Genomic DNA, 909,640 nt, shown 5'->3' on the forward strand with positions numbered 1-909,640 from the left:
AGCAGCTGGATTTCGTCGACCGGGTCGAGAGTCTGTTCTCCGTGCCCTGGCTCAAGAGTGTCGATGGCTATCTGAACAAGGATCCCTATCTGAAGCGGTTGCCGAAGGATGCCGCCGAAGGAGAGCGCCTGCTCGCTCAGGCGTTGCAGGATCCCTTCGTGCGTCACGTGCTGCTGTCAGCCGACGGGCGGGTGATGGGCGCGGCCATCGTGCTGCGCGACGGCGTGAGCGGAGAGGACGACCTGCGGGTGACGCGCGCGCTCGAGCGCCTGGTCGCGCCCCTGCGCGCGCATTACCGCAAGGCCTTCGCCATCGGCTATCCGCATGTGCGCACGGCCATCGCCCAGCAGATCCGCAAGGAGCAGGCCGAGCTGTTTCCGTGGGCGGTGGGAGCGCTGCTGCTGGCGCTGTTCCTGTTGTTGCGCCAGCTGGTCGACATCCTTGCGCCGGTGCTCACCGCGGCGATCAGCATCGTCTGGACCCTGGGCGTGATGGGGCTGAGCGGCATCCCGCTGAACGTGGTCACCTCCATCGTGCCGATCCTGCTGATCATCGTCGGTTCGACCGAGGACATCCACCTGTTGTCGGAGTTTCGTCACGCTCAGCGCGAAGGCCTGGATCGCGAAGCAGCACTCGAGCGCATGGCGGTGCGCATGGGACGCACGGTGCTGCTGACCTTCATTACAACCTATGCCGGGTTCTTTTCGGTGGCACTGAGTCGCATCGAGGTGCTGTGGCAGTTCGGCATCCTCGCCTCGACCGGCCTGCTGTTCAATTTCGTGGCCACCGTGGTACTGATCCCGGCGCTGCTTTCGCTGGCGGGCCACTGGCAGCTCGACGGGCGCTCGCGTTTCGTGCAGCGGCGTCCGGGGCGTCTGGCACGGCGATACTGGGGGCTGCTCCATCGCTCGCGCTGGGGCATTCTCGTGGTGCTGCTCGGGGTCTCGCTGATCGCGGCGCTCGGGGTACCCCGAATCGAGGTCGATCACAGCACCGTGGAGAGCCTGGCCCGCGACTCCGAGGTGCGGCGCCAGGTCGAGGCGGTCAACGAGCGCCTGGCCGGGCTCGAGAACTTTTCCATCGTGGTCGAATCGGGTATCGAGGACACCTTCCTCAAGGTGCGCTATCTCGAGCAGGTCGCCGCCATCCAGGCGTTCATCGACGAACAGGGGCTGGCCCGTTCCACCACCTCGTTCACCAATTACCTGTCGATGCTCAACATGGCCTTCCAGGAGCTGGAGCGACCGTCACTCCCCGGCTCGGACGACGTGGTCGACGAACTGATGATCTTTCTCGATCATCGCCATGTGCGGGCCTATGTGTCGGACGACTACAGTCGATTGCGCATCCTCGTTCGGCATCCGATCGATTCCACGGTGGCGTTGCAGGCCTTTGTCGATCGTGTGCAGGCCTATCTGGACGAGCATCTCGATGCCGGTCTCGAGGCGCATATCACCGGTTCCTCGGTGCTGACCCTGCGCGCCACCCAGTCGATGATCCGTGGCCAGCTGGAGTCGGTGGTGCTCCTGCTGCTGTTCTTCGTGCTCATCATTTCGGTGCTGTTCACCGATCTCCGCGTGGGTCTGATCGCCGCCTTGCCCAATGCCCTGCCGGTGCTGGTGCTGTTCGGTGTCATGGGGTACGCGGGTATCCCGCTGAACATCGGTACCACCATGGCCGCGGCCATCGCCATCGGGATTGCGGTGGACGATACCCTGCACTTCATGTTGCGTTACAACCGGGAGCTCCGGTCCTCGCGGCACCAGATCGCCGCCATGCAGGCGACCCTGGCCGGTGAGGGGCTGCCGGTGATCGCCACCTCGGTGGCACTGGTCGCCGGTTTCCTGGTCTTTACCTTCTCGGACTTCCAGCCCATCGTGTTGTTCGGTGCGCTCAGCGCCCTGGTCATTGCCACTGCCCTGCTGGCGGATTTCGTGATCACCCCCCTGGCCATCTCCTCGCTGCGCCTGGTCAACCTGTGGGACCTGCTGTCGGCCCAGTTGCGGCGTGAGATCATTCCGCAGAGTGTGCTGTTCCGCGGCATGCGCTCCTGGCAGATCCGCCGTTTCATCCTCACCAGCACGCTGGGAGAGTACGGGCCGGGCGAGGTGATCTTCGAGCCGGGGGACGAATCGGATGCCATGTTCCTGGTGATGCGCGGCACGGTGGAGGTGACGGTGCCTGGCAGAGGCGGTGAAAGGGCTGATCTGGTGGTCAGTCGTTTCGGCGTGGGGGAGCTGTTTGGTGATGTGGCGGTACTGGCCCGTGAACGCCGCAAGACGCGAGCGCGTGCGATCGAACCGACGACCTTGCTGCTGCTGGGGCGCGACAGCCTCTACAATGCCGTGCAATACCACCCCCTTTTGGCGAGTCGTCTGTTCTACAATCTGGCGGTCGACGTGAGCTGTCGCTGGATCCGTTTCATCGGCAGCATCCAGTCGCCGGCGGATCGCCTGCGGGGGCGCGGATCGGGCAAGGGAGCCGAGGACGGCCACTGCGGGCCGGATCGCTGAGGAGTCGTCACGATGCGAAGGAGAATCCGCGAGCGGGCCGCGCTCGCACTGATGGCCTTGTTGCCACTGGTCGCCACCCTGGCCCGGTCGGCACCGTCTCCCGTGTTCAGCGCCCCCTACAGCGGTGAGCGGGTGACCGAGTACGAGGTGGAGCTGGCGACCGGCCCCCATACCCGGCGCAGTTTTCGTATTCCCGCCGAGTGCCCGGCCGCCCATCAGGCCTTTCGCGCCGGGGCGCAACAATGGTGCAATCGTGTGGAGCGCCGGCTCTGGGCCAAGGTGATGCAGGATTGTTACTATGCCGCCTTTCTGGCTCGGGCCCGCCCCGGTGCGCAACACGATTTCGTGACCGGTTATGATTTCATGAACGCGCGCCTGGCCGACCTGCCGTTGCGTCGCGATTGCGGGCAGGACAACGGATGCGAACCGTTGCCACCGGGAGTGATCGACCTGGGACAGATCCTGGCCCGGGTGACCACGCGGGAGGAGGGCGAACACGCCACGCCCGAGGCCTGCCGGGTCGAACACGGGCGTTTTCGGGGCTGGGTGCGATTCGACCCGAAGAAAGGCATGGTCTGCTGGTCCGATCCGCGAGCCAATGGCTTGCATCATCGCCGTGGACCATGCCGACGTGAATGGAGACGGTTACCTGGATGCGGTTCTGCGATTGATCCCGCTCGGACGGGACTATCGCCGTACTCCGTTGATCCTGCCGTTGACGCGCAAGCAGTCGGAAGGCCCCTTCAGCCTGCCGGACCGGCTGGTGGTGCCGTGAGCACATTCGAGGCACCAGGGGTGTCGGGAGGTTTCCGAAACATGTGGGTTCTTGCCGTCAGTCTGTTGGCCTACCTGTTCGGCCTGGGGGTGCTGGTGCTCTTCGTGTTGTTCGTCGCTCCCTGGCCGGTACTGCCGTGGCACGTGGACTCCGGGGGAGCCGGGTTACCGTTGTGGCTGGCGGCCGGTGTCGACATCGGGCTGCTGGCGCTTTTCGGTCTGCAACATTCCGTGATGGCGAGACCCCGTTTCCGGCGGCTGGTGCCGCCAGCGCTCACGCGCGCCGTCTATGTATTGGCCTCGGGCGTGGCGCTGGGGCTGATGATCGCTTGCTGGCAGCCGTTGCCCGGCGAGCCCTGGCAGGTCGAACAGCCGTTCGCACGGGGCTTGCTGTTGGCGGCGTTCGTTGGTGGCTGGGCGCTGTCGGTCTATGCCACCTTCGTCATCGATCACTTCGAACTGTTCGGTCTGCGCCAGGCCTGGCAGCACCTGCGGGGGGTGACCGCGCCGGCGCCCGCCTTTCGCGAGGTGTCGCTTTACCGCTGGGTGCGTCATCCCATGCAGCTCGGCGTGTTGATCGGACTGTGGGCCACGCCGCAGATGTCGACCGGCCACCTGCTGCTGGCGCTGGGCATGACCGCCTATGTGCTGATCGGCCTGTGGTTCGAGGAGCGCGACCTGCTGGTCGAGCTGGGTCCGGCCTATGCCGAGTACCGCCAACGGGTGCCGCGGTTGATTCCCCTGCGTCTGCCGCGCTGACAAGCCCAGGCGCGCGCGCTAAAGTGCCCTGGCGCATCTGCAAGAGGTACCTGTGATGACTGACACGTCTTCCAAGCGCCCGGTCCGCCTGGCGATCCTGACCATTTCCGATACCCGTACCCCCGAGAACGACACCTCCGGTAACGCGCTCGAACGCATGGCCACCGAAGACGGTCACGAAGTGGTCGAGCGCCTGATCGTGCCCGACGACATCTACCGCATCCGCTACGAGGTCTCGCGCTGGATCATCGACCCGAAGGTCGAGGCGGTGATCACCACCGGCGGCACCGGGCTCACCGGTCGCGACGGCACCCCTGAGGCAGTGGCCCCGCTGCTCGACCGGACCATCGAGGGCTTCGGTGAGCTGTTCCGCTGGCTTTCCTACCAGAAGATCAAGACCTCGACCATTGCCTCGCGCGCCATCGGCGGGGTGGCCAATGGCACCTTCATCTTCTGTCTGCCGGGTTCGACCGGTGCCTGCAAGGACGCCTGGAACGGCATCCTGCGCGACCAGCTCGACCTCTCGCACCGGCCCTGCAACCTGGTCGAGCTGATGCCGAGGCTGACCGAGTCATGAGTGCCAGTGGCAGTGCCGCGGACTGTTTCTCTGCCGACGGCATGCTGAGTGCCGACGAGGCGCGACGCATCCTGATCGAGTCGGCGGTGCCGCTGACCGAGACCGAGCGGGTGCCGTTGGTCACCGCCCTCGGTCGCGTGCTGGCCGCGGATGTCACCTCACCGCTGGACGTGCCCGGGCACGACAACAGCGCGATGGACGGCTACGCCATCCACGCCGCCGACACCGCGACCGGCAGTGCCGAGCTGTCGGTGGCCCAGCGTATTCCCGCTGGCACGGTCGGCACATCGCTCGAACCCGGCACCGCGGCGCGCATCTTCACCGGTGCGCCCATGCCCGAGGGCGCCAACGCCGTGGTGATGCAGGAAGAGGTCGTGGTCGAAGGCGAGCGCATTCGCATCGGGCGCCGTATCGCCCCCGGCGAGAATGTACGCCCACGCGCCAACGACGTGGCCAGCGGCGACGTGGTGCTGCATGCCGGCGAGTGCCTGCGGCCGCAGGCGGTGGGGCTGCTCGCCTCGCTGGGCGTGGCCGAGGTCGAAGTGGTGCGTCGCCTGCGCGTGGCCCTGCTGAACACCGGTGACGAGATCGTCGAGCCGGGTACCCCGCTGGGGCCAGGACAGATCTACAACTCCAACCGCTACACGCTCACCGCCTGCCTGCAACAGGCCGGTTGTGAAGTGGTCGATCTGGGCCAGGTCGAGGACACCCTGGAGGCCACCCGCGCGGCGCTGCGCGAGGCAGCCGGACGGGCCGATCTGATCATCACCAGCGGTGGCGTCTCGGTGGGCGAGAAAGACCACATCCGCGCCGCGGTCGAGGCCGAGGGCGAGATATCCCTGTGGCGTGTGCGCACCAAGCCGGGCAAGCCGCTGGCCTTCGGGCGGGTGGGCGAGACCCCCTTCATCGGCCTGCCGGGCAACCCGGTCTCGGTGTTCGTCACCCTGTGCCTGTTCGGCCTGCCCTACATCCGCGCCGCACAAGGTCGTCGTGATCCCTTTCCGGCGCCCCTCCTCGCCTGTCTGCCGCACGCGGTCGAACGTCCGCTCAAGCGCCGCGAGTTCGTGCGCGTACGCCTCGAGCACCGCGCCGGGGCGTTGCCGCTGGCGCAGTGGTTCCCGCGCCAGGGCTCGGATGTGCTCACCAGCACCGTCTGGGCCGACGGCCTGCTCGAGATCACCGAAGACAGCGTGCTGCCCGAGGGCGCGCCGCTCAACTACTGGTCATTCGAACAGCTGTTGTCATGATCCACGTACTCTATTTCGCCAGGCTGCGCGATCGCCTCGGGGTGGCCGAGGAGCAGCTCGAGACCTTTCCTCCCACCCTGGGTGAACTGCGTGAGCAGCTCGCCGCGCGCGGCGGCGACTGGGGCGAGGCCTTCTCTGCTCATGTGCTGATGGCGGTCAACCAGGAGATGGCCGGACCCGAGACCCCGCTGGCCGATGGCGACGAGGTCGGTTTCTTCCCTCCGGTGACCGGCGGATGAAGACCCGCATCGCTGTCCAGACCGAGCCGTTCGACCTGGCCGAGGAGACCGCGCGGCTGAGCGCGGGGGATGCCACCATCGGTGCGGTGGCCAGCTTCGTGGGACTGGTGCGCGGCCACAACCGTGTGGGCGAGGACGCCGCCGACATCACCACGCTCATCCTCGAGCACTACCCCGGCATGACCGAGAAGGCCCTGTCCCGCATCGTCGATGCCGCCGCCGAACGCTGGCCGCTGCAGGCGGTGACCGTGATCCACCGCGTCGGCGAGCTGCGCCTGGGCGAGCCCATCGTGCTGGTGCTCACCGCCAGCGCCCACCGCCAGGCGGCCTTCGAGTCCTGTCAGTTCATCATGGACATCCTCAAGACCGAGGCCCCCTTCTGGAAGAAGGAACGCCTGCCCGATGGGCGCGAACGCTGGGTGGATGCCCGCGAGAGCGACAGCGAGGCCGCCGCGCGCTGGTTGCGTGACTGAGGGCAGCGTGTCCACAAAAAACCCCGCCACGTGGGCGGGGAGAGTTTGCCACTCCTGCCGGGGGTCTCTGGTCAGTTGTTCAGCGGCTTGAGCTTGAGCTCGCTGTCGGTAGCCTTCAGGAAGCCGTATTTCGCGTAGATGGCCTGTGCTTCCGGGGTGCCGAGGTAGGCGGGGTAACGCTCGGCGTTGTGCGGGTTGCGGCCGGTGGCCAGGGTCCCGATGGCATAGCCCACCTTGTGTTGCATGTTGTAGGGTGCGGGGATGGACACGCCCTCCACCGGCCGGCCCTGGGCCTGCGCATGTTTCACCTCGGTGGTCCACACGATGCCCACGTCGGCCTCGCCCTTTTCGATCCGGTAGGGCGTTTCACGGTGATGGGGCGAGGTGAACCAGGTCTTGCCGGGGACGGCCCAGCAGCTCTTGCATTTTGCGCCGCCGGTGACCTTGTCGTACAGGCCCAGGTCCTTGAGCATCTGTGCGCCGTAGAACTTGAAGATGCCCTCGGTCAGCGGGTTGGGGTGGGATTGCACCAGGTCGTCGCGGCCCAGGTCTTCCGGCCCCTTGATGCCCTTGGGGTTGCCCTTGGCGACCATCAGTTCCAGCTTGTTGTGGGTGTAGATCATGTAGTCGTGCATGAGCCCCTTCTTTGCCAGTTTTTTCAGGTGGCCCAGGTTCACGCTGGCGAACAGGTCGGGATTCTGTGCGGTCTTCTGGCCATCGATGATGCCCTGCTTGAGGATCTGGCCCTTGAGGATCTGGCCCTTGAGGATCTGGCCGGGCGGGATGGTCTCGACGTAGATGGTCTTGATGTCGGGATTCTTCTTCTGGAAGTCGCGGATCAGCTCTTCCATGACCATGAACTGGTTGCCGGCGAGGTACATGACCAGGTCGGCGGTATAGGAATCACCGATCTTCCCGTAGGCAATGTGCCCGTCGGCATGGAAGGTGCGGTAGTCATGGCCGAGGCCCGCAGCGTCCTTGCCCTTGGCCGCCATCACGGGGGTGCCCAGGAGCAGCGTCGTGGCCGCGAGCAGTGCGGGCAGCTTGCCCAGCAGTCTGGATGGTTTCATGGGGTCCTCCTTCGGTATCGTTGTTTGGCCTCTTCATCCTGGGTCGGGTAGCGTGGTTCGCCAATACGATCGAATACGGGATGACCCCTGGGGGAAACCCCAGGGTGAGTGGTAAGCTGTTGATCAGGCAGGAGAAGCGGAGGGCTCGCCGGCGTCGATCACGCCGGCGTCGATCACGCCGGCGTGCATGGCCAGCCGGGTGAGTTCGGCCGCGTTGCGCAGTTCGAGCTTGCGCATCAGGTTGGAACGGTGCAGCTCGACGGTCTTCACGCTGATGCCGAGTTCGCGGGCGATCTGCTTGTTGGACAGGCCGCGGGCGACTGCGGTGAGTACCTCGCGTTCCCGCGGGGTGAGGCCGGCCAGGCGGTGAGCGGCCAGCGCGCGGTGTTGCGCGCGCTGGCGGTTCTGTTCCTCGTAGGCCAACCACTGGGCGACCAGTTGCAGGATGCGCATCCCCAGCTCGTTGTCGCGGCCCAGCTTGTCTGAGGCCTCTGCGCCGGCGGCCAGTTCGAGCGCGCAGAGGGTCTTTCCTCCCTGCACCACCGGGCAGGCGAGGTAACGCATCGGCGTGTCTCCGTCACCCAGGGTGCATTCGAACGGTGCGCGTTCGGCGATCGCGCGGGCGGCGCCGTCGGGGTGCAAGGCGTCGGGCGGGGTGTCTGGCGGGGTGTCTGGCGGGGTGTCTGGCGGGGTGTCTGGCGGGGTGTCTGGCGGGGTGTCTGGCGGGGTGTCTGGCGGGGTGTCTGGCGGGGTGTCTGGCGGGCTGGCCGCGCAATACTCGGGGCGCCCGTCGCGCACCCGATGCAGCAGCAGGCGGTGGGTGGCGAAATAGGCGGCCAGCCGGTCGAGGATGGACTGCAGGCGCTGTTCGGGATCGAGGTCGTCGCGCACGATCAGCGCATGGATGCCCTGCAGACAGTCGCAGCCGTCGTGCAGGGCCTCTTCCTGGCGGATGCGCGCGGCGATGTCTTCCTGCAACTCGCGGTTGGCCACGAGCAGCGCTTCGGTGCGCGCCTCGACCAGGCGCTCGAGCTCGTCGCGATGGCGGGTGAGTGCCTGCTGCGAGCGTTTCAGTTCACGGTTGATGCGCAGTACGTAGAGGCTGCCGGCCAGGCCGAACAGCAGGGCGGCGAGCAGGCCGCTGAGCAGGGCCGCGTGGCTGCGCCACAGGGCGGACAGGGTGAGCGGTTGCGGGGTGTAGGGAGCGATCTGCAGGGTGCGCAGCACTTCGTGCACGCCGTTGTAGTCGAGCGGGATGGTCCACCCGGCGATGCCGGCGGCACGCGCCACCGGGCCGTTGGCGGGCATCTGCAGCAGGTGCAGGGCGACTTCCCCGGCCAGCGTCTCGTCGGTGCGCGGGAGCCGTGCCAGCGGCCATTCGGGATACAGCGGAGTGCTCAGGCGCAGGGGGAAGCCGGGTTCGTGACGGGGGAGCAGCACGCGCAGCGCGCGTCGCGCCAGCAGGAAGCCGCCGAAGGCCTCGGGGCTGACCGCGGCGAGGCGTCGTCCACGCAGCTCCGCGGCGGTGCGGATCTCGCTGTCGGCGCGCGTGAAGAGTACCGCCCCGAAGCGGGTCAGGGGGCGTTCGTCGTGCCGGTTGCGCAGGGTAAGGATGCGCGTGGCGCCGAAGCTCACCTCGAGCTGGACGTAGTGCGCCGGGTTGGTGAGTACGAAATCGAGCTGATCCTTGCGGATGCGGTTGCGAAACCCCTCGTGGGTGAGCGGTACGATGCGAAAGGTGTACCCGGGGATGCGTGCGCTCAGGTAGCTGGCCAGCGGCTGCCAGCGCGCCAGCGCCCGTTCCTCGCCGTCGAAGGCGAGCACGCCGATGTGCACGCTGCGTGGCGGCGCGCCGGTGGCGAGCCCCCAGCAAAGCAGGGTGATCAGCAGGCAGGGAAGGAATCGCATGTGGGGGAGATGCGGGGCGCCGCGGTTTATTCCCCGGTTTTCCCCGTCGGCTCGGCAGGTATTCCCGTGGGCAGCCCGTCGAGGCTGAGCTGGTTCTTCTCCGCCCAGTAGGTGCGGATGCCGTGTTCGCCCTTGCGCCAGGCCCAGTCGGCGAGCAGGTGGCGTTCGCCGCGATAGTCGAATAGGGGCACGCCGAAGCCGCAGGAGGTCTGCACCAGGTCGATATGCAGCTCGATGATCTGGCGCGCACCGGGGTCGGGCGGGAAATACGCGTCCAATTCGCGCCAGTCGGGATCGTTGCGGTGGGTCGCATCGGCCTCGCCGTACAGGCGCAGGATCAGCGGATCGCCGTCGAAGGCGCAGAACATCAGGGTCATGCGGGGGCTCTGGCGCAGGTGGGCGGCGGTCTCGTTGCCGCTGCCGGTGAGGTTGCGCCAGATCACCCGTCGGGGATCGAGCACGCGCAGGCTGTTGCCGCCCTTGGGAGAGAGGTTCACCCGTCCCTCGGGTGCCGCGGTGGCGACGAAGAACAAGTGCTGGCGTGTAATGAAGTCGGTCTGTTCCGGGGTGAGGGCGGGGTATCTCCTGGCCATCATGGGGATTCCTGTTTGCAGGCGGACAGGCAGGCGAGGCGGATCGCTTCCTTCAGGTGGTCGAGGTCCCGGCAGTCGTGCAGCGCGCGGGCGTTCAGGCATTGTCGGATCTCGCCTTCGCGCTCCACGAACACGGCGGGCAGCTTGACCCGCACCTGCGGGTATTCGCGCCGGAACTCGTCGCGATGCAGGAAGCGTGTCTCCACCGGCAGGGCCTCGACGAAGTCGCGCCAGGCCTCGCGCTCGCGCAGCACGCCGTGGGTGAGCATGCACAGGTCGCAGTGGTAGGTCTGCGGTGAGAACAGCTTGTGGCCGATGTCGGCCAGGGTATTGAACAGGCCCGAGTCGGCGTTGTAGACGAACAGCAGACGCGGCATGCGAAACTCCGGTGTGTCAGACTGGCGGCCAGGCGGATCGAGGAACCTCAGAACAGCTCGTAAAACGTGATCTCATCGCCGAAAGGTGTCATTTTTGCGTTGCCTGTCTTCGTAATCGCTGGCCATTACGTGCAATGGGCGCCTTCAACTGACACATTTTGGGCGGCGATCTCAGTGCTCCGGACTTGTCCAGAGGTTTCTTGAATTCCGTCCGCCAGCCCCGATGTTGGGACTGTTCCGCCAACCCTAGCAGATCAGGCAAGCCGTATTCGATGGAATTCAAGGACTACTACGAGATCATGGGCGTCTCGCGTGACGCCACGCAGGACGAGATCAAGCGCGCCTACCGCAAGCTGGCGCGCAAGTATCATCCCGACGTGAGCAAGGAGCCGGATGCCGAGCAGCGCTTCAAGGAGATCGGCGAGGCCTACGAGGTGCTCAAGGATCCCGAGAAGCGCGCCGCCTACGACCAGCTCGGTGCCAACTGGCAGGCCGGGCAGGACTTCCGTCCGCCGCCGGACTGGGACCAGGGCTTCGAGTTCCACGGTGGCGGCTTCACCGGTGCCGATGCCGAGCAGTTCAGCGACTTCTTCGAGAGCCTGTTCGGTCGCGCGCGCGGCGGCCGGCAATACACCTATTCGACGGCGGGCGGTGGCGGCTTCGACCTGCGCGGCGAGGACACCTACGCCAAGGTGCTGATCGATCTCGAAGACGCCTACCAGGGGGCGACCCGGACGCTCACCCTCAAGCACACCGAGCTGGGACCGGATGGCCGGCCGCAGCTGCGCGAGCGCACGCTCAACGTGCGCATTCCAAAAGGGGTGAAGGAAGGGCAGCACATCCGCCTGGCGCGTCAGGGCAGTCCCGGCATTGGCAAGGGCGAACCGGGGGATCTCTATCTCGAAGTGGCGTTCCGCCCGCATCCCTTTTATCGTGTGGAGGGCAAGGATGTCTACATCGAGCTGCCGGTGGCACCCTGGGAGGCAGCGCTGGGCGCCAAGGTCAAGGTGCCCACGCCGGCTGGTGCAGTGGACCTGAAGATCCCCGCCGGCTCCAAGGCCGGGCGCAAGCTGCGTCTGAAGGGCCGCGGGATTCCGGCGAAGCAACCGGGGGATTTCTACGTCGAACTACAGATTGCCCTGCCGCCGGCCGATGATGCGGAAGCGCGCACCGCCTACGAGCGGTTCAGGGATGCCTTTCCGGGCTTCGCCCCGCGGGCATATCTGGGAGTGTGACGGGCCATGAACACGCAAATGACGACGCTATTTGACGGGGAGCTGCTGGAAGAGGACGTGGAACTGAGCCTCGCCGAACTGAGCATGGCCTGCCACCTGCCGGCCGAGACGGTGCTGGAGATGGTCGAATATGGCCTGATCGAGCCGTTGGGGCGTGATCCGGCGGGTTGGCGTTTCAGCGGCCTGAGTGTGCAGCGGGTGCGTTGCGCCCAGCGTCTGCGTGCCGACCTGGGCGTCAATCTCGCCGGGGCGGCGCTGGCGCTCGACCTGCTCGAGGAGATCGAGCGCCTGCGCGGCCGGCTGCGTCGCCTGGGGGCCGAGTGAACGGGGCGACACCGGGCATCGACCCGCTGGTCTGGGAGGAACACGCCTGGCGCAATCGCCTGCAGTCGCTGTTCCTGCTCGCGGCGATGGGTGGTTTCATGGCCCTGCTGGGCTGGCTGCTGTGGGGCGAGAGCGGGGTCTGGATGATGCTGTTCACTACGGCGCTCGGTGTGGTCTTCAATCCCGGCATCTCGCCGCGCTGGGTGATGCGCCTGTACGGTGCTCGCCCCCTGCGGCGCGAGCAGGCGCCCGAGCTGTTCGATACCGTCGAGCAACTGGCACGGCGCGCCGGGCTCGAACGCCCCCCCGAACTGTACTGGGTGCCCAGCAGCATGCTTAACGCCTTTGCCGTGGGGACCCCGGCGCATTCCGCGGTCGCCGTCACCGACGGACTGTTGCGCAATCTCGACCTGCGCGAGTTGACAGGGGTGCTGGCGCACGAGATCAGCCACGTCCGCAACCGCGACCTCTGGGTGATGGGGCTGGCCGATCTGTTCAGCCGCGCCCACCAGCACTCTGTCGCTGTTTGGCCAGTTCCTGCTGCTGGCCAACCTGCCGCTGATCCTGCTCGGCGGTGCGGTCATCAGCTGGTCGGCCATCCTGCTGCTGGTGTTCGCGCCCACGCTCAGCGGCCTGGCGCAACTGGCGCTGTCTCGCACTCGCGAGTACGACGCCGATCTGAATGCCGCGCGGCTGACCGGCGATCCCGACGGTCTGGCCAGCGCGCTGGCCAAGATCGAGCGCGTCCAGGGCAGCTGGCTGGAGCGTATCTTCCTGCCCGGTCGCCGGGTGCCCGAACCCTCCCTGCTGCGTACCCACCCCGAGACCGCCGACCGCATCGCGCGGCTCATGGAACTCAAGCAACGCATGGGGTCGACCGTTTCTCTCGCCGACCTGCCTGGTGGCGTCCTGCACCTGCATGGTCTCGGCGGTCTGGTCCGCCGGCGCCCCGGCTGGCACCTGAGCGGCCTCTGGCACTGATTGTTTCTCACCACAGAGGGCACAGAGCGGGTGGGGCAGGCGTGGAAACGGCGTCGGTTCCACATGATTGGCTGGTCATGGCGCCCGCGCCACGGGCAACCGGGGAAAAGTCTTGATCCTTCGATTCGATAAATCGCTAAAAGCTATCGACCATTTAGTAATATTTGATTTCCATAATTGATAGCTAAACGTGGATAGCTAAACGTGATAATCCTCCTGTCGTCGATAGCAATCAACCCAAAGACAGGAGAAAGACCATGCAGAATCGTGAAGGACAAACCGTACCCAGCGTCGTCTTCCACACCCGCGAGAACGGGGAGTGGAAGGACATCCACAGTGACGAGATCTTCAAGGGCCGCACCGTGGTGCTGTTCGCCTTGCCAGGCGCGTTCACGCCCACCTGCTCCTCGGGCCACCTGCCACGTTACAACGAGCTGGCACCGGTGTTCCGGGAGAACGGGGTGGACGAGATCGTCTGCCTGTCGGTCAACGATGCCTTCGTCATGGAGGCCTGGAAGAAGGACCTGGAAGCCGAGAACGTCACCCTGATCCCCGACGGCAACGGCGAGTTCACCGCTGGCATGGGCATGCTGGTGGACAAGTCCGATCTCGGCTTCGGCAAGCGCAGTTGGCGTTACGCCATGCTGGTGCGTGACGGGGTGATCGAGAAGATGTTGATCGAGCCGGACGTGCCGGGCGACCCCTTCGAGATCTCGGATGCCGACACCATGCTGAACTACATCAACCCGAACGCACGCAAGCCGCGGCCGATCAGCCTGATGACCAAGCCCGGCTGCCCCTTCTGCGCCCGTGCCAAGGCGATGCTCAAGGAGCGCGGCATGCCCTACGAGGAGATCGTGCTCGGCCGCGACGCCACCATCCGCTCGGTGCGCGCCATCACCGGCCGCGAGACGGTGCCCCAGATGTTCGTCGATGGTCACTACATCGGGGGCTCCGAGGAACTCGAGGCCTGGCTGGCCGAACAGGCATCGCAGGCCGCCTGAAGCACCTTTCAGCCGTCCATTCGTGGATGCGCAATCCTGGAACCGAACGATCCCGTGCTTCCTCCCTGCTTGCGGGGAGGGCCAGGGAGGGCAAGGAGAACACCATGAACCGACATTTCGATCTCATCGCCATCGGCGGCGGCGGCAGCGGCGGGCTGGCCGTGGCCGAGCGCGCCGCCCAGCTCGGCCGCCGGGTGGCGGTCGTGGAGGCGGCCGAGATGGGGGGCACCTGCGTGAACGCCGGCTGCGTGCCCAAGAAGATCATGTGGTATGCCGCGCAGCTCGCGCACGCGGTGGACGATGCGCCCGGCTTCGGCATCCCCGCCTCGCGTGGGACCACCGACTGGCTCACCCTGGTGGGCGCGCGTGAGCGCTACGTGGCCGACATCCGCCGCTACTGGAACGGCTACGTGGGCGAGTCCGGCATCACCCGCATCGACGGCCGGGCGCGTTTCACGGATGCGCACACCCTGGCGGTGGATGGCGAGCGCTGCACCGCCGATCACATCGTCATCGCCACGGGAGGGCGTCCGCTGGTGCCGCCGGTGCCCGGCGCCGAGCTGGGGATCACCTCCGACGACTTCTTCGCCCTGCGCGAACAGCCGCGCCGGGTGGCGGTGATCGGCGGCGGCTACATCGGCGTGGAGCTGGCCGGCATGTTGCGCGCGCTCGGCTCGGAAGTGGCGCTGGTCGCGCTCGAGGACCGGGTGCTGGAACGTTTCGACCCGATGATCTCGGAGGTGCTCGGCGAGCAGATGCGCCGCCAGGGCATCGCCTTGCACCTGAGCTGGCCGGTGGCCGCGCTGGAGCGAGACGGCGGGGGTATCCGCCTGCGGTCTCGCGAAGGCGCGACGCTCGGCGGCTTCGATGCGGTGATCTGGGCGGCCGGTCGCCGCGCCAACACCGAGGGCCTGGACCTCGAGGCCGCCGGTATCCGCACCGCGCCCGACGGCAGCATCCCGGTCGATGCCTGGCAGCAGACCGGCGTGAAGGGGGTGTACGCCATCGGCGATGTCACCGGCCGGGTGCCGCTGACCCCGGCGGCCATCGCCGCCGGTCGGCGCCTCGCCGAGCGCCTGTTCGGCGGCCGGCCGCGGGCGCGGGTCGATTATGACAACGTGCCCAGCGTGGTGTTTGCGCACCCGCCGGTGGGTACGGTCGGGCTCACCGAGTCCGAGGCACGCGACCGCTTCGACCGGGTGACCGTCTATTCCACGCGCTTCACACCCATGCGGCATGCGCTCTCGGCACACCCGACCGAGACCGCGATGAAGCTGGTATGCGCCGGCGAGGACGAGCGCGTGGTGGGCATCCACCTGGTCGGCGAGAGCGTCGACGAGATGTTGCAGGGTTTCGCGGTGGCGCTGAAGATGGGGGCGACCAAGGCTGACCTGGACGCGACACTCCCCATCCACCCGGTGAGTGCCGAGGAGCTGGTGACCCTGAAGATACCGGACCCGGAACCCGAAGCCTGGCGCGAGGTCGGGTAGCGGGGTGGGCCGCCCTCCTTTGCGGCCCGTCCCACCGCGGGTTTTGCGCTACCCTTGATCGAGGCGGTGCCGCCCCCATTTCACGACGGCAGGCGCTTCTCGGCGCCGGACAACCGAGAACAAGGACAACCCCATGGCCAAGAGTGAATTTCATGCGGGAGGTGACAAACCCCGCATCGAGATCAACAAGTCCAGCAAGACACCCTTCTGGCAACACCCGCAGTTCAATCTGATCCTGTACCTGTTGTTCATTCTGCTGTCGTTCCATTTCTGGGGACAGGCGCAGGAGGCACGGCGGCTGGAGATACCCTACAGCGAGTTCCTGCAGCACGTGGAGAAGCACGAGGTGGCCGAGGCGGTGATCACCGACAAGGCCATCGTCGGCACCCTCACCGAGACCGATCCGCAGACCGGCGAGCCGAAGCGTTTCATTACCGTGCCCCTGCTCGCCAACCAGGAACTGGCCGACAAGCTGGCCGCCAATGGCGTGCGCTATACCGTACGCGTGGGCGACAACTGGCTGAGCCAGTTCTTCTTCAACTGGGTGTTGCCCTTCGGCATCCTGTTCCTGGTGTGGGGCTGGATCGCGCGCAACATGGGGCCGCTGAACAAGGGCTTCCTCAACATCGGCAACCGCATCCATGTACACCCCGAGGAGGGGCCCAAGGTCACCTTCGGCGACATTGCCGGTTACGAGGACGTCAAGCAGGAACTGCGCGAGACGGTGGATTTTCTCAAGGACCCGCAGCGCATCCGCGAGCTGGGTGGGCGTGCACCCAAGGGGGTGCTGCTGCTCGGCCCGCCGGGTACCGGCAAGACCCTGTTTGCGCGCGCGGTGGCCGGCGAGGCCGGAGTGCCCTTCTTCAATATCAGTGGCTCGGAATTTATCGAGATGTTTGTCGGCGTGGGGGCGGCACGGGTGCGCGAGTTGTTCGAGCAGGCGCGCGCCAAGGCACCGTGCATCATCTTCATCGACGAGATCGATGCCATCGGCCGTTCGCGCAGTGCCGGCATGCTCGGGGGCGGGCACGACGAGCGCGAACAGACGCTCAACCAGCTGCTCACCGAGATGGACGGTTTCGACAGCTCCACCGGCGTGGTGGTGATGGCGGCGACCAACCGGCCGGAGATCCTCGACCAGGCCTTGCTGCGCTCGGGCCGCTTCGACCGCCGCATCCCGGTGGACAAGCCGGATCTCGCCACCCGCGAGGGCATCCTGCGCCTGTACGCCGGCCGCATGAAGCTGGCCGCCGACGTGGACCTGCGCGTGGTGGCTGCGCGCACGCCGGGTTTCGTCGGTGCGGATCTCGAGAACATCTGCAACGAGGCGGCCATCTTCGCCCTGCGCGACAACCGTCACCAGGTGGAGATGCGCGACTTCGAGGCGGCCATCGACCGGGTGATCGCTGGTCCCGAGGCGCGGCAGCGCGCGATGAGTCCCGAGGAGAAACGCCGCGTGGCGGTGCATGAGTCCGGGCACGCCCTGGTCGCGGTGGCGATGCCTACCGGCGACCCGGTGCACCGGGTAACCATCATCCCGCGTGCCATCGGAGCCCTGGGCTTCACCCTGCAACTGCCGGTCGAGGAGAAACTGCTCTCCACCCCGCAGGAGATGAAGGACCAGATCGCCATCCTGCTCGGTGGGCGCGCGGCCGAGCAACTGGTGCTCGGCGAGATCTCCTCGGGCGCCTCGAATGACCTGGAGAAGGCCTCCGAGATCGCGCGCACCATGGTCGCGCGGCTGGGCATGAGCGAAAAACTCGGCCCGGTGGTGTGGGGGCGGCAGCAGCAGTTGCAGTACCTGAACAGTGCGCAGACGGTGGAGGAGCGCAACTTCAGCGAGGCCACCGCCGAGGCCATCGATGCCGAGGTGCGCGCTCTGGTCGAGGAAGGCGAACAGCGGGCCCGCGAGATTCTGCAGCGCTGCCGCGAGCGGCTCGATGCGCTGGCCGCCGAACTGGAAGAAAAGGAAAGCCTCGATGGCGAGGATGTAAAACGCATCATCGGCGATTGCGCGGGACGCTGAATCGGGCCAGCATGCGCCTTTTTTGTCGAGGGCCCGAACCATGCAATCCCCCAGCGATCCCTACTTGGCGCGCCTGCGCTGGCTGACCTGGACCGTCGTGCTGTTGTTTGTGCTGTGGCAGTTCCTGCCACTGGCGCAGCACTGGCTGATCGGCATGACTGCCGAGCCGCGTCCGGTCACCGCACGTGGCGACCTGGCCGCCGACGAGCAGGCGACCATCGCCATCTTCGAGCGCGCCAGCCCGTCGGTGGTGTTCATCACCACCCGCCAGCGCGTGGTCGACTTGTGGACGCGCAATGTGTTCAGCGTGCCGCGGGGTACTGGCTCGGGTTTCGTGTGGGACGACCTGGGCCATATCGTCACCAATCACCACGTGATCGCCGGCGCCTCCGAGGCCCTGGTGCGGCTCAACGACGGACGCAGCTATCGCGCGGTATTGGTCGGCAGTAGTCCGGCGCACGATCTGGCGGTGCTGCGTATCGACGTCAAGTTCGATCGTCCGCCCCCGGTGCCCATCGGTACCAGCCACGATCTGAAGGTGGGGCAGAAGGTATTCGCGATCGGCAACCCCTTCGGGCTGGACTACACCCTCACCAGTGGCCTGGTTTCGGCGCTGGATCGTTCGCTCACCGAGGAGAACGGCGCGCGCATCGAGCACCTGATCCAGACCGATGCGGCGATCAACCCCGGCAACTCGGGCGGACCCTTGCTCGACAGCGCGGGACGGCTGATCGGTATCAACACCGCCATCTACAGCCCCTCGGGAGCCTATGCGGGGATCGGCTTCGCGGTGCCGGTCGATACCGTCAACCGGGTGGTGCCGGAACTGATCGCACGCGGACGGTACATCCGCCCCAGCCTGGGTATTCGCAGCGACCAGCGTCTCAGCCGTCTGGTTACCGAGCAGCTCGAGGTGCCGGGTGTGCTGGTGCTCGAGGTCACTCCCGGATCGCCCGCCGAACAGGCCGGGTTGCGTGGAACCCACATCGGGCCGAACGGTGAGCTGGTTCCCGGCGACATCCTGATCGCTCTCGATGACCGGCCGCTCGATTCGATCGAGACCTTGCAGGCTCGCCTCGGTGACCATCGCCTGGGCGATCGGGTGCGTCTGCGACTCTGGCGCAACGGCGAGGTGCGCGAGGTGGAGGTGGTACTCGATCAGGACGGCAGCTGAGGTCGGCGTGACAAAGGCAAGGCCGGGTGGCATGAAAAACCCCGGTCCGCAGGTGCGGAACCGGGGTTGTCGCTCAGGCAGGGCGACCGGCAGTCACCCTTGTTGCCTCAGCGGGGCGAGACGCCCAGGGTCTTCACCGTCTCGATGTTGAGATAGCTGTCCACCGGCAGCCCCTTGGCCTTCTGGAAGGCGTTGACTGCGGCAATGGTCTGGCGACCGACGATGCCGTCGATCACGCCCTTGTAATAGCCCTCGCGTTGCAGGGCGCGCTGGATGCCCTTGATGCGCGAGACCGTCATGTTGGTCTTGCACAGGATGGAGCGCCATTCCATGTGGCCCTCTTGGTCGAGCTGGCGCTCGAACACGGTCTCGTACCTGGCCGGGATGGCAATGCGCTTGACCTGCGGTTCGGCGATCATCTTGCGGACCTTGATCTTCTTGGTGACCACAGGGATCTCGATCTTGCGGGTGGTGGCCGGCGACTTGAGCACGCGACGGGTCACCGTCTTGTACCTGGCCGGCATCTCCAGCAGGCAGATCTTGTTACCGGTGCGGGTGGCGCGCGGCTCACCGTGCATGTGGACTTCGTGCCACACGAATTCCGGATCGGCAACCTTCTTGCGGACCTTGATGGTCTTGTAACGCGGCGGCACGTCCTGCTTGACCACCTGCGGTTCCTCGGCCAGTTCGCGCACCCTTATGGTCTTGTACCTGGCCGGGATCTCGATCTTGCGCACGGAGGCGGGCTTCTTCAGCACCCGCTTGCGGATGACCTTGTAGGTGGCCGGGACCTCGACCAGACACATGATCTCGCCGGTGGCCTCGTTGATCTTCTGGATCGGGCCTTCGCCCTTTTTCCAGACGGTGTGCGCCGGCTTGTCGATGACCTTTTCCTCGGTCCACTCGTAGACAGCGGGGACCTGTTCGTACTTTACCGACGCCTCGCTCACCAGGACCTTCTTCTCGACGATGCGGTACTTGGGCTTAGTGGCGTGCAGCGTCTCGCCGCCATCGCTGACCAGTACCTGCTGTTCCTCGGTGATGTAGCGCGCCGGGCGATAGTGTTCGTGGAAGCACATGCCTGGTTTGGTGCCATCCAGGTCCACACCGTGCTTGCGTGCGGCTTCGAGCAACTCCTTGCTGGCCGGTGGCGCATTGCGGTCCAGGCTGGTGCGCCATTCACGGTTGGCCTCGCTGACCAGGATGGTCTCGGTGACTGTTTCGTAACGTGCGGGCACCGTCTCGATGCGGTAGGAAGCAGGCTTGACCACCACCTCCTCTGAGACCCATTCATACCTGGCAGGGATCACCTCGGTGCGCTCACTGGCCTCGCTGACCAGGATCTTGTGCGGGACCTTCTTGTAGGTCGGCGATACCCAGACGCGGGCATAGCACTCGCCTGCCTTCGGGTTGGGCGGCAGCAGGGGGGCTGCCGCAGTGGCCGGCATCGCCGGGGCGGGGGCCGGTTGCGACGTCGCGGCCTGCTGCTGCAGTGTGCTCAGGTCGGCACGCAGTGCATTGTTCTCCTTCTGCTTGGCTTCCAGCGCCTTCTGCAGGTCGCTCACCTGTGCGTTGTTGGTGGTGGCGCAACCGGACATGATGAGCGCGGTGACACCCACCAGGGGCGCATATCGCCAGATAGACTTCCTCTTGTGCATGATCTTTCTCCAGACGTGTTTCTCTTGTGCCGCGCATCCGTGTCGCTTTCGTTGCAGTTGGATGCCGGCTGCCTGTCCCTGGTTACATTGCAGAGTGATAGCGCGAGCGCCTCGCTCGTGGGCAGGGCGCCGGCAATATATCGGGGAAGCGCGTTCGTGGCAGGTCAGGCCCTGTCGGGAAGTGGAGACAACCCGGGCCACGCGGTTGCGTCGCAGCAGGAAGAGTAAAGAGAAAGGGAAGTGGCGCGCCCGACAGGATTCGAACCTGTGACCTTCGGCTCCGGAGGCCGACGCTCTATCCAGCTGAGCTACGGGCGCTGAGATGGCGCGTTGTCGGAAGCAGTCCGGCAAAGCGGGCGTATTCTAGCATCGGCCGGTGTTTTCTGCGCGGCGGATTTGCCACTTCTCGGGGGGCAGCGCTTTACAAGAGCGATTGTTCAGCCCTAGGATCAAGAGGGTATATAGAGAACAACAGCAAAACTCCCCGGAGAAGAGGGAGTTGCATGACCTGGAGGAGTCGCGATGGCGCGCAAGCTGACCTGGGCCACGGGCCTGCTGATCTTTTTCATGGGTATCGTGTTCACCGGCCTGTTCAACATGGGGCTGGCCTATACCAACGAACTGGAGTTCTGTACCTCCTGTCATTCCATGCAGACCAACCTGCGGGAATACAAGGAGACGGTGCACTACAAGAATGCTTCGGGCGTGCGGGCCGTCTGTTCCGACTGTCATGTGCCCAAGCCTTTTTTCCCCAAGATGATCGCCAAGATCACGGCGGCCAAGGATGTCTGGGGCGAGATCACCGGCAAGATCGACACGCCCGAAAAGTACGAGGCGTATCGATGGGAGATGGCCAACGTGGTGTGGGACAAGATGAAGGCGACCAACTCGCGGGAGTGCCGTTCCTGTCACGATTTTGGTGCCATGGCCTTCGACGAGCAGGACCGCAGTGCCCGCAAGCGCCATGCGCGCGCCGAGGAACGGGGTGAGACCTGTATCGATTGTCATACGGGTATCGCCCACGAGGAACCGGAGGAGCCGGAGGACGCCGAACAGGCAAGCGAGGGATGACATGGCGAGAGGCATGAGATTATGGACAGGTGTGGTAATGGCCTTCGTGCTGATCGGCCAGATTGCACTGGCCGGCGAGAAGGAAGCCGAACTGCGTGCCGCTGCCACCGTGGGCGATGTCGAGACCATGCGCGAGTTGCTGGATCAGGGGGCTGATGTCGATGCGCCCAACAAGTACGGCAAGACGGCGCTGATGATGGCGGTGGAAAACGGCAATATCGCGGCGGCCTCGTTGCTGGTCTCCCGGGGAGCCGATGTCAACCGGCGGACGGTTGCCGGTTGTACCGCGCTGACCTTTGCCGCCGAGAACGGTGAGAACGAGCTGTCTGCCCTGCTGCTGGAGAAGGGGACTGACATGTCGGCGCGGACTCGTGCCGGGTGGAATGCCCTGATGATCGCCAGCCGCTATGGTCTGGTGGACATGGTCGAACAATTGCTCTTCAAGGGGGCGAAGACCGAGGTCGCCGACAAGGAAGGACAGACGGCCTTGATGATGGCTGCCGCTGGCGGGTATGTGCCGGTCCTGCGCCTGCTGCTCGCGCACGGGGCCAACATCGAAGCGAGGGATCACCGCGGGCGCACCGCTCTGACGATCGCCGCTTCGCATGGCCAGGTTGGGGCGATGAAGGAACTGCTGGCACATGGCGCCGCGGTAGACGCCCCGGCCAGGGATGGGGCCACTCCGTTGATCTGGGCTGCCAGTCAGGGCAAGAAGGAGGCTGTGGCCTTGCTGTTGCAACAGGGCGCGGATGTGAACGCGCGCGATGCCGATGGCGTGACCGCCCTGATGGAGGCAGTCAATGTCCGTTCACCGGAGCTCGTGAAGCTGCTGCTCGAACAGGGGGCCGATCCCTTGTTGCGCAACCGCGATGGCAAGACGGCCCGCGAGATGGCCAAGGGTGAGCGTAACCGCCAGGTGCGTGCCGTTTTCGAGGTTTACATGAACTGACTGATCCGGTTTGTGTACAATGAAAAATCCCGCCGGTCTGGCGGGATTTTTCTTGGGCCGTGCCTGGCCCGAATATTTCACCGGCCGAACAACGCTATAGCTCTAAGAGGCCGAATAATCGAGAAAGAATGGCAAAAAGGGAGGCCAGTCGTCGGTTACAGTATGTCCCCCGCGTTGTTCTATCCCGATTCCGGCGGTTTCTCGCTCGTTGTGGCCTGGTTTTCATTCAAGCGATAGCGAAGGCTATCGCTTTCGTTCCAAACCGGCGCCACAACGGCTGCGAATTCCGCCGGCTCTCGGGATACCGGTGAAATATCCGGGCCAGGGCTCACTTGCTGCCCAGCGCGTGGATGATGGCCTCGTAGTCTTCCTTCTTGAGCTTCCTGAATTTCTTTTTCATTTTCTTCGGCATCTCGCGCTCACCCGAGGCGAACATCTCGAACTGGTGGCGCAGATATTCCATCCACTGGCCACCCAGGATGCCGGCATCGTCCTCGGGGTCGGTACCGAAGTCGGTATGGCACTTCTTGCACTTGCGTTTGAAGATCTTCTCGCCACGGGCGACCAGCCTGGGATCGGTCTCCTGCTCGCCTGCGTGGCTCTTGAAGGTCTGCCCGGAGTAGTACTCGGCGATGGCCTTGATGTTGTCCTCGCTCAGCTTCTTGGCAATTTCGACCATGTCGGTTTCGGTGCCATCCTCCTTCTTGAATTTCAGGCCCGGGCGTTCGCCGTCCCGATAGTCCTCCAGGGCGTCTTCGATGTACTTGGCCGAGTAACCCGCGATGTTGGGTACCTTCGGATCGCTGCTGTTGCCATCCTTGCCGTGGCATTCGCCGCACTTTTCGGCCAGGCTGTTGACGTCGGCGGTGCCGATCGCTGGCATGATGGCGAAGGCCAGTCCTGCGCCGAGCAGGGCGATAGCAAGGGTTCTTGTCTTCAACATGGTAGATATGCTCCTTCGGTCGTGAGTTTCCTGAAGGTGCCCGGCCGTGGGCACCGTGAACCTTGGCGATGGCCGCCGGGTATCATCGCGGGTGCATTCTAAATGTCGTTTACCGGTCCTTGTCCAGTGATCTGGGTTAACGGTTTCCCGGCGCCGGTCGAGCGACGTGCGGAAAATCGGGGTTGATCCAGCCGGGTCTGGCCAGTTTTTCCGCTGGTGGACGCAGGTGCGAGACATGTGAGAGGACTGCGTTCTCGTCATGCCGGCTGAAGGCGCGGATCTGCCGCGCCATCTTGCGATCGGCATTGCGTCGCTTGCCGGTGCGGATATGGTCGAACTGGCGCTTGAGGTAGTTGAAGTGTTGCCCCTGCAACCGGGGAATGTGGTCTTCGGCATCGCCTTCGCCGTGCTTGCCATGGCAATCCGCGCACTGTTCAGCATAGATGGCCTGTCCCTCGGGCAGCAGGTGTTCGGGGCCACGACCGTTGTGGGGTGTCATGGGTAACGAGGCCACATAGGCGGCCACGTCCGCGATCTCCTGCGCCCCACCGAGCACGCGGGGAGAGGTGAAGGCACGCATGATGGGGTTGGCACGGTTGCCGACGCGGATATCGGCCAATTGCTTGATGATGACGCTGGCGAGTTGGCCGGCAATCTGTGGATAGGTGCCGTCTTCGCGTCCCCAGCCTTCCGGGCCATGGCAACTCACACAATAGATATACAGGCGACGCCCGTTTTTCAGGTCGGGAGCGAGAGACAGTGCGGCTTCGAATTCCGTCAGATCCGCCGCTGTTGTGGCTCGACCAGTAAGCAGAATGAGCGTGCTGTATACCAATATGCCCGTTAGTCGAGGTGCAACTCGAAGCCTTTTCATACGGAATATCATGATTGTCTAAACTACAGTCTTGTATTTGAAAACCCAATGACCCGGTGCTATAAACCTGATGGTCTCACAGAGCCCACATAACTATAAGGGGTATCCGGGTGGTGAGATCGGGGACAGGGACCGTGCCACATGGCCCCATTCCCGTGTTGATCGATTTGTTTGCCACGACCTCATCAAAGGGGAGAGTCATGAACAGGAAAGCGATAGCGCTCGCGGTTCTCGGCGCCGTGTTTGTTGCTGGCTGTGCGCCGCAGCAGACGGCCAAGGCGCCGGATTCCGGCGCCACGGCGGGCACCGCCACCGCCGATGTCACCAAGCCAAAGAACGATTACAACATTACGGTGAACTATGAGCTGGGCATGCACTGCACCGGCTTCGACTTCACCTACTGCTGTGTACTGCCGCCATACAACTCGGTGCAGTCCCAGGTCATCAAGACCGCCGATGGCCCCCGGGCCTATCCTGAGCTGCTCGAGTCCGACGAGAAGGATCACTCTGTTCTTGTCGATGGCAAGAAGCGCTTCAAGCTGGCCTATGGCCACATTGACAACACCTATTCCGAAGGCTCCAAGCTGGCCTACTGGAATGTGCCGTACGATGTTGATGGCGATGGCAAGTGGGAGAAGAACGAGAACGTGGCCAACGCCTATTTCACCCACCTGTATGTCTACAAGGACCTGAAGGGCACCAACCCCAAGGGCACCAGCAAGGACAGTGAAAAGTTGTTCGTGGGCATCCAGATTCCCGTCCCGCAGGACAATGGCCCGGCTGGTGCCGCCGTCCCCAGCCCGATGAAGGGTGGCCACCTGCACTACACCGGCGAGAAGGGCACCATCGTGTTCACCAAGTCGCCGGTGCTGGACAATGTGCCCATCGTGCTGACCAATCCGGGCATCTGGGATGCGCTGGGCCTGCCGCTGACCCCGTTCACCGACACCGTGGCAGCCAAGAACCCGCTGACCCTGGTCGAGTCCGACGTCCAGCCCTACCAGATGGCCCAGGTCACCCTGGTGGATGCCGACACCGGCAAGCCGGTGCTCGATTCGCACTCGGGCAAGCCGGTGAGCTTCGTGGGTACCAGCCCGATCGATATCCCCAACTGCGCCAACTGTCACGCCAACAAGACGGCCAACGGTGACAAGTACACCCTGTACAAGCAGGAGAAGGCCTTCTGGAAGGGTCTGGGTGCGTCGGACTGGATCGCCAACCTGAAGGCGACCTCCATCTCCATCATGGAGATCCACGACGACAAGAACGGCACCGACTTCCTGAAGAACTACAGGCCGAACAGCCGTGATATCAGCAACCGTCTCGGCCGTGACCCGGTGCTGTGCCAGAAGTGTCACGCGGACAACGTGATCGGTGTGCTTCAGTCCAAGACCCACAAGGAGGATGGCAAGGAGGAGGTGATCCCGGCGCTGACCCAGGCCATCCACACGGTGCACCAGATCAAGGCGCCGCTGCCCGACTCGCAAGGCCGCACCGCTGCCTGCCAGGGTTGCCACCCGGCACACCGCCAGGACGGCAGCATGGAAGGCTATCCGATCACCCCGGACGGCAAGAACGCCTACGCGGATGCGGACAACCGCGATGCCGCCGGTGGCTGCTACGTGGGGCGCGATGTGCACTCCAACCCCGGCAAGGATCGTGATGGTGTGGGCACCAAGGAATACCTCAACGCCATCGGCCAGTGGTTGCAGGACAACGTCTCGCAGATCGGCAACGGTCAGGGCGGCAAGGGTCTGTGGTGCACCAACTGCCACAACCAGCTGAGCCGTGAGCTGTACCAGCGTGACAACCTGCAGAATGCCTTCCTGCAGACCGGCACTACGTTGCGCAACAAGTCGCTGGAGGAGATCGCGGCCGGCATCGGCGTCACCATGGATCAGCTCAAGGCCATGATGGACCCGAAGGTGGTGCTCAACGAGAAAGGCGAGGATACCCCGGGCAAGTCCGAGATCCTGCACACCTGGGCCAAGGATCGCCTGGTTCCGGACATCGCGGTGATCGCGCTGAAGGGTGATGGCCCGCTGGTGCACAAGGACGAGGACGGCGACATCAACGTGGTGCCTCTGTCGGCCAACCCGGCGGTGGATATCGCCTCGCTGAAGCTGCCGGAAGGGGCTACCGGTGCTGCCGCTGTGCCGTATGACGCCGCGACTCACGGCCGCGATTACTGGCTGTCGCCCGGTTCCCCGCACTGTGCGGACTGTCACGCCGCGCCCTTCGTCGAGGGTCAGGGCGGTGTTGCCTTCCCGATCAACCAGCCGGGCAAGTACAGCCTGATGCGTTACACCAAGGGGCATGCCGGCATCGCCTGTCAGGGTTGTCACGAGTCGATCCACGGTCTGTACCCGGTGACGCCTGAGGTGGACAAGACCACCTACGCACAGGCCGCCATGTACAACCCCGATGGTTCGCATGGTCCGCTCAAGTGCGCTTCCTGCCACGAAACCAACTCGGACGGTGTGCCGCTGATCGCCAAGCACCAGCCCGACGAGGAAGAAGTGGCCGACCGCCACGAGTGGAATGGCAAGCCTATCGAGCATGACTTCGAGGCTGCCGTGCAGTGGATGCACGCTTATGCCCCGGACCTTGGAGGCAAGATCCCGGAGGAGTGATCCTTTGGGCCCGGAAAGCCGGTCGACCCCCTGGGTCGGCCGGCCCTTCAGTCGACAGGGGGTTATGCCCCCTGTTTTTCGTGGGGCCGGCAGCGCGCAAAGCGCGACCTCAAGGCTCCGCACGCTGTTGGAGTACATCACAGCATGAACAGATTCCCTTTCTATCCAAATTCGCTGTTGCACCGCGTCTCCCTGGCGCTCGGTGCCCTCTTGTTGGCCGGTTCCCTGCACGCCAACGCTGGCAACCAGCAGTCGCTGGTGACGATAGGTCGCTTGCAGGTCACCGCGGCCGATCTGGAACAGGCCGTGGCCAGTTCGCCCTTTGCGACCCAGTTTGCCGCCATGGACGAAGATGACCAGGCCTCGTTGCGTGGCGACCTGCTCAAGCGCCTGGTCCTCTCGCGCCTGTTGCGCATCGAGGCCGAGGCCCAGGGGCTGGATCGATCTCCCGAGTTTCTCGAGGAGGTCGAGAACTTCCGCCTCGGCATGCTCTACCGGCACTATATGGACAAGCTGCGCGAGCGCCTGCGCGTGCCCGATGACGAACTGCTGCGCCTGCGCAAGGAGAGCAACGGCAATTCCGATGTGTTCACCGCCCTCAAGTCGGCCTATATTTCCGATCGCTATCGCCAGGTACGCCTGCTGACCTTGCAGAAGCTGCGTGACGAGCGCCACGTGGTGCTGCACGAAGACCGGATCAAGCCCGGCATCACGCCGGACACAGTGCTGATGGAAGGCGACGGCCTGCGCATCACCTATGGCGATGTGATCGAGGTGGCCGAATATCCGAAACTGCCCAATCCCGAGTACGTCAAGGAGCAACTCTACAAGCGTGGGGAGTTGCTACTGATTGCCGATGTTGCGCAAAAGGAAGGCGTCGATGTCAGCGAACGTGTCGAGGCCTTCCGCAACGAGCGCCTGCCGGCGTTGTTGATCGAGCACAAGGAAAAGGAATGGGTCCCCGACGAGGCCGCCATGCGGGCGTACTTCGAAGCTCATCCGGAGCTGGGGCACGTGGTCGAGCGGCGCCATGTCGGACAGCTGGTCACCTCGTCCTACGCCCAGGCCAAGGCCCTGCGTCGCCGCATCGAGCAGGGCGAGAGTCTGTTCAAGCTGGCCGGTGAATACAGCATCGATCCTTACGGTCGCTCGCACAATGGTGACATGGGCTGGGTGCGGCAGGGCAGTGGCATGCCGCAGATCGAGGCTGCGCTGGCCAGGCTGAAGGACGGTGAGGTGAGTCCCATCGTCAAGACACCCAAGGGATACCACCTGTTGACCATCGTCGAGCGCCGGCTGGGCCGCATGCGCCCCTTCGAAGGGGTCAGGGACAAGGTCCGCCAGGCCATGATCTCCGAGAAGATGAAGGCGTTCATCGGCGAGCTGGAGCAGAAGTACCAGATCGTCTGGCATGTGCTGAAGAAACCCGAGGGGGGAGAATCCTGATGAGCGACACGGTATCTGCCAACAGCCGCTTGCAGGTCGGCGTGGCCGTGCTGGTCGCTGCCGGCGCGGTTGCCTGGCTGGCCGGGCATTTCAGCGAGGCCTCGGTGGAACGCCAGGCCACTGCCCAACAAGCCCGGGCATCGGTACAGGAGGCCGCGGCCGACCCGCGCACCACCACCATCACTTTGCCGCAGCGCACCAACAATGCCTGGGAGATGCCGGTCTTTGAGCTCAAGGGGCTCGACGGCAAGAACCATCGGCTGGCCGACTGGAAGGGCAAGGTCATCATGCTCAACTTCTGGGCGAGCTGGTGTGCGCCCTGCCAGTACGAGATTCCCGATTTCGTGGAGTATCAGCGCCGCTACGGGGACAAGGGGCTGCAGGTGGTCGGGCTTGGTCTGGACGAAGAGCGCAAGCTGCGCAATGTGGCCCGTACTCTGGGGATCAACTATCCGGTGCTGGTCGCTGACCTGGCCAACCCCGACAATGCGGCCCTGCTGCCACAATGGGGTAACGGTGAACAGATCGTGCCCTATACCGTGGTCATCTCGCAGACCGGGCGCATGGTCTACATCCACCGGGGCCGCATGGGGGACGAGGAGTTCAATCTCTACGTCAGGCCCCTGCTGGAGGGCGAGCGCCAGGCCTCCTGAAGTCTGTCCTTTCCCTGCAGGCAAAAGAAAAGGCCCCGGTGATCCCGGGGCCTTGTTTCTGTGCGCGAAACGGCGACCCTATTGCCGCACGCTGTTGATCAGCAACTGGATCGGCTGGTCGCTGTCGTTGGGGGTTTCCACCTCCGGGGCCTGGAGGTCGCCGGCTTGCGGAATGGGGCGTCCGGACTTGGAGACCCGCGCACCGACCTTCACCCGGGGGAAGCTCGAAAGCCGCATCTGCGGCATCATCGCCATGCCGTCGTTGAGCCCAACCTTGACCGGCAGTTCCGAGACGCGCTTGCGGACTACCGCCAGTGGCATGGGCGGACCAGAGACGGCCTTGGCGTAGATGAACACGATGTCGTCGGGCGAGGCCTTGTCCATCAGTTCGGCATCCAGCGCCACCTCCACGGTGAGGCTGGGACCGCCGGTTGCCGGCGCCGGCGAAGTGCCGTTTTCGTTTGTACCGGCCGTCATGATCGGCGGCGGTGTCTTGGGTAGATCGGCCTTCAGGCCGCTGCGTTGTTCCACCGCACGGATCAGGTTGCCCAGCTCTTGCTGCAGCGCAGGTTCCTGGGCCAGCAGGGGCCAGGCGCGAGCCCAGAACTTCAGTGCGTCGGCGTCCTGGTGGCGCTGGCCGGCGGCATTGCCGCGCAGCCAGAGGGCGGTCGGGTTCTCCGGGTCGAGCTCCAGTACCTTGTCGAGCAGGGTCACGGCCCGCTCGGGCACTTTTCCATCGTTCTGCATCGACAGGGCGTCGGCCAGGGATATCAGTACCGTGGGATTGTTCGGCAACAAGTCGTTGAGCTTGCCGAAGGCACGGACCGCATCGTCATAGCGTTTGAGTTTCATGTAGGTGCGGCCAAGCAGGAACCAGCCCTTCGGATTGTTCGGCTCCTGCTGCATGCGTTTTTCCAGTTCGCCTACCAGCTCGGCAATACTGCCCGGCTTGTGCGCAGCATTTTTCGCGGTCGTGTTGGCGGCCATCTGCTGCGGCGGAGTGTCGATCAGGTCGGGCGACCCGGTCTTGAGGTAGACGCCAGCAACGATGGTTGGCACCAGCACGATCACCGCGATCACGGTGGCGATCGCCGAGCGATCGGCGGTGGCCTTGACGGTGCCTTTCTCGACGGCCTCGAGGTCCTGGGCCAGCGCGATCTCGAGATCGACCTTGGCCTGCTCGAACTCCTCGTCGGACAGCTCGCCGCGGGCGTGTTCCTTGCGCAGTTCCTCGAGGCGTTCGCGGGCAATGCGGATATCGTATTCGCGGGAGTCGTCGCTGGGTGGTGGCTGCCGGTTCCGGCGCAGCAGGGGCACGATGAGCAACAGCAGCACCACGGCCAGCAATGCGCCAGCGATCAAAAGAAAAGCGGTCATCAATCGGTACTCTTGTCGGATGGCTGTTCGAGCAGGTCGGCCGCCTGGGCGATCTGTTCGGCGCTGAGTTCGCGGCGCTCTTCCTGCTGCCGGGCGCGTCGGATGGCGCGCAGCATGAAGATCACCGCGAGCACGAAGATCACGAAGGGGCCGACCCACAGCACCAGGGTCTTTCCCTTGAAAGGCGGCTTGTAACGTACGAAATCGCCATAGCGTTCGACCATGAAGTCGATGATCTCCTGCTTGCTCTTGCCGTTCTTGAGCATGCGGAAGACCTTGTGGCGCATGTCCTGCGCCAGCTCGGCGTTGGAGTCGGCGATGTCCTGGTTCTGGCACACCAGGCAGCGCAGCTCGGTGGTCAGCTCCTTGTAGGTACGCTCCTGTGCAGGGCTGTCGAAGTCGTAGACCTCGATGTTGGTGGCCAGGGTGCTGAAAGACAGGCTGCCCAGCAGCAGGATCAGCGGCAGTCGTTTCATTGCTTGTCCTCGAACCAGCGCGCGAACTTCTCGCGCCAGGCGGTCTCGTTCAGCGCGCCCTTGTGCTTGGCGCGAATGATGCCGTCGGCGTCGATCAGGAAGGTCTCGGGTGCGCCATACACGCCCCAGTCGATGGCCGCCGTGCTGTCGGGGTCGAAGGCAACTGCCACGAAGGGGTTGCCGTTCTCGCGCAGCATGGCCTGCCCATCGGCGCGCTCGTCACGCCAGTCCACGCCGACGATGGGAATGCCGCGCGCCTTCAATTGCAGCAGGTAGGGATGCTCGCGCCAACACTCCGGGCACCAGGTGCCCCAGAAATTGAGCAGCCAGGGCTTGCCCTTGTAGGCCGAGGGGCGTACTTGCTGCTGGGGGTCGAACAGTTCGGGCAGGGAGAACTCGGGAGCGGCACGCCCGATGAACTCGGTGGGAATGTCGCGCGGATTGTATTCGCCCTCGCCCATCTGCTGCAGGACGTAGAAGAACAGCCCGGCCAGTACCACGAAGATGCCGAGGGGAAGGATCGCCTTGTTCATGCGCGGGCCTCCACAGCGTCGTTGACGGTGCTGCGACGTTGCGCAAGCACCCGGTAGCGGCGATCGGCCGCGGCCAGCAGACCACCCAGGGCCATGATCAGCGCTCCCAGCCACAGCCAGCGCACGAAGGGCTTGTGATAGACGCGCAGGCTCCAGGCCTGTTTGCCCAGGTCTTCGCCCAGGGCGACGTAGAGATCGCGGAACAGGCCGGCGTCGATGGCCGCCTCGGTCATCGGCATCTTTTGTACCAGGTAGGTGCGCTTCTGCGGGTGCAGCTCGGCGATGCGTTCACCCTTGCGATAGGCGGTAATGCTGCCTTCGTAGGCGGTGTAGTTGGGCCCTTCGACGCTGGTCACGCCATTGAACTCGAAGGTGTAGTCGCCGATCTGGTAGGTTTCGCCCGGCGCCAGGCGAATGTCCTTCTCGGTAGAGTAGGTGGTGGTCATGGCGATGCCGATGACGAATACGCCGATGCCCAGGTGGCCGAGGATCATGCTCCAGAAGTCCAGCGGCACGTGGCGCAGATTGGCGTATGGGGTCAGGCGTTCGCGCAGCGCGGCCAGAGTGGCGGCGAGCACCCAGATCCCCAGCGTCAGGCCGAGCACCGTCATGGGGTTGACGAAGGGCACGGCCAGCAGGCCCCAGGCCAGGCCGAGCACCAGTGCGGCGATGGCGGGGATGCGCAGTTTCTGCCACAGGCGGGCCGGTTCGTCACGCTTCCAGCGCGCCATGCTGCCGATGCCGATCAGCACGACCAGCGGCAGGGTGAGGATCATGAAGATGGTGTCGAAGTAGGGACGTCCCACCGAGATCTTGCCCAGTTGCAGGGCATCCGAGATCAGCGGGTACAGGGTGCCCAGCAGCACGGCCACGGCCGAGACCAGCAGGATCACGTTGTTGAGCAGCAGGAAGGTCTCGCGCGAGAGCATCTCGAAGCGCACGCTGCTCTTGATCTCGTTGGCGCGGACGGCATACAGCGCCAGCGAGGAGCCGACTACGGTGAACAGGAAGGCGAGAATGAAGATTCCGCGTTCCGGGTCGGAGGCGAAGGCATGCACCGAGGTGAGCACGCCGGAGCGCACCAGGAAGGTGCCCAGCAGGCTGAGCGAGAAGGAGAAGATCGCCAGCAGCACGGTCCAGGCCTTGAAGGCGCCGCGCTTTTCGGTGACCGCCAGCGAGTGCATCAGGGCGGTGCCGACCAGCCAGGGCATGAAGGAGGCGTTCTCTACCGGGTCCCAGAACCACCAGCCACCCCAGCCCAGTTCGTAGTAGGCCCACCAGCTGCCCAGGGTGATGCCCAGGGTGAGGAACAGCCAGGCCATGTTGGTCCAGGGACGCGACCAGCGGGCCCAGGCGGCATCCAGTCGGCCGCCGAGCATGGCGGCCACCGCGAAGGCGAAGGGGATGGCGAAGCCGACATAGCCCATGTAGAGCATGGGCGGGTGGAACACCAGTCCCGGGTCCTGCAGCAGTGGGTTGAGGTCACGACCTTCCGGGGCGGGAGGCATCAGACGGTCGAAGGGGTTGGAGGTGAGGATCATGAACAGCAGGAAGCCCACGCTCACCAGGCCGAGTACACCGAGCACGCGCGCGACCACCACCTCGGGCACGCTGCGACTGAAGAAGGTGACCGCGGTGGTCCAGATGCCTAGGATCAGCGCCCACAGCAGCAGAGAGCCTTCGTGCGCACCCCAGACCGCGGAGATCAGATAGGGCGTGGGCAGCCGGGTGTTGGAGTTCTGCGCCACGTACAGCACCGAGAAATCGTGTTGCAGGAAGCTCCAGGTGAGCAGGCCGAAGGCGATGGCGATCACCAGTGCCTGGATGCGTGCCGCCGGGCGTGCTAGGGCGATCCAGCTGCTGATGCCGCGCTGTGCGCCGATCAGGGGAAATACGCCCTGCACCACGGAGAGGGCCAGGGCCAGGGCCAGCATCAGTTGTCCGAGTTCGGGGATCATGTTCAGTTACCTGTGGCGGTGGTTTGCATGCGTGCCTTCTCGCCGGCCTTCATGGCGGCGGCGACCTCGGGCGGCATGTAGTTCTCGTCGTGCTTGGCCAGGACCTCGTCGGCCACGAACACGCCGTCGGCGTTCAGCTTGCCCTGGGCGATCACGCCCTGGCCCTCGGCGAACAGGTCGGGCAGGATGCCCTGGTAGGCCACGGGGATCTTCTTGTGGAAGTCGGTGACTACGAAGTGCACGGTGAGGTCGCCTTCGGCGCGCTGCACGCTGCCTTTCTCTACCATGCCGCCGAGGCGGAAGACGTGATCGGCGGGGGCCTTGCCCTCGGCCACCTCGGTGGGCGAGAAGAAATACGAGAGGTTGCCTTCGAGGGCGTTCAGGACCAGGGAGGTGGCCAGGGCGAGGATTGCCAGGCCGGCGGCCACCAGGATCAGGCGCTTGTGTCGGGCTTTCATCGTTTGTCGGTCTCCAGGCGGTTGAGGCGCGCGATCTGACGCCGGATGCGCGCGGTGCGCGAGCGCAACAGCAGGGGTTCGAGAATCATGCAGGCGGCGGTCACGCCGAAGGAACCCCACACGTAGAGGGCGTACTTGCCCATGTCCAGTTTTTCGAGAATGCTGCTCATGCCCGCTCTCCGATCAGTTCTCGCACCCAGGTGGCCCCGACCTCGCGCTCGAGGATGATGGCGCGTACCCGCACCATGGCGGCGGCGATGCTGTAGGCCCAGAAGCCCAGAGCCATGATGAGCATGGTCAGCAACATGGTCTCGTCCATGCTCGTCTGGCCATTCATCTTGATGGTGGCGCCCTGGTGCAGGGTGTTCCACCACTTCACCGAGAAATAGATGATGGGTACGTTGACCACCCCGACCAGCAACAGAATGGCGCCGGCGCGGTCGGCGCGGCGGCGGTCGTCGATGGCCCCGACCAGCGCCATGTAGCCGAGGTAGAGGAACAGCAGGATCAGTTCGGAGGTGATGCGCGCGTCCCACACCCACCAGGTGCCCCACATGGGTTTGCCCCAGAAGGAGCCGGTCCACAGCGAGACGAAGGCGAACATGGCTCCGGTGGGGGCCAGCGCCTGGGCCATCATGGCCGAGAGCCGGGTGTTGAAGACCAGGCCGATGGCGCTCCAGCCGGCCATCACGATATAGATGAACATCGACATCCAGGAGGCGGGGACATGGATGAAGATGATGCGGTAGCCGTCGCCCTGCTTGTAGTCGACCGGTGCAACAAAAAAGCTCATGTACAGGCCGATACCGATGAGCACGATCGCCAACACCCAGAAGATCGGGGCCAGGCGCCCGGCCAGCGGATAGAAGGTGGCGGGCGAAGAAAACTTGAACCAGTTGATAAGCCTGTTCTGCATGTGATTGCGGTGTGTTGGGGGTGGTTCGGGCGAGCCGTGAGGTTAACCGATGATCTAGACCCACGCAAAAGGCGCAAGTTCACCCTTGCCGTCGGTGTCTCGTGGATTTATGACGCAGGTCATATCGGCCTGCGAACGTGGTCATTCGCTGGCGACTCGCAGTGCGGCTGCGGTGGCCAGCGGGGTGCCGAGGAGGGCCACCAGCAGGATGGCCCCGAGCATCGACAGGTGCGCCCCGCCGCCCAGGCCCGAGGTGGTTGCCTCCACCGCGCCGGCGCCGAAGATCAGCACCGGAATGTAGAGTGGCAGCACCAGCAGAGCCACCAGCACGCCACCCGAACGCAGCCCCAGGGTGAGTGCCGCGCCGATGGCGCCCAGCAGGCTGAGGGGGGGCGTGCCCAGCAGCAGCGACCAGACCATGACGGTCAGTGCCTCGGCCGAGAGGTCGTATTGCAGGCCCAGCACCGGGGCCATGATCACCAGCGGCAGGCCGGTGATCAGCCAGTGCGCGATCACCTTGCCGATCACCAGCAGCGGCAGCGGTTGTGGGGCCAGCAGCATCTGTTCGAGGGTGCCGTCGCGGTGGTCGGCCAGGAACAGTTGCTCGAGTGCCAGCATGGAGGCGAGCAGGGCGCCTACCCAGACCACCCCGGGGGCAATCAGGCGCAGGGTGTCGAGTTCCGGGCCGATACCCAGCGGGAACAGGCTGACCACGATGAGGAAGAAGATCAGGGTGGTGAACACATCGGTGCGCCGACGCAGGGCGATGGTCACGTCGCGGCGCACGATCCAGAACAGCGCCTCAAGCATGGCTCACCTCCGGGGTCTCCGCGCCCAGAGTGACACAGCAGACGGTGCCCGAGGTCAGATCGACCTCCTGGTGGGTGGTAAGGATGACCATGCCGCCACGTGCCAGGTGATCGCGGATCACCGCCTGCAGGGTGTTCACCGCGGCCACGTCCAGGGCACTGAAGGGTTCGTCCAGGATCCACAGTGCCGCCCGGCTGCACCACAGGCGGGCCAGTGCCACGCGGCGCTTCTGACCCTGCGAGAGGTGCTTGATCGGCAGGTCCTCGTGACCGCTCAGACCAATGTCTTCGAGCAACCGCCAGGCGGCCTGTTCATCCATGGCATGGCCGCGCACCGCGCCGTCCATGCGCAGGTTCTCGATGGCGTTGAGGTCGCCCTTGAGCGCGTTGAGATGGCCGAGATAGAGCAGCTCGTCGTGGAAGGCGTCGCGCTGGCGCTGGATCGGCTCGCCATTCCACAACACCTCGCCCGATTCCGGCTGCAGCAGCCCCGCCAGGGTGCGCAGCAGGGTGGTCTTGCCACTGCCGTTGGGACCACGCAGGTACATCAGCTGGCCGCTCTCGAGCGAGAAGTCGAGGCAGCGGAACAGCTGCCGGTCTCCCCGGCTGCAGCAGAGCTTGCTGGTCTCCAGGCGGTGGGTTGGGTTCACGTCTCGGCTTCTGGTCGAGGGCTGCTGAGGACCGGCAGTCTACACCATCGGGCCGGGATGCGGGTTTACCCCTCATGCAATTTGGGAAGACTCGTGCAAAGATTGGCGAACGACCCGCTTTCGCGGGGACGAGAATACCGGCGTCGGAGCGGCGCCGCCGAGTCCTTGGAAAAGAGGGATTGCATGTCCAGGTTCCTGAAGCCGCGTGCCCGGCCGACCCAGTGCGCGGCCTGTCCCATCCGCCAGAACGCGCTGTTCCAGGTGGTACCCGTCAGCTATATAGATGATGCCCAGTCGCGGCGTACCGACCAGTATCACCTGCCGGCGCGGCGTCTGCTCTATGAGGAGGGGGCGCCGGCGACCATGGCCTACACCCTCTACGAAGGGTGGTTGATGTTGTACCGTTCGCATTCCGACGGGCGCCGCCAGGGGCTGCGCGTGGCCCTGCCTGGCGACTTCTTGGGTTACATGCCGCCCGGCGAGGGGTATATCCACCATTCCGCGCTGGCAATCACCAACGCGGTGGTCTGCGGTTTTGGCCAGGCTGGCCTGCACGAGATGATGGGCAAGCATCCCGATCTGGCCGCGCACATCACCCGTATCCAGGCGCGCTACATGGCCAGTTGCCAGAGCGCCATGCTGGGCCTGGGGCGCAAGACCGCCGAGCAGCGCATCGCCTTCCTGATTGCCGAGCTGTTCCACCGGCTGCGCAAGCGGCGCCTGCGGATGGATGGCATCGCTCGCGCCGAGCGACAGCGGCTGGAGATTCTCGATCTGGATGCCCTGGTCCGGTTGGGCGAGTTCGTCGAAACCGAGTAGTTCTCCCTGCCAGGGATAGGTAATTGTATCGCCAGCCGGTATAATCGCGGCCGAATTTCACCCTTTCGACCCACTTCATCACGGGAGATTGCCGTGTCCGCACAAAACGATTCTGGTTTCCTGCGCATGTTTCTCTTCGTTCTGGGCGCTCTGGTCGCCTTTACCATCCTCATCATGTTTGCCGCCGGCTCGGTGAGTGAAACGCTCGAGGAGAAACACGGCAGCGACAGCCGTAAGCAGGCCGCAATCGCCGAGCGCATCAAGCCGGTGGGCGAGGTGGCCGTGGCCAAGGCCGGTGCCGCGCCCGCCGCCCCGCGTTCCGGCAAGGACGTGGTTGGCGCCGTCTGCGGCGCCTGCCACGCCACCGGCGCGCTGAATGCGCCCAAGATCGGCAGCGCCGATCAGTGGCAGCCGCGCTTCGACGCCAACGGCGGTCTCGACGGTCTGGTCAAGAGCGCCATTGCCGGCAAGGGCGCCATGCCGCCGCGTGGGGGCGGCAATGTCAGCGACGAGGAACTGCGTAACGCCATTACCTACATGTTGAAGCAGGCCGGTATCGATGCCGGTGCTGGCGATGGCAAGGCCGCGGCGGCTGCGCCGGTCAGCCCGGCACAGGCCGCTGCCGACATGGTCGGCAGCGCCGTCGAGGCGGCGACCCAGGCTGCGGGCCCGGCAATGAATGCCGTCACCGAGGCGGTGGCGCCTGGCGCCAGTCAGCCTGCCGCCGCGCCGGCGGTCGAAGACGCCAGCGCGCTGGCCCAGGCCAAGGGTTGCCTGGGTTGTCACCAGGTGGCGGCCAAGGTGCTCGGCCCGGCCTACAAGGATGTTGCGGCCAAGTACCGCGGGGATGCGGGGGCGCTCGACCGCCTGGTGGCCAAGGTCAAGTCCGGTGGCGCCGGTGTCTGGGGGCAGATCCCCATGCCGCCCAACAACGTGAGCGACGAGGAGGCTACCCGCCTGGTGAAGTGGATCCTCAGCCTGCAGTGATCGTTCGGCGGTCCCGTACCGTACCGCCTGAGCCGATCCTCGACTGGCCAGGCCCCGCCCTCGTGGCGGGGCCTTTTTTGTATCGGCGAGCGGGTACCTGGGTTCGTGCTCACCGGCGGGGAAACACGGGGCCGTCGGACAGGCAACAAAAAACCCCGCCGGATGGCGGGGTCTCTGCCGTCGGCAAGGGCGCCGGTCTTACTTGGCGGCCGGGGCCTGCGGAGCGGCGGGGGCAGCAGCCGGGGCCGGAGCGGCAGCCGGTGCCACCGGGGCGCCATAGTAGTAGGGCGCATAGTAGGGCTGGTCGTAACCATAGCCCGAGAAGTTGCCGTCGGTCGAGCCGTTGCCCTTGAAGTCGCCAGCGGTCTTGCCACGGCCCTTGAAGGTCATGGAGAAGGTGGCCTCGCCTTCGGCGTTGCCGTTGCCGACGAAGTCGCCGTTGCCGTTGTAGGCACCGTTGGTGGAACCATTGTTGGAATCCCAGAAGGCAGCGGCCTGGGCGGAAGCGATGATGGCAGCGATAGCGATGATCTTTTTCATGACAGCTCTCCTTGTGAATTCGTTATTGCGAGGTTCGGGAATTCGGCGGTACTGCTGCCGGTGTTCACGCACAAGTATATTAGTAAATGCTTAAATGTCAATACGCTGATATTTGCATGGCGCAAACGGGGGGGGCGCGGCGGGGCGCCGATCCCACATGCAGGAGGGCTCGTCCCCGGGCCCAACATTCGCGGCGAGGACGCCGCTCCTGCCCGTAGGAGGCTCGTCCCCGGGCCGAACAGGGGGCTGCAGCACCTTTGGCTTGGCCTCTGCGCGGTTTTTGGCTATGGTTCGGACTTTCAGGCATTCGGACGACCACACCATGGCCCTGGCAGCCCACCACAGAAAGGAAAAGACCACGCGATGGCGTTGAGCGCTGTCGTGTCGCTGTTCCTTGTCTTTCTGTCTGCGTGGAGTCCCTCATGAATCCTGAGCAATTCGCCGCCCTGCAGGCGCAGGGCTACAACCGCATCCCGGTGGTGCGCGAGGTGCTGGCCGACCTCGACACCCCGCTCAGCGTTTATCTCAAGCTGGTCGACGGTCCCTACGGCTATCTCTTTGAATCGGTCCACGGCGGCGAGAAGTGGGGCCGCTATTCCATCATCGGCCTGCCGGCCCGCACCCGCCTGGAGGTGCGTGGCGGCCAGGTGCGCCTGATCGGCGAGGCCGGCGAGGAGGTGGTCGAGAGTGACGACCCGCTGGCCTTCGTGGAGGATTTCCGCGCCCGCTTCCGGGTGCCGGCGCTCGAGGGGCTGCCGCGCTTCCACGGCGGCCTGGTGGGCTATTTCGGCTATGACACCGTCGGCTACATCGAGCCGCGCCTGCGCAATCCCGACAAGCCCGACCCGTTGGGTACGCCCGACATCCTGCTGATGGTCTCGGACGAGGTGGTGGTGTTCGACAATCTGCGCGGGCGCATGTACATCGTGGTACACTCCGATGTGGAGGCCGGACAGACCCTGGCGGATGCCGAGGCGCGGATCGAGACGCTCTACCGGCGCATGCAGACCGGGGCCCCGCGCCCGGAATTGCCGCCGTCACGGAAAGTGCAGGAGTCGGACTTCGTCTCCGGCTTCACCGAGGCGGGCTTCAAGGCGGCGGTGGGGCGCATCAAGCAGTACATCCTCGACGGCGACTGCATGCAGGTGGTGCTCTCGCAGCGCCTGAGCATCCCCTTCTCGGCGCGCCCGCTGGATCTGTACCGCGCGCTGCGCGGGCTCAATCCCTCGCCCTACATGTACTTCCTCGATCTCGACGAATTCCAGATCGTCGGCTCCTCGCCGGAGATCCTGGTGCGCCTGGAAGACGGCGAGATCACGGTGCGGCCCATCGCCGGTACCCGCCGTCGCGGTCACACCGAGGAAGAAGATGGTGCGCTGGAGACCGAACTGCTGGCCGATCCCAAGGAGCTGGCCGAGCACCTGATGCTGATCGACCTGGGGCGCAACGACGTGGGCCGGGTGGCCAGGGTCGGCACGGTGCGGCTCACCGAGAAGATGGTGGTGGAGCGCTATTCGCACGTGATGCACATCGTCTCCAATGTCGTTGGTGAACTGCGTGAGGGGCTGTCCGCCATGGACGTGCTGCGCGCCACCTTCCCGGCCGGTACCGTTTCGGGGGCGCCCAAGATCCGCGCCATGGAGATCATCGACGAGCTCGAGCCGGTCAAGCGCGGCATCTATGCCGGCGCGGTGGGGTACCTAGCCTGGAACGGCAATATGGATACCGCGATTGCCATCCGCACTGCGGTGATCAAGGGGGGGCAGTTGCATATCCAGGCGGGTGCCGGGGTGGTTGCCGACTCGCGCCCGGAACTGGAGTGGAAGGAGACCATGAACAAGGGGCGGGCGGTGTTCCGCGCGGTGGCGTTGGCCGAGGCCGGCCTGGACAGGGCGATCGGTACGGATGGGGAGGGCTGAGCCGTGCTGCTGATGATCGACAATTACGATTCCTTCACCTTCAACATCGTGCAGTACCTGGGTGAGCTGGGCGCCGAGGTGAAGGTGGTGCGCAACGACGAGATCGACATCAATGGCATCGAGACCCTGGCCCCGGAACGGCTGGTGATCTCCCCCGGTCCCTGCACTCCGCACGAGGCCGGCATTTCGGTCGAGGCCATCCGCCACTTTGCCGGGCGCCTGCCCATCCTGGGGGCCTGCCTGGGACACCAGTCCATCGGCGAGGCCTTCGGCGCGCGCATCGTGCATGCGCGCGAGGTGATGCACGGAAAGACCTCGCCGGTATACCACGCCGATGTCGGGGTGTTCACCGGGCTCGACAACCCGTTCCGCGCCACCCGTTATCATTCGCTGGTGATCGAAAGGGAGTCGCTGCCGGACTGTCTCGAGGTGACCGCCTGGACCGAGCATGATGGCGAGGTGGACGAGATCATGGGCGTCCGTCACCGCGAACACGACATCCAGGGCGTGCAGTTCCACCCGGAATCCATCCTCACCGAGCAGGGGCACCAGCTGCTGAAGAATTTTCTGGATGGTAAATGGCCGCAAAGGGCGCAAAGGGCTTGAATGCGAGACGATTCAGCCGGTCGGGTTTCGATCTGACATGGCGGGCTGCAACCCAGCCGGTGGCATTTTCGCGTCCTTCGCGGTAAATCTGAATGCTTGGAGTACTGGATGATGAACATGTCTCAGGCAATCGCGCGGGTGGTCGATCGGGGGGATCTCTCGGCCGGGGAGATGACCGAGGTAATGCGCACCATCATGACCGGCGGCGCCACCGATGCGCAGATCGGTGGTTTCCTGATCGGTCTGCGCATGAAGGGTGAGACGGTGACCGAGATCGCGGCCGCGGCCTCGGTGATGCGCGAGCTGGCTGCCGGCGTGGATATCGGCGGGCTGCCGCACGCGGTGGATATCGTGGGCACCGGGGGCGATGCCTCCGGCACCTTCAACATCTCGACGGCCAGCATGTTCGTGGCCGCCGCCGCGGGCTGTCACGTGGCCAAGCACGGCAACCGCTCGGTCTCCAGCAAGTCGGGCAGCGCCGACGCGCTGGAGGCTGCGGGCATTCACCTGGGGCTGACCCCCGAACAGGTCGAGCAATGCGTGCGCGAGGTCGGCGTGGGCTTCATGTTCGCACCCGGTCACCACAGTGCCATGAAACACGCCATCGGCCCGCGCAAGGAGATGGGGGTGCGCACCATCTTCAACGTTCTTGGGCCACTCACCAATCCCGCGGGGGTGCCCAACCTGCTGCTCGGGGTGTTCAGTGAAACCCTGCTCGAGCCGCTGGCCGAAGTGTTGCGTGAGCTGGGTGCGCGCCATGTCATGGTGGTGCATGCGCGCGAGGGGCTGAACGAGATCGGCATCGGCGATCTCACCGACGTGGCCGAACTGCGCGATGGCGAGATCCGTCGTTACACCATCGATCCGGCCGAGCACGGCATCGAGCGCGCCGGGCTGGAGACGATCCGCGCCGAGGGCCCCGAGGAGAGCCTGGCTGCCATCCTCCGGGTATTTGCCGGCGAGCCGGGACCGGCGCGTGACATCGTCACCCTCAACGCCGGGGCGGCCATCTACGTGGCGGGCGTGGCCGACTCGCTGGCCGCGGGCCTGGTCCGGGCACGCGAGGCCATCGACAGCGGTGAAGCCGAGCGCCGCCTGCAGCGGCTGGCCGAGCTGAGCCAGCGCCCGGGGGCGGCATGAGCGGCACGCCGGACATCCTGAAGAAGATCGTCGCGCGCAAGCACGAAGAGATTGCCGAGCGCCGCGCCGCTGTGCCCGAAACCGAGCTGGCCGCGCGCGTCCGCGAGATCGACGCCCCGCGCGGCTTCGTCGCCGCCCTCGAGGCGCGCATCGCTGCGGGACAGGCCGGCGTGATCGCCGAGATCAAGAAGGCCTCGCCGTCCAAGGGGGTGCTGCGCGAGCACTTCGACCCGGCGACGATCGCCGCCAGCTATGCCCGGCACGGGGCTGCCTGCCTGTCGGTGCTCACCGACCGTGACTTCTTTCAGGGCAGCGAGGCCTACCTGCAACAGGCGCGTGCGGCCTGCGAGTTGCCGGTGCTGCGCAAGGATTTCATCGTCGACCCCTACCAGGTGATCGAGGCGCGGGCCATCGGGGCGGACTGCATTCTGCTGATCGCCGCTTGCCTGGATGATGCGCAGATGACCGAACTCAACGCCCGGGCCCAGGCGCTCGGTATGGACGTGCTGGTGGAGGTGCATGATGCCGGTGAGCTGGAGCGCGCGCTGGCGCTGCCGGGGGCGCTGCTGGGGATCAACAATCGCAACTTGCGCACCTTCGAGGTGAGTCTGGAGACCACCATTGAACTACTGCTGCCGGCCATTCCCGGCGGTCGCCTGGTGGTGACGGAGAGCGGCATCCTGGCGCCGCAGGACGTGCACTACATGCGCGAGAACGGGGTACACGCCTTCCTGGTTGGCGAGGCCTTCATGCGCGCCGACGACCCTGGCGTACGGCTCGCCGAGTTGTTTGCCTGAACCGTCGCTTCAGCGGGTGCCAAAGACCACGATAGTCTTGCCGCTGACGCTGATCAGGCCGCGCTCCTCCAGGTCCTTGAGTACCCGTCCGGCCATCTCGCGCGAGCAGCCGACGATGCGGCCGATCTCCTGGCGGGTGATGCGGATCTGCATGCCGTCGGGATGGGTCATGGCGTCGGGCTGCTTGCACAGGTCGAGCAGGGTGCCGGCGATGCGTCCGGTGACATCCAGAAAGGCGAGGTGACTCACTTTCTGGCTGGTGGCCACCAGGCGTTCGGTGAGCTGGCGACCAATGGCATACAGGATGTCCTTGGCATGCTCCTTCAGGTCGCTCTCGAACAGGTTTTCGAGCTTGGTGTAGGAGATCTCCGCCAGCTCGCAGGGTGCGCGGGTGCGCACCGTCACCGAGCGGGTGGGCTGCGGTACGAACAGGCCCATCTCGCCGATGAACTCGCCCTTGTTGAGGTAGGTGAGGATGATTTCGCGGCCGTCGTCGTCTTCCATCAGTACCGTCACCTGGCCGGAGACCAGGTAGAAGATGCTGTCGGCCGAGTCGCCCGGGTGAATGAAATCTGTTTTGGCCGGGTATTTTCTACGGTGACAGTGTGCCAGAAAGGGTTCCAGCCAAGCAGGATCCTGGGGGGGCGGTTTGGCGATGCTGCTGGTGGTGCTGGATTGCGTCATAAGTGTCATAGTAGTCGAGTTGCAAGCAGATTCTAGGCAATGCCCCTGAAGGCTGTCGAATAAAGTCCGGTAGAAATTTTCCCATTTTTTCCGTTTTGTGAGCCAGGTCTGATGAAAGCACGAGTAAAGTGGATCGAAGGCGCCCTGATGCTGGGCGAGTCGCCCAGTGGGCACGCGGTGGTGATGGATGGCCCCGAGGAGCACGGTGGACGCAACCTCGGGGTGCGGCCGATGGAGATGCTGTTGCTGGGCATGGGTGGATGCAGCGAATTCGACGTGGTGCACATCCTGAAGAAGTCCCGCCAGGACGTGCGCTTCTGCGAGGTGGAGCTTACCGCCGAGCGGGCAGAGACCGAGCCGAAGGTGTTCACCCGCATCCATGCGCATTTCCGGGTCGGCGGGCCAGGGCTGAGCGAAAAGGTGGTCGAGCGCGCGGTGAAACTGAGCGCTGAAAAGTATTGCTCGGCCTCCATCATGCTCGGCGCCATGGCCGAGATCACCCACAGCTTCGAACTGGTGGAAGTCGATTGATCGCCCGGGCTAGGCGAGACGGGTTTTTTGGGGTAATTTTCGCCGTCTTTTCCAGCGGCAGACCGGGGGTGGGCCAATGCGTGCCTCGCGCATGAAACTGCACGGGTTCAATAACCTGACCAAGACGCTCAGTTTCAATATCTACGATATCTGCTATGCCGCCACGCCGGCGCAGGTGAAGGAGTACATCGAGTACATCGACGAGGCCTACAACGCCGAGCGCTTGACCCACATCCTGCAGGACGTGGCCGAGATCATCGGCGCCAATATTCTCAACATCGCGCGCCAGGACTACGATCCCCAGGGGGCCAGCGTGACCATGCTGATCTCCGAGGAGCCGGTGGCGGCGCGCGAGCTGTCCAATACCGAGGCCCCGGGCCCTCTGCCGGAGGCCATCGTGGGGCATCTGGACAAGAGCCACCTCACGGTGCACACCTACCCCGAGAGCCATCCCGACAACGGGATCTCGACCTTCCGCGTGGACATCGACGTGTCCACCTGCGGACGCATCTCGCCGCTCAAGGCACTCAACTACCTGATCCACAGCTTCGATTCGGACATCGTCACCATGGACTATCGGGTGCGCGGCTTCACCCGGGACGTCAACGGCAAGAAGCACTACATCGACCACAAGATCAATTCGATCCAAAACTTCCTGGCGCGGGATACCCGCGAGCGCTACCAGATCATCGATGTCAACGTGTACCAGGAGAACCTGTTCCACACCAAGATGATGCTCAAGGACTTCGACCTGGACAGCTATCTGTTCGGTATCGATGCCGAGGATATCCCGCCACGCGAGCAACGCGAGATCACCGACAAGTTGCGCCGCGAGATGCTGGAGATCTTCTACGGCCGCAACATCGCCCGCGGCCGGTTGCGCTGAGCGGCTTCAGGCAAAGCGTGCCGGGTCCTGTGCACCGGGGCACTCGTGGGCAAAGGGGCGTGGTTCGGCCCCGTCGATGCGCAGCAGGGTCAGGCGACCGCCCCAGAGGCAGCCGGTGTCGATGGCCCAGACGTTGTGACGCGCCATATAGCCCAGGGTGGACCAGTGGCCGCAGACGATGCGCTCCCCGCGGCTGGCGCGCCCAGGGTGATCGAACCAGGGCAGGGCCTGCGGGTCCTGCGCCGAGCCTGGCGGCCCCTTCTCCTTGAGCAGCAGCCGGCCGTCGGGGGTCACGAAGCGCAGCCGCGTGAAGCAGTTGGTAATGAATCGCAGGCGGTCCATGCCGGCGAGTTCCTCCGACCAGCGATCCGGCTGATTGCCATACATGTGGGCAAAAAAGGCAGGATGGTCGTCGCTGCGCAGCACCGATTCCACCTCTTGCGCATGCGCCGTCGCTTCGGTCAGTGTCCATTGCGGTGGCAGCCCGGCGTGGAGCAGGGTGAAGTCCAGGGCCGGTTCGTGATGCAGCAGGGGGCAGTGGCGTAGCCAGTCGATCAGCTCGTCACGGTCGGGCGCAGCGAGGACCTCATCGAGATGGTCCTTGTCGCCCGGCAGGCCGTGCCCGGCGGCCAGCGCCAGCAGGTGCAGGTCGTGGTTGCCCAGTACTACCGTTGCGGCTTTGCCCAGTCCGTGCACGAAACGCAGCACCTCGAGCGACTGCGGCCCGCGGTTCACCAGGTCGCCCACGAACCACAACCGGTCGCGTGCGGGGTCGAAGCTTACGCCATCGAGGGCTGCGCGTAGCGCGTCGTAGCAACCCTGGACGTCACCGACGGCGTAGACCGCCATGGCTCAGTGCAGGGTGCGCGGGATGGCGAGGGTGAAGCGGGGGATGTGCGCGAGAAAGTCACGGCCGTCGCTGGTGACCATCTCGTATTCCCCTTCCATGGTGCCCACCGGTGTCTCGATCACCGCCCCACTGGTGTACTGGAAATACTCTCCGGGCTGGATGTGCGGCTGCTCGCCGACCACCCCTTCGCCGCGCACCTCCTGCACCTTGCCGTTCGAGTCGGTGATCACCCAGTGACGGCGCAGCAGCCGGGCGGCCTCCTGTCCCAGGTTGCTGATGGTGATGGTGTAGGCAAAGGCGTAACGGTTGGCCTCCGGGTCGGATTGCTCCGCGACATGGGTGACCTCGACCTTGATGTCGATTTCGGGGGTATTGGCGACGTTCATGCAGTCAGTTTGCCATAGTTGTAACGATTATCTAACGCTAAGCGCAGGCGCGGGTAAAAGCAAGCATAAAGATCCGCCGTCACAGGCCGATATGCGGGGCATGAAAGGGCGATTGATAGGCATGGTGCTGGTCTCTCTGCTGTCGGGCGGCGAAGTCCTGGCGCTCGATGCCGGTGCGCAACTGCTGGCCGCCGTGGGGCAGGGCCGGGTACAGGCGGTGCGCGACCTGCTCGCTGCCGGTGGTGACGCCAATGTCAAGAATCCCGCGGGTGTGCCGGCCCTGCTGCTGGCGGCGCGGGCGGGCAACGTGCGTAGCGCACGTGCGCTGCTGCTGGCCGTGGCCGATGTCAACGCGGTGGATGCCGCAGGCAACACCGCGCTGATGGATGCCAGCGCCTATGGTCATGCCGAGGTAGTGGCCCTGCTGTTGCGCGCGGGTGCCGATCCGAACCTCAAGAACGCCGCCGGCAAGACCGCCCTGGCACGCGCCACCCTCGCCGGCGAGGTGGCCATCGTCGAGCAACTCAAGGCCGCCGGGGCAGTCGACGAGTCGGCCGACGACGAGAAGAAGGACGGCAAGTCCTGACGCCGGCCGGCGTTCCCTCCTCCCGCTTCCTTTTCGGACCTTGTGCACACTCGCAGCGTGTCCGCCGTCCCCACGGCGCGTGACGTGGCTCGCCGTTTTGCACATTCCCCCCTGTCCTGACGGGTCAGGCGTGTGCTGGCGCACACTTTTGTGGCACCTCCTCTACCACACTGGGGTCACACCAAAGGCAAACGAGGTGATCCCAATGAAATTCCTGGACAACCCCATCGGTGGGCGCCCCGATCTGTTCGGCGTCGTGGTGATGGTGGTCTCCATCGCCTTTTTGCTGACCTTCGCGGCACAGGTCAGTGCCCGTGGCGACCAGGAGCGGCAGCGCCAGTACCAGCGGCTGGCCTCCTGCAGCTCCCTGATGCAGATCACCGATACCCGCGTCGATGGTCGCACCGCTCGCAAGGCCCGACCCTGTCGTGCCGCCGCTCCATCGCTCATGCTGGGTCTCTGGGTCGTGTCTTCCCGCTGAGTTTCCTCCTGCGTCGGCGCCAGGGATGGCCCCTTTTTCCGCGCGGTCTCTGCCTGCTTTCTGATACCCTTCCGTCCTTTCCAGAGTCGGAGGCGCTACAGTGGCAAAACTTGCTGTCGGGGTGGTTGGTGTCGGCTACCTGGGGCGTTTTCATGCCCTGATCCATGCGCGGCATCCCGAGGCCGAACTGGTCGGCGTGGTCGATACCGATGCGCAGACTGCCCGCAAGGTGGCCGAAGAGGCCGGTTGTGCAGTGTTCGAGGACGTCGGTGCCCTGCTCGAGCAGGTCGAGGCGGTGAGCATCGTGGTGCCCACCACGGCTCACCTCGAGGTGGCCCGCCCCTTTTTGCAGGCCGGGCGGCACGTGTTGCTGGAGAAGCCCATCGCCTCCACCGTCGAGGAGGGGGGAGAGATCGTGCGTCTGGCGCGCGAGGCCGGTGTGGTGTTGCAGATCGGGCATCTCGAGCGTTTCAACGCCGGGGTGATGGCGCTGGCCGAGCGTATCGAATCGCCACGCTTCATCGAGGCGCACCGCATGAGTCCCTTCGTGGCGCGGGCCACCGACGTGGACGTCATCTCCGACCTGATGATCCACGACATCGATATCGTGCTGTCGCTGATCGACAGCGAGATCGCGAACATCTCGGCAGCCGGCGCGGCGGTGCTCACCGACCACCTGGACATCGCCAATGCGCGGCTGGAATTCGCCAACGGCGCGGTGGCCAACGTGATCGCCAGCCGGGTCTCGCGCGAGCGCATGCGGCGCATCCGTGTGTTCGAACACCACCGCTACCAGTCGCTCGACTTCATCGAACAGGCCCTGGACATCGCCTACCCACAGCAGAAGGACGGCGCCGAATGGCCGGAAATCGTTACCGAGCGTGTCGCCATCGAGCCGGTCAAGCCGCTGGATGCCGAGATCGACGCCTTCGTACGCTGCATTCGTGACGGCGAGCCCCCGCTGGTGGGTGGCGAGGTTGGCCTGCGGGCGCTGGAGGCGGCCCTCCAGGTCAAGGAAAAGATCGAGGCCTCGTCGGCCCCCTGAAACCCCGTGGACACGAACGAGCACCCGGAACATTCACCACAAGGGGCACGAAGAACACCAAGGGATTAAGGTGGTGACCTTGCCAAGGACTCGGGGTGCTCGCCGTCAGTGCGAGTCCCGACGATGCATTTCAATCTTTGTGTCCTTCGTGTGCTTCGTGGTGAACCCTCCCCGTCATGGTCATGGCCTGTTCGATGGCGGCGACCAGGCTGCCGGGGTCGGCGCGTCCGCTGCCGGCCAGTTCCAGGGCGGTGCCGTGATCGACCGAGGTGCGCACGATGGGCAAGCCGAGGGTGATGTTGACCGCCTGCCCGAAGCCCTTGTGCTTGAGCACCGGCAGGCCCTGGTCGTGGTACATGGCGAGCACCGCGTCGGCGCCTTCGAGCAGGCGCGGGGTGAACAGGGTGTCGGCCGGCAGGGGGCCGGTCAGGTCCATGTCTGCGGCGCGCAGGCGCTCGAGTACCGGGGTGATGATCTCGATTTCCTCGTGGCCCAGGTGGCCATCCTCGCCGGCATGCGGGTTGAGGCCGCAGACCAGGATCCGTGGGGCCTCGATGCCGAAGCGCTTGCGCAGGTCGTCGTGCAACACGCGAAGGACCGTCTCCAGCCGCCCGGGGGTGATGGCATTGGCCACCGTGCGCAGTGGCAGGTGAGTGGTGGCCAGCGCCACGCGCAGGCCGGGGCAGGCAAGCATCATCACCGGGTGGCCGCCGGTGATTCCGGCGAGGAATTCCGTGTGTCCGGTGAAGGGGATGCCGGCCGCGTTGATCACGCCCTTGTGCACCGGGCCTGTCACCAGTCCGGCGAAACGGCCTTCGAGGCAGCTCCGGGTCGCCGTCTCCAGGGTCTCCAGGACATAGGCGGCATTCGCCGGGTCGAGCCGACCGGGCTGTGCTGCGTGACGCAGAGCGACCGGCAGCACGTGGAGGGCGCCGGGTGGGGCCGGCGGGGTGCCGTCCTCGAAGGGCAGCAGGGTCAATGGCAGGTCGAGGCGTTTGGCGCGTTCTTCCAGCAAGGCCGGGTCGGCGACCGCTACCAGCGGGCGGTCCCAGGTACGCTGCGCGATCTGCGCGACCAGGTCGGGCCCGATGCCGGCGGGTTCACCCGGTGTGATCGCCAGGGGGCGGGGATTCATGCGTCCGGGTCGTCGAGGTGGATCTCGACAAAGGCCTCGTCGCGCAGGCGGCGCAGGTACTGTTCGGTCGCTTCACGCGCCTTGCGTTCGCGAATCGCCTTCTTTGCTGCCAGCCGGCGCGCCTCCTCGGTCTCGTCGTGCTGGCGCTTGCCGAGCACCTGCACGATGTGCCAGCCGAAGCGGGTCTTGAAGGGCTCGCTCACCTGGCCCACCGGGGTGGTGGCCAGCTTTTCCTCGAATTCGGGCACCATGTTGCCCGGGCTGATCCAGCCCAGGTCACCGCCCTTGATGGCCGACCCCTGGTCCTGCGAGTGCGAGCGCGCCAGGGTGGCGAAGTCTTCACCGTTGCGCACCCGCGCGGCGAGTTGCTCGAGACGCTGGCGGGCGTCGGCGTCAGAGGTCACCTCGTCAGTGCGGATCAGGATGTGGCGCGCGTGGATCTGCGGGACGATGCGTCGCTCCTCCTGTTTGCCACCCCGGAACTCCGCCACCTTCAGCAGGTGAAAGCCCGCGCCGCTGCGAAAGGGGCCGATCACCTCTCCCGCATTGGCCTTGGAGACCACCTCGGCCATCGTCGGGGTCAGTTGTCCCAGGCGGACCCAGCCGAGGTCGCCGCCCTGGATGGCGTTGCGGGCATCGGAATACTCGCGCGCCACGCTGGCGAAGTCGGTGCCCTGCTCGAGCTTCTTGCGCGCCTCGGTGGCACGAGCACGCGCCCGGGCGATCTGCTCGGTCGAGGCGCCGTCGGGCGTGGCTACCAGGATGTGCATCAGGTGCACTTCGCGTTTCTCGTCGGGCGCGGCGGCCTCGCGCGCCAGGTATTGGTCGATCTCGGATTCCGAGACCTGGATGCGGCGGGTGACCTCGCGGTTGATCAGGCGCGAGATGATGAGCTGGTGACGGATCTTGTTGCGAAACTGCTCGAAGGACACGCCCTCGCTGGCCAGCGCCTCGCGCAGTTGCGCCACGCTGAGCTGGTTTCTCGCGGCGATACGCGCGATGGCCTCGTCCACCGTCTTGTCGTCGGTGGTGATCCCCAGGCGCTGCGCCTCGGCCAGTTGCAGCTTGTCGAGGATCAGTTTCTCCAGTGCGCTGTTGACAATCTGCTGCTCGCTGGGCAGTGAGCCGGGATTGCTGTGCCGCAATTCGCCGGCCAGCTCGCGAGTCTTTTCGCGCAACTCGCCGAGCGTCACCACGTCGTCGCCGGCCACGGCCACGATGCGGTCGAGCACCTGGGCGGCTTGCAGCACGCCGCTGGTCAGCAGGAGGATCAGGGAAATCGGCAGGAGGTGTCGGAGTCTAGTCATCGTCTCTGCGGTAGCCGTAGATGCCGTTCTTCAACAGGGCATCGATGTTGTCGCCCAGTTTACCCAGGCCGTTGAGTTCGAGTTGCAGCAGGAAGGACAGGTCCTGGGTGTTGCCGGTCCCCGTGACCTGCTGGCGCACCAGGGCACGCAGTCGCCAGCAGCACTTGCCATACTCGATGCCGGCGAGCGCGTCGAGGTTGCGGCCTTCGCTGAGCGAGTAGTTCCAGCGGGCGATCGCGCGGGTGCGTTCGCCGATGGGCCAGATCAGGCCGAGATCGGTATGCGTGGACAGGCCGTCGCGCAGCCGGTAGGCAAGGTTGATCACCCGGTCGTCGTCCTGCCGATAGCTGAACTGGGCCAGCGCCTGCTCGATCGTGTCGCTGTTGGGATTCCATTGCAGGCCACCCCGCGCACGCCAGCCGTCACCCAGCTGCACGGCCAGTTCGCCGATCACTGCGGAGTTGTCGTCCACCGCTGTCGGCACGCCGGGCAGTTGCACCTTGCGGTCGGCCAGGTAGAGGACCTGCCCGATGCTGGCACGAGCCAGCTCGCGACCGCTGTCGTTCCGGATGCGGCTGGTCAGTGCCAGACCCAGGCGGTTGGCGTCGCCCTGTCGGTCGGGGCCGGTGAAGCGGTTGTCCCGGAACAGTGCATCGAGGCCGAAGTCGTACTCCCTGGTGTCGAACAGGGGGATGTCGTTCTGCTTGCGGTACGGGACGTACAGGTAATAGAGCCGGGGTTCCAGGGTCTGGGTCGCGGCCTGCCCGAACCACTGGGTAGCGCGATCGAAATAGAGTGCGCCGTCCAGGCTCAGGATGGGGGTGAACCGGTCGGGACTGCTGCTGAGCCCTGGCGCCTGGTTGTGGAGGCGGTAGCGGGTATAGCGCAAGCCGGCGCTGGGCACCAGATGGTAGAAAGCGGTCTGCCGGGGCAGGCTGAGCGTCGGGTGCAGGTCCAGGCGGTCACCCTCGACGAAGCCACCGGACTTCCGAAAGCGGACATATTCGGCATCCAGGCCATAACGTAGCGGCACGTCGGTGGCACTGTCGGCGAAGGCCAGCTGCAGTTGTGGCAGGCGTGCATAGGGACGACTGGCCTTGGGCAACAAGGGGTCGATGGTCTGGAATTCCTGTACCCGCGCCAGCGCCTGCCAGCGGTCGCTGGCATAGCGCAGTTCAGCGGTGCGCTCCAGGTGGGTGGTGCTGGTCGATTCCAGATCGGCGCCGAAATCGGTCAGGTAGCGCTCGTCCGACACGTAGTTCAAACGCAGCGTGCTGCTGAGGTGTGGTGTGTAATGGCCGTCAGTGCTCAACGACAGGGCGCCTCGCCGTGAGTCTCCCGTCGGCCCCTGCCGGTCGTGCGGCAGGTAGTTCGCGGTGATGCGTCCTTCGTGCGCCCGGGTCAGGAAACGGAATTCCCCGCCCAGCAGCAGGCCGCGCTGGCCGAGCAGGCGCGGGGTCAGGGTCAGGTCGTAGTTGGGCGCGAGGTTGAAGTAGTAGGGCAGGCTCAGGTCCAGTCCCAGGCGATCGCTGTAACCCAGGCTGGGAATCAGCAAGCCGCTGCGCCGCCGGTCGTCGATGGGGAAGGTCAGCACCGGCACATAGGCCATCGGCACCCCCTTGAACGACAGCCGCGCGCCGTGCGCGGTGCCCAGTCCTTCCCTGGTGTCGATGTCGAGGCTCTCGGCAGTGAGCTGCCAGTCGTCGTTGCCGGGCGGGCAGGTGGTGTAGGTGATGCGCTGGTAACGTCCGGTGCCGGGGCCGGTCAGCTCGGCGCGTGCCGCGGTGCCGCGTGCCAGGATGCCGGGTAGCCGGTACTCGGCCTGCTCGGCGTGGCCCAGGCGGGTGTTCAGGTTGTAGTGAACCTGTTCTGCGGCCAGGCGCAGGTCGGGCCGGCTGAGCAGAACACCGCCGCTGGCGGTGAGTTCCCCGCTGTCGCGCTGGAAGGCGATACGCGCGGCACGCAGGCGGTCATGGCCATGCAGCAGATCGACGTTGCCGCTGAACAGGGCCTGATCGTCGATCACCGAGGCCTTGGCGCTGTCGGCGGTGACCTCGACGAGGGCGGTTTCGGCGACAGGTTGCGGGGCCGCCGCGAGACGGGTGCAGGACTGCCAGGGGATGCCGGCATCGAGCAGCGCGCGGGTCTCCAGGGACGGGGCGGTTGCTTCCCGTCGGGTTGGCTCCGAAGCCGCGGTGGCCTGTTCGGGTTTCCCGGAGGCAAGGGGGGGCGTTGCGCTCCCGGGCGCGGGCCGTGGCGGCGAGACTTCGAAACGCGACGGGGCTGCTGGCGTCTGTCCGCCGGTTGCCGCCGGCGGTGTATTCGACCGGCTGCTGTCCTGTTCCGCTGTTACAGGCCGGGGTGGCGCCGGGGCAGGTGGGGGGGCGGGGACGTCCTTCACTGCGGCCGGGGCCGACGCCTGTGGTGTCAGGCGATCACGCGGGGGCGCGGGCGGTGGCGGGGAGGATGGAACGCTGATGCGCCCGGCGTCGCCGGTGCAGTCCCAGCCGCCACCGACCGTGGCCTTGCAGTCCCAGCCATTCGCCCTGGCCGGCACCAGGACGGCCATGCCCAGGACGCACAACAGGGCGTGGCCCAGACGATGTCTTCGGAACAGGTGATGGCGGCCGGAACGGGGGTTGTATGACACGGTTAGCGTTCTACCAGGTGCTTGGGCCGGGAGGTATGCCCCCTGGCGCTTCAACGGCCGCTAAAATCTCATAGAATGGCGCTTTCTTCAATGTTGGAGGGAGCGGCATGCCAGGCAGAGAGGCGCAGATGCATCACTGGCTCGAGGGCCGATGCGGCCTGTTCGGTTTCAGCCTGGTGGCGGCATCCTCTGATGCCAGCTTCCGTCGCTATTTCCGTTTGCTGCTGCCGGACGGTGAAACGCGTATCGTCATGGATGCCCCGCCCGCGCATGAGGACTGCCGTCCTTTCGTCGAGGTGAACCAGCGGCTCGAGGCAGCGGGGGTGCATGTGCCGCGCATCCATGCGCAGGATCTCGAGCGCGGTTTCCTTCTGCTCGAAGACCTGGGCGACCGTTTCTACCTTGGCGAACTCGACGAGGCCTCGGCCGACCGGCTCTACGGCGAGGCCATTGACACCCTGCTGTGTATCCAGCGCGCCGATGCCTCGGGCCTGCCGGACTACGATCGTGCCCTGCTGGCCCGCGAGATGGCGCTGTTTCCCGACTGGTTGCTGGATGTGCACCTGGGCCTGGATCTGGCGCCGGCCGAGCGGCGGATGCTCGATACCGTGTTCGAGCACCTGATCGACAACGCCCTGGCTCAGCCCCGGGTGCTGGTGCACCGCGACTACCATTCGCGCAACCTGCTGGTCTGCGACGCGAACTCGCCTGGAGTGATCGATCACCAGGACGCGGTGCTCGGACCGGTCACCTACGACCTGGTCTCTCTGCTGCGAGACTGCTACATCGCCTGGCCGCATGAGCGGGTCGCCGGTTGGCTGGACGACTATGCCGCGGCGGCGGTGGCCGCCGGTGTGCTGGACGAGGCGCAGCGTGCGCGGCTGCCCGAGTGGTTCGATCTGATGGGCGTGCAACGGCACCTGAAGGCGGCGGGCATCTTCGCCCGCCTGTATCACCGTGATGGCAAGTCGGGTTACCTGGGTGATATCCCGCGTACCCTGGGGTACATTCTCGCGGTGGCCGAACGGCATCCGCCGGTGGCCCCGCTGGCCGGTTTTCTCGAGCGGCGGGTGATGCCCGCATTGCAGGCAGCATGAGTACCTGGTCGCCGCATCCGGTCCATCTGCTGACCTTCGACCTGGACGATACCCTCTGGCCTTGCATGCCGGTGATCCAGGCCGCCGAACGGGCAGTACACGACTGGTTCCGCGAGGCCGCGCCGGTGATCGCCGAGCGTTACGACATCGACAGCCTGCGTGAGCACCGCATCCGCGTGGCGCGCGAGAACCCGCACTGGGCGCACGATCTCACCGGCATTCGCCTGCACAGCTACCGGCAACTGGCGCGCCAGCATGGGCTGGACGAGGCCATCGCCGAACAGGCCAATGCCGTGTTCCGCCGCGAGCGCAACAAGGTCACGCCCTGGCCCGAGGTGGTCGAGGCACTGCGCACCCTGCGCGAGCACTTCGTGCTGGTGGCAGTGAGCAACGGCAATGCGCAGATCGAGCACACCCCACTGGCCGACTGCTTCCATCATGCCTTCATGGCCGAGGAGGTCGGTGCGGCCAAGCCGGATCCGGCGCTGTTCCATGCCGCCGCCAAGGTCAGTGGCATTCCCCTGTCGCAGGCGGCGCATGTCGGTGACGATCCGCACCGCGATGTCGAGGCGGCGCGGCGCGCGGGCATGCATGCCGTCTGGGTCAATCGCAACGGCACGGCCTGGCCCGACGACTTGTCACCGCCCGATCACACCGTGAGCGACTTGCGCGCGCTCGTGGCCGCCTTGCTGGACGATCGCTGAGGAGCATGCATGGACAGGGAACTCAAGCAGGCACTCAAGCTTTACGGGCCGGCCGCCGTGCTGGTGCTGATTGGCTTCATCGTCGCTTACCAGTTCATCAAGCCGGCGCCACCGGATCATGTGCGCATCGCCAGCGGCGGTCCGCAGGGAGCCTATTACCGCTACGCCCAGGCCTATGCCCGCGAGCTGGCGAAGGAAGGCATCACCCTCGAGGTAGTGCAGACCGCAGGCTCGGTGGAGAACATCCGCCTGCTGCGCCAGGGCAAGGTGGACATCGCTCTGGTGCAGGGAGGCATCCCCGACGACAGCCCGGGACCGGCGCTGTATTCGCTGGGCAGTCTGTACTACGAACCGCTCTGGTGGTTTGCGCGCCGCGACCTTGCACTCGACGACCTGCGCGCCCTGCGCGCCCTGCGCGGACTCCGTGTGGCCACCGGCGGCGAGGGCTCGGGTACCCGCGCCCTGGTGCTGCGTCTGCTCGCCGAGAACGGCATCGACGCGAACAATACCACCCTGATCGCCACGAGCAGCAGTGATGCTGCCGCGCGTCTGCGCCGTGGCGAGCTGGATGCCGCCTTCTTCGTCACCTCGCCGGCCAGCTCGCTGATCCAGGAATTGCTGCGTGCGCCCGAGGTGCAATTGCTCTCCTTCCGGCGCGCCGAGGCCTATGCGCGACGTCACCGTTTCCTCACCGGCGTGCCCGTGCCGGAAGGCGTGGCCGACCTGCGCGACAACCTGCCGCCGCACGACGTGCAACTGCTGGCCCCGGCGGCCAATCTGGTGGTCTCCGAGCATGTCCACCCGGCGATCAACGACCTGCTGTTGCAGGTCATCGGGCGGCTGCACCGCGCAGGCGACTGGTTCGCCGCCCACGGCGAATTTCCGCCTCCCGACCTGCTGGCCTGGCCGTTGGCTCCCGAGGCGCAGCGGTACTACGAGCACGGCCCACCCTTCCTGCAGCGCTATCTGCCGTTCTGGGCCGCCTCGCTGATCGACCGCCTGAAGGTCATGCTGCTGCCGCTGATCCTGATGTTGCTGCCGCTGTTCAAGGCCATCCCTCCGCTGGTGGACTGGCGCATGGCCTCGAAGATCTACCGCTGGTACGACGACCTGGCGCAGGTGGACGACGCCCTGGTCGATGCCACCCCGGAACTCCGCGAGGCCGCGCTGGCCGAGTTGAAGCGTATCGAGGGCGAGGTGCGGCAGATCGAGGTGCCGCTCTCCTACGCCCGGCGTCTCTACCACCTGCGCCAGCACATCGACCTGGTGCGGCGGCGGGCGTTGTCCGATCGTATCGCTTGACGAGATGCTGTGCGACGGAATGAACGTCCGGGCAGACGGCCTTGTCCGGTGACAGGGCGGCCGAATCGGTGGTGCTATGATCGGTCACGGGTTCCGGATAGGGGAGGGCAAGGCATGAGACTGCCGATTCCAAGGCCCTGCGAGGCGCTGTCGTTGCCATTGAAGTGGATGCCGGCCGGGATGCATGCCCGGGGGCTGGCGCTGGTGGTCAATCGTCTTTTCGCCGATGCACTGGATGCCGGGGAGCTGGACTTCCTCGAGGGTAAGGTGCTGCACGTCGAAGTGGAGGACGTCGGACTCCATTACCGACTGGTGATGCGTGGCGGACGTTTTGCCGCCGCGGCCGCCGAGGCGCCTGTCGACGTTGGTTTCCGCGGCGAGCTGCAGACCTTCCTGCAGCTGGCGGCCCGGCGCGAGGATGCCGATACGCTGTTCTTTCAGCGGCGCCTGCGCATCGAGGGTGATACCGCGACGGGCCTGCACCTGAAGAATTTTCCCGATGCCCGGGAGGGGGCATTGCTGCCCCCCGCGCTGCAATATTCGCTCGAGCGCATGACCGATCTGTACGGTCGCTATTGCGGTCGCGAGGACGTGGCAGCGGTCTGAGCCGACCAGTGCAGTCCGGGGCGGCCGTGCCAATAGCCGTCGCAGGGGCCGTGCGGGAGGTAGCGCAGCAGTTCGTCGAGTGCCTCATCGACCGGGCGTCCCTGGCGCAGTACTTCGGCATGAATCTCGACGATGCGCCCGGTGTGACGTGACTGGGGGCTGATGCGCAACAGCTCGACTCCCAGTTCTGCGACCTCGGCCAGTACGCCCAGCAGGGTGAAGGTCTGTGCCGATTGGGTCTGGATGCCGTTGAGGGTGAGAAAGCGCTGCTCTTCCTGGGTCGACAGCAGCATGCCGTCGGGGTAGTCCAGGCAGCGGAACTGGCAATCGTCCTTCGGCAGCCGGTGCGCGCGGGCGGTGAAACAGCGTGCCGAGAGGGCCAGGGGCAGGCGGCCGAAGGCGAAGATCTCGGTCTCCACCTTCGGTGGGCGCTTGGCCTGCATGCGGGCCAGTGCCGCCTGTGACAACTCCACCGGCATGACCCAGCGCCGCATCCCCAGCGAGACCAGCTTGTGCAGGGTGCGGTGGTTGTAGATGTTGATGAAGGGGCCCGCCACGAAGGGTGAACGGCCTGCAAGGCGTTGCACGGCGGCCATGTCGTTGGCCTCGACCAGGAACCGTCCGTTGTCACACAGGCGGCGCAGGGCCTTGAGCTCGGACTCGGCCTCGATCAGGGCCAGGCTGGAGAGCACCACTTCCTTGCCGGCCGCCGCCAGTTCCTCACCGATCGCCAGCCAGTCTTCGAGCTTCAGGCTGCGCCGCTTGGCGCACACCGTCTCTCGCCCAGGTAGACCGTCTCCACCGGGTGGGATGCGATGTCGCGGTAGAAGGCGAACAGTTCGTCACGCGACCAGTAGTAGAGGATGGGGCCCAGGGACAGGCGGAGTGGTGAGGCGTGCATGGCGGTGCTTCTCCCGGGTTCATTGCCAGGTGCGGGCATAGGCGCCCAGGGTGGTCTGTTGCCCCTCGCTCACCCGGCCCAGCACCTGCTGCCATTCCTGCAGTGGTCGGTAGTGTTCGGGATCGCGCAGGCAACTGTCGATGGCAGCGCGCCAGACCTGGGTCACCTGGCGTACGTAGGCCGGGCTGCGCTGGCGTCCCTCCAGCTTGATGGCGGCCACGCCGGCTTCGGTGAGTTCGGGCAGCAGGTCGAGGGTATTGAGGCTGGTCGGTTGTTCGATGGCGTAGCAGGTCTGTCCATCCACCTGGTAGCGGCCCTTGCACAGGGTGGGGTAGCCGGCATTCGCCCCCTTGGGCACGCTGTCGACCAGCACGCCACCTAGGCGTGTCTCGAGTCCTTTCGAGGTCTCCACCCATTGGACCGCCGCCGCCGGCGAACAAACGCCGTGTGTGTTGGGCGACTTTCCTGCCGCGTAGGAAGACAGCAGGCAGCGTCCTTCCACCATCACGCAAAGACTGCCGAAGCCGAAGACCTCGATCTGCACCGGGCTGTGCTCCACGACCTGGCGGACCTGGGCCATCGAGAGCACGCGCGGCAGTACCGCGCGTCGCACGCCGAACTGTTCGTGGTAGAAGCGCAGCGCCTCGTAGCTGGTGGCCGATCCCTGCACGGAGAGGTGCAGGTTCAGCCCGGGGTGTCGGGTACTGGCGTAGTCGAGGACACCGATGTCGGCCGCGATCAGGGCATCCACGCCGAGATCGGCGGCCCGGTCCACTGCCGACTGCCAGGTGGGCCAGCCCTCCGGGCGGGGATAGGTGTTGAGCGCCAGGAAGACACGGCGGCCACGCGCGTGCGCGTGGGCGATGCCCTGGGCCATGCTGTCATGGTCGAAGTTCAGACCCTCGAAGTTGCGAGCATTGGTGGCGTCCCGGAAGCCGATGTACACCGCATCGGCACCGGCGTCCACGGCCGCCTTGAGGGAGGTCAGGTTTCCGGCTGGGCAGACGAGTTCCATGAGATGACCGCCTCGGTGGTTGGGGGATGGGGCCAAGCGCTGCCCTGGCGGGTACCGCGCTGGATCAGGGGCTGGGCGATGCTATCGATCACCTGCCATTTGCGGGCGCACCAGGCCGGGGCCAGCAGGATGCCGGCCGGTGCGGTACCGCTCAGGCGGTGGTAGAGCACCTCGGGCGGAGTCGCCTCGATCAGGTCGGCGGCGGTCTCGACGTAGGTCTCCAATGGCCAGGGGCGGTATTCACCGCGTCGCCACTGGTTGGCCAGCAGGGTGCCCTTGACCACGTGCAAGGGGTGCAGCTTGAGACCATCGACGCCTTCGGAGACCACTCGTTCCAGGGTCTGCAGGGCGTGCTCCGGACCCTCGCCGGGCAGGCCCACGATGAGGTGGGTGCATACCTTCAGGCCCCGGCCGCGCGCCCGCCTTGCCGCGTCCCGGTACTCGGCGAAGCCGTGGCCCCGATTGACCCGTTCCAGGGTCTGGTCGAAGGCCGATTGCAGACCGAGTTCCAGCCATACCTCGTGTCCCTCCGCCTGGTAGCCCGCGAGCAGGTCGAGCACTTCGTCCGGCACGCAGTCCGGGCGGGTGCCGATCGACAGGCCGATCACGTCCGGTTCGCGCAGTGCCTGCCGGTACAGCTCGTCCAGCCGTTCCACCTCGGCATAGGTGTTGGTGTAGGCCTGGAAGTAGGCAATGAAGTGGCGGGCACCCGTACGCTTGCGGATCACCGCGCGGCCCTTGCGTATCTGTTCGCCGACCGATGGCTGGTTGCGGGCGTTGGGGCTGAAGGAGACGTTGTTGCAGAAGGTGCAGCCACCGCGTCCCTTGCTGCCGTCCCGGTTGGGGCAGGTGAAGCCGGCATTGATCGCAATCTTGTGCACCCGCTGCCCATGGCGCCGTTTCAGGTCCTGGCCAAAGGTATTCACGAGTTGGGGCAGCAGGTGGGTCATCGGGAGGCCTGAAGGATCGACGCATGCTGCGGAGATTATCGGATCGCCGCGGCAGCCCCCCCTTGATCTTGGTCAAGTTGCAACCGGCGATATTGGGGTGTAATCCGTCATGAACCACAACATGTTGTGGTGTCGTGATTGTCGAACTATAAGATCTTGTGTTGAGCCCACCCGCCGAAGGAGGAAGTTCCATGTCAGCCAATATTCAAGAGGTCGCCCGTCTCCCGGGGCGCGTACGCCGGCGTGACGGCACCGAGACGCCGTTCGACAGTCGGCGCATCCTGTCGGCGATCCGTCGGGCCGGCGAGGCCACCGGGGAATTCGGCGAGGAGGAGGCCGGACGGCTCACCGCCCAGGTCGTCAAGGTACTCGCCCACGGGCATTTCCCGGACGGCGTGCCGGACATCGAACGCATCCAGGACATCGTCGAGCAGACCCTGATCGCTGCCGACCACCTGGCCACGGCCCGTGCCTATATGCGCTACCGGGATCGCCACCAGCGCCTGCGTGCCGATCGTCGTACCCTGCTGGACGTGGCCGAGTCGGTGGACGAGTACCTCGATCGCACCGACTGGCGGGTGAACGCCAATGCCAACCAGGGATATTCGCTGGGTGGCCTGATCCTCAATACCTCCGGCAAGGTGATCGCCAACTACTGGCTGAATCACGTCTATGCGCCCGAGGCGGGCAAGGCGCATCGCGAGGGCGATATCCACATCCACGACCTCGACATGCTGGCGGGCTACTGTGCGGGCTGGTCCTTGCGCACCCTGCTGCAGGAGGGGTTGAACGGCGTGCCGGGCAAGCTGGAATCGGCGCCGCCGCGTCACATGTCCTCGGCCATCGGCCAGATCGTCAACTTTCTCGGCACCCTGCAGAACGAGTGGGCGGGTGCGCAGGCCTTCAGTTCCTTCGATACCTACATGGCGCCGTTCGTGCGCAAGGATCGCCTCGATTACGCGCAGGTCCGGCAATACCTGCAGGAGCTGATCTACAACCTCAATGTCCCGTCGCGCTGGGGAACCCAGACGCCGTTCACCAACCTGACCTTCGACTGGGTCTGTCCCGTGGACCTGCGTGAGCAGGTGCCGGTGATCGGCGGTGAGGAGATGCCCTTCTGCTACGGCGATCTGCAGGCGGAGATGGACATGATCAACCGCGCCTACATCGAGGTCATGAGCGCCGGTGATGCGAAAGGTCGGGTATTCACTTTCCCCATTCCCACTTACAACATCACGTCGGATTTTCCCTGGGACAGCGAGAACGCCAACCTGCTGTTCGAGATGACGGCCAAGTACGGCCTGCCCTACTTCCAGAACTTTCTCAATTCCGAGCTCAAGCCCAACATGATCCGCAGCATGTGCTGTCGCCTGCAGCTCGATCTGCGCGAGTTGCTCAAGCGGGAAAACGGCCTGTTCGGATCGGCGGAGCAGACCGGTTCACTGGGGGTGGTCACCATCAATTGCGCACGTCTCGGCTATCTGTACAAGGGAGACGAAACTGGTCTGCTGGCACGCCTGGACGAGCTGCTGCGTATCGCGCGTGACTCCCTGGAGGTCAAGCGCAAGGTTATCCAGCGCTACATGGAAGATGGCCTGTTTCCCTATACCAGGCGCTATCTCGGCACCCTGCGCAATCATTTTTCGACCATTGGGGTGAACGGCATCAACGAGATGGTGCGCAATTTCACCGGCGACCGGCACGACATCACCACGCCCGAAGGGGAGGCCATGGCGCTGCGCCTGCTCGATCACGTGCGTGCGCGCATGGACGAGTTCCAGGAGGAGACCGGCCACCTGTACAACCTGGAAGCCACGCCAGCCGAGGGTACGACCTATCGCTTCGCCCGGGAGGATCGCCGGCGTTTTCCGGACATCCTGCAGGCAGGTACCCCCGAGGCCCCTTACTACACCAACAGTTCACAGCTCCCGGTCGGTTTCACCGACGACCCCTTCGAGGCCCTGGAACGCCAGGAGGCCTTGCAGAGCCGCTACACGGGGGGCACGGTGCTGCACTTGTACCTGCCGGAGAAGGTCTCCAGCAGCGAGGCCTGCAAGCGCCTGGTGCGGCGTGCCCTGGGTAATTTCCGTCTGCCCTACATCACGATCACGCCGACCTTTTCGATCTGTCCCCGACACGGTTATCTGGCCGGCGAACACGAATTCTGTCCCAGGTGCGACCAGGAACTGGTCGCCCGCAAGCAAGCCGAGGAGGTAAACGCCCATGCATGAGGTGACCATCAAGCTCGATGATCGTGAACGGACCCGCTGTGAGATCTGGACCCGGGTGATGGGCTATCACCGGCCTGTCTCCTCCTGGAATCCCGGCAAGCGCTCGGAGCATGCCGAGCGGCGCTATTTCGTCGAACCGGGCGGAGCCCGCCCCCGGGCATGAAGGCCCTGCGGGTCGGCGGCCTCCCGCCGCTGACCACCATCGACTATCCCGGTGAGCTGGCGGCGGTGGTGTTCTGCCAGGGCTGTCCCTGGCGCTGTCGCTATTGTCACAACGGCCACCTGTTGCGCGGTCTCGTCCATCGACTGGCCGGAGGTGCTGTCCTTCCTGCGCAGGCGGCAGGGACTGCTGGATGCCGTGGTCTTCTCCGGGGGCGAGCCGACCCTTCAGGCGGGCCTGCCCGATGCCGTCGCGGCGGTACGCGACCTGGGGTTCAGGGTCGGGTTGCATACCGCCGGGTGTTACCCGGAGAGGCTGGCGGCCCTGTTGCCGTCACTCGACTGGGTCGGGCTGGACATCAAGGCCCTGGAGGGCGACTACCCGGTGGTGACCGGGGTGCCGGACAGCGGTGTGCGTGCCTTCGAGAGCCTGCGCTACCTGCTGGAGGCCGGCGTGCCCTGCGAGGTGCGGGTGACGGTCCATCCGCGCCTGCTGCCTTCCGACCGGCTGCAGACCTTGCTGGACCGCCTGCAGAGCCTGGGGGTCGCCTCCATCGTCCTGCAGCGCTGCCGGGTGACGGGGATGCTGGATCCCGCACTGGGACCGCCGGGCAGCTTCCCCGAGGCCATCGCAGACGGTGGCGTGGTGTGCTGGCGCGGAGGGGAATCGGCGGGGTGATCGGCGGCAGGCCCCCAGCCTGTCCCGCTTCGTCGACGGTTACAGTTCCCGCAACCCCTCCGAGGGCTCGATGCGCGCCGAGCGCAGGCCGGCCAATGCGGCAGCGAGCACCGCGGCGGTCACGGTCAGTCCCAGCGCCCAGGCGTAGTGTTCGGGCAGCAGCACGCAGACCTGCTGGCCGTCGGCGAGCTGGTCGGAGAGCATGTCGTTGATGGCCCAGGCGGCGCCGCGATAGATGACGATCGCCAGTCCCCAGCCGAATACCGCGGTGTAGAAGGCCTGCACCACGGGGAACCAGACGATGTCCCCGGTGCGGAAGCCGACCAGGCGTAGTACCGACAGCTCGCGGCGCTTGCGGTCCACGTTGGCCCACAGGCTGGCGCCGAGTGACAGCGAGAAGCCGACCAGGCCGATGATGGCGATGGCCCAGTAGATGGCGCTGAGGTTGCGGTCCATCTTCATCACCAGTTCGATGTCGGCGGCGCGGGTGCGCACGTCGATGCCCTGTTCGGCGAGCAGGGCCTTCAACGGCGCCACGTCGTAGATGGAGCGCGCGTACAGGCGGAAGCCCGGGTAGCTGCGTTGCTCGGGTGGGGGGACGCCCTTCCAGCCCAGGGCGGGCACGGCGTGGCCGTCGCGGAAGTCTTCCAGCGCCTCGAGCAGCACCAGGTCGACGAAGGCGCCGTCGCGCGCGAAGGCTGACTCGGGCGCCACGGCGACCACTTCCAGCGGCAGATGGACGCGCTCGCGCCGGCCCTGGTAGCGCCGTGCCAGGCTGCCGTCGATGATATCGCCGGCCTGTACCTTGAGTTTCTGCGCGGCGCTGTGCGAGAGCACGATCCGGCGCAGGCCTTCGGGGGTGACGCCCAGGCCATGCAGCAGCGGGTCATTGTGATCCGAGGGGATCATCTCGGCATCGAGGATGCGCCCGGCCTTGTCGGATCGCAGTTGCAGGGTGGCGGCGATCGAGCGGGTGCGCGGCACCAGGAACGCCACATCCGGACGCTTGCGCAGGGCATCCAGCCAGGCAATGTCATGGTGGCCGCTGCCCACCGGGCGGATCTCGCGGTTTGCCGGGTCCTCGATGAGCTGCTCGAGCATGCCGCCGATGATGCCGAACTTGAGCCCGAACAACACCAGCATGGGGCCGAGCACCGCCGCCAGGGCCAGCGCGAAGCAGCCGGACATCTGCCATTCGTGGAAGTAGTCGCGGCTCGCCAGACGAATGATCTTGAACAAACGCATGGGCCTACCCGTTGACGACCGTCTCGGTGGTGCGTCCATCCGGCGAGCGCTGGGTGTGGTGAGCGAGCCGGCGCAGGCCCAGACGCTTGATGTGCCGCCAGGCGTGGCTGGCGACGATCACCGTGATGTTGCGCTCCTCGGCCAGGCCGATGAACAGCGACATGATCTTCTCCGCGGCAAAGGGATCGATCGAGGCAGTGGGCTCGTCGGCGATCACGATGGACGGTTCGTGCGCCAGTGCCCGGCCGATGGCCACACGCTGGCGCTCGCCGGTGGACAGGGTTTCGGGCAGCTTGTCCAGGTGGCGGGCGATACCCAGCTCGCGCGCCAGCTCCTCGATCACCGTGCCTTCCTTCAGTCCCAGCACGCTGCGCGAGAGGTTCATGTTCTCGCGCACCGTGAGATAGGGCAGCAGGCCGCCGGTCTGCATCACGTAGCCGATGTGCTGCTTGCGCAGCTCGCCCAGGCGGTTGAGCTGGTGGCGCTTCCAGAAGGCCCCCACGTCGATGGGCTCGCCGGTGTTCTCCGGGCGGAAGCGGAAAGCGCCGATGCCGGTCGGCTGGGCGATGAAGGCCAGGATATCGAGCAGGGTCGACTTGCCACAGCCCGACTCACCGATCAGCGCGATCTTCTCTCCCTGGGCGATCTGCAGCGAGGGCACGTTCAGGCGGAAGGAGATCCCCTGGGACTCGCGGTCCAGCACCACGTCACGCAGGTGGTAGATGATGCCGCGGTCGCGGCTTGGGCTGGTGAGGAAACTGCTCAAGGTAAATCGGTCCGCTGCGGTTCGGGGGGGGCGCTATTGTACTGTGCGAACCGCCCTGGGGAACCGGAAATGGGGCCCGTTTCCGCTTCGCCCCGCGCATTGTTCGCGGCGAGGTCGCCGCTCCTGCCGGCAGGAGGCCCGTCCCCGGGCCGAATGTTTGCTTGACCTGCGGCATGGCGAGGCGGGCGGTGCTCGGCCATACTGGGGATGGAATTCCTGGAGCATCGGCATGGCCCGGACTCGTCAGACCCTCAAGCTGCGGCGTGTCGCCATCGACACCTTTCGCGAGAACGTGGCCTACATGCACCGCGAGTGCCCGGTTTATCGCGCCGAGGGCTTTCAGACCCTGGCCAAGATCGAGATCGGCGCCGGGCGCAAGCGGGTGCTGGCGGTGCTCAACGTGGTGGACGATGCCACCCTGGTGGCGCCCGACGAGCTGGGCCTGAGCGAGCAGGCCTTCGATCAGCTCGGACTCAAGGAGGGGCGCCCGGTGCGCGTGGCGCATGCCCGGCCGCCGGCCTCGCTGGCGGCGGTGCACCGCAAGATCGCCGGTGAGGAGCTGGGCTACGAGGAGTTGCGCGCGCTGGCGCGCGATATCGTGGACAACCGCTATTCCAAGATGGAGATGGCGGCCTTTCTGGTGGCCTGCGGCCAGAACGGCCTGAGCCGCGAGGAGGTACTGTCCCTGACCCGCGCCATGGCCGATACCGGCGACCGCCTGGACTGGGGCGAACCGCTGGTGGCCGACAAGCACTGCATCGGTGGCATACCGGGTAATCGCACCAGCATGCTGGTGGTGCCCATCGTGGCGGCGCACGGCATGCTCATCCCCAAGACCTCCAGTCGTGCCATCACCTCGCCGGCGGGCACAGCCGACACCATGGAGCTGCTGGCCGAGGTCGAACTCAGCCCGCGCCGGCTGCGCCAGATCGTGCGTCGTCAGCGCGGCTGCCTGGCCTGGGGCGGTACCGCGCGGCTGGCGCCGGTGGACGATATCCTGATCTCGGTCGAGCGCCCGCTCTCCATGGACTCCCCGGGACAGATGGTGGCGTCCATCCTGTCCAAGAAGGTTGCCGCCGGCTCCACCCACCTGTTGCTGGATATTCCCATGGGACCGACCGCCAAGGTGCGGCGCACGCAGGACGCGGTGGCCCTGCGCAAGCTGTTCGAGTTCGTGGGCGACCGCATGGGTTTGCACGTCGAGGTGGTGATCACCGACGGCAGCCAGCCGATCGGGCGCGGCATCGGTCCCTGGTTCGAGGCGCGCGACGTGATGCAGGTGCTGCGCAATGACTCCGAGGCGCCGCAGGACCTGCGCCAGAAGGCCTTGCGGCTGGCCGGGCGTATCCTCGAGTTCGATCCCGACATCCGTGGTGGCCAGGGTTATGCCATCGCACGCGACATCCTCGACTCGGGACGCGCCCTGGAGCGCATGCAGGCCATCATCCGGGCGCAAGGGGCGGTCGAGACCCCGCCGGCGCCCGGCCACCTCTGCCAGCGGGTGCGTGCCCCGCGCGCCGGTTACGTGACCGCCATCGACAACCTGCGCATGGCGCAGATCGCGCGACTTGCTGGTGCGCCCATGGACAAGGGGGCCGGCGTGGATCTGCACCGCAAGCTCGGCGAGCGGGTGAGCAAGGGCGAGGTGCTCTACAGCATCCATGCCAATTTCCCTTCCGACTTCCGCTTCGCGGTGGTGGCAGCCGAGGAGGACAGCGGTTTCACCATCGACCGTTCCCGGCCCGAGCCGCTGGAAAGTGGAGTGTTCTGAGATGTTGCTGGCCTTTCCCGAGTACCGCGAGCCGGCACGGCGGCTGGCCGCCGCGGCCGGGCTGGACTATGCCGAGGTGGAGCTGCACCGCTTTCCCGATGGCGAGACCCGGGTGCGCCTGCCGCCGGAGTTGCCCGATTCGCTAGTGTTGTGCCGCAGCCTCGACCACCCCGACGACAAGCTGGTGGCGCTGCTGCTGGCCGCCGAGGGTGCGCGCAATCTCGGTGCGCAACGGCTCACCCTGGTCGCCCCCTATTTGTGCTACATGCGCCAGGATCGCGCCTTCCATCCCGGCGAGGTGGTCAGCCAGCGGGTGATCGGCGGCCTGCTGGCCCGCTACTTCGATGGTCTGGTCACTGTCGATCCGCACCTGCACCGCGTGCATTCGCTGGCCGAGGCGGTGCCCCTGGCGCACCCGCGGGCGCTCAGCACGCGGGATCCCATCGCGGATTTCCTGCGTGAGCGGGCGCCGGATGCCCTGCTGGTGGGGCCGGATGCCGAGTCCGAACAATGGGTCTCGGCGGTGGGCCGGCGTGCTGGCCTGGACTGGCGCGTGGGCGAGAAGACCCGACGGGGCGACCGCGAGGTGAGCATTCGCCTGCACGGCGATTTCGCCGGGCGGCACGTGGTGCTGGTGGACGACGTGGCCAGTACCGGCCGCACCCTGGAGGTCGCCGCGCGCAAGGTGCTCGATGCCGGCGCGGCGGTGGTCTCGGCGATGGTCACCCATGCCTTGTTCGCGGACGACGCGGCCGAGCGCCTGCGCGCGGCAGGGGTGCACGAGATCTGGAGTACCGATAGCATTCCTCATCCGAGCAACGTCATCGCGCTGGCGTCCCTGCTGGCCGCCGCGCTGCAGGAATGAGGAGGAGAGCACCATGCCGTTGTTGAAGATCAATACCAACCGCACCGTCGAGGCGACCGATGCGGTATTGCAGGCGGCCTCGCGCGCGGTGGCCGAGATGCTGGGCAAGCCGGAACGTTACGTGATGGTGGAACTGCACGCCGATCTGCCCATGAGCTTTGCCGGCACTACCGAGCCACTGGCCTATCTCGAACTCAAGAGCATCGGCCTGCCGGAGGAGCGTACCGCCGAATTCTCCGCTGCCCTCTGCCGCCTGATCGACGAGCAACTGGGGATACCCGCCGAGCGGATCTACATCGAGTTCAGCGACGCCCCGCGCCACCTCTGGGGCTGGAATGGCGCGACCTTCTGACTCTCATGACGCGGGTCGCCCACACCCCTGATCATGGAAGATGCGTATGTGCCCCTTGATATTCACCACAGAGGACACAGAGCGCACAGAGCTCATGATGGCAAAAGGCAAGGCGCGGATCTTCCTGCAGGTGGATCATCGGTTCGTCGGTCGCGGGTTGCAGCCCCGCCGGGGCACAACCCCGTCGGGACAACCTCCAACTTCACCCCCTCCGTGATCTCTGTGTCCTCTGTGGTTAATCCGCCCAAATCAGGGCAGCATTTCCAGGGGCACGGGGAACACCGAGTCGCCGTCCACCGGGCCGCCGTCCAGGCTCACCCAGAGGTCGGTGTGGTCGTGCAGGGCGCGGTAATAGGCGATCTTGTCTTCCAGGCGTTGCAGGAAGGCGATCTGTTCGCGCGCCGGCCAGGACTCCCAGTCGGCCAGCGACAGGTTCATCACCTCGCCGGTGTAGGGGAGGTCCTCGATATACTCGCGCATGAAGCCCAGGTCGGCCAGGCTGTTGCCCTCGCCGGCGGTGGTGGCGGTGGTTTCGCCGAGTTGCTCGGGATCACGCGCGATGGTGGCGGCCAGGCTCTTGAGTTCGTTGAGGAAGTTGTCCGGCGACAGCAGGCCTTCCTCGGCGGTGGCCAGCACCTGGCGCAGGATGTCGTGCAGGTCGGAGAGCTGGTCACGGGTCAGCAGCACCTGCACGTCCAGGGTGCGCTTCTCGGGGTTTGCGATGTCGTGGTCGAGCAGCCAGGCGTTGAACACCCGGGGGATGCCGCCCCCCGCGGTCTTTTCCAGGTAGCGCATGCGCAGCGCGTAGCCCAGCTTGGCGATCTTGCCCTTCAGCTCGGCCAGTTGCGGGTTGTCGGGTGCGGCCGGTTCGGGCTCCACCACGGGTTTGGCCGGACGCTGTTGTCCGGTGGCCGCGACCTGCACCTGCAGGGTGATCTGGCCGGCGATGGTGTCGAGCACCCGGCTGAATTCTTCCACGTCGCCGGTCGGCACGCCGTAGTACAGGCTGCCCACGCCCGGGAAGCGGGACAGTTCGCGGTAGGCGCGCGCCGCCGCTGCGTGGTCGGCCAGGCTGGCGGGGGTGAGCAGGTGCATCACGAAGATGGCGATGCCCTTCTCGCGCGCCAGGCGGCGCAGCTGCTCGGCACTCTTGCCGGTGGTCGAGAGCGGGTCGTCGGGCCCGCGCGGGCGTGCGTCGGTGACCAGCACGATGTAGCGCGCGGCATGACCTTCCCAGTCCATCTCCTCAATGGCCTTGAGCACCCCGGCATAGGCGTCCTCGCGGAAGTCCTGACTGGAGATCTGCGCCGCCTTCAGGGTGTTGACCTGTTGCAGGAAGGTACCGGGATTGCGCCCCTGCTCCAGGGTGACATAGGTGCGGGCCAGGTACTCAAGTCCCGGTGCGGCCTTCGGGTTGTCGCGGAAGGCGATCAGGCCGAAGTTGACATTGCCCAGCAGGCCGGCGTCCTCCAGGGTGTCGTAGATCTTCATCACCGCCTCGCGGGTCCGGTCGATATAGGGGTCCATCGACAGGGTGGAGTCGATCACGAACACCAGGCCGGCGTTGTAACCAGGCACGCCAGCCGGCTGCTTCGCGTCCGTCTTCGGTCTTGCGGCGGGTTTCGGCTTCGCGTCCTGAAGGGGCACGCTGGCGACCTTGAGCATGCGCGCCTGCTCGTTGCCCAGGTAGATGTCGCGATGCTCGAGGATGGGCACCAGGTAGAAGTCCTTGCGGATGTCCAGCTTGCCGGGCGGCTGGATGGCCACCACCGGGGAGTCGGGCAGCGAGCGCCCCTCGAGTGCGGTGCGGTAGAGGGAACGGTAGCGTTCGGGGTCGCCGGCGACCTGCTCGAGTGCGCTGGCACTGCGGAACAGCAGGGCGCGGTTGTGATCCTTCGGTTCGCGGAAGGCCACGGTCAGGCCCTGGTTCCAGGCGATGGTGTCGCCGGTCTTCAGCCAGCCCTCTAGAGTGCCGTGGCGGTCGGTGCCGACCTGTACCCAGCCGTTCTTGCGTGCATAGACGTAATACGCGGTGAACGGCGTGGTGGGCCGGCCCTCGCCCGCTTCGGGGGCTTCGTGCAGCCGGCCGCCGGGCACCACCAGCACGCGCTGGTAGAGTGCCTGCTTGCCCGGCATCAGCAACGGGGTGTCGGCTGCCGAAAGTGCAGGGGCGACCAGCATCGTGGCCAGCCACAGCATCAGGAGAGATATCCGGGTCGCTTTCATCGGTTCACTTCCATTGCAACATCAGGCGTTGAGCCTGTTCGTCGCCGGCCGCAGCGGCCTGTTCGACGCGTGCGCGTAGTCGGGCCTGTGCCTGCCGGGCCTCGTCGACGCCGGCCGCGGCCGCGCGGCCATACCATTTGTGGGCCTGCAGGGGGTCGGCCTGCGCGAACAGCCCGCCCTCATGAAAGCTGGCCGGATCGGCGGCTCGCGCCAGCTTCATGGCCGCGGGGCCATGGCCCTCGCGTGCAGCAAAGAAATACAGCAACAGGGCATCGTCGGTGCGCCCGGACTGTTCGAAGTCCCGGGCCGCCTGCCAGGCGCGCTCCAGATCCGGACTCCCGGCGGTGCGCAGTTCGCGGATCAGGCGCCGCGCGGCCGCGCCGGGGCGGTCGTCTGCGAGCGGGGGGGTGGAGGGGGTGTCTGCTACGCCCGACGGTGTTGCCGTTTCGCTGGTCGCAGGCTCGCTCGCGTGTTCTGCGGTCTGTACCTTGCCGGTCTCGGGCGAGGCCGGGGCGGCCTGTTTTTCGAGCAGGCTGGGGCGCTCGATCGGGCGCGTCGATGACGGTGTTTCCTGCTCGTCCTTGCGGCCGGGCACCAGCATCACCGCGATCACGGTGATGACGATGACAGCAAGGATCAGCTTGCCGGCGTGGCTCTGGTGTTTCGGTTCACCCGTTTGTGTCGGGTCGATGTCCTGATCCTCTGCTTCCACCTGCTTGACTCGCTCTGCGATCCTCGGGAAAGTCGGGATTATCCTGCCGAGAAGGCGAATGTGCAAAGGAGGGATCATGCTCGTACAGGGAAGACGTTGGTTCGTCGTGCTGTTGTTGTGGGTGGGTCTGGCGAATGCCGACTATCTGGAAACCATTCCGCAATTCTGGCGCAACCTGTATCCGGATGGCGGCACCGGCCTGTATTGCGGCAAGCGTTTCGGTGCCTACGACCGCCACTACAACATCGAGCACGTGTTCCCCATGGGCTGGGTGGCGCGCCAGTTGCGTTGCGGCGATCGTGACCAGTGCCGGCGGCGCAGCGCATTGTTCAACCGTATCGAGTCGGATATGCACAACATGTACCCGGCGCGCAAGGACCTGAACCGCGAGCGCGGAAGCTACGCCTACGGCATCATCAAGGGAGAGCGCTGGGTCGAGCGCGGCTGCGATTTCGAGCTGGATCACCGCCGTCATCGCGCCGAGCCGCGCCCAAAGGTGCGCGGCGACATCGCGCGTGCCATGCTCTACATGGCCGACACTTACGACCTGGAGCTGTTCCGCCGCCAGCGCGAGTTGCTGGAGCGCTGGCATCGCGCCGATCCCCCGGATGCCGCGGAGCGCCGGCGCAACCGCATCATCCGTCGCGTGCAGGGGCGGGGGAATCCCTGGATCGAGAGGCAGAGACCTTAGATGAGACCGTACCCTCCCTGACAGGGTTGTGGGCCCTGCCAGGGGGGCGTGGGGAATCAGTCGGTTTCGATCTTGCCCATCAGGGCGAAGCTCTTGACGAAGGGGCCGGCCATGCGCGGGTCCTTGATCATGCTCTTGAAGTCGCCCTTGAGGAACTTCAGCTTGCCCATGGCGAAGGCGGTGCCCAGGCCGGTCATGCCGATGCCGTCCTTCGCCCATTTCTTCCAGTCCTTGGGCTTGGCGCGCATGTCCCAGTCGGGGTCGCTGCCGTCGTAACTGCCGGCCTCGACGCATTCGCCATTGACCACCTTGAAGATGCCGCGCGGCTGGTCCTCGCCCTTGAAGCCGCAGGCGATCACCGAATTGAAGCCGATCTCGGCCAGCTTGTCCTTCACTTCCGGTTCGGTGTTCCAGGCATCCTTGAGCGCCTTCATCCATTCGTCGGAAAAGAGTTCTGCCATTTTCTGTCCTCCTCGAGGTCGTGGATGCCATGGGGGCATCGGTACTGCCGATCCGGTGGTCACCGGGCGCCGCCCACTGGCGCCCGGCTATTCAAGCACAAACCGGCATGCGCTTCCCGTGACCTTCGTTGATGGGGGTTCCGGGGCTTTCGCGGTGTCCGGGGTTGCGGCCTGTATAATGCGACGTTTTGATTCCGCGGCCCGAGCATCATGCAACCCGACCGTACCGAAGAACTCCGAGAGCTGCTTGCCCGGCGCATCCTGATCCTGGACGGCGCCATGGGCACCATGATTCAGCGCCACGGGCTGGAGGAGGCCGACTACCGCGGCGAGCGCTTCGCCGACTGGCCTTCCGAGCTGAAGGGCAACAACGACCTGCTGGCGCTCACCCTGCCGCAGATCATCCGCGGCATCCACGAGCAGTACCTGCAGGCGGGTGCCGACATCATCGAGACCAACACCTTCAACGGCACCAGGGTGTCGATGTCCGACTACGGCATGGAAGATCTGGCCTGGGAGATCAATCACGCCGCCACTCGCCTGGCGCGCGAGGTGGCCGACCAGTACAGCACGCCCGAGAAGCCGCGTTTCGTCGCCGGGGTGTTGGGACCGACCAGTCGTACCCTGTCGATCTCGCCGGACGTGAACGATCCAGGCTACCGAGCCATCACCTTCGGCGAGCTGGAGGCCCAGTATCACGAGGCGACGGATGCCCTGGTGCGGGGCGGGGCCGACATCCTGCTGATCGAGACCATTTTCGACACCCTCAACGCCAAGGCGGCGATCTTCGCCGTCGAGCGCTACTTCGAGGAGAAGGGCATCCGCCTGCCGATCATGATCTCGGGCACCATCACCGACGCTTCCGGGCGCACCCTCTCCGGGCAGGTCACCGAGGCCTTCTACAACAGCCTGCGCCATGCCCGGCCGATCTCCATGGGCCTGAACTGTGCCCTGGGGCCGGACCTGCTGCGTCAGTACGTTGAGGAACTCTCGAGGGTGTCCGAGACGTATGTCTCGGCGCACCCCAATGCCGGTCTGCCCAACGAGTTCGGCGAGTACGACCTGGGCCCCGAGGCGATGGCCGCCGAGGTGGCCGAGTGGGCGGCATCGGGTTTTCTCAACATCGTCGGTGGCTGCTGTGGCTCCACGCCCGAGCACATCGCTGCCATCGCCGCGGCGGTGGCCGACAAGGCGCCGCGTGCCTTGCCCGCGATCGAGCCGGCCTGCCGCCTGTCGGGGCTGGAGCCGTTCAACATCACCGAGGACTCGCTCTTCGTGAACGTCGGCGAGCGCGCCAATGTGACCGGTTCCGCGAAGTTCAAGCGTCTGATCCTCAACGAGGAATACGAAGAGGCGCTGGACGTGTGCCGTGCCCAGGTCGAGGATGGCGCACAGATTGTCGACGTCAACATGGACGAGGGCATGCTCGATGGCAAGGCGGCGATGGTGCGCTTCCTCAACCTGATGGCCGCCGAGCCGGACATCGCGCGCGTGCCGGTGATGATCGACTCGTCCAAGTGGGAGATCCTCGAGGCCGGCCTGCAATGCGTGCAGGGCAAGCCCATCGTCAATTCCATCTCCATGAAGGAGGGCGAGGACAAGTTCCGCGAGCAGGCGCGGCTGTGCCGGCGCTATGGCGCGGCGGTGATCGTCATGGCCTTCGACGAGCAGGGTCAGGCCGACACCTTCGAGCGCAAGATCGAGATCTGCGAACGTGCCTACCGCATCCTGGTCGATGAGCTCGATTTTCCCGCCGAGGACATCATCTTCGACCCCAACATCTTTGCCGTGGCCACCGGCATCGAGGAACACAACAATTACGCGGTGGACTTCATCGAGGCCACGCGCTGGATCAAGCAGCACCTGCCGCATGCGCTGGTCTCCGGCGGCGTGTCCAACGTGTCCTTCTCCTTCCGCGGCAACAACCCGGTGCGCGAGGCCATCCACGCGGTGTTCCTGTATCACGCCATCCAGGCCGGCATGGACATGGGTATCGTCAATGCCGGCCAGCTCGCGGTCTACGACGAGCTGCCCGAGGAGCTGCGTAACGCGGTCGAGGATGTGATCCTCAACCGTGATCCCGAGGCCGGCGACCGCCTGGTCGACCTGGCCCCGAAGTACGCCGGCGACGGCAGCACCGCCGAGAAGAAGGACGACCTCGAATGGCGCGGCTGGGACGTGGTGGAGAAGCGGCTCGAATACGCGCTGGTCAAGGGCATCACCGAGTACATCGACGAGGACACAGAAGAAGCGCGGCAGAAGCTGGGGCGTCCCCTGGATGTCATCGAGGGGCCGCTGATGGCCGGCATGAACGTGGTCGGCGACCTGTTCGGGCAGGGCAAGATGTTCCTGCCACAGGTGGTCAAGAGCGCGCGGGTGATGAAGAAGGCGGTGGCCTATCTCGAACCCTTCCTCGAGGCCGAGAAGGCCGAGTGCGGTGCCGAGGCCGCAGGCAAGGTGCTGATGGCCACGGTCAAGGGCGATGTGCACGACATCGGCAAGAACATCGTCGGCGTGGTGCTCCAGTGCAACAGCTACGAGGTGATCGACCTGGGTGTGATGGTGCCGGCCGACAGGATACTGCAGACCGCGAAGGACGAGGGTGCCGACATCATCGGCCTGTCCGGCCTGATCACTCCCTCGCTGGACGAGATGGTGCACGTGGCGAAGGAGATGAAGCGCCAGGGCTTCACCATCCCGCTGATGATCGGCGGGGCCACCACCTCCAAGGCGCACACCGCGGTCAAGATCGAGCCCGAGTACGAGCACGGCGTGGTCTATGTGCCCGATGCCTCGCGCGCGGTGGGCGTGGCCTCGGCGTTGCTCTCGGACGACCAGAAGCCCGCTTTCCTCGCCGCGCTCAAGGAGGAGTATGAGCAGGTGCGCCAGGCGCGTGCCGGCAAGCAGAAGCGCCAGGACCTTGTGACCCTGGAGGAGGCACGGGCCAACCGCACGCCCATCGACTGGTCGCAGGCGCCCATCGTGCCGCCACGCCATCCCGGCATCACGGTGCTCGACGACATCGACCTGCACGAGATCGTGCCCTATATCGACTGGACCTTCTTCTTCCATGCCTGGCAGCTGCGCGGGCGTTTTCCGAAGATCCTCGACGACCCCGAGAAGGGTGAGGAGGCGCGCAAGCTGTATGCCGACGCCCAGGCCATGCTCGAGCGCATCCTCGACGAGGGCTGGCTGAAGGCATGCGCGGTGGTCGGCCTGTTCCCGGCCAATGCGGTGGGCGACGACATCGAGATCTATACCGACGAGACGCGCAGCCAGGTGCGCACGGTACTGCACAATCTGCGCAAGCAGGGCCGCCAGCCCGAGGGCAAGTACAACGAATCGCTGGCCGACTACATCGCGCCGAAGGAGACTGGTATCGCCGACTGGATCGGCGGTTTCGCCGCCACCGCCGGCATCGGCATCGATGACAAGCTGGCCGAGTTCGAGGCCGATCACGACGACTATCAGGCGATCATGCTCAAGGCGCTGGCCGACCGTCTGGCCGAGGCGCTCACCGAGTGGCTGCATCGCAAGGTGCGTATCGAGCTGTGGGGTTATGCCGCAGACGAGAATCTGGACAACGACGACCTGATCGCCGAGCGCTACCAGGGCATCCGTCCGGCCATGGGCTATCCCGCCTCGCCGGATCACACCGAGAAGGACCTGCTGTGGGAGCTGCTGGACGCCCAGGCCAACACCGGCATCTGGCTCACCGAGAGCAAGGCCATGGTCCCCACCGCCGCACTTTCCGGCCTGTACTTTGCGCACCCCGAGGCGCGCTACTTCGCAGTCGGCAAGATTGCCCGCGATCAGATCGAGGACTATGCCCGGCGCAAGGGCATGCCGGTGAAAGAAATCGAAAAATGGCCGGGGCAGAACCTGGCCTATGACAACTGAGGAGCGGGCGTTGGGCGTTTTCATGCATAACGAAGCGATGATCTACCTGCCTGGGCTGGCGAGCCTGCTGCCGTTGCTGTAGACAAGGATTCGACGAGCACACGCGATGCCGGCGCTGTTCGACGGGTGAAATATTCGGGCTAAGCTTGATACAGGCCCTTCCGGCAACGAGGTATCGAGGTGAATGATGGCAGGCAGTGAGCTTCGGCCGGTGGACCCGGCGCGCATCCAGGACAAGCTCGACCAGATGGTCGAGCTGGCACGGGGCGAGCTGGAACTGGCATTGATGGCGCTCGAGACCCAGGCGCCCGAGCAGGCGCAGGCAGTGATGGAGCGCGATGTCGGCCTGGGCCAACTCTATCGTATCGTCGAGCAGGCCTGCCTGGACGCGCTGGCGGGCGAAGGTCGTTCCGTCGAAGCGCGCGAGGTGGTCGGTTGCCTGCAGATAGCCGGCGAGCTGGTGCGTATCGGCGGGCATGCCCGGGACATTGCCGCCATCGTGCTGGCCATGGATTCGGCGGATTTCTCCGGCCCAATGGAAAAGCTCTCGCGCATGGGCGACCTGGTACTGGAGATGCTGGCCCAGGTCGGCGAGGCAGTGACCAATCGCGACCTGTCACTGGCACAGCGGGTGGCTGCCGAGGACCGCGAGGTAGATGAACTGGACGAGGAGACCGTGTCCAGCCTGCTGATGACACTGATGACCGCACCCGATCGCAGCATGCACTCTACCCATCTGTTGTGGATCGCCTATCACCTCGAGCGCATCGGCGACCGGGTCGGCAACATCGCCGATCGTGTCGACTTCATGGCAAATGTTTCGTGAGCCTGCCGCGCTGAAATGCGTCGCCTGCTGCTCCCGACCATCCTGGCGGTCCTGGCCTATGGCTTCTGGCTGAGTCCGGATTTTCGCGAGATCAGCGCCGGGGTGGCGATCTTCCTGTTCGGCATGCTGTCGCTGGAGGAAGGGTTCAAGGCCTTCACCGGCGGTGGCCTGGAGGGAGTGCTGCGGCGAACCACCGGGACGCTCTGGAAGTCCCTGGGTTTCGGCATCGTCACTACCGCACTCATGCAGTCCAGCTCGCTGGTCTCGGTGATCACCATTTCCTTTCTGAGTGCCGGACTGTTGGGGCTGCGTGAGGGCATCGGCATCATTTTCGGCGCCAACCTGGGGACCACCACCGGCGCCTGGCTGATCGCCGGCCTGGGGCTCAAGGTGAAGATCGCCGAGTATGCCATGCCTCTGCTGGTATTCGGTGTCATCCTGCTGTTGCAGCGCGGCCGGACACTGCGCGGCGCGGGCTATGTGCTGGCCGGCCTGGGCTTCCTGTTCCTCGGTATCCACTACATGAAGGAGGGGTTCGAGTCCTTTCGGGCGCTCATCGATCTCACTCGTTACGCCTTGCCGGGATGGCAGGGGCTGTTGAGCTACACCGCGCTTGGCCTGCTGGCCACCGTGATCCTGCAATCCAGTCACGCTACCCTGGTGCTCATCCTCACCGCCTTGTCCAGCGGCCAGATCACCTACGAGAATGCCCTGGCGCTGGCCATTGGTGCCAATCTCGGCACCACCATCACCGCCGTGCTGGGTGCGATCGGCGCCAATGCGGCCGGGCGTCGGCTGGCGGCCGCGCACGTGCTGTTCAATCTGGTCACCGGCCTGGTGACCATCCTGCTGATGCGTCCCATCCTGGTGGTGGTGGAGTGGCTGGCAGGCGGGCTGGGGCTGGCGGACGGTGAATACACTCTGCGGCTGGCCCTGTTCCACACCCTGTTCAACCTGCTCGGTATCGCCATCATGCTGCCGCAGACAGAACGCCTGCTGGCCTGGCTGAGCAGGCTGTTCCGCACCCGCCGGCCCCGCGTGGTGCGTGCGCGTTATCTCAACGCCGCGGTACTGGAGGTGCCCGACGCGGCCATGGCCTCGCTGCGCAAGGAGATGCGTCACCTGTTCGAGCAGGCCTTCGGCATCCTGGCGCACGGCCTCAACCTGCACCGCGAGACCCTCGTCTCGGATTTCGATCTCGATCGTCTGATCGAGGCACCGCCACGGCAGGGAGACTACGACATCGAGGCCCATTACGAGCGCAAGCTCAAGCAGCTCTACAGCGACATCATCGACTTTGCCAGCCGCCTGCGCGCGCAACTGCCGGAACGCCGCGAGGCCGATCTGCACGCTCTGCGCAATGCCGCCCGTGGCATCGTCGAGGCGGTCAAGGAGGTCAAGCACATGCGTGGCAACCTGGTGCGTTACACCGGGCACGAGAATGCGTACATCCGTGGTGAGTACAATCGCCTGCGGGCCATGCTGGCGCGCATATTGCGCCTGATCCATCGGTTGGTGGTCGAGCGCCGCCCCGATGTCGGTGAAGCGGCGCTGGAGCGGCTGGCTGCAGAGGTCCGGCAGGCCGAGACGGCCCTGGACGAGCGCCTGGACCAGTTGATCCGCCACCAGCGCATCACCTCCCGGATGGCCACCTCGCTGATGAACGATGCCGGTTATGCCTTCAATGCGGCCAGGGCGCTGATCCGTGCGGGTGAGGTGCTCTACCGCGCTGCCGCGGACGAACCGCCGCGTCAGCGTTCGGTCGAACAGGGACTGCGCGGCTGATCAGCCTTCGGCGCGGGCGTTGTCTCAGGTCGTCGGTTCCCAGCATGCCACCCGGTTGCGGCCTTCGGCCTTGGCCCGGTAGAGCGCCCGGTCGGCGCGGCTGAGCAGCTGGGTGAGGGTGAGCGGGCGGTCGTCCGGCAGGGCCACGCCGATGCTCACTGTGGGTTGGTAGGTCTCGCCGTCATCCAGCGACACCCGCAGTTGCTCCACGGCATGACGCAGGCGTTCGGCCAGTTCCAGCGCATCGCCCGCCTGGAGACAGTGCATCAGTACGGCGAACTCCTCGCCGCCCAGACGACCCAGCAGGTCGTCGCTGCGCAGCCCTTCGTGGATGCGACGGCTGACCTGGCGCAGCACCTCGTCTCCGGAGAGATGGCCGAAGCGGTCGTTGACCTGCTTGAAATGGTCCAGGTCGAGGATCAACAGGGCGCTGTGGGTAGGTGCCTCGGCCAGCTTGCGCTGGGCGCGCTCGAACAGGGCGCGGCGGGTGAGCATGCCGGTCAGCTCATCGGTGGAAACCATGTGTTCCAGCGCATCCTCTTCGCGCTTGCGCTCACTGATGTCCTGCAACACGGTGAGCACGTAGTCGCCATCGTCGGGCATCAGGGCGGCGGTCAGCAGTACCCAGCGTTCGCGTCCCTCGGCGGTCTTGATGCTGACCTCGTACTGGCGCGCCACGCCGTCGTTGTGCAGGCGTTCGATCAGCTCTGTTCGATCCTTCGGGTTACAGTAGAAGTCGACGGTGCTGGTGCCGATCAGGCGATCGGGCGTTGTGTCGAACAGTTCTGCCGCTGCTTCGTTCACCTGTTCCACGTAGCCGTCGCTGGCGCGGCTCATGACCATGGGTGCGGGCAGGGCCTCGATGATGCGCTCCAGGCGTGCGTGGCTTTCGGTCAGCTTGCGTGTACGGTCGCGTACCTGGCGTTCCAGCTCTCGGGTGAGTTCACGCAGCAATTCATTGGCGTGTCGTCTTTCCTGGTCGAGGGTGCTGATCACCAGTACCAGTGCACCGAGCAGGCCGATGCGCAACTGCAGGATGGTGATCGCCTGCTCCTTGTCGATCGAGGCCAGGGGCCCCGTGCCCGAGAGGGTGCCGGCCACCATGATGACGAAGGTCAGGGCCAGCAGGGTGTAGGCATCGCGCGGGTGCAGGCGCAGTGCCGCCCAGGCCAGCGGCAGGAGGGTGATGGGCAGGGCCTCGTTGGTGATGGATTGCTGCAGGTGACCGGCGGGTAACAGGTAGAGCCAGGCGGCCGAGGCGAACAGCAGAGCGGCGGTGATCACCAGTTCGACGGCTGACTTGGGTGGATGCCGCCAGGGCGGAGCCTGGAGCCATAGCAGCAGGGCGGGTGCCAGCAGCACTGAGCTGGTGGCATCACCGATAGCCCAGCTGATCCAGGTGGCGGAGAAGTGCTCTGGCCCAAGCCCTTCGAGGTTACGTATTCCGGTGGCGCCGAAGAAACCGCTGAGTGCCCCGTTGAGCAGGACGAACAGCAGGAAGAAGGCCGTCACGTTGCGTACCCGGTCGAACACCTTGGCGGGATCGGGCTCGATCCGACGGAAGATCTCCCAGGCCAGCAGGGGCGAGAGGGTATTGCCCAGGGTGACCCAGAGTGCTCCCGGGGTGCTCCACCCCAGCAGCAGGTCGTTGGCGGCCCAGGAGCCGAGTACGATGCCGGGTACCCAGCGCCAGCCGCCGAGCAGTACGGCGGTCACGGCCAGGGCGGTGGAAGGCCAGATGGGGGCAGGCTGGGCGAATGCCAGGGACACCAGCCAGGCCAGGCTGGTATAGGCCAGCGCTATCAGCAGATTGATGCCAAGGAAGGGCCAGGTCATAGCGATTGTGCCCGGCAGCATGATGCGGGCCCGCACGAGATCTCGCCAGCCGGTTCGGATTGTCGGGTGATCAACAGCACGTCCCTGGTCCTTGTCCTGTTCAGTTCGAGGGCGCGGAAGCGGGGACGGTGCCCGTTCCGCCGGTTTGTCCGCCTGCGCGGGCGGGGCATGCTCACGGTACGCAATATAGTCTGTCTGTAGTCTTTTGCCATGCGCAACGCAGCCGGGAGGACAGCGGCAGTTGCCGTTGAAACTTGAGATCGGGAACCTGTTCCCGCAACTCAACTCCTGGGCTTCCGTCCCGGTCGGCAGGGGGCGGCGTTCAGTGGGTCTTCGGGCCAGTGGTGCTTTGGGTAGCGGCCTCGCATCTCCTTGCGTACCTCGGTATAGGCATGGGTCCAGAAGTGCGCCAGGTCGCGGGTCACCTGCAGGGGGCGGCCGGCGGGCGAGAGCAGGTGCACGACCAGGGGAATGCGCCCTCCGGCGAGGCGCGGGGTTTCGCGCTCGCCGTAGAGTTCCTGCAGGGGCACGCGCAGCACGGGGTCGCCGTCCTCGGGGTAGTCGATGGGACGACGACTGCCAGCGGGGGTCTGGTAGTGCTCGGGCAGCAGGGTATCGAGCTGCCGGTTTCGCTCCCAGCCGAGCCACTGGCGCAGCGCCCCGGCCACGTCTACCCGGCGCAGCGCGCGCAGGCTGGTGATACCGTCCAGCCAGGGAACGAACCAGTCTTCGAGTCGAGCCAGCAGGGCGGGGTCGGTGCAGTCCGGCCACTCTTCCCCGAGGTACCGGCGCAGCAGGGCGATGCGTCCTTGCAGGTGGCGCAGTGCGGGGGCCTGGTCGAACAGGTCCAGTCCGCGTTTCCGCACCTGCTCGAGCAGCAGGGGGACGGGATCGTCTTCGGCCACGAGTGGTACCGCCTGCTCGCGCAGCGACAGCGGACCGAGACGCTGGCAGAGACGCGCGCTCACGGCCTGGCGCTGCGGGTCCCAGCGCAGTTCGCGGACTGTTTCCAGCCAGTCGGCGAAGTCCCGTGCCAGTTCGTCTGCCTGCAAGGCCGCGGCCAGCCAGATACGCGCCTCACGCCGCCCGGCATCGAGCCTGGCTACGGCCAGCAGACGCTCGCCGCGCAGGCTGTCGTGTTCGGGCAGCACGGCGCCGCACCCGTTGCGCAGGCGAAAGCGTGTGCCGCCGTCTTCGCGCGCCAGGGCGATGCGCTCGGGAAAGGCGCTGGCCAGCAAGGGGCCCGGGCCGTGCAGGGTGCCGGCCTCGCTGCCATCGAGCAGGCGCGCCAGTTGCCGGCTGGCCTGCGCGATGTGCGCCAGCGCACCGGGATTGCTGTCATCCGCGGCGCGGCGTTCGCGCCATGCGGCCAGTCGTTGCAGACGCGGAACCAGGTCGCAGGGCGGAGGTTCACCGTTGCGGCTCCGCAGCGGGTCGCGTTCGCTCAGCAGGGCGGCCAGGTCACAGGCGGTCTGGCGCGCGTCGGTGCTGGCGGCCAGCAGCATGCGGGCCAGGCGAGGATGCAGCGGCAGGCGCAGCATGGCCTGGCCCGTTGTGGTGATGCGGCCGCCATCGTCCAGTGCGCCGAGCTGTTGCAGCAGCTCGCGCGCCTGTGTCCAGTGCGCCAACGGCGGTGGGGTCACCCATTGCAGCGCGTCGGGTGAGTGCACCCCCCAGCCGGCCAGCTCCAGTACCAGCGGTGCCAGATCGGCTTCGAGGATCTCGGGCGGGGAGGCCTCTTCGAGCCGCGCCTGCCGCGTCTCGGTCCAGACGCGATAGCAGTCGCCCGAGGCCTGGCGTCCGGCGCGCCCGGCACGTTGCAGGGCCGAGGCCTGCGAGATGCGACGGGTCTCCAGCCGGCTCAGGCCGCTGTTGGGATCGAAGGCGGGCTTGCGTGTCAGTCCCGAGTCGATCACCACGCGAATGCCTTCGATGGTGAGGCTGGTCTCGGCGATGTCGGTGGCCAGTATCACCCGTCGGCCCTCTCCCTCCCCACGAATGATGGCGTCCTGCTCGGCGGGTGGCACCTCGCCGTGCAGGGCCTGCACGCGCACGCCCTGTGTATCCAGGTCGGCCAGCGCCTCGGTCAGGCGGCGGATCTCGCCCTTGCCCGGCAGGAACACCAGCAGGTCGCCGGGATGTCGGCTCAGCGCCTCGCGCACTACCCGTTCCAGTACCCGGGGCAGCTCGCGCGGATCGGGATCACGCGGCAGATGGTGCATCGCCACCGGATATGAACGGCTCTCGGTCTGCAACCACGCCGCGCCCAGCTGCCCGGCGAGCGTCTCGCCGTCGAGTGAGGCGGACATCAGCAGCAGGCGCAGGTCTTCGCGCAGCCCGTCGGCCACATCGCGACACAGTGCCAGCGAGAGGTCTGCTTGCAGGTTGCGCTCGTGAAACTCGTCGAAGATCACCAGGCCCACGCCGGACAGCTCGGGATCGGCCTGCAGGCGGCGCAGCAGCAGGCCCTCGGTGAGCACCTCGATACGGGTGTGCGGGCCGATGCGCCGGTCGAAACGCACCTGGTAGCCCACGGTCTCGCCGATCTTCTCACCGAGCAGTGTCGCCATGCGGTGCGCGGCCATGCGCGCTGCCGGGCGGCGCGGTTCGAGCATCAGGATGCGTTGCCCTGTCAGCCAGGGGGCATTCAGCAGCGCCAGCGGCACCAGGGTGGTCTTGCCTGAACCCGGGGGCGCGCCGAGCACCAGGTGGCCTTCGGCCAGGCGCTCGGCGATCTCGGGCAGGGCCGGGGTGATGGGCAGATCGGGCAGGGACATGTGTGGATGACTGGGAGGCGGTGACGACCTGGCAAGTCTCGCTCAGCGTCCGCCCGATTGCATGCGTCGCTGTTCCTCGAGCAGCGGCTGTACCTCGGCCAGCCCCCGGGTGGCGAGCAACTGGCCGGGCTCGGCGGCGAGCGCCTGTTCGAAGGCGCGGGCGGCGTCCTCAAAGCGGCCCTGGTAGAGCCAGACATAGCCCAGGTTGGCCAGGTAGAGGGGGTCGTTGTCGCCGGTATCGACCAGCTCGCGGTAGACGCGTTCGCTCAGCTCGAGGTCGTTGCGCGCGAGCAGCAGGCGATTGAGGGTGACCACCAGTTCGGGGTCATGGCGGCTGGTGCGCAGACCGGCGATGGCCTGTTGCAGGGCGTCCTCGACATTGCCACGGCGTTCGGCAACGGCGCTCAGGCCGGCGTGACAGAGGTGGCAGCGGACATCGTGCTCCAGACCGCGCGAGAAGGCGCGTTCGGCGGTCTCGAGGTCGCCGCGCGCCAGCGCGACCCAGCCGCGACCGACCCAGGGCAGGGTGTTCCAGGTCTGCATGATGCCGGTGGCGATGGAGATGTACTCGGCATCCTCGAAATACAGGGCCTCCTCGGTCTTGTCGAACCAGTCGGCAGCCCGGTCGAGTTCGCCTCGGTAGAAGGCCAGCCAGCCGCGTGCAGCGAACAGCATGGGTCGCTGGTGCTGGCCCATCCAGCGCTCGGCGCGATCCAGCAGCGGTGGCACCTTGTCGAAGCGGCCGCGTTTCATCATCACCCAGGCCTCGCCCAGCCAGGGGTGGAAACGCGAGGGCTGGTCTTTTTGCATGGCGCGGAACTCGCGCAGCGCCTCCTGGTAATGAGCGAGCTGGAACCAGGACCAGGCGTGCAGCACGCGGTCCTGCCAGGAGGCGCTCGCCTTGCCGGTCAGTTGCAGGGTGCGGACGTAGTCCTTGGCCCCATAGGCCTCGAGGACGGCGTTGCCGCCGCTCGGACGTTCGAGCGTGGTCTGGCAGGCTGCCACCCACAGGGCCAGCAGGAAGATGGGGAAGCGCAGGGGATGCCTCATGGTGTTCATTTGTCGTCCAGCTTCAGATAACGGCGCGCCGCCGGGTTCTCCGGATCGAGGATGAATACCGCGTGATACAACCGGGTCGCCTCGTCGGTCTGCCCCTGAAGGGCATGCACTGCGGCGAGCTCGGCGAGGAAGCGCACGTCCGCGGGGTAGACTGCCAGCATGCGTTCGGCGACCGTGCGCGCGGCTTCGTATTTTTTCTGTCCCTTCAGCGCGAGCAGCAGGCGCAGGTTGCCATAGTAGTTGTACAGGTCGGTGCGCAGCACCTGGGTCGCCACCTGTTCGGCGCGGCCATAGTCGTGCTGTGCCAGCAACGGCAGCAGCAGGCCGAGGCGCGCCTCCAGCGAGGCGGGAACGGCCTTGATCGCCTGGCGGTAGTGCTTGCGGGCATTGGCATGGTGGCCGGCCAGGTAGTGTAGCCAGCCCATGCGCAGGTTGACCGTGTAGGCCTCGGGATAGCGTTCGAGTACGGCGGCCAGCGCCTTCATGGCGTCGTCGTATTTCTGTACCCGTTCGTAGGCCAGTGAGCGATGGTAGGCGTCCGTGACCCAGGTGTCGTCCGATGCGGCCAGCGCCAATGCCGAGCAGAGCAGCAGGGTGGCGAGCAGTCCGTGTTTCATGATGGTGTCTCCCGGGGGGCTGTGATGTCGGTATCCGTGTCTCCATGTGTCGGCTGGAGAGGGCGCATCTGCAGTACCTGTCCGTTGGATTCGATGCGTTGCAGCAGGCCCTGCCCCTCGGCGAGCAGGATGTGGAAGGTCTCGCGCGCGCCCTGGCGGTCGCTGGTCTCGCCCTCGATCTCGCGGCGGCCGACGAAACGTGCCTGGTAATCGATGCGACCGAGGTCGGGGGCGAGCAGGCGTGCCAGGTTGAGCAGGTGCCGGGAGGCGCGATTCTCGTGCACTGCCATCGGCAGTACGTCCTTCCACCACAGGCCCGGCTGGTGGCTCAGGGGGAGTCGTGGCAGGTAACGGAACAGCGCCGCCAGCAGCGGGTCATGACCCTCGAGCCGGTAGAAATAGAACTGGCCGGTGTCACGGTGAAAGAACAATTGTGCCTTTCCGCTGTCGAGGCAGGTTTCGCCCGCCGCGTTCATGCGCACGTGCAGCTCGCGCGTCTCGCCGACCTGGTTCTCCAGGCGCCAGCGGCTGTCGAGGACCAGTGCGGTGGCGGTCAGCAGGTGGTCGTCGGGATGCAGTGGTGCGACGCGGTCGCCTTCGGCGGGTACGGCGGCGGGAACGAAACGCCCGCCCGATTTGCGATAGTCCTGTACCAGGAAGGGCAGGGTCGCCTCGCCCGGCATGGCGCCGGCCTGGACATGCAGGTGGATGTGCGGCTGTGGCGAGTAGCCGGAGTTGCCACACAGGCCGAGGCGGGTGCCGGGTTCCACCCAGTCGCCGGCCTTGACCTGGAGGCTGTCCTGGGCGAAGTGCGCGATGATCACGTGCCAGCCAGCACCGGTGTCGATGCTTACCCAGTTGCCCCAGTTGTCGCGCTCGTTGAGCTTGCCGGGGGCGTTGTCCGGCACGCCGTCGTGGACCATGGCCACCCGCCCGCGCACCGGCGAGAGCACCGGTTTGTGCCAGGCGTGGTAGTCGGTCAGCGCCAGGCCGTCGCCGCGGAAGCTGCTGTCGTTGCGCAGCATGAGGAAGTCCAGGGCGTGGGTCTGCAGGCCCTGGTGGGTCCAGCGCCCGTCGAAGCCCTGCCAGACCGACCACTCGCCGCTGAAGGGCAGTACCACGCGCTTCGGTTCCAGTGGAAAGCGATGGCGCCGGTTGAGGTGGTCGTCGAGGGTGTCTTCGGGCGTGGCGCCGATGCGATCGGCCACCATGGGGTAACCGACCAGGATCAGCACGTAGAGCAGGCTCAGGGTCACCAGGTTGAACGGCAGGGTGAAGGCCGGCAAGCCGTACAGTGCCCAGAACAGCTTGACCGCGCTCATCAAGAGGGCGGCGAGCATGACGCCGACCGCGGCGATCGCCAGGCTGCGCCGCGAGGGCACCAGGAAGACGCCACCGAGCGCCATGGCGATGAGGATGAAGTTGAAGTTGTTGGGGTCCAGGTAGGCGCTGTCGGGCGCGCCTTGCATCAGCGCCACCAGGCCGGTGCCCACCAGGTAGCCGAGCACCGCCAGCAGGAACAGGATGCGCGAGTACAGCAGCAGCACCAGGGCGAATATCAGGCCGGTGAGCGGATAGGGCAGGAACAGGATGGCACCCAGTGCACGCAGGAAGCCGTCGATGACGGTTGGCAGTGCCTGTGGGGTCCAGGCCGCGAGCAGCCCGGCATCCTCGCGCACCAGCAGGTTGCTGTAGCCCAGCGAGGCCAGGTAGACCACCATGCTGATGATCACGAAGGGCAGGCTGAGAATGGGCAGTTGCAGGAACTGGCGGAACAGGCTGTTGAGTATCAGGCTCAGGTTCAGACTCATTACGCCCGCGGTGGCGGCGAGCAGCAGACTCAGTGGCGTGATCTGGAACAGGCTGCCGATGCCCAGCCCGGTGAGCAGGGCGTTGTAGGTAAAGAAGCCCGTTTCGAGAAACGCCGCCCCCATGCCGATGAAACTCGCAAAGGCATGGGCGGCGGCGACCGAGACCAGCCCCGCCGTGCCCACCGAGGGTACCGTGAAGGTGGCTGCCAGCATCAGCGCGCCCGGCCAGGCGCGTTGCAGGAACAGGATCTCCGAGTAGCTGTCGGAGAGGCTGCGGACGAGCGACAGGAGACGGTCCGGCATCGTGCGGTGTTCAGTCGGCCAGGTGTGCGGGCAGGCGTTCGGGCGCGGTCATCATCGCCAGGTCTTCGCGCTCGCGGATGACATGGGGCTTGCCGTGCTCGTCGATGAGCACGATCGCCGGTCGGTACTCGATGAACTGCATCCACTGGGTGACGTTGTAGGCACCTACCGGTGACAGGGTCAGGCGGGTGCCGCGCGGCATGTGCGGCAGCATGGCCGCCTCGTCGATCACGTCGATGTTCATGCACAGCGGACCGTTGAGGATCGCCGGTTCGTTCATGCCCAGGAGTTCGCGGTCGGGCTCGATGGTGAAGTTGTACCAGGTCGAGGTGTAGAGCAGATTGACCCCGGCATCGAGCACGTAGGCGCGGCGGCCGTCGGGCAGGCGCTTGCTGGCGTTGACCGTGGTGATCAGGTAGCCGGCCTCGTCCACCATGGCGCGGCCGGTCTCGAGTACCAGCTCCGGCAGTTCGCCGGGACGCAGCGCGTTGTACAGGCCCTCGGCGATCTTCTCGGCAAAGGCCTCCACCGGCGGCACCGCCACCTCGGGGGGGGAAGTACACGCCCTTCAGGCGACTCTTCGAGGGCAAGCCGCCGCCGATGTCGTAGTAGCGCAGGCTGTAGCCGAAGGCCTCTTCGATCTCGTGACCGAAGCCGACCAGCTTTTCCATGGCGACCCGGTAGGCATCGGGCTCGAGCAGGAAGGTGCCGATATGGCAGTGCAGGCCGACGATGCGCATCCTCCCGCCGGCATGGATACGGCGCACCGCGTCCAGCGCCTGGCCGGATTCCAGGTTGAAGCCGAAGCGGCTCCACTGCGGCTGAATGCCCGAGTCCAGGTTGAGGCGGATGGCCACCTCCAGTTCGCGATCGAGCGCGTCGGCCAGTGCCTCGAAATCCTCGATCTCGTCGAAATGGTCGATGTGGATGCGCGCGCCCTCGGTGGCCGCCACCCGCAGCGCCTCGCGCGACTTGTTCGGGCCGTTGAAGATGATGTTCTCTCCCGGCACGCCCAGTCGCCGCGCCTTCTGGTATTCCATCTCCGAGATCACCTCGGCGAGGGAGCCCTCCTGGTGGAAGATGGCGCAGATGGCATCGAGGTAGTTGGTCTTGTACGACCAGCCGAAGGTGACCTTGGGGTAATGGCTGCCCAGCGCGGCGCGGATCTCGCGTGCCTTCTCGCGGATCGCCCGCTCGGAGAAGACGAACAGCGGCGAACCGAAGCGTTCGGTCAGTTCGGCCACGGGTACACCATCGATGGCCTCGCGCACCGGGCGCGCAAAGTAGGGCGAGGCCCCGAACTTGTTGAGCGCTCCCCCGGTGTTGAGCCGGGTGATGCTGGGTTTCACGTATTCGTTCTGGGTCATGTCTCTCCCCGGGTGATCATGTTCTGGAAGGTTTGCATGTCGCTGATCTGCTCCATGGTGTAGCGAACGTACAGTTTGCCGGTCGGGTAGTCGCTGGTGCGCTCGGTGTCGTATCCCAGCGCCAGTCGCACCAGGCGCGCCGGCAGGTTGACGCCGACCCCGGTGGCGAAGTGCACCCAGGCAGGAAAGCGCGGGTTGATCTCGATCAGCCAGATGCGGTCGTCGCGCACGATGCATTCCATCTCGAAGCCGCCGCGCCAGCGGAAGGCCTCGACGAAACGCCGCACCGCGGCCTCGAGCTGCGGATGGCGGATGGTTACCCCAGTCCAGATCTTGCCCAGCTCGGTCACGCTCAGCTTGCGCGCTGCCACCAGGCCGGCGTCGCCGCCCTCGCCGTCGCCCAGGCCGATGACGTTCAGTTCGTCACCATCGACGCGCTGCTGCACGATCACCGGGTAGCCCCATTCGGCAGCGATGCGTCCGAACAGGTTCATGGCGGCATCCAGGGTATGTGCCACGTAGGCCTTGTAGAGCGCGCCCTTGATCATCACCGGGAAGCCCAGCGCCTGGACCGCTTCGATCAGTTCCTGGTGGCTGCTGACCAGGCGTTGCGCCGGCGCCTCGATGCCTGCCTGTGCCGCGACCTCCTGCAGGTGGTCCTTGGCGCGCAGGCGGAACTGGTCTTCGGTAGGCAGCAGGGCGCGGATACCCGCCGCTTCCAGCTTCTCCGCGTTGCGCACGTAGAAGGGCAGTTCCGAATCCAGGGTCGGCACCACCACGTCCATGCCGAACTGCTGCTGCACGTACAGGATGCGTTGCATCAGCGCGTCGTCGCTGGCCGTGGGGAAGGGGACCATGAAGCTGCGCTCGAACAGCCAGTTGAGATACACGCCGGGTTCCAGCGCGTCGTAGGCCAGGCCGGCGATGCGGCACTCCAGACCCGGGTCTTCCTTCAGGCTGCGCGCCACCCCGGTGCCGGGGGCGGGATTGTCCGAGGCGTTGATGCCGGAGACGGCGATGGCGACCGTGCTCATGCGATCAGGCGCAGCAGGCGCAGTTGCTGCAGGAACTCGGTGACATCGCGCGAGGCCTGTTCGGCCGGGATGGCCCAGTTTTCGGTCAGCCCGGTGGCCAGTGCCTCGGCGTCCTGCCCCTGCTTGATGCCGTCGAGCAGGAAACGCGCGGTCTCATTGATCAGGAAGCTCTCCCCGGTATGCGGGTCGAACATGAAGCCCTCGTCATTGAGGGCCATGCGGGAAAGTGTGTCGCTCATGGTCGCTGTCTTGTCCTCGTCGTTCGTGCCGTCAGGGCAGGAGGCCCCGCCATCATTTCATTGTCCCAGCTCGTCGCATCCCCTGTCGTGGTGTACCGCACGCAATGGCGTGTTGCCCTGGACCACCTTGGCAAGCAGCTCCTGTTGCGGTAGCATTCGCCTCCCTTCAGGGCGCGTAGCTCAGCGGGAGAGCACTGCCTTCACACGGCAGGGGTCACAGGTTCAATTCCTGTCGCGCCCACCAGGTTCGATGAAAGGCCGCCGTACTGGCGGCCTTTTTCTTGTTTCCCAACCCTCCATGTGGTCCGGCCCACGGCACCTTGGCCGATTCTCCCGGTTGCCGGACAATGTTGCAATTGATCATTACTGTAATCAACGCGCCACCATGGCCGAGGTTGACAGGCCTTGTTGTCAGATTGGTGAAATGCTTTCATCGAAGGCCTGTGCGAAGATGCCGGCGAGCCGAGGGAAGGCATAGGGAGGAGTGATTGCGCCATGAGACGACAGACGAGGATGGGGTTGGCGTGGACGTTGTGGTGCCTTTGGGGCCTGGCACAGGCGGCGGTCTCCCTGCCGGGGGCGGTGGTCGATGGCGCCTGGCTGAAGGCCCATGTGGATGCGCCGGAACTGGTGATTCTGGACGTACAGGAACAGGCCCAGTACCGGCAGCATCATGTCCCGGGGGCGGTGAACATCCCCTTTACCCGCTGGCGCAGCGGGGCCGACGAGCAGCCGCCTCTGTCCCTGCCGCCGCTCAAGCGCCTGGCTTCCCTGCTGGGTTCGGAGGGGATAGACCGCGAGACGCCAGTGATCATCATGAACACGGGCGCCGGGCCGGGTGACGTGGCCGCGGTCGCCCGGGTGTACTGGTCGCTGGTCGTGCTTGGACACGAGCACATGGCGATCCTCGACGGCGGCCTGGTCGACTACGTCAACCGGCACCACGGCGCCTATGTGCGTGGCGCTCCCCCGAACCGCGAGCCTGCCATGTACCGGCCACGTCCCAACAAGCAGGTGCTGGTCACGCGCGACCAGCTGGCCCGGGGGGTGACCAATCCGCTGCTCGATGCGCGCTCCCTGCCCGAACACGTGGGGCTGGTGGCCGGCCCGGGGGATCGCCCCGGTACCCTCCCCGGTGCCCGGCACCTGCCGTTCGACTGGTTGGTGGACGACAAGGGGTTGCTGCGCGACAAGGCGGCACTCGACAAGCTGTTCGCCTATGCCGGCATACCACAAGGCGGCGCGGTGCACTTCTGTCATACCGGCAACCGGGCAGCACTCACCTGGTTTGCCGACTACGCATTGCTCGGCCACCGGGATGCGCGTCTCTACGACGGTTCGATGATGGAATGGTCGCGTGATCCGAGCCTGCCGCTCGAACGCAAGCTGGACCTGTAAGGGGATCTTCGACCCTGTCTGTTACGTGTGCTTCGGGAGTTGACAGCGCTGTCCGGTCTGGCAGAGGATGAAATCCATGTGGCATCGATTGCTCATCGGCTGGCTCGCGACATCGCTGCTGGGGCTCTCCCTGGCGGGGCCGGTCGTCGCTGCCTGGACGCAGTCTGTGCCGCACGAGGATGGATCGCTCCTCAGCGAGCGTCTGGCCGCCGAGATGCCGGTGATCGAAGATCACGACTGCACGCATCTCTGTCATGTCAGTGCCCATATCCTGGGGCTGGATAGCGCCCTGCCGCGCCTGTTCCGGCGCCTGCTGGCCGTCGACATGCATGTCGAACCCACCGCCTGGCTGGTACGCCGAGAAGACCAGCCGCCCACCCCACCCCCCTGCCACATCGCCTGATCGCTGCTGACACCGCGGCGGCACGGTGCCGTCGTTCCGTCTGTTTCCAGATTCAGGTGAATAATCATGTTTTGTCGATCGTTCGGAGCGTTCGTGCGCTCCCTGTCGCTGGCCGCCTGCGTGGCGCCGGCAATGGCCACGGGGACCGAGCTGCCCCTGCCCGACGGGCTGCGTGCGCTGGTACGCAGCGCGGTGGCCGACCATCCCGAGGTCCGGGCCGCGCAGGCGCGCGTGCGGGCCGCCGAGGCGCGCCGCGATGGTGCCGCGCGTCCGCTCTACAACCCCGAACTGCAACTTGATGCCCAGCGCACCTCGACCGGCAGCAACAGCCTCGAGGCGGGTCTGTCGCAGGCGCTGGACTGGCACGGCAAGCAGGCGGCGCGGACTGTCGGCAGCGAGCACGAGCTGGCGCTGGCGCGCGCCGGCCTGGTGACGGTGCGTGCGCGTCTCGCCGGCGAACTGCTCGCCGCCCTGCGCCGTTGCGAGGAGGAACGCGCACAGCGCGACCTGGTGCAGGCCCAGCACGACCTGCTGGCGCGTTTCACACGCCTGACCGAACGCCGTGCGCGGGCCGGTGGCGTGCCGCCAGCGGCGGTCCGGCTGGCGCGCCTGGCAGTGCGGCAGATGGCCCTCGAGCTCGCATCCAGCGAGGCGGCTGCCGGTGTGCAAGTGCTGGGGGCTGGCGGCTGTCCCGAGCCTGGCCTGTTCCCGGCGCTGCCGCCGGATCTGCCAAAGGCACTGGCCGAGGGGCTGGACGAGCGCCATCCCGAGTTGCAGGAGCTCGCAGTTGCGGTGACGGCAGCGCAGGCGCAGATACGCCAGGCCGACACCGAACGCCGGGCCGATCCTTCCCTGGGGCTGCGACTGGGCCGCGACGCGGGCGAGAACCTGGTGGGGCTGAGCTTCGCCCTGCCGCTGCAGGTCCGCAACGACTACCGCGAAACGGTGCGTGCCGCGCGAGCCGCGCATGCCGAGGCCCTGGCCGGGTTGGCCGCGGCCCGGCAGCGCCTGGAGGCGACACTCGACGGCAGTGTGCGCCGGCTGCATCGGCTGCACCGGGCCTGGGAGGAGTGGATGGCCGGCTCTGGAGCCTCGGGGTCTTTCGATCGGGATGGCGAGCTGGAACGCCTGTGGCGGGCCGGCGAACTGGATACCGGTGACTACCTGCAACAACTGCAACAGGCGCTCGACACTCGTGCCGCGGCGGAATCGCTGCGTGCCGCGCTGTGGACGGCCTGGCTGGACACCTGGGCCGCGAGCGGCCTGCTCTCGCGTTGGATCGAAGAGGAATGAATGAAATGAAAAAGACAGCCCGAAATTGGCTGGCCGTACTGCTCTGCCTGCCGGTGGGCATTATCTGGGCCGGCGAAGGACAGGATCACGATACGCACGATGACACGCAGGCCGTCGTTTCCAAGGCGGGGCGCGACCATCCCGGGGAGAAGGGGCATGGCGAAGACGCTCACGGGCATGGTGGCGACCACGAGGACAAACCGCTGATGCTGACGCCCGAACAGGTGCGCATGGGAGGCATTCGCGTGGAGGTCGTGCGTAACCGCCCGCTGGCGCGCGAACTGACCGCGCCGGGCGAGGTGCGCGCCAACGACTACCGCAGTGCCCGCGTGGCTGCGCGGGTCCAGGCACAGGTGGTCGAACGCCTGGCGCGCCTGGGCGACTGGGTGGAGGCCGGCACACCCATGGTGACGCTCTCCAGCGTGGCGGTGGCCGACGCCGAGGGCGAGCTGCTGGCTGCCGAGCGTGAGTGGGCCCGGGTGCGCCGCCTGGGACGCAAGGTCGTCTCCGACCGGCGCTATACCGAGGCGCGCCTGGCCCGCGACCGCCTCGAGGCGCGTTTGCTGGCGATGGGGCTGGGCAAGCAGGACATCGATCGCCTGCTCGAGAGCGGACGTTCCGATGGCCGCTTGGCGCTGCGCGCGCCGCTGGCCGGCCGGGTGCTGGCCGATGCCTTCGTGCTCGGCGAGGTGGTCCAGCCGGGCCAGGTGCTGTTCGAACTGACCGACGAGCGTGAACTGTGGATCGACGCGCGTCTGCCTGCCGTGCAGGCGGCGCGGGTGCGCTCGGGCGATGCCGCCACGGTGGTTGTCGATGGCCACCGCCTGGCCGCCGAGGTCATGGCGGTCGAGCACCGGCTCGACGAAGTGAGCCGTACCCTGGGCGTTCGCCTGCGCGTGCGCAACGAGGACGACCGCCTGCATCCAGGCCAGTTTGTGAACGTGCGCATCCGTACCGGCGAAAAGGTGGGGCAGGGCGTGCTGCTGCCCGAATCCGCGGTGCTGCGCAGCGCGGATGGCGACTGGCAGGTGTTCGTGGTCGAGGGGCCCGGGCGGTTCGAACCGCGCGAGGTCGAGGTGCTGCAGCGCCTGCCCGGGCGCATGGCGGTCGGCGGCCTGAAAGACGGCACCGAGGTGGTCGTCGAGGGCGCCTTCTTCGTCCAGTCCGAGCAGGCCAAGTCGGGCTTTGCCGTGCACAACCACTAGGAGGTCGCCATGCTCAATCGTCTGATCGACTGGTCGGTGGCCAACCGGCTACTGGTGCTGCTCGGCCTGCTGGGCGTGCTCGGCGCGGCTGCGGCGTTGATTCCGAAACTCAATCTCGACGCTTTCCCGGATGTCACCAACGTGCAGGTGCAGATCAACACCGAGGCGCAGGGACTGGCCGCCGAAGAGGTGGAGCAGCTCATCACCTATCCCATCGAAGCGGTGATGTACGCGCTGCCCGACGTGGAGGAGGTGCGTTCCATCTCCAAGACCGGTCTGTCGGTGATCACCGTGGTATTCAAGGAAGGCACCGACATCTATTTCGCCCGCCAGCTGGTGTTCGAGCGTCTGCAGGATGCGCGCGGCCAGATCCCCGAGGGCGTCGGCACTCCCGAGATGGGGCCGAACACGTCCGGTCTGGGGCAGGTATACCAGTACATCCTGCGCGCCGAGGATCCGGCACGTTACGACGTGATGACCCTGCGCAGCCTCAACGACTGGGTGGTGAAACAGGTGTTGCTGCCGGTACCGGGCATCACCGGCGTGCTGTCCTACGGCGGCGAGGTGCGCCAGTACCAGGTACAGGTCGATCCGCGCAAGCTGCTGGCCTACGACGTGAGCCTGGACGAAGTACGCCAGGCCATCGAGGACAACAACCGCAACGCTGGCGGCTGGTACCTGGATCGCGGCGCCGAGCAACTGGTGATTCGCGGCGTGGGCTGGGTGCGTCCCGGCGAGGATGGCTTGCGTGACATCGCCAGCGTGCCACTCAAGAGCCGTGACGGGGTGGTGGTGCGCGTCGGCGACATCGCTCGCGTGACCTTTGGCGGCGAGATCCGCCAGGGGGCGGTGACCATGACCCGGCGCAATGCCGACGGCGAGCCCGAGCAGCTCGGCGAGGTGGTCGCGGGCATCGTGCTCAAGCGCTTGGGTGCGAATACCAAGGCTACTATCGACGCCATCGAGGAACGCCTGCCGATCATTCGCCAGGCCCTGCCCGAAGGGGTGAGTATCGAGCCCTTCTACGACCAGGGTGTGCTGGTGGAGAAGGCGGTGGACACCGTGACCCGCGCGCTGGCCGAGGCCTTCGTGCTGATCGTGGCGGTATTGCTGCTGTTCCTGATGAATCTGCGCGCGACCGTGCTGGTGCTGATCTCGGTGCCCTTGTCGGTCGGGCTGGCGCTGACCGCCATGAGCTGGTGGGGCCTGTCGGCCAACCTGATGTCGCTGGGCGGCCTGGCGATCGCCATCGGCATGATGGTGGATGGCTCGGTGGTGATGATGGAGAACATCTTCAAGCACCTTTCGCATCCCGATCCAGCGCACGAGGAGCACGCGCGGCGCGAGCTGGCCCCGGGCGATCCCGATCCCTACGACGCGGTGCACGACGATCACGGCATCGGCCTGCGCATCCAGGAGGCGGCGCGCGAGGTCGGGCGCCCCGTGTTCTACGCGGTGATCATCATCGTGGTGGTGTTCGCGCCGCTGTTCGCCCTGGAAGGTGTCGAGGGCAAGCTGTTCCAGCCGATGGCCATCTCCATCGTGCTGGCCATGCTCACCTCCCTGGTGGTGGCGTTGGTGGTGATGCCGGCGCTGGCCAGCTTCGTGTTCCGGCGCGGTGTGCGGCACCGCGAGAGCCCGGTGTTCCGCCCGCTCGAATGGGTCTATCGCCACCTGCTGCGCGGCGCGCTCAGGGTGCGCGGGCTGGTGGTGGGTGGCGCATTGGCGCTGTTCGTCGGCGCGATGCTGTTGCTGCCGCGACTGGGCACCGAGTTCGTGCCCGAGCTGGAGGAGGGCACCATCAACATCCGCACCACGCTGGCGCCCTCGGCCAGCCTTGATACGGCCCTCTCGGTGGCCGCGAAGCTGGAACGCCAGCTCATGCAGTTTCCCGAGGTGGTCTATGTCTCCAGCCGTATCGGCCGGCCCGAGCTGGGCGGTGACCCCGAGCCGGTGTCCAACGTCGAGCTGTACGTCGGCCTGAAGCCGGTCGACGAATGGACCAGCGCGCGCAATCGCTTCGAACTGCAACAGCGCTTCCAGGAGGTGCTCTCGGTGCACCCCGGCCTGCTGTTCACCTTCTCGCAGCCGATCGCCACCCGGGTGGACGAGCTGCTCTCCGGGGTGAAGGCGGCGCTGGCGATCAAGCTGTTCGGTCCCGACCTGGAGGTCCTGGCCGAGAAAGGGCGCGAGATCGAGGCACTGGCGCGCCGGGTCGAGGGCACGCGCGACGTGGAGATGGAACAGATCGCCGGTGAGGCGCAGCTGGTGGTGCGGCCGAAGCGCGACCTGATGGCGCGCTACGGCATCTCGGTCGGGCAGATCATGGACTTGGTCGCCGACGGCATTGGCGGTACGGCGGCCGGGCAGGTGATCCAGGGCAACGAGCGCTACGACATCTACGTGCGCCTGGCCCCGGCCTTCCGTTCCGATGTGGCCTCGCTGCGCGAGCTGCTGCTGCAGTCGCCGACCGGTGCCTGGGTGCGCCTGGGCGAGGTGGCCGAGGTGGGTATCGAGTCGGGCCCGCCGCAGATCCGCCGCGACGACGTGCAGCGCCGGGTGGTCATCCAGTCCAACGTCGAGGGCCGCGACATGGGCGGTCTGGTGGCCGAGCTGCGCCGGCGCATCGCCGAGGAGATCGATCTGCCCCCGGGCTACTCGGTGGTGTTCGGTGGCCAGTTCGAGAACCAGCAGCGCGCGCAGACGCGGCTGATGATCGTGGTGCCGGTCTCGCTCGGGCTGATCTTCCTGCTGCTCTACTTCGCCTTTCACTCGATGGGGCAGGCGGCGCTGATCATGCTCAACGTGCCGCTGGCACTGATCGGCGGCATTGCCGCGCTGTACTGGACCGGGCAGTACCTGTCGGTGCCTGGCTCGATCGGTTTCATCGCCCTGTTCGGCGTGGCGGTGCTCAACGGGGTGGTGATGGTCAATGCCATCAACCAGAACCTGAAGGCCGGCATGGACATGCACGAGGCGGTGTACCGTGGCGCCCTGTCGCGGCTGCGGCCGGTGCTGATGACGGCCTTCATCGCGGCTTTGGGGCTGATCCCCATGCTGCTCTCGCACGGCGTGGGCTCGGAGGTGCAGCGCCCGCTGGCCACGGTGGTGGTCGGCGGCCTGGTCTCCAGTACCCTGCTCACGTTGTTCATCCTGCCGTCACTCTATCCGCTGTTCTCTCGGATAGTGGCGAAGGAGCGCGGTTCGCTCGCCTGAACCGCACGAGGATGCCCGGCCGGACCGGGCCTTTGGGCAATCGCGTGCCGCCTCCCCTGGCGCGCGGTTGCTTTTTTCGTTTTCGGAGCGGGAGAGGATGGTTCGTCACTAAGGGTTACAAAAGCCGATCCGGACGACTCAAGCGAGCAACAGCCCGGGTCTTCAATAGGGACAATGGCCGGCCATGGCATGTCGCCTGGAATGTGCCGCCAGCAAGGGGAACGAATGATGAAGGCAGGCAACGACAAAGATCCGGTGTGCGGCATGAGCGTATCGCCAGATACGAAGTGGCGGGGCGTTCACGGGGATCGCGAGTGGTTGTTCTGCAGCGAGGACTGTCGCGCGCGTTTTCTGATGGCGCCGGATCGATACGCCGCGGCCGCCTCGAAGCACGAGGCCCATTCCTGCGCGCACGGGGAAACCGAAGGCCATGGGCAGCACGGTGAACAACGGGAAGGCGTCCTGTACACCTGTCCGATGCATCCCGAGGTCCGGCAGCAGGGGCCCGGAAACTGCCCCAAGTGCGGCATGGCGCTGGAGCCGGCTGCCCCGGCGGCGCCGGCCCGGCGTACCGAATACGTGTGCCCCATGCATCCCGAGGTGGTGACTGATGCCCCGGGAAATTGTCCCAAGTGCGGCATGGACCTGGAGCCCCGGGATGTCGCTGTCCAGCCGGAGGACGACACGGAGCTTCGCGACATGACGAGGCGCTTCGTGTTCAGTAGCACCCTGGCTGTCCCGGTATTCCTGCTGGCCATGGTGGCGGACCTGGCTCCCGGGTGGCTGCCCTCCGCGCTTTCGATGCGCGAGGTGCAGTGGCTGGAGTTTGTACTGGCCACGCCCGTGGTGTTGTGGGGTGGTTGGCCCTTCTTCGTGAGGGGATGGCGGTCGGTCGTCTCCTGGAATCTCAACATGTTCACCCTGATCGGCCTGGGAGTGTCGGTCGCCTGGCTCTACAGCGTGGTGGCCCTGCTGTTCCCGGCCATGTTCCCGCTCACCATGCGTTCGCCGGAGGGTACCGTGCCGGTGTATTTCGAGGCGGCCGCGGTGATCACCGCCCTGGTGCTGCTGGGGCAGGTGCTGGAACTGCGGGCGCGTTCGCGGACCAACAGTGCCATCCGCATGCTGCTGGAACTGGCCCCCAATACCGCGAGACGGGTCTATCCTGACGGTCGGGAAGAAGACGTGGCGCTCGAGCAGGTTCAGGTTGGTGACCGCCTGCGTGTGCGTCCCGGTGAGAAGGTCCCCGTCGACGGAGAAGTCATCGAGGGCAACAGTGTCGTCGACGAATCCATGGTCACGGGCGAACCGGTTCCTGTGGCCAAGGAGCCTGGCGATGCGTTGATCGGGGCCACCATCAATGGCAATGGTTCGTTGCTCATGCAGGCCCGCAAGGTCGGGGCTGATACCCTGCTTTCGCAGATCGTGCGCATGGTGAGCGAGGCGCAACGGTCACGCGCGCCGATACAGAAACTGGCCGATCAGGTATCCGCCTGGTTCGTACCGGCCGTGGTACTGGTCGCGGTTGCCACCTTTCTGACCTGGTGGGGGCTTGGTCCCGAACCCCGACTGGCCCATGCCGTGGTGAATGCGGTGGCAGTGCTGATCATCGCCTGCCCCTGCGCACTGGGCCTGGCCACGCCCATGTCCATCATGGTGGGCACCGGCAAGGGGGCGTTGCTGGGTGTGCTGTTCAAGGATGCCGAGGGTCTGGAAGTGATGCGCCAGGTCGATACGCTGGTGGTGGACAAGACGGGGACGCTCACGGAGGGCCATCCGGAACTGGTCACGGTACATACCGTGGACGGCCACGAGGCCGATCGCCTCGTGAACCTCGCGGCCGGGCTCGAGATGGCCAGCGAGCATCCCCTGGCCGCGGCCATCGTGCGTGGCGCCCGGCAACGCGGCCTGACGCCGGTCGCGCCCGACGGTTTCCAGGCGCATACTGGCAAGGGCGTGACCGGGGAAGTCGATGGGGTGAAGGTCGCGCTGGGCAATGCGCGTCTGATGCAGGAGCTGGGCATCGACATCGCTCCCGTGGCAGCAGAGGCCGAGCGCCTGCGGGGCGAGGGGCAGACGGTGATGCTGCTGGCGGTCGATGGCCATATCGCCGCACTGCTCGGCGTGGCCGATCCCATCAAGTCCTCGACGCCGGAAGCAATAGCGGACCTGCATGCCGAGGGCGTGGAGATCGTCATGCTCACCGGTGACAGCCGGGCCACCGCCGAGGCCGTGGCGCGCCGCCTGGGGATCGACCGGATCGAGGCGGAGGTGTTGCCCGAGCACAAGGCCGAGGCGGTACGCCGCCTGCAGGCACAGGGACGCATCGTGGCAATGGCGGGCGACGGTATCAACGATGCCCCGGCACTGGCCCAGGCGCATGTGGGAATCGCCATGGGGGCCGGTACCGACATCGCCATGGAAAGTGCCGGGGTGACGCTGGTCAAGGGCGATCTGCGGGGCATCGTGCGCGCGCGTCGGCTCAGCCGGGCGGTGATGCGCAACATCCGCCAGAACCTGTTCTTCGCCTTCGTCTACAACGCGGCGGGAGTGCCCGTGGCCGCCGGTGTGCTGTACCCGGTGTTCGGTCTGCTGCTTTCACCCATCGTGGCGGCAACCGCCATGAGCTTCAGTTCGGTATCGGTGATCGCCAATGCCCTGCGGCTGAGGCGTCTGAAACTTTGAAAGAAGGGAGAGAACGATGTTTGAGCACATGTCGGCATGGGGTTGGGGTTGGCTCGGCCTGGGAGCGATTCACATGGTGTTGTTCTGGGGTGTGATCATCCTGCTGGTGGTGGTGCTGGTAAAGGTGCTGTCCGGCCTGGGAAACGACAGGGGGGGCGGTGGTGATGCGGAAGACGACCCCCTGAAGATACTCGAGCAGCGATTCGCCCGTGGCGAGATCGATGAGGAGGAGTTCGAGCGTCGGCGCCGCCGCCTGCGGGGTGGTTGATCGTCCGTGTCCCGGTTTACGGGTTGACCGGGGAGGAGCCAGGCGCGTGATCGGCGCGGGTTGCTCGGGCATCGCGGAGTTCACGGTCGGCTTGTGCGGTCGAGCCCGTATTTCTTGATCGTCCGGTCAAGGGCGGGGCGCGAGATGCCCAGGATTTCGCAGGCCTTGCCACGATGCCAGCGAACATGATGCAGGACCGAGGTCACATGTTCGCGCTCGACGGTTTCGAGGCTGACCAGGCGAACCTGGCCAGGGTCTTCCTCCTTGTCAGCGGGTGGGGCCTCGGCAAGCAGGATCAACTCGGGGGTAATGGTGTCGCCGCGTGCCAGTACGGCGGCACGGGTGAGGATGTTTTCCAGTTCGCGGATGTTGCCGGGCCAGTCGTAATCACGCAGCTTGCGCAGTGCCGGTTCGGCGATGTGGCGAATGCGCGTGTGCTGACGGGCGTTGATCCTTGCCAGCAGGTGCTCGATCAGCAGAGGCATGTCTTCCTTGCGTTCACGAAGCGGTGGCAGGTGGATATGTACCACGTTCAGGCGGTAGAAGAGGTCTTCGCGGAAGCTGCCCTCGCGGATCAATGCTTCGAGGTCACGGTTGGTGGCGGCGATGATGCGGGCGCCGGAGTGGAGGGTCTGCGTGCCGCCCACACGCTCGAAGGTGCCATCCTGCAATACACGCAGCAGCTTGGCCTGCAATGCCAGTGGCATTTCACCCAGTTCATCCAGGAACAGGGTACCGTCGGCAGCCAGCTCGAAGCGTCCCTCCTTGCGGGCCGTGGCACCGGTGAAGCTGCCCTTCTCATGGCCAAAAAGTTCGCTTTCGAGTACGCCCTCTGCCAGCGCAGAGCAGTTGACCGCGAGAAAGATCCCCGGGCGTCCGGAATGGTAGTGGATGGCCTTGGCAACGATTTCCTTGCCGGTTCCGCTTTCGCCGGTGATCAGTACCGGTGCCTGGCGCGAGGCCACCGCTCCGATGGTCTTGCAGACATCGAGAATGGCCGGGCTCTTGCCGACGATCTGGTCGATGTCGGCGTGCAGTTCTTCGCTCACGATGGCCACCTGCCGGCTCAGCCGATACTGGCGGAGCGCGTTCTCCAGGGTGGTATCGAGTTCGACCTTCTCGATGGGCTTGCGGATGAAATCGAAGGCGCCTCGACGCATGGCCTCGATGGCCAGATTGTTGTCGCTCACGCCGGTGATCATGATCACGGGGGGCAGATTCGCGCGCCGCCAGGTGTTCGAGCAGGCTCAGGCCGTGACCATCGGGCAGCTGTTGATCGAGCAGTATCAGGTCGGGATCCTGTTCGGCAATCGCCTCGTTCGCCTTCGCGAGGGTATCGGCGAGACGGGGACAGTGCCCGGCATCTTCCAGGTGCATCGAGAGAATTTCGCCGAACACGGGGTCGTCTTCGATGATCAGGATATCGGCCATGGCGGTTCTCCGGCGACGGCAATTGCTTGTGCGTGGTGTCCAGGCGGCAGGCAGCCGGGTTACAGTGGGGCCGCACCTGCTGGACGGATGACTATTAACCCGGCGCCCATCTATGCCATCCTCAGGACGTCAGACAGAAGTCAGAACGCGGCGCGCTCATCAGGCAATGGTGACTCCATTGGCAAGAAGCGCAACAATGTGCTGGCTTCTGTCTGACGTCCCGATCTTTTTGAAATTCAACCCGTTCGGCCACCACGAGCGTGCCCGTGGACGTCGTTGCCGCACCTCGACAGGGAATGACCCTGCCTTCGGCGCGGCGCCTCGCCACGGTCGCGCTCGTGGTGGCTGAGGGTGACATAGATGGGTGCCAGGTTAATACATGATGAAGATCCGATGGACGCCTGCCAAGGTTTCACTGCTCAGCCTGTTGCTGATGGGGGTCGTGGTGCTGGGGATCGGTATTCCTGGCCTGCAATTCACCATCGATTACCTGTATGCGCAGATGGAGCGCCACGCGGTCGAACACAATCGCGAGGTGGCCTCGCATGTTGAGTCGCTGCTTGCTCCTCGGGTGGCGGTGGAGGAGACCGAGCGTTTGCGCCTGTTGCAGAGGGTGATGGCGATCTATGGCGCTTTCGGTTATCGGCTGTTTCTGCTCGACGAACAGGGCCGTCTCCTGGCAGACAGCCATTCACCGATGGTCGGGCCACGACCGGTTGCCTCGACATGGCTGAGAACCCTGCGGGAGGGAGCGGCCCCCGGTGTCGCCCGCGCCGAGGACGAACAGGGGCACCCCTTGCTGATCTGGTTCGAGTCGCTGCGCTCCGAGCGTTATCCAGGCCAGCGTTTCCTGCTTGGCGTGGCCAGCGACCAGCAGCGATTTCTCCAGTTCATGCAGGAAGTGCACCGCAACCTCGATGTGCTCCTGGTTCTCACCTACCTCGCGATCGGTGGGGTCGGCCTGTTTGCGCTGCGCTTCATTGGCCGGGCCTACGAGCGCAGGCTCGAGGCGGAAGTGGACGAGCGCTCGCGGGCACTTCGCCAGGCGCATCGCGAGATGCTCGAGCAGACGAGGTTGGCCACCATAGGACAGACCGCTGCGGTGCTGGCGCACGAGATGCGTAATCCGCTCTCCTCTATCAAGCTCGCGCTCTCGGGAATGCAAGACCAGTCGCCGCTACCGGAACGTGCAAAGCGGCGTATCGACCTGGTGGTAGGCGAGGTGGACCGGCTCGATCAGTTGCTCACCCAGACGCTGGACTATGCACGGCCCTTGCAGTTTGGTGATCGACCGGTGGCGATTGACGATGTTATTGATCGCGTTATCGAACAGCAGCGCCCGCTACTGGAGCAGGCCGAACTTCGCCTGGTCCGCAAGCACTGCCCCGATTGCCGACTCGAGCGAGTCGATGAGAACAAGCTGTACCAGGCACTGCTCAACGGGGTGCGCAATGCACTGGAGGCGAGTCCCCGGGGGGGATGTATCGAAGTGTCACTCGAGATGGTGTCGGAGAACGAACTGTTGCTGCGGATTTGCAACGAGGGTGAAACGCTGGAGAGACAGGTAGTGGAACGTGCCTTCGAGCCCTTCTTCACCACCAAGCCCCGGGGGTCGGGCCTGGGGTTGGGGCTGGTGCGGCGGATCGTCGAGGAACACGGTGGCACCGTCTGCCTGGAGGCGAGACCGGGTGGTGGCGCCTGTCTGAAGATGGCTCTGCCACGCGAGGTACCCGCCAAGGAGAGTCGTGTCGATGATCCCGATGGAAGTCCAAAAAGCGGGAGCAGGCCGGGCAGCGATTGATCCCTCCCGAAACACGGAGACCCGGGCGAGTGTTCGAATCTGCTACGGGAAAAACGAACCGGTCACGCGCCATGAGGACACAAAAAGACACCGGCTCGAGGGCCGGTGAAAGGGGCCGAAGTCGGCAGGGGATGGGCCGTCTCGGCCCCGAATCTTCCCGGTGTGCCGGTCCGGGAAGGACGGAGGATCAGCTGTGGGAATGCGGTACGAAGTTTTTGATGGTGTCGTCTCCGTGGTCGTGCATGGGCATGTTCTGTGCGTACGGATGATTGTCGGGCTTCACCGGCAGGTCGTGCCCGTGGCGCACGAATTCCTTTACCGTGTCGTCTCCGTGATCGTGGTTCGGGCCCAGGCTGGTGCTGCGAGATCCCGGCGCGTGATCGGCCAGGGGGCTGCCGTAATACTCGTTGTTGTCGAGTACCTGGTCGAGGGCCATGGCGCCAGCAGAGGACAGGGTGAGCAGGGTGGCAATGACGAGTTTCTTCATGACGAGTCTCCGTGTGGGTTTCAGGTGTTTCAAGCTTCGGGAAGCGGAATGTCTCCGGCTTCACCCGGTATACAGCAGGACTCGTGCCATGTTGGATAAACCATTTCTCGTCAATGGGTTGCGTAGGATTTTCCGGGCGTCCCCCGTGCGGGGCGGGGAGCACGTTTCAACATCTCGTGCCGAAATTCCACGAAACGTGCAAACCGAATCTGTCGATATCAGGTGAGTGGGTAGAGCTGCGGCAGCAACCAGGAGAACACCGCCCACATGATCAGCGTCAGCGGGACGCCCACGCGCAGGAAGTCGCCGAAGCGGTAGCCGCCGGCGCTCATCACCAGCAGGTTGGTCTTGTAGGCGATGGGGGTGGCGTAGCTCATGTTGGCGCCGAACAGCACGCTGAGCACGAAGGGTTCCTCGGGCAGGCCGAGCTGGCGTGCGATGCCGATGGCGATGGGGGTGCCGATCAGGGCCGCGGCGTTGTTCGACACGATGTTGGTGAAGATCGCCATCAGCAGCATCAGGCCGGAGAGCAGGGCCGCCGGCGGGGTGCCACGCGTGCCCTCGACGAACAGGCCGGCCAGCCAGTCGGCCGCCCCGGTCGCCAGCAGGGCCTTGCCCAGTGCCAGGCTGGCGACCACGATGAGGATGACCTGGCTGCTCAGGGCATGGGCGGCGTCACGCCAATCGAGGCAACGGGTGGCGATCATCAGCAGCACGCCGGCCAGTGCGGTATAGACGATGGGCAACCAGCCGAGAGCCGCTGGCAGTACGATCCCGGCCATGATCGCCAGCGCCAGCGGGGCACGGTCACTGTGCGGCAGCTCGGTGGTGGCATCCAGCACCAGCACCTGGGCTTCGCGCTTGAGTCGCGCGATCTGTTCGCGGCTGCCCTGGACCAGCACGATGTCGCCGACTTTCAGGCGGATATCGCGGATGTCGCGGCGCAGCAGGCGCGGCTGCCAGCCGGGACGGTGCAGCGCCAGGGTGAACAGCTGGTAGCGTTCGACAAAGTGAGACTGGGTCAGTGTCGCGCCCTCCAGCGACGAGCCCTGGGTGACCACCACCTCGGCCAGCTGCTGGTCTCCGGCTGCCAGCGGGTGATCCTCGTCCACCGGGGTGTCGCCAGCCCACAACTGGCCATCGAGTACCGTCTCGTATTCCTTCAGTCGGTCGGGCGTGTCCGACAGCAGCAGGCGGTCGCCGGCCCGCAACACCGCGTCGGGCAACGGAAGCAATTGGGCGTGTTCGCCACGCAGGATGCGCAGCACCGGCAGCTCGTCGCCGGCCTTCTCGACAAGTTCTCGCAGCGGTCGTCCGTCCGCCCAGCTCCCTTCCGGCAACAGCAGTTGCGCAGTGAATACCCGGGGCGAGGTGTCGCCGAGCTGACTGTCGCGTGCCGGCAGCAGGCGTGGCGCGATCAACCACAGATAGAGCAGGCCGGCCCCGCCGGCGATGCTCACCGGCAGCAGGAAGTCGAACATGCCGAAACGTTCCAGACCCATCTCGGCGGCCACGCTCACCACCAGCAGGTTGGTCGAGGTGCCGATGGTGGTCGCCATGCCGCCGAGCAGGGTGGCGAAGCCCATCGGCATCAGTACGCGTGAGGCGGCATTGCCGGTGCGCAGCGAGACACTGACCAGGATGGGCAGCAACAGCACCACGATGGGCACATTGTTGACGAAGGCGCTGAACACCGCGCCCACCACCAGGGTGAGTGCCAGCGACAGCGCGGGCGCGGTCCCCCAGGCGCGCGCCAGAAGACGGCCGACCGGCTCCAGCGCACCTGTGCGCACCAGTCCCTGTCCGGCAATCATCAGGGCACAGACCGCGACCAGTGCCTCGTGCCCGAAGCCGAGCAGGAACTCGTGCGCCTCCAGGCGCACGCCCTCGTGCGTGTAGGGAAACAGCTCGAAGCCCAGCAGCAGGGCGACCAGCACGAACAGACTGGAGGTCTCGAGCGCCAGCCGCTCGCGGGTGAACAGGATCAGCGCGACCGCGGTGAGGGTCAGTGTGGCGATGGCGTGTGGTCCGGGCATGCTTTGCTCCATGCGATATGGCGGCATGGATGCTGGCATTATCCGCATGGTGATGCCAGTACCCCGGCCCCTTGCCATGTTGCAGGGCTTGCCGCAGGCTGGCGCGTCGATGCCTGTACCACGAGGTGCTCCAGGGGTGAACGACAAGCGGCAAACACGCAGCTGCCAGGTGCTGGCCGGAGATCGGGAGCGCGCGCTGGCGCTGTTGCGCGTGGCGCTGGCGGCGGGTGTGTCGCGGTCTTGCCTGTGGTTTGGCGAGGCCGCGCCGGACGGTGTGCGGCGGCTCGGCCGGCACGATTACCTCGATGCCCTGGGCTGCGAATGCGACCTTCTGGTGTACGACGCCCATGCCGGCCTGTATCCCGACGTGCTGGCGGCCCTGCTGGGTACCTTGCGAGGCGGTGGCGTGCTGGTCCTGCTTTCTCCGTCCTGGGCGCAGTGGGCGGCCTTCGACGACCCGGCGCTGGCCGGCCTGGCCCCCTGGCCGCTGGGGAGCACCGATGTCGGGCGGCGCTTCCTGCAGCGACTTCAGGACCAGTTCGCCGCCTCGCCGGTAGTGCGCATCCTCGATGTGGACGGGACCGAGTCTCTGGTTCTGCCACCAGCGGCGGCGCCAGTGCATTCCCCGGAATTGAACGAAGATCAGCACCGGGTGGTCGAGGCATTGCTCCGGGTGGTGACCGGCCATGCCCGGCGCCCGCTGCTGCTCACCGCCGACCGGGGGCGCGGCAAGAGCACTGCCCTCGGCGCCGGCCTGGCGCGGCTGCTGCGTGAACGGTCGTGCCGGGTGGCCGTGCTGGCACCGACACGACGCGCCGTGGAAGCGCTGTTCGCGCGTCTGCACCGTGATCTGCCGGATGCCGGCGGTGAGGTGCGCTACTGGCGGCCCGCCGACTTCCTGGCCGAAGCGCCGGATTGCGATCTGCTGGTGATCGACGAGGCCGCCGCCCTGGGCGTGCCGCTGTTGCAGACGCTGGCCGAGCGTTACAACCGGGTCGTCTTCAGCACCACGGTGCAGGGCTACGAGGGCAGCGGGCGCGGCTTCGTGCAGCGCTTCCTCGCCTGGCTGAACGAACGGTTTCGCGCTTGTCGGCATCTCGAGCTCTCCGCCCCGGTGCGCTGGGCGCCGGGCGATCCCCTGGAGGCGCTGGCGAACCGCCTGTTCCTGCTGGATGCCGAGGCGTTGCCGCCGGTGCAGGGTGTGCCACGCTACCGTTGGCTGGAACGCGATGCACTGGCACAGGAGGAGGCGCTGTTGCGCCAGGTATTTGGCCTGCTGGTCAGCGCCCACTATCGCACTCGGCCATCGGATCTTCGGCAGTTGCTCGATGCGCCGGGGGTGTCGGTGCTGGTGGCCGAATGTGCTGGACAGGTGATCGGCGTGTTGCTGGCGGCCGCCGAGGGCGGGCTGGATGCGGCGCTGGCCGAGGCGGTGTGCGCCGGTCGACGACGCCCCCGTGGCCATCCCCTGTTGCAGTCGCTGGCCACGCACGGCGGCTGGTGCCAGGCGCCGACCTTGCGCCTGTTGCGGATCATGCGTATCGCGGTGGACGAGCGCCATCGCCGCGCGGGTATCGGCAGCGGCCTGCTGGCACGGGCGCGTGAGCGCGCCGAGGCGGAGGGCTTCGACCTGCTTGGCTCCCGCTATGGCGTGTCGCCCGGTCTGTTGCGTTTCTGGCAGCAGAACGGCTACCGGGTGGTGCGCATCGGGCACCGCGTGGACCCCGCGAGTGCCGCCCACTCGGTGCAGATGCTCGCGTCGCTGAGTACGGCCGGCGAGGCACTGTGCGATGCGGCCTGTGCGCGCTTTCTGGACGATCTGCCCTGGCGCCTGCTCTCGGGGCTGGCCGGGCTGGACCCGGGCGTGGTGTCCGGGCTGTTTCGCCAGGCCGGCGGGGACTGGGCGGCGCCCGATGCACAGACACTTGCGGATGTGAGGCACTTCGCCCTTGGTCGGCGTGACTTCGAGGATGCCCTGCCGTCTCTGCGCCGAGGGCTCTGTGCCTGGCTCGCCAGGGAGGACGCAGGCGAGAACGGTGCGCTACTGGTGCGGTGCGTGCTCCAGGGCCGGCGGCCGACGCGTGAACAGGTCGCGATGTTGCGTCGCTTGTTCGCGGCGGGGACGCCGCTCCTGCAATCCCGGTAGGAGGCCTGTCCCCGGGCCGAACGGGGATTGACCCCGGACCGGCGCGTCCCTACATTGCGAAGGACAACAACCGACCATCATCGTGAGGAAGCATCCATGTCAGTAGAGGGGCTCAAGGCGGGCGACAAGGCGCCGGCGTTCGAATTGCCGGACGCCGACATGAACATGGTCCGTTCGGCCGATCTGGCCGGTCGGCCCTACGTGATCTACTTCTATCCGAAGGACGACACCCCGGGCTGCACCATGGAGGCGCAGGAATTCACCGAACTGATGGACGAGTTCCAGCGGCTGAACGCCGCCCTGCTGGGCGTGAGCCGTGACAACTGCATGAAGCACGCCGAGTTCCGCGACAAGTATGGCCTGGGCGTGACCTTGCTGGCCGATGTCGATGGCCAGCTCTGCGAGGCCTACGGCGTGTGGCAGGAAAGGGAAAGGAACGGTGAGAAACGCAAGGGCATCGTGCGTTCCACCTTTATCGTCGATAGCGAGGGCGTGATCCGTCACGCCGAGTACGGGGTCTCGCCCAAGGGACACGCCGAACAGGTTCTCGAGGTGCTGCGCAGCCTGTCCTGATCGGTGGTTGTTAACTAAGTCAACACCACAGAGGACACAGGGGATGTGAAGTTGGAGGTTGTCCCGGCGGGATCGTAACCCGCTGCCAACGGACCGAGGTCCATCAGCAGGAAGGTCCGCGCTCCGCCTTTTGCCACCGTCAAGCTCTGTGTGCTCTGTGTTCTCTGTGGTTGATCAAACCTGTGGTTGATCAAACCGCAGAGAGGGCGCCAGGTTCCCGTTTTCGCAGGGGCTCATCCTGCTCGCCGCGCCAGGTAGGCGATGGGGCCGGGGGAGTCGTGCACCTCGACGCTCAGGGTGGCCTGCGCCGCGAACCAGCCGGCCACCGCCTCGGCTTCTTCCCGCCCGCCGGCATGGCCACGATACACCAGCACCGAGAGCAGCCCGCCGGGGCGCAGCAGGGCGCTCGCCTGCACCAGCGCGGCCAAGGTGGTGTCCGGGCGGGTGACCAGGCCGTGATCACCGCCCGGCAGATAGCCCAGGTTGAAGGTCACCGCGGCGACCTGGCCGGTCAGGTCCTCGGGCAGGTGCTCGCGCATCTTTTCGTGCCCGGCCAGGTGCAGGGTCACGCGTTCGGCCAACCCGGCCTGCGCGAGGCGCTCCTGTGTGGCCTCGAGCGCCTGCGGCTGGATATCGAAGGCATGCACCCGGCCGCCGGGGGTGATCTGCCGGGCGAGGAAAAGGGTATCGTGGCCGTTGCCGGCGGTGGCGTCGATGGCAATATCGCCCGGCGCCAGCACGTCAGCGAGCCGCTGGTGGGCGAGTGCGGTCAACGGTTGGCGGCGCGGCTCAGGCATGGCGGGCGATGTCGGTCTCGGCAGGCAGCGGGCGGCCGTCGAGCAGCCAGTCGGCCATGCGTTCGGCATGCCAGGGAATGCTCAGGGCGCCGCGCGCGCCAAAGCCGTTGAACAGGTGCAGCCGCGGCTCGCGCGGGTGGGTGCCCAGGAAGGACTGGCGGTCGGCGGTGGCCGGGCGCACCCCGGCGGCCTCTTCGACCACCGTCACCCCGGCCGGATCTTCGAGCAGCCCGTGCAAGCCGAGGTGCAGTGTCTCGCGTTCTTCCTCGCTTACCGGGCCTTCGAGTCGCCGGTGGGCATGGGTGGCGCCGAAGCGGTAACCGCCATCGGCCAGCGGGATCAGCCAGTGTGCGCCGTTGATGATGTGCCGGCACAGGCGGTGCAGTCCGTCCAGGCGCTGGATCACGCCGCGGTCGGGTTGCAGCGGCAGCCAGTCGAACCAGGGATTGTCGCGCATCCGGTAGCCCTCGCAGCAGACCAGGTGGGCGGCGCGCTCGCCGTGCAGTTCCACTCCGTCGGGTGTGATGCGCAGTGTGCGCAGATCGACGGCGACCTGCCGCCAGGCGTCTTGTCTGTGCAGCCAGTCGCGCAGGGCATCGAGCAGGCGTGGCAGTTCCACGTAGCCGGTGTGCGATTGCAGAAAGCCACCGTGTGGTGCGCGGATGCCGGAGTCAGCTTCGCCGGATCCGAAGCGCGCGCCCAGCCAGTCGGCCACCGCCGGATTGTCGCGCTGGCGATCGAAAAAGCGGACCTGCTCGGGCGAGCGGAACAGGCGTTGCATGGGGATGGTGTGCACGAAAGCAGGCTGGCCCAGTTGGCGGGCGAGGGCGGCGTAGGTGCTGTGCATGGCGGCCAGCCAGTCGGCAGTGCGCGGGTGGGCATTGAAGCGCATGCCGGCCAGCGGGTTGATCAGACCGGCAGCGACCCGTGAGCTGGCGGTGCGGTGGCCGTCGTCGAGCACACGCACCTGCTGGCCACGACGGATCAGCGTCCAGGCCAGCAGGCTGCCGGCCAGTCCCTGCCCGATGATCAGGTAGTCAGGCATGATCTTCCACCACGGTGACGATGGCCTCGCGCGCGCGCGTGGCCAGGGTCTTGCTGTCGCTGTTGGCGGAGGCCAGCAGCGGCAGAAAATGCACCTCGATGGTGCTGCCGGGGCGCCCCAGCAGCCCCAGCAGGTTGGCGAGCAGGGTCTGGTCGCCGGTATAGGGGGCCACCGGATCGTGATGGCCATCGACCCGGTAACGCAGGGCCACCGAGGCCACCGGTGCGCCCGCCTCGATGGCGGCGGCGAACAGGCGCGAGAAGAAGGGACGTACCGAGCGGCCGTCGCTGGTGGTGCCCTCGGGAAACAAGGCGAGCATGCTGCCGTGCCGCAGGCGCTCGGCAATGGCCCCGCGGATCTGAGCCGACTGGCCACTGCCGCGACGGATGAACAGGGTGCCCATGCGCATCGCCAGCCAGCCGATCAATGGCCAGCGGCGCACCTCGGCCTTGGACAGGAATGCCGTGGGCAGCAGGTAACCGAGCACAGTGATGTCTAGCCAGGAGACGTGATTGGCCACCACCAGGGCCGGGGGGGCGGGCGGCTCGCCGTGGACCTCGATGCGCAGGTTCAGGATGCGCAGCAGCCGGTGGTGCCACCAGCGGACGATGCGCCAGTCGACCTGCCGGCGGCTCCCGCTGTTGCGCCGGGTGGCGACCGGCACCAGCAACACGCCTGCCAGCAGGTGCAGCATGATCAGGACGGTGCGCCAGGGGATCCGCAGCAGATGCATCAATCCTTTCCGTGCTGGCGGACGTACTCGTACATCACGATTGCCGCGGCCACGCTGGCATTCAGGCTCTCCATCTGTCCGAACAGCGGGATGCGCAAGGTCTGCATGCCCGGATAGTCGGTCGGCTCGAAGCTGAGGCCGAACTCCTCGTTGCCCACCACAAAGGCGCTTTTCTCCGCCAGCGTGATCTGGCGCAGGTCGTGTTCACCGTCGGCGGTCAGGGCATAGTAAGGTGTAATCCCGGTCGCACAGGTCTGTCCAGGCGCTGTCGAAAGTCTCGTGGAAGCGGGCTGGCACCTTGCGAAAGGCCCCCTTGGCGGGGGCGGTGTCGAACACCCCGATGTTCACCAGGTGCACCTCGGCGCCACCAAAGGCCTGCACGCTGCGGAAGATCTTGGGTACGTTGAAGCCGGCCTTGAGATGATCGAGCACGAAGGCGAAGGTGTGTGGACCGGGCTGTGCCAGCACGTTGCGCTGCCGGTCCTTGTGGTAGCGCTGTTCGATCTGCTTCTGTCGTGCCAGCCGGGCGGCGCGGCGTTGCGAGCGGGTGAGCGGGATTTCGGCGTCGTTGGTCATGGGGCGGAAACCGTGAGCGAGAGGCAGGAATTGTAACCCCTGCGTCCCTGCCTGGGACCTTCCCCGGTTGCCGACCGCGGGGGTGAACGAGACTTCCCTCCCCGGGAGACAGGGCGTCCGTCCCCGGGCTGATGGACTGTCTACGGGGCGGGGGAATCCGGAGGGTGCCGATACGCGAGGTGCGACGCGCCGCCCGTTTCGGCGTAAAATAATTCGCTTTCCCGCTTGATTTGGACCATCGCATGACACAGGGCGACCGCGAAGCCATCGAGGCCCTGCTGGCCGAGGTCGAGACCCCCGACCGCCTGCGCCGGCTGGGGCCTGCGCGCCTGCCCGAAGTGGCCGGTGCGGTGCGGCGCTACCTCATCGACACTGTCTCGCGCACCGGTGGCCATTTGGCCGCCGGGCTGGGCGTGGTCGAGCTGAGCGTGGCCCTGCACTACGTGTTCGACACCCCGCGTGATCGCCTGGTCTGGGACGTGGGGCACCAGGCTTATCCGCACAAGATCCTCACCGGGCGCTGGCGGCGCATGCACAGCCTGCGGCAGAAGGACGGCTTGTCGGGCTTTCTCAAGCGTGACGAATCCGGGTACGACGCCTTCGGCGCCGGGCATTCCAGTACCTCCGTCAGCGCGGCGCTGGGCATGGCGGTGGCGGCACGCGCCCAGGGTATCGAGCGTGAGCACATCGCGGTGATCGGCGACGGTGCCCTGTCGGCCGGCATGGCCTTCGAGGCGCTGAATCATGCCGGGTCCATCGACGCCGACCTGCTGGTGATCCTCAACGACAATGACATGTCCATCTCGCCGCCGGTGGGGGCGATCAGCAACTACCTGGCCCGGGTGCTCTCCAGCCGTTTCTACAATCGCATGCGCGAGGGCAGCAAGCAGGTGCTCGACAAGGTGCCCGGCATGAAGGACCTGGCGCACCGCTGGGAAGAACACATGAAGGGCATGTTCATGCCCGGCACCCTGTTCGAGGAACTGGGCTTCACCTATATCGGCCCCATCGACGGTCACGATCTGCCGCTGCTGGTCTCCACCCTGGAGAACATGCGCGAGATGCACGGCCCGCGCTTCCTGCATGTGGTCACCCAGAAGGGCCGTGGCTTCGCCCCCGCCGAGGGAGACCCCTGCGTCTACCACGGTGTCACTCCCTTCAATCCCGAGACGGGCAAGATGGAATCCAGGGCCGGGGGGCGCAGCTTCACCTCGGTGTTCTCCGACTGGATCTGCGACCTGGCCGCGCAGGACGAACGGGTGATGGCCATCACCCCGGCGATGTGCGAGGGCTCGGGGCTGGTGGCCTTTGCCAAGCGTTTCCCCGAGCGTTACCACGACGTGGGCATCGCCGAGCAGCACGCGGTGACCTTTGCCGCCGGCCTGGCCTGCGAGGGGATCAAGCCGGTGGTGGCCATCTATTCCACCTTCCTGCAGCGTGCCTACGACCAGCTGGTGCACGACGTGGCGCTGCAGAACCTGGATGTCACCTTCGCCGTGGACCGTGCCGGTGAGGTGGGCGCCGACGGCGCCACCCATGCAGGCATCTTCGATCTCAGCTTCGCGCGTTGCGTGCCCAACATGGCGGTGCTGGCTCCGGCCGATGAGGCGGAGTGTCGTGCCTTGTTGCAGACCGCCTGGGAACACCCCGGCCCGGCGCTGGTGCGCTATCCGCGCGGGGCGGGCATCGGCACCGAGCCGGCCGCCGATCTGACCACGCTCCGCTGGGGCAAGGGTGAGCTGCGCCGGCGCGGGCAGGGGATCGCCATCCTCAACTTCGGCACCCTGATCGACCGCGCCCTGGCGCTGGGTGAGGCGCTGGATGCCACCGTGGCCAACATGCGCTTCGTCAAGCCGTTGGACGAGGAACTGGTGCGTGAACTGGCTCAGGAGCACCGCTTCCTGGTCACTCTCGAAGAAAACGTCGTCGCCGGCGGTGTCGGTTCAGGTGTTGGCGAATACCTCGCTGCCGCCGGTATCGACATCCCCATTCTGCACTTCGGCCTGCCCGACCGCTGGATCGAGCAGGGCACGCAGGCCGAACAGCTCGCCGATGCCGGGCTCACCGTCGAGCAGATGCGTGAGGCGATTCGTCGCCACCTGCCTGCCGACATCAGCCTGATCGCTGGTTGAAACCATACGACGGATATCCTCATGCGACACATCAAGAAAGCGATTTCCCTGTCGGTCGCCGGCGGCCTCGGGCTGACGGTACTGGCCGGCCTGAGCGGTTGCGAGCAGCCGCAACCGCCGTCCCAGTCGACCGATGCGCTGCAGGATCAGAGCCGCAACTGGTTCCTGGTCATCGAACAGACCGGCAGCAATCCCGACACCTACCGGGTGGTCGAGCAGCATCCCACCACCGGCCCCACGCGGGTGGTGTTGCGTGACCTGAACGGTATCGAGCGCTTCCTCAGCCCGGATGAGCTGAAGGCCATCGCCGAGCAGGAGGCGATGCGCGTGGAGCAGGGCACCTCGCGACTGGCGCAGGACGGGGCGCAGCTGTCTTCCGGCGGCCTGTCGCTGGGCGAGGTCCTGCTGGCCACCGCCGCCGGTTCGCTGCTCGGCGGCATGCTCGCCAACAGCCTGATGCGGAACCGCAACTTCCAGCAGAACACCCAGCGCTATAACAGCACCCGGCCCAGCCGCCCCCCGACCAGCCTGCGCACCGGCACGGCGAGGCAGCCGCGCACCGGCTTCTTCGGCAGCCGCGGGAGCAGCGGGGCGCGTCCCGGCAGCTTCTCTTTCGGCGGCTGAGATGGTCCGTACCCGCAAGGTCGAGCCACTGCCGGTGACCGTGCTCGAGGACATCGGCATGCAGTGGCACACCGATGCCGACGGCAGCGCCTACCTCGTGCCCGAGCTGGTGGAGGTGAGCGAGGCCGAGGCCGAGGCCTATTACGAGGCCGCCAATGCGCTGTACGCGATGTTCGTCGCATGTCATCGACCACGGCCGTTACGCCGAGCTGGGTATCGACGCCGCGCTGGTGCCGCTGATCGAGGAGAGCTGGGAGCGCGACGATTGGCACCTGTATGGTCGCTTCGACCTCGCCGGGGGACTCGACGGCCGCCCGATCAAGCTGATCGAGTTCAATGCGGACACGCCCACCGCTCTGTACGAGACGGCCATCGTGCAATGGGCGCTGCTGCGTGCCAACGGCCTGGACGAGGCGCGGCAGTTCAACAACCTGCACGAGATGCTGCAGGAGAGCTTCCGTTGCTGCGTGGTGGGCGAGGGGGGCGACTTCGCGGCCGACTACCGGCAGGAGAAGTTCCTGTTCTCCAGCATCGAGGGCCTGCCCGAGGACGAACGCACCGTGCGCTACCTGCAACAGGTGGCTCACGAGGCCGGCTTGTTCACCGACTTCTGCTTCCTGCATGAGACGGGTTTTCTCGAAGGGCAGGGGGTGTTCAACCGCGATGCCCAGCGTGCCGACTTCTGGTTCAAGCTGTTTCCCTGGGAAGACATCCCCGCGCAGGAACCGGAACTGGTGCCCACCCTGCAGCACATCAGCCGGGTTGGTGCCACCCGGTTCGTCAACCCCGCCTACACCTTGCTGTTCCAGAGCAAGGGCATGCTCGCCATCCTGTACGAGCTGTTTCCCGATTCCCCCTGGCTGCTCGAGACTCGCTTCCAGCCGCTCGCCGGCAAGGCGCAGGTGGAAAAACGCCTGTTCGGCCGCGAGGGCGAGAACACCCGCATCCTCGATGCCGAGGAGCGCGTGATCGCCGAGACCGGCGGCGCCTACGGTCACCACCCCGCCATCTGGCAGGAGTACGTCGAACTGCCGCAGGATGCTGCCGGACGGCGCTACCAGGCGGGCGTCTTCCACGCCTGCGAGGCCTGCGGCCTGGGCTTCCGCCGTGGCGGCGAGATCCTCGACAATCTCAGCAAGTTCGTGGGGCATATGGTGGTTTGAGGCGGCGGAAGCATTGCCGCTTCCGTCACCCCCTGTGTGTCAGAAATTGTCGAGCAATCTCCGGGAGCGACGCGGGGAACCCTCCCGTGATTTCTGCATTTTCGAAAGGGTTTTTGGGTCCTTGAATCCGGCCAGTCCGGCCCCATCCTGACCGCGCCGTACCGTACCCACGTCTCGTGCGGCATTTATCTCGTTTCATCTGTTTTCGATCGGGAGCGATGCGTCCCCGCGTCGTTCCGGGGGCGGGGCTCCCTTGTCTCGAGAGGTTGAATGCACATGAGCAAGATAAAGATCGCCATCGTGGGGATGGGCAACTGCGCCAGTTCGCTCATCCAGGGTATTCACTATTACCAGGACAAGGACCCGGCCGAGGCCATCGGGCTGATGCATCCGGTGATCGGCGGCTATGGTCCCTCGGATATCGAGGTGGTGGCGGCCTGGGACATCGACGCTCGCAAGGTCGGCAAGGACGTGTCCGAGGCCATCTTCGAAAAGCCCAACTGCACCACCGTCTTCTGCCCCGACATCCCGGAGACGGGCGTGAAAGTGGAGATGGGGCGGGTGCTCGACGGCTTCTCAGAGCACATGCGTGACTACCCCGAGGAGCGCACCTTCGTGCTGGCCGATGCGCCCGAGCCTGACAAGGCGCAGGTGGTGCAGCGGCTGAAGGGGAGCGGCGCCGAGGTGCTGATGAACTACCTGCCGGTCGGCTCCGAGGAGGCAACCCGTTTCTATGCCGAGTGCGCACTGGATGCCGGGGTGGCCTTCGTCAACAACATCCCGGTGTTCATCGCCTCCGATCCCGAGTGGGCGGCGCGCTTCGAGCAGGCCGGCATCCCCATCATCGGTGACGACATCAAGGCTCAGGTGGGCGCGACCATCACCCACCGCACGTTGACCGACCTGTTCGCCAAGCGCGGGGTGAAGCTGGAGCGCACCTACCAGCTCAACACCGGTGGCAACACCGACTTCCTCAACATGCTCAACCGCGCGCGCCTGGCTTCCAAGAAGGAGTCCAAGACCGAGGTGGTACAGGCGGTCACCGCCGAGCGCCTGCCCGAGGAGGACATCCACGTCGGCCCCAGCGACTACGTGCCCTGGCAGAAGGACAACAAGCTGTGCTTCATCCGCATGGAGGGCAAGCTGTTCGGGGACGTGCCCATGAACCTGGAGCTGCGCCTCTCGGTGGAGGACTCGCCCAACTCGGCGGGTGTGGCCATCGACGCCATCCGCTGCGCCAAGCTGGCGCGGTCGCGCGGACTGGCCGGGGTGATCCACGCGCCTTCGAGCTACTTCTGCAAGCATCCGCCGCGTCAGGTCACCGATGACGAGGCGTATCGCCTGATGGAGGCCTTCATCAACGACACCCAGGGCAAGCTGCATGAAGTGCCTGATACTGGCCGCGGGGAAAGGGAGCCGGCTCAGGCGACGGGCTGAGTCCAAGCCCCTGCTCGCACTGGCCGGTGTGCCGCTGATCGAGCGGGCGATCCGTAGCGCGCGCGAGGCCGGCGCGGATCGTTTCGTGGTGGTCACCGGCCACCGGGCGCAGGCCGTGCAGGACTTCCTACGCGGTCTCTCCGCGCGCCTGTCGGTGCCCATCGAGGCGGTTCCCAATCCCGATTGGGAGCACAGCGAGAACGGCCGCTCGGTGCTTGCTGCGCGAACACGGCTCGATGACGGCGAACCCTTCCTGCTGCTGATGGCGGATCACCTGGTCGAGCCCGCGCTGATCGGTGATCTGCTGTCGGCCGGGGCGCCACCGGACGGCGTCACGCTGGCGGTGGACGGGGATCTCGCCAACCCGCTGGTCGATCCCGACGATGTCACCCGGGTGCGTCGTGACGGCGAGCGTATCGTCGCCATCGGCAAGGGGCTTGCGGCGTATGACGGCTTCGATACCGGGGTCTTCCTGTGTACCCCGGCGCTGTTCGACGCACTGGAGCGGGCAGGCGAGGACGGCGAGTCCAGCCTGTCGGCCGCGGTGCGCCGGCTGGCCGCCGAGGGGCGGGCCAGGGCGGTCGAGGTGCGCGGGCGCTTCTGGTGTGACGTGGACGACGAGGCGGCGCTGGCGCGTGCCGAGCAGGCACTGTTCGATCGCCTGCGTGGCAAGACCGCAGACGGCCCGGTGGCGCGCTGGCTCAATCGGCCGCTGTCGATCCGCCTGTCGCGCTGGCTGGTGCGCACTTCGGTGACACCCAACCAGGTGTCGTTGTTTTCCTTCGCGCTGTCGCTGCTGGCCGCGGGTTTGTTCTTTCTGCCCGGCTGGGCGGCTCTGGCCGCCGCCGGGGTGCTGGCGCTCGACGGCTGCGACGGCGAGATCGCCCGGCTCAAGTTCCGGCAGAGCGACTACGGCGGCTGGCTGGACGCGGTGCTCGACCGCTATGCCGACGCCTTCCTGCTGTTCGGGCTCACCTGGCATGCCTGGCGCGAGACCGCCTGGGACGGGGCGCTCGTGGTCGGCTTCCTGGCGATCATCGGTTCCTTCCTGCTCAGCTACACTGCCGACAAGTACGATGGCCGCATGCGTGCGCGCGGCGGGGCGCGTTTCCGCCTGGGGCGCGATGTGCGGGTGTTCGTGATCCTTGTCGGTGCGCTGCTGGACCAGGCGCTGGCGGTGCTGTGGTTGACCGCGCTGGTGATGAATGCCGAGACGCTGCGGCGGCTGCTGGTGTGCCGCGATGTCTGATCCGCTGGATTGTGCCAGGGAACGCATCCGCGCGGTGATCGCGGGTTCACCGGTACCGGAGGATCCGCGGCATGCCGAGAACACCGTGGAATGGCTGCTGCGCCTCGATCCCCGGGCTGATCAGGCCCTGCAACTGGCCGCGCTGGCGCACGATATCGAGCGCGCGCGTCCCGATCGCCTGCGGCGCGAGGACTTTGCCGACTACGACGCCTTCAAGCGCGCGCATGCCGCGCGGGGCGCGGAGATGGTGCGGCGGATATTGACCGACTGCGGAGTGGACGAGGCCCTGGTCGAGGAGACCTGCCGTCTGGTGGAATGCCACGAGTTCGGTGGCGATGCGCGCGCCGATCGGCTGCGCGAGGCCGACAGCCTGTCCTATTTCGAGGTCAACCTGCCGCTCTACTATGCGCGCGAAGGGCGGGACGAGACCCTGCGCCGCTGCCGCTGGGGCATCCGCCGCCTGTCGCCGCACGGGGTGGCATTGCTGCGCTGCCTGCGGATGCCGACGGCGGAACTGCAGGACCTGCTGTGGGCGGCACTGGTGGCCGAGGTGCCGGAATCGGCGAGGGAGACATGAAAAACCCCGGCGCGGGGCCGGGGTCGGGTGTCGGACCGATGGGGTGATCAGTCCGCCTTGGCCTGCTCCATCATGCGGTCGATGATGGGCGCCAGGATGATCTCCATGGCGTAGCCCATCTTGCCGCCGGGTACCACGATGGTGTTGCGGCGCGACATGAAGGAGTTGGGGATCATGTTGATCAGGTACGGGAAGTCGATGTCGAACTTCTTCGGGTCGGCGAAGCGGATGATCACGAAGCTCTCGTCCGGCGTCGGGATGTCGCGGGCGATGAACGGGTTGGAGGTGTCCACCGTGGCCACGCGCTGGAAGTTGATGTCGGTGCGCGAGAACTGCGGGGTAATGTAGTTGATGTAGTCGGGCATGCGCCGCAGGATGGTGTCGACAATGGCATCGGCGCTGTAGCCGCGCTCGGCATTGTCGCGATGGATCTTCTGGATCCACTCCAGGTTGACCACCGGCACCACGCCGATGCCCAGATCGACGAACTGCGACACGTCCACGTCGTCGGTTTTCACCAGGCCGTGCAGGCCCTCGTAGAACATCAGGTCGGTGCCCTCGGGGATGGGCTCCCAGGGGGTGAACTCGCCGGGCTTCTTGTCGGTGCCCAGGCGCGCGTTGTGTTCGGCGGCCTCTTCCTCGCTGTGCAGGTAGTAGCGGCGCTCGCCGGCGCCGGTCTCGCCATAGGTCTTGAAGACTTCGGCCAGCTTGTCGAACAGGTTGGCCGCGGGGCCGAAGTGGCTCAGGCCCTCTTCGGCCATTTTGACCTTCATCTCGGCGCGGTCGTAGCGATGGAAGCTGTCCCCCTCGATGACAGCGGCTTTGATGCCTTCGCGGGTGAAAATGTGCTCGAAGGCGCGCTTCACGGTGGTGGTGCCGGCGCCGGAAGAGCCGGTGACGGCGATGACAGGATGCTTCTTGGACATGGATGAACCCCCTCGGAGCCTGTTGGAATTTTCTTCGTCGGCGACGGGCGACCTACCCGGCCCGGCCGCGGATTTTGGGGCCGGACTATAGCACAGGCGGTAAGCGGGTGATCTGCGCGGGATCAGGCGGTGCTGGCAGGGCACCGGCTCACTGCAGTGCCAGTTCGGGGTTGAGCACGCCCTTGGGGTCGAACTGGCGGCGGATGCCGGCCATCAGGCGCAGGGCCTCGGGGGAGAGTTCGCGGTCGAGAAAGGCCTGCTTGACCCGGCCGATGCCGTGTTCGCCCGAGAGGGTGCCGCCGAGCTCGAGGACCAGGGTGAACACCGCGTCCAGGCAGGTCCCGGCCGCGGCCGCCTGTTGCGGGTCGTCGGGATCGAGCAGCAGGTTGACGTGGATGTTGCCGTTGCCCGCGTGGCCGAAGTTGACGATGGGGATGCCGTGTTCCCGCGACAGTGCCTCCAGGCCGGTGATCAGCGCCGGCAGGCGCGAGACAGGGACCACCACGTCCTCGTTGATCTTCTTGGGGGCGACGTTGCGCAGCGCCGGCGAGAGCGCCTTGCGCGTGCGCCACAGCTGTGCCACCGCTTCGGGCGTGTCGGCAAGCTCCACGCTCAGGCAGCCCTCGCCGGCCGCGCTGTGGCGCACGGTCTCGGCGGCGGCGTCGACCGCAGCCGCCGGACCGTCCACCTCGATCATCAGCAGGGCACCGGCCTCGGCCGGCAGGCCGAGGTCGGAATAGTCGCGCACCATGGCGATGGCCTGGCGGTCCATGAACTCCAGGGCGCAGGGGGTGACCGGCTGGGCCATCAGGCGCGAGACGGCGAGCGCGGCCGTATCGATGTCGCGGTAGATCGCCTGCAGGGTGCGTCGGGCTTCGGGCAGCGGTGTGAGCTTGAGCGTGGCCTCCGTGATGACCGCCAGGGTGCCCTCGGAGCCGATCAGTAGCCGCGTCAGGTCGTAGCCGACCACGCCCTTGGTGGTGCGGGTGCCGGTGCGCAGGGTCTCGCCGGCGCCGGTCACCGCCAGCAGGCCCAGGGTGTTCTCGCGCGGGGTGCCGTATTTCACCGCGCGTGGGCCGGCCGAGTTGTAGGCGAGGTTGCCGCCAATGGTGCAGACCGCGGCGCTGGTGGGGTCGGGCGGCCAGAAGAAGCCGTGCTCGCCTGCCGCCTGTTGCAGCGCCTGGTTGGTGACACCGGGCGAGACCACGGCCAGCCGGTCGTCGGCCTCGATGTGCAGGGTCCCGTCCATGCGCTCGAGCGACAGCACGATACCGCCCGCGGCCGGTACCGCGGCGCCGGTGGTGCCGGTGCCGCGGCCGCGCGCGGTCAGTGACAGCCCTTCGCGATTGCACAAGCGCAGCAGTTCGACGACCTGGTCGTGCTCGCGCGCGAAGCAGACCGCACCGGGCAGGGCCTGCAGGCGGCTGTTGTCATAGCCGTAGGTCCAGCGTTCGGCCGGTTCGGCAAGCAGGTCGTCGCCGAACAGTGCGCGCAGTTCGCGCAGCACCGGGCGGGACAGGGTCGGCGTGTCAGAGGTATTCAAACAGCTTGACCACCTTTTTCACGCCACTGACGAAGCGGACCTTTTCGGTGACCGCATCGGCCTCGTTCGGAGAGAGCAGGCCCATCAGATAGACGGTGCCGCTGGACGAGACCACCTTGACCCGCAACGGGTCGAAGCCCTCGATGCCCACGTCGAACAGGGCCAGCTTGACCCGGCTGGTGAGGTAGGCGTCGGCAGCCGCGTCGCTCCAGGTGTTCTCGGCGCCGATGCTCACCTCGTTGTACACCTTGCGTACGCGCGGGATGCGCGCGACCTTGTCGGCGAAGCGTGCGACGATCTCGGCGTTGGCGGCCTGGCCGGTGAGCAGTACCTGCAGGTTGTACACCGAGATGTCGATGTTGCTCAGCTGTTCGAGTTCCTCGTCCGAGTGCAGGATGCGCAGGGCCTTGATGTGGATCTCCTTGTCCTCGATGAAGGTGCCGATGGTGCGCCGGTCGTGTGCCGCCACCGCGCCGGTGGTCGCACTACCGACCACCATGGCGGTACAGCCACCGAGCAGGCTGGCGATCAGGACGAGGGACAACAAGGGAAGAACGGAATGTCGGACTGGCATGATGGTTCAGCTCCCTAGCAATTGGGCGTCGATCAGGTCGCACAGGCAGTGGAGTACCAGCAACTGGCTCTCCATGACACGTGCAGGGTTGTCTGCTGGGACAGCGATGCCGATGTCGTGTTCCCGGGGAGGCCCGGAAAGTGCGCCCGGGCGTCCGCCAGTCAGGGCAATCACCCACATCTGGCGTTCGGCGGCCGCTTCGTGGGCCAGCAGCAGGCTGGCGTCGATCCGCCCCGGCGCGAACAGCAGCAACACGTCGCCGGGCTGCCCCAGGGCGTTGATCTGGCGCGAAAAGACCTGCTCGAAACCGGGGTCGTCGGCGATGGCGGTGAGCACGGTGCTGCTGGTGCCCAGGGTGAGTGCTGGCAGGCCCAGGCGCTCGCGCTCGAAGCGGTGCACCATCAGCGCGGTGAAATACTCGGCCAGGGCGGCGCCGCCCTCGGTGCCGCAGCACAGGACCTTGCCGCCGTGTACCAGTGATTCCACCAGCCGTTGCGCGGCGTCGGCGATGGCGCCGGTCAGCGCGCTGGCCGCGGAGCTGGTGGCCTCGATGTGCGAGGCGAAGTGCGCGGTGATGCGGGATTCAAGGTCCATGGGGGTACCGGGTCGTTTGCGGTGGCAAGTTTCTCATGCCTGGGGCCGTTCAGGAACCTCTGGATAAGCCTGGGATGGCGAGGTCGCGCCCGGAGCACCTCCAATCAAGTCCACCCCCTGCCTTGTGGGGAAGGTCAGCCCGGTGTCTGGATGCCCCCTGCCAGCCTCCCTCATCAAGTGGGAGGGGAGAAAACACTCTTTGTTGAGGCGTTTCAACCTGCATCGAAGGCGTTGCGGATCCATTCTGGTTCCTGGCCGCCGTCCAGGCCGACCACATCGAAGCGGCAGGGGCCGTCCCAGGGGTGGCGGTGCAGCCAGTGCCGGGCGGCGGCGATCAGGCGCTGTTGCTTGCGCCGGTCCACGCTGGCGATCGCGCCACCGAAACCGGTATGCCGCCGCAGGCGGACCTCGATGAACACCAGGGTGTCGCCATCGCGCATGACCAGGTCGATCTCGCCCTGGCGGCAGCGATGGTTGCGCGCCACCAGGACCAGGCCGCGTGATCGCAGCCAGTCCTCGGCCTGGCGCTCGCTGCGTTGTCCGTCCTGTTGCGTCCTTGCCACGGGCGGGTCAGCGTGTCGGTGATGTCGATGCTGCTGTCGGTGCCGGCGCTGGCGGTCTCGCGCCTTGCGGCAGCGGCGCGGCCTGCGGCGCTGGCGAGTCGGGCAGGCTGGTTTCTGGCGAGGCCAGCAGGTCCATGCGGCGGGAATAGCCCAGCACCCGCGGCGGTTCGTCGAGTTCGATCCACAGCAACTGGCGTTCGATCTGGCGCTCGGGCGTCATGTACAGGTTGCCGGTCTGGCCGTCGAGCGACTCCCAGGGGGTATCACGCAGGCGTCGCAGATGGGGTTGCAGGCGCAAGGCGTCGATACCCAGTGCGTGGAGGCGCACCGCCGGGCCGAGCACGCCGGGGATCAGCGCGCCCAGGCGCTGGCGCTCGTCCTGGTTGACGATCAGGGGAATGTCCGGCAGCAGGATGCCGCGCATGTCGGCCAGTTGCCGGCGAGTGAGGTGGCCGCTCCAGGCACGTGAGGTCGCATACACCGGGAGGTCGGCGGCGCGGAAGAACGCCAGTTGCGGCTTGATACCCTGGGCCTGGCCGGGGGTGGCCACCAGGAACACTGCGTCGGTGTCGGCGCGTCGGCGCGGCTCGAAGGCGATCTGTTGTCCCAGCCAGCTTTCCAGCCGTCGGTGGCGGGCCTTGCTGCGATCCAGTTGCAGCAGGGCAGAGATGGTGGCGCTGTGGTCCGCCGAGGTCGGATCGTAACGTCCGATGTCCGCCTCGTACCCGGTTAAGGTCTGCCAGCGTTCGGTGAAGGCGCGTGCCAGGCGTTCACCATAGGCGTCGTTCGGGACCAGGACGACCGGGCGGCGGTGCCCGTCCTGCCAGATGCGCTCGGCGGCGAGTCGGGCCTCGTGTTCCGGGTCGAGCGAGAACATGAACAGTTTCTCGGGCGGCGCCACGTCGGAGTTCACCTTGTTGAGCGCGAGCACGGGGATGGCCAGCTCGCCGGCGCGCACCAGTTGCTCGACCGCCGGTTTCTGCAATGGCCCGATGACTGCCTGGGGCCCGGCGGCGACCGCCTGGGCATACAGTGGCCAGGCGTCGGCTGGATCGCTGGAGTCGTAGAAGCGCAACAGCGGGCGCTGCTCCTCGGGGAGTTCGTAGAGGCTGATCATCAGGCCGTCGCGGATGGCGCGTGCCGCTGCGGCGTAGCGTCCAGTCTCGGGCAGCAGCACGGCAATGTGATCGACCGGCTCGATCTGCCCGGCCAGGCGGGCCATGTAGCGTTCCAGTAGTTCCGGCAGGGCGGGGTGATCGGGGTGAGTGGTGCGCCAGGCGGCCACCATGGGGCCCAGTTTCTCCGGGGTGGTGCCGTATTGCTTGATCAACAGCGCCAGGTCCATCCAGCCGCCAGCCACCCCGGGCGGCACCGGGCGCAGTTCGCGCAGGGTGCGTTCGTTGAGTGCGGTCAGAGAGGCGAGGATCTCGGACTGCACCTCGAGCCGCGCCTCACGGTCTTCCAGTAGCTCGTCGAGTTGTTGCAGAGTATTGGCCGATTCCAGCAGGTTGCCGATCTGTCGATAGGCGTTGGCCAGGTCGCGCAGGTGGTGCTGTTGCAGGTCGATCGGCATGTCCGGGCCAATCCTGCCCAGCAGGATCTCCAGGGCCTGGTCGGCCTGGTGGCGGGCGAGCGCCAGTTCGGCGTGCAACAACTCGACCCCCTGTCGTTGGCGGGCACTGGGAGTGGCGTTCTCGATGTCATTCAGCCGGGTTTCGGCGCCTTCCAGGTCGCCGCCCTTGAGTGAGGCCTCGGCGGCGCGCAGGAGAAACTCCGTGCCCGCATTGCCGGGTGTGCGCCTGGCCAGGGTCTCGAACAGGCGGGCGGCACCGAGCCAGTCCTCCTGTGCCAGCAGTGCCTCGGCACGTACCAGGTCGGGGTCGGGGCCCTTTTCCTGTTTCACCGGAGGTGGCGTACAGGCGCTCAGCACCAGGCCCAGCAGCAGGAGGATCGATCCAAGGCGTAGACGACGGGTTTGCATCTCAGGTCCAGTACGGCGACGATGGGGCATGCCGAGTCCCTCGGCACGTGGCGACGCGTCCTCGCGTCGCTTCGGGCGGTACGGAAGGTCCGCTCCCTCTCGGGGGTGTGGGTTCCGCCGCAGGCGGAGTATCGAAGGTGACTCATGATGCTGTCAAACGACACCGGTTGTCTGTATGTCGTCGCCACCCCGATAGGTAATCTGGGGGACATCACCCGGCGCGCCGTGGAGGTGCTCTCGGCGGTGGACCTGGTCGCTGCCGAGGATACCCGGCACACGCGCCGGCTGTTGCAATACCTGAGCATCGACAGACCCTTGCTGTCGCTGCACGAGCACAACGAGCGCGAGCGCATGCACGCCTTGCTCGAGCGTCTGCGGGCGGGTGAGCAGGTGGCGCTGGTCTCGGATGCCGGCACGCCGCTGATCAGCGACCCGGGCTATCCGCTGGTGCGGGCCTGTCGCGCCGAGGGCATCCGCGTGGTACCGGTGTCCGGTGCCAGCGCCCTGATCGCCGCGCTCTCGGTGGCCGGACTGCCGACCGACCGTTTTCGTTTCGAGGGCTTTCTGCCGCGCCGCGCCACGGCCCGGCGCGAGCGCCTGCAGGCACTCGCCACGGCACCGGAGACCCTGGTGTTCTACGAGTCCGCGCACCGCATCGAGGAGAGCCTGGCCGACCTGTGCGCGGTGTTCGGCGAGGCACGCGAGGCAGTGTTGGCACGCGAGTTGAGCAAGCGCCACGAGACCCTGCTCGACGGCACCCTGGGGGAGCTGCTGGCGCGGGTGTGTGCCGATCCCGATCAGCGGCGTGGCGAGTTCGTGCTGGTGATCGCCGGCGCCCCGGCGGAGGCGGAAGGCGACGAGCAGGCCCTGCGCGCCTTGTTGGCGGTGTTGCTCGAGGAGTTGCCGCTCAAGCAGGCCAGTGCGATTGCCGCACGCCTGAGTGGCGAGAAGAAGAACCGCGTCTACCGGCTGGCACTGGCGATGCGCGGGGAGGAATGACCCGGCACGGGAGCATTGGTGATTCGGCCCGGGAACGGACCTCCTGCAGCACCATCATCTCAACACCACCCGCAGGAGCGGCGTCCCCGCCGCGAACCAGGCCGCCACGCCCCTACCGCGAACCTTCCAGTCAGAGGGCCTCCTGTTCGCGAATGGCTCGCGCCCGGGGCCCGGCGACGGTATAGTGATTTCGGGAGTCGGCCAGGCGATCGCTGCCGCATCGCGGTGGAGGAAAGTCCGGACTCCGTAGGGCAGAGAGCCAGGTAACGCCTGGGCGGCGCGAGCCGACGGAAAGTGCCACAGAAAACAGACCGCCTAAGCCCGATCGGGCCGGCAAGGGTGAAAAGGTGCGGTAAGAGCGCACCGCGCCCCTGGCAACAGGGGTGGCAGGGTAAACCCCTCTCGGAGCAAGACCAAATAGGGAAGCGTGCCTCTGGCAGCCTGTGGCCCGCAGGTGCTTCCGGGTAGGTCGCACGAGGCGTCCGGCGACGGGCGTCCCAGATGAATGATCGTCCTCGACAGAATCCGGCTTATCGGCCGGCTCCCCTCGAAAACCTCTCCGACCGCCCCCGGTGCCGACGGCGCCAGGGGCGGTTTTCTTTCATCTATGCGGGGCCGAGCACGTGGTGCGTCAGGGTGACACCACTCAGGGCTCAACCTGAGAATTCACTTTAACTTGATCCTTTAGCGGGCTGTTTTTCATGGGCTTTGGCGGGGTGGAGGTGTGTGCTGTAAGTGTCTGAGTTCCAACGCTTTTTTTGGCGTTTCAGCTTGACCGGTGGTGCTGGGGCTTCTAAGATTGGTGAAGAGTGGCGGAGAGTGGGGAGAAAGGGAGAGAAAGTCCCTGCCTGCCGTCGGTGATCACCAAGGGGGAGTCCGTTTCCGGTGTTTCTGGGTGTCAATACACTCAATCTGGATGCCAAGGGGCGCATGGCCATCCCGGCGCGTTATCGCAATGCGCTGGCCGAGTGTTGTGGTTCGCGTGTGGTCGTGACCATCAATCCCCGTGAGCACTGTCTGTGGCTCTACCCCGAGACCGAATGGCAGGAGATCGCGCGCAAGGTAGCGCGCCTGCCGACCCTCAACCGCCAGAACCTGATCCTGCAACGCCTGTTGCTGGGGCATGCCTCCGAACTCGAGATGGACGGCCAGGGCCGCATCCTGCTCTCGGCCGAGCTGCGCGAATACGCGCGCCTGGGCAAGAAAGTGTCGTTGATCGGTCAGGGTCAGAAGTTCGAGATTTGGGATGCCGAGAGCATGGCCGCCGAGCGTGAGGGCTGGTTGCAGGAGGCCGGTGAGCTCGATGGCGAGCTGTCCGGCGATCTGGCGGAGTTGAGATTGTGAACGACGGCCTGGGCGAACATCGCCCGGTGCTGCTCGAAGAGGCCGTGACAGCCCTCGCCATCAAGCCGGAGGGGGTCTACGTGGACGGTACCTTCGGGCGCGGCGGGCACAGTCGCGTCATCCTCGAGCGGCTGGGGCCTGCAGGGCAGCTGATCGGGTTCGACAAGGACGAGGCAGCATTGAACGCGGCACAGAGACAGTTTGCGAACGAACCCCGCTTGCGCATGGTGCATGGCAGTTTCGCGCGCCTGGCCGAGGTGGCGCGCGCGTGGGACCTGGTGCGCCGCATCGACGGTGTGTTGCTCGATCTGGGGGTCTCGTCGCCGCAGCTCGACGCGCCCGAGCGCGGTTTCAGTTTCCAGCACGATGGCCCCCTGGACATGCGGATGGATCGCAGCACGGGTGAATCGGCCGCCGACTGGCTGGCGTACGCCGAGGAGGAAGAGATCGCCCGGGTGATTCGTGAATACGGCGAGGAGCGTTTCGCCCGCCGCATTGCTCGGACCATCGTGCGCGAGCGTGTCAGGCAGCCCTTGCGCAGTACCGCCCAGCTCGCGGCCCTGGTTGCCTCGGCAGTGCCCCGGCGCGATCCGCACAAGCATCCGGCGACCCGTACCTTCCAGGCGATCCGCATCCATATAAATAGTGAGCTGGATGATCTGCGGCGCTGTCTGAGCGATGCGCTGGACGTGCTGGCGGTCGGTGCGCGCCTGGTGGTGATCAGCTTTCACTCGCTGGAGGATCGCATCGTCAAGCATTTCCTGCGCGACCAGGCGCGCGGGCCGCGCCTGCCCAAGGGGGTGCCGGTACAGCATGAACAGGTGCAGGGGCGTCTGCGCCTGATCGGCAAGGCGGTGCGTCCGGGCGAGGCCGAGGTGGCCGCCAACCCGCGCGCGCGCAGCGCGGTGATGCGCGTGGCGGAGGTGCTGGCATGACCCGGCGTGCGCTCGTCTGGTTGTTGCTCGGCATCTTCGCGGTGCTGGCCAGCGGCATCGGCGTGGTCTATGCCAAGGCACGTTCGCGGGCGCTGTTTGTCGAAGTGCAGCAGCAGCGTGCAGAGCTCGAGCGCGAAATCATGGAGTGGGGACGCTTGCAGCTGGAGCTGGCCAGTACCGGCAGTCTGGAGGATGTGGCGCGCGCGGCAAGGGGGCGTCTGCACATGCGGGCGCCGGACCCGAAACAGGTGGTCGTGGTGGAGTGATGGCAGCCAGACGCGAGAAACGGGCCAAGAGGGCAAGACAGGAGGCGAAGCTGCCGAGCTTCGCCTTGCGTCGTGTTGGCGTGCTGGCGATCTTCGGCCTGGTCGCCTGCGTGCTGGTGTGGCGTGCGGTTGATCAGCAGATTCTCGAGAAGGACTTCCTGCAGTCCGAGGGTGCCGACCGTTACCTCGACCGCCAGACCATTGCCGCCCACCGCGGCCTGATCACCGACCGCCGGGGCGCGGTGCTGGCGCTGAGCACCCCGGTCGATTCGGTGACCGCCAACCCTCGTGTGCTCACGCCCGACACGCCGCACCTGGATCAGCTCGCTCGCGCCCTGGACATGCCGCTGAAGCGCCTGCGCGGCATTCTGCGGCGCAATGCTCACCGGCGCTTCGTCTATCTGAAGAAGCGTCTGCCGCCGGGGCGTGCCGAGCACGTGCTCAAGGTGGCGCGTGCGCTGGACATCGACGGGGTGCACCTGGAGCGCCGCGACCGCCGCTACTACCCGACCGGCGAGGTGTTCGCGCACGTGCTCGGCTTTACCAGCGCCGAGGACCGGGGCCAGGAGGGGCTGGAGCGTGCCTGGGATCGCGAGCTGCGCGGCGAGCCGGGTGTGAAGCGGGTACTGCGCGACGGGCGCGGCCGGGTGGTCGATGACGTGGAGAGCATCCGTACCCCACGCGACGGGCGCAACCTGGCGCTCAGCCTGGATGCCCGTCTGCAATATATTGCCTACCGCGAGTTGAAGGCCGCGGTGCATCGGCATCGCGCCATCGGTGGCTCGGCCGTGGTGCTCGACGTGCGCACCGGCGAGGTGTTGGCGATGGTCAACCAGCCCGGCTACAACCCCAATGCCAATCGCAGCAACCGCAACGGGCGGCTGCGCAACCGCGCCATCACCGATGTCTTCGAGCCGGGCTCGACCATGAAGCCCTTCGCCGTGGCTGCCGCGCTGGAGCAGGGCGTGGTCGCCCCGGATTCCATCGTGGACACCACCCCCGGCTACTTCAAGGTCGGCACCCTGACGGTGCGCGATCACCATCCCCTGGGGCGCATCGACCTGACCACCCTGCTGGCGCGTTCCAGCAACGTGGGCGCGGCGCGGTTGGCGCTGTCGCTGGACAAGGCGGCCTGGTGGCACAAGCTGGACGCGCTGGGCCTGGGGCATGCGCCGGGTACCGGTTTCCCTGCCGAGGCGGGCGGCCACCTGCCCTATTTCCGCGAGTGGGTGCCGGTCGACCAGGCCACCCTGGCCTATGGCTACGGCATCTCGGTGTCCATCCTGCAACTGGCGCGTGCCTATGCGGCGCTGGCCAACGACGGCGTGGTGTTGCCGGTCACCCTGTTGCGTCGCGACGAGGTGCCGCGCGGGCAACGGGTGTTCAGCGAGCGCATTGCGGTGGACGTGCGCTACATGCTCGAGGCGGTGGTCTCCGACAAGGGGACGGCGTCGCGTGCGGCGATTCCCGGCTACCGCGTGGCAGGCAAGACCGGCACGGTGAAGAAGCTCTCGCGGCACGGAGGGTATTCGGAGAACCGCTATCGCGCGGTGTTCGTGGGCATGGCCCCGGTCACCCGGCCCCGGCTGGTGATGGCGGTGATGATCGATGAGCCGCGCGGCAAGGAGTACTACGGGGGAGCTGTCGCTGCTCCGGTGTTTGCCCGGGTGATGAGCGAGGCGCTGCGCCTGCTCAATGTGCCGCCGGACGACCTCGAGCGACCGCAACTGCGGCTGGCGCTGGCCGGAGGGAAGTCCTGATGGTGCAGCGCGCAGACGGCAAGGGGTTGTTGCTGGGGGACCTGTTGCAGGGGGTTGTGGACCCCGGTGAGTTCGGTCGCCTGTGTGTCACCGGCCTCTGCCTGGACAGCCGTGAGGCAGTCGCCGGTGACCTGTTCCTGGCCACCGCGGGCAGCGCCACGCACGGCATGGCGCACCTCGACGAAGCCTTGCGCAACGGTGTGGTGGCGGTGCTGGCGCAGCCTTCGGGCGAGTGGGATCGCTCGCGCCTGGCGCAGATGGCCGCCACCTGTCCGGTGCCCCTGTTCATGGTCTCCGACCTGGGGCACAAGGCCGGGGTGATCGCCGGTCGCCTGTTCGGGCAGCCGGGCCAGGCCCTGCGCGTGATCGGTGTCACCGGCACCAATGGCAAGACCAGCGTTACCCATTTCCTGGCGCAGGCGCTCGGTTCACGGGTCCCGGCCGGGGTGATCGGCACCCTGGGCAATGGCCCGGTGGACGATCTGCGTGCGGCCACGCACACCACGCCGGATGCGGTCGCCGTGCAAGCCGAGCTGGCGCGCCAGGCGCGCCTGGGCATCAAGGCAGTGGCCATGGAGGTGTCCTCGCACGCGCTCGACCAGGGGCGGGTCAACGGCGTCCCCTTTCACACCGCGGTGTTCACCAACCTGTCGCACGATCATCTGGACTACCACGGCAGCATGGCGGCCTATGCCGCGGCCAAGGCGCGCCTGTTCCGGCGACCGGGCCTGATGCAGGCGGTGGTCAACGTTGACGATCGCATGGGGCGCGAGCTGTTGCAGGAGCTCAGCGCCCGGGTGATGACGGTCGCCTGTTCGACCAGCGGCCGGGTGCCCAGCCTGGCCGATCGCGCGATCCATGCCACTGGGGTCGAGCCCCATGCCGGCGGGCTGACGGTGCGCTTCGAGTCGAGCTGGGGTGCCGGCGAGTTCAGCAGTCCGGTGTTCGGGCGTTTCAATGCCGAGAACCTGCTGCTCACCCTGGGCGTGTTGCTCTCCTGGGACATGCCGTTGAAACGCGCGCTCGAGGCCATGGAGCACCTGCGCCCGGTGCCCGGGCGCATGGACCTGCTGGGAGGGCAGGGGCTGCCGCGCGTGGTGGTGGACTATGCGCATACCCCGGACGCGCTGGAAAAGGCGCTGGCGGCGGTGCGTGAGCACGCCCGCGGCCAGGTGATCTGCGTGTTCGGCTGTGGTGGCGACCGCGATCGCGCCAAGCGTCCGCGCATGGGTGGGGTGGCCGAGCGCCTGGCCGACCGGGTGATCCTCACCGACGACAATCCGCGTGGCGAGGATGGTGACGCCATCGTGCGCCAGATCCTCGGGGGCATGCAGCGACCGCAGGCGGTACAGGTGGAACGCGACCGCGCCCGGGCCATCGAGCAGGCCATCGGCGAGGCCGCGCCCGAGGACCTGGTGCTGGTCGCTGGCAAGGGCCACGAGGCTTGGCAACTGGTCGGTGGTCAGCGCATCCCCTTTTCGGATCACGAGCAGGTGCGGCGGGCCCTGCAAGGGCGGGCGGCATGATCGCGATGCGACTGTCCGAGGCAGCGCGGATCCTCCAGGGGCAACACCGCGGGCGCGATGCCCGTTTTGCCTCGGTGAGCAGCGATACCCGTACCCTGTGCACCGGGGACCTGTTCGTGGCCCTGGTGGGGCCGAACTTCGATGCCCACGATTATCTGTCGATCGCCGAGCAGAAGGGAGCGGTGGCCGCGCTGGTGCAGCGCGAGGTCGAGACCCCCATGCCGGTGGTGCAGGTCACCGACACTCGCTTGGCGCTGGGCGAACTGGCACGGGCCTGGCGCCAGCGGGCCGCGGCGCGCATCGTCGCGGTGACCGGTTCCAACGGCAAGACCACGGTCAAGGAGATGCTGGCTGCCATCCTTGGTCAACGACACGCGGTGCTGGCCACGCGGGGCAATCTGAACAACGACATCGGCATGCCGCTGACCCTGCTGCGCCTGCAGGACGAGGCCTTCGGCGTGATCGAGATGGGCGCCAATCACCCGGGCGAGATCGGCTACCTAAGCCGCATCGCCCGGCCCGACGTGGCGGTGCTCAACAATGCGGGACGCGCGCACCTGGAGGGCTTCGGCTCGGTCGAGGGCGTGGCGCGCGCCAAGGCCGAGATCCTCGAGGGACTGGCGGCGGACGGGGTCTTCGTGTTCAACGCCGACGACGCACATGCTGATCTCTGGCGCGAGCGGGCGCGCGGTCGGCGGACCCTGTCCTTCGGCCTGGGTGAAGCCGCCGATGTGCGCAGTCCCGGCGAGGCGCGGATCACGCTGGATGACACCGGGTTCGAGAACCGTTTCGAGGTGGTGCATCCCGGAGGACACTTCGATCTGTGCCTGCGCCTGGCCGGCGAGCACAACCGGCTCAATGCCCTGGCCGCCAGCGCCGCGGCCCTGGCGTTGGGTGTCGACGAGACGGCGATCCGCGAGGGACTGGCCGGGTTGCGCCCGGTGCCCGGTCGTCTGTGTCCGCTGCGCGCCGAGTGTGGCGCCTGGCTGGTGGACGACAGCTACAACGCCAATCCCGACTCGGTGGCCGCGGCCCTGGCCGCGCTGTCGGTCATGCCCGGGCGGCGCACCCTGGTATTGGGCGATCTGGGCGAGCTGGGGCCAGCCCAGGAACGCCTGCATGCCGAGCTGGGTGAACTGGCCGGAAGTGCCGGCATCGAGCGCCTGTTCACCTGTGGCGAGCTGAGCCGCCATGCCGGCGAGGCCTTCGGCGGCGAATGGCGGCATTTCGACGATCAGTCGGTGTTGATCGAGATGCTCTCCAGCACCCTGGCGGCAGACGACAGCGTGCTGGTCAAGGGATCACGGGCCAGCGCCATGGATCGCGTCGTCCGTTCACTGGCAGCACAGGAGACCGAGGCATGCTGATCGAGTTGGCCAACTATCTCACGATGTTCGACAGCAGCTTCGGCGTCGTGCGCTACATCACGTTGCGCACCATTCTCGCCGTGCTCACCGCGCTGGCGATCTCCTTCCTGGTGGGGCCGGCCATGATCCGCCGCCTGTCGCAATACAAGATTGGCCAGACGGTGCGCGACGACGGACCGCAGAGCCACCTCTCCAAGGCGGGCACGCCCACCATGGGCGGGGCGCTGATCCTGGTGGCGGTCGCGGTGGCCACCCTGTTGTGGAGCGACCTGGGCAATCGCTACGTGTGGATCGTGCTCACCACTACCCTGGCCTTCGGTGCGGTCGGCCTGTGGGACGACTACCGCAAGCTGGTGCTGCGCGATGCGCGTGGCCTGCCGGCGCGCTGGAAATACCTGTGGCAGTCGCTGTTCGGCCTGGCGGCTGCCTGGGCGCTGTACACCACCGCCCAGGTGCCGGCCGAGACCCGGCTGTTCCTGCCGTTCTTCAAGGAGTTTGCCTGGGACATGGGGCCGACCTTCATTCTGCTGGCCTACCTGGTCATCGTGGGATCGTCGAATGCGGTCAACCTGACGGATGGCCTCGATGGCCTGGCGATTCTGCCGACCGTGCTGGTGGCCGGCGCGCTGGGCATCTTCGCCTACGTCTCGGGTCACGCAGGTATCGCCGAGTACCTGTTGATCCCGCACCTGCCGGGGGTGGGCGAACTGGCGATCTTCGCCGGCACCCTGGTCGGTGCCGGGCTGGGTTTCCTCTGGTTCAACGCCTATCCCGCACAGGTATTCATGGGCGACGTGGGGGCGCTGGCGCTGGGTGCGGCGCTCGGCGTGCTGGCGGTCGCCACGCGACAGGAAGTGACCCTGTTCATCATGGGCGGCGTGTTCGTGATGGAGACCGTTTCGGTGGTGTTGCAGGTGGCCTCGTTCAAGCTCACCGGCAAGCGCATCTTCCGCATGGCGCCGCTGCACCACCACTTCGAACTCAAGGGCTGGCCGGAGCCGCGCGTGATCGTGCGCTTCTGGATCATCACTGTCATCCTGGTGCTGGTCGGCCTGGCCAGCCTGAAGATTCGCTGAGGGGGGGCGCCGGTGACCGCAACCGCCAGACAAGCCGATCAGCGACCACAGCGTACCCTGGTGGTAGGCCTGGGCGCGACGGGCCTGTCGGTGGCGCGCTACCTGATGCGCCAGGGGATGCGTGTGGCCATCGCCGACAGCCGCAGCGAACCGCCCGGGCTGGCGGAGCTGCAACGCGAGTATGCCGACGTGGCGGTGTTTCTCGGCGCCTTCGACGATGCGGTGTTCTCCCAGGCCGACATGCTGGTGGTCAGCCCGGGCGTGCCCCTGTCCACCCCGCAGATCGCCGCCGCACAGGCGCGTGGGGTGCCGGTGGTGGGCGATATCGAACTGTTCGCGCGCACGGCCGGGGCGCCGGTGGTGGCGATCACCGGTTCCAATGGCAAGAGCACGGTGACCACCCTGGTCGGCGAGATGCTGCGTGCCGCCGGTCGGCGCGTGGGGGTTGGCGGCAACCTGGGTACCCCGGCGCTGGATCTGCTGGATCCGGCGTGCCAGGCCTATGTACTGGAGCTGTCGAGCTTCCAGCTCGAGACCACCCTTTCGCTGAAGCCCGCGGTCGGGGTGGTGCTCAATGTCTCGCCGGACCACATGGACCGTTATCCCGATATCGACGCCTATGCGGCGGCCAAGGCGCGCGTCCTGCAAGATGCCGAGCTGGCGATCCGCAATGCCGACGATCCCCGGGTGATGGCCATGCCCGGCGGGCGGGGCGCCTGGACCTTCACCCTGGGCGAGCCGGCCGACGAGCAGGCGTTCGGGGTACGTGAACGGGAAGGGCGCGACTGGCTGTACCGTGGCGACCGTGGCGACGAGCCCCTGCTGGCAGTCGACGAGGTGCTGATTCCCGGCAGTCACAATCGAGCGAACGCGCTCGCGGCACTCGCCGTGGGCACCGCCATGGGGCTGGACAACGGTGTGATGTGCGAGGTGCTTCGGCGTTTCCCCGGCTTGCCGCACCGCTGTGAATTCGTCGGCGAGGTCGCTGGCGTGCGTTGGTACAACGACAGCAAGGCGACCAACGTGGGCGCCGCGCTGGCCGCCCTGCGCGGGTTGCACCGGCCGGGTGGCGAGGCGCGTGCGGTGATCATTCTCGGTGGCGACTGCAAGGATGGCGACTTTGCGCCCCTGCGCGAGGCCCTGGACGAGTGCGCGCGCGGCGTGGTGCTGATCGGCCGCGACCGCGAAGCGATCCGCCCGGTGGTGCCGCCCGCCTGCCAGCTCGCCGATGCCGCCAACCTGGAGGAGGCCGTGGGTCTGGCGCTGGAGATGGCGCACCCCGGCGACCACGTGTTGCTGGCGCCGGCCTGTGCCAGTTTCGACCAGTTCCGCAACTATGCCGAGCGCGGCGACCGCTTTCGCGGGCTGGTGAGGAGGCTGGGCGCATGAGCACGCTGGCCATGGACAACCGCATGGCGAGGGTACGCGGCGCCATGTCGCGCGCCCGCTTGATGGTGGATGGCTGGCTGCTGCTCGCGGTTGGCGTGCTGCTGGGCATTGGCGTGGTGATGGTTGCCTCGGCCTCGTTGCACCTGGGCATGCGCAATGGTGATGCGTTGCACTATGTCACCCGCCATCTGTTCGCCCTGGGACTGGGGGCGGGCGGTGCGGTGCTGGTGTATTTCACACCGGTCACCTGGTGGGAGCGCGCCAGCACCTGGCTGTACTTCCTGGGCCTGGGACTGTTGCTGCTGGTGTTCGTGCCGGGGCTGGGACGCGAGGCCAACGGCGCCCTGCGCTGGGTGGGGGTGGGGCCGCTGAGCCTCCAGACCTCGGAATTCATGAAGCTGTTCATCGTGCTCTACATGGCGGGCTACGTGGTACGCCGCCAGCTCGAGGTGGCGCTGACCGTGTGGGGCTTCATCAAGCCGCTGATCCTGTTGCTTGCTGCCTGTGGCCTGATCATGCTGCAACCCGACTTCGGCACCACCGCGGTGCTGCTGGCCACGGCCTTCGGCATGCTGTTCCTGGCCGGTGCGCCGCTGTGGCAGTTTGGCCTGCTGATCCTGCTCGCCGCCGGTGCCCTGGGTGCCCTGGTCTGGGTCTCGCCCTATCGCCTGGCGCGGGTGACCTCCTTCCTCAATCCCTGGGAGCAGGCGCAGGATGCGGGTTACCAGCTCACCCAGGCGTTGATCGCCTTCGGACGCGGCGAATGGACCGGGGTCGGCCTGGGCAATGGCATCCAGAAGCAGTTCTACCTGCCGGAGGCGCACACCGATTTCGTGATGGCGGTGATCGGCGAGGAGTTCGGCCTGATGGGCACTCTGCTGGTGATCGCCCTGTTCAGCCTGTTCATCTGGCGTGCCTTCGCCATCGGCACCCGCGCCGAACGTCGTGGTGCGCGCTATGCCGCGCACGTGGCCTGGGGGCTGGGGCTGTGGATCGGCATGCAGGCCTTCATCAACATTGGCGTCAACATGGGCCTGCTGCCAACCAAGGGGCTGACCCTGCCGTTCGTCAGCTATGGCAGCAACAGCCTGATCGTGTGCTGCGTGGCGGTGGGCATGCTCGCGCGCATCCAACGCGAGAACCTCGAGGCCGGCCGCTCGGACAAGGGGGGCGAATGGCAACGCGCGTGATGATCATGGCCGGCGGCACCGGCGGCCACGTGTTCCCCGCGCTGGCGGTGGCGCGCGCGCTGCGCGAGCGCGGCTGCGAGGTCAGCTGGCTGGGCAGCCCCGACAGCTTCGAGTCGCGCCTGGTGCCGCAGCACGACTTCCCGCTGGACACCATCGCCGTGCACCGCCTGCGCGGCCAGGGGCTGGGCGGCCTGCTTTCCGCGCCTTTCCGCCTGCTGCGCGCCATGCGCCAGGCCGTCAGCGTGCTGCGCCAGCGGCGGCCGCAGGTGGTGCTGGGCATGGGCGGTTTCGTTGCAGGGCCCGGTGGCCTGGTCAGCCGCCTGCTGCGCATCCCCCTGGTGATCCACGAGCAGAACACCCTGCCGGGGCTGACCAACCGCTGGCTGGCACGCATCGCCACCCGGGTATTGCAGGCCTTTCCCGGCGCCTTCCCGGAGAGCGACCGAGTGCGTACCTGCGGCAACCCGGTACGCCCCGAGATCGCGGCCCTGCCGCCGCCCGAGGCACGCATGGCCACGGCGGCCGAGGGGCCGTTGCGCCTGCTGGTGATGGGCGGTTCGCTCGGTGCCCAGGCGCTCAACGAGACGGTGCCCCGGGCGTTGGCCCGGCTGGACGAGGCCCGGCGTCCGCAGGTCTGCCATCAGGCCGGTCGTGGCAAGCTCGAGGCCACGCAGGCGGCCTATCGCGAGGCCGGTGTCGAAGCCCGGGTGGTGGAGTTCATCGCCGACATGCCACGGGCGCTGGCCGAGGCTGATCTGGTGATCTGTCGTGCCGGGGCTCTGACCGTCTCGGAACTGGCCGCGGCCGGGCTGGCCTCGGTGCTGGTGCCCTATCCGCACGCGGTGGACGATCACCAGACGCGCAACGCCCGCTACCTGAGCGAGGCCGGAGCGGCGGTGCTGCTGCCACAGGCCGAATTGAAGCCCGAGCGTCTGGCCGCACTGCTCGGAGAACTGGACGACCGCGAGCGCCTGCTGGCGATGGCGCAACGCGCCCGCGAGCGGGCCATGCCGCAGGCCGTCGAATGCGTGGTCGAAAACTGCCTGGAGGTGGTGGCATGAGCAGACTGCCCGATACCCCGCGCTATGCCGCCGAGACCATGGGTCGCATGCGTCGGCTGCACTTCGTCGGCATCGGTGGCGCCGGCATGAACGGGATCGCCCAGGTGATGCTCAATCTGGGCTACGAGATCAGCGGTTCGGACATTCGCACCAATGCCGCCACCGAGCGACTCGCCGAGCAGGGTGCGCGGATCTTCATCGGCCATGCTGCCGAGCAGGTGGCTGGTGTCGATGCGGTGGTCATCTCCAGCGCAGTCACCGAGGACAATCCCGAGGTGGTCGCCGCGCGCGAGCACCGCATCCCGGTGGTGCCGCGCGCCGAGATGCTGGCCGAGATCATGCGCTTCCGCTATGGCATCGCAGTGGCCGGCACCCATGGCAAGACCACCACCACCAGCCTGATCGCCAGCCTGCTGATCGATGGCGGCATGGACCCGACCTACGTGATCGGCGGCCGCCTCAACGCCGCCGGCAGCCATGCGCATCTGGGCGAGGGAGAGTTTCTGGTCGCCGAGGCCGACGAGAGTGACGCCTCCTTCCTCTATCTCCAGCCCATGCTCGCGGTGGTCACCAATGTGGACGAGGATCACATGAGCACCTACGGCGGCGATTTCGACCGCCTGCGCGCCACTTTCCTCGAGTTTCTGCATCACCTGCCCTTCTATGGCGTGGCGGTGATCTGCATCGATGACGTCAATGCGCGCGAGCTGCTGCCCGATGTCACCCGGCGGGTGATCACCTATGGCTTCGATGCCGGGGCCGAGGTGCGCGGCTCCGAACTGCGCCAGCAGGGAGGCACCACGCGTTTCACCGCGCACCTGCCGAGCGGGGAGCGTTTCGCCGTGCAGCTGGCCATGCCCGGTCGGCACAACGCGCTCAATGCCCTGGCGGCCATCGCCGTGGGGCACGAGCTGGGACTGGCCCCCGAAAGCATGCAGCGCACCCTGGCGCAGTTCCAGGGCATCGGCCGGCGTTTCCAGTTGCGCGAATGCCGGCTGGCCGACGGCGGCGAGGTGCTGCTGGTGGACGACTACGGTCATCATCCGCGCGAGCTGGAGGCGACCCTGGCGGCGGTGCGTGCCGGCTGGCCCGAACGGCGCCTGGTGCTGGCCTTCCAGCCGCATCGCTACAGCCGCACGCGCGATGCCTTCGACGACTTCGCACGGGTGCTGAGCACGTCCGACGTGCTGATCCTGAGTGAGGTCTATGCCGCCGGAGAGGCGCCGATCGCTGGTGCTGACGGCCGTGCCCTGAGTCGCGCCATTCGCGCGCGCGGCCAGGTCGATCCGATCTTCATCGAAGACATCGCCGAGTTGCCGCAGGTGCTTGCTGGCGTGGTGCGTGAGGGTGACATCGTGCTCACCATGGGGGCGGGCAGCATCGGCCAGGTCGCTGTACAACTGGAAGAGGAACTGTGTCGATGAAAGGGTCTTCCAGGGAATTCGTGGCGCCGACCGCCCGGCCGCGGACTCTGCGCATGGGCTGTGGCGAGCCGCTCGCGCACTGTCGCCTGACCTGGCCGGTGCCGCAGCGGCCGGCCTCGCGCCGCAAAAAGGCCCGGACGGAGCGCAATCGATGATGGCGGCGCGACAGAACACACCCTGGCGCGGTGAACTGCGCTTCGACGAACCGCTGGCACGGCATACCAGCTGGCGGGTCGGCGGCGCGGCGCGGCGCTTCTACCGGCCGGCCGATGCCGAGGACCTGGCGGCCTTCCTGCGCGAACTGCCCGCCGACGAGCCCTTGCTGTGGCTGGGCCTGGGCAGCAACCTGCTGGTGCGCGACGGCGGTTTTGCCGGCACCGTGATCGCGCTCAAGGGGCGGCTCGATACGATAGACATCGACGGTGATGTACTGCACGCCGGGGCCGGTGCCAGTTGTGCGCGGGCGGCCCGGCAGGCTGCACGCGCGGGGCTGACCGGGGCGGCCTTCCTGGCCGGCATTCCCGGTACCCTGGGCGGCGCCCTGGCGATGAACGCCGGCGCCTTCGGTGGCGAGATCTGGCCGGTCGTGCGCGCGGTGCGCACCGTCGACCGCGCGGGCATTCTGCGCCGTCGCCTGCCCGCAGACTACCGGGTTGGCTATCGCGAGGTGACGGGACCGGCCGGCGAGTGGTTCGTCGGCGTCGAGCTGCAACTCCGGTCCGGCGACGTGGCAGCCGAGCAGGCAGCCATCCGTGGCCTGCTGGAACGGCGCGCGGCCACCCAGCCGACCGGTCTGCCCAGTGCCGGCTCGACCTTCCGCAACCCGCCGGGTGACCACGCGGCGCGCCTGATCGAGGCAGCAGGGCTCAAGGGGTATCGCATCGGCGGCGCCGAGGTCTCGCCGAAGCACGCCAACTTCCTGATCAATACCGGCGAGGCCACCGCAGCCGATATCGAGGCCCTGATCGCGCACGTGCGCGACGAGGTCGAACGCCGCTTCGGGGTACGCCTGCAGACCGAGGTTCACATCGTGGGAGAGCCGACATGAGTCTGTGCGCGGAAGATTTCGGCAAGGTGGCGGTGCTGATGGGTGGCTGGAGCGCCGAGCGCGAGGTCTCGCTGGTCAGCGGCGCGGCAGTGCTCGAAGGGCTGCGTGCGCGCGGCGTGGATGCGCACGGCATCGACATGGGGCGCGACGTGCTCGAGGTGCTGCGCGCCGGCGGTTTCGATCGCGTGTTCAATGTCGTCCACGGACGAGGCGGTGAGGACGGTGAACTTCAGGGGCTGCTGGAGGTTGCGGGCATTCCCTGTACCGGCACGGGCGTGCTGGGCTCGGCGCTGGCGATGGACAAGTACCGCTCCAAGCTGGTCTGGGCCGGCATGGGGCTGCCGACGCCCGGCTTCGTGCTCGTCGAGGACGAGGCCGACCTGGAGCATGCCGCGCGCCTGGGCTTTCCGCTGATGGTCAAGGCCGCGCTGGAAGGGTCGAGCATCGGCGTCTATCGCGTGGAGGATGCCGTGGCACTGCGTGAGGCCTGGGAGAAGGCGGCGGCCTGCGACAGCCACGTGATGGCCGAGGTCTGTATCGAAGGGGAGGAATTCACCTGCGCCATCCTCGATGGTGAGGCGCTGCCGATGATCCGCCTGGAGACCCCGCACAGTTTCTACGACTACGAGGCCAAGTACCGCGCCGACGACACCCGTTACCTGATCCCCTGCGGCCTGTCGGCCGAAGAGGAGGCTGCCGCCCAGGCCCTGTGCCAGCGCGCCTTCGCAGCGGTGGGGGCGGCGGGCTGGGGTCGAGTGGACCTGATGCGCGATGCCGGCGGGCGGCTCTGGCTGATCGAGGTGAACACGGTACCGGGCATGACCGATCACAGTCTGGTGCCCATGGCCGCGCGCGCGGCCGGTATCGATTTTCCCGAACTGGTCTGGCGCATCCTCGCGCAGACCCTGGAGGTGGAACATGGCGGCTAGAAGGCCTGGCAAACAGGCGGCCGCACCGCGCGGCCGGAGCGGCATCTCCCTGGGGCTGTTGTCGGCGTTGCTGCTCGTGGCGCTGGTGTTCGCCGGCTGGCAGGCCCTGACCCGGCCCGACCGCCTCCCGGTGCGGCGCATCGAGATCACCGGCGAGTTCACCCACCTGCGCACCGCGGACATCGAGCGGCGCGTCGCCCAGGTGCTCGATGGGGGTTTCCTGGACCTGGATATGCGCCAGGTGCGCGCGGCGGTGATGGCCCTGCCCTGGGTGGACCAGGTGAGTGTGCGCCGCGTCTGGCCCGACACCCTGCGCATGCATGTGGTCGAACAGGTGCCCCTGGCGCGCTGGAACGAGGACGCGCTGGTGAATCTGCGGGGCCAGGTGTTTCGCCCCGATCCCCTGCCGGCGCTCGATGGCCTGCCGCGCCTGCGAGGCGAGGACGGCATGGCACCGGAAGTTGTGGCCTTCTACCTGCGCTTGCACGCGGGGGGGCTGCCCGAAGGGCTGGAGATTGCGGAGCTGGCGCGCAACCAGCGCGGCGAGTGGCGGGTGGTGTTTGCCAACCGCCTGGAGCTGATGCTGGGGCGCGAGGACCTGGGGGCTCGCCTGGCCGCGTTCTCGCGCATCTATCCGCAACTGGCAGCGCACATGGGGCGCCGGCCACGCCGTATCGACATGCGTTATGAACACGGCTTTGCCGTGCAATGGCAGCCGGCGGACGAGGCGCAGGCCTCGCTGGCCGGCGGCGGGACGGGTGAGATCTGATGGTCAAGAAGACAGACAGGAACATTATCGTCGGCCTCGATATCGGTACCTCCAAGGTGGTGGCGATCGTTGGCGAGGTGAAGGACGACAACAGCATCGAGATCATCGGCCTGGGCTCGCACCCTTCACGGGGCCTGAAGAAGGGCGTAGTGGTGAACATCGAGTCCACGGTGCAGTCCATTCAGCGCGCGGTCGAGGAGGCCGAACTGATGGCCTCGGTGGAGATCGATGCGGTATACGCGGGCATCGCCGGGAGCCACGTGTCGAGCCTCAACTCGCACGGCATCGTGGCGATCAAGGACGGCGAGGTGACGCATGCCGATGTCGAGCGGGTGATCGACGCCGCGCGCGCGGTGCCCATCCCGGCCGACCAGAAGATCCTGCACATCCTTCCGCAGGAATTCATCATCGACAACCAGGAAGGCATCCACGACCCGGTCGGCATGTCGGGCGTGCGCCTGGAGGCGCGCGTACACATGGTCACCGGCTCGGTCAGCGCGGCGCAGAACATCATCAAGTGCGTGCGCCGCTGCGGCCTCGAGGTCGAGGACCTGATCCTCGAGCAGCTCGCCTCCAGCTACTCGGTGCTGGAGGAAGACGAAAAGGATCTGGGGGTCTGCCTGGTTGACATCGGTGGCGGGACCACCGACATCGCCGTGTTCACCGGGGGCGCCATTCGCCATACCGGGGTGATCCCCATCGCTGGCGACCAGGTCACCAACGACATCGCGGTGGCCCTGCGCACGCCCACCCAGCACGCCGAGGAGATCAAGCTCAAGTACGCCTGCGCGCTCACCCAGCTGGCCAGTCCGGACGAGACTATCGAGGTGCCCAGCATCGGTGACCGGCCACCGCGCAGGCTTTCGCGCCAGACCCTGGCCGAAGTGGTCGAGCCGCGCTACGAGGAGCTGCTCACCCTGATCCAGGCCGAGCTGCGGCGTTCGGGTTTCGAGGACCTGGTCGCCGGTGGCGTGGTGATGACCGGGGGCAGTTCCAAGATGGAAGGCGTGATCGACCTGGCCGAAGAGGTGTTCCACATGCCGGTGCGCCTGGGCATCCCCCAGTACGTCACCGGTCTGGACGATGTGATACGCAATCCCATCCACGCGACCGGGGTGGGGCTGCTGCTGTTCGGCCATCGCAATCGCGCGTCGCGGGTGCCCGAGATGGCGGTGGGCGGAGGTTTCAAATCGGTCTGGAACCGCATGAAGAGCTGGTTCCAGGGCAATTTCTGATGGCGACCCCGGGCGGGGCGCCAGGTGTTTCGATTCAGCGGGATGACGTTCGGAGGACGAGAGTATGTTTGAATTGATGGATGTGGACAGCCAGAGTGCAGTCATCAAGGTGATCGGGGTTGGTGGCGGCGGCGGTAACGCGGTCAACCACATGTTGCGATCCAATATCGAGGGCGTGGAATTCATCTGCGCCAACACCGATGCGCAGGCGCTCAACAGCACCGAGGTGCGTACGGCCTTGCAACTGGGTTCCAACGTGACTCGTGGCCTGGGCGCCGGGGCCAACCCGGAGCGTGGTTACGAGGCGGCCATGGAGGATCGGGACCGTATCGCCGAGGCGCTGGACGGCGCGGACATGGTGTTCATCACCGCCGGCATGGGCGGTGGTACGGGTACCGGGGCGGCGCCGGTCGTGGCCGAAGTGGCCAAGGAGCTGGGCATCCTTACCGTGGCGGTGGTCACCAAGCCCTTCGCTTTCGAGGGGCCCAAGCGCATGAAGATTGCCGAGGCCGGCATCAAGGCGCTCACCGAGCACGTCGATTCGCTGATCACCATCCCCAACGAGAAGCTGGTCTCGGTGCTGGGCAAGGGCGTCACCCTGGTGGATGCCTTCAAGGCAGCCAACGACGTGCTGCTCAATGCCGTGCAGGGCATCGCCGAGTTGATCACCAAGCCGGGCCTGATCAACGTGGACTTCGCTGACGTGCGCACCGTGATGTCCGAGATGGGGGTGGCCATGATGGGCACCGGGCGGGCCTCCGGCGAGGACCGGGCGCGCGAGGCGGCCGAGTTGGCGATTCGCAGCCCGTTGCTGGAGGACATCAACCTCTCCGGCGCGCGTGGCCTGCTGGTGAACATCACTGCCGGCATGGGCATGTCGCTGGGCGAGTTCGACGAGGTCGGCAGCACTATCCGTGAGTTCGCGCGTGACGACGCCACCGTGGTGGTCGGCACTGTGCTCGATCCCGACATGGTGGACGAGATCCGCGTCACCGTGGTGGCTACCGGCCTGGGTGCTGAAGAGGCCGTCGCGGAACCCGCGCCGCAGCCGGTCGATCTGCAACCGGTACGCGTGGCCAACGGCGAGCCGATGGTAGAGCCGGTCGCCAGCTCACCGGACGACTATGCGGGTCTGGACGTGCCCACGGCGGTGCGACGCCAGGCCGAAAGTCGCAAGGGGTATGTCGACGCCGCGACACGGCAGGACATGGAGTACCTCGACATTCCGGCGTTTCTGCGACGTCAGGCAGACTGAAAACGCGCGCAAGATCCCGGAATCAGGCGCAATCTTGCTTGAATGCCGGGAAAAAATTGCCCACAATGCGGGAATTTCCCATGTGGTACCGGGGTCCGGTGGCACGGATGCGTTTTGTTAACAGGGGGCACAACGGGTTCCCGTGGATCTCTCGAGGAGCAACGGCGCATGATCAGGCAGCGCACGCTGAAAAACGTCATCCGGGCGACCGGTGTGGGTCTGCACACGGGCGAGAAGGTCTACCTGACCCTGCGCCCGGCAGCCCCGGACACGGGCATCGTCTTCCAGCGCGTCGATCTGCCGCAGCCCGTCGAGATCCCGGCGCGCGCCGAATACGTCGGCGACACCCGGCTGTCCACTACCCTCGAGCGTGACGGCGTCCGCATCTCCACGGTGGAGCATCTGCTCTCGGCCTTTGCCGGCCTGGGAGTGGACAATGCCTACGTGGACGTCAGCGCTCCCGAGGTGCCCATCATGGATGGTAGTGCCGGGCCTTTCGTGTTCCTGATCCAGTCGGCCGGTGTCGAGGAGCAGAACGCCCCCAAGCGTTACATCCGCATCCTCGAGCCTGTGGAGGTGCGCGACGGCGACAAGCTGGCGCGTTTCGAGCCCTTCGAGGGTTTCAAGGTGCGTTTCGCCATCGATTTCGACCACCCTGCCATCGACGGGCGGGCCTGCGAGGCCGAGATGGACTTCTCGTCGACATCCTTCGTCAAGGAAGTCAGTCGTGCGCGGACCTTCGGTTTCCTGCGTGACATCGAGACCCTGCGCGAGAACGGATTGGCACTCGGCGGGAGCATGGAGAACGCCATCGTGGTGGACGATTTCCGTGTCCTCAACGAGGACGGTCTGCGTTACCAGGACGAGTTCGTCAAGCACAAGATCCTGGATGCCATCGGCGATCTCTATCTGCTGGGGCACAGCCTGATCGGCGCCTTCACCGGCTACAAGTCGGGACACGCGCTGAACAACCGGCTGCTCAAGGCCCTGATGGCCCGGGAGGGCGCCTGGGAGGAAGTGACCTTCGAAAACGAGGACACGGCTCCCATTTCCTACATGAAACCGATCCAGGTTTCCTGACTTCGGTCACTCTTTTTCGCTCAGGGTCTTGGCGAGCCGCCGCAGGGCGTGGCAGAGTTTCTCGTCCGATATGCTGCGGGCCGCTCGTTCCAGGTGTTCCGCAGCCTGCGGGGAGCGGTGCAGCCTAAACCGGCGCCGGCTGGTGCGTGAGGCACGGGCCGGGGTTGCGACCCGCGGGCGGACACGGATGCTGGCCAGTCCCGGGTGCCGGGCGCGCAGCCTGCTGAGCAGGCTGGGGGTATGGTAGCGCAGCCGGGCGCCCCAGACCGGCGAATCGACCTGCAAGTGCAGGATGCTACCGTTCAGCGTGGCGCTGGTACAATGCGTCGCCAGGTCGGAAGGCAGCGCGTCGCGTACCTGTGCCAGCAGCTCCCGATGCTGGCGGCTGCGTGCGATCAATCCGGCCAGCTGCGGCTGTTGTTGCAGGATGACGGCAATACGGCGCGGTTTCGCTCTCATGGCAGGGATGTCCCGGGCAAGTGGTGCCGCCTCAGGCGGCGATAAATATTCCTCGACAGAGGCCGAAAACCCTGCTGATAGGGAGCCTGTCAGAAATATGAACATTATCCTGCTTTCCAAGAAGAAGGGCAGCATCGACATCTGCGTGCCCAGCGCCGTGCGCTGGCTGGTGCCGGGTGTGGCGCTGTTCTCGGCCCTGCTCGTCTGGGCGGGTTACGAGCTGGGAAGCTGGCACACGGAGAAGACCCGCAGCGCCTCGGCCGTGGCCCAGCTGCGGCAACTGGTGGACCGCGAGCGCGAGCAGCTGGAAATCGCACGCTCGGAACAGCGCGCGCATCTCGACGCCCTGGCCCTGCGCGTGGCGCGTCTGCAGGCGCACCTGATGCGTCTCGATGCCCTGGGTGAACGCCTGGTGGGCCTGGGCAAGCTCGACGACAAGGAATTCGACTTCTCGGCCGAGCCCGCCCAGGGTGGCCTGGAAGGCGAGCAGGCGGCATCGCCGGATACCAACGACATCCTCGATACCATGCAGCGCATCGAGCGCCTGCTGGCCGACCGCGAGGACAAGCTGCGCATGCTCGAGGAGCAGCTGGCCAACCGCGAGCTGATCCGCGAGACCTCGCTGTCCGGTCGTCCCATCGACAACGGCTGGATCTCGTCCGTCTTCGGACGCCGCACCGACCCCATCACCGGCAAGAAGGCCTGGCATCACGGGCTGGATTTCGCCGGCAAGGAAGGTGAACCGGTGCGCGCGGTGGCCGCCGGCGTGGTGGTGCGGGCCAACCACGAAAAGGGCTATGGCAACGTGGTGGAGATTCGCCACCCGGACGGCTACACCACCATCTACGGCCACAACAAGAAGAACCTGGTCTCCAAGGGTGACGTGGTGGCCAAGGGTCAGGTCATCGCCCTGCTCGGCAACACGGGGCGTTCCACCGGGCCGCACGTGCATTTCGAGGTCCGTCGCCAGGGGCGGAAGGTTGATCCCAAACGTTACATCCGCGCCCCCTGAGTCCATTCCCTCCGTCTGCCTCTTGCGCCCGCCCGCGTGGCGGCGCACTCGCTTCCCTCGGGTTATCATTCGCCCTGCCCGGGCCGTGGATGGCCATCGACAAAGGCTGAATCATGTTCAACAAGGTATTGAAAAAGGTGTTTGGCAGCCGCAACGACCGGCTGATCAAGCGCATGCAGAAGAAGGTGGCGCAGATCAATGCGGCACTGCGTGGCAAGACCGGCGAGTTTCGTGAGCGGCTGGAGAAGGGTGAGACCCTGGACGACCTGCTGCCGGAGGCCTTCGCGGTAGTGCGAGAGGCCGGCCGGCGGGTATTGGGCATGCGCCATTTCGATGTGCAGCTCATTGGCGGCATGGTGCTGCACGAGGGCAAGATCGCCGAGATGCGCACTGGCGAGGGGAAGACCCTTGTCGCCACCCTGGCGGCCTATCTGAATGGTCTCTCGGGCAAGGGTGTTCACGTGGTCACGGTCAACGACTACCTGGCGCGCCGCGACGCCGAATGGATGGGCAGGCTGTATCACTTCCTGGGACTGAGTACCGGGGTGATCAACTCCTCGGGCGGGCAGGGGCCGGATTCCGCGTCCTACCTGTTCGACCCCGACTGGGACGAGCAGCAGGGCGGCTATCGGCACTTGCGCCCGGTGACCCGCCGCCAGGCCTACGATGCCGACATCACCTATGGCACCAACAACGAGTATGGCTTCGACTACCTGCGCGACAACATGGCCTTCTCCGCCGACCAGCGGGTGCAACGGCGCAACTACGCGATCGTCGACGAGGTGGACTCCATCCTCATCGACGAAGCCCGCACCCCGCTGATCATCTCCGGTCCGGCGGAGGACAGTTCGGAGCTGTATATCAAGATCAATGCCATCCCGCCGAAGCTCACCCGCCAGGACCCGATCACCAACGAGGAGGGCAAGCCCGACTACGGTCCCGGTGACTATGCGGTGGACGAGAAGGCGCGGCAGATCTTCCTCAGCGACCAGGGCCACGAGAAGGTCGAGCGAATGCTGGTGGAGATGGGCCTGCTCGACGAGCAAGAGAGCCTCTACGATCCGTCCAACATCATGCTCATGCACCACGTGATGGCGGCGTTGCGCGCGCATGCCCTGTTCCAGAAGAACGTGGACTACATCGTGCGCGACGGCCAGGTGATCATCGTCGACGAGTTCACCGGCCGCACCATGCCGGGGCGGCGCTGGTCCGAGGGTCTGCACCAGGCGGTGGAGGCCAAGGAGGGGGTGCCCATCCAGCAGGAGAACCAGACGCTCGCCTCGATCACCTTCCAGAACTTCTTCCGTCTGTACGACAAGCTGGCCGGCATGACGGGCACTGCGGACACCGAAGCCTACGAATTCCAGCAGATCTACGGGCTGGAGGTGGTGGTGATCCCGCCCAACAAGCCGACCCTGCGGGAGGACCAGACAGACCTGGTGTACCTCACCCAGAAGGAGAAGTTCGCGGCCATCGTCGAGGACATCCGCGACTGCGTGCAGCGTGGCCAGCCGGTACTGGTGGGTACCGCCTCGATCGAGGTCTCCGAGCTGGTCTCCAGGCTGCTCGAGAAGGAAGGCATCCCGCACCAGGTGCTCAATGCCAAGCAGCACGAGCGCGAAGCCCTGATCGTGGCCGAGGCGGGCCGTCCGGGCGCGGTCACCATTGCCACCAACATGGCCGGTCGCGGCACCGACATCGTGCTCGGCGGCAACCTGGAGGTGGAGATCGCTCAGCTCGGGCCGGATGCCACCGAAGAACAGATCGAGGCCCTGAAGAAGGACTGGGAAGAACGCCACCGCAAGGTGCTCGAGGCCGGCGGTCTGCGTGTGATCGGCACAGAGCGCCATGAGTCGCGTCGTATCGACAACCAGTTGCGCGGGCGTTCGGGCCGCCAGGGCGATCCGGGGTCCTCGCGCTTCTACCTGTCGCTCGAAGACAACCTGATGCGCATCTTCGCCTCCGAGCGTGTCTCGGCGCTGATGCAGAAGCTGGGCATGCAGGAAGGCGAGGCCATCGAGCACCCCTGGGTGAACCGCGCCATCGAGAACGCCCAGCGCAAGGTCGAAGGGCGCAACTTCGACATCCGCAAGAACCTGCTCGAGTACGACAACGTCGCCAACGACCAGCGCAAGGTCATCTACCAGCAGCGCGACGAGCTGATGAACACCGAGGACATCTCGGAGCTGATCGCCTCGCTGCGCGAGGAGGTGCTGAACGCCACCATCGACCAGTACATCCCGCCGCAGAGCATCGAGGAGCAGTGGGACATCCCGGGGCTGGAGGCGGCGCTGAAGGAGCACTTCGATCTCGATCTGCCCATTCAGCAATGGCTGGACGAGGACGGCGAGCTGCACGAGGAGACCCTGCGCCAGCGCATCCTCGATGCCATGGTCGCGTCCTGGAAGGAAAAGGAAGACCAGATCGGGTCGGAACAGATGCGCCGCCTCGAGAAGGAGGTGATGCTGTTCACCCTCGACTCGTACTGGAAGGAGCACCTGGCCGCCATGGACTACCTGCGCCAGGGCATCCACCTGCGCGGCTATGCGCAGAAGGACCCCAAGCAGGAGTACAAGCGCGAGGCCTTCGAGATGTTCCAGCGCATGCTGGCCTCGATCAAGCAGGAGGTGGTGGAGATCCTCAGCAAGCTGCAGATCCAGGAACCGCCGTCCATCCAGGAGCCGGCGGTCGATCCCAATGCCTTCGAGTTTCGCCACGAGGAATTCACCGGGCTGGACGAACCGGAAGCCGGGGTTCCGGCACCCGGGGCCGGCGAAGAAGCCCCCGCGCAGCAGCCCTTCGTGCGCGAGGGACGCAAGGTCGGCCGCAACGACCCCTGTCCCTGCGGCTCGGGCAAGAAATACAAGCATTGTCACGGTAAGCTGCAATAGGGCAGCGGCAGGACGCCGCTCCCAAAGGCAGGAGGTCGTCCCCGGGCCGAATATGTTCGCGGCGGGGACGCCGCTCCCACGGGTAGGAGGCCCGTCCCCGGGCCGAATGATGCACGGGTTCGCGGCGGGGACGCCGCTCCCACAAGAACAAATTGCCGATGATTACAGACAACCCCCTCCCTGTTTCCGGTTTTCGCCTGGCAGTGGCCGAAGCGGGCATCCGTTACCAGGGCCGGCCCGACCTGTGCCTGATGGAACTGCCCGAGGGCAGCGCCACTGCGGCGGTGTTCACGCGCAACCGCTTCTGCGCCGCGCCGGTGATCGTGGCGCGCGAGCACCTGGCCAAGGATGCGCCGCGCTACCTGCTGATCAATGCCGGCAACGCCAATGCCGGCACCGGGGACGAGGGGCTGCGCGCGGCGCGCGAGACCTGCCGCGCGGTGGCCGCCATGGCCGGTTGCGCCATGAGCCAGGTGCTGCCTTTCTCCACCGGGGTGATCGGTGAGGACCTGCCGCTCACTCCCTTCCAGCACGCCATGCCAGGGCTGGTACAGGACCTGCGCGAGGACGCCTGGGGCGAGGCCGCGCGCGCCATCATGACCACCGACACCCGTCCCAAGTGCTGGAGCACCGTGGTCGAGCTGAGTGCCGGGCCGGTGGTGATCACCGGCATTGCCAAGGGCTCGGGCATGATCCGCCCCGACATGGCCACCATGCTGGCCTACGTGGCGACCGATGCGCGCATCGCGCGTGACGACCTGCAGGCGATGCTGGAGACCGCGGTGCGTGGGTCTTTCAACAGCATCACCGTCGATGGCGATACCTCGACCAACGACGCCTGCGTGCTGGTGGCCACCGGCGCTTCCGGCGTGGCACCGGCGGGCGATGACCGGGTCCGCTTCGAGCAGGCGCTTGGTGCAGTCTGTTTTGCCCTGGCGCGCGAGATCGTGCGTGACGGCGAAGGCGCCACCCGGACGGTGGATATCGAAGTAAGCGGCGCCCGATCGGCCGAGGACGCGCGCGCGGTAGCCTATACCGTGGCCGAGTCGCCGCTGGTCAAGACCGCGTTGTTTGCCGGCGATCCCAACTGGGGGCGTATCCTCGCCGCAGTGGGACGTGCCGGGGTGGCACTGGACATCGCGGCGGTGCGCATCTGGCTGGGCGACGTGCTCATCGTGAGCAATGGTGGGCGCGATCCCGGCTACCGCGAAGAGGACGGTGCCCGGGTGATGGCCGAGAAGGAATACGCCATCCGCATCGACCTGGGCCGGGGTACGGCACAGGCGCGGGTGATGACCTGTGATCTGTCCTACGATTACGTCAAGATCAACGCCGAATACCGCTCCTGATGACCGAAACCGTGCACGTGGCTGCTGGTGCCCTGATCGACGATCGGGGACGAGTGCTGCTGACACGGCGGCACGACCACGCCCACCAGGGCGGGCTCTGGGAATTTCCTGGTGGCAAGTGCGAGGCGGGGGAGACGCCGCAGGCTGCGCTGGTGCGCGAGCTGCGTGAGGAGCTGGGTGTCGAAGTGACAGCCTGTCGGCTGCTGATCCGGGTCGCGCACGACTACGGCGATCGCCGGGTACTGCTGCACGTCTTCCGCGTCGAGGCCTGGGAGGGCAAGCCGCGCGGTCTGGAGGGCCAGCCACTGGAATGGGTGGAGCCAGCCGCGCTTGAGGGCTATCCCATGCCGGCGGCCGATCGGCCCGTGGTCACCGCCCTGCGCCTGCCCGATACTTGCCTGATCACCCGGCCCGAGGGCGACGCGCCCGAATCGGTGCTGGCCCATCTCGAACGTGGCCTGGCCGCGGGCGTCCGTCTGGTGCAGTTCCGGGTGTTCGGGGTCGGCGAGGAGGGGCGGTGGCGACTGTTCGATCAGGTGCGCGCGCGTTGTCGCGAGGCCGACGCCTTGCTGCTGTGCAATTCGGCCATGGGGATCGACGGTGTTGAGGCGGATGGTCTGCACCTGAGTGCGCGTGATCTGCACCGCTTGCACGAACGGCCCGCGGGGCTGCGGTGGTTGGCAGCCTCCTGTCATTCGCCCGACGACTTGCGCCGCGCCGAGGCGCTGGGCGCGGATTTCGCGCTGCTCTCGCCGGTGCTGCCCACGCCCAGCCACCCGGATGCTGCGCCGCTGGGCTGGACGGATTTCGCGCAGGCGGTCGAGACGGTGAATCTGCCGGTTTATGCGCTGGGTGGCATGCGTCCCGATCTGTGCGAGATCGCCTGGCATCATGGAGGTCAGGGCATCGCCGGCATCCGGGGGATCGTGCCGTGAAGCTCAACCGTTACCTGTTCTTCTACATCATCCTCGGCCTGGGCCTGGTGACGAGCTGGACCCTGGTCGGCAAGCGCGCACGCATCGCTCCGGACCTGGGGGTACGCATCATGAGCGTGGACGAGACCTGCCGTCCCCTCCTGGCGCCCTGCGGCGCCTATGCGCAGCATTTTGCGCTGGTGCTGGGCCCGGTGGGCGATGGGCACACCTTGCGCCTGATCGGTGAGCAGCTGCCTTCCGATGTGCGATTGTCTGTCCTGCAGTACGACGACAAGGCGCAACAGTTGGCGCCCCCCCCTGTTCAAGACACTGGGAGGCGGCACCTGGCGGCTCGAGCCCGCCCCCGAGGCCGTGCGCGTGCGCGTCAACCTGGTGTCTGGTGAGAACCAGTGGCTGGCCGAGTTTCCGCTCGCCTCGCGTGAACGGCGCTTCGGCGGGTCTCGCTGATCGAGGAGAAAACCACGAAGCGCACAAAGGACACGAAGGTTTCATTAAAGACAAAGCCTTTGTGTTCTTAGTGGTGAGTCTGTTCAGTTTTCGGGGGCGTAGGCCGGGTCGCCGGGGATGCGTTTCTCCTCGCTCAGCCACTCGCCTAGGTCGATCAATCGGCAGCGTTCGCTGCAGAAGGGGCGCCAGCGCGATGCCGGTGACCACAGCACCGGTTTCCTGCAGGTCGGGCAGGCGACGGTTTTCCTTGCGGGGGTCTTCATATGATGCAGATGTTGAGTTCGAAGGTGATGTTGCGCACGGTCTGCACCGGGTGCTCCCAGTCACTGCTGTCCATGAAGCGGATGCTGAACCGGTGCTTGCCGCCACTGATCTCGGCATACAGGCGGGCCTCCTCGGGCAGGCGCACGCGGATCATCTGCGTCGCGGCATTGCCGGGCAGGGTCTGCTGGTAGAAGCCGGCACTGGCCTGTTGCGGCTGGAAAGTGGTGCTGTGGCGGATCAACCCCAGTAGCAGGTCTACCGCTTCGTGTACTGGTGCCACCTCGTTGCGCCAGTCATCGAACTGGAGCAGGCGCTCGGCGTGCGGCAGCGCCAGCCAGTAGTGGAGTTGGGGCAGGTCGAAGTCGAAGCCACCGCCAGGGATGGCGCTGCGTTGCAGCACGCTGTTGAGAAAATCGCTGCTGCGAAGGGAGGCGCCCAGTTGTCCACGGACCGCTTGCAAGGCCTGCTGATTGTCGCGCAGGTTCTGCAGGATGTGTTGCAGGCGGTTGTGGTCCACATCGGGGAGGTCGGCCATGCGCGAGAGCGAACCATGGTAGCGCTCCATCTCCTTGATGAGTTCCGACTTGATGTCGGCGCGAGCCAGGATGACCGAGATGTCGAGCAGGGCGCGCAGGGCTGCGCGCGCATGCCAGGGCGTGCTGCACGGCATGTGGTAGTCGAACTGTTCGAACAGGTGCGCCAGCCGCAGCATGGTGCGGCATTTTTCATTGAGTGGCTGTTCGAAGATGATGTGCTCGGACACGCGCCCCCCAGGGCCAGACGATTCAGTAATCGCTGATATTCTCCGCCAGCGTGGCCTGCAGGTAAAGCGACGCCGGGTGTGTGGAAGGGTACGACAGCCTCAGTCGTGGGAAGATCCTGCCTCGAGATAACGGGCATGCAGGGTCTCGATGCCCTGTTGCAGGGTCCTGGTGTCACCGTCATTGACGAGGATGTCGTCGGCGATGCACCGGCGTTGCTCGCGTGTGGCCTGACTGGCGAGGATGGCTTCGGCCTGTTCGGCCGAACAGCCGTCGCGTGCCATCAGTCGCTGGCGTTGCAGTGTTTCGGGGCAGTCGATGAGAAGCACCCGGTCCTGGTCCCAGTCGAGATCGCTTTCTGCCAGCAGCGGAATCACCTGGACGAGATAAGGTCCATGTGCCGCCTCGGCGAGTTCCTGCATGCGCTGACGAATGGCCGGATGCAGGATGGCCTCGAGCGCGCGGCGCGCCTCCGCATCGGCGAAAATGCGCTGTCGCAGTGCCCGGCGGTCCAGGGTGCCGTCGGCTGTCAGGATGGCGGGGCCGAAGTGCTCGACGATCGCTGCCAGTGCGGGGCGTCCCGGCTCCACCAGTTCTCGGGCCACCTGGTCGGCGTCGATCACCGGTACGCCGAGGGAGGCGAAATGCTCGCTGGCCAGGCTCTTGCCGCTGGCGATACCGCCGGTCAGCGCCACCTTCAGCATGGGCTCAGTCCAGTCCGGTCAGGTGCAGGTAGCTCTGGTTGATCTGTTCGCCCCAGAACAGGGCCACCAGGCCACCGAGGATGAGGTAGGGGCCGAAGGGGATGGGCTTGCCCCGGTCGTGACGGCGCAGGGCGATCAGTGCCATCCCGATGAGTGCCCCGATCACCGAGGAGAGCAGGATGATCTGCGGCAACATCTGCCAGCCCAGCCAGACGCCGAACAGGGCCAGCAGCTTGAAGTCGCCATAGCCCATGCCTTCCTTTCCGGTGAGCAGGCGGAACAGCTGGAAGACGAACCACAGCGAGAGGTAGCCCGCGACCGCGCCGATCACCGCATCCTCCAGGGGCACGAATCGGCCAGGCAGGTTGATCAGCGGGCCCAGCCACAGCAGGGGCAGGGTGATCTGGTCGGGCAGCAGTTGTTCGTCGATGTCGATCATGGCAAGCACGATCAGCCCCCAGGCCAGCAAGGCGATGGCCAGGGTGTGCCAGTGCATGCCGAAATGCATCACGACCCCCATCGTGATCAGGGCAGTGAGACCTTCGATCACCGGGTAGCGGGCGCTGATGCGCACGCCACACTGGTTGCAACGCCCACGCAACAGCAGCCAGCCGAGGAGGGGGATGTTCTCCCAGGGGGAGATGGCATGGCCGCAGGCCGGGCAGTGCGAGCCGGGATGGATCAGGTAGTCCAGGCCAAACCAGCGCTGGGGGGAGCGCCGGCTCGGCGGGTTCACGCCCTTCGAGCTCGGCGCAGGCCACGGCGAATTCTGCGTGCATGCGTTTTGGCAGGCGCAGGATCACCACGTTGAGAAAGCTGCCGATGATCAGGCCGAACAGGCCGGAGAGGGCAAGCTGCCAGGTCGGAGACAGGAGCGACAGATCCATCGAACCAGACGGCCGGGATCAGAATACCGAGCCCATCTGGAAGATGGGCAGGTACATGGCGATGACGAGGCCGCCGATCAGGGTGCCCAGGATGGCCATGATCATCGGTTCGAGCAGGCTGCTTAGGGCATCGATGGCGTTGTCGACCTCTTCTTCGTAGAAGTCGGCCACCTTGGTGAGCATCTCGTCGAGTGCACCCGATTCCTCGCCAATGGCGACCATCTGGATGACCATGTGCGGAAACAGGCCCTGCTGCTTCATGGTCAGTTGCAGCGACTGGCCGGTGGCCACGTCGTCGCGCATGGCGAGTACCGCCTTTTCGTACACCCGGTTGCCGGTGGCCCCGGCCACCGAACCCAGGGCTTCGACCAGGGGCACGCCGGCGGCGAACATGGTGGCCGTGGTGCGGCAGAAACGCGCCAGCGCCGCCTTGTGCATGATGTTGCCCAGCACCGGGAGCTTGAGCAGCAGGGTGTCGAGTATTTCGCGCAACCTGGGAGAGCGTTTCCAGACGAAGGCCATCACGCTGAAGAACTCGATGATGCTCAGCAGGATGGCCCACCACCAGGCTGCCACGAAGTCGGACAGGGAGACCACCAGCTGGGTGAAGGCCGGCAGGTCGGCGCCGAAACCCACGAACAGTGATTTGAACTGCGGAATCACGAAGATCATGATGATCGCGGTGATCACGATGGCCATCACGACCACCGCCGTCGGATAGAACAGCGCCTTCTTGATCTTCCCCTTGAGCGATTCGGTCTTTTCCTTGTAGGTGGCGATCTTGTCGAGCAGGGTCTCGAGTACACCGGCCTGCTCGCCGGCGTGTACCAGGTTGCAGAACAGGTCATCGAAATACAGCGGATGCTTGCGCAGGGCGTCGGTGAGGGTCGAGCCGCCCTCGACGTCGTTCTTGATCGACAGCAGCAAGTCCTGCATGGCGGGATTGGAATGCCCACGCGCCACGATCTCGATGGCCTGCACCATGGGTACGCCCGAGGCCATCATGGTAGCGAGCTGGCGGGCGAACACCGCGATGTCCTTGGGGGCAATCTTCTGCTTGCGATGGGTGAAGAGGCCGGTAGCCTTCTTGCGCACCTTCAGCGGCGTGATGCCTTGCCGCCGCAGTTCGGCCTTCACCATGGTGATGCTGGAGGTACGGGTCTCGCCCTTGAGACGCTTTCCCTTGCGATCGGAGCCTTCCCAGACGAAGACCTGCGGTTTCTGCTTGACGGCTGCGGTTGCCTTGGCCATGTTCAATCCTTGGTGACGCGGTTCAGTTCTTCGAGGCTGATGATGCCAGCCTTGACCTTGCGCAGACCAGAGGCGCGCAGGTCTTCGATGCCCTCGGCGTTCGCCTGGTCGCGCAACTGTATGGCGTCGGCATTGTTCATGATCAGGCGTTCCATCTCCTCGCTGATGGGCATGACCTCGAACAGGCCGACCCGACCCTTGTAACCCATGGTGCACTTGTCGCAGCCCACGGCCTTGTAGACCTGCCAGTCACCTTCCAGGTCGGCCTCGGAGAAGCCCTCCTTGAGCAGGGCCTCTCGGGCAAGGTCGTCCGGCTCCTTGCAATGTTCGCACAAGCGGCGGGCCAGGCGCTGGGCCATGATGAGGTGTACCGACGAGGCAATGTTGAACGGGGGAATGCCCATGTTGGCCAGGCGGGTCAGCGTCTGGGGGGCGTCGTTGGTATGGAGGGTCGAGAGCACCAGGTGACCGGTCTGTGCCGCCTTGATGGCGATTTCGGCGGTTTCCAGGTCGCGGATCTCACCGACCATCACGATGTCAGGGTCCTGGCGCAGGAAGGCACGCAGCGCCTCGGCGAAGGTCAGACCGGTCTTGGGATTGACGTTGACCTGGTTGATGCCGGGTACCTGGATCTCCACCGGGTCCTCGGCGGTCGAGATGTTGACCTCGGGCTTGTTGAGCAGGTTCAGCGCGGTGTAGAGCGTGACCGTCTTGCCGCTGCCGGTAGGACCTGTGACCAGGATCATTCCGTAGGGCTTTTTGATGGCGTTGAGAAAGGCCTCTTTCTGGGCCTTCTCGAAGCCGAGTGCATCCACCCCGACCCGCGCGGCCGAGGAGTCCAGGATCCGCAGCACGACCTTTTCGCCATACAGTGTCGGACAGGTGTTGACCCGGAAGTCGATGGAACGGTTGCGCGAAAGCGCCAGCTTGATGCGGCCGTCCTGGGGAACGCGCCGCTCGGCGGTGTTCAGGCGTGCCATCACCTTCAGGCGGGCAACCAGCCGCGGGGCCAGGTTGACCGGCGGGTGTGCCACGTCGTGCAGGATGCCATCCTGGCGAAAACGCACCCGGAAGTCCTTCTCGTAAGGTCCGAAGTGGATATCCGAAGCATTGCCGTTGATGGCGTCGAGCAAGATCTTGTTCACATAACGCACTACCGGTGAACCGCCCCGGATATTCCGGAGACTGTTTTGTTTGAGTCAGGCCGCCTTGGCAGACTCTTTCTGTTGGCGATAATACGCCGCTTCCAACTCCGCCGGTGGCACGTTGCCAATAGGCTCCAGCAGCCGCCGGTGGTTGAACCAGTCCACCCACTCCAAAGTGGCATATTCGACCGCCTCCCTATGCTTCCAGGGGCCTCGCCGGTAGATAACCTCGGCCTTGTACAGACCGTTGATCGTCTCTGCCAGAGCGTTGTCATAGGAGTCCCCTCGGCTACCGACCGAGGCATCAATGCCGGCCCCGGCCAGGCGCTCCGTGTAGCGCACCGACAGGTACTGACAGCCTCGGTCACTGTGGTGCACCAGGCCCTCTGTGTCCTGGCGCGACCATAGCGCCTGCTCCAGCGCATCCAGCACCAGGTCGGTCTTCAGCGACCGGGAGACACGCCAGCCCACGATCCGTCGGGCATAGACGTCCACGACAAACGCCACATAGACAAACCCTGTCCAAGTCGCCACGTAGGTAATGTCCGCCACCCACAACTGATTCGGGCGGGTGGCAGTAAACTGCCGCTTCACCCGGTCCAGTGGTCGTTCCGCCGTCGTGTCGCCGATCGTTGTCCGGCAACGGCGGCCTCGCACCACACCCCGCAACCCCATGACACGCATCAGGCGTTCCACCGTGCAGCGGGCTACCTCGATGCCTTCCCGGTTGAGCTGCCGCCATACCTTCCTGGCACCGTACACCTGGAAGTTCTCTTCCCAGATCCGTCGAATCTCGTCTGACAGGGCGCGATCCCGCTGCAATCGCCGCGGCAGTCGCTGTGGATCGGCCTCACGGGCCTTGTGCTCATAGTAGGTGGACGGGGCGATCGGCAGCACCGCGCAGATCGGCTCGACCCCGTAACGATCCCTGTGATCGTCGATGTACGCGATCATCTCTTCAGTTTGCGGTCGAGCTCCGCCTGGGCAAAAAAAGCCGACGCCGTCTTCAGAATCTCGTTGGCCCGCCTCAGCTCCCGGTTCTCCCGTTCCAAGGCCTTGAGCCGCTCGCGCTCCGACGTCGTCAGACCCTCACGCAGTCCTTGATCACGCTCGGCCTGTCTCACCCATTTGCGCAGCGTCTCCGGCGTACAGCCGATCTTGGCCGCGATGGAGGTCATCGCCGCCCATTGGGAATCATGCTCGCCCTGATGATCAAACACCATGCGAACCGCCCGTTCCCGGACCTCAGGGGAATATCTCTTGCTCGTATCCATAGACTCTATCCTCTCAAGAAATGGAGTCTCCGGGAAACCCGGGGCGGTTCAGATAACCACAAAGGACACAAAGGACACAAAGGACACAAAGGACACAAAGGACACAAAGGACACAAAGGACACAAAGGACACAAAGGACACGAAGATTTTTCCGCAAGGAATGCCGAGACTGCAAAGCAAATACCCCCGGGTTATGGAAAGAGGATGGGGAGGAGCGCCCCCCGCGAACATTCGCCCCCATTCTCCTTCGCGCCCTTCGCGTCCTTTGCGGTTTCACGCAATAAAATCTTCGTGTCCTTTGTGTCCTTCGTGGTGAATCCCCCAAACAGAAAAGGCAGGGCCGAAGCCCTGCCTCTTTCAATGGCCGGTGGCGCGATCAGTCGACGATTTCGGCCTCGATCACCTCATCGTCATCGGTCGGCGTTTCCTCACGCCGGGTCTTGCCGAAGACGAGCTGGCCGTCACGCACGTCCACGGTGATCACGTCGCCGGGTGCGTATTCGCCGGCGAGGATCTTCTGCGCCAGCGGGTTCTCCAGTTCGTGCTGGATGGCCCGCTTGAGCGGCCGTGCGCCGTACACCGGATCGAAGCCGGCCTCGCCCAGCTTGTCCAGCGCGGCGACCGAGACCTCGAGCCCGAGGTCGCTGTCGGCCAGGCGGTGCCGCAGGTAGCCGATCTGGATCTCGGTGATCTTGCGGATCTGCTCGCGACCCAGCGGGTGGAACACCACCGTCTCGTCGATGCGGTTGATGAACTCCGGCCGGAAGTGCTGACCGACCACCTCCATCACCGCGGTCTTCATGGCCTCGTAGTCTTCCACCCGGGCCATCTCCTGGATGAGGTTGCTGCCCAGGTTGGAGGTCATGACGATGACGGTGTTGCGGAAGTCCACCGTGCGTCCCTGGCCATCGGTGAGCCGCCCGTCGTCGAGCACCTGCAGCAGCACGTTGAACACATCCGGGTGCGCCTTCTCCACCTCGTCCATGAGGATCACGCTGTAGGGCCGGCGTCGCACCGCCTCGGTGAGATAGCCGCCTTCCTCATAACCGACGTAGCCGGGCGGCGCACCGATCAACCGCGCCACCGAGTGCTTCTCCATGAACTCCGACATGTCGATGCGGATCATGGCCTCCTCGGTGTCGAACAGGAACTCGGCCAGTGCCTTGCACAGCTCGGTCTTGCCCACCCCGGTGGGACCAAGGAACAGGAAACTGCCATTCGGCCGGTCGGGATCGGACAGCCCGGCGCGCGAGCGACGGATGGCGTCGGACACCGCACGCACCGCCTCGTCCTGCCCGACCAGGCGCCGGCGCAGGGCATCTTCCATCTTCAGCAGCTTCTCGCGCTCGCCCTCGAGCATCTTGCTCACCGGGATGCCGGTCCACTTGGAGACCACCTCGGCAATCTCCTCGTCGGTGACCTTGTTGCGCAGCAGCTGCGTCTCGGCCTGCTCGACGGCCTGGGCCATCTCGAGCTGACGCTCCAGCTCGGGGATGCGGCCGTACTGCAGCTCGGACATGCGCGTCAGGTCGCCGGCGCGCCGCGCAGCCTCGAACTCCAGCCGTGCCTGCTCCAGCTCTTCCTTGATGTGGGTCGCGCCCTGCAGCGAGGCTTTCTCGGCCTTCCAGATCTCCTCGAGCTCGGAGAACTCGCGCTCGAGTTTCTCGATCTCCTCCTCGAGCAGCTGCAGGCGTTTCTTCGAGGCCTCGTCGGTCTCCTTCTTGAGCGCCTCGCGCTCGATCTTGAGCTGGACCAGGCGGCGATCCAGCTTGTCCAACTCCTCGGGCATGGAGTCGATCTCCATGCGGATCTGCGAGGCCGCCTCGTCGATCAGATCGATCGCCTTGTCCGGCAGCTGCCGGTCGGTGATGTAACGGTGCGAGAGTGTGGCCGCAGCGACGATCGCCGGATCGGTGATCTCTACCCCGTGGTGCACCTCGTAGCGCTCCTTGAGGCCACGCAGGATGGCGATGGTGTCCTCCACCGTCGGCTCCCGCACCAGCACCTTCTGGAAGCGGCGCTCGAGCGCGGCGTCCTTCTCGATGTACTGACGGTACTCGTCGAACGTGGTGGCGCCGATGCAGTGCAGCTCACCGCGTGCCAGCGCCGGCTTGAGCATGTTACCGGCATCCATGGCGCCCTCGGCCTTGCCGGCGCCGACCATGGTGTGGATCTCGTCGATGAACAGGATGATCGACCCCTCTGCCTTGGCGATGTCGTTGAGTACCGCCTTGAGGCGCTCTTCGAACTCGCCGCGGAACTTGGCGCCGGCAATCAGAGCCGACATGTCCAGCGACAGCAGGCGCTTGTGGCGCAGGCCCTCGGGCACCTCGCCATTGACGATGCGCTGCGCCAGGCCCTCGACGATGGCGGTCTTGCCCACGCCGGGCTCACCGATCAGCACCGGATTGTTCTTGGTGCGCCGTTGCAGCACCTGGATGGTGCGCCGGATCTCGTCGTCACGGCCGATCACCGGATCGAGCTTGCCCTGCTCGGCCCTCTCGGTGAGATCGATGGTGTACTTCTCCAGCGCCTGGCGCTGGTCCTCGGCATTGGGATCGTCCACCGCCTGTCCTCCGCGAATGTTGTCAATGGCCTGGCCGATGTTCTCCTTGCTGGCGCCGGTCTGACGCAGGATCTCGCCCAGACCGCCCTTGTCCTCGACAGCGGCGAGCACAAACAGCTCGGAACTGATGTACTGGTCGCCGCGCTGCTGGGCCAGCTTGTCGGTGATATTGAGCAGGCGGTTCAGGTCGTTCGAGACATGCACGTCACCCTCGGCGCCCTGCACCGACGGCAGGCGGTCGATGGCCTGCCCCACCGCCGCACGCAACTGGTTGACATTGACCCCTGCCTGGGTGAGCAGGGGCCGCACCGTACCCCCTTGCTGATCCAGCAGGGCCAGCATCAGGTGCACGGGTTCTATGGACTGGTGGTCCCGGCCGACCGCGATGCTCTGCGCATCGGCCAGGGCCATCTGGAACTTGCTGGTAAGCTTGTCCATCCGCATGGGCTTGTTCTCCAAAATCTTTTCGACTGGAGGACATATGGGGGATCCGCGCAGAAATGCAAGGCGAGAGCTGAATGATGCGCTGGTTCGTGGCGGGGACACCGCTCCTACCCGCAGCAGGCCGTCCCCGGGCCGAATGTTCGCGGCGAGGATGCCGCGCCTACCGGACGTAGACCTTGCGGCGGAACAGGTCGGTGCGGCGACTGACCACGCGGTCGATGAACAGCAGGCCATCGAGGTGATCGATCTCGTGCTGGGCGGCGCGGGCCTCGAAGCCTTCCATGTCGAATTCCAGCGGCTCACCATATGGGTCCTGCGCGACCAGGTGAATGTGGGTGGCACGGATGACGTTGCCGGTGTAGTCGGGCACCGAGAGGCAGCCCTCGCGTCCCGGCTCGTAGCCTTCCCAATGGGTGATCTCGGGGTTCACCAGAACCAGGTGGCCGTGGTTGGGCGCCGGCTTGCGTGTCTGCGAGCAGTCGAGGAGGACGATGCGCCGGAATACGCCCACCTGGGGCGCGGCGATGCCGACGGCCGCGGGTCCGGCACGCCGGGTGTCTTCGAGGTCGTCGATGAAGGCACGCAGGGCGTCGTCGAAAACAGTGACTGGTTCCGAGACCTGCTTGAGCCGCGGGTCCGGCAGCTTGAGGATGTCGAGTACCGCCACGCCGGTTACCCGATATAGGTCTCGACTGGCGTCACATTGACCGCAATACCCTCGGCGCGCAACGGGACCAGGCGACGCTCCACCGCCTCCACCGGCTCGTTGCTCACGCCGCTGATCTGCAGGATGTAGACCGGAGCCTCAGCGGTACCGGCCACGTCGGATTCCAGGTCGAGGATGTTGAACCCGCCCTCGGCCAGCGCACCGGTGACCTGGGCGACAATGCCCGCGCGGTCGGCACCGGAGACGGCCACCTGCAGGTTGGGGATCAGGTGTTCGTGCAGATGGGCCTCGATGGGATCGATATGCAGGCACAGGCCACGCTCGTGCACCACGGGATCGAGCAGCGCGCGCAGGGCACCCTCGTCGGCGGCACCCGAGACCATCATCATTACCGTGAAGTTGCCCCCCAGGCGCAGCATCGAGGTCTCGCCCAGGTTGCAACCAGCGTCGGCCAGCGTCCGGGTGAGGGCCGCGACGATACCGGGCGCGTCGCGCCCGACCAGGGTGATCATCCACCATCGGTCCTTCATGCCGTCTCCTCCAGCCAGATCAGGCTGGCCTGTCGCCCGGTGCGCCCGTCGCGCCGGTAGGAATAGAAATGCTGCGGCTCACTGTAGGTGCAACGCCCACCGCCGTAAACCTCGCCGATGCCCGCCACTTCCAGGCGCAGGCGTGCCAGCCGGTACAGGTCTGCCCGCCAGCGCTCGCCGTGCTGCACGAAGGCCTCTGCTGCCAGGGGATCGACCGCAAGGAAGGCTTCCCGCACCTCCTCACCCACCTCGAAGGCGAGTGGCCCGATGGCCGGCCCCAGCCAGGCGATCACCCTGCCGGGATCGTCGAAGCGCGCCAGGGTGGCCTCGAGCACCCCGCCGGCCAGGCCGCGCCAGCCGGCGTGCGCCGCGGCCACCGCCACACCCTCGCGATCGGCGAACAGCACCGGCAGACAGTCGGCGGTGAGCACCGCGCAGACCTGGCCGGGCGTATAGGCAAAGGCCGCGTCGGCCTCGCAACCGGCAAGATCACGACCCGCATCGGCCACCGAACAGCCGTGCACCTGGCTCAACCACAGGGGTTCGGCAGGCAGCGCCAGCGCCTCACGCAAGCGAGCGCGGTTGGCCACCACGTGCTCAGGATCATCACCCACGTGCAGGGCCAGGTTGAGCCCGGCCCAGTCACCCCAGCTGAACCCGCCCGCACGAGTGGTGGCAAAGGCACGCACCCGGCCCGGCACGGGCCAGTCGGGACGGATGGGCTCAGTCCTCGTCATCGTCGATCTCCCAACCCGCCTCGCCCAGCGCCGTGTAGAAGGCCGGATCCAGGTCCGGCGTCTCGTGTGCCTCCCGATGGCGGCGCAGGGCCTCGAGCAATTCGCCCATGTCCTGCGGAATGGGTGCCTCGAAGCGCAGTTCGCGCTCGTCGACGGGGTGGCGCAAGATCAGGCGGCGCGCATGCAGGGCCTGGCGACCGAAACTGCGCATCAGGGCCTTGAGCTCCTCGTCCGCACCCGACGGCAGTTGCAGACGCCCGCCATAGACCGGATCGCCGAATACCGGGTGCCGGATGTAGGCCATGTGCACCCGGATCTGGTGGGTGCGCCCGGTCTCCAGCCGGACCCGCAGCAGGGTGTGCTCGCGGAAGGCCTCGAGCGGTTCGTAATGGGTGACCGCCGGCTTGCCCAGCGGGTTTACCGCCATGCGCGTGCGCACCGTCGGGTGGCGGCCGATAGGCTGGTCGACAGTCCCCGGTGCGCGCAGGCGCCCGACCACCAAGGCCCGGTATTCGCGGTGTATCTCGCGCCGAGCCAGTGCCGCGACCAGCCGCTGGTAGGCCGGTTCGCTACGCGCCACCACCATCAGACCGGTGGTGTCCTTGTCCAGCCGGTGCACAATGCCGGCACGGGGCAACCTCGCCAGCGAAGGGTCGTGATACAGCAGGCCGTTCTGCAGGGTGCCATCGGGGTTGCCCGCGGCCGGGTGCACCACCAGGCCGGCTGGCTTGTCGATCACCAGCAGGTGCTCATCCTCGAAGAGGATGCGCAACGGCACCGGCTGCGGCACGCACTCGACCTGGGCCTCCTCGACCGCGCGCAGCACCAGCTGCTCGCCTTCGCTCACCTTGTGCCGCTGGGCGCGTACCTTCCCGTCGACGGTCACCCGGCCCTCGCGTATCCAGACCTGGAGGCGGCTGCGCGAATAGTCGGGAAACAGGGCGGCCAGCGCCTGGTCGAGGCGCCGACCGGCCAGGGCGGCATCGATCTCCGCGCTCAGCAGCCTTTCTTCGGCCTGTTCGTCGCTCATGGGGGGCTATCTGTTACTAAGACAACCCCAATCAAAGTCTCACTCAGAGCGGCCCGGATGTTCCGGATCAAGGCGCGGCTCGCAGGGAATGGCAGACCCTTGCCAAGAGCCGCAACGCAGAGCCGGGACATCCGGGCCGCTCCCTGCGGGCGGGCTTCCGGGCGTCCATCCACTGCGTTACGCCGACTTGACATAGAGTGACCATGCCTGCGTCGGCGTGCCTTGTGGCTGAACGCCAGAGGCCCGCTGAGCGTGGCTTTGATTGGGGTTGTCTTAGTATACTCGCCGACTGGAACCGTTGGGGGGATTATCACCGATGTCACGCCTGCTCTGGCCATTGTTGTTCGCACTGCTGCTCGGCGGCTGCTCCTTTCTGCAGGACAAGGACGAGACCAAGGGCTGGAGCCAGCAGAAGCTCTATACCGAGGCGCAGGCCGAGCTGGCCTCCGGCAACTACGAGCGCGCCATCGACCTGTACGAGAAACTCGAGGCCCGTTACCCTTTCGGCAAGTACGCCCACCAGGCCCAGCTCGACGTAGCCTACGCCTATTACAAGGCGGAAGAGCCCGAATCGGCGCTGGCCGCGGCCGACCGCTTCATCAAGTTCCATCCTGGCCACCCGGCGGTGGCCTATGCCTACTACCTGAAGGGGCTGGTCAACTTCAATCGCTCGCTGGGCATTCTCTCGCGCTTCCTGCCCACCGACCTCTCGCAACGCGATGCCGGCGCGGCGCTGGATTCGTACAAGGACTTCAAGGAGGTGGTCGAGCGCTTCCCCGACACCGATTATGCCGAGGATGCGCGCAAGCGCATGCTCTACCTGCGTAACAACCTGGCCCGCCAGGAGGTGCACGTGGCGCGTTACTACATCAAGCGCGGCGCCTTCGTGGCGGCGGCCGAGCGCGGCAACTACGTCATCGAGAACTACCAGCGCACCCCGGCGGTGAAGGACGCCCTGGAGGTGATGATCGAGGCCTACACGCGCCTCGGCCTGAACGACCTGGCGAACGACACCCGGCGAGTTCTGGCGCTCAACCTGAAGAGCGGCGCCATCATCCCCGACCCGCGCGAACTTGAGGAGAAGTCCTGGTCGCGCAAGCTTTGGGACTACTTCGGCCTGGACAAGAACTGACGTGCCGAGCCTACCCTGACAGGGCCGATGACCCTGTCAGGGCGTGGTGAGTTGGAAATGAGACGAGGTGCCCCGGGGGCGTCCCGCCCCCCCGGCTGCCCCTGGCTGGATTCAGATGGCCTCGCGTCCGCGCTCGCCAGTACGGATCCGAACCACCTCCTCGACCGGTAGTACGAAGATCTTGCCGTCGCCGATCTTGCCGGTACGCGCGGCCTGGGTAATGGCCTCGACACACTCGTCCACGCGGTCCTCGGCGATCACGATTTCGAGCTTGAGCTTGGGCAGAAAGTCCACCACGTACTCGGCCCCCCGGTACAGCTCGGTGTGACCCTTCTGGCGACCGAAGCCCTTGATCTCGGTCACGGTCATGCCGTTGACGCCGATGTTGGACAACGCCTCGCGCACGTCGTCCAGCTTGAAGGGCTTGATGATGGCCTCGATCTTCTTCATGTCTCCACCTCTTGTTGTGTTCTCCGGGACTCAGGATAGCCCTGCCCGCGCACCGCTTACAAGCAATGTTCGGCCCAGGGTCGAGCCTCCTGCGCGCAGGAGCGACGCCCCCGCCACGAACGGCTCGGCCCGGGAACGGACCTCCTACATGTGGGAGCGGCGTCCCCGCCGCGAACGGTTCGGCCCGGGGACGGCCTCCTGCATATAGGGGTGGCGTCCTCGCCGCGAACATTCAGGTCGGGAACGCGACCCCACGCCATTCAGCAGCCATTGACGATGGGATAACGCCAGTCGCGACCGAAGGCGCGCGCGGTGATCTTGATGCCGGGCGCGGCCTGGCGGCGCTTGTACTCGGCACGCAGGACCAGCCGCGTCATACGCTCCACCTCCGCGCGGTCGAAACCGGTGGCCGCCACGATCTCCTCGACCGACTCGTCACGCTCGACGAAGCGCTCGATGATCTCGTCGAGCACCTCGTAGGGCGGCAGGCTGTCGGTGTCCTGCTGATCGGGCCGCAGCTCGGCCGAGGGCGGGCGGGTGATGACCCGCTCGGGGATCACCTCGACCTCCCGGTTGCGCCAGCGCGCCAGCGCGAAGACCAGGGTCTTGGGCACGTCCTTGAGCGGCGCAAAGCCACCGTTCATGTCGCCGTAGAGGGTGGCATAACCCACCGACATCTCGCTCTTGTTGCCGGTAGTCAGCAGCATGCGCCCACTCTTGTTGCTGATCGCCATCAGCAGCAGCCCGCGAATGCGCGCCTGGATATTCTCCTCGGTGACGTCCATCGGTCGACCCGCGAAAGGCTCGGCCAGCATGTCGAGCAGGGCCTGGAAGGCCGGTTCGATGGGAATGCTCAGGTAATCCACACCGAGACGACGCGCCTGCTCGGCAGCATCGGCGTTACTGATCTCGGCGGTGTAGCGCGAGGGCATGGACACCACCTCGACGTTACGCGCTCCCAGTGCATCGACCGCCAGCGCCAGGGTGAGCGCCGAGTCGATGCCACCGGAAAGGCCCAGCACCACACCATGAAAGCCGTTCTTGCCCACGTAGTCACGCACACCGCAGACCAGGGCACGCCAGACCTCTTCGAGATCGTCCAGCCAGGGCGGCAGTGGACGCATCGCGGGGGCACCACCGGCGTCGATGTCGAACACCTCGACCGCCTCCTCGAACTGCACACAGCGCAACGCTACCCGCCCGTCGGCCGCACAAACGAAAGAGGCGCCATCGAACACCAGTTCATCCTGGCCGCCGACCTGGTTCACATACACCAGCGATACACCGTGGCGCGCAGCCAGCTTGCCGACCAGGCGTTCGCGCTCGCGCACCTTGCCGCGGTAATAGGGCGAGCCGTTGAGCGTGAGCACCACCTGCGCGCCCGCGGCCGCGGCTTCTCGCACCGGGGTATCCACCCAGATATCCTCGCAGACCACCAGTGCGAAGCGCAGGTCACCCTGTTCGAACAAGCCGGTGTCCTCTCCCGCAGCGAAGTAGCGTTTCTCGTCGAACACGCTGTAGTTGGGCAGTTCGCGCTTGCGGTATTCGCACAGCAGCTCGCCGTCGCGGATCGCTGCGGCCAGGTTGTAGCGGGCGCCGTCGCGCTCGCCGGGGTAACCCAGCACCAGGGTGATACCGCACACCTGCTCACGGATGCGCGCCAGGGCGGTCTCCACCCGTTGCAGGCATTCATGCCGCAACAACAGGTCCTCGGGCGGGTAGCCGACCAGCGTCAGTTCGGGGAACACCACCAGGTCTACCCCCTCGGCGGCCAGACGGTTGGCCAGCTCGATGACGCGCTCGGCATTGGCCTCGATGGCACCAACCATCAGGTTGAGCTGGGCAATGGCGAGCTTCATCGGTTCAGAACAGCAGTCCGGCCATGGTCTCGCCGATACGCGCCGGCGAACGTACGGTATGCACGCCGGCCGCCTCCAGCGCACGATACTTGCCCTCGGCGGTGCCCTGTCCACCGGCCACGATGGCCCCGGCATGGCCCATGCGCTTGCCCGGCGGCGCAGTCACTCCCGCGATGTAGGCCACCACCGGCTTGGAGACATGTTCTCGAATGTACTCGGCCGCGGCCTCCTCGGCAGTACCGCCGATCTCGCCGACCAGCACGATGCCCTCGGTCTGCGGGTCGTCCTCGAACAGGGCCAGGCAGTCGATGAAGCTCATGCCGTGGATGGGATCGCCACCGATACCGACGCAGGTGGACTGGCCGAGCCCCGCGCGCGTGGTCTGATGCACCGCCTCGTAGGTCAGGGTCCCGGAGCGCGAGACGATGCCCACCCGGCCGGGCTGGTGGATGTTGCCCGGCATGATGCCGATCTTGCACGCCCCTGGAGTGATCACGCCGGGGCAGTTGGGACCGATGAGCCGCACGCCGGGATGCGCGTCGAGCGCGGCGCGCACCCTGAGCATGTCCAGCACCGGGATACCCTCGGTGATGCAGACGATGACCTCGATGCCGGCGTCGGCGGCCTCGAGAATGGCATCTGCCGCGAAGGCGGCAGGCACATAGATCATGGTCGCGTTGGCCCCGGTCTCGGCCACTGCCTGGTGCACGGTGTCGAATACCGGGCGCTCGAGATGGGCCTGCCCGCCCTTGCCGGGGGTGACCCCACCGACCAGGTTGGTGCCATAGGCGATGGCCTGCTCGGAATGAAAAGTGCCCTGGCGGCCGGTGAAACCCTGGCAGATGACCCGGGTGTCCTTGTCGATGAGAATGCTCATGCCTTGCCCTCCGCGGCCGCCACGACCTTTTCCGCCGCCACGACCTTTTCCGCCGCCTCGGTCAGGTCCGAGGCGGTCTCCAGCGCCAACCCGCTCTGATCGAGCAGCGCCAGGCCCTGGTCGGCGTTGGTGCCTTCCAGGCGCACCACCACCGGCACCTCGATGCCGACTTCCTTGACCGCGCTGACAATGCCCTCGGCGATCAGGTCACAGCGCACGATGCCACCGAAGATGTTGACCAGCACCGCGCGCACCTTGTCGTCGGAGAGAATGATCTTGAACGCCTCGGCCACCCGCTCCGCGGTAGTGCCACCGCCCACGTCGAGAAAGTTGGCCGGCTCACCACCATGCAGCTTGACCAGATCCATCGTGGCCATCGCCAGCCCGGCTCCGTTGACCATGCAACCGATGCTGCCATCGAGCGCGATATAGTTGAGATCGTGCTCGGCGGCGCGCGCCTCACGCGGATCTTCCTGGGTGATGTCGCGCATGCCCTGCAAGTCCTTGTGCCGGTAGAGGGCGTTGTCGTCGATGTTGACCTTGGCATCCAGCGCCAGCAGGTCGCCATCACCGTTCACGATCAGCGGGTTGATCTCCACCAGCGAACAATCCTCGCGCACGAACAGTTCGGCCAGTCCCGCGAGGACCTTCTGAAACTGCTTGCGCTGCTCGGCATCCAGCCCCAGGGCGAAGCCCAGCCGCCGGGCCTGGTAGGGCTGAAGGCCGGCAGCCGGATCGATGCGCGAGGTGAGGATCTTCTCGGGCGTCTCGGCGGCGACCTCCTCGATGTTCATGCCGCCGGCCTCGGAGGCCACGACCATGACGCGCCGGCTGGCGCGATCGACCAGCAGACTGAGATAGAGTTCGCGCGCAATGTCGCTCGGCTCCTCGATCAGCACGTGGCTGACCGGCAGGCCGCCCGGCCCGGTCTGGCGGGTGACCAGGCGGCTGCCCAGCAGGCGTCGCGCCTCGGCCTCGACCTGGTCGAGTGAGTCGGCCAGCACCACCCCGCCGGCCTTGCCACGGCCGCCAGTGTGCGCCTGGGCCTTGACCACCCAACGTTCGCCACCCATCTCTTCGGCCGCCTCGCGCGCCGCCTCGGCCGACTGTACCGCCACGCCGTAGGGCACGGGAATGCGGTAACCGGCGAACAGGCGCTTGGCCTGGAATTCGTGGAGGTTCACTGTTCGATCCTGCGGTTGTGCATGAAAATGGTATTCTCGGCCAATATGGACGGACACGCAAAAACTATCCGGCCGATGCCAACCGAATCCCGGCATTGACACCAAAGGAACATGCTCGCCACCGACCCGGCAAATTCGCCGCACACCGAGCCCTCGCAGGCGCCCCCGCTGGTCCCCCACGACGCCGAACGCGCCGCCCTGCGCCTGTTCCTCGGTTATCGCATCACCCTCGCGGCCATCCTGCTAACCCTGTTCTTCGTGGTTGGCCGGGGTGGGCTGGGGTCGCATGCTCCCACGCTGTTCGCCCTGGTCGCTGCCCTCTATATGGTCGCCACCGTCGGCGCCCTGGTGTTCTCGCTACTGCACTTCGCACCGCCCGCCACCCAGGCACTGGCAGCCATGTTGACCGACATCGCCCTCTTCTCGTTGCTGGTGTTCGCCAGCGGCGGCGTTGCGTCGGGACTGGGGCTACCCGTGGCCGTCTCGCTCACGCTGGGGAGCACGCTGATCGAAGGTCGCCTCGCCCTGGCCGTGGCCGCACTGGCCGCACTCGCCATGCTGGGCGAAGAACTGTTCGCCACCTTCTACAACCCGTTCCGCCAGACCGCCTTCATGCAGACCGGCTTTCTCGGCCTGGCTTTCTTTTCCCTGGTACTGCTGGCCATCTCCTTTCGCGCGCGCGCAGCGCAGCGAGGAGCTGGTCGAACAACGCGAGACCGAACTGCTCAGCCTGGCCCAGCTCAGCGATTTCGTCATCCAGCAGATGCAATCGGGCGTGGTGGTGGTGGACAACGACGGCATCGTCCAGCTGATAAACGAATCCGCCTGGGCTCTGCTCGGCCTGCCCACCTACAGCCGGCACCACCCCCTGCGCTCTGTCTCCCCCGCCCTTGCCGACTGTTACGAAAGCTGGCGAGCGGTCCCCGGGGAGAACAGCCTGAACTTCCGGACCAGCATCAACGGCCGCGACCTGCGCTCACAGTTTGCCCGGCTCGGTCGCGGAGGAAGCGGCGGCACGCTCATCGTGCTGGAAGACGTGTCGCAACTCACCGAGCAGGCACAGAGGATGAAACTGGCCTCGCTGGGCCGCCTGACTGCCGGCCCGCCCACGAGATCCGCAACCCCCTGGGGGCGATCAGTCACGCGGCCCAGCTGCTGGAGGAATCGCCCGCGCTGCCCGATGCCGACCGGCGGCTGATCCAGATCATCCGCCAGAATTCCGGGCGGGTGAACGAAGTGATCGAGAACATTCTCAAGCTGTCGCGGCAGAAGCTGCCCAGGCCCAACCCCCTGGTGCTCAAGCCCTGGTTGCAGGAGACCGTCACTACCTTCCACAGCGTATTCGGGTTGCAACCCGAACAGATCTCGCTACAGGTAGACCCCGAGGGCATCACTGTCTATGCCGACGAGGGACAGCTGAAGCAGATCCTCGAAATCCTTTGCGAGAACGCCATCCGTCATTTTCCCCGCAACCCGGAAGACCTGCGGATTCTGATTCTGGGTGGCATCACCCATGAGTCGGGCGGCCCATACATAGAAGTACACGACAACGGCGGCGGCATCGACAGCGAAGCGGTCGAGAAACTGTTCGACCCCTTCTTCACGACCCACAACCAGGGGACCGGGCTGGGCCTGTATATCGCCCGCCAGCTCGGTGAAGCCAACAGAATCCGGCTGGAATATCGCCCTCTGGCAAGCGGGGCGTGTTTTCGGTTGATCTTTCTCGACCCCAGGCGACAAAACTCAGGCTGACAGGATGTTGAAGAATCCCACTCACGGCGCTTCTTCAAGGAATTGAACCGCCCCGGGTTTCCCGGAGACTCCATTTCTTGAGAGGATAGAGTCTATGGATACGAGCAAGAGATATTCCCCTGAGGTCCGGGAACGGGCGGTTCGCATGGTGTTTGATCATCAGGGCGAGCATGATTCCCAATGGGCGGCGATGACCTCCATCGCGGCCAAGATCGGCTGTACTGCGCAAATGGGTGAGACAGGCCGAGCGTGATCAAGGACTGCGTGAGGGTCTGACGACGTCGGAGCGCGAGCGGCTCAAGGCCTTGGAACGGGAGAACCGGGAGCTGAGGCGGGCCAACGAGATTCTGAAGACGGCGTCGGCTTTTTTTGCCCAGGCGGAGCTCGACCGCAAACTGAAGAGATGATCGCGTACATCGACGATCACAGGGATCGTTACGGGGTCGAGCCGATCTGCGCGGTGCTGCCGATCGCCCCGTCCACCTACTATGAGCACAAGGCCCGTGAGGCCGATCCACAGCGACTGCCGCGGCGATTGCAGCGGGATCGCGCCCTGTCAGACGAGATTCGACGGATCTGGGAAGAGAACTTCCAGGTGTACGGTGCCAGGAAGGTATGGCGGCAGCTCAACCGGGAAAGCATCGAGGTAGCCCGCTGCACGGTGGAACGCCTGATGCGTGTCATGGGGTTGCGGGGTGTGGTGCGAGGCCGCCGTTGCCGGACAACGATCGGCGACACGACGGCGGAACGACCACTGGACCGGGTGAAGCGGCAGTTTACTGCCACCCGCCCGAATCAGTTGTGGGTGGCGGACATTACCTACGTGGCGACTTGGACAGGGTTTGTCTATGTGGCGTTTGTCGTGGACGTCTATGCCCGACGGATCGTGGGCTGGCGTGTCTCCCGGTCGCTGAAGACCGACCTGGTGCTGGATGCGCTGGAGCAGGCGCTATGGTCGCGCCAGGACACAGAGGGCCTGGTGCACCACAGTGACCGAGGCTGTCAGTACCTGTCGGTGCGTTACACGGAGCGCCTGGCCGGGGCCGGCATTGATGCCTCGGTCGGTAGCCGAGGGGACTCCTATGACAACGCTCTGGCAGAGACGATCAACGGTCTGTACAAGGCCGAGGTTATCTACCGGCGAGGCCCCTGGAAGCATAGGGAGGCGGTCGAATATGCCACTTTGGAGTGGGTGGACTGGTTCAACCACCGGCGGCTGCTGGAGCCTATTGGCAACGTGCCACCGGCGGAGTTGGAAGCGGCGTATTATCGCCAACAGAAAGAGTCTGCCAAGGCGGCCTGACTCAAACAAAACAGTCTCCGGAATATCCGGGGCGGTTCATCCCCTTCAACCTTCGCGACCTTGGCGCCCTTTGCGGTAAATTCCTGCGCACGCTCTGGAAACGTCCTTGCCCCAGCAATCTTTGTGCTCTTCGTGCCCTTTGTGGTTTCCTCCCTGTGAATCCTGCTGACATGGGGTGTCCCGCGTGAGTGTCTTTCTGTTTCCTCTGTTGGCGCTGGCCGTCGCCGGGGTGCTGTTGTCGCGCCCGCTGCGTAGCGCCCGCGGCTGGCGTGCCACGGTCACGCCGCTGGCGTCGATCATCGGCAGCGGCTTTCTGGTGGTCGCCCCCGTGCTGGGGCGCTTGCTGGGGCGTTACGCGATCCTGGGCATGACCGGGATCACCCTGGTGGCGCTGACGGTTGGCGCGGTGATGCGCTTCAACATCCGTCACCTCGAACCGCTGCTTGAACGCGGTGCGCTCGATCCACTCGGTCTCTGGCTGGAACGTGCGGCCAATCTGGCGCTGTCACTGGCCTATGTGATCTCGGTGGCCTTCTACCTGCGGCTGCTCTCGGCCTTCGCCTTGCGCCCCCTGGTGCTGGAACAGGGGTTCTGGCTGGATGCGCTCACCACCCTGGTGCTGGTCTTCATCGGCGGGATCGGCTGGCGGCGTGGCCTGCATGCGCTGGAGAACCTCGAGGAATACTCGGTATCGATCAAGCTGGCGGTGATCGCGGCCCTGCTGGCCGGACTGGCGGTCCACGATCTGCACACCGGTTTCGACCTGTCGGCGGTGCATGCCGGGGTGTCCGATCCCTGGGAAATCGCGCGGGTGCTCGCCGGTCTGCTGCTGGTGGTGCAGGGCTTCGAGACCTCGCGCTATCTGGGGGCCGAGTATGATGCCGGGCTGCGTGTCCGCAGCATGCGCCGGGCACAATGGCTGTCCACCACCATCTACCTGGCCTTCCTCGCCTTGGTCACGCCCCTGCTGGGTGGAATAAATGGTGCACGGGTGGATGAGACGGCAGTGATCGACCTGGCCGCCGCAGCGGCCTGGATCTTGGGCCCCATGCTGATTCTGGCGGCGCTGATGAGCCAGTTCAGCGCGGCGGTGGCAGACACCGTCGGGGCCGGCGGGCTGGTTCAGGAGGAGTCCCGGGGCCGGATACATGACCGTCAGGCCTATCCCTTGATCGCCTTGCTGGCGATCATCCTGGTGTGGAGCGCCGATCTGTTCGAGATCGTCAGCCTGGCCTCGCGCGCCTTCGCCTTCTATTACCTGTTGCAGACCCTGCTCGCGCTGCGTCTCGCCTTTGGCTGGCGGCAGCGCCTGGGGTTCGGGCTGGTGGCCGCGTTACTGGCCTTCGTGGTGCTGTTCGGCAAGGCGGTGGGCTGACGAGCGGACCATGAGACGTCGGGTTTCGATAAACCACGAAGGACACAAAGGGCACGAAGGTTGTTGGGGCAAGGACGTTCCCAGGCTGTACGCGGGGAATACCGCAAAGGACGCGAAGGAGCATGGGGGGCGAATGTTCGCGGCGGGGATATCGCTCCTACCTATCCTCGATGCACCCTAACAGGGCCGGTGACCCCGTCAGGGTGGGGCCTGGAGGCGTTTCTGCCGTAGGAGGCCCTTCCTCGGGCCGAACAGAAACCGGCAGGCTCGAAGATTTTTGTGCCTTTTGTGTCCTTCGCGGTTATTCCCCTTGTCAGAGCTCCTTGCTCAGGGTGAAGGCGCCGCGGATGTCGCCCAACTTGAAGCCGCGCGCCTTGTCCCCGGGATAGAGGCGCTCGAGCGTGGCTTCCACCTTCGGCTTGATCTTGGCCGCGTGGCAGTTCAGGCAGGGCTTGCCGGTGGGGATGGCCTTCATGTAACGGAAGACTTTCTTGCCATCCTGCTCCACGACCTCGGCGTATTCCATACCCTTGACCGGTTCACCCTTGGCCTTGCGCTCCTCGAAGGTCTTGAGTACGGCCTGCTCCCAGGCGTCCGGTGCGTTGGCCGGGTTGCGGTATTTCAGACTGGTGCGGCCGACCTGCCAGCCCGTGGCCCTGGCTACCTCGGCGGTGATCTCGGGCACGCGCCTTTGACAGAAGGGAATGGTGCCGACCGGACCGGAGGCCTTCATCGACTTGACCACCTCGGCCTTGAGCTTGCCGCCGAGCATCTTGGCTGTATTGCGGGCCTCTCCGAGCAGGGCGTCGTTGCCTGCCAGCGCGAGGGTAGCGGCCGAGGCCAGTACCAGAGCGGCCAGCAGGGAGGTGTAAGGCTTGTTCATGGAAGCTCCTCGTATTGGTGTCGATACCGAGTTCGAGGGGTCGGATTATAGGGTAGGGGAGAGGCCGGCAAGGCGGGAAAGATATCAACCTGGATCAAGAATTTCAGGATAATTCCGGTGGATGCGGTAGCGGTTACGGCTGGTGAATGACGTTGTCGAGCAGGCCTTGTTCAACCAGCGCCTGCAAGTCGACACCGGTATCGGCAGTGGTTCGCATGCGCTGGATGTGTATGGGATGGTCGGAGTTGCGTACCTGTTGTTCCGCAAGGTCCAGCAGGCGGGCAGATTCAATGGGTTCGCCGGGGGCGGGGAGCACCAGCACCTGCGGCGCGAGCCGCCGGTCGCGGTTGGGAGCGATCACGACCGCCAGTTCCCTGGTGGTCAGCTCCACGATGGTGCCGGGGGCATACAGGCCGATGGTCTTGATGAAATGCGCCACCATGCGGGTGTCCCATTGCTTGCCGATGCCGCGCCACAGGATGTTGAAGGCCTCGGTCGGCGGGCGACCGGTGTCGTAGACGCGGTCGCTGGTGATGGCATCGTAGGTGTCGGCAATGGCCACGATCTTGGTATAGGGCGTGATCTGCCCCGCCTTCAGGCCACGAGGGTAGCCGGTGCCGTTCAATCGTTCATGGTGCGCATGAGCCACGTCCAGCGCGACCCGGGTCACCCCGTCGGTGGAGAGCAGAATGTTGCGGCCGTCCACGGGGTGTTGCTTCATGATCTCCATTTCCTCCACGGTGAGGCGCCCCGGCTTCTTCAGAACCTCATCGGGAGTCAGCACCTTGCCCACATCGTGCAGCAGGCCACACAGCCCCACCTCGTTCAGTTGCTCACGAGACATGCCCAGCGAGCGACCGAGGGCGATGGACAGCAGGGACACGCTGAGGGAGTGCTGAGACGTGTATTCGTCCTTGTGGCGGATGCGTGACAGGAGCAGGGCGGTGTCGGGACTCTGCATGACCTCCTCGACGCACTCGGCCACGGCTTCCTTGGCGGCCGGTGTGTCGATGGCCTTGCCGAGACGCACGTCGTCCATGATGTCGCCGATCACTCGCGAGGAATGGTGGTAGTGATCCAGCGCCCGGGGGAGCCGTTCAGCGAGTGGGGGAGGGGCTGTGCGGGAGGAAATACGGCGTCGCTTGTGCTTGTGCTTACGCGGTTGACGGTCGAGACGAACGACTTTCTGCTGGTCGATGATGACATGCTGGCAGTATCGGCGGACCGTCTCGACGTCTTCCAGTGTCTCGACCACGAACCCCTGGAACAAAAAGGGGGTCTCTTCCCAGGGACGGTCAAGTTCCGCTACATACATGCCAGGCACCAGATCCTGGGTGCTGATGCGCATGCGATGGCTGGTCTTGAATTGGAGGCGGGGCGATCGTGACATACCTGTCGTCGGGCGGCTTCCTGATAAGCCGCTTAACGGCAGGGGGGGTGGAGACTTTAGGTTGACACGGATTAGGCTCTCCCCGGGGTGACCGGGTTCAGCACGTGTGAGCTGTTGAGTGCAGAAGGGAGGCCTGGTCGGGGACGGGAAAGCTGTTTCGAGCAAGACAAAAAAACAGACCCCGGCTTCTTGCCGGGGTCTGGTTCTGGACCTTGCGTTCCATGCGGCTATTGTCCGGCGGGTGTGCCGCCATCGCTCGCTGGTGCGGACGGTGGGGTCGCCTTCGGGGCCGGTTGTGCAGCGTGGGACGGGGGCATCTGCCCTCGTGCCGGCGGCATGGGCCCCATGGGGCGCATGGGATAGCCATAGGGCGGCGGATAGGGCGGGCGATGGCCGCGGAACTTGCTCATGCGTTTGTCATGCAGGTATTCCAGGTATTCGCGGCGGCGTTTCTGCTTGGTCTTGTCTTTGCTCCAGGGCATGTCGAAACCGCTGCGGTCCCAGGGACGGTTGCCCGACCAGGGCAATTCGTCCCAGGCGTCTGATTCCCAGGGGTACTTGTTGCTCTTGTTCCAGGGTGCCCAGCGATCCCAGGGGTTGTCGCTGCCGCTTCCCCAGCTGAACCAGTCGTTGTTACGGCGTCCCCAGGGGCTGCGTCGGGAGTTCCAGTTCCAGCCTTGCCCGTTGGCCCAGGGGGCGCTGCGCCCGCCCCAAGGGGTGTTGCCTCCGCCCCAAGGGGTGTTCCCTCCGCCCCAAGGGGTGTTCCCTCCGCCCCAGGGGGTGTTCCCTCCGCCCCAGGGGGTGTTGCCTCTGCTCCAGGGGGCGTTGCCTCCGCTCCAGGGGGCGTTGCCTCCGCTCCAGGGGGCGTTGCCGGACCAGGGCATGTTGCCCCAGCCGGAGGCCAGGATGCCGGAACTGGCCAGGACTGCCGCGGTGCCGAGCGCGAGCAGGTGTTTTCGAATGTGCATGGTGCCGTGTCCTCTTTGGTTCGCGAGCTGTGTCACGAATCAATCATAGGGCATTTTTCGGCACGGCCACCGGGTATTTTCGCCGAAGGGTGATAGGGTCAGGCCGATGCTCAGGCAAGGGAACCATGCAGCTTGAGGGCATCCTTGCGGGGGGGCTTGCTGCGTGGGGCGGACAGTGTATCGGGTGGCCGCGAAGCGCCGTTGAGGCGCTTGAGCAGGCGTTGGCACTGGCGCAGACTCAGCTCGACCTGGTAGTTGCGTTGCAGGTGCTGCTGCAGTTGTTTGCCACGCCACTGATCGCCGTCGATGCCGAAGCTCGAGGGCGGCGATTGCAGGTCGCGCGCGACCGAGGCCATGGCGCTGTCGGAGAGTCGAGCCGGTCGCCCCGGGCTGGTATCATCCAGCAGGCCCTCGAGGCCGTGCTCGTTGAAACGCTTGCGCCAGCGTTCGATGGTGCGGGTGTGCTCGCCCAAGGCCTCGGCGATGTCGCTGATGCGCTGGCCTTGCAGGATCATCAACAGGCAGAAGGCGCGGTAGCAGGCCTTCTTCTCTCGGGAGTGGCCTATCTGCTTGCGCACCGCGTCGCGTAGCTGGGCGATCTGGATTTCCTTGTTGGGTTCCTGCATCTAACTTGTGTCCGGCTGAGGGGACGCGGCAAAGTATGCAGATCCGTATGGAGACGCTGGATAGTTATTCGCCGGATTATTGATCTCGGTCAGCTTGGTCCGGGTAAAGAGGAAACGACACCATGCTGGAATATGTATTTTTCGATCCGCGGCCGCGTGATCGTTTCGTGCGTTTCGTCGAAGAGGCGGGCTTGGCCCCCGGCCTGGAAGACGATGACGGCTTGCTCAAGGTGCTGCTGCCCGAGGACATCGACGATGACCTGGCTGAACGCATCGAGAATCATTACGACGAGATGATGGAGCTGGGTCGCGAGCTCTACGAGCAGGAAGGCGAGGACGACGAGGTGGGCTACCATACCGCCGGCATCACGGTGCAGTTGCGTGACGGCAGCAACGTGTACGCTCAGGTCGATCCGCGTCTGCTCGGGCGCATCATGGAGGTGTTCACCCCGGAGGAGTTCAACCTCGTGGTCAATGCCATCGCCGAGGCGGTGGAGAACCCTGACGCCCGTTCCCTGTGCCAGCGCATGCGTGACGGCGATTAGTCCAGGTATTTGACCCGTATCCCGAGGTTTCACCCTGTCAGGGTGGAGGCCGCACCGGGGCAGCCTTCGAAACGGGCCTCAACCGGCGCGGCCCCCTGGGTTCCCGTAACATTCTCCCGTCGGGACAGGACCTTACCGTTCCGGCGTTGTTCGACGGGTGACATATCCGGGCTGGTCCGCGGCCCAGTCGATCGCCAGCAGTGGCCCGCCGGGAGTGTCGAACTCGCACAGCGCGCGGCCAAGTAGTGGCGCCAGGTGTTGCGCCGTGACCAGCTCGACAGCCGGGCCGGCCTCCCAGGCGCCGTTTCCCCCCAGCAGCAGGCAATGCGTGGCGATGTGCCGTGCCAGGCCGGGGTCGTGTGCCACCAGCAGCAGGGCGCGCCGGGCGTCCACGAAGCGCTGCCGCAACAGGCTCATGACCGTGACCTGCTGGCCGATGTCGAGGTGGTTCAGCGGCTCGTCGAGCAGGGCCAGCGGTGGATCCTGAACCAGCAGGCGGGCGATCTCGGCGCGCCGCAGCTCGCCTCCCGACAGGGTCTCGGCCGCCTGCTCCGCCAGTGCGGCCAGGCCCAGTTCGTCCAGCGCGGCACGCGCCGTGGCGATCTCCTCCTGCGTGTCCCACCAGTGGCGCTTGCGCGCGTAGCCCCCGGCCAGCACCAGTTCGAGCACGCGGTTGTGCAGGCCGGGGTTGCCCTGTTGCAGCAGCAGGCCGAGGCGGCGGGCACGGGCGTGAGCATTCAATGTCTGCAAGGGAGCGCCCTGCAGGTGGATCTCGCCGCCGGATGGTGGCGCCAGACCTGCCAGCACGCGCAACAACGTGCTCTTGCCCGCCCCGTTGGGGCCGAGCACCACCCAGCACTGACCGGGCTCGATACGCAAGTGCAGGTCTTGTATCAGGGGGCGTTCCGGATGGCCGATGTGCAGACCGCGGGCCTCGAGCAGGACGTTCACGAGCGACCCTCCCGATTCAGCAGCCAGAGGAAGATTGGCACCCCCAGCAGGGCGGTGAGCACGCCGACCGGCAGTTGCGCCGGGGCGATCAGGGTGCGCGCCAGGGTGTCGGCCAGCACCAGCAGGCTGCCGCCCAGCAGTGCGGAGAGCGGCAGCAGCCAGCGGTGGTCGGTGGCACCGAGCAGGCGCACCAGGTGCGGCGTGACCAGGCCGACGAAGCCGATGGCGCCGGCGATGGCGACCGCGCCGGCAGTGAGCAGCGAGGAGAGCACGAACAGGCTGCTGCGCAGGCGGCGCGGGTCCACTCCCAGCGCGGCGGCCTGTGCCATGCCGAAGCCGGCAAGATTGAGCTGCGGCGCCAGCCACAGGGCGCCGGCGAGACCGCTGGCCAGCACGCCCAGCGCCAGGCCGGGGCGAGGAGCCCCGCCGAGGTCGCCCATCAGCCAGAACAGCATGCCCGGCAGTTGCAGCGGCGGGGCCAGGCTGAGCACCAGGCCGATCAGTGCCGACCAGCCGGCGGCCATGACGATACCGGTGAGCAGCAGGCGGCGGTTGTCCGGATCCTCGCCGCGTTGTGCCAGCAGGAACACCACCAGCATGCTCGCCAGTGCACCGCCGAAGGCCAGCGGCGGCAGCCAGAATGCGCCGACCCCGGCGAGCATGGCAGCGAGCACGGCCACCGCGGCACCGCCGGAGACGCCCAGCACGTAAGGGTCGCCCAGGGGGTTGCGCAACAGCACCTGCATCAGCACGCCGGCCACGGCCAGCATGCCGCCGATGCCGAAGGCGGTGAGTGCGCGCGGCAGGCGCAGCTGGTTGACGATGCGGTCGGCAATGCTGCCGTCGTCCTGGAACAGCAGGCGTGCCACCTCCGTGGCGGGAATGTCTACCGAACCTTCGAGCAGCGCGATGCCCAGCGCGCCCAGCGCGCCCAGCGAAACGCCGAGCGTCAGCAGGTGTTCAGGCCGTCGTCGCATGATCGCGCAGCGAGATGATCGGCCAGCCGGCCCCTTCGGCGTGCGCGTGCAGTGCCTTGTCGGGGTCCACGGCCACGGGGTGGTCGACCAGTTCGAGCAGCGGCAGGTCATTGTGCGAATCGCTGTAGAAGGTGGCGCCGGCCAGTGAATGACCGGTCTGTGCCAGCCAGTCGCGCAGGCGTGCGATCTTGCCCTCGCGGAAGCTGGGCATGCCCGTGACCCGGCCAGTGAAGCGGCCGTTGCGCCGTTCCGGCTCGGTGGCAATCAGGTGTTCGATACCGAACAGGGCGGCGATCGGCTCGGTCACGAAGCGGTTGGTGGCGGTGATGATGAGCAGGGTGTCGCCGGCGCGACGGTGTGACTCGACCAGCGCGCGTGCGGGTTGGCCAATCAGTGGGTGGATGCGACGCTCGATGAAGTCGGCGCGCCAGCGTTCCAGTTCGGCCGGGTCGTTCTCGGCCAGCGGGCGCAGCGAGAAGGTGAGAAAGGCCATGATGTCCAGCCGTCCGGCCTTGTAGTCCTCGTAGAAGCGCCGGTTGGCCGCCTCGTAGGATTCGCCGTCCACCGCACCCAGCTCTGCCAGGTGGCGGCCCCAGAGGTAGTCCGAGTCCCCGCTGAGCAGGGTGTTGTCGAGATCGAAGATGGCCAGTGGCATGGTGTTCGTCAGTGATTGGTGTTCGTCAGTGATTTTTGGATGCGGGGATCATACAGAAAAATCGTTATAAGCAATAGCTTATGTGTAATCCAGTCGGCCGGGGCTTGCTTGCGGTGGGGCTCCCCGCTGTGGAAGAATGAAGGTAATGCAATTTACTGGTGAGTGATGTGATCGATGCGGATGGTTTTCGGCCCAATGTCGGAATAATCCTCGTCAACGACGAGAACCGCCTGTTCTGGGGACGGCGTGTCGGGCAGAATGCCTGGCAGTTCCCGCAGGGCGGTATCAAGGCGGACGAGACGCCGCGCGAGGCCATGTTCCGCGAGCTCGAGGAGGAGGTCGGCCTTCGCCCGGAACAGGTCAAGGTGCTGGGCGAGACCTCGCGCTGGCTGCGCTACCGCCTGCCCAAACGTTTCATCCGCCGCAATGCCCCGGTGTTGTGCATCGGGCAGAAGCAGCGCTGGTTCCTGTTGCGAGTCAACTGCGAAGAGAGTGATTTCTGTCTTGACCGATTCGACAAGCCTGAGTTCGACGATTGGCGCTGGGTGGATTACTGGGTGCCTGTGAAGGAGGTCATCTACTTCAAGCGGCGGGTCTACGAGCGTGCGCTCGAGGAACTGGCGCCGCTGCTGTTCCCCGAGGGGCCGCCCGAGCGCCCGCCGCTGCCGCCGCGCCGGCCGCGTCGCCATCCCCGGCGCCGTTGATTGCACGGGGGTGAGGCTTGCTCGATACGCTGCATCGGATAGTTCACGCGGTCAACAAGGCGCCCAACCTGCAGGAGGCACTGGGTACCCTGGTCAACGCAGTGCGCGAGGCGATCGACTGCGACGTCTGCTCCATCTACCTGGTCGATGACGACGCCCGGTCCAACGTGCTGATGGCTACCGTGGGCCTGGAGGACTCGGCGGTGGGCAAGGTACGCCTGCCCTTCGGTCGCGGCCTGGTGGGACTGGTAGCCGAGCGCGCCGAGCCGGTCAACCTGGCAGATGCGCCGGCGCACCCGCGCTATGTGCGCATCGCACACACTGGCGAGACCCGCTACCGGGGGTTCCTTGGCGTGCCCATCATCCAGAACCGGCGGGTGCTGGTGGTGCGCCAGCGCGAGGAGCGTGAGTTCCAGGACGAGGAGGTGACCTTTCTGTTCACCCTGGCCGCGCAGCTCGCCGGGGCCATCACCCATGCGCGCGCCAGTGGTGAACTCGATGCTCTGACCCGTGAGCATCAGCCCCTGCACCGCTTTCTGGTCGGTCAGCCCGGCCACGCGGGAGTGGCGGTCGGTACCGCAGTGGTGAGCTTTCAGCTTTCGGATCTGGAGGCGGTGCCGGATCGGCCGGTCGACGACCCCGAGGCAGAGTGCGCGCGCTTCGAGCGCGCGGTGGCCCAGGTCGGGACCGATCTGCGGCACCTGCAGGAGCGCATGGCCGATCAACTGCCCGAGGAAGATCGGGCGCTGTTCGATGCCCTGCTGCTGATGCTGCGTTCCGAGACCCTGGTGCTGCAGACCGAGGAGACCATCCACCGGGGCCTGTGGGCACCCGCAGCGTTGCGCGACACCATCGCCGCCCACGCGCAGATCTTCGACGAGATGGACGATCCCTACTTGCGCGAGCGTGCCTCGGATGTGCGCGACCTGGGCCGGCGCATCCTCATGCACCTGCAGGACGATGACCCGCGCCTGGTGGAATATCCGCCGGACACCATACTGGTCGGGGAGGAGATCAGCGCCATGCAGCTTGCCGAGGTGCCCCCGGGGCAGCTCGCCGGCGTGGTCTCGGCCAGTGGCTCGGGCTCGTCGCACGCGGCCATTCTGGCGCGCGCCATGGGGATACCGGCGGTGATGGGTGTTTCCGAGATGCCGGTCAGCCGCATGCAGGGGCGGGCGCTGATCGTGGATGGTTATCGCGGCCGAGTGTACATCGAGCCGACACCCTCGGTGCGCACCGAGTACGAGCGCCTGATTGCCGAGGAGCAGGCGCTGGGCGCCGAAGTCGAGGCAATGCGTGGCCCGCCTTCGGAGACCACCGACGGCCATATCGTGCCGCTGCACCTGAACACCGGCCTGGTCAATCAGATGAACGGTGAGGAGCAGGCCGAAGCCGATGGCGTGGGTCTGTATCGCACCGAGTTTCCCTTCATGGTGCGCGACCGTTTCCCCGGCGAAGGCGAGCAGCTGCGCAACTATCGCCGGGTGCTCGAGGCCTTCGCGCCGCGCCCGGTGGTGCTGCGCACCCTGGACATCGGCGGCGACAAGGCGCTGCCCTATTTCCCGGTGGTCGAGCAGAACCCCTTCCTTGGATGGCGCGGGGTTCGCATCTCGTTGCAACATCCGGAGATCTTTCTCACCCAGATCCGCGCCATGCTGCTGGCCGACATCGGGCTGGGCAATCTGCAGATCATGTTGCCCATGATCAGCGGCGTGGGCGAAGTGGACGAATTGCAACAGCTCATTCAACGTGCCCATGACGAGTTGCTTGAGGAGGGACACGTGGTCGCCATGCCGCGCATCGGGGTGATGATCGAGGTGCCGTCCGCGGTCTACCAGGCCGGGGAGATCGCGCGCCGGGTGGATTTCCTGTCGGTGGGAACCAACGATCTCACCCAGTACCTGCTGGCGGTGGACCGCAACAACCCGCGCGTGGCCGACCTCTACGACGAGCTGCATCCGGCGGTGTTGCGCGCCCTGCGCGACATTACCGCGGCAGCGGCCGAGTTCAATCGGCCGGTCAGTGTGTGTGGCGAGCTGGCGGGCAATCCGCTGGCGACCATCCTGCTGATTGGGCTGGGGGTGAACAGCCTGAGCATGAGTGCCGGCAGCCTGCTGCGCGTCAAGTGGGTGGTGCGCAGCATCAGCCGCATCCGCGCGCGCCAGATCGCGCAGGTGGCCCTGCGGATGGAAGACGTGGGGCAGATACGGCGCTTCATGGAAGGCACCCTCGATGAGATGGGGCTGGGCGGGCTGATCCGGCCGGGCAAGTAGTCGCACCCGCCTGATCTGCCGGGACAATCCCGTCGGTGTCGCGTCATCTGGCCGTGCGCCAGATCAGTCTTCTGTTGGCAGGGGATGCAGTGTGTCGAGAGGCACGCTCAGGCCATTGTCCAGCACCAGGCGTGCGTGCGTGCGATTCAGTTCTCGGGGGGAGCGCACGCCGCAGCTGTGGGCGATGATGCCGACCTCGCGCACCATGTTGCGCACGTAATTCGCCACCCGCTCGGCCTTGTCGGCCGGGTTGAGACCGCGTTGCAGCTTTTCGTTGTGCGTGGTGATGCCGGTGGGGCAGGTATTGCGGTTGCACTGCAGGGCCTGGATGCAGCCGAGGGCGAACATGAAGCCGCGGGCGCTGACGATGAAGTCGGCGCCCACGCACAGCGCCCAGGCCAGGTCGGTGGGGTTGATCAACTTGCCCGAGGCGATCACCCGCACTCGTTCGCGCAGGCCGTACTCGTGCAGCTTGTCCACCAGCAGGGGCAGGGCCTCGGCCAGCGGCAGGCCCACCGCGTCGATCAGCGGCATGGGGGCGGCGCCGGTCCCGCCCTCGGCTCCGTCCACGGTGATGAAGTCCGGTGCGCTCTCGTTGCCGCGTTCGAGAATGGTGCGGAACAGCCCGTCGAGCATGTCGGGTGAGCCGATCACCGTCTTGATACCGACCGGCTTGCCGGTGACCGCGCGGACCCGGTCGATCATGTCGAGCATGTCGCCGAAGCTGTTGATGTCGGGGTGGGGGTTGGGGCTGATGGCGTCCTGTCCGGGCAGGATGCCGCGGATGCGTGCGATCTCCTCGGTGACCTTGCTGCCGGGCAGGATGCCGCCCTTGCCCGGTTTGGCGCCTTGGCTGAGCTTGATCTCGAACAGGCGGACCTGGGGGATGGCGGCGATCTGCTGGAGCTTGTCGTCGCTGAGATTTCCCTCCAGGTCGCGCACGCCGTTCTTGGCAGTGCCGATCTGGAACACAATGTCGCAGCCGCCTTCCAGGTGCCAGGGCGACAGGCCGCCTTCGCCGGTGTTCAGCCAGCAGCCGGCCTTGCGCGCACCGTGCGACAGGGCCTGCACCGCGGGCCTGGAAATGGCGCCGTAGCTCATGCCCGAGATATTGAACAGCGAGGCAGTGGTATAAGGTTGGGGGCAGCCCTCGCCGATGGTCAGGGGGCCGGGGGGCACGGCGTCTTCTCCCAGGGTGGGGAAGGCGCAGTTGACGAACAGTACCGTCCCGGTGCGCCGCAGGTCGCGGGTGGAGCCGAAGGCCACGGTGGTGTCGAGGTCCTTGGCCGCGCGATAGACCCAGGAGCGCTGGGCCCGGTTGAAGGGCATCTCCTCGCGGTCCATGGCAAAGAAATACTGGCGGAAGAATTCGCCCAGGTGTTCGAAGAAATAACGAAAACGCCCGATCACCGGGTAGTTGCGGCGGATCGCCTGGCGCGTCTGGGTGACATCGACGATGTAGGCTACGATGGCCCACAGCGCGAGCGCGCCGATGGCCACGATCACCAGGGCGGCGATGATCTCCAGGCTGGTGAGCAGAAAGCGTCCGAAGTCTTCCGACAATGCCGGCATGAGGTCACCTCGCTGGTCGAGCCCTTGTCGGGCCTCGCTGTTCCTGTTGGTGTGATCGGGTGAATCCCTGTTTACTTTAGTTCGTCGGGTGACGGTCTTTTCTGCGATCTTGCGAATTCTCGAGGGGACTGGCAGAACGCGCGCTTCATTGTCCCAGGTCAAGCACCCGCCTTGAACTTGGTCCCGTTCGCCGCCATACAACTTGTAGTGCCATTCAGAGGGGGCAGTCGATGAGTACGCAACGGATCGAGAAGGATCGTCTGAAGGACTATTTCGACCACTTCAGCATGATCATGCCCGCCGAGCTGATCGAGATCGAGGTCGCTGGCCTGGACCTGGGTGACCAGGTCGAGGCCGACTGGGTCCCGCTGTCCGGCATCAGCTACGACCCGAAGAACGACGTGGTGGTGGTCGACCTGAATGACGGGCAGGTGCAGCACAGCATCCGTGCACCGGTCGAGGTCGAGGTGGAAGAGGATGACGAGGGTATCCGCAGTATCGGAATCCGCTGTGGCGAAGGGCACCTGCACGTGCTGCGCCTGAAGGAGCCGAAGGCGCTTCCCGTGCGCGACTGAGTCAGCGCCGGCGTTTCGGTTTCGCGCGCCGTGGCTGGTGGTCGTGGCGTTCGGCGCGTGCGTGCCGAGTACGGAAGGGCTTGCCACCGGGCTTGCGCTGGCCTTCCGGCTGCCTGCCGGTGCCGGCAGGTTGCCAGCGCGGTACCAGATGGCGCTTGCCGTTGCCGATCAGGTCCGCGCGCCCCATGCGTTGCAGGGCCTCGCGCAGCAGCGGCCAGTTCTCCGGGTCGTGATAGCGCAGGAAGGCCTTGTGCAGGCGGCGCTGGCGGCGTCCGCGTGGCGAGAACACCACTTCGCCGTCGCGCCGCACGCGCTTGAGCGGGTTGCGTCCCGAGTGCCACATGGCGGTGGCCAGCGCCATCGGTGAGGGCAGAAAGGCCTGCACCTGGTCGGCGCGAAAGCCGTGGCGCTTGAGCCACAGCGCGAGGTTCAGCATGTCCTCGTCAGTGGTTCCGGGATGGGCGGCGATGAAGTAGGGGATCAGGTACTGTTCCTTGCCCGCCGCCTTCGAGTACTTGTCGAACATCGCCTTGAAGCGGTCGTAGGTGCCGATACCCGGTTTCATCATCTTCGACAGCGGTCCCGACTCGGTATGCTCGGGGGCGATCTTCAGGTAGCCGCCGACATGGTGGGTGACCAGCTCGCGCACGTACTCGGGGGTCTGTACGGCGATGTCGTAGCGCAGGCCCGAGGCGATCAGCACCTTCTTCACCCCGGGCAGGGCGCGTGCCTTGCGGTACAGCCGTACCAGCGGCATCTGGTCGGTGTGCAGATTCTTGCAGATGCCGGGATAGACACAGGAGAGGCGACGGCAGCGGGACTCGATGGCCGGATCCTTGCAGTGCAGGCGCCACATGTTGGCGGTCGGACCACCCAGGTCCGAGACGATGCCGGTGAAACCCGGGGTGCGATCGCGGATCTCTTCGATCTCACGCAGGATGGAGGCCTCGGATCGGTTCTGGATGATACGTCCCTCGTGCTCGGTGATCGAACAGAAGGTGCAGCCGCCGAAGCAGCCACGCATGATGTTCACCGAGAAGCGAATCATCTCGTAGGCCGGAATGCGCGCCTCGCCGTAGGCCGGGTGGGGCACGCGCTGGTAGGGCAGCTCGAACACCTGGTCCAGCTCGCGGGTGTTCAGGGGAATGGGCGGCGGGTTGACCCACAGCTCGCGGTCGCCGTGGCGTTGTACCAGGGCGCGCGCGTTGCCGGGGTTGGACTCCAGGTGCAGGATGCGCGAGGCATGGGCATAGAGTACCGGATCGTCGCGTACCTGCTCGTAGGACGGCAGGCGCACCACGCTGCGTGTCCGCTCCAGGCCGCGGGGGCGGCGCTGTCCGGGGCCGATCGCTCCCGCCGGATGCGGTAGTGGAACCGGTTGCGCATCGCCTTGTCGAGTGGCGCAGGACGGCTCCCTCCCCGCTGCCGTGGAGGGTCGGGGAGGTGCCTCGGCATAGGGGTCGGGCGGCGGATCCACCGGGCCGGGCTCGTCGATCTCGGAGGAGTCGATCACGGTCCAGCCCTCGGGCAGGGTGCGGCGCACGATGGCGGTGCCGCGCAGGTCGACGATGTGCTCGATGGGTTCGCCGGCGGCCAGGCGGTGGCTGAGCTCGACGATGGCGCGTTCGGCGTTGCCGTAGAGCAGGATGTCGGCCTTGCTGTCGAGCAGCACCGAGCGCCGCACCTTCTCTTGCCAGTAGTCGAAGTGCGCTATACGCCGCAGGCTGGCCTCGATGCCGCCGATCACGATGGGTACGTCGCGGAAGGCCTGGCGCAGGCGTTGCGAATAGACGATCACCGCGCGGTCGGGGCGCTTGCCGCCGACATTGCCGGGGGTGTAGGCGTCGTCGGAGCGCAGTCGCCGCTCCGCGGTGTAGCGGTTGACCATGGAGTCCATGTTGCCGGCGGTGACGCCAAAATACAGGGTCGGTCGGCCCAGGCGCTCGAAGTCACGGGTGTCATGCCAGTCGGGTTGGGCGATGATGCCGACCCGAAAGCCCTGCGCCTCGAGCACCCGCCCGATCACCGCCATGCCGAAGCTGGGATGGTCCACGTAGGCGTCGCCGGTCACCAGGATGATGTCGCAGGCATCCCAGCCGAGCAGCTCCATCTCCTCGCGCGACATGGGAAGGAAGGGCGCGGGACCGAACTTGTGCGCCCAGTAGCGGCGGTAACTGAACAGGTCTTTGGGGTTTTCCACGGTCGGGCTCCGGATTCTGGGCGCAGTCTAACCCGGAACGGCAGGGCATTCCGCCGTGATGGGCCGGGAAATCTGTTCAGCGTATCGCCTGCGACCCGCTGAGGGTCGCTTTACTCAGGGGTGTCTCAGTATGATGGCGGTCGTTGCCAGGACGAGGAGGAACGAAGATGCACGATTCTATGAAGACTATCGCGGCTGCCGGTGTCCTGCTGCTGGCGGCTGGCTGTACCCAGGAAACCCAGAACAAGCTGGGCCGGGCGCTCCAGAACTGGACCGGCACCAACGGCGTGCTCGAGATCTATGCCGGCGACAAGCTGGTGCGCCGCTTCATCGAGATCGACAAGCTGACCACTGCCACTGCCACCCAGGGCTCGGGCTCCCGGCCCTACCGCTTTGGCTACGGGGTGTTCGACGAGAACCTCAACATGCGCAGGGACCCGGGGGAGAAGAAGGTCTACTTCGAGATCAGTGATTACTCCACGCCCTATGTCTTCTTCGAGAACCCCTATTAGTGAGGCCGGGGGTCATTCCCATGGCCGCCGCACCACCACGGTACCGGCAAGCTTGTCGTGCCACCCCTGCTTGCGCTTGTCGAAGGCCACCCAGAGATAGCCGAGACAGAGTGGCAGGGTGGAGACGAGATAGGCAAAATAGCGGCCGATGGCCTTGCCGGGCCCGATGGATTCACCGGTCTCGGCATCGACGATACGGGCCTTGATGAGCATCTTGCCGGGGGTGGCCTGGCGCGCCACCCAGAACACGATGACCACGACGGCGGGAAGTACCCAGGACAGCAGGAAATCGGCTGGTCCCTGGACCGGTTCGGGACTCTCCCAGTAGCCGCTCCCGTAGATCGCGGTGAACAGGGGGAAGAGGACCAGGGCCATCAGAATCGTATCGATGAGGGTGGCTCCGACCCGCGCCCAGAAACCGACGTATTCATATTTGTCTGTCTGCATCAGGATCCTCCGTGAAACGCGCTGGGGGCGCAGCGAGTCCAACTCGAATATTTCACCGGTCGAACAACGCTCTAGCCCTAGGAGGCTGGATGATCGAGCAAAAATGGCAAAAAGGGAAGCCGGTTACCGTTTGTCTCCCGCGTTGTTCTATCCCGATTCCGGCGGTTTCTCGCTCGCTGTGGCTTGGTTTTCACCCAAGCGATAGCGCAGGCTATCGCTTTCGTTCCAAACCGGCGCCACAGCGGCCGCGAATTCCGCCGGCTCTCGGGATGCTGGTGAAACATCCGGGCTGGCGGCTGATTTTGTTGTGGGGCGGGACGAAGGGGGCGACCGATACTCGGTGGTGATGGGCCTTTGTGCATTTTCCCGATTACTGTATAGTACGCGCCTTTCCTGCTGTGCGTGCCGGCCGTTTGCCGGTTTCGTCCCCCAGGGGCAGCCTGCCCGGTGTCGATCCTGACGCCGCCTCGCGTCACGACCCCACCTCGGACCCGCAGCATTTTGAGCGTAGACCCCGATGGTCTCGCAAGGCTGTGAGTCATGAACGATACCCCCATGATCCGGTTCGCCGAACTGGATCTTCCCGAACCCCTGTTGCTTGCCGTCACCCAGGCAGGCTACGACACGCCGTCTCCCATCCAGGCCGAGTGCATTCCGCTGTTGCTGAGTGGTCGCGACGTGCTGGGCCAGGCGCAGACCGGCACCGGCAAGACCGCGGCCTTTGGCCTGCCGCTGCTGGCGCGCATCGACGCGCAGCGACGCGAGCCGCAGTTGCTGGTACTGGCGCCGACCCGTGAGCTGGCCTCGCAGGTCGCCGAGGCGCTGCGTGGTTATGCGCGGCACCTGCCGGGCCTGGAGGTGCTGCCCATCTACGGCGGGCAGGGTTATGGGGAGCAGTTGCGCGGCCTGCGCCGCGGCGCGCAGGTAGTGGTCGGCACTCCGGGGCGGGTGATGGACCACATGCGCAAGGGCTCGCTCAAGGTCGATGCCCTGTGTGCCCTGGTGCTCGACGAGGCCGACGAGATGTTGCGCATGGGCTTCATCGACGACGTGGAGTGGGTACTGGAGCACATCCCGCAGGAACGCCAGATCGCCCTGTTCTCCGCGACCATGCCGGATGCGATCCGGCGCGTGGCCGAGCGGCATCTGCGCGATCCGGAGCAGGTACGCATCCGTTCGAAGACCACCACCGCCGCCACCGTGCGCCAGCGTTGCTGGGTGGCCTCGGGCATGCACAAGCTCGATGCGCTCAGTCGCCTGCTGGAAGTCGAGCCCCGTGACGGGGTGATCGTGTTTGTGCGCACGCGCTCGGCCACCACCGAGCTGGCCGAGAAGCTGCGTGCGCGCGGTGTCGCTGCCGAGGCGCTGAACGGTGACATTCCGCAGGTGCAACGCGAAAAGACCGTGGCACGCCTGAAGGATGGACATATCGATGTGCTCGTTGCCACCGACGTGGCGGCGCGCGGGCTGGACGTGCCGCGCATCAGCCATGTGATCAACTACGACATTCCGCACGACACCGAGGCCTATGTGCATCGCATAGGACGTACCGGTCGCGCCGGGCGCACCGGCGAGGCCATCCTGTTCGTCGCCCCGCGCGAACGGCGCCTGCTCAAGGCCATCGAGCGCGCTACCGGGCAGCCCATCGAGGCCATGCGGATACCGGATGTGGCCGAGGTCAACCGGGTCCGCCAGCAGCGTTTCCAGCAACGGGTGCTCGATACCCTGCAGGATGCACAGGCGCTCGCGTCTTATCGCGAGGTGCTCGACGAGCTGGTGACGACACACAGAAAGGATCCCCTGGAGCTGGCCGCTGCACTCGCTGCCCTGTTGCACGAGGGCAAGCCGCTGTTGCTCGAGTCGCGAGCAGAGGCTACGCCGCGTGCTGGCAATGTCCCGGAGCGCCGCGCCGACAGGCCTCGCCGTGCGCGCAAGGAGGCCACACCATCGGCCGAGGCGCGCCCGCTCGCGGCACATCCCGAGATCGAGATGGAGCGTTTCCGTATCGAGGTGGGGCATGCGCATGGCGTCAAGCCGGGTAACATCGTTGGCGCCATCGCCAACGAGGCCGAGATCGAGAGCCGCTACATCGGGCATATCGCGATCTTCGACGATTTTTCCACCATCGACCTGCCGGCGGGTATGCCGCCCGAGACCTTCCGCGACCTGCAGAAGACCTGGGTCTGCCAGCGCCAGTTGCGGATCAGTCGCCTGCACGAAGGCTCGCAGGGCAAGGCGTCCCGCAGTGCGGACCGAAAGACCACCGCAAAACGACAGCCGCGACCGGCGCGCGCCGGTGCGCCCGGTAGTGGCAGGCGCGCGGCGCGGGCACGGCTGTCCCTGCGCTCCGAGTGACAGGCGGGTTCAGCGCTTGATGCGCCGCAGGGTGCGTTCGCTCCAGAACTTGTCCGGCCGCTTGCTGTTGTACTGCACCACCGACTGGGGGATGACTGCCCAGCTTTCCTGGCCGGTGCGCAGGTCTGCCCCGTACCAGGACTTCCAGAACAGGGCGCGTGGGTCGCCGAGCTGGCTGTCGGCGACCAGTCCCCAGTCGCGGTCGATGACCTTGATCAGCTTGCCGTCCTTGAAGTACAGGGTGCGGTAGTCGGCGAAGTTCTCGGTGTCGACATAGCTCACCCGGAAGTCGTACCACCAGTTCTCGCGTTTTGGTGTGCTTTTTAGGCCGTACACCCACTTGCCGACATGGCGACAGGCGCGCTTGGGCAGGCGGTCCACGTAGCGGTAGGGCTTGTCTTCGAGTTCGGCGATCACGCCCAGGCAGGTGCGCATGCGCTTCTTGCCGAGCAGTTCGTGGGTCTCGTCCTCGGGCTTGCGCAGGGTCACGTCGCCGAAGGTGAACACGCTGCCGCCCCAGGATTCCTCGTGATCCGGCTGGGCGAAACGACGGATCTTGCGCAGCGCCGGCAGCCAGACCATGTAGCTCTGCCGCTTGGCGGGATCACGGTACTCGGTGACCAGTATGCCGGTACCATTGAGCTTGCCCGAGCGGAAGATGGCCAGATCTCGTGACTTGATGGGGCTGTCGGCCGGGTAGCGGTTGTTCAGGTGGCGCTCCAGTGCGGTGCGACTGATCTTGCCGTCGCTGGTGCGGTTGATGAGTACCGTCGCCTTGCGCCCGCGCTGGCGGATGGAAAAGTTGTCGAAGGCATAGAAGTGGTTGGCGAAGTAGACCTGGCGGGCAATCTCGTCGGCGTCCGGGGGGCCTTGGGCAGCGGCAGGTCGCGTTCCACATCACCGGCGGCCGTGGCGGTGAGACAGGTCGACAGGATGGCAAGGGTCAGGCGGATGGGTGACATGGCATACCTCAGAAATCGAGCGGCAGGTTGGTGATGCTGGAGCGAGGCCGTTCGGGCTTCTTGAGGCGGTTCTTGCGCTTGCGCGCTGCGTAGATGTTGCTGCGGATGCCGCCCAGGTCGCCGGTCTTCAGGTATTCCTGCCAGATGGCGTATTTCTGACTCTCCGGCAGCCGGGAGTACAGGATGTAGGTGCCACGAAACTTCTGCTTCACGAAGTTGCCGAAGTCCGCGAGACTGGCCGCGCCGTCGCTCACCGCAAGGGCCTTGCCGGTCCAGGCCAGGTCGGCGGGGGGCTGGAAACTGCCATTCGCAAACTCGGCATAGTCGGCTTTGACGGCATCGATATAGGCCTGGCTGGCGGCATGCCCCAGGGGCACCAGACTGAACAACAGCAGTAGTCCGCCCATTTTTGGGTTCTGGATCATCCTCGTCGCACCTCGCTTGTGGTTACCGGCACGTCCCTGATGTGAGACTTCGGCCGGACATTGTTGTTTTTCTTCAGGTTCGAAGCGCGATTCTAGGGTAAGCGGGATCGAAGTGAATCGGGGTTTTCCCGGATAACCTTCAGTGGCGCCAGCGACGCGCGATCCACCAGTCGAGGCTGAGATAGCGTCCGCCGCCGATGAAGAACAGGGTGAGCAGCATGATGAAGTAGGTCGCGGCGAACTCGATGCCGTTGTTGAGGATCACGAATTGCCCCTTTTCGGTGAGCCATTCGAAGTTGCCATGCTGTTGCAGGATGGCGTTGGCCCGCTCGAGTCGTTGAATGGCCTCCGGGGTCTCGGCGATTGCCGCCCAGCCGTTTGGTCAGTGCACGGTCACCGCGGCAACCACCATGGTCACCATCAGGGGGAGGCTGATCCAGCGTGTGGCCAGCCCCAGTGCCAGCAGGATGGCGCCAGCCGTCTCGGTGAGCGCGGCCGCCCAGGCCGTCAGTTCGGGGAAGGGCAGCCCCAGGCCCCATTCCGGGTTGCCGAACCAGGCGATGGTGCTGTCCATGTCCGCCAGTTTCTTGGTGCCGGCCATCCAGAACACGGGGGCCAGGTAGATCCGTATCAGCAGGGGCGCGAGAAAGTCCAGGGTGCGAGTGGCATCGAGCAGGTCCTGCAGGCGGTTGAACAGGCGCAGCATGGTGCGGGCCCTCCTGTGGTCGGGAAGTGGATCAGCGACGCGTGCCGAGGAGGATGTTGCGCTCCCGCAATTCGGAGAGCAGGCGGGTGCCGGCCTGGATCACGGTCTGGGGCTGCGGGTGTTGCAATTCGTCGGCGATGCGTTTCAGACATTCCAGACCGGTCGTCTGCGGGTTCTCTTTCAGCAGGGCGAGCAGCCGCTGGGTGACCACGTTGATCTCGAGGAAATGCACTGCCTCCTCGCGGTCGCGGTAGACCACCAGGTGGGTGGCCTGCTCGCCGGGTTCGCGCGGCTGGAAGTCGGGCGAGATGCGATGCACCGGGAAGTGATAGCTGAGGTGCCAGGCGGTAGGCGCGACCAGCGGGCATCCGGAGAGCAGGTCGCCGTTGGGGTCGTGTTCGGGCAGCCTGCGGTCGGCGTCGCTCAGGGCCACCGCCAGCTCGGCATACTCGTAGTGGGCCAGTTCCGCCAGGAAGGGCGGGTCATCCGCGGCCTGGCGCTCATGTTGCAGGTAGTCGATGAATTCCAGGCCGATCTCGGTGAACAGCGGGGTACGGCAGCGGTGACGGATCATGAAGTCGCGCACCATCGCCTCCCAGGCTGCCTCGTCGAACAGGCTGCGCAGCACCGGGAAATTGCCCGAGAGGTGGCTGTCGAAGCCGTTGAAGAACAGTTCGCGATAGACCGCCATGCGCTCTTCGGGAATGCCGGATGGCGGCGGGGCGGCCGGGTCGCGGATGGTGCCCGCAAAGCGCTGCTGGATCTCCCGGAAGTCGGCCGGCTCAGGCGACGTGTTCATCGTGGGCCTCCGCATGCCGCCGTTGTGCCTCGAGGATCTGCGCGATCTCCAAACGCAGTACATCCAGTGGCGGGATGTTGAAATCGCGCTCCAGCAGGGTGGGAAAGACCCCGTAGCGTTCGTAGGCAGCATCCAGCATGGACCAGACCTCGGGGATCACGTCCTCGCCATGGGTGTCGATGCGCAGGTCCGGTGCGGCCTCGTAGTGACCGGCGATGTGTGCGTAGAGGATACGTTCGGCGGGGATGCGTGCCAGGTAGTCGTAGGGGTCGAAGCCGTGGTTCACGGCATTGACGAAGATGTTGTTGATGTCGAGGTGAAAGCCACAATCGGCCTCTTCGAGCACCGCGACGAGGAACTCGATCTCGCTCATCTCGCCCGGGGGCATGGCATAGGTGGAGACATTCTCCATGCCGATGCCGCCGGCCCAGGATATCCTGTACCTGGCGGATGCGCGCCGCGACATGGTGCACGGCCTTCTCGGTGAAGGGGATAGGCATCAGGTCGTAGAGTTGGCCCGAATCGCCGCACCAGGACAGGTGCTCGGTATAGACCAGTGCCTGGCTGCCGTCGAGAAAGCGGCGCAGGTCGTCGAGAAAGTCGGTATCCAGCGGGGCCGACCCGCCGATGTTCAGCGACAGACCGTGACAGACCAGGGGGTAATGTTCAAGCACCCGTTCGAAGTCACGCCGGCGGGCGCCGCCGACGCCGATCCAGTTCTCGGGCGCGACTTCGATGAAGGAGATGTCATCCGGGTGCTGTTCGAGGACCTCGGGGATGAGCTCCTGCTTCAGGCCCAGGCCGGCGCCGGTTACCGCATAGCTTGTTTCTGTTGCCTGTTTCGGCATTTGCGTCCCCCGGGTGGTGTTCATGCAAGGACACGGCATGGCAATGCGCTTGCATGAACACCGCAATCGGGCGGCACTGGGCCGCCCGGCGCGGGCAGAGCCGGCATTACTTCTTCTTCATGCCGCCGCACTTGCCGGCGCCACACTTGCCTTCCATGGGCTTCTTGTCGGTCATGTTGCTACCGTACTTGCCTTCCATGTGTGCGGCGGCGGTCTGCAGGTAGCCGCCGTTCAGTTCGGTCATGCCGAAGGGGTTGTCGGCGGCGCCAGCGGCACCGGCCAGCATCATGGAACCGGCAATAGCGGCACCGATGGCGGAAGCAACGGGTTTGGTGGTCTTTCTGGACATGTCTCTCTCCGAGTGGGTCAGATTGTAGATTCGCTTGTTTTCAAATGTTTTCCGGTCGCTGGCCGGGCCCTCGACCGGTTCTTGTGACTCCGAGGGGCGGGTTTCGTTCCTGGGGCTGCCAGATCGGCGATGTGGAAACGGACAGTCTCCGGCCTTGTGACCGTGGCGCTGGCACATTTATTTCAGGGATGCTGGCCCAGCAGGCGGCGCAGGCAGGCGAGATAGGCCTGTTCGTCGGGTGGCCGGTTGGTGCGCTGGGCCTCCCAGAGGATCTCACCGAGGCATTCCATCATGCGGTGTTCCGCCCGGTGGGTGTCGCCATCGAGTGACACGAGGCGCCGGTACAGCTCGCGGATGCCGGCGGGACGGTCACTGGCCAGCTGTTCGGCCAGGGTGATGTGCATGCCCATGTGCAGAAAGGGATTGGTTTGCCCGCCATGCACCGGGAAGTCGCGTTCGCAGGCCTGTGGATCGAGGACCTGGTCGTGGTATTCGGGATGCTGCGTGATGACCTGTGCCACCAGGCGTTCCAGTGGCTCGAGGGGCTGCCCGTCCAGGTGCTTGCGCCAGGCCGTCTGGTAGAAACGTCGCAGTTGTTCGCGGTTCTGTCCGTACATCAGTCGCTGGTCTTGTGGCGGTATTCGCAGAGGTCTTCGATCAGGCAGGCACCGCATCGCGGTTTGCGCGCGGTGCAGACGTAGCGGCCGTGCAGGATCAGCCAGTGATGGGCATCCTTGAGGAATTCCTTCGGGATCACGCGCAACAGTTTCTTTTCGACCGCCAGCGGGGCCTTTCCGGTGGCGATGCCGGTGCGGTTGGCGACCCGGAAGATGTGAGTGTCTACCGCCATGGTGGGTTCGCCGAAAGCGGTGTTGAGGACCACGTTGGCGGTCTTGCGTCCCACCCCGGGCAGTGCCTCGAGTGCTTTGCGGTCACGGGGTACCTCACCGCCATGATGCTCGATCAGCATCCGGCAGGTGCGGATGATGTTCTTCGCCTTGGTGTTGAACAGCCCGATGGTCTTGATGTAGTCCTTGAGACCGTCTTCGCCCAGCTCCAGGATGGCTTGTGGGGTATTGGCGACGGCAAACAGTTTCTCGGTGGCCTTGTTGACACTGCGGTCGGTGGCCTGTGCCGAGAGGATTACTGCGATCAGCAGTTCGAACGGCGAGTTGTAGCGCAATTCGGTGGTCGGATGCGGGTTGGCGGCGCGCAATCGTTCGAAGATAGCGCGCCTCTTGTCGCGGTTCATGGGCGCTGTGCCTCTCGGGTGAGTTGGGGCGGAAATTCCCTATAATGGAACACTTCCCGGCTCAAGCGCGGGTCGGATCACCATGGATAATACAGGGAGTTTCATGCTGAATCGCCTCGTTCGGCCGGAGATGGCCAGGTCGCCGGAGTTCCAGTCGGCCATCATGCGCATTCTGGGTTGGGTGCTGATGATGACCATACTGGGCATGGCGCGAGTCCAGGGAGTTTATCGGTTCGACTGGCAGCTCTTCGAATGGTTGTTTGCCCTGCACCTGGTGTGGTTCCTGGCGCTGTTGCTGCATGTGATCAAGGCGCCGGGTCTCAGGCCATGGCGGACCTATCTCGGGATCCTGGCGGATGCCAGTGGAACCAGTTTCTCCATCTACCTGAGCGGTGACCCGACTTCGCCTTTCTACCTGATCTATGTCTGGTCGTTTCTCTCGCAGGGAACGCGTTTCGGGGCCCGCAATCTGACCCTCGCCTCATTGGCGAGCATGTTGTGTTACACGACCGTGGTGTGGGTGCTCGATGGTTGGCGCAAGGCTCCCTTCGAGGCGGGTTTCAGTCTGCTCTTCCTGGCGATTTTGCCTGCCTACGAGTATTCCCTGATCAAGCAGTTGCACCGTGCCAAGCAGGCCGCCGAGGCGGCCAACCGGGCCCGTGGCAATTTTCTGGCGACCATGACCCACGAATTGCGTACCCCCCTTTCGGGCGTGATCGGCATGACCGGGCTGTTGCGCGACACGTCACTCGACCAGGAGCAGCGTACCTACGTGGAGTCCATTGCGGCCTCGGCGGCGACCTTACAACCCCTGATCGGCGATATCCTGGACCTGTCCAAGATCGACGCCGGGAAACTCGAGCTGCGCAGGGAATGGTTCGATATCCGCAGCGCCTTGCTGGAGGTGTGCCGCGTACTCGGTCCCCAGGCAGTGGAACGGCGCATCGACCTGGTCTGCCGGGTTCAACCCGGCGTCCCGGTTTCTGCCCTGGGGGATGATCTGCGTTTTCGCCAGGTGCTGTTCAACCTGATCGGCAACGCCATCAAGTTCACCGAGCGGGGGAAGGTGGTGGTCACGCTGGCCGTGGAGCAGGGCCGGGGGGGCGTGGCTGGCCACAACTCCGGGTCGGTGTTCGTGACACCGGCATCGGCATTCCCGAGGAAAAGGTGGCCAGGATCTTCGACAGTTTCTGGCAGGCCGATGACAGCACCACGCGCAAGCACGGGGGCACGGGTCTGGGCACCACCATTGCGCGCGACCTGGTGACCCTGATGGGTGGCACCATCGGGGTCGAGAGCGAGGTCGGACAGGGCAGCCTGTTCTGGGTCTTGCTGCCGATACTGGAGAATTCTTGCCTGGAGCCACCCGCGCCGCCTGCCGGCCTGGAGGGGAGACGGGTATTGTGCCTGGCAGCCAGTACCTCGCTGCAACTGGTGTTGAGAGAGGCGCTGGAAGAGGCGGGCATGCAGGTGGAGATGATCGATACGCCCGACACGGCCGACTGGACCGGTATCGGCGACCGGCCCCTCGACCTGCTGGTGATCAGCGATACCCCGCAAGGACTGGATCTCGCCGGAGTCGCGTCGCGTCTGCGGCAACGGCTGGGAGCGGCGGTGCCAGTGGTGTTCCTGCATTATCCGAACCGGGGGGTGCAGGTCACCGAAGGCTGGAACCTGGTACTCGACCGCCCTTGCGATCCGCGGGAACTCTGGGAGGCCTGCATGGAGGCCTTGAGCGGTGGTGACCGCGTGGAAGAGGGGCGGCGCAGGCAAGAAGAACCGAGAGCTGCGGCCCCGGGCGACAGTGGCATCCAGGTGCTGGTGGCCGAGGACGACCGTATCAATGCGCGGCTGATCCACAGCCTGTTACGCAAGGCCGGCCATCGGGTGACCCTGATGCGTGACGGGGAATCTGCGCTGCGTGTTGCCCGGGAGGGTCATTTCGACCTCGCCCTGGTCGATCTGCGCATGCCGGTGATGGACGGGATCGATTTCACCCGTGCCTGGCGGGCCCATGAGGCGGCGGAGGGAGGGGGGGCGGCACATGCCGATCATCGCCCTGACCGCCAATATGGCCGAGGAGGCGCGCGAGCAGTGCATGGCGGCCGGCATGGACGACTTTCTCACCAAGCCCATCGATCCGGAGACCCTGGATTCCCTGATTCAGCGTTTCGTGTGGCGTGAACCCGAATCCGATACCGCCTGACCGGTTCAGGAGCGACTGGGCACTATGGGCGGTGCCTGGCAATGCGACGGCTCGGCCCTGCGGGCCCGCACGTCCACGCCCTTGTCGATCACGTTCTTGAGTGCGATCAGCAGTCCCAGGCCGATGAAGGCGCCAGGTGGCAGGATGGCCAGCAGCAGGCCCTGGAAATCGTTCCCGGCCGAGAATTCCCAGGCGCGAGCCGCCTCGCCGAACAGCAGGTGGGCGCCGGAGAGCAGGGTGCCCTGACCGATCAGTTCGCGCAGTGCGCCCAGCAGGGTGAGCACGGCGGTAAAGCCCAGGCCCATGGCCAGGGCGTCTGTGATGGCGGCCGGCACCGGGTTGCGCGAGGCGAAGGCCTCGGCGCGACCGATGATGGTGCAGTTGGTGACGATCAGCGGCACGAAGATGCCGAGGATCTTGTACAGCTCGTGGGACCAGGCATTCATCACCAGTTCGGTGGCGGTCACGAACGAAGCGATCAGCAGCACGAACACCGGCAGACGGATCTCGGCGCGCACCCAGTGGCGGATGGTCGAGACGCTGAGATTCGACAGCAGCAGTACCGCGGTGGTGGCCAGTCCCAGGGTCAGTCCGTTGATCGTGGAATTGGTCACCGCCATCAGCGGGCAGAGCCCGAGCAGGGCGACCAGGGCCTGGTTGTTGTGCCACAGGCCGTCCAGGGTGATCTTGCGATAGTCCACCTCAGTCATGGTGCGGTTCCTCTATTGCCTCGGTCTCCAACAGCCGGTGGCCCTGGTCACGGTACCACAGCAGTGCCTGGCGGATGGCGCGCACCACCCCGCGCGGGGTGATGGTGGCGCCGGTGAACTGGTCGAAGGCGCCGCCGTCGCGTTTCACCTTCCAGCGGGATTCGGGGGGATCGCCCAGACGGCGCCCGGCGAACCCCAGTATCCAGTCGCTGCGCTCGACTTCGATCTTGTCGCCCAGCCCCGGGGTCTCCTTGTGGCTGAGCACGCGTACGCCCGCCAGGCTGCCGTCGGCACGTATCCCCAGGGTGAGCGCAATGTCCCCGCTGTAGCCCTGGGCGATCACCGGGCTGAGGATCATGGCGACAGGTTCTCCGTTGCGGCGCGCCAGGTAGACCTGGGTGTGTTCGGCGCCAAGGGCCTGGGGCGCGGAGATATCGAGGGCGTCGCGCAGCAGGTCGTTGTCGTATTCGTTTTCGGGCAGGATGGCGTTCAGCTGGGCCAACAGCATCTCGCGTTCATTCTGGCGAATGCGCTCTACGGTCGCCTGGTAGCTGAATCCGACCAGCAGGCTGCCGAGCACCGCGAACAGCCCCAGCACAGCGGAGGCGATCAGCGCAGAGCGAAAGGCCACGGGCAGTCTAGCGGCCATCGGCATCCTCCCGGGCGCCGAACACGCGCGGTTGGGTGTAGTGGTCGATGGTCGGTGCGGCCATGTTCATCAGCAGCACCGAGAAGGCCACCGCGTCGGGGTAGCCGCCCCAGGTGCGGATCACGTAGACCAGCAGGCCGATCAGCGCGCCGTAGATCAGTTGGCCCCTTGGCGTGGTGCTGGCCGTGACCGGGTCGGTGGCGATGAAAAAGGCCCCCAGCAGGGTGGCACCGCTGAACAGGTGGAAGATCGGGGAGGGGTGGATCTCGGGGTCGATGAGCCAGAAGATGCCGGCGGCTGCGAGCAGGCTGCCCAGCATGCTGGCCGGGGTGCGCCAGCCGATCACTCCGCGCCACAGGAGGAACAGGCCGCCAAGCAGGTACCAGGTGCCGACCCACTCCCAACCCTTGCCACCGAAATAGCCCCACAGGGGGGCGCGTTGGATCTCACTGATCATGTGATCGCGTGAGAGTTCGGTGCGCAGGTGGTCCAGTGGCGTGGCGCCGGTGACTGCGTCCCAGCCTTGCGGGTGTGGCGGAATGCCCGAGAAGATCGCTTGCCAGGCTGCGTTCAGGCTCACCGTATGGCCGCCGAGCACCGAGGGCTCCAGCCATCGGATCATGTCTGCGGGGAAGGAGACCAGCAAAAGAGCATAGCCGGCCATGGCGGGATTGAAGGGGTTGTGGCCCAGCCCGCCGAACAGTTGCTTGGCGATGACGATGGCGAAGGCGGTGCCGATCACGGTCTGCCACCAGGGCAGCAGGGGTGGCAGGGCCACGGCCAGCAGCCAGGCGGTGAGCAGCCCCGAGAGGTCGGCGATCACCGGGCGCGGGTCACGTCCGCGCAGGCGTATCACCAGCCATTCGCAGACCACCGCGGTGAGGCTGGCCAGGCCGAGGTTGACGATCACACCCCAGCCGAAGTACCACCACAAGGCGGCGATGCCCGGCACCAGCGCGAGCAGTACCTGCGCCATGACGCGCTGTACGTCGTTCTGGCCCTGCAGGTGGGGGGAACTGGCAACGGGGAATTCCATCAGTTGTCTCCCTGTGGGCCCGGGGCCTTGTCGTTCTGTTGCGCGGCCTTCCTGGCGGCAACCCGTTTCATGGCGGCCTCGATGGCGGCCTTTTTCGGGTCGTCGGAGGTGCCGGCCGATTTTTTCTCCAGAGCCTCTTTCTTCTTGCGCAGACGCGCCTTGCGTTCTGCCTCCAGGCGCTTGATCCGGGCCTCCCGGAAGTCGTGCCGACGACGCGCGTGTTCGGCCTTCTGGCGTTCGCGCTCGCTGGCCCAGATCTCGGTCTTGGCGAAGCGGTAATAGTGCACCAGTGGAATGCGCGCCGGGCAGACGTAGGCGCAACAGCCGCACTCGATACAGTCGAACAGGTGATGATCCTGGGCCTGGTCGAAGTCGCGGGCGCGCGCATACCAGTAGATCTGTTGCGGCAGCAGGTACGCAGGGCAGACCTTGACGCACTCGCCGCATCGGATGCAGGGCTTGGCTGGTGGCGGGTCGGGCGCCTCCTCGGCCGAGGCGGCGATGAAGCAGTTGCTGCCCTTGGCCACCGGGACTGCGTCGCTGTGCAGGGCGAAGCCCATCATCGGGCCGCCCATGATGAGCTTGTGGACCTGTGGGGTGTAGCCTCCGCACTGGGCGATCAGCTCGGATACCGGCGTGCCGATAAGGGCGCGCAGGTTGCCGGGGCGGCTCACGCCCTGGCCGGTGATGGTGACAATGCGCGAGATCAGGGGGCGCCCGCGCAGCACGGCGTCGGCCACGCTGGCGGCGGTGGCGACATTCTGGCACACCATGCCGACATCCAGTGGCAGGCCCTGCGAGGGGACTTCCACCCCGGTGAGCAGGTAGATGAGCTGTTTCTCGCCACCACTGGGGTACTTGGTGGGGACCACGCGGATCTCGATGCCGTCGTCATCCCCGCTCAGGGCCTCGCGCAGCGAGGCGATGGCCTCGGGCTTGTTGTCCTCGATGCCCACCAGGATGCGCGAGGCGCCGACGATATGGCGCAGGATGCGCGCACCTTCGAGCACCTCTTCGGCCTGTTCGCGCAGCAGGCGATCGTCGCAGGTGATGTAGGGTTCGCACTCGGCGGCGTTGATGATCAGGGTGTCCACTGCCCGGCCGGTGACGTTGGTCTTGACGCTGGTGGGGAAGACTGCGCCGCCCAGGCCCACTATACCTGCCCAGCGCAGGCGTTCGCGAAGCTCGGCCGGGTCGGTTTCTGCCCAGTTGGTGATCGGTTCCGGCAGTTCTGCCCAGTGCTCCTCGCCGTCGGGCTCGATCACGATGCAGGGCGCCGACAGGCCCGAGGGGTGGGCAATGGGCATTTCCGCGATCTCGACCACCCGGCCCGAGGTGGGGGCGTGCAGGTTGGCGCTGACATAGTCGCTGGCCCGTGCGATGAGCTGCCCCTTGAGCACCTGATCTCCGGCCTTGACCAGCGCTTCGGCGGACTTGCCGATGTGCTGCTGCAACGCCAGCTGCAGGCGTGAAGGCAGCGTGGCCTCGACGACGGGACGGTCGGCGGACAGGGCCTTGTGGTCCGGAATGTGCAGGCCTCCATGGAAGTCCCACACCGGTGGGGTGAGATCAACAGCCATTGGGTGCCTCCCTGATCCAGGGGTTGGACTCCGGGAAGGGCCAGCGCCAGGTCTCTGGGGTTTCCTTGATCGGCTCCATCACGATGCACTCCACCGGGCAGGGCGCGACACACAGTTCACAGCCGGTACATTCGGATTCGATCACGGTGTGCATCTGCTTGGCTGCGCCGATGATGGCATCCACGGGGCAGGCCTGGAAGCACAGGGTGCAGCCGATGCAGTCGCTCTCGATGATGCGCGCCAGCGCCTTGGACTTGGCGGCGGCCTCCTGGTCTTCCAGTGGCACCGGGTCACGGCCCAGCAGGTCGGCCAGTGCGATCATGGTCGCTTCGCCGCCAGGCGGGCAGCGGTTGATATCGGCCTCGCCAGCGGCGATGGCCTCGGCATAGGGACGGCAGCCGGCATAGCCACACTGGCCGCACTGGGTCTGCGGCAGCAGCGCATCGATCTGGTCCACGATGGGGTCGCCCTCGACATGGAAGCGCACTGAAGCATAGCCCAGCAGCAGGCCGAACAGCAGGGCCAGCAGAGTGAGGATGAGTACGGCCGGCAGGATGCCCATCAACCTGCCACCAGTCCGGCGAAGCCCATGAAGGCCATCGACATCAGGCCCGCGGAGATCAGGGCAATGGCATTGCCCTTGAAGGGCTCGGGTACATCGGCAACGGCTACCCGTTCGCGCACCGCGGCAAACAGTACCAGCACCAGTGAGAAGCCGACCGCGGCGCCAAAGCCGTACAGCGCCGACTCGACAAAACCGTGTTGCTCCTGCGTGTTGAGCAGGGCCACGCCCAGCACCGCACAGTTGGTGGTAATCAGTGGCAGGAAGATACCCAGTACCTGGTAGAGCACCGGGCTGGTCTTGTGCATCACCATCTCGGTGAATTGCACCACCACGGCGATCACCAGGATGAAGGCGATGGTGCGCAGGTACTCCAGCCCCAGGGGCTCAAGCAGGTAGGCGTTGACCAGGTAGCTGCTCACCGAGGACAGGGTGAGCACGAAGGTGGTGGCCAGGCCCATGCCCATGGCCGTCTCCAGCTTGCGCGAGACCCCCATGAAGGGACACAGGCCAAGAAACTTCACCAGGACGAAGTTGTTGACCAGTATGGTACTGACGAGGATGAGCGCGTAGTCGGCCATTTATGACGTTTCTCCCGGGCAGATGCACAAGCTTAAGCAAGGGCTAATAAACAAGCAAACCTGCTTGCCCTTCGTACGGGTGCGGGATTGAGCCAAGTCAAGAGTCCGGCGAGGAGGGCTTGCAAGGGGTCAGGCGATCTCTTCCAGCACGCTCTGGATGCGTGCGCGTTTTTCCTCGCTGTCGGCCGAACTCAGGGCCTTCTGCAGAATGGCGGTCGCTTCCTCGCGGTCGCCCAGCTCGACGTAGGCGCGCGCCATCTCCAGCACGATCTCCAGGCTCTGGTCCTCCTCCTCGTTGAGTTCCGAGAGTGTGGCGCTTTCGTCTATCAGGGAAGAGTCGGCTTCATTCAAGTCGAGCGTATCCACGTGTTCCCACAGGCCGATGAGTTCCTGCTGGGTGCTGTCGTCCTCGAGGTCCAGGCCGGCTGGCGTGGGCAGCAGTTCGCTGTCGAGTTCGTGCAGTTCCACCCGGGAAGGCGGGGGTGCGATGTCCAGTTCCTCGTTGGGTTGGACAGTATGCGGCTGCATGTTTTCGGAATCCTGGTCGCCCTGTACCCGGGGAGACGAAAAGGCGACCTCCTGGTCCGATACGTCCGACGCGTGTTCGTGATCGTCTTCGGGGGGGTGGTCCCGGACGTTTTCGTAGGGGCGCGGGCCGCGATTCAGCACTTCGGGATGGGCTGCCAGCGGAATATCCAGAGCGGCGGTCCCGGTTTCGCTTCGTTTGCGCCGCCAGACCAGCCATCCCAGCAACGCCAGGCCGAGCACGCCTGCCAGTCCCCAGTAGGCTGCCCGGTGGTCACCAGCAGCGGGGGCTGGGGGTATGGTATCCGGCGTTTCCGGTTCCGGCGAGTCGGCCACGGGAAGCCCGGTCGTGGACACCGGGGTGGTCGGCTTCTCGGGGGTCTGCGCATTGCCCGGAGTGTCGGTCAGGTTTGCCTTTTCGGCGGGGAGGGGGGCGGCAAGGGAGTATTGCCGGCCGCGACCGGATCCAGGAGATCGGTGTTGGTCTCTGTCCGCGGCGAGGCCGACATGCTGCCCGCCCTTCCCTGAACGGTCGCGGTGACCGGTGGTTGAACCGATGCCAGACGCTGGGCGTCGATGATCGACTGCAAGGTGGCGATCTGCTGGTCCTTGAACTTCAGCAGTTCCTGCATCTCGCGGACCTGGACCCTGAGCAGACGAAGTTCTTGCAGCAGGTTGGACTGGGTCACCTGCTCGCTGGAGGCGGTTTCTTCCTGCCGGAGAATCTCCTGTTGCAGAGGTTCTTCCTGTTGCGGATTTTCCCCCGGGCGGCTGGGAGGGAGCACCTCGAGTCGTCCCTTGTCATCATGGGGCACCATGGTGGCTTCGACGGCGGGTTCCACTACGGGCAGGTCACCCCTGGCGGTGTCGGCCGTCGTTTTCTCGGGAATTTCTGCCGAATGCGAAGGTGCGGAGGGTTGTGCGTCCGTGGGCAGTTGCTCTCCCGATTTCCATGCCTTCTCCTGGCGGGCAAAGGCCTTGAGCGCCTCTTCGCGGTTGATTCGCTTGACCTGCTCGGTGGTGGGGACGACCAGGACAGCGCCGGCCTTGAGTTTGTTGATGTTGCCGTCCTCGAAAGCGTCGGGATTCATGCGCTGGAGGGCGATCATCATCTGCTGGCTGGTGACCTCATCGGAGCGCAGGTAGTAGGCGATGGGCCAAAGGGTCTCGCCGGGCTTGACCTTGTAGGCGCGGATGGGCGGCGCAATCTTGCGGCCCGACGAATCTACCAGCGGGGCTTCCGTTGCCGATGCGGGCGAAGCCGTGACTTTCTTTGCCCGGCCTGGAGGAGCGGCATGGGGAGTGGCGAAATCGGACGGGTCGAGCAGCAGCGTAATACCCTTGATCAGCCTCACCTTGCCCTGTTTGACGCTGAGTGGAAATTCGAGGTAAGGCTGCTCGACCGGTTCCTTCGAGGTGACATGGATGAACCATTGCTTCCCTTTCTTTTCGGGGGTGAAGCGTAACTGCACTGGCAGTGATTCCCAGGCGATCTGCAGGCGCTTGAAATCATCCGTTGCGCCGAGCTCTACCTTGAGATCCTCTGCGGAAAGGGTCTCTGTTCCCAGCAGCTGGATCTCGGCATCCAGCGGCTGCATGAGATAGGAGTGAACCGTGACAGGACCGATAGAAAGAGCGCCAGCCGGAGCTGTTATGGACAAGTACAACGCCAAGCTCGCGGCGTTTCTGGTAGTCATCGAAGTGGTCGTCCGTCCCTGTAGCAACTGGGTATGTTCCCTATTATTGCGCACAATCCGGGGTGGGTGCGAATGCCCAATCGGTAAGCGGCTGATAAATATGTTAATACACGTGAGGCTATCGTGTCTCGCCAACCTGCACGATCAAGTTTTTTATGTTATTGCCGATTGTTTGTGTATGACATATTTCAGGCGAGCATCTTGCTGGAGAGTACAGTACCATTTAGGCAATGGCTGATTTTGATGTGAAGCCCTCGGTCATCGATCGGGTACGGGATCGCCCCCGTCGCCTGCAGCGTCTGGCCGTGCTGATCGTTATCCTGGGCATGGGGCTGGCGCTGCTGTACCCCTTGTTACGGGATCGGCACGGGGCCCCCATCGAGGTGCGGGATGTCCCGCGACTGCCGCCCGAAAATCTGGCGGTCATCCCCCTGGCAGCGTCGCCGACCGACGACCCTCGACGGGTTGCGCTGGGGCGCCGGCTGTTCTTCGACGCACGCCTCTCGCCCCTGGGCAGGTCCTGCGGCAACTGCCATGTTCCTGCCAGCTACGGGACCTTGAGGGCGGCTCGTTCCCCGGGGCTGGGGGACCAGCTCGACGAATTCAATGTGCCGACGGTCCTCAATGCGGCACTCAGTCCCTATCTGGGATGGAAAGGCAAGATTACCTCGCTGGCTGATCAACTCCACCGGGTGATCAACAACCCTCGCCACATGGGAAGCAACTGGGCCTGGGTGATCGAGACCTTGTCGGCTGACTCGGATTATCGTTCGCGGTTCTCCGCACTCTATGCCGACGGGATCACCCGCTCATCGATCACCGACGCCATCCTTGCGTTCGAGCGTTCCCTGGTGACTCCCGGAGCGCCTTTCGACCGCTACCTGCGCGGGGAGTTCGGGGCGTTGACTTCCGAGCAGATCGCGGGTTATGAACTCTTCAAGGACTATGGTTGTATTGCCTGTCACCAGGGACGCAACCTGGGTGGCAACCTGATCATCAGGTTCGGTATCTTGGAAGATCCGTTCAAGGATGGGTTCTTCGATGCTGCCACGCCGAAATCGAAACGCTTTCTCAAGTTGCGTGTGCCGTCATTGCGCAATGTCGCCAAGACCGGTCCCTACCTGCATGATGGTTCGGTGGAGACACTGGAGGAAGTCGTGCGCCTGATGGCGCGCTATCAGCTCGGCCGGGAAATGCCGGAAGAGGATGTCCGGCGTATCGTCGCTTTTCTGCACAGTCTCACCGCCCCCCTTCCGGAGAATTTTCGGTGAAGTTTCTGGCCAATACTCTGCAAGTGGTATTGGCGCTGTTACTGGCGGTGGTGCTTTCATACCTGTTTCTGCACAGCCAGATCGATCATGGGAAACTGGGGCGCCTGAATGCCAGTATCCAGACGGCGCAGCGCGACGAGTCGGTGTTGCGGCGCCTGGTCGAACAGGCCTACCGGGGCGGTGTGCTCAACTACGATGCGCTCAGCCTGTTGCCCGAACGCCTGCGTCGGCGCTATGACCTGCTTGCGGGCGAGTTGGCCCGAGCGGAGGCGCCGTCGTTACAGCAACAAGCCAAGGCATTGGCTGCGCATATTTCGGTGCAACAGGAGCAATTGCACAAGTTCAAGCGGGCATTGGTATTGTCGCGTATCGTCGACCTGTACCTGCCGGGCATTGGTGAAGCGCTTCGGGCCCGCTTGCGCACATTGCATGTTGACGCGAAACTCACCGAAGCACTGCGCGACGAGTTGGCCGAGATACAGATCCGCCTGGGGCGCCTTGAAGAACGCTTAGGCACCCATCCACAGGCACCGCGGCAACTGGTCGATCGCCTGGCCTCCCTGCCCCGACGGTTTGGCTCGCTGGACATCGAGACGCAGAAGCTGGTCAATGACTTTGCTCGCTATGCCTCGATGCGTGCACGGGCGGTCATCCGTGCCTCGATGCTCCTCAGGGAGCTGACGTCGGGTCATCGGTTGGATGCCCTGGATCGATTGTCGGGTGAATTCATCCGCCTGGTGGCATCACGTGAGCGCGAGGCCGGTCAATACCGGGTAGCGTTGTTCATCGTGGCGGGCATGTTGTTGTCCTACCTGGCCTGGGTGTTCTTCAATCTGCAGACAGTCTCCGAGCGTTTGAGCCGTTCGGTCAGGGATCTGGACTTTCACAAGTTCGTCACCGACGAACACGCGATCACCAGCATCACGGATGCTGCCGGGCGCATTACCTATGTGAACGACCATTTCTGTCAGCTTACCGGTTACGCGCGTGAGGAGCTGCTGGGCCAGACCCACCAGATCCTGAAGTCGGGACTGCACGACGAGACCTTCTATCGCGAGCTGTGGGAGACTATCGCCAGCGGTCAGGTATGGCGGGGCACCATTTGCAACCGTGCACGCGATGGCAGCCTGAAATGGTTCGAGACCACCATCGTGCCCCGACTGGACGAGCACGGTATGCCCTACGAGTATTTCGCCATTCGCACCGATGTCAGCGACAAGGTGAGTGCCGAGCGCCAGGTGGCCTGGCTGGCACGTATCCCCGAGGAAAGCCCGGAACCCGTGATGCGCCTGGATCGCGGTGGTCGCGTGTTGTATGCCAACGAGGCCGCGACGGAGCTGCTGAGAGAGCTCCAGGACCATTCGGGGCACTGGCTGCACGCCACCTGGCCGCAGGGCGTCCTGCTCGCCCTGGAGTCCGGATCCACCCAGGAGCTGGAGTTCCTGGTCGCGGAACACTACTACCATTTCTACCTGGTGCCGGTGATGTCCGAGGACTATGTGAACATCTATGCCCATGATGTCACCGAACGTCACAAGGCCGAGCTGCAGCTGTCTTTCCAGGCGCGGCATGACGCTCTCACGGGGCTTGCCAATCGTCGGGCCTTCGAGGCCATGCTGGATCAGGCCATCGACGATGCGCGCAGAGAAGGGCGGCACAGCATGTTGCTGTATCTGGATCTCGACCAGTTCAAGGTGGTCAACGATACCTGTGGCCATGTGGCAGGTGACGAGCTGTTGCGTCAGCTCGGCCGTGAGCTGGAGCACAGCATCCGCTCAAACGACGACATCGCCCGGCTCGGTGGTGACGAGTTCGCCGTGCTGTTGCGTAACTGTCCACGCGAGGTGGGGCTGGATATCGCTGAAAAGCTGCGCCGCCAGGTTACCGAGTTTCAGTTCCTGTGGGAGGACAAGTCCTTCCGACTGGGGGTGAGTATCGGTGTGGTCGAGATTCGCGCCGACTCGCAGGGGCGTGACGATGTGCTCGCCGCAGCCGACGTGGCCTGTTATGCCGCCAAGGACTCGGGACGCAATCGGGTGCACCTGTATCGCCTGGATGACGATCATGCTGCTGCGCGGCGTGATGAGATGCATTGGGCCGGGCGCATCCCGCAGGCGCTGGCCGACGACCGCTTCGTGCTGATGGTCCAGGCGGTGGTGCCGCTGCGACCCGAGGACGATGTACGGGGGCACTACGAGGTGCTGGTGCGCATGCTCAACGATGATGGCAGCATGATCCCGCCTGGCGCCTTTATCCCCGCCGCCGAGCGTTACGATCTGATGCCGGCAATCGACCACTGGGTCATCAACCGGGTATTCGCGTCGCTGCGCCGCCTGAAGGCGTGCGGCCAGGATCTCGTACGCTGGCGCTTCGCCATCAACCTGTGCGGCCCTTCGCTCAGCAACTCGCGGCTGCTCGACTTCATTGCCGAATCGGTGCAGTCGCTGGCCCTGCCTCCGGGACAGCTGAGTTTCGAGATCACCGAAACCGCAGCGGTGAGCAATCTCTCCGACGCGGTGGAGTTCATCCAGAAGCTCAAGGCGCTGGGTTGCGAGATCGCGCTCGACGACTTCGGTAGCGGCTTGTCCTCCTTCGCCTATCTGAAGAACCTGCCGGTAGATTTCCTCAAGATCGATGGCGCCTTCGTCAAGGATCTGCTCGACGATCCCATCGATGCGGCCATGGTCGAGGCGATCAACCAGATCGGGCACGTGATGCGCATCCGCACCATCGCCGAGTTCGTCGAGAACGACGGTATCCGCGAACGGTTGCGCGAGATCGGGGTGGACTTCGCCCAGGGCTACGGCATCGATCGCCCGCGCCCGCTCGACGAGTTGCTGGACCAGGCCTGCGGGCAGCCGGCCTGATGCCGGCTTACTTCACCCGCATGCCGGGTTGTGCGCCTGTGTCGGGCGAGAGCAGGAACAGCTCCGAACCGCCGGGGCCGGCGGCCAGCACCATGCCCTCGGAGACGCCGAAGCGCATCTTGCGCGGCGCGAGGTTGGCCACCATCACGGTGAGCCGTCCTTCCAGGTCCTCCGGCGCATAGGCCGACTTGATGCCGGCGAAGACGTTGCGCTGCTCGCCGCCCAGGTCGAGCGTGAGCCGCAGCAGCTTGTCGGCCCCCTCGACCTGCTCGGCCTTGACGATGCGTGCGATGCGCAGGTCCACCTTGGCGAAATCCTCGAAGGCGACCGTCGGCGCGATCGGCTCGATTCCTTTCGCCTTCGGGGAGGTGGCCGGTGCCTTTTGCGGCTCGGCCTTCAGGTCTTCCTTCGATGCCTCGATCATGGCTGTGATGCGTTCCTTCTCGACCCGGGTCATCAGCGGCTTGAACCTTTCGATGGTGTGATCGGTGAGCGGCTCGGCCTGGCTGTACCAGTCCATGGGCTCGATGTTCAGGAAGGCCTCGGCGTCGGCCGCCAGCTTCGGCAGGATGGGCTTGAGATAGCCCACCAGTACCCGGAACAGGTTGATGCCGGTGGAGCAGATCGCCTGCAGCTCCGCCTCGCGGCCTTCCTCCTTCGCGATCACCCAGGGCTTGTGCTCGTCGATGTACTGGTTGGCGCGGTCGGCCAGCGCCATGATCTCGCGCACCGCGCGGCCATACTCGCGCGTCTCGTAGTGCGTGGCGATGGACTCGCCGGCGGCGACGAACTCGTCGTAGAGGGCCAGTTCGCCGCATTCTGCGGACAGGCGACCGCCGAAGCGCTTGTGAATGAAGCCCGCGCAGCGGCTGGCGATGTTGACCACCTTGCCTACCAGGTCGCTGTTCACGCGCTGGGCGAAGTCCTCGAGGTTGAGGTCGATGTCGTCGACCCGTGCGCCCAGTTTGGCGGCGAAGTAGTAGCGCAGATACTCCGGGTTCAGATGCTCCAGGTAGGTGCGCGCCTTGATGAAGGTGCCGCGCGACTTGGACATCTTGGCTCCGTCCACCGTGAGGAAACCGTGCGCCCAGACCGCGCTGGGCTTGCGGAACCCGGCACCGTGCAGCAGCGCCGGCCAGAACAGGGCGTGGAAATAGACGATGTCCTTGCCGATGAAGTGATAGACCTCGGCATCGGAGTCGGTGTCCCAGAAGGCGTCGAAGTCGATGCCCTCGCGTTCGCACAGGTTGCGGAAGCTGGCCATGTAGCCGATGGGGGCGTCCAGCCAGACGTAGAAGTACTTGCCTGGCGCGTCCGGGATCTCGAAGCCGAAGTAGGGTGCATCGCGGGAGATGTCCCAGTCGTTCAGCCCCGCCTCGAACCACTCGTCCAGCTTGTTCGCCACCTCGGGCTGGACATGGCCGGCGCGGTGCCAGTTGCGCAGCACCTGCTCGAAGTCGGCCAGGCGGAAGAAGATGTGCTCGGACTCGCGGGTGACCGGGGTGGCGCCGGAGACGGCCGAACGCGGATTCTTCAACTCGGTGGGGGCATAGGTGGCGCCGCAGGCTTCGCAGGAGTCGCCGTACTGGTCGGTTGCGCCGCAGCGTGGGCAATCCCCCTTGATGAAGCGGTCGGGCAGGAACATGCCTGCCTCGGGGTCGTAGGCCTGCTCGATGGTGCGACGCACGATGTGTCCGGCGTCGCGGTTGCGTTCGTAGATCCGGGCCGCCAGCTCGCGGTTCTCGGGTGAGTGGGTCGAGTAATAGTTGTCGAAGCCGATGTGGAAGCCGGCAAAGTCCTCCGTGTGCTCCTTCCAGACCCGAGCGATCAGTTCCTCGGGCTTGATGCCCTCGGCGTGCGCGCGCAGCATGATGGGAGTGCCGTGGGCGTCGTCCGCGCACACGTAGTAGCACTCGTGGCCGCGCAGTTTCTGGAAGCGCGCCCAGATATCAGTCTGGATGTATTCGACCAGGTGTCCCAGGTGGATGGACCCATTGGCATAGGGGAGGGCACTGGTGATCAGGATCTTGCGGCGTTGCTCGGACATGAGGTTCGAACCCGGGTTGGCTGAAGGCGCGAATTATCCCACAAGTGCCGTGTCGGCGGGATGGCCCTGTGACCCGGGTTTGTCCTTCCCCGGCCCTCCCCGTGCGCGGGGTGGGGGCGGTCGCGCGGCGCGTCGTGTCTCGTGCTCGTTGGACGGCACCTCCGTGCCTCAGCGAGCGCAGCGCCTCCTGCCCTGCATGCGGGAGAGGTCGGGAGGGAGATAAACCCGAGCAATACGGTTGGGTTTGTCCGGGGGCAGATGGTAGAATTGCCAACCAGTACCCAATTCAACCGCATGGCATCGCGCGCAGCGCGGTCCGCAGGAGTATCACACATGGCTGAAGTCACCCAAGAATCCATCGAAGAGGCCCTCAAGGGCTATGTCGAACCTCACCTGGGTACCGACCTGGTCACGGCCAAGTCCATCAAGGACATCGTCATCGATGGCGACAAGGTCAAGGTCAAGGTGGTAATGGGCTTTCCGGTCAAAAGCGTGCAGGACGAGATCGCCGGCGCCGTGAAGCAGGCCTGCGAGTCGGTCGAGGGCGTGAGCCAGTGCGAGGTGGACCTGAGCTGGGAGATCGCAGCCCACTCGGTGCAGAAGGCACTCAAGCCTATCGACAACGTAAAGAACATCATCGCCGTGGCCTCTGGCAAGGGCGGCGTGGGCAAGTCCACCACCGCGGTCAACCTGGCACTGGCGCTGTCCGCCGAGGGCGCGCGCGTGGGTATCCTGGACGCCGACATCTACGGCCCCTCGCAGCCGCGCATGCTGGGCATTTCCGGCAAACCGGAATCGAAGGATGGCAAGACCCTCGAGCCCATGACCAGCTATCACCTGCAGGCCATGTCCATCGGCTTCCTCATCGACGAGGAGACACCGATGATCTGGCGTGGTCCCATGGTCACCCAGGCGCTTGAGCAGCTGCTCAACGACACCAACTGGGACAGCCTCGACTACCTGGTCATCGATCTGCCGCCGGGTACCGGCGACACCCAGCTCACCCTGGCGCAGAAGGTGCCGGTCTCGGGCGCGATCATCGTCACTACCCCGCAGGACATCGCCCTGCTGGACGCGCGCAAGGGCTTCAAGATGTTCGAGAAGGTGGAGGTGCCGATGCTGGGCATCGTCGAGAACATGTCCATCCATATCTGCTCCAATTGCGGTCACGAGGAGCACATCTTCGGCGAGGGCGGCGGCCAGCGCATGGCCGAGGAATACGGGGTGGAGTTCCTGGGTGCCCTGCCGCTGGAGAAGCGCATCCGCGAGCAGACCGACTCGGGCAAGCCCACCGTGGTCGCCGACCCCGAATCCCGCTCCTCGCAGATCTATCGCGAGATCGCACGCAGGGCCGCGGCCAGGCTCTCGCGTCAGGCCAAGAGCTACGCCGCCAAGTTCCCCAACATCGTCATCCAGAACAACTGAGCGGCTCGCCGTTCAGGTGTCTCGCAAGGGCCCGCCTCGGCGGCCCTTTGTTTTATGGGGAAACCACGAAGGGCACGAAGGACACGAAGTTTTTCGCTGTCGACCATCATGGGCAGGAGTGGTCCGCCATGGAGCAGGCGCTTTTCCGCTGAAACGGCCTGGACAGGCCCTCTCAAGCCCTTTGTGTTCTTCGTGGTTGTCGGAAAGTGAATACGGGGGTCAGAGCGACCCCCAGCTGTCCTTGCGGCGGCGCAGGCGCAGGTGGGGCAGGATCAGGCCGATGAGGATGCCGGCGATGGTGACGCCGCCGCCGATCATGAACCAGCGTTGCGCGCTGTTGTTTTCCAGTTCGCGCTTTTCCTGCTTGAGTTCTTCGTTGCTGCGAGTCAGTTCGGCGACCTGCTTGCGCAGCTCGTTGCGTTCGTTGGCAATGCGTACCGCGTTGGCGGAGGTGCGCTTGAGTGCGGCCAGTTCCAGTTCGATGCGCTTTTTTTCGGCCTGCAGCGACTCGTGCTCCCGGCTGAGGCGATTGTGCCGTTCGGTCAGGTCGGCCAGCTTGCGTTGCAGTTCGCTGGGTGCGGTCTTGAGGGCGGCGACTTCGGCCTCGAGTGTGGCGAGCTGTTCGCGAGCCACCGGGTGATCGAGCAACTGGCGGCTGAGCACGAAGCCTTCCTTGCCGTTGGGCAGGCGCACGCGCGAATAGCCGGTCGCCCGGTTGCGTGAAAGTACCTGCACGGGGGTGCCGGACTTGATCATGCTGATGATCTTGTGCCGCGGGCTCTCGCCGCTGCGCACGGTGATCTTGAATTCATCGGTGACCCAGGCGCGTTCGGCCAGTGCCTGGCTGGCCAGCAGTAACAGGGTGATGAACAGGTATCTTCTCACGGTCGTGATCCTCTACAGCTTGATCAGGCACCACCGGCATCCGGTGCGGTGTGGGGAAAGCATATTACGTGTTGAGCGCCGATGCGTACGCGAACTCGTTCACCCGTCGCATGGTCGTGATGGCTGGGGAACAGGGCGAGCAGGCGGGTGCCGGCCTCCGATTCCAGCGTGTACAGTATTTCGGTGCCCCGGAAGGCGCGTTCGACCACCTTGAGCTGGAGCGGGCTCTGATCGTCCGGTACCACGTCGTCGGGACGCAACAGGATGTCCACCTTGTCTCCGGCCTGGGCGCGACAGGAGCAACGGTTGGCCTCCAGTACGCCAAATTCGGTCTGAAAACGGGCAGGTGCCAGGATCTTTCCGTCGATGAACACGCCCTGACCGATGAAATCGGCGACGAAGCGGTCAGCCGGCTCATGGTACAGGTTGTAGGGGGTGTCCCATTGCAGAATGTGTCCCTGGTGCATGACGCCAACGTGGTCCGACATGGCGAAGGCCTCGTGCTGGTCGTGAGTCACCAGGATGGCCGTGGTGCCCTGGTCGCGAAGCAGGTCCCGGACTTCCAGGCCCAGACGCTCGCGCAGTTCGACATCGAGATTGGAAAAGGGTTCATCCATCAGCAGCAGTGTCGGTCGTGGCGCCAGTGCGCGTGCCAGGGCCACCCGCTGCTGTTGCCCGCCCGAGAGTTCGTGTGGATAGCGTTTGCCGAGGTCATGCAGTCCGACTGCGGACAGCAGCTTTCGTACCCGCTGGTGGCGCTCGGAAGGCGACAGTCCTTGCAGGCCGAAAGCGATGTTCTCGGCTACGGTGAGGTGCGGAAACAGGGCGTAGTCCTGAAACACCATGCCAATGTGGCGTTGTTCCGGTGGTACCAGGCGGTCGGGGGTGGAGACGACCTGGTGGTCGATCAGGATTTTTCCTGTGCGTACCGGTTCGAATCCGGCGATGGCGCGCAGGGCCGTGGTCTTGCCGCAGCCGCTGGCTCCCAGCAGGCTGACGATCTCGCCCCGGTTGACGTGAAAGGACAGGTGTTCGACGACCGGGCGCTCATCATAGGCGACCGCAATGTCATCGACCTTCAGCAGCGGCATGGTTCAACCGGCGAGCAGGAATTCGAGCAGCGCCTTCTGCGCATGCAGGCGGTTCTCCGCCTCGTCCCAGACCACGCTGTCGGGCGCGTCGAGCACCTCGGCCTCGACCTCCATGCCACGATAGGCCGGCAGGCAGTGCATGAACAAGGCGTCCGGTGTGGCGAGCGCCATCAATTCGCGGGTGACCTTGTAGGGCGCGAAGGCGGTCTGCCGGTGCTGCTTTTCCTCTTCCTGACCCATGCTTACCCAGGTATCGGTGACCACCAGGTCGGCGCCTTCGATTGCCGCAGTCGGGTCGCGCACGATCTGCGCACGCTCTCCGGCGGCGGCGAGGATGTCGGCGTCGGGCTCATAGCCCTCGGGGCAGGCGACACGCAGTTGGAAGTCGAACTGGCGCGCGGCATTGATATAGGAATGGCACATGTTGTTGCCATCACCCACCCAGGCCACGGTGCGTCCCCGGATATCGCCGCGATGCTCGAAGAAGGTCTGCATGTCGGCGAGCAGCTGGCAGGGGTGATACAGGTCGGTCAGGCCGTTGATCACTGGTACCTGTGAATGTTCGGCAAAGCGTTCGACGTTGTCGTGCGCAAAGGTGCGAATCATCACGCAATCGACCATGCGCGAGAGGACACGGGCAGTGTCCTCGATGGGTTCGCCGCGCCCGAGCTGGGTGTCGCGTGGCGACAGGAACATGGCCGAGCCGCCGAGCTGGCTCATGCCGGTCTCGAAGGAGACACGGGTGCGTGTGGACGATTTCTCGAAGATCATCGCCAGCACCTTGCCTTGCAGGGTGGCATGGGGTTCGCCCGCGCGTTGCAGGCGCTTGAGTTCGCTGGCACGCTGGATGATGCCTCGCAGTTCTTCGGGGCTCAGGTCCAGCAGGGTGAGGAAGTGTCGGATACGGCTCATGGCGGGCCTCGCGTTCAGAACTGGGCGAGAAAATCGCGGATCAGGCCGCTGAGCGTGGCGACCATCTGCTCGGCTTCCGCGTCACTGAGGATCAGCGGTGGCAGCAGGCGGACCACGGTCTCGGCGGTGACATTGATCAGCAGACCGGCCTCCAGCGCGCGTCCCACCAGCTCGCCGCAGGGGTGGTCCAGCTCGATGCCGATCATCAGGCCGCGGCCGCGGATCTCGCGCACGCCGCTCACATCCTCGAGCGCGGAGGCGAAGTCGTCGAGCAGCTTCTCGCCCAGCAGCGCGGCGTGTGCCGGCAGGTCGCCGGTACGCAGGGTGTCGCAGACCACCAGGCCGGCGCGGCAGGCCAGGGGGTTGCCGCCAAAGGTCGAGCCATGGTTGCCAGGGCCGAAGAGTTCGGCCGCCTCGCCACGCGCCAGGCAGGCGCCGATGGGCACGCCATTGCCCAGGGCCTTGGCCAGGGTCATGACATCGGGCACCACATCGGTGTGCTGGAAGGCGAAGAAGCGGCCGGTGCGGCCCATGCCGGTCTGGATCTCGTCGAGCATCATCAGCCACCCTTGCTCGTCGCACAGGGCGCGGATGCCCTCGAGGTAGCCTTCGGAGGGGATACGCACGCCACCCTCGCCCTGGATGGGCTCGACCAGCACCGCGACCACGTCGGGCTGGTTGTCGGCGACCGCGCGCAGGGCGTCGAGGTCGTCGTAGGGGACGCGTACGAAGCCCTGTACCAGGGGCTCGAAACCGGCCTGCACCTTGCGGTTGCCGGTGGCGCTCAGAGTGGCCAGGGTGCGGCCGTGAAAACTGTTCTCCATGACCACGATGGCGGGGTTCTGGATGCCCCGGCGGTGGTCATGCAATCGCGCCAGCTTGATGGCGGCCTCGTTGGCCTCGGCTCCCGAGTTGGCGAAGAAAACCCGGTCCATGCCCGAGAGCTGGCACAGTGCCTCGCCCAGTTTCTCCTGCTCGGCAATGCCATACAGGTTGGAGACGTGCAGCAGGCGGCCGGCCTGGTCGGACAGGGCGGCGGTGAGCGCGGGATGGGCATGGCCCAGGGCGCAGACAGCGATCCCGCCCAGCGCGTCGAGGTAGCGTCGGCCTTCGGTGTCGGTTAGCCAGGCCCCCTGCCCCTGGGCGAAGGTCACGGGCAGCCGCTGGTAGGTGTGCATCAGTACGTCGGTCATGACGGCGATCCGGTTTTCCATCGAAACAAAAAAGGCGGTCTCGGGTTGCGAGGACCACCTCCGTGAGCCGCTCCACCGGCGACAAGGGGCGGAAAATACCGCCATTTGCGCTGCCGATCAAGTACCTGTCCTGGTTCAATGCATTTGAGACACCGAGACGCCAGGAACCTCATGCCTGCAGGCGTGAAGATATGCGGCAGGGGGCTGTATTTCGCCTTGACGGCCAGCACGCCTTTATCCTGATCGCCTTTCCGGTAAGTCGGCCACTGCCGGATGCGAGGCCTCTTCTTCTTTGTCCTCGGAGGCTCACATCTTTCGGTATCGGATCGGGGGCAGTGAATGTCTGCATGCGAGAGAGGGGTATGTCCGCCGCAAAAAAGTAACAAATTGTCGCAGGGGGAACGAAAAAGGCCCGGCAGGATACCCCTGCCGGGCCTTGGTGTGGAATGGAGTCCGTCAGGTCATCCCATCGGCAGGAAGCCGCCGTGACCGAAACCCACCATGCTCATCAGCATGGGAATCGACAGCAGGGTGTTGGTACGCGAGGCGTACAGTGCTACCACCTTGGCCTTGGCAATCTCTTCGGGTGCGGCAGAAACCATGCCGAGGATCTTCTTCTGGTTGGGCCAGATGAACACCCAGACGTTGAACAGCATGATGGTGCCCAGCCAGGCGCCCACGCCGATACGCTCCATGCCGCCGGTAAGCATGAAGGCATTGACGATACCGTCCATGCCGCCACCGATCTGTGCCAGGCCGGACACACCGGTCAGCCAGGTGGCCACGGCTGCCCAGCGGAAGTACAGCAGGGCACGCGGGGCGACATACTTGTTGATGGCGGCCGGACCCGGCTCCTTGTCGGCCAGCGCGGCGGCCACGGCCGGCACCTGTACGAAGTTGAAGTAGTACAGCAGGCCGATCCAGGTGATACCGACGATGACGTGCAGCCAGATGGTCAGGCTCAGCCCGTTACCGGATGCACCCATGGCCAGGGTAATGCCAACAGCCAGAATGACGCCGACCAGTACGGTGGCCCAGGGATTCTTCAGTGGGTTCATGGATGCTCTCCTATGCGTTATCTCACGATGATTCTAGTGATTGTAGGTGATGATTGTGGATTATTTAGTCCAACTATTTTACTTGGTTACTGGGTGGGGATCAATCATCGCTCATGACAGCCGGTGGGTGCTTGCGCGACAATGCACCGATGAACCCTGCCGAGCTCAATATCTTCGCCAACCGTCTGGACGCCATCTGCGAGGAGATGGGCCTGGTGCTGCGCAATGCGGCCTTCTCGCCCAACATCCGCGACCGGCTCGATTTTTCCTGCGCCATCTTCGACGCCGATGGCGCGCTGTGTGCGCAGGCGGCACACATCCCGGTGCACCTGGGGAGCATGGCTTTCGCCATGCACGACGTGGTGGCTGGCATCGACTGGCGGCCGGGCGACCAAGTGGTGTTCAACGACCCCTACCTGGGAGGCACGCACCTGCCGGATGTGACCCTGGTGGCACCGGTGTTTGTCGACGGCGAGTTGGCCGCCTTCGTGGTCAATCGTGCGCATCATGCCGATATCGGCGCCGCACGCCCCGGCAGCATGCCGGTGTCGCGTTCGCTCGATGAGGAAGGGGTGGTGATCCCGCCGACCCACCTGGTACGCGAGGGACGCCTGGACCAGTCCCTGCTTGCGCGCATCACCGCGACCACGGGCAATACACGTGAGTCGATGGGCGATTTCTCGGCGCAACTCGCGGCGAATCGCGCCGGCTGTCGGGCCTTGTCGGTGCTGATCGCGCGTGAGGGGCTGGGACGTTTTCGCGCAGGACTGGCGGCCCTCGATGCCTATGCCGAGCGCCTGGCGCGGCATGCCATCGGCGCCATCCCCGATGGCGAGTACCGCTTTGAAGATCTGCTCGACGACGATGGCCAGGGGCAGTACGAGATCCCCATTCGCCTGCGGTTGCGCATCGACGGCGAGCGGGCCGCGCTGGACTTTACCGGCACTGCCGCGCAGGTGGAGGGCAACGTCAACTGCCCGCTGGCGGTCACCGCGGCGGCCGTACTCTACGTGTTCCGTTGTCTGATGCCGCCGCAGACCCCGGCCTGCGCCGGTGCCTTTCGGCCGATTGCGCTCACCGTGCCCGAGGGGTGCCTGCTCAACGCCCGGCGTCCCGCTGCGGTGGCCGCGGGCAATGTCGAGACCAGCACTCGCGTGGTGGACGTGGTGCTCGGCGCGCTGGCCCAGGCCCTGCCCGAGGCCATTCCCGCCGCCAGCCACGGCAGCATGAACAACATCGCCATGGGCGCGGGTGGCGAGCGCGCCTGGAGCTATTACGAGACGGTCGGTGGCGGCATGGGCGCGCATGCCACCGGCGACGGACTGGATGCGGTGCAGACGCACATGACCAACACGCTGAACACTCCGGTGGAGATCCTGGAGAACCATTACCCGCTGCGCGTGCGTCGTTATGCCGTCCGTCGCGGTAGCGGCGGTGTCGGGCGGCATCGCGGGGGGGGGATGGCCTGGTCCGTGCCTTCGAATTCCTGGCGCCGGCTCAGCTTACACTGCTCACCGAGCGGCGGCGGCATGCGCCCTGGGGGCTGGCCGGGGGCGCGCCGGGGCAGGTGGGGATCAATCGCCTGAACGACGAGGTGTTGCCGGGCAAGTGCGAGCGCGCGGTGCGCGCGGGCGATGTGCTGGTTGTCGAGACCCCGGGCGGCGGTGGCTGGGGTATGGCTGGGGAGGACGACTGAATGTGCGGTATCTGTGGTGAATGGCGGTTCGATGGTCCGGCACGCGTGGAGGCGATGTTGCCGACGCTGGCGCAGCGCGGGCCTGATGACGAGGGGCGCTGGTTGCACGAGGGCGTGGCGCTGGGGCACCGTCGCTTGTCGATCATCGACCTGTCCGAGCGATCGCACCAGCCGATGGTCGATGGCGAGTTGGCACTGGTGTTCAATGGCGCCATCTACAACTACCGCGAACTGCGCCGCGAGCTGCAGGCGCGCGGCCATCGCTTCGTCTCCGAGGGCGATACCGAGGTCATCCTCAAGGCCTACCGCGAATGGGGCGAGGACTGTCCGCAGCATCTGCACGGCATGTTCGCCTTCGCTATTCACGATGGTGCGCGCAACCGTCTGTTCTGCGCGCGCGACCGCTTCGGTATCAAGCCGTTCTACTACGCGCAAGGCGACGGCTGGTGGCGCTTCGCCTCGAATACCCAGGCACTGCTCGCCGCTGGCGGGGTCGATACCGCGCTCGACCCGGCGGCCCTGCACTTCCAGTACAGCCTGCACGGCGTGGTGCCGGCGCCGTATACCCTGCTGCGCGGCATTCGCAAGCTGGAACCTGCGCATGTGCTGATTGTCGAGGCCGATGGTGCGACCCGCCTGCGGCGTTACTGGGACCTGGATGTACGGCGCAGCGACACGGATCTCGCGCGCTCGGAAGATGAATGGGTCGAGTTGATTCACGACCGCCTGTTTGCTGCGGTGCGCCGGCGCAACGAGGTGGCCGATGTGCCGGTGGGTGTGTTGTTCTCCGGTGGGCTGGACTCCAGCCTGCTGGTGGCGCTGCTCGACGAGATCGGCATCGAGGGCTTTCACACCTTTTCGGTCGGTTTCGAGGACCAGCCGGAAGAGAAGGGCAGCGAGTTCGAGTATTCCGACCAGGTGGTCGAGCGTTTTCGGCCCATCCACCACAAGTTCCTGGTACCCAACGACGAAGTACTGAAACGTTTGCCCGAGGCGGTGGACGCCATGGCCGAACCCATGTTCGGGCAGGACGCGGTGGCCTTCTATCTGCTCTCCGAACAGGTCTCGAGACACATCAAGGTGGTGCAGTCGGGGCAGGGGGCAGACGAGGTCTTCGGCGGCTATTTCTGGTATCCGCGCATGGCCGCCGAGCACGCGGGTTCGCGCCTGGAGCGCTTCCGCAAGCACTATTTCGACCGCGATCACGACGAGATGCTGCGCATGCTCGAGGCGCGCTGGCACACTCGGGATGTCACCGGCGAGTATATCGCGCGCCGCCTCGACGACCCGCTCACCGACGACTTCATGGATGCGGTGTTCAAGTTGGACGTGACCACCCTGATCGTGGACGACCCGGTCAAGCGCGTGGACAACATGACCATGGCCTGGGGGCTGGAGGCGCGGGTGCCTTTCCTCGATCACGAACTGGTCGAGGTCGCCGCGCGCGTGCCCACTGAACTCAAGCTGCGCGATGGTGGCAAGTACCTGCTCAAGCGTATCGCGCGCGGGCGTGTGCCCGATGCGGTGATCGACCGGCCCAAGGGATACTTCCCCATGCCTGCGCTCAAGTACGTGCGCGGCGAGTTCCTGGGCTTCATGCGCGACATCCTCGATTCGCAGGCCTGTCGTCAGCGAGGCCTGTTCCGGCGCGACTATGTCGACCGCCTGCTCGATGCGCCCGAGATGCATCACACCCGCATCATGGGCAGCAAGCTGTGGCACCTGGCCCTGCTCGAGTTCTGGTTGCAGCGGCACAGGATCTGACGGCTGCCTTCCTCACCGGGGCGCCAATCGCATGGCCAGTTCGTGGTTTATCCCTGGCGCGCCCGCCCCTAGAATGTGTCTGTCAGTCATCCAGGGCCGCACCGGCGGTCCGCAACAGGCAAGAGGTGCCGCATTATGGACGTTCTGGAGAGGATCAAGCAGCAGGTCGAGTCCAACCCGATCATCATCTACATGAAGGGCACGCCGCAGTTTCCGCAGTGTGGTTTCTCTTCGCGGGCGGCGGCGGCCCTGCAGGACTGCGGGGAAAAGTTCGCTTATGTGAACGTACTGGCCGACCCCGAGATCTTCGAGAACCTGCCGCGTTTCGCCGACTGGCCGACCTTTCCGCAGGTGTATATCAACGGCGAGTTGGTCGGCGGCTGCGACATCACCCTGGAGCTGCATGCCAGCGGTGAGCTGCAGAAGATGGTCAAGGAGGCGGCGAAGCACTGGCCGAGTGCCGAGGAAGAGGGCGCCGGCTGAATCATCGGCCTTTCGCGCGACGTCAGTCCGGCGATTCGTCTGCCTCCAGCCAGGGGCGCGGGGTGTCCAGGGCGTGCCACTGGTTGACGATGTGGCAGAACAGTTCTGCCGTCTTCTCTGCGTCGTAGAGCGCGCCGTGCGCCTGGGCGGCGTCCCAGTCGATGCCGGCGGCCATCACCGCGCGCGCGAGCACGGTCTGACCGAAAGCCAGCCCGGCCAGGGTCACGGTGTCGAAGGTGCTGAAAGGGTGGAACGGGTTGCGCTTGTAGTTGCAACGTGCCACCGCGGCATTTAGGAAGCCCAGGTCGAAGAAGGCGTTGTGCCCCACCAGGATGGCGCGCTTGCAGCCGCTGGCCTTGACTGCTGCACGGATAGGCGCGAACAGGTCGCTGAGTGCCTGTTTCTCGGGTTTGGCGCCGCGTAGCGGGTTCCAGGGATCGATGCCGGTGAACTCCAGTGCCTTGGGGTCCAGGTTGGCGCCCTCGAAGGGGATCACGTGCTCGATGAAGGATTCGGCGGGATGTAGCCGACCCTCGTCGTCGATGCGCAGAGTTACCGCCGCGACTTCCAGCAGGGCGTCGCCAGCCGAGTCGAAGCCGCCGGTCTCGACGTCCACCACCACGGGCAGGTAACCGCGAAAGCGGCGGCTCATCAGGGGGTTGTAGGGTGTCTCGCTCACTGGCGGCAGGATAATGAAAGCCGCGTCGGCTGGCGAGGGGTAATTCCATTCAAGTTGACTCCATTGCGGCCGACAGGGGAGGGGAAGGCCGGGGGGCGACGGTTTCGGTAAAATCCGACTGACTTTGCCTTTGGCCTCCGCCTATAATTCGAAAACGGCGTCGGAATGTTCCGGCAGAAAAGAACTCGGCACAGGGAAGCTCAAAGCACCATGAACAGCCCCGTTCGCGCCAGCGGCACGCTGCGTACTCTCGCTCTCGTCGGTTTGCTCTTCCTCGGCGGTTGTGCGACCACCGATCCGGATTACGCCGATCCGCGCGATCCCCTGGAGGGGTTCAACCGGGCGATGTTCAGCCTCAACGATTTTCTCGACCGGGCGCTCATCAATCCCCTGGCCGAGGGCTATAACCTGATCGTGCCCTCGCCGGTGGACAAGGGCGTGACCAATTTCTTCAACAACCTGGAAGACATCACTTCGGCCATCAACAGCCTGTTGCAGTTCAAGGTCGGTCATGCCGCCACCGACCTCACCCGGGTGGTGGTCAATACCACGGTCGGGATCGGCGGGCTGTTCGACGTGGCCTCGCACCTCGACCTGCGACGCCATGAGGAAGACTTCGGTCAGACCCTGGGTACCTGGGGGGTGGCGTCCGGACCTTACCTGGTGCTGCCGATCCTGGGTCCGAGCACCGGGCGGGATGCCGTGGGCGTGGTGGTGGACTGGTTCACCGACCCGCTCACCTATGTGCAGGACGACACCGTGCGCTGGAGCCTGCGCGGGCTGAATCTGGTCGATACCCGTTCCGACCTGCTGAATGCCAGCCGGGTGGTCGATCAGGCCGCACTCGATCCCTACTCCTTCGTGCGTGATGCCTACCTGCAGCGCCGTCGCAGCGCGGTGTACGACGGCAATCCTCCGCCCGAGGAAGAAGAGGATTTCTGAGCGCTCGGGGCTCGCCTCGAACGGCCAGCAGCTCCATGGCGCTCTATCCCCCCATCCGCCCCTACGCGCGTCACGAACTGGCGGTCGGTGACGGGCGTCATGTCCTGTACGTCGAGGAGGTGGGCAACCCGGGAGGCATCCCGGCGGTGTTTCTCCATGGTGGGCCGGGTGGTGGCTGCGAGGCCTGGCATCGGCAGTTCTTCGATCCCGAGCGTTACCGGGTGATCCTGTTCGATCAGCGCGGTGCCGGGCGTTCGCGCCCGCACGCCGACCTCGTCGACAACACTACCTGGCATCTGGTCGAGGACATCGAGCGGCTGCGCCGGCATTTCGGTATCGAGCGTTGGCTGGTGTTCGGTGGTTCCTGGGGCTCGACCCTGGCGCTGGCCTATGCCGAGACTCACCCCGAGCGGGTTGCAGCGTTGGTGTTGCGGGGGATCTTTCTGTGCCGTCCGCAGGAGATCCACTGGTTCTACCAGGAAGGTGCCAGCCGTATCTTTCCCGATTATTGGGAAGACTTTGTCGACCCAGTGGCGCCAGAGAGGCGCCATGATCTGCTCACGGCTTATCATGAACTGCTCACCGGCGAGGATGAACTGCGGCGCATGGCTGCGGCGCGTGCCTGGTCGGTATGGGAAGGGCGCTGCGCGACGCTGCAGAGCAACCCCGAAGTGGTGGCGCATTTTCGGGATCCGCACGTGGCGCTCGCCATGGCGCGGATAGAGAGCCACTATTTCATGCACGACGCCTTTCTGCGCCCCAACCAGTTGCTCGAGGATGCGCATCGGCTGAAGGGGATTCCCGGAGTCATCGTGCATGGGCGTTACGACATGATCTGCCCGGTGGAGAATGCCTGGGAGCTGCACCGGGCCTGGCCGGACAGCGAGCTGTCCATTCAGCCGGCCAGTGGTCATTCGGCGGGTGAGCCGGAAATCGCAGCGGCCCTGGTGGGGGCCACGGACTTTTTTGCCGAGCGCCTGGGCGGAGACTGAGCCCCTCAGGCCGAAGAGGCCCGGCGTGCCCGTTGGAGCAGTTCGGAGAGCACTTTGCTGTTTTCTTCCGACAGGCCGATGAGCTTGCCGCCCAGCCAGTAGCTGCCGCTGGTGTTGGCCGGGGTGATCCAGTTGACCCGGAAGCCGGTCGACAGCAGGGGCTGGTCGGGGTGTTCGGCCTGGCGCAGGTCGATCTGCAGGACGCCGCCGGCTTCGCACTGGGTCGATGCGAGGATCATCATTCCGTGGCGCGAAAGGTTGACCAGGGTGCCCAGCAGGGTGCCGTTGAGGTTGTCATAGACGAACAGGTTGAAGGCCAGTGCGTCGACGCGGGGCTCGCGGCGGCGTTCTTCGTTCATGAATGGTTACCTGTGGCAATGGAGGCTTCGAGTTTTTGTTTGATGCTGGCCAGTAGCTGAGAGAAGATTCCCTCGGTTTTCACCCGTGCCGGTCGCAAGGCGCCGCTTTCCAGGTCGGCAGCTGCCTGTTCGAGCGTCATTCGTGCGCGTTTGAGGCCGTGTTGGTCAACGAACAATACATGTCGCGTGTGGGGGTTGGACCACAATAGCTTGACCATCAGGGGTTGGTCTGCCGGGTTCTTCTGCAGGAAGAACCAGCTGCCGACCGGGATCTGCAGCACTCGTGCAATGGCCTCTTCGTCCGCCGGAGGAGACGGTTCTGCTTCGACAGGCGCCTCCCCTTCCATGGCGATGGGGGGCGGCTCCGGTTCGCTGATGGCCGATTCGGCGATGGTGCTGTCCAGGTTCCTTACGAACAGTCCGATCTTGTCCTGGTAGTGTGGCAGGAGCCGGATGATCTGCCCTTGCAGGCGTTCACCTGCGGCACGGGCTCCTTCCAGGTCGCTTGTTCCCATGCTGTCGATGAGCTGGATCGCGGCATCCAGGGCATCGCGGCAGTCCGGGTGTTCGACATCCAGGTTGTTGCGCAGCAGCAGGCTGAGGTAGTCGGTAAAGATGGTATGGAAGAAGATGCGCACCGCGGTGGGCAGGCGATGTTCACGCAACAGGGTCTGGGTCGCGGATTCGGCAGTCTGACGTGCACGGGTGAGCATGGTCTGGCCCTTTTCCGCATCCAGCGTGCGTTTCTCGGCGACCTTCTTGGATTGTTCGAGCTGGATGGCCTTGCGGTCCAGCTCCTGGTTCAGGTGTGCGTAGTCGGGCTTGCCGTTGGAATCGAGGATCTTGCGCACACAGTATTGAAGCGTGGGGTCGACCCAGCGGATGCCCAGTTGCAGCATGCGGTCGAGCAGCAGGCGTGCGGGATGCTGGGCATCCTGAAGAAACCCGGGATCGTTGACGGCGATCTTCAGGTACGGGGTGTGCAGGTGACTGAGCAGGGTCTTGAGTTGGGGAGAGAGCTTGTCGTCGTCGAGGATCGCTTCGAACAGCATGCCGACGATGTCAATGGCATTCTGTTCGCGCTCGACCACCTTGCGCGATCCCCCCATGAGGGCATGGATCAGGGCGCGCTGCTTCTTCAGTGTTTGACGGACCTTGAGCAGCAGCTCCTTGTCGATGACGACCTTGTCGTCGCGCGTGACCAGCAGTTGCGATGCCGGGTTGGGGGCTTGTTGCGCCAGTTGGGGAGAATCCAGGGCCTCGTTGACCCGCTGCCGGCTCTCTTGTGGCGGTACCGGCGGATAATTGGCGGGTGGTTCGCTCAATTCCTTGTAGGCGCGGCGCCGGCGTTGCGCGGAGAGCAGGCGTGAGATCTCCGTCATGGTCTGTTCGGCGGTGGGCGCCGGAGGAGGGGGCTCGGATGCCGGGTCGTTGAATACCGAGTCAGCCCCCTCGGGATTGTCGTCGTGTTGCTGAACGGGATCACGTTTCTGCTGGACTATGGTGTATTTGACCGTCGGCAACACGCCGGCATCGGCGAGACGCTGGTTGATTTCGGAGACGGCGACATCGAGTTCGGCCATCACGTAGCGGTCGAACAGGGTAAACAGTACCAGCAGGGCCCGGCTGGGAATGTCCAGCGCCTCGATGGCGTGCTCATAGGCGTTGGCGACGCGCTTGGGATTGAGCGGCAGATCGTCCAGCGTGAACTTGCGGCCGCCGTGGATGGCTGACATGCGTTGCTTGAAGGCATGAAAGTTCTGCTGGTTCCGCAATGCGCAGTTGTTGGCGATGGTCTCCAGCGCCACCGAGCGTTCATAGGCTTCACGTTCCAGCAGGCTGAGGGTTTCTTCGCCCAGCGTGGGTTTGTGCTGGATGTTGGAGTCTTCCTCCTGGCGTATCAATTCATCCCGGAAACTGGCGAGAAGGGTATCTCCCCGCATGGCCAGCAGGTGTTGGGCATCGAAGAAAGAAGTTTGCAGGTCCACGCTCTCGGATTTTGCGGCAAAGTCCACCAAGGTCTCGCCGACATTGTCGAGCAGCAGGTTGAGGCCATCACACAAGCGCTGAATCGTCTGGTTACGCCAGGTGTCGAGCGTGGTCTGGGGGGTCGGATTCATTCACTTTCCATAGCGATGCCGTTTCGGATCCAATATAGCCGCGAGAGTCGCGGAATACCATCCGTAAAGTATTCAGTATATTTGGCAGAGCAGGGTGTCAAGTCAATGATGGGCAGTCTTGTCGATGAAAAGCCAGCACGCGATCTCGACTTCACGGACCCGGCACTGAACCGCCCCGGGTTTCCCGGAGACTCCATTTCTTGAGAGGATAGAGTCTATGGATACGAGCAAGAGATATTCCCCTGAGGTCCGGGAACGGGCGGTTCGCATGGTGTTTGATCATCAGGGCGAGCATGATTCCCAATGGGCGGCGATGACCTCCATCGCGGCCAAGATCGGCTGTACTGCGCAAATGGGTGAGACAGGCCGAGCGTGATCAAGGACTGCGTGAGGGTCTGACGACGTCGGAGCGCGAGCGGCTCAAGGCCTTGGAACGGGAGAACCGGGAGCTGAGGCGGGCCAACGAGATTCTGAAGACGGCGTCGGCTTTTTTTGCCCAGGCGGAGCTCGACCGCAAACTGAAGAGATGATCGCGTACATCGACGATCACAGGGATCGTTACGGGGTCGAGCCGATCTGCGCGGTGCTGCCGATCGCCCCGTCCACCTACTATGAGCACAAGGCCCGTGAGGCCGATCCACAGCGACTGCCGCGGCGATTGCAGCGGGATCGCGCCCTGTCAGACGAGATTCGACGGATCTGGGAAGAGAACTTCCAGGTGTACGGTGCCAGGAAGGTATGGCGGCAGCTCAACCGGGAAGGCATCGAGGTAGCCCGCTGCACGGTGGAACGCCTGATGCGTGTCATGGGGTTGCGGGGTGTGGTGTGAGGCCGCCGTTGCCGGACAACGATCGGCGACACGACGGCGGAACGACCACTGGACCGGGTGAAGCGGCAGTTTACTGCCACCCGCCCGAATCAGTTGTGGGTGGCGGACATTACCTACGTGGCGACTTGGACAGGGTTTGTCTATGTGGCGTTTGTCGTGGACGTCTATGCCCGACGGATCGTGGGCTGGCGTGTCTCCCGGTCGCTGAAGACCGACCTGGTGCTGGATGCGCTGGAGCAGGCGCTATGGTCGCGCCAGGACACAGAGGGCCTGGTGCACCACAGTGACCGAGGCTGTCAGTACCTGTCGGTGCGCTACACGGAGCGCCTGGCCGGGGCCGGCATTGATGCCTCGGTCGGTAGCCGAGGGGACTCCTATGACAACGCTCTGGCAGAGACGATCAACGGTCTGTACAAGGCCGAGGTTATCTACCGGCGAGGCCCCTGGAAGCATAGGGAGGCGGTCGAATATGCCACTTTGGAGTGGGTGGACTGGTTCAACCACCGGCGGCTGCTGGAGCCTATTGGCAACGTGCCACCGGCGGAGTTGGAAGCGGCGTATTATCGCCAACAGAAAGAGTCTGCCAAGGCGGCCTGACTCAAACAAAACAGTCTCCGGAATATCCGGGGCGGTTCAGCACTGGCGTTGCAGACCCCCTTGTGGTCAAGTTGCGGGTCCGCGCGGGTTCTGGAAGTTCTGAACAAGTGCTTTATTCCCCTCCTCCCATACGAGGGGGAGGCCGGGAGGGGGAGTACCGGCAAGTGTTTCTCCTCCCTCCCGAGTGCTCCCGCAAGCGGGGGATCTGGTCGAAAATCCCCTGGTTTGTCCGAAGGGTTGGATAGATAGATGATCGGATTACTGCAACGCGTTTCCGAGGCCCGGGTGCGAGTCGCCGGCGAGGTGGTCGGCGAGGTGGTCGGCGAGATCGGCCCGGGCCTGCTGGTGCTGGTCGGGGTGCAGCGCGACGATACCGAGGCGCGTGCCGAACGCCTGCTCGAGCGTTTGCTTGGCTACCGGGTGTTCGCCGACGATACCGGGCGCATGAACCGCTCCCTGCGCGAGGTCGGCGGTGCCCTCTTGCTGGTGCCGCAGTTCACCCTCGCCGCCGATACCCGCAAGGGCGCGCGTCCCAGCTTCTCCAGTGCCGCGCCACCGGATCTGGGACGGCGGCTGTTCGACCACCTGGTGGCACGCGCGCAAGCTGCCCACCCGCAGGTCGCTACCGGCGTGTTCGGTGCGGACATGCAGGTGGCGCTGGTCAACGAGGGGCCGGTGACCTTCTGGCTGGAGACTTGACGGTTTCTGTTAGAATGGCCTTTTCGTTCACACAGCCCGGAGAACTCGCCGGATGGCACGCACTGCCCGCGTAGAGCGCAACACCCTCGAGACCCGCATCACCGTCGGTCTGAACCTCGACGGCACCGGGCAGGCGCGCCTGGAGACCGGCGTGCCCTTTCTCGAGCACATGCTCGAGCAGATCGCCCGTCACGGGCTGATCGACCTGGAGATCGTCGCCGACGGCGACCTGCACATCGACGCCCACCACACCGTCGAGGACATCGGCATCACCCTGGGTCAGGCTTTCGCGCAGGCGCTCGGCGACAAGAAGGGCATTCGCCGCTACGGACATGCCTACGTGCCGCTGGACGAGGCGCTCTCGCGCGTGGTGCTCGACCTGTCCGGTCGCCCGGGGCTGGACTTCCACGTCGATTTCACCCGCGCGATGATCGGCAGTTTCGATGTCGATCTGTTCCACGAGTTCTTCCAGGGCTTCGTCAACCATGCCCTGGTGACCCTGCATATCGACAACCTGCGCGGGGTGAATGCGCACCACCAGGCCGAGACGGTGTTCAAGGCCTTTGGCCGCGCGTTGCGCATGGCCCTGGAGATCGACCCGCGCATGGGGGATGCAGTGCCGTCCACCAAGGGCAGCCTGTAATCCCGGAGCCCCGCATGAGCCAGAAGATCGCGGTCATCGACTACGGTATGGGCAATCTGCGCTCGGTGTCCAAGGCCATCGAGCACGTTGCCGACGATGCCGAGGTGCGGGTCACCAACGATGCGGACTGGATTGCGCGTGCCGACCGGGTGGTATTTCCGGGGCAGGGCGCGGCGCGTGACTGCATGGCCGCCATCGGCGGGCGCCACCTCAACGAGGCAGTGCTGGACGCCGCACAGCGCAAACCCTTTCTCGGTATCTGCATGGGCCTGCAGGTGTTGATGGAGTGGTCCGAAGAGAATGGCGGGACCGAGCTGCTGGGCCTGTTCATGGGACGGGTGAAGCGTTTCGACGGTCTGGCGCGCGACGATCGTGGCCTGCCGCTGAAGATCCCGCACATGGGCTGGAGTCCGGTGGAGCAGCGCCGTGAGCACCCCTTGTGGGCGGGTATTCCCGATCATGCGCGCTTCTACTTCGTGCACAGCTACCGCGTGGTACCCGAGGACCCGAGTCTGGTAGCGGCGACCACCGACTACGGGGTGCGCTTCACCTCGGCGATCGCGCGCGACAACCTGTTTGCCTGCCAGTTCCATCCCGAGAAGAGTGCGGAGATGGGGCTGCGCCTGCTCAAGAATTTCGTCGAGTGGAGGCCCTGATGCTGCTGATCCCCGCCATCGACCTGAAGGACGGAAAGTGCGTGCGCCTGCGCCAGGGACGCATGGAAGACGACACCGTGTTCTCCGACAATCCGGTGGCCATGGCCGATCGCTGGGTGGCCGCCGGCGGGCGCCGCTTGCACCTGGTCGATCTCAACGGCGCCTTCGCCGGCGAGCCGGTCAACGGCGAGGCCATCGCTGCGATCTGTCGTGCCCATCCCGACACGCCCATCCAGGTCGGCGGCGGCATCCGCGACGAGGCCACCATCGAGGCCTACCTGGAGATCGGTGTGGATTTCTGCATCATCGGCACCCAGGCGGTGAAGGGCCCCGATTTCGTGGGTCGCGCCTGTCGGGCCTTTCCGGGGCATGTCATCGTCGGGCTGGATGCAAGGGACGGCCAGGTGGCGATCAATGGCTGGGCCGAGCTGACCGAATACCGGGTGATCGACCTGGCGCGGCGTTTCGAGGATGCCGGCGTTTCGGCCATCGTCTATACCGATATCGGCCGCGACGGCATGATGCAGGGGGTCAACGTCGAGGCCACCACGGCCCTGGCCGAGGCCATCGGCATCCCGGTGGTCGCTTCCGGTGGCATCACCGACCTGGATGACATACGCGCCCTGTGCGCGGCGCCCACCGACAACATCCTGGGAGCCATCACCGGGCGAGCCATCTATGAGGGTACGCTGGACCTCGCCGAGGGGCAGCGTCTGGCCGACGAGCTGAGCGGGGTCTGAGATGGGACTGGCCAAGCGCATCATTCCCTGCCTTGACGTGGACGCCGGTCGCGTGGTCAAGGGCGTGCAGTTCGTGGACATTCGCGACGCCGGCGATCCGGTGGAAGTCGCCCGTCGCTACAACGAGGAAGGCGCCGACGAGATCACCTTCCTCGACATCACCGCCACCTCGGACAACCGGGAGACCCTGGTGCACGTGGTCGAGCAGGTGGCCTCGGAGGTGTTCATCCCGCTCACCGTGGGCGGTGGCATCCGCAAGCCCGAGGATGTGCTCACCATGCTGCACGCCGGCGCCGACAAGGTGGCGATCAACTCCGCGGCGGTTAAAAATCCCGAATTTGTGCGCGAGGTCACAGAACGTTTCGGCTCCCAGTGTGTCGTAGTGGCCATCGATGCCAAGCGGGCGGGCGATCACTGGGAGATCTTCACGCACGGCGGGCGCAAGCCCACGGGGATCGACGCGGTGGAATGGGCGCGCCGCATGGCCGACTACGGCGCCGGTGAGATCCTGCTCACCAGCATGGATCGTGACGGCACCCGGATCGGTTTCGACAACGAGCTGACCCGTGCGGTGGCCGAGGCGGTGCCCATCCCGGTGATCGCTTCCGGTGGGGTGGGCGAATTGCAGCACCTGGTCGATGGCATCGAGATGGGCGGCGCGGATGCGGTGCTGGCCGCTTCGATCTTCCATTTCGGCGAATTCAGCATCGGCGAGGCCAAGCGCTACATGGCCGAGCACGGTGTGGAGGTGCGTTTGTGAGCGATATTCTCTACGAACTGGCCGCGGTGCTCAAGGTACGCAAGCAGGCCGATCCCGACAGCTCCTATGTGGCGCGGCTGTACCACAAGGGGTTGGATGCCATTCTCAAGAAGATCGGCGAAGAGGCCACCGAGACGGTGATGGCGGCCAAGGACGGGGTGCCGGAGAAACTCGTCTACGAAGTGGCTGACTTGTGGTTCCATACCCTAGTACTGCTGGCGCAGCAGGGGCTGGGGCCGGACGCTGTGCTGGAGGAGCTGCAGCGTCGTTTCGGGCTGTCGGGGCTCGAAGAGAAGGCCGCGCGCGACGAGCAATGAAATTTCTGGGCAATCGAGGCGTCTGAAGGTTCAGACACCCCCAACACGAGGAGAAGGCATATGGGTCTGGGCGGAATCAGTATCTGGCAATTGTTGATCATCCTGGTGATCGTATTGCTGCTGTTCGGTACCAAGCGGCTGCGCAACCTGGGCAGCGATCTGGGCAACGCGGTCAAGGGCTTCAAGAAGGCGGTGAGTGACAGCGAGAGCAAGCCCGAGGAGCCGCAGAAGCTGGAAGCCGAGAAAAAGGTGATCGAAGGCGAGGCAGTCAAGGAAGAAGACAAGAACAAGTCGTAAGCGATCCCGACCATGTTCCAGGATGTTGGATTCTTCGAGCTGGTGCTGATCGGCGTGGTGGCGCTGCTGGTGGTCGGTCCCGAGCGTCTGCCGAAAGTGGCGCGCACTGCCGGTATGTGGGTGGGGCGTGCGCGCCGCCTGGTGCGCAGCGTCAAGGACGACATCGATCGCGAGATCCAGGCCGAGGAATACAAGCGCCTGCTCGAGGAACAGAACCTGGCCGGGTCGGTGCACGAGATCATAGAGGACACCCGCAAGGAACTCGACGGGATCGGCAAGGATGCCGACGTCGCACCCGATGCCGGTGTGGCGCAGAAGGACAAGGCCAAGGGATGAGCGATACCCTCCCCGAACAGCCCTTCATGGCGCACCTGCTGGAGCTGCGTGACCGCCTGATGCGCTCGCTGCTGGCGGTGCTGATCCTGTTGCTGGCGCTGTTCCCCTTCGGCAACGATATCTATACCTTCATCGCCGACCCGCTGATGCGGGTGTTGCCCGAAGGCACTTCCATGATCGCCACCAAGGTGGCCTCGCCCTTCCTCACGCCGTTCAAGCTGTCGCTGGTGGCGGCGGTGTTCCTGGGCATGCCTTACCTGCTCTACCAGCTCTGGTCCTTCATTGCACCGGGCCTCTATCAGCACGAGAAGCGCCTCGCCCTGCCGCTGCTGGCCTCGAGCATCGCGCTGTTCTATCTGGGGGCTGTGTTCGCCTATGTGGTGGTGTTTCCGCTGATATTCGCCTTTCTCACCAGCACCGCGCCCGAGGGCGTGCTGGTGATGACCGACATCAGCGAATATCTCGATTTCGTACTCACCCTGTTCTTTGCCTTCGGTCTGGCCTTCCAGGTGCCGGTGGCCACCATCCTGCTGGTACTCGCCGGCATGACGACTCCCGACCAGCTGGCGGGCAAACGCCCCTATGTAGTGGTCGGTGCCTTCGTCATCGGCATGCTGCTTACCCCGCCCGATGTCATCTCCCAGACCCTGCTGGCGGTGCCCATGTGGATGCTGTTCGAGCTGGGGGTGTTCCTCTCGCGCCTGGTAGTGCGTGGGCGTGAGGAGGAGAAGGAAGACAGCATAGAGACCGAGCCGGCCATGGCGGCTGCGGGGGGCGGAATGGCGGCATCCGTCGCGGATACGGCAGACGAGGAGGATGCCTATCGTCCGCTCACCGACGAGGAGATGGAGGCCGAGCTGGATGCCATGGAAGACGAGGATGACGAAGACGACGAGGAGCCGCAGGAGAATACCGACTCTTCCGAACCCGAGCCTTTCGTACCCGATGCGGTGGACGAAAAGCTCGAACGGATGATGCGCCTGCGCGAGGAAGAGCGCTACGCCGAGGCCCGCAGCCTGCTCTACGAGGTACTGGCCGAAGGCAACGAGTTGCAGGTCCGCGTCGCGCGCAACATCCTCGAACAGCTCGACAGCTGAGTGGCGACCGCTTGAGGGGTAAGGTCGGGAGGGGGCCGGCTGAACCCCCGCTGCCATCCGGAGGCTGTATCCTTGTCCGGTATCCTCGACGCGGAGCCTCCCATGCACATCCCCTTTCTCCTGCTGCTGATCCTGGCGCTGCCCGCCGCGGCATTGCAGAACCGGCTGGCCGGTCATCCTTCGCCCTATCTCGCCATGCACGGCCAGGACCCGGTCGCCTGGCAGGACTGGAATCCGAAGCTGCTCGAGCAGGCGCAGCAGGAGGGGAAGCTGCTGTTCATCTCCAGCGGCTACTTCTCGTGCTACTGGTGCCATGTGATGCAGAAGGAGAGCTACCGCAATCCCGAGATCGCCGCCTTTCTCAATGCGCACTTCATTCCGATCAAGGTGGATCGTGAACTGCATCCAGCGCTCGATGCCTATCTGATCGACTACACCGAACGCACCACCGGGCGTGCCGGCTTGGCCGCTGAACGTGTTTCTGACGCCCGAGGGCTACCCCCTGGTGGGTATGAGCTATCTGCCATCCAAACAGTTCGCGCAGGTGATCGCCCGCCTGGCCGGCGCCTGGCGGGACGATCCATCCCGTCTGCGTCAACTGGCGCGTCAGGCCCTGCTGGAACTGACCGCCGACCCGGTAGGCAAGCTGCCCCAGCCGGTGTCCCCGGCGACCTTGCGTACCCGCTTCCTGCACCAGGTGCTGGCCCTGGCCGATCCGCTGGAGGGTGGCTTCGGTGAGCAGAACAAGTTTCCCATGATGCCGCAGCTCGAGGCCACCCTGCGCCTGTTGCACGGCAGGAAGCACAGGCCGCTCGATGCCTGGTTGCAGCTTACCCTCGACCAGATGAAGGATCAGGGCCTGCGCGATCACCTCGCCGGCGGCTTCTACCGCTATACCGTCGATCCGTCCTGGCAGGTGCCGCATTTCGAGAAGATGCTCTATACCCAGGCGCTGCTGGCACGGGTCTACCTGCTGGCGGCCGAGCGCTTCGATCGACAGGACTACGCGGACATCGCTGCCGAGACCCTGGACTTTGTGCGCGAGCGCATGCGCGGCCCACAGGGCCTGTTCATCGCCAGCTTCTCGGCGACCGACGAGGCCGGCGAGGAGGGCGGCAGTTATCTCTGGCACGAGGACGAACTGAAACATCTGCTCAAGGGCAAGGACCTGGAATTGGCGCGACGTTACTGGGCGATGAGCGGTGCTCCTTCGATGGATGGGGGGTGGCTGCCGAGAAAGGGGGAAACGGTAGAGGCCTTGGCGAAGGACATGAAGCAGACACCCGCGAAGCTGAAACAGCGCCTGAAGCGAATCCGCCAGCGCCTGCTGGCTGCACGCGACCAGCGGGACCTGCCGGCCGACACCAAGGCGGTGGCGGGCTGGAACGGCCTGATGATCGGCAGTCTGGCGATGGCGGACAAACGACTGCAGCGCGAGGATCTGGTCGAGGCGGCCGTGGCGCTGGCGCATCGCCTGCGTGAACGCCTGTGGCGGCAGGGGGCGTTGTGGCGTGCCCGTGATGGCGACCGCCCCGTGGGCGCGGCCGGCCTGTCCGACTATGCCTATGTGGCCGAGGGGCTGGATCGGCTGCTTACCGTGCGGCCCGATTCGCAACTGGCGGCCTGGCGCGACGAGCTGCTCGAACAGGCCTGGCAACGCTTTCATGCGCCGCGTGGCTGGCGCCTGGCCGAGCATCCCGACCTGCCGGGCATGGGGGAATCACCGGTGATCCAGGATGGGGCCTTGCCGGCCGCCGCCGCGGTGGTGCTGCGGTTGAGTCTGCGGAGCGGCGACCAACGCGCCCGTCAGGCCGCCGAAGAGGCCCTGCCACGTATCCAGGAGGAACCCTTCTGGTACGCGAGCTGGGTGGAGGCCCTGGTGGTGGGGCACAGCGAGGGCGAGGCCTGTAGTGAACCGGCGAAATGCCAGTAGGCTGGAACAAGCCGGGCAGTGCCGTCAGCGGGAGCGAAATCCGATCCGTCTTCAGTAGATCCTGTGAGAAACCCGAGATAGCGGATTGCCCTCCCCCCCTGTAGATCGACGAAGAACCAAATGAATGGCCCAAACATCGCCCTCCTTGACATGCCTGCACGCGATGCTGAGAGGGGCTTTGGACAATACCACAATTTATTAAATTTCATTAAGCATTTCCTATTGAGCCATATTTAGGAGGGCCTCTAACTTTAAATCTAGTTAAATTTATTATAATAGGCATCTCTAAGTCATTATGAACCATATATCCTTCATCCTTTCTCTTTTTGAAAAAGTAATGATTCACAAGCCAAGTGGCACTCCAAAGCGCAGCCACCCATCGATTATAAGTATTATCCGGGTCCTTGGACATTTTTTCAGGGTGCTTCAGGCTGGCCAGTTTTTTATACGCCTCCTTGATTAGTTCTTTTTTGGTCTCTAGACTCGTCCCGTACTTTTGATATCGATCGGTCAGGTCTTGATAATTTTCATAGCCGGCAGCAGAAAAAATCGAGTTTAGAAATTCTTCTTCAACACTTGAAAAAGAAGTAAGTCTATTATGATGTTTCCAATATCCAAAAAAATCTCTAATACCGATACCAAAATAAAAATTACGTGGCGATTTCTTTTTAACTTCACTATTTAGAAACCTCATATTTTTGCCCATCATATTGGTTTCCGCCACCAAATACCAAAATGCCGGCTCTACCATTGCCACGGATTTATCAACTGCGATGCAGCCTTTAAAATTAAGCATATCAAAAATAGTATTTTCTCTACTCCTCCATCCGCAAGTGGTATATTCATTTTTAATATTATAATATGCATCTCTTACTCCAAAGTTTCCCTTCCATTCTCTTGCATTAGCAATACCTGGTGGCATATCTTCACGATTCATAGCTTTGGCATCTTTGCCATAAAGCCCAGGTATCATGGCTGCAGCAGCAATACCTGCCGCTTTTTTCATAATATCTCTTCTTGAAGGGTCTTGAGGCGGTTTTTCAGATTCTTTACAAGCAACTCTCAAAGCCTCGGCTTCGGTCAGATCAGAATCGTCCTGCTTGATGTCATTTGGCGTTTCAATGAAACGTTCATCCAAACGGACTTTCGCCGGATAAAGGCCCGTCTTTTTTCCCTTTCCAAAACCAAACATCTGCAGTCCACCAATAGTTTCCGACAGGCTGTTGAAATAGCCTGGATTTCTACGCCAATGCCCCCGCCGCTGCGGGCTTGCCGTGCTGAACAGCGCCTCTGGCTTGTATGCCGGGGCTTCGCGTCGGCAATCCAATCCGTGCTTCTTAAACCAAGTCCATTTTGCAGAAATCCGGGAGGGTTTCAACAGCCTGTCAATCAGCAAGAACCGCTTGCCCACCGGCGTGAATCAACAAACGGCGGGCTCCAGCCATTGCGGGCAGGTTGCAGGGTCCTTTTGGTCGGGGCGAGGCGGCGGTTTTTGGCCGCTGCCACCGGCGAATCTTGTCACCGCTGCTCATGCTCCACGGTTCCTCTGGTCAGGACAATGCGTCCCTTGCGGATGTTTTCCCTGAAGGTTTCCGGTGAAGAGATCGACCCGAAACGGCAGCTCGTTCTCTTCGAAGGCTTCCCGAAGCTCGGCCACCACATTTTTCTGCGCGGGGCCGGCAAAGACCACCAGATCCAGATCCGACCAGGGTGCGGTTTTCATGGGCCAGGCGAAAGATCGGTTTGGAGCTGTTGGGCGCCTCGGGAATACCCGGTTCCTTTATCAGGTGCTGTTATCCGGTACTATAATCAGCACCATATTGGCGAGCTGATAGAGGTGGTCAATGAGTATCAAATTTTCCGAAGACGTCGTGCCGATGACCGATTTGAAGGTCAATCCGGGTAAGGTGGTTCGGCATGCCGTTGAGACGCACCGGCCAGTACTCCTGACAAGCCGTGGGCGCGGGGTGGCTGTAGTACAATCGGTTGCAGATTATGAGGCCGCAGAGGAAGAGCGAGAGTTCATGCGGGCGGTGGTAGCCGGCCTTGCTGATCTCGATGCTGGGCGGGAGCTGTCCCTGGAAGAGGCAAAGCGCCGGCTCGGGCTGTCGGCTTCGGAGTGACGCCATTGGGTGAAGCCACTATCCGCCTTGCGGGGTCAGCGGTTGCCGATCTGGAGGAGATCCGGTTCTGGTATGCCGAACAAGGTGTTCCCGAGGTCGGTGAAAGGTTGATCGTCGAGATCTTCCAGCGGATCGAGGCGCTCGGAGCGCATCCTGAGTTGGGTCGAATCGTGCCTGAGTTCGACCAGCCTTTTCTGAGGGAGTTGATCCAGCCTCCTTTTCGTATCGTCTATCGGCACGATCCGGGCCAGGTTCGCATTGTGTGCATCTGGCGCAGTGAACGGTTGCTGCGATTGCCGGGGACGCCATGAATGTTTCCGGTATTTCGTCCTAGACGAAGAGATCGACCCGAAATGGCAGGTCGCTCTCTTCGAAGGCTTCCCGAAGCTCGGCTGACGCATTTTTCTGCGTGGGGTCGGCAAAGACCACCAGATCCAGATCCGACCAGGGCTTGGCGGTGCCCTTGGCGCGGGAGCCATAGGCCCAGACTTCGATGCCGGGAAGATGGCGCGCCAGCAGCGCATGAACCATGGCGTGATGCTTTTTGCTGAGCTGCAGGGCTTGGGGTGGCGTGGCATTCACTGCCATTTTCTCCCGCTGAGCCGTTCGTGCAGGGTGGTGGCATGAACTGGCACGAAAAAGCCCGCTGAATCACGGGCTTGGGAGTGAGGTCAAGGTGGTGGGCCCACCAGGATTCGAACCTGGGACCAAGAGATTATGAGTCTCCTGCTCTAACCGCTGAGCTATAGGCCCGGTTGTCGGTTGCGGGATGATAGCAGAAGCACGGGGCAGATCGTGGCCGAGGTGGCCCCGGTCGGGCCCCGGCCCGACGTCCCCGTCGGTTGCTCGATCCTCACTCGCCGTCGAGGTCGAGGAAGGAGCGCAGCTTTTCCGAGCGGGTCGGGTGACGCAGCTTGCGCAGGGCCTTGGCCTCGATCTGGCGGATGCGCTCCCGGGTCACGTCGAACTGCTTGCCGACCTCCTCGAGGGTATGGTCGGTGTTCATGTCGATGCCGAAGCGCATGCGCAGTACCTTCGCCTCGCGCGCGGTGAGCCCGGCGAGCATGTTCTGGGTGGCCTCGCGCAGGTTTTCCATGGTGGCGGCCTCGACCGGCGAGACGGCCTGCTGGTCCTCGATGAAGTCGCCCAGGTGTGAATCCTCGTCGTCGCCGATGGGCGTCTCCATGGAGATCGGCTCCTTGGCGATCTTGAGCACCTTGCGCACCTTGTCTTCGGGCATGTCCATGCGTTCGGCCAGCTCCTCGGGGGTAGGCTCCCGTCCCATCTCCTGGATCATCTGCCGCGAGATGCGATTGAGCTTGTTGATGGTCTCGATCATGTGCACCGGGATGCGGATGGTGCGCGCCTGGTCCGCAATGGAGCGGGTGATGGCCTGGCGGATCCACCAGGTGGCATAGGTCGAGAACTTGTAGCCGCGACGGTATTCGAACTTGTCCACCGCCTTCATCAGGCCGATATTGCCTTCCTGGATGAGGTCGAGGAACTGCAGTCCGCGGTTGGTGTACTTCTTGGCGATGGAGATCACCAGGCGCAGGTTGGCCTCCACCATCTCCTTCTTGGCGCGCCGTGCCTTGGCCTCGCCGATGGACATGCGGCGGTTGGTCTCCTTGATATCGGAGATGCTCAGCTGGCAGTGCTGCTCGATCTCGGCCAGCTTGCGCTGGGCGCGTTCGATCTCCTCGGCCAGGGGTTCGAGCTTGGCCGCCCAGGGCTCCTTGAGCTTGCGCTGCTCGGCCAGCCAGTCGAGGTTGGTTTCGTTCTTGGGGAAGCTGGTGATGAAGTGCTTGCGCGGCATGCCTGCCTCGTTCACGCACAGCCCCAGCACGGCACGTTCGTGCTCGCGGATCTGGTTGACGATGTCACGCAGCATGCCGGTCAGCTCGTTGAACAGCGGGGGCGCCAGGCGAAATTCCATGACGCATTCAGCGCACTTCTCTGCGCCCTTGCGTGCCTTGTCGCTGTTGCCTTCCTTGGCGAGCACGCGAGTCCAGGCCTTGTAGGCCTTTTCCAGTGCCTTGCGCTTGTCCTCGACCTCGTTGAGGTCGATGCCGGTGTCCTCGACGTCGTCGTCGCTCTTTTCCTGCGGCACGGGCGGCTCGTCGCCCACGTCGGGCAGCTTGAAGCCGGCCACCACGTCGGCCAGACGGGCCTCTTCGTTCTTCACGTCCTCGAAACGCTGGAGCAGATGGGCGACCGCCGACGGGAAGGTGTCAATGGCGTAGCCGACCTGGTTGAGGCCGTCCTCGATGCGCTTGGCGATGCGCAGCTCGCCCTCGCGGGTGAGCAGCTCGACGGTGCCCATCTCGCGCATGTACATGCGCACCGGGTCAGTGGTGCGGCCGAACTCGCTGTCCACCGAGGCGAGCGCGGCAGCAGCGGCCTCGGCGGCGTCGTCGTCGGTGGATACGGCGGCGTCGCTCAACGTTGCCTCGTCGGCCTCCGGCGGGGTCTCGTACACCGAGATGCCCATGTCATTGATGATGCGAACGATGTCCTCGATCTGCTCGGGGTCGACGATCGAATCGGGCAGGTGGTCGTTGACCTCGGCATAGGTCAGGTAGCCCTGTTCCTTGCCCTTGGCAATCAGGTCTCGAATGCTGCTCTGTTCCTGCTGTTCCTGGTTCATGGAAGTCCTCAGGAGGTTGATTCAACCTGTGTGTGACGGCTAATGCGCCGGACTATAGCACATACGCGTTATTTTCGCTATATCGATGGGCCCTGGTGGTGAGACTCAGGGGCGCCGGTAGAGTTCCCTAAGTCGTTGTTTTTCCTCTTCCGACATGGTGGAAAGGCTGGCCGATTTCAAGAGTGCCTCGCGTTGTTCCGCGCGTTGTTTTTCGATCAGCCGGCGCAGGATCCCGGCCAGTTGTTCGGCGGCGTCGTCCTGCACTGCCAGTTCGGCCACGGCGAGTTGCGCGAGGATGCCACGCAGACGCTCGTCGGCGGTGGCCTCGACCAGCGCGGCGCTGTGGGTGTCGGGGTGGGCGCGGATGCGCTCGAGCAGTTCGCGCAGGACCTCGATGCCGGGCGTCTGCAGGGTTTCCCAGCCCTCGGGCAACTCGGCCCGGGCCGCTTCGGGGTGCTGCAACAGCAGGGCGATGGCGCGACGCATGGGCGGCATGCCGCCCGGTTTGTGGCCACGCGTGGGGCGTGGGCGTGGCGGCGGTGGGGTGGCCTCGCTGACCGGCACGGCGACGTGCACGCCCACCCGTTCGGTCAGCGCCTGCTCCATCATGGCGCGGAAGGTGCCGGTCGGCAGTTTCGCCAGCAGCGGGCGCGCCAGCTCGGCCAGGCGCGCACGGCCGTCGATGCTGCCCATGTCGGTCTGCGTCTCGAGCCGTGCGAACAGGAACTCCGACAGCGGCTGGGCGCGTGCGACCTCGTCGAGGAAGGCCTGGCGGCCGATCTTGCGCACCAGGGTGTCCGGGTCCTCGCCCTCGGGCAGGAACAGGAAGCGTGCCTGGCGGCCGTCCTTCATCAGTGGCAGGGCGGTCTCCAGTGCTTTCCAGGCGGCGGCGCGCCCGGCGCGGTCGCCGTCGAAGCAGAACACCACCTCGTTGCAGGCGCGGTAGAGCTTGTTCAGGTGCTCGGCGGTGGTGGCGGTGCCCAGGGTGGCCACCGCGTTGCGGATTTCGTACTGCGCCAGCGCCACCACGTCCATGTAGCCCTCGACGACCAGGATGCGCTCGAGCTGGCGGTGTGCCTGGCGTGCCTGGTACAGGCCGTAGAGCTCGCGACCCTTGTGGAAGATCGGGGTTTCGGGCGAGTTGAGATACTTGGGCTTGCCATCGCCCAGCAGGCGGCCACCGAAGCCGATCACCCGTCCGCGCCCGTCGTGTATGGGGAAGATGATGCGCTCGCGCAGGCGGTCGTAGGTCCGGCCTTTCTCGTTGGTGGTGGTCAGCCCGGCCTCGGCCAGCTGGCGGCGGGACTGGTCGTTCTTGCCGAAGCGCGCCAGCACATTGTCCCAGCCTGGAGGTGCGAAGCCGATGTCGAAGGTCTCGATCACCTGTTCGCTGAGGCCGCGACCGGCCAGGTAGTCGCGGGCGCGCCTGGAGTCGGGATGGGCGTGCAGTTGCTCGCGGTAGAAGGCGTCGACCTGCTCGAGCAGTGCGTACAGCGGACGGTGATCCGGACCCTGCTCGAAGGTGATCTCGCGCGGGATCTCCAGGCCCTGCCTGGCGGCCAGTTCCTCGACCGCCTCGGGGAAGCTGAGGCGCTCGTATTCCATCAGGAAGCCAATGGCGGTGCCGTGCGCGCCGCAACCGAAGCAATGGTAGAACTGCTTGGCGGGGCTGACGGTGAAAGAGGGGGTCTTCTCGGTGTGGAAGGGGCAGCAGGCCTGGTACTCGCGCCCGGCCTTCTTCAGCGGCACGCGCTGGTTGATCAGCTCGACGATGTCGGTGCGGCTGAGGAGCTCGTCGATGAACTGCTGCGGGATCTTGCCGGCCATGGGCGAAGACTAGCAGCCAGAGGCCGAGGGTGGCGAGATGTCCTCAGCCCAGTTTCTGCTTGACCAGGGCACTCACCTGGCCCATGTCGGCGCGGCCCTGCACTTGTGGCTTGACCTTGCCCATGACCTTGCCCATGTCCTTCATCGAGCTGGCGCCGGTTTCGGCGATGGCCTGTTCGACGATGGCCGCGATCTCCTCTTCCGAGAGGGCGGCGGGCAGGTAGTCCTGGATGATCGCCACCTCGGCCTGCTCGGCGGCGGCCAGTTCGTCGCGGCCGGCATCGGTGTACTGGCGGATGGAATCGCGGCGCTGCTTGACCATCTTGTCCAGTACCGCCAGCACCTGCTCGTCGTCGAGCTCGATGCGCTCGTCCACCTCGCGCTGCTTGATCGCGGCGAGGATCAGACGGATGACGCCCAGACGCGCCTTGTCGCCCGCCTTCATGGCGGACTTCATGTCGTCCTGGATGCGGGCCTTCAGCGACATGGCGCGGGCGATCAGTACGGGCGCTCGAAGCGACGTGCCTCGCGCGCCAGCTTCTTCTGCCAGCGCTTGACGGCGGCAGCGGCCTTGCGCTTGCGCTCCCAGGTGGGCTTTTCGTAGTACTCGCGGCGACGTACTTCGGCCAGGATACCGGCCTTCTCGCAGGAGCGCTTGAAGCGGCGCAGGGCGACTTCGAAGGGTTCGTTCTCTTTTACACGGACGTGTGGCATGGCTTCCTCTGGGCTCCAGACCCGTTAGACTGAACACCTGACCGCCACCGCGCAGCATTGCGGGCGGGCGGAAAGGCGCAGGATTCTACTGCGCGACCACGAGAATTGCAAAAGGAAATCCGCATGCGGGTACTGGGTATCGAGACCTCCTGCGACGAGACCGGCGTGGCCCTCTACGACGGTGAACAGGGCCTGCTGGCGCACGCTGTCTACAGCCAGGTCGCGCTGCACGCCGACTACGGCGGCGTGGTGCCGGAGCTGGCCTCGCGCGATCATGTACGCAAGCTGGCCCCCATGGTGCGCCAGTTGCTCGAGCAGGCCGGCCTGTCCGGCAGTGACATCGACGGGGTGGCCTATACCGCCGGGCCGGGTCTGGCCGGCGCCCTGCTGGTGGGCGCGGCCTTCGGGCGCAGCCTGGCGACCGCCTGGGGCGTGCCGGCGATCGGCGTGCACCACATGGAAGGTCACCTGCTCGCCCCGCTTTTCGAGGCCGAACACCCGGATTTTCCTTTCGTCGCCCTGCTGGTCTCGGGGGGGCATACCCAGCTGGTGCGAGTCGAAGGCATCGGACGCTACCACCTGCTCGGCGAGTCCGTGGACGATGCCGCCGGGGAGGCCTTCGACAAGACCGCCAAACTGCTGGGGTTGGGCTATCCGGGTGGCCCCGCGCTGGCGGCCCTGGCCGAGCAGGGCGATCCCGATCGCTTTCGTTTTCCGCGGCCCATGACCGACCGGCCGGGGCTGGACTTCAGCTTCTCCGGGCTCAAGACCTTTGCGCTGACCACCTGGCAACAGGAAGGCGCCGGGCTCGATGCCGCCGCCCGCGAGTGCCTGCGCGCCGACATCGCGCGCGCCTTCGAGGACGCGGTGGTCGACACCCTGCTCATCAAGTGCCGGCGCGCGCTCGAGCTGGCCGAAGTAAACGACCTGGTGCTCGCCGGCGGTGTCAGCGCCAACCGGCGCCTGCGCGCGGCCATGGATGCCATGACGGCGGCGCGCGGTGCCCGCGCCTGGTATCCGCGTCCGGAGCTGTGCACCGACAACGGCGCCATGATCGCCTATGCCGGCTGGGAGCGCCTGCGCGCTGGCCAGCACGAAGGGCCGGGCTTCGACATCCGTCCGCGCTGGTCCATGACCGAACTCGACGCGGTGTGACACCTCGAGGCCGTGCGTGGTGAATATCCGTATTCAGCTGCCGATGCGGGCCTCTTCGCCCGAGAGCAGTTTGCGGATGTTGCTGCGGTGGCGCCAGAACAGCAGCAGGGTGATGAAGGTCTGCATGACGATCAGCTCCGGCGCAGGCCAGAACCACCAGACGATCACGGGAGCCAGTCCCTGCGAGATCAGTGCGGCCAGCGAGGAGATGCGCAGCACCTTGGCCACGAACAGCCAGGTTGCCGCGATGCTCAGGCCGATTGGCCAGTACAGGCCGAACTGCACGCCCAGCGCGGTGGCCACGCCCTTGCCGCCGCGAAAGCCGAAGAACACCGGGTAGAGGTGGCCGAGAAAGGCGGCCAGCCCGGTCAGTGCCAGCGCCAGGGGCGAGACCACCAGCCAGTGCACCACCAGCATCGGCAGCAGGCCCTTGAGCGAGTCGCCCAGCAAGGTGATGGCCGCGGCCTTCTTGCCGCCGATACGCAACACGTTGGTCGCTCCCGGGTTGCCCGAGCCCTGGCCACGCGGATCGGGCAGGCCCATCAGGCGGCAGACCAGGATGGCGCTGGAGACCGAACCCAGCAGGTAGGCGGCGAGGACGATCAGGTATTCGGGCATGCGGTGCTCCGGAACAGGGGGTCACGGGGCGGATTTTTACCACGAACGGGGACGAGGCGGCGACACAATGGTGGTAATCTTGCGGCCCCGAGCAGCGAGCGGAAGCATCCATGGATATCGTCTACCTGCGCGGCTTGCGCATCGACACCATCATCGGCATCTACGACTGGGAACGGCGTACCCGCCAGACCGTGATCCTCGGTCTGGAGATGGGCACCGATATCTCCCGCGCCGCGGCCAGCGAGCGCATCGAGGATACCCTCAACTACAAGGCGGTGGCCAAGCGCCTGATCCAGTTCGTGAGCGAGAGCGAGTTCCAGCTGGTCGAGACCCTGGCCGAGCGCTGTGCCGCCATCGTCATGCAGGAATTCGGTGTGCCCTGGCTGCGCCTGAGCCTGAACAAGAAGGGCGCGGTGCGCGGGGCCACCGACGTGGGTGTGATCATCGAGCGCGGGCACCGCGACTGATGCCGCGGGTCTGGGTCAGCATCGGCAGCAACATCGAGCGCGAGCGCCACGTGCGTGCCGCGGTCGAGGCCCTGCGCGCGCGCTTCGGCGACCTGACCCTTTCGCCGGTGTACGAGACCCCGGCCGAAGGCTTCGACGGTGATCCCTTCTACAACCTGGTGGCCGGCTTCGATACCGATCTCCCGCCCGAAGCACTGCATGCCGAGCTGCGCGCCATCGAGGACGCCAACGGCCGCCGTCGTGATGCCGGCAAGTTCTCTGCGCGCACCCTGGATATCGACGCGCTCACCTACGGCGATCAGCGCGACGCCACCGGCGGCAAGCCGCTGCCGCGCGACGAGATCACCCGCTATGCCTTCGTGCTCAAGCCCCTGGTCGACGTGGCCGGCGATGAGCGCCACCCGGTGCTGGGCCGTACCTATGCCGAGCTGTGGGCCGACTTCGAAGGTCCCGGGCGCGATGCCCTGCGGGTGGTGCCGCTGGGTTTGTGAGGGCAAGCTCCAGCCGCAGCGTATCCAGGGCGGGCAGCGCCGCCCGGCAGGAGGCCCGTCCCCGGGCCGAATCCTTCGCGGCGGGGACGCCGCTCCTGCGGGCTATTGCTGCACGCTGCGACCGCCGTCCACGGCGAGGATCTGTCCGGTGACGTAGTCGGTGCCGGCGATCATGAACAGCACCGCGCGTGCGATCTCTTCGGCCCCGGCCGGGCGGCCGAGGGGGATGCGTTCGAGGATGGTCAGGCGGTCGGCGTCGTCGAAGTAGTGCTCGGGCCAGAGCGCTGCGCCGGGGGCCACGCCGTTGACACGTACCTCGGGGGCCAGGTCGCGGGCCAGCGCCTTGACCATCATGGCGTTGGCCGCCTTGGCCATGGAGTACACCGGATGGTCGGCATTCGGTCGTTCGGCATGGATGTCCACCAGGTTGACGATACAGCCGTGGCGCTCACGCAGCGCCGGGGCCAGTGCCTGGGCCAGGAAGAAGGGTGCGCGGGCGTTGCTGGCGAAAAGGTCTTCCCACTGGGCCTGGGTGACGCTGCCGATGGGGGTGGGGTAGTAGCTGGAGGCGTTGTTGACCAGGATGTCGAGTCGGTCGCGGATCGAGAGCGCATGCTCGGCCAGTGGCGCAATGGCCTCCATGTCGGCGAGGTCGGCCTGTACCAGGTGTGCGGAGTCGGCGCGTTCCGCATTCAGGGTGTCGGCGAGCTGCCGGGCACGGTCTGCCGAGCGGCGGTAGTGCAAAATCACCTCGCAGCCCAGGCCGTGCAGCTGGCGCGCGATCTCGGCGCCGATGCGCGCTGCCGCGCCGGTGATCAGTGCCACCTTGCCGTCGAGTCGATACGGGTTGTCGAACATGGTCTCGTGCCTCCGCCCGATTCGGTGATAATGCGTCCCGTGAATCACGGCCATCCGGCGGAGCATACGTGGCAATTCCCGAACTGAACAGCGCCGAGCAGGCGCAGCTCGAACAGACCCGTGCCTGCATCGGCGAGGCGATCACCGGGGCGGGCGGGCGCATCCCCTTTGATCGCTACATGGAGCTGGCGCTGTATGCGCCGGGTGCGGGCTACTACGTCAATGGTGCGCGCAAGTTCGGCGCAGCGGGTGACTTCGTCACCGCTCCCGAGATCTCGCCACTGTTTTCCCGTGCCCTGGCCGCGCAAATCGCCGAGGTGCTGGCGATGACCGGTGGCGAGGTGCTGGAGTTCGGCGCCGGCTCGGGGGTGATGGCCGCCGAGATACTGGCCGCCCTGGCGGCGCGCGATGCCCTGCCCGAGCGTTACCTCATCATGGAGCTGAGCGCCGAGCTGCGCGCGCGCCAGGCCGAGACCTTGCGCGATCGCGTGCCCGGGCTGGTCGAGCGGGTGCACTGGCTGGAGCGTCTTACCGAGCCCGGCTGGTGCGGCGTGGTGGTCGCCAACGAACTGCTCGATGCCCTGCCGGTGAGCCGCTTCTGCCGCACTGCCGACGGCTGGGCCGAGCAGTTCGTGACGATCGAGGACGGGGCCTTGCGCCCGTTGTGGGATGCGCCCGAGACCCCTGGTCTGGTCGATGCCCTGGCGCGTATCGAGGCACGACTCGGGCCTTTTCCCGAGGGCTATGCCTCGGAGATCTGCCTGCGCCTGCCGGCCTGGATGCGCGCGGTGGCAGGCTTTCTCGCGCAGGGGGCGCTGTTGCTGATCGACTATGGCTACAGCGAGCGCGAGTACTACCACCCGGCACGCCGCGAGGGCACCCTGATCTGCCATTTCCGGCAGCGTGCCTTCGATGACCCTTTCGCCCTGCCGGGACTGGCTGACATCACCGCCAGCGTGGATTTCTCGGCGGTGGCCGAAGCGGGTGTCGAGGCCGGGATGGAACTGGTGGGTTACACCACCCAGGCGCAGTTCCTGCTGGGATGCGGGATCGAGCACGAACTGGCGGCGCTGGCCGCCGACCCTGCGCGCATCGGTGAGTTGCAGGGTGCCAAGCAGCTCATTCTGCCGACGGCCATGGGTGAGCGTTTCCGGGTGATCGGTCTTGCCGCCGGCGAACTGACGCCACTGTCGGGCTTCGCCATGGGAGATCTGCGTGCAATGCTCTAGTGCCAGCTTCGATCAGGCACCGCGTGCAGGTCCAGGATTGCCGCGATGAGCACCGTTTGTCATCAATCTGTGGGAAGGATAATCAGCGGCCTGGCACTGGCGGTGCTGTTGCTGGCGCTTGTCGGCTGCCAGGGCATGCCGCGCGAGGGCGGGCCAGCCGCGCGCGAGTTCCGTTGGCGGGACCTTGCCAAGAGCGACATCGATCTGGTCGCCGAGGTCACCCTGCGCCAGCATCGCACTTACCTGCGCGAACTGGCCGACAAGCTGTACCGGCGCAATCCGGCGCAGTTGCGGCGCGGGGTGGGGGATCGCGAAGAGGCCTTGCGTCAGATCCTGGGACGGCCGGGGCGAGGATTGCTTGCGCAATGGCACGAGCGCCGTGGTGCGCGCCTGGTCGAACTGGCATTGAGCACGGGTTTCGAGGGGGACAGGGTGGCTGCCTTCGTCTACGGGCTGCGCAGCATGGCAGTGGCCGCCTACGGGAGCGAAGACGAATTCTTTCTGAGCGACGAGTACGATCCGCAGAAGATCTATCATCTGGCGCGCAATCTCGAGATCGCCGCCTGGCGATTGCGTGCGGCGCGGGACGCCTCCGGGCGTGCATTGCTGCTGAGCGTCGGCATCGATGCCGGGGGCGAGGTCAACGCCAGCTACGAGCGCCTGTTCGGCAAGCTGATCGCGCTGCACGATCACTTTGCCCAGGTGGTGGCCGACAGCACCCACCGGCGCATCAAGAACGTCATCCAGGGTGTGGCATCTGCCGTCTTCTTTCCCTTGTGAGAGGGTCGCGGCGCGCCCAGCGGCGCATGCAGTTGAACCAGTTGGCGCGGGTGTGCTGTTGCAGGATCTCTTCGGCCAGCGGCGCCAGTGGGGTGGGGGTGATGCCCAGCTCGTGCAGTCCGTTGTGCTCGCAGACGCTGTCGGTCTGCAGGGACAGGAAGTTGTCCGGGGTGAAGGGCTTGCCAGGGGCGTATTGCAGGATCGCCGCCTGCAGGCGGCCGAGGGCGTCGGGCAGGCGGATGATCTCCTTGTGGCGGTGGGTGTGGTAGGCGATCAGGCGTATGATCTCTTCCAGGGTGTAGATGTCGGGACCGCACAGGGGGTAGCGTCGGCCGAAGGTGTGGCGGTCGGGCAGGGCACGTGCAAAGGCCTCGGCCACATCCAGCACATAGACGGGGACGAACCGTGCCTGGGCGCAGGCCAGTGGCAGGGGGCCGGGGATCTTCAGCAGGCGGGCGAAGCGGTTGAGGAAGTTGTCGTCGGGCCCGAAGATCACCGAAGGCTGGAAGCTGGTGACCGCGATGTCCGGCTTGCCCAGGGTGTGGGCGAGGTTCTCGCCTTCGCCCTTGGTGCGCAGGTATTCGCTGCCGCCGGCGGCCTGGTCGGCGTTCAGTGCGCTCATGTGCAGCAGACGGTGTACGCCGGCCTGTCGGCAGGCCTCGACCACGCGCTCGGTCAGCTCGACATGCACGGTGCGGAAGCTCTCGCTCCCCCTGTCGGGATTGAGAATGCCGATCAGGTTGATCACGGCGTCGCAGCCTTCGAGGGCCGGCACCAACTGCTCCAGCGCATAGTCGTTCACCTCGCGGACCTCGCCACCGAGGCGCAACTCGGGGTGGCGGAAGGCGTGGCGAGTGAGCACCCGGCATTGGTAGCCGGTGTTGTGCAGGCGGAAGGTGAGATGGCGTCCAACGAATCCGGAGCCGCCGAGCAGGGCAACCTTTGCGTACTTCATCCTTTCCAGACTCCGAGGCAGCTGATGGACTGAATGTAGCGGCTGGCGTCAGATCTGCTCAACAGATCGTGGTCAGGGCTCGCTGCGTTGCGTGCTGGACTTCGGCCGGTAGCGGCGAAGGATCAGGCTGTTGCCCCGTCGATCGTACAGTTCGATGCGGTCGCCATGGACGCGATAGGCATAGCGTACGGTGCGGCCCGATGTGTCGACGGGTCGCAGCCAGAGGTAGCGGGTATCGGCGTGCAGGTAGAGGTCCTGGTAGCGGTCGCGTGACAGGTACAGGCGGGCCAGGTTGTCCTTGACCAGCAGCAGGCCGCCGTTGTCGCTCTGCCAGGCGCCTTGCAGGCGCTCGAGAACCCCCCGGCCATCCGCCGCTGGCCAGGCGGGGGCGCCCCAGGGGGCGCCATAGGCCCTGCCATAGGGAGCTGCATAGGGAGGCGTTGCTGGCCAGGGATAGGCCGGCGGATAGACGGGCACCGGGTAGACCGGCACCTGGGGATAGGTCAGGGCTGGGGTGCCGACCGAGCCGGCCTGGCCCAGCAGGGCCAGGCCGGTCGCCATGCCACGCAGCATGTCGGCGAAGGTCAGGCCGCCTCCGCGTGCTGCCAGGGTCTGGGGCACAGCGGCCTGGAGGAGGATCGACAAACAGACTATCAGTAGTTTCGGATGTGACCGCATGCGATGCCTGCCGTGGGTTTTCCGCTCGACTTCAGGCGGGAACGGGGTGCGGGTTGTTCCCGACTTGTTCGGAACCACCATGAGGTTAAACTAGTCCCAGTGTCATTCCAACAAAGCCCCCTTCGCCTGCGGCTGCCGGCGGCCTGTCGCGAAAACAGACTAGGATGGAAGAATTTACAGTGAACACCATGACTACCGAACGCCGCAGTGGAACCCGCGAGACGGTCGAGAAGTTGCTCGAGGAACGCCAGCAGTTGCTGCTAAGGTGGCAGGCATGCAGCCACTGGCGGATGGCGAGGAGGATGATCGGGAGCAGCTGCTGCAGCGGTTCTGCGAGATCCTGGTCGATTACTCGGCGTTCGCCCATTTCGAGATTTACGAACGCATCATCAACGGCAAGGAGCGGCGCAGCCGCGTGGTTGAAGTGGCGCGTGAAGTGTATCCGCGCATCGCCGAGGCCAGCGAGGTGGCCGTGGAGTTCAACGACAAGTACGACGCCAGCGATCACACGCTGGACCTGCACGCCCTGGACAAGGATCTGAACAAGCTGGGGGAGGAGCTCGCCGTTCGTGCCGAAATGGAAGACCGCATCATTGCCGCCTTGCTGGGGCGCTGAGGAGTTCGGCGCACCCTGGATGCCTGTGCCACGGGAGCGGGTCGCGTGAAGGATCTGCTTGCCGGTTACCGGGCGGCAAGGTTCGAGCGGTTCTCTCGCGCCTTTCCCGGCCGGCATTTCATCGGCTGCGCCTCGAGCGATTCCCGCGCGGCATCGACAGTGCCCATATCGATGTGGCGCTGGATTCTGCCCTGGTGGATGCCGCCATGGCGATGGTGCACACCATCCTCAACGAGGACGTGCAGCGCTATTTCTGGCAACAGCCACCCAAGGCGCCAGACCAGGATGCGATCGAGGTCTTTCGGCGTTGCTATTCCGAAAATACCCGTCTGGTATTGCGAGAATGCCGGGCCCGCGCCCGGCCCGAAGAGATCCAGCTGTTCCAGCTGGCGGTGCTGCGCCTGCTGATCTCCCAGGTGGATGGTCAGCTGGTTCGCCTGCGTCAGGAGCTGGAAGATGCACGTGCCCAGCCGGCTCGGCAGCACAGTGGCCAGAGCCTGAAGCTGCACGACAAGGTCGTGATCCTGGCGCGCAACGAGCAGTCCATCCGTTACCGGACCCTGCACGATGTGCTGCGCGTGTTCATGCGTCTCGAAGATTCCAGCCTGCGCAAGATGCGCAAGACCGTGATGGGCATGTCCTGGCCGGTATCGCGCGACATGCTGGCCAATCCGCTCATCCAGCTGTGTGGCATGGGCGCCTCGGAAGACTTTTTCAACTACTACCCGCATATCCTGCGCGACGATGCTGCTGCCTCGGCGCTCAATCGCCTGCTGTTCGAGACCTTTTCCGAGTGGCTGCCCGACGACGAGGTGGGGTTGCCGGGCGAGTCGTCGGGAGACGAGGGAGGAGGCTGTCTGGGCTATTCCGATCTGCGGGGTCATGCCGAGATTCAGAAACGCTGTCTCCTGCTGATCGATCAGGGTGAACTGGCCCTGCTGGTGCCCCACGAGTTCGACAATGCTCGGGGTGTCGTGCAGCTGCTTGGTGGTGACGTCGAGCCCTGGCCGCAACCGGGGCCCTGGGAGGGGGTGCGGTTCAGCGGCGTGCAGAGAGCTCGCATGCGCGAGCTGATGTCCAGGGTGAAGCGTGCCGGACTGATGCCGCACATCCGGGCTTCCTTTTTGCTCAAGTCGGTGTATCCCAACCTGGGGGTGCGCGGTGGGGTGGACTGGGTCCATGACTACCTGGCACATGAAATCCGGGCGCGCGAGCTCGTTCGGCGCTTGCAGACCCTGCCCGGCATCTCCGATGCGCGCCCCATCGTGCGGCTCATCGACGAGCGTGTGAAGGCGGTCGAGCTGGCGGGGCGGCATGCCGAGCAGCGTATGCTGACGGGATTTTTCGGCGAACTGGTCGAATATCGCTACCACTTGAAGCTCGCCGCCTGGCTGTATGCCGGCCTGGACAGCCTGCGCCTGTTGTCGGATGTCGAGAAGATCTCCATGTCCGAGGCCAATAACCTGTTGCAGGATTTCCGGCGACGGGACGACAAGGGAGAGCGCAAGGTCATCGGCCACGTGGTGCTCAAGGCGGATGTGCGGGGTTCTACCGAGATCACGGCGCAGATGCGTGCACGCAACCTCAATCCGGCGACCTATTTCAGTCGCAATCTCTACGATCCCATCAACCGCGAGCTGCGGGCCTTCGGTGCCGAGAAGGTTTTCGTCGAAGGCGACGCGGTGATCCTCTCGTTGATGGAGTACGAAGGCCAGCCGCGTGACCACCTGGCGGTGGCCCGGGCCTGTGGCCTGGCGCAGCGGGTGTTGCAGGTGGTCGAGTCCAAGAATGCGGAGAGCCGCCAGCTGGGCCTGCCCGAGCTGGGGCTGGGCATCGGTATCGCCTATTCCAACGAGGCACCGACCTACCTCTACGACGAGGGCCACCGGATCATGATCTCGCCGGCGATCAACCGCGCCGATCGTCTTTCGTCCTGCCATTCGCGGATGCGCCGTCAACTGGAAGGCAAGCTGGATGCGGGCCAGCGCGTGGTGGTGGCCATCCCGTTGAGCGAGAACGAAGACGGAAAGCAGGATTCCGACGGGGTGCTTCGCTACAATGTCAACGGCATCGAGCTCGAAGCGGCGGCGTTTTACCAGCTGGGGGCTGAGTTGCGCTTGCGCCGCATTCGCCTGGCGCGCAAGGAAGGCAATATCACGGACTGTTTCCACGTTGGCCGTTATCTCGATCTGCAGGGCAACAGTCACTGGCTGGTGATCCGCGAGACGCCCTTGCCACTATGGATGGGTGACCGACTGGTCGAGGGTGATCGCTCGGGCCGCGTGTACTACGAGGTGGTCACCGACAATGGGGTGATCGAACGCGCCAAGCGCCAATTGCGTGGGGTCGCCCGCTCGAAGTGACACTGAGTGACCGGCCGGATATCGGGTGATGCCTCAATAAGTTCGTTGTGCCATGCCTCGATTCCGGCGAGCGACTGCAATATTGGGGCTGGGGCCCGCAACTGCGATAATGGCCGCCTTTCCTCGAACTGCCGAGTCCCTCGATGAGCAACGACACGTCACCCGAAGACCGACTCTCTCCTCGCCAGGCAGCAGCGCTGGCAGCCCTGCGCGAGCAGGCCGAGGCCGGCGATGCCGAGGCGCAGTACCGCCTGGGCATGTTGTACGGCAACGGCGAAGGTGTGTCCCTGGACCACGCCGAGGCCGAGCGGTGGTTCACCCGGGCGGCGCGCCAGGGCCACGAGGACGCACTGCTCACCCTGGCCTGGATGTATGCCTCTGGCGGCGGAGTGGAAATGGACGAGGCCCGCGCCCGCGAGCTCTACCTGCTGGCGGCTGACAAGGGGTCGGGCAAGGCGCAGTACGTGGTCGCCACCATGTACCGTTTCGGCCAGTACGGTGTCGAACGCGACATGGCGCGCGCTATCCATTACTACCAGTTGGCGGCGCAGCGTGGGCAGCCTGCGGCGCAGTTCGCCCTGGGCAAGCTGCTGATGGAAGGGCGGCATGTGGCGCGCGACGACGTGGTGGCCCTGCAGTGGCTCACCCTGGCGCAGGCGGGGGGCAACAAGCGTGCGGAGGAGTACATCCGTCACCTGGTGGCGCGCATGACCCCGGCCCAGTTGCAGCAGGCGCGAGCGGCCATGTTGGACACTGCGGCCGGCGGAAAAGCGGACTGAGCGAACGAACCGGTGGCCTCAGGCGCCGGGGTTTGCGGCCCAGGCGCTTGTCGTAGATCACGGTATAGCTCATCACCCGGCGAAGGTAGCGTCGGGTCTCTCCGAAGGGAATCAGTTCCACCCAGATGTCGGCCTCCAGCGGGTAGGGTGGCAGCCAGCGATCGACGCGGTGCGGACCGGCGTTGTAGGCGGCGGTGGCCAACACCGGGTTGTCGGCCAGTTTTTCCTTGAGTTCCTTCAGGTAGGCGCTGCCGAGCCGGATGTTGAAAGCCGGGTCGAGCAGGCGGCCACCGGGCAGGTGCCCGAGTCCCATTTCACGCCGGGCCAGGGTGCGCGCGGTGGCGGGCATCAGTTGCATCAGGCCCAGTGCGCCGGCCTGCGAGTGGGCGTCTGCCATGAAGGCGCTCTCCTGGCGGATGACCGCGTAGATCCAGGCCGTGTCCAGCGCGTTCTGTCGGGACTGGTCGATGACGATCTCCTGGTGTTCCAGCGGGAAACGCAGTTGCAGGTCGTCCCAGTAGCCGGTGCGTGCCAGGGTGAAGATAGCCTGGTCGTGCCAGTTCGCCGATTCGGCGATCAGGGCGGCTGCCTGCAATGCCTGCTGGTCCAGCCGGCGGGTGGCGTAGTGCCATTCGCGGCGTGCCGCCTCGTTGCGTGAGAGCGCATGCAGTTCCAGGGCGCGGCGTACTCCGGGCAGGTGCCGGACCTGGGCGATCGCGGCCAGGTCGGCAGGGGTCTGGCGGTCGAGCAGATGATAGGGCGCGCCGATGCGGTCGGCAGCGAGAAAACCGTAGTAGGAGCGCTTCTTCGCCAACCGTCGGTAGAAGGCACGGGCGGCCTCGTGGCGGCCGGCGCCTTCCAGGGCGCGCGCCATCCAGTATTGCCTGCGTTCGCTGTCGTGTTCGCTGGTCGGCCAGTTCGGCAGGTCCGCGAGCAGTTGTTGCCAGTCATGGCGCAGCAGTGCCGCGTTCAGCCGGGCGGTGTACAGGCGGGTGTCGCCCGCGGCCGGTGTTACCGACAGGATCCAGGCATAGGCCTGCTCGCTGTCGTCGTGGTCCAGGGCCAGGGCGATGCGCCGTGCGATGGCGTGTCGCTGCTCTCGGGTAAAGGGGTAACGGTTGCGCACCGCGCGCCACAGGCGCAGCGCCGCCAGGCCGTCGTTGCGTGCCTGGCGCGTGACGGCATGCAGCAGGATGGTCTCGCGCCAGAGGTGATCGGCGCGAAAGCCCGGGTCGTCGAGGATGGCCCTGGGGTGCCGGTGCACGCGGATCCAGCGCTCCACCCAGTCGCGCTCGCTGCTGTCAAGCTTCTTGCCCAGGTAGCGGGCCAGCCTGGTCTGGCCTGCCTTCATTGCCAGGGCAATCCTTTGCCAGGTCAGCTCGGGGGTGCGTCGGCCGGCACGCTCCCAGGCGGCGAACACTGGGTCGCAGGCCCTGGGGCGTGAACGGCCGTGCAGCCAGATCTTCTCCACTCTGGGCCAGGCTTCGCGTGCCCGGCCGGTCTCGATCAAGGCCTGGAGATGATGACTCTGGCGCTGGACGCTGCGCTGTGGCACGTAGTCTGCGAGGTAAAGCCGCCAGCGCCGCTTGCGCGCGAGCAGGTCCAGCCAGTTGCGGCGCAGCATGTCGGCCACCGGGGTGCCGGCGTGGTGTTGCAGGAACCGCTGGACCTCGCCGGGGCGTGCATGCGCCAGGTCGTGACGCAGGCGGGCCAGTTCCAGATAGGGGACGAGGGGATAGTTGCGGAGCTGGCGTAACAGCCACTGGTAACGCGCGGAATCGCCTTGCTCGATTGCCTGCTTCAGCCTGCAGGAAGAGCGCGCGCTGTGTCGTTGCCGTGTCGCCGGTCGCCTGGGCCAGCAGCAGCCCCAGGAGGATGGCGATCAGCCAGCTCCCCGGTACGCTGTGCGGGGGGTCTTTGGCGTCCCTGGTCACGGTTGTTCCTTGTTCTCGCGGGTCCCTGCCTTCGTGCCCCAGACTAGGCCAAGACGCGGGCCGCGGCAATCCCCGATCGTCCATGACCTGCGTCGCAGGATTGCGCGTGCTATTAACCCGGCACCCATCCATGTCACCCTCGGCCACCACGAGCGTGCCCGTGGACGTCGTTGCCGCACCTCGACAGGGAATGACCCTGCCTTCGGTGCGGCGCCTCGCCACGGCCGCGCTCGTGGTGGCCGAGGGTGACATGGATGGGTGCCGGGTTAATATGTTTCGCCACCTTCGACAGGAAACGAGGCAGGCCGACCGCAGGAGGGCGGGAGAAATGCTGGATATCGCCACATTGCGGGAGCTCGAACGCTTGCTGGCGCGGGTCGCCGAGCGTGAGCTGTTGCCGCGCTTCGAGCATGTGCGGGCGCGTACCAAGGCCGACGGCAGCCTGATCACCGACGCCGACCTGGGCATGCAGGCCCGGCTGTTCGACGAGCTGGCGGCACGCTGGCCGGAGATCGCGCTGCTCGGCGAGGAGATGAGCGACGATCGCCAGCTCTGCCTGATGGACGAGTGCCATCGCGGCCTCTGGGTGCTTGATCCGCTCGACGGGACCTCCAATTTCGCTTCCGGCATCCCCTTCTTCGGTGTCTCGCTGGCGCTGCTGAGCGACGGCGTGATCCAGGCCGGGGTGGTGCTCGATCCGCTGCGCGGCGAGTCTTTCAGTGCCTTGCGTGGCCAGGGGGCCTGGCTCAACGGCGAACCCCTGCGCCTGTCCGGTGAGGGGCCGGGGCTGGCACAGGCGATGGCCATGGTGGACTTCAAGCGCCTGCCCGCGCCGCTGATCGAACGCCTGGCGCGCGCTGCACCCTACCGTTCGCAACGCAGTTTCGGCTCGGTGGCGCTGGACTGGTGCTGGCTGGCCGCCGGTCGCGTGCAGGTCTACCTGCACGGCGGGCAGAAGCTCTGGGACTATGCCGCAGGCAGCCTGGTGCTGCACGAGGCAGGCGGGATCGGCGGCCTGTACGAGGACTTCGACGAACACCCCATGAGTCGCCTCAGCCTGCGTCCGCGCATCGCCATGGCGGCCACCACCGCCGAGCTGTTCGAGGCCTGGCGAGCCTGGCTGGGGAGCTGATCAGGCCGTCTCCAGGTCGCGGGCGAGCAGCACCAGCCAGTGCAGTACCGGCGGGCCTTCCTCGTCGTGCAGGTGGCTCAGGCAACCGATGTTGGCGGTGACGATCAGCTCCGGGTGTTCCACGGTCAGTGCCGCGCGCTTGCGTTCGCGCAGGCGCTGCGAGAGTGTCGGCTGGGTGAGCGCGTAGGTGCCGGCCGAGCCACAGCACAGGTGGCCCTCGGCCACCGGTACCAGCTGATAGCCCAGCGATTCGAGCAGGGTCTCGATCCGGCCGTTCAGGTGCAGGCCGTGTTGCAGGGTGCAGGGGGTGTGCACCGCGATGCGTTGCGGGCGTGGCCGCAGGGGCAGGCGCGAGAGGTCTTCCTGCGCGAGTACCTGCACCGGGTCGCGCAGCTTTTCCACCAGCTGCCGGGCGCGTTCGGCATACACCGGGTCTTCGGCCAGCAGTGCCGGGTAGTCGTGCAGGTGGGCGCCGCAGCCGCTGGCGGTCGCCAGCAGGGCCTCGACGCCGTCCTCGAGCAGCGGCAGCCAGGCGTCGATGTTGCGACGGGCCAGGGCGCGGGCCTGTTCCGGTGCGTCCAGGTGTTGCGGCAGGGCGCCGCAGCAGCCGGCCTGGGGAGCGGTCTCGACGGCGATGCCGAGGTGGCCGAGCAGGCTGCAGGGCCTGGTCGATGTCGGGCGAGAGTGCCGGTTGCACACAGCCCTCGAGGCGCAGCATGCGGCGTCCAGTGCTTGCCGGTGCAGCCGGCAGCGGGGCCGGGCGGGGCAGGATCTTGCGCCGCAGCGATGCCGGCAGCAGGGGGCGCAGCCTTCGTGCCAGCCCCAGCCCCAGCCCCAGCACGGGCGCGAAGCGGCGGGCGTGACCGAACAGCCAGCGCATCAGGCTTCGCTGTACGCGCTGGGCCAGTGGGCGGGGCAGTTGTTCCTCGAGTACCTCGCGGCCGATGTCGAGCAGGCGGTGATAGTTCACGCCCGAGGGACAGGTGGTCTCGCAGGAGCGGCACACCAGACAGCGGTCCAGGTGTTCGCGCATCACCGCTGTTGGCGGCTCGCCTTCGAGCAGTTGTTTGATCTGGTAGATGCGGCCGCGGGGGCCGTCCAGCTCGTCACCCAGCAACTGGTAGGTGGGACAGGTGGCGGTGCAGAAGCCGCAATGCACGCAGGCGCGCAGGATGCGGTCGGCCTCGCGGCCTTGCGGGGTGTCGCGGATGAGGTCGGTGAGCGCGGTCTGCATGCGGGATTGGCGCAAGGGACTTCGGAGCGCGCAGAATAGCAGGGGGGACAGGCGGACGCACGGTCCCGGGCCGCCGAATGGGGGTTCGACAACCCCGAAAATATCGCGGTCGGTGTCCCGATCGCAGGTGATATGTTGGCCCGGCCACCCAATGTTTGTACATTCAGAGCTTCAGGCAGGCGACAGAGCGAGGCGTGGCACACTGGCAAGGGTTGTTCCCTTGGCAAGCGCCGCAACAAAGAGCTGGCGTCTGCCTGAAGCTCCGAACCAGTATATCCTGAACGAGCGGCCCGCCTGAGCCCGCCCGCGCCGGTGTTATCGAAACTTCCCGCAGAATGACTGCGGCGGCGTTTCGATGTCTTGCCGCAGGTGGGCTCAGGCGGGCTGAATATGCAAACATTGGGTTGCCGGACCAACCAAGCATGTACCGATGGATCAGACGATGGCCCGGACTCTCGCCCGCGCGGCGCCTGGAATGGTATCCGCCCTTTCGTGCCATGTCGGTGCGGGTCCTGGAGCTGGCCGACGACTGGCGACGGGTGCGCATCCTGTTGCCCCTCAATGCCTTCAACCGCAACCCGGGTGGCGGCATGTTCGGCGGCGCCATCGCCGCGCTGGCCGATCCGATCGCGGCGCTGGCCTGCAACCGGGTGTTTCCCGGTCACCAGGTGTGGACGCGCGCGATGCACATCGATTTCCGGCACGAGGGGCGCACCGACCTGGAGCTGCGTTTCGTGTTCACCGATGCGCAGGTCGAGGCGATTGGCGCCGAACTGGCGGCGCGGGGGCGGGCGACACCAACCTTCGAATACGGGTTTCATGACCAACACGGGCGGTGTTGCGCGCACGTCGTCAACACCGTGGCGATAAGACCGGCCGGCTACCGGCCACGACACAGGAAAGAACAGAGATGAGCGAAGACGACAAGGGCGGGCTGGACATGGAGCTGGCCTCGGGCATAGCGGCCTTCGAAGCCAGGGATTTCACTACCGCGGTGCGCATGCTGGGGCCGCTGGCCGATGCCGGCAACCCCGAGGCCCAGTACCGCATGGCCATCATGATGCAGAACGGCCTGGGCGCGGTCAGGAACGAATTGCAGGCGTTCAGGTACATGAAGGCCGCCGCCGAGGCCGGCCTCGGTCTGGCGCAGCACGGCCTGGGTTTCATGTACATGCAGGGCGAGTGCGTGGATCAGGACCCGAAGAAGGCGATCGCATGGTTCGAGAAGGCCGCCGAGCAGGGTCTGCAGGGTGCCATGACCACGATCGGCATGATGTATCGCGAGGGCAACGGTGTGGCGCGCGACGAGGAGAAGGCGCGCGAGTGGTTCCGCAAGGCAGGCTTCGACGAGGTCTGATCGGGCGTTGGGTGTTGCCGGGCGGTTCCCGGAGTGAGTGGCAGCCCTATCCCCGGTTTGCCGTTTGCAGCGACAGCCGGCCACCTTTGTTGACCAGTTGTTGTTCGCCGCGCAGCAGCGCCTGCAGGGGCTCGCCGGCCACCGCGCGGCGCCAGCCCTCGAGCAGGGGGCAGTCCTCTTCGCCACGTACCAGTTTCTGCAGGTCCTTGTGGGTGGCGATGGCCTGGGGCGAGAGCTGGTGCTCGGCGGCGAGCAGGCGCAAGGCGGCGGTCAGGTAGTCGACCATGGCCTCCTGTTCGGGGGCCAGCGGGCTGGGCCGGCGCTTTTCGCTTGGCCAGGCCTCCCGCGGCAGTGTTGCGGCCTTCTGGAGCAGCGCCAGCAGGTGCTTTCCCTCCTTGCGCACCAGGCCGGCCTCGACACCACGTATCTTCGCCAGGGCCTCGATATTGCGTGGCAGGCGCCGGCAGATCTCTACCATCACGTCGTCCTTGAGCAGCCACTTGCGTGGCAGGTCGCGTGCGCGCGCCTCGGTCTCGCGCCACTCGGCCAGCGCGGCGAGTACCGCGAGCTGGCGGCCGCGCAGGTGCTGGCGGCCCTTGACCCGTTTCCAGGCCTCGCGCGGATCGGGCTCGTAGGTGGCCGGGGCGGTGAGGGTGGCGAAATCGGCGGCCAGCCATTGCAGGCGCTCGCGATCCGACAGGCTGCCACGGATCTCCAGGTAGAGCTGGCCCAGGTAGATCACATCGTCGAGGGCGTAGCGGATCTGCTCATCGTTCAAGGGGCGTGCCGACCAGTCGGTGCGCGACTGGTCCTTTGGCAGTTCGACGCCGAGCACCCGCTTGACCAGGTTGGCATAGCCGATCTGGTCGCCGTGCCCCAGCAGGGCGGCCGCCGGCTGGGTGTCGAACAGGGGCAGGGGAAAGCGGCCCCAGTCGTGCCAGAAGATCTCCAGGTCCTGCCGGGCGGCGTGGAAGACCTTGAGGATGCTGCCGTCGAACAGCAGGTCGAGGAAGGGTGCCAGCTCGTCACCCAGAGTCAGCGGATCGACGCAGGCGGCGGTCTCGCCGTTGCTTACCTGGATCAGGCACAGCCGTGGATAGTAGCTGCGCTCGCGGATGAACTCGGTGTCCACCGCCAGCCACTCACTGCCGGCGAGTTCTCTGCACAGGGCCTGCAGGGCGTCGGGATTGTCGATCAGGTGTTCTTGCATGGCGCGTCAAGGGTTGCGGGGCGCATAGCATAGCACCGCACGGCGTAGTAGATTGTCGGTATGAACGCCCTTTTGCGACATTTCCGCGCGCTGGTTCTCTTGCGTCTCGGTCCGCAGGACATGCCGGACTCCGCTGTCCTGATGGGCATGCTGCTGGCAGTCAACCTGCCGCTTCATACCCTGTTGACTCTGGAAGTGTTCCCCGAGGTCTGGCGTGCGCTGGTCGCCGAGTTGCTGGACCTGGGACTGGGAGCGGGTCTGTTGTTCGCCGCGCTGCAGGTGCGGGGCCACCCCGGGCGCTGGCGACAGACCTATATCGCCCTGCTGGGGATGGGAGCCCTGTTCGGCGTGGTGGCGCTCGTCTATCGATTGCTCGCTCTGGCGCTGGGCCTGGAGCCGCTGGCGGCCCTGCTCGATCTGCTCTTGCTCTTCTGGAGCCTGCTGGTCATGGGGCACATCCTGCGCCAGGCGCTGGAGATCCCGTTGCTGCTCGCGATCCTCATCGCGGTCGCCTATACAATGTTCCTGCTGGGCCTGCTGGCCCAGCTGTTGTTGCCCGAGGCGGCCGGGCAGCCGGTCTTCGAGTGAGTCGGGAGTAGGATCTTCATGCATATCCACATCCTGGGCATCTGCGGCACCTTCATGGGTGGCATTGCGTTGATCGCGCGCGAGCTGGGCCACACCGTGAGCGGTTCGGACGCCAATGTCTATCCGCCCATGAGCACCCAGCTCGAGCAGGCCGGTATCGGCCTGATGGAAGGCTGGGACCCGGCTCACCTGCAACCGGCGCCGGACGTGGTGGTGATCGGCAATGCGCTCTCGCGCGGCAACCCGGCGGTGGAATACGTGCTGGAACAGGGTCTGCCCTATACCTCGGGGCCGCAGTGGCTGGCCGAGCAGGTGTTGCGCGATCGCTGGGTGCTGGCGGTGGCCGGCACCCACGGCAAGACCACCACCAGCAGCATGCTGGCCTGGATACTGGAGCAGGCTGGTCTGGCGCCCGGCTTCCTCATCGGCGGGGTGCCGCGCAATTTTGGTGTCTCGGCGCGTGCGGGGGAGAGTCCCTTCTTCGTGGTCGAGGCCGACGAGTACGATACCGCCTTCTTCGACAAGCGTTCCAAGTTCGTGCATTACCGGCCGCGCACCCTGGTGATGAACAACCTGGAGTTCGATCATGCCGATATCTTCGACGACCTCGAGGCCATCCAGCGCCAGTTTCACCACCTGGTGCGCACCGTGCCCGGCAACGGGCTCATCCTCAGCCCGCTGAACGACGGCAACCTGCACGAGGTACTGGACATGGGGTGCTGGACCCCGGTCGAGCACTTCGACCCGGTGTTCGAGGCGACCTGGCATGCCCAGGCGGTCGCTGCGGATGGTTCCGTCTTCGACGTGGTGTGCGAGACCGAACGGGTCGGCCGGGTCGAGTGGTCGCTCGGCGGTCGGCACAACATCGCCAACGCACTGGCCGCACTGGCCGCGGCGCGTCATGCCGGGGTGCCGCCAGCGCAGGGTGTCCAGGCGCTGTGCCGTTTCGAGAACGTCAAGCGACGCATGGAGCTGCGCGGCGAGGTGGGCGGGGTGGCGGTGTACGACGATTTCGCCCATCACCCGACCGCCATCGCCACGACCCTGGATGGATTGCGTGCGCGTGTGGGCGAGCGGCGTATCCATGCGGTGCTCGAGCCGCGTTCCAACACCATGCGCCTGGGGGTGATGGCCGACCGCCTGGTCGACGCCCTGCGCGTCGCCGATCGGGTTTATCTCTACCAGCCACCCGGTCTGGCCTGGGATGCCGGTGCCACCCTCGGTGCGCTGGGGGCGGCACTGGTGGTGAGTGACAGTACCGAGGCCATTGTCGAGCGCCTGGCCGCCGAGGTTCGGCCTGGCGAGGTGATCCTGGTGATGAGCAACGGCGGCTTCGAAAACATCCACCAGCGCATCCTCGATGCCCTGGCGCAGCGGGGGGCGGCGGCATGAGCGATGCCATCGCGGTGGCCATCACCGGTGCTTCGGGGGCGGCCTATGCCTTGCGCCTGGTCGAACAATTGCTCGCCGCCGGGCGCGAGGTGCAGTTGATGCTGTCCCAGGCCGGACAGGTGGTGGTCAACATGGAGACCGACCTGCGCCTGCCGTCGGACACTGCCGGCCAGCAGCAGGCGCTGGTGAGCCATTTCGGCTGCGCGCCGGAACGCCTGCGGGTGTTCGGCCGCCAGCAATGGCTTGCGCCAGTGGCCTCGGGAACCAATCCGCCGGCGGCCATGGTGGTCTGCCCCTGTACCACCGGCACCCTGGCGTCGATCGCCAACGGGATCTGTGACGACCTCATCGACCGCGCCGCCGACGTGGCCCTCAAGGAGCGCCGGCCGTTGATCCTGGTGCTGCGCGAGACGCCCTATTCGGCCATTCACCTGCGCAACATGCTGCGCCTGACCGAAGCGGGAACGACCATCCTGCCGGCGAATCCCGGGTTCTATTTTCGGCCGCAGACGGTGCAGGAACTGGTGGATTTCGTGGTCGCCCGGGTGCTCGACCACCTGGGGGTGCCGCACGAACTGACTGCGCGCTGGGGCGAGGATAGATGAAAAGAATCCGCCTTTTGGGGAACCCGTCGCATTCCGGCTGGTCTCATGGGGTACAGGCGACTGCCTGAATGAACTTGACGGTTCATTGATAGACTCCCCTTGGTGATTTCGCCGGCGTTCCCTATCGGGACGCCGGCTTTTTATGCGCACGATAATGGTGCAATTTTGAGCGCGATGCACCACAACAGGGCGACCTGCTGCGCCCAACTATTGGGCGCATGACATCAAATAGTATCTAAGTCATTGAATTAACAATGCCCCAAAAGCGGGCATTAAAATTGCTTGTAGTGCGCGATCGAACAACACCATTGACCTACTATGGGGAGCCTGAAATGACGATACCCAAGCGCCTGAGAGCATCGATCCTGCCGGCCCTGCTGTTGCCGGCCTCGGCACTGGCCGGAGATACCATGAACGGGGCAGATACCGCCTGGATCATGGCTTCTACCGCCCTGGTGCTGTTCATGACCCTGCCGGGACTGGCCCTGTTCTACGGTGGCCTGGTGCGCAGCAAGAACGTGTTGTCGGTACTGATGCAGTGCTTCGCCATCGCCGGGCTGGCTTCCATTCTCTGGCTGGTGGCGGGCTACAGCCTGGCCTTCGGCGAGGGCAATGCCTGGATCGGCGACCTGAGCAAGGTGATGATGGCCGGCATCGGTCGCGAGACGCTCTCGGGCAGCATCCCCGAGTCGCTGTTCATGATGTTTCAGATGACCTTTGCCGTGATCACCCCGGCGCTGGTGATCGGTGGTTTCGCCGAGCGCATGAAGTTCTCGGCCATGCTGCTGTTCTCGGCCCTGTGGCTGATGGCAGTCTATGTGCCGGTCACCCACTGGGTGTGGGGTGGCGGCTGGCTCGGCGAGATGGGCCTGTACGATTTCGCCGGCGGTACCGTGGTGCACATCACCGCCGGGGTTGGCGCCCTGGTGGCCGCGCTGGTGCTGGGGCCGCGTCGCGGCTTCCCCGAGACCGCCATGCCGCCACACAACATGACCATGACCGTGGCCGGCGCCGGCATGCTCTGGGTGGGCTGGTTCGGCTTCAACGGCGGTTCGGCCCTGGCGGCTGACGGCAACGCGACCATGGCCATCCTGGTCACGCACCTCTCGGCGGCGGCCGGTGTCCTGGTCTGGTCCGCGATGGAATGGATCCGCTTCGGCAAGCCCAGCGTGCTGGGCGCGGTTACCGGTATGGTGGCCGGTCTGGGTACCATCACCCCGGCCTCGGGCTTCGTCGGCCCGGCGGGTGGCCTGCTGATCGGCATCATTGCCGGTTTCGTGTGCTTCAATGCCACCCTGTACGTCAAGCGCGTGCTCAAGATCGACGACTCGCTGGACGTGTTCCCGGTGCACGGCGTGGGCGGCATCATCGGCACCCTGATGGCCGGTATCTTCTCCGCCACCTCGCTGGGCGTGTTCAGTGGCTACGGCTTCGCCGAGGGCATCGACAGCATGGCCGGCCAGCTCAAGGTGCAGGCTATCGGCGTGATCGTCACCATCGTGTTCACCGCCGTGCTCACCTGGGTGATCCTGAAGGTGGTCGACGCCCTGCTGGGCCTGCGTGTCACTGCCGACGAAGAGCAGGAAGGCCTCGACCTGGTGCTCCACGAGGAGCGGGGTTACGACCTGCACTGATCAGCCTCGATCCGCTGGCTGATCAACCCGTCGCGCCTATGGGTGCGGCGGGTTTTTTTGTGCATGAAACATGTTCCGAAGGGCTTGATATAAGACAAATGTCTTAGAACTGGAATATGTCAACTCGTTGATTTTCAAGAAAATGTAAAAACAAGTTCGCTTTTTTTGGCATGCTTTGCTTGAATTGCCCCCATGCTTGGGCCGGCTGCGGGCTGGTCCGACCCGAAAATCACTCAGCAATGGGGGCGACCCATGACCACCAAACCCGATATCGATCCCCAGGAAACCCAGGAATGGCTCGAGGCCCTCGAGGCGGTGCTCGAGCACGAGGGTGCGGAACGCGCGCACTTCCTGATCGAACGCATGATCGACAAGGCGCGCCGCTCCGGTGTGAACCTGCCGTTCTCGGCCAACACGGCCTATGTGAACACCATTCCCCTCACCCGGCAGCCGCCCTATCCGGGCGATCAGGCGGAGGCGCGCATCCGCGCCTATATCCGCTGGAATGCCATGGCGATGGTGGTGCAGGCCAACCGCAAGGCCTCGGAGCTGGGTGGGCACATCGCCAGCTTCGCCTCGGCGGCGACCCTGTTCGATGTCGGCTTCAACCACTTCTTCCGGGCCAGGAACGAGCAGCAGGAAGGCGACCTGGTATTTTTCCAGGGCCACTCGGCGCCCGGCATCTATGCACGCGCCTTCCTCGAGGGGCGACTCAGCGAGGAGGAGCTGAACAACTTCCGCCAGGAGGTCGATGGCAACGGCCTGTCGTCCTACCCGCATCCCTGGCTGATGCCCAACTTCTGGCAGTTCCCCACCGTGTCCATGGGCCTGGGGCCGATCATGGCCATCTACCAGGCGCGCTTCATGCGCTACCTGCACGACCGCGAGATCGCCAATACCGACGGCCGCAAGGTCTGGGCCTTCATGGGTGACGGCGAGATGGACGAGCCCGAGTCGCTGGGCGCCATTTCGCTGGCCGCTCGCGAGCGGCTGGACAACCTGGTGTTCGTGGTCAACTGCAACCTGCAGCGTCTCGATGGCCCGGTGCGCGGCAACGGCAAGATCATCCAGGAACTCGAGGCGGTGTTCCGCGGCGCCGGCTGGAACGTCATCAAGGTGATCTGGGGCGCTTACTGGGACCCGCTGTTCGCGCGCGACAAGCACGGCCTGCTGGTCAAACGTATGGAAGAGGCGGTCGACGGCGACTACCAGGCCTACAAGGCCAAGGGCGGCGCCTATGTGCGCGAGCACTTCTTCGGCAAGTATCCCGAGCTGGCGGCGATGGTGGCCAACATGTCCGACGAGGACATCTGGCGGCTCAACCGCGGTGGCCACGATCCGCTCAAGATCTACGCTGCCTATGCCGCAGCCATGAAGCACAAGGGGCAGCCGACGGTGATCCTGGCCAAGACGGTCAAGGGTTACGGCATGGGTGAGGCCGGCGAGGGACAGAACATCACCCACTCGCAGAAGAAGATGGGCGAAGAGGCGCTGCGTCACTTCCGTGACCGCTTCAACATCCCCATCCCCGACGAACAGATCGCCTCGGCACCGTACTTCAAGCCGCCGGCGGACAGCCCGGAGATGCGGTACCTGCACGAGCGCCGCGCCGAGCTTGGTGGCTACCTTCCCAGTCGCCGTGCCCAGGGCAACAAGCTCGAGATCCCGCCGCTGGAGACCTTCAAGGCCCTGCTCGAGGGCAGTGGCGAGCGCGAGATGTCCACCACCATGGCCTTCGTGCGCTTCCTCACCACCCTGATCCGCGACAAGAACGTGGGCAAGTACGTGGTGCCCATCGTGCCCGACGAGGCGCGCACCTTCGGCATGGAGGGCATGTTCCGCCAGCTGGGCATCTATTCGAGTGTCGGCCAGCTCTACACCCCGGTGGATTCCGACCAGGTGATGTACTACCGTGAGGACAAGAAGGGGCAGATCCTGCAGGAGGGCATCAACGAGGCCGGCGCCATGTCGTCGTGGATCGCCGCCGCGACGGCCTACAGCAACCATGGCGTGACCATGATCCCCTTCTACATCTACTACTCGATGTTCGGCTTCCAGCGGGTGGGCGACCTGGCCTGGGCCGCCGGCGACATGCAGGCACGCGGTTTCCTGCTCGGCGGCACCGCGGGGCGCACCACGCTCGCCGGCGAGGGCCTGCAGCACCAGGACGGGCACAGTCATTTGCAGGCAGCGACCATCCCCAACTGCCGCAGCTACGACCCGACCTTCGCCTACGAGCTGGCGGTGATCCTGCGTCACGGCATGAAGGTGATGTACGAGGAGCAGCAGAACATCTTCTACTACATCACCGTGATGAACGAGAACTACCCGCAGCCGGCCATGCCCGAGGGCGTGGAAGAGGACATCATCCGCGGCATATACCGTTACCGGCAGGGGTCGCGCAAGAAGAAGCGGGTGCAGCTGATGGGGTCGGGCACCATCCTGCGCGAGGTGATCGCCGCGGCCAACCTCCTCGAGGAAGAGTGGAACGTGGCCGCCGACGTGTGGAGCGTGACCAGCTTCAACGAGCTGCGTCGCGACGGCATCGACGTGGAACGCTGGAACATGCTGCATCCCACGAAGAAGCCGCGCGTGCCCCATGTGCAGCGGATGCTGGGCGACGCCCGCGGGCCGGTGGTCGCCGCCACCGACTACCTACGTGCCTTCCCCGAGCAGATCCGGCCCTACCTGGGCGATCGTCACTACCTGACCCTGGGCACCGACGGCTTCGGCCGTTCGGATCTGCGCTCGCAGCTGCGCAAGCACTTCGAGGTCAATCGCTACTACGTCGTGGTCGGCGCGCTCAAGGCGCTGGCCGACATGGGCGAGATCGAGCCCAAGGTGGTGGCTCAGGCGATCAAGGCCTACAAGATCGACCCCGAAAAGCCCAACCCGGTGACGGTCTGAGGAGGGAGCGGAGATGAGCCAGACGATCGAAGTGCAACTCCCGGACATCGGTGACTTCAAGGATGTCGAGGTGATCGAGATCCTGGTCGCGCCGGGTGACGTCATCCAGCCCGAGCAGTCGCTGATCACCCTCGAGAGCGACAAGGCCACCATGGAGATCCCGGCTCCGCAGGGTGGGCGGGTGGCCGAGGTGAAGGTCGCCATCGGCGACAAGATCAACCAGGGCGACGTCATCCTGTTGCTCGAGGCCGGTGAGGAAGCGGCGGCCGCCGACGAGCCGGCGCTGGCCGAGACGCCTGCCGCCGAACCCGAAACGGCCGAAACGTCCGCGCCAGCCCCCGAGCCGACACCCGCCGCGCCTGCCGGCGAAGCACAGCGCCTGCCGGTCACGGTGCCTGACATCGGCGACTTCAAGGATGTCGAGGTGGTCGAGGTGTTGGTGAGCGATGGCGACACCGTCGAGAAGGAGGGTTCGCTGATCACCCTGGAGACCGACAAGGCCACTATGGAGATCCCCTCGCCCTACGCCGGCACGGTACGCGGTCTGAAGATCGCGGTCGGTGACCGGGTCAACCAGGGCGATTTCATCTGCGACATCGAGACGCAAGGCGAGGCGCCGGTAAGCAGTCCGGCGGCAGCCGCCCGGGCGCCGGGCGAACCGGCTCCGGCGGCACCGGCCGCCCCCGCCACGGCGGAGATCGCGCAGTCCAAGCGTCGCCCCGGCGAGAAGCCGGCGCGTAAGCGGCCGGTGATTGCACGTCCCTCGGATGCTCCCAAGGGGCGCGCGCATGCCAGCCCGGCGGTGCGCCGCTTTGCACGCGAACTGGGGGTCGATCTCTATCACGTGCCCGGTTCCGGCCCCAAGGGGCGCATCACCAGGGAAGACGTGCAAGCCTTCGTCAAGCGCACCCTGGCCGAGGGAGCGCCCGCGGTGGCTGCTTCCGGTCCGCTGCAACTGCCGCGCCCGCCGGAGATCGATTTCAGCCAGTTCGGCGAGATCGAAGAGGTCGAACTCGGCCGCATCAAGAAGATCAGCGGCAAGCACCTGCACAATGCCTGGCTGGGCATCCCGCATGTCACCCAGTTCGACGAGGCTGACATCACCGAGCTCGAGGCCTTCCGCAAGGGGCTCAAGGCGCAGGCCGAGAAGGAGGGTGTGAAGCTCACCTTCATGCCCTTCCTGATGAAGGCGCTGGCTGCAGCATTGAAGGAATACCCGCAGTTCAACGCCTCGCTGGCGCCGGATGCCGAGCACCTGATCCTGAAGAAATACCTGCACATCGGCATCGCCGTGGACACCCCCAATGGATTGATGGTGCCGGTGGTGCGCGACGTGGACAAGAAGGGCGTGTTCGAGCTGGCGCGCGACCTGATGGATGTGAGCACCCGCGCACGCGAGGGCAAGCTCTCGCCCGCCGACATGCAGGGCGGCTGCATCTCCATCTCCAGCCTGGGCGGTATCGGTGGTACCCAGTTCACACCCATCGTCAATGCCCCGGAGGTCGCCATCCTCGGGGTATCGCGTGCGGAAATGAAACCCAAGTGGAACGGGGCCGATTTCGAACCGCGCCTGATCATGCCGTTCAGCCTGTCCTATGATCACCGGGTGATCGACGGTGCCGAAGGGGTGCGCTTTACCACCTGTCTCGGGCAACTGCTGAGCGACATCCGGCGGCTGGTGCTGTGAGCCACCCTGTCAGGGTCCAGGGCCCTGACAGGGTACAGGGGGGCGCGGCGTCGCGGCATTGAAGATTTCGATTGCGTATTGGAGGTCGGCGGTATTGAATGCACTTGGGACGCGCTGAACTGTCCCTCCCCGCGAGCGGGCGAGGCGACCAAATCCAGTGTGTTCCTGGCACCGCGACCGGGAGAAACGAGAGACGATGAGCAAGAACATCCAGGCAGAAGTGGTGGTACTCGGTGGCGGTCCGGGCGGTTACAGCGCGGCCTTCCGTGCAGCCGACCTGGGACTGAAGACAGTGCTGGTGGAACGCTATCCGACGCTGGGTGGTGTCTGCCTCAATGTCGGCTGCATCCCTTCCAAGGCCCTGTTGCACACCGCCGAGGTGATCAACGAGGTGGCCGAGCTCGAGGTCATGGGGGTGCGCTACACCAAGCCCAAGATCGACCTCGACAAGATGCGTGCCGGCAAGGAGGCGGTGGTCGCGAAGCTTACCGGCGGGCTGGCCGCGCTGGCCAAGCAACGCAAGGTGCAGGTGGTCAACGGCTGGGGCGAGTTCGCCTCGCCGCGCGCCCTCTCGGTGAAGACCGATGACGGCATGGTGCAGATCGATTTCGATCACGCCATCATCGCTGCCGGCTCGCGCCCGGTGAAGATCCCCGGCTTTCCCAATGACGACCCGCGTCTGCTCGATTCCACCGGCGCCCTGGCGCTCGAGGACATACCCAAGCGTTTTCTCATCATTGGTGGCGGCATCATCGGTCTGGAGATGGCTACCGTCTATGCCACCCTGGGTTCGAAAGTCGACATCGTCGAGCTCCAGCCCGGCCTGATCCCGGGTTGCGATCCCGACCTGGTGCGTCCCTTGCAGAAACGCCTGTCGAAGCAGGTACAGAACATCTGGCTGAATACCCGGGTGGCCGACATTCAGGCGCTCAAGTCCGGGCTCAAGGTCACCTTCGAGGGTGACAAGGCGCCCGATCCCCAGACTTACGACAAGGTCCTGGTGGCAGTGGGGCGCACGCCCAACGGCAAACTGATCGGCGCCGACCGGGCCGGCGTCGAGGTGGACGAGCGCGGCTTTATCCCGGTGGACGCGCACATGCGCACCAATGTGCCGCACATCTACGCCATCGGTGACATCGTCGGTAATCCCATGCTGGCGCACAAGGCAGTGCACGAGGGCCATGTTGCCGCCGAGGTGATCGCCGGCCTGCCTGCGCTGTTCGACCCCATGGCCATCCCCTCGGTGGCCTACACCGATCCCGAGATCGCCTGGATGGGGCTCACCGAAACCGAGGCAAAGGAGAAGGGCATCGAGATCGAGAAGGGCGTATTTCCCTGGGCCGCCTCCGGCCGCGCGCTCGGCATCCACCGCGAGGAAGGCTTCACCAAGCTGATTTTCGACGCCCGCAGCAAGCGCCTGCTCGGTGCCGGCATCGTTGGCCGCAACGCCGGCGAACTGATCGGCGAGACCGTGCTGGCTCTGGAGATGGGTGCGGATGCCGAGGACATCGCGCTCACCATCCATCCGCATCCCACCCTCAATGAGTCCATCGGCATGGCCGCCGAGATGGCCGAAGGCACCATCACCGACCTGATGCCGCCGCGCAAGAAGCGTTGAGGGGGGCGGGAGCGGGGAATGAGCGTGGTGCCGCTGTATTACCGCGAGTACGGTGACGCCGGCCCCTCCCTGATCCTGCTGCACGGCCTTTTCGGCTCTTCGGCCAACTGGGGTTCGATCGCGCGCGAGCTGAGTGGGCAGTTCCGGGTGATCGTTCCCGATCTGCGCAATCATGGACGCTCGCCGCGTGCCGAACCGATGGACTACGCAGTGATGGCGGAGGACGTCCAGGCGCTGATCGACACCCTGGGACTGGACCGCCCCCTGGTGGTCGGGCACAGCATGGGCGGCAAGGCGGCGATGCGCCTGGCGCTGGAATCACCCGAGGTGGCGGCCGGTATCGGAGTGGTGGATATCGCCCCGGTGGACTATGGACACGATTTCTCGTCCGTGTTCGCCGGTTTCGAGGCGGTGGACCTGGCGCGGCTTTCCGACCGCGCCGAGGCCGACCGGCAGATGGCGGCCTTCGTGCCCGACGCAGCGGTGCGTGCCTTCCTGTTGCAGAACCTGGTCCACGAGCGCGATGGCTGGCATTGGCGGCTGAACCTGCCGCTGTTGCGAGCCTCGATCGGTACCGTCACTGCCTTCGAGGTGCCTCCGGGCGCGCACTATGAGCGGCCCGCGCATTTCATCTTCGGTACCCGCTCGGATTATGTCCAGAAGGCCTATTGGCCGACCATCCAGACCCTGTTCCCGGGGGCGGTCTTCTGCCCGGTCGAGGGGGCGGGGCATTGGGTCTATGCCGAGCGGCGTGATGCCTTTCTGCATTGTCTGAAGGATCTGCTGGATGCCGGAGACACTGCACCATGACGCGTTGGCCCGGGAGCTTGCCGGGCATGGCTGCACCTTTTCGCCTGCCTGGCTGCACGGTGCCCTGTTCGGTCTGATCGCCCTGCACGACGACGATCACGAGGCTGGCTGCAAGCGCCTGCGGACCCTGCTGGCGGCCGATGACCGCCTGGGTGTCTGGCTGTGTGAGCGCTATCGGGCGCTGTGGTCGGCGCTGGACGGGCCGGGACTGGACTTCGGCATGCCGCTGCCGGAAGGTGTGCCGGCCGAGCGCGCACAGACGGTGATCGACTGGACTCGCGGTTATCTGGAGGCCTTGCATTGCTCGGGCCTTGATGAAGCGACGCTGCCGGTCGCCGCCGGGCGGCATGCGCTCGACGAACTGCGACGGATCGCGACGGCCGAGCCGGCCTCGCTGTGCCGCGACGAGGACGGGCAGGAGGAGGCGGCGGAACACGCCTGGGTGACCGCGGTGCTGGTACGCGAGTTGCTGGTAGTGACGCGCGAATGACGAAAAATCCCCGCCCGGCGAGCCGGACGGGGATACAGTGTTGGTCGGAGTGAGAGGATTCGAACCTCCGGCCCCTGCCTCCCGAAGGCAGTGCTCTACCAGGCTGAGCTACACTCCGAAAGCGTTTTTCAGAAGGGGCGATCCACCGCGAAGTCGGCCAATGCCATCAGTGCGGTGAGGTAGCTGCTGTTCGGCAGATCGGCGATGGCCTGCCGGGCGCGCTCGGCCTCTTCTTTCGCGAGGCGGGCAGTGTACGCGATCGCGTCGGTCGATTCAATGGCCCGGCGTACTTCCTCGACACGGTCGGCGCCACCCTGTTCGATGACCTCACGCAGCATGGCGCGGGTGGGCTTGTCGGCCACCGCCATGGCGCGGATCAGCGGCAGGGTGGGCTTGCCCTCGGCCAGGTCGTCACCGATGTTCTTGCCGATGTCGGCCTGCGAGGAGCCGTAGTCCAGGGCGTCGTCGATCATCTGGAAGGCCATGCCCAGATGCAGGCCGTAGCTGGCCATGGCCTTTTCCTCGCGTTCACAGGCATCGGCGACCACCGCGCCCAGTCGCGCCCCGGCCTCGAACAGGGTGGCCGTCTTGCGCAGGACCACCTCACGGTAGCGCGTTTCGTCGGTGTCCGGGTCGTTGCAGTTGAGCAGCTGCAACACCTCGCCCTCGGCGATCTGGTTGGTGGCGGTGGAGAGGATCTCCATCACCCGCATGCTGTCGACCGCCACCATCATCTCGAAGGCGCGCGAGTAGAGGAAGTCGCCGACCAGCACGCTGGCGGCATTGCCCCAGACGGCATTGGCAGTATCGCGGTTGCGGCGCTTCTCCGAGCCGTCCACCACGTCGTCGTGCAGCAGGGTGGCTGTGTGAATGAACTCGACGATGGCCGCCAGCTCGACATGGTGGTTGCCGGTGTACCCCAGGGCGCGCGCCGAAAGCAGCACGATAATGGGGCGCAGCCGCTTGCCGCCGCTGCCGACGATGTAGTGGCCGATCTGGTTGATCAGCACCACGTCGGAACTCAGGCGGTCGAGTATCAGCTGGTTGGTGGCCTTGAGATCGTCCGCGATCAGTTCGCGGATGCTGTCGAGATCCATGAAGATGCCGTACCGGTTTGGGGAGCCGGCATCCTAGTTTTGCCGGCTTTGGTCTGTCAAGGCGAAGCCAGCGAGTGCTATTGACGCTGGGCGGCCGGCTCTATAAAATGTCGCGTCTTTCCGCAGCCGTGTGGCTGCTCCGCATCGAATTCAGACATTGGAGAGTGTGCAGCCATGTACGCCGTTATCCAGACCGGGGGCAAGCAGTATCGCGTGTCCGAGGGAACCACCCTGCGGGTGGAGAAGATCGCCGCCGACGAAGGCGCCAGCATCGAGATCGACAAGGTGCTGATGGTTGCCGACGGTGACGACATCAAGGTGGGTGCGCCCTATGTCGAGGGTGGCAAGGTAACCGCCACCGTGAAGGCGCACGGCAAGGGCAAGAAGGTGCGCATCATCAAGTTCAAGCGCCGCAAGCATCATCTGAAGCGGCAGGGCCATCGCCAGGCCTATACCGAGATCGAAGTGACCGGCATCAGCGCGGGCTAAAGGAGAACACACCATGGCACACAAGAAGGCAGGCGGCAGCTCTCGCAACGGCCGCGATTCGGAATCCAAACGCCTCGGCGTCAAGCGTTTCGGCGGCCAGCAGGTGCGTGCCGGCAACATCATCATCCGCCAGCGTGGCACCCGGGTGCACCCCGGCGTGAACGTGGGCTGCGGTCGCGACCACACCCTGTTCGCCAAGATCGACGGCGTGGTCAAGTTCGAGACCAAGGGTCCGAAGAACCGCAAGTATGTGAGCGTGGTGCCCGTCTGATCCGGTGCACATCGCTTGACGTATGGGGCCTCGTCGTTGGACGGGGCCTTTTCGTTTGTGGGGTACACTGGGGCCGCAATGAAATTCGTCGACGAGGCAACAATCCGGGTCGAGGCCGGTGATGGCGGCAACGGCTGCGTCAGCTTCCGCCGCGAGAAGTACATCCCCAAGGGAGGGCCCGACGGGGGTGACGGTGGCGACGGCGGCAGCGTCTGGCTGGTCGGCGACAGCGGACTGAACACCCTGGTCGATTTTCGCCACCAGCGCCGGCACCGCGCCGAGCGCGGTCAGAACGGCATGGGTCGGCAGATGACCGGGCGCAAGGGGCAGGATCTGCTCATCCCGGTGCCGGTGGGTACCCGGGTGATCGATGCCGACACCGAGGAACTGGTCGGCGAAGTGCTCGAGCACGGCCAGCGCCTGCTGGTGGCGCAGGGCGGCAGGCACGGCCTGGGCAACATCCATTTCAAGAGCAGCACCAACCGCGCGCCGCGCCAGGCCACGCCCGGTACCCCGGGCGAGCGGCGCAACCTGCGCCTGGAACTGATCGTGCTCGCCGACGTGGGCCTGCTGGGCCTGCCGAACGCCGGCAAGTCGAGCCTGATCGCGGCCATGTCGGCGGCGCGCCCGCGCATCGCCGACTATCCCTTCACCACCCTGTACCCTAACCTGGGCGTGGTCGGCGCGGGGTCCGACCGCAGCTTCGTGATCGCCGACATCCCGGGTGTGATCCAGGGGGCGGCCGAGGGGGCGGGGCTGGGCATCCAGTTTCTCAAGCACCTCTTGCGCACCCGCCTGCTGCTGCACCTGGTGGACATCGCACCCATGGACGGGGCCGACCCGGCGGCCCAGGTGCGCGAGATCGAGGCCGAGCTGGCGAAATACTCCCCCGAACTGGCGTCCCGCGAGCGCTGGCTGGTGCTCAGCAAGTGTGACCTGCTCGACGAGGCCGCGCTGGCCGAGGCGCGTGCGCGCCTGGTCGAGGCGCTGGACTGGCAGGGTCCGGTGTTCTCCGTCTCCTCGGTGGCGCGCAGCGGGCTGAAGGCGCTGGAAGACGCGATCGTGGCACACCTGCATGCACAGCGGGTGGCTGCCGCAACGACCGAAACGGAGGCGGATCCCGAACCCTACGATCCGACACGCACATGAAGACGCATGCCGACCTGATACGCGCGCGGCGCTGGGTGGTGAAGATCGGCAGCGCCCTGATCACCGCCGACGGGCGGGGGCTGGATCGCGAGCGCCTGCGTGCCTGGGTGGATCAGCTTGCCGACCTGCTCGGTGAAGGGCACGAGATGGTGCTGGTCTCCTCGGGCGCAGTGGCCGAGGGGATGTCGCGCATGGGCTGGCGCGAGCGTCCGCGCTCGCTGCATGCGCTCCAGGCGGCGGCCGCCATCGGCCAGATGGGGCTGGTACAGGCCTGGGAGAGCTGTTTCCAGCGCCGTGCCCGGCATACCGCCCAGGTGCTGCTCACTCACGACGACCTGTCCAGCCGCCAGCGTTATCTCAATGCCCGCAGCACCCTGCGCACCCTGCTCGACCTGGGCGTGGTGCCGGTGGTCAATGAGAACGACGTGGTGGCCAACGAGGAGCTGCGCTTCGGTGACAACGACTCGCTGGCCGCGTTGGTCGCCAATCTGGTCGAGGCCGATGTCATGGTGCTGCTCACCGACCAGCCGGGCCTGTTCGACGCCGATCCGCGGCACAATCCGCAGGCGAAGTTGATCCCGGTGGCCGAGGCACGCGACCCGGCACTCGACGCGGTCGCCGGCGAGTGCCGGGGCGCCCTGGGCAGTGGCGGCATGGCCACCAAGCTGCGTGCTGCGCGCCTGGCCGCGCGCTCGGGTACGGTCACGGTGATCGCCGGGGGCATCGAACCGGACGTGCTCACCCGCCTGGCGGCGGGCGAGGCGCTGGGCACCCTGCTGTTGCCGGCGCAGGAGCCCGATGCGGCGCGCAAGCGCTGGCTGGCCGGGCACCTGCGGGTCAAGGGGCGGCTGGTACTGGACGACGGTGCCGTGGAGGTGCTGCGGCGTGCCGGGCGCAGCCTGCTGGCGGTGGGTGTACGCGAGGTCGAGGGCGATTTCCGGCGGGGCGAGCTGGTCGCCTGCGTGGACGAGCGGGGACGTGAGGTGGCGCGTGGCCTGGTCAATTATTCCGCTGACGAGGCGCGACGCATCAAGGGTCAGCCTTCGTCGCGCATCGAGGCCATCCTCGGCTACGTGGACGAGGAGGAGCTGATCCACCGCGACAACCTGGTGCTGGTCTGAGGGCAATTCCCATCTTCCGGACAAAAAGAAGCCCCGCTGCGTTCCGTGCAGCAGGGCGATGTGTCGCCGGCTTGGTTGGCAAACTCAGTGATCCTTCAGTGGTCTTCCTGACCGGGTGTCTTCCCTGGGAGTCCCTTCAGGCGACAGGGTCATTCTGCCGCGATTCGCCGTGTCGCGCATGACGTCATTGACGACAAACGATGTAGGAATTTTCCTACAGGAGTGTCAGCCGGTAGTTGAGGAAGGCCCGGGTATTGCTGCCGTCCGGCCCCAGGTCACTGTGGACCAGGTCGAAATGCAGGTCTTCCGAAACGGAATAACCGGCCCAGAGGCCCCATTCGTCGCCCACCCCCTGGTCGAAATCCACGTGGCGCACGCCCAGGCTCAGGCGGTCGATTCCGTGATACTCGGCGCCTAGAGCGAAGGCGCGGATGCGTGGAGTGCCGTCGATGGTGTTCTGGTCGCAGGAGGTGAAGAAGGGGCCACCGCCGTAGCCATTGCTCACGCTGCCGTTGCCGCTGACCCGGTTGTAGTTGCTCGACAGGGTGAGGTTGCCGAGGGCGTAAGCCACGGAGAGGCCCCAGGCGCGGGCACTCTGGTTGGTCGCCTTGTCCTGCTGGCGGGTCCATTGCCACCCCAGATGCAGATCGTCGATCGGGTCGCCGCCGGCCTCGAGGTAGAGGATGTCGGTGCCGCCCCGCTGGCGGTAGTACCAGGCCTGGGCATCCCAGTGGGTCATGCTGTGACTCACCCCGAGCAGGGTCAGGCCTCGCTTGCCGTTGATGCGCGTGAACTTCTCCTGGCGGGCATCCACCCCGGCCCAGCGGCTCAGGTGCGCCAGGGTGAAGCCCCAGCCCTCGAAGGTGCTGTCATCGAGTACCGCCCCTTCGAAGGTATTGGGGATCATGCCGATGTCGTCGGTGTTGGCGAAGGGGGTGTCGATCTCCTGGCGACCGAGGCGCAGACGGGTGCTGCCGAGGTGTCCCTCCAGCCAGAGTTGCCCGAGTATGGCGTAGCCCTTGCCGTCGGGTCCGCCGGCCGAGTCCAGGAACAGGGGGTCGTCGTTCAGGTCACTCAGTGGCGTGGTGGCATATAGGGTCGCGCCGGCACGCAGGCCGTGCCAGGCCGGCGTGGCACCATCCAGGCGGGCGCCGACCGAAAGGGACTCCACGGTGCTGCCCGCGCCATCGTCGGTCGCGGTATAGCCCAGGCGCAGCTCGCTGGAGAGTGCCCCCGGGGACTCGGTGGCACAACCGCAGCCGAGCGGACCGGTGCCGATGAGCATCAAGGCCCATGACAGGGCCTTGCGGTGCGTCTTGTGCATTGATCAGAACTCTTCCCACTCTTCCTCGTTGTCCTCGGCGACTGCCACTGCCGGTCTGGCTGCCGGTTGCAGCGCGGGGGCGGGTCTGGAGGGCGGCATCGGTGTGGCCTTCGGTGCGGCCTTCGGTGCCGGGGCGGCCGGCTGTTCCTGCACCGGGGACTCCATGCCATTGAGGCTGAAGAAGCCGACCAGCCGCTCCAGTTCCCGTGCTTTCTCGTTGAGTTGAGCCGAGGCGGCCGAGGTCTGCTCGGCCAGTGCCGCGTTTTGCTGGGTCACCTCGTCCATCGAGGTGACGGCGCGGTTGACCTGCTCGATGCCGGCCGATTGCTCGGCAGAGGCCGCGGCGATCTCGGCGATGATATCGCCGACCTTCTTGACCGCGACGACGATCTCCTCGAGGGTGTTGCCGGATTCGTCCACCAACTCGCTGCCGACCTGTACCTTGGAGACCGAGTCCTGGATCAGCTCCTTGATCTCCTTGGCAGCCTCGGCGGAACGGGAGGCCAGGTTGCGCACCTCGGTGGCGACCACAGCGAAGCCTCGGCCTTGTTCGCCAGCGCGTGCAGCCTCCACCGAGGCATTGAGTGCCAGCAGGTTGGTCTGGAAGGCGATCTCGTCGATCACGCCGATGATCTCGGCGATCTTCGCGCTGGACTCGTTGATCTCGCGCATGGCGCCGACCGCGCGACTGACGACCTCGCCGCCGCGGGTGGCAAGCTGGCTGGCGTTGCCAGCGACCTGGTCGGCCTGGCGGGCGTTGTCGGCGTTGTTGCGTACCGTGGAGGTCAATTCTTCCATGCTGGAGGCGGTTTCCTCCAGGGCAGACGCCTGCTGCTCGGTGCGTGCCGAAAGGTTGGTGTTGCCGGCGGTGATTTCGGCCGAGGCGGTGGAGATGCTGTCGGCCGATTCGCGCAGCTGGCGCACGATGCCTTCGATATTGGCGATGGTCTTGTTGACGTCTTCCTTCACCTGGCCGAAAGTGCCGGCGTAGTCGCGGGTGATGGTCTCGGTCAGATCGCCTTCGGCCATGCGCCGCATCACCCGGGCGATGTCGCTGAAGCCGGTCTCGATCTCCTCGAGCAGCTCGTTCATGCCCACCGCCAGTTGTCGGAAGAAGCCCTCCTTGCCTTCCAGCGAGATGCGGCGGTCGAGTTCGCCGCGGCGCGCGGCGGCGACGATGCCGTCGATCTCGCGCTCCACCGCGACCTCCTCGGTACGGTTGGTCCATTCCACCGCGGTGCCCAGGCGCTGGCCGTTCTCGTCGAATACCGGGTTGGCAACGATTTTGAGGGTCAGCCCGGCGACTTCGATCTCGCGGCTGACCGTGCCTTTCGCATTGTCCAGCAATGCGCGCTGATGGCGGCGATCCTTGTGGAACAGGTCCATGTTGGTGCCGCGCAGGGTCGAGGCGTCGAAGTTGGGCAGCACCTCGCGCAGTGTCGGTTCAGCCTCCTTGAACAGGCGTTCAAGGGCCTCGTTCAGATAGATGATGTTGTAGTCGGCATCGGCCACCATCACCGCGCTGCCGACCTTGTCCAGGGCGGCACGGATGCGGGCGTTCTCCTCGGCCTCGCGGCGTTCCTGCTCCAGCCGCTCGGCTTCGAGGCGTGCCTGCTCGACCTCCTCGGTGCGGTCGGTCCATTGGGTGACCCGGCCCAGGTAGGTCTGCTGCTTGTCGTACACGGGGCTGGCGACAAAGCGGATGTGCCGATCGCCCAGGAGGGTGTCGATGCGGATGGTCTCCTGCAGTGGTCGGCTGAAGGCGGCGATGGCATTCTCGTCGTCGAAGTAATCGCGCAGGCGGCCGCCGATCAGCTTGTCCACCCGGAAACCGGGATGTGTACGGGAGATGGTCGGTGCCAGGGCCTCGAACAGGCGGCGCGCGGCGTTGTTCATGTAGATCAGGATGTTGTCCTCGTCGGAGACGGTGATGGCGACATCGGCGTTGTCCAGTGCCGAGCGCATGCGCCCGTTCTCGGTGAGTTGCTGCTTCATGCGCACCATCTGTTCGCGCAGCGCGTTGCGCATCTCCAGCAGGGCGCGGTACAGGCCACCGGCCTGTTCTTCCCCCGTGTAACGGGTATCGAGGTCACCGGCCGCGATCGAGGCGGCGATCCGCTCCAGCTCGCCTGGATCGTGCCCGATGGTGCGGAAGATGTTGCGGAACAGCCAGGCCATGAGTGCCACCACCAGCGCAAAGTTTATCGAACCGATGCTGGTGTAGAGCAACAGGTTGCCCGATAGCGACTTGTTCAGTTGTGACTGGATGGCGACCTGTTCCCTTGCCTTCTGCAGGAAGGGCTGAATCTCGCCCGAGAGCCTCTCGGCAGCGGCGTCGAACTCGCCCATCAGGGCGTTTCCGGCATCGGGGCCACCTTCCACATAGGCGGTGGCCATGCGTTTTCCCGCCGCGTAGTAGGACTCGAAGGCCGGCAGCATGCGCCCGTAGTCGTCACGGCCGGTCGGGTCGATCTGTTGCAGCTCGCTCAGCAGTTCGCGGAAGCGTCGTGCCTGGGCCTCGGCCTCGTCGAAACCGTCGTTGAGACCATCTTTCCCTCGGGTGGCGCTGATGTCGGTCAGCCATTGCTGCACCTGTACCACCGCCAGGTTGAGCTGGTGGGCCTTGTCCATGACCACCACATCGTGGTCGAGCAGGGTGTCCATCTGGCTGGTCAGTCGATGTTCAGAGGACAGGATCAGGGCGATGGTGGCACTGGCGGTGATCACCAGCATGAGCACGATGGCTACCAGTTGTTGTTTCAGGTTCAGGCGGGATAACCGGGTCATGCCATGGTTCCTCGAGTGCAGTGGAAGGGTGACATGCTTATCTGGCGACCCCGGCCGGCGTTTCTTTAGCTTTTTGAAGAGTCCGGGGGCTCTCCAGGGTCACGAACCAGCGAAGCGGCGTTCAGCATGGCCCGTGATCCGTTCTGCACATTGCAGGCAGGAAAGGGTGGATGCGAGAAGGAGGGAGTCCCTGGCCCGGGTAGCGCGCATCGCACGTGCCGATATGGCGTGGCATCGCCAATGCCCGGCACACGAGCGGGAACCGGACGAGGCGGGCGCCGTCCTGTTGGTGGGCTGCTGCCTGGAAGGCTACGATCGCAGGCAGTCGAGGCGAGATCGCCGCCATCTCGCGCCCTGCCGACAGCTCGATTGGCGTGAACCGGTGGCGGCAGGGGGCGGGCATGAAAAAACCGGCCGCAGCCGGTTTTCGTACGTCCTGGCAGGGCCAGTTCAGAGCGCCTTGATCTGGGCGTTGAGACGGCTCTTGTGGCGCGCGGCCTTGTTCTTGTGGATCAGGCCCTTGCAGGCCAGACGATCCAGGATCGGCACCGCCTGCTTGTAGGCCTCTTCCGCGGCGCTCTTGTCACCGGCAGCGATCGCCTTGATCACCTTCTTGAGCTCGGTGCGCATCATGCTGCGGCGGCTGGCGTTGTGCCGACGACGCTTCTCTGCCTGGCGGGCGCGCTTGCGTGCTTGAGGAGAATTGGCCACTTCAGTGCTCCTGAATTTGTTGGGCTTCGTAAAAAGACGGCGAATTATGTGGACCACCGCGCGACTTGTCAAGCACAGCTTCCCGCTGCTGTCGTCGCGGCGCGGCGCTTCCTATAATGCGCTACTTCCCAGACCCTGCTGGAGGCCGGGCCGCTGTCCTTGTTTCGTTCCCTGTCCACCGTTGGTGTGTTTACCCTGGCGTCGCGCATCCTGGGTTTCCTGCGCGACCTGGTGCTCGCGCACCTGTTCGGGGCCAATGCCCTGACCGACGCCTTTTTCGTCGCCTTCAAGATTCCCAATTTCCTGCGTCGCCTGTTCGCCGAAGGGGCCTTTGCCACGGCTTTCGTGCCGGTACTCACCGAGTATCGGGCGCGCGGTGACGCGCGCGAGCTGCGCGATTTCATCGACCACGTGGCCGGCAGCCTGGGATTGGTGCTGCTGGGGGTGTCTGCCGTCGGGGTGCTGGCCGCGCCCCTGGTGGTGGGGCTGTTTGCCTTTGGCTGGGTGATGGGCGAGCAGCACGAGAAGCTGGCCCTGGCCGCCGACATGCTGCGCCTCACCTTTCCCTACCTGTTCTTCATTTCCTTGACCGCCTTTGCCGGCGGCATCATGAACGCCTGGAACCGCTTCGCGGTGCCCGCCTTCACCCCGGTGCTGCTGAATCTCTCGCTGATCGGGTGCGCCCTGTGGCTCTCGCCGCTGATGGATCAGCCCGTGGTCGCCCTGGCCTGGGGGGGGCTGATCGCCGGTGTCACCCAGTTCGTGTTCCAGTTGCCCTTCCTCGCGCGGCTCGACCTGTTGCCGCGGCCGCGTCCGGGCTTCGATCATCCGGGGGTGCGGCGCATTCTCAGGCTGATGCTGCCGGCCTTGTTCGCCGTGTCGGTCACCCAGATCAACCTGTTGCTGGACACGGTGCTGGCCTCCACCCTGGTCACCGGCAGCATCTCCTGGCTGTATTACTCGGATCGCCTGATGGAGTTTCCCCTGGGCGTGCTCGGCGTGGCCCTGGGCACGGTGCTGCTGCCGCGCCTGTCACGCGAACGGGCCGAGCAGTCGCCGGCCGAGTTCGACCGCACGCTCGACTGGGGGCTGCGCATGGCGGTGCTGTTCGGGGTGCCCGCGGCGGTGGGACTGGCGGTGCTGGCCGGTCCCGTGATCAGCACCCTGTTCCAGTCGGAAGCCTTTTCTGGCGAGGACGTGTTGATGGCGCGGCGCAGCCTCATGGCCTACGCGGTGGGACTGCCGGCCTTCATCCTGATCAAGGTGCTGGCGCCGGCCTGGTATGCCCACCAGGACACGCGCAGCCCGGTGCGCATCGGCGTGATCGCCATGCTCGTGAACATGGTGTTCAACCTGATCCTGATATTTCCCCTGCAGCATGCCGGTCTGGCGCTGGCCACCAGCCTGTCGGCCTGGTTGAATGCCGCCCTGCTGGGGCGTGGCCTGCATCGCAAGGGCTGGTTCCGTCCCGCGGCGGGTTGGGGGCGGTTGCTGGGCCGGGTGAGCCTGGCCTGCCTGCTGATGGTCCTGGTGTTGCATTTCGGGGCTGGCGATCCGGCTGACTGGCTGGCCGCCACGCGCACGCAACGCGCGTTCGACCTGTTGCTGTGGGTGCCTGCGGGGGCGCTGGCCTATTTCGGCCTGCTGTTCGCCAGCGGCCTGCGTCCGGCGCACCTGCGCCGTAGTAACTAGGAGGGCGGGATGAGACGTTTCCTGTGGCTGGCGCTGGCGGTGGCGCTGATCGACCAGGGCAGTAAATACTGGATTCTCGGGCATTTTCGTGAATACGAGGTGCTCACCGTCTGGCCGGTGTTCAATCTGACCCTGGTCTACAATCGGGGGGCGGCTTTCAGTTTCCTGGCCGATGCGGGGGGCTGGCAGCACTACCTGTTCGTCGGGCTGGCGCTGATGATCTCCGTGCTGCTGGTGGTGTGGTTGTGGCGCCTGCCGCCGGAGCGGCGGCTCGAGGCCTGGGGATTGTCACTGGTGCTCGGTGGTGCGCTGGGCAACCTGGTCGATCGTCTGGTGCATGGCCGGGTGGTGGATTTTCTGCAGTGGCACTGGGAGGAACACTATTTTCCTTCGTTCAACCTGGCGGACAGTGCCATTACCCTGGGCGTGATCCTGTTGCTGATCGATGCCCTGCGCGGCCGGGCCGATGTCAGATGATTCCTACACGATTTGTCGCCATTTGCCGATGTGTGGAAAGCGGGCGCGGCCGATAACGCACTTGCCGCTGCAAGGATGAAGGCCGGCAAGGGATCGCCGGCGCAGGGAAGCCCTTGTCAGGGACGGATCGTGCAACCGGCGGTGCTGCCTGCCCCAGGGAAGGGAGCAGGCTTTTTTGTTGCCTGCCGTTTACCGATGCCGCCGGCAAGAGGCTTTCCGATATAATCCGACGCTTGTTTTCGAGAATCGGAACGGGTGTGCAACTCATTCGCGGGCAACACAATCTGCGCGATGTTCACCGGGGCTGCGTGGCGACCATCGGCAATTTCGATGGTGTGCACCGAGGTCACCAGGCGGTGTTCGAGGCCTTGCGTGCGCGCGCCGCTGAGTACGCGCTGCCTTCGCTGGTGATCACCTTCGAGCCGCATCCGCTGGAGTATTTCCGGCCCGAGGAGGCGCCGGCGCGCCTGATGCGCACTCGCGAGAAGCTTGAGCACATCCGCACTGCCGGCATCGATCGCGTGTTGCTGTTGCGCTTCGACCAGGACCTGGCGCTGTTGTCGGCCGAGGATTTCATCCAGGACTACCTGGTGGATGCGCTGGGCGTGCGGCACCTGTATGTTGGTGACGACTTCCGCTTCGGTCACCGGCGCGCCGGCGATTTCGCGTTGCTGGCAGCGGCGGGCGAGCACCATGGCTTTGCCGTGGAGAGCCTGGAGACGGTCAGCGACGGCGACGGCCGGATCAGCAGTACGCGTATCCGCGAGGCGCTGGCGGCCGGAGACCTGGCTACCGTGCGCTGTTGCCTGGGGCGGGACTACACGGTCAGTGGTCGGGTGGCGCACGGCCACAAGCGTGGGCGCACCATCGGTTTTCCGACGCTGAACGTGGGGCTGGCGAGGCAGCGCAGCCCAGTGCGCGGGGTGTTCGCGGTGCGCGTCGCGGGGCTCGGTGATGATCTGCTGCCCGGCGTGGCCAATGTCGGCAACCGGCCCACCTTGGAAGGCGATGACCGCTTCCTGCTTGAGGTGCACCTGTTCGATTTCGACCGCGAGGTCTATGGCGAGCGGGTCACCGTACATTTCATCGAACGTATCCGCGACGAGAAGAAATTCGACTCGTTCGACCAGCTGCGTGTGCAGATCGCTCAGGATGCGCAACGCGCACGCGAACTGCTGGCCGGCGACTCCTCCTCCTGCATCACCAACCGGGCATGACCGTGAGTGACTACAAAGACACCCTGAACCTCCCCAAGACCGCATTTCCCATGAAGGCCAACCTGGCCCAGCGCGAGCCCGAGCGGCTGGCCAAATGGGAGAGCGAGGGCCTGTATCAGCGCATTCGCCGTGCCTGCGAGGGGCGCCCGAAGTTCGTACTGCATGACGGACCGCCCTATGCCAACGGCGACATCCACATCGGGCACGCGGTGAACAAGCTGCTCAAGGACATGATCGTCAAGAGCCGCACGCTCGACGGTTACGATGCCCCCTATGTGCCGGGTTGGGACTGCCACGGCCTGCCGATCGAGCTGCAGGTCGAGAAGAAGGTCGGCAAGCCGGGGCGCAAGGTGAGCGCGGCCGAGTTCCGCCAGGCCTGCCGGGATTACGCCATGAAGCAGATCGAGCGCCAGCGCGTGGACTTCAAGCGCCTGGGAGTGCTGGGTGATTGGGAGAATCCTTACCTCACCATGAACTTTGTCCAGGAGGCCGACATCGTGCGCGCCCTGGGGCGTATCGCCGCGCGCGGTCACATCGTGCAGGGCGCCAAGCCGGTGCACTGGTGCATCGATTGCGGCTCGGCACTGGCCGAGGCCGAGGTCGAATACAAGGACAAGGAATCCTGGGCCATCGACGTGCGTTTCCCGGTGGTCGATGTCGAGGACCTGCTCTCGCGACTGCCCGAAGCCGCGCCCGGTCGTGGCCCGGTCTCGGTGGTGATCTGGACCACCACCCCCTGGACCCTGCCGGCCAACCAGGCGGTGGCGCTGAACGCCGACCTGGACTATGTGCTGCTGCAGGCCGGTGACGAGCGTCTGCTGATCGCCGAGGGCATGCGCGAGTCCGCACTGGCCCGCTGGGGGCGGGAGGAGGCCGAGGTGCTGGGCGTGGTGCGCGGCGCGGTGCTCGAGCACCTGAAGCTGCGTCACCCCTTCTATGATCGCGAGGTGCCGGTGGTCCTCGGCGAACACGTCACCCTGGATGCCGGTACCGGTGCGGTGCACACCGCGCCCGGGCATGGCGTGGAGGACTTCGTGGTCGGTCAGCGCTACGGCCTGCCGGTGGACAACCCGGTGGCCGGCAACGGCGTCTACGTGGAGGGGACCGAGCTGCTGGCCGGCGAGCACGTGTTCAAGGCCAATGAAAAGGTGATCGACATCCTGCGCGATCGCGGGATGCTGGTGCATGCCGGGAAGCTCATCCACAGCTATCCCTGCTGCTGGCGGCACAAGACGCCGATCATCTTCCGCGCCACCCCGCAGTGGTTCATCGGCATGGAGCAGGCCGGGTTGCGCAAGACCGCGCTGACACAGATCGAGCAGGTGGAATGGCTGCCCGACTGGGGCCGCGCGCGTATCCGTGGCATGGTCGAGAACCGGCCTGACTGGTGCATCTCGCGTCAGCGCACCTGGGGGGTGCCCATCGCCTTCTTCGTGCACCGCGAGACCGGCGAGCTGCATCCCGACACCGAGCGGCTCACCGAGGAGGTCGCCCGGCGCATCGAACGCGAGGGCATCCAGGCCTGGTTCGATCTGCAGGCGGGGGACCTGCTGGGCGAGGAGGCCGACCAGTACGAAAAGGTCACCGACACCCTGGACGTGTGGTTCGACTCCGGCGTGACCCATGCCTGCGTACTCGACCGGCGCACCGAGCTGGCACGTCCTGCCGACCTGTACCTGGAGGGCTCCGACCAGCATCGCGGCTGGTTCCAGTCGTCCCTGCTGACCTCGGTGGCGATGTTCGATGCCGCGCCTTATCGCGCCTGCCTGACCCATGGCTTCACGGTGGATGCCCAGGGGCGCAAGATGTCCAAGTCGCTGGGCAACGTCATCAGCCCGCAGGAGATTCTCAAGACCCTGGGCGCAGACATCATCCGCCTGTGGGTGGCGGCCACCGATTATCGCTCGGAGATGACCGTCTCCAAGGAGATCCTCAAGCGCACTGCCGATGCCTACCGGCGCATGCGCAATACCCTGCGCTTCCTGCTCGCCAATCTCAATGGTTTCGATCCCGCGGCAGACCAGGTGGAACCTGCGGATCTGCTGCCGCTGGACCAGTGGGCGGTCGACCGTGCCTGGCAGCTACAGGAAGAGATCCGCCAGGCCTATGCCGACTACAACTTCCACCTGGTCTACCAGAAGGTGCTCAACTTCTGCGTGGCCGAGATGGGCAGTTTCTATCTCGATATCATCAAGGACCGCCAGTACACCATGCCGGCCGACAGTCGGGGGCGGCGTTCCTGTCAGACCGCCATGTACCACATCGCCGAGGCCATGGTACGCTGGCTGGCGCCGATCATGAGCTTCACTGCCGACGAGGCCTGGGAATACCTGCCGGGCGAACGTGAAGCATCGGTGTTCATGGTCACCTGGCACGAGGGACTGCGCGAGATGACCGATGCCGAGGCGCAGCGTATCTTCTGGCAGCAGGTGATGGCGGTGCGTTCGGCAGTCTCCAAGCCGCTCGAGGCGATGCGCAAGGCCGGGGAGATCGGCTCTTCACTGGATGCCGAGGTGGATCTGTACTGCAATGACTCCTTGTACGGACAGCTCGAACGTCTGGGCGAGGAGTTGCGTTTCGTGCTCATCACCTCCGAGGCGAGGGTGCTGCCGTTGGATCAGCGTCCGCCGGAGGCGGTGGCGACCGACGTCGAGGGACTGTTCGTGCAGGCACGCGCCAGCGAACATGCCAAGTGCGTACGATGCTGGCACCATCGGCCTGATGTGGGCGCGGACCCGGATCACCCCGGCTTGTGCGGCCGCTGTGTAGCCAATGTCGCTGGTGACGGCGAGAAACGAGAGACCGCCTGACGCGATTCTGCGCGGGTCAAGGAGGAACGACAATGGGCCGGAAATCGTCCAACGTGGTCTGGCACAAGGCCGCTGTCAGCCGCGCCGATCGTGAGCGGCGCAACAATCACAAGTCGGTGGTGCTCTGGTTCACCGGCCTGTCGGCCTCGGGCAAGTCCACGCTGGCGCACGCGGTGGAAAAGGAACTGCACGAACTGGGCTGCAACACCTATGTGCTCGATGGCGACAACGTACGCCACGGGCTCTGTTCCGACCTGGGGTTCAGTCTGGAGGATCGTGCCGAAAACCTGCGCCGTATCGGCGAGGTGGCCAAGTTGATGACCGAGGCCGGCACCATCGTGCTCACCGCCTTCATCTCGCCGTTGCGTCGCGACCGTGAGCGGGTACGCAGCCTGTTCCCGCACCGGGACTTCATCGAGATCTTCTGTGATGCCAGCATCGAGGTCTGTGAATCACGCGACCCCAAGGGCCTGTACCGGCGCGCGCGTGCCGGCGAGATCCCCGATTTCACCGGCATTTCCTCTCCCTACGAACCACCTGTCAATCCCGAGCTGCGCTGCAATACCGGCGAGGACAGCGTGGAACACAACGTGGCGCGGGTGCTCGAGCTGTTGCGGGAGCGTGGCATCATTCCGCGTTGAGGCGCTGGCGGCACAGGGCGGGCAGGGCCTCGGCCAGGCGTGGCCCGGGACGTGCCAGCAGGGCGCTGCCGAGTCGGCCGGGGGCCGGAGGGATGTCGCGCAACACCAGGTGCGGAAGGTGCGCGCGCAGCAGCAGGGTCTCCGGGTCGGGCGTGAAGACCGCGCGCTCCACCTCGGCAAAGGTGTTGTGCAGTCCCAGGTGGCGCAAGACATCGTTCAGCCAGTGACGCCCTCCCAGGCTCAGGGGGGGGTGCGGCCAGATCTCGATATAGACCTTCCGGGGCGGCAGGGTGGCACAGGGCGTGTTCACTGCCGCCAGGAATCTCGTGGCCGCCGCCTCGGCCGTCTCGCGGGTGCCCAGCAGTCGTCCGAGGGCGCGGATGTCCCCGGCGATATCGTCCAGGCCTGCCGGTTCGCTGGCGTAGAGGCGGACGTCCAGGGAGCGTAGCCAGGCCAGGTCGGCCGGGTGGGTGCCCGAGGTCCAGATCACGATCAGATCGGGTCGCAATGCCAGCAGGCGTTCCCGATCGATGCCGCCATAGCTGTGCAATGGCGCCACCCGGCGAGGCAGCGGTCTGTCGGCCGGCACGGCTCCCACCAGCAGGTCGGCCCCGCCGGCGGCGATCACCAGCTCGGTCGTGTGCGGTGCCAGCGATACCACCCGCGGGCCGGCCATCGCCTGTGCCGCCAGCCAGCACGACAGCACCAGCCACACACCTCTCATGCCAGCAGGCTCCGGTAGCGTTCCCAGTCGAAGGCCGGTCCCGGGTCGGTCTTGCGACCGGGGGCGATGTCGGCATGCCCGGTGATGCGCTGCGGGACGATGGCCGGGTAGTGGGTGCGGATCTGTTGTGTGAGCGTTGCCAGCTGCTCGTACTGGGCGTCGGTGTAGGGCAGTTCGTCGGTCCCTTCCAGCTCGATGCCGATGGAGAAGTCGTTGCAGCGTTCGCGACCGGCAAAGCAGGACACGCCGGCCTGCCAGGCGCGCCGCTCCAGGGGCACGAACTGGCAGCTGCTGCCGTCGCGTCGGATCAGCAGGTGGGCCGAGACGCGCAGGGTGGCGATCTCCGCGAAATACGGATGGGCGTGCGGGTCGAGGCGGTTGAGGAACAGGTCCTCGATCCAGGGGCCGCCGAACTCCCCCGGCGGCAGGCTGATGTTGTGGATCACCAGCAGGTCCACGGTACTGCCGGGCGGACGCTCGTCGCAGTTGGGCGAGGGGAGGCGGCGCACCCCGGGCAGCCAGATGCCGTCGTTCATGGCGCCTCCTCGGGCGGCAGTTGCAGCGCCTCCTCGATTGCGCGCTCGATGGCCTCGACGCGCGCCTCGCAGTCCAGGGCGCGATGGTAGTTGCCATCCGAGAACAGGAACAGTGCCGGCAGGTGGAAGACCTCGAATTCGCGCACCAGGCCGCCTTCCTGTTCGGCATCGATCTCGTAGATTCGCCAGTCCGGGTGTCGGGCCTGGACCTCGCGCAGCACCAGTTTCAGGTGACGGCAGGCGGCACAGGCCGGGCTGGTGAAGAACACCAGGGTGGGGGCCGGATCCTCAGCGATCCGGTGGTGCAGGTCGAACTGGCTCATCTTCGGGAACATTCCGTGCATGATAGGAGTCGGACGACGCGTGTGTCACGGTCTCGACGCATGGGCGCCATCAGGAAGGGGAGCCCCCGGTGCATGTGAGGGAATTCACGTCGTTCGGCCGGCTGGTGGCCTCTTTCCCTCTTAACGTGAAGGAATTCACATTGGGATGAACGCCTTGGGACTACTGTTCAGGGCGGTGGGGAAGGTCATGGATGGGTTTCTCCATAGAGAAAGACACAAGGCTTGGAATCATGGCAAACGATAATGTGATCTCATTCGAGAAATCGGCAGATCAGGCCAGAAATCGGCTGGTCGGCGAACGCTGTCGCCGTGCAGTACGTTCCATGCAGGACTACCTGCAGAAGACGCTGCCGCGGCTGGTGCAGGACCTTTTCGACCGCCTGGACGACGAGCTGTATGCCATGGCCGACAAATCGGCCAGTGATCTGCTGCAGACGCGTTATTTCGATGCCATGCGCGAGCTGCGCAAACACCGGAGCGGTATCGAGCAGCGTTTCGTGCAGGGACGCCTGGCGGCCTTTGAACGTTTCTGGGATGCCGCACCGCCTCGCGCCGAAAAGACCGAGGAGTACGCCTCTTCCCTGACCGAGGATGAATTGTCGCTGGTCGAAGAAGATGTGCTGGAAGAGGAGCTGGCGATCGCCTCGTTGGTCTCCAAGGCGGAGAACCGCTATCACCGGACCCTGTTTGCACTGAACAAGCGTTTTGCGGCCATTCACCGGGTAGAGGAATTCGATGTCGCCAGCAATCCCGTGGGGCCGAAGGCGCTGGCCGAAGGTTTTTCCGAGGCCTTGTCCGGCTGGCAGAGCGAAACCGACGTTCGCCTGATCGTCTATAAACTGTTCGTATCGTTACGTCATGGCCTATGTCGGTGGCATCTATGACGAACTGAACGACATCCTGGTCGAGAACGATATCCTGCCACGCATCTCGCAGCGCGTACGCCGTAACCCGGTGGCTCCCTCGGTGCGGCATGCGAACTCCAAACAGAGGGGTGAGGCAGGCGATGCCGGTTTCGATCCCGAAATGCTGAATATGCTCGGCCAGATGTTGAGCGAGCGGCGGCGTGCCGAAGATCGCATTCCCTGGTATGCGCGTGCCGACAGCACGCCCCAGTTGCCACAGATACCGACCAGCGAGCTGCTGGGTGCGCTCGACGAGATACAGCGCTATACGCTGAACACGGTGCCGCCTGACCTGGCCAGCCTGCGCGAGCTGCAAGACGAGTTGATGCAGAGTCTCGGCCGCGAACTGGATGTCGGCTCACCCGAGCGGCCGATGAAGCGGCTGGGTGAAGGTGACCGCAGCATGCTCGATGTCATGGAGCTGCTGTTCGATTTCATACTGGGCGACGAGAACCTGCCTGAGCCCATGAAGGCCCTGCTGGGTCGTCTGCAGATCCCGTTGCTCAAGGTGGGATTGCGCGACCGTCGTTTCTTCAGTGATGCACGGCATCCAGCCCGGCGATTGCTCAACAACCTGGCACGTGCCGGTCTGGCCTGGACCGATGACGGGGACCGTTCGGTGACCAGCCCCTATGGTCGCATCGAATCGGCGGTGTTGCGCATTCTCAGTGACTTCGATGACGATATCGGCATCTTCGAGCAGGTCAACGAGGAATTCGAAGGCTGGCTCGAACGCGAGCAGAAGCACGCGCGGATCGCCGAGCAACGCCTGACCCAGGCCCGCGAAGGACAGGAGCAGCTGCATCAGGCGCGCGTGCGGGTTGCCCAGGAGATCCGGCGACTTCTCGATGATTGTGCGCCCCCCGAATGCCGTGTGCCCGAGGTGGTCGAACGCCTGCTCACCGAGGGCTGGCGTGATGTCATGTTGCTGGCGCTGTTGCGCGAGGGGGAGGACGGCGAGCAATGGCGACAGGCCGTGGAGTTGGCCGGGCGACTGGTCTGGAGCGTGCAGCCCAAGCACGAACCGACCGAACGCCAGCGTCTGCTCAAGGCCATTCCCGAGCTCTTGAGTGGCCTGCGTGAGGGACTGAACAATATTTCCTTCGATCCGCACAAGGCGGGACGCCTGTTCAAGGCGCTGCAGGCCTGCCACATCGCTGCTCTGAGGGGAAACTGGATCAGCGAAGAGGCCGGCAAGCCGGTCGCCCCCCCGGAAGATGCACGGAAGACCACCGCGAGCAACGAGCGGAGCGGGGATCTTGTCCAAACTGAACCGGCGCCGCAGGATGTGATGGCCGAGGAACCGCCGTCCCCGCCGCCCGACGAGTTCCTGCGGATGGCCCAGGCGTTGATGCCAGGCGTCTGGCTGGAATGGACCGATGAGTCGGGTCGCGAGTTGCGCGGCAAGCTGTCCTGGCGCAGCCAGCTCACCGGCAATTGCGTATTCGTCGATCGCCGTGGCATGAAGCTGGCGGAACTGGGGTGCGAGGAGCTGGCCGCGATGCTGCGTGAGGGCCGGGCGCGCAAGCTCGAGGACCTGAATACGCCGCTGATGGATCGTGCCCTCAATGCCATGCTCGAGGTGCTCAAGCGCACCGAACCGGTGCCACCCACCCACTGATCCCGCGCCTTCGTTACAATGTAAATGCCGACCAGGACCCTGGTCGGCATTTTTTCGTGGGAGATACGCATGAGCGAGAAGATCAGTGACAGTGGCCTGAAGTACGAAGATCTGGTCGAGGGTGAGGGCGCGGTGGCCGAACCGGGGCAGCGGGTCTCGGTGCATTACACCGGCTGGCTGGAAGACGGTACCAAGTTCGATTCCAGTGTCGATCGCAACGGGCCTTTCCGGTTCGCGCTGGGACGCGGCATGGTGATCCGTGGCTGGGACGAGGGCGTGGCCGGGATGAAGGTGGGCGGCAGGCGCCGGCTGGTGATTCCGCCGCACCTGGGCTATGGGCCGCAGGGGGCGGGCGGGGTGATCCCGCCGAATGCCACCCTGGTATTCGAAGTGGAACTGCTCGACATCCTCTGATGAAACCGGATGCCGCGGAGATTGCCCGCCAGGTGCGGCAGGCCTTGCGCGAGGACCTGGGCGAGGGCGACCTGACGGCGCAGCTCGTGCCCGCGACGGTGCAGGCGCAGGCCACGGTGATCGCACGAGAGCCGGCGGTGCTGTGCGGCCGCGACTGGCTGGACGAGGTGCTGCGCCAGGTCGATCCTGCCTGCCGTGCGGAATGGGCCGTTGCGGACGGCGAAGCGTTGACGCCCGATCGGCCCCTGTGTCGCCTGCAAGGGCCGGCGCGCAGCCTGCTCACCGCCGAACGTACCGCGCTCAACTTTCTGCAGACCCTGTCGGGCACAGCCACCTTGGCGGCGCGCTATGTGCAGGCCGTGGCCGGCACCGGCGCGCGTATCCTGGATACCCGAAAGACGGTTCCCGGATTACGTCTGGCCCAGAAATACGCAGTGCGTTGCGGTGGTGCCAGCAACCATCGCATCGGCCTGTTCGACGCCATTCTCATCAAGGAGAACCACATCGCGGCAGCCGGATCCATTGCGGGCGCGCTGGCCGCCGCGCAGCGCATTTGCGAGGACCTGGGGCGGCCGGTGGAGATCGAGATCGAGGTCGAGGACCTGGCGCAGCTCGAGGAGGCGCTGGCGCAGGGCGCGAAGCGGGTGCTGCTCGACAACTTTGACCTGCCTGCCCTGCGCGAGGCCGTGCGTCTGAATGCCGGGCGTGCCCGCCTGGAGGCCTCGGGCGGGGTCGACCTGGAGACTGTGCGCGCCATCGCCGAGACCGGGGTGGACGACATCTCGGTGGGTGCCCTGACCAAGGACGTGCACGCGGTCGATCTGTCGATGCGCTTTACCTGATTACTGTAAAGCAACGCTCAGAGCGCTCTCCGTGGGCGGGCCTCTGGGCGCCCATCCACGGTGTTGCGCTGGCTTGACATGGAATGGCCATGCCTGCTGCCTGTGCGCCTTGTGGGTGAACGCCCTGAGACCCGCTGAGTGTCGCTTTACTTAGGGTTGCCTCAGTATTCCCAGAACGCCGGCCCCGGCGGCAGCACCAGGCGCAGGCCGGCGAAGCCGGTCTCTGTGTCGGCGGGCACGCCGATGCGGAAGCTGGCGCGCCGCACCGCCGGCTGGCTGTGCAGCGAGGCGCCACGCTGCACGTTCCAACCCGCGTCCAGTCCCGGGGTGGCCAGTTCGGGGTCTTCTGGCGCCTGGTAGGCATCGTAGGCCTCGAAGGGGTTGGCGCACCATTCGCGGGCCCGCCCGGTGTCTTCCAGCAGGCCCAGCCGGGCCGCGGTCTCCCACTGGTACTCGTGTTGCAGCACCGCCCCCTCCAGTTCTTCGATCTGCGCCGAGGCCCAGGCGGCGAAGGCGCGCGCCTCGTGGACGTTGATGCCGGTGACCGGCTCATCCGGTGTCAGGTCGGCCGGTCCCTTGATGCCCACGCCGTACCAGAGTCCCTGGGCATCGCGTCGCCAGTGCCAGGGCGCGGTGCGTTCGTGCCGTGCCAGCCAGTCCTGTCCGGCGGCATCCCACCAGTCGGTGTTCTCGTAGCCGCCCGCTTTGATGAAGGCCAGGAATTCGGCATTGCTCACCGGCCGCTTCTGGATACGGAAGGCGTGCAGTTCGACCACCTGCACCGGCTGCTCGCAATCGGTGATCACGCCCTCGCGGGCGCCGATGCGGTAATGGCCCTGGTCGACGCGCTGGCTGTCCGCTGCCGGTCGGTGGGCCCGCAATGGCTGGGTGACTGCGTGGTCATCGTGCTCCCCGTGCAGGGTGCGCGCCTGGGTCACTGCCAGCAGGGCTTCGTAGATCAAGGCGTGGCGCTGTACCAGCCAGGCGGGCAGCCAGCCGCCTTCGAGCAGGGGGTGTTCCGGCAGGAAGCGAGGGTTGGCCAGCAGGGTCATGTGGTGATCGAAGATCTCCAGCGCCCAGTTGAGCAGGTGATCCTGGGGCGGCAGTTGTGCGAACAGGGCATCGTCGGGCACCACGTCGTGTGCAAAGAAATGGCGCACCCGGTCGCTCAGGTCGTGGTCGTCGAACAGGTGTCCGCGCAGCAGGTGGGTCTCCAGGTACACGGCGCGTCCCAGCAGCCAGCCGGCGGCCGGCAGCCGTGGGTGGAAGCGACGGTTCACATCGCGAGCGGGCAGGGTCTCGACGAGCTGGATGAGGCGTTCGTGTATCCCGGCGAGCGCGCCGAGGGTCTGGGCTGGAATCATGCGACAGCCTTCCGAGTGCGGGAGAGGCGCCGATCTTACTGAGACAACCCGAAGTAAAGCAACGCTCAGAGCGCTCTCCGTGGGCGGGCCTCAGGGCGTCCATCCACGGTGTTGCGCTGGCTTGACATGGAATGGCCATGCCTGCTGCCTGTGCGCCTTGTGGCTGAAAGCCCTGAGACCCGCTGAGTGCCGCTTTACTTCGGGTTGTCTCAGTAACCCAGCGCTAACCCAGCGCGGCGCGCCGGTGTGCGGGGTCAGCCGTACAGGCGGAACCGCGAGGAGGCCTCGCGCAGGCGTGCCGCCGACTCGTCCAGGCCCTCGCTGGCTGCCGAGACCTCCTCGGCCAGCCGGTAGGTGGCGTGCGAGGAATCGTTGATCTGCACCATGGTCTGGTTGATCTCTTCGGTAGCCACGCTCTGCTCCTCGGCAGCGGTGGCGATCTGGCTGCTCATGTCGTTGATGCGTTCGATGGCCTGGCTGATGGCGTCCAGCGCCTCGTTGGTGCGGTGTGCCTCGGCCACGCCGGCGCGGGCCTTTTCCTTGCTGGCCTGCATCACTTCGACCGCCTGACGGGTACCGTTCTGCAGGCGCTCGATCATGTTGTGGATCTCTTCGGTCGATTGCTGGGTGCGCGAGGCGAGGGTGCGTACCTCGTCGGCGACGACCGCGAAGCCGCGACCCTGTTCGCCGGCGCGTGCAGCCTCGATGGCAGCGTTCAGTGCCAGCAGGTTGGTCTGCTCGGCGATCGAGCGAATGACCTCCAGGACGGTGCCGATTTCCACGCTGCCGGCCTCCACCTCGCCTACCACGCCGGCGGCATGCTCCACCTCGTTGGCCAGTGATTCGATGGCCTGGGCGTTGTGCAGCACGATCTCACGTCCCCGGCCGACCAGCTCGTGAGCCTCGCTGGTCGCCTCGGCGGTCTGTGCCGAGCTGCGGGCGATTTCCTGCACCGTGGCGGCCATTTCGTTGATGGCGGTGGCCACCTGGCTGACCTGCAACTGTTGCTGATTCATCGCCTCGCGCGTCTGCTCGGTGATCGCCGCGATGCGTCCCGAGGCATCGGAAACGGCATCGCCCGCCTGTACCATCCCGGCTACGAGGCTGTTGACCGACTCGGCCATGTGGTTGATGGCGTCCTGTACCTCGACCATTTCGTCGCGGGTGGGGATGGCCACGCGGGCCGAGAGATCACCTGCTGCGACCTGGCTGGCGCCTTCGCGGATGTGGCGGATGGTCTGCATGATATTGAGGTAGAAACCGCCACCGAACCAGCCCATCAGCAACAGGGAGAAGGCGGCGATGACCGCGGCACCGAGGATCTCGCGTTCGGCTGCCACGGTCCGCTGTGCCAGATCCTGTACCAGGACCTGTGCTGCCTGATCGAAGGCGGCAAAGGCCTTCTCGATGGCGGCAGTGCCGGTATCGAAGACCTCGCCAGGCGCGGTCTGCACCTGCTCGGGGGTCAGCAGGCGCTCACGAACGAAACGGGCATAGTCCGCAAGCGCCTCGGTGGCGGACTGCATGGGCCGCGTGATCGACTGGTACAGCGCAGGATTCTTGGCGCGGGCATGTGTGAGCTTGCGCTCCAGGACGTCGAGGTGATGCTCCAGGGTGCTGACCTGGTTGCTCAAGCGGGTGTAGGTCTCGGGGGTGAATCCCCCCCGGGCCGCCACTCCGGTACCCAGGCCACGTACGCGCCCCGCGTATTCGGTGCTCAGCAACAGATCCTCGGCGATCCCCCGGGTGAGCAGGGCGAAACCCAGCGCCGGGTCGGTGCTCAGGCCCGACTCGTCGTTGACGTGGATCATCAGGGCATGCAGATCCATGATGATCGCGGTGTGACGTTCGAAGGACCGGGCCGGTGTTTCATTTGCCTGCTGTTCGAGCAGGGCGCGCCAGGCCTGGGCGATCTGTCGGGCGCGATCACCAGTTGCCAGTGTTGCGCCAGCCTGCGCATCCAGGGCCAGCCAGGTCTTCATCGCCGAATCGATGGCGAGTCGCTTGGCGTTCTGTCTTGCCCGGGAATCCTTGTCGCCGTGCAGGGCTCCCTGCGAGAGCCCCCGGTGCTGCGGAATCAGACCGAACACCTTGCGAGCCACCTGCAGGTATTGCAGTCCCTGCTGCTCGCGATGCATGCGATGCAGGGCTTCCTGGGCATGGGAGAAATCCAGCCACAACAGGTAACCGACCGGGATGAGAAACATGACCACAGTCAGAAGGATTTTGCCAGAGTAAGAAAGACGCCCGATAATGGCCTCGGCAGGGGCAAACAGACGTTTCATTGGGTTCCATCTCCAGACAGGTGATCGGGGCTGCCGGATATAGCGACCTGTTCCCGGCCTTCTTTAACCCTTCGAGGAACATTGTGTGAATATTGCGAAGAATTGCGTGGTAGCGGCCGATTTCCGGCTGTTCGACAAGGCTGGTGAACTGATCGATTCGTCCGACAGCAACGGCCCCCTGGTGTATCTGCACGGTGCGGAACAACTGCTGCCGGCGCTCGAGGCCGCGCTGGACGGCCATGCCATAGGCGACGAGCTGATGGTTGAACTGACCCCCGAGCAGGCCTTTGGTGAGCATGATCCGGGCCTGGTGGACAAGGCGCCACGTGCCAATTTCCCGGGCGTGGATCACATCGAGCCTGGCATGCGTTTCCAGACCCAGTTGCCGGATGGCACGCCCATGGTGGTCACTGTCACGGCAGTGGACGACGAATGGGTCACTGTCGACGGCAATCACGAACTGGCCGGCAAGGACCTGCGTTTCGAACTGAAGGTGGTCGCGGTGCGCGAGGCCACGGCAGAGGAGCTGGCGCACGGCCATGCCCACGGCGTGGACGGTAGCGAGGAGCACTGAAGAGGGCCCACCCCGGGCCGAATGTTTGCGGCGGGGGCGCCGCTCCTGCCCTGTAGGAGGCCCGTCCCCGGGTCGAAGGTTCGCGGCGGGAACGCCGTTCTTGCGGGCGGCCTCAGGCCTTGCCGAACCGTTCTTCCAGCCAGGCGACGATATCGCTGGATTCATACAGCCAGCGGGTCTTGCCGTCTTCCTCGATGCGCAGGCAGGGCACCTTGTGCTGGCCGCCCTGTTCGATCAGTTCTGCCTGGTATTGCGGGTCGTTCAGGGCGTCGCGCAACGCGATGTTCAGGCCGAGCCGGTGGATGGTGCGGCGTACCTTGACGCAGAAGGGGCAGAGCCGGAACTGGTAGAGCGCCAGGTTCGCGGTCTGTGCGTCGATGGCGGCCTGTTCTTCAGGTGTGCGTTGAGGTGGCTTCGGACGGGTGAGCCAGTCGCCGAACAGGATGAGCTGGCCGAGCACCCAGCGGATCGCGCGCAGGATCATGACTTTCCGCCTCCCAGACAGGGGGGCGAATCGGACAACTGTCCGCCTTTTGCAAACCATTCCTCGGGCGTCATGGTGTGCAGGGCCAGGGCGTGGATGGCGTCCATGATCTCTCCGGCAAGGACCTGGTTGACCGCGCGGTGACGCTGGATCAGCGACTGGCCGGCAAAGGCCTCGGCAACCAGGGTCACCTTGAAGTGCGATTGCGCATCTTCAGGCACATTGTGCATGTGGCTCTCGTCGAGCACCTCGAGGTGCAGTGGCGCGAAGGCATCTTTCAGGGCCTGTTCGATTCTCTCCTGCATGCGCATGGCGGCGGCTCCAGTCGGTATTCGGGAAGGCGATTCTGGAGCCGCCCGGCGCGCGCATCAACCCGGCGGGCCTGGGGAAACCGCTGGATCGCTCAGCGGTTCTGGTGCAGGGTGTGCCTGAGCTCGGCGATACGCATCGACCATTCGGCCGGCCCACGCTGGTGCACCGACTCGCCGTGGCTGTCCACCGCCACGGTGACCGGCATGTCCTGTACCTCGAACTCGTAGATGGCCTCCATCCCCAGATCTTCGAAGGCGACCACCCGGGCCTTCTTGACTGCCTGCGAGACCAGGTAGGCGGCGCCGCCGACTGCGATCAGGTAGGCGGCCTTGTGGCGGCGGATGGACTCGATCGTCTCGGGGCCGCGTTCGGCCTTGCCGATCATGCCCAGCAGGCCGGTCTGGCCAAGCATCAACTCGGTGAACTTGTCCATGCGCGTGGCCGTGGTGGGGCCGGCCGGTCCCACCACCTCGTCGCCGACCGGATCGACCGGGCCGACGTAGTAGATCAGTCGGTTGGTGAAGTCCACGCCCTCGGGCAGGCCCTGGCCCGATTCCAGCAGTTGCTGGATGCGTTTGTGCGCGGCGTCACGCCCGGTGAGCAGGCGGCCGGACAGCAGCAGGCGATCGCCGACTTGCCAGGAGGCGATCTCCTCGCGGGTCAGGGTGTCGAGGTTCACCCGCCGTGCCTCGGGTCCGGGCGCCCAGTGGATATCGGGCCAGTCGTCCAGCGAGGGCGGTTCGAAGGTGGCGGGTCCGGTGCCGTCCAGTTCGAACTCGAGGTGCCGGGTGGCCGCGCAGTTGGGGATCATGCCCACAGGTAGCGAGGCGGCATGGGTGGGGTAGCTGAGGATCTTGACGTCGAGCACCGTGGTGAGGCCGCCCAGCCCCTGGGCGCCGATGCCCAGCGTGTTGACCCGCTCGTGGATCTTCAGGCGCAGTTCTTCGATGGGATTGGACGGGCCGCGCTGTTGCAGCTCGTGGATGTCGATGGGCGAGAGCAGGGCCTCCTTGGCCATCAGCAGGGCCTTCTCGGGGGTGCCTCCGATGCCGATGCCGAGGACGCCCGGCGGGCACCAGCCCGCTCCCATGCCCGGCAGGGTGCGCACGACCCACTCGACCAGGTCGTCGCTGGGGTTGAGGGTGGTAAAACGGGCCTTGTTCTCCGAGCCGCCTCCCTTGGCGGCGATGGCGATCTCGAAGCGGTCGCCGGGTACCAGCTCGGTGTGGACGATAGCCGGGGTGTTGTCGCCGGTGTTGCGACGCTCTCCGATCGGTGGATCGACCATGGACGCACGCAGTGGGTTGATCGGATCGGTATAGGCGCGGTGCACGCCCTCGTCGATCATCTCCTGCAGGGAGCGGTTGCTGTCGAAGCGCACATTCATGCCGATCTTGAGGAAGACCACCACCACGCCGGTGTCCTGGCAGATCGGCCGGCGACCCTCGGCGCTCATGCGCGAGTTGGTGAGGATCTGTTCCAGTGCGTCCTTTGCCGCAGGCGACTGTTCGCGCTCCCAGGCCGCGGCCACCGCACGTACGAAGTCTCGCGGGTGGAAGTACGAGATGTATTGCAGGGCATCGTGGATGCTCTGGATGAGATCGTCTTCGCGGATCAGTGTCATATCATACCCCTAGCATCAGGCGGGCTGGATCTTCCAGGCACTGTTTGATGGTGACCAGTGTCTGTACGGCCTCGCGCCCGTCGATGATGCGGTGATCATACGACAGGGCGAGGTACATCATCGGACGGATCACGATTTCGCCATCGACCACCACCGGGCGCTCGGTAATGTTGTGCATGCCCAGGATGGCGCTCTGCGGCGGGTTGAGGATGGGGGTGGACAGCATGGAGCCATAGACCCCTCCGTTGGAAATGGTGAAGGTACCACCAGTGAGTTCCTCGTAGCTGAGGGTGCCGTCCTTTGCCTTTTGCGCGAACTGCTTGATGCGGTGCTCGATCTCCGCAAAGCCGAGTTGGTCGGCGTCGCGCAGGATGGGTACCACCAGGCCGCGTGGCGAGCCCACGGCGATGCCGATGTCAAAGTAGTCATGATAGACGATATCGGTGCCGTCCACCGAGGCGTTGACCACCGGGAATTTCTTGAGTGCCTCGACGACGGCCTTGACGAAGAAGGACATGAAACCCAGCTTGACGCCGTGTTCCTGCTCGAAGCGCTCGCGCAGGCGGCGGCGCAAGGCCATGACCTCGGACAGGTCCACCTCGTTGAAGGTAGTGAGGATGGCGGCGGTGTGCTGTGCCTCGACCAGGCGCTCGGCGATGCGCGCACGCAGGCGGCTCATGGGTACCCGCGTCTCGTTGCGTGCCGGTCCACTCTCTGCCGTCGGCGGGATCATCGCCTTGAGGTCTTCCTCGTCCTGCTGTTTCTGCAGCTCGTCGAGATAGCGCATCACGTCTGCCTTGAGGATGCGTCCGTCCTTGCCGGTGCCGCGGATCTTGCTCGGGTCCAGCGACAGCTCCTTGACCAGGCGACGTACTGCCGGGGTGAGCACGGGTTCGGCATCGTTGCTCGCAGGCGGTGTATCTGCCGCGGGGGACGAGGCCTTCGCGGCAGGGGTCGGGGTCTTCGCTGCGGGAGCATCGATCGGTTCGGGGGAGGGCGCCTCGGCCGGTGGGGCGGTCTTCGCGGTGGCGCTGCCCTGTTCGATGAGTCCCAGCAGGTCGTCGCTGGTGACCACTGCGCCGGTCTCGGCGCGGATCTCGGCGAGTACCCCGTCGACCGGCGAGGGAACCTCGAGCACGACCTTGTCGGTTTCCAGGTCGAGCAGGTTCTCGTCGCGCGCGACGGGATCACCCGGTTGCTTGTGCCAGGCCAGCACGGTGGCGTCGGTGACCGATTCGGGAAGGGTCGGGACCTTCAGTTCGATGGGCATGATTCAACCTCTGCGGTTCATGGACGGATCGGCATAGCCGGTGAGGGCGTCGTCGACCAGTTTTTCCTGTTCTTCCTGGTGCACCCGGAAATAGCCGGTGGCCGGTGCCGCGGCCGAGGGACGGCCGCAGTAGATCAGCGGCTTGCGCGGGTCCAGCGAGGCGTGGAAGCGGTGCTTTATCTGGTCCCAGTAGCCCTGGTTCTGGGGTTCTTCCTGGCACCAGACGTATTTCTCCACCGCCGGGTAGCTGTCGATGATCTGGCGGTAGGCATCCCAGGGGAAGGGATAGATCTGCTCGAGACGCACGATGGCCACGTCCTCGATGCCGCGGCTGCGGCGTGCCTGCAACAGGTCGTAATAGACCTTGCCGGTGCACAGGATGAGTTGCCGGACCTTTTCCTTGTCGAGCGGATCGACCTCGTCGATCACGGTCTCGAACTGGCCGGTGCTCAGCGATTCCAGCGGCGAGGTGGCCAGCGGGCTGCGCAGCAGGCTCTTGGGCGTGAACACGATCAAGGGGTGCCGGAAGGGGCGGATCATCTGCCGCATCAGCAGGTGAAAGATCTGCGCCGGGGTGGTGGGCACGCAGACCTGGATGTTGTGCTCGGCGCACAGCTGCAGGTAGCGCTCGGGACGCGCCGAGGAGTGTTCCGGTCCCTGGCCCTCGTAACCGTGTGGCAGGAACAGGGTGAGCCCGCAGTACAGGCCCCACTTGGCCCCGGCCGAGGTGATGAACTGGTCGATCACCACCTGGGCGCCGTTGGCGAAGTCGCCGAACTGGGCTTCCCAGATGGTCAGCCCATCGGGTTCGGCCGAAGCGTAGCCGTACTCGAAGGCCAGCACCGCTTCTTCGGACAGTACCGAATCGATGATCACGCAGTTGGGCTGGTTCGGGTGCAGGTGCTGCAGGGGCATGTAGCTCTCGCCGGTCTCCTGGTTGCGCCACATGGCATGGCGGTGGAAGAAGGTGCCGCGCCGGGCGTCCTGCCCCGAGAGGCGAACCGGGTAGCCGCGGTCGAGCAGGCAGGCATAGGCCATGATCTCGGCGAAGCCCCAGTCCATCAGCCGGGTGCCCTGCGCCATCTGCTGACGGTCCTCGAGGATGCGCGCCAGCCGTGGGTGCAGCGGGAAGTCCTGCGGCGGGGTGAAGATCTGTCCGGCCAGCGCCGCGACGCGGTCGGGATCGACCCGGGTGTCGACTGGAGTATCCCAGCTCACGCCGTGGAAGCGTTTCCAGTCCACGTGGATGCGTCCGTCCAGGTCGCACAGGGCGGTGCGGCCCACGCAGTTGCCCTTTTCGAACTCGTTGCGGATGTCTTCCGTTTCCTTCTGCACCACCTCGGGCGTGACCACACCCTCGGCGATCAGGCGCTCGGCATACAAGGCGCGCACCGGCGGGTGGTTGCGGATCTTGCGGTACATGACCGGCTGGGTCACCGCTGGCTCGTCGGCCTCGTTGTGGCCCTGGCGGCGGTAGCACACCAGGTCGATCACCACGTCCTTGTGGAAGCGCATGCGGTAGTCGAAGGCCAGGCGGGTGACGAAGATCACCGCTTCGGGGTCGTCGCCGTTCACGTGGAAGATGGGGGCCTGCACCATCTTGGCGATGTCGGTGCAGTAATGGGTGGAACGGCTGTCCAGCAGGTTGCTGGTGGTGAAGCCGATCTGGTTGTTGATCACGATATGCACCGTGCCGCCGACGCCGAAGCCACGCGCCTGCGACATGTTGAAGGTCTCCTGGTTGACGCCCTGGCCGGCGATGGCGGCGTCACCGTGGATCACTACCGGGATGATCTTGTCGCCGGTGACATCGTGGTAGCGTTGCTGGCGCGCCCGCACCGAGCCCATGATGACCGGGTTGATGATCTCCAGGTGCGAGGGATTGAAGCCCAGGGTGACATGGATGGGACCGTGCGGGGTCTCCAGGTCCACCGAAAAGCCCTTGTGATATTTCACGTCGCCCGAGGACAGGATGCCCCGGTCGGGGTGTTCGGGGCGTGCGCCCTCGAATTCCTGGAAGATCTCGCGCGGCGGCTTGGCCAGGATATTGGCCAGCACGTTGAGTCGCCCGCGATGCGCCATGCCGATGACCACTTCTTCGGCCTGGTCGCGTCCCGCGCGAACGATCAGTTCATCGAGCAGGGGAATCAGCGTCTCACCGCCCTCGAGTGAGAAGCGCTTCTGCCCCACGAAGCGGGCGTGCATGTATTTCTCGATGCCCTCGGCCGCGGTGATCATGTGCAGCAACCAGCGCCGGTCCTCGTCGCTCAGTTCGGGGCGCGCCCGGTAGCCTTCCAGGCGTTGCTGTATCCAGCGCTTCTCCTCGGTGCTGGTGATGTGCATGTACTCCGAGCCGACCTTGCCGGTGTAGACCGTCTGCACGATCTCGAGGATCTCGCGCAGTGGCAGGCGCTCGGGGGCGAACAGCGAGCCGGTGTTGAAGGTCTCGTCCATATCCGCCTCGGAGAAGCCGTAATAGGCGGGTTGCAGCTCGGGCAGGGGGATGATGTCGTGCAGCTTGAGGGGATCGAGATCGGCGTTCTGATGGCCGCGCACCCGGTAGGCGTTGATGAGGCGCAGCACCTTCACCTGACGCTCGGCCGCTGTCGCATTGAAGGCCGGTGCCTGGCGGTAGACCGGGCCGGTGGTCAGGTGCGTGAGATTGGTACGGATCTCGCGGTGCGAGACATCGGGCCGTTCGCGCCCCGGGCCGTCCACCGGTGGCAGCGACTCGAAATGCCGGCGCCAGTCCTCGGGAACACTGGCAGGGTCTTTCAGGAAGTCTTCGTAGAGTGCTTCGATGAAGGGGGCGTTGCCGCCGAAGAAACCCGAGGCTCGGGCCTGTTTTTCCAGGAAGTCCGACATTTTTGGACGATCGACCTTTTTTGTTGCTCGTGACGCCAGCCATACTCAATGGGCTGATATTACAAGGCAGACTAGCACCTGTGTAGCAGGTGTTCATGATCTGTTTCAACAATAGGACGATCGTCATATAATTGAGTCGTCCAGACGATGTGAATGCCGGGGCAGGCGCGTCGTGGCTGGGTGAGGCGGTGCGTGCCCGAGATTGCCCGATGTCGGCGACGACCGGCCGACCCTTTGCTAGTATCACTCGCAGAACCTTTACCGGCGGTGCGGCTCCACAGGGGGCCGGGACCCCGGGTCAATGGTCCATACAGATGAGTAGCAGCAGAAAGAAGGACAAGCCTGTTTCACGTCCCGACATCCATGCCATCGAGGCGGATGTCGCCTATTTCGACGCCCGTATCTCCTTCGCCTCGCGCGGAGACCGCACGGTGTACAAGCAGGCCCAGCGCAAGGCCTACGAGGCGCTGAGCAAGAGCCTTTCCGAGACACTGGAGCGGCTGCGCAAGTAGCGGGTTCAGGCCTTTCCAGCGGCGTTCCGCCGCCACTGTCCCAGATCGTTCCCTATCTTGAGCATCGCCGGCACCAGCAACAGCACCGCGAGCATCGCGGTCAGGGTGCCGAAGCTCAGGGCGATGGCCATGGGGACCAGGAAACGTGCCTGGAGTGCCGTCTCGAACAGCATCGGCGTGACCCCCAGGGTGGTGGTGAGGGTGGTCAGTACGATGGGCCGGAAGCGATCGAGTGCAGCCCGTTCGATGGCATCTTCTGCCGAGAGGGGACGCAGCCGGTTGTGGCGCAAGGTCAGCACCAGGGCGCCGTTCACCGCCAGGCCGCCGAGGGCAATCATGCCGTAGAGGCTCACCGAGCTGAGGTCGTATCCCAGCAGCACGTGTCCTGCCATGGCCCCGGCGATCGCGAAGGAGATGGTCAGCATCACGATCATGGCCTGGCCGTAACTGCGGAACAGGGCAGCGAACAGGGCAAACATCGCCAGGGCGGCCCAGCCCAGGTTGCGGAAGATATGGTCGAAGGTCCGCTGGCGGTCGCGGCGCGAGCTTGCCGCGGGGGTTTCCAGTCCCGGGTAACGGGCGCGTAGCGCGGGCAGGATCTGCTCCTGCACGCGGGCGCGGATCTGCCGGCCATTGGCATGCGCTTTGTCGATGCTGGCGCTCACCGTGAGGATGCGCCGGCCGTCCTCGCGCTGGATGGCTGCGGGTGCCCGTCCCCAGTGGATGTCGGCGACCTGCGACAGGGGCAGCAGGTGACCGTCCGGGGCGCGTACCGGGTAGTCCGCCAGGGTGGCCAGATCGGTCCGCTGAGCGGCGGGCAGGCGCGCCAGCACCCGCACCTCGTGGCCATTGCGCAGCAGGCGCCGCACCTCGGCGCCGTGGAAGGCGTCGCGCAAGGGGCGACCGATCGCTGCTTCGTCCAGTCCGGCGACGCGTGCCTCGGCTGTCGGTGTGAACGAGAGCTGGCGCTTGCCCTGTGCGGTGCCGTCGTTCACGTCCACCACGCCGTCGATATCACGCAGCGCGCGCGCCAGTTCGCGTGCCGCTTCGGTGAGTACCCGGCGGTCGCGGTGGCTCAGCGCCAGCTGCAGCGAGCGGTTGCCGCCAGGGCCGACCAGGTATTCGAAGAACAGCGATTTGACCTCCGGTACCTCGCCGAGCTGGCGGCGCCATTCGCGGGTGAGTGCCTCCTGGGTGAAGGGGCGTTGGTCATCGGGGACCAGGATCAGGCTCACCTCGCCATAGGTGGGGCGCCGCGAGCCGGTGCGGGTGAACCAGCTCTGAAGGTACTGGCGTCCGCCCAGGGCCTCGATGGCGCGCAAGCCGGCCTGTTCGACGCGCCGCACCATCGTCAGGGTCTGTTCCAGCGAGGCGTCCACCGGCTTGTCCAGTTCGGCATCCACGCGATTGCCCGGGATCTCCGGCCGCCAGGTCAGGTCGATGCGCCCGGAAGCGTACCAGGCGGCCATCAGTGCCAGGCCGCCGCAGAACAGGGTGAGGGTGAGATAGCGGTGCCTCAGTGTCAGACCCAGCAGGCGCCGGTAGGGGCCGTTGCGCAGGCGGTCGAGCAGGCCGGCACTGCGCTGGTGAAGCGCGCGCAGCCGGGCGATTGCGCCGCCGTGCGAAGGTGCCGGGGACTCGCGCCGGTGCAGGTGGGCCGGCAGCACCAGCAGGGCCTCGATCAATGACACCGCGAACACTACCGAGGCGACGATCGGCAGATCGCGCATGAACTGGCCGATGGCGCCCGGCACGGCCAGCAGCGGCAGGAAGGCGAGGATGTTGGTGCCCACTGCGAACAGCACCGGCACTGCCATCTCGCTGGCGCCCAGTGCCACGGCCTCGCGCAGGGGCAGGCCCTGCTGGCGCCGGGCGTGAATGTTCTCGCCGACGATGATGGCATCGTCCACCACGATGCCGACTGCCAGGATGAAGGCGAACAGCGAGATCATGTTCAGGCTCACGTCCAGATGCGGCAACACGGCCAGGCTGCCGATGAACACCACCGGGATGGAGACGGTCACCCAGAAGGCCAGGCGCAGGTCGAGAAAGATCCCCAGCGCCAGGATCACCAGCATCAGCCCCAGGGCACCGTTGCGCAGCAGGATGGCGCGGCGTTCGGCCAGCCGCTCGGAGCGGTCGTTCTGCACGCTGATGGCGACACTCTCGGGCAGGCGGGCCTGGAGTCCGGCCACCAGCTCGCGCACCTGCGCGGCCAGTTTCACGGGGTCGGCGCTGTCGACCTGGTAGACATCCAGGCGCAGGCCGGGGCGGCCCTTGAACTCGAAGACCTGGCGTGATTCGGCGAAGCCGTCCTCGATGCGTGCAATGTCGCGCAGGCGCAGCAGGCCGCCGTCCGGGCTCGTGCGCAGCGGAATGTCGGCAAATTCGCGTGCCTGTTCCCGGTAGCCCCGGCTGCGCAGCAGGACCTCGCCGCGCGCGCTCTCCAGGCGTCCGGCCGGCAGGTCGGCCGAGGCGGCACGCAGGCGTTCGGCGATCTCCGCGAGGGTGAGGTCATGGTCGCGCAGGGCCTGCCAGGGAATCTCGAAATGGATCTCCGGGGTCAGGCCGCCGCGTACCTGGACGTCGGCCACGCCCTCGAGGGCGAGCAGGCGCTGGCGGAGAGTCTCGCCCAGGCGGTGTCGCTCCCGGCGCGCCAGGTCGGCGGCCACACCGATGCTGATGACATAGAAGCCGTGTCGGCGCAGTGATACCCGGGGCGGCTCGGCCCCGGCGGGAAAGGTCCGGATGCGCGAGAGGGCCTCGCGGATGTCTTGCAGGGCCTGTGCCGGGTCGGCCTCCTCGCGCAGCTCGGCGGTGAGTTGTGCGCTGCCTTCGCCTGCGGTGGCCTGTACATGGATTACCGTGTCGATGTCCTGCAGGGCGCGTTCGATGGGCAGCACCAGCCCCTGCTCGACCGCCTCGGGGCCGGCCCCGGGATAGGCCATCTCGATGCGTACCCCGGGGATGGAGAAGTCCGGGGTGATCTCCTGGCGGATGTCGCGCAGGCCCAGGATGCCACCGAGCAGCAACACGGCCATCAGCAGGTTTGCCGCCACCGGGTTGTCGGCGAACCAGGCGATGAGGCGAATGGGGCGGGGATTGGTGCTCACGACGCGCGGATCTTCACCCGGGTGCCCGGCGCCAGGCCGGCCGGGTTGCCACGCAACAGCCGGTCACCAGCCGGGAGGGGGTCGATCAATACCTCGGCAGGACCAGTAAAGCGACGCCGTACCCGGCGTATTTGCAGGCGGTTGTCGGCATCGACCACCCAGACCCGATCGTCGTCCAGCAGATATTCGCGGGGCAGGGCGACGACCCCGTCGAGGCTGCCCAGCTCGATCTGCGCCTGCACCAGGCTGCCGAGCAACAGGGGCGGGCGGTCGCCGTACCGGCCCGTGCGGTCGAGCGGGTCGTCGATGCGTGCCACGATCAGGAGCTGACGGGTCTGTTCGTCGAGTTGCCGGTCGATGCGCTCGAGCCGCGCCGGGTAGTCGTGGCCGGCCTGCCGCAGGGTGATCCTGGTGATCCCCCTTTTCAACCAGGGCAGACGCTCCGGCGGCAGGTGCAGGCGGACCTGGAAGTGGTCGGCGGGCGCCAGCCGGGCGATGCGCTCGCCGCGATCGACCAGTTCACCGGCCGTCCGGTCGCGTGCCAGCACCAGAGCGTCGAACGTGAGGCGAGGCCGGCAGCGTTCCAGGTCGAGCTGTGCCCGCTCCAGCCCGGCACGGGCCAGCGCCACCTCGGCCTGGGCCTCGCGCAGCTGGGGTTCGCGCAGGGTGAGTGGCAGGGAACGTGCGTCGACACGCAGGTGGTCCTGCAACATGCGCAGTTCCTTCTTCGCCAGCTTGTGCTTTCCGCCTTCGATCACCAGTCGCGCCTGGGCCTTGGCCAGCCTGGCCTCGGCCTGGCGCACCGCGAGGCGGTAGTCGGCCGGGTCGATCTCGACCAGGGGCTCGCCCGCGGGGATCACGCCGCCGGGATACAGTTGCGGGTGTCGTCTCTCGATGTTGCCGTCGACCCGGACGCGCAGATCCAGGGCGTCTTCCGCCACCACCCGGCCCCAGGCCTGGATGCGCAGGAGATGGGATCCCGGCCGGGCATCGAGTACCGCAACGGCTGGCGGCGGTGTGTCAGCGGCCGCTACGTGCTGGCGTTGTTCGGGATGCAGAATCTGCCAGGTCGCAACACCGAAGACGGTGGCCACCAGGAGCACCGGCAGAGACCGACGTACGAGGCGGTTCATGGGGTGCCTGGCAAGGCCGGGGGCGGACTGGCCGCCTGCAGGGGCATGGAACGGGATTTCATGTGGCCGAGTATAAACCAAGGAAAAGCGCCCGAAAAACAATTGCCTGTTGGCGGTTGTTCAGGTGGGTCGGTGGAAACAGGGGTTTCGTTTCCCGAATTAAAGTTCGTTCTGCGCTGGCCGTAACAGGAGGCAGGCACACGGAACCAGATGTGACCCCATGGCATTGCAGACACTGAACATTTCGGCGCCGAGGCGTTGTTCCACTATCCAGGTGATCGACAGCCTGGCAGAAATCACGCGTTATCTCGACAAGGAACTGATCGAACACAGCCTGCTGGCCACGCTCAGCGAGTTCGAACGCGACCAGGAACTGCGCCTCTACAAGGTGCTGCGGCACGACCCCAACCTGGAACTCGCCCTGGTGGGAGACTATCGCGAGGGCGTCATCATCCATGGAAGCGATATCCGCTGCCATTCCATCGAGGAAGATCTGGCAGAGTTGATTGCGCGCAGCATCGAGATGGGGCAGATGGTGGTCGTGCCCGATGCCATCCACGGCAAGTCGGCCTATGTTCACCCGATCTACGATCAGGAAGGCGAACTGTATTCGCTGCTGGTGCAGATCTGTTCGCCCTTGCAGACAGGGGACGAATGTCTGATCGGTGGCCTGTTGCGGATCTATTCCAATTACCTGTCGCTGCTGGATCTCAGCCAGAAGGACAAGCTGACCTCACTGCTCAATCGTGACCGCCTGCATACCAACGTGATGCAGATTCTCAGTCGTCAGCGTATGAGTGATGGCTGTAAACACCAGCACAACCGGCGTTGTTACGACGATCAGAAGTTCTGGCTGGGAGTCATCGACATCGACCATTTCAAGCGGGTCAACGATGTCTACGGCCACCTGATCGGTGACGAGATCCTGATTGTCTTCGCTCGCCTGATGCACGAGGTGTTCCGCAACGACGATCTGCTGTTCCGCTACGGTGGCGAGGAGTTCGTGGTCATCATCCGCGCCGACGACAAGGAAAAGGCAAGGCGGGCCTTCGAGCGCTTTCGCACTCGTGTGGCCGAACACGAGTTCCCCATGGTGGGTGCCATGACCGCCTCGCTCGGCGTGGTGGAAATCGATGGTCAGGAGAGTCCTGCCGATGTGATCGACGCGGCTGATCGCGCCATGTACTGGGTGAAGGCGCACGGTCGCAACCGGCTGGCCTTCTACCAGGAGTTGGTGGAAGCGGGTGATATCGTGCCCAAGGCCATGCCGACGGCTGGCGAAATCAACCTGTTCTGAGCGGGCTCAGAAGAACAGCAGCTTGATGATGAAGGCCACCAGTGTGAGGTTGAGCATGCGTCGTATCCAGGCATCGCCGTGGGTCACGCTCGAATGTGCACCCAGCCAGCCCCCGATCGCGTTGCCCAGCGCTAGCCAGGCGCCCACCCACCACATCAGTTGCACCTGCGAGGCGAACACGACCAGCGCCACCACGGTATAGGCGGTGATGATGAACACCTTGTGCATGTTGGTCAGCACCAGGTTCAGTCCCATCACCCGGTGCAGGATGGGCATCAGGATGAAGCCCACGCCGAGCTGGATGAAACCTCCCCAGAAACCCGCGCCCACCATCAGCAGGTGACCGGCCAGCAGGCGGCGAGGCTGTTCGCCGGCGGCTTGCGCAGCGTGTTCGGCCGAGCGCTTGTCTCGCCACATCAGCAACATCACGCCGAGCATGATCAGGGCCACCACGCGATCGAACCATTCGCCCTCCAGGCGCACGCCCACCAGGGCGCCGAACAGGGCGCCCACCGAGGCGGCGGCCGAGAGCGTCAGGCTGAGGCGAAAGTCGGAGAAGCCGCGTTGCCGGAAGGTTGCCACCGCAGTGATGTTCTGCAGCAGGATGGCGATGCGGTTGGTGCCGTTGGCCACGGGGCCGGGCAGGCCCATGAACACCATCAGCGGCACGGTCAGCAGCGAACCACCGCCGGCCACGACGTTCAGCCAACCGCTCACCACCCCGGCCAGCGCCAGCAAGGCCAGTTCCCAGTCACTCATCTCCGGTCTCTCCGCTCGAAAACCCGGAGTCTCGCGCGTGTTGCGGCAGGGAAAAAGTGGAAAATTTCAATACAACGGGGAAGGGGGATTATGGCGCCCGGGGTTCGCTGCAGGAGACCGTCATCGGGCCAAACCGTTCGCGGCGGGGACGCCGCTCCCACATGGCCTGTAGGAGGCCCGTCCCCGGGCCGAATGTTCATGGCGAGAGGGAATTGGCGCCCCCGAGACGATTCGAACGTCCGACCCACCGCTTAGGAGGCGGTTGCTCTATCCGACTGAGCTACGGGGGCAGGGGCGGGCATATTAACATTCCCCGGCCGGTCCCGTATGCTCCGCCGTTTTCAAGAGAGACCCATGCTCGATACCGCCAGTCGTCTGTTTCCCGGTACCTTCCCCGCCTTGCGGCGCGACCGCCTGCACACCCTGCAGGTGAATCTGGGGTATCGCTGCAAGCAGCAGTGCCAGCATTGCCATGTCAATGCCGGGCCCAACCGTTCCGAGGCGATGAGCGAGGAGAACCTGGCGCGCGTGCAGCAGGTGCTGGCGGGCGGAGGCATCGAGACCCTGGACCTCACCGGCGGTGCGCCGGAGCTGCACCCGGGTTTTCGCGAGCTGGTGCGTTTCGCCCGCGGGCAGGGGGTGCGGGTGATCGACCGCTGCAACCTCACCATCCTGGGCGAGCCGGGACAGGAGGACCTGGCCGCGTTCCTCGCCGCCCACCAGGTGGAGGTGGTCGCCTCCCTGCCCTGCTATCTCGAGGAGAACGTCGACGCCCAGCGTGGGCGCGGCGTGTTCCGGCGCAGTATCGAGGGCCTGCGCCGGCTCAACGCGCTGGGTTACGGCGCGGGCGAGGGGTTGGTGCTCAGCCTGGTCTACAATCCCGTCGGCCCGGTGCTGCCGCCGCCGCAACAGGCGCTCGAGGCCGATTACCGCGAGCGTCTGGCCGCCTACGGGGTACGTTTCGACCACCTGCTCACCATCGCCAACATGCCTATCCAGCGCTTCGGCAGCCTGCTCGCCTCGAAGGGGCAGTTCGATGACTACCTGGCCCTGCTCAAGTCGGCGCACCGCGAGGAGAATCTGGCCGCGGTGATGTGCCGCTCGCTGGTGAGCGTGGACTGGCAGGGACGGCTGTACGATTGCGACTTCAACCAGATGCTCGGGCTGCCGCTGTGTGACGGTGGGCGTCCCCTGCACCTGGACAGCCTGAAGCCCGGACGCCTGGAGGGGCTGGCGATCGCGGTGGCCGATCATTGCTACGGTTGTACTGCCGGGCAGGGCAGCAGTTGCGGCGGGGCGCTGACGTGACCACCAGCATCGTGGTGCCGGTGCGCGACGAGGGCGCGGTGATCGAGCACCTGCTCGCGGCATTGCAGCCGGCGCGCGCCGCCGGGCACGAGCTGATCGTGGTCGATGGCGAGAGCGCCGACGATACCCGCGAACGCGCCGTGCCGCATTGCGACCGCCTGCTGGTCTCTCCGCCTGGCCGCGCGCGGCAGCTGAACGCCGGTGCCCGGGTGGCCGGAGGCGACTGGCTGTGGTTCCTGCATGCCGATAGTGGTTTCCCCGAAGGCGTGATGGCGGCGTTGTCGCGCCTGTCTGCCTGTGAGGGTGGCTGGGGCCGTTTCGATGTGCGCCTGGACGACCCGGCCCCCGTGTTCCGGGTGATCGAGACGGCGATGAACTGGCGTTCGCGACTCACCGGCATCGCCACCGGCGACCAGGGGATCTTCGTGCGTCGCGCCCTGTTCGAGCAGGTCGGTGGTTTCCCCGAGATCCCGCTGATGGAAGACCTCGCGCTGTCGGAACGGTTGCGCCGGCACGGCTGGCCCGCCTGCCTGCGTCCACCGCTGCATACGTCGGCCCGGCGCTGGCGCCGACACGGGGTGCTGCGTACCGTGCTGCTGATGTGGCGGTTGCGCCTGGCCTGGTTCCTGGGGGCCGACCCGGCGGTGTTGGCCCGCCGTTACGCATCATGCAGTTCCCCGACGCGCGCATCCTGATCTTCGCCCGGGCCCCGGTGCCGGGGCGAGTGAAGACGCGCCTGATCCCGGCGTTGGGAACCGAGGGGGCCTGCGCGCTGTATCGCGATTGTCTTCTGCACGTGGTCGAGATGGCCTGCGTGGCGGGCCTGGCACCGGTCGAGCTGTGGTGTGCCCCGGATGCCACTCACCCCGTGTTTGCGCAGCTGGCGTCACGCTGGCCGTTGACCTTGCGGGTCCAGCAGGGTGACGACCTGGGTGCGCGCATGCGGCACGCCGCGGCGGCGGCTCTGCACGGGGCACGAAAGGTCGTGTTGATCGGCAGCGACGTGCCGGCGCTGGGCAGTGTGCATCTGCAACGGGCGTTGTGCGATCTGGAGGCGTTCGAGGTGGTGATGAACCCGGCCGAGGATGGCGGCTATGTGTTGCTGGGGGTGCGTACCGATCACCCCGGACTGTTCGAGGACATGCCCTGGGGCGGCGAACAGGTTGCCGCGGAGACGCGCCGGCGCTGCCGCGCGGCGGGACTGCGGCTGCGCGAGGGTGAACGGCTATGGGATCTCGATCGGCCGAACGATCTGGCGCGGCTCGCCGCCGTGCCGGCGTTGGAAGCGTGGGTCGGGCGTGTTCAGCACTTGCCCAGCGAGTGCCCGCCGGCAACACTGCCGCCGGGCCGGGGCGAATAGGTATCGGGGCTGGCCGGGCGGCCGGTGAGGATGCCCAGTGCCTGACGGGCGTGACGTTCGCCGGCCAGCGCCAGCTTGCCGTTGTGGTCGTTCAGCTCGGCCACCTCGCGCGAGAGCGTGAGCAATTCGTGCCAGGTCTCCGCCAGTTCGTCCGGTGCGAAGTGTTGGCTGACGAAGCGTTCGGCGCCGCCCAGGCCACCGGGCAACCCGACCTGTTGCAGCATCTGTTCGCGGGCGCGCACGCTGTGCTCGAGTTGTGCCAGACAGTCGTTCTTCTGGCGCACGGCCTGCTCCAGCGAGGCCGCGTCACCACCACTCAGGGCCCGTTGCTCTTCGAGCAGGATGTCGCGCAGCACGCGCAGTTCCGCCAGCGAGGCCTCGAGAGTGGCGCGGAAGGGGGCCTTGAGCGTGTTGGCGTCGTGCACGGATCAGCCCTGCTCGCCCAGGCCGGCCTCGAAGCGGAGCAACTTGTCGGCGACCCGTGCCGGGTCGATCTCCAGGATGCCGGTGGCCAGCGCCCGCTGCACATCCTGCACACGCTGGCTGTCCACCACCGGCTGGCTGGCGATCTCCTGCTCGAGCTGCTGCAGGCGGTTGGCGCGGTCGGTCATCTGGAAGGTGTCGGCCACGGTGCGCGCCTGGCCGGTGACGCCGCTTTCCTTGCTGTCGTTGCGCGCGCCGCTGGACTGCATGGTCTCCGTGGTGCCCAGTGGGGGGCGGCCGTTGGAACCGTTGATCTCGATACTCATGTCAGCATTACCTGGTTTCTGCCTGTGTCGCGCAGTATATCGTCCAGGATTTGACGGACTTTAGCCAGCAGCGCTAAGTGGTGAATCTGCTTCCGAAAATGCCCTGGTTGGCAGAATCGGTGCGAACGGGTTCACAGTGCATGCCCCTTCAGTGGGCTACCTGCACGGTGCCGGCGGCGATCACCTCGCCGGTGATCTCGCGCCCCGAGGCCTGGTTGCGCACGCGGATGCGGTCGCCCAGGGCGCCGTTCTGCAGGGCCTTGCCTTGCACGCGTACCTGCAGGGGGCCGCGCTGCACCACGATCTGCACCGTGCCGCCACGGCGTACCAGACGGCGGCGCTCGAGCAGGCCGGGGTGCAGGATGCGACCAGCGGCGATCTGGCGGCGTGCGCGCTGGCCGATCAGGTCGCGGGTCTGGGTGTAGAAGGCCTGGTGCAGGCGCGCGGTGTCGCGCTGCTCGATGCGCAGATCGGCCGCGCTGACCTGCTGACCACGGGCCAGCGGCCGGGCCGCCACCACCACCGGTTGCAGGGTGGCGATATCGACCGTGACGTACAGTTTCCAGGGATGCTGGCCGGTGCAGCGCACGCCCACCACGTTGCGCCCCGGGCGCAAGCCGTTGGGCGAGTCATAGGTCTCGAGCGGGCGTTCGCAGCGACGTAGCCGCAGGCGTGGGTCCAGGCGCGCGATCTTCACCTCGATCTGCCCGGGCAGCTGGTCGGCGCGGGCCAGCACATGGGCGCGCGCGGCCTCGCGGATGCGCTGGTGCGATTCGGTGGTGTCATTGCCCGCTCCTGCTGTCGTTGCCAGTATCAGCAGGCACAGCAGCCAGGGCCAGGCATGCAAGGTGTCAATGAATTGACGCATCGTTTCGACCTTCTTTCCTTTCAGGAGCAGGTCAGCAATATCCATGCCCGGAATCGAGTGGTGGGCGCCTAAAGCTCCACCGCCTGCGGCCGTTATGCAGCGTATCCCATCTGAATCGAATCGAAGAGGTGACAAGGCATGGCGGGAATTCTCGACGGCGTCGATTTGCGCACCCAACTGGCCGGGCACAACCGTCTGGAGCTGTTGCTGTTTCGCCTCGGGGGCAAGCAGCGTTACGGCATCAACGTGTTCAAGGTGCAGGAGGTCATTCACTGCCCGCCGCTGACACGGGTGCCGCAGGCGCACCCGGTGGTCAAGGGCATCGCCAACATGCGTGGCAAGACCATCACCATCATGGACCTGTCGATGGCCATCGGTGGACCGCCGCTGGAAGACTACGAGAACAAGTTCACTGTCATCACCGAGTACAACCGGCGTGTGCAGGGCTTTCTGGTCGATTCGGTGGACCGTATCATCAACATGAACTGGCAGGATATCCTGCCGCCACCCCGTGGCGCGGCCGAGGGCACCTACATGACGGCGGTCACTCAGATGGACGGCGAGCTGGTCGAGATCATCGACGTGGAGAAGGTGCTCAAGGAGGTGATCGGTGGGCAGGAAGATGTGTCCGAAGGGGTGATCGAGGAACGGACAGACGAACAGCCGCACCATGTGCTGGTGGTCGACGATTCCAGTGTCGCGCGCAACCAGGTCACCCGGGTCCTCAAGCGGATGGGCGTGGATTTCACTGCCTGCAAGGACGGACAGGAGGCCTGGGAGCAATTGCAGTCCTGGCTGGATGATGAACGCAATGTCGAGGATTTCCTGTCGCTGGTAATCTCGGATGTGGAGATGCCGCGCATGGACGGCTATTCACTCACCAAGAAGATCCGTGAACATCCGGCGCTCGAGAAGCTGCATGTCATTCTGCACACCTCGCTCAGCGGCGTGTTCAACAAGACCATGGTCGCCAAGGTTGGCGCCAATGACTTCCTTCCCAAGTGGGAACCGGATACCCTGGCGATGATCGTGCAGGAACAACTGCGCCAGCACGATCAGGCACGTGCCGATGCGGCGTGATTCCGTGTCTGTAAGGAAGCGGAAACGGACCAAGAGATGAAAGGAGGCGTCAGCCTGTCGGAAGAGCAGTACCAGGCCATCGCCCGTTACCTGGAGCGGTGCGCGGGCATTCGCCTGGGAGCCGGCAAGGAATACCTGGTGGTGAGTCGCCTGCGCGGTGTGCTTCAGCGGCATGGCCTGGCTGGCTTCGATGCCCTCGTGCAGGCCCTGCAAGCGGGCGGTGACCGCGCGATACAGACCGCGGTGGTCGATGCGATGACTACCAATGAGACCTTCTGGTTCCGCGATGCCGCTCATTACCGCATCCTGGTCGAACAATTGTTGCCCGCCTGCATCGGCCGTACCGCGCGTATCTGGTCGGCGGCCGCTTCCACCGGCCAGGAACCCTACAGCATCACCTTCGCCATTCAGGAGGCGGTGCTCTCTGGCCGCCTGCCGCGCGGCTTCGACTACCAGATCCTGGGGACCGACATCTCACCCTCCGCGTTGGCCCAGGCCGAGGCCGCCCGCTACTGCGGGCTGGCAGGGGTGCGCGGACTGACCCTGGAACAGCGCCAGCGTTTCTTTGTGGACGACGGTGACTGCATCGAGGTCCAGGCCGCCTACCGGCGGCAGGTGCGTTTTCGTCCTTTCAACCTGCTCGATTCCTTCGATCAGCTCGGGCGTTTCGACGTCATCTTCTGCCGCAACGTGCTCATCTATTTTTCGCAGGAGCGCAAGCGCGACATCCTCGAGCGTTTCCATCGCACCTTGAATCCCGGCGGCGCCCTGTTCCTGGGTTCCACCGAGTCGATGAGTGAACACGCCGACCTGTTCGAGATGGAACGGCACGGCACAGGGCTGGTGTATCGCCGGTGCTGATTGCCGCCGGCGGCAAGGCCTTGCCCTTCTTGCCGCCGCAGTCCCGCCAGACCTCTCACAAGTAATTGAATCCACAGCGCTGTTCTGCCTGGCACAAAGTCTGCTTCGTGTTCCGTAGACAAGTTGTGTACAGGTGCGACATGAATCTCGACAAGGTCTTTGGCATTCACGAACAGGCATTGCAGTTGCGTGCGCGCCGAGCCGAGGTGCTGGCCGCCAACCTGGCGAATGCCGACACTCCCGGCTACAAGGCACGTGATTTCGATTTCCGCGAGATCCTGCGTGGCCAGTTGCCCCCGCAGGTACAGCTCGCGGCGACCCGGCCCGGGCATATCGTCCCACCGCGCGAGGCGCTGCCGCCTGCTGCACTGCAATACCGCGTACCCCAGCAGCCTTCGCTCGACGGCAACACCGTGGAGGTAGAGCGCGAGCAGGTCGAATACAGCGCCAACGCGGTGCAGTACCAGGCCAGCCTGCGCTTTCTCGACGAGACCATTCGCACGCTCAGGACCGCCATCAAGGGGGCTGCCCAATGAGTAGCTTCAAGATCTTCGATATTGCCGGCTCCGGCATGAATGCGCAGAACCTGCGCCTGAACATCGTCTCTTCCAACCTGGCCAACGTGGATGCGGTATCGAGCAGCGCGGGCGAGACCTACCGGGCGCGCGAGCCGGTGTTTCGCGCCATCCTCGATCGCTTCGACCCGCAGGCGCCGGCGCAGGGCGTGAGCATGGTCGGTGTGGTCGAGAGCCAGGCGCCGCTGGTGCGCGAATACGCGCCGAATCACCCGATGGCGGACGAGGACGGCTACATCTACCGGCCCAATGTGAACGCCGTCGAAGAGATGGCCAACATGATTTCCGCTTCACGCGCCTATCAGAACAACGTGGAGGTGCTCAACGCAGCCCGCCAGATGCTGATGGCGACCATCAATCTCGGACGTTGAGGCAGACCGACATGAGTGTGACCGCACTGGACAATACCCAGGACCCCTTCGCCGCGTTGGGACTGAGCCGCCGCGAGGAACAGCAGGGGACCAATGATCCCTCCGAGCTGGGCATGGGGACCTTCCTCAAGCTGATGGTGACCCAGATGAACAACCAGGACCCGTTCAAGCCCATGGAGAACGGCGACTTCCTCGCACAGATCGCGCAGTTCGGTGCGGTCTCCGGGCTGGATCGGCTCAATACCCAGATCAGCGACCTGTCCACTTCGCTCACCTCGGGCCAGGCCCTGCAGGCCGGTGGACTGGTGGGGCACGAGGTCCTGGTGCCGGTGGACAGCGGCTACCTGGCGCCTGGCGGCAGTATTCGCGGCCAGGTCGAGCTGCCGCAGTCCAGCCCCGAGGTGACGCTGCGCATCCACGACCAGGCCGGGCAACTGGTGCGCGAGCTGCCGCTGGGCGGCGCACCCGGTGGTCCGCTGCGCTTCGACTGGGATGGCACCGACGACGCCGGCGCCCATCTGCCGCCCGGCCGCTACCGGGTAAGTGTCACCGCGGTCCAGGGCGAGAGCAGCGTCGATCTGCAGACCCAGCTGTTCTCGCGGGTGGAATCGGTCAGCCTGTCCGCCCGCGAGGGCCTGACCCTGAATCTCGAAGGCCTGGGACCGGTGGCCTTCGCCAACATTCAACAGATCTTCTGACCGGAGGCAAGCCATGTCCTTTCGCATCGCACTCAGCGGCCTGAACGCCGCATCCACGGACCTCGAGGTCACCGGCAACAATATCGCCAACGCATCGACCATCGGCTTCAAGGAGTCGCGCGCCGAGTTCGCCGACATGTATGCCAGTGCCATCCAGGATACCTCCAAGAACGCGGCAGGGCAGGGCGTGCAGGTGGCGCGCATCGCCCAGCAGTTCGGCCAGGGCTCGGTGGACTTCACCTCCAACAATCTCGATCTGGCGATCAGTGGTCAGGGCTTCTTCGTGCTGCAGAATCCGGATGGCACCATCAGCTATACCCGGGCCGGGGCCTACAGCGTGGACCGCAACGGTTATGTCATCAATCACGCCAACGACCGGCTCCAGGTGTACCCGGCGGTCAACGGGGTGGGCGGCACGACCACCTTCAACACCGGGGTATTGCAGGATCTGCAACTGCCCACCACGCCCAGCGCGCCGCAACCCACCAGCGAGGTGACCGCTTCGCTGAACCTGAATTCTTCCGAGACGGTGCCGGCGGTAGCCTTCGACCCGGCCAACCCGGCCAGCTACAACAGCTCGACCTCGACCACCATCTACGACTCGCTGGGCAATCCGCACACCGCAACCTTCTATTTCCGCAAGACCGCCAACAATGCCTGGGACAGCTATGTGTACGTGGATGGCAACAGCATCCAGACCGGTACCACCACGCCCCCGGCGACCGCCGACGTGGCGCTGAGCTTCAGCGCCTCGGGCGCCCTGACCTCGCCGGCAGGCGGCATTGCCACCCTGAGTACCTTCACCCCGTCCGGTGGCGGGGCACCGCTCACCATCGACCTCAACCTCACGGGCACCACCCAGTACGGTGCGGCCTTCGGGGTCAACAACCTCATTCAGGATGGCTATACCTCGGGTCGCCTGGCCGGCGTGGACATCGACACCGAGGGTGTGATCTTCGCGCGTTATACCAACGGCCAGTCTTCGGCGCTGGGCAAGGTGGCGTTGGCCAAGTTCAACAACAACCAGGGATTACGCCAGGTCGGTGACACCGCCTGGGTGGAGTCCTACCAGTCGGGCGCGGCGCAGCTGGGCGAGGCCGGGACCTCGAGCTTCGGGCAGATCCAGTCAGGGGCACTGGAGGCATCGAACGTGGACGTGGCGGAACAGCTGGTCAACCTGATCACTGCGCAGCGCAACTTCCAGGCCAATGCCAAGGCCATTTCCACGGGTGACCAGATCACCCAGGCCATCATCAACCTGGCCCGCTGATCGGGAGGCTGAGCCATGGACCGTATGCTGTATATCGCCATGAGCGGCGCGCGCGAGACCTTGATCGCCCAGGGCAATGCGAGCAACAACCTGGCGAACGCCAATACCACCGGCTTTCTGGCGGACCTCAACCAGTTTCGCAGCATGCCGGTCTATGGGCCCGGGCATCCTACTCGCGTATACGCCCTGGACGAGCGGCCGCAGACCGATTTCACGCACGGCGTCATCACCCAGACCGGGCGGGCCCTGGACGTGGCGGTCAAGGACGGTGGCTGGATCGCGGTGCAGGCGCGCGACGGTTCCGAGGCCTATACCCGGCGTGGTGACCTGAAGGTCGATGCCTCGGGCCTGCTGGTCACCGGCAACGGCTTGCCGGTACTGGGCGATGGGGGTCCTATCGCGTTGCCGCCCTACGATGCCATCCAGATCGGCAGCGATGGCACCATCTCGATTCGCCCGCAGGGTGCGGCGGCCAGCGAGCTGGCGGTAATCGATCGCATCAAGCTGGTGGCACCGCAGTTCGATCGCATGGTCAAGGGTGAGGATGGTCTGATGCGCCTGAAGGATGGTGGCGAGGCCGAGGCGGCGGCCGAGCAGCGCCTGGTCTCGGGCGCGCTGGAGGCGAGCAACGTCAACATCGTCAACGAGATGGTGGAGATGATCGAGTTGCAGCGCCGCTTCGAGATGCAGATCAAGCTGATGAAGACCGCCGAGGAGACCGCCTCGGCCAGCGCTTCGGTCGTGCGCCCGGTCTGAACCTCGCAGCCTGTCGGACGTGACGCTGTCTGGCGGCAAATCCGTGGACAGCGCTCAACTGAACTTGTCGAACTCGTTCTTCTGCGCAGAGCATCGTTCAGGAACGCGGAGCAGGCGCCGGTTGCGGTTTGTGTCCGGCGCCGTTCGACGGGTGCAGCATCCGGGTTAGTCGGCCTCCTCGGCCAGGAAGGCGGCGACATAGCCGATGAGATGGCCCTCGGGCAGGTAGATCTCATACCACTGCCCGTCCCGGGACTCCCCGAGCCGATAGACGATATCGCCGGCGTTGCGCCGATCGATGATTTCGGCTTGCAGATCGGGCTGGATGCGGATGTTGACTCGGGTACGATGGATGCGCAGGCGCGGCAGGCGCTGTACGTATTCCTCGACCCGCTTGCGGGCCGGTTCCACTCCCTGCTGTGCCGCCAGCGCTTCCCAGAACACGGCCAGGCCGTCGTCGCGCTCCGTACCGTAGCCCTCGGCATACATGATGCCCAGGTTCATCTGTGCCCAGGCATGGCCCTGGCGCGCGGCCAGGGTGAACCAGCGGAACGATTGCTGCAGATCCCGCTCTTCCGGTGGACGGCTGGCATACAGCAGGGCCAGGTTGTATTGCGCCTTGGCTATCCCCTTGGCGGCGGCCTTCTCGTACCAGTAGCGGGCCTTTTCGGGATCGCGCTCGACCCCCTTGCCCTTGTGGTAGATGGCGCCGAGGTTGACCATGGCCTTGCCATACCCTTGTGCCGCAGCCTTTTCGTACCAGGCAATGGCCTTCTCGATATCGCGGGTCCTTTCCTGTCCCGCTTCGTAGAAAAGCCCGAGCACGTACTGGGCTTGTGGATCACCCTCGTGGGCCAGTCGCAGTGTCTCCTTCAGCACCAGCGAAAGGGATGAGGTTTTCGCGTCTGCGGCCTGTTCCGCCTGGAGGGGCAGGGGGGCCAGGGAAAGGATCAGCAGCCAGGCGGCAAGGGTGTTCTGCTTCATGGGTTCGGCGGGCCTGTCGTTTCTGAAGGTGCGGTCGTCGGCATTTCCTGCGCCTTGGGGATCTCCGGTCAGGTCGTTCCCTGACGAGCCGGGAGGCTCGGGTGTTATCCCCCTCCCGACCTTCCCCGCAAGTGGCGGAGGGAACCGACCGGAGGCTCCCTTGGCTCCGGCGAACTTATACCCTCGACGCCTCGTGCCTGCAAATGGCCGCCGTGCCACTCGGGCGGCAAGGTCTTGCCGCTCGATCAGGCCATGGCGCGGTCCCCGGTCGGCCAGGGGCCGTTCTGGCGGGGCTTGTGCGACATGGCAAGCCTCTTGCTTGCTTCTCGGGTGAAGAGCCAACCCGCCGGGGCGATGACGCACCGGCACGAAAGGAGAGAATGCCCATGTACCCCGCACTCTGGATCGCCAAGACCGGACTCGACGCCGAGCAGACCCGCATGTCGGTGATCTCCAACAACCTGGCCAACGTCAATACCACCGGCTTCAAGCGTGATCGCGCGGTGTTCGAGGACCTGATGTACCAGAACATTCGCCAATCCGGTGCCAGCAGTACCCAGGACACCAATCTGCCCTCGGGTCTCTATCTGGGCACTGGCGTGCGCACCGTGTCCACCCAGAAGCTGCACACCCAGGGCAACATCGTGCAGACCAACAACAGTTTCGACGTGGCGGTGCAAGGCAACGGCTTCTTCCAGATCAGCCATCCCGACGGCAGCATCGTCTACACGCGCGACGGCGCCTTCGGCCTGGATGCCAACGGGCAGCTGGTGACCCAGAACGGCTTCCCGCTGGAGCCGGCGATCACGGTGCCGGCCAACACCATCAAGGTGACCATCGGCTCGGACGGCACGGTCTCCGCGCTGGTGGCGGGCAACACCACGCCGACCACCATTGGCACTATCACCCTGGCGCAGTTCGTCAACCCGACCGGGCTGGAGGCCATCGGTGACAACCTCTATCGCGAGACTGCCGCCAGCGGTGCGGCGCAGGTCGATACCCCCGGGCAGAACGGGGCGGGCACCCTGATCCAGGGCGCGTTGGAGAATTCCAACGTCAACGTGGTCGAGGAGCTGGTGAACATGATCGAGACCCAGCGTGCCTACGAGATGAACTCCAAGGCCATCTCCACCACCGACGACATGCTGGTCTACGTGAGCCAGCAGCTCTGAGCCTGAGGTACGCGGGATGATGCCGATGCATACCATGCGACGCCTGGCCGGCCTGCTGGTGCTGGCCGTGTTCGCGCTGGCTGGCTGCCAGTCGCAGCCAAAGCGCGACCCGGCCTTCGCACCGGTGCCGCCCGAGGTACCGAAGCCGGCGGCGCAGGCCAATGGCGCCATCTACCAGGCCGGCTTCGAGCATCGCTGGTTCGAGAATGTGCGCGCGCGGCGAGTGGGTGACATCCTGCTGGTGACCCTGGTGGAGAACACCGAGGCCAAGCATACCAATGCCGGCAAGGTGAAGAAGTCCAATACCAGCTCGATCACCAATCCCACCCTGCTGGGCAAGCCCTTCAGCTTCGTGCTGCCAGGCGTGACCGGCGGCAAGGACGCGGACCTGGGCGCCAGTCTGTCATCGAGCAGTGATTTCTCGGGTAGCGGCGAGAACACCCAGAACAACCAGTTCAATGGCTCCATCTCGGTGATGGTCACCGAGGTGTTGCCCAACGGCTACCTGCGGGTGCGCGGCGAGAAGCGCATCGCCATGACCGGTGGTAACGAGTACATCCGCGTCTCCGGCATCGTGCGGCCCGAGGACATCGACGTGGACAACAGCATCGCCTCGACCAAGATCGCCGATGCCACCCTCACCTACGTGGGCGACGGCCAGACCGGCATGGCCTCGACCATGGGCTGGCTGGCGAAGTTCTTCATCTCGGCGGTGATGCCTTTCTAGAGGGGACATGACGATGCGCAAGGTGCTGATCTTCTTCCTGTCACTCGGCCTGCTGAGCAGTGCGGTTCGGGCCGAGCGCATCAAGGACCTGGCCAATGTGCAGAGCCTGCGCAGCATGCTCACCCAGCTCGGCATCGTGGTGCCGCCCGGCACCAAGATCAATCCCAAGAACGTGGCGGCGGTGACGGTACATGCCGAGCTGCCACCCTTCGTCAAGCCGGGGCAGCGCATCGACGTTACCGTCTCGTCGATCGGCGACGCCAAGAGCCTGCGTGGCGGCAGCCTGCTGATGACCCCGCTGAAGGGTATCGACGGCAAGGTGTACGCCATCGCCCAGGGCAACCTGGTGGTCGGCGGCCTGTCCGCCGAGGGCGCGGATGGTTCGCGGGTGACCATCAACATTCCCAGCTCGGGCCGGATTCCGGATGGGGCTACCGTGGAACGCACGGTAGCAACCGGTTTTGCCAGCAACCCGACCCTGACCCTGACCCTCAAGGAGGGTGACTTCACTACCGTCTCGCGCGTAGTCAAGGCGATCAACGACACCATCGGCCCCGGCACCGCGCGTGCCCTCGACATGGCCTCGGTGCAGGTCAATGCGCCGGCGGACATCGGCCAGCGTGTGACCTTCATGTCCATGATCGAGAACATCGAGGTCGAGCCCGCGCAGGCCGTGGCGCGGGTGATCGTCAATTCGCGTACCGGCACGGTGGTCATCAACCAGGCAGTGCGAGTGGCACCGGCCGCGGTGTCGCACGGCAGCATGACGGTCACGATCAGCGAGGCGCCACAGGCCTCGCAGCCCAATCCCCTGAGCGGTGGACAGACCGTGGTGGTGCCCAACAGCCAGGTGGATGTCACCGAGAACGGGCGGCACATGTTCAAGTTCGCGCCCGGGGTGACCCTCGACGAGGTAGTGCGCGCGGTCAACGAGGTGGGGGCCGGTCCCAGTGACCTGGTGGCCATTCTCGAGGCGCTCAAGCAGGCCGGTGCGCTGAAGGCGGACCTGGTGATCATCTGATGAGTATCGAACTGGCCCAGGTCTATACCGATTTCTCCGCGCTGGGCAGCCTGCGTGCCCGTGCGCGTGCCGACCGCGAGGGGGCGGTGGACGAGGTGGCGAGCCAGTTCGAATCGCTGTTCACGTAGATGATGTTGCGCAGCATGCGCGACGCCAGCTTCGGCGGCGGTCTGCTCGACAGCCAGCAGAGCCGCTTCTACCGCGACATGTACGACCAGCAGCTCGCCATCGAGCTGAGCAGCCAGCGTGGCCTGGGGCTGGCCGAGGTGATCAAGCGGCAGCTCCAGGGCATGCAGCCGGCCAGTGGCGCGGGACGGACGCCGACCGACTATCGCGCACAGACCATTGCCCCAGCGCCAGTCGATCCCGCAACACCCGCCGAGGCGCCACCGGTGCTTGATGGCACACCGGAGGGCTTCGTGCACACATTGTGGCCGGCGGCAGAGAAGGCCGCCCGGGAACTGGGCCTGCCGCCCGAGGCCCTGCTGGCCCAGGCCGCACTGGAGACCGGCTGGGACGCACACGTGATGACGCGCGCCGACGGCAGTTCCAGTCACAACCTGTTCGGTATCAAGGCCGACGAACGCTGGTCGGGGGAACGGGTGACGGTGACGACCCTGGAATATCGCGATGGCGTGGCAGTGCGGACCCGCGCCGATTTCCGCGCCTATACGGACTGGGAGGAGAGTTTCACGGACTATGTGCGCTTCGTCCGCGACAACCCCCGTTACCGGCAGGCGCTGGAAGTGGCCGATGACCCGCAACGTTATTTCGAGGCGCTGCAGAAGGCAGGCTATGCCACCGATCCGGCCTATGCCGAGAAGATCCAGCGCATCCTCGAACGCGGCACCTTGCATACCGCCGCCATGGACAAGGAGGGCGCAAGGGCCGGGTGACCGGCCGCGCATGAAGCATGGCAAACATCCTCAACACCGGTGTCAGTGCCCTCAACGCCTTCAAGCGCCAGCTGGCGACCACCGGGCACAATATTGCCAACGTCAACACCGAGGGCTACAGCCGCCAGCGAGTGGAACTGGCCACCCTGGCGCCGCAGGCGGGCAGCGACGGCTTCACCGGTTCCGGCGTCAATGTCACCGCCATCCGCCGCAGCTACGACGACTATCTGGCCGGCAGGGTGCGCGCCTACAACGCCTCGCAACAGGAGTACGCCATCTACCAGGAGCGTGCAGGGCAGGTGGACAACGTCATCGCGGATGCCGCCTCGGGGCTGGATTCGATGATGCAGGACTTCTTCGCCAGCATCGAAGACCTGTCCGCCGACCCGACCTCCATCCCCGCGCGCAACGTCATGCTCAACCGGTCCGAGGTGCTGGTCGACCGTTTCCATTCGCTCGACGGCTGGATGAACGACCTGCGGACCCAGGTCGATCGTGACCTGGAGAACTTCGCCAGCGAGATCAACGGTCTGGGTTCTGCCATCGCGTCGGTGAACCAGCGCATCCAGGCACTCAGTGCCGGCATCAAGAACCCGCCCAACGATCTGCTGGACGAGCGCGACCGGCTGATCGACAAGTTGTCGCAATACGTCAAGGTCGACACCGTGGCGCAGGACAATGGCGCCATGAACGTCTTCATCGGCAACGGCCAGGCGCTGGTGATCGGCGAGAACGCCAATCGCATGTCGGTGATCAACAATGCCGAGGCGGCCGACCGCAAGGAGCTGGCGATCGACATCCTCGGTGCGGGCAGTACGGTGGTCACCGGGCAGATCAGCGGCGGCAAGCTGGGCGGCCTGTTGCGCTTCCGCGACGAGGTGCTCGATCCCGCACAGAACACCCTGGGCCTGGTGGCCATCGGCTTGGCCGAACGCTTCAATGCCCTGCACCGTACCGGCATGGACCTGGACGGTGACCTGGGTGGGGACTACTTTGCCCTGGCCGCGCCCGAGGTGCTGGCCAATCCGGGTAACGTCGGCAGCATCAGTGTCGGTATCGACAGCGTGGCCGGCCTGCAACCGCACGAGTACCAGCTCGTCTACGACGGCGCGAACTGGAATCTGACCGACCTGACCACCGGCGGCAACGTGGCCCTGAGTGGCGCCGGCACCGCGGCCAGCCCCCTGGTGGCCGACGGCATGGCGATCGTGGTGGGGACGCCGCCGGCGGCCGGTGATCGCTACCGGCTGCGGCCGACGCGTGACGGCGCATCGGCCATCGACACCCTGGTGAAGAACACCCGCGACATTGCTGCCGCCGACCCGGTGCGTACCGCCCCGGTGGGGAGCAACACCGGTACTGGACAGATCGGTGCCGGCGCCCTGGTCACGCGAACCGGCAACACCCCGCTGGCCGCGCCGGTCACCCTCAGCTATGACAGCGCGCTCAAGCAGTTCAACCTGTCCAGCGGCGGCAGCATCCCCTACGACCCGGCGACCGACAGCGGAAACACCCTGACGGTGACGCTGGCCGGCCTGGGCGATTTCAGTTTCCGCATGACCGGCAACCCGGCCAATGGCGACCAGTTCGTGCTTGCCGACAACACCGGCGGGGTGGGCGACAACCGTAACGCGATGCGCCTGTCGGACCTGCAGAAGACTTCCCTGCTGTTCGGCAACAGCGCCACCCTCGGTGATGCCTACGGCTACCTGATGGCCGACGTGGGTACCCGCACCCGCCAGGCTGCCGACAACGCCGACGTCCAGGCACAACTGCTGGGTCAGGCGGAGTCCGCGCGCTCCGCTACCTCGGGTGTGAATCTCGACGAGGAGGCCGCCGAGCTGGTGCGTTTCCAGCAGGCCTACGCGGCCGCCGCACAGGTGGTCGCCACCCCCTACCTGTTCTCCCGCGGCGTGGATGTGATGTTGCGCAAGCAGGTCGAGATCAGCCAGACCGAGCTGCAACTGGCCAACGGCCGGCGCATCCTCCATCCTTCCGACGACCCGGCCGGTTCGGTGCAACTGCTCGACCTGAAGGAGACCAAGGCCCGGCTGGACCAGTTTCAGCGCAATGCCGATGCAGCGAACGCCCGCCTGTCCGCCGAGGAGGTCGCCCTCGAGGGCATCGGCAACCTGCTGCAACGGGTGCGCGAACTGACCGTGCAGGGCAACAACGACGCCCTGAGCGCGCAGGACCGCAAGGCCATCGCGCTGGAGATCCGTCAGCATGCCGAGGGCTTTCTGCAACTGGCCAACAGCCGCGACGCCAACGGCGAATACCTGTTTGCCGGTTATCGTACCGATACGCCGCCACTGAGCCACGACGGCGCCGGCAACTTCACTTACAACGGCGATGCCGGGCAACGCCGGGTCAAGGTGGGCGATACCCGCGAGATCGCCATGAACGACCCGGGCACCCTGTTCATGGACCTGCCGGCGGCCGGTGGCGGTACCACCGACATCGGTGCCGTGCTCTGGCGTATTGCCGACAACTTCGCCGCGGGCAACCGCGATGCCAACGGTCTGACCGACCTGGACAATGCCATGGGGCGCATCCTCGAGACCCGCGCCTCGGTGGGGGCGCGCATGAACGCCATCGAGGAACAGAAGACCGCCAATGCCTCGTTCAGCGTTGCGGTCGAGCAGGTGCGCTCCACGCTGGAAGACCTGGACTATGCCGAGGCGATCAGCCGCTTCAACCAGCAGCTCGCCGCCCTGCAGGCCTCGCAGCAGAGCTTTCTCAAGATCCAGGGGCTCAGCCTGTTCGACTACCTGCGCTGAGGAACCTCTGAAGTCGCGAGGCCCTTGCCGCACCGGATTCGATACACTGCCGGCCGCTGCCGTGCGTCAGGGGATTGGTGTCTATTTCGACCAGGATCTGCTGCTGCCCCTGGTCAACGAGGATCGCGACTACACCATGGGTGTGGGCATCGAGTTCTTCCAGGAGGACGAGGGCTTCTATCCCTTCGAATACCCCCTCAAGCTGGTGGCGCGCTTTCTCGGCATCCACGAGGCCGAGCGCCGGGTGCGCCGCAGTTACCTGCTCGGGTCGGTCAACTACACGCCGGACGACCTGTCGGCCAGCGCGCCACTGGTCGGCGAGCGGCCCTACGCCTCGGTACTCTATCTGGCCAACAAGCGGGTACTGGCCGATCGCCAAAAGGCCGTCGGCGTGGAGGTGCAGGTCGGTCTGCTCGGTACCTATCTGGCGCGCGAGATCCAGCGCAAGCTGCATCGGGCCTGGCGCGGGGCCACCGGCAGCGACCAGCCGGTGACGCCACGTGGCTGGAGCAATCAGGTCAGTGCCGGCGGCGAGCCCACCCTGCGCCTGCGCCTGGCGCGCTCCGACCTGCTGGCGGAAAACCCCGGGCACTGGGACCTGGCGAGCAGTGCGGACATCAGCCTGGGCTACCAGACCAACGCCAGCCTGGGCCTGGCTGCCCGGGGCGGGGTGATCGCCAGCCCTTTCTGGAGCCTGCCTTACGATCCCATCAATCGCGGCCACTTCGTGCCGGCCTTCGGGGGCGACGAAGCCTATTTCTGGGTGGCGGTACGCGGCCGGGTGGTGGGCTACGACGCCCTGTTGCAGGGGCAGTTTGGCGACAGTGTGTTGACCTACGATGCCAGCCGGATTCGGCGCCTGGTGCTGGATGCGGGGAGCGGCGTGACCGGGAGCTGGGGTGGCTGGCAGCTGACCGTCTCGGCCAATCTGAAGACCTCCGAGCTGGATACGGGGGCTGCCGATCGCACGCACTGGTGGGGTGGATTGTACCTGGTGACGCGGTTCTGATAAAAAAACTGGCGCCAGGTGGCGCCAGAATAATGACGAGGGGGGCTCGTCTGGCTGAGGAGGCAAACGATTCAGCTTGCGGACGCTCCGGGGCCTCTCAGCAGGGCGTCCACGGTGCGTCCGTGGCGAGCAGGCCGGCCGGGTCTGCGCTGGCCTGCCGACGCAGCTGCTCGATCGCGGCCAGGGCCTGTGCCGGATCACCGAGGCTGCCGTCTCCCGACGCCCCCTACCTGGAGAGCGAACTGTTCGCTTCCTCGGCGCCTTATGGCGCGGTCGAGGCCTTCTACGCCATTCGTTACCGTTTCCGTTCCTGGTACTGGCGTGACCGCTCCGGTGTGCTTGCCGCCGAGTATCACGAATTCGGGCGGCCCGACGATCTGGAGCACAAGCTGATCTATCTCGACGATCCCGAGAAACCCTTCATCGCGCGCAACCTGCTGCACGAGGGAGAGCTGGACCTGCCCCGGTTGCGCACCGGTGCCTATGCTGCGCGGGTGGCCGTCGGCGAGCGTCATGCCTTCGACCGGCTGGGCCTGCTGCAGGCGGTCAGAAGCCGTGCCCTGCGGCCGGGCGAGGTGTTCGAGGCCCGGGTCTCCAATGGCAGCCGCATGCTGAATTACCGGGTTAAGGTGGAAAAGGTCACGCGCGTGCACGTCGCTGGCAGCGAGCGGGAGGCCCTCAAACTGCGTTTCGATGGCATCGAGTACGACCGGCGCGGCAGGGCAAAGGCGACGCATCGTCCCGTCTACATCTGGGTGAGCACCGACGCTCGCCATATCCCCCTGCTGGCAGAGGCGCGTGCCGCGGTCGGCAGGTTCCGCGTGGAGCTGCAGCCGTCATCCCCGCGATCGGAGCTGGCGCTGCGTTCCGGTTGATTCAGTCGCCCTTGTCTGTCTCCCCGGCCTCTTCGGCCAGGCGCAGGTGCGAGATGTCCGGCAGGTCCGCCGGTGGCGGCGGGGCGGCGCAATCTTCCAGGCTGAAGCTGCCGGGTTCCGACATCGACAGGCCGGACAGGTCGAATGCCGGTTCGGGGGCCTCCGGGCGTTCGTCGAGGGTCACGCCGGGGGCGTCCAGGCGCATCCAGCTGATGTCGCCGATGGGGGCAGGCTCCACCGACGGGGCGCAATCGGCAAGCGAGCCGGTGCGCGGCGGCAGCAGCTCGAAATCGGGGGCCTGGCTTGCCGACGGCTCCGGTGATGCCGCTGCCGGCACGGCGACCGTCCGCGGCTGCGGCGGTAGCGAGCCATGCGGCACGATGTCCACCAGGGCCCCGGCCTGGCGGAAGGCGGCGCGATAGCGCCCGGCCCTGTCCGCATCCACCCCGGCCTTCACGCGCATCGGCTTGCCGCTGAACAGGCGGTCGAGAGTGGCCTCGTCCATGGCGAACAGCCGACCCAGCATGAGGCGGGCGGCCTGCGGCGAGGTGTCGGGGAGCAGTTCCCCGCGAAAATAGATGTCGAACCTGTCCATGCCGGCGGGTGCTTCAGCCTCGATGGTGATTGATTCTAGCCCGGCTATCGCGTTCGGGACGTGATGGGCGTAACGGGACGACGGACAGCCGGGGAGGCGAGCAGGGCGGCCAGCACCCGGCCGTCGTGCGGCCCCAACCGGTGACCGGGAGGCGTGGTGTAGGCACGGGCGCGGGTGCCGATCGCCGGCACCTGGCGCATGTCCTGGCTGAAAGGTGGCACCAGGCGGTCACCGGGCAGGCGCAGGGTGCGGCCGCGGATCAGCGCGATGTACTCGATGTCGGGGTGTGGTTGCTGGTTGAGCCAGTACAGCAGGGTGCCGGGGCGCGCCGGGACCAGGTCCTGAAGCACTCCCCGGCTGGCGCGCAGGGTGTGGTAGAGGGGGTCTCCCAGGCGGCGTCGTACTTCCCAGCGGCGGATCTGCTGCAGGGGCGGCGGCCAGTCGTCGTCCACGGCATCGAGTGCCTGCAGGGCACGCCAGGTGCCGAGGTGCGGGGCGGCGATGGTGATCAGGCGCTGCACGCCTGCCGGCCGGTGGCGGACCAGGGTCATGCGTGCGACCACTCCACCGGCGGAATGCCCGACCAGGGTGATCGCGTCGCGGGGATGGCGGTGGTGGATCTCCTGCAGGTAGGCCGCCAGCCAGTCGGCCTGCACCACGATGGGCGCGAGAGACGGCAGCAGCACCGTGTACAGCGGCCGGCCGGGTCCCTTGTCGAGCGGAAAGTAGACAGGACCTTGTGGCGAGGGATGCCAGGTGCCGCGCAACACGTGGCCGTGGTCTTGCAGGGCCGCGATCACCCCGCTGTCGACCCAGGAGCGGTCGCTGCCGAGATAGCCGTGCACCAGCACGGTGACGTCTGCGCGCACCGGCAAGTTGGCCAGTAAACCCAGGAACAGGAGCCAAACCGCTTTTTTCATGGGGCGATTCACCACTTTGTGCGCCAGGGGCGGTTGCCTTGTAACTGCCGGTTCCACGGCGGATTTTCAAGTCGTTTCATAGAATATTCTGATGCACGGGCGACAAGTCGTCAGGTGTCAGAACAATCTATTGGGAACGTGCGCCCACCCCTCTATTCTTGGTAGTGACGTTACGCGCTGGACGGCAGGGTCTCTGTCGCTTTTCCAGCGGACCCCGAGAGGAGGGCAAACCATGAGACGGCGATTGTATTTTCTGCTGCCGGACATCGAATCGGCGAGGACCATCGAGCGTGAACTGCTGCTTGCCAAGGTGGAGGACCAGCACTTGCACTTCCTTGCCCGCGAGGGCATCCAACTGGGCACCCTGCACGTGGCCAACCTGTTGCAGCGTTCCGATCTGTTGCACGGCATGGGCATCGGCATGGTCGCCGGCGGCGTGACCGGAGCGGTGGTGGGCTTCCTGGTCTCGGCCACCGAGACCGGTGCGGCTCTGGGGCTGGGCAGCGTGCTGATCCTGGCTACCCTGGGAGCGCTGGTGGGTACCTGGGCCTCGGGCATGATCGCTGTGGGCATCCCCAATACCCGGTTGCGGCGTTTCCAGAACGCATTGGAACAGGGGCGCATCCTGCTGATGGTGGACGTGCCGCCGAGGCGGGTGCGCGAGATCCGCAAGCTGATCCTGTCGCGGCATCCCGAGGCCCTGGCAGGCGGCCAGGATGTGCACATACCGGCCTTCCCCTGAGCATTCATTCCAGGTAGCGGGCCTGCCAGTCCAGATAGCGTTGCTGCACGGCCTGGCAGTAGTCCGCCTTGTCGGTGAAGTCACGCGGGTCGATCGCATCGAACAGGTGGTAGTTGGCCACCGGGTTGGTGGCGCGCATGATCTGCCAGAGCTTGAGCGGCAGGGACTCGCGGTCCCAGAAGAAATCCCGCTGCGCCTCGTAGTGGATGAAAACCGGCACGATGGGGATGCCGGTCTCCAGCGAGACGGCAAAGGCGCCATAGCGGAATTCGTGTACGCGCATGCCCTTCACCCCGCCCTCGGGATAGAGCGCCATGCTGCGCCCGCCGCGCAGGTGACGGGCGATGGCCTTGGCAGCGTGCCGGCGTGACTCCTGCGAGTCGCGTTCGACATAGAGGGTGCCGGCTGCGGCGCTGATGCGACCGACCAGGAACCAGTGACGCACCTCGTGCTTGGCCAGGCTGTCCACGTCGAACAGGGCCGGGATGCCGACATCCTCGAAGGCGGAAGGATGGTTGGCGATCAGCAGGAATACCGGCGGCAACGGATGCAGGTTGTGCTGGTGCAGCCGCAGCCGCACCCCCAGTGCCGCCACCCAGACCCGACTCCAGTAGCGGAACAGCGAGCGGTAGGCCGGTCGCGGAAAGGGGGTGAACGACAGCAGCCAGAGCAGCAGGGTCAGGGGCACGAGTTCGGCCCAGCCGGCGGCCATGCCCAGGGCGCGTGCCAGCGAGCGGAACATCTCAGGCCTGCAACAGGTGCAGGATCTGGCGCCGCGACCTGGCACCCAGCCCGGCGCGCTGGATCCGGCCATGCTCGATCAGCAGCAGGCTGGGAGTGGCACGCACGCCCAGTTCTCTGGCCAGTTCCCGGTCCTCGCCGAGATCGATCTTGATGATGGGATAGCCCTCCTCGCGCAGCTGGTCGATGATGGGCGTCATGCTGCGGCAGGGCGGGCAGGCGCCCGTGTAACAGTAGATCAGGACACGCTCGGGGTAGTTGCGTCAGTTCGGGGATGCGCCCGGACAGGCCATCCACCTGGCGACCGCGCATCGATTGGGTGGAAAGCCACATATAGGCCATGTAGGCCCCCCAGGCGAGCACCACCCCGCCCACGATGTAGATCTCGTCAAGTCCATACTCCTTCTACTCCTGTGGTGGATCTGCCGTCTTCGCGGCATGCATGGTCAATTACAGGTCAAGCCCGCGCGGAATGCCAGCGTGGTTTTCCCTGGCTTTCGTCATGATGGCCGTATCCGGCTTCAAGTTCGTCGCCCTGCCGTCGATAGGAAAGGGAGACGATGACAGGAGCGATGGTGTGGATCTGAGCGATTGGCAGATGCCGATGGCGGTGCTGGGCCTGTTGCTGGCCTTGCTGTTGAGTGCAGGGCTGGTCAACCGATACCACCAGTACCGGGCGGCCCAGCGCGCCCTGTTGCGCGCCCTGGTGCAGCAGGTGCAGGGGCTGGAGCAGGCCCTGGATGTCCTGGCGCAGGTGCCCATCGGGCGCGCGTTGCGCAGTGCCCTGCGTGCCCGGATTCACGGGCTCTACCAGCACATCCGTGCCATCCATCGGGACTATCCCGAGATCGACCACCTGCTGGAAGTCGCGGCGGCGAAAATACAGGCCGACGGCGGGGTGGCCGAGGGGCGGGTACCGACGATCGAAGGCGAGGCGCACTTCCGAAAGCTGCTGTCCGCCATCGATCGCCTGATCGGCGAGCTGCGCGGCGTGCCGGCGACCCCGCAACAGCGCCAGCAGTGGCGCGTGGAGCTGCTGGAGCGACGTGCCGAGGTGCTGACGCGTCATCACATCGTCCAGGCACATCGCCAGCAGAAGGAAGGGCGGCGGCAGGACGCCATCGCGTACTTGCAGCACCTGCTGGGCGAGCTGCAACGGCGGGGGCCCGATACCGAGTTCGTGCGTGCCCTCTACGAGGAGGCCGATACCCTTTACCAGCGCCTGTTGCAGGGCAAGTCACTGGAGAAGGACGACCCGGAAGGCGACGATCAGCGGGCGGACCAGTCGTCGGCGGCCTGACGCAGCGCGCTCTCGAATAGCCGGGCGGCCCTGTGGCTCACGGGATCGGCGACCGGCTCGGCGGAGGCTTGCCCTTCCCGGCGCTTCTCGACCGGGACCGGCATGCTGGCGCAGGGTGATGTTGGTGATTTCCGGCGCGTCAAACCTCACCAGAACCCCTCGGGTCGATCTTCCCCGGACGGCTGTGCTGCCGGCGGGGGAGGACTTGCTTGGAATTCCCTTTAAAGAATGGGTGGGGTGCTGCCGAAAACACCGGGCATGGAAACACCGAAAAGCGACACCCTGGAGGTCAACCTGCGCGGGCGGATCCTGCTCGGTGCCGCGCGTCACGGCGTGCGCGATCCGCGGCGGGTGGCCGTGCTGGCGCGCGCCATCGTTGCGGTGGTGGAGCATTGCCACCCCGAGGAGCGTCCCTCCTTGCGCCAGCTCGAGCCCCTGCTCACCGAACAGCTCGCCCTGCTCGAGGCGGCGCTGGTGAATGCACGGGCGCAGGAAGCCCCGGCGTTGGCCGTCGCGGCGCCAGTCGCGGCACAGACGGCCGGACCCGAGGACGAGGCCTCCGAGACGGCCGAAGAGCCCCCGCGAGGTTTGCGTCGCCGTACCCTCAAGGGCAAGGGGCACACCGTGGTCGCCAAGAGCATGGAAGAGAAGTTGCGCGAAGGCCGGCAGCCGGTGCAGGAGCTGCTGCGCAACGATTGCGTGCAGCTGGGCCTGATCGACCGCAAGCAGGTCGAGCGCCTGATCCGCGGCATGCTCGGCAAGCAGCCCGAGGTGGCCGAGCAGGACGTGGTCGAGGTGTTGCGCCAGATCCTCCAGGACCAGGTCAAGGGCATCATCCGACGCCTCAAGGGCGGCCCCTGGGCTACGCCGCAGGCCCAGGAAGAGATGCGCCAGGACATCCATCATGCGCGCTCGGTGCGCGTCATCCTCATGCTTGCCCGCCAGGTCATCAAGGAGCGCCGGGCCTGGGAGAAGAAACACGGCAAGGGGTTGTTCGGCGGCCTGTTCGGTGGACGCCGGGGACTGGGCGGATAGTGGTTGCGCGGTTGCGCGAAGGCGCGTCGATTACTCCGGCAAGGGCAGGTCGCCGGCGACCAGCGCCTCCTTGGCGGCGCGTTTCAGGCGTTTCACCCGGTGTTCGATGCGCAGGGCGCGCGAGCGGTCGCCCACGGGACGGCTGTAGACCAGCTCAAGCGGGCCGCGACCGCGCAGGCGGCGGGCTCCTCGGTTATGGCGGTGTTCGTCCAGGCGGCGCTGCACGTCGGTGGTGATGCCGGTGTAGAGGCTGCCGTCGGCACAGCGGATCAGGTACAGGTGCCACAGGGGGCCGGGGCTCATGGGTTCTCGTTCACGTCCAGATAGCCGCGCTGGATGGCGGCCTCCAGGGCCTTGGCGGCGGCGACCAGTTCATCATAGCGCAGCCGCCGCTGGTGCAGTGACTTGATCTGCTGGTCGTCCGGCAGCTTGCCGCCGGCCTGGTTGGCGATGTCCAGAAGGGCCTTGAGGTACTGGCCGCGCGCCTCGGCCACCATGCGCTGCATGGGCTCGAGATCACTGATGCTCAACGAAGGGATCATCGGGTTGAGCGTGTCCCGGTTGATGACCCGCATCTGTTGCTCGAAGGCGAGCAGCATGCGGCTGGTTTCAGTGGTCATGGCCGATGTCTCCGTCAATGGTTGGCTGCCCGGTTTATCGGCCGCCGACCAGAGGACTTGAGCGGGGTCAGGTGGTGAGCGCCCGGCGCATCTCCCCGGTGTCCAGCGGCAGGGGCAGCACCGCGTGGATGTCGAACAGGGCAGTCAGCTTGTCCACGTGCGGCCGGTCCTGGGGGCCGGCGAGCACGATCACCCGGGCATCGGGGGCGTACTTGCGCTGGCTGTGCAGGAACACGTCCAGGTTGCTGACATTGATGCCGGCATAGTTGTTGCCGTAGCCGTAGAAGAATTCCGCCACTACCCAGTCGGGCGCCTCTTTCTTGAGGTGGGCGATGGCCTTGCGTTGGCTGGTGAACTTCAGCTCGCGCAGTCCCAGCCTACGGTAGAGATCGGACAGGTCCGGATGGGCGGGGGATTCGATGATCGAATACAGCAGGGTCATCCTCGTCTCGTGGGCTGGTGCTTCACACGAGGAAATAGGATACCAGCAGCAGCGCGCCCAGGACGCCCAGCACGATGGCCGAGTTGCGCCAGTTTACATAGTTGAGAAAGGCCGGGTTGGTGTGTGGCACCACCACCGCGAGCACCGCGCCGATCAGGCAGCCACCGCCCCCCACCAGCAGGGCCTGTTGCACGAAGGCGCGCTTGAGCCGGAAGGAGCCGGTGATGCCGCCGCTGATGGTCTCGAACTTGTTGGCCAGGGCCGGTTCGGCCAGCAGACCGATGCCGGCGAGCAGGAACAGCAGGGCAAGGGTGGAAAACGGTTTCACGCGGAAAGGGTGTTTGTACGGGTACATGCCGTCTGTGTCGGCCGCTGGCATGGCGACTTGAGTCCGGGTCTTCGATGCCTTGTAGAAGACAAGAAAAAGCCGCGCCAGGCGCGGCAAGAGGTACGGCTTTATGGTTGTGTCTTGGGCCTATGCTTGCTCGGTCAGGTGTGTGGAGCCGGCGCTGAAGCGGTAGCGTTCCCCGATGCGTCGGGGCGACTCGGAGACGGCTTCGTTGCGTCGGCTCACCGTGTGCCGGGTGCCGCAGGCAGGGCACTCGTACCAGGTCTGGCGGGTGTGCAGTTCGATGATCTCGTCGGTCTGGTTCGTGGGCTGCTGACAGTGTGGGCAGTGCATGGTCGTCTCCGCATCAGGTGTGGCATGCAGGTTCAGGTCGGGTCGATCTCCCCTGCTGGCCTGGTCAGCCAGCCCAGGGGGTCTCGGGCATCCGGGCAGGGCTCGGGCAGGCGCAGTGCACGGCAGCAGGCGTTGGCGGTAAAGCGCAGGTGCTCTTCAAGCATTGGCGCGTTCAGGCCGAGCAGGCCGCGCGGCTGGCTGTCGTAGGCGTACTCGGTGGCGAGCTCCAGGGCCTCCCGGATGCAGGCAAGCAAGGTCTCCGGCAGGGGCTGTTCCTGATAGGGCCGGGCCTTGTCGCGCAACTGCTCGTACAGGGCGAGTTCGAACGCGAGGTGTGCGCTGGCGTCGCGGTACGCGTTGCCAAAGAGGGTGGTGATGCCCGACAAGCCGGCCTGCCGGGCCAGGGCCAGTCCCTGCAGCAGGGCCGGGGTCAGCAGTACACCGCCGAAGGCCACGCGTTTCACCAGGCGGGTGAGAGGGCGATCGTCCAGGTGGCGCCGGTTCTGCCAGTCGTCCATGCGGTGTATCACCGGCAAGGGCTCGAGCGCGCTCAGGGGAAGGTTCAATGCCCAGACCAGGCGCCGGCAGGCCAGGGTGCGGCGGGTCTCGGCGATGGTCTGCAACTGCCGGTAGCGCGCGTAGTCCGCATTCTGGAGCCGGGGCGGCGCGGGAGTGGTCTCGTCGAGGTACAACAGTGTGGCCAGGGCGTGCCCGAGCAGGGCGTGCTCGTCTTCACCCGGCGGGTTCGCGGCGCGCCAGTGTCGGGCGTCCTCGTTGAGAGGCACCGCGGCAGGGTGCCAGGTCTGCTGGCGGGCCTGCTCGAGGTGTGGCTGTATCCAGGGCTGCTTGCCGCGCAGCCAGATCGTCTCGTCCTGCGCCCCCGGATCGGCGATACCCTCGCCGTGACGAGAAGGGGGAAGGGGATAGAGCGTGCAGGCTGCCCGTTCTCCTCCAGGTGCCGACAGCCGGGAGGACAGGTGCCGGATGGCGGTCAGTGTGTCCCTGTTCAGCATGGGCGGTGCTCCCCGTGGCTTGCGGGCGGATGCTGCTTGCTCGGGTGGGTCTGGTGCCAGAGTGACCCCGATCCCCCTGGGTGGTGGTCGAGGACGGCGGAAGCCTGTCGCGCGGGAGTTCCCGGGGCCCCTCCGGTATGGATCGTCATGGAGTGCTTGTCTCCGTCGGCCGACGTGACTGCGAGCTCAATCCCACTTCAGTGCGCCGCCGGTCTGGTACTCGGTGACGCGGGTTTCGAAGAAGTTCTTCTCCTTGCGCAGGTTGGCCTGCTCGTCCAGCCAGGCGAGCGTGGGGTCGGCGCCGGGGTAGGGCTCCTCCAGGCCGAGGTTGCGCGCGCGCCGGTTGGCGATAAAGCGGTACTGGCTGATGTGGTCTTCCTTGCTGTAGCCCAGGATGGGGTCACGCAGGATGTAGCCGGCATAGGTGGCCTCGGCCGCCTCGCACTCTTCCCACATCTCCTTCAGCGCCTTCGGGTCGGGCTGGATGTCTTCCTCGAGCATGATCTGCTTGGCCACGCGGATGCCGAAGGAGGCATGCAGCACCTCGTCGCGCATGATGTATTGCAACTGCTCGGCGGTGCCCTTCATCAGGCCGCGGCGTTGCAGGGCAAAGATGGGCGAGAAGCCGTTGTAGAACCAGCAGCCCTCGAAGACGCCGGCGAAGAAGATATAGGCCATCAGGAAGTTGTGCAGCTCGTCCCGGTCGTTGAGATCGATGTCCGGACGCAGGATGGAGTTCAGGCGCCGGTTGGCGAGCTGGATCTTGCCGTTGATCTCGGGCACCACGCGGTAGCGGTTGTAGATCTCGCTCTGGTCCAGACCAATGGACTCGATGCAGTGCTGGTAGGTCCAGGTGTGCAGGGATTCCTCGTACACCTGGCGGGCCTGGTAGATCTGCAGCTCGGGAGCGGACATCTTCTCCATCACCGCCAGGCCGATGTTGCGCATGGCAAGGATGTCGGAGGTGGTCAGGTAGGCGAGCACGTTCTCGTACACGTGACGCTCCTCGAGCGTCAGCTTGTGGTGATAGTCGTGCACGTCCTGGTTCATGTTGATGTCCAGCGGCGTCCAGTGGTTGCGGTTGGCGTTGAGGAAGTATTCCCAGGCCCAGGGATACTTGAAGGGTGCCAGCTGGTTGATGTCGGTCAGGCCGTTGACCACCCGCTTGTCGTCCGGGTTGACCGGCTTGAGGTCGGCAGGGGCCGGCGCGTGCAGCGGCTGACCGTGGACCTCGGCCTCGATGCCGGACAGGGCGGTGCTCGCCGGTGCGGCAGGCGTGGGTTCGGCGGCGGACTGTGCCTCCAGCGGGTTGGCCTGCGGCGGCAGTTCACGCTCGGCGGCCGGCTGTTGCGTTTCGGTGCTCGGCTGGATCGGTGCCAGCGGGTCGTCCCAGTTCAACATGTGTTCGGTCTCCTTCGTGGGGCCCCCTCCCGGCCTCCCCCGCAAGCGGGGGAGGGGAAGCGGTCTCGGTTTCTGTTCCTCCCGGCCCCCCGCGAGCGGGGGAGGGGGGGAGGTCGTCTCGTCTTTCGCGGATTACTGGCAGGCCTCGCAGTCCGGGTCGAGGATGCTGCAGGCCTTGGGTGCGGCGCTGCCGGCTGTCAGCCCGGTGCTGCCGGCGGCGTTCAGGGTGCCGACCGGCCCCTTGTCGATGGTGGACTTCTCGACGTGGGTGGCGCCCATGGAACGCAGGTAGTAGGTGGTCTTGAGTCCGCGAAGCCAGGCCAGCTTGTAGAGGTTGTCGAGCTTCTTGCCCGAGGGTTCGCCCATGTAGAGGTTGAGGCTCTGCGACTGGTCGATCCACTTCTGGCGGCGGGCACCGGCCTCGACCAGCCAGCGCGGGTCGATCTCGAAGGCCGAGGCATACAGCTGCTTGAGGTCCTCGGGGATGCGGTCGATGGGCTGTACCGAACCGTCGTAGTACTTGAGGTCGTTGATCATCACCTCGTCCCACAGGCCGCGTTCCTTCAGGTCGCGCACCAGGTAGGGGTTGACCACCGTGAACTCGCCCGACAGGTTCGACTTGACGAACAGGTTCTGGTAGGTCGGCTCGATCGACTGGCTCACCCCGCAGATGTTGGAGATGGTGGCGGTGGGCGCGATCGCCATGGTGTTGGAGTTGCGCATGCCGACCGTCTTCACCCGCTCGCGCAGGCGGTCCCAGTCGAGGCGGGCGCTGGTGTCCGTCTGCAGGCACTGGCCGCGTTCCTCGGCCAGCAGGCGCAGCGAGTCGATGGGCAGGATGCCCTGGCTCCACAGCGAGCCCTCGAAGGTGGAGTAGCGGCCGCGCTCCTCGGCCAGGTCGGTGCTCGCCTGGATGGCGAAGTAGCTGACCGCCTCCATCGAGGTGTCGGCGAACTCCACCGCCTCCATGCTGGCATAGGGCAGGCGCAGCTTGTACAGCGCGTCCTGGAATCCCATGATGCCCAGCCCTACCGGGCGGTGGCGCAGATTGGAATTGCGTGCCTGCGGCACCGAGTAGTAGTTGTACTCGATGACGTTGTCGAGCATGCGCATGGCGGTGGAGATGGTCTTCTCCAGCTTGGCCATGTCCAGCCCCTCGCCCTCGATCACGTGCGCGGCGAGGTTCACCGAACCCAGGTTGCACACCGCGATCTCGCGCTCGTTGGTGTGCAGGGTGATCTCGGTGCACAGGTTGGACGAATGCACTACGCCCTGGTGCTGGTTGGTGTAGCGGATGTTGCACGGATCCTTGAAGGCGATCCACGGATGCCCGGTCTCGAACAGGGCGCCGAGCATCTTGCGCCACAGGTCGTTGGCGCGCACCTTGCGGCAGACCTTGAGCTCGCCGCGTTCAGCCTTTTCCTCGTAGCGCAGGTAGGCCTCTTCGAAGGCGCGGCCGGTCAGGTCGTGCAGGTCAGGCACCTCGTCGGGCGAGAACAGGGTCCAGTCGCCGTCCTCGGCCACCCGCTTCATGAAGAGGTCCGGGATCCAGTTGGCGGTGTTCATGTCGTGGGTGCGGCGGCGTTCGTCGCCGGTGTTCTTGCGCAGCTCGAGGAAGTCCTCGATGTCCACGTGCCAGGTCTCGAGATAGGCGCAGACCGCGCCCTTGCGCTTGCCGCCCTGGTTGACCGCGACCGCGGTGTCGTTGGCCACCTTGAGGAAGGGCACCACGCCCTGGCTCTTGCCGTTGGTGCCCTTGATGTGGGCGCCCATGCCGCGTACCTGGGTCCAGTCGTTGCCCAGGCCGCCGGCGAACTTGGACAGCAGGGCGTTGTCGCGGATGGCGCTGTAGATGCCGTCCAGACCGTCGGGCACGGTGGTGAGATAGCAGCTCGAGAGCTGCGGGCGCAGGGTGCCCGAGTTGAACAGGGTGGGCGTGCTGCTCATGAAGTCGAAGGAAGACAGCAGCTCGTAGAACTCGATGGCCCGTTCTTCACGGTCGATCTCGTTGATCGCCAGGCCCATGGCCACGCGCATGAAGAAGGCCTGCGGCAACTCGAAGCGGGTGTCGTCGTGGTGGATGAAGTAACGGTCATAGAGCGTCTGCAGGCCCAGGTAGGTGAACTGCAGGTCGCGCTCGGGCTTGAGCGCACGGCCCAGGCGCTCGAGGTCGTACTGGCACAGGCGCGAGTCCAGCAGTTCCAGCTCGGCGCCGCGCGCGATGTAGGCAGCGAAATACTCGCTGTAGACTTTGCTCATGTCGGCCTGGGTGGCGATGTCGGTGTCCAGGTCGAGGAAGCCCAGGGCCTCGCGGCGCAGGATATCCATCAGCAGGCGCGCGGCGGCCTGCGAATAGTTGGGTTCCTGGTCGATCAGCGTGCGTGCACTCATCACCAGGGCGCGCGAGACGTCTTCTTCCTTCACGCCATCGAACAGGTTGCGACAGGTGTCGTCGAGGATGGCGTCGGCGGAGACGCCCTCGAGGTCCTCGCAGGCTTCGCCCACCAGGGCGCGCAGCCGCGCCACGTCCAGCGGCCGGGTGCTGCCGTCGGCCAGGGTGACGTTGACGATGTGCTCCTCTTCCGGCTGGCCGGCGGCCGCCTCTTCGGCGCGCTTGCGGGCCTGCTCCTCGCGATACAGCACGTAGGCGCGCGCCACCTTGTGCTCGCCGGCGCGCATCAGGGCCAGCTCGACCTGGTCCTGGATGTCCTCGATGTGCACCGTACCGCCGTCCGGGTTGCGCCGGTGCAGGGCGTCCACCACCTGGCGAGTGAGACTGTCCACCGTCTCGCGGATGCGGCTGGAGGCCGCGGCACTGTTGCCCTCGACGGCGAGGAAGGCCTTGGTCAGGGCGATCGCGATCTTGCTGCCGTCGAAGGCGGTGACCTTGCCGTTGCGTCGGATCACGCGCAGGTCACTGGCGGTGGCGACCGGCGGCTCGGGCGGGGCGGCAGTGTCGGTGACGACGGGGCCGGTGGCAATGCCTTCGGCAATGGCGGAATCAATGGTCGCGTCTGTGCCCATGAGGCTCCTCCTGAAAATTAAGTCTCGGCTGCGTTCTGATCGTGGTGCGGGGCGGTCGCCTTGCGCGACGGGAAGAGAGGTACGGCTCACCCTGGGGGCACAATATATACGCTCATCAGGCGCTGTCAATAACAATATCTTGTGTATATAAGCTGTGGAAAACTGTGGGGCGACTGTGGATAACAAGGGGAGAAAAGGCAAAAAGGGCCGCCCTTTCAGCGACTTGGCACCACCTGGACCCAACGGATCAGAAAAACACCATATATTGGGGTTCCGGAGCTTTCGGGGCACAAGATCGGCGGCATCCATCCCTGTCATCCCCTTTTGCCCATCGCGCCTCGACAGATTGCCTGTCAACCGATCCCCCGGCCCGGCGTTGTCCTGAGTAACCCGGGTTGCAAGGCCCCTCCGGCCCAGTTCCCCCGCATGCAGGGGAGGTCAATCGACTGGAGTGTCCCTCCCCGCTTGCGGCGGAGGCCAGGAGGGGGAAAACGTTTTTTCGAACACCGAAATTTCAGGAGATCATCGAAATGAACAGCAAGGCATATGGATTGATGGGGCTGGTCCTGTGGGGCATGGCCGCAGGCAGCGCGCTGGCCGCCGACTTCGGCGACCGCGTGGAAGACCGCCTGGACCGTCGTGGCGACCGGATCGAACAACGGCTGGACCTGCGCGGGGACCGCATCGAACAGGCGCTGGATGTCCGAGGGGACCGCATCGACGCCCGTCTCGACCGCAAGGGCGAGCGCATCAACGACCGTCTCGACCGCAAGGCCGAGTGGCTGGAATCCCGGGGCAGGTACCGCGCCGCTGAATACCTGGACCGCAAGGGCGACCGCATCGAGGAGCGGCTGGATCGGCGCGGTGACCGCATCAACGCCCGGCTCGATCGCAAGGGCGAACGCATCAATGCCCGCCTGGATCGCCGTGGCGCGCGCATCGATCGTCGCCTGGACCGTGCCGGCCAGCGTTTCGATCGTCGTTGGGACCAGGCTCATCGTGGGGGGCACCACACTATGAAGACCGTTCGTCCCGGAGGTCGTCCCATGAATGCACGCATGGCACCTCGCCGCTGAACGGCTACCGGCTTTCTCTCCCCTGGCAACGGGCTTTCGACCGCGGCTTCGGCCGCGGTTTTTTCTGCCGAATGTTCGCGACGGGGAGGCCGCTCCTGCCAGGCCTTTTTCGCACACCCTGTCAGGGGGCAGGCAGGGGACTGTTTCCCAGTTACCGTGCCAACAGCAGATAAAGCAACACCAGATTCCCCACCGCCAGCAGCGCGCTCAGTCCCTTCCAGAACCCCAGCGGGTTGCGCTCGACCAAGGGGCGCTGGTGTTCCTCGCTGAAGGCCGGGTTGGGGTGGGAGAGGTCGTAGAGGAATTCCGACATGGTCTCGTAGCGCTTGTTCGGGTTGGGGTGCACGGCCTTGCGCAGGGCGCCGTCGACCCAGGGCTGGAGCTTGTCGTTGTACTGGCGCGCGGAGATGTAGTGCAGCTTGCTGGCGGGGCGGGGGCGTTCGCTGTGGCTGTAGGGCAGCTTGCCGGTGAGCAGTTCGTAGGCGATCACGCCCAGCGAGAAGATGTCGGAGCGGTTGGAGTAGTCGCCGTTGATGCATTCGGGCGCGGTGTAGTCCACGGTGCCTTCGACGTGGTCTTCGATGCGGCTGGCGATCTCGCGGGTGCCGGCGACGCGGGTGGAGCCGAAGTCGATGATCTTGAGCACGCCCTGAGCGTCGATGAGGATGTTCTCGGGCTTGAGGTCGAGGTGCACCATCTCTAGGCGGTGAAAGGCGCGCAGTCCCTCGACGATCTGGCTGAGGTATTCGCGCGCGGTGTTGATGTGGGTCTGCGGGTGGTCCTCGATCCACTGGCGCAGGGTCTGGCCTTCGATGTACTCGGAAATGTTGTACAGGAAGCGCCGCTTGGGGGTGTCGAGCAGGCGCGCCACATGCGGATTGTTGATGCGCCGTCCCACCCATTCCTCGTGCAGGAAGCCCTCGAGGTGGGTCGGGTCGTCCTGGAAGTTGACCGAGGGGGTCTTGAGGATGACCTTCTCGCCGGTCTCGGTGTCGCGCGCCAGATAGACCTCGCTGCGCGCCGAGGCGTGCAGGGCGCGCAGGATCTCGTAGTTGTCGATGCGGTTGCCCGGTGACAGGGGCGGCGGGAAGGGCAGTTCGCGGATCTGTTGCAGGATGTCGTCTTCGGTGTGGGTCGGCAACGTGAGCACCCGCAGCAGCTGGCAGGTGACGTTGTCTTGGGAGCCCGCGCGCAGGGCCTCTTCCATGATGCGCTGGGCGCACACCTGCAGGTTGTCGCCGTGTTCGCGCAGCAGTTCGCGCAGGCGGTTGTCGGTGACATAGCCGGTGACGCCATCGGTGGTGAACAGGAAGATGTCGCCCGGTTCCACGGCCAGCGAACGGTAGTCGATGTCGACATGGGCGTCGATGCCCATGGCGCGCGAGAGGAAGTCGCGATCCTTTGACACCCAGACCCGATGGTCGCGGGTGAGCTGTTCGAGTTCGCCATCGCGGAACAGGTACAGGCGCGAGTCGCCGACGTGCAGCACGTGCGCGGTGTGCGACTTGATGACCAGCCCGGTAAAGGTGGTGACCATGCCGCGCGCCGTGTCGTAGCGCCGCTGGCCCTGCGACCACAGCCAGCGGTTGAGCGCGCCGAGGACCTTGGTGGCCGAGGTCTTGACCGTCCAGGAGTCCGGGGTGCTGAAGTAGTCGTCGAGAAAGGCGCGCACGCAGGTCTGTGCGGCTTCCACCCCGCCCTCGGAGCTGCTCATGCCGTCGCAGATGGCCGCGGCGATCCCCTTGTTCTCCAGCGCCGCGCCCTCGGGCACCAGGGCATCGGCCGCGTCGGCGTTCTCTTCCTTGTTGCCCTTTTCGGTGACGGCGGCGTAGTCGATCTCGAGCTTGCGCGGCATGATGGTCCTGTTCTCAGTGCTCGCCCTTGGTGCGCAACAGGCCGGCCAGGCGGTTGCCCTGCTTCTGCGGGCCGCCGTTGGGGAAGATCTGGTGCAGGTAGCGGTTGCTGCCCCTGTCGCGGTCCCAGACCTTGCGGAAATGCCTGATCATGTCGCGCACCGTGCATTGGACGTGCTTCTGATTGTAGAAGTCACGCAGGAAGTAGATCACTTCCCAGTGTTCCTCGGTCAGTTCCAGGCCTTCCTTTTCGGCCAGGGCGCGGGCGAAGCCCTCGCTCCATTCGTCGGGGCGGACGATGTAGCCCTCGGAGTCGGTCTCGATGCGACGGCCATCGACCACCACGTGGTCGATCTGCATGCTGGGGTAGGCGATGCTGCCGCCACCGATGCCCGAGGGCGCGCCCTGGCGCCGCCCGGCCTGGGCGTCGGAGAGCAGGGTGAGGGTCAGCCGGGGCGCCAGGGGGCCGCGATACAGGCAGCGCCCGGCGTTGAGCAGTTCGATCTGTTCACCGGGCTCGCCGTTGATGTGGATCTCGCCGTTCTCGTCGGTCTGCACCGCGATCTCCATGAAGCCTCCCCCGCGGGTGAGGGTGAGCGGCAGGCGGCGAGCCGGACGGCCGGCGCTGTCGAGCAGTACGCGGATGGTCGTGGACATGGGCGACTCCTTACTTGACATCGATCATCTGGACGCTGCCGTCGGGCATGACCTCGGCCATGGCGCCTGCCGGTTCTTCCAGCACGAACAGGATCAGCGTCAGCACCGCGCCCGATACCATGCCGATGAACAGGAAGAACTGGTCGTAGTCGAGCAGCGAGTTGACGGTGAGGAACAGCACCGCGCCGACGTTGCCGAAGGCACCGGCCATGCCGGCGATCTGGCCGGTCATGCGGCGCTGGATCAGCGGCACCATGGCGTACACCGCGCCCGAGCCGGCCTTGGAGAAGATGCCACCGAGGATGGTGAAGGCGACCACCATCCACACCGGCCATTCCCGGTCCACCAGGCCCAGTACCAGGAAGCTGGCGGTAATGCCGGCAAAGGTGATGATCAGGGTGAGCTTGCGGCCGATGCGGTCGCTCAGCCAGCCGCCGCCGGGGCGTGCAAACAGGTTCAGGAAGGGATAGATGCCCGCCAGTACCGCCGCGGTGACCTTGGGCAGCCCGAACCAGTCCACGTAGAACATGGCCAGCATGGAGACCACGGCCAGCTCGGTACCGAAGGTGACGAGATAGGCCCAGTCCAGCACCGCCACCTGCTTGAACTTGTAGCGGTACAGTTCCGGAACCGGTTCCTTCAGCACGTGCCGGTTCATGTGCCAGACCTTCCAGCTCTGGGCGAGGAAGATCGCCGCCAGCACGCCGTAGATCAGGTCGGTGGCGGCCCAGTCGATGAGCCCCATCCTTGCCGGCGAAAGTTTCCAGGTGAGCAGTGCCAGCGCCAGATACAGGGGGATGTTCATCAGGATGTAGAGCGCCAGGTCGCCGGGGCTGGTGACTTCCATGGCGCCGCTCTTCTTGGGCTTGAAGTAGGTGGAGCCCTTGGGGGTGTTGCGTACCGAAAAGTAATAGAGGAAGCCGTAGGCGATGGCCACCAGGCTGGCGGTGGTGAAGGCCCAGCGCCAGCCGTCTTCACCGCCCACGCCGCTGGCAATGAATGGCAGGGTGAGCGCTGCGCCGGCCGAACCGAAATTGCCCCAGCCGGCATAGATGCCCTGTGCGATGCCCGTCTGGCGCGCGGGGAACCATTCGCCGATCATGCGGATGCCCACCACGAAGCCGGCGCCGATGAAGCCCGAGAGAAAACGCAGCAACGCCAGCTGCTGGTAGCTGTCCGCCCAGGCGAAGGTGATGCTGATGGCCCCGCCGAGGATCAGGATGGTGGCGAACAGGATGCGTGGCCCGTACGTGTCCACCAGCATGCCGACGATGATGCGCGCCGGAATGGTCATGGCCACGTTGAGGATCAGCAGTACCTTGGCCTGCTGGTCGGAGAGCTGCAGGGCCTCCTTGATGAAGGGCATCATCGGACCCAGGCCCAACCACACCACGAAGGTGAGGAAGAAGGCGAGCCAGGTCAGGTGCAGGATGCGGATCTTGCCATCCTTCAGGTCGAACAGGTTGAGCTTGAGTTCGGACATCGTGTGTGCTCCATGGCTACAGCGTGCTACTGGGGTAAAGCAGGACGCGTGCCAATGAGAAAATGGGCAGTGCCCGTGTGGGAATTCCCCGATGGGACCGTAATTCGGTATTTCCGAATACGGCGAAATGGTGCGTGATGCGGCGATTCCGCACCAGCATGGTGCGAAACCGCGGTGCGTTGGCCGGGTGTCCGGGGTGTTTGCGACCTTCCGAACAACGGCGCATTTCCCCTCCTTCCCGTACTGGGGCGGTTGCCTTTGCCACCGCCCGGCCTTCCGCGCAAGCGGGGCAGGGACTTGAGTCGGTGATTCCTTCTGTTTGATGAGACGGTGTCGGGTCAGGGCGAATCGGGTGCAAGACCGGTTCTGACGGTTGGCATGCCTCTTGCTCGCATACTTTGTAACAGCCGGCATGAGCGGCACGAGAACATTCTGCGAGGTAGGCATGAAGGAAAGACTGGTACTGGTAGGCAACGGCATGGCGGGTGTGCGCACCCTGGAAGAGCTGCTCAAGCTCGATCCGGAGTGCTACGAGATCACGGTGTTTGGCGCCGAGCCGTATCCCAACTACAACCGCATCATGCTCTCCCCGGTGCTGGCCGGTGAGAAGACCCTCTCCGACATCATTCTCAATGATCGCGACTGGTACGAGAGCAACGGCATCACCCTGCACACCGGCGACCCGGTGGTGCGCATCGACCGCGCCGCTCGCAAGGTCATCACCGAGAGCGGCCTCGAGGCCGAATACGACCGCCTGCTGCTGGCGACCGGTTCCAATCCCTTCATCATCCCGGTGCCGGGACACGACAAGGAGGGCGTGATCGGTTTTCGCGACGTTGCCGACGTGGACACCATGCTCGAGGCCAGCAAGCGCTACCAGAAGGCAGTGATCATCGGCGGCGGCCTGCTGGGCCTGGAGGCGGCCAACGGCCTGATGAAGAACGGCATGGATGTCACCGTGGTGCACCTGATGGACATCCTCATGGAGCGCCAGCTCGACCGGCCCGCCGCCGAGCTGCTCAAGCAGTCGCTCGAGGAGCGCGGCATGACGTTCCTGATGGAGACCCAGACCGCCGAGATCCTCGGTGAGGATCGCGTCAGCGGGCTGAAACTCGCCGACGGCTCCGAGATCGAGGCCGACCTGGTGGTGATGGCCGTCGGCATCCGCCCCAACATCGCGCTGGCGCAGGCCGCCGGCATCCACTGCGAGCGCGGCATCGTGGTGGACGACACCATGCAGACCTATGACCCGCGCATCTATGCCGTGGGCGAATGCGTGCAGCACCGGGGCCTGACCTACGGCCTGGTGGCGCCGTTGTTCGAGCAGGCCAAGGTGGCAGCCAACCATCTGGCGCAGCTCGGTTTCGCCCGCTACGAGGGCTCGGTGACTTCCACCAAGCTGAAGGTCACCGGCATCGACCTGTTCTCCGCCGGCGAGTTCAACGAGCAGGAAGGCGACGAGACCCTGGTGCTCCAGGACCCGGCCGCTGGCGTCTACAAGAAGCTGGTGGTGCGCGACAACCGCATCAAGGGCGCGGTGCTCTACGGCGACACCATGGACGGCACCTGGTACTTCCAGCTGCTGCGTGATGGCACCGACATCTCGGCCTTCCGTTCCACCATCCTGTTCGGCCAGCACGACCTGGGCGATGCCGGCCACGGCGACGAGACCCGGGTGGCGGAGCTGTCCGACGACGCCGAGATCTGCGGCTGCAACGGCGTGTGCAAGGGCGAGATCATCGACGCCATCATCACCAAGGGGCTGTTCACCCTGGACGACGTGAAGGCGCACACCAAGGCGGCCAGCTCCTGTGGTTCCTGTACCGGCCTGGTCGAGGCCATCCTCGCCAGCACCGTGGGCGAGGGTTACGATGCCACCCCGAGCGAGAAGCCACTGTGCGGTTGCACCGAGTACAGCCACGACGAGGTGATCACCGGCATCAAGGAGCACCAGCTCAAGACCATGGATGCGGTGCGCTCCTTCTTCGAATGGAAGAACCCCGACGGCTGCGCCGCCTGCCGTCCTGCGCTCAACTACTACCTGCTGGCCAACTGGCCAGGCGAATACCACGACGACCCGCAGTCGCGCTTCATCAACGAGCGTGCCCACGGCAACATCCAGAAGGACGGTACCTACTCGGTGGTGCCACGCATGTTCGGCGGCCTGTGCACGCCCGCCGAGCTGCGTGCCATCGCGGACGTGGCCGAGAAGTACCAGGTGCCCGAGATGAAGGTCACCGGCGGCCAGCGTATCGACCTGTTCGGTATCAAGAAGGAGGACCTGCCGGCGGTCTGGAAGGATCTCTCCGAGGCCGGCTTCGTCTCCGGCCACGCCTATGGCAAGGCGATGCGCACGGTCAAGACCTGTGCCGGCAAGAACTGGTGCCGCTTCGGTACCCAGGACTCCACCGGCCTGGGCGTCAAGCTCGAGGAACTCACCTGGGGATCGTGGATGCCGCACAAGTTCAAGCTGGCCGTCTCGGGCTGCCCACGCAACTGTGCCGAGGCCACCATCAAGGACTTCGGCGTGGTCTGTGTCGACTCCGGCTACGAGCTGCACGTCGGCGGCAACGGCGGCATCAAGGTGCGGGTGACCGACCTGCTCTGCAAGGTCGAGACCGAAGAGGAAGTGCTCGAATACTGCGGCGCCTTCGTCCAGAAGTACCGCGAAGAGGCGCACTACCTCGAACGCACCGCGCCCTGGGTCGAGCGCGTGGGCCTGGACTACATCAAGCAGGCGATCGTCGAGGACGAGGCCCAGCGCAAGGCCCTGTACGAACGCTTCAAGTACAGCCAGCAGTTCGCGCAGATCGACCCCTGGAAACAGCGCGCCGAAGGCGAGGAAGCGAACGAATTCCAGCCGATCAAGATCACGGCTGCATGATCTTGGGGCAACCACAGAGGGCACAGAGCACACAGAGACAACCAGATCGAAAGGGTGTCGGTTGGTGTTTGGGAGGTTGGGCATATTGCTCCGTATCCAAGCTGCAACTTTCAATTTCTCTGTGATCTCTGTGTTCTCTGTGGTGAAGAGATAAAGAACGAATCAACGAGGATCGAAATGAGTAAGTGGATCGAAATCGCCGCCCTGGAAGACATCCCGCGCCTGGGCGCCCGGGTGGTCAGGACCGACACCATGGACGTGGCGGTGTTCCGCACCCGCGACGATCGGGTGTTCGCGCTGAAGGATGCCTGTCCGCACAAGCAGGGCCCGCTGTCGCAGGGCATTGTCAGCGGCACCACCGTCACCTGCCCGTTGCACAACTGGAAGATCGACCTGGAAAAGGGCTGCGCCCTGGGCCCGGACGAAGGCTGCACCAACGTGTTCCAGACCAAGGTCGAGAACGGCAAGGTCTACCTGGCCTTGTAAGTATGCGTTTCACCATCTCACCACAGAGCGCACAGAGGCCACAGAGAGTTCAAGAGCAGGCGTGACCGTAGGCCCCAGCCAGGCGACGAGGTGAAGGGCCAGCCGCAGGCGTATGTCGTTTCGGTCAGGCGACGGCTTTCGTGAATTCATGCCCTCTGTGAACTCTGTGTCCTCTGTGGTGAACAAGGGAACTTAGCGAGGAACTCGATAAATGCTCTTCGGACGCGGAAAGAAGAACCCCATCACCCTGCCTGGCAAGGAAGTGGTCGAGTGGAAATACGCCGCCTGTGGCTACTGTTCCACCGGCTGTTCCATCGAGGTGGGTTTCGACGCCGAGGGCCGTGCGGTGGCCTCGCGGGGCGTGGCCGAGGCCGATGTCAATCGCGGCAAGTTGTGCCTGAAGGGCATCTTCGAGCACGAGCTGTTCGAGTCGGCCGGGCGCGGCACCCGGCCGCTGATGCGCGACCATTTTCGTGACGACTGGAAACCCACCGATTGGGATACCGCGCTCGACCGGCTGCACGACGAGATCCGCCGCATCCAGGCCAAATACGGGCGCGATTCCTTCGCGGTGATCTCCACCGGGCAGATGCTCACCGAGGAGTTCTACACCCTGGGCAAGCTCACCCGCGGGCTGATCGGCACCAACAACTACGACGGCAACACCACCCTGTGCATGAGCTCGGCGGTCTCCGGCTACAAGCGCAGCTTCGGTTCCGACGGCCCGCCAGGCTGCTACGAGGATTTCGAGCACACCGATTGCCTGATTGCCTGGGGTTCCAACCTGCCGGAGCAGCATCCCATCATCTACTGGCGGCTCAAGGAGGCACAGGAGAAGCGCAACTTTCCGCTGATCGTGGTCGACCCGCGGGTGACCATGCTGGCGCAGAACGCCAACATTCATCTGCCCATCCGCCCCGGTACCGACGTGGTGCTGCAGAACGCGCTGATGCACGTCATCTTCGCGGAGAACCTGCAGGACGACGACTACATCGCCGCCAACACCAACGGCATCGACGAACTGCGCGCCGAGGTCGCGAAATGGGATCCGCGTACCGCGGCCAAGGTCTGCGGCATCGACGAGGACACCATCCGCGTGGTGGCGCGTACCTTCGCCAAGGCCGGCGCGGCCATGCAGATCTGGACCATGGGCATCAACCAGTCCACTCACGGTTCCGATGGCGTGGTGGGTATCAACAACCTGGCGCTGATCACCGGCAACGTCGGCAAGCCGGGCGGGGCGCCGCTGTCGATCACCGGCCAGTGCAATGCCATGGGCACCCGTGAGTGGTCCTCCTGCTCGGGCCTGCCCAACTACCGCTATCTCGAAGTGCCCGAACACCGCGAGGAGATCGCGAAGTTCTGGAACATCGACGTGGATTTCCTGCCCACCGCACGCGGCATGTACCAGACCGACATCTACCAGGCCATGGAGGCCGGGCAGATCAAGGGGCTTTGGCTGATCGCTACCAATCCGCTCAGCTCGCTGCCCAACACCGCGCGCATCCGCCGCGCCATGGAACAGCTCGAGTTCTGCTGCGTGCAGGACTGTTATGTGGACTCCGAGTCCAACCAGTATGCCCACGTCTATTTGCCGGCGGGCACCTGGGCCGAGAAGGACGGGGTGATGACCAACACCGAACGGCGCATCAACCGCGTCAAGCCCGTCGCCACCCCGCCGGGCGAGGCCAAACCCGACCTGTGGATCTTCAATCGCGTGGCCGAGCGCTTCAACACCGACGGGCGGGTGAAGTTTCCCGAGAAGGCCGCCGACATCTTCCTCGAGATGGCCGAGCTGTCGCACGGGCGACTGGCCGACATCTCGGGCATGGATCACGAGCTGATCGAGCAGCACCGTGGCATCCAGTGGCCCTACACGCGTGAGCAGCGCGAACGCGGCGAGCCGCCGAAGAAGGGCGGGGTGCGCCTCTACACCGAGCCGGCCACCTTCCAGTATCCCGACGGGCGGGCAAAGCTGATCCCGCTGCCCTTCGTGGACAACAATGAGCACCCGGACGAGGAGTACCCCTTCTGGCTCAACACCGGGCGGCTCATCGAGCACTGGCACGGGCGCACCAAGACCGGCAAGATCGGCAACAACAACAAGTTCAGCCCGATCCCCTTCATCGAGATCAACCCCGATGCCGCCGCCGAGCTGGGCATCCGTCGCGGTGAATACGTGCGCCTGGTCTCGCGCCGGGGCGACGCCATCGTCATGGCCCAGCCCACCCACCGGGTGCCGCACAACATGGTGTTCCTGCCGTTCCATTTCCACGACTGTGCCAACCGCCTCACGCTTGGCCTGCTCGACCCCTATTCGCGCCAGCCGGCCTACAAGCAGCAGGCGGTGCGCATCGAGCGCATCGAGGACCAGCTGCACGCGGCGCGCCTGAGCAAGGAAATGCGGAAGTTTTGAATGTTAACCACAGAGGACACGGAGAACACAGAGCGTTATGAGTTCAAGAGTCATGAGAAATGCCTGCAACAGCACTCCACGGCAGACGGGTTGGTTTTGTTGGAAAGGAAACCCAATCCTTTTTGATGAAATAGACCCTCTGTGAACTCTGTGTCCTCTGTGGTGAATAAATCATGTATCAGCGAAGAGAATACGAACCCGAATACGCCTTGCTGCGTGACGAGGACTACAAGCCGGTCAACCGCTATGGCAAGCTCATCGTGCTGGCGCCCGAGGACGATCCGCTGCGCGAGGAGCCGCTGGTCATCAACGGCGAGGAGAGCCCGCCGCAGAATCCCAACCGCTACAAGCAGCACGGCTTCTACTTCAATGCCGACAACTGCATCGCCTGCCACGCCTGCGAGGCGGCCTGTTCCGAGAAGAACGACGTGCCGCCGCACCTGGCGTTTCGCTCGGTGGGCTTCGTCGAGGGTGGCACCTATCCCGACTACCGGCGGATCAACATCTCCATGGCCTGCAACCACTGCGACAACCCGGTGTGCCTCAAGGGCTGTCCGACGCGGGCCTACACCAAGTACGCCGAGTACGGTGCCGTCATCCAGGACCCGGACATCTGCTTTGGCTGCGGCTACTGCACCTGGATCTGTCCCTACAATGCGCCGCAGCTCGATCCGGTGAAGGGCCAGGTCAGCAAGTGCAACATGTGCATCGACCGCCTCGAGGTGGGGCTCAAGCCGGCCTGCGTGTCGGCCTGCCTGGGCAAGGCGCTGGACTTCGGCGTGATCGAGAACATCCCCGAGGGCCGGGTGCAGGCGGAGACCGAGATTCCCGGCTTCCCGCGCACCGACATCACTCATCCCAATATCCGCTTTCAGCAGATGAAGTCCATCCAGCGCGAGATGGTGCGCGTCGACGATACGCCCATCAAGTATCACCGCGCCGAGGACGAGAAGCGCTACCTGCCCGAGGTCGATCCCAAGAAGGGTCATGAGCGTCAGTGGAACGGGAAGAAGCTGCTGGGCTCGCACGAGAACGCGCACATCGCCTTTACCCTCAGCGTGCAGACGGTGATGGGCGCCTTCGCCCTGCTGGTCATTGGTGGCTGGCTCGGCGTGGACGCCGTCGAAGGCTATCGCGCCTCCGGCGCCTTCCTGCCCACCCTGTGGGGGATGGTGGCACTGATGGCCTTCGGCCTGTTCAAGCTCAACATGCATCTGGGCAAGCCGCACCGCTTCTATCGCGGCTTCAACAACCTGCGCCTGTCGCCGGTGAGCCGCGAGATCGCCGGGGTCTCGGCCTTCTTCGCCGGCCTGGCAGGCTACAGCCTGTTCAGCCTGTTCAGCCTGTTCAGCCTGTTCGATGGCGGCATCGCCACCCTGCTGGCCAATCTCGCGGCCGTGCTGGCGCTGGCCGGGCTGGGCTTCGGCGGCTACTACATGTACAAGCTCTACCGCATTCCGGCACGTCCCTTCTGGGACCACTGGCACACCGGCGCGGCCTTCGCCGGCACCGGTCTGACCCTGGGCAGCCTGCTGATCGGTGTGCTGGCGCTCGCCTTCGGTGTGCTGGATGCCGGCCTGGGCCGGCTGCTGGCCGGCATCGCCGCGGCCGGTCTGGTTCTGGAAGGTATCGGCCTGCTGGCTCACGCACAGGTCATGCGCGGCGCCCACAGCGAGGGGGCGGCCTCCTGGTACGAGCAGATGACCACCTACGGCTGGCCCTACTGGTTGCGCAACGCCCTGTTGATCGCCGCGCTGGGGCTCTCGCTGTGGCAGGCAGTCATCGGCGTCAATGGCTGGTTGCTGGCGCTCACCGCCGTGCTCGCACTGGCCTCGGCCATCATCGGTCGCGCCCTGTTCTACGTGCTGGTGATCCCCACCACCATGCCCGGCGCCTTCTTCTGGCGCAACAAGGGCTTCGTCGAGCACGCCCGAGAGGTGGGCCTGGCCGACATGCCCCAGCTCGGCGTGGCCTACGAGCGGCATCATCCCTTCCGCTTCGACGAGCTGATGCAGACGATCCGCGAGACCTCGCTGCGCGAGATGGTCGGCCATATGCGCTGGGTGCTGACCGGGAAGGCCTGATCCGTTCGCGGCGGGGACGCCGCTCCCACAGGTGGTGCAGGAGGCCCGTCCTTGGGCCGAATGTTCGCGATGGGGACGCTGTAGGAGGCCCGTCCTCGGGCCGAACCTTCGCGGATTTTCAGCGTGTCGAGAAGCGCACCTGAAGGCGTCTTGAATACCACGATGCGCATGCGCCGACCGCCCCCACGGCGTATGCTCGCCTCTCCTGCGAGGAGGGCGAAGTGAGACCACAGATCGAATACCAGGGTGAACCTTTCGATCCCCTGGCGTGGCGGGGGCCGCAACCGGTGCGCCCCCGGGTGCTGGCCGATGCGGGGCAGGACACGCTGCGCAAGCTGTCGCTGCTGCTGCTGCTGCTGCTGCTGCATGCCATGGCAGAGGGCTGGACCTATATGCCGCTCGATCCCCGTCTGCCATCGTCGCGTCGGGAACGCCTGCTGCGGGCCGCGGCCGCCGGCAGCCTGCTGCTGGAGGACGGTACGCGGCCGGTGTCGGCATCGCCGGTGTCGTCCGTGGCCGGTTTCCGGCTGCTGATCGCCACCAGCGGGACCCGCGGCGAGCCAAGGTTGGTCGAGCTGGACCGTCCGCGCCTGGAGGCGGCGGCCGAGGCCTCGAACCACCTGCTGGGCCTGCAGCAAGGCGACGGCTGGTTGCTGTGCCTGCCCTTGCATCATGTGGCGGCGGTGGCCGTGGTGGTGCGCTGTGGACTGGCCGGTGCGCGGGTGGTGGTGCAGGCGTGCTTCGACCCGTCGGCACTGCTTGCGCGTCTGGCGCGGGGCGACATCACGCACCTGTCACTGGTGCCTACCCAGTTGTACCGGCTGCTGCGAGAAGACCCCGCCTTCGTGCCGCCACCGGCCTTGCGCGTGGTGTTGCTCGGGGGCGCGCCCGCCGAGGCATCGCTGGTCCACGAGGCCCTGGCGCGCGGCTGGCCGGTCTGCCCCAGCTACGGTCTCACCGAGGCGGCCTCGCAGGTGGCCACCTGTCATCCGCCCCCCGCCGAATGGTCTCCCGGGCTGGCCGGGCGGCCCTTGTCGCACGTGCAGGTCGCCATCGCCGAGGACGGGCGCATTCGCCTGCGCGGACCGAGCATCGCGCAACGGGTAATCGCAGCGGAGGGGGTGCGCCAGCTGCTCGACGACGAGGGTTGGTACACCACCGGCGATCTGGGACACATCGATTCCGCGGGGCGCCTGTGGGTGCTGGGGCGCGCCGACGAGGTCATCATCAGCGGTGGCGAGAAGGTGCACCCGGCTACCGTGGAGCGTGTGTTGCAGTCCTGTCCTGGCGTGGACGAGGTTGCGGTGGTCGGCGTGCCCGACAGCGAGTGGGGGGAACGCCTGGTGGCCTGCTACCGGAGTGAGATCTCGCCCGCAGGCCTGATGGACTGGGCGCGCGAGCATCTTGCCGGTGCGCACCGACCGTCGGCCTGCCTGGCTATCGAACGCTTGCCTCGCAATGCCCTGGGCAAGCTGTTGCGCCACCGCCTGCGCGAGGACGTTCAGTCGCTCTCGCAATAGCGCGACAGGGCCTGTCGCAGTGCCTCGGGCAAGGGTGTGGGGCGGCCATTGCCGGCGTCCACGAGCACGTGCGCCGTGCCGACGGTGGCGCAGAGTACCTCTTCATGCAGAAAGCGATACCCCAGGGTAAAGCTGTGCTCGCCGATGTGGCGCACGGCCACCGTCACGTCGATCTGCGCATCGAGTTGCAGGGGGGCGTGGTAGTCGGCCTCGGCGTGGACCACCGGCAGGCGATAGCGTTCCTCGGCGAGCAGCTCCGCCAGCCCCCAGCCGATCTCGCGCAGCAGGGCCTCGAGGGCGTGATGGGCGTGTGTGAACAGGTGACCGTAGAACAGGATGCCGCCGGGGTCGAGCTGGTCGAAAGGGACGCGAAACCGGTGGAGGTGATGACTCATGGTGTGACTCCCAGGCCGGGTCGTGGATCGAGCCAGAGCCGACCGTCCTGCAGGCGAGGGGGTGGCGCAAGGTCCGTGGCCAGCCAGTCGGCGGTGGCCAGACCGTGAGCCAGATCGGGATCGGTCGGGCCGAGTGCCGCGGCCAGTTGGGCAGCCGCATGCAGGCCGATGCTGGATTCCAGGGTGGAGCTTATCACCACCCGCAAGCCCCGGGTCTGTGCCTGGCGCGCCAGTGCCAGGGTCTTTACGGGACCGCCGTGCGCCATCGGCTTGAGTACCAGACGCCGTACCGGGGCGGCGCTCAACAGCCGGGGCCCTTCGGGCAGACGCAGGGATTCGTCGAGGGCCAGTTCGATGCGGGTCCCGGCCTGCAGTTCCGCGAGCCGTTCGGGGTGGGGGTCACGCAACGGCTCTTCCAGTGACTCGATCGGCAGGCCCTCGATCGCATGCAGGAACTGTCGCGCCTCGTCCGCGGACCAGGCGCGGTTGGCATCCAGTCGTAACAGCACATCACCCGGCAGGGACGAGCAGAGGCGTTCGAGCAAGCGGGCTTCCTGTTGCCAGGGGACCAGCCCAAGCTTGCACTTGATCTGCCGGTAGCCCGCGTCGAGGACCTGCTGCAACGCAGCCTCCGAGAGTGCGCCGGCCACGCCATTGACCGGAACCTGGTCGCTCGCCTCCACATGCAGTCGTTTGCGCATGGGCAGTCGCTGTTGCCGGCATTGCAGGTCGAGCAGTGCGGTGTGCAGCGCGCAGGCCACGGCGGGTTGCGCGGTGAGCAGGCGGTCCGCCCATCGCGTCAGTGTCGCGGCATCGCTTTCGCGTGGCAGTGCGTCCAATGCCTGTCCGGCGGCAGCGGGATCCTCGGTGCCGGCGGCCGGCAGGGGAGCGCAATCGCCCCATCCGCAATCCTCGCCCTGCTCCAGTTCCAGCAGCCAGCCACGTCGTTCGCCCGGCATCGCATGCGCGGCTGGCCAGGGATTGCGCAGGGCCAGGCGATAGGGGTGCAGGCGAAGCCAGAGGCGAGAAGAAGGCGACATTTTTCTTATGCGCGAGACATCTTTTCAGGTTTGACAAATGTCAAGTGACGGGCAGGGCAAATACCACACACTGTTTCGTGCTGCTGCAACGGTCGCACGGTCCGGGCAGATCGTGCGGATTGAACCACAGAACGGTGAGCACGTGCCGTTGTTCTGGCGGTTCGGCATCACTTTAGAATTTTGAGGAGAGCAACCCATGAAAGTACGCAAGCAGACGCTTGCCGCCCTCGTAGCCCTTGCGGTGGGGGTCTTCGCCGGAGGCCAGGCCTGGTCTCAGGAGACGTTGAAAGACGTCATGAAGCGGCGTGGCCTGACCGAGAAGGACATCCTGGCGGCGGCCAAGACCTACACCCCTTCGGGTGGACGCGACGAGTACCTGGCCTTCAGTTCGGGTGGCCAGAGCGGACAGGTGATCGTGTATGGCATTCCGTCCATGCGCATTCTCAAGTACATCGGCGTGTTCACTCCCGAGCCGTGGCAGGGCTACGGTTTCGATGACGAGTCCAAGGCCGTACTGGCGCAAGGCCGGATCAATGGCAAGGACATCGTCTACGGGGATACTCACCATCCCGCCATCTCCGAGAGCAAAGTGAACCGCCCCGGATATTCCGGAGACTGTTTTGTTTGAGTCAGGCCGCCTTGGCAGACTCTTTCTGTTGGCGATAATACGCCGCTTCCAACTCCGCCGGTGGCACGTTGCCAATAGGCTCCAGCAGCCGCCGGTGGTTGAACCAGTCCACCCACTCCAAAGTGGCATATTCGACCGCCTCCCTATGCTTCCAGGGGCCTCGCCGGTAGATAACCTCGGCCTTGTACAGACCGTTGATCGTCTCTGCCAGAGCGTTGTCATAGGAGTCCCCTCGGCTACCGACCGAGGCATCAATGCCGGCCCCGGCCAGGCGCTCCGTGTAGCGCACCGACAGGTACTGACAGCCTCGGTCACTGTGGTGCACCAGGCCCTCTGTGTCCTGGCGCGACCATAGCGCCTGCTCCAGCGCATCCAGCACCAGGTCGGTCTTCAGCGACCGGGAGACACGCCAGCCCACGATCCGTCGGGCATAGACGTCCACGACAAACGCCACATAGACAAACCCTGTCCAAGTCGCCACGTAGGTAATGTCCGCCACCCACAACTGATTCGGGCGGGTGGCAGTAAACTGCCGCTTCACCCGGTCCAGTGGTCGTTCCGCCGTCGTGTCGCCGATCGTTGTCCGGCAACGGCGGCCTCACACCACACCCCGCAACCCCATGACACGCATCAGGCGTTCCACCGTGCAGCGGGCTACCTCGATGCCTTCCCGGTTGAGCTGCCGCCATACCTTCCTGGCACCGTACACCTGGAAGTTCTCTTCCCAGATCCGTCGAATCTCGTCTGACAGGGCGCGATCCCGCTGCAATCGCCGCGGCAGTCGCTGTGGATCGGCCTCACGGGCCTTGTGCTCATAGTAGGTGGACGGGGCGATCGGCAGCACCGCGCAGATCGGCTCGACCCCGTAACGATCCCTGTGATCGTCGATGTACGCGATCATCTCTTCAGTTTGCGGTCGAGCTCCGCCTGGGCAAAAAAAGCCGACGCCGTCTTCAGAATCTCGTTGGCCCGCCTCAGCTCCCGGTTCTCCCGTTCCAAGGCCTTGAGCCGCTCGCGCTCCGACGTCGTCAGACCCTCACGCAGTCCTTGATCACGCTCGGCCTGTCTCACCCATTTGCGCAGTACAGCCGATCTTGGCCGCGATGGAGGTCATCGCCGCCCATTGGGAATCATGCTCGCCCTGATGATCAAACACCATGCGAACCGCCCGTTCCCGGACCTCAGGGGAATATCTCTTGCTCGTATCCATAGACTCTATCCTCTCAAGAAATGGAGTCTCCGGGAAACCCGGGGCGGTTCAAACCTTCGATCCGGAACGGTTCGGCCCGGCAAGTGGAGATGGTTCGGTTTGAGGCAGCCTGAGATCTTTGTGTTCTTTGATTTCTTTGTGGTTTGCCCCCTCCCAGCCTCCCCCGCAAGCGGGGGAGGAGGTGAATGGGAAGCGAGCGCCTCGGCAAGGCGCTTGCCCCTGAGGCGCAGCAGGGCTGCTTCCAGCAACGCCCAGTTTTCGGCTTCGGCATTACCGCCATGCCGCGTTACCCGTTGCTTGAGCGCATCGACGATACGTGGGCCCAGGTTTCCGACGACGAGACTGGCCATGTGATCATCCAGGACGGGTGATTGCCGATGGCGCCGTCAGGCGGTGATGCAGTCGATCGCATCGAAGGCAAATTGCGAGGAAACGCCGGCAAGAGGAACAGATATAATTTTCTGCCCCATCCCCGCCAGGAGTGCCCCTTCATGAGTTGGCAAGCCGTGCCCGACCGGGTCTACCAGGACATCCTCTACGACCATCACGAAGAAGGCATTGCCCGCATCACCATCAACCGGCCGGAGGTGCGCAATGCCTTCCGGCCACGCACGGTGAGCGAGCTCATGGATGCCTTCGCCCATGCGCATCACGATCCGGACATCGGCGTCATCGTGCTCACCGGCGCCGGCGACAAGGCCTTCTGCTCGGGCGGCGATCAGAAGGTGCGTGGCGACGACGGTGGATACAAGGACGAGCAGGGGGTGCACCACCTCAATGTGCTCGACCTGCAGATGCAGATCCGCCGCCTGCCCAAGCCGGTGGTGGCGATGGTTGCCGGCTATGCCATCGGTGGTGGGCATGTACTGCACCTGGTGTGCGATCTCACCATCGCCGCCGACAACGCCCGCTTCGGGCAGACCGGCCCGCGGGTGGGGTCCTTCGACGCCGGCCTGGGTGCGGGCATCCTCGCGCGTACCGTGGGCCTGAAGAAGGCCAAGGAGATCTGGTTCCTCTGCCGCCAGTACGACGCACAGGAGGCCCTGGCCATGGGGCTGGTGAACGCCGTGGTGCCCCTGGAGCGGCTCGAGGAGGAGACCCTGGACTGGTGCCGGCAGATGCTCAGGCACTCGCCCACCGCCCTGCGCCTGTTGAAGGCCGGGTTCAATGCGGATACCGATGGCCTGGCGGGCGTCCAGGAACTGGCGGGCAATGCCACCGCGCTGTTCTACATGACGGCCGAGGGCCAGGAAGGGCGTGACGCCTTCCTCGAGAAGCGCCCGCCCGATTTCCGCAAGTTTCCGCGTCGCCCCTGAGATGTCGCCGCTCGCTGCCTGGCTGGCGGCCATTCGGCCCCGCACGCTCGGGCTCTCCGTCAGCCCGGTCCTGCTGGGAACGGCCCTGGCATTCGCCGAGACCGGGCGGGTGCATGCCGGGGTCTTTCTCGCCACCCTGCTGGCGGCCCTGCTGATCCAGATCGGCACCAATCTGCACAACGACGTGGCCGATTTCCTGCGCGGCACCGATACCCCGGAGCGCCTGGGGCCGGCGCGCGCGACCGCGCAGGGCTGGCTGAGTCCACAGGCGGTATCGCGCGCTGCGGTCCTGGCCTTCGCGCTGGCGCTGGTCGCTGGCCTGTTCCTGGCCTGGGTCGGCGGCTGGCCGATCGTGGTGCTGGGCCTCGTCTCCCTGGCCGCCGGGGCGGCCTATTCCGGCGGGCCGTGGCCCTTGTCTTCCCTGCCAGTGGGCGAGCTGTTCGTGTTCCTTTTCTTCGGGGTGCTGGCGGTGGCCGGCAGTCATTATCTGCAGACCGGGTACTGGAGCGCCGCGGCCCTGCTGGGTGGTGCTATCCTGGGACTGCCGGCCGCCGCGGTACTGCTGCTCAACAATTTTCGCGACCGCCATGGCGATGCGCGCGCTGGTCGTCGCACCCTGGCGATCCTGTTGCCGGCGCCCGGCAGCCATCGGGCGTATGCCGTGATGATGCTGGCGCCCTTCGCCCTGTTGCCCGGCCTGCTCGCCTGGCCGGCCTGGCTGCTGCCCATGCTGCTGTTGCCCTGGGCCTGGCGCCTGACACGCGACTTTTGGCATGCCCCCGATGGACGGGCATTGAACCCGGTGCTCGCACGCACGGCGCGTTTCCAGTTCTGGCTGGGGGTGAGTGTTGCGGTGAGTCTGTGGCCGGGCATTCCCGCATGATCGAGGCTTGTTTCGGGATTGCGCCTTCCCGTAGAGTTGACGCCTTGCACACACGAATATCGGCATGAACAAGACCGTAGAGACCACCTGCCCCTATTGCGGCGTCGGCTGTGGCGTGGAAGTCACGGTGCTCGGCGACACCGGGGTCCGCGTGCGTGGTCTGGCCGACCACCCGGCCAACCATGGCAAGCTCTGTTCCAAGGGAGCGGCGCTGGCCGAGACCGTCTCGCACGAGGGCAGGCTGCGTCATCCGCGGGTGGACGGGCGCGAGACCGGCTGGGACGAGGCGCTCGACACCCTGGCCGCACGCTTTCGCGCCATCATCGAGGAACACGGTCCGGATGCCGTGGCCTTCTATGTCTCGGGGCAGCTGCTCACCGAGGACTACTACGTTGCCAACAAGCTGATGAAGGGCTTCATCGGCTCGGCCAACATCGACACCAATTCGCGCCTGTGCATGTCCTCGGCGGTGGCCGGGCACAAGCGCGCCTTCGGTGCCGACACGGTGCCGGGCTGCTACGAAGACCTCGAGCTGGCCGACCTGGTGGTGTTCGCCGGTTCCAACGCGGCCTGGTGCCACCCGGTGCTGTATCAGCGCATCGTGCGCGCCCGGCGTGAGCGCGCCGATGGCGAGCATCCGCTGCGCGTGGTGGTGATCGACCCGCGGCGCACCGCCACCTGCGACATCGCCGATCTGCACCTGCCGCTGCGCCCGGGCACCGACGCGGTGCTGTTCAACGGGCTGTTCGCCTGGCTGCACGACCAGGGGTACGGCGATCCGCTGTTCGTGGGCGAACAGTGCGAGGGCTTCGAGGAGGCGCTGCGCATCGCCCGCTGGTATGCCCCCTCGCCGGTGGCGGTGGCCGAGCACTGCGGGCTGGCGGTCGAGCAGGTCGAGACCTTCTACCGCTGGTTCGCGCGCACGCCGCGCACCGTCACCCTGTTCTCGCAAGGCATCAACCAGTCGAGCAGCGGCACCGACAAGGTCAATGCCATCCTCAACTGCCACCTGTTCACCGGGCGCATCGGCCTGCCGGGCGCCGGGCCCTTCTCGCTCACCGGCCAGCCGAACGCGATGGGCGGACGCGAGGTGGGCGGGCTGGCCAACCAGCTCGCCGCGCACATGGACTTCGAGCGCGAGGAACACATCGATCTGGTCGAGCGCTTCTGGCAGGCGCCCGGCATGGCCCGCCGTCCCGGCCTGAAGGCGGTGGACATGTTCCGTGCGCTCGACGAGGGGCGCATTCGTGCGATCTGGATCATGGGCACCAATCCGGCGGTGACCTTGCCCGACAGCAACCGGGTGCGCCGCGCGCTGTCGCGCTGCCCGCTGGTGGTGGTCTCCGACTGCGTGGAGACCGACACCACCGACTTCGCGCACATCCTGCTGCCCGCGGCGACCTGGGGCGAGAAGGAAGGGACGGTGACCAATTCCGAGCGCCGCATCTCGCGCCAGCGCGCCTTTCTCGAACCGCCCGGCGAGGCGCGGCCCGACTGCTGGATCCTGTCACGCTTCGCGCAGCGCCTGGGCTTTGCCGGCTTCGACTACGCCGGGCCGCACGAGATCTTTCGCGAGCACGCACGCCTGTCGGCCTTCGAGAACGGCGGCGAGCGTGACTTCGACCTGTCCGGCCTGCAGGACATCGACCGCGCCGCCTACGACGCCCTCGCGCCCGTGCAGTGGCCGGTCCTCGCGCCGGGGCAGGGGACGGCACGCCTGCTCGGCCGGAGCGGTTTCTACACGCCCAACCGGCGGGCACGCTTCGTCGCGATCACCCCGCGTCCGCCCGCGCACCTGACCGATCCCGACTACCCGTTGGTGCTCAACACCGGGCGGGTGCGCGACCAGTGGCACACCATGACCCGCACCGGGCGTTCGCCGCGCCTGACCGGGCATGTCAGCGAGCCCTATGCCGAGCTGCATCCGCTGGATGCCCGTGAGCGCGGTATCGAGGACGGTTGCCTGGTGCAGCTGAGCAGCCGCTGGGGCGAGGTCATCGTGCGTGCCCGGGTGGCCGACAGCCAGCAGCGCGGCTGCGTCTTCGTGCCCATGCACTGGAACGACCGCTTCGCCAGCGCGGCGCGCGCCGATGCGCTGGTCAATCCGGCGCTCGATCCGGTCTCGGGCCAGCCCGAGTTCAAGCACACCCCGGTGCGCGTGGTGTGCTATGCCCCGGTGTGGTACGGCTTCGTGCTGACCCGGCGCGAGATCGTGCCCGAACAGGCCACCTACTGGAGCCGGGCGCGCCGCGAGGGGCTGTGGCACTACGAACTGGCCGGCGAGGAGGCCCCGCAGGACTGGGCCGCGTGTGCGCGGCGCATGCTGATCGATGACACGGGCGGGCAGGGCGCCTGGGCCGAGCTGTTCGACACCGCCGCCTCCACCTACCGTGCCGCGCTGTTCGACGGCGAGCGGCTCGAGGCCTGCATCTTCATCGGCCCCGATTTCCAGCTGCCCGAGCGCGACTGGCTGGTGCGCCTGTTCGCCGAGGAACGCCTCGACCCGCGCCAGCGCCAGCGGGTGCTCGCGGGCACCCCGGGGGCGAACCAGAAGGACGCCGGGCGTATCGTCTGTTCCTGTTTTTCGGTCGGCCGCAACACCCTGATCGAGGCCATCCGCGAGGGCGCCGCCTCCCCCGAGGCGCTGGGCGAGCGGCTGCAGGCCGGTACCAACTGCGGTTCCTGCGTGCCCGAGCTGCGCGCCCTGATCGCCGAGACGGTGCAGGGCAGTGGCTGATCCTCGGCTGCAGTTCGGCGATTTCCCGGTGCCGGTACTGGGCCTGGCGGCGCGCTCGGGCACCGGCAAGACCACCCTGCTCGAACGCCTGATCCCGGCCCTGCGCGCCGCCGGGGTGCGCGTGGCAGTGATCAAGCATTCGCATCACGACATCGAGCTCGACCGCCCCGGCAAGGACAGCCACCGCCTGCGCGAGGCCGGGGCCGACCAGATCATGCTCGCCTCGCCGTACCGCAGCTTCTGGGTCGGCGAGGGCGATGGAGAAACACTGCCGCCGCTGCACGAGCTGCTCGACCGCCTCGATGTCGGGCGCATCGAACTGGTATTGCTCGAAGGCTACCGCCACCTGGCGCATGCGCGCATCGAGGTGTATCGCGCCGCCTGCGGCAACCCGCCACTGGCCCCGGACGATCCCCATGTCATCGCCGTGGCCGCCGACACCGCACTCGACCTGCCGCTGCCCGTGCTGCCGTTGAACGACACCGAGGCGGTACGCGATTTCGTGCTGGGGCTGCTGGCCTGAAAGGCGAGTGGGCCGTTCCCTGATCTGCGGCAGGGCGCGCAGCCGGCCGTCCGCGTATCATTCGCCCCATGAAACAGACGACCCAGGACACGACGAACATCCGGCGGGTAGCGGTCTGGAGTGGCTGGCTGCGGCTGAGCCACCTGGTGGTGGGGAGCGCGGTGCTGGTGCTGATGGTCACCGGTTGGCTGATGCGCCACGCGCCCTCGGTCGAAGCCGTCGCGGTGGACTGGCATTACCTGGCCGCGGCGCTGCTGGTGCCCGGCATGGTATTGCGGATCTGGTTGCTGTTCGCCGGCCGGCCGGAAGAGCGCGGGTCGCAATGGATGCCGGGTGACGACGAGTGGCACGCGGTGGCGCAGACCCTGCGTTTCTACCTGAGCCTGGGACGTGCGCCACTGCCCCGCTGGTATGCGCACAATCCCCTGTGGAAGCCGTTGTACCTGCTGCTGTACCTGCTGCTCGGGGTGCTGCTGCTCACCGGTACCCTGTACGAGCAGCAGCCCCTGCTGGCGGGCATCTACCTGCCCGATGTGCATAGCGTGTTCGCCACTGCCGTGACCCTGCTGCTGGTCGCGCACGTGATCACCGCCCTGTGGCACGACTGGAAGGGCCAGGCAGACGATGTCTCGGCCATCATCAACGGTCATCGTCTGTTCGTCACCGAGCGGCCGGGACCGGACGGGGTCGGGCGGCACGAGACGGTGGTCCCGCTGGACCAGATCGGGCGTCCGCCACGCGACGACTGATCGCCTCGTGGTGCCGGGACTATAGGTGCCTACTATAATGGCCGGCGCAACCACCGGAGTCCGCCATGAGCAGCAACCCCTTTCCGATCGAGCGTACCTTCACCCCGCCGGCGACCTTTCGCGAGGTCAAGCCGCATACCTTCATCTACGAGCGGCCGAACACCCTGCCGGCGGACTGGTGCGAGGAGATGATCCGTCGCTTCGAGGCGCATCCCGAGCACCAGACCCCGGGCCGCATCGGCCAGACCCAGGGCCTGGATACCGGGGTCAAGCGCACCATGGACCTGGTGGTGAGCAACAAGCCCGAGTGGCGCGACGTGGACCAGCTGTTCTTCCGCTGCATGGCGGCGGCGATGAAGGAGTTTCGCGAGGCCTTTCCGTTCTTCAAGGGGCCCTTCAAGGACATGGGCTACCAGATCCAGCGTTACCTGCCGGGCGAGTACTACCACTGGCACATCGACGGCGGCAGTCACCAGTTCGCCGATCGCCAGCTGGTGGCCCTGTGGTACCTGAACGACGTGCCCGAGGGCGCGGGCGGGCGCACCCAATTCCTGTACCAGGATGTCAGCGTACGTCCCGAGCAGGGCAAGATGGCGCTGTTCCCGCCCTTCTGGACCCACGAGCACCGCTCCGAGGTACTGCGCGAGGGCGTCAAGTACATCGCCACCACCTGGGTGGTGTTCCGCTGATGAAGCGCCTGCTGGCCATCGTCGAACTGGGCGGCTATCCCAACCTGGTCCCGCTGTACCAGTCGCTGGGCTTCGCGGTGGACGTGGCCAACTCGCAGCGCAAGGCACGCGGCTACCTCAAGAAGACCGTGCCCGACCTGATCGCCGCCGAGTACAATGCCCAGTCCGACTTTCGCGACCGCAGCTCCAACCTCGAGACCCTGATGGCCATCCTGCAGAAGCTGCCGTCGGTGAAGCTGCTGGTATTCCACCTGCCCGAACACGCCGAACGCTTCGCCCGCTTCCGCGCCCTGCACCCGGTGGACGCGGCCATCGAGTTCCCGGTTACCGAAGAGAAAGTGCGCGCGGCGATCGGGCAGCTGATGGAAACGAACGCTGCCGGGGATTGAAGGGCGGTCTGTCCCCGCCGCGAACCCTTCGGCCCGGGGACGAGGGTAGGAGATCCTATGTCTGCATGCAACGATTTCTTGGCCGATATTCGGTTTCATTTCGCAAGATGGCAAAAGCGACCCTGGCGAGCTTTCTGCCGAGGATGACCAAGGCCTGGACCGGCGCCAGGCCGCGGTCGAGATACCGCTGGTAGAAATCTCGCCAGGCCGGCGTTCGACACGCGCGCATGGCAGCAAGGTAGAGCAGGCGTCGCAACTCGGCGTTGCCTTTCTTGGTGAGCTTTCGTCGCCCACGCATCTGACCGGAATCATGCACGCGCACATCCATACCCAGGAAGGCGATAAAGGCGTCGGAGGAGCGGAATGAGCCGCGCTGAAAGGCGGTGACCAGGGCGGCGGCGGTGAGGGGGCCAAATGCCCTCGATGGCCTGCACACGCAAGGCCCTGTCTTTCCAGGCAGCTTTCTCGAGCCATTTCTGGATCTGCTGATCGATCTTTCTTTCAAGTGTCTTGAAGTGATCGAAGAGCACCTGAGTCTGTGGCTTGAGGCCTGGCAGATCAGCCAGGCTTTGTCGCAGTTTGGTCTTGGCCTGGACGATGACGGCACGCCGGTTGAGCAATCCCAGCAAGGTGGTATAGGCCTTGGGAGGCGGGCTCCAAGGGCGCAGGCTGTCGCGCTCATTGACCAGGTAACGGCGCAGCAGGCGAGCATCGGAGGTGTCGTTCTTGGCCCGGATGCCCACGCTGTCCCGATAACGACTCAAGCGGAAGCCATCAATGAGATAGATCGTATGGCGGGCCTTGAAGGCGAGTTCGCACACCAGGAGGTGAAAGGTGCTGGTGGCCTCGAGGGCGATTTCGACCGGACCCGGTGGCAGCGAATCGAGCCAGGCGGCAATGGACTGACGGTCATTGGAAATCGACTGGACGGGGCCGTTGCTGTCATCACAGATATCCAGGCCCTGTTTGCTGACATCGATACCGATCAGCAGGGGTTGCACAGGCATTGCCATGATGTTTCCTCCCGACTAGTGTAGAGAGCAGGATTTGTCGGGGTTCACCCAAGGCGCTGGCTTGCGAAAATTGTCGGTCCGTATTGGCCGATAGATCCCTTATTGGCGCTGGGGTGAGGGCGGGACGATTTCTCCTACTGTCTGTACTCAAGGTCAAAGGTCAGATGCGGCGTTCGTCCCTCCGCCCCGACAGGTCCTTTCTGACCCATCGAGAGGAAACATACAAGCGGCGTCCCCGCCGCGAACATTTGGTCCGGAACGGTTCGGCCCGGGGACGGGCCTCCTACAGGTGGCAACGGCATCCCCGCCGCGAACATTCGATCCGGAACGGTTCGGCCCGAGGACGGGCCTCCTACAGGTGGTAACGGCATCCCCGCCGCGAACATTCGATCCGGAACGGTTCGGCCCGGGGACGGGCCTCCTACAGGTGGCAACGGCATCCCCGCCGCAAATCCTTCGGCCCGGGGACGAGGGTAGGAGCGGCGTCCCCGCCGCGAACATTCGATCCGGAACGGTTCGGCCCGAGGACGGGCCTCCTACAGGTGGCAACGGCGTCCCCGCCGCGAACATTCGGCCCGAGGACGGGCCTCCTACACGCTGGGCCCTCAGGCCAGTCGGTCGTCGGCCACGTAGTAGCGCGGGTCTTCCAGCAGGTTGACTTCCACCAGGTCGCCGGCCTTTTCCAGCAGGTCGCGGCACTCGGGGCTGAGGTGGCGCAGGTGCAGGGTCTTGCCGTGGCGCTGGTAGCGCTCGGCCAGGCTGTCGATGGCCTCGATGCCGGAGTGGTCGGCCACCCGCGAGTCGTAGAAGTCGACGATCACCTCGACCGGATCGTTCTTCGGGTCGAACAGGTCGTGGAAGTTCTGCACCGAGCCGAAGAACAGCGGGCCGTGCAGTTCGTAGATCTTGGCGCCGTTCTCGTCGATGTGGGTCTCGGCGCGCATCTGCTTGGCGTGCTCCCAGGCGAACACCAGCGCCGAGACGATCACCCCCACGATCACCGCCACCGCCAGGTCGGAGACCACCGTGATCACCGCCACCGCCAGGTCGGAGACCACCGTGATCACCGCCACCAGTATGGTGACGAAGATGTCCGCCTTCGGCACCCTGCCGATCATGCGGAAGGTGGCCCATTCGAAGGTACCCAGCACCACCACGAACATCACGCCCACCAGCGCGGCCACCGGGATCCGTTCGATCAGCCCCGAGGCGAACAGGATGAATATCAGCAGGAACAGCGCCGCGCTGATGCCCGAGAGCCGGCCGCGTCCGCCCGAATTGATGTTGATCAGCGACTGGCCGATCATGGCGCAGCCGCCCATGCCGCCCATGCCGCCCATGCCGCCCATGCCGCCCATGCCGCCCATGCCGCCCATGCCGCCGAGCAGGCCGTTGACCGTGTTGGCCACGCCCTGGCCGATGCATTCCCGGTTGCCGCGGCCGCGGGTCTCGGTCAGCTCGTCGATCAGGGTGAGGGTGAGCAGCGACTCGATCAGGCCCACGCCGGCGAGGATCAGGCTGTAGGGCAGGATGATCTGCAGCGTCTCCCAGGTGAGCGGCACGCTCGGGATGTGGAACTCGGGCAGGCCGCCGGCGATGCTGGCGTTGGGGTCGCCGCTCATCTCGCGCAGCACGTCCACCACCGAGCGGGTGTCCAGGTCGAGCCCGATGACCAGCAGGGTGACGGTCACGATGGCCGCCAGCGAGGCCGGCACCGCGCTGGTCAGGCGTGGCAGGAACTGGATGATCGCCATGGTCAGCGCGACCAGTCCCAGCATCAGCCACAGCGGCTCGCCCGACAGCCAGGCCGTCTCGCCGTCGGGGCCGGTGGTCTGGAACTGCTGCAACTGGGCGAGGAAGATCACGATCGCCAGCCCGTTCACGAAGCCCAGCATCACCGGGTAGGGCACCAGGCGGATGAACTTGCCCAGTCGCAGCACGCCGGCCGCCACCTGCAGGGCGCCGGTGAGCAACAGCGCGGCAAACAGGTATTCCACACCGTAGCTGGCCACCAGCGAGACCATCACCACCGCCATGGCGCCGGTGGCACCCGAGATCATCCCCGGGCGGCCGCCCAGCAGAGCGGTGATCAGTCCCATCAGGAAGGCACCGTAGAGCCCCACCAGCGGCTCGACGCCGGCAACGAAGGCGAAGGCCACGGCCTCGGGGACCAGAGCGAGGGCAACGGTGAGACCGGACAACACGTCGTTCTTGACGCACTGCCGGCCGGGACAGGTGAGCTGGAACATGTGGTGACTGCGGCCGGAAAACGAAGGGCGCGCAGTATACGGGAAACATCAGGGATGTCTAATGTGCCGCCGCCCCGGAAGATGCCGGGGCTATTCCACCGCCAGGATCTGCACCCGGAACACCACCTCGTGGCCGGCCAGGGGATGATTGAAGTCGACCACTACCTCGTCGCCGTCGATCTCGCGGATGATGCCCATGGTCTCGCCCACCTCGCCCAGGGCGAAGCTCATGATCTGCCCGACCTCGGGCGTCAGCTCGCCGAAGTCGGTCAGCGGCAGGCGTTGCACCAGCCCCGGCTCGGGGTCGCCGTAGGCCTGTTCCGGGGTCAGGGTGAGGGTCTGCTCGTCTCCGGCCTTCAGGCCGTAGAGTGCCATCTCCATGCCGGGCTGGAAGGTCTTGTCGCCCATCTGGAAGCGCAGCGGCTCCTCGCCGAAGGTGGAGATGGCCTCGGTACCGTCCGGCAGCGACAGCGAGAAGTGCAGGGTGACGGTGCTGCCGGGGAGGATCTCGCGCGAGCCGCTCACGATGGCGCCTGTGCGCGCGCGATCTCGCGCAGGGTTGGCACGTCCAGGCGCAGGCGGTCGGCATGTGCCAGCGCCCGCTGCAGACGCGCGTGTGCCGAGCGACCCATGCAACGGTGCTCGGGATCGCCGTTGAAGGCCTCGAGCATGCCGCCGATCAGGGCGTCGCGGTCGTAGCTGCGGCCGGTCAGTCCCTCCTGGATGTCGATCACTTCGTTGGCCACGGCGCGTGCCAGTGCTTCGTGGTCGCGCCACAGCTCGTCCACGGTACCGCCGACCCGCAGGCCGGCGATGTTGGTGGTCAGGATGTAGACGTTCTTGAGCACCAGCTCGAAGGCCATGGCCTGATCGTCCGGCACCTCGCGTGCCGGGATGTCGAGCGTGGCCAGGGCGTCGATCAGCAGCCGCGAGCGTGGTCCGAACACCGGCGAGGGAATCAGCACCTTCACGTCCTGTCCCTTCTTCTTTTCGAACCACACCGAGATCACGGTGGGACCCGGCAGGTCGGCATAGTCGGCCGGCAGCAGCTCGTTCTGCAACAGTGCCAGGCGGTCGCGCCAGGCCTCGGGGATGGCCTCGAGCACCGGGTGCAGGGCCGTCTCGCCCACCGCCACCAGCACCATCTCCGGTGCCGGCAGTTCGTCTGCCAGCCGGGACATGTCGGTATCGCGGGTGACCGGGTACACCGGATGGCCCAGGCGCAGCAGGCCGCGCGCAAACACGCTGCCCATCTCGCCGATGCCGATCACCACCACCGGGGCTTTGCTCATGGCTCGGATTCCTTTTGCCAGTACACCTCTTGCCCCCGTCACGCCGCGCCAGCACACGCGCGATCACGAACAGCAGGTCGGAGAGGCGGTTGAGATATTTCAGGGACGCGGAGTTTACCGATTCTGCGCGCGAAAGTCGCAGCAGGACGAACTCGCGCAGCGAAGGCAGTTCGCCATTGAGCTCGTCCAGCCAGTGCTCGAGCCGCTCCACCCACGGCGCCTGCGTCACCGTCTGCCCCGGCAGGGCCAGCTCGCCGCCCAGGTCGAACAGGCGGTGCTGGATCTGCGCCAGGCGGCTGTCCAGCGGATCGCCGGAGACCAGCAAGGCCCGCACCACACCCAGCTGGCTGTTGAGCTCGTCCAGCTCGCCGATGGCGTCGATGCGCGCACTGTCCTTGTGCACGCGCTGCCCGTCGGCCAGGCCGGTCGTGCCGTCGTCGCCGGTGCGGGTGTAGATGCGGGTCAGGCGGGGCATGTCACTTCGGTGAATAGCGCAGGCCGAGCAGCACCAGCCGTCCCTGTGCCGGGTAGCCGCCTGCCAGCTCGTACTGTTCGTCGAACAGGTTGGTCACGTTCAGTTCCGCCTGCCAGTCGCGATCGAGTCGGTAGCCAGCCGAGAGGTCGAAGGTGGTATAGGCGGCCAGGACCCGGCCGTTGAAGCGCGAGTCGCGGCGGTCGGTCTCGGCGGTCAGGTCTGCCCGGGTCCACCAGTTGCCGTTGTCGTAGCCGAGGCTGGCGTTCAGCTTGTTCTCGGCGCGACGTGCCAGGCTGCTCTTCTGGTCCAGGTTCTCGGCATCCTGCCAAGTGTAGTCCAGGGACAGGCTCAGCGGTCCGCTGGTCAGCCGGTAGCCGAGTTCGACGCCGCGGATACGCGCACGCTCCACCTGTTGAATGACGTAGGTCGTCGGATCGGACTCGATGAGGTCACGGATACGGGTATGGAACAGGTTGAGTTCCACGCGCTGCCCGTCGCCCAAGCCCTGGCGCAGGCCGATCTCGAAGGAACGCGACTTTTCCGGCTTGAAGTTGGGGTTGCCGCCAAGGCCCGGGTTCAGGTCGTTTGCACTGGGCGAGCGGAAAGCGGTGCCGGCATTGGCATGCACATGGGTCTGCGGGCCGAGCCGGTAGCCGGCGCCGAGGTTCCAGGTGAACTGCCGGCCATAGACACTGTGGTGGAGGCCGCGTACGCCGGCCTGCAGGTCCAGGTCGCCGGCCTGGTAGTCGTCTTGCAGGTAGACGGCCTTTTCCCGGCTGGTGCGGTCATAGGCCGTGCCGTAGGACAGCAGGCGTGCCTGTTCGCGGCTGAGCGTCACGCCCCCGACCAGGGTGTGTGCCTCGCTCGCCAGCCAAGTGTGTTGCCAGTCCAGGCCGAGCCGCTCGGTGTGTGCAAAGTCATGCTGACCGGGATAGGAGAGGTTGGTAAAGAAGTTGATCTGGTTCTCGTCCGAGTTGTCCACCGCGCGGCTGAGCAGCAGACGGCTGGACCAGTCGTCCCCATGCGCGGTATCGACCGTGAACCGGGTGATGGCATTGCGCACGTCCTGATCCAGCGGTGCATTGGTAAATCGATCCAGGTATTCCACGTTGCCCTGGCTCTGCCAGTGGCTGAACTCCAGCGCGAGATCCGGGCTGAGGGCGTAGCCCAGGCGCGCATCGAAGGTGTCGTGGCGATAACCGCGCGCCAGCCGGGACGAGGATCTTGGCGGGTAGCCGTTGGTCTGCTGGTGACTGATCGTCAGGCCGGCGCTGAACGGGCCCTTGCCGCCCGAGACGCCGGCGCTGGCATTGAAGATGCCCTGGTTGCCCGCCTGCAAGGCGCAGTGCAGGCGCGGGGCGTGGCTGGCGGCCTTGCGTGTGAAGATCTGGATTACCCCGCCGATGGCGCTGCTGCCATAGAGCGTGGAGGCCGGGCCACGTACCAGCTCGATGCGCTCGATGGTCTCGGGATCGATATGCTGGAAGGCCGTCGCCCCGGTGGTGGCCGACTGTGCGGGCACGCCGTCGATCAGCACCAGTACGTGGTCGCTGGCGGTGCCGCGCAGGAACAGCGAGGTCGACTGGCCGGGGCCGCCGTTGCGCCCGATCTGCACGCCGGGCAAACGGCGCAGCAGCTCGGAGACATCGCGCGCACCGGAGCGTTCGATCTGCTCGCGGGTGATCACCGACACGGCGCGCACGCTGGCATCGGCAGGTTCCTCGAGGCGGCTGGCGGTAACGACGGTGGTATCCAGCAGGGTCTGCGCTGTAGCGCTGGTGGTCAGGCTGGCGAGCGCCAGCGCGATCAGGGTCTTGTTCATCTCGGCTCTCCCGAATGCGCACCCGCATTCGTCTGGGGCCGGGAGAGCGGACAGGCAGGGACGACCGGGCGGCCAGGCCGCCGGCGACGATGCCCGTCGGCCGCCCTCCGCGACCGGGTTATGGGGGGACGATCTCGTGGCCGGTATCCGGACTGACACGTTGCCGGCACGAGGCCGGCGGATGCCGACGCCTTCCCGGGCCGAGGCCCAGTGGCTGTCAGTCGGCATCACGACGTGATCACCGTTGCGGGGGCAGTGCCGGAATGGTCGCGGGGACGCACCGGCTTCCCGTTTAACCCGTCAGAGACGAGCACCACGAGGGGCGGGGAGATTAGGAGGAGTGACGGATGGCGTCAAGGCAATATGGCAGGAGCGGCGCAATATGGTGGGAGCGGCGTCCCCGCCGCGAACCCTTCGGCCCGGGGACGAGGGTAGGAGATCCTATGTCTGCATGCAACGATTTCTTGGCCGATATTCGGTTTCATTTCGCAAGATGGCAAAAGCGACCCTGGCGAGCTTTCTGCCGAGGATGACCAGGGCCTGGACCAGGGCCTGGACCGGCGCCAGGCCGCGGTCGAGATACCGCTGGTAGAAATCTCGCCAGGCTGGCGTTCGACACGCGCGCATGGCAGCGAGGTAGAGCAGGCGTCGCAACTCGGCGTTGCCTTTCTTGGTGAGCTTTCGTCGCCCACGCATCTGACCGGAATCATGCACGCGCACATCCATGATAAAGGCGTCGGAGGAGCGGAATGAGCCGCGCTGAAAGGCGGTGACCAGGGCGGCGGCGGTGAGGGGGCCAATGCCCTCGATGGCCTGCACACGCAAGGCACCGTCTTTCCAGGCAGCTTTCTCGAGCCATTTCTGGATCTGCTGATCGATCTTTCTTTCAAGTGAACCGCCCCGGGTTTCCCGGAGACTCCATTTCTTGAGAGGATAGAGTCTATGGATACGAGCAAGAGATATTCCCCTGAGGTCCGGGAACGGGCGGTTCGCATGGTGTTTGATCATCAGGGCGAGCATGATTCCCAATGGGCGGCGATGACCTCCATCGCGGCCAAGATCGGCTGTACTGCGCAAATGGGTGAGACAGGCCGAGCGTGATCAAGGACTGCGCGAGGGTCTGACGACGTCGGAGCGCGAGCGGCTCAAGGCCTTGGAACGGGAGAACCGGGAGCTGAGGCGGGCCAACGAGATTCTGAAGACGGCGTCGGCTTTTTTTGCCCAGGCGGAGCTCGACCGCAAACTGAAGAGATGATCGCGTACATCGACGATCACAGGGATCGTTACGGGGTCGAACCGATCTGCGCGGTGCTGCCGATCGCCCCGTCCACCTACTATGAGCACAAGGCCCGTGAGGCCGATCCACAGCGACTGCCGCGGCGATTGCAGCGGGATCGCGCCCTGTCAGACGAGATTCGACGGATCTGGGAAGAGAACTTCCAGGTGTACGGTGCCAGGAAGGTATGGCGGCAGCTCAACCGGGAAGGCATCGAGGTAGCCCGCTGCACGGTGGAACGTCTGATGCGTGTCATGGGGTTGCGGGGTGTGGTGTGAGGCCGCCGTTGCCGGACAACGATCGGCGACACGACGGCGGAACGACCACTGGACCGGGTGAAGCGGCAGTTTACTGCCACCCGCCCGAATCAGTTGTGGGTGGCGGACATTACCTACGTGGCGACTTGGACAGGGTTTGTCTATGTGGCGTTTGTCGTGGACGTCTATGCCCGACGGATCGTGGGCTGGCGTGTCTCCCGGTCGCTGAAGACCGACCTGGTGCTGGATGCGCTGGAGCAGGCGCTATGGTCGCGCCAGGACACAGAGGGCCTGGTGCACCACAGTGACCGAGGCTGTCAGTACCTGTCGGTGCGCTACACGGAGCGCCTGGCCGGGGCCGGCATTGATGCCTCGGTCGGTAGCCGAGGGGACTCCTATGACAACGCTCTGGCAGAGACGATCAACGGTCTGTACAAGGCCGAGGTTATCTACCGGCGAGGCCCCTGGAAGCATAGGGAGGCGGTCGAATATGCCACTTTGGAGTGGGTGGACTGGTTCAACCACCGGCGGCTGCTGGAGCCTATTGGCAACGTGCCACCGGCGGAGTTGGAAGCGGCGTATTATCGCCAACAGAAAGAGTCTGCCAAGGCGGCCTGACTCAAACAAAACAGTCTCCGGAATATCCGGGGCGGTTCACAGTCACCCCGGGCCATGGCGGCGTTGTCCAGGGAGGCGGATGCGTTGCGGCATCTGGAGAACAGCGAAGTGTCCGACCAAGTGCCTCGTCTTATGGATTTCGTGCAGTCCGGCGGCCAGGCGGCTATCCACCAGTCCTATCGCAGAAGGCGCCCTCTCGACGAGAGCGCCATGCATCGGGAGGTTTTGGCGTTCCTGGGGCGGTTGGCCGACATCGACCGGAAAGAGAGAAGATTGGCCGATGTGATGCAGCAGCAGGCCGTTGTGGCGGGAATCCACTGGTGTGAAGCGAGGGGAATGGCGGGCACGGTGTTGCGTCGCCTGCGACACCTCTGCGAAGAGGACATCAGGGTGACAGGGCATCGCAGCCATGGTGATTTCGCACCCTGGAACTGCGCCTGGACGGACGCCGGACTGTTCGTGTTTGACTGGGAGGAGAGCCGGGAGTGGGAGCTGTTGCTGGCGGATGCCTTCTACTACGCCGTGGCGCCTTCCCTTCATATCCGGTCGCAAAAAGAACGCCTGGAAGTGTTGAGCGAGCGGGCTTTGGCCCTGCACGGTAAAGCGGCCGATCATGCCGGTATCGAGCCGGGAAACAACGAAATCCATTGGGCCTTGTGGCTGTTACGACAGCTCGGCTTGCAGCCCAAGCCCTTGTATGGCGACCTGCTGGGAGAGTTGGAAAGGTCATGGCAAAAGACCGGCGCCTGAAAGTATTGGTATCCGCCTATACCTGCAGCCCTTATAGGGGCTCGGAGTTTGCCGTGGGTTGGGGCTTCGTCCAGGCAATGGCGAAACGCCACGATCTGTGGGTCATCGTGGAAGAGGAGAAGTGCAGGGCGGATATCGAGCGTTATCTCAACGAGCATCCAAAGGCGCTTCCCAATGTCCGCTTCTTTTTCCTGCGTAAGCAGCGCAACCGCCGGCTCAGGCGGCTCTGGCCCCCGTCCTATTACTGGTACTATCGGCGGTGGCATAGTCAGGCTTTCGAGCTGGCGAAAAAACTGCACGAAGAGGTCTGTTTCGACCTGGCTCACCAGCTCACCATGGTGGGCTTTCGTGAGCCCGGGTATCTGTGGCGGATGGAGATTCCTTTCGTCTGGGGGCCTGTGGGAGGCATGGGGCGCTTTCCCTGGCGGTTTTTGCCGGAGGTGGGCCGTTACGGCGCGCTCTACTACCTGGGGTATAACCTCTACAATCTGGCGCAGATGCGTTTCATGCGCCGTCCCCGGCTGGCTGCCCGCCGGGCCGGCAACGAAGGCTTGCTGCCGGCGACCTCTGAAAACCGTGAGGGGGCTATGTGCCACTGGGGGGTAGCCGGCCAAGTGATGCCCGAAGTCGGTCTGCCGCGCAAGCCGGTGGAGGTCGTCAATGCGCGCGCGCCGGATGAGCCGCTGCGCATCATCTGGACGGGATTGCACATTCCGCGCAAGGCGCTGCCTCTGGGGCTGCGAGCCCTCGCCCGTCTGCCCCGGGCGATCCCCTGGGAGCTGCATGTGCTGGGCAAAGGGCCGAGGACAACGGCCTGGAAGAGGCTGGCGTCCCGCTTGGGCATACAGGATCGCTGCCGCTTTCATGGTTGGCGGGAGCGGGAAGCGGTGCTGTCGCTCATGGCCCAGGGGCATCTGCTGCTGATCACCAGCTTGCGGGATCTGACCTCCACCGTCACCGTGGAGGCGCTGGCGTTGGGATTGCCCATCGTCTGCCTTGACCACTGCGGTTTTGCCGAGGTGGTGAACGAGGATTGCGGTATCAAGGTTCCGGTTACGTCGCTAAGGGAGGTGGTCTCGGGAATTGCCCGGGCGCTGGAAACCTTGGCAGACGATGAGCCCTATCGCCGGCGGCTGGCCGAAGGGGCCCTGGTTCGGGCCCATGACTACGATTGGGACGCCAAGGCGCGGGTGCTGGAGGCGGTCTATCGGGCCAAGGCCGGGGTGGACCGGTGAAGATCCTCCTCACCCATAATTTCTATGGTTCTTCGGCGCCCTCGGGAGAGACCAGTGTGGTGGAGTCGGAGCAGAGGATGCTGGTATCCAGGGGCCACGAGGTGGCGACCTTTTTTCGCCACAGTGACGAAATTCGTGGCCAGGGTGCCTGGGGTGCGATCAAGGGCGCTCTGGCCACGCCCTGGAACCCTTTTTCTACCCGCGCGATGAGGCGTGCATTGGAGGAGAGTGGGTCTGATGTCGTTCACGTTCACAACACTTTTCCGTTGATATCGCCATCCATTTTCCCGGCAATCGGTTCGCGGGCGGCACGGGTGCTTACCCTGCACAACTATCGCCTCTTCTGTCCGGCCGCCATCCCCATGCGAGCAGGCCGGGTCTGTACCCGGTGCATCGATGAAGCGCGTGTTGGAGCGGCGTTGCGGCACGGCTGTTATCGCGACAGCCGGCTGGCCACGGCGCCCCTAGCGGCGAACGTAGCGCTGCATCGGCGGCTGGGTACCTGGCAAAAGCACGTGGATGCCTTCATCACACTTACGGAGTTCCAGCGCCAGGTCATGATCGACGCTGGCTTGCCGGCGGAAAAGGTGCATGTCAAACCCAATTTCTACCCCGGTGATCCCGAGGTAATCCCCTGGGAGTCTCGCCGGGAAACCGTGGTGTTTGTTGGCCGGCTGTCGGTCGAAAAGGGGGTGGAAACCCTTTTGCAGGCCTGGCGACAGTGGGGTACCGACGCACCCGAACTGCGTATTGTGGGCGACGGCCCGTTGGCTGGCGAGCTGCGGCGGCTGGGGCGGGGGCTGCCGGTTTGCTTTCTTGGACAGCTTCCGCCAGAGAAGGCGCAGGAGGAGATCGGTCGAGCCAGGTTGCTGGTGCTGCCTTCAGAATGCTTCGAAGGGTTTCCAATGGTAATAGGAGAGGCTTTCGCTCTGGGCACGCCGGCGGCGGTATCTCGGATTGGTCCCTTGCCGGAGATCGTGCGGATGGGGGAGGCGGGTGTGGTATTTGCTCCCGGCGATCCGGATGCGCTGCTGGAAGCGGTGTGCAACGCCTGGGCCTCGCTGGATCGGCTGCGGCGCGTGGGCGAAAGGGCTCGGGTCACCTTCGAGGAGAAATATACCGAATCGATCAACTACCGGCTGTTGATGGAGATCTACGAGACTGCCATGGAAGTGAACAAGAAGAGGGCAAAAGGATGAAACAGCGCCGGGAAGATATCTGTGGGTACCGGGTCGGCACATCCGGTGTGGAGGACACGGTGGCAGAGGTGGTGGACTGGATATGGAGCGGTGACAAACGAGCGGAGTGCCGCTGGCTTGCGTGCCTCAATCCCCACTCCTATGCCGAGTCGCTGAAGGACGAACGATTTGCCGCAGCCCTGCGCAGGGCCGACTGGCTGGTACCCGACGGGGCCGGCATCGTGCTGGCTTCGAGGATGCTGGGCGGGCGGATCCGCGAGCGAGTGACCGGTAGCGACATCTTCAAGGGGGTGCTGGATTCATTGAACGAGGTGGGTGGCTACAGGGTTTTCTTCCTTGGTTCCACCGAGCAGACTCTGGCGGAGATCCGTGCCCGCATGGCCCGCGACTATCCGCGGGTGGAGGTGGCGGGTACCTATTCACCCCCTTTCAAGCTCGAGTACACGGAGCAGGAGTTGGACGAGATGGTGGAGGCCATCAACCGTGCTGCCCCGGACGTGCTCTGGGTAGGCATGACCGCACCCAAGCAAGAGAAGTGGATATTCGGCCAGCAGGAGCGGTTGAACGTGCGTTTTGCCGCGGCCATCGGGGCGGTGTTCGATTTCTACACCGGTCGGGTGAAGCGTCCCCATCCCATGTTCCAGCGCATGGGCTTGGAGTGGCTGCCGCGCCTCGTACAGCAGCCGAGAAGGCTGTGGCGGCGGATGGGGGTTTCTGCGCCTGTTTTTCTAGCTCATGTCATGCGGCAGAAAGTTGTTCTCCAGAAACGAACGTCGTGAGGGATTTATTGGTAACGTGATTGCCGGTGTGAATGAGGTCGTAGCCTCCCAATTAGGTAGGAATTCGTTGTCGGCGGTTAGGGGGTTGGGTGTGGTGCTGATGGACGTTAAGTCCGTGCTCGACCGGGAGGCGCTTGCGGTCGCTGGGATGGATGTTTGGCGGCTTTGATGGTCCCCCTCCCGGCCTCCCCCGCAAGTGGAGAGGTGTGGACGGTGGATGTTCCCGCAGGCGGGGAAGGGAGGATCGTCGCTTTCCGCGAGCGGGGGGCTTGATCTGGGCAGGCTTCAGACCTACCGCAAGGCCCCGACCTTCTTCCCGGTGCTTTGCGGTGCGCTCGGGGTGGGTGAGCTGGGCGCGGTGTCGCCGGATGTTCTCCGGTCCAGCGTTTGGCGCCGGTCGGCCAGTTGACGGCGTTCGGGGCCAACCCAGGGGATCTGTTGTTGTCGCCGGTCCTGGAGTTGCCGGCGGTCATGCTTGTGGCGGCGGCAGATGGAACGCTTGAGGAAGCGCATCATCCGCCAGGAACGCATGATGAGTGCATAGTAGGTAGCGAACACGGCGAGAAACGCGGCGAGCATGACCGGTTCGGGTACGCGCTGCAGTTCGCCGGCGATGCCGATGGCGCTGAACACCACCGAGGCGCCCAGGATGATGAACACGGTCTCGCGGCGGTTGAAGCCGGCGTATTGCAGCACGTGGTGAAAGTGCTCGCGGTCGGCGGTGAACGGGGACCGGCCCTTGCGGATACGCCGCACCATCATGACGATGGTGTCGATCAGCGGGATGGCCACCAGCCACGGCGCGGTGGTGGGTGCCATGGCGCGGTGTTCCCCCTGGCTGAGCTTGATCATAAACCAGGTCAGCACAAAACCCAGCAGCAGGCTGCCGGCGTCGCCCAGGAACATCAGCGGTTTCTTGTCGAGCTTGAAGCGCCAGTTGAAGCCGAGAAAGGCCATCACGGCGCTGGCCAGCAGGAGTAGCACGCTGACGTCGGCCAGGTCGTGCGACAGCCAGGCCAGCAGGGCGTTGAGAACGACGGAGCCGGCCAGGCCGTCCACGCCGTCGACCATGTTCAGTGCGTTGATCACGCCGATCGTGGCAAAGACGGTGAAGGGGACGCATAGCCACGCCAGTTTCACGGGGTGGTCGATGCCCGGCAGCAGGTAGCCAAGGTCCGTCAACTCGACGCCGCCCCAGTAGATCATCAGCAGTGCGGCGATGGCCTGGGCGACAAAACGTGCTTGTGGGGGCAGTTCGTGCAGATCATCCACGAGGCCAACGGCAACCAGGATCAGCCCGCCGACGATCAGCGCGGCGTAATCGTACAAGGGGATGCCGAGCAGCAGGCCGGTCAGTACGAACCCGGCGTAGATGCCCAGTCCCCCGACCAGGGGAATGGCGCCCTGGTGTTGCTTGCGGCTATCGGGACGGTCGAGCAGATCGATGCGAAACGCGATCTTGCGCAACAAGAAGAGGATGAGAGCGGTAATCCCTGCCCCCAACAGCATTCCTGCCAACAATTCCCTGGTGTCCATTACTCAGTCCTTGTCTTCCTTGCCAGCTCCCTGTGCCGGCTGAGATTTCCTGGGGGAAGCGCAGAATCGGTCTTCTTCCGCACGCTGTTTGAGCGCGGGGGAGAGGGGTGCAAGGCCCCCTGTTCTGTGCTTCCCGGCTCCAAGGAGCCGTACCGTGGTCTCCGTTATCAGGAACGTCGATCAAGTGTGTCCCGGGCGCGTGTGGGAGAGGACGGGAGAGGGGAGGCAGGCAAGCCCTTGTCTCCTTCCTGGTCTCCCCTGCGGGCGGGGAAGGGACTTGATCGGAGTTTCCTCGGCGGGACCTGCTTCCTGCCATGTCGGTCATCTCCGACAACGACAAGAGAATTCTACTCCAAAGTGTGAAGTGCGTCGCAAGTATGGGGGGCGTATTCGGGAATTTCAGGCGCAAATAATGGTGGCCAGGCGCCGTGGCGCCGGAATCCATGCCGTTCAGCCATTGTTGTGCCGGGCTTTTCCGCGGCCGGCAGACATCGTCGTCCTGCCGGGAGGCTTCTGACAATCTTCTGACTTTTGGGAACCTCTGATTAACTCTGGCGCGAGCAGATTGTGGTGAAAAATCGTCGGGTTCGAGGCGCGAATCGCACGTAATAGCCCGCTATTGCGAAGATTTGCAACGTGGAACCGGGCGATTTGGCGCCGCAAGGTGCCGTGTCATGAGTTGATCAGAGGTTCCTTTGCAGTGGCCTGCCGATCCTGACCGCGCAGGCGGTCACGATTCGCCAGGTACCAGCGATAGGTATCGCGCAGGCCTTCTTCCAGGCCGATACGGGGATGCCAGCCCAGGGCATTGATTTTTGTCGTATCGACCAGCTTGCGCGGGGTGCCGTCGGGCTTGGTGGGATCGAAGGCCAGTTCGCCCTGGTAGCCGACCACCCGGGCGATGGTCTCGGCCAGCTCGCGGATGCTCAGGTCCTGGCCGACACCGACGTTGACATGCTCGGCATCGCTGTAGTGTTGCATCAGGAACAGCAGGGCCTCGGCCAGGTCGTCCACGTGCAGGAATTCGCGCAGTGGCTTGCCCGTGCCCCACAACGGCACTTCGGCTTCACCCCGTTCGCGCGCTTCGTGCATCTTGCGCATCATGGCCGGCACCACGTGTGACTTTTCCAGGTCGAAGTTGTCTTCGGGGCCGTACAGGTTGGTCGGCATGGCCGAGATGAAGTCGTCGCCGTGTTGCTTGCGGTAGGCCTGGCACAGCTTGATACCGGCGATCTTGGCCACCGCGTACCACTCGTTGGTGGGCTCCAGCGGGCCGGTGAGCAGGTATTCCTCTTTCAGGGGCTGCGGGGCCAGCTTGGGATAGATGCAGGTGCTGCCCAGGAACAGCAGCTTCTTTACGCCCGTGCGATGCGCGGCATGGATGATATTGGCCTCGATGGCCAGGTTGTCGTAGAGGAAGTCGGCCGGATAGCTGTCGTTGGCCAGAATGCCACCCACCCGCGCGGCGGCCAGAAAGGCATAATCCGGCCGCTCCTGCGCGAAAAAGTCCTCGACCTCGGCCTGGCGGCGCAGGTCCAGCTCGGCGCTGGTGCGGGTGAGTAGGTTGGCAAAGCCGGCGCGCTTCAGGGCACGCAGGATGGCCGAGCCCACCATGCCGCGATGCCCGGCGACATAGACCCTGGCGCCGGCGTCGTCCAGAAAGGCCATGTGCCGCTCCTTATTCGTAGTGCTTGAAGGCCTTGAAGCCCCGGGTTTCCACCAGGTGGTCGCGCTGTGCCAGAGCCAGGTCGTTCTCCATCATCTCCTGCACCATCTCTTCGAAGGTGATGCGCGGTTGCCAGCCCAGCTTCTCGCGTGCCTTGCTGGCGTCACCCAGCAGGGTCTCCACCTCGGTGGGGCGGAAGTAGCGCGGGTCCACCTCGACGATGCAGTTGCCGTTCTGGTCGTAGCCCTTTTCGTCCACGCCCTGGCCTTCCCAGCGGACCTCGATGTCCACGTGGCGCGCGGCGATCTCGACGAACTGGCGCACCGAATACTGCTTGCCGGTGGCAATGCAGAAGTCTTCGGGTTCGTCCTGTTGCAGCATCAGCCATTGCATCTCGACATAGTCGCGGGCGTGTCCCCAGTCGCGCTTCGCGTCCAGGTTGCCCAGGTAGAGCCGGTCCTGCAGACCCAGCTTGATGCGCGCCAGGGCGCGGGTGATCTTGCGGGTCACGAAGGTCTCGCCCCGGATGGGTGACTCGTGGTTGAACAGGATGCCATTGCAGGCATAGAGGCCGTAGGCCTCGCGGTAGTTCACCGTGATCCAGTAGGCATACAGCTTGGCCGCGGCATAGGGCGAGCGCGGATAGATAGGGAGTGGTCTCCTTCTGCGGGATCTCCTGTACCTTGCCGAACAGCTCGGAGGTCGATGCCTGGTAGAAGCGGGTCTTGTCTTCCAGGCCCAGGATGCGGATCGCCTCGAGCAGGCGCAGGGTGGCGATGGCGTCGGCATTGGCGGTGTATTCCGGTGACTCGAACGAGACCGCCACGTGACTCTGTGCGGCGAGGTTGTAGATCTCGTCGGGTTGGATGGCCTGGATCACGCGGATCAGGCTGGCCGAGTCGGTCATGTCGCCATAGTGCAGGACGAAGCGCTGGTCCTCGACGTGCGGGTCCTGGTAGATGTGATCGATGCGGTCGGTGTTGAACAGCGAGGAGCGGCGTTTCAGGCCGTGGACCTCGTATCCCTTGTCCAGCAGGAATTCGGCGAGATAGGCCCCGTCCTGGCCGGTGATGCCGGTGATGAAGGCGATTTTCTTGTGCGACATGTCACTACCTTGTCCATGTGTGAATGTTGGGGGGTGCCCTCCTGGTCTCCCCCGCAAGGGGTAAACGGTTCTCGCCCCTTCTCCCCGTTGGGGAGAGGGGAGTCGGTCGGAAGCTCCCTGGGCCCCACGCTCGGCACAGGTCTCCCTGAGCAGACGTGGCCGCGTATTTTAGCGATTTTGCCCGGGGATGCATTAAGGAACCTCTGATCAACTCATGACACGGCATCTTGCGGCGCCAAATCGCCTGTCTACGTTGCGAATCTTCGCAATAGCGGGCTATTACGCGCGATTCGCGCCTCGAACCCGACGATTTTTCACCACAATCTGCTCGCGCCAGAGTTCATCAGAGGTGCCTTGACGGATGTCGAGCGTCCGAATCGTGCGGGAGCATCTGACCCGCTCTGTTCCCTGCTGACCGGGGTCGATTCAATGTATTTTTCGCTTGCCGAGGAGAGCGATGTATTTTCCCTTGCTTGCAGGGGACGTTAAGGACAGTCTGATCAAGTCGAGGGGCCGTCATCCCGGCCAGGCACGCGCCGCGTGCGCGAGCCGGGATCCATTTGCTCAGCAATCGGTTGTGATTCATGGACCCCGGATAAATGGGGATGCCGACGTGATCAGAGGTGCCTCTTGATCAGAGGTTCCTTAATAAAGAGTGGAGATGCCAGTAATGTGTCACACTCCAGGGTGCTTTGCGGGTCGGCTTGCAAGTATTTTCCAGTGGGCAGGGGCTTCCCACGATGCGGTTTTCGAGTTGTCGCTGTGGAATGGCCTCGTATAGAATCGTTGCTGGAATCGGTGTAGCGGCCGGTCGCTTTTCAAGGAGATTAAGGGAATGAAGAATAAGATCGGTGTAGTGCTGGCACTGTGTTTGATGGGCGTGGCCATGCCCGGCATGGTGCTGGCCGATGAAGACAAGGGTGGTCAGGCGGCCGAGCAGGCCCAGTCGGCCGAGGCTATGCTGCAGGCCCTGCTGGATCAGGGCATGCCTGTCGAGAAGGCGCTGAAGAAGGTTCTCGAGAAATATCCCGAAGCGGCGCCCAACTTGATCGCCAAGGCCGTGCAGGCCGCACTGGCGCAGAAGGGTGAGGCAGACAAGACCATAGAGAAGATCGTCAAGGTCGCACAGGAAACGCTGGGCGAGGGGGGCGAGCAGGCGGCCATCGCACAGGGCCTGCTGTTGGCGGGTGTAGACCCCGAGCCCTATCTGGAAGCAACCGCCGCGGGCAAGAAAGACAAGGACAAGAAGAAAAAGAAGAAGAAAAAGGACGACGACAACGGCAATGACGACAACGGCAATGATGGCAACACGGATACCGGAACGGGCGGCGGACTGCCCGGCGGTGGTGGCGGCGGTGGTGGCGGCGGTGGTGTCAGTCCTTCCTGATTGATTGGCTGCTTGGGGACTCCCCAACTCTCTCCGCCAGTCGGGGGGAGTAAGGCCCCTCCCCGGTTGCCGAGGGTTCACCCCGCTTCCGGGGCACCGCCAGATCAATGCCTATCCCGCTTGCGGGCGCCGCCGGATCAACGCTTCCGGCGCTTGCGGGCACCGCCAGATCAACTCCTCCTTCGCTTGCGGGGGAGGCTGGGAGGGAGCCCCGGGCAAGCTGGCAGATGGATCATTCCACACAAGACCATCGAACCCTCAACCCTGTTTGTCGAGGCCTGCCTGCGGGCGGGTCTCTTCGCGTATGGGCGGTATGACTTCAACGCAGGCGACGGGCACTCCAGCAGACCGTGGACTCTATGTGGGGTTCCTGGCATTGCTGCTCTGGTTGCCGCTGCCGGTTGGCAGCAACCGGGTATGGGCCGTGGTGCTCATGTACACCCTGTTGTCGCTGCTGGCGGCATGGTGGCTGGGATTGTGGCTGAGACACCGGGTGGAGCCGGGTCCGGCACTGATGCAGGCGCGCTGGGTGTTGCTGGTCTTCGTGTTGTGGCTGGTCTGGCTGGCGTTGCAACGCTTGCCCTTGCCGCCCGGCGGGCTGTCCTGGTTGTCGCCCCGTGCCTGGCAGGCCTGGCGGGAGGTCGATCCGCAAGGCACGGCACCGGTGTCGCTTGAGCCCTGGGCCGGGGGGTGTTCTGGCTGAAGAGCCTGTCTTGTCTGCTGGTCTTCGTGCTCACGCTGGCGTTGGTCAACAGCCGTGCTCGGCTGCGGCGCCTGATGTGGGTGTTGGTGTTCAGCGGGGCATTTCAGGCGGTGTACGGCAGCCTGATGGTGATGTCCGGCCTGGAGTGGGGCTTCTTTTTTCACAAGGATACCGGCCAGGGAGTAGCGACCGGTACTTTCATCAATCGCAATCATCTGGCGGGTTATCTCGAACTCTGCCTGGCACTGGGCATCGGGCTGTTGCTGGCCGGGCTGGAAGAAGAACGGGTTCTCGGGTGGCGCCAGCGCCTGCGCCACTGGGTACGCACCCTGTTGGGCCCCAAGCTGCGTTTGCGGGTGTTGCTGGCGGCCATGGTGGTCGGGCTGGTGATGACGCATTCGCGCATGGGCAACAGTGCCTTCTTTACCAGCCTGCTCGTTACCGGCGGACTCTGGCTGGTGGCGACCGGGCGGCGTTCCTGGTCCGGTCCCCTGCTGTTGCTGGGCAGTCTGCTGCTGATCGACACCTTTATCGTAGGGCACTGGTTCGGTGTCGAGCGCGTGATGCAGCGGATCGAGCAGACCCGCATCGAAACCGAGCAGCGGCGTTATGTCGCCGAAGACACGCTCGCGCCCGTGCGTGATTTCTGGCGTACCGGCAGTGGGGCTGGCAGCTTCTACACGGTGTATCCCGCCTATCGGGATGGCATAGTCCAGGGCTTTTATGACCACGCGCACAACGATTACCTGGAGCTGGCCGTCGAGACCGGCCTGCCCGGCAGTGCCTTGCTGCTGTTCATTGCGCTGCCGTCCTGGTGGATGGGTATGCGGGCCATGTGGCGCCGCCGGCGTCGCCTGTACCGGGGGGCAGGTTTCGCGGTGATCATGGCGGGCATCGCCTTCGCTATGCACTCGAGTGTGGATTTCAATCTGCAGATCCCGTCGAATGCCATCTTGTTCGTGGTGCTGTTGGCGCTGGGCTGGGTGGCCGCATACCAGAGGCCGTCGGAGAATTGAGCACATTCCTCCCTCGCTCGCGAGGGGCTCGAGAGTGGTCGCTCCTCCCCCGCCTGCGGGGGAGGCTGGGAGGGGACGTCTGGGGTCTCTTCCACCCCCTCCTCGCAAACGGACGAGATGGATTAGTAGGTTGGGCGTAGCCGATGAAATACTCACCCGCCACTGGATGTGTTTGATGCAATTGCAAATGGCCAGTGGGAGCCAGTAGAATTCCGACCGAATTTAAGGATATGCCAACTGGATGGGGATGGATATGTCGCTGCAAGGGAAGAACAGGGGATGGGTGGCAATGGCAGCGGCGATGTTGCCGTTGCTGATGACGGGGCAGGCGCATGCGATCAAGGGCGGAGAGCCCGGCACCGTGATCCTGGATGGCGGGATGTTCTATCCGTCCATCGGAATTGCACTGACGCATGACGACAATATCTTTCGGACCGATACCAACAAGAAGTCGTCCACCTTGTTGGTACTCACTCCCGGGGCCCGGCTTGAGTACGATGCGGGTGAGGCTACCCAGGTAGCCTTCGAGCTCGACATGGAGCGGGGCGTCTATTTCGACAGCAGCGACGACAACTACCTGGATGTCGATCTGTTCAGCGAGGCGGCCTACCTGCCGACCGAACGTCTCACCTTCTATGGGCGCCTGGGCTACAAGCGTGGGCACGAGGCCCGTGGTACCGGTACCAGTGCCGGCACGCCCCTGGCGATTTCCGAGCCTGACCGTTTCCATGTCTGGTCCGGCGAGGGGCGGGTCAGCTATGACATTGGCGAGCAGAAGCTCGAGTTCGGCTACGTTCACGAAAAGCGCCTGACCGTTTCCATGTCTGGTCCGGCGAGGGGCGGGTCAGCTATGGCATTGGCGAGCAGAAGCTCGAGTTCGGCTACGTTCACGAAAAGCGCAAGTACGACAACAACCGCGCGACGACCATCCTGCAGGATCGCAAGTCCGACGCCTTGTCGGCCGGGCTGTCGATGAAGGTGGCGCCGAACACCGCCATGACCTTCGATCTGGATCTGCAAAAGATCAACTACGATGTGGCGGCCCTCGACAGCACCGAGCTCCGGGGACTGGTCGGGGTGCGTTGGGAGGCAACCTTCCAGACAGCGGGTTTCGCCAAGGCCGGTTGGCAGAAGAAGAACATGTCATCCGCCGGCTTGAGTGATGCCTCGGGCGCCTCGTGGGAGCTTGGCGTGGACTGGAAGCCGTTGAGTTACTCGAGTTTCCAGCTGTCCACCTCGCGGGACTTCGGCGAGTCCGACGGCGTGGGCTCCTACCAGGACACGCGCAGCCTGGGGCTGGCCTGGAACCACGACTGGACCGATGTGCTGGGTACGCGCTTGTCGCTGGACAAATCGCGCATCGAGTACGGTGGCAGTACCCGCCGCGACCGGAACCGTTCGTTCGGCATCGACGTGGAATATCGCGCGCCCCCCTGGCTGCTGTTCGGCGCCACGATTTCGCACAGCCGGCGTGACAGCAATCAGGCGGGACTCGATTACAAGGACAACCAGTTCGGCGTGCAGGTCGGCATCAACATGTAAGGGCGAACCCGGGGGTTCGAGGTGGAATACATGATCACGGGCTGCAAGAGGCTGCTGGAGGGGGGGCTGGTCGTGCTGCTGTCTTGCCTGCTGGGCAACATGGCGTTGGCGGCACAGGCGCTGGACAACTACCGCCTGGGGGCGGGCGACAAGATCCGAATCCAGGTCTATGGCGAGAAGGATCTCTCGGTCGAGACCCTGGTGGACGACAGTGGCACCATTTCCTATCCCTTTCTGGGCGAGATCCAGGTCAAGGGCAGCACCCTGCGCGAGGTGGAGCAGCGTATCACCGAGGGGTTGAGGGGGGACTATCTGGTCAATCCCGAGGTGACCGTTTCCATTGTCGAATACCGCCATTTCTACGTGAACGGCTGGGTCAAGAGTCCTGGTTCGTTCCCTTTCCAGCCGGGCATGACAGTACGCAAGGCCATCTCGCTGGCGGGTGGTTTTGCCGAGCGCGCCAACAAGCGGGCGCTGACGGTCGTGCACGGTGACGACGCCTTTGGCAAGCCGCAGCAGATCCACCTGGACGATCAATTGCACCCCGGAGACATCATCTCGGTAGGCCGCAGCTTCTTCTGAGAGAAGCGGAAATACGGATAAATCGGATCAAAGAGAGGGTCGGTGCAAGCCGGCTCGGCGCTTATGAACGCTCAAGACATCAGTAGGGAGCCGGTTCGCGAGGAGTTCGATGACGAGACCGTCGACCTGCGCGAATACTGGCGTATCATCCATTCTCACAAGTGGAGCATCATCGGTATCGCCCTGCTGTTCGTGCTGGTGGTATTCAAGCAGCGGCCTGTCTACCAGGCGACCGCTTCGCTGCTGATCGAGCCGGAATCGACCAGGATCGTACAGATCGAAGACGTGTATGCGGTCAGTGGTGACGATGCCTACTATCGTACCCAGGTCGAGATCCTCAAGTCGCGTGCCCTGGCCGCCAGGGTGATCGACAAGCTCTCGCTGGCCGACAATCCGGAATTCCTGCCGCAAAAGGACAGTGGATGGTCCTTCCGTCTGAACTGGCGTGAGTGGTTTGCGGCCTGGCTGCCGGCGGCAGACGAGGGGGCGCCCGATCCCGAGGCAGAGGCCCTGGCCGCGCGCGAGGCATTGATCGGTGACTTTCTCGATCGCCTCAAGGTCGCGCCGGTACGCAACACCCGTTTCGTGCGCATCAGCTTCGAGGCGCATGATCCCGCGCTGGCAGCACTCATAGCCAACACCCTGGCCGATACCTATATCGAGAGCGATCTCGACGCCCGCCTGGAGATGACCAAGAAGGCGACGGCCTGGCTGGCCTCGCGCCTGGAGGAGCTCAAGAAGAAGCTGCGCGTTTCCGAACAGGCATTGCAGGCCTACCGCGAAAAGGAAAAGCTGATCGATTCCGGTGGCGTGGGCACCCTCACCGCCGAGCAGTTGCAGGACCTGCGGCAGAATCTGGTGGTGGCCGAGCAGGAGCGCATTCGCGCGCAGGCCGCCGTCAGCCAGGTGCGTGCCGCCAAGGGGGATCCCGACAAGCTGTCCTCCATTCCGGCTGTGCTCAACGACCCGGTCGTCAGTTCGCTGAAGGGCGCCGAGGTGGATGCCGAGCGCCGTCTCAAGATCCTGGCCAAGCGCTACGGGGCCAAGCATCCCAAGATGGCCGCGGCCCGGGCCGACCTGCAGGAGGCGCGCGCCGCGGTGCGCAAGCGCGTCAGCAGCGTGATCGCCAGCCTCGTAAAGGAATACCAGGTGGCGCTCACCAACGAGCGGGCCATCCGCGCCTCGCTGGAGAATGCCAAGGACGAGATGCAGTCCATCCATCGCAAGAGCTACCAGCTCAACGTGCTCGAGCGCGAGGTGGATTCCAATCGACAGCTCTACGAGATGTTCCTCAGGCGCCTGAAGGAGACGAGCCAGGCCGGTGATCTGCAAAAGGCCAATGCCCGTATCGCCGACCCGGCGGCGGTGCCGGTTGTGCCTGTCAAGCCGAAGAAGCGGCAGATCGTGAGTATCGCCGGTGTGCTGGGGCTGTTGTTCGGTATCGGCCTGGCCTTTCTGCTGGAGCGGCTGGACAATACCTTCAAGCGGGCTTCAGACGTGGAAGAGCGTCTGGGGCTGCCGTTGCTGGGAGCGGTGCTGCACCTGAAGCTGGGCAAGGGCGAGACCCCGCTGGACTACGCCCGCAGCCACCCCCAGTCCCGGTTCGCCGAGTCCATCCGCACGGTAAGGACCTCGGTGTTGCTGTCCGGCCTGGACGAGCCCTACAAGGTGATCGTTATAACCTCCTCGGTGCCGGGCGATGGCAAGAGTACCCTGGCCATGAACCTTGCCGATTCCCTCGGCGAGATGCACAAGGTGCTGCTCATCGATGCCGACCTGCGGCGGCCGACGGTGGCGACCACCTGGGGCCTGGATCGCAAGGCCAAGGGGTTGTCGGAGTTCCTGTCGCAGTCGGCCAATGCCTCGGAATGCGTGCACCAGCTGGATGAGCGCAATGTCTACGTGATGCCTTCGGGGGTGGTGCCGCCCAATCCGCTGGAGCTGTTGTCCTCGCGGCGCTTCAAGGAGGCACTGGACACCCTGGGGCGGACCTTCGACCACATCATCATCGACAGTGCGCCGGCCCTGGCGGTCAGCGACGCCCTGGTGCTTTCGCGCAATGCCAGCGGGGTGATCTACGTGATCAAGGCTGACAGTACGCCGTATCCTGCCGCCCAGGAGGGCATCAAGCGACTGCGCCACTACAAGGCGCATTTGATCGGTGCCGTGTTCAACGACGTGTCGCAGAAGAAGAAAAAGGGCTACGGCTACTACGATGGCGACGGCGGCGGTTACTACGCTTCTTACGGCTACACCCAGGACTGACCGGAGGGGAACGGGTGATTGATCTGCACTGCCACCTGTTGCCCGGTATCGACGATGGCGCCAAAGACCTCGATGAGGCGCTGGCACTGGCACGGGTCGCGGTCGACGCTGGTATTTGCCATGCCGTGATGACCCCGCATGTGCATCCTGGTCGTTACGACAATCACCGCGACGGTATTGCCGCGGCCTGTGAGGATTTTCAGCAGGCCCTCGATGCCGCGGGTATCGCCCTGCGGGTTTCGCCTGGCGCGGAAGTCCGGGTGAGCGACCAGGTCGTGTTGCAGGCGCGCCAGGGTGTCTTGCCGACCATCGGTGAATGGGAAGGGCGTCCCGTGGTATTGCTCGAATTCCCTCACAGCCATATCCCGCCGGGCAGCGAGAAACTGACGGCCTTTCTGCTGCGCCAGGGATACCAGCCGATGATCGCCCACCCGGAGCGCAACAAGGACGTGATCCGTCGCTTCGAGAAGATTCATCCCTTTTTCGAGCAGGGCTGCCTGCTGCAGGTCACGGCGGCGGCGGTGACGGGTGGCTTCGGCTCCCAGGCCCTGAAGCGTGCCTGGCAGTTGCTCGAAAGGGGGTGGGTGACGGTGCTGGCCAGCGATGCCCACAACCTGCACGCCCGTCCGCCCGACATGCGCCCCGGATTCAAGGCCGTGTGTGAGCGTCTCGACGAGACCACGGCATGGAGCCTGGTGAGGGACAATCCGGCACGGATCTGCGGATTGGCCTGATGGCCGCGCGAGGCCCCGGACTGCGGATCGCGGCGAGCGGCCTGATGGTGGCCTTGCTTGTCGTCGCCGTCGGCGCCTTTCCTCGCGGGGTCGCCGATGTCTATGCCTATTTCGTGCAGGCCCACCTCGATACCTGGGCCGAGCGTCGGCATCTTCCGAAAGAGCAGGAATGGCAACGGGCACGTGAACTGGTGCGGGCGGCGCTGGGCTGGACGCCCGAAGATCCGCGGTTGTTGCAACAGGCCGGGGGCCTGTACGAATGGGGTGCGCTGATCGCCCCCAGGGCGGAGAGTCGTGGCGCGCAGGCCTTGCAGTATTACCGGGACTCGCTCGCGCGACGTCCGGCCTGGCCCTATGCCTGGGCGGACCTGGCGGTGGCCAAGGCGCGATTCGGGCAGATCGACGCGGAATTCCAGCAGGCCTTCGCCCGTGCATTGGAGACAGGTCCCTGGGAGCCCGAGGTGCAGCTCAATATCGCCCGGGCCGGTTTTCTTGCCTTCAAGCGCCTCAGCCGTGCCAATCGCGCTGCCCTGGCGCGTACCATCCAGCGCATGTCCTCGCGCCAACTCCCGGAACTGGTGCGGATCGCCGAGGAGAGCGACAGCCTGTGGATCGTGTGCACCCTGCGTGGCGATCAGCCAGTGGTGCAACGCGCCTGCACGTAGGAGGCCCGTCCCCGGGCCGAACATTCGCGGCAAGAATGTTCACCTGTAGGAGGCCCGTCCCCGGGCCGAACCCTACCGGGTCGAACATTCGCGGCGAGGACGCCGCTCCCACATGTAGGAGGCCCGTCCTCGGGCCGAACATTCGCGGCAAGAATGTTCACCTGTAGGAGGCCCGTCCTCGGGCCGAACCCTACCGGGCCGAATGTTCGCGGCGGGGACGCCGCTCCCACAGGTGATGTAGGAGGCCCGTCCCCGGGCCGAACAATTTGCTGAGGAGGACCAAGGATGGTTCCGGTGTATCACGGAAAAGATCTCCGCAAGGGTCGTGTTTCGATCCCCGGTCAGATTTATCACGTGACCACTGTCACGCGTGCACGTGAACCTGTCTTTCAGGACTTGAACTCGGCCAGGCGAGTAATACAGGTGCTGATGGAGATCCAGTCACACGAGCTTGCCGATACCCTGGCCTTTGTGGTGATGCCGGATCATGTACATTGGCTGCTTCAACTGGGAGAGCGGAGACCGTTGTCCTGCGTGATTGCCAGCATGAAATCCATTTCAGCCAGGCGAATCGGACGGGGAAAGATATGGCTGGCAGGTTTTCATGATCACGCATTGCGCAGGGACGAGGATCTGCGGCAGGTGGCAAGGTATATCGTGGCCAACCCGTTGCGGGCGGGGTTGGTGGATGATATCGGACATTACCCCCACTGGGATGCAATCTGGCTGTAGGCGGTCCGTCCCCGGGTCGAACATTCGCGGCAGATCATTCGCGGCGAGGACGCCGCTCCCACATGTAGGAGGCCCGTCCTCGGGCCGAACCGTTTGGCGGAGGAACTTTTGCTGGGCGATTCCGTCCCACAATGCTAGAATACGCGCCTATTTCTCTCTCTGCGGATTGTACCAAATGTCAGCAAAATCAATTACTTGGTTTTGCTGTCTGGTGGCCTTTTGCATACGTTCGGCCGTTGTCTGGCAGTCCGGAGCCGTCGGGAGACGATTCCCGTGGTGGCAGAAGATTTGGATTAACTGGAATTTGAACGCTTCATAAAGAGACCCGACATGACTGATCTCACCCTGTATCGCAACATCGCCCTGTATCGCAACATCGGCATCTTCGCCCACGTGGACGCGGGCAAGACGACCACCACCGAGCGTATCCTCAACCTCACCGGCAAGACCCACAAGATCGGCGAGGTGCACGATGGTGAGGCCACCACCGACTTCATGGACCAGGAGCGTGAGCGCGGCATCACCATCCAGTCCGCGGCGACCACCTGTTTCTGGAAGGATCACCGCCTGAACATCATCGACACCCCCGGACACGTGGACTTCACCATCGAGGTGTACCGCTCGCTGAAGGTGCTCGACGGCGGCATCGGCGTGTTCTGCGGCTCCGGCGGCGTGGAGCCCCAGTCCGAGACCAACTGGCGCTATGCCAACGAGTCGGAGGTGGCGCGCATCATCTTCGTCAACAAGCTGGACCGCATGGGCGCGGACTTCTACCGTGTGGTCAAGCAGGTGGAGGACGTGCTGGGCGCCAACCCGCTGGTCATGACCCTGCCGATCGGCATCGAGGACGAGTTCGTCGGTGTGGTCGATCTGCTCACCCGCAAGGCCTGGATCTGGGACGATTCGGGTGATCCGCACAAGTACCACATCGAAGACGTGCCCGCGGACATGACCGACAAGGTCGAGGAGTTCCGCGAGAAGCTGATCGAGACTGCCGTGGAGCAGGACGACGACCTGATGGAGGCCTACCTTGAAGGCGAGGAGCCTTCCATCGAGGACGTGAAGCGCTGCATCCGCAAGGGCACCATCAACCTGGACTTCTTCCCGACCTACTGCGGCTCGGCGTTCAAGAACAAGGGTATCCAGCTGGTGCTGGACGCGGTGGTTGACTATCTGCCGAACCCGACCGAGGTCAAGCCCCAGCCGGAGGTCGATCTGGAGGGCAACGAGACCGGCGAGTACGCCATCGTCGATCCCGACCGCCCGCTGCGCGCGCTGGCGTTCAAGATCATGGACGACCGCTTCGGCGCCCTGACCTTCACCCGCATCTACTCGGGTCGGCTGAAGAAGGGCGACACCGTGCTCAACACCTACACCGGCAAGACCGAGCGCATCGGCCGCATCGTCGAGATGCACGCCAACGAGCGCAAGGAGCTGGATTCCGCACAGGCCGGTGACATCATCGCCCTGGTGGGTCTCAAGAACACCCAGACCGGCCACACCCTGGCCGATCCCAACAATCCGGCCACCCTCGAGCCGATGGTGTTCCCCGATCCGGTGATCTCCATCGCCATCAAGCCCAAGGACAAGGGTTCGACCGAGAAGCTGGGCGTGGCGCTCAACAAGATGATGCAGGAAGACCCGTCCTTCCGCGTCGAGACCGACGAGGACTCGGGCGAGACCATCATCAAGGGCATGGGCGAGCTGCACCTCGACATCAAGGTGGACATCCTGCGCCGCACCCACGGCGTGGACGTGGAGATGGGCAAGCCGCAGGTGGCGTATCGCGAGACCATCACCAAGCGGGTCGAGGACAGCTACACCCACAAGAAGCAGACCGGTGGTTCGGGCCAGTTCGCCAAGATCGACTACGTCATCGAGCCGGGCGAGCCCAACAGCGGCTTCCAGTTCGAGTCCACTGTCACCGGCGGCAACGTGCCGCGCGAGTTCTGGCCGGCAGTCGAGAAGGGCTTCGCGGTCAGCATGCAGGAAGGTCCGTTGGCCGGCTTCCCGCTGCTGGACGTGAAAGTGACCCTGGTCGACGGTGGCTTCCACCCGGTGGACTCCTCGGCCATCGCCTACGAGATCGCCGCCAAGGGTGCCTACCGCCAGTCGGTGCCCAAGGCCGGGCCGCAACTGCTCGAGCCGATCATGAAGGTGGACGTGTTCACCCCAGAAGACCATGTCGGTGACGTGATCGGCGACCTCAACCGCCGCCGCGGCATGATCCAGGGTCAGGAGTCCGGTCCCACCGGTGTGCGCGTGAAGGCCGAGTGTCCGCTCTCGGAGATGTTCGGCTACATCGGCGACCTGCGGACCATGACCTCGGGTCGTGGCCAGTTCTCGATGGAGTTCTCGCACTATGCGCCGTGCCCGGCCAATGTGGCCGAGGAGGTCATCAAGGAGACCAAGGCGCGCAAGGAAGCTGGCTGATACGGCGAATCTTCTGTCGCGCAAGCAGGCCGGGCACCGTGAGGCGTCCGGCCTTTTTCTTTCCTGGCGTCCGTGTCGGACCCTGGCGCCTATCCCGGGCGATATCGCCCGCTGCGCAATGCCTGCGCGTTCTGTCGCCAGAGGGTGCGAGCCAGGCGTTGCAGGGGGATGTCCAGGCGCAGTCCCATGGCCTGCGCCGAGGAGAACAGGCGGTTGCGATCGACCACTGGCAGGTGGTCGCGGAAGGCGAAGATGATGCTGTTGCCGCCCTGCACGTGCAGGGCCAGGCGGAACTCGCCGAACACCGCGTCCAGCGCCTGGTGGGTCTCCCGAGCGTCACGGAATTCACTGCACCAGGCGTTGAGCAGCAGCAGGCCATGGCGGGCGAGGCGCTCCCGGGTGTGCTCGAGGAAGTCGAGCCGGGTCTGCACGGGGTTGACGCCTTCGGCCAGGTAGAGATCGGCAAAGATCAGGTCGAAACGCTCCTGCGTGCCGGCGACGAAATCGGCCGCATCGGCACAATGCAGGCGCAGCTGCGGGTCGCCGGGATCGACGCCGAACCATTCGATGGCCAGCTCGATCACGGCCTGGCGGCTCTCCACGGCAGCAAGGCGCAGGTCGGGGGCAGCGTGACGCAGGGCGCGCACCAGGCTGCCGCCGCCCAGGCCGAGGATCAGTGCCGAGCCGGGATCCGGGCGCAGCAACAGGCCGAGCATCATCGCCTGGGTATAGACATGCTCCAGTCGCCACGGTTGGGCCGTGTTGCAGCAGCTCTGCTCCACCACGTTGCCGAAGGTGAGAAAGCGGTGCTGCCCCAGTTCCCGGACCTCTACGGGGCCGCAGGCGTCTTCGCGGCGTGCGACGATCCGGCCGAGGGGATGTGGCTTGTCCGTGGTCTCAGCCACCCAGGCCAGCAACCACCCGTTGCAGCTTGTCCCGGGCCTCTTCGGCCACCGCGCGTACCTCGGCCGACTCGCTCAGTCCGAGCACGGCGACCGGGTCCATGAAGCTGACCACGGTCTTGTCGTCGCCGGCGTCACGGAGTACAAGGTTGCAGGGCAGCAGGGTGCCGGCATTGGGTTCGACCGAGAGCACCCGGTCGGCGAGTTTCGGGTTGCAGGCCCCCAGAATGCGATAGGGCGGGATGTCCTTGTCCATCTTGGCCTTGAAGATGGCCTGCACGTCCACTTCGCTGACGATGCCCAGGTGTTCGGACATCAGGGCCTCGCGGACCTTTTCGAGTGCTTGTTCGAAGGGCAGGTCGAGAGTGAGGTTGAATTCGTACATGGCGGGCTCTCCTGTGAGTGGACGGATGGTCCGGGGAAAGACAGCATTATAAATAAATATTTGATAGCATAAGCATATCTTTGATTATTATGATGTCGGCGGGCTGTCCGCCTTTCGAGGGCATCGGGAGCGCACCAGTGAAACAATCGATCAAATCCCTTTCTGCCGCCATCCTGCTCGGGCTTGCGAGCGGCGCCGGCCAGGTGCTTGCGCAGGGTTATCCGCAGGGCGGTTACTCCGCGCCTCCGCAGCCACCGGCCGTTCCCTACGGTTATGCCCAGCCGGGCTATGGTGACTACGGCTATGGCCAGTACCCGGGCTATGGCTACCAGGCCCCGCCGTCGGCCGGCGCCTATGCCTATCCGGGCGCCCAGGGGTATTACCCGCCGGCCTATGGATCCAGCATGCCTTACGGCGGCTTTCCGCGCGGCTTTGGCAAGAAGCGCTGGGACGACTGGGATCTGTTCGGGGGTGACAACCCGCTGCAGAATCCCCTGGACCACGAGGGCTACTGGGCACATCCGCGGTTCCAGCCCTGGCGCAGTGGGCCTTTCGCGCACGACAAGTGGCGCGATCACCCCATGAAACAGATGCCCTGGGGCAATTTCCCGGGCTGGGGCGACGGCTTCTTCGGTGGCTACGGCCCTGATCGCTGGAAGGGAGTGACGCCCTGGGGCAATGATGTGCCTTTCAAGTGGATCGACCCCTCCGATCCCGAAGAGTCCATAGCCAACATGTGGGAAGACGCCATCAATACCCCGTACAACATGGGGCGCATGCCGCCGGGCTGGACCGCGCCGCAGATCAGCGTGCCCAACCCCATCGACGTGGAAAACGAGTTCGAGCGCAACTTCCGCAACGCGCCGACCGAGTTCCGCAACATGTGGGGCGAGGAAGGCGCGGGCTTCGGTTCTGCCGGCAAGCCCAAGGCGAAAAAGGCAGAAAAGAAGCCACAACAGAACCCGCAGGAGAAGCCGGCCGCCGCAAAGCCGGCCCCGGCAGACCGGTAGGAGCGGCGTCCTCGTCGCGAACGTTTGGCCCGAGGAGGGGCCTCCTACGGTAGGAGCGGCGTCCTCGCCGCGAACGGTTCGGCCCGAGGACGGGCCTTCTACCTGCCGGCGCGACGTCCCGGACTCCCACCCTGACTGGCTCGCTGACCTTGTCTGGGGGGAGACGGGAGGTGGAAACCGCAAAGGACACCAAGGGCTTCAGGAAGCCTGAAACCGAACCCTCTCTGTTTGCAGGGCCTCGGATCAGCGCCCGTTTGCGGACACTGCCTGGGTCACTCTTCCCTCACTTGCGGGACGCCGGAGGAAGCGCAGGCGTGCTATTTCTCTGCGACCAGGTAGCAGATCCAGCCGGCATCCGCGTCCGCGGTCTCGGTGGGGTAGAATTCGCCGCTGGCTTCGCCGTCCTCGTCCCATCCCTGCCAGTACACCGTGGTGCGCGAGAAGCCCGCCTCGTCCAGCAGGTCGCGAATCTCGGGTAGGGTGTACAGCCGCCAGTCGTAGGTGAAGGCACGCTCCATCACCGAGCCATCGGGAAAGGCGAAGTGGATGTGGCAGACCAGGTTGTTGTCCACCGGGTTGAAGTGGTCCTGGTCCCAGATATAGGTGAATCCTTCGCCGCCATCGTCGATCTCGCGCTCCTCGTCGATTTCGCGGAAGGCGTCGTAACCGCCATAGGCATCGAGAAAGAAGATGCCGTCGTCCACCAGGTTGTTGTGCACGCTGCGGAAATAGCGCAGCAGATCACTCCGTTGCTTGAACAGCCAGTAGCTGAAGTTCATTGCCAGCACCACGTCGGTCGGCCGGGTCTGGGCGTCGAGGACATCGTCCTGGAGCAGGGCCACTCGCGAACGCTGACGCTCGGTGAGTGCGCCCAGGCGGTGGCGTCGACCCCAGTCGAGCACCTCGCCATCGAGGTCCACGCCGACCGCCGTGTGCCGTGCGCCGCGCCGCACCCATTCGCAGCACACATTGGCGGTGCCGCAGAAATCCTCGCGCAGGTGCAGGGGCTTGCGGCCCCGCAGCTCGCGGAAGGTGTCGATGACAAAATCCACCTCGGCCTCGGCGCACTGCACCGCCAGCTCGTACAGCCGGTGGCGGTCGGCCTGTGAGGCCATGTCGGCCTTTTGCTTCCTGTTGCGGGTCCTGCTCATGACATCCCCTTGCGAAAACCGTGGCCGAACTATACTTCAAGCCAGGCCGCAGCCAAATTCCGCGGATCACCCAAGAGAGGAGGGCACAGAGATGGCCGTCGCAGCGACCATCCAGAACTACCTGGATAGCCACGGTATCGAATACGAGATCATCGAGCACCCCCGAACCGACAACCCGAAACAGTCCGCCCAGGTTGCTCATGTCCCCCCGGAGCAGATGGCCCGCCCAGTGTTGCTCGGAGACGATATCAACTACCTGCTGGCGGTCATTCCTGCCAATCATCGCCTCGACCTGGACCGCCTCAACCAGGTCATGGCTCGCAGTCTGGAGCTGGTCGATGGCGAGGAACTCGAGTTCACCTTCAGTGACTGTGAAAAGGGCGCCATCCCCCCTGTCGGCGAGGCTTACGGCGTCGATACCGTGCTCGATGTCGCGCTCAGCCACCAGGAGGCCATCTACTTCGAGGCCGGCGACCACAAGCACCTGGTGCACGTGAGAGGCGACGACTTCCGCCGCCTGATGGAACACGTCCCCCGCGTGCAGGCCAGCCACCACCTCTGAGCCGGTTGCCAAAAACGCCTGTTTCCGCTAATGTTCCCGCCCTCGCGAGCTGGGGCCAAGGTTGCCCACGCGCGAGCAAATTTCGGAGAGGTGTCCGAGTGGCTGAAGGAGCACGCCTGGAAAGTGTGTATACGTTAATAGCGTATCGAGGGTTCGAATCCCTCCCTCTCCGCCAGTAATGCAAAAGGCCCCTGCATGGGGCCTTTTGCATTATCAGGGAGTGATGGGGTGAGAATCCTCGTCAGGGTTCGACAAGGCGCGTAGCGCCGCAGGACGCCGGAGCGAAGCGACGGCGCCCCGAAGGGGTGAGCGGCGTAGCCGCGAATCAATCCCTCCCTCTCCGCCAATACACGAAAACGCCGGTTCTCTAGAGACCGGTTTTTTTGTGCTCGGTGAACTGAACCGCCCCGTGTTTCCAGGAGACTCCATTTCTTGAGAGGATAGAGTTTATGGATACGAGCAAGAGATATTCCCCTGAGGTCCGGGAACGGGCGGTTCGCATGGTGTTTGATCATCAGGGCGAGCATGATTCCCAATGGGCGGCGATGACCTCCATCGCGGCCAAGATCGGCTGTACTGCGCAAATGGGTGAGACAGGCCGAGCGTGATCAAGGACTGCGTGAGGGTCTGACGACGTCGGAGCGCGAGCGGCTCAAGGCCTTGGAACGGGAGAACCGGGAGCTGAGGCGGGCCAACGAGATTCTGAAGACGGCGTCGGCTTTTTTTGCCCAGGCGGAGCTCGACCGCAAACTGAAGAGATGATCGCGTACATCGACGATCACAGGGATCGTTACGGGGTCGAGCCGATCTGCGCGGTGCTGCCGATCGCCCCGTCCACCTACTATGAGCACAAGGCCCGTGAGGCCGATCCACAGCGACTGCCGCGGCGATTGCAGCGGGATCGCGCCCTGTCAGACGAGATTCGACGGATCTGGGAAGAGAACTTCCAGGTGTACGGTGCCAGGAAGGTATGGCGGCAGCTCAACCGGGAAGGCATCGAGGTAGCCCGCTGCACGGTGGAACGCCTGATGCGTGTCATGGGGTTGCGGGGTGTGGTGTGAGGCCGCCGTTGCCGGACAACGATCGGCGACACGACGGCGGAACGACCACTGGACCGGGTGAAGCGGCAGTTTACTGCCACCCGCCCGAATCAGTTGTGGGTGTCGGTAGCGCACCTGGCCACCGATCTTCACAAAGTGCGGACCCCGGCCGATCGCACGCCACCGTTCGAGGGTGTGTGTCGATACGCCCCAGTACTCTGCCAGTTGTTGCTGGTTCATGTGGTTGAAAACCGTCTGCTCATATCTCATGGGTTGCGCTCCTGTGCTATGTCGTCTTCATGAAGGCTCACAGGGCGACTGGAAGCAACTCAATCAGCACAGCTGCATGGCTGCGGGGGTAGTGAACAGGGGTTCTCTTAAGAGGTGCTGTTATCAGGTGCTATAATCAGCACCTGATAGGTGTGCTAAATAGAGGTGAACAATGGGAGTCAAGTTTTCCGAAGACGTGGTACCGCTGACGGATCTGAAGATCAACCCGGGTAAGGTGGTTCGGCATGCCACCGAGGCGCACCGGCCGGTACTCCTGACCAGCCGTGGGCGTGGGGTGGCTGTAGTGCAGTCCGTCGCGGACTATGAAGCTTCTGAGGAGGAGCGGGATTTCATGCGAGCGGTGGTGGCCGGCCTTGCTGATCTCGATGCTGGGCGGGAGCTGTCCCTGGAAGAGGCAAAGAGCCGACTTGGGCTGTCAGCTTCGGAGTGATGCCATTGGGCGAAGTGACTATCCGCTTTGCGGAGTCGGCGGTTGCCGATCTGGAGAAGATCCGGCTTTGGTATGCGGAACAAGGCGTTCCCGATGCCGGGGAGAGGCTTGTCACTGAGATCTTCCAACGGATCGAGGCGCTCGAAAAGCATCCTGAGTTGGGTAGAATCGTGCCTGAGTTCGACCAGCCTTTTTTAAGGGAGTTGATCCAGCCACCTTTTCGTATCGTCTATCGGCACGATCCGGGCAAGGTTCGCATTGTGCGCGTCTGGCGCAGTGAGCGGTTGCTACGATTGCCGGAGGCACCATGATCCCCTGTCAAGTCTTGCGAAGATGAAGATGAATCGCAGCACCGGATACGGCTGACGGCTGTTGCGGCCTAGTATATTCAAGCCCTGGTTACCATTGGGTACTACTGCGTACCAGCAGTATCAATCAACTGGAGTGGAGTTGCCGATAGTCAGCGGTTCTTGATGTAAGTTGTTTCTCCACCGCCAATTACGCAAAAGGCCCCGGGTGGGGCCTTTTGCGTTGTCAGGGGGCTGAGAATCCTCATCAGGGCTTCGAACTCGATTGGACACAGCGCTGTTCATCCAGTCGGATCAGCTGGTCCATGTGTGGCGGCAGAGTGGCCAGCGCATGTTCGGTGAGGCGCTGATAGTGCTCGATGAAGCGCTGCATCGCTGTCTCGTCCATCAGGTGTTGTCCGTTGCCCTGCGCGCGTAGCCCGCGCTCGGCTTCCATGCGCCACTCGAACACGCAGTCGAAGGACGGGGCGGCGAGCATGGTCCAGTAATCGATGCGCTCCCACAGCGGCAGGTAGTCGGTGCGCAGGCAGTCGTTGACGTATTGTCGCCAGCGGCCGTCCGGGTCTTCTTCGGCTTCCAGGCGGTTGATCGGCGACATCAGTGCCGCCGGATCTTGTGGTTGCACGCCCAGGCACCAGCCCTCCAGGATCACGATATCCACCGGGGTCCTTGTGCGCGGCCATTCGTGCTCGGGCTGACGGTCGCCGGTGATCTTGTCGAAGCGCGGGATGGCGACGGTGCCGGAGGCGAGGGTGAGGGCATCCAGCGTGCGGTCGAGCAGCGCGGTGTCGTGGGTGCCGGGTACTCCCCGGGTGATGAACAGCGGGTGCACACGCTCGGCCAGTTCGCGGCGTTGTTCGCGGGTGAGGTAGAAGTCGTCGATCGACAGCGCCACGCAGCGCCGCCCATGCACCTGTGCGAGCCAGGCGGTAAGCAGCTCGGCCAGGGTGCTCTTGCCCGAGCCCTGGCAGCCGTGGATGCCCGCGACCAGCGGTCGCCCGAGGCGCTCGCGCAGGTGGTCTAGCGTCTTGGCCAGGGGCAGATAGTGCTGGTGGGCGGCGTCGGCGAAGGCGGCCGGCAGGCCGTGCTTGGCCATGAAGTTGCGCAGGATCTCTTCAGTTCGGTTCATGGTCACGGCGACAGTTGGCGCAGGTGCCCAGCAGCTCGACTACCGGGCGCCGGGTACGGAAGCCCGTGGCATCCACGGCCTCGCGCAATTGCCGTTCGATGCCCTGTTCGCACAGTTCGTTCACCCGTCCGCAATCGGTGCAGATAAGGAACTGGCTGGCGTGCGGGTGTTCGGGGTGATGGCAGCTCACGTAGGCGTGCAGGCTTTCGAGCTTGTGGATCAGCCCCTGTTCGAGCAGGAAGTCCAGGGCACGGTACACGGTGGGTGGCGCGGGGCGGCGCTTGCCGATCGGCATGCGATCGAGGATCTCGTAGGCGCTCAGGGGGCGCTCGGCCTCGCAGATCAGGCGCAGCACCGTGGCGCGCTGTGGGGTCAGGCGTACCCGCCGTGCCCGGCACAGGCGTTCGGCGCGGGCCAGCCACTGCTCGTTGTTCACGTCCATCGGCGTCTCCGGGAAAACAGGGTGGAGACCAGGTAGGCGAGGCCGGCGAGCAGCACGATGGCGGGCCCGGGCGGCAGGTTGGGGCCGTAGGACATGGCCAGCCACGCTACCACCAGGAAGATGCTCAGCAGGGTGGCGATGGCCATCATGCGGGCTACCGAGTGCACGTGCTGGCCGGCCACGGCGGCCGGCAGGGTGAGCAGGGCCAGCACCAGGATCAGCCCCACCACGTGGATCAGCAGCACCACGGTGAGCGCGATCAGCACCAGCAGCAGCAGCAGGTAGAGGAAGGTGACCGGTAGCCCGCGCAGGCGCGCGTATTCCTCGTCGAACACCACCGCCAGGATCTGCCGGTGCCAGACCAGTACCACCAGCAGCAGGATGGCATCGAGCGCGCCCATGAACCAGAGCTCGCGCTCGGGCACCAGCAGGATGTTGCCGAACAGGTAGCTCACCAGGTCGGCCTGGTAGCCGGGGATGCGCGAGATGAACAGGATGCCGATGGCCCAGAGCGCGCCGATGAGGATGTCTTCGCCGGTGTTCCAGTGCAGGCGAACCCAGCCGATCAGCAGCGCCGAGAGCACCGCGGCGACCAGTGCTCCGACCAGCGGGTCGGCCCCGAAATACAGTGCCACGCCCATGCCGCCCAACACCGAGTGGGCGATGCCGCCGGCGATGAAACCGATGCGCCGCACCACCACGTAGGGCCCCATCAGTCCGCAGCCGATGGCGGCCAGCACGCCGGCGATCAGGGCGTATTGCAGGAACTGGTAGTGCAGCAGGGCCTGAAAGAATTCGCTCATGTCGTGTGCTCGTGGGCCACCATGCGGACCTTGTCGCCGTAGAGTTCGCGCAACAGCCTGGCATCGATGGCGGTGGTGGGGTGGCAGACCAGGGTACGGTTGATGCAGGCGACCCGGGTGACATAACTGGAGACGAAGGCGATGTCGTGTGACACCACCAGGATGGTCATGCGTTCGTTGAGTCGCTTCAGCAGGTCGAAGATCTCGCCTTCGGCGCGTTGGTCCACGTTGGCGGTGGGCTCGTCCAGCAGCAGGATGCGTGGCCGTGACACCAGGGCGCGCGCCAGCAGTACGCGCTGCAACTGGCCGCCCGACAGGCCGCCGATCTGGCGGGGGGCCAGATCGCCGGCCTCGACCTCGTCGAGCGCTTGCGCCACCCGCGCCCGTTCGTCAGCGTTCAGGCGTGCGGGCAGCAGCGAGGCGAGTGGCCCACCGCGCTCGCGGCGACCCAGCAGCCCCAGTTCCACCACCTGGCGCACGCTCATGGGAAAGTTGCGCGAGAAGCCCGGGTGCTGCGCCACGTAGCCCAGCAGGTGCCGGGTGGCGCGCGGCGTGTCGCCGAGTACGTGGACCAGGCCGTGGTCGGGTTTGAGCAGGCCCAGGATCAGCTTGAGCAGGGTGCTCTTGCCGCCCGCGTTGGGACCGACGATGCCCAGGAATTCGCGTTCGCGCACTGCCAGGTCGATGTCCTCGAGCACCGGTTCGGCGTCATAGGTGAAGCCGACGCCTCGCAGTTCGATCACCGGGTTCACGATGCCGCCTCCGTCAAGGCCTCGACCAGGCGACGCAACTCGGTCTGCTGGTCGGCGGCCAGTGGGTCGATGGTCACCAGGCGGGCGCCGATGGCGCGGGCAATCTGCTCGGCCTGGCGATGGTCGAACTGTGGCTGGATCAGCACCACGCGGATACCTTTGCGGCGCGCGTGCTCGATCAGGCCGGTCAGCCAGCGCGCGCCGCCCTGCTTGCCCTCGTGCTCGATGGCCAGCTGGCTCAGCCCGTAACGGCGGGCGAAATAGCCCCAGCCCAGGCCGGGTGATAGACCAGGAAAGTGTCGGCATGACGCCGGTGCAGCCGTGCGCGGATCCAGTGGTCGAGCCTCTGCAGGCGTCGTTGCGTCGCCTCGAAGCCGCGCCGGTAGTCGTCGGCGTGTGTCGGGTCCAGCTCACTGAGCGCGCGGCGGATGTTGTCGGCGATGTGGATTGCCGCCAGCGGGTCGCTCCAGAGGTGTGGATCGGGCATTTGCTCATGCGCGCCATGCGCATGATGCTGCGACAGGACCTCGATGCCCTCGCGCACATCCACCACCCGCATGCGCGGGTTCACCTGGCGCAACCGCGTCATCCAGGCGTGCTCGAAGGGCAGGCCGGCGCGCAGGTACAGGTGGCTGTTGGCCAGCGCCAGCAGTTGTCTCGGCGCCGGGGCGAAGGTCACCGGGTTGTCGCCCGGCCGCAGCAGGCTGAGTACCTGGACATGCGCCCCGCCCACTTCGGCTGCCAGTGCGGCGATCGGTGGCACGCTGGCGTGTACTGTCCAGGCGGCCGACAGCGACAGCAGTGCGATCAACAGGCTCAGCAGGCGGGAGAGCAGGGCGGGCATGGGGTGCGAGACAGTGGGATTTGCAACTTTATAACATTTCGTGCCGGGGCGGGAAAGGCTGCGCGGAGGGTTTGTCGTTTGTGTCTCGGCGGGGTGACGTCTTCCTGCCCCGGGGGGCGGGCGGAAGCCCGACCTGCGGAACGCGGGAGATGTTCCCTGCCGGTCGGCCTTCAGGCCGACGCTCAGCGCCCGGCGAAGTGTGGTCCGTCCTTCTCCCAGGCGGCGACCTTGTCGAGCACCATCTGTTCGAGCGCCTGCTTGTAGTCGCGCACGCGCTGGGCCAGGGCGTGATCGGCGATGGCGAGCATCTGGGCGGCGAGGATGCCGGCGTTCCTGGCGCCGTTGATGGCCACCGTGGCCACCGGCACGCCGGGGGGCATCTGCACGATGGACAGCAGCGAGTCCTCGCCCGAGAGTGCCGAGGACTTTACCGGCACACCGATCACCGGCAGCGGGGTGATGGCGGCGGCCATGCCGGGCAGGTGGGCCGCGCCGCCGGCCCCGGCGATGATCACCTTCAGCCCGCGCTGCTCGGCGCTGGCGGCATAGTCGTACAGGCGCTTCGGCGTGCGGTGTGCCGAGACGATGGTCATCTCGTGGGGGACGCCCAGTTCGTCGAGCAGCTCGCCCGCTCCCTGCATGACCGGCAGGTCCGAGTCGCTGCCCATGATGATGCCGACGGCGATGTCCGTCATGGCGATTCCTCCGCGCCGATTTCGATGGTCTCGCGCACGCGCAGGGCCTTGGCCTTTGCGGCGGCGGTGTCGTGGTCGAGGATGGTGATGTGCCCCATCTTGCGGAAGGGGGTGGTCCTGGCCTTGCCGTAGAGATGCAGGCACACGCCGGGGATGGCCAGGGTCTCTTCCAGGCCGCGGATCACCGGCCGGCCGCTCTCGCCCGGCGCGCCCAGCAGGTTGAGCATGGCCGCCGGGCTGAGTGTCTCGGTGCTGCCCAGCGGCAGGCCGAGAATGGCGCGCAGGTGCTGCTCGAATTGATCGGTGATGTTCGCCTCGATGGTGTGGTGGCCGGAGTTGTGGGTGCGCGGCGCGATCTCGTTGACCAGTATCTCGCCCTTGCGGTCGACGAACATCTCGATGCCGAAGATGCCCACGCCGTCGAGCGCCTCGACGGTGCGCACCGCAATGGCTTCGGCCTCGGTGCGGATGTCGTCACCGATGTCGGCGGGCGCGAGCAGCAGGTCGAGCACGTTCTCGCCGGGGCGGAAGCACATTTCCACCGGGGGGTAGGTCGCCACCTCGCCGTGCGTGTTGCGCGCGACCAGCACGGCGATCTCCTTGTCGGCCTCCACGAAGCCTTCGATCAGCGAGGGGACCGGCAGGTGTTGCTCGAAATCCTCGGGGCCGCGCATGATCACCACGCCGCGCCCGTCGTAGCCGCCGGTGCGCGCCTTCTGCACCAGGGGGTAGCCGAAGGCGGCGAACTGATCGGCCGTGGGTGTGTCGGCGGCCTCGAAGGGCGAGGTGGGGATGCCGTTATCGCGCAGAAAGTGTTTCTGTACCAGCTTGTCCTGGATGGTCTTGAGCACGCCTGCCGAGGGATGCACCGGGTGCCCTTCGGCCTCCAGCTCGGCCAGGGTGTCCGCGTCGATGGCCTCCAGCTCGAAGGTGAGCACGTCGCAATCGGCGGCCAACTCGCGGATCCGGTCCGCGTCATGGTAGCCGCCGACGATCTGACGGGTGGCGATCTGCCCGGCTGGCGAGTCTTCCACCGGGTCGAGCACCACGGTGGTACAGCCGAGCCGCTTGGCCGCCTTGACCAGCATGCGTCCGAGCTGGCCGCCGCCGATCAGGCCGATGCGCGCGATGGGGTAGGGATAGGTCTTGCTCATGCCGCCAGAACGTCTGCCCTTTCAGGAAAAACCGTACATTCTACCCCTGGGGGCGGCCGCCTGCCAGTTCGCAGGCCAGGGCAATGGCCTGCCTGCGGTCGTCGAGGACCCGCGAGGGGGGCGATCTTGTCGAGTACGCGCAGGTCTCTCAGTGCTTGTTCCGCCTCGCCGCTGAGACCGCAGATCACGCAGGCGATACCGGCCTCCTCGGCGACGATCAGCAGTTCCTCGACCGCCAGTGCCGCGCTGGTATCCAGGCGGGTGGCGTCCGAGAAGTCGTAGATCACCGCGCCGTGCGCGATGTCGCTGTCCACCGTACTGGCGCGGCGCACCAGTTCGCGCGCCGAGGCGTAGGAGAAGCGCCCGCGCAGGCGCACCAGGGCGACCTTGCCCTGCGCCTCGCGCAGCGCCTCGCGTTCTGCCTCGCTCAGTTGATGATTCTCGGCGTCGTCGGGGGAGGCGAGGTGCGCGATGCCCTTGAGTTCTTCCTCCGCATTCCAGCGTGCGGTGATGAAGCCGGCCAGGATCAGGCCCACCGCCACCGCCGTGATGAGATCGACGAATACGGTCAGCAACAGGGTCACCAGCATCACGAAGGCCTTGTCGCGCGGTGCGCGTTTCAGGCGCTTCAGGTAGCCCCAGTCGATGATGTCCCAGCCGACCTTGAGCAGGATGGCGGCCAGGATGGCATGGGGTATGTGTTCGGCCAGCGGCCCCAGCCCCAGTACCAGGGCCAGCAGGACCAGCGCATGCAGCGCGCCGGAGATCGGGGTGCGCCCTCCGGCGCGTACGTTGATTACGGTACGCATGGTGGCGCCCGCGCCCGGCAGGCCACCGATCAGGCCGGCGGCCATGTTGCCGATGCCCTGGCCGATGAGCTCGCGGTCGGAATCATGCCGGTCGCGGGTGATCGAGTCGGCCACCAGCGAGGTCAGCAGGCTGTCGATCGAGCCGAGCAAGGCAAGAATGAAGGCCGGTTGCAGGATGCGTGGCAGCACCTCGAAGGACAGCGTCGGCAGTTGCAGTTCGGGCAGGCCGGTGGGCACCTCGCCGATGATGGGGGCATCGGTGAGCACGAAGGCAGCGAGCAGCGAGCCGGCAATCAGTGCGGCCAGAGGCGATGGCAGCAGGCGCGCCAGGCGTTCCGGCCAGAACACCACCATGCCCAGCCCGAACAGCCCCAGCAGCAGGGCGTCGATGTTGACTCCACCCTGAAGGTGCAGCCAGGTCTGCAAGGTGCCCACCGGTCCGCCGGCAGCGGTGGGGTGACCGATGAAGGGCAGGGTCTCGATGACAATGATGATGACCCCGATGCCGGTCATGAACCCTGAGACAACCGAGTACGGTGTGTAGGCGATATAGCGCCCGAGGCGCAACATGCCGAAGGCGATCTGCAACAGCCCGCCGAGAAACACGATGGCAAAGGCCTCGGGCAGGTTCTGCGCATGTTCGGCGACGATGGCGCCCATCACCACCGTCATGGGTCCGGTGGGGCCGGATACCTGCGGGTCGGTGCCACCGAACACGGCGGCAAAGAAGCCCACGGCGATGGCCCCGTACAGGCCGGCGATCGGACCGAGTCCCGAGGCCACGCCAAAGGCCATCGCCAGTGGCAGTGCCACCACTGCGGCGGTGATGCCACCGTAGATGTCGCCACGCAGATTGTTCAGATGGAAACGCATGGTTCGCTCCGTTCGCTCGAAATGAAAAAGGCTGCATTATAGCGCTCGCGGCGAGAGGCCAGTGCGTGCACCTGGGGCGGCAGCTCACAGCTGCCGAATGCGAGATAGTGAAAATATTGCTTGTAGGGCACGTCGGGGCCTGTTACTGTGCACCGCACATGATCTTCCTTCGTTACACCTCGCTTCCCGTTTCGTCTGTTTCCTCGCTGTTACATCCGATACGAATTCCGAGTGTTCGTCAGGATTCGTGGTTATCCCGCCTGAGTTTCAGGTTGGGTCTTTCAAATTCATTCCAGAGAGGAATCAGCAATGTCTGCAAAACAAACCGGTACCGTAAAGTGGTTCGACAGCGCCAAGGGCTATGGCTTCATCGAGCGCGAATCCGGCAAGGATCTGTTCGTCCACTTCCGTTCCATCGTCGGTGAAGGCCACCGTTCGCTGGAAGAAGGTCAGCGCGTCGAATTCGATGAGGTGGCCGGTGCCAAGGGTCCGCAGGCGGAGAACGTGATCGCCGTCTGAGCGACCCGTACGCCAGTGACCGAGAGGCGGCCAGCAGGCCGCCTTTTTCGTATCCGTCACCCGGGAGAATCCTGTGATCGCACTCTCCGTGCGCGGCCTGCCGCGCTCCATGACCGAAGAGGCGTTGAATGCCTTGTTTGCCGAATTCGGCATCGTCCGCTCGCTGAAGATGACCAGGGACCTGTTCACCGGTGACTGCCGGGGCTTTGCCATCATCGAAATGGAAGGCCACGAGGCACGCGCCGCCATCGCCGCACTCGACGGCAAGGAAATCAATGGCTCGCTGTTGCGGGTCGGTCCCGATCGTGGTCCGCGAGGTCGAGGCAAGGGTCGGGGGCGCCGGCGCTGAGGTAGAATTGCCGGCATTCCGTTCTTTGATATCGGGGCGAGGCGAGATGATAGACAAGCGTTACGAGGGTATCGACAAGGACCCCACCGGGGCCATGAATCCCACCGGCAACATCATCCGCGATGCCTGGGTGTTCGGGCTGATTCCCGAGACCGAGACCTGCGCGGGCTGGACTCTGCAGGGCATCGACGCGCTGTACGACAAGGTCACTCGCGAGTGGGACAAGTACGGCCACCTGGTCTCCAACCTGCTGCCCGAGCTGCGCGAGCGTCATCAGCGGATCTATGCCGAAGCGGTGGCGCGCGCCCGCGCCCTGGGCTGGAACCCGGAACTCGACGACGAGGGCTGAGGCCCATGGGCGGGTATGTGCCGGAGGTGTTCTTTCGTCCGTTGGAGACGGGACGCGAGACCTCCACCATCCCTGCTGCCCTGTTCAATCGCTGCCGCCTGCTGCTGGCGCGTTGCGACCATGCCCATGTATTCGTGCCCATTCGCAGCATGCAGTTTCTCGGCGTGATCGACGACGAGGAGAGCATCTTCGTCGACAGCCAGGCCTATCGTACCCAGGGCGAGGAGGGCGGGCGGCTGATCCTGCTGACCTGGCAGTTCCGCCCCGAGCTGCGTCCCGATGCGCTCGACCGCCCGGTGCCGATCGATTTCGTCTACTACCATCCGGGAGCATGCGACTTGCAGAAGCGCCTGATCGGCGAATTCGGCAAGGCGCTCGATCTGCTGGAACGCCGTTACGGCGGCGGTTGCGAGGCGCGCATCAAGAAGGTGTTGCCGTTTCGCGTCCCTTCCTGATACCGAACCGTTCGCGGCGAGGACGCCGCTCCTACCCTGTAGGAGGCCCGTCCTCGGGCCGAAGGGTTCGCGGCGAGGATGCCGCTCCTACCCTGTAGGAGGCCCGTCCTCGGGCCGAAGGGTTCGCGGCGAGGATGCCGCTCCTACCCTGTAGGAGGCCCGTCCTCGGGCCGAAGGGCTCGCGGCGGGGATGCCGCTCCTACCCTGTAGGGGGCCCGTCCTCGGGCCGAAGGGCTCGCGGCGGGGATGCCGCTCCTACCCTGTAGGAGGCCCGTCCTCGGGCCGAAGGGTTCGCGGCGGGGATGCCGCTCCTACCCTGTAGGAGGCCCGTCCTCGGGCCGAAGGGTTCGCGGCGGGGATGCCGCTCCTACCCTGTAGGAGGCCCGTCCTCGGGCCGAAGGGTTCGCGGCGAGGGTGCCGCTTGTATGTTTCCTCTCGATGGGTCAGAAAGGACCTGTCGGGGCGGAGGGACGAACGCCGCATCTGACCTTTGACCTTGAGTACAGACAGTAGGAGAAATCGTCCCGCCCTCACCCCAGCGCCAATAAGGGATCTATCGGCCAATACGGACCGACAATTTTCGCAAGCCAGCGCCTTGGGTGAACCCCGACAAATCCTGCTCTCTACACTAGTCGGGAGGAAACATCATGGCAATGCCTGTGCAACCCCTGCTGATCGGTATCGATGTCAGCAAACAGGGCCTGGATATCTGTGATGACAGCAACGGCCCCGTCCAGTCGATTTCCAATGACCGTCAGTCCATTGCCGCCTGGCTCGATTCGCTGCCACCGGGTCCGGTCGAAATCGCCCTCGAGGCCACCAGCACCTTTCACCTCCTGGTGTGCGAACTCGCCTTCAAGGCCCGCCATACGATCTATCTCATTGATGGTTTCCGCTTGAGTCGTTATCGGGACAGCGTGGGCATCCGGGCCAAGAACGACACCTCCGATGCTCGCCTGCTGCGCCGTTACCTGGTCAATGAGCGCGACAGCCTGCGCCCTTGGAGCCCGCCTCCCAAGGCCTATACCACCTTGCTGGGATTGCTCAACCGGCGTGCCGTCATCGTCCAGGCCAAGACCAAACTGCGACAAAGCCTGGCTGATCTGCCAGGCCTCAAGCCACAGATTCAGGCGCTCTTCGATCACTTCAAGACACTTGAAAGAAAGATCGATCAGCAGATCCAGAAATGGCTCGAGAAAGCTGCCTGGAAAGACAGGGCCTTGCGTGTGCAGGCCATCGAGGGCATTTGGCCCCCTCACCGCCGCCGCCCTGGTCACCGCCTTTCAGCGCGGCTCATTCCGCTCCTCCGACGCCTTTATCGCCTTCCTGGGTATGGATGTGCGCGTGCATGATTCCGGTCAGATGCGTGGGCGACGAAAGCTCACCAAGAAAGGCAACGCCGAGTTGCGACGCCTGCTCTACCTCGCTGCCATGCGCGCGTGTCGAACGCCGGCCTGGCGAGATTTCTACCAGCGGTATCTCGACCGCGGCCTGGCGCCGGTCCAGGCCTTGGTCATCCTCGGCAGAAAGCTCGCCAGGGTCGCTTTTGCCATCTTGCGAAATGAAACCGAATATCGGCCAAGAAATCGTTGCATGCAGACATAGGATCTCCTACCCATTGCAGGAGGCTCGTTCCCTTACGACGTGATCGGTATCTTCGGTGAGCACCGAACAGGCGGAGGAGCAGTCAGCTGGTCAGCGCCGCGAAGACGTTGGGCAGGCGTTCGGGCAGGCGCTCCACATTGTCCACGATGGAATAGTTGTTCTCGCCGAAGATGCGCGCGACATACTGGTCGGCCTTGGGATCGAGGGTGAGACAATAGGTGTAGATGCCTTGCATCGCCAGGTCTTCGACCGCCTTCTTGGTATCGTGCCGCAGGTATTGCGGGTCGCGTTCGTCGATGTCGGCCGGTTCGCCGTCGGTCACCAGCAGCACCAGGCGCTTGGTGGCGTTCTGTCGCGTGAGGTGCCAGCCGGCATGCCGAAGGGCCGCGCCCATGCGGGTGGAGGGACCGCCCTGCATGCCGGCGAGGTGTGACTTGGCCTCGTCGTCGTAGCGCTGCTCGAAGTCCTTGAAGCGGTAGTACTGTACGTCGTGGCGCCCGTCGGAGGCGAAGCCGTGCACGGCGAAGGCGTCGCCGATGGCGTCGATGGCCCAGGCCAGCAGACCAGCCGATTCGCGGGTGAGGTCGAGGATGGTCGGTGCCTCCTCGTAGCCGGGGTCGCCCTCCTTGAGGCCGCCGACCTTCTCGTTGGTCGATTCCGACAGGTCCAGCAGCAGCACGATGGCGAGGTCGCGGATGTGCCGGGTGATGCGGATGTTGATGCGCGGGTCGGGCATCACGCCACGGCGGATGTCGATCATCGCGCGCACCGCGGCGTTGAGGTCCAGTTCCTCACCTTCCTCGTAACCGCGCTTGCGCACGATGCCCTGGGGCTGCAGGGCGTCGATCAGGTGACGGATGCGCGAGGCGATGGGCTTGTGACGCTCGAGGATCTCGTCCATCAGCTCGGGGTTGCCACGCGGCTGGCGACGCTCGATCACGGTCGTCCAGTCGGGGCGGGCGAGCTGCACGTGGTAGTCCCATTCGTCGTAGTGGTGGGGCTCGGAGACCGGTTCCTTGCCCCACATGGCGTTGTAGCTGACCGTTGCCTCACCGGCGTCTTCGTAGGGGAAGAACTCGGTGGCGCAGATCCAGACCTCCTGGGCGTCGTCACCGGCCAGTTCGCAGTCCACCTCGTTGGCCATGTCGATGGCCGAGACGTACTTGCGTACCTGCTGCTGGGTGGCCGGCAGATAGTCGGCCCCCTGCGACTCGAACAGGTTCTCGCTGAATTCCCAGATATAGCAATTGTCGTCGCGGTAGGGAACCGGCCAGTCGGAGAGCACGCGCACGCTCGGGATGCGCGCGATCTCGGTCAGCCGGTTGTAGAAATCGATGCCGGCGAACCAGCTCAGGTTCTTCTGCCGGGGATCGGCCTCGAGTTTTGCACGAAAGTCGCGGGCGATCTCGTCGATGGCCGTTTCCGGGTCGCGGTAGTCCGGGTCCATGATGGCGCGGGTGGTGCGCATCATCAGGTCCATGACCTCGTGGATGTCCTCGCCGCGGTCTTCGGGAGCGGGCTCGTAGAAACGCAGCCACAGCTTGCGCAGGCCGGGAAACTCGGACCAGGCCAGGTACTCGATGCGCACATCCTCGAACAACTCGATACAGCGCATCTGTGCCTGCGAGAGCTGTTCGGCCGATATCGGCTCCGTGGTATAGACCATGTGCGCGGCGGCATGCGCCACCGCCGCCCGGTAGATCTCGATGCCGTCGATGCCGCGGTGCGGGTCGTAGGCGTCGGGGACGTGGATCTGGAAGTCCTCGATGAAGGGCTTGAGGCCCTGCCGGGTCTCGTAGTCGCCCGAGGTCGGCCGCATCAGGAAGGCGCGGCCCCAGAGCGCGCGCAGGTAGAAATTGAGCTTGCGCTGGTTGTCGATGAACAGGGTGCCGCGGCGTTCCTTCTGCAGCACCGAGCGCGAGGACTCGGTGGCCAGCGCAAAGTAGGCCATCTGGCCGTCGAGGTCGCGCTGGTGTGCCTGTGCGCCCCACATGGCCCAGCGACGCAGGCCGCCCAGGGTGAGCTTGGAGAGCAGCTCGTCGAGGTGCTCCATCATCGGCCGCAGGCCGCGCGGTGCCTTGCCGGCGAGCTGGTGCAGCAGTTTGAGATAGCCGCGCAGCACCTCGGTATCGCCCAGGCGCTGGGCGGCCAGGTGCAGGTTGGCCAGGATCAGCGCCAGCACGGTGCCCGAGGTGTGCGAGGCCAGCTTCATGATCGACTCGACCACGTCGGGGATCACGTCTTCCCCGACCTCCTTGGCCACCAGCGGCATCTCCTCCACGTAGGTCAGCACCAGGTCGGCGCCACGCCTCAGGGCACAGAGCGCACGCATGCCCTCGAGGTAGTTCTGCAGGCCGCGCGGGGACATCAGGCGAGCCGCCTCGTGGTAGGCGGCATCGATGGCCTCGCGGTGCTCGTGGCCTTCCTCGAGTTCCAGGCAACTGACGTATTCGGAGAAATCGACGCTCATGGTGTCTTAACCACGAAGGGCACAAGGGGCACGAAGGAAAACGGTGCGCAACACCTGCCGTCGTCTTCCCGCGCATGCCGGAATTTCCGTCAGCCGTTGCCGGCTGTCTGGAGCATCGGTGACCATCGCCTTTGTGATCTTCGTGTCCTTTGTGGTTGACCGGGAATCAGAAATAGGTATTGACCGCGGCACTCAGGGTGTCGCGCATGTCGGGGTCGTCGGTCAGTGGGGTGACCAGCGCCATCTGGCAGGCCGATTGCGGATCGATCCCCTTGGCCACCAGTTGCGCGGCATAGACCAGCAGGCGGGTGGACATACCCTCGTCCAGCCCGTGACCCTTCAGGTTGCGCGAACGTTGTGCGATCTGCACCAGCTTGTCGGCGATCTCGCGGTCCACGCCGCCCTCGTGCATCACGATCTCGGTCTCCACCTCGGCCTCCGGGTAGTCGAAGTCCAGGCCACCGAAACGCTGCTTGGTGGACTGCTTGAGGTCCTTCATCAGCGACTGGTAGCCGGGGTTGTAGGAGATGACGATCTGGAAATCGGGGTGCGCCTTGACCAGCTCACCCTTCTTCTCCAGCGGCAGCTCGCGCCGGTGGTCGGTGAGCGGGTGGATGACCACGGTGGTGTCCTGCCGGGCCTCGACGATTTCGTTCAGGTAGCAGATGGCGCCGATGCGCGCGGCCACGGTGATCAGCGGTCGGCCCAGTTTCCAGGCCATGTACTCGACGAAACGCGACTTGCCGCAGCCGGTCGGCCCCTTGAGCATTACCGGCATGCGTGCGGCATAGGCCGCCTCGTACATGGCGACCTCGTTGCCCACGGGGCGGTAATAGGGTTCTTCCTGGACGAGATACTGTTCGCGATCGATCTCGGACATGACGCTTCTCCACGGTTGGCGCGCACGGCGCTTGGGCTTGGGATTGGGAATGTTCGGGAAGAACATCGGCCAGGTGACGGCACCTGGCGGATGCCCCTCGGGGGTGGCCCCCGGTCATGCGACCGGGGGCCGGCAGCCTCGGCAGTGGGCCGTGTTCACGGCCCCGGTGGCTCAGCACTTGGCGCTGATGGGGCCGCGGAAGATCACCATCGCAGTGCCTTGCGACTGGGCATAGTTGTCGTAGCCGATCAGGCGCACGTGATGCGAGGGATGCGCCTTGTGGCATGCCTCGGCCTCGGCCAGGATGGCGTCCACGTCGGTTTCGCCGAACATCGGCAGCTTCCACATGTACCAGTAGTGGTCGAAGGCGTTCTCCGGCTCGGTGTGCTCGATGGCCGGGTTCCAGCCCTTGCTGACGATGTACTCGACCTGCTTGCGGATCTTTTCCACGCCGAGTTCGGGCAGGTAGGAGAAGGTCTCGAACTTGCGGCTCGACGGATCGCTGACGCTCGAGTTGTAGTCTTGGATTTCGCTCATTGTTGATACCTCGAAAATTTGGGATGCGTGGCCCGGGCCAGCCACGACCGGCCCGGGGTGGCGGGGCGCTTATTTGTGCGCCACGTCCAGTTTGTCCACGGTGTCGAACTCGAACTTGATTTCCTTCCAGGTCTCCATCGCGGTCTTGAGTTCGGGGCTGTGCTTGGCGGCCTGGATGAGGATGTCCTTGCCCTCTTTCTCCAGCTCGCGGCCCTCGTTGCGAGCCTCGACGCAGGCTTCCAGCGCCACCCGGTTGGCCGCGGCGCCGGCCGCGTTGCCCCAGGGGTGACCCAGGGTGCCGCCACCGAACTGGAGCACGGCATCGTCGCCGAAGATGGTGACCAGCGCCGGCATGTGCCAGACGTGGATACCGCCGGAGGCGACCGCAAAGACGCCGGGCATGGAGCCCCAGTCCTGGTCGAAGAAGATGCCGCGCGAACGGTCTTCCTTGATGTAGGACTCGCGCAGCAGGTCGATCCAGCCGAGGGTCGCCTCGCGGTCGCCCTCCAGCTTGCCGACCACGGTGCCGGTGTGCAGGTGGTCGCCGCCGGACAGGCGCAGGATCTTGGTCAGCACGCGGAAGTGGATGCCGTGGTGCGGGTTGCGGTCGAGCACGGCGTGCATGGCGCGGTGGATGCGCAGCAGCACGCCGTTGTCACGGCACCACTGCGCCAGGCCGGTGTTGGCGGTGAAGCCGCCGGTGATGTAGTCGTGCATGATGATCGGCGCGCCGATCTCCTTGGCGTACTCGGCACGCTTGAACATCTCGTCCGGGGTGGGCGCGGTGACGTTCAGGTAGTGACCCTTGCGCTCGCCGGTCTCGCGCTCGGCCTTCTCGATGGCCTCCATCACGAAGTCGAAACGCTGCCGCCAGCGCATGAAGGGCTGGGAGTTGACGTTCTCGTCGTCCTTGGTGAAGTCCAGGCCGCCGCGCAGGCATTCGTACACGGCGCGACCGTAGTTCTTGGCCGACAGGCCCAGCTTGGGCTTGATGGTGCAGCCCAACAGCGGACGGCCGTACTTGTTCATGATGTCGCGCTCGACCTGGATGCCGTGCGGCGGACCGTTGCAGGTCATGACGTATGCGATGGGGAAGCGCACGTCCTCCAGACGCAGGGCGCGGATGGCCTTGAAGCCGAACACGTTGCCCACCAGAGAGGTAAACACGTTGACCACCGAGCCTTCCTCGAACAGGTCGATGGGGTAGGCGATGAAGGCATAGAAGGCCTCCTCGTCGCCCGGTACGTCCTCGATGGCGTAGGCACGGCCCTTGTAGTGGTCGAGGTCGGTCAGCAGGTCGGTCCACACGGTGGTCCAGGTGCCGGTGGACGACTCGGCGGCCACGGCGGCCGCGGCTTCCTCGCGCGGCACGCCCGGCTGCGGAATGATCTTGAAGCACGCCAGCAGGTCGGTCTCCTTCGGCGTGTAGTCCGGCATCCAGTAGGTTTCGCGGTAGTCTTTTACGCCCGCATCGTATTTCTTCGCCATTGCTTGTCCTCTCCAGAGGGTCGGTGTTCGAGGGGCACCGGACGCCTGGCGTCCGACAGCCTGCACGGTTATCGGGTCCAATCCGAGTGAATCACTCAGGATTGAGAGTGGGTATGGGAGAGGTCATCTATAAAGTGAACTCAGACTTTCTGATTGTAGCCATAAGCTCACAATTATGTATTGAGGGTTCAGGATAAGGATTCTTCTTTCCCTGCCCTGCCTGCGGTGCTCCCCGCGAGGGAGGTCAGCGGGTCAGGCTGAGGAACAGGCGGGGCAGCTTCTCGGGCAGGCGTTCGACCCGGTCGATGACAGTATAGGCCTGGCCGAAGATGTCCTGGACATAGTCGTCGGCGCGCGGGTCGAGGTTGACGCAGAAGGTGAAGACGCCCTGCTGGTCCAGCTCGTGGACTGCGCGGCGGGCGTCCTCGATGAGCTGGCGCGGATCCTGTTCGTCGATGTCGTGCGGCTCGCCGTCGGTGAGAATCAGCAGCAGCTTCTTGTCGGCCTTACGCGGGGCCAGGTAGTGCGCGGCGTGCCGCATGGCCGCGCCCATGCGCGTGGAGAAGCCGGCCTGCATGGCGGCCAGGCGCGCCTTGACGGTGTCGTCCCAGTGTTCGCTGAAACCCTTGATGTGCTGGTAGCGCACCTCGTGGCGGGTGTCGGAATTGAAGCCGGCAATGGCGAACTCGTCGCCCAGGTGCTCGATGGCCCAGGCCAGCAGGGAGACCGCCTCCTGGCTGAGCTGGAGGATGCTGCGGTCGGCGCCCTCGGGCACGGTGTTGAGCGACTCGGACAGGTCCAGCAGCAGGGTCACGGCGATATCGCGGCCGTCGTGGCGGTGGCTCATGTTGATGCGTGGGTCCGGCTGCGCGCCACCCTTGAAGTCGATCAGCGAGCGGATGGCCACGTCCAGGTCCAGTTCGCTGCCGTCCTCCTGGTAGCGCACGCGCACGTACTGCTGGGGCTTGATGCGGTCGAGCAGTTGCCGGAGCTGCTTGGCCAGGCCGCGGTGGCGCGCCAGCAGTTCGTCGATGTAGGCCGGGTCGGCGGAAGGGTGCAGGGCTTCGTACAGGCTCACCCAGTCGGGGCGGTAGGTCTTGGCCTGGTAGTCCCATTCCGGGTAGTGCCGCGGCGGCAGGCGGTCGGTCTCCTCGGTGTCCTGGGGGCGGCGCTCCTCGTCGAACGGCTCTTCCTCGTCGCCTTCCTCGATGAAGATCCACAGGTGCCGGTTGTCGTCGCGGTAGTCCACCTCGGTGTCGGTGAAGTGTACCTTCGGTGACAGATCGGCCTGGCGCCGGGTGCGCGCGATGTAGGAGATGGCCAGCGCGGCCATGTCCTGGGTCGAGCTTTCACCCTCGGCCAGCAGTTCGCGGAAGCGTTCCAGGAACGTCAGCAGGTCGGGGTTGCGGTAGCCGTGATCCGGGTCGAGGGTGGCGCGCGAGAACATCGCCAGGCGTTGGCGGATGCAGGACTCGTTCTCGGGGTCGCAGGCGTCTTCGGCCGGTTTCGGGTGCAGGGCCAGCCACAGGCGGCGCAGGCCCGGGTATTCGCGCATCGCCAGTTGCTCGATACGGCAGTCCTCGAAGGTCTCGATGGCGACCCGCTGGAAGGGACTGTAGTTGTCGGCCACGATGGGGGTGCTCCAGCGCTTGTGTGCCGCGATGTGCGCGAGCAGGGCGCGGTAGCGGTCCAGGCCACTGATGCCCTCCCGTTCGTCGTACACGTCGGGCACGCGGATGCCGCGATCGTCGTAGTAGGGCATGGGCTTGCGCAGCTGGTCGAAGGCGCTGGAGTAGGGCACCAGCAGATCGTCGGTGTTCCATAGCGCCTGGAGATAGAGATGCAGCTCGCGCTCGTGGTCGATGAACAGGGTGCCGTGGCGCTCGCGGTGCAGCACGGCGCGACTGTCTGCCGATTGCAGACAGAAGTAGTCGCGCTGCCGCTCGGGGTGGTGCGGGTAGTGCTGCAGGCCGTATTCGATCCAGTTGCGCAATCCCTGGCAGGACAGCTCGTGGAGCAGTTGCGGCATGCGCTCGAGCAGGTCGTCGAGCGAGGGGCTGGGCAGGGTGGCGTTCTGGTTGCCGTGGATCGAGCCGCTGGTGCGGCGCATGAAGTCGAGCACCAGTTCGCAGTAGTTGCGCAGCAGGTCGGCGCTGCCGAGCCGCCGCGAGACCTCACCCAGGGTCTGCAGGAACATGGGGATGGAGCGGCCATTGGCGTTGCGCGACAGTTTCCAGGCGGTCTGCGCCACCGTCTCCAGCAACGATTCGTCACCCAGGCGGCATACCATGTCCGGCATCTCTTCCAGGTAGCTGAGCACCGGCTCGACACCACGGCCGGTCAGGCAGATCAGGGTGGCGCCGTCGAGGTAGGCGTTCACGCCTTCCGGCGACAGGTTCGCCAGAGCGTCCTCGATGCAGGCCTCGAAGACGTGGTCGATCTGCTCGAAGTTGCAGTTCAGCCGCTGGCGCCAGGCCTTGATTTCAGTTTCGTTCATGGTCGAATGAGGTAACCACGAAGGACACGAAGAACACGAAGGTTTGGTTGGCGGAGGGTCCACTTGGATTCGTGCCTGGCAATCGTTGTCTTTGTGTCCTTTGTGTTCTTTGTGATGAAAAAGGAAATCAGGCAAAGACGGCGTCGATGGCGTGGTGCAGGGTCGAACGGATGTCCTCGTCGTCGGTGATCGGGTCGACCAGCGCCATGCGGCAGGCACGCGGCGGGGCGATGCCGCGCGCGATCAGGCGGGCGGCATAGACCAGCAGACGGGTGGAGATGCCTTCGTCCAGGCCGTGTCCCTTGAGGTTGCGCGCGGTATGCGCGATCTGCACCAGCTTCTCGGTGATCTGGCCGTCGGTGCCGGTCTCGCGGGCCACGATCTCGGCCTCCAGGGCGGCCTCGGGGTAGTCGAAGGTCATGGCCGAGAAACGCTGCTTGGTGGACTGCTTGAGGTCCTTCATCAGCGACTGGTAGCCCGGGTTGTAGGAGATGACCAGCTGGAAGTCGGGGTGGGCCTCGACCAGTTCGCCCTTCTTGTCCAGTGGTAGGGTGCGGCGGTGGTCGGTGAGCGGGTGGATGACCACGGTGGTGTCCTGCCGGGCCTCGACGATCTCGTCCAGGTAGCAGATGGCGCCGATGCGCGCGGCCACGGTCAGCGGGCCGTCCAGCCAGCGGGTGCCGTCGGCATCCAGCAGGTAGCGGCCAACCAGGTCGGAGGCGGTCATGTCCTCGTTGCAGGCCACGGTGATCAGTGGCCGACCCAGTTTCCAGGCCATGTATTCGACGAAGCGCGACTTGCCGCAGCCGGTCGGCCCTTTGATCATCACCGGCAGGCGCTCGTCATAGGCGGCCTCGTAGAGCAGCACCTCGTCGGCCTGCGGCTGATAGAAAGGTTCCTGGCGGATCAGGTACTGGTCGGTATCGCTCATGGTTGGTATCCGTGTTCGGGTGATTGCCTTTTCTTCATGTCACCGCGGCGGCATGAAGAAAAAGCCCCCGCGAAGGGGGGCTTTTTCGCCGGTCGTGCAAGCCGTGCTTACTTGTGAGCGGCGCTCACGCCCAGCTTCTCGCGCCAGCCCGGGTACAGGGCGTCGGCATCGTGCGGGAAGGATTCGAAGGCACGGGCGAATTCCTTGTGCTCCTTGGCCCATTCGATGGGATCGGCGCCGGCCTTCCAGCACTCGTAGGCCTGGCGCAGGGAGATCGCGCCAGCCGCCGGGCTGTCGATGTGGCCGTAGGAGCCACCGCCAGCAGTGTTGATGACGTTGCCGTGGCCCAGGTTCTCGAAGAAACCGGGCAGACGCAGTGCGTTCATGCCGCCGGAGATGATCGGGGTGGTCGGCTTCATGCCGTACCACTCCTGGTGATACACCGGACCGTCCACGCTGTCGCGCTCGATCATGTAGGCGATGACGCGGTCGTCGGCGTCACCTTCCATCTTGCCGTAGCCCATGGTGCCGACGTGGATGCCCGAGGCCCCCTGCAGACGCGACATCTTGGCCAGCACGAAGGCGGTGTAGCCGCGCTTGGAGCTGGGCGAGGTCACGGCGCCGTGACCGGCACGGTGATAGTGCAGGTACTGGTTGGGGAACCAGCGGCGGGCGGTGGTGATCATGCCCGGACCACCGACGTAGCCGTCCACCAGGAAGGCGACGTGGTCGGCGAACTCGCCGAAGGTCTCGAGGATGTACTCGCCGCGGGCAATCATTTCCGAATGGTCGTCGGCAGTGATGTTGGCCGAGAACAGCTTGGCCTCGCCAGTCTCGTCCTGGGCGCGCTTCATGGCATCGGCGACCAGCGGGATGACCTTCTTCAGGGGAGCGAACACCTGGTTGCCCTGGGGCTCGTCGTTCTTGATGAAGTCACCGCCCAGCCAGAACTGGTAGGCCGCCTCGGCGAAGGGTTCGGGGCGCAGGCCCAGCTTGGGCTTGATGATGGTGCCGGCGATGTAGCCGCCGTCGACGATGGGGCGGCCGAGGATGCGCCACAGGTCGGAGATGTCCTTGGCCGGGCCGTCGAACAGTTCGATGGCGCGCTTGGGCATGTAGAAGTCGATCATCTTGGCGTACTCGATGTCGCCCATGCCCTGGTTGTTGCCGATGGTCAGGGTGAGGAAGGAGACCATCATCATGCGGCCGTCGGTGATGTTCCGGTCGAACAGTTCGATCGGATAGGCAATGCGCATGTCCTCGTTGGCTTCATCGATGTGGTACACCAGTGCGTCCACGCCCTTGGTGAATTCGTCGGTGGTGCAGACTTCGACGTTGGTGCCGGTGGAGGATTCGGCGGCGAAGTGCGCGGCAGCTTCCAGGTAGCCATGGCCGGCCTTGGGCTTCATCTTGTAGGCGCACAGAATGTGCCGCCCGCCGGCGATGAGATCCTCTTCCTTCAGGCTGAGGTCGGAATAGCGACTGGATTGATCGAGAGCCATGTAGATATCCTCGGCTGATAAATAATGTGAAGGTGCCAGCTGGCACCGGGAACACAGGGTTCGGTCAAGGCTGAGGCCAAGCCCTGCAACTTATAGGCATATGCCTTATAGGCGTACATTTTAAGGGACTACAAGATATAAGGAAATACTGATTTAATTATCGTAACGATAAGTCTATACTTATCCGCCCTCGGGCTCGGGAAAGCCCAGGAGGGTACTGTCCGATGGCGGCGGGCACTGGCGCGCGCAATGCTGCCGCAGGCTGTCGTGGATGCGGTGGATCACCGTGCGGCTGTAGGGATGGTGGACCGACAGGGTGCAGGCGACCGGTGCGTCCAGATCGTCGCGCTGGCGAATGCGGAAGTCGTGCCAGGTCATCAGCAGGGCGCGCAGGGGACGGTTCCAGCATTGCCAGTGATGCCGGCGCGCAGCACCATGTGGTGTCCCGGCAGGCCGGGCAGACCGAATTCCAGCGATCCCTCGCTGCGCAGTTGCAGCAGCCGCACGCGGTTGAAGCAGTTTGCCGGTATCAGGAAGGGTGTTGATTTCAAGATCAGGGCTTGCGGCATGGCGGTTCCCTCGTGCCGGATGATGCCCTGATACTGGATCAGGCCCGGGTGGTGTTGGCCCCACAACGGGTGGGGTAGGTCCAGGCATGAGGGCATTCGACATGCATCTCACATTGCGTCAGCTCACCTTGTTCGAGGCGGTCGCCCGCCACCTGAGTTTCACCCGCGCCGCCGAGGAGCTGCACCTGAGCCAGCCGGCGGTGTCCATGCAGGTGCGTCAACTCGAGGGTGCCGCGGGCCTGCCCCTGTTCGAGAAACTGGGCAAGCGCATTCACCTGACCGAGGCCGGGCGCGAGATGTACAACTATTGCCGTCACATCGGTGAGCAGTTGCGCGAACTCGACGAGGTGATGGCCGCGCTCAAGGGCGTGCGTCGCGGCCACCTGCGCCTGAGCGTGGCGACCACGGCCAATTCCTTTGCTACGCGCATCCTCGGCGCCTTCGCCCAGCGCTATCCCGAGAGCACCTATTCGCTGGACGTGACCAACCGCAAGACCCTGCTCGATCAACTGGCGGAGAACCAGACCGACATCGTCATCATGGGCAAGCCGCCCGAAGGGCTGGACCTGGAGGTGCAGGCCTTCATGGAGAACCCGCTGGTGGTGATCGCTCGGCCCGATCACCCCCTCGCTGCCGAGCCGGGTCCCATTCCCCTGCAGCGCATCCAGTCCGAGACCTTCGTGGTGCGCGAGTGCGAATCGGGCACGCGCATCGCCATGGAACGCTTTTTCCGCGAGCGAGGCATGCAGCTGCGCACCGGTATCGAAACCACCTCCAACTCGGCGATCAAGAACGCCGTGGAGGCCGGTCTTGGACTGGGACTGGTCTCCGTCCACACCCTGGAACTGGAACTCAAGGCTGGCGCCCTGGTGGTGCTGAATGTCGAGGATTTCCCCATCCTGCGCCACTGGCACGTGGTCTATCGCCAGGGCAAGCGTCTGCCGCCGATCGCCCAGGCTTTCCTCGACTACCTCCACGGCGACGAAGCCCGGCCCCTGCTGCAGGTGCCGACAGGTTAGGGGACGAAACCGCAAAGGACGCAAAGGTTGCTGGGGCGCGGATGTTTCCAGGTGAATCTTTGTATTCTTCATGGTCTTTGGGGTGAATTCTTCGCATCGGGCCTTTTTCTGGCATAATTCGCCGTTCAATGGTGACCCTGTTGGCCTCCCGCGACGCTAGGTTGTGAACCTGGTCAGGCCCGGAAGGGAGCAGCCACAGCAGCTGACGCGTGCGCCGGGAATCGCTGGCAGGGTCGCCGCCCTTTTCCCGCCCGCGCGCCCGATTCGGTTAAACTGCCAATCCGCTTTCCGCAGGTATCCGCGATATGTCCTATCAGGTACTGGCGCGTCGCTGGCGTCCCAAGACATTCTCCGAGCTGGTCGGTCAGGCACACGTGGTGCGTGCGCTGAGCAACGCGCTGGAGAACGACCGTCTGCACCATGCCTACCTGTTCACCGGCACCCGAGGTGTGGGCAAGACCACCATCGCGCGCATCCTTGCCAAGTCGCTCAACTGCGAACAGGGGGTGACCACGCAGCCCTGTGGCGAGTGCAGCATCTGCCGCGAGGTGGACGAAGGGCGTTTCGTCGACCTGATCGAGGTGGATGCCGCCTCCAAGACCGGGGTGGACGACACCCGCGAGCTGCTCGAGAACGTGCCTTATGCACCGGTGCGCGGGCGCTACAAGGTGTACCTCATCGACGAGGTGCACATGTTCTCCAGCCACAGTTTCAATGCCCTGCTCAAGACGCTCGAGGAGCCGCCGCCGCACGTCAAGTTCCTGCTGGCAACCACCGACCCGCAGAAGGTCCCGGTCACGGTGCTGTCGCGCTGTCTGCAATTCAGTCTCAACCGCCTGCCCATCGAGCAGATCCAGGGACAGTTCGAACACATCCTGGGCGAGGAGGGCATCGAACACGATACACGCGCGCTCTACCTGCTGGCGCGCGCCGCCGATGGCAGCATGCGCGACGGCCTGAGCCTGCTCGACCAGGCCATTGCCTTCGGTGGCGGCCGGGTGGATTACGAGGCGGTGCGCGACATGCTCGGTGTGAGCGCCTCGGACCTGTTGCCCGAGCTGCTCGAGCGCGTGCAGCAGGGCGATGCCGCCGGGATGCTGGAAGGGGTACGTGCCCTGGCCGAGAAGTCTCCGGACTTCGCTGCCCTGCTCAAGGACCTGCTGTTGCTGCTGCACCGCGTCGCCCTGTTGCAGGCCACCCCCGAGGCCTGGTCGGCGAGCTGGGGCGAGCGCGAGCGTTTCGAGGCCCTGGCCGCGGCACTCTCGCCCGAGGAGACCCAGCTCTACTACCAGATCGCCCTGGTCGGCCAGCGCGACCTGCCACTGGCGCCGGATGCGCAGTCGGGATTCGAGATGGTCCTGCTGCGCATGCTGGCATTTCGCCCGGACGATGGGCCCGAAGGCCAGCGCGCATCGGCGCCGACGCGCGCGGCCCCGGCCTCGGCCCCGTCGGCCCCACCTGCAGAAGCCAGTGCGCCACCCGCTGCCGAGGCGCGGGAGACGCCGGCCCCGGTGGCGGAGAGCGCGCCTGCAGGGGAAGGGAACAACCCCTTTGGCGACTGGCATGCCCTGTTGCCGCGCCTGGGCCTGAGCGGCATGGCCGCCCAGCTCGCGGCGCACTCGGCGGTACGCGACTGGGATGGCCACACCCTCACGTTGGCGGTCGATGCCAGTTGTGCCTCGCTGCTCGGTTCACTGGCTGAACAGCGCCTGCTCGAGGCTCTGCGCCAGTATGCCGGCGAGTTGCGCCTGCAGTGGCACACCGAGGAGGCAGCCGACACCCCGGCGCAGCGACAGCAGCAGGCACGCATGCAGCGCGAGCGTCAGGCGCGCGAAGACATTGCCGCCGACCCCCTGGTGCAGGCCCTGCAGGACGGTTTCGATGCCGAGCTGGTCGAGGACTCGATCCGCCCGGTCGAGCACTGACTTCATTCATTGACATCGAGAGAGAACGCATATGAAAGGTGGTCTTGGCAACCTGATGAAACAGGCGCAGAAGATGCAGGAAGAACTGCAGAAGGCGCAGGAGGAACTGGCGCGGGCCGAGGTCCAGGGTCAGTCTGGCGGCGGCCTGGTGAAGATCACCATCAATGCTCGCCACGAGGTGCGTCGGGTGGAGATCGACGAATCCCTGATGGGTGATGATCGCGAGATGCTCGAGGACCTGATCGCTGCCGCCATGAACGACGCGGTACATCGTCTCGAGGAGCACACCAAGGAGCGCATGGCCGGGGTCACCGCCGGCATCAACCTGCCGCCGGGCATGAAGCTGCCCTTCTGAGGCCGGCTGGGTGAGCGAGACACCCCTGCTGCAACAGCTCATCGAGGCCCTGCGTTGCCTGCCCGGGGTTGGCCCCAAGTCGGCGCAGCGCATGGCCTTTCATATCCTCGAGCGCGACCGCGAAGGGGGACGGCGGCTGGCGCGGCTGCTCGAGCAGGCGGTGGAGCAGATCGGCCATTGCGCCCGCTGCCGCACGTTGACCGAGCGCGAAGTCTGCCGCCTGTGCGCCAACCCGCAGCGCGATCCCGGCCTGCTGTGCGTGGTCGAGAACCCGAACGACGTGATGGCCATCGAGCAGGCGACCGGTTTCGGGGGGCTGTACTTCGTGCTCGGCGGGCGACTCTCGCCGCTCGACGGCATCGGCCCCGCCGAACTGGGGCTCGATGACCTGCGTGAACGCCTGCGCGCCGACCAGGTGCGCGAACTGATCCTCGCCACCACTACCACGGTCGAGGGCGAGGCCACGGCGCACTATATCGGCGAGCTGGCTGCGGGGCTGGACATCCAGGTCACGCGCATCGCCCACGGCGTGCCCCTGGGCGGCGAACTCGAATACGTGGACAGCGGCACCCTGGCACATGCCTTTGCCGGGCGCCGCCGATTGATGGAGAACGATCCATGAGTGACTGCATCTTCTGCAAGATTGCCGCCGGCGAGATCCCGGCGGAGAAGGTCTACGAGGACGACCAGGTAGTCGGTTTCCGTGATCTCAATCCCCAGGCGCCGGTGCACGTGCTGCTGATCCCGCGCCGTCACATCACTACCCTCAACGACCTGACCGAGGCCGACGAGGCGCTGGTCGGCCACCTGTTTCGTGTCGCAGCCAGGATCGCTGCCGACGAGGGCCTGGCCGAACGCGGCTACCGCACGGTGATGAACTGCAATGCCGAGGGCGGCCAGACCGTGTTCCACATCCACCTGCACCTGCTGGGTGGGCGACAGATGACCTGGCCGCCGGGTTGAGCGGCACCCCGGGGGCAACAACCCCACCCTTTGTGGTTTTGAGTCGCGCCGTTGCGGTCCCATATTAAAGGCTCGTCTGTCTTTTTACTTGAAACCCACACAGGAGGAGCCTGCATGAGTGACGAGACCCTGACCCTGACGGTCCCACACCACGACAAGCTGGGCATCATTCATTGCGGTGTGACCCACGAGGGCCTGGTGGTGGTCGCGGGTGACCAGAAGGAGGTCGCCGACGGAGAAGAGGTGGTCTTCGAGCGCACCGGCAAGGTCAAGCGCAACGGCGCGGAGTACACCTTCGCCAAGGTGGCTTGAGCCGCAGCCTGATCCACGGGGCCGGCTGGCCCCTTTTTTTTGCCTCTCGACTATAATTCCCTGCCAGCTCCTGGCCTGGTTGACGGACGAACCATGCGCATCGCTTCCCTGCAAACTGCCCTGTATCGCCCCTTGCCGACCGGTGCCAGACGACCGGTCGAGCAGGTCGCGCCTGCCGAAGCGGCGGGCAGGGCGGGTTCCGGGCAGGAGCGGGCCACGTCTCAGCTGCCGGTCACCCGGTTGCAGGCGGGGCTACGTGAGATGTCATTCCAGGAGAACCGGTCCACCGGGTTGGTGCATCGCGCCCTGTCTGCCTATGGTGCGGTGGCCGGGGCCGAGCAACGGCAGGCCATCAACGAGATGCTGGGTGTCAGCGTCTGGGCCTGAACCTGGAGGGGTTCGACCGGTTTATCCTGTGTTCCAGTCTCGCCGGGTGGCGGAAGGGATCTTTATCCCGGTTTCGTCGTGAGCGGGTCAGCGCTGCAAGCGGGCTACCTGTGTCGGGCCTGGTGGAGGCTATGATATAAGCAGGGAAGCAACAGAGGGCCGGTTGCCGCCGGCAAGACCGCAGGAGCCATCGATGTCCGAGTCCGTCGTCCCCCGAAACGAACAGTCTGCCCTGCAGGTGGATGCCGAGAGTCCGGCCTGTGTGCACGATCTGTCCGACCCCTCGCTGTATCTCAACCGCGAGCTGACCTGGCTGGCGTTCAACCGCCGCGTGCTGCACGAGGCCGAGGACGAGCGCAATCCGCTGCTCGAGCGGCTCAAGTTTCTGGCCATCGTCAGCTCCAATCTCGATGAGTTCTTCATGAAGCGTATCGGCGGGCTCAAGCAGCAGATCGGTGCCGGCGTGACCACGCGCACCGTCGATGGGCGTACCCCGCGCGAGCAGATCGCCGAGTGCTATGCCGTGGTGCGCGAGCAAGAGGCGGTGCAGCGCGAGGTACTGCACCAGTTGCTCGAGGCGCTGCGCGAGCATGATATCGCCATCCTTGGGTACGACGAGCTCAGGCCGGAGCAGGTGAGCTGGCTGCGCAGCTATTTCCACGACAACATCTTTCCGTTGATCACGCCCCAGGCCATCGACCCGGCACACCCGTTTCCCTTCATCTCCAACCTGTCGCTCAACCTGGTGGTACTGGTGCGCTTCCCGGGCGAGGAAGGCAAGACCTCGCTGGCGCGCATCAAGATCCCCATCGGCGAGGATGTGCCGCGTTTCATCCGCTTGCCGGATTCCACGCACTTCGTCGCCATCGAAGACATCGTGCAGCACAACCTGAGCATGCTGCTGCCGGAGATGGAGATCGTGCATTGCAACCAGTTCCGGGTGACGCGAAACGCCAACACCGAGCGCAACGAGGAACACGCTGACGATCTGCTGTCACTGATCGAGTCGGAACTGCGCGAGCGCCGCTTCGCGCCTATCGTGCGCCTGCAGATCCAGGACGACATGGATGACACCACGCGTGGCATGCTCGCTGCCGAACTCGGCCTGGACGAGAATGCAGACGTGTTCAGTGCCGGTGGCGACATGCTGGCGATGCGGCACCTGCTGCAGATCGCCGAGCTGGACGTGCCCGATCTGCACTATCCGCCCTTCCAGGGCGTGGACCATCCCGAGATCCGGGTGGCGAGCAACATCTTCCATGCCATTCGCAAGCGTGGCCCCTTCCTGTTGCACCATCCCTACGAGAACTTCCGCAGTTCGGTCGAGCGCTTCCTGAAGGAGGCGGCGTACGACCCCAAGGTGCGCGCCATCAAGATGACGCTGTATCGGACCTCCAGCGACACCAAGGTGGTGGACTACCTGATCCAGGCCGCGCGCAACGGCAAGCAGGTGGCGGTGGTGGTGGAACTCAAGGCGAGTTTCGACGAGGCGGCCAACATCCGCTGGGCGACGCGCATGGAAGAGGCCGGTATCCATGTCACCTACGGCGTGGTCGGTCTCAAGACCCACTCCAAGATCGTGCTGGTGGTGCGCAAGGACTACAACGGCCTGCGCCGCTACCTGCACATGGGCACCGGCAACTATCATGCGGGCACCGCGCGGGTGTATTCCGATCTCGGCCTGCTGACCAACGATCACGACATGGGTGTGGACGCCACCGAGCTGTTCAACTACCTGACCACCGGCTATACGCCCGAACGCTACTACCGGAAGCTGCTGCCGGCACCCAAGATGCTCAAGGCCGGTCTGCTCGAGCGTATCGCCCGCGAACGTGAGTTGCACAAGTCGGGTACCCCGGGCCTTATCCAGTTCAAGATGAATGCCTTGGAAGATGCCGACATCACGCGCGCCCTGTACGAGGCGGCGCGCGAGGGCGTGCACGTGGACCTGATCGTGCGCGATACCTGCCGTCTGCGACCCGGCGTGCCGGGACTGTCCGAGAACGTGCGGGTGATCTCGGTCGTCGGGCGTTTTCTCGAACACGCCCGCATCTACTACTTCCGCAACGGTGGCAAGGAAGAGTACTTCACCGGCTCGGCCGACTGCATGAAGCGTAATCTCGAGTCACGCGTCGAGGTGGTTGCTCCGGTCGAGGCGGAGAATCTGCGCCGCGAACTGCGCGAGATCCTCGATGTGCAGCTCAGCGATTACCGCAATGCCTGGGAGATGCAGCCCGACGGCAGCTATGTGCAACGCCAGCCGCGTACGCCCGAAGAGGAAAAGGGCTGTCAGGAGCGCCTGATCGAAATGGCCCAGGAGCGGGTGCGCCAGGCCAAGCGTTACCAGATGGGGCGGGCGCGGCGGCGCGTCATGGGACGAAATCTGCGTTAGCCCGGATGTTTCACCGGCATCCCGAGAGCCGGCGGAATTCGCAGCCGCTGTGGCGCCGGTTTGGAACGAAAGCGATAGCCTGCGCTATCGCTTGAGTGAAAACCAAGCCGCAGCGAGCGAGAAACCGCCGGAATCGGGATAGAACAACGCGGGAGAAAAAGTCTTAGCTTAGAGCGTTGTTCGGCCGGTGAAATATCCGGGCTAGGCGTCAGCCAGCAGCCGTTCCAGTAGCCGCTCGTAAGTGGCCGACAGGGTATCCAGGTCGGCCACGCTGACACATTCGTTCACCTTGTGGATGGTGGCATTGACCGGGCCGAGTTCCAGCACCTGCGCGCCGGTGGGGGCGATGAAGCGGCCGTCGGAGGTGCCGCCAGCGGTGGACAGCTCGGTGTCGATACCGGCGATCTCGCGGATCGCGGCTCGCGTCGCCTCGACCAGCTCGCCCTCGGCGGTGAGGAAGGGGTGCCCCGAGAGGGTCCATTCGATGGCGTAGTCCAGGCCGTGGGCATCGAGCACCGTCTCGACACGCTGGCGTAGTTGCGCATCGTCGGTCTCGGTGGAATAGCGGAAGTTGAACAGCACCTCCAGATCACCGGGGATCACGTTGGTGGCGCCGGTGCCGGCACGGATGTTGGAGATCTGGAAGGTGGTCGGCGGGAAGAAGGTGTTGCCCCGGTCCCACTCGGTGGCCGCCAGCTCGGCCAGCGCGGGCAGGGCCTGGTGCACCGGGTTGCGCGCCAGGTGCGGATAGGCGACGTGCCCCTGCACGCCGTGTACCACCAGTCGCGCGCCCAGTGAACCGCGCCGTCCGTTCTTGACCACGTCGCCTACCCGCTCTGTGGAAGAGGGTTCGCCCACCAGGCACCAGTCGATCCTTTCGCCACGCGCTTGCAGCGTCTCGACCACCTTCACGGTACCGTCCACCGCTGGGCCTTCCTCGTCACTGGTGATCAGGAAGGCGATGGAGCCGCGATGCCCCGGGTGTCGCGCGACGAAACGTTCGACCGCGGTGACCATGGCCGCCAGCGAGCCTTTCATGTCGGCCGCGCCGCGCCCGTAGAGCAGGCCGTCGCGCACCTCGGGCACGAAGGGATCGCTGTGCCACTCCTCGCGTGGGCCGGGCGGTACGACGTCGGTGTGTCCCGCGAAACAGAACAGCGGGCCTTGTGTGCCTCGGCGCGACCAGAGGTTGTCCACCTCGCCGAAGCGCAGCGGCTCGTTGACGAAACCGGCGGCCGCCAGCCGTTTCATCATCAGGTGTTGGCAACCTGCGTCCTCGGGCGTGACCGAGGGACGGGCGATCAGGTCGATGGCGAGGTCGAGGGTCTCGGACATGGTGGAATGATAACCGTACAGGGTGTGAAGGAGGTCGGGAATGTGCGATCACAGGCCCCCTCCCGGCCTCCCCCGCAAGCGGGGGAGGAGCAGGATGGACCGGTAGTGTGCGGCATGGCGACAGGCTCAGCCGAACAGGGCCTGGTACTGCTCGGGCTTGAAGCCGACGTGCACCCGGCCCTTGTCGTCGATGAGGACCGGTCGCTTGATGATGCTCGGGGTCTCGAGCATGAGGCGGATGGCGCTGGCCTGGTCGATGTGCTCGCGCACCTCCGGCGGGACCTTGCGCCACATCATGCCGCGGCGGTTGAGCAGGGTCTCCCAGCCGACCTGCTCGATCCAGCCTCGCAGCGTCGTCTCGTCGATGCCTTCCTTCTTGTAGTCGTGGAAGCGATAGTCGATGCCGTGCTCGGCCAGCCAGGCACGGGCCTTCTTCATGGTGTCGCAGTTGGGGATGCCGTAGAGCTCGATCATGAATGCCTGCCACAAAGAGCACAAAGAACACGAAGGAACAAGGCGACAGACGGCTGTGATGACCTGCATTTCCGCAGTAATCCGGGGTCGAGAAGGTCGCTCACAGTAAAATCCTTGTGTTCTTCGTGTCCCTTGTGGTTCTTCTTTGTCGAATCAAATATCCCGCAGCAGCTCGTTGATGCCGACCTTGGAGCGGGTCTTCTCGTCCACGCGCTTGACGATCACCGCGCAGTAGAGGCTGTACTTGCCGTCCTTCGAGGGCAGGTTGCCGGGGACGACCACGGAGCCCGCGGGGATGCGACCGTAGAGGATCTCGTCGCGCTCGCGATCGTAGATGCGGGTGGACTGGCCGATGTAGACGCCCATGGAGATTACCGCGCCTTCCTCGACGATCACGCCCTCGACGATCTCGGAGCGGGCACCGATGAAGCAGTTGTCTTCGATGATGGTGGGCGCGGCCTGCAAGGGCTCGAGCACGCCGCCGATGCCGACCCCGCCCGAGAGGTGCGCGTTCTTGCCGATCTGGGCGCAGGAGCCGACCGTGGCCCAGGTGTCCACCATGGTGCCGGAATCGACATAGGCGCCGATGTTCACGTAAGAGGGCATGAGCACCGTGCTCGGCGCGATGTAGGAGCCGCGACGCGCGGTGGCCGGCGGCACCACGCGTACGCCGGACTCGCGGAAGTCGCGCGAGTTGAAGTCGGCGTATTTCGAAGGCACCTTGTCCCAGTAGTTGGTGAAGCCGCCCTTGATGAACTCGTTGTCGTTGATGCGGAACGACAGCAGCACGGCCTTCTTGATCCACTCGTTGACCACCCAGTCCCCGTCGCGCTTTTCGGCGACGCGGATCTCGCCGCGGTCGAGCTGGTCGAGGGTCTCGTTGACCGCGTCGCGTACCCGGGTCTCGACGTTGCGCGGGGTGATCTCGGCGCGCTTTTCGAAGGCTTCTTCGATGATGTTCTGGATCTCGCTCATGAGAGGGCTCCTGTGTGGGGTTCTCTATAGGGATTCGATGTGGGCGCGGATGCGTTCCGCCGCCTCGATGCATTCTTCGGGGGTGGCCACCAGTGCCATGCGCACATGGCCGGCACCTGGGTTCTCGCCGTCCACCGCGCGCGACAGATAGCTGCCTGGCAGCACGGTGACGTGCTGGTGCTCGAACAACCCACGCGCGAAGGCCTCGTCGTCACCGCCAGGTACCCGCGCCCACAGGTAGAAGCCGGCCTCGGGGCGCTGCACGTCCAGCACAGGTTGCAGGATGGCGAGCACGGCGTCGAACTTTTCGCGGTACAGGGCCCGATTCTCGCGCACATGGGCCTCGTCACGCCAGGCGGCGATGCTGGCCTGCTGATGCTGCACCGGCATGGCGCAGCCGTGGTAGGTGCGATAACGCAGGAAGTGCTTCAGGATCTGCGCATCCCCGGCCACGAAGCCCGAGCGCAGTCCCGGCGCATTCGAACGTTTCGACAGGCTGTGGAACACCACGCAGCGACGGTAATCGTCGCGCCCCAGCGCAGCGGCGGCCTGCAACAGGCCGACCGGGGGGGCATCCTCGTCGAAGTAGAGTTCCGAATAGCACTCGTCGGCGGCGATCACGAAGTCGTGTGCGTCGGCCAGGGCCAGCAGTTCGGCCCAGTCGTCCTGGCGCATCACCGCGCCAGTGGGATTGCCCGGCGAGCAGACATAGACCAGTTGCACGCGCGCCCATTGTTCGGCACGCACCTGCGAGAAGTCCGGCAGGTAGCCGGTATCGGCAGTGCAGGGCAGAAACAGCGGTTCCGCCCCGGCGAGCAGGGCCGCGCCCTCGTAGATCTGGTAAAAGGGATTGGGTGAGACCACCAGGGGGGCGTGGCGGCGGTCGATCACCGCCTGGGCGAAGGCGAACAGGGCCTCACGGGTGCCGTTCACCGGCAGTACCTGGGTCTCGGGGTCGATGCCGCCCGCGGGCAGGGCGAAACGGGCAACCAGCCAGTCGGCGATGGCCTGGCGCAACGCCGGCAGGCCGCGGGTCAACGGGTAATTGCCCAGGGCGTCGAGGTGCGCGCGCAGGCTATCTACGACGAAGCCCGGTGTGGCATGCTTGGGCTCGCCGATCGAGAGCGCGATGTGCGGCTTGTCTGCCGGGGTCACGCCGGCGAACAGGGCGCGCAGCTTCTCGAAAGGGTAGGGTTGGAGTCGGTCGAGATCCGGGTTCATGGTCTGGGGCGAGGGATACAGAGGCGGCGATTATATATGAATGTCCATCTCTTCGGCCTGCTGCCGTTGCTGGCGCTGCTGTATGCGGCGACCTTCTGGGGGCTGATCTGGTACCCGGTGCGCTGGCTGGCCGAGGCCGGGGTAGCCGGTCTGTGGCAAACGCTCATCAGCTATGCCTGCGCCCTGCTGGTGATGACCCTGGCGCGTGGCTTTGCCTCGCGGGACGTGCCCTCCGGTGGCTGGTCCGTGGTCTGGCTGGTGTTCGCTGCCGGCTGGACCAATGTTGCCTTCCTGCTGGCGGTGATCGATGACCAGGTGGTGCGGGTGCTGATTCTGTTCTACCTGTCGCCACTATGGGCCGTGCTGCTCGCCCGTTGGCTGCTGGGCGAGCGTATCCGGACAGTGACCTGGTTCATGTTGCTGCTGGGGCTGGCGGGCGCCGTGGTCATGCTCTACCGGCCCGACATCTTCAGTGACCCGACCACTCGCGGTGACTGGCTGGCACTGAGCGCGGGCCTGGCGTTTGCGCTCACCAATGTCATGATCCGTCGTCTCGGGATGTTGTCCGACACCCTCAAGACCCAGTTGTCCTGGATTGGTGTGGTGCTGGTCTCACTGGTCTTGCTGGCGCTCACCGGCGAGCCACTGCCCGAGGCCGGCTGGCGTGGATGGGTTGGCGCGATGGCCCTGGGTGTGCCGGGATTCCTGCTCTCCACCTTCGCGGTGGTGTATGCAGTCAGCCGCATGCCAGTGCAGCGATCCTCGGTGATCATGCTGTTCGAGATCGTGGTTGGCGCGCTCAGCGCCTGGTGGCTGGCCGGCGAGACGCTGGGCTGGCAGGAGGGACTGGGCGGCCTCATGATCATCGGCGCCGGTCTGGTGGCCATTTCCCTGGACGAGAAGAAGGTGGTGGAACATGAGTGAGATCCGTCTGCATCATGTCAGCCTGCTGGTGCGTGACACCGATCGCGCGCTGGCGTTCTATCGCGACGTACTGGGGCTGGCAGTGGACCCGGCGCGCCCCGACCTGGGCTACCCTGGTGCCTGGCTGAGCGCGGGCCCCGGCCTGCAGGTGCATCTGCTGGAGTTGCCCAGCCCCGACCCGCTCGAGGGGCGTCCGCTGCACGGCGGGCGCGACCGCCATGTCGCCTTCTCGGTGACCGACCTCGAGGCGCTACGTGCACGGCTCGATGCGCGGGGCGTTCCCTATACCCGCAGCCGCAGCGGACGTGCGGCCCTGTTCTGCCGTGATCCCGATGGCAATGCCTGCGAGCTGGTCCAGGCCTGATGGCTTGAGGGAGCAGTATTCTCGCCGCGAACATTCGGCCTGGGGGGAGCTCCTGTCAAGCAGGAGCGGCGTCCCCGTCGCGAATCGGCGCCCCGTCAGCCCAGTGCCTCCAGCAGGGCCTGTTGCAGCCGGGCCTGTTGTTGTTCGTCGGTGATGGGGCGGTTTTTACGGTCGGTGAGGGTGAACCAGTCGAGCGCCCGGGCGCCCTCGGTGAGCACCCGGGCGCTGTGCAGGCGCAGGCCTTCCCCGGCGAGTACCGAGCCGATCAGCGAGAGCAGGCCGGGACGGTCCTGTGTGCGCAGGTGCAGGCGGGTGACGCCCCGGTCGGCATCCTGTTCGAAGCGGATCTCGGTGGGGTAGTCGAAGGCGCGCAGGCGGCGCGAGGGGGGGCGTAACGGCGGCGGGGGGACGGGCTCGCCCGCATTCAGTTGTGCCCGCAGTGCCTCGGCCACCTCGTTGCGGCGAGCAGGTTTCAGCGGCTGGCCGTCGATCTCCAGCACGAAGTAGCTGTTGACCGAGATGCCGTCGTCGGTGGTGTCGATGCGTGCGCCGAAGATATCCAGCCCCAGGCGGTCGAGCAGGGCGGCGGTGTCGGCAAACAGGCCGTCGCGGTCGGGGCCGAAGGTGAAGATCTCGGTACAGCCGCGCTCGGGGTCGTCGCGCACCGCGGCCTGGATGCCGTTCGGGTCGTGGTCGAGCAGCAGTCGGGTGTGCCAGGCGACGTTCTCCGGCGGGGTCTGCAGGAAATATTCGGTGCTCAGGCGCATCCAGCACAGGCGGATCGCCTCCTCGTCCAGCCCGCCGTCGAGCAATTGCTGGCGCGCCAGTGACTGTACGGCCTGGATGCGCGCGTTCTCGTCCTCGGCGTTGTCGAGCCCGGCGGCCAGTACCTCGCGGGTGCGCCGGTACAGGCGATCGAGCAGGGCGCCCTTCCAGCTGTTCCAGATCTGCGGGTTGGTGCCGCGCATGTCGGCCACGGTCAGCAGGTAGAGATAGGTGAGGCGCTCGATGCTGCCGACCTTGCCGGCGAAGCTGTGGATGACTGCCGGGTCGTCGATGTCCTGGCGCTGCGCGGTCCACGACATCAGCAGGTGCTGGCGCACCAGCCAGGCCACCAGTTCTGTGTCGTAGTGCGACAAACCGTGGTCACGGCAGAAGGCGCGGGCGTCGGCCACGCCCAGTTCGGAGTGATCGCCGTCACGGCCTTTGGCGATGTCGTGAAACAGGCCGGCCAGATACAGCAATTCCTGCTTGGGGACCTGCTGTACCAGCTCGTGGCACAGCGGGCATTCCTCGGCGTGCTCGGGCAGCGTGAAGCGGCGCAGGTTGCGCACCACCATCAGGATGTGCTCGTCCACGGTATAGACATGGAACAGGTCGAACTGCATCAGGCCGGTGATCTGTCGAAATGCCGGCAGGTAGCGGGCGAGGATGCCGTAGCGGTGCATGCGCCGCAGTTCGTGAGTGATGCCGCGCGGCTGGCGCAGGATCTCCATGAACAGGCTGCGCGCGCGGATGTCGGCGCGCAGGCGCTCGTCGATCAGGTGGCGATGGGCCCGGATGGCGCGGATGGTACTGGCACGCACGCCGTCGAGTTCGGGGTGCTGCTGGAGGATGAGGAACAGTTCCAGCATCGCCAGCGGGTTGCGCGCGAAGATCGCCGGGTTGCGCACCTCGAGCACGTTGCCACGTGCCTGAAAGCGGCGGTTGATGGGGACGGGTTCTCCCGGGTCGTCGTGCTGGAGAATGGCCTCCTGGAAGTGCTGCAGCAGCATTTCGTTGAGGCGTTGCAGTTCGATGGCGGTGCGGTAGTAGCGCTGCATGAAGCGCTCGATGGCCGGGTTGTCCTCGCCATAGCCGAACTGTCGGGCCAACGCACGCTGGTGCTCGAACAGCAGACGGTCCTCGCGCCGCCCGGTGAGGCGGTGCAGGGCGAAGCGGATCTCCCAGAGCAGCTTCTCGCCGGCCTTCAGCGCCTGGTACTCTTCCTCGGTGAGGAAACCGTGGTCCTTGAGTTGCGACAGCCGGGTGGCGCCGAAATGGCGCTTGGCCACCCAACCGATCATCTGGATGTCGCGCAACCCGCCCGGGTTGTTCTTGATGTTGGGCTCGAGGTCCTGGGTGGAATCGTTGGCCTGCGCATGCCGTGCCTGCTGCTCGGCCAGCTTGGCGCTGAAATAGGCCTCGCTGGGCCAGATGTGCGCGGGGCCGGTGAGCGCCTGCATCTCGCGGGTCAGACGTTCCTGCCCCGCGAGATGGCGCGATTCCATCAGGTTGGTGGCGATGGTGACATCCCCGCGCGCCTCGTCCACGCACTGCGCCAGGCTGCGTACACTGTGGCCGATCTCCAGGCCGATGTCCCAGAGGAACATCACCAGCGGCTCGATGTGCGCGGCCAGCGCCTCGGGTTCGCCGGCGGTCAGGATCAGCACGTCCACGTCGGAGGTCGGGTGCAGCTCGCCCCGCCCGTAGCCGCCGACTGCCACCAGCGCGGCCTCGGCATCGGGGGGCAGGTGGGCAGCCCAGGCGCGCGCCAGTACGGCGTCGGTGAACCCGGCGCGAGCATGCACCAGTTCGACCACGTTGCGGCCCTGTTCGAACAGGGTGCCCAGATGCTCTCCGGCGGCGCGGATGGCCGATTTCCAGGCCGCCACCGGGGCTGGCCGGTCGGCGGCGTGGCGGTCAAGTTCCTGGAGGATAGCGTCGAGTTCGGGGGAGATCACCGCTCTTCGCTGCGTAACGTGAGGACTTCGTATCCGTCGGCGGTGCACAGCACGGTGTGTTCCCACTGCGCCGAGAGCTTGCGGTCCTTGGTGACCACCGTCCAGCCGTCGGGCAGCACCTTCACGTGGCGCTTGCCGGCATTCACCATCGGTTCGATGGTGAAGGTCATGCCCTCGCGCAACGCCATGCCGGTGCCGGGCTTGCCGTAATGCAGCACCTGCGGGTCCTCGTGGAATTCGCGGCCGATGCCGTGGCCGCAGTATTCCTGCACCACGCTGAAGTGCTGGCCCTCGACGAAGGTCTGGATGGCGTGCCCGATGTCACCCAGGGTAGTGCCGGGACGTACCAGCTCGATGCCCTTCCACATCGCCTGGTAGGTCACTTCCACCAGGCGGCGGGCGAAGGGGCTGGGTTCACCGACGTAGAACATCTTGCTGGTGTCGCCGTGGTAGCCGTCCTTGATGACGGTGATGTCGATGTTGACGATGTCGCCCTTCTTCAGCTTCTTGTCGCCGGGAATACCATGACAGACCTGCTGGTTGACCGAGGTGCAGATGGACTTGGGAAAGCCCCGGTAGTTGAGCGGCGCGGGAATGGCGCCCTGCTCGTTGACGATGTAGTCGTGACAGATGCGGTCCAGCTCGCCGGTGGTAACCCCCGGGCGGACGTACTCGCCGATCATCTCCAGCACCTCGGCGGCCAGGCGACCGGCCACGCGCATCTTCGCGATTTCTTCGGGGGTCTTGATGGTGACGGGCATGGGGTCCTCGGGGAAGTCTGGGTCGGGAAGGCAGCAGTCGTGGGGTGCTTGCGAATTGAGGCGAACAGGTGGTTCATGGTATAAAACGCGCCGCTCTGCGGCAATGGGCCGCAGGGGGCAAAGACGGCAATGCCTGCGGGGTAATCCCGGGTGTCGCCGAAATACACACACGCACTGCAACCATCTCGGTCTGGGTGCCCGCAAGGGTGGGCCGGTGGGGTGCGTGGAGGCTCAACCCAATACAATCCGGAGATTTCCATGAACAACATCACCATGCGCCAGATGCTCGAGGCTGGCGTGCACTTTGGTCACCAGACCCGTTACTGGAATCCGCAGATGGCCCCGTACATCTTCGGCCAGCGCAACAAGATCCACATCATCAACCTCGAGAAGACGCTGCCGCTGTTCAACGAGGCCATGAACTTCATCGGCAAGCTCGCCTCCAATGGCGGCAGAATCCTCTTCGTGGGCACCAAGCGTGCCGCGCGCGAGGTCATTGCCGAAGAGGCAAAGCGCTGTGGCATGCCCTATGTGAACCACCGCTGGCTGGGCGGCATGCTCACCAACTTCAAGACCATCAAGCAGTCGATCAAGCGTCTCAAGGAGCTGGAGGCGATGGTCGAGGACGGCTCCATGGAGGCCCGGTTCAACAAGAAGGAGCGGCTCACCCTGAAGCGCGAGATGGACAAGCTTGAGCGCAGCCTGGGCGGCATCAAGGACATGCCGGGCCTGCCCGACGTTCTGTTCATCATCGACAATGGTCACGAGGACATCGCCGTGGCCGAGGCGAAGAAGCTGGATATTCCGGTGGTCGCCGTGGTGGACACCAACAACAGCCCCAAGGACATCGATTACGTCATCCCGGGCAACGACGACGCCATCCGCGCCATCCAGTTGTACGCGCAGGGCGCCTCTGCCGCCGTGCTGGAAGGCCGCGCTGCTGCTGCGCGCGCGGTGGCCGGCGATGCGGCCCCCAAGACCGGCGAGGCCGAGGCCGAGGCCGAGGGCTGATCCCCGCGGGATGACAAACCATCGCCCCGGGGTGCCTGACGCTCCGGGGCGTCGTGCTCAAGCGAGCTGAACGTTTTATTTCGAGGTAGAGACAATGGCTATTACCGCTGCATTGGTGAAGGAACTGCGTGAGCGCACCGGCGCCGGCATGATGGAATGCAAGAAGGCCCTGGTGGAGACCAATGGCGACATCGAGGCCGCGATCGAGAACATGCGCAAGTCCGGCCAGGCCAAGGCCGCGAAGAAGGCCGGCCGTACCGCTGCCGAGGGTGTGATCGTGATCAAGACCACCCCGGACAACAAGCAGGCGGCGATCGTCGAGGTCAACTGCGAAACCGACTTCGTTGCCAAGGACGACAACTTCAAGTCGTTCGCCGACGCGGTCGGCGAACGCGTGCTCAACAGCGATGCTGACGATGTGGAGGCGCTGATGGCGCTGCCGCTGCACGAGGGCGAGGACACCACCATCGAGGAAGCGCGCCAGGCCCTGGTCGCCAAGATCGGCGAGAACATGACCGTGCGCCGCTTTGCGCGTCTGAGCACCGACGGCGTGCTGGCCTGCTACTCCCACGGAGTGCGCATCGGCGTGGTGGTGGACATCGACGGTGATGCCGAGCTGGGTCGCGACATTGCCATGCACGTCGCCGCCTCCAACCCGGTGTGTGTGGACGAGGCCGACGTGCCCGCCGAGATGCTGGCCAAGGAGCGCGAGATCGTCGAGGCGCAGGCACGCGAGAGCGGCAAGCCCGACAACATCATCGGGAAGATGATCGAGGGTCGCATGCGCAAGTACCTGGGCGAGATCACCCTCAAGGGTCAGCCCTTCGTCAAGGACCCGGACACCACCGTCGGCAAGCTGCTTGAGAGCAAGGGTGCCAAGGTGAACCAGTTCGTGCGCTTCGAAGTCGGCGAGGGCATCGAGAAGAAGCAGGAAGACTTCCGCGAAGAGGTCATGGCTCAGGCCCAGGCCGCGCGCGGCGAGTAAGTCACCCAGGGGCCTGTGGGCCCCTGTTCCGGTATCATCATTCCCCAGCATCAGAGTCATCGGACCATGTCAGACCCGCATCCTCCCCGACGTATTCTGCTGAAGCTCAGCGGCGAGGCCCTGATGGGCGCGGGCGATTTCGGTATCGACCCGGAGGTGCTGGGCCGGGTGGCCGGCGAGATCGCCGGCGCGGTGCGCGAGGGGATGCAGATCGGGGTGGTGATCGGTGGCGGCAACATCTTCCGTGGTGCCGGTCTGGCCGGCGGCGGCTTCGATCGGGTGCGCGGCGACCAGATCGGCATGCTGGCCACGGTGATGAACGCCCTGGCCATGCAGGACCGCCTGCTGCGCGAGGGTATCGAGGCGCGCACCCTCTCGGCCTTCCGCATCGACACCGTCTGCGAACACTACAGCCGTGATCGCGCGGTGGCGCATCTCGAGGCCGGCCGCGTGGTGCTGCTCTCCGGCGGCACCGGCAACCCCTTCTTCACCACCGACTCGGCGGCCAGCCTGCGTGCCATCGAGATCGGTGCGGACCTGATGATCAAGGCAACCAAGGTCGACGGGGTCTATTCGGCCGATCCGGTCAAGCACCCCGACGCCACCTTCTACCCACGCCTGAGCTACGATCGCGTGCTCGCCGAGGGGCTGGGCGTGATGGATGCCACCGGCGTGGTCCTGTGCAAGGAGCAGGGCATGCCCCTGCGGGTGATGAACATCAATGAACCGGGCGCCCTCCAGCGCGTGATGCGGGGCGAGTCGGTCGGTACCCTGGTAACTGGAGACGACGCATGATCGACGACATCAAGAAGGACGCGGCAGCGCGCATGGCCAAGAGCGTCGAGGCGCTGGCCGAGAACCTGGCCAAGATCCGCACCGGCCGCGCCCATCCCAGCATGCTGGATCACATCACGGTCAACTACTATGGGGCCGAGACGCCGCTGCGCCAGGTGGCCAACGTGGGCGTCGAGGATGGTCGTACCCTGACCGTGCAGCCCTATGAGCAGAACATGGTGAGCGCAGTGGAGAAGGCTATCCTCGAGTCCAATCTCGGGGTGACGCCGAACACCGCTGGCACCATGATCCGTCTGCCCATCCCGCCGCTCACCGAGGAGCGCCGTCGCGACATGACGCGCATCGTGCGCCAGGAGGCCGAGCAGGCGAGGGTGGCGGTGCGCAACATTCGGCGCGACGCCAACAGCAGCCTCAAGGAACTGGTCAAGGAAAAACTCATCTCCGAGGATGACGAACGTCGTGGTCAGGAGATCATCCAGAAGCTGACCGACCAGCACGTCAAGGAGATCGACGAACTGATGGCCAAGAAAGAAGCCGATCTGATGTCTGTCTGAACAGACCACGAGGAACGTGTGGCAGGAAGCGAGAGCAAGGGAGACCTCCCTGACGGCGCCGGGTGCATCCCGCGCCATGTGGCGATCATCATGGACGGCAACGGGCGCTGGGCGCGCCAACGGGGGCAGCCTCGGCATGCCGGTCACCGCGCCGGTGTGGAATCGGTGCGCCGGGTCATCGAAGCCTGTGTGGAGCATGGCACTGAGATCCTGACCCTGTTCGCCTTCTCCAGCGAGAACTGGCGCCGCCCGCGCAGCGAGGTGGACATGCTCATGGAACTGTTCATGGTCGCGCTGGGGCGTGAGATCTGCAAGCTGGACAAGAACAACATCCGCCTGCGTGTGATCGGCGAGACCAGTGCCTTCCCCCAGAAGTTGCAGCGCCAGATCGCCGAGGCCGAGGCGCGCACCGCCGACAACGACGGCCTGCTGTTACAGATCGCAGCCAATTACGGCGGCCGCTGGGACATCACCCAGGCCGCGCGCCGCCTGGCCCAGCAGGTTGCCAGCGGCGAGCTGGACCCCGCGGACATCGACGAGGCCTGCTTTGCCCGCGCCACCGCCTTTGGGGATGTGCCCGATCCCGATCTGTTCATCCGCACCGGTGGCGAACAGCGCATCAGCAACTTCCTGCTCTGGCACTGCGCCTATTCCGAACTCTATTTCACCCCCGTGCTGTGGCCCGATTTCGACAAGGAAACCTTTGCCGAGGCGTTGAGTGAATACGCGCGGCGCGAGCGTCGTTTTGGCCAGGCCAGCGAGCAGCTCGACAAGGCGAACACCGGCTGATGTTGCTGCAACGCGTGCTCACTGCCCTGGTCCTGGTGCCGCTGGTCGTGGCCGGGGTGCTGCTCGCCTCGCGGCAGGGGCTGGCGCTGGTCTTCGGTGGCTTCGTGCTGCTCGGCGCGCGCGAGATGGCGCGGCTCGGTGGGTTGCGGGCCTGGCCGGTGCAGGCAGGCTATGTCGGTGTCGTGGGACTGTGCCTGCTGGCCTTGTATCTCTGGCCCGACCCGGTGCGTGACCGCTGGTTGCAGCTGGGGGCGATCTGCTTCTGGCTGCCCGCCTCCCTGGTGCTGTTCGCCTGGCGTCGCCCGCTGGAGGCGGTGGCCGGTGTGCGTCCCCTGATCCTGGTGCTTGGTGCCGCGCAGCTGGTGGTGGCCTGGTTGGCGGTGATGGCCCTGCATGGCTGGGGCGGGCAGGGGCCGGCCCTGCTGCTGTTCCTGTTGGTGCTCATCTGGGTGGCCGATTCCGGGGCCTACTTCGCCGGGCGGGCCTTCGGTCGCCACAAGCTCTCGCCGCAGGTCAGCCCAGGCAAGACCTGGGAAGGCGCGGCCGGTGGCCTGGCCGGTGCCGTGCTCTGTGGTCTGGCGTTCGACCGCCTGGGGCTGGCCCCGGTGCCGCTGCTTTCCCTGCTTGGTCTGTGCCTGCTCACCACGCTGGTCTCGATCGGTGGCGATCTCTGGGAGAGCCTGCTCAAGCGCCAGGTCGGGCTCAAGGATAGCGGCACCCTGCTGCCGGGGCACGGCGGCGTGCTCGACCGCATCGACAGCCTGATCGCCGCCGCGCCCCTGTTTGCACTGGGACTGCAATGGCTGGAGACTCCGGGATGAGCGGCATCGTCGTGCTCGGTTCCACGGGCTCCATCGGCCTGAGCACCCTGGACGTGCTGGCGCGCCATGCCGACCGTTACCGGGTCGTGGCGCTGGCTGCCAACAGCGACGTGGATCGCCTGTTCGCACAGTGCCTGCAATTTCGTCCCGCACTGGCCGCCATGGCCGACACGGATGCGGCAGCGCGCCTCGCCGAACGCCTGCGCGAGGCGGCGCCCGAGATCGAGGTGCTGGGCGGCGCGGAGGGTGTGATCCGTGCGGCCGAGCATCCCGATGCCGACCAGGTGATGGCGGCCATCGTCGGCGCCGCCGGCCTGCAACCGGCCCTGGCGGCGGTGCGCGCCGGCAAACGTATCCTGCTGGCCAACAAGGAGGCACTGGTGGTGGCCGGTGCCCTGTTCATGCAGGAGGTCCATGCGCACGGTGCAGAGATATTGCCCATCGACTCGGAGCACAACGCCATCTTCCAGTGCATGCCGCCGAACTTCCGCGAGGGGCTGGACCGGGCCGGGGTGCGGCGTATCCTGCTCACTGCCTCGGGTGGGCCCTTCCGCACCCGGCCGGCTGCCGAACTGGCGCAGGTCACGCCGGAAGAGGCCTGTGCCCACCCCAACTGGGACATGGGACGCAAGATCTCGGTGGACTCGGCCACCCTGATGAACAAGGGGCTGGAAGTCATCGAGGCGCGCTGGTTGTTCGAAGCCGAACCCGAGCGTATCGAAGTGGTCGTGCACCCGCAGAGCGTGATTCATTCGCTGGTCGAATACGTGGACGGTTCGGTGCTTGCCCAGCTCGGCAACCCCGACATGCGCACGCCCATCGCGCACGCCCTGGCCTGGCCGGAGCGGCAGGCATCGGGCGTGGCGCCGCTCGACCTGTTCGCGGTGGCACGCCTGGACTTCGAGCCGCCGGATCTCGAACGCTTTCCCTGCCTGCGCCTGGCCTTCGATGCGGTGCGCGCCGGCGGTGTCGCCCCCGCGGTGCTGAACGCCGCGAACGAGGTGGCGGTGGCGCACTTCCTGGATCATCACCTTGGCTTTACCGAGATACCGCGCCTGATCGAGGACACCCTGGCGCAGGTCACCGCGGGTGACATCGACTCGCTGGAGGGCCTGATGGCGGTGGACGCCGAGGCCCGGCGGGTCGCGGAACGCCTGGTCGCCGATCGGGTCTGAGGGGCATGGACGGATTCCTGCTCAAGCTGCTGGCCTTCATCGTCGCCATCGGCATCCTGGTGACGGTGCACGAGTTCGGCCACTTCTGGGTGGCGCGCCGTCTGGGCGTGAAGGTGCTGCGTTTCTCCATCGGTTTCGGACGCCCGCTCAAGACCTGGCGCGGACGGCGCGACGACACCGAATACGTGATCGCGGCCATCCCGTTGGGCGGCTATGTGCGCATGCTCGACGGCCGCGAGGACGAGGTGCCCCCGGACGAAGCGCACCGCGCCTTCGACCGCAAGCCCCTGTGGGTGCGTTCGGCGGTGGTGCTGGCCGGTCCGCTGTTCAATTTCCTGTTTGCCATCGTTGCCTTCTGGGCCATTCTGGTGCTCGGCGAGATCGGTGCGCGTCCGCTGATCGGCGACGTGCTGCCGGGGACGCCGGCGGCGCAGGCCGGCCTGGTCTCCGGCGAGGAGATCGTCGCGGTCGCCGGCGAGCGCACGCCGACCTGGGGGCAGGTATTGCAGGCGCTGGCCGGGTCGACCCTGTCCGACAAGCCGCTGCACCTGCGTGGGCGCCTGCCCTCGGGCGAGGAGCGCGAGCACCGGTTGCCGGCCGGTACGGTGGGCGATCCCGCTTCACAACCGGACTTGCTCCAGACCTTGGGCATCCGGCCCGACCGGCCGGTGGTGCCGCCGGTGTTCGGCGAGGTGTTGCCGGGCGAGGCGGCCGCGCAGGCCGGCATCCATCCGGGAGACCGTATCCTCGATGCCGACGGCCAGACGATCGACGACTGGGGCGACTGGGTGCGCTATGTGCAGGCGCGCCCGGGGCAGCCGATCCACCTGCGTATCGAGCGTGCGGGGCGTGAGCTGGCGTTGACAGTGATCCCGGCCCGCCGCCAGCAGGGTGATCGCGAGATCGGGCGTATCGGTGCGGTCAACCAGCCATTGGACGAGGCCGTGCTTTCGCGCTGGAGGGTAGAGTACCGGCTGGGGCCGCTGGAGGCCCTGCCCGAGGCCGCGGGAAGGACCCTGCAATACAGCGTGCTCACGCTCAAGGTGATCTGGCGGATACTGACCGGCGAGGCATCTATCCAGAACCTCAGCGGGCCGCTCAGCATCGCTGATGCGGCGGGCAAGACGGCCAGCCACGGCCTGGTGTCCTTCCTGCGCTTTCTGGCCATCGTCAGCATCAGCCTGGGGGTGATCAACCTGTTGCCGGTGCCGGTGCTCGACGGCGGGCACCTGCTGTATTTCCTGATCGAGGCGGTGCGTGGCGGGCCGCTGCCCGAGCGTTGGCTGGAGTACGGTCAGCGCATCGGCATAGCCATGTTGGTGGCGTTGATGTTCGTGGCCTTCTACGTGGATATCGTGCGCCTCTTCGGGTAGCGGCCTTTGATGGGCACGGCGCGATGCGCCTTTGCCCATCCTGCCCCATCGTTCGACCTGTCCAACATCTTGGGGAGGGCAAAGGCCCGAAGGGCCGTGCCCATCAGCAGCCTGCTCATCCTCCTCCCCGAGCTACAGGCCGTGGTTCCCTTCCTGCCATGACTTGTTCGGCGGTTCCTTTATAATGTGGCGCTCGTGCTGCGTCCGGGCGTGGCGAAACCTGATAACAGAACCCGTGATAAGGATGGAGACGATGAGGGGATCTTCCAGACGTGTCGCTTTTCTGGTCTGGCTGTTGAGTGCCCAGCTCGCCTGGGCGGCCGGTTTCCGCATCGCCGACATCCGGGTCGAGGGCCTGCAGCGGATCACCGCCGGAACGGTCTTCAACTACCTCCCGGTCAAGCCCGGCGACACCCTGGACGAGCGGCGCAGTGGCGAGGTGATCCGCGCCTTGTTCAAGACCGGTTTCTTCAAGGACGTGCGCCTGGAACGCGACGGTGACGTGCTGGTGGTGGTGGTCAGCGAGCGTCCCGCCATCGCCGAGATCAACTTCAGCGGCAACAAGTCCATCGAGACCGATGCGCTCAAGGAGGGCCTCAAGGACGCGGGACTGGCCGAAGGCCGGACCTTCAACCGCTCGGTGCTCGATGGCATCGAGCGCGAACTGGAACGCCAGTACTTCAACCAGGGCAAGTATGGCGTCAAGCTCAAGACCACGGTGACCCCGCTGGAGCGCAACCGCGTGGCCATCGACATCGATATCGTCGAGGGCGAGACCGCGCGTATCCGGGGCATCAACATCGTCGGCAACAAGGCGTTCGACGAAGAGGATCTGCTCGACCAGTTCAAGCTGAGCACCGGCGGCTGGTTTTCGCGCTTCACCAAGGACGACCAGTACTCGCGGCAGAAGCTCGCCGGCGATCTCGAGACCCTGCGTTCCTGGTATCTGGATCGCGGTTATGTGAACTTCCGGGTCAAGTCCACCCAGGTGACCATCACCCCGGACAAGAAGGACATCTACGTCACCATCAACATCCACGAAGGGGACGTGTACAAGCTGTCCGACATCCAGCTGGCAGGGGATTATGTCGGCAAGCCGGAGGACTATTTTCCCCTGATCCACCTGCGCCGTGGCGAGCCGTTCAATCGCAAGGTGGTGGTCGAGAGCAGCGAGCGCATCTCCGCCAAGCTGTCCGACGAGGGCTATGCCTTCGCCAACGTCAACGCCATTCCCGAGATCGACGAAGAAAAGAAGACCGTCGCCATCACCTATTTCGTCGATCCGGGCAAGCGCGTCTATGTCCGTCGCGTCAACATCAAGGGCAACACCCGTACCCGCGACGAAGTGGTGCGTCGCGAGTTCCGCCAGATGGAGGCGGCCTGGTTCTCGGGCGAGAAGCTCAAGCTCTCGCGCGAGCGTGCGCAGCGCACGGGCTACTTCGAGAAGGTCAACGTGGAAACCCCGGCGGTGCCGGGCAGTCCCGACCAGGTGGACGTGAACGTGGACGTGACCGAAAAGCCCTCCGGACAGTTGCTGGCCGGCCTGGGCTATTCGCAGTCCGACGGAGTGGTGTTCAATGCCAGCATCTCGCAGGAAAACTTCCTGGGGACGGGCAAGAAGGTTTCGCTCGCCTTGCAGACCAGTGCCGCCAACCGGCGTTACGAGGTCTCGTACACCAATCCCTACTACACGGTGGACGGTATCAGTCGCGGTTTCACCCTCAGCTATCGCTCGACCGACTTCGCCGACCTGTCCACCGCCGACTACAAGACCGACGATGCCATCGTGGGGGTGCACTTCGGCATCCCGCTCAACGAATTCAACCGTTTCACTTTCGGGGCGGCCCTGCACCACATCGATTTCCAGAGGGGGGCCGCGGCGCCGCTGGAGGTCATCAACTGGGAAAACACCGAAGGCAACGGGTATCTCGATTTCGAGCTCACGCTGGGCTGGAGCCACGACTCGAGGGACAATGCCCTGTTCCCCAGCGAGGGCGCCTTCCAGCGCCTGTCCGCCGAGATGACCGTGCCCGGCAGCGATCTCACCTATTACAAGGTTGGCTACAAGCATCGGCGCTACTGGCCCCTGTTCCGCGACCTGGTGTTCTCGCTCAACGGCGAGGTGGCCTACGGGGCGGCCTATGGTGATACCTCGCAACTGCCCATCTTCCAGAACTATTTTGCCGGTGGCCCGACCTCGGTGCGGGGCTACCAGGCCCTGTCGCTGGGGCCGCGAGACAGCACCGGCGACCCGATCGGCGGCAATGCCCGGGTGATCGCCAATGCCGAGCTGTATTTCCCGTCGCCCCTGTACAGTGACACCATGCGTTTCCTGACCTTCTTCGACGCCGGTTCGGTGTTCGACACTGAAGGGGGCAAGGGATTCGACACCGGGGAGTTCCGTTACTCCTTCGGCGTCGGCCTGGCCTGGCTGTCGCCGGTGGGCGCACTGACCATGAGCTTCGCCCAGCCCCTGAAGAAGGACAACCAGGACGAGCCGGAGGAGTTCCAGTTCACCTTCGGTACCACTTTCTGAGGTCTGCCCGTGCTGCATCGAAAATTCCTCGCTCTTCTTGTCGTGCTGGTCCTGTCGAGCCCGGCAGCCCTTGCCGAGGTCTCGGTGGCCTATGTGAATGCCACGCGCCTGCTGCAGGACGCTCCCCAGGTGGCGCAGATCAAGGAGCGCATTCGCACCGAGTTCAGCGCGCGGGATCAGCGGCTGGCGGCGATGCAGAAGCAGATCCGGCTGCTCGAGGAGCAGCTGGCAAGGGGCACGGGGCTCACCGCGGAACAGCAGCAGCGACTGCAGAACGACATCAGTGCGCGCAAGCTCAAGTTCAAGCATGCGCGCGACGAGTTGGAGCAGGACAAGCAGTTGCGCTTCAGCGAGGAAGAGGAACGTTTCTCGCGCATCATGCACGAGGTGATCGCCCAGGTGGCGCAGGATCGCAAGCTGGATCTGGTCATCCAGAGCGGGGTGATCTGGGTGTCGCCGCGCATCGACATCACGCAGACGGTACTCGAGCGTCTGCAGGCGATGATGGACGAGAAGAACTGAGGCATGCCGGAATATAGCCTGGCAGAGCTGGCGGAGATCACGGGCGCCGAGTTGCGCGGCGATCCCGAATGCCGCGTGTCGGCGGTGGGTTCGCTGGACGAGGCGCAACCGGGGCAGCTTGCCTTCCTGGCCTCGAAGCGCTTTCGGCCTTACTTGAAGCAGACCCGGACCTCGGTGGTGATCCTGGATGCCGATGCAGCCGACGAGTGTCCCACCCACGCGCTGGTGAGTGACAATCCCCAGCTCGCCTATGCCCTGGCCGCCACGGCCTTGACGGCGAAGGCGCCACCCGAACCCGGGGTTCATGTTACGGCGGTGGTCGATCCCTCGGCGCGGGTCGATGCCAGCGCGTACATCGGGCCGCACTGCGTGATCGGTGCCGGCAGTGTGATCGGCGAGGGCGTGGAAATCGGTCCCAACTGCGTGATCGGCAAGGATTGCGAAGTCGGCAAGGGATCGCGGCTGGTCGCCAGTGTTACCCTCTGCGACGGAACGCGCATGGGTCAGCGTTGCCTGATCCACCCCGGCGCCGTGCTGGGGGCCGACGGTTTCGGCCTGGCCCGTGACGGCGAGCGCTGGGTGAAGATCCCGCAGCTCGGCCGCGTGGTGCTGGGTGACGACGTGGAGGTGGGCGCCGGCACCACGATCGATCGCGGCGCACTGAAGGACACGGTGCTGCACGACGGCGTGAAGCTCGATAACCAGATCCAGATCGCGCACAATGTCGAGGTCGGTGCCCATACCGCCATGGCGGCACAGGTCGGCATCGCAGGTTCCACTCGCATCGGTGCCGGTTGCACCCTGGCTGGCCAGGCCGGTATCTCCGGTCACCTGGAGCTGGCCGATGGCGTGCATGTTTCGGGTCTCACCGCAGTCAGCCGCTCGTTGCGCAAGCCGGGGCTCTATACCAGCACCGTGCCGGCGGTACCGCACGAGCAATGGCGTCGCAATTTTGCCCGCCTGAAGCAGCTCGACGACCTGTTTCGTCGGGTCAAGGCCCTGGAGAAGGCCCTGGCGGAAAGACACGGGGACGGCGAGTCCTCCTGAACACGAATAATCCGCCGGCGGGGCAGTCCCCGGTCGGCCCAGAATCCCCGGGAGTCATCATGTCAGTCATGGATATTCAGAAGATCACCAGCCTGCTGCCGCATCGCTATCCTTTCCTGCTCGTCGACCGGGTGGTGGAGATCGACACCGGCAAGCGCATCGTGGCCATCAAGAACGTCACCTACAACGAGCCCTTCTTCCAGGGCCATTTCCCCGAGAAGCAGGTGATGCCGGGGGTGCTCATCATCGAGGCGCTGGCCCAGGCCACCGGCCTGCTGGCGATGGATGCCGAGGATGTCAGCGGCAAGGCGATCTATTACCTGGTGGGCGTGGACAAGGCGCGCTTCAAGCGCCCGGTGGTGCCCGGCGAGCAGTTGCGACTCGAGGTCGAGGTACTGAAGGTGCGGCGCGGGATCTGGAGCTTCTCGGGCAAGGCCACGGTGGAGGGCGCGGTGTGCGCCAGCGCCGAGATCATGTGTACTGCCAGGGACCTCTGAGATGATCGACGCGCGCGCCGTGGTGGACCCTGCGGCGGAGATTGACGAGGGGGTGCATATCGGCCCCTTCTCGATCATCGGTCCCGGCGTGTCCATCGGGGCGGGCACGCGTATCGGCCCGCACGTGGTGATCGGCGGCGAGACGCGTATCGGCCGCGACAACGAGATCTTCCAGTTCTCCTCCATCGGCGAGGACCCGCAGGACAAGAAGTACGCGGGCGAGGCCACGCGGCTGGAGATCGGTGACCGTAACCGCATCCGTGAGTTCGCCACCATCCACCGCGGCACGGTGCAGGACGGCGGGGTGACCCGCATCGGCGACGACAACCTGTTCATGGCCTATACCCACGTGGCCCATGACTGCCAGATCGGCAGCCACGTGATCATGGCCAATGCCGCCTCGCTGGGCGGGCATGTGCGCCTCGACGACTGGGCCATACTCGGTGGTTTCGCCATCGTGCACCAGTTCTGCCGTATCGGTGCGCACAGTTTCGCTGCCATGGGCAGCGTCATCTCCAAGGGCGTTCCGCCTTACGTGATGGTGGCGGGGCACCCGGCACGTGCGCGCGGGCTGAACCTCGAGGGCCTGCGCCGGCGCGACTTCGGCAGTGAGCAGATCGCGCGCATCAAGCAGGCCTACCGGCTGGTGTACAGCTCCGACCTGCTGGTCAAGGATGCCGTCTCGCGAATCGAGGCCGAGTGGGGTGAATACCCCGAGATCCAGCGCTTCGTTCAGTTCCTGCGGGCCTGCGAGCGCAGCTGCATCCGCTGATGCGCATCGCCATCGTCGCTGCCGAATCTTCCGGGGACCTGCTGGGCGCCGGCCTGATGCGCGCCCTGCGCGAGCGGCGCCCCGACATCGTCTTCGAGGGCGTGGGAGGGCCGCGCATGCAGGCAGAAGGCATGCGCCTGCTCGAGCCCATGGAGTCGCTCTCGGTGATGGGCCTGGCCGAGGTACTGCGGCATCTGCCGCGCCTGCTGCGCCTGCGCCGTGGCCTGGTCCGGCAATGGCAGGCCGAGCCGCCGGACCTGTTCATCGGCGTGGATGCGCCCGATTTCAACTTCGCGGTCGAACGTGCCTTGCGCGGCCAGGGCGTGCCCACGGTGCACTATGTCAGTCCCACCGTCTGGGCCTGGCGCGAGGGCCGGGTGAAGATCCTGCGCGAGGCCGTCGATCTGCTGCTGAGCATCTTTCCCTTCGAGGTGGACTTTCTCGCCGCGCACGGCGTGCAGGCCGTGTACGTGGGGCACACCCTGGCGCAGGCCATGCCGCTCGATCCCGACCGTGCAGCGGCGCGCGCGGCGCGCGGCCTGGCCGACGGTCAGCCGGTGCTGGCGGTGCTGCCGGGCAGCCGGCGCAGCGAGCTGGAACGCCTGGCCGAGCCCTTTCTCGAGACCGCGCGGCGCGTCCAGGCTGCACGCCCGGGGCTGCGCCTGCTCAGCCCGCTGGTCAGTGAGGCGCAGGGCGCGCTGTGGCAAGCGCTGATCGCGCGCCACGCCCCCGGCCTGCCGATCGAGACCAGTGTGGGCGACAGCCGCGAGGTGCTGGCCGCGGCCGATGTGGTGCTCACCGCCTCGGGCACCGCCACCTTCGAGGCCCTGCTGAGCAAGCGGCCCATGGTGGTCGGCTACCGTCTGCATCCGCTCACCTACGGGTTGGCGCGCGGCCTGCGGCTGGTGCGCCTGGAGCATGTCGCCATGGCCAACCTGCTGGCGGGCGAGGGGCTGGCGCCGGAGTTCATCCAGGGGGACTGTGTCCCCGAGCGCCTGGCACCGGCAGTGTTGCGCTTCTTCGAGCGACCCGACGAGGTGGCGCACATCCAGGCGCGCTATCGCGAGATCCACCGGTCTTTGCGTGTCGACACCGACCGGCTGGCCGCCGAGGCGGTGCTCGAGCTGCTCGACCGGAAGGGCGCGGCGAAGGACTCGGTGGTGTAGCGCCAGGCGCGCAGCCGCGGGTCGCGGTAGTCGGCAGGCAGCCCGGCTTTGAGCTTGAGGTGGGTGAGAAACGCACGGCGGTCCGGCAGCTGTTCCCACACCGAGGGCAGGAAAGTGCCACGATGGCCGCCCGGCGCCTCGAGGATCAAGCCGTCGATGCCGGGGCGGAGCTGGCGCAAGAGGTCTTCCTCGTCAGCGAAGGCAATGGGCTCGGGCTCGCCGAGCACCGAGATGTGCAGCGCCAGTCCCCTGGTCTCGTGTGCTTGCAGGGGCGGGAAGCGCGGATCGCGAAAGGCGGCGGCGAAGGCGTTTTCGGCCACGTCGGCAATCAGCGGCTGGATCGGCTCGAGATGCCCGATGCAACCGCGCAACTGGCCATGCCGGTTCAGGGTCACGAAACAGGCGCGTTCATGTTGCAGGTGCTCGGGAAACTCGGCCGGATCGACCCGCAGCGGTCGTCCGTGCGCCAGGCCCTCGCGGATGGTCGCGCGCACCACCTCGAGCATCAGCGCGCGTTCTTCGTGGCCGTATTCAGTGGAAGACATAGGCCCCATACCCTACCACGCGGTCGCGCGGACCCGCGGTATCCCCCGAATTGCGCAGATCCAGCGTCTCGGCATGCAGCCCGTGTTTGCGCGCGGCCAGCAGCAGTCCACGGATGGGGCGACTCCCACAGGCATCGTCGTGGCCGATGTGCAGGTCCAGCGCCTCGATGCGTGCCGTGGTGCGTTCGTCCAGGCTTCGTGCGGTGGCATAGTCGTGATAGTGGCTCAGGTCCGAGCTGATCACGATCAGGGTCTCGTCGCCGCCCCAGAGCGTATCCAGCAGGTTCGCCACGGTTTCGGGGTTGGCGTCACCCACGATGAAGGGCAGCAGCCGGAAGTCGCCCAGCACCCGCTGCAGGAAGGGCAGTTGCACCTCGAGCGCATGCTCGCCCTCGAATGCCTCGTCCAGGTAGCCTACGCCGGGTAGCCGGGTAGCCGGGTAGCCGGGTAGCCGGGTAGCCGGGTAGCCGGGTAGCCGGGTGGCAGCTTCGATCGCCTCGCTGTCCACCGGGATGTCGCCCAGCGGGGTGCGGAAGGCCTCGGCGGTAGAGGCGGCAATGCCCCGGAAGGCCACCCGGTGCGAGGGTGCCAGCACCACCACCCGCTCGATGCGACCGGCGAGCGGACGCAGCGCGGCATAGGCACTGGCCGCCACCGGACCCGAATACACATAGCCCGCGTGCGGTGCGATCACGGCCTTCGGCGGTGGTTCCACATGCACCCGGGCCCTGCCCAGCATCTCGTCCAGGGTGCGCACCAGCAGCTCGGGTTCGGCGGGGTAGAACATGCCGGCGACATTGGGCATCCGGATCTGTCGCAACTTGCAATTCTCCAAAACGTATCCATAAACAACATAGGACCACATCGCCAGGATTCAACGACCATGAGCGACTTCCCGATCGAAAGCGGTGCCTCGGTGGTGCCCACCCACTACTGGCATCGGCTGGACGATGGACGGGTGCAGTGCGATGTCTGCCCGCGCGAGTGCAAGCTCCACGAGGGTCAGCGTGGCCTGTGTTTCGTGCGTGGCTGCCTTGACGGGCAGGTGGTACTCACCACCTATGGTCGGTCCAGCGGTTTCGTGGTCGATCCCATCGAAAAGAAGCCGCTCAATCACTTCCTGCCGGGTACGCCAGTGTTCTCCTTCGGCACCGCCGGCTGCAACCTGGCCTGCAAGTTCTGCCAGAACTGGGACATGAGCAAGTCGCGCGAGATGGACACCCTGGCCGACGCCGCTTCACCCGAGGCCATCGCGCGGGTGGCCGAAGAGACCGGCTGCCGCAGCGTGGCCTTCACCTACAACGACCCGGTGATCTTTTTCGAATACGCCGTCGACGTGGCCCGGGCCTGCCGAGAGCGCGGCCTCAAGACCGTGGCGGTCACCGCCGGTTACGTCTCGCCCGGCGCGCGCGAAGACTTCTTTGCCCACATGGACGCGGCCAACGTGGACCTCAAGGGCTTTACCGAGCGCTTCTATCACAAGATCTGCGGCGGCCATCTGCAACCGGTGCTCGATACCCTCGTGTACCTGAAGCATCACACGGATGTCTGGTTCGAACTCACCACCCTGCTGATCCCCGGCGAGAACGACAGCCCCGAAGAGATCGATGAGATGACCCGCTGGGTGGTTGAACACCTGGGGCCTGATGTCCCCATGCACTTCACCGCCTTCCACCCCGACTACAAGATGCTCGAGCACCCGCCGACCCCGCCCGAGACCCTGCTGCGCGCCCGCGAGATCGCCCTGCGCAACGGTGTGCAATACGCCTACACCGGCAACGTGCACGACAAGGCGGGGCAGAGCACCTGGTGCCCGCACTGTGGCGGCCTGGTCATCGAACGCGACTGGTACCAGCTCGGCGACTGGCACCTCGACCCCGAAGGCCGCTGCGCCCACTGCGCCACCCCCATCGCTGGCGTCTTCGAGGCCCGCCCCGGTGACTGGGGGCCGCGGCGGCAGGTGGTGCGGATGAGCCGCTGATCCCTGCCGGCGCGGGAAAAGCCGACCGCAAAGAGCGCAAGGGACGTGAAAGAAAAGCTGACAATGTGCGCTTCTCCTGCCCCCTTGATATGCGGGAGGCTGGAACGAGGGTGGTGCGTTTTGCTGTCCAAGTTACAGGATGTGTCGTAAGTTACGGATAAAGCTGGGAATTGCATTCGGTTCGGCTCTGGGCTAGCCTCCGAAAAGTTCGGACCCGAGAACAGCGCCCGCATCCCGCGAGCAGACTGGATTCGCTGCTGTTGTGGCACCAATGCGGGCAGGTCAAGCCTGAGCGAGCGACAATCCGCCCGAGTCGGGAAGGAACGATGGCGACTGGAATATTCGGGACAAGGCGGCTGGGACAGAAGCTCGCGAGGGCGGCCGATCAGGCCAGGGCGGAGCCGTCATATGACGATTCGGCCTATCACGGTGGACCAGGATTCAGCCTATCACGATGGACCGAGATTCAGTCCAAGAAACTGTTAGCATTAATGACACATATGGCAAATGAGAGCGAAATGACAATTAGAAAAGATCTTCAAGAAGTTGAAGGTCTCATCAGTAGGCTCATATCTATTGGCAAGGAATTCAGTGCAATGGATGACCGATGGTCACACATGAAAAACAAAGAAGACTTTAGTCGCGTGTGGTCTATCGAGGATCAGCAGAAGAAGTACGCTATAGAAGAAGTGTGCGCAACTGGGAGAGATATGCCTCTTTTCATGTCAGATGCTCTCCAATCTATTAATTTTGATTTCACTACTTATCCAACCCTGACCTCAATAATAGAACGGTTTAAAGGAACCTGGATTGATTCTGATTTAAATAAAATAAAATCAGAAGGCGAGCAAGCCCATAAAGACCTTGGTTTAAATTTGTGGTCATTTCGGCAAATGCTAGGGATGTTTGATGACCAAATTAATCTTGCGTCAACTGTTAAACAGACGCTAGAGCTTTTGAAGAATAGTGATTTATATAAACTAGGGAATGGACTCCCCATGAGAGATAAAAGCCCAAGCAGTGTTAACATTAACAACGTTACGAATAGCAATATTGCTATAGATTCACACAAAACCACCCAACATATTGATAACTCAGGTGAAGTTTTCATAAAGATAATCGAAGCAATTGAGTCCTCGGACATTGATATTAAAAAGGAGTTAATAGAAGCAACAAGAGAAATGGAAGCAGCGTCAAGAGCAGAAAATATAGCCGATGCGTATAAGAATTTTATTGCACTTGCGGCTAATCATATGTCAATAATTGCACCTTTTTTGCCAGCATTAACGGCATTGCTGTAAATGCTAACAAAGGGGTCAACAAGGACGCTCCCGTCGTCGCGCCTGTTACCAGATCGTTAGCTGCATAAGGAGAGAAAATTGGACTTTAGCTCAGTTACTTTTTGGTCAGCAATCACTGGCGCGGTAATTGGCGGAGCGATCACTGGCTTTTTTGCGATTCTTGCAACAAACAGATCATACCAGCATCAGAAACGACATGCTGAAGAGAATGAAGAGAAATTGATAAATGGTTTGTTGCAAGCTATTCACGATGAAGTTGAGACTATATACGAACGGCATCAAGAAACCATGGGCTCAAAACTTGAGTCGCTAAAAGAAGGCGAAGCTCTTGCTTTCTATTATCCGCTTGTAAGTGATTTTTTTACCGTATACAACGGCAATAGCTTTCTAATCGGTCGTATACCAGATAATGACTTGAGGAAAAGTATTATTACTACATACACCCTAGCAAAAGGAATGGTCGATTCATTCAGGTTAAATAATGATCTCGTTGGTAAATTTGAATTTGCAGACAAAGTTTATCAAGAAACATAACAAGATATTCATAAACAACAGGCAGTATTACATTATGCGTCATTAGTTGAATATGCCAAGGTATTGAAAGAAGGGCATTTTAAGCTAAAAAATGAAATCGTGAATCTCTTGAGAGAGCTACGAAAAATGGGTGTGCTTAGTGAAAATCGCAGCTAACAAGTCACTCCACTGGACGGCAATTCCGCCGCGCTTCATTGCCGCCAGTGAGCTATGCCGTTAGCCATGGATCACCGAAACAATCTGGAGAATATGCTTGAGCATGAACCCCATAAACGAAGGATTTGAGAAATGGGTATCAGTTCTTAGCTCTGCAGGCATGGACGTCGCTCTAATCGGTAGCCTGCGAGGAAAAGATCTAGACGTGGTGGTCGTGGGACAGGGGGAGGGTGCTCAATGTGCAGTACAGAACCTGCATACCTTTATTAGTCTGGCTGCAGACTCAATTGGCTGCATTGAGCAGAGAACAATTATCACAAAACAGGATCATTGTGGATACGTGCCGACAAACGTACCCGTGCTCCACCTTCTTTTCTATCCTACCATCCGCCACCTTTCGTTTTGGGAACTTCCGTCGTTCACAGCAAATCTTTACGAAACAGGCAGATTTCTAGCGGGGGGACGTGAAAGATATGCGGATCTGGCGGAACGGTACCGGAAAAACCAGGAACAGATTAGAGCTTCATGTCCGGAGGTGCATCTTCGAGCATATGGGGCGACAGCCACCTCAGGTGCCGTATATCTTTCCGAGCTCCCGACGCTAATTCCCAAAAGGCTGATCACCCGGCTATTCTGGTACGCACTTCGATTCACTCTAGTCGAACTCCTGCGGGATCATCTGCACCTTCGGTGGTCGCCTGATTTCCTTGCTCAGGCGATTTCTGGAATCTACCCAAACCAGCGGGGGCTGATCCATATCCTCCGTTCGCCGGATGTTATCGATATGACCACACGCGACCGCCTTTCTGAGTGGCATTGTGATTTATTTTCTCTCACTGAGATTGGGCGGACATTGCTGCGAGACCAGCCTTTATTCCGAACAAGGGAATCCCTATGAAGGGACGAGAATTATTCATAAACTTGAGCAGTTTGGCCATTAGCGGTGCTGGACTAGTCGTGGGCATTCGCAATGACCTTTGGGGATTAGTCGGGAACGACCCGGTGAATGTAGGCTTCGGGGCGCTAGGGCTCGCTGTGCTGTTGTTGCTAGGGGGGGCGAGTTGCTCTCGAATCTCGCTTGAGTGGCACGGAACTGGCAATAAGCGAAGAGGTGAACAGACTGGGACGCTCTTTCCCATCAGTCACCTTGATAACACGTTTCAGAACATCAGATGAGGCCCTTGTCGAGTTAAGTCACCGCCTGTCAGGTGCTAAAGTGACTTTCAACACGAGAGTCTCTAGGGATGGTGTTCGATCAGGAGATAACGCACACAAGACATACCATCAGGCGCTGCATTCAGCGATCAAGAATGGAGCAATGATGGTAGATTTGGTAAGCCCGAATTTCGACTCTGAGGCCAAGAAGTTGCAAAACATCGCTGGCCAGCCCAGAAGTCAGGGGCAGTATTCCTATTATTCTCTTGATCCGCAGGTGTCGTGCTTTTTGAACTTTACGATTATTGAGTATGCGGCCAGGAACCCAGAACTATGGATAGGGTGGGCAACGTCACGTGTTCATGGAATCGAGCAGCCCGCGTTCCGTATTCTCGACAAAGATGTGATCAGCTACTTCCGTGCTTACCATGAGGCACTGCGGTTTAAATGATGCATCCATCTTGGTATTACGACTTCTTTGAAAAAATATTTGATCGCGGCTCCGCATATGAAGTCGAAGCCGATTTATTGCGGAAACAACTCGGAGGACTCAATGGAGTTGTGGTCGAGGTGGGCGCAGGAACTGGTAATCATGCAGCTGCGGTGCTTAAGCGTAGTGTGGAAGAGTTAGTTTTGATCAACTGTGACAGGGCAGCTGTCGAATTGCTCAAACACCGATTTTACGACGATAACCGAGTATCAGTACAGTGGGGTGATGGATTTCGTTGTGATAAAGGACCCTGGTGTACTCGAATCCTCGCGATGTATTCCCTCGTTCAACAAGCAAAGGATATAACAGAAGTTTCGAAGCGCATTAGATCTTTAGTAGGGCAGGTATATGGTGGGGGGGCTGTGGCATTTGAGGTCATCGATGCCGAAGTGAGCAAGGCTGAGTACCCTGATGGACTAGTGAACAGGATTTATGAGGGAAGTGATGGGTTTATGGATATATGCTCCTCCTACCGCGAAGGAAAGGTTCGAATCTCCTACTCTGGTGTACTGAACGGAAAAGTGTGCCAATACACAGTGCAACTTGTAGCTCCTGAACTGACATGGATGAAACAAATACTGGTGGAGAGTGGTGTAGATATCCGAAAAAGTCAGGTGCTTGATTCGAGTGACCGTAGGATATTGTTGGGTGGAACGGTCTATAGATAATTTGACTAACAATGCCATGCACACGGACGGAAATTCCGCTACGCTACATTCCCACCGGTGATGGCTACGTGTGCTTAATACGAAGAGGAAAGACTCATGAGTACGAAAAGGGGCTAGGGCAGCGGTTGCGAGACGCTGCCCTGGCCCCGTCACGAGGGGCGGGATCTCCCGGTCAATCCATCACCGGCCCCGCCACGTGGAACAGGTGCTCGTTGAGCACGAAGTGCACCCAGATGCTGGCGATGTAGCCCAGGGCGATGGCCCAGGTCCATTTCATGTGGGCGAAGAAGGTGTAGATGCCGCGGGCCTGGCCCATGACGGCCACGCCGGCGGCGGAGCCGATGGACAGCAGGGAACCGCCCACGCCAGCGGTGAGGGTGACCAGCAGCCACTGGCCGTGCGACATGTCCGGCCCCATGGCCAGTACGGCGAACATCACCGGGATGTTGTCCACGATGGCCGAGAGCACACCGACCAGGATGTTGGCGGTGGTTGCGCCCAGGTCGGTGTACATGAGTTCGGAGACCAGTCCCAGGTAGCCCAGGGTGCCCAGGCCGCCGACGCACAGGATGATGCCGTAGAAGAACATCAGGGTGTCCCACTCGGCGCGTTCCATGGCGTGGAAGATGTTGAAATGCGCGTCGCCGCGGTCGTGGGCGGTGGGTGCCTCGGGTTCGCCCTCGATGCCCAGACCCTGTTCGCCCGGGTGCTCGCGTTCCTCGATACGCGAGCCGCGGCGCTTGAGGTAGTAGCCGTAGAACTTCAGGAAGCCCAGGCCGGTCATCATGCCCAGCACCGGCGGCATGTGCAGGAAGTTGTGGGCCGAGACGGCCATGACGATGGTCAGCACGAACAGGCCGACCACCACCCAGGCGCCGTGCTTGAGCGGGGCTTCGCCTGCCTGCACCGGTTCGGGCTGTTCCTTGGAGACCACCACCGACATGATGGCCGCGGGCACCAGCCAGTTCACCACCGAGGGGATGAACAGGGCGAAGAACTCGTGGAAGGCGACCATGCCCTTCTGCCAGACCATCAGGGTGGTGATGTCACCGAAAGGCGAGAAGGCGCCACCGGCGTTGGCGGCGACCACGATGTTGATGCAGGCCACTACCACGAAGCGGTGATTGCTGCCGCCCACGGCCATGGCCACGGTGGCCATCAGCAGGGCAGTGGTCAGGTTGTCGGCCACCGGCGAGATGAAGAACGCCAGCAGGCCGGTCAGCCAGTAGATGGTACGCAGCGAGAATCCTCGCGAGATCAGCCAGATGCGCAGGGTGTCGAAGACTCCGCGCTCCTCCATGGTGTTGATGTAGGTCATCGCCGCCAGCAGGAACAGGAACAGCTCGGCGAATTCCAGCAGGTTGTGGCGCACCGCCTCCTCGGCGGTATGGGTGTCGCCCGCCTGGGAAAACACGATGGCCACCAGGGTCCAGATGATGCCGGCAGCGACGATCACCGGCTTGGACTTGCGCAGGTGCAGCGATTCCTCGCCGATCACCAGGGCGTAGGCCAGGATGAAGATGCCCACCGAGAGATACCCGGCCCAGTGGCTGGTGAAGTTCATGCCGTCGCCGCCGGCCGAGGCCAGGGCCAGACCGGGGAACAGGGTCGGGAGCAGTGCCCAGAACAGGTGCCGGCGGCGTCCTGGCCGGGGGGTGTCGTGGGTGGGGGTCTCCGTGGCGTATGGCTTCATGGTGTTTCCCTTGTTCATCTGGTTCATCTGGTGATTCTTCGGTTGGCCCATCGGGCGGGAACAGGATTCGCATCCTAGCAAAGGTGCGCCCCGGGGAAAGCCCTGCCATGGACCGGAATTGTCTTCCGTAACGGCATCGGGCGGTGTGACTTTAGGGTGGTTTGAATGAAGCAAGTTTTCTTTTGTCTCCGCACTCCGACCCTCTCCTCCAGAGGCAGTGCTCCACGCTGATATCCTGACGGGGCCGCTGACCCTGCCAGGGTGTACGGATCAGGGGCGGGCCTTCTACATCCTTCGGGGGAGGGGGCTTTCCTGTTTCGCGAGGCGGCGGGCGGTGTGGGCATGCTAGACTGCGCGCCTGATTTTCGGGTTTGCAACAGGCCATGAGACTCTGCGACCGCGACATCATTGCTGCGCTGGATGCCGGACGCATCCGGCTCGACCCCCGTCCCGACGTCAGCCGCATCAGCGGTGTGAGTGTGGACTTGCGCCTGGGCGACCGTTTCCGGGTGTTCAGCTCGCACCAGACGCCCTACATCGACCTCTCCGGTTCGCGCGAGGAAGTGAATGCCGCGGTCGAGAAGGTGATGAGCGACGAGATCGTGGTGGGCGAGGGCGAGCGTTTCGTGCTGCACCCGGGCGAGCTGGCGCTGGGCATCACCCTGGAGTCGATCACCTTGCCGGACGACCTGGTGGGCTGGCTGGACGGGCGCTCCAGCCTGGCGCGCCTGGGACTGATGGTGCACGTGACCGCGCACCGCATCGACCCGGGCTGGAGCGGCAACATCGTGCTGGAGTTCTTCAATTCGGGCAAGCTGCCGCTGGCATTGCGCCCCGGCATGGCGATCGGTGCCATGAGTTTCGAGACCCTGAGCGGTCCGGCCGAGCGGCCCTATACCAAGCGCAAGGACGCCAAGTATCGCGACCAGTCGGGGCCGGTCGCCAGCCGCATCAGTCAGGACTGAGCGGCCGGCCAGCGCACCGGTTCGGGTAGCCGGTCGCCGTCGAGCAGCACGCCGTGCGTCGGGTCCAGGCGCAGCCTTCCTTCCGCGAACCACTGGATCACCGTCGGGTAGATACGGTGTTCCTGTTCGAGCACGCGCGCGGCCAGGGTCTGCTCGTCGTCGCCGGGCAGTATGGGCACCTCGGCCTGCAGGATCACCGGCCCGCCGTCCAGTTCCTCGGTCACGAAGTGCACACTGGCGCCGTGTACGGTGCGCCCGGCCTCCAGCGCGCGGCGGTGGGTGTGCAGGCCCTGGAAGTCGGGCAGCAGCGAAGGGTGGATGTTGAGCAGGCGTCCGCTGTAGTGCTGCACGAAGGCCGGGGTGAGGATGCGCATGAAGCCGGCCAGTACCACCAGGTCGGGCTGGTAGGCGTCGATGTGCTCGATCAGCGCACGGTCGAAGGCCTCGCGGTCGGCAAAGCCGGTGTGATCCAGCACTTCGGCGGGGATGCCGGCGCGGCGTGCGCGCTCCAGCCCGTAGGCATCGGGGCGGTTGCTGATCACCGCGACCACCTCGCCTTCGATGGTACCGTCGGCGCAGGCGTCGATGATGGCCTGCAGGTTGCTGCCACTGCCCGAGATCAGCACCACCAGGCGCAGTCGCTCGTGTCCACTCATGCGTATTCCACGAAGGGGGTATCGGTTTCGGCGTTTTCGATGCGGCCGAGGGGGATCACCGTCTCGCCCTGTGCGCGCAGCTGCTCGCTGGCCGCCTCGGCCGCCGCCTCCGGCACGCAGACCACCATGCCGATGCCGCAGTTGAAGGTGCGCAGCATCTCGGGCGGGTCGATGCGGCCCTGTTCCTGCAACCAGGCGAACACCGGGGGCAGGGTCCAGGCGGAACGTTCGATGACGGCCTTCGAGTGGGCCGGCAGCACGCGCGGCAGGTTCTCGGTGAGCCCGCCGCCGGTGATGTGCGCCAGGGCGTGCACTTCCACCTGTCCGAGCAGTGCCAGCAGCGATTTTACATAGATGCGGGTCGGTGCCAGCAGGGCCTCGCCCAGGGTGCGGCCGTCGAAGGCCTGGTCCAGGTCGGCGCCGCTCACCTCGATCACCTTGCGGATCAGCGAATAGCCGTTGGAATGCGGACCGGAAGAGGCCAGGCCCAGCAGCACGTCGCCCACCTGCACCTTGTCGGCCTGCAGGATACGCGACTTCTCGACGATGCCCACGGCAAAGCCGGCCAGGTCATAGTCGCTGCCCTCGTACATGCCGGGCATCTCCGCGGTCTCGCCGCCGGTGAGCGCGCAGCCGGCCAGTTCGCAGCCGCGTGCAATGCCCTCGACCACCGCCGTGGCCACGTCCAGGTCCAGGCGGCCGGTGGCGTAGTAGTCGAGGAAGAACAGCGGTTCGGCGCCGGTGACAACGATGTCGTTGACGCACATTGCCACCAGGTCGATGCCGATGCTGTCGTGGCGTCCCAGCTGCATGGCCAGTTTCAGCTTGGTGCCCACCCCGTCGGTGCCCGAGACCAGCACAGGTTCGCTGAAGCCTTTCGGGATCTCGAACAGGGCGCCGAAACCGCCCAGGCCGGTGAGCACACCGGGACGGAAGGTGCGTTTGACGATGGGCTTGATGCGTTCGACGAGCGCATTGCCGGCGTCGATGTCCACTCCGGCCTGGGCATAACTCAGGCCGGTGGCGTCGTTGGAAGGTGTGTTGCTGTCGCTCAAGGCGGACTCCGCGGAGGGGGAAAGATTGGGCGGCGATTTTACCCTCTGCCCCGGCAGGCCGCACCTGGAAGAGCCCCCATTTTTCGCGCCATCGGCCATCCTGTTACACTTTCGCGCCATGAAATCGACAATTGGCAAGTGGCTGTTGCTGGCGGCGTGGATGGTGGTGTCGGCAGGCGCCTGGGCGCAAGAAGAGGCTGACCTGTACAGTGGCCAGGTCCTGGTGGCCGACGAGGGACCACAGGCGCGGGCCGAAGGTTTGCGCCAGATCCTGGGGCAGGTGCTCGAACGCCTGAGCGGTCGCGAGAGCGTGGGCCGCGGCGGGGCCGCCGAGGCGGTGCTCGCCCGGGCCTCTTCGCTGGTACAACAGTTTCGCTACCTGGCGCCGCCCCAGACGCAGGAAAACGGCGAGGCGCCCGCGGGACGCCTCCTGTGGGCCCGCTTCGACCCCGGTGCGCTGGAGCGTCTGCTGCGTGAGCAGGGGGTGCCGGTGTGGCACGGCCGGCGTCCCCGGGTGTTGCTCTGGCTGGCCGAGGAGCAGGGCGCGCAGCGCCAACTGCTCAACCCGGCCGAGGATCCGGCGCTGCACGAGGCCTTGCGCCGCGAGGCCTCGCGCTTCGGCACCCCGCTGCAATTCCCCCTGATGGATCTTCAGGATCAGTCCACCCTGACGTCCGCGGATCTGTGGGCCGATTATGCGGCGGCCATCCGCGAGGCCTCGGCGCGCTATCCGCACGACCTGGTCCTGACCGGTCGGCTGCGGACATCGCCCGACGGGCAGTGGGCCGCCGACTGGAGCCTGTGGGACGGTGGGGCCGTCGAGCATTTCGAGACCCGGGGCGAGGATCGTATCGGGGTGTTGCGCGCCGGTATCGACGCCTTGCAGGAGCGCCTGCTGGCGCGGCACCAGCCGCAGACGGAAGGGACCGGCGAGGAGGTGCTGGTGCGCATCGAGGACGTGGACAGCCTGACCGTCTATGGCGAACTGATGCGCTGGCTGGCCTCCGAGCCCGATTTGCAAGGCGTCCACCTGCGCGAGGCCGATGGCAGTTCCCTGGTGCTGGGGCTGCGTGCCGCCGCCCAGGAGGTCCTGCTGCGGCAGCTCGACGCGGCATCCGTGCTCGAGGCCCTGCCGGGCATCGAGGCCGAGCTGGAACAGCCCCGGCGTCCCGCCGTACCGGGCCTGGCGGTGGTACGTAGCTATCGGTTCACGGGAGGGCGCTGATGCTGCGCCCGGCGTCGCCCCTGCGTCACCTGCCCAACCTGATCAGCGCGCTGCGCATGGTGCTGGTGGTGCCCATCGTCTGGGCCCTGCTGGATCGACGCCTCGAACTGGCCATCGGCCTGTTCCTGGTGGCCGGGGTGTCGGACGCGGTGGACGGTTTTCTGGCCAAGCAGTTCGGCTGGGCCAGCCGTCTCGGAGGCATTCTCGATGCCCTGGCCGACAAGTTCCTGCTGGTTTCCACCTTTCTCTGCCTGTGGTGGCTGGGCGTATTCCCTGGCTGGCTGGTGCTGTGGGTACTGGCGCGCGATGTGCTCATCATCGGTGGCGGCATCGTCTACAACTCGTGGATCGAGCGCTTTGTCCCCGAACCCAGTCCGGTGAGCAAGCTCAATACCTTTCTGCAGATCGTGTTGGCTGCGCTGGGCGTGGTGCACCTGGGGATCACGCCGGTGGCGGACTGGTTGTTGCACGTGTTGATGGGCGCGGTGGCGTTGACCGTCTTCTTCAGCGGGGCGGGTTATGTGCGTGAATGGACCCGGCGCGCGGCGCTGCGGCGTCATGCCCGGGATGGAGCATCGCATGGAGAATAGGCGACTCTGGGGGGTGCTCTGGCTGGCCTTCGGCGGCTGGCTGCTGTACCTGCTCTCGCCCATCCTCACACCCTTCATCGTCAGTGCCCTGCTGGCCTACCTGGGCGATCCGCTGGTCGACCGCCTCGAGGCGCGTCGCGTACCGCGTAGCCTGGCGGTGACCCTGGTGTTCTGCGTGATCCTGGGTGGGCTGTTCCTGCTGCTGCTGATTCTGGTGCCACGCATCGAGTCACAGTTGGTGCACCTGGCGCAGAAGCTGCCGCAGTACGCGGCCTGGCTGAAGGCGCACCTCGAACCCTGGCTGGCGCGCTGGACTGGTGCCGAGGGGCCGGTGTTCGAGCCCGAGGTGTTGCGCAAGGCGATTGCGGCACACTGGCAGAGCGCCGGCGGCCTGCTGGCAGGTGTATGGCAGTCGGTCAGTGCCTCGGGACTGGTGTTGCTCGACTGGCTGGTCAACCTGCTGCTGGTGCAGGTACTCACCTTCTACCTGCTGCGTGACTGGGACGATCTGGTGACCGCCGTCCAGGCCTTGTTGCCGCGTGGGCGAGTGGCGCTGATCAGTCGCCTGGCGCGCGAATCCGACGAGGTGCTGGGCGCCTTTCTGCGGGGACAGGTGGCGGTGATGTTCGCGCTCGGTGTCATCTATACCACCGGGTTGTGGCTGGTGGGGCTGGATTTCGCCCTGCTCATCGGCATGTTTGCCGGCATGGTGAGTTTCGTGCCTTACCTGGGCCTGATCCTCGGTGTACTGGTGGCCGGCGTGGCGGCCATCCTCCAGTTCCAGGAGGTGGGCGAGCTGCCCTGGGTGGTGGCCGTGTTCGTGATCGGGCAGGTAATCGAAGGCACGGTGCTGACCCCGCGGCTGGTGGGTGAGCGCATCGGTCTGCACCCGGTGGCGGTGATCTTCGCGGTAATGGCCGGTGGCCAGCTCTATGGCTTCTTCGGCATCCTGCTCGCCCTGCCGGTGGCGGCGGTGGCCATGGTGCTGCTGCGCCACCTGCTCGAGACCTGGCGCGCCAGCGGCGTGTACCAGGGCAGCGAATCGTAGGCGGGCGTCCTGTGAGAGCGGCGTCCCCGCCGTGAACATTCGGCCCGAGGACGGGCCTCCTACCCGTGGGAGCGGCGTCCCTGCCGCGAATGTTCGGCCCGAGGACGGGCCTCCTGCAGGTGAACATCCTTGCCGCGAACTCAGACGGACAGCCGCTCGCGCACGAAGGGGATACTCAGGCGCCGTTGTTCGGCCAGGGATTCGCGGTCCAGGCGTTCGATCAGTGCCGCCAGTTCGCCGGTGTCGCGCGGGCAGCGGCTCAGCAGGTAGCGCGCGACCTCGGGCGGCAGCTCCAGGCCGTGCCGTGCCGCGAGCTGGCGCAGCAGGTGTTCACGTTGTGCATCGTCCAGCGGCTTGAGGTGGTAGTTCAGGCCCCAGCCCAGGCGGGTGCGCAGATCGGGCAGGATGAAGCCGGCGCGTGCTGCCGCGGCCCTGGCGGAGAACAGCAGGCGACAGCCACGGTCGCGCGCCCGGTTGTAGAGTGCGAACAGCGCCCGTTCCCAGTCCGCGAGGCCGGCGAGGCTGTCCACGTCGTCGATGGCGATCAGGTCGAAGCGCTCCAGTCCCTCGAGCATTTCGGGGGCGAGTTGCGCATGCTCGGCGGCCGGCAGGTAGACCGGCATCAGCCCGGCCTCGCGGGCGGCCGTGCACTGGCCCATCAGCAGGTGGCTGCGACCGCTGTGTGGTGGACCGCTCAGGTAGAGCTGTGCCTCGCCGCTGCCATCGCGCTGCGCGGCGAGCAGCGCCAGCACCTGGCCGTCGTCGCCGGCGATGTAGTCTTCGAGACGGGTGGGGCAACGCAGCTCCAGCCCCAATGGCAGCTGGCGGCTCATTGCGATGTCTGCGCCCGCCAGCGAATGAAGTAGCTGCCGGCCACGATGTAGCTCACCGCCAGGCCGAACTCCAGCCAGCCCCAGCCGCGGGCCGGCCAGTCTGTGCTCCAGCCGATGGTGCCCCGTGCAGCAGCGGGATCAGCGCGGCCAGGCTGCCCCAGATCATGGCCCGATTGCGCCCGTGCAGGATGCCGCGCAAGGGGATCAGCAGGGGGGCGACCAGTACCAGCAGGGTGAGCGAGATCTGGTTGCGCGGCAGCCCGCCCAGGCGGATCGCCCAGGCCATGCCGAAGACGATCAGCCCCAGGTAGCAGGCGAGCGAGAGGCCGCGGGCCACGCCGACCTGGTTCATGGGTCGCCGCCCAGGCGCCGTGCCAGTTCGGCCAGGCGCCGTCCCAGGGCCTGGCAGAGACTCGCCTCGGTTTCGCTCAGCGGCAGGTTGCTGTCGGGGCCGGCCAGGTGCGAGGGGCCGTAGGGCGTGCCGCCCTCGCGGGTGGTCATCAGCTCGGGCTCGGAGTACGGTAGGCCGACGAGCAGCATGCCGTGGTGCAGCAGCGGGAGCATCATGCTCAGCAGGGTGGTCTCCTGGCCGCCGTGCAGGCTGCCGGTGGAGGTGAACACCGCGCCTGGCTTGCCGGTCAGCGTGCCGTCCATCCACAGGGCGCTGGTGCTGTCGATGAAGTACTTCAGGGGCGCGGCCATGTTGCCGAAGCGGGTTGGACTCCCCAGTGCCAGAGCGGCGCATTCGCGCATGTCTGCCTCGGTGACATAGGGTGCGCCCTCGTCCGGCACCGGCGGCGCGACGGCCTCGTGCTCGGCGGAGACCGGCGGCACGGTGCGCTGGCGGGCTTCCAGCCCGCCGGCCTCGACGCCGCGCGCAACCTGGCGGGCCATCTCGGCGGTGGCACCGTAGCGGCTGTAGTAGAGGATGAGCACATGGGCCATCAGAGGATCTCCAGTATCTGTTCCGGCGGACGGCCCAGGGCCGCCTTGCCGTCATGGACCACGATGGGGCGCTCGATCAGCTTCGGGTATTTCACCATCAGCGCGATCAGTTCGTCGTCGGACAGGGAGGGATCATCCGCACCCGAGGCCTTGTACTCGGGCTCGCGCTTGCGCATCAGGTCGCGCGGGCGCAGGCCCAGCATGTCGAGAATCCGGCGCAACTCGTCCTCGCTGGGCGGGGTCTCCAGGTACTTGATGATCTCGGGCTCGATGCCGCGTTCCTGCAGCAGTTGCAGGGTCTGGCGGGATTTGCTGCAACGGGGATTGTGGTAGATGCGAATGCTCATCGGTGCCTCGTCTCCCGGGTGGTAAACAGGCGCTATGTTAGCACCCGCGAGGCAGGGCGCGGCAGTGAGGCCGCGCTCAGTCGAGCAACGAGACGTGGATGATCTCGGTGTCCGGGAACTGGGCCGCCCGACGCTCGTGACGTACCTGGTAATGCTTGTTGATGCCTTCGAGCGTTTCGATCGTGCCTTCCCCGGTGAAGTGCCCCAGTGGAGCGATCAGCTGGAAATGGCTGTGCGAGCGGTCGGCATTGAGCAGCGCCGGTTGTCTCGTGCTGCCCAGAGTGACGGGGGTCACGTGTCCGACCAGGCGCTCGACGCCGATGTACTGATATCGGTTGTCGTCCACCAGGCGTCGCCGCATCTGCGCCACGAAACCGCTGTGCTCCTGGCTTCCTGGCGGGTAGTCGAGTTCGAACAGCAGCCATTCGCCGGGTTCGGGAATGGGAACCCGGGCCGGCAGCAGGAAACTGGCCCCGCCGAAAGAGGCGTCGTTCTGGCGGCAGGGGATGCCGCCGGACGGCGGCTCCCCGGTGTATTCCAGTTGCTCGCGTCCCGACTGGAGTTCCGTCAGCCGTTGATGCACGGCCTCGAAGCCCTGGATGAAGTGGTAGTCGGCATTGCGGATCTGCCGCGGGTGCCGGCGTTCGCGTCGGCCGGCGATCAGGCCTCCCAGGTCGGCGGCGAGCCAGTGGCGCAGCCGGCAGGGGCGTGGCTCGTCCTCTTCGGCCGGCAGTTTCTGCAACATGGCGTTGAGCCCATGCAGATAGACCTTGCGGGCCTGGCCTTGGTTCGTTGGCCGCCGCGAGAACTCCAGCGGCGTGCTCTCGCCCGACAGGTCCACCGGGATGCGGTAGCGGTCCTTCGTCTCGCGGGACAGACGCAGGGCGTCCACGGCCCCGGGCAGCTCCCGCACCAGTTGCTGAATGCAGCGCACCGAGTGCCGGTGGGGGTCGGACAGCAGAAGCACCAGCGCGCTGAAGAAGGCGCCGTTTGCGGTTGCCGGGTCGCGAGTCAGGCAGAGCGGGCTTTCGCAAGTCACCTGGCCGAGGTCGTGGCGTTCCGCTACGTTGTAGAGTTGCACCATCTGGCGCCAGATGGTGGGGCGCAGCATCTGGTGTTCGATCATGTTGTGCTGGATGATACGCCCCAGCATCAGCAGGGCGGCATGCAGATCGGACGGGTTTGGCGGCTTGCCGTCGGACAGACGCATCTGCGCGGCGCGCATGTGCGCGCTGGCCAGTTCTCCTGCAGCAGGCCGGGAAAGGGTTCCAGCAGATCGCGCTGGTTGCGTGTGCGGGCCACTGGTTGGGTGCCCAGGGCGTCCAGCGCCTGCGTCTGCAGGGTGGCTACCGGCTCGTGATAGCAGCGGAGGAGTTCTTCGTAACGGCGGGCCGGCTGAGGGTCGCGCACCAGAAAGGCCAGCTGGCGTTGCAGCTGTTGGATGGTGTACTTAGGATTGGTGGGCGGAAGTTCCTCCAGCCATGAACGCAGTTCCCGGACGTTGACAATGGCGTCGGGGTGTCGGGCGATCAGCGGCTGTGGAATATCCAAGTACTCCTTGCCCTCAGGCGATAAGGCGGTCCGTAGCATATCCCTATGTCTCATATTGTTTTATTTGTGGGAAAGTATAGTGATTTCAAGGAATCCCGCAATTGTGCGGGCGCTTCCCGGGAACCAATGGAATAACCCGGGGGGCTGAGGAGTCATTCAGGTCGCGACGCCTGGGTTGCCAGCGGTAGTCGTGGTGAATTCGTGATGGGGGATCCCCGATGAAGAGATTGCGTAGGAGTTGGCCCCTGGGGGTGTTGCTGGTCTGGTGCCTGGCGGGGGTGGCGTGGGCCAGTCCGGATTTCGCCTTGCCGGATCTGCACGGCAAGGTACATCGCCTTTCCGATTACCGGGGGAAGTGGGTGCTGGTCAACTACTGGGCCACCTGGTGTCCGCCGTGCCGCGAGGAGCTGCCGGAGCTGGAATCGTTCTACGCGGGCTCCGATGGGGAGCGGGTAGTGCTGGGGGTCAACATCGAGGACATCGGCAAGGAGGAACTCGCCGTCTTCGTGGACGAGCAGTTCCTGTCCTATCCCATCCTGCTGGCGGGCGCGCGTCCCGAGCACGACCAGTTGCTCGGCCCCATTCGCGGCCTGCCCACCTCATACCTGATCTCGCCCCAGGGCAAGGTGGTGGCGCGCCAGGTGGGGCCAGTGTCCGCCAAGGACATCGAGGATTTCATCGAACATTACGAAGAACAGGCGAGCGCGGAGCGCGCGCCCAGGGGGTAGCACGGTGGGTCGGTTCGGTAAACGCGTGTTGGTCGGGTGGTTGTGGTATTGCCTGCTGGTTGGGACGGCGCTGGCCCAGCCGGGCCGCGATCCCGACCAGTATTTCTTCAACGAGACCTTCTGGGACCTGAAGGAGGAACTGGCCAATGCCCGCGAGCAGGGCAAGCAGGGCATTCTCATCATGTTCGAAATGGATGAATGCCCGTTTTGTCACCGTATGCGCCAGACGGTGCTCAATCAACCGGAGGTGCAGGAGTACTTTCGGCAGCATTTCATCAATATCGCGATAGATATCGAGGGGGACGTCGAGGTGGTCGATTTTCAGGAGCGTTCCACGACCATGAAAGACTTCGCCTTCCGCCAGTACCGAGTGCGCGCGACGCCGGTTTTCGCCTTCTTCGATCTCGATGGCAAGTACATTCGACGGGCACGCTACACCGGCGCCACGCGCGACAAGAAGGAGTTCCTGTTACTGGGGCGTTACGTGGTGGAACAGGCCTACCGGAAGGAATCGTTCGCACGCTACAAGCGACGGATGCGCAAGCGGGAGCATTGAGTATGCGCTGGTGGTGTCTGCTGGGTCCGTGCTTGCTGGGCGCGTTATCGCTGGCAGCCGTGGCCGCCGTGCGCGAGAGCGCGGCGCTGGAGGGAGTGCACCTGACGCTGGGGGGCGAGTTGCGGCTCATCCAGCCTTCATCGCTGGCGACGAATCAGGACCATAACGACAGCCGGGCTCACCTGCTTCTGGAGAAGCGGCTCTATGATGCCGGATATTCCACGGCCCGGGAAACGGCAGCGCAGGCGCGACTGGAAGCCGGGCAGTGGCGGGTGCGCGCGGCGCGCCAGGAACAGGCGCTGGCCATCATGCAGGCCTTCTACGATGTCCTGCTCGCCGATCTGGCCTTTGCGCGCGACAACGAGGCCATGTCCGTGGCCTATGTGCGCCTGGACCGGGGGCGTGATCGGCACGAGCTGGGGCAGCTCTCGGATCTCGACCTGCTGGCGCTGGAGAGCCGTTACGAGGAGACCCACCGTGCCCAGCTGCGCAGTGCCGCGCGGCAGCGTACCGCGCGTTCCCGCCTGGCGCTGGTCCTGGGACGTCCCGGCGAGCTGTCTTCGGAACTGGTGATGCCGGACATCGAAGTGAAGGCGCCATCCGGCGAAACGTTCGAGACTTTCTGGGACCAGGTGCGCGAGCGTCATCCCCGCCTGCGGGCGCTGGTTGCCGAGCTGCGTGCAGCACGCGCGGCGCTGGCGGCGGCGCGGGCCAGCCAGGGCCCGGTACTGAGTGCGCGGGTCGAGGCCGGCGCCTGGCATCGCCGCACCGGCTCCACCCACCCGCTGGCCGGGGGGGTGCACGTCGAATGGCCCTTGCTCGATGCCGGGCGGCGCGAGGCGGCCGTCGTTCGGGCCGAGGCAGCGTTGACCCGTGCGCAGGCGGCCTGGCAGGCAGGTTTGCAGGAGGTGCGGCAGCAGGCGCTGGAGGCTTGGCTGGCGCGCGAGACCCTGGCCGCAGAACTGAAGAGCCTGCAGGGCGAGGAAGACTATCGTGACCTGTATCTCGATCGCAGTCGCGCCCTGTACGAGCAGGAGATCAAGACCGACCTGGGGGATGCCATGGTGCGAATCTCGGAGGTGCGTCTGAAGACGGCGCAGGTCCGCTTCGACTGGGCCCTCAACGAGGCCCGTCTGCGGGCCATGACCGGAGAGCTGCTGGAGGATCTGCCATGAAACCGGGAAATGTCCGGCGTATGTGCTGGCTGTCGTTGGTATGGTTGTGGCTGGGCATCGTCCCCCTGTCGTGGGCGGGGGAACTGGTCGGCACCCTGGAATGGAATCGTGAGGTAACCCTGGGAGTACTCGAGCCTGGAGTGATCCAGACAGTTCGTGTCGTCCCCGGGCAGCGGGTACGCCGCGGCGAATTGCTGCTGGCACTGGACCGACGGGCGCAGAAGGCCGATCTGGCGGCGGCGCGGGGGCGTCTGCAACTGGCGCAGGCCAGGCTCGAGGAGGCTCAACGCGAATTCGAGCGTGCCGAGGACCTGTACGAGCGGACCGTGCTGTCCGAACACGAGCGCGTCGTGGCGCATATTGGCCTGCTCGAGGCGCCGTTCGATGGCCTGGTGGTGCGGGTCGATGCGCGGCCGGGTCAGGCGGTGAACGGAACATTGGCGGTGCCGGAGTTGCTCGTGTTGGCCGACGATCACCAGTTTCGGGTACGCCTGTGGGTGGACGCGGCGACGCTGGATGCGTTGAAAGCTGCGCAGGCGCTGCATGTCGAACTGGCCGGGCGGCGCCTGCCGGTGCGCGTCTTCTGGTAGAGACTATTCGTAACCGGCGGAGGCCACTTCCAGCCCGTGCGGAAGGTGGCGGGCGCGCAATACCTCGGTGAGGATCTCGCCGTCGGGCATCAGCGCCAGCAGGCGGAAGCCCGGTTGCTGCTGATCGACACTGAACTCGTCCACCGAGGGGGTGAATTGCACGCAGGTCGAGGGGGTGCCCAGGAGGCGTATGCCGTCGAGGCGCTTGTCGAAGAGCTGGTGCACATGTCCCCACAGCAGGCCCTTGACCTGGGGATGGGCGGTGACGCGCTTGAGCAGGGCGTCGGCGTTGTCCAGCCCCATGTCATCGATCCAGTGGCTGCCCACCGGGACGGGCTGGTGGTGCAGGCTGACGAGCACCGGGCCGTCATGTTCGCGCAGGGCACCATCCAGCAGCTCGAGCTGTGATTCCGCCAGGTGCCCGCCCACCTGGCCGGCGAGTACCGAGTCGAGCAGCACCAGCCGCCATCCCTTGTGATCGACCACCTGGGGACAGGAGACATGCCTGCCCCGTAGGTGCTTGCGCATGACATCGGGCAGGTCGTGATTGCCGGGCAGGCAATAGACCGGGCAGCCGAACTCGTCGAGCAGCTGGGCCAGGCGCTGGTAGCCCTCGGGACTGGCATCGTGTACCAGGTCGCCGGTAGCCAGCACCAGGTCGGGTCGCCAGCCGGTGTGACGGAAAGTGGTGATGGTATTGCGGAAGCTGTCCATGGTGTTGACGCCCAACAGCCTCGAGTTCGTGTCGGCGTACAGGTGGGTGTCGGTGATCTGCAGGACCTTCAGGCACTCGGGTGGCAACGAGACCTTGTGGAGGTCACGTTCACGAGCCCTGCGGAAGCTGGCAGGTATGGAGGGGTTGCCGTGGGACACGCGCGTCCTTCTCTGCTCCGGTTTCAGGTTATAGTAGCCCAGAGCTTTCGGGCCAATAAGCCGGCGTTGGCCGGAAGTGTGAGCAAGTTCCCGCCCGATGGGCAAACTTGCCCTTGAATTTCGCTTTTCCTTTGCGACGGGGATGCCCCAGTCATGTCAAGAGCCCCAGAGACATTGCTTGTACCGGATTGCTCGGGTGGCCGGAGGTCTGGATCCAGGGGGGATGCATGACGCTCAATGAGCTCCGTTACATCGTCGCCGTGGCTCGCGAACGTCACTTTGGACGAGCGGCCGAGGCTTGTCACGTCAGCCAGCCGACGCTCAGCGTGGCGGTGCGCAAACTCGAGGAAGAGTTGGGCGTGAGCCTGTTCGAGCGGCGCAAGGGTGACATCAGTATCACTCCCATCGGTGAGCAGATCGTCAGCCAGGCCCAGCGGGTGCTCGAGGAGGTCGCCGGCCTTCGCCAGATCGCCCTGCAGGGGCGCGACCAGCTCGCCGGCCGGCCCGCTGCGCCTGGGGGCCATCTACACCATCGGGCCCTACCTGCTCCCGCACCTGATCCCGCAGCTTGCCGAGACCGCTCCCCAGATGCCGCTGGTAGTCGAGGAGAATTACACAGCGGTGTTGTGCGAGAAGCTCAAGCAGGGCGACCTGGACATCATTGTCATCTCCCTATTGTCATCTCCCTGCCCCTTGACGAGCCGGGCATCCGTACCCTGCCGCTCTACGAGGAGCCCTTCACGCTGCTGATCCCCAGCTCGCATCCGTTCAACCAGCAGGAGGAGGTCAGCATCGAGCAGCTCAGCCGCGAGAACGTGCTGCTGCTGGGTTCCGGTCACTGTTTCCGTGACCAGGTGCTCGAGGTCTGCCCCGACTGCCTGGGCAAGAGCGCCGACGGGCGACCGCGACAGGCCCTGGAGAGCAGTTCGCTCGAGACCATCCGCTACATGGTGGCCAGTGGCCTGGGAGTGACGGTGCTGCCCTGTACTGCCACCGGTGCCGAGCGGTTCTCGGAGCGCCTGGTGCAGATCCGTCGCTTCGCCGGGACTCCGCCCAGCCGTACCGTGGCGTTGGCATGGCGCAAGAGTTTCCCCCGGCCCGAGGCGGTCAATGCGGTGCGCGAGGCCATTCTCTCGGCGCCGCTGAGCTGTACCCGGCCGGTCGATATGTCCCGTCTCCCCACGATGTCCTGACTTCGGCCTCGCTGATAGGCCAGGCCTATCGTTCGAATTGGGATAAACAATTTCCCTTGTGCCATTGGCGCCCCTATATTTGACTTCGCTAGCACCGGAATCCACCGGTTCAATTGAAGCAAATGGAGGAAACACCATGTCACTGAAAGGTTCCAAGACCGAAGAAAACCTGAAGGCGGCCTTTGCCGGCGAATCTCAGGCCAACCGTCGTTACCTGTACTTCGCCGCCAAGGCCGACGTCGAGGGTTACAACGACGTGGCCGCCGTGTTCCGTTCCACCGCCGAGGGTGAGACCGGCCACGCCCACGGTCACCTGGAGTACCTGGAAGAGGTCGGCGACCCGGCCACCGGCCTGCCCATCGGCGGCACCGCCGACAACCTGAAGGCGGCCATCGCTGGTGAGACCCACGAGTACACCGACATGTATCCGGGCATGGCCAAGACGGCTCGCGAAGAGGGCTTCGACGAGATCGCCGACTGGTTCGAGACCCTGGCCAAGGCCGAGCGTTCACACGCCAACCGTTTCCAGAAGGCACTCGACGCTCTGGATTCCTGAGCCCCGGCTCGGATGACAAAGGGGCCGCAAGGCCCCTTTTTTCCGTATTACTTGAGGAGACACGGCAATGGCGGCTAGCAGAGAAGGCAGTCTCGAGGCGCCAACCCGGCACCCGATCGACTGGCGCAACCCCGACTACTACGATGAGGACAAGCTGTTCACCGAGCTCGAGCGCGTCTATGACGTCTGTCACGGATGCCGCCGCTGCGTGAGCCTCTGCAATGCCTTCCCGACGCTCTTCGACCTGGTGGACGAATCCGACACCATGGAAGTCGACGGAGTAGCCAAGGACGACTACTGGAAGGTGGTCGATCAGTGCTACCTGTGCGACCTGTGTTTTCTGACCAAGTGCCCCTATGTCCCGCCGCACGAGTGGGACGTGGACTTTCCGCACCTGATGTTGCAGGCCAAGGCGGTCAAGTACCGCAAGCAGGGTGCCTCGCTGCGTGATCGCACTCTGACCAGCACCGATGCCCTGGGCAGCATTGCCGGTATCCCCGTCGTTGCCGGCGTGGTCAATACGCTCAACCGCAATGCCGGTTTCCGCAAGCTGCTGGAGAACACCTTCGGCGTGCACCGCGACGCCCGGCTACCCGAATTCCACAGCAAGCCGCTGCGTGCACGCATCCAGCCCGATACGGGCGAGGGCGCGGAGCCCACTGGTCCGACCACCGGCAAGGTGGTCCTGTTTGCTACCTGTTATGGCAACCGTAACGATCCGAAGACCGGCGAGGACCTGGTGGCGGTGTTGCGCCACAATGGCATCCGGGTCACGTTGGCCGAGAAGGAACGCTGCTGTGGCATGCCCAAGCTGGAGCTGGGCGACCTGGAGGCCGTCGCCGAAGCCAAGGAGGTCAATATCCCGGTGCTCGCCAGGCTGGTGGACGAAGGCTGGGATATCGTGGCGCCGGTGCCGTCCTGCGTGTTGATGTTCAAGCAGGAACTGCCGCTGATGTTCCCCGACGACCCCGAGGTGGCCAAGGTGCGCGATGCCATCTATGACCCCTTCGAATACCTGATGTTGCGCCACAAGCACGGCAAGCTGAACACCGATTTCAAGAACCCCCTGGGCAAGATCGCCTACCACGCGGCCTGCCACCAGCGGGTACAGCGCATCGGCCCCAAGACCCGCGAGCTGTTGTCGCTGGTTCCGGGCACCGAGATCCAGACCATCGAGCGTTGTTCCGGCCATGACGGTACCTACGCGGTGAAGAAGGAATTCCACGCCGCCTCGATGAAGATCGGCCGTCCCGTATACAACAAGGTGAAGCAGGCCCAGCCGGATCATTATTCGAGTGACTGCGCCATGGCCGGGCAGCAGATCGCCAATGGTCTGGGGGATGGCAGCGAGCCGGAGCACCCGATCAGCTTGTTGCGCCTGGCCTATGGCATCTGAATCAGAGCAGGAGAAGACGATGAAACACCAACTGACGCGGGACGATCTCTACAGCCTGGAACAGTACGCCGAGGTACGCCCCGACTTCCGTGCCCGGGTGATGGCCCACAAGCAGGACCGGCGGGTGCCCATTGGCCCCAATGCCACCCTGTACTTCGAAGACGCCCTGACCATGCAGTATCAGATCCAGGAGATGCTGCGTATCGAGCGTATCTTCGAGGCCGAGGGCATCCAGGAAGAACTCGATGCCTACAACCCGCTGATCCCCGACGGCAGCAACTGGAAGGCGACCTTCATGATGGAGTACCCCGACGAGAACGAGCGTCGGGAACAGCTCAAGCGTCTGCTGGGCATCGAGAAGCACGTCTGGATACAGATCGGCGACCTGCCGCGGGTCACCCCCATCGCCGATGAGGACCTGGAGCGCGAGGACGAGGAGAAGACCTCCTCGGTGCATTTCCTGCGCTTCGAACTCACGCCGGAAATGGTCGAGGCGGTAAAGAAGGGCGCGCCGGTGGCCATGGGTATCGACCACCCCAACTACACCTACACGGTCGAACAGATCCCCGAGAACGTGCGCAAATCGTTGGTCAACGATCTCGATTGACCCCGGGGACGGGCTTCCTGAAGGCCGTGTGGGAGCGGCGTCCCCGCCGCGAACATTCGGCCCGAGGACGGGCCTGTTGCACCACCTGTGGGAGCGGCGTCCCCGCCGCGAATGGTTCGGCCCGGGGACGGGCCTCCTACAGGTGAACATCCCCGCCGGGAACATTCGGCCCGAGGACGGGCCTGTTGCACCACCTGTGGGAGCGGCGTCCCCGCCGCGAATGGTTCGGCCCAAGGACGCGACAGGACACCGCAAAGGCCGCGAAGGCAAGTTTTTCCTGGCCGCTCAGAATCCCTCGGTCGAGGTGAACAGGCCCACGCGCAGGTCGTTGGCTTCGTAGATCTGGCGACCGTCCACTTCCATGCGGCCATCGGCGATGCCCAGCACCAGCTTGCGCGAGATCACCCGCTTCATGTCCAGATAGTAGGTGACCTTCTTCGCCGTCGGCAGCACCTGGCCGGTGAATTTCACCTCGCCCACGCCCAGTGCGCGACCGTGGCCGGGGTTGCCGATCCAGGCCAGGAAGAAACCCACGCACTGCCACATGGCGTCCAGGCCCAGGCAGCCGGGCATCACCGGGTCGCCGGGAAAGTGGCAATCGAAGAACCAGAGATCGGGCCGGATGTCGAGTTCGGCGATGATCTGGCCCTTGTCGTACTTGCCGCCCTCGTCCGAGATCAGGTTGATTCGGTCCATCATCAACATGGGGGGCACCGGCAACTGGGCATTGCCCGGGCCGAACATCTCGCCGTGGCCGCAGCGCAGCAGCGCCTCGCGATCGAAACTTTCTTGTCTGCTCATGATGTGTCCTGACAGAAAACAGCGCGCGAGTTTTACCCCTGACAGGGCCGTTGTCAAATGTGTCTCAAGACCTGGGTGGGCCTGCCGCTACTGTCCGCAGGTCCCATTGTTCACGAAATGCGTATGGAAGTCAGCCGAATCGGCGAGGACACCTCACGTACCGAATCGCATCGATCCGGAGACGCCGACCGCTGCGCGGAAGTGGAGCAGCTGCGTGCCCAGGTCGAGCAACTGACCGCCGCCGGCACCGAGCTGGTCAGTACCCAGACACGCATGCAGTCGCTGCTGCACAATGCCTCGGATGCCATCATCCTCTTCGAGGGGGATGGCACCATTGGCTTGTTCAACCGCGCCGCCGAGCACCTGTTCGACGTGGCCGAGATCGAGGTGCTCTACCAGAAAGGCGAGCAGCTGTTCGACCTGCCCGAAGAATTCGCCGGCAACGTACCGGCCTATCTCTCGTACCACGTGCGCAACACGCCCGACCAGTACGCGAATCCGCTGGTGGCATTGCGGTCCTCGGGTGAGCGCCGCCTGGTGGAAGTGTCGATTGCCGAGATCGCCAGCAATGACCTGGTGTTGTTCGACGACTTTGCCGAGGATGCCCTCGAAGAGAACGGGGCGAACAGTGGCTTCGATGCCTTTCTGTGCATCCTGCGTGACATCACCGAGCGCAAGGCCATCGACGCGGAACTGCAGGCCCACCGCGAGCACCTGGAAGAACTGGTCGAGGAGCAGGTGCGCGAGATCCGAGAGGCCAAGGAGCAGGCCGAGCGCGCCAACCGGGCCAAGTCGGAGTTTCTGGCGAACATGTCGCACGAGCTGCGTACACCCATGCATGCCATCCTCAGCTATGCCGATTTCGGCAAGAAGAAATACGACCGAGCGCCGCCCGAGAAGCTGTTGCAGTATTTCGAGCGGATCCATACTGCCGGCTCGCGCCTGCTGGAGATGATCAACGACCTGCTGGATCTGGCCAAGGCCGAGGCGGGCCGCCTGGAATATCATCTGCAGGAGACGCGGCTGGATGAGGTGATTCGTCCGGTACTGGAAGAGTACGAAGCCCTGGCGGCCAGCAAGGGATTGCGCCTGGTCTACGAGTCGGAAGCCGATCTGCCCCCCTGCCTCATGGATCCGGAACGCATCGGCCAGGTAGTGCGCAACTACCTGTCCAATGCCTTCAAGTTCTCGCCGCGGGGTGGGACGGTCACCTTGAGGGTGCGTCGCGCTACCCTGACGGCCGGAGAGGCAACGATCCCGGCGCTCGAGTTGGCGGTGTGTGACCAGGGGTGTGGAATCCCCGAAGGCGAGTTGGAACAGGTCTTCGACAAGTTCGTGCAGAGCAGCGGCAGCCCCAAGGACATGGGGGGGACCGGTCTGGGGCTGGCGATCTGTCGTGAAATTGCCGAGGCGCACGGCGCTCGGGTCTGGGCCGAGAACGCCCCTGGCGGTGGGGCGCGGTTCTACCTGTGCCTGCCGATAGAGTAATGATGCAAGGAACGCAGGAAGTCATCATGAGTCATACACCCCGCTTGTTGATCGTCGATGATGAGCCGCTCAATATCGAGATTCTGCTGGAATATCTCGAGGATGGCGGCTACGAACTGGATACCGCCGAGGACGGTCAGGAGGCCTGGGAAAAGCTGGAGGCCGCACCCGATTACTATGACGTGGTCATTCTCGATCGCATGATGCCGCGCATGAACGGCATGGAAGTGCTCTCGCGCATCAAGGCACACCCGGTGATGCAGAGTATTCCGGTGATCCTGCAGACCGCGCTGGCCGCGCACGACGAGATCCTCGAGGGTATCCAGGCCGGCGCCTGGTACTACCTCACCAAGCCCTTCGAGGAGGACCTGCTGCGCAGCGTGCTGGGTACCGCCATCGAGGACCGCATGCGTTACCGGCGCATGCAGGAAGAGTCGAGCATGGCCAGCCGCACCTTCGGGCTGTTGCACGAGGCACGCTTCCGGTTTCGTACCCTGGAGTCGGCGCGCGACCTCGCGACCATGCTCGCCAATGCCTGTCCGCAACCCGGCAAGGTGGTGATCGGCCTGTCCGAACTGCTGATCAACGCGGTCGAACACGGCAACCTGGGTATCACCTACGACGAGAAGAGCGTGCTGCGCGAGGAGCACCGTTGGGAAGAAGAAGTGACTTCCCGCCTGCAAGATCCGGTACTCGGGGCCAGGGAGGTCGAGGTCTGTTACCTGCGCGGTGACGAGGCCATCGAGATCACCATCACCGACGAAGGCGATGGATTCGACTGGCAGGCCTACCTCGATATGGACCCTGCCCGTGCCTTCGATACTCACGGACGCGGCATCGCCATGTCGCGCATGATCAGCTTCGAGCGCCTCGAGTATCGCGGGTGTGGCAACGAGGTGGTCGCCATCATCGAACTGGCCGAGGGCTGATCGACTTCTTGTTATGTTGTCGGGAGGGGGCGTTCGCGGCGAGGACGCCGCTCCTGCGGGTGATCTGGGGGGCGGACCGAATCTTCGCGGCGGGGACGCCGCTCCCACATGGCCTGTAGGAAGCCCGTCCCCGGGCCGAACCTGCGCGGCGGATGGTTCGCGGCGGGGAAGCCGCTCCTGCCTGTAGGAGGCCCGTCCTCGGGCCGAACCTCACCGGCCGAACCGTGCTGTCACTCCCCCTGATTGCGTTCACGCTCGATGCGTTCGCGGATGAAGTCCACGAAGCGTTCCAGCGGGATCATTTCGTTTTCTTCGGCAGTCCGCGCACGGTATTCCACCTCGCCGTTCTTCAGGCCGCGCTCGCCCACCACCACGCGGTGGGGGATGCCGATCAACTCGGCATCGGCGAACATCACACCCGGGCGGGCGTCGCGGTCGTCGAACAGCACGTCGATGCCCGCGGCCCGTAGCTCGGCGTAGAGCCGCTCGGCCGCTTCGCGCACGGTCTCGGACTTGTGCATCTGCATGGGGATCAGCGCCAGTTCGAAGGGTGCCAGCGCGGTCGGCCAGAGGATGCCGCGGTCGTCGTGGTGCTGCTCGATGGCCGCGCCGACCACGCGCGAGACGCCGATGCCGTAGCAGCCCATGGTCATCACCACCGACTTGCCGTTTTCGTCGAGCACGGTGGCGTTCATCTTCTCGCTGTAGGTGCGACCGAGCTGGAAGATGTGTCCGACCTCGATGCCCTTGACGATGCGCAGCGGGCCGCTGCCGTCGGGCGCGGGATCGCCCTCGACCACCTTGCGCAGGTCGGCCACCTCGGGCAACGGCAGGTCGCGCTCCCAGTTCACGCCGAACCAGTGCTTGCCGTCCTGGTTGGCGCCGCAGGTGAAGTCGCTGGCCACCGCTGCGGCGCGGTCCACGATCACCGGCATCGGCAGGTCGATCGGGCCCAGCGAGCCGGGGCTGGCGCCGACCGCGGCGCGGATCGCCTCTTCGTCGGCCATCACCAGCGGGTCGGCCACCAGCGGGTGCTTGATGGCCTTGATCTCGTTGAGCTCGTGATCGCCGCGCAGCACCAGTGCCACCAGTTCGGCATCGGCGTCCTCGGCGGCGCGCACGATCAGGGTCTTGAGGGTGCGCTCGATCGGCACGTCGAACTGCTCGACCAGTTCGTCGATGGTGCGCGCGTTCGGGGTGTCGACCAGGCGTTTTTCCTCGGTCGGTGCCTCCGGGGCCTCCCCGGGCGCCAGGGCCTCGGCCAGCTCGACGTTGGCCGCGTAGCCGCCGTCGGACAGGGCGATGTCGTCCTCCCCGGTCTCGGCCAGCACGTGGAACTCGTGCGAGGCACGGCCGCCGATGCTGCCGGTATCCGCCTCGACGGGACGGTACTCCAGGCCACAGCGCTCGAAGATGCGACAGTAGGTGGCGTGCATCACCTCGTAGGTCTCGGCCAGGGATTCGTCGTCCAGGTGGAAGGAATAGGCGTCCTTCATCAGGAACTCGCGGGCGCGCATCACGCCGAAGCGCGGGCGGCGTTCGTCGCGGAACTTGGTCTGGATCTGGTAGAAGTTGACCGGCAGCTGGCGGTAACTGCGCAGCTCGTTGCGTGCCAGGTCGGTGATGATCTCTTCGTGGGTGGGGCCGAAGCAGAACGGGCGGCCGTGCCGATCCTCGAAGCGCAGCAGTTCGCTGCCGTACTTGTACCAGCGACCGGACTCCTCCCACAGCTCGGCGGGCTGCACCGCGGGCATCAACACCTCGAGGGCGCCAGCGCGGTCCATTTCCTCGCGCACGATGGTCTCTACCTTACGCAGTACGCGCAGGCCCAGGGGCAGCCAGGTGTACAGGCCGGAGGCCAGCTTGCGGATCATGCCCGCGCGCAGCATCAGGCGGTGGCTGGGGATCTCGGCGTCGGCCGGGACTTCTTTCAGGGTCTGCAGGGGGAATCGGGATACGCGCATGTCGGCTCGATCGGGCAGTTGAAGACGGCGTGATTCTAACGGAATCGCCCCCGTGCGGCAGCGTCGGTCACTCAAGTCGCGGGGATTCTTGCCGCTGAGGGGAATGATGAGTGCGATCGCCCGAACCCTGCCGCCATTGTCCGTGGAGGCCGCTGCCATTCGCTGGTGGCTGGCGGCGGTCCTGGCGTGCCTGCTCACCTGGGCGGGTTCCCAGTCGCAGGTGCTGATGTTCAACGAGGCACTGTACCGCTGGGTGGAGCAGGAGTATGGCAGCGAGGCGCGCCTGCGGGTCGAGCGGCTGCAACGCCTGGTCGAGACCCATCTCAATGATGCCGAGATCGACAAGATCCGGGTGGTGAACCGGTTCTTCAACCAGGTACGGTACGATGAGGACGACGTGCTCTGGGATCAGAAGGACTACTGGGCCACGCCGTTCGAGGTGCTGGGCCTGAATGCGGCCGATTGCGAGGATTATGCGCTGTCGAAGTATTTCACCCTGGTGAGCATGGGGGTCCCGGAGGAACGCTTGCGCATCACCTATGTCAAGGCGGTGGAGATCGGGCGGGCCCACATGGTGCTGGCCTATTATCCGACACCGGATGCCGAACCCTTCATCCTGGACAACCTGATCGATCGCATCGAACCGGCCAGCAAGCGTACCGACCTGGTACCGGTCTACAGCTTCAACGGCGCCGACCTGTGGCTGGCGGTCAACCGGGTCGAGGGACGCAAGGTCGGTGGCTCCGACCGGATCAAGCGCTGGCAGGCGTTTCAGAAGAAGCTGCGCCAGCAGATGGGAGCACATTCATGAGTCTGTCCAAGCAGTTGGTCGTGTTGATCACCACCCTGGTGCTGCTGCTGTTTGCGGGCACCTTTCTGATCAGCGTGCACAACACCCGCGACTATCTCGAGAACCAGCTGGCCTCGCACGCCCAGGACGCAGCCACCTCGCTGGGCCTGAGCGCTACTGCCCACGTGGCCAGTGGCGACCAGGCGATGTTCACCTCGATGGTGAACGCCATGGCGCACCGGGGAGATTATCTGTCGATTCGCATCGAAGACCTGGATGGCAGGGTGCTGGTCGAACGTCGCGCCGATTTCCGGACGGAGGTGCCGCAGTGGTTCATGGACCTGTTTCCGTTGCACCCCCCCGAGGGCAGCGCGGTGATGATGTCGGGCTGGCACCAGGTGGGCAAGGTGCGTGTCGTCAGTCATCCTGGGCTGGCCTACCGCAAGTTGTGGAATACGGCCGTCGATACCCTGGTCTGGTTCTTCGTGGCGGCAGGTGGCCTCCTGCTGCTGGCGCTTGTCCTGTTGCGCTGGATGCTGCAACCGTTGAAGAAGGTGGAATGGCAGGCCGAGGCGATCTGCAACCGCGAGTTCCCGGTTGTCGAGGAGAGACCCTTCACCCTGGAGTTCCGACGCGTGGTCGAGGCCATGAACCGCCTGTCGACCAAGGTCCGGCAGATGCTGGACAACGCCGAGCGCCTGGCCGAGCGCCTGCGTGAGCAGGCCTATACCGATGCCCTGACCGGGCTGGCCAACCGGCGGCACTTCATGGCGGTGCTGGAGAGCCGTCTGGCCGACGAGCAGAGCGCGGGCGGCCTGTTGCTGGTGCAGATCCGCGATTTCAAGGCCTTCAACGATACCCGCGGTTACCAGTCAGGTGACCAGCTGCTGGTGGCGGTTGCCGATCTGTTGCGCCAGGAGACCGCCGGCCTCGAGGGAACGACCCTGGCGCATGTCGCCGGCGCCGATTTTGCCGTGTTGTGCGAAGGCCTGGACGAGGCGCGGCTGCGTGAACTGGCAGCGCGTATCGCGGCGGCACTCGGTGGCCTGTGTGCCGTGCAGGAAGGACTGCCGGACGATGTGGGGCAGGTGGGTGGAGTGATGTATCGCGACCAGGAGGTGGGTGAGTTGCTGGCACAGGCCGACCTTGCGCTGCGTCAGGCCCGCCAGGCCGGGGGCAATTCCTGGGTCGTGCTCGAATCGGCACGTTCCGCTTGTGTCACGCGTTCGGCCACGCAATGGCGAGAAGCGATCGAGCGTGCACTCGACAAGGGCTTCTTCCAGATGCAGGCGCAGGGGGTCTACGCCGCCGATGGGACGCTGCTGCACCGCGAACTGTTCCTGCGGCTGATCGATCTGGAAGACGAAGGTGCCATCGTTCCGGCTGGCGTCTTCGTGCCGGTGGCCGAGTCGCTGGGTCTGGCGGTGCGCATCGATCGTTGGGTAGTCACCGAGGTCTGCGAGCGCCTGTCAGGGGTGTTCGGCGAGGAGCGGCTGGCGATCAATCTGTCCTCCGGCAGCCTGGTGGAGGTGGAATGCCTCGACTGGGTAGAGCAGACCTTGCGTGCCCACCCCGAAGTGGCACGCCGGCTGGTGCTGGAATGGGCGGAATACACGGCCCAGGCGCACCCGCAACGGCTGCGCGAATGGATCGACCGGCTGGCGCCGCTCGGGGTCGAGTTCTCGCTGGATCATTTCGGCAAGGGCTTCAGCGCCTTTGCCGCCCTCCGCGAGCTGAAGGTGCACTATCTCAAGATCGATGCCGCGTTCACCCGCGATCTGGAGCAGGACCCGAAGGACACCTTCTTCCTGCACGCGGTCACCGACATCGCCCATGGCCTCGAGTTGCGGGTGATCGCCGAGGCGGTCGAGTCCGGGACCGTATGGGAGCGTCTGCGCGAGACCGGCATCGACGGTGGACGCGGGTATTTCCTGGGCGAACCCGAGGACGTGCGGGCCTGAAGGACCACAAATGCACCCTGACAGGGTCCACGTCCCTGTCAGGGTGTCGCATCAGGCGTCGATGCGCTTGTACTTGATGCGCTTCGGATTGACCGCGTCCTCGCCGAGGCGGCGCTTCTTGTCTTCCTCGTAGTCGGCGAAGTTACCCTCGAACCAGACCACTTTCGAGTCGCCCTCGAAGGCGAGGATGTGGGTGGCGATACGGTCGAGGAACCAGCGGTCGTGCGAGATCACCACCACGCAACCGGGGAAGGCGAGGATCGCCTCTTCCAGCGCGCGCAGGGTCTCCACGTCGAGATCGTTGGTCGGCTCGTCGAGCAGCAGCAGGTTGCCGCCCGACTTGAGCAGCTTGGCCAGGTGCACCCGGTTGCGCTCGCCGCCCGAGAGGTCCCCGACCTTCTTCTGCTGGTCCGAGCCGCGGAAGTTGAAGCGCGAGCAGTAGGCGCGCGACTGCACCTGGTAGTTGCCCACGGTGATGATGTCCTGGCCGTCGGAGATCTCCTCCCAGACGGTCTTGTTCGGGTCGAGCGCGTCGCGGCTCTGGTCCACCGCGGCGATCTTCACCGTGGGGCCGATGCGCAGCTCGCCGTCGTCGGGCTGTTCCGCGCCGGTCATGATGCGGAACAGGGTGGTCTTGCCCGCGCCGTTGGGGCCGATGATGCCGACGATGCCGCCCGGCGGCAGGTTGAAGCTGAGGTCCTCGTAGAGCACCTTGTCGCCGTAGGCCTTCTTCAGGTGCTTGGCCTCGATCACCAGATCGCCCAGGCGCGGCCCCGGCGGGATGTAGATCTCGTTGGTCTCGTTGCGCTTCTGGAATTCCTGGTTCTGCAGCTCGTCGAACTGCTTGAGACGTGCCTTGGACTTGGCGTGCCGCCCCTTGGGGTTGGAGCGTACCCATTCCAGTTCCTGCTTCATGGCCTTGATGCGTGCCTGCTCGGCCTTCTGTTCCTGCTCGAGGCGCTTTTCCTTCTGTTCCAGCCAGGAGGAATAGTTGCCTTCCCAGGGGATGCCGTGACCACGGTCGAGCTCGAGGATCCAGCCGGCCACGTTGTCGAGGAAATAACGGTCGTGGGTCACCGCCACCACGGTACCGGGATAGTCGTGCAGGAAGCGCTCCAGCCAGGCCACCGACTCGGCGTCGAGATGGTTGGTCGGCTCGTCGAGCAGCAGCATGTCGGGTTTGGACAGCAGCAGCCGGCACAGGGCCACGCGGCGGCGCTCGCCGCCCGACAGTTTGGTCACATCGGCATCCCAGGGGGGCAGGCGCAACGCCTCGGCGGCCACCTCGAGCTGGCGCTCCAGGTTGTGCCCGTCGGCGGCCTGGATGATGTTCTCCAGCTCGGCCTGGCGCTTGGCCAGGGCGTCGAAATCGGCGTCGGGCTCGGCGTAGGCGGCGTAGACCTTCTCCAACTCGTCCATCGCCTGCTTGACCTCGCCGAGGGCTTCCTCGACGTTGCCGCGCACGTCCTTTTCGGGGTCGAGTTGCGGCTCCTGTGGCAGGTAGCCGATCTTGATGCCGGGCTGTGGCCGGGCCTCGCCCTCGTAGTCGGTGTCCACGCCGGCCATGATGCGCAGCAGGGTGGACTTGCCCGCGCCGTTGAGGCCGAGCACGCCGATCTTGGCGCCGGGGAAGAAGGACAGGGAGATGTCGCGCAGGATCTGCCGCTTGGGCGGCACGATCTTGCTGACGCGGTTCATGGTGAAGATGTACTGGGCCATGGGTCTTCGAAAACTCGGGTTGAAAGCTTGAATCACCCTGTCAGGGTGTTGCCTGGTCAGGTTCCGGTGTGGAGCTGCGCCGCCTGCAGGGTGTTCTCCAGCAGGGTGGCCACGGTCATGGGTCCCACGCCGCCGGGCACCGGCGTGATCCAGCCGGCGACCTCCCTGGCCGCCTCGAAGTCCACGTCGCCGCACAGGGAGCCGTCGTCCAGACGGTTGATGCCCACATCGATGACGATGGCACCGGGTTTGATCCAGTCTCCCTGCACGAAGTTCGGCACGCCCACGGCGGCCACCACGATGTCGGCCTGGCGCACCTTGTCGGCCAGGTCGCGGGTGCGGCTGTGGCAGATGGTCGGGGTACAGCGCGCGGCCAGCAGTTCCAGCAGCATCGGTCGGCCGACGATGTTGGACTGGCCGAGGACGATGGCGTCCTTTCCTTCCAGCTCGACGCCGGTGTGCGCCAGCAGGGTCATCACGCCCTTGGGGGTACAGGGCCGCAGCACCGGCATGCGCAGCGCCAGCCGCCCGATGTTGTAGGGATGGAAGCCGTCCACGTCCTTGTCCGGGTGGATGCGCTCGGTGACGGCGTGTTCGTCGATCTGCACCGGCAGCGGCAGTTGTACCAGGATGCCGTCCACGTCGTCGCGCGCGTTCAGGCCGTCGATCAGCTCCAGCAGCACTTCCTGCGAAGTGTCGTTGGGGAGCTGGATCAGTTCGGACTTGAAGCCGGCCTTCTCGCAGGCCAGCTGCTTGTTGCGCACATAGACCTGGGATGCCGGGTTTTCGCCGACCAGTACCACCACCAGGCCGGGGGGACGCTGTCCCTCCGTGACGCGTTGTTCGACCTGCAGGCGCACCTGTTCACGCACGTCGGTAGCGATGGCCTTGCCATCGAGAATCTGGGCACTCATGGGACCTTGTCGTTCTGCCGGGTTGCTCGGATAGAGGCCGGAAATCATACCAGATGTGCTGTTGTTTCCGGCATGGAGACTTCGCGTCTAGAGAGGCCGCTGAAAAAGTACTCTCTTTCCCTGTCCCGCGTGTGGGGGAGCCCCGGAAGGGGAGTTCAGGCCTGTATTCGTCTCGTCCTGATCGTGTCCCCGCAAGCCAGGGAGAAACTCGGCCGGAGGCTCCCTAAAGTCCGGCAGAAAGGGGTCGTTAATCTCTGGGTAGCAGCGAGATATCCGTTCGGCGACTGGGAGTGCATGAGACCATGTTTGCTTTTGGCAGGACCCGGAAACGTCTGGAGCAGGAGCAGGCAAGGATGGCCGAATTGGAAAGCGAGAACCAGGCATTGCGCGCCCGGCTGGCGGAAGTGGAGGCGGCGCTGGCACAGGAACGCGAGGACGGGCAGCGTAAAGTCGCCTGGTGTGACTGCGTGGAACACCAGGCCGCTCTCACCCTGCGATCCGAGAGGGCCCTCGATGACATTCGCAATCAGGCGGGCCAGGGGGCGGCGCGCCTGCTGGATGAACAGAAGCAACTCAATGAGTCTTCGCGGCTGTTCAGCCAGAGCACGGTCTTCCTGGAGGCAGTCCGCAGCCAGGTCGAGGAGGTGGCGCGTTCTGCCGCCAGCGGGCAGGAGACGGTCAACAATCTCGACGAGGCGGTACAGGCGATCCACCAGTTCACCGACACCATCGCCGAGATCTCGGACCAGACCAACCTGCTGGCACTCAATGCCGCCATCGAGGCAGCACGGGCAGGAGAACAGGGCCGGGGGTTCGCGGTAGTGGCAGAGGAGGTACGCAGCCTGGCGGCCAAGACGGCGGACGCCACCGATCGCATCAAGGACCACGTGCAACGGGTGACCGGTTACGCCGACGAGACCAAGGCCGGCTTTGAAGGCATGGTCGATGCCAGCTCGCGCATGCTGGAGCAGACCGACCAGATCAACGACGTCATCGGCGAAGTCACCTATCTTTCGCAGGGCATGATCCAGACCATCAGCCGCAATGCGGCCGGCGCCTTCATCGAGGTGGTCAAGCTCGATCACATTCTCTACAAGTTGGCGATCTACAAGGTGCTCGCCGGCAAGAGCGACAAGTCGCCCGATGACTTCGCCAGCCACCATCATTGCCGGCTGGGCAAGTGGTATTTCGAGGGTGACGGTGCCCAGCTTGCCGGTTCGCCGGTCTATCAGCAGCTCGACGAGCCCCATGCCGTGGTGCATGAAGCCGGGGCGCGGGCGTTGCGCGCACGCCAGGCGGGCGATAACGAAGGGTGCCTGGCGGCACTGGAAGAGATGGAAGATGCCAGCGATCGCGTGATCACCCTGCTGGGAGAGCTGGAAGAAACCTATTACCAGCGGATGCTGGGTTCAGTGGATACCGGCGCCAGCAAGGTCGATCTGTTCTGAACCATCGCCGGATCTGCTGTTTCCTTCCACGCAGTCCGATGGTTTCGGGTGACCGGGAAAAGCGGGATGCCGGTTGACCCCCGTGCGGTCGGGACGTATGATCTTCCGCCTTCGCCGCGAGGCGCGTTCCTCGGGGTATAGCGCAGTCTGGTAGCGCGCCTGCTTTGGGAGCAGGATGTCGGGGGTTCGAATCCCTCTACCCCGACCAGGTTTGGCCCGACCAGATTGGGCAGCTGACCCCGGTGGTTTTCGTCCCAGGCGGGCAGAACATGCGCCCGTAGCTCAGTTGGATAGAGCAGCGGCCTTCTAAGCCGCGGGTCGCAGGTTCGAATCCTGCCGGGCGTGCCAGTACAATACAGCCAACCACGGCGTGGCCAGGTCGGTGGACAATCAGGTTTCGATGGTGGGTATAGCTCAGTTGGTAGAGCCCCGGATTGTGATTCCGGTCGTCGTGGGTTCGAGTCCCATTACCCACCCCATCTTCACGAGGGGCTGCGTTCGCAGCCCCTTTTTCGTTTAGAATTCCTGGCTTCCTGCCAGTTTTTGCCGAGGTGATCGAGCGATGTTTGACAAGTCCATGAAGATCGAGGGTTACGACGATGAGCTCTTTCGGGCCATCAGGGACGAGGAGCGCCGTCAGGAAGACCACATCGAGCTGATTGCCTCGGAGAACTATTGCAGCCCGCGGGTGATGGAGGCCCAGGGGTCGGTACTCACCAACAAGTATGCCGAGGGCTACCCGGCCAAGCGCTACTACGGCGGCTGCGAATACGTCGATCGCGCCGAGCAACTGGCCATCGACCGTGCCAAGGCCCTGTTCGGCGCCGACTACGCCAATGTGCAACCGCATTCGGGCTCGCAGGCCAATGCCGCGGTGTACATGGCGCTGTGCCAGCCGGGAGACACCGTGCTGGGCATGGCGCTGGCGCACGGTGGTCACCTGACCCACGGAGCCAGGCCCAACTTCTCGGGCAAGATCTACAACGCGGTGCAGTACGGCCTGGACCCCGAGACGGGCGAGATCGACTACGAGGAAGTCGAGCGTCTGGCCCGGGAACACAAGCCGAAGATGATCGTGGCCGGTTTCTCCGCCTATTCGCGCATCGTCGATTGGCAGCGATTCCGTGAGATCGCCGACAGCGTGGGTGCCTGGCTGATGGTGGACATGGCACACATCGCCGGCCTGGTCGCTGCCGGAGTCTATCCCAGCCCGGTGCAGATCGCCGATGTCACCACCACCACCACGCACAAGACGCTGCGTGGTCCGCGCGGTGGCCTGATCCTGGCGCGCGCCAACGAGGAGGTCGAGAAGAAGCTCAACTCCGCGGTCTTCCCGGGCATCCAGGGCGGTCCGCTGATGCACGTCATCGCTGCCAAGGCGGTGGCCTTCAAGGAGGCCATGGAGCCCGAGTACGTCGAGTACCAGAAGCAGGTGGTGCGCAATGCGCAGGTCATGGCGCAGGTGTTCATCGAGCGCGGCTACGACGTGGTCTCGGGCGGCACCGACGATCACCTGTTCCTGGTCAGCTTCATCGAAGCCGGGCTCACCGGCAAGGACGTGGATGCCTGGCTGGGCGCGGCCAACATCACGGTCAACAAGAATGCGGTGCCCAACGATCCGCAATCGCCCTTCGTCACCTCGGGCATCCGTGTCGGCACGCCGGCGGTGACCACCCGTGGTTTCGGCGAGGACGAGTGCCGCCAGCTCGCCAGCTGGATGTGCGACGTGATCGACGGGCGTGGCGATACCGCAGTGATCGAGCGGGTCAAGGGCCAGGTGCTCGATCTGTGCACCCGCTACCCGGTGTACCGGGGCTGAGCGGAGGCGGCCGGTGCGCTGTCCCTTCTGCGGCGCCCAGGACACCAAGGTGGTGGACTCGCGCCTGCACGGCGACGGTGACCAGGTGCGCCGTCGCCGCCAGTGCACGGTCTGCAAGGAACGCTTCACCACCTACGAAACCGCCGAGCTGAACCTGCCCCGGGTGGTCAAGAGCGACGGCCGTCGGGTCAACTTCGACGGGCGCAAGCTGCGCGCGGGCATGGACCGCGCGCTGGAGAAGCGCCCGGTGGCCACCGAGGCGGTGGACGCGGCGGTCAATCACATCACCCGCAAGCTGATGTCGCGTGGCGAGAGCGAGGTGCCCTCCAAGCTGATCGGCGAGCTGGTGATGGAGGAGCTCAAGGCACTCGACCAGGTGGCCTACGTGCGCTTCGCCTCGGTGTACCGCCAGTTCGAGGATGTGCAGGCCTTCAGCGAGGAGGTCGAGCGTCTGCGCCAGGAGCCGTCGCCCGAGGCGCGCCGCGCCCAGCTCGACCTGCTGGACAGGGAGAAATGAGCGCCGGTTTCGACCGCGCCGATCACGCCTTCATGGCCCGCGCCCTGCAATTGGCGCGCCGCGGCCGCTACACCACCTTCCCCAATCCGCGCGTCGGTTGCGTGCTGGTGCGCGACGGCGAGATCGTCGGCGAGGGCTGGCACCGGCGCGCCGGCGAGCCACATGCCGAGCGCGTCGCCCTGGCCGCCGCCGGCGAACGGGCGCATGGGGCGACCGCCTATGTCACCCTCGAGCCATGCAGTCACCACGGTCGCACGCCGCCCTGCGCCGACGGCCTGATCGAGGCCGGGGTGACGCGGGTGGTCGCGGCCATGGAAGACCCCAACCCGCAGGTCGCCGGGGAGGGGCTGGCGCGGCTGCGCGATGCCGGTATCCGCGTCGAGACCGGCCTGCTCGAGGCCGATGCCCGGGCGCTCAATCCGGGCTTCATCCGCCGCATGCATGGCGAGCGCCCCTGGACGCGGCTCAAGCTGGCGGCCAGCCTCGACGGGCGCACCGCGATGGCCAGCGGCGAGAGCCAGTGGATCACCGGCCCCGCAGCGCGTCATGATGTGCAGTTCCTGCGTGCGCGCAGTGTGGCGGTGCTCACCGGCATCGGTACCGTGCTGGCCGATGATCCCTCGCTGAACGTGCGCCTGGACGGCGAGGCGTTGGGCCTGCCGTCCGACCTGCCGGTGCGCCAGCCGTTGCGCGTGGTGCTCGACAGCAGTGCGCGCACCCCGCCGGAGGCGCGTCTGCTGCGCCTGCCCGGATCGGTATTGATCTGTGTCGCCGAGGACGCGGACCCGGTGCGGGTCGCGGCCCTGGAAGCCGCCGGTGCCGAGGTCTGCCGCCTGCCGACCGACGCATCGGGACACCCCGCCTGGCCGGCGGTGATGGACACGTTGCGCGCGCGAGAGATCGACGAGGTGTTGCTGGAATGTGGTGCCACCCTGGCCGGTTCGGCGTTGCTGGCCGGGGTGGTCGATGAGCTTGTTCTCTACCTGGCGCCGCAACTGCTGGGCGATGCCGCGCGTGGCCTGGTGCATCTGCCCGGGGTCGAGCGGCTGGAGCAGCGTATCGAACTGGCGATGAACGACGTGCGCCAGGTCGGTGAGGATCTGCGCCTGACCCTGGCGGTCAGGCGATCCGGAACTGGCTGACCAGGGCGTGCAGCCGCTGTGACAGCGCGGTCAGGGCGTCGCTGGCGCGGTTGATTTCCTGGCTGCCTTCGGCCACTTCGCCGCTGGTGTGGCGGATGCGTTCGACGTTCTCGGACACTGCGGCGGTACTGGCGTGTTGCTCTTCCACCGCCTCGGTGATGTTGCGGTTGAGCTGTTCGATGCGCGACACCGCTTCTGCGATGGCGCTGAAGGTCTCGCCAGTGGCGCTGCCCTGTTGCACGGTGTGTACAGCCTGTTCCCGGCTCTGCGCCATCACCTCGGCGGCGGCGCGCGCGCCGGCCTGCAGGCGTTCGATCATTTCCTGGATCTCGGCGGTGGACTGCTGGGTGCGAGCGGCCAGGGTGCGTACCTCGTCGGCCACCACGGCGAAGCCGCGGCCCTGTTCGCCGGCACGCGCGGCCTCGATGGCGGCGTTGAGGGCCAGCAGGTTGGTCTGTTCCGCGATACTGCCGATCACGTCCAGCACGCTGCCGATGGCCTCGCTGTCACTGCTCAGGCGGGCGATGGTGGACGCCGCGGTCTCGACCTGCGAGGCGAGCTGTTCGATGGCGGCGACCGTCTCCTGTACCTGCTGTTGCCCGGCATCGGCCTGCTGACTGGCGCGGCGTGCATTCTCCAGGGTGCAGGTCGTGGCCTCGCTCACGTGGTCCATGTTGTGGCTCATCTGCTCGACCGCGGTGCCGACCTGGGCGGTGTCGTCCTGCTGCGCCTGGATACGGCCGATGTTCTCGCTGCTGATCGCCTGCAGGCGTCCGGCGGCTCCGGCCAGGTGGTCCACGGCCTCGCGCACCTCGCCGATGGTCTGGCGGATCTTGCCGGTGAAGCGGTTGAAGGCATGGCCGGTGCGGGCGATCTCGTCGTGTCCGCTGACTTCCAGCTCGGCGCTGAGGTCGCCGTCGCCATCGGCGATGTCTTCCAGGCGCTCCGCCAGGCGTGCGATGGGCCGGGCGATCAGGCGCAGGCTGAACAGGTAGGCGATGATCGCCACCAGCAGGCTGATGCCACTCATGCTGAGCGTGCTCCACTGGGCGGAACCCGTGACCTGGTCGATGTCTGCCAGTTGCTGGTCGATCAGGGCGCTGGTCTCGGTCTCGATCTCGCGGGCGAGTGCCATCAGGTGGTTGGCCGTGGCGTGGTAGTTCGCCCGTGCCGACTGCAGCTCGGTATGCCGTTCGAGGACCTGGGTGAACAGCCTGGCATTGTCCTCGAGGACACTGGCGATGGCCTCGGCGAAGGTGAGACTGGCGAAATGTCCCTTGCCGACCTTGCGGTCGTGCAGCAATTCGGCCTCTGCGACCTGCTCGAGGTAGATCTCCAGGTCGCTGTAGGCAGTGGCGGCACGCTCGCGCAGCGTGGCGTCACCGGGCTTTTCGAGCAGCTTTTCGAGCAGGAACAGCCGGCTCAGCAGGGCCAGTCGGGCGTCCGTGGTGGCCGAGACGATGGCCCATTCGGGACGGTCACGGGCATCGGTCTCGTCCTCTTCCGAACGGTTGATGTTCCACTCGGCATTGACCAGGGCCTGGCTGGCGATCTCTTCGGCGGCGATCAGCAGATCGCTGGTGTGTTCGAAGGCGGCCTCCAGGCCCGCGTGTTCTTCGCGAAACGCCTTGTCGAGCGCCAGCAGACGTTCCCGCGCCTGTTCGAATTCCTGCATCGAGCCATGGAGTTCCTCGAGGCGTTCGGCCGGGACCAGTCCCGAGGCCGAGAGCTTGCGAAAGGCTTCGCCGGTCAGGTGATGGCCCTCTGCGAGACCCTGTCGTGTGGCCTCGGGGCCCAGTCGCAGGGCGCGGTCGACGGCGATCATCTGTGTCTGTACGCCGCGGATGCCCTCGTTGATGGCTTCCGTGGTCTGGGCGACGGGGCCGCGTACCAGTTCGAGTGCCGTGCTCAGTTTTTGCACGGCAAGGTAGCCGACGGCGCCGCTGGCCAGGGTGAGCAGGGTGAGGGCCAGGTAGCCGATGCCGATCTTGTGGGATACGGAAGAGTGAAGATTCATTTTCATTTGCGCAATCTGTCAAAGGGTCGCCCGGGAGGCCCGGCTGAGTCCTGTGAGCCTTGTTTCGGCGTCGGGGAGGAATCCTTTAGGGGCGCTTCGATCACGTTCCTTCCGCGCTTGCGGGGCGGGTTGGTAGGGAGATAAAGGATTGTTTTGACTCCCCCTCCCGGCCTTCTCCGCGACGCGGGACGGGGCTACCGCTTTCGTCGCAATCGTTCTATATTTGTTCTCCATTTTCCTGGTGCGAGGTCTGGCGCATGCCTGCTCCGTTGATCGACAAGCTGGTTGCCGAGGGCGTGGACCGCCGCCTGTTGTGGCGTGGGCGTGAGCTGCATTCGCCGGGAGGAGACCTGGTGCCGAGCGGTTGGCCGGTGCTCGACGACTGCCTCGGTGGTGGCTGGCCGCGTGGTGCGCTGGGCGAGTTGCTCAGCCGGCGTGGCCTGGGCCTGTCACTGGCTTTGCCCCTGCTGGCGCGGGAGAGCCGGGCAGGGCGATGGATCGGCTGGGTCGCGCCGCCGCAATCGCCCTTTGTGCCTGCCCTGATGCAGGGAGGCGTGGACCCGGCCCGCCTGCTGCTGGTAGAGGAGCGCGATGCAGCCGAGGGCCTGTGGGCGGCCGAGCAGATGTTGCGTTCGGGCGAGTGCGGCGTGGTGCTGATCTGGCCAGGGCGTCTGGCCTCGGGCCAGATCCGCCGCCTGCAACTGGCTGCCGGGGAAGGGAATGCCATCGGCCTGTTGTTCCGCTCGCTGCGCGATGCCGCCCAGCCGTCGCCGGCGGCGCTGCGCCTGCGCCTGCTGCCCGCCCCGCTGGGCGTGGAGGTCGAGGTGCTCAAGCGGCGCGGTGGCTGGGGCGGGCATCGTTGCCTGGTGCCCTTGCGGCAACGGTGAAACGACATGCTCTGGCTGGGACTGTACTTTCCCGAGCTGCCGTTGGAGGTGTTCCTGCACGGCACCACGGACCGGTCGCCGGCAGCGGTGCATGCCGTGCGCGAAGGACGCGAGACGGTGTTGCGTTGCAATGCCACCGCGCGGGCCGGGGGAGTGCATCCGGGCCTGCCGGTGCCGGCGGCACTGGCCCTGTTGCCACGGCTGCGCCTGTGGCCGCGCGATGCCGGGCGCGAACGTCGGGCGATGGAGACGCTGGCGCTGTGGGCCTGGCAGTTCAGCTCGCGCCTGTACCGGGAGCCGGCGCTGCTGTTGTTCGAGATCGGCGCCAGCCTGCGCCTGTTCGGTGGCATTGAGGCGCTGCTCGGGCGCATCGAGGCAGAACTGCCCGCACTCGGGCACGAGGTGCGCCGGGCCGTGGCGCATACCGCCACCGCGGCGGCCCTGCTGGCGCGTGAACGACCGGGGGCGCGGGTCGCCTCGCGCGAGGCCCTGCTGCCCTGGCTGGAAGACATTCCCATGGCGCGGCTGAGTGCCGACCCGCGGGTGCGTCAATTGGTCCGCGACATTGGCCTGCACAGCATCGGCGACGTGCTGCGCCTGCCGCGTCCCGAGCTGGCGCGGCGCGTTGGCCCCGGCTTGCCGGCCCTGCTTGACCGCCTGCTGGGCGATGCCCCGGACCCGCGTCCGGCGTGGCGGCCGCCGCCGCACTTCCTGGAATGGCTCGAACTGCCGGCCGAGCTGGACGACCGTGAGGCCCTGCGTTTCCCGGCTCGCCGCCTGCTGCTGACCCTGTGCGGCTGGTTGCGCGGGCAGGGGGCGGCTACCCAGCACCTGCGCTGGCGCCTGCGGCATCCCGACGACCTGCCCGAGACGGCCTTCGCGCAGACCCTGTTGCGGCCCGAGCGCGACGCCGAATACCTGTTGGCCCGTTTCGGCGAGCGCCTGCAGCGTCTGGAACTGCCGGCGCCGGTGCGTGCCCTGGGGCTCGAGGTGCGCGACTGCCTGCCATTTTCAGAGCGCACCGCCGCATTGCTGGATGCCCCTGCTGGAGGGGATGCCGCGGGTGAGTGGCTGGAGCGCCTGCACAGCCGTTTGGGACCGCGTCTGACGGGGCTCTGCCCGGTCGCCGATCACCGTCCCGAGCGCGCGCAGCGCTGCTGTGTGCCGGGCGAGACGGGGGCGCGGCCGTCCTGGCGCGGCGAACTGCCCCTGTGGCTGTTGCCGCAACCACGGCCGTTGAGGGTACGCGCAGGCCGTCCCTGGCATCGCGGCGCGCTCGAACTGCTCGGGCCGCCACGGCGTATCGAGACCGGGTGGTGGGACGGCGACGATGTGGCGCGTGACTACTACCTGGCCCGCAATCCCGCCAACGAGCGCTTCTGGATCTACCGCGACCGGCGGGGCGGGGGCTGGTTTCTGCAGGGGTTGTTCGACTAGTTCTCTTGCTTGCGTCGGTGACCCTGTCAGGGGGGGCTTGGGATGCCGCTTCTGCCGTAGGAGGCCCGTCCCCGGGCCGAACATTCGCGGCGAGGACGCCGCTCCTGCCATCCTCGGGTTGAAGGGGGGTGTAGGAGGCCCGTCCCCGGGCCGAACATTCGCGGCAGGGACGCCACTCCTGCCATCCTCGGGTTGAAGGGGTCGTGTAGGAGGCCCGTCCCCGGGCCGAACCATTTGCAGCGGGGACGCAGCTCCTGTCTGTAGGAGGCTCACCCCCGGGCCGCGGTCGGGCGTGGTCGCACCAAATGGCGGGCAGGGCTTGCTCCTCTGTCCAGGGAGGAGTAGGCTAAAAGATAGTAACTGATTACTATCTTTGAAGTGACGGAATGAGTCCAGGACGCAAGCACCTGCCCGCCGAGGAACGCCGCGCGGTGATCGTGCGCACCGTGCTCGACCTGGCCGGCGAGCGAAATCCGAGCAAGATCACCACCGCGGCCATCGCCGAGCGCATGGGCCTGACCCAGGGCGCGCTGTTCCGCCACTTTCCCAACAAGGACGCGGTGTGGCAGGCGGTGATGGACTGGGTGACCGACCGGCTGCTGGCGCGCATCGAGCGGGCAGCCGAGGGCGTGGATTCGCCGTTGGCGCAGCTCGAGGCGATCTTCCTCGCTCATGTCGCGTTCGTCATCGAGCATCCGGGGGTGCCGCGCATCCTGTTCGCCGAGTTGCAGCGGCCCGAGGATTCGCCTGTGCGCAATGCGGTGCAACGCCTGATGCAGCGTTATGCCGGGCGCCTGGTGATGCATATCGAGCAGGGGCAGGCCGTCGGCGAGATCGATCCGGCGGTTGAGCCTGGCACGGCAGCCATGGCGCTGATCGGCATGGTGCAAGGCCTGGTCATGCAATCGCTGCTGGCCGGTGACGTGACCCGCATGCGCGCGGCCGCGCCGCCCCTGTTTGCCCTGTATCGCCGTGGCCTGGAGGTGCACTCATGAACCTGCCGCGAGGTCGTATGCTGACGGTGGGGGCGGTACTGCTGCCCCTGCTGGTGCTGTTCGCCTGGACCGCGCTGCGCGCTGGTCCCCTGGCGCCGATCGCGGTGCGCGTGACCCCGGTGGTCGAGGCCGCGGTGCGCCCGGGCCTGTTCGGCATTGGCACGGTGGAGGCGCGCGACCGTTACCACATCGGTCCCACTCAGCCGGGCCGGCTGGCCAAGCTGGGGGTGGACGTGGGCGACCGCGTGCGCCGGAGGCAGGTGCTGGCGGTGATGGACGACGTGGACCTGGGGGCGCGTATCCAGGCTCAGCAGGCCGCCATCCAGCGCGCCCGCTCGGCCGTGCGCGAGGCCCAGGCGCGGCTCGAGTATGCCGAGCGTCAGCTGAAGCGCTATGAACGGCTGCGCAAGGTGGGTTCCACCAGCGAGGAACTGGTGGCCACCAAGCGCCTGGAGCGCCGCATCGCCGATGCCGCCCTGCAATCGACGCGCGATGAACTGAACCGCCTGCGCCACGAACTGGAGGCGCAGCGCCGCAACCTGACGCTGATCAGCCCGGTGGATGGCGTGGTGGTGGCGCGCAACGCCATCCCCGGCGACACCCTGGTGGCCGGGCAGGCGGTGGTCGAGCTGATCGATCCGCAACGTCTGTGGGTGAACGCCCGTTTCGATCAGGTCAGTGCCGAGGGGCTGGTCGCGGGACTCCAGGCTTCCATCGTGCTGCGCTCGCGGGCGAGTGTGCCGCTGACGGGGCAGGTGCTGCGGCTCGAGCCGCTGGCCGACGCGGTCACCGAGGAGATGCTGGCGAAGATCGGCTTCGACCGCGTTCCCGATCCGCTGCCGCCGCTGGGCGAGCTGGCCGAGGTCACGGTGCGTCTGGCGCCCTTGCCCGCGCGTCCGGTGGTGCCCAACGCGGCGCTGCGCCGGGTCGATGGCGAACTGGGCGTGTGGGTGGTCGACGGCGAGTCGCTGCGCTTCGCACCGGTGCGCATCGGCGCGCGCGATCTCGACGGTCGGGTGCAGGTGCTCGAAGGGTTGTCGCCGGGCGAGCAGGTGGTGATCCACAACGAGAAGCCGCTGCGCATGGGGGCGACGATCCGTCAGGTCGAACGCCTGCCGGGGGTGAAGTCGTGATCAGCCTGGCCGGACGCGACATCCTGCACGCCTGGGGCAAGTTCGTGTTCACCGGCTTTGGCCTGGGGTTGCTGATCGGCGTCACCCTGACCATGGCCGGGGTGTACCGTGGGATGGTGGCCGACGGCCGGGCGCTGATCGACAACAGCGGCGCCGACCTGTGGGTGGTGCAGCAAGGCACCCTCGGGCCCTATGCCGAGCCGTCCAGCCTGTACGATGATCTGTGGCGTGACATCGCCGGCATCGCGGGCGTGGCCGCGGCGGCCAATGTCACCTATCTGACCATGCAGGTGGTGCGCCCCGACAGCGATGTGCGGGTGATGGTGGTGGGTATCGCGCCGGGCATGCCGGCCGGCCCGGGTTGGCCGCGTTACCTGGTGGCTGGCCGCCAGATCACGCGCGGACACTACGAGGCGGTGGCCGACGTGAAGGCCGGGCTGCGCCTCGGTGAACGCATCCGCATCCGTCGCAAGCACTCACCGTCGTGGGCCTGACCCGGCGTATGGTGTCCTCCAGCGGCGATCCCATGGTCTTCATCCCGCTCAAGGATGCGCAGGAGGCGCAGTTCCTCAAGGACAACGACAGCATCCACAGTCAGCGCCGCCGCACCCTGGAGAACCCGGCCTTCAACCGCCCGGGTGTGCCGGGGGTGGCCGAGGCGGTGATCGCCTCGCAGACAACGAGCAACTTCGTCAATGCCGTGCTGGTGCGGGTGAAGCCGGGCTACGATGCGCGCGAGGTGGCCGAGTCGATCCGCCGCTGGCAGCGCCTGCAGGTCTACGATCGTGCGCAGATGGAGGGAATCCTGGTCGGCAAGCTGATCGCCACCTCGTCGAAGCAGATCGGCATGTTCCTGGTGATCCTGGCAGTGGTCAGCGCGGCCATCGTGGCCTTCATCATCTATACCCTGACCATGGACAAGATCCGCGAGATTGCGGTGCTCAAGCTGATCGGCACGCGCAACCGCACCATCGCCGGCATGATCCTGCAGCAGGCGCTGGCGCTGGGTGCCATCGGCTTCATGGTCGGGCGCATCAGTGCCACCTTTGCCGCACCGTATTTTCCCAAGTATGTGCTGCTGATCCCGCAGGACGCGGTGGCCGGGTTCTTCATCGTGATGGCGATCTGCACCCTGGCCAGCCTGGTGGCCATCCGCATGGCGATCAAGGTCGATCCGGCCGAGGCGATCGGAGGCTGAGATGAAAGAAGGTGGCATTCTCATCGAGGGCCTGCGCAAGCGCTACGGCCAGGGCGACACCGCGGTGGATGCGCTCAAGGAAGTGAACATGCGTGTCGAACCCGGCGAGGTGGTGGGCCTGATTGGACCTTCCGGCTCGGGCAAGAGCACCCTGCTCAAGTGCCTGGGCGCGGTCATCGACCCCACCGCCGGGCGCATGACCCTGGGCGACGAGGTGATCTACGACGACGGCTGGACGGTACGCGACCTGCGCGCCCTGCGCCGTGACAAGATCGGGTTCGTGTTCCAGGCCCCCTACCTGATTCCCTTTCTCGACGTCACCGACAACGTCGCGCTGCTGCCCATGCTCGCTGGCGTGCGGAACGCGCAGGCACGGGATCGGGCGCTGCAGTTGCTCGAGGCCCTCGATGTGCAGCACCGGGCGCGCGCCATGCCTGCCCAGCTCTCCGGCGGCGAACAACAGCGCGTGGCCATTGCCCGTGGTCTGGTCAACCGGCCCCCGGTGATCCTCGCCGACGAGCCCACCGCGCCGCTGGACTCGGTGCGCGCGCTGGCGGTGATCCGCATCCTCGACGACATGGCGCGTCAGTACCGCACCGCGGTGATCGTGGTCACCCATGACGAGAAGATCATCCCCACCTTCCGGCGCATCTACCATATCCGTGACGGGGTCACCCACGAGGAACAGGGTGAGGGGCGATTGCCGGAGTAGGGCGCGGAAGGGGCGCTCGCCGATGGCAGATCCGGTCTGGTCGAGAGATTGTCTGAAATTGCCGGCTGACGGCGGTTCATGACGAATTCGAAGGCTCGCGGCGAGGACGCCGCTCCTCCATGCAGGAGGCCCGTTCCCGGGCCGAATTTTCGCGGCGGGGACGCCGCTTGTATGTTTCCTCTCGATGGGTCAGAAAGGACCTGTCGGGGCGGAGGGACGAACGCCGCATCTGACCTTTGACCTTGAGTACAGACAGTAGGAGAAATCGTCCCGCCCTCACCCCAGCGCCAATAAGGGATCTATCGGCCAATACGGACCGACAATTTTCGCAAGCCAGCGCCTTGGGTGAACCCCGACAAATCCTGCTCTCTACACTAGTCGGGAGGAAACATCATGGCAATGCCTGTGCAACCCCTGCTGATCGGTATCGATGTCAGCAAACAGGGCCTGGATATCTGTGATGACAGCAACGGCCCCGTCCAGTCGATTTCCAATGACCGTCAGTCCATTGCCGCCTGGCTCGATTCGCTGCCACCGGGTCCGGTCGAAATCGCCCTCGAGGCCACCAGCACCTTTCACCTCCTGGTGTGCGAACTCGCCTTCAAGGCCCGCCATACGATTGAACCGCCCCGGGTTTCCCGGAGACTCCATTTCTTGAGAGGATAGAGTCTATGGATACGAGCAAGAGATATTCCCCTGAGGTCCGGGAACGGGCGGTTCGCATGGTGTTTGATCATCAGGGCGAGCATGATTCCCAATGGGCGGCGATGACCTCCATCGCGGCCAAGATCGGCTGTACTGCGCAAATGGGTGAGACAGGCCGAGCGTGATCAAGGACTGCGTGAGGGTCTGACGACGTCGGAGCGCGAGCGGCTCAAGGCCTTGGAACGGGAGAACCGGGAGCTGAGGCGGGCCAACGAGATTCTGAAGACGGCGTCGGCTTTTTTTGCCCAGGCGGAGCTCGACCGCAAACTGAAGAGATGATCGCGTACATCGACGATCACAGGGATCGTTACGGGGTCGAGCCGATCTGCGCGGTGCTGCCGATCGCCCCGTCCACCTACTATGAGCACAAGGCCCGTGAGGCCGATCCACAGCGACTGCCGCGGCGATTGCAGCGGGATCGCGCCCTGTCAGACGAGATTCGACGGATCTGGGAAGAGAACTTCCAGGTGTACGGTGCCAGGAAGGTATGGCGGCAGCTCAACCGGGAAGGCATCGAGGTAGCCCGCTGCACGGTGGAACGTCTGATGCGTGTCATGGGGTTGCGGGGTGTGGTGTGAGGCCGCCGTTGCCGGACAACGATCGGCGACACGACGGCGGAACGACCACTGGACCGGGTGAAGCGGCAGTTTACTGCCACCCGCCCGAATCAGTTGTGGGTGGCGGACATTACCTACGTGGCGACTTGGACAGGGTTTGTCTATGTGGCGTTTGTCGTGGACGTCTATGCCCGACGGATCGTGGGCTGGCGTGTCTCCCGGTCGCTGAAGACCGACCTGGTGCTGGATGCGCTGGAGCAGGCGCTATGGTCGCGCCAGGACACAGAGGGCCTGGTGCACCACAGTGACCGAGGCTGTCAGTACCTGTCGGTGCGCTACACGGAGCGCCTGGCCGGGGCCGGCATTGATGCCTCGGTCGGTAGCCGAGGGGACTCCTATGACAACGCTCTGGCAGAGACGATCAACGGTCTGTACAAGGCCGAGGTTATCTACCGGCGAGGCCCCTGGAAGCATAGGGAGGCGGTCGAATATGCCACTTTGGAGTGGGTGGACTGGTTCAACCACCGGCGGCTGCTGGAGCCTATTGGCAACGTGCCACCGGCGGAGTTGGAAGCGGCGTATTATCGCCAACAGAAAGAGTCTGCCAAGGCGGCCTGACTCAAACAAAACAGTCTCCGGAATATCCGGGGCGGTTCACGCCTGCTGCGCCGTTACCTGGTCAATGAGCACGACAGCCTGCGCCCTTGGAGCCCGCCTCCCAAGGCCTATACCACCTTGCTGGGATTGCTCAACCGGCGTGCCGTCATCGTCCAGGCCAAGACCAAACTGCGACAAAGCCTGGCTGATCTGCCAGGCCTCAAGCCACAGATTCAGGCGCTCTTTGGTCACTTCAAGACACTTGAAAGAAAGATCGATCAGCAGATCCAGAAATGGCTCGAGAAAGCTGCCTGGAAAGACGGTGCCTTGCGTGTGCAGGCCATCGAGGGCATTGGCCCCCTCACCGCCGCCGCCCTGGTCACCGCCTTTCAGCGCGGCTCATTCCGCTCCTCCGACGCCTTTATCATGGATGTGCGCGTGCATGATTCCGGTCAGATGCGTGGGCGACGAAAGCTCACCAAGAAAGGCAACGCCGAGTTGCGACGCCTGCTCTACCTCGCTGCCATGCGCGCGTGTCGAACGCCAGCCTGGCGAGATTTCTACCAGCGGTATCTCGACCGCGGCCTGGCGCCGGTCCAGGCCCTGGTCCAGGCCCTGGTCATCCTCGGCAGAAAGCTCGCCAGGGTCGCTTTTGCCATCTTGCGAAATGAAACCGAATATCGGCCAAGAAATCGTTGCATGCAGACATAGGATCTCCTACCCGTGGGAGGCCCGTCCCCGGGCCGAATGTTCGCGGCGCGGATGCCGCTCCAAAGGTTTTAGCGCTGTCGGTCCACAACGAAGCGGGCCAGTGCGCGCAGGGTGTCCGCGCGCTCGCCAAAGGGCGAAAGGCTGTCCAGTGCGTCCCCGAGCAGGCGGTCGGCCATCTCGCGTGCCTCCTCCAGGCCAACCAGGGCGGGGTAGGTGGGTTTGCCGTCGGCCGCGTCCTTGCCCCGGGTCTTGCCGATGTGCGCGGTTTCGCCTTCCACGTCGAGGATGTCGTCGCGGATCTGAAAGGCCAGCCCGATGCACTTGGCGTAGTGGTCGAGGGCGCGCAGGTGCGCCTCGTCCACCGGGTCGGCGCAGAAGGCGCCCAGGCGCACGCTGACCCGGATCAACGCGCCGGTCTTGTGGATGTGCATGTTCTCCAGCTCGGCCAGGCTCAGCTCACGGCCCACCGCCTCGATGTCCAGCGCCTGGCCGCCGACCATGCCGCGCGAGCTGGCGGCGCGGGCCAGTTCGGCAAGCATGCGCAGTCGGGTAGCCGCAGGCAGGGCGTCCAGCCGCGGATCTTCGGCGATGAGCTGGAAGGCCAGGGCCTGCAGGGCGTCGCCGACCAGGATGGCCGTGGCCTCGTCATAGGCCTTGTGGCAGGTGGGGCGACCACGGCGCAGCTCGTCGTCGTCCATCGCCGGCAGGTCGTCGTGCACCAGTGAGTAGGCATGGATCAGCTCGATGGCACAGGCGGGCACGTCGAGACGTTCGGCCGGTGCCCCCAGCAGTTCGCCGGCGGCATGGAGCAGGATGGGACGGAAGCGCTTGCCATCGCCCAGCACCACGTAGCGCATGGCTTCGTGCAGGCGCACGGGGGTGACGCGGGCGGCGGGCAGGCAGGCATCCAGCGCTCGGTCGGTGCGCCGGGCCACCTGTTCGATGAAGTCTGCCAGCGGGAGTTCAGTCACCGTCGAAGGGTTCCGTGGCGGCGTCAGGCGTGTTGCTGGTGAGGATCTTCACCTTCTGCTCGGCCTGCTCCAGCGCCTGCTGGCAGCGGCGGGTCAGGGCAATGCCCTGCTCGAACGAGGCCAGCGACTCTTCCAGCGAGAGTTCGCCCGATTCCATGCGCTCGACCAGGGCCTCGAGTTCGCCCAGAGCCTGTTCAAAGGAGATGTCGTCGTTGTCTGCCTTGCTCACGACCGTTGTCTCTTGAAGTTTTCGCCATTCTAACGGCCCGTCGCCGAAAACGGTAAACTCTCCGCCGGTTCGTCCCGAATCGAGGAGGCAGGATGGCGTCGATGCGCAAACTCGTTTTTCTGTTGGCCTGGTGCCCCTTGCTGGCGCCAGCGGCCACCGACGTGGCCGATCCCTACGCCCGCTTCCAGGCCCAGGACGACTACGACGAGAGCCTGGAAGTCCCCTGGGTGGAGATCGAGACCCACGTGCAGAAGGGCCCGGACGAACAGGCGCTGGTCGAGCTGGAGAACCAGCACCTGCCGCCGGGCATGCGCCTGTTTGCCGATCTCGAACACCTGGCGGTCGATCCGCGCGATCACGTCAGCCGTCTGTGGCTGGTGGTGCGCTCGGCTCGTGGCGCCGACAACGCGACCTTCGAGGGATATCGCTGCGCTACCAGTGAGTACAAGGTCTATGCCTATTACAATCCGCGCCGGTCGAAACCCTTGCGGGTGGTGAACCTGCCGCGCTGGCGGGCCATCCGTCCCGCGAGCTGGCGGGACGAACTGGTGCGCGAGACCTTGTGCTCGGACACCAATCCGCGCGATCCCGACAGCGTGCGGCTGCGTCCTCAGCCCGGGGCGGCCGATTATCAGTCCCCTTACGAATGAACCGACGTTTTCCTTCATGAGCCAGTACGACGCCTCTGCCATCGAGGTCCTCAGCGGCCTGGAGCCGGTGCGCAAGCGCCCCGGCATGTACACCAATACCGATCGCCCCAACCACCTGGCGCAGGAGGTCATCGACAACAGCGTGGACGAAGCGCTGGCGGGTTTCGCGAAGCGCATCGATGTCCACCTGTACCGTGACGGTTCGCTGGAGGTGATCGACGACGGGCGCGGCATGCCGGTGGACATCCACCCGGAGGAGGGGGTGCCCGGGGTCGAAGTGATCCTCACCCGCCTGCATGCCGGCGGCAAGTTCTCCAACAAGAGCTACCAGTTCTCCGGCGGCCTGCACGGCGTGGGGGTGTCGGTGGTCAACGCCCTGTCGAAGCGGGTGGACGTATGGGTCAAGCGTGATGGCAAGGAACACCACATCGCCTTCGAGAACGGCGAGAAGGTCTCCGACCTGCAGGTGGTCGGCAAGGTCGGCCGCAACAACACCGGTACGCGCATCCGCTTCTGGCCCGATCCGCAGTTCTTCGACAGCGCGAAGTTCAGCGTGCGCCAGTTGCGTCACGTGCTGCGTGCCAAGGCGGTGCTGTGTCCGGGGCTGCGCGTCCGCTTCTTCCAGGAAGGTGAGAGCGAGCCCGAGGAGTGGTACTACGAAGACGGTCTGCGCGACTACCTGCTCGATGCGCTGGGCGATGCGCCCCTGCTGCCCGAAGAGCCTTTCACCGGCAGCATGGCAGGCAACGAAGAGGCGGCGGAGTGGGCCGTGGTGTGGCTGCCCGAAGGCGGCGAGGCGGTGGCCGAGAGCTACGTCAACCTGATTCCGACCGCGCAGGGCGGCACCCATGTCAACGGCCTGCGCACCGGGCTCACCGAGGCGGTGCGCGAGTTCTGCGAGTTTCGCAACCTGTTGCCGCGCGGCGTCAAGCTGGCGCCGGACGATATCTGGGCCAACATCAGCTACATCCTGTCGGTCAAGCTGGCCGATCCGCAGTTCTCGGGGCAGACCAAGGAGCGTCTGTCCTCGCGCGAGTGCGCGGCCTTCGTCTCCGGCGTGGTCAAGGATGCCTTCGGCCTGTGGCTCAACCAGCACGTCGAGATCGGCGAGCGCATCGCCGAGCTGGCGATCAGTGCCGCGCAGGCCCGCCAGCGCGCCGGGCGCAAGGTGGTGCGCAAGAAGGTCACACAGGGCCCGGCCTTGCCGGGCAAGCTGGCCGACTGTCTGCTCGACGATCCCGAGCGCACCGAGCTGTTTCTGGTGGAGGGCGATTCCGCCGGCGGTTCGGCCAAGCAGGCACGCGATCGCAATTTCCAGGCCATCATGCCGCTGCGCGGCAAGATCCTGAACACCTGGGAGGTGGACCCGGCCGAGGTGCTGGCCTCGCAGGAGGTGCACGACATCTCGGTGGCCATCGGTGTCGATCCGGGCTCGGACGACCTGTCGCGCCTGCGCTTCGGCAAGATCTGCATCCTCGCCGACGCCGATTCCGACGGTGCGCACATTGCCACCCTGTTGTGCGCCCTGTTCGTACGCCATTTCCCGCGCCTGGTGCGCGAGGGCCATGTGTACGTGGCCATGCCGCCGCTGTACCGCATCGACGTGGGCAAGCAGGTCTTCTACGCCCTGGATGAGCACGAACGCCAGGGCATCCTCGACCGCATCGCCGCCGAGAAGCTGCGCGGCAAGGTCATCATCCAGCGCTTCAAGGGTCTGGGCGAGATGAACCCGGCGCAGTTGCGCGAGACCACCATCCATCCCGATACCCGCCGCCTGGTGCAGCTGGTGCTCGAGCCGGGCGACGACACCCACAGCCTGCTCGACATGCTGCTGGCCAAGCGACGCGCCGCCGATCGCAAGGCCTGGTTGCAGCAGAAGGGGGACCTGGCCGAGGTGTGACCGGGTTCACAGGGTCCGAGCGGCGCATCACGCGAGGCTAAACCTCGCGGCCTTTTGGTCGATACCGGTACGAGGCCCGCTTTGTGCGCGGTGCCCGAAAACGGTATGCGATGAGGATAAAGGGATGCGCTTGCTGCTGATGTATTGTCTGTCGGTGGTCGTGATGATCGCCGGTGCGCCAGTATGGAGTGGCGAACACCCGGCCCGGGTGATGGTGGTGCACAGCTACGGTTCACAACACGTTTGCGGCCGACCACAGGGTGAAGGGGTGGCAGCGAGGCTGGCCGCCAGGGGGTGGCTCGAGGGACACAATCTCGAGCTGCGCTCCTTCTACATGGATACCAAGAAGACCTATACCACGCCCGAGGCGATCCGCGAACGGGCGCGCCTGGCGCTGGAGGCGATCGAGGCGTTTCGTCCCCAGGTGGTGGTAGTGCTGGACGACAACGCCATTCGTGAGGTGATGTTGCCGTTGGTCGGCAGAGCGGACATCGCCGTGGTCTTCAGTGGCATGAACGGTCAGCCAGAAGACTATGACCGGAAAGTGCGTTTCATGGAGAGCCGTTCGCGCCCCGGTCACAATGTCACCGGCGTTTACGAGAAGTTGCACCTGCGCAAGTCCCTGCGGGTGATGGCCGCGGCGCTGGGTGATGTGCGCCCGGAGGATCGCGTCGTGGGGATTACCGACTATTCGCCCACGGGGCGGGTGAACCGCCCCGGATATTCCGGAGACTGTTTTGTTTGAGTCAGGCCGCCTTGGCAGACTCTTTCTGTTGGCGATAATACGCCGCTTCCAACTCCGCCGGTGGCACGTTGCCAATAGGCTCCAGCAGCCGCCGGTGGTTGAACCAGTCCACCCACTCCAAAGTGGCATATTCGACCGCCTCCCTATGCTTCCAGGGGCCTCGCCGGTAGATAACCTCGGCCTTGTACAGACCGTTGATCGTCTCTGCCAGAGCGTTGTCATAGGAGTCCCCTCGGCTACCGACCGAGGCATCAATGCCGGCCCCGGCCAGGCGCTCCGTGTAGCGCACCGACAGGTACTGACAGCCTCGGTCACTGTGGTGCACCAGGCCCTCTGTGTCCTGGCGCGACCATAGCGCCTGCTCCAGCGCATCCAGCACCAGGTCGGTCTTCAGCGACCGGGAGACACGCCAGCCCACGATCCGTCGGGCATAGACGTCCACGACAAACGCCACATAGACAAACCCTGTCCAAGTCGCCACGTAGGTAATGTCCGCCACCCACAACTGATTCGGGCGGGTGGCAGTAAACTGCCGCTTCACCCGGTCCAGTGGTCGTTCCGCCGTCGTGTCGCCGATCGTTGTCCGGCAACGGCGGCCTCGCACCACACCCCGCAACCCCATGACACGCATCAGGCGTTCCACCGTGCAGCGGGCTACCTCGATGCTTTCCCGGTTGAGCTGCCGCCATACCTTCCTGGCACCGTACACCTGGAAGTTCTCTTCCCAGATCCGTCGAATCTCGTCTGACAGGGCGCGATCCCGCTGCAATCGCCGCGGCAGTCGCTGTGGATCGGCCTCACGGGCCTTGTGCTCATAGTAGGTGGACGGGGCGATCGGCAGCACCGCGCAGATCGGCTCGACCCCGTAACGATCCCTGTGATCGTCGATGTACGCGATCATCTCTTCAGTTTGCGGTCGAGCTCCGCCTGGGCAAAAAAAGCCGACGCCGTCTTCAGAATCTCGTTGGCCCGCCTCAGCTCCCGGTTCTCCCGTTCCAAGGCCTTGAGCCGCTCGCGCTCCGACGTCGTCAGACCCTCGCGCAGTCCTTGATCACGCTCGGCCTGTCTCACCCATTTGCGCAGCGTCTCCGGCGTACAGCCGATCTTGGCCGCGATGGAGGTCATCGCCGCCCATTGGGAATCATGCTCGCCCTGATGATCAAACACCATGCGAACCGCCCGTTCCCGGACCTCAGGGGAATATCTCTTGCTCGTATCCATAGACTCTATCCTCTCAAGAAATGGAGTCTCCGGGAAACCCGGGACGGTTCATGACCGATTCCAGGGAAGCGTTGGTACGCCTTGCGGCCGACAACACCTTGAAGGTGACCCTGGAGCTGGATATCCGGCCTCAACTGCGCCGCTACCTGAAGCAGCACTGGGAACTGAGTCATTTCTACCAGCTGGTGGTGCTCGATCTCGCGGGTGAGTCGATTGCAAAGGCCGGACACGAGCAGGTCAGGCTTCGGGGTTGCGATGCTCAAGGCCTGCTTGCCAGTGCCGGAAGAGAGACGGAATGGCTGGGGAACCGATTGCTGGTCGTCCATCGCGTGCCCGTACTCGACGACATGCGCCCCCTGGGGTATCTCTGTGGGGCCTTCGCGCTGGATGGCGTGCGCCAGTCCGGCGAGCTGGACTCGCGTGTCGAGGGTATAACCTTTCTTGCGTGGCGTGATCACGTTGTGGCCCTGTCGAAAGATGCGGGGGACCTGGGGTGGGTCCCCCTGGTGGAAGGCCGGTTCGATTGGAACGATGGGCAACGGCATTACCTCGGCATGAGTCGGCTGCTGGGCGATACCGACATCCGGATCGGCCTGCTACTGGATCGCCGGCCCTACGATCTGCTGCTTGCCCGTTCTCTGGGGGTTACTGCTCTGGTCGTGCTGCTGGTGCTGGTGGCTACCGTGTCGGCATTACGCCTGTTTCGCCAGCGGTTGCTGGCGGAGCATTCGCTGCAGGAAGAACGCAAGAACGCATTGGCCACGCTGTCATCCATCATGGGGGGCGTGATCACTACCGATGCGCTGGGGGCAATCCGTTACGCAAATCCCGCGGCCGAGAAGCTGCTGGACACGAGTGCTCACCTTCTCGAGGGGGTTCACTGGCGCCGGTGTTTCTCCCTGTGGGACGAGGCCAGTGGAATGGAGTTGACGGATCTCCGGGAGATCTGTGAGGCAGATCATCGTGAAGGGTTTTCGAACATCACGCTGGTAACCGCAAGCCAGCACCGCATTCCGGTCCACATGTCGATTGCGCCGCGTTTTCTGGAAGGAGAGCCAGCCGGTTACGCGATCACGTTGCACGACATCCGGCATGAGCGAGCATTGCGTGATCAGCTGGCCTGGAAGGCGAGTCACGATGATCTCACGGGCCTGTTCAATCGCGCAGAATTCAGGTTGTTTATCGCCCGGCTTCTGAAATCGCTGGATAACGGGCACAGCCATCATTGCCTGCTGTACATCGATCTGGACGATTTCAAGGTGGTCAACGACAGTTGCGGGCACCGTGCCGGTGATGATCTGTTGCGGCGTATCGCGGCCCTTCTTTCGAGTCACCTGCGTCAATCCGACAAGGTGGCTCGTCTGGGAGGGGACGAGTTCGGCATACTGCTTCACGACTGCCCTCTCGAGCGGGGCCGCCAGCTGGCCCATGCGTTGGTCGAGGCCATCAGTGACATGCGTTTCGGATACGGTGGCCAGGTGTTCCACATCGGCGCCAGTATCGGGCTGGTGGGAATCGACAAGCCGGGTATCGACCTGGACGATCTGTTGGCGGCCGTGGACATGGCCTGTTACACCGCCAAGGAGAGGGGGCACAACCGGGTCGTGATCGGCGCGATAGGCGATGATCAGATGGCCCAGCGGGCGGAAGAGCTGCGTCAGGCGTCCGGCATTCGCAAGGCGTTGAAGGAAGGTCGGCTTCGGCTTTTCCGCCAGCCCATCGTCAGTGTGAGCGATGACAATGGCGTCACGCATTACGAGATACTGGTCCGCTTGCTGGACGAGGACGGGGAGCTTGTTGCGCCAGATCGTTTTATACCGGTCGCCGAGCGTCATGGCCTGATGGAAGAGATCGATCGCTGGGTTGTCTCCCATCGGCTGGAGACGCGTAGCGCGGAACTGCGGTCGAGCGCGGCGGAACGAGGTGCTGGCGGGGGATTTCTCTATTCCATCAATCTCTCCGGGGCCTCGCTCAACGACCCGGAGTTCCTGGACTTCGTCAAGGAACAGCTGAACCGCCACCAGGTGCCGCCCACGGCGATCGCCTTCGAGATTACCGAGACACTGGTCATCTCGCGGCTGGACAAGGCGGCGCATCTCATCCAGGCGCTGCGGGGCATGGGGTGCCGTTTCCTGCTGGATGATTTCGGCAGTGGGATGTCGTCTTTCGGTTATCTCAAGCGTCTGCCGGTCGATTATCTGAAGATCGACGGCCAGTTTGTGCGTGACATACTGGACGATCCCGTTGATCGTGCCATGGTGCGCGCGATCAACGATATCGGACATGTCATGAAGCTGACGACCATCGCCGAATATGTGGAAAATGATCAGATTCTTGCGGTGCTGAAGGATTTCGGCGTCGACATGGCGCAGGGCTACGGTATTGGTCGGCCACAGCCCCTGGCCGAGCATGTCGAGCCGCCACAGCTACAGCTGGTCAGGCACTGATTCGCAGATATTCTCGAAGGCGCGAATCCGGCTGGCGTGCATGCAGCCGGGTGATCAGCAGGTCGTCCAGTGGTGCCAGGATGAACATCGGTACCGCGAACCAGGTGGCCAGCTCGAGTATCGTCGGGTTGTCGAGGATATTGGCCAACAGTATCACCAGGAAAATGTTCGGATAGGCACCCGAAAAGTAGTCGTCCAGGCTGTAGAGCGAGCGCCAGCGGGTCAGCAGCAGGGCCAGCAGGCGCAGGGCGATGCCCGTGGCCAGGGCCAACAGGCCCAGCGTATCGGCCGAGGCCAGTGGAATGTTCTGGAATGCCAGGGCAACGAAGAGTGCCAGCGACAGGACTGCGCCAGCGGCATGGTTTTCTGCCGCATGAGCCGTCCAGATGGGGTACCGCCAACGCATGATCTGGGCGACGAACAGGGGGAGTATCAGGCAGATCAGCGACAAGCCGGCCAGGCTGAAGGCCTGGAGTGTGAAATCGGACAGCCCCTTGAACAGCAGCATCACCGTCAGGTTGACAGCACAGAGTACGGTCGTGAGCAGGATGTTCAGCACGGTGGGCAGGATGACACCGCCGGTACTGCGCGACAGGATCAGGGCGGTAACCGCTGTTGGCGCGCCGAGCAGGAGTGCCACGGCGAGTACCTGGTCGGGATCGGTGTCGCGGGGAAGCCAATGCGGGCCAATGGCCACCACCAGCCAGGGAATCAGCACGAACCGCAGGACGATACGACGCGGGTCCAGCAACGGATCCTGCGCATTGCGTTCCGGTGGTTCGAGGGAGGTCCGTGCCAGACTGATGGCCGTTGCCAGCAGCAGTGCCAGCAGCCAGCCCGGGGGTACCCGGTATTCGGGCCACAGGTAGTTGATGCCCAGGCCGAGCATGGCGGCAACCGAGAGCAGCACCGAGTGCTGCACCACGATCCATTCCCGCAAGCGATTGCCGCGCGGAGATTCGCGGCGGACATAGTCGTTTAGATGGGCGCCAGAGAGGATCTTGCCGTTGGGCAGGCGCAGGTCGTGGCCCTGGTGCTCTGGCAGGCGCAACACAAGGCGGGCCAGCAGCTCGATGACATATTTGTGGGCCACCACCAGTACGCGCTTTCCTTCACACAGTGCCGGATACAGCGTGTTCTTCAGGAAATCGAGCACCCGTTCGCGGAAGTCGGCGAAGGTTTCGCCGCCATGGATCTCGTCATCGGGTCGATACAGGGGGGCCTCGTAGCGGTGGATGCCGAAACGACGTTGCAAACGGGTTTTGTTCTGCAGGGTGAAGTCGCCAAAGTCCCGTTCCACTATGCGTTCGTCGAAGCACAGCTCGCGACACGCGTCGGGGCCGAGTCGGTCCAGGAGGATGCCGGCGGTCTGACGAGTGCGGGTCATGGGCGAGACATAGGCCTGGTCGAACGGCTGGCCGTCCCAGGAATCGGCCGCGCGTCGCGCCTGTGCCTGGCCGAGCCGGGAGAGAGGAACGTCTATGGCCCCGGCAAAACGGTTGACTTCGTTGGCAGTGGACTCTCCATGGCGTATAAGGAAAAGCTGTTTCCAGACATGCTTGTTTCTTCGTTCTTGTTGCATGGCTACTGGGTCGCTGGGCTGACAGGCGGGGCGCCTGATCAGGAATCTAGTTCCTTGCCGAATATAACCGAAATTCGCGAGAGTGAAGGGAATTTTTGTCGTGCCGTTTCAGACAGGCGATCGGGGAGCTTTTGACGCCGGTCAATCCAGGTTAATTAGAAGATGTTAATCTGCTGTTCAGATCTGCACTGCCGCGAGGAATCATGATGCGAATCCATCGCCTGCTGGGGGCATGGCTGTTGTTGCTGTCCGTTCAGGCCAGCGCGCTCCCGGACGGCCGTCAGCTCTATATCGACCACTGCGCCGCCTGCCATCAATTCGAGGGATCGGGCGGTATCGGCCTGCCCCTGACCGCCGAGAAGCTCGTCGACTACAGTGACGACTACCTGGTACAGACCATCCGCAACGGCCGGCCGGGACGCATCATGCCGGCCTTCCAGGAACTGAGCGAGGCGCAGGTGAGCGCCATCGTGCGCTTCCTGCGCAAGCGGACGAACACCACGGATCGTCATTATGATCCGGCCCCGCTCGCGGGGGATCCACAGCGCGGCAAGGTGCTCTACGAGAAGCATTGCGTGGCCTGCCATGCACCAGACGGCATGGGAGCGGGCAAGGGCACCGGGGTGAGTATCGCGCGCAAGCGTTCCTTCCTGGTGATGCCCGCGGCGATCGCCAATCCCGGTTTCCAGAAGGCGGCGACCGACCGCATGATCCGCCGCATCGTCACCGTGGGCCGCCCGCAATCGGGCATGCCGGCCTTCGGCAAGCAGTTGTCGCAGGAACAGATCACCGACATCGTCGCCTGGGTGCGCGAGCTGGGCCGCCAGATGCCGCCGCGCGAGGCCCTGGATTTCGACGAGGAGCCCTCGCATGTCTTCGAGTCCCCCTATGACTTCGAGACCACGGTGCACAACGTCAAGCAGGCGCTGGTCGGCAACAATTTCCGCATCTTCCCCGACCGCTTCCTCGAACAGGGCCTGACCGACGAGTTCAGCGTGAACCAGCGGCAGGTGGGCATCCGCTTCTGCAACTTCAACGAGCTCTACGGCATGCTCAACATCGAGCCGCGCCTGGGGGTGGTGCTGCCCTGCCGGGTCACCATCCTGGAACGCCCGGACGGCAAGGTGCTGCTGGTGATCCCCAACCTGCGCGTGATTGCGCGCTGGTTCAACAACGACCAGCTGATCCGCCTGTGGGATCACATGGAAGAGACCTTCGCCGAGATCATAGACGAGGTGACCCTGTGAAGCGCGTACTGGCATTGCTGTTGCTGCTGTCGGCAGGCACCGCCCTGGCCGATGGCATGCTCATGAGTCGGGTGGCCATGAAGGCCGACCTGGCGATCGAATACCTCAAGACCGCGATCGAGGAGCATGGCTATGCGCTGGCGCACATCCAGAAGTGCGACAGCGGGCTGGCCGGTTTCGGTTTCCATTCCGACACCTACCGGGTGCTGTTCTTCGGCAAGATCGACGAGGTTCGGCGCATCAGCGGCGAACATCCCGAGTTCACCCCCTACCTGCCGCTGAAGATCGCGGTCGAGGCGGAGCGTGACGAGACCCTGATGGTGGCGGTCGATCCGACCACGCTGGAGCGCTATTTCGCCGAGGATCCCGAGATGGTCATCCAGTTCCGTCGCTGGAAGAACGATGTCCTCTCCATCTTCGCCGACGTGCAAAAGGCGGCCGGCGGACCGGTGGCGGCCCTGGACGCCGGCGAACTGCAGGCGGCGCGATAGGGCGGCCCGGCGGGGTGGCGGCGGTGTAGAATCCCCGCTTTCGCAGTAGTTCCGGAAGCACCCCGTCAATGGACCAGGAAACCGAATACAACCCCGACGGCACCGAGCGCCTGCCGCTCGCGCGCTTCACCGAAAAGGCGTACCTGGACTATTCCATGTACGTCATCCTCGACCGTGCCTTGCCTTTCATCGGCGACGGCCTCAAGCCGGTGCAGCGGCGCATCGTCTATGCCATGTCCGAGCTGGGCCTGTCGGCCGCGGCCAAGTTCAAGAAGTCGGCGCGTACCGTGGGCGACGTGCTGGGCAAGTTCCACCCGCACGGCGATTCGGCCTGCTACGAGGCCATGGTGCTGATGGCGCAGGACTTCTCCTACCGCTACCCGCTGATCGACGGTCAGGGCAACTGGGGCTCGCCCGACGACCCCAAGTCCTTCGCCGCCATGCGTTACACCGAGGCACGGCTCACCCCTTACGCGCAGGTGCTGCTCGCCGAACTGGGGCAGGGCACGGTGGAATGGCAGCCCAACTTCGATGGCACCCTCGAGGAGCCGAAGGCCCTGCCGGCGCGCCTGCCGAATGTGCTGCTCAACGGTGGCACCGGCATTGCCGTGGGCATGGCGACCGACATCCCGCCGCACAACCTGCGCGAAGTGGCGGCGGCCTGCATCCGCCTGATCGAACAGCCGAAGGCCACGGTGGCCGAGCTGTGCGAGCACATCCCGGGACCGGATTTCCCCACCGAGGCCGAGATCATCTCCGCGCCGGACGACCTGTTGCGCCTCTACGAGACCGGGCAGGGCTCGGTCAGGGTGCGCGCGCGCTGGGAGGTCGAAGCCGGCTGCGTGGTGATCACGGCCTTGCCCTACCAGGTGTCGGGCGCGCGTATCCTCGAGCAGATCGCGCAGCAGATGCAGGCGAAGAAGCTGCCCTGGGTGGAAGACCTGCGTGACGAGTCCGACCACGAGAACCCGACCCGGCTGGTGATCGTGCCGCGCTCCAGCCGCGTCGACCTGGAACGCCTGATGCGTCACCTCTGCGCCACCACCGACCTGGAGCGCAGCTACCGGGTGAACATGAACATGATCGGGCTCTCGGGCCGGCCCGAGGTCAAGGACCTGCGCAGCCTGCTGCGTGAATGGCTGGAGTTCCGCTTCGAGACGGTGCGCCGGCGCCTGCAACACCGCCTGGACAAGGTCAACGACCGCCTGCACCTGCTCGAGGGCCTGCTGATCGCCTTCCTGAACCTGGACGAGGTGATCCGCATCATCCGCAGCGAGGACGAGCCCAAGCCGGTGTTGATGCGCCGTTTCGAGCTCACCGACGTGCAGGCCGAGTACATCCTCAACACCCGCCTGCGCCACCTGGCGCGGCTTGAGGAGATGAAGATCCGCGCCGAGCAGGAAGAGCTGGACCGCGAACGCGCCGAGCTGGAGAAGACCCTGGGATCGAAGGCGCGCATGAAGACCCTGGTCCGCAAGGAACTGGCGGCCGATGCCGAGCAGTACGGCGATGCGCGGCGTTCGCCCATCGTCACCCGGCCGCCGGCCGAGGCCATGGACGAGACCGAGCTGGCGCCCTCCGAACCGGTCACCGTGGTGCTCTCCGAAAAGGGCTGGGTGCGCGCCGCCAAGGGCCACGAGATCGACCCGGCCGGGCTCAACTACAAGGCCGGTGATGCCTACCTCGACTCGGCGCGGGTGCGTTCCAACCAGCCGGTGATCTTCCTCGACAGCACCGGGCGCAGCTATTCCCTGCTGGCGCACACCCTGCCGTCCGCGCGTGGCCAGGGCGAGCCGCTCACCGGGCGCTTCTCACCGCCGGCGGGTGCGGCCTTCTGCGCGGTGATCGGTGGCGAGCCCGAGCGCTGGTGGCTGCTGGCGTCCGATGCCGGCTACGGTTTCCGGGTGCAGGCCAAGGACCTGATCGCCAACAAGAAGGGGGGCAAGGCGGTGCTCAAGCTGCCCGAGGGCGCGCGGGTGCTCAAGCCCAGCCCGTTGCACGACCCGGACACCGACCGCCTGGTGGCGGTGACCAGCACGGGGCACATGCTGGTGATTCCGGTCGCCGAGCTCCCGGCAATGGCGCGTGGCAAGGGCAACAAGATCATCGGCATCCCGTCCAAGGCAGTGGCCGAGCGTTCCGAGTACCTGGTGGGGGTGCTGGTGGTGCCGGAAGGCGGCCGGGTACGCGTGCTCTCGGGCAAGCGCCATCTCACGCTCAAGGCTGCCGATCTCAACGCCTACGAAGGCGAGCGCGGACGGCGTGGCAACAAGCTGCCACGTGGTTTCCAGAAGGTCGACGGCCTGCTGCTCGAGACGTAGGAGGTTCGGCCCGAGGACGGGCCTCCTACGAACCTGTGGGAGCGGCGTCCCCGCCGCGAACCTTCGGCCGGTGAGGTTCGGCCCGGGGACGGACCACCTGCGAATCTGTGGGAGCGGCGTCCTCGCCGCGAACATTCGGCCGATAAGGTTCGGCCCGAGGACGGGCCACCTGCGAACCTGCATGATTTGCCTCTTGCTGAAGCAACGAGATCTCTGAATGGCCAGACAACCCAAGCGCCGGCGCAAGCCGGCCACCCGAAAAAAGTCCACACGTCGGCGCAAGGCCGCTGCCCACGCTCCCCGCCGGCGCGCTTGGTGGCGCTGGCTGCTCGGCGCCCTGGTGCTGGGCGTGCTGCTGTTCGGCGGTTACCTGCTCTACCTGTCGCAACAGGTCCGCGTGGCCTTCGAGGGCAAGCGCTGGGCGGTGCCGGCGCGGGTCTATGCGCGGCCGCTGGAACTCTACGAAGGTGCGCCGGTGTCGGTGGCGCAGTTGCGCTATGAACTGACGGTGCTGGGCTACCGCAAGGTACGCCGCCCGCGCAAGGGCGCGGAATGGAGCCAGGCGCGGGGGCGCTTCATCATTCACACCCGACCCTTCGTGTTCTGGGACGGTGAACAGCCGGCCCGCCGCCTGACGGTGCGCATCGCCTCCGGCCGGGTGATCGGCCTGAGCGATGCCGCCGGTCGGCCGCTGGACCTGGTGCGCCTGGAGCCCGCGGAGATCGGCAGCATCTACCCCGCGCACAAGGAAGACCGCGTGCTGGTGCGCCGTGAGGACCTGCCCGAACACCTGGTACAGGCCCTGCTGGCGGTGGAAGACCGGCGCTTCTTTGAACACCACGGGGTCGATCCGCGCGGCATCGCCCGGGCCTTGTGGGCCAACCTGCGCGCGGGGCGCACGGTGCAGGGCGGCAGCACGCTCACCCAGCAGCTGGTGAAGAACTTCTTCCTCACCCCCGAGCGCAGCCTGTGGCGCAAGCTCAACGAGGTGCTGATGGCGCTGATCGTCGAGGCGCGCTACAGCAAGGACGAGATCCTCGAGGCCTATGCCAACGAGATCTTCCTGGGACAGGACGGCGATCGTGCCATCCATGGCTTCGGCCTGGCGGCACGGTTCTATTTCAATCGCCCGCTCACCGAGTTGCAGCCACACGAGACCGCGCTGCTGGTGGGGCTGGTCAAAGGGGCGTCCTACTACAATCCGCGACGCCATCCCGAGCGCGCGCGCAAGCGCCGCAACCTGGTGCTCGAGCAGATGCACCGCTTGGGCTTCCTCGATGCGCGGCAACTGCGTGCCTACCAGGCGCGTCCGCTGGGAGTGAGCGCGCGCGGGCACGGTCCGCAGCATCGTTACCCCGCCTTCATCCAGCTGGTACGCCGGCAGCTGGCGCGAGACTATCGCGAGGAAGATTTGACCTCCGAGGGGCTGCACGTCTTCACCACGCTGGACCCCTGGGCGCAGAAGGTCGCGGCCGAAGCGGTGGCGAAGGGGCTGAGGCGCATCGAGAAGACGCGCCGCCTGCCCGCTGGCCGCCTGCAGGCGGCGATGGTGATGGTGACGCCCGACCAGGGCGAGGTACGTGTCCTGGTCGGCGGGCGCCGCGCCGGTTATGCGGGATTCAACCGGGCGCTGGATGCGCACCGGCCCATCGGTTCGCTGGTCAAGCCGGCGCTCTACCTGGCGGCGCTGTCCGAGCCGCAGCGCTATACCCTGGCGACCCTGGTGGACGACAGCCCGGTACGTATCGAGCTGCCCAATGGTGACCTGTGGTCACCCGACAACTTCGATCACCAGGCGCATGGCCGGGTACCGTTGCACCGGGCGCTGGCGCAGTCCTACAACCTGGCGGCAGTGCATGTCGGCATGGACATCGGCGTGCAACGGGTGATCGATACCCTGCACGCGCTGGGCGTGGAACGCGAGATCCCGCCTTATCCCTCGGTACTGCTGGGGGCCTTGCCGCTGGCACCGATCGAGGTCGCGCAGCTCTACCAGACGATTGCCGCCGGTGGCTTCCGCGCGCCGCTACGCGCCATCCGCGAGGTGCTCGACGCCGACGGGCAACCCCTGCAGCGCTACCCGCTGGCGGTGCGCCGCACGGTCGATCCGGTGGCCGCCTTCCTGGTGAGCGAGGCCCTGCAGGAAGTGGTGCGCGAGGGCACGGCGAAATCCCTGCAACGTTGGCTGGGCGAGGGCTTCGCGGTGGCCGGCAAGACCGGCACCACCGATGACCTGCGCGACAGTTGGTTTGCCGGCTTCGGTGCCGATCGCGTGGCCGTGGTCTGGGTGGGCCGGGACGACAACCGGCCGATCCGGCTGACCGGCTCGCGCGGTGCGCTGCCGCTGTTCGGCCGCGCGATGCGTGCGCTGCACCTGCAAGCGCTCGATCCGCTGCCGCCCACGGGCGTCGAGTATCACTGGATCGAGGACGACAGTGGCATGCTCTCAGCCGAAGGCTGCGAGGGCGCAATCCGCCTGCCCTTTGCCGCTGGCTCCCAGCCGCGCCTGCGCTCCGCCTGTGGCGAGCGCGGCGGGCCGGGGGTGCTGGACTTGGTTGCTGAAGCGTTGAACGCGCCGGGGGCTGCCGCTCAGAGCCGCCGCTTGGCGTGTTCGCGGTAGATGGCCTTGTGCACGTCGCCGAGGCTGAGCATGCCGACCAGGCGCTCGCCCTCGGCCACCGGGATGCGGCGGAAGCGACGGCCGACCATGCGCGCGGCGGCCTTCAGGATTTCCATGTCCGGCGACACGCTGATCACCCCCGGGGTCATCAGGTCGGCCACCTTCTTGGTGGTCATGTCGGCGTACTTGTTGAGCGCGGTTTCCAGGTCCATCGTGGCGGTGCCGCTCTCGGTCATCACCTCTTCGACGGTGGGGAACAGCGAGTCGAGCACGTCCTTCTCGGCGATGATGCCGACCAGCCGGTTGTCCTCCTCGACCACCGGGATGCCGCTGACGCGGAACAGGCACATGGTGGTGACGACCTCCGCGAGCGGGGTATCGGGGGCGACGGTCTTGAGCGAGGTGGACATGACGTCTTTGACCAGCATGGTACATCTCCTTTTGTGGCAAGAGCGCGGCCGGTTCCTTCTGCGGGGATGGCTCGGCGCATGGGGGTCGAACGCATTATATGGCAGGGTTTCGGGCGGATTGAAAGTGCAGGGTTCGAACAATGGCACGATGCTGCCGTGCCGCCTGTCGCGATTCGGCAATTCCATTACAATGCCCGCATCGTTCCGCACGCAAGGACTGGCCATGCCTCTCAAGCGTTTGTCGATCGCTGCGGTGTGCCTGTTGCTGGGCGCCTGTGGCTCGCCCTACCGCATGGATACCCGACCGGCTCCCGTGGAGTCGGTGAGCGGACAGCGGCCGGCCGATACCGCCACGGCCCTGGCCGGTGGTGGCACCGAGGTCCGCCCCTATCGCCCGCCGGCGCAGGTGGCACGGGTACGCCCGACGGCCTCGCCGGCGGTGCGCAAGCTGTTGCGCAAGGCGGCGGCACAGCGGCGTGCCGGCGACTATGCCGCCGCCCAGGCCAGCATCGAGCGCGCACTGCGCATCGAGTCGCGCAACCCGCGCCTGTGGAACCGCCTGGCGCATCTGTATGCCGACCAGGGCCAGTACGCCTGGGTCGAATCCTTTGCCGCCAAGTCCAATGCTCTGGCCGGCAGCGATCCCATCCTGCAGGCCGACAACTGGCAGTTGATCGCCACCACGCGCGAGGCACTGGGTGACCGGCGCGGGGCCGAACAGGCGCGCCGCAGGGCGCGCATCATTCAATAACCGAGGAGGGCCCCATGGCCGAGATCCAGTTATCCAACGAACTCTTTCAGGACATCATGCAGGCAGTGGACCGGCAGCACCCCGGGGCCGACAACGGCCTGGTGCTGCAATACCTGGCCGCCGTAACCGGCTATCTGCTGGGCAGCGAGCGCAACCTGCCGGCGGAAGAGAAGGAGACCTATTTCCAGCAGCTGTGCGAATTTGCCGACCGCGTGTACCGCGACGTGCAGGCCCAACAGCAGCAGCCTCCGCGCCCGCCCGCGGGCGATGCCTTTGGTTACTGGGAACCGCCACAGAAGTAACCCCGTCGTGGCCACGCCCTATGCCCCGGACAAGCTGATCGCCCAGGCGCGGTCCCTGGCCGCCGAGTATCGCCGCGCCATGGGCAAGCCGCTGCCCGGGGTGAGCAGCGAGATCGCCGAGCACGATGCCATCCGCCTGCTGGCGCTCGAGCCGCGACCGGAAGGCGAGGCCGGTGGCTGGGATGCGCGCGATCCGCGCAGTGGCGAACGCTTCCAGATCAAGTCGCGCCTGATCGCCGCCGACAGCCGGGGCGGCGAGCGCATCGGCCAGCTCAAGCTCAACCAGTCCTGGGACGCGGTGCTGCTGGTGCTCATGGACGAGGACTACCAGCCGCAGGAGATCTGGCGCGCCCGCCGTGACGACCTGCTCGAGTACATCGACAGTGGCAGCGCACGGGCGCGGCGCGGTGCCATGTCGGTGGCGCGTTTCCGCGTCCTCGGCGAGCTGGTGTGGGACGCGGTCGGTGGGCGTGCGGAAGACGGCGAAGACTGAGGTGTTGTCCGATATCGAGGAGGTGCTGGGGGCCGATGGCCTGCTCTCGCGTGCCATCGAGGGCTTTGCGCATCGCCCGCAACAACTGGCCATGGCCGAGGCGGTGGCCGAGGCGATCGAAGAAGGCGAGCACCTGATCGCCGAGGCCGGCACCGGCACCGGCAAGACCTACGCCTACCTGGTGCCGGCCCTGCTGTCGGGGCGCAAGGTGGTGATCTCCACCGGCACCCGCAACCTGCAGGACCAGCTCTTCCTGCGCGACCTGCCGCGGCTGCGCGAGGTGATGGCCAGCCCGGCGAAGGTGGCCCTGCTCAAGGGACGCGCCAACTACCTGTGCCTGCACCGCCTGGACCTGGCCCTGCAGGACGCGCGCGGCCACCCCAGGGACCAGTTGCGCTGGTTGCTCAAGGTGCGTGACTGGTCGCTGCGCACCGAGCGTGGCGACATCGGCGAGATCCGCGACGTGCCCGAGGACGCCCCCATCTGGCCGCTGGTCACCTCGACCACCGACAACTGCCTGGGACAAGACTGCCCGTCGTGGAGCCAATGTCACCTGGTCGAGGCGCGACGGCAGGCCCAGGAGGCCGACCTGGTGGTCATCAACCACCACCTGTTGTGCGCCGATTTCGCCATCCGCGACACCGGCTTCGGCGAGCTGCTGCCCGCGGCCGACGTGTTCGTCATCGACGAGGCGCACCAGCTGCCCGAGGTGGCGAGCAACTTCTTCGGCGAGACCCTGAGCACCCGTCAGGTCACCGAACTGGTGAGCGACACCCGCGCCGAGTACCACCGCGAGGCCGGCGACCTGCCGAAGATCCTCGACCAGCTCGATCGTCTGGACAAGGCGGCGAAGGACCTGCGCCTGGCCTTCGAGGGGCGGCCGGGACGGGGCGCCTGGGCCGAGATCGAGGACGACGCCAGGATCGGCACGGCCCTCGACACCCTGGCGCGCGAGCTGGAGACCCTGCATGGCCTGCTCGAGACCATCGAAGGGCGCGGCAAGGGGCTGGATGCCTGTCAAGCGCGCTGTGCCCTGCAATTGCAGACCCTGGCCGGCCTGCGCGAGCCCGAGGCGCCCGAGCAGGTGGTGCGCTGGTTCGAGGTGTTCGGTCACAGCCTGCGGCTCAACAGCACGCCCATCGACGTCGCCGAGGTCTTCAGCGGGCAGATGCGCCAGCGCCCGGCCACCTGGATCTTCACCTCGGCGACCCTGGCGGTGGGCGACAGCTTCACCCACTTCCAGCACCAGCTTGGCCTGTTCGCGGCGCGCACCGCGCGCTGGGACAGTCCTTTCGACTTTCAGCAACAGGCCCTGTGGTACGTGCCGCGCGGCCTGCCGCCGCCCAGTGATCGCGGCTATGTGCAGGCGGTGATGCGTGAGGCATTGCCCCTGATTCGCGCCGCGCGTGGTCGCGCCTTTCTGCTGTTCACCAGCTATCGCGCCCTCAACGAGGCGGCCGACTGGCTGGAAGAGCAGAAACTGGACTACCCGCTGCTGGTACAGGGCGACCAGCCCAAGGCCGAGCTGTTGCGCCGCTTCGTCGAACACGGTAACGCCGTGCTGCTGGGCACCGCCAGCTTCTGGGAAGGCGTGGACGTGCGCGGCGACGCCCTCTCGCTGGTCATCATCGACAAGCTGCCCTTCGCCTCGCCGGGCGATCCGGTGCTGCAGGCCCGGCTGGACGCCATCCGCGCGCGCGGCGGCAACCCCTTCATGCACTACCAGGTGCCGCAGGCCGCCATCGCCCTCAAACAGGGCGCCGGCCGCCTGATCCGCGACGCCAACGACCGCGGCGTGCTGGTGGTCTGCGACCCCCGGCTGCTGAAGAAATCCTACGGCCACACCTTCCTGGCGGCCATGCCCGACTTCGCGCGCACCCGCGACCCCGAGACCGCGCGCGCCTTCCTCGAAGCGCTGTAGCCTGGACCAGGCTCGATCACGATCTCCTCTCCCATGTCGGTGGGGGAGGCCGGGAGGGGGCTTCTCGAACAAGGAGTCATGCTCCCTCCTGACCTCTCCACAAGCGAGAGACGGTTTCCCGAAGGACGCAAAGCGCGGTGGGGTATTTGCATGCCAGGGCGTGGGGGCGATAGACTGGCCCGACTCCCGGGAATGGAGATCCTGCTCATGACGCGTGGGAACATCGCGAAATGGAAACGGCACGGACGCCTCGAACGCGTCCGGCAGCACCCTGCGCCCGCCCCGTATCTCCCCTCTATCGACATCCCCCTTGCCGATCTCCGGCCACAACAAGCAATCCCTCGGAAGCCGCTCCGCGCCATAGAGTCGGGAGCCTTGCCGATGCGCCGGCAGGCGCGGAGGCGCGCTTTTAGTCGATACCACAGACAGGCAGCACCTTCAGGCATCTGGCGACCTCCTTCGGCCAAGGAAACGCGATCTCCAGCCCGTTCCGCCAATCCCCGTGATGGACAGAATCTGTCTATCGCGATGGCAGCAGATGCCGTCTATCACCAGAAGCATGCGGTGGGCGTACCACCGATCGACCGGGGCACGGGGCCCCGGGAAACACGGCGGATCAGCTCGGATCAGGGCGTCTGTGGGCAGCGAATGGGAATGTGGTGTTGGCGTAACTTATGGAATCAACGGGATTTTTTTCTCCATTCGTCCAGATTCCAGCCGCACCGGGGAAAGGCGTATCTTCAGAAAGCGAACCCCATGCAACAGACAGGGAGAGAAGAAAACGGCGATCGATAGAAGGGAGAATGACCCGTGATAGACGGCATCCGTCTATCACGGTGTACCGAGATTCGGTCTAATACACTGTTATGTTTAAAAAGTAGATTGATCACATATCATGGCAAAAAAAGAAAATTATATCAGTGGCGGTTGAATTGGCGACTGATGATGTTGAATATTGTGACTTCGACTCAGATACTTCTCTTCTCGATTGGGATATCGTTCTTTTTAAGCCTGCAATAGATGAATTTATTGATTATTCAAGTCATTTCCAAGGGAAACCGAGCCTTTCAGATAGCAGTTCATTTCGCCTAAAAGAGAGAGTCGAGCATTGGCGCAGAGAAATCAAAGATGCTGTCGAATCAGGTAAGACGGTGATCGTCTTTCTGGCTGATCTTAATCTGGTCTATATTGACACTGATAGAAGGGAATATTCAGGCACAGGGAGGAACCAGAAAACCACGAGAATCGTCAGTGAGTATGACAACTATCAATGCATACCCGCGAATATCAGTCCAGTAAAGGCAAAAGGAAGCGCCATGAGAATTACACCCCGTGGATCTGAATTGATTGCTAGCTACTGGAAAGAATTCGAAAAACATTCAAAATACAAAGTGATTCTGTCTGGTGATAAAGTGCCAACATGCATAACAACAAAAAGCGGTGAAAAGTCTGTAGGGGCAATATATAAAAGCAAGAACTCTAGCGGTGCCCTAATTTTCCTTCCAGATATTGATTTCTATGATGATGCTTTTCTAGAAGGAAAGGATGATAGACAGGTTTGGACCGAGGAGGCAAGAGTTTTTGCCTCGAAGATGTTAAAGGCTGTAGTAGCAATCGATAAAACATTAGAGAAGGAAGGCGAATCGACACCAGAGCCAGAATGGGTAAAAGATGAACAATACGAACTAGACAAAGAATCAAAAGTAAAGGCGAGTCTACTGAAAACTGAAGAACGTCTCGAAAAATTACAATCTCAAAAAGGGAAACTTCTTGAAGAGCTGCGCGACCTTAGTAGATTGAGGAGCCTGCTCTATGAAAAGGGCAAACCACTAGAACACTCTATTATCGATGCTCTTTCGATCATTGGTTTTACTGCAGAACAGTACCACGATACCGAATCAGAATTTGATGTGGTCTTCGAATCAAAAGAAGGGCGTCTCATCGGAGAGGCTGAAGGCAAGGATAATAAGCCAATCAATATAGATAAGCTACGACAATTAGAAATGAATATCCATGAAGACTTAGAAAGGGATGAAGTTGATAAGCCTGCAAAAGCTGTTTTATTTGGTAACGCCTTCAGGCTAGAGCCCGTAGGTAGTAGGTCGGAGCCTTTCACTGCTAAATGCAAAAGTGCTGCCGTGAGGAGTTCAACTGCACTAGTATTTACCCCGGACCTCTTTAGAGTTGCTCGCTATTTGTCTAATAAAAAAGATGCAAGGTTTGCCGCGAGATGCAGAAAGGCAATATTGAAAACAACAGAATTAGTGGTTTTTCCGGAGGTGCCAGAGCAACCAGGAACCCATTCAGAAGATGTTGCTGAAAGTAAAACATAACAAGGTGCTCCACCTGACCGCTATTCCGCTGCGCTTCATAGCGGCAGGTGAGCTTGGTCGTTAGCCCCATGAAAAAGACAGAAATACATATTGAGCAAGGTGATGCGCTTGAACATTTAATGCCGTTTATTGAAGGTAAAGTATTTCATGTCTCTAGGGTGAGTAATTGGCAAAGTATTAAGGTTGCAGGAGAGATACTACCAAACAAAAATGGTGAGCTAGAAACATCATTTGGATCATCAAGTAATTATTATTTTAAAAATAAAGGCTGTGTATCTGTATTTGACTATAGAAATATCCATGAAGAAAAACCTCAAGAGCATATGCACAAATGTAGACCCACGAAACCACTAACTCCTGAAGAAGGAATAGTTATTTTCATACTAAAAGAGGAATGCTACGACAAATTAGCACTATGGGATGGATGGAAGCAAGGTGATATGAGGCAAATGGTTGTTCCTCATGTAGAAGCAGGCTTTCCAGGTACAATTGAGCTATCTCAAATTGAAGAAGCGTTATTCGTAACTATGGATGAAACTGAAAGCACTCAATTGGTGAAAGCATTACGGTCTTTACGAAATGTTCAGGGCTAACAATACGCTCGTTCGGACGCAAACTACGCTGCGCTTCGTTTGCGCCACGCAGCTTGGTCGTTATGTGTAAAAGGAGCAAAGAGAATGGGGTGGGACTATGACACTCAATGTAAAGAATGTGGCGCTAAAATAAGAGTTACTGAACGTCCTATGGGAGTTCCTGGAGGAAAAGAAAAAGAGCAGGCATATTGTCCAAAATGCAATGCGTTGGTTGCTGAGCATATGACAGATGGTTTTATTGATGCTCGTCTTATTCAAGATGAATCTGAGGAATAAAAGTAAAAAATGTACGCTGTCATATTCAAAGCAGAAATCAATGAGCTTGACGAATCTTATTCCGAAATGGCATCTCTAATGAGAGAGCTTGCAATCAATAAGTATGGTTGCACTGAGTTCACTTCAGTTACTGAAGAAAAGCAAGAAATAGCAATATCCTATTGGGAAAGTCAAGAGCAGATAAAGAAATGGAAACAAGATGCAGAGCACTTGGTAGCTCAAGAGTTTGGTGCATCTAAGTGGTACAAGTCTTATCAGGTACAAGTTGTAAAAATAGTCCGTGAATATAGTAAAAACACATAACAAAGCCGCTCAACTCGGACACACCTCCGCGACGTTCAATTTGTGCTTGAATAGCACAAATTGCCCGATGCTACGGTTTGCCGGTTAGCGGCAACGTTAGCTGCAAGGAGAAGCGAAGATGATCGTAGACTGGATAGTTTATGGCCTGATAATTTTGGGGCTGGCAACGATACTGAATAAAACAGCGTTCAAGAATACACCTTCCTCACGAGGCGTTGCTTGGGAACTGACGATATTATTTTTTCGTCAACGTTGTTGCCTTATCTGCTGCTAAATTACATAAGATACCAAGTAATTTCAGAAGATATAGGTATGACAATTACACCGAGAAATCCCCTTGATGTGGGCGGTGCATTTGTTTTTGCCTACTTGTTTCTCTCTTTTCTGAATAAAAAGGAAAAAGTGAAGCCAGAGCTATAGATTAAGGACATAAACATGAACAATGTAATCCGCATATTTTCAATGCTATTGGTTTTAATCGTATCGGCTCCAAATGCATTTGCGGAAATCAAACTTTCAAATGCTTTGGTTAAAGACATTGGCCGCGCTTATGGCTTCTACTTGGGTCAAAACTATTCATTGAGTGAAATTTCTAAGACATATCCCTCATTATCAGGGTTGGCGCTAATAGCACAGGAAGAATTTTCAGTGGCCTTCAAATCTTCGATTGATGGCATGGATGCTTTAATGGCTAAATATGGTAAAAGCGAATGGAATAAAATCAAAAAAAACTCGCCAAACAAATTGCAAATTCTATCAATATTGAACAAATATCAGAAACGCAAGCTCGTCAGTTTGTTGGATTAGTTCGAGAAAGGGCAAAAGGAAAAATTGAATCTCCTATCCTAGAAACATTACTGCTTTTCAAACCAGATTACGAAAAACGGCCAGAACGTGAGTTTCTTGATGGTTATAAATATAAATACACAACAAATGGTAAAGGTAAGGCCAAAGGGGTTGCTTTTTCCATTGAGATCCCAAAGACATGGGCTGCTAAAGAGGGTAATCGCCCTAATATCGTACAAAAATTCGTTAGTGAAAACGGAAGAGGATTCGAGTTACTGCTTGTCTTAATCGGAGAGATTCCGCTTCAGCTTGGGGAAATAATAACAGAAAAGGACGTCGCGGAGACACTCAACCCAGATGATATTAAAGATTTTCTCCCTGATGGTTCTAAATACATAAATAGTGGGAAGCTGACTCTAGAAAATCTTCCAGGTTTTTGGGTTCAATTCAAAATTAATATGTCGAGACTACGGTACTCCGTTGGAATGGAGGGGGTTATGTATGTGATTTTCTACAAAAACAAAATGATTCAAATACAAGGCCAAGTAATGACATCTGTAAACGGGAAGCCGATGGATCGAGGTGGGCTAAGAAAATACGAAAAGTTGTTTGATCTAATGGCAAATAGTTTTGTGATTGCTAACTTGTATAAATAGCAGCTAACAACCACATGCGCTCGGACATCAACAAGCGGTGCTCGTTCCTCGTTCTGCTTTTTGATTCCACTGATGTGAGGCTTTATGTCAATTAGGAATAAAATGTCACAAAACATAAATATTAAAAAGGGGTTGTGGCGCTTATGGATAGTAGCTACATTTATATGGCTTCTGTCTGTAGCTATATATCATGCTGCTTCAATTTCTTATTGGGCTGGTTATCACTTTCAATTTCTTATTGGGCTTGTAGAAACCAATAAGACATTTTTTCAAGCGATAGAGGAAAAAAAGAAGGCTAAAGCGCTGATTTTATCTTGTAAACTTGCGAAACGAGTCGCATGTGATTTTGATTTGAATAAAAGTAAAATGCGAAAATGTATGAGCACGGAGGAATTTAAAAAAGAATTTATTGACAATTTAGAATCTAGTAACATCATTAAAAGGGATAAAGTTAAAAGCATTAATGATGAAATTGATAATAGCGAAATAGCTGGCATTTGTGAGGATATGCTAAATATACATATACCTGAAATAAATACTCTTTTTTTAGTAACTATACTTATGGTGCCTTTGTCTGCATTAGTAATATATTTTATTGTTTTGTGGTTCCTTAGAGGGTTTATAAAAAATTAGAGATGCGTCATGAACGCGGGAGGCCCTTGTTGCTCCTGATTGGAGTCGGCGATTGTCCAGGGCATATGGCTATTGAGGCACGAATGCGAAATCAGGAAACGGAACTAGGCCAGAGTCTAAAGGCGATTGATCCGCCCGAGGTAGCTAAGTGCATCAAACCCCTACAAAGGGCGAGACAACTGAAGGCGGCAAGGGACTCGGATCACCTCATAGTACTCCGAGACGGTAGGGGCGATCACGTGGGGAAGGGGGTGACAGTCATGCGTATTCGGCAAAGGCAACCTGTCTGGGACATAGTAGGGCTCGATCAGCACAGGCCAACCTTCTTGGCGAAAATATCCATGGGATGCATTGCATCCCCTGCGCGGGTGAGCATGGCTGAGGAGCCCGGTGCGGGAAAACCGCACGCCGGGATTTGTGCAGGGGGCGTCGGGTAACCGGCATCCCTACTGCGACGAGTGCATGTGAGAAAATGTTCGAGATTATCGAATTAACACTTGAGCAATCAGGTGCATATAAAAGCATTAAGCCAATGCTATATGGAAATATTTTTCACGTGACCCCGCAGCATAATTTAGCCAGCATCCTTCATGACCGAGAAATACGCCCAAATGATAGTGGCAATCTAGAAGGTGCATTTGGAAAATTCAGGAAGTCGTACGCAAGAGTACGAAGCAGGGTGTCTCTATTTGATTTCCATAACCCACCCGGGTCAGAAATCGAAAAGAATATATACAAATGCCTTCCAACTAGCGATGCATCGGCCGATACTCCGCTAGCATTCTTGTTCCTGGCGGAGGTTTACTGGTTTAATGTTATACCTTATTCATCAGCCGAATTTGACGCAAATTCTGATCAACAGATTGTACCGCATGTCGAAGCAACTTGCCTTGGCGCAATCCCTTTGGAAGCAATAGATAGAATCATCAAGGCAACCTTCACTGAAGACCCTAATTCAATGGCAAATATATTGAATAGATCACGCAATAATGCACTCTAACAAAAAGTTAGACAACGCTCGTTCCTCGCTCGGACGCGCTAACGCGCGCTGGTTAACTTGGCGTTAAGAAAAAGAATACGGATGGACACCAGCTACGAACAATCTAGGGAATTCGTATTCTTTGTTGATGCCCTTAAGTACTCTTTCTCTGCAGCTGATAGGTACTATAAGAGCGTTCAAAGCTCCTTAACTGAACTGGAGAAATCAGGTATTTCTCAAATCCAAGAGAATCAGATCGTTCCGATAATTTCGGATGCGTGGAGCATGATTGATTCAGCACACCGAATACGGGAACTGATTCAACAGGCGCCGAAGCTCAAGAAAAACTCATCAGAAATACAGGTATTCATCAGGACCACAAAAGAAGTCGAAGATTTACGCCATTACGTACAACACCTCAGAAAAGGAATCTATTCACTTCCGGAGCAGTCTACGCCGATATGGGGCGTCCTTTCATGGGTGTCGAGCACCGAAGAGAAAACAAGCTTCACAATAATATCTGGCACTCCAAGAAAAGATGTCAGCGTTTATTCATGTGCATACGACACCCTGAACAATAAATTTGCACAGAAGTTAATTCTCAGCGTAAACAACCAAAGAGTTGATATGTTCAGTTTAAACCAACGAATACAGGCATTACTGAAGTTCGTAAAACAGTGGGCAGAAAAAAAGGGGTATGATTTTGGTAATCGGAAAATACCTGTATTCACGTTTCGCGTACAAACGCCGTCTGCTTAACAAGCGCATCCAGCGGACGCGAAAAACGCGCTGCTGATGCTAGTCGTCATCGTATCCCAGACCCCTGAAAAATCCATATTCTCCTCCCCTAGGCAACAGGGGTGAGGTAGAAGCCACCTCCGTTCCTCCCCCGCAAGCGAGGGAGGAACGGGTTCGGAGGTTCCTTTGCGCCCCTTGTGCTGATTCCCCCGAGCCCACAAGCCTGAAATCCCCGCCCGCCGTGTACAATCCGCGGCATGAAGATTCTCTCGCTGGATACCACCGAGCAGGCCTGTTCGGCAGCCTTGTTGCTGGATGACGAGCTTGTCGAGCGCTTCGAGATCGCGCCGCGTCAGCACTCGCGCCTGCTGCTGCCCATGGTCGAGTCCCTGCTGGCCGAGGCGGGCCTGGCGCTGGCCCAGCTCGATGCCCTGGCCTTTGCGCGCGGGCCGGGTTCGTTCACCGGGGTGCGCATTGCCACGGCGGTGGCGCAGGGTCTGGCGCTGGGCGGCGATCTGCCGGTGGCGCCGGTCTCCAGCCTGCTGGCGCTGGCGCAGGGGGCTGCGCGCGAGAGCGGCGCCGGGCAGGTGCTGGCATTGTTGGATGCGCGCATGCAGGAGGTCTATGTCCTGGCCTGCGTGCGGGGCGAACATGGCCTGATGGAACCGCTCGGTGCCGAGACGGTAGGCCCCCCTGCGGCCGTGAGCCTGCCCGGCGGCGGAGACTGGTTGCTGGCCGGCAGCGGGGTGGCGGCTTACGGCGAGGTGCTGGCGCACCTGGGCGGAACGCGGCTGCCTGAGTGGCAGGTGCATGCGGCGGATGTGGCGCGGCTGGCGGTCGCCCTGGTGCGCCGTGGCGAGACGGTGGCGGCCGAGGCGGCCTTGCCGGTGTATCTGCGTGACCAGGTGGCGCAGAAGATGACGCCGCTCAACTGAGCAGGCAGCGGCGCAGCGCCGTTTCCAGCGCCTCGGCCTCCAGCGCGGCCGGGTCGATCAATTGCAGGCGCGAGGCCGTCTGCTCATCGGTTTCCCTTTCACGCACCGCTGCCGCATCGGTGCCGGCGCGGTTGTATTCGAGCAGCCCCTCGGGGGTGTGCAATATCCCCTTGATGCGTTCGCAGGGCAGGGCGTTCAGCCAGTCGAGCAGCGCCGTGCGTTGGAAACGCCAGCCGGTTCCGGCGCCGCTTCGTCGGCGAGCAGGAAGGCATGGGCCTCGGGGAAGCTGGCCGTGCGCGGGCTGGCGTCCAGGTATAGCAGGCTCGGGTCGATGCGCCCCTGTTCGGTGACTGCCAGGCGTGCCGGCGGGGGTCTCAGGGTGGCGGCGAAATCGAGAAAGGCCTGTTCCTGCACCGGGTCACAGAGGTCGGCCTTGTTGGCGATCAGCACGTCGGCGAGGTGGATCTGGTCGCGGAACACCGGGTGTTCGAGATGGCGGGGCGAGTCCAGGTGCCGGGGGTCGATCAGACACAGAGTCGCCTCCAGGCGCAACACTTCGCGGTAGAGCGGCGAGCGCAGGCGCTCCAGGATCTGCGCTGGATGTCCCAGGCCGCTGGGTTCGATGAGGATGCGCTCGGGCCGGTGAGCGCGGATCAGGCGGTTGAGCCCGACCTCGAAGGCCGGTGCGGCGACGCAGCACAGGCAGCCGCCGGCGACCTCCTCGATGGCCACACCCGTCTCGTCGAGCAGGGTACCGTCGATGCCGATGTCGCCGAACTCGTTGACCAGTACCGCCCAGGTTTCGTTCTCGGGATGGTGCGCCAGCAGGTGCCGGACCAGGGTGGTCTTGCCGGTGCCGAGAAAACCGGTGATCAGATTGACCGCGATCATTCGCCGCCGGTGACGCCGGCCCGGGGGGCGTCCCTTGCCGCCTTGCCGTCGTCGCGGAAGTAGTAGTCGTAGTTGCGGTGCAGGTGGTTGGTGAACTCCCAGGCCTCGTTGTAGGACAGGCCGCTGTTCTCGGGGAAGATCACCTTCACGTACAGGCCGTTGGGATGCTGCTTGAGCAGGCGGCTCAGTACCCGATCCAGGTGCTTGCGGCTGATCGGCTGGAACTCGCCCTTGTCGCCCTCGTGCCAGGCGATGCGGTATTGGCCGCCTTCCTTCCAGTAGCGTACCTCGACCACGTGGCGGCCGGCCGGCGAGCGCGCCGGGCGCACCAGCTTGTCGTACTTGACCTTGAGGTTGTCATAGTCGCCGACCAGCACCAGGTACTTGCGCTCGAGCGCGTCGCGCGCCTCTGTCAGGCGGTTGATGGTCGCGATCTGGTCGGTGATGACCTTTTCACGGTCCACGGCCTTCTCGCGCAGGTGCAGGATCTCGAGCCGGGCCTGGCGCAGCTCGGCCTCGGTGCGGTGCAGGGCCATGGAGAGGCTGTCCTTTTCCTCGCCGGTGGCACGCGCCAGCTCGGCGGCGATGCGTTCGGCCTCCATGGTGGCGCGCAGTTGGCGCACCAGCTCCATGTTGCGCACCAGCAGCACCACCAGGGCGATCAGGAAGATCATGACCACGGTGGTCATGATGTCGGTGAACGAGGGCCAGAAGCTCTCGTTGACCTGGTCCTCCTGGCGGTTCAGCCGTAGATCAGTGAAGCCGTCGTTCATTCGTCGTCACGCAGGCGGAAGCCCAGGCGCAGCATGCGCAGGATGTCCGTCATGTGGTCTTCGAGATTGTCCACCTTGCCGCGATAGTGCTCCAGGGTCTCGACGATCTGCTGCTCGGTCTCCCGGAAGGCCTTCTGCGAGTTGGCCATCTCGGCGACCAGGGATTGCAGCGAGCGGATCAAACCGGTGAACTCGTAGAGCACGGTGTCGGTCTCGACCTGGAAGCGCGGCATCAGATAACTGGTGGTGACCTGTTCGATGGCGCTCACCAGGTTGGTCTGGGCGTCGTTCAGCCGCAGGTAGAAATAGCCGAAGAACACGTAGCAGACGATGGCGGTGATGGTGGTGGACAGCGCGGTGGACATGCCGTGGATCACCATGCCCATGCCCGAGGCCGACACGGCGTTCTCGAGCACGTCCGAGGCACCGATCAGGGCGATCGACAGCGACACGATGGTGCCGAACACCCCGGTGAGGATGAGGATGTTGTTGACGAACTTGGCCAGGCTGCTGCGCGTGCTCTCGGCGGCCACCAGGGTGGAGGCCAGCGCGTTCTGGTTGATCGGGGTGTGGGTCTCGTGCAGCTTGAGCAGGGTGCGGTAGCGTTGCGCGATCAGGCTGCGCTTCGGCACGCCGCGCAGCGCCTCGTCGGGACGCTTGTGCAGGTTGCGCACGAAGCGTGTCAGGGCGGCCTCTTCCCGGGCATAGCCCATCAGGCTGATGGCCATGCGCGACATGCCGACCAGGAACAGGACCATGATGGCGCCGTTGATCACCCAGCCGAGCTCGGTGAGCTGGTCCTTGAAGTAGATGGCGTTGACCAGGCCCCACTTCCAGTAGACCAGGGCGCCGGCCGCGACGATCAGCACGAACATGCGCAACAGGGTGTTGCGGCTGTAGTGGCGATGGAAGTTGATGTTGTCCAAGACCTTGTCCTCGTGCGCGGGCCGTTGGGGACCGGCGATTCTAGCAGCCTGCCGGACTTGACGCTGTCCGGCTGCAAATCCGCGGATAGCGATCAACTGAGCTTATCGAATTCGTCAAATAGGCCCGCTATTCTCCTCATTCGAATAAGCTCATCTGATCCGCTCCCGCGAATTTTCGCTTCGAACGGTCAAGTCCGACAGGCTGCTAGCATTGCCCCATTGATGTTTCCGGGAATAGTAATATATCGCGCAACGTCCTTTTGTTAACCTTCACAGCCCGTAGGAGCGGTGGTCTGTAGGAGCGACGTCCCCGCCGCGAACATTCGGCCCGAGGACGGGCCTCCTACAGGCCATGTGGGAGCGACGTCCTCGTCGCGAACGGTTCGGCCCGGGGACGGGCCTCCTACAGGCCACGTGGGAGCGGCGTCCCCGCCGCGAATATTCGGTATCTTGCCAGCAACGGATCCAGGAAACCCATGCCTCGCAATCTCCACGCCGCGGCCCATGAATGCCTGCTCACCGCGGACATCGACAGCAAGCTGGAACAGGCGCGTGCCCTGGATGCCGAGTGGCGTGCCGGGCGCTTGCACTGTGCGTCGGTGGTGTTGCCCGATGTGACCGAACCGGGGCGTCCGGCCCGGCCCGAGCTGGTGCCGCCCTCGCAGGTACCGCAGCGGCGCATCGGCACGCCGGAGGGCCACGCGGCCCTGATCCACGCGGTGGCGCACATCGAGTTCAATGCCATCAACCTGGCCTGCGACGCGGCCTGGCGCTTCCAGGGGCTGCCGGAGGCCTACTATGCCGACTGGTTGCGGGTGGCTGCCGAAGAGGCGCATCACTTCACCCTGCTGCGCGACCGCCTGCGCGCGCTGGGTTACGATTACGGCGACTTCGCCGCGCACGATGGCCTCTGGGAGCTGGCGCGCAAGACCGCCGACGATCCGCTGCGGCGCATGGCCCTGGTGCCGCGGGTGATGGAGGCACGCGGGCTGGACGTGACCCCCGGCATGATGAAACGCTTCGCGCACATCGGCGACACGGAGACCGTTGCGATACTCGAGGTCATCCTGCGCGACGAGGTCGGCCACGTGGAGGCGGGTACGCGCTGGTTCCGGCACCTGTGCCGCGAGCGCGGACTGGAACCCGAGAAACACTATTTCGAATTGCTCGAGGCCGCCTTCGGCGAGCGCATGCGTTGTCCCCTGCACAAGGCGGCGCGGCGTCAGGCGGGCTTCAGCGAGACTGAACTGCAACGTCTGGAGGCAATGTGCAAAGACTGATTCCCTGGCTGTTGTTGCTGGCCGTGACCTCGGCATCCGCCGAGCCGGCCGCCTTGCTGGTGTACAAGGTGTGGGAGCAGGGCAGCGATCCCTACATCAGCCGCGTCCTGGTCACCCCGACCCATGTGCGTCTGGACGAGGGGCAGGATACGGGCGACTACACCCTGCTGGATCGCGCTGCGGGCGTGGTCTACAACGTCTCGGCCGAAGACCACAGCGTGCTGGTGATGGCGCCTGGCGAGGCGTCCCCGCCGGCGCAGCCCGCGCTGATGCTCGATGCCACCGACGAGCCCGACACGCAGGCCCCGAAGGTGGCCGGGCGTACCCCGCACCGGGTGGAACTGCTGGCCAATGGCGAGCGTTGCACGACGCTCACCGTGCTGCCGGGCGCCATGGAGGCCGCGTTGGCGGGGTTGCGCGACTTGCGCCGGGTGCTGGCGCGGGTGCAGGCCCGTTCGCTGGCGGCCATGCCGCAGGACTTGCAGACTGCCTGCGAACTGGCCAGCACGGTGTATGCGCCGACCCGCTCGCTCGATCACGGCCTGCCGTTGAGTGAGCAGAGTCCCGGCCGAGTGCAGGTGCTGCTCGACTACATGCCGGATTTCGAGGTCGATGGCGGCCTGTTCGGCGTGCCCTCCGGCTACCAGCGGATCGAGATGTCCGAGCTGGTTCCGGGCTAGCCTCACGGCTCAGTCGGCGATCTTCTCGCCCATGCGCACCCGGCGGCCGACCAGGCCGTTCACCGGGTCCACCGCGTGCTGGGTGTTGAGCACGATCACGGTCGAGCCCATGTTGAAGCGGGCGATCTCCTCGCCTCGGGAAAAGTGCGGGGCGCCGTCGCCCTCGTAGGTCCAGCGCGCGATGCCGTCGTCGGGCGAGCGCACTTCGCCGTGCCAGACCGTCTCCATGCTGCCGACGAAGATGGCGCCGACCAGTACCAGCGCCATGGGGCCGCGGTCGGTGTCGAACAGCAGGATCACCCGCTCGTTGCGCGCGAACAGGCCGGGCACGAGCTCGGCCGTGGTCTCGCTGACGCTGAAGAGGTCGCCGGGCACGAACACCATCTCGCGCAGGGTGCCGTCCAGCGGCATGTGGATGCGGTGGTAGTCGCGCGGTGCCAGGTAGATGGTGGCGAAGGTGCCGGACTCGAACTGCGAGGCCATGAAGCCATCGCCGGCGAGCAGGGCGTAGAGGCTGTATTCGTGCCCCTTGGCCTGGATCAGGCGGTCGTGGCGGATGCGCCCGGCCTGGCTCACCTTGCCGTCCACCGGGCTGGCCATGCCTTCCTGGGTGAGCGGCCGCACGCCGGGCTTGAGCGCGCGGGTGAAGAAGGCGTTGAAGCTGGGGTAGGCGTAGGGGTCTTCGACCAGCGCCTCTTGCATGTCCACGTCGTAGCGGGTGACCACGTAGCGGATCAGCAGGTCCTTCAGCCAGCCGGTCTCGCTGCGTGCCAGGTGGTACATGCCGCGCGAGAGCAGGTGTTGCGGGAGCATGCGCAGCAGCGCGGTGTTGAGGCGGTCGCCCCAGCCTGGGGTGGTGTCGTCGGTGTTCATGTCGTCGAGGTGGTGATACAGCAGGCGCAGACTTTCGGCCATTCGCGCCGGCTTGTCCAGCGGCAGCCAGGCGTACAGCCGTCGGTCGGGGCCGAGCAGGGCGGCGGTGGCCTGCTCGCCCCGGCAGGAAGCGGCGGTGTCGGTGGGCAGGCGCAGCGCACCGGCAAGGATGGCGCGGCGACTGGGGGGCAGTACCTGTACCGCGGCCCAGTCGATGTGCCGCCACAGGCTGTCGGGCGTGTCCGGCCAGGCAGCGAGCAGCACCAGGCGCAGGGCCTCCTGGAGCTTCGGGGTGTCGGCCAGGCGGTTCCAGGTTTCGATGTGAGCGCGCAGCAGGTCCTCGCAGGCCGGGCCGGGGTCGCCGGCCAGCACCAGGGTCCAGTGCCCGGCGGTGGCGCGCTCGAGTGCCGGGCCGAGCTGGCCGGGAGAGAGCGCAAGCGGTTGCGCAGGCAGGCGCAGGCCGGTCGCTTCGAGCTGGTGGCGCTGCCACTGCTTGCCCAGCCAGTAGCCGAGCAGCAGCACCGCCGCTGCCAGCAGGATCAGCGACAGGCGTCCCGGCCTGGCGTTGCGGCGTCGTCGGCGCCCGCGGGGATGCTCACGGCGTTGAGCTGCGGCAGGCGGGCGTCTTCGGGGACGATGAATTCCAGGCCCATGGCCTCCAGGCCGGTGCGCAGGATGTGATGGTTCTCGCGGTGGCGTGCCCAGGCGTTCTCCAGCCCTTCTTTCTTGAGCATCAGCAGGGCCTCGTGCAGGGCGTACATGGCGTTGACCGGCGCGGTGTGGTGGTAGGCGCGTTTTGCACTGCCGCCCCAGTAGGCCATGATCAGGTTCATGTCGAGGAACCAGCTCTGCACCTTGTGGCCGCGGTTGGCGATGACGTGCTGGGCACGCTCGCTGAAGCTCACCGGCGAGATGCCGGGCACGCAGCTCAGGCACTTCTGGGTGCCGGAATAGACCGCGTCGATGCCCCAGTCGTCCACCCGCAGTTCGCAACCGCCCAGCGAGGTGACCGCATCGACGATGGTCAGGCAGTCGTGCCGGCGGGCCAGCTCGGCGAGCGTCTTGGCATCGGACAGCGCGCCAGTGGAGGTCTCGGCGTGCACGAAGGCGAGGATCCTGGCGTCCGGGTGGGCCTTGAGGGCGTCCTCGACCTTCTGCGGATCGACCGGCTTGCCCCAGTCGTCCATCACCATCACGGCCTCGCCGCCGCAGCGCTCGACGTTTTCCTTCATGCGTCCGCCGAACACGCCGTTCTGGCAGACGATGACCTTGTCGCCGGGCTCGACCAGGTTGACGAAGCAGGCCTCCATGCCGGCCGAGCCGGGTGCCGAGATGGGCATGGTGAGCTGGTTCTCGGTCTGGAAGGCGTATTGCAGCAGGGCCTTGATCTCGTCCATCAGGTCGACAAAGGCCGGGTCCAGGTGGCCGATGGTCGGGCGGCTCAGGGCTTCGAGGATACGCGGCGGTACGTCCGAGGGGCCGGGGCCCATGAGGGTGCGCAACGGCGGATGGAAAGCGGTCTGTGACATGCTGGAAACCTGACTGAAAATATCGTGAACCGGCTAGTATAGGGAGGGTCCGATCCAGGCGGCAACCGGGAAAACCGGGCAAAAGATACGGCAGCCTCAGTCGCCTGTTGGCATCTGCAGCAGCATCTCCACCTTGCGTCGGTTCCACAGGCCGCCACCGGGCGCGGGGCGGTGCATGTCGTTCCAGATGGCGGCGGTCTGTTCCGGCAGGATCTTGTTGGCCGTGTATTCCCGGGCCTCTTTGCGCAGGGCGTCCAGGTAAGGCCCCTCGCCAGCCAATGCCACCAGGCCCACCAGGTCGATGTCCTGGTCGTGTTGTTCGCGCAGGATCGCGAGCGCTTCTTCGGGCCGGTGGCGGTGCAGAAGTTCGGTGGCGACGGCCCCCAGTTCGCGGATGACCTGCCGCTGGGGCATGCGCAAGGCGATGGCCTTCAGGCGCTGGCGGACCAGTGGCACCACCTCACGGGTGACCGGGGTGCTCAGTTCGGGAAAGCGCTGATTGAAACGGTCGATGATCTCGGTGACCGCAGTGGCGGTTTCGAGCTTTTGCCAGGCTTCGTGTGCGGGCACCCAGTGTTCGCCGATCCGGATCAGGGGCTCTTCGGTCTGGGTCTCGCCGGTCGGTGCCGGGGAAGGGGTTTCGAGCGCCATTGACATCCAGTCCTCCTGTCATTGGGGACTGTGGCGGCAGCCGGTTGTGGGACTTTAGCCCAAGTTTGTCGCCATACTCGCAATGGCTCTCGGGTAGGGCCGGCGTCCTCGCCGCGAACGGTTCGGCCCGGGGACGGGCCTCCTACGGTGGGAGCGGCGTCCTCGTCGCGAACGGTTCGGCCCGGGGACGGGCCTCCTGCCCTCTGTACCCATTTCGGGGTTTCCCTGGGGTGGTGTCAGGGAAAGGTCAGCACGAAACTCGCGCCGCCCAGCGCCGAGTGGCCGATGCGGATGCTGGCGCCGTATTGCTGGAGGATCTCGCGTACCACGGCCAGGCCGATGCCCTCGCCGGGGTGACGCTCGTCGGCGCGTACCCCCCGGGCGAGCAGGGCCTCGCCCATGCCGGGCGGCAGGCCGGGGCCGTCGTCGGCGATCTCCAGGGTCAGGGAACTGCCCTCCAGGCGGCAGACCCGGACCTGCTCGCGGGCATGGCGGAAGGCGTTCTCCAGCAGGTTGCCGAACAGCTCCATCAGGTCGCCCTCGTCCATGCGCAGGCAGACCGAGTCGTCCAGGTCGATGCTCAGCCGGATGCCGCGATCGGCATGCAGCTTGGCCAGGCCCCGGCCCAGGCGTTCGATCAGCGGTCGCAGGGCGACCGGGGCGGACAGGGCGGTGCCCCCGGCCACGGCCGCGCGTTGCCGCTGGTAGCTGACGATCTCGTCGATGCGCTGGACCTGTTCTTCGACCAGCGCCGAGAGTTCGGGGCAGCGCTCCGGGTCGGTGGCGCCGCGCAGCACGGTCAGCGGGGTCTTCAGGCTGTGGGCCAGGTCGGCCAGGCTGTGGCGTACCCGTTCCTGGCGTGCCTGCGCCTGCGAGAGCAGGGCCTCGAGGTTGTCGGTCAACGGGCGCAGCTCCACCGGTACCCCGTCGGGCAAGCGCGAGGCCCGGCCCTGCTCGATCTGCTTGATGGCCCCGGCGAGCCGGTACAGGGGGCGCAGGCCCCAGCGCACGGCAGCGAGTTGCACGCCAAGCAGGATCAGGCTGAGCAGGGCCAGCCAGCCCCAGAGGGTGGCGCGGAAGTCGGCCTGCTGGCGTTCCAGGTCGGCGGTGTCGGCGGCGATGGTGAGGGTGTAGGGGATGGGGGTGCCCGCGAGGTCTTCCCAGGCCACGGTCTGTTCGAGCAGCAGCAGGTCGCCGTGGTGGCCGATTCGCCGTTCGCCCACTGCCGGCGGCTCGGACTCCGGCAGCTCGCGCCCGATCAGCGAGGCGGATTGCCAGCGGTAGCGGCCGTCCTCGCCCACGACGCGCGCATAGCGTCCCGAGTCGGGTCGGTTGAAGGCGGGGTCGGGCAGGGTCTGCGGCAGGCGGGGCCGCCCATGGTCGTCCTCGCGGGCGGTTGCCAGCAGGGTGTAGACATGGGCCTGGAGCTGTTCGACCAGCGCGGTCTCGCTGGCATGCCGAAAGGCCGAGTCCAGCGACCAGCCCGCCAGCCCGGCGAAGGCCGCGACCAGGGCGGTGCTGACCAGCAGCAGGCGGCGGGTGATCGAGGGTTGCATGGCCTAATCGATGTCGGTGCGGAAGCGATAGCCGCGCCCGCGCAGGGTCTCGATGGGCTTGCGCTGCCCTTCGGGGTCGAGCTTGCGGCGCAGGCGGCCGATGAACACCTCCAGCACGTTGCTGTCGCGGTCGAAATCCTGGTCGTAGAGGTGTTCGGTCAGCTCGGTCTTGGAGATCACCTTGCCGGCGTGCAGCATCAGGTATTCGAGCACCCGGTATTCGTGGCCGGTGAGTTCGACGGGCCGACCATCGACCGCCACGGTCTGCCGGGCGGTGTCGAGGCGGATGCCGCAGCCCTCGATCACCGGGCTGGCGTGTCCCGCCGCGCGGCGCAGCAGGGCCTTGACCCGGGCCACCAGTTCCTCGACGTGGAAGGGCTTGGTGAGATAGTCGTCGGCGCCGGCCTCCAGGCCCTCGACCTTGTCCTGCCAGCTGTCGCGCGCGGTGAGGATGAGGATGGGGAAGGTGCGCTCGAGTTCGCGCAGGCGACGGATCAGCTCGATGCCGGAGAGCTTCGGCAGGCCGAGGTCGATGATGGCCAGGTCCATGGGATATTCGCGTCCCAGGAACAGGCCCTCCTCGCCATCGGGCGCGGCGTCGACGGGAAAACCCCGCTGGCTCAGCTCGCGGGCGAGCTGTTCGCGCAGCGGGTCCTCGTCCTCGACCAGCAGGATGCGCATCTCAGTGCCGGTCGTCCCGGTGTCGGCGCCGCCGTTCCTCTCCGGCGCGGACCCGGTAGCGCTTGACCCGGCCGTCCGGCGTGAGGATGCGGATGCTGTAGGTCTCGCGGCCGTGCTTGTCGAACAGGGTCTCGGCCGAGATCACCCGTCCGTCGAAGCGTTCGCGCGCTTCGGATACCGCCTCGTCGAGCGAGGCGTGCTGCCACCAGCCGGCCTGGCCGGTAGTGGCCGCGAGCATCAGCAGGACACAGGCAATGGTGCGCATCGGGCGGTCTCCCGGTCAGTCGATGGGCCGGACATCCACTCGCACCCGGATGTGCTTTCCGGGATGGTGGTTCATGCGGGTGTGAAACACGCGGCCCTTGTAACGGTATTTTACACGGTAGGCGACGATCTCCTCGTGCTCTTCCACGCGGTCGGTGACCTCGCAGCGCCGGCGGTGTCGCGGGCGATAGTCGACGTGCCGGTCGCCGTGATTCAGGTCGCGCGCGATCGAAGCGCCCAGCAGGGAGCCGGCCACGGTCATTGCCGTCTTGCCGCTGCCTCGCCCGAACTGGTTGCCGACCACGCCGCCGACGATGGCGCCGACGATGGGCGGGGTGTAGGAGTCGTCGTGCCCGTAGTCCGATCGCTGATAGTAACGCTCCTTCCAGCAACGCTCCTCGGGGACCGAGACCCGTACCGTCTCGTAGATGGGGGTGACGCGGATCACCCGTGCGGTGTCCTCGAAGGGACCGCGGTGCCGGTATTCGTCGTGGTCGTCGTCCCAGTGCGGGCTGGCAGTGGCACAGCCGGTCAGGGCGATGCCCAGGGCAAGGGTGGTGATCTGGATCAGCTTGTTCATGGTGTTTCTCCCGCGTCGATGACGATCTTTCCGACTGTCGGGGAGAAGTCTGGCAGGGGGTTGCTGAACTGAAGCTGAACGCTCAATCGAACAGGTGGGCGTTGATCCAGAAGTGCACCGCGATGCTGGCGGCGTAGCCCAGGGCGATCACCGGGGTCCATTTCAGATGACCGAAGAAGGTGTAGACGCCACGCGCCTGCCCCATCAGGGCCACACCGGCAGCCGAGCCAATCGACAGCAGCGAGCCGCCCACGCCGGCGGTCAGGGTGACCAGCATCCACTGGCCCTCGGACATGTCGGGCAGCATGGTGAGGACCGCGAACATGACCGGAATGTTGTCGATGACCGAAGACAGCAGCCCCACGGTGATGTTGGCCTCGGTCGGACCCCAGCCGGTATACATCACCTGCGAGACCAGGGTCAGGTAGCCGATGAAGCCCAGGCCGCCCACGCACACCACCACGCCATAGAAGAACAGCAGGGTGTCCCATTCGGCGCGTGCCACGTGGCGGAACACGTCGAAGGCCACCGGGCTGCCGATCGCGCCATTCTGGTCGGGCCTGCCTTGACGTTCGCGCATCTTGATGTAGAAGCCGAAGAACTGCAGGTAGGACAGGCCGGTGAGCATGCCGACCACTGGCGGCAGCTGCAGCAGGCTGTGGAAGCTCACGGCGGTGACGATGGTGGCCAGGAACAGCCCGATGATGATGCCGCCGCCGAACTGCATGCGCACCGGTGCTTCGTCGGTGTCGGGTTTTTCGCGGCTGACCGTCAGCGACATGAGCAGGGCCGGTACGAACCAGTTGACCAGCGCTGGCACGAACAGGCTGAAGAAGGCCCAGAAATCGATGACGCCCTCGGGCGTGTGGATGTTCTTCTGCCAGACCATCAGGGTGGTGATGTCGCCGAATGGCGAGAAGGCCCCACCCGCGTTGGCCGCCACCACGATGTTGATGCAGGCGACCAGCACGAAGCGTGGGTTGTTGCCGCCCACGGCCAGCACCACCGCGCACATCAGCAGCGCGGTGGTGAGGTTGTCGGCCACCGGTGAGATGAAGAAGGCCAGCAGGTCGGTGATCCAGAACAGTTGCCGCAGGCTGAAGCCCTTCTTGATGAGCCAGGAACGCAGGGCGGCGAACACGTTACGCTCGTCCATGGCGTTGATGTAGGTCATGGCCACCAGCAGGAACAGCATCAGCTCGGCATACTCGAGCAGGTTGTGGCGGACCGCGGCCTCGACGATGTGGCTGTCGCCCGTGTCCCGGTAGGCCAGGGCGATCATCGCCCAGATCACGCCGGCGGCGAGGATCACCGGCTTGGACTTGCGCAGGTGGGTGAATTCCTCGGCCATCACCAGCAGGTAGGCAAGGACGAAGATGCCTAGCGCGGCCAGGCCGGTGGTGGTGGCTGTCAGGTCACGGGTCGCGGCCAGGGTCTCGGCTGCGAACGACAGCGCCGGGAGCAGGGTGGCGGCGAGCAGCAGGAGGCCGACGGTAATACGGGGTCTGTGGTACATCGAAACAGGTGAATCGCTAGATGATGCCATCGTCGTCGACCAGAACCTGGCCGTGGTCGCTGAGTTTGCTGCGCAGTTGTTTGCGTAACAGCAGTTTCTTCTGGGCCTCTGGCGGGAGGTCGGTCAGGCGGATGACGTTGCGTTCCGCAAGAAGCGTGATGAGATCTTCCAGGACCCGGGTGAGTTGTCGATCGCTCTCCGCCAGCAGGGCATGCGTCCTGGCGCCGTCCGGCGGAGCGCCCAGGAAATCCAGGATCTCGGGGTGATCGGCGGGGAGTTCTTCTTCTGCACCGGGCTGACAGGTGGCGTGCAGGGCGATGATCTCGCCGCGTTCGTTTCGTCGGACGTAGGGCATGTGACGGCCTGTCCCTGAGGCTGTGGTTGGGTCATCGCGGAACCTTGTGAAACCAAGTCCGGAACGAAAGATGGCGTTACACGACTTGTCCAAGGTTTCCTTTAAGGTAGTGCAGTGTAGAATGCGAAACAAGTCGCGACAGTGCTTCTCGCTGAGTGTGGGGGGCTGGCGTGTGGGGGGCTGGCGACAAGTTGGAGGGGCGGTGGAAAGGTGAGCGCGCTCTTCATGTCGCGATGGAATAGGAATAAACTGCGTCGGCAGTCCGTCCGGACGGGCCGCTCTTTGGGTGTATCCCCAACAACGGTGATTCAAGCTGGCATGAGACCGGCCGTTGTCTATGTGAGATACGCCTCCGGACGAAGTATCCCGGAAAGTCCAGAACAGGCGGAGCGGAGGAATTTCCGGTCCGGTAGGTCGGAATGGCCTTCGTCAGGGGCCACGTGTCAGGGGAAGAGACTACCGCGTGAGCAATTTTCAGCATGAAACCGGGAATGCGCGTCAAGCCGTAGATGACTGGGATGTCGCCGGTGTTGCGGAGACCTTCCACGATCCCTTGCTGGACGCGCTTGTCCTGCTGGCACGGCTGGAAGGGCGTCCGACCACGCCGGATGCGCTGACCGCCGGACTTCCGCTGGAGGGCGGCTATCTCACGCCCGAGCTGTTTCCGCGCGCGGCGCGTCGCGCCGGCTTGTCGGCGCGCCTTTTGCAGCGCGAGCTGGGCGAGATCTCTCCGCTGGTGCTGCCGGTGGTGGTGCTGTGTCGCGGACGCCATGCCTGCCTCCTCACGGCGATCGATGCTCAGGAAGGGAGAGCGACCATCCTCGACCCCGAGACGGGCACCGGTGCCATCGAACTGACGCTCGACGAGCTGGCCTCGCGCTACAGCGGGCATGTGTTCTACGTCAAGCCCGAGCACCGTTTCGACGAACGCGCGCCCGGTGCCACCGGCGAGCGCAGCGGTCACTGGTTCTGGAGCACCCTGGCGCAGTCGTGGCGCATCTATCGCGATGTGCTGGTGGCGTCCTTTCTCATCAATCTGTTTGCCCTGGCCAGCCCCCTGTTCATGAAGAACGTGTATGACCGGGTGGTGCCGAACAATGCGGTCGAAACCCTGTGGGTGCTGGCGGTCGGCATCTTTGTGGTGGTGGTCTTCGATATCGTGATGAAGATGCTGCGCAGCTATTTCATCGACCTGGCGGGCAAGAAGGCCGACTTGCTGCTGTCGGCGCGTATCTTCGAGCAGGTGCTGGGCATGCGCATGGAAGCCAAGCCGGCATCGGTGGGTGCCTTCGCCAGCAATCTGCGTGAGTTCGAGAGCATTCGCGACTTCATCACCTCCGCTTCGATCACCACCCTGGTGGATCTGCCCTTCGTGGCGCTGTTCCTGCTGGTGATCTGGCTGATCGGCGGGCCGGTGGTCTGGGTCGGGGTGGTGGTGATCGTGCTGGTGCTGCTGTATGGCCTGGTCATCCAGAAACCCTTGCGTGAGTCGGTAGAGAAGACCTATGCGGCCTCGGCGCAGAAGGGGGCCATGTTGCACGAGACACTGTCGGGGCTGGAGTCGATCAAGTTCCTCGGTGCCGAGAGTGCCCTGCAGCGCAAGTGGGAGCAGCTCACCGGCCACATCGCCGACTGGTCCATCCGTTCGCGCCTGCTTTCCACCTCGGCGGTCAGCGTCGCGGGCATGTTGCAGCAGCTGGCGCAGGTGGGTGTGATCGTGGTCGGTGTCTACCAGGTGAGCGACGGCGAGCTGAGCATGGGCGGCCTGATCGCCTGCGTGATGCTCACCGGGCGGGCCGTTGCGCCGATGGGCCAGGTGGCGAACCTGGCAGTGCGTTACTTTCATGCCAAGACGGCGCTGGGAACGCTGGAGAATGTCATGGCCCTGCCGGTGGACCGGCCGGAGGACAAGACCTTTCTCAGTCGGCCGCGGCTGGAGGGCGAGATCGAGTTCGATCACGTCAGCTTCCAGTATCCGGGCAACGAGGTGGCGGCACTCGACGATGTGACCTTCCGCATCCGCCCCGGCGAGCACGTGGCCCTGATCGGGCGTATCGGCTCGGGCAAGAGCACCATCGCCAAGCTGATCCTGGGGCTGTACTCGCCGACCTCGGGCGCGGTGCGCATCGACGGCATCGACGTGCGCCAGATCAATCCGGCCGACCTGCGGCGCAATATCGGCTACGTGGCGCAGGAGCCGGTGCTGTTCTTCGGGTCGGTGCGCGACAACATCACCATATGGCCGCGCCACACGCCACCGACGAGGAGATCCTCCACGCGGCAGAGTTGGCCGGCGTGACCGGCTTCGTCCGGCATCACCCCATGGGTTTCGACATGCCGGTAGGCGAGCGTGGCGAGAACCTCTCCGGGGGACAGCGCCAGTCGATCGCGGTGGCCCGGGCGCTGATCCATTCGCCGAGCCTGTTCGTCATGGACGAGCCGACCAATGCCATGGACAACACCGCCGAGGCGCAATTGAAGAAACAGCTGCGCAAGGTGATCGAGGGTAAGACCGCCATCATCGTTACCCACCGGTCTTCCATGCTCGATCTGGTCGATCGTCTGATCGTCCTGGACCGGGGGCGGATCATCGCCGACGGCGACAAGGATACGGTGGTGCAGATGCTCAAGGAAGGCCGACTGCGTACCGGGTGACATGATGGATGCCAAGCAGTCACAGCCAGACGGGAGTCGGGTGATGCCGGACAAGGTGCGGCCGGAAGACCTGGAGTTCATGTCCGATGCCTCGGCAGCGGTCCTGCTGCGGGCGCCACGCGGCGGCCGGCTCATATCCTGTGGGGGCCTTTCTGTTCATCGTGGCGGCCCTGTTGTGGGCCTCCTGGGCCGAACTCGACGAGGTGACCTCGGGTGTCGGACAGGTCATTCCGTCGAACCAGATCCAGGTGGTGCAGAACCTGGAGGGGGGCATCATCGCCGAGATCCTGGTGAAGAACGGCGATGTGGTGGAGAAGGGGCAGGTGCTCATCCGCATCGACGACACCCGTTTTCCTCGTCCCTGCGCGAGGCGCGGCAGCGTTACTACAGCTTGCTGTTGCACAAGGCGCGGCTCGAGGCCGAGGCCGAAGGGCGGGATATGCAGATTCCGCCGGAGATCACGCAGAAGGCGCCGGAGCTGGTGGACGACGAGCGCGCCCTGTTCAAGGCGCATCTCGAACAACTGGAGAACAACCGCAAGATCCTGCAGGCCCAGCGCAAGCAGCGTCGCCAGGAACTCGACGAGGCACGGGCCCGGCGGACCCATCTGCAACGCAGTCTGGATCTGCTCTCGCGCGAGCTGAAGATGACCGAGCCGCTGGTCGAGGCTGGTGCCATCTCCGAGGTGGACGTGTTGCGCCTGCGTCGCCAGGTCAGTGATCTGCAGGGGGAGCTGGATGCCGTCAAGCTGTCCATTCCGCGTCTGGAGTCGCTGCTCGACGAGGCCGAGAAGAAGCTCGAGGAGGTCGAACTGAGCTTCCGCGCCAAGGCGCGCGAACAACTGGCGGATGTGCTGTCCGAGCTGTCCCAGCTGCAGGAATCCGCCGTGGCGCTGCAGGATCGCGTGAAACGTACCGAGGTGCGTTCGCCGGTCCGTGGCACCATCAAGCAGGTCCTGGTGACCACCGTCGGCGGCGTGGTGCAGCCCGGTATGGACCTGGTGGAGATCGTGCCGCTCGACGATACCCTGCTGGTCGAGGCCAAGATTTCACCGCGCGACATCGGCTTCATCGGTCCGGGGCAGGAGGCCGTGGTCAAGATCACTGCCTACGATTTCGCCATCTATGGAGGGCTCAAGGGCCGGGTCGAACAGATCAGCGCCGATGCCATCCAGGACCAGGATGGCAAAAATTTCTACCTTGTACGTGTCCGTACCGAGAAGAACCATCTCGGCACGGACGAGCACCCTTTGCCCATCATTCCCGGCATGCAGGCCAAGGTCGATATCCTCACCGGCAAGAAGACGGTGTTGCAGTACCTGCTCAAGCCGGTACTGCGCGCCAAGCAGAAAGCCTTGCGGGAACGTTGAATCATGCTGGTGCTGTGTAGCCACGACACCGGGCAGATCGAGCGCTGGCGGTCCGGTCTGAGTGCCTATCGCGGGCGTTATCGGACCTGTGATTCCCTGGAGGCTCTGGCTTCAGATGCGAGTATCGGCCCGGACGATCTGGTGTTGCTCGACATGGAGATTGCCGGGGCATCGATCGAACGCATTCTCACTTTCATTGCCACCCACCCGCTGATTCGTATCTTTGCATTCTCGTCCCGCCATACGCCAGAAGAAGGCGAGGCTGTGATTGCCGCCGGCGCCCGCGGCTATGCGAACCGCTACATGCATCCGGATGTCCTGGCACAGGCCGTTCCCCTGGTCGAGCAGGGTGAGGTGTGGCTGGGTGCCGACCTGGTGCTGCACCTGATCCGCCGTAATTCGCCTGCAAGGGAAAGTGCGGAGTCCTTTTCTCGTGAAGAACGCCACGATGCGGTTCTCGGCAAGCTCACGCCGCGCGAACGCGAGATCGCCTGCCGCATCGTCCAGGGCAAGAGCAACAAGGTCATCGCCAGGGAGCTTGGCATCACCGAACGCACCATCAAGGCCCACCTCGGGGCCATCTACCGCAAGACGGGGACCAATGATCGATTGCAGCTGGCCTTGATGCTCCAGTCCTTGCTATGAGGGAGCTTGCCGGGTCGGGTGTCGCTGGTTGTCGCCCTTGATTCTGGGGCTTCAAGGAACCAGTTCACAGTTCTAGTACCTTGGTCCAATACTCTCGGGTTGCGAGTTCCGCTACATTGACCCGTTAGCCGAGAAGAAATATCTCTAAGAATCAAGAAATTACTGGCCTCGCCGATTGATCTTGTTCCGGGGTCAATGGAAAAGCCTGCAAAGCAAGGGAATCCATTATGGCAAATACCACCGTCATCACCGCTGAAGGCATCGGCTATGTCCGCATGGTCCAGGGGCTGGTCATTGCAAGGGCCGAGGACGGCACCGAGCGTGTCCTGAGCGTGGGTGACATCGTCTATCCCGGCGAGGTCATCGAGACCAGCGACCCGGGTGCGGTGTTGATCGAACTGCGTGACGGTACCGAACTGACCCTGGGCCTGGATTCCCGGTTGGTTCTGGATCCCGAAGTCTATGGTTTCGACACCGAGGCGGAGCGTTCCGAGCAGATCAGCAGTATCGAGGATGTGCAGCGCGCCATTGCCGCCGGCGCCGACCCGACCGAGGTCACCCAGACGACCGCCGCTGGCCCCGACACCGGCATCGGTGGGGCCGATACCGAGGACGACACGCAGCCCGCGGTCATCGTCCAACGTATTGGTGAAGAAGTCCGTCCCGACAGTGGATTCGAAACCGGAACCTTCGGCGACGAGCGGATCGAGTTTCCGGATGATCTGGGGGTTGAGGAGGTGCTGCCTGGTGAATCAGGTCCGGTGGTGACCATCCCGGACACCGACGGGACGGCGAATGCGACCGACAGCACGCTGCCGGAGAGCGCGGGCCCGACGGCGGGCGACTTCAGCGCCCCGGCGGGTCTGAGCAGCCTGGACGTGGGCGGCACGACGCTGACCCCGGCCGACCTGAACAACCTGGGCACCAGCCCGGTGACCATCACCACCACGGACGGCAGCCTGGTGCTGACCGGGTACAACCCGGCCACGGGCCAGGTGAGCTACACCTATGATCCGAACGTCCTGAGCCACACCAATGGTCAAGCGATCACCGACAGCATCACGATCACGGTGACCGCGGCGGACGGCCAGAGCACGAGCGACACCCTGGACATCGCGATCACCGACAGCGTGCCGACCGCGAACGCGGACAGCGCCAGCATCACCGAGGATGCCGCGCCGAACACGGTGAGCGGGAACGTCACCACCAATGACACCATCGGCGCGGACGGCGCGGACGGCGCGGACGGCGCGGACGGCGCGGCGAGCCCGGGCCCGGTGACCACGACCGGGACCTTCACGCTGGCCTACGGCAGCCTGGTGCTGAACGCCGACGGCAGCTACACCTACACGCTGGACAACGCCAACCCGGCGGTGAACGGTCTGAGCACGGGCCAGAGCCTGAGCGACAGCTACACCTACACCATCACCGACGCGGACGGCAGCACCGCGACCGCGATGCTGACGATCACCATCAACGGGGTGACCGACGGCGCGCCGGTGGTGACGATCGTTGAGGATGCCAACAACGACGGCATCATCTCCAGCAGCGAGCTTGTGGGGAATGTCAATGTCGAGATCGCGCTTCCGTCGGGAGCGGTTGCGGGCGATACGCTCACCATCACCAATCCGGACGGTACGACCACGGCGGTGGTCCTGACGGCGACGGACATTACGGCGGGCAAGTACCTCACCAGCTATGTTGCGCCAGCGAGCGGGCAGAGCATCACGGTGAGCGCGACACTGACCGATCAGGTTGGCAACGTCTCTGCGTCCAGCACCGACAGCGCAACCATGGATCTGAGCGCTTTGGCGATCCGCGTGGATATCAAAGATGACAGCGGCAATGACGACTACCTTGACAGCGGCGACGATCTGACACAGACCGCGCTTAGCGGACAGATCGAAGCGGGCGGCAGCATCACCTCACTGGTGGTCTCTGACGGTACCAACAGTATCAACATCGATCCGGCAAGCATCACCGTAGCAGCCGATGGAAGCTGGAGTACGACGGTCGATACCAGCAGTCTCAACGACGGTACGGTCACGCTCAATGCGACCGATGCGGTCGGCAACGCGGCGACTGCGGCGACCGATACGATTGAAAAAGATACGACCGCGTCAGCGACGATTACTGTAGATGCAGTGACGGCCGATAACATCATCAACGCCGCCGAGAGCGGACAGACCATTGCCGTCACCGGTACGGTGGGCGGGGATGCCAAGGCGGGCGATACGGCCACGCTGAACGTCAACGGCAACACCTACACCGGCCAGGTGACAGCCGATGCCAATGGCAACTTGGTGTACAGCATCAACGTCCCCGGTGCCGACCTGGCCGCCGATACCACCGTCTATGCCTCCGTGACCGCCATCGATGCGGCGGGCAATCCCGCCACGGCGACGACGACGCACACCCACAGTGTGTGCACCAATTATCACCAGCATAACCAATTCAGCCGTATCCGAAGAGGGCCTGGCCAATGGGCTGCCGGATGCCACAGGTACGCCAACAGATACGACCGATAGTGCCACGGCGACGGGAACGATTACGTTTGCGGATCCGGATAGTAACGCTTTTACCTTGAGCCTCTCTGGCCCGACCACGAACCTGACTTCTGGTGGTCAGTCGGTCTCCAGCTGGGTATGGGACTCAAACACCCAAACGCTGACTGGTAGTACGGCAGGTGGCACGGACGTGATGACGGTCAAGCTTGGTAATGTGGCCAATACTAGTGGTGGCTACAGTGTGGATTACACTGTGAATCTGTTGGCGCCACTGGATCATCCGTCTAATAATACTGAGGATGTTCTTGATCTACAGTTTGGCCTGAATGTGAGTGACGGCGCCAGTTCAGACACTGGTGCACTCACCATAAGCGTAGAGGACGATCGTCCAGTTAGTGGCGCTATCAGTAATTCACTCACTGTACCCTTGGCAGAGGCCAATGTCATGTTGATCCTGGATTTCTCAGGAAGCGTGCGTGGGCAGAATCTGGCTGATATGCAGGCGGCTGTCATTTCCATGTTGGATGCCTATAACAATGCCGGCTATGCTGTTGTTCAGCTTGTTACGTTTAGCGGGAATGCCAATATTCCGGCAGACGGGGGTTGGATCAGCGTGGCTGATGCCAAGGCCTACATCAATGGGCTTACCGATGCCGATATGGGAGGCTCCACCAACTATGATGCCGCCTTGGCGGCTGCGCAGAGTGCGTTTGCTGAAGCGGCGGGCAAGATTCCTGGCGCTAAGAATATTGCCTATTTCCTGTCTGACGGGAGCCCGACTTCGGGCAACGGTTCAATCGGTATCGATCCCGCCGAGCAAGCTGCTTGGGAGAATTTTCTCACAAATAATGCGATTGATAGTCATGCGGTGGGCTTCGGCGGCGCCTCCACTACAGAACTGGAACCGATAGCCTACAACGGAATTGATGGCACTGAGTGTCCGGCGCTTGACGCTACCACTGCAGGTGCGAACCTGACGCAGGTGCTTTTGGATACCGTGGCGCAAACGGTGCCAGGCAATCTGTTTGGCTCACTGGCGACGGGTGGGTTTGGAGCTGATGGTGCGGGTATTGTGACATCATTGACCGTGGGTGGTGTTACGTATGCCTACGATTCGAACAACGACACCATTACTGGAGGTAGTAGTACGCTCAATGGCCATCAGTTGACGGTGACTACATCTCAGGGTGGGATATTGTCTGTGAATATGCTAACAGGCGAATATACCTATCTCGCAGATCCCACCTTCACTATTTCCTACAATGAAATCGTCGCCTATGCATTGCAGGATGCGGACGGTGATGCAACCTCTGGCACTCTGACGCTCAACGTCGCCAGAGATGTCAAGCCGGTGCCGACATTGCTTGATAATACAGCTGATGTCTACGAGGCAGCCATGTCGACGGGAACCAACCCCGACAGCACAGCAGAAGTTGCAACGGGTAATATTCTTTCGGACGATACGATCCCGGCCGGGCTTTCGTTAAGCAATGTTTCTATTGCTGGTGGCGCGACTGTAATTAATGGCAATACCATTACAGTGACGACCGCTGAGGGTAATACGCTGGTTGTGGATAAAATAACTGGTGATTACACCTACACTCTGAATAATCCCGTCAAGCATTTGTTGTTTAGCGCTACGGGGAATCAGGTTACGCTTGCAAATGATACGTTTACCGGTGGAGTGCTCGATGGATGGACGGGCACTAATGTGAGCAATAAAAACGATTGGTTGCGTATTGATGGTAGAGGGGATGTTGCGACCAAGACGTTTGACTTTGGGCAGAGTTATGCTAATCAGACTGTCCATGTGACTTTTGATTTCAAGGCGAATGATAAATGGGACGCCAATACCAGTGATTCTTTCCGGATGGCGGTAAACGGGGTCGAGATATCGAATGTCCCGTACGGAAAAAATGCTACGGATACCTATTCGTTCGATGTTACTCTTGATGCATCGGGTAAGGCGTATTTTGAATTAACGGCGAGTACCAATAGTAATAAGGAGGATGCTTTTGTAGATAATTTCAAGATTACGGGGCCGCAGTTAGTGCCTACGCCTACCGATGTTCTTGTGGATAGTTTCACCTACACAGTCACTGATCTTGGCGGTACTGCCTATAATTCAAAGCTGAATGTGAGTATCCATGACGATGCGCCTATAGCAACGACTCAGAACCAGCAGATCAATGTGCCTCAGCAGGATACAAATCTCATGGTTATCCTGGATCTGTCCGGTAGTATGCAAGGAAGTCGGCTGGCTGCTGCCCGAACAGCCATCAGCAACTTGATTGATACCTATAATGGCTATGGTGATGTGGCGGTCAAGCTTGTGACCTTCTCGACGTTGGCACAGGAAAAGACAAGCTATTGGATGACGGCGAGTGAGGCCAAGGCTATTCTGGCTACTCTGAGTGCTTCAGGCTGGACAAACTATGATACCGCATTGGCCCAGGCAATCCAATCCTGGGACGACGGAAGTAGGATTACAACCCCACCATCCGGCGGCGTCATTCAGAATGTGGCTTACTTTATATCTGACGGTCAGCCTAATATGAATGATGGTGATACGACGGTATTGGCTAATAGCAATGCTGGCGGCACTTCGGGAGCAGACGCGGGGATTCAGGCTGCTGAGGAGTCAACATAGACTGCATTCTTGCAGGCCAATCAGATTCAGGCCCACGCGCTTGGAATTGGTGCGGGTCTGACGGCTTCCGATAAGCAGTATCTTGATCCGGTTGCCTATGATGGTAGAAATGGCATCAACACAGATGCTGTATTGGTGCCCAATGTCAGTGATCTTTCAGCGGTACTACAGGCCAGTGCCGTGCCGGTGGCCAGCGGTAACGTCCTGACTGGCGCTACGCCCGGCATGATTGGGGCAGATAATGGCTACGTGCAGTCTATTACTATGGACGGCGTTACGTTTACATGGGATCCGGCGGCCAACACGATCTCTACCAGTGGAACGGGTAGTGCAAGCTATATTTATGACCCCGCCACTCACACGCTGAGTGTTACTGCAACGTCGGGTGGTCTTCTGCAGATTGATTTGGATCAGGGGGCATATAGCTATCATCCGCCTTTGAATGGCAATGGAACAATCAATGAGTCATTCAGCTTTACCCTGATATACAATGACGGTGATACGGCAACCGGCTCAGTCGGATTGAACGTGACGTTTAATCAACACGGTCTGCCAAGTATTGATGGAACGACAGGCGCCGACACGCTTGTCGGGACAAACAATGGTGAGATTCTCACCGGATTTGCCGGAAGTGATACGATCAATGGCAATGGTGGTGATGACTGGCTATCGGGAGGGGACGGAGGCGATACCCTCCATGGAGGAGGGGGTAACGACAAGCTCGTAGGTGGCAATCAAGACGATTGGTTGCTCGGTGATGCAGGCGACGACCTTCTCATTGGTGGCCAGGGCAGCGATACCCTGACCGGTGGCACCGGCACGGATACCTTCTACTGGCAGGTCGGTGATGCCGATGGCGCCATCGATACGGTGACCGATTTCACCAAGGGATCGGGCGGCGACGTGCTCGACTTCTCGGACGTGCTGACCGGCGAGAGTGCCGCCGATGTAAATACCTTGGTGAACTACCTGACCGTCACTTATAACAACAATACCAATACCTCGACCATTACGGTCGATACCAATGGTGCCGGGACGGCGGGTGGCACACTCACCGTCCAGGTGCAGGGTGTGGATCTGACGGGTGGTACGAATTCGGCCGACCAGTCCACCATCCTGCAGACCCTGCTCGATGACGGCAACCTGGTGGTCGATCCCTGATCCGACGGGGTGCCCGGGCCGCAGGGCCCGGGTGCGTTCGTTGTCTTTGCGGCAGGATTGCGGGGTGTGGGTGCGGGCCGCTGGTCAGCGGTCGCGCCGGCGCCTGCGCCGCGGCCGGGGGTCGTAGCCCGCGATCCAGGGCATGATGCGCGAGAAGGGGAGGTTCTCGAGCCCCTGAAATTCGCATTCGGCCCGGGCCAGCAGGTCGAACACGTCGGGCACGGTCTCGGGATCTTCCGTCTCGGGTTCCAGCAGCGCGCGGATGCCGCGCATGCCCCCCACCTGGATACGGATCGCCTTGCCGTGCGGCAGCATGGCCTGGTCTTCATGCGTGCGCAGGGCAAACTGCGCCTGTTCCCGCAGGATGGCGAGCGCACGCCGGCACCGTTCCTGGCCTTCCTGCGACAGGCAGCGCACGCCTTCGCGCTCGGCGATGCAGAAGCGTTCTGCGCGCGAGCAGGCACAGCGATTGGTCAGTACGGCCTTCTCGAAGACGCAGGCACGTTCGTTGACCTCGCGGTAGGTCTCGCGGAAGGCGTCCTGATCCATCAGTCTGCCTGCTTGAAACGGTGGATCAGGCGACGCTCACGCTTGTTGGGGCGTCGTTCGCTGACCGGCATGGCCGCGCGTTCGGCACGGATCTGCTCGTTGAGCATCTGGCGCCGCTCGTGGCTCTCGGGCGTCTCGATGTAGAAGTCTTTCGCCTCGCTGGCCGGCCGCCGCTGGCGTGGCAGTTGCGCGATCTCGATGTCCCATTCGTAGGGCCCCTTGTGGATGCGCAGGCGCGAGCCGATGCGCACCTCCTTGCCCGGCTTGGTCCGCTGGCCGTTGAGGTGTACCTTGCCGCCCTGAACCGCCTCGGCGGCCAGTTGTCGGGTCTTGAAGAAGCGGGCGCACCAGAGCCACTTGTCCAGGCGCATGCGTTGCGGGGCCTCGGCGCTCATCAGGTGGGGGAATCCTCCGAGTGATCGATGTCGTGCACTGGTGTGACGTGTTCGCCGACGCCCAACAACGGGTCGAGCTCTCCGCGCGCATCCATGGCTGCCATGTCATCGAAGCCGCCGACGTGAAAATCGTCGATGAAGATCTGCGGCACGGTGCGCCGCTGGCTGCGCTGCATCATTTCCATCATGCGGTCGCGGTCGATATCGACACGGATCTCTTCCCAGGTGACGCCCTTGTTCTGCAGCAGTGACTTGGCGCGGACACAATAGGGGCACATGGCGGTGGTGTAGATTTCGATTTTTGGCATGGTAATTCTTTCCTCCTGAGGTGAGGCAATCCTAGCAACTCGGGTGTGCCCGGGCATTCGGCAAAACCCGTATTGACGCGGGGGAAATGCACCGCTTTCGCGGGATCTGGCGCTTGGAAGGTTCGGGCGGAGTCCCTATGATGCGGGACACAGCCTTGCCTGCCTCGTACCGAGATGTTGCACATGAAGGACTCCACGCCCAGGTCCATCCGCCTGGCCGACTACCGACCACCGCCGTACCTGATCGACCATGTCTCGCTGCGGTTCGACCTGCGCGAGACCGGGACCCGGGTGTTCTCTTTCATGCGCCTGCGGCGCAACCCGGCGTCTGAAGTCACCGAGTCGCTGTTGCTGCATGGCGAGGGACTGGACCTGCAATGGCTCGCCATCGACAGCATGCGCCTCGGCGAGAATGAATACCGGGTCGATAGCGAAGGTCTGCACCTGCCGGCCCCGCCAGAGCAGTTCGAGCTGTCCAGCGAGGTGATCATCGCGCCGGAGGCCAACACCGCGCTGGAGGGCCTGTACCGTTCCGGGGGCATGTTCTGCACCCAGTGCGAGGCCGAGGGTTTCCGGCGCATCACCTGGTTTCTCGACCGGCCCGACGTGATGACGGTCTTCGATGTGCGCATCGAGGCCGATCGCGAGCGCTACCCGGTGCTGCTTTCCAACGGCAACCCGGGGGCCACCGGTGAGCTGCCTGACGGTCGGCACTTTGCCGAGTGGCACGACCCGCATCCCAAGCCCTGTTACCTGTTCGCCCTGGTTGCGGGCGACCTGAAGCACATAGAGGAACGCTTTACCACCGCCTCGGGGCGCGAAGTACGGCTGCGCATCCATGTCGAGCCGCACAACATCGACAAGTGCGAACATGCCATGCGTTCGCTGGTTGCGGCCATGCGCTGGGACGAGGAGCACTACGGGCGCGAATACGACCTCGACGTGTTCAACATCGTCGCCGTGGATGATTTCAACATGGGCGCGATGGAGAACAAGGGTCTCAATGTCTTCAACAGCAAGTACGTGCTGGCGCGCCCCGATACCGCTACCGATGCCGACTTCCAGGGCATCGAGGGTGTGGTGGCGCATGAGTACTTCCACAACTGGACAGGCAACCGCATCACTTGCCGTGACTGGTTCCAGCTCTCGCTCAAGGAAGGCCTGACCGTCTATCGCGATCAGGAATTCTCCGCCGACATGGGCTCGCGCCCGGTCAAGCGCATCGAGGACGTGCGCCTGCTGCGCACCCACCAGTTTGCCGAGGACGCCGGACCGATGGCGCATCCGGTGCGGCCGCAGTCCTATATCGAGATCAACAACTTCTACACCCTGACCGTGTACGAGAAGGGCGCCGAGGTGGTGCGCATGCAGGCGCGCCTGCTGGGTCCGAAGCGGTTCCGCGAGGCCATGGATCGGTATTTCGAGCGCTTCGACGGCCAGGCGGTGACCACCGACGACTTCGTCGCCTGCATGGAGGCGGCCTCCGGGCGTGATCTTGGACAGTTCAGGCACTGGTACGACTATGCGGGCACCCCGGTGCTGCACATCCAGGACAGTTACGATGCGCGCAAGCGACGCTACACCCTGAAGATCCGCCAGGAAGTGCCCGACACCCCGGGACAGCACGACAAGCCGCCTTTCCATATCCCGTTTGCCATCGGCCTGCTGGACGGCGAAGGGCGCGACATCCCCTTGCGCTACGGGGAGATCGACAGCGACGGGGGCAGCCTGCTGCTCGAACTGCGTGAGCGCGAGGAGGTCTTTGTCTTCGACGACATCGAGGAACGGCCCGTCCCCTCCCTGCTGCGCGGGTTCAGTGCTCCGGTCAAGATCGACTATGACTGGAACGAGGAGCAGTTGCTGCACCTGATGGCGTATGACAGCGATGGTTTCAACCGCTGGGATGCCGGCCAGACCCTGCTGCGCCAGGTCATCCTGCGCATGGTCGCCCAGCGCCAGGAGGGCGCATCCATGAGCGTGCCCGAGGCGCTGATCGGCGCCCTGCGCACGGCCCTGTTCGATGAACAGGCCGAACAGGCATTGATCGCCGAGGTGCTGACCCTGCCGGCTATCGGTTATCTGGGTGACTTCATGGCGGTGGTGGATGTCGATGGCCTGCATGCCGCACGAGAGCACCTCAAACGCACTGTGGCCGCGGCCCTGCGCGAAGATCTGCTGATGCGCTACGAGCAATTGCGCGAAACCGGTGAGTACCGCATCGAAGCGGCGGCCATCGGTCGCCGGCGGCTCAAGAACACCCTGCTGAGCTGGCTGGCCAGCCTGGAGAACGACGATGCCGTGTTCCAGTTGCTGCTCGACCAGTACGGTGCGCAGCACAACATGACCGACGTGATGGCGGCGCTCTCGCTGATCGCCGACAGCGGCCGCCCCGAGCGCGAGGACATATTGGCCGACTTCGCCAGGCGGTGGGCGACCGAGCCACTGGTGATGGACAAGTGGTTCTCGGTGCAGGCCATGGCAGTGCGCCCCGATACCCTGGCGCAGGTACGCGCACTGATGGATCACCCGGCCTTCTCCCTGACCAATCCCAACCGGGTGCGCGCGCTGATCGGCGCCTTCGTCAATGGTAATCCGGTGGGCTTTCATGCTGCCGACGGCAATGGTTATGCCTTTCTTGCCGAGCAGGTGCTGGCGCTTGACCCGCTCAACCCGCAGATCGCGGCGCGGCTGGCGCGTGCCCTGGCGCGCTGGCGGCGTTACGACGAGCAGCGCCAGCAGCATGCGCAGGAGGCGCTGCGGCGCATGATCTCGGCCGGGGTGTCCAGGGATGTCTACGAGATCGCCAGCCGCAGCCTGGAAGAGGACGCTGAATGAAGGCCCTGTTGATCGTGGCCCATGGCAGCCGGCGGGTCTCGTCGAATGACGAGGTGCGCGATTTGGCGGCCCGCGTCGGTGAGTTGGCCGGCGGACGCTTCGATCGGGTGCAGGCCGCCTTTCTCGAACTGGCCGAGCCATCCATTCCCGACGGCATCCAGGCCTGCATCGATGCCGGTGCCGACGAGGTGGTGGTCATGCCCTATTTCCTGTCGGCCGGACGGCACGTGAGCGAGGACATCCCCGCCGAGGTGGCGCGCAAGCAGCAGGAGCACCCACGGGTCCGCATCCGTCTGGCCGATTATGTCGGGGCGCAGCCCGGCATTGCCGATCTGCTGCTGGCGGGTGCCCTGGCGGGGGATGGCGAGGCCAAAGGGTAAACCGGGAACCGTTCGCGGCGGGGACGCCGCTCCCACAGGTGGTGTAGGAGGCCCGTCCCCGGGCCGAATCGTGCGCTAGAAGCCCAGCCAGCGCGCGCCCTGGTAGAAGACGAAGCTCACCACCCAGGCCAGCAGCAGCGGCCAGCCGATGGCCAGCGCGGTGAAGCGCCAGCTCTTCGATTCCTGTTTCAACACCGCCACGGTGGACAGGCAGGGCGTGTAGATCAGTACGAACAGCATGAAGCTGTAGGCCTGCACCCAGTCGATGCGGCTGGAGACGATACCCGACAGCTCGCTCTCACCGACGCCGTAGATCACTGCCAGAGCGCCCAGCACCACTTCCTTGGCGACGAAGCCGAACAGCAGGGCGATGGTCATCAGGTGATCGATCCCCAGGGGTTGCATGAGGGGCTCGAACAGGGCGGCGAGCTGGCCGGCCAGGGTCTCGGGGCTGGCGATCGGCACGTCCTTGGGGAAGTGGGTGAGGATCCATACCAGCACGACCCCGAGCAGGATGAAGCCGCTGGCCTCGCGCAAGAAGTGGGTCACCTCGCGCCAGCCGCGCAGCCACATCTGGCGCAGGGTGGGGAAGCGGTAGGGCGGCAGTTCCAGCAGCACCGGCTCGGTGTGCGTCAGGCGCCTGCGATAGATCACGGCGGTGAGGAAGGCGGCGCCGAAGCTGAACAGGTACAGGCTGAACAGCACCAGTGGTGCGGCCCAGGGGTCGAAGATGGCGGTGGTGAAGAATACGAACACCTGCAGGCGTGCCGAGCACAGCGAGAAGGGGATGATCAGCATGGTCAGCAGGCGCAGCCCCCGCGAGCGCATCACCCGGGTGCCCATCAGCGCCGGCACATTGCAGCCGAAGCCCATCAATTGCATTACGAAGGCGCGCCCGTCCAACCCCAGGCGCGACATGAAGGCGTCCATCAGGAAGGCCGCACGCGACATGTAGCCGCTATCCTCGATGATCGCGATGAACAGGAAAAACAGCACGATGATGGGCAGGAAGGACAGGATGGTGCCGATGCCGTCGAACAGGCCATCGAGCACGAAGCTCTGTACCTGCGGCGGCCAGGCGGTGACTACCGGGGTGACGGCCTCGATCTTGATGCGCTCCAGCATCCAGGCCACGCCATCCTGTAACGGTGCGCCCAGGGTGTAGACTGCCTCGAACATGCCCAGCATGGCCAGAAAGAACAGTGGCAAGCCCAGCCAGGGGTGCAACAGCAGGCGGTCCAGGCGATCGGTGAGCCGGTCGGTGGCGCTCACCGGCACATCGACCGTGGCGGAAAAGACCGCGTCCAGGCGAGCTTGCAGGGCGTCGTCCTCGCCGAAAGCCTTTTCGATGTCGGCCGCGCGGGGTGGACGCGCTTCGTGCAGGGCCTGGGTGAGCGCCTGGCGCGCCTGCTCCATGCCCATGCCATGCTTGGCGCTGATCGCCACCACCGGCATGCCAAGCTCCTGCGCCAGGCGTTCCTGGTCGATGTGGATGCCCAGCTTGCGCGCCTCGTCGATCATGTTCAGCAGCAACATCATGGGCTGGCCCAGTGCCTGTAATTGCAGCACCAGGGCGAGCTGGCGGTCGAGTTGGGTGGCGTTGGCGATCACCACCAGCAGGTCTACCGGCTGTTCCTCGAGGAAGGTGCGGGCCACGCGCTCGTCCTCGGCGAAACCATGCAGGGTATAGATGCCGGGCAGGTCCACCACCTCGACCATCTCCGTGCCCAGCAGGATCCTTGCCGAGAGCAGGTCGACCGTGATGCCTGGCCAGTTGCCCACCTTGGCAGAGGCTCCGGTGAGCCGGTTGAAGAAGGTGGATTTGCCCGTGTTGGGCATGCCAAGGAGGGCGACGCGCTTCATTTGATGAAAATGGTGCGGGCCTGTTGCGGACGGATCAGCAGGTCGCTGGTCCCGAGACGGATCTGGATGGGGCCGCCGAAGCGCGAGCGGCGCACCACGGTCACTCGGCGTCCGGGGCGCAATCCCAGTGACTGGAGGCGGGTGCGCAGTTCGGGCTCGCCGGCCAGGCCGGTGATGATGGCGTGTTGACTTGGCAGCAGGTCGGCCAGGGTCGCCACCGAGGTATCGTGTGCTCGCATGTCCATCAGCAGATCGTCACGTGCTTATCTGGAGAATGATAATCATTGTCATTTGTGGATGCAAGGGATGAGGGGAGCGGATTCCTCGGCTGGGGAAGGGGCTTCCCGGCGCGCCGGATCCTTCCCATCCTGCCAGCGGGCGCTGGCGATGGTTCTGATCCAGGTCATGCCGGTGTCGGGGGGGCAGGCGCCAGGCCGTGCGGCCGGATGTTCAGGGCTGTTCCGGATACTCGTAGTGCTTGCTGTGGCGGCGCCCGGTAGGGCTCTGGTGGCGTAGCAGGGTGCGCTGGGTGATGATGCCCTCGACCTTCCAGTCCAGGCCCTCGAGCGGGATCTCGGGGTAGAGGTCGTTGAGCGCTACCAGGCGTTCGCCGTGCTCGTCGTTCAGGTACTGGCGGAACCAGCGGGTGTCCTCGACCAGGCACATGATGTACATGCCATGGCGGCAGGACCTGGCCGGTTCGATGATGACGATGCAGCCATCGGGGAATTCCGGCTCCATGCTGTCGCCCAGCACCTGCAGGGCGAAGGGCTCGAGTTCGGAACAGGCGCTGCCGTCGTGGAAATCACCAGTGCTCATCGGGCTGTTCTCGTGCGGATTTGCTATGCTCCCGGGCCTTCTCACGTCCGGGACGGGCGCTCTGACAGAAGGAAACATCCTAACATGGTGCACACTGGTGGGCCGCCGCCCCAAGTCCACAAGAATCGTCGGGATTGGTACAACCTGCGTTCCATGCTCCCCTTCCTGTGGGAGTTTCGCGGGCGGGCGCTGTTCGCGCTGGCCTGCCTGGTGCTCTCCAAGGCGGCGAATGTCGGGGTGCCGGTGGCGCTCAAGGCCATCATCGACTACTACGAGCAGGCTTCCAGGGACGAGCTGACCGTCGCCATGCCGCTGTTGCTGCTGCTGGCATACGGCCTGCTCAGGCTGAGCGCCAGCCTGTTCAACGAGCTGCGCGACGTGGTCTTTGCCAAGGTGCGCTACCGTGCCATGCGCCGGCTTTCCACCCGGGTGCTCGATCACCTGCTGAAGCTGTCGCTGCGCTATCACCTCGAGCGCAAGACCGGGGCGATCAGTCGCGACCTCGAACGCGGCACCCGTTCGGTGAGCCAGATCCTCAACTACATGGCCTTCTCCATCCTGCCCATCGTGGTGGAGTTCAGCCTGGTCGCCGCCATCATGCTGCACAACTACGACCCGGTGTTCGCCGGCACCATGTTCGGCTCGGTGGTGCTCTACATGGTGTTCACCTTCCTGGTGACCGAGTGGCGCATGGATTTCCGCCGCCACATGAACGAACTGGACTCGCGTGGCAATTCCATCGCCTTCGACAGCCTGATCAACTACGAGACGGTCAAGTACTTCGGCAACGAGCGGCTGCAGCTCCAGCGCTACGACGACACCCTCGAGCAGTGGGAGTACTGGGCGGTAAAGAGCCAGAATTCGATGTCGCTGCTCAACTTCGGGCAGGGTGCCATCATCGCCCTGAGCGTGACCCTGATGATGGTGCTGGCGGCGCGTTCGGTCTCGGCCGGGGAGATGCGCATCGGCGACCTGGTGATGGTCAATGCCTTCCTGTTGCAGCTGTTCATTCCGCTGGGTTTCCTCGGCATCGTCTATCGCCAGATCAAGTACGCCCTGGCGGACATGGACCTGGTGTTCAAGCTGCTCGAAACCGAACCCGAGATCCACGATGCCCCCGATGCCCGTCCCCTCGAGGTGAGCGAGGGGCGTATCACCTTCGAGCACGTGGACTTCAGCTACCAGCCCGAGCGCCAGATCCTGCACGACGTGAGCTTCGAGGTGCCGCCCGGACACAAGGTGGCGGTGGTCGGACACAGCGGTGCCGGCAAGTCCACCCTGTCGCGCTTGATCTTCCGTTTCTACGACGTGCAGTCCGGTTGCGTGTGCATCGACGGGCAGGACGTGCGCGAGGTCAGCCAGGAGAGCCTGCGCGCGGCCATCGGCCTCGTCCCGCAGGACACGGTGCTGTTCAACGACAGCATCTACTTCAACATCGTCTATGGTCGTCCCGAGGCCAGCCGCGAGGAGGTGATCGAGGCGGCGCGCATGGCCTGCATCCTGGACTTCATCGAACGCCTGCCCGATGGCTGGGATACGGTGGTGGGGGAGCGCGGTCTCAAGCTGTCCGGCGGCGAGAAGCAGCGTGTGGCCATCGCGCGTGCCATCCTCAAGCGGCCGCGCATCCTGATCTTCGACGAGGCGACCTCCTCGCTGGACAGCCATACCGAGAAGGCCATTCAGCAGACGCTCGAGGCGGTGGCCGCTGATCACACCACCCTGGTCATCGCCCACCGTCTGTCCACCGTGGTCGATGCCGACCAGATCCTGGTCATGGACCAGGGGCGTATCGTCGAGCGCGGCACCCATGCCGAGCTGCTGTGCGCCGGCGGCGCCTACAAGGCCATGTGGGAACTGCAACAGCAGGAGAGCGCCGAGCAGGTGGCCGAAAACGCGGCGGAAACCTGAAGACGCGCCGCGTTCGGCCCGGGGACAGGCCTCCTGCAGGTAGGAGCGACGTCCTCGTCGCGAATCTTCGGCCCGGGGACAATCGCCCACCTCACATGGCAGGAGTGACGTCCCCGCCGCGAATGCTGGAAAGAAAAGGCCCGCGCTGCCGGTTGGCAGGCGGGCCTTCTGCGCGGTCGGCGGTGTGGGTCAGTGCGCGCAAGGGGAGTTGCGGCACAGACGCTCGATCAGGCGCTCATTGTGGGTTACCTGGGATAGCCGACAGGGCAGGCACTCCCAGGTCATGTTGATGGCCGAGACGGCCGTGCCAGCGCCAATCAGGCTCCAGAACACCACGTCGACCCAGGCATGGGTCATGAGGCCTTCCGTGCCCAGCACCATTGTCGAGATGATTCCGAATACCGAGGCCGCTACTACGCCAAGAATAATAGGTAACATGGTCTTGTCCTCGTGCTGATAAAAAACGGTTATAACCCTCTTATATTCTTAGATTAGCAAATGCTAATAAAGTTTCAAGAAATTTAAGCCCCTGACTTAGCGGGGCATTGTCGTTTTACCCCGACGTTTCTCCAGGGCTGTTGCATGGAGGCGTTTGCCAAGTGACTCCGAAAAACACCGAAAAAGTTCCGGTGTGGTGTAAGATTCCGAAACGCAAACGCTTTTTGTGTCGGTCCTGCGCGAGTCAGCGATGACTCATACGCCGAGGTGGGGTATGGCCATGCCTTGTCCCGCCAGAAATCCGATACCTTGGTGAGCCTCTGCAGCCTGGGAAACGCGATGCTGAATGAACGAAACATCTTCCTGGTCGGTGGCGCGGTGCGCGACGAACTCCTGGGGCTGCCGGTGGGAGAGCGCGACTGGGTGGTGGTCGGCAGCAGCCCAGAGGCCATGCGCGCGGCGGGGTTTCGCCAGGCCGATCCCGAGTTTCCGGTGTTTCTGCATCCCGAGACCGGGGAGGAATATGCTCTGGCGCGGCGCGAGACCAAGGTCGGCGAGGGTTACCGGGGCTTCGTGGTGGATGCCGGCCCCGATGTCAGCCTCGAAGAGGACCTGGCGCGGCGTGATCTCACCATCAATGCCATGGCGCGCGATGCCGAGGGTCGCCTGATCGACCCCTTCGGTGGTGAAAAGGATCTGGCCCAGGGGCTGTTGCGGCATGTCACTCCGGCCTTCGTCGAGGACCCGGTGCGCCTGCTGCGCATTGCCCGTTTCGCAGCGCGCTTCGGTCCTTTCGGCTTGCGGGTGGCACATGATACTCACCGGCTGATGAAGCGCATGGTGGCCGACGGCATGATGCGCGAGCTGCGCCCGCAGCGAGTCTGGCAGGAGCTGTACAAGGCGCTGGGCTACGCACAGCCCTGGCGCTTCTTCGAGGTGCTCGCCGCCTGTGGCGGCCTGGCCGAGTTGCTGCCGGGGCTTGCCGCGCAGATGCGCCCTGGCCATGGCGGTACGGCCGCGGCACCGGCGATCGAGGCGCTGAAGCGGAGCGTTGCGCTGAGCGAGGCCCCGGACGAACGCCTGCTCGCCCTGTTGCTGGCCTCGGGGGAGACCCCGGATGTCGCAGCGCAGCGCCTGGGCATGCCGCCGCGCCTGCGGCAGCGCCTGCAACAGGCGCGGGAACTCTGGCCGCAGGTGCGCGAACTCGACCGGCTGCCGGGCCGAGCGGTGGCCGATCTGCTCGATCGCATGGGGGGCTGGCGACGGGACGGCCGTTTCGAGGCCCTGCTGCGGGTATTCCGTGCGCAGCCCGATGCACCGGCGAGACTGGACGATCTGGCGCGGGCGCGCGAACAGGCGCTGGCCGTCGATTCCCGGGCCTTGCAGGCTCGCGGGCTGGCGGGCCCTGCCCTGGGCGAGGCCCTGGCGCGCACGCGCCGCGAGGCCATTGAAAGCACATGGTAACCGGCCTTGTCTTGCGCCCGGCGAGCACGCAAACTGCTGGTCGGAGTGGAGCACACAGCACACCATGGGACTGAACAAAAACCAGGTGCTACCCGCACAGGCGCGATCCAGGGTGGCGGCCGACCCACCGACCGCCGACTCGGTGCGCCATCGCATCCTGCGCATTCTCTGGAGTGCGCGGCTGGTGATGCCGTTGAGCCTGCTGCTCGCGGGCATGGGCGCAACCCTGCTGATCGCGGTGCAGTTTCCCATGGGGCTGCTCGATCAGAGCCTGGCCACCCAGGTCCTGCTGGCCAGCGCCATTGCTACCCTGGTCGGACTGGTGCTGACGGCGCGGCGGCTGCGCACCCAGTTGCTCGAGCCGCTGGCGCGGCTGGAGGAGTCGGTGGCCAAGGTCTGCCAGGGCGAGCCGGGCGCCACCCTGTCGCGCGAGGATACCGGGGTGCTGCGCGACATGGTCGAGGACATCGACAGCATCAACGAGGAGCTGACCGACCTCTACGAGGACATGGACAGCCGGGTTGCGCGCCAGACCACCCGGTTGGCCCAGAAGACCGCCTCGCTCAAGATCCTCTACGACGTGGCGGCCAGCATCAACCAGGCCAACAACCTCGACGAGCTGCTGCTGCGCTTCCTGCGCGTGCTCAAGGAGATGGTCAATGGCATGGTGGCCACGGTGCGACTGGTGCAGGAAGACGGCAACATGCGCCTGGTCGGCGCCATCGGCCTGAACGATGCCGTGCTCACCGAGCAGGAGATGCTGCCGCTCGACCTGTGCCTGTGTGGCACCGCGCTCTCGCCCGGCGACATCCTGTGCGAGCATCCCGAGCGTCATTGCGCACGCCGGTTGGGGCACAACATGTTCGGTCCCGACGAGGTCGAGCGGGTGACGGTGCCGCTCGACTATCACGGCGACGTGCTGGGTTTCTACCACGTCTATGTGCGCAAGCCGGGCATTTCCGGGCGTGAGGACATCCTGGAGCTGCTCAAGACCGTGGGCAGCCACCTGGGCATGGCGGTTGCCAAGCAGCGTTCGGACCGCGAGGCGCGGCGTCTGTCCATCGTCGAGGAGCGCACTGCACTGGCGCACGAGTTGCACGACTCGCTGGCGCAGACCCTGGCCAGCCTGCGCTTCCAGGTACGCATGCTGCAGGATGTGTTGCGCAGTGGCGATATCGAGGCGGCCTGCAACGATCTGGCACGCATCAGCAACGGTCTGGACGAGGCGCACACCGAACTGCGCGAGCTGCTGCACAGTTTCCGCGCGCCGGTCGGTCAGCGCGGTCTCACCCAGTCGCTGCGCGCGCTGGTCGAACGTTTCCAGCAGGAGAGCGGTATCCAGGGCTTCTTCCAGGTGGCCTGCCGCGAGCCCGAGCTGAGCTCGGCCGAGGAGATGCAGATCCTGCGCATCGCCCAGGAGGCGTTGGCGAACATCCGCAAGCACGCAAAGGCGCATACTGTGCGGGTGCTGCTCAATTGTCAGTCCGACGGTGGCCTGGTGCTGTTGATCGAGGACGACGGTGTGGGTTTCGACAACGCCCGGCGGCACGGACGCCCGGGTGAGCACATTGGGCTGGCGATCATGGAGGAACGCGCGCAGCGCCTGGGCGGCACCCTGCGTATCGAGAGTGAGCCGGGCGAGGGGACCCGTCTCGAACTGTGTTACAAGCCGGCGACGCGCAAGGACGAGAAGCCCAGACGCTGGCTGGTCTGATGCCAGGAGACACGATGAAGGTACTGTTGATCGACGATCACGCCCTGTTTCGCATGGGGCTGCGTGAGCTGCTGGAGCGGCGCGGCATCCAGGTGGTGGCGGCCGAGGGCTGCTGCGAACAGGGTATCGTCCTGGTCGGCGAGCTGGAGCCGGACGTGGTGCTGCTGGACATGCGCATGCCCGAGATGAACGGCATCGAGATGCTGCGTGCGCTGCGCGAGGGCGGCCAGCGCATGCCGATCGTGATGCTCACCACCAGCCGCGACGAGCAGGACGTGGTGCAGTCTCTGCAGGCCGGGGCCAACGGCTACCTGCTCAAGGATATGGAACCCGATTCGCTGATCCGGGCGCTGGAAGACATCGTCGCGGGCCAGACCGTGGTCGCGCCCGAGCTGGCCGCGGTACTGGCGCGCGCGGTGCAGGGCGAGGCAGCACGCCCCGAGAGCGACATCGAGCGCCAATTCGCTGAGCTCACTCCGCGCGAGCACGAGATCCTCTGCCTGCTGGCCGAGGGCCAGAGCAACAAGGTCATCGCGCGCAATCTGGGGATATCGGACGGCACCGTCAAGCTGCACGTAAAGGCCATACTGCGCAAGCTCGAGGTGCACTCGAGGGTCGAGGCGGCTGTACTCGCTGTCGAGCACAGCCTGTGCAACCGCAATGGAAAGGACTGACCCTCTCCGGGGGGCGGTGTCGGAATGCATTCCACCCTGACAGGGCCGTTGACCCTGTCAGGGTGGAGCGGGCGGAGGATTCAGTCCTCGCTCAGGGAGGCAGACTCGATGACCACCGGCTCCACCGGCACATCGGAGTGACCGGCGCGGGTAGTCGTGGGCACGCCCTTGATCTTGTTGACCACATCCATGCCCTCGACCACGCGCCCGAACACGCAATAGCCCCAGCCGTCCTGGCCGGGATAGTCGAGGAACTTGTTGTCGGCCACGTTGATGAAGAATTGCGAGCTGGCCGAGTGCGGCTGCATGGTGCGCGCCATGGCGATGGTGCCGGTCTCGTTGCTCAGGCCATTGTTGGCCTCGTTCTCGATGGGGTCGCGCGTGGCCTTCTGCATCATGTCGGGCATGAAACCACCACCCTGGATCATGAAGTTGTCGATCACGCGGTGAAAGATGGTGCCGTCGTAGAAGCCGTCGCGCACGTATTGCTCGAAGTTCTCGCAGGTCTTGGGGGCGGCCTCGTGGTTCAGTTCGATGACGATGTCGCCCAGGCTGGTCTTCAAAGTAATCACGGAATCTTCCTCGCTGGAATGTCAGGGAGCCTCTCGGCCCGGTGCGCGCATTCTCGGGGATATGCTGGCGAAAATCCATTGCCAGGCAGGCGGAAATTGCCAGGGCACGCAAGGCGCGCCGGTATGTTTCCAGACCGTGCCCGGGGGCTGCGGTCCTGCATCACTGCAGGCGGAATACCACCGGCAGGCGGATCTCTCGGTTGGCCTCGTTCAGTGCGGGGGGCGGCGGGCGGAACGGGGAGGTGCGGCGGACCGTCTCCAGCGCTACCCGGTCGAGACGTGGCCGGCCCGAGGATTCGAGCACGCGTACCTGTTCGAAGCGACCGTCGCTGGCGATGTGAAAGCCCACCAGTACACGCCCTTCCTCCCGGCGCCGCCGCGACAGGCGCGGATAGTGCCGGTTTTGCGTGATCGCGGCTGCCAGCTCGGCGAGATAGTGCGTGCGCAGGGCGTCGGCTTCAGCCGCCTCCTTCGAGGCGCTCTCCCTTGGAATGGCATGTGTGGTGAGCGGGACGGGTGCTGCCGGCCGGTCCGGTTTCCCCGCGTGGGCAGGGGGAGGCGGGGCCGGTCTCGCCGGGGGCGCGGAGGCGCGGACAGGCCGAGACGGCGGCGGTGGTGTACGGGCCGGCCTTGCGGGCCTGCGAGGCGGCTTTGGCGGGGGGGTGGCCGGTCGTGGCGGCCTGGCGGGCCGGGGAACGGGGGCCGGGCGCGGGACTCGTTCGCTGAGCGGCGAGGGGGGTGATGGCGGTGGGGCGCTGCGCGCCGGTCGGGCGTCGGGCCGGGTGCTCACCGCGGCCGGCACCAGGCGAACATCCACCACGGCGCTCGCGCTGGAGGTCCGGAGCGGAACCCTGTCGTACCAGAGCAGGTAGAGCAGGGCGCCGTGCAGCAGCATCGAGACGACCAGGGTGAGCGCCAGCCGCTGGTCCAGGACACCTTTCACGCCAGCCAGCTTACCCGGCAGGCACCGGAGAGGTTGCGAAAAGCGGGGTCATCGCCTGCGACTCACTTGCGCCGGACCTTCTTGATGACCACCGGCTCCACCGGCACATCGGCACGGCCGTTGCGGCGAGTGGTCGGCACCCGGGCGATGGCGTCCACCACCTCCATGCCGTCGATTACCTTGCCGAACACCGCGTAGCCCCAGCCGTCGAAGCTCGGGTAGTCGAGGTTCGGATTGTCGCGGTGGTTGATGAAGAACTGTGAAGTGGCCGAGTGCGGGTCGCGGGTGCGTGCCATGGCGATGCTGCCACGCACGTTCTTGAGGCCATTCTTCGCCTCGTTCTCAACCGGTGAATGGGTGGGTTTCTTGACCAGGTCGGGCGTCAGGCCGCCACCCTGGATCATGAAGCCCGGGATCACCCGGTGGAAAATGGTGCCGTCGTAGAAGCCCTCGTCCACGTAGCGCAGGAAGTTGGCCACGGTTTTCGGCGCCTTTTCGGTATCCAGGCGCAGGGTGATGTCGCCCTTGCTGGTCTCCATGACCACGTCCACCGAGTCGGCGGCTTGCAGGGTGGCGACGAGAAAGAACGACAGGAGTGCGAGCAACGGTTTCTTCATGGTGATCTCGAGGTTTCCGGGTGACTTGGCATCGAGTGTAACGGTTGCGTGGGGAGGGAGGAAGGCGGGGCGCAGTTCGCGGTGGGGACGCCGCTCCCACAGGTGGTGCAGGAGGCCCGTCCCCGGGCCGAATGTTCGCGGCGAGGAGGCTGCTCCCACGGGCGGGTCCTTCCTTGGGCCGAATATTCGCTAGAATCCCTTCTTTTCGCCGTACGGTAGAACCCATGCTCAAGATCCACAACGACCTGACGCGCAGCAAGGAAGTCTTCGAACCGCTCGAGCCGGGCAAGGTGCGGATGTATGTCTGCGGCATGACGGTCTACGACTTGTGCCACCTGGGGCATGCGCGGGTGATGGTGGTGTTCGACGTGGTCTATCGCTACCTGAAGGCGCTGGGCTTCGATGTGACCTATGTGCGCAACATCACCGATATCGATGACAAGATCATCACGCGCGCCAACGAGCGTGGCGAGCCCTTCACCGAGCTGACCGAGCGTTTCATCGCGGCCATGCACGAGGACGCCGCGGCGCTGGGCGTGCTCCCGCCCGACCTGGAGCCGCGTGCCACCGAGCATCTGCCGGGTATCATCGCCATGATCGAGCGGCTGATCGAGCGCGGCCATGCCTACGTGGCGGATAATGGTGACGTGTATTACGACGTGCGCAGCTTTCCCGAGTACGGCAAGCTCTCGGGCAAGTCGATCGACGATCTGGAAGCGGGTGCGCGGGTCGAACCGGGCGAGGGCAAGCGCGACTCCCTGGACTTTGCCCTGTGGAAGGCGGCCAAGCCGGGCGAGCCGGCCTGGGATTCGCCCTGGGGAAGCGGACGGCCGGGCTGGCACATCGAGTGCTCGGCCATGTCCACCGAGGCGCTGGGCGATACCTTCGACATTCACGGTGGCGGTGCCGACCTGACCTTTCCGCACCATGAAAACGAGATCGCCCAGTCGGAAGGTGCCACCGGTCACCCTTTCGTGCGTTACTGGATGCACAACGGCTTCGTGCGCATCAACGACGAGAAGATGTCCAAATCGCTGGGCAACTTCTTCACCGTGCGCGAGATCCTGGAGCGCTATCGTCCCGAGGCAGTGCGCTATTTCGTCCTCACCAGCCAGTACCGCAGCCCGCTCAATTACGACGATACCCAGCTCGACCAGGCGGGCGCGGCGCTCACCCGTTTCTACACCTCCTTGCGCGGTCTGCCGGAGAGCGAGCCCGCCGGCGCCGAGGCCTTCGAGGCGCGTTTTCACGCCGCCATGCAGGACGACTTCAACACCCCCGAGGCCCTGGCGGTGATGTTCGACCTGGTGCGCGAGATCAACCGGTTGCGCCAGGACGATCCACAGGCGGCCGCCGGCCTGGCTGGGGCCCTGCGCCGCATGGGCGATGTGCTGGGCATCCTGCAGGAAGATCCCGAGACCTGGTTGCGTGGTGACAGCGCGGACAACGGCCTGGACGATGCCGAGATCGAGGCGTTGATCGCGCAGCGCGCCCAGGCCAAGGCGGAGAAGGACTGGGCCGAGGCCGACCGCATCCGCGACCAGTTGCAGCAGGCCGGCATCGTGCTCGAGGACGGCCCCGGCGGCACCACCTGGCGGAGGGCCTGAGATGAATGCGCCACGCAAGCGGGTCTTCCGCGTCTTCTGGCGGGACTACGTCACCGGGGAGGGGGTCTCATCCAGCGAGCCCGAGTCGCTTGCCGGCGAGCACATTGCGCCACTGGCCGAGCGCCTGCTGGTCGCGCCGGACAATTACATCGGCGTGATCGATACCAACGAGCTCATTCTCCAGGTCTGGTGCGCCGAGGCGGATGGGCCCGTACAGCTCGAGCTGCTCTACCCCGAGGACGGCGGCATGCTGCACCTGAGCCTGCCGCTGGCCGAGGCGCTGGCACTGCTTGAGCGCCTGCCGCAGGCGTTTGACGAGTCGCTGCTGCCTGGGGCGCAGTTCCGCATGAGCGGCTCCTGAGTATTCGGCCGGCCGGGAAGACGCTGGCCGACTTGGTCCCTGGATGACCACCCGGCCGCCCGCGAGCATCGGCGGGATGAATCCCGTTGAATCTGCGCCGTTGCCTTGTGACCCGGGGACGCTATGCTGCGAGAAGGTTTCATTCGGGGAGAAGGGCGATGGGCGATGTGCTGGGCGTACTGGTCGATAATCAACCACAACTGGAGTTCGATCGTGACCGGCCGGTGCCCCAGGAGCACCTCGAGCATCTTGCCCTGATGGATCGCAAGATGGACGGCGGCATCGTGCTCGAAGGTCAGGCCTTTGCCGAGCCGGACCTGGATGCGCGCACCCGCTTTGTCGCAGCCAACCTGGCCAATGCCCTGGCCCAGGGAAAGGACAATCTGGCTATGGCGCTGACCACCTGGCTGGGCGTGCGTCGCCCTGATCTCAAGCAGGTGAAGATCACCAGCGGCGAGCTGGGGTTCACCGTCGATCTCGATTACCAGTCCCCCTACCGGCGTTCCAAACCTGAACCCCAGGTGGTGCAGTTCCATCCGCGCCCGCCGACCCGGCACTGAGTCTTTCCGGTTTCTTTCTGGCCTTCTTCGCAGCGTGGCGAGGGGGCTGTCAGTGGTCTGCTGCCTGCGCGGCCAGGTGATGGAAACTGGCCAGACGGTCAGGGTGGATGCGGCCTGCCTCCAGCGCCTTGCGTACCGCGCAGCCGGGCTCGTGTCGGTGGGTGCAGTCGTTGAAACGGCATTGACCCTTGAGTGTACGCAGCTCGGGAAAGCCGTCTTCCAGTTCCTGGCGCGTCAGCCGACCGAGTCGGAAGCTGCGTACGCCGGGCGAGTCGATGATCTCGCCGCCGCACTCCAGCGCGTAGAGGGTGGCTGCCGAGGTGGTGTGACGGCCGAGCCCGGTCGCCTCGGAGAGGGCGCCTTCGAGCAGCTCGGGGTTTGGCAGCAGGGCATTGATCAGCGAGGACTTGCCCACTCCCGACTGGCCGACCAGGATGCTGGTGTGCCCGCGCAGTCGTTCGAACAGCGGCTCCAGGCCATGTGTCGTCTTGGCACTGACCTGGATAAGGGGGTAGCCCAGGTCCTCGTAATGGGCGAAGCGCTGGCGGAAGGCGGCGCGTTCGGTGTCATCGAGCAGGTCGGCCTTGTTCAGGCAGAGGGCGCCGCGCACGCCGATGCGCTCGGCGGCAATCAGGTACTGGTCGAGCAGAAAGCCGGTGGGTTCCGGCCTGGGGGCCAGCACCACCACCAGTTGGCTGATGTTGGCGGCGATGGGTTTGTCGTGCCCGGCATGATCCGGCCGCGAGAGCACGGTGTCGCGTTCGAGCAGGGCCACCACCACGCCGGCACCCCCGTCCACGGGCTGCCAGAGTACGCGGTCGCCGCACACGATCTCGCCCAGGTTCTGGCGGAACAGGCAGTGCACGGCTTCGTCTTCCGATCCGCGTACCAGCAGGCTGCGGCCATGGCGCACGATGACTCGCCCTTCGACCGGTGGGCTGGCGTCACCGTTGCCGAGCAGGGACTCGGCGCGGGCATCTGCCAGGCGTCGCCGCTGTTCCTGAATGCGCGCGATGCGCGCCCGCTGCTGTTTGCTGAGCCTGCGACGCGACATCGTCAGGCGTTATGCGATGTCATTTGTCAAAGTGATAGTGGGTGTCGTTCAGGTACTTGACCACCGCGGCGATGTCCTCGTCGAACAGGCGGGTGTCGATGTTGGCGTCGCAGCGCCTTACCTGGGCTTTGAGCTGCTGCAGGTTCTGCATGCGGTGGTCGGGACGGGCGTAGACGCGCTCGTCATGACAACCGGAGCATTTTTCCTTGATGAAGCGGGCCGCGTCGAAATCGGCCAGCGCCGGGCCGCCAGCGAGCAGGGCGGCGGCGAGAAGTGACAGGGACAAGGGGTTCATTTCGTTTGGCTCCTTTGCGTGGGAAATCGATTCATGATCTGGGGATCGCTTTCCGTAAGTGACGATTTCCTTTTCACATTGTACTCGCAGCAGGGTGTCGGCAAGCGGCAAATCCTTACCTGTTTGGCGGGACATGGGGTTTTCCCCTGGCTTGAACGCGCATGGAGCTCGGATATACTCCGGCCCATGGCCCGAACGCCCGATCGCCCTGATCGTCCATGCCGGAAGAATATTTGCACCTCACCCCAGATCAAGTCGAAACACTTCTCCAGCAACTGCACCTCTTCCATGTCGAATACGGCGCACTGGATACCCTGCTCGATACGCGGCGCGAGCAGTTGCTGCTCGATGGGTTTCGCCGCTTTCTCGAGACCTTTCTCGAACGGCCGGCGGAAGAGCAGGAGATCGTCGAGCGTCTGGCGCACGACTATTTCGACGAGGACATCCCCTTCGTCCTGTTGATGGGGGCGTTCAACCGGATCAAGAGCGAGCTGATCCAGCTGGTGACCTCCAACATGCAACGGCCGGTCGAACATTACCTGGAGACCGATCGCCTGTTCGAGCAAGCCAAGCGGGCCACCGCGCAGCAATACCTGGTCCTCGAGGCGCAACGGCCACAGCGCCTGCCACAATCACTGGTGCGCGAGAAGCTGCTGATCCGCATCTACCTCGACTGGTTGCAGCAGTTGCGCGAAGCCGTGGTGGGCGACTTGTCGGGATTTCCTCTGGAATCGCTGGCCGAGAGCCGCTTCACCGAGGCGCTGCGCTATCCCGAGAGCATGATGATCTGCCTGGATCTGAAGCTGTGCGACCAGATCAACGAGCAGCACCGGGTGATATTGCAGCAGGCCAGTATCCTGCATGCCATGCTCAGCGGCGGACGTTACGAACAGGCCTATGTCGCCTACCAGGATCTGCTGGCCAAGGTCTCCGAACTGCTGAACCTGCTCAGCATCCTCTATTTCGAGAGCGAGACCAACCGCATCGGGCGGTTCTTCGGGTTTCTGCAGGCCGCGCTTTACCTGCCGGGGCGCAAGTTCCTGTGTGTGCTCAATCTCAGTCATCTCTCGCGCATCAACAAGCTGTACGGTGCCGAAGCGGGGGGAAGAGCGCTGGCCCGCGTCGAGACGGTGCTGCGCGAGGAGTTCGAGAACAACTATTCCTGGTTGCTGTTCACGCGCGGTATCGCAGGTGACTTCTACATCGTGGGGCACGACATTGATGCCGCCGAGCTCGATGCCTTGTGCGCACGGGTAGAGCAGTGCCTGGAGGGTACCTGCGATGATCTGCCGTTTCCCATCGAGGTGGCCTACCACGGCATCGAACTGACCGAACTGAACGAACTCACCACCGAGGATCTCCATCTGGTCGTGGAATATCTCACGGAGCAAGCGGGTTTGGGTCGCCGCGAGATCGCAGTGGACAGGGAGGACAAGCGGCACCTGCTCGACTGGCTGGGGAAGCGCTACCGTCGCTCCATCGATCTTCGTACGCGCCTGGTGCCGGAGCACACCGACATCTTCATCCAGCCGCTGGTGACCCTGGACGACACGCGCTGCCTGCACGCCTTCGAGGTGCTGGGCCGCTTCCGCGAGGGCGGGGCGGGGGGCATATCAGCGTGGGCATGTTCATCGACGATATCATCTCCGCTGGTATGGCGATCGATTTCGATCGCCTGATCCTGTCGCACATCGTGGCTCAGGCCGGGCCCCTGCACGACATCACCCGGCGCTTGTTCATCAACGTCTGTGCCTGCTCGCTCGAGAGCAGGACCTACCTGGATGCGCTGATCGAGGCGGTGAAGGGGCCGTTGCGCGGCTTCGAGGTCGTTATCGAACTGACCGAGCAGACCCTGCTGGAGCGCCGCGAGTTGATCACCGAGCTGCATCGAGAGCACGGCCTGCACTTTGCCGTGGATGACTTCGGTACCGGCTACTCCACCCTGCAACTGGTGATCGAGCTGGCGCTGGAGGGCAGCATTCGCTACCTCAAGCTGGATGGTTCGCTCACGCGTAATATCAACACGCGGACCGCGGTCGAGCGCATCATGCACATCACCCGCCAGATGGCCCACGAACTGGGGCTGGAAACCGTGGTCGAGGTGATCGAGAGCGCCGCCCAGCTCGAAAAGCTCACCGATCTGGAGATGGATCTCGGCCAGGGTTTCCTGCTTGGTGTGCCTGACACCGTGGCGGTCTGGCGGGGCAAGGTGGCTTATCTGCAGACTCGTACCGACGTGCAGCGCACACCGGTGTTCGTGCTCTGAGCCCGTTGCGGCCGTTGTAGAATCCCTGCGTCTGTTTTTCCACTGAGGAGCCGGTATGCCAGCCGACGAGAACAACCTGATCTGGATCGACCTGGAGATGACCGGGCTGGATACCGACCGCGACCACATCATCGAGATTGCCACCGTGGTCACCGACGCCGAGCTGAACATCCTCGCCGAGGGGCCGGTGATCGCCATCTACCAGCCGAGCGCGGTGATGGACGCCATGGACGAGTGGAACACCCGTCAGCACGGTCAGTCGGGGCTTACCCGGCGGGTGCGCGAGAGCCGATACTCGGTGGCCGATGCCGAACGCGAGACCCTGGCCTTCCTGCGCGAGTGGGTGCCCAAGGGCAAGTCGCCCATGTGCGGCAATTCCATCTGCCAGGACCGGCGCTTCATGGCACGCCTGATGCCGGAACTGGAAGACTATTTTCACTACCGTAACCTGGATGTCTCGACCCTCAAGGAGCTGGCTCGGCGCTGGGCCCCGGCGGTGTACGAGGGCTTCAAGAAGGATTCGTCGCACCTGGCACTGGACGACATCAAGGATTCCATTGCCGAGTTGCGCCACTATCGCGAGCATTTCCTCAAGGTCTGAGCAGCGCTCGCAGCCGGGTCAGCGCCCAGGCCACATGCTCGCGTACCAGCTCGGAAGGGTGGTCGGTGCGTGCGCGCAGCGCGCTTTCCGCCGCTGCTTCACCGCTGTTGCCCAGTGCCACCGCGATATTGCGCAGCCAGCGTTCGTGGCCGATGCGGCGGATGGCCGAACCCTCGGTGCGTTTCAGGAAAGTTGCCTCGTCCCAGGCGAACAGTTCGACGAGGGTGGCGGTGTCCAGGCCGTGGCGCGGCAGGAAGTCGGCCTCGGTGGTGTCATTGGCAAAGCGGTTCCACGGGCAGCAGAGCTGGCAGTCGTCGCAGCCGTAGATACGGTTGCCCATCAGCGGGCGCAACGCCTCGGGAATCGGGCCGTGCAGCTCGATGGTGAGATAGGAGATGCAGCGCCGTGCATCGACCTGATAGGGCGCAACGATGGCGCGGGTAGGGCAGACGTCGATGCAGGCGGTGCACTCGCCGCAGTGGTCGCTCACCGGGCTGTCCACCGGCAGCGGCAGGTCGGTGTAGAGCTCGCCCAGGAAGAACCAGCTGCCGGCATCGCGCGAGAGGATGTTCGAATGCTTGCCGACCCAGCCCAGGCCGGCCTTCTGCGCGATGGCCTTCTCCATCACCGGCGCGCTGTCGGTGAATACCCGATAGCCGAAATCGCCGATCTCGTCGGCGATGCGTTGTGCCAGTTTCTTGAGACGGGCACGCAACACCTTGTGATAGTCGCGTCCCAGGGCATAGCGTGAAATGAAGGCGGCGGCCGGGTCGCGCAGTACGCTGCCCGGGTCAGGTTCGGGTGGGCGGTAGTCCAGGCGCACGCTGATGATGCGCAGGGTGCCGGGCACCAGTTCGGCCGGGCGGGTGCGCTTGCTGCCGTGACGGTGCATGTAGTCCATCGTGCCGTGGTAGCCTTTGGCCAGCCAGCTGTGCAGATGGTGCTCGGCCTCGGTGAGGTCGGTATCGCAGATGCCGACCGCGCCGAAGCCCAGTTCGTGGCCCCATTGCTTGATGCGCCGGGACAGTTGCGCGTAGTCGATATCGCCACCTTTGCTCATGGAACACACTTTACCCAAATGCAATATCGCGTGATGCCAAAGACCGAGACCCTGCCGGCGGCACTGTACACCGCTGATCAGGTGCGCGCGCTCGAGCGCCAGGCCATCGAGCGTTTCGGCATCCCCGGCGCCGAGCTGATGCAACGTGCCGGTGAAGCGGCCTTTGCCCTGGCGCGCGAACGCTGGCCGGAGGCGCGGTGCTGGTGCGTATTGTGCGGTACCGGTAACAACGGAGGCGACGGTTTCGTGATCGCGCGGCTGGCCGCCGAGGCCGGTCTGGAGGTGCGGGTGATCCAGCTCGGAGAGCGCGAGCGCATCGCCGGTGACGCCCGGCTGCATGCCGATCACTGGGCGGCGCTCGAGCGGCCCTGGATGGAGTTCGATGGGGCCCTGCCGCGCGACTGTGACCTCTTGATCGATGCCCTGCTCGGCACTGGCCTGGACCGCGAGCTGGGCGGGGCCTGGCGCGCGGCAGTGGAGGCGATCAATGCCCATTCGGCACCGGTGTTGGCGGTGGACATTCCCACTGGCCTGGATGCCGACCGTGGGGTGGTGCTGGGCGTGGCGGTACGTGCTGCCGCGACCATCAGTTTCATCGGTCTCAAGCGCGGCCTGTTCACCGGCGAGGCTCCCGACTGCTGCGGCGAGGTGTTCTTCGACGCCCTCGAGGTGCCGGCGGCCATCTACGCCAGCCAGATTCTCAGCGCGCGGCGCATCGACTGGACCCGCGAGGCGACCCGCCTGCGTCCTCGCCGGCGCACGGCGCACAAGGGTGATTTCGGGCATGTGCTGGTCGTCGGTGGTGATCATGGCTTCGGCGGCGCGGCGCACCTGGCGGGCGAGGCGGCAGCACGAGTCGGCGCCGGGCTGGTCAGCCTGGCCACGCGCAAGCGCCATGTCGCGGCCGTTCTCGCCGCCCGCCCCGAGTTGATGGCGCACGCCGTCAACGGTCGCAAGGGCCTGCGAAGCCTGTTGTCGCGGGCCTCCGTGCTGGTGCTGGGGCCGGGGCTGGGGCGCCGCGGCTGGGGCGATGAGCTGTATCACGTCGGTATCGACTGGCCAGGACCACAGGTGATCGACGCCGACGCGCTCAACCGCCTGGCCGAGAAACCGGTCGCCCCGCGCGACGATCGGGTGCTCACGCCGCATCCAGGCGAGGCCGCCAGGCTGCTGGGGGTGGAAGCCGCCGAGGTGCAGGCGGACCGCTTCGCGGCCGTCGAGGCGCTGCAACGGCGTTATGGCGGCACCGTGGTACTCAAGGGGGCAGGCACGCTGGTGCTTGGGCCGGGGCAGCGCCCGTTGGCGGTGTGCAGTGACGGCAATCCCGGGATGGCCAGCGGTGGCATGGGCGATGTGCTGGCGGGGGTGATCGGCGGCCTGATCGCGCAGGGGTGGATGCCGGAAGAGGCGGCCGAGCTCGGCGTCTGCCTGCATGCCGCAGCGGCTGACCGGGCCGTGGCCCGCGAGGGGGAGTGCGGCCTGCTCGCCAGCGATCTGATGCCACACCTGCGGCGCCTGGTGAACCCGGCATGATCGAACGCCTGTTGCATGGCGAGGAAGAGCAGATCGCCTTCGGCGCGCGTCTGGGGCGGGCGCTCGGGCCACGTGCGCTGGTCTTTCTCGAGGGGGACATGGGTGCTGGCAAGACCACCCTGGTGCGTGGCCTGCTGCGCGCGCGCGGCCATTCCGGCGCGGTGAAGAGTCCGACCTATACCCTGGTCGAGCCCTACGAGCTGCCGGGCGGCCCTTGTTACCACCTCGATCTCTACCGTCTGGGCGATCCCGAGGAATTGGAATACCTGGGCTTGCGCGAGATGCTGGCCGAGCCGGCCCTGGTGCTGGTCGAATGGCCGGATCGGGGCGCGGGTTGGCTGCCGGAGCCGGACCTGCGCCTCGTGCTTTCCTATGCCGAAGATGGCATGGCACGGCGGGTGCGTCTGGGGGCCGGTACGGAGCGGGGGCGTATGGTAATTTCAGAGCTTTCTGGGGGATAACTCGATTGTTTTCTGAGAAATACTCCTTATCTGGATGTTTTTTCTGGAATTTCCAAGAATCCTGTGCTAGCTTTGAAGCATCCTGAGAGATCGAGTGAAAAGGGAATCCATGCGATACACCGTGCGTATCGTCTGTCTGCTCCTGTTGTTGCCCCTCTCGGCCCTGGCTGCACAGGTCCAGGGCGTGCGCCTGTGGACCGCGCCGGACCATACTCGCCTGGTGTTCGACATCGACCAGCCGATCGAGCACAAGATCTTCTCGCTGAGTGATCCCGACCGCCTGGTCATCGACCTGCGCGACACCCGCGCGGGCGAGCGGCTCGCGCCCAGCAAGTTGTCCGATCGCCATGTGCGTGGTGTGCGGCATGCGCAGCGCAAGGACGGTACCCTGCGGGTGGTGCTGGATCTCAACCAGGCCATGCGGCCCAAGAGTTTCCTGCTCAAACCCAACGCGGGCTATGGCCATCGCCTGGTGATCGACCTGTATGGAAAGGACAGTGGTCGCCCACGGGTGGCCAAGAGCGCGCGGGACATCAAACAATGGCGTGACGTGGTGGTCGCGATCGACGCCGGGCATGGCGGGGAGGATCCGGGGGCGCTGGGCTCGGCTCACCGTACCCGGGAGAAGGATGTCACCCTGCAGATTGCCCGGCGTCTCAAGCGCGAGATTGACGCCCTGCCGGGCATGCGCGCGGTACTCACGCGCAGCGGCGACTACTACGTGGGCCTGCGCAAGCGCATGCAACTGGCGCGTCGGCACAAGGCCGACCTGTTCGTCTCCATCCATGCCGACGCCTTCCGCGACAAGCGGGTGCGCGGTTCCTCGATCTATGTGCTCTCCAATCGTGGGGCCTCCAGCGAGGCGGCGCGCTGGCTGGCCGCGCGCGAGAACGCGGCCGACCTGGTCGGCGGGGTGAGCCTGGATGACAAGGACGACATGCTCGCCTCGGTGCTGCTCGACCTGTCGCAATCGGCGGCGCAAGAGGCCAGCCTGGCCGCCGCGCAGAAGGTCTATCGCAATCTCGCCAAACTGGGCAAGGTGCATGCGCGCCGTATCCAGCGTGCCGGATTCGTGGTGCTCAAGGCGCCCGATATCCCCTCCATGCTGATCGAGACCGGCTTCATCTCCAACCCCACCGAGGAGCGCAACCTGCGAAGTCCGGCCTACCAGCGCAAGCTGGCAAAGGCCATTGCCCGTGGTGTGGAGCGCTATTTCCACTCGGCGCCGCCGCCAGGCACCCTCATTGCCAGGCTGGAGCGCGAGCGCCGGCCGCGTGAACACGTGATCGCGCGTGGCGAGACCCTGTCCATGATCGCCAGTCGCTACCAGGTGAGCCTGGGCAAGCTGCGCCACGTCAACCGCATCAAGAACGACCGGCGCATCCGGGTTGGCCAGGTCCTGCGTATCCCCGAGACCTGAGGCCGCCGTCTCCGCATTTCTTGCATCGGCGCGGAATAATTGTCCGCAGCCGTCGTCTCCCTTGTGCAGGTGATGTTACCGCCTGAACACCGTTACGAGGATTCGAGGAGAGAGACTGATGAGAGGAATGTTGTTAGCGCTGGCGCTGCTGGCATCCGGTCTGGTCATGGCCGGAGACATGCGCCGGATCGTGTTCCATGTGGACGAGAACGATCCCAAGAAGATGAATATCACGCTCAACAATGCCGCCAACCTGAACAAGTACTACCAGGACAAGGGCGAAGAGGCACAGATCGAGATCGTCACCTACGGCCCCGGTCTTATGATGCTGCACGCCAAGAAGTCGCCGGTGAAAGAGCGCATTGCCTCCTTTGCGCAGAACTTCGACAACGTCAGCTTCAAGGCCTGCGCCAACACCATGAAGAAGATGAAGAAAAAGTCCGGCAAGGACGTCCCCCTGCTGCCGCAGGCCGAGGTCGTGGCCTCCGGTGTCATGCACCTGGTCAAGCGGCAGGAAGAGGGCTGGTCGTACATCCGACCCTGAGCCGGCTCCCTTTCGCCATTGCAACCCGGCCGCCACTGCGTGTGGGGCCGGGTTTTGTTTTCATGGCAAAATAGGCTCATGCCGCCCCGTATCCGCCAGCTCCCCTCGCAACTGGTCAACCAGATCGCCGCCGGCGAGGTGGTCGAGCGGCCTGCGTCGGTGATCAAGGAGCTGGTGGAGAACAGTCTGGATGCCGGCGCGCAGCGTATCGAGGTCGATGTCCAGCAGGGCGGGCTCAAGCGCATGCGCGTGACCGATGACGGGCATGGTTTGCATCCGGACGACATGCCGTTGGCATTGGCGCGGCACGCCACCAGCAAGGTTGCCTCGCTCGAGGATCTCGAGCGCATCGCCAGCATGGGCTTTCGGGGCGAGGCGCTGCCCAGCATCGCCTCGGTCTCTCGCCTGAGCCTGGTCTCGCGCGAGCGCGGTGCCGAGCATGCCTGGCGGCTGGATGCCGAGGCCGAGGCCCCGATGCCCGCTGCGCACCCCGAGGGCACCACGGTCGATGTCCGCGACCTGTTCTGGAACACGCCGGCGCGGCGCAAGTTCCTGCGCACCGAGAAGACCGAGTTCGGCCACATCGAGCAGGTGGTGCGCCGGCTGGCGCTGGCGTGTCCGACGATCGCCTTCCGGTTGACGCACAATGGCCGTGAGGTGTTCGCCACGCACCCTGCCGAGGATCGCGCGGGCCAGGAGCGGCGCCTCGCCGGCCTGCTGGGTGCGGCCTTCCTGGAGAACGCCCTGTACTTCGAGCACGAGGCTGCCGGCCTGTGCCTGCATGGCTGGGTGGCGCGCCCCGTATTCTCGCGCGCCCAGGCCGACATGCAGCATTTCTATGTGAACGGCCGCATGGTGCGCGACAAACTGGTCACCCACGCGGTGCGCCAGGCCTTCCAGGACGTGCTCTATCACGGCCGGCACCCGGCCTACGTGCTGTTCCTCGAGCTCGATCCGGTGCTGGTAGATGTGAACGTGCATCCGACCAAGCACGAGGTGCGCTTCCGCGAGGGGCGTCTGGTGCACGACTTCCTGTTTCGCACCTTGCATCAGGTGCTGGCCGAGGAGCGACCGGGTGCAACAGCGGCATCGCCGTTGCCCGAGGCCGAGCCCGCCGGGGCGCCGGCGGCCGCTGCGCGGGAGGAGGCGGTATTGTCTCCGCCGCCGGCGCAGCCGGGTCTGAGGCTGGGGGTGGGCGAGCGTCGCGGCGGTTACAGTGCGGCACTGGCCTGGCAGGCGCCGCCGGCTCCGTCTGTGGAGACGGAGACCGGTGAGCCGCAGGCGGAGGGCGAGGAGCTGCCACCGCTGGGCTTTGCGCTGGCGCAGTTGCATGGGGTCTATATCCTGGCGCTGAACGCTGCCGGGCTGGTGCTGGTGGACATGCACGCGGCGCACGAGCGTATCACCTACGAGCGTTTCAAGGCCGCGCGCGAGGGCGAGGGTATCAAGTCGCAGCCGCTGCTGGTGCCGGTCTCGGTGTCGGTGAGTCGGCGCGAGGCCGAGCTGGCCGAGCAGCACGCGGAGACGTTCGCCAGCCTGGGCATGCGGGTCGATCGCATGGGCGAGGAGGTACTGGTGGTGCGTGCCCTGCCGGCTCTGCTGCGTGATGCCGATGCCGAGCGCCTGTTGCGCGACGTGCTCTCGGACCTGGCCGTGTACGGCGAGAGCGACAGGGTGCTGGCCTCGGTCAACGAGGTGCTGGCGACCATGGCCTGCCATGGCTCGGTGCGCGCCAATCGCCGGCTTACCCGCGAGGAGATGGATGCCCTGTTGCGCGATATCGAACGCACCGAGCGCTCGGGGCAGTGCAACCACGGGCGGCCGACCTGGACCCAGCTCTCCATGGCCGAGCTGGACCGGCTGTTCCTGCGCGGCCGATGAGCGAGACACAGCCACCGGCCATCCTGCTGATGGGGCCGACTGCCTCGGGGAAGACCGAGTTGGCCATGCAGTTGGCCGAGCGCCTGCCGGTGGCCCTGATCAGCGTCGATTCGGCGATGGTCTATCGCGGCATGGACATCGGCACCGCCAAGCCTTCGCCCGAGGAATTGGCGCGTTGTCCGCACCGTCTGATCGACATCTGCGATCCGGCCGATCCGTATTCGGCCGAGCGTTTTCGTGCCGATGCCCTGGCGGCCATGGCCGAGATCACCGAGGCCGGGCGCGTCCCGCTGCTGGTCGGCGGTACCATGCTGTATTTCCGCGCCTTGCAGTACGGGCTCTCGCCGCTGCCGGCCTCCGACCCGGCGGTGCGCGGGCGTCTGGAGTCGGAGCTCGCCGAGCGTGGGCTGGCGGCGCTGCACGCGCGTCTGCGCTCGGTTGATCCGATCATCGCCCGGCGCATCCACCCCAACGACACCCAGCGTACCCTGCGCGCCCTGGAGGTGTTCGAGATCACCGGCCGACCGCTCAGCACACTCCAGGCCGAACGGGCGGGCGAGGCCATGCCCTGGCGTGCGATCAAGCTGGCGCGTGCGCCGGCTGAGCGCCAGGTGCTGCATCAGCGCATCGAGCGGCGTTTCCGCGCCATGCTCGAGGCCGGTTTCGAGGATGAGGTGCGCGCCCTGGTGGCGCGTGGCGATCTGCATCCGGAACTTCCGTCCATGCGTTCAGTCGGATACCGGCAGATGTGGGCCTGGCTGCGCGGCGAGTACGACCGTGAGGAGATGATCTGCCGTGCCATCGCCGCGACCCGGCAACTGGCCAAGCGTCAGATGACCTGGCTGCGCAGCGAACGGGATCTGCACTGGCTGGACGAAACGGGCGATTCCCTCCTGGATCAGGCGGTGAACTGCATCGAAAACTCCCTGAACTGACAGGGATGTCGGTGCATTGAGCCTTCTCATGGTGGACTGGTCCGGCTGTGCTATATTGGTGCCATGGTCCCGCCCGCACCGCATCCGGGCTCGGCCTGACCAACGGGTCCGGGTCGTCTTTTTCGGTCGCCATCGGGGTTGTCGCGATCCGGTCGGTCCCGTCTTTTTGTCACAACCTTATCAAAGCCATTAAAAACTCAAATAGAAACAAGGAGTCATGACGATGTCCAAGGGGCAGAGCCTGCAGGATCCCTTCCTGAACACCCTGCGCAAGGAGCGCATTCCGGTATCCATCTTTCTCGTCAATGGCATCAAGCTTCAGGGCACCATCGAGTCATTCGACCAGTTCGTGGTGCTGCTGAAGAACAGCGTCAGTCAAATGGTCTACAAGCACGCCATCTCTACCGTGGTGCCGGCGCGTAACGTACGGCTCCAGCAGGCCCAGGCCGGCGATGACGAGGGTGATTCCGGCCGCCCGTGATGTCCATCCGCTGTCATTTCTCGACAGGCCTCGCGGCTGTGCCGCGAGGCCTGTTCGTTTGCCGCCCGGCCGCTGGTGATGTTTGAGCGCCCGCAGCGCGGCGAGCGTGCCATCCTGGTTCATGTTGCCTTTCACGGGGCACCCGATCCCGAGGCCCTGCGTGAGTTCTCGGAGTTGGCGATCTCCGCCGGGGCCGAGCCACAAGCCCTGGTGACCGCCCAGCGCCACGCCCCGGACCGACGCCTCTTCGTGGGGTCGGGAAAGGCCGAGGAGATCCGCGCGGAGGTATTGGCCCGCGAGGCGCAGTTGGTGATCTTCGACCATGAGCTCTCGCCCAGCCAGGAACGCAATCTCGAACGCTTCTTCGAATGCCGGGTGCTCGACCGCACCGGCCTGATCCTCGACATCTTCGCCCAGCGCGCACGTTCGCACGAAGGCAAGCTGCAAGTGGAGCTGGCGCAGCTGCGCCACCTGTCTACCCGTCTGATCCGTGGCTGGACACACCTCGAGCGCCAGAAGGGCGGCATCGGCCTGCGCGGCCCGGGCGAAACCCAGCTGGAGACCGACCGGCGGTTGCTTGGTCAGCGCATCGACCAGATCCGCCGCCGCCTGGCGCGAGTGGACAGCCAACGCGCCCAGGGTCGGCGTGCCCGCCAGCGCGCGGAGACGCCGACCGTTTCGCTGGTCGGCTATACCAACGCCGGCAAGTCCACCCTGTTCAACCGCCTGACTGACGCCCATGTCTACGCGCAGGACCAGCTTTTCGCCACCCTGGATCCGACCTTGCGCCGGCTGGTGCTGGACGGTTGTCCTCCGGTGGTGCTGGCCGACACCGTCGGTTTCGTCTCGCGCCTGCCCCACGACCTGGTGGCCGCCTTTCGCAGCACCCTGCAGGAGACTGCCGAGGCCGACCTCTTGCTCCACGTGATCGACGCGGCCAGCCCGCGGCGTGCCGAGAACATCGCCGAGGTCGAAGACGTTCTGGCGCAGATCGGCGCGCTGGAGGTGCCGCGCCTGAACATCTACAACAAGATCGACTGCATCGAGGACGCCGAACCACGCATCGACCGCGATGCTTCGGGCCGCGCCGTGGCGGTCTGGCTGTCGGCGGCCGACGGTCGGGGGTGCGACCTGCTGTTGCAGGTGCTGGCCGAGCGCTTTGCCGAACAGGCGGTGCGGCGGCGCATCTGTCTGCCACCCGAACAGGGGCGGCTGCGTGCCCTGCTGTTCGCGCGCGGCTGCGTGCCCTGCTGTTCGCGCGCGGCCGGGTGCTCGCCGAGGAAGCGACCGATGATGGCGGTTGCTGCCTGGAGGTGGAACTCGCGCCGCAGGAGTACGAGCGCCTGCGCAAGCACGAGACCTGGTTGGCCTCGCATTGGCCGGCATTGGGCGAAGACTGCCTTACCGCGTAGGCTGCGCGGGCAAATGAACGCGGACAGCACCGCCCGGTGTTGATAGACTTGCGTTCAGAGGTTCATCTCACTTGGAGTCATGCATGGCGTGGAACGAGCCGGGTAATGGCAATCGCGACCCTTGGAACAACAAGGGCGGCGAAGGTCCCCCCGATCTGGACGAAGTGGTTCGCAAGCTGCAGGACAAGGTCGGTAGTCTGTTTGGCGGGCGCGGCGGTGGCGGTGGTAGTGCCGGTGGCCGCCGCGGTTTCGGCATGCTGGGCATGGGCCTGGTCGCGGTGGCGCTGATCGCTGCCGCCATCAACAGCTTCTATATCATCCAGCCCGCCGAGCGCGGCGTGGTGTTGCGTTTCGGTGCCTACCACGAATTGGTCGGTCCGGGGCCGCATCTCAAGCTGCCGTTCGTCGACAGCTACCAGGCGGTGAATGTCGACCAGATCAACAAGTTCGTGCACCGAGCGCAGATGCTGACCAAGGACGAGAACATCGTCGATGTTACCGTCGAGGTGCAGTTCCGCGTCCAGGACCCGGCCGACTTCCTGTTCCAGGACGCCAATCCGCCGCTGACCCTGCGCAATGCCATGGAGTCCGCCCTGCGCGAGGTGATCGGCAAGAGCAATCTGGATGAGGTCATCACCGAGAACCGCAGCGGCACCGCCCTGTCGGTGCAGAAGGGCACCCAGGACCTGGTCGATCTGTACCGTGCCGGGCTCAAGGTGCTCAACATCAACATCCAGGATGCCAAGCCGCCAGAGGCAGTGCAGGACGCCTTCGCCGACGCCATCAAGGCGCGCGAGGATCGCGAACGGGTGCAGAACCAGGCGCAGGCCTATGCCAACGACGTGGTGCCGCGCGCACGCGGTGCGGCGGCGCGCCTGCTTGAGGACGCCAAGGCCTACAAGGCCAAGGTGGTGGCCGAGGCCGAGGGTGAGTCCAAGCGTTTCCTGGCGCTGCTCGCCGAGTACGAGAAGGCACCGGAGGTGACCCGTGACCGCCTGTACCTGGAGAGTATCCAGGACGTGCTCCAGGGCACCGGCAAGGTGCTGTTGGATGTCAAGGGTGGCAACAATCTGACCTACCTGCCGCTGGACCGGCTGTTCAAGCCGGGCGCGGGTAGTGTCGGCATCGACCGCGACGTGGTATTGCGTCCGCAACAGAGCAATCCGCAGGAGGTGGAACTGCCGGGCGTCACCCGCTTGCCCCGCCGGCCCGCCCGTTCGGTCTTCCCGCGCGAAAGAGGTAGCCGCTGATGAATTCCGCCAAGCCGATATTCCTGCTCGTCCTGCTGGTCGTGGTGGTGGGCCTGCTCAATGCCTCCTTCTTCATCGTCAAGGAGAACGAGGTGGCCCTGCGCCTGCAACTGGGCGAGATCGTCGATTCCAACTACGACCCCGGCCTGCACTTCAAGACACCGCTGGTGCAGAGTGTGAAGGTCTTCGACAGGCGCATCCAGACGCTCGACCTGGAGCCCGAGCGGTTCCTCACTGTCGAGAAGAAGTTTGTGGTGGTCGATTCCTACGCGAAGTGGCGTATTTCGGACGTGGCGCAGTACTTCCGCTCCACGCGCGGCAGTCCCACGCAGACCGCGCGTCTGCTCTCGGCGCGGATCAACGCCGCGCTGCGTGACGAATTCGGCAAACGCACCATCCGTGAGGTCGTCTCCGGCGAGCGTACCGAGATCATGCGCAAGCTGGCGCGCGAGGCCGATGTCGCGGCCGCCGACCTGGGGGTCGAGATCGTCGATGTGCGCGTCAAGCAGATCGACTTCGAGGAGGCGATCAGCGAGAACATCTACGAGCGCATGCGCACCGAGCGGCATCGTGTGGCCGCCGAGCTGCGAGCCGAGGGCGCCGAGGCGGCAGAGCGCATCCAGGCCAATGCCGACCGTCAGCGTACCGAGATCCTGGCCACGGCCTACCGCGATGCCGAACTGCTGCGCGGTGAAGGCGATGCCCTGGCCGCCCAGATCTATGCCCAGGCCTTCGATCGCGACCGTGAGTTCTACAACTTCTGGCGTAGCCTCAAGGCCTACCGCGAGGTCTTCCGCGACGGCCAGAGTCTGATGGTGCTCGATCCCGACTCGGAATTCTTCCGCTACTTCAAGTCGCAACAGCCCCTCAAACCCTGATGATGCCGGGGGCGTCATGCCCCCCAACCCTCGATCGTGAAGGCATCCGGTCGGAGAGGGGGCGCGGCCTTGTTGCTGGCGAGAGCTGCAATCTGTAATGCAGTATGGATAGGGCAGACGACTATTTGTCGGCGGACTTGATTGGTTCCGCCTGTACTTTATGTGGGCGATTTGCGAAAATCGCCCGGTTTTCGGTGTGTCGCCGAGAGCCTATCGACCGACCGGCCGGGGTTTCCCGGCTTTTTTGTGGGAATCGGCATGTGGCAGGATTTTCTCGCGGCGCTGGCACTGGTGTTCGTGATCGAGGGCATGCTGCCGTTTCTTTCGCCCGGCGGCTATCGTGACGCAGTGCGCCGGCTCGCCGAGCTGGGCGACCGGCAGCTGCGCGCTTTCGGGCTCGGCGCCATGGCGTTTGGCGTACTGCTGCTGTACCTGGTGAGATCATGAACGTGCAAGATCGTAGCTGGCTGTTGCCCGAAGGCATCGATGAGCTGCTGCCCGAGCAGGCTGCGGCGCTCGAGGTCCTGCGTCGCCGCCTGCTCGACACCTACCGGAGCTGGGGTTATCGCCTGGTGATCCCGCCGGTGATCGAATACCTCGATTCGCTGCTCACCGGTGCGGGCAAGGACCTGGAACTCCAGACCTTTCAGCTCACCGACCAGCTCAGTGGGCGCCAGCTCGGTATCCGTGCCGACATGACGCCGCAGGTGGCGCGCATCGACGCCCACCAGTTGCAGCAGCAGGGGCCCACCCGGCTGTGCTACATGGGCAGCGTACTGCGTACCCGGCCGGACGGCTTCTCCTCCTCGCGCAGCCCCTTGCAGATTGGTGCCGAGCTGTATGGGCACGCCGGCATCGAATCGGATGCCGAGGTGCTCTGCCTGATGATGGAGACGCTGCGCATCGCCGGGCTGCCCGAGATCTATCTCGACCTGGGACATGTCGGCATCTTTCGTGGTCTGGCGCGCCAGGCCGGGCTGGACGAGCAGCAGGAGGCCGCGCTGTTCGAGGCCCTGCAACGCAAGGCGCGGCCCGAGATCGGTGAACTGGTGGCCGGTTTCGATCTGCCGCCCGCGCAGGCCGCAATGTTCGAGGCCCTTGCTGACCTGAACGGCGATGCGGGGGTGCTGGCGCATGCGCGCGAAGCGCTGGCAGAGGCGCCGCAGGATGTGCTGGCGGCGATCGACTACCTGGAGGCGCTGGGCCTGCAGCTCGGGCACAGCTTGCCGGAGACCCCGGTACATTACGACCTGGCCGAGTTGCGTGCCTATCACTACCAGACCGGAGTGGTGTTCGCTGCCTTCGTTCCGGGGCAGGGCAACGAGGTGGCGCGCGGTGGTCGCTACGACCACATTGGCGAGAAGTTCGGGCGTGCGCGCCCGGCCACTGGTTTCAGCGCCGATCTCAAGACGCTGATGCTGCTGGGTGACGCCGGTGCGCCGATGGAGGAGCCGGCCGTGCTGGCACCGGCGGTCACCGATCCGGCGCTCGACGCACGCATCCGTGAACTGCGTGCGGCCGGTCGCGTGGTGATCCGTGAGCTCCCTGGGCAGGCGATATGTCCGGACGAGGCCGGCATCGGCGAACAGCTGCGACTGGAGGACGGAGACTGGGTGCTGCGTCCGTACGAATGATCGATCAAACCAACATTGGCAGGACAGACAAGTGGGCAAGAACGTAGTCGTCATTGGCACCCAGTGGGGTGATGAAGGCAAGGGCAAGGTCGTGGACCTGCTCACCGATCGCGCGGACGCCGTGGTGCGTTTCCAGGGGGGGCACAATGCCGGACATACCCTGGTGATCGATGGCAAGGAGACGGTGTTGCACCTGATCCCCTCGGGCATCCTGCGCGAGAACGTGCGCTGCCTGATCGGCAATGGCGTCGTGCTCTCGCCCTCGGCGCTCATCGAGGAACTCGAGCAGCTCGAGCGGAACGGTGTGGACGCACGTTCACGCATGGGCATCAGCGAGTCCTGCCCGGTGATCCTGCCGTATCACATTGCGCTCGACCAGGCGCGCGAGGCGGCGCGCGGCAAGAAGGCCATCGGCACCACGGGTCGCGGTATCGGCCCCTGCTACGAGGACAAGGTGTCGCGGCGGGGTATCCGTCTGGGCGAGATGCTCGATGCCGATCATTTCGCAGAGCGCCTGCGCGAGGTGATGGACTATCACAACTTTGCGCTCGAGCATTATTTCAAATTCGACACCGTGGGTTACCAGCAGGTGCTCGACGAAGCGCTGGCGCAGGCCGAGCAGATCCTGCCGTTGATCGAGGACGTGCCCGGCACCCTGCACCGGCTGCGCGCCGAGGGCAAGAACGTGATGTTCGAAGGCGCCCAGGGTGCGTTGCTCGACATCGACCACGGCACCTATCCCTATGTCACCTCCTCGACCACCACCGCGGGTGGCGCGGCCAGCGGCAGCGGCGTGGGTCCGCGGGATCTCGACTATGTGCTGGGCATCGTCAAGGCCTACACCACCCGCGTCGGTGCCGGTCCCTTCCCCACCGAGCTGTTCGACGGTGACGGCAACCATCTGGGCGAGAAGGGGCACGAGTTTGGCGCCACCACTGGCCGCAAGCGTCGTTGCGGCTGGCTCGATGCCGTGGCACTGCGCCGATCGCTCAAGATCAACAGCGTCACCGGTATGTGCATCACCAAGCTGGACGTGCTCGACGGCCTGGAACGCGTGAAGATCTGTGTCGCCTATCGGCTCGGCGGCAAGGAAGTCGATACTCCGCCGGTGGGTGCCGACCGCTTCGCGGAGTGCGAGCCGGTGTTGATTGAAATGCCGGGCTGGCAGGAATCGACCGTCGGCGCCACTTCGATGGACGAGCTGCCGGCGGCTGCGCGCGCCTACCTGAAGAAGATCGAGGAACTGTGCGAGACGCCGATCGACATCATTTCCACCGGCCCTGATCGTGCCCAGACCATGGTGCTGCGTCATCCTTTCGAATGAACGCATTCGCTGCGTGAAGCCAGTTAAGGTTCCCGCATCGTCAGCCGTTATACTTTCTGGAGTAACGGCCACCGGGCGGTCGTTGCCGGAGAGTAGAGGGTAATGCGAGAACCCGCCATTCCAGGATTTTTCCGCTTATGCCTGCTGGCGGTCACGGGTTGGCTGCTCGCCGGTGCGAGCCTTGCCGAGGTCGTCGAACTGGAAATGGCCGGAGGCCTCCCGGCCACGGCCGAGTTGCTGGAAGGCGATGCGGAAGGGGCGGACCCGGTGCTCATTCTGCACGGTTTTCTGCAGACGCGGGAGTTTGCGACGGTGCGACGCCTGGGCGAAGCACTGAACGAGGCGGGGTATATGGTGCTGTTGCCGACCCTGAGCCTGGGTGTGCCGCGTCGCAGCCAGAGCCTGCAGTGCGAGGCGCTGCACCTCCACGACCTGGATGGTGATGGGCGGGAAGTGGCTCGCTGGGTCGAATGGCTCTCCCGGCGAACGGGCCGGCGCGTGGCGGTGATTGGTCACAACGCCGGGGGGGCGTGCTGAGCCGTTACCTGGCCCGGTATCCTGATGCGCCAGTGGCACGTGTCATCATGCTCAGCATCGCACCCCAGGTAGGGGGCGTCTTGTCTTCTGAGCCCGAAGTTGCCGGGCAGCTAAGTGAATACCGGTTGGGCTATTGCGGCCGTTATCCCACGACGCCCGCAGCCTTCCATTCCTACAACGATTGGTCGCCCGAGAAGATGGTGCGCGCCATGGTAGAGGCGAAGGTTCCCGTGTGTGTGATCGTAGGGTCCGATGACAAGCGGCTCGAGGCAGGCTGGATTCGCAGGGTGCGCAAGAGCGGCGTGGACCTGCGTGTCATCGAAGGTGCCAATCACTTCTTCGACAGTGCTCACGAATTCGATCTGCAGGATATGGTGGAACAGGTCCTGTCGGGCGATAGCTGACGGGCAACGACCATGGCCGGCATCAGTTTTTCTTTCCGGCATTATGCGCTCTGGCTGGTATTGTTGCTGGGCGCAACCTACGTGCTTTTCGGCCTGGTTGCCTACCACCAGTACGAGACAGCCAAACAGACCATCGAGGATAGCGAGCAACAGGTTGCCGCCAGCGAGCTCGAGGCGGCGATTCATCGCACGATTGCGATCCTGCAAGAGGAGGCGGAGCGCTTCATCCAGTGGGACGAGCTCTACCAGCAGCTCTACAGCCCCACCTATTTTTCCTACTGGTACGCCCATCGCATTCGCAGTAATCCCGAGAAGCAGGCCTATTTCGAGGACTTGATGGTGTACGACGCCGAAGGGAACGCACTGGCGGTCTTCGAGGGCAACAGTTTGCCGCGTTCGATGGAGACCAGTGGAGCGCAGGATCGTTACCTGCCGGCCGGCAAGGATGTTAGGGTCATCCTGATGCGTCCCTTGCGACGCGCGGGTGCGACGAAGGTCGAGGGATACCTGGCATTGAGTGCCCGCCTGTTGCCCAATATCCGCAGGCGACACCTGTTCAACAGAATTGTTTCCCAGACCCTGTATTTTGTGTTGCAGGAACCGACGACACGGGTGGCTGACCTGGTGGCCGCCGCCCGCTTCGATCTGCGCCAGACGCTCACCATGCAGGCCATGGACGAGCTGGTGTTGCGCCTGATCCTGCTGTTGGGTGTGCTGGTGCTCTTGCCGACCATGATATTGATGTATTTCTTCATGCATGTGGTAGGGCGCAACGTGCAGCACGTACCCGAGGTGGTGGCTGCTCTGCGCAAGGGTGAGAGCCCGCACCTGTCGGTCTTGGAAGGGAGCGTGTTGAAGATTCGTGAGCTGGAGATGGCCGAGCAGTCCTTGCTCGACTATCACCGCGAACTGTCCCAGGTGAACGATGCGCTGGACGAGAAGAACCGCGAACTGTGGAATCTTGCCCATCTGGATGCACTCACCGGGGCACAGAATCGGCGAGCCTTCGAGCACTTCTGGAATACCTTGCAGTCGCTGGCCGAACGCGACCAGCGCTCCATGCGCCTGATGCTCTGCGATGTCAACCATTTCAAGGCCATCAACGACACCTATGGCCACGATGTCGGGGATGCGGTGTTGCAGGCGATCGTGCGTTGCCTGCAACGGGCACTGCGTCGAGGCGAGCAGCTGTTCCGCCTGGGGGGGGATGAATTCGTCTGCGTGTTGCTCGATTGCGACGATCGCCAGGCCATGGCGGTGGCTGCACGTTGCGCGCGGGAGGTGTCACGCTACCCCTTCCGCGAGGAGTTGGGGATCAAGGAACCGGTGCGCCTGAGTATCGGGATCTCGCCGGCGACCGATGACCCGACTACCCCGCTCAACGTGCTGTTGCGGCAGGCGGATGTGGCCATGTACCACTCCAAGCGCCCCAGCACGGGAGCGGTGACCATCTATCGTGAATCGTTGGATTCAGAGACCGGGCCGGTGTTTTCCAGCAGCGCCAACGAGGCGGTCTATCGGGCAATCGAGAAGGGCGAGGGGCTGTGCCTGTACTACCAGCCGGTGCGCAGCCTGGATGATGAACACATCAGCTATTACGAGGCGCTCTTGCGCATTCAGCATGGTGATGAAGTGCTGATGCCGGCCGACATCCTGCCGGTAGTGGAATCGCGCCGCCTGGAACGCGAGCTGGACCAGGCGGTGATGGACGAGCTCTTGCGAGCGCTGTACTCGGGGGTGATCCCCGCGGGCACGGGTGTTTCCATCAACCTGTCGGCCCCCTCTATCTCGGGCAGTGGCATCGTCTCCGCGTTGGAACCCTTCCGTCCCTTCCTGTCCGATATCCGCATCGTCATCGAGGTGACAGAGACCGCACTGATCACGAGCATGGAAGAGGCCAGCAGCAACCTGATGCATTTGCGTAACCAGGGATTTCTGGTGGCGCTCGACGACTTCGGCAGCGGCTATTCCTCGTTGCGCTATCTGACCACCATGCCGGTGGACATCGTCAAGTTCGACATCAGTCTGATTCGTGCACTCGGCCAGGAGGCGCAGTTCCGCCTGGTCAGCCACCTGGTGGATTTCATCAGTGATACCGGCCAGCGAACCGTGGCCGAAGGCGTGGAAGACGAGCAGGTGCTGCAACAGGTACGCGCGGCGGGGTTCGCCTGCATGCAGGGCTTTCTCGTGGGACGACCGCAGCCGCTTCGGCCGCGTGGGGTCAGCGAGAAATCAGCGTCAGCAGACGTTCCCCCCGACGCAACCTGACCTGCCAGATACGGGGAGTGCTTCGCAGCAGCTGGGTGAGCTGTTCGATGCTGGTGACCCGGTGGCCGTTGACCTCGTAGATCACGTCGCCCTCGCGCAGGCCTTCGCGCCAGGCTGCGGAGCCGGCAGCGACCGTACCTACCGCGATGGCCGGGTTGCGGCCGAATCTCGATTCGTCCACCACCTCGCCGAGCAGGGCGCCGACCAGCATCGGTGCGATGCGCTCGCCCGGAACGAAGCCCGCGTAGGGATCGGCGATGGTGGCATACAGTCTCAGCGGTTTGCCATCGCGCAGTACTCGCAGGCGGATGTGCTGACCGATGCGTGCCAGCCCCAGGCGGGCATGGAAGTCGCTGGCGTTGGCGATCTCGTGATCGTCGATGTGGGTGACCACGTCGCCCACCTGCAGGCCGGCCCGTTCCGCGGGGGAGCCCGGGCGCACCTCGGCGATCAGCGCGCCGCGCGGGCGCTCCAGGCCCAGGGCACGCGCCAGGTCGCCGCTCAGGTTCTGGATGCTGACGCCAAACACGCCGCGCTTGAGTCCGCCGTATTCCACGATCTGGCGCAGCACCTCGCGCGCCAGGTTGCCGGGGATGGCAAAGCCGATGCCGACGTTGCCGCCACCCGGCGCCAGGATGGCGGTGTTGATGCCTACCAGTTCGCCGCGCAGGTTCACCAGCGGGCCGCCGGAGTTGCCGGGGTTGATGGAGGCGTCGGTCTGGATGAAGTTTTCATAGCCCTCGATGCCCAGGCCGCTGCGTCCCAGTGCCGACACGATGCCCGAGGTCACCGTCTGGCTGAGGCCGAAGGGGCTGCCGATGGCGACCACGAAATCCCCCACCCGCAGCTTGTCCGAGTCGCCCCAGGACAGGGCGGTGAGATCCTCGGCCGGGATCTGTAAAACGGCGATGTCCATTTCGGGGTCCTTGCCCAGCAGGCGCGCGCGGAAGCTGCGCCCGTCCTTGAGGGTCACGCGGATCTCGTCGGCCTCCTCGATCACGTGGTGGTTGGTCAGTACCAGTCCCTTGCGCGCATCGACGATGACGCCCGATCCCAGGCTCTGGTTCTGCCGTTGCCGTTCCTGGGGGATGCCCTCGAAGAACCAGCGAAAGAAGGGGTCGTCCAGCAGGGGGTGACGGCGCAGCTTGCGCTGGCTGCTGGTGGAGATGTTGACTACCGCGCCGGTGACCCGCTCCAGCATGGGGGCCAGGCTGGGCAGGGGCTCCCCGTCCACCGCCACCGGCAGCGCGGCGGGTGCGGCGGCGATCAGGCCGAGCAGCAGGATGATTGTGAGCAGCAGGCGTTGCATGGCGTCTCCCCGGGTCAACAAAAGAAAACCCCGCCGTAGCGGGGTGATGATACGCGATGCGGGATCAGGCCGCGTCGGCCGCCTTGTTTTCGTCCTCGACGCGATCGGCCTGGCCCTCGATCAGCTTGCCCTCCTGGCCTGCGGTGCGGATCTCGATGCGCCGCGGCTTCATCGACTCGGGTACTTCACGCACCAGGTCGATATGCAGCAGGCCGTCCTTCACTTCGGCGCCGGTCACCTGCACATAGTCGGCGAGCTGGAATACCCGCTCGAAGGCCGGCTGGACGATGCCCTTGTGCAGGTACTTGCGTTCCTGCTGTGCATCCTTGCGGCGGCCGGCCACGCGCAGGCGGTTCTCCTTCACCTCGATGTCCAGTTCGTCCGGGGAATAGCCCGGCACTGCCATGCTGATCCGGTACCGATCCTCGCCGGTCAGCTCGATGTCATAGGGCGGCCACCCCTCGGTATCCGCACGGCGCGCTGCCTCCAGCGCGTCGGTCAGGCGGTCGAAGCCGATGGCTGCGCGAAACAGGGGAGAAAAATCGAATGCCGTCATGATCTTGTCCTCCTTTTTCCGAAGCCTCGTTTCGTCTCGCGGTGCAGATAGGGACGCTGGCCGGGATTTCAAGAGGGGGCGCCGGACAGGTAGTCCATGGCCTATACTGGCGGGCCATTCGAACGGCAGGAGAGGTTTGCAATGTTCACCGGCATCATTCAGGCCATCGGAGAAGTGCGTCGCCTGGAGCCGCGTGGTGGCGATCTGCGGCTGCACATCGCCACTGGCAAGCTGGACCTGGGCGATGTGGTCCTGGGCGACAGCATCGCGGTCAATGGCGTGTGCCTGACCGCCGTCGAGCTGCCGGGCGACGGCTTCGCCGCCGATGTGTCCAACGAGACCCTGTCGCTGACCTCGCTGGGCAGCCTGCGTCCCGGCAGCCGGGTGAACCTGGAGAAGGCGCTGACCCTGCAGACCCGTCTTGGCGGGCACCTAGTGTCGGGACACGTGGACGGGCTGGGCGAGATTCTGGAGCGTCACGATGACGCCCGCTCGGTGCGCTTCCGGGTGCGTGCGCCGGACGAGTTGGCGCGCTACATCGCGCACAAGGGCTCGATCACGGTGGATGGCACCAGCCTGACGGTGAATGCGGTGGATGGCGCGGTGTTCGAACTGAACATCGTGCCACATACCCTGCAGGAGACCATCATGGACGAGTACGCGCCGGGCCGGCGGGTGAACCTGGAGGTCGACCTGCTGGCCCGTTACCTGGAACGTCTGCTGCTGGGCGAGCGCGCGGCCGAGGCAGGCAGCAGCGGGGTGGACCTGGCGCTGCTGGCCCGCGCCGGGTTCAAGGTCTGAGTCAGCCGCGTCGTTCGGCAAAGCCCAGCATGCGCTGAATGGAGACCACCGCACGCTGGCGGACCGCCTCGTCGATGTGGATCTCGCTCCGGCCCTCGCGCAGGGCGGTCTCGAGGTTCTGCAGGGCGTTCATGGCCATCCAGGGGCAGTGCGCGCAGGACTCGCAGGTGGCGCCTTCGCCGGCGGTGGGCGCAGAGATGAGTTTCTTGCCGGGAGCGGCCTGCTGCATCTTCCAGAAGATGCCGTCGTCGGTGGCGACGATGAACTCCTCGTTGGGCAGTTCCTTCACCGCCTTGATCAGTGCGGTGGTCGAGCCGACCACGTCGGCCTGGCCGACCACCTCGTCGGGCGACTCGGGATGTACCAGTACCGCCGCCTCGGGGTGCAGGCGGCGCAGGCGCTCGAGTGCGAAGCCCTTGAATTCCTCGTGCACCACGCAACTGCCTTCCCACAGCAGGATGTCCGCCCCGGTCTGGCGCTGCACGTAGCGGCCCAGGTGCTTGTCCGGGGCCCAGAGGATCTTCTCGCCGCGCTCGTGCAGGTGACGCACGATGTCCAGCGCGATGCCCGAGGTCACGGTCCAGTCGGCGCGCGCCTTCACCTCGGCGCTGGTGTTGGCATACACCACCACGGTGCGGTCGGGGTGCTGGTCGCAGAAGGCGCTGAAGGCCTCGGCCGGGCAGCCCTCGTCGAGCGAGCAGGTCGCGCCCAGGTCGGGCATCAGCACGGTCTTCTCAGGATTGAGGATCTTGGCGGTCTCGCCCATGAAGCGCACGCCGCAGACCACCAGGGTGCGGGCATCCGAACGCGCACCGAAGCGGGCCATCTCCAGCGAGTCGGCCACGCAGCCGCCGGTCTCCTCGGCCAGCGATTGCAGCTCGCTGTCCACGTAGTAGTGGGCGACCAGCACGGCATCGCGCTCGCGCATGAGCTGCTTGATGCGCTCGCGGAGCGCCTCGCGCTCGGCGGGCGAGAGTGCCGACCACCGCGGGTGCGGCGGCACCTGGATATGCGGCGAGGTCGGGGTGTTGGCGTATTGCGGTTTCATGCGCTTCTCCCATGAGGGAATGTATGAAGAAATCTTAGTGGATGCGGCGCCCGATTATGCGAATTCCCGTACTTCTTCCAGGGACCACAACCAGGCGGCGCCACGCACCCCGCTGGCGTCGCCGTGGCGGGGGGCACGATGCGGGTGCGCAGGGTGTCCGAGAACAGGTAGGGCGGCAGCCGCCGGGGCAGCTCGTTGTAGAGTGAGCGGATCTGGCCCATGCCGCCGCCGAGCACGATCACCTCGGGGTCGAGCAGGTTGATGACCGAGGCCAGGGCGCGTGCCAGCCGGTCGTGGTAGCGGTCCAGGGTAGTGCGGGCGCGCGGATCGCCGGCCTCGGCCGCGGCCACGATGGCGCGGCTGTCCTGGCCGGTTCCATGGTCGCGCGCCATGCCGGGGCCGGAGAGGAAGGTCTCGATGCAGCCGTGCCGGCCACAGTAGCAGGGGGGGCCGGGGAGTTCATCGTGCACGGGCCAGGGCAGGGGATTGTGTCCCCATTCGCCGGCGATGGCGTTGGGGCCGGCGAGCAGGCGGCCGTCGATGACGATGCCGGCGCCAGTGCCGGTACCGATGATCACCCCGAACACGCTGCGTGCGCCGGCTGCCGCCCCGTCCGATGCTTCGGACAGGGCGAAGCAGTCGGCATCGTTGGCCAGGCGTACCGGCCGGCCGAGCCGGGCCTGCAGGTCGTCCAGCAGGGGTTGGCCGTTGAGGCAGGTGGAGTTGCTGTTGCGCAACAGGCCGGTCTCGGGTGAGCGCGCGCCCGGGGAGCCGATACCTACCGGCAGGCGACCGCCGGGGTCGAGATGATCGACCAGTCCGGCGATGGCGTCCAGGGTGGCCTGGTAGTCGTCCTGGGGCGTGGCGATGCGCAGCCGGGGGTCGAGCCGGCCGTCGGCATGCAGCAGCACCCCTTCGATCTTGGTGCCACCGAGGTCGATACCAATGCGTGCGCTCATTCCCCGCTGCTGGCGACCCGCGGCTCGGGTGCCGCCACCTCGGCCTCGAGGTCCACGGGTGTCCGGCCCGAGGGGTTGGTGAAGCTGTCGTTGAGATCCTGCACGTAGCGGTCGGTGTCTTCCAGCACCTCGGCGATGCGCCGCCGGTCGCGGCGTGCCCAGCCGCGTGGCTTCTTGCTGAAGATGCTGCGCCAGGGCACGGTATTGGCGAGGAAGGCACCCAGCAGGTTGCCGCGGATGCCGCGCTCGGTGACCAGGCGTCGCGCCATGGCGCGCAGCGAGCGTGCGGCCAGCTTGCGGACCCCGAAGTGCAGGCCCAGCCAGGCCAGCCAGGCGCCCAGGGTGCCCAGGAACAGGCGCAACGGGCTCTGGCTCAGCCAGTGCCAGCCGGTCTGCGGCAGGTCGCTGTTCAGGTAGCCGTAGAGGAACAGGCCGCAGGCCAGGGCCAGGACCACGGCATCGCCGATCAGGGTGCGGCGGCGCCAGGCGCGGATCAGCTCGAGCAGTGCGGGGACGGTCTTCTCCTCGATGTCGCGCGCGGTCTTCTCCAGGCTGCCGACAATGCGGTAGGCACGTTCCACTTCTACCTGCTGCATGCGTGCGTAGATTTCGGCCAGGTCGGCGTCACGCTTCTTTTCGAAGCGGTCGCGAAGAGCCGGGTCCTCGATGGGGTTGGCTGCGCTCTTGCTGAAGATGGTGAAGAAGCGTCCGGCGGTGAGCCCGCGTTCCCCCAGGGCGCGCTGCCAGGCGGCGACGACCTCTTCGGGGTTGTCCTCGCGCGCGGTGGTGTCGAGCTGGTTGAGGATATAGAGGAACTTGCCGGAATCGGGCCGGTGGATGGTCTTGTTCACGAGGTGGTCGAGGGTGTCGCGCATTGCGCCGGGTTCGGGGTGGCGGCCGTCGAAGAACACCAGCACCAGGTCGGACAGGTCGATGATGTGATCGGTGATGCGCAAGGTGGAGGTGCGCTGGGCATCGGCATCGAATCCGGGCGAGTCGATGATGATCTTGCCGCGCAGGTGCTCGCTGCCGCAGGTCTTGAGCTGCAGATAGGCGTCGATGCGCGAGCCCTCGCCGGCGGCGACCTTTTCGATCTCGGCGCTGATCTTGTAGAAGGGAAAGCGCGGGTCGGAGTCCAGTGCCACGCCGGGCAGGGTGTGCGATTCCTTCTGGTTGCTGTAGCAGATGACGGTGAAGCGGTCGTCTACCGCCTGGTTGCCGCTGCGTTGAAGCTTCTCGCCGAGGTAGTCGTTGATGAAGGTGGATTTGCCCGCCGAAAAGGTGCCCAGCACCGAGATCAGGGGCCACCAGGGGATCTGGGGGGCGTGTGATTCGTCGTCGCCGAGCAGGCCCATGCGCCGGGTTACCAGGTCCAGCTTGCGGAAGCTCTGGACCGCGTTGAGCAGGACCGGGTTTTCCTGTTCGAGGTGGGTCTCGAGCTGTTTCAGGCGGTGTTCGATGACGTTACTGCTGCTCATGTTGTTCCACCCATAGCTGCGTCGGCCAATGTGGCCGATAGTATCCCGGCCATGTGGTCCCTGAACAGGGGGCGGATACGGGAGGGGTGGCCGATTCCGGGTTTTCCTCCATCCGCTTCCTGACGATGGTCAATTGCAATGGCGCCCTCCCGTGGGAGATAATCGCGCGCATCATGTGGTTCCGATAAGGGCTGTTCCCGGCGCGGAAATTGCGCTCCAGATCCGGGGGTGGGGCCGGGTCCCCGCTGCCGCGCAACAAGGACCTTGTAACGACCATGCGAAGTATCCTGACAGCCGCTGTCATAGGCGTAATGAGTCTGGTCGGCCCGGTACTGGCCGATACAGTGGATTCCGTCGAGATCTTCGAGGTGAAGGCATCCACCGAGCAGCCGACCGTGGCCATCGGCGGCACGGTGGTGCCCTATCGTCGGGTGACCCTGGCCGCGCAGTTGCCGGGACGGGTCAAGTTCGTGGCTGGCGTGGAGGGCGACTTCTTCAAGGAAGGCACCCTGCTGGTGGCACTTGACGAGGACGAGCTGCTGGCCAAGCGTGCCGCGGCCTATGCCCAGTACACCGCCGCCGAGGCCGAGCTGCGCAACGCCGGGGTGCAGTACTCGCGCGAGCTGTGGTCGCCCAAGTCCAAGTCCGCGCCCGGCGGCATGGGGCTGCCCAACCTGTTCGACCAGATGTTCACCGGTGCGGCCGAGGACTTCTTCGGCGAGCGTGATCGCGATGCCGAGCGTCAGGCCGACTTGTATGCCTCGACCACGCGCATCGAGCAGGCACGCAGTGCCATGCTGCGGGCCGAGTCCGAGATTCGCGCCATCGACGCCAAGCTGCGCGACACCAAGAGCCTGGCGCCCTTCGACGGCGTGATCATGCACAAGTACGTCGAGGAGGGCGACACCGTGCAGCCGGGCCAGCCTCTGCTCGATTTCGCCGACATCAGCTGGCTGCAGATCGAGGTGGACCTGCCGGCGCGGCTGGCCCAGGGGCTGCAACCAATGATGATCCTTTCGCGTGCCGCCACTTTCGACGATCATCCCGGCCCCGTGGACATCCGCGTGGCCCAGATCTACCCCATGGCGGACGTGCAGCGGCATACCGTGAAGGTCAAGTTCGACATCCCGCAGGGAGTCTCCAAGCCAGGGATGTACGCCAAGGTAATGATCCCCGACACCTCGCAGGCCGCCAGCATGGCGCGGCTGCCGGCCATCCCCACCTCGGCCATCATCTACCGGGGCAACCTGCCTGTGGTCTATGTGCAGAACGCCGAGGGCCGGCCCGAACTGCGCATGATCCGCGAGGGCCGGCGCCTGCCCAATGGCATGACCACGGTGCTCTCGGGCATTGCCGAGGGGGACCGGGTGTACGTCAATCCCGGGCCTTCCATCCTCGAGCAGCCGAAGCCGGCCGAACCCGATGGTTCCGCGGATTGAAGCCGTCCGAATCGCGTAGTTTCCGCCCACGGGTAGTCAGCCAGCAGGATTGATGCAGACGCATGAGTGAGATCGACACCAAGCCGGACTGGGAAGCAGGGGTACAGGTCGAGGAACACAGCCTTGGCATCGCTGGCGCCATCACCCGCTTCTTCATCAACTCGCCGCTCTCGCCGCTGCTCTACATCGCCATGCTGGGTCTGGGCATCCTGGGCCTGATGATCACCCCGCGCCAGGAGGACCCGCAGATCTCGGTGCCCATGATCGACCTGTTCGTGCAGTATCCCGGTGCGGACGTCGACCAGGTGGTGGCGCTGGCGGTGCAGCCGCTCGAGCGGCTGATGTATGAAATTGACGGCGTCAAGCACGTCTATTCCGCCGCCGAGCGTGGGCGCGGCGTGGTCACCGTGCAGTTCGAGGTCGGCGAGGACATGGCGCCCTCGCTGGTCAAGGTCAACGACAAGCTGGCTTCGAACCGCGATCGCATCCCGCCCGGGGTGTTGCCGCCGCTGGTAAAGGCCAAGGGCATCGACGACGTGCCGGTGGTGACCATCACCCTGTGGTCGGAGAAGGACTACAACCAGGACGGCATGCCCGACGTGGATGACTCGCAGCTGCGCCGCCTGGCGCAGTCGGTGCTCCAGCACCTGAACGAGATCCACGAGACCGGCAACAGCTTCGTGGTCGGCGGGCGCGCCGAGCAGGTGATCGTCGAGGTCTATCCCGAGCGGCTCGCCGGCTTCGGCCTCAGCCTGGGGCAGGTGGCGCAGGCCATCCGGGCGGCCAACATGGAACAGCAGATGGGTAACGTGGAGGCTGGGGGATCGCGCCTGCTGGTGGTCTCCGGTGCCTTCCTGAAGACCGTCGACGATATCCGTGAACTGCAGGTGGGCGTGCACAGCGGCGTGCCCGTCTATGTGCACGACGTGGCCGATGTGCGCCAGGGCCCGGAAGACGCCCGCCAGCTGGTGGCCTTCTACTCGGGTGCGGCCAGCGGCGATCTGGACCGGGCGGTGGCGGTACCGGCAGTCACTATCGCGGTGGCCAAGAAGAAGGGTACCAACGGGGTGAAGGTGGCCAACGAGGTCATCGCCCGGGTCAATTCGCTCAAGGGCACGCTGATCCCCAACGACGTCAATGTCACCATCACCCGCAACTACGGCAAGACCGCCAACGACAAGGTCAACGCCCTGATCAAGAAGCTGTTCATCGCCACCGCCATCGTGTTCGCTCTGGTGTGGCTGGCGTTCAAGGCGCTCAATCCGGCGATCGTGGTGCTGATGGTGATTCCGGTGGTCCTGCTGTTCACCATCCTGTGCGCCTGGCTGCTAGGCTTCACCATCGACCGGGTGTCGTTGTTCGCCCTGATCTTCTCCATCGGCATCCTGGTGGACGACGCCATCGTGGTGGTCGAGAACATATACCGGCGCTGGCTGGAGGCCGGCACTACCGACATGGCCACGGCGGTGGATGCGGTACGCGAGGTGGGCAACCCGACCATCCTCGCCACCGGCACCGTGATCGGCGCCCTGCTGCCCATGGGCTTCGTGTCCGGCATGATGGGGCCCTACATGCTGCCGATCCCGGTGCTGGGCTCGGTGGCCATGGCCGTCTCGCTGTTCGCCGCCTTCGTGTTCACGCCCTGGCTGGCGATCCACGGCCGCCTGCGGCCGACCATGGACTACCTGGAGAAGGCCGAGAAGCGCGAGCACAAGGAGGCCGAGTGGCTCGACGGCCTGTTCCGCCGCATCCTGATTCCCATGATCCGCAGCCCGCGGCGCGCACGCCTGTTCAAGCTGGGGATGTGGGGGGCCTTCTTCCTGGCGTGCAGCCTGTTCTACTTCAAGTGGGTGGCGGTGAAGATGCTGCCGCTGGACAACAAACCCGAGTTCTCGGTGGTGCTCAACATGCCCGAGGGGACCGCGCTCGCGGTCACTGGCAACATGGCACACCGTATCGCCGACCGTCTGCGGCGCATGCCCGAGGTGGTGGATGCGCAGATCTACGTCGGCACCGCACGCCCCTTCGACTTCAACGGCATGGTGCGTCACTACTACCTGCGCAACCAGCCCTGGCAGGCGGAGATCCAGCTCGAACTGCTCGACAAGCACGAACGTGAGCGTTCCAGCCACGAGATCGCGGTGGATGCGCGCGAGCAGGTGCGCAAGCTGGTCGAAGGCAGCGGGGCCACCTTCGCGGTGGTGGAGATGCCGCCCGGGCCGCCGGTTTTGCAATCGGTGGTGGCCGAGGTCCACGGGCCGGACGGCGATACCCGCCGCGCGGTGGCCACCATGCTCACCGACGTCTTCCGCCAGACCGAGAACCTGGTCGATGTCGACAACTACATGCGCGAGCCCTACGACTATTGGCACTTCGAGATCGACTACGAGAAGGCCCAACGGCGCGGCATCACCGTCGAGACCATCAACCGGGAACTGGCGATGGCGCTGGGCGGCTACGTGCTGGGCGATGTCAAGCAGCGTGCGGGTCACGAGCCGATCAACATCGTCATCCAGATCCCGCTGGCCGAGCGTTCCAATGTTTCGCGCCTCGGCGACATCCTGGTGGCCTTGCCTGACGGCAAGGGGGTGTCGTTGCGCGAGCTGGGGCATTTCGTGCGCAAGGTCGAGTCGCATATTGCCTACCACAAGGACCTGCGGCCGGTGGAATACGTGGTGGCGGATGTCGGCGGCAAGCTGGCCGCGCCCATCTACGGTATGCTCGAGGTGCAGGACAAGCTCCAGGAGCTGGGTTGCGACACGCCCGACGGAGTGCGCCTGTGCGACCACATCTACTGGACCGGGCCGCCGCCGACCGACGAGCACTCGGCCTTCGAGTGGGCGGGCGAGTGGACCGTCACCTACGAAACCTTCCGCGACATGGGGCTGGCCTTCATCGCCGCGCTGGGCCTCATCTACATTCTGGTGGTGTGGGAGTTCGGCAACTTCCGTATCCCGGCGTTGATCATGGCACCCATCCCGCTCACCCTGCTGGGCATCATCCCGGCGCACATGCTGTTCTTCCAGATGGGCTGGGGCGGCGAGTTCACCGCTACTTCCATGGTCGGCTGGATCGCCCTGGCCGGCATCATCGTGCGCAACTCCATCCTGCTGGTGGACTTCTCGGTACACCGCCTGCACGCCGGGGTGGGTGTGGTCGAGGCGGTGATCAGCGCGTGCAAGACCCGGACCCGGCCCATCCTGATCACTGCGCTGGCGCTGGTGGGCGGTTCCTCGGTGATCTTCTTCGATCCCATCTTCCAGGGCATGGCCATATCGCTGGCCTCGGGTGTGCTGGTATCCACTATCCTGACCCTGATCGTGATCCCGCTGGGCTGCGTCAAGGCCGCCGATGCCTTGTGCGAGGTCGCCAACGTGGATTGTGCCGGCCAGGGGCTGCTCCCCGAACAGACCCACCCGCTGGAAGAGGAGCCGGCAGCCGGCCCCCCGCTGTGGATGCGCCTGTGGGGCGGGCTGATGACCGCCGTCTTTGCGATGGTCGGGGTGATCGCGTCGGTCTGGGGCTGGATCGCCGAACGTCGCGCGCGCAAGACGACCTCGGCGCCCGTGACCGGCAAGGGCGACGAGCGTGCCCCGGCGCCGGTCGATGCTCCGGTTGCCGAACGGCCCGAGACGACCTCTCCTGCAGCGGACACGAGCGCGGCGGAGGCGAAAAGCGGTAGTGAAAAGGCCGTGGAAGACGCCTCGCCTGCGCAGTTCTCCGCCGCGGACGAACCGGCAGAGGCGGTGAACGGGCTCTCGACCGGAGGGCCGGTCGATGCCCCTCCGGCGCCAGCCGAGCCTTCGCCGGCGGAGAAAACGGCAGACGCGCCGGACGCCGATGCCGAACAGGCAGAGGAGAAGGCCGCGGTGCGTCACACCGCCACTCGAAAGACGACCGCCAAGAAGGCGGCCGCCAAGAAGACGGTGGCGAAAAAAGCGGCCTCGAAGAAGGTTTCGGTCAAGAAGCAGGACGGCGACGCCTCGCCGGCTTCCCCACAGCCTGGCGAAAAGGAAGGCAAGACCGAGAATGCTCGCACGCGGCGCGGTATCCGCCTCAAGGCACCCGACAATCTCAGCGACGACGGCCTGGGTTGAGTGCCGGGCATGCACGGGGTGGCTTGAAATGCCCGCATCTCGCCCCGATCGAGTGGCTGTGGACCGCTTCGTTCGGGGCTCGTGAAAGGCATGGCAGACAAGGCAACAGCGGCGAATTCCAGGGGGTGGCTCTGCTGCCGGCCGGCATGCCTGGTGCTGGCGTGGGGGCTGGCGTTTTGCGCCGGCACCGTAACGGCTGCGGCTCCTGGGCGCTGGCTGGCGCCCGAAGTGCAGCGGACCATGTTCCGGCCGGTAAACGGAGCGGTCGCCCGGCGCCAACCGGCGTGGCCCCGGCGTGCGACCGATTCGACGCTTGGCGTCTGGTACCAGCCCGTGGCCCGTTTCCGCCCGGACAGCCCGACCGTGCCGGTCGCGACCGAACCCCGCTCGGAAACCGGGCCTGCGGAGGCTGACGCGCATGCGCAGTTCCGGCCGTTCGCACGCCCACACATCGGTGACTCGGGGAAGGCGTCAGCAGCGCAGCCAGCCTGGTCCCCCGCTTATCTCCCGTATCTGGTCTCATCCTATCCGGCAGGAGGTTGGGGGTGGCCGGTCGTGGCGCCCTTTCCGCCAATTCCCTTGCCCTTTTGGGGGGCACCTTATGGTACCGTAACCCCCTATGTGCCCCCGCCGCTGGCGCCCCACGCGCCGTGGCCCCATGTACCGCCCCTGGTCTCGCCCTACTGGCCTTACCGGTAGGCCGGGGCGGCAACGAGAGGTAGAGAATGAAAGTCGAATGCATCAGGAAGCTGTTTCTGCCCTGCCTGGTGAGTCTGGTCTCCATGCAGGTGACGCTGGCCGCCGAAACGACGCAGTGGCGGCCCGACGCAGCGCAACCGCCGGCACCGCCGCAAGCCCCTGTCGCCCCGCTGCCGCCACCGCCGCCCGTGCAGCCGCGGTTCCGGCCGGTGCCCGCCGCCGCCTGGCAGCCATCCCGGCCGATGACGCCTTATCCGGGACAGCCCTTCGTGAACATGGGCATCCCGCCCGCACCGCCACCGCCGGTGGTTCCGGCCTTTGCGCGCCAGTATGCGTGGCGGCCCGTGAGTCCCCCGCTGATCGCGCCGCGTCCGGCCCATGCCTGGATGCCGCCAGGTGCCGCCTGGGCGCGAGGCTATCGGCCCGCGCCCCCGCCGCCACCGCGTTATCGCCCCTTGCCGCCGCCGCGTCCGGCTTTCCCCATGACCGGCCCGGTACCGCGTGCGCCTTATGCTTACCCGCCGCTGGGCTATTATCCGCCTCCCTATCCGGGCGTTCCGTTCCGCGGGGCGCTGGGACAGCCGTATCCCATGTCCTTCTGGCCGGGACCCTATCCCCCGCCCGGGCCGGCTCTGACATTGACGCCCTGGGGGGTGATGCCGGCCGGCAACGGCTGGTCCGATCCGTATTTCACCCGCCGCTGGCCAGGCCCTGTCTATCGCAGGCTCGGGGTCGGCAGCCGGCGGTCCTCCTGGGGCGGTTTCCTGCCGGGTTGGATGCCGCTGGCCGGCACCCCCTGGGGTGGTGACTGTTTCTGGTGTGGTAGCTGAAACGATCGAGGAGTCGTCGGTGATCACCATGATTGGCAGTCTGAAGGGCGGGTCGGGCAAGAGCACGGTCACGTTCAACCTGGCCATTTGGCTGAAGCTGGCGGACAGCGAGGTGGCGGTGGTCGATGCCGATCCCCAAGCGACGCTTTCGGATGTGTTGATGGTGCGGGCAGAGGAGGACTATCACCCGACGGCTCCCCGGCTGAAGGCCGATGTCCTGAAGTCCCCCGAGGCGTTGGGAGAGTATGAACAGGTGTTGATCGATGTCGGCACCGCATCCATGGACAATCTCAAGCAGGCCATTGCAGTGGCCGACCGCATCCTGGTCCCGGTACCGCCCAGCCAGGCGGATATCTGGTCCACCCAGCGTTTTCTTCGTTTCGTGGCCGCCAATGCGGGCGATCGCGACATCGAGGTGCTGGGTTTCATCAATCGCGCCGATACCCACCATGCCATTCGCGAGTCCGACGAGGCGGCCGCGGCGCTGATCAGTCTGCCGGGGATTCGTTACCTGAAGCCGCGGCTGGCACAGCGCACCGTCTATCGGCGCTCGTTCAGCGAGGGGCTGGCGGTGTTCGAGCAGCAACCACGCGGCAAGGGGGCTGCGGAGTGGAACGCCCTGGCCGCAGCCCTGTATCCGGATTTGCTGGGCTGAGCCATGTGGCGCGGGTTTGGGCAATGGCTCAACTGGCTGGCCTGTCACCTGGTCGCGATCGGGTTTCTCGCCTTTCTGCTCGTGGCTGTGCTGTTTCGCGGGCCCTTGTTCGGGTTGTCCGAACAGGCGGTGACAGGAGACGCAAGTCCCCGGGAGTGCGTCGGCAACGTCGGTGGGGGCCGTGAACAAACCCTCCCTGGCCACCGAGGCGAATCCGCCGGGCAGGGACGTGGCCCCGTCAGGGGAAGGGTCGGAAGCGACGGGCGAGGCCGCCGCGGTTGCGACCCTTCGGTGAGGACGAGAACCGCCTGCCGGCAGATGCCTTGCTCAAGCGTGCGCGGAACGCCTTCTGGGACGGCCAGCCGCAGAAGGCCGAGGTGCTGTACCTGCGTTACCTGCAGATGCGGCCCGATGACGTCAACGGCTTTGGCGAGCTGGGCAACCTGTACCAGTCCATGGGACGCACCCGCGATGCGCTGGATGCCTATTACGAGGCGGGTGTGCGTCTGCGTGCCGAGGGAGATCGCAAGCAGCTGGCGCGGATCGTCGAATGGCTGGAGAAGGCGAGCGACCCGCGTGCACGCGAATTGAGCGCACAGTGAGGCCGTGTTTCCACACCGGACAGGAATGGCGCATTTCGGTGGGAGATCGCGCTTCACGTCTTCTGGTTGGAGCCTCTTTACTTTAATCCCTGATCAGGCCCAGTCTCCCCCGGAGACGAGGAGAGCCTTGCCTTTACCGGTGTTAGTGTGATTCACGATTGTCTGTGTTATTTTTTATTCTGATTTTCAGCCGGATAGCGACACATGAGTGAACAGGAGAGCGAAGCCCCCAAGGCGATCTCGCACGAAGATGAGTACGCGCGCCTCTCCGAGGTGTTCGAGTCCAGCGCGCGGCGCTGGGAGTTGATCATCTACCCCTCCCTGTTCGCCTTCATCGTTCTGGCGCTCTACGGTTTCTACCTGATCTACAACCTGCAACGTGATGTGCATTACCTGGCCATCAGTGTCGATCGCAACATGACCACCCTTGCGGGCAACATGCAGGTGGTCGCCAAGAACATGGGGCAGCTCACCACCAATGTGCGTGCCATGACGGTGAGCCTGGATTCCATCGATCACAAGGTGAGCACGCTCGAGCCCATGCTGGCCAACATCCATTCCATGGATCAGTCGATGCGCGACATGACACGCACCACCGGCGCACTGAATGCCGCCGCGCAGGGAATGAACCTTCACATGTATCGCATGAACCGCGATCTGGGACGGCCGATGCGGATCATGAATGCCTTCATGCCCTGGTGACAGGTCCTTGGTGCTGCCGGCCCCGAGGGTTCACTCGTTGCCGACGACGTCGATCTGCGGGGCGGGTTCCTGCAGGAAATATCCCTGGATGTAGTTGATGTTCATGCTCCAGAGCGTGGCCAGGGTATTGGCATCCTCGATGCCCGTGGCAGCTGTCTTCATGCCCGCCTGTTGAAGCCCGGCGTTGAGCTCGGCGAGGCGCTCCTGGCGCTTGACATCCGAGGGCAGGTCCCTGGTCAATTCCGGCGAGAGGCGGACGAGTTCCACGTGATAGTGCTGTAGCAGATCGTAGTTGGTGAAACCGTCCTTTATGCCATTGCAGCTGATCTGGCAGTTGATTTTCTTCAGGCCTTCGATCAGGCGCATCAGTCCGGGTGGGCGTTGCTGCAACAACTCCAGATCGAACTGGAAATACAGCCAGGCTCCCTTGGCCTTGAATTCGCGCAGGCAATCACACACCCAGAGCAGCATGGAATCGTCCAGTGCGCCGTCATGGGACAGGGTGATGTGGAAATTGATCTTGCGTCCGATGCTGCGGTGGCGGGAGAGCTCGCTGATGGCACGGCGGATAACCCAGCGATCGATCTCGCTCAGGCGCTCGCTGCGATTGGCGTGCTGATAGAACCAGGCGGGTTCGCGTTCGACGTCGTTTTCGTCGATCAGCCGCACGAAGACCGAGTAGTTTTCTCGTGTATCACCTTCCAGGCTCACGATGGGCTGGTAGAGCAGCCGGAATCCATCGTGTTCCAAAGCACCGTCGATCAGGCCGACGATCTCGGTGTCGACTTCGGGAACAACCGGTTCCTCCAGGTCGATATCGTTGAACACGCTGATCGGTTCGCTGGCCGGGTCCCGTTCCGTGCGAGCATAGCGTGCAGCGCGCCGGCAACGGCGGATGAGTTCCAGGGCGCTGAGGTTACTTGCCTGGCTCGAGGTGATGGCTCCAAGGCTGAACTCCGGCGGTTCCGCCAGCTCGCAGGCTTCCTGTATCGAACCCTGGTGCAGCGTGTCGAGGCAGCGTTCGGCCACCTCGTCGGGAGACTTCCTGGAGTGGGTGAGGACCAGGAATTCGTGATCGCCAAAGCGTGAGAGCAGGTCGTCGCTGAAATGGGACCGCAATATCTCGGCAGTCTTCTTCAGCAGCCGGTCCCCCTTGTCGATGCCTTCGCGATCGCACAGTTCGGCAAAGTTGTCGATGCTGATCTCCATCAGCATGGCGTTGTCGCGGAAACCGCCGGTTGTCTGGATGCGCTCCAGGGCGCCCACGAAGGCATGGCGGTTGAACAGCTGGGTATGCGGGTCACGGTCGATGAGCTGGCGGATGCGCGCTTGCAGTTCACCGTTGGTAGAGTCGGTGCGTATCAGCACCTGGAGGCAGGGTTCGTCGTTGACCTCCAGGGGATGCAGCTCGATATCGGCCTCGAACTCGCCGCCGTCCCTGTGGCGGCAGCGCAGCTTCTTGCGCACCTCCTTTTCCCCGGCTTGCCGGAGCAGCCGTTTGAAGGTGTTCCGGTCTTCGGGAGCTACCAGGTCCATCATGGTGATGCTTTCCATGTCTTCTGCCGACAGGCCGAAGAGTTCCCGGTAGACCGCGTTGCTCTGGATGTGCAGCCCCTGGTGGATGTAGGCGATAGCGTCCCGTGAGCTCTTGAGCAGTTTCTGGAAACGCAGTTCGGCATTGGCGAGCCGATGCCGCGTGTGTGCCAACTCCTGCCGCAGCAGCAGGGTGTGGTATTCGCGCTGGATGGCGAAGACAAGACGACCGATGGATATGGAGTGCAGCAGGTCCCGCACGCCGTTCTCGCGGGCATATTCTGCCCAGGCAGGCGGGTTCTCGCTCAGCAGGATGATGGACGCCGCGGGGTTTTCCTCGCGGATCATCTCGATGGCGATGTCAGGTGGCAAGGTTGCCGAGTCGGCGTTGATGGTCACCAGGTCCGCGGGTTCCGTCTCGAGCAGGCGCAGCAGGCCTTCGCGGGTCTCGGTGCTTTCCATGCGCACCGGTTGGCCGCTGTTGCGCAGGGCATTGGCACAGCGGCTGGCGTCCTCGGCCGAACTGCCGATCATCAGTAGCTCGAGTGGCGAATCGCCATTGTCCAGGCTTTGGAAAACCGAATCGGGGATGGCTACCATGAGCGTTGCTTGTTTCTGTCGTCGCGGCCGAGAATCATTGGGCGCCTGATGCCGCTACAACGAATTCCATAGACTGTCGAATTCATTATACGGTTTCGAGGATTGCCCTTCCGAGTCTTCCCCACTTGCGACCAACTCGAAGCCGAGACGTGCGAAGGCGCTGCTGAAATCGATCAGACGGGTCAGGCGGATGACCTGCCTGTCGCCGGGCAAATCCTCCAGAACGAACTGGCTTCCTGTCGGGTAGGAAGTGCTGTTGAACACCAGACTGGGCTCTTCGTTCCCACGCGGCGGATGATGGAAATCCAGGATGAAGCAGGGGATCTTTTCCAGCGCCTTTCTGCTGCTCTTGCCAGAGTTTAACGGGCGTGCATGGGTGGCCCGAACATGGGTGGAAATCACTTCCATGCCGAGTTCCAGTCGTTCCTGGCTGATGCTGTGCATCCAGCGAATGACCGCCAGGCTGTAGTCCAGGGGGTTGTCCTTGCTGCCCACGCCCAGCAACTGGCCGACCTTGACCTTGGGCGGATGGTCCTTGGCGAGCCACTGTATGCAGTACCCGCCAGCACTCTCGTTGAGCGTGGTCACCTCCATTCCCTTGGGATCGAGCGGATCGATCATGCGGCTTTCCTGCCACTCGGCGGGTGTTCCGGGCTTGTCGGCCAGGGGGTTGCCGTTGAGCAGAAAGGAGCTGTTTTCGTTGACCAGAGAAGTTCCCGATTGCAGGTCGAGACTGGTTGGGGCCAGAGAGAGCTGACTATCGTCGATGGCGCCCAGTGGATCGATCTGGTGTGCACTGGTCAGGGCCGGAATGTTGATGTTTGGACTGCTGTTGAAGGTTGAAGGCAGTTCCTCGCTGGGACTGGGAGGCAGGGGGCTGGGCGAGAGGGCAGCATGAATCGAACGGAAGCCGGTCAGCACGTGGAGCGAGAAATGCAGCCGGGTGCGCACGAACTGGCGTTCTGCCGGGGCGTGCCAGCTACGGATCAGTTGTCGCAGCAGGGCTCGCGAGATGAGTGGTTTTCCAGGACGTATGTCACCCGATCCGTCGAGCGGGGCCTCCTCGTATTCCGCGTGCAGTCGCTGGATCAGGGGGCGTACGTCGAGTATGGCGACATGGCGACTGGCGATGGGCATGCGCAGGGCGTTGTGTATCGGCCCCTCGTCGGACGTCAGGCTCACGTTCAAGGCGCCGTTGGCTGGTATGTCGTCGTCCATTCCCAGGAAATGCGTCTGGCCAGACCATTCGAGCGTCTTCTGGAAGGTGATTTCCAGGTGAGACTGGCGCAGCCGCGAAGGCACCGTGGCGGCAAACAGCAGCAAGGCCTTGTAGCGTTCCTCTATGGTGGAGACCTCCTCGATATCCTCCATCTTCATTTTCACCGGGATGCGATGGATATGGTTCTGGCGGGAGAAGGCATATACCGCGTTGACCTGCTTCCACAGCTGTGCGGGTGGCCGGGTGTAGGCCAGGCAGGCCTGGAGATAGACCCGGCCCAGATAGTGCAGGGTGCGGTGCAGGGCGATCACCAGCAGTTTGCGATCGAAGCGTTCGGTTGCCCCCGAGAGCATCCGCTCCACGATGATCTTGTACGATGTGGCCAGTTCGTTGTTCAGTTCGCGCGCCAGCACCACCGTCTTCCAGGCCTTCTTCGACAAAGGAAAGCCCACGTCGATGTAGTGTCGCCGCAGGTTGTGGCAGACATAGTCCACCGTCGGGCGGAACAACTCCACCACTTTGGCACGTACCAGGTCCGGGATCTCGTAGCGGTTGAAATCCAGGAGCGTGGTATAGACCTGGCGCGAGGTCTCGCCGATGTTGGCCAGGGGCAGGGAAGCAATCCATTCGGCCGTGTCCCTGGGCTCGAGCAGCATGCTGTTCTCGGGGGCAGGCGACTGTTCCGGCACGACCAGCCCCAGGGTGCTGGCGGTGCCAGTCCGTTCGTCGGTCCTTGTCAGTGTTTCGTTGTCCATCGTGTTTCGCTTCCTCCGCTCGGCGGGGCCGCCTGTCGATCTCTCCAGGCGTGGCGTCCCTTCCCTGGGCTCAGGCCAGCCCTGCCGAGCGGGCACAACGACGCCGCTCCCGGTTCAGGGCACTGTTTCCAAGTCTAGCAGCCTACGGGGCCTCCATGGGGCGTTTGCTGGGCTCCCCGGGCACCTCGCGCACCAACCGGGGCAGCAGGTAACCCGGAAGCTGCGCGCACAATTGCCGATGCAGCGCACCGGCTTCGTCGCTGGAAACGGCGAAATGTGCGCTGCCGGCGACCGGATCGAGCAGGTGCAGGTAATAGGGCAGGACTCCGTGGTCGAACAGGGCCTCACTGAGTTCGGCCAGGGTGGCCGCCTCGTCGTTGACCCCACGCAACAGGACCGACTGATTGAGCAGGGTCACCCCGGCCTCGCGCAGTGCACGCAGGCCGGGACGCAATGCGGGAGCAAGTTCGCGCGGATGATTGGCGTGCAGCACCAGGCTGACTCCAAGACGACTGGCGGCCAGGCGCGAGACCAGGCGCCCGGTGAGCCGTTCCGGCAGCACCAGGGGCAGGCGGCTGTGGATGCGCAGGCGTCGCAGCTGTGGCAGTTCTTCGAGCCCGTCGAGCAAGACCTGCAGGCGTCCATCGGACAGGCTCAGCGGGTCGCCGCCGCTGAGGATGACCTCGCGGATCTCCGGCATCTTCCGCAGGCGTGCCAGCACGGCCGCCGGGTCACGGAGCGCGCTGTCTTCTGCATAGGGGTAGTGGCGGCGGAAGCAGTAGCGACAGTGGATGGCGCAGGCGCCGGTGACCACCAGCAGGGCACGGCCATGGTACTTGTGGATGAGGCCGTCGCCCAGCGCGGCGGCACTGTCGCCTACCGGGTCCGTGACAAAGCCGGGTGCCGGGTGCCGTTCCTCGTCGAGCGGCAGCACCTGGCGCAGCAGTGGATCGCCCGGATCGCCACGTCGGATCAGTCCCAGGTAGTGCCGGGTGACGCGCAGCGGAAAGGTGGCAGCGGCCCGCTGTGCGCCGGCCAGCAGGGAGTCGGGTAGTTCGAGCAGGCGCAGCAGCTCGGCCGGGTCGGAAACGGCGCGTGCCAGCTCACGCTGCCAGTCCTCGGGCTGGGACGGGGCGGGGGCAGAGGTTATCATTACCGGCTTATCGTGCCTTTGTGTCGAGGATGTCATGGCTAGCTACAATACCAATGAATTCCGCAGTGGTCTCAAGCTGATGCTCGATGGCGACCCTTGCGTCATCATCGAAAACGAATTCGTCAAGCCCGGCAAGGGCCAGGCCTTCAACCGCGTCAAGCTGCGCAACCTGAAGACCGGTCGGGTGCTCGAGAAGACCTTCAAGTCGGGTGAGTCGGTCGAGGCCGCCGATGTCATGGAGCGCGACCTGGCCTATCTCTACACCGACGGCGAGTTCTGGTACTTCATGGACAACGAGACCTACGAGCAGTACCAGGCCGATGCCAACGCCATGGGCGAGGCGGTCAAGTGGATCAAGGAGCAGGACGTGTGCAACGTCACCCTGTGGAACGGCCAGCCGATCGTCGTCGAGGCGCCGAACTTTGTGGTGCTCGAGATCACCGAGACCGATCCCGGACTCAAGGGCGACACCTCGGGTGGCGGCGGCAAGCCGGCCACGCTGGAGACCGGTGCCGTGGTGCGGGTGCCGCTGTTCGTGCAGACCGGCGAGAAGATCAAGGTCGATACCCGCTCTGGCGAATACGTCAGCCGCGCCAAGGACGACTGATCCGCTTCATGGACCGGCGCCGTCACGTGGACGACTGGCGTCCCGGCGCCTCGCTCGAGACGCTGCGCGCCCGCGCCCGCCTGCTGGCGCGCATCCGTGCCTTCTTCGCCGCCCGCGGGGTGCTCGAGGTCGAGACCCCGCTGGCGGGCATCTCCTTCGGTACCGATCCGGCCATCGAGCCCCTGCGCAGCCGCTTCACCGGCCCCGGGCATGCCCGGGGGCTGGATCTCTACCTGCAATCCTCGCCCGAGTTCTTCATGAAACGTCTGCTGGCCGCCGGCAGTGGACCGATCTGGCAACTGGGCAAGGCCTTTCGCAACGGCGAGGCCGGGCCTCGGCACAACCCCGAGTTCACCCTGCTGGAATGGTACCGGCCGGGATTCGATGACACCGCCCTGATGGACGAGGTGGCGGCGCTGGTGCGCGTGGCGCTGGACCAGGACCTGCCGGCGGAACACTGGTCCTATGCCGCGCTGTCCCGTACCCATCTCGGTATCGACCCACTGGAGGCCGATACGGAAAACCTGCGCAACTGCGCCCTGGCGCACGATGTGCTCGGTGCCGAGGGGCTGGTGCTGGACCGTGACGGGTGGCTCGACCTGCTGATGAGCACCTTGATCGAGCCCTTGCTGGGGCGTGACGGTCTGACTTTCGTCACCGATTATCCGGCCAGCCAGGCCTCGCTGGCGCGCCTTGCACCCGACGGCCGTACGGCGGCGCGCTTCGAGCTGTACTGGCAGGGTATGGAACTGGCGAACGGCTTTCACGAGCTGAACGACGCGGCTGAACAGGCGCAACGCTTCGAACAGGAGAACTGCCGGCGGCGCAGCACGGGCCAGGACCCCATGCCGGTGGACGATGCCCTGCTGGCGGCGCTGGAGCACGGCCTGCCGGACTGCGCCGGCGTGGCGCTGGGCATCGACCGGCTGCTGATGTGCCAGCTCGGCCTGGACGACATCGACCAGGTGCTGGCCTTCTCCCTGGCGCGGCTCTGAGGCACAGGATATCGATGGGCATACTCCTGACGGCCTGCCCATCCTGTGCAGGGCTCGACCCGGGGCGAAGGTTCGTGGCGGGGACGCCGCTCCCACGGGTAGGAGGCCTGTCCCCGGGCCGAACATTCGCGGCGGGGACGCCGCTCCCACAGGTGCTGTAGGAAGCCCGTCCTCGGGCCGAATGTGCCCTGTGGTGCATTACCCCTGTCAACCCTGGTGCCGCGTCGGATGGGCACAGTGCGGTGTGCCCATCCTCCATTCTTCAGCGGATCTCCTCGCGCCGGAGTGACACCTCGTCGGCCACCCAGGCGGCGGCGTGGTCGGCGTGCCATTCGTCGAGGACATGGCGGTAGGCGATGCGTCCGTCGGGCAGGCGGTGTTCGTGGACTGCCGGGCGGTGGGTATGGCCGTGGATCAGCCGGGTGGCATGGTGGCGATGCAGGTAGTTGAGCACCGTGTCCGCGTTGGCGTCCATGATGTCCGCCGGGGTCATGGCCGTGACCTCGCCGCTGCGCCGCCGGTATTCGGCGGCGCGGGCACGTCGCCAGGCCAGCGAACGGCGCATGGCCAGCCACTGGAACAGCGGGTTGCGCAGGCGGCGCCGTGCCTTCTGGTAGGCGACATCGTCGGTGCACAGCAGGTCGCCGTGCATCAACAGGGTGGGTTCGCCCGCCACTTCGGTGAGAAAGGGGTCGGGCAGCAGGGTGGCGCCGATGGCCTGCATCAGCCGCCGGCCCATCAGGAAGTCACGGTTGCCGCGCTGCATCAGCAGCTGCACCCCGCGTGCGCTGGTCGCGGCCAGTGCCTCGCGCACCCGGCAGGCCAGCGGGGCGTCGTCGTCGTCGCCGATCCAGGCATCGAACAGGTCGCCCAGGATGTACAGGCGGTCCCCGGGCCGGGGGCGCTCGTGCAGGAAACGCTCGAACAGCGCCAGGGTTTCGGGTCGCTCCTCGGCCAGGTGCAGGTCGGAGATGAAGATCTGTTCGGCCATGCCCGACATTGTACGGGGAATCGGGTGGACGGTTATGCTTGGCGACATGGAGAGGAGGTCGCCACAAGGCCCGGGGATCGTCACCGCGATACTGCTGGCCGCGGTCTGGCTGAGCGTGGCGCTGGCCGGCGTGCCGGTCTCGCTGGTAATCGGCGTGGCCGATATCGTCCACCCGGCGTTCGAGGCCCGCGATCTGCGCCTGAGCCTCGAGGACGCCGTCGAGACGCGTTCGCTCGCCCTGCACATTGGCCACCTGCACCTGGCCGGACAGGCGGACGAGCTGCGCGACCTGCAACTGCGCTGTCCCCGGGTAGAGCGACCCTGGCCGCACTTGCGTTGCGAGAAGGCGACGCTCGTGATCGGGGACAGCCCCTGGGGGCCGCAGCGCCTGTCGTTGACCATCGACTGGCAGGGTGATGGTCGGGGGGGCTGCGGTTCTCGGGCCTGCGGTTCGGTGGTGACCGGCTGGGAGGCCGCCTGGCGCTGGTGGAGGGTCGCTGGTCGTTGCGGGTGCGCCTGCGCCGGCTCGACCCGGCCCGCCTGCCGCCGCTGGTGGCCGCCCTCGGCAACCTGGGGCTGGAAGGCCTGGGGGGGCGCATTCGCGGTCGGCTACACCTCGAGGGTGGGGCAGGGGGTGTGGACCGGCTGGGCTTCGAAGGGCGTTTCGAGGACCTGGCCTGGAGCGATGCACCCGGCGAGCAGGCGGCCGAGGGAGTGCGCGGCGAGGTCAGCCTGGCCTTGCGTCGCGCCGAGCCGAGCTGGCGCGGGCGCCTGGCGCTAACACTGGACGGCGGCGAACTCTACAGTGATTCCTTGTTCTTCGATCTGAACAAACGACCTCTGGTGCTGGATGCCCGGGGGGGCTGGCGGCCAGGCCGATTGACGCTGGACACACTGCAGCTGGACGATGGCCAGGCGCTACGCCTGAGCGGCGCGGCGACGCTGGCGCTGGCGCCTTTCGGTTTGCTGCGGGCCGACCTGGCCGCCGAGAGCGCTGACCTGGCCGCCCTGCATGCGCGTTGGGGGCAGCCCTGGGTGCTGGATACCCCCTTCGAGGGAGTCACCGCGGCCGGGAGTGGCCAGGCACACCTGCACTGGCATCAGGGACGGGCGAGGGCGCTGGATCTCACCCTGAGCGGTTTGCGCATCGACGGCGAGACACCGTTCGCCATCGACCGCCTCGATGGCGAGTTGCACTGGCGCGCCGAGGGCGTGGCGCCGGACAGTCACTTGCGGCTGGGTGGCTTCCGCCTGGGGCGCCTGGCCTTTGGTGCCACCGAGGTGGCGTTCAACACCAGCGGTCGGATGGCCTACCTGCGTCGTCCGCTGGTGATCCCCTTCCACGAGGGCAAGCTGCGCATCCCCGAGGCTACCTGGGTGCAGACCGATGAAGGCGCCGAGGGCGGCTTCTCGCTGCGCCTGCATGAAGTCTCGCTGGCCTCACTCACCGAGGCCCTGGCGTGGCCGCGCATGGAAGGCCGGGTGAACGCCGAGATCCCCCGAGCGCGCTACCGGGCCGGCACCCTGAAGGTGGGTGGCGACGTCGTCATCCAGGCTTTCGACGGGCGCATCGTGATCGGCGACCTGGCGCTGGCCGAGATCGGCAGCGCCGCACCGGTGCTCACTGGACGGTTGCGCCTTCACCGCCTCGACCTGCTGCCACTCACCCGCACCTTTTCCTTCGGCGACATCCAGGGGCGGCTCGACGGCGAGATCGAAGACCTGCGCCTGGTGGCCAGGCAGCCGGACCGCTTCGAGGCGCGGTTCTTCACCTCGCCCGACGATGACCGGCCGCACCGTATCAGCCAGCGTGCGGTGGAGAACCTGACCGAGCTGGGCAACGGGGTCTCGGGTGTGCCCTCCACGGGCTTCCTGAGCCTGTTCAAGACCTTCGGCTACGATCGCATCGAGCTGCGCATCCGCCAGCGAGGCGACCATGCCTGGATCGATGGCATCCCGGCCGGCAAGGGAGGGTATTATCTGGTGAAGGGCGCGGGCATCCCGCGCATCGACGTCATCGGCCGCAATCGCGAGGTGGCCTGGAATGACCTGGTGGCACGACTGCGTTCGATTCGTGTCGAAGGCATGCAGATGCGATGAGAGAAGGAAAGAAGGAGAGGAGATGAACAAGCGAGCGATCCTGACCTGGCCGGTGCTGGCCCTGCTGCTGGCCTCTTGCGTCACCATCAATATCTATTTCCCCGCTGCTGCGGCCGAAGAGGCGGCGCGCACCATCGTGCGCGACGTGTTGGGCAAGGGCGACAAGCAAGAGACAGCGCCCGCCGAAAAGCCGCAGTCGCAGCTGGCGCCGGACTGGCCGGCGCGCCTGGCGCTGGGTCTGCTCGACGCTCTGGTGCCACCGGCGGAGGCCGCGGCGCAACCTGACATCGACATCTCCAGCCCGGCGATCAGCCGCCTGCGCCAGGGCATGGCGCAACGCCAGCGGCAACTGGCGCCCTTCTACCAGGCCGGGGCCATCGGCTTCGACCGCAACGGCCTGGTGGCCATTCGCGATCTCAAGGCGGTATCGCTGCGCGAGCGCACCCGCTTGAAGAAGCTGGTGGCCGCCGAGAACCGCGCCCGCAATGCCCTGTACCGCGAGATCGCGCGCGCCAACGGCCACCCCGAGTGGGAACCGCAGATCCGCGCGATCTTTGCCCGGGTGTGGGCCGAGGAAGCGAGGCCCGGCTGGTGGTTCCAGGACGGCCAGGGCAACTGGCGCCAGCGCTGACGGCGGCATGGGAATACACCCTGACAGGGTTGTGGACCCTGTCAGGGTGTCCGAAGGAAACGCCCGGGAGGAGCGGCGTCCCCGCCGCGAAGATTCGATCCGGAACGGTTCGGCCCGGGGACGGGCCTCCTACATGCACCGCGAATGTTCAGCCCGGGGGCGGTAGGAGCGGCGTCCTCGCCGCGAATTCGGCCCGGGGATAGTTCGGCCCGGGGACCGGCCTCCGACACACAGGGGCGGCTTGCTTGTCTGTCGGAAGGAACTCCGGCTTACAGCGCCGTGCCCGGTTCCACCGGTGTGGTGGCGCCCTGTTCGGAATGTTCCGGGGCGCGGAACCACGACAGCTTTTCGTGCAGCTGCACCACCTCGCCGACGATGATCAGCGTGGGGGGCTTGGGTTGCTCGCGTTCGGCCAACACTGGCAGCTCTGCCAGCGTGCTGGTGAACACCCGCTGCTGGTGGGTGGTGCCTTGCTGTACCAGTGCCGCCGGGGTGTCGCCCGGCAGGCCGTGGGCCTGGAGTTCGCGGCTGATTACCGGCAGGCCCTTGAGCCCCATGTAGAACACCACCGTTTGCGCCGGCTGAGCCAGTTGCGCCCAGTTGAGGTTCATGGTGTTGTCTTTCAGATGCCCGGTGACGAAGGTCACCGACTGGGCATAGTCGCGGTGGGTGAGCGGGATGCCCGCATAGCTGGCGCAGCCCGAGGCGGCGGTGATGCCGGGTACCACCTGGAAGGGCACTCCCTGCTCGGCCAGGGTGTCGATCTCCTCGCCGCCGCGGCCGAAGATGAAGGGGTCGCCGCCCTTCAGACGCAGCACGCGGTGTCCCTGTTTCGCCAGGTAGGCCAGCAGCTGGTTGATCTCTTCCTGGCGCATGGCGTGGTTGTCGCGCTCCTTGCCCACGTAGATGCGCCGGGCGTCGTGCCGGGTCATGTTCAGCACCGCCTTGGCTACCAGGCGGTCGTAGACCACCACGTCGGCCTGCTGCATCAGGCGCAGGGCGCGGAAGGTGAGCAGGTCGGGATCGCCCGGCCCCCCGCCAACCAGATAGACTTCGCCCATGCCGTTCTCGGGCTGGCGTTCGTCCAGTTCACGTTCCATCAGCACCTCGGCCTCTGCCATGTGCCCGGAGAAGACGCGCTCGGCCACGCCACCCTGGAGGATGCGGTCCCAGAAGCGACGGCGTTCGTCGGGATCGGCGATCGTCTGCTTGACCCGGTCGCGGAAGCGGGCGGCCAGCTCTGCCAGGCGGCCGTAGCCGGCGGGGATCAGCGATTCGAGCCGGGCGCGGATCAGCCGTGCCAGCACCGGCGAGGCCCCGCCCGTGGATACCGCCGCGACTACCGGCGAACGGTCTATGATCGAAGGCATGATGAAGTTGCCGTCGGTCGGGTTGTCCACCACGTTGACGGGGATGCGGCGTGCACGTGCGGCCCGGGCGATCTGGCGATTGAGTGCCAGGTCATTTGTCGCGGCGATCACCAGCACGGCCTCGTCCAGGTCGGACTCCTGGTAGGGTCGGGCCTGGTGCTCGATTTCGCCGTTCTCGGCCATGCGGCTGAGTGCCGGGCACAGCTCGGGGGCCACCACCTGCACGCGGGCGCCGGCGCGTCGCAGCAGGGCGACCTTGCGGGTGGCGATCTCGCCACCACCAATGACGGTGCAAGGTTGTTGATTTACATCGAAAAATATGGGCAGATGTTGCATGGCGGCGGGCGCACCTGGATTGACGGATTTGAGCAATGTAGCCGAAACCCGGGGTGAAACAAAACCGCAGCAGGTGCGGTCATTTGATTATATGAGGACATAATAATATACTATTACGATATCGGCTTTTTCGCCAGAAACACATTCGAGAGGTTCAGTCATGCTTGTCAAAGAAATCGACGCGACGGAATTGGCGTCACGCCTGCAGGCCGGAGACGACGTCGTCCTGCTGGATATCCGCAGCGATGCAGAAGTGGCGCAGGGCGTTATTCCGGGATCTGAACACCTGGCCATGCACCTGATCCCGCTGAAGCTGCAGGATCTGCCGCGCGACCGTGATATCGTGCTCTACTGCCGTAGCGGGGCGAGGTCCTACCATGCCTGCAATTTCCTGCTGCAGCAGGGGGTGGATAATGTCCTCAACCTGCGTGGCGGCATCATCGGCTGGGCGCGCCAGGGCTACGAGATCGCAGCCCCGCGCCAGGCTCAGGCCGGCGGGTTTTGAGTTGGTTTCTTGCAATTTCAAGACGGTTGGAATATAAGAATCCACCGAATTTAACCCCCCCCTGTACAACACATTGAGCATCCTGGAGGTTGCAACATGGCGAATTTCGACGAAGAACTGGACGCATCCGGCCTGAACTGCCCGCTCCCCATCCTGCGCGCCAAGAAGGCGCTGGCGGGCATGGAATCCGGCAAGGTGTTGCGCATCATTGCAACCGATCCGGGTTCGGTGAAGGACTTCGAGGCCTTTGCCAAGCAGACCGGTAACGAACTGCTGGAATCCGGTGAAGAGGGCGGCAAGTTCGTCTTCCTGATCAAGAAGGCCTGATCCCGGTCCTTTCCTCTCACCCCCTGAAAAGAGGGCAAAACGATGGAAGAAAAGAAGCTTGCCATCATTGCAACAAAAGGGACGCTGGACTGGGCCTATCCGCCTTTCATCCTGGCTTCCACCGCAGCCGCGCTGGGTTACGAGACCGAGATCTTCTTCACCTTCTATGGCCTGCAACTGCTGAAGAAGGACCTGGACCTCAAGGTCTCGCCGCTGGGCAACCCCGGCATGCCCATGCCCATGGGCATGGACAAGTGGTTCCCCACCATCCTGACCGCACTGCCGGGCATGGAGGCGGTGATGACCGCCATGATGAAGAAGAAGATGGCCGACAAGGGCGTGGCCAGCCTGGAAGAGCTGCGCGAGCTCTGCCAGGAGGCCGAGGTGCGCCTGATCGCCTGCCAGATGACGGTCGACCTGTTCGATATGGACACCAAAGACTTCATCGATGGCATCGAGTATGCCGGGGCCGCGCGCTTCTTCGAGTTCGCCGGCGAATCGGACATCTGCCTGTACATCTGAGTCACCCTCTTCGTACAGACGGAAAACAGAACACCGCCCACGAGGCGGTGTTTTTTTATGGAGTCTCCGGTCGAGTGCCTCCCCCGCCTGCTGCTTGCAGGGGAGGTCTGGAGAGGGAATCAGAAGCGCTTGCTCAGGCCCGCGCCGAACAGGTGCACCGTGGTCTTGTAGTTGCCGTTGTAGGCCAGGGTGCCGTTCGGATCAGTAGTGGGTAGCGTCGTGGAGCGCAGCGAGCGATCCTTGAACTTCACGTACATGTAACCCGCTTCGATGGCCAGGCCATCGCCGAGCTGGCGCCCGATGCCAATGCTGAACAGGTTGCGGTCGGCGTCTGCGGTACGGGCGCTGAAATAGGCATCGGGCATGGCGCCCTTGTCGAAGCTGTACCCGAAGCGTAGCTCGGTATCGGAGGTCAGCTGGTAGGTGGCTCCCAGCCGGTAAGCGTTGACGTCTTTCCAGTGATTTTCGCTGACGATGGGATTGATGGGGACGCCCGGATGGTTATGAGAGATGCGCAGGATATCGAAGCTGCTCCAGCCGGTACGGGTAACGTCAGCCTCTACAGCCAACTCGGGGTTTACCTGGTAGCGTACGCCAATTTGAGCACGCCAAGGGATGTCCAGGGTGGTTCGGGTGCCACCAAAAGTCAGTCCGCCGGCGGTGGTACTGCCACTGATGTCGGCTTCGGCATGAGAACGGAAGCTGGCACCGAAGCTCCAGGGGCCGTTCAAATGGCTTGCACTGATGTTCCAGCCCCATCCGTCACCGTCGCCCTTGTTCTGCAACGAGGCGGTATCGAAAGCGATCTTGCGTGCCCAGTAGTAGTCGATACCGACAGCGACGGCGGTGGAGGAGCCAACCTTGAACGCCATGCTGGGAGAGATGTCGACGACCTCGACCTGACTCTTGGTGGGTGAGTTGGTGCCAAGGGGGAAATGTTCCCACCGGGTACTGGGTACTCAGGCCCAGCGGCACGCTGGTGTTGAATGCCAGGGTGATCCCGTCACTGATCTGGTGGGTGAGGGACAGGTTGGGAATGAAGACGTTGTCCCGGCCCTGGAAGCTGGCGGTGGTCGGTGTGTTGGGAGGCGCGGTGGTGACTTCGGACTCGGCATGGACCACCATCAGACCACCGCTGAGCGTGGTACCGGAATGGAATGCCGCCAGCGAGGGGTTGTAGGGTACTGCGCCGAGCATCCTGGGATTGGCGACCACCGCGTTGGCGGTCCCCAGGCCGCCGATCGAGATCTCCGGGATATTGAAGCCCGATGCCTGGGCGCCAGTGGTGCCCAGCAGCCCGAGGATGGCGCCCGCCAGGACGCCGCGCCGCAGTTTGCATGCCATGAGTTGGTTCCTCTCCGATAGTTGTGTGGATGTTGTTGCTTGTTGTGGGCAAACGGGTTGCCATAGTGCCAAGGCTAATCGAGAAACCGCTCGAATAACAGTCCCTGTCCCGGTACAGCGATCCGGCGGTTGGCGAGCGTGCGCAGGCGACGACAACAACATTATGTGGTTATAATATAAGGGATACTTATCTGCCCAATTATAAAAACCGGGGGGCTAGGCAGCATGGCCGATCGCCGATTGCAGGTATTCCACACCGTGGCGCGCCTGTTGAGTTTCACCAAGGCAGCCGAGACGTTGCACATGACCCAGCCGGCGGTAACCTTCCAGGTGCGCCAGCTGGAAGAGTATTTCAATACGCGCCTGTTCGACCGCACACACAACCGCATCAGTCTGACCGAGGCCGGTGAGGTGGTGTATCGCTTTGCCGATCGCATCTTCGAGCTGTACGCCGAGATGGAAAATGCCGTGCGCGAGATGACTGGCGAGATCAGCGGCTCGCTGACCATCGGCGCCAGTACCACCATCGCGGAGTACATGTTGCCGGCCCTGCTGGGTGATTTCCGCAACCAGTACCCTGATGTGACCATCCACCTCAAGGTGTCGAACACCGAGGGTATCGTGTCGATGGTGGAGAACAACACCATCGACCTGGGGGTGGTCGAGGCCCCGGTAGGCAACAAGAACCTGGTTGTGGACAAGTGCCGGGACGACTGTCTGGTCGCCATCGTGCCGCCCAATCACGAGCTCGCCTCGCGCAAGAAGGTGAGCATGGAAGAGCTGCTCAAGTATCCCTTTATCTGTCGCGAGGAGGGTTCAGGCACGCGCGAGGTCATCACCAACTACACCTGCAAGACCGACGAATGCCGCCAGGCCATGCAGGTCGCCATGGAGTTGGGCAGTCCCGAGGCGGTCAAGGGGGCCGTGGAAGCCGGCATGGGCATCTCGGTGGTCTCCAATGCCACTATCCAGAAGGAACTGCGGCTGGGCACCCTGGTGGCCATCCGGCTCGATCCGCCGCTGGAGCGGCCCTTCTCCTTTGTGCATCAGAAACAGAAGTTTCGCGTACGCGTGATGGAGGAGCTCCTTGAATTCGCCCGGCCCTATTGCCACGCCCACCAGGACGACGAAGTCTGAGACGGGATTGCGCATGCTCTCTCCGCAGACCCCGTCCCCACAGCAGCAGGAGCTGCTGAGACTGTTTCGGCGCCTCGATGACCGTGCCCGGGACAGCCTGCTGGATTTCGCTCGTTACCTGGCGGCGCGGGAGGCCCCTGAGGCCGTGCAGGACGTGCCTCCGGCAGAGCCGCTGGGCCTGCCGCGTCCCGAAGAAGAAACGGTGGTGGCGGCCATGCGACGCTTGTCGCGCAACTACCCCATGCTGAACAAGGACGAGCTGCTGCACCAGACTGCGGCCTTGATGAACACCCATGTCATGCAGGGGCGACCTGCAGTCGAGGTGATCGACGAGCTGGAGGCGCTGTTCCAGGCAGCGTGGCGCCGTTATGCTGGACTCGACGACTGACAGGGAGGGGGCATGCAGCTGATCGCCGACTGGTTCCGCCGGACGTTCTCCGATCCCCAGATCGTGTTTCTGGTGGTGGTGTTGCTGGTAGGTTTCGCGGTGGTGCTCACCATGGGGGACATGCTGGCGCCGGTACTCGCCAGCGCGGTGATCGCCTACCTGCTCGAGGGGCTGGTGGTGTTGCTGGAGGATCGTGGCATGCCGCGCCTGCTGGCCGTGGTGCTGGTGTTCATTGCCTTCATGGTGTTTCTCTCGGCCGTGTTGTTCGGCCTGTTGCCGGTGGTGTCGCGCCAGGTGACCCAGCTGGTGCAGCAATTGCCCAACATGATCAGCGAGGGCCAGCGGGTGCTGATGACCCTGCCCGAGCGTTATCCGGAGATCGTCACTGTCGACCAGGTGGAGCGGATCCTCGACACCCTGCGCGGCGAGATCGCTGTGTTCGGCCAGAAGGTGCTGTCGTTGTCGGTTGCCTCGGTGGTTGGATTGCTGACCATCGTCGTCTACCTGGTGCTGATGCCGATGCTGGTGTTCTTCTTTCTCAAGGACAAGGAGCTGATCATCGGCTGGTTCAGCCGCTTCCTGCCGGGCGAGCGCAGCCTGGCCACCCGGGTGTGGATCGAGGTGGACAGGCAGATTGCCAACTACGTGCGCGGCAAGTTCTGGGAGATCGTCATCGTCTGGGCCGCCAGCTTCGTCACCTTCTCGCTGTTCGGCCTGCAGTACGCCATGCTGCTGGCGGTACTGGTGGGTCTGTCGGTGGTGGTCCCCTACGTCGGGGCCACGGTGGTGACGGTACCGGTGTTGCTGGTGGCCTGGTTCCAGTGGGGCGGGGGGCCGGATTTCATCGGTGTGACCGTGGCCTACCTGGTCATCCAGGCCATCGACGGCAACCTGCTGGTGCCCCTGCTGTTCGGTGAGGTGGTCAATCTGCACCCGGTGGCGATCATCGTCTCCATCCTGGTGTTCGGCGGCTTGTGGGGGTTCTGGGGGGTGTTCTTCGCCATCCCGCTGGCGACCCTGGTGAATGCGATACTTCGCGCCTGGCCTGATCATCATCCTCGCAGTATTTGATCCCATACACGAAAAAGCCCCCGCGCGGGGGCTTGTCGCAGGGCGATACCCGGGACTCAGCCCTTCTTGGTGCTGAGCCCAAAGGGCAGATAGAGCGGGCACCAGCCGATCGCCCCGGTGAACAGCGGGATGATGCCGACAGCGCCCCACCAGTTCTGGTTCACGTAGCCCCAGGCGAGCAGCGCTACACCCACGACCAGGCGGAGAGTGCGGTCGATTCCACCAATGTTCTGTTTCATGACGATCTCCTTTGTGTTTCTGGTTGATGTGGTTTCAGTCTAGCCAATCGCCGAGAGGCCGTCGGTGACTTAGTCACATTGAGCCAGTGCCTGTTTCAGCGCCTGTCGGTGCAGCTGGACGTGACCGCGCCGCAGCTCCAGCATGCCCCGGTGGGCCAGATCCTTGAGTACGCGGCTGACTACTTCGCGCGAGGTGCCCAGGTCGTCGGCGATGGTCTGGTGGGTGATCGCCAGGTCGTCACGGCCACTTTCCTCGCCTCGCTGCAACAGGTAGCGCAGCAGTCGCTGGTCCAGGCGGCGGAAGGTCACCTCCTCGAGCAGCATCAGCACACCGGACAGCCGGGTGGCGAGCAGGCGCCAGATGAAGCGTCGCCAGGCCGGGAAGCGCAGCATGAAGTCCTCGACATGGACGGCGGGGATCAGGATGACCTGCAGATCCCGTTCGCAACTGGCGATGGCGGGAAAGCGTTCGCCGCCGAGGATGCAGGAGGCGGTGAGAATGCAGCATTCGCCGGCTTCGATGCGGTAGAGGGTGATCTCGCGTCCCGATTCGGCCAGTTCGTAGACCCGGGCGCGCCCCTCGAGGACCAGTGCCAGGTGGGTGCATTCCTGTCCCAGGTCGCAGATCGCGGCGCCAGCGGGTAGCCTGGCGTCCAGGCCAGCCTGGTCGATGGCCGCCACCAGTTCCGGATCATCCAGCATGGGGTAGCGTTGCCGTATCAGCAGGCTGCGTGCGTTGCCGCTAGGCTTGGCCATGAAATCAGATCACGACCTGGGTGAAATCATATTCCATGGTCTCCATCGCCTGCTGGATGAAATCACCCTGCAACAGGTCGGCGCCCGAGGACCAGTGCAGGTCGATGGCCCGTGGGTCGTCGATATTCGAGACCACGACCCGCGCGTTTGCGCGGTGGGCCTCGTTGATCACGGTGGTGATGGTTTCCTTGTCGGCCTTGAGCAGGCGTGGCGCTATGCGGATGAAGTTGCCGCGGACATAGCGCAGCACCTTGAAGGCCGCGGATTTCTCGGCAAAGTGTGACAGACAGACACGGATATCCATTGCGTGCAGCTGGCCGATGGCCTGCTTGGCAGCCTTCAGATCGTGTGACAGGGCGGAGAGCCGGAATTGCAGCACCAGGCCGGTCCCCACCATTCGACGATCGCGCAGCTCTTCGGACACCCACTCCGGGTAGTCGGGGTTGTGCAGGGAGATCGCCGACTGGGGAATGAACAGGCGGGTCTTGTGGCCGTCGTTCCGGCGTTGCTTGAGGATATCCAGGGCCCTGCCGAGCAACCAGGTATCGACCTGGTCGGCGAGACCGGCACGTTCGATTTCCTTGCGCAGGTCCTGCAGCGGCAGCAACTCGCCCGTGGCCGTCGGCAGACGTGGCTGTATCTCCCAGGCTTCGGTCCCCGGGTCGACCAGGTCGAGCATCGGCTGATAGAACAGCCTGATCTCGTCGTTTGCCAGACGATCGCGCAGGATCTGCGTGATATCTTGGCTTGCCGCCACGGCCGCTTCACTGGCGGCAGCAAGCTGCTTTTCCAGCGACTCATCGTGGGTCACCGTCTTTCCCGGGCCGTCAGCGAGTGCGTGCTGCAGTGCCAGCCTGGCACGGCTGATCATTTCCGGGGCTTCGTTTCCGAGCTTTTGTGCCAGGGCCATGCCGATGGCAATGGTCAGGGTCCGCTGTTCGTCGCAGAGGGTGAAGGTGTGTCGAGTGACCGTCTCGTGGAGACGTGAACACAGGTCGTGGATGGGGTTGGTATTCGAGCGTCGGACCAGGATACCGAGCGTCTCGTCATCCAGGCGAGCCAGGGCGTCGTTGGCGCCCAGCTCCTTGGCCACCACCTCTTCGAGCTCGGTGATCAGGTCGGCTATCCCTTCCAGTCCTTCCAGCTTGTGCATCTGGTCGGGTCGCAGCAGCAGAACGGCGTGCGCCTGGGTGCGCATGGGATCGGTGCTCAGTTGGGCAGCGATCCGGTCCAGAAACTGGGTCTGGGTGAGTGTGCAACGGCCGTACTGAGGGCCCTGGCCGGTTTCGAAGAGCATCTGCGAGCGGCGGATGCGGTTCTCGACTACCGCGATCAGCTGCCGGGGGCGAATGGGCTTGGTGATGAAGTCGTCACCTCCGACGCTCAAGGCGTCTACCTGCTTGTCGGTATCCTGTTCGCCCGAGAGGAAGACGATGGGGAGGTTCACGAACTCGTTGTATTCCCTGATCACCGAGGTGAGTTCGATACCGCTGACCCGTGGCATGTAGATATCCATCAGGATGAGGTTGGGCCGAAATTCGCGCAACTGGTCGAGTATCTGCATTGGATCGGTCACCGTCCGGACCTCCATGCCGGCCTTGGACAGTACCGAAGCCGCAAACTTGGCCTGTGCCAGATCGTCGTCGACCACCACCACGCGATAAGGCGCGCGAAGCGTCTGGGTCCCCAGCAATACGGCGATGCGTTCCCGGATATCCTGCATGTCAAAGGGGGGGGGGAGAAGAAGGCGCTGCCGCCCGCACGGGTCGCACGTATCCGGGTTTCGAGGTCGCCGTTTTCCGCTACGTAGATCAGGGGAACGCGGCGGCCGGTGTTCTTGTGGATGAGGGCAACCTCTTCGATCAGGGGTTCCATCTTCGGGATCGATGCCACGTCCGCCAGCACTGCACTCGCCTGACGGCGATGCAGCAGATGGATGGCCGCGGCCGGGTCGTCGAGTCGCTGTATGGAGAAGCCGCTTTCGCCCAGTTGGCTGACGACAGCATCAAAGGCTTGTGGCAGGGTGCCCAGGACACAGATGTTGGGCGAGGGAGGTTCGGGTTGGGACGAGGTCGGCGGCTCGGTACCGTGGAGTTGCTGGTCCAGAGGCGGCAGCGGTACATCCAGCGCGGCGAGCAGCCCGTCGAAGTGCTCTCGTTGTTCGGGTGTCATCGGCAGTTCCATGCCGACGAAAGAGCTCAGATAGACCTCGGCAGAGAAGGCTGCCTCGGCCAGCTCGCTCGCCCCGACCTGTTCGGCCTGCTCCGCCAGCCGGCTCAGCTGCTCATGGAGCTCACTGGTGGTTTCGGGTTTCCAGTGTTCGCGCTGGGAGGCCCACAGTGAGCGGATGTTGTGGACCTGGTCGGTCAGGCTGGCGAGGGCATTCGAATCAGCTTCCCTGGCATCGGACCTTGGCGGCGAATCGGGCGATCTATCCGGCATCTGGGGCATCTCGATCCATCACGATCCACCCATATTACCTTAACCGGGATTCTCTTCGCAGGTACAGTTAGGATAAGAGGGCCCTGGATGGGCAGGGAGACAGGTGAATACGGTGCAGAATGATTTGGAAGATGCCCGCAAGCCAGACTCCCGGCAGGGAGCGGTGACGGGCTGGTCGGCGGATCGTGAGGCCCTGCTGGGGGCTTTGCGCTGGGCGGCCTGGGTGGCGCCGTTGCTGGCACTTGCCGGGGTTGGCCTGTATCTGCTCGGCATGGCAGACCAGGCCCCCTTGCAGCTGATGGGGGTCAGTGCGGCGTTGCTGATGCTGCTGGGATGGGTTTCGCGACGGGTGCTGGTGTCCCGACATCGGCTCCTGTTGTGGGAGGCGGCCCTGTTTTCCCTGCTGGCGCTGCAGCTTGCTGCGTGGTTGCTGATGCCCATCGGTATCGCGAGCACGCATCCGGCCTTGCAGTTGCTCGGCCTGGGGGCCGTATTGCTGGTGTTTCTTCCCCTGTTGCACTGGTTGCCGGGTTTCTGGCTGCTGCTGGTGTTGCTGTTGACGGTGGCAGTCTGGTTCGACGGTGGTCTCCGGTCGTGGCTGGCCGTGGCGGTGGTTGCCGCCGCCATCATGGGACTGGGCGGGCATCTGCTGAGGCGCGAGCTGGGGCGGGCACGCTCCCGTGACAACGAGGCACGAAAACGTGGCGAGGACCTGGAGGAACGGCTGCTCGACGCCGACGGGCGTGTCCGCCAGGCCAACGAAGAGGTTGCGCGTTGTCGCCAGGAGCTGGCCGAGGTGCGCAGTCTGGCCGAGAGTGCCAGTCGCGCGAAGACCGAGTTTCTGGCCACCATCAGCCACGAGATCCGTACCCCGCTGAACGGTATTCTGCCGATCCTCGATCTTCTTCAGAGTACGGAACTGAACGACGAGCAACGGCGCTATGTGCGCACGGCGTTGAATTCGTCCCGGCACCTGCTGCGCATCATCAATGACATCCTGGATTACGCCAAGGCCGATTCCGGCAAGCTGGAACTCGAGAGTATCGAACTGAACCTGGAAGAGCTGGTGCGTGGCGTGCTCGACCTGATGGCCACCAGCGCAGAGCGCAAGGGCCTGCGTCTGGCTCTGCGAATAGACAAGGACGTACCCCGTTCGGTGCGGGGCGACCCCATTCGTCTGCGTCAGATCCTGGCCAACCTGGTGAGTAACGCGGTCAAGTTCACCGAGAAGGGCAGTATCACCGTGCGCATCGAGCTGCAGCGTGCCGGCCGGCGCGAGGTCGAGCTGCGCTTCAGCGTCACCGATACGGGAATCGGCCTGTCTCGCGAGGCGGCAGGGCGTCTGTTCGAATCGTTCACCCAGGCCGACGCCTCGACAACGCGCAAGCACGGGGGTACCGGGCTGGGGCTGGCCATCTGCCGTCGCCTGGTAGAGCTGATGGGGGGACGTATCGGTGTGCGTTCGCGTCCGGGCCAGGGATCCACCTTCTGGTTCACCGTTTCCCTGCGGCGATCCATTCATGAGGTCCCCACCTTGCGCAAGGATCTGGACGGCATACGCCTGCTGGCCGTGTTGCCGGATGCCGGGGTGCGCCGGGAGATTACGCAGGCCCTGGGTCAATGGGGGGTCAAGGTCGAGGAGGCCGCTCCTGGTGCAGTACTGGCTCGCTTGCGCGATGCGGCGCGTCTTGGCCCGAGCTGGGCCTTCGAGGGAGTACTCATCGATGGCCGGGGCATCGAGTCGCAGTTGCCGGCCCTGCTGCACGGCATCCGGGACGAGGCGGGCCTGGCGGACCTGCCCGTGATCGTGGTCATCCGTGCCAGCGAGGTGGCGCGACGCCTGCGTGAGTCGTTCGGTGTGCAGGTGATTCAGGGGGGACTGCAGACTTCCGTACTGAAGCGCTTGCTACATCGGGTATTCGATGTCGTCGGCAGTGCCAGTTACGAGGCCCAGCACGACGATCTCCTGGGCTACCGCGATCTCAACATCGAGCAGGAGACTGCCCTCGCCGATACCCCGGATTCCGCCGAGGGCAGCGGTGGCACTTCCGGTCTGCGGGTGCTGCTGGTCGAGGACAACCCGGTCAATTCCGGTGTGGTCAAGCGGGTGCTGGACCGCCTGGGGGCGGCCTGTGAGGTGGTCGAGAACGGGCGCCTGGCGCTCGACCGGCTGAAACAGGGAGGGGTCGACCTGGTGCTGATGGACTGCCAGATGCCGGTAATGGATGGCTACGAAGCTACCCGGGCCTGGCGCGAGCATGAACGGAAGGCCGGTGGACATCTGCCGATCATCGCCATGACCGCCAATGCCATGCACGGCGACCGTGAGAAGTGCCTGGCTGCCGGCATGGACGATTACCTGGCCAAGCCGGTCTCCCGGAAAGAGCTGGATGCCATGCTGGGCCGCTGGGGAAGGAAAGGCGAGCGACAGCGCCCCGCAACATCTGCGGCGACGGGTGCGGCAGAGACAGTGCCGACAGACCGCCGGCAGGCACTTCTCGACCGTTCGGTGCTCGAGGAGTTGCAGGAGGTAATGGGCGACGATCTGGATGACCTGGTGCAGACCTGGAAGGACAGTTCGGCCGAATTGATGCAGCAGCTGCGTCAGGCGGCCGAGGCCGGGGATGTCGAGGCCATGATCGTACCGGCACACTCGCTCAAGTCGAGTAGCGCCAATGTCGGAGCCATGCACTTCTCGGCGCTGGCCAGGACAGTGGAGCATGCTGCGCGCCAGGGCAAGACCGAGATCGCCCTGGCGGCCTGGCGCAAGATGCCCGCGATCTACGATGCCACGCGCAAGGTGCTCTCGGGGGCTCTCCGAACAAGTCCGGGGCGATGAGATTGCCGACCGGAATGCGTCGGCTCACGGTGTGCCAATCGCACCTGACCGCCCACTATCGCAAAGGCAGGTAACGCGTCGATGGTGTGTTCCGGCGGCAGGGTCGCGTTTCATGACCAGTTTGGATGGAGACCTCCCCGGGGAATTTCCTGTCATGCCCCTCCTCAGCTTGCGGAGGAGGGGAGAAAGTGCTTTTTCAGGGGTTCCCTAGAGAATCTGCGAGGCGTAATCCGCCAGCCGTGAGCGCTCACCGCGTGTCAGGGTGATGTGCCCGCTGTGCGGCCAGCTCTTGAACCGGTCCACCACGTAGGTCAGCCCCGAGGTGGTCTCGGAGAGATAGGGGGTGTCGATCTGCGTCAGGTTGCCCAGGCAGATGATCTTGGTGCCGGGACCGGCGCGGGTGATCAGGGTCTTCATCTGGTTGGGGGTGAGGTTCTGCGCCTCGTCCAGGATGATGTACTTGTTCAGGAAGGTGCGTCCGCGCATGAAGTTGAGCGAATGGATGCGAATCTTTGAGCGCAACAGTTCGTCAGTGGCGGCACGTCCCCAGTCGCCACCGCTGGTCTGGGTGAGTACCTCGAGGTTGTCGGTGAGCGCGCCCATCCAGGGCGTCATCTTCTCTTCCTCGGTGCCGGGCAGGAAACCGATGTCCTCGCCCACGGGCACCGTTACCCAGGTCATCACGATCTCACGGTAGCGGTTGGTGTCCATTACCTGCGACAGACCTGCAGCCAACGCCAGCAGGGTCTTGCCGGTGCCGGCGGTCCCCAGCAGGGTGACGAAGTCGATTTCGGGGTCCATCAGCAGGTTGAGCGCGAAGTTCTGCTCACGGTTGAGCGCGTTGATGCCCCACACCGAATGCTTGCTGGTGCGGAAGTCCTGTATCCACTCGATGATGGCGTCGTCGCCTTCCTTGCGGCGCACGATGGCCTCGAAAGGCTGGTCGCCCTCCTGGTAGACCAGCTGGTTGATGTACCACTCGCGGGTGTCCGGTCCGGAGACGCGGTAGAAGGTGCGGCCTTCTTCCTGCCAGGACTCCATGTCGCGCGAGTGGCGGTCCCAGAAGTCCGCAGGCAGTTTGGTCTGACCCGAGAACAACAGGTCGAGATCGTCCAGTGCCTGGTCGTTGTGGTAGTCCTCGGCGACAAGCCCCACCACCGCGGCCTTGATGCGCAGGTTGATGTCCTTGGAGACCAGTACCACCTGGCGGTCGGTGGCCATGGCCTTGAGCGCCAGCGCGGTGCCCAGGATGTTGTTGTCGGGCACGTTGCCGGGCAGTGACTCGGGCAGGGCGGCTGGTTGCAGGTGGGTCTGGAAGAACAGGTGACCCAACTCGGCCTGCTGATCCACGCTTTCGATCAGGCGCGCGCCGCTCAGTGGCAGGCCGGCGCTGATCTGTTCGGGGCGGGCATGGGCCATCAAGTCAGCCAGGAAGCGGCTTGCCTGGCGCACGTTACGTGCGACTTCCGAGGTGCCCTTCTTGGCGTGGTCGAGTTCCTCGAGCACCACCATGGGCAGGAAGATGTCGTGCTCGGCGAAGCGGAACAGGGCGGTGGGGTCGTGCATCAACACGTTGGTGTCGAGCACGAAGAGCTTCTTGGCGGTGCGTGACTTGAGGCCCACGGATCAACCCTGGTTCAGGGCCTTGACCGCTTCGAGCACTTCCTCCACGTGGCCCTTGACCTTCACCCCGCGCCACTCGCGGCGCAGGATGCCCTCGGCGTCGATCAGGAAGGTGCTGCGCTCGATTCCGCGCACCTGCCGGCCGTACATGTTCTTCAGCTTGATCACGCCGAAGGCCTCGCACAGCACCTCATCGGGGTCGGCGACCAGGTCGAAGGGAAAGCCGAACTTTGCCTTGAAGTTTTCCTGCGCCTTCACAGGCTGTCGCGCGAGGCGCCGAGGATGCGGCAGGACTGGCGGCGGAACTTGTTGATGTATTCGGCGAAGTCCTGGCCTTCCTGGGTGCAGCCGGGGGTGTTGGCCTTGGGGTAGAAGTACAGCACCAGCGGTTGACCGCGGTAGTCGGACAGGCGCGCCTGACGGCCGCCGGTGAGCAGGAGTTCTACATCGGGTACGGGCTTGTCGACGGTGACAGGCATGGTGTTGTCCTCTTATCCCTTGACTGGCTCGAGTACGGCATCGAGATTGAGTTGGTCGCAGAAGTCCATGAATTCCTCGCGCAGGCTGGCGATGTGCATGGTCGCCGGGATGCCCACGGTCATGCGCACTGCGAACATGGGCGTGCCGGTGTGCGCCGCGGCATAGCTGCTGGTGGTCATGTCCTCGATGTTGATGCCGCGCTGCGAGAAGAAGGCGGCCAGGTTGTGCACGATGCCGGGCTGATCCAGCGCGACCACGTCCACGCCGTAGGGCAGCAGATCTACCTTGCGGGCATCCGGCTCGGCGCGGTCGGCAATGATGGTCAGTCCCAGCTCGCGTTGCAGTTCGGGAATCTGGCTTTCGAGCCGTGCCAGCTTGTCCCAGGGGGCCTCCACCGACATCAGGATGGCGAAGTCGCCACTGAGTACGGCCATGCGGGTGTCGAGGATGTTGCAGTCCGCCTCGAGGATGGCGCGCGTCAGGCGATCGACGATGCCGGGACGGTCCTTGCCGAGGGCGGAGAGGACGAGATGGCTGTTCCTGCTGGGCATGGGGTGTTCCGTGCAAAGAATCGAACGGCCACCAGTGTACCGCATTCGACTGTGCGCTCAATGACCGGAGCCAGTGATCGGCTGGGCATGCGGACAGGGCCGTGGTGGCGCGGCCATGCCGCCGCGCAACGGGCTACGGCGTCTCGTCGATCTCGACGTTGCGCAGGGCCTCGGCGGCGTCTTCGGGGCTGACGGTGCTCACGAACAGACCCGATCCCAGCTCGAAGCCGGTGGGGATGCTGGTGCGCGGGCAGATCTCGAGGTGCCAGTGGTAGCTGTCGCCACAGTTCTCGTAGTCTTCGCCGTGGGGCACCGAGTGCAGGAAGAAGTTGAACTGCACGCCGCCGACGACCTTGTCGAGTCGTGCCATGGTGCGCCGCAGCACGCGTGCGAAGTCGGCGAGATCTTCTTCGCTGGCCTGGAGGAAGTCGGCCTCGTGCGCCAGTGGCAGGATATGGATCTCCCATTCAAAGCGGCTGGCAAACGGCTTGATGGCGACGAAGCGTTCGCCACGCTCGATGACGTACTGGCCGACGTTGATCTTGCGCCGGACCTGGCCGGTCTCGCGCTCGTAGATGGTGGCCTCGAAGGTGAGTGCCTCGTCGATCAGCGAGCAGAAGATGCACTGGCCGAACTTGCGGTGGTGTTCGCGGCTGTGGGTGACCTCGTTCTGCACGTTCTCGGGCACCACCGGCATGGCGATGATCTGGCTGTGGGTGTGCGGGATGCTGGCGCCGGCGGCGGGACCGAAGTTCTTGAACACCAGCACGTACTTCAGGCGCCGGTCCGAGGCGTACAGCTCGGCCATGCGCCGCTGGAACAGGGCGAACAGGGCGCTCAGGTGGTCTTCGCTCATCTCGTGGAGGATGATGCCGTGGTCGGGGTGGTCGATGATCACCTCGTGGCGACCGTAGCCGTCGATCACCTGCTGCAGGCCGAAGGCGATGTTGTTGGACGGGCTGTCGTCGCCCAGCACCGGGTAGAGATTGGGTACGATGCGCATCTTCCAGTCGCCCTGCTCGGGCCAGCGGGTGATCTCCGGCGGGGTGCGGTCCTCGTTGCCGCGGCAGAAGGGGCAGGTGTCCACGTGGGTCCGGGTGTCGCGCTCGATGCGTTCCTCGGCCTTCTTGGGACGCATGCCGCGCGCGGTGGCTACCAGCACGGACTCGGTGGGGACGATGGGATTGATGCGGATCTCGCGTACGCCCTTGTTGCTCTCGTCACTCATGTCTAGGTCCTCCGGCGGGAGGTTATTTCTAGCACGCGCCACGGTGCGGGTAGATTGGGGTTTCGTATGGGGGCATTAGCCCCCATGTTTGTCGAGGGCAGGTCCGTTTGTTGCGGATCAATCCCGCCGGTCCCCGAATCTGCTATTACATGAAGGGGGGCTGTGGCATCGTCCCGAAAACCACAAACAGAAGGGAGCCATTTCATGAGCATCTGGGTATTGGTAGCCGACGCCAGCCGCGTGCGCCTGTTCAAGGCCCTCAAGCGCAACGGGCCGTTGGAGGAGTTGCGCGACTGGACACACCCCGAGTCCCGCCTGCACGAGAGCGATCTGGTCACCGATGGTGGCGGCAGCAACAGTGGGCCAGGTGGACGACACGGGGTTGCCGCCGATCCCGTGCACAAGCCGGCCGAGGCCGAACGTTTCGCCCACGAACTGGTGCAGGACCTGGAGAAGGCGCGGAGCGAGGGGGCTTTCTCGCGTATCTACCTGGTGGCCTCGCCCAAGGTCCTGGGCCTGTTGCGCAAGCAGGCTTCCACAGAGCTGTTCGATCGGGTCAGTGGGGAGATCGCCAAGGATCTCACGACCCATTCGGCAGAGGAGATTCGCAAGCAGCTGCCGCCTCATCTGTGAGTTACTTCGAGGTCGTGGCAGCCGCTTACCAGCGCCTGGAGGGGATGGTTGCCGCCTGGATGGCGCGGGAAGGACCGCCACCGGACGCGGCGTTGGCGGCGCTGCTGGCACCGTCGGCCCTTGCGCGCCGAGTACGTGCAACCGTGCCGGCAGGCCGGCTCTGGCGATCGCTCGTGCTGTCGTGGGTCGATCCCCGATGTGAACAGGAACTGGCCTGGGGCTGCGCGCTCACCCCCTTCGGCGAGGCGGTGCTCGCCTTCGACGCGGGAGCGCTGTGGCACCTGTCGTTCACCGGGCCGGGACGGGCGGCGGAGGTGCTGTTGCGTCGCCATCTGCCAGCGGCGCGTTTTCTCTCGCAACCCGACCCGGTCGCGGCCGCGCGCTGGGCCGGGCGTGCTTTCGATACGACCGACGCCGTGCCCCTGCACTTGCGGTTGAGCGGGACCGCCTTCCAGTTCCGGGTCTGGCAGGCGCTGGCCCGCATCCCGGCGGGCGGGCTGTGCGACTACGGAACCCTGGCGCACCTGGCCGGCGCCCCGGGCGCCGCACGCGCGGCGGGCACGGCCATGGCGCGCAATCCCGTGGCCTGGCTGATCCCCTGCCACCGGGTGATCCGGGGTGATGGTCGGCTCGGTCATTACCAGTCGGGTGCGGCGCGCAAGGGCCTGATGCTGGCCTGGGAGGCCGGGGTGCTGGCGCTGCCGGGCTGGTCGGCGGAGGCCATGCTGCGCAACGGGGTGGGGTGAGGTCGATCCGGCGGGCAGGCAGGCCTCAGCCATCCGTGTCGGCCGGAGGCATGGCGCGCAGGCGCCCGGCGCTCAAGGTCAGCACCTGGTCGGGTGTCGGCAGGTCGAGCCGGCGGTGACTGACCAGCAGCACGGTACGCCCCGCGAGCAGCGGCCGCAGGGCGGCGATCACCTCGCGCTCGGTGGCGCGGTCCAGCCCCTCGGTGGGTTCGTCGAGCAGCAGCAGGGGCGCATCGCGCAACAGGGCGCGGGCGATGGCGATGCGCCGCGCCTGGCCGCCTGAAAGGCGCACGCCAGTCTCGCCGATCCAGGTGTCGTAGCCCTCGGGCAGACCACGCACGAAATCGAGGATGCGCGCCTGTTCGCAGGCGGCGTCGAGTTGCTGCTCGTCAGCCTCTGGCCGGCCCAGCAGCAGGTTGTCGCGCAGGGTGCCGGCGATCAGCTCGGTGTGCTGGGCGACCAGGGCGATGCGCGCACGCCAGTCCTCGCTGCGGTGTTCGCGCAGGTCGATACCCGCGTGGCAGATGCGCCCGGTGCTCGGGTCGCGGAAGCGCAGCAGCAGATGGATCAGCGAACTCTTGCCGGCTCCGCTCTCGCCGCGTACCAGGGTAAGGCTCCCGGGCGGCAGGACCAGGTCGATCCCGTCCAGGGCGGGCGGCTGATCGGGGCCGTAGCGCAGGCACACTCCCTCGAAGCGGATCTCGCCGGGGGGCGGCAGCGGGCGTGGCCGCGCGGGTTCGCGGATCGGCGGTTCGCGCTCGGCCAGGGCGTCGGCGAGCAGACGCGGGGCCTCCAGCCGGTCCTGGGTCTCGCGCAGCGCAGCGCCCGGTCGGCCTGCGCGATGGTCTCGGCCTGGCGCGCATCGGCGCCGAACACCAGCAGCTCGCCCAGGCCTTCGATGCCGTCGAGGACCCGGGCGCGCAATCGCCCGGTCCGGGTCACCAGCGCCGGGCCCTGGCGATGGCTGTGCCGTGCCACCCACAATGGCAGCAGCAGGCCGCCGGTGAGCAGCAGAGCCAGCAGCACCAGGGCCAGCAGGCCGCTGGTGTGCGCGGCGAACCCGGTGAACAGGACGATGGCGACCGCGGCGATCAGCATCGGCATGGCGATGCGCAGCCACACCGCATCGAGGCGGTCGATATCCTTCTGCAGACGGTTGAGCAGCTCGCCGCTGCGCTGGTCCTCGAGTGCCGCTGGGGCCAGGGGTTCGAGGCGCTGATAGAGCCAGGTGCGCAGGCGGGCAATCAGACGGAAGGTGGCCTCGTGGGTGACCAGACGCTCGCCATAGCGCCCAGCGGTGCGCAGCATGGCCAGGCCGCGGATGATGGCCGCCGGGGTGAAGTAATTGACGCTGGCACCGGCCAGCCCGGCCGCCGCCATGGCGCTGAGGAACCAGCCGGAGAGTGCCAGCAGGCCGACATTGGCCAGCACCTCGAGGATCTGGCCGGCGGCGGCGACCGCTTCCATGCGCGCGTGGTTCTGGGCACCGAAGCGGCGCAGCGGCAGGTAGAACTCGGGGGCCAGCAGCAGCACGAACAGGCCGTGGAAGAAGGCCATCTCACCGTCGAGCAGACGGAAGCCGACCAGCACGGCGATCAGGGCGATGCTGATCGCGGCCAGGAATTCCAGCACCGCCGAACTCAGGAAGGCCAGGCGCAGCACCTGCATGGTGTGGCGGCGGAAGGCCTCGGCAGTCTGCGCGATGCGCCGGGCCTCGCGCCGGCTGGCGTTGAATGCCTTGAGCAGGGGCAGGTGGCGCAGCACGTCGAGAAAGTGCCCGCCCATGCGTGCCAGGCGAGACGGTCGTCGGACCAGGCGAGCAGGGCGCGCAGCAGCGCGAGGGGGAGCAGGGCGGCCAGCAGCGGGGCCAGGACCCCCAGCCCTGCCCCGGCGATCTGCACCGCGCGCGCCGCGCGTTCGGCGATGACCGGCTCGGTGCGCAGTTGCAGGAAGGTGGCGCCGTGCAGTACGAACATGCTCAGGGCCACCACCCCGGCGAGCAGGGCGAAGGGGTTGAGCAGGCCGAAGAAGCTGCCCTCGTACCAGGGGCGCATGATGTCGTCGTAGTGGAAGGGCACGCCCTGCAGCAGGTTGCCGAAGGCGATGCCGAACACCAGCGGGGGCACCGCGCTGCCCCCCATCAGTGCCCAGTCCCAGCTGCTGCGCCACTGGCTGGCGTCGAGCTTGGAGCGGTAGTCGAAGCCGACCGGGCGCAGGAACAGGGCGAACAGCACCAGCAGCATGGCGAAGTAGAAGCCCGAGAAGGCCGCGGCATAGACCGCCGGCCAGGCCGCGAACAGGGCGCCGCCGGCGGTGATGAACCAGACCTGGTTGCCGTCCCAGTGCGGTCCCACGGTGTTGATGATCACCCGACGCTCGGCGTCGGTCTTGCCGAGGAAGGGCAGCAGGGCGCCGACGCCCATGTCCATGCCGTCCATCACGGCGAAGCCGACCAGCAGCACGCCGATCAGCAGCCACCAGACGAATTTCAGGGTTTCGTAGTCGAGCAGCATGATCGGTCTCCTCAGTCTTTCACGGGGGCGGCGGGGGCGTTGGCCAGGTCGGGCGTGCCGCCACGTTCGAAGTGATAACGGCCGGTATGCAGCGAGCTGGGTCCCAGCCTCGCGAACTTGAACATCAGGTAGAACTCGATGATCGCCAGTACCGTGTAGAAGGCGATGAAGCCGCCCAGGCTGATCATCAGGTCCTCCTTGGTGAGGCTGGAGGTGGCCAGGAAGGTGGGCAGGATCTCGCCGATGGCCCAGGGCTGGCGGCCGTACTCGGCGACGAACCAGCCGGTCTCGATGGCGATCCAGGGCAGGGGAATACCGTACAGGAAGGCGCGCAGCAGCCAGCGTTGGCGTTCCAGACGACGCCGAGCCATCAGCACGAAGCCGGTGACGAACAGGAACAGCATGGCGAAGCCGCTGAACACCATCATGCGGAAGGTCCAGAACAGCAGGGTCACGTCGGGGATGGTGCCGCGCGCGGCTTTCGCGATCTCTTCGTCGGTGGCGTCCACGACGTTCGGCGTGAACTGCTTGAGCAGCAGGGCATAGCCGAGATCCTTCTTGTACATGTCGAACAGGGCGCGGTCTTCCTCGTCGGCGGTACCGTTGCGGATCGCGGTCATGGCGCGGTAGGCGATGATGCCGGCGCGGATGCGGTGCTCCGCCAGCCGGATGAGATCGCGGATGCCGGGCACCTCCTCGTCGAGCGAGCGGGTGGCGATGATGCCCATCAGCCAGGGGATCTTGACCGCGTGCTCGGTCTCCATGGTCTCGTCATTGGGCCAGCCGAACAGGGTGAAGGCAGCGGGAGGTTCCTCGGTGTGCCACTCGGCCTCGATGGCGGCCAGCTTCACCTTCTGTACGTCGCCGACCTCGTAGCCCGACTCGTCGCCGAGCACGGTCACCGAGAGAATGGAGGCCAGGCCGAAGCCCAGGGCGACTGCCATGGAACGGCGTGCGAAGCCCAGGTCACGCCGCTTGAGCAGGTAGTAGGCGGAGATGCCCGCCACGAACATGGAGGCCGCGACATAGCCGGCCGAGACGGTATGGATGAACTTGACCTGCGCCACCGGGTTGAAGAACACCTCGGCGAAGCTGGTCATCTCCATGCGCATGGTGTCGATGTTGAACTCGGCGCCAACCGGGTTCTGCATCCAGCCGTTGGCGATCAGGATCCACAGGGCCGACAGGTTGGTGCCCAGTGCGGTGAGGAAGGTCACCACCAGATGCTGGCGCTTGCTCAGGCGGTCCCAGCCCAGGAAGAACATGCCCACGAAGGTGGATTCGAGGAAGAAGGCCATCAGGCCCTCGATCGCCAGCGGCGCGCCGAACACGTCGCCCACGTAGTGCGAGTAGTAGGCCCAGTTGGTGCCGAACTCGAACTCCATGGTCAGGCCGGTGGTCACGCCGAGGGCGAAGTTGATGCCGAACAGCTTGCCCCAGAAGCGCGTCATGTCCTTGTAGATTGGCTTGCCGGTCATCACGTAGACCGACTCCATGATCACCAGGATCCAGGTCAAGCCCAGGGTGAGCGGGACGAAGATGAAGTGGTACAGGGCGGTGATGGCGAACTGCCAGCGTGAGAGTTCGACGAAATCCGGGTCCATCATGGTCGATATCCTCGGGTACGGATGGATGGGATGGAGAACGGGTGTCGGTTCAGCGATGTCGCGCAATACTTTATGTCGCTTTGCCGATTATGGCATTGACCTGGCCTAATGCCCGCAGGCCGATGTCTGGATGAGTATTAGGGGAAAACCCTTAATGCTTGGGATTTTCAGGGTTGTTTGCCGGGATGTCACCGTGCCGGGCGGCGTTGGGGTCTCTTTTGCCGCGTCAAAATCTGTCGCCTGCGGCTTACTCCTCCCTGGAGGAATCTCGTTCATAGTGGGTGCTGAGGCAACGACAATATGGGAGCCTCGCGCCGATGAGCATCCTGTCGTCTGATGTCCTGCTGCCGGCCTTGGCGGTACCGGCCGGCCCTTCTATGTCACCTACCTGAAGGCGCGCGGGCCCCACAAGTCGGACTTTCGTCTCACCTTCGTTACCCTGCCCCTGCTGGTGCTGGCGGCCGCTACGGAGCCGGATGGTGATCTGCTTCGCTATCTTGGTAGCTGGCCCGGGGTGCTGCTGCCGGTCGCGCTGGCGTTGCCATTGCTCGCCACGGCCCGCCTGGGCATCCGCTGGGGCGGCGACGCCTGAGCCAAAGAAGGCTGCCGGAGGGTGGCGGATGTGCGAATATGGCGCCCGGTTTCGAGCGTGACCTTCCCTCATGGCCCTGCTGTCTTTGCGTGACATCCACCTGTCCTTTGCCCATCCTCCGCTGCTCGATGGTGTCTCGCTGTCGATCGAGGATGGCGAGCGCATCTGCCTGATCGGCCGCAACGGCGAGGGCAAATCGACCTTGCTGCGCATCATCGCCGGCGAGCTGGCACCCGACGAGGGCGAGCGCGTCCTGCGCCGGGGAGCGCGAGTGGCGCGGCTCGAGCAGGCCGTGCCCGAAGACCTGGCGGGCACGGTGTTCGAGGTGGTGGCCGATGGCCTGGGTGAGATCGCCGCCCTGGTCAAGGACTACCATGCGGCGGGTGCGGCCCTGGGCGAGACGGCCGATGAGCGCGCGCTGGCGCGCCTGGCGCAGGCCCAGCAGGCACTGGAGCAGGCCGGGGGCTGGCAGGTGCAGCAGCGGGTCGAGACGATCCTCTCGCGCATGGGCCTGGATGGCGAGGTGGATTTCGCCTCCCTTTCTGGCGGCATGAAGCGGCGCGTGTTGCTGGCGCGTGCGCTGGCGGGTGATCCCGATCTGCTGCTGCTCGACGAGCCGACCAACCACCTCGACATCGAGGCCATCGCCTGGCTGGAGGAATTCCTGCTTGGCTGGCGTGGCGCCCTGGTCTTCATCACCCATGACCGGGGTTTCCTGCGGCGCCTGGCTACACGCATCGTGGAACTGGACCGGGGCGGCCTGCGCGACTTTCCCGGCGACTACGACACCTACCTGCGGCGTCGCGAGGCACTGGACCGTGCCGAGGCAAGGGAACGCGCGCGCCAGGAACGCCTGCTGGCGCAGGAGGAAGCCTGGATTCGTCAGGGCATCAAGGCGCGCCGTACCCGCAACGAGGGCCGGGTGCGGCGCCTGCAGGCCTTGCGCGAGGAGGCGAGGGCGCGGCGTGCGCGCCAGGGCACGGCGCGGATCGCGCTCAACAGCGCCGAGCGTTCCGGACGCCTGGTGTGCGAGCTGGAAGACGTGGACTATGCCTGGGATGGTCGGCCAGTGATCCGCGGCTTCAGCACGACCATCCTGCGCGGCGACCGGGTGGGCATCATCGGTCCCAACGGTTGCGGCAAGAGCACCCTGCTCAACCTGATGTTGGGTCGCCTGCAACCCGACTGCGGGCAGATACGCCTGGGTACCCGCCTGGAGGTCGCCTATTTCGACCAGTTGCGTGAGCAGCTCGACCTGGACCGTACGGTCCAGGACAACGTCGCCGGTGGCAGCGACAAGGTGGTGGTCAACGGGCGCGAGCAGCACGTGATCTCCTACCTCGCCGATTTCCTGTTCCCGCCAGCGCGGGCGCGCCAGCCGGTGCGCGCCCTCTCGGGTGGCGAGCGCAATCGCCTGTTGCTGGCGCGCCTGTTCACCCGTCCCTTCAATCTGCTGGTGATGGACGAGCCGACCAACGATCTCGACCTGGAGACCCTGGAGCTGCTCGAGGAACGTCTGCTGGACTTCGACGGCACCCTGCTGCTGGTGAGCCACGACCGGGACTTTCTCGACAACGTGGTGACCAGCACCCTGGTGTTCGAGGGCGAGGGGCGGATCGGCGAATACGTGGGGGGCTACAGCGACTGGCAGCAGCAGCGACCCGCGCCGTCGTCAACGGAGGGAGAAAAGGAGCGGGCTGCGCCTGCCCGGGAGGCGAAACGTGAGCGTGCCGAGCGTCCGCGCAAGCGCAGCTACAAGGAGCAGCGCGAACTCGATGCCCTGCCGGAGCGCATCGAGCAGCTCGAGGCCGAGCTGGCCGAGGTGCAGCAACAGCTGTCCGACCCGGCGGTTTACGAGCAGCAGGGTGCCGACGGACTCGCCGGGCTGGGTGAGCGCCTGAAGGCGCTGGAAGAGGCCCTCGAGGCGGCCTATGCCCGCTGGGAAGAACTCGAATAAGGGCGCTCTCCGGAATTTGGAGTCAGAGCAAGAATTCAAATGCCTGCTCTGACCCCAGGACACGAATCAGGAAGTTCCTCCCCCGCTGGCAAGGGGATGGGAGGGGTAGGAAGGACGTACTTTTCCCGGGATCCCCCAGGTGGTAATAGCGCACACCGAGGTTGTCGGGGCCGTCACGGGTTTGCGCGGGAGCGCCTGCTAGAGTCTGGAGAGACCCGGCCGGGCCGGGGTTCAAGTCATCACTACGACATGGAGAATCGATCACATGCGACGCAAGCTGTTCTGGCTCGCCTTTACCCTGTTTCTCGCTTCCTGCGGCACCCCGCCCAAGGCACCGGCGCCCAAACCGGCTCCTCCGCCTCCTCCGCCGCGAAAGCCGCCGGTGGACACGGTGCTCGAGCAGCTGGAGCGCGACCTGCCGCCCGAGCGTGACTTGGTGCGTGAGCCCTATCGTTACGATCGCGCAATCAGCATGGGACGGGTACCGGGCATCAAGCTCTATACCTATACGCCGGGGCGGCAGGAAAAGGTGGTCGGTTTCGCCCTGGTGAACAAGGGTTCGCCGTGGGTCAACCCGCGTGGCCTCGAGGGCACGGGGGCACGTCGGGAATTCCTCTTCCAGTATCCCGACCGGGCGCGCGAGGAGATCTTCCTGTCGGTGCTGGACGACGTGCGCATCAGCAAGCGTTACAGCCACGACAACATGTTCCGTGAGCTGCATTTCTTCCCGCGCCGCCAGTTGCCTTCGTTGGTGCGCGAGGGCGATCGCCTGCGCGTGCATCTGCCGACCGGCGAATCGGTGGTGTTCGATGCGGCGACTGCGGAGATCGTCGATGGCGTGCTCGAGGAACAGCCCATCGATTTCAACCGCAACCGCCACGCGCGCCACAACCCGCGCATCCGCTACCGTGGCGAGGGCCTGGTCATCACGGTGGCGCAGCGAGGGGAAGCGCCCCGCCGGGCCCGGGTGTGGGGCCGCAAGAAACTGGCGGAGATCCGTTATCCCTCGCGCTATCGCAAGCGCTGCCGCCTGTCGCCTGCTCTATTGTGGGACCAGCGGCCCAAGCCGGGAGACACCGATCCACGTCTGACCTGGAAGCTCAAGTCGGACGATGCCCTCTTCGACCTGGTGGAGAAGCGTTGCGGCTGGGACCTCTCGGCATTGCGCGAGGGAAGCTGACCGGGGGATGGCCGGTGGCGCAGGCTCCGGCCATTTGACCCCTGCCGATGCTTGGGTGAATATCCTCGTGACGACGGGCGTGCCCGCGGTGGGGCGCGCCTCGGTACCACGATCATCCAGGAATCGGCCATCCATGGCATCCGAACTGCCCGAGCCAAAGGCCAGTGCCGACGAGAGCGTGCTCCAGGCCCAGTACCTGCGGGCTCTCAGCTCCTTCGAAGGCATCATGCTGGCGCAGATCGAGATGAAGACCCAGCTGAGCAACCGGCTCAACTGGACCATCCGTGCCGGGCTCATCCTGCTTGGCGGCATCGCCACTTCCATCCTGGTGCTGCTGCTCACCCTGTCCTCGCAGATCAACCGCATGTCCGACATGGTGGTAGCCATGAACTCGCATTTCGAGTCGGTCACCACGCGCATGGACAACATCACCCAGGTCATGGGTTCCATGGAGAAACAGGTGGCCCTGATGGGGCAGGTCGGTGAGGCGACGGCGAAGATGGACGAGGAGATGGCCGCGATGCAGGGCTACATGCAGCACATGCGAGGAGACGTGGCCGGGGTGCAGCGCGAATTGTCGGCGGTCAAGGACGAGATGGCCGGCATCGCCGCCACCATCCACAGCATGAACGGCGAGGTGGGTGTCATGGGGCGCGAGATGCACCGCCTGTCCAAGCCGGCGCGGACGTTCAACCGCATGTTCCCTTTCCCCTGAGCAGGTCGTCGCCCCATGGACATGCCACCGCCGGAACTCGATCCCCGCCGTCCCATCGTCGAGGTGATGGCCCGCATCGGACGCGAGACCCAGATCACCCTCGACGAGCGCGAGCATCACTTCCGCATCACCGACACGGTGATCGTGGTGATTTCCATCCTGTTGATCGTGCTCGCGGTATTCAACCTCTACTACGTTCGGGTGCTGTACAAGGATCTGGACCGCATTGTCGGCAACATGGAGTCCATGGTGACCCGACTGGATCAGGTGGATCGCGACATGGGTCTGGTAGCCGGGCACGTGGCGGCCTTCCAGGCGCACATGCAGCAGATGACGCCGATCACCGGGCACGTGGTGCAGGTGACAGACCGTTTGCCGGGCATGCGCGAGGACATGTCACTGATGGCCGAGAGCATGCGCCTGATCAACCAGGACATGGCCCAGCTGCGACAGGCTGTCGGCACCATCACGCCCAACATGATGCAGATGACCGGCAACATCGCGCGCATGCGCCAGGACGTGCGCCGTATCGCCGATCCTATGGGCACCTTCAACCCGATATTGCCCTGACTTCAGAAAACGCCTGCTGCGGCCGATAGACGGGGCAGAGCCCTGGAGGTCGCCCATGCCTGTTGTCGTCCGTTTTCTTCCGCTGTTGTTCGCCCTGGGCTGGCTGATGCCCTCGAGCCGGCCGGTACAGGCTGCCGGTGCCGCCTGCGTGATGGCCAAGTTCCAGGGGCAGACCCTCGACTACGAGCTGGCGATCACCCGTGGCCATGTCTCCGAGGCCCAGGATCAGGCCATCGAACGCCTGCGCAAGAAGGGTTATGCCGACTACTACAAGCACCTGGACATCATCCGCCCCCAGAACCTCACCAATCTCGAACATGCCTACGTGATCGTGATCCGCAGCGATTTCAAGGATCGCCGGGGCAAGAAACGTTCGGTGGTCGGTTGCGGCTTCAGCGCTCGCTCCTGGGACGACGCCCTCTGGGATGCCCTGCGCGATGCCCAGTCCTACTTCTGGGGCTGGAAGCCCGATCGGGACGGCTATCGGGTGATCCGCAAGCTGCGTTACTGAGGTGCGGTACCCGATCCGAAAAAACCCTGAAAACTCCGGGACAGCTTTCGGTTCAGTGAGTTGCGTCGCATTTGCGGCACCGCAGAGCTATCGGGGTTTGCTTATTAGAGATCACGAATATTATGATGTTCGCTTTGGGCGTTTGTTGCGCCCCCGGTAAAACCGTTCCGAGATTCCTTCAACCAGGGCCTACCCGAATGCTGGATCCGACAGAATACAAAGAGAGTGAGACTGGTCGCATCGAGGTCAAGAACACCACCTGCTACATGTGTGCCTGCCGTTGCGGCATCCGCGTCACCTTGCGTGACGGCGAAGTGCGCCATATCGAGGGCAACCCCGAGCATCCGCTCAACAAGGGGGTGATCTGCGCCAAGGGCGCCTCGGGCATCATGAAGCAGTACTCGCCGGCGCGCCTGACCCGGCCGTTGCTGCGGCGCAAGGGCGCCGAGCGGGGCGAGGCGGATTTCGAGCCCATCTCCTGGGACCGCGCCTTCGAGATCATGGAAGAGCGCCTGTCCCACCTGCGCGAGACCGACCCGAGCAAGTTTGCCATTTTTACCGGTCGTGACCAGATGCAGGCGTTGACCGGCCTGTTCGCCAAGCAGTTCGGTACGCCCAACTACGCGGCGCACGGTGGTTTCTGCTCGGTCAACATGGCCGCGGGCATGATCTATACCATCGGCGGCTCCTTCTGGGAGTTCGGCGGTCCGGACCTCGACCGCGCCAAGCTGTTCGTGATGATCGGTACCGCCGAGGACCATCACTCCAACCCGCTGAAGATCGCCATCTCCAAGTTCAAGCGGCGCGGCGGGCGCTTCATCTCCATCAACCCGGTGCGCACCGGCTACTCGGCGATCGCCGACGAGTGGGTGCCCATTCGCCCGGGGGCCGACGGCGCCCTGTTCCTGGCCATCATCCACGAGTTGATCGCCCAGGGCCTGTACGATCGCGAGTTCCTCATCAACTACACCAATGCCGCCGAGCTGATCAACCTGGACGAGGCCTCGGACGACTACGGCATGTTCATCCGCAGTGACCGCCCGGTGGAAGACGGGTGTTTCGATCCCCAGAACAAGCTGTGGTGGGACCGCATCACCAACCGCCCGGTGGACGTGCGCAGCGAGGGCGCCGACCCCTTCCTGCTCGGCGAGTACGAGATCGACGGCAAGCCGGTGAAGACCGCTTTCCAGCTGCTCAAGGAGCGGGTGGACGAGTACAGCCCCGAATGGGCCGAGGGCATCACCGGCATCCCGGCCGACACCATCCGCCGCCTGGCGCACGAGATGGGCGTGACCGCGCGTGACCAGAAGATCGAGCTGCCCATCCAGTGGACCGATGTCTGGGGCAAGGAACACCAGAGCGTGAAGGGCGGTCCGGTCGCCTTCCACGCCATGCGCGGCCTGGCAGCGCACTCCAACGGCTTCCAGACCATCCGCGCCATGAGCGTGCTGATGACCATGCTCAATACCATCGACACCCCGGGAGGTTTCCGCCACAAGGCGCCCTTCCCGCGGCCCATCCCGCCGTGCCCCAAGCCGCCGAAGAGCCGCGAGGACGTACAGCCCAACACCCCGCTCAACGGCATGCCGCTGGGTTGGCCGGCCGACCCCAACGACCTCTTCGTGGACGAGGACGGCGAGCCGCTGCGCATCGACAAGGCCTTCTCCTGGGAGTGCCCCCTGTCGGTGCACGGCCTGATGCACAACGTCATCACCAATGCCTGGCGCGGTGATCCCTACAAGATCGACACCCTGCTGCTGTTCATGGCCAACATGGCCTGGAATTCGTCGATGAACACTGCGAATGTGCGCGAGATGCTCACCGACAAGGACGAGAACGGCGAGTACAAGATCCCCTTCCTGATCGTGTGCGACGCCTTCCATTCCGAGACGGTGGCCTTCGCCGACCTGGTGCTGCCGGACACCACCTACCTGGAGCGGCACGACGCCATGTCCATGCTCGACCGGCCGATCTCCGAGTTCGACGGGCCGGTCGATTCGGTGCGTATCCCGGTGGTGCCGCCGAAGGGCGAGTGCAAGCCCTTCCAGGACGTGCTGGTGGAGCTGGGTTCGCGGCTCAAGCTGCCGGCGTTCGTCAACGAGGACGGCAGCCGCAAGTTCCGCGACTACCCGGACTTCATCGTCAACTTCGAGACCTCGCCCGGTTCCGGCATCGGCTTCCTTGCCGGCTGGCGCGGCAAGGGCGGCGAGAAGTTCCTCAAGGGTGAGCCCAACCCGCGTCAGTGGGAGATGTACGCCAAGAACAACTGCGTCTTCCACTACGAGCTGCCCAAGTCGTACCAGTACATGCGCAACTGGAACAAGGGTTACCTGGAGTGGGCACGGGCGCATGGCATGACCCGCTATGCCGAGCCGATCAACGTCCACATCTACTCCGAGGTGTTGCAGAAGTTCCGCCTGGCGGCACAGGGCAGGCGCCCGGGCAGGCAGCCGCCGGAGCGGCTGCGGCAGCGCATCATCACCTTCATGGACCCGCTGCCTTTCTATCATGAGACCCTGGAGGCCAGCCTGGTCGATACCCAGGAGTTCCCGCTCAATGCGGTGACTCAGCGCCCGATGGCCATGTATCACTCCTGGGACAGCCAGAATGCCTGGCTGCGGCAGATCCATACCCACAACTATCTGTATGTCAGCCCGAAGCTGGGTGAGGCCCAGGGCTTCGAGGACGGTGACTGGGTGTGGGTCGAGTCGCCCCACGGCAAGGTGCGCTGCATGGTGCGCTTCTCCGAGTCGGTCGAGCCGGGCACGGTCTGGACCTGGAATGCCATCGGCAAGGCCGCTGGTGCCTGGGGGCTCTCGCCGAAGGCCAACGAATCGCAGAAAGGCTTCCTGCTCAACCACGTGATCAGCGAGGAACTGCCGCCCTGCGAGTCCGGCGAGCATATCTCCAACTCCGACCCGATTACCGGCCAGGCCGCCTGGTACGACGTGCGGGTGAAGGTCTACAAGGCCTCCGAGTCCGAGCCCAAGCGTACCTTCCCGCAGTTCAAGCCGCAGCGCCGAGTGCCGGGCATGGATCCCAAGCGCGGCCGCTGGCAGGCCTATTTCGCGGGCATGTTCCGTAAGAAGACCGGCATCAACTGAGCCTGGCGGGAGAGAGAAAGACATGACACAACTGGCTTTGGTCATCGACCTGAACGTTTGCGTGGGCTGCCACGCCTGCGTGACCTCGTGCAAGGAGTGGAATACCTCCGGCTGGGCGGGGCCCATGGTGGATCAGCGTCCCTATGACGCCGACTCCACCGGCACCTTTTTCAACCGGGTACAGACCTTCGAGGTGGGGGAGTATCCGAACACCGAGACGGTGCACTTCCCCAAGAGCTGCCTGCACTGCGAAGAACCGCCCTGCGTGCCCGTCTGTCCCACCGGCGCTTCGTACAAGCGCAAGGACAACGGCGTGGTGCTGGTCGACTATGACAAGTGCATCGGCTGCAAGTATTGCTCCTGGGCCTGCCCCTACGGCGTGCGCGAACTCGACGAGATGCAGAAGGTGATGAAGAAATGCACCCTGTGCATCGATCGCATCACCGACGAGAGCAAACCCGAGTCCGAGCGCAAGCCGGCCTGCGTGCTCGCCTGCCCGACCAGCGCGCGCCTGTTCGGCGACGTGCACGACCCCGACTCCGAGGCCTCGGTGGCGATCCGCGAGCGCGGCGGTTACCAGCTGATGCCCGAGTGGGGCACCCAACCGGCCAACCACTATCTGCCGCGGCGCAAGACCCGCATCCAGATCTTCGAAGACGAACTGGAGCGTGTGGACAACCCGCTGGACAAGGAGCACCCGCTGCCGGCGGCATCGGGCGAGACGCTCGACGACGTGACCTTCTGATTGCTTCTGATTGGGTTGTTCACCACAGAGGACACAGAGAGCACAGAGTCTTCCTGGAACCAAGGTAAATGCCATTGGCGCAAGGGAAGGCATCCGGGTGATGCAAATGCAAACATTTCATTCTCCGTGTCCTCTGTGATCTCTGTGGTGAAATAAAGAAACCAACCGAGGAACAGCAAAAATGCATCCCGCTTTTTCCGTGATCTTTCTGACCACCCTGATCGGTGCGGCCCAGGGCATGTTCATGGCTCTGGTCACTGGTCAGGTGTATTCCATGGCCAATCTGCTCGAGCCGCAGGATTCAGTCACCTTCTATGCGGCGGGCAGCCTGATCGCCCTGCTGCTGCTTGGTGGCGGCCTGGTGGCCGCGGTGTTCCACCTGGGCAAGCCGAGCTATTTCATCACCCGCGCCTGGCGTGGTGTCACCCAGTGGCGCACCTCCTGGCTGTCGCGCGAGCTGATCGCCCTGCCGGCCTTCATGTTCCTGGTGTTCCTCTACGGGGTGGTGCATTACATGGGCTGGACCGACACCCTGTTCACCATCAAGGGCGTGATCCCGGTCGATCTCAGCCTGATCATCGGTACCCTGGGCGTGCTGATGGCGATCACGCTGTTCATCTCCACCGCCATGATCTATGCCAGCCTGCGCTTCCTGCAGGAATGGCACTCGCCGCTGACGGTGGTGAACTTCATCCTCTTCGGCATGGCCTCGGGCTTTACCCTCACCGCAGCCTTCTCGGCCTGGACTGGGGTGGATCTGGTGGGCTTCTACGGCACCTGGGCGGTGCTGTTCACCATCATGGCCTTTGTCACCCGCTTCTGGTCGATGCTGCGCAACCAGCGCATCAAGCACAAGAGCGACATGCGCTCGGCACTGGGCATCCGTCACACGAAGATCACCCAGCGCTCGATGGGCTTCATGGGCGGTTCCTTCAACACCAAGGAATACTTCCACGGCAAGAGCGGTGCCTTCGTAGAGGCGGTGCGCCTGTTCTTCCTGGTGATGGTATTCGCGGTGCCGGTGGCGCTGCTCGCGGCCAGCAATGCGCTTGAGTCCAGGTGTCTTCCGGCGCTGGCCTTCCTTGCCCAGTACATCGGTCTGCTGGCCGAGCGCTGGTATTTCTTCGCCGAGGCCAAGCACCCGCAGAACCTGTACTACCAAACAGTGGGGTGAGCAGGCCAGTGCTGGGGGGATTCAGGTCCCCTTGCTGCCATTGATGACGTGCAGGCTCGGGTCGCGGGGGTGATGCTCGATGCGATTCCCGCCGGCCTGCTTGGCGCGATACATGGCGGCATCGGCCTGGCGCAGCAGTGTCTCCATGTCATTGGTCGCGCCCCTATCCAGGCAACGCCGATGCTGACTCTCGGGGCGAAGGTCTTGCCGCACAATTCCAGTGGCTGCTGGATGGCCTCCAGGACGCGCTGGGCGATGGCATCGGCGTGCATCTCCCCCGGTGTCCCCAGGTAGAGCACCACGAATTCGTCGCCACCGATGCGGGCGGCTTCGAAGCGCTCCAGCGTCAGCAGCTCGGTATGCCGAGATACGGTGGTGATTCGTTTGGCAACGATACGTAACAGGCGGTCTCCAGCCTCGTGTCCGAGGGTGTCGTTGACTTCCTTGAAGTTGTCGATGTCGATCAGGACCAGGGACAGTTCAAGCCCGTTGTTTTGCGCCTGTTGCAACAGGCGGTCAGCATATTCGTCGAACCGCCGGCGATTCGAAAGCTTGGTAAGCGGGTCCTGGTAGGCGAAACGCAACAGGCGGGAATTGATTTCCTTGACGTTGCGCAGCAGGCGACGGTTTTCGGCATTGCGTACCAGGTTGTCCCGAAGCACCAAGGCATAACGTAAGCCACTGGCCAGGATCAGGCCGGCATAGATGATGGCCACCACGGTGAAGGCCAGGTTGTTGCCCGGTGCCAGGAAGACGCCCCATGACACCAGGGACACGAAGATTGGCAGCGCAAAGGCCAGAAAGGTTGGTGGATGGACAGCATTGCTCGGTAGCGAGGCCGGGGGCAGGCACACCAGCGTGGTGATCATCATCAGTTGCACGGCCACCGGCATGTTCGGGTCGTGGAAGAGCATCAGCGAACCCCAGCAGGAACCACCGGCAAGGGCCCCAAGGGCATAGCGCCTTGCCGAGTGCAGGGGATGTTCATCGAAATGCTGCAGTTCGTGCCAGGCAAGAAACAGGCGAGCAAAGTTGATGACACTGAATCCCAGTATCCACAGGGTTATCTGCTCGAACGCGACGTGTTCCAGCAGGATTGCATACGTCAACAGAGCGACGAGATGCGACGCCACCAGGGTGCGTGGTGCGCCCTGCAGGAGTTCTGCCGTGACTGCCGTTTGCGTGGCGATGGGTCTGAGAACAGGAGCCCTCCTGGACACTTTTTCCTCCTGAAATCCTTTTTTATGGGGCCCTGCAGATACCCTCTCTCCCGACAATCGGATGGGAATTACACTATTGAACCGCCCCGGGTTTCCCGGAGACTCCATTTCTTGAGAGGATAGAGTCTATGGATACGAGCAAGAGATATTCCCCTGAGGTCCGGGAACGGGCGGTTCGCATGGTGTTTGATCATCAGGGCGAGCATGATTCCCAATGGGCGGCGATGACCTCCATCGCGGCCAAGATCGGCTGTACTGCGCAAATGGGTGAGACAGGCCGAGCGTGATCAAGGACTGCGTGAGGGTCTGACGACGTCGGAGCGCGAGCGGCTCAAGGCCTTGGAACGGGAGAACCGGGAGCTGAGGCGGGCCAACGAGATTCTGAAGACGGCGTCGGCTTTTTTTGCCCAGGCGGAGCTCGACCGCAAACTGAAGAGATGATCGCGTACATCGACGATCACAGGGATCGTTACGGGGTCGAGCCGATCTGCGCGGTGCTGCCGATCGCCCCGTCCACCTACTATGAGCACAAGGCCCGTGAGGCCGATCCACAGCGACTGCCGCGGCGATTGCAGCGGGATCGCGCCCTGTCAGACGAGATTCGACGGATCTGGGAAGAGAACTTCCAGGTGTACGGTGCCAGGAAGGTATGGCGGCAGCTCAACCGGGAAGGCATCGAGGTAGCCCGCTGCACGGTGGAACGTCTGATGCGTGTCATGGGGTTGCGGGGTGTGGTGTGAGGCCGCCGTTGCCGGACAACGATCGGCGACACGACGGCGGAACGACCACTGGACCGGGTGAAGCGGCAGTTTACTGCCACCCGCCCGAATCAGTTGTGGGTGGCGGACATTACCTACGTGGCGACTTGGACAGGGTTTGTCTATGTGGCGTTTGTCGTGGACGTCTATGCCCGACGGATCGTGGGCTGGCGTGTCTCCCGGTCGCTGAAGACCGACCTGGTGCTGGATGCGCTGGAGCAGGCGCTATGGTCGCGCCAGGACACAGAGGGCCTGGTGCACCACAGTGACCGAGGCTGTCAGTACCTGTCGGTGCGCTACACGGAGCGCCTGGCCGGGGCCGGCATTGATGCCTCGGTCGGTAGCCGAGGGGACTCCTATGACAACGCTCTGGCAGAGACGATCAACGGTCTGTACAAGGCCGAGGTTATCTACCGGCGAGGCCCCTGGAAGCATAGGGAGGCGGTCGAATATGCCACTTTGGAGTGGGTGGACTGGTTCAACCACCGGCGGCTGCTGGAGCCTATTGGCAACGTGCCACCGGCGGAGTTGGAAGCGGCGTATTATCGCCAACAGAAAGAGTCTGCCAAGGCGGCCTGACTCAAACAAAACAGTCTCCGGAATATCCGGGGCGGTTCACTATCTCTCTATCTGATTGATCCGGGTAGAATTGGTGGCTATCTGTCGTGTATGGGATACACCTTCGTTTTTGAGCCTAGCACAGCCCGTCAAAACGCCAGCCCTCGGAAGGAAAATCATGCGAACACCAGAACTGCTTTCCCCAGCTGGCACCCTGCGCAACCTGCGTTATGCCTTTGCCTATGGGGCGGACGCCGTCTATGCCGGCATGCCGCGCTACAGCCTGCGGGTACGCAACAACGATTTTGACGAGACCAATTTGCGGATCGGCATCGAGGAAGCACACCGGTTGGGCCGGCAGTTCTTCGTTGCCGCCAACGTGATGCCGCACGGGGCCAAGTTGCAGACCTTTCTCGACGACATGGCACCGGTGGTCGCGATGGGGCCGGATGCGTTGATCATGGCCGATCCGGGGCTGATCCTGCTGGTGCGCGAGCGCTGGCCTGAGACGCCCATCCACCTGTCGGTGCAGGCCAACACCGTCAATGCCGCAGGGGTTCGTTTCTGGCAACAGGCCGGGGTGAGCCGGGTGATTCTCTCTCGTGAGTTGTCGCTCGACGAGATCGCCGCCATCCGCGAGGCCTGTCCTGACGTGGAGCTGGAGGTCTTCGTGCACGGTGCCCTGTGCATCGCCTACTCGGGGCGCTGCCTGCTCTCGGGCTATTTCAACCACCGCGACGCCAACCAGGGCACCTGCACCAACGCCTGCCGCTGGGACTACCGTATCGGCCGCGAGGCCTTCGAGGCGAGCCAGGACACGGCCATCCCCTCGGTGCCGCTGTCCGAGGTGAAACGCCATCCGGCGGCCGACGCCGTCTACTACCTGGAAGAAGGCCGTAGGCCCGGTGAGCTGATGCCCATCTTCGAGGACGAACACGGCACCTACATCATGAACTCGCGCGACCTGCGCGCCGTCGAGCACGTGCAGCGGCTGGTCGAGATCGGCATCGACTGCCTGAAGATCGAGGGCCGCACCAAGTCGCACTACTACACCGCGCGCACCACCCAGGTCTATCGCCGCGCCATCGATGACGCCGTGGCCGGGCGGCCCTTCGATCCGGCCTTGCTCGCCGAGCTGGAGCACCTGGCCAACCGCGGCTACACCGACGGTTTCTTCCAGCGTCATGAGACCCACGAACTGCAGGAATACCGCGAAGGTGCCTCGCGTGCGCGCAAGTCGCAGTTCGTCGCCGAGATCGCCGGTTTCGACGCGGACACCGGCCTGGCCGAACTGGCGGTGAAGAACAAGTTCCGGACCGGTGATGAAATGGAACTGGTCACCCCCGCGGGCAATCACCGCTTCCGGCTCGAGGCGCTCTACGACCAGCGGGGCGACCGGCTCGAGGAAGCGCCGGGCGGCGGCTGGACGGTGCGCGCGCCCCTGCCGGTCGCTGCCGACGAGACAGCCTTTCTCACCCGCCTGTTCCCGGCGGAAGGGGCGGGTTGACCACGAAGGGCACAAAGATCGTCTGGGCAGGAGGCCCTTCCCCGGGCCGAACCGTTCGCGGCGGGGACGCCGCTCCTGCCTGTAGGAGGTCCGTCGCCGGGCTGAACCGTTTGCGGCGGGGACGCCGCCCCCACGGGCAGGAGGCCCGCCTCGTTGAAAACCGTCGTGTTCTTCGCGCCCTTTGTGGTTTTCCCCTAACCCAGCGCCTCGAAGGCCTTTTTCAGGCGCTCCGAGGCGTCGGGTGAGCGCAGCACACCGAGCAAGGGCTCGCGCATGCCCGGCAGGCGCAGCAGGTCGCCGACACAATGCGCGAACACGCCGGTGGGCACGGCTTCGTCGGCCAGCCTCTCCAGCCAGGCCCGGGCGGTGTCCGGGTCGTCCAGGGCTTCCCAGGCACGGCCGCCGATGGCTGCCAGCACCTCGGGGTCGGAGGATTGCGGACGCGCCAGGACCTCGCGGATGGCCGTCCGCAGCGGTTCTCGTGCGCCACGCGAGAGGCCGCGCAGCAGGGCAGCGAACAGGACAGGCGAGGTGAAGGGGGCGTCCAGGGCAAGACGCAGGCGCGCGTGCAGGGCCTGGTCGAGCCCGGGGCCGGGCACATGGTGCTCCAGGCACTGGCAGAGGGCGATCAGTGGCTCGGGCGGCAGGTGCGGAATGGCGCGGGCAAGCAGCCCGTCGTCGTCCTTATGCTGACGTGCCGCGATGTCCGCCAGCCCCTGAAAGCCGACAAAGCTCCATTGATCCCAGCCCAGTCGCCCCGCCAGGTAGTCGTGGGCATGGGCATGGTATTGCGAGGGGGGCAGGCCCAGAGCCTGGTGAACCTGGGCATGCAGGTTGGCCATCTTGTCCTCGCGCGGGGCGAAGGCCAGGGGGTTTTCGCGCAGTGCTTCGCCCAGTGTCTGCGGGTCGGGACCTTCGCTGGCGATCTCGGCGAAACGCCCCAGCAGGTAATCCCGGGTGGCCTGCACCAGCAGGCCCTGTTCGTCCAGGTCGAAACACAGGAACCAGATCAGGGGTTCCCGGTCGTCGCCAGGCGTCAGTACCAGGGCCAGCCAGGCCTTCTGCTGCATGGGGGTGGGCCAGGGACGATCGGCATGCTCGAAGGCCAGGAAGTCTTCGCGCGTGACCGGTGCCACCCGGCGTCCCAGGTCGTAGAAGCGCAGGGTGGCGCCGGTATTCTCGAGAAATTCCGTGAGTGTCATTTCAGCCAGTCCACCAGGTGGTTCTCCAGGGCGTCGGCCTCGTCCTCGCAAACGGTGCGGTCGCATACTCGCTGCCCGGCGGATACCACCGAGTCGGGGTCACCACTCACCAGCGGGTGCCAGCTGGGCAGCGGTTTGCCCTCGGCCAGCAGCCGGTAGGCGCAGGACCGGGGCAGCCAGCCGGGGGAGCGCAAGGTGTCGAGCGTGATGGTGATGCAGTCGGAGGCCCGGGTCGAGCGGTTCGCATAGTCGGTGCAGCGCCCGGTCGCGGTATCCAGCAGGCGACAGTGGACATTGGTGAAGTGGATCTCTCCGGTATCTGCGTCCTCCAGCCGGTAGAGGCAGCAGCGGGCGCAGCCGTCGCACAGGGCCTCCCACTCCTCGCGGGTCATTTCCGCCAGCGTCTTGTGGCGCCAGAAATTGGGGTCGGGTCGCGTCATGGCGGGGCATTGTACGCGGTCGGGAGGGGGGGTGCTGGTTGTATTAGCGATTATTTATACACAGGCCCCGTCCGGGCTTCCAACAAAGAAATATTTGCATATCCTGTTGTATCCAGTTTCTCATGAAGTTCATATAAGTTATTGTATATACGTGATAAAACGCCATTGTTCAAAAAATTGCCAATCTGACAGGGGGTATGAAGCCATGCGGCCCATGCTGCGACTTCAGCAGCTTTTTCACAGAGTTATCCACAGCGGATGTGGAAAAGGGGAGGCCTGAACGAGGCTCGGGGGAAGTGGCGAGGAGCTACTGTGCAAGTGTGCCGGATCGGGCACAATGACCGCATGCGTGTTGCTGTCCCCTCCTCGGAACAACGCCTGATCGAACGTTTTGCCGATGCCCTGTGGATGGAGCGCGGGCTGTCGGACAACACCCTGGCCGGCTATCGAACGGACCTGCAGGATCTGGCCGCCTGGCTGGCCGGGGAGGGGAGTGACCTGCTGCGCGCGTCGCGCGCGGAACTGCAGGCCTACCTGGCCTCGCTGGTACAGCGGGGGCTGAAGGTGCGGACCAGCGCGCGGCGTCTGTCCGGCCTGCGCCAGTTCTATCGCTGGGCTGCCCGCGAAGGCTTGACTGCCGAGGACCCCACGGCGCTGATCGAGATGCCACGGCAGGGGCACCCCCTCCCGCATTCGCTCACGGAATCCCAGGTCGAGGCCTTGCTCCAGGCCCCTGATCTCGACAGCCCCGAGGGGGTGCGCGACCGCTGCATGCTGGAATTGCTGTATGCCACGGGTCTGCGGGTGAGCGAGCTGGTCGGGTTGCGCGCCGAGCAGATCGGCCTGGCCCAGGGGGTGGTGCGGGTGGTGGGCAAGGGCAACAAGGAGCGCCTGGTGCCCATGGGCGACGAGGCCGCGGACTGGGTGCGCCGTTTCGCTGCCGGTGCTCGCCGCGAGCTCCTGGGCGAGCGGGCCTGCGAGGCCTTTTTCCCGACCCGCAGGGGGGCGGGGATGACACGCCAGGCCTTCTGGTATCGCATCAAGCAACATGCCCGACAGGCTGGCATCACCACGCCCCTGTCACCCCATACCCTGCGTCACGCCTTTGCCACCCACCTGTTGAACCATGGGGCCGATCTGCGTGTCGTACAGTTGTTGCTCGGACACAGTTCGCTCTCGACGACCCAGATCTACACCCATGTCGCGCGCGAGCGGCTGCAGCGTCTGTATGAGCAGCATCATCCCAGGGCCTGACGACAGGGCAGGCGGTCCCGACACGAGGGTGAATGGACCGGCGCGGCATCTGTTGGTAGCCTTGAATCGTTTTGGCGCACCCAATTTCTTCCCGAGAGATCCGACACATGAACAGATTGTTTTCGATGCTGGTGTGGTCCCTGCTGACCACCAGTCTGCTGGTCGGCCATGCCCAGGCCGCGACCGATGGTGCCGAGAAGGTGCGCGCCTCGCTGGCCGTGCTGATCCCGCACCTGAAGGTAGACTCGGTTACCCCCAGCCCCATCCCTGGCCTGTACGAGGTGACCTTCGGCAACCATATCGTCTATGTCACCGAAGACGGCAAGTACCTGGTGCAAGGGCGCATCACCAACCTGGAGACGCGTGAACCGATCACGGAGCTGCGGGAGCGGGCGCTCAAGAAGGCGCTGCTCGATCGTCTCGACGAGAAGGACATGATCGTCTACGGCGACGAGGACCTGCCGTACACGGTCACGGTCTTCACCGATATCGATTGCCCCTACTGCCGCAAGCTGCACAGCCAGGTGGACCAGTACAACAAGGAAGGGATCCGTATCCGCTACCTTGCCTACCCGCGTGCCGGTCCCGGCAGCTCTTCCGAGAAGAAGGCCGAGGCCGTGTGGTGTGCAGAGGATCGCAAGCAGGCGATGACCCTGGCCAAGTCGGGCGGCAAGGTGCCGTATCGCAAGTGCGACAACCCGGTGCGCGAGCAGTATCGCCTGGGCCAGGACCTGGGTATCACGGGCACGCCGGCGCTGGTCCTGGACGATGGCGAGATCATCCCGGGTTATGTGCCGCCGAAGCAGCTGCGGGCGGCCCTGGACTAGCGCAAGGCGGCCATGGGCGGAAACAACTGAAATCCCGAGATGGCGGTACACCCCCTGGAATGCGCGCACCTCACGCACGTGGGGCTCGTGCGGCAGCACAACGAGGACTATCTGGCCTGCTTCCCCGACCAGGGCATCCTGGTGCTGGGTGACGGCATGGGCGGCCACCGGGCAGGGGAGATCGCCTCGCGCATCGCCATGGAGGCAGCGGCCGAGGCCCTGCTGCCGGCGCAGGAGGAAGATGCCGCCGACGATCTCGAGAGCCTGTTGCGCATCGGCCGTGCCGCCGAGGTGGCCAATCGCGCGGTGTTCGCGGCGGTGGATCGCGACCCTGGCCTGCGCGGTATGGGTACTACCCTGGTGGCCGCCATGTTCCGTGAGCGGCACGTCTATTTCTCGCACGTCGGTGATTCGCGCCTGTACCGGCTGCGTGACGGCTACCTGCGTTGCCTGACCCGCGATCATTCCCTGGTGCAGGAGGTGCTGGACAACGGCCTGTTCGCGAACCGTGCCGAGGTCCATGCCGCCGGTATTCGCGACAACATCCTGACCCGCTGCATCGGGCTGGACCCCGACATGGAGGTGGACGTGGGGGATGCCGAACTGCAACAGGGTGATATCTACCTGGCATGCAGTGACGGGCTGTGTGGCCGGGTCAGCGACGAGACCCTGCGTCACGTGATGCTGTCTCACCCCGACCTGGAGGGTATGGCGCGTGAGTTGATGGACGTGGCGCTGGCTGCCGGCGGGCAGGACAACATCAGCATCATCCTGGCGCGGCCGCAGCTCTGAATCGTGGCGGGGTGTGATTCCGGCCGGGGGTCAGCGTTCCAGTAATGGCAACTTGTTCGGCGTGCCGTTCCACTCGTCGGCGTCGGGTGGTGGGTCCTTCTTCTGGCTGATCACCGGCCACTCGGCAGCCAGCTCGGCGTTCAGCGCCAGGAACTGTTCCTGGTCCGGTGGCAGATCGTCATCGGAGACGATGGCCTCGGCCGGGCATTCGGGTTCGCACAGGGCGCAGTCGATGCACTCGTCGGGGTCGATCACCAGGAAGTTTGGCCCTTCGCGAAAGCAGTCCACCGGACAGACTTCGACACAGTCGGTGTATTTGCACTTGATGCAGTTTTCGAGGACGACAAAGGTCATGGCGTTCTCCTTGCTTGTTACCGACTATAGCTCAATATGGTGTCCTTCGAGGGCATGTCGAGAGCAGGGTTGTGCACCAGCATCAATAGTCGGTGGGCCAGGCAACGCCCGGTGACTGGGAAAGCCTATTCCAATGCGTTCGATGCTTCGGTCGTCTCCGGATGACCGGTGTGCCGCATGTGCATCGCCAGGGCGTTGTCCATGGTGGCGGCGTGCTGCTCGAACCAGGCCGGCAACTGCTCGACCAGTTGTCGGGCGGGAGCCAATTCTCCGCCACGCGCGCGGCGCAAGGTCTCTTCCATGGCTTCCAGTACCCGCTGGTGCTCACCGCGGTGGATCATGATCGGCGGAAAGCCGCACTCTTCCATCCAGCGGTTCTCGCGTTCGAAATGCTCGTGGGTATGGGCGACCAGTTCCTGCAGTGCGCTGGCCAGTTCTTCATCGGGTGCGCGCAGTGCACGGTCAACCCGCTCGACGAATTCTCGATGCACCGCGTCCATGGTGGCGATGCCTTTCTCGAGCTTTGAATCCCATTCATAGACCATCGCGGCGTTCTCCATTGGTTCAGGCATTCCCGCGCAAGCGCTCCCGGAGACCCAATGCCAGCAGTCTCACGGCGAACCAGAGAAAACCGGGAAGCTGCCGCAGCAGCCCCCCTTGATGTCGCTTGCCGCTACAGGGCAGGGAGATGCACATCGTTCAGGTGTTCTACAGACTCCTTATCTTGTCCAATTGTGTCGCCAGTTGTTCGAGTGCGCCTTGAGATTTGTCAAGCCGGTCGCGCTCCTTCTGCACCACCGCAGCGGGCGCCTTGTCCACGAAGTTGGGATTCTCCAGCTTCTTGCGCACCCGCGCGATGTCGGCCTCGAGCTTGCCGATCTCCTTTTCGAGGCGTGTGATCTCGGCCTCCTTGTCGATCAGGCCGGCCAGCGGGATCAGGATCTTCATCTCGCCGACCAGGGCGATGGCCGACTCGGGTTCCCTGCTGTCTTTCTCCAGCACCTCGATGGACTCCGGCCGGGCCAGGGCGTCGAGGTACAGGCGGTGGCGGGCGAGGCGCTCGCGATCTCGTTCGCTGGCATTGGCCAGCAGGATGGGCACCGGTTTGCCCGGGGCGATGTTCATCTCGCCCTTGATGCGGCGCACGCCCAGGATGAACTGCATGACCCAGTCCATTTCGGCCTCGGCGTCACTGTCCTGCCAGCCGGCGTCGACCTGTGGCCAGGACTGGCGCATGATGGTCTCTCCCTCGGCGCCGGCCAGCGAACGCACGCGTTGCCAGATCTCCTCGGTGATGAAGGGCATCACCGGGTGGGTCAGGCGCAGCAGGGTCTCGAGTACCTGCACCAGGGTCTGGCGGGTGCCGCGACGCTGGGCCTCGGTGGTGTCGGGTGCGTTGAGCACCGCCTTGGACAGTTCCAGGTACCAGTCGCAGTACTGGTTCCAGATGAAGTCGTGCAGGGCATTGGCCATCTGGTCGAAGCGGTAGCCCTCGATGGCGGTGGTGACCTCCGTGATCACCTGCTGCAGACGGGCGCGGATCCAGCGATCGGCCGCCGAGTATTCGACCGGCTCACCACCCAGCCCGCAGTCCTGGCCCTCGGTGTTCATCAGCACGTAGCGCGCCGCGTTCCACAGCTTGTTGCAGAAGTTGCGATAGCCTTCGATGCGCCCCAGGTCGAACTTGATGTCGCGCCCGGTGGCGGCCAGCGCGGCGAAGGTGAAGCGCAGGGCGTCGGTGCCGAAGCTGGGGATACCCTCGGGAAACTCCTTGCGTGTCTGCTGCTCGATCTTTTTCGCCAGTTGCGGCTGCATCATGCCGCGGGTGCGCTTGGCGATCAGGTCCTCGAGCGAGATACCGTCGATCAGGTCGATGGGATCGAGCACGTTGCCCTTGGACTTGGACATCTTCTGACCCTGCGAGTCGCGCACCAGGCCGTGCACATAGACCTCGCGGAAGGGCACGTCATCCATGAACTTGAGCCCCATCATGATCATGCGCGCGACCCAGAAGAAGATGATGTCGAAGCCCGTGAGCAGCACACTGGTGGGGTAGAAGGTGCGCAGGCGCTCGGTGTCCTCGGGCCAGCCGAGGGTGGAGAAGGGCCACAGCGCCGAGCTGAACCAGGTGTCGAGCACGTCCTCGTCCTGGGTCAGCGGGTAGTCAGGGGCCAGCTCGTGCTTCTCGCGCACCTCGGCCTCGGAGCGGCCGACATAGACATTGCCCTCGGCGTCGTACCAGGCCGGTATGCGGTGGCCCCACCAGATCTGGCGGCTGATGCACCAGTCCTGGATGTTGCGCATCCACTCGAAGTAGGTGTTCTTCCAGTTGTCGGGCACGAAGCGGATGCGGCCCGACTCCACCGCCTCGATGGCCGGTTTCGCCAGCGGGCCGACCTTGACGTACCACTGGTCGGTGAGGAAGGGCTCGATGACCACACCGGAGCGGTCGCCGCGCGGCACCATCAGCTTGTGATCGACAACCTTCTCGAGGAGCCCGGCGGCCTCCAGGTCGGCGACGATGGCCTTGCGCGCCTCATAGCGGTCCAGGCCGATGTACTTCGCCGGGATCAGTTCACTCTCTTCGGGCAGGTTCTCGCGGATCGCCGCGTCCACGGTGAAGATGTTGATCAGGCCGCCATGGATCTGTTCGGCAATGGCCTTCTCGTCACGGTGGCGCAGCCAGACCTCGTAGTCGTTGAAGTCGTGCGCCGGGGTGATCTTCACGCAGCCGGTGCCGAACTCGGGGTCGGCATGCTCGTCGGCGACGACCGGGATCTTGCGGCCGGTCAGCGGCAGTTCCACCAGTTCGCCGATCAGGTGCTTGTAGCGCTCGTCCTCGGGGTTCACCGCCACCGCGCAGTCGCCCAGCATGGTCTCGGGGCGGGTAGTGGAAACCACCAGGTAGCCGGTACCGTTGGACAGCGGGTAGCGCATGTGCCACATGTGGCCGGCCTCTTCCTCGGAGATCACCTCCAGGTCGGAGACCGCAGTGTGCAGCTTCGGGTCCCAGTTGACCAGGCGTTTGCCGCGATAGATCAGGCCCTCCTCGTAGAGGCGCACGAAGACTTCCTTCACGGCTTCGGACAGACCCTCGTCCATGGTGAAGCGCTCGTGTGCCCAGTCCAGCGAGGAGCCCAGGCGGCGCAGCTGGCGGGTGATGGTGCCGCCGGACTCTTCCTTCCATTCCCAGATGCGCTCGATGAACTTGTCACGGCCCAGGTCGTGGCGGCTGAGACCCTCGGCCTCGAGCTGGCGTTCGACCACCATCTGGGTGGCGATGCCGGCGTGGTCGGTGCCGGGTTGCCAGAGGGTTTTGTCGCCTTTCATGCGGTGATAGCGGATCAGGGTGTCCATCACCGTGTTGTTGAAGCCGTGCCCCATGTGCAGGCTGCCGGTGACGTTCGGCGGCGGGATCATGATGCAGTAGGGCGCGCCCGGCGCATTCATGTCAGGGGCGAACCAGCCCTTGCTCTCCCAGGTTTGGTACCAGCGTTGTTCGATGACGTGCGGGTTGTAGGTATTGTCCATTGGCGTGGATTCCGGCCGATGTGCGAAAAGCCGCGATTATAGGGGATGGCTGGTGTCGACGAAGCGGAATTGTCCCCCTCCCGGCATCCCTCGCAGGCGGGGGAGGGGCGAGGAGGAGCGCATCGCCGGTTCAGAGTCGGGGTGGATTGGCGGAGTTGCTAGAATGCGGGCTTCTCGTACTCGTTGTCTTTGTGCATACCATGAAACGACTGTCCATTCTTCTGCTGGGGTTGCTGGTCCTGCCTGCGCATGCCCATGTCGCCGGCGGCCTGGCCGGGGGCTTCACGGCCGGCCTGTTGCACCCGGTGCTGGGCCTGGATCACGTGGTGGCCATGGTCGCGGTCGGCCTGTGGGGTGCCTTCCTGGGGCAGCCGGCGATCTGGCTGTTGCCGGTGGTGTTTCCGTTGGTGATGACCGTCGGTGGGGCGCTGGGTATTCTGGGCGTACCCTGGCCAGCGGTGGAGACCGGTATCGCCGTGTCGGCCATCGTGCTGGGCCTGATGGTGGCCTTCGCGGTGCGTCCGCCGCTGTGGCTGGCGGCACTCATCGTGGGTTTCTTTGCGGTCTTCCACGGTTATGCGCACGGTGCCGAGCTGCCGTCTTCCGCCGGACCCCTGGCCTTCAGTCTGGGTTTTGTGGTCTCCACCGGACTGCTGCACCTCTCAGGGGTAGCGTTGGGTTTGCTCACCCGCTGGCAGGGGGGGCGGCGCCTGGTGCAGGCCGGAGGCGGGGTGATCGCGCTGATCGGCGTGGCCTACCTGGTGGGCTTGCTGTGAGCGTTCGCTGGCTCTGGCTGGCGCTGGTGCTGCCCGGCGCTGCCCTGGCGCACAGTCCGATCAAGGGCCTGGGTGATTTCTACAACGGCATCCTGCACCCGCTGTTCGTGCCCGCACAGCTGCTGCTGGTGGTCGCCCTGGGACTGGTGACAGGCCAGCAGGGGGTGCAGCGGCACCTGCCGGCCGTGGCCGGGTACGCGCTGGGCGTGGTGGCCGGCCTGACGCTGATCGGCCAGTACCCGCAGGTAGTGACACCGGAGCAGCTTGAGGTGGCGATTCTGGGCACGGCGGTGGCACTGGCCCTGCTGGTGGTGCTGGCGCGTTCGTTGCCACGGGTTCTGCTGACGGTGCTGGCGGCGCTTGCCGGCCTGTTGCTGGGACTCGATTCCCTGCAATCGGACCCGGCCGGCAGCGCGCGTACCGCGGCGTTGTTCGGCAGCGGCATCGCCCTGTACCTGCTGATGCTCTATCCCATGGCCTTGGCCGAGCGCTTCCAGGGGCATGCCTGGACGCGTATCGGCACCCGGGTGCTGGGGTCCTGGATAACGGCCAGCGCCCTGCTGGTGCTGGCCCTGGCCCTTTCGCCGCTCAGACCAGCAGCGCCCGGATCGATTCCCACTCCAGGCGATCCCAGAACCAGTACAGCGCCACCCCGCTGATCAGCAGCGACAGGGGCATTACCACCAGTGCCCGGTACCAGGGACGGCGGCCGAACCACAGGCCGGTGAGCAGCCAGGCGCCGAGGATGATGCTGATCTGTCCCAGTTCGACCCCGATGTTGAAACTGACCAGCGCGGTGGCGAAGGCCTCCCTGGGCATGCCGAACTCGCTGAGCATGCCGGCAAATCCGATGCCGTGAAGGAGACCGAAGCCGAACACCAGGGCCAGGCGGCTGCGCGCCAGGCGGCGGTGCCACAGATTCTCGGCCCCCACGTACACGATGGACAGGGCGATCAGCGGCTGCACGATGGCCGCGGGCAGGGTGAGCCAGCCGTAGATGGCCAGGCCCAGGGTGAGGGTGTGCGCCAGGGTGAACATGGTCACCTGCCAGAGCAGCGGACGGATGCGTGCACTGAACAGGTAGAGCCCGAGGATGAACAGGATGTGGTCCATGCCGCGCGGCAGGATGTGGTTGTAGCCGGCGATGACGTATTCGCGGACGATGTCGGTCCAGCCGCGGCGGTTGGCTACCTCGGTGATGGAGAAAGCCTGGCTCACGCTGTCGTCACGGATCCACTGCCAGTCCGACCAGTGGTATTCCTGAGTCTGGCGGTTGACCTGGCGCACCCGCACCGCGTTGTCACCGAAGGCCGCGGGATAGTACCAGGTCAGGGTGTGGGCCGATTTCGGCACCTCGCCCTCGAGCAGGATGACACTGATGCGCGGGATCTTGGTGTACCCGCGCTCGGGAATGGTGACCTGGCGGATGCGCGGCATGCTGCGCTTGCCATCGAAACGGATGGCGACCCTCTCCAGAAGACGGGGGCGGAAGGGCTCGAAGGCGCGCATCAACTCCTCGGGCGGCAGCTTGCGCAGGGCGTCGTACTCGGCGGCGTTGGGCGCGTCCTGAGTGTTCTTGTAGCGGGCATTGATGCCGGTGAGCAGGGCCTCGATGCTGGCGCGCAGTTCCACCTCGTAGTGTCCGTCGGCAAACACGCTGATCTCGACCAGCGCAGGCTTCACGACGTCGGCCCCGGACGACAGCGGCAACAGCAGGGTACAGAGCAGCAACAGCAGGCGTGGCAACAGCGTGTTCTCTCTATTGCGGGAATAAAACCGGGTCGGACGCGTCTGCCCAGCATTCCAGGTAGCAGGGCCTGCGTCCGGTGTGCCGGGCGGTTCGCAACAGACCGTCGGCGAGCTTGGTACACTGCTTCCCAGTATGCCCATGGTCGGGCTGTTCAACAATACGACGAGAGAAAGCAAAAATTATGTCCAGCAAAATAGATCGCCGTGATTTCATGAAACTGATGGGAGTGGGCGCCGCCGTGGGCGCGGTCCCCTGGGCCGCCAGCCGCGCGTTGTCCGGGCCGAAACCTCCCGAGGGTTTCTACGATGTGCCGATGAAGGGCACGGTGCGCCTGCTGCACATCACCGATGTGCACGGTCAGTTGCAGCCGGTCTATTTTCGCGAGCCCAATGTCAACCTGGGCGTGGGTGAGGCCTTCGGCCGGCCGCCGCACCTGGTCGGCAAGAAACTGCTCGCTGCCATGGGTATGAAACCGAACACCCCCGAGGCCTATGCCTATACCTACCTGAACTTCACCGAGGCCGCCCACAAGTACGGACGCACCGGTGGCTTCCCGCAGATCAAGACCCTGCTCGACAGGCTGCGCGAGCAGGCCGGCGGGCGCGACAAGACGCTGACCCTGGACTCGGGCGACCTGTGGCAGGGTTCGGCCACCGCCCTGTGGACTCGTGGCGTGGACATGGTCGAGGCCTCCAACATCCTGGGCCTGGACGTGATGGTCGGCCACTGGGAGTTCACCTACAAGGAAAACGAGGTGCTCAACAACGTGGCCCTGTTCAAGGGGGACTTCATCGGCCAGAACGTGCGCGTCAAGCCCGATGCCCTGATGAGCGACGAGTACATGGCCCTGGTCGAACAATACGACGGTCGTGGCCTGTACGACGAGGACAAGGGTTATGCCTTCCAGCCCTATGTCATCAAGGAGATCAACGGTGCACGCATCTGCATCGTCGGTCAGGCGTTCCCGCGCACCGGCAACGCCAACCCGCAGGAGTTCTTCCCCGATTGGTCCTTCGGCCTGCGCGAGGACGATATGATCGAGATGGTGCAGGAGATCCGCAAGGAGGAGAAGCCCGATGCCATCATCCTGCTGTCGCACAACGGCATGGACGTGGACATCAAGATGGCGCAGCGGGTGCCCGGCCTGAACGCGGTGCTCGGCGGCCACACCCACGACGGTATGCCAAAGCCCATCAAGGTGAAGAATGTCGAGGGACATGAGTGCTGGGTGACCAACGCCGGCTCCAACGGCAAGTTCGTGGGTGTGCTCGACCTGGACGTGCGTGACGGCAAGCTGCGCGGCATGCACTACAAGCAGCTGCCGGTGATCACCGACTGGCTGCCGGCCGACAAGGAGATGGCTGCCTACCTCAAGCAGATGCGCAGCAAGGTCTATGACAAGCACATCGTCGAGTCGCGTCGCAGCGACCTGTTCTACAACGAGGATCGCCTGGGCAAGACCTTCGAGGAGATCCTGTCCGAGAAGCTGGCGATCGCCGATCGTACCCTGTACCGGCGTGGCAACTTCATGGGCACCTGGGACCAGGTGCTGTGCAACGCCCTGCGCTGGGAGTTCGATGCCGACATCGCGCTGTCGCCTGGTGTGCGCTGGGGAACCACCACCCTCGAGGGTGACTGGATCACCATGGAAGACCTGATGACCCAGTGCGCCATGACCTACGGCGAGACCTATGTCACCGAGATGACCGGCCAGCAGATCCACGACATGCTCGAAGGGGTGGCCGACAACCTCTTCGATCCCGATCCCTACCTGCAATCGGGCGGCGACATGGTGCGCGTGGGCGGCATGGACTACACCATCGAACCGGCCAAGAAGCTTGGCGAGCGCATCACCCACATGGTTCTCGACGACGGCAGTCCGCTGGACCCGGAGAAGACCTACAAGGTCGCCGGCTGGGCCACGGTCAACCGGGTGCCCGAAGGCCGCCTGATGTGGGACGTGGTACGCGACTACATCCTCGAGAACCGGGATGAGGACAAGGTGCTGCGCCTCAAGAAGATCAATGTTCCCACCCTGGTGGGCGTCAGCGAGAACCCGGGCTTTGCCGACTACGCCGGCAAGGCGAGCTGATCCGGTACCTCCCTGTCCGGTCCTGTGCCGGGCAGGGAGGTCGGGTTCATCGAAGCCTCTCGTCCAGTAGTTCGATCCAGTGCCTTACCGGCACCGATGTGCCACTCTGCAGGTGCAGCTGGCACCCCACGTTGGCGGTGGCGATCACGTCCGGCCCCTGCGATTGCAGGTGCCGCAGCTTGTTCCCCAGTAGCTGCTGCGAGAGCCCGGGCTGGAGGAGCGAATAGGTCCCTGCCGATCCGCAGCAGAGGTGGGCATCGGGCACCGCCGTCAGGGTGAAACCGGCATCCCGCAGGATACCCTCGACCACCCCGTTCAGTTTCTGGCCGTGTTGCAGGGTGCAGGGCGCATGGAAGGCCACGCGCGGCGACGTGTCGAAGGTGAGTGGGGACAGGTCTTCCGCGCTCAGCACTTCCGCGAGGTCGCGGGCCATTGTCGCCACCCGGGTTGCCTTTTCCGCGTACTCGGCGTCGTCCTGCATCAGATGGCCATCATAGTCCTTGACCTGCACCGCGCAGCCGCTGGCGTTGACCAGGATTGCATCGACGCCCTGCTCGATGTACGGCCACCAGGCGTCGATGTTGCGCCGCACGAAATGGCGTGCTTCCTCCGGTGCGGACAGGTGCTGGCTGACCGCGCCGCAGCAGCCTTGCCCGCGCGCGCTGACCAGGCTGATCCCCAGGCGGTCCAGCAGGCGCCTGGCGGCCGCATTGGTGTTCGGCGTAGCCACCGACTGGGCGCAGCCGTCGAGCAGCAGCATGCGGCGCGCGTGTCGCTGTGGCGGGACCGCGCCGGTCTTCTGCGGCCGGGGGATCTTGCGGCGCAGCCGGGCGGGCAGCACGGGCGAGAGCCACTGGCCCAGGCGCAGCGGTATCCTGAAACGCGCGGGATAGGGCAGCAGCTTCCGCAGCAGGTAGCGTTGCACACCTCGCGACAAGGAGCGTCCCACCTGGGCCTCGACGATCTCGCGGCCGATGTCCAGCAGCCGGCTGTAGTGGACCCCGGAAGGACAGGTGGTCTCGCAGGCGCGGCAGGTCAGGCAGCGGTCCAGGTGTTGCTGGGTCAGCCGGGTGGCTGGTGTGCCTTCCAGGACCTGCTTGATCAGGTAGATGCGGCCCCGCGGCCCGTCCAGCTCGTCGCCGAGGAGCTGGTATGTGGGGCAGGTGGCGGTGCAAAAGCCGCAATGCACGCAGGCGCGCAGGATCCGGTCGGCCTCCTTGCCGGCACGGGTCTCCAGCAGTGACGGGAGGAGCGAGGTCTGCATCAGAATTCTCCGTAGAGTCGGCCGGGGTTCAGAATGCCCGCCGGGTCGAAGGCACGTTTCAGGTTTCGGTGCAGCGCCATCAGCGGAACGGGCAGCGGGTGGAACGCCTCGCCCTCCGGCGCCTCGCCGCGGAAGCGCGTGGCATGGCCGCCCGCCTCGGCGGCGGCGCGCTGGATGGTCTCTCCGGCCGCCTCCGAGATCAGCCAGCGCTGGGCGCCGCCCCATTCAATCAGTTGCTTGCCCGGCAGGTCCGCCTGGAAGGGCGTGGTCGATGGGACAGAGAGTCGCCACAGGGGACGTTTCCCGGTGAAGAAGGCGTGCCGGTGTTCCCGCAGTCTTTCCCAGTAGCTCGCGCCGTCGGCCAGGATCTCGCCGCCGATGCGCTTGCGCGCTCCCTCCACGGCGCCGTTGGTGCCGGAGAGACGCAGGTGCAGCTGGATGCCGTCATGGCTGGAGGCGGACAGTGGCACCGGCGTGCCGGCCAGCCGGTTCATCTTTTCGATCGCTTCGGTCGCATCGCATTCCTGCACCAGGGTGAGTTCCGTTTCCGGTTTCGGCAGCACCTTGAGGCTCACCTCCAGGAGGATGCCGAGCGTGCCGAAGGCGCCGGCCATCAGGCGCGAGACGTCGTAGCCCGCCACGTTCTTCATCACTTCGCCACCGAAGCGCAGGATCTCGCCGCGACCGTTGATGATCCGGCAACCGAGCACGACGTCCCGCACGGCTCCGGCATAGGGCCGGCGGGGGCCCGACAGGGCACAGGCGATGGTGCCGCCCAGGGTGGCGCCGGGACCGAAGTGCGGTGGTTCGAAGGGGAGCATCTGGCCTTGCGCCTCCAGCGCCTGCTCGATCTCTGCCAGGGGCGTGCCGGCGCGGGCGGTGAGCACCAGCTCCCGAGGTTCGTAATTGACGATACCCCGGTGTCCGCCCAGTTCCAGGACCCGGCCCTGCACCCGGTGACCGAGAAAGGATTTGCTCCCCGAGCCGCGCAGTGCCAGCGGCTCGCCCTTCGCGCAGGCCTCGCGGACCTGCGCCTGCAGTGCTTCTGCCAGGTCGTTCATGCGTTGCTCTGGGTGCGATGCTCGCTGACGGTGCGGTATTCGGCGCAGCGGCGTGGTTGCGGGATGGCCTTGCCGGGGTTGAGCAGCGTCTGGGGATCGAAGGCGGTCTTCACCGCGTGAAACTGTTCCAGCTCGGCAGCGCCGAACTGTACGCACATCTGGCGGATCTTCTCGTGCCCGACCCCGTGTTCGCCGGTGATGGTGCCGCCGACGCGTACGCTCAGTTCCAGGATCTCCGCACCAAAATCCTCGGCCCGCTGCAGCTCGCCCGGCACGTTGCTGTCGAACAGGATCAGGGGGTGCAGGTTGCCGTCTCCGGCATGGAAGATATTGGCTACCGGCAGCCCGTATTCCTGCGACAGGCGCGCGATGCCTCTCAGTACCTCTCCCAGCCGCCTGCGCGGCACAGTGCCGTCCATGCAGTAGTAGTCGGGCGAGATCCGGCCGACGGCGGGAAAGGCGGCCTTGCGCCCCTGCCAGAACCGCAGGCGTTCCTGCTCGTCGCGGGCGGTGCGCACTTCGGTGGCGCCCGCTTCGCGCAGCAGTGCGTTGACCCGCATGACGTGCTCCGAGACCTCCTCGTTGGTGCCGTCGATCTCGCACAGCAGGATGGCCGCGGCATCGCGCGGGTAACCGGCATGCACGAAGTCCTCTGCGGCGGCGATGGCCGGGCCGTCCATCATCTCCAGCCCCGCCGGGATGATGCCCGCGGCGATGATGGCGCCGACCGCGTCGGCCGCCTTCTCTACATCGTCGAAGGCAGCGAACACCACCTGGGCGCGTGCCGGCCGGGGCAGCAGCCGGACCAGCGCCTCCACCACGATGCCGAGCATGCCTTCGGAACCAGTGATCAGGGAGAGCAGGTCGTAACCCGGGCTGTCCAGGGCGGCGGAACCGATGGTGAGCAGTTCGCCCTCTGCTGTAACCACCTTGAGTTCCAGCAGGTTGTTCACGGTGAGGCCGTATTTCAGGCAGTGCACCCCGCCGGAGTTCTCGGCCACGTTGCCGCCTATGGTGCAGGCGATCTGCGAGGAGGGGTCGGGCGCGTAGTAGAGGCCATGGGGCGCGGCCGCCTCGGAGATCGCCAGATTGCGCACTCCCGGTTGGACCCGTGCGGTACGCGCCAGCGGGTCGATGTCCAGGATACGGTTCAGGCGACTGAGGCCCAGCAGCACCCCGTCGGCCAGGGGCAGCGCCCCGCCGGAGAGGCCCGTGGCGGCACCGCGCGCCACCACGGGTACGCCGTGTCTCCTGCAGATCTGCACGACCTGTTGCACCTGCTGCACATCTGCCGGCAGCACCGCCAGGAGCGGCAGCTGGCGATAGGCCGGGAGGGCGTCACACTCGTAGGGCCGCAGCGCCTCTTCTTCGTGGATCACCGTGCCCGGTGGCAGCGCGCGTTCCAGCTCGGCGACCAGCGCCGCCTTGCCGGTTGCCAGCCGATCAACCATAGATCTGCCTCGGTAGCCACAGCACCACCTCGGGGAAGACGATGCAGATCACCAGGCCGATGGCCTGCAGTGCCAGGAAGGGCAGGGAGGAGCGGTAGATCTGCCCCATGGTCACTTCCGGCGGGGCCACGCTCTTGAGATAGAACAGGGCATAGCCGAAGGGCGGGCTGATGAAGGACATCTGCATGTTCACCATGTAGACCACCCCGAACCACAGCGCCATCTCGTCCGGGGCCACGCCGGGCAGGCCGAACACCCCGTCGAAGCGCATGGTGCTCAGCAGCGGGATGAAGATGGGCACCGCCAGCAGCAGGATGCCCACCCAGTCCAGGAACATGCCCAGGATCACCAGGATCACCATCATCAGGGTGAGGATGCCGTAGGGCCCCAGGCCGGTGCCCACGATGGCGTCGTTGACGAATTGCTGGCCGCCGTTGACCACGTAGAAGCCCACGAACAGGGTGGCGCCGAAGATGATCCACAGCACCATGCCGGTCACCCGCAGGGTGGAGATGGCCGCCTCGCGGATGTTCTTGAGGGTGAGGCGGCGGTGCATGGCAGCCACCACCAGGGCCCCGAAGGTACCCACGCCGGCTGCCTCCACCGGGGTGGCGATGCCGGCGAAGATGATGCCGAGCACCAGCGACACCAGCGCCAGGGGCGCGCCCATCTTGCTCAGCAGGCGTACCTTCTCGCGGAAGTCCACCCGGTCTTCCGGCGGCAGGGACGGGCCCAGTTCCGGTTTCATGGTGGTGGTCACGGAAACGTACAGGATGTACATCGCGGACAGGATCAGGCCCGGCACCACCGCGCCGATGAACAGCTCGCCCACCGACTGCTGGGCGATGACCGCGAACAGGATGGCCAGGATGGAGGGCGGGATCAGGATGCCCAGCGTGCCTCCTGCCAGGATGGAACCGCAGGCGATGGTGGGGTGATAGTGGCGCCGTATCATGGCCGGCAGGGCGATCATGCCCATGGTCACTTCGGTGGCCCCGATCACGCCGCACATGGCCGCCAGCAGGGTGGAGGCGATGATGGTGGAGATCGCCAGGCCGCCCTTCAGTCCGCCCAGGATCTTGTACACCATGTCATACAGTTCCTCGATGATGCCAGCCCGTTCCAGGATCGAGGCCATGAGGATGAACATGGGTATGGCCGACAGCTGGTAGTTGGTCATCAGCGGGAAGATGCGCGATGGCAGGATGTTGAGCATCTGCGCGTCACCAAACAGGAACAGGAAGACGCAGGCCAGGCCGCCGGTGACGAAGGCCAGGGGAAGACCGGCCATCAGCAGTACCAGCAGCGAGCCGAACATCAGGATGGTGAGCCAGAAGATGTCGATTTCCCAGCCCATGGCTTAACTCCCGGGACGCACTTCGGCGTCCAGTTCTATGGCTTCTGGATTTTTCAACACGGCGATGTCTTTCAGCAGTTGGGCCAGACCCTGCAGGAGCAACAGCATCCCACCCAGAGGCAGGGCGAACTTGATGGGCCAGTACTGCACCGCCCACTCGGTGAAGGACACCTCGTTCACCTGGTAGGAGTCCATGAAGAAGGTCCAGCCGGTCCAGATCAGGGTCAGGGTGAAGATGAAGAAGAACACCGAGGTGAGGATGTCCACCAGCGCCTTGCCGCGCTTCGACAGGCGCGTGTAGAACACGTCCACGCGCACGTGGGAACCTTCACGCAGCACATAGCCGCCGGCCAGCAGGTACTGCATGCCGAACATCAGGAACATGGCTTCGTGCGCCCAGTTGGTGGGGGAGTTGAAGACGTAGCGGGCGATCACCTCGTAGTAGTAGACGAACACCGCCAGCACCGACCACCAGGCCACCAGTTCACCAGCGAAGCCGTTGATCCTCGACACCACCCGGTTGAACAGGAAGGGCTCCCGCGCAGGGTCGTGTTCGCCGCATTCCACCTCGGGGCATTGGAAGGCCGCTGGGGGTGGTGCTGGTTCGCGGGCCCGGGCCTCGCGCACCAGGCGCGGGAGCAACAGGGCGTCGATGGTCAGGAGCAGCAGCACCAGGCCTCCCAGGGTGCTGGATATCGTTTCGATGTGCGCGCCCTTTTCGTTGGCGACCGTCTCCGCCCGGTGTGCCTCCGCCATGGCCGCCTGGGCCTTCGCCATCTTCTGCTCGGCATTTCTGCGGCCCTTGGCGATGGCCCTCTCGGCGCGGCGGATCTTGCCTTCGGCCAGGCGCACCTGGTTGTGGGCATCGGAGATCTCGTTGCGGGCCTGGCGCACCTCCACGTTGGTTACCAGTATGCCCAGGAACAGCAGCATGAAGACCACCGCCCAGCGGCTTTTCAGGTAGAGGCGGTGGACGCCCATGAAGCCGCCCACCAGCAGCAGGAAGTAGGCTACTCCCAGCGAAACCGGGGCGGTCTCGCCGGCGTGCTTTGCGCGTGCGTGATAGAGCCACCAGGCGACCAGGGGAAAACCACCAGGCCTCCCCAGTACAGCCAGTGCGGCAGTACGAAATTCAACTCGGGCATGACTCCCCCCGGGTTCAGTTGGTAGTCAGTTGGTAGGAGGAGGCGGCCCGGGCATCCCCGGGCCGCCCCGCGGTCAGACCTTCAGGCTGTAGCCCTTGATCATGTCGGGCGTGACATAGCCCAGGGAGCCCGACATCATGTAGTCGAGCTGGATCTTGAAGGCCTTGGCGGCATAGGGATCCTTGTTGGCCCACTTGAACCACAGGGGGATCGCCAGTTCCGTGAACGCCTCCACGTCATCCGGGCTGAGGCGCGTGATCTCGGTGCCGGCCTCCTTGAACTTCTTCCAGGCCTCCTGGTCGGCGGCCTGGATCATGGCGTGGTGGTGAATGGAGTAGGACTGCACCTCCGACTCCACGAACCGCTTCATCTTGTCGGACAGCTTGTTCCAGGACTTCTGCCCCACGGTCAGGTCCATCAGGTCCACCGGCTGGTAGATGGACATGAAGCCGGGCGGTCCCATGGAGATGTACTTGGTCACCTGGTGGAAGCCCAGAGCGTAGTTGATCGCCGGGCCCACGTAGTCGGCCACGTCGATGGTGCCCTTCTCCAGCGCCGGGAAGATCTCGGAACCGGGCAGCAGGGTGGTCTTGGCGCCGGCCGCCTGGAAGAGTTCCGCCACCATGCCACCGGGCAGGCGCATCTTGCGCCCGCGGAAGTCGTCGATGGAACGGATCGGCACCTTGGAGTGGATGATGTTGGGGCCGTGCTGGATGGGGCCGACATAGTGCAGGCCCAGCTTGCTGAAGGCCTCGCGCGCCAGTTCCAGGCCGCCCAGGCCGTAGTAGAACACGTCCCACTCGTGGGGGTTGCGCAGCCCGAGCGGATAGGAGCTGAAGAACACCGCCGACGGCATGCGTCCCGCCCAGTAGAGGGTGAAGGGGTTCATGGCGTCCAGCACGCCGTTCTTGACCGCGTCGAACAGCTGGAATTCGCCCACCACGTCCTTGGCTCCGAAGGGCTTGAAGGCCAGCTCGCCGCCGGTCTTCTCGATGATGCTGTCGCACCATTCCTTGAAGACCTGCAGGCCGATGCCGCCCGGCTAGGAAGTCTGGACCTTCCAGGTGGTGGTCTGTGCCGCTTCTGCGTTGCGGATGAAGGGAGCGCCGGTGATCACGGCCGCGCCAGCCGCGGCAGTTCCCTGCAGCGTCTTCTTGAGGAAGCCACGGCGGTCCTGGTCGGTGGCCGCGTCATCCCCCTGGTTTGCCTTCGTCTTGTCGTCTTTCATCGAGGCTGTCCTCCTTTGGGTTGGATTGACCGAGCGGCGCCAGCCGTTCGGTCGGCTGGGAATCGTTATTGTTGGCGGTGTCTCTTCCGGGTGCCCATGCCGTTCACGCCGAGATCTTTCGGGGGGCGGCCAGGCGTTGCAGGGCAGTGGCCAGCGCCTGGTCGTCCCCCACGTTGCCGGGGAAGATCACCACCGGCATGTCCGGATAGCGTGGATGTTCCCTGGGGCAACGCACGACAGAGCAGCCAGGCAGGATCTGGCCGAGCACCCGGGCGGTTCGCAACGCCAGGCCAGTACTTAGCACGTCATTGGAGGTGATGCCACCCTTGCTGATGAGAAAGCCGAGCGATGCTGGCAGACCCTGCACCACCGCCATCAGGAAACGGGAAACCTTTTCCCCGAAGGCGAGCCGCTGCTGCTGGTCGGGGAAGGTCTTCTCCACGCGACTGGTGAAGATCACGGCATGCCGATCCTCGGCATGTGCCTTGGCTGCCTGTTTCGTGACCTCGTCCAGCAGGGACCCCCATTGCTCGCCGATGCGTTCCACGTCCACCTCGATGGGGACCACCGAGGGGAGCGCCAGGAGTTGCTCCAGCTGGGCCGTGGTCTTCTTCACATGGGAGCCTACGATGACCGCGCCGGCACGCCCGTCGCGGACGTAACGGGACATCTCCTCCGGAGGCACGGGCTGGGGCGGCAGCTTGGCCAGTGCGGTGAGCAGGCTGGCGGCGCTGCGGAACAGGAAGCGCTTGCCCCGGCTGGCGGCCAGCTTGAGCTGGTCGGCGAAGTGGTTCAGGTCGCTTTGTGTCTCGGCGTCGACCACGCAGCAGGCATTTCCCTGAAGCGTCATCAAGCGGGCCAGGCTGTCGCCGCGCACGTCCGTGAGCAGGAAGCGCTCCACCTGTTCGGCCTTGATCTCTCCACCGGTCTTCTCCTCGACGTAGTCGGGCAGGTAGGCGGTACTGAAGCCGAACACCGAGTCGCGGGCGAACTCGGTCTGGTGCACCGGGACCTCCTGACCGTCCACGACAAGGTAGTGAGTGCTGTCGCGGGTGATGCGCCCGCCCTCGAAGAAGGCCGGGATAAGGAAGTGGGCATCGAAGGGGCCCAGCTCCTCGGCGATCACGTCGGTCTCCACGGGGTAGTGGCCGCGCAGGGTGGAGTCGGAACGGCTCACCAGGATGGGGTTGATCTCGCATCCTTCCCGCGCCAGTGTGTCCAGGGCCTGTTTCAGGTTGCGACAGACCTCCCGGGTCACCGCTGCCGCCTGTTCCGAACCCATGCTGCGGGTGTTGGTCAGCACGAAGAACAGCGGCGCGGTGTCGCGAAGTCCTTCGAGCAGCGTGGGGACGTCCCAGCGGGTCAGCAGCAGGCAGGAATGGACCGTCTGCGAGCCGGTGGGGTCATCGTCCAGAGCAATGATCTTGGTTTCTGCCATGGCTCAGGCCAGCGCCTCCACCCGTTGGCACATCGCATCGGCGGTCAGCCCGTTGAACGCCATGATCTCGGCCGGCGAGGCGGTGGTCTCGCCGCGCTGCCAGGCGAGCACGTCGCGCGCTGGCGCGCGAGTGCGCAGCAACACCGGCTCCAGGCTGCCGCTGGGGCCGCCGCTGACGCCGAGCAGGACATCGCCGTCGAACAGGGCGTTGAAACGGTCGTCGTCCATGAAGTTGTCGTCCGGCTCGCTGACTGTGTTCCAGGAGACATCGCCGGGGCGGTACAGGCGGCGCGGGTTGACCACCGACACGATACGCACCCGGTAGCCGGCCGCCTCCAGCCGCTCGCAAGCCTCGAACACCGGCAGCAGCACCATGTCGCCGGTGACTGCAAACACCACCGTGCCTTTGTCGCCGGCGGTGCTCTCGTGGAGTACGGCCGCGCCTTCCTCCACGGCGCGCGTCGCCCCGGCTTGATCGAGATAGACCGGCAGTGGGCTCTTGGAGGCCATGATGATCATTGCCTTGTTGAAGCTGTTGGTGGCGTACTCGTAGGCTGCCTGGATGGCGTTGGCGTCACAGGGGAACAGCGGGTAGACGTTACCATTGCGCATCATGGCGGAGAAGTAGTTCTCGATCTCCGGACGCTGGTGGGTCCAGCCGTTGCGTCCCTGCTCCAGCGCCCCCGCAGTGAACATGCATACGATGGACGGGGTCTTGCGCCGCAGTTCCGCCATGGCCTGGGAGACCGTCTGCACGATGGGCCAGCCGTTGATGGCGAAACTCTCGTAGGAGAGCCACAGGGCACGCGAGCCGAACAGGGCCAGGCCGGCGGCGAGGCCCGCACAGGCGTCTTCGTTGAGGGGCTCGTAGACCTGCCCGCCAGGGTCCTGGTTGTACAGCGGGTCCGGAGTGGGGTGGCGGATCTTGAGGGCGTCGTTGATGTTCTTCATGGCCGAGGCCTCGTTGCCGTCGGCGTTGGTCACCACGAAGCGGCGATCCGCCTGGCCCACGGCGGCCACCAGGGCTCCCATGGCGGTGGACGGCACCTGCTTGTCGCCCACCGCAAAATCCTGGCGCGGCAGCGCCGGCAGGGGAGGCAGTTCCAGGGGGGTCTCGGTCACCACCGTCTCCACCGCGGGACCACCCCCGGCGCGGCGGAAATTGTCGCGCACGATCTGCCAGGCGGACGGGGGCAGGGCGCGCCGTTTCAGTCCCTCGGCGATGTGCGGCTTGTCCAGGGTGTCCGCGGGATACAGGTTGTGGGCCTTGGCGCCGACGGTGTGCACGCCCGCGCCCTTGAGCTGCTTGACGATGAACGCCGTCAGGGTGCCTCCGAGGGCAGAACGGGCGGCCCGGTCCATGCCCTGGAGCACCGCGCGGGTGAAGGCCAGCCGTTGCTCCAGGGAGAAGCGGGTGCTGTCCACGTAGGGCCCTTCCTGGCCGCTATCGTCGAAGTCCATGGCGTCCACCAGGACGACCTCCTGGAAACCGTGGCCCCGCCAGTAGGCGATCATCTCCTCGTTGCTCAGGTGCGAGACCATGGCATGGTGTTCCTGGCTGTAGCCATTCCACACCAGAACCGGAAGGAAGTTGGTCGCCTGCGGGTAGGCGGTATGGAAGTGCATCATCGAGTTGAGCACATAGGGCTCGCCCATGCCCCCGTCGCCGATGGTGACCGGGAACAGGGTGCCGGGGTGGAGCAGCGCGCCGGCCATGGCGAAATGCTGCCCCTGCCCCAGCGGGCCCGCGGGGGCCAGCAGGCCGGGGATGGCACCGGACAGATGGCCGAGCAGTCCCTCGCGTTCGCGGAAACGGGCACACAGATCCTGTACCGTGCGGATGCCCATGGTCTCCAGCGAGGTGTCGAGGAACATGGCGCTGTAGAAGCCGGGGGCATGATGCCCCACCTCGGTGATGATGTTGGTATGCCCGAGCATCACCAGTGCCGCATAGGCGTCGGCGCTGCTGGCGAATCCCCCGGGGTGGCCCGATCCCTTGGCACCGGTCATGTGCAGGGTCAGATAGCGCAAGGCATCCGCGCCCAGCAGAGTCTGGTAGACCGCGTCCTGCGCCTCGGGATCGGCGATGGCTGTCTGCCCTTCTCCGATCACCGGAGAGGCAGCAAGCTGGGCCATGCCCGACGGGTATTCGCTAAAGTACTGGATGCCATTGCAGAAAGACGGGATGTCGGCGGTTGGGTGATCGGCCCTTTCGGTGGTTATGAAGCGCCCTCGAGATTCCGTATAGTGAAAAATAAACTGTATTGCAAAAAAAGCATAGGTCGTCCATAAAGTTCCGTAAAGCAGAATCGTTTTTGTATGGTGAAAAATGAAGACGAGCCAACCCATCCAGGTCATTCAACGCATGGCGCGACTCCTGGACGCCCTGGGCAATTGCGAAGGAGACGCCAGCCTCAAGTACCTGTGTGCCGACACCGGCCTTCACCCTTCCACGGCCCACCGGATACTGGCCTCGCTGGCGGTGGAAGGTTTCGTGGAACGCAGCGAGTCCGGTGAGTACCGGTTGGGGCGGAAGCTGGCGGAGTTGGGCAGCCGTGTCGCCTCCGGCCTGGATCTGCGCGAGGCGGCCCGGGACATCATGGAGAGGTTGCGGGATCGTTTCGGGGAGTCGGTCAATCTCACGGTGCGCGAGGGGGACCAGGTGGTTTACGTGGAACGGGCCATCCCCAATCGCATGATGCGGGTGGAACAAGTGATCGGCAGTCGCGCGCCCCTGCATGTGACCGCGGTGGGCAAGCTGATGCTGGCACGAGACGACGAGGCGGCGGTGGATGCCTACATCCGCAACACCGGTCTGCCGGGCCTGACCCCCAATACCTTCACCGATCCTCGGCGCCTCAAGGAGGAGCTGCGGCGCATCGCGGAACAGGGCTATGCCCTCGACAACGAGGAAGCGGAACTGGGAGTGGGTTGCATTGGTGCCCTGATCTATGACGCGCGCGGCGAGGTAGTGGCCGGGCTCTCGGTGTCCGCACCCATGGAACGGCGCCGCGAGGAGTGGATACCGGTGCTGTGCGCTGCGGCGCGCGAGCTGTCCGGCCGCTTGGGGTATCGGCCACGGGAATGAAACCGGCAAGGCGGGCGCATTTCGGCGGCAAGCCGTGTTATAGTGCCCCGGACGGAGCCACTCGGTCTGCCTCGTCCTGGCCATCCGGCCGATTTTTCAACTGCTATTGCGCGCTCCCCGACCGTAGCCTGGCCCTGCGCCATGCGGGAACGGCAACGGAAAAACCCCCATGACCTTCGAACAGCTCGGCCTCTCGGCCGACATCCTGCGCGCCGTCGCCGAACAGGGCTACAGCGCTCCCACTCCCATCCAGGCCCAGGCCATTCCCGTCGTCCTCGAGGGACGAGACATTCTTGCCGGGGCGCAGACGGGCACCGGCAAGACGGCCGGGTTCACCCTGCCATTGCTGCATCGTCTGGCGGAGACAACGCGCAAGGGCAGTCGCACGGTGCGCGCCCTCATCCTCACCCCAACCCGTGAGCTGGCCGCCCAGGTAGGCGAGAGCGTGGCCACCTATGGCCGGCATCTCGACCTGCGCTCGGCGGTGATCTTCGGTGGGGTCAAGATCAACCCGCAGATCCAGCAGCTCCGGCGTGGCGTGGATATCCTGATCGCCACCCCCGGGCGGCTGCTGGATCACGTCTCGCAGGGCACCCTGGACCTTTCGCGGGTCGAGATCCTGGTACTCGACGAGGCCGACCGCATGCTCGACATGGGCTTCATCCACGACATCCGCAAGGTGCTGGCGCAGCTGCCGGAGCGTCGGCAGAACCTGCTGTTCTCGGCGACCTTCTCGGGCGAGATCCGCGCCCTGGCCGAACGCCTGCTGGATGCGCCGGTGTCGATCGAAGTGGCGCGCCGCAACACGGCCGCCGAGAGTGTGGCGCAGCGGGTCTACCGCGTGGACCGCGGACGCAAGGCCGAACTGCTGGCCTGGCTGATCGGCTCGCGCGACTGGCGACAGGTGCTGGTGTTCACGCGCACCAAGCACGGTGCCAACCGCCTGGCGCAGTATCTCGACAAGGCTGGCCCGAGCGCCACGGCGATCCATGGCAACAAGAGCCAGGGCGCACGCACCCGGGCGCTGGCCGGTTTCAAGAAGGGCGACATCCGCGTGCTCGTGGCCACCGACATCGCGGCGCGCGGGCTGGATATCGACCAGTTGCCGCACGTGGTCAACTTCGAGCTGCCCAATGTCGCCGAGGACTATGTGCATCGCATCGGGCGAACCGGTCGTGCCGGGCGCGAGGGCGAGGCGGTGTCCCTGGTCTGCGTGGACGAGGACCGTCTGTTGCGTGACATCGAGAAAGTGATCGGTCGCCGTCTGCCGGCCGAGGTACTGGAAGGCTACGAGCCGGACCCCTCGATTCGTCCCGAGCCCATTCAGAACGGAAGAGGACAGCGTGCCGGGGGACGGCGCAGCGAGGGCGCGCGCCGCGGTGGGCGACCGGGCGGCAAGCGGTCCGGTTCCGGTGCGCGACGCGCAAGGCGATGTCGATGGCAATACCCCCTTCACCGACAACAGCAACCGCGATCCGGTGATGCTGGCGTCGGGTGACATCAAGGTGCGACGCAAGGGCGGAAAGCCGGGTGGTCAGGGCGGACGGCGTTCGCGCCGTGGCGGGGTAGTCGGTTAACCGGTGAGGGGGGCGGTCTGTATCCTGTTGCCGCGCTCGTGACGCGCAAACCACAGGGCCGCGCCCAGTGCCACCAGCAGCATCGGCACCACGCCCAGGTTGACCAGCTGCCAGCCGAACAGGTGTTGCAGTGCACCGGCCGACAGGGAACTGAGCGTGACCGTGGTGAACACCGCGAAATCGTTGCTCGCCTGTACCCGGGCCTTCTCGCTCGGTCGGTAGCAGCGCGTCAGCAGGGTAGTGGCGCCGATGAACAGGAAGTTCCAGCTCAGCCCCAGCAGCATCAGGGCGGCCCAGAAATGGTCGACGCTGGTGCCGTTCAGGTTGACGGTCACGCAGGCCAGGTCGGCCAGGGCGCCGAGCACCAGGATGCGAGGGATGCCCCAGCGGTCGATCAGGCTTCCTGTGAAGAACGAAGGGGCGAACATCGCCAGCACATGCCACTGGATCACGAAGGCCGTGTCCGGCAGGCCGTGATGGTGGTGTGACATGGCCAGCGGCGTGGCGGTCATCACCAGCGACATGACGCCATAGCCCAGGGTAGCGCAGATCAGGGCCACCCGGTAGGCGGGCTGGCGCGCGATCTCGCGCAGGGGACGCACGGGTTCCGTGTCGTCCGGCCGGTCCTCGGCCTGCGGTGGCAGGCGCAGCAGCGAGAGTGCGGCTGCGGCGGCCAGGTAGAGCAGCATGACGGCAAGGAAACCGCCGGCGAAAGGGGCATTGCCGATCCATTCATGGCCGAGGTTGGCCAGGTTGGGGCCGATGAAGGCCGCCAGCACCCCGCCAGCGAGAATCCAGGAGATGGCGCGTCCCTTCTGTTCCCGTGGGCTGCTGTCCGCGGCCGCGAAACGGTAGTAGTTGCCGAAGGCGTTGTGGGTGCCGATCAGCGCCGCAGCTCCCACGAACCCCCAGAAAGCCCCCTGCACGATGGACCAGGCCGCCAGCGTGGCCCCGGTGGCGCCGATGAAGCTGGCCAGCACGAAGCCCGCCTTGCGTCCGATACGGTGCATCAGCCAGGCCGCGGGCACGCTGGCCAGCATGGTGGATACGAAGGCGGCGGCAAGCGGTGCGGTGGCCAGCGCGGGATCGTTTGCCAGGTTACGCCCGACCAGTGCCGCTGAAGTGACCATCAGCGAGGTGCTGCTCATCATCATGGCCTGTGCAAAGGCGAGCAGCGGAATATTGCGGCGGAAAGGGTTCATGGGTTCTCCTGGACCTGCTAGCTCGAATATTTTACCGGCCGAACAACGCTCGAAGCCCAAGAGGCTGAATGATTGAGCAAAAATGGAAAAAAGGACGCCAATCGTCGATTACAGCTTGTACCCCGCGTTGTTCTATCCCGATTCCGGCGGTTTCTCGCTCGCTGTGGCTTGGTTTTCACTCAAGCGATAGTGACTGCTATCCCTTTCGCTCCAAACCGGCGCCACAGCGGCTGCGAATTCCGCCGGCTCTCGGGATGCCGGTGAAACATCCGGGCTGGGGCAGACCGGCAGAGGACGGGGATCTTTTCCCCTCGCTTTCATGAAATTTCACAGGAAGGCGAGGATTTCGCTCTCGATGTCCGCCTTGTCGATGACCGTTGGCTGGGCGATGGGGCGCTCGAACAGCGCGGCGATCATCGGCGGGATGGGCAGGCCGGTCTTCTCAGAGATTGCCTTCAGGGCGTCGATGTCGTGCGCGCCAGTCTTCCCGGTGAGGGCCTGGGCGATGGTCGGCGAGAACTTGGTCCATTCCGCGGTGGAATAGACGATGTCGGGCAATGCCTGGTCGCGGGCGTTGCGGTGCGCCTTCAGGCAGGTGGCGGTATGCGGGTCTATCAGATAGCCGCGCTTCTCGAAGGTCTCGCGGATGGCCGATGCCACATCTTCGTCGTTGGCATGGTCGGCGGCGAAGATGGCTTGCAGGTGCGCGGTCTCTTCCTCGCTCAACTGGTAGAAACCGTCTTCGTCCAACGCCTGCATCAGCTCGCGTGTGCGTTGCGCCCCGAACAGGTCGAACAGTACACGTTCGACATTGGACGACTTGAGGATGTCCATCGCCGGCGAGCTGGTGGTGATCACGTCACGGCCGCGCAGGTCGTAACACCCGGTCTTGATCCAGTCGGTGAGCACGTTGTTGGCGTTCGAGGAGATCAGGATCTTCTCCACCGGCAGGCCCATCTTCATGGCGTAGTAGCCGCCCAGGGCATTGCCGAAGTTGCCGCTGGGTACGTTCAGGTAGACCTTGTCACCGATGGCGATGCGCCCCTGGCGCACCAGTTCCAGGTAGCTGTGGATATGGTAGATCTGCTGGAAGACGATGCGGCCGAAGTTGACCGAGTTGGCCGCCGACAGACGGGTGTCGCGCTCGCCCAGGGCTTGCTGGAAGCGCGTCGAGGAGAGCAATGACTTGAGGGCCGTCTGCGCGTCGTCGAAGTCGCCATGGATGCCGATGACCTTCAGGTTGGCGGCATCCTCGGTGACCATCTGCAGGCGTTGCACGTCGGAGGTGCCGCCGTCGGGATAGAGGCAGGCGACCTTGACGTTGGCCTGGTCCTTGAAGGTCTCGAGCGTGGCCGGACCGGTGTCGCCGCTGGTGGCGGCCAGGATCAGGTAGTGCTCGTCACGCGCCTGCGCCAGCCGCGAGAGCACCACGCCGAAGGGTTGCAGGGCCATGTCCTTGAAGGCACGGGTGGGACCGTGATACAGCTCGGCGACGAACAGCTCGTCGTCCACCCTCACCACCGGCACCGGTTGCGCCGGATCGTCGAAGTCGTCGTAACGGGCCAGCGCCTCGTCGATCACCGCCGGCTCGATGTCGATGGCATAGGCGTCGAGCACGGCGCGAGCCAGGGTCTTGTAGTCGCTGTTCCGGTGGGCCTCGAGAAAGGGCAGGCCCAGCGCAGGCAGGCGTTCGGGCACGTAGAGCCCGCCGAAAGAGGCCATGGGCTCCAGCATGGCCTGCGAAAAGCTCACGGATGCGGGTCGGTGGCCGTCGTTGCCTCGGGTTTCGATGAACTGCATGGGTGGTCCCCGTGGGTGCGAATGGCGCGGATTATACCGCCGGACCGGGGCTTTGCATTGTTTCACGCGACGATGGACAATGCGGCCGGGGGGTGACCAGGCCGGAACTTCCATCGTCCTTGCGAGGGGTGAGCACGTCGATGTCAGCGCAGTCTGAAACCCAGGATCCCCGCTCCCGGTCGATCGATCGCAAGCAGGCGGTCGCGGCCCTGGTGTTTCTGCTCACCGCCCTCGGCCTGGTACCGATCGTGCCCAGCGTGGAGATTGCCTGGGTGAGCGCCATCCTGCTGTTCACCATCTACCTGTTCGCCTTCGAGGTGGTGAGCGTGGACGTGGCCGCGGTGCTGGTGATGGTGCTGCTGGGGCTGACCTCGCTGGCCGCGCCCTTCATGGGGTTGAGCGAAGGGCTGGTGGACAACAAGCACCTGTTCGACGGTTTCGCCTCGAACGCGGTGATCTCCATCATCGCGGTGATGATCATCGGCGCGGGCCTGGACAAGACCGGGGTGATGACCAAGGTGGCCGCCTTGATCCTGCGTATCGGCGGCAAGACCGAGGCGCGCATCATTCCCATCATCTCGGGCACCGTGGCCTTCATCTCCTCGTTCATGCAGAACGTGGGGGCGGCGGCGCTGTTCCTGCCGGTGGTTTCGCGCATCTCGGCGCGTTCCGGCCTGCCCATGTCGCGCCTGCTGATGCCCATGGGCTTCTGTGCCATTCTCGGCGGCACCGTGAGTATGGTCGGCTCCAGCCCGCTGATCCTGCTCAACGACCTGATCCTCACCTCCAACCAGGCTCTGCCACCGGATCGGCAGATGCAGGCCTGGGGCCTGTTCTCGGTGACGCCGGTCGGCGTGGCCCTGGTGCTGACGGGCATCGTGTACTTCGTGATTGCCGGACGCTACGTGCTGCCGGTGACCGAGAGCGAGTCGAGCGCCACCGGCTCGGATACCCTGGGCTATTTTCATGATGTCTATGGCGTGGACTACAGCCTCTCCGAGGTGGTTGTGCCTGACGACAGCCCGCTGGTGGGCAAGCAGCTCGACGACATCGAGACCGACTACCGGGTGCGCGTCATTGCCCACAAGCGTCCGGGCGGCGAGGTGAACTTCGGTCCCGGCACCCTGGCGCGCGATACCGAGATCATTGCCGGGATGGTACTGGGCATCGTCGCCGACCCCAGGGACCTGGACCACTTCGTCGACAAATACGGTCTGGAGCAGCGCGACCGCCTGCGTACCTTCGCCGAGGCCCTGTCGCCGCGCAAGTCGGGTATCGCCGAGGTGGTCATCCCGCCGGGCTCGAACCTGATCGGCAAGAGTGCGCGTGATGTCTGGATGCGCAAGACCTACGGCCTGGCCATGGTCGGCCTGCACCGCAACGGCAAGACCCTGCGTGAGGGGGATGATATCCGCAACATGCCCTTCCAGGCCGGCGACACCCTGGTGGTACACACACCCTGGAACGTGCTCGAGCGCATCGAGAAGGACCGCAATTTCCTGGTGGTGACCACCGAGTATCCGCGCGAGGAGAAGCTGCGCCCGCACAAGGTGCGCTGGGCGGCGCTGTTCTTCTTCGTGGCGCTGAGCATGGTCCTGTTCACCGATATCCGCCTGTCGGTGGCGCTGCTCACCGGGGCGGTGGGCATGGTGCTCTCGGGGGTGCTCAAGATCGACGAGGCCTACCAGGCGGTGAGCTGGAAGACTATGTTCCTGCTCGCCTCGCTGATTCCACTGGGCCTGGCGGTGGAGACCTCGGGCACCGCGCGCTGGATCGCCCAGGAGGTCGTCGGCCTGGTCGGCGATGCCGGGCCCTGGGTGATCCAGACGGCCATCGCCGCGCTGGCCACCTTTTTCACCCTGGTGATGTCCAACGTCGGCGCCACCGTGCTGCTGGTGCCGTTGGCGGTCAATATCGCCATCCAGGTGGATGCCGACCCGGCGGTCTACGCGCTCACCGTGGCGATCGCCACCTCCAATTCCTTCCTGATTCCCACTCACCAGGTCAATGCTCTCATCATGGGGCCGGCCGGCTACCGCGTACCCGACTTCATGCGTGCCGGCGGCATCATGACGGTGCTGTTTCTGGTAGTGATGATGGTGATGATGAACCTGATGTTCTGAAACCGGCGCGGCCGATCGACCGCAAGACACCCTGCAAGGGGTCCGGAAAGAAACGCCCGGCAGGAGCGGAGTCCCAAGCTCCCACCCTGACAGGGTCGCCGACCCTGTCAGGTGAACAGGCCGGGCTTCAGCCCGACAATACGGCTTAGCGCGCGAGCAGCGTTGGCACGTCCTGGATCCCCAGGCCCCGCTCGGCGAGGTGGTCGCGCAGGAAGCGCTCGCTCAGGGTCAGCACCTGGCGCAGTTCCTCTTCCTCGATTCCCAGGATCAGGTTGGCGACCACCTCGGGTGGCAGACCTTCCCGGTGGACCAGGGTGAGCGCACGCCGCCACAGCGAGGGCAGGGCACCCAGCAGTTCGTAACAGGCGTCGACGGCCTCGGCCTGGGCGGCTTCTTCCGGGCCGGGGATCTCGGTGTCGGCGATCAGGTCCTCGACATACAGGTCCTCGTCGGGCTGGTAGAACTCGCCGATCTCCTCCCCGACCATGTCCTCGGCCTGCTCCATGGCGTCTTCGGGGACTTCGTCTTCCAGCGAGACCAGTTGTTCATCCGCGTGCAGGCGCCGCGTCTCTTCCTCGAGGATTTCGGTGGTCACGCGGATCGCCACCCGGTACAGGCCCTCCTCGTCGTGCGGCACCTCGTCCCAGCGACGCTGGATGCGCACGTACATCTCGTCGCGCACGTCGGCCAGCGTGGGATAGTCGTCGGCCAGCAGGCCGTTGGCGCGCAAGTAGGTCAGCTCGTGGCGTAGCCAGGATTCGAGGCGTGGCAGCAGGCTGGCCAGCGAGACCTCGACCTGTTGCTGCGCCTCGGGCGTCAGCGCGTCCAGCCGGCTCTTGAGTTCGCGCAGGCGGCGCCGGCGGGCCTTGCGCTTCCAGTCGTGCTGGTGGCTGATGTGGGCGCGATGGCGTTCAGCCTGCCGCGCCAGCTCCTCCAGCGTGTTGTGCAGCGCCTTGTCCAGCAGAGGATCGCTGGACTGGGCGACCAGCACCTTGCGCGGCGGCAACTGGATGCGCGCGGTCACGCGGTGATCCAGCTTGCGTTTTTCCAGCGTCAGGCGCACGTGTGGCAAGGCATGCTCGAAGGCCTCCAGCGCGGGTTTCAGGTGGCGCTCGGCCAGGGTCTCCACCGTGTGACGGACAGTCTCGTGGTTGTCCTTCGGCAGGTTGCGCCAGGTGATGTCGATTTTCATGGCTGAATGCCTCCGTCGTGTTGTTGTCGTTGTGGGCGCATCAGTAGGCTGTGCCGAAATGCGGGTCCACGTCGTGCCGCAGGCGGGGCAGGCCGGCGAGCAGGTGAATGGTGAATACCGGTCCGTAGGGGAACAGCTCGTAGAGGTGTTTCTTTCCTCCCTTGTCGGCAAAGGCCTTGAGCAGCACGCGATACACCCGGTAGGCGCTGGTGGCCTCGGTGGCGCTGAGCTGGCCATACTGGCAGGTTTCGGTCTTCTTGCCTTCCATCTCCGATTCGCACTGCGGGTCTTTCAGGCAGTCGATGTAGCGCCAGTAGGCACGCATGTCGGTGTAGCGTGGCGCGTGGGTCTCACAACAGTAAGTGTAGAAGTCGAGCAGAAAGTCAATGACTTCCCAGTGTGCCTCGGTCAACTCGATGCCGACTTCCTCGGCATTCTTGCGGATGCGATCGCGCAGTTCCTCGCGCGGGGTGTCGCGCACGATCTGTGCTGGCGGGAAGTCCGCCGGGGGCAGTACCACCGGAGCGAGTCGTGCCAGGATGCCCTCGAGTCTTTCGTCACCGGTGTTCATGTCGGGTCCTCCATGCGTTTCGGTTTTCTTGTTCCGTCCTTCACAGTGAGGGCAGTCGGCAGCTTTTCAATGCAGGGTGAGGCCATCCGCATGGTATTGTCGTTTTCTCGCGGCGTGTCCTTGAAAGGCCGCTGGGCCGACGCCAATGAGAACGGTTCGTCCTTGCTGCTTGCACGATCTACCTTTGCCAGATGACGCATGAACTGCTGTTTCACCTGATGTTGCTGCTGCTCGGCAGCGCCGGCCTGGTGGTCCTGTGCCATCGCCTGGTGCTGGCCGGGCTGGCGTTCGGCCCCTGGGGTCTGGGCCAGCTGGGCGATGCCGGAGCGATCCGCGTGCTGGCCGAGGTCGGTGTGGTGCTGCTGATGTTCACCATCGGCCTGGAGTTCTCCCTGCCGCGTCTGCTCGCCGCGCGGCGCCTGGTGCTGGGGCTGGGTGGAAGCCAGGTGGCCCTCACCACCGCGGTGTTCGCCGGCGGCTTCATTCTTGCTGGGGTGTCGCCGGCCTTTGCGGTGATCCTGGGCGGCGCCTTCGCCATGTCCTCGACCGCCATCGCGCTCAAGCAGCTCGGTGAGCAGGGGGAGCTGCGCACCGTGCACGGTCAGGCCGCCACGGCGGTGCTGCTGTTCCAGGACATCGCCGCGGTGCCCTTTCTGGTACTGCTGCCGCTGCTGGGGAATGATGGCGGCTCCTTCGGCAGCCCGCTGGGCATCACCCTGGTCAAGGCCCTGCTGGTATTCGTTACGCTGGCGGTGCTGGGGCGCAAGCTGTTGCCGCGCATTCTGCACTGGGTGGCCGATACCCACTCGCTCGAGCTGTTCATGCTGACGGTGCTGTCGCTGGCACTGGCGGCGGCGGACCTGTCCATGGTCGCCGGCCTGTCGGCCACCCTGGGTGCCTTCATGGCCGGCATGCTGCTGGGCGAGACGCATTTCCGGCATCAGGTGGAGGCCGATATCCGACCCTTCCGCGATCTCATGCTGGGGGTGTTCTTCATCAGTATCGGCATGCAGCTCGATCCGGGCATCCTGCTGCGCCAGCCCCTGTGGGTGCTGGCGGTGGTGACCGGGTTGGTACTGCTCAAGGGGCTGTTGATCTGGGTGCTGGTCCGGCTGTTCGGGCATGCGTCTGACGATGCGCTGCGGGTCGCGGCAGTGCTGGCACATGGTGGCGAGTTCGGCCTGTTGCTGGTTTCTCAGGTGATGCTGCTGGCGTTGGTGGACAGCGTGCTGCTGCAACCGGTGCTGGCGGGACTGATCCTCAGTATGCTGCTCGCGCCCTTGCTGATCCGTTTCAACGGCCGTCTGGTCAGGCGTCGCGGCAGCGCCTATCTCCCGGGCGAGCCGGAAAATCTGCCGGAGAGGGTGGGCGAACTGCACGATCACGCGGTGATCTGCGGCTACGGCGCGCTGGGGCAGGGTGTGGCCGCGGTGCTCGAGGAGCGCAACGTGCCGGTACTGGCGATCGACCGCGATGCCCGCCTTGTGCGCGAATGCCGCGCCAACGGGCATGCAGTGCTGTTCGGGGATGCCGGCAACGCGGTCCTGCTCGAGCTGGCGAGACTGCCGCAGGCGCGGGCCTTGGCGATCACCTTCCATGATCCGCCGGCGGCGCGGCGCATCATCGCCCAGGCACGGCGCCTGCGGCCCGGGCTGCCGATACTGGTGCATACCGAGCACGGCTGGACGGGCGACGAGGAGCGCCTGCCGCCGAATGTGACCATCTTCGATTCGGTGCTCGAGAGCAGCCTGATGTATGCCCGCGCCTTGCTGCTGCTGGCGGGTGTGGACGATCAGAGCAGCGAGCGCGCGGTGGCCGAGGTGCGCGCCAGCGACTATTCCGTGTTGCGCCAGGCCGAGCCGGAAGACGATCATGCGCTATGAACCACCGCCCGACGAAGGACTGGCGATTCACTATCGCGACGAGCACCTGCTGATCGTGGACAAGCCGGCCGGGCTGCTCAGCGTGCCCGGGCGTGGCGAGGACAAGCAGGACTGTCTCTGGAAGCGCGTGCAGCGACACTTTCCCCAGGCCCTGGTGGTGCGCCGGCTGGACATGGCGACCTCGGGGCTGGTGCTGTTTGCGCTGGATCGCGAGGCACAGGGCCGCATGGGGCAGCTGTTCGGAGAGCGTCGGGTGCACAAACGTTACGTGGCGGTGGTGGCGGGCTGCGTGATACAGGATGATGGCAAGATCGACTTGCCGCTGACCACCGACTGGCCCAACCGTCCGCGCCAGAAGGTGGATGCCCGGCTGGGCCGGCCGGCGTTCACGCACTGGCGCGTGCTGGCGCGCGATGCCGAGCATCGGTTCACCCGGGTCGAGTTGCTGCCGCTCACCGGTCGCAGCCACCAGTTGCGCGTACACATGCTGGCGCTGGGTCACCCCATTCTGGGCGACGAGCTGTATGGCGATGCCCCGGTGCGACAGGCCGCCGCCCGGCTGCTGCTGCACGCGCAGGCGCTGGCCTTCGAGCACCCTGCCAGTGGGGAGAGGGTAGAGGTCGAGAGCCCGGTGCCTTTTTGATGGTTCGCGACGAGGACGTCGCTCCTACGGGCAGGAGGCCCGTCCCCGCGCCGAACCGTCCCGGGCTGCAGGGTTCGCGGCGGGGACACCGCTCCCACAGGTGATGTAGGAGACCTGTCCCCGGGCCGAATCGTTCGCGGCGGGGACGCCGCTCTAGCGTGTAGGAGGCCCGTCCCCGGGCCGAACAGGGGACGGCTTGGCGCCTGCGCGTCGGTGCCGGATAATGCCAGCTTCTGCATCAAGGTTCGCCCGGGGGGCACAGTGAAGTTCGACGTCGAGACATTCCGCCGCTGGGATCGCAAGAAGGTCACCCTTCTGGGCATGTCGGGGGTGGGCAAGACGCACATCTCGAGCATGCTGCGTGCGCACGACTGGTTCCACTATTCGGGCGACTACCGCATCGGCACCCGCTACCTGGACGAGCCGATCCTGGACATGATCAAGGCGCGTGCGATGGAGGTTCCCTTCCTGCGCGAACTGCTGCGCCGCGACTGGATCTACATCCGCAACAACATCAAGGTCTCGGATCTGGGGCCGGTGCTCTCTTTTGTCGGCAAGCTGGGTGATCCCGAGCGGGGTGGACTGGAGCTGGAAACGTTCCGCCGCCACCAGGCGCTGTACCGCGAGGCGGAGATCGCGGCCATGCGCGACGTGCCCGACTTCATCCGCAAGGCACAGGAGATCTACGGGTACCGGCATTTCGTCAACGATGTCGGCGGTTCGCTGTGCGAGCTGGACGAGCCGGGTATCATCGAGTTGCTCGAGGCACACACCCTGATCCTCTACATCAAGGTGACCGACGCCGAGGAGGAGCAGAAGTTGATCCGGCGTGCGCAGAGCGATCCCAAGCCACTGTACTATCGTCCCGATTTCCTGGACGAACAACTGGCTATCTACCTGCGCGAGCATGGCCTGAACTACGCGGCCGAGATGGACCCAGACGATTTCACCCGCTGGGTGTTTCCGCGCCTGTTCCACTCGCGCATTCCACGCTACGAGGCCATCGCGAAACGTGGTTACACCGTCACCTCGCAGGAGGTGTCGGGGGTACGCGACGAGCAGGACTTCCTGGCCCTGATCGAACAGGCCATCGCGCGCGAAGCGGAGTGAGACCATGCCGATAGTCGCTCACAACGATCTGCCGTCCTTCGAGCGCCTGCGCAAGGAGGGGGTGACCGTACTCTCACCCGAGCGGGCGAGGAACCAGGACATCCGCGAGCTGCACATCGGTCTGCTCAACATGATGCCGGATGCGGCGCTGGTGGCGACCGAGCGGCAGTTCTTTCGCCTGGTGGGCGAAAGCAACCCCATCGCCCAGTTCTACGTGCACCCCTTCACGCTGTCGGAACTGCCTCGCAGCGAGAAGGCGCAGGCCTATATCGATACCTGGTACGAGCCTTTCGACAAGATTCGCGAGGAGGGACTGGACGCACTGATCATCACCGGCGCCAACGTGGTCGGCCCCGAACTGTCTACCCAACCGTTCTGGGAGCCGCTGATCCGGGTCATCGACTGGGCCTGGGAGAACGTCACTACCACCCTGTGTTCCTGCCTGGCGACCCACGCGGTGCTGGAGTTCCGCTACGGTCAGAAGCGGCGTCTGCAACCGCGCAAGATCTGGGGGGTGTTCCCGCACCGGGTGATGGACAAGGCGCACCCCCTGGTGGCCGATGTGAACACCCGCTTCGACGTACCGCATTCGCGCTGGAACGCGGTGGAGCGCGACCAGTTCGATGCCGCCGGCCTGCGCGTGCTGGTCGAGAGCGAACAGGTGGGTGTGCATCTGGCGACCAGCGCCGATGGTCTGCGCTTCGTATTCTTCCAGGGGCACCCGGAGTACGACACCATCTCGCTGCTCAAGGAGCTGAAGCGTGAGGTCCTGCGTTACGCAGCAGGCGAGATCGACGCCTTCCCGCCATTCCCCGAGAACTACCTGGGCGAGCGCGAGCAGGCGCTGGTGCGCGAGTACCGCTGGCGCCTGGACCAGGCACTGAAGGCCGGCGGGCCGTTGCCGGAGTTTCCCGAGTCTCTGCTGATGCCGCGCCTGGACAATACCTGGCACGATACTGCCGAGGCGGTGGTGGGGAACTGGATGGGCCTGATGTACCAGGTGACCCACCGGAGCAGGCGGATCCCGTTCATGGAAGGGGTCGATCCCGACAACCCGCTGGGGTTGTGAGCCGGGTGGCGCTCAGTGCGCCTTCTTGACCTCCTCGAGGGGGTCGGTTTCGTCGTCGCTGGGCTGGACCCGGTGGGCCTTCGGGCTCCACAGATCGTGACAGCGGTCGGCCTCCACGCCTTGCAGGGTGGCCAGCGTCCACACCGCTGCGATGCCCCACATGAGCAGGCCCAGGCCCACGGTGTACCAGCTGATCCCGGGTTCGTTGGTCGGGCCGCCCATCAGGCCGTAGATCACGCTGATGACACCGAACAGCCAGAATACGGTGATGGGGGCGGCACAGTTGGTGCCACAACCGTAGCGGCAGGCGCCGACGGGCGGGATCAGGGTGGCAGTGATAAGGCCTTTCATCTCTCCGGGTTCCTTGACCATGGTTGTCGGAGTCGATGAAAGCACAGCCCCCCGCGGACGGCAACGGGGGAAAACCCTTTGTCGCACGGCACGTTTACGCGGGTCAGGCGCGCAGGGCCTCCGGCACGTGGGGGGCGAGCCGCTTCACCATGGCCTGATGAACCTTGAGGTTGCCGGCGATCACGTTACCGCTCTCCAGGTGACGGTTACCGCCACGGATATCGCTGACCGCGCCGCCGGCCTCGCGCACCAGCAACACGCCGGCGGCGAAATCCCACACCGACAGTCCCAGTTCCCAGAAACCGTCGAGGCGGCCAGCCGCCACGTAGGCGAAGTCGAGTGCCGCCGAGCCGGGGCGGCGGATGCCGGCGGTGTCTTCCACCATGGCGCCGAGCATGGCGAGGTAGTCGGCCAGGTAGCGCTGGTCCCGGAAGGGGATGCCGGTGCCGATCAGTGCCCCCTTGAGTGAGCGCTGGTCGCTGACGCGCAGGCGCCGGTCGTTGAGCTGGGCGCCCTGGCCGCGGCTGGCGGTAAACATCTCGTCGCGCAGCGGATCGTACACCGCCGCGCTGATCAGCTCGCCACGGTGTTGCAGTGCGACGGAGATGGAGAACTGCGGAAAGCCGTGCAGGTAGTTCGTGGTGCCATCCAGCGGGTCGATGATCCACTGGTAGTCGTTGCCCGCGTGTTCCCCGCTCTCCTCGGCGAGGATGGCGTGGTTGGGATAGGCGCGGCGGATCACCTCGATGATCGCGGCCTCGGTGGCGCGATCGACCTCCGACACATAGTCGTTGGCCTGCTTTTCGCTGATAGTCAGTGTGTCGATGCGGTTGTAGTACCGCATCAGAATGCTGCCGGCCTTGCGGGCGGCGCGTACGGCGATGTTGGTCGTGGGATTCATGGCGCGCGAGGATACGGCAAAAGCGGCCGTCGGGCCAGCATCGTCGGTCGGGGTCGGGATCGAGGGCCGGGTTCAGTAGGCGTTCTTGCTGAACAGGGTAAAGGCAGTCTGGGCGATGATCGCCAGGTCCAGGCTGAGCGACCAGCTGTTGATGTACTCGATGTCGTATTCCACCCGCTTGGCCATCAGTTCCAGGTTCCGGGTCTCACCGCGGAACCCCTTGACCTGGCCAGCCCGGTGATGCCGGGCTTGATGCGGTGGCGTGCCAGGTAGGCGGTGATCCGGCCGGCGTATTCCTGGTTGTGCTGTACCGCGTGGGGCCGTGGACCCACCAGCGACATGTTGCCGGCCAGTACATTGAACAGTTGCGGCAGCTCGTCGATGCTGGTGCGGCGGTCGATGCTGGTGCGGCGGATGAAGCGCCCGACCCGGGTCACCCGCGGGTCGTCGCGCGTGGCCTGCTGGACCTCGGCATCCACCTCCGGTGGCTGGATATGCATGCTGCGGAACTTGCAGATGCGGAACACCTTGCCGTCCCAGCCGGTGCGTGGCTGGCGATAGAACACCGGGCCGGGGGAGTCGATCTTGATGGCGATGGCGGTGAGCAGCATGACCGGACTGATCAGTCCCAGGATGAGGGTGGCCAGCACATAGTCTTCCAGGGCCTTGAGCAGCCGATTCAGGCCGGTCAGCGGTGTCTCCGACAGGGTGAGGAGCGGCAGGCCGTTGAGCTCACCGATGCCGTGGTTGATCAGCGGCAGGGAAAAGATGTCGGGCACCCAGTGCACGCTGGCGTTGCGGTCGAGCAGCTGGAAGTACAGCGGTTCGATGGCCGGCGAGGCGTTCAATGGCACCGCGATGTAGACGATGCGGATGCCATGCCGGTCGATCAGCTCGGCGGTGTCCTCGATGCTGCCCAGGATCCGCGGCTCGCTGTTGGAGACGGTATCGCACGGTCCGGTGTCCAGCGACACGGCGCCGACGATGGACTGGCGGATCCAGGGGTCGTCGTGGATACGGCGATAGATCTGTCGGGCCAGCTCGTCGTCGCCCACGATCAGCGCGCGCGTGGTGTGTTCCGGCCGCTTGGACCAGTCGAGCACGAGATGGAAGGTCACGTGGATCAGTCCCTGGGCGGCCAGCCCGGCGACGTAGATGATACCCAGGGAGATTCTCGAGTAGGTCTCTGTCTCCCTGGTGAGGAAGCCCAGCAGCAGCAGAAAGAGGAAAGTCGACGACCAGGCCTTGCCCAGCGAGAGGATGTGCCGGGTGAAGCTGGTGTGGGAATAGTAGACACCGAAGTGGTCGTAGAAGAAGGCCATGGTGCCCAGCAACAGCAGCAGGAGCACGACATAGGGCTCTGGGAAATGGCCGTTGTGGATCGAGGTGACGGTGGCGTAGTAGATGGCCGTGATCGCCATGCCATCGGCGATTGCCAGAGCCAGGTGGTTCAGCTTGCTCGATGCCCGGTGAGTCTGCGGAATGCTCAGCATGGCGGGTCGGTGGGGCCGGGGCGATGGTTGTTGGCAGAGAGGGCGTACCCAGACACTCCCGTTCCCTGGGGGCTGGCGGGCCGCCGCGGCGGGCCCTGGGGGCCAAATGACATCGGATCACCGTGCGTCGAAGGCTTCGTGGAATTCATTGTAGTACATTGACGCTGTTTCTCCGGCGGCCTGTTGCCTCGTGCTCAATGGAAATGGGGACTATAGTCAGTGGCGGAATACAGGACAGAATCGAGGCGATGGAGCGAATGATGAAAAGTGCGGGCGGGTCGTTTGTGTCTGGACTCTTTGGGATCGTATTGCCGTTGTGGTTGGGGGTCGGGTTGTTGGTACAGGCCGATGAGGAGCCAGTCTATACGATTCAGCCTGGCGACGTTCTGGCGATCTCGGTGTGGAAGGAGCCCGACCTGCAACAGGACAACGTGGTGGTTCGTCCAGACGGTGGGTTTTCCTTTCCCCTGGTCGGTGATGTCAGGGCCAGAAGCAGGACGGTCTCGCAGTTGAGCGACGTGATCTCGCAACGACTGCGGAAATATATCCCCGACCCGGTGGTGACGGTGAGCATTCGCAAGATGATGGGCAACCGCATCTACGTCCTCGGCCGGGTACATCATCCGGGGGAGTTCGTGGCCAACCGTCCCTTGTCGGTCGTGCAGGCACTGGCGATGGCGGGTGGGTTGACGCCCTATGCCGATACCAAGGCGATAAGGGTGTTGCGCGGCGCCGGCTCCCATCAGCAGTCGTTGCCTTTCAACTACAGCGAAGTGGAGCAGGGGCAGCACCTGGAGCAGAACATCGTGCTGCAACCCGGTGACGTGGTGCTGGTTCCCTGATGCGGGTGTCGCATGTGGCAGGAAGTCCGGTCGTTGCTCGAGCCGGTCCTTTCCTGTTGAAGGGAGTCGTGGTTGCCCTGGCACTTTGTTCTACGCGCTTGCCGGCGGCTCAGTGGCTCTCGCAGGCACATTTTCAGGTGAACAGCTTCGTCGAGGACAACGTGCGTCTGCAGGCGAACGGCGGCAAGGGCTCTGCCGGTGTGGAACTGGGCAGCCATCTCGCGCTGAACTTGCGTGATGAGATCAGCCGCTGGGAAATCGGGGTTGGCACGCAGCGCCGGCACTATGTCGCGGCTTCCGGGCTCGACACCACGAATATCGATCTGGCGGCCGGGATCACCCGCGACCTGGAGCGTGGCCATCTTGTCCTGGATGCGGCCTACCGGCGGGATTCCACGCTCAGTAGCGAAGAGGGGACCTCGGGTCTGGTCCAACAGCGGGTGCGTCGGGAGCGGCGCTCGCTGGAGGGGAGCTGGACGCATCAGGCGGACGAGCGCCTCTCCCTGACCTTTTCCTCGGCGTATGAATCGGTGGCCTATGACAAGGCGGCCTTGTTCGGGCTATCGGACTATCGGTACGGGCGCCTGGCTACAGAGGTTCGCTACGGCATGGACGAACGCAGCAGCCTGTTCGCCGAGTTGTCATATTCGATCTATGAGGGCAGCCAGCGAGACTACCGCGCACGCATGCCGGCCATCTTCATCGGTGGCACGCGGAGGTCCTATGGTGATTGGGATCTCAGTGTACGGGCCGGGGTGCGAAAGGACCACCATGAGACGGCAACCGGGTCGGAAAGTGGTAACAGCTTGATCTATGGCCTGTCGCTCAAGCATGCGGGGCCCACGGACAAGCTGGAACTGGCGCTGGAGCGCGACGCGCGCCCGGCCGGCATTGGCGAGATGCTGGGTACGGAGCATCTGGCGTTGCGCTGGAGGCGGCATTTGACGCCACGCTGGCGATTACATGTCGATGCCGATCTCTATCGCAATCGGCGGCTGTTGGGCCTGGGCACGGCACGCGAGCGACACTTTCTGCGTCTCATGCCGCGCCTGAGCTACCAGGTGGGTCCTGAATGGCGGCTGGTCGGTGGCTACCGGTTCCGCTATCAACGCTACGAGGATGCCGCCGACAGCGCGCGGGCCGGCATGCTGTTTTTCAACATCATCCATGACCAGCTTCCCCTGCCCTGATCGGCTCAAGCCATGCCGCCGCGGCGCCCGGTGCTGAACAGGGCAAAGCCCAGGATCGCGGTGGCGAACAGCCAGAGGCTGTTGGACAGCGAAGCGTTGTTCACTGCTGGATTCATGGGGCTTTTGTTCGTCACCTGCGGTACGGGTGTGGGCGTGAGTGACGGGTGGTGGGCCTCGGATTCGGCTGGTTTCGCATCGAAAACATAGTTGCCGCGGCTGCTGCCATACGACGTTGTCTTCATCGGAGTGTCGAGTGCCACCGGCACGGCGTCGAGTGAAGCGTATAGCGTTCCGGCGCTGGCCGTACCCGACAGCAGCAACAGTCCGATCACGCACCTGGCGCATGCGGTCTTGAGGCCTTTCCTGTCCATCGTTGTTCCCCAGTTCAGATTGGTGTCGGTCAGTGAGGGGAAACGCTCATCCGCCGGTCCCGGCGTGATGGCGTTGTCGAGACACCCATCCTGAGTCGTCTCTCCCGTTGTCTGATCCGTGAGGGGGAGTATTGGGTAGTACGGTCATGAAAACAGGTAGTCCGGCACCCCATTTTGTGTAGGCCGTCAGGTGGGGGAGGTGGGGTTTCACTGGACGCCCGGATGTCCAATGGTAGGTGTTCCCTCCATGGACTGCGGGGGGGCTGGGTCTCTATATTGGCTATACGAGGAAGTGAGCGGGAAACACATCGACTTTCAGGACCGGCGGGTAGCTGCCCGTATCGCCGGTGGTCCTGCTGCAAAGGGCAGTCTCCACTCAGCTGCTAGACTCCTGGGAAGACCGAATATCCGGGCTCGTATAACCCGAGTGCTCGACAAGGGGCATGGCCAGGGGGGCATGCGCCCGGTCGAGTGATGCGCCGCGTCGGGATGAGCAGATTGGACAATAGAATGATTTATAGAAAACGGATGCTGGAATTCAGTGATTATGTGACGATCCTGCGGCGTAGAAAGGGCGTCTTTCTCATTCCAGCCTTGTTGGTCCTGGGCATCTGTGTGGCGGTTGCACTGGGGATCCCGGCGGTCTACGAGTCGCGGGCAACCATTCTCGTGGAACAGCAGGAGGTGCCTGCGGACCTGGTACGTTCCGCGGTCGGCTCTTATGCGGGGGAACGGATACAGATCCTCAGCAAGCGGGTGATGAGTTCCACCAACCTGCGGCGCATCGTCGAACGCTACGGGCTCTACCCGGCAGCGGACGGCGAGCCCAGCATGGCTTCCCGTATCGAGCGTATACGGGAGAATACGGCACTGGAATTGATCAGTGCGGACGTGGTCGATCCCCGCAGCGGTCGTCCCAGCAAGGCGACCATCGCATTTCAGCTTGGCTTTGCCTATCCCGATCCCGTCGTGGCCCAGCAGGTGACGGCGGAGCTGGTGTCGTTGTTTCTGGATGAAAACGTCCGGCAGCGTACCCGCTCGGCCACCGAGGCTTCCCGTTTCCTCGCGCAGGAGGCCGAGGGTCTGAAGGAAGAAGTCTCTCGGCTGGAGAGGCGCCTGGCGACTTTCAAGGAGCGACACATCGGCAGCCTTCCCGACATGCAGCAACTCAACCTCCAATCGATCGAGCGTGTCGAACGGGACATTGAAAAGACCGATGCGGCGATGCGCTCCCTGCAGGACCGCATCGCCTATCTGCGTTCGCAGATGGCGCGCATGCCGAGTCACCTGCCGGGAGGTATGGACCTGGCGGGAGGAGCCAGCGAGAGGCTGGGCGTGCTGGAGGCCGAGTATACGCAACTCTCGGCCCGCTATTCCGCGAGCCACCCCGACATGGTACGCCTGTCCCGCGAGCTTGCCGCTTTGCGGCAAGAGGTTGGAGAGGGTGGAGACCTGGGGCAGCTTCAGCGCCAGGTGGTGGAGACGGCAGCCGAGCTGGCCCGCCTGGAACAGCGTTATTCTGCTGAGCACCCGGACGTGAAGAAACAGCGACGTGCGCTCGAGGCCGCGCGTCAACAGTTGGTGCAGGTGCAGGCGCCGGCCTGGAGGAGCATCCCCGTCGTTGCGGGTTCAGATAACCCGGCCCATGTCCAGTTGCAAGTACAGTTGCAGGCGGCCGAACTCGATCTGCGCTCGCGCAAGCAGCAACGCGAGCGCCTGCTCGAGCAGTTCGATGAGGTGGAACGGCGCCTTGCGACCGCACCTCAGGTGGAGCGGGAATACCGCGAACTCGATCGCGATTACGAACAGGCCCTGGAGAAATACCGGGAGGTGAAGGCCAAGCAGCTCGAGGCAGACCTGGCCGCCTCGCTGGAGAAGCAGAACAAGGGTGAGCGTTTCTCTCTGCTCGAGCCTCCGCTGGTCCCCGAACGATCTGTCCGGCCCAATCGGCTGGCATTGCTGTTCCTTGGTGTGGTGCTGTCGCTGGGGGCAGGCCTGGGCAGCGTGGCGATTGCCGAGGGGGCCAATCATACGGTCGGTTCTGCCCGGGAGCTGGAAACATTGACCGGCATGCCACTGCTGGTCGTGGTGCCGCACATCGCCACCGCGCAAGAATTGCAGCGGCAGATGAAGTTGCGCCGTGGCCTGGCGATTTTGCTGTTGTTGTTTGGGGTGATCGCTGTCGTCGCGTTTCACCGTTTCGTGATGCCGATCGACGCATTCTGGTATGCGGTCGAACATCGGCTGGAACTGGGTCGGTAGCTAGAGCGATGGAGCGAATACAGGAAGCACTGGAGAAGGCTCGGCGGATGCGGGAGCAGAACCTGCCACCGACCGGGACGGTCGCCCTGAAGACGACAGGGCGGCAGCCGGTACGGATACCGTCCGGTTCGGCGTCTGCTCCTGTCGACTATACGCAGACGCACGTGGTGCCGGTGGAAAAGGAGGTACTGGAGCGCAATCGTCTGGTCTCGGCGACCCCGGATCATCCCCTGGCGGATGTCTTCCGGGTGTTGCGTACCAAGCTGTTGCACAAGATGGAGAACGATGGCCTGCGGTCGCTGGCGATCACCAGTGCGACCCCGGGGGCGGGCAAGTCGGTGGTGGCGGCCAACCTGGCCATCTCCCTGGCCTCGGAAGAATCGCACACCGTGCTGCTGGTGGACATGGACCTGCGCCAGCCGAGCGTGCATACCTGTTTCGACCTGTCGCCGCAGAACGGACTGTCGGACTTTCTTCAGGGACGGGCAGACTTGCAGGACCTGTTCATCAATCCCGGTATCGAGCGCCTGGTGATCCTGCCTGCGGGACGACCTGTCGCGCAGTCGTCCGAGCTGCTTTCCACGCGCCGCATGGCGCAATTGATGGAAGACATTACCCATCGGTATGCCGATCGCATCGTGATCTTCGACATGCCACCGCTGCTGGGCCTGGATGACGTTCTGGTACTGTCGCCGGAGATCCATGCCAGCGTCCTGATCGTCCCCGAGAATGGCAACACGCAGGAGGAGGTACGCCAGGCCATGGAGTTGTTGCCAGAGCGGGGCTTCATGGGCGTGGTGTTCAACAAGGCGTCGGATGGTGTTCGCAGTTACTGATCAGAGGCGCGAGAGGCTGGCGGGCTGGGTCTGCCTGGGACGGATGCCATGCTAGCGATACTGCCCAAGATCATCGTGTTCTCCGGCTCGCTGCTTCTGTTGGCCGGTGTGATCAGGCCGTTGCTGGTGGTGCAGGGTTACCTGGTCGTTCGCCCCATGGTCCAGCCGTTCGCCTGGCTGCAGTACAAGTTGTTCGGGCTGCCGGTTGCCTTGCCGTTGAGCGTTATCGTCATCGCGTTGGGGATGTTGCTTCCCCTGGCTCGCCCGCACTGGGTCCTGATCCCGGACCGCGGTGGCTTTTTGTTGCTGTTCCTTTTCATTGCCATGATCTCTGCCGGGCTATCGGCAGACTTCAAGCTGTCGGTTGCTGCACTGGTGAAACTGGCGACGGTCTGGTTCCTGTATGTCATCGCCTTCAACAGTGTGCAAGATGAAACGGATGCCAGGGGGATTCTCGATGCGGTGATCCTTTCCTCGGTGATCCCGGTTGCTTTCGGGTTCTATCAGGAGGTCACGGGCAACTACGACATGATCTACGACGCCGAGGTGGACCGGGTGAGCAGCGTTTTCGCCACCGGTAACGACTACGGCATCTTTCTTTCGCTGGTCACTGGCGCGTTGGCCATACGGCTGCTGGTGACGGACTCGCGCGCGTACCGGATACTGTTGCTGCTTCTCCTCGTCGTCGTTCTGGTATCCCAGGTATTGGCCCTGAACCGCGGGACCTGGGTCGCGCTGACACTGGGCCTGGCCGTGGCATCGTTGAGGTATCGGCGACATCTGAACCTGAAGTGGCTGTTACTGGGGGTCTTGGTGTTCCTGGCGGCCTTCTCCGGACGGATCATGGAACGTTTTGCGGAACTGAACCATCCGTCGGAGGTCCATTATGCCGCCACCAATACGCTGGAGGGTCGGTTCGCATATTGGCGTGCACTGGTGCCGGTGGTTCTCGAACGCCCTGTGATCGGGCATGGCATAGGCACCAATACGCTGATCAGCGAGGAGCGCCTGGGCAGGCAGCACAAGCTGCACAACGATTATCTTCTGGTGTTTCTCGAGACCGGTGCACTGGGCCTGATCGCCTACGTGGCGTTTCTCTGGCATCTGCTGGTCGCCTTTCTGTCCGGTGGCATGCCTTCCAGGTTATGGCCCTGGGGGTTTTCCATGTTGATGCTCACGGTGTACTTCGTGGTGATGTTGGGGTTTCAGAACATCGTTCAGAGCATCCTCAATTTCCTACTCTTCCTGGTCCTGGTGGCGACCGCCTCCAAGCTGGCCCTGCTGGCGCCGGCAGAGCAGGAGATGCAGCACGACAGCCTCGGCCACCCGGTTCCACATAACGAAACACATGGAGAATAAGTGATGACAGATAACAAGAGCGGGGGCGGCAGGTGTCGTTCTCTGAATGGAGGGTTGTACGCAGCATTACTGGTGTGCGCCGGGGCAACGTGTGCGGCCTCCTGGCAATCGCTTCCCTTGACGACAGTCGAACAGGAGGAACGTGGTATCGCCGGTGGCGAGGGATTCCAGCAGGTGATGGCCATCGCTTATGCGCCTTCAGCGCCGGAGATTGTCTATCTCGCCTCCGATACGACCAGGGTCTGGAGGTCCAAGGACGGTGGCAGTCACTGGCGTTCCGTGTCCAACGGCCTGGATTCCAACGGGGTCTGTTCCTTGCTGGTGCATCCCGAGAATCCCAAGGTGGTGTTCGCCGCGGCCTGTCTCGGACCAGAAGCGGCGCGGGCCCGCAAGAGCCCGAAACGTCGGGAGGGGATCTTTCTTTCCACGGATGGTGGCAGGAACTGGTCGCTGATGCGGTCGACGGAGTTCCACAAGCAGCGTTCCATGGGTTCGCTGTTTGCCATCGCCCCCCGTTCCTTGAAGGACAAGAGTTTCACCGTGTACGCCGGCAGCTACAGCGAGGGCCTGCTGGTGAGCCGTGACGGGGGAAGGCAGTGGCGGCAGACGGGTTTCAACCCGGGTCCGATCCGGGACCTGGAAGTCTCGCCGGCCGATCCTGACGCCTTGCTGCTGGCGACGGCCAAGGGGCTTTACAGCTACCAGGACGGCAAGGCGACCCCACTGGGGAAAGACCTGCCAGGGATACCAACCAACCTGGCAGTCACGCCCGCATCACCCGACCGTATCGTGGCAGCGGTCGACGGCCGCGTGATGGTCTCCGATGATGGTGGAAGCCATTTTCGGTTGGCTTCCTCGGGGCTGCCCCCGGTAGAAAGATCCCATGTCGCCGATGTCTACGCCAGTCCGCTCGATGCGGACCGGCTCTATGCCACCACCTGGAAGAACAGCGACAAGGGGCCCTTCTTTTCGCGTGACGGCGGACGCCACTGGTCGCCTTCGGCCTCGATCCGTACCTTTGGACTGACGGCTGGCAAGGGGTTCTGGTTTCCGAGCCCGATCGCGCCTCATCCTTCACAGGCGGACATGGCACTGACCGCGTCGAACGGTAAAACCGTGGTCCTGCGCACCGCCGATGGGGGGAGCAGCTGGGTCTACAGTGGCAGCGGATATACCGGTGGTCGGGTCATGGACATGGCGGTGGTCTCCGACAAGGAGTGGTATATCGGACTCACGGATCACGGCCTCTGGCAGACGGTTGATGGTGGCAAGTCGTTTGAGCAGCGCAAGGTTCCCGGCGTGCACCCCACGTCCATCGGCGGTGTTTCCGTGTCCGGGCAGCAGCTCGTGGTGTCGGTCGGTGGCTGGGACACGAAACACCTGGCCATATCCAATGATGGCGGTGCCCGTTGGCGCCATGCGCGTACCGTAAAGGGTTCACTGAACCTGATCCGGCATCATCCGGACGATCCCAGGGTCATCTATGCGGGCGGCTTCCGAAGCAACGATGGGAGCAGGAACTGGGCGCGACTGGATCATGCGGTTCGTGCCGTGTTCTCTGGAAATGGCGATCTTGTCTATGGGTTCGACAGGGCGGAGCGCCGGGTGCTTGCCTCGTTCGACAGGGGAGACAACTGGAGCGCCATTGCGCGTTGTGCCGATCTGAGCGGCCGGGTCAACGGCATGGCGGCTGATCCGCAGCGTGTCGGTGTGCTTTACCTGGCCAGCAACCAGGGCGTGTTCAAAGTGGAGAATGGCCTCTGCCGCAAACTGGGAATGGGCAAGGGCTTCAAAAAGGACAGCCACGGGAGTTACGCGGTCAGGTCCATTGCGGTCGACCCTGCCGATCCCTTGACTGTCTATGCCGGGCGTTGGGCGCCGGGGCGGGGGGCATCGGCTGGCCTGTACCGTTCCACCGATGGGGGTATCAACTGGCAGCCGTTCAATTCCGGTATCAGCGGCTTGTTCGATGTCTGGTCGATTCATCCCGATCGGCGTGGGAGCCGGCTGTTCATCGGGTCGACCTTCGGCCTGCAGTCGCTTGCCCTGTGAGCGACTGACGATATGGCTGAGGCAGCGTGTTGAGAGGAGTCGTCTTCGTGGTGGGGGCATCGAGGTCAGGCACGACCTTGATGAGCCGGATCCTTGGTTGGCACCCCCTGCTGCTGGCCACCAACGAGCTGCATTATTTCGGCGACCTGTGCGACCCGTTCGACCTGGAGCAGCCCTTGCCTGAGGAGCAGGCAGTGGCGGTGGCGGCGACGCTCTATGCGCGGTTCCGGCGCGGATTGTGGCAGGACATGCCCGATGAGCGGGACTATGGTGATGCCCGCGCCCTGGTTGCGGGGCTCTGCTCTGCGCTCGACGGCAGGGTGTTGTTCGAGGCCTTCTTGCGGCAACTCGCGTTGGACCAGGTCGCCAACATCATCGTCGAGCAGACGCCCCGCAATATCTACTATGCGCAACGGCTGCTGGAGGCCTATCCCGAGGCGCGCATCGTGCACATGGTACGAGATCCGCGTGCGGTGCTGGCCTCACAGAAAAAGCGCTGGACCCGTCGCTGGCGTCTCAAGGCCCGCAACATCCCCTGGCGCGAAGCTCTGCGCGAATGGGTGGCGTATCACCCTGTCACCATGTGCCTGTTGTGGCAGAAGGCATATGTCGAGGGGACGGCGCTTGCAGGGCATCCCAGATATCTGCGGTTACGCTTCGAGGACCTCCTGGAGCGCCCGGCAGCGGCTGTGGAGGCCCTATGTGCGTTTCTCGGTGTCGGTTTCCACGCAACCATGCTGGAGGTGGAACAGGTGGATTCTTCCCTGCGCGCAGCGGATGAAGGTGCCTGTGGTGTGCAGGCACGAGCGGCCGGCGAGTGGAAATCGGTTCTCGACGCCGGTGAGGTGTTTCTGGTCGAAAAGATGTTGGGCAGGCCGATGGCCGAGCTGGGTTACCGGCCGGAAGGACAGTCGGCGTACTCGGCCTTGTTCTCCCTGGCATGGCATGGTTTGCGTTTTCCCTTTCACGTGGTGGCGACCCTGCTGATTGATCCGCGGCGTTTCCTCATCCAGTTGAAGGGCGTGCTGCGACGTGCTTTCTGATATCGTGCATTTCCGATATCCGGGAAAGAAACTACGACAGCCGATACCTTGGCCTGGTGCATGACAGACGCCCCATGGTTCACATGTCGGGTCGCGAGTCGGTTGTGCCGGCCCGCTTTACAAGCGCAGGAACAGGATGAAACTGCTCTATATCGCGGGTGACAATCGGTCGGGTTCCACCCTTCTGGACATGCTGATCGCCGGTCATTCGCGGGTGGTGACACTTGGCGAGGCGCACCAGCTGAGGGCCTATGTACGCAGGGATACGCGCTATTATCGGCAGACGCCGGGTGATCCGGCGCACGAGATGCGGTGTTACTGCGGCAGCACGCTCGATGCCTGCGAATTCTGGCGGGAGGTGCAGGCGGCACTGGATGTACCCCTGGACTCGCTGGAGCTCAAGCTGCTCATCAACCAAACCGAGTTGCGGGGAATGAAGCACCTGTGGCGGAGGCTGTTGTGGTTGAGCCTGAATGCCATACCGTCCCTGTACGAGTACGGCCCCCTGTTTCGCGCCACCGGGGGCGAACAGGTCGGTCGCGACAGTGTCAGGCTGTACGAGGCAGTTGCCAGGGCCAGCGGTGCGGAATACGTGCTCGACTCGTCCAAGGTCCCTCATCGCCTGTACGCCATTGCGCAGCGTATTCCCGAAGATACCCGCCTGATCCTGCTCTGTCGCGACTTCAAGGGCACGGTTTACTCCAAGGTGAAACGTGGCATCCCCATGCTCAAGGCGGCCCTTCAGTGGAAATGGACGGTGCGCCAGATGGAGCGTTTCAGCCGGAAGCTGCCCGCTGAACAGGTGCTGCGCGTGCGCTACGAGGACATCTGCCGGGATACGGTCTCCGAGATGCAGCGTATTTGCCGCTTTCTCGATCTGCCATACGAAGAGCGCATGGTCTCGGGTGAGCGCAGCGATCTGCATCACCTGGGAGGCAGTCCGTCGAAGTACAGGGGATTTCGGGATATCCGGCTGGACACTGGTCATGAGGCCGCGTTTTCCCCCTGGCACAGGAAGGTACTGTATGCCCTGGTCAGGAGAGAGGCGGCGCAGTGGGGATATGGTGCATGACGCCGTGGTCCATGGCCTCGGCATGATGGGGGGAGCATGTTTCCCCGGCGATTCTTGATGCCACGGTGGGTCAGAACATCAGCAAAAGGCGTGGCCCTGGCCTACAGGCGGGTGATCTCGCGTGATCGCGCCCTGCCGGATTTCATTATCGTGGGCGCTCAGAAGGCCGGCACATCGAGCCTGTTCCACTATTTGCGTCAGCATCCCCAGCTGGTTCCGCCCTTTACGAAAGAAGTACATTTCTTCGATGGGGGACTGCATCCGGATATCGACAATTTCGAGAAGCGGCCGGCCTGGTACCGCGCCCATTTCCCGCCGAAAAGCACGCTGGGCGAGGGCCGCCGGACATTCGAGGCATCGCCTCTTTACCTGTTCAACCCGCTCGTTCCGGAGCGCATCCACGACCTTGTTCCCACAGTGAAGCTCATTGCCCTGCTCAGGAACCCGACAGAGCGGGCCATCTCCCATTATTTTCACGAACGACGGGCAGGGCACGAGACATTGCCTGTGATGGAGGCTCTCCAGGCAGAAGAGCAGCGGCTGGCATCCGTGATGGCCAGCGGGGACTACAAGAGCGATGCCTTCATGAAGTTCTCATACAAGAAGCGGGGCCTCTACAGGGAGCAGCTGGAGCGTTTCACCGCTTATTTTTCCTGGTCGCAGCTCCTGGTCCTTAGCAGTGAAGAATTCTTCCGCGATCCGGGACAGACGCTTCGCCGGGTGTTCGAGTTCGTGGGGGTTGATCCGGAGTGCAGGGTGGGTGACCTGAAACCTCGTAACGTGGGGCGCGACAAGGCCAAGGTGGGTCCCGAGGTATACCGGTATCTGGACGACTATTTCGAGCCACACAATCAGGCGCTTTACCGCCTCATCGGGAAAGGTTTCGACTGGTAAGGCACTGGCTGCACCAGGAGACAGAACTGGGGACGGCCCCGAATCCACAACCTTGTCCGAGCGACACAGGGGGTCAATTCTTGGTGTCGCTTCACCTCCCGTAAGCAGGTGCCGATTCTGCCTGTAGGAGGCCCGTCCCTGGCCGAATTCGTGATGGGAGCACTGGTTCTGTCTGCAGGAGGTCCGTTGTCGGGCCAGCTGACCTCCTTCGCAAGTGGGAAAGGAACCTGCTCAGAGCTTCCTTTGCAACGGCATGCAGGCAATCCTCACGGATAATGCGTTTCTTCTGGGGTGTTCACCCCATATCTGCGTCTTTATGGTCAGCAAAATGGGGTCCCTGCCTGATGGGACGGGAGACGGGATCCGTCTAGGCTGTCTCTGAGCTTGGCAGGTCCGGATGATCCACCCTGTCAGGGCTAGTACCCCGCGTCTGCGTTGTTCTATCTCGATTCCGGCGGCTTCTCGCTCGCTGTGGCCTGGTTTTACTCGAACGGATAGCGATTGCTGTCCCTTTCGGCCATGGCGCGTGGATGATGCCCGAATCGATGCGAAGACCGTGTGGGTACGATGTGTTCGGGGATGCCCAGCAACCAGTCGCGCCAATGACAGGCGCCCAGGCAAGGAAACCATGGATCCAAGGGAGTTTCTCACACTCAGCATCCGGTCGGCGATGGCGGCCGGTCGCACCAGTGCCATACCCGCTTCCCTGCTGTACCCGCACAATACCAGGGCCGCGACCCTGGCGGCGGGTCTTTCTGACCCGGCCATGCAGCTCCTGTTCGTTCACCACACTCCGAATGCGCTGGCCGACAGCTTCAAGTATGTCCCGCGCAGAGACCGGTTGACGATCATTGCCGCACAGATCCGGCAGTTCACGGGACTGGTCGGGGCGGACGGTATCACACCGGTGGCGACCACCGTGTGGGGCTATGGCCCGAAGGATGCCTGTGTGAGCTGGCCGGGGATGACCATCGAGCGTCATGTCGCGGATGCTCCGCTCAAGGTTGTCTGGAAGAATCACCTCTACAGCGCGGTCCGCGAAGCCCCCTTGCCGCATCTGCTGCCGGTCGCAGCCAGTCTGCACCGGGTCTACTCGTTTCCGGGTTATGAGCAGTACAGCACGGAGACCGATGGTGTGCCCCTGGTGCCTCACGTGCATGGCGGGCGCAACGACTGGTCATCAGATGGCAATTCCGGGTGCTTCTTTTCTCCCAACAACGAGATCAGGGGCCCGCGGTGGGCTACCAAGATCCATGCCTACGGCGGACCGGACTGGAACGACAAGGCCGGCATGATGTGGTACCACGATCATGCACCGGGGATTACCCGGTTGAACGTCTACGCCGGGCTGGCCGGGCTCTTCGTGCTCAGGGACGACCTGGACACGGGACGTCCCGACAACCCCCTGGGTCTGCCGGGTGGACCCTATGAGCTGGGTTTTGCCATCCAGGACCGCATGTTCCGGAATGACGGGGAGCTGTTCTTTCCTTCCTGTCCCGGTGATGCTGTCCATGCCGATTTCATCGACGGGGAGGCATCTGCCCTGCCGCCGGACATCTTCCCTGCTGGCGGGCCGAGCACACCGACGGTGTTCTTTGGCGATCATATGGTGGTCAATGGCGTCATCTGGCCAAAGTACAGCGTCGAACCCCGCCAGTACCGGGTGCGTCTGCTCAATGGCTCTGACAGCCGGTTCATGCGCCTTCGCTTGAAGATGGTGCCAGCAGGAGAGACCGACCCGGCCGTCGGCGCGATATTGCCGTATTACGTCATCGGTTCGGATCAGAGTTTGAATGCTCGCGCTGCGCTGGTCGAAGAGGCTGATTTCCTGCCGGGCGAGCGGCTGGATCTCGTGGTCGACTTCAAGATGGTGCCGGTGGGTTACCGGGTGATCATCGAGAACCTCTTCGGTGATGCCCCCTGCCGTGGCGACCTGCCGGCCGAGGACGATCTGTTTCCCAACCGGCGCACCGACCGCATCATGGCCTTCGATGCGGAATTGCCGTTCGACACCACGATCACGGATGCGGTCGTCGTGGAGGGGTACGAGCTCGGTGGCGGGCCGGATGTGACGGCCACGCCGCCTGTCAGGGTTCGGCGCCTGGCGTTGTTCATGGGACTCGACGAACACGCTCGGCCGCAACCGCTGCTCGGTACGGCCGAGCCGGTGACCGATGTTGCCGGAGAGGTGGTCAACGGGGCCTTGCCGTGGCATGCGCCGATCACCGAGAACCCGGATGTCGGTGATACCGAGGTATGGGAGATCTACAACACCACGGGGCATGCCCACCCGGTGCATGTTCACCTGGTGCACTTCGAGGTGATGGAGCGCGAAGGATTTGCAGCCGACGTGTTTCCGCAGCCGGTGCTGCAACACAATGGCTCACAGGGACTCGGGTTCCGCCTGGAGAATATCGTTACTGACGGTGCGGTCAGTGGGCCCGGCGTGACCGAACAGTCACGGCGCGACATGGTCATGGCCCTGCCGGGCCAGGTGACGCGTATCAAGTTGACCTTCGGCAAGCCCGGCCGTTATGTCTGGCAGTGTTATATCCGTTCACATGAAGACAGCGAGATGGTGCGGCCCTTTCATGTGGGGCCGGTTTCCACCGGCGAGGGTGATTGATCGCGAAAGCGACCTTACCTGGAGTGGCCTTCTCACCGACTCAATCCTCGGCGCGTAGACCGAGGAAGCGAACGGACTTGCGGAGCGAAGCGATCGAGGCCCGGGTGTCGATACCGACCCGGGTCCGGCAGTAGTGCCACATCAGGACATTCTGGAAGACCCTGCCACCGGCGGCGCCCAGGGCAACACCGTCGATACCCATTGCCTGGACCAGCGCCAGACTCACCGCGATGCCGGTCACGCTGGAGATCACCCCCGTCTTGAACAACAGGTTCTGATGGTCGGTCATCGCCAGCAACACGCCGGGGAACCCCATGGCGCTGGAAAAGAGGTGGCCGCCAACCAGGCTCAGCAGGACGAACCAGCCATCGGCATAGCTTTCGCCGAAAACGAACCCGAGGATACTGCGGGCGGCCAGGCCGATCACGATCGCACCGATCAGGGTGGGGATGACAGAGAGGGTGGCGGCGACCTGCAGCACCTCCTGGATCTGTCTTTTCTTTTTCAAGGCGGAGAGTTCGGCGATCGACGAGGGGATGACGCCGGCGAGAATGAGCTGCGGCATCTGGATGAGCTTGCCGAGTCGGCTGGCGACCCCATAGATCGCGATGTCGGCATGCGCCACGAAGATGCCGGCGATCCAGACGTGTGCCTCGCTGGCGCCGACGCTGGTCAGCGCCAGGGCCGCCAGCGGCAGGCCGATGCGCAGGGGTTCCGAGATCCTTACCCCGGGTGTTCCGGGTGTGCCGCCGCCCTGTCGGCGCAGTATCGCGAATGACAGCAGGATGGTGCAGACCAGGGCGCCGGAGACCAGCAGCAATACCTCGCGCACCTCGACGGGGACCGATTGCAGGTACAGCAAAAGCAGCACGAGCGTAATCAGCAGGGCCGTGGTTGCGCCGTCGAAGAAGGCCGTCAGGCCCACCTGGTGAAAGCCACGCAGCAAAAAGGCGACGAAGGTCTGTACGGCGCGCAGGCCGAACCAGAGCGCGGTAAGGCCGGCGAGTTCGCCGATCAGCGGCGAGTGAAACACTTGCTCGCCCAGCCAGGGACCGATCCACAGCGTATAGCCCACCCCAAAGGCCAGACCGAAGCTTCCGAGCAAAAGGACGCTGCCGCGGATCAGGGGAGCGAGGGTGTCTTCGGTGGCCTTGCGCGCTGCGATCAGGCGCATCGCCGCCTGGTTCATCCCGCCCAGGACGATCAGTTCACCGACCAGTACGATACTGAAGATCAGGTAGAAGGCGCCCACTTCCGGCTCGGTGAGCAGGCGGGTGATCAGCGCGTTCCAGACAAGGGTTGCCAGTACGAAAGTGACCTTTCCCGTCAATGCCCAGATGCCGCCGCGGCGCAGGCGTCGGTCGGCGCAGCCCCGTCGCTACGGGGGCGCAACCATCATTCACGGCTGTCGTTTTCCCGCTGCCGCATAGACCTGGCTGGTGGCTTCCGCTACCCGCCCCCAGTCGTAGTGGTTCTTCAACAAGGCGGTGTGATCGACATGCGTTTCGTGCGCAAGGCAGGTGTCAAGGGCATCGGTCAGCACCCGAACGTCGCCCACGGGAAAATAGCATTCTCCTTCCAGCGGTACCTCGAGATTGGCCGGGATGTCGCTGACCAGTACCGGCGGGCCATAGCTCATTGCCTCGAGCAGGGCGATGGGCAGCCCCTCATGGTAGGACGGCATCACGAACAGTCGTGCGTGCGAGTACACCTGCGCGAGGTCCTCGCCCTTGATGAAGCCGGTGAGTATCACGCCCGCATCCCGTGCTGACTGTTTCAGGTGGTGGCTGTAGCGGGTTTCGTGATCGGCATCGCCCACCAGTACCAGGCGGCAATCGGAGGGGGGTAGTCGTTGCCAGGCGGTGACCAGGTCATGAAAGCCCTTCTCCTCGACAAAGCGGCCAACGGCGATCACGTAACGCCCGGGCCTCAGTCCCAGCGCCTCGATCCGGTCGGTTTCGGTACGCCGTACCGGCAAGTTTACGCCGTTGGGAATGAGGTGGGTGTCCGTTCTCCCATGATGCTCTGCCACCCGTTCGGCGATGTGGCGAGAGATGACGATCAGTGCGTCGGCATGGCGTGCCGCTGCCCGCTCGCCGAGACGCAGCATGGCGCGGGCCAGGCGCCCCCATTTCTGCCGTTCGTAGTCCGGGCCGTGATGGGTGACCACGGTACGCATGCCCAGCAGGCGGGCGAGGGGGGTGAGCAGGGCCGGGCCGATGGCATGGATGTGCACGATATCGGCGCCCTGCCGGCGAGCATGCAGGATGGCCAGCGTGGTATGCACGATGGCCTCCAGCGACTTGCGCCGAGGGGTGTAGAGGTGTTGCAGTCGGACGCCACGGTACTGATCGCGCCGGTCTTTCGGTGCGATATAGGGTGATCGGGTCATCAGCGTGATGTCGTGACCCAGGGCAGCCAGGCGAGGGTAGAGCTGTTCGCAATGGGTCTCCACGCCTCCTTGCACGTTCGGGATACCCCGGGTCCCGACGACCACGATCTTCATGCGCGCATCAGGAAGGCTCGCGATCGACTTCGAGTGTCACCGGAACGCCGAGTGGCGCGCGCAGATCGCCCTGGCGCGGATCCTGGCCGACATCGTATTGCGGTATGCCATCGATGCCGATGGGGCGGCCCAGCAGGCTCTTGAGCTTGTTCCTGAGTACCCAGCCGGCGGGGTACCGCAGATATTTCTTCATGACCGGCGCGGCGGTGCCGACCATCCAGCAGTTCTTGGGGCAGGTCCGTACCTTTTCGCGCACGTGCCGGGCCTGTTCGCTGAACCAGGGCTCCTCGAAGCGGGAGACCTCGTGGATATTGCCCATGCTCTCCTTCCAGTATTGTTCCTCCAGGCCGTTGCAGGGGTACACATCCCCGTAGGGCTCGATGAAGAAGTTGGCCGTGCCGGCCTCGCAGGGCAGCATGCGTCGCCCACCGCGGATGTAGTTGATCAGGCCGAGGTTGAAAAAGGCACGAAACCAGCTCTTGGGGCTGTTCTCCTTCATCAACCGCTCGATCAGCTCGTCCTTGTTGGTGATCTCGTTGTCATCCTTGTGGAAGTAATAGGAGTTGTGGAAGGCTGCGGTAGCGAATTCCATCTTCACTCGCTTGGACAGCTCGTAGAGCTGCAACATGTCGGCGGAGTTACGGTTCGACACGGTGATGCCGAAGCCGATGTCCTTGATCCCCATGTTCTGCAGGGTGAGCAGGCTCTTGAGGCCACGGTCGAACCCGCCGGGGCGTCCACGCAGTTCGTCGTTCTTCTGGGAAAGCCCCTCGATGCTCACACGGATGCCGATGTTCGGGAAGCGCTCGGCCATCTCCGCGATACGCTCGACATGCCAGCCAGAGGTGGAGATGACGACGCGCGGTGCCTTGGAGAAGGCGACCTCGACGATCTCCGGCAGATCGCGCCGCAGGAAGGGTTCGCCGCCGGTGACGTTCACGAACTTGAGTTTCGGCAGGATCTCCAGGTCGCGTGCCGTGATTTCGCGCTGGCGGTCGCTCGGGTTCTCCCAGATGTCGCACATCTTGCAGCGCATCTGGCAACGGTAGGTGGTGATGATCGACACATCGGTCGGCATCAGTGAGGGGTCGTGGTGTTCCATGTTGGGTGCCTGCGCGTTGAAGCGCTTCTAGGGGTGGGTGTCGCCTGGTGCAAAATCGGTCTCGGACAGTCGGATGCCGCCGTCGGCATCCAGGCGTTGCTCGCGGATGCGTCGTTCGACGATCTGCTCGACCAGCTTGCGACAGGTCATGAAGGCGAACAGCGGGTCGCTGTATTCCGCCTCGAAATGGTCGTAAAGAATCTGATACGGAACGGTGCAGGAGATATTGCGGCCATCCATCACGGCCTCGAATTCGATCGCCTCCCTGTCCGGGTTTTCCGTTTCCGTCGGTGGAAAATGAATCTCTGTCATCGGGCCTCCCATTGCCATTCATGTCCCTTGCTTTCTGTGTTCCGGCGTCAGTGAGGCATACAGCATCCGGAGCTGTTCATAGTGCCTCTCCGCCGTGAAGTCGGTGCGGATCTTTTCCGCCCCGGCTCGCCCCATTGCCAGCCGCTGTTCCCGTGAGGCCCACAGGTGGCGCATGCGCTCGGCCAGGGCCTCGGTGTCACCAGGGGGAAAGTGGAGGCCATCCTCGCCATGTTCGATGAGTTCCGGTATGCCGCCCGAGTCCGCACCGATGACCGGAGTACCGACCGACAGTGATTCCAGTACCGACATCGGGCAGTTCTCGTACCATTCCGAAGGCAATACCGAAAAACTCGCCGCGGACAACAATTCGGTCAGTTCATTGCCTGTCTTATAGCCGCAGAATGTGATATTCGCCAATCGGCGTCGTTCGGTCTCCGCTTTGAGATACTGTTCCATCGGCCCGGTTCCCACGATCTTGATAGGAATCTCCGGCGCCCTTTCACAGGCGTCGAGAAGGGTCTTCAGGCCCTTTTCGGCAGAGAGGCGGCCAATGTAGACGCCGTAACCGGCGTCCTTGCCGGCAAAGGCAAAGCGCTGGGTGTCCACAAAATTGGGAATATAGGTGATCTGCGATTCCGGGAAGCCATATTCGATCATCTTGTTCCGATAGAAACGGCTGACCGCAATATAGCGGTCCACCTGCCGGTAGTAACCGAGTGCATGGTGAAGATACATCTCCACCGTGTTGACCAGGCTGCCGGCGCGCGACCCCTTGGTGCAGCGATAACGCACACAATTATAGAAACGCTGGTCCTTGCAGGCTTCGCATACCCGTCCCTGGGTGTACATCAGATAATTCGGACACAGGGGTTTCAGATCGTGCAGTGTCAGCACCAGCGGGACGCCGGCGTGGCGCAGCGGCCCGAACACCGAAGGTGAAATCTGGTGCTGAAAGATATGGAAATGAGCGATGTCGATCGCCTGTTCCCGCAGCAGTCGCGCCATGCGCCGGCGTGCTTCCAGCGAATAGATGATCCGTCCGGCCGCGCGCAGCTTTTGAATGGGGTCAGGCCGGTCGTAGTCGATGTGACTCACGAAATACCGGGAATAGTCACTGGGCAGGTTGCGCGGATCCTGCATGGAAAAGGGAACTACCCGGTGTCCATGTGATTGCAGCAACGCCATTTCATCGAAATAGACGGCCTCGCTGCCTCCCTTGCGCCAGAAGAACTTGTTGACGAATAGCAGATTCACGATGCACAGCCTTTCCCGGGAAAAGCCTCCCGCCCGAAGATGAACGAAGCGACACAACATATCCTCGGCTGACGAAATCCTGCTGGCGTCGTGAGGGTGTTTCCCCTGTGAATCGAGGTCTGCGGCATGTGGGGCAGACTAGGCGTATTCGGTGACTTTTACAACGAGGCAGCGTGGCAGGTGTGGAAAGACGACAAAAATGCCGGAGAATCGCCTTCGTTCTCGGCGGCGTATTGATCCACACAGGATGAAGCGCATGGGCTAACATACCCTGAGATATGAAAGGACTCCTGAACAAGCTGTGAAACACGATCTTGCTGCCTCATGCAGGTATGGAAATCCACCGCGAGTGGGGAGGCAACGGCTCGCTACCCGAGGGGCCTCGGGCAGGGGGCTGGACGCATGAGTGGCGTTGTGGGTGGTGCAAGGAGGGAACAGCGCATGCCGAGCGTGCAAGCCGGTGGTGGTTGTTCCCGCAATCCTGGCGCGGAGAGGGGCAGCACGCACCATGTATTGAAGCATTCTACGGGCTGACCGAGCGGCCTTTTTCGATCCTGCCCGATCCGGCCTTTCTGCACCTGGGCAGGCGCCATGCACTGGCCTATAGCATGCTCGAGTATGGCATTGCCCACGGCGCCGGGTTCACGGTGATCACCGGAGGCGTCGGTTGCGGCAAGACCATCCTGATCCAGCACCTGCTGGACAACCTGGGCGAGGGGATCACCGTCGGCCTGATCTCCAACACCTGCAAGGAGATCGGTGACCTGCTCAAGTGGGTGCTGCTCTCCTTCGGTCAGCCCTACGACGTGGACGACAAGGTGGCCTTGTTCGATCGCCTGCAACGTTTCCTCATCGACCAGTACGGTCGGGGGCAGCGCACGGTGCTGATCATCGACGAGGCACAGAACCTGGATGGCGGAACACTCGAAGAGCTGCGCATGCTCTCCAATATCAATTCCGGCAAGGATCAGCTGCTGAACCTGGTACTGGTGGGTCAGCCCCAGCTGAAGGCCCTGTTGCGCCAGCCCGAGCTCGAGCAGTTCGTGCAGCGGGTCTCCTCCGATTTTCACGTCACGCCGCTGGAACGAGACGAGGTTGCCGAGTACATCCGGTATCGCCTGAAGGTGGCGGGGCGCGAGGAGCCCTTGTTCGAGGAAAATGCCGAGTTCGCCATCTTCAAGGCTTCGGGTGGGGTGCCGCGGCGGATCAACATCCTCTGCGACACCGCGCTGGTCTACGGCTTTTCCAGGGAGTCGGAACGTATTTCCACGCGCATCGTGTTGGAGATGTTGCGGGACAAGGCGAAATATGGGGTATTCGACCCGGTTGGTGAGGGATCCTCGTTGCTCACCAGCGAATCTCCCGACCCTGATGACAGGGCAGTGCCTTGCCCTGTCGATCCGGGACAAACCCCGCAGTTGCGCCGGAAGTAGGGGCTGCGGCGATCCGGCTGTTAGAATCGCCGGTATGCTGGAACAGATTCGCATCGTGCTGGTCGAGACCTCGCACCCGGGCAACATCGGGGCGGTGGCGCGTGCCATGAAGAACATGGGACTGTCGCGGCTGGTGCTGGTGCGCCCCAAGGTCTTTCCCTCGCCCGAGGCCGACGCGCGTGCCTCCGGGGCCCAGGACCTGCTGGCCGCGGCCCGCGTGGTGGATGACCTGGAGGCCGCGGTGGCCGACTGCCCGGTGGTGATCGGCGCCAGTGCGCGCAAGCGTTCCACCCTGTGGACCGCCATGGACCCGCGCGAGATGGCGGCACTGGCCCTCGAGCAGACCGCGCACGGCACGGTGGCGCTGGTATTCGGGCGCGAGCGCACTGGCCTGACCTCTGCCGAGCTCGATCGTTGCAGCCACCTGGTACACATCCCGGCCAATCCCGATTATTCCTCGCTCAACATCGCCATGGCGGTGCAGGTGCTCGGCTACGAGCTGCGCATGGCGGTACTCACGGAGCAGCCGGTGTCCGTGACTGTCGCCGAGTCCGACCCACCGGCCACCGCAGCGCAGATGGAGGGCCTGTTTGCCCACCTCGAGCAGGCCCTGCACGACATCGGCTTTCTGCAAACGGGGCGCGAGGGACGCATCATGCAGCGCCTGCGGCGGCTGTTTCATCGCGCACGGCCCGATCAGCGCGAGGTCAATATCCTGCGTGGCATCCTCAGTGCGGCACAGGGTGCCAAGTCCATGCGTGCCCCGGAGGCCGATTCTTCCGATCGTCCCGGGGTTGCCAGCGGCGGTGGCGAGCCGCATGCTTCCCGGTAGTCGATCCTGGAATCTTCATCGATGTTCGAGAACCTGAAAGAAGACCTGAGCGTCGTGTTCGACCGCGATCCCGCGGCGCGCAACACCTTCGAGATCCTCACTACCTACCCGGGGGTGCATGCCCTGTTGTTCCATCGCCTGGCGCATGCGCTCTGGAACCTGGGCGCCAAGTGGCTGGCGCGCCTGGTTTCTTACCTGGCACGCTGGCTCACCGGCATCGAGATCCACCCGGCGGCGCGCATCGGCCGGCGCTTCTTCATCGATCACGGCATGGGCGTGGTGATCGGCGAGACCGCGGTGATCGGCGACGACTGTACCCTGTATCACGGTGTCACCCTGGGGGGGACGAGCTGGGAGAAGGGCAAGCGTCACCCGACACTGGGCAATGGCGTGGTGGTGGGCGCCGGGGCCAAGGTGCTGGGGCCGATCGAGATCGGTGACGGCGCGCGCATCGGCTCCAACGCAGTGGTGGTCAAGGCCGTACCGGCAGGTGCCACCGTGGTTGGGGTGCCAGGCAGGCTGATCGAGCGCAAGCCCGAGGACATCGACACCAGCCATCGCCAGAAGCTGGCCAGCAAGATGGGCTTCGACGCCTATGGGGCTACCCGTGATGCCCCCGACCCGGTGGCACACGCGGTCAACTGCATGCTCGATCATCTGCACGTGATGGAGACGCGCATGAAGCAGATGTGTGAGGCCCTGCGCGCCGCCGGATTCGAGCCGCCCGAAGGGGCCCAGGACATCCCCGATCTGCCCGCCTGCGAGATCATCTCCACCGCCGAGGAACTACGCCGCATGCACCTTGACGAGGACGGGGTGGAACAGGCCCCGGAAGAGGGGGATTCACGGCCCTGAAAACCCGGCAGTCCGTGTGCCTGGAATACTTGACTAATTTAGTCGGCAATGTATAGTTCAGCGCAGTTGAGTTCTGGAGTGCCGGGCTGTGAGACTGACCACAAAAGGCCGTTATGCGGTGACTGCCATGCTGGATCTGGCGCTGCACCACGGCGAGGGGCCCATCACGCTGGCCGACATCGCCCAGCGCCAGGGTATCTCGCTTTCCTACCTGGAGCAGCTGTTTTCGCGCCTGCGCAAGCGTCAGCTCGTGAGCAGCGTGCGCGGGCCGGGCGGCGGCTACACGCTGGGGCGCGGTGCGGCCGAGATCTCGGTGGCTGAGGTCATTACCGCAGTCGACGAGAACGTCGATACCACCCGCTGTGGTGGCGCGCACAACTGCCAGGACAATCAGAAGTGCCTCACCCATGAGTTGTGGCACGACCTGAGCGACCGTATTCACGACTATCTCAGTCAGATCAGCCTGGACGACCTGATGCGGCGGCGCGGCGTGCAGGAAGTAGCGCGTCGCCAGGAAGACGTGGCGCCTGCGGTGTCGCCGGAAACCATCAAGACGGGCAGTGCGCGAGCCCAGTAGCAGCTAGAGGTCATTACAAGATGAAACTGCCGATCTATTTCGATTATTCCGCCACCACGCCTTGCGATCCGCGGGTGGCCGAAAAAATGTGCGGCTGCCTGACGCTCGACGGCGTGTTCGGCAACCCGGCCTCGCGCTCACACGCCTTTGGCTGGGCGGCCGAGAAGCTGGTCGAAGAGGCCCGCGAACAGGTGGCCGAGCTGGTGAACGCCAATCCCAAGGAGATCGTCTGGACCTCCGGTGCCACCGAGTCGGACAACCTGGCGATCAAGGGTGCGGCGCATTTCTACCAGAAGAAGGGCAAACATATCGTCACCGTCAAGACCGAGCACAAGGCGGTGCTGGATCCCTGCCGCCAGCTCGAGCGCGAGGGTTTCGAGGTCACCTATCTGGATGTTCAGGAGAACGGCCTGCTCGACCTCGGTGCGTTCCGCGAGGCCATTCGTGAAGATACCATCCTGGCCTCGGTGATGCACGTGAACAACGAGATCGGCGTGATCCAGGACATCGAGGCGATCGGCAATATCTGTCGCGAGCACAAGGTGATCTTCCATGTCGATGCCGCGCAGAGTGCCGGCAAGGTGCCCATCGATCTGGCCAAGCTGCCAGTCGACCTGATGAGCTTCTCGGCGCACAAGATCTACGGTCCCAAGGGGGTCGGTGCGCTGTACGTCCGCCGCAAGCCGCGAGTGCGCATCGAGGCGCAGATGCACGGTGGCGGCCATGAGCGTGGCATGCGCTCGGGTACCCTGGCCATCCACCAGATCGTGGGCATGGGCGAAGCCTTCCGCATCGCGAAAGAGGAGATGGCCGAGGAGAATGCCCGCCTGCTGCGTCTGCGCAACAAGCTCTACGAGGGCTTCAAGGACATGGAAGAGGTCTATGTCAACGGGGACCTCGAGCGCCGTGTGGCCGGCAATCTGAACATCAGCTTCAATTTTGTCGAGGGCGAGAGCCTGATGATGGCGCTCAAGGACATCGCCGTGTCCTCGGGCAGTGCCTGCACCTCGGCCAGCCTGGAGCCCAGCTACGTGCTGCGTGCCCTGGGGCGCAGCGACGAGCTGGCGCACAGCTCGCTGCGTTTCAGTCTCGGCCGTTTCACCACCGAGGAAGAGGTCGACTACGTGATCGAGCAGGTGCGCCGCCAGGTCGAACGCCTGCGCGAGCTCAGTCCTCTTTGGGACATGTACAAGGAAGGCATCGATCTGGACTCGGTGCAGTGGGCCGCGCACTGAGCCTGTCGCCGAAAGGCCGGTGACATCTCCGGGATTGGGGTATCATCCCCGGTCTGGAAAATCGCAGGCGCGGACCTGCCAGCGTGGTCACAGACGTTCTTCGGGCACCGGGGTGCCGGACTTGTAACGGGCCTGTCATTTCGCTGACGAAAGAATTGGCCTCGCCGTCAGGGCGGGGCGGTCCACGATCCGATGGGTGACTTGGTCGGATCGCGGAGTTCGGGAATGACAAGGCACGGCTAATTGAGAAAAGTTCGATGAAGAATATCTATGTAGGCAACCTGGCATACAGCGTCTCCGACGACGAGCTCCGCGAGGCATTCGCGGCCTATGGCGAGGTGGCGCGCGCCAAGGTGATCATGGACCGCGACACCGGTCGCTCCAAGGGCTTCGGTTTTGTGGAGATGCCCAACGACAGCGAGGCCCAGGCCGCGATCGACGGTCTGAACGAGCAGCCGATCAACGGCCGCAACGTGCGGGTCAACGAGGCACGTCCGCGCAACTGATCCGTCGCACATGCCGGGCCCTGTGTCCGGCATGTCGAAACGATTCGAGACACAGCCTGGATTCGGGAGGCAGCATTCATGGCGTACAGTGACAAGGTCATCGATCATTACGAGAATCCGCGCAACGTGGGCACTCTGGACAAGGATGCGCCAAACGTTGGGATCGGCATGGTGGGTGCGCCAGCGTGTGGTGACGTGATGCGTCTGCAGATCCAGGTGAACGAGGATGGCGTGATCGAGGACGCCAAGTTCAAGACCTACGGCTGTGGTTCGGCGATCGCCTCGAGCTCGCTGCTCACCGAGTGGGTAAAGGGCAAGACACTGGAAGAGGCGCGCCAGATCAAGAACACCGACATTGCCGAGGAGCTGGCGCTGCCGCCGGTGAAGGTGCATTGCTCGGTGCTGGCCGAGGATGCCATCAAGGCGGCGATCGAGGACTTGCAGAAGAAGCAGGGCAACTGAGTTTTTTCACGGAGGTTCGGACATGGCGATCACTCTGAGCGATGCGGCGGCCGAACGGGTCCGGCGCTTTCTCGACAACCGGGGCTCCGGGATCGGGGTGCGCCTGGGCGTCAAGACCTCCGGCTGTTCCGGTATGGCTTATGTAATGGAGTTCGTCGACGAGCTCCACGAGGACGACGTGGTCTTCGAGGACAAGGGCGTCAAGGTCATCATCGACCAGAAGAGCCTGGTCTACCTGGACGGCACCGAGCTCGACTACGCCAAGGAAGGACTCAACGAGGGCTTCGTGTTCAACAACCCCAATGTCAAGGATCAGTGCGGTTGCGGAGAGAGTTTCACCGTCTGAACGATGGCCCGGCCCGTCCTCCGCACGCCCGCTTCCGCGGGCGTTGTCGGTGGAGAGAGGACCCATGATCAACCTGTCCAGCAACCATTTTGAACTGTTCGGCCTGCCGGTAGCTTTTGTGCTCGACAGCCAGGCGCTGGCTGAGCGTTACCGGGAGTTGCAACGGGCAGTGCATCCCGACCGTTTCGCCAGTGCTTCCGACCAGGAGCAGCGCCTGGCGCTGCAACAGGCGACCCGGGTCAACGAGGCCTACGAGACCCTGCGCGATCCGTTGCGTCGAGCGCAGTACCTGTTGCAGTTGCACGGTATCGACAGCGACGGCGAGACGGCCACCACGCGCGATGCCGGCTTCCTGATGCGGCAGATGGAATTGCGCGAGGCATTGGCCGCGGTGCGCGACGCGCAGGATCCCGAGACGGAACTCGACGCGCTGATGCGCGAGATCCGGCAGATGATCGACAAGGAAGTGGCCCTGCTGACGGTACAGTTCGAAGAGGCCACGCCCGACGCGCTGAACGAGGCGCGCGAGACCGTATCGCGCATGCAGTTTCTGAACAAGTTGTACAACGAGGCCGAGGCGCTCGAGGCCGAAATGGAAGAATCCTACTGATGGCATTTCTGCAAATCGCCGAACCCGGCCAGTCGGCCGCCCCGCACGAACACAGGCTGGCGGCGGGTATCGACCTGGGCACTACCAACTCGCTGGTCGCCGCGGTGCGCAGCGGCGTGGCCGAGACCCTGCCCGACGAGCAGGGACGTCACCTGTTGCCCTCGGTGGTGCGCTACACCCCGCAAGGGGTGGTCGTCGGCGAGGTGGCGCGTGCCGCGGCGACCGAGGATCCGCACAACACCATTGCCTCGGTAAAGCGCCTGATCGGTCGCGGTGTAGAGGACGTCAAGACCCTGGCCGACCGCTTGCCCTACGAGTTCGTCGACACTGACAGCGCGGTGCCGCGCATCCGCACCGTGGCGGGCGACGTGAGCCCCGTCGAGGTCTCGGCTGAGATCCTCAATGTGCTGGCAAAGCGCGCCGAGGCCACCCTGGGCGGCCCGTTGACCGGGGTGGTGATCACGGTTCCGGCCTATTTCGACGACGCCCAGCGCCAGGCCACCAAGGATGCGGCGAAGCTGGCCGGATTGCATGTCTTCCGGCTGCTCAACGAGCCGACCGCCGCGGCCGTGGCCTACGGCCTGGACCGTGGCGCCGAAGGGGTGCACGCCATCTACGACCTGGGCGGTGGCACCTTCGATATCTCCATCCTGCGGCTCAACAAGGGGGTGTTCGAGGTGCTGGCCACCGGCGGCGACTCTGCCCTGGGCGGCGACGACTTCGACCGCGCCATCGCCGAGTGGGTGCTCGAACAGGCCGGCATCGGGCGCGAGGCTTCACCTGGCCTGCTGCGCGAATTGATGGACAAGGCGCGCGCGGCCAAGGAGGCGCTGTCCGAACAGGAGTCGGCCGAAATCGAGGTGACTCTGCCCGACGGTGGCCGCTGGGCAGGCCAGCTCGACCGCGACACCTTCAACCAGTTGGTCGATCCGCTGATCCGCAAGACCATCACCGCCTGCCGCCGCGCCTTGCGCGACGCCGGGGTGCGTCCCGAGGACATCGAAGACGTCGTCATGGTTGGCGGCTCTACCCGCGCGTTGCGCGTGCGGGAGAAGGTGGGTGAGTTCTTCGGTGCCGAGCCGCTGGTGGACATCGACCCCGACAAGGTGGTGGCCATTGGCGCGGCCCTGCAGGCTGACGTGCTGGCGGGCAACAAGCCCGAGGACGAGATGCTGCTGCTGGATGTGATCCCGCTGTCGCTGGGTATCGAGACCATGGGCGGCCTGGTGGAGAAGATCATCCCGCGCAACACCACCATCCCGGTGGCGCGCGCCCAGGAATTCACCACCTTCAAGGATGGCCAGACCGCGATGGCCATCCATGTGGTGCAGGGCGAGCGTGAGCTGGTTGCCGACAACCGTTCCCTGGCGCGCTTCGAGTTGCGCGGCATTCCGCCCATGGTGGCCGGCGCGGCGCGTATCCGCGTTACCTTCTCGGTAGATGCCGACGGTCTGCTGCACGTCGAGGCGGAGGAACTCAGCCAGGGCGTGAAGGCCAGTGTCGAGGTCAAGCCCTCCTATGGTCTGACCGACGAGGAGATCGCCGGCATGCTCAAGGAGTCCATCGAACACGCCGGCGAGGACATGGTTGCCCGCGCGCTGACCGAGCAACGGGTCGAGGCCGCGCGCGTGATCGAGGCCCTGCAGGCCGCGCTGGCTGCCGACGGCGATGAACTGCTCGACGACGAGGAGCGCCAAAGGATAGAGCAGGCCCTGGCGTCGCTGCAGGGTACCGTGGAGACGGCCGCAGAGGCCGATGCGATCAAACGGGCCATTGAGGAGCTGGAGAAGGTCTGCGAGTTCTACGTCGAGAGACGGATGAACAGCAATATCCGCAAGGCCATGGCCGGCCACAAGGTCGACGAATTCGAATGAGCCGCGAGGCGGCCGACAGGAAAGCCACCATGCCGAAGATCATTTTTCTACCGCACGAGGAAATCTGCCCAGAGGGTGCAGTCATCGAGGCTGAGCCGGGCACCACCATCTGTGAGGCGGCGCTGGCCAACGACATCGATATCGAGCACGCCTGCGAGATGTCCTGTGCCTGCACCACCTGCCACGTCATCGTGCGCGAGGGTTACGATTCGCTCAACGAACCGAGCGAGGAGGAGGAAGACCTGCTGGACAAGGCCTGGGGGCTGGAGCCCGAATCGCGCCTGTCCTGCCAGGCGGTGGTGGACGACGAGGATCTGGTCGTCGAGATTCCCAAGTACACCATCAACTACGCCAAGGAAAACTGAGGAGCATAGCGCCATGGGCCTGAAGTGGACCGATACCTTGGACATTGTCATTGAGCTGGACGAGGCGCACCCCGATGTGGATCCCATGAAGGTCAACTTCGTCGACCTGATGCAGTGGGTGCTCGAGCTGCCCGACTTCGAGGACACCGAGGAGCGCTGCGGCGAGAAGATCCTGGAGGCCATCCAGATGGCCTGGATCGAAGAGCGGGAAGACTGAATCTGCCCCCTTGGTCTCCCTGAACACCCAACTCCCCCTCGAGGGGGTTCCGGGCGACGACGACATCGCGCGCTGGACGGACGGACTGGCCGAACGCCGTTCGCGAGACGAGGTCGCCCGCCTGCGCGAGGCCGTCGAGGCGGCACGCTGGGTGCACGTCGGCCAGCAATTCGTCGATGGCACCGACATGTTGCTCGGCCTGCTGCACACCGCGGATATCCTCGATCGGCTCAAGCTCGATACGGACACCCTGATCGCCGGCCTCCTCTCCGAGTGGCCGGGCGAGCCCGGTTACGACCCGGCGCAGGTGCGCGAGCGTTTCGGTGAGCCGGTGCAGCGCATGGTCGAGCAGGTTGGTCGCATCCGCGAACTGTCCGCTACCAGTGCCCATCACGATCCCGACAATGTCGAGAAGCTGCGTCGCCTGCTGCTCGATCTGGCCGGCGACGTGCGCTCCCTGCTGGTGTTGCTGGCCAAGCGCCTGCGCCTGATGCGCGGGCTCAAGCGACTCGATCCCGAGCTGCAACGCCTGATCGCCCTGGAGACTCGGCGGGTGCACGCGCCGCTGGCCAATCGTCTGGGCGTGTGGCAGATCAAGTGGGAGCTCGAGGATCTCTGCCTGCGTTACCTGGAACCTGCCGAATACAAGGACCTGGCGGCGCGGCTGGAGGGCAAGCGCAGCGAGCGCGAGGTCTTCATCCGTGACGTGGTCGAGCGCATCGAGCGCCTGTGCCGCGAGCAGGGCATCGATGCCGAGGTGATGGGCCGGCCCAAGCACATCTACAGCATCTGGAACAAGATGCGCCAGAAGCACCTCAATTTCGAGCAGGTGATGGACGTGCGCGCGGTGCGTGTGCTGGTCGAGACAGTGTCCCAGTGCTACGAGGTGCTGGGTATGGTGCATGGCGAATGGCGGCCCATTCCTGGTGAGTTCGACGACTACATCGCTCACCCCAAGCCCAACGGTTATCAGTCCTTGCATACTGCGGTGGTGGGCGACGACGGTCGCCCGCTGGAAGTGCAGGTGCGTACCCGGCAGATGCACGAGCTGGCCGAGCGTGGTGTGGCTGCGCACTGGCGCTACAAGGAGAACGATCGTGCGGATGCCGAGCTGGAGCGGCGTATCGCCTGGATGCGCGCCTGGCTGGAGCAGCAGGACGGCAATGCGGCCGCCGGCCTGCCGACGGACGAGGAATACGAGGCACGGCGCATCTATGTGCTCACCCCCAACGGCAAGGTCATCGAGCTGCCGCGCGGTGCCACCCCGGTGGACTTCGCCTATGCCATCCATACCGATGTTGGTCACCGCTGCCGCGGCGCCAAGGTCAATGGTCGCATGGTGCCGCTCAACCGACCGCTGGAGAGCGGTGACCGGGTGGAGATCCTCACCGCGCGCGAGGGCGGGCCGAGCCGCGACTGGCTGGACCCGCGCGGCGGGCACGTGGTCACCACACGGGCGCGGTCGCGCATCCGCCAGTGGTTCAAGCAGCAGGACCACGAGCAGCACCTGAGCATGGGCCGGCAGGCGCTGGAGCGCGAGTTCCAGCGTCTGGGGCTGCCCCGCCCCGACCTGGAGAAGCTGGCGCGGACGAGTTGCTGGCCGCAGTGGGGCGGGGAAATTTGTCGGCCATCCAGGCGGCCAACAGCCAGGTCGCGGAACGGCCGAAGGATGCCGACGCGGCGGCCGAGGAGGCGATCATCGAGCGGGTGCGCGCGCGCCGGCCCTCTGCGGGAACGGCCACGGGCACCGTGGTGGTACAGGGCGTGGGCGATCTCATGACCCATATGGCGGGCTGTTGCAAGCCGGTGCCTCCGGATCCGATCGTCGGCTACGTCACGCGCGGGCGCGGTATCAGCATCCACCGCCAGGACTGCCGGGTGGTACAGAAGATGGACGAGGAGAATCGCCGGCGGTTGCTGCCTGCGGTCTGGTCCGAGGGACAGCAGGGCTCGCAATTCGTCGCCGATATCCATCTCTATGCCGGCGACCGCAAGGGGCTTTTGCGTGACATCACCTCGGTGTTCGCCAATGCCGACATCCGGGTGCTGGGGGTCAACAGCCAGTCCGACCGCCGCGAGGAGACGGCCAGCATGCGCATCACCGTAGAGGTAGACGACATGGCCCAGCTCGCCCGGGTGATGGGTCAGTTGGCGCAGATCCCCGATGTGATCGAGGTGCGCCGCCAGATCTGATCCGTCGACGGGTCTGAGGCCGTGTCCGTCGCGAGGCTCCGGTCTCCATGGGGTTCGTTTCGTCCGGATGGTGGGGTTCTGTGAGCTGCTGCCGGATTCCTGACCTGAATTGGCGGATTCTGCTTGAAACAGCTACAATAACCGGCCGATTTCACAAGAAAAACAATATCGGCAAGCGATCGGGGAAGCAGCGCCTGCCAGCGGTGTTTCCTGCGTGAGCGGATGGGGTGGGGGAACTCCCGAGATTATCTCGAAAACGCATCAATACTTAATCCTCAACGCAATATCCTCAACGCAATCTTTTGAATTATCAGGAAGTCCAAATGGCAATCGAACGCACCCTGTCGATCATCAAACCCGACGCCGTGGCCAAGAACGTGATCGGGGACATCTACAACCGCTTCGAGCGCGCGGGCCTGCGCATCGTTGCCGCAAAGATGATGCACCTTACCGAGGAGCAGGCCGGTGCCTTCTATGCGGTGCACAAGGAGCGTCCCTTCTTCAAGGATCTGGTGGCCTTCATGACCTCCGGGCCAGTGATGGTCCAGGTGCTCGAAGGCGAGAACGCCATCGCGAAGAACCGCGAGCTGATGGGGGCGACCAACCCGCAGGAAGCGGCTCCCGGCACCATCCGTGCCGATCATGCCCAGACGGTGGACGAGAATGCGGTGCATGGCTCGGATGCGCCGGAGACCGCCGCGGTCGAGATCGACTTCTTCTTCCCCGAAGGGGTGTGCGAGCGCACGCGCTGAACCGTCATGGGTGAGGCCGAACGCACCAATCTTCTGGATCTTGACCGCCCGGGCATGGAGGCCCTGATTGTGGACATGGGTTTCAAACCCTTCCACGGCCGCAACCTGTTGAAATGGATACACAAGCACGGGGTTACCGATTTCGCGCAGATGACCGACCTGCCCAAGGTGTTGCGCGAGCGGCTAGCCGCAGAGACCCGGATCGGCCTGCCCGAGATCGTCTTCGAGCAACCCTCGCTGGACGGCACCACCAAGTGGGTGCTGGAGTTGGATGACGGCCAGCGTATCGAGACGGTCTACATCCCGGACGGTGACCGCAGCACCATCTGCGTGTCCTCGCAGGTGGGCTGTGCGCTCGACTGCTCCTTCTGTTCCACCGCCCGCCAGGGCTTCAACCGCAACCTCACCACCGCCGAGATCATCGGCCAGGTGTGGGCGGCAACTCGCGAGTTGGGACGGCCACCGAGCAACGTGGTGTTGATGGGCATGGGCGAGCCGCTGGCCAATTTCGACAACGTGGTGCGGGCCATGCAGCTCATGACCGAGGATCTGGCCTACATGATCGCCAGGACACGGGTGACGCTGAGCACCTCCGGTATCGTGCCGGCATTGCGCCGGCTGCGCGAGGCGAGCAACGTCAGCCTGGCGGTCTCGCTGCACGCGCCCGACAATGCACTGCGTGACGAGCTGGTGCCAATCAACCGCAAGTATCCCCTGGAAGAACTGATCCCTGCCTGTCGTGACTACATCGCCGGCGAGAAGCGGCGCAAGATCACCTGGGAATATGTCATGCTCGACGGGGTCAACGACAGCATTGCCCACGCAAAGGCGTTGATCCGCCTGTTGCAGGGCATTCCGTCCAAGGTCAACCTGATCCCGTTCAATCCCTTTCCCGGTACCGATTACCGCACTTCGCCGCTGGAGCGTATCGATGCCTTCCGCCAGCGCTTGATCCGTGCCGGCATCATCACCATCACCCGCAAGACCCGGGGCGACGACATCGACGCTGCCTGCGGGCAACTGGTAGGAAGGGTGCGTGACCGCAGTCGCCGGCAGTTGCGCGAGGGTGGTACTGTGGCGGGAGGGCGCGCATGAGGCGGGTTGCGGCGATTCGCGGTGCGGCGGCGCTGACCCTGCTGTTCCTGTTGGCGGGATGCCAGACCCAGGGGATGCGTCCCGATGGTGGTTCCGGCGGAGACAACACGGGTGACCTGGGGACCCCGCTCATGCGTCCGAGCCCGGCTGATGTCTACGTGGAGCTGGGCGGCGCCTACTTGGCCGAAGGCAAGATCAGCGAGGCCCTCAAGAATGCTCGCAAGGCGGTGCTGGCCGACCCCAGGCATGCCGGCGCCTACACCCTGCTGGGGGTGGTGCATCAGCGTCTGGGCCAGATGGAACCGGCAGGCAAGGCCTTCAAAAAGGCCGTGACACTGGCACCCCACGATCCCTTTGCACTGAACGCCCTGGGTTCGTGGCTATGCGCACAGAAACGCTACGACGAGGCCGATCCCTATTTTCGACGGGCGCTGAAGAATCCGCTCTACCCTACGCCCTGGGTTGCCTCGTACAACGCCGGATCCTGTGCCGAGAAAAGGGGTGACGTGGTGCAGGCCGAGAAGGACTATCGTGCTTCCCTGAGCGCCAATCCGCGTTTTGCGCCAGCGTTGTTGCGCATGGCGTTCATCACCTTCGAACAGGAACGATTCCTGTCCTCGCGCGCCTACCTGCAACGCTATGCTGCAGTGGCACCCCACACTGCCGATTCGCTGTGGCTCGGCGTGCGTACCGAGAAACGGCTCGGAGACAAGGAGCAGATGGCCAGCTATGCCATGAAGTTGCGGGCGCGTTTCCCCGATTCCGAGCAGGCCCGCTTCCTGGAGACGTTACAATGAACGCTGTTATGGCAAAGCAAGAGAACAAGGGGGAGATCCAGCTGGCGGTTCCAGGGCTGGGCGAGCGTCTCAGATCGGCCCGCATGGCCTGCAATCTCGACATGGCCAAGTTGGCGGCACGTATCCACCTCACCTCCGACCTGGTCGACGCCCTTGAGCGCGACGACTACTCGGAAATGCCGGCGCGCGTCTTCGTGCGCGGCTACGTTCGCAACTACGCCCGGGCGGTGAACCTGCCGGCCGAATCGGTGCTGGCTCAGTTCGATCGCCAGTGGCCGGAGGAGGATTACCAGGTCCGCCTCGACGAGAGCCCGAGACTGGCGGCTGATCCGCATCCCCGTCGGCGCTGGCCCGGGCTGGTCACCTGGCTGGTGGTGCTGGCGGTCGTGGGATTGACGCTGATGTGGTGGCAGGGCTACCTGGACCGTTACCTCACCCAGTGGCAGGAAGGGACCGCGACGACGCAGGTGACAGCGCCCTCCGAACAGCCGTCGGGCGCTATCGCGGGCGACCCGGCCGGATCAGCGGATTCCCTGCCACTGAATGGTGCGCCGGCGTCCGACGATACCCGTTCCCTGGCGTTGCCGCTGCCGCCAGTGAAGGTCTCGGCGACCGAGCCGGCACCTCCACCGGCGCTCGCCGCCACCCCGGTGGCAAAGGAAGCGGTCCCGGAGCCGACGGGCGCGCCGCCGCAGGTGGTGGTGCGTTTTCTCGATGACAGCTGGGTGGACATCCGTGACAGCCGCCGCGAGTACAAGCTCATCGGCATCATGAAGCGCGGCACCGAACGCCGTTTCGGTGGCACGCCACCCTATACCGTGGTGCTGGGCAACGCCCGCGCCGTGGAGCTGCGAGTGAACGGCGAGCCCTACGACCTGGCGCGACATACCCAGCGCAACGTGGCGCGTTTTACCTTCGAACCCTGAGCTATATTAACCCGGCACCAATCTATGTCACCCTCAGCCACCACGAGCGTGCCCGTGGACGTCGTTGCCGCACCTCGACAGGGAATGACCCTGCCTTCGGCGCGGCGCCTCGCCACGGCCGCGCTCGTGGTGGCTGAGGGTGACATAGATTGGTGCCGGGTTAATATGAACCATCCTGCAGTCGCCCGCGTCCGCCGCGGGCAGGACCCATCGACGACATGGCGAAGAACATCCAGGCAATCCGGGGCATGCACGATGTGCTGCCCAGCCAGACGCCACACTGGCAGTATCTCGAAGCGTGTGTGCGTGACGTCCTGGGCCGTTACGGCTACCAGGAGATCCGCATGCCCATCGTGGAATCCACCGAGCTGTTCAAGCGTTCCATCGGCGAGGTCACCGACATCGTCGAGAAGGAGATGTACACCTTCGAGGATCGCAACGGCGACAGCCTGACCCTGCGCCCGGAGGGCACGGCCGGTTGCGTGCGCGCCGCGCTGGAACACGGCCTGCTGCACAACCAGACCCAACGGCTCTGGTATCAGGGGCCCATGTTCCGCCACGAGCGTCCGCAGAAGGGGCGTTATCGGCAGTTCCACCAGATCGGTGTGGAGGCCTTCGGCATGGCCGGCCCCGACATCGACGCCGAGCTGATCCTGATCACCGCGCGCCTGTGGAAGGAGCTGGGTATCGACGGCCTGGAGCTGCAACTCAACTCGCTGGGTACCGCCGAGGAGCGGGCTGCCTATCGCCAGGAGCTGGTAGCCTATTTCGAGCGCCACCACGACGCGCTCGACGAGGACAGCCGCCGGCGCCTGCACAGCAACCCCCTGCGTATCCTCGACACCAAGAACCCCGACATGGCGGAGCTGGTTGCCGGGGCGCCGGTGTTGGCCGATCATCTCGGTGAGGACTCGCGGCAGCATTTCGGGCAGCTGCAGGCGCTGCTGACGGCGGCTGGCGTGAACTTCGTGCTCAACCCCCGCCTGGTGCGCGGCCTGGATTACTATTCGCTGACCGTTTTCGAATGGGTGACCGACCGGCTCGGTGCCCAGGGCACGGTCTGCGCCGGCGGGCGTTACGACGGCCTGGTCGCTCAGCTCGGGGGGCGTTCCACGCCCGCAGTCGGTTTCGCCATGGGCGTGGAACGCCTGATCGCGCTGCTCGAGGAGGACGGGCGCCTGCCCGAGGCGGCGCGCGCCGATGTCTACCTGGTGCAGATGGGCGAGGCGGCACGGCGCGAGGCACTGGTACTCGCCGAGCGCTTGCGCGACGCCCTGCCACAGCTGCGCCTGCTGGCGCATTGCGGCGAGGGCGGCTTCAAGGCACAGTTCAAGCGGGCCGACCGCAGCGGCGCGCGCATCGCCCTGGTGCTTGGCGAGGGCGAACTGGCGCGCGGCGAGATCGGTATCAAGCACCTGCGCGACGAGCTGCCGCAGGAGGCGGTGGCCGTGGATCGCCTGGCCGGGCGCCTGGCCGAGATTTTCGACAAGTCATGACATCGAGGAGCGGCACATGAGTGCGTATCTGGACGAAGAAGAACAGGTCGAGGCTCTCAAGAACTGGTGGAAGGAGAACGGCCGCTCGGTCATCGCCGGGGCGGTGCTGGGTCTGGCGGCCATCTTCGGCTGGCAGGGCTGGCAGGGCTGGCAACGCGGGCAGGCCGAGGCGGCCTCGATGCTCTACGAGCAGATGCTCGGTCGTTTGCGGGCTGGTGACGTGGACGCGGCGCAGAGCGCCGGCAAGCGGCTGCTCGGTGAGTTCACCGATTCGATCTATGCCAGTTTCGCTGCGATGAAACTCGCCCGGACCGCCTACGAGAAAGGCGAGAGTGATACCGCGGTGGAGAATCTGCAATGGGTCGCCGCGCACGCCCCCGATTCGGTGATCGGCGATCTGGCCCGGGTTCGGCTGGTGCGACTGCTGGTCGATGCCGGCAAGCAGGAGCGCGCGGAGCGCGTGCTCTCCGAGATACAGAAGGACTTCATGCCGGCGGTCGTGGCCGAGCTGCGCGGTGACATTGCCCGGGCGAAGGGCGATACCGCCGCGGCGCGCGAGGCCTACGAGGCGGCCATGCGGGCCGGCGCTACCAACGAACTGGTACGCATGAAGCACCAGGCACTGGGCAAGGGAGGTGAGGCGTCGTGACCGTGACCCACGTGATGCGTCGGGCCTTGCTGCTGGGGGTCTGGGTGTTCCTGGGGGGCTGTTCCTCGATCGGCGACTGGCTCGCGCCTGCCGAGATCGATCCGCCCGCGTCGTTGCAGGATATCACCGAGAAGGTGCAGCTCAAGGCGCGCTGGCAGACCGACATCGGCAGCGGTGCCGGCGATCTTCGCCTGCACCTGGTGCCGCATTATGCGAACGGGCGCCTCTATGTGGCCGATGCCGACGGGCGGGTGATGGCGCTGGATGCCGATACCGGGCGCACGCTCTGGTCGGTAGACCTGGAGGCGCCCTTGTCTGGTGGGCCCGGTGCTGCCGAGGGGCTGGTGGTGGTCGGCACCCTGGATGCGGAGGTCATTGCCCTGTCGGCTGCCGACGGCAGCCTGAAATGGCGGACGGGCGTCAGCAGCGAGGTGCTGTCCACGCCAGTCGTGGCCCTGGACCGGGTGGTAGTGCGCACCATCGACGGCAAGGTGCAGGGGCTGGATGCGGCCACCGGCGAGGAACGCTGGCGCTACGAGCGCGAGATCCCGGTGCTGACCTTGCGCGGTACGGCTGACCCGGTGGTCAGTGGCGACCACGTGCTCTGTGGTATGGCCGGCGGCAAGCTGGTGAACCTGGATATCCGCACCGGCGATGTGCGCTGGGAGGCGACCGTCACCGTGCCGCGCGGCCGTTCCGAGCTTGAACGCCTGGCGGACATCGACGGTAACCCGCTGGTGATCGACGGCCTGATCTATGTGGCGACCTACCAGGGCGAGGTGGCGGCTATCGAGGAGTCCTCGGGCAGCGTACTCTGGCGGCGCAAGTTCTCTTCGTACAGTGGTATGGCGGCCGACCGTTACAACGTCTATGCCAGTGACGCCAGTGGCTTCGTCTGGGCGCTGGACGCCGACAACGGCGCGGCGCGTTGGCGCCAGGAGGCGCTGAAGAACCGCCAGCTGTCCGACGTGGCCGTGCTGGGTGATGTGGTCATCGTCGGCGACTTCGAGGGCTACGTACACCTGCTGTCCACCGAAGACGGCGCCCTGGTGGGACGTGGCCGCGTCGGCAGTGACCCCATCACGCGCGGCGTACTGGTGGCCGACGGCAGGCTCTTCGTGATGGGCGACGGTGGCGAGCTGGCCGCCCTGCAACTGGTGCCGGTGCCCTGAGCCATGTTGCCCGTCATCGCCCTGGTGGGGCGGCCCAATGTCGGCAAGTCTACCCTGTTCAATCGGCTCACCCGTAGCCGGGACGCGCTGGTGGCCGACCAGCCTGGGCTGACCCGCGACCGCCAGTATGGCGTCGGCAAGCTGGGGGATCGCCCCTACCTGGTGGTCGACACCGGCGGCATCAGCGGTGACCGCGACGGTATCGACGGGCTCATGGAGCAACAGGTGCAGGCGGCCATCGGCGAGGCCGATCACCTGATCTTCCTGGTCGATGCGCGTGACGGTCTCACCGCGGGTGATGAAATCATCGTCGAGCGCCTGCGCCGCATCGGCAAGCCGGTGACGCTCGCCGTGAACAAGATCGATGGCCTGGACCAGGATACGGTGGCCAGCGAGTTTCACGCCCTGGGGCTGGGTGACCCGCACCCTGTCGCCGCGGCGCACGGTCGTGGCGTGCGTTCGCTGATCAATGGCGTCTTGCGCACCCTGCCGGAAGTTGCGGAACACGCGGCGGACGACGAACTCCTGCCAGGGCAGCGAGCCGGCGTGCAGATCGCCGTGGTGGGCCGGCCGAACGTCGGCAAGTCCACGCTGATCAACCGCCTGCTCGGCGAGGAGCGGGTCGTCGCCTTCGACCGGCCGGGTACCACGCGCGACTCCATCTTCATCCCCTTCGAGCATGACGGCCGACCCTACACCCTGATCGACACCGCCGGTGTGCGGCGCCGTGCACGCATCGACGAGGCTATCGAGAAGTTCAGCGTCATCAAGACGCTCCAGGCTATCGAGCAGGCCAACGTGGTGCTGCTGGTGCTCGATGCCCACCAGGGCATCGCCGAACAGGACGCCACGCTCGCCGGCCACGTGCTCGATTCCGGACGCGCCCTGGTGGTGGTGATCAACAAGTGGGACGGTCTCGACCCGGATCAGCGCGAACGCATCAAGGCCGAGATGCAGCGTCGGCTGCCGTTTCTCGGCTTTGCCGACTGGCGCTTCGTCTCGGCATTGCACGGCAGCGGTGTGGGTCACCTGATCGAGGCGGTCGATGCCGCTTATCGCGCGGCCACCCGCGACCTCCCGACCCCGGAGCTGACCCGGGTTCTGGAAGCGGCTGTGAGCGAACACCAGCCACCGCTGGTGCGCGGTCGGCGCATCAAGCTGCGCTACGCCCACCAGGGCGGCAAGAACCCGCCCGTCATCGTGGTGCATGGCAACCAGGTGGACAAGGTGCCGGCGGCCTACCGGCGCTACCTGGTCAACCGCTTTCGCGAGGCCTTCGACCTGCATGGCACGCCCTTGCGCATCGAGTTCAAGGCCGGCAAGAACCCCTACGAGGGCAAGCGCAACAAGCTCACTGCGCGCCAGGTGAGCAAGCGCCGGCGGTTGATGAAGCACGTCAAGCGCCGCTGAGCGGGGGCCGCCCGGTTCCTCCGCGGATCGGGAGTCGGCCCGAGAGTGGTGCCGTCGGCGGGGCGAGGTGGGTACAGGACTTCACCTCGACGGAAGCCCAGCGGGCCGAACCTCACTCCGCTTCCGTTCGTCCCGTGACGCGTGCTCGCAGGCGCCCGCGGGCGAGGCGGATCTCCAGCTCCTCGCCTTTGGCAACCTGGTTCGCATCGGTGACCAGGCGACCGTCGGCTGCACGCAGCACGATACTGTAACCGCGTTCCAGGGTGGCCAACGGGCTGATGACCGCCTGCAACTGGCGCGCCAGGGCGGCCAGGCGCTGGCTGCGAGCGTCGAGGTGATGTCGCATGCCGGCATGCAGGCGGCGTTGCAGAGGGACCAGGCGTTCGCGCAGCCGGGACAGGGCGCGTTTCGGGTTCAGGGCGCGCAGGCGGCCGGCGCGTTGTTGCAGGCGTTCGTGCTGCCGTTGCAGATGGCGTTGCATGGTGCCTTGCAGGCGCCATTGCAGTTCGTCCAGGCGTTGCTGCTGTTGTTGCAGGCGTGTTCCGGGGTGATTGCGTGACAGGCGTTCCTGGAGGAGACGCAGCCGCTTTTGCGTCTCGCGCAGGTTGCGGTGCATCGCCTGTTTCAGGCGTTGCGCCAGGCGTTGGCATTGTGCGCGCAGGACCTGGCCGTCGGGCGTCACCAGTTCGGCCGCCGCCGAGGGCGTGGGCGCGCGCCGGTCGGCCACGAAGTCGGTGATGGTGAAATCGGTTTCGTGACCCACGGCGGAGACGATGGGAATCCCGGCTGCCGCGATGTCCCGTGCCAGCCCCTCGTCGTTGAAAGCGGCCAGGTCTTCCTCGGCGCCGCCACCGCGCGCCAGGATCAGTACATCCACCTCGGCGCGGGTCAGCGCAATGGCCCCAGTGCCTGGCGCAGTTCCGTCACTGCATCGGCACCTTGTACCGCGCTGGGGTAGAGGATTACCTCGGCTACCGGGTAACGCCGCTTCAGCACGTACAGGATATCGCGCAGCGCCGCCCCCGAGGGCGAAGTGATCACGCCGATGCGCTGCGCCCAGGCGGGCAGGGGGCGCTTGCGCGCGGTATCGAACAGGCCTTCGGCCCGGAGTCTTGCCTTCAGTGCCTCGAAAGCCGCGCGCAGGGAGCCGGCTCCGGCGGGTTCCATGTGCTCGATGACGAGCTGGCAGTCACCGCGCGGCTCGTACAGGGTGACGCGGGCGCGCGCCAGTACCTGTTCTCCGTCGCGTGGCACGAAACGCAACAGGTTGCGCCGGTTGCGGAACAGGGCGCAACGGATCTGTGCCCGGCCGTCCTTGAGGCTGAAATACAGGTGTCCCGAGCGCGGGGTGCTGAGGTTGGAGATCTCGCCCTGTACCCAGATCAGTGGAAAGCTGCCCTCGAGTACATGTCGCAGCTCGCTGTTGAGACGGCCGATGGTATAGATGTCGCGTTGGGAAGGATCGGGACCTGGCATGGCCCGATTATCGCAGAAGATGGGGGCCGGACCACTAGCCCGGATATCGCACCAAGTCGAGGATGGGCGGTCCAGCAAGTCATTGTGTGCAAGGGTTTATTTGAAGTTCAGAGCCGCTTTTACGCAGAGACACTTCGTTTCCGCCCATCCTCTGCGCCGGGCCTTGCGGCTTTTCGCTCGCGCTCGCTGGCTCTTCACGAAAGCCGTAGCGATGGCTACGCCTTTCGCTCCAGAGCGGCGCGAGCGCGGCTGCAAAGTCCGCAAGCATCCGGCGCCTTGGTGCAATATCCGGGCTATCGGATCCGGCCCCGGCCTGTGTCACTCAGTACAGATAGGAGGGATTGCCGGCGTTGGCATTGTCCCGGGCCTGCTGGACCGCCAGCCGTCCCTGTTCCTCGGCCTTGTTCGCCAGCTTGATGGCGGTGGCATAGTCGCCCTTGGCTGCGGCCTTCTCGGCGGCCTTGATGATCTTGGCGGTATCGCGCCATTCGTTCTTCAGCGCGGCGGCCGCCTCTTTCGTTTCGGCCGTCTGGCAACCGGTGAGGGCGATGGCAGGCAGCAGGGCCATGGCGAGCATCAGGGAACGCGTCTTCATGATCTTGGGGTTCTCCTCGAGTCGGGGTTATTGTCGCTTTGGTGGACGTCCGGGCTCCGGCCCGTGACTCAGACAAGACGCAGGGGCAGCCGAAATATTCCCTGCGCCGATGCTTTCTGTGCATTCCATGAAGGGAGCCCGGATTGCCCTGCGGGGCGGTGGTGGAGGCTGCTCCTCGCGGACTGTGATAGGGGGGTCATCCTTCTTCGATACCGCCAAACACCCGGGTCAATGCGGGAATGAACTGCGACAGTTCGCCGGCCATCAAGGCGAAATCCGCGTCGAAGCGGGCTACGGCGTCGTCGGCGGCAATGTCGGCAGCCTCGTCCATGACGAGATCGGTGAAGCGCAGGCGCCGGATGGTCAAGTCGTCGCCGATCACGCAACGCACCCGTTCCGCCCATTCCATGGCCAGGCGGGTGACCTGCATGCCGGCATCGAGATGCGTACGCACCTCTTCGCCCGCAAGGTCCAGCCGGCGCACGCGGATCACTGCTCCGTTTTCTACCGGTTCGCGCAGTTCGCACTCGTCGCCCGGTGTGAACTGTTCGGGCAGCCCACCTTCCAGCCAGCGGGTCATCGACAGGGCAGGGGAGTGGTTGACCGTCAGCGGGCGTACCTTCAGTGAACCAAGACTTTCACGCAACAGGTTCAGAAAGGCCTCGGCACGCTTCGGCGTGGCGGTGTCGATGACGATCCAGCTGGCCGCGGGGTCGATGTAACCAAAGGTGAGTTGCGAACGGGTGAAGGCGCGCGGGAGCAGATCGATCACGATCTCGTCACGCAGCTTGGTGCGCTCCTTGCGTCCCACCGGGCGTGCCTCGGCAGTTTCGATCTGTTCCACCTTCTCGTCGAGCGCCTCGCGGACCACGGCCGCCGGCAGGATGCGCTCCTCGCGCCGAAGACACAGCATCAGCCGCCCGTTGGCCGCATGCACCAGCTGCTCGCCATGTTTCCCGAGGGGGGCTGTCCAGCCCTCGCGATAGGTGTCCAGCCCACCGCAGGGCTGGAAGCCTTGTGCCTGTAGCTGTTCGTGCAGGCGGACAGGGTCGGATTCGAATTCACCGCCGAGGCGGTAGAGCGAAAGGTTGCGGAACCACATGCGTTGCACCTGCCGAGGGAAAGGGCGGCGATTATGCCATGCCTGGCGGGGCAGACAATGTCCGGGCGGCGAGTTCGAAGGCCTGTCACGCAACGGTGTGTGCGGGGTCTCGAAAGCCTCTCTGCCCTTCGGCCGGTATTCTGTGAAATGTCGCTGGTAGACGATTTGAGGCTGGAAACGGCTACAATGCGCGCCCTTTGACCGAGGAGTTGCAAGTGCTGCCCGGACAACGCTGGATGAGCGAGGCCGAGCCCGACCTGGGGCTGGGGATGGTAATCGAGGCGGACGCCCGCCGGGTGCGGGTGTTGTTCCCGGCCACGGGCGAGGAGCGGGTCTATGCGCGTGAAAGCGCGCCGCTGGCGCGGGTGCGCCTGTCCGAGGGCGAGACCCTGGTGACCGGCGAGGGCAACCGGCTGGGCATTGTGGCGGTGAGTGAGCGTGGGGGCTTGCTGGTGTACCGCTGCGAGGACGATGCCGGGCAGGTTCTGGAGGTTCCGGAACAGCAGATCGATGCGCGCATGCGCCTGAACCGGCCTCAGGACCGCCTGTTGTCCGGGCGTCTGGATGCGGATACCTGGTTCGACCTGCGCCGGCGCACCTGGGAACGGATGGAGGCGGCCTGGCGCTCGCCGGTGTTCGGACTGGTCGGTCCCCGGGTGGTGCCGATTCCACACCAGTTGTACATCGCGCACGAGGTCGCCGGCCGTCCCGCACCGCGCGTGTTGCTGGCCGACGAGGTCGGACTGGGCAAGACCATCGAGGCCGGCTTGATCTTGCATCGCCTGCTGCTGGGCGGGCGCGCGCAGCGGGTGCTGGTGGTGGTGCCCGAGGCCCTGTTGCATCAGTGGCTGGTGGAGATGCTGCGGCGCTTCAACCTGCGTTTCGCCTTGTTCGATGGTGAGCGCTTTGCTGCCGGCGACAGCGCCAATCCCTTTCTCGACGAGCAGCGGGTGCTGTGCAGCCTGGAGTTCCTGGTGAGCGCGCCCGAGGTGGCGCGTGCCGCCCTGGCCGGCGAATGGGACCTGCTGGTGGTGGACGAGGCCCATCACCTGCACTGGTCGCCCGAGGAGAGCAGTCTGGAGTACGAACTGGTCGAGGCGCTGGCTGGTCACACGCCGGGCGTGCTGCTGCTCACCGCTACGCCCGAGCAGTTGGGCCGCGCCGGGCATTTCGCGCGCCTGCTCGATGGCGAGGCGCTGGATGCGGCGGACCGGGCGCTGCTGGCCGAGACGTTGGGTGAGGTCGATGACCTGGCGCCCGAGGTGCTGGTGCGCCGTCTGCTCGACCGGCACGGCACCGGCCGGGTGTTGTTCCGCAATACCCGGCAGGCGATCCGCGGTTTTCCGGGACGGCAGCCCCGGGGCTATCCTTTGCCGCTGCCGGCGGACTACCGCAAGGTGGCGCACGAGCCGGCGCCCGAGGTGCATTTCCCGCGCAAGTGGCCGCGCATCGACCCGCGCGTCGATTGGCTGGTGGCGCTGTTACGCGAACTCAGGCCCGAAAAGGTGCTGGTGATCTGCGCGCAGGCCGCCACCGTGGTGCGGCTGCGCGACTGGCTGTTCGAGACCGAGGGCCTGCACGTGGCGGTGTTTCACGAGGGCATGGAGATCGTCGAGCGTGACCGCGCAGCGGCGTGGTTCGCCGACCCGGAGGAGGGATGCCAGGCGCTGATCTGCTCGGAGATCGGCTCGGAAGGACGCAACTTCCAGTTCGCGCATCACCTGGTGTTGTTCGACCTGCCACTGGAGGCCGAGCTGCTGGAGCAGCGTATCGGCCGGCTGGACCGCATCGGTCAGGCCGAGACCATCCGTATTCACGTGCCTTACATGGAAGGTTCGGCGGGCGAGGTGCTGTACCGCTGGTATCACCTGGGGCTGGGAGCGCTCGAGGCGACCTGTCCGGCCGCTGGCGCGGTGCAGGAGGCGCTGGCGGCGCCCTTGCGCGAGGCATTGTGCGAGCCGTCGAGGACCGATGCCCTGGTGCGTGAGGCGCAGGTCCTGGTCGAGCGCCTCAGCCGCGAACTCGAGGCCGGGCGTGACCGCCTGCTGGAGCTGCATTCGCATCGTCCCGAGGTCTCGGCGGCGTTGGTCGAGGCCGTGCGCGCACAGGACGGTGATCCGGATCTGCCAGCCTGGTTGCACGACTTCTGGGATGCCTGGGGCGTCGAGCATACCCCGGGGCGCGGCCTGTCCGAGGTGGTGCGACCGGGCGCCCACATGCGCCAGGAGCACTTTCCCGGGTTGCCGTCATCGGGGATGACGGTCACCTATGCGCGTGACGATGCGCTGGCGCACGAGGATCGTGCCTTTCTCACCTGGGAACACCCCATGGTGCGCGGGGCCATGGAAATGCTGACCACCAGCGAGCTGGGCAGCGCGGCGCTCCTTTTGTGCCGGCACCCGGATTACCGCACCGGTACGGTATTTCTCGAGCTGCTGTACGTGATCGAGTGCCTGGCACCGCGAGACCTGGAAGCCGACCGTTACCTGCCGCTTGGGCCGCTGCGTTTGTTGCTCGATGCGCAGGGCGAAGACCGCGCTGCCGAGTTGCCGCCGGAGCAGCTGAGGGGACAGGACCTGGCGCAGAACCGCAAACTGGTGGAAACGGTTCTGCGCTCCCAGGGTAAGCGCCTGCGTGCTCTGTTTCAGCTTGGAGAGGAACTGGCCGGCCTGCGATCACGCGAACGGGTGGGCGAGGCGCTCTCGCGCATGCGCCGCGAGCTGGACGCCGAGTTGGAACGCCTGTCTGCGCTGGCGGAGGTCAATGCCAATGTGCGGGAGGACGAACTCGAACAACTGCGCGCGCGGCGCGAGCGCCTGGCGGTCCACCTGGGCGACGCCCGGCTGCGCCTGGACGCCGCCCGTCTGGTGGTGATGGGCTGAAGCGTCTCAGCGGCACTCCTCGAAGATCTGCGCGTTGCAGGTCTTGCAGATCTCGTGATCGAAGTGGTGGTGGTACAGGGTGTGGAAGGCCTGTCCCTTGTTGTCGAAGAAGTGATCGTTGCCGATGCAACGGACGAAGTGCGCGCGCGCGGCGGCCTCGTACACATTGGGCTTGAGCCCCACGAAATACAGTCCGCCTCCCAGCTTGCGCAGTTTCTCGTTCTCGGCGATCAGGGCCTCGAAGCCTGCGAGGTCGATGAAGTTGATGCCGGTGCCCACGATCAGGATGTGATAGATCCGTTCGTTTTCAACAATAGTCGAGAGCCGGTTGACCACGTGGTTGACCGAGCCGAAATAGATCGACATGTCGATACGGATGATCTTGAGCTGCGGGCACTGTTTGACCGGCTTCTCGTCCAGCGGCACCAGCTTGCGATGGGGGGTGCCCGGTTCACCATCCAGCGACAGGGTGGGAATGGCCGGTGTGGAGGTCTTGGCCAGGAAGAACACCAGCGACAGCAGCACGCCCATGTAGATGGCGAACTCCAGTTCCAGGAACAGGGTGGCGAAGAATGTGGTCAGCAGCACCGCCGCTTCGGACCCGCTGAAGGTCAGCGCCTCGCGGATGTGATGAAAGTCGATCAGGTTGTAGGCCACCAGCAGGATGACCCCGCCCATGGCCGCAATCGGCAGGTAGGCGGTCAGCGGTGCGATCAACAGCACGATGCCCATCAGGATGACCGCCGCGAACAATGCCGACATGGGTGTGCGCGCCCCGGCGGCGTAGTTGATGCCCGAACGAGTGAACGAACCGGAACCGGCGTAGGCGGAGAAGAAACTGCCGAACATGTTGGACAGGCCCTGGCCGATGAATTCCTGGTTGGAGTCGATGCGCTGGCCCGAGCGGGTGGCCACCGCGCGGCTGATCGAGACTGCTTCGATCAGGCCCAGCAGGGCCACGGCGAAGGCCTGGGGTGCGAGCTGGCGCATGGTGTCGAAACTGAAGTCGGGCGAGGACAGCGGCGGCAGATGGGCCGGGATCTCGCCGACCAGCGGAATGTTGGGATCGAACTGGCTCAGGTACATTGCCAGGAGGCTGCCGATGACCATGCCGATCAGCAGGTTGGGTAGTTTGGGCAGGTATTTCTTGGCCAGCAGCGCCGAAACCAGGGTCACCAGGGCAATGGCCAGCAGGCTGAAGTTCAGGTGACCGATATTGCTGAAGATGTCTCCCCAGGTGTGCAGAAAGGATTCACCCTTGGGCACGTGGATGCCGGTGATGTGCTTGACCTGACTGGTGGCGATCAGGATGGCCGCGCCGGCGGTGAAGCCGATGACTACGGTGTGCGAGACGAAGTTGACCAGCGATCCCAGGCGCGCCACCCCGAAGGCAAACTGGTAGACCCCGGCCAGGAAGGTGAGTGTCAGTGCCAGGTTGATGAACTCGGGCGAGCCCGGTTCGGCATGCTGGCTCAGGGTGGAGAACACCACGATGGAGATGGCCGTGGTGGGGCCGGAGATCAAGTGATACGACGATCCGAACAGGGCCGCGATGATCGGCGTCACCATGGCGGTGTACAGGCCGTATTCCGGGGGCAGGCCGGCGATGGTGGCGAAGGCCACGCCCTGCGGCAGCACGATCACCGCGCCGGTCAGTCCCGCGAAGAAATCCGCTCGCAGCGTATCCTTGTTGACAAGGCGCATCCAGCGCAGGAAGGGGAAGAACAGGGCGAGCTTGCTGGTCATCGCGGGTCTGGCCTCCGATTGGGGGGATGTGGTTCGGGTTTGGAGAAGTGTCGTTTTTCCGGCAACGGGAAGCCTCAATCTGGCGCCTGGACGCAGATCACGGACGAATCGGGGAGTCGATGCCGGATCAATAAGACCCACTAATATTAGGGCATTCTTATCTATCCGACAAGGGGGGAAGATTCATCCTGGAACCGCAGCCATCGCGTCGATATTCAGTCGGGGGCGGGCCTTTGGGGGTTGATCGCCTCTCGCCCAGGCGCGCATGTGGAAGACGGTGCGATTGACGGTTGACAAGCTCGTCCATGCCGCTAGAATTCACGCCTCCAAAGCGAAGCGCCCGTAGCTCAGCTGGATAGAGTACCTGGCTACGAACCAGGCGGTCGCACGTTCGAATCGTGCCGGGCGCGCCATATTCCGAGGCCTCTGCAAACGCAGGGGCCTTTTTTGTTGTGCTGTGGGCAGATGTACGATTCGCACGCGCGACGCAACCAAAATGGTTGCGTTCGACAAGCGGCGAAGCCGCGCAGCCCACGCCGGAGGCGAGACATCGTGCCGGGCGCGCCATATTGCCTTCAGAATCGGCCGGTTAGTGTTGCAGGGGTTTCCGGCTTTTTCTTTCATCCGACATTAATCCGACAATTTTTCGCGACAGCACCGTCAGCACCGGGGTGTTCGCGGTCGATCAGTCGGCTCAATGTCCCCATTGGAAAACGCGGCTCGGCGTCACCCGGCCATGAGGTGTGTCGTTGCGGGTGTCCTCAGCATTCGATGATGCTCACGGCCAGTCCTCCCCGGGAGGTCTCCTTGAACTTGGTGGACATCTCTTCCCCGGTCTGTTTCATGGCGGCGATGCAGTGGTCGAGGGGCATGAAGTGTTGCCCGTCGCCGTGCAGGGCGAGGGTGGCAGCGACGTGAGCCTTGATGCCCCCGAAGCCGTTGCGCTCGATGCAGGGGACCTGGACGAGTCCCTTGACGGGGTCGCAGGTCATGCCGAGGTGATGTTCGAGGGCCATTTCGGCGGCGTGCTCGATCTGCGCGGGGGTGCCGCCGCGCACCGCGCAGAGTCCGGCCGCAGCCATTGCCGACGCGGAGCCGACCTCTCCCTGGCAGCCGACTTCGGCACCGGAGATGGAACTCCGGTGTTTGATGAGGCCGCCGATGGCGGCGGCGGTGAGCAGAAACTCGCGGGCCTGTTCGGGGCGGCTGTCTTCGTGGCGCATGTAGGCGTACAGGATGGCGGGAATGACGCCAGCGGCACCGTTGGTGGGGGCGGTGACGACCATCTGGCCGGCGGCGTTCTCTTCGTTGACGGCCATGGCGTAGGCGCAGAGGCGGATGTTCAGCGTGTCGGCGCATTCGGGTGTGTTCTCCACCTGCCGTAGCAGGCTGGCGGCCCGCCGGGGAATGTTCAGGCCGCCTGGCAGCACGCCCTCGGCCTCGAGGCCATTCATGACGCAGCGCCGCATGTATTGCCAGATACGGTCGAGCCCGGCGTCGAGCGTGGCGGGGGCATGGCGGGTGAGTTCGTTGGCGCGTTTCATCTCGGCGATGCCGAGGCCCGAGGCCGTGGCCATTTCAAGCATGCGGCGCGCGGAATCGAAGGGGTAGGGTACGTCGGGCCGCGGCGCAGACTCGGGACTGTGATTTTCTCCGTCCTCGGCCAACTCGTCGGCGCGGGCAATGAAGCCGCCGCCGATGGAGAAGTAGGTTTCGGTGACGATCGGGTTGCCGCTTTCGTCGAGCAGTTCGAGGATCAGGGCGTTGGGGTGTTGCGGCAGCGGGGGGCCATCGTCGAAGACGATGTCTTGCGAGTAGTCGAAGGTGACGCGCCGGCCGTCGTCGAGAGTGACAGCGGGTTGGCCGACGGTGCGTGCGACGATGGCGTCGAGCCCTTCGCGGGCCACGTCTTCGGGCAAGTGACCGTGCAGGCCAAGCAGGACGGCGCGGTCAGTGGCGTGGCCGCGTCCAGTGGCCGAGAGCGAGCCCTTCAGGGTGCAGCGTATGCGTGTGGCGTGGGGGATGCCTCCGGTTCGCTGGGCATTGGTCAGGGTCGTACGAAAGCGGTATGCGGCATGCATCGGCCCCATGGTATGGGAACTTGATGGCCCGATACCGATTTTGAACAGATCGAGGGTGCTGATGAACATAGCGCCTCCTGGGGGCTGCCGTCGGGGCTTGTACGTTGGACCGGCCGTGCCGATGCCCGGTTGCGCGAGCCGTGGCTCTCGTGCGGGGCGTGCCGCCGATCTCGTCGTCGGCGAGGTCATGGTATCTGCTCGGCTTGCCTGGCGTGGACATGCTGCCAGCTTGTCTCGTCATCGCGGCGTGGCCTGCGATAGTAGCAGCACCGTTCTCTGGTTGGGTATGCCGGTGCGTTGTCTGTGCGATATGTCTCCGATCCTGCGTTCTGTACGCCTTGCGCTGCATCCCCTCCGCTCGTTCGGTCAGCGTTTTTCCTGGACGGACGCGCCGTGCGATGTGGAGAGCACCGATTGGAGCGCCTGGCGTCGTGGGGTATGGGCACCAATGCGCTGGCCACTGCGCTGCGGTGGCCCGCTGTTTCAACGGCACGCCGATGTACTGGATGAACCTTCAGGCGGTTTATGAGTTGAATGCGGCACGGCACAAGCAGAACGAGATTGTGCGCGAGGTGCTGCCGTTGCAGAGGGCTTCTTGCAGTCCGGAAGATCGGATCGCTGTTCTTTCAGCAGAAAGGGAACGAATCGTCACCCTTTGTCGCGCCTCGCGGGCGATCTCAAGTGTCTACCAGCGTCCCTGTACGCTGCTCCCTATCGACCTCGGTTCAGTCGTGAACGCGCGATCCAGTGACCGCGCTAAAAGACTCAAAACAGGTTCACTCACTTGCAAGGCAGAAGCTGGAGACTGGTCCAGCGCTGCCTTGAAGTGACCAACGTGTCAGAACAGCGTGGCGAACGGTTGCACTCGCACCTTGTCGCCTGGCTTGACATCGGCCTGCTCTTCGTCGAGCAGGATGAAGCAGTTGCCGCGGCTCATCGAGGTGAGGATGCCGGAGCCCTGCTGGCCCACGCTCTCCACGACAAAGGAGCCGTCGTCCTGCTGCGAGAGTATGCCACGCAGAAACTCGAAACGTCCCGGCCGCTTGCGCAGCGCTGAGGTGCAGACGGCATCGAGTATGAAGGGCTTCCAGCGCGTTCCGCTGGCCAGCTGTTGCAGCGCCGGCAACACGAACTGGTAGAAGGTGACCATGACCGCCACGGGGTTGCCCGGCAGCCCGAAGAAGAGGGCATTACCCAGCTTCCCATAGGCGAGGGGGCGTCCGGGCTTCATGGCGATCTTCCAGAAGCGCATCTCGCCCAGCTCTTCCAGTATGGGCTTGGTGTAGTCGGCCTCGCCTACCGAGACGCCGCCCGAGGTGATCACCACGTCGGCCAGCTGCCCGGCGGTCTGAAACGCCTCGCGCAGCGCTTCCGGTTCATCGCGTACCACCCCCAGGTCGAGAATGTCGGCGTCGAGACGGCGGAGCATGCCGTGCAGGCTGTATCGGTTGCTGTCGTACACCTCGCCTTCGCCCAGCGTTTCGCCAATGCCCCGCAGCTCGTCGCCGGTGGAGAAGAAGGCCACTCTCACGCGTCGGCACACAAAGACTTCGCCGATGCCGATGGAGGCGAGAATGCCGAGATCGGCCGGGGTGAGGCGTTTGCCCGCATGCAGCACGGCGCTGCCTGCGGCGATGTCCTCGCCCGCGCTGCGCACGTTCTGGCCACGGCGGTGCCCGCTGCCAATACGTATCCGGCCGTCTTCGAGCGCCATGACATGCTCCTGCATCACCACGGTGTCGGTGCCCGCCGGCATGGGGGCGCCGGTCATGATGTGCACGCACTGGCCGGGGCCACAGGTGCCATTGAAACGGCCGCCCGCCGGCAGGGTGACGATCACTTCCAGGTCGACATAGGCATCTTCCGGCAGCTGACTGCCGTCGAGGGCGTAGCCGTCCATGGCGGAGTTGTCATGGCCCGGCACATTGATGGGCGAGATCACGTCGCGGGCGAGCACCCGGCCCAGGGCAGAGCGCAGGGCCACCCGCTCTTCACCCTGCAGAGCGGGCAGCGATGAGAGAATCTTCTCCCTGGCCTGATGGACGGTGAGAACCTGGGGCTCCCGGTCGTCAGCGCAGCTGGGAGCAGTGCGGATGATATGGCTCTGCATGTTCTGAGCTCCTGTGTTGGTCAATGAACCAGAAGATGAACTGAGCGATCTTCTCTGGTTGATTGATGTCGAGCTGGGGCAGAGAGGTCTCCAGCGGAGTGTCGGCCGCCACGGCGATGATGTGGCGGTCGTGGGGGTGGAGAAGCGGCTTGCCCAGGGCGCGGCGGTGCAGCTCGATTTTGGGAAAAGCCGCCCGTTTATAGCCCTCCACCAGCACCAGGTCAAGCTGGGCCGGGTCCAGGCAGTGAAGAACTTCCTCCAGTGCGGGTTCTCCTGCTTCTTCCCGCATCTCTCTGATCATGGCGATGCGTTTGCGCGAGGCGACCAGCACCTGGTCGGCACCTGCCGAGCGGAGTTGGTAGCTGTCCTTGCCCGGCTGATCGACCTCGAAACTGTGGTGGGCATGCTTGATGACGGCTATGGTCAGGCCCTTGTTTTTCAGGATGGGCAACAGCTTCTGCAGCAGATGGGTCTTGCCGGTGCCGCTGTAGGCGCTGAAGCCCAGCAGGGGAACGGGGTATTGGATCATCGGTCCTGCCCACCTCCTTCCAGTTCGTTGCGCTCGTCCAGCGTATTGATGTTGACGAAGGCCTCCGGCCGATCGGAGAAGTTCACCACCGCCATGCGGTGCTGTGCGTACCAGTGGTCGATCTTTCTCTTGCCGCTGCCGAGGTAGGACGCCAGGTCACCCGACAGCGCTGTGGTGATCAGGGCATGCACCGGTTGCAGACGGTCACCGTCGTGGGCCACGGCGATCTCGGCGTCCGCATCGGCCATGGCGCGCCAGAGTCGCGCACCAAGATCCGCAGGCGGGCGCGGGACGTCGCAGGGAACCACCAGCAGCAGCGGGGTGGGGGCCTTTTTCATGGCGGCCAGGATGCCGGCCAGCGGTCCCTGAAAGCCCTCCAGCTCGTCGGAAAGCACAGGATGGCCGAAGCGGGCATACGCCGGCTGATTGCGGTTCGCATTGATGAGAAGGTGGGAGACCTGAGGCTCGATCGCTTCGATCACATGGGCGACGAGAGGCCGGCCCTTGAGTTCCACCAGGCCCTTGTCCTTGCCGCCCATGCGGCGTCCCATGCCGCCGGCCAGTATCACAGCAGTCATCTGAGGCTGTTGCTTATGCATAGTCCCGCCGCATCGATACCACATTGGCCGGCTGTGCAGCCGGGTTCATATTCAGTTCCACCGCCTCGACCTTGCCTGCCTGCAGATGCAGCCGCTGTTCCGTCAGTCCCTCGAAATGGAGTGGATCGTGGCTGGCGATCACCAGGGTCATTCCGTCGTTCCGTAGTCGCTGCAGCAATTCCAAGGTGCGTTGGCGGGATTCGTAGTCGAGGTTCGCCGTGGGTTCGTCAAGCAGCATCACCTGCGGCGAGCGCAGCCAGGCGCGGGCCAGCGCCACCCGCTGTCGTTCACCTCCCGAGAGAGTGCGGGCCGCTGTTTTACGGAACGACTCCATACCGATCAGCTGGAGCGCCTTTTCGGTCAGCTGTTCGGCATCCCGTTGCGGCACCCGGGAGCCCAGGGCGAAACGGAGGTTGTACTCAACGGTGCCGTCGAACATGTAGGGGTGCTGATGGAGATACATCACCCGCTGTTGCAGCGTCCGCCGCATCTTGCGCCAGGGTTGCCACGGCTGCTCCGTCAGGCGCAGCCTGCCCCGTTCCGGTTTCTCGAGGTTCGCAAGAATGCGCAGCAGCGTGGTCTTGCCGGCGCCGTTTTCTCCGGTGAGCAGGGTGCAGGAGCCCTTCGGCAGGCTGAACTCCACCTCATTCAGTATGAGGCGGCGCCCGTGGCTTTTGCACAACTGACTCACCTGAAGGTGATATTCGGGTTTCATGACGTTTGCACCCCTTTTCCTTGCACGTAATGGAGGAGTCCGTTCAGCGTGAACGCAAGCAGCAGCAGAATGGCGCCCAGTGCGATGCCTTGGGCAAACTCCCCTTTGCTGGTTTCCAGCGCGATGGCAGTGGGGATGTTGCGGGTGTAGTTGAGAATGTTTCCACCCAGCATCATCGAGGCGCCCACCTCGGCGATGATCCGTCCATAGGCGGCCAGCAGCGCGGCGAGCAGGCCGAAGCGGGTCTCCCTGATCACCACGAAAAAGGCGCGCAGGGGAGAGGCGCCCAGAGTGCGCGCGGTCTCCCATGCGCGTTTGTCGGCCGACTGCAGGGCGGCATGGCCCATCGCCACCAGGATCGGAAAGGCCAGTGCGATCTGCCCCAGCACCATGGCCGACTGGGTGAACAGCAGGCGCCAGTCACCCAGCGGCCCTCTGTTGGAGAGCAGCAGATAGAGCGTCAATCCCACCACCACGGCCGGCACCGACAGCAGCGTGCTGAAGAGTGACACCAGCACCCGCCGCCCTGGAAAACGCAGATAGGCCAGAACAAAGGCGATAAGCATTGCCGGCGGCGTGGCGATGAACATGGCGGTGCCAGAAACCTTGAAGGAGATGGCGATGATCTGCCATAGCGCCTCGTCGCCGCTGATCAGCAGCTCCAGGGCCTTTTCAGTGGCTTCAAGCAGCGCGCTCATGTTACGGCTTCAGCAGAGCGACTTCGTCGGCCTTGGCGTCGGGCTTGAAAAGCTGCTGGCCGTGGAGGGTGAAGGTGGCGATGCGGGTCTGCCCTTCCTTGCCGGTCATCCAGCGGATCAGCGCCATGGCCCCCTCGTGGTTGACGTGCGGGTGAACCTTGGGATTGACCGCAATGATGCCGTAAGGGTTGAACAGCAGCGGGTCGCCCTCGAAGGCGATGCGCAGCGGCAGTTTCTCCTGGTAGGCGAGCCAGGTGCCGCGGTCGGTGAGGGTATAGGTGCCCAGCTCTCCGGCAATTTGCAGCACCTTGCCCATGCCCTGGCCGGCTTCACGGTACCATTTTCCTTCAGGCTTCACCCCGGCCTTCTTCCACAGACCCAGTTCCTTTTTGTGGGTGCCCGAATCGTCTCCGCGGGAGATGAAGAGCGCCTCATGCCGAGCGATCTTGCGAAAAGCGTCTTCGGCATCGCGGGAGTCGCGAACGCCGGCAGGATCGTCGGCCGGCCCAACCAGAACGAAATCATTGTACATGACGCTGAAACGCCGCTCGCCGTATCCTTCCTTGACGAATTTGTCTTCGGCCTTGCGTGCGTGCACCAGTACCACGTCCACATCGCCGTCGCGGCCCATGCGCAGTGCCTTGCCGGTGCCCACAGCAATCACATGCACCTTGTATCCGCTGCTCTTTTCGAAGTGTGGCAGCAGTGCCTGCAACAGCCCCGAGTTGTCGGTACTGGTGGTGGTTGCCAACCGGATCACCTGCTGCGGCTCACCGGCCTGCGCAACAGAAAACTGAAGCGCTGAAAGTGTGATCAGCAAAAGGGGAAAGATGCGCATGAAAATGTTCCGATCGTTCATGTGAACCGTCCCGGGTTTCCCGGAGACTCCATTTCTTGAGAGGATAGAGTCTATGGATACGAGCAAGAGATATTCCCCTGAGGTCCGGGAACGGGCGGTTCGCATGGTGTTTGATCATCAGGGCGAGCATGATTCCCAATGGGCGGCGATGACCTCCATCGCGGCCAAGATCGGCTGTACGCCGGAGACGCTGCGCAAATGGGTGAGACAGGCCGAGCGTGATCAAGGACTGCGTGAGGGTCTGACGACGTCGGAGCGCGAGCGGCTCAAGGCCTTGGAACGGGAGAACCGGGAGCTGAGGCGGGCCAACGAGATTCTGAAGACGGCGTCGGCTTTTTTTGCCCAGGCGGAGCTCGACCGCAAACTGAAGAGATGATCGCGTACATCGACGATCACAGGGATCGTTACGGGGTCGAGCCGATCTGCGCGGTGCTGCCGATCGCCCCGTCCACCTACTATGAGCACAAGGCCCGTGAGGCCGATCCACAGCGACTGCCGCGGCGATTGCAGCGGGATCGCGCCCTGTCAGACGAGATTCGACGGATCTGGGAAGAGAACTTCCAGGTGTACGGTGCCAGGAAGGTATGGCGGCAGCTCAACCGGGAAAGCATCGAGGTAGCCCGCTGCACGGTGGAACGCCTGATGCGTGTCATGGGGTTGCGGGGTGTGGTGCGAGGCCGCCGTTGCCGGACAACGATCGGCGACACGACGGCGGAACGACCACTGGACCGGGTGAAGCGGCAGTTTACTGCCACCCGCCCGAATCAGTTGTGGGTGGCGGACATTACCTACGTGGCGACTTGGACAGGGTTTGTCTATGTGGCGTTTGTCGTGGACGTCTATGCCCGACGGATCGTGGGCTGGCGTGTCTCCCGGTCGCTGAAGACCGACCTGGTGCTGGATGCGCTGGAGCAGGCGCTATGGTCGCGCCAGGACACAGAGGGCCTGGTGCACCACAGTGACCGAGGCTGTCAGTACCTGTCGGTGCGCTACACGGAGCGCCTGGCCGGGGCCGGCATTGATGCCTCGGTCGGTAGCCGAGGGGACTCCTATGACAACGCTCTGGCAGAGACGATCAACGGTCTGTACAAGGCCGAGGTTATCTACCGGCGAGGCCCCTGGAAGCATAGGGAGGCGGTCGAATATGCCACTTTGGAGTGGGTGGACTGGTTCAACCACCGGCGGCTGCTGGAGCCTATTGGCAACGTGCCACCGGCGGAGTTGGAAGCGGCGTATTATCGCCAACAGAAAGAGTCTGCCAAGGCGGCCTGACTCAAACAAAACAGTCTCCGGAATATCCGGGGCGGTTCACCATTCACCCCGAGCCGTTCACTGTGGTGGCGCGCGCCGATGCCGGCATCAAGAACTTCGACGACCTGAAGGGCAAGCGTGTCAACGTGGGTAACCCGGGTTCCGGTCAGCGCGGCACGATGGAAGTTGTGATGAAGGCCAAGGGCTGGACCATGAAGGACTTCAAGCTGGCTTCCGAGCTGAAGTCTTCCGAGCAGTCCAAGGCGCTGTGCGACAACAAGATCGACGCCATGGTGTTCACCGTCGGTCACCCCTCCGGCTCGATCAAGGAGGCCACCACTTCCTGTGATGCAGTGCTGGTGAACGTCACCGGTCCGGCGATCGACAAGCTGGTTGCCGACCACGACTACTACCGCAAGGCCACCATTCCGGGTGGCATGTATCGCGGCAACCCCAACGACGTACAGACCTTCGGCGTGGGCGCCACCCTGGTGACCTCGGCCAAGGCGCCTGACGAAGTCATCTACAACCTGGTGAAGGCGGTGTTCGAGAACTTCGACACCTTCCGTAAGCTGCATCCTGCCTTCAACAACCTGAAGAAGGAAGAGGTGATCAAGGATGGCCTGTCCGCTCCGCTGCACCCGGGTGCGGTCAAGTACTACAAGGAAGTCGGTCTGATGTGACCGCCTGACGACAAGAAAGACCTCGCACACGAGGCTGTTCTCAACGAGGGGGGACCGTCCATGGCCCAGGACGACAAGCAAGCTGTGCCCGATCTTCAGACCGCCGAGGCGATCATTGCCGAGGCCGATACCGGGGCCCGGGCGCCCAAGGGAAAACTGCCCAAGGCACTGCTGTTCGGCATACCGCTGGTCTGGTCACTGTTCCAGCTGTGGTATTCGTCGCCACTGCCGTTTACCTTCAATTTCTTCATTCTGAACGACACCGAGGCCCGCGCCATCCACCTGGCGTTTTCCATCCTCCTGGCGTTCATTGCCTATCCCACCTTCCGCTCCTCCCCGCGTGACTATATTCCCGTGCAGGACTGGATCGTGGGCCTGGTCGGCGCCTTCTGTGCCGCCTACCTGTACATCTTCTACGCGGAGCTGGCCGACCGTCCCGGCAACCCGACCAACGTCGACCTGGTGGTGGCGGTGACCGGTATGGCGATACTGCTCGAAGCCACGCGCCGTGCCCTGGGGCCACCGCTGATGGTGGTCGCCGGCGTGTTCATGCTCTATGCCTTTGCCGGTCCCTGGATGCCGGACGTGATCGCGCACAAGGGGGCCAGCCTGACCAAGGGCATGGGGCACTACTGGCTGTCCACCGAGGGCGTGTTCGGCATCGCGCTGGGCGTCTCGACCAGCATGGTGTTCATGTTCGTGCTGTTCGGCTCGCTGCTCGAGCGTGCCGGTGCAGGCAACTATTTCATTCGCGTCGCCTTCGCCGCCATGGGGCACATGCGCGGCGGGCCGGCCAAGGCGGCGGTGGTGTCTTCGGCGCTGACCGGCATGGTGTCGGGCTCGTCGATCGCCAACGTGGTCACTACCGGCACCTTCACTATTCCCTTGATGCGCCGCGTGGGCTTCAGCGCCGAGAAGGCAGGTGCGGTCGAGGTGGCCTCGTCCACCAACGGTCAGCTCACGCCACCCATCATGGGCGCGGCGGCCTTCCTGATGGTGGAATATGTAGGCATTTCCTACATTGAGGTCATCAAGCACGCCTTCCTGCCGGCGCTGATCTCCTACATCGCCCTGGTCTACATCGTGCACCTCGAGGCCTGCAAGCTGAACCTCAAGGGTCTGCCGCGTCGCAAGCCCAGCAATCTGCTGCGTGCACTGACCAGCTTCCTGTTCACGGTCCTGGTGCTCATGGTGCTCACCGCCGTGGTCTACTACGGTCTGGGCTGGATCAAGACCGTGGCTGGCGAGGCCACGCTCTGGGTGGCTTCGGCGCTGCTGGTGGCCGCCTACATCAGCCTGGTCAAGCTGGCCTGTACCGTGCCCGAACTGGACACCAGCCACGAGATCACCGAACTGCCCGATCTGAAGGAGACGGCCACCGCCGGCTACTACTTCCTGCTGCCGGTGGTGGTACTGATCTGGTCGCTCACCGTGGAGCGGCTGTCGCCCGGTCTGTCGGCCTTCTGGGCCACGGTGTTCATGATGTTTGTGCTGCTCACCCAGCGCCCGATCAAGGCCTTCTTCCGTGGCCAGACCGGGCAGGGCCATACCCTGCGTGACGGCTTCGATGATCTGCTGCACGGCCTGTCGGAAGGCGCGCGCAACATGATCGGTATCGGCGTGGCGACTGCGGCGGCCGGCATCGTGGTGGGCACGGTGACACTCACTGGCATCGGCCTGGTGATGACCGAGTTCGTGGAGTTCATCTCCGGTGGCAACCTGCCGCTGATCCTGCTGTTCACCGCAATGATCAGTCTGATCCTGGGCATGGGTCTGCCGACCACCGCCAACTACATCGTGGTCTCTACCCTGATGGCCCCGGTGATCGTCACCCTGGGTGCGGAGCAGGGATTGATCGTGCCGCTGGTGGCGGTGCACCTTTTCGTGTTCTATTTCGGCATCCTCGCCGACGATACCCCGCCGGTAGGACTGGCGGCCTTTGCCGCGGCGGCCATTTCGCAGGGTGATCCCATCCGCACCGGCATCCAGGGTTTCGCCTACGACATCCGCACCGCCATCCTGCCGTTCATGTTCATCTTCAATACCGAGTTGCTGATGATCGGCGTGGAAGACCCGATACACGTGGTGGTGGTGATCCTGGGAGCGGTGATCGGCATGCTGACGTTTGCGGCGGCCACCCAAGGATGGTTCTTCACCCGCAACCGTCTGTGGGAGACCCTGGCGCTGTTGCTGATCACCTTCACCCTGTTCCGCCCGGGTTTCTGGTGGGACCAGATCTATCCGCCATTCGACGAGCATCCGGGCAGCGAGGTCGTGCAGCTGGCCGCCGCGCAACCGCCCGGCAGCCGCCTGCGCCTGACGGTAGCGGGTGAGAAGGACAGCGGCAAGGCCTTCCGCAAGACGGTGATCCTGCCACTGGGCGAGGGGCAGGACGGTAAGGCGCGCCTGCTGGCGGCCGGTATCGAGCTGCGCGAGGAAAATGGCAAGGCGCTGATCGACAACGTGGTCTTCGGCAGCCCCGCTGAAAAGACCGGGTTGGACTTCGACCAGGAGATCGTCAAGGTGCAGATGCCGACGGGCCGACCAGCCAAGCAATGGGTGTTCGTGCCCGCCCTGCTGCTGGGACTGATCGTCTTCCTGCAGAAAGCACGCGCGCGCCGGCAGGGACCGGCGACGGCCACCGTTTGAGGGAGTATCGCGCCATGTTCAAGAAGATTCTCTATCCTGTCGACCTGGCCCATGTCGAGTTCGCTGCCGGTTTTGCCTCCGAGGTCGAGCGCGTCGCCGAAACTTTCGGTGCCGAGATCGAGGTCATGACCGTGATGCCCGGCTTCGGCATGGCGATCGTGGCCAGCTATTTTCCCCCGGATGCCGAGCAGAGGGCGCGGCGCGAGGTCGAGCGCCAACTCGGTGAGTTTGCCAGTAGTGCCTTTTCCCGTCCGGTAAAGATCCGGGTGGAGCAGGGCACGCACTGGAAGCGCATCCTGAGCGTGGCCAAGGAGGACGCGGTGGACCTGGTGATCATGCCGCACTGCGACAAGGGCTGGGCCGAGAGTGTGCTGGTCGGTTCCTGTGCACAGAAGGTAGCCGAACGCGCGCCCTGCTCGGTACTGCTGCTGCGGCCTGGCGAGCAGGGTCCCTGCCTGGCCTGAATTGCTCCCTCCCAGCCACTCGCTGGCGGGGGAGGGTGCGTGGGTGGCCATGTACACGCCGCGTTTCCACCGCCCCAATGCCGAAGGGAACTGGGACATCAAGGTCGCTGTTGGCTCGCGCCGGGTTCCTCTGAACGCGTTACCACAGCCGCTCGCAGATCAGGTCGAAGTTTCCTGAGCATGCATCGTCTGATTCGGACGAGGGCACGATGCTCCCGGCTTACTGGCGCGACGTTCATCAGACCATCTCGAAGCAGTCCATGAAACGGGGAGCCGCCCCTGGAGGGATGGCCAGATGCATTCGCCCTCAGACAGAAAACCAGTCGGGAGCGGCACCTTCACGGAACCGTTGCCTGAACCAATCCAATGCCTTGCCCTGGTTGCGGCATAGAAGGTCTCGCAGAGCGTCAGCACCTTGTCCACGGGAACGAGATCTTCCACCGCAATGCGCAATTCCGCCTCCCAGCCGGTGGCGATGCGCCGGACGTTGCGCACCAGGCCGTCCGCCATCCTGAGCAGATCCCGCCCTTCGCGCAGCAGTGCCGCGCTGGCGCACGCGATGCCCTCGCCGGTTGAACAGGGCCACGTCCAGGCTGTCCTCGAGCTTCTGAATGGCGTAGGTTACCGACGAGGGGACGCGGTGGAGTTCCTCGGCCGCGCCGGCAAAGCTGCCACGGCGGGCGATGGCAGCCAGAACCAGCAGGGCATCCAGGTTGATTTCGGGCCTCATGTTCGATTTTTTCGAAAAAACAGCACGTGTTTTTTCACTATATCTCGAGGCCTTCCCTTTTTACCATGCGCTTCGTTGTTCGAATGAGTGAATCAAGCGGGAATGGCGTCGCCTCAGGCAGCCTGGCACCTCCTCGGATCAACAGGGCCTGCCCCTCTTCTCCACCAGATCGAGATCTGGCCGTCCGATGGAGCACGCATCCACCCGATTCACTCAAGCCACCCACATCCGGAGACTGAGAAAATGACCGACCTGTTCTCACCCATCACCATCGGACCGCATACTCTGCCGAACCGCATCTTCATGGCTCCCCTGACCCGCAACCGGGCTACCGATACCATTCCCACCCCGCTCATGGTGACCTATTACACCCAGCGGGCCGAGGCTGGCCTGATCATCAGCGAGGGATCCCAGATCTCGCCCCAGGGCGTCGGCTATCCGGTCACGCCCGGCATCCACACCGATGAACAGGTGGCAGGGTGGAAGACCGTCATTGATGCCGTGCACGAACGTGGCGGCCACATATTCTGCCAGCTCTGGCATTGTGGCCGGATATCGCATCCGGATTTTCATGGCGGCGAGTTGCCGGTCGCGCCCTCGGCCGTCCGCCCGGAGGGCCAGGCTGTCACCTACGAGGGGATGAAGGACTTCGTCACCCCACGCGCACTCGAAATCGACGAGATCCCCGGCATCGTTGCCGACTATGCCCATGCGGCCGATTGCGCCCGCCGCGCCGGTTTTGACGGCGTGGAGATCCATGCCGCCAATGGCTACCTCATCGACCAGTTCCTGCGCGATGGCACCAACCAGCGCACCGATGACTATGGCGGCGCCATCGAGAACCGGGCCCGCTTCCTGCTGGAAGTCACCGAAGCCGTGTGCGATACGCTGGGCGCCGACCGGGTGGGCGTGCGGCTGTCGCCGCTGCAGCCGTTCAACGACATGCGCGACAGCAATCCTCAGGCCACCTTCACGTACGCCGTGCAGGCATTGAACCGTTTCGGACTGGCTTATCTGCACGTGACGGAGATGGGCGGCGAGGCACCGGGAACCGCCGGACCGGCTTTCGACCTGCGGGAGCTTCGTCGCCTGTGGAACGGGGTCTACATCACCAATGCGGGATACGACAAGGAAAAGGCCAACCGGGCCATCGGCGAGGGCGAGGCCGATGCGGTGGCCTTTGGCGTGTCCTTTATCGCCAATCCCGACCTGGTCACCCGCTTCCGCCAAGACGCGCCGCTCAACACGCCGGATCCTGACACCTTCTATGGTGGCGATGCCCACGGCTACACTGACTACCCGACGCTGGAGCAGACTTGAGCGAGGAAGTCGTATCCACCGCAGGGCGTCCGCCTGTCGTACGGCGTTACCTGACGGTCGTCACCGCACTGCTGTCCTTTCCTGATATCGAGGCCGACTTTGGCGTCGATCGCGCGATGCTGTCACACAGCCTGAGCGTCTATCTGGCGGCCTTTGCGGTCTCGACACTGTTCTGGGGGCCGCTGGCCGACCGCCTGGGACGTCGCCGGGTCATCCTGGCCAGCCTGTCGACCTATACTCTCGCCTCGATCGGCTGCGCCATGGCCTCCCAGATGGAGTCATTCCTGTGGCTTCGCACCGTGCAGGGACTGGCAGCCAGCGGTGGCTTCATCGCCGGGCGCGCCATGATTCGCGATGCCCATGAGACGCAGGCGGCACACCGCGCCATGTCGCAGGTCACCCTGATGTTTGCCATGGCGCCGGCCATCGCGCCGGTACTGGGCGGCTGGTTGCACGACCAGTTCGGCTGGCGTAGCGTGTTCTGGTTCCTGACGGGCTTCGGTATCCTGCTCACAGGGCTGGTCGCGTTCATCGAAGAGACCCTCGCGCCGGCGCAGCGCCAGTCCATTCAGCCAGCCGCGGTGGTGCGGATCTATGCGCACACCCTTCGGCACCGGCGGTTTCTCGGGCTGGTTCTGAGCCTGGCCCTTGCCTTTGCCGGATTGTTCCTTTACATCGCTGGCGCGCCCACGGTCATCTACGATTTCCTCGGCCTGGGAAGCGACAACTTCGGTGTGCAGTTCATTCCTATGGTGGGCGGCATGATGTTGGGCGCCTTTCTCTCGAGCCGCCTGGCGCACCGCTGGCCAGTGCAACGCACTGTCCTGGGCGGCCTTGGAGTGGTGACCCTGGCGGTGCTGCTCAATCTCTTGCTGGCGTTGTTTTTCGAGACCGGTATCCTCACCGTCATCGGGCCACTGGTCGTCTATGCATTCGGTCTGGCCGTCGCCATGCCCGCGATCACCATCCTGGCCTTGGACTGCTTCCCCCGCCACCGGGGGACGGCGGCATCGATGCAGGGCTTCCTGCAGATGCTGATCAACGCCGGCGTCGCCGGTGTTGCCGTTCCGCTGTTGCACGCGCAGTGGTTGCACTTCGCGCTCGGACAGCTCGCGTTTCTGCTGCTGGCCCTGCTGTTCTGGTCGTCCATCCGGCAAGGCAAGCCGCCGGGAGGGGCGCTCGATTGAAGATTCCGCGCCAGTTGCATGACCACCACTTACCATACGCCCCGTAAAGGAACCTCCGAACAAGTTCCTCCTCCATTTCATGGGGGAAGAGAATGTGGACTTTTTCGGGGACTCCTGAACCATTATTCAAGCATCTTCAGAATCGTGTCTGCCATGCCCAAGAAAATCGCTTTCCTCTTGCTCCTCCTGTCGCTACTGGCGGGTTGTCAAAACGACACCCCCACCTCCGAGGCAAAAAGGCCGACGCCATGGGTCAAGACGGTCACGCTGCAGGCCGGGGGCGAAACCACGCTGGCACTTTCGGGCATCCTGCGGGCACGCCATGAAACACCGGTGGCCTTTCAGGTGGGAGGACGCATACTCGCCCGTTACGTCGACGCCGGTCAGCGCGTGACGGCTGGGCAGAAGCTGTTCGATCTCGATCCACGCGATCTGGATGCGGCGGTACAGGCGGCCGAGGCGCAGCTGGCAGCGGCCGAAGCCGCGCTCGCCACGGCGCGAAGTGAACTCGAACGTCAGCGCAAACTGGTCGCCAAAAAGTTCGTCAGCCGGCAGACCCTGGATCAGTTTGAACTCAAGGAACGCGAGGCCGCCAGCCAGGTAAAGGCCGCGCGGGCCAAACTGGCCCAGGCTCGCAACGCACGCAGTTATGCCGAACTGCATGCCAAACACGCCGGTGTGCTGATCGAAGTCAGCGGCGAGCCTGGCCAGGTGGTCGGTGTCGGACAGACCGTGGCCGTGCTGGCACGTGAAGGTGAGCGCGAAGTCGAGGTCTCTCTCACCGACGGCACCCATGCGCCGCGCACCGGCCGCGTGCGCCTCCCCGACGGTCGGCGCATCCCGGTCAAATTACGCGAGCTCGCCGGCGCCGCCGATCCGCAAAGCCGGACCTGGCGGGCACGCTACCGTCTGGAAGGCACTGCCGCTGATCTGCCGCTGGGCGCCGTGGTCCAGGTGCGATTGCAAAGACCGGCGATCGGCGAGAAAACCTGGCGCGTGCCCCTCGGGGCATTGGATGAACGCGCCGATGGCCCCCGTATCTGGCAGGTGATCGATGGCCATGCGCAGCCCGTACCGATCGAAGTGGTATCACTCGACAGCGAGACCGCCCGCATCCGCGTGGACCTGCCGCCGACCACCCACATCATTGCCCTGGGCACCCATCTGCTGACCCCGGGCATGGCGGTACGGGAGCGCAAGTGATGAGTTTCCCGAACCTCTCTGCGCTTGCGGTGCGCGAGCGCTCGGTGACGCTGTTCTTCGTTCTGCTGTCGGTATTTGCCGGGCTCTATGCGTTTCTGTCGCTCGGAGGGGCAGAAGACCCCGCTTTTACGGTGCGGGTCATGGTGGTCTCGGCGATCTGGCCTGGTGCCACACCCGAGGAACTCCAGCAACAGGTGGCCGACCGCCTGGAGAAGCGGATCCAGGAAGTGGAATACCTCTATCGCATCGAGACAACCATCCGCCCCGGTCGTGCCGATCTGCAGGTCGAATTCGAGGACTACACGCCCAGCGAAAAGATTCCCGACCTTTTTTACGAAGTGCGCAAACGCATGCGTGACGAGGCGGCTCGTCTGCCCAGGGGCGTGATCGGCCCGGTCGTCAACGACGATTTTTCCGATGTCTATTTCTCGCTCATGGCGCTGAGCGCGCCTGGCCTGCCGATGCGTGAACTGACGCGCGAGGCGGAATCCCTGCGCGACCGCCTGCAACGGATCGATGGGGTACACAAGGCGCTGCTACTGGGCGAGCGCAGCGAACGCTTGTTCGTCGAATTCGACATGGCGAAGCTCACCAACCTCGGCATCGCACCGCAGGCCATCTTCGATGCGATCGATGCCAACAACCAACTGGTACCGGCCGGATTCATGGACCTCGCAGGGCCTCGGGTCTACCTGCGCATCGACGCCGACCTGTCGGATCCCGAGCGCCTGGCCTCGGTACCCATTCGGGTCGGAGATCGCCTGCTGCGTCTCTCCGACCTGGCAACCATCCGCCGGGGCTACGAAGACCCGCCCAGTTATCTGGTGCGCTCGCGCGGACAGGATGCCGTGTTGCTGGGCGTGGTCATGAACAAGGGGGAAAACGGACTCGAGTTCGGTCAGCGCCTGGCGGACTTCGTCGCCCGCGAGCAAAGCCGCCTGCCGCTGGGCATGACGCTTTCGGTATTGACCAACCAGACCGATGCCATCAAGCAGGCGGTCAACCTGTTTCAGATCAAGTTCCTGGTGGCGGTCGCCGTGGTGATGGGTGTGAGCATCCTCGCTATCGGCCTGCGGGCCGGCCTGGTGGTCGGGATTGCCGTCCCCATCACCCTGGGGTTGACCTTCCTGTTGATGAAGATGACCGGCGTCAACCTGGACCGTATCACCCTGGGGGCACTGATCATCGCCCTGGGCCTGCTGGTGGATGACGCCATTATCGCCATCGAAATGATGCTGGTGAAAATGGAGGACGGCTGGGACAAGGTTCGCGCCGCCAGTCATGCCTGGAACGTCACCGCCGCGCCCATGCTGTTCGGCACCCTGGTGACCGCAGCGGGCTTCGTACCCATCGGCTTTGCCCAGTCGGGCGTGGGCGAATACGCCGGCAACATCTTCTGGGTGCTGGCCTATGCGCTGATCGTCTCCTGGCTGGTGGCGGTCGTGTTCACCCCGTACCTGGGTGTGAGGCTGCTGCCCGACTTCAAGGGACATGCCGAATCGGAAGATTCACTGTATCAGCGGCCGATCTACCGCCGGCTTCGCGCCCTGATCACCGCCTGTGTGCGCTACCGCAAGAGCATCGTGCTGCTGACCGTCGGCCTGCTGGTGCTGGCGATCGTCGGCATGGCCACCAAGGTCCAGAAACAGTTCTTTCCCAGTTCCGACCGACCAGAGGTCCTGATCGGGGTCTATCTGCCGCAGGGCAGCGCCATCGAGCAGACCGACGCCACCGCCAGACGCATCGAGAAGATCCTGGCCGAAATGCCCGAGGTCAGAAGCCTGTCGACCTATGTCGGCGCGGGTGCGCCGCGCTTCTTCATCTCGGCCAACCCCGAGCTGCCGGATCCGGCGTTTGCCAAGATCGTCGCCATCGGCAAGGATGCACTGACACGCGATCGCATCATGACGGCCATGCAGAAACACGTCGACGCCGGCGAGTTTCCCGAGGCCAGGGTCCGCCTCACCCGTCTGTTCTACGGCCCACCGGTGGTATGGCCGGTGAGCTTCCGCGTGATTGGCCCGGACCCGGAAAAGCTGCGTGAGATCGCACACCAGGTACGTGCCGTCATGGCGGCCAATCCGCATACCGTGGATCCGCACCTGGAATGGGATGAACGCGCCCCGGTCCTGCACCTGACCATGGACAACGAACGCCTGCGTCTGCTGGGATTGACGCCCAGGGATGTCGCCCGACAATTGCAGTTTCAGCTCAACGGCATGTCCGTCACCCGGGTGCGTCAGGATATCCGTACCGTGGAGGTCATCGCCCGCGGCCAGCGAACGGACAGGCGCATGCCGCAGGACCTGGAGATCAAGACGGAGGAGGGGCGCAAGATACCGCTCACGCATCTGGGCCTGTTGGAAGTGCGCTACGAGGAACCGGTGATCAAACGCTACAACAGAGAACGCTTCCTTGCCGTCCACGCCGATGTTCAGGGAGCCCAGCCCCCCGATGTCACCATGGCGATCTGGAAGCAGCTGACCGAGCTGCGCCAACGACTGCCCGAGGACTATCGCATCGATATCGGTGGCTCGGTGGAACAGTCCGGCAAGGCGGATGCCTCCATCCAGAAGTTGCAGCCGCTGATGGTGGCGCTGATGCTGATCTTCATCATGCTGCAGATGCGCACCTTCTCCGGCACCTTCATGGTGGTGGCCACCGCACCGCTTGGCCTGATCGGGGCGGTCGCGGCGCTGCTGCTGTTCAACCAGCCATTCGGCTTTGTCGCCCTGCTCGGGTTGATCGGCCTGGCCGGCATCCTCATGCGAAATACCATGATCCTCACCCAGCAGGTTCAGGATAATCTGGAAGAGGGCATGGATGCCTGGTCAGCGGTGATCGAGGCGGCCGTGCGACGTGCCCGCCCCGTCCTGCTGACCGCCCTGGCGGCCGTGTTGGCGTTCATCCCGCTGACCCACGACAGTTTCTGGGGGCCGCTGGCCTATGTGCTGATCGGCGGCGTGCTCGCAGGCACCGTCATCACGCTGCTGTTCGTGCCGGCCCTGTATGCCCTGTGGTTCCGCTTGGGCAAGAACGACACAACGGCCATCGGGTAACACCGGCCGGTTTCATCAACCACTGTCACGTACCAACATGCTGCAAATCATCAACATCGTTTTCCCCATCTTCGCGATCGTGCTGATCGGCTATCTGTATGCCCGGCGGCATGGGCCCGACATGGCGTCGGCGAACCGTCTCAACGTGGAAATATTCACGCCGGCACTGATTTTTCACGTGCTCACGCAGGAGGGGTTCGATCTCTCCGCCTACGGTGATCTGGCGCTTGCCGCGGCGGTCGTGGTGCTGGGCTCCGGCGTGATCGCCTGGCCAATAGGCAGGCTTCTCGGTTACCCCTACAAGGCCTTCGTGCCCCCCATGATGTTCAACAACTCCGGGAACATGGGGCTTCCCCTGGCGCTTTTTGCCTTTGGAGAACAGGCACTTCCTGCCGCGATGATCCTGTTTCTGGTGGAGAATACCCTGCACTTCAGTGTCGGTGGGGCCATGCTGACGGGCCATATCAACCCGTTGAGATTGTTGCTCAACCCCATGCTCGCTTCGACCCTCGTCGGCATTGCCGTGGCACTGAGCGGTATCCATATCCCGGTTCCGCTGGGAGAAACCATCAAACTTCTCGGGCAGGTCGCCATCCCTCTGATGCTGTTTGCCCTGGGGGTGCGCCTGACCAGCGTCGATTTCACCAACTGGCGTATCGGCGTCGTTGGCGCGGTGGTTGCCCCCTTCAGCGGCTTGATCTGTGCCATTCTCGCCCTGAAACTCATATCGCTGGATACGGCCCAGGCCGCGCAACTGCTGGTTTTCTCGATACTCCCGCCCGCCGTTCTGAACTACATGCTTGCCGAACGCTATAACCTGTATCCACACCAGATGGCGGCCATCGTCTTGATCGGCAATCTGGCCAGCCTGGTGACGATCCCCGCCGCGCTGTACTGGGTGCTGTGACGCGGCAACAATGAAAAGCCGTACCCAGCCCATCATCGTCTACTGCACCATCATCGCCTTTGCGATTCTGTATGAACATCAACCCCTGCTGCCACTGCTCGGGGATCACTGGGGACGCCCCATCAGTGATATTGCGCTACTGACTACCGTGACGCTGTTTCCCTTGGCCATGGCGCCACTGCTGTATGGCTATATCCTCGAGCGTTTTTCCTCTCACAAGATGCTGGTCATCGGCTTCTCCATCCTGTTCATCAGTCAGGCCATACTCTCGACCGCACCCGACTACGCGCTGTTCCTTTCCCTGCGGGCCATCGAGGGACTGATGCTGCCTGCGATCTTTACATCGTTGATGACTTACACATCGTCCCTTGGCGACAAGGCTCTTGCTCGCCGCAATCTGAGTATCTATATCGCCTCGACCATCGCGGGGGGCTTCATGGGACGCACGGTGACAGGCCTGGTCACCGAACTGAGTGATTGGCAAAGCGCATTCTGGATGTGGTCCGGCCTGGCGCTGATCGCGGTCATCAGCCTGTTCGGACTCGATTCGGATCCGCGCAACCAGCTGCAACGGATTCAGCTGCACGAAATTCTCGCCTTGTTGAAACGCCCCGTCATCCGCATGGGACTGTTCACTGCGTTTCTGCTGTTCTTTGTCTTTGCCGCCATGCTCAATTTCCTGCCCTTCCGCATGCGGGAGCTCCATCCCGATATCGGTACAGGTGCTATCGCCATGGTCTATACCGGCTATCTGATTGGCATAGTGATCTCGCTGGGATCTCCCCGGCTGATCAGACGGCATGGTGGCGAATCCAGGGTGCTGATGGGGGGCGCCTTTATCTACCTGCTGGGGACCCTGTCATTCCTGATTCCCCGCCTGCAAGCGCTTTATGTGGCCATGTTCATTTTTGCCGCAGGCATGTTCGCCCTGCACAGCGTGTTGTCCGGTTACATGAATCACCTTTCCGAGAGAAAGGGGCTGATCAGCGGCTTGTACATCAGTGCCTACTACACCGGCGGGGCACTCGGGTCCTTTCTCCCCGGCCTCTTCTACCATTCGACGGGATGGTCGGGATTCGTGGTGTTGCTTATGGCTATGGTGCTGTTGCTCTTGGGGATGGTCTGGCGCATGTCGGTGGCCGAGGAACAGGTTCAGCCTGCCTGAACGAGCAAGGGCTGTCCTGTCGCTGGATGGCACTGATCGCCATGGATGCCCCTGTCGTGGAGCATCGGCAGGTCCACCGAGAACAGTTGGTTCATCAGGCGAGGGCAGGGGGCGTCAATTGGAATTATTCGCCGATGGGTCCTTCGCCACGTCCTGCTGCAGCACGCTGCCACGAACCGGAGCCGAGAAAAAGGTGCGCAGAAGCAGTCGCGCACTGAGTGGCTCACGGCGGTTCCAGGGGAGCAGGGATACGATACGTGCCATGGTGCAATAACCGACGGTGAGCTGCGCCCAGGTGCCGATGATGGGTACCCAGTACAGCCATTGCATGGGTAAGGGGTAGGCAACAAGCAGGAGCAGCAGGTAACCGACGCGGACTTGTACCGGAAATGCCGTTACGGAGCCTTCACGCAGGGCAAAGTGAACGATCTGTATGCCGGTGAGGGCCATTGCGCCGGGATAACCGCCGTCCCACCCGGCCATGCCCAGACACAACAGGATGACGGTGGCCAGCCAATACCACCAACTCATTTCGCGCCAGTCGATCATCAACATGATTTGCTTGTAAATAGAATGGATATTCGTGGCATTTTCGTCTGCCCGTGAAGAGCGGGTCAAGCCATGGCTGGACCGGCGTCTCCCCGTTTTTCACGCCCCGGACCAGGATTCAGGTCACCCGGGTCGATGGCAAGCATCATCCTCATCGCCGCCTTGTACAGGCAGCGCGGGGAAGTCGTGCCAGGCAGAGCCTGAAGAGCCAGCCCGATACGGCCTCATGGCCTGCCTGCTGCTCCAGGCCTGCCGCAGCACAGGGAATGACCGGAATCGATGCGGTGTATTGCCCAAAGCCTGTTGACCGCCTCGGGAGGGCTTGCGCCATGGCCAAGGCCCGACGACTGGAGAGAGAACACCAAGCCCCTTGCAGCCATCTCCGCCCCTCGCGACCGATTTCCCCTGCCGGCAGTGCCATTCGAGGGGAGGGCGGGTGGGGCTCCAATGAAAAAGGCCCGCTCGAGGAGCGGGCCTTCCAGGTTTATGGTGCCTGGGAGAGGACTTGAACCTCCACGGGGTCACCCCCACTAGCACCTGAAGCTAGCGTGTCTACCAATTTCACCACCCAGGCATGACATGAGTAGCTGAGGGCGCGTAATCTACAGCGACAGACGGGCCTTGTCAACGTACAATGACGCCACGATTCTAGAAAGGCAACGAATGAGTGAGTAGAAGAAACAAGCCGCGCCGACAGCGCGCCAAGGACCCGAATTTCGCGCGTGAGGCGCAGAAATACGAAAATCCCATCCCCAGCCGTGAGTTCATCATGGCGACCATCGACGAGCTGGGTTGCCCCCTCTCGTTCGATGAACTGGCCGAGGCGCTCGGTCTGCTGGAGGAAGAGCAGCTCGAGGCCCTTTCCCGTCGTTTGCGCGCCATGATCCGCGATGGCCAGCTGATCCGGAACCGCCGCGGTGGCTATTGTCAGGTGAACCATGCCGACATGATCCCCGGGCGGGTGATCGGACACCCCGACGGCTTTGGCTTTCTCAAGCCCGACGATGGTGGCGACGACCTGTTCCTGGTGCCGCGGGAGATGCGCAAGGTCTGGCACGGCGACCGTGTGGTCGCCCAGGTCTCGGGTACCGACCGGCGCGGGCGCAAGGAAGGGGTTGTCATCGAGGTGCTCGAGCGCGCCTTCTCCAGGCTGGTCGGCCGCTTGCATGTAGAGAAGGGGGTGGCCTTCGTGCTGCCGGACAACAAGCGCATCCCGCAGCAGATCCTGGTGCCGCCCGATCAGCTTGGCGATGCAGCGGACGGGCAGGTGGTCGTCGTGGCCATCGACGAGCATCCCACCGAGTGGCGCCAACCCATCGGCCACATCGTCGAGGTGCTGGGCGACCACATGGCGCCGGGCATGGAGACCGATGTCGCCATCCGTTCCCACGACATCCCGGTCGAGTGGCCGGCCGATGTACTCGAGCAGATCGCCGATCTCGGCGAGGAGGTGCCCGAAGCGGCCAAGCAGGGCCGGGTGGACCTGCGCAAGACGCCGCTGGTGACCATCGACGGCGAGGACGCGCGCGACTTCGACGACGCGGTGTACTGTCAGCCCACGCCCAAGGGCTGGCGCCTGCTGGTGGCCATTGCCGATGTTTCGGCCTATGTGCAGCCCGACAGCCCGCTCGACCGCGAGGCCTACAACCGAGCCACTTCGGTGTACTTCCCCGACCGGGTGGTGTCCATGTTGCCCGAGGTGCTGTCCAACGGTCTGTGCTCGATCAACCCGCATGTCGACCGCCTGTGCATGGTGGCCGAGATGTACTTCGACGCCAAGGGCAAGATGTACCGTTCGCGCTTCTTCGAGGGCGTGATGAATTCGCATGCGCGGCTCACCTATGACCAGGTGCGCGACATGCTTGAACACGGCGATCCCGAATTGTGTGAACGCTTCGCGCATGTGTTGCCGCATCTGCGTGACCTGCATGCCCTCTACAAGGTGCTGCATGCGGCGCGCGAGCAGCGTGGCGCCATCGATTTCGACTCGGTCGAGACCAAGTTCCGTTTCGGCGACAACGGCAAGGTGGCCGAGGTGATCCCGCTGGAGCGTCACGATGCCCATCGCATGATCGAGGAGTACATGCTGGCGGCCAACGTGGCGGCGGCGCGGCACCTGTTGCGCAAGAGGATGCCGGCGATGTTCCGCAACCACGAGCCGCCCAGCGAGGAGAAGCTCGAGGACCTGCAACAGTTCCTGGCGGAGCTTGGCCTGCGTCTTGGCGGCATGCCTCATCCCTCCGCCAAGGATCATGCCGAGCTGCTCGAGCAGGCGAAGGACCGGCCCGACTACCACCTGATCCAGACTGTGCTGCTGCGCTCGATGATGCAGGCGGTCTACGCCGCCGAGAACAAGGGCCACTTCGGCTTGGCGCTCGAGGCCTACACGCACTTCACCTCGCCGATCCGGCGCTATCCCGACCTCATGGTGCACCGGGCCATCCGCCACTTGCTCACGGGCAGCAAGCCGGCCGAGTTCAGCTACAGCCACGCGCATTTGCAGACCATGGCCGAGCACTGTTCCGCCAACGAGCGCCGTGCCGACGAGGCCTCGCGCGACTCGGCCGATGCGCTCAAATGCGAGTTCATGCTCGACAAGGTCGGGCAGGTGTTCGAGGAGCTGATCGTCAGCGTCAACAGCTTCGGGCTGTTCGTCGAGCTGGCCGACATCTATGTCACCGGCCTGGTGCACATCACCGCGCTGGACCGCGACTACTTCCACTTCGATCCCATCGGCCACCGCCTGACCGGCGAGCGCAGCGGCAAGGTCTATCGCCTGGGCGATCGGATTCGCGTGCAAGTGGCTGCGGTAAACATGGACGAGCGCAAGATCGACTTCGTGCTCGCCGATGGTCGCGGGCGGGAGGATGAGGGAGCGCGGCGAGGCGGTCGCCGTCGCGGTCGGGATCGCGACCGGGAAAAGCGCAGGGCCGAGCCGGCACGTGATACGTCGTCCTCGCGCAAGGAAGCGGCCACGCCCGCCAAGGAAGACCCGTCCGCCAGCAAAGAGCGTGCTGTCGCGGGCGATGTCTGGCGTCCGGCGGTGCCGGGCTGGGGCCGCCCGGGGGGGGGCAATGGAGAGGCCAGCGGCAATGGGGCCGGCCAGACCAGGAAGGGTGGAAAGAAGGCGAGCAGGAAGGCGTCGGCCAGAAAGACAGCCAAGAAGGCTGCCCACAAGAAGACGGCCAAGAAGGTCGGCAAGAAGGCCGCAAAGAAGGCGGCCGGCCAGCGTCACCCGGCACGCCGACGGAGCAAGTCACGCTCGTGAGTCGGGATGCGGGACACTGGGTGGGTGGACTGCACGCGGTACGTGCTGCGCTGGGCCACGGTGGTCGGGTGCATGAGTTGCGCGTGGATGTGCGTCGGCGCGATCGTCGCCTGCAGACGTTGGTAGAGCGAGCTCGCGAGCAGGGCGTGCCCGTGCGGCGGGTCGAGCGGCGCGAGCTCGATGCCCTGGCCGGGGGTGCCAATCACCAGGGTGCGGTGGCGCGGGTCGAGGCCCCGTCGGCGCGTCCCGAATCCGAGCTGGATGCGCTGCTCGCCGGGCTTGAGGTGCCGCCCCTGTTGCTGATTCTCGACGGTGTCACCGACCCGCACAACCTGGGTGCCTGTCTGCGCACCGCCGATGCGGCCGGCGTGCAAGCGGTGATCGCGCCGGCCGATCGGTCGGCCGGTCTCACCCCGGTTGCCTGCAAGGTCGCCAGTGGTGCGGCCGAGACAGTGCCCTTCTTCCAGGTGACCAACCTGGCGCGCACCCTGCGCCGCCTGCAGGACGAGCACCGCATCTTCCTGGTCGGCACGGCCGGCGAGGCCGAGGCCGGCCTGTTCGAGGCCGATCTCACCGGCCCGCTCGGCCTTGTCATGGGCGCCGAGGGTGGCGGCCTGCGCCGACTTACCCGCGAGGCCTGTGACCAGCTGGTGCGCCTGCCCATGCTCGGTCAGGTCGAGAGCCTCAATGTCTCGGTCGCCACCGGCATCTGCCTGTATGAGGCGCTGCGCCAGCGGCGCGCCTGAACGGCCAGCATCGAACTTCCGTTGCATGCGTCGGATCTTTCTCTCCGGCACAGGCCAGGGCGCGCCAGCGGGGCGATCTCCGCCCCTCGAAACGGACGCATTATCGCGCGGCCTGAGGCCGCCGGCTTGCATTGCGCTCCGGCCTTCTCTAGAATCGCGCGCTTCGACCCGGTCGTGCCGGGTTCTCCTTGCCTCACCGCCAGTAGCGGGAGGCTGTCAAACCGTGAGGAGCCACAATGCGTCATTACGAAATCGTGTTCCTGGTCCACCCGGACCAGAGCGAGCAGGTCCCTGCCATGGTGGACCGCTACAAGTCCATCATCGAGGGCGACAACGGCAAGATCCACCGTCTCGAGGACTGGGGTCGCCGTCAGCTGGCCTATCCCATCAACAAGCTGCACAAGGCGCACTACGTGCTGATGAACATCGAGTGCAGCAAGGACGCGCTGGCCGAGCTGGAGAGCGCCTTCCGTTTCAACGATGCCGTGCTGCGTCATCTGACCATCCGCCGCGAAGAGGCCGTCACCGAGCCCTCGCCGCTGGCACGCGAGGATGACAAGAACGAAGCACCCGAAGCTGCCGCTTCCTGATCCAGAGGAGTCGTTGAAATGTCGCGTTTCTATCGTCGTCGCAAGTACTGCCGATTCACTGCCGAAGGCATCAAGGAGATCGATTACAAGGATCTCAACCTGCTCAAGCAGAACATCAGCGAGACCGGCAAGATCGTGCCGAGCCGCATCACCGGGACCAGTGCCAGGTACCAGCGCCAGCTGGCCACCGCGGTCAAGCGTGCGCGCTTCCTGGCGTTGCTGCCGTACACCGACAGCCACTGAACGGAACGGCTGCCGGGGCGGGCGCCGTGAACGGCGTCCGCCCCTGAACGGGGGAACTGTATGAAAGGGCTGCTCGTCGCGGCGATGCGGGGCAGGACCCAGGCCAGCATGGCCGTGGTGGTCACGGCGCTGCTGGCATTGTTGCTCAGTCCCTTGTCGATCCTGAGCAACGGCCTGGTGGTGTTGGCCACCCTGCGGAACGGGCCGCGCGAGGGGGTGCTGGTGGCCGGGATTTCGGTCCTGGCCATGGCCCTGCTGGGCGGTCTGCTGTTCGCCCAGCCGCTGGTGCTCGGCGCGCTGGGGCTGATGCTCTGGCTGCCGGCCTGGGGGCTGGCACTGGTACTGGGGCGCAGCGGTTCTTTGATGCGCGCGCTCGAGGCCGCAGTGCTCGCCGGCATGGCGTTGGTGCTGATGCAGTACCTGTTGCTGAATGACCCGGCGGCCTTCTGGGGCGGCCTGTTGCAGGACTACATGGCCGTCAACTGGGACAGCGAGGTGGTTCCTGAAGACCGGCAGCGGGCGCTGCTGGAAGCCATGGCCGGCTGGATGCCGGGCGGCATCGGCGGGGTGTGGGCGCTGTCGGCGGCTCTGGCGCTGATGTGGGGGCGCTGGGGCCAGGCCCTGCTGGCCGGACACGAGGGCGCCTTCGGCCGCGAGTTCCGCGCGCTGCGGGCCGCGCGGCCCTGGCTGTGGGGTGTGCTGGTTCTTCTGCTGGCGGGGCTGGCGGGAGACCAGCCCAACCTGGCCGGGCAGTTGCAGGTGGTTATCCTGACGCTGTTCCTGTTGCAGGGGTTGGCCGCTGCCCACGGGGTGGTCGCACTGGCAGGCGGCAAACGGGGCTGGTTGTTCGGGTTGTACTTTTTGTTGATCGTCGGTCTGCCGCACAGCCTCACGGCAGTTGCCATCGCTGGATACGCCGACGGTTGGTTGGATTTCAGGGCCAGGGTGCGTGGTGATACCGGCGGCTCGTCGGGCCCCGGCAAGGGGCAGTAGCACCGCTCGCACCCGGGCGAAACGAGAAGGGGTTTGAAACGATGGAAGTCATTCTGCTGGAAAAAGTCGAGAATCTGGGTACCTTGGGCGACAAGGTGACCGTCAAGTCGGGTTATGCCCGCAACTTTCTGATTCCCAAGGGCAAGGCCGTGTTCGCCAGCCCCGAGAACATCAAGATGTTCGAGGAGCGCCGCGCCGAGCTCGAGAAACAGGAGGCCGAGAAGCTGGCCGCCGCCGAGGCACGCAAGGCGCAGATCCAGGCGCTGGAAAATGGCGTGACCATCGCGCACAAGGCCGGCGAGGAAGGCAAGCTGTTCGGCTCGGTGGGTACCGGCGACATCGTTGCGGCCTGCCAGGACGCGGGTATCGAGATCGCCCGCTCGGAGGTGCGCATGCCCGAGGGCACCTTCCGTGTCACCGGCGAATACACCGTGGTGCTGCATCTGCATACCGACGTGGACGCGGAGCTGAAGGTCAACGTGGTCGCCGAGGAGTGATCTGAAGCGACGCGTGCGACGCATCCTGACGCCCCGGCCGCGCAAGCTGCCGGGGTGTTTGCGTTTCGGGATCCCGTTCTTTTTGTGATTCCAATGTGATTCAATAGGCCCATGTCCATGGATTCCGACCAGTTTCCCCCGCCGCTCGAAGTGACGCCGCAGGCCAGCCTGCCGGCCGAGGCCGCCATGGAAGCCCTGCGCCTGCCACCGCATTCCATCCAGGCCGAACAGGCGGTGCTCGGCGGCGTGATGCTCGATGACGAGGCCTGGGAGCGGGTTGCCGACCAGATTACCGCCGAGGACTTCTACCGCCGCGAACACCAGGCGATCTTCCGCGCGATGACGGCGCTGGGCGAGGCCGATCAGCCGCTGGACGTGGTTACCCTGGCCGAAGAGCTGGAGCGGCGCGGGGAACTGGCCGATGTGGGTGGTCTGCCGTACCTGGGCATGCTGGCCAACGATACGCCGACGGCCTCCAATGTCGGTGCCTATGCGCGCCTGGTGCGCGAGCAGTCGGTGATGCGCCAGTTGATCCGTGCCGGCAACCGCATCGCCGAGAGCTGCTATCGCCCGGAGGGGCGCAAGGTCGATCAGTTGCTCGACGAGGCCGAGAACCTGGTGTTCCAGATCGCCGAGCAGCAGGCCAAGGGGCGCTCGGGATTCCGGCCCATTACCGAGCTGCTCACCGACACGGTCAATCGTATCGAGGAGCTGTACTCCAGCGGCACGGCGATGACCGGGGTGCCCACCGGTTTCGATGATTTCGATGCCAAGACCTCGGGCCTCCAGAAATCCGATCTCATCATCGTTGCCGGCCGGCCCTCGATGGGCAAGACCACCTTCGCCATGAACATCGCCGAGAACGTGGCGATCAGCGCCGGTCTGCCGGTGGCCATCTTTTCCATGGAAATGCCCGGCGAGGCCTTGACCATGCGCATGATCTCCTCGTTGGGTCGGATCAACCAGCAGGCGGTGCGCACCGGGAAGCTCGAGGATGACGACTGGCCGCGTGTGACCTCGGCGGTCAGCCTGTTGCAGCAGGCCAAGCTGTTCATCGACGACACCCCGGCACTCAGCCCCACCGAGGTGCGTGCACGTTGCCGCCGGTTGATGAAGGAGTACGGGCAGCTCGGCCTGGTGGTGATCGACTACCTGCAATTGATGCAGGCGCCCGACGCCGGGGAGAACCGTACCAACGAGATCTCCGCCATCTCGCGCGGGCTCAAGACCCTGGCCAAGGAACTGAACGTGCCGGTGATCGCACTCTCGCAGCTCAACCGTTCGCTCGAGCAGCGGCCCAACAAGCGCCCGGTAATGTCCGACCTGCGCGAGTCCGGTGCCATCGAGCAGGATGCGGACCTGATCGTCTTCATCTATCGCGACGAGGTGTACAACGAGGACTCGCCAGACAAGGGCAAGGCCGAGATCATCATCGGCAAGCAGCGTAACGGCCCCATCGGCACCGTTACTCTCACCCTCCAGGGGCAGTACACACGCTTCGACAACTATGCCTACGACGCCTATGCCGACCTCGATCACTGAGGTGGCCGGCGGCGCCTGTGCGCGCATCGACCTGGCTGCCCTGCGACACAACCTGGGGGTGGTGCGCGATCGTGCCCCGGGGCGGCGGGTGATGGCAGTGATCAAGTCACAGGCCTATGGACACGGCATGCTGCCGGTGGCGCAAGCGCTGCGGGAGCAGGTGGACGCCTTCGCACTGGCGCGCATCGACGAGGCGGTCGCATTGCGCGAGGCCGGTATCGACGCCCCGCTGGTGGTGCTCGAGGGGCCGCTGACGGCGGACGATCTCGGGCTGGCGCGGCGGCACGATCTGGCGCTGGTGATCCACGATCTGCACCAGCTCGCCTTGCTGCAGGCTGATATGAGCGGCGGCGCGCTCGACTGCTGGATCAAGTTCGACACCGGCATGCACCGCCTGGGTTTCGACCCGGCGCAGGCCGACTGGCTGCTCGAGCAACTCCGCGCCCCGCCGTGGCTGCGTCTGGCGGGGCTGATGACCCACCTGGCGAATGCCGACGACCTCTCCGATACCACCACCGAAACCCAGCTGGCGCGCATGCGCACGGTGCTGCCCGGGTGCGGCCTGGCGCGCTCGCTCGCCAACTCGGCAGGCATCCTCGCCTGGCCCGACAGCCATGCCGACTGGGTGCGCCCCGGTCTGATGCTCTATGGCGCCTCGCCGCTGACCGGCCGCGATGCGGACGCGCTCGATCTGCGCCCGGTGATGACCCTGAGCGCGCCGTTGCTGGCGGTACGCCGCGTGCCGCGTGGCGAGCCGGTCGGCTATGGCGGTACCTGGCGTGCGCCCGAGGACCTGTCGCTGGGTGTGGTCGGTATCGGTTACGGCGACGGCTATCCCCGGCACATCGGGCAGGCAGCGCAGGCCCTGTTGCGTGGGCGACGGCTGCCCGTGGTCGGCCGGGTGTCCATGGACATGCTGATGGTCGATCTGCGCGGCCTGCCCGAGGCGCGGGTGGGCGACCGGGTGACGCTCTGGGGCGAGGGCCTGCCGGTCGACGAAGTGGCGCGCTGGGCGGATACCATTCCCTACACCCTGTTCTGCGGTGTCACTGCCCGGGTGGCGCGCGACTACGGAGGCTGACATGGCGAGGGCACCCAAGGTCCGTTACCTGTGCAGCGAGTGCGGCGCCAGCCATCCCAAGTGGGTGGGGCAGTGCGCCGATTGCGGGGCCTGGAACACCCTCCAGGAAGAGACCGCGCCGGCAGCCGCGCCAGGTGGGCGCTTTGCCGGCTACGCCGGTGATGCGCGTGCCCAGTCGGTGCGTCGCCTGTCCGAGGTCACGCCGCAGCAGACACAACGCATCGCCACCGGCCTGGGCGAGCTGGACCGGGTGCTCGGCGGCGGGCTGGTGCCCGGCTCGGTGACCCTGATCGGCGGCGACCCGGGTATCGGCAAGTCCACCCTGCTGATCCAGGCGATGGCGCTGCTCGCCGAGCAGATGCCGGTGCTGTACGTCAGTGGCGAGGAATCGGCCGAGCAGATCAGTCTGCGCGCGCAACGCCTTGGTCTGCCCGGCGAGAAGGTACAGCTGCTCACCGAGACCCAGGTCGAGCGCATCATCGACCTGGCCGGGCGCCACGGACCGCGTGCGCTGGTGCTCGATTCCATTCAGACTTTCCATACCGAGGAATTGCAGTCGGCGCCTGGCTCGGTGGCTCAGGTGCGCGAGTCGGCGGCGCGCCTGGTGCGTTTTGCCAAGCAGACCGGCACCAGCCTGTTCCTGGTGGGGCACGTCACCAAGGAAGGGGCGCTGGCCGGACCGCGGGTGCTCGAGCACATGGTCGATACAGTGCTGTATTTCGAGGGCGAGAGCGGCAGTCCCTTCCGCCTGGTACGGGCCATCAAGAACCGTTTCGGCGCGGTCAACGAACTGGGTGTGTTCGCCATGACCGACAAGGGCCTGCGCGAGGTGAGCAATCCTTCGGCGATTTTCCTCTCACGCCACGAGGAACAGGTGCCGGGCAGTGCCATCCTGGTCACCCGCGAGGGCACGCGGCCGCTGCTGGTCGAGGTGCAGGCACTGGTGGATCAGAGCCCGCTGGGCAACCCGCGCCGGGTGGCGCTGGGCCTGGAGCAGAACCGCCTGTCCATGTTGCTGGCAGTGCTGCACCGGCACGGCGGGATCGGCATGTATGACCAGGACGTGTTCCTGAACGTGGTCGGCGGGGTGCGAGTGACCGAGCCGGCGGCGGACCTAGCGGTGCTGCTGGCGGTGCTCTCGAGCTTCCGCGACCAGCCGTTGCGCGGCGACCTGGTGACCTTCGGCGAGGTGGGGCTGGCCGGCGAGATCCGGCCCGTGCCCTCGGGACAGGAACGCCTGCGCGAGGCCGCCAAGCACGGCTTTCGGCGCGCCATCGTGCCCGCGGCCAACGCCCCGCGAAAGTCCATCGAAGGGCTGGAAGTGGTCCCGGTCCGTCGCCTCTCCGAGGCCATCGAGGCCTGTTGAGGTCGTGCCTTGTGGTTTTCCCGTGTTCGGTACGGTTCAGTTCGCCGAGAGCTCTTCGAGCTCGCGGGCGAGCAGTTCAGGGTCCCCCGCGTTGAGCTCCACCAGTCGGCGCAGCTGGCAGGCCTCTTCGATGTCGATGCCGGTGACGCGCAGGGCGATGTGCCGGGCCTCGGTGCGGCAGACTTCCACCTGCATGCGGATCAGGTAGTCTGGATCGTCGCACAGCGCGATGTCGGCCACGCCCTGGCTGCCGACCGCTGGTAGCGGTGTCTGTTCGGTGCGCATCAAGGCGCCACGCAGCGAAATGTCCAGCAGTTCACCCGGCCATGAGCGGCCGTCCGCGGCCAACAGCAGTGGTCGCCTGAGAATGATCCGCCGGAAGCGTCGCCTGTTCTCTCCAGTCACCTGGTTTGCCTCGCGTCCTGTGCCTTCCCGGGATAGCGGCCGGCGGGATCAGAAGTTGAGGTCTTCCTCGTCATTGGCCGCATCGAGTGCACGCCGCTCTGCCGGGCGGATGCGCGCGGTCTTTACCCGGTTGTCCTGGGTTTGCAGGATATCGATGGGATAGCCGTTGATCATTACCGAGGTGCCGGGTTCGGGCAGGCTCTGCAGGTGTTCGACGATCAGGCCGTTGAGGGTGTTCGGCCCGTCGGTCGGCAGGTCCCAGTGCAGGGTGCGCACCAGTTCACGCAGGCTGGCCGAGCCGTCTACCAGGAAGCTGCCGTCCTCCTGTGGCGTCACGTCCGCCAGGCTGTCGGCCGGGTCGGTGGTGAATTCGCCGACGATTTCCTCGAGCAGGTCGGCCATGGTCACCAGTCCCAGGATGTCGCCGTATTCGTCCACCACCAGGCCGGCGCGCCGCCGGCTGCGCTGGAAGTTGAGCAGCTGGTCATACAGCGAGGTGCCCTTGGGAACGAAGTAGGGCTCGCGGATCAGCGCGCGCAGCTCCTCGTGGGTCAGACCGTCGCGGTCGAGCGCGGCCTGCAGGATCTTGCGGGAATGCAGAAAGCCCAGCACGTGGTCGATGCTGCCCTCGTACACCAGTACCCGGGTGTAGGGCAGTTGCTGCAGCTGGTCGAGGATGACCGAGATGGGATCATGGATGTCGATGCCGTCGATCTCGGTGCGCGGCACCATGATGTCCTCGACGCGCACGTTCTCCAGGTCGAGCAGCGCCAGCAGCATCTGCTGGTGCTGTTGCGGGATCATGCTGGCGGCCTCGTTGACCACGGTGCGCAGTTCCTCGCGGCTGAGTACATCGGGCCCGCGGTGCTTCGGGTCGACCCCGAACAGGCGCAGCACCGAGTTGGCCAGCAGGTTGACGACCCATACCAGCGGGAACAGCAGACGCTGGGCGGGGGTGTAGACCCAGGCGGCGGGGAAGGCCAGGCGCTCGGGGTGCAGCGCGGCAAGTGTCTTGGGCGCGACCTCGGCAAAGATCAGTACCACCAGGGTGAGCAGCCCGGCGGCGATGGGGATGGCGCCCTCGCCACCGAGGCGCAAGGCGATCAGGGTGGCCAGCGAGGAGGCGAGGATGTTGACGAAGTTGTTGCCCAGCAGGATCAGGCCGATCAGCCGGTCGGGCTGTTCCAGCAGGCGCTGGGCTCGTCTTGCGCCCGGGTGACCGCCGCGCGCCAGGTGCTTCAACCGGTAGCGATTGAGCGTCATCAGCGCGGTTTCCGAGCCAGAAAAGAAGGCCGACAGGATCAGCAACAGGATCAGCGCGCCGAACAGGGCGCCTAGCGGTATGTCGTCCAAGGTGGAACCCCGGGTCAGGAAGATGCGCCAATTTCTAGGGTCTGGGCCGGGTGCTGTCAAGCGGGAAGCCGGGGTAACGGAAACCTGCAGGATGACGTTTTTTTGACATCCGTCGAGACAGGTGTTTAACTCGCGGAAATAGCAGCATTGCATCATGGTTTTGGTCTACTAAGACAACCATTAATCAAGGCCGCGCTCAGCGGGCTTCTGGGCGTTCAACCACAAGGCACGCCGACGCAGGCATAGTCACTCTATGTGTAAGTCGGCGTAACGCAGTGGGTGGGCACCCAGAAGCCCGCCCGCAGGGAGCCACCCGGATGTCCCGGCTCTGCGTTGCGGCTCTTGGCAAGGGCCCGCCATTCCCTGCGAGCCGCGCCTTGATCCGGAACAGCCGGGTGGCTCTGAGTGAGGCTTTGATTATGGTTGTCTTAGTTCAACCGCAGGAGACGTGGATGGCGCAGACAGCGACGGATAACACCCTCAAGGCGGCAGCCGCCCTTCTGGTGATGTCGGAGGGAGAATCCAGGAACTATCTGAAACACATCCTGGAGTTCGTCGATTGCAAGGTCGAGTTTCCGGACTCCCCCGAGGCGATGGTGCAGATGATCGACCGCTATGCCGAGCACTCGGTGTCGGTGTTCATGGGTACCGGTCTCCCCGCCGAGGAACGCGGTGCCTGGCTGCGGGCCATCGAGCAGGGCAAGGTCCGGCCGGCCCTGGTGCAGGTGCGCGAGAAGGAGGGGGCGGGCGAGGAGATGCTGGTCAGTGGTGACGTGATCGCCGTGTTGTCCTTGCCGGCGCACCTCGATGCCGTGATCTCCATTTTGCACCGTGCCCAGGTGTTTTCCGACAACCAGCGCCAGGGCGAGGGCGCGCGGCGGCCGGTGGAGCTGTTCCGCAGCCTTTCCGGCAACTCGCGGGCCACGCGCGAAATCAACAGGATGATCGAGCAGGTGGCAGACCGTGATGCCACGGTGCTGATCCTGGGCGAGTCGGGTACCGGCAAGGAAGTGGTGGCGCGCAAGCTGCACTACCACTCCAAGCGTCGTGGCAAGCCCTTCGTGCCGGTCAACTGTGGCGCCATCCCCGGCGACCTGCTTGAGAGCGAGTTGTTCGGCCACGAAAAGGGGGCCTTCACCGGGGCCATCAGTTCCCGTCAGGGACGTTTCGAGCTGGCCGAGGGCGGCACCCTGTTCCTCGACGAGATCGGCGACATGAGCATGCACATGCAGGTCAAGCTGCTGCGTGTGCTGCAGGAGCGCACCTTCGAACGGGTCGGCAGCAACAAGACCATACGCTGCAATGTGCGCATCATTGCCGCCACCCACCGTGACCTGGAGCAGGCCATCAAGGACGGTAATTTCCGCGAGGATCTCTATTACCGCTTGAACGTCTTTCCCATCGAGGTGCCGCCGCTGCGCGAGCGGGTGGAAGACATCCCGGTGCTGGTGGCCGATCTGATCGCCCGCATCGAGCACGAAAAGCGCGGTTCGGTGCGCCTGACTCCGGCGGCGGTCACCGCGCTTACCTATTACAGCTGGCCCGGCAATGTGCGTGAGCTGGCCAACCTGATGGAGCGTCTGGCCATTCTCTATCCCTACGGTGTGGTGGACGTGGGCGATCTGCCCGAGAAGTTTCGCGCCGGCATGCCTGCCCCGGCAGCATCGTCGACCGGCGAGGAGTTGCCTGAGGTCACGGTTGCGGGTACCCAGCCGGGCACGGTGACCACGGTGCCGCGCCTGCCGCCCAAAGGCATCGATCTCAAGGCCTACCTGGCCGACGTGGAACAGAGCCTGATCCGCCAGGCGCTGGAAGAAGCCGACGGCGTGGTGGCTCATGCCGCCAAGAAATTGCAGATGCGTCGCACCACACTGGTGGAAAAGCTGCGCAAGTACGGTCTCCAGCGTGCCAACGAGATGGCGTGAAGGGTGGACGGAAACTTGACGCACGCCTTTAATTCCACCGGCAACTGATTGATCTGAAAGCGATACCTGATTTAGGCACGACTCTTGCCTGATGCTGTTCGAAGTCATACGAACAGGAGGCCGGAGTCCCCATGAGCGTCACTTGTGCAACTCCCGCGCCCGACCGGGCGGCATCGCTCACCCAGGCGTTTGCGGATTTCAATGCCCTGTCTGAAAACTTACCCGGGCCTATGCCCGTCTCGAAGGCCAGGTGGCTGAACTGACGGCCGAGCTGGCCCGTTCGCGAGCCGCGCGCGAGGCCGAGCAACAGCAGCGTCTCCAGGCCGACGACCGGCTCTCGGTACTGCTCGAAGTGTTGCCCGCGGCTGTGATTCTGGTGGACGGGCGTGGGCGTATCGATCGCTTCAATCCCGCCGCCGAGGCCCTGTTCGAGGGATTGGGCTGGGGCAGACGCTGGCAGGAGGTGCGCGAGGACAACCTGCTCAGCCAGTGGGGTGAGAGCGATTGGCTGTTGCGCAACCGGCGCCGGCTCAGCGTCTCTTCGCGAGCGCTCAATGATGGTGGCGAGATCCTGTTGCTGGTCGATGTCACCGCGCAGCGCGAGCTCGAGGAGCGGGCGGCTCGGCAGGACCGGCTGGCTGACATGGGCGAGATGGCAGCGCAACTGGCGCACCAGATCCGCACCCCGCTGGCCACCGCCTTGCTCTACGGCGGGCAACTCGGCCGTGACGATCTGGATCCGGCACAGCGCCGGCAGTTCGCCGCCACTCTGGTCGAGGGCCTGAAACACACCGAGCGCCTGGTCTCGGACATGCTCGCCTTCAGTCGGGGAGGGCACTTCCAGCCCAATTCGGTATCACTGCGCGAGGTGGTGGTCGAGGCCGTGGACAGCCTGGGGCCGCGCCTGGCCGACGAGGAGATCACCCTGAAACTGCATCTCGACAATGCCAGCGAGTGCCAGGTGCTGGGCAATCGCGATGCCTTGCGCGGGGTGCTCTGCAACCTGCTCGACAATGCCCTGTACCACGCCGGCGAGCGCGGGCATCTCCAGGTCTCGCTCGAAGTGTCGGAAGGCGACCGGGTGCGCCTGCGCGTCGAGGACGACGGCCCGGGCATCCCCCCGGACATTCGCGAGCGTATCTTCGACCCCTTCTTCACCACCCGCGAGCGCGGCACCGGCCTGGGCCTGGCAGTGGCGCAGGCCGTGGTGCTGGCGCACGGTGGTGACATTGGCCTGTGCGATTCGGCGCTGGGCGGCGCCTGCTTCCGGATCGAGCTGCCGCGCCTGGACGCAGCAGAAACGGGAGAGACGGCATGAACGGCATGAACGGCAAGTGCATCCTGGTGGTAGAAGACGACAGCGCCCTGGCGCAGGCACTGAAGGATACCCTGTCGCTGTCGGGCTACGAGGTGGCGACAGCCACCGATGGCGAGCAGGCTCTGGCCCTGCTGGAGCGCCAGCCGGCCGACATGGTGCTGACCGACGTGCAGATGCGCCCCATGGACGGTCAGACCCTGTTGCGTCACCTGCGCAACCGGCATGCCGGCCTGCCGGTACTGGTGATGACCGCCTACGGCACGGTGGAACAGGCGGTCGAGGCCATGAAACTGGGTGCCGTGGACTATCTGGCCAAACCCTTCGAGGTAGGCGACCTGCTGGAGAAGGTTGCACGTTTCCTGCCGCGACAAGAGATCACGCCCGGTGAGATGATCGCCGAGGACCTGCGTACCCGCGGGCTGGCCGAACTGGCGCGCCGCGTGGCGGCTTCGGATGCCACGGTAATGATCGGTGGCGAGTCCGGCACTGGCAAGGAGGTGCTGGCGCGCTTCATCCATGCCCATTCGGCGCGCGCCGACGGCCCCTTCGTGGCCATCAACTGTGCGGCCATTCCCGAGAACATGCTCGAGGCAGTGCTTTTCGGTTACGAGAAGGGTGCCTTCACCGGCGCGGTGCGCGCCTCGGCCGGCAAGTTCGAACAGGCCCAGGGTGGCACCCTGCTGCTCGACGAGATCTCGGAGATGAGCCTGCCCCTGCAGGCCAAATTGCTGCGCGTGTTGCAGGAGCGCGAGGTGGAGCGCATCGGCGGACGTGAGCTGATCCAGCTCGACGTGCGTGTGTTGGCCACCAGCAACCGGCATTTGCGCGAGGAAGTGGCCGCCGGCCGTTTCCGCGAGGACCTGTTCTACCGGCTCAATGTGTTCCCCATCACCTTGCCGCCGTTGCGCGAGCGTCCGCGGGATATCCTGCCGCTGGCGCGTTTTCTGCTCGCGCGCCAGCGCCAGCCCGGTCAGGCCCTGCCGGAACTGCTGCCCGAGGCCGAGGCCCGCCTGTTGGCGCACAACTGGCCAGGCAATGTGCGCGAGCTGGACAACCTGATGCAACGTGCCCTGATCCTCTGCGACGGCGAATGCATCCGTGCCGCCGACATTCTGTTCGAGGCCGAAGGGAACGCCCCCCCGTGCCTCCGCCCGCGGTGGCAACGGAATCCGAGGCGCCCAAGCGCCTCAACGACGACCTGCGTTCGGTCGAGGAGCAGTTGATCCTCGATGCTCTGCGCACGGGCGGCAGCCGCAAGGCCGCTGCCGACATCCTGGGCATCAGTCCGCGCACCCTGCGCTACAAGCTGCAGAAGTTGCGTGAGGCCGGCGTGGCCATCCCCTGAGACTGGCCCGCTTCTTGCCCTGTTGTTGAACAGATCCGCTTGATGACGAAAAACCGGCGAACAACGGAGTCGAAGACATGAGCACACCGGAGATTTCCCAGGTACTGGCACAGATGCGGCTGATGGCCGCGCAGGCAGGCAGTCCTGCCGCCAAGGCCACGCCGGCAGCCGAGGACGTCAGCTTCCAGGCGTTGTTGGGCAAGTCCATCGACAAGGTCAATGACATGCAGCAGCAGGCCGAGGCCCTCAAGACCGGTTTCGAGACCGGCGAGCCCGGCGTCGACCTGGCGCAGGTGATGATCGCCAGCCAGAAGGCCGGACTGGCCTTTGCCGCCATGACCGAGGTGCGCAACAAGCTGGTCGAGGCCTACAAGGACGTCATGAACATGCCGCTGTGAGGCGGCCCATTCGACGACAGAGGTAGCAGCACATGGCAGACGCCACCGAGAGCACCGCCCTGAGCACCGGCAATGCCCTGCCTGATCCGGCGGCTACGCTCAAGGACAATCCCATCTTCCGCTAGCTGGCGGTGATGATCGGGATTGCCGCCAGCGTGGCCCTGGGGGTGGCCGTGGTACTCTGGTCGTAGACGCCCACCCTGGCGCCGTTGTACGGTAATCTGGCCGAGAAGGATGCCACCGAGGTACTCGAGGTGTTGCAGAAGAACGGGGTCGAGTACCGTGTGGACGAGACCACCGGCAGCATCCTGGTGCCGGCCGGCAAGGTCAAGGAGCTGCGCATGCAGCTCGCCGCTGCCGGCCTGCCCAACAGCACCGGCATGGGCTTCGAACTGTTGCAGAAGGACATGGGCTTTGGTGCCAGCCGGGTGATCGAGCGCGCACGCTATCTGCAGGCCATGCAGGGTGAGCTGGCGCGCACCATCGCCACCATCGGTGCGATACAGAGCGCGCGGGTGCATCTGGCCATCCCCAAGCAGTCGGTGTTCGTGCGCGACCGCAAGAAGCCCAGCGCAGCGGTCACGGTCAAGCTGCTCGCCGGGCGCACGCTCGATCCGGGACAGGTGCGCGCCATCGTACACCTGGTGGCCTCCAGCGTGCCTGAGCTCGAGCCGGCACGGGTCACGGTGGTCGATCATCGTGGCAAGTTGCTCAGTGGCGACCAGGCCGATGACGACATCGAGCGTTCGAGCAGCCATTTCGAGTACACCCGCAAGGTCGAAGAGCATTTGCGCCGGCGCATCGAGGATCTGCTCGTGCCCATCGTGGGCAAGGACCAGGTGCGCGCCCAGGTCACCGCGGACATCGACTTCACGGTCACCGAGCAGACCCAGGAACGCTACAACCCCGATCAGCCGGCACTGCGCAGCGAACAGATCAACGAGCAGCAGCGCAGCAGTGGCGCGCCGCAGGGCATCCCCGGCGCGTTGAGCAACCAGCCGCCGGCGGCCGGCACGGCCCCCGAGACGGCGCAGGGGCAGGGGGCCGGCGGGACATCCTCACTGGTCGATACCACCCGCCAGGCCACGCGCAACTATGAACTCGACCGCATAGTCAGCCATACGCGTCAGGCCCCGGCAGTGCTGCGTCGCCTGTCGGTGGCGGTCGTGGTGGACGACGTGGTGACCACCGGGCCGGATGGCAAGGTGACTCGTCGCGAGCGCACGCCCGAGGAGATCGAGCGCATCACCCAGCTGGTGCGCGAGGCCATCGGTTTCGATGCGCGCCGGGGCGACAGCGTGAAGGTCATCAATAGTCCCTTCCTGGCCCCCGAACCGGTCGAAGACCTGCCAGAACCGCCGCTCTGGGAACAGGCATGGTTCCTGGATCTGGTCAAGCAGGTGGGAGGGCTGCTGCTGGTGCTGTTGCTGGTGTTCGGCGTGCTGCGCCCGACCCTCAAGCGCCTGACCAGCCCGCCCGAGAGCACCGAGCTGGCGCTGGCCGGTGCCGGTGCCGAGGGAGTCGCAGCGGGACCCGAGGGCGCAGTGGTGAGCGGCCCGCTGGGGCCGGACGGGCAGCCGCTGGAAGGCCACGGAGAAGGTGGCCTGGCCTTGGGCAAGAGCGGCGAGCCGATCAAGCTGCCCGGCGGTGGCGAGTACGAAAACATCATGGAGGCTGCGCGCAAGCTGGTGGACGAAGATCCCAAGCGCGTGGCGCAACTGGTCAAGATCTGGATAGCCGAAGATGCCAGCTGATACCGCGCAGAAAGAGACCGACCAGCAGGTCGTGGCCCGCCTTTCCGGGCTGGAGCGTTCGGCCCTGCTGATGCTGGGGCTGGGCGAGAACCATGCCGCCGAGGTGCTCAAGTACATGGAGCCCAAGGAGGTACAGGAGATCGGCCTGGCGATGCCCCCCCCTGAGCAACATCACCAACTCGCAGATGGAGCTGGTGATGCACGAGTTCGTCGAGGCCATCGGCGAGCAGACCTCGCTGGGCATGGGCTCGGACGAGTACATCCGCAACATGCTCACCAAGGCGCTGGGTTCGGACAAGGCCAGCGGGGTGATCGACCGTATCCTGCTTGGACGCAACAGCAAGGGCCTGGAGCAGCTCAAGTGGATGGATCCCAGGGCCATCGCCGAGTTGATCCGCTACGAGCATCCGCAGATCATCGCCATCGTGATGTCCTTTCTCGATCCGGACCAGGCCGCCGGCGTACTCGCCGAGTTCCACGATCCACGCGTGCGCAACGACGTGATCATGCGTATCGCCACCCTCGAGGGCATACAGCCCAATGCCTTGCAGGAGCTCGACAAGATCCTCGAACGCCAGCTCGAGGGCAACACCAACATCAAGTCCTCGGCACTGGGCGGCGTGAAGAAGGCGGCAGACATTCTCAACTTCGTCGATGGCTCTATCGAAGCCGAGATCATCGAGGGTATCCAGAAGGCCGACGAGGAGCTGGCGCAGGAGATCCAGGACAACATGTTCGTGTTCGAGAACCTCATCGATCTCGACGACCGCGGCATGCAGACCCTGTTGCGCGAAGTTTCTTCCGATCAACTGCTGCTGGCCTTGCGTGGTGCGCCCGATGCGCTCAAGGAGAAGATCTTCAAGAACATGTCGTCCCGCGCTGCCGAGATGCTCAAGGACGATCTCGAGGCCGCGCCGCCGGTCAAGGTGTCGGATGTCGAGGCCGCGCAGAAGGAGATCCTGTCGATCGCCCGCAAGCTGGCCGAGGCTGGCGACATCATGCTCGGGGGCGGTGGCGGTGACGACTTCATCTGAGTGCCATGACTGATCCCCGTCACAAGCGCAGCCGAGTGATACGCGCCGCAGAAGGCCACGCGCAGCAATGGCAGCCGCCGGATATGGGTGGGCGTTCGGTGCAGGAAGCGAACGAGCCTGCGCCGTTGCTCACCGCGGCCGAGCTCGAGGAGCTGGCGGCACGCGCTCAGCAGGAGGGCTATGAACAGGGGCGCTCGGAAGGCTTCGAGTTCGGTCATCGTGAGGGGCTGGAGGCCGGCCGGCGCGAGATCCAGGAAAAGCTGGCGGTGTTCGATCGCCTCTTGCAGACACTCGAGACGCCCTTCGAGGAACTGGACGACCAGGTCGAGCAGGAAGTGGTGACCCTGGTGATCGCCATGGTGCGTCAGCTGATCCGCCGCGAGATCCGCACCGACCCTTCGCACATCGTGGGTGTGGTGCGCGAGGCGCTGAACATCCTGCCGGTGAACACCCGGCGCATCCGCGTGCTGCTGCATCCCGACGACGCGGCGGTGGTGCGCGAGGCCTATACCCTGGGCGAGTCGGACCAGAAGTGGCAGATCATCGAGGACCCGGTGATCCAGCGCGGCGGCTGCCGAGTGGTCACCGAGCACTCGCAGATCGATGCCACCCTCGAGTCGCGTATCAATGCCCTGATTGCCCCACTGCTGGGTATCGATCGGGAACGCAAGCATGCCGCCGAATCCGCAGCGCAGTGAGATCTGGGCGCGGCGCGTGGCGCGCCTGGCCGAGGTGATGCCCGAGACCCGCGGCCTGGTGGTCGAGGGCAAGCTCACGCGCATGGTCGGCCTTACCCTGGAGGCCATCGGTTGCCGTGCGGCCATCGGCGAGATCTGCGAGATCATCAACAATGGCGGCGAGACCATCGAGGCCGAGGTGGTGGGTTTCGCTGGTGAAAGCCTGTACCTCATGCCCACCGGTGACTTGCATGGTCTGCAGGCCGATGCCCGGGTGGTGCCCACCGGGCGGGTGTCCGAGGTGGCGGTGGGCGAGGCACTGCTTGGTCGGGTGATCGACGGCAGCGGTCTTCCACTGGACGGCCAGGGTCCGCTGGCGGTCCGCGAACGCTGGCCGCTCACCGGTGAGTCCATCAACCCGCTCAGCCGTGCGCCCATCCGTGAGCCCCTGGACGTGGGCATCCGCGCCATCAATGCCCTGCTCAGTGTCGGTCGTGGGCAGCGGCTGGGGCTGTTCGCCGGCTCCGGCGTGGGCAAGTCGGTGCTGCTGGGCATGATGACCCGCTACACCAATGCCGACGTGGTGGTGGTGGGGCTGATCGGCGAGCGGGGGCGTGAGGTCAAGGAATTCATCGACAACATCCTCGGCAGCGAGGGCATGGCGCGCTCGGTGGTGGTGGCGGTACCCGCTGATCAGCCGCCACTGCGGCGCATGCACGGTGCCATGCTGGCGACCTCGGTGGCCGAGTATTTCCGCAGCCGCGGCAAGCAGGTGTTGCTGCTGATGGACTCGCTGACCCGTTTCGCCCAGGCACAGCGCGAGATCGGACTGGCGATCAACGAGCCGCCGGCCACCAAGGGCTATCCACCCTCGGTGTTCGCCAAGTTGCCACAACTGGTGGAGCGTGCGGGCAACGGCGAGCGTGACAGTGGTTCGATCACCGCCTTCTACACGGTACTGGCCGAGGGGGATGACCAGAACGATCCCATCGCGGATGCGGCGCGTGCCATCCTCGATGGCCACATCGTGCTGTCGTGGCGTATCGCCGAGACCGGGCAGTATCCAGCGATCGACATCGAGGCATCGGTCAGTCGTGCCATGAACGACATTGTTACACGCGAGCACCGGTTGGCCGCGCGCGCCTTCAAGCAGCTCTACAGCCTGTACCAGCAGAACCGTGACTTGATCAGCGTCGGCGCCTACGAGCCGGGCTCGAATGCGCAGATCGACCAGGCCATCCAGGCCATGCCGGCCTTGCAGGCCTTCCTGGCTCAGGACATGGACACTCGAGTGGATCTGCGACAGAGCCTGGACGAGCTGATGGCCCTGTTCCCGCAGGAGGCCTCCGATGTCTCGTGATTCGAAGCGTTTCGAGACCATCCGTCGCCTGGCCGAGAAAAAGGAGCACGATGCGGCTGCCTTGCTGGCGCGGGTCCGCCGGGAGCGGGATCAGGCCCGTCATCGCTTGCAGGAACTCGAGGCCTTTCGCCGCGAGTACCTGGAAGGACACGGACGGGTTTCTGCCAGTGGCTCGCCGGCGCGGTTACGCGAGTTCCAGGCCTTCATCGACAAGCTGGAACAGGCGATCGACACCCAGCGCCGACTGGTGGAGGAGAGTGAGGCGAGGCATCAGCAGGCCCGGCAAGCCTGGCAGGAACGTCATACGCGAACGCGGGCTATCGGTAACGCGGTTGAACAGAAGCGTAACGACGAACGTGCTCGTGAGGCCCGCCAGGAGCAGCGGCAACTGGATGACCGGGTGCTGCGCCGCGAGTGAGCCGCCGCTGGTCGTCACTTTTTGTATTTCTTGTATGATGTGATTGCGGGACGCGCCGAAGTGGCTTCCTGCTTCTGCACGTGGGGACATGGCGGTGTTTCAGGGGCCCCCGAAACGAAGCCATTGTGTTTTGCTCGAAATGATACTGCCGGAGAATCCACTGAGATGGCTGATGACAGAGAAAAAGATCGGCTGACCTTCTGGCAGGTGTTTTCCAGCGTGCTGGCCTCCTTCGCCGGGGTGCAGAGCGATGAAAGACGGCGCCGTGACTTCAGGCACGGTCGGCCTCGCGATTTCATTATCGTGGGAGTAGTGCTCACCGGGCTTTTCATACTCGCCATATGGGGCGTGGTGAGCCTGGTGATGAAGCTGGCGGTGCCGGACAGCTAACGCGAATATTTCACCCGTCGAACAGCGCTGGCATCGTACCCCCCTGTTCTGCTTGGAGAATCGTTCAAGAGGGCGGGGCAGACGCCGGTTGCGGTTTTTTATCCGGCGCCGTTCTATTCCTGTCGGCGGTTTCTCGCTTGTTGTGGCTTGATTTTCGCTCAAGCGATACCCGGGCTATCGTTTTCTCTACTGATTGGCGTCACAACGGCTGCGAACTTTACCGGCTCTCGGGATGCTGATGAAACATCCGGGCCAGGGAACCGCTTCCGATCTCACATGAAAAAGGCCTTCCCGATTTGCGGGAAGGCCTTGTGTGACCGCATCGGGTATGCGATCAGGCAATGACGTAGGTGGAGCGCTTGGGCGATTTGATCTTGCCCTGGCGCTTCAGGTAGGCCAGCGTCTGGTTCAGATTGTTGGCGACCACGCCATGCTTGGCCAGTTCGGCCTTGAGATCAGTCGTGGAATGCTCTTTCCTATCGGACAGGATCTCAAGCACGGTGTTGCTGACACGGCCCCGCCCACCACTTTTTCCACCCGTGGAGCGGACACGCCCGCCGAGTTCTCGGATCCTGGCGTCGATAGCTGCCAGTTCCTTGCGATGACGTGCCAGCAGAGCCTTACGTTCGGCCTTGGCCTTTTCCAGCTCGGCGCGCATGGCTTCGCGTTGACGCTCCTGTTCCTCGGCTTCCTTCGCCTTGGCCAGTTCATAGAGTTCCTGGGCGGTCATTTCGTCCACGGATTTCTTCTTCGCCATTTCATACCTCGTTGAAATTTTCAGTAGTTAAGTCGCCAACTGAATATTCTTGTTGTTGCCAACCTGTCGGCAGGAGCAAGTATAACAACAATGAAGATGATTTGTGAATGGATATGCCGTTGCGAGCATGACGAAGGGGTGGCGGGGACGTGACGGTAATGTAAGTCGGGGCGGTGTAGCAACAGCCGGAAACTGCCACTTGCTGTGTGGGAATAAGTCGCACACGGCATTTAGCAGATGTCGTGGTGCTGGAGAAGATACTCCTTTACCTCGTCGCGACGCCCCTGAAAGCGAATACGGTCGGCCTTCTTTTCGAGCTGGTAGTTGTACATGGCATCGTAATAGTCGTTGAGCAAGGCCGCGATCCAGGTGCGATGTTGTGAGGTGTCACCTGTCCTTTCGTGTCGATCCAGGGCCGAATTCAACAGTTTTGTGATGCGCTGGTGATTGGCGCCGCCGAGCCGGCGCCGTATGCGGTCCAGGCTGTCACGCAGATAATCCGCCCATTGTTGGAATCCGTCGTAGGCTCCCGAAAATTCGATATATTCCGCGAGCGCATCGTGTACGTATTCCTGGAGGGTAATGTCGATGCGTTCCTCGAGATCGGCCTCCAGCACCACCACCGGAGCACGGGCGAAGTGTTCGAAGAATGTGATCGGAATGTGCCGGGCTCCGATGTTGCGACTTTCGTCTTCGGCTGCAAACCAGGGGTTGCCACGGTGCACCAGCTTGAGCAGTGCGATGGAGAGTGCATTCTCGAAGGTGATCTGCGGCGGCTGCGGTGTGGCATGGCGGCCGAAGGCCGATCCGCGGTGCCAGGCCAGGCCCTCGAGGTCGATGTGCGGTCTGAGGGTCTGGATGAAACGGGTCTTGCCCACGCCGGTGCGCCCGCCGATCACCACTGGGCGCATGATGCGGGCGTTCTCGGCGAGTTGGTCGATGAGGAAGCGGCGCAGGGCCTTGTAGCCGCCCTTCACGCGCGGCAGGGTGGTGCCGGTCTCGGCCAGCCATTGCTGAGCGGTCTTCGAGCGCAGGCCGCCGCGAAAGCAATACAGCACCCCGTCCGGGTGGCGTTGTGCAAAGGCGCGCCAGGCGGCTATACGTTCGGCCTTCCTGTCGCCGGAAACCAGCTCCAGGCCCAGCTCGATGGCCGCGTCCTGGCCCAGGTCCTTGTAGGTCTTGCCGATCTCGTGGCGTTCGGCGTCGTCGATCAGCGGTGCGTTGACCGCGTGCGGAAAGGCACCGTCGGCAAACTCGACCGGCGCGCGCACGTCCAGCAGGGGGACGTCCTCGAGGAGCAGGCTCAGCAGGTCGTCGGTTTCGGGCAGGTCGGGGTCGAGCTGGAGTCGGGACATCGTTCGGATATCGTTTGGATCATGGGGTAGGTCGTACAGGGCGCGAGTGTATCATTGGGCGTCGTTTGGCTGGTGTGGAGGGCCCTGGTGGTGGATCGACGGTTTTCGGGCATCGCAAGGCTGTATGGCGAGGCCGGCGCCGGGGCCATTGCCCGCGCGCGCCTGTGCGTGGTCGGCGTGGGCGGTGTCGGCTCCTGGGCGGTGGAGGCGCTGGCGCGCAGCGGGGTGGGGCGTATCACCCTGATCGACATGGATCACGTGGCCGAGTCCAACATAAATCGCCAGTTGCCGGCGCTGGAATCCACCCTGGGACGGGCCAAGATCGTGGTGCTGGCCGAGCGCGTGGCGCAGATCAACCCGGCCTGTGAGATCACCCTGGTCGACGATTTTGTCTCGCCCGACAATCTGGAGGTCCTGCTCGAGCAAGAGCACGACTGGGTGCTCGATTGCATCGACAATGCCCGCGTCAAGGCCGCAATGATTGCCTGGTGCCGTGCGCGTGGCCGGCGCATCGTCACCGTGGGGGCGGCGGGTGGGCAGATCGATCCGACGCGCGTGCGCGTCTCCGACTTGCGGCGCACCGAGCAGGACGCCCTGCTGGCGCGCACCCGCCGTATCCTGCGTCAGCAGGCCGGTTTTCCTACCAACCCGCGCCGCAGTTTCGGCGTGCCTGCGGTGTGGTCCGACGAGCCGGTGCGCACGTTCGAAAACTGTGCGAACGATGGCTCGCTCAACTGTTCCGGTTTTGGTGCCTGCATGCCGGTCACTGCGGCCTTTGGTCTGGCGGCTGCGGCACTCGTGTTGCGCGACCTGGCGGGGGGGGCATGACCTTCGATTATCCGGACAGCTATGTGCCCCTGTGTCAGCGGCTGGGGCTGGATCGCGGCATTCCCTATACGCCGAAATGGTCGGCCGAGGCCGATTTTCTCGAGCTGGCGGTCGATGTGCTGAACGACGAGGCCCCCGAGGTGATCGTCGAGTGCAGCAGTGGCCTGAGCGCCCTGGTGCTGGCCCGTGCCTGTCGGCTGGCCGGGCAGGGGCGTGTGTACAGCCTGGAGAACGGGGTGGAATTCGCCCAGGCCACGCGCGAAGCGCTGGCGGCCTACGATCTGCTCGATGTCGCCGAGGTCTTGCATGCCCCCTTGCGCGAGACGCGGATCGGTGACGAATGCTGGCAGTGGTATGACCTGTCCCGTCTGCCCGGGGTGGTTGCGCAGATGCTGGTGATCGACGGGCCGCCGGGCTTTCTGCAACCGCTCTCGCGCTATCCGGCGTTGCCGATGCTGGGGGAGCGACTGGCGCCGGGGTGCCGGATATTGCTGGACGATGCCGATCGGCCCGACGAGCGCGCACTGGTGGCGCGCTGGCAGCGGGAATGTCCGGGGGTGTCGGTCGCCTGGCCGGAGACCTCGCGGGGCTGTGCCTCGTTGCGCTGGCCGGGTTGAATCTCAGGAACTGTTGTGGAGGATGCGCAGCTCGGCGAGTGCGGCATCCAGGTCGCCTTCGGCGCCGATGACCGACCAGAAGTGCAGGAAGTCTTCTTCCAGGTATTCCAGGCGCGCCTCCACCACGTGCGGCTTGTCACGCAGGAACAGGGCGATGTTGTGCTCGACCGTCTCCAGGTAGTCGCGCGCCAGGGTCAGGCTGCTCACCTGTGGATCGGCGCCGATCAGGATACCCTCGCGGTAGGCCTTCATGATGCCGAAGTCGTGTCGCCGGGCAAAGCTCTGGGCCGTGGTTTCAGGATCGCGCCGCAGATGCACGTAGAGGGCCTGTTTGCCGTAGGTGGCATCCAGCCGGCCCAGCAGCCAGCTCAGACGGTTGTCGGCCTCGATGTGGTTTTCCGGGTAGGTCAGACGCGCGGGTCCCACCAGGTGGGCTCGGCTCTCGTGTCCAGCGGTGTAGTTGTGCATGTGCTCGCAGGCGCGGATCCAGGTGGTCGAGCCGCAGCGCCCGCTGTTGAGGACGAAGATGTTCATGGGTGCATGATCGACGCATGCGCCAGGATTTGGCAAGGCCGTCAGCGCCCCCCGGTCCAGTCCCTCCTCCGGCTGCAACTGAGGTTGGTCAGCTTGTCGATAGTCGATAGACGGTTGGCCGCCGGAAGTCGCTCCCCCGCTAGCGGGGAGGCCGGGCGGGGCGCACTGGTTCAGGGGCACCTCAGGGGATCCGGTAGTCGTCCTGGGTCATCAGGTCGATACCGCATTGCAGCTGGCTGATCCAGGAGATGAATTCGGGGATTGCCTTACCGATGAAGGCTCGGCCGTGCTGGGGCACGATCATGCGGATATCGAGTTGCGACACCATGTTGGCCCAGAGTCGGCAGACCTTGTTGCTGTTCATGTAACGACGGTGGAAACCCTCCATGTAGGGGAGTATCTCCTTGATCCGCTTGGCAGGCTTGTCCAGCTCCTCTGTCGGACAGAGGTTGGCACCCATGTCGCCCGAGAACAGGATGCGTGACCTGGGATCATAGAACTGGAAGTTGCCCTCGGCGTGAAGGAAATGCGCTGGCAGTGCCTTGAGCTGGATACTGCCGAGTTGCAGGTTGGTCCCCTGATCGGGAATGACGATCAGCCGTCCCTTGAGCTTGCCTGGCCGCGTGAAATGCGGGATGAATCGTTCCCACAGTTCGGGGACCACCATCTTGGCATTGGTGCCGACCAGCCACTTGTTCAACGAGGCCACGATGTCCGGATCCTGGTGCGAGGCCACCACGTAATCGAGGTTCTTCACGTTCAAGTACTTGGCGATGCCCAGGTACAGGTCGGTATAGGTGAGTTCGCCGCCTGGGTCGATCAATGCCGCGTGATCCGAATCGAAGATCATGAACTGATTGGCCTGAACAGCCTCGTTCGCAACGAGATCGCGGAAGGCAACACAGATATGTTCGCCGTCGTTGTAGAGTTCGATTGCCATGCGAAGCTCCGGTATTGCTCGTACGGGCAATCCCTTGCAGTGAAACGGAGGGCCGAAGGGTACGACCGAATGTTTGTCGGCGACTTGATCTGGGTCAGCGGGGGGGGGCGGAGAGTGGCGCCGTGGTCTGCTGGTGCCGACGATGCCTGCACCGGTGTGGCCGGGACGAGGTTGGCGTCGTAGGACCGCCCGGTACGACCTTGCGGTATGCTGACCGCCCGTTTCTATCGTGTTATTGCTGGAGGCCCCATGGCGGTCATTGAACTGAACGAAGAGAATTTCGAATCGACCATCACCGAGAACGATTTCGTGATCGTCGATTTCTGGGCGCCGTGGTGTGGTCCCTGCCGTTCCTTCGCTCCCACTTACGAGAAGGTCTCGGAAGAGTTTCCGGACGTCGTATTCGCCAAGGTCAATACCGAGGATGAACAGGCCATCGCGGCCCACTTCCAGATCCGTTCCATCCCCACGCTGATGATCTTCCGCGAGAAGGTCATCATCTACAGCGAGGTCGGCGCGCTGCCCGAATCTTCCTTCCGCGAGCTGGTGACCAAGGCCGGGGAGCTGGACATGGCCGAGGTGCATCGCCAGATCGCCGAGCAGCAGCAACAGCAGGGGCAGAGCGAGGGCTGAGCCCTTCTTCTGTGCTCGTCGATGCATGCGAGAGGCCGGTCACCGACCGGCCTCTTTGTGTTTGGCTATACTGGAGCGACCTGTTTCGCAATATCCCGATGCCCATGCAGCGACCCTGGCACCATTTTCTGCAACGTCTGCTCGACCGGCAGCCCAACATCGGCCGGTTGGTGGAACTGTGTGAAGAAAACTACCGCCAGTTGCATCGCCTGCTGCCGGTCTTGCGGCAGATGCAGGGCTGTCATGTGGCACGTTGCCCGGGATATGCCGATCTGCACCTCGAGATCCTCGAACACAGCCGCTACACCAGCCTGATCCGCCTGACCTACTGGTTCGAGGCCGAAAAGGGGCATCTGCCCGAACCTGATGTCCTGTTGCGCGTCTATCACGATGCCTGTCAGCTCGAGGTCATCGAACTGCGCCAGTCGATCCTGCCGACCACCCGGCTCTACGAGGCCCCGGGCCTGCTCAACAAGTGGCAGGCCAACTGGTTCGTCGCCAAGTGGCTGGGATTCTGCGTATTGCTGGGCTATCGCTTCCCCGCGGTGGAGGCCGCCGCATCCCGTTTTTCGCCGTCTGTTTGCGAACCCCTGACTGATCCTTCCTGAGGGCCTTCGCGCGTCGAGCTTGAAAAATCTGTCTTGTCCCGCATTTTCGTATCGCTACCCCTAATCGGGATAGGGAATAAAGCTTGACTAAAACACTCGGGTACTGCTAGTATTAACCAAGTAAATTACTGGGGAATTCAGATCCCCAGGGTCAGTCAGAGGGAGGTTTGCCCAAAATGAGACTTTCAACCAAAGGCCGTTATGCGGTCACCGCCATGCTCGATCTGGCGCTCAACGGGACCGAGGGTCCGGTGACGCTGGCCGATATTTCCGAGAATCAGGGTATTTCGCTCTCCTATCTCGAACAGCTGTTTGCCGCACTGCGTGGCAAGGGACTGGTACGCGGCGTGCGAGGCCCCGGTGGTGGCTATTATCTGGGGCGGCCGGCTGACGAGATCTCGATCGCCGACGTGATCTGCGCGGTGGACGAGTGGGTGGAGTTCACCCGCTGCAATCCCCGTCCGAGCAGTGCCGATACCCAGCGTGGGATGACGCACAGCCTGTGGGACGACCTGAGTCAGCAGATCTACGATTTCCTGACCGGGATCACTCTGGCTGATCCGGTCAAGCGGGGCCTGGAACGCGAGGCAGACCGCAAGCAGAGCAAGTCGGCTGACGACCTGCTCGATCTCAATCACCGCGCGGCCTGAGTGCGCGCAACAGTGCCCGACATGGCTTCACTGCATCGAGGGGCGAAGAGGTAATCGACCATGGCATATAGCGACAAGGTGATCGACCACTATGAGAACCCGCGCAACGTGGGCAGTCTGGACAAGGATGCGCCGAACGTGGGGACCGGCATGGTGGGTGCGCCAGCGTGCGGTGACGTGATGCGTCTGCAGATCCAGGTGAACGAGGATGGGGTGATCGAGGACGCCAGGTTCAAGACCTATGGCTGTGGCTCGGCGATCGCTTCGAGCTCGCTGCTCACCGAGTGGGTGAAGGGCAAGACGCTGGAAGAGGCGCGCCAGATCAAGAACACCGATATTGTCAAGGAGCTGGCGCTGCCGCCGGTGAAGGTGCATTGCTCGGTGCTGGCCGAGGACGCCATCAAGGCGGCCATCGAGGACCTGCAGAAGAAGCGGCAGGGCGAGGCCGAGAGCGCCGCCTGAGCCCCGATGTGGCATCCGGGAGCGCGATAATCGTGCCGGGAAGAAGGTGCGGGCTGGTTTTCAGTCTTCCCCGATGTCGGGCTCGAGGGGCAGCGTTACCTCGACCCGGGTGCCTTCCTCGTCGTTCGAGATGATGCGGATGCTGCCGCCGTGCGCTTGCACGATGCGATGCACGATGGGCAGCCCCAACCCGGTACCCGAGACCCTGGTGGTGTAGAAGGGCTCGAACAGGTGCGCCATCTGCTCTTCGCGGATGGTCGGTCCGCCGTTTTCCACGATCAATACCACCGCGTGGCCGTCCGTGGCGAGTTCGCCGCGCAGGTGTACGCCGCGTTCATCTTCGCCATTGGCTTCCAGCGCATTCTGCAACAGGTTCAACAGTACCTGGGTGATCCGGTCGCGGTCTGTCGGCACCGGCGGCAGGGCCTCGAGCGAGGCCCGGTCGATGTGCAGCCGGGGCGTGTCGAAGGGTGCCTGGGTGGCCAGACCGTCCACGACCTCCTCCAGGCGCAGAGGTTGGCGTTGCAGGGTCAGTGGCTTGGCATAGAGCAGGATGTTCTCCAGCAGGCGGCCCAGGCGCCGTGACTCGTTCAAGGCCAGGCATGCGCGCCGGCGGCCGCCCGCGTTCAGCTCACCCAGCCCGGCCAGGTGTTCCAGCGCCATGCCGATAGTGGCCAGTGGCGTGCGGATCTCGTGCACGATACCCGAGGTGAACTGGCCAATCGCGGCCAGGCGGGCGTTTTCGGTGAGTACCAGGGTACGTGCGAAGGTCGCACCGAACAGTGCCGAGAGGTTGTTCAGCAGGCTCAGGTGCTCGGAGGTATAGGTGTTGGGGTGCCGTGAGGCCATTACCAGCACCCCTACGCGCGGCTCGTTGCCCAGGATGGGCATGAATACCGCCTCGTGACGCCCGTGGGCGCGCAGCACTTCGAGAAAACGGTAGTGCCGGTCCATGCGCGCGGTGTCACCCACATTGGCGATGTGCAAAGGGGTGCCACTGTGCAGGCATTCCTGCAAGAGGGTGCCCTGAAGCGTGAAGTCCAGGATGCCCAGGGTGTCACGACGGCCGTCGCTGTAGGCCTGTTGCAGCTGCATGCGGCCGTCGGGCGCCAGTACCAGCAGGCCGACCCAGTCCAGCGGTACGAGGTGCGGCAGGGTCTCGGACAGGATTCGCAGGGCATCGTCCAGCTCGTCGGCGCGTTGCAGCCGGGTGAGCAGCTGGAGCAGGGAGTCCAGACGTTCGGTGAGCTGATTGAACGCGGTCACCAGCCAGCCGATCTCGTTGTTGCCCGGCACTGGCACGCGGTAGGCGAAGTCGCCGGTGGCCACGGTGTGAAAACCGCGAACCGCGACGCGCAGTGGCCGCAGTACCCGCAGGTAGAACCAGGTGAGGATGCCGATCACCAGGGCGATACCGGTGATCAGCATCAGCTTGCCGAACAGCAGAGCGCGTTCGGCACGGCGCTCGAGATCCTGTTCCAGTGCCTCCAGAAAGCGCCCGGCCTGCTCGGTCAGGTCCTGGTGCTGTGCCAGTATCCATTCGGCCGCCCATTCCAGGCGCGGTTCCTTGGGGTCGCCCAGCTTGGTCTCGAGTTCCTGATCGAAGGCCTGCCAGCGCTGGTGGAGGGCGCGGGCCAGCCCCGCGGTGCGCGGTGGCAGTTCGAAGTGGGTGATCGCCTGTTGCGAGGCATGCAGTGTCGGGGTGATGCGTCCGCTGGCAAAGGCCTCCAGGATCTGTCCGACACGCTCGCGCACGTGCAGCAGGTCCTGGTAGTAGAGTCGCACGTCGCGAAAATAGGTGGGGTAGTCGCGCGGCGCGTTCTCCTGGTAGTTCATCGCCTGCATACCCATGTGCTGTTGCAGGATCTGGATCTCGCCACCCAGACGCAGCAGCAGATCGTCGCGCCGCTGCTGATCGACGATGTGCATGGCATAGAGGATGGCGATGGCGAACAGAGCGCTGAGCAGCGCCAGCGTCAGGGTGATCTGGGTTCTGAGTGAGTGCATGCCGCTTCCGGAAATCCGCCAGTCCCCACTATAGCCGGTCGGCGGCCGCGGATGTTTCCGCAATGCGCGGCTCTGCTCTACGCAGTCGCTCAGTGGTGCAGCAGGTCCTCGATTTCGGCGATCTCGCGTTTTGCCTCGTCGAGCACGGCGATGGAGTGGCGCGGGGTCAGGCGACCCAGTGCCAGGCGACGGAACGCCGGAATCTGGTCGATGCGTGGCAGGCGGCTGCCGGTTCCCTGGCCGACAGCGGCATGCAGTTGCGCCAGCAGCACCACGTCCAGGTAGTCGGGTATTGCGGTGCCCAGCCGCTGCCAGTCTTCGGCGTGACGCGCCACTCGAGCCAGCTCATGGTCGAAATGCCAGTGTTCGAGGGTGAGCTGCCCGACCTCGCCCTTGAGGTCGTCGATCAGGTGGTCGAGTAGGCCCGGTGCCTTCTGCAGCGCCGGCAGGTTGCGCGCTGCGTGCAACAGGGGGATGGCGCCGATGTCGTGGACCAGGCCCGCGAGCAGGGCACGTTCCGGGTCGAGCCCGGGGGTGAGCCGGGCCAGTATGGTGCTGATGGCGGCGACGCGGCAACTGTGTCGCCAGAGTGCCTGGATGCGGCTCTTGAGATTGACGGGTGAGTCGGTGCGAAACAGGTCCTTGATGATGCAGCTGAACACCAGGTTGCGCACCTGCTGGCGGCCGAGTCGTGCCACGGCCTGTTGCAGCGAGCCGATGCGTCCGCGTCCCGCACAGGCGGCGCTGTTGACCACCCGCATCACCCGAGCGTTCAAGGCAGGGTCGAGCTGGATGAGGCGCGCGATATCCGCGTTGACGGTGTTCGGATCGTCCAGCGCCTTGCCGATGCGTACCGCCAGTTCGGGCATGGCCGGCAGTTCGAAGCGGCCCTGCTTGAGCTCATCGCGGCATTCGAGATAGAGATCGGCTTCGGCGTCGTCCTCGGTCAGTTCGATCCCCGTTTCCGTCCGGCTCGAAGCACCACGGGACAATTCCAGGTAGCGCGTCGGCACCCGCAGCAGGCGACAGGGGATCAGCGCCTTCCAGCCGGTATCGTCCAGCGGCAGAGGGAAAGCAGCGGCGGGCTGATCGGCGTCCAGGTAGAAGGGGGGCTGCCCGGGGCGAGCGAGTTGCAGCCGACCTTTGTCCAGGAACAGGCAGTGTTCGGGTTCGGGCCGGGGCTGCCAGGGACCGGCCGGCAGTTCGATCACCTCGCTGTGAGCAGCAATGGTGCGCAGCATTGTCTCGTGCTGCTCGGCATAGGGATAGAGGCGCCTGAGCCGTCCAGGGCTGGGATGATGCCCGTCGTTTTCGGCGATTTTCTTCGAAGCGCGTAGAATCACGGTCTGGTCCAAGGGCCATGACGTTCATGCCCCTGTGGCGACCGTTTTCCGACAATCTTGAGGCACGATGTGACGACACTGGAGATCCCTCTCGACGAACTGCACAGTCTGCGCGACTGGGTGCGCTGGAGCGCCAGCACCTTCGAGGCCCACGGCCTGTTCTTCGGTCACGGCACCGACAATGCCCTCGACGAGGCCCTGGAGCTGGTGCTCGCGACCCTGCACCTGGATCATTCCCTGCCGGAATCCTTCCTGGATGCCCGGGTCACCCGTGCCGAGGCCGCCGAGCTGGCACGCCGCCTGCGCCGCCGGGTGGAGGACCGGGTGCCGCTGGCGCACATCACCGGTCGCGCCTTCTTCGCCGGGCTGGTCTTCGAGGTGAACGAACACGTGCTGGTGCCACGTTCGCCCATTGCCGAGTTGATCGAGGCCCGGTTCGAGCCCTGGCTCGATGCCGAGCACGTACGCAGCGTACTGGATCTTTGCACCGGCTCGGGCTGCATCGGTATCGCCTGCGCGCATGCCTTTCCCGAGGCGCTGGTGGACCTGGCCGACATCTCGCCCGAGGCCCTGGAAGTGGCGCAGCGCAACACCGAGCGACATGGCGTGGCAGACCGGGTGCGCGTCGTGCAGTCCGATGTCTATGCGGGGCTGGACGGCAAGCGCTACGACCTGATCGTGAGCAATCCGCCCTATGTGAGCGAGGCCGAGATGGCGACCCTGCCGCCCGAATACCACCGCGAGCCGCGCCTGGGCCTGGCCGCCGGCGAGGACGGCATGAAGGTGGTCGCGCGCATCCTGGCCGAGGCCCCGGAGCATCTGAACGAGGGTGGTATACTGGTATGCGAAGTCGGCGCGAGCGCCGATCTCCTGATGGCACGTTATCCCGACGTGCCTTTCCTGTGGCTGGATTTCGAACGCGGCGGCGATGGCGTGTTCCTGCTCACCGCCGGACAACTGGCCGAGTTTCACGATGTGTTTGTGGAGGGCTGAATCATGAGTCTGCGTCGCGCACGTACCGCCGAGGAATATGCCGATTGGGTGAAGAACGCCCTGTTCGAGTTCGAGGATCTCAAGAACTGCCTGATGTACGATGCCGAGGACGAACTGGCGCGCTTCCCGGCCTACATCGAGCCGCTGGAAGAAGGCATCCGGCAGGTTTATGACGCCATGTGCAACGGTAGCTACCGCTTCGGTCGCGAGGACCTGCTGTTCATGGACGTGTTGCGCCGGTTCGAACATGAGATCCCTTTCCACACCCTGCTCAAGCAGATCAACGAGACCCACCGCAAGGGGCTCGAGGTGGACGAGGAAGACCTGTAACTTGATCTGGGTCAGCCCGGGGTCCGCCTACACGCCATAAACTCTGTCGCATGAAATCGCATTTCTCCTTCGATCAGGACCTGATCGATCGCTACGATCGCCCGGGTCCCCGTTACACCTCCTATCCCACGGCGGTGCAGTTCCGCGACGACTTCACCGAGTCGGACTACCGCGTCGCTGCAGGCCGTTCGCGCGCCCTGTCGCTGTACTTCCATATCCCCTTCTGCGACACCATCTGCTTCTATTGCGCCTGCAACAAGATCGCTACCAAGGACCGCGCCAAGAGCGAGCCCTATCTGCGCGCCCTGGATCGCGAGATGGCCCTGCAGGCGGCGATCTTCGAGCAGGGCCAGCCGGTGGAGCAGCTGCACTGGGGCGGCGGCACCCCGACCTTCCTGAACAACGAGCAGATGCGCTGGCTGATGGCGCGCACCCGCGAGCACTTCCGCCTGCTCGACGATGACAGCGGGGAGTACTCCATCGAGATCGACCCCCGCGAGGTGCGCGAGGATACCCTGGAGGTGTTGCGCGAGATCGGTTTCAACCGCATGAGCCTGGGTCTGCAGGATCTCGACCCCGAGGTGCAGCGCGCGGTCAACCGTGTCCAGAGCGCGGAACAGACCTTCGGTTCCATGCGCCGCGCGCGCGAACTGGGCTTCCGTTCGGTGAGCATCGACCTGATCTACGGTCTCCCGCGGCAGACGCTGGAATCCTTTTCGCACACTCTGGACGCGGTGATTGCCGAGCGGCCCGATCGCCTCTCCATCTTCAACTATGCGCACATGCCCGAGCGCTTCAAGCCGCAGCGGCGCATCGACGCGGCCGAGCTGCCGCCCCCGCAGGTCAAGCTGGATATCCTGCAGATGGCGGGCGAGAAGCTGCAGGATGCCGGTTACGTGTATATCGGCATGGATCACTTCGCGCTGCCCGACGACGAGCTGGCGCTGGCACAGGAGCGCGGCGAGCTGTATCGCAACTTCCAGGGCTATTCCACGCACGCGCACTGCGACCTGCTGGCCTTCGGGGTGAGCGCCATCGGCAGCGTGGGTGACACCTATGCGCAGAACGTCAAGGACCTGGACAGCTACTACGCCGCCATCGAGCGCGGCGAGCTGCCCATCGAGCGCGGCCTGCGCCTGAACCGCGACGACCGTATCCGCCGCGACCTCATCGGCGAGCTGATCTGCCAGTTCCGGCTCGACTTCGCGGACTTCGGTCGGCGTTGGGAGATCGCGGTGCGCGACTACTTCGCCACCGAGCTGGAACGTCTCGTGCCCATGCAGGCCGACGGTCTGCTCGTCATGGGCGAGACCGGCATCCGCGTCACCGACGCCGGGCGCCTGCTGATCCGCAACATCTGCATGGTGTTCGACGCCTACCTCGGACAGACTCCGGCGCGCTTCTCGCGGGTGATCTGAGCGCTATACTCGGTCCTCTTGAGCAAGGAGGATGCGATGAGCCACCCGACCATTCCCCAGGCCTTCCGCGCGGCCGTCGAGCGCCATGCCGAACAGCCCCTGGTGCTGACGCCGCAGGGGAGCCATTCTTTCGCCGCCATCGCGCAGGCCGCCCAACGCATCGCCGCCGCCCTGCAACGCTCGGGTTTGCGCCCCGGTGACCGGGTGGCGCTGTATGCCATCAACGGGCCCGAGTTCGTCGAGAGCTACCTGGGCATCGTGCTTGCCGGTGGGGTGGTGGTGCCACTGAATCTCCTGATTGGTGACGAGGAAATCTGCTATATCCTCGAGGACGCGGGGGTGGGCGCGCTGGTCTATCACCAGGCGCTGGCCGAGCGGGTCGATGCCTTCGTCGATCGGGCCGCCACCCTGCGCTGTGCCTGCTGCATTGGCGAGCAGCCGGTGCGCGAGGGCCATTACCGCCTGGCCGACTGGCTGGCAGTGGCCGACGAGCCGGAGCCTGTGGCCTGTGATCCAGCCGAGGACCTGGCCGCCATCCTCTACACCTCGGGCACCACGGGCCAGCCCAAGGGCGCCATGCTCACCCATCGCAACCTGGTCGCCAACACCGCCAGCGTGGTGCGGGCGCTGGGATTGCGGCCCGGCGAGGACCGGCAGCTGGTGGTGCTGCCCATGTTCCATGCCTTTGCCGCCACCGTGGGCATGCTCACTCCGGCCCTGCATGGCCTGGCCCTGGTGCCGGTGCCTCGCTTCGACCCGGCGCTGGTCGGCGAGCACATCGCCGCCTGCGGCGCCACGGTGTTCCTGGGTGTGCCCTCGATGTACAACCTGGTGCTGCGCCTGCCCGACGAGCAGGCGGCGCGATGGGCCTCGATCCGCCTTGGCGTGGCCGGTGGCGCGGCCATGCCGGTGGAACTGCTCGAGCGCTTCGAGACGCGCTTCGGTTTTCCCGTTGTCGAGGGTGACGGTCCCACCGAGTGCGGGCCGGTGACCTGCGTCAATCCGCCGGCTGGCCCACGCAAGCCCGGCTCGGTTGGGCCGCCGGTGCCGGGGGTGGAGATGGCCATTCTCGATGGCGAGGGCCACCTCTTGCCGGACGGCGAGATCGGTGAGATCTGTGTGTGTGGTCCGAACGTGATGAAGGGTTACTGGAACCGACCCGAGGACACCGCCGAGAGCTTCTTCGGCGACTGGTTCCGTACCGGCGATCTGGGTTACCGCGACGCCGATGGCTATTTCTTCATGGTGGACCGGATCAAGGACCTGATCATCGTCAACGGTATGAATGTCTATCCGCGCATGGTCGAGGAGGTGCTCTACCGACACCCGGGTATCCTCGAGGCGGCGGTGGTCGGCGAGCCGCACCTCAGCCACGGCGAGATCGTGGTCGCCCACGTGGTGCCGCACGAGGGCGGGGCGCTGGATGCCGCCGCCGTGCGCGCCTGGTGCCGCGAACACCTCGGTGCTCACCAGGTTCCGCGCAAGGTGGTGATCCGCGACAGCCTGCCGAAGAACGCCACCGGCAAGATCCTCAAGCGCGAACTGCGGCGCGCTGGCGAGATCGAGCGCGGGGTCATCGCGGACTGAGGTCAGTCGCTGTCGTTCCTGGCGCCACGCAGCCGCCGCACCAGGCGAGGCAGAAATCCCGCGGCGGCGAGCAGGGCGAGGGCCAGCAGCAGCTTTTGCACCCAGCCCTCGCTGCCGGCGGCGGCCTCGCTGCCCGCGTATCCCAGCCAGGTGTAGGCGATGGCGCCCGGGAACATGCACAGGGCGCTGGCGAGGACGTACTGACCCAGCGGAATACGGGTGAGCCCCAGGGCATAGTTGAGCAGGTTGAAGGGAAACAACGGCACCAGCCGGGTGAAGGCAACAAAACGCCAGCCCTCGGCCTCCACGCCCTCGATCAGCCGCCGCAGGCGCGGACCGCTGCGCCGGCGTACCCAGTCGCCGGCCAGGTGGCGGGCCAGCAGAAAGGCCAGGGTGGCGCCCAGGGTGGCACCGGTCAGGTTGTACAGCGTGCCCCAGACCGGCCCGAACAGGATGCCGCCGGCGAGCGTCAGGGCGATGCCGGGCAGAAACAGCACCGTGCCCAGGGCATAGAGCAGGATGAACAGCAGGGGCGCGAAGGTGCCGAGCCGTTCCAGGGCGCCGGCCAGGGCCGCCGGGGTGAGCGCGTCGCGTCCGCTCCAGGCGGCGATCACGGCAGCGGCCAGCAGCAGGGCGATCAGCCCGCGGCGCACCTCAGGACGCATCGGGCTTGTCCCAGCGGCGGCGGTTGATGACATAGTCGTCCACCTTGCCGCGGAAGGGCAGGCTCAGCATGCCGGGCAGGCGATCGACATCCTGCGGGTTGCGCCAGCCGCGAATGCCCAGGGCCATGTCCCGGTGTCCGGCACGCGGCTGCTCGCGGTAGGTGCCGAACAGGCGGTCCCACCATGACAGGGCGAAGCCGAAGTTGCTGTTCGCCTCGTCGTCCTCCACCGAGTGATGCACCCGGTGCATGTCCGGAGTGACCAGCACCCGGCGCAACAGGCGGTCCACGCCAGCCGGCAGGCGGATGTTGCCGTGGTTGAACATGGAGCTGGCGTTGAGCAGCACCTCGAAGATCAGCACCGCCACCACCGGTGGCCCCAGCACCAGGATGGTGGCGAACTTGATGAGCATCGACAGCACGATCTCCAGCGGGTGAAAGCGTGCGCCAGTGGTCACGTCGTAGTCCAGGTCGGCATGGTGAACCCGGTGCAGCCGCCACAACGCCGGCACGGCGTGCACCAGGACGTGTTGCAGGTAGATCGCGAGGTCCATGGCGATCACCGAGAGCGCCACCTCGGGCCAGCCGCCGAGGGGGTAGATGTTGAACAGCCCCCAGCCACCAGCCTGGGCCGCTGCGGCCACGCCCACCGCGGCGGCCACGCCCACCGCGGCGGCCGGGAACAGCAGGCGCAGCAGCAGGCTGTTGAGTATCACGATGCCGATGTTGCTGGCCCAGCGCAGGCCGCGACCAATACTGAGCATACGCCGCGGCGCCAGTCCTTCCCAGAGAGCGATCAGGGCGAACGTACCGAAGAAGAAACCCAGGCGCAGGGGGATCTCGTGGGACAGCAGCCACTGGTTCCAGTCCATCTCGTGTCCTCGATATTTGCCGGTGCGGTTGCCGACGGTTAGTATTCAATTGTTCACTTGAATAATTGATTGGATGCCAGGACATGTCAAGCGGATCGTTCAAGAAGGACCTCTTTACCCAGTTTGCGCAGGTGGCGCGCGCTGGGCCACGCCAACCGGCTCGAGCTGCTGGAGTTTCTCGCCCAGGGTGAGCGCAGCGTGGAGTCGCTGGCGCGGGCGGCGGGGTTGTCGGTGGCCAATGCCTCGCAGCACCTGCAACAACTGCGACAAGCCGGGCTGGTGGTCAGCCGCAAGGTGGGGCAGCGGGTCTGGTATCGACTCAGTGGCGACGATGTGATGCGTCTGTTCGGCGCGCTGCGCGAGGTGGCGGAGCGGCATCGTGCCGAGGTGCAGCGCCTGGTCGACGATTACCTGGGGGTCAAGGACAGGCTCGAGCCGGTGCCGGCCGACGAGCTCCTGGCACGCGCCCGCGAGGGGCTGGTCACCGTGCTGGACGTGCGCCCACCCGAGGAATACGCCGCCGGGCACCTGCCCGGCGCGATCAACATCCCGCTCGAGGAGCTGGCTTCGCGCCTGCACGAGCTGGCCGGTTCCGAAGAGATCGTGGCCTATTGCCGGGGACCCCATTGCGTACTCGCCTTCGAGGCGGTGGCGCGTCTGCGCGAGGCCGGTCTTGTCGCGCACCGGCTCGAAGGCGGGCTCCCCGAGTGGCGTCTGGCCGGCCTGCCGGTGGAGGGCGGGAACGGATGAACGACGCCCTGTTCGTCTATGGCACCCTGGTGGATCCGGCGACCTGGCGGCGGATCAGCGGTCGCCATGACTACGGCGAGCCGGCCTGGCTCGACGGCTGGCAGGCGCGCCCGGTGTCCGGACGCCCCTGGCCGGGACTGGTCGAGACCCCGGGGGGACGTGTTGCCGGCCTGTTGTACCGGGGCATCACCCCGGCGATGTGGCGTCGTCTGGATGCCTACGAGGGCGCACCCTACCAGCGCGTGCGGGTGTGGGTGCGTCTTTCCGACGGGCAGTGCCGAGCGGCCTGGGCCTATCGCTGGCGCCCGCGCTATGGCAGCGCCCTGGCGCACGGCGCCTGGCAGCTGTCTGCTGCGAAGCGAGGCCGGAGACGCCGTACAATGCGCCTTTTTCTCCACACTCGAGAGTCCGATCGATGAAGGAACAAGTCCAGCATTACTACGGCAAGGTGTTGCAGGGCAACGCAGACCTCAAGACCGATGCCTGTTGTACCAGCGGCGAGCTGCCGCTGCACCTGCGCGAGGCGCTGTCGCGGGTGCACCCCGAGGTCACGGCACGTTACTACGGCTGCGGCCTGGTCGTCCCGGCGCAGCTCGAGGGTCTGGCGGTGCTGGATCTGGGCTCGGGCTCCGGGCAGGACTGCTACGTGTTGTCGCAACTGGTGGGTGAGCACGGCTCGGTGGTCGGCGTGGACATGACGCCCGAACAGCTGGCCGTGGCCCGCGAGCATCTGGACTGGCACCGCGAGCGTTTCGGTTATGCCGAATCGAACGTGCGTTTCGTCGAGGGCGACATCGAGCACCTGGATGCCCTGGGGTTGGCACCCGGCAGCTTCGATCTGATCGTTTCCAACTGTGTGATCAACCTGGTCGAGGACAAGGGCGCGGTATTGCGTGCTACCTGGGATCTGCTGAAAGGGGGCGGCGAGCTGTACTTTTCCGATGTCTATGCCGATCGCCGGGTGCCGGGCGCGCTGCGTTCGGACCCGGTGCTGCACGGCGAGTGCCTGGCTGGCGCCCTGTACTGGAATGATTTCCTGCGCCTGGCGCGTGAGGCGGGCTTTGCCGATCCGCGCCTGGTCGAAGACCGCCCGCTGGCGGTGAACGACCCGCAGATCCGCGCGCGTCTGGGCAACCTGCGCTTCTGGTCGGCCACCTGGCGGCTGTTCAAGCTGCCGGCGTTGGAGAGCGCTTGCGAGGACTATGGGCAGGCGGTGCGCTATCGCGGCGGCATCTCTGGTCAGGAAGAAACCTTTGTACTCGACAAGCACCACCGGATCGAACGGGGACGCCTGTTTCCGGTCTGTGGCAACACCTGGCGCATGCTGCACGAGACCCGTTTCGCGCCGTATTTCGACTTCTTCGGTGACTGGGAAACCCATTACGGGCTGTTCACCGGCTGTGGCGACCACCTGCCCTTCGATACTGAAGCGACCGACGATGTCGGTGGTGGGGGGTGTTGCTAGGGGTTTGATGGGCAAAGGCGCATCGCGCCGTGCCCATCATTTCCCGTTTCACTCCATGTCGAAGAACCACTTGATGATGTTCTTGGCGATAAAGCCGAGCATGCCGAAAGCGAGCACGAAGAACAGTACGAAGGTGCCGAAGCGGCCGGCATTGGACTTCTTTGCCAGGTTCCAGATGATGAACAGCATGTAGAGGATGAGGGCGCCGACGCCCCAGGTCATGCCGATTTCGGTGAGTTGTTCTTCGCTGATCTGCATGTCGTTCTTTCAGGTGCGTTGTGCCACGTTGTCGCCGTCCACCTCGACGATGTCCCGGTAGAGGTGCCAGGAGGCGTGGCCTATCAGGGGGTAGAGAATGATGAAGCCGGCCATGGCGGTGGCCATGGAAACCGCCGTGGCCAGACCGATGAACCCGGCCCAGAAGGTCATGAGCGCGGGATTTTCGCCGACTGCGCGAATGCTGGCCAGTACCGCGGTGCGGGTGGTCACGTCATGATCGAGCAGCAAGGGCACGGCGATTACCGTCATGGCGAAGATCAGTGCCGCGAGCAGCCCGCCGGCCAGGGTCCACAGGATGAAATTTTCAGTCTCCTGGGTGAGCACGTAGCGGACAAAATCGTTCAGGTCGTGTATCTCGACGTTCACGAAAAGCTGAAAGAGCAGGGCGTGATCCCCACCCAGAGCGCGCCGATCAGCACCAGCAGCAGGTTGAAGCGCCACAGGCAACGCGAGGCGGTACGCCAGGCACAGAGGGCGTCGTGGAGTGTCCCTGCGTGGCCGGCTTCGAGGCGACGACTGATGCCGTAGAGGCCGGTCGCCAGGATGGGGCCGACCAGCACGAAGGTAGTGGCGACACCCGGCAGCAGGAAGATGTCGGTCAGGGCGATGCGCAGGGTGAGCAGGCTCAGCGCGAACACTACCAGGCCATGCAGGTAGCTGGGCCAGCCGGTACGCACCATCTCGTGCCAGTCCCGGTAGATCCATCGGCCGAGGTGCTCGAAGGCGACCTGGCGTATGTGGAATGTCGTTTCATGCAGCGGACCTTCGCGGTCGGTTGTGCTCATTCTCTCTCTCCGATGGGGCAGGATGCCGCCTCGACGGGCGGCTTGTGGTTGTCTCACCAGTCTAACAAACCCCTGTGAGCAGCGAGGTTTTGGTCACGTCGAACGAAGGTGGGGCAGGGGGTGAGGGGGCGGACGATGGCGATCTGTCGTCAGCCTATCTTGCCGCGGATTGGCTGCGGAAAGTGCCTCAGACGCTGTGTAAGCCCCTCTGAGCCGTTTTCTGCCGGCTCCGCGGCTCGGGATATGGTAGAATCCGGCTCCTCAGATTTCCGCCCTGCGAGAAGATTAACCCGGTCCCTATCCATGCCATCCTCAGGACGTCAGACAGAAGTCGGAACGCGGCGCGCTCATCAGGCAATGGTGATTCCATTGGCAAGAAGCGCAACAACCTGTTGGCTTCTGTCTGACGTCCCGATCTTCAGACATTCAACCGGTTCGGCCACCACGAGCGTGCCCATGGACGTCGTTGCCGCACCTCGACAGGGAGTGACCCTGCCTTCGGCGCGGCGCCTTGCCACGGACACGCTCGTGGTGGCTGAGGGTGACACGGATAGGGGCCGGGTTAATCACCACAAGGCCCGTGTGGCGGGTCGCAGGCAGGGTGACCACAGGATAGCGTCATGACCGAATTCGCCAAGGAAATCCTCCCCGTCAGTCTCGAAGACGAGATGCAGCAGTCCTACCTGGACTATGCCATGTCGGTCATCGTCGGCCGCGCCCTGCCGGACGTGCGCGACGGTCTCAAGCCGGTACACCGGCGCGTGCTCTACGCCATGGGCGAGCTGAACAACGACTGGAACAAGCCCTACAAGAAGTCGGCGCGCGTGGTCGGCGACGTGATTGGTAAATACCACCCGCACGGCGACACCGCGGTCTACGACACCATCGTGCGTATGGCCCAGCCCTTCTCGCTGCGCTATCCGCTGATCGACGGCCAGGGCAACTTCGGCTCGGTAGATGGCGATGCCCCGGCGGCGATGCGTTACACCGAGGTGCGCATGAGCCGCATCGCTCACGAACTGCTGGCCGACATCGACAAGGAGACGGTCGATTTTGCCCCCAATTACGATGAGTCCGAGCATGAGCCGGTGGTGCTGCCGGCGCGTTTCCCCAACCTGCTGGTCAACGGTTCCTCGGGCATCGCGGTGGGCATGGCGACCAACATCCCCCCGCACAATCTGCGCGAGGTGATCGACGGCTGCGTGGCCCTGATCGACGATCCGCAGACCCCGCTCGAGGCGCTCATCGAGCGCATCCCGGCCCCGGACTTCCCCACCGCCGGCATCATCAACGGCGTGGCCGGCATCCGCGAGGCCTACCGTACCGGGCGCGGCAAGTGCTACATCCGTGCGCGTGCCGAGATCGAGGAGATGGACAGCGGCCGCCAGCGCATCGTGGTCACCGAGCTGCCGTACCAGGTCAACAAGGCCCGCCTGCTGGAGAAGATCGCCGAGCTGGTCAAGGAAAAGAAGCTCGAGGGTATCTCCGAGCTGCGCGACGAGTCCGACAAGGACGGCATGCGCATGGTGATCGAACTGCGCCGCGGTGAGGTGGCCGAGGTGGTGCTGAACAACCTCTACAAGCAGACGCAGATGCAGAGCGTGTTCGGCATCAACATGGTGGCCCTGGTGGACGGGCAGCCGCGCACCCTGAATCTCAAGCAGCTGCTCGAGTACTTCATTCGTCACCGCCGCGACGTGGTGACCCGGCGCACCCTGTTCGATCTGCGCAAGGCGCGCGAACGTGCGCATATCCTCGAGGGTCTGGCGGTGGCGCTGGCCAACATCGACGAGGTGATCGCACTGATCAAGGCGGCACCCAGCCCGGCCGAGGCCAAGCGTCAGCTGGTGGCACGTGCCTGGCAGTCGGGTGCGGTGGAGGCCATGCTGGCGCGCGCCGGTGCCCATGCCTCGCGTCCCGAGGACCTGCCGCCCGAATTCGGGCTCACCGAGGAGGGCTACCGCCTGACCGAGACCCAGGCCCAGGCCATCCTCGATCTGCGTCTGCAGAAGCTCACCGGGCTCGAGCAGGACAGGATCATCAACGAGTTCGAAGAGATCCTCGAGCGCATCGCCGAGCTGCTGGAGATCCTCTCCAACCCCGATCGCCTGATGGCGGTGATCCGCGAGGAGTTGCTGGAGATCCGCGAACAGTTCGGCGACGAGCGACGTTCCGAGATCATCCACACCCGGCTGGACCTCACCCTCGAGGACCTGATCACAGAGGAAGACGTGGTGGTCACGCTCTCGCACCAGGGCTACGCCAAGGCGCAGCCGCTGGACGTCTATCGCGCGCAACGGCGGGGCGGCAAGGGCAAGGCGGCGACCACCACCAAGGACGAGGACTTCGTCGAGAAGCTGTTCGTGGCCAACACCCACGACACCATCCTGTGCTTCTCCAGTCTCGGCAAGTGCTACTGGCTCAAGGTCTACGAGTTGCCTCAGGCCGGGCGCAATGCGCGCGGGCGGCCGATGGTCAACCTGCTCCCGCTCGAAGAAGGCGAGCGCATCAACGCCATCCTGCCGATCCGCGAATACGAAGACGACAAGTTCATCTTCATGGCCACCGCCCTGGGTACGGTCAAGAAGACGCCGTTGCAGGATTTCTCGCGTCCGCGCTCGTCCGGCATCATCGCCGTGGACCTGCGCGAGGGTGACCAGCTGATCGACGTGGAGCTTACCGATGGCGAGCAGACGGTGATGCTGCTCACTTCCGCCGGCAAGGCGCTGCGTTTCTCCGAGTCCACGGTGCGTCCCATGGGCCGCACGGCCTGCGGCGTGCGGGGGATCAAGCTGGGCGAGGGACAGCGCGTGATTTCGCTGATCGTCGGCGACGAGGGCGACGTGCTCAACGCCTCCGAGAACGGCTACGGCAAACGCACCCCGGTCGAGCAGTTCCCGGTGAAGGGGCGTGCCGGCATGGGCGTGATTGCCATCAAGACCAGCGAACGCAATGGCGAACAGGTCGGCGCGGTGCGTGTGTTCGATGGTGACGAGATCATGCTCATCACCGACGGCGGCACCCTGGTGCGCACCCGGGTGGACGATGTCTCGCGCATGAGCCGCGACACCCAGGGCGTCAAGCTCATCACCCTGAGCAAGGGCGAGAAGCTCATCGGCATCGCGCGCATCGAGGCGCTGGACGAGGATTCCGACGAGAACGACGGTGAATGAACGAACCGCAAAAGGCGCAGAGTACGCAAGGGATGAGAACCGTCGTTGCTTGTGCGTAGCAGCGGAAATGTCCCGGGTGCCGGGAGCGGCGGTCTGATCGAGAAGCATTCTTCATGCCTTGGCGCCCTTCGCGTCCTTGGTGGTTATTGAACTTGGTTGTTTTGGCAGGAAGTGAACATGGCACGAGTTTTCAATTTCAGTGCGGGTCCGGCGGCTTTGCCCGAGGCGGTATTGCGGCAAGCGCAGGAGGAACTGCTGGATTGGCACGGCAACGGCATGTCGGTGATGGAGATGAGCCACCGCGGCAAGGACTTCATGTCCATCGCGGAGCAGGCCGAGGCCGACCTGCGCGAGCTGCTGCAGATCCCTGACAACTACAAGGTGCTTTTCCTGCAGGGAGGGGCCTCCTTGCAGTTTGCCATGATCCCGCTGAACCTGATGGGACGAGGCGCGCGTGCCGACTACTACCTGACCGGCGCCTGGTCGAAGAAGGCGATCGCCGAGGCGAAGCGCTTTGGCGAGGTGAACATCGTTGCCGATACCAGTGACAGCAAGTTCACCACCCTGCCGGCCGAGGGCAGCGTCGAGTTCAGTGCCGATGCGGCCTATGTGCACTACACGCCCAACGAGACCATCCAGGGCGTGGAGTTCCCCTATGTGCCGGATACCGGCGACACCCCGCTGGTGGCGGACATGTCCTCCACCATCCTGTCGCGCCCCATCGATGTCTCGAAGTTCGGCCTGATCTATGCCGGTGCGCAGAAGAACATTGGCCCGGCAGGCCTCACCCTGGTGATCGTGCGCGAGGACCTGATCGGTCAGGCGGGCGAGCAGGTGCCGGTGATGCTGAACTATGCCACCCATGCCGAGAACGGCTCCATGTACAACACCCCGCCGACCTACGGCTGGTACCTGGCCGGGCTGGTGTTCCAGTGGCTCAAGGCGCAGGGCGGGCTGGCGAAGATGGCCGAGATCAACCAGCGCAAGGCAGCGTTGCTCTATGACACCATCGACAACAGCGACTTCTACGCAAACCCGGTGGAGAAGGCGTATCGTTCGTGGATGAACGTGCCCTTCACCCTGGCTGATCCCGCGCTGGATGCCACCTTCCTCGAAGAGGCTGCCGCGGCCGGGCTCAAGACCCTCAAGGGCCACCGTTCCATCGGCGGCATGCGCGCCAGCATCTACAACGCCATGCCCGAGGAAGGTGTGCGTGCGCTGGTGGACTTCATGACCGACTTCGAACGCCGGCACGGGTGAGGGGTCACCACAAAGGGCACGAAGGTGATTGGCATGGACGATGGGAACGGCCTTCGGGGCTTTGCCCATCCTGCCCATCTGTTGTGCCAGGCCCATGAGGAACGGACACAAGGTATGGCTTTGTGATCTTTGTGTCCCTTGTGGTTTATAGGGATTCATTACCGGGGACACAAAAAACAACTTTGCGACCCTGGCGACCTCGGCGGTTTGTCTGGAAAAAAATAGGGAAAAGGCAATGTTCAAGATTCTCACGCTCAACAATATCTCGGTGAAGGGGCTGGATCGCCTGCCGCGTGATCAATATGAGGTCGCCTCGGAGATCACGCATCCCGACGCCATCCTGGTGCGTTCGGCGAAGATGCACGACATGGAGATCCCCGGTACGGTGAAGGCCATTGGCCGCGCCGGAGCCGGGGTGAACAATATCCCGGTTGAGCGCATGACCAAGGCGGGTGTGCCGGTGTTCAACGCCCCGGGGGCGAACGCCAACGCGGTGAAGGAGCTGGTGATCGCGGGCATGCTGATGGCCGCGCGCAATATCGGTCCGGCCTGGCGCTTCGCGGTGGGCCTGGAGGGTTCGGACGCCGAGATCAGCAAGGCGGTGGAAGCCGGAAAGAAGAACTTCGTCGGCTTCGAGCTGCCGGGGCGCACCCTGGGCGTGGTCGGTCTGGGTGCGATCGGGGTCAGGGTGGCCAATGCCGCACGTGCCCTGGGCATGAAGGTGATCGGCTATGACCCGACCATCACCGTGAAGGCCGCCTGGCAGCTGGATGCCGGGGTGGAGCAGGCGCTGTCGGTGGACGATCTGGTGACGCGTTCCGATTTCATCACCTTCCACGTGCCGCTCAATGACGCCACGGCCAACATGATCAATGCCGAGCGCCTGAGGCTGATGAAGCCCGGCGTGGTGCTCCTCAACTTTGCACGCAACGGTATCATTGACGACGAGGCGGCGGTCCGGGCGCTCGATGACGGGCGGCTGTATGCCTATGTGTGCGACTTCCCCAGCAACCTGCTCAAGGACCACCCGCGGGTGATCACCCTGCCGCACCTTGGGGCCTCGACCCGAGAGGCCGAGGAGAACTGTGCGGTCATGGTGGTTGACGAGGCGCGCGACTGGCTGGAGAACGGCAATGTGCGCAACTCGGTGAATTTCCCCGAGATCGAGCTGCCGCGTGGCGAGGGCTACCGCATCGCGGTGGTCAACAGCAATGTGCCCAACATGCTGGGCCAGGTCTCGACCCTGCTGGCCGATGCCGGGCTGAACATCCTGGATATGCTCAACAAGTCGCGCGGTGATATCGCGGTGACGCTGATCGATGTGAATCAGCCGCCAGCAGCCGAGACTGCCGAGGCCATCGCCAGCATCGAAGGTGTGCTCTCGGTACGTTGCCTGGGGTGCTGAGGGTCGCCAGGTTGTCCCGAACAGGTCACGGAACCATGCAATGAGCGAAAGCGAAGCCCAACAGCTTGCCCGCATCCGCAAGCGTATCGACGCGCTCGACGAGAAGATCCACGCCCTGCTCAACCAGCGTGCCGAGGCGGCGATGGAGGTCGCGCGGATCAAGCTGGAAGCCGATCCCAATGCCGTGTTCTATCGCCCGGAGCGCGAGGCCGAGGTGTTGCGCAAGGTCAAGGCGCGCAACCAGGGGCCAATGCCCGACGAGGAGGTCGCGCGCCTGTTCCGCGAGATCATGTCCGCCTGCCTGGCCCTGGAGCGCCCGCTCGAGGTTGCCTACCTGGGGCCGGAAGGCACCTTCACCCAGGCGGCTGCGCAGAAGCACTTCGGGCATTCGGTGCGCACCCTGCCGCTGGGTAGCATCTCCGACGTGTTCCAGGAGGTCGAGAGCGAGAAGGCCGACTATGGCGTGGTGCCGGTGGAAAACTCCAGCGAAGGGGTCATCAATCACACGCTCGACATGTTCCTGGCCTCACCCTTGCAGATCTGCGGCGAGGTGTCGCTGCGCATCCATCACAATCTGCTGGGCAAGGCACAGCCACTGGAGTCCATTCGCACGGTGTTCTCGCATCAGCAGTCGCTGGCCCAGTGCCGCAACTGGCTGGACCGGCACTTGCCCTTTGTCGAGCGGATAGCGGTCGGCAGCAATGCCGAGGCCGCACGGCTGGCGGCCGAGACCGAGGGGGCGGCAGCGATCGCCGGTCGGGCCGCGGCCGAGCTGTACGACCTGGACGTGCTGGCGGCCAACATCGAGGACGAGCCGGACAATACCACGCGCTTCCTGGTGATCGGCCGGCATGGCACCAGCCCCTCGGGTGACGACAAGACCAGCATCATGGTCAGCACGCGCAACGAGTCGGGTGCCCTCTATCACCTGCTGCGACCGCTGGCCGAGAACGGCATCAGCATGACCCGTATCGAATCGCGGCCTTCCCGGCGCGGCAACTGGGACTACGTGTTCTTCATCGACCTGCTGGGGCACCGCGAGGACCCTGGCGTTGGCAAGGCGCTGGCCGAATTGCGCTCCCTGGCCGCCTTGTACAAGGAGTTGGGTTCCTATCCTCGCGCCGTGCTGTGATCTGCCGGAGGGCTTCATGAACGACAACCGTTTCGTTTCGCGCGCCGCGCCCGGTATCGCCCACCTGCAACCCTATGTGCCGGGCAAGCCGGTCTCCGAACTGGAGCGCGAGCTGGGCATCAGCGACTCGATCAAGCTGGCCTCCAACGAGAATCCGCTGGGTCCCAGTCCGCGGGTGCGCGAAGTGCTGGCCGGCGAGTTCGATAAACTGGCACGCTATCCCGACGGCGGTGCCTGGGCCTTGCGCGAGACCCTGGCGAAGCGGCATGGCGTCGCACCCGAATGCATCACCATCGGCAACGGTTCCAATGATGTGCTGGACATGATCGCCCGGGTGTTCCTGTGGCCGGGACGCGAAAGCCTGTTCTCCGAACACGCCTTCGCGGTCTATCCGCTCTCGAGCATGGCGGTGGGTGCGGAGTTGCGGGTGGTGCCGGCGCGGGATTACGGGCACGACCTCGGGGCGATGGTCGAGCGGATCACCCCGGCGACCGGCGTGGTGTGGATCGCCAATCCCAACAACCCGACCGGCACCTGGCTGGATCGCGACACCCTGCGTGCCTTCCTGGAGCAGGTGCCCGCTGAGGTGATCGTGGTGGTGGACGAGGCCTACTTCGAGTACGTCGCTCCGCTCGAGCCCGATTATCCCGAAGCCAGCCAGTGGCTGGAGGCCTTCCCCAACCTGGTGGTCACCCGTACCTTCTCCAAGGCCTACGGACTCGCGGCGCTGCGCATCGGCTATGGTCTGTCGCATCCCGACATGGCCGACCTGCTCAACCGGGTACGCCAGCCCTTCAATGCCAACAGTCTGGCGCAGGCTGCGGCGCTCGCGGCGCTGGACGACCCGGCCCACGTGCAGCGCGGGGTGGACCTCAATCGCCAGGGCATGGCGCAGCTCGAAGCAGGCTTTCGCACGCTGGGCCTGCGCTGGATCCCCTCGGTGGGCAATTTCATCACCGTGTTGCTCGACCGGCCCGCCAGCGAGGTGGATCTGGCCCTGCTGCGCCTGGGGGTGATTACCCGGCCGGTGGAGAACTACGGACTCAAGGGCGGGCTGCGCATCAGCGTCGGCCTGCCCGAAGAGAACGCGCGTTGCCTCGAGGCGCTGGAGCAGGTGCTGTGAGCGAGGCATCCATCGAGACGCTGGCGGTGATCGGCGTCGGCCTGATCGGCGGCTCCCTGGCGCGCGCCCTGCGCGCGGCCGGGCAGGTCGGGCGCATCATCGGCTGCGGGCGCGGCAAGGCCAACCTGGAACGCGCGGTCGAGCTGGGCGTGATCGACGCCTGGACTCACGACCCGGCCGAAGCGGTGCGCAAGGCCGACATGGTGTTCGTGGCGGTGCCGCTGGGGGCCATGCGCCCTGTGTTCGAGGCGATCTGCGGGCACCTGAAGCCGGGGGCGGTGGTCACCGACGGCGGCAGTGCCAAGGCCAGCGTGGTGGCCGACTTCGCCGCCACCTGCTCCGATCACCTGGCGCAGTTCGTGCCGGGACATCCCATCGCCGGCACGGAACAGGCTGGCGTCGAGGCGTCTTTCGCCGAACTCTACCGTGGCCGCCGGGTCATCCTCACTCCGACTGCCGACACCGATCCCCTGGCACTGGCGCGGGTACGCGCCATGTGGGTCGCCTGCGGCGCCGAGGTGGTCGAGATGGACATCGCGCGGCATGACGAGGTGCTGGCAGCCACCTCCCATCTGCCGCACATGCTGGCCTTCGGGCTGGTCGATGCCCTGGCACGCATGGATGAGCACGACGACATATTCCGTTTTGCCGCCGGTGGTTTCCGCGACTTCACCCGCATTGCCTCCAGCAACCCGGTGATGTGGCGGGACATCTGTATCGCCAACCGCGAGGCATTGTCCCGCGTCATGGGGAATTTCGTGCGCGAGATGGAGGCGCTGGCCGCCTCGATCGAGGCGGGTGACGGTGACCGCCTGCTCGAGATCTTCGAACGTGCCAAGACTGCCCGCGATGCCTATGTCGACGGCCTTGGCGGCTGATCCGACAACTCTCTGATCCAACTCGTCGGTGACAAGGGTCGACGCCTCCCGGCGTCGGCACCGTCCCACCGTTCCCTCCAGCAAAACCCTACCATTCGGTGCGCACCCTACCTGCGAAATGGGGTCTCGCACTACCTGTGTTCGTGACGCCATTCACAAATACTGGCCATCAGCGAAATGGGCAGAGCTCCGCGCATTTTGCATTGGTATTGCGAATGCTGTTTCTCGCAATCCATATCGAGACCGCCCAGGAAGCCAGGCGGTGAAATGGAACAGTTGAGTATCGCGCAAGCGATCGAACTTATGGGTGCAACATCATGGATCTAAAACGAATGAGTACGGGAATGCGCTGGATGCTGGCAACGACACTGATAGTGTCGGCCGGTGTGTCTCCGGCTGCACGCTTCCACATCAATGTGGTGGATGGCGATGGGAATCCGGTCACCGGTTTCCGTTACCTCGTGCAGGAGGACACCACCTACACGGTGGATCCGAATAATCCTCCGCCAATTGGCCAGCAGCTGGCGTTGAACTTCCACAAGAGCTATCACCCACCGGCGAGGGTCCAGTGGGGCCCAAAGGCCGGATCGGCGCTCGGTGGGAACGAAGATACGAACAGCACCTCGGTGACGCAGGTTCGTCCCGGGTGAACCGCCCCGGATATTCCGGAGACTGTTTTGTTTGAGTCAGGCCGCCTTGGCAGACTCTTTCTGTTGGCGATAATACGCCGCTTCCAACTCCGCCGGTGGCACGTTGCCAATAGGCTCCAGCAGCCGCCGGTGGTTGAACCAGTCCACCCACTCCAAAGTGGCATATTCGACCGCCTCCCTATGCTTCCAGGGGCCTCGCCGGTAGATAACCTCGGCCTTGTACAGACCGTTGATCGTCTCTGCCAGAGCGTTGTCATAGGAGTCCCCTCGGCTACCGACCGAGGCATCAATGCCGGCCCCGGCCAGGCGCTCCGTGTAGCGCACCGACAGGTACTGACAGCCTCGGTCACTGTGGTGCACCAGGCCCTCTGTGTCCTGGCGCGACCATAGCGCCTGCTCCAGCGCATCCAGCACCAGGTCGGTCTTCAGCGACCGGGAGACACGCCAGCCCACGATCCGTCGGGCATAGACGTCCACGACAAACGCCACATAGACAAACCCTGTCCAAGTCGCCACGTAGGTAATGTCCGCCACCCACAACTGATTCGGGCGGGTGGCAGTAAACTGCCGCTTCACCCGGTCCAGTGGTCGTTCCGCCGTCGTGTCGCCGATCGTTGTCCGGCAACGGCGGCCTCGCACCACACCCCGCAACCCCATGACACGCATCAGGCGTTCCACCGTGCAGCGGGCTACCTCGATGCTTTCCCGGTTGAGCTGCCGCCATACCTTCCTGGCACCGTACACCTGGAAGTTCTCTTCCCAGATCCGTCGAATCTCGTCTGACAGGGCGCGATCCCGCTGCAATCGCCGCGGCAGTCGCTGTGGATCGGCCTCACGGGCCTTGTGCTCATAGTAGGTGGACGGGGCGATCGGCAGCACCGCGCAGATCGGCTCGACCCCGTAACGATCCCTGTGATCGTCGATGTACGCGATCATCTCTTCAGTTTGCGGTCGAGCTCCGCCTGGGCAAAAAAAGCCGACGCCGTCTTCAGAATCTCGTTGGCCCGCCTCAGCTCCCGGTTCTCCCGTTCCAAGGCCTTGAGCCGCTCGCGCTCCGACGTCGTCAGACCCTCGCGCAGTCCTTGATCACGCTCGGCCTGTCTCACCCATTTGCGCAGCGTCTCCGGCGTACAGCCGATTTTGGCCGCGATGGAGGTCATCGCCGCCCATTGGGAATCATGCTCGCCCTGATGATCAAACACCATGCGAACCGCCCGTTCCCGGACCTCAGGGGAATATCTCTTGCTCGTATCCATAGACTCTATCCTCTCAAGAAATGGAGTCTCCGGGAAACCCGGGGCGGTTCACGTTAGGAGGATTGCTGTTGACCAATACCGAGTCCCAGGTGCGCCAATTGGCAATCGACCGCACACCTCGCACTACGAGCGTGACCGTCGGTGGTTCGCATCGCTTGCGCGAGGATCTCCAGGTCAACGGTGACATCACGGCAACAAGGACAGGCAGCACCCCAGCATCGGGTGGCGTGGCGGCAACGCCAGCAACCGACGTCGAATGGCTCTACAGTCTGCAATTCATCGGCAACGACCTGTTCAGGGATGGTGACAGCCTGATCCTGGGGGTGCGCTACAGCAACACGACACCGGCCAATATCTTTTCTTTCAACATCGATGCGCGGCAGCCCCTGTCGTTCGGGTGGCGGGTCAATCCCCGGGTGCTCGTGGAATATCGCTCGCCCAAGGATCCGACGACTTCGAGGAGGACCCTGGTCAAGCCATCGATTCGCGCGGAATACAAGTACTCGCGAGATCTCGAGATCGACCTGGAAGGCGGCATCGACTGGACGCGAGAGAACAGCCCCACGACCGGCAACACGAGCAATCTCGGTTACTTCGTGTCGATGGGCTATCGCTGGGACTTCTAGCCAGGATATTTCACACCCTGACAGGGTCGTGGACCCTGTCAGGGTGGTCCTCGCCTGTCAACGCCCGGGGCGGCAGGGCAGCAACCGATGCGCCGGCCGATGCTGCCGAGTCGGGCTTCGAAGCGATCACCATGCCGCCGGTCTTCCAGCGGGACTGCATCGAGATTGAGAATGGGCGGTTTCATTGGACACCCCCGCAGTGGTGGTCGATGTAACGGGCGAAGGCCTCGGCACAACGGCGAAACACCGGGCCGGGACAGGCGGGCAGGGGGCGGCTGTCTATCTCGCGCACCGGCACCAGCTCGGCGCCGGTGCCTGTCAGGAAGCACTCTTCTGCGGTATGGAGGTCGTAGGGGACCAGCGGTTGCTCCTGTACCGGAATGGCCTGTTCGCGCGCCAGGCGCAGGATCAGGGCGCGGGTGATGCCGGGCAGGGCGCCCTCGCTCACCGGCGGGGTCTGCAATACGCCATCGCGCACGACGAACAGGTTGTCGGCGGTGCCCTCGGCCACGCGGCCTTCGCGATTGAGCATCACCGCCTCGTCGGCGCCGGCGCGATTGGCCTCGATGCGCGCCAGGATGTTGTTCAGGTAGTTCAGGCTCTTGATGCGCGGATCCAGCCCATCGGGCGGCAGGCGCCGGGTGGCGGCGGTGATCAGGGACACCCCGCTGGCGCGGTCGGCGTGATTGACCATCTGCAGGGGGGCGGCGATCACGATCAAGCGCGGCTGGCGGCAGCTGCGCGGGTCGATGCCCATCGGCCCCTCGCCACGGGTGATGATCAGGCGCAGATAGCCCGTGTCTCCGTCGAAGGCGGCGATCACCGCGGCGATGGCGTCGGCCAATTCGGCGTCATGCCAGTGGCAGGGCAGTGCGATGGCTCGCGCCGAGTGGCGCAGGCGCGCGATGTGTTCGGCCAGCAGGAAGGGGTGCCCGTGATAGAAGCGGATGCCCTCGAACACTCCGTCCCCGTACAGCAGCCCGTGGTCGCTCACCGGAATGCGGGCTTCCGACAATGGCAGGACCTTGCCGTCCAGCCAACAGGTGCCTTCCATGCTGTCTTCTCCTGTATTGGTCAATGAAGTTGACTTGTTGCATTGTGCGGATGCTCTGCCTATCGTGTCAACATGGTTGACCTTGAAGATGATCACATCCGGCAGCTCAACGCAGCGCTCGAGGCGCTGCACTTCGGCTTCCGCGCACTCACCGCACACCCGGACGAGCGCCTGCGGCAGCTGGGCTATTCGCGGGTGCATCACCGCATCCTGTATTTCATCGGCCGCAACCCGGGGTGCAGTGTGAGCGAGCTGCTGGGCATCATGTGCGTCAGCAAGCAGTACCTGAACCGGCCGCTGCGGCAGCTCGTCGAAGACGGTCTGGTGGAGCGGCGCGATGATCCCGCCGATCGGCGTATTCGACGCCTGCGACTCACCGCCCGGGGGGGCGCCTGGAGGAGCAGCTCACCGGCGAGCAGCGCGAGCAGCTGGCCGAGGTGTTCGCCAAGGCCGGACCGCGTGCCGAAGCGGGCTGGCGCAAGGTGATGGCGCTGCTGGCTCAGGATATGACCGAACAGGGGATACGCACAGGCCGGTGACAACCTAAGCTTTAACTCCGCAGGAGGAAACCGCTGATGAACCGTTCCGCAACCTTGCAAAGCATCGATCCCGCTACGGGACAACAACTCACCACCTGGCCCGTGCTGGACGACACGGCACTCGATCGCTCGCTGGCGCTGGCCTCGCGGGCTGCCGACCACTGGAGTGGGCTGGCGGTCGAGCAGCGCTGTGCCGCGCTCTCTCGCCTGGCCGATGTCCTGGAATCGCAGCGTGAGCCTCTGGCGCGGCTGATCACGCAGGAGATGGGCAAGCTGCATGCCGAGGCACTGGCCGAGATCGACAAGTGTGCCTGGGTCTGCCGTTACTACGCGGAACAGGCGCCGCAGATGCTGGCTGACCAGACCGTTGCCACCGAAGCACGGCGCAGTCTGGTTGCCTTCCAGCCGCTGGGTGCGGTGCTCGCGGTGATGCCCTGGAACTTCCCCTTCTGGCAGGTGTTCCGCGCTGCTGCCCCCCATCCTGGCCGCGGGTAACGTGCTGTTGCTCAAGCACGCGTCGAACGTCATCGGCTGTGGCGAGGCGATCGCTCGCCTGATTGCCGAGGCCGGATTCCCGAGGGCGTCTTCGTGCACCTGCCGGTCGAGGCAAGGCGCGTGGCCCGCGTGATCGCCGATCGCCGGGTGGCCGCGGTGACCCTGACCGGCAGCGAGGCAGCGAGGCAGCGGGTCGCGCGGTTGCCGCCGCTGCGGGTCAAGCGCTCAAGAAATGCGTGCTGGAACTCGGCGGTTCCGATCCCTTCGTGGTGCTCGAGGATGCCGACCTGGAGCAGGCGGCCGCCACCGCCGTGACCTCGCGCTTCATGAACTGCGGACAGAGCTGCATTGCCGCCAAGCGTTTCATCGTGCTCGATGCAGTGGCCGATGCCTTCACCGAGGCCTTCGTCGAAAAGACACGCAATCTGCAACCGGGGCCACCGAGTGATTCCGGCAGCACCCTGGCACCCATGGCGCGCGCCGATCTGCGCGACGAGCTGGCCGGCCAGGTACAGGATGCAGTGAGCAAGGGGGCGCGCCGTCTGCTCGCGGGCGGGCCGGCGGAAGGCGAGGGCTGGTATTACCTCCCAGAGGTGCTGACCGATGTCACCCCGGACATGCGCGCCTGGCACGAAGAACTCTTCGGTCCGGTGGCGGTGATCTATCGCGTGTCCGACGAGGCCGAGGCACTGCGCCTGGCCAATGCCACTACCTTTGGCCTGGGCGGCAGCGTGTGGACGGAAGACCGGGGACGGGGCGAGCAGCTGGCGCGCGGACTGACCTGTGGCTGCGCCTTCGTCAACTCACTGGTGCGCAGCGACCCGCGGCTGCCCTTCGGCGGGGTAGGCGATTCCGGGTACGGGCGCGAGCTGTCGCTGGTCGGTATCCGGGAGTTCGTCAACCAAAAGACCTTGTGGATCGACTGAGGGGCAGAACAGCAGATCAAGTGGTGATGCCCTTGAGATGCGGGTCGGTCACGGCTTTCCTCTGGGGGTGAACCGCCCCGGGTTTCCCGGAGACTCCATTTCTTGAGAGGATAGAGTCTATGGATACGAGCAAGAGATATTCCCCTGAGGTCCGGGAACGGGCGGTTCGCATGGTGTTTGATCATCAGGGCGAGCATGATTCCCAATGGGCGGCGATGACCTCCATCGCGGCCAAGATCGGCTGTACTGCGCAAATGGGTGAGACAGGCCGAGCGTGATCAAGGACTGCGTGAGGGTCTGACGACGTCGGAGCGCGAGCGGCTCAAGGCCTTGGAACGGGAGAACCGGGAGCTGAGGCGGGCCAACGAGATTCTGAAGACGGCGTCGGCTTTTTTTGCCCAGGCGGAGCTCGACCGCAAACTGAAGAGATGATCGCGTACATCGACGATCACAGGGATCGTTACGGGGTCGAGCCGATCTGCGCGGTGCTGCCGATCGCCCCGTCCACCTACTATGAGCACAAGGCCCGTGAGGCCGATCCACAGCGACTGCCGCGGCGATTGCAGCGGGATCGCGCCCTGTCAGACGAGATTCGACGGATCTGGGAAGAGAACTTCCAGGTGTACGGTGCCAGGAAGGTATGGCGGCAGCTCAACCGGGAAGGCATCGAGGTAGCCCGCTGCACGGTGGAACGTCTGATGCGTGTCATGGGGTTGCGGGGTGTGGTGTGAGGCCGCCGTTGCCGGACAACGATCGGCGACACGACGGCGGAACGACCACTGGACCGGGTGAAGCGGCAGTTTACTGCCACCCGCCCGAATCAGTTGTGGGTGGCGGACATTACCTACGTGGCGACTTGGACAGGGTTTGTCTATGTGGCGTTTGTCGTGGACGTCTATGCCCGACGGATCGTGGGCTGGCGTGTCTCCCGGTCGCTGAAGACCGACCTGGTGCTGGATGCGCTGGAGCAGGCGCTATGGTCGCGCCAGGACACAGAGGGCCTGGTGCACCACAGTGACCGAGGCTGTCAGTACCTGTCGGTGCGCTACACGGAGCGCCTGGCCGGGGCCGGCATTGATGCCTCGGTCGGTAGCCGAGGGGACTCCTATGACAACGCTCTGGCAGAGACGATCAACGGTCTGTACAAGGCCGAGGTTATCTACCGGCGAGGCCCCTGGAAGCATAGGGAGGCGGTCGAATATGCCACTTTGGAGTGGGTGGACTGGTTCAACCACCGGCGGCTGCTGGAGCCTATTGGCAACGTGCCACCGGCGGAGTTGGAAGCGGCGTATTATCGCCAACAGAAAGAGTCTGCCAAGGCGGCCTGACTCAAACAAAACAGTCTCCGGAATATCCGGGGCGGTTCAGTCCGTGTCGAGCCGGAAGGCGAGCGCGCTCGTTTTCAGCTGATCGCCTTCTTCTACCGTCAACTCCTCAACCCACCCTGACGCGGGAGCGGCGAGGTAACGCCACTCTCCCTCCACATAACCAGTGACGGAAGTGACGGGTTTTTCCCGTGTACAGCCGGACAACAGCGAAAAACCCGTAATCATCACTACGAAAAATCGTTTCATTGGGAAGGCTCCTTGCAGGAAAGGGCCCGATTGAGCATCTGGCCATGAAGTTCCGGCAGTGCAGGAATGTCCATCCGTGCCTGGGGATGCTGGCCAAGGGAGATCTGCCACGGGACGCAAAACACGACAGGCGCCACGATCAGACGGGCGGCAAGGCCCGGATCTGTCACAACAATCTCGCCTTGCTGGCGGGCTCGCTCGATCAGGCGTGTAAGAGCAACCAGCAGCCGGTCAATAACCCGTGACCGGTATTCCTGCAGCAGGGTTGGAAACTGATTGCCTTCACCAATCAGTATCTTGGCGATTTTGGGCATGGGCGAATACTGGGCAAGGTTGGCGGCGAGGCGCATCAGGCGGGGAAGCATATCCAGGAGCCCCGGTGCCGTGTCCAGGGCGCGCTCGATTGCTTCAATGCGAGGCTGGGCGACGGCTTCAATGATGGCGTGAAGCATGTCCTCCTTGGGGAAAAAGTACAGATAGACCGTGCCCCTGGAGACGCCGGCCCGTCAGGCAATATCATCCATGCGCAAGGTATCCAGTGCCGCTTCAAGCAGCCGTGCGCGGCGAGCGGCCTTGGCCTGGGGCGAGCGCGCTCTCTTGCTCATGTTCGGTTCTCCTGTACTCCATATACTAACTGACCGGTCAGTTATTTGGAGTTATAGGCACTATAAACCCTCTTTTCCCCAGGAGGTACCCTTCTCATCGAGGTGGGCAAGGATCTTCCTGATCACCACTGGGTCCGCGATGCGGGATTGTCCTACTTTCGCGGACACCTGAAACATTGGGCGGGAGATGACCACGACGGGTAAGACGAGAGGGCCGTATCCAGCAGAGTTCTGACGACAGAGGGTGGAGTTGGTTCGAGCAGGGCGCATACCCAGGGTACCGGGACTGGGGTTTCAGCGTAGCGTCGAGGAGATGCCGGTAGGAGTGAGGCAACGAAAAAGGCCAACCCGGTCGGGTTGGCCTTGTGGTATTGGTGGAGGCGGCGGGAGTATTCGGCCCTTCGGGCCTCACCCCTCCGGGGCCGCCGTCGCTGCGCGCCGGCGTTGTCTCGCCCGCGGTCGCGGGCTCGGCTCGAACCCGGAACGCGGCTTCTCGTCCGCGCCGCCCCGAAACGCCAAAGGGCCACCCGTTGGGTGACCCTTTGTCATTTGGTGGAGGCGGCGGGAGTCGAACCCGCGTCCGCGGACCCTCCGCCCTCGGTTCTACATGCTTAGTCGGTCTATTGTATTTGACCGCTGGCCGCCCGACCGACAGGGCAGTTCAGCGACGAGTCCGGTAAGGTTTTAGCGATTTGGCCCCGGACGAGCCTCCTCGCGATCCCGTGAGAATCGACGCCTCGAACCTGGACGCACGGGCACGGCTCCAGTGAGACGGCACCCTACCGGGTATTAGGCGGCGAGTGCGTAGTTGTCGTCGTTGGCAACTATTGGATTTGCAGCGGATTTACGAGGTAACTGCACCTCGGCATGCACCTTGGGTTTTGCAATCCACGTCGAATGCCGTGTCGCCCCCAAATTTGGAATTTTCATTCTAGCACGTAGTTGAGACTGCCGGATGGGGCCGGAGTTCCCGACCTCAGGCGTGCTTGAAGCGGCGGGCCTTTTCGCGCGCCCAGTCGCGTTCCTTGATGTCCGCGCGCTTGTCGTGGAGTTTCTTGCCCTTGCCCAGGCCGATCTCGAGTTTGGCGCGGTCCTTCTTCCAGTAGAGGCGCAAGGGGACCAGGGTGAAGCCCTTGCGTTCGACCTGGCCGATGAGCTTGTTGAGCTCGTAGCGGTGCAGCAGCAGCTTGCGCGCCCGGGTGGGTTCGGGGCGAACGTGGGTGGAGGCGGAGGCCAGCGGGGTGATGTGGGCGCCGACCAGCCAGGCCTCGCCGTGCTGGATCATGACATAGGTGTCGTTGAGGTTGACGCGCTTGTCGCGCAGGCTCTTGACCTCCCAGCCCTGGAGCGCCAGGCCCGCCTCCCAGGTCTCGCCGATCTCGAAGTCGTGGCGGGCCTTCTTGTTGACGGCGATCAGTGAGCCGGTGTCTTTCTTCTGCTTTTTGGATTTCTTCGCCATCGGCCCATTTTATCATGACGCCGGTTGTCCGGCCGCGGCGGCTGGCGGACAATAGGCGACTTTCCGATCTGGCGGCGAGACAGGATGACAGAGAGGGTCATTCACAATCAGTGGTCTTCCCGGCTGGCCTTCATGCTGGCGGCGACCGGTTCGGCGGTCGGCCTGGGCAACATCTGGAAGTTCCCGTACATCACCGGCGAGTACGGAGGTGGCGCCTTCGTGCTGGTGTACCTGGTGTGTATCGCGCTGATCGGCATCCCGGTGATGATGGCCGAGATCCTGCTCGGGCGGCGTGCGCGTGCCAATCCGATCGATGCCTTTCGTTCGCAGGCCGAGGCCGAGGGCCGGTCGCGTGCCTGGGGCGGCGTCGGCCTGATGGGCGTGTTCGCCGGTTTCGTGATCCTCTCGTTCTACAGCGTGGTTGCCGGTTGGGCGCTGGCCTATGTGTTCGAGGCGCTGAGCGGCGCCTTCGACGGCCTGGACGGAGAAACGTCCGGCGCCCTGTTCGGGGCGCTGACCGGCTCGCCGCAACGCCTGCTGTTCTGGCACACGGTGTTCATGCTGCTGACGGTGGCGGTGGTGGCGCGCGGTGTGCGGTCGGGCCTGGAGCGCCTGGTCACGCTGTTGATGCCCTTGCTGTTGGTGTTGCTGGCGCTGTTGGTGGGTTATGCGATGGCGGCCGGTGAGTTTGCACGCGGTTTTCATTACCTGTTCGATGTCGATTTCTCCCGTGTCTTCCTGCAATGCGGTGATGACGGTGCCTGTACCTTCACTGCCGAGCCGCTGCTGGCGGCCATGGGGCATGCCTTCTTCACCCTGAGTCTGGGAATGGGCGCGATCATGGTGTACGGCTCCTACATGCCGCGCGAGGCGTCGATCGCCGGTTCCACGGTGATGATCGCCATTGCCGACACCCTGGTGGCACTGATGGCGGGGCTGGCGATCTTTCCGCTGGTGTTCGCCAACGGACTCGAGCCAGGGGCCGGGCCGGGCCTGGTGTTCGTGAGCCTGCCGATCGCCTTTGGTGCCATGCCCGGGGGGCAACTGGTGGGCGTGCTGTTCTTTCTGTTGCTGGTCTTCGCGGCCTGGTCCTCGTCGATCTCGGTGATGGAACCGGGCGTGGCCTGGCTGAGCGAGAACGGCCACCTCTCGCGGGGCCGTGCCAGCCTCATCCTTGGTGGTCTTGCCTGGCTGCTGGGGATCGGTGCGGCGCTGTCGTTCAACCTGTGGTCGGGCGAGGACTACCAGCTCTTCGGCAAGACACTGTTCGATCTCGAAGACTTCCTGGCCTCCAATGTGCTGTTGCCGCTGGGTGGCCTGTTCATCACCCTGTTTGTCGGTTGGGTAGTACGTCGGCGGGGCAGCGAGGACGAGCTGGCGATGCACAGCCCGCGCCTGTTCGGCCTGTGGTATTTCGTGATCCGCTACGTGGCGCCGGCTGGTATCGTGCTGGTGTTTCTCAACGCAATTGGAGTGGTCTGATGCCGGTAGTCGAGAAGTCCGCGCTGGTGCCGTTCTCCGATCGGCAGATGTTTGATCTGGTCAAGGACGTGGCGCGTTATCCCGAGTTCCTGCCCTGGTGCAACGGTGCCGAGCTGCTGTCGGACGACGGTCACCAGGTCTGCGGGCGCATCGAGGTGGCGCGCATGGGCGTCCGCCAGTCGTTCGCTACCTGCAACGAGTACGAGGCCCCGCACTGGATGAAGATCGAACTGGTCGAGGGGCCGTTCAAGTCGCTGCACGGCCGCTGGGACTTCCAGGCGCTGCGCGAGGATGCCTGCAAGGTGATGCTGCGGCTGGAGTTCGAGTTTTCCGGGCAGTTGATCAATGCCGCTTTCGGCAAGGTGTTCCACCAGATCGCCAATACCCTGGTCGAATCCTTCTGCAAGCGTGCCAAGGAGGTTTACGGTGGATGATGATCCGATCGCGGTCGAGGTTGCCTATGCGCGGCCCGACGAGCAGCGCATCATCGAACTGCAGGTGCCGCCGGGTACCACGGTGGCTGAAGCCATCGAACGCTCGGGCATCATCGAATACTTTCCCGAGATCGACCTTTCGAAGAACAAGGTCGGTATCTTCGGCAAGCTCTCAAAGTTGGACAAGGTGTTGCAGGCAGGCGACCGGGTAGAGATCTACCGGCCGCTGATCGCCGATCCCAAGGAGGCGCGCAAGAAACGCGCGGCGCAGGGCAAGACGATGAAGAAGGGGGCAGGGGCGGCCGCCAGGAAGAAACAGGGCACGGGGAACTGAACCCCGGCAGACCGTCCCGAAGGGCGGAATGATTCAGCCGTCGTCATCCAGGCCCACGGCTTCGGCCATGCGGCCCAGCAGGGTCTTCTTTTCAGGCTCCCAGTCCGGCACCTTGACGACGCGCGGCTTCTCGGCCGGCATCTGTTCGTCGGGTGCCTGCGGGCGGTAGTCGCCGACGATGCGCGCCAGCCGGTCGTTCTCGAAGAAGACGGCGAGGTGCTTGATCTCCTTGGGTGTGCTGCCCACGCCAATGGTGTAGGGGTAATCCCAGCGGTTGTCGTGGAACACGTCGCGCAGCGTGGGACTGCCGAGGATGAACCGGACCTGCTCGCGCGACATGCCGGGTTTCAGGCGATTCACCTGCTCCTGGGTGACGACATTGCCCTGCTGGATGGTGGGGCGGTAGATGAAGGACGCGCGGTCCAGGGCGCGTGGGATGATGTCGGTGATTCCCACCAGTTTTTCCGCACCTTCTCCGACGGTACTGCAACCGACCAGGGCGAGGTTTGCGGGCAGAATAATGAAAATGAGAAGCTTGCGCATACGCGAGTGGTTATCATTTGTTGCGGGACTGTCCATGCCGAGATCATAGCGAATCCGGCCCCGGATTACATGCCCGCCGGAACGGGAGTCAGGTCTTGGAAGATGCGGATATCAAGCGTGCGGGGCTGAAGGTCACCCTGCCGAGGGTCAAGATCCTCAAGATCCTCGAGGCCAGCGAGGCCCGCCACATGACAGCCGAAGATGTCTATCGTGCGCTGCTCGAACGAGAAGAGGAGATCGGGCTGGCCACGGTGTACCGCGTGCTGACCCAGTTCGTTGATGCCGGTCTGGTCGAGCGTCATCACTTCGAGGGCGGGCAGGCCATCTTCGAGCTGAACCGGGGGGCGCATCATGATCACATCGTCTGCCAGCAATGCGGGCGGGTCGAGGAGTTCGTGGACGAGACCATCGAGCGGCACCAGCATGCGATCGCCGAGAAACACGGCTTCGAGATCGAGGATCACTCGCTCATCATCTACGGGCGCTGCGTCAAGCTCGATTGTCCCAATCGCCGCGATTGATCAACGTGGGCTGACCCGTACCAGGAACTGTCCCAGTTTGCGTCCTCCCGGGGCCTCGGCGACCACGGGATAGAGTTCGCCCTGGCCGCCCACCGAGTATTTCACCTGCAAGGGGTCGCTCAGGGGGATGCGGAAGTTGCGGTCGTCGCCGCGGTTGCGCACGCCTTTCGGTACCCAACCCTTGAAGTTCAGCTTGGGCGACACGGTATTGTTGCCGTCGCTGAAGCTGGCCAGCAGTCTCAGGGTGTCGTCCGGGGTCAGTTCCAGCACCTCGCCATCGAGCAGCAGGCGTCTGTGGCCGTTGACCTCGACCACGAACACCCGTGTCCGCCCCGGGATGTAACGGTCAGGATGCCGACCCAGTTCGAGGTGGATCCTGGCGATCACCTTGCTCTCCTTGCGGAACACGATGTCGGTGCTCTGGTCGATGGTGAAGGTATTGCCCAGGTCGTTCAGGTCACCCTTGCCCTCGACATCGCAGGAGATGCCGCGCGGGCTGTTGGCAGCGATCTTGTTGACGGTGATGGCGTCGCCACGCTTGAGCATCAGGGGCTCGCCGGGGCGCACGATCATTGGCGTGCCGTTGACATCGATTTCCACGAACTCGATGCGCGGTGACGGCACCAGTACCTTGGGGGTCATGGGTACGATTTCCAGCTCGCGCATGAACTCGTTGATCACCAGGTTGTGGTGCAGCACCTTCAACTTCAGCGACGGCAGGTTCTTGGAGGCCTCGACGCCGAAGGCCGGCAGGCAATGCTGGCGCAGGGCGTACCAGGTCGCCGTCTTGCGCATTGCCGGGTAGGGCGTTTTCGGGTCGTCAGTGTGAGTATTGAAAAAGTGCAGGTGATACTCGGTCTGCGGGATCTTGCGGTTGACCCGTTCGAGCACGCGGCGCGCCATCTCGCCCAGCTTTAGGTGGCGGCCATCGGTGCATTCGTATTCCTCGGTGTCGGCGATCAGTGACTGGCCATAACGCTTGGGATTGTGCAGCGCGTCTTCCCAGGTCGGGCGATGAAAACCCCAGCCGTCGTGCAGGTGCAGGAACAGGTCGGCCTCGCCCATCAGTTCCTTGAGCTTGGCCACCACCTTCAGCATGAACCGTCCCGGGTTTCCCGGAGACTCCATTTCTTGAGAGGATAGAGTCTATGGATACGAGCAAGAGATATCCCCCTGAGGTCCGGGAACGGGCGGTTCGCATGGTGTTTGATCATCAGGGCGAGCATGATTCCCAATGGGCGGCGATGACCTCCATCGCGGCCAAGATCGGCTGTACGCCGGAGACGCTGCGCAAATGGGTGAGACAGGCCGAGCGTGATCAAGGACTGCGCGAGGGTCTGACGACGTCGGAGCGCGAGCGGCTCAAGGCCTTGGAACGGGAGAACCGGGAGCTGAGGCGGGCCAACGAGATTCTGAAGACGGCGTCGGCTTTTTTTGCCCAGGCGGAGCTCGACCGCAAACTGAAGAGATGATCGCGTACATCGACGATCACAGGGATCGTTACGGGGTCGAGCCGATCTGCGCGGTGCTGCCGATCGCCCCGTCCACCTACTATGAGCACAAGGCCCGTGAGGCCGATCCACAGCGACTGCCGCGGCGATTGCAGCGGGATCGCGCCCTGTCAGACGAGATTCGACGGATCTGGGAAGAGAACTTCCAGGTGTACGGTGCCAGGAAGGTATGGCGGCAGCTCAACCGGGAAAGCATCGAGGTAGCCCGCTGCACGGTGGAACGCCTGATGCGTGTCATGGGGTTGCGGGGTGTGGTGCGAGGCCGCCGTTGCCGGACAACGATCGGCGACACGACGGCGGAACGACCACTGGACCGGGTGAAGCGGCAGTTTACTGCCACCCGCCCGAATCAGTTGTGGGTGGCGGACATTACCTACGTGGCGACTTGGACAGGGTTTGTCTATGTGGCGTTTGTCGTGGACGTCTATGCCCGACGGATCGTGGGCTGGCGTGTCTCCCGGTCGCTGAAGACCGACCTGGTGCTGGATGCGCTGGAGCAGGCGCTATGGTCGCGCCAGGACACAGAGGGCCTGGTGCACCACAGTGACCGAGGCTGTCAGTACCTGTCGGTGCGCTACACGGAGCGCCTGGCCGGGGCCGGCATTGATGCCTCGGTCGGTAGCCGAGGGGACTCCTATGACAACGCTCTGGCAGAGACGATCAACGGTCTGTACAAGGCCGAGGTTATCTACCGGCGAGGCCCCTGGAAGCATAGGGAGGCGGTCGAATATGCCACTTTGGAGTGGGTGGACTGGTTCAACCACCGGCGGCTGCTGGAGCCTATTGGCAACGTGCCACCGGCGGAGTTGGAAGCGGCGTATTATCGCCAACAGAAAGAGTCTGCCAAGGCGGCCTGACTCAAACAAAACAGTCTCCGGAATATCCGGGGCGGTTCAACAGGGTCTTGCCGGGCTTGTCACCCTTGATACGGTAGATGTTCAGCTCGTAGTCCGAGCCCTGGAAGAACACGCTGTGGGTGGATTGTGCCCACACCCAGACAGGGAAAAGCAACAGGGTCAGGCCGACTGGCAGGGTCAAGCATTTCATAGGGGATTCCAGGTTTCCCGTTCGATCCACAGGTGTTGCCCGCAGCCGCTGATGATCAGCGTCTTGTGTCCGGTGTCGCTCAGTTCACGATTGCGGTAGTGCTGGATGAAGCCCACCCGAAAGCGGTTGGGACCCAACCGCTGGATCTGCAGATCGTCGATGCTGATGTGCTGCTGGGGGCGGCGCGTGAAGACCCTCCGCTTGAAAGCCTTGAAGGCTGCCAGGTCGCGCCCCTTGCTGTCGCGGAAGTTTTCGGCATAGCGCGCCACGTAATCGTCGAGGTCGCGCTGGTTCCAGACGGTCAGCCAGTCCAGTACAAAGCGTTCGACCCGCGTTTCCGGGATCAATGCCGGTGGCAGCGGGGAATATTCTTCCGACAGCAGGCGCAGGCGGTCGTCGGACTTCTGGAAGAACAGGCGCTTGCGGCCGCGGCTGTTGATGGTGCTGGCGCAATAGGTCTGCACGAAATCGAACACGACCTGTTCGTGATTCTCGCGCAGGGCGACCACCTGTTCGGCCTCGATGATGCGTTGCCGCTGGTGACGGAAGATACGCTGCTTGCGCGCCAGCCAGGTGCGTTTGCTCAATCTCCCCACGCCGCGGAAGGCCGGGTCGAGCATGTTCTCGAGCTGGTCGAAGCGTCCCTTTTCCCAGGCGTCGAGAAATTGGTCGAGCACGCCGAGCAGGCGCTGGCGTTCCTTTTCGTAGGTGGCAGTGTCCACGAAGTCGAGCTTGTCGGTGATCACCACCGGGGTGTCGGGATGGATGGCATCGCGCAGGGTGCGGATGTCGTCGTTGGCGAAGGCCACGCAGCCCAGGGTAGCCTGCTTGTCCTTGTCCTTGTCCTTGTCCTTGTCCTTGTCCTTGTCCTTGTCCTTGTCCTTGTCCTTGTCCTTGTCCTTGTCCTTGTCCTTGTCCTTGTCCTTGTCCTTGTCCTTGTCCTTGTCGTTGTCGTTGTCGTCGCGTCCGTGCAGCCAGATGCCGCTGCCGTTGCGTCCCTTCAGACGGTCGATGGGGTTGGGATAGTCCAGCGGGAAGGCCCCGGAGCCATAGCGTGCGTCCAGTGCCTCGTCGGGCAGGTAGCGCAACACGTGATAGATGCCTTCCGGTGTCTTGCGATCACCCACCCGGTACTTGCGCCCGTCGTTCTCGCCGAGCATGAGGCCGTCGAACCGGAGCCGGGTCTGTGGTGGGTCGCCCAGTTCGAGCAACCAGGCGCGCTTGCTGGCCTTCTCCACCAGCAGCACGGTGCCCTGGTCCACGTTCCGGGTGAATACGTGCGCCGGGTAGGGGCCAGTGGCCGCCTGGACCGGGACGGTCAGTATCAGCGCGATCAGCGCCAGGGGGAGAAGACGATTCATTGCATCGTGTTCGTTGACAAGGGAGTGATATCGAGTGGTCCGCGCGGGGCGAATGCTACTGGATCGGCCAGGACAAGAACAGTCCGTGTGGTGGGCATCAGTCGGTCGGCGGCAACATCTCGCGGGCGTGTGCCAAGGTCTGCGCGGTGATCTCGACACCACCGAGCATGCGCGCGATCTCCTCGATACGGTGCTCGTGGTCGAGTGGCCTGATGGTCGTCTCGGTGGCCTCCTGCGAGGTGTGCTTGACCACCTGCAGGTGATGGTGGGCCTGGGCGGCGACTTGTGGCAGGTGGGTCACGCAGAGGACCTGCCGGCGGCGCCCCAGCTCGTGCAACAGGCGACCGACGATCTCGGCCACAGCGCCGCCGATGCCGACGTCCACCTCGTCGAAGATCAGGGTGGGGATGTCGCCGCAGTCGGCGGTAGCCACCTGGATGGCCAGCGAGATGCGTGACAACTCGCCGCCGGAGGCGGCATCGGCCAGTGGTGCGACCGGTTGGCCGGGGTTGGCCGCCACCTGGAACAGGATCCGGTCGATGCCGTGGCGCGTGGGCTCGTCGTGGGGTTCGCACAGGACCTCGAAACGCCCACCCTGCATGTTCAGGGTCTGCATCGACTCGGTGACGACAGCGGACAGGCGTGCTGCGGCCTCGCGTCGGGCGGCGCTCAGTGCCTCGGCGGCCTGCCGGTAGGCAGCCTCGAGTTCGGCAACACGGGTGGCGAGCCGAGCCAGGCGTTCGTCGGCGGCATCCAGGGTGTCGCGCTCCTCGCTGAAGCGCGCCAGCAGCTCGGGCAGTTCGGCAACCTCCACCCGGTGCTTGCGTGCCAGTTCGTGCAACTGGCCGAGCTGCTCGTCCAGGGCCTGCAGACGCGCCGGGTCGTTCTCCATGGCGTCGTGGTAGTGGCGCAGCGATTGCGCGGCCTCGTTGATCTGGATGAGCGCCGAGTCCAGCAGCTCGGCGACTGGCCGCAGTTCCTCGTCGAGCGCAAGCAGGGCCTTGAGCTGGCGCTGCATGGCCCCGAGCCGGCCGGCGAGATCGTCCTCACCGTCGGCCAGCCCGACGGCGATCTCGCCGGTTTCGCGTTGCAGGCGTTCGGCATGGGCCAGGCGGTGGTGCTCGGCTTCCAGTTCGGCGAGCCGTCCGGCGGCCTCGACCAGGGGCTCGAGCTCGGCGATCTGAAAGAGCAGGTAGTCGAGCCGGTTGTGACGGTCTTCCGCCGCCTGGCGCAGGCGCTCGTATTCCTCGCGCGCGGCCTGCAGGGCGGTGAAATGTTCGGCCACTTCACGGGCGGCCAGCTCCAGCCCGCCGTAACGGTCGAGCAGTTCGCGCTGCGCGGCCGGTCGCAACAGGGACTGGTGGGCATGCTGTCCGTGGATGTCGAGCAGGCGCTCGCCGAGTTCGCGCAGCAATGCCTGCGGCACCGGGCGGCCGTTGATGTAGGCGCGCGAGCGGCCTTCGCGCACCAGGACGCGCCGCAGCTGGCAGGCGCCATCCTCGTCCAGGTCGTGATCGCGCAGCCAGTCGGCCGCTGCCGGGCAGTCGGCCAGGTCGAATTCGCTGCTGACCTCGGCGCGCTCGCAACCGGCGCGGATCAGGGCCGGCGATGCCTTGTCGCCCAGGGTGAGGCCGAGGGCGTCGATCAGGATCGACTTGCCGGCGCCCGTCTCGCCGGTCAGCGCGGTCATGCCGGCGGCGAAGTCGAGCGCCAGCTCACGCACGATCACCAGGTCGCGGATGGCCAGGTGCACCAGCATCAGCTGTGTTTCCCTCCCCAGTGCAGCTTGGTACGCAGGATCTGGAAGTGATCGTGACCGGCCGGGTGGATCAGGCGCAAGGGGGGCGAGTGGCGGCGCAGCACCACGTCTTCACCGGGTCCGACCTCGAGGGTGACCTGGCCGTCGCAGGTGACGCGCACGTGGTCGGGCAGCGTCTTGCCACAGACCCGCAGGCGCACCACGTTACGGCCGTGCACCACGATCGGTCGGTTGCTCAGGGTATGCGGGCAGATCGGTACCAGGGCAATGGCATCCAGCGCCGGGCTGAGCAGGGGGCCTCCGCCCGAGAGGGCGTAGGCGGTCGATCCGGTGGGTGTGGAGACGATGATGCCATCCGAGCGCTGGGTGTCGATGAAGCTGTCGTCCACCCAGGTCTCGAATTCGATCATGCGCGCGGTGTTCCACTTGTGCAGCACCACGTCGTTGAGCGCCAGCTCGGGCGGCTGTTCGCCCACCTGGCAGCTCAGCAGGAAGCGTTCTTCCTCTTCGTAACGGCCATCCAGCACGTTCCCCAGGGTGTCGCGCATGGCATCGGGCGAGATATCCACCAGGAAGCCCAATCGTCCCAGGTTCACTCCCAGCAGCGGAATCTGGCTGTCGCCCAGGCGGCGCGCGCTGCTCAGGAAAGTGCCGTCGCCACCGACGATAATCGCCAGGTCGCAGCGGTGACCCATCTCCTCGGTGGCGAAATGGCGCGAAAGGCCCAGCGCCCGCGCGGTATGGCGGTCGGGAAACACCTCCAGCCCTCGCTCGCCGAGAAACGTGATGGCCTGACGCAGGGTGTTCACCAGGTCCTCGCTGGTGTCGTCGGGCTTGGCGATCAGCGCGATGCGGTGAAACTCCGGGGTGTTGTTCAAGGTGTGATCCGTCGGTCGAAAAGGGCTGCCAAAAAACTAGCATGTTGCCCCCGGCCATGAAAGAACCCGGTTCGCAGTGCGCTTGACTCCCCGGAAAACGCCTCCACATAATCGGTTGCCCGTTGTCCGGGCGCATGTGCCGCGTTCGACGACAGTCGGCCGGTGTCGGTAGGTTCCGTGCAGTGACCCGGAGTCGGATGGTGTCGAGAGCCCCAGCAGAGCAGATCAGCGAGCGCGCGCAGCACTTTCTCAAGGTGCTGATCGAACGCTATATCCGTGACGGCCAGCCGGTCGGCTCGCGTACCTTGGCGCGTGATTCGGGTCTGGACCTGAGTCCTGCCACCATCCGCAACGTGATGGCCGATCTCGAGGAGCTGGGTCTGGTGGCCTCGCCACACACCTCGGCCGGGCGGGTGCCAACAGCCGCCGGCTACCGCCTGTTCGTCGATTCGCTGTTGTCGATCAAACCGCTGAATCGCAAGACGGTGGACCAGTTGCAGCAGCAGCTCCCCAGCGCCAACACACCAGGCGAGATCGTCGAGTCGGCCTCACGCCTGCTCTCCAGCATGACCCGCCTGGCCGGGGTGGTGATGGTGCCCAAGCGCAACCAGGAGCGGGTGCGGCAGATCGAGTTCGTACCGCTCTCGGGCACCCGGGTGCTGGCGGTGCTGGTGACCTCGGCGGGTGAGATCCTCAACCGTATCATCGAGACCGGGCGCCGCTTCGAACGCAGCGAGCTCGAACAGCTATCGAACTACATCACCGAACACTACGCCGGGCACGATCTGGAGAGCGTGCGCCGCCTGGTGCTCGACGACATGCAGGCCACTCGTGAGCGTATGGACGACTTGATGGCCGAGGCCCTGCGCATGGCCCAGGTGACGTTCTCGACAGATGCCGAGGACGAGGCGGACGTGGTGGTCTCCGGCCAGACCAACCTGATGGACTTCGACGAGCTGGCGCGCATGGACCGCTTGCGTGAGTTGTTCGAGGTCTTCGCCGAGAAACAGCAGATGCTGCACCTGCTCGATCGCTGCCTGGAGGTCGACGGGGTGCAGATCTACATCGGCGAGGAGTCCGGCTACGAGACCCTGCGCGACTGCAGTATCATTACCTCGCCCTACAAGGTCGACGACGAGGTGGTCGGGGTGCTCGGCGTGATCGGCCCGACCCGGCTGCCCTACGACAAGGTCATCCCCATCGTCGATGTCACCGCGCAGTTGCTGGGTGCGGCGCTGAAGTTTCGGTCTTGATTTCCCCGGATACGGCCCCATATCGCAGGCAGCGTCTATGCAGCCTGAATGGGTGAGGCTGCTTTTAGTTTTGAATCAAAGTCTTAGCAAGAGGTTCTTGATGAACGACATCAACAAGGAGGCGGCTGCCGAGCCGCAAGAAGAAGCTGTCGACTCCTTCGAGGAGGAGCTGCAGGAGATCGAAGCCGAGGCCGCCGAAATCGAGCAGGATGCCGACGAGCTCAACCGGCTGCTTGCCGAGGCGCGCGCCAGGGCCGACGAGACCTACGACAAGCTGATGCGTGCCCATGCCGAGATAGAGAACCTCAAGCGCCGGCACGCACAGGAGGTCGAAAAGGCGCACAAGTTTGCGCTGGAGAAGTTCGTCTCCGAGTTGCTGGGGGTGCGTGACAGCCTCGAGCTGGGCTTTGCGGCCGCGCAGGACGAGAGCACGGATGTGGCCAAGCTGCGCGAAGGCACCGAGCTGACGCTGAAGATGCTGGCCGACGTGATGGGCAAGTTCGGTGTCGAACAGCTCGACCCGGTGGGGCAGGCTTTCGATCCGGAGTACCACCAGGCCATGGCCACGGTGCCGCGCGCCGATGTCGAGCCGAACACCGTGGTGGACGTGATTCAGAAGGGATACACCCTGAACGGGCGCCTGGTGCGTCCGGCGCTGGTCGCGGTCTCCAAAGCCGCCGAAGGCGACGGCGGGGCTTGAAAGCGGGCAGGCCAGCCCCACATGAGCAACAGTTTTGAAGATTAGCCAAAAGACGGAGAACCCCAATGGGCAAGATCATCGGTATTGACCTCGGAACCACCAACTCCTGTGTCGCCGTGATGGAGGGCGACACCCCCAAGGTCATCGAGAACAGCGAAGGCGCACGCACCACACCTTCGGTCGTGGCCTTCACCAAGGATGGCGAGATCCTGGTTGGCCAGTCGGCCAAGCGTCAGGCCGTGACCAACCCGGAGAACACCCTGTTTGCCATCAAGCGCCTGATCGGTCGTCGCTTCGAGGACGACGTGGTCAAGCGTGACCAGGACATCGTGCCTTACAAGATCGTCAAGGCCGACAATGGCGACGCCTGGGTGGAGGTCAACGGCAAGAAGATGGCTCCACAGGAGATCTCGGCCAAGGTCCTGCAGAAGATGAAGAAGACCGCCGAGGACTACCTGGGCGAGCCGGTGACCGAGGCGGTCATCACGGTGCCGGCCTACTTCAACGACTCGCAGCGTCAGGCTACCAAGGACGCCGGGCGCATCGCCGGCCTGGAGGTCAAGCGCATCATCAACGAGCCGACCGCCGCAGCCCTGGCCTACGGCATGGACAAGTCGCCCGGCGACAAGAAGCTGGCCGTCTACGACCTGGGCGGTGGTACCTTCGACGTGTCCATCATCGAGGTGGCCGAGATCGACGGCGAGCGCCAGTTCGAGGTGCTGTCCACCAACGGGGACACCTTCCTCGGTGGTGAAGACTTCGACATGCGCATCATCGACTACCTGATCGACGAGTTCAAAAAGGAGCAGGGCGTCGATCTGCGCCAGGACCCGCTGGCCCTGCAGCGCCTGAAGGAAGCCGCCGAAAAGGCCAAGATCGAGCTGTCCTCGAGCCAGCAGACCGACATCAACCTGCCGTACATCACGGCCGATGCGAGCGGTCCCAAGCACATGAACATCAAGCTCACCCGCGCCAAGCTGGAGGCGCTGGTGGACGACCTGGTGCAGCGCACCCTCGAGCCGTGCAAGACCGCACTGGCCGATGCCGGCCTGTCCGCCTCGGATATCGACGATGTCATCCTGGTCGGCGGTCAGACCCGCATGCCCAAGGTGCAGGAAGTGGTCGAGCAGTTCTTCGGCAAGGCGCCGCGCAAGGACGTCAACCCCGACGAGGCGGTGGCCATTGGTGCTGCCATACAGGGTGGCGTGCTCGCCGGTGACGTGAAGGACGTGCTGTTGCTCGACGTGACCCCGCTGAGCCTGGGTATCGAGACCATGGGTGGGGTGATGACCAAGCTGATCGAAAAGAACACGACCATCCCGACCCGGGCCTCGCAGATCTTCTCGACGGCCGAGGACAACCAGACTGCGGTCACCGTGCACGTGCTGCAGGGTGAGCGGGAGCAGGCTGCGGCCAACAAGTCGCTGGGTCGCTTCGACCTGACCGACATCCCGCCGGCGCCGCGCGGGGTGCCGCAGATCGAGGTCAGCTTCGACATCGATGCCAACGGCATTCTGCACGTTTCTGCCAAGGACAAGGCGACTGGCAAGGAACAGTCGATCAAGATCACGGCCTCCTCCGGCCTGTCCGAGGAAGAGATCGAGCGGATGGTCAAGGATGCCGAGATGCATGCCGAGGAAGACAAGAAGTTCCAGGAGCTGGTCACCGCGCGCAACAGCGCTGACGCCCTGATTCACGCCACCCGCAAGTCCATGGACGAGCTGGGCGACAAGCTCGAGGCCGACGAGAAGGAAAAGATCGAGAAGGCTATTGCCGAGCTCGAAGAGGCCATGAAGGGTGACGACAAGGACGCCATCGAGGCCAAGACCAAGGCACTTGCCGAGGCCTCGAACAAGATGGCCGAGCGCCTCTACCAGCAGCAGGGCGGTGACGCCGGGGCTGCCGCGGGAGCAGCCGGTGCAGCCGCAGGAGCCGCGGGTGCCGGTGCGGCCTCGGGAGAGGCCGACGACGATGTCGTCGATGCCGAGTTCGAAGAGGTGGACGACAAGAAGTAAGGCGATGTCGCTCGTTTGAATATCGCCACCCGGAACGTGCGGTTCGCGAGGACCGCGCGTTCTGGCGTTTTCGGGCATGCGGTATGATGCGCCGCCCGGTGGACGCGGGCCGGGTCACGAGACAGAGTGAGAATCCATGTCGAAGCGTTGCTATTACGAGGTCCTGGGCATCCAGCGCAATGCCAGCGAGGCCGAGATCAAGAAGGCCTATCGCCGGCTGGCCATGAAGTATCACCCCGATCGCAACAGCGGCGAGGGCGCGGCCGAGGCGGAGCTCAAGTTCAAGGAGGTCAAGGAGGCCTACGAGGTCCTCTCCGACTCGCAGAAGCGGGCGGCCTATGACCAGTTCGGCCATGCCGGCGTGGACGGTGCGGCCGCCGCCGGGGCAGGGGGCTTCGGTGGCGGCGGGGCCAGCTTCAGCGACATCTTTGGCGACGTGTTCGGCGACATCTTCGGTGGCGGCCGAGGTGGACGCCAGCAGGTCTATCGTGGCGCCGATCTCCGCTACAACCTGGAGCTGAGCCTCGAGGATGCAGTGGCCGGCACCACGGTCAAGATCAAGGTGCCCACCTGGACCCAGTGCGAGACCTGTGGCGGCAGCGGTGCGCGCAAGGGCAGTGCGCCCAAGACCTGCGGCACCTGTCACGGCGCGGGGCAAGTGCGTCTGCAGCAGGGCTTCTTCTCGGTACAGCAGACTTGCCCGGCCTGCCACGGTCGCGGGGAGGTCATCGAAGACCCCTGTCCCACCTGTCATGGCCAGGGCCGGGTGCAGAAGACCAAGACCCTCTCGGTCAAGGTGCCGCCGGGCGTGGATACCGGCGACCGCATCCGCCTGGCGGGCGAGGGCGAGGCCGGCGAGAATGGCGGACCGCCCGGTGACCTGTACGTACAGGTGCACGTGCGCGAGCATCCCATCTTTACCCGGGACGACGCCAACCTGTACTGCGAGATGCCCATCCCCTTCACCCGTGCGGCGCTCGGCGGCGAGGTCGAGGTGCCCACCCTCGATGGCAAGGTCAAGCTCAAGATTCCCGAGGGCACTCAGACCGGGCGCATGTTCCGCTTGCGTGGCAAGGGGGTGAAGCCGGTGCGTGGCGGCCCGCAGGGCGATCTCATCGTCCGTGTCGTGGTCGAGACCCCGGTCAAGCTCACCGCCGAGCAGCGCCGGCTGATCGAGGAACTCGACCAGTCGCTCACCGGTGGTGGCAGCAAGCACAGTCCCAACGCCCACGGCTGGCTGGACAAGGTGAAAGGATTCCTGAAGGACGTGGGACTGTAGGTTCTGTCAACCACAAAGCACACAAAGGCCACGAAGGGGGCGGGGGCGTTTCGCGACCGTGCGAGGGGATGAAACCGCCAAGGGCGCAAAGGACGCGAAGGGTTTGAAGGGAAATTTTCTGGTTTGGTTACACTTTGACTGCTTTGTGAACGCTCTGACGAAGTGGCCAAAGAGCGTTCCTTGCGATGCTTTGCGTGCTTGGCCACCTTGGCGGTTTATCCAAGCGAGGGCGTGCCGAGACGTAATCTCTGAAATCCTTTGTGCGCTTTGTGTTCTTTGTGGTTCATCTGTGGCTTCTCCAATCCATCTAAAACCATCCCGGCAGGGTACAATCGGGGCGGGTTCATTCAGAGCAATTCGATAGAGAACAGATCATGATGCGAGTCGCAGTCGTCGGCGCCGCCGGGCGCATGGGCCGGAACCTCATCCAGGCCGTCCACCAGCACCCCGAACTGGAACTCACCGCTGCCACCGAGCGGCCTGATTCGGAGATGATCGGCCTGGACGCCGGTGAACTGGCGGGGGTGGGGCGTCTGAACGTGTCGATCTCGCACAGTCTCACCAAGGTGGTGGACCAGTTCGACGTGGTCATCGACTTCACCAGCCCCGATGCCACCATGATCCACCTCGACATCTGCCGCGAGCACGGCCGCAAGATGGTCATCGGCACCACCGGCCTGAGCGATGCACAGAAGGCGCGCATCGACCAGGCGGCCAAGGACATCGCCATCGTCTTTGCGCCCAACATGAGCATTGGCGTCAATCTCTGCTTCAAGCTGCTGGAACTGGCCGCGCGGGTGATGGGCGATGACGCCGACATCGAGATCATCGAGGCTCATCACCGCCACAAGGTCGATGCTCCTTCCGGCACCGCCCTGCGCATGGGTGAGGTCGTGGCCGAGACGCTGGGGCGCGACCTCAAGGAAGTCGCGGTCTATGGCCGCGAAGGCCACACCGGCCCGCGTGACCGGCGCACCATCGGCTTCGAGACCATCCGTGCCGGCGACGTGGTCGGCGAGCACAACGTCTGGTTCGCTACCGAAGGCGAGCGCGTGGAGATCGTGCACAAGGCCTCCAGCCGCATGACTTTTGCCAACGGGGCGGCGCGTGCCTGCGCCTGGCTGGCCGGGCAGGACAAGGGGCGCTTCGACATGCAGGACGTGCTCGGGCTGCGCTGAACGGCGCACTGAAGATGCCTTGCGGCTGAGGCAGGAGTGTTTCACCCACAAGGGTCACGCAGTGCATAAGGGCCCCGGGGCGGCGGTCAGAGCTGCCCGCCCAGTTCCATCAGTATCCGACCTTCAGGATGATGGCTCGCCGGGCCATCGGGACCGTAGTACCAGGCTATCGCGGCGCGGACCAGGTGACGCTGGCGACGGGGGATGGTGGCCGGGCCGTCGTCCGCGGCGAGCTGGCGGGCGGTATCGAGCAGGGTCTCGCGGGCGACCTGGGCGCAGGGCGAGCCGCCGGGTGGATAGGCGGCTTCCACATAGGTACGCAGGGCCTCGGCCAGCTGCACGGCTTGTTCCGGCGAGCAGTCGAGGGTGACGACCCTTCCCGCCATCAACTCTTGCCGTAGACCGGGATGGCCGCGCCGGTGACGCAGCGCGCGGCGTCGGAAGCGAGAAACAGCACCACATCGGCCAGTGCCTCGGGCGGCACCCACTGGCTGTGATCTGCGTCGGGCATGGCCTCGCGGTTCTGCGGGGTGTCGATGGTGCCGGGCAGGATGCAGTTGACGGTGATGTCGTCAAACTTCGTCTCGGCGGCGATGGATTTGGTGAGCGTCTTGACCGCGGCCTTGGAGGCGCAATACGGCCCCATGCGCCCCTTGGCTTGCAGGGCGGCGCGCGCCGATACGTTGATGATCCGTCCCCAGCCGTTCTCCAGCATGCTGGGCAGCGCGGCGCGGCAGGTGTAGAACACCGAGCGCGCGTTGAGGTTCATCATGAAGTCCCAGTCGCGGTCTTCGGTATCCTGGATCAGCGGTCCCATGGTGAAGCCGCCGGCGATGTTGGCGAGGATGTCGATGCGGCCGAAGCGGTCGATCACCGCCTGCAGGGTGGCGCTCACCGATTCGGGCTTGAGCAGGTCGACCGCGAAGGCCTGCGTCTCGGCGCCGGCAGGCAGTTGCTCGTCGATCACCGCCTGGATCACCGGTTCGCTCAGGTCGAGCAGAGCGACGCGCGCGCCGCGTTCGGCAAAGGCGCGTGCCACCGCGCGTCCCAGGTTGCCGGCGGCGCCGGTGACGACCGCTACCTTGTTGTCGAATTCGCTGGACATGGGGTTCCTCTCTGGCACGTTGTCTGCTTGTGGTTCTTCGATTCCATCAGCATAGCAGGACAGGAGATGACGACAGTGCCGCAATTGCCGGGTATGAAACAGGGTTTCGAGCGGCTGTTCGAGGCCCCCCCGGCAGCGACGCCGGAGGGAGAGGCGTTCGGTGCAGAGCTGAAACGCTTGTTCGCCGATGACAAGCTGGAGATCGAGGAGCTGCCGCCCGAATTGCAGGCGCTGCTGCGCCAGTGGCTGGCCGGTGGGGCCGAGCTGCCGCTGCCGCTCGCCGGAGGCGGCCAGGTATTGCCGTCGGGGGTGGCGGGGGAGGGGCAGTCATCTGCCGCGTCGTTCGCCACGATCGGCAATCTGCTCTCGCAGCGGTCGGCCGGTGGTTCGGGTGATGCCCTGTCGGCAGCGATGGCTGCCGCGCTCGAATCGGTCGATTCCGAGGTCTCCGGATTCGATGATCTCCTGGCCCTGGCCGACAACGCCCGTCAGGCCCTGGTGGACGCGAGCGCGGCCGGCGAGGCGCTGGCCAGCGCCGCCGGCGCGCGCCCTGCCGGCCCGCGAATTGCTGGCGATGCCCCTGCCGCAGCCGGTGGGCAGTCCGCCCTGGGGAGGGGCCCTGGGCGAGCGCCTGCAATGGATGGTCAAGGGTGATGTGCAGCAGGTGGAACTGAAGATCTCACCGCCCAACCTGGGGCCGCTGGAGGTGCGTCTGACCATCAACAACGACAAGGCCAGCGTGAGCTTCGTGTCGCATCACGCCCTGGTGCGCGACGCCGGCAGGCGATGCCCTGGATGAAGGCGTGATCGGCGAGCAGCAGGCTGGCGCCCTTGTCGGGAAGGGACTACTGGATCTGTTCGCCTGAGTCCGGCGACCCGGTTCAATCCACGACCGCCTCGCTGCTATGATGTGCGCGTTACCTGAGGAGGGGGATACGCGTGCGCAGCCTGATCAAACTCATTGTCGCCGTCCTGTTGATGGTGCTTGGAGCAGCCTTCGCCATCGTCAACGAGCAGCCGGTGGAGCTGGATCTCTACTTCGTGGCTGTGAACATGCCCTTGTCGATGATCCTGTTGCTGGCCATAGGGGGCGGTATCCTGCTTGGTTCGCTGGCGAGTTTCCTCTATTTCGTGAAGATCCGGAAAGAGAACGCGAACTTGCGGCGCCAGGCGCGCCTGGCCGAGCAGGAGGTGAAGAACCTCCGCAGCCTGCCGATCAACGATCACTGACACTGTCATGCAGGAACTCCTCTGGTTGCTGCTGCCTGTCGCCGCCGCCTCCGGCTGGTGGGCGGCCACGCGCAGCCTGCGCAAGAAGCTCGCAGCCGGCCAGCGGCGTCACGATCCCGCCTATTTTCGGGGGTTGAACCATCTGCTCAACGAGGAGCCGGACAAGGCCATCGATGTCTTCATCGAGATGCTCGAGGTGGACAGTGATACCGTGGAGACTCACCTGGCGCTGGGCAACCTGTTCCGTCGGCGCGGCGAGGTCGATCGTGCCATTCGCATCCATCAGAACCTGATCGCGCGTCCGGCGCTCACCACCGAACAGCGAGGCCAGGCGCTGCTGGAGCTGGGCCAGGACTACCTGCGCGCGGGGCTCTACGACCGTGCCGAGAACCTGTTCAACGAGCTGCGCCAGCACAAGCTGCACCTGCCACATGCCCTGCGCCACCTCCTCACCATCTATCAGCAGGAAAAGGACTGGGAAGCCTGCCTGCGGATCGCCGACGAGCTTGAACGTCATGCCGACGCCGATCTATCGGTCGAGCGTTCGCAATACTATTGCGAACTGGCCGGCGAGGCCGAACGCCGGGGACAGCGCAAGCGGGCCGTGGTGCTGTTGCGCAAGGCCCTGGCAGCCGACCGGGGCTGCGTGCGCGCCAGCCACCAACTGGCCCGCATGGAGCGCGAGTCGGGCAGTGCCGCCGATGCCGTCAAGCTGTATCTCGCCACTGTGGAGCGGGATCCGGACTACCTGCCCGAGGTGATAGAGGAGATCGTGCAGACCAATCGCGCACTGGGGCGCCACGATCGTCTGCGCCAGTTCCTCGAGGATATGGCGGCGCGCCACCCCAACCGGGGCGCGGAACTGCACCTGGTGGACCTGATCCGCGAGACCGAGGGTGAGCAGGCAGCACTCGACTACCTGAACGATTACATCGCGCGTACGCCGTCGCTGCTGGGTCTGATGCGCCTGCTGGAGCTGCGCTGCGATCGCGCCGGTGGACACAACGACACCCTGCTCGGCCAGGTTCGCGACCAGCTGCGGCGGCTGATGCGCGAGCGCGCCGTCTACCAGTGTGGCCGGTGCGGTTTCGAGGCCAAGCAGCTGCACTGGCAGTGTCCGAGTTGTCATGCCTGGGCGACTATCCGGCGCCGTCCGCTGCACGATGCGGACGGCTGATTTCCTGCAATACGAGAATCTGTCATGAGCGAAGTTTTCTCCCCCCGCGTGATCGTGGCCCTGGACTACCCCGCCGAGGCGCCTGCCCTGGCGCTGATCGACCAGCTGGACCCCGGCATATGCCGGCTGAAGATCGGCAAGGAGATGTTCACCCGCCTGGGACCGGATTTCGTGCGTCGGGTGATCGATCGCGGCTTCGAGGTATTCCTGGACCTCAAGTACCACGACATCCCCAACACCGTGGCCGCGGCCTGCGAGGCGGCCGCCGACCTGGGCGTGTGGATGCTCAACCTGCATGCTTCGGGCGGGCGACGCATGATGGAGACGGCCATGGCGCGCCTGGCACAGCGCCACGAACGCCCCCTGCTGGTCGCGGTGACCATCCTCACCAGCCTGGGAGCCGATGAGCTGGCCGAGATCGGCTTTGTCGGCAGTCCCGAGGAAAATGTGCAGCGGCTGGCCGGCCTGGCCGCGGATTGCGGGCTCGACGGCGTGGTCTGCTCGCCACGCGAGGCGGCCACCCTGCGTGCGCAGCAGGGCGATGATTTTCTGCTGGTGACCCCGGGGGTGCGTCCGGCGACCGCTTCGCTGGACGACCAGACCCGGGTGATGACCCCCGGCGATGCCATCCGCGCCGGCTCCAGTCACCTGGTGGTGGGCAGGCCCATCACGGCGGCAGCCGATCCGCTGGCTGCGCTCTCGGCCATCGCCGAAGAGGTCGCGGCTGCCGTTTGAGCCAAAAAACCCCGATTTTCTTACCCCGATATAAAAAGAACCTTGGGGCAGAGCGCGCGCCGGTCTGGTAGCTTTAGGTTCCACTAATGTGTTGATGTAGAATCTGCGCGCCAGAGTCTTGTGTAATCAATATCTTATGGCGACATCCTCACGTTCTGTATCAGGTCATCTCACTCGAAATCGCAATGCTGGAGGAGCGTCCGCATGATCAATCCCGTTGGCTCTGACGAGCTCAAGCCCCTGTTCGTATACGACGACAAGGAACATGAAGCGCTGATGCACGAGGCCGAATCGTTGCCGTCACTGGTCATCAGCTCGCAGGCTGCCGGCAATGCCGTGATGCTGGGCGGTGGCTATTTCAGCCCGCTCAAGGGTTACATGAACGTGGCCGACGCCATGGGTGCTGCCGACAAGATGACGCTCACCGACGGCTCCTTCTTCCCGGTGCCGGTGATGTGCCTGGTCGAGAGCACCGAGGCCATCGGTGACGCCAAGCGCATCGCGCTGCGTGACCCCAACGTCGAAGGCAACCCGGTGCTGGCGGTGATGGACATCGAGAACATCGAGGAAGTCACCGACGAGCAGATGGCCTTCATGACCGAGAAGGTCTATCGCACCACCGACATGGAGCACCCCGGCGTCAAGGCTTTCAACAGTCAGGGTCGCATCGCCCTGTCCGGCCCCATCAAGGTGCTGAACTTCAGCTACTTCATTACCGACTTCCCGGACACCTTCCGCACTGCGGTGGAGATCCGCAACGAGATCAAAGAGCGCGGCTGGAACAAGGTGGTCGCCTTCCAGACCCGCAACCCCATGCACCTGGCGCACGAGGAGTTGTGCCACATGGCCATGGAACGGACCGGGGCCGACGGCCTGGTGATCCACATGCTGCTGGGCAAGCTCAAGCCGGGCGACATCCCCGCGCCGGTGCGTGACGCCGCCATCCGCAAGATGGTCGAGCTGTACTTCCCGCCGAACAGCGTGATGGTCACCGGCTACGGCTTCGATATGCTCTATGCCGGTCCGCGCGAGGCCGTGCTGCACGCCTATTTCCGCCAGAACATGGGTGCGACGCACTTCATCATCGGCCGTGATCACGCCGGCGTGGGTGACTACTACGGTGCCTTCGACGCCCAGACTATCTTCGACGAGGAAGTGCCGCCGGGCGCACTGCAGATCGAGATCTTCAAGGCCGACCACACCGCCTGGTCGAAGAAGCTCAACAAAGTGGTGATGATGCGCGAGGCGCCGGACCACACCAAGGAAGACTTCATCCTGCTCTCCGGCACCAAGGTGCGCGAGATGCTGGGTCAGGGCATCGCCCCGCCGCCCGAGTTCTCTCGCCCCGAGGTGGCGCAGATCCTCATCGACTACTATCAGAGCCTGAACAAGTAACCGGTCTGACAGCAGTCGCCTGAAGGACCCGCTCCGGTGCGCCGGGGCGGGTCTTTTCGTAGGGGCCCGGCTGTGCCATGGTTGGCGCATGGACGAGGAATACCGTTACCAGCCACTCGAAGAAGAGCGCCTCTGTCAGGGCTTCCTGAAGATCCACCGTCACCGCCTGCGGCATGCCAGCTTCCGTGGCGGCTGGTGCCCGGAGATCGTGCGCGAACGCATCGAGGACCTCGCGGCGGTCTCGGTGCTGCTCTACGATCCCGCCGAGGACGCGGTGGTGCTGGTCGAACAATTCCGCGTGGGCTTGATGGGGCAGGTCGAGCCACCCTGGACCCTGGAGACGGTCTCGGGCTTCTGCGACAAGACGCCCGAGGCGGTGGCGCGGCGCGAGGTGGCCGAGGAGACCGGCTGTGTCCTGCGCGCGCTGTACCCGATCGGTGCCTTCTTTGTCAGCCCCGGCATCTCGGTCGAGCGCATACACCTGTTTTTGGGCGAGGTGGACAGTGGCCAGGCCGGCGGCATTCACGGCCTGCCGGAAGAAGGCGAGGAGATCCGCGTGGTAGTGATGCCGCGCGCGCAGGCACTGGCCGAGTGCTTCGGGCGCATCAACTCCACCAGCGCGCTGATTGCCCTGCAATGGCTGGCGCTGGCGCGGCGTGACGGCCGCCTCGCGTGACCCTCAGTCCAGGGCGATGACTCGTGCCCGGATCGTCACCTCGTCGTGTGCACGGGTGTGCGCGGACAGGCCGATGCCCTGCTCGCGTTCGCTCCCCTGCGTCTCGATGCTGCCGATCGACAGCCATTCGCCGAGGCGGCCACTGGCCACCGTTTCGGCGTCTTGCAGGGCGAAGCGTCCTCCGCTGGCCTCCCGCTGATCCTGCTGGTATACCTCGAGTGTGACCCTGTCGCCATGCACCCGCGGCAGCACCAGGATGCCGGTGTGCAGGTCCTTGTAACGCACGCTCAGGCGTTCTTCGGTCTGGTTGCCGTAGCGGTGCTGTTCGACCGTGTAGATCGGCACCGAGCGGCCGATGCGGATCAACGCGGGGCGCCCGTCCAGGGTGCGCACCCGTTGCAGGCGCTCGCCGTCCTGCCGAGTATGGCCTTCCATGAAGCGGAGGCGTGCCCGGCCATCGTGGGTATGCAGATCGGCCTCGGTCTTGCGCTGTCCCCGTTCACGACCGACTTCGACCTCGATCAGCAGGCGACGCAGCGGCTGGTCCAGTTCGCCGATCAGCCAGCGGATCTCGTCCAGGCGCTCGGCCGGGGCGCGTACGATCAGGCGATCACCCCAGGCCGAGACGCCGCCGTCCTTGCCCAGTACTTCCCGAAGCTGGGGTACCAGGTCGGCGGCCGGGCGGTGGCGGACGGTGAACAGCGCCGTCTCGGTGGCAGCGAAGACGAGCTGGGAGCCGAGCAGCAGGCAGGTGATCAGCAGGCGGATGCGTGACATCATGGTTTCAGTCTAGCCCGGATATTTCATCCGTCGAGCAGCGCCGGCATCGTGCACCCCCGTTATTCCTCATCTCAGGCGTGAGGGGTCAACCGTCTTCCAGCACCCGCACCATACGCCGGTGGGGAATGCCGGCGTCCTCGAATACCTCGCCCTCGGGCTGGAAGCCGAAACGGCGATAGAATGGCTCTGCCGTGCACTGGGCGTTGAGAAAGACGGTGCGCAGTCCCGCTCGCCTGGCCTCTGCCAGCAGGGTGTGCAGCAGCGCCGAGCCCACGCCCCGGCCACGCCAGTCGCGGTGCACGGCCATGCGGCCGATGTGCCCGTTGGCCAGCAGGCGGCCGGTGCCGATGGCCTGTCTGTCGGGCGAGAGGGCCAGCAGGTGAAGGGCTTTGGCATCCTCGGCATCTTCTTCGAGTTCAGCCGGCACCCCCTGTTCATGGACGAAGACCGCAAAGCGGATGGCCAGCAGGGTCTCGCGCTCGCTGGCCCAGTCGGCAATACGGATCTCAGTCATCGGCCACCAGCCAGCCACGCGCCAGCAGGGTCTCGACCACCGGGGCGGCATCCGCTGGCAGGCTGCCCTGGCCGAAACGGCGCTGGCGGCACAGTGTTTCGAGGGTCTGTGCGTGCGTGCTATCGAACACCAGGCATTCGCCCTGGCTGCAGAGCGCCAGGCGGCCCGCTTCCAGCTCGACCAGGGTGAAACGCGCCCAGGGGTGGCGACGCAACGCTGAACCGTCGAAGGCGGGCGGGGTGTCGGGGGGCTCGATCTCGAAGCCGGGCTTGGGTTCGGTCAGCCAGGCGGCGAGCCAGCGCCGGAAATCGGGGATATCGTCGGGCACGATGCCGCCGATGAGACGGCGCGCGGTGGCCAGGTCACGGGGCTGGAGTCGCGTGGGCAGGTCGGTATCGCTGCCGACGTGGTCGCCGAGCTGTGGGCGTGCCGTCTGCGCGAGATGTTCCAGCCAGGCGGCGGCCAGTTCCAGGTCGGTGGGGCCGCGCATGCCCACCGACCAGGTCATGCATTCGCCCTCGGCAATGCCCCAGTGGGCCACATGGGGCGGCAGGTAGAGTACGTCGCCCGGTTCCAGCAGCCACTCCTCGTTTACCGGGAAATCACGCAGCACGCGTAGCTGGCAGTCGGGCAGCAGGTCGTCATCGGTAAAGACGTGGTCGCTCAGGCGCCACCGCCGCCGCCCTTGCGCCTGTACCAGGAAGACGTCATAGCTGTCGGTATGCGGACCGACCCCGCCGCCATCGACTGCATAGCTGATCATGATGTCGTCGAGTCGCCAGTCGGGGATGAAGTCGAAGGCGTCCAGCAGGTCCGCGACCTCGGGCAGGTACTTGTCCACGTCCTGCACCAGAAGGGTCCAGTCGCGGTCGGGCAAAGTGGCGAAGTCGCTCTCGTCGAAGGGGCCGTGCCGCAATGTCCATTCGCCATTGGTATGCATGATCAGCCGGCTCTCGATGTCCTCCTCGCAGGCCAGGCCGGCGAGCTCCTCGGGCGAGAGTGCGAGTCGGTCCGGGGCGATGGCCTGGCGCAGCAGCAGAGGACGCTTGCCCCAGTATCGGTCGAGAAATTCGGACCTGTCGATGTCGAGGAATGCCAGTGTCATGTCGTATTGTGGTTCGCCACTTCTCGGTTTTTTGCCATTGCGGGCGACCTCGATATTCAAGTATCGGGTATGGCAAGAACGTATTGTAACTGTTGTCATGAACAGACACCGGAGCGGTGCTTCGTCTTACGTTGAATTACTTGCGAAGGCTTGAACTTTGGGTGATCTACCGGTCTAATGCACGCAGAAACGGCTCGCCCGTGTCGGGCTCGCGTCACACTTTGTCCTCGACCACACCAGCAGGGGCCCCGTTCATTCAGAAGGAATCATTATGGGGAGGAAAACCATGTTCCAGAAGATCGAAAACAAGATTGTTGCCCGTATCGCACCGCTCGGCCTGGCGATAGGTCTGGCCTTGGGTGGCGTGGGCGTCGCCGGTGCCGCATCGCATGGTGGCGGTAGCGTTGCCGGCCCTTACCTGACCGATGCAGAGGGCAAGACGGTATTCACCGGTTTCAGCAAGTGCTGGAAGACTGTCGGCGGTGTGGCCACCCCGGTTACCGAGTGTCCCAACACCCCGAAGGGTGTCGAAGTCAACGCCTTCGGCTGCCCGCTGGACACCGATCGTGATGGCGTGGCCGATTACATGGACAAGTGCCCCAACAGTCGTCCGAATGCGCGGGTCAATGCCGATGGTTGTGAAATCGTCGAGAACATCACCATCCAGACCACCATCGACCATTTCGATTTCGACAGTGCCGAACTGAAACCCGCCATGATGTCTGCCCTGGACGATGTCGCGGCCAAGCTCAATGCCTCGCCGGGCAATCAACAGGTGCTGGTGATCGCTCACACCGATTCCACCGGTCCGGAAGGCTACAACCAGCGTCTGTCCGAGCGCCGTGCGCAGGCTGCCGCCGACTACCTGGCCGGCAAGGGCATCACCAACCTGAGCATCAAGGGTATGGGTGAGAGCCAGCCGGTGGCCGACAACGGTACCCGTGAAGGCCGTGCCGCCAACCGTCGCGTGGAGATCGTGGTCAAGTAATCGGTACCGCATCAACCACAAAAAAAGCCGCGGCTGTTGCCGCGGCTTTTTTGTTGGCACCCCCTTCAGGGAAGCCCTGAAAAGTGTGTTCTCCCTTCCCCTGCGTGTGGGGCAGGCGCTTGATCGGAGCCCCTTGGAATCGGCGGGTTCTCAGATCTGTCGAGCCTGCTCGGCCGCGTTGCCGATATAGCTCAGGGGAGTGAGTTCACGCAGGGCGGCCTTGACCTCCTCTGGCAGTTCCAGCCCGTCGACGAAGGCCTGCATGCCGGCCTGGTCCACGCGCTGGCCCCGGGTCAGTTCCTTGAGCTTTTCGTAGGGCTTCTCGATGCCGTAACGGCGCATCACGGTCTGGATGGGCTCGGCCAGTACCTCCCAGTTGCTCAGCAGATCGTCGGCCAGACGCTGTTCGTCGGCCTCGAGCTTGCCGATGCCGCGGCGCAGCGACTGCAGGGCGATCAGGGTATAGGCGAAACCCACGCCCATGTTGCGCAGCACGGTCGAGTCGGTGAGGTCGCGCTGCCAGCGCGAGACCGGCAGCTTCATCGCCAGGTGATCGAACAGGGCATTGGCCAGTCCCAGATTGCCCTCGCCGTTCTCGAAATCGATGGGGTTGACCTTGTGCGGCATGGTCGAGGAGCCGACTTCGCCCGCCACCGTCTTCTGCTTGAAGTAGCCCAGCGAGATATAGCTCCAGACATCGCGCGCAAAGTCGATGAGGATGGTATTGGCGCGCGCGATGGCGTCGAAAAGCTCGGCCATGTAGTCGTGCGGTTCGATCTGGATGGTGTAGGGGTTCCACTCCAGCCCCAGCGACTCGACGAATTCGCGAGCGAAGGCCTGCCAGTTGATCTCCGGATAGGCCGCGAGATGGGCGTTGTAGTTGCCCACGGCGCCGTTGATCTTGCCCAGCAGGGGAACCCTGGCGATCTGTTCGCGCTGGCGGCGCAGGCGCGCCACCACGTTGGCCATCTCCTTGCCCAGTGTGGTGGGCGAAGCGGGCTGGCCGTGGGTGCGCGAGAGCATGGGCAGCTCGGCGTGCGCGTGCGCCAGGGCGCGGATGTCCTCGATCACGCGATCGAGCTCGGGCAACAGGACCTGTTCGCGGCCGGCGCGCAGCATGAGCGCATGCGACAGGTTGTTGATGTCTTCCGAGGTGCAGGCGAAGTGGATGAACTCGCTGACCGCCTCGAGTTCGGCGTTGCCGGCGATGCGCTCCTTGAGGAAATACTCCACTGCCTTCACGTCGTGGTTGGTGGTGCGCTCGATCTCCTTGATGCGAAGGGCGTCGGCTTCACCGAAGTCGGCGACGATGCCATCGAGCAGGGCATTGGCGGCATCCGAGAAGGGCGGCACCTCGCCAATGCCGGGATGACGCGACAGGGCCTGCAACCAGCGGACCTCGACGGTCACGCGGTGATGGATGAGGCCGTATTCGCTGAAGATCGGCCGCAGGGCCTCGGTCTTGCCGCCGTAGCGGCCGTCGATGGGGGAAACCGCGGTGAGGGTGCTCAGTTGCATGCCTGTTGCTCCGTGTCTGCGACCGGATACCGCATCCGGCGTCTGCGAAGCGCGGCATTATACAACCGATGAAAGCGCCGGGCGGCATGCGCCCGGCTTTGGAGAAGATTACTGCTGTTGCGGCATGGCCGGCATCTGCGGCGGGGTGACGGGCTGCTGCTCCATCATGCCGCCGACCTTGTCCTTGGTGGCTTCCACGACTTCGCTGGCCTTCTGCTTGACCTGGTCGTAGGTCTGCACGGCTTTCTCCTTGACCTCGGCCACGACCTCGCTGGTCTTTTCGGTTGCGTCCGAAACAGTCTCGCGGGTGGTTTCCCAAGCCTTGCTGCCGACGGCTGCGGCCTTGTCGGCCATGTCCGCTGAAGGCTCGGTAGTCGTCGAGGTTGTTGTGGCCGGAGCCTGTTGTTTGGCGGCACCGGAACCGGCGCGGTCATCGGCATCCTGGTCGCTGCACGCGCCGAGAGCGAGCGTGGCGATGGCAAGGGCGATCATGGTCTTCTTCATTGCGTTGTTTCTCCCTGTAGTAACGATCCCCTCCGTTTGGGGAACGGCGATACTGCGCCGGATCGGGCTTTTTGTCACCCTGTTCCTTGCAGCAGGGAGCGCGCCGTATCCGCCAGGCGACGCCGTCCCAGCAGGACTTGCCAGCGTTTGCCGCCACACTGACGCCAGAGCACGACAGCGCGCAGCCCGGCGAGCAGGCAGGCCCGGATGTCGTCGGCGATCGTCGGGTTCTGCAGGTACAGGGGTTCTCCCTTGACCAGGATGGGCGGCGGCACCGGGCTGATATGGCGCTGGTAGAGGCGGGCGAGCTGGGCGTGAAGGGGAAAGTCCGGCAGGTCGAAATGTACCTGTTTTTCTTCCAGCTGTTCCAGGTCGTGGCCGAGCTCGGCGAGCCGTTCCCGGTCACGGCTCAGCTTGTCGCCATGGTGCAGCAGGCCGATCACGTAGCGCGCGATCTCCAGATCACGCGAGGCCGGCGATTCGAGCTGTTCGAGCAGGGTCAGCAGGCCCAGGCGCACACCGGCAAGGTTGCCGAACACCGCTTCGGTGCTCTCGGGCTCGAAGGCAAACAGCGAGCCGATGCTGGCCGCCATGGCCTGCTCGTCGGCGCGACCGTGACGCGCCAGGTCGCGCACCAGGCGGGCGGCCTGGAAGACCCCGGCCAGGGCAAGGGTGCGCTCGTTGTCGTCGTGGCGGCTCATCGGATGATGCCTCCGCCCAGGCAGGTGTCGTCCAGGTAGAACACCACCGACTGCCCGGGGGTGATGGCGCGCTGGGGCTCGGCAAAGCGCACCTGCGCCAGCTCACCGTCGAGGGTGACCTCGCAGGTCTGCAGGGGCTGGCGATGACGACAGCGCGCACGACAGGTGAATTGCGCGGCCGGTGGCTGTCCCGCCACCCAATGGAGCTGCTCGGCGGTGAGATCCCGCTGCAGCAGGGCAGGGTGGTCGTGACCTTGCACCACGCGCAGCACGTTACGCTCGAGATCCTTGGCGGCCACGAACCAGGGCCGGTTGTCGCCATCGGCGCGTCCACCGATGCCCAGGCCCTGGCGTTGCCCGATGGTGTAGTACATCAGGCCCTGATGGCGGCCGATCACCTCGCCCTCGAGCGTCTCGATGTCGCCGGGCTGCGCGGGCAGGTATTGCGCCAGGAAGTCACGGAAGCGGCGCTCGCCGATGAAGCAGATGCCGGTGCTGTCCTTCTTGCGGAAGTTGGCAAAACCGGCCTGCTCGGCGATCTGCCGCACTGCAGGCTTGGGCAGATCGTGCAACGGGAACAGGGCGTGCTGGAGGGCATGCTGCCCCAGCATGTAAAGGAAATAGGTCTGGTCCTTGTTTTCGTCGGTGGCGCGTACCAGTTCGCAGCGGCCACCGGGCAGGCGGCGGATGCCCGCGTAATGACCAGTGGCGATGTAATCGGCACCCAGGTCGAGGGCATGCTCGAGAAAGGCCTTGAACTTGATCTCGCGGTTGCACAGCACGTCGGGATTGGGTGTGCGCCCGGCACGGTATTCGGAGAGAAAGTGCGCGAATACCCGGTCCCAGTACTCGGCCGAGAAGTTGACCGTCAGCAGCTCGATGCCCAGGCGTTCGGCGACCTGTTGTGCGTCGGCAAGGTCTTCGGCGGCCGAGCAGTATTCCTCTGTGTCGTCCTCTTCCCAGTTCTTCATGAACAGGCCGGTGACCCGGTAGCCGGACTCGAGCAGACGCAGGGCGGCCACCGAGGAATCGACCCCACCGGAGAGACCGACGATCACGTGTGCACCTGCCTCAGTCGTCATCGCTGCTCTCCAGGTCGTGCAGCAAGTCCAGCGGATGGGCGATTCCCCGCTCGGCGTCGCGCACGCATTGCATCACCAGGGGGCTGCGCAGAGGCAGGCGGCCAGAGGCCAGTTCGTCTGCCTCCGCCCAGCGCAGGTCCAGGATGGCCGGGTCGCGGACCTGGCCGACGATCTCGCCGTCGGTCTCGCCGAGAAAACAGAAGCGCAGATAGGTGTCGCCATCCGCGCTGGTCTGCCAGCGGTAGATGCCGAGCAGGGCAGTGGGGCGAAAGGCCAGGCGGGTCTCCTCGCGAACCTCGCGAATCACCGCATCGTGCAGGGACTCGCCGGGCTCCAGGTGTCCGGCCGGCTGGTTGTATACCGGCGCGCCGTCGGGTGCCTCCTCGACCAGCAGGTGACGACCAGCCGAGTCGCGGATGACGGCGGCGACAGTGACGCGGGGGCTCCATCTCATGAGCACATTCTACTCGTCGGCAGGAAGCAGAAACAGAAACCCCGGCACGAGGCCGGGGTTTGCAGGCAGGACGGGGAGAATTACTCGTCGCTGCCGAAGATACCGAGGATCTGCAACAGGCTGATGAAGATGTTGAAGATGGTCAGGTACAGGCCGTAGGTGGCCATGATGTAGTTGGTCTCGCCGCCACGCACGATGCGCGCGGTGTCGAACAGGATGAAGCCGCTCATCACCAGGATCACGCCGGCGGAGACGGCCAGGGCCAATGCCGGCAACTCCAGGAAGATGTTGGCGACCATGGCCACCACCAGCACCATCATGCCGGCGAACAGGAAACCGCCGAGGAAGCTGAAGTCGCGCTTGCTGGTCAGGGCGTAACCCGACAGGCCGAGGAAGATCACCCCGGTGCCACCAAAGGCGGTGGCGATGATCTGCGGGCCGTTCGGCAGCGCCAGGTACATCGACAGGATCGGCCCCAGGCCGAAGCCCAGCAGGCCGGTAATGAGGAAGATCACGCCGATGCCGGCAGCCGAGTTGGCGGTGCGCGGCAGTACGAAGATGCCCAGCACCATCGAGGCGATCACCGAGACCATGTAGGCGATCGGCGGCACGTTCAGGCTGATCGACACCCCCGCCATCAGGGCGCTGAAAAACAGCGTTGCCGACAGCAGCAGATAGGTGTTCTTGAGAACCTTGTTGATCGAGCCCGCCTGTGTGGCGGTGCTGGAAACAACGGTTTGATAGCGATTCATGGTGTCATTGCCCTCCCGAGGCATCAGGAAACCGAAATCCTGGCAAGTATGAGATCCCGCGCTGGGGTCTAAGTTCGCTCCAGCATACCGAAAAAGGCGCCATGGTCAATGCGACAGGGTGTGCCAAAGACGGTTATTTTACGGGGGATTTCCGGTATATTGCCGGCCTCTGTCGTCGGCGCCTGGGTCGGTTTGACGCCGGGAAGACTCCGAGTCAAGCTCCTCCCCGTATGTGGGGGGAATGCAAAACTTTTTCAGGGGTGAACCGCCCCGGGTTTCCCGGAGACTCCATTTCTTGAGAGGATAGAGTCTATGGATACGAGCAAGAGATATTCCCCTGAGGTCCGGGAACGGGCGGTTCGCATGGTGTTTGATCATCAGGGCGAGCATGATTCCCAATGGGCGGCGATGACCTCCATCGCGGCCAAGATCGGCTGTACGCCGGAGACGCTGCGCAAATGGGTGAGACAGGCCGAGCGTGATCAAGGACTGCGCGAGGGTCTGACGACGTCGGAGCGCGAGCGGCTCAAGGCCTTGGAACGGGAGAACCGGGAGCTGAGGCGGGCCAACGAGATTCTGAAGACGGCGTCGGCTTTTTTTGCCCAGGCGGAGCTCGACCGCAAACTGAAGAGATGATCGCGTACATCGACGATCACAGGGATCGTTACGGGGTCGAGCCGATCTGCGCGGTGCTGCCGATCGCCCCGTCCACCTACTATGAGCACAAGGCCCGTGAGGCCGATCCACAGCGACTGCCGCGGCGATTGCAGCGGGATCGCGCCCTGTCAGACGAGATTCGACGGATCTGGGAAGAGAACTTCCAGGTGTACGGTGCCAGGAAGGTATGGCGGCAGCTCAACCGGGAAAGCATCGAGGTAGCCCGCTGCACGGTGGAACGCCTGATGCGTGTCATGGGGTTGCGGGGTGTGGTGTGAGGCCGCCGTTGCCGGACAACGATCGGCGACACGACGGCGGAACGACCACTGGACCGGGTGAAGCGGCAGTTTACTGCCACCCGCCCGAATCAGTTGTGGGTGGCGGACATTACCTACGTGGCGACTTGGACAGGGTTTGTCTATGTGGCGTTTGTCGTGGACGTCTATGCCCGACGGATCGTGGGCTGGCGTGTCTCCCGGTCGCTGAAGACCGACCTGGTGCTGGATGCGCTGGAGCAGGCGCTATGGTCGCGCCAGGACACAGAGGGCCTGGTGCACCACAGTGACCGAGGCTGTCAGTACCTGTCGGTGCGCTACACGGAGCGCCTGGCCGGGGCCGGCATTGATGCCTCGGTCGGTAGCCGAGGGGACTCCTATGACAACGCTCTGGCAGAGACGATCAACGGTCTGTACAAGGCCGAGGTTATCTACCGGCGAGGCCCCTGGAAGCATAGGGAGGCGGTCGAATATGCCACTTTGGAGTGGGTGGACTGGTTCAACCACCGGCGGCTGCTGGAGCCTATTGGCAACGTGCCACCGGCGGAGTTGGAAGCGGCGTATTATCGCCAACAGAAAGAGTCTGCCAAGGCGGCCTGACTCAAACAAAACAGTCTCCGGAATATCCGGGGCGGTTCAGGGGTTTTCCAGAACCGGGCGCGATGGACAGGCAATCCGGAGAGGTGGCAGAGCGGTTGAATGCAACGGTCTTGAAAACCGTCGAGGGTTGACGCCCTCCGTGGGTTCGAATCCCACCCTCTCCGCCAACACACGAAGGCCCCCGGCAGGGGGCTTTGTCGTGTCAGGAGAGGATCGGAGAGATTTTCTCGTCTCAAACCTGAGCGTTCGAGTAGCCGGAGACAAACACGGTTTCTTTTCCTGTCACGGGATCGAAGCGGTGGCGTTGGATATGACCGATGTCGGCGCCGTAGAGGTGAATGCTGATCGATACCTGGTCGGGCAGGGCATTGGCCACGCGGTGAATGTCGCCGAGGATGGGGGAGATCCAGTTGATGTCGCCGGGATGAAGGGTTTCGGTGTCTTCCAGGAGCAGCAGACCCGTAGCCGGATCACGGGAGAAGCGTTCACTGGTCTCGGCGCCGCACAACACTCCCACCATGCCCCAGACGGTGTGGTCGTGGATCGGGGTACGCTGTCCCGGACCCCAGATGAAGCTGACCACTGAAAAGCGTTTCTCCGGATCGCAGTACAGGAGGTACTGGCAATAGCCATCAGGGCTCGGTCGGGCGAAGGCATCGAGCAGCCAGTCGTCATGGGCGATCAGCGTGCGCAGCAAGGGGGCGCCCCCGACAAGCAGGGCAGCCTCGTCGTTGCCCGCGGATGTCACCAGGTGGCTGAAGTCTTGCAGGAAACGACGGAGGCGCATCGTGTTCATTGGTCAATCTCTCGGGTAGGGCGGCAGGTATTCCGGCATGTCCCCGGTCTCGAGCACCTTGCATGAAGCGTCTGCGACGGCGGCACCATGCCTTCATGACACGAAGGCGGCCGGTGCCGATCGGGTGGGTAAGCGTGTCTGGCGGACGCCGCTAGCAGCGTCCCCCTGGAAATCGGCATCGACAAGGGAATCCCTGATGATCAATCCCCTCTCCCGCTTGCGGGGGAGGGGATTGGCGCACTTCTACCTCTTGGTTCGCCCGACCGGGATTCCTGGTTTGCCCATTTCAAATAACTTAAGGGATTCGATGTGCAAAAATGCGCGGCGCTGCTCGGGTATGTCGGGGTCCAACCGGATGGTCGTACTGGGCGGCACCACGCCATTTTCTTATCACACCATAAAGAAATTACCGGGAAGAACGTCTATCGCGGGCTAAACTTTGGCGCGATAGTGTGTCCAATACACGACACCATACGACACAACGGCAGCTGCCCCTGTTTTCCGAGGTGCCCCAATGACTCCCTGTCATGCCCGCTATGACAAGAAGGGTGATGCGTAGGTTCCCTGACAGGGGACTGGTGCCCCTGCTGTTGCTGACAGTGCTCGCCGGGCTGCTGGTGCTTTGGGTTATTCAGAACCGGTACCAGGATTTCGTCACCTATCAGGCAAACCTGGCAAAGAATCACGTCACCTCGGTTGCGCAGGAGGTCCAACTCTATCTGAAGGACCGTCGGCACGTCGCCAGGCTCTTCATCCAGGAGCAGGGTGAGTTGCTGAGCCGGCTGGTGGTGCACCCCGATGATCGCGCCTTGCGCAAGCGGCTGGCGAAACGCGTCCGCGACTATTTCCCGACCATGCACAGTTTCAATCTGGGAGATCCGTGGGGCGACGTGTTGCTGGGCGACGAAGCGCAAGACGTGGGCGAGGCCTGCCGAGCTGATATTTCGTACTACGCCCAGCATCGCCAGCCGGGCGAGGTCTATATCCACGATGACTCATTGGGTCCGCACATCGACATCCTGGGCAGTGCGCTGCCGGGTGAGAACGGGCAGGCACATGTCTTTTTCGTGAGCATCGATGCCGAGGGCATCGAAACCCTTCTGGCGCGCACTGTGGCCCCGGATCACGAGTTGCTCTTGCTGCGTTCTGACCGGCCAGGCCGGGTGGAACTGACCTCCGGCCATGGGCACTGGCAGCGAGGTGATGTGCTGGACGATACGGCGCGCGGACGCATCCTGCATGCCATCGATATCCCGGGGACCGGCTGGAAGCTGGCAGACATGGTCTCCCCCGGGCTGTTCTCTTCGCATCGCGAGGCTCTGTGCCGTGATGCGGCGGCCGTGTTTGCCTTCTTCCTGGTGATGGCCATCCTGTTGATGGCCCGGGTATACCGGGAAGAGGGCAGAAGGCTTGTCGCGGAGCAGGCCCTGGCTCGCCTCAATCGTGATCTCGATCGCCAGGTCAGGGCAAGGACCCGCGAACTGGAGGCCAGTCGGCGCCAGTTGATCTATCAGGCGACGCACGATGCCCTGACCGGCCTGATCAACCGGCGCGAGTTCGAGCAGCGACTGCACGCGGTGATCGAAAGGGCGAAACGGGGTGAGAGCCGGGGGTGCCTGCTCTACCTCGACCTCAACCAGTTCAAGGTGGTGAATGATACGGCGGGCCACACAGCGGGTGACGAGCTGTTGCGTCAGGTCGCGCGTCTCATGCAAGGCGTGGTTGGCGAGGAACACACGCTGGCCCGGCTGGGCGGGGACGAGTTCGGGGTAATCCTGGAAAACGTGGACCGCGAGGAGGTCCTTGGCCTGACCCGTTCCTTGCGCGCCGCCATTCGTGGGTACCATTTCCAGTGGGAAGCGCGTCTGTACCAGATCGGCATCAGCATCGGTGGTGTGCTGCTGGACGAGAAATCCGGTGATACGGTCCAGGTGATGAGCCGTGCCGATGCCGCCTGTTATGAAAGCAAGGAATGCGGCGCGGGCGAGGCCTATATCGCCGACGTCAGCTCGCCCGAGCTGGATGCGCGCCAGCGCATCATGTGGCGGCACAGCGATATCGTGAATGCCGGGCGGGAAGGCCGCCTGCTGCTGTTCTTGCAGCCCATCGTGGCCCTTTCCGGCCCGTCGGTGGAGTGGTACGAATGCCTGTTACGCTTGCGCGACCGGGACGGACAATTGATTCCGCCCGGCGAGTTCATTCATGCCGCCGAGCGCTACGGTGGCATGACCGACCTGGACCTCTGGGTGTTCGATCAGGCCATCGAGCTGTTGTCCAGCAATGCCGATCTTCATCTCAATATCAATTTTTCCGGGCAGACTCTCGGCGACACCCGGATACAGGGGCGCGTGCTCGATCGACTCAAGGCCTTCGGCCAGATCGGCGGGAGGCTCTGTATCGAGATCACCGAGACGGCCATGGTGCACAATCTCAGCCGAGCTCAGGAATTCATGCAGCAACTGCATCTCAAGGGAGTGCGACTGGCGCTCGATGATTTTGGCAGCGGCATCTCTTCGTTCAGTTATCTGAAGGTGCTCCCCGTGGACTATGTCAAACTGGACGGCTCGCTGGTGATCGATATCGCCGAGGATGGTGGTGCCTATACCATCGTCGATTCCATCGACGCCATGGTGCGGACGCTGGGCAAGCAGACCATTGCGGAGTACGTCGAGAATGCTGCGGTGGAAAGGGCGCTGCGAGAAATCGGCGTGGAGTTGGCACAGGGCTTCTACTACGCGCGGCCATTGCCGGCCGACGGAGTATTGGCCAAACGGGCCAGAATGGGCAACGGGCTCGAAGTGTAGCGATTCGGGCTGCGGCCTGGCGGCTTGTGATTGCCGCGGGTTGTCGTCATGCTGGCCGCTGCGGTTGTTTCAAGGACAGAATCTCCCATGACTGGTACAGACCTGTTCGAGCCGATCCTGTGCAGGCCTTGGCGCGCCATACTGGCATCGCTGCTCGGGATCGTGCTGCTTGGTGCCGGTATTCCCCGGCTGACTTTCAGCAACGATTACCGCATGTTCTTCGGAGAGGACAACGTCCATCTCCGTGCCTTCGAGCAACTCCAGAACACCTACACCAAGGACGACACGGTGCTGTTCGTGGTCGCCCCACGCGACGGCCGGGTGTTCAGCCGGCGGGTGCTCGACGACCTGGTCTGGCTGACCGAGCAGGCCTGGCAGACGCCCTATTCGATCCGAGTCGATTCGATCACCAACTTCCAGCACACCGAGGCAGAAGGCGACGACCTGCGCGTGGCCGACCTGGTCGAAGCCCCGGCAGGGATGGTCGATGCCGAGCTGGCGCGAGTACGTCAGATCGCGCTGACCGAGCCCCTGCTGCGCAACCGCCTGATCTCGCCGGATGCGCGCGTGACCGGCGTCAACGTCACCATCCAGCTGCCGGGCGAGGCGGTGGACGAGCCGGTGGAGGTAATGCGCTTTGCACGGGAGCTAAAGGCGCGCCTGCTGGCGCGCGATCCCGATCTCGAGGTCTATCTCACGGGCGTCCTGCCGCTGAATGCCGCCTTTGCCGAGGCCTCGCAGCACGATATGAAGACCCTGTATCCGGCCATGTTCGCTGTCATTATGGTTGTGCTGGCACTGATGCTGCGTTCCCTGGTATCGATGCTGGCGGTCATGGGAGTGATCGCGTTGACGGTGATCGGCACCCTGGGTGCGGCCGGCTGGCTGGATTTCAAGCTCAGCCCGCCGACGGTCAGTGTGCCCATCATGGTCATGACCCTGGCGGTGGCCGATTGTGTGCACATCCTGGTGAATTTCCTGCACGAGCGGCACGAGGGGGTGGAGCGACGTGAGGCGATGCGCCAGTCGCTGCGCATCAACCTCGCTCCCGTGTTCCTCACCACCCTGACCACGGCCATCGGCTATCTCAGTCTCAACTTCAGCAAGGTGCCACCGTTTCGTGACCTCGGCAACATGGCGGCCATGGGCGTCGGCATCGCTCTGGTGCTGGCGCTGGTGTTCCTGCCCGCGGTGATGCAGCTGCTGCCGGTACGGGCGGCGCGCCAGGATGCAGCCTCCAGCCGGCTCATGGAGCGCCTGGCAGATTTTGTGATCGCCCGCCGACAGGCCCTGTTCTGGGGCATGAGCCTGGTCGTGGTGGTGCTGGTGGCACAGGTGCCGCGCAATGAGCTCAACGACGAGTTCGTCAAGTATTTCGACGAGAGCATCCCGTTCCGCCAGGCCGCCGAGTTTGCCACCGAGCACCTCACCGGGATCTATCGCATCCAGTACTCGGTGCCCGCGCGCGACGAGGGTGGGGTGGCCGATCCCGACTACCTGCGTCATCTCGAGGCCTTTGCCCAGTGGTATCGGCAACAGCCCGAGGTACTGCACGTCAACGTGCTGACCGACACCATGAAACGGCTCAACAAGAGCATGCACGGCGATGACCCGGCCCGGTACCGACTGCCCGATCGCCGCGACCTGGCCGCGCAATACCTGTTGCTCTACGAGTTCTCGCTGCCCTTCGGCCTGGATCTCAACAACCAGATCAACGTCAGGAAGTCTGCCAGCCGCATGACCGTGACCCTGCGCAATGTCTCGTCCAACGAACTACTGGCGCTGGAGCGGCGTGCTGCCGAGTGGATGCGGGACAACCTGCCTGCGCACATGCAGGCAGTGGGTTCCAGCCCGGCGGTGATGTTCTCGCACATCGGGGCGACCAATATCCGCTTCATGCTCGAGGGCACGGTCGTGGCCCTGGTGCTGATCTCGCTGATCCTGGTCGGCGCCTTCCGATCGTTGCGCCTGGGTCTGCTCAGCCTGGTGCCGAACATGGTGCCCATGGGCATGGCTTTCGGGGTCTGGGGGCTGTTCGTCGGTCAGGTGGGTCTGGCGATGTCGGTGGTCAGCGGCATGACCCTGGGCATCGTGGTGGACGACACCGTACACTTCATGAGCAAATACCTGCGGGCGCGCCGCGAGCAGGGCCTGGACGGTCCGGCCGCGGTGCGTTATGCGTTCTCGACCGTAGGCAAGGCCCTGTGGGTGACCACCCTGGGGCTGGCGCTGGGGTTCATGGTGCTGGCCTTCTCGGGATTCGAACTGAACTCCGGCATGGGTATCCTCACTACCCTGACCATCGTCCTGGCCCTGGTTGCCGATTTCCTTTACCTGCCCGTGCTGTTGCTCAAGTTTGGAGACTCACCCGATGCCACGCCTCATACTGTTGATCCTGCTTGAACTGTTCGGCCTCGTCGCCATGGTGCGGGCGGAGACGCCCGCGGAGAAGGGCCTGGCCATCGCCCGCGAGGCCGACCGGCGCGACACCGGTTTCCACGACTACAGCGCACGCCTGAGCATGTTGTTGCGCAACCGGCATGGTGAGGAGAGCCGGCGCGAGATGCACAGCAAGGTGCTTGAGGTGGAGAACGATGGCGACAAGACCCTGATCGTGTTCGACTCGCCCCGCGACGTGAAGGGCACGGCACTGCTCAGCTTCACTCACAAGGACCGCCCGGACGACCAGTGACTCTACCTGCCGGCACTCAAGCGGGTCAAGCGGATCGCCTCGCGCAACAAGTCCGGCCCCTTCATGGGCAGCGAGTTCGCCTACGAGGACATCGGCTCGCAGGAGGTCGAGAAATACACCTACCGTTACCTGCGTGACGAGACCCTCGACGATCTGCCGATGTTTGTCATCGAACGCTACCCGGTGGACCGCTATTCCGGTTACAGGCGCCAGGTCGCCTGGATCGACCAGCAGGAATACCGACCCTTCCGCGTGGACTACTACGACCGCAAGGACCAGTTGCTCAAGACCCTGACCTACAAGGGCTACCAGCAGTACCTGGGGCAGTACTGGCGGCCGCGAGAGATGATCATGCAGAACCACCAGACCGGCAAGAGCACCCTGCTGAGCTGGACCGAGTACCGCTTCCGGGGCGGGCTGGAGGAGCGCGATTTCACCCGCAATGCGCTCAAGCGCGCACGCTGACCGATGGTCCGCTGGTGGCCTTGTGTCTGCCTGCTGGGCCTGCTCGGATCGGCGTCCGCGGTCGAGAGCGATTTCAAGGGCCAGGTCGATACCGAGCTGCGACTGTTCTCCCATGCCGGGACGTCGCGACAGCACAGTCTGTATCCTTCGCTGGCCCTGCAGGGGGAGTGGTACCGCGCCTGGGGTGACGACAGCCTGACCTTCACGCCTTTCTACCGTTGGGATGCCCGTGACGGCGAACGCACCCATTTCGACATCCGCGAACTGAGCTATGTCCATGTCGGCGAAGGCTGGGAACTGGAGGCCGGCATTGGCAAGGTATTCTGGGGCGTGACCGAGGTGGCGCACCTGGTGGACATTGTCAACCAGACCGATCTGGTCGAAAATATCGACGGCGAGCAGAAACTGGGTCAGCCCCTGCTGCGTCTCTCGTTCGAGAACGACTGGGGCACTGTCGACCTGTTCGCCATGACCGGCTTTCGCGAGCACACCTATCCCGGGGCTGGCGGCCGTCTGGGGGCGGGACTGCGAGTGGCCACCGAGCGAGCACGCTTCGTCGATGGGCGTGATACCTGGAGCCCGGATTTCGCGGTGCGTTGGTCGCACTATGTCGGCGACTGGGACATCGGCCTGTCACATTTCCATGGCACCGCGCGCGAGCCCCGGCTGCAACCCGGCCTCGACGGTTTCGGCCGGCCCGTACTGATTCCCCTCTATGGCCGTATCGACCAGACCGGACTGGACTTGCAGGCCACCAGGGGCGATTGGTTGTGGAAACTCGAACTGATCCGCCGCAGCGGCCAGGGTGGGCGCTTCATTGCCGCCGATTTCGGTTTCGAGTACACCCGGGTGGGAGTGGCGGATACCGCTGCCGACCTCGGTTGGCTGGTCGAGGTGCTGTACGATGATCGCGGCGACGCCGCGTCCACGCCCTTCAATCACGACCTGTTCCTGGGGCTGCGCTGGACCGCGAACGACGAGCCGGGTAGCGAGCTGCTGGCCGGCGTGGTGCGTGACTGGCACACGGGCGGTGGTCTGCTCAGCGTGGAGGCCAGCCGACGCCTGGGAAATGCCTCGAAGCTCGCCGTGCAGGCCCGGGCCTGGTTCGCCACAGGCAGCGATCCACTGCTGTTCCCGTTGCGGGACGAAGACTACCTGGAGGTTCGCCTGTCCCGTTATTTCTAGTCCGAATATTTTACCGGCCAAGCAATGTTGGAAGTCCAGGATGCTGAATGGTCGCGCAAAGATGGCCAAAAGGGGCGCCAGCCGTCGGTTGCCGTTTGTACCCCGCGTTGCGCTATCCCGATTCCGGCGGTTTCTCGCTCGCTGTGGCCTGGTTTTCACTCAAAAATGATGGCGCAGCTCGACTTTCGCTCCAAACCGGCGCCACTACGGCTGCGAATTCTGCCGGTTTTCGGGATGCCGATGAAACATCCGGGCTGGCAGAGCGATGGCTCCCGGAGTGTTGCCAGCAAGCGACATGCGAAGCCCTTGCAGGGCTCTGCGCCTGTCGGGGGGGCTTCGGTGACGTGCTACCATCCCTTGTAATAACAGAAATAAAAGGCGACTCCAGTCGCCCTGGTTGGTAAATCATGATCCGTCTGCTGCTGGTCGATGACCACGCGCTGTTCCGTTCCGGTATCCGGAGCGTGCTCGACAGCGCGCATGACATAAAAGTGGTTCACGAGGCCTCGAGCGGCGAGGAGGCCGTCGCTTTCGTGCGTTGCTCGCCGCCGGATATCGTGCTGATGGACGTCAACATGCCGGGCATCGGCGGTATCGAGGCGACGCGCAAGATCGTCCACGTGGCGCCCGAGGCCCGAGTGATCGCGGTCACGGCGCTCAGCGGTGACCCCTTTCCCAACCAGCTGCTGGATGCCGGGGCCATGGGCTATCTCTCCAAGGGCTGTGATGCCGAGGAACTGTTCAAGGCGATCCGCACGGTTGCGCAGGGCCGCCACTACCTCTCCAACGAGGTGGCTCAAAAGCTGGCCTTGGGCAAGATGGCCAATCCGGTCGAGGAGTCGCCGCTGGGGCTGCTGTCGCCACGCGAGATGCAGGTCATGCTGATGGTGGTCAAGGGGCAGGGCAACCAGGAGATCTCCGATGCCCTGTTCCTCAGCCCCAAGACCGTCTCCACCTACAAGCGCCGCCTGTACGAGAAGCTCAACGTGAGCAACGACGTGGAACTCACGCACCTGGCCATCCGTCACAAGATCATTGATCCGACCACCTGAAATGCCCGATGTTCGATCCCGACTGCCGACGTTGTCCCCGGCTGGCGACCTTCCTGGATGAGGTCAAGACACAGTACCCGGCCTACCATGCGCGCCCCGTGCCGCCCTTTGGCGACCCGGCAGCGCGTCTTCTGGTGGTGGGGTTGGCGCCCGGCATGCATGGCGCCAATGCCACCGGGCGGCCCTTTACCGGGGACCATGCCGGTATCCTGCTTTACCTCACCCTGCATCGGCACGGTTTTGCCAGCCGGCCCGAGTCGCTCGCGGCCGACGACGGTCTGGAGTTGATCGACTGCCGCATCACCAATGCGGTCAAGTGCCTGCCGCCCCAGAACAAGCCGGTGGGCGCCGAGATCAACGCCTGCCGTGACTTTCTGACCGTCGAACTCGAGGGGCTGCCGGAGGGCGGCGTGGTGCTGGCACTGGGCTCGATCGCCCACAAGTCGGTAGTCGCCGCGTTCGGCCTGCGACAGAAGGACTGCGTGTTTGCGCACGGGGCGGAACACGCGCTGCCCGACGGTCGGGTGTTGCTCGATTCCTACCATTGCAGCCGCTACAACACCCAGACCCGGCGCCTGACCGAGGCGATGTTCGACGCGGTGTTCGCTCGCGCCCGCGCCCTGCTCGATGGCTGACGACACCTTCGACCACAAGGCCTTCCTCGCCACCCTGACTCACCGTCCCGGGGTGTATCGCATGATCGGTGCCGAGGGCGAGGTGCTGTACGCGGGCAAGGCACGCGACCTGGCGAAACGGGTCGCCAGCTACTTCACCCGCGCCGCCAATCGGCGCATCGAGATGATGGTCTCGCAGATCCGCGACATCCAGATCACGGTGACGCATACCGAGGCTGAAGCGCTGATCCTGGAAAACCACCTCATCAAGGAACACCGGCCGCGCTACAACGTCCTGTTGCGCGATGACAAGAGCTACCCTTATATCCATCTGTCGGACGATGAGTTTCCACGACTGGCCTTTCACCGGGGTGCGCGCACCGGGGGAGGGCGCTACTTTGGACCCTATCCCAGCGCCGGGGCGGTGCGCGAGACGCTGAAGCTGCTGCAGAAGCTGTTTCCCGTGCGCCAGTGCGAGAACAGCCAGTTCGCCAACCGTTCGCGCCCCTGCCTGCAATACCAGATCGAACGTTGCACCGCACCCTGTGTCGGCTTCGTGAGCCCCGAGCGTTATGCGCGCGACGTGCAGGACACGGTACTGTTCCTGGAAGGCAAGGCCTCGGACGTGATCGATCGCTGGGTGGCACGCATGGAGGCGGCGGCCGAGGCCCTGGAATTCGAGGAGGCGGCCAAACTGCGCGACCAGATCGCCGCCCTGCGTACCGTGCAGGAACGCCAGTACGTCGCCGGTGAGCGCGGCGACCTCGACATCGTCGCCGCCGCGAGCCGGGGTGGGGTGGCCTGCATCCAGTTGTTCCTGGTCCGCCAGGGACGCAACCTGGGCAACAAGACCCTGTATCCACGTAACAGCGAGGGTGCCGACGAGGCGGAACTGGTCTCGGCCTTCATCGCCCAGTATTACCTGGAGCGGGCCGTGCCCGCTGAGATCCTGGTGAGCAGCCTGCCGCCCGATCGCGAGCTGCTGGAGCAGGCTCTGAGCGAGCAAGCGGGGCGCCGGGTGCGCATCATCGCCCGGCCACGCGGCGAGCGGGCGCGCTGGTTGCAGATGGCGCGCACCAATGCGGAAATGGCCGTGCAGGCGCGGCTGGCCAGTCGCGGCGCGGCCGAGCAGCGTCTGGAGGCTCTGCAACAGGCGCTGGACCTGGAGAGTCCGCCGCGCCGCATGGAGTGCTTCGACATCAGCCACACCCGGGGCGACCAGACCGTGGCATCGTGCGTGGTGTTCCAGGACGGCGCGCCGTCTTCCAGCGACTACCGGCGTTTCAATATCCGAGGCATCACCCCGGGTGATGACTACGCGGCCCTGCGCCAGGCTCTGCAACGGCGCTATGCGCGCATCCAGGGCGGCGAGGGGCAGATGCCCGACCTGTTGCTGATCGATGGCGGCAAGGGTCAGCTGGCGGCGGTCGCCGAGGCATTGAGCGAGATGGGCATCAACGACCTGCTGATCCTGGGGGTGGCCAAGGGGCCGGATCGCAAGCCCGGCATGGAGACCCTGTTCTTGTTGGGCGAACAGCGGCCTCTTATACTGCCGGCCAACTCCCCGGCACTGCACCTGGTGCAGCAGATCCGCGACGAGGCGCACCGCTTCGCCATCACCGGCCACCGCCAGCGCCGGGCAAAGGCGAAGAGCCGCTCGCCGCTGGAGGACATACCGGGCATCGGCGCCAAGCGCCGCCAGCGCCTGCTAAAGCATTTTGGTGGCCTGCAAGGACTGGCGCGCGCCGGAGTCGAGGACATCGCGCGCGTCGAGGGCATCAGCAAGAAGCTGGCGAACGCCATCTACATCAGCTTTCACGGGGAAGAATGAACAGCCTCCACAACCTGCCCAACCTGTTGACGCTAGGGCGCATCGCGTTGATTCCGGTGTTCGTGCTGGTGTACTACCTGCCGGTTTCCTGGGCGAGTCCAACCGCCACCTGGATTTTCGTTGCCGCCGCACTTACCGACTGGCTGGACGGTTACCTGGCGCGACGCATGCGCTTGACCTCGCCGCTGGGTGCCTTTCTCGATCCGGTGGCCGACAAGCTGATGGTCGCCACCGCGCTGGTGGTGGTGCTGCAGGCCGACCCGCGTCTGTGGCTGGCGCTGCCGGTGATGGTCATCATCGGCCGTGAGATCACCATCTCGGCACTGCGCGAATGGATGGCCGAGATCGGCGAACGCGCCCAGGTTGCGGTCTCCGAGCTGGGCAAATTCAAGACTGCCGCGCAGATGCTGGCCATCACCCTGCTGATCTACCGTGACGACCTGTGGGGCCTGCCGATCTACGTGATCGGCGAAGTATTGCTGTACATCGCGGTGGTGCTCACCCTGTGGTCCATGGTCATTTACCTGCGCGCTGCCTGGCCGCACCTGGGCGGTGGCGGTGGAACGGGAAAAAGCGCTGATCCGGGGTTGACAGCCCCCGGGGAATCCATAGAATAGCGGCTCGTTCGGCGGGAATAGCTCAGTTGGTAGAGCACAACCTTGCCAAGGTTGGGGTCGCGAGTTCGAGTCTCGTTTCCCGCTCCAGTTTCCCTCGGAACCCCGCACGTCGTTGCGGGGTTTCTGGTCTCGGCCCCCTGAAAAACGGGTCGGGACGCGATCAAAGATGGCCGAGTGGCAGAGTGGCTATGCAGCGGATTGCAAATCCGTGTACCTCGGTTCGACTCCGGGCTCGGCCTCCATCTTTTCCTTTTTCCCGGTGCACTCCCAAAGCACGACCTTTCCGTCTGTTCCGCGGACGTCAAGCGTTTTGGCGTCTGTGTCCTTGTTGATCCAGAGGTCTATCGCCAGATTGCCAGAAATCGGTAAGATTTCAGCGATATTTCTGCCGAGCACCTGAAATCATAGAGCAGCCGGCTGTGCCCTCGGGGTGGTGAATGCAGGCGCGGGAGTGCCGCACTTCGCATGCCGGATTGCCAGGGAGGGTTCCGATTCATGACAGAAAACCCCCATGCAGACCTGCTGCAACGCGAGCGCCTCCTGACCTCCCTGCTCGAGTCGTTGAAGCAGGCCCGATTGGCCGGCCTGGTCGCCCCCGCGGGCAGCGGCAAGACAGTCGCGGCGCGGCAGCTCTCTGCCCGCTGGACGCAGACCGTGCTCTGGCTCGACATCTCGGCTGGCCACAACGACCCGGTCGTCTTGTTCTCCAGCCTGTTCAAGCGCTTTACTGCGCAGATCCCGGGATTTCGCGATGCGACGCTCGAACGCATGTTGCGAGCCGGGGAGATGACGCCTGCCGACCTGTCGGTCCCGATGGCGCACCTGTTGCGCGCCATGGAGAGGACCTTTCCCAACCAGATGCTCGTCGTCCTTGATGATCTGCATCTCCTGACCACCACTCCCGCCTGCGAACTGCTGGCCGACCTGATCCGTCGTGCGCCGGCAGGCTGGCACTGGCTGTTCTGCCACCGCCCGGCACTCTCTGGTCCGCTGGGCGGATTGTTGACGCCAGGTCGCTCGGTAGTCCTGGGCGAGGCCGACCTGCGTTTCAGTCACGAAGAGGTGGACCGACTGTACCGGGACTGTTTCGGTATCGCACTGTCGGCCGACCAGGTGCAACGCCTCCTCGATGACACCGGCGGGCATGCCTTGATGGTGGGCCTGTGCCGTCTCGGAACGCGTGGCATCCAGTCATTGATCGAGTACCTGGAGTTCACCCTGCCATCGACACACTGGCATCACCTGCTGTGCTGGAGCCTGTTGCCCGCCGAGGGGGCCGTCGATCTCGACCACCTGCTCGGGGCGGGTGCTTCCAGGCTCTTGCAAGAACTCGTCGGCAAGGTGCCGGGTTTTCACGTCGGCCGGGGTGAGGGGGCTTCAGTATGCACGATGTCGTGCGCGAGGCCTTGTCGCAACACGCTGAAAGAATAATCGACGACAAGGAGCGGCTGGATCTCCTGGTACGCTGCGCCCAGCAGATGCTCAACCAGGGCAATCCCCTGGGAGCGGCACGCGTCTACCGCCGACTTGGTGACCATGAGAGCCTCGAACGCCTGATGCGGCGATACGGCATGCGCCTGCTGGGGCAGGGATTGCTTGCCAGTTGTCGGGACATTCTCGCGGACATTCCCGGCGATGTCCTTCAGCGGTCCCCGGGGCTGCTTCTGCTCACCGGCAGCATTGCCTCGCTGGAGGGACGGGATGCCGCGCGCGAACTGCTGAACAAGGCGGTGAAGCGGGCACGCGAGGAGGCCGATCCAGCACTGGAATTGATGATCATCACCCGGCTCCTGGAATACGAGGGTGGTATCTCCGGCAGGTATGAACACATGGACGACCTCGTCGAGCGCGGCGAGAACCTCATCGATACTGTGCTCGACGACCTGACACCGACCGCAAAAGCGTGGGTACACACCATTTTCGGTGCCACCTGCCAGCTCCAGAGAAACGATTACCAGGCCGCGGTACAGCACTTTGCCGAGGCCGAATCACTGGCCGCCGCCAATGACCTGATCAGTCTGCAGGCATTGATTACCTATCTGCATTTCCAGCGCCACATGGCGCAGACGCGTTACCCTGCCGCGCAAATGGACCTGGAGAGGCTGTTTCAGCTGAACACCACGGGCCGTCTCAGTGGGTTGTACGGAACACTGTTCCCGCTGGCCTTCGTCAACTGGCTCAACTTCAACGGCCTGCACGAAGAAGTGGTGGAAGTCGTCCGGAAACTGGGGCTGGATTTCAGGAAGGCCGGAAGCGCGAGCCTGCTGGTGCGGACCTTTCTCGCGCGCTGGCATGCCGAGTCCCTGATTGCCCTGCAACGAGCCCGCGAGGCGTGCGACTGGCTGGAGCATGTGCTCGGTGGATTCGTCAACCGCAGCACCCCCTTCCTCGAAAGCCAGTTGTATCACACGCTGGCGCTTGCACAGGCCCTGGAGGGCGATTCGGCCTCCGCCCGGGAGATGGCTGAAAGATCGACCCGCCTTCGCCGTCCTTTCCGCGAGCTGCACCAACGCACCTATCACCAGCTTGCCCAGGGTGTCACCTGGCTGATCCTGGGCGAGGAGGAACAGGCCGTCGAGTGGTTGAGCCAGGCGCGCGATACGGCGCGCGAAACGGAACGTGTCCATGCCGATTGAACCGCCCCGGGTTTCCCGGAGACTCCATTTCTTGAGAGGATAGAGTCTATGGATACGAGCAAGAGATATTCCCCTGAGGTCCGGGAACGGGCGGTTCGCATGGTGTTTGATCATCAGGGCGAGCATGATTCCCAATGGGCGGCGATGACCTCCATCGCGGCCAAGATCGGCTGTACGCCGGAGACGCTGCGCAAATGGGTGAGACAGGCCGAGCGTGATCAAGGACTGCGTGAGGGTCTGACGACGTCGGAGCGCGAGCGGCTCAAGGCCTTGGAACGGGAGAACCGGGAGCTGAGGCGGGCCAACGAGATTCTGAAGACGGCGTCGGCTTTTTTTGCCCAGGCGGAGCTCGACCGCAAACTGAAGAGATGATCGCGTACATCGACGATCACAGGGATCGTTACGGGGTCGAGCCGATCTGCGCGGTGCTGCCGATCGCCCCGTCCACCTACTATGAGCACAAGGCCCGTGAGGCCGATCCACAGCGACTGCCGCGGCGATTGCAGCGGGATCGCGCCCTGTCAGACGAGATTCGACGGATCTGGGAAGAGAACTTCCAGGTGTACGGTGCCAGGAAGGTATGGCGGCAGCTCAACCGGGAAGGCATCGAGGTAGCCCGCTGCACGGTGGAACGCCTGATGCGTGTCATGGGGTTGCGGGGTGTGGTGTGAGGCCGCCGTTGCCGGACAACGATCGGCGACACGACGGCGGAACGACCACTGGACCGGGTGAAGCGGCAGTTTACTGCCACCCGCCCGAATCAGTTGTGGGTGGCGGACATTACCTACGTGGCGACTTGGACAGGGTTTGTCTATGTGGCGTTTGTCGTGGACGTCTATGCCCGACGGATCGTGGGCTGGCGTGTCTCCCGGTCGCTGAAGACCGACCTGGTGCTGGATGCGCTGGAGCAGGCGCTATGGTCGCGCCAGGACACAGAGGGCCTGGTGCACCACAGTGACCGAGGCTGTCAGTACCTGTCGGTGCGCTACACGGAGCGCCTGGCCGGGGCCGGCATTGATGCCTCGGTCGGTAGCCGAGGGGACTCCTATGACAACGCTCTGGCAGAGACGATCAACGGTCTGTACAAGGCCGAGGTTATCTACCGGCGAGGCCCCTGGAAGCATAGGGAGGCGGTCGAATATGCCACTTTGGAGTGGGTGGACTGGTTCAACCACCGGCGGCTGCTGGAGCCTATTGGCAACGTGCCACCGGCGGAGTTGGAAGCGGCGTATTATCGCCAACAGAAAGAGTCTGCCAAGGCGGCCTGACTCAAACAAAACAGTCTCCGGAATATCCGGGGCGGTTCAGTAGCTACGATCTTGCATGGTTCGGAGGTGGCCAGGCGTACCATTGGCATTCGCAACGCCTCGACTGCCTGACCTCACGGATTCGGCACGGCCGGGTCCGTGTCGTGGAACAGGGAGACAGGGACATTCCTGAGGCGGGCAGCGAGATCGTCATTGGGTATCGGCATGGCCGATTGTATGCCAGCGAGTACCTGGTGCTGTGCAGCAAGGTCGTTGGCGGGACGGGACTGGACGTCCCGTCGATGCAGCGTGACGACTCCGGGCAGGCAGCCAGTCTGGCAGATGTTGTCATCCATAGTGGAGAAGAGGAGACGGTCCTGGTGGTGGCGGTACCACCACAGGCGAAGCTGGCTCCGGATCAGTTGCTAACAGGAGCATCACCGATCGATCCGCAGAAAAGGCAGTCTGCGGCAGAATCCGTGTCGAAGGCGTGGAAAAGCCCCGAACTGGCAATCGTGGCCGGGACTGCGTTGGTGACATGCGTTCTCCTCATAGTGATCGCCTGGGTTTGGTTTCCGGGGGAAGCCGTCCAGGAGGTGGTGACAGATGAGCCTCCCGGCCATTTCCGGGGACTTTACCCAGAGGAGCAGGGCAAAGATCGGCCCATCCCCCGCAAAGTAGCCCGCATACCCTGACTGCGCCGAAGCGATTGGGGGGCAGTGGCACTCCCCGGGTAGGCGATGGATAAACTGACCAGTACAATGCCCGGGCATTTCTTCCATCCGCCCGGATGGCGAAACTGGTAGACGCAGCAGACTTAAAATCTGCCGGCCATTACGGCCGTGCCGGTTCGATTCCGGCTCCGGGCACCATCCAACATCCAGCCAGTTGCGGCGTGTCCGTAACTTGCTGTTTTTTCATTATTTCTTCTTTCCCTTGTCTGCGAAAATCCGCTGGTATCCGCTCATATCTGACACAAGTTGTCCCAGCATTGTCACGAAGAGTGTCGCTTGACACCGTGGAACGATAACGCGGCGCCGCAGATGATGAATGAACCGCCCCGGATATTCCGGAGACTGTTTTGTTTGAGTCAGGCCGCCTTGGCAGACTCTTTCTGTTGGCGATAATACGCCGCTTCCAACTCCGCCGGTGGCACGTTGCCAATAGGCTCCAGCAGCCGCCGGTGGTTGAACCAGTCCACCCACTCCAAAGTGGCATATTCGACCGCCTCCCTATGCTTCCAGGGGCCTCGCCGGTAGATAACCTCGGCCTTGTACAGACCGTTGATCGTCTCTGCCAGAGCGTTGTCATAGGAGTCCCCTCGGCTACCGACCGAGGCATCAATGCCGGCCCCGGCCAGGCGCTCCGTGTAGCGCACCGACAGGTACTGACAGCCTCGGTCACTGTGGTGCACCAGGCCCTCTGTGTCCTGGCGCGACCATAGCGCCTGCTCCAGCGCATCCAGCACCAGGTCGGTCTTCAGCGACCGGGAGACACGCCAGCCCACGATCCGTCGGGCATAGACGTCCACGACAAACGCCACATAGACAAACCCTGTCCAAGTCGCCACGTAGGTAATGTCCGCCACCCACAACTGATTCGGGCGGGTGGCAGTAAACTGCCGCTTCACCCGGTCCAGTGGTCGTTCCGCCGTCGTGTCGCCGATCGTTGTCCGGCAACGGCGGCCTCACACCACACCCCGCAACCCCATGACACGCATCAGACGTTCCACCGTGCAGCGGGCTACCTCGATGCCTTCCCGGTTGAGCTGCCGCCATACCTTCCTGGCACCGTACACCTGGAAGTTCTCTTCCCAGATCCGTCGAATCTCGTCTGACAGGGCGCGATCCCGCTGCAATCGCCGCGGCAGTCGCTGTGGATCGGCCTCACGGGCCTTGTGCTCATAGTAGGTGGACGGGGCGATCGGCAGCACCGCGCAGATCGGCTCGACCCCGTAACGATCCCTGTGATCGTCGATGTACGCGATCATCTCTTCAGTTTGCGGTCGAGCTCCGCCTGGGCAAAAAAAGCCGACGCCGTCTTCAGAATCTCGTTGGCCCGCCTCAGCTCCCGGTTCTCCCGTTCCAAGGCCTTGAGCCGCTCGCGCTCCGACGTCGTCAGACCCTCACGCAGTCCTTGATCACGCTCGGCCTGATGATCAAACACCATGCGAACCGCCCGTTCCCGGACCTCAGGGGAATATCTCTTGCTCGTATCCATAGACTCTATCCTCTCAAGAAATGGAGTCTCCGGGGAACCCGGGGCGGTTCATACCCAAGGGATTCAAGGGTTTTGAGCGCCCACCACATTGGCTCACCTTCGAGGAGATTGAGCGTATGGTAGGTGTGTTTGCACGGCTCGGTGTCAAGAAAATACGCCTTACCGGTGGTGAACCCCTGCTACGGCGCAATCTTCCTGAGCTTGCCGCCCGCATAAGCAGCCTGGACGGAATCGAAGATCTCTCCATCAGCACCAATGCAACACAACTGGCGAAGCACGCCCTTGCGTTGAGACAGGCAGGTGTCCAAAGGCTTAATGTCAGCGTGGACTCGTTACGCAGGGAAAGGTTTCTGTCAATTACCGGCAAGGATTCCCTGCCGGACGTACTGGCCGGACTCGAGGCGGCCAGGCAGGCCGGATTCCAGCCTATCAAGATCAACATGGTAGTCATGAAGGGAGTCAATCATGACGAAGTGGATGATATGGTTCAGTTTTGCATTACACACGGATTTGTGCTGCGCCTGATAGAAGTCATGCCCATGGGCGATACAGGCCGGAATGCGGAATACGTGGATTTGCAGGTGATTAAACACCGTTTGATCGAGGACTTCGGGCTGGTTGAAGGTGCCGTGCCAGGTGCGAGGCCGGCACGCTACCTCCGGACACCGGATGGCAGCTTTTCAATAGGTTTCATCACGCCTCTTTCTTGGCCAGGAAGATAAGTACGAGTTCAGGGAATTGTTGCGCTCGAATATAAGTGACGAAGAACTGACCGATGCGGTACGGGAGGCGATTTCCATGAAGCCCGAACGCCATGAATTTCGGGAGATGCCGGAAAAGGTAGTGCGCTTCATGAACATGACGGGCGGATAACAACTGACTGGCCTGAATAGCACAGTCAGGCCAAGTCATCGATCAGCACCGATATGAAACCGGTTTTCCACGCAACAAACGGGGCATTGATACTTCGTTGCAATCGGCGCCGCACGTAGAAAGCGCGTCTGCAAACAGAAGCAAAAGATCATCATGATTATCCCTTCTCCTGCAGTACCATCGGCCAGCCACTATTTGAACCAACGTGAATGTCGATCTTCCGACACTCAATGACGAACCGGTTTCAACGCCAGAGCCAATGGGCAAGCAACATACAGCCTAAAATCTATCGATAAATCACATGAGCAAGAAAGCAGAAACCAAAGCGAATTCGAATATCCACAATCTATGGCCCACGCCCATTCTGCGCAAGAAATTCCCTCAGCATCGTCAAGTCAACCCGCAACTGGCCAAGCTTTTCTACGAACATCGCAGAACAAACGACAAGGTTAACGGTCCCGTCTATTCGAGTACCGACGACCTGCTGTTGCGCTACAATGAGCCCGCACTCAATCAATTATTCAAGTTCATCTCGGACAGTGTGTTCGAGATAGCAAGCGCCGTGAACGCCACATTCTGGGAGTATAGCCGCTCCAAAAAGATGCACATGAATGTCGTGGGTGCCTGGTTTCAGATACAGAATGGCTATGGCTTTCACGAAACACACAATCACGGCAACTGTTCGTGGTCCGGGGTATACTATGTTCAGGTGGACGACCAGGAAACACGAGAAAGTCATGAAGCGCTTGGCCCCATGAATGGGGTCACCCGATTTTATGGCCACCATGTAGATGTTATTGGGGATGGATATATGGATTCAGAAAACCTCTATCTTCAGTCAACCAGCTTTGATTCGAAACCGGAGGAGGGAGTGCTGGTCGTATTCTCCTCCCACTTGAAACACATGGCGCTACCTTACGAAGGAAAGAAGGATCGCATCATTGTTTCATTTAATGCCCAGGTCCATGGTGACAAAGGAGACGAGCTGTTCAGTTATAACTTCTTTTGAAGCAGGAGACCTTTCGCCTGGCCGAACTGTTCACAGCGTTTTCACAGGCCCTTGCGAGCAGGCTACGACGTGTTCAGGGCCCCACCCCGGTAATATGGTGCAGGTCGACGTATCGCACATCGGATTGTGGTGAGTGCAGTGCGCCACGTCAACGACATGCCCCTGGTTGCAGTAGGGGTTAGGGCATCGCTGCAGGATCCGCCTCCTTCTGGCTTCGAAGCTGCAGGCTCCTGCCGCGTATTTCAGGGCCTGCACCTCTGAAATTCGTGACGTCATGGCCCCACACATCGATTGCACCAGGGTACAGGCTTGTCAGCCGGTCGCTCCCTGAGGTATCTTCTTCTGACAACAAAAAAGACGCCTGCTCATTCGGATAACCACCATAGTGGGATTACTAATCAGTGGAATCATTCGAGCACAAGCTTCAGAGATTCGACCCCGGAATTGTCTGGCTTGATAATAACAATCGGGTCATGGCTCTAAATGGTATCGCACGCCAGGTATTGGGTGTTGACGTGGGTCAAGCTATCGGGCGGGAAATTGTACAGCTTCACCCGGAAAAGAGTCGAAAAAAGGTGGAATGGGTGCTGTCATCTTCGGGTTGCCCGGCAGAATCCCCTCCACCAATGACCATGATGATCAACATTCCCGACCGGGTTCTTCTGATCAAGGTCTCGAAGATGTGTGGCGACGATGGCCCCGTCGGGACCAGCATGGTGTTTTTCGACCTGACGGACATTAACCACTTCCCCACGCAAGGAGGCTGGAGAAGAAGGCAAGCCGCGGTTGTTGTTCAAACTTCCCGTGTACAAGAAAAACAGAGTCGTACTGGTCAACCTCAATGACGTGGTTCATTTCAGAGCCGAAGGTCATTACACGAACGTATATACCGAAAACGAACAATTCTTGTGCAACCTTTCGTTGTCTGATCTTGAAACCCGTCTGGACTCCATGCAGTACGTTCGTGTACACAGAATCCACATGATCAATATCCGCTTCGCTTGTGCGTTTGAAAAAGTAGATGAACAGTGTGCCATCATCATAAAGACGAAAGACGAGGCACGCATTCCGGTGAGCCGATCAAACGTACAAAAACTCAAGTCGATGCTCGGGCTTTCTTGAGAACAACAGTTGCCATAGCCACATTACATCGCGACGGGGTTAGCATAAATTGTCTTGCAACTTCCGCCACCCAGCGTTTCAGGCAATTGCCATTGTTTCTTTATATGCGATGCGGTAATTGTCAGTTGTACTCGATCATTGAATTAGCTGTACTCGATCATTGAACAAGATACGGTCCGTGCGGCAGGCTGACAGTGCTCGTCACGGGATCCCGCCGCAAGCACCTGATGCCAAAGGTGCGGCCTGGCGCATGTTCAAGGTGCGTGCCACCTTGGAAAATTCTGTAATGATCCCCCTGGTTTTTGCACACCCTACGCAGCAGTCTGCGCAGGCACCTAGTAGCCGAATACCAGATGCGGCCGCTCGGTGTTGTCGTGGCGTATCCAATGCCCAATCACTTCTCGTGCAAGGCTGATCGACTCAAAGGGGTGATGCCATACACATTCTTCTTTCATGGTGCGGATAAATCCTTCGATCATGCCGTTCTGCTCCGGGCTATATGGCGTAATGAGCGCCTGGGTCAATCCATGGCCCCTGACCATGGCCGTATAGCGATGGGAGGTGAAGACCAGGCCATTGTCACTGCGTACTCGTCGAGCAGGCGCTGCCACTTTTTATCGCTTTGAGCTCCAATTCATTCTCGCCCAGGGGCGCATGCGCTTCCGCCAGCTTGCGCTCGTACTGTTCCCTGAAGGCCTCGCGGGCGGGTTCGGAAGTTGTTCTCCATGCCCTGAATGCCTTCTTCCACCCAGCGCTCTACATCACCGGGAGTAAGGTCATGTTGCCGAGAAACCTCTGCGACCGTTGTCTTGCCCTTGAGAATATCCAGGGAGGGGCGTTGCTCAAAGTGCCGCGAATATCGCTGAAATGCCAATGGTCATGGGCATGGAGGCTTGAAACATGCCATAATGCCAACGATGAATGGCTTGTTTGACGAAGAACGCCAGGCCCTGGAATGGCTCGGACAGCGACTTCGCCTGGCGCGCAAGCGGCGGGGTGACCGCCAGTCCGATGCAGCGGCCCGTTGCCGGATCAGCCGTGAGACTTACCGCAAGATGGAGCGCGGGGAGCCGGGCGTGGCCATTGGCATCTGGGTGCGGGCCATCGCAATGTATGGCGAACTCGAGGCCCTGTTGGCTTTGTTTCCGGCCTCGCCATTTGACGAGATCACCTCATGACAGCCCGCCTGTTGCATGTCTGGTTGCGCGACGAGGCCGGCGCGGTGCATCCGCTTGGCCAGATCGCCGTCACGGAACCGCGACCGCCCGGTGGCGCGCGTTCGGGGGCCTTCCGGTATGCCGTGGATTACCTGGCCGATCCGGTCATTGGTCCTGTCGATCCCCTGCACCTGCCGCTGCGATCCGGGGAGTTCCGGGCCGGGGATCCGCACACTGGCCTGCATGCCGTGTTCATCGACAGCCTGCCCGATGCCTGGGGTCGGGCGGTCATGGTGCGCCGTTACCGCCTGGCGCGTGCCGAGCAAGGCGATATCGATCTGCTCGCGCGGCTGGGTGGACATGGCATGGGGGCGCTGGCCTATACCCGAACGCCCGAACCGCCGGAGCTGGACGGCGATGAAGTGCCGCCGCTGATGTGTCTCGACCAGCTGCTGGACGCGGCCGATCGTTATCAGGCGCAGCCGGAGCGAATCGACGAGGCCATCCGTCTGCTGTTTGCCGCGGGCAGTTCACCGGGCGGGGCGCGTCCGAAGGCCCTGGTACGGGACGCCGGACGGCCATTGCTGGCGAAGTTTCCTTCACGCCGGGACGCATTGGATATCGTGGGTCTCGAAGCCGCCAGCCTCGCGGTGGCGCGAGAAGCCGGCATCCCGGTTCCGGCATTCCGCGTGGTCGGTATCGGGGATCGCAAGGTGCTCCTGCTCGAGCGTTTCGATGTGACGCCCGCCGGGGGGCGTCGGCACATGCTGTCGCTGAAAAGCCTGTTGGATGCGCGTGGGTACTACCAGGCCGGTTATCGTGACGTGATCCAGGTGGTCGCGCGTGTCTCATCGGCGCCAAAGGAGGATCTCGAGCAACTGTTTCGGCAGATCGTACTGAACGCCTGTCTGGCCAATACCGATGATCACCTGAAGAACTTTGCCATGCAGTGGCGTGATGGGGGATGGCGATTGACGCCGGCCTTCGACATCCTGCCGGACGTGAACGACAACCGGGAACATGTATTGCATTTTGGCAGTGCGGGGCATCGGCCGACACCGGATGCGCTGCGTGACCTCGGGCGTTTGTGCGGACTGGGGCCAAGACGCGTCAGCGAGGTCATGGCACTGATCGAGGACAAGGTGCGGTCGTATTCACTCTGCTGCGAAGCGTATGGCGTACCGGAAGCGGATGCGGCCTTCGTGCTGGCCCGCATGCCACTGATGCGTGATGTGTAATAGACGCTTCATTTCTTCGGCGCTGGCGCGATCGGCAGCCGTGGGTCGGCCTCTTGTTCTGGCTGGTTGCGCATGTGATTGGCGGTCTGCATGAAGGCCTGCTCCAGGCGCGAGCGCAGGACCTCGTCGATGTCCATGTCGGCCAGCGCCTTGCGCATGCACAGCATCCACTGGTCCCGCTCCTTCACCCCGATGGGGAAGGGCAGGTGGCGCCGGCGCAACATGGGGTGGCCGAATTTCTGCACGTACAGGTCGGGACCGCCCAGCCAGCCGCTCAAGAACAGGAACAGCTTCTCGCGCGAGACACGCAGGCTCTTGGCATGCAGGGCACGGACCTCGCGCGCCTCCGGCAGACTGTCCATGTAGTCGTAGAAACGATCGACCAGTTCGCGTACACCTTGCTCGCCACCGAGCAACTCATAGGGAACAGGGGGCTGTGTCATCTCGAAGTTTCCTCATGCGTTCAACTTGCCACGCGGTCGGCGCCCATTGCCAGAATTCTTCCAGGGCAAGGTCGGAGTCGGGCATCGGCTGCCCCAGCCAGCGCCAGGCCGCGAGCAGGGAAGTCAGTGGCCGCTGTTCGTCGACCGGCTGGGCGGCCTCGCGCTTGCTGAGCTTGCGGCCATTCCGGTCCCGTACCAGCGGTACGTGCAGATAGACTGGTGTGGCCATTTCCAGCAGCCGTTGCAGACAGATCTGGCGCGGTGTGGACGCCAGCAGGTCGGCACCGCGCACCACGTGGGTGATCCCGGCCAGGGCATCGTCCACCACCACGGCCAGCTGATAGGCGAAGTACCCGTCGGCGCGACGGATCACGAAATCGCCGATGTCGCTTGCCAGGCGCTGCGTCTGCGTGCCGAACACCCGGTCGGTAAAGCCGAACGGTTCATCTTCGGTGCGCAGGCGGGCGGCTCGCCCCGGGGCATCGTCGAGTCCCAGGTCCCGGCAGGTGCCGGCATAGATCGGGCCCTCGATACCCTCCCGCCGGGCCTGCTCGCGTACTGTCTTGCGACTGCAACGGCAGAAGTACACCTTTCCCTGTGCCTGCAGTTGGTCCAGCGCCTGGGCATAGGCCTCGCTGGTCCGGCTCTGGTAACGCAACTCACCGTCCCAGTGCATGCCGAAGGCCTCGAGGCTGCGCAGGATATCGTCTTCCAGGCCGGGGCGGCAGCGAGTCTGGTCGAGATCGTCGATGCGCACCCACCATTCGCCGTGGTGGGCCAAGGCATCGACCCGGCTGGCCAGGGCCGTGACGAGAGAACCGAAGTGCAGTCGCCCGGTGGGCGAGGGGGCGAAGCGTCCGCGATAAGGTGGCACGGCCGGGCGATCCGCCATGGCGATTCAGCTGAAATGCTTTTCCTGCTGTTCCTGGGCCGTCTTGCAGTCGATGCACAGGTCGGCGGTGGGACGGGCCTCGAGCCGCCGGAGGCCGATCTCCACGCCGCATTCCTTGCAATAGCCGTACTCGTGTTCGTCGAGCTGGCGCAGGGCCTGGTTGATCTTGTTGATGAGCTTGCGCTCGCGGTCACGGGTGCGCAGCTCCAGGCCGATGTCGGATTCCTGGGTGGCGCGGTCGTTGGGGTCGGCGTGCTGGGTCGCATCGGTCTTCATGTGGTCGACCGTGCGATCCACCTCCTCCATCAGCATGTGGCGCCAGTGCTCCAGCATGGCGCGAAAATGTGCCTCCTGCCCGGCGCTCATGTAGGGCTCGTCCGCGGTGGGACAATAGGGCTCGAAGCCTTCGTAATGGGCCAGGTCGGCGGAATTTCCCGGCATCTTTTGACCACCTCGCGTGTAAAGCTTCACGTTACCATGAAGCCGGAACCGCGGCCAAGGCCGCGCCGCAAGATAGCCGAGTCCGCCGGATGCTTGTTATGCTGCGCGGCCTTTCGTTGTGGAGCAGTCGATCGTGTGTGAGATTGAAGCCCTGATCTTCGACGTGGACGGCACCTTGGCCGATACCGAGCGCGACGGCCACCGCGTGGCCTTCAACCGTGCCTTCGCCGATGCCGGTCTCGACTGGGAGTGGGATGTGGCGCTCTATGGCAAGCTGCTGGCAGTGACCGGCGGCAAGGAGCGCATCAAGTACTACCTGCGCGAGTTCAATACCGTCTTCGAGCCCCCCGCGGACCTGGACGGCTTTGTCGCCGACCTTCACGCGGCCAAGACCGAACACTACAAGGCGTTGATGGCCGAGGGCCGGGTGCCCTTGCGCCCGGGCGTGGAGCGCCTGCTGCGCGAGGCGCGGGAGGCCGGCATTTCGCTGGCGATTGCCACCACCACCACCATGGACAACGTCACCTCCCTGCTGGAGAACACCTTGGGCGCCGAGTCGGTGGGCTGGTTCGCCGAGATCGGTGCCGGTGACATCGTGCCAGCCAAGAAGCCCGCACCGGACATCTATGTCTGGGTGCTCGAGCGCCTGGGGCTGGCTCCGGAGCGTGTGATTGCCTTCGAGGACTCCGGGCACGGTGTGACCTCGGCCGCCGATGCCGGCATCGCGCGCATCGTGGTCACCACCAACGACTACACCCTCGGCCAGGACTTCTCGCGCGCCAGCCTGGTGCTCGACCAGCTCGGCGAGCCGGGCACGCCGCCGCGCCGGGCTGATGGCGAGCCCCTGCCTGGGCCGGTGAACCTGGCCCTGCTGGAGACCCTCTGAGCATGTCCTGGCCCGCGCCCGCAGCACGCATGCAGGGCATCGCCCCGTTTCGGGTGATGGCCATCCTGGCCCGGGCGCAGGCACTGGAGGCGGCCGGGCGCGATATCGTGCACATGGAGGTCGGCGAGCCCGACTTCCCGGCTCCCGAGGCGGTCAATGCCGCGGCGCAGGCGGCGCTGGCACGTGGTCAGACCCATTACACCCCGGCACTCGGCCTGCCGGCGCTGCGCGAGGCCATCGCCGGCTGGTATGGCCAGCGTTTCGGCCTCTCCATCGACCCGGCGCGGGTGATTGTCACCCCCGGCGCCTCGGGCGCGCTGCAGCTGGTTCTGGGCGCGCTGGTCGACCCGGGGGACCGCATCGGCATCCAGGACCCCGGCTATCCGTGCAACCGCCACATGATCACGCTTTACGGCGGCGAGGCGATGGCGGTCGATCCGGATCGGGCGGCGGAAATGCCGGGGTTGTCCGGCATGATGCTGGCCAGCCCCGCCAACCCGACCGGTGAGCTGATTTCCGCTTCGCGATTGGCTGTCCTCTACCGCGCACTGCGCGCGCAGCGGCGCTTCCTGATCGTGGACGAGATCTACCAGGGCCTGCAATACGAAACGCCACCGCAGACCGCGCTGGTGCTGGGTGAAGAGGGGCTGTTCGTGATCAACAGCTTCTCCAAGTTCTTCGGCATGACCGGTTACCGCGTTGGCTGGGCGGTGGTGCCCGAGGCCTGGGTGGAACCCATCGAGCGGCTGGCGCAGAATCTGTTCCTGGCACCGCCCACCCTGGCCCAGCACGCGGCGCTGGCGGCCTTCGATCCCCCGGTGCTCGACGAGCTGGAGCGTCGCCGGCAGGTGTTCCAGGCACGGCGCGACCGCCTGTTCGCCGGCCTGCGCGAGCTGGGCTTCGCCTTGCCCCCGCAGCCGCCCGGCGGGGCCTTCTACCTGTATGCCGGCCTGCCCGAACACCTTGACGAAGACGGCGAGACCTTTGCGCAACGCCTGCTCGAGGAGGCCGGTGTGGCGATCACCCCGGGCAGCGATTTCGGTGCCAACGACACCGCGCGCCACGTGCGCTTCGCCTACACCACCGAGGTGCCGCGCATCGAGCAGGGCCTGGAGCGCCTGGCCCGGTTGCTTTCGCGCGGGAGCTGACGGCTCACGGCCCGTGCCGGCAGGTCTCGTCGGCCTGTTCCAGCTCGATGGTGGTGTGGCCGATGCCGCAGTCGCGGCAGGTCTCGCGGATGGCCTCCTTGATCTCGTGCTGACTCTCGGCGCTGATGGGGATGTCCAGCACCAGATGGGCGGTCAGCACGTGGTGCTCGCCGTCCAGCGACCACAGGTGCAGGTGATGCACGTCCACCACGTGCGGCAGGGCCAGCAGCTTCTCGCGCACCGTTTCTACCAGCGCGTCGTCCGGCACCCCCTGCAGGAACAGGCGCAGGGTCTCGCGCAGGTTGCGCACCACGTTGAACAGAATGAACAGGGTGAAGGCGATCGACAACAGCGGGTCGAGGATGGGCCAGTCGGCAAACTGCAGCACGATGCCCACGATCAGCACCGCCACCCAGCCGAGCACGTCCTCGAGCAGGTGCCAGTTGAGCACCCGCTCGTTGAGGCTTCTGCCGCCGTGCAGGCTCCAGGCCGCCGCGCCGTTCACCACGATGCCCAATACCGCCAGCCAGGTCATGCCCACCGCGTGCGGCATGGGCGGGTCGGCCAGCCGGGAGATCGCTTCGGACAGCACCCACAGGCTGCCGATGATCAGTACCAGGGCGTTGATCAGCGCACCGAGTAGCGACAATCGCTGGTAGCCGTAGGTGTAGCGGCCACTCGCCGGGCGACGCGCCAGCAGCCAAGCCAGGCCGATCGCCAGCGAATCGCCCAGGTCGTGCACCGCGTCGGCGAGGATGGCGGTGCTGTTGGTGAGCAGCCCGCCGACGACCTCGATGACCGTGAACACCAGGTTCAGGACGAAGGCGAGGCCGATGCGTCGGTCCGCCGTGTGGTGATCGTGGTGATGGTGATGATGCGGGCTCATGCGGAGGTTCAACGCGCAGTGGGACGCTTCATGGCCGTCCGGGGTGGTTCCACGCGTACTGCCAGCGAACCGCTGCCCACGCCCTGGGCGCGGCCGTTGGCGTCGGGCACCTGTTGCAGGCGATGCAGCAGGGCAGTGGCCGAGAGGCGACCATCGAGCAACGCGCGGTAGCCCGCCACGATGGCCGCCACCTGGTCGCCGGGCTCGTCCACCAGCTCGATGCGATAGTGGCGGATGCCGGCTGCCAGCAGATCGGCGAGATGGCCGGCGGCCGACTGGGCCTGGGCATTGAACAGGGTGTTGCGACAACCGACGTCGGCGAGCAGCAGGTGGTCCTGGCCTTTCGGGTCGCGCAGGTGCACCCGGTGGCGCTCGCAGGGGCGGCCACAGTCACGGTAGCCGTTGCCCGTGGACAGGAAGCGGGCAAAGGCACAGTGCTCGGTATGGAAGATGGGCAGGTGCTGGTGTGCCACCACCTCGATACAGGCGCGCCGGGCCTCCGGCAGACCGGTGGCCAGGGCGGCGATCTGCCGGGCATTCAGATCGTGGGTCGGGGCCAGGCGCGCCAGGCCGAGGTCCAGCAGCTGGTGGGCACTCAACCGGTTGGCGGCATTCAGCGAGAAGTCGCCGTACAGCGTGGGAATGCGCACCGCCTCGTCGAAGGCGGCACCTGCACCGCCCAGGGCGTGCAGGCGCTGCAACAGGCCAGCCGAGCGTACCAGCAGGGCATCGGGTTGCAGGTGCAACAGGTAACGGACCAGACGTTGTTCGCCGGGCTTGAAGATGCGCGGGGCGGCGACCACCAGACGACGACCGGCGGCGCGGATGCGCTGGCAGGCGTCCTTGAGTCCATGCACCTCGAGGAAATCGACCTGGATCTCGTCGATGTCGTCCAGCGCCAGCGCGGCCTCGACCTGCTCGGCGGTGCGGCACAGCAGCGACAGGGCGGGCTGGGTGGGTGGTGACGGAGGGGCAACCTCGGGCAGCAGCACCGGCAGCACTGGCGCCGAGGCCAGCTCGCGGTCGCGCTGGTGCCGGGTCATCTGTCCGAGCAGGGTCTCGACCGCCGCGCGCCGGGTCTGCTTGATCTCGCCCAGGGGCAGGAACAGGCCGTCGGGCAGGTCCAGTTGCCAGTGCGCGATGCGGAAGGGAGTGTCCCCCAGCTCACCGATGGCGCGCTTCAGAGCCGCTTCGTCCAGCGGGCGGCGATCGGCGGTCTGCAGGGGCGTGCGGCTGGCGGCCTCGGCCTGGCGGCCGTCGGGTGTTGCAAGGCGGATGCGCAGCGGTTCGCCGGCTGCGCCGCTCAGCTCGATGCGCAGAGGCAGGCGCACGGCCTCGGCCGGACGCAGCACCGGGCCGCCGTCGCTGGCCGCGTCGCGGGTGCGCCAGACATGGTCGCCGGGCGCGATGTCCGTGGCACGAAATCCGGGGCCGAAGCGCAGCACCACCTCGCCGCGGTCGATCTCCTCACGGATACGTTCCCCGCGGCGCTCGATCCGGCGCACGTGACCGCCCGGCTCGTGTCGCTGCGGACGACCGCCGTCGAACACCACCCCGTCGCCGGGCTTGACCGGGTTGTGCAGGCGCAGGCGCACCCCGTCGTACAGTACTGCCTCGACCCGGCCCAGGTGCAGGCCGCGGTGGCGCGGGTTGCGGCCGATCACCAGTTCCTGGTGACGCGAACCGAGCAGGAAGCCCGGGGTGAGCCCGTCGTGCCGTTCGTCCTGGCCGCGCGAGAAGATCTGCGCCAGGCCGCGCCGGGTGTCGCGGTCGATCATCAGTTCTTCTTCGTCGGTCGACTGGCCGGCCGCCAGCCGGTCGAGGGCCTGGCGGTAGGCGCGCACCGTGCGCATGACATATTCGGGGCCCTTGAGTCGTCCCTCGATCTTGAGGCTGCACACCCCGGCGCGCAGCAGGCGCGGCAGCAGGGGCAGGGCCATCAGATCCTGCGGCGAGAGCAGGTAGTCGAGCCCGCCCTGTTCGCGCAGTCCGCCGTCCACCAGCAGGCCATAGGGCAGACGGCAGGGCTGGGCGCACTGGCCGCGGTTGGCCGAGCGCCCGCCCCAGGCCTCGCTGGAGAAGCACTGGCCGCTGTAGCTGACGCACAAGGCGCCGTGCACGAAGACCTCGAGTTCCACCTCGGTCTCGGCGGCGATGGCGGCGATCTCCTCGATGGACAGCTCGCGCCCCAGCACCACCCGCGAGAGGCCGAGTGACTGCGCAAAGGCCACGCCCTCGGCATCGGTGATCGACATCTGGGTGCTGGCGTGCAGGGGCAGTGCGGGCGCGACGGCGCGCGCCAGCCGCGCCAGGCCGATCAGCGCGTCCACCCCGCAACGGGCGGCATGGCGGTGCAGTTTCTCCATCACCGCCTCGAGTGCGTCCGCGGCGATGCCGGTGGCGCGCCGGCGGGCATTGAAGCCGCGCTCCAGGCCGAAGTACACCGCATCGGCGCCGGCATGCACCGCCGCCTCGAGCTGTGACAGGCCGCCGGCAGGGGCCAGCAGTTCGGGGGAGTGCTCAGTCGTCATCGCCGCGTCCAGGCCACAGCCGTTGCGCCACCTCGCCATCGGCGACCAGGCTATGACAACTGTCGATGAAATCCTCGGGCGGCTGGTGCTGGTGACCGTCCAGCGACTCGCCGCGCCAGGCATAGACGGTCTGGATGGCGGTGGTGGCCAGCGGGCCCAGCAGCTCCACCAGGTGGGTACAACCATGGACCCCGCCGAGGGCCAGGCGTACCCGCGCAGTCCAGCCGGGCGCGATGCGCTGCCCGATCAGTTTCTCGAAGCGCTCGGCCGGGAAGTGCGGGCAGGCGGGGTAGGGGGCCTGCTCGATGCTCGCGCGGAGATCGATCACGGTCAACTCGTCGTCCACGGTCAGGCGCATCCACATCTCGTGCAACGGCTCGCCGGGTGGGATCTCGCCCCGGCCGAAGGTCTGCAGGGGTTCGTCGCGGGTGTCGCGCAGGTGGGCGTCGATGTCCCACAGGCCGTCGGCACGGCGGTAACCCCGGCACACGATCTGCCGTGTGTGCGGGGGCTCGCGGTTGGCGGGCGGCGGCAGCGGCATGCTCAGTGCCCTGTTGGCCGGGTGGTGAACTGACCCAGCGCGATCTTGGCGAACAGCAGCAGCCAGGGTGCGCCGTGCAGGCACAGGTCGAAGATGTCGATAGGCCGCCGCAGGGTGCCCTCGCCGAGCATGCGCAGCTTCTCCCAGACGTGTGGCTCGGGCACGAAGGGCGCCAGCCCCAGGGTGAGGGCGACGATCAGGACGATGTAAAAGGGAATACGGGCGAGCAAGTCACGCATGGCTGGGACTCCCGAAAACGGAAATTGTAACAACTCGCAGCGAACGGCACGGCAGCCGCGACGCCTATCCTCTTTAATCACCGGGTAATTAGAAGGCCCTGCAGGCCCCCGACGAAAGCACGCCGCTGCCGGCCTGCTTCGATGGCAGCCATGCCGGCCATGGCTGTACCGCAGTATCACCTGGTGCCGAAATGAGGAAATGCTTTGTGCCTCCACCGGGTCTTGTTGGCGGAGGCGGACGATCTGGCGGCACCCGGCATCCTTCGCGTCATTGATGTCGCAACAGAAGGGGAACCGCCATGAAACACATCCGATCGAGTCTTCTGGCCCTGGTCGCGGTATCGCTGGTGACCGCGGCCTGTGCCGGTCCCTACGGGAGCACCGGGCGATCGTCGCAAGCGTCGGGCGCGCCTTTCGGTACCGTCGAGGATCTGCATTATGCCCAGGTGCTCTGGCAACACTTGCGCCAGCGGCGCCTGGTCGGCGAGAACGCGATTCACGGCACGCCCTACACCGGCACCCATCCGCATGGCGCCATACTGGACACCTTGGGTGTCGTCATTCGCGTGGGTCACGATACGGGGCCGGTGATCGTCAAGCGCAACTACGGGGGCAAGGGTGTGAGCAAGGCGACTGTCGCCAACACGCCCGAACGTTACCTGAAGGCGGTCACCGTGATGTTCAAACGCCCGGGCTACGATCCAGCCAATCGCGACTGGTTCTGGGTCAAGTACGCACCGGATGGCAGCGTATTGAAGAACCCCAAGGGGATGGCCCTGGCGGGACGGGTCGCCAAGGGTTCGGCCAAGGGTTGCATCGCCTGTCACCGCACCGCTCCCGGCAGTGACCTGGTATTCAACCACGACCGCTACGCGCGTTGATCCTGGACTCGCCCCGCCTAGGCGGGGCGAGGACCATATCGCGTCACGGGTCGGAGGCGATTTCCGGTAAAATGGCGATCTTCGTTTGCCACTGAAGTCGCATCATGACCATCAAGACCCGTTTCGCCCCGAGCCCCACAGGCTACCTGCACGTGGGCGGTGCCCGCACGGCGCTGTTCTCCTGGCTGTACGCGCGCCGTCACGGCGGCCGTTTCGTGCTGCGCATCGAGGACACCGATCGCGAGCGTTCCACCGAGGAATCGGTCAATGCCATCCTCGAGGGCATGACCTGGCTGGGGCTGGAATACGACGAGGGCCCCTTCTACCAGACGCATCGTTTCGATCGCTACGACGAGGTAATCGAACAGCTGCTGGAGCGTGGCCTGGCCTACCGTTGCAATTGCTCGAAGGAACGGCTGGACGCGCTGCGCGAACAGCAGCTGGCGGCGAAGCAGAAGCCGCGTTACGACGGCCACTGCCGTGATTGCACGGTGAGCGCCGACGAGCCGCACGTGATCCGCTTCCGTAACCCGGTCGATGGCGAGGTGGTGTTCGACGATCTCATCCGCGGTCCCATCCGCGTGGCCAACACGGAGCTCGACGACCTGATCATCCGCCGTTCCGACGGCTCACCCACCTACAACCTGACGGTGGTGGTGGACGATCATGACATGGGCATCAGCCACGTGATCCGCGGCGACGACCACATCAACAACACCCCGCGCCAGATCAACCTGTACCGCGCCCTGGGCTGGGACGTGCCGCGTTTCGCGCACGTCCCCATGATCCTCGGCGAGGACGGCAGTCGCCTGTCCAAGCGCCACGGTGCGGTGAGCGTGATGCAATACAAGGAACAGGGCTACCTGCCCGAGGCGTTGCTCAACTACCTGGTGCGCCTGGGCTGGTCGCATGGCGACCAGGAGATCTTCTCGCTCGATGAGATGATCGAACTGTTCGATCTGGAGGCGGTCAACCGCGCGCCGTCGACCTTCAACACCGCCAAGCTCGACTGGCTCAACCAGCAGTACCTCATGCACAGCGACCCGGCACGCGTGACTCACCTGCTCTCGCCGCACCTGGGCGACCTGGGCATCGACCCGGCCGAGGGGCCGGATCTGGTCGAGGTCGTCAAGGCGCAGCGCGAGCGCGCCACCACCCTGGTCGAGCTGGCACGCATCTCGGCCTTCTACTACCGCGATTTCGACAGCTACGACGAGAAGGCGGCAAAGAAGGCCTTCAAGGGCGAGGCCGACCAGGCGCTGGCCGCGGTGCGCGAGCGCCTGGCCGCGTTGGCCGACTGGGAACGCGAGCCCATTCACCAGGCGGTGAGCGATACCGTGGAGGCGCTGGGCGTGGGGTTCGGCAAGGTGGCCATGCCGTTGCGCGTGGCGGTCACCGGCGGCTCGCCTTCGCCCGATCTCGACCTGACCCTCTGGCTGGTGGGGCGCGAGGCCACCCTGCGCCGCATCGACCGCGCCATCGAACACATCCGCTCCAACCGCTGAGATCTGCCCATGAGCGCCGAGAACACGCCGAAGAACTTCATCCGCCAGATCATCGACGCCGACCTGGCCGCGGGCAAGCACCAGCGGATCGTCACCCGCTTTCCGCCCGAGCCCAACGGCTATCTGCACATCGGGCACGCCAAGTCCATCGTGCTCAACTTCGGCATCGCCGAGGACTATGCCGGTCGCTGCAACCTGCGCTTCGACGATACCAACCCGGCGAAGGAAGAGGCGCACTTTGTCGAGGCCATCCAGGAAGACGTGCGCTGGTTGGGCTACCAATGGTCTGAACTGCACTTCGCCTCGGAATACTTCGAGCAGCTCTACGGCTTTGCGGTGGAACTCATCGAGAAGGGCCTGGCCTATGTCTGCGATCTCTCGCCCGAGGAAGTGCGCGCCTACCGCGGCACCCTGACCGAGCCGGGCCGCGAGAGTCCCTGGCGCAACCGCAGCGTGGAGGAAAACCTCGACCTGTTCCGGCGCATGCGCGAAGGCGAGTTCCCCGACGGCAGCCGTACCCTGCGCGCCAGGATCGATATGGCCTCGCCCAACATGAACCTGCGCGATCCGGCCCTCTACCGTATCCGTCATGGTCTGATCCACCATCAGACAGGCGACGCCTGGTGCATCTACCCGATGTACGACTTCACCCATCCGATCTCCGATGCCATCGAGGGCGTGACCCACTCGCTGTGCACCCTGGAGTTCGAGGATCACCGTCCGCTCTACGACTGGGTGCTGGACAACATCAGCATCGGCTGCCATCCGCAGCAGATCGAGTTTGCGCGCCTCAATCTCGAGTACACGGTGATGAGCAAGCGCAAGCTCACCCAGCTGGTGGACGAGGGCCATGTCTCGGGCTGGGACGACCCACGCATGCCGACCATCGCCGGCCTGCGCCGGCGCGGCTATACCCCCGAGGCGATCCGCGACTTCTGCAACCGCATCGGCGTCACCCGTGCCGACAGCACGGTGGAGATGGGGATGCTGGAGTCGGCCATCCGCAGCGATCTGGATGCACGCGCACCGCGCCGCATGGCGGTGCTGCAGCCGCTGAAGCTGGTGATCGTCAACTGGCCAGAGGATCACGAAGAGATCCTGCGCGGCCCGAATCACCCCAAGAACGAGGACATGGGCACGCGTGAACTGGTGATGACCCGCGAGGGGTGGATCGACCGCGACGACTTCCGCGAGGAGGCCAACAAGAAATACAAGCGCCTGGTGCTCGGCGGCGAGGTGCGGCTGCGCAACGGCTACGTGGTCCGCGCCGACGAGGTGGTGCGCGACGAACAGGACGAAATCGTCGAGGTGCGCTGCACCTACGACCCCGAGACCCTGGGCCGCAATCCCGAGGGTCGCAAGGTGCGCGGTGTCATCCACTGGGTGCCGGTGCCGCACGCGGTGCATGCCCAGGTGCGGCTGTACGACCGGCTGTTCCGGGTGCCGCAGCCGGGACGCGACGGCAATTTCCTGGCCGACCTCAACCCTGATTCGCTGTGCGTGATCGATGGCGCCGTGCTCGAGCCGTCGCTGGGCGAAGCGGCGGTCGGCGAGCGCTTCCAGTTCGAGCGCGAGGGCTATTTCTGCCGCGACACCGAAGACGCCCCTGATGGCCGGCCGGTGTTCAACCAGATCGTGTCGCTGCGCGACTCCTGGGGAGGTTGAGATGACAAGGGACGTGGTCGCGGTGGTCGGCCTGGGCTACGTGGGCCTTCCATTGGCGGTGGCCTTCGGCAGGCAACGCCGGACCATCGGTTTCGACCTGGACAAGACCAAGCTGGCGCACTACCGCCAGGGGAACGACCCCAGCGGCGAGGTGACATCGGATGACCTGGCCGCGGCCAGCCAACTGGAATACACCAGCGATCCGGCGCGCCTGGCCGAGGCGCAACTGATCGTGGTGGCGGTGCCGACGCCCATCGACGACGCCCACCGGCCCGATCTCGGCCCATTGAAAGGCGCCTGCCGCACCGTGGGCGCGCACCTGCAGCCCGGCAGTGTGGTGATCTTCGAATCCACGGTGTTTCCCGGTTGCACCGAGGACGTCTGCGTACCCCTGCTCGAACAGCACTCGGGCCTGCCCTGGCTGGGCCGCGAAGGGGCGACGGGCGAGGGCTTTCATGTCGGCTACTCGCCCGAGCGCATCAACCCCGGCGACAAGGTCCACCGGCTCGAGACCATCGTCAAGGTGGTCTCCGGCGATACACCGGAAACGCTCGAACGGGTGGCAGCCTTGTACGAGAGCGTGGTGGACGCCGGAGTGCACCGCGCGGCCAGCATCAAGGTGGCCGAGGCGGCGAAAGTGATCGAGAACACCCAGCGCGACCTCAATATCGCGCTGATGAACGAACTGGCGCTGATCTTCCACAAGCTGGGCATCGATACCCTGGACGTGCTGGAGGCGGCGGGCACCAAGTGGAACTTCCTGCCGTTCCGCCCGGGCCTGGTCGGCGGGCACTGCATCGGGGTCGATCCCTACTACCTGACCTACAAGGCCGAGGCGGCGGGCCACCACCCGCAGGTGATCCTGGCCGGCCGGCAGATCAACGACGGCATGGGCAAGTACATCGCCGAGCAGACGGTCAAGCGCATGATCCAGGCCGGACGCGGCGTGTCGGGCGCCCGGGTGATCGTGCTGGGCCTGACCTTCAAGGAAGACTGTCCGGACCTGCGCAACTCGCGGGTCGAGGACATCCTGACCGAACTGGCCTCGTACTGCTGCGAGGTGCGGGTGCACGACCCGGTGGCCGACCCGGCCGAGGCGCAGGCCGAGTACGGCGTGGCGCTGTGCGACTGGGACGATCTGCCCAAGGCCGACGCGGTGATCCTGGCGGTGGCGCACCAGGCCTATCGCGCGCTGGGCCCGGAAGACCTGGGACGCATCATGGCGTCCGGCGCGGTGCTGATGGACGTGAAGTCCGTGCTCGACCGGGAGCGCTTCGCGCAGGCCGGGATCGATCTCTGGCGGTTGTGAACATCAGTCACCTGCGCGTGGCCTGGTCCGTCCGTGGCGGGTCACGAAATCTTGCGCAGCGGCAGCACCTCTCGTTCGATCTCGGCCAGCTTGTCTCGTGTTGCACGCCATTCGCAGGCTGCTTGCCGATTCACCCGGTACGTCGGTGTGGTGCCGACGACCGGATCAGACGCAGTGCCGTGTCCGCCGTGATGCCACGGCATTCCTTCACCACGTTGTTGACCCGTGGCGCGGGGCCCCGCAAGAGGGCATCGACCCGCGTAGAGTGCCCGGGTCTGTCTGCACCGGAGAAGTCCGGGTCATGAAGCGCAGGGCGATATCCGTCAAACAGCAGGCGTCAAACTAGTCGTCGCAGCTTATCGTGGACCCGTCGGGCAGCCTGTCGGCGCTTCGCAGACGGCCACTGCCGTAGAGAATCAGGGCGCGGTTCATGCCGGGATCGACCGGCGAGCAGAAGCGCAGGCTCAGGTTGCTGCCGACAGCATCGCCGCTGGCGCGGAAGCGTACCCTGGGCCGTCCCTTGCTGCCCTGGACCACCACGCCCGCGATTGCCTGCTGCACGGCGAGCACCGCTTCATCGCGATCGCGCTTTCCGTCACCGTCGCTGTCCGCGAAGAGCAGAATGCCGTCCTGCCAGTGACGGTAGTCGCGGTGACATTGCTGGCCATCGGTACTGGGGCAGAGTACTGTCGGCAGGCGACGCTGGACGGCCGTGCTGCGCGCCAGGCGCAGCAGGCGCGCGTAGTCCCGTTGTGCGCTGGCCAGCCGGTTGTCTGCTTGAAGGTGACGCCAGGCCGGGACTCCCGCAGCAAGCAGGATGATCCCCACGCCAAGGGTGATGAACAGCTCGATGACGCTGAACCCGCGCACGCGGGCAGCAAGGTGGCAGACATCCATGTCGGACCCTCCTTGTCATTGCTTGCAGGCGGCCTTCCCTGGCCGCCTGAAATCGCGTTGTTCGCGGCAGGGACGCAGTTCCTGCCCTTTCCCGTAAATACCCTGACAGGGTCGGTGACCCCTGCCAGGGTGAGGCTTGATCAGCCCTTGGCGACGGCCTCGATGCGATCCAGCGCGGCGTCCAGGTTCTCCATGCTGGTGGCGATGGAGATGCGCATGTGCCCGCCCAGGCCGAAGGCCGTACCAGGCACCACGGCCACACCGGCCTGCTCGATCAGGTGCTCGGCCAGCTCGAGGTCGTTCTTCACGCCGTCGATGCGCTCGATCAGGCCGCTCACCGAAGGGAAGACGTAGAAGGTGCCGTCGGTGGCCAGGCAGTCGATGCCGGGGATGGCGTTGAGGCGCTCGACCACGTGATCGTGCCGTGCCTTGAAGTGCACCAGCATCTCGGCGATGCAGTCCTGCGGCCCGTTCAGCACCGCCTCGGCGGCGGCCTGCGAGATCGAGGACGGGTTGGAGGTGCTCTGCGACTGGATCTTTTTCATGGCCTTGATGATCTCGGCCGGGCCGCCGGCATAGCCGATGCGCCAGCCGGTCATGGAATAGGCCTTGGAGACGCCATTGAGCACCAGGGTGCGATCGGCCAGATCGGGGCAGGCGTCGAGGATGTTCACGAAGCTGCCTTTCTTCCAGACGATGTGCTCGTACATGTCGTCGGTGGCGATAAGGATGCGCGGATGCTCGCGCAACACCTCGCCCAGTGCTTCCAGTTCCTCGCGGCTGTAGGCCATGCCGGTGGGGTTGGACGGGCTGTTGATGACCACCAGCCGGGTCTGCTCGGTGATGGCACCACGCAGTTGCGCCGGCGTCATCTTGAAACGCTGTTCGGCACCGGCATGCACCAGCACCGGCTCGGCCTCGGCGAGCAGCACCATGTCAGGGTAGGACACCCAGTAGGGCGCGGGGATGATCACCTCGTCGCCGCGGTCGAGCACCGCCTGCGCCAGGTTGTAGAAACTCTGCTTGCCGCCGCAGGAGACCAGGATCTGCTCCGGGGTGTATTCCAGTCCGTTGTCGCGCCGGAACTTGTCGATGATGGCCTGCTTGAGCGACGGGGTGCCGTCCACCGCCGTGTACTTGGTCTGGCCTTTGCGGATAGCGGCGATGGCCGCCTCCTTGATGTGTTCGGGCGTATCGAAATCAGGCTCGCCGGCACCCAGGCCGATCACGTCGCGGCCCTCGGCACGCATGGCAGCGGCGCGGGCAGTGATGGCGAGGGTGGGGGAGGGCTTGACGGACTGGACGCGGGCAGAAAGTTTGATGCTCATTCTGGGGTTTTCCGGCGTGTCGGGAACGATTTCTGTTCGTTGCTATCATAACGGACGATCTCTCCCGCGGGCACCCTGAAGATGACAAAAAGATTCGAACTGGTCAGTCGCTTCGAGCCGGCCGGCGACCAGCCGGAGGCGATCCGGCGCCTGGTCGAGGGACTGAACGATGGCGAGGCCGGCATGACCCTGCTCGGGGTGACCGGGTCGGGCAAGACCTTCACTGTCGCCAAGGTGATCGAGCAGGTGCAGCGACCGACCCTGATCCTGGCGCCGAACAAGACGCTCGCCGCCCAGCTCTACGGTGAATTCCGCGAATTCTTCCCGCACAACGCGGTGGAGTACTTCGTTTCGTACTACGACTACTACCAGCCCGAGGCCTATGTGCCCTCGACCGACACCTTCATCGAGAAGGACGCCTCGCTCAACGAGCACGTGCAGCAGATGCGGCTGTCGGCCACCAAGGCCCTGCTCGAGCGGCCGGACAGCATCATCGTGGCCACGGTGTCCTCGATCTACGGCCTGGGCGATCCCCGCCAGTACCTGAGTATGGTACTGCACCTGTCGCGCGGCGAGCAGATGGACCAACGCCGCATCCTGCGTCGTCTGGCCGACATGCAGTACACGCGCAACGACATGGAGCTGGCGCGCGGTACCTACCGGGTGCGCGGCGAGATCATCGATGTCTTCCCCGCCGAATCGGAAGACGAGGCAGTACGCATCGAGCTGTTCGACGACGAGATCGAGGCCCTGTCGCTGTTCGATCCGCTCACCGGCGAGGTGCGCCAG

General features: G+C 64.9%; 818 protein-coding genes, 15 tRNA genes, 4 other RNA genes, 47 pseudogenes, 1 riboswitch and 16 other annotated features (2 of these 901 only partly in view). Of the genes and pseudogenes, 517 read left to right on the forward strand and 367 right to left on the reverse strand.

Translation table 11 applies throughout. The annotated features are described in order from the left end of the window. The 6 genes in view from EBS_RS13370 to moaE are tightly spaced (at most 55 nt apart) and all read left to right on the forward strand, a layout consistent with a single transcriptional unit that may run on beyond the window. Positions 1 to 2,513, forward strand: partial view of an MMPL family transporter gene (locus EBS_RS13370; protein WP_171816160.1) — the 3' portion only. Its footprint begins 274 nt before the window's first position; 2,513 of the gene's 2,787 nt are visible here — the last part of the coding sequence; its start codon lies beyond the left edge, outside the window; its stop codon occupies positions 2,511 to 2,513. A gap of 12 nt (positions 2,514 to 2,525) precedes the next feature. After that, positions 2,526 to 4,046 (forward strand): methyltransferase family protein, encoded by a 1,521-nt coding sequence (locus EBS_RS13805; RefSeq protein ID WP_148307602.1) that lies wholly within the window; start codon positions 2,526 to 2,528, stop codon positions 4,044 to 4,046. 55 nt (positions 4,047 to 4,101) lie between these two features. Continuing rightward, positions 4,102 to 4,623 carry a molybdenum cofactor biosynthesis protein B gene (gene moaB, locus EBS_RS01635; RefSeq protein ID WP_043107010.1) on the forward strand — a complete coding sequence of 174 codons (522 nt, stop codon included), beginning with the start codon at positions 4,102 to 4,104 and terminating at the stop codon, positions 4,621 to 4,623. Next, the gene (locus EBS_RS01640) at positions 4,620 to 5,870 is read left to right on the forward strand and encodes a molybdopterin molybdotransferase MoeA (protein WP_070104702.1); all 1,251 of its coding nucleotides are present in this window, start codon (positions 4,620 to 4,622) and stop codon (positions 5,868 to 5,870) included. The genes moaB and EBS_RS01640 overlap by 4 nt, the downstream gene beginning before the upstream one ends. Further along, positions 5,867 to 6,109 carry a molybdopterin converting factor subunit 1 gene (gene moaD / locus EBS_RS01645; RefSeq protein ID WP_043107011.1) on the forward strand — a complete coding sequence of 81 codons (243 nt, stop codon included), beginning with the start codon at positions 5,867 to 5,869 and terminating at the stop codon, positions 6,107 to 6,109. The genes EBS_RS01640 and moaD overlap by 4 nt, the downstream gene beginning before the upstream one ends. Then, positions 6,106 to 6,582 carry a molybdopterin synthase catalytic subunit MoaE gene (gene moaE / locus EBS_RS01650; RefSeq protein WP_043107013.1) on the forward strand — a complete coding sequence of 159 codons (477 nt, stop codon included), beginning with the start codon at positions 6,106 to 6,108 and terminating at the stop codon, positions 6,580 to 6,582. The genes moaD and moaE overlap by 4 nt, the downstream gene beginning before the upstream one ends. A gap of 71 nt (positions 6,583 to 6,653) precedes the next feature. Here the strand turns inward: moaE and EBS_RS01655 are convergent, their stop codons facing one another. From EBS_RS01655 to EBS_RS01670, 4 genes are all read right to left on the reverse strand, one after another. Further along, on the reverse strand, positions 6,654 to 7,652 hold the full coding sequence (locus EBS_RS01655) for a molybdate ABC transporter substrate-binding protein (protein WP_052199187.1): 999 nt from the start codon (positions 7,650 to 7,652) through the stop codon (positions 6,654 to 6,656). Between the two features lie 123 nt (positions 7,653 to 7,775). Continuing rightward, positions 7,776 to 9,560 carry a PhnD/SsuA/transferrin family substrate-binding protein gene (locus EBS_RS01660; protein WP_043107014.1) on the reverse strand — a complete coding sequence of 595 codons (1,785 nt, stop codon included), beginning with the start codon at positions 9,558 to 9,560 and terminating at the stop codon, positions 7,776 to 7,778. A gap of 26 nt (positions 9,561 to 9,586) precedes the next feature. Then, entirely contained in the window at positions 9,587 to 10,153 is a 567-nt protein-coding gene (locus tag EBS_RS01665) for a pyridoxamine 5'-phosphate oxidase family protein (protein WP_043109045.1), read from the reverse strand. Beyond that, entirely contained in the window at positions 10,153 to 10,530 is a 378-nt protein-coding gene (locus tag EBS_RS01670; protein ID WP_043107016.1) for a hypothetical protein, read from the reverse strand. Before EBS_RS01670 ends, EBS_RS01665 begins: the two co-directional genes overlap by 1 nt. A 272-nt stretch (positions 10,531 to 10,802) precedes the next feature. Here EBS_RS01670 and EBS_RS01675 point away from each other — a divergent pair, with 272 nt between their 5' ends. The 7 genes and pseudogenes from EBS_RS01675 (at position 10,803) to EBS_RS01705 (ending at position 18,764) form a co-directional block, all read left to right on the forward strand. Next, positions 10,803 to 11,765: a DnaJ C-terminal domain-containing protein gene (locus EBS_RS01675; protein WP_043107017.1), complete on the forward strand. Its 963-nt coding sequence runs from the start codon at positions 10,803 to 10,805 to the stop codon at positions 11,763 to 11,765. 6 nt (positions 11,766 to 11,771) lie between these two features. Beyond that, a complete protein-coding gene (locus EBS_RS01680; RefSeq protein WP_043107018.1) occupies positions 11,772 to 12,089 on the forward strand; it encodes a chaperone modulator CbpM in 318 nt (105 codons plus the stop codon). A gap of 206 nt (positions 12,090 to 12,295) precedes the next feature. Beyond that, positions 12,296 to 13,070: pseudogene (locus EBS_RS14815) on the forward strand (zinc metalloprotease HtpX). 257 nt (positions 13,071 to 13,327) lie between these two features. Further along, entirely contained in the window at positions 13,328 to 14,074 is a 747-nt protein-coding gene (locus EBS_RS01690) for a glutathione peroxidase (protein ID WP_043107019.1), read from the forward strand. A 104-nt stretch (positions 14,075 to 14,178) separates the two neighbouring features. After that, positions 14,179 to 15,564, forward strand: a complete 1,386-nt coding sequence (gene gorA / locus EBS_RS01695) for a glutathione-disulfide reductase (RefSeq protein ID WP_043107020.1) — start codon at positions 14,179 to 14,181, stop codon at positions 15,562 to 15,564. A gap of 133 nt (positions 15,565 to 15,697) precedes the next feature. Then, positions 15,698 to 17,590, forward strand: coding sequence for an ATP-dependent zinc metalloprotease FtsH (ftsH, locus tag EBS_RS01700; protein ID WP_070104703.1), 1,893 nt, complete (start codon positions 15,698 to 15,700; stop codon positions 17,588 to 17,590). Positions 17,591 to 17,630: 40 nt separating this feature from the next. Then, complete coding sequence (locus EBS_RS01705; protein WP_043107022.1) at positions 17,631 to 18,764, forward strand: S1C family serine protease; 1,134 nt, start codon at positions 17,631 to 17,633, stop codon at positions 18,762 to 18,764. 107 nt (positions 18,765 to 18,871) lie between these two features. On the opposite strand, the gene EBS_RS01710 is transcribed toward EBS_RS01705, so the two are convergent. Both EBS_RS01710 and EBS_RS01715 read right to left on the reverse strand, forming a co-directional pair. Beyond that, positions 18,872 to 20,422, reverse strand: coding sequence for a peptidoglycan-binding domain-containing protein (locus EBS_RS01710; protein WP_081999758.1), 1,551 nt, complete (start codon positions 20,420 to 20,422; stop codon positions 18,872 to 18,874). Between the two features lie 241 nt (positions 20,423 to 20,663). After that, positions 20,664 to 20,740: transfer RNA gene (locus EBS_RS01715), tRNA-Arg, on the reverse strand. A gap of 204 nt (positions 20,741 to 20,944) precedes the next feature. On the opposite strand from EBS_RS01715, the gene EBS_RS01720 reads away from it, so the two are divergent. After that, positions 20,945 to 21,493: a NapC/NirT family cytochrome c gene (locus tag EBS_RS01720; RefSeq protein ID WP_043107023.1), complete on the forward strand. Its 549-nt coding sequence runs from the start codon at positions 20,945 to 20,947 to the stop codon at positions 21,491 to 21,493. A 13-nt stretch (positions 21,494 to 21,506) separates the two neighbouring features. Next, positions 21,507 to 22,442: an ankyrin repeat domain-containing protein gene (locus tag EBS_RS01725; RefSeq protein WP_052199188.1), complete on the forward strand. Its 936-nt coding sequence runs from the start codon at positions 21,507 to 21,509 to the stop codon at positions 22,440 to 22,442. 328 nt (positions 22,443 to 22,770) lie between these two features. Here the strand turns inward: EBS_RS01725 and EBS_RS01730 are convergent, their stop codons facing one another. Beyond that, positions 22,771 to 23,385 carry a c-type cytochrome gene (locus EBS_RS01730; RefSeq protein ID WP_043107025.1) on the reverse strand — a complete coding sequence of 205 codons (615 nt, stop codon included), beginning with the start codon at positions 23,383 to 23,385 and terminating at the stop codon, positions 22,771 to 22,773. A 136-nt stretch (positions 23,386 to 23,521) separates the two neighbouring features. After that, the gene (locus EBS_RS01735) at positions 23,522 to 24,271 is read right to left on the reverse strand and encodes a c-type cytochrome (protein WP_081999760.1); all 750 of its coding nucleotides are present in this window, start codon (positions 24,269 to 24,271) and stop codon (positions 23,522 to 23,524) included. Between the two features lie 188 nt (positions 24,272 to 24,459). Between EBS_RS01735 and EBS_RS01740 the strand changes: the two genes are divergently transcribed. From EBS_RS01740 to EBS_RS01750, 3 genes are all read left to right on the forward strand, one after another. Continuing rightward, positions 24,460 to 26,892 carry a cytochrome c3 family protein gene (locus EBS_RS01740; protein WP_043107026.1) on the forward strand — a complete coding sequence of 811 codons (2,433 nt, stop codon included), beginning with the start codon at positions 24,460 to 24,462 and terminating at the stop codon, positions 26,890 to 26,892. 144 nt (positions 26,893 to 27,036) lie between these two features. After that, entirely contained in the window at positions 27,037 to 28,338 is a 1,302-nt protein-coding gene (locus EBS_RS01745) for a peptidylprolyl isomerase (RefSeq protein ID WP_043107027.1), read from the forward strand. Beyond that, positions 28,338 to 28,991, forward strand: a complete 654-nt coding sequence (locus EBS_RS01750) for a TlpA disulfide reductase family protein (protein ID WP_052199190.1) — start codon at positions 28,338 to 28,340, stop codon at positions 28,989 to 28,991. The genes EBS_RS01745 and EBS_RS01750 overlap by 1 nt, the downstream gene beginning before the upstream one ends. Before the next feature lie 78 nt (positions 28,992 to 29,069). On the opposite strand, the gene ccmI is transcribed toward EBS_RS01750, so the two are convergent. The 9 genes from ccmI to ccmA all read right to left on the reverse strand — a co-directional run bounded on the left by ccmI (position 29,070) and on the right by ccmA (position 36,168). Continuing rightward, positions 29,070 to 30,368 carry a c-type cytochrome biogenesis protein CcmI gene (gene ccmI / locus EBS_RS12635; RefSeq protein ID WP_081999761.1) on the reverse strand — a complete coding sequence of 433 codons (1,299 nt, stop codon included), beginning with the start codon at positions 30,366 to 30,368 and terminating at the stop codon, positions 29,070 to 29,072. Then, positions 30,368 to 30,844 carry a cytochrome c-type biogenesis protein gene (locus EBS_RS01760; protein WP_043107028.1) on the reverse strand — a complete coding sequence of 159 codons (477 nt, stop codon included), beginning with the start codon at positions 30,842 to 30,844 and terminating at the stop codon, positions 30,368 to 30,370. Before EBS_RS01760 ends, ccmI begins: the two co-directional genes overlap by 1 nt. Beyond that, the gene (locus tag EBS_RS01765) at positions 30,841 to 31,377 is read right to left on the reverse strand and encodes a DsbE family thiol:disulfide interchange protein (RefSeq protein ID WP_043107029.1); all 537 of its coding nucleotides are present in this window, start codon (positions 31,375 to 31,377) and stop codon (positions 30,841 to 30,843) included. The genes EBS_RS01760 and EBS_RS01765 overlap by 4 nt, the downstream gene beginning before the upstream one ends. Then, positions 31,374 to 33,335 (reverse strand): heme lyase CcmF/NrfE family subunit, encoded by a 1,962-nt coding sequence (locus tag EBS_RS01770; protein WP_043107030.1) that lies wholly within the window; start codon positions 33,333 to 33,335, stop codon positions 31,374 to 31,376. The genes EBS_RS01765 and EBS_RS01770 overlap by 4 nt, the downstream gene beginning before the upstream one ends. Positions 33,336 to 33,337: 2 nt before the next feature. Beyond that, positions 33,338 to 33,793 carry a cytochrome c maturation protein CcmE gene (gene ccmE / locus EBS_RS01775; RefSeq protein ID WP_043107031.1) on the reverse strand — a complete coding sequence of 152 codons (456 nt, stop codon included), beginning with the start codon at positions 33,791 to 33,793 and terminating at the stop codon, positions 33,338 to 33,340. Continuing rightward, complete coding sequence (gene ccmD / locus EBS_RS13250) at positions 33,790 to 33,963, reverse strand: heme exporter protein CcmD (RefSeq protein WP_148307603.1); 174 nt, start codon at positions 33,961 to 33,963, stop codon at positions 33,790 to 33,792. Before ccmD ends, ccmE begins: the two co-directional genes overlap by 4 nt. Further along, positions 33,960 to 34,709, reverse strand: a complete 750-nt coding sequence (locus EBS_RS01780; protein WP_043107033.1) for a heme ABC transporter permease — start codon at positions 34,707 to 34,709, stop codon at positions 33,960 to 33,962. Before EBS_RS01780 ends, ccmD begins: the two co-directional genes overlap by 4 nt. A 141-nt stretch (positions 34,710 to 34,850) precedes the next feature. Continuing rightward, positions 34,851 to 35,519, reverse strand: coding sequence for a heme exporter protein CcmB (gene ccmB, locus EBS_RS01785; RefSeq protein WP_043107034.1), 669 nt, complete (start codon positions 35,517 to 35,519; stop codon positions 34,851 to 34,853). Beyond that, entirely contained in the window at positions 35,512 to 36,168 is a 657-nt protein-coding gene (gene ccmA / locus EBS_RS01790) for a cytochrome c biogenesis heme-transporting ATPase CcmA (protein WP_231892828.1), read from the reverse strand. The genes ccmB and ccmA overlap by 8 nt, the downstream gene beginning before the upstream one ends. A 183-nt stretch (positions 36,169 to 36,351) precedes the next feature. On the opposite strand from ccmA, the gene EBS_RS01795 reads away from it, so the two are divergent. After that, on the forward strand, positions 36,352 to 36,987 hold the full coding sequence (locus EBS_RS01795) for a Crp/Fnr family transcriptional regulator (RefSeq protein WP_043107035.1): 636 nt from the start codon (positions 36,352 to 36,354) through the stop codon (positions 36,985 to 36,987). A 126-nt stretch (positions 36,988 to 37,113) separates the two neighbouring features. Then, positions 37,114 to 37,974: a c-type cytochrome gene (locus EBS_RS13255; RefSeq protein WP_148307604.1), complete on the forward strand. Its 861-nt coding sequence runs from the start codon at positions 37,114 to 37,116 to the stop codon at positions 37,972 to 37,974. A 198-nt stretch (positions 37,975 to 38,172) separates the two neighbouring features. On the opposite strand, the gene EBS_RS01810 is transcribed toward EBS_RS13255, so the two are convergent. Further along, entirely contained in the window at positions 38,173 to 38,514 is a 342-nt protein-coding gene (locus tag EBS_RS01810) for a sulfur globule family protein (RefSeq protein WP_043107036.1), read from the reverse strand. A 422-nt stretch (positions 38,515 to 38,936) separates the two neighbouring features. Here EBS_RS01810 and trpE point away from each other — a divergent pair, with 422 nt between their 5' ends. From trpE to trpC, 4 genes are all read left to right on the forward strand, one after another. Then, positions 38,937 to 40,433 (forward strand): anthranilate synthase component I, encoded by a 1,497-nt coding sequence (gene trpE, locus EBS_RS01815; RefSeq protein WP_043107037.1) that lies wholly within the window; start codon positions 38,937 to 38,939, stop codon positions 40,431 to 40,433. A gap of 3 nt (positions 40,434 to 40,436) precedes the next feature. Next, a complete protein-coding gene (locus tag EBS_RS01820; RefSeq protein ID WP_043107038.1) occupies positions 40,437 to 41,039 on the forward strand; it encodes an anthranilate synthase component II in 603 nt (200 codons plus the stop codon). Between the two features lie 111 nt (positions 41,040 to 41,150). Next, positions 41,151 to 42,179, forward strand: coding sequence for an anthranilate phosphoribosyltransferase (gene trpD, locus EBS_RS01825; protein ID WP_043109054.1), 1,029 nt, complete (start codon positions 41,151 to 41,153; stop codon positions 42,177 to 42,179). After that, on the forward strand, positions 42,176 to 42,976 hold the full coding sequence (gene trpC / locus EBS_RS01830; RefSeq protein ID WP_043107040.1) for an indole-3-glycerol phosphate synthase TrpC: 801 nt from the start codon (positions 42,176 to 42,178) through the stop codon (positions 42,974 to 42,976). The genes trpD and trpC overlap by 4 nt, the downstream gene beginning before the upstream one ends. 9 nt (positions 42,977 to 42,985) lie before the next feature. On the opposite strand, the gene crp is transcribed toward trpC, so the two are convergent. Then, complete coding sequence (gene crp, locus EBS_RS01835) at positions 42,986 to 43,660, reverse strand: cAMP-activated global transcriptional regulator CRP (RefSeq protein ID WP_043107042.1); 675 nt, start codon at positions 43,658 to 43,660, stop codon at positions 42,986 to 42,988. A 111-nt stretch (positions 43,661 to 43,771) separates the two neighbouring features. Between crp and EBS_RS01840 the strand changes: the two genes are divergently transcribed. Continuing rightward, positions 43,772 to 44,191 (forward strand): OsmC family protein, encoded by a 420-nt coding sequence (locus tag EBS_RS01840; RefSeq protein ID WP_043107043.1) that lies wholly within the window; start codon positions 43,772 to 43,774, stop codon positions 44,189 to 44,191. A 76-nt stretch (positions 44,192 to 44,267) separates the two neighbouring features. Continuing rightward, positions 44,268 to 45,077, forward strand: coding sequence for an adenosylmethionine decarboxylase (gene speD / locus EBS_RS01845; protein WP_043107044.1), 810 nt, complete (start codon positions 44,268 to 44,270; stop codon positions 45,075 to 45,077). Positions 45,078 to 45,083: 6 nt separating this feature from the next. Here speD and EBS_RS01850 read toward each other — a convergent pair whose 3' ends face one another. Together EBS_RS01850 and apaG are read right to left on the reverse strand one after the other, a co-directional pair. Beyond that, positions 45,084 to 45,926, reverse strand: coding sequence for a symmetrical bis(5'-nucleosyl)-tetraphosphatase (locus EBS_RS01850; protein ID WP_043107045.1), 843 nt, complete (start codon positions 45,924 to 45,926; stop codon positions 45,084 to 45,086). A gap of 3 nt (positions 45,927 to 45,929) precedes the next feature. Further along, positions 45,930 to 46,313 carry a Co2+/Mg2+ efflux protein ApaG gene (apaG, locus tag EBS_RS01855; RefSeq protein ID WP_043107046.1) on the reverse strand — a complete coding sequence of 128 codons (384 nt, stop codon included), beginning with the start codon at positions 46,311 to 46,313 and terminating at the stop codon, positions 45,930 to 45,932. Between the two features lie 100 nt (positions 46,314 to 46,413). On the opposite strand from apaG, the gene EBS_RS01860 reads away from it, so the two are divergent. From EBS_RS01860 to EBS_RS01870, 3 genes are all read left to right on the forward strand, one after another. Continuing rightward, entirely contained in the window at positions 46,414 to 46,899 is a 486-nt protein-coding gene (locus tag EBS_RS01860) for an ankyrin repeat domain-containing protein (RefSeq protein ID WP_171816161.1), read from the forward strand. 205 nt (positions 46,900 to 47,104) lie between these two features. Beyond that, positions 47,105 to 47,380 carry a hypothetical protein gene (locus EBS_RS01865; protein WP_043107047.1) on the forward strand — a complete coding sequence of 92 codons (276 nt, stop codon included), beginning with the start codon at positions 47,105 to 47,107 and terminating at the stop codon, positions 47,378 to 47,380. 100 nt (positions 47,381 to 47,480) lie between these two features. Beyond that, on the forward strand, positions 47,481 to 48,425 hold the full coding sequence (locus EBS_RS01870; protein WP_043107048.1) for a Gfo/Idh/MocA family protein: 945 nt from the start codon (positions 47,481 to 47,483) through the stop codon (positions 48,423 to 48,425). A gap of 130 nt (positions 48,426 to 48,555) precedes the next feature. Here EBS_RS01870 and pdxA read toward each other — a convergent pair whose 3' ends face one another. From pdxA to lptD, 3 genes are read right to left on the reverse strand one after another with little or no spacing between them, the layout of a single operon-like run. Continuing rightward, positions 48,556 to 49,560: a 4-hydroxythreonine-4-phosphate dehydrogenase PdxA gene (gene pdxA, locus EBS_RS01875; RefSeq protein ID WP_052199193.1), complete on the reverse strand. Its 1,005-nt coding sequence runs from the start codon at positions 49,558 to 49,560 to the stop codon at positions 48,556 to 48,558. Then, a complete protein-coding gene (locus EBS_RS01880) occupies positions 49,557 to 50,867 on the reverse strand; it encodes a peptidylprolyl isomerase (RefSeq protein WP_052199194.1) in 1,311 nt (436 codons plus the stop codon). The genes pdxA and EBS_RS01880 overlap by 4 nt, the downstream gene beginning before the upstream one ends. Beyond that, the gene (gene lptD / locus EBS_RS01885; RefSeq protein ID WP_148307606.1) at positions 50,860 to 53,517 is read right to left on the reverse strand and encodes an LPS assembly protein LptD; all 2,658 of its coding nucleotides are present in this window, start codon (positions 53,515 to 53,517) and stop codon (positions 50,860 to 50,862) included. Before lptD ends, EBS_RS01880 begins: the two co-directional genes overlap by 8 nt. A 107-nt stretch (positions 53,518 to 53,624) precedes the next feature. On the opposite strand from lptD, the gene EBS_RS01890 reads away from it, so the two are divergent. From EBS_RS01890 to ubiT, 4 genes are all read left to right on the forward strand, one after another. Then, positions 53,625 to 54,614: an aminoglycoside phosphotransferase family protein gene (locus EBS_RS01890; RefSeq protein WP_043107049.1), complete on the forward strand. Its 990-nt coding sequence runs from the start codon at positions 53,625 to 53,627 to the stop codon at positions 54,612 to 54,614. Beyond that, positions 54,611 to 55,318 carry an HAD family hydrolase gene (locus EBS_RS01895; RefSeq protein ID WP_043107050.1) on the forward strand — a complete coding sequence of 236 codons (708 nt, stop codon included), beginning with the start codon at positions 54,611 to 54,613 and terminating at the stop codon, positions 55,316 to 55,318. Before EBS_RS01890 ends, EBS_RS01895 begins: the two co-directional genes overlap by 4 nt. 9 nt (positions 55,319 to 55,327) lie before the next feature. Beyond that, entirely contained in the window at positions 55,328 to 56,620 is a 1,293-nt protein-coding gene (locus EBS_RS01900) for a TAXI family TRAP transporter solute-binding subunit (RefSeq protein ID WP_043107051.1), read from the forward strand. A gap of 114 nt (positions 56,621 to 56,734) precedes the next feature. Further along, positions 56,735 to 57,226, forward strand: coding sequence for a ubiquinone anaerobic biosynthesis accessory factor UbiT (ubiT, locus tag EBS_RS01905; protein WP_052199196.1), 492 nt, complete (start codon positions 56,735 to 56,737; stop codon positions 57,224 to 57,226). Here the strand turns inward: ubiT and EBS_RS01910 are convergent. From EBS_RS01910 to EBS_RS01920, 4 genes are read right to left on the reverse strand one after another with little or no spacing between them, the layout of a single operon-like run. Continuing rightward, positions 57,193 to 57,999, reverse strand: coding sequence for a U32 family peptidase (locus tag EBS_RS01910; RefSeq protein WP_331711242.1), 807 nt, complete (start codon positions 57,997 to 57,999; stop codon positions 57,193 to 57,195). The genes ubiT and EBS_RS01910 overlap by 34 nt on opposite strands. Beyond that, on the reverse strand, positions 57,975 to 58,127 hold the full coding sequence (locus EBS_RS14820) for a hypothetical protein (protein WP_331711243.1): 153 nt from the start codon (positions 58,125 to 58,127) through the stop codon (positions 57,975 to 57,977). The genes EBS_RS01910 and EBS_RS14820 overlap by 25 nt, the downstream gene beginning before the upstream one ends. Positions 58,128 to 58,146: 19 nt before the next feature. Continuing rightward, on the reverse strand, positions 58,147 to 59,142 hold the full coding sequence (gene ubiU, locus EBS_RS01915) for a ubiquinone anaerobic biosynthesis protein UbiU (RefSeq protein WP_043107052.1): 996 nt from the start codon (positions 59,140 to 59,142) through the stop codon (positions 58,147 to 58,149). Then, on the reverse strand, positions 59,112 to 60,092 hold the full coding sequence (locus EBS_RS01920) for a TIGR01212 family radical SAM protein (protein WP_043107053.1): 981 nt from the start codon (positions 60,090 to 60,092) through the stop codon (positions 59,112 to 59,114). Before EBS_RS01920 ends, ubiU begins: the two co-directional genes overlap by 31 nt. A gap of 191 nt (positions 60,093 to 60,283) precedes the next feature. Between EBS_RS01920 and EBS_RS01925 the strand changes: the two genes are divergently transcribed. From EBS_RS01925 to EBS_RS01930, 3 genes and pseudogenes are all read left to right on the forward strand, one after another. After that, positions 60,284 to 62,323 carry a ribonucleoside triphosphate reductase gene (locus EBS_RS01925; protein WP_043107054.1) on the forward strand — a complete coding sequence of 680 codons (2,040 nt, stop codon included), beginning with the start codon at positions 60,284 to 60,286 and terminating at the stop codon, positions 62,321 to 62,323. Then, positions 62,316 to 62,486, forward strand: a complete 171-nt coding sequence (gene nrdD, locus EBS_RS14730; RefSeq protein ID WP_148307607.1) for an anaerobic ribonucleoside-triphosphate reductase — start codon at positions 62,316 to 62,318, stop codon at positions 62,484 to 62,486. The genes EBS_RS01925 and nrdD overlap by 8 nt, the downstream gene beginning before the upstream one ends. After that, positions 62,483 to 63,161 (forward strand): annotated as a pseudogene (locus tag EBS_RS01930) (anaerobic ribonucleoside-triphosphate reductase activating protein). Before nrdD ends, EBS_RS01930 begins: the two are co-directional and overlap by 4 nt. A 39-nt stretch (positions 63,162 to 63,200) precedes the next feature. Here EBS_RS01930 and EBS_RS01935 read toward each other — a convergent pair. Further along, on the reverse strand, positions 63,201 to 64,406 hold the full coding sequence (locus EBS_RS01935; RefSeq protein ID WP_043107055.1) for an ABC transporter permease: 1,206 nt from the start codon (positions 64,404 to 64,406) through the stop codon (positions 63,201 to 63,203). 4 nt (positions 64,407 to 64,410) lie between these two features. After that, the gene (locus EBS_RS01940) at positions 64,411 to 65,172 is read right to left on the reverse strand and encodes an ABC transporter ATP-binding protein (RefSeq protein WP_052199197.1); all 762 of its coding nucleotides are present in this window, start codon (positions 65,170 to 65,172) and stop codon (positions 64,411 to 64,413) included. A gap of 229 nt (positions 65,173 to 65,401) precedes the next feature. On the opposite strand from EBS_RS01940, the gene EBS_RS01945 reads away from it, so the two are divergent. Genes EBS_RS01945 through EBS_RS01955 form a run of 3 tightly spaced genes read left to right on the forward strand, consistent with a single transcriptional unit; the run spans position 65,402 to position 68,160 of the window. Beyond that, a complete protein-coding gene (locus EBS_RS01945) occupies positions 65,402 to 66,943 on the forward strand; it encodes a thymidine phosphorylase family protein (protein ID WP_043107056.1) in 1,542 nt (513 codons plus the stop codon). Between the two features lies 1 nt (position 66,944). After that, complete coding sequence (locus EBS_RS01950; RefSeq protein ID WP_043107057.1) at positions 66,945 to 67,808, forward strand: ribose-phosphate diphosphokinase; 864 nt, start codon at positions 66,945 to 66,947, stop codon at positions 67,806 to 67,808. Positions 67,809 to 67,821: 13 nt separating this feature from the next. After that, positions 67,822 to 68,160, forward strand: coding sequence for a phenylpyruvate tautomerase MIF-related protein (locus EBS_RS01955; RefSeq protein ID WP_043107058.1), 339 nt, complete (start codon positions 67,822 to 67,824; stop codon positions 68,158 to 68,160). Positions 68,161 to 68,409: 249 nt separating this feature from the next. Here EBS_RS01955 and EBS_RS01960 read toward each other — a convergent pair whose 3' ends face one another. Then, complete coding sequence (locus tag EBS_RS01960) at positions 68,410 to 70,359, reverse strand: vWA domain-containing protein (RefSeq protein WP_043107059.1); 1,950 nt, start codon at positions 70,357 to 70,359, stop codon at positions 68,410 to 68,412. Positions 70,360 to 70,390: 31 nt separating this feature from the next. Continuing rightward, positions 70,391 to 71,098, reverse strand: coding sequence for a sel1 repeat family protein (locus tag EBS_RS12640; RefSeq protein ID WP_052199198.1), 708 nt, complete (start codon positions 71,096 to 71,098; stop codon positions 70,391 to 70,393). Between the two features lie 76 nt (positions 71,099 to 71,174). Here EBS_RS12640 and EBS_RS12645 point away from each other — a divergent pair, with 76 nt between their 5' ends. After that, on the forward strand, positions 71,175 to 71,789 hold the full coding sequence (locus EBS_RS12645) for an endonuclease (protein WP_052199199.1): 615 nt from the start codon (positions 71,175 to 71,177) through the stop codon (positions 71,787 to 71,789). A gap of 56 nt (positions 71,790 to 71,845) precedes the next feature. Here EBS_RS12645 and EBS_RS01975 read toward each other — a convergent pair whose 3' ends face one another. Continuing rightward, positions 71,846 to 72,250 carry an SCP2 sterol-binding domain-containing protein gene (locus EBS_RS01975; protein WP_043107060.1) on the reverse strand — a complete coding sequence of 135 codons (405 nt, stop codon included), beginning with the start codon at positions 72,248 to 72,250 and terminating at the stop codon, positions 71,846 to 71,848. Positions 72,251 to 72,460: 210 nt separating this feature from the next. On the opposite strand from EBS_RS01975, the gene metH reads away from it, so the two are divergent. From metH to EBS_RS01990, 3 genes are all read left to right on the forward strand, one after another. Then, positions 72,461 to 76,150 (forward strand): methionine synthase, encoded by a 3,690-nt coding sequence (gene metH / locus EBS_RS01980; protein ID WP_043107061.1) that lies wholly within the window; start codon positions 72,461 to 72,463, stop codon positions 76,148 to 76,150. Positions 76,151 to 76,337: 187 nt separating this feature from the next. Beyond that, positions 76,338 to 76,976 carry a phosphate signaling complex PhoU family protein gene (locus EBS_RS01985; protein WP_171816162.1) on the forward strand — a complete coding sequence of 213 codons (639 nt, stop codon included), beginning with the start codon at positions 76,338 to 76,340 and terminating at the stop codon, positions 76,974 to 76,976. Between the two features lie 15 nt (positions 76,977 to 76,991). After that, complete coding sequence (locus tag EBS_RS01990) at positions 76,992 to 78,761, forward strand: Na/Pi cotransporter family protein (RefSeq protein ID WP_052199200.1); 1,770 nt, start codon at positions 76,992 to 76,994, stop codon at positions 78,759 to 78,761. A gap of 24 nt (positions 78,762 to 78,785) precedes the next feature. Here the strand turns inward: EBS_RS01990 and EBS_RS12650 are convergent, their stop codons facing one another. The 9 genes and pseudogenes from EBS_RS12650 to EBS_RS02030 form a co-directional block, all read right to left on the reverse strand. After that, a complete protein-coding gene (locus EBS_RS12650; RefSeq protein WP_052199201.1) occupies positions 78,786 to 80,597 on the reverse strand; it encodes a sensor domain-containing diguanylate cyclase in 1,812 nt (603 codons plus the stop codon). A gap of 281 nt (positions 80,598 to 80,878) precedes the next feature. Beyond that, entirely contained in the window at positions 80,879 to 83,374 is a 2,496-nt protein-coding gene (hrpB, locus tag EBS_RS02000; protein WP_043107063.1) for an ATP-dependent helicase HrpB, read from the reverse strand. Between the two features lie 42 nt (positions 83,375 to 83,416). Then, positions 83,417 to 84,433, reverse strand: coding sequence for a tetratricopeptide repeat protein (locus EBS_RS02005; protein ID WP_043107065.1), 1,017 nt, complete (start codon positions 84,431 to 84,433; stop codon positions 83,417 to 83,419). After that, the gene (locus EBS_RS02010; protein WP_043107068.1) at positions 84,430 to 85,050 is read right to left on the reverse strand and encodes a tetratricopeptide repeat protein; all 621 of its coding nucleotides are present in this window, start codon (positions 85,048 to 85,050) and stop codon (positions 84,430 to 84,432) included. Before EBS_RS02010 ends, EBS_RS02005 begins: the two co-directional genes overlap by 4 nt. Beyond that, positions 85,047 to 87,164: an urea transporter gene (locus tag EBS_RS02015; protein ID WP_052199202.1), complete on the reverse strand. Its 2,118-nt coding sequence runs from the start codon at positions 87,162 to 87,164 to the stop codon at positions 85,047 to 85,049. Before EBS_RS02015 ends, EBS_RS02010 begins: the two co-directional genes overlap by 4 nt. 10 nt (positions 87,165 to 87,174) lie before the next feature. Continuing rightward, positions 87,175 to 87,702, reverse strand: coding sequence for a type III PLP-dependent enzyme domain-containing protein (locus tag EBS_RS14825; RefSeq protein ID WP_331711244.1), 528 nt, complete (start codon positions 87,700 to 87,702; stop codon positions 87,175 to 87,177). A gap of 103 nt (positions 87,703 to 87,805) precedes the next feature. Beyond that, a pseudogene (locus EBS_RS14830) lies at positions 87,806 to 88,531 on the reverse strand (alanine racemase); the annotation flags it as partial. After that, positions 88,528 to 89,565, reverse strand: coding sequence for an ATP-grasp domain-containing protein (locus EBS_RS02025; RefSeq protein ID WP_043107070.1), 1,038 nt, complete (start codon positions 89,563 to 89,565; stop codon positions 88,528 to 88,530). The pseudogene EBS_RS14830 and the gene EBS_RS02025, both read right to left, overlap by 4 nt. Further along, positions 89,562 to 89,804, reverse strand: a complete 243-nt coding sequence (locus EBS_RS02030) for an HPr-rel-A system PqqD family peptide chaperone (RefSeq protein WP_043107072.1) — start codon at positions 89,802 to 89,804, stop codon at positions 89,562 to 89,564. Before EBS_RS02030 ends, EBS_RS02025 begins: the two co-directional genes overlap by 4 nt. A gap of 169 nt (positions 89,805 to 89,973) precedes the next feature. Here EBS_RS02030 and EBS_RS02035 point away from each other — a divergent pair. The 8 genes from EBS_RS02035 to EBS_RS02070 all read left to right on the forward strand — a co-directional run bounded on the left by EBS_RS02035 (position 89,974) and on the right by EBS_RS02070 (position 100,272). After that, a tRNA-Val gene (locus EBS_RS02035) sits at positions 89,974 to 90,048 on the forward strand. A 251-nt stretch (positions 90,049 to 90,299) separates the two neighbouring features. Then, a complete protein-coding gene (locus EBS_RS02040; protein WP_081999766.1) occupies positions 90,300 to 91,202 on the forward strand; it encodes a sulfurtransferase in 903 nt (300 codons plus the stop codon). A 76-nt stretch (positions 91,203 to 91,278) separates the two neighbouring features. Then, positions 91,279 to 91,605, forward strand: coding sequence for a hypothetical protein (locus EBS_RS02045; protein ID WP_148307609.1), 327 nt, complete (start codon positions 91,279 to 91,281; stop codon positions 91,603 to 91,605). Positions 91,606 to 91,698: 93 nt separating this feature from the next. Next, entirely contained in the window at positions 91,699 to 92,898 is a 1,200-nt protein-coding gene (locus EBS_RS02050) for a TolC family protein (RefSeq protein ID WP_043107074.1), read from the forward strand. Positions 92,899 to 92,903: 5 nt separating this feature from the next. Further along, complete coding sequence (locus tag EBS_RS02055) at positions 92,904 to 94,103, forward strand: efflux RND transporter periplasmic adaptor subunit (protein WP_070104706.1); 1,200 nt, start codon at positions 92,904 to 92,906, stop codon at positions 94,101 to 94,103. Between the two features lie 9 nt (positions 94,104 to 94,112). Beyond that, on the forward strand, positions 94,113 to 97,319 hold the full coding sequence (locus tag EBS_RS02060; RefSeq protein WP_043107075.1) for an efflux RND transporter permease subunit: 3,207 nt from the start codon (positions 94,113 to 94,115) through the stop codon (positions 97,317 to 97,319). A 189-nt stretch (positions 97,320 to 97,508) separates the two neighbouring features. Beyond that, complete coding sequence (locus EBS_RS02065) at positions 97,509 to 100,004, forward strand: heavy metal translocating P-type ATPase (RefSeq protein WP_052199594.1); 2,496 nt, start codon at positions 97,509 to 97,511, stop codon at positions 100,002 to 100,004. Positions 100,005 to 100,077: 73 nt separating this feature from the next. Further along, entirely contained in the window at positions 100,078 to 100,272 is a 195-nt protein-coding gene (locus EBS_RS02070) for an SHOCT domain-containing protein (RefSeq protein WP_052199204.1), read from the forward strand. A gap of 80 nt (positions 100,273 to 100,352) precedes the next feature. Here the strand turns inward: EBS_RS02070 and EBS_RS02075 are convergent, their stop codons facing one another. Further along, positions 100,353 to 101,462 (reverse strand): sigma-54 dependent transcriptional regulator, encoded by a 1,110-nt coding sequence (locus EBS_RS02075; protein WP_231892829.1) that lies wholly within the window; start codon positions 101,460 to 101,462, stop codon positions 100,353 to 100,355. A gap of 85 nt (positions 101,463 to 101,547) precedes the next feature. Next, positions 101,548 to 101,703, reverse strand: a pseudogene (locus EBS_RS14460) (sigma-54-dependent Fis family transcriptional regulator); the annotation flags it as partial. Positions 101,704 to 102,082: 379 nt separating this feature from the next. On the opposite strand from EBS_RS14460, the gene EBS_RS02080 reads away from it, so the two are divergent. Next, positions 102,083 to 103,504 carry a sensor histidine kinase gene (locus tag EBS_RS02080; protein ID WP_081999768.1) on the forward strand — a complete coding sequence of 474 codons (1,422 nt, stop codon included), beginning with the start codon at positions 102,083 to 102,085 and terminating at the stop codon, positions 103,502 to 103,504. A 187-nt stretch (positions 103,505 to 103,691) separates the two neighbouring features. Here the strand turns inward: EBS_RS02080 and EBS_RS02085 are convergent, their stop codons facing one another. Beyond that, positions 103,692 to 103,991 carry a hypothetical protein gene (locus tag EBS_RS02085; protein ID WP_043107079.1) on the reverse strand — a complete coding sequence of 100 codons (300 nt, stop codon included), beginning with the start codon at positions 103,989 to 103,991 and terminating at the stop codon, positions 103,692 to 103,694. 218 nt (positions 103,992 to 104,209) lie between these two features. Then, positions 104,210 to 106,105 carry an SLC13 family permease gene (locus EBS_RS02090; protein WP_408065675.1) on the reverse strand — a complete coding sequence of 632 codons (1,896 nt, stop codon included), beginning with the start codon at positions 106,103 to 106,105 and terminating at the stop codon, positions 104,210 to 104,212. 31 nt (positions 106,106 to 106,136) lie between these two features. On the opposite strand from EBS_RS02090, the gene EBS_RS02095 reads away from it, so the two are divergent. Both EBS_RS02095 and EBS_RS02100 read left to right on the forward strand, forming a co-directional pair. Further along, the gene (locus EBS_RS02095; RefSeq protein WP_171816163.1) at positions 106,137 to 108,173 is read left to right on the forward strand and encodes a tRNA(Met) cytidine acetyltransferase TmcA; all 2,037 of its coding nucleotides are present in this window, start codon (positions 106,137 to 106,139) and stop codon (positions 108,171 to 108,173) included. 96 nt (positions 108,174 to 108,269) lie between these two features. Next, positions 108,270 to 108,746 carry a peroxiredoxin gene (locus EBS_RS02100; protein ID WP_043107081.1) on the forward strand — a complete coding sequence of 159 codons (477 nt, stop codon included), beginning with the start codon at positions 108,270 to 108,272 and terminating at the stop codon, positions 108,744 to 108,746. 233 nt (positions 108,747 to 108,979) lie between these two features. Here the strand turns inward: EBS_RS02100 and EBS_RS02105 are convergent, their stop codons facing one another. The 5 genes from EBS_RS02105 to EBS_RS14470 are packed head-to-tail and all read right to left on the reverse strand — an operon-like array spanning position 108,980 to position 111,897. Beyond that, positions 108,980 to 109,543, reverse strand: coding sequence for a class I SAM-dependent methyltransferase (locus EBS_RS02105; RefSeq protein ID WP_081999770.1), 564 nt, complete (start codon positions 109,541 to 109,543; stop codon positions 108,980 to 108,982). After that, complete coding sequence (locus EBS_RS02110) at positions 109,536 to 110,588, reverse strand: NAD(P)/FAD-dependent oxidoreductase (RefSeq protein ID WP_043107082.1); 1,053 nt, start codon at positions 110,586 to 110,588, stop codon at positions 109,536 to 109,538. The genes EBS_RS02105 and EBS_RS02110 overlap by 8 nt, the downstream gene beginning before the upstream one ends. After that, the gene (locus EBS_RS02115) at positions 110,581 to 111,321 is read right to left on the reverse strand and encodes a lysophospholipid acyltransferase family protein (protein ID WP_043107083.1); all 741 of its coding nucleotides are present in this window, start codon (positions 111,319 to 111,321) and stop codon (positions 110,581 to 110,583) included. The genes EBS_RS02110 and EBS_RS02115 overlap by 8 nt, the downstream gene beginning before the upstream one ends. Beyond that, entirely contained in the window at positions 111,321 to 111,560 is a 240-nt protein-coding gene (locus EBS_RS14465) for a TrmH family RNA methyltransferase (RefSeq protein WP_331711264.1), read from the reverse strand. Before EBS_RS14465 ends, EBS_RS02115 begins: the two co-directional genes overlap by 1 nt. Further along, positions 111,526 to 111,897, reverse strand: coding sequence for an RNA methyltransferase (locus tag EBS_RS14470; RefSeq protein ID WP_231892831.1), 372 nt, complete (start codon positions 111,895 to 111,897; stop codon positions 111,526 to 111,528). The genes EBS_RS14465 and EBS_RS14470 overlap by 35 nt, the downstream gene beginning before the upstream one ends. 242 nt (positions 111,898 to 112,139) lie before the next feature. On the opposite strand from EBS_RS14470, the gene dxs reads away from it, so the two are divergent. The 6 genes and pseudogenes from dxs (at position 112,140) to EBS_RS02150 (ending at position 119,079) form a co-directional block, all read left to right on the forward strand. Beyond that, complete coding sequence (gene dxs, locus EBS_RS02125) at positions 112,140 to 114,029, forward strand: 1-deoxy-D-xylulose-5-phosphate synthase (protein WP_043107084.1); 1,890 nt, start codon at positions 112,140 to 112,142, stop codon at positions 114,027 to 114,029. A gap of 21 nt (positions 114,030 to 114,050) precedes the next feature. After that, positions 114,051 to 114,653: a hypothetical protein gene (locus EBS_RS02130; protein WP_043107085.1), complete on the forward strand. Its 603-nt coding sequence runs from the start codon at positions 114,051 to 114,053 to the stop codon at positions 114,651 to 114,653. A 1-nt stretch (position 114,654) separates the two neighbouring features. Beyond that, a pseudogene (locus EBS_RS02135) lies at positions 114,655 to 115,816 on the forward strand (glutathionylspermidine synthase family protein). Positions 115,817 to 116,092: 276 nt separating this feature from the next. Further along, the gene (locus EBS_RS02140) at positions 116,093 to 117,253 is read left to right on the forward strand and encodes an inositol-3-phosphate synthase (RefSeq protein WP_043107086.1); all 1,161 of its coding nucleotides are present in this window, start codon (positions 116,093 to 116,095) and stop codon (positions 117,251 to 117,253) included. Then, positions 117,198 to 118,502 carry an NTP transferase domain-containing protein gene (locus EBS_RS14175; protein WP_070104707.1) on the forward strand — a complete coding sequence of 435 codons (1,305 nt, stop codon included), beginning with the start codon at positions 117,198 to 117,200 and terminating at the stop codon, positions 118,500 to 118,502. Before EBS_RS02140 ends, EBS_RS14175 begins: the two co-directional genes overlap by 56 nt. Next, the gene (locus tag EBS_RS02150) at positions 118,495 to 119,079 is read left to right on the forward strand and encodes a DUF4202 family protein (protein ID WP_043107087.1); all 585 of its coding nucleotides are present in this window, start codon (positions 118,495 to 118,497) and stop codon (positions 119,077 to 119,079) included. The genes EBS_RS14175 and EBS_RS02150 overlap by 8 nt, the downstream gene beginning before the upstream one ends. Positions 119,080 to 119,126: 47 nt before the next feature. On the opposite strand, the gene EBS_RS02155 is transcribed toward EBS_RS02150, so the two are convergent. The 6 genes from EBS_RS02155 to EBS_RS12655 form a co-directional block, all read right to left on the reverse strand. Beyond that, positions 119,127 to 120,005: a phosphoribulokinase gene (locus EBS_RS02155; RefSeq protein ID WP_043107089.1), complete on the reverse strand. Its 879-nt coding sequence runs from the start codon at positions 120,003 to 120,005 to the stop codon at positions 119,127 to 119,129. A gap of 148 nt (positions 120,006 to 120,153) precedes the next feature. Continuing rightward, positions 120,154 to 121,548 carry an FAD-binding oxidoreductase gene (locus EBS_RS02160; protein ID WP_043107090.1) on the reverse strand — a complete coding sequence of 465 codons (1,395 nt, stop codon included), beginning with the start codon at positions 121,546 to 121,548 and terminating at the stop codon, positions 120,154 to 120,156. Further along, the gene (locus tag EBS_RS02165) at positions 121,535 to 122,095 is read right to left on the reverse strand and encodes a BON domain-containing protein (RefSeq protein WP_231892832.1); all 561 of its coding nucleotides are present in this window, start codon (positions 122,093 to 122,095) and stop codon (positions 121,535 to 121,537) included. Before EBS_RS02165 ends, EBS_RS02160 begins: the two co-directional genes overlap by 14 nt. A gap of 33 nt (positions 122,096 to 122,128) precedes the next feature. After that, the gene (locus EBS_RS02170; protein ID WP_043107092.1) at positions 122,129 to 122,716 is read right to left on the reverse strand and encodes an SIS domain-containing protein; all 588 of its coding nucleotides are present in this window, start codon (positions 122,714 to 122,716) and stop codon (positions 122,129 to 122,131) included. 212 nt (positions 122,717 to 122,928) lie between these two features. Beyond that, positions 122,929 to 123,279 (reverse strand): YraN family protein, encoded by a 351-nt coding sequence (locus EBS_RS02175; RefSeq protein ID WP_043107093.1) that lies wholly within the window; start codon positions 123,277 to 123,279, stop codon positions 122,929 to 122,931. Positions 123,280 to 123,286: 7 nt separating this feature from the next. Then, positions 123,287 to 125,260 (reverse strand): penicillin-binding protein activator, encoded by a 1,974-nt coding sequence (locus EBS_RS12655; RefSeq protein WP_052199208.1) that lies wholly within the window; start codon positions 125,258 to 125,260, stop codon positions 123,287 to 123,289. A gap of 144 nt (positions 125,261 to 125,404) precedes the next feature. On the opposite strand from EBS_RS12655, the gene rsmI reads away from it, so the two are divergent. The 19 genes from rsmI to lpxC all read left to right on the forward strand — a co-directional run bounded on the left by rsmI (position 125,405) and on the right by lpxC (position 145,913). Continuing rightward, positions 125,405 to 126,259, forward strand: a complete 855-nt coding sequence (gene rsmI / locus EBS_RS02185) for a 16S rRNA (cytidine(1402)-2'-O)-methyltransferase (protein WP_043107094.1) — start codon at positions 125,405 to 125,407, stop codon at positions 126,257 to 126,259. Between the two features lie 193 nt (positions 126,260 to 126,452). Next, positions 126,453 to 126,808, forward strand: an RNA gene (gene rnpB, locus EBS_RS13230) — RNase P RNA component class A. Positions 126,809 to 127,144: 336 nt separating this feature from the next. After that, positions 127,145 to 127,603: a division/cell wall cluster transcriptional repressor MraZ gene (gene mraZ / locus EBS_RS02190; RefSeq protein ID WP_043107095.1), complete on the forward strand. Its 459-nt coding sequence runs from the start codon at positions 127,145 to 127,147 to the stop codon at positions 127,601 to 127,603. Continuing rightward, entirely contained in the window at positions 127,600 to 128,538 is a 939-nt protein-coding gene (gene rsmH / locus EBS_RS02195) for a 16S rRNA (cytosine(1402)-N(4))-methyltransferase RsmH (RefSeq protein WP_043107096.1), read from the forward strand. The genes mraZ and rsmH overlap by 4 nt, the downstream gene beginning before the upstream one ends. Continuing rightward, complete coding sequence (ftsL, locus tag EBS_RS02200) at positions 128,535 to 128,804, forward strand: cell division protein FtsL (protein ID WP_043107097.1); 270 nt, start codon at positions 128,535 to 128,537, stop codon at positions 128,802 to 128,804. The genes rsmH and ftsL overlap by 4 nt, the downstream gene beginning before the upstream one ends. Further along, the gene (locus EBS_RS02205; protein ID WP_043107098.1) at positions 128,804 to 130,564 is read left to right on the forward strand and encodes a peptidoglycan D,D-transpeptidase FtsI family protein; all 1,761 of its coding nucleotides are present in this window, start codon (positions 128,804 to 128,806) and stop codon (positions 130,562 to 130,564) included. The genes ftsL and EBS_RS02205 overlap by 1 nt, the downstream gene beginning before the upstream one ends. Continuing rightward, the gene (locus EBS_RS02210; RefSeq protein ID WP_052199209.1) at positions 130,564 to 132,090 is read left to right on the forward strand and encodes a UDP-N-acetylmuramoyl-L-alanyl-D-glutamate--2,6-diaminopimelate ligase; all 1,527 of its coding nucleotides are present in this window, start codon (positions 130,564 to 130,566) and stop codon (positions 132,088 to 132,090) included. Before EBS_RS02205 ends, EBS_RS02210 begins: the two co-directional genes overlap by 1 nt. After that, positions 132,087 to 133,457, forward strand: coding sequence for a UDP-N-acetylmuramoyl-tripeptide--D-alanyl-D-alanine ligase (locus EBS_RS02215; RefSeq protein WP_043107099.1), 1,371 nt, complete (start codon positions 132,087 to 132,089; stop codon positions 133,455 to 133,457). Before EBS_RS02210 ends, EBS_RS02215 begins: the two co-directional genes overlap by 4 nt. Beyond that, complete coding sequence (gene mraY, locus EBS_RS02220) at positions 133,451 to 134,533, forward strand: phospho-N-acetylmuramoyl-pentapeptide-transferase (RefSeq protein ID WP_043107100.1); 1,083 nt, start codon at positions 133,451 to 133,453, stop codon at positions 134,531 to 134,533. The genes EBS_RS02215 and mraY overlap by 7 nt, the downstream gene beginning before the upstream one ends. 12 nt (positions 134,534 to 134,545) lie before the next feature. Next, entirely contained in the window at positions 134,546 to 135,922 is a 1,377-nt protein-coding gene (gene murD, locus EBS_RS02225) for a UDP-N-acetylmuramoyl-L-alanine--D-glutamate ligase (RefSeq protein WP_231892833.1), read from the forward strand. Beyond that, a complete protein-coding gene (gene ftsW / locus EBS_RS02230; RefSeq protein WP_043107101.1) occupies positions 135,919 to 137,112 on the forward strand; it encodes a putative lipid II flippase FtsW in 1,194 nt (397 codons plus the stop codon). Before murD ends, ftsW begins: the two co-directional genes overlap by 4 nt. Beyond that, a complete protein-coding gene (gene murG / locus EBS_RS02235) occupies positions 137,097 to 138,173 on the forward strand; it encodes an undecaprenyldiphospho-muramoylpentapeptide beta-N-acetylglucosaminyltransferase (protein ID WP_043107102.1) in 1,077 nt (358 codons plus the stop codon). Before ftsW ends, murG begins: the two co-directional genes overlap by 16 nt. Beyond that, positions 138,170 to 139,597: a UDP-N-acetylmuramate--L-alanine ligase gene (gene murC, locus EBS_RS02240; protein WP_043107103.1), complete on the forward strand. Its 1,428-nt coding sequence runs from the start codon at positions 138,170 to 138,172 to the stop codon at positions 139,595 to 139,597. Before murG ends, murC begins: the two co-directional genes overlap by 4 nt. A gap of 154 nt (positions 139,598 to 139,751) precedes the next feature. Next, the gene (gene murB / locus EBS_RS02245) at positions 139,752 to 140,645 is read left to right on the forward strand and encodes a UDP-N-acetylmuramate dehydrogenase (protein WP_408065678.1); all 894 of its coding nucleotides are present in this window, start codon (positions 139,752 to 139,754) and stop codon (positions 140,643 to 140,645) included. Continuing rightward, positions 140,642 to 141,574: a D-alanine--D-alanine ligase gene (locus EBS_RS02250; RefSeq protein WP_043107105.1), complete on the forward strand. Its 933-nt coding sequence runs from the start codon at positions 140,642 to 140,644 to the stop codon at positions 141,572 to 141,574. The genes murB and EBS_RS02250 overlap by 4 nt, the downstream gene beginning before the upstream one ends. Continuing rightward, positions 141,564 to 142,343, forward strand: a complete 780-nt coding sequence (locus tag EBS_RS02255; RefSeq protein ID WP_070104708.1) for a cell division protein FtsQ/DivIB — start codon at positions 141,564 to 141,566, stop codon at positions 142,341 to 142,343. Before EBS_RS02250 ends, EBS_RS02255 begins: the two co-directional genes overlap by 11 nt. Next, a complete protein-coding gene (gene ftsA / locus EBS_RS02260) occupies positions 142,343 to 143,578 on the forward strand; it encodes a cell division protein FtsA (protein ID WP_043107106.1) in 1,236 nt (411 codons plus the stop codon). The genes EBS_RS02255 and ftsA overlap by 1 nt, the downstream gene beginning before the upstream one ends. Before the next feature lie 64 nt (positions 143,579 to 143,642). Next, the gene (ftsZ, locus tag EBS_RS02265) at positions 143,643 to 144,833 is read left to right on the forward strand and encodes a cell division protein FtsZ (RefSeq protein WP_043107107.1); all 1,191 of its coding nucleotides are present in this window, start codon (positions 143,643 to 143,645) and stop codon (positions 144,831 to 144,833) included. Between the two features lie 168 nt (positions 144,834 to 145,001). Then, a complete protein-coding gene (gene lpxC, locus EBS_RS02270) occupies positions 145,002 to 145,913 on the forward strand; it encodes a UDP-3-O-acyl-N-acetylglucosamine deacetylase (RefSeq protein ID WP_043107108.1) in 912 nt (303 codons plus the stop codon). Between the two features lie 6 nt (positions 145,914 to 145,919). Here lpxC and EBS_RS02275 read toward each other — a convergent pair whose 3' ends face one another. After that, positions 145,920 to 146,372 (reverse strand): DUF721 domain-containing protein, encoded by a 453-nt coding sequence (locus EBS_RS02275; RefSeq protein WP_043107110.1) that lies wholly within the window; start codon positions 146,370 to 146,372, stop codon positions 145,920 to 145,922. A 97-nt stretch (positions 146,373 to 146,469) separates the two neighbouring features. Between EBS_RS02275 and EBS_RS02280 the strand changes: the two genes are divergently transcribed. From EBS_RS02280 to EBS_RS02300, 5 genes are all read left to right on the forward strand, one after another. After that, positions 146,470 to 147,384: a M23 family metallopeptidase gene (locus tag EBS_RS02280; protein ID WP_043107111.1), complete on the forward strand. Its 915-nt coding sequence runs from the start codon at positions 146,470 to 146,472 to the stop codon at positions 147,382 to 147,384. Positions 147,385 to 147,497: 113 nt separating this feature from the next. Then, a complete protein-coding gene (gene secA, locus EBS_RS02285) occupies positions 147,498 to 150,275 on the forward strand; it encodes a preprotein translocase subunit SecA (protein ID WP_043107112.1) in 2,778 nt (925 codons plus the stop codon). A 158-nt stretch (positions 150,276 to 150,433) separates the two neighbouring features. Beyond that, the gene (gene argJ, locus EBS_RS02290) at positions 150,434 to 151,624 is read left to right on the forward strand and encodes a bifunctional glutamate N-acetyltransferase/amino-acid acetyltransferase ArgJ (RefSeq protein ID WP_043107113.1); all 1,191 of its coding nucleotides are present in this window, start codon (positions 150,434 to 150,436) and stop codon (positions 151,622 to 151,624) included. Then, positions 151,624 to 152,559: a Nudix family hydrolase gene (locus tag EBS_RS02295; RefSeq protein ID WP_043107116.1), complete on the forward strand. Its 936-nt coding sequence runs from the start codon at positions 151,624 to 151,626 to the stop codon at positions 152,557 to 152,559. The genes argJ and EBS_RS02295 overlap by 1 nt, the downstream gene beginning before the upstream one ends. Further along, entirely contained in the window at positions 152,556 to 152,942 is a 387-nt protein-coding gene (locus tag EBS_RS02300; RefSeq protein WP_043107118.1) for a hypothetical protein, read from the forward strand. Before EBS_RS02295 ends, EBS_RS02300 begins: the two co-directional genes overlap by 4 nt. Before the next feature lie 147 nt (positions 152,943 to 153,089). On the opposite strand, the gene yacG is transcribed toward EBS_RS02300, so the two are convergent. The 12 genes and pseudogenes from yacG to rluD form a co-directional block, all read right to left on the reverse strand. After that, a complete protein-coding gene (gene yacG / locus EBS_RS13380) occupies positions 153,090 to 153,269 on the reverse strand; it encodes a DNA gyrase inhibitor YacG (protein ID WP_081999774.1) in 180 nt (59 codons plus the stop codon). Continuing rightward, complete coding sequence (gene zapD, locus EBS_RS02305; protein ID WP_043107119.1) at positions 153,266 to 154,033, reverse strand: cell division protein ZapD; 768 nt, start codon at positions 154,031 to 154,033, stop codon at positions 153,266 to 153,268. The genes yacG and zapD overlap by 4 nt, the downstream gene beginning before the upstream one ends. 99 nt (positions 154,034 to 154,132) lie before the next feature. After that, on the reverse strand, positions 154,133 to 154,735 hold the full coding sequence (gene coaE / locus EBS_RS02310) for a dephospho-CoA kinase (protein WP_043107120.1): 603 nt from the start codon (positions 154,733 to 154,735) through the stop codon (positions 154,133 to 154,135). A 4-nt stretch (positions 154,736 to 154,739) separates the two neighbouring features. Then, positions 154,740 to 155,429, reverse strand: coding sequence for a prepilin peptidase (locus EBS_RS02315; protein ID WP_408065679.1), 690 nt, complete (start codon positions 155,427 to 155,429; stop codon positions 154,740 to 154,742). A 211-nt stretch (positions 155,430 to 155,640) separates the two neighbouring features. Continuing rightward, the gene (locus tag EBS_RS02320) at positions 155,641 to 156,873 is read right to left on the reverse strand and encodes a type II secretion system F family protein (protein WP_043109082.1); all 1,233 of its coding nucleotides are present in this window, start codon (positions 156,871 to 156,873) and stop codon (positions 155,641 to 155,643) included. Positions 156,874 to 156,875: 2 nt separating this feature from the next. Beyond that, positions 156,876 to 158,036, reverse strand: a pseudogene (pilB, locus tag EBS_RS02325) (type IV-A pilus assembly ATPase PilB); the annotation flags it as partial. Between the two features lie 36 nt (positions 158,037 to 158,072). Then, a protein-coding gene (locus EBS_RS02330) for an IS3 family transposase (protein ID WP_148307615.1) occupies positions 158,073 to 159,292 on the reverse strand; the annotation gives its coding sequence in 2 pieces (ribosomal slippage) (positions 158,073 to 159,010 and positions 159,010 to 159,292; 1,221 coding nt in all). Beyond that, positions 158,898 to 159,014: a sequence feature (AL1L pseudoknot), on the reverse strand. (Overlaps the previous gene by 117 nt.) A 376-nt stretch (positions 159,293 to 159,668) precedes the next feature. Next, positions 159,669 to 162,302, reverse strand: coding sequence for an ATP-dependent chaperone ClpB (gene clpB, locus EBS_RS02340; RefSeq protein WP_052199596.1), 2,634 nt, complete (start codon positions 162,300 to 162,302; stop codon positions 159,669 to 159,671). Positions 162,303 to 162,462: 160 nt separating this feature from the next. After that, positions 162,463 to 162,969, reverse strand: a complete 507-nt coding sequence (gene def / locus EBS_RS02345) for a peptide deformylase (protein WP_043107125.1) — start codon at positions 162,967 to 162,969, stop codon at positions 162,463 to 162,465. Between the two features lie 5 nt (positions 162,970 to 162,974). Then, on the reverse strand, positions 162,975 to 163,499 hold the full coding sequence (locus EBS_RS02350; protein WP_043107127.1) for a glycine cleavage system protein R: 525 nt from the start codon (positions 163,497 to 163,499) through the stop codon (positions 162,975 to 162,977). After that, positions 163,496 to 164,236, reverse strand: coding sequence for a peptidoglycan editing factor PgeF (gene pgeF, locus EBS_RS02355; protein ID WP_043107129.1), 741 nt, complete (start codon positions 164,234 to 164,236; stop codon positions 163,496 to 163,498). The genes EBS_RS02350 and pgeF overlap by 4 nt, the downstream gene beginning before the upstream one ends. Next, positions 164,223 to 165,266: a 23S rRNA pseudouridine(1911/1915/1917) synthase RluD gene (rluD, locus tag EBS_RS02360; protein WP_052199211.1), complete on the reverse strand. Its 1,044-nt coding sequence runs from the start codon at positions 165,264 to 165,266 to the stop codon at positions 164,223 to 164,225. The genes pgeF and rluD overlap by 14 nt, the downstream gene beginning before the upstream one ends. Positions 165,267 to 165,582: 316 nt before the next feature. Here rluD and EBS_RS02365 point away from each other — a divergent pair, with 316 nt between their 5' ends. Further along, positions 165,583 to 166,398, forward strand: coding sequence for an outer membrane protein assembly factor BamD (locus EBS_RS02365; RefSeq protein WP_052199212.1), 816 nt, complete (start codon positions 165,583 to 165,585; stop codon positions 166,396 to 166,398). A gap of 111 nt (positions 166,399 to 166,509) precedes the next feature. Here EBS_RS02365 and EBS_RS02370 read toward each other — a convergent pair whose 3' ends face one another. The 4 genes from EBS_RS02370 to sucC all read right to left on the reverse strand — a co-directional run bounded on the left by EBS_RS02370 (position 166,510) and on the right by sucC (position 170,768). After that, positions 166,510 to 166,848, reverse strand: coding sequence for a P-II family nitrogen regulator (locus tag EBS_RS02370; protein WP_043107131.1), 339 nt, complete (start codon positions 166,846 to 166,848; stop codon positions 166,510 to 166,512). A 260-nt stretch (positions 166,849 to 167,108) separates the two neighbouring features. Beyond that, positions 167,109 to 168,707 carry an NAD+ synthase gene (locus EBS_RS02375; RefSeq protein ID WP_043107132.1) on the reverse strand — a complete coding sequence of 533 codons (1,599 nt, stop codon included), beginning with the start codon at positions 168,705 to 168,707 and terminating at the stop codon, positions 167,109 to 167,111. A gap of 4 nt (positions 168,708 to 168,711) precedes the next feature. Then, positions 168,712 to 169,584: a succinate--CoA ligase subunit alpha gene (gene sucD, locus EBS_RS02380; protein ID WP_043107133.1), complete on the reverse strand. Its 873-nt coding sequence runs from the start codon at positions 169,582 to 169,584 to the stop codon at positions 168,712 to 168,714. Then, a complete protein-coding gene (gene sucC, locus EBS_RS02385; RefSeq protein WP_043107134.1) occupies positions 169,581 to 170,768 on the reverse strand; it encodes an ADP-forming succinate--CoA ligase subunit beta in 1,188 nt (395 codons plus the stop codon). Before sucC ends, sucD begins: the two co-directional genes overlap by 4 nt. Positions 170,769 to 170,879: 111 nt before the next feature. Between sucC and EBS_RS13390 the strand changes: the two genes are divergently transcribed. From EBS_RS13390 to EBS_RS02405, 3 genes and pseudogenes are all read left to right on the forward strand, one after another. Beyond that, on the forward strand, positions 170,880 to 172,520 hold the full coding sequence (locus EBS_RS13390) for a sensor histidine kinase (protein ID WP_081999777.1): 1,641 nt from the start codon (positions 170,880 to 170,882) through the stop codon (positions 172,518 to 172,520). A 94-nt stretch (positions 172,521 to 172,614) separates the two neighbouring features. Next, positions 172,615 to 173,823 (forward strand): annotated as a pseudogene (locus EBS_RS02400) (IS3 family transposase). Next, positions 172,882 to 172,998: a sequence feature (AL1L pseudoknot), on the forward strand. (Overlaps the previous pseudogene by 117 nt.) A 184-nt stretch (positions 173,824 to 174,007) precedes the next feature. Continuing rightward, positions 174,008 to 175,198, forward strand: a complete 1,191-nt coding sequence (locus EBS_RS02405) for a hypothetical protein (RefSeq protein WP_043107137.1) — start codon at positions 174,008 to 174,010, stop codon at positions 175,196 to 175,198. 313 nt (positions 175,199 to 175,511) lie between these two features. On the opposite strand, the gene EBS_RS02410 is transcribed toward EBS_RS02405, so the two are convergent. The 4 genes from EBS_RS02410 to EBS_RS02430 form a co-directional block, all read right to left on the reverse strand. Then, positions 175,512 to 176,081 (reverse strand): Tll0287-like domain-containing protein, encoded by a 570-nt coding sequence (locus EBS_RS02410; RefSeq protein WP_043107139.1) that lies wholly within the window; start codon positions 176,079 to 176,081, stop codon positions 175,512 to 175,514. Positions 176,082 to 176,214: 133 nt separating this feature from the next. Further along, the gene (locus EBS_RS02415) at positions 176,215 to 177,471 is read right to left on the reverse strand and encodes an HD-GYP domain-containing protein (protein ID WP_081999778.1); all 1,257 of its coding nucleotides are present in this window, start codon (positions 177,469 to 177,471) and stop codon (positions 176,215 to 176,217) included. Positions 177,472 to 177,698: 227 nt separating this feature from the next. Further along, complete coding sequence (locus EBS_RS13395) at positions 177,699 to 178,439, reverse strand: hypothetical protein (RefSeq protein WP_081999779.1); 741 nt, start codon at positions 178,437 to 178,439, stop codon at positions 177,699 to 177,701. Between the two features lie 110 nt (positions 178,440 to 178,549). Continuing rightward, on the reverse strand, positions 178,550 to 179,065 hold the full coding sequence (locus EBS_RS02430; protein WP_043107142.1) for a helix-turn-helix domain-containing protein: 516 nt from the start codon (positions 179,063 to 179,065) through the stop codon (positions 178,550 to 178,552). A gap of 122 nt (positions 179,066 to 179,187) precedes the next feature. On the opposite strand from EBS_RS02430, the gene EBS_RS02435 reads away from it, so the two are divergent. Beyond that, positions 179,188 to 179,610: a hypothetical protein gene (locus EBS_RS02435; protein WP_043107144.1), complete on the forward strand. Its 423-nt coding sequence runs from the start codon at positions 179,188 to 179,190 to the stop codon at positions 179,608 to 179,610. A 132-nt stretch (positions 179,611 to 179,742) separates the two neighbouring features. Here the strand turns inward: EBS_RS02435 and EBS_RS02440 are convergent, their stop codons facing one another. Genes EBS_RS02440 through EBS_RS02450 form a run of 3 tightly spaced genes read right to left on the reverse strand, consistent with a single transcriptional unit; the run spans position 179,743 to position 182,193 of the window. Next, complete coding sequence (locus EBS_RS02440) at positions 179,743 to 180,561, reverse strand: ABC transporter ATP-binding protein (RefSeq protein WP_052199218.1); 819 nt, start codon at positions 180,559 to 180,561, stop codon at positions 179,743 to 179,745. After that, positions 180,558 to 181,538: a FecCD family ABC transporter permease gene (locus EBS_RS02445; protein WP_043107145.1), complete on the reverse strand. Its 981-nt coding sequence runs from the start codon at positions 181,536 to 181,538 to the stop codon at positions 180,558 to 180,560. The genes EBS_RS02440 and EBS_RS02445 overlap by 4 nt, the downstream gene beginning before the upstream one ends. Beyond that, the gene (locus EBS_RS02450; RefSeq protein ID WP_043107146.1) at positions 181,522 to 182,193 is read right to left on the reverse strand and encodes a histidinol-phosphatase; all 672 of its coding nucleotides are present in this window, start codon (positions 182,191 to 182,193) and stop codon (positions 181,522 to 181,524) included. Before EBS_RS02450 ends, EBS_RS02445 begins: the two co-directional genes overlap by 17 nt. A gap of 167 nt (positions 182,194 to 182,360) precedes the next feature. Here EBS_RS02450 and EBS_RS02455 point away from each other — a divergent pair, with 167 nt between their 5' ends. Both EBS_RS02455 and ptsP read left to right on the forward strand, forming a co-directional pair. Next, entirely contained in the window at positions 182,361 to 182,897 is a 537-nt protein-coding gene (locus EBS_RS02455) for an RNA pyrophosphohydrolase (RefSeq protein ID WP_043107147.1), read from the forward strand. Between the two features lie 17 nt (positions 182,898 to 182,914). Further along, entirely contained in the window at positions 182,915 to 185,170 is a 2,256-nt protein-coding gene (gene ptsP / locus EBS_RS02460) for a phosphoenolpyruvate--protein phosphotransferase (protein ID WP_043107148.1), read from the forward strand. A 63-nt stretch (positions 185,171 to 185,233) separates the two neighbouring features. Here ptsP and EBS_RS02465 read toward each other — a convergent pair whose 3' ends face one another. After that, positions 185,234 to 186,742 (reverse strand): FMN-binding glutamate synthase family protein, encoded by a 1,509-nt coding sequence (locus EBS_RS02465; RefSeq protein WP_043107149.1) that lies wholly within the window; start codon positions 186,740 to 186,742, stop codon positions 185,234 to 185,236. Between the two features lie 230 nt (positions 186,743 to 186,972). Between EBS_RS02465 and EBS_RS02470 the strand changes: the two genes are divergently transcribed. Continuing rightward, on the forward strand, positions 186,973 to 187,317 hold the full coding sequence (locus tag EBS_RS02470) for a DUF5335 domain-containing protein (protein ID WP_043107151.1): 345 nt from the start codon (positions 186,973 to 186,975) through the stop codon (positions 187,315 to 187,317). A 1-nt stretch (position 187,318) separates the two neighbouring features. On the opposite strand, the gene EBS_RS02475 is transcribed toward EBS_RS02470, so the two are convergent. Further along, a complete protein-coding gene (locus EBS_RS02475) occupies positions 187,319 to 189,517 on the reverse strand; it encodes a YgiQ family radical SAM protein (RefSeq protein WP_052199219.1) in 2,199 nt (732 codons plus the stop codon). Positions 189,518 to 189,684: 167 nt separating this feature from the next. On the opposite strand from EBS_RS02475, the gene EBS_RS02480 reads away from it, so the two are divergent. Beyond that, complete coding sequence (locus EBS_RS02480) at positions 189,685 to 190,029, forward strand: hypothetical protein (protein ID WP_231892834.1); 345 nt, start codon at positions 189,685 to 189,687, stop codon at positions 190,027 to 190,029. 12 nt (positions 190,030 to 190,041) lie between these two features. Here EBS_RS02480 and EBS_RS02485 read toward each other — a convergent pair whose 3' ends face one another. Next, a complete protein-coding gene (locus EBS_RS02485) occupies positions 190,042 to 190,476 on the reverse strand; it encodes an RDD family protein (RefSeq protein ID WP_043107154.1) in 435 nt (144 codons plus the stop codon). An 89-nt stretch (positions 190,477 to 190,565) separates the two neighbouring features. On the opposite strand from EBS_RS02485, the gene EBS_RS13820 reads away from it, so the two are divergent. Together EBS_RS13820 and EBS_RS02490 are read left to right on the forward strand one after the other, a co-directional pair. Further along, positions 190,566 to 190,823: a hypothetical protein gene (locus EBS_RS13820; RefSeq protein WP_148307616.1), complete on the forward strand. Its 258-nt coding sequence runs from the start codon at positions 190,566 to 190,568 to the stop codon at positions 190,821 to 190,823. 193 nt (positions 190,824 to 191,016) lie between these two features. Further along, positions 191,017 to 192,831, forward strand: coding sequence for a DEAD/DEAH box helicase (locus EBS_RS02490; protein WP_043107155.1), 1,815 nt, complete (start codon positions 191,017 to 191,019; stop codon positions 192,829 to 192,831). 9 nt (positions 192,832 to 192,840) lie between these two features. Here the strand turns inward: EBS_RS02490 and EBS_RS12680 are convergent, their stop codons facing one another. The 8 genes and pseudogenes from EBS_RS12680 to nth all read right to left on the reverse strand — a co-directional run bounded on the left by EBS_RS12680 (position 192,841) and on the right by nth (position 198,172). Continuing rightward, the gene (locus EBS_RS12680; RefSeq protein ID WP_081999781.1) at positions 192,841 to 193,680 is read right to left on the reverse strand and encodes an outer membrane lipoprotein-sorting protein; all 840 of its coding nucleotides are present in this window, start codon (positions 193,678 to 193,680) and stop codon (positions 192,841 to 192,843) included. Positions 193,681 to 193,801: 121 nt separating this feature from the next. Then, positions 193,802 to 194,200: a hypothetical protein gene (locus EBS_RS02500; RefSeq protein ID WP_043107156.1), complete on the reverse strand. Its 399-nt coding sequence runs from the start codon at positions 194,198 to 194,200 to the stop codon at positions 193,802 to 193,804. A 157-nt stretch (positions 194,201 to 194,357) separates the two neighbouring features. Further along, positions 194,358 to 194,924: pseudogene (locus tag EBS_RS02505) on the reverse strand (HvfX family Cu-binding RiPP maturation protein). A 31-nt stretch (positions 194,925 to 194,955) separates the two neighbouring features. Further along, the gene (locus tag EBS_RS02510) at positions 194,956 to 195,723 is read right to left on the reverse strand and encodes an HvfC family RiPP maturation protein (protein ID WP_043107157.1); all 768 of its coding nucleotides are present in this window, start codon (positions 195,721 to 195,723) and stop codon (positions 194,956 to 194,958) included. Beyond that, positions 195,707 to 196,571: pseudogene (locus tag EBS_RS02515) on the reverse strand (HvfB family MNIO-type RiPP peptide maturase). Before EBS_RS02515 ends, EBS_RS02510 begins: the two are co-directional and overlap by 17 nt. Before the next feature lie 106 nt (positions 196,572 to 196,677). Next, complete coding sequence (locus EBS_RS02520; RefSeq protein WP_070104709.1) at positions 196,678 to 196,920, reverse strand: HvfA family oxazolone/thioamide-modified RiPP metallophore; 243 nt, start codon at positions 196,918 to 196,920, stop codon at positions 196,678 to 196,680. A 182-nt stretch (positions 196,921 to 197,102) separates the two neighbouring features. Then, the gene (locus EBS_RS02525) at positions 197,103 to 197,537 is read right to left on the reverse strand and encodes a DUF1841 family protein (RefSeq protein ID WP_043107158.1); all 435 of its coding nucleotides are present in this window, start codon (positions 197,535 to 197,537) and stop codon (positions 197,103 to 197,105) included. After that, on the reverse strand, positions 197,537 to 198,172 hold the full coding sequence (gene nth / locus EBS_RS02530) for an endonuclease III (RefSeq protein WP_043107159.1): 636 nt from the start codon (positions 198,170 to 198,172) through the stop codon (positions 197,537 to 197,539). The genes EBS_RS02525 and nth overlap by 1 nt, the downstream gene beginning before the upstream one ends. A 103-nt stretch (positions 198,173 to 198,275) precedes the next feature. Between nth and EBS_RS13400 the strand changes: the two genes are divergently transcribed. From EBS_RS13400 to EBS_RS14925, 3 genes and pseudogenes are all read left to right on the forward strand, one after another. Next, complete coding sequence (locus tag EBS_RS13400; protein ID WP_052199222.1) at positions 198,276 to 199,439, forward strand: sensor histidine kinase; 1,164 nt, start codon at positions 198,276 to 198,278, stop codon at positions 199,437 to 199,439. Then, positions 199,340 to 200,170: pseudogene (locus tag EBS_RS13405) on the forward strand (response regulator); the annotation flags it as partial. The gene EBS_RS13400 and the pseudogene EBS_RS13405, both read left to right, overlap by 100 nt. Positions 200,171 to 200,243: 73 nt before the next feature. Continuing rightward, the gene (locus EBS_RS14925; protein ID WP_408065680.1) at positions 200,244 to 200,378 is read left to right on the forward strand and encodes a hypothetical protein; all 135 of its coding nucleotides are present in this window, start codon (positions 200,244 to 200,246) and stop codon (positions 200,376 to 200,378) included. 5 nt (positions 200,379 to 200,383) lie between these two features. Here EBS_RS14925 and EBS_RS02540 read toward each other — a convergent pair whose 3' ends face one another. The 8 genes from EBS_RS02540 to EBS_RS02575 all read right to left on the reverse strand — a co-directional run bounded on the left by EBS_RS02540 (position 200,384) and on the right by EBS_RS02575 (position 207,718). Then, on the reverse strand, positions 200,384 to 201,088 hold the full coding sequence (locus EBS_RS02540; RefSeq protein ID WP_043107160.1) for an electron transport complex subunit E: 705 nt from the start codon (positions 201,086 to 201,088) through the stop codon (positions 200,384 to 200,386). Further along, the gene (gene rsxG / locus EBS_RS02545; RefSeq protein WP_052199224.1) at positions 201,081 to 201,737 is read right to left on the reverse strand and encodes an electron transport complex subunit RsxG; all 657 of its coding nucleotides are present in this window, start codon (positions 201,735 to 201,737) and stop codon (positions 201,081 to 201,083) included. The genes EBS_RS02540 and rsxG overlap by 8 nt, the downstream gene beginning before the upstream one ends. Further along, a complete protein-coding gene (rsxD, locus tag EBS_RS02550) occupies positions 201,727 to 202,773 on the reverse strand; it encodes an electron transport complex subunit RsxD (protein WP_043107161.1) in 1,047 nt (348 codons plus the stop codon). Before rsxD ends, rsxG begins: the two co-directional genes overlap by 11 nt. Further along, a complete protein-coding gene (gene rsxC / locus EBS_RS02555) occupies positions 202,773 to 204,353 on the reverse strand; it encodes an electron transport complex subunit RsxC (protein WP_043107163.1) in 1,581 nt (526 codons plus the stop codon). Before rsxC ends, rsxD begins: the two co-directional genes overlap by 1 nt. Next, complete coding sequence (gene rsxB / locus EBS_RS02560) at positions 204,343 to 204,915, reverse strand: electron transport complex subunit RsxB (protein ID WP_171816165.1); 573 nt, start codon at positions 204,913 to 204,915, stop codon at positions 204,343 to 204,345. Before rsxB ends, rsxC begins: the two co-directional genes overlap by 11 nt. Continuing rightward, positions 204,915 to 205,496, reverse strand: coding sequence for an electron transport complex subunit RsxA (rsxA, locus tag EBS_RS02565; RefSeq protein WP_043107164.1), 582 nt, complete (start codon positions 205,494 to 205,496; stop codon positions 204,915 to 204,917). The genes rsxB and rsxA overlap by 1 nt, the downstream gene beginning before the upstream one ends. A 129-nt stretch (positions 205,497 to 205,625) precedes the next feature. Then, on the reverse strand, positions 205,626 to 206,357 hold the full coding sequence (locus tag EBS_RS02570; protein WP_043107165.1) for an LPXTG cell wall anchor domain-containing protein: 732 nt from the start codon (positions 206,355 to 206,357) through the stop codon (positions 205,626 to 205,628). Positions 206,358 to 206,425: 68 nt separating this feature from the next. Next, complete coding sequence (locus tag EBS_RS02575; RefSeq protein ID WP_081999783.1) at positions 206,426 to 207,718, reverse strand: FimV/HubP family polar landmark protein; 1,293 nt, start codon at positions 207,716 to 207,718, stop codon at positions 206,426 to 206,428. Positions 207,719 to 207,948: 230 nt separating this feature from the next. On the opposite strand from EBS_RS02575, the gene EBS_RS02580 reads away from it, so the two are divergent. After that, complete coding sequence (locus EBS_RS02580) at positions 207,949 to 208,989, forward strand: cytochrome-c peroxidase (protein WP_052199225.1); 1,041 nt, start codon at positions 207,949 to 207,951, stop codon at positions 208,987 to 208,989. Next, positions 208,986 to 211,856, forward strand: coding sequence for an EAL domain-containing protein (locus EBS_RS12695; RefSeq protein ID WP_052199226.1), 2,871 nt, complete (start codon positions 208,986 to 208,988; stop codon positions 211,854 to 211,856). Before EBS_RS02580 ends, EBS_RS12695 begins: the two co-directional genes overlap by 4 nt. A 7-nt stretch (positions 211,857 to 211,863) precedes the next feature. Here the strand turns inward: EBS_RS12695 and metG are convergent, their stop codons facing one another. Continuing rightward, complete coding sequence (metG, locus tag EBS_RS02590) at positions 211,864 to 213,903, reverse strand: methionine--tRNA ligase (protein WP_043107168.1); 2,040 nt, start codon at positions 213,901 to 213,903, stop codon at positions 211,864 to 211,866. Between the two features lie 333 nt (positions 213,904 to 214,236). Here metG and apbC point away from each other — a divergent pair, with 333 nt between their 5' ends. Then, on the forward strand, positions 214,237 to 215,328 hold the full coding sequence (apbC, locus tag EBS_RS02595; RefSeq protein ID WP_043107169.1) for an iron-sulfur cluster carrier protein ApbC: 1,092 nt from the start codon (positions 214,237 to 214,239) through the stop codon (positions 215,326 to 215,328). A 219-nt stretch (positions 215,329 to 215,547) separates the two neighbouring features. Here the strand turns inward: apbC and EBS_RS02600 are convergent, their stop codons facing one another. From EBS_RS02600 to EBS_RS02620, 5 genes are all read right to left on the reverse strand, one after another. Then, positions 215,548 to 216,213, reverse strand: a complete 666-nt coding sequence (locus EBS_RS02600; RefSeq protein WP_043107171.1) for a TIGR04211 family SH3 domain-containing protein — start codon at positions 216,211 to 216,213, stop codon at positions 215,548 to 215,550. 23 nt (positions 216,214 to 216,236) lie between these two features. Beyond that, positions 216,237 to 217,304 carry an ABC transporter ATP-binding protein gene (locus EBS_RS02605; protein ID WP_043107172.1) on the reverse strand — a complete coding sequence of 356 codons (1,068 nt, stop codon included), beginning with the start codon at positions 217,302 to 217,304 and terminating at the stop codon, positions 216,237 to 216,239. 3 nt (positions 217,305 to 217,307) lie between these two features. Then, positions 217,308 to 218,216, reverse strand: a complete 909-nt coding sequence (argF, locus tag EBS_RS02610) for an ornithine carbamoyltransferase (protein WP_043107173.1) — start codon at positions 218,214 to 218,216, stop codon at positions 217,308 to 217,310. 14 nt (positions 218,217 to 218,230) lie between these two features. Continuing rightward, positions 218,231 to 219,409, reverse strand: coding sequence for an aspartate aminotransferase family protein (locus tag EBS_RS02615; RefSeq protein WP_043109106.1), 1,179 nt, complete (start codon positions 219,407 to 219,409; stop codon positions 218,231 to 218,233). Between the two features lie 461 nt (positions 219,410 to 219,870). Next, positions 219,871 to 220,467, reverse strand: coding sequence for a urate hydroxylase PuuD (locus EBS_RS02620; protein ID WP_081999784.1), 597 nt, complete (start codon positions 220,465 to 220,467; stop codon positions 219,871 to 219,873). 149 nt (positions 220,468 to 220,616) lie between these two features. Here EBS_RS02620 and EBS_RS02625 point away from each other — a divergent pair. The 3 genes and pseudogenes from EBS_RS02625 to grxD all read left to right on the forward strand — a co-directional run bounded on the left by EBS_RS02625 (position 220,617) and on the right by grxD (position 224,410). After that, positions 220,617 to 222,163: pseudogene (locus EBS_RS02625) on the forward strand (hydantoinase B/oxoprolinase family protein). Then, positions 222,164 to 223,927 carry an N-acetylglutaminylglutamine amidotransferase gene (locus EBS_RS02630; RefSeq protein ID WP_043107176.1) on the forward strand — a complete coding sequence of 588 codons (1,764 nt, stop codon included), beginning with the start codon at positions 222,164 to 222,166 and terminating at the stop codon, positions 223,925 to 223,927. 135 nt (positions 223,928 to 224,062) lie between these two features. After that, a complete protein-coding gene (gene grxD / locus EBS_RS02635) occupies positions 224,063 to 224,410 on the forward strand; it encodes a Grx4 family monothiol glutaredoxin (protein WP_052199228.1) in 348 nt (115 codons plus the stop codon). Between the two features lie 22 nt (positions 224,411 to 224,432). On the opposite strand, the gene rnt is transcribed toward grxD, so the two are convergent. Next, the gene (rnt, locus tag EBS_RS02640) at positions 224,433 to 225,062 is read right to left on the reverse strand and encodes a ribonuclease T (protein ID WP_081999978.1); all 630 of its coding nucleotides are present in this window, start codon (positions 225,060 to 225,062) and stop codon (positions 224,433 to 224,435) included. Between the two features lie 237 nt (positions 225,063 to 225,299). Between rnt and EBS_RS02645 the strand changes: the two genes are divergently transcribed. Both EBS_RS02645 and pip read left to right on the forward strand, forming a co-directional pair. After that, positions 225,300 to 226,031 (forward strand): MlaA family lipoprotein, encoded by a 732-nt coding sequence (locus EBS_RS02645; protein WP_043107178.1) that lies wholly within the window; start codon positions 225,300 to 225,302, stop codon positions 226,029 to 226,031. A 35-nt stretch (positions 226,032 to 226,066) separates the two neighbouring features. Continuing rightward, the gene (pip, locus tag EBS_RS02650; RefSeq protein ID WP_043107180.1) at positions 226,067 to 227,023 is read left to right on the forward strand and encodes a prolyl aminopeptidase; all 957 of its coding nucleotides are present in this window, start codon (positions 226,067 to 226,069) and stop codon (positions 227,021 to 227,023) included. 5 nt (positions 227,024 to 227,028) lie between these two features. Here the strand turns inward: pip and EBS_RS02655 are convergent, their stop codons facing one another. Both EBS_RS02655 and EBS_RS02660 read right to left on the reverse strand, forming a co-directional pair. Beyond that, positions 227,029 to 227,382, reverse strand: coding sequence for a PilZ domain-containing protein (locus EBS_RS02655; RefSeq protein ID WP_043107183.1), 354 nt, complete (start codon positions 227,380 to 227,382; stop codon positions 227,029 to 227,031). Continuing rightward, the gene (locus EBS_RS02660; protein ID WP_043107185.1) at positions 227,379 to 229,502 is read right to left on the reverse strand and encodes a DUF1631 family protein; all 2,124 of its coding nucleotides are present in this window, start codon (positions 229,500 to 229,502) and stop codon (positions 227,379 to 227,381) included. Before EBS_RS02660 ends, EBS_RS02655 begins: the two co-directional genes overlap by 4 nt. A 217-nt stretch (positions 229,503 to 229,719) precedes the next feature. On the opposite strand from EBS_RS02660, the pseudogene EBS_RS13410 reads away from it, so the two are divergent. From EBS_RS13410 to EBS_RS02720, 12 genes and pseudogenes are all read left to right on the forward strand, one after another. Further along, positions 229,720 to 230,928: pseudogene (locus EBS_RS13410) on the forward strand (IS3 family transposase). After that, positions 229,987 to 230,103 (forward strand) — a sequence feature (AL1L pseudoknot). (Overlaps the previous pseudogene by 117 nt.) 249 nt (positions 230,929 to 231,177) lie before the next feature. Continuing rightward, entirely contained in the window at positions 231,178 to 231,627 is a 450-nt protein-coding gene (gene dtd, locus EBS_RS02675; RefSeq protein ID WP_043107187.1) for a D-aminoacyl-tRNA deacylase, read from the forward strand. Between the two features lie 52 nt (positions 231,628 to 231,679). Further along, the gene (gene hisB / locus EBS_RS02680; protein WP_043107188.1) at positions 231,680 to 232,270 is read left to right on the forward strand and encodes an imidazoleglycerol-phosphate dehydratase HisB; all 591 of its coding nucleotides are present in this window, start codon (positions 231,680 to 231,682) and stop codon (positions 232,268 to 232,270) included. Between the two features lie 14 nt (positions 232,271 to 232,284). After that, on the forward strand, positions 232,285 to 232,926 hold the full coding sequence (hisH, locus tag EBS_RS02685; protein ID WP_043107189.1) for an imidazole glycerol phosphate synthase subunit HisH: 642 nt from the start codon (positions 232,285 to 232,287) through the stop codon (positions 232,924 to 232,926). Beyond that, positions 232,926 to 233,666 (forward strand): 1-(5-phosphoribosyl)-5-[(5-phosphoribosylamino)methylideneamino]imidazole-4-carboxamide isomerase, encoded by a 741-nt coding sequence (hisA, locus tag EBS_RS02690; protein WP_043109111.1) that lies wholly within the window; start codon positions 232,926 to 232,928, stop codon positions 233,664 to 233,666. Before hisH ends, hisA begins: the two co-directional genes overlap by 1 nt. 1 nt (position 233,667) lies before the next feature. Then, positions 233,668 to 234,426: an imidazole glycerol phosphate synthase subunit HisF gene (gene hisF, locus EBS_RS02695; RefSeq protein WP_043107190.1), complete on the forward strand. Its 759-nt coding sequence runs from the start codon at positions 233,668 to 233,670 to the stop codon at positions 234,424 to 234,426. Then, positions 234,423 to 234,743, forward strand: coding sequence for a phosphoribosyl-ATP diphosphatase (locus tag EBS_RS02700; protein WP_043107191.1), 321 nt, complete (start codon positions 234,423 to 234,425; stop codon positions 234,741 to 234,743). The genes hisF and EBS_RS02700 overlap by 4 nt, the downstream gene beginning before the upstream one ends. 60 nt (positions 234,744 to 234,803) lie before the next feature. Beyond that, positions 234,804 to 235,040, forward strand: coding sequence for a Sec-independent protein translocase subunit TatA (gene tatA, locus EBS_RS02705; RefSeq protein WP_043107192.1), 237 nt, complete (start codon positions 234,804 to 234,806; stop codon positions 235,038 to 235,040). A 12-nt stretch (positions 235,041 to 235,052) separates the two neighbouring features. Next, a complete protein-coding gene (tatB, locus tag EBS_RS02710) occupies positions 235,053 to 235,376 on the forward strand; it encodes a Sec-independent protein translocase protein TatB (protein WP_043107193.1) in 324 nt (107 codons plus the stop codon). Continuing rightward, positions 235,373 to 236,473: a twin-arginine translocase subunit TatC gene (gene tatC / locus EBS_RS02715; RefSeq protein WP_043107194.1), complete on the forward strand. Its 1,101-nt coding sequence runs from the start codon at positions 235,373 to 235,375 to the stop codon at positions 236,471 to 236,473. Before tatB ends, tatC begins: the two co-directional genes overlap by 4 nt. Before the next feature lie 195 nt (positions 236,474 to 236,668). Then, positions 236,669 to 236,872 (forward strand): annotated as a pseudogene (locus EBS_RS14930) (DUF255 domain-containing protein); the annotation flags it as partial. 55 nt (positions 236,873 to 236,927) lie between these two features. Then, positions 236,928 to 238,406: a thioredoxin domain-containing protein gene (locus EBS_RS02720; protein WP_052199230.1), complete on the forward strand. Its 1,479-nt coding sequence runs from the start codon at positions 236,928 to 236,930 to the stop codon at positions 238,404 to 238,406. Between the two features lie 208 nt (positions 238,407 to 238,614). On the opposite strand, the gene EBS_RS13825 is transcribed toward EBS_RS02720, so the two are convergent. Further along, on the reverse strand, positions 238,615 to 239,802 hold the full coding sequence (locus tag EBS_RS13825) for a hypothetical protein (RefSeq protein ID WP_148307619.1): 1,188 nt from the start codon (positions 239,800 to 239,802) through the stop codon (positions 238,615 to 238,617). 132 nt (positions 239,803 to 239,934) lie between these two features. Next, positions 239,935 to 240,129, reverse strand: coding sequence for a nucleotidyltransferase family protein (locus EBS_RS13830; protein WP_148307620.1), 195 nt, complete (start codon positions 240,127 to 240,129; stop codon positions 239,935 to 239,937). Between the two features lie 121 nt (positions 240,130 to 240,250). Between EBS_RS13830 and EBS_RS02725 the strand changes: the two genes are divergently transcribed. Further along, positions 240,251 to 240,529: a type II toxin-antitoxin system Phd/YefM family antitoxin gene (locus EBS_RS02725; RefSeq protein WP_043107195.1), complete on the forward strand. Its 279-nt coding sequence runs from the start codon at positions 240,251 to 240,253 to the stop codon at positions 240,527 to 240,529. 5 nt (positions 240,530 to 240,534) lie between these two features. Continuing rightward, the gene (locus EBS_RS13420) at positions 240,535 to 240,840 is read left to right on the forward strand and encodes a type II toxin-antitoxin system RelE/ParE family toxin (protein ID WP_081999979.1); all 306 of its coding nucleotides are present in this window, start codon (positions 240,535 to 240,537) and stop codon (positions 240,838 to 240,840) included. Between the two features lie 19 nt (positions 240,841 to 240,859). On the opposite strand, the gene EBS_RS02730 is transcribed toward EBS_RS13420, so the two are convergent. The 6 genes from EBS_RS02730 to rpsU all read right to left on the reverse strand — a co-directional run bounded on the left by EBS_RS02730 (position 240,860) and on the right by rpsU (position 245,717). After that, entirely contained in the window at positions 240,860 to 241,117 is a 258-nt protein-coding gene (locus tag EBS_RS02730) for a nucleotidyltransferase domain-containing protein (protein ID WP_052199231.1), read from the reverse strand. Between the two features lie 89 nt (positions 241,118 to 241,206). Further along, a tRNA-Ile gene (locus EBS_RS02735) sits at positions 241,207 to 241,282 on the reverse strand. A 100-nt stretch (positions 241,283 to 241,382) separates the two neighbouring features. Next, on the reverse strand, positions 241,383 to 243,176 hold the full coding sequence (rpoD, locus tag EBS_RS02740) for an RNA polymerase sigma factor RpoD (protein ID WP_043107196.1): 1,794 nt from the start codon (positions 243,174 to 243,176) through the stop codon (positions 241,383 to 241,385). A 105-nt stretch (positions 243,177 to 243,281) separates the two neighbouring features. Then, the gene (dnaG, locus tag EBS_RS02745) at positions 243,282 to 245,003 is read right to left on the reverse strand and encodes a DNA primase (protein ID WP_043107197.1); all 1,722 of its coding nucleotides are present in this window, start codon (positions 245,001 to 245,003) and stop codon (positions 243,282 to 243,284) included. A gap of 43 nt (positions 245,004 to 245,046) precedes the next feature. Continuing rightward, positions 245,047 to 245,490: a GatB/YqeY domain-containing protein gene (locus EBS_RS02750; RefSeq protein WP_043107198.1), complete on the reverse strand. Its 444-nt coding sequence runs from the start codon at positions 245,488 to 245,490 to the stop codon at positions 245,047 to 245,049. Between the two features lie 11 nt (positions 245,491 to 245,501). Continuing rightward, positions 245,502 to 245,717 carry a 30S ribosomal protein S21 gene (gene rpsU / locus EBS_RS02755; protein WP_043107199.1) on the reverse strand — a complete coding sequence of 72 codons (216 nt, stop codon included), beginning with the start codon at positions 245,715 to 245,717 and terminating at the stop codon, positions 245,502 to 245,504. A gap of 123 nt (positions 245,718 to 245,840) precedes the next feature. Here rpsU and tsaD point away from each other — a divergent pair, with 123 nt between their 5' ends. Further along, positions 245,841 to 246,872: a tRNA (adenosine(37)-N6)-threonylcarbamoyltransferase complex transferase subunit TsaD gene (gene tsaD, locus EBS_RS02760; protein ID WP_043107200.1), complete on the forward strand. Its 1,032-nt coding sequence runs from the start codon at positions 245,841 to 245,843 to the stop codon at positions 246,870 to 246,872. A 33-nt stretch (positions 246,873 to 246,905) separates the two neighbouring features. Here the strand turns inward: tsaD and plsY are convergent, their stop codons facing one another. Next, positions 246,906 to 247,490 (reverse strand): glycerol-3-phosphate 1-O-acyltransferase PlsY, encoded by a 585-nt coding sequence (gene plsY / locus EBS_RS02765; RefSeq protein WP_043107201.1) that lies wholly within the window; start codon positions 247,488 to 247,490, stop codon positions 246,906 to 246,908. Positions 247,491 to 247,600: 110 nt separating this feature from the next. On the opposite strand from plsY, the gene folB reads away from it, so the two are divergent. Further along, entirely contained in the window at positions 247,601 to 247,957 is a 357-nt protein-coding gene (folB, locus tag EBS_RS02770; RefSeq protein WP_043107202.1) for a dihydroneopterin aldolase, read from the forward strand. Next, on the forward strand, positions 247,957 to 248,448 hold the full coding sequence (gene folK, locus EBS_RS02775; RefSeq protein ID WP_043107204.1) for a 2-amino-4-hydroxy-6-hydroxymethyldihydropteridine diphosphokinase: 492 nt from the start codon (positions 247,957 to 247,959) through the stop codon (positions 248,446 to 248,448). Before folB ends, folK begins: the two co-directional genes overlap by 1 nt. Before the next feature lie 102 nt (positions 248,449 to 248,550). Here the strand turns inward: folK and EBS_RS02780 are convergent, their stop codons facing one another. Then, entirely contained in the window at positions 248,551 to 249,306 is a 756-nt protein-coding gene (locus EBS_RS02780; protein ID WP_043107205.1) for a pteridine reductase, read from the reverse strand. Between the two features lie 68 nt (positions 249,307 to 249,374). Here EBS_RS02780 and EBS_RS02785 point away from each other — a divergent pair, with 68 nt between their 5' ends. Together EBS_RS02785 and EBS_RS02790 are read left to right on the forward strand one after the other, a co-directional pair. Continuing rightward, a complete protein-coding gene (locus tag EBS_RS02785) occupies positions 249,375 to 250,535 on the forward strand; it encodes a class I SAM-dependent methyltransferase (protein ID WP_148307621.1) in 1,161 nt (386 codons plus the stop codon). A gap of 69 nt (positions 250,536 to 250,604) precedes the next feature. Beyond that, a complete protein-coding gene (locus EBS_RS02790; RefSeq protein WP_148307622.1) occupies positions 250,605 to 251,315 on the forward strand; it encodes a hypothetical protein in 711 nt (236 codons plus the stop codon). Here the strand turns inward: EBS_RS02790 and EBS_RS02795 are convergent. Both EBS_RS02795 and EBS_RS02800 read right to left on the reverse strand, forming a co-directional pair. Then, a complete protein-coding gene (locus EBS_RS02795) occupies positions 251,275 to 252,270 on the reverse strand; it encodes a complex I NDUFA9 subunit family protein (RefSeq protein ID WP_052199233.1) in 996 nt (331 codons plus the stop codon). The genes EBS_RS02790 and EBS_RS02795 overlap by 41 nt on opposite strands. A 72-nt stretch (positions 252,271 to 252,342) precedes the next feature. Then, complete coding sequence (locus tag EBS_RS02800) at positions 252,343 to 252,915, reverse strand: hypothetical protein (RefSeq protein ID WP_043107208.1); 573 nt, start codon at positions 252,913 to 252,915, stop codon at positions 252,343 to 252,345. Between the two features lie 307 nt (positions 252,916 to 253,222). On the opposite strand from EBS_RS02800, the gene EBS_RS02805 reads away from it, so the two are divergent. The 3 genes from EBS_RS02805 (at position 253,223) to EBS_RS14475 (ending at position 256,706) form a co-directional block, all read left to right on the forward strand. Beyond that, a complete protein-coding gene (locus tag EBS_RS02805; RefSeq protein ID WP_231892835.1) occupies positions 253,223 to 253,564 on the forward strand; it encodes an Rsd/AlgQ family anti-sigma factor in 342 nt (113 codons plus the stop codon). A 173-nt stretch (positions 253,565 to 253,737) separates the two neighbouring features. Continuing rightward, positions 253,738 to 255,927, forward strand: coding sequence for a nucleotidyl cyclase domain-containing protein (locus EBS_RS02810; protein ID WP_043107210.1), 2,190 nt, complete (start codon positions 253,738 to 253,740; stop codon positions 255,925 to 255,927). A gap of 143 nt (positions 255,928 to 256,070) precedes the next feature. Continuing rightward, on the forward strand, positions 256,071 to 256,706 hold the full coding sequence (locus EBS_RS14475) for a tetratricopeptide repeat protein (RefSeq protein WP_081999786.1): 636 nt from the start codon (positions 256,071 to 256,073) through the stop codon (positions 256,704 to 256,706). A 163-nt stretch (positions 256,707 to 256,869) separates the two neighbouring features. On the opposite strand, the pseudogene EBS_RS02820 reads toward EBS_RS14475, so the two are convergent. After that, a pseudogene (locus EBS_RS02820) lies at positions 256,870 to 258,330 on the reverse strand (transglycosylase SLT domain-containing protein); the annotation flags it as partial. Between the two features lie 638 nt (positions 258,331 to 258,968). Here EBS_RS02820 and EBS_RS02825 point away from each other — a divergent pair. Then, positions 258,969 to 259,772: an inositol monophosphatase family protein gene (locus tag EBS_RS02825; RefSeq protein WP_043107211.1), complete on the forward strand. Its 804-nt coding sequence runs from the start codon at positions 258,969 to 258,971 to the stop codon at positions 259,770 to 259,772. On the opposite strand, the pseudogene glcF (EBS_RS14935) reads toward EBS_RS02825, so the two are convergent. After that, positions 259,773 to 261,006 (reverse strand): annotated as a pseudogene (gene glcF, locus EBS_RS14935) (glycolate oxidase subunit GlcF). It lies immediately after the preceding gene. Positions 261,007 to 261,428: 422 nt separating this feature from the next. Between glcF (EBS_RS14935) and EBS_RS02835 the strand changes: the two are divergent. Both EBS_RS02835 and EBS_RS02840 read left to right on the forward strand, forming a co-directional pair. Continuing rightward, a complete protein-coding gene (locus EBS_RS02835; protein WP_043107212.1) occupies positions 261,429 to 261,920 on the forward strand; it encodes a PaaI family thioesterase in 492 nt (163 codons plus the stop codon). Beyond that, complete coding sequence (locus tag EBS_RS02840) at positions 261,917 to 262,363, forward strand: tetratricopeptide repeat protein (RefSeq protein WP_043107213.1); 447 nt, start codon at positions 261,917 to 261,919, stop codon at positions 262,361 to 262,363. The genes EBS_RS02835 and EBS_RS02840 overlap by 4 nt, the downstream gene beginning before the upstream one ends. A gap of 46 nt (positions 262,364 to 262,409) precedes the next feature. Here EBS_RS02840 and rnd read toward each other — a convergent pair whose 3' ends face one another. Continuing rightward, entirely contained in the window at positions 262,410 to 263,573 is a 1,164-nt protein-coding gene (gene rnd, locus EBS_RS02845; protein ID WP_043107214.1) for a ribonuclease D, read from the reverse strand. A 120-nt stretch (positions 263,574 to 263,693) separates the two neighbouring features. On the opposite strand from rnd, the gene EBS_RS02850 reads away from it, so the two are divergent. The 9 genes from EBS_RS02850 to EBS_RS02890 all read left to right on the forward strand — a co-directional run bounded on the left by EBS_RS02850 (position 263,694) and on the right by EBS_RS02890 (position 275,304). Then, positions 263,694 to 264,161 carry a hypothetical protein gene (locus tag EBS_RS02850; RefSeq protein ID WP_148307624.1) on the forward strand — a complete coding sequence of 156 codons (468 nt, stop codon included), beginning with the start codon at positions 263,694 to 263,696 and terminating at the stop codon, positions 264,159 to 264,161. Positions 264,162 to 264,179: 18 nt separating this feature from the next. Continuing rightward, complete coding sequence (gene mpl, locus EBS_RS02855) at positions 264,180 to 265,553, forward strand: UDP-N-acetylmuramate:L-alanyl-gamma-D-glutamyl-meso-diaminopimelate ligase (RefSeq protein ID WP_043107216.1); 1,374 nt, start codon at positions 264,180 to 264,182, stop codon at positions 265,551 to 265,553. Next, a complete protein-coding gene (locus EBS_RS02860; protein WP_043107218.1) occupies positions 265,550 to 266,158 on the forward strand; it encodes a flavin prenyltransferase UbiX in 609 nt (202 codons plus the stop codon). The genes mpl and EBS_RS02860 overlap by 4 nt, the downstream gene beginning before the upstream one ends. 332 nt (positions 266,159 to 266,490) lie before the next feature. Next, the gene (locus EBS_RS02865) at positions 266,491 to 267,792 is read left to right on the forward strand and encodes an ammonium transporter (RefSeq protein WP_052199235.1); all 1,302 of its coding nucleotides are present in this window, start codon (positions 266,491 to 266,493) and stop codon (positions 267,790 to 267,792) included. A 252-nt stretch (positions 267,793 to 268,044) separates the two neighbouring features. Continuing rightward, positions 268,045 to 270,699, forward strand: a complete 2,655-nt coding sequence (aceE, locus tag EBS_RS02870; protein WP_043107221.1) for a pyruvate dehydrogenase (acetyl-transferring), homodimeric type — start codon at positions 268,045 to 268,047, stop codon at positions 270,697 to 270,699. A 13-nt stretch (positions 270,700 to 270,712) separates the two neighbouring features. Continuing rightward, complete coding sequence (aceF, locus tag EBS_RS02875; protein ID WP_043107223.1) at positions 270,713 to 272,386, forward strand: dihydrolipoyllysine-residue acetyltransferase; 1,674 nt, start codon at positions 270,713 to 270,715, stop codon at positions 272,384 to 272,386. 196 nt (positions 272,387 to 272,582) lie between these two features. Next, a complete protein-coding gene (lpdA, locus tag EBS_RS02880) occupies positions 272,583 to 274,004 on the forward strand; it encodes a dihydrolipoyl dehydrogenase (RefSeq protein ID WP_043107224.1) in 1,422 nt (473 codons plus the stop codon). An 18-nt stretch (positions 274,005 to 274,022) separates the two neighbouring features. Further along, entirely contained in the window at positions 274,023 to 274,814 is a 792-nt protein-coding gene (locus tag EBS_RS02885) for an alpha/beta fold hydrolase (protein WP_043107226.1), read from the forward strand. Beyond that, positions 274,792 to 275,304, forward strand: a complete 513-nt coding sequence (locus tag EBS_RS02890; RefSeq protein WP_043107227.1) for a UPF0149 family protein — start codon at positions 274,792 to 274,794, stop codon at positions 275,302 to 275,304. Before EBS_RS02885 ends, EBS_RS02890 begins: the two co-directional genes overlap by 23 nt. A 41-nt stretch (positions 275,305 to 275,345) precedes the next feature. Here the strand turns inward: EBS_RS02890 and EBS_RS02895 are convergent. Continuing rightward, positions 275,346 to 275,422: transfer RNA gene (locus EBS_RS02895), tRNA-Pro, on the reverse strand. Between the two features lie 10 nt (positions 275,423 to 275,432). Then, positions 275,433 to 276,401, reverse strand: coding sequence for an octaprenyl diphosphate synthase (gene ispB / locus EBS_RS02900; RefSeq protein ID WP_043107228.1), 969 nt, complete (start codon positions 276,399 to 276,401; stop codon positions 275,433 to 275,435). A gap of 174 nt (positions 276,402 to 276,575) precedes the next feature. Here ispB and rplU point away from each other — a divergent pair, with 174 nt between their 5' ends. From rplU to proB, 4 genes are all read left to right on the forward strand, one after another. Beyond that, entirely contained in the window at positions 276,576 to 276,890 is a 315-nt protein-coding gene (gene rplU, locus EBS_RS02905) for a 50S ribosomal protein L21 (RefSeq protein WP_043107230.1), read from the forward strand. Positions 276,891 to 276,903: 13 nt separating this feature from the next. After that, on the forward strand, positions 276,904 to 277,161 hold the full coding sequence (gene rpmA / locus EBS_RS02910; protein WP_043107231.1) for a 50S ribosomal protein L27: 258 nt from the start codon (positions 276,904 to 276,906) through the stop codon (positions 277,159 to 277,161). Between the two features lie 78 nt (positions 277,162 to 277,239). Next, positions 277,240 to 278,310 carry an Obg family GTPase CgtA gene (cgtA, locus tag EBS_RS02915; RefSeq protein WP_043107232.1) on the forward strand — a complete coding sequence of 357 codons (1,071 nt, stop codon included), beginning with the start codon at positions 277,240 to 277,242 and terminating at the stop codon, positions 278,308 to 278,310. Beyond that, positions 278,307 to 279,431, forward strand: coding sequence for a glutamate 5-kinase (gene proB / locus EBS_RS02920; protein WP_043107233.1), 1,125 nt, complete (start codon positions 278,307 to 278,309; stop codon positions 279,429 to 279,431). The genes cgtA and proB overlap by 4 nt, the downstream gene beginning before the upstream one ends. A gap of 214 nt (positions 279,432 to 279,645) precedes the next feature. Here proB and EBS_RS02925 read toward each other — a convergent pair whose 3' ends face one another. The 3 genes from EBS_RS02925 to rpsT all read right to left on the reverse strand — a co-directional run bounded on the left by EBS_RS02925 (position 279,646) and on the right by rpsT (position 284,253). Further along, positions 279,646 to 280,755 carry an OprD family outer membrane porin gene (locus EBS_RS02925; RefSeq protein WP_043107234.1) on the reverse strand — a complete coding sequence of 370 codons (1,110 nt, stop codon included), beginning with the start codon at positions 280,753 to 280,755 and terminating at the stop codon, positions 279,646 to 279,648. Between the two features lie 3 nt (positions 280,756 to 280,758). Next, positions 280,759 to 283,542 (reverse strand): methyl-accepting chemotaxis protein, encoded by a 2,784-nt coding sequence (locus EBS_RS14735; RefSeq protein ID WP_052199236.1) that lies wholly within the window; start codon positions 283,540 to 283,542, stop codon positions 280,759 to 280,761. Between the two features lie 450 nt (positions 283,543 to 283,992). Then, a complete protein-coding gene (gene rpsT, locus EBS_RS02935) occupies positions 283,993 to 284,253 on the reverse strand; it encodes a 30S ribosomal protein S20 (protein WP_043107235.1) in 261 nt (86 codons plus the stop codon). 159 nt (positions 284,254 to 284,412) lie between these two features. Here rpsT and murJ point away from each other — a divergent pair, with 159 nt between their 5' ends. From murJ to cysC, 5 genes are all read left to right on the forward strand, one after another. Beyond that, positions 284,413 to 285,945: a murein biosynthesis integral membrane protein MurJ gene (gene murJ / locus EBS_RS02940; protein ID WP_231892836.1), complete on the forward strand. Its 1,533-nt coding sequence runs from the start codon at positions 284,413 to 284,415 to the stop codon at positions 285,943 to 285,945. Positions 285,946 to 285,954: 9 nt separating this feature from the next. Next, complete coding sequence (lspA, locus tag EBS_RS02945) at positions 285,955 to 286,422, forward strand: signal peptidase II (protein ID WP_043107236.1); 468 nt, start codon at positions 285,955 to 285,957, stop codon at positions 286,420 to 286,422. A gap of 257 nt (positions 286,423 to 286,679) precedes the next feature. Further along, entirely contained in the window at positions 286,680 to 287,639 is a 960-nt protein-coding gene (gene ribF, locus EBS_RS02950; RefSeq protein ID WP_043107237.1) for a bifunctional riboflavin kinase/FAD synthetase, read from the forward strand. A 2-nt stretch (positions 287,640 to 287,641) separates the two neighbouring features. After that, positions 287,642 to 290,449 carry an isoleucine--tRNA ligase gene (gene ileS, locus EBS_RS02955; protein WP_043109127.1) on the forward strand — a complete coding sequence of 936 codons (2,808 nt, stop codon included), beginning with the start codon at positions 287,642 to 287,644 and terminating at the stop codon, positions 290,447 to 290,449. Between the two features lie 32 nt (positions 290,450 to 290,481). After that, positions 290,482 to 291,090, forward strand: a complete 609-nt coding sequence (gene cysC, locus EBS_RS02960; RefSeq protein WP_043107238.1) for an adenylyl-sulfate kinase — start codon at positions 290,482 to 290,484, stop codon at positions 291,088 to 291,090. Here cysC and EBS_RS02965 read toward each other — a convergent pair. Genes EBS_RS02965 through EBS_RS02975 form a run of 3 tightly spaced genes read right to left on the reverse strand, consistent with a single transcriptional unit; the run spans position 291,077 to position 292,673 of the window. Continuing rightward, positions 291,077 to 291,814, reverse strand: a complete 738-nt coding sequence (locus EBS_RS02965; protein WP_052199237.1) for a helical backbone metal receptor — start codon at positions 291,812 to 291,814, stop codon at positions 291,077 to 291,079. The genes cysC and EBS_RS02965 overlap by 14 nt on opposite strands. After that, positions 291,811 to 292,350 carry a 1,6-anhydro-N-acetylmuramyl-L-alanine amidase AmpD gene (gene ampD, locus EBS_RS02970; RefSeq protein ID WP_052199238.1) on the reverse strand — a complete coding sequence of 180 codons (540 nt, stop codon included), beginning with the start codon at positions 292,348 to 292,350 and terminating at the stop codon, positions 291,811 to 291,813. The genes EBS_RS02965 and ampD overlap by 4 nt, the downstream gene beginning before the upstream one ends. Then, positions 292,347 to 292,673, reverse strand: coding sequence for a thioredoxin family protein (locus EBS_RS02975; protein ID WP_052199597.1), 327 nt, complete (start codon positions 292,671 to 292,673; stop codon positions 292,347 to 292,349). The genes ampD and EBS_RS02975 overlap by 4 nt, the downstream gene beginning before the upstream one ends. Positions 292,674 to 292,924: 251 nt before the next feature. Here EBS_RS02975 and EBS_RS14740 point away from each other — a divergent pair, with 251 nt between their 5' ends. The 4 genes from EBS_RS14740 to nadC all read left to right on the forward strand — a co-directional run bounded on the left by EBS_RS14740 (position 292,925) and on the right by nadC (position 296,476). Then, a complete protein-coding gene (locus EBS_RS14740; RefSeq protein WP_043107242.1) occupies positions 292,925 to 293,578 on the forward strand; it encodes a DUF1631 family protein in 654 nt (217 codons plus the stop codon). After that, complete coding sequence (locus tag EBS_RS02985; protein ID WP_043107243.1) at positions 293,553 to 295,220, forward strand: DUF1631 family protein; 1,668 nt, start codon at positions 293,553 to 293,555, stop codon at positions 295,218 to 295,220. The genes EBS_RS14740 and EBS_RS02985 overlap by 26 nt, the downstream gene beginning before the upstream one ends. 69 nt (positions 295,221 to 295,289) lie before the next feature. After that, entirely contained in the window at positions 295,290 to 295,634 is a 345-nt protein-coding gene (locus EBS_RS02990; protein ID WP_043107244.1) for an FKBP-type peptidyl-prolyl cis-trans isomerase, read from the forward strand. Further along, positions 295,634 to 296,476: a carboxylating nicotinate-nucleotide diphosphorylase gene (nadC, locus tag EBS_RS02995; protein WP_043107246.1), complete on the forward strand. Its 843-nt coding sequence runs from the start codon at positions 295,634 to 295,636 to the stop codon at positions 296,474 to 296,476. The genes EBS_RS02990 and nadC overlap by 1 nt, the downstream gene beginning before the upstream one ends. A gap of 161 nt (positions 296,477 to 296,637) precedes the next feature. Here nadC and EBS_RS03000 read toward each other — a convergent pair whose 3' ends face one another. Next, on the reverse strand, positions 296,638 to 297,840 hold the full coding sequence (locus EBS_RS03000) for an SUMF1/EgtB/PvdO family nonheme iron enzyme (protein ID WP_043107247.1): 1,203 nt from the start codon (positions 297,838 to 297,840) through the stop codon (positions 296,638 to 296,640). A gap of 254 nt (positions 297,841 to 298,094) precedes the next feature. Beyond that, positions 298,095 to 300,047, reverse strand: a complete 1,953-nt coding sequence (locus EBS_RS03005; protein WP_052199239.1) for a methyl-accepting chemotaxis protein — start codon at positions 300,045 to 300,047, stop codon at positions 298,095 to 298,097. Positions 300,048 to 300,210: 163 nt separating this feature from the next. On the opposite strand from EBS_RS03005, the gene EBS_RS03010 reads away from it, so the two are divergent. Then, positions 300,211 to 300,699 carry an FKBP-type peptidyl-prolyl cis-trans isomerase gene (locus EBS_RS03010; protein WP_043107249.1) on the forward strand — a complete coding sequence of 163 codons (489 nt, stop codon included), beginning with the start codon at positions 300,211 to 300,213 and terminating at the stop codon, positions 300,697 to 300,699. Positions 300,700 to 300,811: 112 nt separating this feature from the next. On the opposite strand, the gene EBS_RS03015 is transcribed toward EBS_RS03010, so the two are convergent. From EBS_RS03015 to EBS_RS03035, 5 genes are all read right to left on the reverse strand, one after another. Next, on the reverse strand, positions 300,812 to 301,183 hold the full coding sequence (locus tag EBS_RS03015) for a glutaredoxin (protein WP_043107250.1): 372 nt from the start codon (positions 301,181 to 301,183) through the stop codon (positions 300,812 to 300,814). Continuing rightward, positions 301,180 to 301,494: a BolA family protein gene (locus EBS_RS03020; RefSeq protein WP_043107252.1), complete on the reverse strand. Its 315-nt coding sequence runs from the start codon at positions 301,492 to 301,494 to the stop codon at positions 301,180 to 301,182. The genes EBS_RS03015 and EBS_RS03020 overlap by 4 nt, the downstream gene beginning before the upstream one ends. A 92-nt stretch (positions 301,495 to 301,586) precedes the next feature. Further along, positions 301,587 to 303,119 carry a fumarate hydratase gene (locus EBS_RS03025; protein WP_043107253.1) on the reverse strand — a complete coding sequence of 511 codons (1,533 nt, stop codon included), beginning with the start codon at positions 303,117 to 303,119 and terminating at the stop codon, positions 301,587 to 301,589. A 1-nt stretch (position 303,120) separates the two neighbouring features. After that, positions 303,121 to 304,389 (reverse strand): 2-oxoglutarate dehydrogenase complex dihydrolipoyllysine-residue succinyltransferase, encoded by a 1,269-nt coding sequence (gene odhB / locus EBS_RS03030; protein ID WP_043107254.1) that lies wholly within the window; start codon positions 304,387 to 304,389, stop codon positions 303,121 to 303,123. Between the two features lie 3 nt (positions 304,390 to 304,392). After that, positions 304,393 to 307,254: a 2-oxoglutarate dehydrogenase E1 component gene (locus EBS_RS03035; RefSeq protein WP_043107255.1), complete on the reverse strand. Its 2,862-nt coding sequence runs from the start codon at positions 307,252 to 307,254 to the stop codon at positions 304,393 to 304,395. A gap of 314 nt (positions 307,255 to 307,568) precedes the next feature. Between EBS_RS03035 and EBS_RS03040 the strand changes: the two genes are divergently transcribed. After that, complete coding sequence (locus EBS_RS03040) at positions 307,569 to 307,766, forward strand: hypothetical protein (RefSeq protein WP_043107257.1); 198 nt, start codon at positions 307,569 to 307,571, stop codon at positions 307,764 to 307,766. Positions 307,767 to 307,771: 5 nt separating this feature from the next. Here the strand turns inward: EBS_RS03040 and EBS_RS03045 are convergent, their stop codons facing one another. Together EBS_RS03045 and EBS_RS03050 are read right to left on the reverse strand one after the other, a co-directional pair. Further along, the gene (locus EBS_RS03045; RefSeq protein ID WP_052199240.1) at positions 307,772 to 310,879 is read right to left on the reverse strand and encodes an efflux RND transporter permease subunit; all 3,108 of its coding nucleotides are present in this window, start codon (positions 310,877 to 310,879) and stop codon (positions 307,772 to 307,774) included. Then, complete coding sequence (locus EBS_RS03050; protein WP_043107258.1) at positions 310,876 to 312,012, reverse strand: efflux RND transporter periplasmic adaptor subunit; 1,137 nt, start codon at positions 312,010 to 312,012, stop codon at positions 310,876 to 310,878. Before EBS_RS03050 ends, EBS_RS03045 begins: the two co-directional genes overlap by 4 nt. Before the next feature lie 220 nt (positions 312,013 to 312,232). On the opposite strand from EBS_RS03050, the gene EBS_RS03055 reads away from it, so the two are divergent. Then, complete coding sequence (locus tag EBS_RS03055) at positions 312,233 to 313,309, forward strand: GGDEF domain-containing protein (RefSeq protein WP_070104711.1); 1,077 nt, start codon at positions 312,233 to 312,235, stop codon at positions 313,307 to 313,309. A 6-nt stretch (positions 313,310 to 313,315) separates the two neighbouring features. Here the strand turns inward: EBS_RS03055 and EBS_RS03060 are convergent, their stop codons facing one another. Beyond that, a complete protein-coding gene (locus EBS_RS03060; protein ID WP_043107259.1) occupies positions 313,316 to 314,068 on the reverse strand; it encodes a sulfite exporter TauE/SafE family protein in 753 nt (250 codons plus the stop codon). Positions 314,069 to 314,281: 213 nt separating this feature from the next. Beyond that, positions 314,282 to 314,358, reverse strand: a tRNA-Arg gene (locus EBS_RS03065). Positions 314,359 to 314,422: 64 nt separating this feature from the next. Here EBS_RS03065 and arsS point away from each other — a divergent pair. The 3 genes from arsS to EBS_RS03080 are packed head-to-tail and all read left to right on the forward strand — an operon-like array spanning position 314,423 to position 316,736. Next, entirely contained in the window at positions 314,423 to 315,376 is a 954-nt protein-coding gene (arsS, locus tag EBS_RS03070; protein ID WP_052199242.1) for an arsenosugar biosynthesis radical SAM (seleno)protein ArsS, read from the forward strand. Further along, entirely contained in the window at positions 315,373 to 316,071 is a 699-nt protein-coding gene (locus EBS_RS03075; protein WP_043109136.1) for a TIGR04283 family arsenosugar biosynthesis glycosyltransferase, read from the forward strand. The genes arsS and EBS_RS03075 overlap by 4 nt, the downstream gene beginning before the upstream one ends. Beyond that, entirely contained in the window at positions 316,044 to 316,736 is a 693-nt protein-coding gene (locus tag EBS_RS03080; RefSeq protein ID WP_070104712.1) for a TIGR04282 family arsenosugar biosynthesis glycosyltransferase, read from the forward strand. Before EBS_RS03075 ends, EBS_RS03080 begins: the two co-directional genes overlap by 28 nt. On the opposite strand, the gene EBS_RS03085 is transcribed toward EBS_RS03080, so the two are convergent. From EBS_RS03085 to flgA, 3 genes are all read right to left on the reverse strand, one after another. Continuing rightward, a complete protein-coding gene (locus EBS_RS03085; RefSeq protein WP_043107260.1) occupies positions 316,679 to 317,161 on the reverse strand; it encodes a flagella synthesis protein FlgN in 483 nt (160 codons plus the stop codon). The two genes, EBS_RS03080 and EBS_RS03085, sit on opposite strands and share 58 nt — an antisense overlap. 3 nt (positions 317,162 to 317,164) lie before the next feature. Next, the gene (flgM, locus tag EBS_RS03090) at positions 317,165 to 317,485 is read right to left on the reverse strand and encodes a flagellar biosynthesis anti-sigma factor FlgM (protein ID WP_052199244.1); all 321 of its coding nucleotides are present in this window, start codon (positions 317,483 to 317,485) and stop codon (positions 317,165 to 317,167) included. Positions 317,486 to 317,633: 148 nt separating this feature from the next. Next, complete coding sequence (gene flgA, locus EBS_RS03095) at positions 317,634 to 318,353, reverse strand: flagellar basal body P-ring formation chaperone FlgA (RefSeq protein WP_171816168.1); 720 nt, start codon at positions 318,351 to 318,353, stop codon at positions 317,634 to 317,636. A gap of 138 nt (positions 318,354 to 318,491) precedes the next feature. Here flgA and EBS_RS03100 point away from each other — a divergent pair, with 138 nt between their 5' ends. The 7 genes from EBS_RS03100 (at position 318,492) to flgF (ending at position 323,964) form a co-directional block, all read left to right on the forward strand. Beyond that, the gene (locus EBS_RS03100) at positions 318,492 to 319,433 is read left to right on the forward strand and encodes a chemotaxis protein CheV (RefSeq protein ID WP_043107261.1); all 942 of its coding nucleotides are present in this window, start codon (positions 318,492 to 318,494) and stop codon (positions 319,431 to 319,433) included. Between the two features lie 36 nt (positions 319,434 to 319,469). Then, on the forward strand, positions 319,470 to 320,294 hold the full coding sequence (locus EBS_RS03105) for a CheR family methyltransferase (protein WP_043107262.1): 825 nt from the start codon (positions 319,470 to 319,472) through the stop codon (positions 320,292 to 320,294). A gap of 140 nt (positions 320,295 to 320,434) precedes the next feature. Then, positions 320,435 to 320,830, forward strand: coding sequence for a flagellar basal body rod protein FlgB (gene flgB, locus EBS_RS03110; RefSeq protein ID WP_043107264.1), 396 nt, complete (start codon positions 320,435 to 320,437; stop codon positions 320,828 to 320,830). Beyond that, positions 320,827 to 321,240 (forward strand): flagellar basal body rod protein FlgC, encoded by a 414-nt coding sequence (gene flgC, locus EBS_RS03115; protein WP_043107266.1) that lies wholly within the window; start codon positions 320,827 to 320,829, stop codon positions 321,238 to 321,240. Before flgB ends, flgC begins: the two co-directional genes overlap by 4 nt. Before the next feature lie 11 nt (positions 321,241 to 321,251). Then, the gene (locus EBS_RS03120; RefSeq protein WP_043107267.1) at positions 321,252 to 321,938 is read left to right on the forward strand and encodes a flagellar hook assembly protein FlgD; all 687 of its coding nucleotides are present in this window, start codon (positions 321,252 to 321,254) and stop codon (positions 321,936 to 321,938) included. A gap of 13 nt (positions 321,939 to 321,951) precedes the next feature. Next, positions 321,952 to 323,208: a flagellar hook protein FlgE gene (gene flgE, locus EBS_RS03125; RefSeq protein ID WP_043107268.1), complete on the forward strand. Its 1,257-nt coding sequence runs from the start codon at positions 321,952 to 321,954 to the stop codon at positions 323,206 to 323,208. Positions 323,209 to 323,223: 15 nt separating this feature from the next. After that, positions 323,224 to 323,964, forward strand: a complete 741-nt coding sequence (gene flgF / locus EBS_RS03130) for a flagellar basal-body rod protein FlgF (protein ID WP_043107270.1) — start codon at positions 323,224 to 323,226, stop codon at positions 323,962 to 323,964. A gap of 165 nt (positions 323,965 to 324,129) precedes the next feature. Here flgF and EBS_RS03135 read toward each other — a convergent pair whose 3' ends face one another. Then, a complete protein-coding gene (locus EBS_RS03135; RefSeq protein ID WP_052199246.1) occupies positions 324,130 to 324,948 on the reverse strand; it encodes an SH3 domain-containing protein in 819 nt (272 codons plus the stop codon). A gap of 386 nt (positions 324,949 to 325,334) precedes the next feature. On the opposite strand from EBS_RS03135, the gene flgG reads away from it, so the two are divergent. The 8 genes from flgG (at position 325,335) to EBS_RS13430 (ending at position 333,428) form a co-directional block, all read left to right on the forward strand. Further along, positions 325,335 to 326,120, forward strand: a complete 786-nt coding sequence (gene flgG / locus EBS_RS03140) for a flagellar basal-body rod protein FlgG (protein ID WP_043107272.1) — start codon at positions 325,335 to 325,337, stop codon at positions 326,118 to 326,120. Positions 326,121 to 326,145: 25 nt separating this feature from the next. Next, a complete protein-coding gene (locus EBS_RS03145) occupies positions 326,146 to 326,847 on the forward strand; it encodes a flagellar basal body L-ring protein FlgH (protein WP_081999790.1) in 702 nt (233 codons plus the stop codon). A 13-nt stretch (positions 326,848 to 326,860) separates the two neighbouring features. Further along, positions 326,861 to 327,868 carry a flagellar basal body P-ring protein FlgI gene (locus tag EBS_RS03150; protein WP_043109144.1) on the forward strand — a complete coding sequence of 336 codons (1,008 nt, stop codon included), beginning with the start codon at positions 326,861 to 326,863 and terminating at the stop codon, positions 327,866 to 327,868. Further along, a complete protein-coding gene (locus tag EBS_RS14745; RefSeq protein WP_269446337.1) occupies positions 327,868 to 327,996 on the forward strand; it encodes a hypothetical protein in 129 nt (42 codons plus the stop codon). The genes EBS_RS03150 and EBS_RS14745 overlap by 1 nt, the downstream gene beginning before the upstream one ends. After that, positions 327,997 to 328,764 carry a flagellar assembly peptidoglycan hydrolase FlgJ gene (flgJ, locus tag EBS_RS03155; protein WP_052199247.1) on the forward strand — a complete coding sequence of 256 codons (768 nt, stop codon included), beginning with the start codon at positions 327,997 to 327,999 and terminating at the stop codon, positions 328,762 to 328,764. Positions 328,765 to 328,781: 17 nt separating this feature from the next. Next, positions 328,782 to 331,544, forward strand: coding sequence for a flagellar hook-associated protein FlgK (gene flgK, locus EBS_RS03160; protein ID WP_052199248.1), 2,763 nt, complete (start codon positions 328,782 to 328,784; stop codon positions 331,542 to 331,544). Between the two features lie 61 nt (positions 331,545 to 331,605). Beyond that, positions 331,606 to 332,553, forward strand: a complete 948-nt coding sequence (locus EBS_RS03165; RefSeq protein ID WP_043107275.1) for a lipid A deacylase LpxR family protein — start codon at positions 331,606 to 331,608, stop codon at positions 332,551 to 332,553. 122 nt (positions 332,554 to 332,675) lie between these two features. Further along, the gene (locus tag EBS_RS13430) at positions 332,676 to 333,428 is read left to right on the forward strand and encodes a DUF3108 domain-containing protein (protein ID WP_171816169.1); all 753 of its coding nucleotides are present in this window, start codon (positions 332,676 to 332,678) and stop codon (positions 333,426 to 333,428) included. A gap of 1 nt (position 333,429) precedes the next feature. Here the strand turns inward: EBS_RS13430 and EBS_RS03175 are convergent, their stop codons facing one another. After that, on the reverse strand, positions 333,430 to 334,023 hold the full coding sequence (locus tag EBS_RS03175; RefSeq protein WP_052199249.1) for a hypothetical protein: 594 nt from the start codon (positions 334,021 to 334,023) through the stop codon (positions 333,430 to 333,432). A gap of 44 nt (positions 334,024 to 334,067) precedes the next feature. Continuing rightward, positions 334,068 to 334,943, reverse strand: a complete 876-nt coding sequence (locus EBS_RS03180; protein WP_052199250.1) for an esterase/lipase family protein — start codon at positions 334,941 to 334,943, stop codon at positions 334,068 to 334,070. Between the two features lie 232 nt (positions 334,944 to 335,175). Between EBS_RS03180 and EBS_RS03185 the strand changes: the two genes are divergently transcribed. Next, positions 335,176 to 335,685 (forward strand): hypothetical protein, encoded by a 510-nt coding sequence (locus tag EBS_RS03185; RefSeq protein WP_043107277.1) that lies wholly within the window; start codon positions 335,176 to 335,178, stop codon positions 335,683 to 335,685. A gap of 4 nt (positions 335,686 to 335,689) precedes the next feature. On the opposite strand, the gene EBS_RS03190 is transcribed toward EBS_RS03185, so the two are convergent. Next, positions 335,690 to 336,427, reverse strand: coding sequence for a lysophospholipid acyltransferase family protein (locus EBS_RS03190; RefSeq protein ID WP_043107278.1), 738 nt, complete (start codon positions 336,425 to 336,427; stop codon positions 335,690 to 335,692). A 1-nt stretch (position 336,428) separates the two neighbouring features. Continuing rightward, on the reverse strand, positions 336,429 to 336,668 hold the full coding sequence (locus EBS_RS03195; protein ID WP_081999794.1) for a thioredoxin family protein: 240 nt from the start codon (positions 336,666 to 336,668) through the stop codon (positions 336,429 to 336,431). A gap of 230 nt (positions 336,669 to 336,898) precedes the next feature. Between EBS_RS03195 and EBS_RS03200 the strand changes: the two genes are divergently transcribed. Both EBS_RS03200 and EBS_RS14190 read left to right on the forward strand, forming a co-directional pair. Continuing rightward, positions 336,899 to 337,726: a hypothetical protein gene (locus tag EBS_RS03200; RefSeq protein WP_148307626.1), complete on the forward strand. Its 828-nt coding sequence runs from the start codon at positions 336,899 to 336,901 to the stop codon at positions 337,724 to 337,726. Between the two features lie 258 nt (positions 337,727 to 337,984). Then, positions 337,985 to 338,761: a hypothetical protein gene (locus EBS_RS14190; RefSeq protein WP_043107283.1), complete on the forward strand. Its 777-nt coding sequence runs from the start codon at positions 337,985 to 337,987 to the stop codon at positions 338,759 to 338,761. Positions 338,762 to 338,791: 30 nt separating this feature from the next. Here EBS_RS14190 and EBS_RS03210 read toward each other — a convergent pair whose 3' ends face one another. From EBS_RS03210 to EBS_RS03245, 8 genes are all read right to left on the reverse strand, one after another. After that, positions 338,792 to 339,064: a GIY-YIG nuclease family protein gene (locus EBS_RS03210; protein WP_043107285.1), complete on the reverse strand. Its 273-nt coding sequence runs from the start codon at positions 339,062 to 339,064 to the stop codon at positions 338,792 to 338,794. Continuing rightward, a complete protein-coding gene (locus EBS_RS03215; RefSeq protein ID WP_043107287.1) occupies positions 339,061 to 339,381 on the reverse strand; it encodes a hypothetical protein in 321 nt (106 codons plus the stop codon). The genes EBS_RS03210 and EBS_RS03215 overlap by 4 nt, the downstream gene beginning before the upstream one ends. Positions 339,382 to 339,448: 67 nt before the next feature. After that, the gene (locus EBS_RS03220; RefSeq protein WP_043107290.1) at positions 339,449 to 339,823 is read right to left on the reverse strand and encodes a hypothetical protein; all 375 of its coding nucleotides are present in this window, start codon (positions 339,821 to 339,823) and stop codon (positions 339,449 to 339,451) included. Between the two features lie 22 nt (positions 339,824 to 339,845). Beyond that, positions 339,846 to 340,178, reverse strand: coding sequence for a hypothetical protein (locus EBS_RS03225; protein ID WP_148307627.1), 333 nt, complete (start codon positions 340,176 to 340,178; stop codon positions 339,846 to 339,848). A gap of 120 nt (positions 340,179 to 340,298) precedes the next feature. Further along, positions 340,299 to 340,505 carry a hypothetical protein gene (locus EBS_RS03230; protein WP_043107292.1) on the reverse strand — a complete coding sequence of 69 codons (207 nt, stop codon included), beginning with the start codon at positions 340,503 to 340,505 and terminating at the stop codon, positions 340,299 to 340,301. A gap of 32 nt (positions 340,506 to 340,537) precedes the next feature. Further along, positions 340,538 to 341,518: a ribonucleotide-diphosphate reductase subunit beta gene (locus EBS_RS03235; RefSeq protein ID WP_043107293.1), complete on the reverse strand. Its 981-nt coding sequence runs from the start codon at positions 341,516 to 341,518 to the stop codon at positions 340,538 to 340,540. A gap of 186 nt (positions 341,519 to 341,704) precedes the next feature. Then, a complete protein-coding gene (locus EBS_RS03240) occupies positions 341,705 to 342,919 on the reverse strand; it encodes a ribonucleotide-diphosphate reductase subunit beta (RefSeq protein ID WP_043107295.1) in 1,215 nt (404 codons plus the stop codon). Between the two features lie 132 nt (positions 342,920 to 343,051). After that, the gene (locus EBS_RS03245) at positions 343,052 to 345,943 is read right to left on the reverse strand and encodes a ribonucleoside-diphosphate reductase subunit alpha (RefSeq protein WP_043107296.1); all 2,892 of its coding nucleotides are present in this window, start codon (positions 345,941 to 345,943) and stop codon (positions 343,052 to 343,054) included. A gap of 530 nt (positions 345,944 to 346,473) precedes the next feature. Between EBS_RS03245 and EBS_RS14395 the strand changes: the two genes are divergently transcribed. Continuing rightward, positions 346,474 to 347,019 carry a hypothetical protein gene (locus tag EBS_RS14395; RefSeq protein ID WP_070104713.1) on the forward strand — a complete coding sequence of 182 codons (546 nt, stop codon included), beginning with the start codon at positions 346,474 to 346,476 and terminating at the stop codon, positions 347,017 to 347,019. A 151-nt stretch (positions 347,020 to 347,170) separates the two neighbouring features. Here the strand turns inward: EBS_RS14395 and EBS_RS03255 are convergent, their stop codons facing one another. From EBS_RS03255 to EBS_RS03265, 3 genes are read right to left on the reverse strand one after another with little or no spacing between them, the layout of a single operon-like run. Further along, positions 347,171 to 348,874 (reverse strand): bifunctional protein-serine/threonine kinase/phosphatase, encoded by a 1,704-nt coding sequence (locus tag EBS_RS03255; protein WP_043107297.1) that lies wholly within the window; start codon positions 348,872 to 348,874, stop codon positions 347,171 to 347,173. Between the two features lie 13 nt (positions 348,875 to 348,887). Next, the gene (locus tag EBS_RS13845; RefSeq protein ID WP_148307628.1) at positions 348,888 to 349,529 is read right to left on the reverse strand and encodes a TusE/DsrC/DsvC family sulfur relay protein; all 642 of its coding nucleotides are present in this window, start codon (positions 349,527 to 349,529) and stop codon (positions 348,888 to 348,890) included. 10 nt (positions 349,530 to 349,539) lie between these two features. Further along, positions 349,540 to 351,012 (reverse strand): MFS transporter, encoded by a 1,473-nt coding sequence (locus tag EBS_RS03265; RefSeq protein ID WP_043107298.1) that lies wholly within the window; start codon positions 351,010 to 351,012, stop codon positions 349,540 to 349,542. Between the two features lie 445 nt (positions 351,013 to 351,457). On the opposite strand from EBS_RS03265, the gene nirB reads away from it, so the two are divergent. The 5 genes from nirB (at position 351,458) to EBS_RS03290 (ending at position 360,402) form a co-directional block, all read left to right on the forward strand. Then, positions 351,458 to 353,896, forward strand: a complete 2,439-nt coding sequence (nirB, locus tag EBS_RS03270) for a nitrite reductase large subunit NirB (RefSeq protein WP_043107299.1) — start codon at positions 351,458 to 351,460, stop codon at positions 353,894 to 353,896. 177 nt (positions 353,897 to 354,073) lie between these two features. Next, positions 354,074 to 354,382, forward strand: coding sequence for a nitrite reductase small subunit NirD (gene nirD, locus EBS_RS03275; RefSeq protein WP_043107301.1), 309 nt, complete (start codon positions 354,074 to 354,076; stop codon positions 354,380 to 354,382). A 211-nt stretch (positions 354,383 to 354,593) separates the two neighbouring features. Then, positions 354,594 to 356,798: a molybdopterin oxidoreductase family protein gene (locus EBS_RS03280; protein ID WP_043107302.1), complete on the forward strand. Its 2,205-nt coding sequence runs from the start codon at positions 354,594 to 354,596 to the stop codon at positions 356,796 to 356,798. Between the two features lie 173 nt (positions 356,799 to 356,971). After that, a complete protein-coding gene (locus EBS_RS03285) occupies positions 356,972 to 358,882 on the forward strand; it encodes a DmsC/YnfH family molybdoenzyme membrane anchor subunit (protein ID WP_043107303.1) in 1,911 nt (636 codons plus the stop codon). Between the two features lie 221 nt (positions 358,883 to 359,103). Further along, positions 359,104 to 360,402, forward strand: a complete 1,299-nt coding sequence (locus EBS_RS03290) for an AMP-binding protein (RefSeq protein ID WP_052199251.1) — start codon at positions 359,104 to 359,106, stop codon at positions 360,400 to 360,402. Here the strand turns inward: EBS_RS03290 and EBS_RS03295 are convergent. Both EBS_RS03295 and menC read right to left on the reverse strand, forming a co-directional pair. Beyond that, complete coding sequence (locus tag EBS_RS03295; RefSeq protein WP_052199252.1) at positions 360,384 to 360,797, reverse strand: acyl-CoA thioesterase; 414 nt, start codon at positions 360,795 to 360,797, stop codon at positions 360,384 to 360,386. The two genes, EBS_RS03290 and EBS_RS03295, sit on opposite strands and share 19 nt — an antisense overlap. Further along, the gene (gene menC, locus EBS_RS03300) at positions 360,794 to 361,837 is read right to left on the reverse strand and encodes an o-succinylbenzoate synthase (RefSeq protein WP_043107305.1); all 1,044 of its coding nucleotides are present in this window, start codon (positions 361,835 to 361,837) and stop codon (positions 360,794 to 360,796) included. Before menC ends, EBS_RS03295 begins: the two co-directional genes overlap by 4 nt. A gap of 196 nt (positions 361,838 to 362,033) precedes the next feature. Between menC and EBS_RS03305 the strand changes: the two are divergent. Continuing rightward, positions 362,034 to 362,423 (forward strand): annotated as a pseudogene (locus tag EBS_RS03305) (Sec-dependent nitrous-oxide reductase); the annotation flags it as partial. 43 nt (positions 362,424 to 362,466) lie between these two features. Here EBS_RS03305 and EBS_RS13435 read toward each other — a convergent pair. Next, positions 362,467 to 363,675, reverse strand: a pseudogene (locus EBS_RS13435) (IS3 family transposase). Beyond that, positions 363,292 to 363,408: a sequence feature (AL1L pseudoknot), on the reverse strand. (Overlaps the previous pseudogene by 117 nt.) A 185-nt stretch (positions 363,676 to 363,860) precedes the next feature. Here EBS_RS13435 and EBS_RS13850 point away from each other — a divergent pair. From EBS_RS13850 to EBS_RS03355, 8 genes are all read left to right on the forward strand, one after another. Continuing rightward, positions 363,861 to 364,046, forward strand: a complete 186-nt coding sequence (locus EBS_RS13850; protein ID WP_043107308.1) for a hypothetical protein — start codon at positions 363,861 to 363,863, stop codon at positions 364,044 to 364,046. A 120-nt stretch (positions 364,047 to 364,166) separates the two neighbouring features. Then, positions 364,167 to 364,991 (forward strand): 1,4-dihydroxy-2-naphthoyl-CoA synthase, encoded by an 825-nt coding sequence (gene menB, locus EBS_RS03325; protein ID WP_043107310.1) that lies wholly within the window; start codon positions 364,167 to 364,169, stop codon positions 364,989 to 364,991. Position 364,992: 1 nt separating this feature from the next. Further along, on the forward strand, positions 364,993 to 365,874 hold the full coding sequence (gene menA, locus EBS_RS03330) for a 1,4-dihydroxy-2-naphthoate octaprenyltransferase (protein WP_043107311.1): 882 nt from the start codon (positions 364,993 to 364,995) through the stop codon (positions 365,872 to 365,874). A gap of 64 nt (positions 365,875 to 365,938) precedes the next feature. After that, the gene (locus tag EBS_RS03335) at positions 365,939 to 368,611 is read left to right on the forward strand and encodes a nitrate reductase (protein ID WP_043107313.1); all 2,673 of its coding nucleotides are present in this window, start codon (positions 365,939 to 365,941) and stop codon (positions 368,609 to 368,611) included. Further along, positions 368,604 to 369,134 carry a molybdopterin-guanine dinucleotide biosynthesis protein B gene (gene mobB, locus EBS_RS03340; RefSeq protein WP_231892837.1) on the forward strand — a complete coding sequence of 177 codons (531 nt, stop codon included), beginning with the start codon at positions 368,604 to 368,606 and terminating at the stop codon, positions 369,132 to 369,134. The genes EBS_RS03335 and mobB (EBS_RS03340) overlap by 8 nt, the downstream gene beginning before the upstream one ends. 68 nt (positions 369,135 to 369,202) lie before the next feature. Next, positions 369,203 to 369,883, forward strand: a complete 681-nt coding sequence (locus tag EBS_RS03345; RefSeq protein ID WP_052199253.1) for a cytochrome b/b6 domain-containing protein — start codon at positions 369,203 to 369,205, stop codon at positions 369,881 to 369,883. A gap of 65 nt (positions 369,884 to 369,948) precedes the next feature. Then, complete coding sequence (locus EBS_RS03350; protein ID WP_052199254.1) at positions 369,949 to 370,572, forward strand: 2OG-Fe(II) oxygenase; 624 nt, start codon at positions 369,949 to 369,951, stop codon at positions 370,570 to 370,572. Continuing rightward, positions 370,572 to 370,961, forward strand: coding sequence for a hypothetical protein (locus EBS_RS03355; protein WP_043107315.1), 390 nt, complete (start codon positions 370,572 to 370,574; stop codon positions 370,959 to 370,961). The genes EBS_RS03350 and EBS_RS03355 overlap by 1 nt, the downstream gene beginning before the upstream one ends. A 55-nt stretch (positions 370,962 to 371,016) precedes the next feature. Here the strand turns inward: EBS_RS03355 and EBS_RS03360 are convergent. The 7 genes and pseudogenes from EBS_RS03360 to EBS_RS03385 form a co-directional block, all read right to left on the reverse strand. Next, positions 371,017 to 371,968: pseudogene (locus tag EBS_RS03360) on the reverse strand (IS110 family RNA-guided transposase). 611 nt (positions 371,969 to 372,579) lie between these two features. Next, positions 372,580 to 374,223, reverse strand: a complete 1,644-nt coding sequence (locus tag EBS_RS03365; RefSeq protein WP_043107317.1) for a SulP family inorganic anion transporter — start codon at positions 374,221 to 374,223, stop codon at positions 372,580 to 372,582. A gap of 90 nt (positions 374,224 to 374,313) precedes the next feature. Further along, a complete protein-coding gene (locus EBS_RS03370) occupies positions 374,314 to 374,748 on the reverse strand; it encodes an FKBP-type peptidyl-prolyl cis-trans isomerase (protein WP_052199255.1) in 435 nt (144 codons plus the stop codon). Further along, positions 374,745 to 375,515: a hypothetical protein gene (locus EBS_RS03375; RefSeq protein ID WP_043107319.1), complete on the reverse strand. Its 771-nt coding sequence runs from the start codon at positions 375,513 to 375,515 to the stop codon at positions 374,745 to 374,747. The genes EBS_RS03370 and EBS_RS03375 overlap by 4 nt, the downstream gene beginning before the upstream one ends. Then, a pseudogene (locus EBS_RS13445) lies at positions 375,512 to 375,990 on the reverse strand (ATP:cob(I)alamin adenosyltransferase). Before EBS_RS13445 ends, EBS_RS03375 begins: the two are co-directional and overlap by 4 nt. Position 375,991: 1 nt before the next feature. After that, positions 375,992 to 377,812, reverse strand: a complete 1,821-nt coding sequence (locus EBS_RS03380) for a TonB-dependent receptor domain-containing protein (RefSeq protein ID WP_043107321.1) — start codon at positions 377,810 to 377,812, stop codon at positions 375,992 to 375,994. A gap of 121 nt (positions 377,813 to 377,933) precedes the next feature. Beyond that, positions 377,934 to 378,145: riboswitch (cobalamin riboswitch) on the reverse strand. A 108-nt stretch (positions 378,146 to 378,253) separates the two neighbouring features. After that, positions 378,254 to 378,631, reverse strand: coding sequence for a transposase (locus tag EBS_RS03385; RefSeq protein ID WP_231892862.1), 378 nt, complete (start codon positions 378,629 to 378,631; stop codon positions 378,254 to 378,256). Positions 378,632 to 378,754: 123 nt separating this feature from the next. Here EBS_RS03385 and EBS_RS13450 point away from each other — a divergent pair. The 5 genes and pseudogenes from EBS_RS13450 (at position 378,755) to EBS_RS03415 (ending at position 383,926) form a co-directional block, all read left to right on the forward strand. Beyond that, a pseudogene (locus EBS_RS13450) lies at positions 378,755 to 379,963 on the forward strand (IS3 family transposase). Next, positions 379,022 to 379,138 (forward strand) — a sequence feature (AL1L pseudoknot). (Overlaps the previous pseudogene by 117 nt.) A 54-nt stretch (positions 379,964 to 380,017) precedes the next feature. Next, the gene (locus EBS_RS03400) at positions 380,018 to 380,713 is read left to right on the forward strand and encodes a phosphotransferase (RefSeq protein ID WP_043107323.1); all 696 of its coding nucleotides are present in this window, start codon (positions 380,018 to 380,020) and stop codon (positions 380,711 to 380,713) included. Beyond that, complete coding sequence (locus EBS_RS03405) at positions 380,692 to 381,948, forward strand: glycosyltransferase family 4 protein (RefSeq protein WP_043107325.1); 1,257 nt, start codon at positions 380,692 to 380,694, stop codon at positions 381,946 to 381,948. Before EBS_RS03400 ends, EBS_RS03405 begins: the two co-directional genes overlap by 22 nt. Then, on the forward strand, positions 381,945 to 383,147 hold the full coding sequence (locus EBS_RS03410; RefSeq protein ID WP_043107328.1) for a glycosyltransferase family 4 protein: 1,203 nt from the start codon (positions 381,945 to 381,947) through the stop codon (positions 383,145 to 383,147). The genes EBS_RS03405 and EBS_RS03410 overlap by 4 nt, the downstream gene beginning before the upstream one ends. Next, a complete protein-coding gene (locus EBS_RS03415) occupies positions 383,144 to 383,926 on the forward strand; it encodes a WecB/TagA/CpsF family glycosyltransferase (RefSeq protein WP_043107329.1) in 783 nt (260 codons plus the stop codon). The genes EBS_RS03410 and EBS_RS03415 overlap by 4 nt, the downstream gene beginning before the upstream one ends. Before the next feature lie 291 nt (positions 383,927 to 384,217). Here the strand turns inward: EBS_RS03415 and EBS_RS03420 are convergent, their stop codons facing one another. The 3 genes and pseudogenes from EBS_RS03420 to gmd all read right to left on the reverse strand — a co-directional run bounded on the left by EBS_RS03420 (position 384,218) and on the right by gmd (position 388,233). After that, on the reverse strand, positions 384,218 to 385,396 hold the full coding sequence (locus tag EBS_RS03420; RefSeq protein WP_171816170.1) for an MraY family glycosyltransferase: 1,179 nt from the start codon (positions 385,394 to 385,396) through the stop codon (positions 384,218 to 384,220). Between the two features lie 738 nt (positions 385,397 to 386,134). Beyond that, entirely contained in the window at positions 386,135 to 387,130 is a 996-nt protein-coding gene (fcl, locus tag EBS_RS03425; protein WP_052199258.1) for a GDP-L-fucose synthase, read from the reverse strand. Positions 387,131 to 387,140: 10 nt separating this feature from the next. Next, positions 387,141 to 388,233: pseudogene (gene gmd / locus EBS_RS03430) on the reverse strand (GDP-mannose 4,6-dehydratase). 835 nt (positions 388,234 to 389,068) lie between these two features. Between gmd and EBS_RS03435 the strand changes: the two are divergent. From EBS_RS03435 to fusA, 10 genes are all read left to right on the forward strand, one after another. Continuing rightward, positions 389,069 to 389,620, forward strand: coding sequence for a hypothetical protein (locus EBS_RS03435; RefSeq protein ID WP_043107331.1), 552 nt, complete (start codon positions 389,069 to 389,071; stop codon positions 389,618 to 389,620). Between the two features lie 361 nt (positions 389,621 to 389,981). Further along, the gene (locus EBS_RS12730; RefSeq protein ID WP_148307629.1) at positions 389,982 to 390,323 is read left to right on the forward strand and encodes a hypothetical protein; all 342 of its coding nucleotides are present in this window, start codon (positions 389,982 to 389,984) and stop codon (positions 390,321 to 390,323) included. After that, positions 390,311 to 391,339 carry an O-antigen ligase family protein gene (locus tag EBS_RS03440; RefSeq protein WP_052199260.1) on the forward strand — a complete coding sequence of 343 codons (1,029 nt, stop codon included), beginning with the start codon at positions 390,311 to 390,313 and terminating at the stop codon, positions 391,337 to 391,339. The genes EBS_RS12730 and EBS_RS03440 overlap by 13 nt, the downstream gene beginning before the upstream one ends. A gap of 855 nt (positions 391,340 to 392,194) precedes the next feature. Beyond that, positions 392,195 to 392,881: an outer membrane beta-barrel protein gene (locus tag EBS_RS03450; protein WP_408065681.1), complete on the forward strand. Its 687-nt coding sequence runs from the start codon at positions 392,195 to 392,197 to the stop codon at positions 392,879 to 392,881. 30 nt (positions 392,882 to 392,911) lie between these two features. Beyond that, positions 392,912 to 393,463, forward strand: a complete 552-nt coding sequence (locus EBS_RS03455) for a polysaccharide biosynthesis/export family protein (RefSeq protein WP_052199600.1) — start codon at positions 392,912 to 392,914, stop codon at positions 393,461 to 393,463. Between the two features lie 63 nt (positions 393,464 to 393,526). Continuing rightward, entirely contained in the window at positions 393,527 to 395,728 is a 2,202-nt protein-coding gene (locus EBS_RS03460; protein WP_043107334.1) for a GumC family protein, read from the forward strand. 14 nt (positions 395,729 to 395,742) lie between these two features. Continuing rightward, complete coding sequence (locus tag EBS_RS03465) at positions 395,743 to 396,462, forward strand: tyrosine-protein phosphatase (protein ID WP_043107336.1); 720 nt, start codon at positions 395,743 to 395,745, stop codon at positions 396,460 to 396,462. Further along, the gene (locus EBS_RS03470; RefSeq protein WP_043107337.1) at positions 396,462 to 397,127 is read left to right on the forward strand and encodes a hypothetical protein; all 666 of its coding nucleotides are present in this window, start codon (positions 396,462 to 396,464) and stop codon (positions 397,125 to 397,127) included. The genes EBS_RS03465 and EBS_RS03470 overlap by 1 nt, the downstream gene beginning before the upstream one ends. 285 nt (positions 397,128 to 397,412) lie before the next feature. Beyond that, entirely contained in the window at positions 397,413 to 397,859 is a 447-nt protein-coding gene (locus EBS_RS03475; RefSeq protein WP_043107340.1) for an REP-associated tyrosine transposase, read from the forward strand. 330 nt (positions 397,860 to 398,189) lie between these two features. Continuing rightward, a complete protein-coding gene (fusA, locus tag EBS_RS03480; RefSeq protein ID WP_043107342.1) occupies positions 398,190 to 400,292 on the forward strand; it encodes an elongation factor G in 2,103 nt (700 codons plus the stop codon). Positions 400,293 to 400,381: 89 nt separating this feature from the next. Here the strand turns inward: fusA and EBS_RS12735 are convergent, their stop codons facing one another. Continuing rightward, entirely contained in the window at positions 400,382 to 401,197 is an 816-nt protein-coding gene (locus tag EBS_RS12735; protein WP_148307631.1) for a spermidine synthase, read from the reverse strand. Beyond that, positions 401,190 to 401,579, reverse strand: a complete 390-nt coding sequence (locus EBS_RS03490) for a DUF302 domain-containing protein (RefSeq protein WP_043107344.1) — start codon at positions 401,577 to 401,579, stop codon at positions 401,190 to 401,192. The genes EBS_RS12735 and EBS_RS03490 overlap by 8 nt, the downstream gene beginning before the upstream one ends. A 137-nt stretch (positions 401,580 to 401,716) precedes the next feature. Between EBS_RS03490 and EBS_RS12740 the strand changes: the two genes are divergently transcribed. Further along, positions 401,717 to 402,589 (forward strand): hypothetical protein, encoded by an 873-nt coding sequence (locus EBS_RS12740; protein WP_148307632.1) that lies wholly within the window; start codon positions 401,717 to 401,719, stop codon positions 402,587 to 402,589. 317 nt (positions 402,590 to 402,906) lie between these two features. Here the strand turns inward: EBS_RS12740 and EBS_RS03500 are convergent, their stop codons facing one another. Further along, on the reverse strand, positions 402,907 to 403,740 hold the full coding sequence (locus EBS_RS03500; RefSeq protein WP_043107346.1) for a methyltransferase domain-containing protein: 834 nt from the start codon (positions 403,738 to 403,740) through the stop codon (positions 402,907 to 402,909). Positions 403,741 to 403,831: 91 nt separating this feature from the next. On the opposite strand from EBS_RS03500, the gene EBS_RS03505 reads away from it, so the two are divergent. From EBS_RS03505 to EBS_RS13455, 4 genes and pseudogenes are all read left to right on the forward strand, one after another. Beyond that, on the forward strand, positions 403,832 to 404,302 hold the full coding sequence (locus EBS_RS03505; RefSeq protein WP_052199264.1) for an aminoacyl-tRNA deacylase: 471 nt from the start codon (positions 403,832 to 403,834) through the stop codon (positions 404,300 to 404,302). A gap of 84 nt (positions 404,303 to 404,386) precedes the next feature. Beyond that, positions 404,387 to 404,477 (forward strand) — tRNA-Ser (locus EBS_RS03510). 31 nt (positions 404,478 to 404,508) lie between these two features. Continuing rightward, positions 404,509 to 404,648: non-coding RNA, RtT sRNA (locus EBS_RS13270), on the forward strand. Between the two features lie 103 nt (positions 404,649 to 404,751). Further along, positions 404,752 to 405,468 (forward strand): annotated as a pseudogene (locus EBS_RS13455) (IS3 family transposase); the annotation flags it as partial. Next, positions 405,019 to 405,135: a sequence feature (AL1L pseudoknot), on the forward strand. It overlaps the preceding pseudogene by 117 nt. A gap of 45 nt (positions 405,469 to 405,513) precedes the next feature. Here the strand turns inward: EBS_RS13455 and EBS_RS14940 are convergent. Then, positions 405,514 to 405,612 (reverse strand): annotated as a pseudogene (locus EBS_RS14940) (hypothetical protein); the annotation flags it as partial. A gap of 172 nt (positions 405,613 to 405,784) precedes the next feature. Between EBS_RS14940 and EBS_RS03525 the strand changes: the two are divergent. Next, entirely contained in the window at positions 405,785 to 406,063 is a 279-nt protein-coding gene (locus tag EBS_RS03525) for a type II toxin-antitoxin system Phd/YefM family antitoxin (protein ID WP_043107350.1), read from the forward strand. Next, positions 406,063 to 406,374, forward strand: a complete 312-nt coding sequence (locus EBS_RS03530) for a type II toxin-antitoxin system RelE/ParE family toxin (protein WP_043107351.1) — start codon at positions 406,063 to 406,065, stop codon at positions 406,372 to 406,374. The genes EBS_RS03525 and EBS_RS03530 overlap by 1 nt, the downstream gene beginning before the upstream one ends. A gap of 244 nt (positions 406,375 to 406,618) precedes the next feature. Here EBS_RS03530 and EBS_RS03535 read toward each other — a convergent pair whose 3' ends face one another. The 9 genes from EBS_RS03535 to EBS_RS03570 all read right to left on the reverse strand — a co-directional run bounded on the left by EBS_RS03535 (position 406,619) and on the right by EBS_RS03570 (position 413,872). Beyond that, entirely contained in the window at positions 406,619 to 407,500 is an 882-nt protein-coding gene (locus EBS_RS03535; protein WP_052199265.1) for a hypothetical protein, read from the reverse strand. Continuing rightward, on the reverse strand, positions 407,487 to 407,942 hold the full coding sequence (locus EBS_RS03540; protein ID WP_043107353.1) for a transcriptional repressor: 456 nt from the start codon (positions 407,940 to 407,942) through the stop codon (positions 407,487 to 407,489). The genes EBS_RS03535 and EBS_RS03540 overlap by 14 nt, the downstream gene beginning before the upstream one ends. After that, on the reverse strand, positions 407,933 to 408,745 hold the full coding sequence (locus tag EBS_RS03545) for a metal ABC transporter permease (RefSeq protein WP_043107356.1): 813 nt from the start codon (positions 408,743 to 408,745) through the stop codon (positions 407,933 to 407,935). Before EBS_RS03545 ends, EBS_RS03540 begins: the two co-directional genes overlap by 10 nt. After that, positions 408,742 to 409,500 carry a metal ABC transporter ATP-binding protein gene (locus tag EBS_RS03550; RefSeq protein ID WP_043109178.1) on the reverse strand — a complete coding sequence of 253 codons (759 nt, stop codon included), beginning with the start codon at positions 409,498 to 409,500 and terminating at the stop codon, positions 408,742 to 408,744. Before EBS_RS03550 ends, EBS_RS03545 begins: the two co-directional genes overlap by 4 nt. Then, positions 409,494 to 409,832 (reverse strand): metal ABC transporter solute-binding protein, Zn/Mn family, encoded by a 339-nt coding sequence (locus EBS_RS13460; protein WP_081999985.1) that lies wholly within the window; start codon positions 409,830 to 409,832, stop codon positions 409,494 to 409,496. Before EBS_RS13460 ends, EBS_RS03550 begins: the two co-directional genes overlap by 7 nt. Beyond that, positions 409,736 to 410,341, reverse strand: coding sequence for a metal ABC transporter substrate-binding protein (locus tag EBS_RS03555; RefSeq protein WP_052199266.1), 606 nt, complete (start codon positions 410,339 to 410,341; stop codon positions 409,736 to 409,738). The genes EBS_RS13460 and EBS_RS03555 overlap by 97 nt, the downstream gene beginning before the upstream one ends. Before the next feature lie 182 nt (positions 410,342 to 410,523). Beyond that, positions 410,524 to 411,036 (reverse strand): 5-(carboxyamino)imidazole ribonucleotide mutase, encoded by a 513-nt coding sequence (gene purE / locus EBS_RS03560; RefSeq protein ID WP_043107358.1) that lies wholly within the window; start codon positions 411,034 to 411,036, stop codon positions 410,524 to 410,526. Further along, on the reverse strand, positions 411,033 to 412,190 hold the full coding sequence (locus EBS_RS03565) for a 5-(carboxyamino)imidazole ribonucleotide synthase (protein ID WP_043107359.1): 1,158 nt from the start codon (positions 412,188 to 412,190) through the stop codon (positions 411,033 to 411,035). Before EBS_RS03565 ends, purE begins: the two co-directional genes overlap by 4 nt. After that, on the reverse strand, positions 412,187 to 413,872 hold the full coding sequence (locus EBS_RS03570) for a SulP family inorganic anion transporter (RefSeq protein WP_052199267.1): 1,686 nt from the start codon (positions 413,870 to 413,872) through the stop codon (positions 412,187 to 412,189). Before EBS_RS03570 ends, EBS_RS03565 begins: the two co-directional genes overlap by 4 nt. Positions 413,873 to 414,181: 309 nt before the next feature. Here EBS_RS03570 and EBS_RS03575 point away from each other — a divergent pair, with 309 nt between their 5' ends. From EBS_RS03575 to EBS_RS03595, 5 genes and pseudogenes are all read left to right on the forward strand, one after another. Beyond that, complete coding sequence (locus EBS_RS03575; protein ID WP_043107360.1) at positions 414,182 to 414,391, forward strand: cold-shock protein; 210 nt, start codon at positions 414,182 to 414,184, stop codon at positions 414,389 to 414,391. A gap of 73 nt (positions 414,392 to 414,464) precedes the next feature. Next, on the forward strand, positions 414,465 to 414,740 hold the full coding sequence (locus tag EBS_RS03580) for an RNA recognition motif domain-containing protein (protein ID WP_043107361.1): 276 nt from the start codon (positions 414,465 to 414,467) through the stop codon (positions 414,738 to 414,740). Positions 414,741 to 414,786: 46 nt separating this feature from the next. Beyond that, positions 414,787 to 415,089, forward strand: coding sequence for a hypothetical protein (locus EBS_RS03585; RefSeq protein ID WP_043107363.1), 303 nt, complete (start codon positions 414,787 to 414,789; stop codon positions 415,087 to 415,089). Between the two features lie 5 nt (positions 415,090 to 415,094). Beyond that, positions 415,095 to 415,544, forward strand: coding sequence for a hypothetical protein (locus EBS_RS03590; RefSeq protein ID WP_043107364.1), 450 nt, complete (start codon positions 415,095 to 415,097; stop codon positions 415,542 to 415,544). Positions 415,545 to 416,197: 653 nt separating this feature from the next. Further along, positions 416,198 to 417,149 (forward strand): annotated as a pseudogene (locus tag EBS_RS03595) (IS110 family RNA-guided transposase). A gap of 82 nt (positions 417,150 to 417,231) precedes the next feature. Here the strand turns inward: EBS_RS03595 and EBS_RS03600 are convergent. From EBS_RS03600 to EBS_RS03640, 9 genes are all read right to left on the reverse strand, one after another. Next, positions 417,232 to 419,619 (reverse strand): nitric oxide reductase activation protein NorD, encoded by a 2,388-nt coding sequence (locus tag EBS_RS03600; RefSeq protein ID WP_043107366.1) that lies wholly within the window; start codon positions 419,617 to 419,619, stop codon positions 417,232 to 417,234. Between the two features lie 166 nt (positions 419,620 to 419,785). Beyond that, positions 419,786 to 420,499: a CbbQ/NirQ/NorQ domain-containing protein gene (locus tag EBS_RS03605; RefSeq protein WP_043109181.1), complete on the reverse strand. Its 714-nt coding sequence runs from the start codon at positions 420,497 to 420,499 to the stop codon at positions 419,786 to 419,788. Between the two features lie 171 nt (positions 420,500 to 420,670). Further along, a complete protein-coding gene (locus tag EBS_RS03610) occupies positions 420,671 to 421,036 on the reverse strand; it encodes a ribulose bisphosphate carboxylase small subunit (RefSeq protein ID WP_043107368.1) in 366 nt (121 codons plus the stop codon). A gap of 69 nt (positions 421,037 to 421,105) precedes the next feature. Next, on the reverse strand, positions 421,106 to 422,524 hold the full coding sequence (locus EBS_RS03615) for a form I ribulose bisphosphate carboxylase large subunit (protein ID WP_043107369.1): 1,419 nt from the start codon (positions 422,522 to 422,524) through the stop codon (positions 421,106 to 421,108). 244 nt (positions 422,525 to 422,768) lie between these two features. Next, a complete protein-coding gene (locus EBS_RS03620) occupies positions 422,769 to 425,021 on the reverse strand; it encodes a nitric oxide reductase activation protein NorD (protein ID WP_043107371.1) in 2,253 nt (750 codons plus the stop codon). A gap of 127 nt (positions 425,022 to 425,148) precedes the next feature. Further along, positions 425,149 to 425,952: a CbbQ/NirQ/NorQ/GpvN family protein gene (locus EBS_RS03625; RefSeq protein ID WP_043107372.1), complete on the reverse strand. Its 804-nt coding sequence runs from the start codon at positions 425,950 to 425,952 to the stop codon at positions 425,149 to 425,151. Positions 425,953 to 426,059: 107 nt separating this feature from the next. Continuing rightward, positions 426,060 to 427,454, reverse strand: coding sequence for a ribulose-bisphosphate carboxylase (locus EBS_RS03630; RefSeq protein ID WP_043107373.1), 1,395 nt, complete (start codon positions 427,452 to 427,454; stop codon positions 426,060 to 426,062). Between the two features lie 180 nt (positions 427,455 to 427,634). Next, positions 427,635 to 427,832: a hypothetical protein gene (locus tag EBS_RS03635; protein WP_043107374.1), complete on the reverse strand. Its 198-nt coding sequence runs from the start codon at positions 427,830 to 427,832 to the stop codon at positions 427,635 to 427,637. Then, positions 427,832 to 428,005, reverse strand: a complete 174-nt coding sequence (locus tag EBS_RS03640; RefSeq protein ID WP_171816172.1) for a hypothetical protein — start codon at positions 428,003 to 428,005, stop codon at positions 427,832 to 427,834. Before EBS_RS03640 ends, EBS_RS03635 begins: the two co-directional genes overlap by 1 nt. Before the next feature lie 119 nt (positions 428,006 to 428,124). Between EBS_RS03640 and EBS_RS03645 the strand changes: the two genes are divergently transcribed. The 9 genes from EBS_RS03645 to ppk1 all read left to right on the forward strand — a co-directional run bounded on the left by EBS_RS03645 (position 428,125) and on the right by ppk1 (position 435,376). Beyond that, positions 428,125 to 429,042: a LysR family transcriptional regulator gene (locus tag EBS_RS03645; RefSeq protein WP_043107376.1), complete on the forward strand. Its 918-nt coding sequence runs from the start codon at positions 428,125 to 428,127 to the stop codon at positions 429,040 to 429,042. A 137-nt stretch (positions 429,043 to 429,179) separates the two neighbouring features. Beyond that, positions 429,180 to 429,276, forward strand: an RNA gene (ffs, locus tag EBS_RS13275) — signal recognition particle sRNA small type. 71 nt (positions 429,277 to 429,347) lie between these two features. Next, positions 429,348 to 430,967: a DNA polymerase III subunit gamma/tau gene (gene dnaX, locus EBS_RS03650; RefSeq protein ID WP_043107377.1), complete on the forward strand. Its 1,620-nt coding sequence runs from the start codon at positions 429,348 to 429,350 to the stop codon at positions 430,965 to 430,967. A 31-nt stretch (positions 430,968 to 430,998) separates the two neighbouring features. Then, entirely contained in the window at positions 430,999 to 431,322 is a 324-nt protein-coding gene (locus tag EBS_RS03655; RefSeq protein WP_043107378.1) for a YbaB/EbfC family nucleoid-associated protein, read from the forward strand. Positions 431,323 to 431,332: 10 nt separating this feature from the next. Then, positions 431,333 to 431,944 (forward strand): recombination mediator RecR, encoded by a 612-nt coding sequence (recR, locus tag EBS_RS03660; RefSeq protein WP_043107380.1) that lies wholly within the window; start codon positions 431,333 to 431,335, stop codon positions 431,942 to 431,944. Further along, the gene (locus EBS_RS03665) at positions 431,941 to 432,285 is read left to right on the forward strand and encodes a histidine triad nucleotide-binding protein (protein ID WP_043107381.1); all 345 of its coding nucleotides are present in this window, start codon (positions 431,941 to 431,943) and stop codon (positions 432,283 to 432,285) included. The genes recR and EBS_RS03665 overlap by 4 nt, the downstream gene beginning before the upstream one ends. A gap of 114 nt (positions 432,286 to 432,399) precedes the next feature. Beyond that, positions 432,400 to 432,597 (forward strand): hypothetical protein, encoded by a 198-nt coding sequence (locus tag EBS_RS03670; RefSeq protein WP_043107383.1) that lies wholly within the window; start codon positions 432,400 to 432,402, stop codon positions 432,595 to 432,597. A 93-nt stretch (positions 432,598 to 432,690) separates the two neighbouring features. Next, positions 432,691 to 432,984, forward strand: coding sequence for a hypothetical protein (locus tag EBS_RS03675; protein WP_043107384.1), 294 nt, complete (start codon positions 432,691 to 432,693; stop codon positions 432,982 to 432,984). A 193-nt stretch (positions 432,985 to 433,177) separates the two neighbouring features. Next, positions 433,178 to 435,376 carry a polyphosphate kinase 1 gene (ppk1, locus tag EBS_RS03680; RefSeq protein ID WP_043107386.1) on the forward strand — a complete coding sequence of 733 codons (2,199 nt, stop codon included), beginning with the start codon at positions 433,178 to 433,180 and terminating at the stop codon, positions 435,374 to 435,376. A gap of 201 nt (positions 435,377 to 435,577) precedes the next feature. On the opposite strand, the gene dapE is transcribed toward ppk1, so the two are convergent. The 4 genes from dapE to dapC form a co-directional block, all read right to left on the reverse strand. Further along, the gene (dapE, locus tag EBS_RS03685; RefSeq protein WP_043107387.1) at positions 435,578 to 436,711 is read right to left on the reverse strand and encodes a succinyl-diaminopimelate desuccinylase; all 1,134 of its coding nucleotides are present in this window, start codon (positions 436,709 to 436,711) and stop codon (positions 435,578 to 435,580) included. Between the two features lie 126 nt (positions 436,712 to 436,837). Beyond that, positions 436,838 to 437,185, reverse strand: coding sequence for an ArsC family reductase (locus tag EBS_RS03690; RefSeq protein ID WP_043107389.1), 348 nt, complete (start codon positions 437,183 to 437,185; stop codon positions 436,838 to 436,840). 153 nt (positions 437,186 to 437,338) lie between these two features. Then, the gene (gene dapD / locus EBS_RS03695) at positions 437,339 to 438,160 is read right to left on the reverse strand and encodes a 2,3,4,5-tetrahydropyridine-2,6-dicarboxylate N-succinyltransferase (RefSeq protein ID WP_043107390.1); all 822 of its coding nucleotides are present in this window, start codon (positions 438,158 to 438,160) and stop codon (positions 437,339 to 437,341) included. Between the two features lie 24 nt (positions 438,161 to 438,184). Then, positions 438,185 to 439,381, reverse strand: a complete 1,197-nt coding sequence (gene dapC / locus EBS_RS03700; RefSeq protein WP_043107392.1) for a succinyldiaminopimelate transaminase — start codon at positions 439,379 to 439,381, stop codon at positions 438,185 to 438,187. A gap of 36 nt (positions 439,382 to 439,417) precedes the next feature. On the opposite strand from dapC, the gene EBS_RS03705 reads away from it, so the two are divergent. Together EBS_RS03705 and EBS_RS03710 are read left to right on the forward strand one after the other, a co-directional pair. Beyond that, positions 439,418 to 440,305: a DMT family transporter gene (locus EBS_RS03705; RefSeq protein ID WP_052199268.1), complete on the forward strand. Its 888-nt coding sequence runs from the start codon at positions 439,418 to 439,420 to the stop codon at positions 440,303 to 440,305. Continuing rightward, positions 440,298 to 440,669 (forward strand): VOC family protein, encoded by a 372-nt coding sequence (locus EBS_RS03710; protein WP_043107393.1) that lies wholly within the window; start codon positions 440,298 to 440,300, stop codon positions 440,667 to 440,669. Before EBS_RS03705 ends, EBS_RS03710 begins: the two co-directional genes overlap by 8 nt. A 95-nt stretch (positions 440,670 to 440,764) precedes the next feature. Here EBS_RS03710 and glnD read toward each other — a convergent pair whose 3' ends face one another. Next, entirely contained in the window at positions 440,765 to 443,392 is a 2,628-nt protein-coding gene (gene glnD, locus EBS_RS03715) for a [protein-PII] uridylyltransferase (RefSeq protein ID WP_052199269.1), read from the reverse strand. Then, complete coding sequence (map, locus tag EBS_RS03720) at positions 443,389 to 444,153, reverse strand: type I methionyl aminopeptidase (protein ID WP_043107394.1); 765 nt, start codon at positions 444,151 to 444,153, stop codon at positions 443,389 to 443,391. Before map ends, glnD begins: the two co-directional genes overlap by 4 nt. A 258-nt stretch (positions 444,154 to 444,411) precedes the next feature. Between map and rpsB the strand changes: the two genes are divergently transcribed. The 14 genes from rpsB to lpxB all read left to right on the forward strand — a co-directional run bounded on the left by rpsB (position 444,412) and on the right by lpxB (position 458,196). Beyond that, a complete protein-coding gene (gene rpsB / locus EBS_RS03725) occupies positions 444,412 to 445,164 on the forward strand; it encodes a 30S ribosomal protein S2 (RefSeq protein ID WP_043107396.1) in 753 nt (250 codons plus the stop codon). 94 nt (positions 445,165 to 445,258) lie between these two features. Continuing rightward, on the forward strand, positions 445,259 to 446,149 hold the full coding sequence (gene tsf / locus EBS_RS03730; protein WP_043107399.1) for a translation elongation factor Ts: 891 nt from the start codon (positions 445,259 to 445,261) through the stop codon (positions 446,147 to 446,149). Between the two features lie 66 nt (positions 446,150 to 446,215). Beyond that, positions 446,216 to 446,944: a UMP kinase gene (gene pyrH / locus EBS_RS03735; RefSeq protein WP_043107400.1), complete on the forward strand. Its 729-nt coding sequence runs from the start codon at positions 446,216 to 446,218 to the stop codon at positions 446,942 to 446,944. After that, positions 446,941 to 447,498, forward strand: coding sequence for a ribosome recycling factor (gene frr, locus EBS_RS03740; RefSeq protein ID WP_043107401.1), 558 nt, complete (start codon positions 446,941 to 446,943; stop codon positions 447,496 to 447,498). The genes pyrH and frr overlap by 4 nt, the downstream gene beginning before the upstream one ends. Positions 447,499 to 447,516: 18 nt before the next feature. Then, positions 447,517 to 448,287 carry an isoprenyl transferase gene (locus EBS_RS03745; protein WP_081999797.1) on the forward strand — a complete coding sequence of 257 codons (771 nt, stop codon included), beginning with the start codon at positions 447,517 to 447,519 and terminating at the stop codon, positions 448,285 to 448,287. After that, a complete protein-coding gene (locus EBS_RS03750) occupies positions 448,287 to 449,108 on the forward strand; it encodes a phosphatidate cytidylyltransferase (protein WP_043107402.1) in 822 nt (273 codons plus the stop codon). Before EBS_RS03745 ends, EBS_RS03750 begins: the two co-directional genes overlap by 1 nt. Next, complete coding sequence (gene ispC, locus EBS_RS03755) at positions 449,105 to 450,283, forward strand: 1-deoxy-D-xylulose-5-phosphate reductoisomerase (protein WP_043107404.1); 1,179 nt, start codon at positions 449,105 to 449,107, stop codon at positions 450,281 to 450,283. Before EBS_RS03750 ends, ispC begins: the two co-directional genes overlap by 4 nt. Positions 450,284 to 450,288: 5 nt before the next feature. Continuing rightward, positions 450,289 to 451,656, forward strand: a complete 1,368-nt coding sequence (rseP, locus tag EBS_RS03760; RefSeq protein WP_043107407.1) for an RIP metalloprotease RseP — start codon at positions 450,289 to 450,291, stop codon at positions 451,654 to 451,656. Between the two features lie 253 nt (positions 451,657 to 451,909). Continuing rightward, positions 451,910 to 454,192: an outer membrane protein assembly factor BamA gene (gene bamA, locus EBS_RS03765; protein WP_231892839.1), complete on the forward strand. Its 2,283-nt coding sequence runs from the start codon at positions 451,910 to 451,912 to the stop codon at positions 454,190 to 454,192. Positions 454,193 to 454,201: 9 nt separating this feature from the next. Next, positions 454,202 to 454,714: an OmpH family outer membrane protein gene (locus EBS_RS03770; protein ID WP_171816173.1), complete on the forward strand. Its 513-nt coding sequence runs from the start codon at positions 454,202 to 454,204 to the stop codon at positions 454,712 to 454,714. 3 nt (positions 454,715 to 454,717) lie between these two features. Then, the gene (lpxD, locus tag EBS_RS03775; protein WP_043107411.1) at positions 454,718 to 455,761 is read left to right on the forward strand and encodes a UDP-3-O-(3-hydroxymyristoyl)glucosamine N-acyltransferase; all 1,044 of its coding nucleotides are present in this window, start codon (positions 454,718 to 454,720) and stop codon (positions 455,759 to 455,761) included. A gap of 68 nt (positions 455,762 to 455,829) precedes the next feature. Continuing rightward, the gene (gene fabZ / locus EBS_RS03780) at positions 455,830 to 456,258 is read left to right on the forward strand and encodes a 3-hydroxyacyl-ACP dehydratase FabZ (protein ID WP_043107412.1); all 429 of its coding nucleotides are present in this window, start codon (positions 455,830 to 455,832) and stop codon (positions 456,256 to 456,258) included. A gap of 1 nt (position 456,259) precedes the next feature. Beyond that, positions 456,260 to 457,030, forward strand: coding sequence for an acyl-ACP--UDP-N-acetylglucosamine O-acyltransferase (lpxA, locus tag EBS_RS03785; RefSeq protein ID WP_043107413.1), 771 nt, complete (start codon positions 456,260 to 456,262; stop codon positions 457,028 to 457,030). Further along, positions 457,030 to 458,196: a lipid-A-disaccharide synthase gene (gene lpxB / locus EBS_RS03790; RefSeq protein ID WP_043107414.1), complete on the forward strand. Its 1,167-nt coding sequence runs from the start codon at positions 457,030 to 457,032 to the stop codon at positions 458,194 to 458,196. Before lpxA ends, lpxB begins: the two co-directional genes overlap by 1 nt. On the opposite strand, the gene amrA is transcribed toward lpxB, so the two are convergent. Together amrA and amrB are read right to left on the reverse strand one after the other, a co-directional pair. Then, positions 458,088 to 458,741 (reverse strand): AmmeMemoRadiSam system protein A, encoded by a 654-nt coding sequence (amrA, locus tag EBS_RS03795; RefSeq protein ID WP_070104714.1) that lies wholly within the window; start codon positions 458,739 to 458,741, stop codon positions 458,088 to 458,090. The genes lpxB and amrA overlap by 109 nt on opposite strands. Continuing rightward, on the reverse strand, positions 458,728 to 459,546 hold the full coding sequence (gene amrB / locus EBS_RS03800; protein ID WP_043107415.1) for an AmmeMemoRadiSam system protein B: 819 nt from the start codon (positions 459,544 to 459,546) through the stop codon (positions 458,728 to 458,730). The genes amrA and amrB overlap by 14 nt, the downstream gene beginning before the upstream one ends. A 78-nt stretch (positions 459,547 to 459,624) precedes the next feature. On the opposite strand from amrB, the gene amrS reads away from it, so the two are divergent. From amrS to EBS_RS13870, 5 genes are all read left to right on the forward strand, one after another. After that, positions 459,625 to 460,722 (forward strand): AmmeMemoRadiSam system radical SAM enzyme, encoded by a 1,098-nt coding sequence (amrS, locus tag EBS_RS03805; RefSeq protein WP_043107417.1) that lies wholly within the window; start codon positions 459,625 to 459,627, stop codon positions 460,720 to 460,722. Positions 460,723 to 461,222: 500 nt separating this feature from the next. Then, the gene (locus tag EBS_RS13860) at positions 461,223 to 462,023 is read left to right on the forward strand and encodes a hypothetical protein (RefSeq protein ID WP_148307638.1); all 801 of its coding nucleotides are present in this window, start codon (positions 461,223 to 461,225) and stop codon (positions 462,021 to 462,023) included. Positions 462,024 to 462,101: 78 nt separating this feature from the next. After that, entirely contained in the window at positions 462,102 to 462,557 is a 456-nt protein-coding gene (locus EBS_RS13465) for a hypothetical protein (protein WP_231892840.1), read from the forward strand. Between the two features lie 1,234 nt (positions 462,558 to 463,791). After that, positions 463,792 to 464,319 carry a hypothetical protein gene (locus EBS_RS13865; protein ID WP_148307639.1) on the forward strand — a complete coding sequence of 176 codons (528 nt, stop codon included), beginning with the start codon at positions 463,792 to 463,794 and terminating at the stop codon, positions 464,317 to 464,319. Beyond that, complete coding sequence (locus EBS_RS13870) at positions 464,316 to 465,026, forward strand: class I SAM-dependent methyltransferase (RefSeq protein ID WP_148307640.1); 711 nt, start codon at positions 464,316 to 464,318, stop codon at positions 465,024 to 465,026. Before EBS_RS13865 ends, EBS_RS13870 begins: the two co-directional genes overlap by 4 nt. 172 nt (positions 465,027 to 465,198) lie before the next feature. Here EBS_RS13870 and nhaD (EBS_RS03815) read toward each other — a convergent pair whose 3' ends face one another. Then, positions 465,199 to 466,719: a sodium:proton antiporter NhaD gene (gene nhaD / locus EBS_RS03815; RefSeq protein ID WP_081999987.1), complete on the reverse strand. Its 1,521-nt coding sequence runs from the start codon at positions 466,717 to 466,719 to the stop codon at positions 465,199 to 465,201. Between the two features lie 383 nt (positions 466,720 to 467,102). Between nhaD (EBS_RS03815) and dcd the strand changes: the two genes are divergently transcribed. Beyond that, on the forward strand, positions 467,103 to 467,684 hold the full coding sequence (gene dcd, locus EBS_RS03820) for a dCTP deaminase (RefSeq protein WP_043107420.1): 582 nt from the start codon (positions 467,103 to 467,105) through the stop codon (positions 467,682 to 467,684). Here the strand turns inward: dcd and purN are convergent. After that, on the reverse strand, positions 467,675 to 468,340 hold the full coding sequence (gene purN / locus EBS_RS03825) for a phosphoribosylglycinamide formyltransferase (RefSeq protein WP_043107421.1): 666 nt from the start codon (positions 468,338 to 468,340) through the stop codon (positions 467,675 to 467,677). The genes dcd and purN overlap by 10 nt on opposite strands. Continuing rightward, positions 468,337 to 469,395 (reverse strand): phosphoribosylformylglycinamidine cyclo-ligase, encoded by a 1,059-nt coding sequence (gene purM, locus EBS_RS03830; RefSeq protein ID WP_043107422.1) that lies wholly within the window; start codon positions 469,393 to 469,395, stop codon positions 468,337 to 468,339. Before purM ends, purN begins: the two co-directional genes overlap by 4 nt. Before the next feature lie 118 nt (positions 469,396 to 469,513). On the opposite strand from purM, the gene EBS_RS03840 reads away from it, so the two are divergent. Genes EBS_RS03840 through EBS_RS03850 form a run of 3 tightly spaced genes read left to right on the forward strand, consistent with a single transcriptional unit; the run spans position 469,514 to position 472,258 of the window. Continuing rightward, entirely contained in the window at positions 469,514 to 470,620 is a 1,107-nt protein-coding gene (locus tag EBS_RS03840) for a DUF2066 domain-containing protein (RefSeq protein ID WP_052199271.1), read from the forward strand. Beyond that, on the forward strand, positions 470,620 to 471,210 hold the full coding sequence (locus tag EBS_RS03845; protein ID WP_043107430.1) for a CDP-alcohol phosphatidyltransferase family protein: 591 nt from the start codon (positions 470,620 to 470,622) through the stop codon (positions 471,208 to 471,210). The genes EBS_RS03840 and EBS_RS03845 overlap by 1 nt, the downstream gene beginning before the upstream one ends. After that, entirely contained in the window at positions 471,200 to 472,258 is a 1,059-nt protein-coding gene (locus tag EBS_RS03850) for an AI-2E family transporter (protein WP_043107432.1), read from the forward strand. The genes EBS_RS03845 and EBS_RS03850 overlap by 11 nt, the downstream gene beginning before the upstream one ends. Before the next feature lie 140 nt (positions 472,259 to 472,398). Here the strand turns inward: EBS_RS03850 and hda are convergent, their stop codons facing one another. From hda to EBS_RS03880, 6 genes are all read right to left on the reverse strand, one after another. After that, positions 472,399 to 473,091, reverse strand: coding sequence for a DnaA regulatory inactivator Hda (hda, locus tag EBS_RS03855; RefSeq protein WP_043107433.1), 693 nt, complete (start codon positions 473,089 to 473,091; stop codon positions 472,399 to 472,401). Positions 473,092 to 473,143: 52 nt separating this feature from the next. Then, positions 473,144 to 473,443 (reverse strand): DUF2069 domain-containing protein, encoded by a 300-nt coding sequence (locus tag EBS_RS03860; RefSeq protein WP_052199272.1) that lies wholly within the window; start codon positions 473,441 to 473,443, stop codon positions 473,144 to 473,146. Beyond that, a complete protein-coding gene (gene wrbA / locus EBS_RS03865; RefSeq protein WP_043107435.1) occupies positions 473,440 to 474,036 on the reverse strand; it encodes an NAD(P)H:quinone oxidoreductase in 597 nt (198 codons plus the stop codon). Before wrbA ends, EBS_RS03860 begins: the two co-directional genes overlap by 4 nt. Then, on the reverse strand, positions 474,036 to 474,383 hold the full coding sequence (gene arsC, locus EBS_RS03870) for an arsenate reductase (glutaredoxin) (protein ID WP_043107436.1): 348 nt from the start codon (positions 474,381 to 474,383) through the stop codon (positions 474,036 to 474,038). Before arsC ends, wrbA begins: the two co-directional genes overlap by 1 nt. A gap of 76 nt (positions 474,384 to 474,459) precedes the next feature. Continuing rightward, positions 474,460 to 475,608, reverse strand: coding sequence for a hypothetical protein (locus EBS_RS03875; protein ID WP_043107437.1), 1,149 nt, complete (start codon positions 475,606 to 475,608; stop codon positions 474,460 to 474,462). Then, positions 475,536 to 475,934 carry a hypothetical protein gene (locus tag EBS_RS03880; protein ID WP_043107439.1) on the reverse strand — a complete coding sequence of 133 codons (399 nt, stop codon included), beginning with the start codon at positions 475,932 to 475,934 and terminating at the stop codon, positions 475,536 to 475,538. Before EBS_RS03880 ends, EBS_RS03875 begins: the two co-directional genes overlap by 73 nt. Before the next feature lie 218 nt (positions 475,935 to 476,152). On the opposite strand from EBS_RS03880, the gene EBS_RS03885 reads away from it, so the two are divergent. Genes EBS_RS03885 through EBS_RS03900 form a run of 4 tightly spaced genes read left to right on the forward strand, consistent with a single transcriptional unit; the run spans position 476,153 to position 478,983 of the window. Beyond that, positions 476,153 to 476,662 carry a TlpA family protein disulfide reductase gene (locus EBS_RS03885; RefSeq protein WP_043107441.1) on the forward strand — a complete coding sequence of 170 codons (510 nt, stop codon included), beginning with the start codon at positions 476,153 to 476,155 and terminating at the stop codon, positions 476,660 to 476,662. Positions 476,663 to 476,690: 28 nt separating this feature from the next. Beyond that, positions 476,691 to 477,218 carry a thioredoxin family protein gene (locus tag EBS_RS03890; protein WP_231892841.1) on the forward strand — a complete coding sequence of 176 codons (528 nt, stop codon included), beginning with the start codon at positions 476,691 to 476,693 and terminating at the stop codon, positions 477,216 to 477,218. 2 nt (positions 477,219 to 477,220) lie between these two features. Then, complete coding sequence (locus tag EBS_RS03895) at positions 477,221 to 478,393, forward strand: TolC family protein (protein WP_081999800.1); 1,173 nt, start codon at positions 477,221 to 477,223, stop codon at positions 478,391 to 478,393. After that, positions 478,390 to 478,983: an efflux RND transporter periplasmic adaptor subunit gene (locus EBS_RS03900; protein WP_148307642.1), complete on the forward strand. Its 594-nt coding sequence runs from the start codon at positions 478,390 to 478,392 to the stop codon at positions 478,981 to 478,983. The genes EBS_RS03895 and EBS_RS03900 overlap by 4 nt, the downstream gene beginning before the upstream one ends. A gap of 3 nt (positions 478,984 to 478,986) precedes the next feature. Here EBS_RS03900 and cpdA read toward each other — a convergent pair whose 3' ends face one another. Next, complete coding sequence (gene cpdA, locus EBS_RS03905; protein ID WP_171816174.1) at positions 478,987 to 479,856, reverse strand: 3',5'-cyclic-AMP phosphodiesterase; 870 nt, start codon at positions 479,854 to 479,856, stop codon at positions 478,987 to 478,989. A gap of 227 nt (positions 479,857 to 480,083) precedes the next feature. On the opposite strand from cpdA, the pseudogene EBS_RS03910 reads away from it, so the two are divergent. From EBS_RS03910 to EBS_RS03925, 4 genes and pseudogenes are all read left to right on the forward strand, one after another. Continuing rightward, positions 480,084 to 481,049: pseudogene (locus EBS_RS03910) on the forward strand (hydrogen peroxide-inducible genes activator). Between the two features lie 136 nt (positions 481,050 to 481,185). Next, complete coding sequence (locus EBS_RS03915) at positions 481,186 to 481,605, forward strand: rubrerythrin family protein (RefSeq protein WP_043107446.1); 420 nt, start codon at positions 481,186 to 481,188, stop codon at positions 481,603 to 481,605. Positions 481,606 to 481,672: 67 nt separating this feature from the next. Continuing rightward, complete coding sequence (locus EBS_RS03920) at positions 481,673 to 483,001, forward strand: heterodisulfide reductase-related iron-sulfur binding cluster (protein WP_043107447.1); 1,329 nt, start codon at positions 481,673 to 481,675, stop codon at positions 482,999 to 483,001. A 19-nt stretch (positions 483,002 to 483,020) separates the two neighbouring features. Continuing rightward, complete coding sequence (locus EBS_RS03925; protein WP_043107448.1) at positions 483,021 to 483,608, forward strand: DUF3501 family protein; 588 nt, start codon at positions 483,021 to 483,023, stop codon at positions 483,606 to 483,608. A gap of 285 nt (positions 483,609 to 483,893) precedes the next feature. On the opposite strand, the gene fabA is transcribed toward EBS_RS03925, so the two are convergent. Then, positions 483,894 to 484,409 carry a 3-hydroxyacyl-[acyl-carrier-protein] dehydratase FabA gene (gene fabA, locus EBS_RS03930; RefSeq protein WP_043107450.1) on the reverse strand — a complete coding sequence of 172 codons (516 nt, stop codon included), beginning with the start codon at positions 484,407 to 484,409 and terminating at the stop codon, positions 483,894 to 483,896. 123 nt (positions 484,410 to 484,532) lie between these two features. On the opposite strand from fabA, the gene EBS_RS03935 reads away from it, so the two are divergent. Together EBS_RS03935 and EBS_RS03940 are read left to right on the forward strand one after the other, a co-directional pair. Continuing rightward, the gene (locus tag EBS_RS03935) at positions 484,533 to 485,897 is read left to right on the forward strand and encodes a PAS domain-containing sensor histidine kinase (RefSeq protein WP_171816175.1); all 1,365 of its coding nucleotides are present in this window, start codon (positions 484,533 to 484,535) and stop codon (positions 485,895 to 485,897) included. Between the two features lie 26 nt (positions 485,898 to 485,923). Beyond that, the gene (locus tag EBS_RS03940; RefSeq protein ID WP_043109193.1) at positions 485,924 to 486,826 is read left to right on the forward strand and encodes a response regulator; all 903 of its coding nucleotides are present in this window, start codon (positions 485,924 to 485,926) and stop codon (positions 486,824 to 486,826) included. A 230-nt stretch (positions 486,827 to 487,056) separates the two neighbouring features. Here EBS_RS03940 and EBS_RS03945 read toward each other — a convergent pair whose 3' ends face one another. Continuing rightward, the gene (locus EBS_RS03945; RefSeq protein ID WP_043107453.1) at positions 487,057 to 488,790 is read right to left on the reverse strand and encodes a proline--tRNA ligase; all 1,734 of its coding nucleotides are present in this window, start codon (positions 488,788 to 488,790) and stop codon (positions 487,057 to 487,059) included. A 106-nt stretch (positions 488,791 to 488,896) separates the two neighbouring features. On the opposite strand from EBS_RS03945, the gene EBS_RS03950 reads away from it, so the two are divergent. After that, positions 488,897 to 489,601: a transglutaminase-like cysteine peptidase gene (locus tag EBS_RS03950; protein ID WP_070104758.1), complete on the forward strand. Its 705-nt coding sequence runs from the start codon at positions 488,897 to 488,899 to the stop codon at positions 489,599 to 489,601. Continuing rightward, on the forward strand, positions 489,598 to 491,541 hold the full coding sequence (locus EBS_RS03955; protein WP_043107455.1) for an EAL domain-containing protein: 1,944 nt from the start codon (positions 489,598 to 489,600) through the stop codon (positions 491,539 to 491,541). The genes EBS_RS03950 and EBS_RS03955 overlap by 4 nt, the downstream gene beginning before the upstream one ends. Before the next feature lie 51 nt (positions 491,542 to 491,592). Here EBS_RS03955 and ettA read toward each other — a convergent pair whose 3' ends face one another. Together ettA and folD are read right to left on the reverse strand one after the other, a co-directional pair. Further along, positions 491,593 to 493,260 carry an energy-dependent translational throttle protein EttA gene (ettA, locus tag EBS_RS03960; RefSeq protein WP_043107457.1) on the reverse strand — a complete coding sequence of 556 codons (1,668 nt, stop codon included), beginning with the start codon at positions 493,258 to 493,260 and terminating at the stop codon, positions 491,593 to 491,595. Positions 493,261 to 493,316: 56 nt separating this feature from the next. Next, on the reverse strand, positions 493,317 to 494,174 hold the full coding sequence (gene folD, locus EBS_RS03965) for a bifunctional methylenetetrahydrofolate dehydrogenase/methenyltetrahydrofolate cyclohydrolase FolD (RefSeq protein ID WP_043107460.1): 858 nt from the start codon (positions 494,172 to 494,174) through the stop codon (positions 493,317 to 493,319). Between the two features lie 353 nt (positions 494,175 to 494,527). Between folD and EBS_RS14750 the strand changes: the two genes are divergently transcribed. The 7 genes from EBS_RS14750 to ribD all read left to right on the forward strand — a co-directional run bounded on the left by EBS_RS14750 (position 494,528) and on the right by ribD (position 499,100). Next, positions 494,528 to 495,622, forward strand: coding sequence for a methyl-accepting chemotaxis protein (locus EBS_RS14750; protein ID WP_052199277.1), 1,095 nt, complete (start codon positions 494,528 to 494,530; stop codon positions 495,620 to 495,622). Between the two features lie 131 nt (positions 495,623 to 495,753). Beyond that, positions 495,754 to 495,830, forward strand: a tRNA-Pro gene (locus EBS_RS03975). 63 nt (positions 495,831 to 495,893) lie between these two features. Next, positions 495,894 to 495,970, forward strand: a tRNA-Arg gene (locus EBS_RS03980). A gap of 55 nt (positions 495,971 to 496,025) precedes the next feature. Beyond that, a tRNA-His gene (locus EBS_RS03985) sits at positions 496,026 to 496,101 on the forward strand. An 83-nt stretch (positions 496,102 to 496,184) separates the two neighbouring features. Further along, complete coding sequence (glyA, locus tag EBS_RS03990) at positions 496,185 to 497,441, forward strand: serine hydroxymethyltransferase (RefSeq protein WP_043107461.1); 1,257 nt, start codon at positions 496,185 to 496,187, stop codon at positions 497,439 to 497,441. Positions 497,442 to 497,454: 13 nt separating this feature from the next. Beyond that, complete coding sequence (nrdR, locus tag EBS_RS03995; RefSeq protein ID WP_043107462.1) at positions 497,455 to 497,958, forward strand: transcriptional regulator NrdR; 504 nt, start codon at positions 497,455 to 497,457, stop codon at positions 497,956 to 497,958. Further along, the gene (gene ribD / locus EBS_RS04000) at positions 497,955 to 499,100 is read left to right on the forward strand and encodes a bifunctional diaminohydroxyphosphoribosylaminopyrimidine deaminase/5-amino-6-(5-phosphoribosylamino)uracil reductase RibD (RefSeq protein ID WP_043107464.1); all 1,146 of its coding nucleotides are present in this window, start codon (positions 497,955 to 497,957) and stop codon (positions 499,098 to 499,100) included. The genes nrdR and ribD overlap by 4 nt, the downstream gene beginning before the upstream one ends. On the opposite strand, the gene EBS_RS12745 is transcribed toward ribD, so the two are convergent. Beyond that, positions 499,078 to 501,123, reverse strand: a complete 2,046-nt coding sequence (locus tag EBS_RS12745) for a methyl-accepting chemotaxis protein (protein WP_081999803.1) — start codon at positions 501,121 to 501,123, stop codon at positions 499,078 to 499,080. The genes ribD and EBS_RS12745 overlap by 23 nt on opposite strands. 251 nt (positions 501,124 to 501,374) lie before the next feature. Here EBS_RS12745 and imuA point away from each other — a divergent pair, with 251 nt between their 5' ends. The 9 genes and pseudogenes from imuA (at position 501,375) to EBS_RS04055 (ending at position 510,049) form a co-directional block, all read left to right on the forward strand. Continuing rightward, a complete protein-coding gene (imuA, locus tag EBS_RS04010; protein WP_148307643.1) occupies positions 501,375 to 502,004 on the forward strand; it encodes a translesion DNA synthesis-associated protein ImuA in 630 nt (209 codons plus the stop codon). A 6-nt stretch (positions 502,005 to 502,010) separates the two neighbouring features. Beyond that, positions 502,011 to 503,441 (forward strand): Y-family DNA polymerase, encoded by a 1,431-nt coding sequence (locus tag EBS_RS04015; protein ID WP_043107465.1) that lies wholly within the window; start codon positions 502,011 to 502,013, stop codon positions 503,439 to 503,441. Between the two features lie 386 nt (positions 503,442 to 503,827). Beyond that, positions 503,828 to 504,436 (forward strand): TetR/AcrR family transcriptional regulator, encoded by a 609-nt coding sequence (locus EBS_RS04020; RefSeq protein ID WP_043107467.1) that lies wholly within the window; start codon positions 503,828 to 503,830, stop codon positions 504,434 to 504,436. Further along, positions 504,433 to 505,569 carry an efflux RND transporter periplasmic adaptor subunit gene (locus tag EBS_RS04025; protein WP_043107468.1) on the forward strand — a complete coding sequence of 379 codons (1,137 nt, stop codon included), beginning with the start codon at positions 504,433 to 504,435 and terminating at the stop codon, positions 505,567 to 505,569. The genes EBS_RS04020 and EBS_RS04025 overlap by 4 nt, the downstream gene beginning before the upstream one ends. Continuing rightward, positions 505,566 to 506,767: pseudogene (locus EBS_RS04030) on the forward strand (ABC transporter permease). Before EBS_RS04025 ends, EBS_RS04030 begins: the two are co-directional and overlap by 4 nt. Position 506,768: 1 nt before the next feature. Next, positions 506,769 to 507,479 carry an ABC transporter ATP-binding protein gene (locus EBS_RS04035; protein WP_043107469.1) on the forward strand — a complete coding sequence of 237 codons (711 nt, stop codon included), beginning with the start codon at positions 506,769 to 506,771 and terminating at the stop codon, positions 507,477 to 507,479. Positions 507,480 to 507,872: 393 nt separating this feature from the next. Continuing rightward, positions 507,873 to 508,145, forward strand: a complete 273-nt coding sequence (locus EBS_RS04040) for an IS110 family transposase (RefSeq protein WP_148307644.1) — start codon at positions 507,873 to 507,875, stop codon at positions 508,143 to 508,145. 5 nt (positions 508,146 to 508,150) lie between these two features. Continuing rightward, positions 508,151 to 509,359 (forward strand): annotated as a pseudogene (locus EBS_RS13470) (IS3 family transposase). Further along, positions 508,418 to 508,534: a sequence feature (AL1L pseudoknot), on the forward strand. Its footprint overlaps the pseudogene before it by 117 nt. Positions 509,360 to 509,476: 117 nt before the next feature. Then, complete coding sequence (locus EBS_RS04055) at positions 509,477 to 510,049, forward strand: transposase (RefSeq protein WP_171816176.1); 573 nt, start codon at positions 509,477 to 509,479, stop codon at positions 510,047 to 510,049. Between the two features lie 68 nt (positions 510,050 to 510,117). Here the strand turns inward: EBS_RS04055 and ispA are convergent, their stop codons facing one another. Together ispA and EBS_RS04065 are read right to left on the reverse strand one after the other, a co-directional pair. Further along, complete coding sequence (ispA, locus tag EBS_RS04060; protein ID WP_052199281.1) at positions 510,118 to 511,020, reverse strand: (2E,6E)-farnesyl diphosphate synthase; 903 nt, start codon at positions 511,018 to 511,020, stop codon at positions 510,118 to 510,120. Next, on the reverse strand, positions 511,013 to 511,249 hold the full coding sequence (locus EBS_RS04065; protein WP_043107472.1) for an exodeoxyribonuclease VII small subunit: 237 nt from the start codon (positions 511,247 to 511,249) through the stop codon (positions 511,013 to 511,015). Before EBS_RS04065 ends, ispA begins: the two co-directional genes overlap by 8 nt. A gap of 101 nt (positions 511,250 to 511,350) precedes the next feature. Between EBS_RS04065 and EBS_RS04070 the strand changes: the two genes are divergently transcribed. The 3 genes from EBS_RS04070 (at position 511,351) to EBS_RS04080 (ending at position 514,544) form a co-directional block, all read left to right on the forward strand. Next, positions 511,351 to 511,899 (forward strand): CNP1-like family protein, encoded by a 549-nt coding sequence (locus tag EBS_RS04070; protein ID WP_043107473.1) that lies wholly within the window; start codon positions 511,351 to 511,353, stop codon positions 511,897 to 511,899. 16 nt (positions 511,900 to 511,915) lie between these two features. Next, positions 511,916 to 513,799, forward strand: a complete 1,884-nt coding sequence (gene parE, locus EBS_RS04075) for a DNA topoisomerase IV subunit B (protein WP_043107475.1) — start codon at positions 511,916 to 511,918, stop codon at positions 513,797 to 513,799. 124 nt (positions 513,800 to 513,923) lie between these two features. After that, entirely contained in the window at positions 513,924 to 514,544 is a 621-nt protein-coding gene (locus EBS_RS04080) for a type 1 periplasmic-binding domain-containing protein (protein ID WP_052199282.1), read from the forward strand. 1 nt (position 514,545) lies between these two features. On the opposite strand, the gene EBS_RS04085 is transcribed toward EBS_RS04080, so the two are convergent. Beyond that, positions 514,546 to 515,765, reverse strand: a protein-coding gene (locus tag EBS_RS04085; RefSeq protein WP_148307646.1) for an IS3 family transposase whose coding sequence is annotated in 2 segments (ribosomal slippage) — positions 514,546 to 515,483 and positions 515,483 to 515,765 — 1,221 coding nt in all. Because the reading frame shifts where the segments join, the coding sequence is not laid out codon by codon here. Further along, positions 515,371 to 515,487, reverse strand: a sequence feature (AL1L pseudoknot). It overlaps the preceding gene by 117 nt. Before the next feature lie 50 nt (positions 515,766 to 515,815). Here EBS_RS04085 and EBS_RS04095 point away from each other — a divergent pair. After that, positions 515,816 to 518,212 carry an EAL domain-containing protein gene (locus EBS_RS04095; protein WP_171816177.1) on the forward strand — a complete coding sequence of 799 codons (2,397 nt, stop codon included), beginning with the start codon at positions 515,816 to 515,818 and terminating at the stop codon, positions 518,210 to 518,212. Here the strand turns inward: EBS_RS04095 and EBS_RS04100 are convergent. After that, positions 518,202 to 519,794, reverse strand: coding sequence for a histidine phosphatase family protein (locus EBS_RS04100; RefSeq protein ID WP_081999806.1), 1,593 nt, complete (start codon positions 519,792 to 519,794; stop codon positions 518,202 to 518,204). The genes EBS_RS04095 and EBS_RS04100 overlap by 11 nt on opposite strands. Positions 519,795 to 519,997: 203 nt before the next feature. On the opposite strand from EBS_RS04100, the gene EBS_RS04105 reads away from it, so the two are divergent. From EBS_RS04105 to mrcB, 4 genes are all read left to right on the forward strand, one after another. After that, entirely contained in the window at positions 519,998 to 521,041 is a 1,044-nt protein-coding gene (locus tag EBS_RS04105; protein WP_052199284.1) for a c-type cytochrome, read from the forward strand. Continuing rightward, on the forward strand, positions 521,038 to 521,532 hold the full coding sequence (locus EBS_RS04110) for a hypothetical protein (RefSeq protein ID WP_052199285.1): 495 nt from the start codon (positions 521,038 to 521,040) through the stop codon (positions 521,530 to 521,532). Before EBS_RS04105 ends, EBS_RS04110 begins: the two co-directional genes overlap by 4 nt. 68 nt (positions 521,533 to 521,600) lie before the next feature. Next, on the forward strand, positions 521,601 to 523,853 hold the full coding sequence (gene parC, locus EBS_RS04115; protein WP_043107479.1) for a DNA topoisomerase IV subunit A: 2,253 nt from the start codon (positions 521,601 to 521,603) through the stop codon (positions 523,851 to 523,853). Positions 523,854 to 524,070: 217 nt separating this feature from the next. Further along, positions 524,071 to 526,473 (forward strand): penicillin-binding protein 1B, encoded by a 2,403-nt coding sequence (gene mrcB / locus EBS_RS04120; protein ID WP_052199286.1) that lies wholly within the window; start codon positions 524,071 to 524,073, stop codon positions 526,471 to 526,473. Here the strand turns inward: mrcB and EBS_RS04125 are convergent. Next, positions 526,443 to 526,901, reverse strand: a complete 459-nt coding sequence (locus tag EBS_RS04125) for a CBS domain-containing protein (protein WP_043107481.1) — start codon at positions 526,899 to 526,901, stop codon at positions 526,443 to 526,445. The two genes, mrcB and EBS_RS04125, sit on opposite strands and share 31 nt — an antisense overlap. A gap of 172 nt (positions 526,902 to 527,073) precedes the next feature. Between EBS_RS04125 and EBS_RS12760 the strand changes: the two genes are divergently transcribed. The 13 genes from EBS_RS12760 (at position 527,074) to tsaB (ending at position 538,582) form a co-directional block, all read left to right on the forward strand. Further along, positions 527,074 to 527,634, forward strand: a complete 561-nt coding sequence (locus EBS_RS12760; RefSeq protein ID WP_171816178.1) for a tetratricopeptide repeat protein — start codon at positions 527,074 to 527,076, stop codon at positions 527,632 to 527,634. 14 nt (positions 527,635 to 527,648) lie between these two features. Continuing rightward, positions 527,649 to 527,936, forward strand: a complete 288-nt coding sequence (locus EBS_RS04135; RefSeq protein WP_043107482.1) for a hypothetical protein — start codon at positions 527,649 to 527,651, stop codon at positions 527,934 to 527,936. Positions 527,937 to 527,943: 7 nt separating this feature from the next. Next, the gene (locus EBS_RS04140) at positions 527,944 to 528,429 is read left to right on the forward strand and encodes a hypothetical protein (RefSeq protein WP_043107484.1); all 486 of its coding nucleotides are present in this window, start codon (positions 527,944 to 527,946) and stop codon (positions 528,427 to 528,429) included. 4 nt (positions 528,430 to 528,433) lie between these two features. Further along, entirely contained in the window at positions 528,434 to 530,350 is a 1,917-nt protein-coding gene (locus EBS_RS04145; protein WP_043109215.1) for an ATP-dependent DNA helicase, read from the forward strand. A gap of 920 nt (positions 530,351 to 531,270) precedes the next feature. Next, positions 531,271 to 532,683, forward strand: a complete 1,413-nt coding sequence (locus EBS_RS04150; RefSeq protein ID WP_231892842.1) for a hypothetical protein — start codon at positions 531,271 to 531,273, stop codon at positions 532,681 to 532,683. 68 nt (positions 532,684 to 532,751) lie between these two features. Continuing rightward, positions 532,752 to 533,276 carry a hypothetical protein gene (locus EBS_RS13875; protein ID WP_148307647.1) on the forward strand — a complete coding sequence of 175 codons (525 nt, stop codon included), beginning with the start codon at positions 532,752 to 532,754 and terminating at the stop codon, positions 533,274 to 533,276. 84 nt (positions 533,277 to 533,360) lie between these two features. Further along, entirely contained in the window at positions 533,361 to 533,552 is a 192-nt protein-coding gene (locus EBS_RS12765; protein WP_052199289.1) for a hypothetical protein, read from the forward strand. Positions 533,553 to 533,561: 9 nt separating this feature from the next. Continuing rightward, a complete protein-coding gene (locus EBS_RS12770) occupies positions 533,562 to 533,855 on the forward strand; it encodes an antibiotic biosynthesis monooxygenase family protein (protein ID WP_052199290.1) in 294 nt (97 codons plus the stop codon). A 435-nt stretch (positions 533,856 to 534,290) separates the two neighbouring features. Then, positions 534,291 to 534,662, forward strand: coding sequence for a hypothetical protein (locus tag EBS_RS13880; protein ID WP_148307648.1), 372 nt, complete (start codon positions 534,291 to 534,293; stop codon positions 534,660 to 534,662). Positions 534,663 to 535,399: 737 nt separating this feature from the next. Beyond that, positions 535,400 to 535,930 (forward strand): hypothetical protein, encoded by a 531-nt coding sequence (locus tag EBS_RS13885; RefSeq protein ID WP_148307649.1) that lies wholly within the window; start codon positions 535,400 to 535,402, stop codon positions 535,928 to 535,930. 472 nt (positions 535,931 to 536,402) lie between these two features. Then, on the forward strand, positions 536,403 to 536,930 hold the full coding sequence (locus EBS_RS13890) for a hypothetical protein (RefSeq protein ID WP_148307650.1): 528 nt from the start codon (positions 536,403 to 536,405) through the stop codon (positions 536,928 to 536,930). Between the two features lie 81 nt (positions 536,931 to 537,011). After that, positions 537,012 to 537,668, forward strand: coding sequence for a hypothetical protein (locus tag EBS_RS13895; RefSeq protein ID WP_148307651.1), 657 nt, complete (start codon positions 537,012 to 537,014; stop codon positions 537,666 to 537,668). Between the two features lie 236 nt (positions 537,669 to 537,904). Further along, the gene (tsaB, locus tag EBS_RS04155) at positions 537,905 to 538,582 is read left to right on the forward strand and encodes a tRNA (adenosine(37)-N6)-threonylcarbamoyltransferase complex dimerization subunit type 1 TsaB (protein ID WP_043107486.1); all 678 of its coding nucleotides are present in this window, start codon (positions 537,905 to 537,907) and stop codon (positions 538,580 to 538,582) included. Here the strand turns inward: tsaB and EBS_RS14195 are convergent. From EBS_RS14195 to EBS_RS04170, 4 genes are read right to left on the reverse strand one after another with little or no spacing between them, the layout of a single operon-like run. Further along, entirely contained in the window at positions 538,575 to 538,793 is a 219-nt protein-coding gene (locus tag EBS_RS14195; RefSeq protein ID WP_408065682.1) for a CobW family GTP-binding protein, read from the reverse strand. The two genes, tsaB and EBS_RS14195, sit on opposite strands and share 8 nt — an antisense overlap. Next, positions 538,778 to 539,473: a CobW family GTP-binding protein gene (locus EBS_RS04160; RefSeq protein ID WP_052199291.1), complete on the reverse strand. Its 696-nt coding sequence runs from the start codon at positions 539,471 to 539,473 to the stop codon at positions 538,778 to 538,780. Before EBS_RS04160 ends, EBS_RS14195 begins: the two co-directional genes overlap by 16 nt. Beyond that, positions 539,470 to 540,246 carry an ATP synthase subunit B family protein gene (locus EBS_RS04165; protein ID WP_043107487.1) on the reverse strand — a complete coding sequence of 259 codons (777 nt, stop codon included), beginning with the start codon at positions 540,244 to 540,246 and terminating at the stop codon, positions 539,470 to 539,472. The genes EBS_RS04160 and EBS_RS04165 overlap by 4 nt, the downstream gene beginning before the upstream one ends. Further along, positions 540,243 to 541,172 (reverse strand): hypothetical protein, encoded by a 930-nt coding sequence (locus EBS_RS04170; RefSeq protein ID WP_043107488.1) that lies wholly within the window; start codon positions 541,170 to 541,172, stop codon positions 540,243 to 540,245. Before EBS_RS04170 ends, EBS_RS04165 begins: the two co-directional genes overlap by 4 nt. Positions 541,173 to 541,648: 476 nt before the next feature. Here EBS_RS04170 and EBS_RS04175 point away from each other — a divergent pair, with 476 nt between their 5' ends. Together EBS_RS04175 and EBS_RS04180 are read left to right on the forward strand one after the other, a co-directional pair. Beyond that, on the forward strand, positions 541,649 to 542,452 hold the full coding sequence (locus tag EBS_RS04175; protein WP_043107490.1) for a ferritin-like domain-containing protein: 804 nt from the start codon (positions 541,649 to 541,651) through the stop codon (positions 542,450 to 542,452). Continuing rightward, positions 542,440 to 543,132 carry a hypothetical protein gene (locus tag EBS_RS04180; RefSeq protein WP_052199292.1) on the forward strand — a complete coding sequence of 231 codons (693 nt, stop codon included), beginning with the start codon at positions 542,440 to 542,442 and terminating at the stop codon, positions 543,130 to 543,132. The genes EBS_RS04175 and EBS_RS04180 overlap by 13 nt, the downstream gene beginning before the upstream one ends. 9 nt (positions 543,133 to 543,141) lie before the next feature. Here EBS_RS04180 and asd read toward each other — a convergent pair whose 3' ends face one another. The 9 genes and pseudogenes from asd to EBS_RS04225 form a co-directional block, all read right to left on the reverse strand. Next, positions 543,142 to 544,005 (reverse strand): archaetidylserine decarboxylase, encoded by an 864-nt coding sequence (gene asd, locus EBS_RS14945; protein ID WP_408065683.1) that lies wholly within the window; start codon positions 544,003 to 544,005, stop codon positions 543,142 to 543,144. A 557-nt stretch (positions 544,006 to 544,562) separates the two neighbouring features. After that, positions 544,563 to 545,534 (reverse strand): annotated as a pseudogene (locus tag EBS_RS04190) (pyridoxal-phosphate-dependent aminotransferase family protein); the annotation flags it as partial. A 96-nt stretch (positions 545,535 to 545,630) separates the two neighbouring features. Next, positions 545,631 to 546,191, reverse strand: coding sequence for a hypothetical protein (locus EBS_RS04195; RefSeq protein WP_148307653.1), 561 nt, complete (start codon positions 546,189 to 546,191; stop codon positions 545,631 to 545,633). A 230-nt stretch (positions 546,192 to 546,421) separates the two neighbouring features. Continuing rightward, complete coding sequence (locus tag EBS_RS04200) at positions 546,422 to 547,741, reverse strand: ATP-binding protein (protein ID WP_043107493.1); 1,320 nt, start codon at positions 547,739 to 547,741, stop codon at positions 546,422 to 546,424. Positions 547,742 to 547,744: 3 nt separating this feature from the next. Then, positions 547,745 to 548,422 carry a response regulator transcription factor gene (locus tag EBS_RS04205; RefSeq protein WP_043107494.1) on the reverse strand — a complete coding sequence of 226 codons (678 nt, stop codon included), beginning with the start codon at positions 548,420 to 548,422 and terminating at the stop codon, positions 547,745 to 547,747. A 1-nt stretch (position 548,423) separates the two neighbouring features. Further along, positions 548,424 to 548,687 (reverse strand): PepSY domain-containing protein, encoded by a 264-nt coding sequence (locus tag EBS_RS04210; protein WP_043107495.1) that lies wholly within the window; start codon positions 548,685 to 548,687, stop codon positions 548,424 to 548,426. Between the two features lie 15 nt (positions 548,688 to 548,702). After that, the gene (locus tag EBS_RS04215) at positions 548,703 to 549,266 is read right to left on the reverse strand and encodes a glycine zipper 2TM domain-containing protein (protein ID WP_043107498.1); all 564 of its coding nucleotides are present in this window, start codon (positions 549,264 to 549,266) and stop codon (positions 548,703 to 548,705) included. 82 nt (positions 549,267 to 549,348) lie between these two features. Then, on the reverse strand, positions 549,349 to 550,782 hold the full coding sequence (gene nhaD, locus EBS_RS04220) for a sodium:proton antiporter NhaD (RefSeq protein ID WP_043107499.1): 1,434 nt from the start codon (positions 550,780 to 550,782) through the stop codon (positions 549,349 to 549,351). 16 nt (positions 550,783 to 550,798) lie between these two features. Further along, positions 550,799 to 551,137 carry a hypothetical protein gene (locus EBS_RS04225; RefSeq protein WP_043107500.1) on the reverse strand — a complete coding sequence of 113 codons (339 nt, stop codon included), beginning with the start codon at positions 551,135 to 551,137 and terminating at the stop codon, positions 550,799 to 550,801. Between the two features lie 553 nt (positions 551,138 to 551,690). Between EBS_RS04225 and EBS_RS04230 the strand changes: the two are divergent. The 6 genes and pseudogenes from EBS_RS04230 to EBS_RS13905 all read left to right on the forward strand — a co-directional run bounded on the left by EBS_RS04230 (position 551,691) and on the right by EBS_RS13905 (position 562,124). Beyond that, positions 551,691 to 553,792 (forward strand): annotated as a pseudogene (locus EBS_RS04230) (type I secretion system permease/ATPase). 4 nt (positions 553,793 to 553,796) lie between these two features. After that, a pseudogene (locus EBS_RS04235) lies at positions 553,797 to 555,161 on the forward strand (HlyD family type I secretion periplasmic adaptor subunit). A 3-nt stretch (positions 555,162 to 555,164) separates the two neighbouring features. Continuing rightward, on the forward strand, positions 555,165 to 555,806 hold the full coding sequence (locus EBS_RS12775; RefSeq protein ID WP_052199293.1) for a LuxR C-terminal-related transcriptional regulator: 642 nt from the start codon (positions 555,165 to 555,167) through the stop codon (positions 555,804 to 555,806). A 227-nt stretch (positions 555,807 to 556,033) separates the two neighbouring features. Then, the gene (locus EBS_RS04245; RefSeq protein WP_043107503.1) at positions 556,034 to 558,334 is read left to right on the forward strand and encodes a retention module-containing protein; all 2,301 of its coding nucleotides are present in this window, start codon (positions 556,034 to 556,036) and stop codon (positions 558,332 to 558,334) included. Between the two features lie 172 nt (positions 558,335 to 558,506). Further along, positions 558,507 to 560,963 carry a vWA domain-containing protein gene (locus EBS_RS04250; protein ID WP_231892867.1) on the forward strand — a complete coding sequence of 819 codons (2,457 nt, stop codon included), beginning with the start codon at positions 558,507 to 558,509 and terminating at the stop codon, positions 560,961 to 560,963. Between the two features lie 9 nt (positions 560,964 to 560,972). Then, the gene (locus tag EBS_RS13905) at positions 560,973 to 562,124 is read left to right on the forward strand and encodes a type I secretion C-terminal target domain-containing protein (RefSeq protein ID WP_148307655.1); all 1,152 of its coding nucleotides are present in this window, start codon (positions 560,973 to 560,975) and stop codon (positions 562,122 to 562,124) included. A gap of 84 nt (positions 562,125 to 562,208) precedes the next feature. Here the strand turns inward: EBS_RS13905 and EBS_RS04260 are convergent, their stop codons facing one another. The 3 genes from EBS_RS04260 to grxC are packed head-to-tail and all read right to left on the reverse strand — an operon-like array spanning position 562,209 to position 563,376. After that, the gene (locus EBS_RS04260) at positions 562,209 to 562,673 is read right to left on the reverse strand and encodes a hypothetical protein (RefSeq protein WP_043107506.1); all 465 of its coding nucleotides are present in this window, start codon (positions 562,671 to 562,673) and stop codon (positions 562,209 to 562,211) included. After that, positions 562,673 to 563,068: an RNA-binding S4 domain-containing protein gene (locus EBS_RS04265; RefSeq protein WP_043107507.1), complete on the reverse strand. Its 396-nt coding sequence runs from the start codon at positions 563,066 to 563,068 to the stop codon at positions 562,673 to 562,675. The genes EBS_RS04260 and EBS_RS04265 overlap by 1 nt, the downstream gene beginning before the upstream one ends. Continuing rightward, positions 563,068 to 563,376, reverse strand: a complete 309-nt coding sequence (gene grxC / locus EBS_RS04270; RefSeq protein WP_052199295.1) for a glutaredoxin 3 — start codon at positions 563,374 to 563,376, stop codon at positions 563,068 to 563,070. The genes EBS_RS04265 and grxC overlap by 1 nt, the downstream gene beginning before the upstream one ends. Before the next feature lie 183 nt (positions 563,377 to 563,559). Between grxC and pepN the strand changes: the two genes are divergently transcribed. Both pepN and EBS_RS04280 read left to right on the forward strand, forming a co-directional pair. Further along, positions 563,560 to 566,211 (forward strand): aminopeptidase N, encoded by a 2,652-nt coding sequence (gene pepN / locus EBS_RS04275; RefSeq protein WP_052199604.1) that lies wholly within the window; start codon positions 563,560 to 563,562, stop codon positions 566,209 to 566,211. Next, positions 566,208 to 566,591 carry a sirohydrochlorin chelatase gene (locus EBS_RS04280; RefSeq protein ID WP_043107510.1) on the forward strand — a complete coding sequence of 128 codons (384 nt, stop codon included), beginning with the start codon at positions 566,208 to 566,210 and terminating at the stop codon, positions 566,589 to 566,591. The genes pepN and EBS_RS04280 overlap by 4 nt, the downstream gene beginning before the upstream one ends. A 75-nt stretch (positions 566,592 to 566,666) precedes the next feature. Here the strand turns inward: EBS_RS04280 and feoB are convergent, their stop codons facing one another. The 3 genes from feoB to EBS_RS04295 form a co-directional block, all read right to left on the reverse strand. Continuing rightward, a complete protein-coding gene (gene feoB, locus EBS_RS04285) occupies positions 566,667 to 568,454 on the reverse strand; it encodes a ferrous iron transport protein B (RefSeq protein WP_043107511.1) in 1,788 nt (595 codons plus the stop codon). After that, complete coding sequence (locus EBS_RS04290; RefSeq protein WP_052199296.1) at positions 568,451 to 568,699, reverse strand: FeoA family protein; 249 nt, start codon at positions 568,697 to 568,699, stop codon at positions 568,451 to 568,453. The genes feoB and EBS_RS04290 overlap by 4 nt, the downstream gene beginning before the upstream one ends. A 205-nt stretch (positions 568,700 to 568,904) precedes the next feature. Then, positions 568,905 to 569,273, reverse strand: coding sequence for a S24 family peptidase (locus EBS_RS04295; RefSeq protein ID WP_043107512.1), 369 nt, complete (start codon positions 569,271 to 569,273; stop codon positions 568,905 to 568,907). Positions 569,274 to 569,357: 84 nt separating this feature from the next. Between EBS_RS04295 and EBS_RS04300 the strand changes: the two genes are divergently transcribed. Next, on the forward strand, positions 569,358 to 571,181 hold the full coding sequence (locus EBS_RS04300; protein ID WP_043107513.1) for an ABCB family ABC transporter ATP-binding protein/permease: 1,824 nt from the start codon (positions 569,358 to 569,360) through the stop codon (positions 571,179 to 571,181). A gap of 189 nt (positions 571,182 to 571,370) precedes the next feature. Here EBS_RS04300 and EBS_RS14200 read toward each other — a convergent pair whose 3' ends face one another. Then, positions 571,371 to 571,538, reverse strand: coding sequence for a hypothetical protein (locus EBS_RS14200; RefSeq protein ID WP_171816181.1), 168 nt, complete (start codon positions 571,536 to 571,538; stop codon positions 571,371 to 571,373). 420 nt (positions 571,539 to 571,958) lie between these two features. On the opposite strand from EBS_RS14200, the gene EBS_RS04310 reads away from it, so the two are divergent. From EBS_RS04310 to EBS_RS04320, 3 genes are all read left to right on the forward strand, one after another. Beyond that, a complete protein-coding gene (locus EBS_RS04310; protein WP_043107517.1) occupies positions 571,959 to 573,083 on the forward strand; it encodes a CCA tRNA nucleotidyltransferase in 1,125 nt (374 codons plus the stop codon). Positions 573,084 to 573,147: 64 nt separating this feature from the next. After that, on the forward strand, positions 573,148 to 574,797 hold the full coding sequence (locus tag EBS_RS04315; protein WP_081999810.1) for an ATP-binding protein: 1,650 nt from the start codon (positions 573,148 to 573,150) through the stop codon (positions 574,795 to 574,797). A gap of 14 nt (positions 574,798 to 574,811) precedes the next feature. Then, on the forward strand, positions 574,812 to 575,471 hold the full coding sequence (locus tag EBS_RS04320) for a response regulator (RefSeq protein WP_043107521.1): 660 nt from the start codon (positions 574,812 to 574,814) through the stop codon (positions 575,469 to 575,471). An 80-nt stretch (positions 575,472 to 575,551) separates the two neighbouring features. Here EBS_RS04320 and EBS_RS04325 read toward each other — a convergent pair whose 3' ends face one another. The 3 genes from EBS_RS04325 to EBS_RS04335 all read right to left on the reverse strand — a co-directional run bounded on the left by EBS_RS04325 (position 575,552) and on the right by EBS_RS04335 (position 577,603). Then, on the reverse strand, positions 575,552 to 576,043 hold the full coding sequence (locus EBS_RS04325; RefSeq protein ID WP_043107522.1) for a peptidylprolyl isomerase: 492 nt from the start codon (positions 576,041 to 576,043) through the stop codon (positions 575,552 to 575,554). Between the two features lie 160 nt (positions 576,044 to 576,203). Further along, on the reverse strand, positions 576,204 to 576,986 hold the full coding sequence (locus tag EBS_RS14205; RefSeq protein WP_081999811.1) for an energy transducer TonB: 783 nt from the start codon (positions 576,984 to 576,986) through the stop codon (positions 576,204 to 576,206). Positions 576,987 to 577,048: 62 nt separating this feature from the next. Further along, on the reverse strand, positions 577,049 to 577,603 hold the full coding sequence (locus EBS_RS04335; protein ID WP_043107527.1) for a peptidylprolyl isomerase: 555 nt from the start codon (positions 577,601 to 577,603) through the stop codon (positions 577,049 to 577,051). A gap of 224 nt (positions 577,604 to 577,827) precedes the next feature. Between EBS_RS04335 and cysS the strand changes: the two genes are divergently transcribed. From cysS to EBS_RS04350, 3 genes are all read left to right on the forward strand, one after another. Beyond that, on the forward strand, positions 577,828 to 579,210 hold the full coding sequence (cysS, locus tag EBS_RS04340) for a cysteine--tRNA ligase (protein WP_043107530.1): 1,383 nt from the start codon (positions 577,828 to 577,830) through the stop codon (positions 579,208 to 579,210). A 1-nt stretch (position 579,211) separates the two neighbouring features. Beyond that, the gene (locus EBS_RS04345; protein WP_043107531.1) at positions 579,212 to 579,571 is read left to right on the forward strand and encodes a hypothetical protein; all 360 of its coding nucleotides are present in this window, start codon (positions 579,212 to 579,214) and stop codon (positions 579,569 to 579,571) included. Between the two features lie 158 nt (positions 579,572 to 579,729). Continuing rightward, positions 579,730 to 580,131 (forward strand): hypothetical protein, encoded by a 402-nt coding sequence (locus EBS_RS04350; RefSeq protein ID WP_043107532.1) that lies wholly within the window; start codon positions 579,730 to 579,732, stop codon positions 580,129 to 580,131. A gap of 49 nt (positions 580,132 to 580,180) precedes the next feature. Here the strand turns inward: EBS_RS04350 and rsgA are convergent, their stop codons facing one another. Both rsgA and EBS_RS04360 read right to left on the reverse strand, forming a co-directional pair. Next, on the reverse strand, positions 580,181 to 581,185 hold the full coding sequence (gene rsgA, locus EBS_RS04355; RefSeq protein ID WP_043107533.1) for a small ribosomal subunit biogenesis GTPase RsgA: 1,005 nt from the start codon (positions 581,183 to 581,185) through the stop codon (positions 580,181 to 580,183). Between the two features lie 19 nt (positions 581,186 to 581,204). Further along, positions 581,205 to 581,480 (reverse strand): hypothetical protein, encoded by a 276-nt coding sequence (locus EBS_RS04360; RefSeq protein ID WP_043107534.1) that lies wholly within the window; start codon positions 581,478 to 581,480, stop codon positions 581,205 to 581,207. Positions 581,481 to 581,713: 233 nt separating this feature from the next. On the opposite strand from EBS_RS04360, the gene EBS_RS04365 reads away from it, so the two are divergent. The 3 genes from EBS_RS04365 to orn are packed head-to-tail and all read left to right on the forward strand — an operon-like array spanning position 581,714 to position 584,347. Continuing rightward, positions 581,714 to 583,159, forward strand: coding sequence for a hypothetical protein (locus EBS_RS04365; RefSeq protein WP_148307657.1), 1,446 nt, complete (start codon positions 581,714 to 581,716; stop codon positions 583,157 to 583,159). After that, positions 583,105 to 583,746: an EAL domain-containing protein gene (locus tag EBS_RS04370; protein ID WP_081999812.1), complete on the forward strand. Its 642-nt coding sequence runs from the start codon at positions 583,105 to 583,107 to the stop codon at positions 583,744 to 583,746. Before EBS_RS04365 ends, EBS_RS04370 begins: the two co-directional genes overlap by 55 nt. 55 nt (positions 583,747 to 583,801) lie before the next feature. Next, positions 583,802 to 584,347 (forward strand): oligoribonuclease, encoded by a 546-nt coding sequence (gene orn / locus EBS_RS04375; RefSeq protein WP_043107539.1) that lies wholly within the window; start codon positions 583,802 to 583,804, stop codon positions 584,345 to 584,347. Here orn and queG read toward each other — a convergent pair. Further along, positions 584,337 to 585,407, reverse strand: a complete 1,071-nt coding sequence (queG, locus tag EBS_RS04380) for a tRNA epoxyqueuosine(34) reductase QueG (protein WP_043107540.1) — start codon at positions 585,405 to 585,407, stop codon at positions 584,337 to 584,339. The genes orn and queG overlap by 11 nt on opposite strands. A gap of 33 nt (positions 585,408 to 585,440) precedes the next feature. Between queG and EBS_RS04385 the strand changes: the two genes are divergently transcribed. The 16 genes from EBS_RS04385 (at position 585,441) to EBS_RS04455 (ending at position 602,369) form a co-directional block, all read left to right on the forward strand. Beyond that, positions 585,441 to 586,940: an NAD(P)H-hydrate dehydratase gene (locus EBS_RS04385; RefSeq protein ID WP_148307658.1), complete on the forward strand. Its 1,500-nt coding sequence runs from the start codon at positions 585,441 to 585,443 to the stop codon at positions 586,938 to 586,940. After that, positions 586,937 to 587,401 (forward strand): tRNA (adenosine(37)-N6)-threonylcarbamoyltransferase complex ATPase subunit type 1 TsaE, encoded by a 465-nt coding sequence (tsaE, locus tag EBS_RS04390; protein ID WP_043107543.1) that lies wholly within the window; start codon positions 586,937 to 586,939, stop codon positions 587,399 to 587,401. The genes EBS_RS04385 and tsaE overlap by 4 nt, the downstream gene beginning before the upstream one ends. 109 nt (positions 587,402 to 587,510) lie before the next feature. After that, positions 587,511 to 588,821: an N-acetylmuramoyl-L-alanine amidase gene (locus tag EBS_RS04395; protein ID WP_043107546.1), complete on the forward strand. Its 1,311-nt coding sequence runs from the start codon at positions 587,511 to 587,513 to the stop codon at positions 588,819 to 588,821. A 118-nt stretch (positions 588,822 to 588,939) separates the two neighbouring features. Beyond that, positions 588,940 to 589,365 (forward strand): DsrE family protein, encoded by a 426-nt coding sequence (locus tag EBS_RS04400; protein ID WP_043107547.1) that lies wholly within the window; start codon positions 588,940 to 588,942, stop codon positions 589,363 to 589,365. Positions 589,366 to 589,443: 78 nt separating this feature from the next. Continuing rightward, on the forward strand, positions 589,444 to 591,246 hold the full coding sequence (gene mutL, locus EBS_RS04405; RefSeq protein ID WP_043107548.1) for a DNA mismatch repair endonuclease MutL: 1,803 nt from the start codon (positions 589,444 to 589,446) through the stop codon (positions 591,244 to 591,246). Then, positions 591,243 to 592,181: a tRNA (adenosine(37)-N6)-dimethylallyltransferase MiaA gene (miaA, locus tag EBS_RS04410; protein WP_043107549.1), complete on the forward strand. Its 939-nt coding sequence runs from the start codon at positions 591,243 to 591,245 to the stop codon at positions 592,179 to 592,181. The genes mutL and miaA overlap by 4 nt, the downstream gene beginning before the upstream one ends. Positions 592,182 to 592,404: 223 nt before the next feature. Next, positions 592,405 to 592,662 (forward strand): RNA chaperone Hfq, encoded by a 258-nt coding sequence (gene hfq / locus EBS_RS04415; protein WP_043107550.1) that lies wholly within the window; start codon positions 592,405 to 592,407, stop codon positions 592,660 to 592,662. Positions 592,663 to 592,740: 78 nt separating this feature from the next. Continuing rightward, positions 592,741 to 594,117: a ribosome rescue GTPase HflX gene (hflX, locus tag EBS_RS04420; protein ID WP_070104715.1), complete on the forward strand. Its 1,377-nt coding sequence runs from the start codon at positions 592,741 to 592,743 to the stop codon at positions 594,115 to 594,117. A 40-nt stretch (positions 594,118 to 594,157) separates the two neighbouring features. Continuing rightward, complete coding sequence (hflK, locus tag EBS_RS04425; protein WP_052199297.1) at positions 594,158 to 595,324, forward strand: FtsH protease activity modulator HflK; 1,167 nt, start codon at positions 594,158 to 594,160, stop codon at positions 595,322 to 595,324. Next, positions 595,324 to 596,202 (forward strand): protease modulator HflC, encoded by an 879-nt coding sequence (gene hflC / locus EBS_RS04430; RefSeq protein WP_043107551.1) that lies wholly within the window; start codon positions 595,324 to 595,326, stop codon positions 596,200 to 596,202. The genes hflK and hflC overlap by 1 nt, the downstream gene beginning before the upstream one ends. A gap of 258 nt (positions 596,203 to 596,460) precedes the next feature. Next, on the forward strand, positions 596,461 to 596,649 hold the full coding sequence (locus EBS_RS04435; protein WP_043107552.1) for a DUF2065 domain-containing protein: 189 nt from the start codon (positions 596,461 to 596,463) through the stop codon (positions 596,647 to 596,649). After that, positions 596,646 to 597,836, forward strand: a complete 1,191-nt coding sequence (locus EBS_RS04440; protein ID WP_043107553.1) for an ATP phosphoribosyltransferase regulatory subunit — start codon at positions 596,646 to 596,648, stop codon at positions 597,834 to 597,836. The genes EBS_RS04435 and EBS_RS04440 overlap by 4 nt, the downstream gene beginning before the upstream one ends. 31 nt (positions 597,837 to 597,867) lie before the next feature. Then, positions 597,868 to 599,160 (forward strand): adenylosuccinate synthase, encoded by a 1,293-nt coding sequence (locus EBS_RS04445; RefSeq protein ID WP_043107554.1) that lies wholly within the window; start codon positions 597,868 to 597,870, stop codon positions 599,158 to 599,160. A gap of 102 nt (positions 599,161 to 599,262) precedes the next feature. Then, on the forward strand, positions 599,263 to 599,697 hold the full coding sequence (locus EBS_RS13490) for an alpha/beta hydrolase family protein (protein WP_081999813.1): 435 nt from the start codon (positions 599,263 to 599,265) through the stop codon (positions 599,695 to 599,697). 47 nt (positions 599,698 to 599,744) lie between these two features. Continuing rightward, entirely contained in the window at positions 599,745 to 600,101 is a 357-nt protein-coding gene (locus EBS_RS13920; protein ID WP_148307659.1) for an alpha/beta fold hydrolase, read from the forward strand. A gap of 12 nt (positions 600,102 to 600,113) precedes the next feature. Continuing rightward, positions 600,114 to 602,369 carry a putative bifunctional diguanylate cyclase/phosphodiesterase gene (locus EBS_RS04455; RefSeq protein WP_052199298.1) on the forward strand — a complete coding sequence of 752 codons (2,256 nt, stop codon included), beginning with the start codon at positions 600,114 to 600,116 and terminating at the stop codon, positions 602,367 to 602,369. Here EBS_RS04455 and EBS_RS04460 read toward each other — a convergent pair. Both EBS_RS04460 and EBS_RS04465 read right to left on the reverse strand, forming a co-directional pair. Further along, a complete protein-coding gene (locus tag EBS_RS04460; RefSeq protein ID WP_043107555.1) occupies positions 602,323 to 603,678 on the reverse strand; it encodes a DegQ family serine endoprotease in 1,356 nt (451 codons plus the stop codon). The two genes, EBS_RS04455 and EBS_RS04460, sit on opposite strands and share 47 nt — an antisense overlap. Positions 603,679 to 603,742: 64 nt before the next feature. Beyond that, a complete protein-coding gene (locus EBS_RS04465; RefSeq protein WP_043107556.1) occupies positions 603,743 to 604,234 on the reverse strand; it encodes an Hsp20 family protein in 492 nt (163 codons plus the stop codon). 141 nt (positions 604,235 to 604,375) lie between these two features. Here EBS_RS04465 and EBS_RS04470 point away from each other — a divergent pair, with 141 nt between their 5' ends. Continuing rightward, complete coding sequence (locus EBS_RS04470) at positions 604,376 to 605,035, forward strand: riboflavin synthase (protein ID WP_043107557.1); 660 nt, start codon at positions 604,376 to 604,378, stop codon at positions 605,033 to 605,035. Between the two features lies 1 nt (position 605,036). Here EBS_RS04470 and nadA read toward each other — a convergent pair whose 3' ends face one another. From nadA to EBS_RS04485, 3 genes are read right to left on the reverse strand one after another with little or no spacing between them, the layout of a single operon-like run. After that, positions 605,037 to 606,083 carry a quinolinate synthase NadA gene (nadA, locus tag EBS_RS04475; RefSeq protein ID WP_043107558.1) on the reverse strand — a complete coding sequence of 349 codons (1,047 nt, stop codon included), beginning with the start codon at positions 606,081 to 606,083 and terminating at the stop codon, positions 605,037 to 605,039. Continuing rightward, positions 606,080 to 607,042, reverse strand: a complete 963-nt coding sequence (locus tag EBS_RS04480) for an ROK family protein (RefSeq protein ID WP_331711253.1) — start codon at positions 607,040 to 607,042, stop codon at positions 606,080 to 606,082. Before EBS_RS04480 ends, nadA begins: the two co-directional genes overlap by 4 nt. Continuing rightward, on the reverse strand, positions 607,039 to 608,520 hold the full coding sequence (locus EBS_RS04485; protein WP_043107559.1) for a dynamin family protein: 1,482 nt from the start codon (positions 608,518 to 608,520) through the stop codon (positions 607,039 to 607,041). The genes EBS_RS04480 and EBS_RS04485 overlap by 4 nt, the downstream gene beginning before the upstream one ends. 311 nt (positions 608,521 to 608,831) lie before the next feature. Here EBS_RS04485 and EBS_RS04490 point away from each other — a divergent pair, with 311 nt between their 5' ends. The 6 genes from EBS_RS04490 to EBS_RS04515 all read left to right on the forward strand — a co-directional run bounded on the left by EBS_RS04490 (position 608,832) and on the right by EBS_RS04515 (position 617,544). Further along, positions 608,832 to 609,959 (forward strand): efflux RND transporter periplasmic adaptor subunit, encoded by a 1,128-nt coding sequence (locus EBS_RS04490; protein ID WP_052199299.1) that lies wholly within the window; start codon positions 608,832 to 608,834, stop codon positions 609,957 to 609,959. A 62-nt stretch (positions 609,960 to 610,021) separates the two neighbouring features. After that, a complete protein-coding gene (locus tag EBS_RS04495) occupies positions 610,022 to 614,056 on the forward strand; it encodes an efflux RND transporter permease subunit (RefSeq protein ID WP_043107560.1) in 4,035 nt (1,344 codons plus the stop codon). Between the two features lie 725 nt (positions 614,057 to 614,781). After that, entirely contained in the window at positions 614,782 to 615,585 is an 804-nt protein-coding gene (locus EBS_RS13925; RefSeq protein ID WP_043107561.1) for a hypothetical protein, read from the forward strand. A 19-nt stretch (positions 615,586 to 615,604) separates the two neighbouring features. Then, positions 615,605 to 616,240: a nucleotide-binding protein gene (locus tag EBS_RS04505; RefSeq protein ID WP_043107562.1), complete on the forward strand. Its 636-nt coding sequence runs from the start codon at positions 615,605 to 615,607 to the stop codon at positions 616,238 to 616,240. 278 nt (positions 616,241 to 616,518) lie between these two features. Beyond that, positions 616,519 to 616,842, forward strand: coding sequence for a hypothetical protein (locus EBS_RS04510; RefSeq protein ID WP_043107563.1), 324 nt, complete (start codon positions 616,519 to 616,521; stop codon positions 616,840 to 616,842). Positions 616,843 to 617,046: 204 nt separating this feature from the next. After that, positions 617,047 to 617,544 carry a DUF948 domain-containing protein gene (locus EBS_RS04515; RefSeq protein ID WP_043107564.1) on the forward strand — a complete coding sequence of 166 codons (498 nt, stop codon included), beginning with the start codon at positions 617,047 to 617,049 and terminating at the stop codon, positions 617,542 to 617,544. A gap of 30 nt (positions 617,545 to 617,574) precedes the next feature. Here the strand turns inward: EBS_RS04515 and EBS_RS04520 are convergent, their stop codons facing one another. From EBS_RS04520 to epmB, 3 genes are all read right to left on the reverse strand, one after another. Further along, positions 617,575 to 619,611, reverse strand: coding sequence for an EAL domain-containing response regulator (locus tag EBS_RS04520; RefSeq protein ID WP_171816182.1), 2,037 nt, complete (start codon positions 619,609 to 619,611; stop codon positions 617,575 to 617,577). A 120-nt stretch (positions 619,612 to 619,731) separates the two neighbouring features. After that, the gene (locus EBS_RS04525) at positions 619,732 to 621,651 is read right to left on the reverse strand and encodes a hypothetical protein (RefSeq protein WP_043107566.1); all 1,920 of its coding nucleotides are present in this window, start codon (positions 621,649 to 621,651) and stop codon (positions 619,732 to 619,734) included. Between the two features lie 142 nt (positions 621,652 to 621,793). Beyond that, positions 621,794 to 622,804: an EF-P beta-lysylation protein EpmB gene (gene epmB, locus EBS_RS04530; RefSeq protein ID WP_081999816.1), complete on the reverse strand. Its 1,011-nt coding sequence runs from the start codon at positions 622,802 to 622,804 to the stop codon at positions 621,794 to 621,796. Between the two features lie 34 nt (positions 622,805 to 622,838). On the opposite strand from epmB, the gene efp reads away from it, so the two are divergent. Both efp and epmA read left to right on the forward strand, forming a co-directional pair. After that, complete coding sequence (gene efp, locus EBS_RS04535; RefSeq protein ID WP_043107568.1) at positions 622,839 to 623,411, forward strand: elongation factor P; 573 nt, start codon at positions 622,839 to 622,841, stop codon at positions 623,409 to 623,411. 8 nt (positions 623,412 to 623,419) lie between these two features. Beyond that, positions 623,420 to 624,406, forward strand: a complete 987-nt coding sequence (epmA, locus tag EBS_RS04540; protein WP_043107569.1) for an EF-P lysine aminoacylase EpmA — start codon at positions 623,420 to 623,422, stop codon at positions 624,404 to 624,406. Positions 624,407 to 624,668: 262 nt separating this feature from the next. On the opposite strand, the gene EBS_RS04545 is transcribed toward epmA, so the two are convergent. Further along, on the reverse strand, positions 624,669 to 625,397 hold the full coding sequence (locus tag EBS_RS04545; RefSeq protein ID WP_043109236.1) for a UDP-2,3-diacylglucosamine diphosphatase: 729 nt from the start codon (positions 625,395 to 625,397) through the stop codon (positions 624,669 to 624,671). 486 nt (positions 625,398 to 625,883) lie between these two features. On the opposite strand from EBS_RS04545, the gene EBS_RS04550 reads away from it, so the two are divergent. After that, positions 625,884 to 627,497, forward strand: a complete 1,614-nt coding sequence (locus EBS_RS04550) for a translocation/assembly module TamB domain-containing protein (protein ID WP_043107570.1) — start codon at positions 625,884 to 625,886, stop codon at positions 627,495 to 627,497. A 22-nt stretch (positions 627,498 to 627,519) separates the two neighbouring features. Beyond that, complete coding sequence (locus tag EBS_RS04555) at positions 627,520 to 628,128, forward strand: YdbL family protein (RefSeq protein WP_052199301.1); 609 nt, start codon at positions 627,520 to 627,522, stop codon at positions 628,126 to 628,128. Between the two features lie 269 nt (positions 628,129 to 628,397). On the opposite strand, the gene cysG is transcribed toward EBS_RS04555, so the two are convergent. Further along, positions 628,398 to 629,834 (reverse strand): siroheme synthase CysG, encoded by a 1,437-nt coding sequence (cysG, locus tag EBS_RS04560; protein WP_043107571.1) that lies wholly within the window; start codon positions 629,832 to 629,834, stop codon positions 628,398 to 628,400. Positions 629,835 to 629,994: 160 nt separating this feature from the next. Between cysG and EBS_RS04565 the strand changes: the two genes are divergently transcribed. The 3 genes from EBS_RS04565 to dsrE2 all read left to right on the forward strand — a co-directional run bounded on the left by EBS_RS04565 (position 629,995) and on the right by dsrE2 (position 631,188). After that, entirely contained in the window at positions 629,995 to 630,339 is a 345-nt protein-coding gene (locus tag EBS_RS04565; RefSeq protein WP_043107572.1) for a rhodanese-like domain-containing protein, read from the forward strand. A gap of 96 nt (positions 630,340 to 630,435) precedes the next feature. Continuing rightward, the gene (locus tag EBS_RS04570; protein ID WP_043107573.1) at positions 630,436 to 630,666 is read left to right on the forward strand and encodes a sulfurtransferase TusA family protein; all 231 of its coding nucleotides are present in this window, start codon (positions 630,436 to 630,438) and stop codon (positions 630,664 to 630,666) included. A gap of 42 nt (positions 630,667 to 630,708) precedes the next feature. Further along, complete coding sequence (gene dsrE2, locus EBS_RS04575; RefSeq protein WP_043107574.1) at positions 630,709 to 631,188, forward strand: sulfur carrier protein DsrE2; 480 nt, start codon at positions 630,709 to 630,711, stop codon at positions 631,186 to 631,188. A 119-nt stretch (positions 631,189 to 631,307) separates the two neighbouring features. Here dsrE2 and EBS_RS04580 read toward each other — a convergent pair whose 3' ends face one another. Beyond that, positions 631,308 to 632,060 (reverse strand): OmpP1/FadL family transporter, encoded by a 753-nt coding sequence (locus EBS_RS04580; RefSeq protein WP_043107575.1) that lies wholly within the window; start codon positions 632,058 to 632,060, stop codon positions 631,308 to 631,310. Next, positions 631,951 to 632,532, reverse strand: coding sequence for an outer membrane protein transport protein (locus EBS_RS13500; protein ID WP_171816183.1), 582 nt, complete (start codon positions 632,530 to 632,532; stop codon positions 631,951 to 631,953). The genes EBS_RS04580 and EBS_RS13500 overlap by 110 nt, the downstream gene beginning before the upstream one ends. 225 nt (positions 632,533 to 632,757) lie before the next feature. Between EBS_RS13500 and EBS_RS04585 the strand changes: the two genes are divergently transcribed. The 3 genes from EBS_RS04585 to EBS_RS04595 are packed head-to-tail and all read left to right on the forward strand — an operon-like array spanning position 632,758 to position 635,128. Continuing rightward, entirely contained in the window at positions 632,758 to 633,669 is a 912-nt protein-coding gene (locus EBS_RS04585; RefSeq protein ID WP_043107576.1) for a LysR family transcriptional regulator, read from the forward strand. A gap of 13 nt (positions 633,670 to 633,682) precedes the next feature. Continuing rightward, entirely contained in the window at positions 633,683 to 634,057 is a 375-nt protein-coding gene (locus EBS_RS04590) for a hypothetical protein (protein WP_043107577.1), read from the forward strand. Positions 634,058 to 634,069: 12 nt separating this feature from the next. Further along, complete coding sequence (locus EBS_RS04595) at positions 634,070 to 635,128, forward strand: AI-2E family transporter (protein WP_043107578.1); 1,059 nt, start codon at positions 634,070 to 634,072, stop codon at positions 635,126 to 635,128. Between the two features lie 56 nt (positions 635,129 to 635,184). Here EBS_RS04595 and EBS_RS04600 read toward each other — a convergent pair whose 3' ends face one another. The 4 genes from EBS_RS04600 to EBS_RS14515 all read right to left on the reverse strand — a co-directional run bounded on the left by EBS_RS04600 (position 635,185) and on the right by EBS_RS14515 (position 638,565). Then, on the reverse strand, positions 635,185 to 635,367 hold the full coding sequence (locus tag EBS_RS04600; protein WP_043107579.1) for a YgaP family membrane protein: 183 nt from the start codon (positions 635,365 to 635,367) through the stop codon (positions 635,185 to 635,187). A gap of 69 nt (positions 635,368 to 635,436) precedes the next feature. Further along, positions 635,437 to 636,123: a Crp/Fnr family transcriptional regulator gene (locus tag EBS_RS04605; RefSeq protein WP_052199302.1), complete on the reverse strand. Its 687-nt coding sequence runs from the start codon at positions 636,121 to 636,123 to the stop codon at positions 635,437 to 635,439. Positions 636,124 to 636,127: 4 nt separating this feature from the next. Continuing rightward, a complete protein-coding gene (locus EBS_RS04610; protein ID WP_231892869.1) occupies positions 636,128 to 637,780 on the reverse strand; it encodes an EAL domain-containing protein in 1,653 nt (550 codons plus the stop codon). After that, a complete protein-coding gene (locus EBS_RS14515; RefSeq protein ID WP_231892844.1) occupies positions 637,696 to 638,565 on the reverse strand; it encodes a DNA-binding transcriptional response regulator in 870 nt (289 codons plus the stop codon). The genes EBS_RS04610 and EBS_RS14515 overlap by 85 nt, the downstream gene beginning before the upstream one ends. Before the next feature lie 112 nt (positions 638,566 to 638,677). On the opposite strand from EBS_RS14515, the gene EBS_RS04620 reads away from it, so the two are divergent. Next, the gene (locus EBS_RS04620; protein ID WP_148307660.1) at positions 638,678 to 641,404 is read left to right on the forward strand and encodes an ATP-binding protein; all 2,727 of its coding nucleotides are present in this window, start codon (positions 638,678 to 638,680) and stop codon (positions 641,402 to 641,404) included. A gap of 207 nt (positions 641,405 to 641,611) precedes the next feature. Here EBS_RS04620 and EBS_RS04625 read toward each other — a convergent pair whose 3' ends face one another. From EBS_RS04625 to EBS_RS04640, 4 genes and pseudogenes are all read right to left on the reverse strand, one after another. Beyond that, a complete protein-coding gene (locus EBS_RS04625; protein WP_043107582.1) occupies positions 641,612 to 643,027 on the reverse strand; it encodes a PhoH family protein in 1,416 nt (471 codons plus the stop codon). Between the two features lie 3 nt (positions 643,028 to 643,030). Then, positions 643,031 to 643,506, reverse strand: a pseudogene (locus EBS_RS04630) (peroxiredoxin). Between the two features lie 12 nt (positions 643,507 to 643,518). Further along, positions 643,519 to 644,058: a glycine cleavage system protein R gene (locus tag EBS_RS04635; protein WP_043107583.1), complete on the reverse strand. Its 540-nt coding sequence runs from the start codon at positions 644,056 to 644,058 to the stop codon at positions 643,519 to 643,521. Between the two features lie 133 nt (positions 644,059 to 644,191). Continuing rightward, positions 644,192 to 645,286, reverse strand: a complete 1,095-nt coding sequence (locus tag EBS_RS04640; protein WP_043107584.1) for a galactose-1-phosphate uridylyltransferase — start codon at positions 645,284 to 645,286, stop codon at positions 644,192 to 644,194. Positions 645,287 to 645,490: 204 nt separating this feature from the next. Here EBS_RS04640 and EBS_RS04645 point away from each other — a divergent pair, with 204 nt between their 5' ends. Continuing rightward, positions 645,491 to 645,919 (forward strand): host attachment protein, encoded by a 429-nt coding sequence (locus EBS_RS04645; RefSeq protein WP_043107585.1) that lies wholly within the window; start codon positions 645,491 to 645,493, stop codon positions 645,917 to 645,919. Positions 645,920 to 645,933: 14 nt separating this feature from the next. Then, the gene (locus EBS_RS12785; RefSeq protein ID WP_148307661.1) at positions 645,934 to 646,665 is read left to right on the forward strand and encodes a methylated-DNA--[protein]-cysteine S-methyltransferase; all 732 of its coding nucleotides are present in this window, start codon (positions 645,934 to 645,936) and stop codon (positions 646,663 to 646,665) included. 25 nt (positions 646,666 to 646,690) lie between these two features. Here the strand turns inward: EBS_RS12785 and EBS_RS14210 are convergent, their stop codons facing one another. From EBS_RS14210 to EBS_RS04665, 4 genes and pseudogenes are all read right to left on the reverse strand, one after another. After that, the gene (locus EBS_RS14210) at positions 646,691 to 647,350 is read right to left on the reverse strand and encodes an ATP-binding cassette domain-containing protein (protein WP_171816184.1); all 660 of its coding nucleotides are present in this window, start codon (positions 647,348 to 647,350) and stop codon (positions 646,691 to 646,693) included. Continuing rightward, complete coding sequence (locus EBS_RS14520) at positions 647,233 to 648,450, reverse strand: ABC transporter transmembrane domain-containing protein (RefSeq protein WP_148307663.1); 1,218 nt, start codon at positions 648,448 to 648,450, stop codon at positions 647,233 to 647,235. The genes EBS_RS14210 and EBS_RS14520 overlap by 118 nt, the downstream gene beginning before the upstream one ends. A gap of 8 nt (positions 648,451 to 648,458) precedes the next feature. Then, positions 648,459 to 649,178: pseudogene (gene cydB / locus EBS_RS04660) on the reverse strand (cytochrome d ubiquinol oxidase subunit II); the annotation flags it as partial. Between the two features lie 11 nt (positions 649,179 to 649,189). Further along, positions 649,190 to 650,785: a cytochrome ubiquinol oxidase subunit I gene (locus EBS_RS04665; protein WP_043107586.1), complete on the reverse strand. Its 1,596-nt coding sequence runs from the start codon at positions 650,783 to 650,785 to the stop codon at positions 649,190 to 649,192. Between the two features lie 662 nt (positions 650,786 to 651,447). On the opposite strand from EBS_RS04665, the gene EBS_RS04670 reads away from it, so the two are divergent. The 8 genes from EBS_RS04670 to EBS_RS04705 all read left to right on the forward strand — a co-directional run bounded on the left by EBS_RS04670 (position 651,448) and on the right by EBS_RS04705 (position 661,333). After that, the gene (locus EBS_RS04670) at positions 651,448 to 653,334 is read left to right on the forward strand and encodes an ATP-binding cassette domain-containing protein (protein WP_043107587.1); all 1,887 of its coding nucleotides are present in this window, start codon (positions 651,448 to 651,450) and stop codon (positions 653,332 to 653,334) included. 265 nt (positions 653,335 to 653,599) lie between these two features. Beyond that, positions 653,600 to 654,514: a hypothetical protein gene (locus EBS_RS04675; RefSeq protein ID WP_043107588.1), complete on the forward strand. Its 915-nt coding sequence runs from the start codon at positions 653,600 to 653,602 to the stop codon at positions 654,512 to 654,514. A gap of 133 nt (positions 654,515 to 654,647) precedes the next feature. Continuing rightward, complete coding sequence (locus EBS_RS04680; protein WP_043107589.1) at positions 654,648 to 655,229, forward strand: hypothetical protein; 582 nt, start codon at positions 654,648 to 654,650, stop codon at positions 655,227 to 655,229. Positions 655,230 to 655,244: 15 nt separating this feature from the next. Further along, on the forward strand, positions 655,245 to 655,799 hold the full coding sequence (locus tag EBS_RS04685; protein WP_052199306.1) for a hypothetical protein: 555 nt from the start codon (positions 655,245 to 655,247) through the stop codon (positions 655,797 to 655,799). Positions 655,800 to 655,854: 55 nt separating this feature from the next. Beyond that, positions 655,855 to 656,310, forward strand: a complete 456-nt coding sequence (locus tag EBS_RS04690) for a hypothetical protein (protein ID WP_148307664.1) — start codon at positions 655,855 to 655,857, stop codon at positions 656,308 to 656,310. Positions 656,311 to 656,507: 197 nt separating this feature from the next. Continuing rightward, the gene (soeA, locus tag EBS_RS04695) at positions 656,508 to 659,414 is read left to right on the forward strand and encodes a sulfite dehydrogenase subunit SoeA (RefSeq protein WP_043107591.1); all 2,907 of its coding nucleotides are present in this window, start codon (positions 656,508 to 656,510) and stop codon (positions 659,412 to 659,414) included. A 22-nt stretch (positions 659,415 to 659,436) separates the two neighbouring features. Next, on the forward strand, positions 659,437 to 660,159 hold the full coding sequence (soeB, locus tag EBS_RS04700; RefSeq protein WP_043107592.1) for a sulfite dehydrogenase subunit SoeB: 723 nt from the start codon (positions 659,437 to 659,439) through the stop codon (positions 660,157 to 660,159). Positions 660,160 to 660,340: 181 nt separating this feature from the next. After that, complete coding sequence (locus EBS_RS04705; protein ID WP_043107593.1) at positions 660,341 to 661,333, forward strand: dimethyl sulfoxide reductase anchor subunit family protein; 993 nt, start codon at positions 660,341 to 660,343, stop codon at positions 661,331 to 661,333. Here EBS_RS04705 and EBS_RS04710 read toward each other — a convergent pair. Beyond that, on the reverse strand, positions 661,315 to 662,553 hold the full coding sequence (locus tag EBS_RS04710; protein ID WP_171816185.1) for a diguanylate cyclase domain-containing protein: 1,239 nt from the start codon (positions 662,551 to 662,553) through the stop codon (positions 661,315 to 661,317). The two genes, EBS_RS04705 and EBS_RS04710, sit on opposite strands and share 19 nt — an antisense overlap. A gap of 128 nt (positions 662,554 to 662,681) precedes the next feature. Here EBS_RS04710 and EBS_RS13510 point away from each other — a divergent pair. Together EBS_RS13510 and trhP are read left to right on the forward strand one after the other, a co-directional pair. Next, positions 662,682 to 663,890 (forward strand): annotated as a pseudogene (locus EBS_RS13510) (IS3 family transposase). Beyond that, positions 662,949 to 663,065 (forward strand) — a sequence feature (AL1L pseudoknot). It overlaps the preceding pseudogene by 117 nt. Before the next feature lie 157 nt (positions 663,891 to 664,047). Further along, on the forward strand, positions 664,048 to 665,376 hold the full coding sequence (gene trhP, locus EBS_RS04725; protein ID WP_043107595.1) for a prephenate-dependent tRNA uridine(34) hydroxylase TrhP: 1,329 nt from the start codon (positions 664,048 to 664,050) through the stop codon (positions 665,374 to 665,376). A gap of 194 nt (positions 665,377 to 665,570) precedes the next feature. Here trhP and EBS_RS04730 read toward each other — a convergent pair whose 3' ends face one another. Next, entirely contained in the window at positions 665,571 to 666,578 is a 1,008-nt protein-coding gene (locus EBS_RS04730; RefSeq protein WP_043107596.1) for a DUF3549 family protein, read from the reverse strand. After that, positions 666,575 to 667,018 carry a YcgN family cysteine cluster protein gene (locus EBS_RS04735; RefSeq protein WP_043107597.1) on the reverse strand — a complete coding sequence of 148 codons (444 nt, stop codon included), beginning with the start codon at positions 667,016 to 667,018 and terminating at the stop codon, positions 666,575 to 666,577. Before EBS_RS04735 ends, EBS_RS04730 begins: the two co-directional genes overlap by 4 nt. Positions 667,019 to 667,363: 345 nt before the next feature. On the opposite strand from EBS_RS04735, the gene xerD reads away from it, so the two are divergent. From xerD to EBS_RS04750, 3 genes are all read left to right on the forward strand, one after another. Continuing rightward, positions 667,364 to 668,272, forward strand: coding sequence for a site-specific tyrosine recombinase XerD (xerD, locus tag EBS_RS04740; protein ID WP_043107598.1), 909 nt, complete (start codon positions 667,364 to 667,366; stop codon positions 668,270 to 668,272). A gap of 107 nt (positions 668,273 to 668,379) precedes the next feature. Beyond that, positions 668,380 to 669,099 carry a DsbC family protein gene (locus EBS_RS04745; RefSeq protein ID WP_043107599.1) on the forward strand — a complete coding sequence of 240 codons (720 nt, stop codon included), beginning with the start codon at positions 668,380 to 668,382 and terminating at the stop codon, positions 669,097 to 669,099. Positions 669,100 to 669,138: 39 nt separating this feature from the next. After that, the gene (locus EBS_RS04750; RefSeq protein ID WP_052199307.1) at positions 669,139 to 669,891 is read left to right on the forward strand and encodes a PP2C family protein-serine/threonine phosphatase; all 753 of its coding nucleotides are present in this window, start codon (positions 669,139 to 669,141) and stop codon (positions 669,889 to 669,891) included. Positions 669,892 to 669,921: 30 nt separating this feature from the next. Here EBS_RS04750 and fdxA read toward each other — a convergent pair whose 3' ends face one another. The 3 genes from fdxA to EBS_RS04765 form a co-directional block, all read right to left on the reverse strand. Next, entirely contained in the window at positions 669,922 to 670,245 is a 324-nt protein-coding gene (gene fdxA / locus EBS_RS04755) for a ferredoxin FdxA (protein ID WP_043107600.1), read from the reverse strand. Between the two features lie 125 nt (positions 670,246 to 670,370). Beyond that, complete coding sequence (locus EBS_RS04760; protein WP_081999821.1) at positions 670,371 to 670,817, reverse strand: hemerythrin domain-containing protein; 447 nt, start codon at positions 670,815 to 670,817, stop codon at positions 670,371 to 670,373. A gap of 136 nt (positions 670,818 to 670,953) precedes the next feature. Beyond that, the gene (locus EBS_RS04765) at positions 670,954 to 673,776 is read right to left on the reverse strand and encodes a valine--tRNA ligase (RefSeq protein WP_043107601.1); all 2,823 of its coding nucleotides are present in this window, start codon (positions 673,774 to 673,776) and stop codon (positions 670,954 to 670,956) included. A gap of 200 nt (positions 673,777 to 673,976) precedes the next feature. Between EBS_RS04765 and EBS_RS04770 the strand changes: the two genes are divergently transcribed. Next, a complete protein-coding gene (locus tag EBS_RS04770) occupies positions 673,977 to 674,552 on the forward strand; it encodes a HupE/UreJ family protein (RefSeq protein WP_043107602.1) in 576 nt (191 codons plus the stop codon). Further along, complete coding sequence (locus tag EBS_RS04775) at positions 674,549 to 675,211, forward strand: HupE/UreJ family protein (protein WP_043107603.1); 663 nt, start codon at positions 674,549 to 674,551, stop codon at positions 675,209 to 675,211. Before EBS_RS04770 ends, EBS_RS04775 begins: the two co-directional genes overlap by 4 nt. Here EBS_RS04775 and EBS_RS04780 read toward each other — a convergent pair. Then, positions 675,141 to 676,298, reverse strand: a complete 1,158-nt coding sequence (locus tag EBS_RS04780; RefSeq protein ID WP_052199309.1) for a HupE/UreJ family protein — start codon at positions 676,296 to 676,298, stop codon at positions 675,141 to 675,143. The two genes, EBS_RS04775 and EBS_RS04780, sit on opposite strands and share 71 nt — an antisense overlap. Before the next feature lie 185 nt (positions 676,299 to 676,483). On the opposite strand from EBS_RS04780, the gene EBS_RS04785 reads away from it, so the two are divergent. After that, entirely contained in the window at positions 676,484 to 678,394 is a 1,911-nt protein-coding gene (locus EBS_RS04785; RefSeq protein WP_043107604.1) for a 5'-nucleotidase C-terminal domain-containing protein, read from the forward strand. Positions 678,395 to 678,440: 46 nt separating this feature from the next. Here the strand turns inward: EBS_RS04785 and glcF (EBS_RS04790) are convergent, their stop codons facing one another. The 8 genes and pseudogenes from glcF (EBS_RS04790) to EBS_RS04825 form a co-directional block, all read right to left on the reverse strand. After that, positions 678,441 to 679,658, reverse strand: a complete 1,218-nt coding sequence (gene glcF / locus EBS_RS04790; RefSeq protein WP_043107605.1) for a glycolate oxidase subunit GlcF — start codon at positions 679,656 to 679,658, stop codon at positions 678,441 to 678,443. Then, complete coding sequence (glcE, locus tag EBS_RS04795) at positions 679,658 to 680,719, reverse strand: glycolate oxidase subunit GlcE (protein ID WP_043107606.1); 1,062 nt, start codon at positions 680,717 to 680,719, stop codon at positions 679,658 to 679,660. Before glcE ends, glcF (EBS_RS04790) begins: the two co-directional genes overlap by 1 nt. Beyond that, positions 680,716 to 682,170, reverse strand: coding sequence for an FAD-linked oxidase C-terminal domain-containing protein (locus tag EBS_RS04800; RefSeq protein WP_043107607.1), 1,455 nt, complete (start codon positions 682,168 to 682,170; stop codon positions 680,716 to 680,718). The genes glcE and EBS_RS04800 overlap by 4 nt, the downstream gene beginning before the upstream one ends. Further along, positions 682,163 to 683,527, reverse strand: coding sequence for a TRAP transporter large permease (locus EBS_RS14525; RefSeq protein ID WP_043107608.1), 1,365 nt, complete (start codon positions 683,525 to 683,527; stop codon positions 682,163 to 682,165). Before EBS_RS14525 ends, EBS_RS04800 begins: the two co-directional genes overlap by 8 nt. Positions 683,528 to 683,530: 3 nt before the next feature. Beyond that, positions 683,531 to 684,508 carry a TRAP transporter small permease subunit gene (locus tag EBS_RS14530; RefSeq protein ID WP_231892845.1) on the reverse strand — a complete coding sequence of 326 codons (978 nt, stop codon included), beginning with the start codon at positions 684,506 to 684,508 and terminating at the stop codon, positions 683,531 to 683,533. A 237-nt stretch (positions 684,509 to 684,745) separates the two neighbouring features. Next, positions 684,746 to 685,900, reverse strand: a pseudogene (gene dctP / locus EBS_RS04815) (TRAP transporter substrate-binding protein DctP). Between the two features lie 103 nt (positions 685,901 to 686,003). Next, entirely contained in the window at positions 686,004 to 687,338 is a 1,335-nt protein-coding gene (locus tag EBS_RS04820; protein ID WP_043107609.1) for a four-carbon acid sugar kinase family protein, read from the reverse strand. A 3-nt stretch (positions 687,339 to 687,341) separates the two neighbouring features. After that, positions 687,342 to 689,474, reverse strand: a complete 2,133-nt coding sequence (locus EBS_RS04825; RefSeq protein WP_052199311.1) for a phosphoketolase family protein — start codon at positions 689,472 to 689,474, stop codon at positions 687,342 to 687,344. Positions 689,475 to 689,703: 229 nt separating this feature from the next. Here EBS_RS04825 and EBS_RS04830 point away from each other — a divergent pair, with 229 nt between their 5' ends. Beyond that, positions 689,704 to 690,426 (forward strand): IclR family transcriptional regulator, encoded by a 723-nt coding sequence (locus EBS_RS04830; protein WP_231892846.1) that lies wholly within the window; start codon positions 689,704 to 689,706, stop codon positions 690,424 to 690,426. A gap of 169 nt (positions 690,427 to 690,595) precedes the next feature. Continuing rightward, positions 690,596 to 691,924 carry a DEAD/DEAH box helicase gene (locus EBS_RS04835; protein ID WP_081999824.1) on the forward strand — a complete coding sequence of 443 codons (1,329 nt, stop codon included), beginning with the start codon at positions 690,596 to 690,598 and terminating at the stop codon, positions 691,922 to 691,924. A 75-nt stretch (positions 691,925 to 691,999) separates the two neighbouring features. On the opposite strand, the gene EBS_RS04840 is transcribed toward EBS_RS04835, so the two are convergent. Next, positions 692,000 to 693,205 (reverse strand): MFS transporter, encoded by a 1,206-nt coding sequence (locus tag EBS_RS04840; RefSeq protein WP_052199312.1) that lies wholly within the window; start codon positions 693,203 to 693,205, stop codon positions 692,000 to 692,002. A gap of 327 nt (positions 693,206 to 693,532) precedes the next feature. Continuing rightward, entirely contained in the window at positions 693,533 to 695,005 is a 1,473-nt protein-coding gene (gene thrC, locus EBS_RS04845; RefSeq protein WP_043107610.1) for a threonine synthase, read from the reverse strand. A gap of 140 nt (positions 695,006 to 695,145) precedes the next feature. On the opposite strand from thrC, the gene EBS_RS04850 reads away from it, so the two are divergent. Beyond that, the gene (locus tag EBS_RS04850; RefSeq protein WP_043107611.1) at positions 695,146 to 697,128 is read left to right on the forward strand and encodes an SLC13 family permease; all 1,983 of its coding nucleotides are present in this window, start codon (positions 695,146 to 695,148) and stop codon (positions 697,126 to 697,128) included. 145 nt (positions 697,129 to 697,273) lie between these two features. Here EBS_RS04850 and EBS_RS04855 read toward each other — a convergent pair whose 3' ends face one another. Genes EBS_RS04855 through EBS_RS13935 form a run of 3 tightly spaced genes read right to left on the reverse strand, consistent with a single transcriptional unit; the run spans position 697,274 to position 699,106 of the window. Further along, positions 697,274 to 698,320, reverse strand: coding sequence for a hypothetical protein (locus tag EBS_RS04855; protein ID WP_052199313.1), 1,047 nt, complete (start codon positions 698,318 to 698,320; stop codon positions 697,274 to 697,276). A 40-nt stretch (positions 698,321 to 698,360) separates the two neighbouring features. Beyond that, complete coding sequence (locus EBS_RS04860; protein WP_043107612.1) at positions 698,361 to 698,891, reverse strand: hypothetical protein; 531 nt, start codon at positions 698,889 to 698,891, stop codon at positions 698,361 to 698,363. Further along, positions 698,888 to 699,106, reverse strand: coding sequence for a hypothetical protein (locus tag EBS_RS13935; RefSeq protein ID WP_148307665.1), 219 nt, complete (start codon positions 699,104 to 699,106; stop codon positions 698,888 to 698,890). The genes EBS_RS04860 and EBS_RS13935 overlap by 4 nt, the downstream gene beginning before the upstream one ends. Here EBS_RS13935 and EBS_RS04865 point away from each other — a divergent pair. The 4 genes from EBS_RS04865 (at position 699,083) to metA (ending at position 703,596) form a co-directional block, all read left to right on the forward strand. Further along, a complete protein-coding gene (locus EBS_RS04865) occupies positions 699,083 to 700,774 on the forward strand; it encodes a cation:proton antiporter (RefSeq protein WP_052199314.1) in 1,692 nt (563 codons plus the stop codon). The genes EBS_RS13935 and EBS_RS04865 overlap by 24 nt on opposite strands. Next, the gene (locus tag EBS_RS04870) at positions 700,764 to 701,417 is read left to right on the forward strand and encodes an RluA family pseudouridine synthase (protein ID WP_043107613.1); all 654 of its coding nucleotides are present in this window, start codon (positions 700,764 to 700,766) and stop codon (positions 701,415 to 701,417) included. Before EBS_RS04865 ends, EBS_RS04870 begins: the two co-directional genes overlap by 11 nt. 261 nt (positions 701,418 to 701,678) lie before the next feature. Continuing rightward, the gene (locus EBS_RS04875) at positions 701,679 to 702,527 is read left to right on the forward strand and encodes a hypothetical protein (RefSeq protein WP_043107614.1); all 849 of its coding nucleotides are present in this window, start codon (positions 701,679 to 701,681) and stop codon (positions 702,525 to 702,527) included. Between the two features lie 4 nt (positions 702,528 to 702,531). Next, a complete protein-coding gene (gene metA / locus EBS_RS04880; RefSeq protein ID WP_043107615.1) occupies positions 702,532 to 703,596 on the forward strand; it encodes a homoserine O-succinyltransferase MetA in 1,065 nt (354 codons plus the stop codon). 12 nt (positions 703,597 to 703,608) lie between these two features. Here metA and EBS_RS04885 read toward each other — a convergent pair whose 3' ends face one another. The 3 genes and pseudogenes from EBS_RS04885 to EBS_RS14220 form a co-directional block, all read right to left on the reverse strand. After that, entirely contained in the window at positions 703,609 to 703,947 is a 339-nt protein-coding gene (locus tag EBS_RS04885) for a hypothetical protein (protein WP_043109262.1), read from the reverse strand. A gap of 103 nt (positions 703,948 to 704,050) precedes the next feature. Then, positions 704,051 to 704,848, reverse strand: a complete 798-nt coding sequence (locus EBS_RS04890) for an inositol monophosphatase family protein (RefSeq protein WP_043107616.1) — start codon at positions 704,846 to 704,848, stop codon at positions 704,051 to 704,053. A 72-nt stretch (positions 704,849 to 704,920) separates the two neighbouring features. Continuing rightward, positions 704,921 to 706,341: pseudogene (locus EBS_RS14220) on the reverse strand (undecaprenyl-phosphate glucose phosphotransferase). A 260-nt stretch (positions 706,342 to 706,601) separates the two neighbouring features. On the opposite strand from EBS_RS14220, the gene EBS_RS04900 reads away from it, so the two are divergent. Both EBS_RS04900 and EBS_RS04905 read left to right on the forward strand, forming a co-directional pair. Further along, positions 706,602 to 707,183, forward strand: coding sequence for a polysaccharide biosynthesis/export family protein (locus tag EBS_RS04900; RefSeq protein WP_231892870.1), 582 nt, complete (start codon positions 706,602 to 706,604; stop codon positions 707,181 to 707,183). Positions 707,184 to 707,320: 137 nt separating this feature from the next. Next, a complete protein-coding gene (locus EBS_RS04905) occupies positions 707,321 to 708,373 on the forward strand; it encodes a hypothetical protein (RefSeq protein ID WP_043107617.1) in 1,053 nt (350 codons plus the stop codon). Between the two features lie 5 nt (positions 708,374 to 708,378). On the opposite strand, the gene EBS_RS13950 is transcribed toward EBS_RS04905, so the two are convergent. Then, a complete protein-coding gene (locus tag EBS_RS13950) occupies positions 708,379 to 708,705 on the reverse strand; it encodes a hypothetical protein (protein WP_171816186.1) in 327 nt (108 codons plus the stop codon). A gap of 513 nt (positions 708,706 to 709,218) precedes the next feature. Between EBS_RS13950 and EBS_RS04910 the strand changes: the two genes are divergently transcribed. The 8 genes from EBS_RS04910 (at position 709,219) to EBS_RS04945 (ending at position 720,888) form a co-directional block, all read left to right on the forward strand. After that, positions 709,219 to 711,006, forward strand: coding sequence for a Wzz/FepE/Etk N-terminal domain-containing protein (locus EBS_RS04910; RefSeq protein ID WP_148307667.1), 1,788 nt, complete (start codon positions 709,219 to 709,221; stop codon positions 711,004 to 711,006). A 47-nt stretch (positions 711,007 to 711,053) separates the two neighbouring features. Next, positions 711,054 to 711,842, forward strand: coding sequence for a polysaccharide biosynthesis tyrosine autokinase (locus EBS_RS04915; protein ID WP_171816187.1), 789 nt, complete (start codon positions 711,054 to 711,056; stop codon positions 711,840 to 711,842). A 48-nt stretch (positions 711,843 to 711,890) separates the two neighbouring features. Next, positions 711,891 to 713,201: an O-antigen ligase family protein gene (locus EBS_RS04920; RefSeq protein WP_043107619.1), complete on the forward strand. Its 1,311-nt coding sequence runs from the start codon at positions 711,891 to 711,893 to the stop codon at positions 713,199 to 713,201. Between the two features lie 117 nt (positions 713,202 to 713,318). Then, a complete protein-coding gene (locus EBS_RS04925; RefSeq protein ID WP_043107620.1) occupies positions 713,319 to 715,253 on the forward strand; it encodes a WD40/YVTN/BNR-like repeat-containing protein in 1,935 nt (644 codons plus the stop codon). A gap of 50 nt (positions 715,254 to 715,303) precedes the next feature. Then, positions 715,304 to 716,296 carry a sulfotransferase family protein gene (locus EBS_RS04930; protein WP_269446343.1) on the forward strand — a complete coding sequence of 331 codons (993 nt, stop codon included), beginning with the start codon at positions 715,304 to 715,306 and terminating at the stop codon, positions 716,294 to 716,296. 136 nt (positions 716,297 to 716,432) lie between these two features. Further along, a complete protein-coding gene (locus EBS_RS04935; protein ID WP_043107622.1) occupies positions 716,433 to 717,368 on the forward strand; it encodes a sulfotransferase family protein in 936 nt (311 codons plus the stop codon). 90 nt (positions 717,369 to 717,458) lie between these two features. Then, a complete protein-coding gene (locus EBS_RS04940) occupies positions 717,459 to 718,262 on the forward strand; it encodes a sulfotransferase domain-containing protein (RefSeq protein WP_231892847.1) in 804 nt (267 codons plus the stop codon). Positions 718,263 to 718,659: 397 nt separating this feature from the next. Further along, the gene (locus EBS_RS04945) at positions 718,660 to 720,888 is read left to right on the forward strand and encodes a multicopper oxidase family protein (RefSeq protein WP_081999825.1); all 2,229 of its coding nucleotides are present in this window, start codon (positions 718,660 to 718,662) and stop codon (positions 720,886 to 720,888) included. 40 nt (positions 720,889 to 720,928) lie between these two features. Here the strand turns inward: EBS_RS04945 and EBS_RS04950 are convergent, their stop codons facing one another. From EBS_RS04950 to EBS_RS04970, 5 genes are read right to left on the reverse strand one after another with little or no spacing between them, the layout of a single operon-like run. Then, entirely contained in the window at positions 720,929 to 722,242 is a 1,314-nt protein-coding gene (locus EBS_RS04950) for a lipopolysaccharide biosynthesis protein (RefSeq protein ID WP_081999826.1), read from the reverse strand. Between the two features lie 45 nt (positions 722,243 to 722,287). Next, positions 722,288 to 723,394 carry a glycosyltransferase family 4 protein gene (locus EBS_RS04955; RefSeq protein ID WP_043107624.1) on the reverse strand — a complete coding sequence of 369 codons (1,107 nt, stop codon included), beginning with the start codon at positions 723,392 to 723,394 and terminating at the stop codon, positions 722,288 to 722,290. Positions 723,395 to 723,401: 7 nt separating this feature from the next. Then, positions 723,402 to 724,496, reverse strand: coding sequence for a radical SAM protein (locus EBS_RS04960; RefSeq protein WP_052199320.1), 1,095 nt, complete (start codon positions 724,494 to 724,496; stop codon positions 723,402 to 723,404). Between the two features lie 27 nt (positions 724,497 to 724,523). Beyond that, positions 724,524 to 724,808, reverse strand: coding sequence for a DUF1488 family protein (locus tag EBS_RS04965; protein ID WP_043107625.1), 285 nt, complete (start codon positions 724,806 to 724,808; stop codon positions 724,524 to 724,526). Between the two features lie 18 nt (positions 724,809 to 724,826). After that, positions 724,827 to 726,062: a glycosyltransferase family 4 protein gene (locus EBS_RS04970; protein WP_043107626.1), complete on the reverse strand. Its 1,236-nt coding sequence runs from the start codon at positions 726,060 to 726,062 to the stop codon at positions 724,827 to 724,829. A gap of 467 nt (positions 726,063 to 726,529) precedes the next feature. Between EBS_RS04970 and EBS_RS04975 the strand changes: the two genes are divergently transcribed. From EBS_RS04975 to der, 22 genes are all read left to right on the forward strand, one after another. Beyond that, complete coding sequence (locus EBS_RS04975) at positions 726,530 to 727,495, forward strand: ExeA family protein (protein ID WP_070104717.1); 966 nt, start codon at positions 726,530 to 726,532, stop codon at positions 727,493 to 727,495. Positions 727,496 to 727,529: 34 nt separating this feature from the next. Further along, positions 727,530 to 728,327 (forward strand): tRNA (cytosine(32)/uridine(32)-2'-O)-methyltransferase TrmJ, encoded by a 798-nt coding sequence (gene trmJ, locus EBS_RS04980; RefSeq protein ID WP_070104718.1) that lies wholly within the window; start codon positions 727,530 to 727,532, stop codon positions 728,325 to 728,327. 21 nt (positions 728,328 to 728,348) lie between these two features. Next, positions 728,349 to 729,182 (forward strand): serine O-acetyltransferase, encoded by an 834-nt coding sequence (cysE, locus tag EBS_RS04985; RefSeq protein WP_043107627.1) that lies wholly within the window; start codon positions 728,349 to 728,351, stop codon positions 729,180 to 729,182. Positions 729,183 to 729,270: 88 nt separating this feature from the next. Continuing rightward, complete coding sequence (gene iscR, locus EBS_RS04990) at positions 729,271 to 729,759, forward strand: Fe-S cluster assembly transcriptional regulator IscR (RefSeq protein ID WP_043107628.1); 489 nt, start codon at positions 729,271 to 729,273, stop codon at positions 729,757 to 729,759. Positions 729,760 to 729,779: 20 nt separating this feature from the next. Beyond that, the gene (locus EBS_RS04995; RefSeq protein WP_043107629.1) at positions 729,780 to 730,994 is read left to right on the forward strand and encodes an IscS subfamily cysteine desulfurase; all 1,215 of its coding nucleotides are present in this window, start codon (positions 729,780 to 729,782) and stop codon (positions 730,992 to 730,994) included. A 257-nt stretch (positions 730,995 to 731,251) separates the two neighbouring features. Further along, positions 731,252 to 731,500 (forward strand): RNA recognition motif domain-containing protein, encoded by a 249-nt coding sequence (locus tag EBS_RS05000; protein WP_043107630.1) that lies wholly within the window; start codon positions 731,252 to 731,254, stop codon positions 731,498 to 731,500. 78 nt (positions 731,501 to 731,578) lie between these two features. After that, complete coding sequence (gene iscU, locus EBS_RS05005) at positions 731,579 to 731,962, forward strand: Fe-S cluster assembly scaffold IscU (RefSeq protein ID WP_043107631.1); 384 nt, start codon at positions 731,579 to 731,581, stop codon at positions 731,960 to 731,962. Between the two features lie 22 nt (positions 731,963 to 731,984). Further along, positions 731,985 to 732,308 carry an iron-sulfur cluster assembly protein IscA gene (gene iscA / locus EBS_RS05010; protein ID WP_043107632.1) on the forward strand — a complete coding sequence of 108 codons (324 nt, stop codon included), beginning with the start codon at positions 731,985 to 731,987 and terminating at the stop codon, positions 732,306 to 732,308. Between the two features lie 64 nt (positions 732,309 to 732,372). Next, positions 732,373 to 732,918 carry a co-chaperone HscB gene (hscB, locus tag EBS_RS05015; protein ID WP_043107633.1) on the forward strand — a complete coding sequence of 182 codons (546 nt, stop codon included), beginning with the start codon at positions 732,373 to 732,375 and terminating at the stop codon, positions 732,916 to 732,918. Continuing rightward, the gene (gene hscA / locus EBS_RS05020) at positions 732,918 to 734,792 is read left to right on the forward strand and encodes a Fe-S protein assembly chaperone HscA (RefSeq protein WP_043107634.1); all 1,875 of its coding nucleotides are present in this window, start codon (positions 732,918 to 732,920) and stop codon (positions 734,790 to 734,792) included. Before hscB ends, hscA begins: the two co-directional genes overlap by 1 nt. 29 nt (positions 734,793 to 734,821) lie before the next feature. Further along, positions 734,822 to 735,157 carry an ISC system 2Fe-2S type ferredoxin gene (gene fdx, locus EBS_RS05025; protein ID WP_043109273.1) on the forward strand — a complete coding sequence of 112 codons (336 nt, stop codon included), beginning with the start codon at positions 734,822 to 734,824 and terminating at the stop codon, positions 735,155 to 735,157. Between the two features lie 13 nt (positions 735,158 to 735,170). After that, positions 735,171 to 735,374 carry a Fe-S cluster assembly protein IscX gene (iscX, locus tag EBS_RS05030; protein WP_043107635.1) on the forward strand — a complete coding sequence of 68 codons (204 nt, stop codon included), beginning with the start codon at positions 735,171 to 735,173 and terminating at the stop codon, positions 735,372 to 735,374. Between the two features lie 10 nt (positions 735,375 to 735,384). Beyond that, positions 735,385 to 737,154, forward strand: a complete 1,770-nt coding sequence (locus tag EBS_RS05035; RefSeq protein ID WP_148307669.1) for a RelA/SpoT family protein — start codon at positions 735,385 to 735,387, stop codon at positions 737,152 to 737,154. After that, the gene (locus EBS_RS13955) at positions 737,151 to 737,567 is read left to right on the forward strand and encodes an ACT domain-containing protein (protein ID WP_148307670.1); all 417 of its coding nucleotides are present in this window, start codon (positions 737,151 to 737,153) and stop codon (positions 737,565 to 737,567) included. Before EBS_RS05035 ends, EBS_RS13955 begins: the two co-directional genes overlap by 4 nt. Before the next feature lie 323 nt (positions 737,568 to 737,890). After that, on the forward strand, positions 737,891 to 738,319 hold the full coding sequence (ndk, locus tag EBS_RS05040; RefSeq protein WP_043107636.1) for a nucleoside-diphosphate kinase: 429 nt from the start codon (positions 737,891 to 737,893) through the stop codon (positions 738,317 to 738,319). A 6-nt stretch (positions 738,320 to 738,325) separates the two neighbouring features. Next, entirely contained in the window at positions 738,326 to 739,414 is a 1,089-nt protein-coding gene (rlmN, locus tag EBS_RS05045; protein ID WP_043107637.1) for a 23S rRNA (adenine(2503)-C(2))-methyltransferase RlmN, read from the forward strand. Further along, on the forward strand, positions 739,411 to 740,211 hold the full coding sequence (pilW, locus tag EBS_RS05050; protein WP_043107638.1) for a type IV pilus biogenesis/stability protein PilW: 801 nt from the start codon (positions 739,411 to 739,413) through the stop codon (positions 740,209 to 740,211). The genes rlmN and pilW overlap by 4 nt, the downstream gene beginning before the upstream one ends. Before the next feature lie 8 nt (positions 740,212 to 740,219). After that, entirely contained in the window at positions 740,220 to 741,137 is a 918-nt protein-coding gene (locus tag EBS_RS05055) for a RodZ domain-containing protein (RefSeq protein ID WP_043107639.1), read from the forward strand. Between the two features lie 218 nt (positions 741,138 to 741,355). Next, positions 741,356 to 742,633, forward strand: coding sequence for a histidine--tRNA ligase (hisS, locus tag EBS_RS05060; protein ID WP_043107640.1), 1,278 nt, complete (start codon positions 741,356 to 741,358; stop codon positions 742,631 to 742,633). A 16-nt stretch (positions 742,634 to 742,649) separates the two neighbouring features. Further along, positions 742,650 to 743,282 carry a YfgM family protein gene (locus EBS_RS05065; protein ID WP_043107641.1) on the forward strand — a complete coding sequence of 211 codons (633 nt, stop codon included), beginning with the start codon at positions 742,650 to 742,652 and terminating at the stop codon, positions 743,280 to 743,282. Further along, positions 743,279 to 744,454 (forward strand): outer membrane protein assembly factor BamB, encoded by a 1,176-nt coding sequence (bamB, locus tag EBS_RS05070; RefSeq protein ID WP_043107642.1) that lies wholly within the window; start codon positions 743,279 to 743,281, stop codon positions 744,452 to 744,454. The genes EBS_RS05065 and bamB overlap by 4 nt, the downstream gene beginning before the upstream one ends. 3 nt (positions 744,455 to 744,457) lie before the next feature. Then, a complete protein-coding gene (gene der, locus EBS_RS05075) occupies positions 744,458 to 745,864 on the forward strand; it encodes a ribosome biogenesis GTPase Der (protein ID WP_043107643.1) in 1,407 nt (468 codons plus the stop codon). Between the two features lie 112 nt (positions 745,865 to 745,976). Here der and xseA read toward each other — a convergent pair. The 3 genes and pseudogenes from xseA to rdgC form a co-directional block, all read right to left on the reverse strand. Then, positions 745,977 to 747,340, reverse strand: a pseudogene (gene xseA / locus EBS_RS05080) (exodeoxyribonuclease VII large subunit). A 322-nt stretch (positions 747,341 to 747,662) separates the two neighbouring features. Next, positions 747,663 to 747,935, reverse strand: coding sequence for a hypothetical protein (locus EBS_RS05085; RefSeq protein ID WP_052199321.1), 273 nt, complete (start codon positions 747,933 to 747,935; stop codon positions 747,663 to 747,665). 196 nt (positions 747,936 to 748,131) lie between these two features. Continuing rightward, entirely contained in the window at positions 748,132 to 749,037 is a 906-nt protein-coding gene (gene rdgC, locus EBS_RS05090; RefSeq protein ID WP_043107644.1) for a recombination-associated protein RdgC, read from the reverse strand. Between the two features lie 215 nt (positions 749,038 to 749,252). Here rdgC and rapA point away from each other — a divergent pair, with 215 nt between their 5' ends. Then, the gene (gene rapA, locus EBS_RS05095; RefSeq protein WP_331711266.1) at positions 749,253 to 751,919 is read left to right on the forward strand and encodes an RNA polymerase-associated protein RapA; all 2,667 of its coding nucleotides are present in this window, start codon (positions 749,253 to 749,255) and stop codon (positions 751,917 to 751,919) included. 6 nt (positions 751,920 to 751,925) lie between these two features. On the opposite strand, the gene EBS_RS05100 is transcribed toward rapA, so the two are convergent. Further along, the gene (locus tag EBS_RS05100) at positions 751,926 to 753,665 is read right to left on the reverse strand and encodes a SulP family inorganic anion transporter (protein WP_043107645.1); all 1,740 of its coding nucleotides are present in this window, start codon (positions 753,663 to 753,665) and stop codon (positions 751,926 to 751,928) included. Between the two features lie 336 nt (positions 753,666 to 754,001). Here EBS_RS05100 and EBS_RS05105 point away from each other — a divergent pair. Next, a tRNA-Arg gene (locus EBS_RS05105) sits at positions 754,002 to 754,078 on the forward strand. Between the two features lie 348 nt (positions 754,079 to 754,426). On the opposite strand, the gene EBS_RS05110 is transcribed toward EBS_RS05105, so the two are convergent. The 7 genes from EBS_RS05110 to EBS_RS05140 all read right to left on the reverse strand — a co-directional run bounded on the left by EBS_RS05110 (position 754,427) and on the right by EBS_RS05140 (position 761,235). Then, complete coding sequence (locus tag EBS_RS05110; RefSeq protein WP_043107646.1) at positions 754,427 to 755,815, reverse strand: L-serine ammonia-lyase; 1,389 nt, start codon at positions 755,813 to 755,815, stop codon at positions 754,427 to 754,429. Positions 755,816 to 756,584: 769 nt separating this feature from the next. Next, positions 756,585 to 757,856, reverse strand: coding sequence for a molybdopterin molybdotransferase MoeA (moeA, locus tag EBS_RS05115; RefSeq protein ID WP_043107647.1), 1,272 nt, complete (start codon positions 757,854 to 757,856; stop codon positions 756,585 to 756,587). Then, positions 757,816 to 758,385, reverse strand: a complete 570-nt coding sequence (gene mobB / locus EBS_RS05120; protein ID WP_052199322.1) for a molybdopterin-guanine dinucleotide biosynthesis protein B — start codon at positions 758,383 to 758,385, stop codon at positions 757,816 to 757,818. The genes moeA and mobB (EBS_RS05120) overlap by 41 nt, the downstream gene beginning before the upstream one ends. Continuing rightward, on the reverse strand, positions 758,382 to 758,963 hold the full coding sequence (gene mobA, locus EBS_RS05125) for a molybdenum cofactor guanylyltransferase MobA (RefSeq protein ID WP_231892848.1): 582 nt from the start codon (positions 758,961 to 758,963) through the stop codon (positions 758,382 to 758,384). Before mobA ends, mobB (EBS_RS05120) begins: the two co-directional genes overlap by 4 nt. A 13-nt stretch (positions 758,964 to 758,976) precedes the next feature. Next, on the reverse strand, positions 758,977 to 759,699 hold the full coding sequence (locus EBS_RS05130; protein WP_052199323.1) for an ABC transporter ATP-binding protein: 723 nt from the start codon (positions 759,697 to 759,699) through the stop codon (positions 758,977 to 758,979). Continuing rightward, positions 759,696 to 760,397 carry an ABC transporter permease gene (locus tag EBS_RS05135; RefSeq protein ID WP_043107649.1) on the reverse strand — a complete coding sequence of 234 codons (702 nt, stop codon included), beginning with the start codon at positions 760,395 to 760,397 and terminating at the stop codon, positions 759,696 to 759,698. Before EBS_RS05135 ends, EBS_RS05130 begins: the two co-directional genes overlap by 4 nt. A gap of 1 nt (position 760,398) precedes the next feature. After that, positions 760,399 to 761,235, reverse strand: coding sequence for a substrate-binding domain-containing protein (locus EBS_RS05140; RefSeq protein ID WP_043109283.1), 837 nt, complete (start codon positions 761,233 to 761,235; stop codon positions 760,399 to 760,401). Between the two features lie 73 nt (positions 761,236 to 761,308). On the opposite strand from EBS_RS05140, the gene EBS_RS05150 reads away from it, so the two are divergent. The 4 genes and pseudogenes from EBS_RS05150 to EBS_RS05165 all read left to right on the forward strand — a co-directional run bounded on the left by EBS_RS05150 (position 761,309) and on the right by EBS_RS05165 (position 766,303). Next, positions 761,309 to 762,528, forward strand: a protein-coding gene (locus EBS_RS05150; protein WP_148307646.1) for an IS3 family transposase whose coding sequence is annotated in 2 segments (ribosomal slippage) — positions 761,309 to 761,591 and positions 761,591 to 762,528 — 1,221 coding nt in all. Because the reading frame shifts where the segments join, the coding sequence is not laid out codon by codon here. Further along, positions 761,587 to 761,703 (forward strand) — a sequence feature (AL1L pseudoknot). It overlaps the preceding gene by 117 nt. Before the next feature lie 35 nt (positions 762,529 to 762,563). Then, positions 762,564 to 763,190, forward strand: a pseudogene (locus EBS_RS05155) (TAXI family TRAP transporter solute-binding subunit); the annotation flags it as partial. Positions 763,191 to 763,250: 60 nt separating this feature from the next. Beyond that, a complete protein-coding gene (locus EBS_RS05160) occupies positions 763,251 to 765,839 on the forward strand; it encodes a TRAP transporter permease (RefSeq protein WP_052199325.1) in 2,589 nt (862 codons plus the stop codon). 14 nt (positions 765,840 to 765,853) lie between these two features. Beyond that, entirely contained in the window at positions 765,854 to 766,303 is a 450-nt protein-coding gene (locus EBS_RS05165) for a universal stress protein (RefSeq protein ID WP_043107650.1), read from the forward strand. A gap of 159 nt (positions 766,304 to 766,462) precedes the next feature. On the opposite strand, the gene EBS_RS14535 is transcribed toward EBS_RS05165, so the two are convergent. Both EBS_RS14535 and EBS_RS14540 read right to left on the reverse strand, forming a co-directional pair. Beyond that, positions 766,463 to 766,813: a hypothetical protein gene (locus tag EBS_RS14535; protein ID WP_231892891.1), complete on the reverse strand. Its 351-nt coding sequence runs from the start codon at positions 766,811 to 766,813 to the stop codon at positions 766,463 to 766,465. 52 nt (positions 766,814 to 766,865) lie between these two features. After that, a pseudogene (locus EBS_RS14540) lies at positions 766,866 to 767,033 on the reverse strand (LysR family transcriptional regulator); the annotation flags it as partial. Between the two features lie 243 nt (positions 767,034 to 767,276). Between EBS_RS14540 and EBS_RS05170 the strand changes: the two are divergent. The 6 genes from EBS_RS05170 to EBS_RS05195 all read left to right on the forward strand — a co-directional run bounded on the left by EBS_RS05170 (position 767,277) and on the right by EBS_RS05195 (position 775,874). Next, the gene (locus EBS_RS05170; protein ID WP_043107651.1) at positions 767,277 to 768,353 is read left to right on the forward strand and encodes an alkene reductase; all 1,077 of its coding nucleotides are present in this window, start codon (positions 767,277 to 767,279) and stop codon (positions 768,351 to 768,353) included. Next, positions 768,350 to 769,540 (forward strand): multidrug effflux MFS transporter, encoded by a 1,191-nt coding sequence (locus EBS_RS05175; protein ID WP_081999833.1) that lies wholly within the window; start codon positions 768,350 to 768,352, stop codon positions 769,538 to 769,540. Before EBS_RS05170 ends, EBS_RS05175 begins: the two co-directional genes overlap by 4 nt. A 153-nt stretch (positions 769,541 to 769,693) precedes the next feature. Further along, positions 769,694 to 770,743, forward strand: a complete 1,050-nt coding sequence (locus EBS_RS05180; RefSeq protein ID WP_043107652.1) for an efflux RND transporter periplasmic adaptor subunit — start codon at positions 769,694 to 769,696, stop codon at positions 770,741 to 770,743. Continuing rightward, positions 770,743 to 773,802 (forward strand): efflux RND transporter permease subunit, encoded by a 3,060-nt coding sequence (locus tag EBS_RS05185; RefSeq protein ID WP_043107653.1) that lies wholly within the window; start codon positions 770,743 to 770,745, stop codon positions 773,800 to 773,802. The genes EBS_RS05180 and EBS_RS05185 overlap by 1 nt, the downstream gene beginning before the upstream one ends. A 37-nt stretch (positions 773,803 to 773,839) precedes the next feature. Then, entirely contained in the window at positions 773,840 to 774,709 is an 870-nt protein-coding gene (locus EBS_RS05190; RefSeq protein ID WP_043107654.1) for an AEC family transporter, read from the forward strand. A gap of 10 nt (positions 774,710 to 774,719) precedes the next feature. Then, positions 774,720 to 775,874 carry an MFS transporter gene (locus EBS_RS05195; protein ID WP_043107655.1) on the forward strand — a complete coding sequence of 385 codons (1,155 nt, stop codon included), beginning with the start codon at positions 774,720 to 774,722 and terminating at the stop codon, positions 775,872 to 775,874. Between the two features lie 114 nt (positions 775,875 to 775,988). On the opposite strand, the gene EBS_RS05200 is transcribed toward EBS_RS05195, so the two are convergent. Both EBS_RS05200 and EBS_RS05205 read right to left on the reverse strand, forming a co-directional pair. Continuing rightward, positions 775,989 to 776,429 (reverse strand): hypothetical protein, encoded by a 441-nt coding sequence (locus EBS_RS05200; protein ID WP_043107656.1) that lies wholly within the window; start codon positions 776,427 to 776,429, stop codon positions 775,989 to 775,991. A 481-nt stretch (positions 776,430 to 776,910) separates the two neighbouring features. Continuing rightward, positions 776,911 to 776,997, reverse strand: a tRNA-Leu gene (locus EBS_RS05205). A gap of 93 nt (positions 776,998 to 777,090) precedes the next feature. On the opposite strand from EBS_RS05205, the gene rnr reads away from it, so the two are divergent. The 9 genes from rnr (at position 777,091) to radA (ending at position 786,749) form a co-directional block, all read left to right on the forward strand. Next, the gene (gene rnr / locus EBS_RS05210) at positions 777,091 to 779,691 is read left to right on the forward strand and encodes a ribonuclease R (RefSeq protein ID WP_231892849.1); all 2,601 of its coding nucleotides are present in this window, start codon (positions 777,091 to 777,093) and stop codon (positions 779,689 to 779,691) included. A 20-nt stretch (positions 779,692 to 779,711) separates the two neighbouring features. Further along, complete coding sequence (gene rlmB, locus EBS_RS05215; RefSeq protein ID WP_043109291.1) at positions 779,712 to 780,437, forward strand: 23S rRNA (guanosine(2251)-2'-O)-methyltransferase RlmB; 726 nt, start codon at positions 779,712 to 779,714, stop codon at positions 780,435 to 780,437. Positions 780,438 to 780,673: 236 nt separating this feature from the next. Continuing rightward, positions 780,674 to 781,027 (forward strand): 30S ribosomal protein S6, encoded by a 354-nt coding sequence (rpsF, locus tag EBS_RS05220; RefSeq protein ID WP_043107657.1) that lies wholly within the window; start codon positions 780,674 to 780,676, stop codon positions 781,025 to 781,027. Positions 781,028 to 781,045: 18 nt separating this feature from the next. Next, the gene (rpsR, locus tag EBS_RS05225) at positions 781,046 to 781,270 is read left to right on the forward strand and encodes a 30S ribosomal protein S18 (RefSeq protein WP_043107658.1); all 225 of its coding nucleotides are present in this window, start codon (positions 781,046 to 781,048) and stop codon (positions 781,268 to 781,270) included. Between the two features lie 60 nt (positions 781,271 to 781,330). Next, positions 781,331 to 782,263: a hypothetical protein gene (locus EBS_RS12805; RefSeq protein ID WP_148307672.1), complete on the forward strand. Its 933-nt coding sequence runs from the start codon at positions 781,331 to 781,333 to the stop codon at positions 782,261 to 782,263. 41 nt (positions 782,264 to 782,304) lie between these two features. Then, on the forward strand, positions 782,305 to 782,760 hold the full coding sequence (rplI, locus tag EBS_RS05235) for a 50S ribosomal protein L9 (protein ID WP_043107659.1): 456 nt from the start codon (positions 782,305 to 782,307) through the stop codon (positions 782,758 to 782,760). 186 nt (positions 782,761 to 782,946) lie between these two features. Next, a complete protein-coding gene (gene dnaB / locus EBS_RS05240) occupies positions 782,947 to 784,302 on the forward strand; it encodes a replicative DNA helicase (protein WP_052199608.1) in 1,356 nt (451 codons plus the stop codon). Next, complete coding sequence (gene alr, locus EBS_RS05245) at positions 784,283 to 785,383, forward strand: alanine racemase (RefSeq protein WP_052199328.1); 1,101 nt, start codon at positions 784,283 to 784,285, stop codon at positions 785,381 to 785,383. The genes dnaB and alr overlap by 20 nt, the downstream gene beginning before the upstream one ends. Position 785,384: 1 nt before the next feature. Beyond that, the gene (gene radA, locus EBS_RS05250) at positions 785,385 to 786,749 is read left to right on the forward strand and encodes a DNA repair protein RadA (protein WP_043107660.1); all 1,365 of its coding nucleotides are present in this window, start codon (positions 785,385 to 785,387) and stop codon (positions 786,747 to 786,749) included. A gap of 36 nt (positions 786,750 to 786,785) precedes the next feature. On the opposite strand, the gene EBS_RS05255 is transcribed toward radA, so the two are convergent. Together EBS_RS05255 and EBS_RS05260 are read right to left on the reverse strand one after the other, a co-directional pair. Next, positions 786,786 to 787,154: a PilZ domain-containing protein gene (locus EBS_RS05255; RefSeq protein WP_081999835.1), complete on the reverse strand. Its 369-nt coding sequence runs from the start codon at positions 787,152 to 787,154 to the stop codon at positions 786,786 to 786,788. Positions 787,155 to 787,202: 48 nt separating this feature from the next. Then, positions 787,203 to 788,507 (reverse strand): HlyC/CorC family transporter, encoded by a 1,305-nt coding sequence (locus EBS_RS05260; protein WP_043107662.1) that lies wholly within the window; start codon positions 788,505 to 788,507, stop codon positions 787,203 to 787,205. A gap of 452 nt (positions 788,508 to 788,959) precedes the next feature. On the opposite strand from EBS_RS05260, the gene EBS_RS05265 reads away from it, so the two are divergent. The 10 genes and pseudogenes from EBS_RS05265 to EBS_RS05310 all read left to right on the forward strand — a co-directional run bounded on the left by EBS_RS05265 (position 788,960) and on the right by EBS_RS05310 (position 799,126). Further along, positions 788,960 to 790,432 (forward strand): sigma-54 interaction domain-containing protein, encoded by a 1,473-nt coding sequence (locus tag EBS_RS05265; protein WP_052199329.1) that lies wholly within the window; start codon positions 788,960 to 788,962, stop codon positions 790,430 to 790,432. A 250-nt stretch (positions 790,433 to 790,682) separates the two neighbouring features. Continuing rightward, positions 790,683 to 791,750 carry a sensor histidine kinase gene (locus tag EBS_RS05270; RefSeq protein WP_052199330.1) on the forward strand — a complete coding sequence of 356 codons (1,068 nt, stop codon included), beginning with the start codon at positions 790,683 to 790,685 and terminating at the stop codon, positions 791,748 to 791,750. A 5-nt stretch (positions 791,751 to 791,755) separates the two neighbouring features. Then, positions 791,756 to 793,095 (forward strand): annotated as a pseudogene (locus EBS_RS05275) (sigma-54-dependent transcriptional regulator). 77 nt (positions 793,096 to 793,172) lie between these two features. Continuing rightward, a complete protein-coding gene (fliE, locus tag EBS_RS05280) occupies positions 793,173 to 793,493 on the forward strand; it encodes a flagellar hook-basal body complex protein FliE (RefSeq protein WP_043107663.1) in 321 nt (106 codons plus the stop codon). A 209-nt stretch (positions 793,494 to 793,702) separates the two neighbouring features. After that, positions 793,703 to 795,247 carry a flagellar basal-body MS-ring/collar protein FliF gene (gene fliF / locus EBS_RS05285; protein WP_231892850.1) on the forward strand — a complete coding sequence of 515 codons (1,545 nt, stop codon included), beginning with the start codon at positions 793,703 to 793,705 and terminating at the stop codon, positions 795,245 to 795,247. Then, positions 795,237 to 796,281, forward strand: a pseudogene (fliG, locus tag EBS_RS05290) (flagellar motor switch protein FliG). Before fliF ends, fliG begins: the two are co-directional and overlap by 11 nt. Positions 796,282 to 796,286: 5 nt before the next feature. After that, positions 796,287 to 796,979: a flagellar assembly protein FliH gene (locus tag EBS_RS05295; protein ID WP_081999836.1), complete on the forward strand. Its 693-nt coding sequence runs from the start codon at positions 796,287 to 796,289 to the stop codon at positions 796,977 to 796,979. Beyond that, the gene (gene fliI, locus EBS_RS05300) at positions 796,954 to 798,318 is read left to right on the forward strand and encodes a flagellar protein export ATPase FliI (RefSeq protein WP_043107664.1); all 1,365 of its coding nucleotides are present in this window, start codon (positions 796,954 to 796,956) and stop codon (positions 798,316 to 798,318) included. The genes EBS_RS05295 and fliI overlap by 26 nt, the downstream gene beginning before the upstream one ends. After that, positions 798,308 to 798,736, forward strand: a complete 429-nt coding sequence (gene fliJ, locus EBS_RS05305) for a flagellar export protein FliJ (protein ID WP_043107665.1) — start codon at positions 798,308 to 798,310, stop codon at positions 798,734 to 798,736. The genes fliI and fliJ overlap by 11 nt, the downstream gene beginning before the upstream one ends. Positions 798,737 to 798,901: 165 nt before the next feature. Beyond that, on the forward strand, positions 798,902 to 799,126 hold the full coding sequence (locus EBS_RS05310; protein WP_043107666.1) for a DUF2970 domain-containing protein: 225 nt from the start codon (positions 798,902 to 798,904) through the stop codon (positions 799,124 to 799,126). A gap of 334 nt (positions 799,127 to 799,460) precedes the next feature. Here the strand turns inward: EBS_RS05310 and EBS_RS05315 are convergent, their stop codons facing one another. Together EBS_RS05315 and mnmH are read right to left on the reverse strand one after the other, a co-directional pair. Beyond that, positions 799,461 to 799,883, reverse strand: a complete 423-nt coding sequence (locus tag EBS_RS05315) for a hypothetical protein (protein WP_043107667.1) — start codon at positions 799,881 to 799,883, stop codon at positions 799,461 to 799,463. Between the two features lie 230 nt (positions 799,884 to 800,113). Continuing rightward, positions 800,114 to 801,238: a tRNA 2-selenouridine(34) synthase MnmH gene (gene mnmH / locus EBS_RS05320; protein WP_043107668.1), complete on the reverse strand. Its 1,125-nt coding sequence runs from the start codon at positions 801,236 to 801,238 to the stop codon at positions 800,114 to 800,116. 87 nt (positions 801,239 to 801,325) lie between these two features. Between mnmH and EBS_RS05325 the strand changes: the two genes are divergently transcribed. Then, positions 801,326 to 802,066, forward strand: coding sequence for a tRNA threonylcarbamoyladenosine dehydratase (locus EBS_RS05325; RefSeq protein ID WP_231892851.1), 741 nt, complete (start codon positions 801,326 to 801,328; stop codon positions 802,064 to 802,066). Continuing rightward, positions 802,063 to 802,683, forward strand: coding sequence for an O-methyltransferase (locus tag EBS_RS05330; RefSeq protein WP_052199332.1), 621 nt, complete (start codon positions 802,063 to 802,065; stop codon positions 802,681 to 802,683). The genes EBS_RS05325 and EBS_RS05330 overlap by 4 nt, the downstream gene beginning before the upstream one ends. A 3-nt stretch (positions 802,684 to 802,686) precedes the next feature. Here EBS_RS05330 and EBS_RS05335 read toward each other — a convergent pair whose 3' ends face one another. Together EBS_RS05335 and EBS_RS05340 are read right to left on the reverse strand one after the other, a co-directional pair. Next, positions 802,687 to 803,217: a hypothetical protein gene (locus tag EBS_RS05335; protein ID WP_043107669.1), complete on the reverse strand. Its 531-nt coding sequence runs from the start codon at positions 803,215 to 803,217 to the stop codon at positions 802,687 to 802,689. 181 nt (positions 803,218 to 803,398) lie between these two features. Then, positions 803,399 to 804,157, reverse strand: a complete 759-nt coding sequence (locus tag EBS_RS05340; protein ID WP_043107670.1) for an oxygen-binding di-iron domain-containing protein — start codon at positions 804,155 to 804,157, stop codon at positions 803,399 to 803,401. Positions 804,158 to 804,406: 249 nt separating this feature from the next. Here EBS_RS05340 and trxA point away from each other — a divergent pair, with 249 nt between their 5' ends. From trxA to iscU (EBS_RS05360), 4 genes are all read left to right on the forward strand, one after another. Beyond that, the gene (trxA, locus tag EBS_RS05345) at positions 804,407 to 804,790 is read left to right on the forward strand and encodes a thioredoxin (RefSeq protein WP_043107671.1); all 384 of its coding nucleotides are present in this window, start codon (positions 804,407 to 804,409) and stop codon (positions 804,788 to 804,790) included. A gap of 98 nt (positions 804,791 to 804,888) precedes the next feature. Beyond that, positions 804,889 to 805,398 carry a DUF1249 domain-containing protein gene (locus EBS_RS05350; protein ID WP_052199333.1) on the forward strand — a complete coding sequence of 170 codons (510 nt, stop codon included), beginning with the start codon at positions 804,889 to 804,891 and terminating at the stop codon, positions 805,396 to 805,398. Between the two features lie 176 nt (positions 805,399 to 805,574). After that, the gene (locus EBS_RS05355; protein ID WP_043107672.1) at positions 805,575 to 806,048 is read left to right on the forward strand and encodes an Rrf2 family transcriptional regulator; all 474 of its coding nucleotides are present in this window, start codon (positions 805,575 to 805,577) and stop codon (positions 806,046 to 806,048) included. Between the two features lie 60 nt (positions 806,049 to 806,108). Continuing rightward, positions 806,109 to 806,510: a Fe-S cluster assembly scaffold IscU gene (gene iscU, locus EBS_RS05360; protein WP_043107673.1), complete on the forward strand. Its 402-nt coding sequence runs from the start codon at positions 806,109 to 806,111 to the stop codon at positions 806,508 to 806,510. A 60-nt stretch (positions 806,511 to 806,570) separates the two neighbouring features. Here iscU (EBS_RS05360) and EBS_RS12810 read toward each other — a convergent pair whose 3' ends face one another. Further along, on the reverse strand, positions 806,571 to 808,517 hold the full coding sequence (locus EBS_RS12810; RefSeq protein WP_052199334.1) for a sensor histidine kinase: 1,947 nt from the start codon (positions 808,515 to 808,517) through the stop codon (positions 806,571 to 806,573). Positions 808,518 to 808,606: 89 nt separating this feature from the next. Further along, a complete protein-coding gene (locus EBS_RS05370; RefSeq protein WP_148307673.1) occupies positions 808,607 to 809,860 on the reverse strand; it encodes an HDOD domain-containing protein in 1,254 nt (417 codons plus the stop codon). A gap of 84 nt (positions 809,861 to 809,944) precedes the next feature. On the opposite strand from EBS_RS05370, the gene prmB reads away from it, so the two are divergent. From prmB to EBS_RS05390, 4 genes are read left to right on the forward strand one after another with little or no spacing between them, the layout of a single operon-like run. After that, positions 809,945 to 810,853: a 50S ribosomal protein L3 N(5)-glutamine methyltransferase gene (prmB, locus tag EBS_RS05375; RefSeq protein WP_043109309.1), complete on the forward strand. Its 909-nt coding sequence runs from the start codon at positions 809,945 to 809,947 to the stop codon at positions 810,851 to 810,853. A gap of 3 nt (positions 810,854 to 810,856) precedes the next feature. After that, complete coding sequence (locus EBS_RS05380; protein WP_043107674.1) at positions 810,857 to 811,183, forward strand: hypothetical protein; 327 nt, start codon at positions 810,857 to 810,859, stop codon at positions 811,181 to 811,183. A 50-nt stretch (positions 811,184 to 811,233) separates the two neighbouring features. Continuing rightward, positions 811,234 to 812,601 carry an oxygen-independent coproporphyrinogen III oxidase gene (gene hemN, locus EBS_RS05385; RefSeq protein WP_043107675.1) on the forward strand — a complete coding sequence of 456 codons (1,368 nt, stop codon included), beginning with the start codon at positions 811,234 to 811,236 and terminating at the stop codon, positions 812,599 to 812,601. A 36-nt stretch (positions 812,602 to 812,637) separates the two neighbouring features. Continuing rightward, on the forward strand, positions 812,638 to 814,188 hold the full coding sequence (locus tag EBS_RS05390) for a long-chain-fatty-acid--CoA ligase (protein WP_043109310.1): 1,551 nt from the start codon (positions 812,638 to 812,640) through the stop codon (positions 814,186 to 814,188). 2 nt (positions 814,189 to 814,190) lie between these two features. Here EBS_RS05390 and EBS_RS05395 read toward each other — a convergent pair whose 3' ends face one another. Together EBS_RS05395 and EBS_RS05400 are read right to left on the reverse strand one after the other, a co-directional pair. After that, the gene (locus EBS_RS05395) at positions 814,191 to 814,853 is read right to left on the reverse strand and encodes a TVP38/TMEM64 family protein (protein ID WP_043107676.1); all 663 of its coding nucleotides are present in this window, start codon (positions 814,851 to 814,853) and stop codon (positions 814,191 to 814,193) included. After that, entirely contained in the window at positions 814,843 to 815,724 is an 882-nt protein-coding gene (locus tag EBS_RS05400; protein ID WP_043107677.1) for a sterol desaturase family protein, read from the reverse strand. Before EBS_RS05400 ends, EBS_RS05395 begins: the two co-directional genes overlap by 11 nt. Positions 815,725 to 815,807: 83 nt before the next feature. Between EBS_RS05400 and EBS_RS05405 the strand changes: the two are divergent. The 3 genes and pseudogenes from EBS_RS05405 to EBS_RS05415 all read left to right on the forward strand — a co-directional run bounded on the left by EBS_RS05405 (position 815,808) and on the right by EBS_RS05415 (position 817,939). After that, a pseudogene (locus tag EBS_RS05405) lies at positions 815,808 to 816,474 on the forward strand (ArsR/SmtB family transcription factor). After that, entirely contained in the window at positions 816,471 to 816,893 is a 423-nt protein-coding gene (locus EBS_RS05410) for a gamma-glutamylcyclotransferase family protein (protein WP_052199336.1), read from the forward strand. The pseudogene EBS_RS05405 and the gene EBS_RS05410 overlap by 4 nt, the downstream one beginning before the upstream one ends. After that, positions 816,890 to 817,939, forward strand: coding sequence for a methyltransferase domain-containing protein (locus EBS_RS05415; RefSeq protein ID WP_043107678.1), 1,050 nt, complete (start codon positions 816,890 to 816,892; stop codon positions 817,937 to 817,939). The genes EBS_RS05410 and EBS_RS05415 overlap by 4 nt, the downstream gene beginning before the upstream one ends. Before the next feature lie 48 nt (positions 817,940 to 817,987). On the opposite strand, the gene EBS_RS05420 is transcribed toward EBS_RS05415, so the two are convergent. Both EBS_RS05420 and EBS_RS14950 read right to left on the reverse strand, forming a co-directional pair. Next, a complete protein-coding gene (locus EBS_RS05420; RefSeq protein ID WP_043107679.1) occupies positions 817,988 to 818,197 on the reverse strand; it encodes a DUF2788 domain-containing protein in 210 nt (69 codons plus the stop codon). 9 nt (positions 818,198 to 818,206) lie between these two features. Next, positions 818,207 to 819,003, reverse strand: a pseudogene (locus EBS_RS14950) (DUF2189 domain-containing protein). Between the two features lie 620 nt (positions 819,004 to 819,623). Between EBS_RS14950 and gyrA the strand changes: the two are divergent. The 7 genes from gyrA to EBS_RS05460 all read left to right on the forward strand — a co-directional run bounded on the left by gyrA (position 819,624) and on the right by EBS_RS05460 (position 828,624). Beyond that, a complete protein-coding gene (gene gyrA, locus EBS_RS05430; RefSeq protein ID WP_043107680.1) occupies positions 819,624 to 822,176 on the forward strand; it encodes a DNA gyrase subunit A in 2,553 nt (850 codons plus the stop codon). Positions 822,177 to 822,353: 177 nt separating this feature from the next. Further along, the gene (gene serC, locus EBS_RS05435) at positions 822,354 to 823,436 is read left to right on the forward strand and encodes a 3-phosphoserine/phosphohydroxythreonine transaminase (protein ID WP_043109315.1); all 1,083 of its coding nucleotides are present in this window, start codon (positions 822,354 to 822,356) and stop codon (positions 823,434 to 823,436) included. A 235-nt stretch (positions 823,437 to 823,671) separates the two neighbouring features. After that, positions 823,672 to 824,841: a phosphoglycerate dehydrogenase gene (locus EBS_RS05440; RefSeq protein ID WP_043107681.1), complete on the forward strand. Its 1,170-nt coding sequence runs from the start codon at positions 823,672 to 823,674 to the stop codon at positions 824,839 to 824,841. Positions 824,842 to 824,881: 40 nt separating this feature from the next. After that, a complete protein-coding gene (gene pheA / locus EBS_RS05445) occupies positions 824,882 to 825,973 on the forward strand; it encodes a prephenate dehydratase (protein WP_043107682.1) in 1,092 nt (363 codons plus the stop codon). A 16-nt stretch (positions 825,974 to 825,989) separates the two neighbouring features. Continuing rightward, positions 825,990 to 827,096 carry a histidinol-phosphate transaminase gene (gene hisC, locus EBS_RS05450; RefSeq protein WP_043107683.1) on the forward strand — a complete coding sequence of 369 codons (1,107 nt, stop codon included), beginning with the start codon at positions 825,990 to 825,992 and terminating at the stop codon, positions 827,094 to 827,096. Further along, on the forward strand, positions 827,093 to 827,974 hold the full coding sequence (locus EBS_RS05455) for a prephenate dehydrogenase (RefSeq protein WP_231892853.1): 882 nt from the start codon (positions 827,093 to 827,095) through the stop codon (positions 827,972 to 827,974). Before hisC ends, EBS_RS05455 begins: the two co-directional genes overlap by 4 nt. Before the next feature lie 344 nt (positions 827,975 to 828,318). Beyond that, positions 828,319 to 828,624 (forward strand): hypothetical protein, encoded by a 306-nt coding sequence (locus tag EBS_RS05460; RefSeq protein WP_043107684.1) that lies wholly within the window; start codon positions 828,319 to 828,321, stop codon positions 828,622 to 828,624. A gap of 36 nt (positions 828,625 to 828,660) precedes the next feature. On the opposite strand, the gene EBS_RS05465 is transcribed toward EBS_RS05460, so the two are convergent. Continuing rightward, positions 828,661 to 829,880 (reverse strand): IS3 family transposase gene (locus EBS_RS05465; RefSeq protein ID WP_148307646.1). Its coding sequence is split into 2 segments (ribosomal slippage): positions 828,661 to 829,598 and positions 829,598 to 829,880, totalling 1,221 coding nucleotides; the frame shifts between segments, so codons are not numbered across the junction. Beyond that, positions 829,486 to 829,602: a sequence feature (AL1L pseudoknot), on the reverse strand. (Overlaps the previous gene by 117 nt.) Before the next feature lie 68 nt (positions 829,881 to 829,948). Between EBS_RS05465 and EBS_RS05475 the strand changes: the two genes are divergently transcribed. Then, complete coding sequence (locus EBS_RS05475) at positions 829,949 to 830,506, forward strand: hypothetical protein (RefSeq protein ID WP_148307675.1); 558 nt, start codon at positions 829,949 to 829,951, stop codon at positions 830,504 to 830,506. A 181-nt stretch (positions 830,507 to 830,687) separates the two neighbouring features. On the opposite strand, the gene ilvE is transcribed toward EBS_RS05475, so the two are convergent. Beyond that, the gene (gene ilvE, locus EBS_RS05480) at positions 830,688 to 831,560 is read right to left on the reverse strand and encodes a branched-chain-amino-acid transaminase (protein WP_043107686.1); all 873 of its coding nucleotides are present in this window, start codon (positions 831,558 to 831,560) and stop codon (positions 830,688 to 830,690) included. Positions 831,561 to 831,632: 72 nt separating this feature from the next. Here ilvE and EBS_RS05485 point away from each other — a divergent pair, with 72 nt between their 5' ends. From EBS_RS05485 to EBS_RS13535, 3 genes and pseudogenes are all read left to right on the forward strand, one after another. Next, the gene (locus EBS_RS05485; RefSeq protein WP_231892854.1) at positions 831,633 to 832,046 is read left to right on the forward strand and encodes a MarR family winged helix-turn-helix transcriptional regulator; all 414 of its coding nucleotides are present in this window, start codon (positions 831,633 to 831,635) and stop codon (positions 832,044 to 832,046) included. Positions 832,047 to 832,135: 89 nt separating this feature from the next. After that, positions 832,136 to 833,520: pseudogene (locus tag EBS_RS05490) on the forward strand (NAD-dependent succinate-semialdehyde dehydrogenase). A gap of 119 nt (positions 833,521 to 833,639) precedes the next feature. Further along, positions 833,640 to 834,848: pseudogene (locus EBS_RS13535) on the forward strand (IS3 family transposase). Further along, positions 833,907 to 834,023, forward strand: a sequence feature (AL1L pseudoknot). Its footprint overlaps the pseudogene before it by 117 nt. A gap of 36 nt (positions 834,849 to 834,884) precedes the next feature. Here EBS_RS13535 and EBS_RS05505 read toward each other — a convergent pair. The 4 genes from EBS_RS05505 to smpB all read right to left on the reverse strand — a co-directional run bounded on the left by EBS_RS05505 (position 834,885) and on the right by smpB (position 837,158). Next, positions 834,885 to 835,094 carry an efflux RND transporter periplasmic adaptor subunit gene (locus EBS_RS05505; protein ID WP_043107688.1) on the reverse strand — a complete coding sequence of 70 codons (210 nt, stop codon included), beginning with the start codon at positions 835,092 to 835,094 and terminating at the stop codon, positions 834,885 to 834,887. Then, positions 835,091 to 835,546 carry a TetR/AcrR family transcriptional regulator C-terminal domain-containing protein gene (locus EBS_RS05510; protein ID WP_043107689.1) on the reverse strand — a complete coding sequence of 152 codons (456 nt, stop codon included), beginning with the start codon at positions 835,544 to 835,546 and terminating at the stop codon, positions 835,091 to 835,093. The genes EBS_RS05505 and EBS_RS05510 overlap by 4 nt, the downstream gene beginning before the upstream one ends. 703 nt (positions 835,547 to 836,249) lie before the next feature. Further along, positions 836,250 to 836,612: a transfer-messenger RNA gene (gene ssrA / locus EBS_RS13280) on the reverse strand. Between the two features lie 63 nt (positions 836,613 to 836,675). Continuing rightward, positions 836,676 to 837,158: an SsrA-binding protein SmpB gene (gene smpB, locus EBS_RS05515; RefSeq protein ID WP_043107690.1), complete on the reverse strand. Its 483-nt coding sequence runs from the start codon at positions 837,156 to 837,158 to the stop codon at positions 836,676 to 836,678. 84 nt (positions 837,159 to 837,242) lie between these two features. Here smpB and EBS_RS05520 point away from each other — a divergent pair, with 84 nt between their 5' ends. Genes EBS_RS05520 through EBS_RS05530 form a run of 3 tightly spaced genes read left to right on the forward strand, consistent with a single transcriptional unit; the run spans position 837,243 to position 839,408 of the window. Next, complete coding sequence (locus EBS_RS05520; RefSeq protein WP_043107692.1) at positions 837,243 to 838,640, forward strand: sodium-dependent transporter; 1,398 nt, start codon at positions 837,243 to 837,245, stop codon at positions 838,638 to 838,640. Further along, on the forward strand, positions 838,640 to 839,074 hold the full coding sequence (locus EBS_RS05525) for a type II toxin-antitoxin system RatA family toxin (protein ID WP_043107693.1): 435 nt from the start codon (positions 838,640 to 838,642) through the stop codon (positions 839,072 to 839,074). Before EBS_RS05520 ends, EBS_RS05525 begins: the two co-directional genes overlap by 1 nt. Next, complete coding sequence (locus tag EBS_RS05530) at positions 839,067 to 839,408, forward strand: RnfH family protein (protein ID WP_043107695.1); 342 nt, start codon at positions 839,067 to 839,069, stop codon at positions 839,406 to 839,408. The genes EBS_RS05525 and EBS_RS05530 overlap by 8 nt, the downstream gene beginning before the upstream one ends. Positions 839,409 to 839,441: 33 nt before the next feature. On the opposite strand, the gene EBS_RS05535 is transcribed toward EBS_RS05530, so the two are convergent. Continuing rightward, positions 839,442 to 839,864, reverse strand: coding sequence for an outer membrane protein assembly factor BamE (locus EBS_RS05535; RefSeq protein ID WP_171816191.1), 423 nt, complete (start codon positions 839,862 to 839,864; stop codon positions 839,442 to 839,444). A 182-nt stretch (positions 839,865 to 840,046) separates the two neighbouring features. On the opposite strand from EBS_RS05535, the gene fur reads away from it, so the two are divergent. Beyond that, entirely contained in the window at positions 840,047 to 840,472 is a 426-nt protein-coding gene (gene fur, locus EBS_RS05540; RefSeq protein WP_043107698.1) for a ferric iron uptake transcriptional regulator, read from the forward strand. Here the strand turns inward: fur and EBS_RS05545 are convergent, their stop codons facing one another. Beyond that, positions 840,473 to 841,570 (reverse strand): M99 family carboxypeptidase catalytic domain-containing protein, encoded by a 1,098-nt coding sequence (locus tag EBS_RS05545; RefSeq protein ID WP_043107699.1) that lies wholly within the window; start codon positions 841,568 to 841,570, stop codon positions 840,473 to 840,475. A 50-nt stretch (positions 841,571 to 841,620) separates the two neighbouring features. Between EBS_RS05545 and EBS_RS05555 the strand changes: the two genes are divergently transcribed. Continuing rightward, positions 841,621 to 842,840, forward strand: a protein-coding gene (locus tag EBS_RS05555) for an IS3 family transposase (protein ID WP_148307676.1) whose coding sequence is annotated in 2 segments (ribosomal slippage) — positions 841,621 to 841,903 and positions 841,903 to 842,840 — 1,221 coding nt in all. Because the reading frame shifts where the segments join, the coding sequence is not laid out codon by codon here. Beyond that, positions 841,899 to 842,015: a sequence feature (AL1L pseudoknot), on the forward strand. (Overlaps the previous gene by 117 nt.) A gap of 1 nt (position 842,841) precedes the next feature. Here the strand turns inward: EBS_RS05555 and EBS_RS05560 are convergent. The 4 genes from EBS_RS05560 to EBS_RS05575 form a co-directional block, all read right to left on the reverse strand. After that, on the reverse strand, positions 842,842 to 843,030 hold the full coding sequence (locus EBS_RS05560) for a hypothetical protein (RefSeq protein WP_043107703.1): 189 nt from the start codon (positions 843,028 to 843,030) through the stop codon (positions 842,842 to 842,844). After that, positions 843,027 to 844,391, reverse strand: a complete 1,365-nt coding sequence (locus EBS_RS05565; RefSeq protein WP_043107704.1) for a L,D-transpeptidase Cds6 family protein — start codon at positions 844,389 to 844,391, stop codon at positions 843,027 to 843,029. The genes EBS_RS05560 and EBS_RS05565 overlap by 4 nt, the downstream gene beginning before the upstream one ends. Positions 844,392 to 844,488: 97 nt before the next feature. Next, positions 844,489 to 846,150, reverse strand: a complete 1,662-nt coding sequence (gene recN / locus EBS_RS05570; RefSeq protein ID WP_043107705.1) for a DNA repair protein RecN — start codon at positions 846,148 to 846,150, stop codon at positions 844,489 to 844,491. Further along, entirely contained in the window at positions 846,150 to 847,028 is an 879-nt protein-coding gene (locus EBS_RS05575; protein ID WP_043107707.1) for an NAD(+) kinase, read from the reverse strand. The genes recN and EBS_RS05575 overlap by 1 nt, the downstream gene beginning before the upstream one ends. Before the next feature lie 197 nt (positions 847,029 to 847,225). On the opposite strand from EBS_RS05575, the gene hrcA reads away from it, so the two are divergent. The 5 genes from hrcA to dapB all read left to right on the forward strand — a co-directional run bounded on the left by hrcA (position 847,226) and on the right by dapB (position 853,453). Then, positions 847,226 to 848,281, forward strand: a complete 1,056-nt coding sequence (hrcA, locus tag EBS_RS05580) for a heat-inducible transcriptional repressor HrcA (protein WP_043107708.1) — start codon at positions 847,226 to 847,228, stop codon at positions 848,279 to 848,281. 100 nt (positions 848,282 to 848,381) lie between these two features. Then, positions 848,382 to 848,981, forward strand: a complete 600-nt coding sequence (gene grpE / locus EBS_RS05585) for a nucleotide exchange factor GrpE (protein ID WP_043107709.1) — start codon at positions 848,382 to 848,384, stop codon at positions 848,979 to 848,981. 65 nt (positions 848,982 to 849,046) lie between these two features. Further along, the gene (dnaK, locus tag EBS_RS05590) at positions 849,047 to 850,996 is read left to right on the forward strand and encodes a molecular chaperone DnaK (protein WP_043107710.1); all 1,950 of its coding nucleotides are present in this window, start codon (positions 849,047 to 849,049) and stop codon (positions 850,994 to 850,996) included. Between the two features lie 136 nt (positions 850,997 to 851,132). Then, entirely contained in the window at positions 851,133 to 852,275 is a 1,143-nt protein-coding gene (gene dnaJ / locus EBS_RS05595) for a molecular chaperone DnaJ (protein WP_043107712.1), read from the forward strand. A gap of 374 nt (positions 852,276 to 852,649) precedes the next feature. Continuing rightward, positions 852,650 to 853,453, forward strand: coding sequence for a 4-hydroxy-tetrahydrodipicolinate reductase (gene dapB, locus EBS_RS05600; protein ID WP_043107714.1), 804 nt, complete (start codon positions 852,650 to 852,652; stop codon positions 853,451 to 853,453). Positions 853,454 to 853,539: 86 nt separating this feature from the next. On the opposite strand, the gene EBS_RS05605 is transcribed toward dapB, so the two are convergent. Together EBS_RS05605 and EBS_RS05610 are read right to left on the reverse strand one after the other, a co-directional pair. Next, complete coding sequence (locus tag EBS_RS05605) at positions 853,540 to 853,839, reverse strand: hypothetical protein (RefSeq protein ID WP_043107715.1); 300 nt, start codon at positions 853,837 to 853,839, stop codon at positions 853,540 to 853,542. Next, a complete protein-coding gene (locus EBS_RS05610) occupies positions 853,839 to 854,558 on the reverse strand; it encodes an SDR family oxidoreductase (RefSeq protein WP_043107717.1) in 720 nt (239 codons plus the stop codon). The genes EBS_RS05605 and EBS_RS05610 overlap by 1 nt, the downstream gene beginning before the upstream one ends. 66 nt (positions 854,559 to 854,624) lie before the next feature. Here EBS_RS05610 and EBS_RS05615 point away from each other — a divergent pair, with 66 nt between their 5' ends. From EBS_RS05615 to EBS_RS05640, 7 genes are all read left to right on the forward strand, one after another. Next, positions 854,625 to 855,212 carry a hypothetical protein gene (locus EBS_RS05615; RefSeq protein WP_171816192.1) on the forward strand — a complete coding sequence of 196 codons (588 nt, stop codon included), beginning with the start codon at positions 854,625 to 854,627 and terminating at the stop codon, positions 855,210 to 855,212. Next, complete coding sequence (locus tag EBS_RS14235) at positions 855,199 to 855,357, forward strand: flagellar hook-length control protein FliK (RefSeq protein ID WP_171816193.1); 159 nt, start codon at positions 855,199 to 855,201, stop codon at positions 855,355 to 855,357. The genes EBS_RS05615 and EBS_RS14235 overlap by 14 nt, the downstream gene beginning before the upstream one ends. A 140-nt stretch (positions 855,358 to 855,497) precedes the next feature. After that, positions 855,498 to 855,788, forward strand: a complete 291-nt coding sequence (locus EBS_RS05620) for a LapA family protein (RefSeq protein ID WP_231892855.1) — start codon at positions 855,498 to 855,500, stop codon at positions 855,786 to 855,788. A gap of 7 nt (positions 855,789 to 855,795) precedes the next feature. Further along, on the forward strand, positions 855,796 to 856,965 hold the full coding sequence (gene lapB / locus EBS_RS05625) for a lipopolysaccharide assembly protein LapB (RefSeq protein WP_043107720.1): 1,170 nt from the start codon (positions 855,796 to 855,798) through the stop codon (positions 856,963 to 856,965). 24 nt (positions 856,966 to 856,989) lie between these two features. Continuing rightward, the gene (pyrF, locus tag EBS_RS05630) at positions 856,990 to 857,700 is read left to right on the forward strand and encodes an orotidine-5'-phosphate decarboxylase (RefSeq protein ID WP_043107721.1); all 711 of its coding nucleotides are present in this window, start codon (positions 856,990 to 856,992) and stop codon (positions 857,698 to 857,700) included. A 204-nt stretch (positions 857,701 to 857,904) separates the two neighbouring features. Further along, a complete protein-coding gene (gene sat / locus EBS_RS05635; protein ID WP_043107723.1) occupies positions 857,905 to 859,095 on the forward strand; it encodes a sulfate adenylyltransferase in 1,191 nt (396 codons plus the stop codon). Positions 859,096 to 859,183: 88 nt separating this feature from the next. Beyond that, positions 859,184 to 859,771, forward strand: coding sequence for an NUDIX domain-containing protein (locus tag EBS_RS05640; RefSeq protein WP_043107724.1), 588 nt, complete (start codon positions 859,184 to 859,186; stop codon positions 859,769 to 859,771). 3 nt (positions 859,772 to 859,774) lie between these two features. On the opposite strand, the gene EBS_RS05645 is transcribed toward EBS_RS05640, so the two are convergent. The 3 genes from EBS_RS05645 to EBS_RS05655 all read right to left on the reverse strand — a co-directional run bounded on the left by EBS_RS05645 (position 859,775) and on the right by EBS_RS05655 (position 862,170). After that, on the reverse strand, positions 859,775 to 860,551 hold the full coding sequence (locus EBS_RS05645) for a secretin N-terminal domain-containing protein (RefSeq protein ID WP_043107725.1): 777 nt from the start codon (positions 860,549 to 860,551) through the stop codon (positions 859,775 to 859,777). An 85-nt stretch (positions 860,552 to 860,636) separates the two neighbouring features. Then, positions 860,637 to 861,065: a GNAT family N-acetyltransferase gene (locus EBS_RS05650; RefSeq protein WP_043107726.1), complete on the reverse strand. Its 429-nt coding sequence runs from the start codon at positions 861,063 to 861,065 to the stop codon at positions 860,637 to 860,639. Next, positions 861,058 to 862,170, reverse strand: coding sequence for a JmjC domain-containing protein (locus EBS_RS05655; protein WP_171816194.1), 1,113 nt, complete (start codon positions 862,168 to 862,170; stop codon positions 861,058 to 861,060). The genes EBS_RS05650 and EBS_RS05655 overlap by 8 nt, the downstream gene beginning before the upstream one ends. A 286-nt stretch (positions 862,171 to 862,456) precedes the next feature. Between EBS_RS05655 and EBS_RS05660 the strand changes: the two genes are divergently transcribed. Next, positions 862,457 to 863,158, forward strand: a complete 702-nt coding sequence (locus EBS_RS05660) for an OmpA family protein (RefSeq protein ID WP_052199340.1) — start codon at positions 862,457 to 862,459, stop codon at positions 863,156 to 863,158. Between the two features lie 150 nt (positions 863,159 to 863,308). Here the strand turns inward: EBS_RS05660 and purB are convergent, their stop codons facing one another. The 6 genes from purB to EBS_RS05690 form a co-directional block, all read right to left on the reverse strand. Beyond that, positions 863,309 to 864,676 (reverse strand): adenylosuccinate lyase, encoded by a 1,368-nt coding sequence (gene purB / locus EBS_RS05665; protein WP_043107727.1) that lies wholly within the window; start codon positions 864,674 to 864,676, stop codon positions 863,309 to 863,311. Positions 864,677 to 864,784: 108 nt separating this feature from the next. Further along, positions 864,785 to 865,180, reverse strand: a complete 396-nt coding sequence (locus EBS_RS05670) for a hypothetical protein (RefSeq protein WP_043107728.1) — start codon at positions 865,178 to 865,180, stop codon at positions 864,785 to 864,787. Positions 865,181 to 865,254: 74 nt separating this feature from the next. Further along, a complete protein-coding gene (gene hflD / locus EBS_RS05675; RefSeq protein ID WP_043107730.1) occupies positions 865,255 to 865,881 on the reverse strand; it encodes a high frequency lysogenization protein HflD in 627 nt (208 codons plus the stop codon). Then, positions 865,878 to 866,963, reverse strand: coding sequence for a tRNA 2-thiouridine(34) synthase MnmA (mnmA, locus tag EBS_RS05680; RefSeq protein ID WP_043107731.1), 1,086 nt, complete (start codon positions 866,961 to 866,963; stop codon positions 865,878 to 865,880). The genes hflD and mnmA overlap by 4 nt, the downstream gene beginning before the upstream one ends. Next, a complete protein-coding gene (locus tag EBS_RS05685; protein WP_043107732.1) occupies positions 866,953 to 867,417 on the reverse strand; it encodes an NUDIX domain-containing protein in 465 nt (154 codons plus the stop codon). Before EBS_RS05685 ends, mnmA begins: the two co-directional genes overlap by 11 nt. Before the next feature lie 80 nt (positions 867,418 to 867,497). After that, positions 867,498 to 868,169 (reverse strand): Bax inhibitor-1/YccA family protein, encoded by a 672-nt coding sequence (locus tag EBS_RS05690; RefSeq protein ID WP_043107733.1) that lies wholly within the window; start codon positions 868,167 to 868,169, stop codon positions 867,498 to 867,500. Between the two features lie 312 nt (positions 868,170 to 868,481). Here EBS_RS05690 and EBS_RS13540 point away from each other — a divergent pair. Further along, positions 868,482 to 869,701 (forward strand): annotated as a pseudogene (locus EBS_RS13540) (IS3 family transposase). Beyond that, positions 868,760 to 868,876: a sequence feature (AL1L pseudoknot), on the forward strand. It overlaps the preceding pseudogene by 117 nt. Positions 869,702 to 869,778: 77 nt before the next feature. Further along, positions 869,779 to 869,868: transfer RNA gene (locus EBS_RS05705), tRNA-Ser, on the forward strand. Between the two features lie 65 nt (positions 869,869 to 869,933). On the opposite strand, the gene EBS_RS05710 is transcribed toward EBS_RS05705, so the two are convergent. Then, entirely contained in the window at positions 869,934 to 870,497 is a 564-nt protein-coding gene (locus EBS_RS05710; RefSeq protein WP_043107734.1) for a cysteine dioxygenase family protein, read from the reverse strand. A gap of 551 nt (positions 870,498 to 871,048) precedes the next feature. Between EBS_RS05710 and EBS_RS12845 the strand changes: the two genes are divergently transcribed. The 16 genes and pseudogenes from EBS_RS12845 (at position 871,049) to EBS_RS05790 (ending at position 886,512) form a co-directional block, all read left to right on the forward strand. Beyond that, positions 871,049 to 873,301 (forward strand): putative bifunctional diguanylate cyclase/phosphodiesterase, encoded by a 2,253-nt coding sequence (locus tag EBS_RS12845; RefSeq protein WP_171816195.1) that lies wholly within the window; start codon positions 871,049 to 871,051, stop codon positions 873,299 to 873,301. Between the two features lie 87 nt (positions 873,302 to 873,388). Continuing rightward, entirely contained in the window at positions 873,389 to 875,704 is a 2,316-nt protein-coding gene (locus tag EBS_RS05720; protein WP_043107735.1) for an efflux RND transporter permease subunit, read from the forward strand. Further along, on the forward strand, positions 875,673 to 875,993 hold the full coding sequence (locus tag EBS_RS14955) for an outer membrane lipoprotein-sorting protein (RefSeq protein WP_408065676.1): 321 nt from the start codon (positions 875,673 to 875,675) through the stop codon (positions 875,991 to 875,993). Before EBS_RS05720 ends, EBS_RS14955 begins: the two co-directional genes overlap by 32 nt. 33 nt (positions 875,994 to 876,026) lie before the next feature. Beyond that, positions 876,027 to 876,458, forward strand: coding sequence for an outer membrane lipoprotein-sorting protein (locus tag EBS_RS14960; protein ID WP_408065684.1), 432 nt, complete (start codon positions 876,027 to 876,029; stop codon positions 876,456 to 876,458). Between the two features lie 3 nt (positions 876,459 to 876,461). Continuing rightward, positions 876,462 to 877,643, forward strand: a complete 1,182-nt coding sequence (locus EBS_RS05730; protein ID WP_043107736.1) for a hypothetical protein — start codon at positions 876,462 to 876,464, stop codon at positions 877,641 to 877,643. Positions 877,644 to 878,050: 407 nt separating this feature from the next. Further along, positions 878,051 to 878,695 (forward strand): response regulator, encoded by a 645-nt coding sequence (locus EBS_RS05735; protein WP_043107737.1) that lies wholly within the window; start codon positions 878,051 to 878,053, stop codon positions 878,693 to 878,695. 8 nt (positions 878,696 to 878,703) lie between these two features. Continuing rightward, complete coding sequence (locus tag EBS_RS05740) at positions 878,704 to 879,330, forward strand: uracil-DNA glycosylase (protein WP_043107738.1); 627 nt, start codon at positions 878,704 to 878,706, stop codon at positions 879,328 to 879,330. Then, the gene (uvrC, locus tag EBS_RS05745) at positions 879,323 to 881,140 is read left to right on the forward strand and encodes an excinuclease ABC subunit UvrC (protein WP_043107739.1); all 1,818 of its coding nucleotides are present in this window, start codon (positions 879,323 to 879,325) and stop codon (positions 881,138 to 881,140) included. The genes EBS_RS05740 and uvrC overlap by 8 nt, the downstream gene beginning before the upstream one ends. Further along, positions 881,137 to 881,757 carry a CDP-diacylglycerol--glycerol-3-phosphate 3-phosphatidyltransferase gene (pgsA, locus tag EBS_RS05750; protein WP_052199343.1) on the forward strand — a complete coding sequence of 207 codons (621 nt, stop codon included), beginning with the start codon at positions 881,137 to 881,139 and terminating at the stop codon, positions 881,755 to 881,757. Before uvrC ends, pgsA begins: the two co-directional genes overlap by 4 nt. Before the next feature lie 11 nt (positions 881,758 to 881,768). Further along, positions 881,769 to 881,844 (forward strand) — tRNA-Gly (locus EBS_RS05755). Between the two features lie 81 nt (positions 881,845 to 881,925). Further along, a tRNA-Cys gene (locus EBS_RS05760) sits at positions 881,926 to 881,999 on the forward strand. A 253-nt stretch (positions 882,000 to 882,252) separates the two neighbouring features. Continuing rightward, entirely contained in the window at positions 882,253 to 883,188 is a 936-nt protein-coding gene (locus tag EBS_RS05765; RefSeq protein WP_043107740.1) for a MalT transcriptional regulator family protein, read from the forward strand. Beyond that, positions 883,140 to 884,393, forward strand: a complete 1,254-nt coding sequence (locus tag EBS_RS05770; RefSeq protein ID WP_148307677.1) for a hypothetical protein — start codon at positions 883,140 to 883,142, stop codon at positions 884,391 to 884,393. The genes EBS_RS05765 and EBS_RS05770 overlap by 49 nt, the downstream gene beginning before the upstream one ends. A 48-nt stretch (positions 884,394 to 884,441) precedes the next feature. After that, positions 884,442 to 885,661: pseudogene (locus tag EBS_RS13545) on the forward strand (IS3 family transposase). Next, positions 884,720 to 884,836: a sequence feature (AL1L pseudoknot), on the forward strand. It overlaps the preceding pseudogene by 117 nt. A gap of 143 nt (positions 885,662 to 885,804) precedes the next feature. Then, the gene (locus EBS_RS05785; RefSeq protein ID WP_043107743.1) at positions 885,805 to 886,335 is read left to right on the forward strand and encodes a hypothetical protein; all 531 of its coding nucleotides are present in this window, start codon (positions 885,805 to 885,807) and stop codon (positions 886,333 to 886,335) included. 89 nt (positions 886,336 to 886,424) lie between these two features. Beyond that, positions 886,425 to 886,512 (forward strand) — tRNA-Leu (locus tag EBS_RS05790). 218 nt (positions 886,513 to 886,730) lie between these two features. Here EBS_RS05790 and EBS_RS13550 read toward each other — a convergent pair. Next, positions 886,731 to 887,860: pseudogene (locus EBS_RS13550) on the reverse strand (IS3 family transposase). Next, positions 887,556 to 887,672 (reverse strand) — a sequence feature (AL1L pseudoknot). (Overlaps the previous pseudogene by 117 nt.) Before the next feature lie 116 nt (positions 887,861 to 887,976). On the opposite strand from EBS_RS13550, the gene EBS_RS05805 reads away from it, so the two are divergent. The 4 genes from EBS_RS05805 to EBS_RS14760 all read left to right on the forward strand — a co-directional run bounded on the left by EBS_RS05805 (position 887,977) and on the right by EBS_RS14760 (position 890,864). Then, positions 887,977 to 888,582 carry a GTP 3',8-cyclase MoaA gene (locus EBS_RS05805; RefSeq protein WP_456243165.1) on the forward strand — a complete coding sequence of 202 codons (606 nt, stop codon included), beginning with the start codon at positions 887,977 to 887,979 and terminating at the stop codon, positions 888,580 to 888,582. 452 nt (positions 888,583 to 889,034) lie between these two features. Beyond that, positions 889,035 to 889,742 (forward strand): TIGR02466 family protein, encoded by a 708-nt coding sequence (locus EBS_RS05810; RefSeq protein WP_043107746.1) that lies wholly within the window; start codon positions 889,035 to 889,037, stop codon positions 889,740 to 889,742. Between the two features lie 401 nt (positions 889,743 to 890,143). Continuing rightward, complete coding sequence (locus tag EBS_RS14755) at positions 890,144 to 890,587, forward strand: PAS domain-containing protein (protein ID WP_269446338.1); 444 nt, start codon at positions 890,144 to 890,146, stop codon at positions 890,585 to 890,587. A gap of 1 nt (position 890,588) precedes the next feature. Continuing rightward, the gene (locus EBS_RS14760; RefSeq protein WP_269446345.1) at positions 890,589 to 890,864 is read left to right on the forward strand and encodes a LytTR family DNA-binding domain-containing protein; all 276 of its coding nucleotides are present in this window, start codon (positions 890,589 to 890,591) and stop codon (positions 890,862 to 890,864) included. Between the two features lie 335 nt (positions 890,865 to 891,199). Here the strand turns inward: EBS_RS14760 and EBS_RS14545 are convergent, their stop codons facing one another. Then, positions 891,200 to 891,406, reverse strand: coding sequence for an integrase core domain-containing protein (locus EBS_RS14545; protein WP_052199345.1), 207 nt, complete (start codon positions 891,404 to 891,406; stop codon positions 891,200 to 891,202). 375 nt (positions 891,407 to 891,781) lie between these two features. Between EBS_RS14545 and EBS_RS05825 the strand changes: the two genes are divergently transcribed. Together EBS_RS05825 and EBS_RS05830 are read left to right on the forward strand one after the other, a co-directional pair. Further along, positions 891,782 to 892,042: a helix-turn-helix domain-containing protein gene (locus EBS_RS05825; protein WP_052199346.1), complete on the forward strand. Its 261-nt coding sequence runs from the start codon at positions 891,782 to 891,784 to the stop codon at positions 892,040 to 892,042. Beyond that, positions 892,039 to 893,259 (forward strand): type II toxin-antitoxin system HipA family toxin, encoded by a 1,221-nt coding sequence (locus tag EBS_RS05830; protein WP_052199347.1) that lies wholly within the window; start codon positions 892,039 to 892,041, stop codon positions 893,257 to 893,259. The genes EBS_RS05825 and EBS_RS05830 overlap by 4 nt, the downstream gene beginning before the upstream one ends. A gap of 8 nt (positions 893,260 to 893,267) precedes the next feature. On the opposite strand, the gene EBS_RS05835 is transcribed toward EBS_RS05830, so the two are convergent. Genes EBS_RS05835 through dksA form a run of 3 tightly spaced genes read right to left on the reverse strand, consistent with a single transcriptional unit; the run spans position 893,268 to position 895,035 of the window. Beyond that, the gene (locus EBS_RS05835) at positions 893,268 to 893,702 is read right to left on the reverse strand and encodes a group II truncated hemoglobin (protein WP_043107749.1); all 435 of its coding nucleotides are present in this window, start codon (positions 893,700 to 893,702) and stop codon (positions 893,268 to 893,270) included. Next, the gene (gene gluQRS / locus EBS_RS05840) at positions 893,677 to 894,594 is read right to left on the reverse strand and encodes a tRNA glutamyl-Q(34) synthetase GluQRS (RefSeq protein WP_043107750.1); all 918 of its coding nucleotides are present in this window, start codon (positions 894,592 to 894,594) and stop codon (positions 893,677 to 893,679) included. The genes EBS_RS05835 and gluQRS overlap by 26 nt, the downstream gene beginning before the upstream one ends. Positions 894,595 to 894,600: 6 nt before the next feature. Continuing rightward, positions 894,601 to 895,035, reverse strand: a complete 435-nt coding sequence (gene dksA / locus EBS_RS05845; RefSeq protein WP_043107751.1) for an RNA polymerase-binding protein DksA — start codon at positions 895,033 to 895,035, stop codon at positions 894,601 to 894,603. Positions 895,036 to 895,168: 133 nt separating this feature from the next. Here dksA and EBS_RS05850 point away from each other — a divergent pair, with 133 nt between their 5' ends. Further along, entirely contained in the window at positions 895,169 to 895,921 is a 753-nt protein-coding gene (locus tag EBS_RS05850; RefSeq protein WP_043109333.1) for an HAD family hydrolase, read from the forward strand. 2 nt (positions 895,922 to 895,923) lie between these two features. Next, positions 895,924 to 897,069, forward strand: a complete 1,146-nt coding sequence (locus EBS_RS05855; protein ID WP_043107752.1) for an aminotransferase class I/II-fold pyridoxal phosphate-dependent enzyme — start codon at positions 895,924 to 895,926, stop codon at positions 897,067 to 897,069. A gap of 4 nt (positions 897,070 to 897,073) precedes the next feature. On the opposite strand, the gene EBS_RS05860 is transcribed toward EBS_RS05855, so the two are convergent. The 4 genes from EBS_RS05860 to EBS_RS05875 are packed head-to-tail and all read right to left on the reverse strand — an operon-like array spanning position 897,074 to position 901,266. After that, on the reverse strand, positions 897,074 to 897,955 hold the full coding sequence (locus EBS_RS05860; RefSeq protein ID WP_043107753.1) for a cation diffusion facilitator family transporter: 882 nt from the start codon (positions 897,953 to 897,955) through the stop codon (positions 897,074 to 897,076). A gap of 8 nt (positions 897,956 to 897,963) precedes the next feature. Beyond that, positions 897,964 to 900,486, reverse strand: coding sequence for a U32 family peptidase (locus EBS_RS05865; protein ID WP_070104764.1), 2,523 nt, complete (start codon positions 900,484 to 900,486; stop codon positions 897,964 to 897,966). Then, positions 900,476 to 901,027 carry a DUF2889 domain-containing protein gene (locus tag EBS_RS05870; RefSeq protein ID WP_043107754.1) on the reverse strand — a complete coding sequence of 184 codons (552 nt, stop codon included), beginning with the start codon at positions 901,025 to 901,027 and terminating at the stop codon, positions 900,476 to 900,478. The genes EBS_RS05865 and EBS_RS05870 overlap by 11 nt, the downstream gene beginning before the upstream one ends. A gap of 2 nt (positions 901,028 to 901,029) precedes the next feature. Then, the gene (locus EBS_RS05875) at positions 901,030 to 901,266 is read right to left on the reverse strand and encodes a hypothetical protein (RefSeq protein ID WP_043107755.1); all 237 of its coding nucleotides are present in this window, start codon (positions 901,264 to 901,266) and stop codon (positions 901,030 to 901,032) included. A 299-nt stretch (positions 901,267 to 901,565) separates the two neighbouring features. On the opposite strand from EBS_RS05875, the gene EBS_RS05880 reads away from it, so the two are divergent. From EBS_RS05880 to EBS_RS05895, 4 genes are all read left to right on the forward strand, one after another. Then, entirely contained in the window at positions 901,566 to 902,147 is a 582-nt protein-coding gene (locus tag EBS_RS05880; RefSeq protein WP_081999847.1) for a cytochrome P460 family protein, read from the forward strand. 104 nt (positions 902,148 to 902,251) lie between these two features. Then, complete coding sequence (gene gltX, locus EBS_RS05885; protein WP_043107756.1) at positions 902,252 to 903,652, forward strand: glutamate--tRNA ligase; 1,401 nt, start codon at positions 902,252 to 902,254, stop codon at positions 903,650 to 903,652. 9 nt (positions 903,653 to 903,661) lie between these two features. After that, positions 903,662 to 905,317, forward strand: a complete 1,656-nt coding sequence (locus tag EBS_RS05890; RefSeq protein WP_043107757.1) for a glutamine--tRNA ligase/YqeY domain fusion protein — start codon at positions 903,662 to 903,664, stop codon at positions 905,315 to 905,317. A gap of 1 nt (position 905,318) precedes the next feature. Then, a complete protein-coding gene (locus tag EBS_RS05895; RefSeq protein ID WP_043107758.1) occupies positions 905,319 to 906,626 on the forward strand; it encodes a nucleotide sugar dehydrogenase in 1,308 nt (435 codons plus the stop codon). Between the two features lie 41 nt (positions 906,627 to 906,667). Here EBS_RS05895 and EBS_RS14240 read toward each other — a convergent pair whose 3' ends face one another. The 3 genes from EBS_RS14240 to EBS_RS05905 all read right to left on the reverse strand — a co-directional run bounded on the left by EBS_RS14240 (position 906,668) and on the right by EBS_RS05905 (position 908,851). After that, complete coding sequence (locus tag EBS_RS14240; protein ID WP_171816196.1) at positions 906,668 to 906,829, reverse strand: hypothetical protein; 162 nt, start codon at positions 906,827 to 906,829, stop codon at positions 906,668 to 906,670. A 139-nt stretch (positions 906,830 to 906,968) separates the two neighbouring features. Then, positions 906,969 to 907,523, reverse strand: a complete 555-nt coding sequence (locus EBS_RS05900; protein WP_052199349.1) for a GspH/FimT family pseudopilin — start codon at positions 907,521 to 907,523, stop codon at positions 906,969 to 906,971. Positions 907,524 to 907,663: 140 nt separating this feature from the next. Beyond that, on the reverse strand, positions 907,664 to 908,851 hold the full coding sequence (locus EBS_RS05905; protein WP_043107759.1) for a pyridoxal phosphate-dependent aminotransferase: 1,188 nt from the start codon (positions 908,849 to 908,851) through the stop codon (positions 907,664 to 907,666). An 81-nt stretch (positions 908,852 to 908,932) separates the two neighbouring features. Here EBS_RS05905 and uvrB point away from each other — a divergent pair, with 81 nt between their 5' ends. Then, positions 908,933 to 909,640: the beginning of an excinuclease ABC subunit UvrB gene (gene uvrB / locus EBS_RS05910; protein ID WP_043107760.1), read on the forward strand. The gene runs 1,302 nt beyond the window's last position; 708 of the gene's 2,010 nt are visible here — the first part of the coding sequence; the start codon lies at positions 908,933 to 908,935; its stop codon lies off the right edge, out of view.

Origin of the sequence: endosymbiont of unidentified scaly snail isolate Monju (assembly GCF_000801295.1) — a bacterium.
Lineage (GTDB): Bacteria > Pseudomonadota > Gammaproteobacteria > Chromatiales > Chromatiaceae > MONJU.

Coding starts and splice junctions, on each gene's coding strand:
- EBS_RS13805 (WP_148307602.1), top strand. CDS start 2,526: ATGCGAAGGAGAATCCGCGAGCGGGCCGCGCTCGCACTGATGGCCTTG.
- moaB (WP_043107010.1), top strand. CDS start 4,102: ATGACTGACACGTCTTCCAAGCGCCCGGTCCGCCTGGCGATCCTGACC.
- EBS_RS01640 (WP_070104702.1), top strand. CDS start 4,620: ATGAGTGCCAGTGGCAGTGCCGCGGACTGTTTCTCTGCCGACGGCATG.
- moaD (WP_043107011.1), top strand. CDS start 5,867: ATGATCCACGTACTCTATTTCGCCAGGCTGCGCGATCGCCTCGGGGTG.
- moaE (WP_043107013.1), top strand. CDS start 6,106: ATGAAGACCCGCATCGCTGTCCAGACCGAGCCGTTCGACCTGGCCGAG.
- EBS_RS01655 (WP_052199187.1), bottom strand. CDS start 7,652: ATGAAACCATCCAGACTGCTGGGCAAGCTGCCCGCACTGCTCGCGGCC.
- EBS_RS01660 (WP_043107014.1), bottom strand. CDS start 9,560: ATGCGATTCCTTCCCTGCCTGCTGATCACCCTGCTTTGCTGGGGGCTC.
- EBS_RS01665 (WP_043109045.1), bottom strand. CDS start 10,153: ATGGCCAGGAGATACCCCGCCCTCACCCCGGAACAGACCGACTTCATT.
- EBS_RS01670 (WP_043107016.1), bottom strand. CDS start 10,530: ATGCCGCGTCTGCTGTTCGTCTACAACGCCGACTCGGGCCTGTTCAAT.
- EBS_RS01675 (WP_043107017.1), top strand. CDS start 10,803: ATGGAATTCAAGGACTACTACGAGATCATGGGCGTCTCGCGTGACGCC.
- EBS_RS01680 (WP_043107018.1), top strand. CDS start 11,772: ATGAACACGCAAATGACGACGCTATTTGACGGGGAGCTGCTGGAAGAG.
- EBS_RS01690 (WP_043107019.1), top strand. CDS start 13,328: ATGCAGAATCGTGAAGGACAAACCGTACCCAGCGTCGTCTTCCACACC.
- gorA (WP_043107020.1), top strand. CDS start 14,179: ATGAACCGACATTTCGATCTCATCGCCATCGGCGGCGGCGGCAGCGGC.
- ftsH (WP_070104703.1), top strand. CDS start 15,698: ATGGCCAAGAGTGAATTTCATGCGGGAGGTGACAAACCCCGCATCGAG.
- EBS_RS01705 (WP_043107022.1), top strand. CDS start 17,631: ATGCAATCCCCCAGCGATCCCTACTTGGCGCGCCTGCGCTGGCTGACC.
- EBS_RS01710 (WP_081999758.1), bottom strand. CDS start 20,422: ATGCACAAGAGGAAGTCTATCTGGCGATATGCGCCCCTGGTGGGTGTC.
- EBS_RS01720 (WP_043107023.1), top strand. CDS start 20,945: ATGGCGCGCAAGCTGACCTGGGCCACGGGCCTGCTGATCTTTTTCATG.
- EBS_RS01725 (WP_052199188.1), top strand. CDS start 21,507: ATGAGATTATGGACAGGTGTGGTAATGGCCTTCGTGCTGATCGGCCAG.
- EBS_RS01730 (WP_043107025.1), bottom strand. CDS start 23,385: ATGTTGAAGACAAGAACCCTTGCTATCGCCCTGCTCGGCGCAGGACTG.
- EBS_RS01735 (WP_081999760.1), bottom strand. CDS start 24,271: ATGATATTCCGTATGAAAAGGCTTCGAGTTGCACCTCGACTAACGGGC.
- EBS_RS01740 (WP_043107026.1), top strand. CDS start 24,460: ATGAACAGGAAAGCGATAGCGCTCGCGGTTCTCGGCGCCGTGTTTGTT.
- EBS_RS01745 (WP_043107027.1), top strand. CDS start 27,037: ATGAACAGATTCCCTTTCTATCCAAATTCGCTGTTGCACCGCGTCTCC.
- EBS_RS01750 (WP_052199190.1), top strand. CDS start 28,338: ATGAGCGACACGGTATCTGCCAACAGCCGCTTGCAGGTCGGCGTGGCC.
- ccmI (WP_081999761.1), bottom strand. CDS start 30,368: ATGACCGCTTTTCTTTTGATCGCTGGCGCATTGCTGGCCGTGGTGCTG.
- EBS_RS01760 (WP_043107028.1), bottom strand. CDS start 30,844: ATGAAACGACTGCCGCTGATCCTGCTGCTGGGCAGCCTGTCTTTCAGC.
- EBS_RS01765 (WP_043107029.1), bottom strand. CDS start 31,377: ATGAACAAGGCGATCCTTCCCCTCGGCATCTTCGTGGTACTGGCCGGG.
- EBS_RS01770 (WP_043107030.1), bottom strand. CDS start 33,335: ATGATCCCCGAACTCGGACAACTGATGCTGGCCCTGGCCCTGGCCCTC.
- ccmE (WP_043107031.1), bottom strand. CDS start 33,793: ATGAAAGCCCGACACAAGCGCCTGATCCTGGTGGCCGCCGGCCTGGCA.
- ccmD (WP_148307603.1), bottom strand. CDS start 33,963: ATGAGCAGCATTCTCGAAAAACTGGACATGGGCAAGTACGCCCTCTAC.
- EBS_RS01780 (WP_043107033.1), bottom strand. CDS start 34,709: ATGCAGAACAGGCTTATCAACTGGTTCAAGTTTTCTTCGCCCGCCACC.
- ccmB (WP_043107034.1), bottom strand. CDS start 35,519: ATGCTTGAGGCGCTGTTCTGGATCGTGCGCCGCGACGTGACCATCGCC.
- EBS_RS01795 (WP_043107035.1), top strand. CDS start 36,352: ATGTCCAGGTTCCTGAAGCCGCGTGCCCGGCCGACCCAGTGCGCGGCC.
- EBS_RS13255 (WP_148307604.1), top strand. CDS start 37,114: ATGTTTCTCTTCGTTCTGGGCGCTCTGGTCGCCTTTACCATCCTCATC.
- EBS_RS01810 (WP_043107036.1), bottom strand. CDS start 38,514: ATGAAAAAGATCATCGCTATCGCTGCCATCATCGCTTCCGCCCAGGCC.
- trpE (WP_043107037.1), top strand. CDS start 38,937: ATGAATCCTGAGCAATTCGCCGCCCTGCAGGCGCAGGGCTACAACCGC.
- trpD (WP_043109054.1), top strand. CDS start 41,151: ATGAACATGTCTCAGGCAATCGCGCGGGTGGTCGATCGGGGGGATCTC.
- trpC (WP_043107040.1), top strand. CDS start 42,176: ATGAGCGGCACGCCGGACATCCTGAAGAAGATCGTCGCGCGCAAGCAC.
- crp (WP_043107042.1), bottom strand. CDS start 43,660: ATGACGCAATCCAGCACCACCAGCAGCATCGCCAAACCGCCCCCCCAG.
- EBS_RS01840 (WP_043107043.1), top strand. CDS start 43,772: ATGAAAGCACGAGTAAAGTGGATCGAAGGCGCCCTGATGCTGGGCGAG.
- speD (WP_043107044.1), top strand. CDS start 44,268: ATGCGTGCCTCGCGCATGAAACTGCACGGGTTCAATAACCTGACCAAG.
- EBS_RS01850 (WP_043107045.1), bottom strand. CDS start 45,926: ATGGCGGTCTACGCCGTCGGTGACGTCCAGGGTTGCTACGACGCGCTA.
- apaG (WP_043107046.1), bottom strand. CDS start 46,313: ATGAACGTCGCCAATACCCCCGAAATCGACATCAAGGTCGAGGTCACC.
- EBS_RS01860 (WP_171816161.1), top strand. CDS start 46,414: ATGAAAGGGCGATTGATAGGCATGGTGCTGGTCTCTCTGCTGTCGGGC.
- EBS_RS01865 (WP_043107047.1), top strand. CDS start 47,105: ATGAAATTCCTGGACAACCCCATCGGTGGGCGCCCCGATCTGTTCGGC.
- pdxA (WP_052199193.1), bottom strand. CDS start 49,560: ATGAATCCCCGCCCCCTGGCGATCACACCGGGTGAACCCGCCGGCATC.
- EBS_RS01880 (WP_052199194.1), bottom strand. CDS start 50,867: ATGACTAGACTCCGACACCTCCTGCCGATTTCCCTGATCCTCCTGCTG.
- EBS_RS01890 (WP_043107049.1), top strand. CDS start 53,625: ATGCCAGGCAGAGAGGCGCAGATGCATCACTGGCTCGAGGGCCGATGC.
- EBS_RS01895 (WP_043107050.1), top strand. CDS start 54,611: ATGAGTACCTGGTCGCCGCATCCGGTCCATCTGCTGACCTTCGACCTG.
- EBS_RS01900 (WP_043107051.1), top strand. CDS start 55,328: ATGGACAGGGAACTCAAGCAGGCACTCAAGCTTTACGGGCCGGCCGCC.
- ubiT (WP_052199196.1), top strand. CDS start 56,735: ATGAGACTGCCGATTCCAAGGCCCTGCGAGGCGCTGTCGTTGCCATTG.
- EBS_RS14820 (WP_331711243.1), bottom strand. CDS start 58,127: ATGCACGCCTCACCACTCCGCCTGTCCCTGGGCCCCATCCTCTACTAC.
- ubiU (WP_043107052.1), bottom strand. CDS start 59,142: ATGGAACTCGTCTGCCCAGCCGGAAACCTGACCTCCCTCAAGGCGGCC.
- EBS_RS01920 (WP_043107053.1), bottom strand. CDS start 60,092: ATGACCCACCTGCTGCCCCAACTCGTGAATACCTTTGGCCAGGACCTG.
- EBS_RS01925 (WP_043107054.1), top strand. CDS start 60,284: ATGTCAGCCAATATTCAAGAGGTCGCCCGTCTCCCGGGGCGCGTACGC.
- nrdD (WP_148307607.1), top strand. CDS start 62,316: ATGCATGAGGTGACCATCAAGCTCGATGATCGTGAACGGACCCGCTGT.
- EBS_RS01935 (WP_043107055.1), bottom strand. CDS start 64,406: ATGCGTTTGTTCAAGATCATTCGTCTGGCGAGCCGCGACTACTTCCAC.
- EBS_RS01945 (WP_043107056.1), top strand. CDS start 65,402: ATGGCCCGGACTCGTCAGACCCTCAAGCTGCGGCGTGTCGCCATCGAC.
- EBS_RS01950 (WP_043107057.1), top strand. CDS start 66,945: ATGTTGCTGGCCTTTCCCGAGTACCGCGAGCCGGCACGGCGGCTGGCC.
- EBS_RS01955 (WP_043107058.1), top strand. CDS start 67,822: ATGCCGTTGTTGAAGATCAATACCAACCGCACCGTCGAGGCGACCGAT.
- EBS_RS01960 (WP_043107059.1), bottom strand. CDS start 70,359: ATGCTGTGGCTGGCCACGATGCTGGTCGCCCCTGCACTTTCGGCAGCC.
- EBS_RS12645 (WP_052199199.1), top strand. CDS start 71,175: ATGCTCGTACAGGGAAGACGTTGGTTCGTCGTGCTGTTGTTGTGGGTG.
- EBS_RS01975 (WP_043107060.1), bottom strand. CDS start 72,250: ATGGCAGAACTCTTTTCCGACGAATGGATGAAGGCGCTCAAGGATGCC.
- metH (WP_043107061.1), top strand. CDS start 72,461: ATGCAACCCGACCGTACCGAAGAACTCCGAGAGCTGCTTGCCCGGCGC.
- EBS_RS01985 (WP_171816162.1), top strand. CDS start 76,338: ATGGCAGGCAGTGAGCTTCGGCCGGTGGACCCGGCGCGCATCCAGGAC.
- EBS_RS01990 (WP_052199200.1), top strand. CDS start 76,992: ATGCGTCGCCTGCTGCTCCCGACCATCCTGGCGGTCCTGGCCTATGGC.
- EBS_RS12650 (WP_052199201.1), bottom strand. CDS start 80,597: ATGACCTGGCCCTTCCTTGGCATCAATCTGCTGATAGCGCTGGCCTAT.
- hrpB (WP_043107063.1), bottom strand. CDS start 83,374: ATGTCCCTGCCCGATCTGCCCATCACCCCGGCCCTGCCCGAGATCGCC.
- EBS_RS02005 (WP_043107065.1), bottom strand. CDS start 84,433: ATGAACACCATGAGGCATCCCCTGCGCTTCCCCATCTTCCTGCTGGCC.
- EBS_RS02010 (WP_043107068.1), bottom strand. CDS start 85,050: ATGAAACACGGACTGCTCGCCACCCTGCTGCTCTGCTCGGCATTGGCG.
- EBS_RS02015 (WP_052199202.1), bottom strand. CDS start 87,164: ATGCCGGACCGTCTCCTGTCGCTCGTCCGCAGCCTCTCCGACAGCTAC.
- EBS_RS02025 (WP_043107070.1), bottom strand. CDS start 89,565: ATGAGCACGGTCGCCATCGCCGTCTCCGGCATCAACGCCTCGGACAAT.
- EBS_RS02030 (WP_043107072.1), bottom strand. CDS start 89,804: ATGAGCGACACACTTTCCCGCATGGCCCTCAATGACGAGGGCTTCATG.
- EBS_RS02040 (WP_081999766.1), top strand. CDS start 90,300: ATGAGACGACAGACGAGGATGGGGTTGGCGTGGACGTTGTGGTGCCTT.
- EBS_RS02045 (WP_148307609.1), top strand. CDS start 91,279: ATGTGGCATCGATTGCTCATCGGCTGGCTCGCGACATCGCTGCTGGGG.
- EBS_RS02055 (WP_070104706.1), top strand. CDS start 92,904: ATGAAAAAGACAGCCCGAAATTGGCTGGCCGTACTGCTCTGCCTGCCG.
- EBS_RS02060 (WP_043107075.1), top strand. CDS start 94,113: ATGCTCAATCGTCTGATCGACTGGTCGGTGGCCAACCGGCTACTGGTG.
- EBS_RS02065 (WP_052199594.1), top strand. CDS start 97,509: ATGTCGCCTGGAATGTGCCGCCAGCAAGGGGAACGAATGATGAAGGCA.
- EBS_RS02070 (WP_052199204.1), top strand. CDS start 100,078: ATGGTGTTGTTCTGGGGTGTGATCATCCTGCTGGTGGTGGTGCTGGTA.
- EBS_RS02080 (WP_081999768.1), top strand. CDS start 102,083: ATGATGAAGATCCGATGGACGCCTGCCAAGGTTTCACTGCTCAGCCTG.
- EBS_RS02085 (WP_043107079.1), bottom strand. CDS start 103,991: ATGAAGAAACTCGTCATTGCCACCCTGCTCACCCTGTCCTCTGCTGGC.
- EBS_RS02090 (WP_408065675.1), bottom strand. CDS start 106,105: ATGGCAAGGGGCCGGGGTACTGGCATCACCATGCGGATAATGCCAGCA.
- EBS_RS02095 (WP_171816163.1), top strand. CDS start 106,137: ATGCCTGTACCACGAGGTGCTCCAGGGGTGAACGACAAGCGGCAAACA.
- EBS_RS02100 (WP_043107081.1), top strand. CDS start 108,270: ATGTCAGTAGAGGGGCTCAAGGCGGGCGACAAGGCGCCGGCGTTCGAA.
- EBS_RS02105 (WP_081999770.1), bottom strand. CDS start 109,543: ATGCCTGAGCCGCGCCGCCAACCGTTGACCGCACTCGCCCACCAGCGG.
- EBS_RS02110 (WP_043107082.1), bottom strand. CDS start 110,588: ATGCCTGACTACCTGATCATCGGGCAGGGACTGGCCGGCAGCCTGCTG.
- EBS_RS02115 (WP_043107083.1), bottom strand. CDS start 111,321: ATGCATCTGCTGCGGATCCCCTGGCGCACCGTCCTGATCATGCTGCAC.
- EBS_RS14470 (WP_231892831.1), bottom strand. CDS start 111,897: ATGACCAACGACGCCGAAATCCCGCTCACCCGCTCGCAACGCCGCGCC.
- dxs (WP_043107084.1), top strand. CDS start 112,140: ATGACACAGGGCGACCGCGAAGCCATCGAGGCCCTGCTGGCCGAGGTC.
- EBS_RS02130 (WP_043107085.1), top strand. CDS start 114,051: ATGCGACACATCAAGAAAGCGATTTCCCTGTCGGTCGCCGGCGGCCTC.
- EBS_RS02140 (WP_043107086.1), top strand. CDS start 116,093: ATGAGCAAGATAAAGATCGCCATCGTGGGGATGGGCAACTGCGCCAGT.
- EBS_RS14175 (WP_070104707.1), top strand. CDS start 117,198: ATGAAGTGCCTGATACTGGCCGCGGGGAAAGGGAGCCGGCTCAGGCGA.
- EBS_RS02150 (WP_043107087.1), top strand. CDS start 118,495: ATGTCTGATCCGCTGGATTGTGCCAGGGAACGCATCCGCGCGGTGATC.
- EBS_RS02155 (WP_043107089.1), bottom strand. CDS start 120,005: ATGTCCAAGAAGCATCCTGTCATCGCCGTCACCGGCTCTTCCGGCGCC.
- EBS_RS02170 (WP_043107092.1), bottom strand. CDS start 122,716: ATGGACCTTGAATCCCGCATCACCGCGCACTTCGCCTCGCACATCGAG.
- EBS_RS12655 (WP_052199208.1), bottom strand. CDS start 125,260: ATGCAAACCCGTCGTCTACGCCTTGGATCGATCCTCCTGCTGCTGGGC.
- rsmI (WP_043107094.1), top strand. CDS start 125,405: ATGATGCTGTCAAACGACACCGGTTGTCTGTATGTCGTCGCCACCCCG.
- ftsL (WP_043107097.1), top strand. CDS start 128,535: ATGACCCGGCGTGCGCTCGTCTGGTTGTTGCTCGGCATCTTCGCGGTG.
- EBS_RS02205 (WP_043107098.1), top strand. CDS start 128,804: ATGGCAGCCAGACGCGAGAAACGGGCCAAGAGGGCAAGACAGGAGGCG.
- EBS_RS02210 (WP_052199209.1), top strand. CDS start 130,564: ATGGTGCAGCGCGCAGACGGCAAGGGGTTGTTGCTGGGGGACCTGTTG.
- EBS_RS02215 (WP_043107099.1), top strand. CDS start 132,087: ATGATCGCGATGCGACTGTCCGAGGCAGCGCGGATCCTCCAGGGGCAA.
- mraY (WP_043107100.1), top strand. CDS start 133,451: ATGCTGATCGAGTTGGCCAACTATCTCACGATGTTCGACAGCAGCTTC.
- ftsW (WP_043107101.1), top strand. CDS start 135,919: ATGAGCACGCTGGCCATGGACAACCGCATGGCGAGGGTACGCGGCGCC.
- murG (WP_043107102.1), top strand. CDS start 137,097: ATGGCAACGCGCGTGATGATCATGGCCGGCGGCACCGGCGGCCACGTG.
- murC (WP_043107103.1), top strand. CDS start 138,170: ATGAGCAGACTGCCCGATACCCCGCGCTATGCCGCCGAGACCATGGGT.
- murB (WP_408065678.1), top strand. CDS start 139,752: ATGGCGGCGCGACAGAACACACCCTGGCGCGGTGAACTGCGCTTCGAC.
- EBS_RS02250 (WP_043107105.1), top strand. CDS start 140,642: ATGAGTCTGTGCGCGGAAGATTTCGGCAAGGTGGCGGTGCTGATGGGT.
- EBS_RS02255 (WP_070104708.1), top strand. CDS start 141,564: ATGGCGGCTAGAAGGCCTGGCAAACAGGCGGCCGCACCGCGCGGCCGG.
- ftsA (WP_043107106.1), top strand. CDS start 142,343: ATGGTCAAGAAGACAGACAGGAACATTATCGTCGGCCTCGATATCGGT.
- ftsZ (WP_043107107.1), top strand. CDS start 143,643: ATGTTTGAATTGATGGATGTGGACAGCCAGAGTGCAGTCATCAAGGTG.
- lpxC (WP_043107108.1), top strand. CDS start 145,002: ATGATCAGGCAGCGCACGCTGAAAAACGTCATCCGGGCGACCGGTGTG.
- EBS_RS02275 (WP_043107110.1), bottom strand. CDS start 146,372: ATGAGAGCGAAACCGCGCCGTATTGCCGTCATCCTGCAACAACAGCCG.
- EBS_RS02280 (WP_043107111.1), top strand. CDS start 146,470: ATGAACATTATCCTGCTTTCCAAGAAGAAGGGCAGCATCGACATCTGC.
- secA (WP_043107112.1), top strand. CDS start 147,498: ATGTTCAACAAGGTATTGAAAAAGGTGTTTGGCAGCCGCAACGACCGG.
- argJ (WP_043107113.1), top strand. CDS start 150,434: ATGATTACAGACAACCCCCTCCCTGTTTCCGGTTTTCGCCTGGCAGTG.
- EBS_RS02295 (WP_043107116.1), top strand. CDS start 151,624: ATGACCGAAACCGTGCACGTGGCTGCTGGTGCCCTGATCGACGATCGG.
- yacG (WP_081999774.1), bottom strand. CDS start 153,269: ATGAAGACCCCCGCAAGGAAAACCGTCGCCTGCCCGACCTGCAGGAAA.
- coaE (WP_043107120.1), bottom strand. CDS start 154,735: ATGCTGAAGGTGGCGCTGACCGGCGGTATCGCCAGCGGCAAGAGCCTG.
- EBS_RS02320 (WP_043109082.1), bottom strand. CDS start 156,873: ATGGCCAAGGCAACCGCAGCCGTCAAGCAGAAACCGCAGGTCTTCGTC.
- clpB (WP_052199596.1), bottom strand. CDS start 162,302: ATGCGGATGGACAAGCTTACCAGCAAGTTCCAGATGGCCCTGGCCGAT.
- EBS_RS02350 (WP_043107127.1), bottom strand. CDS start 163,499: ATGAAGGACCGATGGTGGATGATCACCCTGGTCGGGCGCGACGCGCCC.
- pgeF (WP_043107129.1), bottom strand. CDS start 164,236: ATGACGAGGACTGAGCCCATCCGTCCCGACTGGCCCGTGCCGGGCCGG.
- rluD (WP_052199211.1), bottom strand. CDS start 165,266: ATGAGCGACGAACAGGCCGAAGAAAGGCTGCTGAGCGCGGAGATCGAT.
- EBS_RS02365 (WP_052199212.1), top strand. CDS start 165,583: ATGTCACGCCTGCTCTGGCCATTGTTGTTCGCACTGCTGCTCGGCGGC.
- EBS_RS02370 (WP_043107131.1), bottom strand. CDS start 166,848: ATGAAGAAGATCGAGGCCATCATCAAGCCCTTCAAGCTGGACGACGTG.
- EBS_RS02375 (WP_043107132.1), bottom strand. CDS start 168,707: ATGAAGCTCGCCATTGCCCAGCTCAACCTGATGGTTGGTGCCATCGAG.
- sucD (WP_043107133.1), bottom strand. CDS start 169,584: ATGAGCATTCTCATCGACAAGGACACCCGGGTCATCTGCCAGGGTTTC.
- EBS_RS13390 (WP_081999777.1), top strand. CDS start 170,880: ATGCTCGCCACCGACCCGGCAAATTCGCCGCACACCGAGCCCTCGCAG.
- EBS_RS02410 (WP_043107139.1), bottom strand. CDS start 176,081: ATGAACAAGCCTTACACCTCCCTGCTGGCCGCTCTGGTACTGGCCTCG.
- EBS_RS02415 (WP_081999778.1), bottom strand. CDS start 177,471: ATGTCACGATCGCCCCGCCTCCAATTCAAGACCAGCCATCGCATGCGC.
- EBS_RS13395 (WP_081999779.1), bottom strand. CDS start 178,439: ATGCACATTCGAAAACACCTGCTCGCGCTCGGCACCGCGGCAGTCCTG.
- EBS_RS02430 (WP_043107142.1), bottom strand. CDS start 179,065: ATGCAGGAACCCAACAAGGAAATCCAGATCGCCCAGCTACGCGACGCG.
- EBS_RS02435 (WP_043107144.1), top strand. CDS start 179,188: ATGCTGGAATATGTATTTTTCGATCCGCGGCCGCGTGATCGTTTCGTG.
- EBS_RS02445 (WP_043107145.1), bottom strand. CDS start 181,538: ATGCGACGACGGCCTGAACACCTGCTGACGCTCGGCGTTTCGCTGGGC.
- EBS_RS02450 (WP_043107146.1), bottom strand. CDS start 182,193: ATGCCACTGGCCATCTTCGATCTCGACAACACCCTGCTCAGCGGGGAC.
- EBS_RS02465 (WP_043107149.1), bottom strand. CDS start 186,742: ATGCCGGCATTGTCGGAAGACTTCGGACGCTTTCTGCTCACCAGCCTG.
- EBS_RS02470 (WP_043107151.1), top strand. CDS start 186,973: ATGAGTACGCAACGGATCGAGAAGGATCGTCTGAAGGACTATTTCGAC.
- EBS_RS02480 (WP_231892834.1), top strand. CDS start 189,685: ATGCACGATTCTATGAAGACTATCGCGGCTGCCGGTGTCCTGCTGCTG.
- EBS_RS02485 (WP_043107154.1), bottom strand. CDS start 190,476: ATGCAGACAGACAAATATGAATACGTCGGTTTCTGGGCGCGGGTCGGA.
- EBS_RS13820 (WP_148307616.1), top strand. CDS start 190,566: ATGATCGAGCAAAAATGGCAAAAAGGGAAGCCGGTTACCGTTTGTCTC.
- EBS_RS02490 (WP_043107155.1), top strand. CDS start 191,017: ATGAACGATACCCCCATGATCCGGTTCGCCGAACTGGATCTTCCCGAA.
- EBS_RS02500 (WP_043107156.1), bottom strand. CDS start 194,200: ATGGGCGGACTACTGCTGTTGTTCAGTCTGGTGCCCCTGGGGCATGCC.
- EBS_RS02510 (WP_043107157.1), bottom strand. CDS start 195,723: ATGAACACGTCGCCTGAGCCGGCCGACTTCCGGGAGATCCAGCAGCGC.
- EBS_RS02520 (WP_070104709.1), bottom strand. CDS start 196,920: ATGTCCAGAAAGACCACCAAACCCGTTGCTTCCGCCATCGGTGCCGCT.
- EBS_RS02525 (WP_043107158.1), bottom strand. CDS start 197,537: ATGTACGGACAGAACCGCGAACAACTGCGACGTTTCTACCAGACGGCC.
- nth (WP_043107159.1), bottom strand. CDS start 198,172: ATGAACCGCGACAAGAGGCGCGCTATCTTCGAACGATTGCGCGCCGCC.
- EBS_RS13400 (WP_052199222.1), top strand. CDS start 198,276: ATGCTGAATCGCCTCGTTCGGCCGGAGATGGCCAGGTCGCCGGAGTTC.
- EBS_RS14925 (WP_408065680.1), top strand. CDS start 200,244: ATGGCCGAGGAGGCGCGCGAGCAGTGCATGGCGGCCGGCATGGACGAC.
- EBS_RS02540 (WP_043107160.1), bottom strand. CDS start 201,088: ATGACTGAGGTGGACTATCGCAAGATCACCCTGGACGGCCTGTGGCAC.
- rsxG (WP_052199224.1), bottom strand. CDS start 201,737: ATGGCCGCTAGACTGCCCGTGGCCTTTCGCTCTGCGCTGATCGCCTCC.
- rsxD (WP_043107161.1), bottom strand. CDS start 202,773: ATGGAATTCCCCGTTGCCAGTTCCCCCCACCTGCAGGGCCAGAACGAC.
- rsxC (WP_043107163.1), bottom strand. CDS start 204,353: ATGGCTGTTGATCTCACCCCACCGGTGTGGGACTTCCATGGAGGCCTG.
- rsxB (WP_171816165.1), bottom strand. CDS start 204,915: ATGGGCATCCTGCCGGCCGTACTCATCCTCACTCTGCTGGCCCTGCTG.
- rsxA (WP_043107164.1), bottom strand. CDS start 205,496: ATGGCCGACTACGCGCTCATCCTCGTCAGTACCATACTGGTCAACAAC.
- EBS_RS02575 (WP_081999783.1), bottom strand. CDS start 207,718: ATGACTACCAGAAACGCCGCGAGCTTGGCGTTGTACTTGTCCATAACA.
- EBS_RS02580 (WP_052199225.1), top strand. CDS start 207,949: ATGGCTGATTTTGATGTGAAGCCCTCGGTCATCGATCGGGTACGGGAT.
- metG (WP_043107168.1), bottom strand. CDS start 213,903: ATGTCCGAGCAACGCCGCAAGATCCTGATCACCAGTGCCCTCCCCTAT.
- apbC (WP_043107169.1), top strand. CDS start 214,237: ATGGCTGAAGTCACCCAAGAATCCATCGAAGAGGCCCTCAAGGGCTAT.
- EBS_RS02605 (WP_043107172.1), bottom strand. CDS start 217,304: ATGCCGCTGCTGAAGGTCGATGACATTGCGGTCGCCTATGATGAGCGC.
- argF (WP_043107173.1), bottom strand. CDS start 218,216: ATGAGCCGTATCCGACACTTCCTCACCCTGCTGGACCTGAGCCCCGAA.
- EBS_RS02615 (WP_043109106.1), bottom strand. CDS start 219,409: ATGACCGACGTACTGATGCACACCTACCAGCGGCTGCCCGTGACCTTC.
- EBS_RS02620 (WP_081999784.1), bottom strand. CDS start 220,467: ATGAACCCACTGAAGAATCCCTGGGCCACCGTACTGGTCGGCGTCATT.
- EBS_RS02630 (WP_043107176.1), top strand. CDS start 222,164: ATGTGCGGTATCTGTGGTGAATGGCGGTTCGATGGTCCGGCACGCGTG.
- grxD (WP_052199228.1), top strand. CDS start 224,063: ATGGACGTTCTGGAGAGGATCAAGCAGCAGGTCGAGTCCAACCCGATC.
- rnt (WP_081999978.1), bottom strand. CDS start 225,062: ATGAGCCGCCGCTTTCGCGGTTACCTGCCCGTGGTGGTGGACGTCGAG.
- EBS_RS02645 (WP_043107178.1), top strand. CDS start 225,300: ATGAACAGCCCCGTTCGCGCCAGCGGCACGCTGCGTACTCTCGCTCTC.
- pip (WP_043107180.1), top strand. CDS start 226,067: ATGGCGCTCTATCCCCCCATCCGCCCCTACGCGCGTCACGAACTGGCG.
- EBS_RS02655 (WP_043107183.1), bottom strand. CDS start 227,382: ATGAACGAAGAACGCCGCCGCGAGCCCCGCGTCGACGCACTGGCCTTC.
- EBS_RS02660 (WP_043107185.1), bottom strand. CDS start 229,502: ATGAATCCGACCCCCCAGACCACGCTCGACACCTGGCGTAACCAGACG.
- dtd (WP_043107187.1), top strand. CDS start 231,178: ATGATCGGATTACTGCAACGCGTTTCCGAGGCCCGGGTGCGAGTCGCC.
- hisB (WP_043107188.1), top strand. CDS start 231,680: ATGGCACGCACTGCCCGCGTAGAGCGCAACACCCTCGAGACCCGCATC.
- hisH (WP_043107189.1), top strand. CDS start 232,285: ATGAGCCAGAAGATCGCGGTCATCGACTACGGTATGGGCAATCTGCGC.
- hisA (WP_043109111.1), top strand. CDS start 232,926: ATGCTGCTGATCCCCGCCATCGACCTGAAGGACGGAAAGTGCGTGCGC.
- hisF (WP_043107190.1), top strand. CDS start 233,668: ATGGGACTGGCCAAGCGCATCATTCCCTGCCTTGACGTGGACGCCGGT.
- tatA (WP_043107192.1), top strand. CDS start 234,804: ATGGGTCTGGGCGGAATCAGTATCTGGCAATTGTTGATCATCCTGGTG.
- tatB (WP_043107193.1), top strand. CDS start 235,053: ATGTTCCAGGATGTTGGATTCTTCGAGCTGGTGCTGATCGGCGTGGTG.
- tatC (WP_043107194.1), top strand. CDS start 235,373: ATGAGCGATACCCTCCCCGAACAGCCCTTCATGGCGCACCTGCTGGAG.
- EBS_RS13830 (WP_148307620.1), bottom strand. CDS start 240,129: ATGAAAACCGCACCCTGGTCGGATCTGGATCTGGTGGTCTTTGCCGGC.
- EBS_RS02725 (WP_043107195.1), top strand. CDS start 240,251: ATGAGTATCAAATTTTCCGAAGACGTCGTGCCGATGACCGATTTGAAG.
- EBS_RS02730 (WP_052199231.1), bottom strand. CDS start 241,117: ATGGCAGTGAATGCCACGCCACCCCAAGCCCTGCAGCTCAGCAAAAAG.
- rpoD (WP_043107196.1), bottom strand. CDS start 243,176: ATGAACCAGGAACAGCAGGAACAGAGCAGCATTCGAGACCTGATTGCC.
- dnaG (WP_043107197.1), bottom strand. CDS start 245,003: ATGGCCGGCAAGATCCCGCAGCAGTTCATCGACGAGCTCCTCAGCCGC.
- EBS_RS02750 (WP_043107198.1), bottom strand. CDS start 245,490: ATGTCGCTGAAGGCCCGCATCCAGGACGACATGAAGTCCGCCATGAAG.
- rpsU (WP_043107199.1), bottom strand. CDS start 245,717: ATGCCACACGTCCGTGTAAAAGAGAACGAACCCTTCGAAGTCGCCCTG.
- tsaD (WP_043107200.1), top strand. CDS start 245,841: ATGCGGGTACTGGGTATCGAGACCTCCTGCGACGAGACCGGCGTGGCC.
- plsY (WP_043107201.1), bottom strand. CDS start 247,490: ATGCCCGAATACCTGATCGTCCTCGCCGCCTACCTGCTGGGTTCGGTC.
- folB (WP_043107202.1), top strand. CDS start 247,601: ATGGATATCGTCTACCTGCGCGGCTTGCGCATCGACACCATCATCGGC.
- folK (WP_043107204.1), top strand. CDS start 247,957: ATGCCGCGGGTCTGGGTCAGCATCGGCAGCAACATCGAGCGCGAGCGC.
- EBS_RS02780 (WP_043107205.1), bottom strand. CDS start 249,306: ATGTTCGACAACCCGTATCGACTCGACGGCAAGGTGGCACTGATCACC.
- EBS_RS02795 (WP_052199233.1), bottom strand. CDS start 252,270: ATGAAGTACGCAAAGGTTGCCCTGCTCGGCGGCTCCGGATTCGTTGGA.
- EBS_RS02805 (WP_231892835.1), top strand. CDS start 253,223: ATGCAGCCACTGGCGGATGGCGAGGAGGATGATCGGGAGCAGCTGCTG.
- EBS_RS14475 (WP_081999786.1), top strand. CDS start 256,071: ATGAGCAACGACACGTCACCCGAAGACCGACTCTCTCCTCGCCAGGCA.
- EBS_RS02825 (WP_043107211.1), top strand. CDS start 258,969: ATGCTGGATATCGCCACATTGCGGGAGCTCGAACGCTTGCTGGCGCGG.
- EBS_RS02835 (WP_043107212.1), top strand. CDS start 261,429: ATGTACCGATGGATCAGACGATGGCCCGGACTCTCGCCCGCGCGGCGC.
- EBS_RS02840 (WP_043107213.1), top strand. CDS start 261,917: ATGAGCGAAGACGACAAGGGCGGGCTGGACATGGAGCTGGCCTCGGGC.
- rnd (WP_043107214.1), bottom strand. CDS start 263,573: ATGCAAGAACACCTGATCGACAATCCCGACGCCCTGCAGGCCCTGTGC.
- EBS_RS02850 (WP_148307624.1), top strand. CDS start 263,694: ATGCCGGACTCCGCTGTCCTGATGGGCATGCTGCTGGCAGTCAACCTG.
- mpl (WP_043107216.1), top strand. CDS start 264,180: ATGCATATCCACATCCTGGGCATCTGCGGCACCTTCATGGGTGGCATT.
- EBS_RS02860 (WP_043107218.1), top strand. CDS start 265,550: ATGAGCGATGCCATCGCGGTGGCCATCACCGGTGCTTCGGGGGCGGCC.
- EBS_RS02865 (WP_052199235.1), top strand. CDS start 266,491: ATGACGATACCCAAGCGCCTGAGAGCATCGATCCTGCCGGCCCTGCTG.
- aceE (WP_043107221.1), top strand. CDS start 268,045: ATGACCACCAAACCCGATATCGATCCCCAGGAAACCCAGGAATGGCTC.
- aceF (WP_043107223.1), top strand. CDS start 270,713: ATGAGCCAGACGATCGAAGTGCAACTCCCGGACATCGGTGACTTCAAG.
- lpdA (WP_043107224.1), top strand. CDS start 272,583: ATGAGCAAGAACATCCAGGCAGAAGTGGTGGTACTCGGTGGCGGTCCG.
- EBS_RS02885 (WP_043107226.1), top strand. CDS start 274,023: ATGAGCGTGGTGCCGCTGTATTACCGCGAGTACGGTGACGCCGGCCCC.
- EBS_RS02890 (WP_043107227.1), top strand. CDS start 274,792: ATGCCGGAGACACTGCACCATGACGCGTTGGCCCGGGAGCTTGCCGGG.
- ispB (WP_043107228.1), bottom strand. CDS start 276,401: ATGGATCTCGACAGCATCCGCGAACTGATCGCGGACGATCTCAAGGCC.
- rplU (WP_043107230.1), top strand. CDS start 276,576: ATGTACGCCGTTATCCAGACCGGGGGCAAGCAGTATCGCGTGTCCGAG.
- rpmA (WP_043107231.1), top strand. CDS start 276,904: ATGGCACACAAGAAGGCAGGCGGCAGCTCTCGCAACGGCCGCGATTCG.
- cgtA (WP_043107232.1), top strand. CDS start 277,240: ATGAAATTCGTCGACGAGGCAACAATCCGGGTCGAGGCCGGTGATGGC.
- proB (WP_043107233.1), top strand. CDS start 278,307: ATGAAGACGCATGCCGACCTGATACGCGCGCGGCGCTGGGTGGTGAAG.
- EBS_RS02925 (WP_043107234.1), bottom strand. CDS start 280,755: ATGCACAAGACGCACCGCAAGGCCCTGTCATGGGCCTTGATGCTCATC.
- EBS_RS14735 (WP_052199236.1), bottom strand. CDS start 283,542: ATGACCCGGTTATCCCGCCTGAACCTGAAACAACAACTGGTAGCCATC.
- lspA (WP_043107236.1), top strand. CDS start 285,955: ATGAGACGTTTCCTGTGGCTGGCGCTGGCGGTGGCGCTGATCGACCAG.
- cysC (WP_043107238.1), top strand. CDS start 290,482: ATGGGCCGGAAATCGTCCAACGTGGTCTGGCACAAGGCCGCTGTCAGC.
- EBS_RS02965 (WP_052199237.1), bottom strand. CDS start 291,814: ATGAGAGGTGTGTGGCTGGTGCTGTCGTGCTGGCTGGCGGCACAGGCG.
- ampD (WP_052199238.1), bottom strand. CDS start 292,350: ATGAACGACGGCATCTGGCTGCCCGGGGTGCGCCGCCTCCCCTCGCCC.
- EBS_RS02975 (WP_052199597.1), bottom strand. CDS start 292,673: ATGAGCCAGTTCGACCTGCACCACCGGATCGCTGAGGATCCGGCCCCC.
- EBS_RS14740 (WP_043107242.1), top strand. CDS start 292,925: ATGGCAAACGATAATGTGATCTCATTCGAGAAATCGGCAGATCAGGCC.
- EBS_RS02985 (WP_043107243.1), top strand. CDS start 293,553: ATGGCCTATGTCGGTGGCATCTATGACGAACTGAACGACATCCTGGTC.
- EBS_RS02990 (WP_043107244.1), top strand. CDS start 295,290: ATGAGCGAGAAGATCAGTGACAGTGGCCTGAAGTACGAAGATCTGGTC.
- nadC (WP_043107246.1), top strand. CDS start 295,634: ATGAAACCGGATGCCGCGGAGATTGCCCGCCAGGTGCGGCAGGCCTTG.
- EBS_RS03000 (WP_043107247.1), bottom strand. CDS start 297,840: ATGATTCCAGCCCAGACCCTCGGCGCGCTCGCCGGGATACACGAACGC.
- EBS_RS03005 (WP_052199239.1), bottom strand. CDS start 300,047: ATGTTTCTCATCCCGGTCGGTTACCTGTTGTGGCTGGATTTCTCCCAT.
- EBS_RS03015 (WP_043107250.1), bottom strand. CDS start 301,183: ATGATCCTGCGCGCGATCCGCTGGGTGCTCGGCCAGCTCATCCTGTTC.
- EBS_RS03020 (WP_043107252.1), bottom strand. CDS start 301,494: ATGCGCATGCAGGAGAGAATCGAACAGGCCCTGAAAGATGCCTTCGCG.
- EBS_RS03025 (WP_043107253.1), bottom strand. CDS start 303,119: ATGACACTGATCCGCGAAGACGATCTCATCCAGAGCATCCACGATGCC.
- odhB (WP_043107254.1), bottom strand. CDS start 304,389: ATGCCCATCGAACTGAAGGTCCCGACCCTTCCCGAATCGGTCACCGAC.
- EBS_RS03035 (WP_043107255.1), bottom strand. CDS start 307,254: ATGTCGGACTTCCTGGAAAAACAGGCCCGAGCCTCGGGTTTCTTCGGC.
- EBS_RS03040 (WP_043107257.1), top strand. CDS start 307,569: ATGAGTAGCAGCAGAAAGAAGGACAAGCCTGTTTCACGTCCCGACATC.
- EBS_RS03050 (WP_043107258.1), bottom strand. CDS start 312,012: ATGAACCGCCTCGTACGTCGGTCTCTGCCGGTGCTCCTGGTGGCCACC.
- EBS_RS03055 (WP_070104711.1), top strand. CDS start 312,233: ATGGCATTGCAGACACTGAACATTTCGGCGCCGAGGCGTTGTTCCACT.
- EBS_RS03060 (WP_043107259.1), bottom strand. CDS start 314,068: ATGAGTGACTGGGAACTGGCCTTGCTGGCGCTGGCCGGGGTGGTGAGC.
- arsS (WP_052199242.1), top strand. CDS start 314,423: ATGCTCGATACCGCCAGTCGTCTGTTTCCCGGTACCTTCCCCGCCTTG.
- EBS_RS03080 (WP_070104712.1), top strand. CDS start 316,044: ATGCAGTTCCCCGACGCGCGCATCCTGATCTTCGCCCGGGCCCCGGTG.
- flgM (WP_052199244.1), bottom strand. CDS start 317,485: ATGAGTATCGAGATCAACGGTTCCAACGGCCGCCCCCCACTGGGCACC.
- flgA (WP_171816168.1), bottom strand. CDS start 318,353: ATGCGTCAATTCATTGACACCTTGCATGCCTGGCCCTGGCTGCTGTGC.
- EBS_RS03100 (WP_043107261.1), top strand. CDS start 318,492: ATGGCGGGAATTCTCGACGGCGTCGATTTGCGCACCCAACTGGCCGGG.
- EBS_RS03105 (WP_043107262.1), top strand. CDS start 319,470: ATGAAAGGAGGCGTCAGCCTGTCGGAAGAGCAGTACCAGGCCATCGCC.
- flgB (WP_043107264.1), top strand. CDS start 320,435: ATGAATCTCGACAAGGTCTTTGGCATTCACGAACAGGCATTGCAGTTG.
- flgC (WP_043107266.1), top strand. CDS start 320,827: ATGAGTAGCTTCAAGATCTTCGATATTGCCGGCTCCGGCATGAATGCG.
- EBS_RS03120 (WP_043107267.1), top strand. CDS start 321,252: ATGAGTGTGACCGCACTGGACAATACCCAGGACCCCTTCGCCGCGTTG.
- flgE (WP_043107268.1), top strand. CDS start 321,952: ATGTCCTTTCGCATCGCACTCAGCGGCCTGAACGCCGCATCCACGGAC.
- flgF (WP_043107270.1), top strand. CDS start 323,224: ATGGACCGTATGCTGTATATCGCCATGAGCGGCGCGCGCGAGACCTTG.
- EBS_RS03135 (WP_052199246.1), bottom strand. CDS start 324,948: ATGAAGCAGAACACCCTTGCCGCCTGGCTGCTGATCCTTTCCCTGGCC.
- flgG (WP_043107272.1), top strand. CDS start 325,335: ATGTACCCCGCACTCTGGATCGCCAAGACCGGACTCGACGCCGAGCAG.
- EBS_RS03145 (WP_081999790.1), top strand. CDS start 326,146: ATGCATACCATGCGACGCCTGGCCGGCCTGCTGGTGCTGGCCGTGTTC.
- EBS_RS03150 (WP_043109144.1), top strand. CDS start 326,861: ATGCGCAAGGTGCTGATCTTCTTCCTGTCACTCGGCCTGCTGAGCAGT.
- EBS_RS14745 (WP_269446337.1), top strand. CDS start 327,868: ATGAGTATCGAACTGGCCCAGGTCTATACCGATTTCTCCGCGCTGGGC.
- flgJ (WP_052199247.1), top strand. CDS start 327,997: ATGATGTTGCGCAGCATGCGCGACGCCAGCTTCGGCGGCGGTCTGCTC.
- flgK (WP_052199248.1), top strand. CDS start 328,782: ATGGCAAACATCCTCAACACCGGTGTCAGTGCCCTCAACGCCTTCAAG.
- EBS_RS03175 (WP_052199249.1), bottom strand. CDS start 334,023: ATGGACAGGTTCGACATCTATTTTCGCGGGGAACTGCTCCCCGACACC.
- EBS_RS03180 (WP_052199250.1), bottom strand. CDS start 334,943: ATGAAAAAAGCGGTTTGGCTCCTGTTCCTGGGTTTACTGGCCAACTTG.
- EBS_RS03185 (WP_043107277.1), top strand. CDS start 335,176: ATGAGACGGCGATTGTATTTTCTGCTGCCGGACATCGAATCGGCGAGG.
- EBS_RS03190 (WP_043107278.1), bottom strand. CDS start 336,427: ATGTTCCGCTCGCTGGCACGCGCCCTGGGCATGGCCGCCGGCTGGGCC.
- EBS_RS03200 (WP_148307626.1), top strand. CDS start 336,899: ATGCCAGCGTGGTTTTCCCTGGCTTTCGTCATGATGGCCGTATCCGGC.
- EBS_RS14190 (WP_043107283.1), top strand. CDS start 337,985: ATGGAAACACCGAAAAGCGACACCCTGGAGGTCAACCTGCGCGGGCGG.
- EBS_RS03210 (WP_043107285.1), bottom strand. CDS start 339,064: ATGAGCCCCGGCCCCCTGTGGCACCTGTACCTGATCCGCTGTGCCGAC.
- EBS_RS03215 (WP_043107287.1), bottom strand. CDS start 339,381: ATGACCACTGAAACCAGCCGCATGCTGCTCGCCTTCGAGCAACAGATG.
- EBS_RS03220 (WP_043107290.1), bottom strand. CDS start 339,823: ATGACCCTGCTGTATTCGATCATCGAATCCCCCGCCCATCCGGACCTG.
- EBS_RS03225 (WP_148307627.1), bottom strand. CDS start 340,178: ATGTACCCGTACAAACACCCTTTCCGCGTGAAACCGTTTTCCACCCTT.
- EBS_RS03230 (WP_043107292.1), bottom strand. CDS start 340,505: ATGCACTGCCCACACTGTCAGCAGCCCACGAACCAGACCGACGAGATC.
- EBS_RS03235 (WP_043107293.1), bottom strand. CDS start 341,518: ATGCTGAACAGGGACACACTGACCGCCATCCGGCACCTGTCCTCCCGG.
- EBS_RS03240 (WP_043107295.1), bottom strand. CDS start 342,919: ATGTTGAACTGGGACGACCCGCTGGCACCGATCCAGCCGAGCACCGAA.
- EBS_RS03245 (WP_043107296.1), bottom strand. CDS start 345,943: ATGGGCACAGACGCGACCATTGATTCCGCCATTGCCGAAGGCATTGCC.
- EBS_RS14395 (WP_070104713.1), top strand. CDS start 346,474: ATGAACAGCAAGGCATATGGATTGATGGGGCTGGTCCTGTGGGGCATG.
- EBS_RS03255 (WP_043107297.1), bottom strand. CDS start 348,874: ATGCCGCGCAAGCTCGAGATCGACTACGCCGCCGTCACCGAAAAGGGC.
- EBS_RS13845 (WP_148307628.1), bottom strand. CDS start 349,529: ATGTCCACGACCATCCGCGTACTGCTCGACAGCGCCGGCCGTCCGGCT.
- EBS_RS03265 (WP_043107298.1), bottom strand. CDS start 351,012: ATGTCCGAACTCAAGCTCAACCTGTTCGACCTGAAGGATGGCAAGATC.
- nirB (WP_043107299.1), top strand. CDS start 351,458: ATGAAGGAAAGACTGGTACTGGTAGGCAACGGCATGGCGGGTGTGCGC.
- nirD (WP_043107301.1), top strand. CDS start 354,074: ATGAGTAAGTGGATCGAAATCGCCGCCCTGGAAGACATCCCGCGCCTG.
- EBS_RS03280 (WP_043107302.1), top strand. CDS start 354,594: ATGCTCTTCGGACGCGGAAAGAAGAACCCCATCACCCTGCCTGGCAAG.
- EBS_RS03285 (WP_043107303.1), top strand. CDS start 356,972: ATGTATCAGCGAAGAGAATACGAACCCGAATACGCCTTGCTGCGTGAC.
- EBS_RS03295 (WP_052199252.1), bottom strand. CDS start 360,797: ATGAGTCATCACCTCCACCGGTTTCGCGTCCCTTTCGACCAGCTCGAC.
- menC (WP_043107305.1), bottom strand. CDS start 361,837: ATGTCGCCTTCTTCTCGCCTCTGGCTTCGCCTGCACCCCTATCGCCTG.
- EBS_RS13850 (WP_043107308.1), top strand. CDS start 363,861: ATGGGAAGCGAGCGCCTCGGCAAGGCGCTTGCCCCTGAGGCGCAGCAG.
- menB (WP_043107310.1), top strand. CDS start 364,167: ATGAGTTGGCAAGCCGTGCCCGACCGGGTCTACCAGGACATCCTCTAC.
- menA (WP_043107311.1), top strand. CDS start 364,993: ATGTCGCCGCTCGCTGCCTGGCTGGCGGCCATTCGGCCCCGCACGCTC.
- EBS_RS03335 (WP_043107313.1), top strand. CDS start 365,939: ATGAACAAGACCGTAGAGACCACCTGCCCCTATTGCGGCGTCGGCTGT.
- EBS_RS03345 (WP_052199253.1), top strand. CDS start 369,203: ATGAAACAGACGACCCAGGACACGACGAACATCCGGCGGGTAGCGGTC.
- EBS_RS03350 (WP_052199254.1), top strand. CDS start 369,949: ATGAGCAGCAACCCCTTTCCGATCGAGCGTACCTTCACCCCGCCGGCG.
- EBS_RS03355 (WP_043107315.1), top strand. CDS start 370,572: ATGAAGCGCCTGCTGGCCATCGTCGAACTGGGCGGCTATCCCAACCTG.
- EBS_RS03365 (WP_043107317.1), bottom strand. CDS start 374,223: ATGTTCCAGCTCACCTGTCCCGGCCGGCAGTGCGTCAAGAACGACGTG.
- EBS_RS03375 (WP_043107319.1), bottom strand. CDS start 375,515: ATGAGCAAAGCCCCGGTGGTGGTGATCGGCATCGGCGAGATGGGCAGC.
- EBS_RS03380 (WP_043107321.1), bottom strand. CDS start 377,812: ATGAACAAGACCCTGATCGCGCTGGCGCTCGCCAGCCTGACCACCAGC.
- EBS_RS03400 (WP_043107323.1), top strand. CDS start 380,018: ATGGCGGCGTTGTCCAGGGAGGCGGATGCGTTGCGGCATCTGGAGAAC.
- EBS_RS03405 (WP_043107325.1), top strand. CDS start 380,692: ATGGCAAAAGACCGGCGCCTGAAAGTATTGGTATCCGCCTATACCTGC.
- EBS_RS03415 (WP_043107329.1), top strand. CDS start 383,144: ATGAAACAGCGCCGGGAAGATATCTGTGGGTACCGGGTCGGCACATCC.
- fcl (WP_052199258.1), bottom strand. CDS start 387,130: ATGGCCTTTCTGGACGACGCCGGCGCCAGGGTCTATGTCGCCGGGCAT.
- EBS_RS03435 (WP_043107331.1), top strand. CDS start 389,069: ATGAAGAATAAGATCGGTGTAGTGCTGGCACTGTGTTTGATGGGCGTG.
- EBS_RS03455 (WP_052199600.1), top strand. CDS start 392,912: ATGATCACGGGCTGCAAGAGGCTGCTGGAGGGGGGGCTGGTCGTGCTG.
- EBS_RS03460 (WP_043107334.1), top strand. CDS start 393,527: ATGAACGCTCAAGACATCAGTAGGGAGCCGGTTCGCGAGGAGTTCGAT.
- EBS_RS03470 (WP_043107337.1), top strand. CDS start 396,462: ATGGCCGCGCGAGGCCCCGGACTGCGGATCGCGGCGAGCGGCCTGATG.
- EBS_RS03475 (WP_043107340.1), top strand. CDS start 397,413: ATGGTTCCGGTGTATCACGGAAAAGATCTCCGCAAGGGTCGTGTTTCG.
- fusA (WP_043107342.1), top strand. CDS start 398,190: ATGACTGATCTCACCCTGTATCGCAACATCGCCCTGTATCGCAACATC.
- EBS_RS03490 (WP_043107344.1), bottom strand. CDS start 401,579: ATGTACGAATTCAACCTCACTCTCGACCTGCCCTTCGAACAAGCACTC.
- EBS_RS03500 (WP_043107346.1), bottom strand. CDS start 403,740: ATGAGCAGGACCCGCAACAGGAAGCAAAAGGCCGACATGGCCTCACAG.
- EBS_RS03505 (WP_052199264.1), top strand. CDS start 403,832: ATGGCCGTCGCAGCGACCATCCAGAACTACCTGGATAGCCACGGTATC.
- EBS_RS03525 (WP_043107350.1), top strand. CDS start 405,785: ATGGGAGTCAAGTTTTCCGAAGACGTGGTACCGCTGACGGATCTGAAG.
- EBS_RS03530 (WP_043107351.1), top strand. CDS start 406,063: ATGCCATTGGGCGAAGTGACTATCCGCTTTGCGGAGTCGGCGGTTGCC.
- EBS_RS03535 (WP_052199265.1), bottom strand. CDS start 407,500: ATGAACCGAACTGAAGAGATCCTGCGCAACTTCATGGCCAAGCACGGC.
- EBS_RS03540 (WP_043107353.1), bottom strand. CDS start 407,942: ATGGACGTGAACAACGAGCAGTGGCTGGCCCGCGCCGAACGCCTGTGC.
- EBS_RS03545 (WP_043107356.1), bottom strand. CDS start 408,745: ATGAGCGAATTCTTTCAGGCCCTGCTGCACTACCAGTTCCTGCAATAC.
- EBS_RS03555 (WP_052199266.1), bottom strand. CDS start 410,341: ATGCCCGCCCTGCTCTCCCGCCTGCTGAGCCTGTTGATCGCACTGCTG.
- purE (WP_043107358.1), bottom strand. CDS start 411,036: ATGACGGACATCGCCGTCGGCATCATCATGGGCAGCGACTCGGACCTG.
- EBS_RS03565 (WP_043107359.1), bottom strand. CDS start 412,190: ATGAGCAAGACCTATCCCTACCCCATCGCGCGCATCGGCCTGATCGGC.
- EBS_RS03570 (WP_052199267.1), bottom strand. CDS start 413,872: ATGCGTTTCCATCTGAACAATCTGCGTGGCGACATCTACGGTGGCATC.
- EBS_RS03575 (WP_043107360.1), top strand. CDS start 414,182: ATGTCTGCAAAACAAACCGGTACCGTAAAGTGGTTCGACAGCGCCAAG.
- EBS_RS03585 (WP_043107363.1), top strand. CDS start 414,787: ATGATAGACAAGCGTTACGAGGGTATCGACAAGGACCCCACCGGGGCC.
- EBS_RS03590 (WP_043107364.1), top strand. CDS start 415,095: ATGGGCGGGTATGTGCCGGAGGTGTTCTTTCGTCCGTTGGAGACGGGA.
- EBS_RS03600 (WP_043107366.1), bottom strand. CDS start 419,619: ATGAGCGTCGATTTCTCCGAATACGTCAGTTGCCTGGAACTCGAGGAA.
- EBS_RS03605 (WP_043109181.1), bottom strand. CDS start 420,499: ATGTCCGAGATCGATCGCGAACAGTATCTCGTCCAGGAAGAACCCTAT.
- EBS_RS03610 (WP_043107368.1), bottom strand. CDS start 421,036: ATGAGCGAAATCCAAGACTACAACTCGAGCGTCAGCGATCCGTCGAGC.
- EBS_RS03615 (WP_043107369.1), bottom strand. CDS start 422,524: ATGGCGAAGAAATACGATGCGGGCGTAAAAGACTACCGCGAAACCTAC.
- EBS_RS03620 (WP_043107371.1), bottom strand. CDS start 425,021: ATGAACGAAACTGAAATCAAGGCCTGGCGCCAGCGGCTGAACTGCAAC.
- EBS_RS03625 (WP_043107372.1), bottom strand. CDS start 425,952: ATGAGCGATACCGACCAGTACCTGATCCGCCAGGAACCTTTCTATCAG.
- EBS_RS03630 (WP_043107373.1), bottom strand. CDS start 427,454: ATGGCTCTCGATCAATCCAGTCGCTATTCCGACCTCAGCCTGAAGGAA.
- EBS_RS03635 (WP_043107374.1), bottom strand. CDS start 427,832: ATGACCTGGCACGACTTCCGCATTCGCCAGCGCGACGATCTGGACGCA.
- EBS_RS03645 (WP_043107376.1), top strand. CDS start 428,125: ATGCATCTCACATTGCGTCAGCTCACCTTGTTCGAGGCGGTCGCCCGC.
- dnaX (WP_043107377.1), top strand. CDS start 429,348: ATGTCCTATCAGGTACTGGCGCGTCGCTGGCGTCCCAAGACATTCTCC.
- EBS_RS03655 (WP_043107378.1), top strand. CDS start 430,999: ATGAAAGGTGGTCTTGGCAACCTGATGAAACAGGCGCAGAAGATGCAG.
- EBS_RS03665 (WP_043107381.1), top strand. CDS start 431,941: ATGAGTGACTGCATCTTCTGCAAGATTGCCGCCGGCGAGATCCCGGCG.
- EBS_RS03670 (WP_043107383.1), top strand. CDS start 432,400: ATGAGTGACGAGACCCTGACCCTGACGGTCCCACACCACGACAAGCTG.
- EBS_RS03675 (WP_043107384.1), top strand. CDS start 432,691: ATGCGCATCGCTTCCCTGCAAACTGCCCTGTATCGCCCCTTGCCGACC.
- ppk1 (WP_043107386.1), top strand. CDS start 433,178: ATGTCCGAGTCCGTCGTCCCCCGAAACGAACAGTCTGCCCTGCAGGTG.
- dapE (WP_043107387.1), bottom strand. CDS start 436,711: ATGTCCGAGACCCTCGACCTCGCCATCGACCTGATCGCCCGTCCCTCG.
- EBS_RS03690 (WP_043107389.1), bottom strand. CDS start 437,185: ATGATCGAGCTCTACGGCATCCCCAACTGCGACACCATGAAGAAGGCC.
- dapD (WP_043107390.1), bottom strand. CDS start 438,160: ATGAGCGAGATCCAGAACATCATCGAAGAAGCCTTCGAAAAGCGCGCC.
- dapC (WP_043107392.1), bottom strand. CDS start 439,381: ATGAACCCGGATCTCGACCGACTCCAACCCTACCCTTTCGAGAAGCTG.
- EBS_RS03705 (WP_052199268.1), top strand. CDS start 439,418: ATGAATGTCCATCTCTTCGGCCTGCTGCCGTTGCTGGCGCTGCTGTAT.
- EBS_RS03710 (WP_043107393.1), top strand. CDS start 440,298: ATGAGTGAGATCCGTCTGCATCATGTCAGCCTGCTGGTGCGTGACACC.
- map (WP_043107394.1), bottom strand. CDS start 444,153: ATGCCCGTCACCATCAAGACCCCCGAAGAAATCGCGAAGATGCGCGTG.
- rpsB (WP_043107396.1), top strand. CDS start 444,412: ATGAACAACATCACCATGCGCCAGATGCTCGAGGCTGGCGTGCACTTT.
- tsf (WP_043107399.1), top strand. CDS start 445,259: ATGGCTATTACCGCTGCATTGGTGAAGGAACTGCGTGAGCGCACCGGC.
- pyrH (WP_043107400.1), top strand. CDS start 446,216: ATGTCAGACCCGCATCCTCCCCGACGTATTCTGCTGAAGCTCAGCGGC.
- frr (WP_043107401.1), top strand. CDS start 446,941: ATGATCGACGACATCAAGAAGGACGCGGCAGCGCGCATGGCCAAGAGC.
- EBS_RS03750 (WP_043107402.1), top strand. CDS start 448,287: ATGTTGCTGCAACGCGTGCTCACTGCCCTGGTCCTGGTGCCGCTGGTC.
- ispC (WP_043107404.1), top strand. CDS start 449,105: ATGAGCGGCATCGTCGTGCTCGGTTCCACGGGCTCCATCGGCCTGAGC.
- rseP (WP_043107407.1), top strand. CDS start 450,289: ATGGACGGATTCCTGCTCAAGCTGCTGGCCTTCATCGTCGCCATCGGC.
- bamA (WP_231892839.1), top strand. CDS start 451,910: ATGAGGGGATCTTCCAGACGTGTCGCTTTTCTGGTCTGGCTGTTGAGT.
- lpxD (WP_043107411.1), top strand. CDS start 454,718: ATGCCGGAATATAGCCTGGCAGAGCTGGCGGAGATCACGGGCGCCGAG.
- fabZ (WP_043107412.1), top strand. CDS start 455,830: ATGGATATTCAGAAGATCACCAGCCTGCTGCCGCATCGCTATCCTTTC.
- lpxA (WP_043107413.1), top strand. CDS start 456,260: ATGATCGACGCGCGCGCCGTGGTGGACCCTGCGGCGGAGATTGACGAG.
- lpxB (WP_043107414.1), top strand. CDS start 457,030: ATGCGCATCGCCATCGTCGCTGCCGAATCTTCCGGGGACCTGCTGGGC.
- amrA (WP_070104714.1), bottom strand. CDS start 458,741: ATGTCTTCCACTGAATACGGCCACGAAGAACGCGCGCTGATGCTCGAG.
- amrB (WP_043107415.1), bottom strand. CDS start 459,546: ATGCCCAATGTCGCCGGCATGTTCTACCCCGCCGAACCCGAGCTGCTG.
- amrS (WP_043107417.1), top strand. CDS start 459,625: ATGAGCGACTTCCCGATCGAAAGCGGTGCCTCGGTGGTGCCCACCCAC.
- EBS_RS13860 (WP_148307638.1), top strand. CDS start 461,223: ATGGCAAATGAGAGCGAAATGACAATTAGAAAAGATCTTCAAGAAGTT.
- EBS_RS13870 (WP_148307640.1), top strand. CDS start 464,316: ATGATGCATCCATCTTGGTATTACGACTTCTTTGAAAAAATATTTGAT.
- nhaD (WP_081999987.1), bottom strand. CDS start 466,719: ATGAAGCCATACGCCACGGAGACCCCCACCCACGACACCCCCCGGCCA.
- dcd (WP_043107420.1), top strand. CDS start 467,103: ATGAGACTCTGCGACCGCGACATCATTGCTGCGCTGGATGCCGGACGC.
- purN (WP_043107421.1), bottom strand. CDS start 468,340: ATGAGTGGACACGAGCGACTGCGCCTGGTGGTGCTGATCTCGGGCAGT.
- EBS_RS03840 (WP_052199271.1), top strand. CDS start 469,514: ATGAAATCGACAATTGGCAAGTGGCTGTTGCTGGCGGCGTGGATGGTG.
- EBS_RS03845 (WP_043107430.1), top strand. CDS start 470,620: ATGCTGCGCCCGGCGTCGCCCCTGCGTCACCTGCCCAACCTGATCAGC.
- EBS_RS03850 (WP_043107432.1), top strand. CDS start 471,200: ATGGAGAATAGGCGACTCTGGGGGGTGCTCTGGCTGGCCTTCGGCGGC.
- hda (WP_043107433.1), bottom strand. CDS start 473,091: ATGAGCCGCCAGCTGCCATTGGGGCTGGAGCTGCGTTGCCCCACCCGT.
- EBS_RS03860 (WP_052199272.1), bottom strand. CDS start 473,443: ATGAACCAGGTCGGCGTGGCCCGCGGCCTCTCGCTCGCCTGCTACCTG.
- wrbA (WP_043107435.1), bottom strand. CDS start 474,036: ATGGCCCATGTGCTCATCCTCTACTACAGCCGCTACGGTGCCACCGCC.
- arsC (WP_043107436.1), bottom strand. CDS start 474,383: ATGAGCATTCGCATCTACCACAATCCCCGTTGCAGCAAATCCCGCCAG.
- EBS_RS03875 (WP_043107437.1), bottom strand. CDS start 475,608: ATGCGCGCCGCGCAGATGCGTCTGTCCGACGGCAAGCCGCCAAACCCG.
- EBS_RS03885 (WP_043107441.1), top strand. CDS start 476,153: ATGAAGAGATTGCGTAGGAGTTGGCCCCTGGGGGTGTTGCTGGTCTGG.
- EBS_RS03895 (WP_081999800.1), top strand. CDS start 477,221: ATGCGCTGGTGGTGTCTGCTGGGTCCGTGCTTGCTGGGCGCGTTATCG.
- EBS_RS03900 (WP_148307642.1), top strand. CDS start 478,390: ATGAAACCGGGAAATGTCCGGCGTATGTGCTGGCTGTCGTTGGTATGG.
- EBS_RS03915 (WP_043107446.1), top strand. CDS start 481,186: ATGTCACTGAAAGGTTCCAAGACCGAAGAAAACCTGAAGGCGGCCTTT.
- EBS_RS03920 (WP_043107447.1), top strand. CDS start 481,673: ATGGCGGCTAGCAGAGAAGGCAGTCTCGAGGCGCCAACCCGGCACCCG.
- EBS_RS03925 (WP_043107448.1), top strand. CDS start 483,021: ATGAAACACCAACTGACGCGGGACGATCTCTACAGCCTGGAACAGTAC.
- fabA (WP_043107450.1), bottom strand. CDS start 484,409: ATGAGCAGACAAGAAAGTTTCGATCGCGAGGCGCTGCTGCGCTGCGGC.
- EBS_RS03935 (WP_171816175.1), top strand. CDS start 484,533: ATGGAAGTCAGCCGAATCGGCGAGGACACCTCACGTACCGAATCGCAT.
- EBS_RS03940 (WP_043109193.1), top strand. CDS start 485,924: ATGAGTCATACACCCCGCTTGTTGATCGTCGATGATGAGCCGCTCAAT.
- EBS_RS03945 (WP_043107453.1), bottom strand. CDS start 488,790: ATGCGCGTATCCCGATTCCCCCTGCAGACCCTGAAAGAAGTCCCGGCC.
- EBS_RS03950 (WP_070104758.1), top strand. CDS start 488,897: ATGAGTGCGATCGCCCGAACCCTGCCGCCATTGTCCGTGGAGGCCGCT.
- EBS_RS03955 (WP_043107455.1), top strand. CDS start 489,598: ATGAGTCTGTCCAAGCAGTTGGTCGTGTTGATCACCACCCTGGTGCTG.
- ettA (WP_043107457.1), bottom strand. CDS start 493,260: ATGGCCCAGTACATCTTCACCATGAACCGCGTCAGCAAGATCGTGCCG.
- folD (WP_043107460.1), bottom strand. CDS start 494,174: ATGAGTGCCCAGATTCTCGATGGCAAGGCCATCGCTACCGACGTGCGT.
- EBS_RS14750 (WP_052199277.1), top strand. CDS start 494,528: ATGGCCGAATTGGAAAGCGAGAACCAGGCATTGCGCGCCCGGCTGGCG.
- glyA (WP_043107461.1), top strand. CDS start 496,185: ATGTTTGACAAGTCCATGAAGATCGAGGGTTACGACGATGAGCTCTTT.
- ribD (WP_043107464.1), top strand. CDS start 497,955: ATGAGCGCCGGTTTCGACCGCGCCGATCACGCCTTCATGGCCCGCGCC.
- EBS_RS12745 (WP_081999803.1), bottom strand. CDS start 501,123: ATGAAAATGAATCTTCACTCTTCCGTATCCCACAAGATCGGCATCGGC.
- imuA (WP_148307643.1), top strand. CDS start 501,375: ATGCCTGCTCCGTTGATCGACAAGCTGGTTGCCGAGGGCGTGGACCGC.
- EBS_RS04015 (WP_043107465.1), top strand. CDS start 502,011: ATGCTCTGGCTGGGACTGTACTTTCCCGAGCTGCCGTTGGAGGTGTTC.
- EBS_RS04020 (WP_043107467.1), top strand. CDS start 503,828: ATGAGTCCAGGACGCAAGCACCTGCCCGCCGAGGAACGCCGCGCGGTG.
- EBS_RS04025 (WP_043107468.1), top strand. CDS start 504,433: ATGAACCTGCCGCGAGGTCGTATGCTGACGGTGGGGGCGGTACTGCTG.
- EBS_RS04035 (WP_043107469.1), top strand. CDS start 506,769: ATGAAAGAAGGTGGCATTCTCATCGAGGGCCTGCGCAAGCGCTACGGC.
- EBS_RS04040 (WP_148307644.1), top strand. CDS start 507,873: ATGGCAATGCCTGTGCAACCCCTGCTGATCGGTATCGATGTCAGCAAA.
- EBS_RS04070 (WP_043107473.1), top strand. CDS start 511,351: ATGCGCAAACTCGTTTTTCTGTTGGCCTGGTGCCCCTTGCTGGCGCCA.
- parE (WP_043107475.1), top strand. CDS start 511,916: ATGAGCCAGTACGACGCCTCTGCCATCGAGGTCCTCAGCGGCCTGGAG.
- EBS_RS04080 (WP_052199282.1), top strand. CDS start 513,924: ATGCGCTTGCTGCTGATGTATTGTCTGTCGGTGGTCGTGATGATCGCC.
- EBS_RS04095 (WP_171816177.1), top strand. CDS start 515,816: ATGACCGATTCCAGGGAAGCGTTGGTACGCCTTGCGGCCGACAACACC.
- EBS_RS04100 (WP_081999806.1), bottom strand. CDS start 519,794: ATGCAACAAGAACGAAGAAACAAGCATGTCTGGAAACAGCTTTTCCTT.
- EBS_RS04105 (WP_052199284.1), top strand. CDS start 519,998: ATGATGCGAATCCATCGCCTGCTGGGGGCATGGCTGTTGTTGCTGTCC.
- parC (WP_043107479.1), top strand. CDS start 521,601: ATGGACCAGGAAACCGAATACAACCCCGACGGCACCGAGCGCCTGCCG.
- mrcB (WP_052199286.1), top strand. CDS start 524,071: ATGGCCAGACAACCCAAGCGCCGGCGCAAGCCGGCCACCCGAAAAAAG.
- EBS_RS04125 (WP_043107481.1), bottom strand. CDS start 526,901: ATGCTGGTCAAAGACGTCATGTCCACCTCGCTCAAGACCGTCGCCCCC.
- EBS_RS12760 (WP_171816178.1), top strand. CDS start 527,074: ATGCCCGCATCGTTCCGCACGCAAGGACTGGCCATGCCTCTCAAGCGT.
- EBS_RS04135 (WP_043107482.1), top strand. CDS start 527,649: ATGGCCGAGATCCAGTTATCCAACGAACTCTTTCAGGACATCATGCAG.
- EBS_RS13875 (WP_148307647.1), top strand. CDS start 532,752: ATGAAAAAGACAGAAATACATATTGAGCAAGGTGATGCGCTTGAACAT.
- EBS_RS12765 (WP_052199289.1), top strand. CDS start 533,361: ATGGGGTGGGACTATGACACTCAATGTAAAGAATGTGGCGCTAAAATA.
- EBS_RS12770 (WP_052199290.1), top strand. CDS start 533,562: ATGTACGCTGTCATATTCAAAGCAGAAATCAATGAGCTTGACGAATCT.
- EBS_RS13880 (WP_148307648.1), top strand. CDS start 534,291: ATGAACAATGTAATCCGCATATTTTCAATGCTATTGGTTTTAATCGTA.
- EBS_RS13885 (WP_148307649.1), top strand. CDS start 535,400: ATGTCACAAAACATAAATATTAAAAAGGGGTTGTGGCGCTTATGGATA.
- EBS_RS13890 (WP_148307650.1), top strand. CDS start 536,403: ATGTTCGAGATTATCGAATTAACACTTGAGCAATCAGGTGCATATAAA.
- EBS_RS13895 (WP_148307651.1), top strand. CDS start 537,012: ATGGACACCAGCTACGAACAATCTAGGGAATTCGTATTCTTTGTTGAT.
- tsaB (WP_043107486.1), top strand. CDS start 537,905: ATGAAGATTCTCTCGCTGGATACCACCGAGCAGGCCTGTTCGGCAGCC.
- EBS_RS04160 (WP_052199291.1), bottom strand. CDS start 539,473: ATGATCGCGGTCAATCTGATCACCGGTTTTCTCGGCACCGGCAAGACC.
- EBS_RS04165 (WP_043107487.1), bottom strand. CDS start 540,246: ATGAACGACGGCTTCACTGATCTACGGCTGAACCGCCAGGAGGACCAG.
- EBS_RS04175 (WP_043107490.1), top strand. CDS start 541,649: ATGCCTCGCAATCTCCACGCCGCGGCCCATGAATGCCTGCTCACCGCG.
- asd (WP_408065683.1), bottom strand. CDS start 544,005: ATGAACACCGACGACACCACCCCAGGCTGGGGCGACCGCCTCAACACC.
- EBS_RS04195 (WP_148307653.1), bottom strand. CDS start 546,191: ATGTCAATGGCGCTCGAAACCCCTTCCCCGGCACCGACCGGCGAGACC.
- EBS_RS04200 (WP_043107493.1), bottom strand. CDS start 547,741: ATGCAACCCTCGATCACCCGCCGCCTGCTGCTGGTCAGCACCGCCCTG.
- EBS_RS04205 (WP_043107494.1), bottom strand. CDS start 548,422: ATGCGCATCCTGCTGGTCGAGGACGAGGACCCGCTGCGCGAACAGCTC.
- EBS_RS04210 (WP_043107495.1), bottom strand. CDS start 548,687: ATGCGCACCATTGCCTGTGTCCTGCTGATGCTCGCGGCCACTACCGGC.
- EBS_RS04215 (WP_043107498.1), bottom strand. CDS start 549,266: ATGAACAAGCTGATCCAGATCACCACCCTTGCCCTGGGCATCGCCCTG.
- nhaD (WP_043107499.1), bottom strand. CDS start 550,782: ATGTACCACAGACCCCGTATTACCGTCGGCCTCCTGCTGCTCGCCGCC.
- EBS_RS04225 (WP_043107500.1), bottom strand. CDS start 551,137: ATGCCCTACGTCCGACGAAACGAACGCGGCGAGATCATCGCCCTGCAC.
- EBS_RS12775 (WP_052199293.1), top strand. CDS start 555,165: ATGCTGGTGCTGTGTAGCCACGACACCGGGCAGATCGAGCGCTGGCGG.
- EBS_RS04245 (WP_043107503.1), top strand. CDS start 556,034: ATGGCAAATACCACCGTCATCACCGCTGAAGGCATCGGCTATGTCCGC.
- EBS_RS04250 (WP_231892867.1), top strand. CDS start 558,507: ATGACGGTCAAGCTTGGTAATGTGGCCAATACTAGTGGTGGCTACAGT.
- EBS_RS04260 (WP_043107506.1), bottom strand. CDS start 562,673: ATGGATCAGGACGCCTTCCGCGAGACCTACCGCGAGGTCAACGAACGT.
- EBS_RS04265 (WP_043107507.1), bottom strand. CDS start 563,068: ATGAGCGCCGAGGCCCCGCAACGCATGCGCCTGGACAAGTGGCTCTGG.
- grxC (WP_052199295.1), bottom strand. CDS start 563,376: ATGCCAAAAATCGAAATCTACACCACCGCCATGTGCCCCTATTGTGTC.
- pepN (WP_052199604.1), top strand. CDS start 563,560: ATGAAGGACTCCACGCCCAGGTCCATCCGCCTGGCCGACTACCGACCA.
- EBS_RS04280 (WP_043107510.1), top strand. CDS start 566,208: ATGAAGGCCCTGTTGATCGTGGCCCATGGCAGCCGGCGGGTCTCGTCG.
- feoB (WP_043107511.1), bottom strand. CDS start 568,454: ATGAAGCGCGTCGCCCTCCTTGGCATGCCCAACACGGGCAAATCCACC.
- EBS_RS04290 (WP_052199296.1), bottom strand. CDS start 568,699: ATGGACATGCGAGCACACGATACCTCGGTGGCGACCCTGGCCGACCTG.
- EBS_RS04295 (WP_043107512.1), bottom strand. CDS start 569,273: ATGAGCACTGGTGATTTCCACGACGGCAGCGCCTGTTCCGAACTCGAG.
- EBS_RS04300 (WP_043107513.1), top strand. CDS start 569,358: ATGGTGCACACTGGTGGGCCGCCGCCCCAAGTCCACAAGAATCGTCGG.
- EBS_RS14200 (WP_171816181.1), bottom strand. CDS start 571,538: ATGACCCATGCCTGGGTCGACGTGGTGTTCTGGAGCCTGATTGGCGCT.
- EBS_RS04310 (WP_043107517.1), top strand. CDS start 571,959: ATGCTGAATGAACGAAACATCTTCCTGGTCGGTGGCGCGGTGCGCGAC.
- EBS_RS04315 (WP_081999810.1), top strand. CDS start 573,148: ATGGGACTGAACAAAAACCAGGTGCTACCCGCACAGGCGCGATCCAGG.
- EBS_RS04320 (WP_043107521.1), top strand. CDS start 574,812: ATGAAGGTACTGTTGATCGACGATCACGCCCTGTTTCGCATGGGGCTG.
- EBS_RS04335 (WP_043107527.1), bottom strand. CDS start 577,603: ATGAAGAAACCGTTGCTCGCACTCCTGTCGTTCTTTCTCGTCGCCACC.
- cysS (WP_043107530.1), top strand. CDS start 577,828: ATGCTCAAGATCCACAACGACCTGACGCGCAGCAAGGAAGTCTTCGAA.
- EBS_RS04345 (WP_043107531.1), top strand. CDS start 579,212: ATGAATGCGCCACGCAAGCGGGTCTTCCGCGTCTTCTGGCGGGACTAC.
- EBS_RS04350 (WP_043107532.1), top strand. CDS start 579,730: ATGGGCGATGTGCTGGGCGTACTGGTCGATAATCAACCACAACTGGAG.
- rsgA (WP_043107533.1), bottom strand. CDS start 581,185: ATGTCGCGTCGCAGGCTCAGCAAACAGCAGCGGGCGCGCATCGCGCGC.
- EBS_RS04360 (WP_043107534.1), bottom strand. CDS start 581,480: ATGAACCCCTTGTCCCTGTCACTTCTCGCCGCCGCCCTGCTCGCTGGC.
- EBS_RS04370 (WP_081999812.1), top strand. CDS start 583,105: ATGTTCATCGACGATATCATCTCCGCTGGTATGGCGATCGATTTCGAT.
- orn (WP_043107539.1), top strand. CDS start 583,802: ATGCCAGCCGACGAGAACAACCTGATCTGGATCGACCTGGAGATGACC.
- queG (WP_043107540.1), bottom strand. CDS start 585,407: ATGAGCAAAGGTGGCGATATCGACTACGCGCAACTGTCCCGGCGCATC.
- EBS_RS04385 (WP_148307658.1), top strand. CDS start 585,441: ATGCCAAAGACCGAGACCCTGCCGGCGGCACTGTACACCGCTGATCAG.
- tsaE (WP_043107543.1), top strand. CDS start 586,937: ATGATCGAACGCCTGTTGCATGGCGAGGAAGAGCAGATCGCCTTCGGC.
- EBS_RS04395 (WP_043107546.1), top strand. CDS start 587,511: ATGCGATACACCGTGCGTATCGTCTGTCTGCTCCTGTTGTTGCCCCTC.
- EBS_RS04400 (WP_043107547.1), top strand. CDS start 588,940: ATGAGAGGAATGTTGTTAGCGCTGGCGCTGCTGGCATCCGGTCTGGTC.
- mutL (WP_043107548.1), top strand. CDS start 589,444: ATGCCGCCCCGTATCCGCCAGCTCCCCTCGCAACTGGTCAACCAGATC.
- miaA (WP_043107549.1), top strand. CDS start 591,243: ATGAGCGAGACACAGCCACCGGCCATCCTGCTGATGGGGCCGACTGCC.
- hfq (WP_043107550.1), top strand. CDS start 592,405: ATGTCCAAGGGGCAGAGCCTGCAGGATCCCTTCCTGAACACCCTGCGC.
- hflX (WP_070104715.1), top strand. CDS start 592,741: ATGTTTGAGCGCCCGCAGCGCGGCGAGCGTGCCATCCTGGTTCATGTT.
- hflK (WP_052199297.1), top strand. CDS start 594,158: ATGGCGTGGAACGAGCCGGGTAATGGCAATCGCGACCCTTGGAACAAC.
- hflC (WP_043107551.1), top strand. CDS start 595,324: ATGAATTCCGCCAAGCCGATATTCCTGCTCGTCCTGCTGGTCGTGGTG.
- EBS_RS04435 (WP_043107552.1), top strand. CDS start 596,461: ATGTGGCAGGATTTTCTCGCGGCGCTGGCACTGGTGTTCGTGATCGAG.
- EBS_RS04440 (WP_043107553.1), top strand. CDS start 596,646: ATGAACGTGCAAGATCGTAGCTGGCTGTTGCCCGAAGGCATCGATGAG.
- EBS_RS13490 (WP_081999813.1), top strand. CDS start 599,263: ATGCGAGAACCCGCCATTCCAGGATTTTTCCGCTTATGCCTGCTGGCG.
- EBS_RS13920 (WP_148307659.1), top strand. CDS start 599,745: ATGCTCAGCATCGCACCCCAGGTAGGGGGCGTCTTGTCTTCTGAGCCC.
- EBS_RS04455 (WP_052199298.1), top strand. CDS start 600,114: ATGGCCGGCATCAGTTTTTCTTTCCGGCATTATGCGCTCTGGCTGGTA.
- EBS_RS04460 (WP_043107555.1), bottom strand. CDS start 603,678: ATGCAACGCCTGCTGCTCACAATCATCCTGCTGCTCGGCCTGATCGCC.
- EBS_RS04465 (WP_043107556.1), bottom strand. CDS start 604,234: ATGACGGCATTCGATTTTTCTCCCCTGTTTCGCGCAGCCATCGGCTTC.
- EBS_RS04470 (WP_043107557.1), top strand. CDS start 604,376: ATGTTCACCGGCATCATTCAGGCCATCGGAGAAGTGCGTCGCCTGGAG.
- nadA (WP_043107558.1), bottom strand. CDS start 606,083: ATGAAACCGCAATACGCCAACACCCCGACCTCGCCGCATATCCAGGTG.
- EBS_RS04480 (WP_331711253.1), bottom strand. CDS start 607,042: ATGAGCGCACGCATTGGTATCGACCTCGGTGGCACCAAGATCGAAGGG.
- EBS_RS04485 (WP_043107559.1), bottom strand. CDS start 608,520: ATGAGCAGCAGTAACGTCATCGAACACCGCCTGAAACAGCTCGAGACC.
- EBS_RS04490 (WP_052199299.1), top strand. CDS start 608,832: ATGAGTCTGGTCGGCCCGGTACTGGCCGATACAGTGGATTCCGTCGAG.
- EBS_RS04495 (WP_043107560.1), top strand. CDS start 610,022: ATGAGTGAGATCGACACCAAGCCGGACTGGGAAGCAGGGGTACAGGTC.
- EBS_RS13925 (WP_043107561.1), top strand. CDS start 614,782: ATGAAAGTCGAATGCATCAGGAAGCTGTTTCTGCCCTGCCTGGTGAGT.
- EBS_RS04515 (WP_043107564.1), top strand. CDS start 617,047: ATGAGTGAACAGGAGAGCGAAGCCCCCAAGGCGATCTCGCACGAAGAT.
- EBS_RS04520 (WP_171816182.1), bottom strand. CDS start 619,611: ATGATCGGCAGTTCGGCCGAGGACGCCAGCCGCTGTGCCAATGCCCTG.
- EBS_RS04525 (WP_043107566.1), bottom strand. CDS start 621,651: ATGGACAACGAAACACTGACAAGGACCGACGAACGGACTGGCACCGCC.
- epmB (WP_081999816.1), bottom strand. CDS start 622,804: ATGATAACCTCTGCCCCCGCCCCGTCCCAGCCCGAGGACTGGCAGCGT.
- efp (WP_043107568.1), top strand. CDS start 622,839: ATGGCTAGCTACAATACCAATGAATTCCGCAGTGGTCTCAAGCTGATG.
- epmA (WP_043107569.1), top strand. CDS start 623,420: ATGGACCGGCGCCGTCACGTGGACGACTGGCGTCCCGGCGCCTCGCTC.
- EBS_RS04545 (WP_043109236.1), bottom strand. CDS start 625,397: ATGGCCGAACAGATCTTCATCTCCGACCTGCACCTGGCCGAGGAGCGA.
- EBS_RS04555 (WP_052199301.1), top strand. CDS start 627,520: ATGAACAAGCGAGCGATCCTGACCTGGCCGGTGCTGGCCCTGCTGCTG.
- cysG (WP_043107571.1), bottom strand. CDS start 629,834: ATGCAACATCTGCCCATATTTTTCGATGTAAATCAACAACCTTGCACC.
- EBS_RS04565 (WP_043107572.1), top strand. CDS start 629,995: ATGCTTGTCAAAGAAATCGACGCGACGGAATTGGCGTCACGCCTGCAG.
- EBS_RS04570 (WP_043107573.1), top strand. CDS start 630,436: ATGGCGAATTTCGACGAAGAACTGGACGCATCCGGCCTGAACTGCCCG.
- dsrE2 (WP_043107574.1), top strand. CDS start 630,709: ATGGAAGAAAAGAAGCTTGCCATCATTGCAACAAAAGGGACGCTGGAC.
- EBS_RS04580 (WP_043107575.1), bottom strand. CDS start 632,060: ATGGCGTTCAAGGTTGGCTCCTCCACCGCCGTCGCTGTCGGTATCGAC.
- EBS_RS13500 (WP_171816183.1), bottom strand. CDS start 632,532: ATGGCATGCAAACTGCGGCGCGGCGTCCTGGCGGGCGCCATCCTCGGG.
- EBS_RS04585 (WP_043107576.1), top strand. CDS start 632,758: ATGGCCGATCGCCGATTGCAGGTATTCCACACCGTGGCGCGCCTGTTG.
- EBS_RS04590 (WP_043107577.1), top strand. CDS start 633,683: ATGCTCTCTCCGCAGACCCCGTCCCCACAGCAGCAGGAGCTGCTGAGA.
- EBS_RS04595 (WP_043107578.1), top strand. CDS start 634,070: ATGCAGCTGATCGCCGACTGGTTCCGCCGGACGTTCTCCGATCCCCAG.
- EBS_RS04600 (WP_043107579.1), bottom strand. CDS start 635,367: ATGAAACAGAACATTGGTGGAATCGACCGCACTCTCCGCCTGGTCGTG.
- EBS_RS04605 (WP_052199302.1), bottom strand. CDS start 636,123: ATGGCCAAGCCTAGCGGCAACGCACGCAGCCTGCTGATACGGCAACGC.
- EBS_RS14515 (WP_231892844.1), bottom strand. CDS start 638,565: ATGCCGGATAGATCGCCCGATTCGCCGCCAAGGTCCGATGCCAGGGAA.
- EBS_RS04635 (WP_043107583.1), bottom strand. CDS start 644,058: ATGCCCAGCAGGAACAGCCATCTCGTCCTCTCCGCCCTCGGCAAGGAC.
- EBS_RS04640 (WP_043107584.1), bottom strand. CDS start 645,286: ATGAGTGACGAGAGCAACAAGGGCGTACGCGAGATCCGCATCAATCCC.
- EBS_RS04645 (WP_043107585.1), top strand. CDS start 645,491: ATGAGCATCTGGGTATTGGTAGCCGACGCCAGCCGCGTGCGCCTGTTC.
- EBS_RS14520 (WP_148307663.1), bottom strand. CDS start 648,450: ATGGGCGGGCACTTTCTCGACGTGCTGCGCCACCTGCCCCTGCTCAAG.
- EBS_RS04665 (WP_043107586.1), bottom strand. CDS start 650,785: ATGATGGACCCGGATTTCGTCGAACTCTCACGCTGGCAGTTCGCCATC.
- EBS_RS04670 (WP_043107587.1), top strand. CDS start 651,448: ATGGCCCTGCTGTCTTTGCGTGACATCCACCTGTCCTTTGCCCATCCT.
- EBS_RS04675 (WP_043107588.1), top strand. CDS start 653,600: ATGCGACGCAAGCTGTTCTGGCTCGCCTTTACCCTGTTTCTCGCTTCC.
- EBS_RS04680 (WP_043107589.1), top strand. CDS start 654,648: ATGGCATCCGAACTGCCCGAGCCAAAGGCCAGTGCCGACGAGAGCGTG.
- EBS_RS04685 (WP_052199306.1), top strand. CDS start 655,245: ATGGACATGCCACCGCCGGAACTCGATCCCCGCCGTCCCATCGTCGAG.
- EBS_RS04690 (WP_148307664.1), top strand. CDS start 655,855: ATGCCTGTTGTCGTCCGTTTTCTTCCGCTGTTGTTCGCCCTGGGCTGG.
- soeA (WP_043107591.1), top strand. CDS start 656,508: ATGCTGGATCCGACAGAATACAAAGAGAGTGAGACTGGTCGCATCGAG.
- soeB (WP_043107592.1), top strand. CDS start 659,437: ATGACACAACTGGCTTTGGTCATCGACCTGAACGTTTGCGTGGGCTGC.
- EBS_RS04705 (WP_043107593.1), top strand. CDS start 660,341: ATGCATCCCGCTTTTTCCGTGATCTTTCTGACCACCCTGATCGGTGCG.
- trhP (WP_043107595.1), top strand. CDS start 664,048: ATGCGAACACCAGAACTGCTTTCCCCAGCTGGCACCCTGCGCAACCTG.
- EBS_RS04730 (WP_043107596.1), bottom strand. CDS start 666,578: ATGACACTCACGGAATTTCTCGAGAATACCGGCGCCACCCTGCGCTTC.
- EBS_RS04735 (WP_043107597.1), bottom strand. CDS start 667,018: ATGACGCGACCCGACCCCAATTTCTGGCGCCACAAGACGCTGGCGGAA.
- xerD (WP_043107598.1), top strand. CDS start 667,364: ATGCGTGTTGCTGTCCCCTCCTCGGAACAACGCCTGATCGAACGTTTT.
- EBS_RS04745 (WP_043107599.1), top strand. CDS start 668,380: ATGAACAGATTGTTTTCGATGCTGGTGTGGTCCCTGCTGACCACCAGT.
- EBS_RS04750 (WP_052199307.1), top strand. CDS start 669,139: ATGGCGGTACACCCCCTGGAATGCGCGCACCTCACGCACGTGGGGCTC.
- fdxA (WP_043107600.1), bottom strand. CDS start 670,245: ATGACCTTTGTCGTCCTCGAAAACTGCATCAAGTGCAAATACACCGAC.
- EBS_RS04760 (WP_081999821.1), bottom strand. CDS start 670,817: ATGCCTGAACCAATGGAGAACGCCGCGATGGTCTATGAATGGGATTCA.
- EBS_RS04765 (WP_043107601.1), bottom strand. CDS start 673,776: ATGGACAATACCTACAACCCGCACGTCATCGAACAACGCTGGTACCAA.
- EBS_RS04770 (WP_043107602.1), top strand. CDS start 673,977: ATGAAACGACTGTCCATTCTTCTGCTGGGGTTGCTGGTCCTGCCTGCG.
- EBS_RS04785 (WP_043107604.1), top strand. CDS start 676,484: ATGTCCAGCAAAATAGATCGCCGTGATTTCATGAAACTGATGGGAGTG.
- glcF (WP_043107605.1), bottom strand. CDS start 679,658: ATGCAGACCTCGCTCCTCCCGTCACTGCTGGAGACCCGTGCCGGCAAG.
- glcE (WP_043107606.1), bottom strand. CDS start 680,719: ATGAACGACCTGGCAGAAGCACTGCAGGCGCAGGTCCGCGAGGCCTGC.
- EBS_RS04800 (WP_043107607.1), bottom strand. CDS start 682,170: ATGGTTGATCGGCTGGCAACCGGCAAGGCGGCGCTGGTCGCCGAGCTG.
- EBS_RS14525 (WP_043107608.1), bottom strand. CDS start 683,527: ATGGGCTGGGAAATCGACATCTTCTGGCTCACCATCCTGATGTTCGGC.
- EBS_RS14530 (WP_231892845.1), bottom strand. CDS start 684,508: ATGGGCGTCCACCGCCTCTACCTGAAAAGCCGCTGGGCGGTGGTCTTC.
- EBS_RS04820 (WP_043107609.1), bottom strand. CDS start 687,338: ATGGCAGAAACCAAGATCATTGCTCTGGACGATGACCCCACCGGCTCG.
- EBS_RS04825 (WP_052199311.1), bottom strand. CDS start 689,474: ATGGCCCAGCTTGCTGCCTCTCCGGTGATCGGAGAAGGGCAGACAGCC.
- EBS_RS04830 (WP_231892846.1), top strand. CDS start 689,704: ATGGCGCGACTCCTGGACGCCCTGGGCAATTGCGAAGGAGACGCCAGC.
- EBS_RS04835 (WP_081999824.1), top strand. CDS start 690,596: ATGACCTTCGAACAGCTCGGCCTCTCGGCCGACATCCTGCGCGCCGTC.
- EBS_RS04840 (WP_052199312.1), bottom strand. CDS start 693,205: ATGAACCCTTTCCGCCGCAATATTCCGCTGCTCGCCTTTGCACAGGCC.
- thrC (WP_043107610.1), bottom strand. CDS start 695,005: ATGCAGTTCATCGAAACCCGAGGCAACGACGGCCACCGACCCGCATCC.
- EBS_RS04850 (WP_043107611.1), top strand. CDS start 695,146: ATGTCAGCGCAGTCTGAAACCCAGGATCCCCGCTCCCGGTCGATCGAT.
- EBS_RS04855 (WP_052199313.1), bottom strand. CDS start 698,320: ATGAAAATCGACATCACCTGGCGCAACCTGCCGAAGGACAACCACGAG.
- EBS_RS04860 (WP_043107612.1), bottom strand. CDS start 698,891: ATGAACACCGGTGACGAAAGACTCGAGGGCATCCTGGCACGACTCGCT.
- EBS_RS04865 (WP_052199314.1), top strand. CDS start 699,083: ATGACGCATGAACTGCTGTTTCACCTGATGTTGCTGCTGCTCGGCAGC.
- EBS_RS04870 (WP_043107613.1), top strand. CDS start 700,764: ATGCGCTATGAACCACCGCCCGACGAAGGACTGGCGATTCACTATCGC.
- metA (WP_043107615.1), top strand. CDS start 702,532: ATGCCGATAGTCGCTCACAACGATCTGCCGTCCTTCGAGCGCCTGCGC.
- EBS_RS04885 (WP_043109262.1), bottom strand. CDS start 703,947: ATGAAAGGCCTTATCACTGCCACCCTGATCCCGCCCGTCGGCGCCTGC.
- EBS_RS04890 (WP_043107616.1), bottom strand. CDS start 704,848: ATGAATCCCACGACCAACATCGCCGTACGCGCCGCCCGCAAGGCCGGC.
- EBS_RS04900 (WP_231892870.1), top strand. CDS start 706,602: ATGAAAAGTGCGGGCGGGTCGTTTGTGTCTGGACTCTTTGGGATCGTA.
- EBS_RS04910 (WP_148307667.1), top strand. CDS start 709,219: ATGCGCCGCGTCGGGATGAGCAGATTGGACAATAGAATGATTTATAGA.
- EBS_RS04915 (WP_171816187.1), top strand. CDS start 711,054: ATGCGGGAGCAGAACCTGCCACCGACCGGGACGGTCGCCCTGAAGACG.
- EBS_RS04920 (WP_043107619.1), top strand. CDS start 711,891: ATGCTAGCGATACTGCCCAAGATCATCGTGTTCTCCGGCTCGCTGCTT.
- EBS_RS04935 (WP_043107622.1), top strand. CDS start 716,433: ATGAAACTGCTCTATATCGCGGGTGACAATCGGTCGGGTTCCACCCTT.
- EBS_RS04945 (WP_081999825.1), top strand. CDS start 718,660: ATGATCCACCCTGTCAGGGCTAGTACCCCGCGTCTGCGTTGTTCTATC.
- EBS_RS04955 (WP_043107624.1), bottom strand. CDS start 723,394: ATGAAGATCGTGGTCGTCGGGACCCGGGGTATCCCGAACGTGCAAGGA.
- EBS_RS04960 (WP_052199320.1), bottom strand. CDS start 724,496: ATGGAACACCACGACCCCTCACTGATGCCGACCGATGTGTCGATCATC.
- EBS_RS04965 (WP_043107625.1), bottom strand. CDS start 724,808: ATGACAGAGATTCATTTTCCACCGACGGAAACGGAAAACCCGGACAGG.
- trmJ (WP_070104718.1), top strand. CDS start 727,530: ATGCTGGAACAGATTCGCATCGTGCTGGTCGAGACCTCGCACCCGGGC.
- cysE (WP_043107627.1), top strand. CDS start 728,349: ATGTTCGAGAACCTGAAAGAAGACCTGAGCGTCGTGTTCGACCGCGAT.
- EBS_RS04995 (WP_043107629.1), top strand. CDS start 729,780: ATGAAACTGCCGATCTATTTCGATTATTCCGCCACCACGCCTTGCGAT.
- EBS_RS05000 (WP_043107630.1), top strand. CDS start 731,252: ATGAAGAATATCTATGTAGGCAACCTGGCATACAGCGTCTCCGACGAC.
- iscU (WP_043107631.1), top strand. CDS start 731,579: ATGGCGTACAGTGACAAGGTCATCGATCATTACGAGAATCCGCGCAAC.
- iscA (WP_043107632.1), top strand. CDS start 731,985: ATGGCGATCACTCTGAGCGATGCGGCGGCCGAACGGGTCCGGCGCTTT.
- hscB (WP_043107633.1), top strand. CDS start 732,373: ATGATCAACCTGTCCAGCAACCATTTTGAACTGTTCGGCCTGCCGGTA.
- hscA (WP_043107634.1), top strand. CDS start 732,918: ATGGCATTTCTGCAAATCGCCGAACCCGGCCAGTCGGCCGCCCCGCAC.
- fdx (WP_043109273.1), top strand. CDS start 734,822: ATGCCGAAGATCATTTTTCTACCGCACGAGGAAATCTGCCCAGAGGGT.
- iscX (WP_043107635.1), top strand. CDS start 735,171: ATGGGCCTGAAGTGGACCGATACCTTGGACATTGTCATTGAGCTGGAC.
- EBS_RS13955 (WP_148307670.1), top strand. CDS start 737,151: ATGACCCATATGGCGGGCTGTTGCAAGCCGGTGCCTCCGGATCCGATC.
- ndk (WP_043107636.1), top strand. CDS start 737,891: ATGGCAATCGAACGCACCCTGTCGATCATCAAACCCGACGCCGTGGCC.
- rlmN (WP_043107637.1), top strand. CDS start 738,326: ATGGGTGAGGCCGAACGCACCAATCTTCTGGATCTTGACCGCCCGGGC.
- pilW (WP_043107638.1), top strand. CDS start 739,411: ATGAGGCGGGTTGCGGCGATTCGCGGTGCGGCGGCGCTGACCCTGCTG.
- EBS_RS05055 (WP_043107639.1), top strand. CDS start 740,220: ATGGCAAAGCAAGAGAACAAGGGGGAGATCCAGCTGGCGGTTCCAGGG.
- hisS (WP_043107640.1), top strand. CDS start 741,356: ATGGCGAAGAACATCCAGGCAATCCGGGGCATGCACGATGTGCTGCCC.
- EBS_RS05065 (WP_043107641.1), top strand. CDS start 742,650: ATGAGTGCGTATCTGGACGAAGAAGAACAGGTCGAGGCTCTCAAGAAC.
- der (WP_043107643.1), top strand. CDS start 744,458: ATGTTGCCCGTCATCGCCCTGGTGGGGCGGCCCAATGTCGGCAAGTCT.
- EBS_RS05085 (WP_052199321.1), bottom strand. CDS start 747,935: ATGAAGACGCGTTCCCTGATGCTCGCCATGGCCCTGCTGCCTGCCATC.
- rdgC (WP_043107644.1), bottom strand. CDS start 749,037: ATGTGGTTCCGCAACCTTTCGCTCTACCGCCTCGGCGGTGAATTCGAA.
- EBS_RS05100 (WP_043107645.1), bottom strand. CDS start 753,665: ATGACCAGCAAGCTCGCCCTGTTCTTCCCCTTCCTGCGCTGGATGCGC.
- EBS_RS05110 (WP_043107646.1), bottom strand. CDS start 755,815: ATGTTCATCAGCACCCTCGATCTGTTCAAAATCGGTATCGGGCCATCA.
- moeA (WP_043107647.1), bottom strand. CDS start 757,856: ATGCAGAGCCATATCATCCGCACTGCTCCCAGCTGCGCTGACGACCGG.
- mobB (WP_052199322.1), bottom strand. CDS start 758,385: ATGATCCAATACCCCGTTCCCCTGCTGGGCTTCAGCGCCTACAGCGGC.
- mobA (WP_231892848.1), bottom strand. CDS start 758,963: ATGACTGCTGTGATACTGGCCGGCGGCATGGGACGCCGCATGGGCGGC.
- EBS_RS05130 (WP_052199323.1), bottom strand. CDS start 759,699: ATGAAACCCGAATATCACCTTCAGGTGAGTCAGTTGTGCAAAAGCCAC.
- EBS_RS05135 (WP_043107649.1), bottom strand. CDS start 760,397: ATGAGCGCGCTGCTTGAAGCCACTGAAAAGGCCCTGGAGCTGCTGATC.
- EBS_RS05140 (WP_043109283.1), bottom strand. CDS start 761,235: ATGCGCATCTTTCCCCTTTTGCTGATCACACTTTCAGCGCTTCAGTTT.
- EBS_RS05160 (WP_052199325.1), top strand. CDS start 763,251: ATGGCCCAGGACGACAAGCAAGCTGTGCCCGATCTTCAGACCGCCGAG.
- EBS_RS05165 (WP_043107650.1), top strand. CDS start 765,854: ATGTTCAAGAAGATTCTCTATCCTGTCGACCTGGCCCATGTCGAGTTC.
- EBS_RS14535 (WP_231892891.1), bottom strand. CDS start 766,813: ATGGCGGACGGCCTGGTGCGCAACGTCCGGCGCATCGCCACCGGCTGG.
- EBS_RS05170 (WP_043107651.1), top strand. CDS start 767,277: ATGACCGACCTGTTCTCACCCATCACCATCGGACCGCATACTCTGCCG.
- EBS_RS05180 (WP_043107652.1), top strand. CDS start 769,694: ATGCCCAAGAAAATCGCTTTCCTCTTGCTCCTCCTGTCGCTACTGGCG.
- EBS_RS05185 (WP_043107653.1), top strand. CDS start 770,743: ATGAGTTTCCCGAACCTCTCTGCGCTTGCGGTGCGCGAGCGCTCGGTG.
- EBS_RS05190 (WP_043107654.1), top strand. CDS start 773,840: ATGCTGCAAATCATCAACATCGTTTTCCCCATCTTCGCGATCGTGCTG.
- EBS_RS05195 (WP_043107655.1), top strand. CDS start 774,720: ATGAAAAGCCGTACCCAGCCCATCATCGTCTACTGCACCATCATCGCC.
- EBS_RS05200 (WP_043107656.1), bottom strand. CDS start 776,429: ATGTTGATGATCGACTGGCGCGAAATGAGTTGGTGGTATTGGCTGGCC.
- rpsF (WP_043107657.1), top strand. CDS start 780,674: ATGCGTCATTACGAAATCGTGTTCCTGGTCCACCCGGACCAGAGCGAG.
- rpsR (WP_043107658.1), top strand. CDS start 781,046: ATGTCGCGTTTCTATCGTCGTCGCAAGTACTGCCGATTCACTGCCGAA.
- EBS_RS12805 (WP_148307672.1), top strand. CDS start 781,331: ATGAAAGGGCTGCTCGTCGCGGCGATGCGGGGCAGGACCCAGGCCAGC.
- rplI (WP_043107659.1), top strand. CDS start 782,305: ATGGAAGTCATTCTGCTGGAAAAAGTCGAGAATCTGGGTACCTTGGGC.
- dnaB (WP_052199608.1), top strand. CDS start 782,947: ATGGAAGCCCTGCGCCTGCCACCGCATTCCATCCAGGCCGAACAGGCG.
- alr (WP_052199328.1), top strand. CDS start 784,283: ATGCCGACCTCGATCACTGAGGTGGCCGGCGGCGCCTGTGCGCGCATC.
- radA (WP_043107660.1), top strand. CDS start 785,385: ATGGCGAGGGCACCCAAGGTCCGTTACCTGTGCAGCGAGTGCGGCGCC.
- EBS_RS05265 (WP_052199329.1), top strand. CDS start 788,960: ATGGCGCAGACAGCGACGGATAACACCCTCAAGGCGGCAGCCGCCCTT.
- fliE (WP_043107663.1), top strand. CDS start 793,173: ATGAGCACACCGGAGATTTCCCAGGTACTGGCACAGATGCGGCTGATG.
- EBS_RS05295 (WP_081999836.1), top strand. CDS start 796,287: ATGACTGATCCCCGTCACAAGCGCAGCCGAGTGATACGCGCCGCAGAA.
- fliI (WP_043107664.1), top strand. CDS start 796,954: ATGCCGCCGAATCCGCAGCGCAGTGAGATCTGGGCGCGGCGCGTGGCG.
- fliJ (WP_043107665.1), top strand. CDS start 798,308: ATGTCTCGTGATTCGAAGCGTTTCGAGACCATCCGTCGCCTGGCCGAG.
- EBS_RS05310 (WP_043107666.1), top strand. CDS start 798,902: ATGGCTGATGACAGAGAAAAAGATCGGCTGACCTTCTGGCAGGTGTTT.
- EBS_RS05315 (WP_043107667.1), bottom strand. CDS start 799,883: ATGGCGAAGAAGAAATCCGTGGACGAAATGACCGCCCAGGAACTCTAT.
- mnmH (WP_043107668.1), bottom strand. CDS start 801,238: ATGTCCCGACTCCAGCTCGACCCCGACCTGCCCGAAACCGACGACCTG.
- EBS_RS05330 (WP_052199332.1), top strand. CDS start 802,063: ATGACCTTCGATTATCCGGACAGCTATGTGCCCCTGTGTCAGCGGCTG.
- EBS_RS05335 (WP_043107669.1), bottom strand. CDS start 803,217: ATGAACATCTTCGTCCTCAACAGCGGGCGCTGCGGCTCGACCACCTGG.
- EBS_RS05340 (WP_043107670.1), bottom strand. CDS start 804,157: ATGGCAATCGAACTCTACAACGACGGCGAACATATCTGTGTTGCCTTC.
- trxA (WP_043107671.1), top strand. CDS start 804,407: ATGGCGGTCATTGAACTGAACGAAGAGAATTTCGAATCGACCATCACC.
- EBS_RS05350 (WP_052199333.1), top strand. CDS start 804,889: ATGCCCATGCAGCGACCCTGGCACCATTTTCTGCAACGTCTGCTCGAC.
- EBS_RS05355 (WP_043107672.1), top strand. CDS start 805,575: ATGAGACTTTCAACCAAAGGCCGTTATGCGGTCACCGCCATGCTCGAT.
- iscU (WP_043107673.1), top strand. CDS start 806,109: ATGGCATATAGCGACAAGGTGATCGACCACTATGAGAACCCGCGCAAC.
- EBS_RS12810 (WP_052199334.1), bottom strand. CDS start 808,517: ATGCACTCACTCAGAACCCAGATCACCCTGACGCTGGCGCTGCTCAGC.
- EBS_RS05380 (WP_043107674.1), top strand. CDS start 810,857: ATGAGTCTGCGTCGCGCACGTACCGCCGAGGAATATGCCGATTGGGTG.
- hemN (WP_043107675.1), top strand. CDS start 811,234: ATGAAATCGCATTTCTCCTTCGATCAGGACCTGATCGATCGCTACGAT.
- EBS_RS05390 (WP_043109310.1), top strand. CDS start 812,638: ATGAGCCACCCGACCATTCCCCAGGCCTTCCGCGCGGCCGTCGAGCGC.
- EBS_RS05395 (WP_043107676.1), bottom strand. CDS start 814,853: ATGCGTCCTGAGGTGCGCCGCGGGCTGATCGCCCTGCTGCTGGCCGCT.
- EBS_RS05400 (WP_043107677.1), bottom strand. CDS start 815,724: ATGGACTGGAACCAGTGGCTGCTGTCCCACGAGATCCCCCTGCGCCTG.
- EBS_RS05410 (WP_052199336.1), top strand. CDS start 816,471: ATGAACGACGCCCTGTTCGTCTATGGCACCCTGGTGGATCCGGCGACC.
- EBS_RS05415 (WP_043107678.1), top strand. CDS start 816,890: ATGAAGGAACAAGTCCAGCATTACTACGGCAAGGTGTTGCAGGGCAAC.
- EBS_RS05420 (WP_043107679.1), bottom strand. CDS start 818,197: ATGCAGATCAGCGAAGAACAACTCACCGAAATCGGCATGACCTGGGGC.
- gyrA (WP_043107680.1), top strand. CDS start 819,624: ATGACCGAATTCGCCAAGGAAATCCTCCCCGTCAGTCTCGAAGACGAG.
- serC (WP_043109315.1), top strand. CDS start 822,354: ATGGCACGAGTTTTCAATTTCAGTGCGGGTCCGGCGGCTTTGCCCGAG.
- EBS_RS05440 (WP_043107681.1), top strand. CDS start 823,672: ATGTTCAAGATTCTCACGCTCAACAATATCTCGGTGAAGGGGCTGGAT.
- pheA (WP_043107682.1), top strand. CDS start 824,882: ATGAGCGAAAGCGAAGCCCAACAGCTTGCCCGCATCCGCAAGCGTATC.
- hisC (WP_043107683.1), top strand. CDS start 825,990: ATGAACGACAACCGTTTCGTTTCGCGCGCCGCGCCCGGTATCGCCCAC.
- EBS_RS05460 (WP_043107684.1), top strand. CDS start 828,319: ATGCGCTGGATGCTGGCAACGACACTGATAGTGTCGGCCGGTGTGTCT.
- ilvE (WP_043107686.1), bottom strand. CDS start 831,560: ATGGAAGGCACCTGTTGGCTGGACGGCAAGGTCCTGCCATTGTCGGAA.
- EBS_RS05485 (WP_231892854.1), top strand. CDS start 831,633: ATGGTTGACCTTGAAGATGATCACATCCGGCAGCTCAACGCAGCGCTC.
- EBS_RS05505 (WP_043107688.1), bottom strand. CDS start 835,094: ATGAAACGATTTTTCGTAGTGATGATTACGGGTTTTTCGCTGTTGTCC.
- EBS_RS05510 (WP_043107689.1), bottom strand. CDS start 835,546: ATGCTTCACGCCATCATTGAAGCCGTCGCCCAGCCTCGCATTGAAGCA.
- smpB (WP_043107690.1), bottom strand. CDS start 837,158: ATGGCGAAGAAATCCAAAAAGCAGAAGAAAGACACCGGCTCACTGATC.
- EBS_RS05520 (WP_043107692.1), top strand. CDS start 837,243: ATGACAGAGAGGGTCATTCACAATCAGTGGTCTTCCCGGCTGGCCTTC.
- EBS_RS05525 (WP_043107693.1), top strand. CDS start 838,640: ATGCCGGTAGTCGAGAAGTCCGCGCTGGTGCCGTTCTCCGATCGGCAG.
- EBS_RS05545 (WP_043107699.1), bottom strand. CDS start 841,570: ATGCTGAAGGTGGTGGCCAAGCTCAAGGAACTGATGGGCGAGGCCGAC.
- EBS_RS05560 (WP_043107703.1), bottom strand. CDS start 843,030: ATGAAATGCTTGACCCTGCCAGTCGGCCTGACCCTGTTGCTTTTCCCT.
- EBS_RS05565 (WP_043107704.1), bottom strand. CDS start 844,391: ATGAATCGTCTTCTCCCCCTGGCGCTGATCGCGCTGATACTGACCGTC.
- recN (WP_043107705.1), bottom strand. CDS start 846,150: ATGCTGGTGCACCTGGCCATCCGCGACCTGGTGATCGTGCGTGAGCTG.
- hrcA (WP_043107708.1), top strand. CDS start 847,226: ATGGTGTCGAGAGCCCCAGCAGAGCAGATCAGCGAGCGCGCGCAGCAC.
- grpE (WP_043107709.1), top strand. CDS start 848,382: ATGAACGACATCAACAAGGAGGCGGCTGCCGAGCCGCAAGAAGAAGCT.
- dnaK (WP_043107710.1), top strand. CDS start 849,047: ATGGGCAAGATCATCGGTATTGACCTCGGAACCACCAACTCCTGTGTC.
- dnaJ (WP_043107712.1), top strand. CDS start 851,133: ATGTCGAAGCGTTGCTATTACGAGGTCCTGGGCATCCAGCGCAATGCC.
- dapB (WP_043107714.1), top strand. CDS start 852,650: ATGATGCGAGTCGCAGTCGTCGGCGCCGCCGGGCGCATGGGCCGGAAC.
- EBS_RS05605 (WP_043107715.1), bottom strand. CDS start 853,839: ATGGCGGGAAGGGTCGTCACCCTCGACTGCTCGCCGGAACAAGCCGTG.
- EBS_RS05610 (WP_043107717.1), bottom strand. CDS start 854,558: ATGTCCAGCGAATTCGACAACAAGGTAGCGGTCGTCACCGGCGCCGCC.
- EBS_RS05615 (WP_171816192.1), top strand. CDS start 854,625: ATGACGACAGTGCCGCAATTGCCGGGTATGAAACAGGGTTTCGAGCGG.
- EBS_RS14235 (WP_171816193.1), top strand. CDS start 855,199: ATGGTCAAGGGTGATGTGCAGCAGGTGGAACTGAAGATCTCACCGCCC.
- lapB (WP_043107720.1), top strand. CDS start 855,796: ATGCAGGAACTCCTCTGGTTGCTGCTGCCTGTCGCCGCCGCCTCCGGC.
- pyrF (WP_043107721.1), top strand. CDS start 856,990: ATGAGCGAAGTTTTCTCCCCCCGCGTGATCGTGGCCCTGGACTACCCC.
- sat (WP_043107723.1), top strand. CDS start 857,905: ATGATCAATCCCGTTGGCTCTGACGAGCTCAAGCCCCTGTTCGTATAC.
- EBS_RS05640 (WP_043107724.1), top strand. CDS start 859,184: ATGGACGAGGAATACCGTTACCAGCCACTCGAAGAAGAGCGCCTCTGT.
- EBS_RS05645 (WP_043107725.1), bottom strand. CDS start 860,551: ATGATGTCACGCATCCGCCTGCTGATCACCTGCCTGCTGCTCGGCTCC.
- EBS_RS05650 (WP_043107726.1), bottom strand. CDS start 861,065: ATGACTGAGATCCGTATTGCCGACTGGGCCAGCGAGCGCGAGACCCTG.
- EBS_RS05655 (WP_171816194.1), bottom strand. CDS start 862,170: ATGACACTGGCATTCCTCGACATCGACAGGTCCGAATTTCTCGACCGA.
- EBS_RS05660 (WP_052199340.1), top strand. CDS start 862,457: ATGTTCCAGAAGATCGAAAACAAGATTGTTGCCCGTATCGCACCGCTC.
- purB (WP_043107727.1), bottom strand. CDS start 864,676: ATGCAACTGAGCACCCTCACCGCGGTTTCCCCCATCGACGGCCGCTAC.
- EBS_RS05670 (WP_043107728.1), bottom strand. CDS start 865,180: ATGAAGAAGACCATGATCGCCCTTGCCATCGCCACGCTCGCTCTCGGC.
- hflD (WP_043107730.1), bottom strand. CDS start 865,881: ATGAGCCGCCACGACGACAACGAGCGCACCCTTGCCCTGGCCGGGGTC.
- mnmA (WP_043107731.1), bottom strand. CDS start 866,963: ATGACGACTGAGGCAGGTGCACACGTGATCGTCGGTCTCTCCGGTGGG.
- EBS_RS05685 (WP_043107732.1), bottom strand. CDS start 867,417: ATGAGATGGAGCCCCCGCGTCACTGTCGCCGCCGTCATCCGCGACTCG.
- EBS_RS05690 (WP_043107733.1), bottom strand. CDS start 868,169: ATGAATCGCTATCAAACCGTTGTTTCCAGCACCGCCACACAGGCGGGC.
- EBS_RS05710 (WP_043107734.1), bottom strand. CDS start 870,497: ATGAACACGATGCGCCTCCGTCGTTTCCTGCAAGACTTCAGCCACCTG.
- EBS_RS12845 (WP_171816195.1), top strand. CDS start 871,049: ATGCGTAGGTTCCCTGACAGGGGACTGGTGCCCCTGCTGTTGCTGACA.
- EBS_RS05720 (WP_043107735.1), top strand. CDS start 873,389: ATGACTGGTACAGACCTGTTCGAGCCGATCCTGTGCAGGCCTTGGCGC.
- EBS_RS14955 (WP_408065676.1), top strand. CDS start 875,673: ATGCCACGCCTCATACTGTTGATCCTGCTTGAACTGTTCGGCCTCGTC.
- EBS_RS05730 (WP_043107736.1), top strand. CDS start 876,462: ATGGTCCGCTGGTGGCCTTGTGTCTGCCTGCTGGGCCTGCTCGGATCG.
- EBS_RS05735 (WP_043107737.1), top strand. CDS start 878,051: ATGATCCGTCTGCTGCTGGTCGATGACCACGCGCTGTTCCGTTCCGGT.
- EBS_RS05740 (WP_043107738.1), top strand. CDS start 878,704: ATGTTCGATCCCGACTGCCGACGTTGTCCCCGGCTGGCGACCTTCCTG.
- uvrC (WP_043107739.1), top strand. CDS start 879,323: ATGGCTGACGACACCTTCGACCACAAGGCCTTCCTCGCCACCCTGACT.
- pgsA (WP_052199343.1), top strand. CDS start 881,137: ATGAACAGCCTCCACAACCTGCCCAACCTGTTGACGCTAGGGCGCATC.
- EBS_RS05765 (WP_043107740.1), top strand. CDS start 882,253: ATGACAGAAAACCCCCATGCAGACCTGCTGCAACGCGAGCGCCTCCTG.
- EBS_RS05770 (WP_148307677.1), top strand. CDS start 883,140: ATGCACGATGTCGTGCGCGAGGCCTTGTCGCAACACGCTGAAAGAATA.
- EBS_RS05805 (WP_456243165.1), top strand. CDS start 887,977: ATGGTAGGTGTGTTTGCACGGCTCGGTGTCAAGAAAATACGCCTTACC.
- EBS_RS05810 (WP_043107746.1), top strand. CDS start 889,035: ATGAGCAAGAAAGCAGAAACCAAAGCGAATTCGAATATCCACAATCTA.
- EBS_RS14545 (WP_052199345.1), bottom strand. CDS start 891,406: ATGGTCAGGGGCCATGGATTGACCCAGGCGCTCATTACGCCATATAGC.
- EBS_RS05825 (WP_052199346.1), top strand. CDS start 891,782: ATGAATGGCTTGTTTGACGAAGAACGCCAGGCCCTGGAATGGCTCGGA.
- EBS_RS05830 (WP_052199347.1), top strand. CDS start 892,039: ATGACAGCCCGCCTGTTGCATGTCTGGTTGCGCGACGAGGCCGGCGCG.
- EBS_RS05835 (WP_043107749.1), bottom strand. CDS start 893,702: ATGACACAGCCCCCTGTTCCCTATGAGTTGCTCGGTGGCGAGCAAGGT.
- gluQRS (WP_043107750.1), bottom strand. CDS start 894,594: ATGGCGGATCGCCCGGCCGTGCCACCTTATCGCGGACGCTTCGCCCCC.
- dksA (WP_043107751.1), bottom strand. CDS start 895,035: ATGCCGGGAAATTCCGCCGACCTGGCCCATTACGAAGGCTTCGAGCCC.
- EBS_RS05855 (WP_043107752.1), top strand. CDS start 895,924: ATGTCCTGGCCCGCGCCCGCAGCACGCATGCAGGGCATCGCCCCGTTT.
- EBS_RS05860 (WP_043107753.1), bottom strand. CDS start 897,955: ATGAGCCCGCATCATCACCATCACCACGATCACCACACGGCGGACCGA.
- EBS_RS05865 (WP_070104764.1), bottom strand. CDS start 900,486: ATGACGACTGAGCACTCCCCCGAACTGCTGGCCCCTGCCGGCGGCCTG.
- EBS_RS05870 (WP_043107754.1), bottom strand. CDS start 901,027: ATGCCGCTGCCGCCGCCCGCCAACCGCGAGCCCCCGCACACACGGCAG.
- EBS_RS05875 (WP_043107755.1), bottom strand. CDS start 901,266: ATGCGTGACTTGCTCGCCCGTATTCCCTTTTACATCGTCCTGATCGTC.
- EBS_RS05880 (WP_081999847.1), top strand. CDS start 901,566: ATGAAACACATCCGATCGAGTCTTCTGGCCCTGGTCGCGGTATCGCTG.
- gltX (WP_043107756.1), top strand. CDS start 902,252: ATGACCATCAAGACCCGTTTCGCCCCGAGCCCCACAGGCTACCTGCAC.
- EBS_RS05890 (WP_043107757.1), top strand. CDS start 903,662: ATGAGCGCCGAGAACACGCCGAAGAACTTCATCCGCCAGATCATCGAC.
- EBS_RS05895 (WP_043107758.1), top strand. CDS start 905,319: ATGACAAGGGACGTGGTCGCGGTGGTCGGCCTGGGCTACGTGGGCCTT.
- EBS_RS14240 (WP_171816196.1), bottom strand. CDS start 906,829: ATGCCGTGGCATCACGGCGGACACGGCACTGCGTCTGATCCGGTCGTC.
- EBS_RS05900 (WP_052199349.1), bottom strand. CDS start 907,523: ATGGATGTCTGCCACCTTGCTGCCCGCGTGCGCGGGTTCAGCGTCATC.
- EBS_RS05905 (WP_043107759.1), bottom strand. CDS start 908,851: ATGAGCATCAAACTTTCTGCCCGCGTCCAGTCCGTCAAGCCCTCCCCC.